We start from the raw sequence: 906997 nt of genomic DNA on the forward strand, positions 1-906997 counted from the left end.
GGCTTCGAGGTCGACCGCATCGTCAACGAGCCGACCGCAGCCGCGATGGCCTACGGCCTCGACGACGAGTCCGACCAGACCGTCCTCGTGTACGACCTCGGGGGCGGCACCTTCGACGTGTCCATCCTCGATTTGGGCGGCGGCGTCTACGAGGTCGTCGCCACGAACGGCGACAACGACCTCGGCGGCGACGACTGGGACGAGGCCATCATCGACTACCTCGCTGACTCCTTCGAGGAGGAGAACGGCATCGACCTCCGAGAGGACCGACAGGCACTCCAACGGCTGAAGGACGCCGCCGAGGAGGCCAAAATCGAACTCTCCTCGCGGAAGGAGACCACCATCAACCTTCCCTTCATCGCCGCGACCGACGAGGGGCCGCTCAACCTCGAAGAGAAGATGACGCGCGCGAAGTTCGAGTCGCTGACGAGCGACCTCGTCGAACGGACCGTCGGCCCGACCGAGCAGGCGCTCTCCGACGCCGGCTACTCGAAGGGCGACATCGACGAGGTCATCCTCGTCGGTGGGTCCACGCGGATGCCGCAGGTCCAAGAGAAGGTCGAGGAGATGACCGGCCAAGAGCCGAAGAAGAACGTCAACCCCGACGAGGCCGTCGCGCTGGGTGCGGCGATTCAGGGTGGCGTCCTCTCCGGCGACGTCGACGACATCGTCCTGCTGGACGTGACGCCGCTTTCGCTCGGTATCGAGGTCAAGGGCGGCCTCTTCGAGCGCCTCATCGACAAGAACACGACCATCCCGACCGAGGAGTCAAAAATCTTCACGACCGCGGCGGACAACCAGACCTCCGTCAACGTCCGGGTCTTCCAGGGTGAGCGTGAAATCGCCGAGGAGAACGAACTGCTCGGCGCCTTCCAGTTGACCGGCATCCCGCCGGCCCCCGCCGGAACGCCGCAAATCGAGGTGTCGTTCAACATCGACGAAAACGGCATCGTCAACGTCTCCGCGGAGGATCAGGGCTCCGGCAACTCCGAGGAAATCACCATCGAGGGCGGCGTCGGCCTCTCCGACGAGGAAATCGAGGAGATGCAGGAGGAAGCCGAGGCTCACGCCGAGGAAGACCAGCAGCGACGGGCGTTCGTCGAGGCACGCAACGAGGCCGAATCGTCCATCCAGCGCGCCGAGACGCTGCTAGAGGAGAACGACGAGGAACTCGACGACGACCTCCAGTCCGACATCGAAGCCGAAATCGAACGCGTCGAGGAAGCCCTCGAGGAGTACACCGAGGTCGACAGCGACGAACTCGACGAGGCCTCCGAGGCGCTTGAATCCGCCACCGAGAGCCTCTCGGAGCAACTGCAGGAAATCGGCAAGCAGATGTACGAACAACAGGCCGCAGGCGGTGCTGCAGGCGCTGGCGGCCCCGGCGGCGCGGCGGGCGCCGGCGGCATGGGCGGCATGGGCGGTGCCGGCCCCGGTGCGGGTGCTGGTCCCGGTGGCGCCGGCGATGCCGACGGCGAGGAGTACGTCGACGCCGACTTCGAGGACGTCGACGAAGACGAGGAGTAAGGCGAGTCCGAGTCGTCGGCTCTGAAGACGACCCGATTTTTGCGACGACTGTCTCAGTAGCGGTGCCCGTCCGCAAAAAGGACCTCCAGTTACGCTACTCGCCGACGTGGTCGCCGGCGTGTGACAGCGTCAACTCTTCGGCCTCGTAGATGTTGATGAGTTCGGTGATGAGTTCGTCGTAGGATTCGTCCTCGATGCGGAGGTTGTCGAGGCGCTCGAGCGTCTCCCGGTCGAGACGTACTTCAGGTATACCTGTCGGTTCGCGGCACGGCTTGAAAAGTTCCGGGGACGGGGGCACCTCGTCCTGTAGACTCACTCCTCTTGGTGGGAGCGCGTCAGCGGACGGTTGCCAAAGAACTAAATCTCCTCCGTGTCGGGTGAATACTGTCCATGACACGACTGTACGGAGACGCAAAGCGGGTTGCCGTTGTGGTTGTCGTCGCGACTCTGTTCTCCTCTGTCTTCGCTGGGGTGGCCGCCGCCGACATCGAAGTCAGCGGCGAGTTCGACGGAACCCTCGCCGGCTACGGCGAAGACGCCGAGACGCCGAACGAGATAACCGTCGACGGGCAGTTCACCGTCGAGGGCGAAACCGCGGTCGACCCCGAAATCGTCATCGAAGGGACGGACGCGGCCGTCCTCGACACCGACTCGATAGAGGTGTTCGTCGAGGGGAGCCAGTCCATTTCATTCGACCGCCAGTACCGCGCCGGCGAGGTTCGGTTGACGCCTGCAGAGGGCGAAATCCCCGCCGGGACGACCATCCGCGTTGAGTTCGCCACCTACTTCACCGGCGGCACCACCGCCGACACCATCGACGCCGGAACGGCGACGGTGAGCTACGAGACCGCGGGCGGCACGCCCGGCGAATCGTCGTTCACCGCCCAAGCCAACGCGTCGAACAGCCCCGACAACCGAATCGAGTCCCTTCAGTCAGAGATAGCGGACGGAACCCGGACCAGCCTCGTCATGCAGGTACTCGCCGGTATCGGCGCTTTGGCCATCGTCGTCGCCGTCATCGGCGGCGCCGTCGTCATCTATCGTCGACGCAACTCCGGCCCCGACTGGTAGTCGAGCGGTTCAGTCCGCGGTCGCTTCCTCGTCGACGAACTCTATTTTGATTCCCTCGCGGTCCTCGAACTCGCGGGCGTACTCCTCGAGCAGTTCCTCCCAGGAGACGTTGCCGGCGAGCCACTGGCGCTTCTTCTCGGAGGCGGGCGAGAGTTCCTGGACGGCGTTCCAGCCGAGTTGGACCCCATCGAGTGCTTGCTTCCACCCGCGGAACCCGATGGCACCGTCTTCGTAGTTATCCCAGAGGACGCCCTGATAGAGGTAGCTGACGACGCCGTCGCGGCTGATGAACTCGTGTTTCAGTTCGCCCTCGTCGGCGGCGCCGGTTTCGAGTTGGACGTACTCCAGTTTCGGTTCCGGCGGCATCGGCAACTGAATGGTCTTGTCGGTCCCGAACACCGACCGAACATCGCGGCCGTACCACTCGGGATAGGCGAACGCCAGTCGGTAGTCGTCCCAGTGTTGGGCGACGAGGTCGTCGAGGCCGCCGTCGTCGGCGTAGGAGTCCAGTTCCTGATACAGTCGCAACACGTCGACTGGACCGGTTCGGACGTAGGCGACGAACTTGACGCGATGGGAGTCGTAGCTGTCGTCCGTGTAGCGGTTGTACCCCGAACTCGCCGTCGAAACACGCTCGAAGGAGATGGCATCCTCGTTGTCGTCGTCGTAGACGATGTACATGTCCGTCTCTATCATCCCGAGACTCTGGAAGTAATTGAGAGCGTCGTCGGGCGCGTCGTCCTCGTCGACGTCGAGAACGAGTCGCGGTTCCTTCTGGAAACACCGCTCGTAGCGCCGGGCGATAGCCTCGAGGAAGTCGTCGCGGTCGACGTATCCCTCGTCGAGATACGACTCGATATCCGTGAGGTCCGTCTCCAGTTTTTCGAGCGTCACCTCCTCGAGGGCCTCGGGTTCGAGGGGCATCCGTGCGATGCGAAGCCCCGATTGGTCGGGGTCGGTGAGTTCACGACGAAGCGACTTGAGGTCGTCTCGGGCGTCGCCGAGTTCGCGTTTCTTGTGTTTGAGTCGACTCTCGATTTCGGCACGCTGGTCGACGATGCCGTCGCTGAGGTCGTTGAGTCCGTCGTAGTCGTCCTCGACCTCTCGGAGCCGTTCGAGTGCCTCCTTCAGGTTCGACAGTCGACTGTTGAGTTTCTCCTCGCGGCCTTTGATCCCGGGCTTGCCGTCCCAGAAGGACTCCTCGACCTCCTCGAGTTCGACCTTGGTGTCCTCGATTCGGCCCCGGAGGAAGTCGAAGAGGTTTCGCGCCTTCTGGTTGACCCGAGAAACGTCGCCGAACTCGGGGTGTGAGGAGAGTTCGAAGTGTTTCCACATCTCCGAAACCGTCTCCTCGCGTTTCTCGCGAACTTTCGGCTCTTGCTCGTCGAGTGCGGACTCGATTTCGTCGAGCGCGAAGGGGACGAACCGCAGGTCGTGTTCGGCCTCGACTTGGTCGAGCACCGACGCGATGTCCTCGCGGGTCCGGTTGACCATGTTGACGCCGCCGCCGAGGCTGTTGTCGATTATCTCACGGACTTCGCGTTTGGTCTCGCTCGCCTCCTCGGGGTCCAGTTGCTCGAAGACCACATCCGAGTTCCGCACGAGGTGTTCGATGGCGTCGAGGTCCGAGTCCGTCGCTTCCAGCGAGGAGCGACCCGCATACAGCAGGCTCTCCAGCGCCTCGATTTCGGATTTCGTCTCACAGTAGATTCGGAGCGTCTCGTGGGGAATCTCGACTTCCGTTTCGACGACGGTTCCGACCCGGGGGTCGGTGTCGGAGACGCCGGAGACGTTCTCCATGTCGTCGCCGTGTTTCGCCATCGTGTAGATGGATTCGGCGACGGTGTTGTCTATCATCTGGTCGTAGCGTTCGAGGCCGGCGGAGGACTGTTCACCCTCGATTTTGTCCTCGTTGACGCCGACGAGGAAGTAGTCGTTGAACGGCTGGGTGTCGAACTCGAAGGCGTTCTCCTCGAGGGCGGCGTCGATAGCGTCGCTCGTCGAGGTGTCCCCGTCGGGGTCGTGTCGAGAGTGAATCGGGAGCCGGAGGCTGTCGTTGGCGTCGGCGTTGAGCAGGTGTTCGAGGTCACGCAGTGCGGCGTAACTGTTGGCGTAGTACCGCCCGTCGTCGCCCGGGAGCTGTTTGATGTCCCGACCGAACTCGAACTCGGGGACGACGCCGAACCCGCCGAGGTAGGCGAACATGTTGTTCCGGTTGCGGATGTTCTCGGCGAGGTGGTGGAGAATGCCGGTCAGAATCGGGAACGTCCCGCTTCCGGTCCCCCCGCCGAGGGAGTTCACAAGCAGGATGTTGATGTGTTTGTTCGAAGACGTGAGCGCGGTCTGGTGGTCCTGTCGGAACCGGTTGACGTTACGCTGAATCGTCTTGAACACGTCGGAGAAACTCGGCTCCTCGGGATTGTCGAACTTGTACCGACCGACGGGGCGTTGGCGCTCCGCGCCCTTCGCTCCGAACCGCATGCTGTTGGTCAGAAACGGGAACTCCTCGCGGTGCGTTCCGACCAGCGTGTCGGGGGTCTTCAGATAGAGGTTCTTCTCTATCGAGGAGCTGTTGAGCTCGCTCATGTTGGAGTCGACAATCAGATAGTCGAAGTACGCCGACTCCTCTTCCGGGACGTGTCGTTTGAGGGTTTCGAGAACCTCGATTCCGGCCTGTCCCACCCCGATGAGAAACGTCGGTGACGGCTCTTTGCCAGCCATATTAGGCTAAACAGAAATCAGTTATTTAATCCCTTGGGTCACCTCAAAACCGAGCGACGGAGTCCGACTGGACGCGTCGGGTCGACCACCAAGTGACCGAACGGCCGGCCCGCCGGCGAGACGTTTTTATTGCTGGCCGAATCAGTCGGCGTGTGAACCGACGCGGGGAACAGGGTGCGACGAATCGAAACGCCGCGGACATCGTCCAGGCGACGATGGTTCGTCTCGATACCGCCACGGAGGGCACCGTCGAACTCGACATCGAGTACGACTTCGCCGACCGGCTGACGGGCTGTAGCGTCGCCATCCCCTCGACGCTCGCCGTCGACGGCACCCGAGGCTTTCGGACGAACGGACGCCAGTACGACTGGGACGGGGCGACGAACCCCGCGCGGTTGAGCGGGAGTCTCTCGGCCGACACCGGCGGACCGGGAACCTACCGGTACGTCGACGCCGGCGATTGGGCCATCGTACAGCGCCCACAACTGAGCATCGCCTACCAGTACCGAGGTGCCGAGCCGGCGTTGCAGCGACGCTACGACGTCGACGGTGAGGGCGTCACCAGTTCCGACGGTTCGGTGATGTACCTCGGCCCCCACGACGAGTACACCGACACCACCGCTGGCCAGCGGTTCCGGCTCGTCGTTCCCGAGGCGGCGGCGCTCCGCCCGTCGGTCGACGCCGTGCTGTCGGCGCTGGGCGACGCCGCCGCCCGTCTCGATGTCGGCGGTCGAAACGACGAAGTCCTCGCCATCGCCGCCCCGACCGGCGTCGGATGGGGCTCTCTCGGCGTCCAAAGCGGCGCCAACGGCTTTTGGACACAGGACGACTGTCGACTCGACAACGTCAACAACACGTGGATTCACGAGTACGTCCACACGCGACAGGAGTGGGACCGCTCGGCGTCGACGAAGTGGCTCGTCGAGGCGACGACGGAGTACTACGCGTCTCTTTTCACCTACCGTCGCGGTCAGGCACCGTTCTCGGCGTTCCACGACTACGTCTCGACGAACCGGGATTCGGGGTCGGTGCTGGTCGACCCAAAGCAGTGGACCAGCAGTCAGGCTTACTACACGAAGGGTCGTCGCGTTCTCGCCGCCCTGGACCTCGAAATCCGCGAGGCGACCGGCGGCGAGTCGACGTTCCAGGACGTGTTCCGTCGCATCAATGCCTACAACCGGCCACTCACCCACACCGCCTTCGTCGATATCGTCGCCGAGGTGGCCGGTCGACGACTCGACGACTGGCTGGACCGCTACGTCTGTGGCTCCGCTTCCCCCGAAATTCCCGACGACGAAGGCGCCTTCAAGTCGCCATCGTCGATGTCGGGAAGCGGCGGACCGACGCCGGAACCCGAACCAGAAACTGAACCAGAACCCGAACCAGAAACTGAACCAGAACCCGAACCAGAAACTGAACCAGAACCCGAACCAGAAACTGAACCAGAACCCGAACCAGAAACTGAACCAGCGACGATTCCGTGTCCGGTCTGTTCGACCGAGGTTTCGGAGGACCGCCAGTACTGTCCGGCCTGTGGGCAGTCACTCCACGAGCAGTGTCCGGTGTGTGGGACTGGCGTCGAAGGGGAGGTGTACTGTCCGGAGTGTGGCAGCCGCCTCGAAGAGGCCTGCCCGGTCTGTGATGCGACCCGGGTCGACGACGAGCGATTCTGTGAGCGATGCGGGCACGACTTCGAGGCGTGACCCGTTCTTTTGAAGTGTCTCAACCGATTACCCCCTACAACGAATGAGCGAGGACTTCTACTCGGTGCTGGGCGTCGACCGCGACGCCAGCGAAGACGAAATCAAGAGCGCATTCAGGGAGAAAGCCTCGGAGTACCATCCGGACGTTTCGGACGACCCGAACGCCGAGGAGAAGTTCAAGAAAGCCAAGAAGGCAAAGGAGGTGCTGTTGGACGACGAGAAGCGCCAGATGTACGACCAGATGGGCCACGAGCGCTTCGAGCAGGCCGACAAGCGCGGCGCGACGGATTCGGGCGCCGGCGGCATGGGCGGTATGGGTGGCCCGTTCGGTGGCGGCGGTGGCGGAGCAGGCGGGATGAACGACATCTTCGAGCAGTTCTTCGGCGGTGGCGGCTCTCAGTCCGGCCCCCGACAGGGTGCGGACCTGAAGACGCGGCTCACCGTCGAACTGGCGGAGGCCTACGAGGGCGTCACGAAGCAACTCACCATCACGCGCCCGGAGACGTGTCCGGACTGTGACGGCGCGGGCCACCCGCCGGACGCCGACGCTCGCACCTGTTCGGCGTGTAACGGCCAGGGCCAGCGGACGACGGTCCGCCAGACGCCCCTGGGACGAGTTCAGCAGACTCAGACCTGCCAGCAGTGCGACGGCGAGGGGACGATTTATTCCGAGACGTGTTCGACCTGCCGCGGCGAGGGGCAAATCCGAAACGAGACGACCCTACAGGTCGAAGTGCCCGCGGGCATCCGAAGCGGCCAGACGCTCCGGATGGAGCGGGAGGGCGCCCCCGGAGAGAACGGCGGGCCGAAGGGCGACCTGCTCGTCGAAATCGAAGTCGAGGAAGGCGAGGAGTTCGAACGCGACGGCGACGACCTCCGGTATCGACACCCCATCTCCTTCCCGCAGGCCGTCTTCGGCGACACCGTCGAAGTGCCAACGATGGACGGCACCGTCGAGATGGACGTTCCGGCCGGCACCCAAAGCGGCGAGACGTTCCGCCTACGCGATAAGGGGATGCCGCGACTCCAGCGCCGTGGCCACGGCGACCTCTACGTGAAGGTGCAAATCGTCACGCCCGACAACCTCAACGACGAACAGCGGGAGGCTCTGGAGGCCTTCGCCGAGGCTGGTGGCGAGGAGATAGACGTAGAACAGGGCTTCTTCGAGAAGTTGAAGAACTCTTTCTAGTCGTCGCCGGACCTCGGACGAACGAGGTCCGCGAGCGTAACCGTACAGCCGAGCAACCACCCCAGCGGCGTGGCGATGCCGACCCACATCAACACGACCCCGATGCCTTCGAGACTGTAGTTGTTCCGGAGGAACTCGTTGAGACCACCGACGAACAGAATGTTGTCCAGCAGGTAGATGGCGAGTTCCTCGCTGCCTTCGAGGACGCCGCTCAGCGAGGGGTCGTACAGCGCCGCGACGACCGGCGGCAGGAAGATGGCGTTCATCGCGAAGGGGTAGGCGAAGACGACGGTCGTCCCGCGGCCACCGAGGCGAGTGAATCCGGCCGCCAAACCGGCAGAGACGACAGCGACGACGCTGGCGGCGCCGACGGCGACGAAGCCGTCGAAGGAGAGCCGTACGCGGGCGAGTGCGGTCAGCAGTCCCCACAGCACCGCCGCGAGGACGACCACGCCGATGACGCCCAGTCGCGTCGTCGCGCTGTCGAATCGGCTGGCGTTGAATCGGGCGGCGAAGCCGACGAGCAACAGCGGATACAGCAGGGCGACGATGGGGACGCCCAACGCCATCCACAGCCGGTATTTGATTTTGTCACCCTGCGTCCGGGGTTGCCACTTGCCGAGCACGCTGTGGACGGCGGTTCGCTGTCGCGGGAACACCAACTCCATCCACGTCTCGTGGAGCCGTACAACGTCAATCTTGATTCCCTCGACGAGACCGCCGTCTGACATACCCGCACCGTCCCGGCGCGATTAAAAATAGGTTCCGGCTATCGGGGGCCGGCCGAGGCTTACCAGCCGTCGGGGCCGAAGTCGGGGTCGATGAGTCGCCGTTGTTCGTCGATGTCGTCGATGCGCTCGATATCGGCCGCCGAGAGGTCGACGCCGAGCGACGACCAGTTGTCGCGGATGTGGGCCTCGCTGGTCGCCTTCGGAATCGCGGTGACGCCCTTCTCACGGAGCCACGCGAGACTCACCGCCGCCTCGCTGACGCCGTGGTCGTCGGCGATGTCCGAGAGCACGTCGACGTCGAAGACGTCGCCTCTGGCCAGCGGCGAGTACGCGACGAGTTCGATGCCCGCATCCTCGCAGTACTCCCGCAGTTCTCGCTGCTGGAGCAGCGGGTGCATCTCGACCTGGTTGGCGAAGATGGGTGCGTCGATGGCCTCGCGAGCGACGTCGAGATGTTCGGGTTCGAAATTCGAGACGCCGATGCGCTCGATGGTGCCGGCATCGTACAGTTCCTCGAAGGCCGACAGCGTCCCCTCGGGGTCGTAGGCGTCGGCCGGCCAGTGGACGTACAGCAAGTCGAGATAGTCGGTGCCGAGGCGGTCGAGGCTCGCCTCCGTCGAAGCGAGTACGTCGTCGTGGGCCAGTTGGTCTATCCACACTTTCGTCGCGAGGAACACGTCCTCGCGGTCGACGGACGCGGCGTCGATACCCGCACCGACGGCCGCCTCGTTGCCGTAGGCCTGTGCGGTGTCGACGTGTCGATAACCGGCTTCGAGGGCGGTACGGACCGATTCGGTACACTGTTCGGGGTCGTCGTTCTGCCACGTGCCGAAGCCGAGCGCCGGCATGCCGCTGTGGTCGGGAACGCTGTTGCTCTCCTGTTGTGACATACCGTTGGCTTCGAGGGTGTCGCCGAAAACCGTTGCGACACCGGCGAGGGTCCCCTCGATTCAACGACGGGAAACCGCAAGGGTGTTGTCGGCGGATACTGAAGCGCGTTCGTGGCCGTTCAGTACCGATACGTCGCTCTCGCGCTGTGTACGCTCGCGTTCACTGCGACGATGGTCGCACGGCTGGCTATCAGCCCGTTGGTGCCCGACATCACCGCCGATTTCACGGTGTCGAAGGGTGCCGTCGGCCTCGCCCTCTCTGGAATGTGGGCCGCCTACGCCCTCTCGCAGTTTCCGAGCGGCATCCTCGCCGACCGCTTCGGGGAGCGGGGCGTCATCCTCACGGCCGTCGGTATCACTGCCGGGGCGAGCCTCCTGCTGTCGCTGTCGCCGACGTTCGCCGTCTTCGCGTTGACCGTCGTCGCGCTCGGTGCGGGGGCTGGCCTCCACTACAGCGTTGCGACCTCGTTTCTCGCCCGCCACTTCGAACAGGTCGGTCGCGCAATCGGCGTCCACGTCTCCGGCGGGCCGTTGGCCGGCCTCGCGACCCCCGTCGCCGCCGCAGCGGTCGGCGCACGCTACGGGTGGCGGACAGCGATGCTGCTTGGTGCCGCCGTCGCCGTCCCCGTCTTCGTACTGTTTTACTGGCAGATACGGCGGACACCGCCAGCCCGCCCCGACCTCACCATGCGGTCGCGGCTCGAAGTCGAACCCCTTCGCGAGTTGCTCTCGCGGCCGGAGATACGGTACACGACGGTGATGGCCGTCGGCGGCGCCTTCTGCTGGCAGGCGACGGCGTCGTTCCTGCCGGCGTTCCTCATCGAACACCACGGGCGGTCGGTCTCGACCGCCAGTGTCCTGTTTTCGGTGTACTTCGTCGTCCACGGCGCCACTCAGCCGATTTTGGGCGCGCTCTCGGACCGCGTGGGGCGGGACGGCACCGCCGCCATCGCCTTCGGCACCGGCGTCGTCGGCTACGGCGCGCTCGTCGCCGTTCCCGAGGGTCCGACCGTCTTCGCCGCCGTGCCGCTCGTCGGCGTCGCGATGTCGTGGGGCGCACCCGTCCAATCGCGGTTCATCGACAACCTCGCCGAAACCGAACGCGCTGCAGGGTTCGGACTCGTTCGCACGGTCTACATGCTGCTCGGTGCACTCGGGAGCGTCGTCGTCGGTGGCCTCGCCGGTTTTACGGGGTGGACCGTCGCCTTCGGCCTGCTCGTCGCGATTTTGGCCGGCGAGTTCCTGCTCGCAGTCGGGCCGACCGTCCGAGGGCAACTCGCTCCGTCGGTGTGAGCGTTCGACTGCCACTTGACGGCTAGGTTATTTATACGGGAGCGTGGAACGCCCCGGTATGCCTCCAGAAACGTACGACATCGCCGTCGTGGGGGGCGGAACGGCCGGCTGTTTCGCCGCCGCGGCCGCCGCCCGGGACGGACTCGATGTCGCCCTCCTCGAACGCAAATCCGCGTCCGACGGCGGCCATATCGCCTGTGGCGACGCCATCAAGGGGACCAGTACGTTCCCCGACGTCATCGACCTCGAGTACCTCCGCGAGGAGTCGTTCACAAACGAGAACATCCAGCGCGCTCGCTTCGAGAACCCGAAAACCGACGAGAACCTCGACATCGGATTCGGGGATTCGAGCGGCGCCGTCGTCGACCGGAAGCGCTACGGAGAGGTGCTGCTGGAAGAGGCCGACCGCGCCGGCGCGGACGTCCACTACGACACCGTCGTCCAAGATGTCGTCCAGAACGGCGCCGTCACGGGCGTGACCGCGACGACTCGCGGGTCGGTCCGGGAGTTCGACGCCGACATCGTCGTCGACGCCGCCGGGTCCCTGTCGCTGCTACAGGACCGCGCGAGCTTCGAGGGGACGACGTTCGACACCAACGTCAACTACCAGCAGTTCTGTTCGGCCTACCGCGAAATCGTCGAGGTGCCCGAACCCGTCGAGTGGCACGACGCCATCGTGTTCAAGCCGGCGTCGGAACTCGGCTACCTCTGGTACTTCCCGCGGACCCCCACCGAAATCAACGTCGGGTTAGGCTTTCAGATGAACAAGTCCCCGATGAAGCTCGTCAAGGAACTGAAACGAGACCTGCGGAACCGCCCGGAGTTCGAGGGCGCGACGGTGAAGGACAAACTCGGCGCCGCCCTCCCCACCCGTCGCCCCTACGACTCGGCGGTTGCGCCGGGCTACATCGCCGTCGGCGACGCGGCCGGCCACGTCAACCCCTGTACCGGCGGCGGCATCCCCGGGGCGGCGAAGGCCGGCGTGTGGGCCGCCGAAGTCGCCGCCGAAGCCATCGCCGACGGAACCACCGACGAGACCGCCCTCTGGGAGTACAACCGCCGCGTCCAGACCGATTTCGGCAAGCGCTTCGCCGCGATGGACCTCTACAACATCTGGGGTGGCACCCACGACGTGGACGAACTCGTCGACATCGTCAGCGCGATGCCCGGCCAACAGCTCGTCGACGCCCTCGGGGCGGAGGGCACCACCTCGATGAGTTGGCCGCTCAAAATCCGAACCGCACTCGAGACGTTCGGCCACTGGCGGACGCTGTTCAGGGTAAAGAAACTCAACGACCTCGCGGGAGAATTGAAGACCATCTACGACGACTACCCCGCCACACCAGACGGCTTCGCCGACTGGCAATCACGACGGGACGACCTCATGGAGACGGTCTACGAAGTGACCGGAGCCGACCCCAAATACTGACCGCTTGCCGTGTGGGCGAGCGCCGCAGGCACACACCACCCGTTTACTGACGGCACAATGCTTAGTTCACCCCCGTGAGACGGACGGACACATGAGTCGCTACTTCGCGTCCGCAGTCGACATCGCCGAGGGCGTCAACTCGGGGGAGTACGACCCCGTCGAAATCGTCGACCGCTTCGTGGACCGAATCGAGGAGCGCAACGACGTGACCAACGCCTACGTGAACGTCCTCGCCGATGATGCCCGCGAGCGTGCCCGCGAGGTGCGCGAACGAGTCGAAGCCGGCGAGGACCTCCCGCTTGCCGGCGTCCCGCTGGCGATGAAGGACCTCTCGGAGACGAAAGCCGGCGTGCCGAACACGAAGGGACTGAAACCGCTGGAAAGCCACGTCGCCGAGGAGACGAGCGTCACTATCCGGCGGCTGGAGGAAGCCGGCGCCGTCGTCGTCGGGACGACGAACACGCCCGAACTCGGCCACACCGTCCGGACGGACAACATGCTACAGGGGCCGACGGGGACGCCGTTCGACCCCGAACGCAACGCCGGCGGCTCTTCGGGTGGGTCCGCAGCGGCGCTGGCCGACGGCCTCTGTGCGCTGGCGACCGGCTCGGACGTGGGCGGCTCGCTCCGAAATCCAGCGTCCTGCTGCGGTGTCGTCTCGGTAAAGCCGAGTCACGGCCTCGTCCCGCGCGGCAATCGGACGAACGGCTACCGCGGCCACACCCCAGTCGGCGTGTTGGGACCGATGGCCCGCGACGTCGAAAGCCTCGCCGTGATGCTCGACGTGATGGCCGGACAGGACCGCATCGACCCCTTCAGCGTCCCGACGCCCGACGACTACCGCGGGGCCGTCGAGGCGGCACCCGATGCGTCGGAACTCTCCATCGCCTACTCGCCGGACCTCGATATCTTCGCGGTCGACCCCCGCGTCGAGGAGGCAATCGAGTCGACGCTTTCGGACTTCGAATCGGCCGGGGGAACCGTCGAGGAGGTACCCCTCGATACGCCATCGAAGGGCGACCTCACCCACGCCTACAGCGTCGCCGTGACGACGTTCTTCGCCACCTCGGTCGCCGAAATCGACGAATCGCTGGGGATGGACCTCCTCGGCGACCACGCCGACGAGGTGCCCGTCGAACTCCAGACACTCGTCTCGATGGGCGAAAGCAACGACATCTCCGAGTACACTACGGTCGATTTTCCCCGAACCGACCTGTATCACGCCGTCGAGGGCGCCCTAGAGGAATACGACGCCCTCGTCTGTCCGACGCTTGCGACGCCGCCGCTGACCCACGGCGAACCGATGCCGACAGAAATCGGCGGCGAGTCCACGAGCGGCATGCCCACCGACTGGACGATGGCGTGGCCGTTCAACATGACCGGCCACCCGGTCGTGAACGTCCCCGCAGACACCACGGAGGGACTCCCCGTCGGTATGCAGGTGGTCGGCGAACCCTACTCGGAGGCACGGCTCCTCGGCGTCGCTGCGGCCCTCGAAGAAGCGAGTCCGTGGAGTTATCCGGGCGTCTGAGTCGAGTCAGTCGTCCGCGGCGGCCGCGTCCCCGCCGTCGGCGTCAGCGGCGGCGTCCTCGATGCTCGGCGGATACTTCCCGCGGTCGAGTTTCAAATCCGACAGCGGCCGTGCCATACACGTCAGCGCGTACTCCTCGGCTTCCTCGTCGGTGAGGCCGCGGGCGGCCGGTTGGGTGACCTCACCCGCCTCGATTTTGGCCGAACACGCCAGACACATCCCGACACGGCAGGAGTACTCCTGTGCGATGCCTTCGTCGATGCACCGCTTCAGGATGGTCTCCTTGTCGGAGACGGTAATCTCTTCGCCCGTCCCGACGAACTCGACGGTGTAATCGGTCATGCCCGCCCGTAGGGCGAAGTTCGTGAAAACTCTTTACCAAGACGGGCCGCCCGTGGCCGTCAGCCACACCGGCCGTCGGACGGCCGACGCTCCAACCGCTCGCCCGAATCGAGATAGCCAACTAACTCCGAGACAGCAATCGGTTCGTATCCGAGGAGTTCGACGGAGACGTTCACGCGCCGGGACGTCGGGTCGACGAAGGGGTACGTTTCGGGGCGGATGTCGTGGTGGTGGCCGTGGACGACCCACCCCTCGTGGTCGGCCGGGGCCGCCTCGGGGTCGTGAACGCAGTAGAAGCGATGGCCGCCGGTCTCGAACTCGACGGCCGACTGTGTGGTGACGGCGTAGCCGCGGCGGACGCCCGAATCGTGGTCGCCGGCGACGAACGTGATGTCGCCGTTCAGGCGGCCGAGCCACCGACGGACCGTCGTCGGTTCCGACGGTTCCGCGAAGTCGCCGACGAATAGCACCTCGTCGTCCGACTCAACGACGCGGTTCCAGTTCTCCACGAGCGTCCGGTTCATCTCGGCGACGGAGGCGAAGGGGCGGCCGGTGTAGGACAGCACCTCCTCGTCGTCGAAGTGCGTGTCCGAGAGGAGAAATCGGGTCACAGCTCTCGTTGTCGGCCCTTCGGCATCTGCGAGCGCAGTTCGTCGTACAGGTACAGGCCGACGCCGATGGGTTCGACGCCTCCCGCGATGTCGTGGGCGGCGATGAGATACCCCCAGTCGCCGTCCCACTCGGGGTCGGTGTCCTCCCCGCGAAGGAAGGCTCGGGCGTCGTCTGCGTCGAGAACGACGACGTTCTTCGTCGCCTCGCGTCCGAACCGCTGGACGGCATCGGTCGTCGGCTTCCAGTGTTCCTGTCGCGTCCGCAGGAACGTCATTCCGAGACCCTCCACGTCCGCCGGCGATTCGAGGTCCGAAGCGAACGCCCACACCTTCCCGGCGCCCTTCTCCCAGAAGGTGTAGTTCTCGAACGTCTCGGGGTCGAGGCCGAACCGGTCGACCCACCACTCGACGACCTCCTTGCGGGTCGCCCGACCCTCGTCGTCGCGTTCGGCAGCGGTCGCCGGCAGGCGGTTGAACACCTGTCCGTCGTTCTTCCGAGAACTGTCGTTCTCGCTGGTCATGCCCCCACCTCCAGTTTCGCACAGAAGAACCCGCCCGTGTCGTTGTGATGTGGGTAGATGCGCTTCGCTCTCGTCATCGATTCGTCGTAGGTGTCGCCGTCCCACTCGGTGATACCCGGGGTGTGTTCGAGTTCGAGGTCGTACTCGAGGAGTCGGCAGTCGTACTCATCGAGGGCGTACTGGAGGACGGCCTCGTTCTCCTCGGGGGCGAACGTACACGTCGAGTAGACGACGGTGCCGCCCTCGCGGGTGACTTCCAGCGACCGGCCGAGGATGGCCTTCTGGACGCCCGCGATGCCCTCGATGTGGTCCAACGACCAGTCGTCGACGGCGTCGGGGTTCTTCCGGACGGTCCCCTCACACGAGCAGGGCACGTCGACGAGCGTCCGGTCGAACGGTTCGCCGGAGAACGGTTTCAGCGAGAAGTTCCGGGCGTCGGCTCTGGTGACGACGAGATTCGAGACGCCACAGCGCTCGGCGTTCGACCGCAGCGCCGACAACCGTCCGAGGTTGTTGTCGTTGGCGACGAGCAGGCCACGGTCGTCCATCAGCGCCGCGAGTTGGGTCGTCTTGCTCCCCGGCGCCGCACAGCAATCGAGGACGCGCTCGCCCGGTTGGGGGTCGACCGCAAGCGCCGGCACCGCCGACACCTCCTCTTGGCCGTACACCCAGCCGTGGACGAACGGCCACGTGTTTCCCGGTTTCACGTCGTCTGCGAGTCGAAAGAGACCGTCGTGCCAGCCGACGCTCTCGTAACCGATGCCCGCTTCATCGAACGCTTGACGGACGCGGTCGGGCGTCGCCTTGATGTCATTGACGCGGACGACCGACGGCAGCGGTCGCTCGCAGGCCGCGTGAAACGCCGCCGAATCGTCGACGAGCGAGTCGTATCTGGCGAGCGGGTCCATATCCGCCGTGGGACGCCCGCGGGTTTGTCGGTGTCGGTTCCGGGCCACCGGAGCGCTTCCGGCGGCCAGTATTAAGACGCGGCCGGCCGTTCGCTACGGTATGGCACACGTTCAGGTCGAAGCCGAAGACATCGAGTTGGATTCGCCAACGCTGGTCGAGGGGCTTCCGGGGGCCGGCCTCGTCGGGAAAATCGCCGCCGACCACCTCGTCGAGGAGTTCGAGATGACCTACTACGGCGCCCTTCACTGTGATGGATTGCCGAAGGTCGCCGTCTACCGCGGCGAGAGTTCCGACGTCCGTCCGCCCGTCCGACTGTACGCCGACGAGGAACGTGACCTCGTCGTCCTCCAGAGCGACGTGCCCGTCTCGCCGACCCAATCCTCGGATTTCGCCGGGTGTGTTACGGGCTGGATAGACGAACACGACGTACTCCCGCTGTATCTCAGCGGCCTCGGCGAGGAGAAAGACGGCGTCCCCGAGATGTACGGCGTCGCCACCGGTGGCGCGGACGACGTACTCGACGCGGAGGGCATCGTCCCACCACGAGAGAACGGCCTCGTCAGCGGGCCGACCGGCGCGTTGCTCCACCGGGCCGGCGAAGCCGGCATCGATGCGGTCGGCCTCATCGTCCAGACGGAACCGCAGTTCCCCGACCCCGAATCCGCCCGCGTCCTCCTGGAACACGGCATCGGTCCAATCGCCGACATCGAGGTCGAAACCGACGCCTTACTGGAGCGCGCCGACGAGATACAGGAGGCCCGCAAACAACTCGCCGAACGACTGCAGGAGGCCGACCGCGACGAGAGCACGCAAGCCCAGTCGATTCGCGGGTTCCAGTAGCGGAACCGCGCCAGAACTATTAGGCCGGTCGTATGACAACAAACAACAATGTCATCGACACGAAACGACGTGTCGGCCGACCGGCCGCCCGCACCCTCCGTCGACGCCGTGAACCGACTGCGCCGTCGAATCGATGCCGTCCGGATACGCGAACACCTCCGGCGGACCGAGGCGGCGCTCCGAGACGCCGAACACGACCATCTCACGAACACCCAGCGCCGCCGTCGACAGCGACATCTCGACCGACTGGCAGCGTACCGCCGCCGCGGCGAGTTCCCGACGAACCGAACCGAGGCCGAACGAACGCCGCTGTTCGTCGGCTTCGACGGAACGCCCTGTGCCGTGGCGCACCTCCTGCTCGAAGCCGGCCGTGAGGACCTCGTCGAGTCGGTGCAGGCGGCCGACCCGACGGTCCGAATCGAGGACCTCCCCGACGGGCATCCGGTCGTCGAGTGGGTCGAAGCGAACGGCCTGACGAAAGCCGAGGCCGCCCGCATCCAACCCACGTATCCCGAAGGCGTCCAGTTCGCGACGACCTGCGGCCCGGTGCCCTGCTGGCTCGCGGGCGCTTTCGTCACGCTCGTCGGGGCGGCCGTCTTCGCCGCCTCCGAGTACGTCGGCTACCGGTTCGCAAGCGAGGCCTTCCCCGACAACGCGCTCAAGCGACGGGGCGTCCTCGGCTACGTGACGGTGTTGAACCTCTTTCTGGCACCGCTTCTCGCGTTGGTGCTGTTCGCGCTGTTCCCATGACGGGGCCGCGAAAGCGGCTGCTGGCGTACGCTGCAGCCCTGACGTTCGCGGTCGGCATCGTCGGTGGGGTCGTCGCAGCGATGACGGTGTTCGTGCCAATCGAGCCATCGCTCTCGGGTATCGGTGCACGAGTCGGCTCGGCTGTCGTAAAATCGCTCGTTCTCGCGCTTGCAGTCCTCTACGCTGCTATTCCGATTGGGGTTGCTATCGTCCGAACGAAAGAGGACGGACAGCGTCTCTATCACGGAATCATCGCAACCGTCGCGATACTCGGCCCACTGGTGGCGTTTATTGCGGTGCTGTACACCCTCGACTACATGAACATTGGTGTTGGAAGTCTGTTCATTCTCGGTATCCTCTATGCGCTCGTCGCGTTCTTCGTCGGCACCGGCGCCACAGCCTACTGGGTGCTCTCGAATCGCGACACGATACGACCGGCGTGGCCGGTCGCCCTCAACCTCGCTCTCGTGGTTCTCTTCGCAGTCGGCTTCGTCGGAGGGTCACCAATCGCCACCGATTTCGCCGACGAGGAAACGGAACGGTACAGCACGACCGGTCCGAATTTGCTCGTCCAATTCGAGACACAGACCACGGAAGGGAACGAAACGATGCTCAACATCACCCACGGTGGTGGAGATTCGGTCAAGGCAGAACACCTCTACATCCGTGGGAAAGGATTCGCTGCCGCCGAGAGCGCCAACCAAACGGCACCCGGACCGTGGCTTGGAGAGCGAAGTGACAACGGTGTCGTAGGGTTCGGCGACTCTACCTACGTAGGTATCAACGACGATTGTCGGATTCGGCTCGTGTATTCCCGAGACGAGGTGGCTACGACGCTCGGAATCCACGACTGCACCGAGTCCTGACGACCGATACGAAAACCTATCCGGCAGGCCGAACGACTTCGGATATGCCGCCGATTCACGACAGCCAGCGGGTCGCGATTATCGCCGACTCCCAGAACCTCTATCACACTGCCCACAGCCTCTACTCCCGAAATATCGACTACACCGAACTGCTTGAGGCCGCCGTCGAGGACCGAGAACTCGTCCGTGCCATCGCCTACGTCATCCGCGCCGATTCGCCGAGCGAAGAGGAGTTCTTCGAGGCGCTGCGGGACATCGGCTTCGAGACGAAAATCAAGGACATCAAGACCTTCGCCGACGGGTCGAAGAAGGCCAACTGGGATTTGGGGATGTGTCTCGACTCGGTGACGCTCGCGCCGAAAGTCGACGTGGTCGTGCTGTGTAGCGGCGACGGCGACTTCGCGCGACTGTGTACCCACCTGCGCCATGAGGGCGTCCGCACCGAGGTGTTCGGCTTCGGCTCCTCGACGGCCGAAGAGCTTCGGGATGCCGCCGACTCCTTCGTCGACATGAGCGAAGACGAAGAGCGGTTCCTCCTCTAACGGGTCGAGAGAACAGCAAAACAGCGAGCCGTGCGGCGTTAGATAGCGTCGATTACAGTTTGCCGGCCTTCTGCAGCTTCATCAGGTCCTCGGTGTCGAGGGTTTCGCCTTCCTTGAACTTCTGGTAGATTTCCTCGGCTTCCTCCTTTGCGGCCTCGCGCTTCTCTTCGCGCTCGCCCTTGCGCTCCTGTTCTTCTTCCTTGTCGAGTTCGCGCAGGCGCTTCTGGACGCGGACGAAGTCCTCGTGGTGGCGGTCGGCCGCCTCCTGGGCGTCGACGAACTTCTCGTGCCACTCGTCGGCCTCGTCGCGGATGTCGTCGGCCTCCCGATAGGCCTCAATCATCTGGTTGTGGTGTTCCTGGGCCTTGTCGGCGAGCTCGGTCACCTTCTGGTGGTGGTTGGAGGCTTCCGCGCGGACCTCCTGGGCTTCCTCTTTGAGCTCTTCGAGTTCGCCGTCCTGGTTCAGTTTCCCTTTCCGGTCGGCGAGTTTCTCGCGTTTCTCCTCGATTTTCTCGATGAGTTCGCGCTCGTCTTCCGTCGAGAGCACTTCGGTCTGCTGTTTGAACTCCAGCTCTTCGATTTCCTCTTTGAGCTGGTCGACGCTCTTGCCCTCGGAGAGTTCGAGGTCGTCTTTGAGGTCGTCGACCTTGTCGAAGAGCTCGTTGGCCTTGGCGTTGAGCTCGTTTCGCTTCTCTTTGTGCTCTTGGACCTGCTCGTTGAGCTCGTCGCGCTTCTCGCGGTGCTGTTGGGCCTCGTCGACCTTCTCGCGAGTTTTCGCGTTGAGTTCGTCGCGCTTGGAAGCGCGCTCGGAGGCCATCTGATTGAGCTCGTTTCGCCGGTCGCGAAGCTGGCCGGCGCGTTTGATGAGTTGACCTTTAGAATCGTTTTCGAGGTCGTCGTCTGTCAGTTCTACGTTCTGGGATTCGTCGATTGACTCTACCATGGTTATCGTTCTACTCCATTACCGCTCCGGGTGCGGACAGCTAACGCTCGGAGAGCCGCTGTCGCCGTACAAGGAATCGTACCTATCATTCTGGTCGGCTGACGATGCTGCCGAACGCCGGATGCGTTCTGGTGTCTGTTACTACTGTGTTTCGCTATTTAAAAATTTCGGAGGTCGAGACACGTGAAAACGGCTACCACACGCCTGAAGGTGCCGCGTTAGCTGTTCGCACACGTTTCGGAGAGTATATAAACAGGGCACGAGCGCCCAACGAGCGAACGGACGCCCTGAAGTACCGGCCTCGTTTTCTCAAGAGTATGGAACAACGCGTGCACGCGAGCGGCCACGAGCACGTCAGCGCCGAACACACGAGTACGTTCGAGTTGACGAGCGACGACTGGCTCACACCCGCGGGTGATTGCATCCTCGGTATCGAAGCCGACACCGTTCCCGCCGACTTCGACGATGCGTTCGTCGAGGCCTGCCGGTCCCACGACGCGACCATCACGGTCACCCTCCGGGCCGAGGACCACGAGCAGGTCATCGAGGGACGGGGCCACCCCGACCTCACCTTCGAGAACGACCGCAGCATGGTCGGCCGAACCAGCGACTACGTCGACGACCGGACCATCGTCGTCGGATGCGACGCCGCCGCGGCGGACCTCGACCGGGACTTCGTCGAGGCGCTCGCCTCGGGCGCCAACCTCGAATGCGTCCTCACGGTCGACGCCTGAACCGCAGACCGATTCGCCGCCTCGGCTAGGGTTTTGGGGGTCGACGGCCTACGTGGTCACATGGACGACGAACCCGCCGAGAACATCTCCGGAGGCGAATCCGGCGGCGGTACGATATCGGAGTTCGACCCTACGGCGGCCGACACTCGCGCCGAAGGCATCGTCGACCGACTCGGCGAATTGTACTGGCAGAAGACCTACGGCGGACAGGACGCCTTCGAGTGTCTCGTCCGCACCGTATTGAGCCAAAACACCTCCGACAAGGCGAGTCAACCGGCACACGACGCGCTGATGGAACGGTACGGCCGCGACAACCCCGGCGACCTCGCGGTGGCCCTCGCCGACGCCGCCCAAGACGAACTCGCCGAGACAATCTCCTCTGCGGGACTGTACAACCAGAAATCGGAGACGCTCATCCGACTCGCCGAGCGCGTCATCGCCGAGTACGGCGGGGCTGCGGGCTTCGACGGGTTCGTCAAGGACGAAGCACCCACAGAAGTCCGTGGCGCCCTACTCGATTTGAAAGGCGTCGGGCCGAAAACCGCCGACTGCGTGTTGCTGTTCTCGGGGGGGCGCGGGGGTGTTTTTCCGGTCGATACCCACGTCCACCGCATCGCCCGCCGGATGGGACTGGCTCCGGCCGATGCCGACCACGAGGAAGTTCGCGAATACCTCGAACGGGACGTTCCGGCCGGGAAATGTGGGTTCGGTCACACCGCGATGATTCAGTTCGGTCGGGAGTACTGCTCGGCGCGCAAGCCGGCGTGCTTGGAGGACCCCGACGCCTGCCCGCTGGCCGACGACTGTGACCAACTCGGGGTTTACCCGGAGACGGGCGAGGTAATCGACCCGAGTGAAGCCCCCGAGCGGTGAGTTACGCTGGCGACGAACAGAGCGATTCACCCTCGTGCCACTCGTGGTCGATATCCTCCATCAACAGCGCGTGGTCGAACGCGACGGCGTCCGTCGACATGGTATCGAAATAACTCGACGCGACGTTGCTCACCGAAAGTGGCGTGACATCCCACTCGAGGGTCTGAAGGTCGAGTCGTTCGTACTCCGCACCACTCCTGTCCGGCGAGTAGCCGACAGACCCGGCCTCGAAAAACCTCGAAGCCGCCGCCACGGAGTCGAACACCGAACCCTCGGGCAGGGTATCGGTCCGCCGGCCGTCCACCCGCACGTGGGTTTCGCCATCATCGCTTTGCATCTCGACTGCGTACCTGCCGTCTCCTTCCACGACATCGAACGTGGCGTGGTGGTGGACGCCCGGGAACGCCCGTCCACCGAGGAGAGTCACAATCCGGGAGTTCGTATCCCGCCGTGGGACGAACACGGCGCGTTCGCCCTCGTTGCCGTCGACCTCGACCGCGATGCGGTGGGCGGCGTTCTCCGAGCCCGCGCCGACGAACCGCGGACCCCACCTCGGACGTAAATCCCGGAGGCGGATGAGACAGATGCCGCCGATGGCGTAGCCCTCGACGGTGTGGGGACTGAATCGGTCGGGAAGCACCGCATCCAACGCTGCGGGGTTGACCCGGTAGTTGACGAGGATGCGGCGGTCGATAACCCCCCTGAGCGTGGGCAGCATACCCCGAAAATCGGCCGGACCCGACAAAACGGTGGGTGTCGGTTCATCGCCCGAGCCGACTGCCGTGGCGCTTTTAGCCCCCGGAGTCGCAGTTCCCCTGTGCTCACGAAGGACCTCCTGCGGGTCTCCCGTGCTGGCGGCGGCTACCACCCGCAGTTCACCGACGCCGACGACGAGGCGCTCGCCGCGCGCGTCCTCGGTTCCTACCAGGGCCATGTCGGCGAGCGACGCGAGACGCTGGAGGCCGCCCTCACCGACCTCGAAGGAGAGGCGTCGGATTTCAAACTCGTCAGGGGGTTCGCCAAACTGCTCGAACGCGAGGCGACCTTCGAAACGCGGGCGCCGCTGAACCCGATTCGCGCCCGAACGACCGCCTTCGAGGCCGCCGAGTCAGTCGGCGTCGTCACCGAGGCCGAACGCGAGACGGCGTTGGAGCGGGCCGCAGAGCGTCTCGACACCACACCGGAGGACATCGAGGCGTCGCTGTTCGCCGACCGGGAGACGGAGGAAGTCCTCGTTGCCGTCGAATCGGACTACGACCCCGAGAGCCTCCGAGACCAGTACGACCTCTCCCTTGCACAGACCGCGCTGTTCGACGCCATTGAGGTCCGCGTCCGCTCGTCGGACCCGAAGGCGCTCGTCTCGGCGGTCAAACGGCTCCGCCTGATGTACGAGATTCGCCGCACCGACGACGGACGCGAAGTGGTCGTCACCGGCCCCGACGCGCTGTTCAAGCGCTCCCGTCGCTACGGGACGCGCTTTGCCCGCCTGCTGCGGACGGTCGCCAAAGCCGAGGAGTGGCACCTCGACGCCACCATCGACGACCGCGGCACCGAACGCCGCCTGACCCTCGGCGACGGCGACGTGACGGTACCGGGAACCGACCCCGTCGCCGAACCGACCTTCGACAGCGGCGTCGAATCGGATTTTTACGCCAGATTCGACGCGCTGGACCTCGATTGGGACCTCGTTCGGGAACCCGAACCGCTGGCCGCCGGCGAGCACGTCGCCATCCCCGATTTCACCTTCGAGTGGAAACACGGCGATTTCAGGGTGTTCTTCGAGATAATGGGCTTCTGGACGCCCGAGTACGTCGAAAAGAAGCTCTCGCAGTTCGCCGCCCTCGAAGACGTGGCGTTTCTGGTCGCCTACGACGAGTCACTCGGCGTCGGCGAGGCCATCGAAGCGGAGGGCCACCGCGCGATACCGTACTCGAAGACGGTTCGACTGAAAGACGTTCGTGACGCGCTTCGGCCCTACGAAGAGGAGTTGCGCGCCGAAAGCGCCGAATCGGTTCCCGACGAGTTGGGTCCCGACTCCGACGTGACGACCATCGCCGCCCTCGCCGACTGCCACGGCGTCCCCGAATCGGCCATCGAGGAAGCGACGTTCCCGGAACACGAACGCGTCGGGCGCACGCTCGTCCGGCCGGCGGTGCTGGAGACGCTGGCCGACCGCATCGAGGCAGGGATGGACCTCGCCACCGTCGAAGACTTGCTGTCGGAGCACGACATCAACGATGCGAGTGCGGTGCTGTCCCGACTCGGCTATCGCGTGGAGTGGGAGGGCCTCGGCGGCGGCACGGTTCGAGAGAAGTGAGCGGTGATGGTCAACCGTGACTGTTGGCAAGAGTTTTGCCGCCCGGGTGTTGAGAGGCGGACATGACCACCTTCGAGTACGACGTCGTCATCGTCGGGGCCGGAACCGCCGGCTGTTACGCCGGCGCGACGCTTTCGGATGCGGGCTACGACGTCGTCATCGTCGAACGGAAGGACGCCGAGGAGGCGGGCCACATCGCCTGCGGCGACGCGCTGAAGGGCGCCGACAACTTCCCCGAGTCCATTCCGAAATCCGACATCGCCGACGCCTTCACCAACACCGAGGTCGACCACGGTCAGTTCGAGATTCCACAGGAGGACGCCGTCCTCGACATTCCCGTTCCGGGCGAGCTCGCCGTCATCGACCGCTGGGAGTACGGCCGACTCGTCATCGACGGCGCCGAACGCGCCGGCGTCGAGTTCCACTACGACACCGTCGTCCAAGACGTGATGCAGGACGACGACGGCCGCGTCCGCGGCGTCAAAGCCAAACACAAAGGCGACCCCCGAACCTACGAGGCGACGATTACCCTCGACGGCGCCGGCGCACTGTCGCTGCTACAGGACAAGGCCGATTTCGAGGACGCCACCTTCGACACCAACGTCCGCTACTCGCAGTTCGCCTCCGCCTACCGGGAGGTCATCGAGGTCGACGAACCCGTCGAGTGGTCCGACGCCCTCGTGTTCAAACCGACCAAGCGCTCGGCGGGGTATCTCTGGTACTTCCCGCGAACCCCCACCGAAATCAACGTCGGCCTGGGCTTCCAGATGAACGAGGAGCCGATGAAGCTCGTCAAGGACCTCCGGGAGGACATCAGCCAGCGACCCGAATTGAAAAACGCCACCGTCAAGGACAAACTCGGCGCCGCACTCCCGACTCGTCGACCGTACGACTCGGCGGTCGCACCCGGATACATGGCCATCGGCGACTCGGCGGCCCACGTCAACCCCATTAGCGGCGGCGGCATCGCCGGCGCTGCCTACGCCGGCCAGTACGCCGGCGAGCAGGCCATCCAGGCCATCGAGGAAGGCGACGTGAGCGAGTCGAGTCTCTGGCGGTACAACGAGCGTGTGATGGACCACTACGGCGGCCGGTACGCCGCCCTCGACATTTACAACATCTTCTCGACGGCCTATGACCTCGACGACCTCTTGGCGCTTCTGGCCGCGATGCCCGCCGAAAAACTCTCGGATGCGCTGTATTCGGGGTCGGCGAACGTCAGCCTCAAACTCAAACTGCAGGTGCTGTACAAGTCCATCGGCCACTGGGGGACGCTGAAGAACCTCTACGACACGAAGAACCTCGCCGACCGCCTGCTCGACCACTACGAAACCTACCCCTCCAGCCCCGACGGCTTCGAGTCCTGGCGTCGCGAGCGCGACCACATCATGGACGACATCTACGCGGAGACGGGCGCGGAACCGAAGTACTGAGCGCCGGTTTCGAGTCGTTTAATCCGCGAGAACACGAACCGAGTCAGTATGGCCGAGGAGACGCTGTACGAGCGACTCGGAGGACACGATGGAATCCGCGCCGTCGTCGACGATTTCTACGACCGATTGCAGGCAGACGACGAACTCGGACCGTTCTTCGAGGACGCCGACATGGAGAGACTCCGGAAGACACAGACGGACTTCCTCTGTGAAGCGGCAGGCGGTCCGGAAACGTACGATGCGGCACCCGTGCGTGAGGCACACCTCCACGTGCCGTTCACGTCGGCCCACATCCAGCGCGCAGTCGACCTCCTGTCCGAATCGCTCGAGGAGTTCGACGTGCCGGAGGACGACGCCGAGAAAGTCATCGGGGCGATAGCCGCATACGAAGAGGACCTCCTGGCGTCGCCGGACGGCGAGTGAGACGCGTTCGGGGGTGTATTCGGACAGCGGTCCCAATGGCGCGTACAATGAAGGCCCTTCAGTCCGTTTTTAGGGTATGTCGAACACCGGAACGCAGCCGGCGGTTCCCGACTCGGTGCGGTCCGATAGCCGGTGGAAACGCACCGAGGAGACGGCGGAGACGGTGTTCAGTCTCCCGAACGTCGAGGTGACTGGCCACACCGTCGTCTACGAGGACGCCGACCTCCGGGAACGCATCGTCGCCGCGGGCGGTCCCGACCGCATCTGGCGGTTCGTCTTCGCCACGCAACTCGAGTTCTCTCCGTCGCTACCGTTCGGAACCACCTCGCTCGTGAAACCGCGCATCGTCACCGAGTCCAAACGGGAGTTCGCCGAGGAACTCCGCGAGCGCGGCTTCGAAGCCGTCGAGGTCGGCGACACCGAGAGCGTCCGCACCGACAACCGAAAGCGGGCACGGCTCACCCGCTATCGGGCGCAACTCACCCTCGACGGTGAGACACTGCCGGTCGCAGGGCGGGTCGCCGCGTGGTACGACGGGGCGTTCTACGTCGCCGGCGGCGCCTATCCGACCGACGGTCTCGACCGGTGGGTCAACGACGCCGAGACGGAGCGTTACGAAAAGGAACTGCTCGATATCATTCGAGCTGTGGGGTAAAGCGGGCGAAACAGAGATACCCCGTGTGGCCGACGCCCGCAGTCGATGGCCGAGAGCCGCGGTCGTCGAAGTCCATCCGTCGCTGGATGGTTTCGAGCGTCTCGATTTCCGAAAGACCCGCTTCGCGGGCGGCCTCGACGCAGCCGCGGGCGGACTCGACGAAGGGAGTGTAGGCGGCGACGAACCCACCGGGAGCGAGCAGCTCCGGGGCGCGCTCGACGACCGCGGGCGCATCGCCCGTATCGAGCGTCAGCAAATCGAAGGACCCCTCGATGTCGTCGAGGTCCTCCAGCAGGTCGCCGGACCGGACCTCGACGGTGTCGGTGACGCCCGCGAGGTCCATGTTCTCGCGAGCCACCTCGGCGAACTCCGGGTCGCGTTCGTAAGTCGTCACATCGACACCAAGTCTGCCGAGATAGGCGGCGAGAACGCCGGTTCCGGTACCGGCGTCGAGCGTGCGGTCGCCCGAAGCGACGCCGGTGTGGCCGACGACCAAGCCGATGTCGCGTGGCATCATCGGCGCGCCGGTGCGTTCGAGGTGGTCGAAGAGGTCCGGACCGCGGAGTCGTCGGACCTCGAAGGCCTCCCCGAGATGCGTCTCGAGGGTCGTCCCGGTGGTTACGTCCTCGGGGACTTCGAGAATACCGAGGTCGGACTCCATCGTCTCGCCGGGGCGAACGAGGAACTCCCGGTTGCCACGAACGACGAGAACGCGTCGCTCGCTCACTCTACTTCGAGCTTCTGGACGGCCGCCGCGAGGTCGCCGGTCTCCTCGAGGACTTCACGGGCGCGCTCCTCGGAGACACCGGCCCGGCGAGCGACGATTTCGACGTCCTCGTCGGAGAACTCGCTGCTGCCGGTGTCGTCGCTCTCGGATTCCGACTCACCCTCGATGGCCTCGGTGCCCTCGCCGCGTGGCCGCGTGTCGGGGTCGCCGACGATTTGATACGTTTGCTGGCCCTGGGCGTCCATCCGCTGGACCTCGGCGTCGTGGAAGACGAGTTCCTCGTCGGCCGTGCGGATGATGACCTCCTCGGCGTCGATGTCGGTGAGGTCGATACCCATCTGGCTCATCATCTGTTCCATCTTGCGCGGATTCATGCCGCCGCCTCCTCCAAACATACCCGAAGTGAGGGCGCGACGGGGCAAAAAGCCTGATGTTACGCCGTGGGCGAACTCACGCCTCGATGCCGTCGCGGACTTTCACCGCCATGCCCGTCTCGAAATCGAGCATGGCGTCGGCCGAGAGTTCGGCTCGACCGACCGCCAAGAGGTCGCCGTCGTAGTGTTCGACCAACACCTCGTCGCCCGGACGGACGGCGGGGTCGACCTCCCGGACGAACTTCGCGAAGACGTTCTTCTCCTCGCGGACGAACGGTTCGCTGTCGTCGCCGACGACGACCCGGTAGGCCGGCGCATCGAGGGCGGCCTGCAACCGCCGTCCGCCGGCCGCGCCGAGCGTGAACCGGCCGTCGACGCCGTAGGAGAGTATCCGGTCGTCGTCGGCGAGAATCTGCTGTGGCCGGCCGGAACTGGTTCGCTGGACGGTGATGTCGCCGTCGAACAGCGCGGCGCCGGCGCCCGCCCCGAACTGGTAGTCCGCGACGGTCCGCAACGAATCGAGACTGCTACCCATACCATCGCTGGGTGCCGCACCCGCAAAACCCCTGTGAGTCGGTCATCGACGACGGAACCCCCCCGCTCAGGACAATCGGTGAGTTTTAACTGCCGGGTTCACATACCGACAGGTATGGCAACCAACACGGGCAGGCTCGTCGTCGGCGCCGCGCTCCTCGTCGTCTGCAGTATCGTCGTCCTCGTCGCAGGGTTCCTCGACACGCCGATTCCGTACGCCCCGGGCGTCGCCGCAGTCGCCACGCTGGGAATGGTCGTCGGAACCCTTCTCGTCGGACTCTCCGAGAAGGACGCCGCCGTCTGAACCGTCGATACCCTTCTCACCCACACTTAACAGTCAGACGGCCCTCACTCCGGGCATGAACGGATTCGAGAGGCTCGGACGGGTCGTCATCGGACTCTTCGTCGCCGCCGTCGCCGCCGTCGCCGCGTGGTTGCTGTTCGTCGCAACACCCGCGGATACGGCCGAACTGATTGGTGTGTTGCTCGTCGTCGCGACCGTCGCCGCTGGACTCCGCGTCGGAAGCAACATCGCTGCTAACGTGTTTCCGGCGTACAACGTCGCGGAGGTAGCCGTCGAGGGACCGATTACCCGTGACGGCGGCGGTGGGTTCCCCCCATCAACTCCAGGCACTCCCGGCGCGGACAAAATCGTCGACCTCATCGAGAACGCTGACACAGACGACAACGCGGAAGCGTTGTTGTTGCGGTTGAACACGCCCGGCGGCGCCGTCGTCCCGAGCGACGATATCCGGCTGGCGGCGAAACGTTTCGACGGCCCGACCGTCGCCTACACGACCGACGTGTGTGCCAGCGGCGGCTACTGGATTGCCTCCGGCTGTGACGAGTTGTGGGCCCGCGACGGCAGCGTCGTCGGCTCCATCGGCGTCCGTGGGTCGCGGATGACCGCCGCCGACCTCTTGGAGAAGGCTGGCCTCGAATACGAACAGCTCACTGCCGGGGAGTTCAAAGAGGCTGGCGTCCCCTTCGATGACCTCGAACCGGAGGAACGGGAGTACCTGCAGGGCATCATCGACGACTACTACGACCAGTTCGTCGAGACGGTCGCCGAGGGCAGAGGGATGGACGAAACCGAGATTCGCGACACCGAAGCGAAGGTCTTTCTCGGAAGCGAGGCCCACGAGATGGGGCTGGTCGACTCCATCGGCACCCGCAAAGACGTAGAGGAGCGCCTCGAAGACCTCCTCGACGAGGAGGTGTCGACGACGGAACTGGAGCCACGACTCGGCGTCGCCGAACGGCTCCGCGGCGGTGCCGAATCCGTCGCCTACGCCGTCGGCGCCGGTATCGCCAGTCAGTTCACCGACGCCAGCGGCGAGTTCCGGTTTCGGGTATAACGCCGCCGGGATAGTTGAGCATCCGCGAGGCGCGAAGCGCCGAGCGGTTCGCCGGCGGCGAAGCCGCCGGTAGCGACGAAGTGACCACCGCGCGCCCTCGGCGCGCGACGGGAACGAGTCGCTATTTTTCATCGAAGTTTTTGCCGGTCGCCGCAGGCGACCGTGCAAAAAGTTCGTCCTGAAAGCTTTTGTCCGCCCACTGGCAACGGACCACCGTGAGCACGCTGGTCGTGTGCGTCGACCGCGACGGGACCCTCGGGCCGAACGGCCCAATCGTTGGCTGGGAGGCCGTCCAAGCGCTCGTCACCGACGTGGGCATCGACGACCCCGAGGATAGCCGTGTCAACTGCCTGTTGGAGACGCTCAGCGTCGCCCGGGACCTCCGCGACGAGGGCGAAGACCCCCTCGTCGCCGTCATTTCCGGCGGTGGCGGCGACGGCATCAACGGCGACCGCGCCGTCGCCCGCGGTATCGACACTCTCGTCGCGGACAACGACATCGAGGCCGCAATCGTCGTCACGGATTCAGCCAGCGACGAGCGACTCGTCCCCATCATCGAGAGTCGCGTCCAAGTCGATGCGGTCGACCGCGTAGTCGTCCGACAGTCCCACGACATCCAATCGACGTACTACCTCCTGAAGCAGTTCCTCGGCGACGAGGAGTTACGCGGAACGGTGTTGGTCCCCATCGGCGCCGCATTGCTCGCGTTTCCGGTGTTGCTGCTGTTGGCCGACGACGTGGCCATCGCGCTGTCGGCCATCGCCGCAGTCATCGGGACGTTCCTTCTGTACAAGGGTCTCGGCATCGACGACTTCGTGGCGACGCTTCCTCGGCGGGTTCGGGACGCCTTCTACTCCGGACAGGTGTCGCTCGTCACCTACGTCGTCGGAACCGGGTTGGCGTTCGTCGGCATCTTCGCCGGCGGCATCAGCGCGACGAACATGACCGTGACGAGCGAACTGCTGGTCGGCTTGCGGTTCATTTTCGACAGCGTTCCGTGGTTCGCGGCGGCGGCACTGGCGGCCGCGACCGGCCGCCTCATCGACGAGTTGCTGGCCGAAGAGGGTGTCTCCGCGGCGCTGATGAACCTCCCGTTCGGCGTCGTTGCCGTCGGTTTGGTCGTCCGTGGCTTCACGGGGTATTTCCTCGAACGCGCCGACGTGCTCGGCCCCTTCAACGTGCCGGCGACCGAACTCGGTCCCGTGAGTATCGAGGGGTTCGTTCTCGGAATCTGGGGGCGACTCGCGCTGTACGTCGCCGCCGGCATCCTCGCGAGTTTCCTCGGGGTCGCCTTCGCCTCGCGGATGAGCGAGGGTGATTCGCCGCTCGAAGAGGTCCCCGAGTAGCGGAACCGACGCCCATTTAGCCGCCGCTCGGTTACTCCGGGTATGAATCCGTGGGTGAGCCTCTTTTCGGGCGGGAAGGACTCCTCGTGGGCGCTGTATCGAGCGCTCGAACGCGGTTTGCCGGTCGAGCGACTGGTGACGGTCCACCCCGAGGGCGACTCCTTCATGTACCACGTTCCCGCGACCGAGTTGGCGTCGCTGGCCGCCGAGAGCATCGGTATTCCGCTCGTCGACGTTCGCCCCGAGGACTTCGAGGCAGGTGCCGACCCGACCGAAGACAGCGGCGAGCGCGGCGACCGGGAGTTGGAACCGCTGGAGGCGGCGCTGGCCGAGTTGGCCGACGACCTCGGCGGCATCGACGGCGTCACCGCGGGCGCCGTCGAAAGTAGTTATCAGACCGACCGCATCGAGGCGATGTGTGAGCGCCTCGATGCCGAGTTGTTCGCCCCGCTGTGGCAGGAAGAGCCCCGCGAGTTGGCCGACGCGATGTTGGACGCCGGCTTCGAAATCAAAATCGTCCGCGTGGCGGCGTACGGACTCGACGAGTCGTGGCTCGGACGGACGCTGGATGCCGATGCCCTCGCCGACCTCGAAGCGCTCAACGACGAGTACGGCGTCCACATCCTCGGGGAGGGCGGAGAGTTCGAGACGCTCGTCACCGACGGCCCCCACATGGAGCGTCCCATCGAGTTGGCATACGAGACGTCCTTCGACGGTTCGCGTGGCTCCCTGCGGGTTACCGATGCGTGGCTCGGCGAGTAGCGGGTCGCTTCGGTCGGCCCGTTCGTCGTAACAAAAGACACTTGTCCGCGGCATCTGTCGTCATCGGACAATGAAAGCCGTCGTTCTCGCTGGCGGGTACGCGACGCGTCTGTGGCCCATCACGAAACACCGTCCGAAGATGTTCCTCCCGGTGGGTGAATCCACCGTTATCGACCGGATTTTCGAAGCGCTGGAAGGCGACGACCGAATCGAAGAGGTGTACGTCTCGACGAACGAGCGCTTCGCCGAGGAGTTCGAACGCTACATCGCCGAGAGCGACTTCGAGAAGCCGACGCTCTCCGTCGAGGACACCACCGAGGAATCGGAGAAGTTCGGTGTCGTCGGCGCACTCGGGCAGTTGGTCGACCGCGAGGGCATCGACGACGACTTGGTCGTCGTCGCCGGCGACAACCTCATCGGTTTCGACCTCACCGACTTCGTCGACTACTTCGAGGAGAAAGGAACGGCCGCCCTCGCCGCCTACGACGTCGGCGACCGCGAGAAGGCCAAATCGTACGGCCTCGTCGAGTTGGACGGCGAGCGAATCGTCGACTTCCAGGAGAAACCCGACGAGCCGAAGAGCACGCTCGTCTCCATCGCCTGTTATGCCTTCCCCGCGGAGTCGCTGCGGTTCGAGGAGTACCTCGAAGGCGGCAACAACCCCGACGAACCGGGATGGTTCCTGCAGTGGCTACAATCGAGGGAGGCGGTCCACGCCTTCGTCTTCGAGGAGCCGTGGTTCGACATCGGCACGCCGGAGTCGTATCTGGAGGCAATCGCGTGGTCGCTGGACGGCGACAGCGTCATCGCCGAATCGGCGACCGTCGAGAACTCCACTATCGGCGAGAACGTCCACGTCATGCCGGGGGCGAAAATCGTCGACTCGACGCTGGACCGCTCGGTCGTCTTCGGCGACGCAACCGTCTCGGACTGTGAAATCCACGAGACCATCATCGACGAAGGCACGCACATCGAGAACGTCGACCTCGCGGGCGCGCTCATCGGCGCCCACACCCGACTCACGAACGGTTCCGGGGAGTAAGTTTTAGCCTTCGGGACCCAGAGTAGCGGTATGCAGGGTGCAGAGCAGACCACCCGGCAGCGCATCGCCGAGTTCCTCCGAACCGACAGCGCCGAAGCGGGCGCGCTGGCGAACGAATTCGAAATTACCACCGCCGCGGCGTTGTCACACGTCGAACACATCGCGCGGTCGCTCGACGACACCGACGAGCAGTTGCTCGCAGCGCCGCCGGAGTGTCGCGACTGTGGCTTCTCGTCGTTCGACGACCTGACGAACCGCCCCTCGCGGTGTCCGGAGTGCAAAAGCGAGAACGTGACCGAACCGGCGTTTACGATACAGTAGCGGGCGGACGACTCGCTGTTAGTGCTGGAAAGCGCGTTGACCAGTGAACGCCATCGCGATGTCGTGTTCGTCGGCGGCGGCGATGACGTCCTCGTCGTTAACCGAACCACCGGGCTGGATGACCGCCTCGATGCCGGCGTCGGCGGCCTCTTCGATGCCGTCGGGGAACGGGAAGAAGGCGTCGGAGGCCATCACGGCGCCCTCTGCGTCCTTGCCTTCGGCGTGTTCCTCTGCCTTCATCGCGGCGAGTCGGACGGCGTCGACCCGGGAGACCTGCCCCATCCCGACGCCGACCGTCTCGGTGCCTTTCGCAAAGAGGATGGCGTTGGACTTGACGTGTTTGATGGTTCGCCACGCAAACAGCATCGTCTCGATTTGCTCGTCGGTCGGTTCGCGCTCTGTGACGATTTCGAGGTCGTCGGCCGAGGGCGCCTGAAAGTCCCGCTCTTGGACGAGGCGACCGCCGACGAGGTGCTGTTCGGTGAGCCGTTCGCTTCGCTCGGAGAGGTCACCCACCTCGAGGATTCGGAGGTTGTCCTTCTCGAAGAGGACATCCAGCGCCGCCTCCGTGTACGCCGGCGCGACGACGACTTCCTTGAAGGAGTCGGTGATTGCCTCGGCGGTGGCGGCGTCGCACTCGCGGTTCAGCGCGACGATGCCGCCGAAGGCGCTCATCGGGTCCGTCGACAGCGCCCGCTCGTAGGCGTCGGCGAGCGTTCCGGCGGTCGCACAGCCAGCCGGATTGGTGTGTTTGATGACCGCCGCCGCTGGCTCGTCGAACTCCTTGATGAGGTCCAAGGCGCCGTCGGCGTCGTTGTAGTTGTTGTACGACAGCGCCTTCGCGCCCTCGTTCAGTTGGTCGGCGTCGACGACGCTGGCCTCCTCGCAGGCGCCGTCGACGTACACCGCGGCGTCCTGATGGGGGTTCTCGCCGTAGCGGAGTTCCCGACCCCGGTCGTCGGAGACGACCCGGCGGGCGGGGAACTGTCCGCCGTCGTCGCCGTCGACGGAGACTTCGCCGTCGTCGACTGTGACGCGGTCCTCAGCGAACCACTTGACAGCGCGCGGATAGGCGGCGAACTCCGCGTCGTTGAGGACGCGCGCCTTCAACTCGGCGGCGTCGTCGCCGTCGTAGACGGGAACCGGTTCTTGCGTGACGATGGGGCCGCCGTCGACGGTTTCGTCGACGACGTGGACGGTACATCCGGTGACGGAGACGCCGGCGTCGAGTACCTGCTCGTGGGCGTCCATCCCCGGGAACGACGGAAGGAGCGAGGGGTGGACGTTGAGGGTGGTCGGCGCAGAATCGAGGAACTCGTCGGTGAGGATGCGCATGTAGCCGTCGAGACAGACCAAATCCACGTCGTACCCCTCCAAGCGCTGGAGGACGCGACGTTCGTGTTCCTCGCGCGTCTCGTCGTCGGATTTGGGGACGACTTCCGTCGGGATGCCGCGTTCGGCGGCGCCCTCGATGACGGGGGCGCCCTCCTCGTTCGTGAGGACGACCGAGAACTCGGCACCGCCCGGTTCGGTGTCCGCGATGTGAAGCAGGTTTCGGCCGCGGTTCGAGGCCATACCGGCTATTTTCATGGTTGAAACGGACTGCCGCGCGGGCAAAGTAGTTGCGGTTGCAGTTCCCTCGAATATACACATATGCGTATATAATGTCAACAGCAGCGGCTCCGACTGCCGTTGTTATACACATTCGTGCCCACAAAACTCAATTTAACGCGTTGAGTATGTGTTCGCTGTTCGACGAACAATGTTAACAGCACGCGGAGAGAGCGTCGTCCCATGTCGGAGGAAACGCGAATGGAGGACCTTCTCGAAGAACTGCGGGAGGCAAAACGGGCCGTCGCCGACGAGGGGCGGCCGGATGCCGTCGAGAGCCAGCACGCACAGGACAAACTCACTGCCCGCGAGCGCGTCGAGTACCTCTGTGAGGAGTTCGACGAAATCGGCCAACTCGCCGCCCCGGCGCCGACGACGCCCGAGACCGCCGACTGGGACCGGGAGGATGCCCCCGCCGACGGCGTCGTCGCTGGCGTCGGCGACATCGACGGCCGCCCCGTCGCCATCGCCGCCACCGACTTCACGGTTAAAGGTGGCTCCATCGGCCACACCGGCGGCGAGAAACTGAAGCGAGTCATGGAGTTGGCGCTCGAACGCGGCTTCCCCACCGTCCTCCTCCACGACGGCGGCGGCCACCGCATTCAGGAGGGACTGGACGCCCGCCCCACGGCACAGGGCGACGGCGGCATCTTTCGGTTGCAGACGAAACTCTCCGGGTGGGTTCCCATCGTCTCGTCGATGATGGGCCCCGGGTTCGCCGCCCCGACGAACTTCTCGGCGATGGCCGACTTCGTGCCGATGGTCGAAGGGTCGACGCTCGGCGTTGCCGGCCCCTCGCTGGTGAAAGCCGCCCTCGGCGTCGACCTCTCGAAGGAGGAGTTGGGCGGCGCTGGGTTCCAGACGGCCGAGACGGGCATGGCCGACCGAGCATACGAAGACGACGAGGCCTGTCTCGACGGTATTCGTGAGTTCCTCTCGTATCTACCGCGGAACGCTCGTCGCGACCCGCCGACTGCCGACGCGCGTCCGCCCTCCGAGACCGCCCGCGAACGCCTGTTGGATGTGATGCCCGCCGACCCGAAGAAGGGCTACGACATCTACGCCATCGTCGAGGGCGTCACCGACGAGGGGACGTTCTTCGAGACGAAACCGGAGTTCGCCCGCAACATCGTCACCGGGTTCGCCCGCATCGACGGCCGACCGGTCGGCGTCGTCGCCAACAACCCCCGGGTGATGGCCGGGACCATCGACGCCGACGCCTCCACCGCGGCCGCGCGGTTCGTCTCGCTGTGTGATGCTTTCGGCCTCCCCATCGTCGCCCTCGAAGACGTGCCCGGCATCCTCCCCGGGCCGGATTCCGAACGCGACGGTGTCGCCCGCGCGGCCGGCAAACTCCCCTTCGAACTCAATGGCGCGACGGTGCCGGTCGTCAATCTCGTTCTCCGGCGCGGTTACGGCTTCGGCCACGTCGCCATGGGCGGCGGCGAATCCGTCCAGAACGTCCTCACGGCCGTCTGGCCGACCGCGGAGGTCGCCGCGATGGGTATCGAGGGCGCCGTCGACGTCGTCCACGGACGGGAAATCGAGGCGGCCGACGACCCCGAGACCAAACGGCGGGAACTCGTCGAGTTCTACAAGGACCGCACCGACGCCATCCGGTCGGTCGAGGGCGTCGGGATGGACGCCGTCATCGAACCCACCGAAACCTACGGCTGGGTGAAACGCGCGTTGAATCGCTACGACGAACCCCGCGAAGAGGAGTGGCCGCCGAAGAAACACGCAATCAATCCGTGGTAGTGGTGACCGTTACAACAACGCCTCCAGTCGGTTTTGGTGGAAGGCGACGGCGTCGTCGCCGGTACGTTCGGGATACCCCGGCCGCGTGACTTCGCCGTCGGCGTCGACCGCCGAGCGGAGAACGGCTATCAGTCGCTCCCGTCGCGTCGGTTCCGGAACCGGCCGAACGGAACTGTAGCCCTCTCGGAACGCCGCCCGAATCCGTGTCGGGTCATCGACGTACCAGTCGGCGACGAGGCGTTCGGTCTTGGCGACCGAGAGGCCGGCTGTCGCCGCGAGCGGTTCACCCCAATCGAGGACGGCGACGAGTTCTCCCGACTCGACGAGTGCGTTGCCGGGGCGCAGGTCCCACGGATACAGTCGAGGCCGGGGATTCTTCCGGCCCGTTGTCTCCCGTATCGCTTCACGTAGCGGCGCTTCGAGGTCGGCAAACGCGGCCGGTAAGGCACGAACGCCGGCCTCGCCGTGACCGACCAGCCACGGTTCGTATTCGTCCGGTCCGTTCGCCCGTAGCGTTCCGTTTTCGGCACGGACGGTGCCGAACTCCTCGAAGGGGAACGCCTCGTGTAACTCGGCGAGCGCGTGGCCGAACCGCCGTGCGATTCGCGCTTGCTGGCCAGGTGAGAGAGACACGAACCGCTCGTGGAGGTTGTCTCCCTCGATGTACTCGGTGACGCAGTAGCCCCGCACGTCGATGCGGCCGACATCGAGGACGGCGGGGACCGGAATCGTCGTTCGAGTCGCGACTTCCTGTGTCACCCGCATCTCCGTCCGGAGTGTCTCGGCGTCGGGCGACTGTTGGACGACGACCGTGCGGCCGTCGTCAAGGTCGACGACAGCCGTTCGCTTTCGGTTCCCCTCTGGCGGCGTCGTGACCGACTGGACGGACACCCCCGGAAACGCCTCCGCGAGGACGGTCTGCGGCGGGTCAGTCACGGTTCGACCACACTGGCGAGGTCGGACAGCGAACCGAGGACGTGTTCGGGTCGGTACGGTTCGGGGTCGACCTCCGTCGGCGAGTACCACGCGCTCGCCAGCCCCGCGTTCTGTGCGCCGGCAACGTCGTACTCCAGTGAATCACCGACGTAGAGCGCATCGCTCGGCGCGGCATCGAGCGCATTGAGTGCGGCATCGAAGGGGTCGCGATGCGGTTTCCGGCGCGGAAGGTCGCCCGCGTAAACGACCGTCTCGAAGCAGTCGCCGAACGCGAGCGCGTCCAGTTTCTGGGCCTGCCTCGATTCGGGGCCGTTGGTGACGACGCCGACCCGAGCGTGGTTCCGGGCCGTCTCGACGGCTGTCTGCGCACCCGGCGACGGCGTCACTCGGGCGTAGTCCACGACCTCCAAAAACCCCTCACTGAGGGCTGTCGCGTCAACCGGCGCCCGGCCGTGTTGGGCAGCTACCTTCGTGAATCCGGCCGCCAGATAACTCGCTTGGTCGTCCGGTGGCGGCGAGTCACCGAGCGCCGCCCACAGGTCGTCGGGGTCACCGAACGGTTCGATGCCGGCCGCCTCGAAGGCTCCACGGTACACTGCCTCCGGCGATTGGGCCTGCTCACAGAGGGTTCCGTCAAGGTCGAACAGGACGGCGCTGTAGGTCACGGTTTCAGTAGGCGTCGCTCCGGCAAAATCCTCGCGGTGGCGGCGGGCGTCTCAGTCCGACCCGGCGTACACCGTCCCATCGACCACGAGCGGGTCGGTCCGAATCCAATCCGGCATCGAGTACGTCCACTGGCGTACGCCATCGGTGTCGAAGGCGTACAGCGTCTTGTCGTCGCTGCCGACGTACACCATGCCGTCGGCAACCGCGGGTGCGGAGTAGGCTTCGCCTCCGAGACCGACCTCCCATCGTGGCGCGCCGTCGGTGTCCATCGCATAGAGTCGGCCCTCCGACGTGCTCACGTAGAGGGCGCCGTCGGCCAGCGTCGCTCGCCGGTACACGCCGCTGTCGTCGAGGGTTCGGTCCCATTGGACCGTCCCGCTGTCGACGCCGAGTGCGTACATCCGTCCGTCGGTGTTGCCGATGTAGACTCTCTCGTCGGCGACGGCCGGGCCAGCGACGAACTCCTCGCCCGTGGCCGCCTGCCACCGGTCAGTTCCGGATTCGATGTCGACGGCGTGAACGCCGCTTTCGCGTGACCCGACGTAGACGGTTCCGTCGGCGACGGCTGGTGTGCCCTCGATGGCATCGTCGGTTCGGTACCGCCAGCGGACCGTCCCGGAATCGGCCCCGACCGCATATAGCACGCCGGATTCGTCGCCGACGTACACCGTTCCCTCGGCGACCGTCGGCGAGGAACGCACCCAGTCTTCAGTCTCGATTGACCACTCTTCGGACCCATCGTCCGTATCCAGCGCGTAGAGGTGGCTGCTGTCGCTGCCGACGTACACCGTCCCGTCTACGACCGTCGGCGCCGAGCGGACCCAGTCTTCGGACCCCGCTCCGAGGGAGGCTCGCCACCGCTCTGTCCCGTCGCCGGCGTCGACCGCATAGCAGTAGGTGTCGTCGCTCCCGACGTAGACGGTCCCGTCGGCGAACGCCGGCGAGGAGCGTATCCAGTCGTTGGCTTCGAAGGTCCATCGCTCGGTGCCGTCAGAGGCATCGACGGCCGCCAGAACCCCGTCGTTGGCGCCGCCGAGTTCGTCGAGGCCCGTACATCCCGCCAGGACCCCGCCGACGGCAGCGGCACCGACACTCCGGAGGAGGCGTCTGCGTGTTGGCATCACGCTCCGCGGCACGAAGAGCAGTGGGAAAATACTTCCGCGCATAACGGTTCACCGACTCCTATCGATACACGTACGTGTTCATTTTCTCCGCCGGCGGTTCGATTATCGACACCCTTTTTCAACGCCTCGTCGCAGGTACGACCATGACCGACCGGGGCCCGCTGTACGCCGTCTCGCCGCTGGACGGCCGCTACGCCCGTTACACCGAACCGCTCACAGAGTACGTCAGCGAGGCCGCGCTCATGCGTGCCCGCGTCGAGGTCGAAGTCGAGTACCTCATCGCCCTGGCCGACCTCGAGGCGACGCCGCTGTCGCTGGACGAAGAGACACGCGAGACGCTCCGGAACCGATACGAATCCTTCGACGCCGACGACGCCGCCGTCGTCAAACAGCTCGAAACCGAGGGGTACGCCGGCTACAGCGCGACGAACCACGACGTGAAGGCCATCGAGTACTTCGTCCGGATGGCCCTACCGCAGGAGGACGAACAGGGGCCGTGGGTCCACTTCGGTCTCACGAGCGAGGACGTGAACAACCTCGCCCACCGCCTGCTCGTGAAACCCGCCGTCGAGGAGGTGTTGATTCCCGAGATTCGAGACCTGCGAGACACTCTGGCCGTCGAGGCCCGGCAGTACCGCGAGTTGCCGATGCTCGCACGCACCCACGGCCAGCCGGCGACGCCGACCACCTACGGCAAGGAGTTGGCGGTGTATGCCTCGCGACTCGGCCGGACGCTCGGACGCGTCGAGGCGGCCGCCGCCAACCTCTCGGGGAAACTCGCCGGCGCCTCCGGCACCTACGCCGCCCACCACGTTGCCTACCCCGACGTCGACTGGCGAGCGTTCTCGAAATCCTTCGTCGAGTCCCTCGGTCTCGAACACACCGAACTGTCGACGCAGGTCAACCCCTGTGACGACCTCGCAGCGGTGTTCGACGCGCTGCGTGGGGTCAACAACGTCCTCCGAGACCTCGATTTGGACATGTGGCTGTACGTTTCGGACCGCTATCTCGGCCAGGAAACCGTTGAGGGCGAAACTGGGTCCTCGACGATGCCACACAAGGTCAATCCCATCGACTTCGAGAACAGCGAGGGCAACCTCACGAAGGCCAACTCTGATTTGACGTTCCTTGCCGACTACGTCACCACCTCACGCCTCCAGCGGGATCTCTCGGATTCGACCGTCAAGCGCAACATCGGCGCGGCATTCGCTCACTGTCTCATCGGCTACGGCAAGACCGCCAAAGGGCTCTCGAAGGTCGAACCGAACGAGGCGGTGATGCGGGAGGAACTGGAAGCCAACCCCGAAATCATCGGCGAAGCCGTCCAGACCATCCTCCGTCGGGAGGGCGACACCGAGGCCTACGAGCGCATCAAGGCACTCACACGCGGCCAGCGGGCGACGCTGGAAGACTTCCGTGAGTTGTTCGACGAACTCGACGTCGAGGAGTCCGTTCGCGAGGAACTGCACGACCTCACTCCCGCCGGCTACACCGGACTGGGAAGCGAGTTGGTCGAGGAGGTTTGACATCCGGCCGCTCATCACGGATGGAACGGAGCGTAACGCTTGACAACACGGGGGAAAACATCAGCATATGAACGGGGTGGAACTAACGCTTCGCCTGCTCGCGGGGGTCTTGCTCATTTTGGCGAACGGCTTTTTCGTTGCAATCGAGTTCGCGCTGACCCGTGTCCGTCAGTATCCACACGCCGAATTCGACACCCCGGGTCTCCGGCGGGCTTGGGAGATGACGGAGGACCTCGAAATCTATCTCACGAGTTGTCAGGTCGGAATTTCCGCGACCAGTATCGCTGTCGGCATCGTCGCAGAGCCAGCGTTGGCTGCGTTAATCAATCCGATTTTCGAAAATACGCTCCTTACAGCGATTGGGGCGGGGGGCATTCTCGCGTTCGTCATCATCAATCTGCTCCACCTGACCCACGGCGAACAGACACCGACCTATCTCGGGGTCGAACGGACGAAGTTCGTCGCTCGGTACGGTGCGACTCCCCTCTATTGGTTTGCCAAACTGCTCTATCCGGTTATCGTACTCGGCGACAGCGTCGCCAAATGGACGCTCGGGCTTTTCGGCATCGAGATGACCGGTGCCTGGCTCGAAACCGAAACCGACCGTGTCGAATCGCGGGCAGACCTCCGTCACCGACTCGGGGCGTTACTCGACAACGGAGACCTCACCAACGAACGCAAAGAGGAGGTTATCAACGCGTTCAGCGTGGGCGAACTGCCGGTGAGTGAGGTCATGACCCATCGGTCGGACATCGTGTTCCTCTCGACGGCCGTCTCTGCACAAGAGAACCTCGACCGAATCGGAACGAGTCCACACACACGATTTCCGTTGATTGGTGACGACCCCTCCGATTATCGAGGAATCGTCTACGTCCCCACAGTCGTCGACCAACTCGACGACCTCAGACGCGGCGAGAGTTCGTTCGAGGACATCGCCGCCCCGCCGATGACGCTTTCCACAGACACCCCCATCAGCGACGCCGTCGATTTGTTTCAGGACGAACATCAGGAACTCGCGCTCGTGACTGACGACACAGACGGAACCGTCGTGGGATTGATTACCGCGACGGACGCCTTCGAGGCGGTGATGGGTGAAATCGAAGACCCGCTGGATATCGAACTCCAAGACCGAACGACCGCTCCACAGTAACACCAGCGGACTTCGCGATTCGCCACCGGTACACTGAGCGATTCAGTTTGGAGTGGCCACGAGCGTCGATGCCCCCGTCGGCGGCGAAAGAAGCCCCAAGCGTTACTCGGTGCCGGGGGTCTCGTCTTCCAGTCGCGTCAGGTCGTCGAACGTCTCGCGGCGGCGCGTCAGGCGAACGTCGTCGCCCTCGATTGCGACTTCGGCGGGCTTGGGCTGGGAGTGGAACTGACTGGCGAGATTGATGCCGTAGGCGCCGACGTTGCCGATGGCCAGCAAGTCCTCGGCCTCGGGCCGCGGGATCGGCCGGTCGGTACAGAACACGTCGGCGCTGGTACACAGCGGTCCGCCAACGCTCGATTCGACGGCCTCGCGGTCGTCGCCGGTGACGTTGCGGATGTGGTGATAGGAGTCGAACATCGCGGGACGAATCATCGCCGTCAGGCCGGCATCGACGCCGACGACGCGCGTCTCGGGGGTCTGTTTGATGGTGTTGACCCGCGTGAGAAGCGCCCCGGCGTCGGCGACGAGATACCGCCCGGGTTCCAGGGCGATGGTCGCATCGACGTCCTCCGTCACCTTCCGGACCATCTCGGCGGCGGCCTCGATGTCCAGCGGCGGTTCCTCGGGTCGGTAGGGGACGCCGAAGCCACCACCCAAATCGAGGAATTCGATGTCGCCCACGCGTTCGGCGAGGTCGGCGACCTTCCCGAGCGCCCGTTGGTGGTCGGCCAGGTCGTCGGAGAGAACGCCACTGCCGACGTGGGCGTGAAGCCCAACGAAGTCGAACCGGTCCCGAGCATCCTCGGCGACGCGTTCGACCTCGTCGTACGGCAGTCCGAACTTCGCGTCCTTGCCGGTGGCGACCTTCTCGTGGTGGCCGGTGCCGATACCGGGGTTGACACGCAAGGCGAGACGGCCGTCGAAGCCGCGTTCTTCGAGGCGGTCCAGCGTCATCTCGGCGCCTGCCGTAATCGTCAACTCGGGGGTATCCTCCCAGAGGTCGACGGCGTAATCGAGGTCGCCGTCGGGCGGATTGACGGCGGTGTACTGGAGGTCTTCGGGTGCGACGCCGGCTTTCAGCGCGCGGTCGAGTTCGCCGGCGGCAGCACACTCGATATCTGCCCCGGCATCGTACAGCGTCCGTATGACCGCTCGGCCGGTGTTTGCCTTCGCAGCGTACATGACATGGGCAAAGTCGAACGCGGCATCGAACCGCGCGAAGTTCTCCCGGATGCGGTCGTGGTCCATCACGTACAACGGCGTACCGTGTTCGTCGGCCACCCGTCCGAGGCGGTCGGCGTCCCAGTCGGCGAGGCGCTTGACGAGCGGCGAGGCGGCGAGACTCATTATCACAAGGGAGGGTCGACCGATAACAAGGGTTCCGCTTCGACCGAAAGGCTTGGCATACTCGACAACGAACCGAAGGGTATGACAGACGAGACGCCACGCCGCCGCACCGACCGCTCGAACCCCGTCGGCATCGCCATCGGTTCGACGCTCGGTCCGTTCAGCGCCGCCGTCGGCAGCGTCGTCAGCGAGAACCGCTTCGCGTTCAAACTCGCCGTCGGCGCGGGCGCCAATGACGATGCCGATGACGGCTTCGACGAGGACAACGCCGCGACCATCGACATCCAAAACGCAGACGAGGAAACACTCGAAGAGACCGAAGACGGCGCGGAGTCGAGCAACGACGACCCCACCGAAGCCGACGACTGACGGTTACAGAAGCGCCGTTTTCTCGCCTTCAGTTATCGCGCAGGGCGTCCTCGCGTTGGGTCGCCTCCAGGGTCTCTTCCTCTACGTCGGTGGCGACGACAGCGGGCTTGTAGGCGCCGCCCTCGAAGAGGTCGTGGTCGCCGACGCTGGATTCGACGAACCGGGTGAATGCGCGCCGCTCGGGCGGCAACTCGCCGTAGATGACCTCCTCCTTGACGAGGTCGTACACCGGGATGCGGGGCGTCAACAGCGTGTTCTCGCCGACGATACTTCCTTCGCCGACGACGAACCCACTCGTGACTCGACAGCCAGCGCCGAGGGAGACATCGTCCTCGACGACGACGGGGGCGGCCTCGACGGGTTCGAGGACACCGCCGATGAGCGTGTTCGCGCCCAACTTCACGTTGTCACCGATTTGGGCCGCCGACCCGACCGTGTCACAGGAGTCGACGAGCGTGCCGTCGCCGACGTGGGCGCCGATGTTGACGAACGCCGGACTCATCAGAATCGCGTCCGACCCGATGTAGGCGCCGCGGCGGACGACGGTGCCGTCGGGCGTGTTCCGGGTGCCGCGCTCGGGGAGGTCGTCGGTCTCCCGCAGCGGCAACACGTCGTGGTAGTCGACGCCGCCGTAGGTGTGGGTCTCGATGTTCCGGAGGCCGAAGTTCAGCAGGATGCCCTGTTTGACCCACTCGTTGGCCTCCCACTCGCCGTCGTTTTTCTCTGCGGCCCGGACCTCGCCGGCCTCCAGCGCCGCGAGGAACTCCTCTAAGACGGCGATGTCCTCGGCGGTGGCATCGTCGGCAGTCAGTCCCTCGTCCTTCCGCTGTTGTAGGTCCTCGATGTCGTCTCGGAGTACGCTCATTACCCCGACGGACGGAAACGCGGGACTTGGCTCTGTTGGAATCCGGTTAAAATAGTCGGCCAACTCGGCGACGCTCGCGCCCTACAGCACGTCCTCGAAGTCGTACCAGCCGGCCTCCCGACCGAGGAGCCACTCGGCGGCGTCGACGGCGCCGGCCGCAAACACCCGACGCGATTCCGCACGGTGGGTCAGCGTCAGCACCTCATCGTTGTCGGCGAGCAGCACCTCGTGTTCCCCGCGGACGTTGCCGGCCCGGCGGACGTGGACGCCGACCTCGCTGTCTTCTCGCTCGTGTTCGCCTTCCCGGCCGTGGACGCGGTCGAGGGCGTCCTCGCGGGCGGAATCGATGACATCGAGGAGGGTCTTCGCCGTTCCGCTGGGGGCGTCGCGTTTGCCGTTGTGATGCGTCTCGGTGAGTTCGATGTCGTAGTCCGGCAGCGCCTCGGCGCCGGCCTCGACGACCCGGAGCAGCGCCTGCACGCCGCGGGCGAAGTTCGACGCCTTCAGCACCGGCGTCGACTCGCTGGCCGCACGGAGCGCATCGAGGCCGTCCTCGTCGAACCCCGTCGTTCCGACGACGTAGGGGACGCCGGCCTCGGCGGCGAGGGCGGCGTACTCGTGGCTGGCCGACGGGACGGTAAAGTCGATGGCGACGTCGGCGTCTGCCAGCAGTTCCGGCAGTTCGTCGTCAGGGTAGACGCGGACGTCCTCGATGGTGTCCGACGAGGTGGCGACGCCGGTTACGTCGTGGCCGCGGCCGCTGGCCTCGGCGACGATTTCGCTGCCGGTCCGTCCGGTCGCACCGATGACGAGCAGGTTCATTCGAGGTCGTCGAGCACGCGGCGCAGTCGGTCGCGATTCTCGGGCTGCAGCGGGTTGAGCGGCGAGCGCATCGTATCGGAGTGGATGCCCCGCATCGCCATCGCCTCGTTGATGGGGATGGGGTTGGTCTCGACGAACAGCGTCCGGAAGAGGTCCCCTAACTCGTATTGGAGTTCGCGGGCGCGGTCGAAGTCGTTTTCGAGGGCGGCGCCGACGAGGGCGACGGTGCGCTCGGGTTCGACGTTCGCCGCCACGCTGATACAGCCGGTGCCACCCTGTGCGATGATGGGCAGCGTCAGGGCATCATCGCCCGACAGCACCGAGAAGTTCTCCTCGCGGGTGCGCTCGATGACCTCGTTGGTCCGGTTGAGGTCGCCGCTTGCGGCCTTATACCCGACGACGTTCTCGTGTTCGGCAAGCGAGACGGCGGTCTCGACGGCGATGTTCCGGCCGGTGCGGCCGGGGACGTTGTAGATAATCTGTGGGAGGTCGACCGCATCTGCGATTTGCCGGAAGTGGTGTTCCATCCCGTCCGGTTCGGGGATGTTGTAGTACGGCGAGATGAGGAGCAGACCGTCGGCGCCCGCGGCGGCGGCCCGTTCGGAGAGGTCCAATGCCTCGCGGGTGTTGTTCGAGCCGCTGCCGGCGATGACCGGCACGTCATCGACCGCGTCGACGACCGTCTCGACGACCTCGATGTGTTCGTCGTGGGTCATCGTCGCCGATTCGCCGGTCGTGCCGACCGGCACGAGGCCGTCGACGCCGGCGGCTTCGAGTCGCTGGGCGTGGGCCCGGAGGGTGTCGTGGTCGATGCTCTCGTCGTCGTGGAACGGCGTCGTCATCGCAGGGAAGACGCCGTCGAATGTGTCGTGTGTCATGGTGTCTTGGGTGTCGTACGTTCAGAGGCTGTGCGTTCGGTTTCGACCTGCGACGGGGGTGCCAGACCCGCCGGAGACCGGTCTAGGAACGTTTGCCTTTGGAGAAAGCGACTGAGACGGCGGACTCGGTGGGGTTCGTCCGTGGCCGACCGACGAGTACGCCATCTCGCATACATCAGAGACTTTCGCGGACGGACTTAGGCGTTTTGAGTCCGACACACTACCGTGCCGTGTGTTACCATCCACGCCAGAAGCCATTTCAGCGTAAACTCCCAACTCGGGGTACATGAGACACGTAGGACTCAAAGCCCGCATGGCGGTCGTGGGGAGCATTCTCTTCGCCTTCTATGCGATGCTCGCCATCGTCGCCTTCGAGGTGTTCGGGGTCGGCATTCCCGTCATCCTGCTGGGGACGGTCGCCTTCGCCGGCTTCCAGTACGTCGTCGGCAAGAAGATGGCGCTGTGGAGTACCGGCGCCGAGGACATGCCCGAAGACCGCTACCCCGAGGTTCACCGCTCCGTCGAGCGAATCAGCGAGGAGATGGACCTCGAAAAGCCGCGCCTGATGGTCGCCGACATGGGCGTCCCCAACGCCTTCGCGGTCGGCCGCCGCAGCGCCGGCGTGGTCGTCGTCTCCACGGAGTTGATGCACCTCTTGAGCCACGAGGAACTCGAAGCCGTCCTCGCTCACGAACTCGCCCACATCGACAACCGCGACGTGATTACGATGGTGATGGGGCAGTCCATCGCCTCGATGCTCGGGTTAGCGGCGTACTTCGTCGTCGCCTTCGCCGGCGAGGACGGCATCGCGGGCATCATCCTCGGCTACATCGCCTCCATCCTCGTCCAGTCGGTTGCGATGGTGTTCGTGTTGGCCATCTCCCGATACCGGGAGTACGTCGCCGACTCCGATGCGGCAGAACACGTCGGCGGCGATGCGATGGCTCGTGCGCTCCAGAAAATCAGTTCGGCCGGCCAGCGCGGCAACGCCGAGTTGGACGACAACGTCAGCGCGCTATGTATCTTCGGCGGCGAGCGCTCGGCGCTGGCGAAACTGTTCGCCACCCACCCGCCCATCGAGAAGCGCATCGAAGCGGTTCGGGACGTAGAGCGGTCGTACTACTGAGTTCTCTCATTCGCTCGGATCTCGGACTGCCATTCCGGAGATGTACTCGGTGAGGTCCGTCGCCGAGATGATGCCGATGGCCTCGCCGTCCTCGTCGACGACCGGGAAGTGACTGATTTCGTACTCGACCATCCGTTCGGCGATTTCCGGAATCGCTACGTCGGGTTGCGTCGTCGCGATGTCCTCGGTCATGTGGTCGCCGACGGTGGTGGTCGATTTGGGTGTTCCCTCGGCGACGATGCGGACGAAGTCCGTCGACGTGAGAATGCCGATTGGGCGGCCCTCGTCGTCGACGGCGACGACGGATTTGATGCCCTCTCCGAGCATCGAGTCCGCGATCTCTTCGACCGGTGTTTCGGGGTCAGCCGTCAATACGGGCGCGGTCATGAGGTGTCCGACTTCCGTGTTCATGGCGGTCCGTTGCGCGCTCCCATGTATAAGCATCCGGTTCTCGGCGCGTTCCGCCACCGCCGGCCATAGAGGGACCTCCCGCCCGTGTTCGACACGCTAAAGCGGCCGCCGGAACTCCCTAGGGTATGGAGTACCACGAGGCGGCGAACTTCCTGTTCGACCTCCGCCGGTACTCGCCGACGACCGGTGTCGAGTCGACCCGGCGGCTCCTCGATTTCCTCGGGGGGCCCGGCGAGGACCTCCGGGTCGTCCGCATCGCGGGGTCGAACGGGAAGGGCAGCACCGCCCGAATGGTCGAATCCGTCCTCCGGGAAGCCGGCTACGACGTGGGGCTGTACACTTCCCCACACCTCGACGACGTTCGCGAGCGCGTCCGCATCGACGGCCGGAAGGTCTCGAAGGCCGCAGTCCGTGAGTTCGTCGAACAGGTCGAACCGTACGTCACGGAGCAGGCCGCCGAGGGCGCCTCGCCGACGTTCTTCGAGACGACGACGGCGCTTGCGGTGTGGGCCTTCGCCCGCGCCGACGTGGACGTGGCGGTACTGGAGGTCGGCATCGGCGGCCGCTACGACGCGACCGGCGCCGTCGACAGCGAGGCTGCGGCGGTCACGAGCGTCACGCTCGAACACGCCGACATCCTCGGCGACACGATACCCGAAATCGCCCGCGACAAGGCCGCCGTCGCGCCGGATTCGAACCCGCTCGTCACCGCCACCGAGGGCGAGGCGCTTGAGGCCGTCAGGGACGTGGCTGGCGACGTACGCCGCGTCGGAACCGACGACGACGCCGATATCCGCGTCCGCGACGGCGGTCGGGTGGGCGTCGAGCAGGCCGTCGCACTCGACGGCGACGGCTGGGCAGTCGAAACGCGTCTCCCGCTTTTGGGGACGTATCAGGCCCGAAACGCCGGCGTCGCGGCGGCATTAGCCCGACAACTGGGTGGCGTCTCGACCGACGACATCGAACGCGGCCTCCGGAACGCCCACTGGCCCGGCCGTTTCGAGGTGATGGAGCGAGAGCCACTCGTCGTCCTCGACGGCGCACACAACCCCGGCAGTTGTGCCGGCGTCGCCGAGACGCTGTCGACGTTCGAGTACGACGACCTGCATCTGGTTTTCGGCGCGATGTGCGACAAGGACCACGCGGGCATGGTCGAAGCGCTGCCCGACCCCGACTACGTCTACACCTGCCGGCCGGACTTCGAGCGCGCCGAAACGCCCGAGGCGCTCGCGGCGGCGTTCGAGGCCGCCGGGTCGGACGCCAAGGGACGGACGAAGGCGGCTGTCGAAGACGCCGTCGAGGCCGCCACCGACGCGGCCGGCGACGGCGACGCAGTCCTCGTCTGTGGGTCGCTGTTCGTCGTCGGCGAAGCCAGGCGGCGCTGGACCCGACTCCGCGTCGAAAAGCGCGTGCCGGACCTCGACGCCGCACGAGAGGTCCTCGCAAGCGCCGACGTGACCGAGGGCGGCATCCACCGAATGCGAGCGAAGGGCGTCCACCGCGTCGTCGCCACCCGCGTCCAACCCCGCCAGGCCGAATACCTCAAACAGGAGTCGCTGTCGCTCGGCGCCGAGTGTGCCACTTCGGGACTGTCCGCCCAGGACCGGGAACTCGTCGACGTGGTGTTGATGGGGACGCTCGCGCAGTTCAAACGCCTCGCGGAGACGCTCGACGGACAGCCCTACGGCCTCTCGCGGTTCGCCGACGAACTCAGGGAGACCCTCGAAATCGGCTATCGGCCCGAACCCCACGGCTACCCGTGGGACGATGGAACGGCCGTCATGGGTATTCTGAACGTGACGCCCGACTCCTTCCACGACGGCGGCCGCTACGAGGACGTCGACGACGCCGTCGCACAGGGTCGACGCCTCGTCGAGGCCGGCGCCGACATCGTCGACGTGGGCGGGGAATCCACCCGCCCGGGCGCCGACCCCGTAGCAGTCGAAGCGGAGAAAGAGCGCGTCGTCCCCGTCGTCGAGGCGCTTTCCGACGCCGACGCCCTCGTCTCCGTCGACACGCGGAAGGCCGAGGTGGCACGGGCCGCCCTCGATGCTGGCGCCGACATCCTCAACGACGTGTCGGGGCTGGAGGACCCCGAAATGCGGCTGGTGGCGGCCGAACACGACGTGCCCGTCGTCGTGATGCACTCGATTCACACCCCGGTCGACCCCGAGGCCGACATCGAGTACGACGACGTGGTCTCCGATACGCTCGATGCGCTGGTCGAACGCGTCCTGCTGGCCGAGAAGGCCGGTCTCGACCGCTCGCAAATCATCGTCGACCCCGGTCTCGGGTTCGGGAAGGCACCCGAGGAGGACTTCGAGATACTCGGCCGCCTCGCGGAGTTCCGCGCGCTCGGCTGTCCGGTTCTCCTCGGCCACTCACACAAGTCGATGTTCGGAATCCTCGACCGCGAGGCGGACGAACGGCTGTCGGCGACCGTCGCCGCAAGCGCGCTGGCCGCCGAACGGGGCGCCGACATCGTCCGGGTTCACGACGTCGAAGAGAACGTGGCGGCGGTGAAGACGGCCGCCGCCGCGATGGACCCCGGGGCGTTCACAGAGGAGTAGCCGACACGTTCGGCCGATTGGAGAAGATATATCCTCGCCGTTCGACTACACGTAGCCGTGGCGTCCCCGTTCGAGGTTCTGGGTGTCGAGCCGGATGCTGACCAGCGAGAGATAGAGCAGGCCTACCGCGACCGAATCAAGGAAGCCCACCCCGACCACGGCGGCTCCCCACGGGAGTTCAAGCGGGTCCGAGAGGCCTACGAGGACATCAAAGCCGGCCGCGCCCGGAGCGTATCCGACGCCGACGACGGAGTCGACGCACCGGGTGAACCGGAACCCGGGACCGACGAGTCGAGAGAACGCACCGACGAACCCGAGGAGTCGGCCACGCGCGTCGAGTATCTTAACTACGACGTCCTCGCCGACCACGGCTGGAGTCTCGAAGACGACGACCTCTTCGATAAGGCGTCGGCGGCGAACCTCGACCACGAGGACTACGGCCGGTTTCTGGCCGAACCGCAGGAATCATTGCTTGAAGCCGCCGAGAACCGCGGATTCGCGTGGCCCTACGCCTGCCGCGGCGGGGCGTGTGCGAACTGCGCCGTCGCCATCAAAGACGGCGAACTGTCGATGCCGGTCGACCACATCCTCCCTGAGGAGATGCTCGACCGCGGCATCCGACTCTCCTGTATGGCACGGCCGGCGACCGACCGACTCCAGGTCATCTACAATGTCAAACACCTGCCCGACCTCGACGACCTCCTGTTGCCGCCGAGTCCCTTCGAGAAAGCGCAAGCCGACGACTGAGGGCGGACGCTTGGCGGTTCAGTCGTCCGTCGGAGCCGCTTCCGCCTGTTGTTCTTCGGTGTCGTCGCCGTAGATGTTCTCGATGGCCTCCTCGTAGGCCGCCCGGATGTTGCGTCGTTTCTTCTTCATCGACGGCGTCAGGAGGTCGTTGTCGGCAGTCCACTCCTCGGGAACGAGGCGGAACTCCTTGATAGTCTCGTGGCTCGACAGCACCTCGTTGACGCGGTCGACCTCCTCGGCGACCCACTCGTGGACGCGGTCGTCGGCGACGGCCGCCGCGGGGTCGTCCGGAAGGTCGATGTCTTCCTCGTCGGCCCACTCCCACAACTCCTCGAAGTTGGGAGCGATGACGGCGCCGATGAACTTCCGGTCGTCGCCGACGACCATAATCTGGTCGACGCGGGCGGAGGTGGCGAACTCGTCTTCGATTGGCTCGGGGGCGACGTTCTTGCCCGTATCGAGGACGATGAGGTTCTTCCGTCGGTCGACGAAGCGGACGTAGCCGTCACCGTCGATGGAGACGATGTCGCCGGTCCGGAAGTAGCCGTCATCGGTGAAGGCCGCCTCGGTTTTGTCGGGTTTGTTCCAGTAGGCCTCGAAGACGTTCGGTCCCTTCGCGAGCAGTTCGCCGACCTCGCCTTTCTCGGAGGCTTTCGTCTCCTCGCTGACCACGTCGGGGTCCAACTTGAGGTCCACGTCACACAGCGCGATGCCCATCGTCCCAACACGGATGTCTTCGGGCGGATTCGTCGTCAGGGCGGGGGCCGTCTCGGTGAGGCCGTACCCCTCCAGAATCGTCAGCCCCATCGCCCGGTAGAGTTTCGCGAGGTCCTCCGAGAGCGACCCACCACCGGAGACGAACAACTGGACGTTGCCGCCGAGCGCCTCCCGCACCTGCGAGAAGACGAGTTTGTCGGCGATTTTCAGTTTCGTCTCCAGGACGACGCCGGGGTCGTCGGCGTCATCGTAGGTCTGGGCGGTGTCGACGGCCCACTCGAAGATGCGCTTTTTCACCGGCGACTCGGAGGCCTGTTCGCGCATCTGGTTGTAGATGCGCTCGTAGACGCGCGGCACCGACGCCGCGGCGTCGGGCCCGACCTGCTGGAGGTCGTCACCGACCGTGTCGGGGTTTTCGGCGTAGGCGACGGTCATGCCGATGCCCAACTCGTGGAAGTGGTTGATTCGCTCGAAGGCGTGGGCAAGCGGCAGGAACGAAAGCGCCGTCATCCCGGCCTCCATCGCCGGAATGTCCTCGTCTTTGTCGGGACGGGGCCCGATACGCCGTCGGAGTTGATTGAAGCAGGTCCGCCAGTTCTTGTGGGTCAACTCGACGCCCTTCGGGTCGCCCGTCGTCCCCGAGGTGTAGACGAGCGAACAGAGGTCCGTCCACTCGCGGTTCTCGAGCCACGACTGGAAGGTCTCCTCGTCGTGGTTGTCAGCCCCGAGTTCGTACACGTCAGCCAGCGTGTGGATATCCTCGCGGTCGGCGTACCGCTCGGAGACCTCGTCGATGACGACGACGAACTCCAACTCGAGGTCGTCTTCGACGGACAAAAGCGTCTCCAGCAGGTCCTCGTTTTCGACGACACAACCCATCGCGTCGTTGTCGTCCAGCAGGTACTGGACCTTCGGCGCCGAAGACTCGGTGTAGACGGTCGTGACGACGCCTTCGGCGGACTGAATCGCGTAGTCGGCTTGCGACCACTCCATTCGGGTGTTCGCGTAGATGCCGACACGGTCGTCAGGACCGACACCGAGTTCCCGAAAGCCCGTCGCGAGATACCGCACGATGTCGCCGGTTTCCTCGTAGGTGAGGGCACCGTACTCCCCTGCAGGCGGGGCCGGAACCACGTCGCCGGTCAACGACCGGTCGTAGACGCCTCCCTTGTACATCTGTGCGTCCCGACTGCCGTTCCGTGCCACAGAATCGAAGAACAGCTCCGGGATGGTCGTCTCGCCTATTACCTCGTCCGTGTACTCGCGCTCGACCGCTCTCCAATCCATAGCGATTGATAATCACACACGTACTTGAAGCTATCCGCGTGTTGACCACTTCACTGCGTCCGGAAAACGGTTCGGCGGAGTTCAGCGCGCCTCGGCGCCACAGGAACGGAACAACTCGAGATAGTCGTCGACGACCGCGGTGTGGTCGAACGACCGGAAAGACTCGTCGATGTCCTGAAAACCGTAGCTCCAGGCCTCCTCGATGGCGTCGTCGAGGGCTTCCATGTCGGTGACGCGGATGCCGCGCTCGCGGCGCTCGACGAGTTCGTGGGCGCTGGAGTCGCCCTGATATTCGACGATGCCGACACAGCCGGCGGCGAGTGCCCACAGCAACTCCTCGGCGAACAACTCCCGCCGTGCGGTCTGGACGAAGGCGTGGGCACCCCGGTAGATGGCGACGCGCTCCTCGCGGTCGCACTCGCCGACGAACTCGACGCGGTCGGCCAATCCGAGGTCACGGGCCTGTCGCTCGTAGTCGGTTCGTTGGGGGCCGTCACCGATGACCGTTGCCGTCCAGCCGTCCTCGCCGCGGAGTTCGGCCAGCCCCAACAGCAGGCTCTCGAGGTTGGCGTCCTCGTCGAGTCGGCGGGCGTACACCACGTCGCGGCGCTCGGCGGGGTCGGTGTCGGCGACGAGCGAGAAATCGATGCTCTGGGGAACGACCGTCGTGTTCGCCTCCGTCGCGCCGGACTCCCGGACGCGCGTCCGCTGGAGTTCCGAGGGGGAGACGACGCGGGTCGGAACCCGGGCGGCGGTCGTGGTCCACGGGGACGCCTCGACTTCCGGTTCGTCGCCGAACCACTCACAGACGAGCGGCGCACGTGCGAGCGTGGCGCCGATTCGAGCGGAGACGACGGCGCCGGGCGGCGACGCCGAGGCGAGAACGACATCGGGGCGGTACCGAGCGAGCAGTCCCGGTACCCGCGTGTAGAACAGCGGCGGCGTATCGAAGGTGACCGACTCGTAGACCACGTCGTCGAGTTCGAACTGTCGGGTGTCGCTGCCCCACCAGCCGAGACAGTATACCCGGACCTCGTGGCCGCGGGCCGCGAAGCGGCGGGCGAACCGCCGGAGGCGCAACGCGCCGTCGCGGTCGGACTGTGGCGGAGGTCTTCTGAACACGACCGCGATTCGCATGCGACCGACGACGAAGCGGGGTGGCAAAAAGGAAGGGGAATCCGTGCCGGGGTCATCGTCTGAGCCGAATCGCTATTACCCGCCCGCTCCACAACGGGGACGTGTACGACATCGAGCGCTATCTGAACGTCCGAAGCGCCTTCGGGGCGAGTTTCGCTCCCGACGGCACGCTCGCGTTCCGGATGGACACCACCGGGACGCCGCAGGTGTGGACCGTCGAGAAGCCGGGTGCGTGGCCGACACAGCGCACCTTCTACGACGAGCGAGTCACCTTCGCCACCTGGTCACCCGAACGGAACGAACTCGTCTTCGGGAAAGACGAGGGGGGCAACGAACGCCAGCAGTTGTTCCGACTCGACGCCGACGGGACGGTGACGAACCTCACCGCGACGGACGCGAAACACCGCTGGGGTGGCTGGAGCCACGACGGCGACCGTATCGCCTTCGCCTCGAACCGACGCGATGAATCCGTCTTCGACATCTACGTCCAGGGGCGCGAGGAGACCGGCGACGACGCCGAACTGATACGCGAAGGCGACGGCTGGCTGTCGCTCGGCGGGTGGAGTCCCGACGACTCACGGCTGCTCGTCCACGAAGCCTATTCCAGTTTCGACCACGACGCCTACGTCCTCGACGTGGCGTCGGGGGAGTTAACCCACCTGACGGACCACTCAGACGACGCCATCCGGTATTCGAGTCTCTCGTGGTCGCCCGACGGAACCGGCGTCTACTGCTGTACTGACCTCGACGCCGACACGCTGTATCTCGCGCGACTCGACGCCGAGACGGGCGACATCGAGACGGTCGAGGAGGGTGGTGAGTGGAACCTCGACGGCATCGCGTTGGACGACGAGACGGGTCGACTCGCCTACTCGCGGAACGTCGACGGCTACACTGAGTTGACCGTCGGCGAACTCACCGGCGAGACGACAATCGAGACGTTCCCTGACCCTGAGATTCCGGCGGGCGTCGCCGGTGGCGTCGCCTTCGACGACGACGCCGACCGCTTCGCCGTGACGGTCACCGCCGACACCGAGAACACAAACGTCTACGTCGTCGACGCCGAGACGGGCACCGCCGAACGGTGGACACACGCTTCGACGGCGGGCATTCCCGAAGAGACGTTCCGGGAAAGCGAGTTGGTGCGCTACGAGACGTTCGACGGCCGCGAGATTCCGGGCTACCTTTCGCTTCCGGACTCGGCGCCGGAAGAGGGCGCGCCTGTCGTCGTCGACATCCACGGCGGCCCCGAGAGCCAGCGCCGGCCCTCCTTCTCGCCGGTCAAGCAGTACCTCCTCGCCCACGGCTACGCCGTCTTCGAGCCGAATGTCCGCGGGTCGACCGGCTACGGCCGGGCTTACACCCATCTAGACGACGTCGAAAAGCGGATGGATTCGGTGGCCGACATCGAGGCGACCGTCGAATGGCTCGCCGACCGCCCCGACATCGACGACGACCGGGTCGTCGCCAAGGGCGGTTCCTACGGCGGGTTCATGGTGCTCGCGGCGCTCACCGAGTACCCCGAGTTGTGGGCTGCCGGCATCGACACCGTCGGCATCGCCAACTTCGTGACGTTCCTCGAAAACACCGGGTCGTGGCGCCGCGAGCTACGAGAGGCCGAGTACGGTTCGCTGGCCGACGACCGTGAGTTCCTCGAAGCCATCTCACCTATCAACAACATCGAAAGCATCGAGGCGCCGCTTTTCGTCCTCCACGGCGCGAACGACCCCCGCGTCCCGGTGGGTGAGGCCGAACAGATAGTCGAGAAAGCCAGAGCACAGGGCGTCCCGGTCAGAAAACTAATCTTCGAAGACGAAGGCCACGGCTTCTCGAAGTTGGAAAACCGCATCGAAGCCTACACCGAAATCGTCGATTTCCTCGACGAACACGTCTAACGGCGGCTCTCGAAGTCGGATTCGTGGGTAAACGGTAGCAGATTTCGGGCACAAGTCTTTTGGTACGTCAACACATACCTAGTGTAAGAGGTGGTGACCAGTCTACGGGGAAACACACCAGCAATCGACCGGACGAATCGCCATCGAACGACTGCTGTAGTGGTATCACGGCGAGAACTCCCGACCCAGAGGGCCGACGCACTGCATCGAATCGATTCACAACCCACGTTTGAACCGGGTACAGCGGGTTCCGGACCCCGTCCCAGGCACCGAACCGAAACTGACGCGAATCGAACGAATCGAGAAACGAACCGAGAAACCGACGGACCGAGCAAAACACACGACCGAATATTTTTTCGAGCGCCGATACCGCTACCGTGCGTTTTCCAGTTTGTCCATCGCTTCGGGGTTCTCGATGGATGACATGTCACCCAAGTCCTCGCCGGTGTAGGTGGCCTGAATCGCCCGGCGGATGATTTTCCCGGACTGAGTTTTGGGGAACTCGTCGACGAACAGCACCTCCCGCGGCCGGAACGGTTTGCCGTGTTCCTCGCCGACCTTCGCCCGGAGCTCCTCTTTGAGGTCCTCGCTTTCCTCGTAGCCCGGCTCGAGGACGACGTAGGTGACGACGGCGGTGCCGGTGGTGTCGTCTGGGACGCCGACGGCGGCGGCCTGATTGACCGCCTCGTGTTCGATGAGCGCGCCCTCGATTTCGGCGGGTCCGACCTTCCGGCCGGCGACGTTGAGCGCGTCGTCGGCCCGACCGTGCAGGAACCAGAAGCCGTCCTCGTCCTTCTGAGCCCAGTCGCCGTGGTCCCACATCGGCGGGTCCTGGAAACTCGACCAGTACTCGTGGAGATAGCGGTCGTCGCCCTGCCACAGCGATTTCGTCATCGACGGACAGGAATCACGCGCGACGAGATAGCCACGTTCGTGGTCCTCGGCGATGGACTCGCCGGATTCGTCGACGATGTCGATGTCCATCCCGAGACCCGGGCCACCGAGCGTACAGGGCTTCAGCGAGTTGATGGGCATCGGCATCAGGAAACAACCGAAGATTTCGGTCCCGCCCGAGATGTTGATGATGGGTGCCTCGCTGCCGCCGATCTCCTCGTAGAACCACAGCCACGATTCGGGGTCCCACGGTTCGCCGGTCGAACCAAGCAGGCGCAGACTGGAGAGGTCGTGGCCCTCGACCCACTCGTCGCCCTGCTTGCGGAGCGCCCGAATCGCTGTCGGCGAGATGCCGAACTGGGTGACGTCGTGGCGGTCTATCATCTCCCAGAAGCGGTCGGGTTGGGGGTGGTCCGGTGCGCCCTCGTACATCACCATCGTCCCGCCGAAGGTGTGGGTGCCGATGAGCGTCCACGGCCCCATCATCCAGCCGATGTCCGACACCCAGAAGAACCGGTCGGAGGGCTTGAGGTCGAACCCGAAGTACACCTCCTTTGCGGCCTGTAGTTGGGCGCCGGCATGCGTGTGGACGATGCCCTTCGGCTTGCCCGTCGTCCCCGAGGAGTACAGCAGCATCGACTCATCTGAGGCGTCGAGTTCCGCCGTCTCGTAGTCGTCGGCCTGCGTGGCGACCGACTCGCTCCAGTAGACGTCTCGGCCCTCGGTCATCTCGGGGTCGCTGTCTGGGAAGCGCCGGTAGACGACCACGTCGGTCACGTCGTGGTCGGCTTCCTCGATGGCTTCGTCGGCGGGCGCTTTCAGCGGTATCTCCGACCCCCGCCGGTAGAAGCCGTCGGCGGTGAACAGCACGTCGGCTTCGGGGTCCTCGATGCGGGTGGCGGTGGCCTCGACGCCGAAACCCGAGAAGATGGGGACGGCGATGGCGCCGATCTTGAAACAGCCGTACAGGATGGAGATGACCTCCGGCACCATCGGCATGTACAGCGCGACGGTGTCGCCTTTCTCGACGCCGACGGATTCGAGGTAGTTCGCTACCTGATTCGACGTTCGGGAGAGTTCGTGGTACGTGAAGTTCCGGACGTCGCCGTCCTCGCCCTCCCAGATGCAGGCGACCTTGTTCCGGCGCTCGGAATCGGCCGCCGCATAGCGGTCGACGGTGTTGTGGGCGACGTTCAGTTTCCCGCCAGGGTACCAGTCGGTGAACTGCGGCCCCTCCGAGTCGTCACGGACGCTGTCGTATTCCTCGTACCACTCGATGTCGAGATAATCGGGCAGTTCGTCCCAGAACCACTCTACCTCACTCGTGGTGCGTTCTATCAGTTCCTCGTAGTCGTCGATGCCGTACTTCTCCATGAACGCGTACACGTTCGTCGACTCGACGAACGCGTCGTCGGGTTCGTGTACCACCTCGTCGAACTCCTCGAGAGACTCCATACTGTGATGTGTTCGCACCCGCCGTCAAGTAGTTTTCTTCCTTGAAAAAACAAAAAATGAATTTCATGTTGTCCAAGGAGGGGGAACGGTTTTGCGTCGGCCGCTCCAACGCAACGCTATGTACGTCCGGGACGCACGAAACCGCGATGAGGCCTGGCTGTTAGACCACATCGAGGCGATGGGCCTGGACGAGACGGCCTTCCGGTCGCGGGACTACGTCATCGCCGTCGACGAGGAGTCGAACACCCGCGCGGGATTCGGCCGGATTCGAGTCCACAGCGGCGACGACGGAGAAGTGTGTGAACTCACCTCCATCGGCGTCCTCGACGGCTGGGAACGACAGGGCGTCGGCGCCCATGTCGTCGAGCGCCTCGTCGACAGCGCCGAAGCCGAGGGGTTCGACCACGTCTACTCGCTGACGAGTTCCCACGACTACCTCACCCAGTTCGGCTTCGAAGGCGTTTCCTCGGACGCGCTTCCGGCGGTGTTACAGGAACGACTCGAATCCAAGCGGGAGTCGCTGGACCCCGAAGCCGTCCCCATGCGCATCGACACCGAGCGGTTCCGGATGCCCGAGCGCCTCCGCGAGCGGTTCAAGGTCGCAGCCGAGGCCCAACCCGAGCCCGAACCCGAGGAATCCGCCGAGGACTTCGGTATCGACCCCGACGAAGCGACCTACAAGTACGATACCAGCTGATTCACTCCGCCAGACCGCGGAGGTCGACCTCTCCCGGCGGTTCGAACTCGTAACACAGCGATTCACCGAGTACGTAGTACCGGTGTTTGCCCACGTCCTCGATGACGCGTGCGTCGGTGTCGATGGCGATATCGACGAGGTCCTCGAGGTTATCGATGCGGACACGCGGTTTGTCGTCGGCGGCGGTCGACACCGCACCCCGGGAAATCCACTGGTCGAACTCCTTCCGTTCGGCGGCAAACGACAGGCTTCGGCGTTCGGTGTCGGTCACCTCGAACGCCCCGCGATGCCGACCGACCGCGACACCGGCGAGTCCAACGAGCGAGAGGACGACGAGCAGCGGGCCGAGGACGCTCCGAACCGGGCCGTAGCTCTGTTCGACCGTCACCGTCTCCGTTCGCGGATGGGGTTCGGTTTTCCCAGAGGGCCCGCTTACGCTGTAGGTGTCCGAACCGGGGGCGAGCGTGAGCGTGTAGGTGGCTTCGTCCGTAGCCTCGCCCCCCGCCGCGGTGCCGGTGGCCTCGACAGCCGAGACGACGCTGACCGAAGTCTCACCGGGCGAGGCGCCGAGGTCCTCACGGACGCCCTCGATGTCCGCGAGCACCTCTGTCACGTTGACGGTGAACGATGTCGTCGCCAGTTCTCCGGGCGCGACCGTCTCGGAGGTCGTTCCGAGCGGTTCCTCGATGCGCCAGAGTTCTTCGGTATTGCCGTCGTCGCCCTCCGACACCGACCGGATGACGAGCGTCGTCGTCGTTTCGACCGTCAACTCCCCGTTGGGAGCCTCGAACCCGTATCTGAACTGCCCGTCGAGTTCCGGGCCGAGTTGCGTGTAGTACAGCGAGCGGTCCTCCAGCGTCTCGCCGACATCGAACACCCTGTTTTCGGTCTGAATCGTCGAGGAGTGAGTGTACCCGCCGACGGAGCGCCACTCGCTTACGGTCCGCTGTTCGGTCTCCGTACCCGGTTCGATTTGCGTCGTGTAGGTCAGCGCTCCGCCGACGAGCAGCGCGACGACGAGTGCCGCCGCGATAACCACCGCGTAGTCGGCGACCACCACCTTCGCCCGTTTCCCCCACATTTCGTCCCGGCAAACGCAAGGCCACAATAAAAGGGTTATCACGGCACCATTCGCTGGGCTTCAGAGCCACGACTCCCGTGAACGCGAGCGCGTCCGCACCGGCGAGGCCCCGACCACGAGCAACCCGACGAGGAGGAACGACCCACCCATCAGCAGGCTCGTGACGAGCGTCGGCAACCACGGATGGACCGCGTACAGCCCCGCGACGACGCCGAAGGGCAACACGGCGAAGTAGCGGTGTTCGGCGACGTACTGCGGGTAGTAACCGGTCTCCGGCGGCGCCTGTAAGGTGACCGTGACGTTTCGCGATTCACCGCGGTCCATCCGCACCGACGTCGGCTCCACGTCAACGTTGCTGCTCGCAGGCGAATAGAAGGCGTACACCGGCAGTTGGCCGCCGTTGAGCGCCGGATACGTCAGATTCGAAGTCTCGTCCGTCGGCACCGTCGTCGGGTTCTCCGAGTCGAACGACGCGCTCACCATGCCGTACTCCTGGGTGTTCGACATCGCGGCCATCGTGCCGCCGCTGACCAACGCGACGAACAGCGCCATCGCGAGCACGAGGCGACGGGGGTCATAGATGCCCTTCCGGCGTCGGGTTCGGTTGACGACGCGCTGTCGCCGCTCGTCGTCGAAGAGGAACCCGAAGAGAAGCACTGCCAACCCACCGCCGGCGATGAGGAGCGCCAGCCCCTGCGTGCCGAGGAACGCCCGCGTGCCGAACGTCTGTGCCAGCGTTCGCTGGACGGAGTCGAGCATCCCGCGGGCGGCCTCGGTCAGCAGTCCCAACCCTGGAATCGCGACCACCTCGCCGTTTACTTGCCAGACCTTCGCGACGACCTGTGCGTCGGTGACCGGCGGCTCTTGGCCGTCCTGATCGGTGAAGGGGTTTGCATCACCGCGGGTGATATACCCCGATTCGGTCTCCCCGACGACGCGGTGGGTCGTCAGTCCGCCGCCCTGGAGGTTCTGGGCGTTGAAGACGATGACATCGCCCTCCTCGATGTCGCCGGCGACGGGCGAGGGAATCGCGACGAAGCCGTCACCGGGTTCCAGCGTCGGCTCCATGCTCCCGGTTTCGACGAACCCCAACAGCACGGGCTGGCCGAGTGCGGCCCCCGCGATGAGCGCGACGAGCACCAACACCAACAGCAGTTCCACCCCCCGGGTGGCGTAGCCTCGAAGCGACACGTACTGTTTCTCTCGGCGGCGATTGGGAAAAGCGTTTCACCGGAACGCGAGTTCTAAAGAATAGGCCGTTTTGTAATCTGTGCCGTTCAGTACCCCGACTAGTCCGTGTATGACGCAGCCTTGTTGGCGTTGATGACGAGATTGCCACTCAGATCTTGGACACCGCTTGTGTCGGCGTCCGTCGTGTCAACCTGCAGGGAAACGTACACTGCTTCGCCCGAAGGGATCGATTCATCCGGATCGTTCGCCCGGTGGAAACTGAGTGCTTGGTGTGTCTGGGTCTGTTGGTCGCTCAGGTCGTCGAGGTCAAGCGCCGATGTTCGAACCGCAGTTGCGCCGTCCAGTTCGCTGTCATCCTCGTCCGATCCGGACCCACTGATGTCCGATGCCGCGCCCTGCAGGTAAATCGTTGCCCCGGGGGATGCCGGCGCTTGATTACCCAGCTGGTACCCAATCTGCAGGTCGATCGTCATGTCGCTGTTATTGAGCACGATGAACGCCGATTGGTCCTTCTCATCGTCGTACGGCCGCCCTTCCCCTGCAGCCGAGGTGGGATTGGTGTCGTCGTCGTAAATGCTCTCGAAGTCAATTCCATCCCCACGTGGGTCGTCATCGTCCATCGCACCGACCTGGTACTTCGCCATGTCGTTGACGCCAGTCCTACCCTTAACACCGTGTGGATTACTCGACTGGAAGTCGATTTCGAGTTCACCGTTTCCATCGGTGCCGACAACCTCACCAGCACCGAGAGCTCCGCCGACCTGCAGCCCGACGAGCCCATTGCTGTCGCTGACGACCTCCAAGTTCGCGTTCCTGCTGGCCGTGAAGGAGGTAAACGCACCGGTTCCTGTTGCAGCCGCCCCGCCGGCGGCGAGCGCTCCGAGTCCGATCAACATCTTGCGTCGGTTCACCATAGTTGGTCTCACCTTGGTTGTCACGCCCCCCACATGAGGTGCGCTTACACGGCCCAAGGAGACGTAGGGGCATTGTATTGAGTCGTCTGAACGCCGTTCAGAGTCGTTCTGAAGGTTACAAACGAGATGTTACTCCGGTTCGAGTGTGAGACCGTTGACCGAACAGTTAGCCACTCGTCCGACGGTGATTTTCGCCGGCACAACGGTCGATTACCGAAACACAGGGACCTCAATACTTTATTCCGTGGTATTGTCTCACGTGGTGGGCAATAGGGGATCTATGTCAGCCACAACATCACGGGGGCACGGGGACGACTCGGGCGGCCCCACTGTCGAGTCAGGGGAACCGACACGCGACGAGATCTACGAAATTCTGTCGAACCCGCGGCGCAGATACGCGGTTCACTACCTCCAGTTTCACGAGGAACCCGTCGAACTGGGGACGCTCGCCGAACAGCTCGCCGCTTGGGAGTGTGACACTACAGTTCGGAACGTAACGTCCACCCAGCGAAAGCGGACCTACACCGCGCTCCAACAGGAGCATCTGCCGAAGATGGACCGGGTGGGAATCGTGGAGTTCCAACGGCGAGACGGCGTGGTCAAACCCGCGGAGCCGCTTTCGGATATCGAAATATACACCGAAGTCGTCTCGGGGTGGAACTTTCCGTGGAGCGACTACTATCTCGGTCTCTCCGCTGTCGCCGCCGCGTTGCTGTCGGCGGCGGCGCTAGATATCGTCCCGTTCGGACTGTTTCCCGACATCGGCTGGGCAGTGTTCTGCGTCACCGCCTTCGCCGTCTCGGCGCTCGCACACGCCTATATCACTCGGCGCATGAAACTCGGCAAATCACCGAATCCACCGGAATTGAGAAGCTAACATGAACACTCTCAAAGTCCTCGGCGTTCTCGCGGTCGCCACGTCGGTCGTATTGCTCGCGTCCGGAACCGGGAGTTTCACCGCCGCCAACGCCGACCGGACGACTGCGCTATCGGTTGCCGACGACGAGTCTGCGCTCGTCGGCTTTGAGGTGTCCTGTGAGGAGAAGACAGTGCGGCACGGTCCACGCGATAAGGGACCGGATAACCACCTCGTCGACGCGGACCTAGGAGGCAACGAATCCGCAGGGAACGACGACGACGGCGTGGATGCGGACATCTTCTCGGAGAGTTCGGCCGGCAGCGACAACGACCTTGTCGACGCCAACGTCTTTGCGAACGAGTCAGCTGAAAGCGACAACGACCTCGTCGGTGTCGATATCGGCTCAAAAGGGATTACAGTCGACAGTTCTCCGAGCGTGTCGACGCGCGCCGAACTCACGGTGACGGTCACCAACCGATTCGCTCGGCCACTGGAGGGGACGGTCACGGTCGATGGCACCACGAAGGATGTTGGCCCGATTTTACCGGGTAGGACGGACGAAGCCACCTTCGAGGGGTCGTTCGAAGCCGGTGACCCGATTACGATTAACGTGACGAAGCCGATTACTGCGACGCTCAACCGAAGCGTCCCGGAGGACTGCAAGCACGCGACCGACGACCCAAAGAAGGGAATCAGTTTCGTCGCACTCTGTGGCGTGTCGCTCGATGCGGACCTGAACGTCTCCGTCGTCAACTGGGACGGCGGCGACCCCACCGCCATACGCTGGGAGAGCAACGGGTCGGTCGAGGTAGTCGTCACGAAAGCCGGGTCAAGGACTGGAACCAGCACTGCATCAGGGCCGGGAATCCAAAACCACCCGGTTGGCGATTCTCTCAGTGGAATCGTCGACGCCTTCGGGACGGACTCACAGCCCGAACAAACTCCTCAATCGCCATGCCCCGACGGCATCGTCGGCGTGAAGTTCGATTTCAGTGGGGCGAGCTCCGACGACGGAGAGAAAGTGGGTAGCTAACCGACGCCGAGGGCGACGAACTCGAAACGCGTGACGAGTAGGGTGGTCCGCGGGCGACCGGCGACACGCCGTGTGGTTTATAAACAAAGGCGATTCACCATCTCAGTTTCTCGCTCCGTGTTGGTAATCAGCGGTTACTAACATCAAGAACATGTAATAGTATAGGGGGGAACCACCGGACATCTCTGGTATTTTATTACCTGCCTCTAGAACTATCAAAATCTACTTGTTCGGATATCTCCGTGTTACATACCCACACGGTTGTGGGGAGGGGAACGATGTACGACAAACTACCAAGAGTGGGACACATCGGTACAGACAGTGGGGGTCGCGAGTTGGCGTGCGACGACATCTTCGACATCCTCAGCAACGACCGACGACGGTGTATCGTTCATTATCTGAAAAAGCACGACGACCGGCGCGTTGACCTTGGAGAACTCGTCGACTACGTCGCCGCGTGGGAGACGGATACGCCTATCGATAAACTGGATGGCGACAAACGCAAGAGCGTCTACGCCGCGATTCGACAGACACACCTCCCGAAGATGGAGAAGGCAGGCATCATCGAGTACGAACACATGCGTGGGGAAGTAGAGTTGACCGACTGCGCCCGCGAGGTGCAACTGTATCTTGAGTACGTCCCCGGAAACGACATTCCGTGGAGCGAGCTGTATCTCGGTCAGTCGGCTGTCGCAATCTCGCTCATCGCCGTCGCGTGGACTGGTATCTACCCGTTCGGGCTCCTCTCGGCGTGGTGGCTCGCTTTGGGTGTTGCAACCGTCTTCACCGTCACTGCAGCGACTCACACCTACCAATCGAGACAACGCCGGCTTGGGACCGGCGAGTACGAAATCGAAACGCCGGGATAGGGGCCCGTTCGTTCACACCCACGCCTCCGACCCGGGGAGTCGAAGCCCGGCCTCGACGCTCGCGTACGTCGCGACGAACGCCAACGCGTAGCCGAGCAGGTGCGCGTAGAGGTTGACGACGCTTCCGCCGCCCGTCGGGTCCGTGGGGAAGGCGACGAAGACGAACGCGAGGAACGCGAGCAGTCCGGCGGCGAACAGCTCGAAGTGGCCGGCCATCCCCGCGGCCGCCCGAACGTTCGAGCGGAGTCGACCCGGGTGCTCAAACGCCGGCAGGGCGTACAGCAGCGCCGACAGCACCGACGCCGCCGCCAGCCCGTAGGTCACCGGCGACCGAACGCTCAACAGCGCCGACAGCGCCAACCCGACGAAGAAGAAGGCAGGGGCGAGCGAGCGGCGGGAGCCGATGTCGAACTGCGCGTCGAGGTAATCGGCGAGCGCGATGGGCAGGTAGCCGACGAAGGCCAACAGCACCCCCGAGAAGCCGTAGCCCACGCTCGGCCGGATAACGGCGAGGTTCAGATACGACAGCGCAATCGGAAACGCCGCGAGGAAGACGGCGAAGGCGACGAAGAACCGCCGCCGGTGGCCGCTCAGTGTGCTCAACAGATACGCCAGCGGCGCGACGAGCAGGTAGCCGCCCACGTTCACCAGCAGGTGCGCCGAATCGAGGTGGACGAACGCCGACGTGTAGGCAGTGAGTAGCGAGGGGTCGGTGTAGGCGAAGGTCAGCGACTCCCGAGTCTCAAGCGGGAGCGCAAAAACGGCGACGAGGACAAGCGGGACCGAAAACAGGAGCGCGAGGTCGCCAGCGCGGACGCTCTTTCGGAGAATTCCGAAAAACGACTTCGCCGTCTCATCGCTCATTACACCTCAATTCGCTTTCGAGACGGTAAAAAGAACGGCCGGTATCGAGAACTGAAACGCCGGGAATTATTCTCCGCTTCGGCGGCGCCGAGCGAGAGCGAACAGAAGCAGCAGCCCCGCGAGCGCGCTGAGAAGCCCCAGTAGCGACGATGGGTCGAGGCCTGCTTGCTCTCCGGTCGGGTCGTCGGTGGGCGTCGGCGTGGGTGCGGCCGTCGGTGTCGACGTCCCGGTTCTGGCTTCCGAGCCTCCGCTCTCGGTTGCGGTGGCCGTTGCCGATGGGGTCTCCGTTTCGGTATCCCCTCCCGAGGGCGTCTTCGTTTCAGGGGTTTCGGTGTCAGCCGATCCGCCATACCCGAGGGATTCGAACGATCCGTCGTCGGACTCGGTCTCCACTTCGGGGTCGAGGACCGCCATCACGTTAATGGAGTCGAGCGTGATTTCGTCGGTCTCACGGGTGTCGACGCGCATCGCTATCGTCTCCGAATCGCCGGGCTGTAGCAACACACCGTCGGCTTGGCTCTCGGCTGTTCCCTCGCCAGGGACGTAGAACTCGACGGCATCGCTTTCGTGTTCGACCCAGACGGTGGCATTGCTCCCCTGTTCGAGAACGTTCTTGACCGTGAATACCGGACCGATGTTAGTCACGGCATCGTCGTTGACACCACCGGCGTTGAGGTTCGGGTTCTCCTCGGTGAGGATGATTTGGATTTCGCCAGTCTCGTCGTCGATTTGGGTGTACGTTCCGTCTCCACCTGCGGGTTCGAGTTCGAGAACGTTGGTCTCATCGTGGGAGACCACGTCAGCACCGCTGGTCGAAACAAGAAACGGAATCAACAATAGCGTAAATACTAGGAGAACGCGTCGTAGCGTTATACGACCGGCGAGAGGTTTTTTCATTTAGCAATCACTTATATTACACTAAAGACCCACGTCAGGCGATATCGGTGAACGTTTCGGTAGTTTCGTCCAACTGGGATGCTCCGCCGTCAAGTTCGATTTCGAACCAAGCACCGCTGTTGGCATCGTGTCCGTACAGCACCTTTCCGTCGTCTCCGACACCGAAGGCAATCTGTTTGCCAACCGCTTCACCCGATGTGGTGATGGTCTCTACGTCGTCACTGTTGACATCGTCGGTGTTCTCGGAGAGTACGACTTTGAAGAACTCCGAGCTCGAACTACCATACAGTACACTGTTTTCGTGGTCGATAGCGAGGTCACCGAGCGTCATGTTCGAGCCAACATCGACGACATCGTTGACGCTTCCGACGCTTCCATCGCTCTCGTCAATCTCGGCCCGTTTCAGCTTGCTGGTACCTTGGGGGATAAAGTAGTAGTTACCGTCGTCCCATGTCGCACCGGCAAGGTCATTTCCATCGGCAATTTGCTGGAGTTCAGTCACGCTTCCATCGTAGAGATGAAGCACACCGTCCCCATCATCGGTCGTGTCACCGTAGTACCAACGCTCGTTTTCGGGGTCGTATGCAAGCCCGTTCGGGAAGTTCTGCTGGCCGAAGTCATCGAAGTCGATTATTTCGGAGTCGACAGAGGGGTTCGGAACGGTAATCGACTTCAGTTCGCCCGCACCGTTACCTCGAGTGACCCCCCACAGTGTATCAGGAGTTGGCTCTGATGACCCCTCACTACCCTCGACAGGACACTCGCCGGCCATCGCGTTGATGACCATCTCGTGGTCGCTGTCGCCGAGTTTCTTCATGAGGTTGTTCACCCCATCCTCGTTCGTGAAGTCAGAGCCGAGCCCGCGCGTGTCGATGTCCAAGCTCACACAGACGGAGTCACCGACATCGAGGCAGACCCGATTATCGTAGCCGATTATCTTCGCGTTCTCGTTCTCGTCGAGTTCCTGTTCGTGGAGATAAAATTCGACTCGGTCCTCGCCGTCGTCCTCGACTGGGTCGACATCAATCCAGACGGCTGCTTCCTGTGTTCCCTGGTTTTTGATTTGGAACACGTCACGGATGACGGTGAGTGCGTCGGGATTAACTCCCTCGCCGAGGATGTTTTCGTTCGAGTCCGACAGGTCAATGGCCATCGTGCCATTGTCTCGAATCCGGGCGTACTGCCCATTCGGGCTACCGTTACAGCCGTCAAGGCCGAGTAGTGCATCTGGGTCGTCGACGACCGCAACGGCAACAGTTCGATTAGCTTGAACACTCGTAAATGCGCCTGAGCCAACGAGTGCACCGCTGCCCGCCGCGAGTCCGCCCATCCCCATCAGTATGTTACGTCGTTTCATGTTCACACCCCGTTTCGGTAGGCCCACCGCCGGAATCGAACCGGCGTTCACCAGTGTAGGCTGATTATGAATTTCGCGTCGGTCAACTATGCTTATTTAGTACGTTCAGATCATTGTAGTGTCAGCAGCCAGCGTGAGCTTAACATCACCAAACGAAGCATCGGTATCGTCAGCACTTTCATCAACTACTAGACCGAAGCTGAACGAATCACCTGGAAGAAGCTTGAAATTATTTAAGCTGCCGTAGATGCTCGTCGCTGCTTCTTCCCAAGAAGTAGAATCACCGTCATAATATTCACCGAAAATAGCGGTCAAGCTGACTTCGTCTTCGATTTGATTGTTATTAGAAAAGCTTCCGTATGGTCGATTAGTTGCCTGCGGGTCAATATAGTCGTTAGTCTGGATGGTACCGTTAATTCCGCTCAAGACTTGTGTTCCGCCGATAGTGACACTAGTCGGAGGAACGTACACAATAGCTCCTTCAGTGCCCTGGTTTTTGACCTCGAATAGCTCGTGGACCTTCGTCTTAGCATCCTGATTAATTCCCTGACCACCTTCACCACTATTGTCGAGAGTTACTGAAACTTCACCGGAGTCAGATTTGTCCGCGAACACACTATTTTTTCCAGTTGTGGGATCAAGCGCCAAGTATGCATTATTATCGTCCGCAACGTTCACAGACACAGTACGCTCGGCACTCACACTCGTAAACGCGCCCGAGCCGACGAGCGCACTCGCACCCACTGCTGCACTACCCGCACCGATCAAGAATTTGCGTCGTTCCATGTTGTTTTCACCTTGGTTTCCGCGCGGCCCCACGCCCCCACATTTCGCGTCGACCGACCGGGCGTCAGTGGCTCCGCGCTTACTCACCCCAAAGGGAGGACACCCCTTCTGTATGCACCGGCAGAACCGAACACAGCCCCGACCTGCGAATAGACACGAGAGGGGTGAATCGCTCACAGCCCTATCCTGAACCAACCCTGAGAGACGCTTAATCGGCCATTAATTGCGGTATCACCGAGGAATAGAGCAATATCTAGGCCGTTTCGGCGTGGTTTTACCGGTCGTGCCGTAGCTCGAAGCCGAATCAGCGCCTAACAGACGCCCGTGAAAAGTAGAAACCGACCGCACTCGGTCGGTTTTACCAGAGCGCGCGCGAGAATCAGCGGGATTATTTCACAGTGACATCTGTAGATTTTCGAATCCAGTCACTTGTTCGAAGCTGCGGTTCGAAAGGCACAAACAGGCCCTTATAAACGACCTCTCCCTAATCGCCGTCCAATTATATACCAACTATACAAAACCGCCATACTACAGCCGGATTTACACCATAATTTCAGCTCAAACCGCAAAACCATCGCCGGGCTTAATTAGTGCGACCCGCGTCAGACAACATGTAGTCCTCTGGTGGGGGAACATGAGTCTGAAAGGAACCACAATCTCCGATTCGGTGTCGCCCTCTGAGAACGGTTCGTCGCTACCGCGCGACGAGGTCTTCGAGGTACTCAGTAACGCCCGGCGCCGCTGTGCGCTGCAGTATCTGAAACAACAGGACGACCGACGGGTCGAGCTACGCGAGCTCGTCGACCACGTCACCGCGTGGGAAAACGACACCACGACGGCCGAAATCGACAGCGCCGAGCGTAAACGCGTCTACACCGCGCTGCGGCAGAATCACCTGCCGAAGCTCGACGACGCCGGTATCATCGAGTACGAACACATGCGCGGGGAAGTGGAGTTGACCGAGGATGCACGCGAAGTCCAGATGTATCTGGAGTTCGTCCCGCACAACGACATCCCGTGGAGCGAGTACTATCTCGGCCTGTCGGCGGTGGGGGCGGCGCTCGTCGCCGCCGTGTGGGTGGGGGTGTACCCCTTCGGTGAACTGTCCGGTCTTGGACTCTCTGTGATTCTCATCGCGCTGTTCGCCGTTTCTGCTGCGGTTCACACCTACGACGCCGCACGGAACCGTATCGGCTCCGAGAAATACGAGGTGTGTGACGAATGAAGCGCCGCAGCGTTCTCGCCTCGATGGGCGCGTTCACGGCGAGTGGAAGTCTGGTGATGGGGTCGGGGGCGTTCACGTCGGCGGAGGTCGAACGAGACGTGAATATCGACGTAGTTGGGGACCCGTATGCGTTTCTTGGGTTGCGATACCCAAACGAGGACGGGACGTATCCGCCTGAAGACGAACCGAATGGGACGCCGCCGGAGACCCTGTCGGTCAACGGCGAAACGAATCTATTCCGAGCGACACATAATTTTGCTACTAACGATCCGATAGAGACGTTTTCAGTAAAACCGTCCGACGATTCCAGTATTGATGAAGAAAATCTCGACTGGGAATTTTGGGACGACGAAGAGGAATCAGATACGTTCTGCTCTGGTTGCCACGCAAACGTGATGATCGATATTTCAGACTGTACTAAAGGCGCGAAAATGAATATCGAGGTGGAAATCTCAGCTGAAGGCACAGGATTTAGTGTCTCGGCGGAGCGTGAATTCACCATCGAGTGTCAGAATCCCTCTAATGGGAATTCTGGAGCTACCACAGCAGAATTCAAAGGGAAGAGCGGACAATTCAGGTACGAGGAAGGGTCGGTCAACGAGACATCATTGCGTGCGTGGTATCTCGATGAAAACGATGAAATCGCCTCAATTGAGCCCAATAAGGACCCCGTCAAATCGCCCGGAAAAATCAATTTAAACAACTTCGGTGTTCAGTCACCATCCATATTCGCGATCGAATTCATCTCTGAGGGTACGTTTTTCATTCGAGAAACGTGGGAATCGTGTAGCTTCAGTGGCGGGACGACAGAGGCAGTAGAACTGACTCAACAAGATTTCTGTGATAAGATTGAGGATTGCGATAGCACATCATCTCCCTGTTGAGTGGTTCAACCTGTTGTTCTCGTTTCCGTTTGAAGACGGAAGCCCCTCTCCAATTTTTCATAACCGGTCCAAACATCCGAAAGGTAGCTGTAATTCCCGGTTGATTATGAACTAGGAATGGAGTAGATCCCCGATTAAGATATAACCAGATTACGGACATGCAAGCAAAAGGCAGCCATTATCAGCACATTCACGGTTGAGATATCTAAGCCAGGAGGAGTGGTTCAATGGCTCTGAGCAAAAACCGCAATACAGCAGCCGATTATGAAACTTCACTGCTTGAAAACCAGCGAGCAATTGGCGGTGTCGAGTGCCCATTCTACATCAAGTATAGTGTCGTATCCATCTAAGAGCGTCTCTATTCGGGGGTTATCTACTCAAGGTGTTCATTTCCTAGTCGCCATTCGAAAGGTGGAACAGCAGTGTCTACCGGACAGTCATCAGAGCATGAATGAGCCTCTGTCCACTCACAAGCCGCGTATTCGGTGATTAGAGCCATCTGACCGGTTATGAAAACTCAAGCGAATTCTCTCGAAGGGGTTCAGATACGCCCTGTTATTGGAGTCGGTCAAAAACTGCGTATCGTATTGTTTACAGCGATATCTCTGCTTTTTTGAGGAGACTCGCCAACCCTTAAGCCCCGTCCGACCCCTTTCTCTAATAATGTTCGACCCCGACGACCTCGAAGCCATCCGCGAGGGCCACGAGGACTGGACCGAGGACACCTTTGGCCCCACCGTCGAGCGCTTCGGGGAGCGCAAAGAGCAGTTCACGACCGACACCGGCGGCCAGGAGGTCGACCCCCTCTACACCCCCGCCGACATCGCCGACATCGACTACGATGAGGACATCGGCTTCCCCGGCGAGTCGCCGTACACCCGCGGCGTCTACTCGACGATGCACCGCGGCCGACTGTGGACGATGCGGCAGTACGCCGGCATGGGCACCGCCAGCGAGACCAACGAGCGATTCAACTACCTGATGGACGAGGGCCAAACCGGCCTCTCTATGGCCTTCGATTTGCCGACCCAGATGGGCTACGACTCCGACAGCGAGATGGCCGAAGGCGAGGTCGGCAAAAGCGGCGTCGCCATCGACTCTCTCGACGACATGGAGACCGTCTTCGAGGGCATCCCGCTGGACGAAGTCTCGACCTCGATGACCATCAACGCCCCCGCGTCAGTGCTGTTGGCGATGTACATCGCCGTCGGCGACCGACAGGGCGTCGACCGCGAGGAGCTGCGGGGGACCATCCAAAACGACATCCTCAAGGAGTACATCGCCCGCAACACCTACATCTTCCCGCCGGAACCGTCGATGCGCATCATCACGGACATCTTCGAGTTCTGCGCCGAGGAGGTCCCGAGCTTCAACACCATCTCCATCTCGGGGTATCACATCCGCGAAGCGGGCGCGACCGCCGCACAGGAAATCGCCTTCACGCTCGCCGACGGCGTCGAATACGTCGAAGCCGCCATCGACGCCGGCCTCGACGTCGACGAGTTCGCCCCCCAGCTCTCATTCTTCTTCAACGCCCACAACAACGTCTTAGAGGAGGTCGCGAAGTTCCGGGCCGCACGCCGGATGTGGTACCGAATCATGGAGGAACGCTTCGACGCCGAGAAACCCGCCTCCAAGCAGTTGAAGTTCCACACCCAGACCGCCGGGTCGACGCTGACCGCCCAGCAGGTCGAGAACAACGTCGTCCGCGTGGCCTATCAGGCACTCGCCGCCGTGTTGGGTGGCACCCAGAGCCTCCACACCAACGGCAAAGACGAAGCGCTCAGCCTGCCGACCGAGAAATCCGTCCGCACCGCCCTGCGAACCCAGCAAATCCTCGCCCACGAGTCCGGCGCCGCCGACACCATCGACCCGCTTGCGGGCAGTTATTACGTCGAATCGCTGACCGACGAACTCGAAAGCGAGGCCTTCGACATCCTCGACGACATCGACGACCGCGGCGGGATGCGGCAGGCCGTCGAGAGCGGCTGGGTCCAAGGGGAGATTCAGGACGTGGCCTTCGAGCGCCAACGGGAAATCGAGACGGGCGAGCGAATCATCGTCGGCGTCAACGAGTATCAGGTCGACGAGGACCCCAAAGAGGACATCGAGGAGGTCTCCGAGGAGGAACAACAGCAACAGAAAGAACGCGTCCAGGCGATTCGCGACGACCGCGACCAGGCGGCCGTCGACGATGCTCTCGCCGACCTCAAAGCGGCCGCCGAAGGTGACGAAAACGTCATGCCCTACATCGTCGACGCGGTGAAGGCCTACGCGACGACCGGCGAAATCTGTAACGCGATGCGCGACGTCTTCGGCGAGTACCGCGCCGGCGTCTGAGTCGGGAGGTTATTTCTCCCTCGGCGACCGACGGAAACGCATGCGCTTCGACCACGCCGGCGTCGCCACCGAGAACGCCGAGAGCCTCGCCTTCCGCTACGAGGACATCTTCGGCTGTGACATCGCCCACGAGGAACGGTTCGGGGACCTCCGAGTCATCTTTCTGGAACTCGAAAACGGCTACTTCGAGCTGCTTGAACCCCAAGAGGAGGGAACCATCTCGAAGTATCTGGAGAACAACGGCCCCGGGCTCCACCACATCGCCATAGAGACCGACGACATCGACGCCGCCCTCGAACGGGCTGAATCGGCCGGCGTCGAGTTGATAGACGAGGAACCCCGTCCCGGCGCGTGGGGTCACGACGTTGCGTTCCTCCACCCGAAATCGACCGGCGGAACCCTCATCGAGTTCGTCGAACACTGACACGACGCCGGCACGCTTTTTCTCTCGGCCATCAACCACCCCGACGTGACCCTCTCGACCCCGCTGTGTGGGGCTCTCGGAATCGAGTACCCCATCGTCCAAGCGCCCATCGGCAGCGCGACCCGCCCCGAGTTGGCGGCAGCAGTATCGAACGCCGGCGGCCTCGGAACGCTGGCGGTGACGTGGCGGCCGCCCGACCGAGCCGCCGAATTCGTCGAGCGAACCCGCGAGCGTACCGACCGCCCCTTCGCCGTCAACGTCGTCCTCGACTCCGAAGCCAAGGAGGTCGCCACCGAGGACCACCTCGATGCGGTCCTCGATGCCGGCGTTCCAGCCGTCTCGTTTTCCTTCGGCGATGCGACACCGTACATCGAACGCGTCCACGACGGAGGCGCGTCGGCGCTCGTCACCGTCGGCAGCGCCGAGGAAGCCGAGGTAGCCGCCAAGGCTGGTGCGGACGTAATCGTCGCACAGGGCTGGGAGTCGGGCGGCCACGTCCAAAGCGAGGTCGCAACCCTGCCGCTCGTCCCGCGCGTCGCCGACGCCGTCGACGTTCCGGTCGTCGCCGCCGGCGGTATCGCCGACGGCCGCGGCGTCGCCGCAGTCCTCGCCGACGGCGCCGACGGTGCATGGCTCGGAACCCGATTCGTCGCTACCGAAGAGGCCGCCGTCGAGAATCACTACCGGGAGCGCATCGTCGACGCCGAGGAGACCGAGACGCTGTACTCCGAACTGTTCGATATCGGGTGGAAAGGGATGCCCCACCGCGTTCTCCACAACAGCACCACGGAAAACTGGGAACAAGCGGGCCGGCCCGCCCCCGGCGACCGACCGGGCGAGGGCGAGACAATCGCCGAGTACCCCGGCGGCCACCCAATCGTGCGCTACGGCGACGACCTCCCGATGGAGGGCGTCGAGGGTGACCTCGAAGCGTTGGCGCTGTACGCAGGACAGAGCAGCGGTCTCACCGAGGAGGTACAGCCAGCTGCAGACGTGGTCGAAGAGTTGGTCGCCGAAACCGAAGCGAGAATCGACCAGCTATCGCAGTTGGTCCAGTAGAAGCAAGCATCCGCGAGCGCCGAAGGCGCGAGCGGTTCGCGGCGACGAGGTCGAAGGCCGAGTCGCCGGTAGTTTTTCCCCAAGTTTTTGCGAGGAGAGGTTCGCGCGCTGCGCGAACCCGACGAAGTAAAAAGTGGGTTTAGTAGAACTCGCGAACCAGGTCCATCGCGTCGTCGGGCGCGCCGTCGGGGATGTCGTTCATCGGCGCTTCGATGCCCTCGCGCTTCTCGAAGCCGACGGAACTGTCGTCCTGATAGATGACGCCCTGATACTCCTTGTCGCGGTCCATGATGAGGTCCTTCGCGGCGTCGTAGTCGGAGGAATCGTGGTCGAAGTCGTCGTCAGCCACGTCGACGATGGCGTCGCGGAAGTAGTCGTAGGTGTCGACGTCGTTGAACGTCACACACGGCGAATAAACGTTCACGAAGCCGAAGCCGTCGTGTTCGATGGCCTTCTGGACGATTTCGGCGTGTCGCTGGGAGTCCGAAGAGAACGATTGTGCGATGAACGTCCCGCCCGCGGCGAGCGCCAGCGCCAGTGGGTTGACCGGCTGTTGGTTCGTCCCGTCCGGCGAGGTGGAGGTCTCGAAGTCCTCACGGGAGGTCGGCGAGAACTGCCCTTTCGTCAGGCCGTAGATGCGGTTGTCCATGACGACGTACGTCATATCGACGTTCCGGCGGACCGCGTGGACGAAGTGGCCGGCCCCGATGGAGTAGCCGTCGCCGTCGCCGCCGGCGACCATCACTTCGAGTTCGGGGTTGGCCATCTTCACGCCCGTCCCGACGGGGAGGGCGCGGCCGTGGACACCGTGCAGCGCATACGAGTGCATGTACGTCCCGATTTTACCGGAACAACCGATGCCGGCGACGACGAACGTGTTGTCGGGGTCGTTGCCGGTTTCGGCCAGCGCTTTCATCATGCCGTTCATCGTCCCGAAGTCACCGCAGCCGGGACACCACGTGGGCTGTTTGTCGGATTTGAAATCCGTGAATCGAATGTCGGAACTCATGCTTCCACCTCCGTCGCCTCGCCGAGGGCCGCTTTGACCTCGTCGGCGAGTTCGTCCGCCTTGAAGCGGACGCCGTTGTACTTGTTGATGCGCTCGACGCGCGAGAGCGTGTCGTGTTCGACGAGGTCGGCGAACTGACCCGTCGCGTTACACTCGACGACGATGACTTCCTCGGCGGCCTCGAACTCCTCGGAGAGGTTCGGCCGCGGGAAGATGTACGGTACCGAGATGAACCGCACGTCGATACCGTCGTCTTCGAGGATATCCATCGCTTCGAGCATCGCGCCCTCGTTGGACCCCCACGAGACGATGAGGGTGTCAGCGTCCTCGTCGCCGAACTCGCGGTAGTCGAAGTTCTCCCGCTCGATTGCGGTTTCGACCTTGCGGTCGCGTTTGTCGACCTGCTCGACGCGCATGTCGGTGTCCTCCGTCCGTCGGCCCAACTCGTCGTGTTCGAGGCCGGTCGACATGTGGGCGCCACCCTCGACGCCGGGGAACGACCGCGGACTGATGCCGTCGTCGGTGAGCGCGTGAGGCTTGAACTGCCCTTTCTCGTTTTGCCACTCGTCGATGTTGTCCTCGTCGACGACCTTCCCGCGGTCGATTTCGACCTCGTCCATGTCGAACTCCTCGGGTTCGAAGGTCTGTTCGGTGACCGCAAGCGAGAGGTCGGCTGTGAGATAGACGGGGAGTTGGTACTTCTCGGCGAGGTTGAACGCCTCGACGGTCTTGTGGAAACACTCGGAGATGGTCGTCGGCGCCAGCACGAACCGCGGCACCTCGCCGTGACCGCCGTACACCATCTGGTTGAGGTCGCCCTGCTCCTGTTTGGTCGGCATCCCCGTCGAGGGGCCCGACCGCATCACGTTACAGATGACGAGCGGCGTCTCGGAAGTGGCAACCAGCCCGAACGTCTCCGTCATCAGGTCGATGCCGGGGCCGGAGGTGGCGGTCATGGCACGAGCGCCCGCGCGGGCACCGCCGAGCGCCATGTTGACCGCCGACAGCTCGTCTTCGGCCTGGACGACCACGCCGCCGTAGTCCTCGATGCGGCCCTTCAGATACTCCATCACGTCCGTCGCGGGCGTGATGGGGTAGCCGGCGTAGAACCGACAGCCGCCGGCGAGGGCGCCCATCCCGATGGCTTCGTCGCCGTTCAGGAGGACGTAGTCGTTGTCCGTCGTCTCGAGGTCCTCGTCCGACGAGAGGCCGGTCTCCTCGCGGACGAACTCCGCGCCGAGGCGGGCCGCCTTCTTGTTGTTCTCGACGATTGCTTCGCCTTTCCCGCCGAATCGCTTCTCCAGCGACTCGTCGAGATACTCGATGTTGAATCCAGTAACTTCACACGCGGCACCGAGTGCAACGATGTTGCGCATGATGGCGCCACCGGCGTCCTCGGCGAGACGCTTCAGCGGCACGTCGAGCCCCGTCATCTCGCCGGGGGCCTCGAAGTCCTTCATCATCGTCCGCTCGCCGTCGTAGATGATGACGGAGTCCTCGTGGAGTTCGTCGAGGTTTTCGTTGACGGTTCGCTCTGTCAGCGCAATCAGGATATCGAGTCTGTCGACGACACTCTCGACGCGGTCGACCGACGTCCGTACCTTATACGCCGTGTATCCGCCACGGATTCGTGAGGCGAAGTCCTTCGAGGTAAAGACGTGGCGCCCCGCACGTGAGAGCGCCTGGGCAAAGATCTTCCCGGTCGAGTCGATCCCGTCGCCGGCTTCACCGCCGACGGCCCAGTTGAGGTCCTCTGGCATACTACATCGGGGTTCTGCGCGGCGGACGTTAAGCCTTCTGAATATTGCCGCAGTTGAGCGGTTTTCCGGACTACAGCCCTCGAAAGCGACTTTCAACGACTACCGAGGGAAAACTTCACACGCGTTTATATCGGATTTCCGGAGGCGGCTTCGAAAGCGCCTTGCCGGCGGGGAAGCCCATACCGTACATGGACCCCATCGAGACGACCGTCGCTGCCGTCCGCGACGTCGGCCCCGACGCAGTCGCCATCGACCTCGACACCCCGCCGGCGTTCGACGCCGAACCGGGACAGTTCGTCAAACTCACCGCCACCGTCGACGGCGAAGACGAATCGCGGTTCTACACCGTCTCCTCGCCGGACACCGACGACACCTTCGAGTTCACTATCAGCTACGACCCCGAGGAGGGCGGCGCGTTCAGCGAGTGCCTCCTGAACCTCGAGGCCGGCGACACCGTGACGATTACCGGCCCCTTCGGCGACGACTATTACGAAGGCGAGCATCGAGCAATCGTCCTCGCCGGCGGCCCCGGTATCGGTCCCGCCGTCGCCATCGCCGAGCGCGCACTCGCCGAGGGCAACGAGGCCGCAATCGTCTACCGCGACGACACTCCGCTTCACGAGGAGCGCCTCTCGAACATCGCCAACGCCGGAGCGTCGGTGTTCGTCCTCTCCGAAGACGAATCGCTCACCGACGCCGTCGCGGACGTGCTGACGAACGCCGACGGCGAACAGGTGTTCGTCTACGGCTTCGCCGACTTCCTCGAGGATGCCACCGCCGCAATCGAGGCCGGCGGCGGCGATGCCGACGCGGCGAAGGCAGAGAACTTCGGTTGAACCTCTACGCCGACCTTTTTGCACGCCCGCTCGCGCCGCGAGCGGGCGGCAAAGACGTCGATGAAAAAGACACTGCGGGCCTCCCGCTGGTCGGCCCTTGGTCCCGCGCCTCCCTCCGGTCGGCGCGGCGGAACCGCTCGCGCCTGCGGCGCTCGCGGATGCTCTACTGGCCGAAGTTCGAACCACCAGCTCGTCCGAGCATTCATATATCAAAACGAGACCATCCGCCGTATGCGCTGCCCAGCGACCGACGGCCGTTCGGCTACCGTGCGGCTGGCCGTCGAATTCGGGATGGTGCTCCCACTGAACGCCGCCTGTTCGCTACCTACTCGCCACTGCTGGCACGTTCGGTGTCGTCGAGGAACGCCGCGACTCGTCGGTGTGCGTCCATGGCCTCGGGACCGTCCCGGCGGAGTATAAACGCCCGGCGTTCGTAGTCGGGGTATGGACGTACTCGGGGACGCAATCGACCGACAGCGCCGCACATCCGACACCGCGCTTCGAGCGCCGGCAGTCGGCCGAGCCTACGACTACCGACGGTTCTGTACGAGCGCGTGGAAAGTCGGGAACTTCCTCCGGCACCTCGGCGTCCGGAGCGGGGCGGGCGTCGCCGTCGCCGACGACCCGATTCCGGAACCGGTGTTGACCTTCTACGGCGCCGCGTTGCTCGGAGGCGTCGTTCGGTTCGACCCGGCGGAATCGGTCGGCGACGACACGCGCGCGCTCGTCGTCCCTGTAGCGGACCTCGGCGAGTACGACGCCGGACCCTCCACGAAACAAGTCGCCTACGGCGGTCAACCCGACGACCCCACGGTCTCGTACTTCGAGCGCGACGTGTGGAGCGAGAACCCGACGGAACCGCCGGACCACATCACGCCGTCGGACCCGTTGCTGGCGACCTCCGAGGCGACGTACAGCCACGGCGACGTTCTCGGTGCCGCAACCGAAGTGATCGACGACCACGGAGTCGCCTCCGACACAACGGTCGCGGTTCGGGGGTCGTTCACCGCCCCGGGCGTCGTCACCGCGGGGTTGGTCGCACCCATCGTGGCTGGCGGAACCGTCGTCGTCGGCCCGGGAGCAGAGGGAGACCTCGTCGTCGGCGGACCGAACAGCGACATCGCCGTCGGGACGCTGTTGGGCTGACTGCTGGCAGTCGTGGAAATCCAGCGTTAGGCGACGTATCGTCGATATTTAAGCCATCGTTCGTCTCAATCGATGTCGCGAACGTCATCAAGAAACTCGTCGACACCTGGCCGGTCACCCGGCGTCTTCCCTTCGTACGTTTTTGCTACAGTGGGTTCGCCGTCCGTCGTATCGAAGACGACCGCAAGCGGCATCCGTCCCACGAGGTCGTGAAGCGACCCGAGTGCACCGAATCGGGTCGGTTGGTCGTATTCGTCGCTAACGGCCTTCGAAGGGTCCGCCAAGAGCGGAAACGGCAGGTCGTATTGGCGGTGCCACTCCGCAGCGCGGTCGACGGGTTCTGGCAGTACCGCGACGACTGCAGCGTTCGCCTCCCGGAACGCTTCGTACCGAGCGGCGACGTCCTGGACCTGCTGTCGACACTTCGTGCAGTGGTAGTCCCGCTGGAACAGGAGGACGATACTGTCGGTGTCCGAATCGGTGGCGGCCTCCGAGAACTGGAATCGGTCGGGGCCAGCGGCAGCGTTCTCCAGTTCGAAATCGTGTGCTGACGTGTTCATCCATTGAAACCATCCGAACAGGGTGGACTTGTCGTTCGCGCGCTCGTGTGAGCGTCGCGGAAAACCGGAGTGCGGTCGCCGGCAGTCGGAAGGCTTGAACCGGCCCGGGTCGTGGCCCGGATATGGCCGAGGAGCGCATCGCCGACATCGAGGAGGTTCCCGAGGACTCGACGCTTCTGTTTACGGTTCGGGAGGGCTTCGACGAGAAGGAGGTCGTTCTCGTTCGACTGAACGGCGACATCGCCGCGTGGCGGAACTTCTGTCCCCACTGGACCGACGTGCGACTCGACAAGGGAAGCGGCGCGGAGTTCCGCGACGGCGAAGTCGTCTGTACGCGTCACGGCGCGACGTTCGAACCCGATTCCGGACACTGCACGTACGGCCCCTGCGAGGGGTCGTATCTCGAAGAAGTCGACGTCGAAGTTCGTGACGGTGGCGTGTATCTCGCCGAAGACGACTACGAGTTCGACCACGTCGGGCCCAAGAGCGACCGCGACCTCTCCTCCGGACGTATCGGCTTCAGCGGGAATTAGCGTAACAGCGCGTTTCGACCCGCTCGTCGTAGAGCCGTTGAAGCAGCGTCGTCAGCGGTCCACCGCCGATTTCGATGCCGTCGAGCGTCGCAATCGGCCGGAGTTCCCACGTCGAGTTCGTCAGGAACGCCTCGTCGGCGTTCCGCACGTCGTCCGGCGTGTATCGCCCCGTCCGAACCGGGAAGTCCTCGGATTCGGCGAGTTCGATGACCACCTCTCGAGTGATGCCGGGGAGAATCGACCCCGTTTCGGGCGTCTTCAGCACGCCGTCGTCGACGAAAAACAGGTTGCTCGTCGCCCCCTCCGCGACGTGGCCGTTCGTGTCCCGCATCAGCGCCTCGTCCGGTCGGTACCCCTCGTTGGATGCCCGCCGGAGTTCAAGGCGAGCGAGAATGCCGTTGAGGTAGTTGTGGGTCTTGGCGTTGGACGGCACCGCACTGTCGGGGATTCGCCGCGTCTGCACCGACTGAACGACGGCGGGGTCGTCCCAGACGCGCTGGCCGTCGACGCCCCCGCGCGGGAGCGGTTTCACGTACACGACGACCGTGGGGTCGACGTCTTCGTCCGGCGTCAGTTTCCCGGGTTGGACTCCCCTGCTCACCGAGACGCGAACGTAGGCGTCCTCGAAATCGTTGGCGTCCAGCGTCTCGGCGACGCGAACCGCGAGGTCGTCGGGGACGGCATCGGCCATCCCGAGCGTCTCGCAGGTTCGATGGAGCCGTTCGACGTGGCGGTCCCACGCGAACACCTCGCCGCCGTAGGCCCGACACGTCTCGAAGGCAGCGTCTCCGTATCGAAATCCGCGGTCGTCGACGCTGACGGTCGCCTCGTCTCGGTCGCGTAGTGTTCCGTTTACGTGGTACTGCATCGTGTACAGAACGTCGCAATCATGCGCTCACCGACCTCGGTGAGGATGCTCTCGGGGTGAAACTGCACGCCGACGTGGGGCTTGTCGCGATGGCGGACACCCATCACGACGCTCCGTTCGTCGTCGGTATGGGCCGTCTCTTCGAGAACCGACGGGATGTCACCACGCTCGACGGCGAGGGAGTGATACCGGCCGACCTCGAATCGCTCGGGGAGCGCTTCGAAGAGTCCCCGACCGTCGTGGGTCACCGAGGAGGGTTTCCCGTGGACGACGTCGGGCGCGTGGCCGACCGCGGCGCCGTTGGCGGCACACAGCGCCTGATGGCCCAGACAGACGCCGAGTGTCGGATAAGAGAGTTCCGCGAATATCGGCACAGACACGCCCGCTTCCGACGGCGTACCGGGGCCCGGCGAGACGACGATTCCGTCGGGCTCTAAGCTTCGGATGTCCTCGACCGTTATCGCATCGTTGCGTTCGACCACAACGTCCGCATGTGTGCCCACGTACTGGACGAGGTTGTAGACGAACGAGTCGTAGTTGTCGACGACGAGAATCGTGGGCGCCGTCATCGCTCCGTCGCCCCCACGGTGAGCGTGGTTCGTTCGTCCAGCGCCGCATCGAGGGCCTTGACGAGGGCACGACCCTTGTCGAGGGTTTCGTCGTACTCGCTGTCGGGGTCGGAGTCGTGGACGATACCGGCGCCCACGCGGAGGTAATACCGGTCGGCGTGGCGGACGAGTGTACGGATGACGATGTTGAGCGTCGCGCGGTCGTCGAAGCCGAAGACGCCGATGGCACCGGTGTAGGGGCCGCGCGAACTCCGTTCGACCGAATCGATTATCTCCATCGTCCGCGGTTTCGGCGCGCCGGTAATCGTTCCGCCGGGGAAGACGGCCGCGACGGCGTCGGCCAGCGAGCAGTCCGCCCGGCGGCGCCCCTCGACGAGACTGACGAGGTGCATGACCTCCGAGTAGCGGTCGACGCGGCGGTACTCCCGAACGTCGACGCTGCCGTACTCGCTGACCTTTCCGAGGTCGTTGCGTTCGAGGTCGACGAGCATGGCGTGTTCGGCCCGCTCCTTCTCGTCGCCGAGGAGGTCGGCTTCGAGTTCGGCGTCGGCCTCGGGGGTCTCCCCGCGCGGTCTGGTGCCGGCGATGGGTTCGGTCAAGAGTCGGTCGCCCTCGACATCGAGGAGGAGTTCGGGACTCGCGCTGACGAGGTCCACGCCCGGAAACTCGACGAGCGCCGAGTACGGCGCCGGGTTCACTCGCCGGAGCGCGGCGTAGGCGTCGACCGGGTGTACGGCCGCCGGCGCCGAGAGCCGCTGAGAGACGTTGGCCTGAAACGTGTCTCCCTCGTGGATGTGCTCCTTGACGCGACGGACGCGCTCGGCGAAGGCCTCGCGCGTACACTCGGAGTCGAACGTCGCACGGGAGCGCTCGGATGGCGGCCGGCCGACCGAGCGGTCGCCGGCGATGGCTCGGGCGACGAGGTCACGGGCGCGGCCGAGCCCCCACTCGTAGGCGGCATCGACGCCGTCGTGTTCGTCGAGTCGCGGACACGCGGTTACTCGAAGCGTAGCCTCGCTCGTCCACGGCTCTTCCCACGCGGCCACGCGGTCGTACGTCGCCACCTGAAGCCGCGGTAAGCCGCGGTCCTCCTCGGCGTCGGAGAGTGTCTCGAGTTCGCGTGCGATGTCGTAGGAGAGCCACCCGAAGGCGCCACAGGGGTACGGCACGGTACAGCCACCGCGTGTGAGTGACTCTCCGGAAAGAAGCCCGTCGAGGGCGGCGAGTGACGGTGACGCAGACTCGGGGGAGACCGCGTCGGCTGAGACGGTGAGCCGCTCGATTGGGTCCGTCGCAAAGTACCCCCACCCGGACTGTCCGCCGGTAGTTTCGAGGAGTACGTCGCCGCCGTCGCCGTTGCGCGCCCGACGGTACGCCTCGAAAGGGTCGGCGACGCGAACACGGAGTTCGACCGGAACCCGCGCGTCCGGAGGGGCGTCGGCTGCCGTCGAACGGAAATCGGCCCGGTCGGTGACGACTCGCATCGATGAGAGAAAAGCGCCCGTTGGGTAACCGTTTTGCGGTCGCTCCTGCCTCAGAGGTCGGCGGCGTTGTCCTGCCAGCCGCTGATGCGCTTCGGCGAGAGGTCCGTTTCCTCTGCGAGTTCCTCGGGGTCGGCATCGAGGAGGTCGGTGACGCTGTCGATGCCGGCGTCGTTGAGCCGGTTCGCGTAGGCGGGGCCGATACCGCTGACGTTCTCGACCGGGACGCTACCGCCCTCTGGTTCGTCGGGGACCGGGCCGGCCGCCTCGGCCGGTTCGGCGGCCGAAGTGTCCGTACCGCTGTGGTTGGTCACATCGGTTCCGGTTTCGGCTGGTTCCGCCGAAACGTCCTCGTCGGTCGGCGGTTCCTCGGTCATCGAGCCCGTAGACGCGCTGGCGTCCGTGCCCGCCGCAACGGCGTCGTCGCTACCTTGGTCGACCGATTCGTCCGCGTCGTCGGTCTCCGCTTCGGCCGGTTCCTCGTCGGCTTCGGCTGCTTGCTCGTCGGTTCCTTTCACCGCTGCTTCGTTGTCGGCGTCCGGCTCCGGTTCCGGTTCCTCCTCCGGTTCGTGTTCGACGGTCACGTTCGTCGTCTCGGTGGACTCCTCCTCGGTGGAGTCGCTGGAGCCGAGGCCCAGCATGGTCCGAATGAGTTTGGTGATTGGCATGTACGAAAATACGTGTTGGACAGTACTTAAACCCCGCCGACTCCCGCAAACACCGCGATGTCGCCGTTTCGGTTCAGAGCGACGCTCTCAGCGCTTCGTTCATGACATCGACCGGTGCATCCCGGTCGGTCCACAACTCGAACGCCTCGACGCCCTGAAACAGCAGCATCCAGGCCCCGTCGATAGTCCTCGCGCCAACCGCGGACGCCTCCCGAAGCAGTCGCGTCTCGATGGGGTCGTAGACGGCATCCAGCACCGCGAGGTCGGCGTGGAGCGCCGCCTTCGGAACCGGCGTCTCGTCGGATTCCATCCCGACGCTCGTCGCGTTGACCAGTACGTCCGCATCGGCCAGCAGCGAATCGAGCGCGTCGAGGCCGTGGGCGCTCGCGTTCGGCACCGCGTCGGCGAGCGTCTCCGCGCGCGAGACGGTTCGATTGGCGATGTGAACGTCCACCCCCTCGTCGGCGAGGGCGAAGGCGGCCGCCCGCCCCGCACCGCCGGCACCGACGACAACCGCGGTTCCCGAAAGCGACACGTCGTGGTGCTCGAAGGCCCGGATGACACCGGCGGCATCGGTGTTGTGCCCCGTCGGCTCCCCCGAGAAGTCGACGGTGTTCACTGCGCCGATGCGCTCGGCCAGCGGGTCCGGGTCGACGAGCGCCAGCACGTCCTCTTTGAACGGGATGGTGACGTTGAGTCCGCGAACGCCGAGCGCGCTGGCGCCGTCGAGGGCGAGACCCAGCGAATCGCGTGATGGCTCGAACGTCACGTAGCGAGCGTCCATCTCCAGGGCGTCGTAGGCCGCCTCGTGCATCGGCGGCGACAGCGAGTGACCGACGGGGTTTCCGATGAGACCGAACACGTCCATACCGCCGCCTCGCGGCGGACCCATACAAGCGTGTCCGTTCGACACCTCACTCGTCGTGAATCCACGGCACGCGGAAGCCGGGGTAGACGGCCGCGACGACGACCGAACCGGTGTCCTCGACGGTGTGTCCCCGGACACACAGCGTCTCCTCGCGCCAGTCCCACTCCCGGAGTTCTTTCGCCCCCGCCAACGACGCCCTGAGTTCCGCTCGGACCTCGGTTTCGGAGTCGCCGGTAGCTTCCATGAACACGCCGCCGCTGGGCGAAGTGGCCCACCCGAGACCGGCCGCCAACGTCTCGCCGTCGGTCGAACTCGACCGCTCGGCGAGGACGACCGAGACGGGCGTTCCAGTCGGTGCGGACTGTTCGTGACGCCCGGCCTCGACGACCGTCGCGTCAGCGGGAACGACCGACGACAACTGCAGGAGGTTGTAGTTGTGGACGCCGGCCTCGGCCAGCGCAGCGTCGAAGGCGCTCAACTCCGTCGGGGCTTCGGCGGCCCCCCAGACGACATCGATTTCCATTGTGAATCCGTCGTCGGCGAACGGTCTTAGGCCCTCCCATCGAGTACACCGACGGCCTTTATCCGGGTCGTCACCAAGCCCGCCCATGCTCGCAGTCGTCGTCTCCCGGGCCGACAGCGCTTCCGAACACATCGGTGAACGATTGCTGGACCGCGAGGAGTGGACCGAACACGAAGACGAAAGCCGTTCCGAGGGGAAAGGTGGCGGGACCTACTACCGCACCGACGGCGCCGAACTCCGCACGTTCGAGGACCTCCATCTGTACCTCGACGGCGCTGCGGCGGCGTTCGACGACCCCGACATGCTCGTCTTCGCCTCGCGACACTCCGGGGACACCGGGCCGCTGCTGACCGCACACGCGACCGGTAACTTCGGCCCCGCCGAGTACGGCGGGGGAGAAGGCTCGCTCGCCCGAGCCGCGCCGAACGCGCTCAAACACGTCCGTGAGTCGTTCGCGGAGTACGCCCCCGAGGGCTACGATGTGGGTATCGAGTGCACCCACCACGGCCCGAGTCTCGTCGGCTGTCCGTCACTGTTCGTGGAGTTGGGTAGCGGTGAAGACGAGTGGGCCGACCCGGCCGGCGCCGAGGCCGTCGCCGAAGCCATCCTCGACCTCCGGGGCGTCGACCCCGCAACCGAACGAACCGTCGTCGGGTTCGGCGGCGGCCACTACGCACCCCGGTTCGACCGGATACTGACCGAAACCGACTGGGCGGTCGGTCACATCGCCGCCGACTGGTCGCTCGACGACATGGGTGACCCCGGCGAAGCGAAGGCGGTCATCGCGAAGGCGTTCCGGGCCAGCGGCACCGAGTTCGCGCTCCTCGACGGTGACCACCCCGAGTTGGAAGCTGTCATCGACGACCTCGGATTCCTTTCGGTGTCAGAGACGTGGCTCCGGGAGACGACAGGCGTTCCCCTCGAACTCGTCGAAGAACTGGAGCGTGACCTCACCGCCATCGACGATGGCCTCCGGTTCGGTTCCCCCGCCATCGATTACGACGGCGAGTACGTCCTCGAGGAACTCCCCGAAGAACTGCTCGAGGAGGCCAACGGCGTCGACCGCGAGGCCGTTCTGGAGGCCGTCTCCGAGCGCGCACTCGCCTACGAGACGCTGGAGGGGGCCTCACTCGTCGGCGGCCCGGTGGCGTTGCCCGAAACCGGCAGTTACCGAAACATCGTCGAGTCCCTCGCGGCCGTCCTCGAATCGAAGTACGACACCGTCGAGGTACGCGACGGCGAGGTGTTCGCCGCGCGGGCGGTGTTCGACCCCAAACTCGCCCGGGACGCCGGTATCGAGGAAGGGCCGGCGTTCGGACGGCTCTCGTCGGGCGAAAGCGTCGAAGCCGACGGCGAGACGGTCGAACCGGCCGACGTTCGGCGCGCGCGAGAGCAGCGCTTCGAGTTCTGACCCGACCGGTTTTATATCGTCGCTACTGGTTTATCGGCTGAACCGAGTCATGAGGCCGAACATCGGTCGATTTCGTGCGACGGGCGTCAGACATCGGGGAAAGATACTTTATCCGCGTGCGCAACAGCGGCAGGCATAATGGACTCGATTATCGAGGACGCTATCGGCGAAGCCGAAGAGGATGGGGAGGCGCCGGCTGGGGAGCCGGCGTCGGCCGGTTCCAACGGGACCGGAGCCGAGACCGACGCCGACGTGAAAGGGTCGGGAACGATGACCGACGAGGAACTGGCGAGCGTCGTCAAGGACCTCGAAACGAAGATTACCGTCGTCGGCTGCGGCGGCGCCGGCGGCAACACCGTCACCCGGATGTCCGAGGCCGGCATCCACGGCGCAAAACTGGTCGCCGCCAACACCGACGCCCAACACCTCGCGACCGAGGTCGAAGCCGACGAGAAAATCCTCATCGGCCGCCAGCGAACAGGCGGTCGCGGCGCCGGTAGCGTCCCGAAAATCGGCGAAGAGGCCGCCCAAGAGGACATCGAGGACATCACGAAGTCCATCGACGGTTCGGATATGGTGTTCATCACCGCCGGCCTCGGCGGTGGCACCGGCACCGGTTCCGCACCGGTCGTCGCACAGGCCGCCCAAGAGAAGGGCGCGCTCACCATCGCCATCGTGACGATTCCGTTCACCGCCGAGGGCGAACGGCGGCGAGCCAACGCCGATGCCGGTCTCGAACGGCTCCGTGCCGTCGCGGACACCGTCATCGTCATCCCGAACGACCGACTGCTCGATTACGCGCCGAACATGCCGTTGCAGGACGCCTTCAAAATCTGTGACCGCGTCCTGATGCGCAGCGTCAAGGGCATGACCGAGCTCATCACCAAGCCCGGACTCGTCAACGTCGACTTCGCCGACGTGAAGACCATCATGGAGAACGGCGGCGTCGCCATGATTGGACTGGGCGAGAGCGATTCGGAGAACAAAGCCCAAGACTCCATCCGGTCGGCGCTCCGGTCGCCGCTGCTCGACGTGGAGTTCGACGGCGCCAACAGCGCACTCGTCAACGTCGTCGGTGGTCCCGACATGTCCATCGAGGAGGCCGAGGGCGTCGTCGAGGAGATTTACGACCGCATCGACCCCGACGCACGCATCATCTGGGGCGCCTCCGTCAATCCCGAGTTCGACGGCAAGATGGAGACGATGATCGTCGTGACGGGTGTCGAAAGCCCCCAGATTTACGGCAAGAGCGAGGCCGAAGCCGAGCGCGCGATGGCGGAGGGCGGCGACGACATCGACTACGTCGAGTAGCGACAACCAACAGGTAGAAAACCCCTGAGCAGGAACGGGAGGACATGAACACGCCGAAAGACCTCTCGTCGTACGTTCGGGTGCTCAAACTCGCGAGCACGCCGTCGTGGGACGAGTTCTCGAAGGTGTCCACCATCGCCGGCATCGGCATCCTGCTCGTGGGCTTCATCGGCTTCGCCATCTTCGCGATTATGACGTTCGTCCCCGGAGGGCCCTGATGTCGTCGGTTTACGCAGTCAAGACCACCGCGAGCCAGGAGCGGACGGTCGCTGACATGATTATCAGCCGCGAGGAGCCCGATATCCACGCCGCCCTCGCGCCGGACTCGCTGACCAGCTACGTGATGGTCGAAGCCGACGGACCGGCCGCCATCGAGCGAGCACTCGAAGACATTCCTCACGCCCGCAATCTGGTCCCCGGCGAATCCTCGATTACCGAGGTCGAACACTTCCTGAGCCCGAAGCCGGATGTCGAAGGCATCGCGGAAGGCGACATCGTCGAACTCATCGCCGGCCCGTTCAAAGGCGAGAAAGCTCAGGTCCAACGCATCGACGAGGGGAAAGACCAGGTCACCGTCGAACTGTACGAGGCGACGGTTCCGATTCCGGTCACGGTCCGCGGCGACCAGATTCGCGTTCTCGACAGCGAAGAGCGGTAAACTACCCCACCCTACTCCCTCGGCGCTCCGCGCCTCGGTCCTTGAGGGTGGGGTTTTGATGTGGACTCCCAGCAATCAATCGCCAGCAATCGGCTGGTGATTCTCGCCGTTCAACGTCCCACCATTTATACGCAGGTCTACTTCTGCGTCTCCGCTCCCCGGCTTGGGCGAGGAACGGAGTCTGTGTGTCTGCTTTCGAGCGTACCGTAGCCCGATATTTTTCGCACCGTTGTAGTCCGCGTTCACCTCATACCCACACTTCTGGCACTCAAAGTGTTCTCCGTGGCGGTTATTCTCGTGTGTGAACCCACAGTCCGTTCGAGAACAGCGTTGGGATGTGTGGTTCGGCTCGACCTGTTCCACGGAGACCTCCTGTTCAGGGGCTTTGTAGGAGACGTACTCAAGCAGGCGTCGGAACGCCCAGACGTGGTGCCACTTTGCGTGTGGAAGCCGCTCTCGAATGTCGGTTAAATCCTCGAACGCAATCACGTCGCAGTCGTGAGTGAGGGCTTCCTCGACGAGTTCGTTGGCGACCGTGTGGATGTATTGTTTGCGCCAGGCTTCTTCACGCTTCCCGAGGCGAAGCAGGGCCTTGTGTGCGGCCTGCGTGCCGCGCCGTTGCATCTCGCCACGTCGCTTCTCGAACTCACGACACCAGTGGTCGTAGTCGTCCCCCTGCCAAAACGTGCCGGTTGAGGACACAGCGAGGCTATTGACGCCGAGGTCGATACCGAGGACCGTTTGGTCGGGGTGCCCGGTGTCTTCCGAAACCTCATCGTCACCGTCTGTTCGCCGCGTCGAAAGATTGAGGTAGAACTCGTCAGTGGCCACGTCGTACCGAAGCGTACTCTCGCGGAACTCGTAGTTCTCGGAGAGTACGTACCGCTCGTAGGGCGTCGGACTGTCTGCCGGGAGAACGAACGACGGTTCGACTCGGCCCTCAACAGTTGCCAGCGACACCTTGTTCCGGTAGAAGGTCGCGCTCCGCGTGTCGTAGTCCATCGTTTCGGCGGTGAACGTCGGTTGAGAGACGCGCTGTCCCTTTTTCCACCGTTCGACACACGCTTTGACAGCTTCGACAGCGCGTTTGATAGCGGCTTGGACAAGTTGGGCCTGTAGGTCTGTCTCCTCTCGAAGTTCGGAGTAGAGCGCGTCACGGACCTCTCGTTTGTTGGTCTTACACTCGGTATAGGAGGTGTCGGACCAACAGTAGTCGGCGGTTCGGTTCGCGCAGTACAGGTATTGCTCGGCGGTTCGGTGGAGTGCGTCGCGTTGCTCGTCGGAAACGGCGATTTTCACGACGGCGGTTCGACGCACACCCATGTTTTCAGAGAACACCCGACGGTACTTATAGACTTGGGGGTCGAACGGTCATAGTGTGGCGGTTGTGTCGTACCATGTCGGTTTCCTCCCCGACCTACTCGCTCACTCCGTTCGCTCCTTGAGGTTGGGGGCTCCACCTCGAAAGTGCTGATGGACGAGCAACTCCTCTACGGCCTCGTCTTCGAACCCACAGCCAGCGATGTCACTCTCCCACATAGGCTGGGACTCGGCACGGTGGCCTAAAAGCGTTCGCGCCGAATCGGAACCGCTAACGGCACCGCGTCGATAGCCGGCGTATGGACGAGTTCCGCGTCGACGCCCACGTGAAGGTGCTCGACGAGCAGGTCGCCGAGCGCGCGAAACGACGGGGTCTCGACGCCATCGTGTACGCGCCACACTTCAAGCGACTCCCCGACATCGAGGCACGCGCCGAGCGGTTCACCGACGACGAACTGCTCGTCGTTCCCGCACGCGAGGTGTTTACCGGCGACTGGCGGAATCGAAAGCACGTCCTCGCGGTCGGACTCTCCGAGCCGGTTCCGGATTTCATCAGTCTCGAAGGCGCGCTGGCCGAGTTCGACCGACAGGACGCGGCCGTCCTCGCCCCCCACCCCGAGTTCGCGACGGTGAGTATGGAGGCCCACGACCTTCGCGCCCACGCCGACCGACTCCACGGTATCGAACTGTACAACCCGAAACACTGGCAGCACCACAACGAACGCGCACGGGAGTTACAGCGGGAGTTCGACTTGCCACCGTTCGGGTCGTCGTACGCCCATCTCCCGGGGACCATCGGCGAGGTGTGGACGGCCTTCGAGGAACGATTCGACACCGTCGCGGAACTCACCGAAGCGTTTCGGGAGGATGCGCCGCGGAAGGTGTTCCACCGAGACGGCATCGAGCACCGACTCCGGTGTGGTGCCGAGTTCCTCCATCTGTTCTACGAGAACACCTGGGAGAAAATCGACCGACTGTTCCTCTCCGGGACGGAACCGACCCACCCGGACCATATCGCCTACGAAGGCCGCTTCGACGACGTCAGCGTCTATTAGAGTACCGCGTTCGTGATTTCGGCGGCCGTCGGCAGGTCGATGTACTGCGGAAGGACGTGGATGACGGCGGCAGCCACGACGAGTTCCAGCCCCGTAATCACGAGCGTGACGATGTTGGCGAACTTACTGGAGGTGGTGACGCCGGTTGGGAAGCCGTACTCGTCGCTCAAAAGCGGGTAGAACAGCGCGATACCGCGCTTGCTGCCGACGATATCGAGGACATAGTGGGTGAGAACCCCGACCCAGACGTACTGTAGGTTGTCGAACACCACCGGGAACGCGAGAAACAGGAACAACACCGGGAGGTTGTGGAGCGTCTTGCGATGCTTGCCGAACGCCGTGTCAACGTCGGGAAACAGCGCTCCGAGCGACAGCGGGATGGTGACGGCGACGACCGCCCGTAGGGTCTCCAGCGTTCCGGACGGTTCGAGGATGAAGCCGAGACCGATGCCGAGTGCAATCGCGTTCAGGACGTGTCCTTCTTTGTCCATCGACGGAGAGGTCTCTCTCGGCTACCAAAAACCTACTCGCCGACAGCGGCGTCGGCCAAATCCTCCAGCGCCCGTTCCGCGATTTGTCGCTTGATTTCCGTCCGCGTACCGTCGAAGACGTATCGCTCGACGGAGCACCACGACTCGCCACTGCCCCACTCGCCAGCGTGGGCGACGCCGATGTACACCGTCCCGACGGGCTTTTCGTCGGTGCCGCCGCTCGGCCCGGCGATGCCGGTGGTTGCGACGCCCCACGTCACGCCCGCCCCGTCGCGGACGCCGCGGGCCATCTGTTCGGCGACCGGTTCGCTGACCGCACCCTCGCTGTCGAGTATCTCCCGGGGGACGCCCAACTCCTCCAGTTTCGCGTCGTAGGTGTAGGTGACGACCGAGCGGTCGAAGTAGTCGCTCGAACCCGGGACATCGGTCAGCAGCGACCCGATAAGGCCGCCGGTGCAGGATTCGGCGGCAGCGACGTACTCGCCGCGCTCCCGGAGAACCTCGCCGATGCGTTCCTCGATTGCCATACCCGACTCCTCGCGGCGAGCGGACTTGAAACGGCCGGTGGAAAGCGACAAACCGACGTAGCCGCCGTCCACAGCAGGGGTATGGACGACTACGAGCGGCCGCTGTTCTTCCATCTCATGGAGTACGCGGCCGAAGCGGACCGCGACGTCGTCGACATGGTGTCCGGCAACCCCGACTGGGAGGCCCCCGAGGCGCTTCGGGAGGGCCTCCGGGAGTACGCCGACGCGCCGGTCGACGACTTCCAGTACCCGCCAAGCGAGGGTCTCACCGAACTGCGCGAGGAAATCGCGGCGCGGCGTGGTGTCGATGTCGAGCGCGTCGTCATCACGAACGGCGCCGGCGAAGCGAACTACCTCGCGATGGCGACCGCACTGGAGGCACTGGACGGCGACGAGGTACTGTTGGCCGACCCCGTCTACCCCTACTACCACAAGCGAACCGAGATGCTCGACGGGATGCCGCGGTACGTCGCCGCCGACTCCGACGGGACGCTCGACCCCGAGGCGGTTCGGACGGTGGCGAGCGACGACACCGCCGCCATCGTCGTCAACTCACCGAACAACCCCACCGGCGGCGTGTACGGCCGGGAGACGAAACGCGAACTGGTCGACATCGCCGAGGAGTGCGACGCCCTGCTCGTCTCCGACGAGGTGTACGACCACTTCGTCTACGACGAGGGGCGTTTCGCCTCCGTCTTGGAGTTCGATTCGGAGAACAGCGTCGTCACCAACGCCTTCTCGAAGTCGATGGCGATTACGGGCTTCCGCGTCGGCTACGCCGTCTTCCCCGAGTGGCTGATGGACGCGGTTCGGACTCGACACATGCTCGTCAACGTCGCTGGCTCTCGGCCCGCCCAGTACGCGGTGTTGAAGGCGCTCCGGGAGACGCCGGCGGAGTACTACGAGCGGAACAGACGAATGCTCGAAGAGCGCATCGACGCCTTCTGTGCCGCCTTAGAGGAAGCCGGTGCCGAGTACACCCGCCCGCGTGGGAGTTTCTACGTGATGGCGCGCTTCGACGGCTATCCGGGCACGCTGTCGAACGTCGAGCGACTCATCGACGAGGCGGGCGTCGCGGGGATGCCGGGCGACGCCTTCGGCGAGTCACGCGCGGAGTGGCTCCGCTTTGCGCTCGTGACGCCTCGGGCGGAAGAGGCGGCCCGACGGCTGGCGGAGTACTTCTAACGCGGCCCTCGCGGGCTACTCGGACTCACGGACCGCCGGAATCCGCGGTCGCTCGGCGCGACGGCGTCCACGCCGTCTGGTCCCGTCCCGGCATATAAACCCTCACAGGGGCGGCCGTGTCGAATGGGCAACATCCAAACGACTTTGCCCGCCGACCGGCTAACCCGGGTAATGGCGAACTGTGACGTGTGCGGCAAACACGTAAACATGCCGTACAACTGCCGGCACTGTGGCGGGACCTACTGTAGCGAACACAGGCTCCCGGAGAACCACAACTGCCCCAGTTTGGAGAGTTGGAACGACCCGCAGGGCGTCTTCGACAGCGGGTTCGACGACTCGGTGAACGACAGCGGCGGGACGGCCTCGAGCGCGCTCGAAAAAATCGGCCTCGACACCGGTGCTGGCGGGCCGTTGGGCTACTTCCGGAACAACGTCTCGTATCTGTTCCTCGCGCTCACCGTCGTCGTCTTCGCGGTGCAGTACCTCCTCGCACCGCTGTTCGGGGTCGAACTGCCGCCACCGGGAGTCCGGCCCGGCGATACGACGTGGGGACAGATATTCACCCTCACCACCGAACACCCCGAGTACGTCTGGACGTGGGTCATCTCGGTGTTCTCCCACGGCGGACCGACGCACCTGCTGTTCAACGGCATCGTGCTGTACTTCTTCGGCCCCATCGTCGAGCGACAAATCGGCTCGAAGAAGTTCACCGTCCTGTTTCTCGTCAGCGGGATGGCCGCCGGACTCGGACAGGTCGGCGTCGGGCTGCTCACCAGCGAGCAGGTCGCCGTCCTCGGTGCCTCCGGCGCGCTGATGGCGCTTCTGGGCGTCCTTGCGATGACCTCGCCGGACCTGAAGGTGCTGCTGTTCTTCTTCATCCCTGTCTCGATGCGGACGCTCGCGTTCCTGTACGCCATCGGGTCGGTCGTCTTCTTCGTCGCCGACGGCGGCCCGCTCAGCGGCGTCGCCCACTTCGCACACCTCACCGGACTCGTCATCGGCCTGTGGTACGGCAACCGCATCAAACACAAGGTCGGACGCGGTCCGGGACAGTTGAACATCGGCCCCGGTCGCGGTGGCGGCGGCCTCCGATGAACGTCGTCGAAGAGCGGTACCTCCCCGACCCCTCGCTGTCCCGCGAGGCGATGGAAACCCTCCAGCGAGACATCGCCGAGGCGGCCGTCTTCGAGGACGACATCGACTTCGACCCCGATGATATCGCCTCCGGTGAGGCTCTCGTCGCCGGCGTCGACCAGGCGTTCCTCGACGACCGCGCCGTCTCGGCGGTGGTCGTCCTGCGCGGCGACGAAGTGGTGGAACGGGCCAGCGCCGTCACGCCGCTGTCGATTCCCTACATTCCGGGCCTGCTCGCGTTTCGGGAGGGCGACCCCATCGTCGCGGCGCTGGAGACCCTCGATGCCGACCCGGACCTGTTGGTCCTCGACGGAAGCGGTCGCATCCACTTCCGAGAGGCCGGCATCGCCACCCACGTCGGCGTGCTGTTCGACACGCCAGCAGTCGGCGTCGCGAAGAACCTCCTGTGTGGCGAACCGCGACAGGCCGTCGACTCGCTGCCCGAGGGCGCCCGCGTCGCAATCGAAGCCGACGACTCGATGCCGGACACGCCGGCCGGCGAGACGGTCGGCTACGCCTACCAGAGCCGGCAGTACCCCGACTCCACGAACATCAATCCGCTGTACGTCTCCTCGGGGCATCGGCTGTCGGCGAAGACAGCCGTCGACTGCGTGGCCGCCTGCGGCGGCGCGTACAAACTCCCGAAACCGACGCGACTGGCCGACGCCTACGCCGACGAACTGAAGGAGACGGTCTGAGGGCTACTCGTCGAGCAACGCCGCGAGGCCGTGCAGCGTTTCGAGTTCGTACGTCGGGTCCACCGAGAGGTCGACGCTCCGACAGTGTTGACGCCGCAGAAACACCGAATCGAGACCGGCGCGGTGGGCCGCGAGCACGTCGTTTTCGCTGTCGCCGACGTACAGCGCCGACCCACCACCCAAGTCATCGAGAGCGCGCTCCACGTAGTGGGTGTTCGGCTTCTTCAGACCGAGACTCTCGACGGTTTTCTCGCGGCCGTAGTAGGTGTCGAAGTCGTCGTCGAATTCGAAGAACTCCAGTACGAACTCGATGGTGCTGTGGTGGTTGTTGCTCACGACGCCACGCGGGAGGGGAATATCGGAGACTGCGGCGGTGTCGTCGTAGCGGTCGCGGTCGCCGGCTCTGAACGCCTCGAACTGCGACTGCTCGTCGTGGTGTTCGCGGGCTTCCCAGAGGGCGACCGGGTCGATTTCGTAGGTCGCACCGATGTCGTCAAGAGTCTCGCTGGTGACGCCGCTCGTGAGGGCTTGGACGTGTCCCTGGTCGGGGTCGTCGACGCCGACCGACTGGAAGGCTCGCCGGATAGCCGCCGTCTGGGTTTCGGCGCCCGGCGGTTCGACCAACACGCCGTCGCTGTCGAAGAGGACCGCATCGTAGTCGGGCACTATCTCGTGATTCCGCGAGCGAGCGGTTGGGCGTTTCGGTCCCCGAGCGGCCTGTGACACCCTTCGCCAGTATATCAACGACTAACTACCGCCCCGCCGAGCGGACCGTATGAGCAATCGGACGGTTCTCATCACCGGCTGTTCGTCCGGCATCGGTCGAGCGACGGCCTACGCGTTCTTAGACGAGGAGTGGCAGGTGTACGCGACCGCACGGAATCCCGCCGACATCCAGAAGTTGGGCGAGGCGGGTTGTGACATCGGCACCATCGACGTGACCGACCCCGAGGACTGCGAGCGCGTCGTCGACCGCATCATCGAGGAGGAGGGTCGCATCGACTCGCTGGTCAACAACGCGGGCTACGGCCAACACGGCCCAATCGAAGACATCGACGACGACCTCTTTGCGAAACAGTTCAAAGTGAACGTCTTCGGGCCGCACCGACTCGTCCGCGAAGTGCTGCCGCACATGCGCGAGCGGGAGGAGGGCACCATCGTCAACGTCTCCTCGGTCGCCGGCCGACTGGCGACGCCGGGGATGGGCCCGTACTCGGCGTCGAAACACGCCATGGAGGGGTACAGCGACTCCCTCCGACTCGAAGTCGAGCCGTTCGGCATCGACGTGAGCGTCGTCCAGCCCGGTCCCGTGAAGACGGGTTTCCGCGAGCGCGTCGACGATGAACTCGGTCGTCTCGACCGCACGGAAGCCTACGCCGACCTCTATGAGTTCCAAGAGGACGCCTCGCTGTTCGGCGCCGACAGCCCCATCGCCGTCCACCCCGCCGAAGTCGCCGAAGCCATCGTCGAGGCGTCGGTGACCCCGGACCCCGAACCGCGTTACGTGGTCGGCCGCGTCGCCCAACTGCTGATTTACGCCAGCTACCTCCCAGACCGCATCAGCGACCGCGTCTTCGAGGCGATTCGAAAGTACACGTCGTGACGTTCGCCGACCCGCCGACCGACTCGCCGGCCCACGAACTCGCTGTCGACTGCCTGACGGCCGGCATCGAGGCGTCGCTTCCGGCCCGCGCCGTCGAGCGACACTGCCGACTGGACGGCGAGACGCTCACCATCCGCGATGCCACGTACGACCTCTCGGCGTACGACGAGGTTCTCGTTCTCGGTGGAGGGAAAGGAAGCGACCACCTCGCGGCCTCACTGGAGGCGCTCTTGGGCGAGAAACTGACCGACGGCGTCGTCGTCACGAACGAGCGGGCCGCCGACCCCGACCGCGTGACCGTCCTGGAGGGCGAACACCCGACGCCGGGTGAGGGAAGCATCGCGGGTGCCTCTGCCGTCTTGGAACGTGCGGCAGACGCCACCGAGCGGACACTCGTGCTCGCGGCGATAGCCGGCGGCGGAAGCGCGTTGCTGTGTGCCCCCGCCGAGGGACTCACCGTCGAGAACCTGCGGACAGTCACGGACGGATTACTCGACGCCGGCGCATCCATCGACGAAATAAACACGGTCCGGCGCGCCTGTTCGCAAATCAAGGGCGGCGGTCTCGCGGCCGCTGCCACCCCGGCCACCGTCGTCGGCGTACTGGTCAGCGACGTAGTGGGTGACGACCCGGCGGTCATCGCCAGCGGCCCGACAGTCACAACCAAAACCGACCCCGAGGCCGCCCTCGGGGTGCTGGAGCGATACGGCGTCGGGGGCGACGTTCGCTCGTGGCTCGCGGATGCAACGCCGACGAAAGCGACCGATTTCGATGTGAACAACCACATCGTCGTCTCGGGGCGAGACGCCATCGACGCCGCGCGAGACGTTGCTCGCGAGGCCGACTACGAGACCTGTGTCCTCTCGACGCGAATCGAGGGAGAGGCCAGCGAAGCGGGGCGGTTCCACGCCGCCGTCGCCGCCGAAGTCGTCGACTCGGGGGACCCACTCGAGGCGCCCGCCGTGCTGCTGTCGGGTGGCGAGACGACGGTCACCGTCAGCGGTGACGGTGACGGCGGCCCGAACTGTGAGTTCGCACTCGCTGGGGCCGTCGACCTCCCGCCGGACGCCGTACTTGCAGCAATCGACACCGACGGCGGCGACGGCAGCACCGACGCCGCAGGCGCGGTGGTCGACGCTTCGACAGTCACCGACCAAAGGGCCGTACACGATGTGCTCGTGAACAACGACAGTTACGGCTACCTCGACAACGGCGGGGCGCTACTCCGATGCGGTGCGACCGGGACGAACGTAAACGACCTTCGAGTTGTGGTAATTCCTGCTGGCCGACATAGTTTTGCCGGTGGCCGGAGTTGAGATACGCGTGGAACCCCGCTACGTCGCCGTCATCGGAATGCACGTCGTCGTCGCCCTCGCGTTCGTCGCCCTCGCGGTGCGGAACGCCCTCCACGGTGACATCGTCAACGCCACGCTACAGGGCGTCATCGGGGCGTTGGTGCTGTTTCTCGGCGTCGGTATCACTCGAATCGCGTAGCGACGCTGCTTTGTCCGTCCGCTTCGAGCCCCGACTATGGACCGAGGAACGCTCCTGACAGTCGGCGGCCTCGTGGTCGGTTTCTTCCTGATCGGACAGGCGGTGCGGGCCGTCGCCGACGGACAACTCGTTCTCGCCGGCCTCGGCGCCGTCATCGGCATCGCCGTCCTCCTGACGGCGTTTCGCCTCGATTAATCGAGACACGACCCGACGACGCCCAGCATCGCCTCGCCCTGCACCGCCTCGGCGAACAGTGGCACCCGTTTTACGTCCCGTCCGCGGAACAGTTCCTGTGCCCGCTTTAGTGCCGACCGTTGGACCTCCCAGCGCCGCCGACAGAACTCACAGCCTTCCGTGTCCGGTGCGACGAACCACTCCTCGTCGAAGCCCGCAACGTCGGTCAAATCCTCGCTCACGCGGTTGACGACGACGGTGCCGACGGGAATCCCGAACCCCTCTAGACGGTCGATGAGCCGTTCGCTTTCGACGACGCTCATCTCCTCGGGCACCATCACGACCCGGAAATCGGTTCGAGAGGGGTCTCGAAGCGCAGTCCGGAGCCGCTCGATTTTCGACGACAACTCCCGCAAATCGTCGACGCCCTCTTCCATGTCCTCGTCGCTCCCGCCGCCGAACAGTCCGCCGAGGCTGCCCGCCATCCCCGACAGTTTCTCCCGGAAGGAGAGCAGTCGGCCGACCATCGAGTCCATCACGTCGGGGAGTTCGAGCAGCCGCAGGGTGTGTCCCGTCGGCGCCGTGTCGACGACGACCCGGTCGAATCGCGGGTCATCGAGATATTCGAGGAGTAGTTGCATCGCCGCCGCCTCGTCGGCCCCCGGCATCGCACCGCCGGCAAGTGGGTGGTCGCCACCGCCGAGCATCCCTTCGAGACCACCGAGGCCGCCCATCGCGCCGTCCGTGCCGCCGGCACCGCCAGCGTCGAACGCCGCCTCCGCTTGGTCCTCCTCGTCGGTGACGAACGGTCCCTCAGAAGCCGCTTCGGGGTCGATTTCGACCGCGTACAGCGGTATGTCGTCTTTGATTCGTGTCGGCTCCGAGCCAATCTCGGTGTTCAGCGTGTCCGAAAGCGAGTGGGCGGGGTCCGTCGATACCACCAGCGTCGACGTCCCGTCGCGGGCACTCGCCAGCCCCGTCGCCGCCGCACACGTCGTCTTGCCGACGCCGCCTTTCCCGCCGTAGAGGACGTACTCCGGGGCGTCGACACCAACCGGCAGTTCGGCTTCGTCGACCGACTCGACCGGTTCGACGCTGAGTTCGCTCATACCGCCGGTCGGCACTCGTCGCTTGTGTACCCGTCGATACTTTGGAGAGTCCGAGCTCGTGTCGTGTGAGCCGAGCACGTTCGGCGTCAGCGATTGTTATTTGCCCCTCCAACCCCCACGTCGAGACGTGCAGGAGTACGAGCGGAAACAGCTCCTCGAACGCATCGGCCGCGAGAGCGCGACGCTCGGGGTCGACATCCCCGAGCACATCGACGTGCAGGGCGAGGAGGTCGAACTGCAGTCGTTCGTCTTCGAAATCAAGCGCCTCGATTCGGTGCCGCCCGGCGAGCGCGACCGCGTCGAGCAGGCAAAGCGGAACCTCCGACGGGAACGCCTCGAACGGAAGGAGCGAATCGAGGAGGGCGAAATCAGTTTCGAGGCGGGCGAGGAGTTGGCCGACGCCATCATCGGCATCGACCGGGCACTGGAGGCCCTAGAGAACCTCAACGCGGGAAGCGTCGAAGCCGAGGCGAAACGGCAGGAAGCCGCCGACACGAAACGCTGGATGGACTTCCTGAAGCAGGCGCTGGGGCGCGACGACGACGGACCGGCGGTGCGATAACCACAGCCATGAGCAGGAACGCCGAAATCGCGGCGCTGTTAGAGGAGTTCGCCGACCACCTCGAAGCCCGCGACGTCGACTACAAGCCGAACAGCTACCGCCGGGCCGCCGACAGCGTCCGTGGCCACACCGTCGCCGTCGAGACGCTCCGCGAGGAAGGCGGCGAGGAAGCCATCAAGGAAATCGAAGACGTAGGCGACGCCATCGCCTCGAAAATCGTCGAGTACCTCGATACCGGCGAAATCGAGGAGTTAGAGGAACTCCGAGAAGGGCTCCCCGTGGAGATGGACGCACTCACCGCCGTCGAGGGCGTCGGCCCCAAGACCGTCAAGGCGCTGTACGACGCCCTCGACGTGGAGACCCTAGAGGACCTCGAAGCCGCCGCCGAAGCCGGCGAGATACGCGAAGTGAAAGGGTTCGGCGCCAAGACCGAGGAGAACATCCTCGAGGCGATTCCCTTCGCTCGGGAGTCCAGAGCGCGGAGTCTGCTGGGAGAGGCCCGTCCCGTCGCCGACCGGGTGTTGGCGTTCTTCGAGAGCCTCGATGCCGTCGACCGCGTCGACGTGGCGGGGTCGCTGCGGCGCTGGCGGCCCACCATTGGCGACATCGACGTGCTCGTCGGGTCGGACGACGCCGACGCGGTCATCGAGGCGTTCGAATCCTGGGAGGAAGCCGGCACGGTCATCGAGGCCGGCACGAGCAAGGCCTCGGTCCGAAAGAACGGCATGCGAGTCGATTTGCGCGTCGTCGTCGACGAGGAGTTCGGCGCCGCACTCCAGTATTTCACCGGCAGCAAGGACCACAACGTCGCCGTCCGGAACCGCGCCATCGAGATGGGGCTGAAAGTCAACGAGTACGGCGTCTTCGACATCAGCGAGGTCGACGACCCCGATGCCGGACAACGCGTCGGCGAACGCGTCGCCAGCGAAACCGAAGAGGGTGTCTACGACGCTCTCGACATGGCGTGGATGGCTCCCGAGTTGCGAGAGAACCGCGGCGAGGTCGACGCCGCTGCGTCGGGTGGGTTGCCCGACCTCCTCACGACTGACGACGTTCGTGGCGACCTCCACCTCCACACGGAGCACTCCGACGGCGAGACGACCATCGAGGCGATGGCCGACGCCGCCGCCGACTTCGGTCACGACTACATCTCCGTCGCCGACCACGCCACCGGGCCGGGGATGGTCGGCGGTGTCGGCCTGACCGACGAGGAACTGCGGGACCAAATCGAGGAGATTCGAGCCGTCGACGACACAGTCGACATCGACGTCTTCGCCGGCGTCGAGGCCAATATCGACGCCGACGGCGGCGTCTCCGTCGGCGAAGGCGTACTCGCCGAGTTGGACTGTGTCGTCGCTTCCCCCCACAGCGGCCTCGACGGCGACGGCACCGACCGTATCGTCACCGCCATCGAACACCCCGAGGTCGACATCATCGGACACCCCACGGGTCGGTTGTTGAACCAGCGGCCGGGACTCGACCTCGATATCGAGCGGGTGGCGGAGGCCGCCGCCGACAGCGGGACCGCCCTCGAACTCAACGCCGACCCACACCGTCTCGACCTCCGCTCCAGTAACGTGAAAGTCGCAATCGAGGCCGGCGCGACCATCGCTATCGACACCGACGCCCACCGTCCCGGCGCCTACGATTCGATTCGTTACGGCGTACACACGGCCCGGCGCGGGTGGGCCGAAGCCGACGACGTACTCAACACCCGAGACGTCGACGGCGTTCGGGAGTTCCTGGGGCTGTGACCGGACAGGAGTCGGCGTTTCGACCCGAAACGGACCGGCTGTTGCTCGACGTGATGCTCGGAAAGCTCGCCGTCTACCTGCGGTTGTGTGGCTACGACGCCGCCTACGCCGGCGACCGCGGCGTCGAGGCCGACGACCGCATCCTCGATATCGCGGCCGAGGAAAACAGGACGCTTCTCACCCGCGACGTGTCACTGGCCGGGCAGGCCGAGTCCTCGATACTCCTCACGAAACGCGACGTGGAGGACCAACTGGCCGAGTTACGCGAGGCGGGCGTCGAGTTGGCCGTCGCCGAGACGCCGACACGGTGCGGACGATGTAACGGCCCGCTCCTCGCGGTCGAAGACGACGAGACGACACCGGAGTACGCCCCTGACCCCGAAGAAACCGACTGCTGGCGATGTCGGGACTGTGGGCAACTGTTCTGGAAGGGGAGCCACTGGAAACGGATGAACGAGACGCTGGATTAGCTGTTCGTGTTCGGCGTCCACTGCTCGCAGGCGTCCATGTCGTCCATCTGCTCGCTGTGGAGGCCGCAGTACGGTACCATGCCGTCGTCGGTGCGGACGTACCGGAAGTGCTTGCAGTTGCCGCAGTAGGTGTCGCCGACGGGTGCCGAGGATTCGTCGTCGAGGAACTCGGCGTCGTCGGTCGACGGGGGTGTCCCGACGGAGTCGGTCGTCGTTGACCCGCCGTCGGTCACGCCGGCACTCGCCCCACCGAAGCCGTCGTTTCGCGACTGTGAGGTGGTTTTGTTCGCGTGATTCACCGTCGCGCCGTCGTCGTGGGCCGTGCTGCCGCCGGACTCCGAGGCGTGGTTCGTCTGGGTTTCGACGTTGCCGTCGGGCGTGCCACCGAGCAGGCCGATGCCGCCGAGCGTCCCTTTCAAGCGGTCGTTGGACACCTCGACGACTTTCGTCTCGCCCTCTTTCGTGATTTCGAGTTTGACGGTGCCGCCGGGGTCGTTGCGCGCCTTGAAGTTCGCGACGGCGGCGAACAGACACCACGAGGTGACGAGCGTCCCGAAGAAGTACACCGCGGCGACGACGAGCGTCATCGACGTGTCCCCGGAGCCGCCGACCCAATCGACGGGGTAGGCGCCGTTGAACAGGACGACGCCGGCGGCGCTGACGGCCGCCCCGGCGAAGGCCGCGACGCGAACCTTCCGCGAGGACCGCGGCAGGACGGTCATCGTTCCGAGCAGCACCGCCGGCAGCCCGAGGCCGCCGAGGATGCCGGCGACCCGCCGAGCTTCGAACATATCGAACCCGAAACGGCTGCCGACGCCGGTGGCTGCGATGACGATACCAGCAACGAGTAGGACCGCGCCGACCCCGAACAGCGCGACACCGGCGTACAGCCGCCGGAGGCCGGCCCCGTTGCCTCCCTCGTAGACCTCCGTGAGGCTAGCCATAGAAACGTCTAGAGTCTCCTGACACAAAACACTACGTCAGACGCACGCACGACACGTGTCGATTTGCTGGGTAGAACGTCTCTCGTTCGGCTTCGGACGCACGGTGACGGTCGTCGGCTACTCCTCGGCCGCTCGAATCCGTCGTTCCGCCGCTTCGAGTGCCGCCTCGCTGTCGAAGTCTTCGATGATAGCGTCAAGTTCGCCCTCGCTCGCATCCGCGAGGTCACGAGCGTGGGCGGTGATGTTCGGCACGGCGCGGATGAGATTGTCGATGATGGGAACCGTCGCCGACTGGGCCGACCGCGACATCGGGTTGAGGTCGACGACGAGTTCGGTCTTGCCCATCTCCGCGAGCGCCTCGGCGCGGTCGCCGTCTTCCAGTGGAACGAGGACCACGTCGGCGCTGCCGATGCCGTCGGCGTCGACTTTCGCTCGTTCGTGGTCTAACCCCGGAATCCGGCCGTCGGCCGTCAGTCCGAGTACTTCCTCGGCGCCGTGTTCCCGAAGGTGCTCGGCAATGCGCTCCATTCGCTCTTCGGTGCGGTTGAACAGGTTCACTTCCAGAGCCGCACCCGTCGCTTCGGCGAGTTCGACCATCTCGCCGGGCGCCAACGCCGCGACGTTGCCGTTGATAGAGAGGACGGCGTTCTCGGCACGGAGGAGGTACGCGGCCGCGACGCGTTCAGCCTCGTCGGCACTGGGAATCGTCTCCTCGCCGAGGAGATAGTCGAAGGCCTCGCCGCGACCCTGTGCGATGAGTCCCTGTCTGGACGTGATGCCGAGGTCGACCCCCTCCTCGATACGGTGTCGCGTCAAAAGCGACTCGTATCGGGGGTGTGACTCCGGTATCTCCGGACCGGTCATGGGAATGGGTGGGCGACGGGCCGATAAAAGGCTCCCGCTCGGCGTCGCTCGGAACTACACGCCGCCGAACACCCAGAGCGCGACGGACGGCGACAGCGCGAGGAGGACACCGAGGAATACCGTCGTTGCGACCGTTCGCCACTCGAAGGCACCTTCGCCATCGTAGCGCCACAGTTGCAGTCCGACGAAGACGCTCGCGACGACGACTCCGCCGACGATTAGCAGCGACGGCATGAGAGACGGCGAGGAATCGCTCGACACCGCGAAGTCGGCGCCGAGACCGACGGCACCGACGGCGGCCGCCGCGAGGACGTAGGCGATGCCCGCGACGACGTGTCGGATGGCCGCTGCCATCGAAGGCGAGTCGTCTTCGGCCGGGAGCGTCGCCGGCGAGGCGAAGGTCCCGAAACCCAGATACAACAACGGCAGCGTCCCGACGGCGACGACGACGGCGTAGGGAGACACCGACGAAGCGGCGAGGATGAACACGGCCGTCGTCAGCGCATACGTTCTGAACGTTACCTCACCCAACACCAGCGGCGGGACGAACAGCAGCGTTGCCACGACGAGGGCGAACAGCGAAACGGGAACCGAAAACGGTCGAAACCGTTCGGCGGAAGCCTGAAGCGACATCCGCGTTCGTTTCGGACCCGATTACAAATGTCTTCTGTCGTCACGGGTGGTGTCTCGCACCGTCGCGGCCAATCGCTCACAGAAGCGGTCCGCGAACGACTCGGCGGCCGCGGCGTCGAACCCCGAGCGGATATACCGGAACCCGAGGTGGAGTCGGTCCCCGACGGTTGCGGCGCCGATACTGACCGGCGTCGGCGGCCAACACGGTGGCGTAAACCACAACTGCTCGAACGTTCCGTCGGGCAGCGTCGGCAGGGCCGGAATCCGCCCGAGGTTCGACAGCACCGCCGTGTCCAGCAGGCGTTCGCCGGGACCGTCGAGTAGTCTCGGGAGTCGCTTTCGGACCGAAAGCGGCAGCGACGCCGAGGCGAGATGCCACCATTCGAGGTACCCCAGCGGTCGGTCACTCCGTTTGGTGTGACGCGTCTGTTCGGTCACTCGCGAGACGGCCCTCGCCACGTTCCGGCGATGCGAGGCGTCGGTGGTGACGCTGTCGAAGAGGGTGTACAGTCCGACGCCGTCGTAGAATCGCTCTTGGGGGCGGATGTTCACCGGCATCATGAGACCGATTTTGTCCGGTCCGTCGGGGGCGGAGGCGTTCCATCGGTCGATGGTGAGATGCAGGGCCGCAAGGAGCAGGTCGTTGACCGTGGCTTCCCCCGGTCCCCCGTCGATAAGCCGACCGGTCAAGCCGGCATCGACGTGTCGGTGGGCGAATCGCCACTCGACGGGACCCGAATCCCCCGACGAGAGTCTCTCGGGTGGGTCGATGAGATAGCTGAGTCGTCGTGCGGCCGCACCCATCGACCGAAGGCGGCGCCTCGGTTCGGTGGGCCGAATCGTTCGTATCATCTCTCGGGGGGACTCCTCTACGGGGTGCGGTGTCGGGTCGTCACCGCGATACGCGACGAGCAGCGCGTACAGCACCCGGAGTGCGCCGACACCGTCCATCGAGACGTGGCTGGCACAGACACAGAGTCGGTCGCCGCCGTCGATGCCACCGCCACGAACCACGAGCAGTCGGAGGGGAAGTTCCGTTTCGAGGTCGAACCGCTGGCCGTAGAATCGCCGCCGGAGTTCACCGAGGTCGGCGTCGTCCGCTGGGACGATTTCGACGGGAACGTCGGCTGAATCGTCGGGAATCACCCAAGTGTAGTCCGTCGGACCGCTGTCGTCCCGGCGGCGGCAACCCTTTACTACCGGGTAAGCTTCGCAGGCCCGTCTGGCGGCCGTCGCGAGCCGTTCGCCGTCGATTCTCGCCGTCGTCGTGGCTTCGGCCTGTATGTTCAACGGCGTGTAGGCTCGCTCGATGTGGAAGACGGCTTCCTGTAGTCGAGTGAACGGAACCCGTTTCACGAGTCGCCCTCTCGCATGAGAGTACCGACGGGCGGTAGCATCAAAAGCGTCGGGCCGTCCGCCACCCTCGGACGGCTGTCAGGGGGCGAAACGCGGCCGCCGACGCCCCGTTTTACCGAACGTGCGCACCGGGGAGACACACCTCACACCGCTCGGCGTCGTAGCCCGCATCCGAAAGACCAGTATCGAGTGCGAACACCGTCTCGCCGAGCATCGCCATCGAGGCGTCGCCGCCGGCCTCCGAAACGTCGCGAATCGCCTCCTCGAGTCGAGGGGTCAGGAGGTCCGCCTCGCGTGCGAAGCGCCGCGAGGCGGCCATCATCGTCTCCAGCGTCGGTTCGGCGACGAGTTGCGACAGCGCCTGCTTGCCCGCCGCGGACAGTTCTTCGGTGTCACCGCCGAGAACGTCCTCGGTCGACAGTTCACCGAAGGTGACGTACTCGATTTGCCGGCGGTCGGGGATGCCGTCCATCGCGCCGTGGGCCGGCGCGCCCGGTTCCAGTCGAACCGGGAACCCGCCGCGGGCCTGTCCAACCACGTCGCCGAGTCCCGTCCCGGCCTGTACCTCCGCACCGTGGGCGATGGTGACGAGTTCGTTCTCCGACAGTTGGCGGTCGAACACACGGTTGGCGACGAGCGCGGTGCCGAGTGCGAGCGCGCCGGAGACCCCGAATCCCGAACCGAGCGGGAGGTCGGTTTCGGCGACGACGCGGGCGTTGGCCCGGAGGGCACCCAACACCCGGTCGACGGCTTCGATTTCGAGTTCCTCGCCGTTGAGTTCGAGCCCATCACCGGCTTCGAGTCGGACGGTTACGCCGTCGGCGAGGGTGACGCCCGCCCCGCGGGAGCCGGCTTTCGTCGGGTCGTCGTCCGGGTGGGCACTGAAAAAGGCGGTCACGTGGCCCGGAACGAACGCCGCGTCTGTCATGGAATGGCTTCCGTGACGCGCCGTTTTAAGGCTTGCTTGACTGATTCCGACCGCCAGGGAGGTCCGAACCCGCCGACCGGAAGAACAACCGTTTTGGTGTGGCTACCAGAACACCCAACATAGTGACTAGCCGTGCCTGAGGAGCCACCAGACCAACCCGCCGACGAGGCGATTCTCGTTCCGGTCGGCGAATCCGTCACGCTGCGGAACACCGTCGCCTACGCGGTCCGCGAAGCGCTCGCGGCCTCGGGCGAGATACACTTCGTCGCACCGCTGGCATCCAGCGCCATCGGCGACGTGAGTGCCGACGGAAAAGCCGAACTCGAGGAACTGCTCGAACGGGCGACCGTCTGGGCGGAGGAAGACGCCGGCGACGAAGCGGCCGAGCTCCGAATCGAGACGGCCGTCGTCGGCGCCGACGAGTATCTCTTCGGTCCCGACGATTACGCCCGCGTTCTCACAGATTACGCCCGAAGCCACGGCGTCGAGCGCGTCGTCATCGACCCGGAGTACAGCCCCGGCGGCAACGTCCCGCTGTTGCGCCCGATGGAGGTCGCACTCGTCGAGGCGGGACTGACAGTCGAGGAGGCACCGGTCGACCGACCCACCCGCCGCGGCCAACTCGTCCGGCGTGGCGGTCTGCTTCAGTTCGCCACACTGTTCGGCGTCTCGTTTCTGTTCTATCAACTCCTCAGCGGATTCACGCTCTCGGGGTTCGACCTCGTTACCGGCGTCATTTCGGCGACGGTCGTCGCCGCCCTGTTGCACCGCATCGCCTTCAGCGACCGGATGCGCCTCGGCGTCATCGCCAAACGGCTCGTTCGGCTCGCCATCTTCGTCCCGTATCTCGTCTACGAAATCGTCGTCTCGAACCTCCTCGTGGCGTACGTCGTCTTACACCCGTCGATGCCAATCGAACCGCGGACGGTCGAGGTTCGCTCGGCCGTCTGGGGCGGGATGCCGGTGACGACGCTGGCAAACAGCATCACGCTCACGCCGGGAACGCTCACCGTCCGAGTGCGCGGACAGGACTTCATGGTCCACTCGCTCATCCCGGCCGCCCGAGAGGGACTGTTCGACGGGTCGCTCGAACGAGCGGTCCGGTTCGTCTTCTACGGCCGGGCCGCCGCCGGCATCTCGACGCCGCGGGAGCGCGGCGACTGCCAAATACTCGACACCGTCACCGAGGACGGAGGTGAGGAGGACTGATGGTCAACGACATCCTTCTCGGCGCCGCCGCGGTGTTCGTCGTCCTCGTCATCGTGGTGCTGTATCGAGCGGTTCGGGGACCGACGATGCAGGACCGCGTGCTGGCGGTGAACGTCATCGGGACGAACACCGTCGTCATCCTCGCGCTATTGTCGGCCGCGTTGGACGTGCCGTACTTCCTCGACATCGCTCTGGTGTACGCGCTGTTGAACTTCCTGATGGCCGTCGCCATCTCGAAGTTCACCGTCGACCGCGGGGGGGTGATGTGACGTGACGCCGACCGAAATCGCCGTCATCATCTTCCTCGGCGGCGGTCTGTTCTTCACGCTCGTCGCCGCTGTGGGCGTCATCCGCCTGCCGGACATCTACACCCGCGCCCACACCGCGAGTCAGGCCGACACCCTCGGTGCGGGCCTGACGCTCGTCGCCGTCGCACTCACGCTCGGACTGGAAATATCGACACTCAAGACCGTGCTTCTGTTGGTGTTCATCTTCATCACGAACCCGACGGCCGCCCACGCGGTCGCCCGCGCCGCACACGAGCAGGGCATCGAACCCTGGAGGGAAGACCGATGATGGAGTACGTCGCCTACGCGTTGGTCGTCTTCGTCGTCCTGACGGGCATCGCGACGGCGCTACTCCGGGACGTACTCGCGGCCATCATCGTCTTCGCCGCCTACAGCCTCGGGATGGCGCTTCTGTACACGCTGTTGTTGGCGCCGGACGTTGGACTCACCGAGGCGGTCATCGGCGCCGGCGTGACGACCATCCTGTTGCTTTTGACCATCGTGAAGACGGTTCGACCGGGTGGCGAACGGACCATCGAACGCTTCGATCCCCGGGCAGCGGTGGCTTGCGGCGCTCTCGCCGTCGTCTTCGGATTGACGCTGCCCGACCTGCCGGCGGTCGGCGACCCGAACTCGCCGATTCTCAGCTACGACGCGGTTACCGGCCACTACCTCACACAGTCGTACGCCGAAACCGGCGTCGAAAACACCGTCACGGCCGTGCTGGCGGCCTACCGTGGGTTCGACACCTTCGGCGAGGCGACCGTCGTCTTCGCCGCCGGGGTGGCGGTTCTCGTCGTCCTGCAGCGGGAGGTGTTCACATGAGCGACACGGACGAAGACAGCGAGATTCCGGAGGAGTCTCGGGAAAGCGAGCCAGCCGAAGCCGAAGAGGAGACGTTCCCGTCCCCGCGCCGGGCCTACACCGAAAGCGAAGTCATCATGAGCACCGTCCGCGTCGTGACGCCGTTCGTGCTCACGTTCGGGCTGTACATCACCTTCCACGGCGCCGACTCGCCGGGTGGCGGCTTCCAGGGCGGCGCCTTGGTCGGCGTCGTCGTGTTGATGCTCGCCTTCGCCTTCGGCATCGACCCGACCCGGCGGTGGCTCGGCACGAAGGCGGTGACGCTCGTCGCGAGTCTCGGATTGCTCGTCTTCGCCACCATCGGTCTCGGAAGCGTCGTCTTGGGCGGAGCGTTCCTCGAATACGGGCTGTATCCGCTGGAGGACGCTGCCAAATACGGCATCGAAGCCGTCGAAATCGGCGGCATCGCACTCATCGTCGCCGGCGTCATCATGGGGCTGTTCTTCCTGACGGCCGCCGGACCCGGAGGTGACGTGGAATGATAGAGTTACTCGCCACCCGGTGGGCCTACGCGGCGTTCATCCTGCTGATGGTCACCGGGATTTACATGATGATAGCCAACGCCAACCTCGTCAAGAAGGTCATCGGGTTGAACCTGTTCCAGAGCGCCGTCTTCCTGTTTTTCATCGCCTCGGCGTACGTCGCCGATGGCTCGGTTCCCATCGTCCACTCCGAAGGGGGTGGTGGCCCTTACGTCAGCCCGTTGCCGCACGTCATCGTCCTGACCGCCATCGTCGTCGGCGTCAGCCTCACCGCCGTCGCGTTGGCGCTCATCGTCCGCATCTACGGGGAGTACGGCACCCTCGACGAGGCCGTCCTCCGGGAGGTGTCCGATGACTGATATCGTCCTCCCGCTGCTCATCGCAGTGCCAATCGTCGCGGCCGTCGCGCCGCTACTCCTGAGCCTCTGGAGTACCGAAACCGGCTGGCCCGTCGCGACCGTCGCCGCCCTCATCGAGGCCGGACTCGCCGCCGTGTTGCTTCGGTCGGTGTACTTCGACGGGCGTCTCGTCCACGAGGTCGGCGGCTACCCCGCGCCGTACGGCATCGAGTTGGTCGGTGACGGCCTCTCGGCACCCATCGTCGCGTTGGTCGCCGTCGTCGCCGTCGGTGTTCTGGCCTTCGCCCGCAGCGCCGGCCCGCGGCGCAACAGTTTCTACAGCGCCTACCTGCTGTGTGTCGGCGGCCTGATGGGCATCTCCGTCACCGGCGACCTGTTCAACATGTTCGTCTTCCTCGAAATCACGGGGCTTTCGACGTACGCACTCGTCGCTTCGGACCGCTCAGGGGAGTCGGCCATCGCGGCGCTGAAATACCTGCTGTTGGGAACGACCGGTGCCTCGCTGTTCCTCATCGGCGTCGGCTACGCGCTCATCGCGACAGGGACGCTCAACATGGTCGACCTCTCGGTGCGACTCGCGGAGATTTACACCGCCCCCGGCGGCTCCCGCGTTGTCCTCGCCTCGTTCGGCTTCATTGCCGTCGGACTGGGGCTGAAAGCCGCCATCTTCCCGCTGCACACCTGGCAGCCGGACGCCTACACCTACGCACCGGATACGGTGACCGTGTTCATCGCCGCGCTGGCGTCGACGGTGTACGCCTACGCGCTCGGTCGGGTCGTGCTGACGGTGTTCACAGTCGACTTCTTCGATTCAGTCCCCATCGCACAGGACGGCTTGCTCGCGTTGGCGGCGGTCAGCATCGTCGCTGGTAGCGCGCTCGCGGCCGTCCAATCGGAGGTCAAACGGATGTTCGCCTACTCCTCTGTCGCACAGTTCGGCCTCGTCGTCGCCGCCTTCGCGCTGGCGACGCCCGACTCCATCCTCGGCGGCGTTATCCACCTCGTTGGCCACGCGCTGATGAAGGGCGGTCTCTTCGCCGCGGCCGCCATCCTCGCGGCCCGACACGGCGCACGAACCGTCGACGATTACGCCCGCCTCGGCTACCGCTCGCCGGTCGTCGCGGCCGCGATGGCCGTCCTCGGACTCGCGCTCGTCGGCGTCCCACCATCCATCGGCTTCCTCGGGAAGTGGTACGTCGCCTTAGGCGCCGTCCGGTCGGAAGCGTGGCCCGTCGCGGTCGTCGTCTTCCTCAGCACGCTGTTCACGCTGGTGTACGTCGCCCGCCTGCTCGAACGGTTGTACTTCGCCGACCCCGGTAGCGCACCGACTCCGGCGCCGGGGAACGCCGAGGCGGTCGCCGACGGCGGCGACGAATCCGAAGAGGACCGAATCGACAGCCGTGCCCCCGATTCCGTCTCGGTCGGCATGGTCGCGGTCGTCGTCCTCACCGCCCTCGTCGTCGTCGGCCTCGGCTTCGCGACGAGTGGCTTCGAAACGCTTCTCGAACCCGTTCTCTCGGAGGTGTTCTCCCAATGACTGAAGTCGTAGACCCACGGCCCATCGCGGCCGTCCTGATATCCGTCGTCGGAACGTTCGCCATCCTCGCTGCGCATCGTCGCCCCAACGTCCGGGAAGGCGTGACGCTGACCGTCGCGTTGGGGAAGTTCGGCATCATCGCAAGCATGGTTCCCGGCGTCCTCGCCGGCGATATCTACGTCTGGTCGCTGGGGTCGTTCGTCATCGACATCCCCTTCGAGTTGCGTGCGGACGCGCTGGGACTGCTGTTCGGGACCCTCGCGAGTCTGCTGTGGATAATCACGTCGCTGTACAGTATCGGCTACATGCGCGGGCTGGACGAACACAGCCAGACGCGGTACTTCGCGTCGTTCGCGATGAGCCTCAGCGCCGCCGTCGGCATCGCCTTCGCCTCGAACCTGCTCGTGTTGTTCGTCTTCTACGAGGTGCTGACCGCGGCGACGTATCCGCTGGTCGCCCACGACGAGACCGAGGAGGCCCGCAAAGCCGGCCGGAAGTACCTCGCCTACACCTTCGGCGGCGGCGTCGCGGTGCTGGCCGGGACGGCAGTCGTCTACTGGCTGGCCGGCACCGTCGCGTTCACGCCGGGCGGCATCGAGGCGCTGGCGACCGCCGACCCGACGCTCGCTCGCGGCGCGTTCGCCCTGCTGGCGGCCGGCTTCGGCGTCAAGGCCGGTCTCATGCCGCTGCATTCGTGGCTCCCCGACGCGATGGTCGCGCCGACGCCCGTCTCCGGGCTGTTGCACGCCGTCGCCGTCGTCAAATCCGGCGTCTTCGGCATTTCACGCGTCGTCTTGGACGTGTACGGCCCCGAGGCCGTCGCGGACCTCGGCGTCGGCCTCGCGCTTGGTTCGGTCGCCGCCATCACGCTCGTCGCCGCCAGCGTCATCGCCCTCCGGAAGGACAACCTCAAGCGCCGACTGGCGTACTCGACGGTGAGTCAACTCTCCTACATCGTCCTCGGGTTGTCGATACTCCACCCCGACGCCATCACCGGCGGCCTGCTGCACATCCCCGCCCACGCGTTCATGAAACTCACCCTGTTCTTCTGTGCGGGCATCATCCACGTCGAAACCCACACCGACGACATCAGCGACATGGCCGGCATCGGCAAGCGGATGCCGCTGACGATGGCGGCCTTCGCCGTCGCCGCCGCGGGGATGGCCGGCATTCCGCTGGTCGCCGGCTTCGTCAGCAAGTTCTACCTGCTCGTCGGCACCGTCTCCGTCGGCAACTACGTCTTCGCCGGCGCGCTGTTGCTCTCGGGTATTCTCAACATCGCGTACTTCTGGCCGGTCGTCTATCAGGCGTTCTTCGAGAGCGAAGACGCCCACGACGCCAAGCCGCTCGTCGAGAACCCCCTCGGCGGCATGGAACGCTCCTCGCTGGCCCGGCCGGACGGTGGCCGCCCCGAAGACGGAGACGACTCGGCTGACGAAGACGACGACCTCGACGTCGACCCCGAGGAACTCGGTCGCCCGGACTTCAGCGGCGGTTCGGAAAAGCGCGATTACAGCGAACCCGCACCGCTGGTCGACGGCGAGTACGCCGTCGACCAGAACCCGAGCGACCACAGGGTCGAGGAGGGTGATGAGACCGAAGGCGACGACGCTGACGACCACACCTCAGAGGACCACCACAGCACCGAGGACCACCACGACGAACACCACCACGGCGGCCCGCCGCCGAGCGGATGGACTCGGAGCGGTTGGTTCGGCGGCGAGAGCACGTGGTTCATGCTCGGCCCCATCCTCGCGGCGATGACGGGGTCGGTCGTCCTCGGTCTCGTTCCGCACACCGCAGTGTTCCTGCGACTCATCGACGGCATCGTCTCGGCGGTGCTGGCGGGGGTGACGTTCTGATGATAGAGAGCGTTCCGCCGTTCGTTCCCGTCCTCATCGCGGCCGCCATCGCCGCCGTCGCACCACGAAAGGTCGGCCACGCGGTCGGCTTCCTCGCCACCGCCGGCGTCGCCGTCGGCGCCCTGCTGGTCCCCGACGGCACGCTCATCGCCGGGCAGTTGTTCGGTTTCGAGACGGTGCTGTATCAGGTCGACGACTTCTCGCGGTTGATGGGACTCATCTTCGGTCTCATCGGCGCGGCGGCGGTGCTGTATTCGTATTCGAGCGAGGCCGACGGCAAGCAGACCGCCGCCGCACTCGGCTACGTCGGCACCAGTCTCGGCGCCGTCTTCGCCGGCGACTGGCTGACGCTCGTGTTCTTCTGGGAGTTGATGGCCGTCACCAGCACGCTCTTGGTCTGGTACTACGGCGGCCGCGCCGTCCGAACCGGCTTCCGCTATGCCCTGGCTCACGGCATCGGCGGGACGATAGTGCTCGGTGCCGTCGTCTGGCAGTACGTCGAGGTCGGGTCGTTCCTCTTCAGCGAGGCGACTGGCATCGTCGGCCCCGTCGCACCCGTCCTGATGGCCGTCGGCATCGGCGTCAACGTCGGCTTCATCGGCCTGCACACGTGGCTCCCGGACACCTATCCCAGCCCCCACATCGCCGCCAGCGTCTTCCTCTGTGTGTACACGACGAAGACCGGCGTCTACGCGATGTTCCGGGCGTTCCCCGAGGGCCACCTCTGGATTGCCTACATGGGCGGAGCGATGGCCGTCTTCGGCGCGTCGATGGCGCTGCTACAGGAGGACATGCGCCGCCTCCTGTCGTATCACATCATCTCACAGGTCGGCTACATGGTCGCCGGCGTCGGCATCACGACGGAGTTGGCGACCGCCGGCGCCTTCGGCCACGTGTTCAACCACATCCTGTACAAGGCACTGCTGTTCATGTCCATCGGCGTCGTCATCTACCGGACCGGCATCGAGGACATCACCGAGGTCGGCGGCCTCTGGAAGGTGATGCCGCTGACGTTCATCTCGTATCTGTTCGGCGCGGCGGCCATCTCGGGGGTCCCCGGCTTCAACGGCTTCGTCAGCAAGGGCATCGTCATCGCCGAAGCCCACCACATGCACAACATCAACGTCGTCCCCGAGAGCATCCCGTTCGTCGGGACTGATCTGCTGTGGTGGCTGCTCATCATCGGTGGCATCGGGACGTTCATGTCGTTCATCAAGTTGGGCTACTACGTCTTCTTCCACGGCCCGGCGAGTATCGACCCCGACGACGCGAAACTCGGACAGGCCGGACCGATGCTGGCGGTCGGGAGCCTCTGTCTCGCCTTTGGACTCTTGCCGAACGTCCTCTTCGAACTCCTGCCGTACACCGAGGTGGTGACGGCGGAGTACACCACCTACACCGTCCCACACGTCGCGGAAGGCATCGCCTTGGGCGTCGCCGGCTTCGTCGGGTTCTTCTCGCTGAAGAACGTCCTCTCGCGGCTGACGTGGATTCCCGATGTGGACCGCGTGCTCAACCCCGCCGTCTTCTACGGCGGCCGGGCGCTCGTCGTCGCCGTCACCGAGACGTGGGCGGCGGTCGACCGCGTCGCCGTCGCCGTTGCAAGCGGGGCACTCCGCGTCGGCAGCGACCCACAGCACTACGCCTACGCGACCGCAAAGCGACTGCCGGGCATCGAAGCGGAGGCCCGTCCGAACGGCGGCCGCCCGGGAACCATCGACCTTCAGGTGTCGATGGGGACCAGCGTCTTCCTCATCGTGATGACGCTGCTCGGCGCACTCGCGGTGCTGTTGTTGTAGGGAGAGTCCCACCGATACCCAGTTATTTACCTATTCGAGCGAACAGTCCGCTGTATGCCCTCCAAAATCGAAGACGTTCTGTTCAGCGAGCCGTCCGGCCGATGGAGTGCCACGGTCATGTTCGCCGGGTCGCTCCTCTTTCTGAGTAGCTACGTGTACTTCGGGGTGTTGGGTGATTCGTCGACGGTCCACGAGCTCTTCTTTGCGGTCGGACTGGCACTATCCGGAATCGCCGAATCCCTGCCGACGGAGCGACGCCGGACGGCCGGCGGCTTTCGAATCGCGGCGATGCTCGTGTTCGTGACGCTACTCGGCCTTCTCGCCTTCGCTCCGGAGTTCATCATCGGCACGCAGTAAGGGCGTTGAGCTACCCACGGCTAAAGCCGTGGGATTCAGCGTGGACTCCCGTTCTCGCCTCGGTCGAGGCAGGTGATTCATACTCACCGTTCACGTTCAGCGTCCCGCTGTTCAAGCGCACGCCCAAGGGTGCGCCTTCGTCGCCCCCAGTTTGGATGCGACGAAGATACCGTAACCCGATGTTCTTCGCGGCGTTGTAGTCGGCGTGGTTCTCGTACCCGCATTTCTGACACTCGAAGGCTTCGCTCTCACGGTTGTCCGGATGCGTGAAGCCACAGTGAGAACAACGCCGACTCGTGTTCTCAGGGTCAACCTGCTCCACAGAGATGCCGGATTCTTCGGCTTTGTATTCGACATACTCGTAGAGACGGTCGAACGCCCACTTGTGCCCCCACGATGCACCAGTCCGCTCACGAATATCGGTCAAATCCTCGAACGCAATCACAGAACACCCATTCTCCCGGGCTTCCGCGACTAATTCGTTGCTGATACGGTGAAGCATCAACTTGAATCGGCCTTCCTCTTTCCGCCCAACGGATTGGATGTTCTCGTGCGCCCATCGGGTCCCGCACTGTTGGAGTGAACCACGCCGCTGTTCGTACTCTCTGCGCCAGTGGTCGAACTCGCCGCCCGTCCAGAACGTGCCTGTACTGGTGACGGCGAGGTTGTTCACGCCCAGATCAACCCCGAGAACCGTTCCGTTCTCAGGTGTTGCCTGTTCCGACGTGGTGGACTCCACCTCCTTCTTGCAGTGGACGTGAAGCACCCACTCGCGATCGTGATAGTGCAGTTCCGCACCCGTGGTCTCGTACTCGTCGGAAAACAGGTACTCCGAGTGCGGTGTCTCACTGTCCTCATCGGGCAGAATGTAGTCAGATTCGATACGACCGCCGGTCGTAGCGAGGCTCACGTAGTCGTCGTGGAAGGTGGCAGTGCGGTAGTCGTAGACGACGTGGGGGCTGGTGAACGTCGGTTTCGAAGCTTTCTTGCCGTTCTTCCAGCGCTCAACGACGCTTTTGCAGGCTTCAGCGGCCTTGTTCCGAGCGGCTTGCACGAGGCCACCGTTGAACCCGTCTGTTTTCTCGCGCACGTCATCGTAGGTTTCGTTATCCAGCGTGGTCTTGCTGGTGGTGACGTACTCGCCTTGGAAGGCGTGGTCTACGACGTACTGTGCCGACCAGAGGAATGTGTCTACAGTGTCTTCAAGGAGTGCGGCGTCGTCACTGTCTACATCGAGCGCAACGGGGACAGTACGCCGCACCCCCATATTTTATATGTAAAACTGGTGGTTCTTAAACGCTGGGGGAGTCGGCCTGCTACTGGAGCGTGGTTCGTTCCCCAGTTGTCGGCTTCATCCCACGGCTAAAGCCGTGGGTTTTCGCCTCGCACTTTCTAAAACAGCGTGGTCCGCAGAGCGCCGTCGTCTACGGCGACAGGCGCTGTCGGTCCGGCGAGACTCGCTTCGCTCGTCTCGCTGGCTCCCAACGTCTTCGCCTACGGGCTCAGACGTTGGCGATCTCGCGGGAACAACACGGCCTCCCGAATGTTCGAGAGGTCCAGCATCGTCATGATGAGTCGCTCGGCGCCGAGACCCCAACCGGCGTGGGGCGGCATGCCGTAGTCGAACATCTTCGTGTAGTACTCGAAGGCCTCGGGGTCGAGCCCCTGCTGTTCGAACCCTTCGATGAGGTGGTCACGGCGGTGTTCGCGCTGGCCGCCGGAGACGAGTTCCATCCGCGGGTGCATCATGTCGAATCCCGTCGAGAGCTCGCCGTCGTCGTGGTCCATGATGTAGAACGGCTTGATTTCGGCGGGCCAGTCGGTGATGAAGTAGTGGCCGCCCACGTCGTCGCCGAGTGCCTTCTCGCCCTCGGTGGGGAGGTCGTCGCCCCACACCAACTGCTCGTCGAGTTCGCCGGTGGCGTTGATGCGCTCGATTGCCTCCTCGTAGCTCAGGCGAGGGAACGGCGTCTCCGGCGGCTCGAACTCTGCTTCGAGGTCGAGCGCTTCGAGTTGCCGCTTGCAGTTCTCCGCGACGGCCTCGTAGGCCGAAACGACGACGGACTCACAGACATCCATCGCGTCGTTGTGGTCACAGAAGGCGCCCTCGAAGTCGATGGAAGTCGCCTCGTTGAGGTGTCGGGGCGTGTTGTGTTCCTCGGCGCGGAAAATCGGGCCGATTTCGAAGACGCGTTCGAGGTTCGAGCCGGCGACGAGCTGTTTGAACAGCTGTGGGCTCTGGTTCATGAACGCCTCCTGGCCGAAGTAGGTGATGGGGAACAGCTCGGTGCCGCCCTCCGTGCCCGTCGCGACGATTTTCGGCGTGTTGATTTCGGTGGCGTCGGCCTCCCGGAACGCCCCCCGGACCGCACGCATGACCTCGGCGCGAATCTCGAAGATGGCCTGTCCCTCCTCACGGCGGAGGTCCAGCGTCCGGTTGTCGAGTCGGGTCGACAACTCGGCGTCGACTTTCCCGGAGGGGTCCAGCGGCAGTTCCGTATCGGCCTCAGAAATTACCTCGACCGATTCGGGCGTGACCTCGACGCCGGTCGGCGCGCGAGGCTCTTCCTCGACGGCGCCGGTCACCGAAACGACCGATTCCCGAGAGGCGCCGAGACCCGTCTCGACTAGCTCCTCGTCCATCTCGTCTTTCTCGAACTTCACCTGAATCCGGCCGGAGGTGTCGCGCAGAATGAGGAACGCGATGCCACCGAGGTCCCGGATTTCGTGGACCCAGCCGGCGACAGTGACCTCATCGCCGGGCTCGGCGTCCGCCGTGTACGTGCGGTTCTCCATACCCGCGATTCGGGCGGCCGACCCTTTAAGTCCCACTTTTCGTCGTTCCCACGGAACGGGCCGCCCGGCGAGTCGGGGACAGTCCGGGCGGCCTCGCGTCTACAGCAGGTTCAGCGTCCGAGAGACCTGTCGCTCGGCGGTTCGCTGGATGAACGCCGGCTGTCGGACGGCCTCGTCGACGAGCGCCGTCGCCGGCGACGAACGTGACCCCTCGAAGAGGTGGGTCGTCTCCACGTCAGCGGCGATTTGGCCAAGCAGTTGGAACATCGCCGAGTACCGCACCTGTCGGACGTGGTTGCCGGTCACGTCGAGGTCGCCGGTCAGAAGCGCCGACGCGACCGGGCGGCCATCGACGATTTGCCGCCACGTGCTGTAGGATGCGCTGACTTCGAATCCGACATCCCGCTCCTCGGGACCGCCGACGACTTCGACGCCAGTGCAGTCGCCGCCTTCCAGCCCGATGTAGGCATAAAGCGTGCCGTCGTCGACGTTCTCTTCGAGTTGATACAGCAGTTCCCGCACCTGTGCGGGCAACGACGGCCGCAGCGCCTCGCCGAACGTCTCCGGAGCGTCCGCGAGCGTCACGTCACCGATTCCTTCGCGTACGTCCTCGGGAATACCGGCGAGGGCGGGTTCGGGGAGTTCCGCGAGCGTCGTCTCCTCGAGCGGCAACTCGGAGATGACGAGCAGAATGTCACCGTTGAATCCGCGCCCCCAACCACCGGCGAGGTCGTCGAGGGTGTCGCTCTCGTCGAGCAAGCGCCCGTACTCGTCCAACCACTGTTCCGTGGGATACAGAGTCATGACCAACAGTACCACATACACGTTCACCTACATAATAAATACACGGTTATACCGAGGCGTGAGTTACAAACGCCGACGACCCGCTCGGAGCGCCACTGTACGTCGGATGCCGTGCGTCGCTGGCGATTCACTCGATGGTCTCCTTGACGAGTCGGGCATATCCCCGACGGAGTCGTTCGGACACCGCCTGATTGGAGACGCCGAGTTCCGCCGCGAGGTCGGTCGTCGTCGCCGACCGTGGAACGTCGAAGAACCCCAGTTCGTGGGCGAGTTCGAGCGTCTCCCGCTGTTCCTCGGTGAGCGCCCGAGCGCCGTCTTCCCGCTGTGTCGACCCGTAAATCCGTTCGAGTCGGAACTCGACGCCGTTGTCCTCGAGGTACTGCCGGTACGCCGAAAGCGCCTCGCGGTCGGGAAACCGCGTCCGAGCGTGCCACCATCCGTCGGCGTAGCGGGCTTCCAGCCGCTCGGCGCCCAACTCGACCCACGCCGGATACAGCGCCACACCGATTCGGTCGGTCGTGGCGATGCGATACAGTCGGTCGCCGTCGACTTCGCTCAACACCTCGAACTCGCCGACCGTCGGATCCGATTCCAGCGCCGCATCGAACGCCGCAACGTCCGCGACAGTCGCCCAGACGAACAGAATCGGCTTCGTCGGCTCGGTGGCGTACGAGCGCTCGACGTCGAGTTCGACCCCGGGGGCCGTACCGAGGGCCTCACCCAACGCGAGTTCGTCGGACCGGACCGCGTACTCGGCGATGACGCTCATCGATACACGTCGTTTTGCCACGCAGAAAATACGTTCGCTCGTAAGCGTTCCAAGACACGTCTACGGCGAGGTCGGTCGGTCAAGCGCCGCCGCTCCGTTCGGCGCTTCCGTTTTTGGCCCCACGAACGGTCTCTCGAACCGCGTCGACGCCCTCGTCGTGGACCAAATCGCCGACGATGACGGTGTCGGCACACTGTCCCATCTCGTAGGCGGCGTCGTAGTCGCCGACGCCACCGCCGTAGAACACCGTCGCATCCTCGACAGCCTCGGTCGCCGCCCGGACGATATCGGGGTCGCCGAGCGTCCCCGAGTACTCGATGTAGATGATTTCCTGTCCGAACATCTGCTCGGCTACTTCGGCGTAGGCGGCTACCTCGGAGGCGTCGAGATTGCAGTCCGCTTCGGTGTACTCTGCGACCGAGGAGTCGGGGTTGAGAACGATGTACGCCTCGGTGAAGGTGCGGTCCCAGTCGATGTCGGCATCGAGGCGAGCCCACTCCTTGTGGGCGCCGGTCGTCCAGAACACGTCACCCGCGTTCAACACGATGGGGATGAAGTAGCCGTCGAGCCCCTCGCGGTGGACGACCGACCCGACGTTCGACGGTTCGATGTAGACGGGGATGTCGTAGGCGGCGGTCGCCTCGACGACACGGGCCATCTTCTCTTCGGTCATCCCTGTCGTCCCGCCGATTTCGATGGCGTCAGTTCCGGTCGCACACACGTCCTCGAACGTCTCGCCGTCCACGAGCGTCTTGTCGGGGTCGAGTTTGACGATGTGGTCCCAGTTCGCCCAAGGCGCGCTCATACCCTCTCGAAACCCGCGGGCGGCTAAAAACGCCTCGCTTTACTCGGCGGACGCGGCCTATGAGAATTACGGCAGTCCGGACGACTCCGGTGCGACTGTCAGGTTCCGCGTGAACCGCATCCGGTCGGTCTGGTACGTCATCTCGACGGAGGTGTCGTAGACGGCCGTGGTTGTGTAGGGGTCGTCAGGCGACGGTGAGGAGCTGAAGATATTTGGTTCACAGGAGTCCGGGTCAAGAAGACAGCCTAGACCGCTGAGTAGCGAGCCGATTAGCCCACCGTCCTCGTATTCATCGTTGACTTTGCTTTCGAAAGAACCGCGTTCCTCGTCAACGATGAACTGGTAGGAACCATCCACCTCGTCGGCGCCGACATAGAAGATATCGTTCCGTTCTTGGCCAAACGCCTGCTTGAGTTCCGGGCAACTCACTTCACCGTTGTCACCGACGAGTGTCCCCTCAGTAAGCCGAACGTTCACCGAATCACCCTTCGCACTACACACTGCGCGTAGGTTCTCCTCACCCCCCTCGATTTCGGTGAGGACTGTGGCAACGGAGTCATTGTCGACGTCGTTGACAAGGTAGATTCGCCACATCTCGTTACTTCCGGTCGTCCGGTTGGTTTGAACGAAGAACTCGTCGCTTCCTGTCAGTATCTCGGAGCCTAAATCGCCGATAGCATCAAGCAGACTCTGGCGGGTCTCCTGTAGGGAAGCCCGTTCGACAGTCATCTCGAAGTTCCGGGTCTTCGAATCAGGAGCGACAATCCAAGTAGTGCGGTCTTCGATACCCAGCGGGTCCAGCGTGAGACCAGTAATTTCTGCTACAATATCGTCGTCACCAGGCATGAAATCGGACGTATCCGACTGAATGACCCGCGTCCCGTTCTGCATCGCCGCCACCTCGGAGGAAGCGAGTCGTCCGTTTCGGACGCTCGACGCCATCTGGTGTTGGTTCCACGTCGAGACGTTCTGTCTAATCGCCGACCGGCGCTCGGTGTAGCTTGCGGTGTCGCTGTTGTAGTTCGCCTCTCGCATCGACCGGGTGAGTCGTTCGGTCGTCGGGGGGGTCGTCCGCGAGCGCCTGTGAGGACCCCTCGACCTCCCGCGTCGAGAGGTTCTCCGTGTAGATGGCGCTGTTGACCACGAGGGCGAGGCCGACCAGAAGCACCGCTAACAGCAGCCCTGTGATGAGTATCATCTGCCCACGTTCCCCGCGTATCGAGTTCCACATACCCCGTTCTCCCTCGAACTTGCCATTGGAGCAGTATAAGTCCGTGGACCGTATCGACAATCGTTCCGATGGGTCAACCGACCTACCCACCGCCGATTTCGATGACGACGGTCAATTCGGTTTTGCCACCCGGACCGACGGCCTCGATATCGAATCCGACGGCCAACAGTACTGCCTCGTCGGCGCGGTTCTGTACCACGACACCGCCGTTGGATTCACACGCACCGAACCGCTTGCCGGCCCCACGCTGGCAGTTCTCGTTGGTCCACTCGCGTGCGGCGGTGTCGTTGTAGGCCACGTCGCGGGCGACGCCTTCCTCCAGTGCGGCGGACTCCAGCGTGTCTATATCACCCCCGATTTCATGGGTATATTGTTTCTGTCACTACGAAACTGCGGAGATACCGACCCATTGGAACTTCCCGTTCCTGCCCATCATCACGACGCTCTGACATCCTCCCACGGCTAACGCCGTGGGGTTCCCCTACCGGGGGTTGAACCCACGGAAACGGAGAGGTTCGCAGGTTCGTCGTCGCGTGGGACGATGACCTGCGTTTCGGGCTGTGCCAGTCCAGCCCCCGCCTCGGACAGCGGTTTCGAGAACTTGCCCAAGGCTCGTTTGCCGATGTTCAGCGCACCGTTCTTGTCGGCGTTGTCGTCCAGCCCACACTCGGGACACTCAAAGCGCCCCTGCGTCTCTCGGACGCCCTCGCAGGCACAACGGTTGCACGTTTTCGACGTGTCGTATTCTTCGACCAACTGTACGTCGATACCCGCGTCGTGGGCCTTGTACTCGATGTAGTTCAGCAGGCGGGCAAACGGCATCTTGTGGGTCTTGTCGTTAACGTACCGCCCTTTGTCGTTGTCCTTGCGAATCCCGCCGAGATCGCCCACGACGATAATTGCGTTCCGTTCTTCAGCCGCTTCTACGATTTGGCGAGCAATCTTGTGGAGGCGGTCGTCGACCTTCCGTGCTTCCGCGTCACCGATACGCTCGACTACCTGCTGTCCCTGCCGGGGTTTCGCTTTCCCGATGGACTTCCGCAGTTGCTTGTAGTGTTCGCGGATACGACGCACTTCCTCGCCGTAGAACGTGGTCTTGCGGTCGGAGAGGAACGCGCAGGTAGCGACCCACCGTGCGCCCATGTCGATGGCCAGGACGTCAGCGTACTCGTCTTGGACGGCCACAGACCGCTTGACGACGAGATGGACGTACCAGTCACCGTCACGCCGCACCAGTTCACTGTCCCGAATATCGCCCTCGCAGACGAGGTGTTCATCCTTCTGGGGGAGGTGTGCGGGACACCAGATGGAGTTGCCCCGTCCGCGCTTGGGGTCGTAGACAGGGACTTTGACCCACCACGACGAGAGAACGGTGTCCTCGTCGTAGGACACGTCGAACACGTCGTTGCGGAGAACGACAGGCTGTTCGGTGTCGGGGTTCGGGGCTTTCTGTCGCTGGACTTTCGACGCCTGCTGGTCGGTCGCGGAGTAGAGGTTGGCGTCTCCGCCGTGAACTTCGGTCTGGAACGCCTCGTACTCACGGGCGAGCAGGTCAGCCTTCCTGTTGGTCAACGAATGGAGTTTGACCCGCACCGTGGTTGAGACGGTCCGTTGCATCGTTATTCACCTGCTTGGGAGTCGATGTACTCCTCAATGACCTCGCTGGATACGTCGCCCGCACTTGAGACGAAGTACGAGCGCGTCCACAGCGAGGGCAGACCGAAGTCGAACTGGTCGCGGAGGTGGCGCGAGGAGTAGCCCTTGACCTGTTGCATAATCTTGTTCGGGGCAAGTGTCGGGTCGCCCGTGATGAACAGGTGTACGTGGTCGGGGCGAATCGCCAACTCCAGTATCTCTAACCCGAGTTCGTCGGCTTTCTCCTCGATGAGTGCTTCGAGCCGGTCGCGTACCTCGCCCTCAAGCACCGATTTGCGGTACTTCGGGCACCAGATGAAGTGGTACTGGAGTTTGTGGACGTTAGTACGTTCCCTGTCGAACCCACGAGGCATCGTCAGTATGTAGACGTCGGTCATCTAAAGATGTGACGCAAACATCTAACCACAACCGTGGCTATGAGGTGGAGAGATTCCCAGTTGTCGGCTTCATCCCACGGCTAAAGCCGTGGTTTTCGCCTCGCTACCGCTGTAATCTACGACTGCAGACGATTCTGAGTTCGTTTCAGAAGCGAGGTCGTGGTAAGTCTCGGTAGTTATGCCTGGTCGAGGATGGAACGTAATCCTGAGGCGTTGGGTGATTAGGCAAGAGCGTGCCGTAGCGGTGTCGACACGTTGCCTCGATTGCTATTCTGGGGATTCGAATTCGGATGAGCCAGCCGGTTCTGAGTACGTTCAGTATGAGTTGTCACGCTGACGCAGCGCATATACCCAGGCTGCCGCCGTATCTCGACCCGTCTGCGATTGAACCAAGACGTCGGTTCAATCGTCCCCCGTAGCGGCGTCTTTTCCTTCAGTACGGAACTCATCTGACTGCAGGCTCTCTTCGACACTCTGGTTCGATTGTGGTTCGTAGTCAATGACAGCCTTTTCAGTCGGTAATGCTCGAACTTCCATTCCCCGCCACTCTCCGTCGATTCCGAGTAATGCCTGCGAGTAACCTTTCTCATCGCTCCCGGGAATCGCATCTTGGACGAATCGCATTTGGGCGTAGTTCAAACCGAATTCATCAGCCCACTGTTCATCCATCCCGTCGAGTTTGTGGAACTGCTTGATGGCACATTGGTCAAGAATCATCTCTGCTTGCGGCTGCTGGAAGAACTCATCGACGGTCTGTGTGACGAGGCGAATCGAGAGGTCGTGGTGGCGGTGATGGCGGAATATCGTTTCGAGGTATTCGAGTGTTGCCGAATCAGAGAGAATGTATCTCGCCTCGTCGACGACGAGAACGACCGATTTGTCTGTGGTCTTGGCACGCTCGTAGACGAGGGTTATGAGTAACTCCATCAGGAGACTCGTATGCCCACCGATCGACCCACCCTGCTGCTGGAGATCCAGATACACGATATCTTCATCTCTGATATCGAATTCACTGTGCCGACCCAAATTCTCCAGCTGCCCATTCTCCTCGAACGGTCGCAACTGATCAAGCAACCAAACTACGTCTGATTGGATCTTCTCACTCTCCGCTTCGACGCGAACGACGTACTCTTCCGGATTCTCGTTCATCGATTCGAGGATATCCAGTACGTCGCGAACCGTGGGACTCTCGCGGTCGTGTGTCGAGACATCTTCGGTTATTCCCTTCCGGTCGTACGCCTCGTCGATCGCCAATTCCAACGTGGTCCGTCGATCGCCCAGCTCCACATCTCGGTGACCGAAGAAGTTCGTGAAGAAACTCACCGCACGATTACGACGCTCCTTGAGGAGGCTTGCATCATCCCCTCGCGCATTCAACACATGCTCCGGTGTTGGCTTGATTTCTAGGGGGTTCAGTCCAAGCATCCCGCCGACAGTAATCCGTCTGCCACCGAGGGCCTCTGCGACACCGGCCCAGTTGTTCAGCGGTTCGAGAATAACGCCGATTCGGTCCGGATCTTGTTCGATTGAGCGAATGAAGTTCTGCTTGGCGCCAAAGCTCTTCCCCGAGCCAGGATCGCCCACAGTGAACATCGCGTAGCCATCCTCACGGCCGAAGGGGTCGATGACGAGGGGACTCCGCGTGTCTTTGTGGATACCGAACTCGACGCCACCTTCCTCGAGTATCGTCGCATTGTGCGGTGAGGCGAGCAACGCCCCGACAGCCCCGCCAAGTGCGACAGCGCTTCGATCAAGTTCGCTCGGACCGATCGGTGCCGCTGACTGGAGTGCAAGGTCCTGTGTACAAATCGCCGTCTTTGGCTCGACTCTCGCAGGCTGTTCGCGGAGTGTCGCCCGGACTCGCTTGACTGCCTGGCTTAGCTCATCACGAGTGTCCGCTCGCACCGTGATGACGAGTTCTTTATCGAACACTTTCTGGCCGTTCTCGACGGCCTTGTACGTCGCCTCAGCACGGTTCGCTCGTTCTTGGAGATACGACCCGCGGACGGAGCGTTCCAGTCGTGCGTCGGCCTGGAGGTTGTCAGCAACCCGTTGTAGTTCGTCACGAGCGCGGGGTTGGTTCTTCGGAACGATTCGGCTCGTCAGGTCGAACTCCACGTCGGTCAACTCGAACAGTCCACTGAGATAGCCGTCTTTCGGCGCATCGGGATACTCCGCGACGTACAGCGTCGTCGTCCACTGCTCACCGACTCGAGCGGCGCGGGTTTCCCATGTGATTGCCGCTGGCGCCATGAGGTCCTGTTGGCGTTCGCTGAGATCGTCGAGTACTGCCCACTCTGCTTCGGCTGCTTCAAGCGTTTCGTCCTCGAGAAGCTCGCCGAGTTCGACATCCTCGCGTTGGCGGTCACGCCACCAATTCACGACGTTGGCGATGAGAATGAGCGCGATTACTCCACTGACGCCGTAGAGCAGGACGCCTTCCGATGAGAGGACTGGTGGTAGCGCCTCGGACAACTCCGAAACCTGCGGTGGCAATCCCTCGGTGCTGACCATTACGCATCGGACCTCCGTTCTGACTGTCCAACGGTGGGTTGACCACGGAGAATGGGGCCGACGTGGTCCGGGTCGTATTCCTCACCGTTCCAGAACTCCATGCCGAGAACGAACAACTCGACTGTGCTGAGACGACGACCCGTCCATCCGGAGACGTTCTCGATGAATTCGGTTTCGACGCTTCGAATTCTGTCATCGAGTTTCTCGAACATGGCTGCTCGGAGTTCGGCATCTTCGAAGCTCTCCCGACGGGTCACAAACGGCGTGAACAGCCAGCCAACAAGCGGGAAATCGGTGAGTCGCTCGCCCGGTGTTGGTTCCTGTTCGTATCGCTGATACACTTCGAGTTTCTCTACCTCGACCCCGAGGAAGTAGCGCAACTGCTGTGTGTCGGCGAGTTCGGTCGGTCGTCGGTCGCGGTATTCCGTTAGGAGGTCATGGAAGGCGGGGTTTGCTTCGACATCCGGGTCATCCAGACGGTCGTCGAGCTTTCGAACGAGTCGCTCGACGGGAAACGACCGTGTCGTCGCATAGAACGTCAGCGGATACTCGAGTTCGTTGTTCGCGAACTCCTCGGCAGCGTCTTGGACCGCCATCCAGTCATCCGACATCGCGAAATCCATGTTCGCCGGCTCGACTTCGAGAAACGCCTCCATCGTCCCATCCGTTCGCTGGACGGCACCGGCTCCAGGCCACGCTCGCCGAACGTTGGTCAACTCCTGTGTCGATTCCTCCGGCGTGAACGGCGTGTATTCGACGAGTCCACCACTCGTCGAGTCGTTTGTCGCCACCGCTCGATGATTGCGAGTTTCACGCGGTCGTCGGAACAGATACCGGAGCATATCGGTCAGCCAATCCCACGCTGTCTGTTGGGACGGGGCTGCGTAGACGACTGCAACGCCGACTGTCAGACCGACCAACGCGAGTCCGATGGTGACGAGTTCGATACCCAGTGTACTCCCCACCAGCAACCCGCCGAGCGGGAAGCCAAGCAGGATACCTACATCTGCCTCCCTGATGTTCACGACTGGAAGGCGATTGTCTTCTCCGAGGCGATTCATGATTCGCCGTGCTGCAGCGCCGTTGTTTCCGGACATGCTAGTAGTATGCTGGGTCGTTCTCTTTGCGTCGATACGCCGAGTCGTCCGCCTGCTGTTCTGTGGCGCCTTGATTCGGCGACCCGTCTCCTGAGGAAAGCTGAGACGCCATTACTGATCCGGCACCGGCTTTCGGTCCCCATCGAGCGGTCGCCGCCGCTGCGCCCGGGCCTGCGGCGTAGCCGGCGCCTGCTGCTGCTCCAATTATCACGGCACCACGCCCGGCTCGACTCAGCGTTCGTGCTGCGAGCGGCGCAGCGTATCGGAACGTCTTCCACGTGACGTACAGGCCGAGTACCGGCAGCGAAATGACGACGAGATACTCGAGGAAGCTGCCGTCGACGGCCAGCTGTTGGTCACCAGTAAAGAGGAGTTCATACCCACGGAAGAGAACCGCTGCTGGGAGCGGTAAGACGGCAAGCGGGATGAACTGCGCACAGAGTCGTCGAGCGATTGTCGAGAGAATTGGGACGTTACCGTAGGCGACCGCGATGCCGATTGGCATCCCGTACAGATAGACGTACAACAGCACTTCTCGGATGAAGAAGAGCGCTTTCAGTGCGACCATCGATGTCCCGCCGAGCGTCGCCATGATGAGCGTCAAGCCCGGTGTTCCGGCAGCGTGTGGGAGTAGTGCGACGAGAGACTCCCCAACGCTAGCCATGTCCGGAATCAGTCCAATGGTCAGTGCGTCAACGACGTAGAGTGCGGCAACGCCGAGCCAGTACCACCCGACGATGAGGAATGCGCCGATCCAGGAGCTCTTCCGAGCGCGTCTGTCTTCGAATGCGCTTCCAACATCGAAGATTCGGATGAAGTGTCGCGTTTGAACGCTGAGGAAGAGAATCAGCAGCGCGAAGGCCATCGTTTCACCTGCAACTGTCGACTCGTAGATGCTGTGCCACAAGCCGTCGCTCTCTGGTGGTTTCGCGAATATTAATTCCGTCCCCTGGCCTTCTGGGAGGGGTGTATCCAATAGTCCTTGAACGACATCTTCGTAACCCGAAATCAGTTCTTGGGCGAACCATTCAGTAACCCGCTCGACTATGTCCTCAAACCACCGAATTCCGTAGTCTGAAAATGGTATACTCGCCATTGCTATTCTCCAGCGAATTCAACTGTACAAGTTCCGTTTCCTTCTGGGGTGTACTCTATTCCAAGCTGAGTGGATACGTCCCCCTCGCTAATTTCCGTCTCTAACAATACCTCTGCTTGAGGTGTTTCGTAGTCGTCTCCGCATTCTTCATCAACATTGGCGAATGGCAGGTTCGTGCTGAAAATAGTCTCCTCAGTTCCGGGATAAATAGTTACGCGCTCTTGCTCTCCGAACTCATCTGACTCATCGTAGATACCAGATCCTCTCTCAGAACCGTCCGAGGGGTTTGGCACATCACCTTGTATTAGCAAGCCCTCAATTGCTTCAGGTCCGGTTCCTCCGTTCTCTATCCTAACGAGTATCTGTCGTTCAGGAAACTGTAACTCCTCAGGCATCCGATTCAGATGATTCGCCCCAACGCCAACCTCAACGATTTCTAAATCTGGCTCAATAACGGTCGTCGTTTCAGCGACCGTCTCTTCGCCATCTGTAGCGAGAATTCGATACTCTCCAGGGACGTATTCTGTTCCGATGTCGAACGCCACCCGCGTTACACCGGCACTGAGGTCAGTCTCAGCGAACGCCTCTCCATCCGGATTAACGACTGAGATGGTGTCGGCATCGAGTGACTCGGACATCGAGACGACGAGCTGTTGGTCCTCGACAGAGGCCTGCTCAAACTGCCCGCTGTCGTTGGGTGATTCCGTATTCTCCGAGCAGCCACTGAGTGCGGCTGCTCCGGCGATGCTACACAGGAGGGTTCGTCTCGTTGGTTGACTCATGGATTCTCACTCCAGCGAAGGAAACTGCCGAGGCGAAGACCGCCGTACAGGGCAACCAGCAGCGGCGTAAACCAGAGGCCGAATCGGATGGCCAGAGACGCCCATGCGGAAACGGTCGTGAGTGGGTGCCAGCGGACGACTGTCGAATCGCCGGCGTAGGCGGGGTAGTGGTCCAGCCACGACCCCGGTTCGTATTGTGCGGTGTAGGCGCCCGGTTCAGTCAGGTGGACGACTGCTTCGCCTGTCGCGTTCGTCTTGACTTGCTGTCCGTCGATCTCGATATAGCCGTCCCGCGAGAGGTCGGCAATGGGTGCGACTCGCTCGTCGTCAGCCAGTACGATTGGGTCGCCCGTGTCGGCTTCACGTAGCGTCAGCCGAACGGTCGCAACTGACTTGTTTTGCTGCAGCACTGCCGCCGAGAGATTCGTTTCACGGAGTGGGCGTTCTCCCTCGGCGGGTGGCAGTCGGGGCTCGGTTTCGACGCCGTTGACGATGCCGTGGACAGTGACTGCCTCACGGTCGACACGTCGTGTCCGGACGGCGATTCCATACGTCGTCTCGTAACGTCTCTCGACGATGTCGACGGTGACGTTTTCGTGGAGATCGGCTTTCGGACTACGGCGTGTCTGTCCCCACTGATCCAGAATTGTGGGACCATCGTACTCCGGTTTGGTCTGTGGTCCAAGGCGTGACGGATATGCATGGACGTACACCGGCAGAGCGGTCGAGTCGACACGCTCGGAATCCGTTGCGGTGGCCCGAACGAGGTCGTCCCACTCGGTCTCGCGAGCGGTGAAGAACCGCCAGATGCCGCGGACTCGAACGCGATCATCCTCGGTGAGTCGATACCCCTGCCACGGCGCCGTCTGGTAGACTGAAACGCCCGTCTCACCGTTCGGATATTCGGTGTAGTGGACCGTCGCCTGAAGATCGTACACGTCGACACTGCGGCTATCGGTTACGGTCACCGAGTCGGTGAGGTGCGTCCACGTGATGGATTCGTGAATGCTCCCGTCGTCAAGCCGAGTCCGCGTGATTTTCGTGCGGTTGATGCTCGCGTTGATGTCGGCTTCTATCCGTAATTGTTCGACATCGTCGTCAAGTTGATAGCCGATTTCGGGACGGTGTGTTCCGTCTGTGCGAGCGATTTCTTCATCGTCTGCATAGAGACGGATTTCCGAAATTCTGTGCGTCTCCAGTTCCCACTTCGTCGTCGTGTTTCCAACCGTCTCGTCGGCTGGGAGTGCGACGCGGTAATCGATCGTTCCGAACACCTCTCCCTCGGGTGCGACGTAGAACCAGCTATCGCCAGATGCAAGGTACGTTTTCGTCGCCGGCGAGAGGGCAAACAGCGTCGCGTGTGCGTCCTTGATGTACGTCGAGTTGGTGCGATTCGCTGTCGGCGGGAATACCGACGTACTGCTATCGCCTGGCTCGTATTGGCTGTGGGCATACCGCGTCCACTGGCCAGCCGTATCCGGGGGTCGACGGAACGTCATGTCCGTCCCGTTGGCAATTTGATGGACCGTCGTCCGGTTTTCACCGTAAGCGGCTTCGTACGCCGATTCGTTGACGTACGTTTCGGCAGACTGCTTGGCCCACAGCGTCGCTTCCTCACTTTCGTTGAGGCCACTATCTGTGGTCTCTGGCCGTGGTGGATCTGCACTTGCGACGGTCGTGAAACCGATGACTAACAGCATGGCAAATCCCAGGCTGAGTCCTTGGGAGGCCATCGGTTAGAACGGCGTCAGATCCACACACTGAGCAACTGGGAGGTCCATGGTTCTGCCGGCCAAAGCGAACAGCGGGCCGAGAAGCACGAGAATGACGGCGGATTTCAGAGCCGTTATTTTGTGCTGTTTGATTCTCGATAGCTGGTCCCGACTCAGCGTAAACATCTCCGCGACGGACTCGCCTTGCCAGACGACGAGCAACCCCATCAGTCCGAGGGCTGTCGTTAATTGGAGGAAGCCTTCGATCATTGAGGCGAGCGTCCCTGAGTCTTCTTGACAAACTGGGTTCGCTGATTCTTGAGCAGCAGCAGGTTGTGCGGCAACGACGCCGACAACCAGGAAGGTGATCAAGAGGAACTGGAGAAGTCGCACTACTTTACCGCTCTCTTGCGTCGGGATCCAAAAGCATGGATTTGCGTTCATATTTGGAGGTGGGGCTTGCTTTCGGCAGCATGCTCGAATCGACATTACCATCGTCGACAACTGCCATCGTATCCAACACTTTAGGGCGTGTAAGAAAGAGGTAAAAACTATGCGAATTATCGGGTAAATATTGACCCTGTTAGTTGTTTCTAGTCCTTAAACAGAGTAAATTACTAGAATGGATCGTTGTAATCGAGGATTCGAATCTCCTCCAGTGTCCGGATAGCGTGTTCGCTGTCGATGACCGCCTCGAATTGTGCCTCTTGGGCCCCCAGTGTCGGGTGAGCCACCGTCCGGCGGCTACAGTCATGGCAGTACAAACGGGCGATTCGCCATTCGGACTCGTCAGTGAACTTGTAAGCATAACCCGTCGGTTCGGCGGCATCAAAGAGATACGCGCCACACGTCGTACACGGAAGTGCGCTCGGGTGCTCACCGAGAGTAACGCCACTGATTGCGTCGATGAGTTCGCTGTAGGGTGCTGTCATTGCTCCACCACCGGACAACAATCGTCGAGATCGCTCTCACGCATGGCTTCCCGCCCGCAGGCAGTACACCGGAAGTAGGTCATTCCGGTCGGCTCGCCATGTCTGTCGAACTCCGGTAGTGGGCCCTCTACTCGGGTCGGCGTCTCGCTTTCATCGGGCTGGGTACTGGACGCAGCTGCTCCGCCGTCTGCAACCGGCCGTTCCGGCAGACGGCCGTCCGGAGTTGGGACCGTTCGATTCCGGATTTCCATATCGACTCGCCGGAGGTGCTTGCAACGCTCCGTCCCCGATTTCTGTTGGTCCGGACACGTACACTCGTTTCGCGTGATATCGACACGGTAGGTGTTCTCGGATTCCGAGTGGACAGTGTAAATGCCACCTGCCTGCCGCAGACTGACTTCCATCGCTTCGTTTCGGGCTCGCTTCGTCCGTGGGTCAACTGCCGATACATCGCTGTCGCTGTTGGATTCACTCGTCGTCATTCAATCACGGGTGCAGGTGCTTACTCGCCTGCGCCCGCCCGTCGGGCGCACAAGAAAACCCACGATACTGTGTGGCCCGGCTCTGTCGTTAGCCGAAGGGTTAATGAATATGAATACGGTATGAATATGTATGGGTAAGGGAGAACGTCGGAAAATCGGCAAACGAGGGCAAGTGACGATCCCTAAAGAGCTCCGAGAACGGTTCGGAATGAAGGGAGGCGACGACGTCGTGATTCACGAAGAGGGGGGAAAGCTCGTGATCGAACGATCGGTAACCCGTGAGGAGTTGGCTGAGGGGTACCGCCAGCGTGCCCACCGAACCCGCGAACTCGCTGACGAACTGGAGGGCGTCTCGGCGGAGGCCAATGAACATCTTGGCGATGCTCCAGAGTGGTAGCAGATGGCTATGTCCGTCCGTCGAGGAGATGTCGTTATTGTTGAACTTGATCCGACGCAGGGATCCGAACAACGGGGAACGCGTCCGTGTCTCGTCGTGCAGAACGATGTAGGGAATGCAAACGCACCGACAACGATCGCTGTTCCGTTCACTACCTCTTTTGACGAGCAGCTCTATCCGTTCGAAGTCCTCGTCCCAGCCGAGGAATGTGCGCTTCGGGAAGACTCAGTCGCGCTCTGTAGCCAGATTCGAACCCTCTCTATCGAGCACCGCATCAACGAGAACCTCGGTTCGATTCCACAAGAGCGGATGGACGAGGTCGATACCGCACTCGAGTACAGTCTCGGCCTCACCGAAATTTGATACGAATTGACAAAAATAGCTTACTGCTCTCTCAGAGAGCCTCGGGAGCAGATACGGTAAGTACACCGAAGAAAGCGATTCAGAGTAGGCTTGGCGTTCGGCGTGACTAACTCGCGCGCTCAATTCAGCATGACTGCTGAAACCTACCATTAGCTGAGGGCTTCAACCCTAACCAGTAAACGTGAACGTTCTTCATCGTTGGTGTAAGAGATGAATATTGAGCCGACTAGTTTAGCTCGTTTCGGTGCGTGGGGGCAACTCGGCGTGATCTGCTCGGCTATCCTCTTCTGGTCGCTTGGAGTCACTGCGGCCTTTGTAGCCAGTCTGGCCGCTTACCTCGTTGTCACGATAACTGGCATTGTCGGAATTTCTCGAACTGAGTCGGGACTTGTCGGTGCCGTCATCTATCCGTTCATACTCCCTGGATTCGTCCCACTCTACTACTTCGCAACCCGGTAGATGCCCTACGTAGACTCGGTATTTCGTAAACCGCTGACTGAGTACCGGAGTTACTCGAATTGAACGAGACTTGCATCCGTTCTGTCTGCCAAATACTGCTGGATGTCCCTTTCATCCCAGCCAAGCGGCGCGAGAATGCTTTCGGCAGCTCGTCGAAGCTGTCTCGCGTAGTACGCCGTATCGTAGGCATCGTGTGTTTCGTGGGCTAACCGAACGCGGTCTATCGAGTCTGCTTCGTCGTCAACAACGACATACGAAACCGTCTGTCCGGGGTGTCTCGCGATGCCCTGTCTGTTTGCTCGCGTGAGTGCGGCAACCGTCCGTGTCTTTCGGTCGTACTCTGCCAACGGCTTCGAGATGCGTATCGTCTCAACCAGTCGGTCGGTGTCGACTGCGCCTCGTTTGAGGTCTGTAAGATAGCCCTCAAGGACATCACAGACGCGCTCTGGGTCGCGGTACTCGTCGAGTGATTCAATCAGCGCTCGCTGGGCGTCCGTCACGTATTCCGGCGTACTCCGTTGCCGGCATTCGATACCGCGATACTTGTACTCGCCATCGAGACGCTTTCCGAAATACTTCGTCAACGCCCCCGCCTCGCTGTTTCGCTGTGGGACGAACGCGATCCAGTCGTATTCCGCTTCGTACTCCAATCGGATGTCGAGGTCGTCGGTAATCCGACTCGATAGTTCCGGAAGTGGCGTCTGGTCCGCCTCCTGCCGAGGCGTCACCCACAGGCTGTCGACGATGCCGTGGACGACCCGCCAGCCGTGTTCCTCCAGTGTTATCTTCGCATCAAGTAGTATCTCTCGGGCGAATGCGTTGATTGCCTCGTGGCACTCGATGCGGCCGAACTTGGCGTTCGAGAAACCCTGATAGCCGAAACAGGAGACGAGAATCCACTTGATGGCACTGGAGCGCCCTTCGAGTTCACGCCGTCGCTCGGCATCGTCAACGGAGCGGAGCTCGGCCTTGATTTCGTCACGATCCTCAATGAGCGGCTCCAGTACGTCGGGAAGGTAGCCCCGGTCGTCACAGATACTGTAGCCGATTCCCGGAACGTCTGCGCGGTCAGAATGGCAGTCACAGCAGACAGTTTCGGGGCTCACGTTCCGGGTGACGATGATATTCGGATACAGGGATGAGAAATCGAGTTCGTGGACATCCTCGTGGAAGCCAACTTCTGGAGAGAAGGTGAACCCCCCACGGTCGGCGTCATGGAGTCGCCGCATCGATTTGAAGAACTCGTGACGCCAGGAGTGCCACGGGACGAGGACGTTCCGGTTGCGGGCCTCTCGAATCTGAATCGCTGTCAGAATGCGACCGATACTCGACCACGCCAACTCCTGTAGGGGCAGTCCGGAGCGCTCGACGAGGTCAAGACAGCCATCGAGGTTCGTCTGGTTCCACATGAACGTATTCGAGCGGTCGATGATAGCCCGACCGGGCACGTTGTATCGAGCCGGTGAGTGTCCGGTTTGGCCGTAGCTGTGGTACGTTGACTCGCCGGCGAGTTGGTCGTATCCCGCCCGTCGACCGAGGTCGAATCGGTCGACACCGTTCCGCTCTGCCAGCGCGTATAGGTCTGGCACGAGGTCGCTCGATTCGAGGACGAGAACGTCCGGGTCGATTGTATCGAGGCGTTCGATAACCGTTTCGAGAATCGCTGTTGGCCCGATGACTGTCTCACCGTCGACGGAGAGATGGGTCAGTTCGTTCGCTCCGAGTTGTTCAGGTGGCGTCTCCAAGTGGACCGTTCGCAGCTCCCTCTCTGGAAGCGGTACGCAGTCGGTCTCCAGACAAAACCGGAACTCACGCGTGAAATCGACGTTGTACAGCCGATAGGTGCCCGGTGACTCCCACCCAGCAACCGTACCTGCTACATCTGATACTTGTTCGATGCTGTCGATATCGAGTCGGAGCACGGGTTCGGCATCGTGTCGGAATCCAGTCCGCCACCGCTTGATTGCTGTTGTGTCGATGGCCGGAAACCCGCTGAGATGTCTTTGTGCCCGGCCGAGTAACTCCTCGCGGTCTGCAGAGACGTAGATGGTCGGCGTGTAGTCGGTGATACGGTCCACAGTCGCCCCGTCGTCGGTCAGCGACCACGCGAGAACATTCCCATCGTGGTAGTCGAATTTGTACGGCACGGCTATTCAGTTGCTTCCGGTTCTGTTTCCGATTCCAGTTCGCCGACCCGAGCTTCGAGTTGGTGGATGCGTCGCTCCTGTTCAAGCGCAATCGAGATGAGAATCGGAAACATTGGCTCATCACAGTTCAGGTATCCACCAGCGTCGGCGTGGCTTCGTGCGTGTTCGAACAGTCGATCGAATGCGGGCTGGTCACGCTGTCTGAGTGCCCGCTGGAACGGCTGCCAACGGTCGCGTATCGCACGGACTGTGTCGCGGTACGTCGGGTTAGTTCGCCCCATGTGCCACCTCCACGATCGCTCCATTGGTCTCCGCCCGCGTCGTGAGGACGTGCTTCCAGAACGCAAGCGTCGTCTGGACATAGCCGTCACCAGTCGGATACACGAGCGTCTCGAAGCCGTCGCCGACGAAGCGAGGCCCGAACTGCGTACTCTCACAGCGAATGACGTCCTCGACGTGTTCTGCGACCGGGGCGCTCAATTCGTCTCGCTGTCGGCACGTCAGAACGACAGGGAGGTCGTGGATTCGACACAGCGCACTGAGCTGTTCAACGGTCGCCCGAAGCATTGCCTCGGCGTCGGGGCCACGAATATCGTCGCTGCGGTACATCGCGTCCACAGCCGGTGCGACGATGATGCTCGTTCCGACGTCGACAAGGTCGGTGACGCGATTGAGGAGTGCGGCGTGTTGGTAGGCCGTGAAGCCGCGAGCGACATTGATACGTTCGAGGAGGCGGTTACTCGGCGCGATTCGAGCGAGCGTATCCGCCTGGGCGTGGCCGGCTGCATCAACCCAGTATGCGTCACCCTCGTTGAGTAGCAGGTGGTCAAGGACGAGCGACTGGAGCGGTCCAGTCGTCGCCTCTCCAGTTTCCAGCAGGTAACACTGGTCACCAAGGGTCGGAAGCGACGGTGTCGCTTGGCTTTCGGCGTATTGCATACGCCAGTATTCGTCGATGTCTGAGATAAGCCGTGGCGGGGGACTTCCGGAACTTCCGATACGATTGAGTTCACTTGGTGATGTAGTCGAGCAATTGCTTCGCTACATCTTCTGTGCGCTCGTCGACGAGAGTGGTCAAATACTGTTCGACATCTGCAGCAGTATTGAGGGTCGCAAGGGACCACGGGAGGACGTAACTCCGTTTCCCGAGTGGCTCGCCATCGTATTGACCTCCTCCCGCACCTGAAGACGCGGGAATCCCGCCACGGGATTTCAGGCCGAGTGCAACGGCCCTGTGGTTTCAAGACGCATACGTTCCAAGCGTCCATTGCTGGGTTTCAGCATCGGCTTGGCTGTCTTGTGGCGCGGTCAAACGCGCCCCATCCTCAGCCGAGTCATCGTCGTTCTCGTGTTCTCTGGAACGACTCTCTCCGCTGAGGTAGCGGTCTGCGATATTTATTGCCCCATTCACGTCCGCTTGGTACTCGCCCATCCAGCAATCGTCGTTCCTACACTTGAACGTCGCCTGCTTCGGGCGATACCCCACCTCGCCGCACGCATGGCACTCCTTCGACGTGTTACGCGGATTCACCGTCTCGACGGGGATTCCCTTCTCGACGGCCTTGTACAGTATCTGCGCGTGGAGTTTAGCGAATCCCCACCCGTGGAGACGGCGGTTCATGTACTCGCCGTAGTCCATCGACTCCCGTATGTACGTCAGGTCTTCCAGAACCAGTACGGGATTCTCGACGGATTCGGCGTACTCCACGACTTCGCGGGTGACACTATGGAACACGTCGTCTATCTGGCTCCACACGTCGCCCCCGAAGGACTCAGCGATACGCTCGCTTCCGCGCGTCTGAAGTCGCCTCTTGGCGGTGAAGTAGGTCTTGCGGAGCCGACGAACGGTCTTGCCCTCGTCGGCCCACACTTCGGGAGCGGTCGGAGAACCGTGCCTGTCGCGGTGACACACCGTGACGAGCGACGCTTCCCCAATGTCCACTCCGATAGGCGTTCGTTCTTGGTCGGACACCTCAGAACCGTCCTTTACGTCGCGGGTTGCGGTGATGTGAAGATACCACGTTCCGTCCCGCTCGAACAGCCGACTCTCACCCATCGTGGCGTCTCCCGCGTTCAACGCTTCCAACCAGCTCCGCTGTTCGGGGTTCGGCTGTGCTGGTATCCAGAGGTTGTAATCCTCGTGGTGTGGGATTTTGACGTACCACTCGATTGCGTTCTCGGGCTTGTGGTCGAGCCGTAGTCCCTCGTTGGTGAACCGAACAGGGTGGTCGTCGTGAAGTTCGCCCGCATTGTACGTCGTCGTCAACTGCGGGACGTACTTTTTGAGGGCGTTCTTCGCGTATCCCGACAGATCGTAGTTGACCACCACGTCGTTCGCTTCGGTCTGGGCGGTGCAACCAGCGTCGAAGGCGTCTTTGAGGGCGTGCTGGTACGCCTCTCGCGTCTCACGGAGTTTCCTCCGCTTGTGGGCGTTCGGGTTGACCAGTTTCAATTCCAGCGTCTTCGTGAGTTCGGTCACGAATCGCCCTCCTTGTGTTCTTGAATGTAGTCCTGTACCGTTTCGCTGGAAACGTGGCCCGCTGTTCCTGCGTAGTAGCCCCGTGCCCATCGAATCTTCTCGCCCTCGTTGTCGGCATAGCGGTGGTTGTATTTCCGCGAGGAGATCCCCTTGAACCAGTTGGCGAGAAGTGAGGGCGCGTGCTTCGGTGGACTACTGACGAACAGATGGATGTGGTCGGGTTGAACGGTCAGGTCAATAATCTCTAAGCCTTTGTCGTCGGCGATTTCGTGGAGGATGGTTCCCACACGGTTGGCGACCTCGTTGTCGAGTACCGACTGGCGGTACTTCGGCAACCACACTATGTGGTAGTTGAGGTTGTAGGTCGCGTGCCGTGTGGTCTTCATCCGTGTTACACACTATAGTTCGTTGGCGTCTTAATACTGTCGTTGAAGCGTGGGAAATCCAGTGATGGCGTGACTTGTGGATTGACGCACTATGCCTATCGCTTGACCTCCGCCTGAAGACGGAGGTATGCGCTATCGATCTGTATCAGTTCGATGACTTCCCGCGGCGTGAAGTGTTCGCCAGCCGTCTCGTTGCTCAGCTCGTTGAACTTCCGGATGAGCTCCTCGTAGATGTAGCCCATCTCCTCGTTTGGGACCTCCTCGGGGTGGAGGTCGATTTCGGCGAACTGCCGGACGACCTTATACAAAAGATCGGCATCGGCAAGTCGGTCGATCTGGTGGTCGAACGCGAATTTCTCGAAAATCTCCTTCGTCTCCTCGTCGTACTGGTTGATGTAGTACTGGAGGTTTTCTGCGATATCGTCGGGGTCGTTACACAGAGATTCGAAGGTGTACTCACTGGTATTGTACACCTGTGCATCGGCTGCCTTCTTCAACGAGGGTGCGACGTTCTCGATACCTTGTTCCTGAAGCTGTTCGTAGCGCTCCAATACCTCGTCCTTGTTCCGCTCAGTCACGCAATCGAGACGTCGAAGAACAGTCAGCGGCAAGATGACCTTCTGGTATTCCGACTGCTTGTAGTCCCCTCGGAGAAGATCTGCAATAGACCAGATAAAGTCCGACTTCTCGTTGAAGTTATCGACCATTGTACGGTGGAAGGTAAGTGTGTATGATAAACGCCACGGAGTGCACACCGAGAAAGCCTGTTATCGACGCCGATTCACTGCACACAATTCGGCTACACTACCCCCCTCGAAGCGAAGATCTGTGACTCGGTGAGAGATCTCATCTCTTTTTTGCTATCTCGCGGAATGGTGACCACTGTTCCGACCTGTTTCATTACCCCTCGGTCCACAGACTGAGTTACGCACGAATGCAGGATTTCATTGTGGATGAGGACTCGCGGCCTCGGTCTATCGGGTTTGACGCCACAGACCGGCAGGGTCTCGTGGTGACTGTCGGTGTTCTTCTCAACCGGACGCAGGAAGCCACACTGCTCGATGATCTCTATCAGACGATATACGATGACGGCTATCGGCCGTTCCGGACGAAAAGCCGTGACCTTTCACTCCCACCTGCAAAGGTTCAAGAGCTCCTTCTGCGGTGTAACGGGGAGGTCGGTATTTGCGTTCATCAGGACGACGTCAAGCTGCCATTTGCTGAGGCAGTCCACTCTGCGATCCTCCTCGACGAGTTGAGTGTGACAACCGACGATACGATAGCCATCGTTGACGGTGATCAAGGTCGAGCAGACAAGCTGTATCAGACTGCCGGTGCAATCGACGTGGTTCCGCCATCGATCACAAACTGCGCCCAGTCAGAGCTCTACTATCCCCATCTCCTGTTGGCGGACCTCGTTGCCGGTGTTGTCGCGGATACCCTTGCGGCGGATCCTACAGCTCTCTCTTCAGCCTCGGTCGCCGGACCAGTTGAGATGATACTGGAGACGACACCGGAATCTCGGAAAGGTCGATGGGGACGTGGATACTCTGCTGCTGCGCGTGGCGAAGGAGAAGTTCGACGAGCGAAATTCGAACAACGGTATGCAGATTCCGTTCGAGAACGCGTCAGCTGTTGGTTCCACGGGACATTTGGGAAGACACATGCCCCACCTCCGGAGAGTGATGGCGTTCAGCCTGTTGTAGGGCGGCTCGAGGCAATGGGGTGTAGCGATGTCGCTACGTGGCTTGCTGAGCAGTAGTGAAAGGGCACTGATTCCCGCCTCCACCCCCGTTTCCACGCGGGACCTCTCCGAGGACGCAATTGTGATGTGATGCGTCCCCGTTCGGACCGCGTCTTACCGGGATGGCAGGAGCGGTGCGACGGGCTTCAAACGCCGGTGCCTGCGGCGCTCCATCTAGTATGTGTGAGGACATCCTATTAGATGTTGTCCTTCATTTTCTGCGCTTTACAGTGTATCGGTCAGTGATGCCGATTTGTCGTGATCGACGGGTAGGACTATTGAGTGAGGAGAGCGAGTAACCCCACCCCAACGACCACGCCAACGCCAACGCCAGCACCCGAGGCGGCGGCTCGACGTACTTCGAAGTCCTCATGGAGCTCTTCAGCGAGTGCGGTACCGACCCGTTTTCCTGTTGCCTTCCCGAACTCTTGGGCAAATTCATCTAGTGGGTCAGCCTCTTGATTGCTCTTCTGTACCTGATTCTTCGTCTGTGCTGTCGGGACTGTGGTAGTCGTGTTGTTCATGGTGTTTTAGCCTGATTAGAGCTCTTCGTCTGTCTTCTCAATTGAGAAATCGATATCTTTGGAATCGGATCCCACTATGTCGTCCTGCTGCTGGGGTGATTCGCTTTCTTCGAGGCCAGTCTTCTTCGATGTTCGCTGGCGCTCTGCCGTTGTCCGCTCGGCCGTAGCAGTGTCGGTTTCAGCAAAGAGACCCCGAGCGATTTCCGCAGCCGGACTCTCGTGATCTCGAGCACCTTCCGTCTCTATTACCATACGTGCGAGCAGCCGATCTCCCTCATTGATTTCAGCATCGCCTTTCGCTTTATCGATGAGGTGCTCGACAATCTCTTGATTCTGTGCTAACATCCCCTGCTGGCCAAGAGCCGTGATGATTTCGACGACCTCGTCCACCATGTCGGCCTCATTGAGGGCTTCTAAGACGCCAACAATGGTCGAACGTGTCTGCTCGACACGTTCATGCTGCTCAACTGTGTACTCGTCTAAGTCCTCGGGCGCAATATCGAGGTTCTCCGCTACGAGGTCATCCATGAACTCGTCCCACGAACTCGCGTCGTGTTCGTCCTTGACTGGTTCAAGACGGTCCTTTACTTCTCTTGAGAGTCCGATGCTTGTATCTGACATCTCTACCTTACTCTTGTGGGTATGAGTCCCTCAACCTTGCCGTATGACCATACCATACAGTCAGTATTATGCTGCTTCAAGATGGACCTGTTCTCGCAACGCCACGGTCTAGTGAGAACAGGCCGCAATTCGTTTGGTGGGTGAGTGCTGTTTGTATGAATTGTCGTGGAGTGACAATGAGAAACCGATCCGAATCCTTGCTGTCGGCGTTGATGCCGTCGCTCATTTCGGCGGAGGCCGTGTTCTCATCTGGTCTTACCAAACTTCTCTCCCTACTCCCGCTCCGTTATTTGATAAAACAACCGCAGATATACATCACAGAACCGACTACACACCGTTAGATCAGATGGCTTCACCGGCGGCACAGGCGTATCCTCGGATCCGAGAGGCGGTTGAATCCTTTGTCGCGGACGTTCAGGACTACACGGAGGATGCCTACGAGCAACTCCCCACGACGACGATCACCGAATCCAATACGTTTCGCGACCGAAAACACGAATACACCGTCGAACAGCCGTCGAAAACCGTCCGTGATACGAACCGCTTCAAACACTTCTATTTCAGTGACCTAGCCGAATCCCTCATTGACGACGGCCTCTCATTCTGTCCGCACCGGACCGACGATGTCGAACAAAGCCTCCACGGCAAACGCATCCTCAAACTCGCGAAGCTCACTCTCGATTACGCCGGCGCCGTGGTGTTTGACGAAGACGCATTTGACACCGCCTACGAGGATCACTTCGCACCCCTATACGCAAGCACTCACGTCCACCGAGTCGTGTTCCCCCTCCCGCGAGTGATCCTGCGGCCAGACGATTTCGAAGAGGGATTTCAGCTAGCGCTTGAGCCCCTCGAAGACTCGGTCGATAATGGCGAGTATGTGTCGTCTCTCACGGACGATCTACTGATATCACGGATTCCTGACTTTGAGATGACGGCGATGCAGACGTACGGCACGCCCGGTATGATCACTGAACCGGATCAAACCCAGAAACGACTCGGGTGGGCGACGACTCTCGAAGTCGAGTTCGAGGTCACCTGCCGTCCCACGAAACACAACTCACAGCATACAGGTCTCGACCTCAGCTGGACTGAGAATCAAGCGCTTCCCGAAGCGGCTGCAATCGCGAAGCAGGTCGTCACGGCACTCCGGCTTTGGGCCCCTGAAGAGTACGCTGGGCTTGGCCCGGGATATCTTCTCCGTGACTCTTGGAAGACGTATCGCGGTATCAGCGCCGACGTCGACCGGGTAATCATTCCGGAGTTCGGGCAGCGCGGGAAATCCTTCCACCGGGACCCAGTTGAACTCCCGGAGTCCGACCAAGACGCCCTCCGTGAGCACTGGCAACGAATCGGGCCGTACTGCTCGTTGGAAGATGAGATGTCGAATACGCTCTATCGGTGCCTCACTCGGTTCAATCGAATGTACGAGCGGTCGACGTCCGAAGATCAAATTGTAGATGCCTTTCTCGGTTTCGAAACCACGCTTATCCGTGGTGATCCTGGATCAACGCTCCCAAACCGTGCTGCAGCTCTCCTCCGCGACCAGCATAAGTGTGACCTTGATGAGGTGCGGACGTTCTTAGAGGGAGTCCGACGCATCCGGAACCGAATTGTCCACAACGATGCGAGTCTCTCTGAGGAGCTGTCTGGCGACTATCATGGCCCGAATGAGACTCAAGCGTATCTCAAAGAGGTTCGCTGGTACTTGGCGCAGGTTGTCATCGCTTATTCGGTGTTACTGGACACACCTAGTGATTCGATTCAAGCTGTCAATCAAACGATAGTCGATTCGAAGGTTGACGAAATAGCGGATGAGAGTTAGAAATCGAGATTTCGTACATCTCTTCACACGTTGACCGACAGCTAAGAATACCAGTAGTTCAGAATTTAACACCGCGGTCTGGGGTTACGGAATCTTCTTGTCTTACCATACAACCAGGAACTTCTCCGCATTCCACGCCCAAACCGTGCTGAACGGTCATGCGTTTCTCAGATGACGATTACCTGTTGCTGGCCATCATCGATGACCGCGAGCGCGATCTCATGAGGTGAAATGAGCCTTTGTCAATTATTGAGCCAGTGACTTCCAGCGTACCAGATACGAGTTCATCGTGGGCGAAATAGTTGCGTGGAATCACTATTCTCTGCTTTTCTGTTGGTCTCGAATCGATTTGATCTGGCTGGTGGCCTTAGGAGCCTCTACACAGAGGTCGTGGCTGCGCGCGCAGCGAAGCGAGCACGGAGCGGTGGGTGGGGGGGGTGGTTGGTGGGTGGAGGCCAAAATAAAAAAGAAAGGGAGCGGCCTACGCGCTCACCACCAGTCGTCTCGGTCCGGGAACTCGATGTTGGTACGCCCGACGAACGCGACCGAACACCGACCCTGATACCAGTTCTTGGCGGCATCCCGAATGCGCACGCGCTGTCCTTCGGCGACGACTGTGGCCTGCGATCGGGTCCAGCTGGTGAATTTTGTCGTCCCCGTCTCGTCCTCTAACAGCCCGACTTGGGCCATCTTCGGACTCGACGGCTCCCAGAGGGTCTTCACCGTCGCCTCGATATCCACGTACTTCGCTGGCACTTTCTCCAACTCACCGAGCGCCACAATCGCCCCCGGCGCCGCCTGCACGTCCTCGACCATGTCCAACACGGCATCCTGCATCGACCGACCGCTCTCGACCCGGGCGGCCAACTCACGTTCGATGGCTTCGACACCGAGGCCACCGCGACACTTCCCGTCCAACCGAATAGCCTGCTTCTTGACTTCCCGCCGCGTCTCGACATCCAACTGCTCACGTGGATCTGCCTCGCTGGGCAGCCCACAGTGCTTCGCTCGCGTCATCTCCCGGCACAGTTCCTCACGCCGACTTGTCTGCTCTCGATCCGCACGGTCACGAGTCCGCCGCTTTTCGGCTTCTCGCGCTTCCCACTTCTCTTGAGCTTCGAGCGTCATCCCGTAGGGGTGGTCCTGTTCGTCAGCCGCCGCAATCGCATCACGAACGTCCGAGTCGATCTTCGCCTGGGTCTGCAACTCTACCGTGGGTCGCAGCTCCGGGGTGTCCTCAGTTGCTTCTTGTTCTGTGTCCTGTTCGACCGAGACCTTTTCACGAATTGGGTTGTTACGTTGCATTGGTCTACACCAGACCTGAAGGCGCTCTTCGAGCGTCCGACACCCGCGTCTCCACCGCGGGTTTTCCACAGAATCGACCCAACCAGCCATGGCTCCGACGTCACCGACTGACGCCGTCACCGAGGTGCCCGCGCCGCGCCTTCACGCCGGACTCTGTCCGGCGCGGCGCGGCACCGACGGCCATCCCACACAGACGAGTTCGGGGGTGAACCTCGAGGTGAGCGCGCGCTCACCGCCGTATACCCAGCCGGTCACCGCGGGTCGTCGCCGCAAGCCCCGTCCGTCATCGACGCAACGGAAGCGCCGCGGCGACGAGACGGCACGGCCGGGGGGTATACGGTGGTGAACGGCCTCGCATACGGCCACAGCGACGGAGCAGAGGGCGAGCCCCGCCGGACCCGTTCGGGGCCGGACCCGCGCGAGCCTGTCCCGTCCGTCGCCAGACGCAACGGAAACGCCTCGCGCGGCACGCCGGCCGCGGACGGCATGCCCGCGGCAGCGATGCCCGTCGCGACGGAGTTCGAGCGCACGCCCGGCCGGCAGCGCAGCCGATCCCGAGGAACTCCCGGACCCGGGGCGACCGAAGGTGAGCACGGCGAACCGCCGGTCGCCGCGGCAGCCCGGAGGCCACTCGGGACGAGGGCAATTGCCCGAGCGGCAAGCAGCCCGTCCCGGACCGCGCAGGCGGCCACGTCTGAACCGCCGTCCGTCGGCGCGACCGCATTCAGGGAGCGCCGACGCAACGGCCGGTGAAGATGCAGTCGTCCCGGCGCCGGTCGAATCCGGTTGCGGGCCGAGCGCTCGCAGGCCCGCTCTCGGGTGCGGCCGGTATCGGGCGACTGCACTCGGCCCGACCCGGCCCCGTGACCGTGTCCCGTCCGTCGCCAGACGCAACGGAAACGCGAAAGCCCGGGCCCGGCAGGAACGGACTGCCGGCCGGAGCGCGCACAACCCGAGGAGTCACCCCCGAACGTACGCTGGGACACACCGAGTTCTGACACACTGACACGAGCCCGAACCGCTACTGGGTGGCGCGTGCTGAATCGGCGTGCCGAGAACGCGCGAGGCGGGCGGGGTGGGCGGTGGCCACCCCGTCGGGTTGGGGCGGGACTGAACGACGGTCCCACGCGGTTTTTAGGATTTCTCGAGTAGCGAGCGAGCGCGTTGCACGTAGCTGTTCGCGTCCCAGCTGCGAGCGTCACTAATCCCCTCAAGGAGCCTCCGAGCAGTGGTTGCTGACAACTGCTCGGTTCGAACGAATACAGACAAAAGCGTTGGCGTCGTCACGAGCCGAGTGTCGGCGAGTGACGCATGAATCAAGCCGAGGTGGTTAAATTCGTCACAGAGCAATAGCGCGGCATCGAGGTCGTTCGCGAGCGTGACAGCTGCGTTCTCGCCATCATCGATGGGGAATTCGGCGTCGAGATCGACGGCCCGTGTTTCGAAGGAATCCCTTCGGTCGAGGACGGTTGTTGCTCCGCGGCCGTGAATATCATCGTAGGAGGCAATCTCTTCGAGTTCTGCGATGACTGCCGCCGGGATGATGACGTCATATCTAGCTAGACAGATTGAAAGTGGGTCGGGGTCGTTGTCAGCAACGACGCCGAGACTGACGAGCGCGGAGGCGTCTGCGACGAGCGTCGACATCTATGCGTCGGCGACCTCGTCGAGGAAGTCCTCGTTCAGCTGCTGTTTCAACACGCGGAGGTTCGCTGCCTCCTCCGCGCCGACGAGGGCTTTGAGTTGCTCGAAGGTGATTTCGTCGTCGTAGTAGGCGGCCGCGATTTCTTGGAGAAGTGCGTCGTCGTGAGTGGCGTCTTGGAGGTATTCCCGGAGTGCCGTCAGGAGGATATCAGTCCGGTCCTCTCCGAGTACGTCAGCAAGGGCATCAGTCCGGTCGATGAGCCGGTGTGGCGCCCGAAATTGGACGCGCTTCTTGTCGCTACTCATCATGTGTACAGTGTGAGCCAGCCCACTTAGCCCTTGTCGTGTGTACAGTGTGAGCTACTCTACGAAGATAAAGGATACGACTGGGAGCATCTTCGCACGAAGCTACGTGCTGAAGGTGTCACACCGCTGATTCCGCAACGCGATCCGGGTTTTCGAGGCTGGGCGAGGAATTTACTCATCCGCGATCGGGAGTATAATCAGCGTTCGAACGCTGAATCGGTGTTTTTCGGACTGCGACAGCGATACGGTGAGACGCTGTGGGCGAGAACGTGGTTCGGACAGTTCCGAGAACTTGTCATGAAATCAGCGGTGCGAAACATCGAACGCGCAATCGAGGGGTCAACCTACTGAATTCAGGCGTCTAAACAAGGCCCAGAGGATGTAGTCAGCGGTCGGCGATCGTTTGGTTCACGCCCATTCTCATGAATTAGTCGGTCAGTAAGCCTGCGTATTGACCGCAGGGAATTACTGTACTTCATGGGGGCCACATGCGGTCTGTCTGACTCGAATTGTGACCCCTCCCCACTCGCTGGGAATATATTTTCGCGCCCGAGGCACACAGGTCACATCCACTACGATGATGAGCTCCCCATCCGCTGTCTTTTGTCCCATCGAACATCGCCACGGATGACCGTCTACAGCGTGCCAAAGCGCATCTTGGATTTCATCAGCCCGGTCCCAGTGTTCGTCTTCAGTAGCCGCCTCAGTCTCGTAATCGGGGAGAGCATCACGGATTTCGGAAGCCGAGTTCGCGCCTTCCGGCACTGATGAGACGCACCCCGATACTGTATTCGATGCAACTTCAACGCAGCCGGAAAGACAGACCAAACCCCCTCCAATCGCCCCCAATACAGTCCGCCGACGGAGAGCCATAGCTATCTCCACGTCAACGGATATGTTAAGTCCTGTGACAGAATCAATCACAAATGAAGGCCATACTCTCCTGATTTCGGACTGCTACTCTCGAAAAGCCATTTTAACCTGTACTCCCAATCTGTACTTCGTCTGTATTGACCGCACCGGGGCAGAACTTGTCACCTTCTGATGAGTTCAACAGAGCCGGTATTCGTTATAAGCGGTCCAACACACCAACTCCGTCTCTGGATTTGGTGTTTCAATCCGGTTTGGGGTCTCACATACAGCCCATTTCACGCATTATTGCTCACGATCCTTGCGCGGATCGACTGCGTGCTCCATCCAACTATCGTAGTCGAAGGATTCCGAATCGTGACGCCCAGCAGCGGCCGTACTATCTTCTAACAGCGAGAGAATCCCGCCCTTCCCGCCAAGGACGAGTGTTCCGACAGAGCGTCGGAACCGAGGACTGAGCAGGGCGGGAGTGAATCGCGTAAGCTCCGTGCCACAATCTCCGTGACTGTTGCCTGACTGAATACCCAACGTAAGTATTTAGTGAAGTAAAAACGTACAAATTCTTGTGCGAACGGAGATTGATATGGAGCGCGGTGGCGACCTGCACGAGCGGGTCAAAGAGTACGCTCGTGAGAATGGCATCCGCCATCCGCGTGCTTACCGCGAGTTAATCGAACAAGGGTTAGAGACGGATGGAAACGACGACTAAGACGCTCGAAGCGACTCTCGCGCCGCCGACAGCACACAAGGAGCGGAAACTCTGTGACCTGCTCGAAACCTACCGCGAGGGACTACACGAGGCGTTCGACGCCGGGTGCGACACGATGAGCGCAACCAGTGACGTGGTGACGCCCTACGACCTGCCGTATCAGGCGAAAGCGGCCCTGTGCAACTACGTTCCACAACTTCACGACACCTACAACGCACAGGAGTTGGACGACGACCACCCGGTTCGGCTCACCAACCAAGCCGCCGAGTTTGACCACTCTCCGGCACGAGAATACGAGTTTACGTGGTGGGCACCCCAACCCGGTCGGGGAACGAATTTCTGGATACCGCTTCGTATCAACCCCGAACAAGAGGGACTGTGGCACGACCTCGTAGACGGGGACGCTTCGGCGGGACAACTCCGACTGCAACAGAATCGCACATCGTGGACGCTACACGTCACTGTCGAATTTCCGGTCGAAGCCCCCGACTACGCGACAGACGGCGACGACGTGACGCACATCGGTCTGGACATTGGTGAAACCGCCCTGATAACGGGCTGTGCCCTCAAGGACGGTTCACCAACTGGCCCGTTCGTGTGTGACGGGAGCCGTGCGAAGCATCTTCGCAAAGAGATGCACACGACTCTGAAACGCCTCCAAGATCGAGACGCCGCCGAGTGGCGGATGGACGAGCGATTCGACCACTACCAGAACGCACTCACCGATATTGTCGAGAAGGCGTCCCGGCAGGCCGTCGAGTACGCCCGGCAATTCGAGAAGCCGGTTCTGGTGATGGAGAATCTGACGTACATCCGTGAAGAATTGGACTACGGCTCGTACATGAACCGGCGACTCCATGCGTTGGCGTTCGCTCGGTTACAGAACCGCGTCGAGGACAAAGCACGAGAGGCTGGTATCCCGGTCGAGTACGTCCGACCGGAGTACACCAGCCAGACGTGCCACGCTTGCGGTCATATCGGAAACAGAGCCGCACAAGCCACGTTCCGGTGTACCAACGACGAGTGCCACATCACGGAGTTTCAGGGCGATATAAACGGCGCAATCAACATTGCACAACGGGCTGACCCGTGGGGAGAGAGCGTGCCGCTGAAACCGGCAGGCAATGACTCGCCTCGGGATGGGAGTGCCTGTGACAGCACCACGACCCACCGAGAGACGAGCGAGAAACACTCGCAAATGACTCTCTCGGCGTTCCACGGGTCGGAACCCTCTACCAGCGATAGCCGCACTTAGCTGGTATTCCCCATGCGTGGGAAGCCGCGCCGTTCACGGCGCGGAGGATGTCACGTTTTCTCCACGACTGGCCAGTGGATCGGCCCCCGTTAGTCCTCTAGGACGTCGATAAGCTGTTCTGCCGTCCGACTGATTCGTCCAAGCCGGTCCCGGACGACCGATGCGTCGTCCGACTCCCAGGCGGCCAGATAGAACGCGGACCCACTCGTGTCCAGTCCGACGTAGCGACCGACGACGTAGGCGATGCTCTCGGCTTCGACTTCTCGCTTCGCCCGTTCCGTCTCGTCGTCGACATCGCTGTGCAACAGAGCGTGGGCGTACTCGTGGATGAGCGTCCGAGCGAGGTCAGCCTCGTTCGACCGATCACGCACCTTCACCTGTGCGTTCCCGTCTGGATGCTCTGGATACGTACAGACGCCGTTTGCGTCCGGATGCGGCCACGCCGAGTCGTCGACCACGTGAACCGTTACATCCAGCGCGGCAGCAGCGTCGGTGAGTTGACTGACGAGCGTTCCGGCGTCGCCCGTCGCAGCCGTCTCTAGCTCGGGCAGGGGCTCACCGTCTGTCTGCGAGATGTCGAAGACAGGTGCGGGATTGAAGCCGACGAGACCGCGCGACCACTCTTCGGGGTCGGTCTCATCGTAGTCACAGTCAATCTGCTCGTGGTAGGATGGCGAGTTCTCGCATTCGGGACACCGCTGAGCAATGATTGGCGCCCAGATCCAGATGGCTGACTCGCCCTCTGTGACGTGCCGATCGAATTCTTCCTGCCAGGTCCGATAGCCCGCGACGCGTGTCGCCTCCGGACATTGCTGTTTGATGAGCAGCGTGTTTCGATACGAGTAGTCGTGGAACTGAATCTGGGCATCAAGCCACGCTTGGAACGCTTCACTGGCCTGTGCGTCGTTGACGGCCGCGACGAGGTCCTCGACCCACTGTTCGATCGTGCTATGCATCTCCTCGGATCGTGTGTCGGACTCGGTGAATGAGACCGACGCATCACTGGTCGTAGCCATGAAAATCATCGAAACAACGGCACGCGGGCCGATTCGAATCGCCCCGCACCCGTCGGGGGCGATACAAACTGACTAATCGACAACGAGGGGCTGGCGATTCAGTTCCTCACCGATGCTCAAGAGAGACTCCTCGATAGGACCTCACCGGACAAACAACGCGTACTCTGTAGCAACGAACACACGGGTGAACGAACTTCCAGCCCAGTCCCGAGGATGTCCTCGCAGGCGATTGCAGCAGTCCCACCGGCAGCGAGTGGTGTTGCCGGTCGGGAGTAAGTCCGACTGACGGTCACGTCTGCATCAGTCGCAGGCCGAGAATAATCGAAGCTTGCTGATTTAACCCTGTGGAAACGTCTGTTCCGCTTCGACCCCACAAGGTCCTTCTAACAGACTGTTGGAGTAGTTAACCTACACTAGGCGGATAGTGTTGGTTAAGCGGTTGCCGGCGGAGTCTTCTGAGGCTTACGCTGTTGTGGGCCGATTGAAAGGTCGCGAATGAATTATATGGCTTGCTATGGTAATTCTTCACGCGGGCATACACCTTCCGTTGCCTGGTTGGTGCACCTGTCACTGTCTCCCGCTGATTTGGTCGTCCGGGAGCGTAGGTAGACCCACGCTGCATCACAGCGTGGGGACTCACATCTCCTGCTGCCACTGCCTCCCGTGGTTGCGACGCTGCCTGTGGGTCTTAACCAACAACTACGCCGAGATGTAGATTGAATGCATACTCTGATATTATTGAAATGCCAACACGAACAGCCATACTTTGAAATCGGTTCTCTTCCCATAGCCACACAATGGGACAACAGGGTGGGATGCAGTCGCGGATATGGATAACTCGACTTGTTGACAGGATACAGCACCGGCTCGGATTGCCGCCGCTCGTAAGTGGGACGATTACTCTCGGGATGGTCCCAGTCTTCCTGACGGGATTGGTTTTCGTGTTGGCGGACGGCCGACTGCCGAGAGAGTTCCTCGTTGCTCACCTGTTGGCGATGGGTGTTCCCGTCGTCGGCCCTGCCGCGATTTGGTACTGGGACGTGCGTGTCTTCCCGACGTTCATCGAGGAGAGTACCGAGTTAGCGACGAATCCGACGGCCGTCCAACGCGTCGGCGAGCAGTACAAGCGTCTCTTCAGCACGCGCTCGTGGTACTTCGTCGTGCCGTGGACGGCCTTGGTCGTCGGCTTGATTGGATTGAATATTGGCTACTTCGAGACGGTCGGCATCGCAGGGTTCGGTGACCCGGCGTTTTGGGCGTATCTCCTGTTTGCGGTCTGGTGGGGGCTGATTACGGGCATCGGGTTCCACGGTGCGATAACTGCGGTTCGGGCGATTCGTGCGGTGGGGGATTTGGACTTACAAATCGAACCGCTCCACCCGGACGGCCTCGGGGGCTTAAGCATGATTGGTCGCCTCGCAATCTGGACGACGATGCTAATCTCGATTGGCTCGTTGGCCCTTCCATTGGCGTTTTTGCTCGGTACCGAGGGTGGCTACCGAGCCGTCGTGTATTTCGCGACCGGTCTCTACATCGTCCTTATTGCGGTGTCGTTCGGGTACCCGACCGTGTACGTGAACCGGCGTGCACGAGCCATCCAAGAGCAGGAACTCGAGACACGTCGGCAGAAAATCAGACAGCTACAGCGGCAAGCCGCCAACCTTGAGGAAGCGGACGAGACGGCAGACGACACCGCGACGCTTGCGGAGGTGGCAACTCGGCTTGAGATGCAGCGGCTCCGTGACGAATTCAACGAGTACGACAGCGTGAGCCTCTATCCGCTTTCGGTGGGCATCATCATCCGGCTAATCTCGTCGCTTCTGCTCCCGCTGTTTTTCATCTTCGTCGATCTCTTTCTCGGTCGGCTTCTCTAATCGTACCAGGTGAATGACTGCGGACTCTCGTTAGTGGCGTTGCCCAACTCCCTTGGCCCAACCGCAGCTATCGGCTGGTCGCATTGGCGTTTAGATTTTGCACACCCTCGGTACACCTCTATGTTCGGTGGATGTATCGGCTGTTTTCGAAAACAGGGGCGGACGTTTCTGATCGATTCTTGCTTCCCTTTCACTGCAGCGTCGGCATCGGTATTCTGGTATAATCGCCTGCTGTCCCGGATTTTAGCGGTATTGAACAGTTGGGGTCGCGATGTGAGACGAACTCTGCCTGCGCTGGCCGGCGTGTCCCTGCACACACAGTTGTTTCACACGCTTACCTTTCGGAGACGAAAATGAATGTACAACCCTCTAATCGGATACGAGAGCGAACTTACTCCACGAACCGGATTCTCAAGAGGTGTGCAATCCTCTCGAAGAGAGGTCCTAGTTTTGCTCCGTACTCACTGGATTTCGACATTGCTAAACTCGAATCTTGCTCCCCCGGTTTCGCTGTCAGTCAGAGTGATGTTCCATCCGTGTGCTTCAGCGAGCCGTTGCACAATCGCCAATCCAAATCCAGTTCCATCGCTCTTGGATGAATATCCGGGAGTAAAGACCGCATCCCGTTCGGCGTCAGGAACTCCCGGCCCGTCATCTTCAATGTAGATTGTATTTTCGTCTGCTTGACCGACCCTGATGGTGATGTCGTCTCCACCGTGTTCGATGGCATTGCGAAGCAAGTTCTCGAAGGTGTGTCGGAGCCGGTCGGGATCTGCGCGGATTGTGGCGTCGCCATCGATCTCCAACGTGGCTGCGTCGGTCTCAACCATCTCCCAACAGTTGCCGATTGTACTGACGACGTTGACCGGTTCCATCTCGCTCACTTGTTGCCCGTTGCGGGCGAGTGTCAGCGTGTCATCGATGATTTCGGACATGCGATTTAATGCGGTCTGTAGTGGCTCGATATGCTCGCTTTCTCGCTCCTCCTCGAGGAGCGTTGCTCGGCCCTGTGCAACGGCCAGCGGATTCCGCAAATCGTGCGAGATGACGCCAGCAAATTCATCGAGCCGTTCGTTCTGGCGCTGCAGTTCACGTTGCCGCCGGAGTCGCTCCGAGATATCACGGAAGACACCCTGGAAGAGCGGCTGGTCGTAATCCGTGTCTTCGATGACCCAGGCGTTGATTTCGACAGGGAACCGTTCGCCATCTGCTGTGACTGCGAACACGGGGGATCCGTCGTCGAATTGGGAGATAACAGCTGGTTGTTGCTCAAAATGTGTCTCGAAGAGCCGTCTGTACCGCTCTTGTTCCTCGGCGGGATGGAGGGAACCCACATGCATCGAGCGTAACTCCTCGCGCGTATATCCGAACAACTCTTCAGCCGCCTGACTTACCTCAAATATTTCAGTCGTCTCTGGGTTAGCAATTACAATCGCATCCGGTGAGCTCTGGATAAGTCCTTTGAGATCTGTGTCACCACCAGACTCAGGAGACATTGAATACATCGCTGTAGAATGCAAGGCCGTATAAAATGTCGAATCGACCTCGCGACTGTCCGCCACATCGCTGAACCTGCGTTATATAACCAGCACGATTGCCAAAACCTATCGACTGCGAAAGGGGTCAATGGGGCCGAATACCCAGATTCTGCTACGGCCGTTATCCACCCCTCTATCGATGTGTTCTGATAGCTAGTATACGCTGTCACTGATTGTCCGTGTACACCTCGGTCCACAGGTATGCAACGCCAATGAGGGCATAGAGAAATCCGAAGACTGCGAACGGGAAGTTGTCTTGCACAACGCCCGACACGGTTTGTACGAGACCGAGACTGACCATCGCGATTCCAATCAGGGTTCGAAGCCGCTCTTTCTCCATCGCTTCGAACTAATCTCCACAATGGGCCGGTACGGGACGTTTTGAACACCGGGCTTGGATGATGCGTGAGCGGTCACTCGTTTTCGAGTGCAGCGTAAACCTCCGCATGACGGCGTCCGTCAAGCTCGCCCATCTCGAGGGCGATTTCGCGGCGTTCGGCGTCGCTATCGGCCGCCTGATACCGCTCATACAACTGGCGGACCTCATCATCGACTGCCGTTGAGGAATCGGTGCTTGACGCCATTGCTTTGTTGAGGATACTCGGTGGGTCCTTTTATTGATTCCGTCCCGTTTAGTCCCGCCGCCACCTGTGCCCGCAGTCGGTACAGATGTACAACTCTGTCGGCGCTTCGTCACTCGAGCGGAGTTGCTTGATATCCCAGTACGCCTTGTCGTGGTCGCAGTCTGGACACGTCGCGTCGGTCGTCGGCAAGCCACGTTCGGTGTTGTCACCGCGGATGGTGAGTGTCCGTTTCTGCTGGGCATGGGTCGTCACAAAGGCGTCTGTCTCCGATTTCGGCGAGGAGTTCCCACAGTTGCGACAATGCCACCCCATGTCCTTCGGATACCGGAGCGACCCACAGAAGTCACACAGCGGGCCGCTGATACAGCTACTTGACGTCGATTCGACTGCTCTGGAATGTTCGACTCGAGACATCGGTTTCAACCACGGGCACGACGGTGCGCCCGCAGCCGTCAGGGCGCGGCAAAAACATCACGCTCGAAGCTCTGTTGAAATATTCATTGACTGATAGGTGAGGTGTGGTAAATACAGAGCGTGTAGTCAGCACGAAGGACTCGTTCGGTTTGATCCTCTCGGGCCGAACGAATACAATAGGTTGGTTACCCCCAGATCAAAACGTAGGGCCAGAGAGGGTATCTAGTGCGGTCTCCGTAAGCAGCGCTTATCCGGATAATCCGAGAGGCCGATTCTCGGTGGTGGCGTGGGGAAAATCAGCTACACCGCCAATGCATGCTGTGACTAGCCAAAGATATTTGTTTCCCCTATTATCATCTCCTAATAATGACAAACGAAGAGAGTGGAGCGTTCTTCAAGGGCGACTGGCAAATACATCGCCGACGATTCCTCACTGGGACCACCGCCGTCGCCATTGGCGGTGCCGCCGGGTGCAGCAGTGTGAGTAACCAGGAGTTCAAGGCCCAGCCAGTTGTTCTCCCCGAGGACGCCCGTGGAGAGGTTGTCCTCGGCGAGACCGCCCGGGACTCCTCAACGGTGACCCGTGAGATCGATGCTATCGACGGCGAGATCTCCATCACCAGCTTCTCGGCCGCCTACTCGCGCGGAAAAGCCTACGATCTTGAGGGGGCCGACTACGCCCCCCGGCTCTCGCTGCTTGGGCGGTATCTCCAGCAGGTCAATGGAACGGACGGCCCGGGGGCGGCTGCGGTGACCACCGCCAGCGATGTCGGCCTCGACGAGGTGACCATCGGGGACTTCGCCGTGGAAGGCGACCGTGTGAGTCTGGTCGCGCCGGCAGGTCTGCGAGACGGACAGCCAGAGTCGGGCGCTCCCAGCATCTTTTCCCTGATGTATCCGCCCGAAGTCTCTCCTGAGGGGTTAAACGAGGTGATGAACCCTGAAAACGGGACGAACGGAGCGTACCTCGTCGACGCGAAGGACTTCTTCCCGGGGTTGGTGTACGATCCTATAGATCGAGGGTGGGCCTTAGACCCAATGGATCGAGGGTGGCTGCCGGCGGGATACACCGGAGCGGACGACCTGATCAACGAGGGCAAGGTGATGATTGCCCTCGATCCTGCCCTCACTCCCGAGCAGGTGTTCGGGGTCTCGGCTGAAGGGATGCCCGGCGAACGCGTTGAGAGTGGGGAGGCGCTCGCCCGTGCGACTGGGAACAATCCGTTCCTGATTGCGGCAGTTGACGAGGTCGCAGTCGGCGGTCAATCGCCATTTACCGTAGGTGGTCAATCGCCGTTCACCATAGAGGACGTGTTCGATGTCGGCGTTCCGTCCTGGACGGGCGGCGCGACCTACGGGATCGGCGTGCTCTCGACGCCGGCGGCGAAGGTGGCGGGGCAGTCGGTCAATCCGGTCGCGGGGATGAGTTTCGAGGAGTTGCTGACCGGCAAGCGGTTCGGCCATCTCATTGGCCCGAACCGCTTGCAGAAGACCGATGAGGGCGACTGGCTCGCCGGGCCGGCACCGGTCGCTGAGATCACCCTGGGGCCCTCATTGGACGAAGGAATGCAGGACAGCACGACCATCCTCGACGACGAAACCGAGCTGAAGAGCTTCCTCGGCGTCCTCAGCGGCGAGGACGGCCCGTGGGGCGTCGGTGTCCACATGGCTCGCGTCGAAAACGAACACGACGACGGGACAGATGTCGTCGTCACCGCTGCCGTCCATCGCTGGCCCGTTGGATCTGCGGATTACGTGGACTGGATTGACGGCGATGCCAGCGAGCGGTTCACAGGCATCCTCGGATCGATTATTACCGAGGCTCGGGCGCTAACCGCGGCGGCGGGCAAGCAGTTTGCGCCTGGTGCTTGGGTTGCTTGACTGAGTTAGCTGGCGGGCGAACACTGGCCTTGATAGGGGACCGGCCACGTACTCTGTGTCGATTCATTCCGAGTCCTTTCGGTCGATACCCAGTTCAAGAATCGTGGACGATTTGCCAAGACCAAACAGTGTATTTCGTTGGAGGGGCAGGCTCCGAATCAAGCACACCAAATGCTGAATATGCGCCTTCTATTCAGCACGGCTCCGACAAACTATCAACATCCAAGGATTTCACCAGAACCAGCTCGACTATATCGTATCGTCACAGCAATCGCCATACTCCGGAGGGAGGCGATGTCCACACGGCTGGGCGTAGTGATCTGTTGGCCCGACGCTCAGTACCCCCTTGACTGGCACACCACATCGGGGACACATCTCTTGCCCGGTCATTGACGCCGCTCCCCACTGATTCGGGACGGCTGTGCGGGCGATACAACTTGAACGAACTTCGAATTCCAAAACATCAGAATATCGAGGCTGAGCGCCTCGCTCGTCGAGGCGCAGAAAAACCGCGGCTACTCCATCAGATAACCGACGAACTGCTCAACGGCCTCGTTGACCACTTCATCTTCTAATCGGCCGAACCAGTCTCTAATGTCGTCGTGTGCTGGCGAGGAGACACCCCACGGCACAATCGAACTCTCCGCCGGAACACCTCCCGCCCCGAAATCATCGGGTGATACAGGCAGCGTCTCTTCGTACCACGTTCGGGTCGTCAGCGTGAGTGCAACGTATTGCTCTCCGTCGAAGGGATGTGATTCGGTATTGATGATGACGAACGGCCTGGAAGCCGGCTCTTGAGTGAACGGGTCACCAGCCTCAATAACATCGCCGCGTTCGTACTCGGTCATTTGTTGCGTTCGTCGCTCGGATGCGCTTCGTCGTTGCCAGCACTACGCCATGCCTCCATCTCTTCTTCGCCGAATTGTTCATCGAACGTCCGGATGTCTTGAGACAGGTCGAACGCTGCTGTTACGCGATCGCGGTCGCCAATGGCCCAGTACGGTGGCTTGTGTCGGACGAGATTACGATCCTTCAGCCGTGAAAGGACGGAACTGACCGTGTTGGGATCGATTCCGGTCGCATCAGCGATCTCACCGCGCTGGAAGGCTTGGTCGCTGTTCGCGGCTAGAAACGCCACGATCTGCTTGGCGTGGGGTGGCGACTCGTCGAACTGATCCTCGTGTTCGAAGGTGTCGATATCGATAGGCATGGTTACTACTTCTTGTTTGGATGTTTGCCTGTATGTATGTTTGCCTGCTTGAATCATGCGCCCCGCCCGTCGGGGCGCGCAGAAACCTCTGCCTGCTGGAAATATCGCGTGAATCAACGTTCTTATTTTCACTCTCATTGGGGAGTATCAATAGCGAATGGCGACGGAATCTGTTCCCGCCGAATCCCCTGACAAACCGTGGTCGTACCTCCAAATCCAGCCAAGTACGGACCGACTCGACACGAACGCCCTCACCGATACGTTCCAGCGACTCCACGCCCTTGCTCCATCGCTCGAAATCGAAGTCCGACTCGTCGCTGACGACGATGGTCTTCAGTTCTACGTCGGCGCCGCGAGCGAACACGCGTCCACACTCCGCCAAACGCTCCGCCGACTCTTCCCGAGTGAGGCGAAGATCACTGACACATCCCCACCACCAACACCGCCAGAGGCGCCCGATACGGCGCTCGAACTGCTTGGCCGAGGAGAGCGTCACGACGACTGGCAAACACGATTACAGCCGGTCCTTCGCGACGACGAGACGCCACAGTTCCCGCTGGCAGCCGTCGTCGACACGCTCGCTACTACGGACAGCACGGTCGTCTATCAGGCACTGCTCACGCCGAAACGGGATTGGCGGGCGACCGCCGACGTTCGCATCGACCAACTCGAACGCGACCGCGACACGCTCGGCCAGCGACTGTTCGCGTTCCTCGAAAATGATGTCGACGTCGACCCGAACCCCACAACTGAGGATCCGAAACACCGCGAACGCATCGAGTCGATTCGAGCCGCCGACAAGCGGCGGTCCTTCGTCGTCAACGCGCGTGCTGTCGCAAAGGGCCCCGACGCCAGGATGACGCTTCGGGAACTCGCCAACGCCTTCACGCCTGCCAGCGGGTCGTTCTACGAGATTCGCCATCGACTCCATACCGACGAAGAAGCCACAGCGAACGTCGCCGAGCAAATCGAGAGCCGTGACTGCGTCACCGAACAGTCGCTCACGACCCGATTGCGCCAGCGACTACCGTTGACGGACAACCGAAGCCCGGCTATCGTCGCGGATCCCTCGACTGTCCCGAACTTTTGTCTGCTCGATGGCGACGCGCTCACCGAAGCAGGGCGACGAGCGATGGAGGCCACACCTGACGAACGAACGGGCGTCCCCATCCCGGAAGACGATCTTCTCAACCAGTACAACGAGGGGATGCTACTCGGCTATCCGCTGACGACCGACGACGAACCCATCGATACACCGGTTGCCCTTCCACCGTCGCTCCAACCACTCCACGCGGCGTGGTTCGGAAAAACCGGCTCGGGGAAATCGACCGCGCTCATCAACGCGATGTTGGAAAACACACGGGCGACTGAGGGCGCGGATATCCTCATCGACCCGAAAGGCGATGGGATGCCAGTCGAGTACCTTCGGGCCCACTACGCGGAGTACGGCGATCTTGACGACGTGTACTACTTCGACTGCACGGAGGTGCTGCCAGCGATTTCGTTTTTCGACATCCGCGATCAACTCGAAGACGGCATCGACCGAACCACCGCTGTCGAGGACGTCGTTGACCACTACATCGAGATTCTCGTCGGCATCATGGGCCGAGACCGCTTCGAGCAGGCGGTCCGGTCGCCGGACATCATCAAGTACCTCGTGAAGGCGATGTTCGACCCCGTCCACGGCGATGACGCCTTCTCACACCGGGAACTGCAGGACGCCACGCGGCGAATGCACGATACGCGGGACGCCCCGCCCGTCGTTGATGCGGACCTCCAACAGTTGCTCAGCGGCGTCGCGGCCAACAGCAAGCGGTCCTTCGATGAACTGATGCAGGGCGTCGCCAACCGCATCGAGAAGATTCCGCTCGACGACCGCCTCGCACAACTGTTCAACAACGTCCCCGAAGGCGATGACCCACACTTCGACTTCCGGGAGGTAGTCGACGAGAATTCGGTCGTTATCATCGACACAGGCGGCCTTCGAACGGAGAGTCAGCGGGCGATCACGCTGGTCGTCCTCTCACAGCTGTGGACCGCCCTCCAGCGCCGCGCCCAAACGACCGACGATGACGACCCACCGCTCGTGAACCTGTATCTCGAAGAGGCGGCAAGCGTGGGCACCTCTGGATTGTTGACCGACCTCCTCGCACAGTCGCGGTCCTTCGGCCTCTCGATGACGCTCGCAATGCAGTTCCCAGCCCAGCTCCGACAGGCCGACCAGGAAGCCTACGCCGAACTGCTGAACAACGTCTCAACGATCGTCACGGGCAACGTCGCTATTGACGACGACCTCGCGAAGCGCCTGGCCACCGAGGAGATGCCACCCAGCGAAGTAGCGAACCGGCTACGTGCGCTCCGACGCGGCCAGTGGATGGCGTCGTTGCCGTCACGGTTCGGCGTTGACGAACCTCGGCCGTTTCTCTTGGAGAGTGCGCCCATTCCATCGGGCCATCCTGAGAGCGATGAACTGTTCTCGGATGCGAAAGGAACAGCGTTTGAGGCAGCCTTCGACGTTGTCCAAGACCGTAGTCGACTGGAACACGGTCTTGATATCGCGCTCAACACACGCCAGTCGACGATGCAGCGCCACGCTGCGACGACTGACTCCGTTGCTACATCTTCTGAGCCTAATCTCGAGACAGTTGAAGCCGAGACCGTTGACGAAGATGCCCGCGTTGATTCCGCGCTTCCCTACACGAATCGCCTGCCCAATCCCGTCGAATACGACGACGAAAGACACGCTCTCGTCTGTACGAGTTGTGAGACGAGATTCGACCCCACCTCAGAGGGGATGCGAAACACGATTCGTTGTTGTCACACGCTCGACGATGTTGCTCGAGACGAGGTGCCAGTCTGTGAGTTGAATCTGAAACTCTCGGTTGCTGAGCGTCGACAGAGCGCCTACACAGACGCGCAGTTACGGTTCCTGCAGGCGGTGTATTCGGCGCACCAACGACGGTTCGACCCGGACGTTGAATACGACCTCCTGTACGACAGCATGGTGCGATTGCAAGAGTACACGGATGTCGGGCAAGCGGAGGTGCAGGAACTCCTCGATGCAGGACTGTTGGCAGAGGACTGTACGTATCCCCACAAGCTGTACACGGTCACGCCGGAAGGCCGTGAGGAAGCGAAGATTCGACATCGTGAGGGCATCGCCCACGGTGACGGGAAGGGCGATTTGAGTGAATCGAGTTTCCACGTTGCGATGGTAGAACTGCTTCGCCGCTACATCGAAGAAGCGTTCGTCAAGGACGATGACTCGGCTGCTGTTGAGGCCGTTTCGTATCACGAGGTTGGCTCTCACCGCCTTGATGTCGCGGGATTAGATTCTGACGGCGAGGTGGTTGTCACGGGTGAGGCCGAACGGTCGAACCATGATACGCTCCGTGCTGTTCCCGAGGATTACGACAAAATGGCGTCTCACGACCCCGAGGCGGCGATTTGGCTCGTCAAGAACCGGGATGGGGGCCACGATGTCTTGGACGCGTTGAATGACCCACCGGAGGGTGAGGTTCGCGTCGAAAAGGAATACAGTCGAAGTTCACCACCGCAACGATTCAAAATCGACGAACCGGGGTTCACGGAGATGTTCACGTTCCAGTATCTTCGTGACTCCGTCTTAGATTCTTGAACCGCTCCTTGGGATGCTACGCTTTTGATTACAATCGGAAGTGGATACTCGAGACTACCGGGCAGCCCGTCGGCCCAGAACGAATACGAGTAGGGCGATTAGTACCGCCCCAAATGCCGTATTAGCCGTTGCCAGCACCTGCCCAAAGCCGAGTGGAATGTAGTCTCCCATCCCGAGCGTAGTGAACGTTAGCGTACTGAAATAGAGCGATTCTAAGAATAGCTCTGGCTGTTCGGCTATCCGTGCGTATGTTATCGGGCGGTCTCCAACTGGCTGAAGCCATTCGCCGAGCGGATAGAGCAAGGCGATGAATACAATGAAGCTCGTGCTACCAGCGATAACACGCCAGGGACTTTCACCGTACAGAAGCGTCGCTCGTGCGACCTTTGCTCGACTCCAGCGCGCTCCTGCAATCACGCGTTCTTCGACGGTGTCTGCAGACTGTGTGGCATCGCTCCAGTACTCTCGCTTCTGAAGGTCTTGTCGACGGACGAAACACTGTGACTGCAACCGAGGACGAGCAGCCCTTCCTGCGAGTTCTTCAAGCGCCCGATAGACGCTTTTTGCTTTGTCTATATCCACCGCATCGGAATCGTCCCCGTAGCTCGGGTCGTAGATACAGACCGGTTGTGAGCGGATTGCGGATACCGTGTGAGGAGACGAATCAATCGCTGTGGAGGGCCGCCCAAGAAATTGCGTGTTATCGTCGATTTGGACATCTCCGAGAACCGCACCGAAGAGCTTCGACCCACGCAAATCCGCGCCGAATAGCATCGCTCGACTCAAAAACGTGGATTCGAGATTTGAGTCTTGAAGCACGGTGTTCTGGAGTGCTGCCTCGGTCAAGTCGGCGTGTTCAAAATCAGAGTTGGAAAGCTCCGCATCTTCAGCGAGGAAATCAGCAAAGGTACCCTCTTGCAACTGAACCCCTTCTGAGACCGCTGCTGCATTGAGGTTGATTTCTTCCCTGACGGTTGAGTGTTCTAACGAGAGCGCCTCCCGTATGGTAGCGTTGTCAAATCTGAGGGACCCATCGACTCGTGTCTGATCCATATCGAAGTATTTGGCTGTCGCATCTGAGAACACTGCCTCGTCACCAAATGAAGCGTCTGTGAAGGTGGCCCCGTGCTCAAATACGGCCCCTTCGAACCAACTGTCTGATTCGAAGACGGTATCGGTGAATCCAGCGTGGCTCTCAAATCGTGCGGGCCGATCGCTTTCATCTAACGCACTCGTCTCATCACGACCGAAAATGACTCGCTCTTCAAACACCGCTTCCTCGAATGTTATCGGTCGAGAACGCTCTTGACGACGAAATACGGCGGCCAAAAATATCGCTACGCCTGTAATTCGGGCCTGCTCAAAGGTGATACGGTCATTACAAATTGTTTCATTGAACGACACTGCGACTCTTCCAAGATACATTCCGCCAGCATATCCGTACTGTCGTGCCCGTGAACTGGCTCGAGATGGGAGAGGTGGAGCCTCCGTTTCGAACACTGCTTTACTGAAAATCGCTTGGTTCTGGAAAACTGTACGCCCAAACCCGACTCCCGCTTCGAATTTTGCCCTCGTAAACCGCGTGATTCCTCCGATTTCGGCTCCTGAAAACAGCGTTGTGTGCTCGAAGACTGCCCCCGTGAAATTGAGCGCCCCCTCGCAGGTTATCTCCCTGAAGAGCGCATGTCGCTCAAACCGCGATTCCTTGCCGTATATCCCGGAGGCAATCAGTCCGTCAAAATACGCTTCTTTCTCGAAAGTTGCCTCGGAAACACTAATTGACCCATCGACACGGGCACCTTGGAGCCTAACGTGAGCCTTGATTGTTCCCTCGGTTAAACTGACATCCCCATCGACCTGTATGTGTGAGAGGTAAATATCTGCATCTGGTCCATCTCCAAGTTGTTCTTCACTAAGAGAAAGCTCCGAAAACCGAGCCCCAATGAACTGCCGCGCTGGAAACCGTCCAGCTTCATCCCGCTGTGCCACCTTCTCGTTAAGCCCTTTGTGCGCTTCACCTGATTCTTCCTCAGTATCTGGTGCAGTTACGCTGTTCACTTGACCGACGAGTTCTTCGCTGAGGTCGAGATCTCTGGGCTTCTCTCCCAGTGGGAGATGAAATACACACAACTCGGCATCTTCCGCTTGGTCATGTGGACAGCTCCAGACGCCGTCTTCGTTCAAGATGTCTTCATCAATATGACATTCGTCTCCATCTTCTCCTCCCCATGTCTGTGGCTTGTCTGGGTCGAACACGTACTCACAGGTCCCCTCACTCTCGTTCATTGAAACCATGTATTACTCGGCCGTCCTTCAAATTGAGTAACAGAGGTTACAATTACCAAAACGCTATCACAACCCCAAGATTGTGAGATACCCTCCGATTCCATTCTCTTTAGGTACGACTGATTGGGGAACGCATCACTGAGTTCTGACTCGCCCGTGTATCGTACTATTATCGCCACCCGAACAGGGAGGATTCATTCTCCTCTTGCAGACTCTCTAGTTCCTCCTCCAAGGCTTGTCGTCGCTCGCGTTCTGCCTCCAGTTCTGCTTTGAGCTCCTCGTTGGTTTCCATTAACTCGGTTAATCGAGCTTCGAGTGCTTCGATTCGCTCCAATCGTTTCGTTTCTCGCTCACGGAGTTCCGTAGTGGTAACTCCTGTCTCAACTTCCGGTGGCTCATCTGCTGTTCCAGCGGGGTCATAGAACTCACTTGTCCCCTCAATCGCCCGCTCGATGGTCTTTTCACCGTACGTACTCCCATCAGCGAAATGCTGTTCGTCCCACTTCTCACGCATCAGCCCCGAATCACGGAACAACTGATCCATCTGTCGGGAATCACCACCGGTCCAGAAGGCGAGTAGTGAACACAGCGCCATGTCAGCCTCCGACTGGCTTTCGTAGCCGCTCGTCGATCCTTTCCACAGCGACTGGAATTTTTCGCCGTTGGCTGCATTCTTCGCTTTCTGAAGGAGTTCGTCGTCTTCGAGACTGCGAGTTGGCGTTGACTTTGGGGTGTCGTTGGTTGAGTCATCCTCCCGCTTCGGCTCGACGTACTCTTCGTACACCGACCGAAGCGCCTGTGTACGCGGCTGAATCGTAGTTGGCGTCTCCGCAACGTGGTCGGCTGTGACGGTAAAAAAGCGGGCCGTCTCGTACAGCTCGAGGTCGTCTTTGCGGTTCCGACCGTCTGGAAGGTCGCCTTCGACGAGCACGTGGAACCCAGTTCCGGACGGGCTGATTTCGGTGAAGGAATCGAGCGTCTCGATGACGTCGTCGGCCCACTCCTGCGTCGTTTCAGTTTCGGGCACGCGGCAGTCGTCGAGGTCGACACCGACGAAGGGGTCGTCGTCGGTGAACACGAAGCCGAGCCCGTCTTCGAATGTGGCTCGCTCGCGAGCCGTTTCGAACCCTGCCCAGGTTTCAGGATCCGTCGTCGAGGCGAACTCACCAGTGCTGGGATTGATCGGAATTTTCGTCGATTTCCCGTCTCGATTTTCCTCTCGCCAACAGAGCCACTGCTCGTGGTCCAACAGGGAGGGTGGGATCTCCTCACGCGCCGGGAGTGCTTCGGGCACGGTTATTTGATTTCACGTCGTCTATCTATGACTAAATGATTCCGTTTCGAGCAGTTTGTGGCGATTATAGCAGGACTGTCTGCTCTGTACGTACACCCTTTTGAAACGGTGTACGGTCGTGTATGCTTAGTGTACGGGCTGATTTCGGCGGTGTACATTCATTTGAATCCCCGCAATGTGGGATACGGGGGAATGCTGTACGCGGTCTGTTGTTAGCGAGTCGGCTTTGATTTGCTTGGATAGCATGCTGGTTGGTTTCTGTTACCCCGCTGTTTCATGTCGAACGAGGCGTCAACGGCCATCGTTCGCTGGATACTCCAACACCGTGTAGGTGGGGTGTACACCCACTGTACGCAGACTGATGCATCGGTTTACGAGTCTCTGAAACCCGCGTACACCCCCCGAAGTATGGGGGTGTATCCGCTGATTTCCAAATCTGAGATACGTCTGGATGGGGTTGTTCTGATTGCTCTTGGTTTTCTATCTCCTCGGTTGAGGCGCTCTATCCGCTTGTTGGCTGGCTTCAGCTTATTTGGCTTCTATTCGAATCGTTTCTCTCGGGGTTGCCACTACCGCAGGTTCTCACCGTACTCACACTGCGGATGTCCGAATGAGTGTACACTCCTGTACAATTGGCGTAGAATCCCTGTATCAACTGATTCTTGGTTAGCAAGACTGTACAACAGCCACGCTATTGAGCCGTATGACCGTCCTGTGAGCGATTCTGAAGCGACTCTCACCACATAGGTTGAGCGACCCGTTTGGGCGATTCAACATTTTTTCACCGATTACGAAGCGAGTCACCCTCGGCTTCCACCCGTTGGTCACCTCCGAGCCCCCGTCTCGTTCACAATCCGTCCAATTGCCAGATTCCTTCGTGAGCCAGCTCAAAGGTCTCCAAAGCGATGCCAGATTCACCAGCGACAAGTGTCGGACCAACCCAGCGTACTGGCTTGGCGCCTCGACACTCCCAGCCGCGGGCCTCTATTCCATGTTCGTCAAGCAGTATTAAGCGGATGTTCCGCTTCTCACCTGAGCCATTGAGCCACTCTTCGTACCACGTCCACAGCGCCTTCTCTTCGGTCAGCCCGCGGCGCAGTTCAAGTGTCGGTGAGGTCGTCGCGAACTGGCGATCATCATTACTCTTTTTCGTGGAATCAAGCTCACCACTTCGGCCCAGTCCGAACAGTCGCTGCCAGAAGGAACGGTCGTCGGCATCATCCTCCTTGCGCTCGGCGATGGACATCGACAGACCGCGAACTTCACTAAACCCTCCAACGACCATCGTATCTATCTCGACTCGAAAGCGGAACTTCGGGAGCGGATCGTCACGCTCGATTCCCGACATTAGCAGTCCCCCTCGAACAGATTGGTAGTACTCGCTGCCATCTCATCCAGAACGCTCTGTCTTCCCATCACCAGATCGATTTTCCTTGCGAGAAGTGTGCTCGGATTTTTTCTTTGGGTCCCCCTCAGTATCCTGTTGGTTTCGACGGGGTTTCTCCACCTCCTCAGCGGTTTCCGTCCGAGATTTTTCGACGGAATCAGCCCTCGTATCTGCCTCGAACACGGTCGCACTCTCGGGTTTAGTCTTCGTTGATTTCGTCTGTGTCGTTCCGCCGTCTTCTTTGGGGGAATCTCGTTGCATCCCTTCGTGAGCGATAACGAGTCGTTCGATAGCAACTGCGTCGCGGTTCGCGTCGAGTTGGGGACCATGGTAGCGAGCCGGCCAAGCTTGCTTGAACTCCCATCGAGGCCCCGGATTGCCCTCCTCATCAAGGAGCACGATGGCGACATTGCCTCGGGCTTCGTCGACTTGACCCTGTTCAACCTTCTTACGCCACTCGTAGAGGACGACAGAGTCGTCGGTCACCCCGCTTTCCAGTACGAGTGGCCCGTACTCGTTTAATCCCCACAGCTTTCGGCGGGTGGGCGGGTCGTTACCTTCCCGGTATTTGACAACGTTCGTTCGATTCTCGGGGATGTGACAGCGGCTAAAGCCCGCTTTCACGATGCCGTCGAGTTCAAGGATGAACCGCATTTGCCGGTAGGGGCCGTGTCTATCGGGCATCGTCACACTACCTGCATGCGAACCTTCATTGCTCGCGTAGTATTCTCTAGCATGGTTCGTCTACAATATGACCGTTAGTGATAAGAACCCATGTATTTGACACCTGTGCTGAGTCGATTCACCAGCCACATTGAATCTGCCCGTTGTAGGTTGGAACACCACACACTAGTGAGTGTTGAGCCGTCGCCGCACAACACCTAGTTAGTGACAATTCCATCTCCATCGAATTCGAGTCGGTCAACGCTCCAAAGGAAGCAGCGGCCCGGAATCTATATGTTCACGAATTGATACACCGTTCCTGACTCGGTGATGATTTCATTCCTCTCTCACGCCGCCGTACACTCGTTTTCGAGATGCGTCGGTAGTTGGCCCTCAATTACTTCGCCACACATTGGACACGTCTGTTCGCCCTGCTCAACCCATCCGCCTTGTTGAAGTCGTTCCGGTCGGTCGAAGTAGTCGTCACTCACAGCTCTGGCGGCTTCCAGCCATGAGGTTCCGTGGGACCGAACTGACCTGTGGAAACCTGCTTTGTCTTTGGCCTCGACGAGTTGTGGGTTCAACTCCAGAAATCGCCTGATGATCACTCGCTTGTCGTGTTCATCGAGATGATAGACCATGGTGGGGGAACCGCCCATCGCCGTCTGAGCGTTCGATCCACGAAGTGTCCACCGACAGACGCCTGCCTTACGATCGTCGATCGTAACTTCACTTGGTAGTTCCGTGGCAGGCTGTGGACCGTGCTTGCGAAGGTACTGTGCGTTGAGCGTCACGGGTTCGTACCACTTCGTGTGCCTCCTCAAAGTCAGTATCGCCGACCAATCAAGATGGGTTTAGCCTAACTGGGTTCTTCTCCAGAACTCGTGTGAGAACAACGCATCGCAGGCTGCTGGGATCTCCGGGTCAAGTGTATCTTTACTGACGAACTCAATAGGGTAGTAAATTAACTCCCTGAGTGTTCGGCCAATTCTCGCCTCTTTTGTTTCAGACAACCGACCCGTCCAGAACTGTCACGCCGGGAATCCGGAGCGTCGAGTCGTGTTCGACGATGGCGCCGGCGGATTCGCGGGCGCTGTTGAAGCCGGAGTCAGTCGAGTCGATAACGAGTCGGAGCGTATCCCCAGACGAGACGTACCGCTGGAAGGCAATCAACTCCAGCGTCTCGGTGTGGACCGCCTCTGGAGTGTCCTCGATTCGGAGTGGGGTCACGTTGTCGTTGATGTGAGTCTCCTCGCCGTCTTCGGAGACGTGGGTGACACGGAAGAACAGCGTCGCTTCGGTACCGAGCGTTCGAACCTGGAGGTCGATTTCGGGCACCGTAAGCAGGTCGGCCTGCTGGCCGTCGTCGAGTCCGAACGCGTCGCTGGCGTCGAACTCGAAGGCGACGCTGGTTGCGCCGTCGAACGATTCGGAGACGACGTAACTGTTGGCGGTCGGTGCGACGGTGTTGCCGACCAACGAGGCGCCGACGGCGTCCTCGGGGATTGACGCACCCTCGGAGAGGTCGAGTTCGACGGTCTCGGCGTTTCGCTGGGGAATCGCGTTCGCGCCGCGCATGCGCTCGGTCTGGGATTCGTAGACGAGGACATCGTGGTCGTCGAAGACAGCGTCGACGCTGGCGTCGTCGCGACTGTCGAGGTGTTCGGCGAGCCATGCACGTGTCGCTTCGTCACGGGCGGATTCGGCCTGCTGTGGGTCGGAATCGACCGGTATCTGGGCGTGGCCGCCGTTGTACATGATGAGTTTCGCATCCCGCCCGCGGTTGCGGAATGCCTCGAAGTTCCAAATCGCCTCGTTGGGGACGAAGAGGTGGTCGGTCCACCCTTGGACGAACAGCGCTGGCACGTCGAGTTCGTCCATCTTGTGATACGGCGAGCGTGCAGCGAAGAATGCCTGTGAGGGCTGAGAGTACCCATTGAGAGCGATGCCTTCTGCGTAGGAGCGATGCACTGCCGGATCGATGCCGCGCGAAGCGTCGTTGACTCGTGTTTCCGTCGAACTATCCTCGGCCACGACGCGGGTTCGCGAGCCAGCGATTCCGACTCCGTAGAGGCCGGTCCCCCAGACAGTTTTGACGACGCCGTTCGGTTGCAGCGAGTAGTTGAGGTCGTGCCACGCGATGCGGGGGACGATGGCCTCAATGCGGTCGTCGACCGCCGCGGCGTTCAACTGGATGCCGCCGGCGTAGGAACCGCCAATCATACCGACTGAGGCGCCGTTTTCCCCCTCGACGCGTACCTTCTCGCGGCCTTCGAGCCAGTCGATGAGTGCCGACACGTCGGCAACCTCTTTCGGACCGTCAACGCCGACTTCGCCTTCGGATTCGCCGAACCCGCGGGAATCGTACGAGAGGACGACATAGCCGCGCGGGGCGTAGTTCCGTCCGATGCTGGCGCTGCGTGAGCCACCCCAGCCGTGGGTTCCCAACACAACAGGGTAGCGCCCCGGCTTGGCTGGTTCGAACAGCGTCGCCGCGATTTCCGTCCCGTCGAAGGACTCGATTCGGACGTCCGTTTCCGTGTATTCCAGTTCCGCCGTCGCTGGTGTGGCGGCAGCCAGTCCTAGTGTGCCGGCTCCGAGCACGCCCAGAAATCGGCGTCGTTGCATACGCCTTCCTACCGATTGGGACGGTTAGGGCTATCTCCGTCAATACGGGGCAGTTTTTGTCCGCCAGCCTATCTCTTCAGGACCGCTTCGATACTCTTACTGATTGACCACCATCGCACAGCAGTGGTCTCTGCTATGCTGACAATACTTACTGAAGCAAGAACTCACAATCTTTCTTTGACGTGTTGCAGACCGAGCCGGGCCACGAGATGTGCTGGTCCCCGTTTCGGGAGGTCACGGGCAGTCTGGAGATGGCTCGGTGGCTTACTCCCTCCGACATCCATCTCCCAGCCCAGTTCGTCGCCGAACCGTTCGACAGCGGCTTCTACACGCTCACACACTGCATCGGCGTTCATCGACCGGACTTCGTTGTCGTGCATGAGTAGTTCTCCATCGACGATTGTCGATTCGACATCTCCAGTCGTCGCAGTGTTGGCGACTAAGGCAGGGATGTTCGTCTTCGGTGCGAACTTGGGGTCCGACAAATCCAGCATGATGAGGTCGGCCCGTTTACCGGGTTCGATACTACCGAGTTCGTCGCCGACGCCGAGCGCCCTTGCGCCCTCGATGGTGAGCATTCGGACCAGTTCCATCGAGTGAAACTGATTCGTCCCAAAGGAGAGGTTGGCTGCCAGTCGGGCCTGTCTGGCCTCTCCCAACAGGTCGCTGGAGTCGTGCCAGTAGTGGTCATCGAGACCGAGTCCAACTGTTGTGCCTGCCTCTCGTAGCGTCGGTACTGGTGTCCATTCGGTCTCCCCGTCTGGCTCCCAGTAGCAGAAGATAGATGGACAGTGGGCGACGGACGCGTCGTTTGCTGCCATCCGTTCGATGTCGTCTTCGTCGGTGACGCGAAAGTGTGCGGCCACGAGGCGGTCATCGAGAAGGCCGACCTCGTCTAGAAGCGCAAGCGAGTCATCGGCGTCGTTCGCTCGGGCCATCGTGTTGCTTGCGTCCAACTCGAGTAGGTGCGTGTGGACCGGTAGGTCGGGATAGTCGGCCGCAAGCTCGGCTGTGCGCTCCCAGACGTCCCGAGAGCACGACCAGTCGTCGTGGGGACAAACGGTCGCCTGAATTCGTCCGTCGTAGGTGTCGTGATAATCCTCGATAAACGAACGGGCGCGCTCAAACTGTTCGTCTTCGGGAATATCCCAAAACAGATCACTAATCCAGGGGCCGAAAAAGCCTCTCAACCCTGCCTCGCCGAATGCATCGGCGCCTCGACTTGGGAGTGCCTCCATCGCGTTGGTCGTCGTGATACCCCCTCGGATGAAATTCAATGCGGCGAGGTCACAGCCTGCCTCGACGAGATACTCGTATTTGCCACGTCCAAGTTGCTCACAGAAGGCAGTCATTTCGACGAACAATTCGCCAACGCTCAGCTCGCTGAACGCGCCCGTGAGCGCTGTCAGTTCGAGGTGGGCGTGGGCGTTGACCAACCCTGGCATGACGAGCCGACCGCTTCCGTCGATGACGGTTTCGGCGACTGCATCGGCGTCGTCCGGTTCCGAGCGCCGAACCGCCTGAATTCTCCCGTCGTCGACGACGACTGTCCCGTTTCGATACAGGTGATTGTTCTCGTCGACAGTCAACACCGTCGCGTCGTGAATCAGGATATCTGGCGACATGGGTGGGGGGCTGAGCTATCCGCAGCGTTCGATTTTGCTCGACTCGCCGGGTTTGAGGTTCGTGCTGGCAATCAAACCTGGGGTCCGGTCGGGCGTGCGTTGACCCGATATGACGAGGGTCCCCCCGAACGGGACGGAGGCGTACTCTAGGGGTCGTCGTCGGCAAACCGCAGGCGGTGGACCGTTTCCGCGTCGCTCCCCCACGCAGGGTCACGATGGAGGGTCCTCTGGGATAACACCGTACGGACTCGGGGTTAGATACCGTGCTCCGCGACTGGCGTTTCCTTCTCGTCGATGAAATCACGGACCGTCGCCGTGATGCGGTCCGGTGCTTCTGTTGGACCGCCGTGGCCGACGCCCTCGAACTCGACGAGTTGGCTGTCCGAGAGGGCCGCATCCACCGCACGGATACCGTCTCGGAGGTGGGGTGGTCCCTCGGTGCCAGTCAGCAAAAGCACGGGCGCGTCGATGTCGAGTGAGTCCGGGAGCTGGTACTGTTCGATAGCACGGTTGATTCGTGCGATGTTCTCGGTTAGCGCGACGATATCCGGCCACGGCGGCCACTCGGCGAGCCAGCCATCCAAATCGTCGATTTGGCCACCGTGCATCACCTCGCTGATGTAGAACTTCATCGCCTCGCGTCGGTCGCCCTCATCGATTCGTTCTTGCATCTGTGCGGCGAGGTCGGCCTGCTCTCGATATTCGCCGATGAGGACTGCAGGCTCGTATGCGATGACCTTCGTTACTGACGCCGTTCGTGCAGTCTCGATTGCCAACAAACCGCCGAAGGAATGCCCGAACAGAACTGGCGTTCCCTCGACTGCGTCAATGACGGCACGAACGTCCTCGACGCCGCGGCCGAGGTGATACTCCTCGGAGTCGCCGCTTTCTCCAACCCCACGTCGATGCGGAATCGTGACCGTGTAGTCTTCGGCGAAGTGAGGAACTAACGGCTTCCAATACTGAGGAGATGACCCTCCGTGAAGGAGAACGAGCGGTGGTCCCTCTCCGTGTTGTTCGAATGCGATACTGGTTCCATCTGCTGAAGTCACTGCCTGCATGGGTACGTCTCGTCGTTATCGTGGGCGTGGAGAATGCCTGTCTCTCAGTCATTCGGCCGTTTAAGACTGGAGGGGTATACTGCGACACTCGATTTGAGGAGTCCTCGCGCAGTCTCACCGTTCGTCGATTAGTTCGGTCTACGCCGACGCAGTCTCCAAAACCACTGCAATTCGAGAGTGAACTGCCAAGAACGAGAGATGAGACGTTACTGAACGTCAGCCTTGGAGGCTCGTTTGAGCAGACCGACAGCAATGCCACCCAGGACGATGTTGAACGCCAGTAGAACGCCAATCGCGGGAATGACCGTGTTCCAGAATCCAGTGAACGAAGTTATCTCGAAGACCGACATCACGTTCTGTCCGAGCATGAGCGCTCGGATGCCGTCGACGCCGTAGGTGATGGGGTTGAGGACTGCGACCGCTTGAATCCAGTCTGGGAGGACCTCGAGCGGCAGAAACGCACTGGAGATAAACAGTAGCGGGAACGTCAGCAGATTCGCAATCATCACCGTGGCTTCTCGGTCGCGGGTGACGAGCGCGACGATGTTCGAGTACGCCATGAACACGCCACCGAAGACGATTGCGACAACGAAGATACCCACGACGCCGAACAGCCCTGTCTGGAGGTAGTGGTCGACGGACGCCCCAGACTTTACACTCAACAGCAGGTAGCCGAGCGCGAGGATGATGCCCGTCTGGACGGTAATCCGAACCACCTCGGACAGCATTTTACCGACGAACATCGCGCTCCGATGCATCGGGGAGATGAGCGTCTTGTCGAACATCCCCGTCTCCATATCGTCGACCAAACCGATACCGGAGACGGCAGCGGCGGCCAGTGCTGATTGAATGATAATCGCGGGGGTGAGATACGTCACGTAGGAAACGTCACTACTGACGGATTGGGAGATGGCGCCTCCCGCGATGGCGCCGAGGACTTCGGCCATGAGGACGAAGAAGATAATCGGCTGGACTAGGGAGGTGAACGTCACGTAGGGGTTGCGCGAGGTCTTGACGAGCCATCGCTTGAAACTGATTCGTGCGTCCGTTAGGGAACTGTTCCCCGATGCTCGCGTTGCTGAATCGCTCTCGATACCCGACTCGTCGGTAGCGCCGCTCATCGAGTCACCTCCTGAACGGTCACCGTTTCTGTGGCGATGCCGTTTTCTCCACCCCTAGACCCAGCCAGCGTGAGGAAGACATCGTCAAGCGTCGGTGATTGAACGTCGAAATCGGCGATTGTGATATCCGCCGCGGCCAATTCGGTGAACAGGTCGCCCACGGCAGAGCGCACGTTGTCGGCTTCGATAATCAAGCCCTCGGCGGTCTGTTCGACGGTTGCCGCCTCGAGGGCGTCGAGTTGACGGACGACATGCACAGCTCGGCGGCGTTTCTGGTCCGACGGGTCTTTCAGTGACAGTGTGAGGGTATCCGTCGCGATAGCTGATTTGAGTTCGTCAGGTGTCCCTGTGTGCGTGATTTGGCCGTCTTGGAGGATGGCGAGTCGGTCACACAGTTCGTTCGCTTCTTCGAGATACTGCGTCGTGAGAAACACCGTCGTTCCTCGGTCGTTGATTTCCTCGAAGTAATTCCAGACTCGGAGTCGTGCCTCGGGGTCGAGACCGGTCGTCGGTTCGTCGAGGAAGACCACCGGGGGACGATGGACGAGCACGGTCGCAGTATCGAGTCGCTTCTGCATCCCGCCCGAGAACGTCTCTGCTCGCTTGTCGGCGACGTCTCGCAAATCGACGAGTTCGAGGAGGCTTTCGATACGCTCTTCTCGTTCGTCGCTCGGAACGCCGTACATCTGACACGCGACGCGCAAATTCTCACGCGGTGTCAGTTCGAAGTCGATACTCGTCTCTTGGGCCATGTAGCCGATGGATTCGCGCACAGCCTGTGGGTCGGTTTTCGTATCGTAGCCGTTGATTCGCACCGACCCCTGTGTCGGGGCCAGAAGCGTCACGAGGGTTTTGATAGTGGTCGTCTTGCCAGCCCCGTTTGGGCCGAGGAATCCGAAGAACTCGCCTTCGTCGACGTCGAGGGAGACGCCTTGGACGGCTTCGGTTCCATCGTCGTACGTCACGTGGACGTCCTCTGCGTCGATAGCGGTTCGACACGTCGAACTACCAACCCGGTCTACGGATTGGTCTCGTCTCTGTTGCAATGCCATGGGCGAGTAAGAACTCACGACGAAGCTGGGTAGGCCGTTCTCGAATTCGTACGGTTGTTTAAGTGCCCCTCAATCAGCGAGCGTGCCGTGCACAGTCAGTCGGGGAGTGGTGGCCAGGTCGTTGCCACGGTTTCCTCGATGAGTTGGGTTTGTGCCCGGCGCAGTCGTTCGGAGGCCGAGGACGGTGAGATATCCAATTCCATGGCAACGTCTTCGAGGGCGGCCTGCCTCGGAATATCGAAATACCCCCGTTCGTAGGCGATTCGAAGCGCCTCGTGTTGACGGTCGGTCAGTCCATCCCCTGCTGGTTCAGACTCCCCATCTTGGGTGAGGCGGTGCAACCGGAAGTGAGCGTTCTGCTGCCAAAACGAGGAGAACTTGCTGAACGCATCCCGGTCGGCGAACCAGCCGGTTTGTCGCCATCCGTCTGGCACCACATCGATTCGCTCGATAATCGCGTCGGCCGTGGCGAGGGCTTCGAGTCCTGCGAGGTCGTCGAGTTCCTCCCCGAGTTGCTCCTCCAGACTGAGCGCCGGGATAACCTGGTATCGTCGAGTTTCGCTGGCCCGGCCGACGAGTGTCCACTCCCCCACGTCGTATGCCTCGGTCAATGCGTCTTCGATGTCCGACTGCGGACCGTCTTGTACGGTGACGAGAAACAACGGACGGGCGCCGTGATTGAACTGCATCTCGAGAATCACTGTCGCTTCGGGAACATCAGTCGCCACATCCGTGAGCGGTAACGCCTCACAGTCGATATCGAACTCCGCGACGAGTCCCATGTGTCGTTGTTTCTACCGATGATAATGGTGCTGTCGAAAGCGTCGACGAAATCCAAACGGCTGGTCGAGAATCGACTGTTCGGACGCCATCTCACTGCGCCGGCTCTTTTCCGGAAAACGTGGCACCACGGCTGTCCTCCTCTCGTAATAAATACCCCAATGACTGAGAGAACGGCTTAGCCGACTCGTCCACGAAACCAGCGTTGTATGGTGACGACTCATTCCACCGATGGCACCGAGATAGCTTACGAACGACACGGCGACGGCCAACCACTGGTATTGCTTCACGGCGGCATGGCACCTCGACAGTACTGGCACCCGGTCGTCCCACACTTCGAGGAGTATGCCGCGGTGATTCCTCAACGGCCGGGGTTCGGCACGTGTCTCGATGACCACGACGAGACGAGCGCCGATGAGATATTGACCCGTGAGGCGCAGTACGTTCGGGGGCTCGTCGAGGCCGTCGATGGCGACCCGATTCTGTTCGGTCACTCCTACGGTGCGCTGACGGCTATCCAGTCCGCGACGGATTCGCCGGTCGATGCGGTCCTCGCATACGAACCGGCGGTTCTCCCCGACGAGTTCCGTGCGGAGGCCGACCTCGCCGACAGAATGGCGGCGCTCATAGAGGATGGGGAACGCCGGGAAGCGGTGAAACGCTACATCGAGCAGGTCCTCCATCCCGACGGAATCGATGACCTCGATGAGTGGTTGGCAGATTGGCCGGTCTGGCCCGATTGTGTGGAACTCGCCGAGGAAGTCGTCCGAATGAATCGTGCCGTCGAACGGTATCAGCTTCCGGAGACACTCGACGTCACAGCGCCCGTGCTCGTAATGACGGGGACTGATGGACCGAAATTCCTCCGCGAGAGCGCTCGCGACGTTCATGAGGCACTTCCACACAGTCGTCTCGTCGAATTCGACGGCGTCAGCCACAGCGGTCCCGGAGAAGCTCCGAAACGAATCGCAGCGGAAGTCGATTCGTTCCTCCGTGGATAGTCACGAACCGGAGATACAAGCCATAGACTACCTCCATTTTACCGAACTCCGAGTAACGGCGGCAACCGACTTGACCGGCTAAGGTGGCTCCCAATCGCGAATCACCGAGGCTACTGTTCGGGTGCGATTCCCCCTTCGTTTCTGGTCAGCAGGTACAGTACGAACGAGGTGAGCCAGTGTGCGCCCGCGTAATCCTCGGTGAACGCCAACTCTAGACTGTGTTCGACGTGATGCCGTGCACTTTCTTCGAGCGGTTCGGCGACAGTATGGTCGCCGAGTGCGCTGGCGATGCCAGCCATCGACCACGCCTTTGAGAGATTGAGACCGACGAAATGCAGTTCGAGGCCGTCATCGCTGTCTGTTTTGACATCGACTGGTTCGAGGATGGAGTCGTAGGGAGAGTCGGTAATCGCGGGTACGAAGCCATCGAACCACTGTTGGAACTCCGCTCGTTCGAGTACTCGCCGCATCAAGTCCGCTTCCGTGAGTGCTGGTGAGAGGAAGTCCCATCCGAGTGGCTCGTATTCGACAGGATACGCTTTGTCATCGAGAAAAAACCGACGAGAGGTCTCTACGACGGCTGTTTCGAGTGCGTCGTCGTCGACGACTCGGGCGTAGTCGAGGGCAAACGAGAGCGCGAACGCGGAATTGTCGTGTGTGCCGACTCGAAACGGACGGTCTTGGGTGAGAAATTCACGTTCGAAAAGCTCGACGACACGTTGTTCGAGGGGGCCAAACATCTCTCGCCACTTTTCGGCACGGTCAGCGTCCCAAAGGGATAGCTCCGAAACGAGGCGCAGGAGCCACGCCCAGCCGTACGGTTTCTCGAAGGACTCGTTGTCAGCCAGATACGCTGCCTCTTGCTCGATTTTCTCGGCTGTAAACCGCTCTTCGAGCGTCGAGACAATGGCTGACTCTTCAGGATGGTCATCAAAGAGACGGAGTTGTCGAACGAGACACCAGTGATTGTGTACCGCGGAGTGCCAGTCAAAACACCCGTAGAAGACGGGGTGGTCCTCGCTTGGCTGAATCGAGTCGTCGGCGCTTTCGACCACTCGTGCAAAGTGCGGATACTCCGTGCCGACTGAGTCGAGTGGGTACTCGGACAGGGCGGTCCACAACTCGGGCGTAATCCAGTTGCCGTGCCCTGACAGAATCGTAGGCACGTCGTTGTTCTGAAGGGCGTTCATGGGATGTGTGTCTTTGGCACAACTGTTAGATTTGTTGTTCATTGGTCCGTCTTACACCGGGAGAAATCCCAATGTGGCGAGTTGCCAGCTAAACCCGACTCCGAGAACCGCTAACACTGTTTGATGGAGTCGGATTCGCAGTGACCAGTAACTGTGCCACCACGCGAGGATTGCCCCACCTGCCGTCACGGCAGCGAGAATCGCAATCACTGGTGGCAGTGCGAGTGCGATTTGCATCGGGAGTGGTCGCGTGATGAGCGTGAGGTCGCCACCGGTTTCCAAGACGAAGACGAAGAGCACGACGAACCCGATTGAGACACTGCACAGGCCGACGCCTGCTGCACGGCTGAGCCAAGATGGACTCGTCACTCGCCGTGTAATGCCGTGGACGAATCCGCTAGTGGCATCTCGATTCTGCTGCTGTTCGGTTTGTCGGGGGCAGTGTTGGTCTGTCATTCTGAGTCGTTCATATCCCGTCCGTTGTTCGTGCCATGCTTCGTCCACCGCTGCCAGGCACTGTGTCCGCCCCAGCCAGCCAGCGACACGCCGAAGCCCGACAGTGCCGTCCCGAGGACACCACCCGTGACTTCCTGACGACGGTGGTGCCGAACAGGCTGGTAGACGCCAGTGGGTTCGCTGTTCATGTTCAGCACGGCCACCTCACCATCCGTGACCTCGAAGGCGAGGACGTCGTGACCGCCAACTTCCTCGTATACGTACGGTACTGTCTCGACCCACTTTCGGGTGTCTCCGTCGAGAGTCGTCGTGCGGAGGCGACCGTTGGCTGCCGGTTCGACGGTCAGGTGTTCGAGCAGATTGGCGACTTGGAGTGGACCGCTCTGGGGGAGATACGAGAGCCTGTACTCGCCTGCGACGATTTCAGCACGCTCCTGACCGTTCGCTTTCGAAGTCGGTGTCGGCGTGGTCGGTGCTGGCTGGAGAGTATACGCTTCGATGAGTTCGTCAACGACGGCTTTCGGACGTTCACTCGGATTGCTGTTGTAGGCGACGAAGATTCCAACGTCGTGGTTCGGGGCGAGCAGCAGGTGGCTGGTGAAGTTAACCGTTGCCCCCGAGTGGGCGATGAGGTTGGCATCCGGGCTCCCGTACTCGTGGAAGCCGTACCGCCAGTTGGTGACTGCTGGATGGCGCACGTGGTGGCGTCTGTGCATCGTCTCGGCAGTCTTCGTGTCGAGCACTCGTCTATCTCCGACTGCACCGCCGCCGAGGTGTGCGCTCATGAACGCCGCCATATCCGTCGCCGTCGCACTCAGAGAGCCCGCTGGACGCATGTTGATGTACACGTCATCGGCTACCGTGAACGACGCATCGTCGCGGACGTGTGGTGCGGCGAGGTCACCAGATAGGTCACCGGTGATGGGTTGGGCGAACGTGCTGTTGGACATCCCAAGCGGGTCGAATATCTCCGAGTGGATGTACTCCTCGAACGTTGTATTGTGCGTTTCGGCGACAACGTGGCCTGCGAGTGCTGCACCGTAGTTGGAGTAGCCAACGAGTTCACCGGGTGGACGGATACGTTGACGCTGGTTATTGGCGAGAACGGTCTCTAAGGGGTCAATGGCAGCCGGATCGGCGACGATATCGGGATCGAGCGTGGACTCGAATCCGGCGGTGTGTGTACCGAGATGTCGGAGTGTTACTGGGTTGTCATACGTGTCTGGGACGGTGACTGCGGAGTTATCGAGATACGTGTTCACGTCGGCATCGAGGTCAAGCACGCCTCGTTCGACACCCTGCATGACGGCGGTGTACGTCACGAGCTTCCCAACCGACCCGACCCGGAACACCGTCTCGTCTGCTCGAACCGAATCGTCGCCATCGATATCGGCCACACCGTACCCTTTGGTGAGGACGGGAGTGTCACCGGAGACGACGGCGACGGTTGCGCCGGGAGTCGTCGCTCCGACCCGTCCGGCCATCACCTTGTCGACGACCGCTTCGAGTTCGCTCGAATTTCCGAAGGGCTCGTCACGGTGCTGTGTGGCGTTGGCGTCGGTCGGGGCGCTCGTTCGACCGATCGTGATCCCGGTGCCACCGAGGATTCCAATACTACCGAGGCCGGTGAGAAACGACCGTCTCGTCGTTTCATCGGTCCTGCCGTTCGTCGGAGAGCGTTGTGGTCCTGTCATGAGTCGGAACGGTTGTGGGGGTTATGTGACGGTCGTGGTGTGGTTACAGTGGTTCTGTGGGGTGTGGCGAGGTGGCTGAGTCGATGGGTAAAAACGTCGGGTACGGTGCACATCGGTGCTCACCTCGGAGTAATCTCGATGGCGCTGATGAGACCGAAAAACGCGGTCGAGGTGGTCTCGACGTTGAGGTCGGCCTGCTCAACAGTTTTCAATGGGTCGTGATTCAGTCGGCAGCCGTTCTTCTCGTAGTGTGACTCGGCACGCCAGTCTTGGAGCCAGGCAAGCGGTGCGGCGTCGCTGTGGCGGTGTTCGAGTAGCAAAATTTCGCCGTCAGGTGTACAGACCCGCTCCATCTCGTGAAGTACGGCAATCGGATCAGGGAACGTGCACGTAGAAAACGACGAGATGACAGTGTCGAAGCTGTCGTCGTCGAAATCGAGTGCTTGGGCATCCATCTGGTGGACAGTGCCGTCCAAATCGAGCCGATCGAGTTCAGTACGAGCGTGGGCGAGCATTGCCTCACTGATGTCGATGCCAACGACCTCGCTCGACGACGAGAGATAGCGAAAGTTCTGCCCAGTGCCACAGGCTACATCGAGCACTCGCCCATTCGCGTCGCTGAACTGCCGACGACGATACCGACCGGCGAACAACCGGTCGAGTCGCTGCCATCGAGCGAGCTTGTCGGCCACGCTTGCGTACGCGTCGGCGATTTCCTCGGCCGATTTCGAGCGTTTCTGTGCCGGATGCAGTCGCTCCGTATTTTCGTTTTGTGTTCGATTCTCCTGGTTTGTCGGTTCGTAGGGATTACTCGATTGCACGGTTGGGCCTCCGTAATCTGCAATTACGGGTCCGGCCATCGACACCGATAAATATATTGGATATTTGATAATTTATCGAATAAGCTTCAAAACTGGAGTTGAGCAAAAAGCCGGGTAATTGCGCTCCTGATACCGAAATTTAGCGACTCACTCGAATTGAGCGCCATTTGCTCAATGGAGGTTTCGTAAAGAGTCTGTCAAGAACGGTGAAATTCACCGTTTTCGCGTCGCACGCGCTCGGTCCGTATCACCGTCGCGGTTGAATCAAGAACCAGTCGAACCGCATCACTCTCGTGACGCAACACGACCTCGTATTCGTCGGGATTGGACTCGATTTGCTCGGATGTCCAGTCCCCCTTGTAGAGATGTTCGTTGAACTCCCAGATGCCCTGTGAACTCACATCGACACCCCGGTCCCAGTGGAACGCTATCGACGCTGGATGGTGGACGACACTGTACGTCAGTGGGCTGTTGTACTCCCGAAGACACTCCTCACACGCACTCGTCACGAGAAACGAGTCAGCGTCGGGCAACGGATTCCCTGACACTTCGATTATGCCGGCGGAGAGGTGAGCCCCACATTCTGGGCACATCCCGATTCGAAGTTGCTTGGCGACCTCCGCACTTTGTCGTTTGACGCTCCGAATCAGTGCATCATCGTCGTGGGTCTTCACTTGGGCAGGAGTTATCGGCTGCCCCGTAACTGGTTTCTCACACGCCGAACAGTCGATACGGAAAAACTGGTGTGAGAGAAATGCTTCAAGCGCCTCTTCTCCACAGAAGACGCACACACCCTCAACCGGTTTTGGGCCGAAGGAATCCGGTTGCTGGTAATTTCCGGATAAGATGAACCGGACGATGCGTTCGCCAGCGTGCGTAAGCGAGTACCCGTCGTCGCTTTTCCGTAGGTACGTCCCTGTCAGCTCGCCCAAGTGGTACGACAGCTTCGACGTATTCTCGACCTCCACGTAGTCATAGATTTCAGAAAACGCGAGTTCAGTAGATCCTGACCCAACTTCATCGAGTTCATACTGGGCAACTGCGACAGCGCGAAGGATGTCGACTCGAGTGTCGTCAGCAAGAAGCCGAAAAATGTCCGTAACCGAGTGGTTTTCCGTCATTGTCCTCCGTATTTACTCTCTGTTCAGCGGCAATATTGAAACCCGGGTCGTCCTCACCGGAGCAACGCCGAAAACGAAGCAGGCAAATCGTTCACACCGTACTGCGGCAGAATTGGGGGTGGCCTCACCGCCCCAACAATCCCTCTCGCCTCGTGACTCAAACTCACGTTTCACCCTCGAAAATCGTTAACACCCGAACCGTCGAACGGAGAGGCATGCCGCCTTCCAGACGACGACTCCTCGAACTCGGTGCGCTCTCGATGACGGCACTCGGTGGGTGTTCAGGACTCGGTGACCCACCGCCGGACGGGACGCCTACGGAGACACCCGACGGAACTGAGACGCCCGACCCGACGGCAACACCGACCGACGAGGTGGCCCCGGAACTCGTCTGTGGTACCGGACCGCTCCCCGATGCGGGGTGGCCGCTGTCGGAGCGCTCGGTCGGGCGGACGAACTACGCACCCGACGGCGACGGGCCGACGGAGAAACCGAGCGCGGAATGGTCGGTGACGGCGACGGCGCCGGAACAGGGCGAGGTTCGCTTCACCCGCCCCATCGTCACCGACGACCGCATCTACGTCGGCCGACGGGTTGTCGTCGGAACCTCCGTTCCGAAACCGGACAAGCAGTATCTGCAGGCGTACGACGCCGCGACAGGCGACCGCCTGTGGGAGTACGCGATAGCGGGGACGCCCCGAGCGGTTGCGGCCACCGACGAGGCGGTGTTGGTGGCCGACCGGGGGACACTCCACGCCGTCGAATCCGGTGGCGAGTCGGCACGGTGGACGCACGAACCCGACGGTGGCGTCGACGACGTACTCCCGATTCCGGACGGCGTGTTGGTCGCCTCGACGCGGGCCGACAGCGACGACACGGTCGTCGCGCTACTCTCCGATGGCGAGGTCGAGTGGGACGTGACTGTCGACGCGTGGCTGGATTCCTCGCTCGGGTGGACCGACGGTCGGGCGTATCTCGCGACAAACGACGCGGAACTCGTGGCGATAGACACCGACGAAGGCGAACAGCTGTGGACCCGCAACCTCCACGACCGCGAGGACAGGAACCCGGCGACGCTGCTCGTGACGCCGTGTGCGGTGTTCGTCGCGGTCGACGAGGCGCTGTACGCCGCCGACCGCGACGGAGAGGTCGCGTGGTCGGTCAACAAGTCGTTCCGGGATTTGGCGACCGACGGCGAGTACATATACGGCGTCGACGGTGACGGCTACGCCCGTTCGCTGTCCATCGAAGACGGCGACGAAGACTGGGAAGAGTTCCGTGGCGCCGTGAACGAACGCTACACTGACGGGTTCTTCGACGGGCTGGCAATCGACGACGAGACGCTGTACGCGGGAACGCTGGAGGATGGCCTCCTCGCCATCTCGACGGACTCCGGCGACGTACGATGGGTACTCGAACGCGACCTCGACGGGGTTAGCGTGTCGGTCGTCGACGACACGCTGTACGCCGCGTGGGGGAATCGACTGCTCGCGTTCGAATAGCGGTTGACCATTGACTGCCCGTTCTGAATGTCACGGAACCGGAACAGTCGCGCTGTTCAAGCCGCTTGAATTCGAGCCGCTCGAAAAAGATGACGTGTTCGCCCTCGCAGCGAGGTGGGGCCACGAGGATTCAGCGCAGGTAGTGGAAGCTCACGCCGAGAACTACCCCGAACACGAGGTGTGCGAACAGTCCCATCAGTCCGAGGTTCGGCAGCGGTGGCGGACTGGGGAAGCCAACGGCCGACAGCCACAGCGGCATGACAACGCCCGCGGCGACCACCCACAGGAGAACGCCGTAGGCGAGGCCGAGACTGACGACGCCGCCCAGCGACTCCCCGACGGCTGCCAGCCGAGGTTGCGTCGACGCCGCGACGAAGACGATACCGAACACCGCACTAATCGACATGTGGACGACCCAGCCAGCGATTCCACCGGACAGCCCGATGAGCGCCGGAATCGCGTTCTCGATGACGGGTGTCATCAGCACCGAAAACAGCACACCCATCACGAGTCCGCCGATCAATCCCGCTCCCACGCCGTGTTGCCACGACGAACCGTCTCGTACCGCTATGGGCTGTCCGAGGCCCTGTGTTTCCTGTTGTGTTTCTTGTGCCATCACAATCACGGGGTACCGGAGGCATTCGACTCGCATAAGGCGTACAGATATTTCACGAAACGCCGTCTCTGCTCGTCTCGGCTTACCGATGTGGTCTCCCCAGCGCACTACCTTTCAACAGCGAGAGAGTCCCGCCGTTCACGGCGGATGTGAACCTCGTACACTCGGTTAACACACCACCACGGTACTGCTAATCCTAGGTCTCCAACGAGCCGGAGCTCTTTACTTTCACTACGGATGGCTGACGTTCAAACCCGAAGCCGACGGATGAAAAAACGGATGAAGCGTACCAACACGTTCACCGTGCGACCGCTCACCGGTACCGGAGAGCAACTGCTACGGGACTTGTTGGACGCTTCCGCCGCTCTCTGGAACGAAGTCAATTACCAGCGTCTCATGCGGTACAACGACGAAGCGGGCTTCGAGGGCGACGTGTGGACCGCCGATACAGGCCAACTCGAAGGCCGGTACAAAGGCGTTCTCGGTGCATCCACCGCCCAACAAGTGATACGGAAGAACAGCGAAGCGTGGCGTGGGTTCTTCCGGCTGAAAGATCAGTATCACGACGAGTCGAATACGTCGGTCACGGACCACCCGGAACCACCGGGCTTCCGTGGCAACGAGGACGATGGACGCCAACTTAAGACCGTCATTCGCAACACGTCGTACACCGTCGAATGGGGCGACCGCTCCCGGCTTGAGATACTGGTTGGGCATGAGTTGAAAGACCGATACGACCACACCGGGCGTCTCCGGCTGGAGATCGCTGGCGACCCGAATTGGCCCAATTACGAGAAACAGGGCCGGTTGGATCTGTGGTACGATGAGACTGATAGCATCTTCCGAGCTTCCCAACCCGTGACTGTGTCTGACGATACACGGGATACTCCACTGGCCGAGGAAACGGCCGCTCTGGACATTGGTGCGAACAATCTCGTCGCCTGTACCACCACGACCGGCGAGCAATATCTGTACGAGGGCCGCGAGTTGTTCCAGCGATTTCGCGATACGACGCGGGAGATTGCCCGATTGCAGTCCAAGCTACGGGAAGGCCGATTCAGTAGCGAGCGTATCCGACGGCTATACCGGAAGCGAACCCGTCGCCGTGACCACGCACAAGAGGCATTGTGTCGTGACCTGCTGGAACGGCTGTACACCGGGGGCGTGGACACGGTGTATATCGGTTGCCTGACCGACGTACTCGAAACACACGGGTCGGTCGAAACCAACGCGAAGACCCACAACTTTTGGGCGTTCAAAAAATTCACCAAACGCTTCGCTTGCACCGCCGAGGAATACGGTATCTCGGTCGAGATTCGGTCGGAAGCGTGGACGAGCCAAGAGTGCCCAAAGTGTGGTTCGACCGACAGGACGACACGGCACCAGGACACGCTCAACTGCCCGTGTGGATTCGAGGGGCACGCCGATCTTACAGCATCAGAAACGTTCCTGAAGCGGCACACACAGAAGGCAGTCAGGCCGATGGCACGGCCCGTGCGGTTCGAGTGGGACGACCACACCTGGTCGGAGTCACCACACTCTCACCGTCCCAAAGAACAGCGCGCAGACCCGAGTACCGTCCTCCAAAACGGGAATGTTGCCTCCGGGGACTCGTAGATCGGCTGAGACGCCCACGGAGGAAACCCCGTCGTTCACGGGGGGGAGGATGTCATAGCGTAGGAATCGCCACGGGAGTTATACTATGTGTTAAGATGCGTTGATTCACAGAGATGCAAGGAGGACAACATCGGCGGCGTTTTTGAGTATTCAACGAGCGGACTCACCGAATCTATCGAGGGTCTCGACTCCTCTTTCTGTGCCGATAGCGGACGTAACCGTCAGGCCCGTTCTGCCGTTGGTTTTCGAGCCTCGATGGTCGCCGAGACGACGTACTCGCTCAGGTCGCGCTCGTCGTCCCACTCACTGATGAACTCGGCGCTGTCGTCTTTCGGCGCGACGCGAACGTCGACGAATCCGGCGTCGTCGAGCAGCCGCTCGATTGCCTCGATGGGCGACGCACCGGCGACACAGGCCGCCAGTGAGTCCGGGTCCTCCCGGACGGCGTCGGGAAGCGACGCGGTCAGTACTACGTCGGAGATGGCCAGCCGTCCACCGGGGACCAGCACGCGGAACGCCTCCCTGAACACCTGCGCTTTGGCCGGCGAGAGGTTGACGACGCAGTTCGAGATGACGACGTCGACGCTTCGGTCGGCTACGGGGAGGTGTTCGATTTCGCCGAGTCGGAACTCCACGTTCGTCGCGTCGTTTTTCGCGACGTTCGCTCGAGCTTTTCCGACCATCTCGGGTGTCATGTCGACGCCGATGACGTGGCCTTCGTCACCGACTTCACGTGCGGCGAGGAAGCAGTCGAAACCGGCCCCCGAACCCAAATCGAGAACCGTCTCGCCCGCCTCGAGGTCGGCGATGGCCTTGGGATTCCCGCACCCGAGGCCGAGGTCCGCACCCTCGGCGACCGCCTCGATATCGTCGGCGGCGTATCCGAGTCGTTCGCTGTCCGTCCCCATCGAATCGTCACAGCAGGCGTCCGCGCTGCCTGCCGTGTCAGAACAGCAGGAACTCTCACCGTCGTCGATGGCGATGTCGGCGTACCGTTCCCGGACGAGGCGGCGCTGTGCGTCGGCGTCGCGGTCGGGCGAGGCGTCCTCGGAGGATGGTGTCTCACTCATCGTCGGTCCTGAGTGCGTCAAGCGTCTCGACGAGTTGTTCGGCGTCGTCGGTCAGGCCGTAGTATCGCCAGGACCCCTCCTTCCGGCGAGTCACCAGCCCCGCCGAGTAGAGGCGTGAGAGGGCCTGACTGACCGCGCTCTGACTGAGGCCGACCGCGGCTTCGAGGTCGCAGACGCAGACGTCGCTCTCGGCAGCGCGGATGCGACGAACCAGTTCGTACCGGGTGTCGTTGCCTAGCGCCGACAGCAACTGCACGTCAGCGACGACTGTGTCCTCCTCGACTTCGGGTACTTCAGCACAGCAGGCAGTCCCGGCTGTTCCCTCGGACTGCTCGGCCCGTGAGATAGGGTCGGTCTCATCTCGACTCATAGTAGTAAGTGCTAATATAAGCATATTCTAATATAGTAGTTGCGGTACCCCCGACGTGTCGGTAGCTGGACGAGCAGATTCCCCAAGGGCGGTTTTACGCATCGACGAGCGTTCCGAAACTGATTCGTGCTCCCCCGAAAAGGTGTGAATGAGATTCTCTACGTAATGGTCGACCCAACAACGGCGCCGCTCAGCGAACTCCTATTACATCTTCTCCTCGCGGGTGGCCTCGGGGCGCTCATCGGTCTGGAACGGGAACAAAGCGAGTCGGGTGGGTCCTTCGCCGGGAGTCGGACGTTCCCGCTGATCGCACTCTACGGGGCGCTCGTTCAGGCCTTCTTCCCGGCGGTGCTGTCCGTCGCACTCGGGATACTCGTCGTGCCACTCGCCGTCGCGTACGTCGGGAAAATCTGGTATGAAGGCGATATCGGCTTGACGACGCTCGTGGCGGCCCTCCTGACGGCCGTTCTCGGTGCAATGGTGATGCATTCCGACCGCGGTGCGCTCATCGCTATCATCGTCGGCGGCGCCGTCACGGTACTGCTTTCGGTGAAAGACCCGATACACGAATTCGCCGGTCAAATCAAAGAAAGCGAACGGCGGGCGTCGGCGAAGTTCATCCTCGTCGTCCTCGTCGTGTTGCCGGCACTCCCCGACCGGTCGCTCGACGCACTCTATGGCCTCAATCCGAGATTCATCTGGTTGATGGTCGTCTTCGTCACTGGGCTCGGGTTCGTGGCGTACGTACTCGGACAAACGCTCGGTCCCGAGCGAGGGATCGCCCTCACGGGAATCGTCGGAGGATTCGTCTCGTCGACTGCAACGACGGTCTCGATGGCGGAGAAGACGACCCAGAACGCGACGCTGTATCACGTCTGTGCCTTCGCGGTCGTCACCGCCTCCATCGTAATGTTCCCCAGAGCACTCATCGAAATCGCGGTGGTCAACCCCGACTTGCTTCCGAGCGTTGCACTGCCGTTGGGGGCGATGACTATCGTCGGCGCTGTCGCCGCCGGGGTGTTGTACTGGCGGACCGCATCCGACGAGACGGTCGAACCGGAGGAACTCAAGAACCCGTTTCGACTGCGGCCTGCTCTGCTCTTCGGGGCCATCTTCGCGGTCGTGTTGCTCGTCTCCGAATACGCCAACGAGTGGTTCGGGGCATCGGGCGTGTACGCGACGGCGTTTTTCTCCGGGCTCGCCGATGTTGATGCGATGACGATTACGTTGAGTCAACTCGCAGCCGAAGGGACAGTCTCGACGGAGGTCGCCACGACGGGAATCATCATCGCGGCTATCGCAAACACCTTCGTCAAGGCCGTGTTGGCGTGGGTTCTCGGTTCCTACAGGTTGGGCATGCTCGTGTCAATCGTACTCGGCGTCGTCGTCCTGAGCGGGCTGGCTTTTCTCGTCGTTTGAACTCTCCTGTACCCACGGACCCACGTGGAACGTCGTTTCACAAAGTCGGGGGCACAATAAATATAAGCACATCTACACTACCCATCTAGAAGGAATATTTGTGACGAATACTACAACGAGGTCACGTCACCTCGTCTTCGTCGACGGGCCCGGAGACGAGCGTTCGTCCACGCGGGCGGCGCTTTCGGAGGCGGGGTTCGATGTCGATTCCGCCGACACCGCCGCGGCGTGTCTCGACGCTCTCGCGGAGGGGTCGGTCGATGCAGTCGTTACTGCGCACGAACTCCCAGAATCGACCGGAATCGAACTCATCCGGTCGATTCGAGAGCGGTTCGCTACCATCCCGGTGGTGCTGTCTCCGGAGGGTGGCTCGGAGCGAATCGCCGGCAAGGCCCTCGCCGAAGGCGCAAGCGGCTACGTCGGGAGCGACCAATCGCCGGCGGAACTCGTCAGTCGTCTGGAGGCGTGTCTGGCCGAGCGTGACTCCATCGACGAGGAGACCGGCCGGTATCGGAACCTCATCCAGACATCGCCGACGCCGATAAACATCTTCGACGAGAATGGCACTACGCTCTGGGGCAACGACGCCGTCGTCGAATTGCTCGGGCTTTCGAGTCGGTCGGAACTCATCGGCCGGTCGATATTCGATTTTATCCATCCCGAGGACCAAGCGGTCGCCGAATCCGAACTCGCCGAAATCGTCAGAGAGGAAATCGCCACCGGCCCGACGTACATGCGACTCGTTCGTGACGACGGGGAGATTCGGCGCGTCCGCATCGCTACGGCACCGGGCCGCTTTCGCGGTGAACGAATCGGGCAGGCCGTCGCCGTCGACGTGACGGCGCTGCGGACCCAAGAGCAACGCCTCGAACGGCTCAACGAACTCCTCGCGGAGTGGATTGACGGTGAGACGAAGGCATCGATTACTGAGAGCCTCGTCGGTGCGGCCGAAGCGGAACTGGATCTCCCGATAGTTACGGCTCTGCTCCTCGACGATGATACCGGGGAGCTACGGCCGGTTTCGCAAACGGACGGCGCTCAAACGTACGTCGACGAAGCGGCGCTCCTCGCCAGAGAGGGGGGCCTCGCGTGGGAGGTGTTCCTCGCCGGGGACCCGAAAGTCGTCGACGACCCCGGAGATGGGATACTAGAGGGGTCGGCGCCCGTCGAGCAGGCGTATCTCGAACCGCTGGGTCGCCACGGCGTCCTCGTCGTCGGGGCAGACAGTGGGAACCGCGATTTTATCGAAATCATCACCGAGAACCTACGAGCGATGTTCGACCGCATCGAGCGGGAGTCGCTTCTCAGCCAGCGTGAGACGCTGCTGGCGGAGCAAAACGAGCGCCTCGGTCGACTCGAACGGATAAACGGCGTCGTCCGAAACGTCGCCGAGGCGGTGGTGGGAGCGTCGACGCGGGCGGAAATCGAGGCGGCCCTCTGTCGGGAGCTCGTCGACACCGACCTCTACATGTTGGCGTGGGTCGGCGAGCACGAACCGTCGACGGGGGCGGTCCACCCGCGGGCGTCCGCCGGCGACGAACGGAACTATCTCGATGCGGTTACGATTACGGCTGACGACAGCGCGACGGGGTGGGGGCCGGCGGGCCGAGCGGTTCGGACCCGAGAGTCACAGGTAGTGAACGACATCCTCACCGATCCGCCGTTCGAACCGTGGCGTGAGGCCGCACTCGAACGCGGCTATCGGGCGGGCATCTCGCTACCATTGGCGTATCGCGATAGCCTCTACGGCGTTCTCAACATCTATGCGACGGAGTCTGGGGTGTTCGACGACCTCGAGCGGGCGGTTCTCGAGGAGTTGAGCGACCTCGTCGCCCACGCCATCAACGCAATCGAGAGCAAACGGGCGCTTGTCAGCGACTCCGTCGTCGAACTGGAGTTGGAAATCGAGTGGGAGGACTCGGAGTACCCGCTCGTCGAGTTCCTCGAAGCCGAGTCGGGCCGTACCTTCGAACTCGAGGCGACCATTCCCGCGGAGGAGGACACCTACCGGATTATCTCGACGTTCGAGGGCGTCTCGCCGGACGCCGTCGAGACCTTCGTCGAGCGAACCCGAACAGCCCACAGCGTCCAACTGCTCGGTCGACGCGAGAACGCGTGTACCGTCGAGTGTGTCGTCGCTGATGACAACGTCGTGTTCTGGCTCATCGACCACGGTGCCGTCCCCCAGACGTTTACGCTCTCTCAGGGAGGCGGGCGACTCGTCGTCGAACTGCCGGGCGACGCCGACGTCAGGCAGTTCATCGAGATGCTAGCCTCGGAGTTCGGCGACGTCGAGTTGCGCGGTCGACGCGACCACGAACGGAGCGTCCGCCCCCGGCAGACGTTCCTGACGACCGTCGAGGACCGCCTCACCGACCGCCAGCGAGAAATCCTCGAAACGGCGTACTTCAGCGGGTACTTCGAGAAGCCCCGACGGCGGACGGGGGGCGAAATCGCCGAGTCCATCGGCATCTCACAACCAACGTTCAGCGACCACCTCCGAGCAAGCCAGCGAAACCTACTGGAGTTGCTCTACGAGGACCGGACTGTGGAGTGAAACTGCGGTTCACGACACGGACGAACGTCGGTGAAGGGTCGTGGTACCTCGACTCTCGGAAGGGTTATCCGTCACTGAACCCTCCGTTTGTTTGTAATGGCAAACGGTAAGGTTGACTTCTTCAACGACACAGGCGGCTACGGTTTCATCTCGACTGACGACGGCGACCTCGACGACGACGAAGACGTGTTCTTCCACATGGAGGATGTCGGCGGCGAAGACCTCACGGAAGGTACTGAGGTCGAGTTCGACATCGAGTCCTCGCCCAAGGGGCCTCGCGCAGCGAACGTCGTTCGGCAGTAATAACACACACCCGTCGCTGTAAGCGACGGACAACAATCTCGATTCTTTGGACGGTTACACCCCGTAGCTGACGCTCTCTGTACACTGACCGCAACACAGTAGTGCTTCCTCGGACCCCTTCGACGCCACTACCTATATTCAAAGCCCCACGTTCGGAGTGATGGCATCAATTTAGTAACTAATGGTATCCGCCGAGCATGCTTCCGTTCACGTACGGACAGATGAGCGAAACGGAATCCAGTCGGGTGGGCGGGGCTCCCGGCGAGAGTGGCGTGAGTACGCGAGCGGCTACTGGCGAGACGACTGAACCGCGGTCGGACGAGCACACCCCGCGAATCGGCATCGTCATGACCGACGAGCGAAATCGAACGCTTCTGAGCAAGTGGCTCGCACGGACCTACGACGTCGCAACGCTTCGACTCGACAGCGTTTCGCCGACGAAGACGGCCGAGAACATCGACCTCCTGATTCTCGACGGCGCCTCATACGCGAGACACGAGGAGTGGCTCGCCGACTACAAGAGCGACCCCCGGCGGTCGTTTCAGCCCGTGTTGTTGTTCGTCCCCGAGACGACCAGCACCGTTCCGGACGTTCACGAACGGGTCGACGATGTCGTCTCGATGCCGACCCAGAAGGAGGTGCTTCAGGCCCGGATTCACGGGCTGTTGGACCGACAGCGACTCTCCCGAGCGGTCGCCGAACGCGAAGACCGGTTTCGAACGCTGTTCGAGACCGGGCCGGACCCGGCGTTGGTCGTCACCGCCGACGGCACGGTCACCGACTCCAACGTGGCCTTCAGGGAATCCCTCGGCGTTTCGCGGGAGGCGGCCAACGGCCGACGACTCGACGACTTCGAGGCGTTCGACGACGCCGCGGTCGACGCGATGACCGCTCTTTCCGACGACGACGACCGACGAACCATCTCCTACCAGTCGGCGGACGGGACGCGCCACGCCGAGTGTCGTCTCAGCGGTACGCTCGACGACGGCATCACCGCCGACACCTGCGCAGAACACATCGTGATTCTGCGGGACATCACCGACGAACTCGCCTACAAGCGCGACCTCGAACGACAGGTCGACCGATTGGACGAGTTCGCGTCCATGTTGGCCCACGAACTGCGGAACCCGCTCGGCATCGCCAACGGCTGGCTGGAGGAAGCCGAGGCCTCCGGCGACTCGATTGCGTTCGAGCGCGTCGATTCGGCTCACGACCGGATGCGCTGTATGATAGACGACCTCCTCGCACTCGCGCAAATGGGCGAGGTCATCAGCGACCCAACTGTCGTCTCGGTGCCGGCGGTCGTCGCCGAAGCGTGGGATAGCGTGGCGACGGCCGAAGCAACGCTGCGCGTCGACGACGACCTCGATGCCGCCATCGTCGACGCGGATGCCGACCGACTGCAGGACGTTTTCGCCAATCTGTTCCGCAATGCCGTGGAACACGGCGGAGACGACGTTACCGTGGACGTAGGCCGTTGCTCCGAGAGCTTCTACGTCGAAGACGACGGTCCGGGGTTCGAATCGACCGACCCCACCCGGCTGTTCGAGTCGGGGTACACGACTAACGCCGACGGCACCGGGTTCGGTCTCGCCATCGTGAAACAGGTCGTCGAGGCCCACGGCTGGACCGTCCGGGCGACCGACGGCGACGCCGACGGCGCGCGGTTCGAGGTGACTGATGTCGAAACCCTCCGAGTTGCCTGAGATGGCTGGCGGTCTCGGAGCGTGTCGATGATTCTCCAACGCGCTCTCCTGTGGCTGTACTCGGTCGCCGTTGCGATGCTCGTGCTCGGGTTGCTGGCGTCGCTGTTGGTCCTCTGAATCCGCGTCTCACTTTCCGCGGCGTCGACCCGAGCCCGATAATCGGGGTTCATTCCTCGGAATATCTCGTTCGCTACGCTTCTGTAGGGTCGGTTCGCGCAAACTGATGATGCCTATATGAAACGTATCCGTATCCTGATGGCCCTATACAGCGAACGGTGGCAGTAAGCGAAAATCGGGATACAGAGATGCTTACTCGTCCGGTGAGACGACCACGGTTGCGGTGTGTTTTACATCACCCGTCTGGTAGGTGTAGGCAACGGTCGCGGTGCCGATGGCGTATGTCGCTCGGGGCGACCCCGTCTCGGCGTGATACTGCCCGTTATCGACTCGATTCGACGTGAGAACGGTGAGGTCGTAGTCCCCGCGGGCGTGCTCGCCGTTTTCGTACTTGACATCCTCCCACGGCTTCAGCCGTGGGATTCCTCCAGTAGGGATGTTGGCTATGCCGTCCCCACGGAGGTAAGTTTCCCGTCGTCGGTACTCCGGTTTGTGCGCTCCTCGTTGGGACTTGCCCTCACGGGAGAGTGTGGTATCTCCGACCAAGTATGGTCGTCCCACGTGAGGCGCACGGGCCGTGCCATCGACCCGACCTCAGGTTTGCCAACCTGTCCTTCGAGGAACGTCCGCGAAGCGTCGAGGTCGGCGTGACCTTCGTAGCCACACGGACAGCGAAACACGTCGCCCGCCCGCTCTGTATCGTCGCGTTCGCCACACTCCGGGCATTCCGCTGTCGTGTATGCTTCCGACCGGACTTCGACCGTGATGCCGTATTCCTCGGCGGTCATCGCCAGACGGTCGATGAACGAGCGATACGCCCAAAACTGGTGCGTCTTCTCGTTCACCTCTGCCGACCAGTGTGTCGACAGCACATCGGTGAGGTCGCCTACGTACACAGTGGCAACCCCCTCGTCGTACAGTCGTCCCATCAGGTCCCGCACGAGCGCCTCCTGTGCGTGGTCGCGCCGTCGTGTCCGGGTTCGATAGAGGCGTCGAATCCGGTGGCTACTGTACCGGCCATCGCGGAGTTTCGACTGCAAGCGGGCAATCTCCTCGGTGGTTTCGCGGAAGCGGGCGAACAGGTCGCGACCCTCGTAGCAGTACTGTTGGCCGGTTGTGGTGGTACAGGCGACGAGGTTGTTCGCGCCCACGTCCAAGGCAGCCGATTCCTCGGCTACTGGTGAATCCCGTCGAGAATCAGGCACGGTGACGGGCTGAAAGGCCCTGAACGTGTCGTCGACCTCGTCGTAGGACAGTTCCAACCGGCCCTGTTCGCCCTCACACTTTGGGTCGCCAGCGACTTCGAGGCGCAGCCGGTCGTGATAGCCAAGGCCGTACTCGTCTTTGAGGTCTTGGCCGACCGGGATTTCCACTCGCGACCGCTCGCCGGTTTCGAGGGTGTACTGGTCGTTGCGGATATACGTCCGCAACTCCCGCCCCTCATCCTCGTTGCCCCAATAGCCGGGCGGGGCGGTGTCCTCGCCGTCCTCTCGGGCAGCGAAGAACGAGCGCCACGCTTCGCTGTTCTTGCGGATGAGTTGTTGGGCGGTGGCAGAGCCGAGGACGCCGACGTACTGCTTGCGGTAGTCGGCAGTATCCCACACCGATTCGCCCTCGAAGAACTGCTGGCGACGTTCGTAGGTGAGCTCGTTCCAGAGGCTGGCGGAGGCGTCCAACAACTCTCGGAGCAGTTGCTTGTCCTGCGCGGAGAGCGGACGTACCGCGAACGTGTTGGTTCGCCTCACGACAACAGACATTAGTGACCCTATGTCTAAATGCCTTTTGGACACAAACGATGCGACCGAACATCGATATTTCGCACACGCTTAACGGGCGCGTGAAAGACTACGCCGAACAGCAGGACAAGAGCCTCGAAGAAGCCTATCAGGAGATTATCGAAGCGGGGTTGGAAGCGGTGGAACATCCAGACGGGCCGTAGCGCGTGGACTGCTGAGCTATGTTGTCGCTTACACCCACCCCTGAAGGAGTGGGCTTTCGCCTCGCTACCTCGTCATCTACGGTTGGAACCCTCCAGCGTGACCGCGTTCGGATTTAGATCCCCGTGGTCACGCCCCCGCCTCAGACCGTGAACTCGGCGATTTTGTAGGAGTCTTCGCCCTCGACAGTACCGGGGTTGTACCCCTCGACGGGGCGAGTGGTCCAGTAAATCTTGACCGTGACACCGTCGGCACTGTGTCCTTCCGGGTCGAGATACACCGTCTCACCGGAGTCCCACGTCTCGCCGATGCCGACCTGTGGATCGCCGCTTGCGGCTTCCGTGAACTTCTCCCGTTCGCTGGCGTGGTCGTCGTTTGCGGGCTTGGAACTGTCAGGTGCGCCGCCGATGTCGAGTTTCTTCGACCCGATGACGTAGAGGTTCTCCGTCTCGATGGCGGTTCCGGATTCGAGCGTGACGGCGATGATATCGTCGTCGTCGGGGCCAGCGTCGTCAAGAATCGCGTGTGATATCGATGCCTGTGGCGCCGGCGGTGATGGCGAGGGACCGAGACCGAAGACGAACGCACCGACGACGGATGAGAGAATGACGACGACAGCGACCATCAGAATCGTCCCCGTCACCGTCGATGCCCCCCGAAGACCCCCCTGAAATGTTCTTTTCATACGCAGTTCTCTCACAGTATGGAGTGGCGGTATTTAAATAATGAGAAAATTTCCGTGAGTGAGGGCCTACTGCGGGAGGAATCGGAATCAGGGTGGCAGTGAACCGTCCGGCCCTCACCGCTCGGTGTCGCCCCACCGACGGGACACCTCGGCGGTCTCTTTGTTGCTACCCAACAGCCACGGACTGTCGATGGCTCGGACAATCACAGTCAGGGCGTTCGGTGCCGCTACCGTCACATTGGCGCCGTTGACGACGATTCGAAATCGAATCGGCAACCGAACTCCAGCTGTAGCCGTTCAGTGGGCGACTCGAACAGGTCCGAAATCGTCCCCTCGTCGGGAGTCCAGCCGACGAATTCGACGGACAGGCGTCGTTATCTGGCGGTAGACTAGATACCTGAGTGGGTCTGCGAAGCGGAATCTTCCATTCGCTATTAGTAGGTCCTCCGCCGATAAATGGGTTCTGTCGGTCACTCTGCCGGACGACCGTCTCACGACGAGGTATATGTCATAAGAGGGTTTTCAACGGAGCCAAACGAAGGCGAACACATGGAACTCATCTCAGTCGCGGCGGTCGCGGACAACGGCGTCATCGGCCGGAACGGCGAGTTACCGTGGCCGAGCATCCCGGCCGACAAACGACAGTACCGAAATCGAATCGCGGACTGGCCCGTCATCCTCGGCCGGCGAACGTTCGACTCGATGCGCGATGACCTTCCGGGGAGAGTGCAGGTCGTGTTGAGCCGGTCGGCGTCCGACTACGGCATCGAGTCGGCACACCACGCGTCGGGCGTCGACGATGCAATCGAAACGGTCGAATCACTCGGGGACGACCGAGCCTACGTCATCGGCGGGGCGGGCATCTACGCCCTATTCCAACCGGTCGTCGACCGGATGATACTCAGTCGGATTCCAGGCGACTACGACGGCGACGCGTACTTCCCGGAGTGGAATACCGACGAGTGGACCGTCGTCGACCGCACTCCCTACGACGAGTTCACCCTCGAGGAGTGGGTTCGAGAGCGGCGCTAACGAGGGGGCTCCTAGCAAATAGAGAGACATCAGATTTGTCCGCGGCCGGCGGTTGGGATTTTTGTTCACACGAAGCAACCATGCAGCATGATTAGCCAACTCACCGCCCCGAGATGGGTGACCGACATCTTCTCGGCCTACATTGACCTCCTCCTCCGCGCTCACGCGGAGGAATCCCACCACGGGATTTCAGGCCGAGTGTATCGGCCTGTTGGTTTCAAGACGCATACGTTCCACGCGTCGTCTGCTGGTTTTCAGCATCGGCTTGGCTGTCTTGTGGCCCGGTCAAAGAGGCCCCATCCGTAGCCGAGTCATCGTCACCGGCCTTCTGCCGGGAAGTCCGGTCGCTTCGGCGGTGACTCTCTCCACTACGGTAGCGGTCTGCAATGTTTATCGCCCCGTTCACGTCGGCTTGATACTCACCGACCCAACAGCCGCCGTTCGAGCATCTGAACGTCGCCTGTCGTGGTCGATAGCCGTGTTCACCGCAGGCGTGGCACGCCTTCGACGTGTTCCGGGGATTCACCGTCTCGACGGGAATCCCCGTCTCGGCGGCTTTGTAGCGAATCTGTGCGTGGAGCTTGGCAAAGCCCCACCCGTGCAACCGCCGATTCATATACGCGCCGTAGTCCATATTCTCGCGGATGTACGTCAGGTCTTCCAGCACCAATACTGGATTCTCGACGGACTCGGCGTACTCCACGACCTCGCGGGTTACACGGTGGAACACATCGTCAATCTGGTCCCACAGCGAGTCGCCGTAGGACTCCGCGATTCGCTCACTGCCGCGCTGCTGAAGCCGTCGCTTGGCGGTGAAGTAGGTTTTGCGGAGCCGACGAACGGCCTTGCCGTCGTCGGCCCACAGGCGGGGGCGAACCGGAGAACCGTGCTCGTCGCGGTGACACACCGTGACGAGACTCGCTTCTCCAATGTCCACGCCGATGGGCGTCCGCTCGTCGGCGGACGCCGCAGATTGGTCCTCCACGTCGCGGGTAGCGGTGATGTGGAGATACCATGTTCCGTCCCGCTCGAACAGCCGACTTTCACCCATCTCGGCGTCGTCTGCGTACAACGCTTCGAGCCACTCCCGCTGGTCGGGATTGGCGCGCGCCGGAATCCAGAGGTGGTAATCCTCGTGGTGCGGGACTTTGACGTACCACTCGATAGCGTTCTGTGGCTGGTGGTCAAGTTGCAGTCCCTCGTTGGTGAACCGTACCGGGTGGTCATCGTGCAGTTCGTCGGCGTTGTAGCTGTTCCCACAGAGTTGTGGGACGTACTTCTTGAGGGCATTTTTCGCGTAGCCACTCAGGTCGTACTCAACAACCACGTCGTTGGCCGCTGACTGTGTGTCACAGCCAGCGGCGAAGGCGGCCTGAAGCGCCTGCTGGTAGGCGTCCCGCGTCTCACGAAGCTTCTGCCGCTTGTAGACGTTCGGGTCCACAAGCTTCAGTTCGAGCGTTTTTGTGAGTTCGGTCACGCTTCGGCCTCCTTGTGTCGGTTGATGTAGTTCTCGACAGTTTCGCTGGAGACGTGGCCGGCTGTTCCGGCGTAGTAGCCGCGTTCCCACCGGATTTTCTCGTCGTCGTGGTCGGCGTGGCGGTGGTTGTATTTCCGTGAGGAAATGCCCTTGAACCAGTTGGCGAGCAGTGATGGTCTGTGTTTGGGCGGGCTACTGACGAACAGGTGAACGTGGTCGGGCTGAACAGTCAGGTTTTGAATGTCCAAGCCTTTCTCGTCGGCAATTTCGTGGAGGATGGATTCCACACGGTCGGCAACTTCTCCCGTCAGTACCGCGTTGCGGTACTTCGGGAGCCACACTATGTGGTAGTTGAGGTTGTAGGTTGCGTGCCGTGTGGTCTTCATCCGTGCTACACACTATGGTTATATCATAGCAAATATTTTGTGGAAGCGGTGGGAAATCCAGCCCTGCAATAGAACGGTGGACTGTCACACTATGCTGTCCGCTCGACCCCCGCCTGTTCGCTCCTCGGTTCCGACAGAGCGTCGGAACACTCGTCACTCACGGGAAGGCGGGGGTATGCGCTCGTATCTCTATCACCGAGGAGGTGTACGTCGCCTACGATGAGGACACCGAACGGGCCCTGATGGAACTCCAGCAAATCGCCAGCGACCACGACCCGATTCACGACGACCCGGCGCCGAACGCGCGCATCGTCGACTTGGGCAAGAACGAAGTCACCGTACAAGCCGAATTTTGGGTCGAAGACCCGATGAAAAGCGACGTTCCGACGGTTCGCTCCGACTTCCGGCGACTCGTGAAACGTCGCTTCGACGAGGAAGGCATTACGCTGGCTCCGCCGTCCGCACAGTCGCTCTCCGGGGAACTCACGGTGGACGAACGTCGATCCGACCCAACCTCGAATGGGTCGTAAAAAGTGAGTTCGTTCAGCGCAGTGACCGGCGAAGGAGAACCGAGTTCCCGTGACGGTCGTCCGGTCGCGTCGGGACGTCTACTCTACGGTGGGTAGAGCTGCCGCCTAGTTGGTGATTACGTGGGAGACGCAGTCCTCGTCCACGAAGGTCCCATCGGCGGATAGTCGGGCACAGTTCTGGACGCCGTCGGAGCCACCGGGGAACTGGTTGGCCGGCACGACCTCGACGGTCAACACGAGCGTCGGGAGACACTGACCCGCGCCGAGTCCGCCACTGTTCGGGTGCGTGGCGGTGACCGTTCCACCGCTTGCCGAGGCGCTCCAGCCGCTTCCGGACGCCGAGACGAACGAGATACCGTCCGGCAGGTCGTCAGTGACGGTAATCTGGCCGTCGCAGGTTTGCTCTTGAAGCATACACACGTCGATTTCGTAGGTCGACTGCTGGCCGTACTTGAACTGGCCACCGGTCGTTTTCTCGATGTTGAGGCCGTCACAGGAGCTCTGTGGGGGGTGGACCGGGACGCTGACGCAGCTACGGTTGTTCCTGGCGTTCGCGTCGTCGGTTTCGATGCTCGCACAGTTGCGAATCGCATCGCCGGTCTCGTCTATCGAGCCGATTTCGACCTCGAGGGTGAGCGTGGGGAGGCAGTCGCCGGGCGCCAGCCCGCCGCTGTTCTGGTGTTCGGCGGTGACGACGCCACCGCTCACGGAGAGCGACCAGCCGCTGCCGCTGTTGTTGAGGAACGTCACGCCGTTCGGCAGCGCGTCGACGACCGTGACTCCGCCGCGACAGCGTCCGTCACCCCTGTTGCAGACGGTAATGTCGAACTCGGTGGTGTCGCCCGGCTCGACGTGGGTCCCATCGTGGGTCTTCTCGATAGTCAAATCGCACTTACCCTCGATGGCTTCGGTATCGACCGGGACGCTGACGCAGCTCTGGTTGTTGGTCGAGTCGGCATCGTCGGATTTGATGCTCGCACAGTTGCGGACCGCGTCGCCGACCTCGTCTATCGAGCCGAACTCCACTTCCAGAGTGAGCGTGGGGAGACAGTCGCCGGGCGCCAGCCCGCCGCTGTTCTGGTGGGTGGCCGTGACGACACCGCCCGTCTCGGTAACCGACCAGCCGCTGCCAGTGCTGGCGAGGAACGTCACGCCGTTCGGCAGCGCGTCGACGACCGGAACCTCGCCCCGGCAGAGTTCGTCGCCGACGTTACAGACGGTGATTTCGAACTCGGTCGTACTGCCGGGTGCGACCGCCTCACCGTCGTGTCCTTTCCGTATCGAGAGGTCACAGACGCCCCCGACGGTTTCGGTATCGACCGGGACGCTGATGCAGCTACGGTTGTTGGTCGAGTCGGCATCACGGTAGTCGAGACTCGCACAGTTGCGAACCGCGTCGCCGGTCTCGTCTATCGTGCCGACTTCGACCTCGAGGGTGAGCGTCGGGAGACAGTCGCCGGGCGCCAATCCGCCGCTGTTCTGGTGTTCGGCGGTGACGGTGCCGCCCGTCTCGCTGACCGACCAGCCACTACCGGTGCCGCCGAGGAACGTCAGGCCGCTCGGCAGGGCGTCGACGACCGGAATCGGGCCCCGACAGCGCTGGCGCCCTTCGTTACAGACGGTGATTTCGAACTCGCTCGTACTACCGGGCGTGGCCAAGTCTCCGATGTGTTCTTTCGTTATCGAGAGGTCACACGCACCCTCGCCGGTTCCCGTAACCGGGATGGTGGCACAGTCGGTCTTGTAGGCCAGGTCCGCATCGCCCTGTTCGACGGTGACACAGTTGCGGATTGCGTCGCCGACCTCGTCCTGCGAGCCGACATCGACCGCCATGGTCAGTGTCGGCAGACACTCACCGGAACCCAGGCCGGCCGCGTTGGGGTGCTCGAAGGTCACGACCCCGCCGCTTTCGGTGGCGCTCCAGTCGGTCCCCGTATGCGCGGCGAACGTCACGCCGTTCGGCAGGTCGTCCGTAACGGTCACGGCGTCCTCACACGTACCGTCGCCGTCGTTGCAGACTGTAATCTCGAACTCCGTAGCGCCGCCGTACGAGACGGAGTCGCCGACGCTCTCCTTGGTGACCGACAGGTCACACGGGTTGCCCGAAGGGCCGCCCCAGGAACACCCGGCTATCGAGGCCGCACCACCCGCAGTGACCACTTGGAGGATACGCCGTCGACTGATTGACTCGTCGTCGGTCATCGGAGCCTCGATTGCTCAGACAGGAATCTGCCGCTGTCGAGGGGTCGGGGAGCTTCGCTCCGCGGATTTGCGTGCGCCGTACGGTGTCGGACCTGGGTGACACCGCCAGAACGAATCGGTCTGCAGTCGGGAGAACTGTTTCTGTGGGGTTGCTGTATTACTATCATAGGCCTAACATGAAATCACACCCCACCGAACCGTCTTTGTAGGAGTATAATCCGTGTATATCAACGCAAGTACAACCACTGTGTATATATCTCTATGTATAGAATAGTCGGATGAATGTCACTTCATCGTCGCTACCGTGTGGGTGTATTCGACCTCGTTTTCAGGTGGGCGTGAGTGTCAGTCGCTGTTATCCCACCGCAGATACACCTCGGCTGTTTCTTTGTCGCCGCCCAACAGCCACGGGCGGTCGACGGTCCGGACGGTCACGGTCGCGTCGTTCGGCGCCGGAACCGTCACGTCGGCGCCGTCGACGACGATTCGAACATCACCGTCGAAGGCGACGGTTTCCAGCTCCCGGAGCGGAGTGACGAAGGCGGCGTCGTCGTGTGTCGGGTCGGCGTCGATGGGTTGTCCCCACGCGATGCTGTCGACGTCCTCCGACCGGCCGGCGAGGACGGCGTTGACTGCGGCACCGAGAAGCAACACCAATCCGCCGAAGTACAGCCACGTAATGAGCAGGATGATGACGCCGACGAGGCCGTACTCGCTGGTGCTCGAGAGGCTGGTGTACAGCCCGAACCCGTACCTGAGCGCGGTCCAGCCGGTGCCGGCGATAAGACTTCCCGGGACGACCTCACGGAGACTGACATCCTCGTCGGGAAAGACGTAGTACATCGGATAGAAGGCAATGGCAAGCGTGAGCGCGGAGACGACTGGTCGGACGACGGCGTCGAGGACGCCGACGGAAGGCGTCCCCACCAGCTGTTCGGCGGCGGTGACGAGAAACAGCGCGGTCCCGATGGCGACGAAGACGACGACGGCGTCGAGAACCTGGTCGAGGAACGTGTTTGCGGCGTGGGACTCGTAAATGTCGGAGAACGCCTGGTCGAGGCCGCGAAAGATGCGGAGCGTCCCCCACACGAGGATGGCGAGGCTCAGAAGCGACAGTCCGCGATTCCGTGTTGCGTTGGTCGCCGCCTCGACGAGCAACGTCGCGAAGTCCCCCGATGCGGTGCTCCCCGTCGGCGTGATGTTCTCCGCTATTGCCTCGATGAACCGCTGGGCGAGTTCGGGTCCGCCGACCTGTGAGAGGACGAACAGCACCAACAACAGGAACGGCAACAGGGAGACGAAGGCGTGGTAGGCAATCGAGCCAGCCATGAACGTGATGTTCTCCGCCCGAATCTCGCGGACGATGGCCCGAGTGACCTGTTTCGAACGCGCTAGTCGTTGGTTCATTGACCGCTGCTTTCGGTGGCCGATAGAAAACCGATGTGGTCGGTACCGCCTTACACCAAACTCGCGCCGTCGAACTCGCTGCGGTCGACGTCCATGTCGAGCAGTTCGAGAATCGTCGGCGCGATGTCGTAGAGGTCGGCATCCTGAATCGTCGCGCCGTCGTCGTCGACGAACAGACAGGCGTTGTCGAAACTGTGCATGCCGTTTCGGGGGCCGATGTCGAACACCTTATCGCCGCTTCGGAAGCCGGACTTGAGGTCGAAGCCGTGGTTCGGGATGACTACGAGGTCCGGCGCGATGTCGGCGTGGTCGCCGCGGAAGGCTTTCTCCTTGGTGACGACGCGGTCTGCGACCTTCCGGCCGTTCGGGCCTTCGAGGGCTTCGAGCTCCGCTTTCAGCTCGGCGCGGACTTCCTCGTAATACTCTTTGGGGACGCTCCCGCGGGGCTCCCGCCCCTCGAGGTTGATGTAGAAGCGACCGGGGATGAGCGAGTACGCCTTCGTGTCGTCGGCGATGTCGTCGAGGCTGTCGTGGTCGTCGTCTTCGTAGGAGAGCCAGCCGTTCTCCTCCAGCCAGACGTTGCACTTGACTTCGTGGTCGAGTTTGGTGAATCCGTGGTCGGAGGCGACGACCATCGTCGTTCCGTCGCTGAGCATGTCACGCAGTTCGCCGAGATAGCGGTCGACTTTCTCGTAGAACTCGAGGAACTCCTCTTTGTACTCGCCGTCCTCGGCGTAGTGTTTGAACAGGAAGTGGTTCACCCGGTCGGTGGTCATGAAGACGCCGAAAAAGAGGTTCCAGTCGTCCTGCTGGATGTAGTGTTTGAACGCCTCGAAGCGGGCGTCGAGCGTCTCGTGGGCATCCTCGACGAACTCGGATTTGTCCTCGTCGTGGCCGAGTTTGGCGTTCACGTCGATTTTGTAGTCCAGCCCTTCGAGCGTCTCACGGAGTTCGTCGGGGTAGGCGGCCTTCTCGACGCCGGGTGAGAGGAAGCCGCTGACCATCCGCTGGACGTCCCGGTCCGGCGGGAACGTCACGGGCACGTTCATCACCGTCGCCTCGCGGCCGGCGTCAGTGACACGGGACCACAGCCGCGTGGCCTGAACGTCCCGACCCATGGGGACGTAGGTGTCGTAACTGCCGACCTCGCGGTCTTGGAAGCCGTAGACGCCGGTTTCCCCCGGGTTGACGCCGGTGGTCAACGCGGGCCAGCAGGCGCTGGACTCCGGTGGGACGATGGAGTCGATTGCGCCGCCGGCGCCCTCGTTTGCCATCGCCGTGAGGTTCGGAAACGTCTCCTCGTTGTCGGCGATTAGACTGTACGGCACGCCGTCGATACCGAAGAAAGCGACTCGCGGACCCTCGCCACCGCGAAGCCGGTCGAACAGTCCCATAGAGGCGTCTGGGGCAGGCGCCTACAAGAACTTTCGTTTCGACGGGCAAAAGCGGCGGCGCTCCCGAAAAGCGGCAAGAATCGCTCCCGCTATTCGTCGTCGTCGCGGTCGCCGTCCTCGGCGGGCGGCTCGAAGTTCTCCGGTACGACCGTCATGTGACGGATGCCCATCGGTTCACGGGGTTCGGCGCTCATACTCGAAACTATCGTTCGAACGCACAAGTGTCATTCTATAAGCATACCGTATCGCCCCGATTTGGCGTATGCACGGTAGGAATAAAGTGGGTGTAAACCGAGGTACTGGACCCTGATAGATCCGAATTACTGAATCGCATTTTGTGCGTCTGTGCATGCACATTACGAATCTCCGATGGGTTTCGAGCGGGCGGGATATGTGTGGCCCCTGTTACATGCAGCCACGCGGAAACGACAGGTTCTATCACATCGAGTACGTAGCCCGGAGACGGTGAATCCTCCCGACGACTCGATTGGCTCGGAAGCGTTCTATCGAACGCTCGTTGAGAATGCCTCCGAGGGGATGTTGACTATCGACACCGACAGCCGCATCGTGTATGTAAACCCGGCTATCGAGCGGATTCTCGGCTATACGCCGGAGGAACTCGTCGGCAGCTCGAAGATGCAACTCATCCCCGAGCGGCTTCGCCCGGTCCACGCCGCCGCGCTGCAGTCCTACATCGAGAGCGGCGAGGAGAACATCGACTGGAACGGCATCGAGCTGCCGGCACTCCACAAGGACGGCCACGAGGTGCCGACGCTGATTAGCCTCCATGAACACGAACACGACGGCGAGCGGTACTTCACGGGCATCGTCCGGGACATAAGCGAACGACGCAGCCGCGAGGAGTCGCTCAGAGAGCAGAACGAACGTCTCGACGAGTTCGCCGACGTGCTCTCTCACGACATCAGGAGTCCGCTTTCGGTCGCCCGCGGGTACACGGAGTTGGCCCACGAGGAGTCCGACGCCCCCGAACTCGAACAGGCCCTGGAGGCGCTGGACCGCATCGATGCCCTCATCGACGACATTCTAGAATACTCGCGAGAAGGCGGCTTCGTCGACGAGGCCGAGCCGTTCCGACTCGACGACGCCGTCCGGGCGGAGTGGAGCCTCACGGCCGCCGAGGATGCCGACCTCCGTGTCGAGGATATCGGCCGAATCGAGGCAAACGAGAGTCGGGTCCGGGAACTCCTGGACAATCTGTTCCGAAACGCCGTGACCCACGGTGGCCCGGGGGTGACCGTTCGGGTCGGTCCGCTCCCGGACGGCTTCTACGTCGAAGACGACGGCCCCGGAATCCCGGCGGCCGACCGGGAGACGGTGTTCGAGTACGGGTACACGACACGCGACGGTGGGTCGGGCTATGGGCTCTCCATCGTCAAGCAAATCGCCAACGAACACGGGTGGAACGTCCGCGTCGTCGAGGGGTCCGATGGCGGTGCGCGGTTCGAGTTCACAGGTGTCGACTCCCTGGCGCGAGCCGACGGCTAACGGACGCGCTACGCGAAAAACGATGTGCAGACGCCTTAGCCGAAGTGCTCTTCGTAGAGGTCTTGAGCGTGCTCGATGGCGTCGTAGGCCGCTTGCTTGTCCTCCCAGCCCAGCGTCTCGACTTCCTTGCCCTCTTCGAGGTTCTTGTACGTCGCGAAGAACTCGTCAATCTCGTCGAGTTGCTGTTGGGGGATGTCCTCGAGGTCCTCGATGTGGTCGTATCGGGGGTCCTCGCTGGGGACGGCGATGACCTTGTCGTCCTGTTCGCCGTCGTCGTCCATCTTCATGAGGGCGACGGGGCGAGCCTCGATGACACAGCCCGGGAACGTCTGGTCTTCGACCAACACGAGCACGTCGAAGGGGTCCTCGTCGTCGTAGTACGACTGCGGAATGAACCCGTAGTCGGAGGGGTAGTGGACGTTCGAGTGCAGCACCCGGTCCAACACGACGCCGGGGATATCCTTGTCGTACTCGTATTTGTTGCGCTCGCCCTTCAGACACTCCACGACGGCGTATATCTCCTCGGGTGCGTTCGGTCCCGTTTCGAGGTCTTCCCACAGGTTTGCCATACCCGTGGCTCCTCACCTGCCCCGCAAAGAGCTTTCGACACGCGTCCGTGGAGCCTCGCTGCAGCGGCCGGCCAGTCAGAGACTGTCAGTCTCGTTGACCCGAAATCGGTCGGTTATATTTAAAAAGTGAGTTATGCACGGCTCTCAAAGATGTTTGATAACTGTTAAGTGGGTTGACAATGTACCCGTAGATATGTCAGAGGCCCAAACAGCCGCGACCGACCCAGGCGTGGCCCCCGACCTGACCGCCTTCCAGCAGAACATCCTCACGATTCTCGCCGAGGAGCCCCGCTACGGGCTCGCTATCAAGCGGGAACTGGAGACGTACTACGGCAGCGAAGTGAACCACGGCCGACTGTACCCCAACCTCGATGACCTCGTCGAGATGGGACTCGTCGAGAAGAGCGAACTGGACAAACGAACCAACGAGTACGCCCTCACCGACGAAGGCCTCGACGCCGTCTTCGACCAGCTCGCGTGGACGTTCTCGAAGACCGTCACCGACGGCGACCGCGCAGACCGCGTCCGCGACCTCATCGCACAGTTCGAGTAGGAAAAACGTCGACTTTTCACCGCGAGCGGGCCACGTCGAAAATCACTTCGAGCGACTGCTCGAGACGCCTTCTCTGTTCGTCGCTCGGCCACGCGTTCCGCGGGAAGTACTCCGTCCGGAACTCCTCGCGTTCGCCCTCGGTTGCGGCCTCGATTCGCTTGGCGTAATGGTTGCTCATGAAATCGGCGAACGCCTCGGCGGTTTCGCCGTGGACGTCGCCGTATTCGTCCCGGACCGCCTCGGCGACCGCCCGGTTGTGGGCGTCGACGGCATCGTAGTCGCCGCCGTCGCCGGTCCCCGAGAGGGTAATTTCGACTGCGCGGTCGGTGTCGTCGATGCGGTCGATTTGAATCACCCCGTCTTCGGTCCACTCCTCGGGATGACAGACGAGCGTCTCGCCGTCGTCGTCCTCGCGGACGCGAGCGGTGTAGCCGTACTCGGCGAGCAACGCCCGGCGGTCGCTCCGGTAGGCCTCCCGTTCGGCGGGGTCGACCGCACTCCGCAGCAGTCGCGTCAGTCGCTCGGCGCGGTCGACGACGCCCTCGGGTAGTTCCGTCGTCGGTTCCTCGGTGTCGGTGTCCGCGTCGCTGTCAGCCATCGAGTGCCTCGTTTGCTAGTTCGTCGGCGCGACTGTTTATCTCCCGCGGAACGTGGTCGATGGACCACTCCTCGAAGCGCTCCAACAACTCCCGGACCCGGACCCGCTTTTCCCGAAGCATCGGGTCGTTGGTGTCCCACTCCCCACGGACCTGCTTGACGATGAGTTGGGAGTCACCCCGGACGACAACCTCGTCGAACCCGAAGTCGGCGGCGACCTCCAGGGCACGAATCAACGCCCCGTATTCGGCCTGATTGTTGGTCATCTTCCCCATTCGCTCGCTGCCCTCGGTGGCGATACCGTCGCTGGTGACGATTACCCAGCCGGCGGCGGCGGGCCCCGGATTGCCGCGACTGGCGCCGTCGAAGTACACGTGTGCGCGTCCCCCACCGCCCTCGATGAGTCCGACCAACCGGGCGGATTCGTTGCCCTGGACGACGACCTTTTCGTCGTAGGCGACGGCGGTCGCGCCGCCGTGGCTGGCCCGCCACAGTTCGTGGTCGGTGTTTCCCGCCTCGACCCGGACGCCCGCGGATTCGAGGCGCTCGCGGGCAGTTGCGGGGTCGCAGTCGATGACCGGCATCCGTTGGACCCAACCCGACTCGGAATTTATCCCTTCCGATATTCGGACGCCACCGAGAACGGAACCAACGGACTGCGGCGGGGCGGTCTCGGATTCGTGTTCGATATTCCAAGGTTTTGGCGAGAGTTTAAGTGGGAAGCTCGTTTGACTATAAAAATGCGATGACACGGCCCACGCGTCAACGGGAACGCGGCAGCGAGCGTGAGGGGGAGACGACTGACACCGAAACGGGGACGGTGTGCCCGGAGTGTTCCTCGGACAACATCGTCAAAGACGCCGACAGGGGTGAGATGGTCTGTGACGACTGTGGGCTCGTCGTCGAGGAAGACCACATCGACCCCGGCCCGGAGTGGCGGGCGTTCAACCACTCCGAGCGACAAGAGAAGTCCCGGGTCGGCGCGCCGACAACTCAGACGATGCACGACAAGGGGCTGACGACCACCATCGACTGGAAGGACAAAGACGCCTACGGGCGCTCGATTTCCTCGAAGAAGCGCTCCCAGATGCATCGCCTCCGGAAGTGGCAGGAGCGGATTCGGACCAAAGACGCCGGCGAGCGAAACCTCCAGTTCGCGCTGTCGGAAATCGACCGCATGGCGTCGGCGTTGGGCGTCCCCCGTTCCGTCCGGGAGGTCGCTTCGGTCATCTATCGGCGCGCCCTCGACGACGACCTCATCCGCGGCCGCTCCATCGAAGGCGTCTCGACGGCCGCGCTGTACGCCGCCTGCCGCAAGGAGGGCATTCCACGGTCGCTCGAAGAAATCAGCGAGGTTTCCCGCGTCGAGCGCAAGGAAATCGGCCGCACCTACCGCTATATTTCCCAGGAACTCGGCCTCGAGATGGAACCCGTCGACCCCAAGAAGTACGTTCCCCGCTTCTGCTCGGAGTTGGAGTTGAGCGAGGAGGTCCAGAACAAGGCCCACGACATCATCGAGACGACCGCCGAAAAGGGCCTGCTGTCGGGAAAATCCCCGACGGGGTATGCGGCCGCGGCCATCTACGCCGCCTCGCTGCTGTGCAACGAAAAGAAGACTCAACGCGAAGTCGCCGACGTGGCACAGGTGACGGAAGTCACCATCCGGAACCGGTATCAGGAGCAGATAGAGGCGATGGGGATTCACAGCTGAGAGCGTCCGCCGTTTTCACACACTGAAGCCGCGTGAGGGTGTCTTATCCGTCGCGGCCCAACGGCCGGCGTGGTCGACTCCGCCCTCCAGAGTGACGACCGTGGGCTCTCACCGGTCGTCGGCGTCGCGTTGCTGATAGCCATCGTCGTGGCCGTCGCCGCCGTCTCTGCCGGCCTCATCCTCGGATTGGCCGAACCGAACGACCCTGCCCCGACGGCGACGTTCGATATCGAGAGCGCCGACGCCGCCGGCGAGGTGGTGATTCGACACGCCGGCGGCGACACCATCGACGGCGACCGTCTCCGCATCGCCGGCGTCGCCGACTCCGACACCGACGCATTCGCTGGCGACCGCGTCGCCACGGGGACGACGGCGACGGTGGCGCCGACCGACGACGACATCGAACTCGTCTGGGCCAGCGAAGAACGCGACAACTCCGCCGTCGTCGCGCGTCTGGACACGGCCGTCTCGGTGCCGTTCACCGCCCGCGGCGCCTATCGGTTGCTCTCTGAACGCTCCGAACAGGCCGCCCCCACCGGCGGGTCCCGCGGTTTACTGTTCCGCATCGAAAACCCCGCGGGCGAACGGTCGGCCATCACCGGCGTCACCCTCGAGGTGCCCGAAAACGACACCGTCAGCCACGCCCACAACACCGACGACACTCGCCCAGACCAGTGTGACGGTGCCGACGACCCCACCCGGTTTTGCTCGCTGGTGCAGGTGACGAACCCAACGGGGGCGACACACGGCTACGTCGCGGGGGCGAGTGCCGGGTCGCTTCCCTACACCGTCGGGTCCGTGCCGGGCGATTCGACCGACGACGCCGGATGGGTCGAGCCGACGCTCGGACCCGGCGAGACGGCCTCGCTGTCGGTGTATCGATTCCAAACTGGCTCGGATGCCAGCGCCGACGACGCCGCGAACATGACCGGGGAAACCGTCGAGATAACCGTCGCCTTCGACACCGGCCAGACGGTCGTCATCCGGCGGTTGCTCTCCGGCGGGCAACCGGAACCGGACCCCGAGATACTGGAACCCGGCGACCGGGACTTCGGGAGTGATGACTCGGTTGCAGGCGACGTATCCGCCATTGCCGGCGACGTCGACGCCTCGGGTGACGCCGACATCGCTGGCGACTTGCGGGCCGGTGGCGACGTGTCGCTCAGCGACTCCGCGACCGTCGGCGGCGGTCTCATCGGGTCGGACGTGAGCCTCGGCACCGATGCCTCCGTCGGCGGTGGCGTCGCCGGGGGCGACGTGGATCTCTCCGGAAACGCGGCGGTGGGCGGCGCAGTCGTCGGGTCGGGCGACGTAGACGCCGACGGGGACGCGACGGTCGGTGGTCGAATCGAAGGCGAAGACGTTTCGGTCGGCGGCACCGCCAGCGTCGGCGGCATCGACGCCACCGGCGACGTGGACGTGGCGAGCGACGCAACGGTCGACGGTTCCATCGCCGCCGGCGGCGATGTCGACATCGACAGCAGTTCGCTATCGAGCGTTGACGGCATCGACGCCGCTGGCGACGTGAGTCTGGACACGCCCGGCCTGCGCGTCACCGGTGACGTGCGTTCGGCCAGCGGCACCGTCGACTTCGACGCCGACGACATCGTCGTGACTGGTGACGTGACGGCCAGTGACATCGACTGCGACGCGGGCAACGTCACTGTCGCCGGCCAGCCCTGTTCGGCCTACGCCGACTGACGGGTCGCCGGCCGCCGCGCCCGAACGGTCTTTACCCTCGCCGACCCAACGCCGAGTATGCGCCTCGACGAGTACGTGGACGGACTCGACCGCGAGGAGTCCGTCGAGTTGCGGAAACTCGCCGAGGAGAAGTCCTACGCCATCACCGACCACCTCGACGACGCCCGGACGCGCTTCGACGAGACGCTGTCGGGCGATACGATGGTCGGGTCGACCGCGCCCTCCGTCTTCGTCGGCCGGTCGTCGTACCCCCGCGTTTCGGCCGGACTTCTCGCGCCCGTCGGAGACGAGTCCGACGCCGAATCCTACGTCACCACCGGCGAGTGGTACCGACAGGGGTACTCAATCGAGGACGTCTTCCAGAAGCGGACGGGCCTGCTCAACTCCACGCGGCGCTCGAACGTCGACGTGACCGACGTGTGGGACGGCTTCGTCGGCACCCAACGCGAGGTCGCCATCGCCGACCGCCCGGTCGACGTGGAGTTGGGACTCGACGAGTCGCCGGGATTCGACCTCGACGGCTCGCTGGAGGACATCGCCGCGCCACGCGGCCCGCGAGCGTCGGCGGATTCGGCGACGCTGACGGAGAACCCCCACGTCCCCCGTGCCGTCGAGAAGACGCTCTCGGACGACGACTGGCGGGCGGAGGGCGCGATGACCTACCTCTACCGGCGCGGCTTCGACGTCTACGACATCAACAACGTGCTATCGGTCGGCGCGCTCGGCCAAGGCGAAAACAGGCGCCTCGTCCCGACGCGGTGGTCGATTACGGCCGTCGACGATACCGTCGGGAAGTACCTCCGCGGCACCATCCGCAACGCCTCCAGCATCGACGAAACGCTCGTCTGGCACAATAGCTACGTCGGCAACGACTACTGGATTATCGCCACCCCCGGCGAGTGGGAGTTCGAGTTGCTCGAACTGAAGGCACCGGGCTCCATCTGGAACCCCGACCCCGAGGGCCAACTGTACATGGCCGCCGACCGCGAGGGCTACGAGGGCCGTACCGACTACGTCGACGAAACGTCGGGAGCGTACTACGCGTCCCGACTGGGTGTCCTCGAGGAGTTGGCCGAACGCGACCGACAGGCGAAGGTGTTCGTCGTCCGCCACGCCACAAACGAGTACTGGGCACCGGTCGGCGTCTGGCAGATTCGCGAATCGGTTCGCAACGCATTCGATTCCGAACCGGCCGTCGCCGAGACGTTCCACAGCGCGGTCCGCCACCTCGTTCCCCAACTCCCCGTCTCGCTTACGGACCTCCGCCGGAAGTCGACGATGGCCGCCGGCATCCAGGCGGACCTCTCGGCGTTCGGCGGCGGAGCGACGGACTGAATACCCGCCGTACCCGTCACCCGACCATGAGCGACCTCCTGGCCGGCCCGGTGCTGTTCGTCGTCCTGCTGTCGGTGGTCTTTCTCGCCTTCCCGTGTGCGTACCTCTACATGGCGCTGAAAGAGCGGGGCGTCTTGCAGCGCATACTCGGTGATTGACGGGACTCCCAACCGTTCGTACCGCTACGCAAAGCGTCTTTTCGCGCGGCCACGAACGCCGTCTATGAACCTGTTTACTCCCTTCGAGAGCCGCGACGTGACGGCTCGCAATCGGGTGATGGTGTCGCCGATGTGTCAGTACTCCTGTGAGGAGGAGGATGGACTGGCGACCGACTGGCATCTCGTCCACCTCGGCAGTCGCGCCTCCGGCGGCGCAGGCATCGTGATGAGCGAGGCGACGGCCGTCACGCCACGGGGCCGCATCTCGCCGAAGGACCTCGGTATCTGGTCGGACAACCACGCCGAGGCGCTGAAACCGGTGACGGAGTTCATCGAATCACAGGGCGCGGTGTCGGCCATCCAGTTGGCCCACGCCGGCCGGAAGGCCTCGACGAACCGCCCGAGCGACGGCCACGGCCCCGTCCACGGCGACCGCGGGTGGACGCCGGTCGGTCCGACTGCCGACCCCTGGCCCTACGCCGACGACGAACCGCTTGCGACCGAACGCCTCGACACCGACGGCATCGCTCGCATCGTCGACGCCTTCGCCGACGCCGCCGCCCGCTCTGTCGAAGCCGGCTTCGACATCGTCGAAGTCCACGCCGCCCACGGTTACCTGCTCCACGAGTTCCTCTCGCCGGTGACGAACACCCGCGATGACGCCTACGGCGGGGACTTCGAGGACCGAACCCGACTGCTCAGAGAAGTCGTCACCGCCGTCCGCAACACCGTCCCCGAGGGGATGCCCGTCTTCGTCCGCATCTCGGCGACCGACTGGCTGCCGGACCGTGATTCGTGGAGCGTCGGCGATTCCGCACGACTGGCGCGGGACCTCGAACGTCTCGGCGTCGACCTCATCGACGTGAGCGCGGGCGGCATCCACCCCGACCAGCAGGTCCCCGATACCGGCGCGCATTATCAGGTACCCTACGCCGAACGTGTCGCCGAGGGCGGCGTCCCGGTCGGTGCCGTCGGGAAAATCACTACGCCGGAGGGCGCCGACGCCCTCATCCGCAACGGCCGTGCCGACCTCGCCGTCGTCGGGCGTGAACATCTCAAAGACCCCTACTTCGCGGTCCACGCCGCCGAGAAACTGGGCTACGACGCGCCGGTTCCGCGGCAGTACACGCGGGGATTCTAGTACAGCGAGAGGTCGCCGGTCACTTTGTCGACGATGTTCTCCGAACCGGGACCGACCGCGAGCGCCGTCAGCGTCCCCGGTTCCAGTTGGGTGTGTCCGGCGTCACGAATCAGCGCGTAGGGCAAGCCCTCCCGGCGGGCGGCCTCGGCGAGTTCCTGCAGTTGCGATTCGCCAGACCCCTTCAGGACGACTTTCTTCTGGCCGCCGGATTTCCACTCCCGTCGGGCGTCCGGTCCCGCGGACTCGTAGGCTTTCAGCGAGGCGTGGGCGACCTGTGCGGCGAGTTTCCCCTTGCCCATCCCGAGGTCGGTGCGGGCGACGATGGCCTGTTTCATACTGTCGCTCGGGCGGAGAGGGACAAAAACCGGGTGGTTGGCGAGCGTGGCGGTGGCTGATTTTATGTTCGTTCGTCGGAAACCCGACTCCGATGGCTCTCTATGCCCTCCGGGACTTGCTCGTGTCCCCCAGAGAGTTCTTCGAATCGCGCCGCCCGGAATCGCTCACGTTTCCCGCCCTCGGCGCCATCGTGTTGGTGGCAGTCATCACCGCTGGTGGCCTGTGGGCGGTGATGCAACTCGCGGTCGTCGACCTCCCGCCCGAGGGACGGCGCGCGTTCCGGCGGGTGTTCGGGACGGTTCTCGTCGTCCTTCCATTCGTCATGCTCGTCAGTTGGGCCATCCTCGCGGGCGTCGTCTACCTCCTCGTCCGTGGGGACGCCACCGAGGCGACCTACAGCGGAACCTTCGGGGTGGTCGGCCTCGCGGCGCTTCTCGAGATTCCCGCGACTATCATCGGCTTCGTGCGGGCCTACATGTTGTTCGCGTCGGTGTCGTTTTCGGACCCCGAGACTGCCCAGCGGCAACTGGAGGCGGCGGCAAGCGGCGAGGACCCGCTCGTGTTGCTCGTCTGGATTGGCGTAACGCTATGGAAGGGCTACGTCTGGCGTGAGGGACTGCTCGGCGCCTACGACCTGCCGAGCGACCGCGCGACGCTCGCGGCAGGCGTAGCCGTCGGCTTCTCGCTTCTCATGGTCTTGTTCGGCTAGCCAGCATCGTTGACCTTTAAGCCCCTGAGGCTCCCGTCTCCGGGCATGATACTTTCCGACGGCGACATCCGTCGCCGCCTCACCGACGGCGAGTTGGTCGTCCAACCCCTCGACGACCCCGAACTGCAGATTCAGCCCGCCAGTATCGACCTCCGTCTCGGCCGCGAATTCCTCGAATTCCGGCGTACCAACATCCCGTGTATCCACCCGAACAGCGAACAGGAGGTCGACGAGTACGTCGACGAGACCTACGTCGAGGAGGGCGATGATTTCATCCTCCACCCCGGCGATTTCGTCCTCGGGACGACCAAGGAGCGCGTCGAGATTCCGCCGGACCTCATCGCCCACGTCGAGGGCCGGTCGTCGCTCGGCCGTCTGGCGGTCGTGGTGCACGCCACGGCCGGCCTCTGTGACCCCGGCTACGAGGGCCAAATCACGCTGGAGTTGTCGAATCTCGGCACCGCACCCGTCGCGCTCACGCCGGAGATGCGCATCTCGCAGTTGACGTTCACCGAACTGAAGAACCCGGCCGAACGCCCCTACGGCGCCGAACGCGGGTCGAAGTATCAGGGACAGAAAGGACCGCAGGCCTCCCGAATCCAATCCGACGAGGAGTTCGGGGGCGACCAGAAGCGATGAAGTTCATCGAAGAGGTCGTCGTCGAGGATTTCCTCCCGACGTTCCGCTCGATGCTGGCGGGGGAACTCCGCGAGCGCGGCCTCACCCAAAGCGAAGTCGCGGAACTGCTCGGCATCAGCCAAAGCGCCGTCTCGAAGTACGCCCACGGCGACGTGGACATCAACGACAGCGTCGCCGACGACGAGCGGGTCCGAGAGACGGTCGAACGGCTGGCCGACGGCCTCGAAACCGGCGACATGAGCCGCGTGCAGGCACTCGTCGAGGCCGAAATCCTGATTCGAAAGCTCGAACGCGGCGACTTGCTGGCGAACCTCCATGAGGCGGCGTTCCCACCGCTTTCGGAACACGAGGGCCCCCTCGACATCCACGACCCCGAAGGCGACCTGCGGACGACCGAGCGGGTACTCTCGTCGGTCCGACGGGGCGTCCGAACGCTGGAGAACACGAGCGGGTTCGCCGCGCTCATCCCGGCGGTCGGGTCGAACCTCGTCGAGGCGCTCCCGGAGGCCGACGGCATCGACGACGTGGCCGCCATCCCCGGTCGCATCCTCGACATCAAGGGACAGGCGACGGTCCCCGGCGACCCGGAATTCGGCGTCTCCGAACACGTGGCGTCGGTCCTGCTTGCGGCCAGAGCGGCCGGCAGCGACGCCCGTGCGGCGCTGAACGTCCGCTACGACGAGGACGTCGTCGCGAAACTCGACGCTGCGGGCTACGAGACGGTCGCATTCGACGCCGAAGCAGACGTCGAGTCGGCTATCGTCGAGGCGCTGGAATCCAACCCCCAACCCGACGTGCTGTATCAGACCGGCGGCTTCGGTATCGAACCCGTCGTCTACCTCCTCGGTGCCGACGCCGGCGTCGTCGTCGGAATGGTCCGGGACCTCGCCTGATGGGCGTCGCCGAGTTCTACGGCCGCTGGGCGGCGCTGTACGACCGGGTCGCGACCGCCCCCGGCGTCGCCCGCTGGCGGCGTGCCGCGGCCGCCCACGTCGCCGACCGCGGCGATTTCGTCGTCGAGATGGGCTGTGGAACCGGTGTGAACCTCCCGTATCTCTCGGAGCAGGTCGGCCCGGAGGGAACCGTCGTTGGCGTCGACATCACCGGACCGCTGTTGGACCGCGCTCGCGAACGCGTTGTGGAGCTAGACAACGCCTCGGTCGTCCGCGGCGACGCGACCCGCCCGCCGCTTTCAGACTCGGATGGCGTTCTCGGGACCTTCGTCTGTGGACTCTTCGAGGACCCGGCCGCCGTCATCGACGACTGGTGTGACCTCGTCGGGTCGGGCGGCCGGGTCGCGTTGATGGACGCGACGGCGACCGAGGAACCCCTCGGCCGGCCGCTGAACCCTCTTTTCAGAGCGTTCGTCGCGGCGGGCGCTCCGGGGTCGACGCCGAGAGAGGTACTCCGTGCGCCGTTCGCCCGGTTCGACGCGCCGCTATCACGCCGCGTCGAGGCCTCTCGGACGGCGCTTGCCGCACGCACCGAGGACCGCCGCTACGAGACGTTCGCGGCCGGGTTCGTCGGACTGCTGTCGGGACGAGTCCACTAGCGCGTCGAGTCGGCATCGTTTTCCCCCAATCGGCCGACTGGTCGGTATGGAGCGACGGGTCTTGGTGGGTGGGTTCACGACGGCGCTCGCGGTGGTCGGGGTGGTTCTCGGCAGTTTCCTCCTCGGGCGAGACCTCGTCGCGGCCGTGTTGTTCGCGGCGCTGCCGGGCGGTGTCGTCGCCGGACTGTGCTCCCGTGAGTCCGGCCACGTCGGGTCGGGTGCCCGGGCGGGTGCCTACGGCGGGATTGTGGCCTTTCTCGGGTTCGTCATCGTCGGGGCGGTTCAGACGGTTCTCGGCGGTGACTTCTCGATTCTGTTCCTCGGGGTGCAGACGGTATTGGTCGCCCTGCTGGTGGTGCCGATTCACGCCGCTATTGGAGCAGTCGGCGCCGTCGTCGGCGTCAGAATACGGAACGCGATGGGACTGGAGACGGCGCTGTAGACGTTACAGCGCCTTCCCGTCCGGCGTCGGCAGCGCTCGCAACTCCCGCGGCGGGACGAGGAAGTTCCCGCGACGCTTCACGAAGATGTACCGGAGGATGCCGTTGTTGACGCGCTGGCGAATCGCCGGCGTCTCCTTGGTGATGTCCGCGCCGTTCATCGCCTCACGGACGGACTCAAACGTCGAGATGCCCTCTTGAAGACTGGGAAAGTGGAGGCTGGCGACGCCGTCGTCGGTCGATTCGACGTGACGCCGGAGCGTCAGGACGTTGCCTTCCTCGTCGCGGTTGGCGCGGGCCATCTTCTGGGCGTGGCCGACGGCACCGTGTTCCCGCGCCTGCTCGACGAGCGCTTCGAGGTTCTCGGCGACGACGCCGCTGTGGTCGCCGACGTTGTTGCCGACGCCCTCGACGTCGCCGATTTGGTGAGTTCCGAACAGTTTCTTCACCATGCTGTCGTGGTCGTTGTCGCCGTACCAGCGGTCGAGTCGCTGGTGGAGCCGGGAGACGTGTTTCGTCGTGCCACCCTCGAAGGGACCGTCGTCGATGGTGATGAACGCCTCGGAGGCCTGATTGCCGGTGAAGCCGGCGTTGAACCCCATGAACAGTTTCGACGCCTCCGGCACCTGCGTCCCCTCGGGAATCCCGTCAACTTCGTCCTGTTTCTCGGCAGGCATGCCGGGGGCAATAAAGCCCGTCCGCCGGGAGTCGACGGTTCCCGGGAATGACACGGCGTCGACGCCGTTTGCCGTCTCGCGGTCGCCGAACAGCGCCTCGTCGGCCTCCATCACCACGTCGGCGCGGTCGGAGGCGAGGTGGATGTGGAGGTCTTGGGTGTCGAATTCGGGCTGTTCGAAGTCCGACAGCGCCCGCGGTTGGGGAAGGTCGACGCCCTCGGGGACGGCCCCGTAGCGCTCGAAGTACGACGGCGAGTAGCCGACGGAGAAAATCAGCCCCGCGGGCGAGCGCTCGTAGGCGCGGTCGAGGACTGAGAGGGCGTCTTCGACCTGCTGGCGGTCCGAGTCGGTCGGTTCGCCCTCGGAATCGAGGTTCACGTACAGAAAGATGTGGTGTTTGGGGAGGGCGTGGTTGCCGTGTTCGTCCGTCTCCAAAACGTCGTTCCAGGCGTGTTGGCGACGCGGCAGCGTCGAGGGGTCCTCGACGCCGGTCGGAACCGGCTCCTCGCCGGCGAAATCCAGACACGCCGAGAGGCCTGCGGTGCCGCCGACGGCGACGGCGGCCTTCAGGAAGTGCCGGCGCGTCGGTGCGTAGCGCTGGGTCATTGGTCGATTTAGTGACCCGGTGCCAAAGCGGGTTTTGGTTCGAACGACGAACGACTCAGCCGTACCGGTCGGCGTGGAGTTCACAGAAGGCGGGAGAACCCAGTTGAGCGTTCAGGAGCGCGGGTTGACGATGAGCGTCGTACAGCCGGCAGTCGGGGTCGGCACAGAACGCCTCGCCGGTTTCGAGGTAGTGAGATGCTGCGAGCACGTACCCCTTCAGCGCGTCGGTCGTCCGAGGGTCGTCGGCGACGAGGAACTCGCCGTCGACCTCGTTTTCGAGTACCTCCCGCGGCGGTGCGTCCCCGGAAACGAGGGCGTGTTTCTGTTTGGCCTCGTAGTAGGCCTCGGGTTTCGCGGGCGCCTCGTACAGCCCCGGTACCGACAGCATGGCCGGCTGTCCGAGGACGGCAACGCGCTTGTGCCAGCGGCCGTCGTGGTCGCCCCACGTCCCGAGGACGCGATCGAGGAGGGGAACGTGGAGGTGGCCGAGACCGCTCTCGTCGGGCAGTCGCTTCCGGAGGGCGTCCTGTATCGCCAGTCCGTCGTAGATGACGCCGCCGGCGCGTTCGGGGTGTTCGAGGGCGCGCTGTTCGTACCGGACGATGCCGAGCATGTCGGTGCCCGTCTCTCGGTCGTACGGCGACAGCACTCGCGCGGCCGCGAACTCGCGGGCCAGTTCCTCCCCGGCCACGTCGCCGAGCAGGCGGTCGTCGACGGTCACCTCGGCGTCGATTCGCTCGTCGAGCCACGCCGCGATGGCGTCGGCGTCGGCTTCCGTCGTCGGGGCGCGATACAGCGTAACGCGGTCGACCATTCGTCGGTCAGTCGTCGGCGGGTTCCGGCGACCGACTCGTCAACTCGACCTCGGGGGCGTCGACTTCGAGTTCGTCGAGGGCGACCTGTGCGGCGCGTTTGCCGGAGAGCAGCATGGCGCCGAACGTCGGGCCCATCCGCGGGAGGCCGTACGTCGTCGCCGTCGCCATCCCGGTGACGACGAGGCCGTCGTGGGCGAGACCGGTGTGTTCGACGACGGCGTCTTCGCTCTCGCCGACCCACATCGAGTCGTGGCCGGGTGAGTCGTGGCCGGGGGCGCCGTAGGAGTCGTCGCCCGTGTTGTCCATGCCGGTGTTGTGTTCCTCGGCGTGTTCGATGCCGGGGGCGTTGAGGACGCCGCGTTCCTGCAGTTTCGAGACCGCGACGGCGTCGTGGCCCGTCGCGTCGATGACCAAATCCGCCTCGACGGCGATGGGGTCGACGCAGGTGATTTCCCGCGGCAGGGCATGCACGGGCGTCCAGTTCATCACGATGCCGCCGACGCGGTGGTCCTCCCGGATGACGATGTCGGTGAACTCCGTCATGTTCTGCATCTTCGCGCCCGCGTCGCAGGCGGCTTTGATGAGTCCCGAACACGCCTCGGGGCCGTTGGCGACGTACAACCCTTCGCTGTCCTGGGAGCGCTTGAAATCCACGTCGAGGTCCTCGAGAACGTTCTGGGCGGGGTCCCGGACGGTAACTTTGTTCATCAGGAAGCCACCCAGCCAGAAGCCGCCGCCGAGGTAGTTGTTCTTCTCGACGACCATCGTCTGGACGCCGCGCTCGGAGAGTTCCTTCGCCGCCATCAACCCGGAGGGGCCGCCCCCGACGATGATGACGTCCGAATCCGAGAAGTCCATGAACTCCTCGGTCCACTCCTGACCGATTGCGCGCGTTACCTCTGCCTCTCCCACGTCGGAAAACTTGCCGAACTCGCTCATACAACTGAGTAGTATTCTCTGGTAATACTAAGCCGTTGTGGTCGGCGACGCTCTCGGTAGCAGGGCGCTCACAGGACGATGAGGGCTTGGGAGAGAAGCGCGACGGCGCTGCCCGCAGACAGCAGCGCCACGTTCGCCCGGGGGTTCGCCGCCGGCGTGAGGTCGAAACTGTGGTGCCACCCCGACAGCGGAGCGAACGGACGAATGCCCATCGGGGTGACGCTGTCGGCCAGCAGATGCGAGGCAAGCGAGACGCCGACCGCGGCTCCGAGGACGACCGGGCTGCCGAAGACGCCACCGACAGCGACGCCGACGCCGACGGCGACTGCCGAACACGCGAGGAGAAACCAGACCGTGTGGGTCGGTCCGCGGTGGTCGATGGGGAGCCGTTCGTCGGCGTCGGGCAGCGTCGCGGTGGCGATGGCGACGGCGAAGCCGACGGCGGCGAGTGTGGGGTCGTCGCGTGCCGTCAGCGTCGCCCCCACGGGAGCGTACGCCAACAGGGCCGCGCCGAGATGTCCCCAGCGGTACATGCTTGGACTCCAGCACCGAGGGAACGAATCCCTTCCGGGAGCGCTTCGTAAGGATTACGACGGGAACCCGCGAAGGCCCTGTCATGAGCGACAACGGCGACGAGGAGGCCGAGGAAGCCGAACCGGCAGTTCCGCTCGGTGACGGCGAGGCCGTTGAGGGTGCACCGCTGGCGCGGGTCGCCTCCCGGCTACACTACGCCATCGAGAAGAGCGAAGTCGACCGACGCGAGGGGGAAACGACCATCCGGACGCCCGACGGTCCCCGGGAGTTGGGCGAGATACTCGAAGAGAGCGACGAGGTGTACTTCGACACCCGACAGTCCTTCGAGACGGCCGTCCGCGACGTCATCGGGTCGGGTCCGGTTCCGACCGCCGACGGCGGCAGCGACGCCGGGACGGAGACGGACGCCGACGCCAATGCGGAACCCGACGACGAGGACGGCGGCTTCGAGTTCTCCGAAGAGTAACTCGACGCGAACCCTTTTGCTCGAAGACGACGCAGCAGAATCCATGAGCCTCCCGTTCGGCCCACCGGAACTCAGCGCCGAGGACGCAGGCTTCGGCATCCCCGTGGAGTTCTCGCCCTCGGAGTTGCTCAACGGGACGGTCGACGCCGACCGCTCTTCGGTCGCCGCGGAAAGCAAGACGCTTTGACGCCCCGGCCGCAGGCCCGAGTATGCGCGAGTCCCATCCGATAGAGGCCGCCGTCGGCATCGCATACTACGTCTCCGAGGCCGACGGCGTCGGCGGCCACCTTCGGGACCGCCCCGAGGATTTCCGCGTGCGAGAGCGGGAGGCCTTCGGCGCGGACGTACACTCTCTCGACGCCGAGACGGGGTCGTACCCGCATCTCGTCTTCCGGGCGACGCTTCGGGGCTGGGACACCAACGACTTCGCCTCGGCGCTGTCGAACGAACTCGGAATCAGCCGCGAGCGGGTGTCGTGGGCCGGCACGAAGGACAAACACGCGGTCACGACCCAACTGTTTTCGGTGAAACGCCCCGAGGGGAATGACTTGCCGACGTTCGACGGCGTCGACATCGAGGTGCTGGGACGGGCCGGCCGGCCCGTGCTGTTCGGGGACCTCGTGGGCAACGAGTTCGAACTCGTCGTGCGAGGCGCCGAGCGACCGGACAACGCCGAGGCAATCGCTGCGGAACTGCGAGCCTTTGCAGCCGACGGCGAGGGCGAAGCCGAATCGGTCGCCGTCCCGAACGTTTTCGGCCAACAGCGCTTCGGGTCGAAACGCCCCATCACCCACCGGGTCGGCCTCGACATCGTCCGCGGCGACTGGGAGTCCGCCGCGGTCCGGTACGTCTGTGAGGCCGGCGACCGCGAACCCGAATCGACACAGGAGGCACGGGAGTACGTCGGCGAGACACGCGATTGGGAGGCGGCGCTGGACAGACTTCCGAGGCGACTCCGCTTCGAACGCGCCATCGCCGCACGGCTGGCCGAAGGCGCCGACGCGCCAGCGGACTACCGGGAAGCCCTCGAACGCCTGCCGACGAACCTCCAGCGGATGTTCGTCAATGCGGCCCAGTCCTATGCGTTCAACCGCATCTGTTCGGAGCGCCTGCGTCGCGGGCTGCCGTTCGGACGCCCGGTCGCCGGCGACGTGGTGTGTTTCTCCGACGACGACGGACTGCCGGACCCCGGTCGGACGCAACTCGTCGACGAGGGTCGCGTCGAGACGGTGCGGCGACACTGCGAGCGCGGCCGTGCGTTCGTCACCGCGCCGCTTCTTGGCACCGAAACGGAGTTCGGAAGCGGCGAACCGGCGGCAATCGCCCGGTCGGTGTTCGAGGACATCGGCATCGAACCCGCCGACTTCTCCCTGCCGGGGGAGTTCGATTCCTCGGGCACCCGTCGGGCGATTCGCGTCGAGACGACGCTGGACATCGATACCGACCCGCTGACGCTTCGGTTCTCGCTACCGAAGGGGAGCTACGCGACGGCGGTGGCTCGGGAGTTCCTGAAGACCGACCCCGAAGACTTCTCCTGAGGCGCGAATTCTCGTCCAGCGGTCCGAAACGAACGTTGGGCCGAGCGAGGGAGTCAAGTGGGAGGGGAATTATGTGAACGGTATGTCGAATCAGCCCATCAACCGACCGAACGTCCCCGTGCGTGGTATCGATGGGTCGTGGGTCGTCGTCGCCATCGGGCTGTGTCTGTCGCTCTTCGGGGGGTGGCACGTCCTCGCATCCGGGATGCCGGGAAGCGTCCTCGAGTCCGGCTCGACGCTCTTCATCAACGTCGGCCTGCCGGTGGTGGCGGTCGGCGTCATGCTGTATGCGGTGCGAAAGGCCCCCACTCGAGAGTGGACGGTCGCTCGGTGGATGTTCGGTAGCATCCTCGCGCTCGGAGCGCTCGCGGCGTGGGCCAGCGCCGAATCCCTCATCGCTGGAGAGTTCATGGCCGCCCGGGGGACGCTGTTGTTGGGTGCGAACCTCGACATTCTCTTCGGCGTCGTCACCGGTGTCAACCGCGCTCGGGCGAAACAGAACGCCGAACTCGCCGAACGCGAGCGCGCCCAGCGGGAGGGGATGGCGTTCCTCAATCACCTGTTGCGTCACCACGTCCTCAACGGGATGACCATCATCAACGGTTACACGGACGAACTCCGCGAGGAGGACGTCTCGCCGGAACACATCGAGGTCATCGAGCGGCAAAGCGAGCGCATCGTCACGCTCGTCGAGAACGTCCAGACGCTCGTCCAGTCGCTGTCCGGTGAACCGGAGGCGAAACCGGTCGACATCGCCGACGTGGCCGACCGCGCCGTCGCCGACGCCCGCGAGACGTACCCGAACGCGACGGTCGAACTCGAAGCCGATTCCGCGACCGTCCGGGCCGACGACTTCCTCCGGTCGGTGCTCGACAACCTCATCGCCAACGCCGTCGAACACCACGACGGCGAACCGTCGGTCCACGTCACCGTCGAGGCTGGCGACCCGACGGTCCTGCAGGTCGAAGACGACGGCCCGGGAATCCCCGACGAGATTCGGCAGTCGTTCACCGAGAAAGACGACATGGCGACCGGCGTCGCCGGCGACGGCCTCGGCCTGTATCTCGTCCACACGCTCGTGACGAACTACGGTGGCGAGGTTCGAATCGCCGACAACGACCCCCGCGGGACCGTCGTCACGGTCGAACTGCCGCGGGCCTGAGCGAGTACCGAACCGCCCCGCTTATCGGCGTTCGTTGCCTTCCGTCCCACATGGAGTGTCGGTGCTGTGGAACGTCGCTTGAGCGCCCCGGTGACTACTGTCTGGTCTGCCGGAGCGAGAACGCCGACACCGTCGTCATCGACTGCGAACGCGAGCGTGCGACCGTCACCGCGCTGTTGGACGACGACATCGTCTCCCAGCGAACCGTCACGACGCGCCCCGAAAACGACCAGCGCTGGGCGCCGACGGAACTCCGCAACTACGCGGGTCGCATCGCTGACGAGATACGGCGCAAACGTCCCGAAGAGGTGTACGCTACCGGTGACCGCGAAGTCGTCCGGGCGGTTCGAAGCGAAGTTCACTATCCCTTCTATCGCGTCGCCGACGACGACCCCATCGAGGCCGTCCGGCGCAAGCGCGGCGAACCGAGTCTGGAGGTCGTCGAAGCCTCCACCGAGGAGAAACTCGGCGGCAGCCACTCGACGCTCATCGGCGGCCGCGACGGACGGAAGGTAATCGACACCGTCGCTGGCCATCCTCACGTCAAGAAAATCATCCCCGGCCCCATCGATGCGGGCGGGTCGGGATCGCGGACCGGCGTCCGGGCGAAGGCCACTCGCGCCGACGACACCGGCAACGTCCGACTGCTCATCCGCGATGGCTCAAGCGTCCAGGAGAACCGCGTCGTCACGACCGCGAGCGACCGTGAATTGGGCGAACACGTCCGAGCGGACCTCAACGACGCCCTCGTCGAAGCCGAACTGAAGGATTAACTCGGTCCGGCCTCGCTTTGGACGAGCCAGCCCCCCTCGATGTCGCAGGCCTCACGGACTTCGTATTCGATGGTGGTTTCCTCGCCGACCACCGAGCCGCCCTCGACGGCCTCGATGCGGAGCGGCACGTCGAGGTTGCTGCCACAGCAGCCGACGCCGACGAACTCCTCGAGAACGTCGCCCAACGCGACGCGGTCGTTGGTCTTCCGCAGGTACGCGCGGAACGACGGCTTCTCGACCTGAAATCGGCCCCACTCGCTGAGGTCGGCCGGATACGACACCACGAGTCGGTCGGCCGTCTCGGTTTTACCCATACTCGGTTTCGGAGACGAGCGTCAAAATCGCTGTCGCCGGCTACCGGGAAACGTGAGACTTATCCGTCCGCTGGATGGAGAGTATGGTACTATGGCCAAGAAGGGTACGACCGGGAGCGCCGGCCGCTTCGGCGCCCGCTACGGGCGCGTCGCACGGCGCCGCGTCGCCGACATCGAAGGCGAGATGGAGAACTCACAGGTCGACGGTGACGACGTCAAACGCGTCGGGACGGGCATCTGGGTGAACGAGGAGACCGGCGAGAAGTTCACTGGCGGCGCCTACAAGCCGCAGACCCCCGCCGGCAAGACCGTCCGCCGCTCCATCCGCGCGGCGCTCGGCGAAGACGAGGAGTAGGCTCATGAGTTACAAGTGCTCCCGCTGTAAACGCGACGTCGAACTCGACGAGTACGGTGGCGTCCGCTGTCCGTACTGTGGCCACCGCGTCCTGCTGAAGGAGCGGAGCCGCGACATCAAAGAAGTCGACGTACAGTAAGCGGCCGTGCACGAGGCGGAACTGGTTTTCGACTACGACACGCCCGAAGCGGCCGCGCTAATCGCCGACAGCATCGGTCAGGAAATCGGCGAAATCGAGGGCGACCGCACGACCGCCGCCATCAGTCGGAACGGCAGCCGACTGCAAATCGACATCGACGCCGACGACCTCGTCGCGCTGCGAGCCGGGTTGAACACGTGGGAAACGCTCGTCGAAGTCGCCGAACGGAGTATGAAGGCCGGTCGTTGAACGCGCGAAAGCCGAAAGCGTGGCTTTTTCAGTATTCATCCCGACGGTCGGTGTATGCAGGGTAATCTACCGCCTGAGGCACAGGAGAAAATCGAGGAGCTCCAAGACCTTCAGGAGACCGCACAGCAGGTCGCACAACAGAAACAGCAGGCCGAAACGCAACTGCAGGAGTCGAAGACGGCCCTGGAGACCCTCGACGACATCGAGGGTGACACGAAGATGTACCGAGAGGTCGGCGAACTGCTCGTCGAGACTGGCTACGACGAGGCCTACGAGGACCTCGAAGAGAAGGTCGACAGCCTCGAAGTCCGCACCCAGACCCTCCAGAAGCAGGAGGACCGCGTCCAAGAGCAGTTCGAGTCCCTCCAAGAGGAACTCCAGCAGATGCTGCAGGGCGGCGCAGGCGGCGGCCCGATGGGTCCCGGCGGCCCGGGCGCCGGCGGCGCGTAACGACGTGACCGACGAATCGAGCGGCGAGCCGAGCGACGAAGCGGTCGTCGAGGCCGCCTCCGATGCCGCCGAGGGGGTCGTCCTCTCGCGGTACAAACAATCGGCAGTAACCGACCTCGACGTGACCGTGCGGTTCGAGGAGGGCGTCCTCGAAGTCGACGTGTACCTCAACGCGCCCGAGGAACCCGACCCCGAGGACGTGGTTCAGGAGGCCATCGAGGCCGCCGAGGCGGCCGTCGACGAACTGTTCGAGGACGCCTAACCTCTCGCTTTTCGCGGTCGCTACGTACGTAGCGGTGGCGCTATCCGGCCAGCAGGAACACCAGGAGGCTCACCGCCATCGACCCGCCGAGCACCGCGAGCAGCAGCGCACCGCCCATCTGTATCATCGCGTTGGCCGTCGAGGCGAGCGTCTCGGTGCGGTCGTTGCCGAACACCGTCACTTCGACGTGTTCGACGGCCATCCCGGCCTCGACGGGTTCACAGTCCGCGACGGCCTCCGATACGAGGTCCTCGACGAGGGCGACGAGTTCGTCGGTGTCGATGGCGCCGCCGACCTGATTGTCCGCCTCCATCGTGTTGACGATGTGTGTGTCCGTCGTCATCACCTCGGCCGTGTCGGCGTCGACCGCCGCGAGCAGTTCCTCGCGCAGTCCTGGTTCCATGTTGTTGCCGTCGACGAGGACGTAGGCGGTGCGCGTTCGGCCGTCGCCGTTTCCGACCTCGAAGACGGCCACGCGGACGCCGAGGGGCCCGATGCCGTCTTTCGGCTCCCAGTCGGTTTCGTCCCACGCGACGCCGACGCTGAGGGGGCGGCGTTCGGCATCCGAGAGACGCTCGCCGAGCCGGCCCGCCGCCGCCATCATGTCGAAGGAGCGTCGCGACCCGGGGACGACGTGGCCGAGGTCATCGCCCGCGAGGCCGTCGTTGCTGTTGTGGGCGTCGACGAGCATGACGTTTCGAACCCCGGAAACGCGTGCCTCCGCGGCCGTCGAGAGGCCGACGGAGAAGTCGATGTCGTCGGCGAACGCCGGGGCGTGGGTGCCGACGACGAGGGCGTCCTCGCCGATTGCCTGTCCGAGCAGTTTCGAGTCCCCTTCCTGCTCGCGGAGTCCGGGTGTGGCCTCGCTGGCGTAGTCGATGCGGTCGTGGGCCGTCTCGGCGGCCTCGAGGATAGTGTCGACTTCCCGTTCGGTGACGAGGTTGAAGTCGTGGCCGGCGGTGGCATGCGGCGGGAAGGCGAGGCCATCGGTCGAGCGGGCGACGCGCTCGGGGAGGTTGCCGCCACCGATTTCGCCCATCGGTCCCGGATGTATCATCGGCAGGACGAACCGGGCCTTCTCGGTGCCGTCGGCGCGTCGAATCCCGAGGACGGTGACGGGGACGACGGCATCCTCGCCCAACTGGCCGAAGAACTCCTCCAACTCGCGAGAGCCCTCCGCGATGTGGCCGATGAAGCCGCCGACGAAATCCAGCACTGACACGCCGAGGTTGCGCCGCCACGGCCGGTCGATGGTGACCAAAAAGAGCTGTACCGCGAGGGCGTACACCACGCAAATAGCACCGAGGACGGCGAAGTCGGCCGGTCGAACGACGAGCAGTTCCGGCGGCGCGACCGCCGAGCGGGCGAGGTAGGTGTCGACGAGCGGGCCGCCAACGTCGAGATAGCGCGCGGCGCCGCTGTAGACGAACACGAGGACGGCGGCGACGAGCGTCTGGATGCTCGCGGGAATGGTGGCGACGAGGAGCGACCGCCGTGAGACGGCCATGACGACGAACAACCGGACGCCGAAGACGACGCCGAGTGCCATGATGAGCGCATCGATGATGAACGCCTGTCCGAATCCCATGAGAACCGCCATGAGTGCCGCGATGACCACGATGACGACGACGAGCACCTCACAGGCGAGTGCGAGCAGCGCCGAGCGGTTGTAGGTCAACCGCCCGCCGAGTCGGCGGTCGACCCACGGGGTCGTGAAGGCGGCGACGACCGTCGGCACGCCGATGTACACCATCCCCTGATAGGCGTTTTCGAGGACGAACTGCGAATCGAAGGCGGCCAATCCGGCGACGGCCGCGACGAGCAGGGACAGAAAGAGACTGGCCGACCAGTCGGGCGCGCGGAAGACGAACCGCGACAGCGAGGCCAAATCGCCCTGCGTCCGTGTCATTGTCTCGACAGGGGGTCGGAGCGCGGTTAAAAGGCTCGGAGGTGGTTCAGACCGACTCGCAAACCGCGAGGAAGTTCTCGAACACCTCTTCGCCGCGTTCGGTGTGGGCGACTTCGGGGTGCCACTGGACGCCGTAGAGGTTCCGGTCGGTGTCGCTCATCGCTTCGACGCCGCAAACGTCGCTTTTCGCAGTGCGGGCGAAGCCCTCGGGAACCTCCGTGACCTCGTCGGCGTGGCTGGCCCACACGCGCGTTTCGGGTGCGAGCGACCCGACGAGCGGGTCGTCGTCGTCGGTTATCTCGACGGTCACGTCGGCGTAGCCGCCGTACTCGCCGGAGTCGACGCGGCCGCCCAACTCGTCGGCTATCAACTGCATTCCGAGACAGATGCCGAGAACCGGTACGTCGGCGTCAAGGTAGTCCGTCGAGTGGCCGATGCGGTCCATCGAGGGGCCACCGGAGAGGACGATGCCGTCGGCGTCGACGTCTTCGGGTGGCGTCTCGTTGTCGACTATCTCGGTGTCGATGCCCAAATCGCGGAGCGCGCGGTGTTCAAGATGCGTGAACTGCCCGTGGTTGTCGACCACGACGATTCGCGTCATTGAGTGTGCGTATCGCGTCGGCGCGTAAAAAGGGTCTGAAAGGCGTGCTATCGTCGCTCGTTGCTGAGGCGGTGCGACCAGTATCCGCGAGCGCCGCTGGCGCGAGCGGTTCACCGGACGCTCCCTCCGGTCGCGTCCGGGTTGTTTTTCCCCAAGTTTTTGCGACTGAGTGGTTCCGCGCCTGCGGCGCGGAACCCGAGGGAGTAAAAAGTGGGTGTTAGTCGTCAGCCAACACCGGCGTCTCCTCGTCGGCGAGCAGGCGGTCGAGGGCGTCGACCATTGCTCGAACCGAGGCAGTTGTGATGTCGGAATCCGAAGCGGCGACGGTGACTGTCCGGTCGCCGCGGGACATTTCCACCTCGACGGTGACGACGGCGTCGGTGCCGCCGGTGATGGCGTCGACGTGGTATGATTCCAGTTGGGCGTTTGCGGCCGCACCCAGCGCCGAGCGGACGGCGGCAATGGCCGCATCGACGGGCCCGGAACCGGTCCCCGAGGCGACCCGTTCCTCACCGTCGACGGTCAGTCGAACCGAAGCGGTCGGGGTCCCGCTGCCGGAGGCGGCGGTGAGGTCGACCAACTCGACGCGGCGGTCGTACTCCCGGCCCTGGACCTCCTCGGCGATAGTCAGGAGGTCGGCGTCGGTGATGCGCTTGCCGCGGTCGCCGAGCGCCTTCACGCGGGAGACGACTTCGGCGAGTTCGTCGTCGCTGACCTCGATGTCGTGTTCGGAGAGGGCGGCCTCGACGCCGGCGCGACCGGCGTGTTTTCCGAGGACGAGACGGCGCTCACGGCCCACCTTTTCGGGTGGGTACGGCTCGTACATCGCGTCGTCTTTCAGCGTGCCGTCGGTGTGGATGCCGGACTCGTGGGTGAAGGCGTTCTCTCCGACGACGGCCTTGTTCGGCGCCAGCGGCACGCCGGTCGACGAGGAGACGAGTTGCCCGAGGTCGTACAGTTTCTCGGTGTCGAGCGTCTCGACGCCGTAGCCGTGGTCCAAGGCGATGGCGACCTCCTCGATGGCGACGTTGCCGGCGCGCTCGCCGATGCCGTTGATGGTGCCGTGGACGAGGTCCGCCCCCGCGGCGACGGCGACGAGGGTGTTCGTCACCGCCAACCCGAGGTCGTCGTGGGTGTGTGTCGACGTGGGGCCGAGTTCGGAGAGTCGGCTGTAAATGTCCAACATCCGGTCGGGCGTGGCGTGGCCGACGGTGTCGGGCGCACAGATGCGGTCGGCGCCGGCGTCCATCGACGCGCCCATCAACTCCTCGAGGAACTCGAGGTCGGCGCGTGAGCCGTCCTCGCCGAGGACCTCGACCCACAGGCCGTGGTCCTTGGCGTACTCCACGAGGTCGACGGTCTTCTCGACGACAGCCTCGTGGGTGGTGTCGAGTTTCTCCTCGACGTGGCGGTCGCTGGCCGGCACCACGAGGTTGACGCCGTCGACATCGCAATCGAGCGCGAGGTCGATGTCGTTTTTGACGCCGCGGGCGAAACTCGTCACGCGGGCGTCGAGTCCGAGGTCGGTGACCCGCGAGATGGTTTCGCGTTCGCCCGCGCCGGTGCAGGCGCTGCCGGCCTCGATGACGGCCACGTTGGCGTCGTCGAGCGCCAGTGCGATGTCGGCCTTCTCGTCGGGCGACAGCGAGATGCCCGGTGCCTGTTCGCCGTCGCGTAGCGTGGTGTCTAGGAACTGTACCTCGCAGTCTTCGAGGGGAGCAGTCGCTGGGTGGTCCCCGAATAGCGTTGTCACGGTAGAATCCTCTGTGTTAGATGAGCGGTCGAATTTCTCGACCAGCCGCCGCGTGGCGACTTACTCTATCCTCTGCCGTATTGGTGTTCGGCATGGGTACAGGAGACACATTGGCGTCGGGGTTGATTAAGTTGCGGGTTCGCGCACGATTTCGGGCGAGTCCGTCACAGCCCCTCTATGCGGACGCTATCGCCCGCTTCGACACCCTCGGCGGCACCGGCCGGCAACTCGAGGACCGTATCTCCCCTCGCCCGACCGCGGCCCGTCCACGCCGAGAGCCGCTTTACCGCCTGAACTTCCCCGTCAACGACCCAGACGGCGTCGATGTCGAAGGGGACACACAGCATATGCAGGCCGCGTTTCGTCGGGCGGCCGAACGGAAACACGAGCGCGTAGTCGTCGGGTATCGACCGCCGGAACATCAACCCGAGTCCCTGCGAGATGAGGCCGTCGGCTACGTCGACATCGCTGGCGAGGACCCGTTCGATTCCGTCGGTTTCGTGGACGACGCGCACGCCCTCGGGTGAGTCGCCATGCGATAAAAAGTCACGCCCGGTTTCGCGTCCCGACGCCGGTCAGCGACCGACGACGCGTTCGACGTTCGGTTCGATTCGGAAGTGCTTCCCGCCGCGAGCGATGTCGAAGCCCATGAAGACGAACAGCAGGGCGGTGACACAGGAGACGGCGAACAGCGCGGTTTCGCTCGCCGTCGCGGTGCCGGCAATGACGTGTGGGAGGTAGGTGGCTGGCAGAAGTACCGCGAACAGCAGGTAGGTCGCGGCAGCAAACCCTCGCCACGGGACGGAAAGGGGACCGACGGACAGTTCTGCGAGGCTTCCCGCGAGCAGGGCGGCGACGCCCGCGAGTACCATCAGGGCGATTGGCGTCGACCCCAGTGCGCCGACGCCGAACGCCGCGAGGAAGGCGGCGACTAGCACGAGGTCGAAGGCCCCGAGATAGCGGAAGGAGGACTGTTTCATGCCTGCTGGGTTCGGTGGCGGTCGTGTTAGGCCTTTGCCGACCCAAGGTTGAACTCCGACGACGCCTCACTCCGGTCATGGAGAAGACGCCGAAGGGCACCTCGGTCGGCGTCGAGGACCCCTACGCCGTCGTCGAGCGCTGTGATTTCCTCACCGACGACGGTCGGTGTCGGTACGCCGCCGAACACGGCCACAACGACCCCGAATTCGCCCGGAAGCGCCACGAAGACGACCTTCGGTGCCCCGCGGCCGACCCGGATGGTGAGTGGACGTGGGGCGACTGTCCCCATTTCCGGGCCCGGCAGCGCTCGCGGGAGTGTCTCCGGTGTGGCCTCGAAGAGCGCCGACTCGCCCACGACGACGAGCGGCCGCTGTTGGAGGAACACCACCTCGAATACCGCGACGACGACCGGCGGGAGACGGCCCACGAAATCACGGTGTATCTCTGCCGGTGGTGTCACGCGAAGGTCCACGACTCGTGGGCGCGAATCGACGACGATGCCTCGCCGGACCCCGAAGCCATCGCGGAAGCGGAGGGCCGACGCTCGAAAGAGCAGGCGGAGTTCGGCTTCGAATCCGCCGCCGAGCGCTACGACGGCGACGGCGAATAGCGCAAGGGGCTTATCGGCGGCCGTGACCAACGTTCGGTATGACCCATCTCGGCCACATCCACCTGAAGGTTCGCGATGTCGAGCGAGCCGTCGGTTTCTACACCGACTGTTTCGACCTCGCCGTCGAGGAGCGCGTCGGGCGATACGCCTTCCTCACCTTCGGCGAGCACCACCACGACCTCGCGCTGCAGGGCATCAGCGACGACGCCCCCGACCCACTCTCGGGCGTCGGGCTGTATCACGCCGCCTTCGAACTCGACGACGAGGCGGCGCTGCGGACACTCTATGAGTCCCTCCAAGAGCGCGGCGTCGCGGTGTCGCCGGTCGACCACGGCATCTCCAAGGCGCTGTACTTCGACGACCCCTCCGGCAACGGCGTCGAGGCGTACATCGACACGCGCGACGACCACGGGGGCGAGTGGGCGGGCGTCAACGAGCGCTTCGACCCGACTGCGCTGTAGTACCGTCTCTCGCGACGAACGCTCAGTCAATCAAAAACCGTAACACGACCAGAGACGTGCTGTCCGTATGAATCGGACGGAACTGTTCCTCGCTTTGGTCGTGTTCCTTCTGGCGGCGCTCGTTTACGAGACCGGGGACGGAAACACGCCGGAGTTCGTCGTGATTCCTGTCCTCTTGATTCTCTTCCTTTTGCCGATATACGTCGTTGGTGCACTCATCATCGAGAACGCCATCAACCGATGATATCGATGGGCCCTCTATTTCGACAGCCTCGCCGGCATCTTCGCTCACTAACTCACTCGACTTCGAACTCCTCGGGTGGCCGCCCAGCCTCGTCGAGGACGTCCTCGGAGACGAACACGGGACAGTCGACGCGTAGCGCGATGGCGATGGCGTCACTCGGCCGGGCGTCGAAGGTCACGTCTGTCCGTTCGCCGTTGACGTAGCGTTCGGCGTCGATTTTCGCGAGGAAGGTGTGTTCGGCGAGGCCGTCGATGCGGACGCGGTCGATGGCGCCGCCGAACTCCGTGAGCATCTCGACGAAGAGGTCGTGGGTGAGCGGTCGCTCGAACGGCCGGCCTTCGAGCGCGTGAGAGATGGATTTAGCCTGGTCGGCACTGATGAAGATGGGCAGCGTCTCCTCGCGGGCGCGCAGGAGAACCACCGGTGCACCCTCCTCGCCGCCGTCGTCGACGCTGATGCCGAGGCCGTCGACGGTCGCCTCGTGTGTCATCGTATAACAGTCTCGCAAGCAGGACCAAAACTTTTCGCGTCCCAACGACGACGGAGTTGTATGAGCGACCCCTACACCGTCGCGCTGAAGCCCTCCGCACGCCGGGTGAGTTCGGCGGTGGGGAAGTGGGTCGCCGAAGAGGGCCGCTTTCGCGCCTTCGACTCGAAGGCGCTTGCTCGTGAGTGGGCCCGGGAGGTGAGTCCGCAGGGGCGGACGCTGTGGGTACAGGACGCCCATCCGCGCGACATCGGCCCTGCGGACGGCTACCTGCTGGCCCGCGCCAGCCACCTGCGGGGCAACGAGACGGAACTGCCGGGCGAACAGCGAGCGCTCTCGGAGTTGTGAGATAGAGCCAACCGTTTAGACCGTTTATTCCGACGAAAATCGGTCGCTTGAGGCCTGAACGGACTGAACGGCTCGAAACGGTCGTGACGGTACAAGTACCGACGGCAGGTACGAAAGCATGCAATGAGAGCCAAATCGATACTGCTCGCGGTGCTTGCGGCGAGTGCGCTTCTCGTCGGTGCCGTGGGTGCTGCGGCGGCACAGCCCGACAGCAACGACAGCGACGCGGGCGAGCGTGGCCCGCCGAGCGACCTGCCCGGACCGGTTCCCGACTTCGTCGGTGATATCCTCGGGTCGGTGAACGACTTCCTGACCGGCGGTATTTCCGACCTCGGTGAGGCGGTGTCGGGTATCGCATCCGGCGAGTGACGCACCCGTTTAGCGTTCCCCCTCAGTTTTAACCCCGTTCCCGCGGTGTCGCGGGTATGGAATCCATCGGCACCGGATTGGCGACGCTCGACACCGACGGCCACCGCGCGGACATCCGACTGGCCCGCCCCGAGAAACGAAACGCGATGAACGAGGCCCTGATGGGTGATTTGACGAGCGCCTTCGAGCAGGCCAGCGCCCGCGAGGGCGTACGTGCCATCACCCTGCTCGGTGAGGGGCCGGTGTTCTGTGCGGGGATGGACCTCCACATGATGCGGGACCGCGTCGAGGAGGACTCGAATATCAACCGAGAGGTGTTCCCCGAACTGCTCGACGCCATCGAGACGGCGCGACAGCCGGTCGTCGCGGGCATCAAACGCGCCGCGCCCGCCGGTGCCTTCGAGCTGACACTTCCCTGCGATTTCCGAATCCTCGGCTCTGGTGCCACCTACGGCGTCATCGAGGTGAAACTGGGGACGTTCCCCCACGGCGGGGCGACCCAACGACTCCCCCGACTCGTCGGACTCTCGAAAGCGAAGGAACTCGTCTTGACCGGGGAGTTCATCGACCCCGAAGAGGCGCTGGAGTGTGGATTGGTCCACGAGGTGTGTGACGACGAGTCCGTCGACGAACGCGCGAAAGCCTTCGCGGACGACCTCTGTGAGAACGCACCGCTGGGGCTTCGGAACGCCAAGGAAGCGCTCAACGCGGCGCTCGAAACCCCGCTGCAGCAGGGACTGGAACTGGAGCGCGCGCTCGGCCGTGAACTCGACGACACCCGCGACTACCGCGAGGGGTTCGAAGCCCGAATCGAGGAACGAGAACCGGAGTTCCGCGGCGAGTAAGCGGTGGAATCGCCCAAATCGAGAAACATAACGGCCAGAAAACACTTGCATCGGACACCGTTTCTAGCGGGTATGCGAATCGCACCGAAAGCGGTCGTACTCGCGGTCGTCCTGCTCTTCGGGTTGGTCGCGGCACCCGCGGCGGTCGCCGCCCAGTCCGCCGACGGTGACGCCCAATCGGTCGCTCAGGCGTACAACGACAACATCGGCGACGCGCCGGATGTCATCACGGACCGCTTCGCCGACGAGCGGGTTGCGATGACCGTCGAAGGGGACAACGGCACGGTGACCTACACCGCGGTCACCAACGAGAACGCCGAAGTCGTCTCCTTCGAGGAGGGCGAAGACGACCCGACGATTCGGGTCAGGACCGACGAGGGGACCATCAGTGACATCGCCGAGGCCGAGGACACGGGTGCGGCGGCCGTCGACGCCTACGAGTCCGACGACGTGACCGTCGAGGGTGTCGGTATCACGAACACCGTCACCGTCGAGACGGCGAAACTCGGCTACGAGGTCGGGTCGGCGCTCGGTCTCCTGTAAGCGGTTCGGCGACAGGGCGGTGCCGGTGGGGTGGGTGGGGGAGTAACGATGGCCGGCACCGTTCTTTCGTTGACTTCGAATCTTATTTACTGTTATTATACCGGAAATTATATCTGGTTGGCCGGCAGAGCGAGGCGCTTTTCTCGGCGGAGACCCAACGGCAGATATGGACGACGAGGGGACCGACGGCGGCGGGTTCAAGAAGGGTCGGAAGGTCGCCGCACTCATCACCATCCCGTTCGTCGCGTTGGGGGTCGGTAATCTGGCACTCCTCCTCCAGTGGGGGTTGGACCCCCTGTGGGGATTCCTGCTGATGCCGCCGATTCTGTTCGTCTCCGTCATCGGCTGGATAGCCATCCGCGGCGGGTTCGCCGAGGACCGCACCGGCGAGAGCGACTACGGCGGCGGAGTGTAGGGCTACCGCACCGGAGCGGGCGCGTACGACTGGTCGCGGGCGACGACGGTTTTCGGTTCGATGCGCACCAACAGCGCCGTCTCCGTCGGGTCGGCGACGTACCCCGAAAACCGGGGGTCCCAATCCGTCGAATCCGGGCCGAGGTACCGCGCAAGCAGTCGTTCGGCCAACTCCCGGTCGAACGGCTCGACGGTCCCCCGTCCCCGCAGGCCGACGTGTTGGACGAGGCCGCGTTCGGCGTCGAAATCGACGACGCCGAGTGAACAGGCGGGCGTCTCCTCGATGCGGGCCGGGAAGGTGTCGGTCGCGGCGTCACCGAGAATCCACGCCGCGTCGTCCTCCCAGAGGTACCAGACGGGTGATTCACGGGGGCCTCCGGTGGCCTGTGTCGCGAGGTGGCCGAACAGCGGTCGCGCGAGGAAAGCCCCGATGTCGACACCGAGGGTGTTCTCGACGATGTCCATACCGGATGGCCGTGTGACCCGCGCATGAACGTGGCGATATTTGCCACGAGTGGGCCGGTGTGTCAGCCGAGCCAGACACTCGCGAAGGCGTCGAAGTAGTCGGCGCCGGTGTCGACGAGGACGTGGTCGGCACCGAGTGCAGTCACGCGGTTGGAGACGCTGTCGACGTGTGCGTCGAGTCGGCTCCGATAGGTGTCGGCGAGCGACCCGCTGAAGTACGACCGTCGGGTCTCCTCGCCCTCCGGGTCGGCGAACAGCACGTCCCCGACGACGCCGGGGTCGCGCTCTTCGGGGGCGACGACACGAACGAGCAACACCTCGATGTCGTTGCGGACGAGCGAGGCGATGCCGGATTCGATGGGTTCGGGGTCGGCGAGACAGTCGCTGAGGACGACGACGAGCGACCGCGACCGGATTCGCTCAGCGTATTCGAGGAGAGCGGCCTCGAAATCCACCTCGCCCGACGGGGTGATGCCGTTCAACTGCTCGATGAGCGCGAGCACCTCCCCTCGGTTCGACCGGCCGGTGTCGAGTCGGTCGACCGACTCCCGGAACGTCGAAAACTGGAACTCGTTGTTCTCCTCGGCGGTGAGGTACCCAAAGCCCAAGCCGAGTTTGGCGGCGTACTCGAACTTGTGGGCGTCGCCGTCGCCGTAGTCCATCGACCCGCTCGTGTCGACCAGCAGGTGGACCGTGAGACTACGCTCCTCTTCGAACTGCTTGATGAAGTATTCGTCCGTTCTGGCGAACAGTTTCCAGTCGATGAGTCGCGTGTCGTCACCCGGCGAGTAGCGGCGGTAGTCGCTGAACGTCAACCCCTCTCCGACCCGCGGGGACTGCTGGTCGCCCTGCCGGAGTTCGGTGGTCTCGCGGTTCAGCGCCGCACGGAACCGGCCGAGACCGTCGAGAAACGACGGGTCGATAGTCACGGCCGGCCTCCACTCGTTGACGTGTTCTCGGACATCGTCACTCCAACAGCGACTCGATGACGTCGTCGGCCGTCCGCCCCTCGCGCTCGGTTCGGAAATCGAGGATGATTCGGTGCCGGAGGACGGCCGGTGCCAGCGCGTCGATGTCCTCGCTTGCGACGTGTGTCCGGCCCTGCAGGAACGCCCGCGCCTTCGCGGTCAACACGAGCGCCATGCTCGCTCGCGGGCTGGCGCCGAACTCGATTTCGTCGGCCTCGCGGGTCCGACGGACCAACTGAATCGCCCGGTCGCGGAGGTCGTCGGCGATGGGGACTTCCCTGACGAGTTGCTGAATCTCCTGAATCTCCGCCCGCGTGAGCGCCTGCTCGACCGGCACCTGCGGACGGTCGCCGGTGAACATGTCGACGATTTCCTGCTCCTCGTCGTACTCGGGGTAATCGAGCAACAGTTTCAGCATGAAGCGGTCGGTCTGGGCCTCCGGAAGCGGGTAGGTCCCGGACTGGTCGATGGGGTTCTGCGTCGCGAGGACGAAGAACGGCTGTGGGAGTTGGTAGGTCTCCCCCGCCGCAGTCACCTGTTTTTCCTGCATCGCTTCGAGCAGCGCGGCCTGGGTCTTCGGCGTCGCGCGGTTGATTTCGTCGGCCAACACGACGTTGGCGAAGATGGGGCCCTTCTCGAAGACGAACTCCCGGCCCGTCTCCGTCTCGCGGATGATTTCGGTTCCCGTGATGTCGGAGGGCATCAAATCGGGCGTGTTCTGCACCCGTGAGAACTGGAGGTCGGTCACCTCGGCGATGGTCCGCACCATCGTCGTCTTCCCGAGTCCGGGATTGGATTCGAGCAGCGCGTTCCCGTCGGCGAGAATGCAGACGAGTAACCCCTCAAGCACCTCGTGTTGGCCGACGATTCGCTTGCCGATTTCCTCGCGTGCGGTCGCTATCTTCTCCTGTAGTCGGTCGATGTCGTGGTCCGTACTCATGTGTTCTCCTCGTCGCGAATGCGGAGGTTGTACTCGCGGATGAGCTCCGCGTCCTCCAGTTGCTCCGGCTCGGCGTAGCCGGCCTGTTGTCCGTCGGCGCTGTTCGACCCACCCGACGACCCGCGGTCGATGCTGTCGGACGGGAACTGCTGGGTGTCGTCTACGTCCTCGCTGCCGCCGCTGGAGTCGATTTGGGCATCCAGGTCGTCGTCGCCCGCGTCGATGTCTTCGGGGTCGCCGAGGACCGAATCACCGTCTTTCAGTCCGGTGTAGGGGTTCGGCGTGTCCTCGCCTGCGTCGGTGTCGCCGTCCGGTCCGACGCTGTCCCCGCCACCGAGGTCGACGGCGGCCAACTGGACGGTCACGAGACTCAACGCCACGACGACGACGACGGTGACAGCGATGCGCCGCACGTCGAGCAACGCGACACCCGAGGTGTCACGCAGTCGTTCGAGGACGTCCTCGTACAGCCGAACGGCCATCCGAGAGTCGCTGTCGCGTGCGACCGTGTCGCGGGCGGTTCGCAGCGCCTCGGCGACGGCGGGGTTTGCGGCTTCGAACCGCTCGACGAGCGGCCGCCGGCTTCGAAGCCACAACTCCGCGCCGAAAACGGCCACCGCGAGGGCCGTCGCGAGGAGTGCCGATACCGGAACGTCGACCGTCTCGAGCGATTGGCCGAGAAGGTCCCCGACGGCGTCGGTCACCGACGACGGCACGGTGAGGACCTCCGGTATCGCTGCTGGCTCGACGACGATTACGAGCAGGTTCACAGCGAGAAAGACGAGCGTCGCGTCGACGGCCGCATAGATGGTCGCGGCCTTCAATCCCTCACGGCGTATCTCGTTGAGTGCCGCCGCCATCCGTTCGCGGGGCCGGTCGTCGGCCACTTCTGCGCCGGTTTCCGTTTCGCTTTCTTCGTCCGTCATCAGTACCCCTCACAGACGGTTTCGTTGGCGTTTTTCTCCTTATTACAGAGTTCTTGAATGTCACTCTCGAGCTCTTGGTTTCTGGTTTCGAGGTCGTCGTTTCTGTCTTCTAGGTCTTGGATATCATTTTCCAGATTTTGGACATCGTCCTCAAGTTCCTGGTTTCTGGTTTCTAGCTCGTCGTTTCTGTCTTCCAGGTCCGCGACGGTATCCCGAACGTCTTCCAACTCCGCTCGAACGTCGCCCAACTCGGTCCGCAACTCTACGACTTGGTCTTGGGACTCCCGGAGGGACTGTCTGGTCCGGGCGAGTTCGTCTTCGGTCGCGTTCAGTTGCTGTTGGGTCGCCTCGAGTTGGTCGGCCACCTGGTCGACGTCCTGATTCCGGGTGTTCAGTTGTGATTCGAGTTCGTCGACGCGCGCCTGCGTCTGTCGGTATTCGGTTTCGGTCTCGTTCAGTTCCGTTCGGAGCGCTTCGTTTTCTTCCTGGAGGTTTTCGTTTTTGTCCTGCAGGTCGCCGGTGGCGTTCTGATACAGCACCGTCGCTCCGGCGGTGCCGGCCAGCGCCAACACGATGAGGAGGACCAATCCGAGATTGATGCTACGGCCCAGCGAACTCACGGGAGACCACTCTCCAGTGAACTGCGTCCGCGATACACTTGAACACGTCGGGCAACGACCTCCGTGACAAAGACGAGCAGCGCCGCGAGTACCGCAAGCCAGTCCCACGTCTCCTCGACGGTCCGGACTCGGGTGGACTGCTGTCTGGCCTGTGCGGCGATTCGTGAACCCTCATCGAGTTCGAAGGTCCGCCCGTCCGTCGTGTCGACTGCGGCGGGGAGTTCGGGACTCCGGCCGAAACTGCCGTACTCGACGGGGTAGTTGGCGGCGTACTCGGCGTCGAGTAGTTCGCCGAAGCCCTGCTGTTGGGGCGTGAACTCGCCCCGGTAGCGCTCCTCGCTCACCTGCCGGAGGGTGACGCCCTCGGCATCGGGTCGAGAGCGTCCGCGGTAGGTGAACTCGGTCGGTCGGCCGACCCGGGCGTCGCCGACCGCCGTGACGCCGGTCCGTGTCCGCGCCGGGTCGCCGATGGCGTAGTTGACCGACTTCGTTACGACAAGCGAGTCGGGCGGTTCAAGCAGGCCGCCGAGGGTGCCGTCCTCGTCGTAGGCGGTGAGCGAGACGACGCGGCCGAGTCCGAACCGCCAGGAGGCGATTGCGGGCGTTCCGTCGGCGGTCGCGACCTGATAATCGGCGCCGGGTTTGACCGCGACCGCGTTCGCCCGGCCGGGGTTCGCCGTCAACTCCACGCCCGAGGTGATGAACGTGTTCTGGGTGACGATGGTGAGGTTCTCGCCGTCGAACCGTCGGGAGGTGCCGCCGAACAGCAGTCGCAGGCGGTTCGTCTCGTCGGCCGCGAAGTACGACCCCCCGGAGGCCTCCGCGATGCGGCGCATCGTCTGCTCGTTGACCCGTTCACCTGCCCCGACGGAGATGACCCGTGTCCCCTCCCGGCCGAGTTGGGTTGCGACCGCCGTCGGGGGGCCGAACTCCGTCTGGCCGTCGCTCAGGAGGATGATGGTCCCTTCGCGATTGCCGAGCAGTTCGTCGGCACCCCGAAGCCCGTTCGCGATGTCGGTTCCGCCGACGCTCTGCAGTCGACGGATGCGGTCGGCGGTTCGCTCGCGGGAGGTACTCAACGGCTGGAGGTCGGCGATGCGATAGACGACGTGGCTGAACGCGACGACGCCGACGCGGTTCTCATCGTCGAGTTGGTCGAGGACGTCCAGGGCGACCGCCTTCTGGATGGATTGACCCTCGCGAGCACTGCCGGAGATGTCCACCAACAGGACGATGTCGGCGGTGCCACCCGTGGCATTTCCGACGCGGACGGGCAGCGTCGAGGCGATGGGCGATTCGTCGTAGCCGCCGTTCTCGTAGGCGTTTTCGCCGCCGACGACGGCGAGGCCGCCACCGTTGATGACGAACTCCTGGAGCGAACTGACGTTGCCGAGGCGGTTCGCCGGCGTGTCCTGGACGACGACCGCCGCGTAGTCGTCGAGGTCATCGGGCACGGCGGAGGCGTTGGTCACGTCGTACAGCGAGTTCAGATACCCCTCCAGCGGGTAGCCGCCGCCGGAGACGTACAGCACGTCCGGTTTCTCGACGACGCGAACGCTCCGATAGAAGACGTCGTTTTCGGCGTAGATGTCGTTGCCGGAGATGGTCGCCGTCACGCGGTGGGAGCCGATTTCCTCGAAGGTGTGAGAAACCGACAGCGACTCGCCCGGGGCGACCGTCTGCGTCTCGACGACTTCGCCGTCGATTCGCATCTCGACCTCGACGGGTGATTCGGCACCGACGCCGTCGACGGTAGCGGTGAACTCGGCGGGGATGCCGACGCTGGTCGTCGAGGGACCGGTCATCGAGACCGCCCGCTCGGTGCGACGCGGCGGCAGTTCGACGGCGTTAATCGTCGCGTTCAACCGACGGGCCTCCTCGGCGGCGACCGACAGCGGTCGCCCCTCCGTCACCTGTCCATCCGAGAGGACGACCACCGTGCCGTTCTCCCTGAGGTTCGCCGCGATGCCGTCGCCGATTCGTGAATCCGTCCCGCTTCCGACCGTCGCTCTCGTCACCGGGACGCCAGCCGCTTCGATGTCGGCGACGAGGTCGTCGGTCACGTTGCCGTACACCGCCATGCTGTCCGATTCGTCGGTCAGAAGCGTCACGCTCGGTTCACCGGGCGTCTCCTGTGTCTGGACGGTGAACGGCCCCATCGCTGCGCCGACGAGCAACACGACGACGAGCACGCGACTGGCAAAGAGGAGTCTTCGGCTCCGGGCCGATGCCGACCGCGAATCAGGCGTCCGCCGGAAGACGAGATACGCCAACACGGCGACGGCTATCGGCAGCGCCACGAGCGGCCACAGCTGTTGGAGGCCGACGGTCAGTTCCTCGCCGATGGTGTAGGACACCGACATCAGAGGTCCCCCCGTCGGTAGAGATAGCCGATTTCGAGCAACAGCACGGCGAGAGCGCCAAGCGCCACGAACTCGGTGAGCGGGCGCGGAACGGTTCGCTGCTCTTCGCGCGTCAACTCGCCGACGGACCCCGAGCGGTCTTCGAGCGGGTCGACGGCGGTGTCGGATTCGGCTTCGTCGAGCAGCGACGCGCTCACCTGCCGGTCGGCCGTCCCGTAGAAGCCGGCACGCTGCAGACTGACGGTCGGCCCCGAAACCGGGCCGTCAGGCCCCGAGACGGTGTCGACCTGGAAGCGCGCCGTCTCGCCGGTCGCGTAGTTCAGCGCCGGCAGCGTCTCCCGGCCGGCGAGGTGGAACGCGGAGCGCTTCCAGAACACCGGATACTGGTAGTTGAACTTGAAACTCGATGCGTCCTCGATGTAGCCGTAGTACAGCACTCGCCCGGGGCCGCGGTCGGCGGTGGCGACGAGCGGCGACCCGTCGCGGAGTTCGACCAGCGACTCGCCCTCTCGGAGTTCGCCGGCGAGGTACTCGTCGGGCGGCTGGAAGTCGATGCCGCGGGTCAACTCCGAATCGGCACTTCGCCGGACCGTCGTCCCCGCCTGCGGTCCCGAGGATTCGACCAACTGGAGGTCGCCGTACCGTTCGGGCATCTCCCGCTGTGCCTGAACCGCGACACCGCCGCCGTCGGCGAGGAGTTCCCGCCCGCTCTCGACGTTCCCCGGCAACAGCGACTCCCGATTGACGTTGCTGTAGACGATGACGTCGTAGCCGTCGTCGATGGTCGTCGGCGGGCGTTCGACGGTCACGTTCACCGAGTCGACGACCGACAGCGCCGTCGTCAGGTATCGGTTCTCGTCGTTCGTCAACACCAACACGTCGACGGTCGGGTCCTCGGGGGCGGCCAGCGAGACGCTGTCGTCGACCGCGAAGTCGTCGCCGGGGGACAACTCGGCGCGACTCCGGCCGGCCGGGACCGGGAAGGTTACCGTTTCGGTGTCGCCACCGTCGAGTTCGAGTTCGGTTCGGCGGTCCCCCAGCGTGACCGTCCGACTGACGCTGTCGTCGCCGAAGTTCCGGACCGACAGGGTCACCTCCGTGCCCGAAAGCCGGCGGTTGACGAAGCCGACGTTGTCCTCGCCGCCGCGGTCGAACTGCCGGAGGTCGACCGAGATGTCACGAGCGCGGGCGGTCGTCACCGCATCGCCCCAAGAGTCGCCGGCAAAGTCGCTCACGACGACGATGCGGGCGTTCTCGCCGGCCAACGACGACGCCTGCGAGATGGCGCCACGGAGGTCTCCCGGGGCATCCGTCGGCGAGAACTCCGCGAGGAGTCCCCGGGCGTCGCTCGGCGTCCCGCGCTGGAGGCGAACGCGGCCGCCGCCCTCGGTCGTTATCACCGACGTGGCGCTCGTGGCCTCCTCGCGAGCGGCGGCGACCGCGCGGTCGAACCGACTCGCCCCGCCGTCGGTCGTCGCCATGCTCGCGCTCGTGTCGACGACGAGTACCGTCTCCTCGACGGTTTCGCGCTCCGAAACGGGCACGTACGGCGTCGCCAGCGCCGTCGCCAACAGCAGTATCGCAAGCAGTTGTATCAGAAGCAGGACGCTTCGCGAAAGCCGTTCGAAAAGCGGGGTGGTCGCCTGCTGGCGCTCCTCGGAGACCAGAAACCGGAAGGTGGGGAGTTCCACCCGTTCGGGGTCCGGGCGGATGAGGTACAACACGACGATGGGGACGGCGACGAGGAGGGCGGCTAATCCCAGCGGGAAGAGGAGGACATCCGAGAGGGCCATTGCCGACTACACACCGCGCAGTCGTATTTTTCTTGTGTTGGCCGATGTCGAGGACGGAGCAATCACTGTCGGGAAGTGGGAAACGAGAGGCGCCGAGGGTGAGATTTGAACCACGGTCGGACGTGCTCGCTCGCTGCGCGCGACCTCCCTGATTCAAATCTCACGCGCTGCTCGTGAACTGAAAACGACGAGAGGCGCCGAGGGTGAGATTTGAACTCACGTGTCCTGACGGACAGTTGCTCTCGAAGCAACCGCCTTGGCCGGGCTAGGCTACCTCGGCTCGATTGGACGTGGGCGTGTGTCGGTTTTATCGGTTTCGGTCCGAGACGGCGGGGCAGTACGCCGTCGCCGTCTGTCGCCCGCTCAATCGCTGACGACGACGACCGGCACCGGCGCCTCCGAGAGCAGTCGCTCGGTCGTACTCCCCAACACGAGCCGTTTGAACGCCGACCGTCCTGTCGCCCCGAGAACGACCACGTCGGCGCCGGTTCGGGCGATGGCCTCCAGCAAGCGCTCCGGCGGCGGCCCCTCCTCGATGGTCGTCTCGCAGTCGATGCCGGCTTCCTCTGCGGCCCGTTCGACCGCCGCAAGCGCCTCGCGGGCGTCTGAACGGAGGTTCTCCCTGACCTCGTCGGGGTCGACGATGGCGTTGTCGTAGGCGGTTCGGGTTTCGACGACCGAGATGGCGTGGACCGTCGCGCCCGTCCCGGACGCCAACGTCAACGCGTGTTCGGTCGCTGCCTGTGAGTCCTCGCTGCCGTCGGCGGCGAGCAGAATGTCATCGTACATGCCGCACGGTACGGCGACCCGGGTGATAAATCCGCGACCGGCCTATCCCTCGACGCGTTCGTCGTTCGGCAATCACTACCGGGGGCGGACGACGGTGACCGGCACCGGCGACCGTCGGATAACCGTCTCGGCGACGCTCCCCAACAGGACGCGTGTGATGCCGTCGCGGCCGTGGCTACCGATGACTATCTGGTCGAGGTCGTGTTCCTCGGCGTAGTCGATAATCGCCCGCGAGGGCCGGCCGACGACCGAGTCGGTTTCGATTTCGACGCCCATCTCTTCCCCGCGTTCGACGGCGTCCTCGAGGACGCTCTCGGCGCGCTTCTCGGCGGAGCCGAGCCAGTCTTCGCCCGTCGCCGGTCCCCACGCGGTGGCCCCCTCCACCGGGTCCATGACGTACAACGCGGTGATGTCGTCGGCGGCGAACCGCTCGAAGGCGTGGTCGAGAGCGGCCTCGGCCGGTTCGGAACCGTCCGTGGGAACGAGTATGTCCATGTGCTGTGCTATCTCGTCGACATACATAAACCCAGGAGGCCTTTCAACGGCGCCCCCGAGTGACTCGGTATGTACGACGCCGTTCCCTCGCTGGTCGAATCCACCGTCCGTGTGGCGGCGTTTCCCGACGGGAGCGTCGACACCTTCCAGCGAGTTCACGCGAAAGACGGCCAGAGGCTTTCGAAGGCAGCCTTCCGTGAGGCCATCGTCGGGGGCCGCTCACAGGGGTTTCACATCGACACACACGCCGTCGAGGCCGGTGGGCAAGCCGTCAACGCCGCCCAACAGGCCCACGCCCTCGGCGACGACGTGCGACTCGACGGCTGTCTCGACGACGACCGATTCGCCTTCCCCTTCGAAACACACTCCTTCGGTACTCCCTCCGCGGTCACCATCCACGAGTTCTCCGACGGCGACCTCACCTACGCCGACGTCAGCGACGACGTGATCGGATGGAGCCACGAGGCCTTCGAGACCGTCCCCGACGCCGACGCTTACGTCTGTGGGAACTGGGCCTCCGTCGACGGGATGACCGACTCGCTGGCCGCACTCGCCGATAGCCTCGACGGCGGCGTGTTCGTCTTCGACCCCGGCGATGTGACGACCGCACCGGCCGCCGAGATACGCGACTGTCTCGCGGCGCTCGCGACGCTCGACGACGCCATCGACGTGGCCGTCAGCGTCAACGGTCAGGAACTGGCGGCGATTGCCGACGCCCTCGCCGTCGCGGACGACGTTGGGGCGGTTCGAGACGAAGCAGGGGTGTTCGCGGTGGTCAGACACGAAGCCGACGCCGCCGCGGCCGCGACCCGAACCGACGACGCCGCCGTCGAGAACTTCGACCCGAACGGCCCCGTCCGCCGAACCGGCGGCGGCGACCGCTTCAGCGCCGGCCTCGCCCACGGGTTGGCCGTCGGCGGGGACATCGGCCCCGCGGTGGCGCTCGGGAACTGCTGTGCGAGTTACTACGTCGCCACCGGAACGACCGGAACTGCTGACGACATCGCGGCGATGGCGGCCGAACAGGCCTAAGCAGTGGCTGACGGCGTAAAACCAAGGTGGGGGTGGGGTCGGGCCGGGCAGACTCGACCCCGACCGGGTGGGGATACCCGTGTGGGGGCACGCTGGCCTTCCGGCCAGTACCGACGTAGATGTGCGTGTGGTACTTGATGGCATCCTTCGACTCAGTTGTCGATACGCCCGGTGCTGTCCGGATGCGTCGACCGACCAGTCTACGAGAGGTGGCGGTCGAGGAAGCCCCCCTGCGTCTCGACGGCGCGCTCGAAGGGGCGGCCGTCGTAGGGGCCGAAGTGCCCACAGTCGAGGCGCAGTACTTCCACGTGGTCGAGGCGGTCGGCCAATCGCTCGGCGGCCGACGGCGGGACGATGTTGTCCTCTCGGGCGATGGTGAGGAGGACGGGACAGTCGACCTCGCTGGCTCGCGAAATCGGCCGGTACATCGGCACTTGAAGCGCGATTCGCGCCGGACAGGCGTTCTTCCAGTCGGTGTCTTCCGGGACGATGTCGAGGTACCCCGATTTCGCACCGGGGGTGTTCAGCATCGCGAACTCGTCGGGATCGCCGACGATTGGGACTGTGTGGGTACTCCGGCGGAACAGTCCACGAACGGCGTCTTTGAGGCCGTGTTTCGTCGCTTCGAGCGGGTAGCCGATTCCCGAGTTCCGCGCGAGATGGAGGAGGGTCGCGAGGCCGTCGACGAACGGCACCTGTGCGGCGACGGCGTCGACCTCACGTCGGGCGGCCGTCTCGATGACGTGGCCGCCGCTGAACGACGACCCCCACAGCGCGATGCGGTCGCCGTCGACGGAATCGAGGTCGCGGACGTGGTCGACGGCCGCCATCCAATCGGTGCGATGCCGGAACGGGTCGACGAGTTGCTCGGTCCCCTCCGAGTCGCCGAACCCGCGGTAATCGAAGACGAAGGCGGCGAGGCCGTGTTCGGTGAACTGCTCGGCGAAGGCTGGCAACCGAAAGGAGCGCTCGGCGCCGAAGCCGTGGGCCATCACGACGACCGGCGGGTTCTCGGCGTCGGGCAGATACAACTCGGCACTACAGCGCTTGCCGGCGCTTTCGAACTGCGTCTGGCGTCGATCCATATCGGTTCACTCGGTCGCCAAGCGTATCGGTGTACCGGCGATGTCGTTCACTGCTCCGGCGGCGGTCGCGAGCCGATTGGGACGCGAATATCGGTGGGTTCGCCGTCGCGGATGACGGTCGCGTCGACGCGGTCACCCGGCGACAACTCCAGTGCCAGCGTCGTCCCGAGGTCGGCATCGGAGTCGATGGCGTTGCCGGCGAGTTCGACGAGCGTGTCGCCGCCGGTTGGGACGGTTCGGCCGTCGACGGTCGTCTCGCCGTCGGCGCCGCGAAGCGTCTGGTCTGCGGGCCCGGAGTCGAGCACCTCGACGACGTAGATGCCGCGGGTTTCGGGGAGGTCGTTCGCTTCGGCGATGGCGGGCATGACGGGCAGAAGCGAGATGCCGAGGAACGGGTGGCTGTACGTGCCCGTCTGTATCAACTCGGGGAGGACCCGGCGGGCGAGCAGCGGCGACACCGCAAAGCCGACGCTCGTGCCCGCGCCGGCGACGGCGATGCCGGTCACCTCGTTGTCCATCGTGACCAGCGGGCCGCCGCTGTTGCCGGGGTCCAGTCCGGCGTCCGTTTGGACGGTGTTCGGAATCGCAAACTCGGAGGGGCTCGAAAGCGAGCGGTTCTTGCCGCTGATGATGCCCGTCGAGACGGAGGATTCGAGGCCAAAGGGACTGCCCAACGCGAGCACCTCCGTGCCGACCGGCGGCACGCTGTCGACGAGCGACAGCGGCCGCGCGTAGTCGGGGATATCCGTCGACAGGACGGCGAGGTCGGCGTACACGTCGGTGGCGGTGACGCCGGCCTCCCGCCACTCGCCGCGTTCGAAGCGAACGTCGACGGTGTCGGCATCGCCGACGACGTGTTGGTTCGTGACGACGTAGTCGTCGTAGACGAAGCCCGAACCCCCGCCACCGCCGGCGGTCCCGACGAAGGCGACCGACTCGATGGTGGCGTCGTAGACGGCGGTGTACGGCGAGTCGCGGTCCGATTCGGCTCCCCAAGGGGTGACCGGGTCGGGCGGCGACCGCCGCCCGCTCGAACAGCCCGCAAGCCCCGCGGCCACGCCGGCGGCTCCGGCGAGGAACCGGCGACGCGTCTGGTTGGTCATACGGTCCGTTGGGGACGGGTCCGAAAAGTGCCTTCGGCTCCGGTACGGCGGGCGCTATTCGACGGACTGTTGCCGCCACGTCGTCCGGTCGTACATCCGCTCGACTTCGCCTTCCTGCTGGCGAATGGTGACCGCGGTGTCGAAGAGGAACGCCGCGACGAGGACGGTACCGACGAGCCACAGCGCGTCGACGGTGCCCGCATCAAGCGGCGCGACGCTGGACAGGAGGTCCGTCATCACGATGGCGACGACACAGACGATGGACGGGAGCAGGTGTCGCGTCAGCGCCGACAGCGTCGTCCCCTCGTATCGGCGGACGGTCTGGACGGCGTACAGCATCGCCCAGACCGACGCGCCGACCCAGCCGACGGCGACGACCGGGCGCGTCCACTCGCCGTCGAGGAGGAAGCCGGCCCACCACGCGACGACGAAGACGCCGACGACGAGGAAGTCGACCCACGTCGGGAGTAGTCGCGACGCTCCGTCCGCCGTCCGCTCGGCGAGGTACATCGCGCGGATGCCCAACGCGACGAAGAGGATGAAAAACAGCACGGCCCCCTCGGTGAAGGCATCGAGCCACGGGAGGTCGGTTAGTTCGGCGGCGATACCGGAGACGCCGTAGACGACGGCGGCGCCGATGCCGACCGCGAGATACCCCCATTCGTAATCGAACCCCTCGGCGAGTACGTCCCGGACGTACGTGACGAGGTAACCGAGCAGTATCGCGGCCGCAACCCCGATAGAGCCGTAGGCCAACAGCCGAGCGACGTGGACGGTCGTCGCCGGGTCACCGCCGCCGACGAAGGTGTACACTGGGTCCATACGCGTCGGTCCGACCCCCGAGTGCATAGATGTTGGTTCTCTCGACCGCAAGGCACTTCGAGACGACCCCACGATATCGGACATGGCACCGACGGCACCGACGCGCCGAGGGCTCCTCAAAACGGCGGCACTCGGAACGGTGTTCGGCGTCGCGGGCTGTCTGGACGCCCCCGGCCGGAGCTGTTCGGGGGCGACGTTTCGGCTGTCGCTGCCGCCGGCGGAACCTGCCGCGGAGCCGCTCGTCCTCGACTCGGAGGGACTCTCGACGGCCGCGAACGCGGTACTCGACGCCGCCATCGACGGCGAGTACGTCGAACGCTGCGTCGCGTGGACGCCGCAACCCGACGAGACGGGGCCGTCGGATGGCCTCCGTGCGGTCGGCGAGCGCCTCGAATCCCACACCGGCGTCGACCTCGACGGGCGGACCGAGCCGGTCGCGGCCGACGCCCGCCGCGACGGCGAGACCTATCGCCTGCGCCTCGACATCGAGCAGGGCTGACGGGGGTCGCGAGGGTCGAAGTAGTCGATAGCTTCTTTTCCATATAGCCGAAAGGAGATGGCAATGGGAGGACTGCGGCGCCGACTCCAGCGATACGTCCAGCGCGTCCGTGAGGAACTCCACGACGCGCTTACGGAGGAACACACCCCCAATCAGGTCGCCTACAGTTTCGCCATCGGCGTGTTCATCACCGCCTTGCCGACGCTCGGAACCGGCGTCATCATGTTCTTCATCATCGCGTATCTCTTCGCGAACGTCTCCCGTATCGCGCTGTTCGCCTCCGTCCTCGTTCTCAACCCCGTCGCGAAGTGGGGCGTCTACGGGTCGAGTTTCTGGCTCGGCTCGAAACTGCTCGGCCCCGTCGAATCCATGACCGTCCAAGAGGTGTCGCTGTCGGCGGCCCCCGAGGTGGTCGTCAGACTGGTGACGGGGAACGTCATCCTCGCGGTGATTTTCACCGTCATCGCATACCTTGCCGCCTACCGCCTGACGATGGAGTACCGCCGTCGTCGCGGGGAAATCAGCGCCATCGAGGAACGGCTCTCGGGGCTGACCGACCGGTTTTCCGGTCGGTAGCCGCCCGCGAAAGTGTTCTCCAACGGTTCCTGCCTCCCGTCTCGATTCCGAAGACATTTGGCTGACTGACCAGTCAGTACAAACACGTTGGCCCGCGTTCCGAACCCCTTCCGATTGGCGATACTGGCCGTCGGGTTGCTGTTGGCCCGCTTCGGCCTCATTGGCGAGGAGCGTGCACGCCGGACGGCCGAACTCGCCTGGCCGCGTATCGTCACGGGGCTGGCGCGGATGTCGAAAAACGCCGTCGACGTGGCGATGGTCGGCGTCGCCGTCGGCGGCGGCGCCATCGCCGGCGTCGGTATCGCCGGGCCGTTCTGGGGGCTGGCGTTCTCCATCGGCGGGGGCGTCGCCGGCGGCACCATCGCCCTCGTGAGCCAGCGGTTCGGCGCCGACGCTCACGAGGAACTCGGACTCGCAGTTCGCTCCAGCGTCTTCCTCGTCGTCGCCGTCTCGCTGCCCGTCGTCGCCGTCTTCTGGACGTTCTCTGCGGAACTCATCGGCCTGCTCAGCAGCGACGCCGAGACCGTCCGCCTCGGCGGCGAGTACCTCCGTGTCGTCGCGTTGGGCGTCCCCTTTGCCGGTCTCAATCTGGTCGGCAGTCGCGTCCTCGTCGGCTCCGACGACGCCTACACTGCGATGGTACTCCGCGGTGGCGGCGCCGTCGCAAACGTCGCCATCAACGCCGCCCTCATCTTCGGCCTCGGGTGGGGCGTCGTCGGCGCCGCAGTCGGGACCGTCCTCTCGAACGTCGGCGTCACCGCCGCCTTCGCCATCGGCCTCACGGCCGGACGCTTCCCCGGAGCGGGAGAGTTCCCGGTTACCGTCAACCCCGTCGGAACCTACGTCGACCCCTCGACGGTCGCCGATTTGGTGTCCATCGGCCTGCCGGTGATGGGCCGGAACCTCGTCTGGACCGTCGCCGAGTTCCCGATGTTCGCCATCCTCGACGTCTTCGGTCAGGACGTGGTGTCGGCGTTCGTCATCGCCCGGCGCATCTGGGGGTTGATGAACACGCCCGGCTGGGGCTTCGGGCTCGCATCCTCCAGTCTCGTCGGCCAGGAACTCGGCACCGGCGCCGAAGAGACCGCCGAGGCCTACGGCCGTGAAATCATCCGCTACTCGGTGGCCGTCTACATCGTCTTCGCGGCGGTCGTCTTCGTCGCCACCGAACCCATCGTCACGCTGTTCGTTGCCGACCCGAGCGCCCCCTCGGTCCCGATTGCCGTCGACCTCGTTCGGGTGGCCTGCGTCGCCGTCGTCATGCAGGGGGTCTCCGGGGGTGCCGCCGGCCCGCTCGATGCGGCCGGCGACACCCGCTGGGCCTTCTTCAGTCAGGCGCTGGGGATGTTCGGCTGTTCGATTCCGCTCGTTTACCTCGGCGCGACCACGTCGCTGGGCATCTACGGGCTGTATCTCGCCTTCCTCGCGGAGACGACGGTCCCCGCGGTGTTGAACTACTATCGCTTTGCGACGGGGAAGTGGAAAGCCGTCAGCCGGGAGTATCGCCCGGAGACCGGCCCTGTAAACTGATTACGCGGCGGTATCGCGCAAGCGCGGAACGACCCGCGTCTCGAGGGCGTGCCAGACGACGATGGTCGACGGCAACACCAGAAGCGACGCCAGATACGCGTAGAACACGCCGAGTGCCAACAGCAGGCCGAACTCCGCGATGAGCGGGATGAGCGCGAGATACAGCACGCCGAGCCCACACACCGTCGTCAGCATGCTCCCGGTGAGCGCGCCGCCGGTGCCCTGGGCGGTGGTCCGAAGCGCGGCGTGGATGTCCCGGCCGTTCTCGAACTCGTCGACGAAGCGGTGCATGAAGTGGACGGTGTAGTCGACGCCCAATCCGATGGACACCGAGAGGATGGGGGCGTTGAACGGCGTCAACGGTACGTCGAAGTACCGCATCGACCCCGCGAGCAATCCGACGGTGACCAACACCGGGACGAGATTGATGAGGCCGTAGACGGCCCGCCCCTCCAGCCACCGGTAGAACAGCATCAAAAAGCCGGCGGTGAGCAGGAAGGCGACGATGAGACTCCGGAGTGCGGATTCGGTGATGCGGTCGATGACGACCTGATTGACGACCAACTGTCCGGTCGGAACGGCGTCCATCCGCATCTCCTCGGCGACCTGTTGGGCGGCCTGCGTCGCCTCGGTTTGGTCGGCGTCGACGTCGACCTGATAGACGATGCGCGTGGCGCTTCGGTCCTCGGTGATGGAGTTCCGTGCCTGGTCGCCGGCCGGCGAGTCGAGCAACGCCGCGTACACGCGGTCGACGTCGCGGTCCGGAACCCCGTCGCCGTCGGCGTCGTGCTGTCTGACCAGCGCGGCGAACTCGGGGTCGGCCTCGGCGCGGGAGTCGATGACGCCGAGGATGCTCGTCGCGTCGGCTCGGCGGTCGGACTGGACGAACGCCTCGGGAGGGTCGGTCACCGCGCGGTCGATGTCTTCGAGAGCCATGTCCGAGCGGACGGCCCTGTCTTCGACGTATATCGTGACGCTGCCGATGAACCCCTGCTCGAAGTCCTCTTCGAGGTAGTCGAGGACTGTCATGAACGTGTACTGCGACGGTGCGAACGGTTCGGGGAGGGTCTGGTACTGCTCGATTCGGTCCTCGTCGGGGAAGAACGCCTCCTGTGAGAACTCGGTGTCGACGCCGGTGCCGTAGGCACCGCCGACCCCACCGAGGACGAGCGCGGCGACGAGGACGACCGCCGGGGCGATTCGGGCGGCGGTCACGCCGGCCGGGAGGATGGCTCCGAGTATCGACCCCTCCCGTCCGAGTGGGCTACTGCCGAACTCCGGGAAGCGCGTCCCCTCGCGAAGCCCGTCGAGGCCGACCTTCGCCGCCGGAAGGAACACACCGAAGATGGCGAAGGTGAACACCATCCCGACTGAGGCGACGATGCCGAAGTCCCGCAGTTGGCTCAGCGAACTGGTGAGGTTCGCCGCGAAGCCGATGACCGTCGTCCCGGTGACGATGAGAAACGCCGCCGACAACTGCGTCGTCGTGATGCCCATAGACTCACGTATCCCGGTTCCGCGGCCGCGCTCCTCCCGATACCGGTTGATGATGTGGATTCCGAAGTCGATGCCGACGGCCAACAGCAGCGGGAAGACCGTCACCAGCGAGTCCGAGAACGGGATACCGGCGTATCCCATGAATCCGAACGTCCAGACGAGCGTCATCACGAGCGCGACGAAGCCGAGAAACAGGTCTATCGGGTCCCGGTAGGCGACGACGAGGAAGAACGTGATGAGCAGTATCGCCGCCGGGAACACGACGATTGCCGTGTCGTTCAGCAGTTGCGTGACCTCCTCGTTGATGATGGCGTTGCCGAAGACGATGGCGTTCTCGCCGTGGTCGTACCCCTCGACGCCGTCGACGACGTCGATGGTTCGCTGCTGGAGGCGCGCGTTGTCGGCATCGTCGGCCATCGGCGGCGTGTCGTAGGTGACGAGAATCTGTGCGACCGACGCCGATGCCGACCCCGAAGAGAAGTCCGTGCTCACGGGTCCGAGCGAGTTCGCGTCCGCGGCCGACCGGATGGCGCCGTCCAGTTGTCGTTGCGAGGCGCGTTCGACCGCCCGGTACCACTCCTCGGGCGTCGACGCCTCGGGGTCGAGCTGCCGGGCGATGTTCGAGGCCGGACTCATCGTCGAGGTGACCCGGAGTCGGTCGTGGGTTTCGAGTCGCTGTTGGGTCTTCAACATCCGAAGCAGGCTCGGCTTCGAGAGGACGTTCCGGTCGTCTTCGATGAACACGTTGGCGTTGCTGCCGCCTGAGGCCCGTGCCCCGCCGTCGAAGTTCTCCTGCATGTCTTCGAGGGCTTCGGCCTCTTCGAGGTTCTCGGTGAACTGGTCGGTGCCGGCTTGCTGTTCGCCGCCGCCGCCCAACCCGGCGGCGAAGACGCCCGTCAGGACGATGAAGGCGAGGACGACCCGCAGCGGTCGCTCGGAGACGATGGTGGTGATGCGACGGCTCAGCGGGTCGATTCGCTCCGTGTCGTGGGATTCAGGGCCGTCGACCATCGGTCAGTTCCGGCGCCGCCACCAGAGTCCCGCACCGACGACGAGAACGGCGACGACGCCGACGGCGATGGGGACGACGGGCGGCCCCTCGTCGGTCGTCTCGGGTTCCTCGACGGAGACTGCCTGCTGGTATGTGTCCGAGAGCGTGCTCTCGCCGCGGCGGTTGTCGTACTGGAAGTCGAGTTCGACGGGGTAGGTCTTGGCCATCGCGCCGCCGGCCGCCGACAGCGAAAACCGCAACTCGCCGGACTCGCCGGGCTCCAACTCGGAGATGAACGCCTCGTCGCTCGACGTCGACAGCGGGCTGTTGGCGTACAGTCGGGCGTCGATGTTCGAGAGCGTCTCCGGGCGCTCGTTCGTTATCGTGACGACGAGGTCACTCGACCCGCCTGCCTCGACGGTGGCGTTCTCGGCCGTGACCGAGAACTCTCCACGGCGTTCGTCGACGACGACCCGCTCGGAGATGGGCCCGGCGGTGACCGTCGACTCGCCCTCGTTTGCGTACTCGACGCTGAACCGGACCTGTCTCGGGCCGGCCAACGCCTGCCCGCTCACCTCGGTCGGGAAGGCGAACTCGGCTGCCTCGCCGCTGTCGAGTTCGGGCAGGGCGTATCGGCCCTCCTCGACGAACAGCGAATCGCTCGCCGGTTCGATGACCAACACGCCGTCGGAGACCGGCCGCGGACCCTCGTTGCGGAGCGTCCCGGTGATGTTGCCGGCGTAGCCGACCGACAGCGTCTCTTCGAGCCCCTCGATGTCGAAGGACTGCTCGGAAAGCGGGTCGAGGTGGCCGACGACCGGGTCCGATTGGGCCTCGGCGCCGTCGGTGTTCGTGTAGTCGACGGTCGCTTCGATGGGTTTGGCGCCGGTCGCGACGCCCTCGGCGACGGCCGCCTCGACCGTCACGGTCACTGACTCGTCGGGTGCGAGGTCGCCGACGAACGAGCGGGCTTCGCCGGTGCCGAGCGTCACGCCGCCGCTTCCGCGGAGCGTCACCCGCGTCGCGTTGGCTCGCTCAGAGCCGACGTTTTCGATGGTGACATCCGCGTCGCCGGAGGTACCGGGCTGGACGTCGGTGTCGACGTCCGTGATGGCGAACCGCGGTTCGGAGACGACACGGATATCGACGGTGTGTCGCTCCGTCTCGGTTTCTCGCTGCTGGCCGGACACCGAGGAGGTTTGCTCGACGTAGGAGTACCGCACCTTCACGTCTAGCTCGTAGGTTCCCGGCTCGGTCCCTTCGGGAACGACGACCTGGAACGGCGTCGTCGCGAGGGAACCATCCGCGATGGTGCCGACCGCGGTTCGTCCGGTCCGAACGTCGAGCGGACCCTCGCCGTCGGCCGCGACGGACACCGCCCTCGCGGCGAGCACTTCCTCGCTACGGGACCCGGTGTCGAGGTCGCCGCTGTTCTGGAGTTGGATGTCGATTCGCGTGTCGCTGCCCGGCGTGACATCGGCGTCGGGCGCGTACACCGAGATGTCCGGTTCACCGCGCGTGAAATCGCGCTGGGTCTGTTGGCCGACGACTGCACCGGCCGAGACGGTCAGACAGACGAACAGGACGGCGACGGCGACCGCCACCAGGGACCTACGAACCACGGTTCGGACCTCTGTCGGCGGTCGGTTCGTCGGCAGTGCGACACGTGGAGGGGCGTCGGCGGGGGCGGACGGCACTCGCTGGCATTACCGGCACGGTTATGCGCCGGGACAATAGCCGTTTTGATTGAATGTTCAATCAATTCGGCTCGCCTCGCCCGTCGGCGACGACCGTCGGCCGCTCCCCCGACGGCCACTCGATACTTGTCGGGGCGGACGCTACGAGGTTGCAGTGATGGAGTTCTTCGAGGACGCCTCAACGACGCGTGAGGAGATTCTGGCTGCGGCCTACGAGGCGCTGTGTCGGCACGGCTACAGCGACCTGACCGTCGAGAAAATCGGCGACCACTTCGAGAAGAGCACGTCGCTGGTGTATCACCACTACGACGGGAAGGACGAACTGCTGTTGGCGTGTCTGGAGTTCGTCTTGGACCGCTACGACGAGACGTTCGCCGAGGCGGAGTCGGGCGAGCCGCGGGCAAGACTCGAAGAGCCGCTTGCGGTGTTTCTCGTCAGCGAACTGCCCGACGAACAGTTCAGATTCATGCGCGCACTCGTCGAACTCCGCGCCCAGGCGGCCCACGACGAACGGTACCGGGAGTACTTCACCCGAAGCGACCGCCTGTTCCAGGCCCGTCTGACCGAACTCGTCGAGGCCGGCGTCGACGCCGGAGCGTTCCGTGATGTCGACCCCGAGGCCGTCGCCGCGACGATACAGACCGTCTTGGCCGGTGCGCTCGTCCGGACTACGACCTCCAACGACGACGAGTGGCTCGAAGCCGTCCGCGAGGAGGTCATCGCGTGTCTCGAAGCGCGACTCTACCGTCCGGACGGGGCCTGAACTGCCTATTCGAAGTCCTCCAACTCGAACTTCTGGACCTTCCCGGTCGTCGTCCGCGGGAGTTCGTCGACGAAGTTGACCTCCCGTGGGTGTTTGTACGCCGCGAGGTTCTCGAGGGCGTACTCCTTGATTTCCTCCGCGGTCACCTCGGCGTCGGGTCGCTTGACGACGAAGGCGGTGACCGTCTCCCCGCGGCGCTCGTCGGGGACGCCGACGACGGCGGCGTCGGCGATATCGGGGTGTTCGAACAGCAACTCCTCGACTTCACGGGGATAGACGTTGTAGCCGCCCGTGACTATCATGTGCTTTTCGCGGTCGACAATGAAGAAGAAGCCGTCCTCGTCGTAGTAGCCGAGGTCGCCGGTGTGGAACCAGCGGGTGCCGTTTTCATGGGTGAACGCCTCCTCGTTCGCGCCCGGGCGGTTGTAGTACTCCTTCATCACGTTCGGCCCGGAGACGACGATTTCGCCGACCACGTCGTCGAGTGCCGTCTCGTCGTCGACGGGGCCGCGCTCGACGGGGTCGACCTCCTCGAAGTTGTGGTCGACGACCTTCGACTCGACGCCGGGCAGCGGCTTGCCGATGGAACCGGGACGGCGGTCGTCCGGCCGGTTGGCGTGGGTGACCGGTGCCGTCTCGGTCAGGCCGTACCCTTCCATGAGGTCGGGTTCGAACGTCTCCTCGAACTGTCGCATGACCTCGAGCGGGAGGCTGGAGCCGCCGGCGTTGGCGAACCGAACCGAGGCGAGGTCGTACTCTTCGGCCGCGGGGTGGTTCACGAGGTCGTTGAACATCGCGGGAACGCCGTGGAACAGTGTGATACCTTCCGACTCGACGAGTTCCAGCGCGGCCTCGGCGTCCCACTCGGCCATCGGCCAGTAGCTGCCGCCCTCGTACAGCGTCGCCAGCATCGTCACCGTCATCCCGTAGATGTGGAACAGCGGGAGAACGCCGAGCATCTTGTCGTCGTCGTAGATGCCGTCGTGAATCTTCGGGGAGGCACGCGCCTCGAAGGCGAGGTTCCGGTGGGTCAGAAGGACGCCCTTCGGGGTGCCGGTCGTCCCGGAGGTGTACGGCTGACACGCCACGTCGTCGTCGTCGCGGTCGACGACATCGAGTTCCTCGTCGGCGAGGAACGCATCGAATTCGACGGCGCCGTCGGCGTCGCCGCCGACGCTGACGATGGTGTGAACGTCGGTGTCGTCCTGTACCTCCTGGACCTGCGGGACGAGGTCTGCGAGGGCGACGACGGCCGTCGCGCCGCTGTCGCCGAGCAGGTGGCTGATTTCGCGGGACTTGTACTGGGGATTCATCGGGACGACGATGCCGCCGGCCCGGAGAATCCCGTGGAAGGCGATTACGTACTGCGGGAGGTTCGGGAGATAGACGCCGACGCGGTCGCCGGGTTCGACACCCGAATCCGCGAGAGCTTTGGCGAATCGACCGGTCTGTGCCCAGAACTCGGCGTAACTGAGTTCTTGGCCCCGGAAGCCGATTGCCGTGGCCTCGGGCATCTCCGCGGCGCGCTGTTCGATGTCGGCAAGCAGATTCGTCATCACTCTCCCGTATCGGTCACCACGGGGTAAATCTTGCTTCACAGAACGGGAGTTTACCCTACGTCGGCGATGACCCCTCGGCCGCCGGAAGTCGAAGAACCACCGTCGCGCCGCGGTCGGCGGGGTTTCGGATGTCGAGTTGCCCGCCAGCGTTCATCACTGCCCACCGAATCAGCCACAGCGTGACGCCCTGAAGGTGCTCTAGCGGGCGTTCCGCGCCGCTGGCCAGCGCCCGCCGTTCGCGTTCGGAGAACCCGGGCCCGTCGTCGTTGACACGGAGTTCGACCCACTCCCGGTCGTCCGTGTCATCGACCTCGATGTCCACTCGGGGGGTGGGTACGTCCGTGTGTTTGACCGCGTTCTCGACGAGATGTTCCAGACAGAGCCGAATCGTCGCGGGGCAGACTGCCGGGGAGGCTCCGGGCGCCGAGATGTCGATGTCGGCGTCGGGGTAACTCTCGCGGAGTTCCTCGCCCACCTCGCGGACGAACGCCGAAAGGTCGAGTTCCTGTGTCTGTGGTTTGGTGGGGTCGATGCTTCGGTTGAACGCGCGGGCCGCGTCGGCAATCGCCAGCAGGTCCGACGCCGCGGTATCGATGTCGTCGGCTATCGCCGCCACCTCCTCGTCGCCGTCGTCTTCGAGGAGTTCCGCCAGTCCCGTGACGATGTTCAGTTTATTACGGATGTTGTGTCGGAAGATTCGGTCGAGAACCGACAGGCGGTTTTGGTACTCCTGGATTCGCGTGATGTCACGACTGACAGCGATGATTCGCTCGCCGTAGTCGTCGGTCGCCTCCAGCCGTTGAAATCGGAACTGGAAGACGGTCGAGTTCCCGTCGGGGCCGGCCGTCGTGAGCTCCGCCGTTTGGGAGTTCCCGCCGCCCCGAACCGCGGCTATCGCCGTTCGCAACTTCGCGGCCTGTTTGCCCTCGAATAGGTTCGGAGCGGGCATTTTCACCGGAATCTCCCCATCGACGCCGAAGGCGGCTTTGGCTGCCGCGTTCGTCTCCACGATACGACCGTTTACGTCGAGCACCAAAACCGGGTCCTCGGTGGCCTCGAATATTCGTAGATGCTGTTCTAGCAACCGCTCCCGTTGCTTACGCTCGGTAACGTCACGTTGGAAGCCGAGGAAGTGCGTCACCTTGCCGTCCTCACCACGCACGGGCATGATATCGAGGTCGTTCCAGAACTGCTCGCCGGAGCGCCGGTAGTTGCGGATTTCGACCGACACCGGCCGCTCGTCAGCCAGCGCCGACCGCATCTTATCGACGGTCGCCTCCTCGGTGTTCTCGCCCTGCAGGAACCGACAGTTCCGGCCGATGACTTCCTCGCGGTCGTACCCGGTGGTTTCGAGGAACCCCTCGTTGACGTAGACGAGCGGTAGGTCGTCTTCGCTCGCGTCGGCGATGCTGATGCCGATACCGGCGCCGTCTATCGCGCGCTCGTACAGTTCGAGTTCCCGCTGGCGCTGCCGTGACTCCACCGAGTGTTCTCGCGTCGCCAACAGCCCATCGATTCGGGAGCGAATCGCTTGCCTCGGCGCCGGAATGGGCTGAATGCCGTCGAGCAACTCACCGACAGAATCGCCGTGGCGTCGCCACGCCTCGTCGACGGAGTCGGTCGTCAGCAGCAACACCGGCGCCGTGGCCGGGCGTTCGCGTTCTTTCCACGCCGACAGCGCCTCGCGAAACGCCGCGAGGCCGTCGGCATCGACGATACAGAGGTCGGTCCGCTCCGGAATCGGGTCGGCTACGTCCGTCACCTCGAACGTCGAGAGGAGCGATTCCAACAGTTCTCTGTCCCGTGGTTGGGCGACGCCGAGGGCGATTCGCGGCGTCCGCTCGGCGAACCACTCGCCGCTGTCGGAGCGCCGATGCGTCCGCGGCGACGAGCCATCCAAGGGTGCCATCAGCCCGACTCGTCGGTTCGCTCGGGGATGCCGGTGAGAATGCCGCGCATCCCGGTCAGTTTCGGCCCGACCTCGACGCCATCTTCGGATATCGACATTTCACGAAGCGACTGCTCGAAGTCACCGAAGCGCTTCTTCAACACGCCGACGGTCTTCCGAATCCCGCCGTCGATTTCCATATATCGGAGGAAGACGATGTTGTCGGCGAGGTAGCTAATCTGCTCGTCGGTCGCCGAGAGGTCGCCGGTGATGTTCTCGACCTCCTCGAGGAGGAGGACGGTGACGCCCATCCGCTTGAGGTAGCGACACAGCGCGTGGAGTTCCCGGGTGAGTTCGGCCTGGGAATCATCGCCACGAAGGCCGAGTCGGTAGCCGGTGATGCCGTCAATCATGACGATTTGGGCATCCTCCTCTTCGACGGCCGTCCGGACGTGATGGGCGAACTCGTCGGGACTCTGTGCGAGTGACTCGATTTCCTCGATTCGAACGGCACCCGTCTCGACGAGCGATTCGATGTCGATATTGATTTCACCGGACCGGTGCAGATAATCGGACTCTAGTTCCTCGAAGAGGTAGCCGAACGCCTGTTCGCCGCGGTTGCCGGCGGCTTCCAGAAACAGCGACCCGAGTGTCGTCTTGCCGGCACCCGACGGTCCGGAGAGGACGGTGACCGACCCTCGTTCGATACCGCCGCCGAGAAGCCGGTCGAGTTCCGGAAGCCCCGAGGAGAGTTGGTCCCGGGTGTGTTCGCGATGGAAATTCCCGGGGGCGAGTTTCGGATACACGCGACCGCCATCGTCGGACCGGATGCGGTAGGTGTGTCGGCCGTCGGCGGAGCCCGAACCGCGGAACTTCGTCACTTCGAGCGAGCGGTGGTCGGTCGTCCGCTGGATTTCAATCGTCAAATCGCCGAGGAACTTGAGGTCCTGTTCGACCCGACCACTCGTCGGTTGGGTCGTACACAGCGTCGTCGTCCCGCGCTCTTTGAGTTCGTTGATGAGCGAGGAGATGTTGCGGCGGAACTGGTACTCGTCGGGCAGCAGCGACCGGAGTTCCGACAGCGGGTCGATGACGAGCCGCTCCGGTGATTCCTCGTCGATGGCCGTCGCGATGCGCTCCAGTAAGTCCTCTCCCTCGACCTCGTCGGCCGGGAACACCGTATAGGAGTCCTCCGAGAAGAACCGCTCGCCGCCGGCGCTGAGGTCGAGTATCGTCACGTCCGAGAGGTCGATGCCGAGCAGTTCGGCGTTCCGTCTGATGTCGGCCTCCCGTTCCTCGAAGCCGATATAGAGACTCGCCCCGTCGGCCGCGGTGAGAAACTGCAAGGCGAGAACCGTCTTGCCCGTCCCCGGACCGCCGTTTATTATTCCCGTCTGGCCACTGAGAAAGCCACCCTGCAGCACCTCGTCCAAGCCCGGTGTACCTGACGGGACACGCCGGTCATCGCTGTCCATGTCTTATAAATACATGTTATCAAATGTTAATGTTTTCGGCCATAAAATAAATGTTTCACTGTGAGTGACGGTGGGTTCAACGTGGTTTTCCGGTCTCCAGCGGCGCCAGTCGATGGCTGCCGGCACACCAATAGTTAGGATGCTCTCGATACTGGTGGAGGTATGCCCACCGTTCAACTCGTTCGTCACGCCACGCTGCTCGTCACGTTGGGGGAGACGACGTTCCTCGTCGACCCGATGCTCGGCGAACCGGGCGACATCCCGCCGATTCCGAACACGCCCAACGACCGCGAGAACCCGCTCGTCGAACGCCCGGACGTCGACCTCACACACGACGCGGTCGTCGTCACCCACCGTCACCGCGACCACTTCGACGACGCCGCCCGGGAGTTCCTCGACCGCGAGGTACCGCTGTTCTGTCATCCCGAGGAGGCCGACGAGTTCCTCGAGGAGGGCTTCGAGGACGTCCGACCGCTCGATATCCACCACTCGTTCGGCGACGTGATACTCGAACCGACGCCGGCCCGCCACGGCCACGGCGAGTTGGCAGAGAAGATGGCGCCCGTCCTCGGCGTCGTCTTCGAGGGCGCGGAGTCGCTGTATCTCGCCGGCGACACAGTCTGGTACGACGCCGTCGCCGAAACCATCGATGCCTACGACTTCGACGCCGTCGTCGTCAACGCCGGCGGGGCCCGGTTCGTCGAGGGCGAACCCATCACGATGGACGAAGACGACGTTGCGTCGGTCCGGGCGGCCGTCGACGACGACGTGCCCGTTATCGCCGACCACATGGACGCTATCAACCACTGCTTGGTCACGCGGGCCGACCTGCGAGCGGCCGTCGAGGGCGTGACGATACCTGAAGATGGTGAGACGGTCGAGTTCTGAGGCGAGAAATATATCGTCTCGGTAACGTTTTCACGGGCCCTTTCGTAAGTCACCTCCATGCTGGTGGCGGCGGGGATGATGGTGTTCGGCGTGGCTCTCGTGGCAGCCATCTCACAAACGACGGGCCTCCGGGTCGGCGGCGTGATGGTCGTCCCGTTGGTAGCGGTGTACACGTTCCGAGAGCTGTGGACGCCGGTCGTCTTTCTTGGGGGTGCGGTCGCTGCCTTCACCGCGCTGTACGCCGTCCGGGAGTTCACGCTGTGGTACGGGCGCGAACCGCTGTTGGTAGCAATCGCGACCGGCGCACTCGCCAGCATCGCCGCCGTCCTCGCAGTGGACCGACTCACGACGACAACACTGGTCTTCCGCGATGCCGAAATCGTCGGGAGCATCTTCCCCGGTATCGCCGCCTACAACCTGATGCGCATCGACGCCGACCGCCGACGCGTCGACCTCCTCGTTGCGGTCGGGACGTACCTCGCGGTCGTCGCCGTCGGTGTCGTCGGATTGGTCGTTTCGGCCGTCGTCGAACCCGGGATACCGCCGGTCGTCTTCGCCGAGGGTGTCCCCGCGGTGGAGTTGCTCGGACTCGACGCGCCACGAGGTCGGTTCCCGCGTGCCGTCCCGCAGGCGGTCGTCGTCTCGCTCGTTCTCGCCGACCTCGTCGTTTACGAGGGCGTCCGCCGACGGTACGACATCTCGCTGGCTGGCGTCGTGTTGGTGCCGCTGTTGGCGGTGTTTTCGGCGCGACTCGGCGTGGCGTTTTTCCTCTATGCGCTGTTCGCGACGGCGACGTTCCTCGTCACGACGGGGGCGTACTGGTCGATGCTGCTGTACGGGCGAAACTTACTGGCGGTCGCTCTCGTGGTCGGGACGGGGCTTGCCATCGGCGCCGCGCTGTCGAACCCCAACATTCCGGGGCTGTTGTTGCTGTTCGTCGGGCTGTTTGCGGGTGTCGGCTCGTACAACCTCCATCGGACCGCACCGCCGGTCCGCAGTGCCAGCATCTCGCTCAGTGCGGGACTGTTCGTTCTCATGTACGGTGCGCTGTTGGTCGTCATCTCGCCCGAAGCCAGCGGCCTCGCGTCGCCGTTGCGGTGGTACCACGTCGCCATCGGTGCGGCAGCGCTCGCCGTCGCTGCTCGGGACCTGTATCGACTCGAACGGGAGCGCGCCGACGGGGACGCAATCGAGGCGGCGTCGGTGTTCTCGGAGGTGTCGGGATGACCCTCCGAGGGGCCTTCGGTCGCGCCCGGGACGCCCTCACCCGCGGCCGAAAGCACTTCCAGCGCGTCCACGAAGCCGACCGCCGGGTCGTCGTCTCCGGTGTTCGCGGGAAATCGACGCTGGTGCGGTGGCTCCACGATGCACTCACGGCACAGGGCATCGACACCTTCGCCAAAGTGACCGGCGACCACCCCTACGTGTTGGTCAACGGCGAGCGCCACGCCGCCGACCGCGACGGCATCACCCGACTGTACGAGAACGAACGACTGTACGCCGAACACGGCCCGACAGAGGCCGTCATCGCCGAGAATCAGGGCATTCGCGAATACACAACCCGACTCGCAAGCGAGCGGTGGGACCCGGAGGTCGTCGTATTGCTCAACGTCCGACGCGACCACCTCGGGACGCTCGGCGAGGACCTTGAGGACATCGCACGAGCGTTCGCACGAACGGTCCCCGACGGACGACACGTCGTCTGTGGCGACCGAAACGAGGCCATCGTCGAGTATCTTCGGGACCGCCTCGAACCCCGCGGCGTCGAGTTCACCCACGTCGACCCGCCGGCGGAGTACGACGTATTGGGCGCCCGGACCGCCTTCGCTATCGACCCTATTCTCCGAGAACTCGGCTGTGAGCCGATGGGTCGGGACCACGCCGTCGAGTTGCTGTCGTCGTTGCGGTCGTCGTGGACGTGGCGACGACTAGAGGGTGGCGGCCTCGCGTGTAACGCCGCCAGCCTCAACGACATCGAGAGCACCGAACACCTCCGCCGACATCTCGTCGAGGCGCTGGACGATTCCACCATCGAACCGGTCTGTTATCTCCGCCGGGACCGAGCGGGCCGGACGGCTTCCTACATCCGCTACGCCGAGTGGCTCTACGACCACGACCTCATCGATCGGGTCCACGTCGTCGGTCCTCACCGTAGCCTGTTCCGCCGTCGCGCCGACCTGCCGGTCATCGTTCACGACGAGACCGAACGGACGGCAATCGAGGTACTCGACACCGCCCTCGGTGGGGGCCACCCGGTCGTCTTCATGGCCAACACCGTCGCACCGCTGATGCGGGAGGTGGAATCCGAACTCGAAGCACGGACCGTCGGACGGCATAGTGCCGGCGAGTGGGAACTCACGAACGAGGCGTGATTCGGTGGGTTCTACCGCGTCGGTCCTGTACCCCCGACGATGACACGGCCACCGACTCGCGTCGAGAACGCCGCGCTGTTGGTACTCGGTGGCCTCGGCTACGGGGCGCTGCTGTTCGTCTGGTTTTCGCTGCCCGCCTACCTCCAACCCGTCATCGAGGACCTCGGATTGACCGGGACCCAGGCGGGCGTGCTGGCGGGGGCGGTGCCGCTGACCTACATCCCGCTGGGGCTCGCGAGCGGTCTGCTCGTCGACCGACTCGGCGCGCGAGTGGGCGTCGGTTTGGGTATCGCACTCGCCGGCGTCGGGCAGTTGAGCCGGTCGTTTGCTCCCGAATTCCCGTCGATGCTGGCGCTGACGCTGTTGCTCGGCGTCGGCGCGACGGGGCTCACCTTCGGGTTGCCCAAACTCGCCTCGGAGTTGTACCCCGCCGACCGCGTGGGGCGGGCGGCGTCGGTGTATCTCGTCGGCTCCTACGTCGGCAGCGCGACCGTCTTCGCGTTCGGCCGCCCCGTCATCGGCCCGGCGCTGGGCGGGTGGCGGCCGCTGTTTCTGTACAGCGGCGTCGGGACGCTCGTCGTCGCCGTCCTCTGGGCCGCCGCCGTGTGGTACGTCCCGGCCGGACGCCACGAGACCGATGAGGACGACGCCCTCACGCTTGCCTCGCTGGCCGATGACGTTCGGGCCGTCCTCGGCCACCGCGACCTCCGACTGCTCGTCCTGTTGGGGACGATGTACCTGTTCGTCCTCCACGGAATACAGGGGTGGCTGGTGACGATACTCGAAACGCGGGGGGTCTCGGCGGACCTCGCGGGAACCATCGCCAGCACTCTCGTCGTCGGACAGGTCGTCGGCGTGTTGGCGATTCCCGCTCTCGCAGAGCGCTTCGGTCGCAGGCGGGCGACGTTGGTCGCCTGCGCTGCCGTCGCCTGTCTCGGGGTTGTGGGGTTGCTGGCCGAACCCGCGGCCGTCCTGTTGCTCGTCGTGCCGGTCGTCGCCATCGGACTCGGGATGGGTGGGCTCTCGCCGCTCATCCGTGCGGTGCCGGTCGAGTTGGAGGGCATCGGCCCGAAACTGACCGGCACCGCGGTCGGCGTCGTCTTCGCGGTCGGGGAAATCGGTGGCTTTCTCGGCCCGGTCGTCATCGGCGCGCTGCGGGACGCGACGGGAACGTTCACGCCGGGGATAGCCGCGGCCGCGGTCGGCACGCTCGTCGCCGCCGCCGGGGGCGCGGCGATGTCGAGTCTCGACGACTGACACGCCACGCTCCGAAGCCACGCGACAGTTTCTAGTTAGCCCTCATCGAATCGGGGGTATGACCGACACCAACGAGTGGTTCCTCGAAAACCACGACCACCTCCGGGACCTCGGCATCGAAATCGACGACCAGCGGGAGGGGTTTCTCCGCCTCACGCTGCCCCACGAGGCATCGCTCACCAATCCGGGTTCGGAAGCCATTCAGGGCGGCGTCGTCGCGACGCTCATCGACCACGCCGGCGGCGCGGCCATCCGGACGACACTTGAGGAGCCAATGTCGACACCGCACGCGACGACGGAGTTGAACGTCAGTTACGTCCGACCGGCCGCCGCCGATTTGACCGCCGAGGCGACCGTCGTTCGTTCCGGTCGGAGCATGGGCGTCGTCGAGGTCGAGGTGACGATGGCCACCGACGAGGGCGAAAAGACCGTCGCGGTCGGTCGCGTCTCGCTGCATCTGGACCGAGAGTGAGTCGGGGGTCGTTGTTCCGCACATTGACGGCGGAACGTTGAGGTGAGGCCGACCGCACGTGAGGGTATGGCAGCCACACGAGAGGGGGTGGGCCGTTCGTGAGCCACACCCGCGGAACGTTCGCCGCGCTCGTCGACGCACTCGTCCCGGAGACGCCCGAACTCGCCGACCGAGGCGAGGAACACGTTCCCGGCGGCCTCGCAGTCGGACTGGAAGAGGCGATTATCGACCGCGTGAACAACTTTCAGGAGGTCGACGGCGGCGTCCTCGGCGCCGCCGGCTACGACGCGACGCCGATGGCACCCGCCGTCGCCGTCCTGCTCGACACTGCGGCCGCGGAACTGCTCGTCCGCCGTCGCAGTGAGGACGGTTTCAACTCGCCGGCCGAGGCGTTCGCCGGCGGGCCGTTCTCGCGACTCTCCCGTGAGGACCGCCTGCGTGCGCTTCGCTTGCTCGAAGACGAGGGTGTCTTCCCACGGTTGGCCGACCGGTTCGACTCCGCCGCCCTCGGCACCATCCAGTTCCTCGCCAGTTCCCTGCCGATTCTCGTCGAGTTCGTCTACTACTCCGAGGCGACGGCCGACGACGGCGAGGAGCGCTCGCTCGGCTGGCAGCAGGCCGACTACCCCGGGCCGGCGGACGGGTATCCGGTCGGAATGGGCTACGAAATAGAGGACTTCGAGGAGAACGATTACTGATGTACGAACGCGACACCGATGTCGTCGTCGTCGGTGCGGGCGGTGACGGCCCGGCGCTGGCGTGGCGACTCGGCCAACTCGGCATCGACGTGACGATACTTGAGGCCGGCCCCTTCTACGGCAACGAGAAGTGGGAGGCGCCCAACGACGCCCCGGGCGGCGAACACTCCGGGAACCCCTCGGACCTCTCGGGCAAACTGTACGACGAGCAGTTCACCTCGAAGGAGGCCGACATGAACGACCCCGTCACCGGGAAACTGCGGTGGGGGCCGGCCGACTCCGACCGGCCGCCGTGGCAACGGACGGTTCCCCAGCAGGCGCTCATCTCCCAACTGTCGGGCGTCGGCGGAACGACCCAACACTACTACGCAAACCACCCACGGGCGTTCGTCACGAGCGTCGACGACCAACCGCACTGGCCAATCGACTACGAGGAACTGGTACCGTACTACCAACTGCTGGAGGAGACCCATCCCGTCGAACCGGCGCCGACGACGCCGAAAGCCGAGGTGTTCTTCGAGGGCGCGCGTCGGTCGGGCTACGACCTCAACGACGGATACAACGTCACCGAAGCGGGGTATCGTCCCTTCCCCAACGCCATCCCGCAACCGGACGAGCGACTGATGCGCGACGGCGGGGGCGATGTGGAGGAAGACAACGTCCCGGGCGGCGAGAACGGCCAGTACCGCTACCCAGACTACGAGGGCGACACGCTGGCGATGCACGAACATCAGGGTGGCCCCCATCCCCGAGGCGCGCCGATGCGGGAGCGGGCGCGTCGCTCCTCGAACGTCTCGCTGGTGCCGCGGGCGCTCGACACCGGTAACGTCGAGATACGACCGAACGCGTTCGCGACGGGCATTCTCACCGAGGGCGGTGCGGCCGAGGAGGCCACCGGCGTCGAGTTCCGCGACACGTGGGCGGGGACGACCGAGCGCATCCACGCCGACGTGGTCGTCCTCGCGGCGGGCTGTATCGAGACGCCGCGGCTGTGGCTCAACTCCGGGTTACCGGATAACGGCTGGGTCGGCCGGGGGCTGACCACCCACCACTTCGATTTCGTCGCGGGCACCTTCGACCCAGATACCCTCGAAGCGCTCATCGGCCAGCGTGCGGTCGAACCCCATCAGGGGCAGGCCGCCGGTTCGCGGGTCGACGTTCCCGGCAAAGGCGGCATCGCCGTCAACACGTTCGCGCCCGGCATCACCGCGATGGCGATGTACGCCGCCGCACAGGGCGAGTGGGCCTTCGACCGCGACACCGCGGGCGAGCCGTGGGACACCGCCGGTCGACTCGCCGGCCGGCAACTCAAAGAACAGATGGCCGACTACCGCCGGACGCTGACGCTCATCTGTCACACCGACGACCGGCCCCGACAGGAAAACGGCGTCTCCATCGACGAGACGACCGAGGACGAACACGGTCCCGTCCCGCTCGTCGAGTGGGAGGCCCACCCCGAAGACGACGCCCGACGCGACGACCTCGCCCGACGGGCCGCGGAAATCCTCGACGAAGCCGGCGCCGAGCACGTCCACCGAACCGACGCCGCGCCGATTCTGTTGCACATGCAGTCCTCGATGGCGATGGGGAAGGTGCTCGATACGGGCTGTGAGGCGAAGGACGTGAGTCGGCTGTTCGTCGCCGACCACTCGGCGCTTTCCAACGGCGTCGGCGGCGCCAATCCCACCCACTCGGGGCAGGCGCTGGCGCTGCGGACCGCCGAAGCAGTCGCCGAACGCTACTTCGGCGGCGTCGACGACCCCATCGGGTCCGTCTGAGGCGGTTTCAGGGTACTTCGAGGTGGCAACACTGCGGATACCGCCGGGCGGCCGTATCGAGACTCGATACGAACGAAACCGACTATAGGTCGCCGTATCAACACGAAACAATCGCAGTGTCGTGAGAACGACTCACGAGGAACTGGTGAGTAATTCGAGATGTCACGAACGGGTCCGACGAACGTCCTCTTCGAAACCGGCGAGCACGGCGACTGCGACGAAGCCGCGTGTATGGACCTCCTCGGTGTCGACGACCCCACCAACGTCGACGTGCTGTTCGTCACCGTCACGAAATCGGGGCGGGAGCGCATCGAGACGCTGAAACGCCACGCCGACGCCCCGCCGTCCAACGTCGGCATCGTCACCGTCGACGTGGGCGGCTCCGACGGCAGCGCACGGCTCGGTGGCGAGTCCGGCCCCATGGTTCGTCGCATCTCCGACCCCAGCGACCTCACCGGCGTCGGCATCGCCATCTCGGAGTTCCTCTCGGCGTGGCACGGCAACGGCAACCGAACCGTGGTGTGTTTCGAGTCGGTGACGGCGCTGTTGCAGTACGTCGAGGCCAACCGCGTGTTCCAGTTCCTCAACGAAATCACCTCGAAGTTCGAGCAGTCGGGCGCCCGGGCGCACTTCCACATCACGCCGGCGGCCCACGAGGGGCAGGTGCTGAGCGTTCTCACCTCACTTTTCGACGACCGCGTCACCGCTAGGGACCTCGGACACGTCCCCGAAGAGGAATCCACCGGCGGGACGACGGCGGCCACGACGGGTGCTGCCGTCGACGACGCCTCGACCGAGGCGGCCGACGACGAACCCGAATCGACCCCGGAGGATTCCGGGGCGCCGGAGACGGACCCCGACGACGCCGACGAGAAGACGGGGTTCGTTTTCGCCGGCGCCGATGCCGAAAGCGACGCCGACGCCCCCGAAGACGGGGCTGAGACGGCTCCAACGACCGACCCGGAGACGCCGGCCACCGAGACAAGCGAGTCGGCCGGCTCCGAGTCCGGTAACGACCCTTCCGATTCCGAAGTTGCTGACGGCCCCGTCGACTCGGAGGGGGCCGATGACCTCGCCGATTCCGATGCGGTGTCGACCGACGAGACGGTCACAGACAGCGAGGCCTCCGCCTCGGACACCACGCCCCCGGACTCCGACGAGAGCGACGCCTCCCCGTTCGATTTCCCTGCCGAGACGACGGGCGGCGATTCGGACGCGGGGAACGACGACACCGAGGTCCAGGGAGCGGACGCCGAAGACGAGGCCAACGGGACAGACACCGAAGACACGACGGCTGATGACACCGGTGGAGAGGCACCGACGACTGCGAACTTCGGCCGGCAGAAGCGGCGTTCGAAGCGGGACCCGATAGAACGACCGCAAGTACAGCGGCCGACGGAACCCCCCGAGGACGACTCGGAGTACAAGTCGGCGGTGTTCTCCCGGACGACGGCGACGGTCATCGGCGTCGTCGTGATGGTCGCGCTGGTGAGCTTTCTTACTGCGGCCGTCCCGATGCCTGCGGGTACGCCGATAAGCGACGCCGAACCCGAGGGAACGCCGACCCCGGTACCGGCAACCGGAACAGGAGCGAACGGGACCCAAGCGCAGGCGACGCCGAGTCCGACGACGACTGTGACGCCGGAGCCCACCGCAACACCGACGGCGACGGCCACGCCGGAGCCAACGGCGACCCCAACCCCGACCAGCTCCGGCGGTTCGACCGGCGACTCCACCGACGGAACCGACGGCGGTGACACGACCGCGACGCCGGAGCCAACGGCGACCGCAACGCCGGACTCTACGCCGGAACCGACGGCGACTCCGACGCCGGATGGCTCCCTCACTGGCGCCATCGACGACACGACCGACTCACTCGTCGGCGACGACGGCCTGTTGTAATCTCGGGGGCCGTCGGCGGTGGAATTTTTAGACTGCTATCGGTACGGCGAGGCATGGCGACGCTGCTCACCGCCGTCGATGACATCCCCGAACACGGCTCGTATCTCTTCACCGTCGAGGAGGCCGACGGCGGCCTCGAGGAGGTGATTCTCGTCCGACTTTCTGATGGCGTCTCGGCGTGGAAGAACTTCTGTCAGCACGAAACCGACCAACGTCTCGACCGCGGGCGCGGTGCGGCGATGCGGGAGGGGCAGATAATCTGTCCGAAACACGGGTCGATGTTCGACGCGGAGACGGGCTACTGCGAAAACGGGAAGGCCGCGGGGTCGACGCTCGTCGAAGTCGACGTGTCCGTCCGTCACGGGCAGGTGTATCTCACCGACGACGAGGTGTCGTTCAGCCACGAGGGCGGCATCGACGACGGCGGCGCGCCGAGTTCGACCTCACACCTGAGCTTTTAGATGTCGAGGTCCGCGGTCGGGAAGGCGCCCTCGTCGATCTCGGAGTCGTACGATTCGATGGCCGTGAGCGCGAGGTCGAGGGTGTTTTCGGGCGTCCAGCGTGCCGTGTTGATACAGAGGTCGTAGATGGAGCGGTCCGAGAGGTCGATGCCGTAGTAGGATTCGTAGCGCTTCACGTCGATGACGTCGCGGACGCGCATCTCGGCGCCGATCTCTTCGCGGTCGGCGGTGCGGTCGACACGGATTTCCTCGGGTGCGTCGAGCCAAAACCGGAGGTCCGCGCGGTTGCCGGCGAGCCAGCCCGCCAGCCGCGATTCGAGGACGAAGGCCTTGTTCGCCGCGCCCCACTTCTCGGCGATGGTACGCAGACGGCGGTCGACGGCGCGGTCGATGTCTTCGTTCTCGCTGGCTTTCGCGATGAACTGCGAGAGGCTCATGTCGCGTTCGTCGGCGAGTTCGCGGAACACTTCGCCGCCGGAGATGAACCCACAGTCCATCGCCTCGGCGAGTCCCTCACACAGGGTCGTCACGCCGCTTCCCGGCGGCCCCGACACGGTGATGAACAGGTTGCTGTCGATTTGCTGGTCCGGGCTGATGTCGTGTCCCGACATGTGGCGGGGATTCCGTCGGCGACGGGATAAACGCGAGGGTCACCGATTGGGAGCGAAGGACGCGGAACCGACTGAAAAAACGGGCGCCTTGCTCAGGCGGAACTGAGCCGTCGACTGCTCAGCGCCACCACGAGCATGACGACGATGAGGACGACCGACAGCGCGTTAATCGTCGGCGTCAGGCCGGTTCGCAACATCGTGTAGATGACGACCGGAACGGTGCTCGTCCCCGGTGAAATCAGGAACTGGGTCGCGGTGAACTCGCCGAAGGAGACGACGAAGGCGATGAACGAGCCAGCGATAATCGCCGGTGAGATGATGGGCCCCGTCACGTGGCGGAACGTCGCCATCGGGCCCGCACCGAGGACGCGCGAGGCGCGTTCGAGGTCCTTGTCGTACGTGACCAACTCGGAGCGGACCAGCAGGAAGACGTACGGCAGCGACAACACCGTGTGTCCGAGGATGAGCGCCGGGTATCCCGAGGGGAGGCTCAAACTCCCGAAGTACCGGACGAGCGCGATACCCGTGATGACCGGCGAGATAATCATCGGCAACAGCATAATCGTCGATATCTGCTCTTTGTAGGGGAACTCACCGCGGACGAAGCCGAAGGCGGCAATCGTCCCGATAATGGCCGAGAGAATCGACGAACTCGTGGCGACGACGAGGCTCACCTTCAGCGCGTTGAGGAGGCTCTCGTCGGCCAGGAGTTCGCCGTACCACCGCAGCGACAGCCCCTCCTGTGGGATGCCCGGGAACGACTGGGGCGTAAAGGAGGTGATAACGACGATGATGACCGGCACCAACAGGAACGCGAACACCGCGACGACGGCCGCGAGGAGTCCGACCGGTCGGGGACTCGGGAGCGAACGCTCGCTCATATGTTTCCGAGCACCTCCCGGAGGTCGAACACCGTGTTGAACACGAGCAGCGTGCCGACGAGCAGTATCGAGTAGATGACCGCCAGCGCCGAGGCGAACCGAATATTGAAGTTATTCAGGAACGCGCCGGCGATTTCGTTGGCAATCATCGTCTGATTGGGGCCGCCGAGGACGGCGGGGCCGAGGAACGACCCGGCCGCGAGGATGAACACGATGAGTCCCGCAGCGACGAGCCCGGGGAGGCTCAACGGGAACACGACGGAGACGAGGGTTCGCCACTGGCTGGCGCCGAGCACCCGTGAGGCGCTGATGAGTTCCCCATCGATGGCGTTCAGGGAGTTGTAAATCGGCAGGACTGCGAACGGAAGATACACGTTCGACAGCCCGATGATGACCGCCGGCGTCGTGAACAGCAGCGACGGCTCGATGCCCGTCAGGTCGGCGAAGGGGCCTGCCGGCGAGAGGAACAGCAGGATACCGAAGTACCGGACGATGTAGGCGATCCACAGCGGAACGATGACGAGCGTCATCGTCAGGCGGACGCGATTGGTCCCGAAGGCCATGAAGTAACTAATCAGGTACGCCAACGCGAGCGTCACGGCCGTGGTGACGATGCCGTAGAGGAACGAGCGAACGAAGGCGTCGACGTAGATGCCCCTCGTGGCCCGTCGGTACGCCTGCAACGGTTCGCCGGTACCGAACGCGAGGCTCTCCGGGACGAGCAGCAGTATCGGGAGGATGAAAAACACCCCGACGAACCCGAGTCCGAACAGGGCGAGGTGGCTGTTCGTGATTCGCCCCTCGAGCAACTCGCCGATAGAGCCGGCGACACCGTCTACGGTCGGTCGGGAGGTGCTCATAGCGCAATCACCCGCTCGGGGTCGAATCGGAGGTGGACGTCGTCACCGACGTCGATGTCCGGGAACCGGTTCGTGTGGGCGAGCGCTTCGTTCCCGTCGGTCAACTCGACTGTCACCTCCGCGCGGTTGCCGAGGTTGGCGACGTTGACGACGCGACCCGTTATCTCGTTTTCCGTGCCTTCGGCCGTCCGACTTACTTCGATGTCCTCCGGGCGGACGTACAGCGTGGCGTCGTCGCCGTCCTCGACGCCGGTTCCCTCGACCGTGATGGCCTTGTTGTGGTTGTTGACGACCGCGCGGTCGCCCTCCCGAGAGACGGGGCCGCTGAATCGGGTTGATTTCCCGACGAACTCGGCGACGAAGGGGCTGGCGGGCGACTCGTAGATGCGCTCGGGGGAGTCTATCTGCTCGGAGTGGCCGTCGTTCAACACGATGACGGTGTCGGACATCGACAGCGCGTCCTCTTGGTCGTGGGTGACGTACAGCGTCGTCACGCCGACCTCCTTTTGAATGCGGTTGAGCCAGCCGCGCATCTCCTCGCGGAGGACCCTGTCGAGGCCGGTCAGCGGTTCGTCCAACAGGAGGATGTCGGGTTCGTACGCCAGCGCCCGCGCCAGCGAGACGCGCTGCTGTTGGCCGCCGGAGAGTTCCCCCGGCTTGTGCTCACCGTGGTCGGGCATGTCGACGAGTTCCAGGGACTCCTCGACGCGCTCTTCGACGGCTGTCGAGTCGTGACCGTGCATCTTGAGCCCGAAGGCGATGTTCTCCCGGACCGTCATGTGCGGAAACAGCGCGGTGGACTGAAACGCCATCCCGATGTTGCGTTTCTCCGGCGGGAGGTCGGTCACGTCCTCGCCGCGGAGCAGAATCTGCCCGTCGGTCGGTTCGACGAGGCCGGCGATGGCGTGGAGCGTCGTCGATTTCCCACACCCCGAGGGGCCGAGTAGCGTGACGAACTCCCCTTCGTCGATGTCGAACGAGAGGTTCTCTACCGCACACAGGTCACCGTAATACTTCGTGAAATCGCGAACTTCGAGCATGCTGCAGTATTACCCCTGCTTGATTTCGTTCAATCGGTCGGTCCAGGCGTCTTCCTTCGGGAGGACAACGTCCCAATCGCGGAACGCGAGGTCCTCGGCCGGAGCGTAGTCCGGCAGTTGGGTCATCTTCTCGGGTGGGTTCTTCACCTGCACCGTGTAGTTCATCATGTCCGACAGCGTCAGCAGGTGCTCCCGCTGGTAGGTGTGGTTCAGCAGTTCGTGGGCCAACTCGCGGCTCTCGGTGCCCTTGACGATGGCGAGGTTGTCGGTCCACCCCATCGCACCCTCCTCGGGGATGACGTACTCGATGTGGTCGTACCCCTCCTCCTGCAGTGCGAGCACGCGGCCGCCCCACGCCTCACAAATCCAGGCGTTCTCCTGTCGCAGGTACCGGATGGACGTGGCGCCGTCGCCCCAGTAGTTGAAGACGTTCTGGTCCTGTTCCTCGGCCTCGGTGAACATCTGGTCGGTCTTCGCCTCGTCGCCGGGCACCTCGTTGACGTTGAGGTCGGCGGCGGCGGCGCAGTTCGACAGTCGGTCGATGGTTCGGTCGATGAGCGACACCTTCCCCTCGTAGGCAGGGTCTTTGATGTCCTCCCAGGAGGAGAGTTCGCCGTCGACCTTCTCGGTGTTGTAGGCGTAGCCGGTCGCGCCGTTCTCCCGGATGAGGCCCATGGTGTCGTCGCCGTCGACGTTGAACGACAGCGAGCGGGCCGACTCCTTGATGTTCTTCTCGTAGTTCGGCACCATCGAGAGGTCGATGGGTTCGATGACATCCTCCTGTTGGGCGCGCGCCATCCCCGTGTCGTTGAGCGCGACGATGTCGAACGAACCGGGGTTCTGCTTGATGAGCGAAATCATCTCCGTGGTCCCGCCGGCTTCGGTGCCGGAGACTTCCGTCCCGGTCTCTTCGGCCCACGGTTCGAAGACGGTCATCTGTGCCTCCTGGGTGTTCCCACCGAAGCCGAGGAAGCGGAGTTCGCCGCCTCCGCCGCCTCCGCCGTTTCCGCCACCGTTGCCGTTTCCATTTCCGTTGCCGTTTCCGCCACCGTTACCGCCGAGACAGCCCGCCAGTCCGGCGAGTGTTCCTGCCCCAACGGTTGTCAATACGTCACGCCGTCTGTAGTTCGAGCCCTTCGACATGGCTATGAGTCTGTTACACACACTCCTATAATAAACTATCCCAAGATATTGCCCTCCATTCGGAGATTTTCCGAACTCAAGAGACTATTTTGAAAATCAGCCAAAGTTTATGTGGGTGAGTCACGAGGAGTAAGCCAGTGGCAGACATGACGACGACAGATTCCAAGGCGGACTCCCCGACCGTCTACGAGGTCGATGGCGACATCGCCCGCATCCGACTCAACCGACCCGACCGACTCAACGCCGTGACCGGCGAACTCTACGAAGGGGTCCAGTCGGGGCTCGAACGCGCCGAGGACGACGACGCGCGCGTCGTCGTCCTCGAAGGCGAAGGTCGAGCGTTCTGCGTCGGCGCCGACATGCAGAATCACGATGAACAACAGCGGTCGGCGAAGGAACGGCGCGACTACGCTTGGACGGCCCAAGACGCGTGTAAGGCCGTCCAGACACATCCGGCACCGGTCATCTCGAAGGTCCACGGCTACGCCATCGGTGGCGGCGCCGAACTCGCGATGAGTGCGGACTTCATCCTCATGGGCGCCGACGCGGAGTTGCGCTTCCCCGAGGTGAGCATCGGGACCTACATCGGCGGCGGTCTCACCTACACCCTCGCCCAGCGCGTCGGCGCCGCCCGCGCGAAGGAACTCGTCCTGTCGGCGGCGACGCTGACCGGCACCGAAGCCGCCGAGGAGGGCGTCGTCACGAGAGCGGTCGAGGAATCCGAACTCGACGACGCCGTCGACGAGTTGGCGGCCGACCTCGCCGGCAACGCACCGATACCGATGGAGTTCGCGAAATCGCAGTTCGGCCGCGTCGGCTCGGCGACCCGAGACGACATGCTGACTGCCGAGGCGGAGGCGCTGTTGGCCTGCATGGGAACGGAGGACTGGCAGGAGGGCGTCGACGCCTTCGCCGACGACCGAGAACCGACGTTCGTGGGTGAGTGACCGTGTCGGACACAACCGACATCGACCGCATCATGGACCCCGATGCGGTCGCCATCGTTGGCGCCTCGACCGACGAGACCAAACGCGGCTATCAGGCCATCGAGACGCTCCAGGAAGGCGGCTACGAGGGCGACATCTATCCGGTCAACCCCGGTGCTGAGGAGATTCGCGGCCTCGAAGTGTATCCAACGGTCTCCGCGATTCCCAGCCGGGTCGACCTCGCACTCATCGTCACGCCTGCCCACGTCGTCCCGGACGTACTCGAAGACTGCGGCGGGACTGACCTCGCTGGCGCCGTCGTCATCGCGGTCGGCTTCGGGGAAGCCGGCACCGACGGCGAGGCCCTGGAACGCGAAATCGTCTCGCTGGCCGAACGACACGGCATCAGACTCATCGGGCCGAACACCTCCGGGATGATTAACGTCCACGCAGGGCTGAACCTCGTCGGCGCCGACGGCGTTCCCGAAGGGGGCCTCGGCTTGCTCTGTCAGAGTGGCAACATGGCGATTTCGCTGTTTACGGAGGCTGCGACGCGGGAAGGCGTCGGCTACAGCCACTACGTCGGCGTCGGCAACGAGGCGGACCTCAAGTTCCACGAGTACCTCCCGTATCTGAACGACGACCCCGAAACCGACGCCATCGTGCTGTACGTCGAGGGGATGAGCGAGGGGCGAGCGTTCCTGCAGGCCGCACGCGAGGTCACGCCGGAGACGCCAATCATCGCGCTCAAGAGCGGCCGGTCGGCCGTCGGCAAGCAGTCGGCATCCTCGCACACCGGCGCGCTGGCGGGCGACAGCACGGTGGCCCACGCCGTCCTCGAACAGGCCGGCGTCGTCAGCGTCGAACGCTCCGACGAACTGCTCGCCGTCGCGAACTCGCTGTCGTCGCTGCCGGCCGCAGACGGCCCGAACGTCGGCATCCTCGCCGACGGCGGCGGCCACGCGACGCTCGCCGCCGACGCCCTCGCCGAACGCGGCCTCTCGGTCCCGGAAGTGACCGACGAGACCCAACAGCGCCTCGATGAGGTGTTGCCGGACGCCGCGAGCGTCGTCAATCCCGTCGACGTGGCCGGCGGCACCGACGACGACCAGCGCGTCTTCTACGATTGTGCGGAGGCTATCGTATCCGACCCGAACGTCGACGCGCTGTTGCTCGCCGGCCTCTTCGGCGGCTACGGCATCCGCTTTGCCGAGCAGTACACCGACGTAGAATGTGGGGTCGCCGAGGAGTTGGTGACGCTGGCCGAGCGCCACGACACCCCCATCGTCGTCCAGAGCGCCTACGCGGAGTTCGACACCGAACCCCACGAGATACTCCGGGAATCGGGCATTCCGGTCGTCGAGTCGATAGACGTCGCCGCCAGCAGCCTCGAATCGCTGGCCGCCTACGGCGAGCACCTCGCCACCGCCGACGAGAAGAGCGACTTCCGATTCGACGGCGCGGACAACGATGCCGCCGAAATCCGCCACGCAATCGAGGCGGGGCGCCGACAGCTCTCTGAGTACACCGCAAAGCGGGCGCTCCGCGAGCGGGGCTTGCCCGTCGTTCCGTTCGAGTTGGCCGAATCACCCAGCGAGGCGCTCGATGCGGCGACCGACGCCGACGGCCCGGTCGCGATGAAGGTGGTGTCGCCGGACATCGTCCACAAATCCGACGCCGGCGGCGTGGCGTTGGGCGTCGACGACGACGACGTCGAGGCGACCTACGAGGAACTCCTCGCGGCCGCCGAATCGTACGCTCCCGACGCCGATATCGAAGGCGTCCTCGTCTCGCCGATGCGGGAGGGCAGCGTCGAACTCATCGTCGGCGTCGTCGACGACGAACAGTTCGGTCGCGTGATGATGGTCGGTCTCGGCGGCGTCTTCGTGGAAGTCCTCGAAGACGTGGCGTTCCGTGCGCTCCCGCTTTCGGAGGCCGACGCCCGCGACATGCTCGACGACATCGAGGCCCAAGAACTGCTGGACGGCGCCCGCGGGAACCCGCCAGTCGACCGCGATGCCGTCGTCGACTTCCTGTTGGAGGTGTCGGCGTTCGTCGAGGCCAACCCCGCGGTCGAGGAACTGGATTTGAACCCGGTGTTCGCCGACGACGACGGCGTCGAAATCGTCGACGCTGCGGTGACGCTCCGCACTCCAGGGACCGACACTGAAACGGCCCCGGCCCCTGTAGGTGAGAGCGATGATTGAAGTCGACGCCCCCATCGAAACCGAGTGGCTCACCGAGTACGTCGCCTGCGTGAGATACGACCGCCCCGACGCGATGAACGCCTACAACGAGGCGCTGCTCCGCGGCGCCGTCGAGGCTTTCGAGACGCTGGACGACCGCGAGGACGTCCGGGCCATTGTCCTCACCGGTGCCGGCGACGCCTTCTGTGCGGGCGTCGACCTCACGGACATGCCGTTGACGCCCGAGATGGACTTCGCGGAGTACGAGGCCGGCCTCGGCCTGTTCCAGAACGTCGTTCGGACGCTTCGCGGCATCTCGACGCCGGTCATCGCGGCCGTCAACGGCTACGCCTTGGGCGCCGGTTGTGACACCGCCCTCGCCTGTGACTTCCGCATCACGAGCGACGAGGGCGTCATCGGTGAGACGTTCATCGACGTCGGGTTCGTCCCCGGCGACGGTGGCGCGTTCCTCCTGCCCCGGCTCATCGGCGAGGCCCGCGCCAAGGAACTCATCTTCACCGGCCGGAAGCTTTCCGGCGAGGAAATCGTCGAGTGGGACCTCGCCAGAGAGCAAGTCGCCGCCGACGAACTGCTTGACGCCGCTGTGGCCTTCGGCAGCGAACTCGCCGACCGACCGCCCGTCGCACTCGCGGAGAGCAAACGGCTGGTCAACGAGAGTTTCGACACCGAACTCGACGACGCCCTCGCGGATGCGACCCGCGCCCAGCGCATCTGCTCGCAAACCCGCGACCACGAGGAGGCCGTCGCGGCCTTCCAGGAGGACCGCGAACCGGAGTTCGAGGGGCGATGAACCCCTTCAACTGTACCGTCGTCCAGTTCGACGCGCCCCCCGAAGAGCCGAAATCGGAGACGCTTTCGAGAATGGTGGCGGCAATCGAGGCCACCGACGCCGATTTAGTGGTGTTTCCCGAACTCGCGACGACGGGGTATCACGTCTTCGACCGACTCGATGACCTCGCGGAACCGGTCGGCGGAGAGACGACGGAAACGCTCGGCGCGGCCGCCGACGCCGCCGACAGCGAGGTGCTGTTCGGGATGCCGCTGGCCGACGGTGATGCGGTGTACAACGCCGCCGTCTGGCTCGACGCCGACGGCGACGTTCGGGGCCGCTACGACAAACGCCACCTCTGGGGTGCCGAACGGGACGCCTTCGATGCGGGCGAGCGCTATCTCGTCGTCGAGGCGCCGTTCGGCCGCGTCGGCGTCCAGATATGTTACGACCTCGCCTTCCCCGAAGCCAGCGCCGCGCTGGCCCGCGCGGAGTGTGACCTCTTGGTGAACCTCTCGGCGTGGACGGTGCAGATGGAGCGGGACTGGCAGACGCTGCTGCCGGCCCGTGCCGTCGAACAGGGTGCCTACGTCATCGGGTGTAATCGAGCGGGGACGGAAGCCGGCGACAGTTTCTGTGGGAGCAGCATGGTCGTCGAACCCGATGGAACGACAATCGCGGAGTTGGGCAACGACGCCGGCCGACTGACGGCGACGCTGGAACCGGACATCGTCGCCGCGGAACGACGACGCAATCCCATGCGAGTCGACCGCCACGACGACCGCATCGACGCCGAAACGAGCTAACAACGCCATGGAACGAACCCCACACGCCTCGGAACCCGACCGAGGCCAAGACAAGTTATTAACGAACGCACATCGATGAGCGAAACGATGCCAGAGGTCACGCTCGACGAGACCGACTTCGAGATACTCCGACGTCTCGACGAGGACGGCGAGGTTAGCGTTGACGAACTGAGCGACGAACTGGACGTGAGCGCGTCGACGATTTACTACCGCCTCGAAGGGTATCGCGAACAGGGAATCGTCGAGGGACAGATTTCGAAACTCGACCCACAGAAACTCGGCCTCGGACTGACAGCGATTACCGAAATCGACGCCAACTACGACGGTCCCGGCTACGAGGAAATCGCGGAGCGGCTCTCGGCGCTCTCCGGTGTCCAGCGGGTGTTCTTCATGCTCGGCGAGATGTCGTTTTACGTCATCTCACGGGTTCGCGACCACGAACACCTTCAGACGCTGATGGAGTCGATTATCCAGACTGAGGGCGTCGAGAACTCGAACACCAACGTCGTGCTTCGGACGTTCAAAGACGAGGACCGACTGCTCGTCAACTACGACGACGAGGATTTAGAGACGATTTTCGAGTGAGGGCGTCGGCTCCGAACGGGGTAGCGGCCACGCCCACCGAACGTCTCCGCCGGGTGTGCAACGGCAGGGCCGACACACAGTATGCGGTGGGGTCAAGAGGCCGGCCCCCGACGTGACGCCTACCCGATGTTTCCGTCTCTCGGCGTCGCGCTCGGCCCGTTCTTTCTCGCCGAGTCGCTACTCCAGTTCGGCGTCGACATCCGCGGACTGCTCGCCGCCGTGAACCTCCGGTTGCTCCTCATTCCGCCGATTACGGGCGTCATCGGTTACATCACGAACTGGGTCGCTATCAGGATGCTGTTCAAACCGGTCGAGTTCCGGGGCATCGACGTGCCCGGACTGGAGGTGGTAACGACGGCGCTTCCCCAGCGCGTCAGACAGATTCCCGGCATGATGCAGGGGCGAATCGGCTGGCAGGGCATCATCCCCTCACGCGCACGCAAGATGGGGAGCATCTCCGTCGACACCGGCATCAGCAAAATCGCGAGCCAGCGGGAGTTCTACGAGGAGTTCGACGCCGAACGCATCGCTGAACACATGCTCGCGGAGGGGAGCGAGGACATCCACCGGATGGTCGAGGAGATAATCCGCGAGAAACAGCCGCAACTGTGGCGGGATTCCCCCGAGGCGACCCGTCGACTGGTTCACGCACGCGTCTCCCAACAACTCCCGGAGGTCACCTATCGCATTACCGAGCGAATCGGCGAGAACATCGACGAACTGCTCGATATCAAGCTGATGGTGATGAACCATCTCGGCGAGAACCCCGAACTCGTCAACCGCATTTTCCTCGAAACCGGGGAACGGGAGTTCGATTTCCTCGTCAAGTCGGGGTTCATTTTCGGGACGCTGCTCGGCTGTTTCTCGATTCCGCTGTTCGTCTTCATCGACCGCTGGTGGGTGTTGCCCGTCGCTGGCGTGTTCGTCGGCTACTTCACCAACTGGCTCGCGCTGAAGATGATTTTCCAGCCGATGAAGCCCCACGAGGTCGGCCCGTTCACGATTCAGGGGCTGTTCATCCGCCGGCAGAACGAGGCCTCCGAGACGTATGCATCCATCGTCGCCGAGGAAGTCATCAATCTCGAAAACGTCGCCCGGAACCTCCTCAACGGCCCGAACGCCGACCGGACACGCAAAATGATAGCCGAGGAACTCCGGGAGGCGGTCGACTCGTCGATGGGACTGGCCGCACCGCTGTTGCGGTTTACGACCGGCCCCAGACAGTACGACGCCATCCGCGAGGGCATCGCCGACCGCGGCGTCGAGTACGCCATCGAACCGATGTCCGACCCCGAGTTCAACGCCGAACGGAGCGAGGCCATCCAGCGGTTGATGGCCGGTCGGATGAAAGACCTCCCGCCGGAGGAGTTCGCCCGCATGCTCCGGGCGGCGTTCAAAGAAGACGAATGGCTCCTCATCGGCGTCGGCGCGGCGCTCGGCTTCGTCGCCGGCTGGGTTCAACTACTCGTCGTCACCGCAGTGTGAGACGGTCGACATTTTTTGGCTGGCGCTGGACAGGCGCTGTCATGGACGAGACGCTCCGCTCCCGACGGGCCCGATATCTCGCGTGGCTCTCGATACTTGTCGGTCTCGTGTTGATTCCGGTTCCGTTCTTGACCGGCACGAGTACGCTCGGGGCCTGTGAGTTCGGTGGCTTCTACGGCGCGGTGTACGACGCGGTCGGCATCTATCCGCCCGGCTACACCGTCGATGTCGTCTGGAGCGACCTGCAGGTGGTGTGGTCGGATGGCTGTAACGGCCACGTCTCCTCGCTCGTTCCGTCGTTGTTCGGCGGTACGTTGTCGCTCGTCGGTGTCGGCGCACTCGCGTGGCTCCGACGGTGACCGCTTTCAGCACCGGTCGGTCGGTGACCCGTCCCGGACGTGCCCCAGTCGCTCGCCAACCGACCCCGGGACTGGACTCCGACAGTACCGACAGTACCACGACCGGCCGGTCGGCGTCGACTCCCGAATCAAATCGTCGACGGCACCGAGCGTCGCACCGCAATCACAGGAGTAGGTGGTTGCCATGCGGGTCGTTGACACGCAGGGGACGTAACTGTAACGCCGGGAGGGCGCGACCGCGGCGCGGTCGGCTACAGTTCGGGGTCGGTGTACACTTCGTCGAGGTCGATGTTCGGCTCCCGCTGGGGCTTCGAGTCGGGCACCGTCGACTCCTCGGGGGTGGCTTCGCGGGTCCGACACATCAACACCTCGTGGGTACTCCGGGCGGCTTCGGCGTCGGCCGGTCGCTGTTGGACGTAACTGCCGTCGGGGCGCATCGTCCAGCGCTTGCGGTTGTCGTCAAGCATTATCTGGAGTATCTCGTCGAGTTGGTCCCGTAAGGTGGGGTCCTCGACGGGGGTGACGGCCTCGACTCGGCGGTCGAGGTTTCGGGTCATCCAGTCGGCGGACCCGATGAAGTAGTCGGCGTCGTCGCCGGTGCCGAACCGGAAGATGCGGGAGTGTTCGAGGAACCGCCCCACGACGCTGTGGACACGAACGGTGTCGGTGACGCCCTCGATGCCGGGTCGGAGCCGACAGATACCGCGGACGATGAGGTCGATTTCGACGCCCGCCTCGGCAGCGTCGTACAGTTTCCGGACCACGTCGGGGTCCTCCAGTGAGTTCATCTTCGCGACGATGCGGCCCTCTCCGCCGCGCTCGGCACGTTCGCGCTCGCGGTCGATGAGTTCGTGTAGCCGCTCTCGGAGCGTCTCGGGGGCGACGAGCAGTTTCCGATAGGTCTGCTGTCGGGAGTGGCCGGTAAAGGAGTTGAACAGTCGGACGATGTCCTGTCCGACGTCCGGGTCGGCGGTGAACAGCCCCAAATCGACGTACCCCTTGGCGGTGCCGGAGTGGTAGTTACCGCTTGCGACGTGGGAGTAAATGCGCACGTCGTCGTCTTCCTCGCGGACGGCGAGGGCGACCTTGCTGTGGGTTTTGAGGCCGATAGAGCCGTAGGCGACGTGGATGCCCTCCTCTTCGAGGCGCTTGACCCACCGGAGGTTGTTCTCCTCGTCGAAGCGGGCCTTCAACTCGACCATCACGGCCACCTGCTTGCCGTTCTTCGCGGCGTCGATGAGGCTCCGAATCACCTTCGAGTCGGGGGCTGTCCGGTAGATGGCGGCCTTGATAGCGAGGGTGTCGGGGTCGTGGGCGGCGGTGTCGAGAAACGACTGGACGGTGTCGGCGAAACTGTGATACGGGTGGTGGACGAGGGCGTCACCTTCGCGTATCATGTCGAAGACGGCCTCGGGTCGGTCGGGGTTCAGCCCCGCGAACCGAGGGTGCGGTTGCGGCGTCCACGAATCGAGTTTCAACGCCGGGTACTCGAGGTCGACGAGCGCCTCGAAGTCCGTCAGCGCCAGCGGCTCCGGCCGCGAGAACACCTCCTCGGTTCCGACATCGAGGTGTTCAACCAGTAGCTCTCGAACCGGGTCGGGCGTGTTCTCAGCGATTTCGAGACGGACGACCGTCGCAAAGCGACGCTGGCGGAGCACGTCCTCGATGCGCTCGATGAGGCCCTCCGCGACGTCCTCGTTGCGTCTGACCTCGGCGTTGCGCGTGACACGGAACGTCGAGGAGTGACACACGTCGACGTTCGGAAAGAGCAAATCGAGGTTCCCCTCGATGACGCCCTCCAGCGGGACGAACCGGTCGTCGCCGTCGGCCTCGGTGACGGATGCTCCGGGGTCGGACACCGAGACGAGTCGCGGTCGGTTGGCCGGCACCTTGATTCGTGAAAACCGTTCCTCGCCGTGAGAATCGCGGGTGAGCACCGCGACGGACAACGAGAGGTTCGAGATGAAGGGGAACGGATGGGCCGGGTCGAACGTCAGCGGGGTCAGCGTCGGCAGCACCGAGGACTCGAAATACGACCGCAGGCGTCGGCGTTCGGCGTCGGTGAGGTCGCCGTAGGTGAGGAGTTCGATGCCGCTGTCGGCGAGTAGCGGCCGTACCGCCTCGTGGAAGCACCGCGATTGGGTCTCGAAGAGGTCTGCGGTGACATCGAGCGCCGCAGTCCACTGTTCGCGCGGCGTCAACCCGTCGACGGTCGGTTCGGTCACGTCGGCGGCGAGTTGCTGTTTCAGCCCGCCGATTCGCTTCATGAAGAATTCATCGAGGTTCCGGGTGAGGATGCTCAGAAACCGGAGGCGCTCCAGCGGTGGGTTGCGCTCGTCGAGGGCCTCATACAGGACGCGCCACTGGAAGTTCAACTCCGACAGTTCGCGGTTGAGGTACCACGCCGGGTCAGTCCGTGGTCGCTCCGAGTTGGGTACCTCGGGTCCGGTCGGCAGGGTCTGAGCCGGCGCGTCGATAGCCCACGTTTCCGGCGACAACTCCACGGGGGTCGTCGTCGGCTCATCTCCAGTGTCGTCGTCGGTGGCATCCTCCGAGGCGGTCTCGTCATCCGGCGTTTCCGCTCCTGATGGTGTGGCGTTCTCGCGCTCTTCGGAAGACTGCTCGCCAGCCATCTCAGTCGGCGGAGGTGTCGGGTGAGATGATTTTCGAGTCGCTGCGACTGACGCCGCCCCGTTTCGACGGCACGTCACGGTAGCGACCGTTGCGCACGTCGTAGGCTGTCAGTGACCCGCCGTAGACACATCCGGTATCGAGGCCGACCGCCCACTCTCGCTTGAGCGGTCGTTCAAGAACCGTGTGGCCGAAGAACACGCGCGGCGGACCCTCGTAGTCGTCGTACCAGAAGGGGCCTTCGTAGCCGCCGGCAGGCGACAGCGACCGGACGTTCTGGAGGTCATCGACCGTGTGTTCGGCCAGCGCCTTCCGTGGGTCGACCCCGGCGTGGACGACTAGGCCGCCGTCGAACCCGATGGCGACCGGCAGCGACCGAAGCCACTCGCGGTGGTCCTCGTCCAAACCCTCGACCACCGTCTCACCGCGCAGAACCTTCTCCTCGTTGTTGCCGCGGACGCTGTACATGTTCGGTGAGTCGCGGAGCAACTCGACGACGCCGGCGCTGTCCGGCCCCTTTCGAATCAGGTCGCCGACGAAGACGACGAGGTCCTCCTCGCCGATGTCGAGCGTCCCCAGCAGTCGGTCGAGTGACTCCCGGCAGCCGTGAACGTCTCCGACGACGTAGACGTCATCCCAGGCATCGAGGTCGAGACGAAGGTACTGTTCGGCGACATCGGGGTGGAAATCCAGCATTCTCGACGGTGACTACTCCCTGCCGTCTGTTAAGCGGTACTAAGAGTGGTATATACATGTATAGAGACGACTTAGGGCCGGCAGCGAGCCATCGATCGCTCGACGGTCGCCCGGACGGTTCGGATGCGCTCGGTCAACTCGGCGACCGTCGACATGACAGGGTAGTCGAAGGCCTCCGCTTGGTACACGTAGCAAGCGATGTCCGGTGCGCTCGACGGCAGCCACCTCGCACGGCGCTGTTCGAACAGGCTCGCCTGTCGGTCGGCGGCGATATCGTCACAGTGCTCCTCGAGGACGTGGAGTCGGGCACGGTACGCGTCGAGGGAGCCGAATGATTCCTCCGCGTAGGACCGTGCCGTGAGGTCGGCCACCTCCTCCGCGACCGGGCGTAGCTCCTCGGTCACCTCCTGGAGAGACTCGCGTTCGGAATCGAGGGCGCCGACGAGCAACTCCCGTGTCGACTGTGCCTCGGACGCCGCCGACAGCGTCGCTTGCCTGCAGCGCTCGTTGAAGTTCGTCCCCTCGGTCAGCGCTGAGGCGATATCGGGGCTGAACTCTCCCTGAAGGCTCTCGACGTAGGTGTCGTCGTACTCCTCGGCGTAGTGCGGAACGCCCATCACCGTCGTCTCGTAGGCCTGCCGGACGCGCCGGAGCCCACTCGTCGGCTGGGACCGCACGGCGGCGACGCTTACCGTCGACCTGCCCCTCGCGGTCGTCGTCTTGGCGTCGATAGCTCGAACCCGGTCTTCGAACGCCCGGAACGCTTCGAGTTCGTCGGCCGTTCGCCGTCGCTCCCGCCTGACGGCCATCATCGCTCGCCGCAGTCGACCGTCGGTTCCGACTCCCACCTCGTCGGTGCCGTCCATACGAGCAGCCTCTCCAGCGGTGGGTATAGCCCGTTATAATTGGGGTACGGGGCCCTCGGTCGCACAATTGAGCGCTATATATTTCCGGAATCCGATGTACCGCCCCCCTTCCCTGGAGCGGTCGCCTCAGGCGAGTTCGGTGAGTGCGAGCAGTACCTGCGGAACTGCCAGCAGGACGACACCGAGCAGTATCAGTGCCGCCGGCAACACGAGCAGGCCGGCGTCGGTGAACAGCCACATCCCGAGCCCGGCTAGTATCGCCACCACGCCAAGGATACGCAGTATCCACACGAGGGCTTCTTCGAGACCCGAATCCGCCAGTACCTCGACGACTTCGAGTGCTTCGTCCATCGGGCGCCTGTTTCTGTCGGCCCAGTGTTATACATAACGGCCAACCGCGATGTCGTCGGTCAGGAGCCGGCGCCGGCGAACTGCACCTGGTAGGTTTCCGACTGCCCGCCGGTGTAGTAGACGGTGATTTCGGCGACGAACACCTTCCCCCCGCCGACCTCGTAGCTGTCGCCCAGACCGAGCTTTAGGTCCGCGACTTCGCCGACGCCGAGGGACTGCAACTCCCCACCCGTAACAAACGACGGTCCTGCACCCTGAGGTGCCACAAATTCGTCATACGTGGCCGGGTCGTCACTCCCATTGTCAACCGTTATCGTCGTGATGTTCCCAGGTGTGTACGAGACTTTGCTTACATCGGTCCCAACGAGGCCAAAGTCAATCTCGCCACCGCTCAATATTCCGGCGAGATCGCCCAGGTCGTCGACGATTCCTCCAAGGGTTCCGGATAATCCGGAGCGACTTGCCACCTCGGTTGCTGTGACCTCTTTTGCGGAGTTCAGTTCAACGCCAAGCACCTCTCGTTGTTCTCCGAGGTTCTGGACTCGGAGAGTAACCGTTCCCTCATCCGGAACACCTGCTGCACCCCGCATCACGACGGATTGGTCGCCGGCGAATCCGGTCAACACCTGCGCTGCAGTCGGGTTGAGCGTTGAGTTGTTTCTCGTAGGCGAAAACCGAACCAACTCCGAATCAAAGCTGCTGGGCGCCTCGTAAGTGACCGTCGCTACCCCGGAAGCGTTCGTCGATACGTTGACCCGGTTACCGCTCTGCTCGCCCGTTTTCAACACACCGTTACCGTCGATTGGCGTTCCGCTACCGTCAATGAACTCCGCGGTGAGGTCGACGCCGCCGACGGGGTTGTTGTACTTGTCGCGCACCTCGACGCTGACCGATCCCTCCCGGCCGACATCGACGCTGGCCGGTCCTTCTGACCCCGGTGAGGGGACCATGTACAGTGGCTCCTCGGAGTCAGCCTCGCCGAATCCGATATCGGCCATCCGGAGGTCGTAGGTGATACCGGGTTCGAGGTGGACGACGAGGCGGTCGGTCGTGTTGTTGACGCTGAAGGATTCGACGTGGCCGCCGTTCTCGACGAGTTCGCCCTTGAGGGCCTCGCTCCACGTCTCGTTGTCAAGCGACGTCGGCACTTCGATGCGAATCGATTCGTTGGGTGCGGCGTTGTTGACCGGCACGGTCGTCGCCGGTCCGCTCACGTCGGTCGGTTCGATGAGTTCCGACCCGCTCGACTGCGCCTCGAAGGAGCGGTTGAAGGTCACCAACTCGATGGTCGCCCCGTCGATGAACGGCTGGGTCCGGACCACGGTGCCGTCGCGAAACTCGTCGTATCCGATGCCGACCTCCCTGACGCGTCGGGCGGCGTTGTCGTACTCGTTGTAGTCGGCCTCATAGACGAGCGAGTGGGAGTGATAGAAGTCCCGCTCTCCCCCGTTGAAAATCACACCGGCAGGTCCGGAGGCGCTCGCGTTATCGATTTGGATTTCCCCCCGGTTCTCGGTCCGCAACGAACCCTCCGGTGGCGGTGGGTTGAACGTCACCAACCGGGTCGGATACTGCGTGCCGAGTTGTACCCCGACGCCCTCGCTGTTACCGGTTTCGACGGTTCGGTCTATCGATTCATCGAGCCGGTCGAGGTCTCCTTGGGCCGTTTGGCTGTGTTCGTATTCGACGCCGGCGTTGGCGTTCGGCACCGCCTGCAGTTGGATGATAGAGAGCAACATGACCAACAGGCCGAACACCAGTATCGCGCCGACGACTTCCGAGGCACCGCGTTGGTCACCGACGAGTCTCACGGAGGGTAGCGGAGGGGACTTCATGTGGGGTTTTGAGTCACTTTTATCCGGTGGTTTTTATAGGTGCGTTTGGTTCCGAAGGCTGTGTCGCTGCGGTTCGAGAACAGCGTGGTGTCTCAACCGGCGGGATTACTCAACCTATCGGCCAACCCACCGAGTATCTGGAATAGGAGTCCAGGGTCAAGCAACGTCTGTGGCAGGCCGACGAATTCGATTTTACAGGGTGCCAGCGGGTTCTGCTGTAGTTGTTCGAGGTCCTTGGCGAAGGCTTCCTCTAATACGGATTCGTCGGCATCACCTTTACACGAGAGGTCGATGCCGGCCTGCTTGTCGACGACTGAGAGGACGACCCGAAGGTCGACGCCGTCCTCGTCGTACTGTGCTCGGAGCGTCTCGATTCCGTAGTCGTTCTTCCCGTCGTTGACCGACAGTTCGGTATCAAAATCGCCGAAGTCTTGCGTGGCGAGCGCGCCGATTTTCACGTCAGTACGGGGGCCGTCGGCGGACTCGTTGAGCGTGCCCGACCCATCAACGAGGATGACGCCGCCTTGACTCCCGTTGTACTCGTAGGCTCCAGCCCGCTGGATATCGAACTGCCCGCGAGGTTCGTCGGGAACATCAGTCGGGTCTATCTGTGGGTCGTTCGGGTTGAACACCTCACAGGGGGCCGGAATCAATCCGAGTAGGATACCGAAAAGCGCCTCGTTCGAGAGTAGCGTCGAGGGGATCCCCGGAAGTTGTAGCGGTTCCGGAACGTCCTGTAGGCTCGGGAATAGCTCCAGCGGGAGGTCGCCGGGCTCGACGTTGAGTGGGTCACAGACGTTGAGCGCCGCCCGCTCGTCGCCGATGGGGAAGTCCTCCGGACCGGTCTGGTTGTTCTCGGGAATGCTCTGGAGCAACAGCCGAAGCACCTGCGCATTCTTGGGAATGTCCTCCTTGGAGTCGAACTCCACGTCGGTCAGTTCGGGGGTGTCACCCGATCCCAAATCGACCTGCGAAGTGCCGACGCCGTCGTCGCTCGGTTCGACCGAATCGAATCCGTCGGTCGTGACAGTCGAGTCGCCGACACTGACGCCGTCAGTGCCGACGTTGACGCCGTCTTCGCCACCGGCACCGACGTTGGCACCGTCGGCACCGGCTTCCACGTCAACGCCACGGTCGCCGCCCGCGCCGACTTCGACACCGTCGTCGCTGCCGACATCGACCGAGGCCACGTCACCACCGCCGACGCTCGCGTTGAGACCGTCCGTTCCAGCGCCGACGCTGACGCCGTCGTCGCCGCCGACGCTAACGCCGTCTGTTCCGACACCGATACCGTCCTCGCCGCCGAGGTCAACGCCGTCACCGGCCGCCGCTACCGGTGCGATACCGGTACCGACGACGACAGCAACCGCAACGAACACCGAGAGTGCTTGGAGGCTCTTGCGCCGCATAGTGGTTCCTAACCCAATATAACAATCAGCATAACGCGAGCTATAGACGGGCATTTATATACTATCGGCGTCCCGACGCGGTTTCGGTGTCGAACTCTTCACCGAGACACCTCTCATCGTGGCTCTCGCCGAGCCGGGACCGAACGCTCGGCCGTCTACGGTTCGTAGGTGCCTTCGAGCGTGGCGCTGGCGAGGATGTGACCGTCTATCGCGGCTTCGAGTTCGGCCTTCGACGCACCGGCATCTAGGGAAACCGGCGTATCGATGGCGTACAGGCGGAACCGGTAGGTGTGTTCGCGGTCCGGCGGGTTCGGGCCACCGTAGCCCGACTCGCCGTAATCGTTCGTTCCTTCGAGGGCGTCGCCGCCGTCCCAGTCTTCGGGGATGTGCGTCGTGGTAGGGTCGACGTTGTACACCACCCAGTGGTCCCACACCTTCCCGGCCGGTTCGACGGCGTCGGGGTCGTCCACCACCAGCGCCAACGCCTCGGCGTCGTCGGGAACGCCGTCTACATCCAGTGGTGGGTTCACGTTCGCCTCCGTGTAGCCGTACTGCCGTGGTATCGCGTCGCCGTCGGCGAACACCGGACTCGTGAGCCGAAGTTCGGTCATGATTGTGTCTCACACACAGGTTCGAACCGACATAAGCGTAGACGGTGGGTCCTACTGAGTGGGACCGACGGGCGTCCAAGGGTGTGGAACCGGACGCGACGATTCAGGAGCGCTCGGAGACGAGGAACTCCTGTCCGGGCTCCATCCGCATCGTCATCTCGGGGGAGACCGGCGGCTCGCCGTCCGGCTGGTTCTCTCCGAGCCAGTACAGTTCGTAGTTCCGGCCGATGGTCGCAAGCGCCAGTTTCGCCTCCAACAGCGCGAACTCTCGGCCGATGCAGATTCGGGGCCCGCCGCCGAAGGGGGCGTAGGCGAAGTCGTGCAGTTCGCGACGCAACTCACCGTCCCACCGCGAGGGTCGGAACGTCTCGGGGTCATCGAAGAATCGTGGGTCCCGCTGGATGTGTCGAATCGGCAGCAGAATACGGCTGTCGGCGGGGATTCGGTAGCCGTCGAACACCGTCTCTTCCTTGCTCTCCCGCGGCAGCGAGTACACCGGCGGGAACAGTCGCAGCGTCTCGGTCAGCACGCGGTCTGTCACCTCCAAGTCGTCTACGTCGTCCATCGTCGGCGGGCCGTCGAGTTCGTCGACCTCCGCGTGGAACCGCTCGCGCACTTCGGGGTTGTTCGCCAGCGCCCAGAAGGCAAACGTCAGGGAGGTCGTCGTCGTGTCGTGGCCGGCGAAGATGATGGTCACCATCTGGTCGCGGAGGCGCTCGTCGGTCAACATTCCCGACTCCGCGACACCGGCCTCTCGCAGTCCGACCAGAAGCGACAGCAGGTCGTCGGCCTCCGAGGGGTTCGTCGGCGCCTCCCCTGATTTCTCATCGAGCAGTCGCTGGGCCTCCTCTTGAAGCGTCGCCTTCCCCTCCCGAAACCGCCGACGTGCGGGCGTCGGAACCCACTTCGGGAGCAGATACGACGTGGGGACGAACCAGTCGTGGAGTGCCTCGGCGGCCTCCCGGATGCGACGGTCGCCGTCGAGTTCGAGTTCCCGACCCAAAACCGTCGCGAACAGCACATCTAGGGTCATGTCGGTGAGCTGCGCCTGTAAGTCGAAGCGGTCGCCGTCGCTCCAGCGGTCGCTCCGGCGTTGAATCTGCTCGACCATGCCGTCGGCGTAGTCCATCACGCTGTCGCGGGTGAAAAGCGGTTGCAGCACGTCGCGCTGTTTTCGCCACTCCTCGCCCTCGACGGTCAACAGCCCCTCCCCGAAGGCGATGTTGAAATCGTCGCTCTTGCGGAACTTCTCGCGTTCGGTCAGCAGAACGCGTTTGGTGTGGTCGGGGTGGGCCAGCGAGAACACGTCGCCCTCGCCGGGCAGGCGACTGCGAACCACGTCGCGGGTCGCGAGCGCTTTCTCCCCGAAGTCGATGACGTCCCGCATCTGATGGATGAAGTGCAGCGACGGATGGGTGAGGTTCGGCGGATACGGCGGGAGGGGTCGCTGGGCGGGGTCGCCGGGACCACTCTCGGCGGGGCCGTCGGGGTCGCCGGGAACCGACGAGCCGTGCTTGGCATCTTCACTCATACGTACTACGTGTGTGGCCGGCACAATAACCACCGGGCCTCGCATCGCCGCGGTATTTATTACTGTCCTCCCAGTCGAGCGTCGTGTCGTTGCAGCGTTGTCCGACCGAGGGTAGGTTTATGAACTTTTAAACGAAACGTGGGTCGGGGAAACCAATGCCTGTTATCGACGCCGCGGGGTTGAGCAAGTACTACGGCGACACTCGGGGTATCGAGGACCTCAGCCTCTCCGTCGAGCGGGGCGAGGTGTTCGGCTTTCTCGGGCCGAACGGTGCGGGCAAGACGACGGCGATTCGAACCTTGCTTGGGTTCCAATCGCCGACTGCGGGGTCGGCGACGGTTCTCGGCAACGACATCGCTGACGAGCAGGCGATGGTCGAGGCTCGACGGAACATCGGTTACCTGCCGAGCGACCCGGGTCTCGACGGAACAGTGACTGGAGAGCGATTGCTCGAGTATTACGGGTCGTTGCGCGGCGAGGAGCGAAAGGGGGAGCTACTGGAGTTGTTCAGTCCACCACTGGAACGCCCCATCGGCGAGTACTCCCGTGGCAACAAGCAGATGCTCGCCATCGTTCTCGCGTTCATGCACGACCCCGAACTCGTGTTCATGGACGAACCGACGAGCGGACTCGACCCCATCAAACAGGAGCGGTTCGACGAGTTCGTCCGCACCGAACGGGAAAACGGAGTCACCTTTTTCATGTCTTCGCACATCCTCAGCGAAGTCCAGAAAATCTGCGACCGCGTCGGCATCATCCGGAACGGCCAACTCGTCGAACTCGAAAACATCGAGACGCTACGGAGTCGCGGCGGGAAATCGGTCCACCTTCGGGTGGCCGAGGCGGTTCCCCCGTCGGCTTTCGACATCGATGGCGTCGCCAATCTCACCGTTGGGTCCGGTGAGGACCCGCCACGGCGTGACGGCACCGACTCGGCCGAGGCGACCGCGTTCTCGTTTACATTCACCGGGCGCTACAACGCGCTCATCGAGCACCTGACCGACTTCGACGTACTCGATTTCACCATCGAGGACGCGCCGCTCGACGAGGTGTTCAGGCGGTTCTACGACGGGTCGGCTGGACCCGAACCGGACGACGGCACCGACGGCGAGGAGTCCTCCAAAGACACCGTGAACCGCGGAGCCTCGTGATGCTCGAAATCGCACGATACGAGGCCGAACGTCGGATTTCGGGGTCAGTCATCATCGCGGTCGGTCTCGCGGCGTTCGCGGCGCTTTTCATCGCCATCACCCCCGAAATCATCGGGGAGGTGGACTACGAGGCGATGCTCGAAGACCTCCCACCGGCGTTCTCCTCGGCGTTCGGACTGGAGTCCTTCGACAGCCTCGCGGGCATCCTCGCTGGGGAGTTCTACACGCTCGGGTGGATTCTGTTGATGGGGCTGTACATGGCCTACAGCGCCGGGTCGACGATTGCGGGCGACGTCGAACGCGACCGGATGGACATGCTGCTGTCGAATCCCGTCTCTCGGTCGAGCGTCGTCCTCGAAAAGTACCTCTCGCTTCTCGTCCCAATCGTCGTCGTCAACGTCGTCGTCGGGGCAGTCATCTACGTCGGCGCGCAGGTCGTCGACGACCCGATTCCGCTGTTCGACGTAATCGCGGTTCACGCCCTGTCGGTTCCGTATCTGCTGTGCTGTGCGGCCATCGGCCTGCTGGCGTCGGCCGCGATGGAGCGGGAGGGGTCGGCTCAGCGTGCGAGCATGGGCGTCATCTTCTCGCTGTACATGATAGAGGCGCTGGTGACGGAGACGGATTTCGGCTGGCTGGGCGTGGTCAGCCCATCGCGGTACTTCGACACGAACGACATCCTCGTCCACGGCACCTACGACCTCGTCGGCGCGGTCATCCTCCTCGAAGCGTCGGCGCTGCTGGTCGTCGCGAGCCTGCTGGTCTTCCAGCGGAGGGACATCTGATGAACACGACACACCCACCACGGCCGGTCGGTTCGCATCGACAGACAACTCCCCGCATCGAACCTATCGAGGTGGCTCGATGAACCGTCTGCAGGTGGTCGTCGTGGCCGTGGTGGTCCTGCTCGTCGTCCCCGGAACGGCGACGGCAGTCGTCCGGGGCGAACCGGACCTCGACGCGAGCGTCGGGGACACCACGCTCACCGCCGGAGAAGACGGTACCCTGGAGTTGACGGTCGCCAACAGCGCCGACCTCGAGGTGGCGTCGCTGTCGAACCCCGCGTTCAACGAACGCGTCACGACCGCCCGGGGGGTCGAAATCCGCATCGACGACGGAACCCTGCCCTTCTCGGTCGACTCGCCGCGGCGAGTCGTCGGGGGCATTCCCGACGGCGCGAGCGCCACGATACCGTTCTCTGTCTCCGTCGACGACAACGCGACGGCCGGCACCTACCGGGTCCCCGTCGAGGTGGAGTACACCTACACGCGACAAATCGCCGAGCTGTCGGGCGTGACACAGCAGCGAACGCGCTCGCAGACGCTTCACGTCCGAGTTCGAATCGAGGCGGATTCGGAGAGTCGGTTCCGCGTCGTGGGGGCGACCGCCGACGTTCGCGCCGACGACGGCGGCAGTGTCTCGGTGACGGTCGAGAACCGAGGGACCGAACCCGCCCGGGACACGGTCGTGACCCTCAGCTCCCCCAACGAGGGGTTCGACCTCGGCGGCGCGCCCACCAACAGCCGTCGAATCGGTCGAGTGGCCCCCGGCGAGCAGCGAACGGTGACCTACGCCGTCGACGTGAGGGAGGGGATTCGGGCCCAACCGTACGTCTTCGAGGCGTCGGCGAGATACCGGAACGCCGACGGCGAGATGCGACGCGACGACTCGCTTCCGGTGGCCGTGACGGTCGGGTCGGGCCTCCGATTCAGCACCGAAGCCGTCGACTCCGAGCTGTACGTCGGCGAGCAGGGAACCCTATCAGGGCAACTCAGAAACGAGGGCGAGCGGACGGCGCGGAACGCCGTGGTCGTCATCGAGTCGTCGTCGCCGAACGTCGCAGTGTCCGAACGGACGGTCGCCGTCGGCGACCTCGCCCCCGGGTCGTCGGCGCCCTTCGAGTTCGCCGTCGACGTCGGCCCCGACGCGAGCGACGGTCCGCGGCCGTTCACGGCAATCGTCAACTACGAAACCGCCGACGGCGACACGAAGGCGAGCGACCCGATTCGGCTCCAGCGGTCGGTCGGCGCCGACCGCGAGTTCTTCACCGTCGAAGCGGTGAACGCGACGTTCGCCGCCGACACAAGCAACCGACTCGTGGTCCGACTGACGAACGTCGGCGAGACGACGCGGACGGACGTGACGGCACGGGTGGCGGCGACGCCGCCGTTCAGCAGCGTCTCGCCGGAGGCGTACGTCTCTCGGCTCGAACCGGGCGAATCGGCCGAGGTCGCCTTCGAGGTGTCGGTCAACGAAGACACCGTTCCGAGTTCTCACGCGCTGCGGATGAACGTCACCTCCGACCCGGCCGACGGCGACGCCGCCGCCACCGATGCCTACCGGGTCCCCGTCGAGGTGGGACAAGAGGAATCCGCCGTCGACACCTCCTCGCTCGCTATCCTCGTCGTTCTCGGCATCGCGGTCGCCGTCGCCGGTGGCTACTGGTGGGTCCGTCGGCGGTAAACGAGTTCACACCACCACGAGCAGTAGAATCATGCCGCCGCCACCGGCGACGAACCCGGCGACCAGTTCCCGATACCCCTTCCCGTCGAGTTCTTCCCCCGCCTCCAGCGCGTCGGGGATGAACTCGCTCAACACGAGATAAATCATCGCACCGGCGGCGAAGCCGAACCCGGCGGGCAACAGCGGCTCTGCCAACTGGACGAACCCGAAGGCGATGACCGCGCCGAGTGGTTGGGGCAGCGAGGAGAAAATCGACCACCACACCATCTTCCACTCGGCGACGCCCATCGTCCGTAGCGGAATCGAGATGGCGACGCCCTCCGGGATGTTGTGAATCGAGATGGCGATGGTCATCGCGATTGCGAGGGCGGGGACGGTGAAGCCGAAAAGCGGGATGCCCGACCCGAGATTGAGTTCGGCGAAGGAGACGCCGATGGCGATGCCTTCCGGAAAGGAGTGGACCGTCAGGACGCCCAAGATGAGGACGAGCTTCTTGAAGTCGGCTTCCTCGTAGGTCCGGGAGTCGATGTCGGCGTCCATCAGCAGGTCGTTTGCGACCAACACGAGCAGGCCGCCGGCGACGAGTCCGACTGCGACGGTCGTCCACGGCCCCGCGTTCAGTCCCTCGGGGATGAGCCCGAATATCGAGGCGGCCATCATGATTCCCGAGGCGACTCCCCAGAGCGCCACGTTGAACTTCTCGGAGATGTCGGGGACGAAAAAGAACGGGAGCGCGCCGATGCCAGTCGCCAGGGCGGTGATGAGTCCGGCGATGAAGACGAGCGTGTAGGCGGCCCAGTCGACCATGATAGGACGTGTGTTGTGTCGGGTGTTGAGGCTATCGACTCGCTTGCTTTCACCGACAGCGGGGTGTTCAGATGCTCTTGAGGAACGCAGTCGCGCCAACGGTTTCGGCGACGACCCACGCGATGAACAGCGCGTAGGCGGCCAACAGCGTGTACGACTCGAAATCGGTCAACGAGAGTTCCGTCCGGAGCATCCCGAACAGGAGCACCGTCGCGAGCGTCAACACGCCCATCATCGGGACTGCCACCGCGAAGTCGATGGTGATGCCGTCAACGATGAGGACGCCGACCGGAATCGCAACGAGCAAATCGAACGTGTTCGACCCGAGGACGTTCCCGAGGCTGGTCAGTCCGTTCCCCGCCTGCGCCGACCGCACGCTCACGAGCAGGTCCGGGAGACTCGTCGCGGCCGCGACGATGGTGAGTCCCGCGATGAACTCGGGGATGCCGAACGCCGCCCCGATGGATTCGACGCCGACGACGAGTTCCTCGACGCCGACGACGATGACGACGAGTCCGGCGAGGAGTTTCGCCCACTCTCGACCGACCGAAATGCCGTCCCGGAGGTCTTCGGCGTCGTGGTCGCTGACGTCCTGCCACTGGATGAACAGGTACAGCCCGTACAACAGGAGCGGAATCACCGCCAGTGGTCGCGTAATCTCTCCAGCGAGCGCCCCGGCGTCCGGAACGGGGTAGTAAATGACTGCGAGCGCCAAGGTGATGACGAGCGCCGAGACCGCTATCATGTAGAACTGGGCTTCCTTGTAGACGATGGCGCGACTCGCTTCGAGCGGTTCGTCGGCGGCAAGCCCCGCCAGGCCGGGTATCACGAGGATGTTGAAGATTGCCGACCCGACGATGCCGCCGACGCCGATGTCGACGACGCCGGCGAACGCCGAGAAGACGACGGTGGTGAACTCGGGGAAACTCGACCCGATTGCGACGACGATAGAGCCCTGGACGACCGCCGGCAGGCCGTAGTACGCCGACAGTTGCTCGGCGGCGCCCTCGAGCCAGCCGGTGCCAACCCACAGCAGACTGGTCCCGAAAAGTATCAGGCCGACGCTCACGGCCGGCGTGTTCGGGAGGAAGCCGCCGAGTACCATCTCGTCGGGACAATCTCTCGGTCGGTAAATGAAGGCTCTGGATGATTGCCCGCCGCTACGGCCAGAGGCCGCGCGCCTCGTGGGCGGCCGCGATACGCGTGAGGGCGACGATGTAGGTCGCCTCGCGCCAGGTCACGTCGCGGGACTCGAACGTTTCGCGGATGGTGTTCCAGGCTTCGACCATCTCCGTTTCGAGTTCCTCGTTGACGCGTTCGAGCGACCACGACCGGCGGTTGATGTCCTGGAGCCACTCGAAGTAGCTCACGGTGACGCCGCCGGCGTTCGCGATGATGTCCGGGATGACGGGAATGTCGCGTTCGGCGAAAATCGCATCGGCGGCGATGGTCGTCGGGCCGTTTGCGCCCTCGACGATGATGTCCGCCTGGATGTCGTCGGCGTTGGATTCGGTGAGGACGTTTCCGATAGCCGCCGGAATCAACACGTCCACGTCCAACTCCAGTAGTTCGTCGTTCGTGACCGTCTCGGGGGCGTCGTGTCGAAGCACGCCCTCGTGTTCCTCGTGGTGGGAGGGAATCGACCGCGTGTCCAGACCGTTCGTGTCGTAGACGCCGCCGTTAACATCGCTGACGGCGACGACGTTCGCCCCCCAGTCGTCGAGGAGTCGCGCGGCGTTGGCGCCGACGCTTCCGTACCCCTGGACGGCGACGGAGGTCTCCTTGATGTCCTTGTCGTAGTAGTCGATTACCTCTCGGGCGATGATGGCGACGCTCCGGCCGGGCGCCTCGTCGCGACCTTCGCTGCCGCCGACTATCGGCGGCTTGCCGGTCACCACGCCGGGAATCGTCTCGCCTTCCTGCATCGAATAGGCGTCCATCAGCCACGCCATCGTCTGGGGGTCCGTCCCCATGTCGGGGGCGGGAATGTCGAGCGTCGGGCCGATGGCCGGTCGCATCTCCTGGGCGAACCGGCGGGTGAGCCGTTCCTTCTCGTCGTCGCTCAGCGCTTTGGGGTCGACGGCGATGCCGCCCTTCGCACCGCCGAACGGGAGGTCCATGACGGCGCACTTCCAGGTCATCCACATCCCGAGACCGACACACTCGTCTCTGGTCACGTCGGGGTGATACCTGAGACCGCCCTTGTACGGGCCTCTGACGCTGTCGTGTTGGGCTCGATACCCCGTGAACACCTCCACGGAGCCGTCGTCCCGTTCGATGGGGACCGTAACCTCGTGGACCTTCTTGGGGTGTCTGAGCCGTTCGACGATGCTCGGGTCGATGTCGACGTACTCGGCGGCGTATTCGAGTTGCCGGCGAGCGGTCTCCAGTGCGCTTTCGGGTTCGGACGACTCCGCTATCGTCTCCTCGGCGTCGTCACTCGGGGTCGTACTAGAAGCCATTCTCACTCGATGGGTGTACCACGGTTCCGGAGATCCCCACCACACTCGGGGCAGGAACCGGGACTCTCGGCGGTGACCACGACGGTTCCACATTCGAAGCATTCGTACCGGCGTTCGGCGTTCGGGGTTTGGGTTTTGTCTCGCATGGTGTCGGGAGCACTGTCGCGCGAATCGATTGCGCTCTGGATGTGGGTAATAGGTGTATAAGGGAATATTCGGCGGTTGGCTATCGAACCTCGCTGGTCGGTGAGGGTTGGATGGTCAACCCCCTGCCGCCGACTGCGCCGCCGGGACGCCGATGTCGTCGAACAGCGATTCGAACAGCGTCCGTTGGACGGCCCGGATGTGGTTGTAGAACGCCGTCGAGGAGATGCCGAGCGTCGCCGCGACGTCTTCGCCGGTGCTCTCGCGGGGGGTATCGAAGAAGCCGCTGTAGTAGGCCGTCTGAACCACTTCGAGTTGCCGGTCGGTCAGGCGGTCGAAGACCCGCGAGTACAGGTCCCGGTCCGTCGAGCGGTCGAACGTCTGTTTCGACTGCAGTCGAACGTCGTCGAACAACTCGCGGACGAGTCCCGTGATGTGTCGCACGTCGATGCTCTCGGGGATGTCGACGACGAGCGTCGTCGTCGTCGGGTTCGCCGAGACGCTCCGCAACACCGCGCCGTGGTCGGCCAACTCGATTGCGAGGAACGGACTCGACAGGCCGAGTCTGAGGACGCCACCGGTGCTGTCGGCACTGATTCGGTGGACCGTCTCGATGGAGTGCAGTTCCCGTGCAGCCGCCTCGACGGCGTCGATAGAGGTGTCCTCGACGGTGACGAAGACGTAACTCCCCTCGGTGGTCTGTTGGATGCCACCTTGATAAGAGAGCGTACAGTCGGCCGCCGCGGCGAGTCTGGAGAGAACGAACCGCTGGTCGTCGATGGACAACTCGACTCGCGTCATCGAGGTGGTGAGCAAGGCGTTCTTCCGCTCGATTGCGCTTATCGCCGCCGCAATCGTCTCGCCGAGTTCGGCGATGACCGTCCGCAAGGTGTCCTCGAAGGCGTTCTGGGTCCGCGCGTACACCGTCAGGACGCCGTAAGTGAGTTCGTTGTACGAAAGCGGGATGCTCAACACCGAGAGGTAATCCCGCGACAGCGCGTCCTTTCGCCACTCCTCCTCCCGGAGTCGCGCGGCGACGTTCGACACCAATGTCACCTCCCGTGTGGCTGCCGCCCGTCCCACCGGTTCGGCCGTCGTCTCGTCGACGTGGAACGTACGACTGTCCAGATACCCCTGTTCGTCGCCCGCCCATGCCTGCGGTTCTATCGTGTCGGTTCGAGGGTCGACGGCGCCGACCCACGCGAAGGCAAAGCGGTCGTCGTCGGTGAGCAGTTCACACACCGTGTGGTCGATTTCCTCGCGCGTCTCGGCCTCGACGAGCGCTTGGTCGATTTCGCGAATCGTCTCGTTGATTCGGTTCAGCGCCGTCAGTTGGTCGTTGCGGTGTTGGAGTTCACGGTCCTGCTCGCGGAGTCGACTCTCACGGGTCACGCGGTCGAGTGCGGCCTCGGCCGTCGCCGCGAGCAAATCGGCGAGTTCGCGCGTCACGTCGTCGAAGGCGCCGACGGTTTCCGACCCCGCGACGAATACGCCGTGGTTGCCGAGCGGGATGAACGCCGCGCTCCGGAGGTCGGTCGCGCGGTTTTCGAGCCGGTCGGATTCGTGGACGTCGTCGAAAAACAGCGGTTCGTTCTCGACGAAACTGTAACTCGTCAGCCCGCCGTCGTTGGCGTGGACCGCTCGCAGCGGCCCGTTCAGCCGCTCCATCTCGGCGGAGTGGACCACCGGGTCGAGGTCGTTGTCGTCGGCGTCGAACAGGTAGACGGCGCTGGCGTCGACGTCGAGGACGCTCGCGGTGTCGTCGACGACGTGCTGGGCGATTTCCTGGTGGGTTTCGGCGTACAGGAAATCCCTCGCCGTCCCCTGAAGCGTCGCCAGCGCCTCCTCGCGTTGCTTCCGTTTCGTGATGTCCCGACAGCTGTAGAGGAGCGTTCCGTCCTGAATCGACACCTCCCTGACGTTGACCAACAGGGTGTGTTCCCGTCCGGCCTTGTCGGTGGCGGTACACTCGATGTTCTTCAACACGCCCTCCTCGGCGAGTTCCTCGCGGTCGAAGAGGTCCGGGCCGAGCAACTCCTCTATCGTCCCCAACTCCCGGATTTCCTCGACGGTGTAGCCGAAGATGAAGTGAACGTTCGGACAGACGTAGGTGTACTCGCCGGATTCGTCGGTTATCAACACCGTATCCGTCATGTTGTTCAGCGTCACCCGGTGGAGTTCCTCCGACTGCCGGAGGTCGCGTTCGAGGTCGACCCGTTCGGTGATGTCGACGGCTTCGACGAGGATGGAGACGATACGTCCGCGTTCGTCGCGAACGGGACGGGCCGAGAGGTCGACGACGCGCTCGGTTTCGTCCGCGGCACCGGTGACGACCGCGTTGCCGAAGGTGCCGTCCATCGCCGTCTCGACGATTCGGCGCACGTCGGCCCGCGTCTCCGCCGACGCCGGCCCCCACGGGAGCGTCCAGAACGGCTCGCCGATGGCGTCTTCGACGCCTGTTTCGACCATCTCGCGGGCGGTTTCGTTCATCCGACTGAGAGTGCCGTCCGGGTCGAGCACCCACGTGGCCGTCCGGCTGTCTTCGAAGATGGCGTCGAACTGCCTCGCACGGTCCCGTCGGGTCCTCGTTTCTCGGGCGGCGTCGACGCTCCGTTCGATGCGGTCGAGTACGTCGTCGACGTCGACGTGCTGTCCGTCGAGGGCGATGTAGTCGGTGGCGCCGGCGGCGATTGCGTCCGCGGCGACGGCTTCGCTCCCCGAAGCCGTGGCGAGTATCACCGGGAGCGTCCCGGTTTCGGCCCGAACCGAGCGGAGCAACTCCACGCCGGTCGACTCCGGCAGTACGTACTCGCTGAGGAGACACTCGACCGATTCGTTTCGAACGGTTTCGAGCGCCGCCGCGGCCGTGGCGGCCCGCTCGACGACCGCGTCGGTGTGGGCGGTCAACGCGTCGGCGACCGTCTCGACCCAGTCTGTCTCCCCGACGAGCAGGACTCGGGTCGAACGGAGCGTCGCAGTCGGCATTGCTCGCCGGTAGACGGCCCGGACGTTTCAACACACCGCCGCGGGTCCGGGGGTCACCGACCGAAATCGGCCAGCGTCAGCGCCATCGTGATGTCGTAGTTGGTCGTCTCGACGACCGAGAACCCCACGTCGTTGTAGAGGTTGACCGCACGGCGATTCTCCCGCTCGACGAGAAGCCAGACGTACTCGACGCCGTGTTCCCGCCCGTAACTCAGCGTGGCTTCCAGTAGCCGAGTGCCGATGCCCGCGCTGTGGTAGTCCTGATGGAGGAAGATGGCCAACTCACAGCGTCCGGGCTCTTCCTCGATGAGGACGGCCTGTCCGACGGCGCGGTCGTCGTGCCACGCCAGCACGCAGTAATCCGAGACCATCACGTCCAGCCACTCCTGCAGTCGCGTCTCGCGAACCGGCGGAATCCCGAGCGAGCGGTGTGCCGAATCGAAGTCGTGGTACATCGCAAGGAGGGCGTCGTACTCCGAGTCGACCGGGCCGTCACCGTAGGCCCGGACCTCGATGTCGCGGCCCTTCGCGTCCCGAAACGACAGCGGCGGCGGCTGGGTCCCCGCCTCGGTACCCAACTCCGGGAAATGACCCCCATACATCGATGCCCACCACTACGACGGGGGTTACAGTAAACGTGTGGACGGACCGTACTCCCCGAGCGGCGGTCGCAGATTCACTGGGCAGCGACCGAACCGAGATGGGTTGGTTTTGATACACGGTGTGTTTCTCCATATCGCTTTCTTATTCGAGACTAACACCACGATATTCGATGGTTTCTGAGCAGGAACTGTGTTGAATGCAGGGGACGTATACCAAAACGTTATGACAACCAACACCGACGACAGTCGACTCCTCGCGATACTGCTCGTCGTGGTCGGCGCACTCGTCGTACTCCCCGCCCTGTTCATGGGGTTCGGAATGATGGGGTACGGCTCGATGATGGGCGGGACGTGGGGTCACGGAATGTGGGGCGACGGAACGGTCTCCGGTTGGGTCGTTCTCGCGGGACTCCTCTTCCGACTCCTGTTCCTCGCGGCCATCGTCGCCGGGGGTTACTTCCTCTACCGGGCGATGACGGGGTCGGGCGGCGACGGTGACGCGGCGCTCGAGGAACTCCGACTCGCGTACGCACGCGGCGACCTCACCGAGGAAGAGTACGAAACGCGACGCGAGAATCTCCAACGGGACTCCTGACGGCCGTAGGTCGTCGCTGAGGCCTGCCGTCGTCGTCCCGGGTGCGTGGACGTGGACGCAAAATCAAAATTGCTTGTATTTCACAATACACACAAGACTTTAGCCGCGAGGCGGCCTATTCGAAACTATGACCGATTCAGCGACCGAGCGAATCGACCGCGAGTGCCGGGTCCACCGAGGAGGCGTCCTCGCGTGAGTTCCCGTCTGGACGGCCGGTTGACCCCGCTGGAACTCCGTGCGGACATCCCCGCGCTCGAATCGACCGCCTACTTCAACACCGGCGCCAGCGGGCCGAGTCCGCGCTACGTCGTCGAGGCCGCGGAATCCTACACCGAGCGCCACGAGTACGACGCCCACGCGTCCGGCGACCCCTACCCGCTGGCGTTCGACACCTACGACGAGGTCCGCGAGACGGTCGCCTCGTTTCTCGGCGCCCACCCCGACGAAATCGCGCTCACCGAGAGCACGACCGACGGCATCAACCGCTTCGCCGGCGCCCTCGATTGGACCCCCGGCGACGTGGTCGTCCGGACGGACTTGGAACACCCCGCCGGCGTTCTGCCGTGGGAGCGACGCGAACGCGACGGCGTGGAGGTCCGCGTCGTCGAGAGCGAGGGCGGACGCCTCGACCGAGCGGCGTTCGAGGCGGCCGTCGAGGACGCGAAACTGGTGTGTCTCAGCGCCGTCTCCTGGACACGGGGCACGAAACTGCCCGTCGCGGAGTTGACCGACATCGCCCACCGACACGACGCGCTCGTGTTGGTCGACGCCGTACAGGCACCCGGACAGATGCCCGTGGATGTCCGCGAGTGGGGCGCCGACGCCGTGGCGGCGGCCGGCCACAAGTGGCTGCTCGGCCTCTGGGGCGCCGGCTTCCTCTACGTCCGCTCGGACCTCGCGGAACGTCTGGAGCCGACCGCAATCGGCTACCGGAGCGTGACAGACTCGGGTGCCACGCCCTTCGAGTACGAAGCGGGCGCACGCCGGTTCGAAATCGGGACGACGAACCCCGCTGCTCACATCGCCTTACAGGAGGCTATCGGCGTCTTCGAGGACATCGGTCTCTCGACGGTGTCCTCGCGCATCGAACGGCTCACCGACCACCTGAAAGCGAACATCCCGGAGGACCGTCTGCTCGGGCCGCGGTCCTACGAGTCGGGACTCGTCCCCATCGCCGTCGACGACGCCGAGGCGACGGTCGAACGGCTCGCCGACCGGTCCATCGTCGTCCGGGCGCTGCCGGGCGAGGAGGCGATTCGCGTCTCCGTCCACGCGTTCAACACTGCCGACGAAATCGACCGGCTGGTCGAGACGTTGGACTTCTGAACACGCTTTTCGACTCGTCGCTTCCTCGTTCGCTATCCGGACGGTTCTTCTCTCGTGGGATTCTCCCGTACTGGTAAGAGGAGACGGGCCGAACTCCGACCATGCCCGTGACCGACCCGTTCGAGGAGCACACCGACCGGTACGACGAGTGGTTTCAGGAGTACGAACACGCCTACCGTTCCGAACTGGCGGCCCTAGAGCGACTCGTCGGCGACCCGGGTCGTGGAGTCGAAATCGGCGTCGGAACCGGCCGCTTTGCGGCGCCGCTCGGAATCGAGGTGGGCGTCGACCCCTCGACGGAGATGCTCGAACGCGCCGCCGAGCGCGGCATCGAGGTCGTCGGGGGTGTCGCGGAGGCGCTCCCGTTCCGTTCGGGACTGTTCGACACCGCACTCGTCGTGACGACGATTTGCTTCGTTGACGACATCGCCGAGACGCTACGGGAGGCACGCCGCGTGCTCGCTCCCGGCGGCCGACTCGTCGTCGGGTACGTCGACCGCGAGAGTCCGCTTGGCGAACGCTACGAGGCCAAGAAAGCGGACAACCCCTTCTATCGGGACGCGACGTTCGTCTCGACGGCGGAACTCCTCGAAGCGATGGAATCGGCCGGCTTCGACGAGTTCGAGTCCGCCCAGACGGTGTTCCGAATGCCAGAGGAGATGACCGAACCGGACCGCGTCGAGTCGGGTCGCGGCGAGGGGTCGTTCGTCGGTCTCGCGGCGACGGCTCGCTGAAGCGGTTCGGAGACGAGGTTGTAGTCGGTGAAAAACGCGAAAACAGCGTGAATACGAGCGGTCGGCGTCAGTCGGCCGCTGGCGTCTGCTGACTGCGGGTCGCCCGAAGCGACCGGAGGCTGGTGTAGACGACCGCGGCGGCGACGACGACGGCCGCGCCGAGGACCAACACCAGGCCGATAGTTTCGAGGATTTCGATGTCGAGGTAGGAGCCGACCTCGCCGACACCGACGGCGACGGCACCGGCGAGCAACATTCCGCCGAAGTAAATCTTGATGCCGTCGGCGTCGACGACGCTGGTGGCCGCCGACCCGATTCGAGCGCCGAGGGCGCTACCGAACAGCAGCGGGACGACGATACCGAGGTCGACGCCGCCGCCCTGTCCGTACAGGTAACTGCCGATACCGCCCGAGAAGACGATTTCGAAGAGGTCGGTCCCGACGGCGACGGGCACCGGCGCGCCGATGGCGTAAATCATCGCGGGCATCCGGATGAAGCCACCGCCGACGCCGAGGAAGCCCGACAGTAGACCGGTCGCGAAGGCGACGGCCATGATGACCCACAGGGAGACGGTGACGTCACCGCGCAGGTTCACCATCGGGGGAATCCGAACGGTCTGCTGAATCGTCTTTGCGATGTCGGGAATCTCGTACTCGCTGAGGTCCTTGTCGGCCTCGTCGTGGTGGCCGCCACCACTGCCGCCGTCGCTGTTCAGTGCGTCGCGGGTGACCATCAGTCCGACTCCGCCCAACAGGAGGACGTAGACGACGCTAATGATACCGCCGGCGAGTCCCATCTCCTCCAGATAGAACACGCTCGCGCGGCCGACCTCGATGCCGATAGTCGTCCCGGCAATCATGATACCGCCGAGCTTGTAGTCGACCTGTCCGAGGTCGTGGTGTTTCAGCGTCGCGATGACGGCCGTCCCGAAGACGAACGCCATCCCGCTCCCGACGGCGACGCGGGCCGGATAACCCATCATCAACAGCGCCGGCGTGACGAGGAACGACCCGCCCATGCCGAAGAAGCCGAACAGGATACCAACGACTAACCCGAAACCGACGAACAGCGCCAGCAGTTCGGGTGAGGCACCGAGCGTCCCGCCAAGGGTGTCGGAAATCAACTCAAGCACTGTTCTCACCCCCGACGAGGGCCTCCATCAGACGCGGGCCAATCAGTTTCTCGAGTCCACCGTACCCGACGTACAGGAGGAACGCCTCAAACAGCACGGCACCGATGAGTATCGCTGCCTGAGGGTCCCACGTCGGAACTTCTAATCCTGCCATCGTTCTCCTATCCGTTTCGTGGTAGTTCGCACCTGGTACATTTCTGCTCGGTTGAGCGTAATCTCTTGAGGGTAATAACGGTTTTGGGATGATAGTACAATACTATATTCGGGTAACTCCCCCGCAACCATCCATAACTTATGAGTGTGTTTTGGGGCTGATTCGCTTGCGCACACGTTCGCCGTATCCGACTGCGCTGAACGCTTCTACCGCGCGCGAGTGCGCCCGAACGAGCGCTCTATTTCCACTCGTGTCGACGACCGGCGTCCGCGCTCGGTGGTATTGGATATGGAAAACAACACAGCCGTCGCCGCTCGCTTGTCGATGCGTTTCGTCCGAACGTTCAAACCACAACACGCGGCAATCCGTCGGCATGGACCCGAACGACACCGACCACGACCGCGAATCCGTCGAGCGCCGACTCGCGGCGGTCGAGCGCGCTCTCGCCACGGACGAACCCTTCGAGTACGCAGACCGACTCGACGACCTCGAGGGCAGAGTCGTCGAACTCGAAGCGGCCGTCCAGGCGTTGCGTGGCTACGTCGGCTCCGTCCGAGCGGTCAACGACGACATCGAACAGCGTGCGGACCTCGCGTTGCGGAAAGCCACGGCGCTTGAGCGTCACGTCGGCGGCGATGCCGTCGGCGAGAACCCACCGGGCGGCTCCGAGAACTCCGGAAACACCGACGCCGACGCCCCGGATGGCCCGTTCGACCGGCTCCGGAACTGGCCGTGATTCGTGTCGTGTTGGCGGTAGCGGTGGCGACCGCACTCTTCGGCGTGAGCCTCCCCGTCGCCGAGCGGGTCGAACGCGACCGCAACGCCGAACTCGCAACGGACGAGTTGTCGTCGCTGGCCCACGAGGCGGAGTCTCTCGCCGCCGGCAACGCCGCTCTCGAAGCCGGTCGAACACCTGCCGGTACCACCGTCGTCGTCGACCCACCCGACCCGACGCTCACCGACGGCGGCCGACTCGTCGTCGAAAACGACCGTCTCCTGTGGGCACCACGGAGTGGCCGGAACCGGACGGTCGAAAGCGCGGTGCCGATTCGGGTCGAAACGCCGCTCGTCCTTACGGACCGGACGCGGCTCAGACTGTCGCTGGTTTCGGCCAGCCGGATGGTGGTCATCCGAGTTCGGCGGGCGAGGGTTCAAAAGCGAAGCCGAGACCAGACACCCCGTGTTCGAGGAACTCCTGTCGACCGACGCCGACTGTCGGTGTGAAGCGACCTTCGAGGGTGACCGACTCCTCCTCGATAGTTCGGCCTGCTCCGGCGAGGGGCGTCTCGCTTCGGCTCCGGCCTGCCGAGCCACGGCAATCGAGGCCCTCCGTGACCGAGATGTCGAGTCGGTTCGAACGCGGTCGGCCGGCTTCGAGCGGACCTACGAGGACGGTGCCGCGGGACTGTTGGTCGCCGCAGGCCGATTTAGCGACGCGGCGGCGTTTCACGACGACGCACTCGCCGAACGCACACGCAGTGACCCCCTCGGTGCCGCACGCGTCGCAACTGGCCGGGGCGACCCACTCGCCCGCCTCGCCGCCGAAACCGGTCTCGAAGCGTTCGTGGGTTGTGACTACGAGACGGCGCTCCGGCCACACATCGGGCCGGCGCTCGCGCGCTCGCGAATCGCGACGCGTCCGCCCGCCGAGGCGACCCTGCAGGACCGGTACGAACTCGACACCGGTGCCGTCGTCCGCCGCTACGAGACTGCTGGGTTGGCGACGTATCACCTCACTCCAGTCGAACACCGTCTCGATGCGGCGGCGACGGCGACGCTCGCGAAAGCCCACGAACGCCTCGCGAGCGGTGCGGTCTCCGGCGGCGAGCGAGCGCCGTCGCGGGCGGTCCGGTCGGTCGCCGAGGACGGCCAACCGGCCGAGACGCTCGCGTCGGTGTTGGAGAAGCACACCCGAGGACTCGGCGTTCTCGAGGACTGTTTCGCGGACGCGGCGGTCACCGACGTGTTCGCGACCGCGCCGGTCGCGGACAACCCGCTCCGCGTGCGTCGTGACGGCGAAACGCTGCAGACGAACGTCAGACTGACCGAGGACGGCGTCGAGTCACTCGCTTCCCGGTTTCGGCGCTCCAGCGGCCGCGCCTTTTCGCGTGCGAGCCCGACGCTCGCAGCGACCACCGACGCCGACGGCCGCAGGATTCGCGTCGCGGGCGTCACCCGGCCAGTCAGCGAGGGCGTCGGGTTCACCTTCCGTGCCCACGACGAATCCGCCTTCCGCCTCCCGGACCTCGTCGAGAACGGGACGCTCGCTCCGAGGACCGCGGCCTTTCTCTCGGTGGCCGTCGAACGCGGGGCTGCCGTCCTGTTGGCCGGCGCTCGCGGGGCCGGCAAGACGACCCTGCTCGGCGCGCTACTGTGGGAAATCCCCGAAAGCGTTCGTACCGTTGCCATCGAGGATACGCCCGAACTCCCCATCGAGGAGTTACAGTCGGGCGGACGCGACGTGCAGGCTCTCAGGGTGGAAACTGGTGATGGCACGTCCATCGACCCAACCCAAGCGCTCCGGACAGCGCTCCGATTGGGCGATGGCGCCCTCGTCGTCGGCGAGGTTCGTGGCGAGGAGGCGACGGTACTGTACGAGGCGATGCGCGTGGGCGCGGCCGACGGCGCCGTCCTCGGAACGATTCACGGCGGCGGTGGTGAGTCGGTCCGCGAGCGGGTCGTGACCGACCTCGGCGTCCCCGAGACGGCGTTCGCCGACACGGACCTCGTCGTCACGCTCGAAGCCTTCGACGACGGCGACGGCCGAACCCGCCGACTCCGTGACATCGAGGCGGTCCAACGCAGTCCTGCTGGCGTCACCTTCGAGTCGCTCACGGACGGAAGCGGTCGGTTCGCTCCTGGCGAGGCGTCGACGCTCTCCACGCTGGCCGGACCGACAGAAACGCCCGAAGACGTTCGAAACGACATCGAAGCACGTGCGGACGCCCTCTCCGGTCGATGTCTCTGATAGCCCGACTCGCCCGTCTGTCGCCGCGGACGGCGGCACCGAAGGCGTTCCTCGACATCGCGCCGCTGCTCGACGAGGACCCGCATCTGCTGGCCGCCGCCGCCGACGGTGCGGGCATCGTCGCCGGTTCAGTGGTCGCCGTCCTCGCCGTCGTTACGATGTCGCCGGCGCTGTTCGTCGTCGCAGTCGGTGTCGGCATCGGAACGACTGCCGGATGCCGGACGGCCGTTCGAATGATTGGGAGTGCCCGCCGAAGTCGCGCACTCGGCGCGGCACCGGCGCTCGTCAGCCGTGCCGTACTGCGTATTCGCGTCGCACCGACGGTCGAAGGCGCCGCCGCCTTCGCCGCCGAGACCGACGGCCGCCTCGGCGACCACCTCGAAGAGCACGTTCGACGAGCGCGCGGGACGCCGCACTCGGGGCTTGGAGCGTTCGCCGCGATGTGGCGTGATACGTTCCCGGCGCTTCATCGGGCAGTGACGCTCGTCGACGCCGCCGCCGATTCTCCCGAGGGTGAGCGCACGCGGGCCCTCGACCGGGCGATGGACGCCGCCCTTGACGGAACGCGGGAGCGGGCGGCCGACGCCGCCGACTCGCTCCGCGGCCCCGCGACGGCGCTGTACGCCTTCGGCGTCCTCCTGCCGCTCGCACTCGTCGGTGTACTCCCCGCCGCTGGTGCGGCCGGACTCGAAGCCACGATACCCGCCATAGTCGTGATTTACGACTTGCTGTTGCCACTCGGACTGTGCTGTGCCGGCGGCTGGCTGCTCGCCAACCGCCCGGTCGCCTTTCCGCCCGCCCGCGTCGGACCGGACCACCCGGACGTGCCGAACCGGCGCTGGCGACCGGTCGTCGCCGGCGGAGTCGTCGCCGTCTGCTCGGCACTCGCTGTGTCGGTCGTTCTCCCGACGTGGAGCGTCCCGTTCGCCGGCGTCGGCCTCGGCGTCGGCGTCGCTCTCGTCGTCGCGTACCGTCCCGTGGTCGCCGTCCGCGAACGCACCGACGAACTCGAAGCGGCACTCCCGGATGCGATGTACTTCGTCGGCCGCCGAGTGGTCGATGGCGTCTCCGTCGAGCGAGCGGTCGCCGACGCCGCGGACGAACTCGACGGCGTCGCCCGCGAGACGTTCGCGGCCGCCGCCCGACGCCAACGGCAACTCCGTGTCGGCGTCGAAGCCGCGTTCAACGGCGACCACGGCGCGTTGGGTTCGGTCCCGAGTGAGCGCACGGCGGGTGCAGCCGAGTTGCTCGGAATCGCAGCACGGGAGGGGCGACCGGCCGGTCGGGCGCTGGTCGAAACCGCCGACCACCTCACCGACCTCCGACGCGTCGAAGCGACTGCTCGCCGCGACCTCGCTCGGGTCACGTCGACGCTCGGCAACACGGCCGCGTTTTTCGGCCCGCTCGTCGGGGGGACGACCGTCGCTCTCGCCGACAGCGTCGGGACGGCTCCGACGCTCGACGGTTCGGTGCCCGAAACCGCGCCGCTTGCCGTCGCTGTCGGTGTCTACGTCCTCCTGCTCGCGGCCGTTCTCACAGCGCTGTCGACCGGTCTCGTTCGTGGCCTCGACCGGGCAACCATCGGCTATCGGGTCGGGGCCGCGCTGTGTGCAGCGACGGTGACGTACCTCGCGGCGTTCCGTGCCGCCGCGACCGTCACCGGAGGTTTATAACCGAGAACGCGGCCACCGCGCGTATGTTTGACGTTCCCCTCGATGCGTGGTACGTCTGGGTCGGCCTCGCCGTCGCCAGTGGCTCGGTGTTCGGTGTCGCCAGCGCGATTCCGGCCGCGGCGCCCCCCGAAGCGACCGAAGCAGCGGAGACGGTAGACAGCGTCGCGGCGAGCGACTACGCCGCCGTCGGCGACCACCCGGTTCCGAACGCCGACGCCGCCCGTATCGGCGCCCAATCGCTGTCGCTCCGCGGTTCGGGTGGGACGACACACGCCCGGTTCCGGTACGGACCCATAACGCCGGCCCGAGGGTCCGAGCGCCTTCACGACGTGTTGGAGGGAGCGCCTCCGGAATCGCACTTCGACTCGCCGACGGCCTTCAAGCGCGCCACAAACGCGGCCCGGAGCGACGCCCCGACGTGGCGAAACGTCGACCGAATCAGCGTTCGGCGAGTCTCCTGGGAGGGTGTCGATGTCGTTCTGGTCGGGTAGAGCACAGGTCGAACCGCTGGCGGCGCTGGCCGCGGTGTTGGCCGTCTGTATCGGTTTGACGCTGTACGCCGGTACCGTCGAGGCGGCGTTGGCGTCGCTGTCGCCGGACCGAGCGGTCGCGCCGACGGCTGCCGACCGACTCGTCACGACGGCGTCGTCGTTCGGTTCGGTGGTGGTTCCGCTCGGTCAAAACGCGTCGAACGCTCGGCCGGCCGGCTACGAGCTGAACGCGACCGTGGCCGCCGATGGGTCCGCATGGACTGCCGGCCCGACCCCGCCGGACGAAAGCGAGTGCGCCCGGAGACGAGTCAGCGTCCGTACCGACCCTGCGACCATCCATCCCGGTACTCTGGAGGTGTGCGTGTGGCCCGTGGCGTGAGCACCGTCCTCGACGTTTCGCTCTGTCTCCTGCTCGTCGGTGTCGCCGTCACGACGCTGTTCGTCGGCGTCCCAGTCGAGGACGAAGAGCCCGCTGTGCGCGCCGATTCGACCGCCCGGACCGTCGCGACGGCCACCGCGACGGTTCCGAGCGGCCTCGGCCATGCGACCCACGACACCCTCGCGGGTCATCTCGGGGCCGCCGCTGTACTCGACAGCAGCATCGATGGGGACTGGATGACAGACTCGAAGTATCCCGGTTCGGTTCGGGAAGCGGTCGCCTCCTCGACCAGCCGGCGGGTGTTCGTCACGGCGCGGTGGGAACCGTACCCCGGTGCCCCGCTTTCCGGCGGCGTCTCGGTCGGCGACCGGCCCCCTCGCGACGCGTCCGTCGCCGTCACGAGACTAACCACCGACAGCGGCGTTCGCCAGCCGACCGACGCTACGACGTTCGAAGACCTGTCTCGTGAACTCGCTTCGGCGTACGTTTCGTGGCTGTTTCCGCCCGAGCGGACGCGAGCACTGCTCGTCGATGCCCGAACCGCACCCGCGGTTTCGACCCGGTATCGTCGAGCAGGCGACGGCCTCGCTGTCGACGTTCGTCCGGCCGTAACCGACGCTCGGGTCCGGCGTGGGAACAATGTGCTTACAGAGGCTCTCGCGGCGCGATTACGCCGGGACCTCCGTGAGCGGTACGACTCGCCCGCGGCCGCTCGCGGAAACGTCACGACTGGATCCGTCGACATCACCGTCAGGCGGTGGGAACCGTGAACGACAGAGCACGAGTCCCGTTCGCGCTCGTTGGCGTCCTGCTCGTCGTCTCAAGCGTCACGCTGACGGCGACGGTCGGACACCACCGACCCGTCTCGACCCCCGCGGTCGACCGGGCGATGGAGGGCGCAACTGCTGAATCGGTGACCGAACTCCGCGCTGCCGCCGACGATGCGGCGACCGCCGCCGCGGCCGGACCGGTAACGCGACCGGCGAACACGACGGCCGGTCGGGCGTTGAACGACAGCCACCCGTTCCGGGATGGGCTTCGCTTGCGGTTGTATCTGCGTGCGGCGGCCCGCCTCGAAACCGTCTCGTTCCGCCGCGGCGACGTCGTGGCGACCGCGTCACTCCCGCCGGTGAACGCGACCACTGACGGCTACCGTGAGGCAATCGAGCGAGTTCGGCTCTCCTCAACGGGGACGGATAACGCTGCGATTCGCGTCGAAGTAGATGGCCTCACATTCACGGCGACCCGAAACGATGACCCGGTATCGACGGTGGAGCGGTCACCGTCGTTCGTCGTCGCCAATCCCGCGCTGTCGCTCCACGACCGGACCGAGCGCTTCGAGCGCCGGGCGAACGCCGCCGTCACCGAACCGGGACTCGGCCGCCGATTGACGGCACGGCTCTACCCTATCGCGTGGACTCGCGGGTACGCACAGTACGGCGGCGCGCCGATTTCGTCGGTTCTCGGCACACGACACGTGGAACTCGCGACCAACGACGCATTGCTCGCCGAACAGCAGGCCGCCTTCGGCACGACGGACCCCGGGGGCGAGCACGGTATCGCCGCGGCCGGCCGACGCGTCGCGACTACCGACCTGCTTTCCGCCGCCGGTGGCGAGAACGCGTGGACGGACGCGGTGTTGGAGGGCGCCGACGACCTCGGGCCGAACCCACCTGCGGAGCGACCAGTCGGCACGTGGCGTGGGTCGCCGCCCGCGAACCCGACGGTCGAAGTCGGCGTCAACGGCTCCGCGGACCACGCCTACGCCGACGTCGTCGGCATCGGCACGTCCGGAAACGTTTCGGGCCTCATCGAGCGTGCCCACACGGTGGAGGCGAGAGTCGCGACGGAAGTGGAGTCTCGGAGCGGTCGGCACGAACCAACCCCGCCCGGCAGCGGATGGCAGCGCGTCGCCACGTCGACGGACCACCGCGTCGCGCTCGAAGAAATCGGCGGCCGTCCGCCCCGCTCTGATGGGTGGTCGACGCGAAACGGCTCGGTGTTCGACGCCCAGGTAACGGCGACGACGACGCGAACGTGGCGGCGGGACAACGAGACGACCACGACACGAACTGTCTCCGAGTGGTCGACCCGCGTCGGTGTCGCGGTTCAAGCCCGTACCATGCCAATCGAGGGAGTCCCGACCGGCAACCTCGACGGCGTCTTGGAAGATGCGACCCGTCGGGCGAGTGCCGACGCACTGCAAGCGGCCGACGGCCTCCGCACCGCCGCCAGGGACGCCGCAGTCGGAGCGCCGCCTTCGGTGAAAACGGCGGCGACAGCGCCTGCGACGGTAGAGCGGTCGACGCTCGTCGAAGACCTCCGGCCGCTCCGTGAGCGCACCCGAAACGTCACCGTCTCGGTCCCAGCACGGGCGGTGGGCGCGGGGCGGGCGAACCCGCCGTCGAAGCTCCGGTCGGCACTCCGACAGCGACGGCCGAGCCTACGCGGTCCGAACGCGACGGACGCTCGGGGGCGAACCCGTCTCGCGGTCAGAGCCGCGTATCTCGAACGTCTCGACACCCATCTCGATTCGCGCGCCGACACCCACGACCGAACGAACGAGGGCATCACGGACGCCATCAGCCGCGGAATCGATCCCCGTAGACTCGACGGGGCGCTCGCGGCCCATCGGGAACGGAATCGGCCGGCCTCCGAGCGCCTCGTCGACCCGGCGGGGAACCTCTCGATATCGGTCGACGCGGCGCCGTCGTATCTTCCCACGAGCGAGGTGTCTCGGGACCGAATCGACGTACGCGGCGGCGGCTCGGTGTACCCGCTCAAGACCAGAAACGTCAACGTCTTCGCCTCACCGCACGACACGGTCGCGGAATCCGTCGTCGACCGAATCCCGTTTCTCGGGACCGACCGCGTCGCCCTCTCGACGGCTGCGGGAACGCTCGCCGCGATGGGCAACGACACGGCGCCGGCAGAGCGGCGAGCACTCGACGCCGAAGTCGAGGCGGCGTCGGCGTACGTCCGCGGCGAACTCGTCGCGGCTATGGTCAAGGAAGGCGTCCCCGAGGGCGAGGCGGAATCAGCGCTTCGAAGCGATGCCCCGACGGCGACCGAAGCCCTGCTGTTGGCAAACAGGTCGGCAATCGACCGAGCAGTCAAGGCGGTCGACACCGCAAATCGTGACCGACTCCGTGTTCGACTGAACCGCCGGCTTGCGGTGGCCCTCCGCGACGAACGGGCCCGACCGAGGCGAGCGCCCGCGAGCGAGGCAGGGGAGGCGGCTCGCAAGGCCTACCGGAAGGCGCTCACCGATGTCGTCGCGAACGGCACCCAAGGCGCAACCGAGCAGGCCCGAAAACGCGCGCTCGGCAAGCGTCTCGGCGCGCTCCCGGCGGGTCTTCCCATCGCCCCCGTCCCCGGCTACTGGTACGCCACCGGGAACGTCTGGACCGTCTCCGTCGGCGGAACCTACGAGCGCTTTACCGTCCGGGCGAACCGCGGTGATGCGAGGGCACCGGTCACGTACCTCCGCGACGGCCGGACGGTGCGGCTTCGTCACGACGGCGAGTCCCGCCGCCTCGGAACCGCCGAACGAATATCGTTCAGAACCGAGACGGTCGTGGTGGTCGTCGTGCCACCGGGGAAACGCGGCGTCGGGGACACCGACGGCGTGGTCGACGAGCGGTCACCGGGGTGGCCGCCGTGACGGCCGAGATTTATCCGCTGGGCGGTCGAACGGCGAGTATGAAGCCCTCCACGGCGATTCGGGCGGCGACGTCGCGCTGCAGCGCCCGTCGGAGCTGTTGCCCGCGTACTTCCTCGCCCCGGCGATACCGGTCGTCGTTCGGGTGTTTCCAGTGGTCGGACTCGCGGTGACGTACCTGTATCTCTCGACGGCGGGGCGTCTCGCAGACCTCCGTGCCGCACTATCGAACACCGACCTCGGCCCACCGCCACAGAACGGCGACCCGGCCGCAGTCGAGGCGTGGATGGCCGACGTTCAGTCGATTCTCGAAATCGCGATGACGCCGACGACGCTCGCCATCCTCGGCGTCTCGCTACTCCTCGCGGTGGTCGCCGCGGTCGTCCTCAGCGTCGTCGCCACCGCGGCACAGCTGTCGGCCAGTTACGCCCGACTCCGAGACGAGCGGGGGTCGGTCGCGGCGATTCGTGGTGCCAAGCGACACTGGCTGTCGGTATTCGGTGTTCGACTCATCGAGGCAGTTCTCTGGGTCGTAATCGTTGGCACCGTCGCGGGCGCCCTCGCGGCGGCGGTTTCGGTGTCGACACTGCTCGGCGGATTGCTCGCGTTGGTCGTCGCTCCAGTGGCGCTGTTGGCGCTCGTCGCCGTCCGAGCCGTCTTCGCGTTCGCGCCGGTCGCGGTCGTCGTCGACGACATCGGTCCCCTCGATGCGATTCGCGGCGGATGGGGGTTCGTCCGCTCGAATCCGATCTCGGCGCTTGTGTACTACGGCGTCTCGGTCGCTTCGTTGTTCGTCCTCGGTTCGCTCGCCGGGGCACTTGCGTTTCTCGGCGGTGCGCCGCTGGTCGGCGTCGTCGGGTTCACGGTCGTCTCACCGTTTCTGGACGTGACGAAAACCGCGCTGTACGGCGACGCTCGCGGGTCGGTAGCGCCGCCGGACCCGCCGACGGCGGCGCTCGGTGACCGGCTCCGGGCGGGGCTTCGACGGGGCTGGCGAGAGACGATGACGTTCGTCCGCTCGGCGCCGCTGTTGCACGTCGCTTCGGCGGGGTTCGCACTCGTCGGTGGTGCCGTCGGATGGACGCTCGCGGCGCCGCTGGCGGCGTCGGTTCCGTCGTCCATCTCCGCCCGACTCGCCGGACACAATCCGGTCGCTGCGACCGTCGAGTTCGGCGCGAACAACTGGACCGTCGCGGTGAGCACCGGCTTTGCGGGGCTTGCCCTGGCGGTTCCGGCCGCGGTGTCGATGTTCTTCAACGGGGCCATCATCGGTGCGCTCGCCCGAACCGAGGAGGCGCCGCTGGAACTGCTTGCGTTCGTCGTCCCCCACGGCGTCATCGAACTCCCGGCGCTCGTCATCACCGGAGCGCTTGGGTTGCATCTCGGCGCCGTCGGCTGGCGCACTCGGTTCGGTACGCAGTCGCCGCTGGCCGACGAACTCGAACGGGCGTTTTGGGTCTGTGTCGGCGTGGGCATCCTGCTCGCGGTCGCCGGCCTCATCGAGGGGTTCGTCAGCCCCTACTACTACCGCCCCTTCCTGTAGGGAATCCCGAACGCTACTTCAGAGAGGAGGCCGAAGTCGGGCCATGTTCCACGAGGTCGTCGACGCCCCCGGCGAGTACACGCCGGAGGAGCTGTACGAACTGTACGTCGCGGAGTTGGTTGCGGCCATCGAATCTCACGGTGTCGAGGAAATCGCCGAACGTGCTGGCGTCGAGATGGGGACGCTCAGGGCGCTTTTGGACGGCGAGGAACCGGAACTGACGCTCGAAGAGGGGGCGTCGATTCTCGCGGTGCTTGCGGACACGCCGGATGCCGAAACCATCGCGACGCTGTCGCGCGATGCGCTGTTGATGGGGATGACAACGGCCGTTCTCGACGTCGAGGCGGTCGAATCCGGCGTCGGCGGACAGCTGGAAGCACGCGAGATTCAGTCGAAAGTCGAGGGGCGGTTCCCGATGACGCTCCGGGAGTTCGCGCTGCTACATCAGTTCATCGAGAGCAAGAAATGAGGGTCGCGATTCTCGGCTGTGGCTACGTCGGGCTCGAACTCGCCCGACAGCTCGTCGACGACCACGCCGTCGTCGGCGTTCGGCGCTCCGAGGCGGGTATCGAGGCGGTCGAAGCGACCGGTGCCGAAGCAGTCCAAGCCGACGTGACCGACGCTGACGCCCTCGGGGCGGTGCCGGATGTCGACGCTATGGTCTTCGCGGCGTCGTCGGGCGGCCGAGGCGCCGGCGCCGCCCGCGAGGTGTACGTCGAGGGCCTTCGGGCGGCCATCGAGACGTTCGGCGAACGCGAAAACGCCCCCGACCGCCTCGTCTACACCTCCAGTACGGGCGTCTACGGCGACCACGAGGGCGGGTGGGTCGACGAATCGACGCCGCTGGAGCCGACCACGGAGAAGACGGCCGTCCTCGTCGAGGCCGAACGCATCGCCCGCGAACTCGCCCCCGAATACGGCATCGATGGTGGAGTCGCTCGGTTCGCCGGACTGTACGGGCCGGACCGCTATCGACTCGAACGGTACCTCGAGGGCCCCGTCACGGAGGGGTATCTGAACATGGTTCACCGTGACGACGCCGCGGGAATCGTCCGGTTCATGCTGGAATCGACCGACGAAGAACTGCTCGTCGCGGTCGACGACGAACCCGTAGACAAGTGGACCTTCGCCGACTGGCTGGCCGACGAGTGCGGCGTCGAGCGCCCACCCAAGCGGACGAAAGCCGAACGGCTGGACGACGATTCGCTGTCGGAGCCGGCGCGGCGCCGCATCCTGACGAGCAAGCGCTGTTCGAACGACCGGGTGCGGGAACTCGGCTACGAGTTTCGGTATCCGACCTACCGCGAGGGGTACCGCGACGCAATCGAGGCCTACCGCGAGCGACGCAAGTAAGTGGAGCCCTCGGGACGTATCGGTGGTCGGATTTCCCCTCGATGACAGTTCCGGCCGAAGCTACTTACCCCGAGACGGGGTACACGGGGGTATGGAGCGTCAGGCCGTCGGGGAGGCGGCGGCGGTTAGCCAGCGGGCACTCGACGCCCTCGTCCAGCAACCCGAACTGGTCGTCATCGTCGTGTTTCTCGTCGCCGCTGCGTTCCTCGTCGGCCGGGTGTTCAGCCGCTACGTCAGACGGACTCCGGGCGACCGACTCGCGGCCGCCCTCGCCGACCGCGACCGGGTTGTCGTGTTGATGCATCCGAATCCCGACCCCGACGCGATGGCGTCGGCGATGGGCGTCGCCGCCATCGCCGAAACCGTCGACACGTCTGCGGTTATCCAACACCCAGGGCGGATACGACATTCGGAGAATCGCGCCTTCGAGACGGTACTGGAGTGTGATTTCGAACGCATAGAGCGGATGGCGGAACTGGAAACCGAAGCCGTCGTGTTGGTCGACCACAACGAGCCGCGCGGCTTCGAGGGCGCCGAGTACGTCCATCCCTACGCCGTCGTCGACCACCACCCCGGAAACGGTGAGGGGTTGATGTTCACGGACATCAGGCCCGAACGTGGGTCGTGTGCGAGCATCGTCGCCGAGTACCTCCAGGACCGCGGGTGGTCCGTCCACCACGACGACGACGGGAAGACGGTGACCCCGAGACTCGCGACCGGTCTCCTGTACGGCATCCAGTCCGATACGACGGCGTTCACCAGAGGGTGTACCCCCGCGGAGTTCGACGCTGCAGCGTACCTGTTCCCGGCAGCGGACGCCGATTCGCTCGACCGAATCGCCAACCCACAAGTCGACAGCGAGACGCTCGAAGTGAAGGCACGGGCAATCAACCACCGCCGAATCGACGGTTCGTTTCTGGTCAGTCGGGTCGGCGAACTGTCGAACCTCGACGCGCTGGCGACCGCGGCCGAGGAACTGGTGCGTCTCGAAGGCGTCTCCGCGGCCGTCGTCCTCGGGGAACACGAGGAGACGCTCCACTTCTCGGGGCGCTCCCGAGACGACCGCGTCCACATGGGGAAAGCCTTAGAGACGGCGTTGGACCCGATTTCGGAGGCCAGCGCTGGCGGGCACGCCCGGATGGGCGGGGGACAGGCGTCGCTGCCGGCGGCGACCGACGGCGGGACCCCTGAGGACATCGAAACACGACTGTTCGACGCGATGAACGGGACGATTTGACGGCTGGGTGGTCTCGAAGCCGTCAGCGCTCGTCGCTGGAGCGTTTATCGTGGAGCCTATCGAGACCGAACGTCGTCGCAAAGAGGACTACCCCGAGGTAGAAAAGCGACGGGGGGTCGGCGACGCGAGCGACGAGCGTGTTTCCGATGCCGATTGCGGTCCCGAGATAGCCGATTATCGAGGCGGTCCACCCGAGACCGGTGATTCCGGCCAGTTGGTCGAGGCCGTCCCTGTCCGACGCTACCATCGCTCCGGGAAGGTTTCGAGGTTCGTTTGTGCGGTAAGAAGCTTCATTCGTGTGGTAAGCAATGCTTACCCGGTGGGAGTCATGAAGCTATTTTCCGCATGGTTGTGGGGTCCTTTCGAAGTGGTTGCCGATGGCTGTGGGTGGCCGTCGCTTCCCTCGCGTCTCCCGACACCGTTGGTGGATGGCCACCGACGCGGCGTTTTTGTCCCCCTCCCTCCTAACGGGGGTATGGCGACGAAATCGGCGACGTGGGCGTATCGCGACCGCTTCCACGAGTCGTTCGCACGAACGTACTTCCGGCGGTTCGCGGACTGTCTCGTCTCCTCGGTCGGCGTCGGGACGTATCTCGGGGAGTCGACCGACGCCGCCGACGAGCGGTACCACGATGCCATCGTCGAGTCGCTGGAAAGCGGCGTCAACGTCGTCGACACAGCCATCAACTACCGGAATCAGCGCTCCGAACGCGTCGTCGGCGAGGCCATCCGCGATGCCGCCGTCGACCGCGAGGCGGTCATGGTGTCGACGAAAGGCGGCTTCGTCCCTTTCGACGGCGAGCGGCCGAACGACGCCTCGGCGTACATCGAATCGGAGTTCCTCGACACCGGCGTCCTCGACCGCGAGGACCTCGTGATGGGCAACTCCCTCGCGCCCGACTTCCTCAACTGGAGCCTCGACCGCTCGCTTTCGAACCTCGACCTCGAAACGATAGACCTCTACTACATCCACAACCCCGAGGCCCAACTGGCACAGTTCGACCGCGAGACGGTGTACGAAAACCTCGAAGACGCCTTCACCCGACTCGAAAAGCGGGCGGCGGCGGGCGACATCCGCCACTACGGCGTCGCGACGTGGGAGGCGTTTCGGGTCCAACCGGACCACGAGAAGTACCTCTCGCTGCCGGAAGTTGTCTCTCGTGCCCGAACTGCTTCCGACCGCGCCGGAACCGGCGGGACGCACTTCCGGGCGATTCAACTCCCGTTCAACGTCCACATGGCCGACGCGTTCTCGCTGTCGGCCCACGAGGGTGCCGACGGCACCCGGAGTGCGCTGTGGTTCGCCAACGACGCCGGCATCGACGTGTTCACCTCGGCATCGATTCTGCAGGGCGACCTCGCCGCCGAGGGTGAAATCCCCGACGCCGTCGACGCGAAACTCTCGGGGGAGACGCCGGCCCAACGGGCCATCAACTTCGCCCGCAGCGCCCCCGGCGTCACCTCGGCGCTGGTCGGGACCGGCTCGCCAGACCACGCCGCCGAAAACGTCGCCGCGGGGACGTTCGCGCCGATGGGTGCCGACGCCTTCGATTCGATTTTCCGATAGCGCCGTCGTACACAAGACCTATTCCGGAGGAGCCGTCGATTTCGTCCGATGCGCCGCCGAACCCTGCTTGCGACCGCCTCCGCCCTCCTTGCCGGCCCGTTGGCCGGCTGTGCCCACCCCAACGCCGTCCTCGTGATGGACGAGGTCGGCGACGACGAACTCGCCGAGCGGGCGAGTCGCGACGTTTCCAACGACCCCGAGGGCAGCCGAATCGTCTCCGAAACCGTCGACAGCGGCAACGCGACCGCCTCGGGCCGGTCGCCGCCGCTGGAAACCGACCGACCAATCGCCCACGAGGGCGCGTACTACACCCTCTCGTTCACGGAATCCTACCGTGGCGAACTCACCCAATACGACATCGCCATCGACTACAATCCCGGGACCGACACGCCCGGTGGGTCGGCTATCGACTACGAGGACCTCCCCGAAGTCGACCGCGAGGCGCTGGACTCGCTGTTACCGCCGCCGGAGGACCCTCCGACCACCGACGGCTACGACATCGGCGTGGGCCAGGAGTACGACGACGAGGCCGCCGAGGCGTCGGTGCTCGTCCCCGAACAGGAGTACGACGCGGTCGTCTACGAGGGGACACGATACCCGATTCAGGTCGACGACGGCCGGGAAGTCACCGTTTACGACTACCGCTACGAGGCCGAGCGAGTGGCCGCCGACGCCGCCGAGTTTGCCGAACAGATTCGCTCCGAGTACCGTTTTACGCTTTCGGGACTCTCCGAGGCCGAACGCGACATCGTCACCGAGGCCATCGACGAGGGCTACTACGAGGGGTCGGCCAACGACGCCTTCCGCTCCGTGGCCGAGCGGTTCCGTTCTCATGAGGCCGTCCGTCCCGAGACTGGCGGCGGCTACTGGCTCGCCCGCTACGAGGGCACCGACTACTGGTCGGACCTCCGATACCCGTCGACGAGCGGGTGAGTCGGCTTCGATTCGTTCAAACCGCGCCGTCTCGAATCGCCGCCGTGTCCCGCCGCGAACTGTTCGGCTCGCTGTGTGCATCGGTGTTCCTCGTCAACCTCGCACGGGTCGTCTTCGCGCCGCTGGTCCAACCCGCCGCCGCCGACTTCGACGTGACGGCGGCCTCGTTGGGCATCGTCACGAGTGCCGCGTGGCTCGGCAGTGCGGCCCCGCGGCTGCCGACCGGCTACCTCCTGACGCGGGTGCCACGTCATCGCGTCGTCGCCGCGACGGGGGCGCTGTTGGTCGGCACGTCGCTTTTCACATCGCTATCGGGATCGGTGACACATCTGGCCGTCGGCGCGTTCCTGATGGGGCTTTCGAGCGGCATCTACTTCATCGCGGCCAACCCGCTGGTCAGCGAACTGTACCCCGAAACCGTCGGTCGCGCAATCGGCGTCCACGGCATGTCGAGTCAGTTGGCTGCCGTCAGCGCGCCGCTGGCGGTGAGTGTGGTGTTGCTGGTCGGCGACTGGCGGACGACGTTCCGCGGCATCGCCGTCGTCGCCGCACTCGCGACCGTCTTCTTCCTGTGGGCGGCCCGCCGGACCGACCTCCCCGAGGCGGGTACAGAGGACAGGAGCATCCTCGCGGCCGCCCGGGCACAGTGGCCCATCGTCCTCACCGGCATTGCCTTCCTCGGCTCTGCGGGCTTCCTCTGGAACGGCCTGTTCAACCTCTACGGCGACTATCTGGAGGTCGCCAAGGGCATCGACCCCGCGACGGGGCGGACGCTTCTGAGCCTGATGTTCGCCGCCGGTGTCCCCGCCTTTCTCGTGACCGGCCGTCTCGCGGACCGACTGCCGAACGTCCCGCTTTTGTTGGGTATCGTCGGCGGCTTCGTCGTCTCCGTCGTGGCGCTGACGTTCGCCGAGGGGCTTCTCGCCGTCGGCGCGGTCAGCGTCGTCCTCGGCTACGTCGTCCACTCGCTGTTCCCGGCGGCCGATACGTACCTGCTTGCGTCGCTTCCCGACCACCACCGCGCCAGCGCCTACGCGCTGTACTCGGCGTCGATGATGGTGGTGCAGGCGATGGGGTCCGGCACCATCGGCGTCGTCGTCGCAAGCGGCGTCAGCTACACGGTCGCGTTCAGGGCCATCGCGGGTGTCGTCGGCGCGGTCGTCGTCGTGCTGTTCGGGCTGTATCTCGCCGGGCGACTGCCGGCCGGGGGCGTCCCCGGCGACACAGTCGAGAAGACGACTCGATAACCGCCCACACACGATGCCGGAACGCCGGCCTTTTTCGATGCGTAGCCCCTCCATCCAGTAGATGGAGTACGTACAGGAGCGCGTGACGACGCTCCACGACTTCGGCGACGCCGCCCCCGAGGCGCCGGCCGACGACGCCGCCGTCGTCGTTCCCATGACCGAACGGGAACACGCCGGTCTCGCCGCCGAGCGCGTCCTCTCGGCGCTGGAGACGGTCGCCCCCGAGCGAGTGGTCGTGCCGTTGCGGGCCTCTGAGGAGCGGGTCGGGTCGGTCGCCTCGTGGCTCGAGGGGTTCGACCTCCCGCTGGAGTTGCTGTGGTGTGACGGCCCCGAACTCGGCGCGTTGCTCTCTTCGAACGGTCTCAACGGCACCCGCGGGAAGGGCCGGGACGTCTGGCTCGCCTTGGGCGTCGCCGCCGACAGCGACTACGTCGTCGTCCACGACGCCGACGCGAAGAACTACGACGCCTTCCACGTCCCGAAACTGTTGTTTCCGCTGGCGCACGGCCACGAGTTCTCGAAGGGGTACTACGCCCGCGTCGAGAACGACCGGCTGTACGGGCGGCTGTTCCGACTGTTCTACCGGCCGCTCGTCGAGGCGCTGGACGCCGGCACCGACGCCGCAGTCGTCGAGTACCTCGATTCGTTCCGGTACGCACTCGCCGGAGAGTTCGCGACGACCGGCGCGCTCGCCCGCGAGATGCGCGTCCAGCGGGGGTGGGGACTGGAGGTCGGGACGCTCGGCGAGGCGTTCAGACTGGTCGGGGCCGCGGGCAGCGCACAGGTCGATTTGGGCGTCCACGAACACGACCACCGGGCGGTGTCAGGTCCGAGCGGACTCTCGGACATGTCCGAGCAGGTCGCCGCGGCGCTTCTGCGTGCCGTCGAGGACAACGGCGGCACGCCCGACTACGAGACGCTCCCGGCGCGCTACCGGCAGGCCGCCGAGCGACTTGTCGACGCCTACGCGCTCGATTCGGCGTTCAACGACCTCGAATACGACCGCTCCGACGAACGACGACAGGTCGAAACGTACGCCGACGCAATCGCGCCGCCACCCGAGGATACGCGACTGCCGGCGTGGGAGGAGGCGGCGATTACGCCCGCCGAGGTCGCCGAGGCCGCCGCGGCGGACCTCGATTGCGTCTCCGAATCCGTCGACGCCGTGCCGGAACGTTGAGGTACCGCGGCGAGTACGTTTCCACCGATGTTCACGCCCGACGAGTTGGCCGGCGTCGTCGACCTCTTCGGCGCGCTCACCCGCGCGGAGTTGGCCGAAGCGCTCTCGGAGTTGGCCTACCGACAGGGTGAAACCGTCCCCGACGACGCCGTCGACGAGGCTATCGACGCGTTCGCCCTCGTTACCGTCGAACGCGACGACGACGAGGACCTGCTCGCGCCCGGCCCGTCGGCGTTTCCGACGCTTCCGGAGGGCGCCGAGGACCTTCCGCACATCCTCGATGTCGAGGCTCGGAGCGTCGACCGGAGCGTCGTCGGTCGCGCCGCCGAGCGCCGACTGCGCGCCGACGCCGCCCGCGCGGTCGCAAACGACGAGCCGGCCCGCGCGGCCGAGTTACTCGACGTGAGTTACGACCTCGAAGCGTGGGGCGGCGTCGAACTGGACGACATCCGTGACCGTCTCGACGCCGCTCGCGATGAGACGAACTAAGAGCGTCCGGGGCGTACGACGGGTATGAACTGGGAGCGGCTCATCGCGTACGCCCCGGGCGAAATAACCGGTGCGGAGCGTGAGGCGGCCGTTCTCGCGCCCATCGTCTCCCGCTCGGACGGCGAGTACCTCCTGTTTACGAAGCGTGCCGACCACCTCGGGGAACACCCCGGCCAGATGAGCTTTCCCGGCGGGGGTCGGGAACCCGAAGACGCCGACCTCGAAGCGACGGCGAAACGTGAGGGCAACGAGGAAATCGGTCTCAGACCCGAGGAGGTCGAGGTCATCGGTCGCCTCGACGACATCCCGACGGTCACCGACTACGCGGTCCGCCCGTTCGTCGCGAAGATTCCCGACCGCGAGTACACCCCCGACGAGAGCGAGGTCGCCGAAATTGCCGTCCTCGCTATCGACGACCTGACCGACCTCGACAACTACGACTCCGAATCGCGGGACCACCCCCACTACGGCGAGATTCGCGTCCACTACTTCCGCGTCGACGGCTACACCGTCTGGGGGGCGACGGGTCGGATGCTCGCACAGTTCCTCGAACTCGCCACCGACTGGGAGATGCCCGAGGACCCCGACCGCGTGGTCGATCCCGACGCCGAGTTCCCCGTCTGAACCGGGAGAACCGTTTTCACACCACACGCCCATTCGAGGGGTATGACCGACCCACTCGACTACGCGGCCCTCGACCGCGGCCGGGACTGCAACTACTGGACCTACGACCGCGCCCTCCAGCGGACGGTCCGACGGCGGAGCGCGGACCCACCCGAAGCCATCCTCTCGTCGTTCGGCGAGACGATGGGAACGACGGTGACGAACAACGCCGATGTGGTCGAAGACAACCCACCTGAACTCGATACCTACGACCGGAACGGCGAGCGAGTCAACGAGGTGACCTACCACCCGAAACACCTCGAAAACGAGCGACTGGTGTACGAAAACGGCGTCATCGCCAACCGCTTTTCGGCGCCGGCCGGCCGCGAGGAACCGCTCTCGGCCGTCGAGCATCTCGCACAGTTCTGTCTGATGGACCAGACCTCGAGTGTCGGATTGAGTTGTCCGGCGGCGATGACCGGCGGCGCCGCCGCCGTCTTGGAGAAGTTCGACGACGGAACGCTCGATGCGTACTACGACGCGCTGACCGCCCGCGAGTACGACGACCTCCGGACCGGCGCGATGTTCCTCACTGAGAAGCAGGGCGGGTCCGACGTGGGCGCAAACGAGGTGCGGGCCGAACCGACCGAAGACGGGGGAATCTACGAACTCCACGGCGAGAAGTGGTTCTGTTCGAACATCGACTCCGGGGCGGCGCTGGTGTTGGCGCGTCGGCCCGACGCATCCGAGGGCACGGAGGGGCTGTCGCTGTTCCTCTTCGACCCCGATGACAACGACCGCGAGACGTACCTGTTCCGGCGACTGAAGGACAAACTCGGCACGAAGAGCGTCCCGACCGGCGAGGTGGTCTTCGAGGGCGCGACGGCGACACTCGTCGGCGAACCCGAACGCGGCTTCAAGTACATGTCCGAGATGCTGAACGCCGAACGGCTGTACAACGCCATCGGGAGCGTCGGTGCGGTCGCCCGGTCGCTGCTGGAGGCGAAAGTCCACGCCGCCAACCGTGAGGCCTTCGGCGAGGCGCTGGAGGACCAGCCGTTGATGCGCCGGGACCTCGTGGATATGACGGTCGCCCACGAGGCCGGACTGGCGGTGACCTTCGAGGCGGCCGAACAGTACGGTGCCCGCGAACGCGACGGCGAGGTCGCCGAGCGCGCCAACCGGCTCATGCGGATGCTCGTTCCCGTGGTCAAGTACCGAACCGCGCGGATGGCCGTCGACACCGCCTCCTATGCGATGGAGATACGCGGCGGCGACGGCTACGTCGAGGAGTTCGTCAACCCCCGACTCCTGCGGAACGCACAGGTGTTGCCAATCTGGGAGGGGCCGTCCAACATCATGGCGCTGGACGTGCTCCGGTCGATGCTTTCGGAGCGCTCCCACGAGGCGCTGCTGTCGGAACTCGAAGGACGGCTTGACGCACTCGAAAATCCGGCACTCGCCGATGTCGCCGAGACGGTCGAAGCAGAACTGGCGGGGCTTTCGGATGCCTTCGACGCCGTGGCCACGACCGACCCCGAGGCCGCACAACTGGAAGCGAAGGAACTGGCGGATTACGTCTTCGACGTGACTGCTGGTGTGATACTGCTCGAACGCGCCGCGTGGCGGCTGGCGGAAGCCGACGACGCCCGCGAGTTACTCGTCGCGAAGTGGTTCGTCCGGACGCGGCTGGAGGCCACCGATGCGCGCGGCATCACCGACGATAACCGACTGCCGCTGGAGGCGTTCGAGGCTATCGCCCGCTTCGGCCGAGCGGAGCCCGAACAGTTCGCCGCGGCGCCGGCCGACGACTAATCGGACCGCCGTGGCCGATTTCAGTCGGCCCGCCCCGTCGAGTCGGCATCACAGAACTTCTCGAGGTCGATACCGCCGCCGCCGTCGTCGAACTCCGCGACGGAGTCGTACGGTCGGTCGACGACGATGTTGCCGGCGCGCTGTTTGCCGACGCCCGGCAACATCCGGAGTTCGTCCATCGAGGCGCTGTTCACGTCGAGCGGGTAGGGGACGCCCGATACCGACCGGAAGCCGTGGTCGGTGACCGCCACGTCGACGGTGCGGCCGAGTTCCCGTTCGCCCGGAATCCCGACCAACAGCGCGTAGGTGCCGAGTTGGCGGCCGAAGGTCTTGCCGTCCTGGTGGTACTCGAGGTAGACGTTCGGCAGGACGGTCCCTGGCGGGGCGACCCGCTGGAGCATCGGGTTGTCGATTTCCTCCCGGACCTCGCGTTTGTACTGCTTGAACAGTTTCTTGTGGTCGTGTGCGATGTCGGCGCCGGTTTCGGCCATCTCGGTACCCTCGAAGGCCATCACCTGCCGGATGTTGATGCGTCGAAGCATCAGCCCCTCGTCGTAGACGTCCTGCAGGAACTGCTTGTTGTGCTCGAACGTCTCCCGGCGTTCGCCCATCAGGCCGTGGACGAGGTTGATACCCGGAAGGAGTTTCGGCAGGCGGTCGGCGTTGGGGTCGACGGAGGGGCCGCTTCCCGGCTCTTCGCCGGGGCGCCAGCCGCCCTCCTCGTTGACGACCCGAACCGCCTCCAGACACTCCTCGGCGGTGACAAGGAGGTTGTTCTCCTCCTGAACGAGCGGGTCAGCCGATTCGAGGCCGAAGGCGGCCGTGTCGCCGGGCGTGTTGTGTTCGGCGATGATGCGGATGCCCTCTCGGGACTTCTCGGGGTACTCCGTGATGGTCACGGGGTTCATGTTGTCGAGGTGCAGCGTCCCGAGGTTCGGCACGGCGTTGCGGATGCCGCCGTACAACTCTCGGAGCGCCTCGGGGTTGGGCGCCTCACCGTCGCCGCCGTAGGCGAGGATGTCGGCCTGCCGGCCGAGTCGGAAGTGGCGTGCGCCATGGGTCGCAAGCGAATCGACCTCCGCGACGACCGAATCGGGCGTCCGGAAGTCGGGGTCGCCGTACATCGGTTCGGTGCAGAACGAACACCGGTAGGGACAGCCCCGAGAGGTCTCCATCTCACAGATGAGGTAGTCGGGGTGGTCGGGGTGTTGTCCGATGATGAAGGCACCCTTCGCGGCCCAGCGGTCCAACTCGGCGTTGTCGCGGTAGCGGTCCTCGAACCCCTCCAGGCCGCCGTGGACGAGGTCGTACACTGCCGCCTCGATGTCGGCGCCGGCGAGGAAGTCGTAATCGAGGTTCTGCCGTTCGGTCTCGGTCGCCCCTTCGTTGGCCTCGCCGACGCCGAAGCGGACGGGGCCGCCCATCACGCTCGTCCCCTCGGCGGTCCACGCCAACTCCTTCACCTCGTCGGGTTCGGCGGGCGTGCCGCCGACGTACTTCCCGGGGACGGTCATGCCGCCGACATAGACGAAGAGGTCCGCTTCGGCCACGTCGCGCCACTTCGAACGCTCCTCGCGAAGTTCGTCGATGGTGTGATACGTCACCTGTTCCGGTGGGACGCCAGCGTCAACGGCGGCGCCGGCGGCGAAGCGCGGATACGTCGAGATGTAGGGCGGCACGCCGAAGTGCGCCGGCTCGTCGACGTAGCCGTCCACGATGGTCACGTCCAGCGTCGCCGGCTCTTTCATACCCCGAACGTGGCGGTCGAGCGGTAAAACGGATGCGGATGGCGTCGACTCAGACGAAGATACAGCCCTCGCGCTCGCCGTAACCGCCGTCCGGGTCGAAGTCCCGCCGGACCGCGCGGGCGGTCGCGACCGCGGCGACGATGCTGTCGAGGGCGTCACCGCCGGTCTCGTCGACGGCACGCGCTCGAATCCCGTCGGCCAATTCGAGTGGCGTCGACTCGACGAGCGCGTTCAATATCGTCTCACGTCGCTGGCGAGCGTCGGCGGCACCGTCTTTGTACGTCTCGTCGACGGTTCCGAGACGGCGCAACGTACCGGCCGGGTAAATCTCCACGAGGTTTCGCTCGCCGGCGGGCTGCATCGGCGGAACGGCGACGCGGCCGTCGGCCACGAGCGGCGCCACGACCTCGCGGATGCCGTACAGCGTCTGGTAGTAGGTGATGAAACTGTACGGGGAGTTCGCGCCGACGGCGTCGTCGGTCCGTCGTTTCAACTCCACGCCGTCGGCGTCGCTGACTCTCGCTTTGCGCTTCAGTTCTTCGCGCATCTCGTCGGCGCTGGCTGCGGCGAACGTCGCTTCGAACCACTCGATGGTTTCGCACCACGTCTCACAATCGGGGAGCAACGCGTCGGGCAGTCCGAACGAGAAATCCAGTCCCGTCGTCCTCGGTGCCGTTTCGAGGGACGTTCGGAGTCGGTTCAGCACGGCAGTTCTCTCCGTCACACCGAAGGCCTCGGTGGCGGAACGACACCGCCGAACCGTCAGCAGGTCGCCGTTCCACGCCCCTTCGGCAATCCAGATGTCGTCGCCGGGTTCGGCCGCCCCGCTGAAGTCGACGCCGCGAATCTCCATGCGTCGGTTAGGCACCCACGGCTCAAAACGCCGGGGCATTGATTAGCGTCTCGCCCCTACACCGCTGTATGCCCAAGACGCTCGAAGTCGTCTGTACGCGCAACGACTGTGATTTGGATATGTTCGAACTTCACTACCAGTACTCGATGCCAGACGGGACCGGCGTCGAGGCGTTTTCCTGTCCGTACTGCGGCGAAAGCGACGGGCTGGAGGCAATTCACGCATGATTCGGGAGGTGGGGGAGTCGCTGGGTCGGGCCGTCCTCGACGGTATCGGCCGGGCGTCGAGTCGCGTCCAAGAGCGCAAGCCGCTGGCGGCGGACGTACTGGAGAGCGACGACGCCGTTCTCGTCGTCTTCGATGCACCCAGCGCGACGGCCGACGATGTCGACGTGAGTTTCGAGAACCACACAGTCACGGTTCGCCTCGACCGGTTCCGGGAGTTCCACGACGGCTACGAGATGCGCTTTCCGGGTCGGGGACTCGGCCTGAAAGGGTCGGCCGAACTGCCGGAGGATGCGTCCGTCGAGGCTGGCGACGCCGAGGCGACGGTGACCCAAAACGGGACGCTCGAAATCCACATCCCGAAAACAGTCGACGACGGCGAACTGGACGCCGACGCCTAATCTTCGAGCGTCATCCCTTCGACGATTTCGAACGACTCGTCGCCCTCGAACCGCGTCGGGTCGAACGCGCCGATTCCTGCCTCGCCCAGCACCTCGCCTGCGAGTGCCTCGCCGATGGCCGGCGCGCGCATGAAGCCGTGGCCCTGGAAGCCCGACGCGACGTAGAGGCCGGGCGCACGCTCACCCACCAGCGGGTCGCCGTCGGGCGTGGCGGTACAGAGACCCGCCCACGACTGCCACTCCGGGACCGAGTTGCCGACGGCGGTGTTTAGGTACTCTCCACAGTTCTCGCGGAACCAACCGTCGGCTGATTCTTCCCAGTCGGTCGGGTCGTGTTCCTCCGGAATCGTCCCGTCGCCGACGAACAGCCGGCCGTCGCGGGGGCGGAGGTAGTAGTCACCGGTGGCATCGTACAACATCGGAACGTCGCCGGCAAGCGGTGTCGGTTCGGTCAGGAGTGCCTGCACACGATAGGCTTTCACGGGGATTGGGTAGCCGGCGTCGTCGAGTAGCCGGGCAGTGTGAGCGCCCGCTGCGACGACGACGGCGTCGTAGTCCTCGCCGTCGACCCGACCTGAATCATCGAGTTCGACCGGCGTTTCCGTCCGGAGGTCGGCGCCCTCGGTGACGGCAAGTTCGGCTGTCTCGCGGGTGTACGCTGCGGGTTCGGCGTAGCCGGCGTTGCGGGCGATGGCGGCCCGCGCTACGTCGTCGGTCTCCAGCGTCGGCCACCGGGATTCGAGGTCGGCGGCGTCGAGAACCGACACGTCCCGGCCCTGCTGTTGCATGCGGGGGACGTCTTCGGCCATCGCCTCGGCACTGCGGTCGTCGCCGGCCCGCGCCAGCCAGACGTAGGGGTGGTCGATGAGTGCACCACGCTCTCGGAACCGTTCCAGCGCACGGTCGGCAATACGGGCGTCGACGGCGTCGGCGAAGGCGTCGTAACAGATGCCAGCCGCTCGGCCGCTGGATTCGGCGGCCACGTCGCCGGCTTCGAAAACCGTCACGTCGGCGTCCCGTCGGGCTAATTCGACGGCGACGGTCGCCCCGACGACGCCACAGCCGACGACGGCGACGCTCGGCGGCGCTTCGGCGGGCGGTTGGCCTCCGGTAGCCATCAGCGGAACGCCGCGAGGCCGCGGGCCGGGTACGCGACGATGCGGTCGACGCCCGCGGCTTCGAGGTCGGTGACCCGCTCGGCGACGGTGTCTGTTTCCCCGACGAGCGCGAAGTCACTCGCGGCGTCCAGCAGGATTTCGCGGGCCCGTCCTGCCGCGTCGGCGTCGGTGGCGGCGCCGTCGGGCAGTGCCCTCCGGACGGGGCCGCGGCGGGCGACGTAGCCGCCGACGGCATCGAGAATCGCGTCGTCGTCGTCGCTCAACACGGTCGGGGCGTACAGCGCGACCTCGCCGTCGAAGCCGGCGGCGCGCAGCGCCCGCAGTTCGCGGTCGGTTCCCCGAGAGAGGAGTTCGAACTGCGTGCCGCCAGCGGCGAGGGCGACGCGTTCGATGCCCTCCGTTCCGACCCACGCCTCGGGGGCGTCCTCGCGGGCGGCGTTCAGCCGTGGGGCGATGGCGCGGCTGGATTCCTCGTCGGTCAGATACGCGCCGTTGCCGGCGACGAGGACTCGTGTGGCCGCTTCCGGCATTCCCGCGAGCAGGCCGTCGTCGCCGAGGGGGTCGAAGCCGTCGGCCCGAACCGGTGTCGTTACGTAGCAGTCGTAGGCGTCGGAAAGCGCCGACAGCGTCTCGGCATCCGGCAGGTGTTCTCGGCCCTCGTAGTCGACGACGACGGTGTCGACGTCGAGGTCCAGCGCCGCGTCGAGGTCGTGTTCGGCGGGTTTCAGCGCGACGGCATCGATGCCGGCGCGAGCCAGCGTTGTTCCGGTCAACATGGATGGTGTGGGCGACCGTCCGGTCGCCGTGGTTGTGGCTGATTCTCGGTACTCGAACGGATAGGCGTATCGCTACGGACGAACCTCGCCGGCACCGCGGTCGGACCGGCGGCTACCGACCGAGTAGACGCGGAGAAGTGACCGCCTCAGACGACCGCGAGGTCCTGTTCGGCTTCGAGCAGTTCGTGATACCGATTGCGGATGGTGACTTCCGAGATGTCGGCCACCTCGCTGACCGCTGCCTGTGTCGTCTTCTCGTTGGTCAGAAGCGAGGCGGCGTAGACGGCCGCCGCCGCGAGTCCGACCGGCGATTTCCCGGAGTGGACGCCCTGCTCTTTGGCGTTCCGAAGCAACTCGCGGGCGCGGTTCTCGGCCTCATCCGAGAGGTCAAGGTCGCTTGCGAACCGCGGGACGTAGCTCTCGGGGTCCGCCGGCTGGATTTCCAGGCCCAACTCCCGGACCACGTAGCGGTAGGTGCGGGCGATTTCGCTCTTCTCGACGCGGGAGACGCCCGCGACTTCGTCGAGGCTACGGGGGACGCCAGCCTGTCGGGCGGCGGCGTACACCGACGCCGTCGAAACGCCCTCGATGGAGCGGCCGGGCAGGAGGTTCTCGTCGAGTGCCCGCCGATAGATGACGGAGGCGGTCTCTCGGACGTTGTCCGGCAGGCCGAGTGCGCTCGCCATGCGGTCGATTTCGCCGAGCGCCTGCTTGAGGTTGCGTTCCTTGGAGTCCCGCGTGCGGAACCGTTCGTTCCACTTGCGGAGTCGCTGCATCTTCTGACGTTGGCGGGCGCCCAGCGAGTTGCCGTAGGCGTCCTGGTCGCGCCAGTCGATGTTCGTCGACAGCCCCTTGTCGTGCATCATGTTGGTCGTCGGGGCGCCGACGCGGGATTTCTCGTCCTTTTCGGCGCTGTCGAAGGCGCGCCACTCCGGTCCGCGGTCGATTTCGTCTTCCTCGACGACGAGGCCGCAATCGCGGCAGACCGTCTCGCCGTGTTCCGTATCCGCGCTGAGCTTCCCGCCGCATTCGGGACAGCCCGCTTTCTCGTCTCGTTCGGCTTCCCGTTCCGTCTCGTTCTCGGTCGTTCGTGTTCGTGTGTGCTCGCTCATGCTACGAGGCGGGTGCTACCAGGTAGGGATACACCCCGAAAAACCCGGTCAGCAGTCGCTACACCTACAGTGGTGCGAAAAGGTTTTAAAAGTTCTGGTAATTACGAGCGACGGACCGCAACGACGGCGTTTTCGCGGCCGTCTCACGTGGTGTCTGACGGTCTTATATGCGGTTACTCCCGGACCGATCCTTCGCTTTCGGCGTCCCGTGCCTCCTCGACGGCCGTCGTCAGCGAGACGTTGAACACGAGCGTCGAGGCGACGCCCCCGGCGACGGTGACGAGGTTCTTGATGGCGTGGTCGGCGATGGCCGCCGCCAGTGCGACGCCCCAGCCGACGGGCGTCAGCGCCAACACGATGAGCGAGAACGCGCCCTCGTAGAGCCCGATGCCGCCGGGCGACAGCGGCAACACCTTCGCGAGGTTGCCGACGCTGACGGCGAAGAACCCGACGGCCACGAGTTCCCACAGCGCGAGGTCGACGCCGAAGGCGGCGAAGACGACCAACGCCGTCACCACGTCGATGGCCCAGATGAGCAGGCTGGAGGCACCGATGAGGGCGAAGGATCGGCGGTCCTGTGCGACGGTCTGGATGTCGCCGGTGAAGCGTTCGACGACGCCCGCGACGTAGTCGACGTAGGAGTCGCTGCTGACCCGACCCAGCGTCGCCCGAACGAGGTTTCGGTCGGAGCGAGCGGTCGCGACGATGACGGCGACGGCGGCGATGGCGGCGGCACCGACGCCCGCCGCGACGAACACCGCCGTCCGACCGCTGCTTTCGCCCTCCCCGGGCGCCTGCGTCGCACCGATGGCCGTCACGTCGACGCCGGCGGCCGCAAGTCCGAGGAACGTCGCCCCCGCGAGCACCGTAATCGTGAGCAAATCGAACACTCGTTCGATTGCCAGCGAGGCGAACCCGGAGGGGTAGGGGATGCCGCGTCGCGCCTTCACGATGTAGGCTCGGAGGGCGTCGCCGGCACGGGCCGGGAAGACGAGGTTCCCGGTCTGACTGATGAAGACGGCCCCAGTGAGAAAGCCGACGCGTTCCCGATACCCCAACTCGCCGAGGATGTCGCGGTATCGAAGCCCACGAAGCGGCCACGACAGCAGGTAGACGACGGTGGCAATACCCAACAAACGCGTGTCGGCGGACTGCAGGGCCGTCAACACCTCGGTCGGGTCGAGATAAACGGTCATCAACGCGAGGGCGACGACGATGAGCGCGGTGCCGGCGGCCATCGTCACCCGGCGGTCGATGCGGGGTTTGACGCCGAGTTGCCACCATAGCCGCAGGATTTGACTGCCCATCCCGAAGACGTCCCGGACGAGGTCGACTTTGGTGTCGCCCTTCGGTTCCCAGTCGACGGGGAACTCCCTCACGCGGTAGCCGGCCCGCTGGGCACGCACCAACACCTCGGTGTCCCAAAACCAGTGGTCGTCCTCGACGTCATCGAGCAGCACCAACAGCGCTTCGCGGTCGAACGCTTTGAACCCACACTGGTGGTCGTACAGCGGCGAGCGGAGGAACAGCCGGACGAGGCTGTTGTACCCCGTCGAGGCGACGCCACGTTCGGGTTGGCGGTTCTGTTTGTCGCCGGGGATGCGGCGCGACCCGGTCGCCACGTCGTAGTCGCCGGAGCGGACCGACTCGACGAGTTCTTCGAGGTGTCGCATGTCCGTCGCGAGGTCGGTGTCGAAGTACACCAACACGTCGCCGTCGCTGGCGCGGAAGGCCCGTTCCAGCGCGCCGCCGCGGCCGAGGCGCTCGTCGCTGTGGAAGTGTCGAACCCGGTCGTCCTCGGCGGCCATCCGGTCGGCGAGTTCGGGCGTGGCGTCATCACAGCCGTCCTCGGCGACGATGACCTCGAAACTGCCGGCGGGGAGGAAATCCGAAAGCGTCGACAGCGTCACCTCGACGGTGCGCTCTAGGGTGTCCGCCTCGTTGTAGGCGGGCAAGACGACGCTCACCTCCCGGTTTGTCATCGGGAAATCCTGCGGTAGCGCCGCGTATCAACCTTCTGTCTCCTCGTCGGCGGCCGCCGTGGCCGCCCTCGGTCACAATCGCTTTGTCAATCGACCGAGAACTGCCGGCAATGGTCGAGACGTACGTACTCGGTGCTGCCGCCGTCGCCGGGGTCGTGGTCGTGTTGCTCGTCGGTCGCTCGGTTCTCGGCGGCCCCTCGAAGGGCCAGCGGGAGCGTGACCGCGCCCACGAGCAAGCCCAACAGCGCCCGCCCGAAGAGGCGGCCCAGAAGGGCGAAACCTACGAACTCGTCGTCAAGGAGACCCAGTACGACCGGACGCCGGCGGAGGTCCGAGGCACGATAAACGGCCTCCAGACGTTCGTCCGCGACGTGCCGGACCCCTCGGGTTCGGATGCACTCGGCGAGGGTGACACCATCAGCGTCCGCGTGACCGACTACGGCACCCAGGGGACGACCGCACAGGCGACGTTCCTCGGGCGTGCCTGAATCGGACCGCAAAGCACGTTACCCGTCCCCCGTTTCTCCCCCACGTGCAGACGACCCACGAGGTGCGCATCGGCGACGCCCGCGAACTTGACCTCGCCTCCGAGAGCGTCGAGTTGGCCGTCACGTCGCCGCCGTACCCGATGGTGGAGATGTGGGACGACTCCTTTGCGGCCCAAGACGACGCCGTCGCCGACGCCCTCGAAGCGGACGACGGCGAGGCGGCTTTCGAGGCGATGCATGCCCTTCTGGACGAGGTGTGGCAGGGCGTCGCCGACGCGCTCGTCGACGGCGGCATCGCTGCGGTCAACGTCGGTGACGCCACCCGTCGAATGGACGGCCGGTTTCGGCTGTTTCCCAACCACGCCCGGATTATCGAGGGGCTGTCGGCGGCGGGCCTCCAGCAGTTGCCGGGCATCGTCTGGCGGAAGCCGACCAACAGCACGAACAAGTTCATGGGGTCGGGGACGCTGCCGACCAACGCCTACGCGACGCTGGAACACGAACACGTTCTGCTGTTCCGGAAGGGTGACACACGACAGTTCCCGCCGAAGGACGCCGACCGCTACGCCTCGGCGTTCTTCTACGAGGAGCGAAACGAGTGGTTCTCCGACTGCTGGAAAGTTCGGGGCACGCGACAGACCCGCGACAGCGACGACGACGCTCGCGAGCGCTCCGGAGCCTTCCCGCTGGAAATCCCGCTCCGGCTCGTCAGGATGTACTCGATTCGGGGCGACACGGTTCTGGACCCCTTCGTCGGCACCGGAACCACCTCGCTTGCGGCGCTCGTAGCGGGCCGCAACTCCGTCGGCATCGAGCGCGCTCCTGACCTCGCTGAGGCCTTCGAGACGCGGGCGAGTAATGCGCCCGCCCTCTCGAAGCGTCTCGCCGAAGAGCGCCTCCAGCGACACCGCGAGTTCGTCGCCGACCGAAACGACCGACCGAAGTACGAGGCCGAACACTACGATACCCGCGTCGTGACGAAAAAGGAGCGCAACATCGAACTGTCGACGGTCGCCGCCGTCGAGCGGGCGAACGCGGACCCGACGCGGTTCCGGGCGACCCACGAACCCTTTTAGCGTTCCGCTCGACGCTCCGGGCATGCCCCTCGATTTCGATTCGTTCACGCTCGCGGCCTCGACTGCGGACCTCGGTGAGGAGCCAGCCGCCCGCGCCCACGCCGACTGCGTGGAGTTCCGAATAGACCTCGCCGACGACCCGAACGAGCAGTTGGCCGACTACGATGGCGACCTCCCGCTTTTGGTCACCAACCGCGCCGACTGGGAAGGGGGCGAGGCGAGCGACGAGGGCCGCCTCGACGCCCTCGCGGGTGCCCTCGCCCACCCATCGGTCGAAGCCGTCGATATCGAACTCGCCGCGCTGGAGGACGGCGACGGTGGCGACCTGCTGGACCGCGCCGACGACGAAGACGCCTCGGTCGTCGTCTCCACCCACGACTTCGAGGGAACGCCCTCGAAGGGGCGACTCCAGTCGCTTCTCACCCGCGCCGGCACCTACGGCGACGTTGCGAAGCTCGCGGTCACCGCCGAGGACCGGTCGGATGCCCTCGCCGTGCTGTCTGCGACCCACGAACTGACCGAACGTGGCCAGCGGGTGGCGACGATGGCGATGGGCGAGGCCGGCAGCCACACCCGCGCAGTCGCGCCCGTCTACGGGTCGAAAATCGGCTACGCGCCGGTCGACCCCGCGAAGGCGACTGCACCGGGGCAGTACGACCTCGAAACGCTGCGGTCGCTCGTCGATTCGCTCGTCTAGTCCTCACGGGCGTTCCGCTCGGAGACGTAGGCCGCGACGGCGAGTAGATTGACCACCGGCATCACCGAGGCGTGGAGCCACACCCTATCGCCGCCCCGCTTTCGGATGTCGTAGTACAGCCACGCCGGGACAAGCAACTCGACGGTCAGAAAGCCGAGCGCGAGGAGGCGGATGGTTCGGGAAAACGATGCGAGGAGAGCCGTTCGGTCCAGTAGGCTGGCGGCGACGACGGCGAAGGCGACGACGAGCGTGAGTAACTCCGCAAGGAAGAAGGGTACCAGTGGGTCGAAGCCGTCGTCTCTCATAGTCGTGTCTCGGCGGCCGCGGACAAAAAGCGTCTCGTGAGCTTAGAACGGGAACGACCGCTGTTCGCGCTGGACGGAAATCCACTTCGTCTCGGTCAACTCCTCGACGATGGCGTCGCCGTGGAACCGACCGATACCGGAGGCCTTCATCCCGCCGAACGGCACGTCCGGTTCCTCGTTGATGGGTTGGTCATTGATGTGGACCATTCCGGCGTCGATTTCGTCGGCGACGTCCTCGGCGCGGTTGCGGTCGCCGGACCACACCGACGCGGCCAGTCCGTACTCCGTCGCGTTGGCCAACTCGATAGCTTCCTCGTCGTCGGAGAAGGGGATGACGGGCGCGACGGGGCCGAAGTGTTCGTTACACGCTGCCGTCATGTCGTTTGTCACGTCCGACAGGACCGTTGGTTCGACGACCAGCGAGTCTTCGACACCGTCGACATCGACAGTGCCGCCGCCGGTTTCGAGCGTCGCACCCGCGTCGACGGTCTCCTCGATGTAGTTGAGGATTTGGTCCCGTTGGCTCTCGTTGATGATTGGACCGACGAACGTCGCGGGACTGTGGACGCTCCCGGCCGGCAGCATCTCGGCTTTCGCTGCGAGTCCCTCCACGAACTCGTCGTACACTGACTCGTGGACGAGATGCCGGTTGATGGAGATACACACCTGCCCCTGATGGGAGAAACTCCCGAAGGCGCTGCCGGAGACGGCGTTGTCGATGTCGGCGTCTTCGAGGACGACGCTGGGGCCGTTGCCACCCAACTCCATGGCGGGGAAGGCAAGCGAGTCGACGGCCTGCTTTGCGACGTGTCGGCCGACTTCGGTCGACCCCGTGAACGCCACAACGTCCACGTCGGGGTGGCCGGCGACGCGGTCGCCGATGCTGGAGCCACGGCCCGTCACGACGTTGACGAGGCCCGAGGGCGCACCTGCCATCTCGAACAGTTTGGCGATGACGAGACCGCTCGTCACCGGCGTCTCGGAGGCCGGTTTGATGACGACGGCGTTGCCCAACGCGACGGCCGGAGCGACGGCCCGAATGGCGAGATGCAGCGGGAAGTTCCACGGCGGAATCACCGCAACGACGCCCGCCGGCTCCCGCTTGACGAGGTTTTCCTTGCCGGCGATGGTGGAATCGCGGATGTCGCCGCCCGCCCGCGAGGGCATCGTCGTCGCCTCCGCCACGTCCGCGACCGCCGTCTGGAACTCGACGGTGCTTTTCAGTTGTGCGCTGCCGGATTCGACCTGCAGTAACTCGGCGATGGCGTCTTCGTGGTCCTCCATCAGCTCGTGGACGCGGTCGACCAGCGCCGCCCGTTCGCTGGGGTCGCGGTCGGCCCACGTCGACTGGGCGCTCACGGCGGCCTCGTAGGCTGCGTCCACGTCGTCGACGGTTCCCGCCGGTACTTCTCCCCACGGCTCTCGCGTCGAGGGGTCCTCGACGGTAATCGTCTCGCGGTCGCCAGGTCCGAGCCACTCGCCGCCGACGAACAGGCGGTTCCAGTCGCTCTCGACGTCAAGGTCGGGTGCGCCACCTTCTGTCTTGGTAACGTTAGACATCAACAGCTATCGGTTACGCTGTACCGAAAAAGTGGCGGTTTAGGAACCAATTCCAATTACGTGGACGACGGGTCGGCGACGCGATTACTGTTCGATGATGCTCTCTTCGACTTCTTCGCCGAAGTGTCTCGCCACGTCCTCGTAGTAGACCAACACCTCGTCTCCGGCTTCGAGGTCGGTGACAGCCTTCCGCCCCGATTCGGTGGCGACCTTGATGGTTTCGGCGTTCTGCAGTAGCGTCTCGATTCGGTCGCCGTTCTCCAGTTCGGCTTCGACGCGGAACATCGGTCGCTGTTCGATTTTCGCGCGACCGACGATTGTCTCGCGGGTCTCGCCGCTGGTGTCGACGACCTGTACGTCGTCGCCGGATTTCAACTCCGCGAGGTACTTCGTCTCGCCGCCAGGCGTCCGGACGTAGGCGTGGACGGCGCCGGCGTTGACGCGGAACGGGCGGGAGGCGACGTACGGCGAGTCGGCGGTTTCTGCGTGGACGAAGAACAGTCCGCGGGACATCGACCCCACGAGCATCCCCTCGTCGTGGTCGAGCATCGAGGCGGTGTCGACGCAGACCCGGTCGGCCGAACCGGTCTCCTCGACGGCCGTCACCGTCGCGTACTGGAGGTCGAGTTGTTCGCGGGCGGTGGCATCACGAACCTCGACGGTGGCGCGAATCTCGTCGGGGCTGTCGGTGTCCAACAGGACGGCGTCGGCGCCGAGTTCGAGCGTCTCGAAGGCGGTCTTGGCCTCCTCGGCGGTCTGGACGCCCGCGACGAGGTCGGTCTCCTCGCCGATGCGGGCGATGAGGTTTTCGAGGGGGATGATTTGCCAGTCCTCGCCGACGACGATGGTGAAGTCGGCGTCCTTGGCGGCTTCCTCGGCGAAGGTCTCGTAGTCGGAATCGAGGATGCGGACGTACGAGCCGGAGGTCCCTTCGGTACGACGGAGGGTCGTCAAATCGGCCGACCCCGAGAAGTCCGACGGGAGGTCGACGGTGCCGTCGCCCTCGCCGCCCTTGCCAACGACGACGGCGTCGGGTTCGGTTTCTTCCTCCTGTTCGGCGTCCATGACGTGGACATCGTCGCCCGCGAAGGCGGCGACGTTGACGGAGCCGAGTTCCCGCACGCGGTCGACGTCGCGCTGGTCGACGAGCACCCAGTCGACGCCGGCTTCGAGACCGGCGGTGATGCGGCGCTTGCGCGCCTCCCAGTCGCCGACGGCGTCGTCGGCTTTCAGCCAGACGGAGCGTGTCATATCTCGTCGGTTGCGGGGCCGGCTATTGAACGTGGCGGGAGCGGCCGCTTTCGCGTGTCGAATCAACCACACACTAATGTAGATGGCGCCGAAGTTCCCGGTGAGAATGGGTCGGGGGAACGCGATACGATGATGCGAGCACTGCTCGCGGTCTGCTGTCTCGCCGGTATCGTTCTCGGTGGCGCTTTCGCCCCCGCAGTCGGTATCCAGACGCCCGTTCCGGACCTCGGCGTCGATGGCGAGGGCGGTCCCGACATCGGTGGCGGACTCGGAACGCAGAACGGAACCGACGGCGGCGGTGACGGTGGCAGCGACGGTGGCGAGGACGGAACCAGCGGAAACAACAGTGGTAGCGACGACCAGCCGCCGGAAAGCGAGTCCGCAACGAGCAGTTACGGCGGCACCTCCGCCGGCGGTTACCCCGAACAGACGACCGTCGGGGGCCAACTGTCGCTGTCGAATCACGAGGAGTTGGTCGTTCGGAGCCCCCGTCCGTCACGGTGGCGGTTGGGAGCGTACCAGCGCTACACAGGAAGCGGATGGGACCGAGCGAGCGAGCAGCGGCCCCTCGAAAGGCCGCTCGGAACCGCCGACGGTCGACCGGACGTGCAGTACGCGATTACCGTGACGCCACAGCGTTCGATGAACAGCCTCGCGTCGGTGTGGCGGCCGGCCTTCGCCGAGGTCGACGGAACGGTGTTCGTCGACGCACAGCGCGGCTTCACCGTCGAGGGGTCCGTCGAGGCCGGCGAGACCTACCGGACGTTCACCTACGGCCCGCCGTCACGGGAGGCGGCCGTGGCCGCCGACGGCGATGACTATCCCGCCGAAATCGAATCGCGGTACACGCAACTGCCCGAGGACACGCCAGGGAAACTCTCCGAACGCACCGCAGAGATAACCGACGGTGCCGAGACGCCCTACGAGACGGCGAGTGAAATCGAGGCGTGGCTCGAATCGAACAAGGAGTACTCGCTGAACGCGAGCCACGACCGGGACAACGACGTGGCCACCGAGTTCGTCTTCGAGATGGACGCGGGCTACTGTCAGTACTTCGCGACGACGATGACGGCGATGCTCCGAACCCAGGACATCCCGGCGCGGTACGTCACCGGCTACGGGACGGGCGAGTCGGTCGGAAACGACGAGTACCTCGTCCGAGGGAAGAACGCCCACGCGTGGGTCGAAGTGTACTTCGAGGACGTGGGGTGGGTGGCGTTCGACCCGACGCCCGGCGGCGGGCGTGCCGAGGCTGGACGCGACTCCGAACCGCTTGAGGAACCCGGAGAGCAGTCGCCGTCGACGCCGACCCCATCGGCGGACGAGTCGACACCGACACCGGAGGCCGACGACACGCCGACCCCCGAGTCGACACCGACGCCCGAACCGACGCCGGAGTCAGCCGGCTCGGTGAACGTCACGCTGACGCCGGACCCGGTGCCCGGACGGGAGGTGACCGCGACGGTCACCCGCGGCGGCGACCCCATCTCGGGGGCGACGGTGCTGTTCAACGGCGACTCCATCGGTGAAACCGATGCCGACGGCAACGTCACCGGGGAGGTGCCGTACAACCGGTCGTTGAACATCGAGGTGCGTCTCGACGGTAGCCAACCCCGACTCGGCAACGTCGGCGGGTCCCACAGGCGGGCGTCGCTGGGCGCGCCGACGCTGCTTCAGGAGGGGACGACGGTTTCCTTCGACGTGCCGACGGAAATCGACATCGAACTGCTCGGCGAACCGGTCGCCGGCGGGTCGGTCGACATCGTCGCCAACGTCTCCAGCGAGCCGGTCCGCAACGGGACAGTCCGTCTCGACGGCAGCGAGGTCGCCCGAACGGACGACGGCGGTCGGGCGACGGTGCCGCTGCCCGACGCCGAGGCGGTCGAAATAGTCGTCGAGCGTGGCGATGCAAGCGGCAACCGCACCGTCAATCTCACGCGAGCGACGCCCGAGGGCACGGCGACATCCACGCAGACGCCGACGACCGACTCGCCGAACCTCTCGGTTGAGCCGTCGTGGCTCCTCGCCCTGCCAGCGTCGTCGGCCTCGGTCGCCCTCGAATACGACGGGAAGCCGGTTCCGAACGCGACCATCGCGGTCGACGGCGAGACGGTCGGCACGACGGACCGGAACGGGACGCTCGCGGTCACGCTCCCGTTCGCCGCTTCTGCGACGGTGACCGCCAGCGCCTCACCCGACGGCCCGACGACGGCGACGACCATCGAGGGGATGTACCGGAACCTCGCAATCGTCGGGGGGGGTTTACTGGCCGTCGTCCTCGGCGTGCTGGGTGCGGCAGCGCGGTACGGTCTCACGCCGCGCGTGCTCGCGCGACTCACCCGCCGGACGGTGGTGGGAACCGCCCGGCGCATCGTCGCGGGACTCGTCGGCCTCGCCGGCATCCTCGACGAGGGGCTCTCGACGGTGACCGACGCGGTTCGGTACGGCATTCACCGCCTCGGCGATGGCGTCGAGGGGGCACGGGCGCTCCTCGTCGCTATCAGCACCGGGACGGCCGACGCCGTACGTCGAACGGCGGCGTTCGTCCGTTCGCTGCCCCGGCGACTGCATCCGGCGGTCGTCCTCGCGTGGCTTCGGGGGGCCGGCCGCTCTGCGGCCCGGTCGATAGCCGCCGCACGGGGGGATTCACCGACCGATTCGCCGACCGAGGACGAACAGGCGATGACGATTCGAGCGGCGTGGCGGGAGTTCAGACGCCACGTGTCGATTCGTTCGTGGCAAACCTCGACGCCGGGCGAAATCGGCCGCTGGGCGGTCTCGAAGGATGGTCTGCCCGCCGACGCCGTCGCCACCCTGCGGGACGCCTTCCGGGACGTCGAGTACGGTGCTCGGTCGCCGGAGGACCGCCTTCCCGATGTGGAGGCGGCCCTCGAAGAGATACGGTCGAGCAAGCGCGATGCCGAGGAGGGCGAGCAGTGAGCCGTCTTCTGCGCGCCATCGTCGGCGCAGTCGGCATCGCCGCAGTCGGACTCGCAGGGGCGCTGGCGTTTGCCCCCGGCGCCGTCGAGCAGGTGGTCGACATCGACATCCTCGTCCGGACGACGCCGCTGTCGGAGGCGGCGCTGCGGGCGCTGGCGATTGCCGTCGTCGGAGCGATTTGTGCGGCGTGGGTCGTCTGGACGGCCGGGCCGTCCGGCGAAGACGACCTCCCCGAGGGCCCGCTATCGGAGCCGACGACCGACTTCTCGACGCTCCGAGAGGCGCCGCCGGAACACGCCACCGCCGGCCCCGTCGTCGGCGAGTCCTTCGACGAGCGCGTCGTTCGGTCGGCGGCCGCGGCCGCCAGCGGCGACGACTACGACGCTGTCAGACGCGAGATTCGACGGCTCGCCGTCTCGGCCGTCGCTCACGTCGAGGGATGCGACGAGGCGGCCGCCGAGGATACGGTCAGAGGCGAAGAGTGGACCGACGATGCGATTGCGGCGGCGTACGTCGCAGACCGAGAGTCGGCGCTGCCGTTCCGACAGCGACTCCGGGCGTGGCTCCGGCCGTCGCGGACCAGAATCGACCGAATCGAACGGTCGCTGTCGGCCATCGAGAACCGGCTCGAGGAGGGGTGGAACTGATGGGGATTCGAACGAGTTCCCGATTCGACGCCGCTGTCCTCGCGGCCGTGGCACTTCTCACCGTCGGCACGATACTCGGGGAGACCGCGCTATTCGTCGCCGCGGCCGTCCCCGTCGTCTATCTCGTGGCCGACGCGCTGGCTCGGTCGCCGTCGCCGTCGTCGCTGGCCGTCGAGCGCTCCTTCGATCCCGAGGTCCCGGCCCCCGGCGAGACGACGACGGTGACGCTTACGGTCCGAAACGAAAGCGACCGAGCGCAGCCGGACGTCCGCGTCGTCGACCGACTGCCGGACCACGTCCCCGTCGTCGAAGGGTCGCCGCGCGGTTGTCTGTCGCTGCGACCCGGGGAGTCCGGGCAAATCTCCTACGAAATCGTCGCCTCGCAGGGGGACCACGAGTTCGACTCGCCGCTGGTTCGGCTCCGGTCGCTCCCGGCCGCCGGGTCGGCCACCGGCGAACCGGCCGTCGACGGCACGTCGATTCTACGGTGTCGACGCGGCGTCAGCGACGTGCCCCAGACGGACGGGTCGCTCCGACGGGTCGGGACTCAACCGACGGACAGCGGCGGGTCGGGACTGGAGTTCCACTCGGTCCGGGAGTACCGACCCGGCGACGACATCGGCCGCATCGACTGGCGCGGACTGGCGAAAACCGGCGAACTGTCGACGGTCAACTTCCGTGAGACGAGGGCGACGAAGACGGTCGTCGTCGCCGACGGACGGGTGCCGACGCGGCAGTCCCGCGACCACGGCCACCCCACCGGGGCCGAACTGTCGGCGTACGCCGCCGACCGTGCCTTCGGCCGCCTCGTCGCCGCCGGCAATCACGTCGGACTCACGGCGCTGGGCATCGACGAAAACGACATCGAACCGACGCTGCCGAGCGACCGCTCGGGGCGGCCGTGGGTGCCGGTGGGTAACGATTCGGCAACCAAAACGCGTGTCGGGGCGGTCCTCGATGCGGTCGTCGCCGCCGGACAGGCCGAACGCGAAGCGACGCCGGCGACAACCGACGGCGGAACTCGGGAGGACGCGCTCGCGCTCCGTGAACGCCTCCCCGGGGCCGCCGACGTGGTGCTCACGACGCCGCTGCTCGACGACGACCCAGTCGGTCTCGCGACGGAACTCGTCGCGGCCGGCCATGACGTGGTCGTCGTCAGTCCCGACGTGACCGGCGGTGGGACGCCCGGCGGGAGAGCCGCGAGCATCGAGCGTCGACTCCGCATCGAACGGCTCAGAGAATCGCTGGCGACGGTCGTCGACTGGGACACCGACCGCCCGCTGTCGACTGCACTGGAGGGGTCGACGTGAGCATCGACGACCGGCGGCTCTCGGAGTCGAACTGGCGGCCGACGCGGAGTTCGACGGTCGTCTCCGCGGCCGTCGCGGCCGTCGTCACACTCGGCCTTGCGGCGATAGCCGGCGCCACCACGCCCGCGGCGCTGGGCTTTTTCGCCGGCCTGTGTCTCGCCGGCACGGTTCGAGCGACAGCACTCGCCGAACGCCGCGTCGCGACGATTCTCGCAGGGGTCCTCGCCGTCGTCGCTGGCCTCGCCGCCCTCGGCGGCGCCGCCGTCGCCGTCGTCATGCAGGTGGGGTGGCCGCCGACGCCGCCGCTTCCGTTCCTCGAATTCGCGCCGTTTGCGCTGTTCGTCGGCGGGTCGCTCGCGGGGTTCGGCGGTCTCGCCGCGTTCTGGGGCGTCTCCCCCGGCGCGGACGCGGGAACCGCCGCTGGCCGCGTTCTCGTCGCCGCGGTCGTTCCGGTGGCGGTGCTGTCGGCCGACCTGCTCGCGCCGATGTTCGAGCCGGTGTTTCGGCTCTTCGGCCTCGCCACCGACGTGCTGTTCGTCCGCGGTGCGGCGGCCCCGGTGGGCCTCCCGCGGATGCAACTCGTCGTCTCTTTCGTCGTGACCGCCGTCGCAGTCGTCGCCGTTCGGTCGGGAATCGGGGCGCTCCCGATTTCGGAGTTGGCCGGCGAGGACACCGAGACGGAACTCGCCGCCGCTGTCGCGACGACGCGACGACTACTCGCGTGGGTCGGCATCGTCGCCGGACTCTCGGCGCTCGGCGTCGCTTTCGGACTCGCGACCACCGAACTGTACTCCCGACTCCCGCCGGTTGCCCGTTCGATTTTCGCGTGGTTCGGCGCCTCGACGGCGCTCCGGTGGCTGCTCGTCGCGCTCGCGGTCGGCGGTGTCGCCACGTTCCTCGGGGTTCGCCTGCTCCGGTCTGCAGCCTCCGAGCGGTTCCGCCCGGACTTCCTGCCGGTCGCGTCGCTGTCGGTCGGTGGCCTGCTCGTCGTCGCCGTCTGGATGACCCATCCGACCGTGGCGAGGCGAGCGATTGGGGCCGCGAGCAGCGACACCGGTCGGCGACTCCTCACCAACCTCTTCGAGACGGTCAGCTCCTTCGCCGTCATACTCGGGGTCGTCTGTGTCGGACTGGCGGTCGCCGTCCTCCCGCTGTTGGCTCTCAGTATCGCCGGCGGCCTGCGTCTGCTCGGGGAGACGACGGGCGCACAACTGGCGGCGGCTGGGACGCTCACCGCGGCCATCGCCGCGGCCATCGCCGACCTCTCGATACTCTTCGTCGTCGGTGGCGTGGCGGCGAGTCTGCTCGTCTGGGACCTCGGTGAGTTCGCGGCCACGCTCGGGTCGGAACTCGGCCGGCAAGGGTCGACCCGGAGGGGCGAGTTGGTCCACGCCGGTGGCGCCGTGCTGTTGGCTGCTGCCGCGTCGGTCGTCGCCGTCGGCACCGTCCGGGCGGTCGAGGCCGTCCCGCCGACGGCGACGGCGAGTGCGGTCGCAGCGACGGTGACCGCGGTCGCCGGAACGCTGTTGCTGTTCGTACTCGCTCGGTGACCGATAAATCGCTGCAACGAGGCGTCTCAGTCGTTGGCCGTCGCGACCGCCGGCACCTCGATTCCGTCGAGTACGTCGGCGACGATTTCCTCGTTCGTCACGCCGCGAACCGTCGCCTCCGAGGTGAGCACGAGGCGGTGTTCGAACGCCTCGTGGACGACCGCACGCACGTCGTCGGGGGCGACGTAGTCGCGGCCCTCGATGACCGCACGGGAGCGACTCGCCTCGAACAGGCGCTGGATGCCGCGCGGTGAGACACCAACGTCGACGCGGTCGTCCTCGCGTGTCGCCCGCCCCAACTCGATGACGTAGTCGCGCAACTTCCCGTCGACACGGACCGTCTCGGGGACGGCCTGCAGTTCGGTGACGCGCTCGCCGTCGATGACCGTCTCGGGGTCCGGCGTCCGACTCGTTCGGTCCGCCCGGCGGTCGATTATCTCTCGGGCGCCCGCTTCGTCGGGGTAGCCGAGTTCCGTTTTCAGGATGAAGCGGTCGCGTTGGGCCTCCGGGAGTGCGAAGGTCCCCTCCTGTTCGACGGGGTTCTGCGTCGCGATGACGAAGAACGGCTCCGGCAGTTGGTAGGTCGTCCCGTCGGCCGACACCTGACTCTCCGACATCGCCTCGAGCAGGGCGGCCTGTGTCTTCGGCGGTGCGCGGTTGATTTCGTCCGCCAAGACGACGTTCGAGAACACTGGCCCCTCGGTGAACTCGAAGGTGCCCTCGTCCTCCCGATAGATGTGCGAACCGGTGATGTCGCCGGGCAGGAGGTCCGGCGTGAACTGGATGCGTTTGAACGACAGCCCCAGTGCCGTCGCGAAACTCTGTGCGGTCAGCGTCTTCCCCGTCCCCGGAACGTCCTCCAAGAGGACGTGACCCCGCGAGAGGACGCCAGTCAAAACGGTTTCGAGCACCTGCCGGTCCGCGACGACGGCCGACGCGACTGCGTCGATGACGTCGTCACACACCGCCGATGCTTCGGCTACGTCCATACGCCGACCTGCGAGCGAACGCATTTGAAACCTTGCGGTGGCTCGGCGGTGAGAAAGGGACGCGACCGACTCAGAACTGGTACTTGAGGCCGGAGTCTTCGAGCGCCTCCTCGGCGCCGTAGTCGTCGTGGACTACCAGTGACACCGCCCGCGCCATCTTCTCGGGTTCGTCGTGTTGGAAGATGGTTCGACCCATCGAGACGCCCGCCCCGCCGGCGTCCATCGCGCCGCGAACGTCTTCCAGCGCCGCGAGGTCGCCATCCGGCGAGCCGCCGGCGATGAGCACCGGCAGTCGCGTCGACTCACAGACGTGTTCGAAGCTCTCGGCGTCGCCGCTGTACCCCGTCTTGATGACGTCGGCACCCAACTCCTCTCCGAGGCGGACGGCGTGGCCGAGCGCCTCGGGGTCGTCGCCCTCGATGTCGGGACCGCGGGCGTACGTCATCGCCAACACCGGCATGCCGTACTCGGCGGCCTCGTCGGTCAGTTCTGCGAGGCCCTCGATTTGTTCGCGCTCGTGAGTCGACCCGACGTTGATGTGGAAGGAGACGGCGTCGGCGCCGGCGCGGATGGCGGCTTTCACCGACCCCGTCGTGCGCTTGTCGTTGGCGTCGGGGCCGATGACTGTCGAACCGTTGAGGTGGGCGATGTAGCCCGCGCCGTTTTTGTTGCCGTGGACGCGGGGGGCGACCCCCTTCTGGGTGAGGACGCTGTCGGCGCCGCCGCGGGTGACGGCGTCGATGGTCGATTCGATATCCTTGAGTCCCTTTACCGGGCCGAGTGTGATGCCGTGGTCCATCGGAACGACGACGTAGCGGCCGTCTGTTCCGATGCGGTCGAGGCGTGCGGCGGTCCCTGCAGTCATGTTACGTGATGGTGTGGTAGGTTCGGTCATGTTCCTTCCGGTCGCGGCCGACGTTGCGCGCCGTCGACTGCCCCCTGTTTCAACTCCCGTGCCAGCGATTCGAGTCGGTCGGCCACTTCGGCGGTCGGCAGGTCGTTCTCGGCGCCGTCGGCGACGATGTCGACGAGCGCCGACCCGACGATGACGCCGTCGGCACCCGCCGCAACCACGTCGGCGGCCTGCTCGCCGCTGGAGATACCGAAACCGACCGCCTTCGGCACGTCGTACTCGGCGAGGCGGGCGAGGCTCTCTTCGGTCTGGTCGCTCACGTCGGCGCGGGCGCCCGTGACGCCGAGTCGCGCCTGGACGTAGACGTACCCCGAGACCTGTTCCATCATGCGCTGGAGTCGCTCGCCTCGGGTCGTCGGTGCGACGATGAACACCAAATCGAGGCCGAACTCGTCGCAGGCCTCTCGCAGGGGTCCGGCCTCCTCGGCGGGGAGGTCGGGGACGACGAACCCATCGATGCCGACTTCGGCGGCGCGTTCGACGAACGGTCGGACGGGTGGTTCGCCCTCCGTGCCGTACTGGTAGATGAGGTTGTAGTAGGTCATACACACCAGCGGCACGTCAACGTCCAGTTTCTCGACGAACTCGAAGAACCGTTCGGGGGTCATTCCACCTTCCAGCGACCGGACGACGGCCTGCTGGATGGTCGGCCCCTCGGCGATGGGTTCCGAAAAGGGGAGGCCGAGTTCGATGATGTCGGCGCCGCCGCGGGCCAACGCCTCGACGTACTCAAGCGAGGACTCGAAGTCGGGGTCGCCCGCGGCGAGATACGGAACGAAGGCGGGTTCCTCGAAGGCGTCCTCAAGCCCCATCCGTGAACACCTCCATCGTCGGCGCGTTATCGAGGTCCCGCTTGTCGGTCTCCTCGATGACGGCTTCGAGGTCCTTGTCGCCGCGACCGGAGACGTTGACGACCACCGTCTCGGGCAACTCGACGGAGTCGTCGCCGTCGGGGCCGGCGACCGATTCGAGGAAGCCGAAGGCGTGGGCCGTCTCCAGCGCCGGGATGATGCCTTCGTCCTGAGAGAGGCGGTGGAACGCCTCCAGTGCCTCGTCGTCGTCGACGGTGACCGGCGTCACGCGGCCCTCGTCGACGAGGTGGGCGAGTTCCGGCCCGACACCGGAGTAGTCCAGCCCCGAGGAGACGCTGTGGGACTCCATGATTTGGCCGTGGCTGTCCTGCAGCAGTTTCGTCCGGGCGCCGTGGAGGACGCCCTCCTCGCCGATTGATAGCGACGCCGAGTTGGGCGCGACGCCCTCCTCCTCGTCGACCGACAGCGTCGACCCGCCGGCCTCGACGGCATAGAGGTCGACATCCTCGTCATCGGTGAAGTTCGCGAAGGTGCCCATGGTGTTGGACCCGCCGCCGGCGCAGGCGACGACTGCGCCCGGGAGACCGCCGACCTGTTCGTCGAACTGTTTGCGGGCCTCCTTCGAGATGACCGACTGGAAATCTCGGACCATCGCGGGGAAGGGAGCCGGACCGACGACCGACCCGATGACGTAGTGAGTCGTCTCGACGGTCGTCGCCCAATCGCGCATCGTCTCGCTGATGGCTTCCTTCAGCGTTCCACGACCGATGTCGACGGGGTTGACCTCGGCGTCGTTGATGCGCATCCGGAAGACGTTGGGTCGCTGGCGGTTGATGTCCCGGCGGCCCATGTATATCTCACACGGCATATCGAGGTGGGCCGCCGCCATCGCCGTCGCGGTGCCGTGTTGGCCCGCGCCGGTCTCGGCGATGATGCGCTCTTTGCCCATGTACTTCGCGAGCAACACCTGGCCGAGGGCGTTGTTGAGTTTGTGTGCGCCGCCGTGCAGCAGGTCCTCGCGTTTGAGATACACCTCGGTACCGTAGCGTTCAGAGAGTTGGTCGGCCCGTTGCAGCGGGGTCGGACGGCCGCCGAAGTCCCGAATCCGCTGGCGGAACTCGTCCATGAACCCCTCCTCGTTGTCGAGTACGTACCGCTCGTAGGCGTCGGTCAACTCCTCGATGGCGGGCATCAACGCCTCGGGAACGTACTGGCCGCCGTAGTCGCCGAACGTGTGCTGTGATTCAGACATTGGTGAGTCGCTCCGTGTTCTCCCGAACGGGGCCGTCCATGATGGCCGACCCGACGAGCAACGCGTCGGCGCCGGCTTTGCGCATTCGTGTCACGTCCTCTCGCGTCGCTACGCCGCTTTCCGCAATCAGGGTGACGCTCTCGCGGTCGTCTGCCGGAATCGCCTCGGCGACGCGCTCGAACGTTCCCAAGTCGACTTCGAGTTTCCCCAAATCGCGGTTGTTGATGCCGATTAACTCCGCGCCCGCATCGAGTGCTTCTTCGAGTTCCGCTTCGGTGTGGACCTCGACGAGGGCCTGAAACCCTCGCTCGCGGGCGGCGGCCAACAGTCCTTCGAGGTCGTCGACGAACCGGACGATGAGGAGAACCACGTCCGCTTCGACGGTGTCGAGTTGGGCCTCCCGGACGATGAAGTCCTTCCGGAGGATGGGTACGTCGACGGCTTCCCTGACGGCCCGCAGCGTCTCCGGGGACCCGCCGAAGTGTTCGGGTTCGGTCAGTACCGACAGCGCCGCCGCCCCGCCGTCGACCATCGCCTCGGCCAACTCGACGGGGTCGTCCTCGCGCTCGCCGTCGGTCGTCGGACTCGTCGGCTTCACCTCCGCGATTATCGGCGTCCGTCCGTCGGACCCCGCCTCGTCGACGGCCGCCGGCAGCGACCGCGGGTCGACGGAGAGTCGCTTCTCGCCCCCCGGACGGGCCTCGGCCGCCTCAAGGATGGACCGGACGGCGGGTGCCAACTCGTCGCTGGTGTTCATTACTGTACACTAACGAACTCATTTGGACATAAGGGTTGCGTCTCGGTCGCAGCGTTCCCCGGATTACTCGCGGCTCGGGACGTGTATTCCAGCCATCGTCGCCACCCAGCGAATCGGGTCGTACCCGTCCGCTACGCCGGCGTTTCACTTGAATAGCCGTTATGCTACTGCCGAAGATATATGAATCCGTATCGATATGAACTGTTAACTATGGTAGAGTTTTCAACCGACCGTCGAACCCTGATTCGCGGTCTGGGAGCGTTGGGTGTGGGGTCGATGCTGGCATCGCCAGCGTCGGGGCAACTACAGCCACCGGAGACGACGCCGAACACGCGCGCGACCTACCGGGCGGTCGTCGATTCGGTCGTTCCCCGGACGCCCGAGTTGGAGTCGGAACTCGGCCCCGAACACGTTCCCGTCGGCCTATCGGTGGGGCTCGACGAGTACCTCGTCACGTTCATCAACAACCTGTTTTCCTTCGGTGTTCGGGGAGCCGGCGACGTGGGGAACCTCCGGCTCGCCGAAGCCGTCGCGCTCGTCCTCGATGTCGGCGCGGCGAAACTCGTCGCCGCGGGCGAGAACGACGAACCGCCGAGCGCCGACCGCGTCGTCGAACTGCTGGAACCGACGGACCTGCTCGAACTCGACCGCCTCACCGACGACCCCGAGTCGGTTCTCGAAAAGAGCCTCTTTGCCGCGCTCTCGCGTGAGGACCGACTGCGGGCCATCGCAAAAGAGCCTCTTTGCCGCGCTCTCGCGTGAGGACCGACTGCGGGCCATCGCGGGACTCGACAGCATCGAGTTCGACACGGCCGAATTCCCCGGCCCGCTCACCGAGGTCGATGCGGCGCTCGTCGGCCAACTCGTCGTCGGCTTCACCGAAGTCGTCTACTACAGCGAGTGGCAGGGCTACGCCGACATCACCGCCCCGCCGAGCGAACGGACGTTTGCCCCCGACGTGGACAGTTGGGACCAAACCAAGTTCCCCGGCATCATCGACGGCGCGGCCGCCCTGCGCGGCTACTGGGGGGCGCCGAACTCCTCGCTTGGTGGTGGGGGCACTTGGGACACCGCCGTCACCGGTGGCGGCCCACCGAAAAAGCTCTACGCCGACCCCGGATCCTTCGAGGACAGCGACGACTACGACACCTCGGACTACGAGGAGCCGTTTTCGACCGACGGCACGCCCGCGGCCGACGGCCCGCTCGGAGACGTGGTGTCGTCGTTGAACGGCGACGTGACCGACAGCGACGTGGCCGACGGTGACCTGACCGACGTCGACAACGTCACCGACGGCGGCGTCACCGACCCCGTCGACACCACCGTCGACGGCATCCTCGGTGGCCTGCTGGGGGTGGGCAACTGATGGTGAAAGACAGCTACGACGTGGTCATCGTCGGCGCGGGCGGCGACGGCCCCGTCGCCGCGTGGAAACTCGGCGCGGCCGGACTCGACGTGCTCGTCCTCGAAGCCGGACCATTCTACGGCAACGAGCAGTGGCCCAACCCCTCCGAGAGCCCGGGCGGCGAACTCTCCGACAGCGTCGAGGACCTCTCGGGGGACCTGCTCGACGAGCAGTTCACGACCCGGGAGTTGGAGATGGCACAGAAACTCCTCTTCGGCCCCGCCGACCACGAGCGTGGACTGTGGTTCCGAAAGTTCCCGGGGTCGGGGGCGGCCCTGCAGGCCTCCGGCGTCGGCGGCACGACGCTCATCTACACCGGCAACCACCCACGCGCGTACCCCGCGGCTATCGACGAACAGGACCACTGGCCCGACGCCTTCTCCTACGACGACCTCCTGCCGTACTACCGGGAACTGGAGGACGTCCTCGGCGTCTCGCCGGCACCGGTCACCGCCAAAGAGGAGATGTTCTTCCGCGGCGCCGAGGCCGCCGGCTACGACCTCATCGACGAGGCGAATGTCACCGAAACGGGCTATCGACCACAGCCGAACGCTATCGCCTCACCCGACGAGAAACTCCGCCACGACAACGATTACGAGGGGAATTTCCGCCACCCCGACGACCCCGACGCGGTCGACCCCGTGGAGGGCCACACCCTCGCTGCTGCCGAAATCGCCGGTAATCCACACCCGCGCGGCGCCCCCTACGAGGAGAAAGCCAAGAAGACATCGGCCATCGGTTTCGTCCCTCGCGCACTCGACACCGGCAACGTCTCAATCCGACCGAACGCCTTCGTCACCGACATCCTCACCGACGACTCCATCGGCGGCGACCCCGAGGCGACCGGCGTCGAGTTCCGCGATACGTGGAACGGGGGCACCGAAACCATCGCCGCCGACACCGTCGTGTTGGCGGCCGGCGCCATCGAGACGCCGCGACTGTGGCTCAACTCCTCGCTGCCCCGAAACGAGTGGGTCGGCAAGGGAATGACGCTTCACTTCGGCGACAACGTGATGGGCTTCTTCGAGGAGTCGGTCCTCGAAGACACCGTCGGCAAGCCCTCCATCGACCCACAGGAGGGTCAGAACATCGCCGCCCGCTTCGATTACCCCGGCGTCGGGATGCTCCAGACGACTGGCTCCGGCCCCGGCATCGCCGCTATTCTCGGCTTCGGCGCCTCGGCCTCGGGCTTTACGTTCAGCAACGACCTCAGCGACGCGCCGTGGGACACACAGGGCCGACTCGCGGGGACCGAACTGAAGCGCCTGCTCGCACGCTACCGACAGGCGCTGCCCATCCTCGTCGTCACCGACGACCGCCCGCACAAGCGCAACGGCATCACCGTCACGCCCGGCGTCGAGGACGAACACGGTCCCATCCCCCAGATTAACTACGTCCCCAGCGAGGGTGACGTGAAACGCCGCGACGAACTCGCGGAAATCGCCACCGACATCCTCCGGGAGGCCGGCGCCGACCACGTCCACCGCTCGGATTCGCCGCCGACGGCGCTGCACATCCACTCGACGATGGCGATGGGGAAAGTCGTCGACACCGGCTGTGAGGCCTACGATGTCGACCGACTGTTCGTCGCCGACCACTCCGCACTCGCCAACGGCCTCGGCGGTCCCAACCCCACGAACACCGGTCAGGCGCTCGCGGCCCGGACGGCCGACACAATCGTCGAGCGGTACTTCTGAACCTTTTTCCACGGCGGGCCTGCGGCCCGCCGGCAAAAACGTTCATGAAAAAGACACGTCGGGCCTCCTTACAGTCGGCCCTCGGTCCTGCGCGCCTGCGGCGCGCAGAGAACCGCTCGCGCCCTCCGGGCGCTCGCGGATGCTCCCCGAACATGTTCGTACCACTTGGCTTCAGTGGCGGACCCCAACCGTTGGGTATGAGCACTGACCACGGCCACGCCGACCCCGACCCGGTAACCGACCACGTCCACGAGAACTCGTGGTCGGCGAACCTCGAAAAGCCCGAACACGCCGAGGACCGCGCGATGCTCCTCGAACAGGCCGTCGAGGCGGTCGAACACACCGCCGACGGCTATCACGTCAACCTCGTCACCCACGGCGACCACGGCCACCCCTCGACGTATCTGTTCTCGGCGCTGGAGAGCGCCTTCGGCGAGGACGTCGAGTGGGAGTACGTCGAACAGTGTGGCTGTGGTGGCCACGTCACGCGGGTCTCGATTCCCGAGTGACCGACGGCCTGTCGCCTCGGGCACACCTCAACTTTCATGACAACCTCACCCGAAGGCGATGACATGGACACCGAGGCGGATGCGGGAATCTACGCGCTCGAATCGGCGTATCTCGACCGCTGCGTACAGGTCGGCGTCGCCAGCGGTCGCGTACTCTCCGTCTCCTTTCCCGACGTTCCCGACGAGGACGCCGCGGACGATCTTCCGCTGCTCGACCGAATCCGGGCGTATCTGGAAGGAGCCGAGGACGACTTCACCGACGTGGACGTGGCGTTGACGATGCCGACCGACCAACGTGAGGTGGTGGAGGCGGTTCGCGGGATTCCGTACGGCAGTCAGGTGACGGTGTCGAAACTCGCGAGTCTGGTCTCGACGCTCGACTCCGACGACGACGGCGACATCCAACTCGTCCGGACGGCGCTCGCGGAGAACCCGGCGCCGCTGGTGATTCCCGACCACCGGGTCCGGGATGGCCCCAGCGCCGCCCCGCCCGATGTCGAACAGCGGCTCCGGTCGCTTGAGGGACTGTAGGTCCCTCGTAGTCACTCCTCGCCGTTCTTTTCCTCTCGGGTGCGACGTCCGATCTCCCGTCCCTCTACGTCATCCGGTTGCGTGCCGACGCCCTCGGGCCAGCCGGTCGGTTGGGCCGCCGTTGGCTGGGCGTACTCGCGTTTCAACACCATCGGCGTTCGCTCCAGGGACAACACGAGTTCGTCGTCGGCGTTGTACGCCCGGAGTTCGGTGGTGACGAGACCGACGTGGTCTCGCGATTCGGATTGGCGTTTCTTCAGCACCTCGCTTTCGGCGAAGATGGTGTCGCCGTGGAAGACTGGGGCGTGGTGTCGAACGCGGTCGTAGCCGAGGTTGGCAGTGGCGTTTGCGCTCACGTCGATGACGCTCATCCCGACGGCGAGGGCGAGGACGAACGTGCCGTCGACGAGGCGCTCGCCGAACTCCGTCTCGGCGGCGTAGGCCTCGTTGAAGTGCATCGGGTTGACGTTCATCGTGAGGTTCGTCAGCCAGACGTTATCTGTCTCGGTGACGGTCCGACCGTAGGGGTGTTTGTACACGTCGCCGACGGCGAAGTCCTCGTAGTAGCGACCCTGCCACCCGGCGACGAGACGGCGCTCCTCGGCGTCCGAGGCGTCGGCATCGACAAGTCGTGAATCGTCGGCCATGCCTCCAGCGAGGGACGAACGCGAGAAAAGCGTGTGGGACGTTCGCGTGTGGCGTGTCGGGCTACTCGTCGAGCAGTCGCTCGTACACCGGCCATCCCGAATCGCCCACCGGCGGGTCGGTCGCCTCGCCGTCGACGACGACGCCGGACCCCTCTTTAACCGACCCGACGTGGCCGACGGGCGTCCCGCGGGCTTCCAGCGCCGACAGCACTGAATCGGTATCGGCGGGGTCGACGGCGACGAGAAGCGTCCCTGCCGTCGAGGCCCGCCAGGGGTCCATCGACACCGCTTCGCTCAGCGCCTCGACGCCGGGACGCATCGGCACCGAATCGGCGTCAACGGTCAAACGGACGCCGGCGCTGTCGGCCATCTCGTGGAGCGCGCCGAGGAGGCCCCCTTCGGTGGCGTCGTGCATCGCGGTGACGCGGCCGGCGCCGACGGCGGCGCGGGCGTCACGAACCGTCCCCGTCTCGTCGAGCCGCTGTCGGGCCGTTTCGAGGGTGTCCTCTGGCAGGTCGATTCGGTCGCCGAACAGCGTCGCGAACAGCCCCGTCACTTCGACTGCGGGGCCTTTCGTCACGAGCAAATCGTCGCCGGGGCGGGCGCCGTCCGGGCGGACGATGTCTTCGGGGTCGCCGATGGCCATCGCCGTCGCCGCGCCGACCCACGGGAACGAACACCCCTCGTAGCGGGCGGTGTGTCCCGAGACGATGGAGACACCCAAATCGCGACACTCCGAATCGATGGCGTCCCAGACACGGCCGAACTGCTCGTCGGTCATCTCCGGCGGCAGCGAAAACGAAACGGTGAGATGCGTCGGGTCGAGTCCCGAGACGGCTACGTCCGAGAGGACGATGCCGACCGCGAATCGGCCGGCCCGCTCGAAACCCAACTCCGGCAGTATCGAGACCGGGTCCGTTGCCGTCACGACGGCGTGGTCGCCGACCGAAACGACGCCGAAGTCGACGCCGTGTTTCGGTCCCAACGCCACGTCGTCGCGGTCGGCGCCCAACCGAGGCGCGATTCGCTGCCGGAAGAACGCACGCGAGACCTTCCCCGTATCCATACACAGACCAGCGTCGGGAGTGGCTTGGGCGCTTCGACACCGACTCGCGGGGTGAACTACCAGCACCGCTTTTGTGCGCGGGAGTTCAGGTGTGTGGTATGCCACAGGATGACGGCAACGAATCGGCCGCCGATGGCCTCCGCCCGGCAGCCGAGCCCTTCCGGCAAGACGCCGCCCACGTCGGGTCCGACGACCTCGAGGACATCTCGATTCTGTTCGTCGACGACGAACGCCAGTTGCTGTCGATACTCGCCTCCAAACTCAAAGAGGAAATCGACGACCTCGAAGTCGTCACCGCCAGCCACGCCACCGAGGCGCTAGAGCTGCTCGAACAGCTCGATGTCGACTGCGTCGTCAGCGACTACAAGATGCCCGGCCGTGACGGCCTGGAGTTGCTCGAAGCGGTTCGGGAACGCTCCCCCGGTCTCCCCTTCATCCTCTTTACCTCACAGGGCTCGGAGGACATCGCCACCGAGGCCATCAACGCCGACGTGACCGACTACCTCCAGAAGAACCTCGGCGAGGAACAACTCGCCCTACTGGCGAACCGCATCGAGAACGCCGTCATCCAGTATCGGGCCCAACAGGAGGCTCGCGACACCTACCAGCACGTCCGCCGCATCCACGACCGCATCTCCGATGCCTTCCTCGGCCTCGATTCCGAGTGGACAATCACCTACGTCGACGAACAGGGTGCGGGGCTACTGAAGGGCACCACGGAGGAACTCCACGGCAAGGACTTCTGGGAGGTGCTGCCGCAGGCCACCGGCACCCCCTTCCAGACGGAGTTCGAACGCGCCCTCGAGTCGGGCGACTCCGTCGACTTCGAGGCCCACTACGACCCCTTCGAGACGTGGTTCGAGGTCCGGGCGTTCCCCGCCGAGGACGGCCTCTCGGTGTACTTCCGGGACATCACCGACCTCAAAAAGCAGGAGGCCGAACTCGAGACGAAAAACGAGCTTCTGGAGGCGATAGCGACCGAAATCGGCCCGCGACTAAAGGCGGCCGGCCGCGGCCTCGAAAGCGATGCCGACGCCGTCGTGGAAGGCTGTGAATGCGACGCACCGACCGACGAGGTACTCGAGGACGCCGCCGAAATCAACGCCGCAATCGAGGAGATGGAGCGACTGTTCGACGAAGCGGGCTACGAGTGAACCGAAGACTCACCTGAACGGCCGCCACTCCAGTCCCTCCCCGACGACGAACTCGACCGCATTCACGAGGTAGTGGGCGACGACGACCGCGAGCAGGCTATTCGTCACGACGAACAGCGCCCCGAGCGCCGCGCCCAACAGCCCGGTGACGACGACGCCCAACGTGCCCTGTGCGCCGTGACCGACGGCGAAAGCGACAGAGGAGAAGGCGACCAGCGCCCACGGCGAGACGCCGAAGCCGACCGAGAACGCGCCGACCAGTGCCGCCCGGAAGAGCAACTCCTCGAAGCCGGCGATAATCGGGAGGACGCCTCCGAGCAAGACGGCCCATCCGGCGAGGGTCTCGGGAGACAACAGTTCGCGCAACTCCTCGCTCGGGTCGCCGTCGAAGCGGTCGGCGAGGCCGCCCGCGAGTGCGTTCGCAAGCGAGAGGCCGACGCCTGCAGCGACCCCGACTGCAAGCGCCGGCAAGCCCGTACTGAGGGGGTCGTCGGCGACGCCAAGCGCCGAGGCCGGCACCGCCGCCAGCCACGCGCCGCCGAGCAACAACAGGGCGAAAAACCCCTGTGAGACCGAGACGTTCGCCAGAAGCGCCACCGTCGACGGCTCTCGGTCGGGTTCCAGCGTCGATTCCGCGGGCGATTTCCGCGGTGTGGGCGCCGACTGCGAATCGAGGTGGTCGGCGCCATCGGGAAGTCGGTCGAGCCAGCGTCGCTCCTCGCGGGTGACGTAGGGGGCGCTGACGACCGACTGTGAGAGTCGCGCGAGAACGAGCAGCAGAAAGAGGACGGCCAGCGTGACGCCCGCAAAGGCCGCCCACCGCGTCACGTTACTGTGGGCTGGGGTTGCCGGTCGAACCGCCGACGGAGCGCTGTTCGAGCGCCGAACCGGTGATGTTCTTCAGGCGGTCGACGAGCGAGTCCTTCTCGGGTTCGCCCTCGAGGGCGACCTCCAGGACCTCCGAGATGTGCGAGACGGGGATGATTTCGATTTGCTCTTTGTACTCGTCTTCAATCATCACGTCCTGCTCGTTGGCCTTCGGGATGATGACCGTCTCGAGGCCGGCCTTCGCGGCAGCCTCGATTTTGTGGGTCACACCGCCGACCGGCAGCACGTCGCCGCGGACGGACAGCGACCCGGTCATCGCCATGTTCTGTCGAACCGGCACGTTCTCCAGCGCCGAGATGACGGCCGTAGCGACGGTAATCGAGGCGGAGTCGCCGTCGACGCCACCCTCGCCCGCCTGAACGAACTGGATGTGAACGTCCTTCTGGGAGATGTCCTCGTCGGAGAACTTCTTGATGATGGCGGAGACGTTCTGAACGGCCTCCTGTGCCATCTCCTTCAGTTGCCCCGTGGCGATGACTTCTCCCGGACCCTGACTGGGCGTCACTTCGGCCATGACGGGGAGGACGATGCCGCTGTCCTCGCCCATCACCGCGAGGCCGTTGACGCGGCCGACCACGTCGCCTTGGTTGACCGTGAGCTCGTAGTCCTTCCGGCGTTCGATGTAGTCGTCGGCCAGTTGCTGTTCGATGGACCGCGAGCGTGCCTTCGCCTGCAACACGTCGTCGCGGGTGGTGTGGTCTTTGTTCTCCGCCCGGGCGATGTCACCGGCGACGCGGACGAGCCCACCGAGATTCCGGAACTCGAGCGTCAGGTGCCCTTTCCGGCCGGCGCGGCGACGGGCTTCGAGGATGACCTCCTCGATTGCCTCGGCGGTAAACGGCGGCAGGCGACCGTCGTTTGCGACCTCCTGGGAGACGAACCGGGCGTACTTCCGGCGCATCTCCGGGGAGTCCTCGATGGTGTCGTCCATGTACACCTCGTAGCCGTACCCTTTGATACGGCTCCGCAGCGCAGGGTGCATGTTCTCCATGGCGTCGAGGTTCCCGGCGGCGACCATCACGAAGTCCGTCGGGACGGGTTCGGTCTGAACCATCGCCCCCGAGGAGCGTTCGCTCTGTCCGGTGATGGAGAACGCCCGCTCCTGAATCGCGGTCATCAGTTTCTGCTGGGAGCGGATGTCGAGGGTGTTCATCTCGTCGATGAACAGCACGCCCTTGTTGGCTTTGTGGATGGCACCCGCCTCGACGCGGTCGTGGCTGGGCGTCTCCATGCCGCCGGACTGGAAGGGGTCGTGGCGAACGTCGCCGAGCAGTGCGCCGGCGTGGGCGCCGGTGGCGTCCTCGAACGGCGCGACCTGCTGGTCGGCGTTGTTGACAAGCAGGTTCGGCACCATCGCGTCGCTGCCACGTCCCATGTAGCGGAACGCGAGGTAGATGATACCGCCGGCGATGATGCCGAGCAGGAGTTGCTCGGCGATGAGGATGGCGTAGCCGAACACCACGGCGATGATAATCCACATCAGGAAGCTCCGCATCTGGTTGCGCTTGCGGGCTTCCTCCTTGTGGGCCTCGACTATCTGTTCGCCCTTGCCCGCGGGCACCGTTCGCACTTTCGGCTCGTTGCCGTCGTCGGGGTTGTGATAGACGAGAACGTCCTGCAGTTCCTCCTTCGGGAGGAGTTGGCTCATCGCCTTCGCGAGCATCGACTTCCCGGTCCCCGGGGAGCCGATCATCATGACGTGCCGTCGCTGCTTGGCCGCCTTCAGGATGATGTCGCGGGCGTGGTCCTGTCCGATGACCTGATCGACGAGTCGGTCCGGCACTTCGATGTCGTCGCTGGATTCGACCTGCAGTCCGCCGAGGAGGTTGTCCTCCTCGCTTTCGTCGATTTCGACTTCGGCGTCGACGTGGACGTCGCTGCCGAGGTCCGAGCCATCCAGAAGCTCTTCGTCGTCGTCGAGTTGGTTGCTGGCCTCGTCTTGCGGCTGGGCCGGTCGGTCCATCGACTCCGGCTCCTCGGAGCCTTGCCGCTCCTCGTCGGTGGGCGGTCGTTCCTCGGGCTCGGAAGCCTCGTCCGTATCCTTTTCGTTGCTCATAGAACCGTTGCTGTTGTTCATATTAGGGCCCGGTCAATTCATATACTTTCTCCCCACGTCACACCCTGCCGACGGTCAAAACCGACGGAAGACGGGTAGATTGCTCGCGAAACGGAGCGTCAGGAACGCGTCTCGTCGGGTTTATAAAATCGGCTCACGACCCTCCCGGTATGACGCGGGGGTTCTATATCGGCCGGTTCCAGCCGTTCCACGAGGGCCACCACGCGATGGTCGAGCGCATCGGCGAGGAAATCGACGAACTCGTCGTCGGCATCGGCAGCGCAGACCAGTCACATACGGTCCGCAATCCGTTCACCGCCGGCGAGCGCATCATGATGATAACGAAGGCGCTCGTCGACATGGATGTCGTCACCTACGCGGTGCCCATCGAGGACCTCAACCGCAACTCCGTGTGGGTGAGCCACGTCCAGTCGATGAGTCCGCGCTTCGACGTGGCTTACTCGAACAACCCACTCGTTTGTCGACTGTTCGAAGAGGCGGGCATCGAAGTCCGACAGTCACCGATGTACCGCCGCGAGGAGTTCGAGGGAACCGAAGTTCGGGAGCGCATCGCCACGGGCGGCGACTGGGAGTCGCTCGTCCCCGACGCCGTCGTCGAGGTACTCGAAGAAATCGACGGCGTCGACCGCATCCAGCAGATTACCGCAAGCGACGCCAACGGCGAGGGAAATCCCTCCGAATAGTCGATGATAACGCTCGCCTCCGACTTCGGGACGCCGTATCCGGCAGCGATGAAAGGGGTCATCCTCTCGGAGTGTGACACCCGCCTGGTCGATGTCGGCCACGACTTCCCCCGACAGGACGTTCGCGCGAGCGCCTTCTGGCTCTCGGAGGTCCTCCCGGAGTTCCCGCCTGCGGTCCACCTCGTCGTCGTCGACCCCGGTGTCGGCACCGACCGCAACGCGCTCGTCGTCCGCGCAGGCGACCACGCGCTGGTCGGCCCCGACAACGGCGTCCTGTTGCCCGCCGCCCGCCGACTCGCAAGCGGCGGCGACGGCGACTACGACACCGACATCGACGCCTACGAACTCGAAATCGAGAACCCGCGCAGTTCGACGTTCCACGGTCGGGACGTCTTCGCCCCCGGCGCCGCGGCGGTCCACGAGGCCGGCATCGACAGACTGCCGGAACTCGACGGCGTCTCGCCGGCCGACGACGTGGTCGACCTCACGTTCCCGGACCCCGATGTCGGTGACGACGGCGCGAGCGGTGAGGTACTCGTCGTCGACGACTTTGGCAACGTCGTCACGAACGTCCCTGGCGAAGTCCTCGACGGCCGCAAGCGAGTGACGGTCGACGACATCGAGGTTCCGGTCGTCCGGTCGTATGCCCACGCCGGAATCGGCGAGGCCGTCGCCACCGTCGGGAGTCACGACAACGTCGAGTTCGCCGTCAATCAGGGCCGCGGCGACGAGACCTTCGGGTTGTCGGCCGGCGACAGCGTCCGAATCGAGTGGTGAGCGTCATCCCGACAGTTCGCTCTCCCAGTCGCCGGCCGGCATCGACTCGCCGGTGACGCCGCCCGGTGACTGCTCCAACAGCAGGACGGCAGCCTCGTCCATCACGTCGGGGTCGAGAATCGACGCTCGCTCCTCGTCCGGCAGGTGGTCCCAGAAGTCGGTTTCGACGCGGCCACCGGGGTCCAGACAGTTGACGTTGATGTCGGGTTCGACCTCCTCGGCCAGCGTCTTCGAGAACCCTTCGAGTGCCCACTTCGAAGCGACGTAGGGGCCCCACCCGGCGGACCCCCGCCGACCCAAGCCGGAGGAGATGTTGACGACGTTGCCCGTCTCCATCGCCGGAATCGCGTGTTTCGAACAGAGGAACGGCCCGGTGACGTTCACGTCCAAGACGTGTCGCCAGTCCTCGACGGCTATCTCTGTCACCTCCCGCAACTCGTCGTAGAGGCTCAACATCCCGACGGCGGCGTTGTTGACGATGCCGGTGAGTTCGCCATACTCCGCGACGGTCGTCTCGACGAGCGCTTCGATCGACGGTTCGTCGGTCACGTCGGCCGGCACGGCGAGCGTTTCGCCGTCGGCGCTCTCGGCGACCGACCGGAGTTCGTCTTCGCTTCGCGCCGTCAGTACGGTGTTGGCTCCTTCGCGTGCGAATCGCTTCGCCATCGACGCGCCGAGCCCGCGGCTCGCGCCGGTGACGATGACCGTCTCTCCGTCGAGTCGTCCCATACCGATGCGTCGTCGTGTGGCTACAAAAGTCGTCGCGTCGGCCGGGAACGGACTCGGGCAGTCGGTTTCAGTCGTCGGTGAACGCGGCTTCGAGGTCCGCCTCGAACGCTTCGATTTCCGCCTGAAGCGACTCGCGTTCGAAGTACAGGAGTTCGGCGACCAGCGCACAGACTGCGAGTGCGACGACGGCGAGGAACGTCTCCGGTTCGTTCCGGTAGAGATGGCTGAACATCAGCGGGAAGAACGCGGCCGTTCCGACGACGCCGCCCAACGCGACGCTCCCGACGACCGGGTCGCTGTCGCGGTGCCGAAATGCAATCGAACTCATCACACCGAAGACGACGATGAACGACAGCGACGCGAAGGAGGTAATCGCATCGAGACTCCCGAACCCGGTCAACACCGCTGTCACGCCGCCGAGGACGAGGAGGCTCCGGGCCGACACCCCCTCGACGCTGTCGTCGGCGACACGGTCGGGGAGCAGATTCGACGACACCATCCCGCTCGCGAAGTGCGCCGAGGAAAACAGGGTGGCGTTGATGGCCGACCCCGTCGAGAACAGCGCGGCGACGGCGACGGCGGTAACGCCGACGCTGGCGTAGCCGACGGCGCCCAACATCGGTTCGGCGGCGCTCGCCAATGCGGTGTGTGGGTGGCTTTGCAACGCCTCACTCGCGAGGTTCGTCGTAGTCACGGCAACGAGGACGTAGACGCCGACGGCGGCGGGAATGGCGACATAGACGGCTCTCCGTATCGTCTCGGCGGGGTCCTCGATTGACGGCTGGTCGTAGAACAGCAACTGCCACCCCTGGAAGGCGACGAAAGAGATGGCCGCAGCGACGACGGGTCCGGTGGTCAACAGGCTCCCATCGCCGAACGATATCGGCCGTGGTTCGATGGCCGTCGCGTAGACGACGCCGCCCACCCCGAGCGCCAGCAGGATGCCGACTTTCCCACCGACGAGCAGGTTCTCGATGGTGCCGGTCGCCCGACTGCCGAGGAGGTTGAGGCCGACGAAGGTCCCGACGACGGTTACCGACAGGAGGGGACGGAGGGGGACGCCGAAGGCTGCCTCCGGGAGGCCGAGACGGAGCGCAAACTGCCCGAAGGCGAAGGCGTACATCGCCATCGAACCGACGTATCCGAACAGTAGCGTCCAGCCGAGCATGCCGGCAGCGGTCGTGTTGCCGGTGAAATGTTGGACGAACGAGACCGACCCACCGCGTTCGTCGGACAGTCGGTTCAGGGCCGTATAGGAGTGGCCGGCACACAGTGCGACGACGCCAGCGAGGACGAACGCCAGCCACGTCGCCGGGCCGGTGATGCCTGCAACGACGCCGAGGACGGCGAAGATGCCACCGCCTATCATGCCGCCCAATGCGATGGAGACACACTCGACGAGACCGAGGCGGTGGCTCATCGCGCAGAGGTTCTCGTCTCGAAAATAAAAGTGGACCGGGGCCGTCTTATTTCGCGGAGATGACGTCGTCGATGCGCGCAATCATCGTCGCCGCCTCGGTGGCGGACTCGACGGCTTCACGCTTGACGGCGGCGGGGTCGAGGATGCCGTACTCGACGGGGTCGCCGACATCGCCGGACTGGCCTTCGGTGATGAGGCCGGCCCGTCCCTCGGCGTCGTGGGTCGAACGGAGTTCCACGAGCGCGTCGATGGGGTCCATGCCGGTGTTCTCGGCGAGGGTGCGCGGCAGCACGTCGACGGCGTCGGCGAACGCCTCGATGGCGAGCTGTTTGCGCCCCTCGATGCTGGCGGCGCTCGAACGGATGTGGTCGGCAATGGCGATTTCGGTCGCGCCGGCGCCGGGGACGACGCCGCCGGAGTCCAGCGCCGCGGTGACCACGTCGAGAGCGTCACGGAGCGCACGCTCGAGTTCGTCGGCGACGTGTTCGGTGCCACCACGGGCGAAGACGGTGACCGTTTCGGCGGCGGCCCCGCCCTCGATGAAGGCGAGTTCGTCGGAACCGAACGTCTCGACGCGAACGGTGTCTGCGCGGCCGAGGTCCGACTCCTCGATGTCGTTCAGCGTGCCGACGGTCTTGGCGCCGGTCGCGCGAGCGATGGAGCGGGCTTCGTCGTCGTCGACGCCGTCGAAGGCGAGGACGCCCTCGTTGGCGAGATAGGAGGCGACGAGGTCGTCGACGTCGCCGGTGACGAACGCCACGTCGATGCCGGCGTCGGCGACGGTCTCGGCGTAGCCACGGAGTTCGCCCTCCTCGGCCTCGATGGCCGCATTGAGTTGGTCGACGCTGGAGATGTCGTACTCGGCGTCGATTTCGGCCTCTCGGACTTCGAGGTCCAAATCGAGGACGCCGATGGTCGCGTCCTCGACGGTTCGGGGCATGTCCTCGTTGAGGGGCTCTTCTTCGCTGATGACGCCCTGGACGAGTTCGGTCGCGGAGGCACCCGCGCCGGTCTGGGTGCGGATGGTGATGGCGTCGCGGTCGACGCCGGCATCGGTACTAACCTGCTGGACCGCGGCGACGACGGTTTCGGCCAGTGCCGCGGCGTCGATGTCACCGGTTCCCTTGCCGGTCATCGACGACTCGGCGACGGCACGGAGGAGTTCCTCGTCGAGTTCGTCCTCCAGCGTCTGTTCTTCGATGGCTTCGAGCGCCAACTGCGAGGCTTGCTGATACCCCTCGACGATGGTCGTCGGGTGGACGTCGTCTTCGAGGAGGTCCTCGGCTTGGGCGAGCAGTTGGCCGGCCAGCACGGAGGCGGTGGTCGTTCCGTCGCCGACCTCCTCCTCTTGGGTCTGGGCGACCTCGACAATCATCTGGGCCGCCGGGTGTTCGATGTCCATCTCCTGAAGAATGGTCGCGCCGTCGTTGGTGATGACGACGTCGCCGGAGTCGGAGACGAGCATCTTGTCCATCCCGCGGGGGCCGAGCGTGGTCCGTACAGACTCGCTTACGGCCTTGCCAGCTGTGATGTTCGACGATTGAGCGTCCTTGCCGCGGGTCCGCTCCGTGTCCTCGTTGAGAATGAAAAGCGGCTGTCCGCGCCGCTGGCGCATCTGCTGTGACATAGTCATCACGTATGTCGTCAGCGGTTCTATATAAATGTTCCGCAACGCCCCGCAGACGGGACCGCCGGACGGCCGCTCAGTCCGGTGGTTTTATCTGCGGTCGTACACCGCCACGGCACGGTCGGCGCGGGTCGACCAACCGTTGGGGTTCCGTCGTGGACTGCGGTCGGCATAGCGGGCGAACAGTCCGTGTTTGTAGCCGGCGACGCTCCCGACGACGACGTCTCGGCCATTGGCGAACCAACTGGTCGGTTTCGCATCGCCGCGGGCGACGTCCCGCAACGTCGAAGCTGCGTCGGTGAACGCGTGTCGAACCGTCCGGAGTGACACCGTCGGATGGACGCCGTAGTTCTTCGCCATCCGATAGGCCAGCGAGCGATACCGGGTGCGCCAGTTCCGTTCGGTCATTCCGCCGTCGGTGGCAGCCTCGCGGGCGACGCACATGTCGGCGTCCCACGCTACCTCGTAGTCGAGGCCGGCCAGCCGGTGGGCCGCATCGCGGGCGCCGCCGGTTTCGAGGTACTCGTCGAAGCCGTCCAACTCTTCTAACACCTCCCGAGCGAAGGCGGCGTTGCCGCCGTTGAAGTACGTAACCTTCCGTCCGCGGATGGTGCGTGACTCGCTCGTGTCGGTGGCGACGCCGGCGCGGAGCTGTTCGTGGGTCGGGCCGGTGACCGCGTCGGCGCTTTCGAGTGCGACGGTGGCCGCATCGAGCCATCCCTCCTCGACGGCCAGAGTGGGGTTGACGAACGCGACGGCACCGCCACGGGCGCGGTCGAGGCCGGCGTTCCGGGCGACGTTGACGTTTCGGTCGTCGATTTCGACGAGCACCGACACGTCCTCGCGCTCCCTGACCATCCCGCTGGTTCCGTCCGTGGAGGGGCCGTTGACGACGACGACCTCGGCGGGGTCCTCGGCTGTGAGCGCGTCGAGACAGCCGCCGAGCTCGTCGCGGTCGTTCAGCGTCGGTACCACCACCGAGAGGTCCATACTCCGCCGTAGCGCGCCCGATGCCTAAAAGTTCCGCGGGTTCGCCTCACTCGTCGGTGCGGGCGTCCCAGTAGGAAACCGACGCAAGACGGTCGCCGACCGGCGTCCGTCCCACTGCGGTGTCGAGCGCCCGGAACGGACGGGCGACCCACCCGGGAACCGCCCGATAGAAACCGTACGGGACGACGAAATCGTGGGCAGCGTCGGCCAACTCGAGGTCGGCACCGACGAGCAACTCCCGTACCTCCCGCTCGGAGTAGAGTCGCGACCCCATCGGCAGCGCCCAGTTGTAAATCGAGCGCGTGGAGTAGCGGTTGAACGTATCGAAGAACACCTGATTCTTCGAGACGCGGCGGAGTTCGGCCATGAACGCCTCCGGGTCAGGCGCGAGGTGGAAAAACCGCATCGCGAAGACGGAATCGAAGTAGTCGTCGGGGAACGGCAGTCGACTCGCGTCGGCCTGCATGAAATCGAGGCTGTCGGTGACGCCGGCTGCGCGGGCCTTCGCCCGACCCTGTTCGAGCATCGCTTCGGAGATGTCGACGCCGACGATGTCGGCGCCACGGTCGGCGAGCATGACGGTGAACCGCCCCGTCCCGCAGGCGACTTCGAGGACGCGTTTGCCGTCCAGCGGCGCCAACGCGTCCAACACTGCTTCCTTCTCACGCCGGTCGATGAAGCGGCCTCCCTGCGAGAAGCGTTTGTCGTCGTACGCCTCCGCGATGTCGTCGGCCTGATACCACTCCTGTCCCTTCACGCTACTCGAACCGACCCACCCGGAGCATAAAAGAATGCTGGATACAACGGCCACGGAGGCACCCTGCTTCCGACTGCGCGCGACCCACGTCGCGTTCGGCGGCCGCGCTGACGAGTGCCGTTGTGACCGATGGGTGGGAGATCCGGCCCTCCGAACTATAGTTGGATATTTGGTACTTTTGGGGCCGAACCTCTCTGTTCGACGAAACACCACGGCGGAGTTGTTCCAAAGAATGTGAATGAACGTCCATCCGGCGGCAATTTTTGGGGCGTATTTCAGGACGGTACTACATGACGGAATACAGAGTATAAGGGGCCATAATACACACTTGAGTGTACCTATTGTTTTGTTACCCATATAGCGAAGGTTTACCAGTGGGTTCCACTCACGGACCTGTATGAGCACGACCACGGAGGAACGCTCACGCCAGACCGACTCGCCGCTGTCAGACCCAGAGTTCCGCGAGCGGCTCCGGGAACTCCCCCCGAGCGCCAAACTCGTCGCGAAGGTCCTGGAGGACGCCTCGCCGCTCTCGCAGGGACAACTCGCCGAGGAGTCGCTGCTCCCCGACCGCACCGTCCGCTATGCGCTCAACCGACTCGAAGAGGAGGACCTCGTCGACTCCCGGTACTCCTTCCACGACGCGCGCAAGCAAGTGTACTTCCTCATCGACTAACCCGCTCTTTCCTTTCTCGGAGGGGTTTTCGCGTCGTCAGCGCCCGCAGCGAAGCCCACAACTAAGCCACCGCCGCCCCACGGGAACGGTATGCACGTAGAGCGCGTGCCCGTCGACGTTCCCACTCGGGCACCGACCGGACGGACCGCCTGTTACGTCGTCGGCGACAACGCGGCCTTGCTCGTCGACCCACCGGTGCTCGACGAGCGCATCGAACGCCACCTTGCCGACGTCGAACACGTCGCCGTCACCCACCATCACCCGGACCACGTCGGCGCAGTCGCCGACTACGCCGAGGCCGCCGACGCGGCCGTCTGGTGTCGGTACGGCCGCGAGAGTCAGTTCCAAGACGCGACCGGCGCGATTCCCGACCACACCTTCCGCGAGGGCACGACGATACCGACCGATGACGGCGACGTGACCGTCCGGGAGACGCCCGGTCACGCCCCCGAACACGTCGCCTTCGGGGCCGGCGACGACCTCCTCTCCGGAGACCTCGCCGTCGCCGCCGGGAGCGTCGTCGTCGGCGACCCCGAGGGTGACGTACGCGCCTATCTCACCAGTCTCCGCCGCGTGTGGGCGATGGACCCCGCCCGGCTATACCCCAGCCACGGGCCCGTCATCGAGGACGTTCGCGGGACCTGCGAGCGACTCATCACCCACCGCCTCGACCGCGAACGGCGCGTCCTCGACGCCGTCGAGGCGGACAACCGAACCGTCGCCGACATCCTCGATTTCGCCTACGAGAAGGACCTCACCGGCGTCGAGGACCTCGCCGGCGCGACGGTGCGTGCCCACCTCTGGAAACTCCACCACGAGGGACGTGTTGAATGGGACGGCGCTCGGGCCGTCCCGGCCTGAACCGGTCGAACACGCCCCTTATCAGCGTCGACCCGAAAGGCGGGGCATGGAGAGCCTCGAAACCGAACTCGACCGGGCGCGTGACCTCTCGGTGGCCGAGTTGGCCGACGCCATCGAGTCCATCGGCTTCGAGTGTACCCGCTGTGGCGCCTGCTGTAAGGCGAACGAACCCGCGGACGGCGACGGCGAGACGGAGCCTCACACTGCGACGCTGTTCCCCGAGGAGGCCCGTGAACTGCAGGACGCCCCCGCCGAGGAATTCGAGGAGGCCTACGACTGGCGAGACGTTGCTCGCCCGATGCCCTACGGCCTCTCGGAGGGTGACGACGGCCCCGAAGGCGAGACCTTCGAGTGGGCCATCCAGACCGACGCCTGTGGCGACTGCACCTTCTACGAGGAAGCCGAGGACGGCACCGGCGCCTGTACCGTCCACGACAGCAGGCCGCTCGTGTGTCGTACGTACCCGTTCAGCGTCGCGTTGGGCGGGACGAGCGAACCGATGGGCGAGGCCGTCGACCGTGAGGGCCTCGTCCGCGCCCACGAGTGTGAGGGACTCGGTCGGGACATCTCCCGAAACGAGGCCGAAGACCTCGCTGCGGCGCTGAAGGAACGCGCCGTCAGGGAACTCGAGGAGGCCATCTCGCTTCGGGACCGTTATGAACCCCGTTCCGACGTAAACGGCGTCGTCGTTCACGACTCGGAGGGCGCCAAGCGCCCCGACGGCACATCTCTTGAGGAGCGGTAACTCCCTCGACAGTCGGTACCTTCTATACGCGTCACACACATGTCGTGACCGAAGGTCTATGGAAATCTCCGATAAACTCCTGTGTCTGTTCAGTGCCGAGGTCGAGGAGACCGAGGACCGGTTCGTCGTCGAGGTTCCTCGCCGCGAAATCGAAACCGGTGCCGTCGGTCCCGGCGACACCTACCGGGTCGCATTGATTGCCGGCGAGGGCGGCAGTACGGCCGACGCCGAGGATGCCCCCGAGGAAACGCCGAGCGACGAACCCCAACCGCCCGTCGAACCGGGCGAAATCCGCTACGTCGAAATCGAGGACCTCGGCAAGCAGGGCGACGGCATCGCCCGCGTCGAGCGCGGCTACGTCATCATCGTCCCCGGTGGCGAGGTCGGCGAGCGCGTCAAAATCGAGGTCTCGGAAGTGAAATCCAACTTCGCGGTCGGCGAGATTCTGGACTGAAACCTTCTCGAACCGATCTCTCACCCCACTTCGAACGTTCCCGAGAGGGAGTCCTCGGCGCTGGCCGCGTCGAGTACGGGGCCCGAACCTGAAAACACATCCCTCCCCCGGCGTCAAGCTATCGTATGACAGGCGACCGGAACGAATGGACCACCACCTTGGTATCGGGTATGGCCCTCCTCACCGTCGGAATCGTTGCTCTGGACGGAGCCCCGTGGTTCGTTCGGTATCCCGTACTGGTAGCCGCACTCCTGCTGTCGGTGGCGTCGGCCGTCCAGGCGGCGTTGGCGTCGTCTTCGCTGTGAGATAGCCCGCCGTGAACGGCGGGTGGTCGTCGCTCCGACGCTCACGGCGTTTCCCCCTCGTACCAACCCACACACATTGGCCGTGCTCCACCGTCGTATATGAACTCAAAACCACATGACTGCGGCGTGTTCACCGACCGTACCAAACCGCCTTTTGTGGTGTCCGTACAGTATCCATGTATGAGCGCGACCGCAGCGGCACCGACCTCCGACCTCACCGACAAGCAACGGCAAATCCTCGCGTACCTCCGGGAGAAGGGACAGATGAAGACGTACTTCAAATCGCGACTCATCGGTGAAGCGCTCGGGCTGTCGGCCAAAGAGGTCGGCTCGAACATGACCGCTATCTGTGAGGGCAACTTCGATGTCGACGTCGAGAAGTGGGGGTACTCCTCGGGGACGACGTGGAAGGTGACGGTTTAATCGAGATTCAGGGCGTGTACCGGACGAAGTCGTCGGCCTCGTCGGCGAAGGCGACGGCGTCAGCTCCAAACGAGTCGGCGTACCGAACGACGAGCGTCAACAGCGTCTCCGGGCGCTCGATTTCGTAGCCGTCATCGCGGGTCAGGAGCCCCGCGGACTCCAGTTCTGCGGCGTACTTCGACACCGTCGACCGCGAGACGCCGACGGAGTCGGCGATGTCGCTTCCGCTGGCGTCGGGTTCGCGGAGCAACGCGATGAGCATTCGGCGCGGCGTCTCCCGGCGGAGATAGCCGAGCGCTCGCTGTTCGAACTCCGAGAACCGGTCGGCGGGGAAGTACCGCTTGTAGTCGCCGTCCTTGCGATGTTCGACGGTTCCGTCGCCGTCGAGTCGCCGGAGGTGGTGTTGTGTTTCGCCGGTTCCGAGCTGGAGGTCGTCACGGAGCTTCGAGAAGTGCGCCCCCGGCGTGGCGGCGAGGTAGCCGACGATGGCGTCGCGAACGTCACTCGTGTCGTCGGAGAGACGGACCAGCGGTGTCGTCGCTCCCAGCGCCGCGAAGCGCTTCAGCGTCGCCCGCTTGCTCTCGTCGACCTCCTCGGTCATTACGCCACCTTTGGCCATTGGACGCTAAAACAGCTTCGCCCCCGATTTCCGGATTTTAAAGGGGTCAGTTCTTCTCGGACTCTAGCTCCTCGTCGGCATCGGCCGGCACCTCTTCGTCCATCTCCGCGATGACCTCGTCGGGGTCTTTGATGTCGGCGGTGTCGGCCCCCTCCTTGATGGCTTGGGCCTCCTGTTCCATCTTCTCGACGTCCATTTCGGTCTCCTGTTCGATTTGCCCGAGAATCTCCTCGATGTCGTCGAGGCCGAGCAACTCGCGGGTCTCCGAATCGAATTCGAGTCCCTCCAACAGCTCGGATTGGCTCTCTACGTCGCTGCCGGTGAGGTGTTTGCCGTATCGGGACAGCAGCGAGGTGAGTTCCTGCGGGAGGACGAACGTCGTCGAGTCGCTGGTGCCGATTTCCTCCAGCGTCTCCATCCCGCGTTCGATGATGGCGCGTTCGCCCATCGAATCGGCGGATTTCGCGCGCAGCACCGTCGAGATGGCGTCACCCTGGGCTTCCAGAATCTGGCTCTGTTTTTCACCCTGGGCGCGGATGATGTTCGAGGACTTGTCACCCTCGGCCTTCTCGATGGCGGAGCGCCGTTCACCCTGAGCTTCCAGAATCATCGCCCGCCGCTTCCGCTCGGCGGAGGTCTGCTGTTCCATCGCCTGCTGGACGTCCTTCGAGGGGTTGACCTCCCGGACCTCGACGCTCTCGACGCGGATACCCCACTCGTCGGTGGGTTCGTCCAGTTCCTTTCGAATCTTGGCGTTGATTTCCTGTCGCTTGTTCAGCGTGTCGTCTAACTCCATGTCGCCCAACACCGCCCGGAGCGTCGTCTGGGCGAGGTTCGAGACGGCCTTCTTGTAGTTGTCGACCTCCAGAAACGCCTTCTTTGCGTCCATCACCTTGATGTAGACGACGGCGTCGGCGGTCACCGGCGAGTTGTCACGCGTGATGGCCTCCTGTCGCGGCACGTCGAGCGTCTGGGTCCGCATGTCGAAGGTGTACGTCCGCGAGACGAACGGCGGGACGAAGTTGATGCCCGGTTCGAGCAGTTTGCGGTACTCGCCGAACACCGTCAGGGCGCGCTTCTCGTAGGCGTTGACGATTTCGACGGCCTGATACACCGCCGCCACCGCCACTGCAAGCAGCAGTAGCGCGACGACCGGCAACACCACGCCGCCCAACTGGAGGGGAACGAACATAGCCCATGTTCGGACGAACGGTGCATAAGGGTTCGCCCGGAAGCGGCCTCACGGACGCTCCTGTCCCTACACCGCTTCGCTCTCGCCGTCGCGTTCGTCGTCGCTCTCGCGCTCCCGGTTCCGGCGCGCCTCCCGGGCGAGTTCGCGGTCGATGTCGTCGTCCAACCCCGACATCGATTCGACGGTAAGGACGTTGCCACCGCCAGGGTCGACGACCATCACCTCCTCGCCCTCCTCGATGTCGCCGTCGAGCGCGCGGGCCTGGTAGTAGGGGTTGAACCCGCCGCTGTCGAGTTTTACCTCACCGCCGCTTTTCGTGACGCGTTCGGTCACTCGACCCGTCTTCCCCTGCAGCGACGCCGAGTCGCTGGTCCGACCGGTTCCCTTGCCGCCGTAGAAATCGAAGGTCCGATAGACGTAGAGTGCGGCCCCACCGGCGGCCAAGACGACGGCAGCGAGCACGAGCGGCAGCGCCGCACTCGGCAGGAGTCCGCTGACGAGGAGGCCGACGAGGCCCGCAGCGAGCAGCGCGATACCGATGACGATGAAGTGTGCGCCGGGGGCGAACGCCTCCATCACCATCAGTCCCGCGCCGGCGAGGATGAGCAGGAACGGCACCGAGTACCCGAACAGTTCCGCCATACCCCGCGGTAGGGGTTCCCGGTGGTTAACGCTTCGCCCCTACACGAACAGCCGCGAAATGATGAACAGCGCGAAGGCGATGCCGAGCAAAAAGAAGAGTGTCCCCTCCAGCGTCGGGTCACCGGCCTCGATGGGTTCCGACTCTCTGACGCTTCCGTCGGTCACCTCGGCCTCCCGCTGTTCGATGTCGGACAGCGAGAACTCCCACGACTCGTCGTCGGCGTCGTCGGCGTTCCGGTCGTTCATATCGGTCGTAGCGGACCCGCTAATAAATGGCTGTCGAGACCCACGAAACGCCTATATCGGAACGGCGCCTCCGTGTGGTAGTCATGAAACGTATCACTCGAATTGAAATATTGGTGCTCGCGGGTCTGCTCGTCGCCTCGCTGTTCGCTGGCATCGCGGTGGCGGACAGCCACGGCGAGGCCGACATGGACCGACTCGTCACCCAGTACAACGCCAACGTCGACGAGGCGCCCGGTCTCGTCACGAACCGACTGGCGGGCGAACGGGTCGAACTCCGTGTCGGGAGCGGCAACGACGTGGCCTCCGCGAACTCCGGGTCGGTGTACCACTTCGAACTCGCCGACGACGGCCGAATCGCCGACCACGGAGCGGGTCCCGCCGACGACCCCACCGTCCGGGTGTTGACGAGCGAAAACACGCTCGAGGAGATACTCACGAGCGACCAACCGGGCACGGAGTTCCGTGCGGCCTACAACGACGGCACCGTCGACATCGAAGGCGTCGGCATCACGAACACGGTGAAAGTCGAGGCCACGAAGTTCGCGGTCAGCGCCGGTAGCGCGCTCGGCCTGTTCTGAGCGTCCCCGTTCGGTTCTCCGCTACTGTACCTTCGTCCCGGGTTCGGCGTCTTCCAGCGTCGTCAGCAGGTCGGCCTCCTCGCCCGCGGCGAGCAACATCCCGTTGGACTCGACGCCGAACAGTTCGGCCTTCTCCAGGTTCGCGAGAACGACGATTTTCGTCCCCGGAAGTTCGTCGAGGTCGTGGAGTTGCTTGATGCCGGCGACTATCTGTCGGGTCTCGACGCCAATGTCGACCTCCAGTTTCACGAGGTCGTCGGCGCCCTCGATGGGTTCGACATCGAGGATTTCGGCGACGCGGATGTCGAGGTCTTTGAACCCCTCGAAGCTAATGCGCTCTTCGTTGACTGGTTCCAGTTCCATACCGGTGGTGTCGTCGTCCTCGGACTCGTCGCTTTCGGTCTCTGATTCGTCTTCGGCGGCCTCGATGCTCTCCCGTAACTGCTCGTTGAGTTCCTCGACGCGGTCGTCTTCGAGTCCCTCAAACAGTTCCTCGGGTTCGCCGAACTCGGCAGGCGGCGCCGCGAGTGCCTCGCCCAACTCGGCGTCGTGGACGCTGCCCGACTCGCCGAGTTGACCCCACAGCGCCTCGGCCTTCCCCGGCAACACCGGCTCCATGAGGACGGCGATGGCCTTCGACAACTGGACGCAATCGCGGATGACCTGCGCCGCCTGCTCGGGGTCGTCGTCGGTGAGTTTCCACGGTTCGTGCTGTTGGATGTACTCGTTGCCGAACTTCGCCAACTCGACGGGGACGCGGCCGAGTCCACGGACGCGGTAGTCGTTGATGGCCGCCCGGAAGTCGGCCATTGCCTCCTCGATGCGGTCTTCGACCTCCCCGCTGACCTCGGTGTCGGGGGTGCCGTCGTAGTTCCGCTCGGCGAACAACAGCGACCGGTAGGCGAAGTTCCCGAGGGTCCCGACGAGTTCGCTGTTGACGCGTTCTGCGAGGCCGTCCCACGAGAAGTCCACGTCGGCGACGAACTCGCTGCCCGTGATGATGTGGTACCGGTACAAATCGGGGTGCAGTCCCGCCTCGATGTAGTCGTCGGCCCACACCGCGCGGTTCCGGGAGGTCGAAAAGCCCTTGCCGTCGAGGTTGACGAACCCACAGGCCATCACGGCCCGCGGTTCGTTGTAGCCCGCGCCACGCAGCATCGCCGGCCAGAAGACGGTGTGGTGTTGGATGATGTCGTGGCCGATGATGTGGACGATTTCGCCACCGTCGGGAACGTCGTCGGTGCCGTGGTTCTTCCAGACGGCCTCCCAGTCGTACTCGTCGGCGCCGACCCGCTCTGTGTACTGCTTCGTCGAGGAGACGTATTCGATGGGCGCGTCGACCCAGACGTACAACACCAACTCTTCCTCGCCGTCCTCGCCGGGATAATCTATCCCCCACTCCATGTCCCGTGTGATACAGAGGTCCTGCAGTTCGCCCTCTATCCACTCCCGCGGCTGATTTTGGGCGTTTTCGGTGCCCTCCAGTCGGTCGAGGAAGCCCTTGAGGTACTCCTGGAAATCGGAGAGTCGGAGGAACTTGTGGGGCCGTGTGCGGTACTCGGCGGGGTTGCCCGTAATCGTCGAGACGGGGTCTTCGATTTCGCCGGGTTCGAGGTGGCGTTGACAGCCCTCGTCGCACTCGTCGCCGCGGGCGTGTTCGCCACAGTATGGGCAGGTTCCCTCGACGAAGCGGTCCGGGAGCGGTTGGTCGGCCTCGCTGTCCCAGGCCACCTCGATTTCCTTCTCGACGACGTGGTCGTCGTCTATCCACGACCGAACGAACTCCCGTGTCGTCTCCGTGTTCGTCTCGTCGTGAGTGTGGCCGTAGTTGTCGAACTCGACGTTGAACTTCGGGAACGTCGCCTCGTACTGCTCGTGGTACTCCAAGGCGAACTCTTCGGGTGAGACGCCCTCCTTTGCGGCGTTGACGGCGATGGGCGTGCCGTGCATGTCCGACCCGCAGACGAACGCCACGTCCTGTCCGACCGACTCCAGCGCCCGCGAGAGCGCGTCGCCGCTGACGTACGTCCGCAGGTGGCCGACGTGGAGGTCGCCGTTGGCGTACGGCAACCCGCAGGTGACCACCGCGGGGGTCTCGGTGGGGAACTCCTCGTGCATACAGGAGTTCCCGTCCGTCAGGGGTAAAACAGTCCCGTTATTCGGCTTCGCCGTCGGGGTCGGCGACGGCCGTCATCGAGGCGATTCCCGAGGAGACGCTCCCCACGCCGAACCACCCCTCGGGGTCCCGTCGGAGTATCGACCCCGCCGTCGTTCCGGCGTAGACCCGCCCGTCCACGGCGGTAAACGAGAGGACGAACTCGCCGGGACCGCCGGCGTACTCCACCGGCTTGAGGGTGCCGCCGTCAGCCGCCTCGAACAACGCCGCATCGGTGCCGCGGGGGCCGTCCCACGTGTTCGGTGGTCCACCAGTCGCCGCGGCGTACAGTCGCCCATCGTGGGCGAACGCCTCCCGGAAGTACCGACGGTCGAGGCCCGAATCCAGTCGCATCCACGTCCGACCCGCGTCGTCGGTGCGATAGAGGCCGTCGCCGGTCGAGGCGACCCACTGGTCGTCGACGACGAGGACGTGGTGGACATCCTCGTGGACGCCCTCACGGCGCTCGCTCCACGTCTCGCCGCCATCCTCGCTGCAGTGGATGCCGCCGACTTCGATGCCGGCGACGAGGCGGTCCTCGCCGGCGGCACGGAGCGCCCGGACATGGGCCTCGTTTCGGTGCCGCGGGGTATGCCACGATTCCCGGGAAGGGAGCGCTTGGAGCCCCTCGCATTCGGTCCACGTCTCGCCGGCGTCAGTAGAGCGATAGAGGTGGGCGGGGTGCGTTCCGACGAAGAGACGCTCGCCAACGGGGTGTTCCAGCACCGAGTACACCTCCGGCCGAGGCGTCTCGATTCGCGTCCACGACCGTCCGGCGTCGAGCGAGCGGTACAACCCGCCCCGCGTCGCGGCGTAGGTTCGGGGACCGAAACGACGAACCCGGAGCACCCGGTCGCAGTCGAGTACGCGAACCGCCTCTTCGAGGGCCTCAACCGTTCCACGGAAGACCCCCGTCCGTGTCCCGAAAAGCAGGTTCATGCGTGGCTCCTGTACGTGGAGGGTCTTGACCGTTCTCCCGCACCAAACTGTCGGACGTACCTACTCGGCCCGTCTCAGGCGAGTCGGTCGAGGTCGGCGAGGAACTCCTGTAACATCGGTCGGGTGACGTGAGGCATACAGACGACGCGGGCCTCGTCGGCTTCGGTTCGGGAGATTCGCCAGCCACGCTCCCGGAGGTCGGCGACGAGGTCGTGTGGTAGGTCCATCGCGACGATGGGCAACACGGGCGAGACGACATCGAAGCCCCGGGACCGGACTTCGGCCGCCAGCCAGTCGGCGTTCGTCTGGGACTGTCGGTACTGTCGCTCGTAGCCCTCACGCCACAACTCCTCCATGACGGCGACGGCGCTTGCGACGCCCGCACCGCTTCGGGTGCCCGTCAGCGTCACCTGCGAGGTGGATTCGAGATACGGCGTGTCGATGGCGAGTTCGTCCAACAGTTCGGGCCCGCGAGCCAACAGCCCGCCGGCTGGGACGGCCGCCTGCCCCATCTTGTGGGGGTCGATGGTCATCGTGTCGATGTCGGCGTCGGAGAAGTCCCAGGCGTGGGCGGTAAACGGCAGGACGAACCCGCCCCAGGCGGCGTCGACGTGACACAGCGCGTCAGCGTCGTTGGCCATATCGGACAGCGCCGGAATCGGGTCGACGCGGCCGTACTCTGTGGTGCCGGCGACGCCGACCACGAGGGCAGTGTCGTCGTCTATCAACTCGGCGACGCCGTCGAGGTTGGCGCGGTAGTCCTCCAGTGGCGCCGTCCGCAACTCGACGCCGAGGATGTCGGCCGCTTTCCGGAACGAGAAGTGTGCGGAGGCGGGCGCGACGAAGTTCGGGTCACGAGTGTCCGCCCGGTTGCGTGCGATGCGGACTGCCTGAATGTTGGCCTCGGTGCCGCCTGAGGCGATGTAGCCGGCGGCGTCATCCAATCCGGCGACCTGCCCCAGCAGGTCGACTGCCTCCCGCTCCATCTTGGCGACCGTCTCGTAGGTGCCGGGGTCGCCCGGATTCGTCGCGAGGAACCGCTCGGCGGCATCGCGCGCTGTCGGGTGGGGCTCGGTACACATCGACGACAGCACACGGCTGAAATCCTGCGGTTCGGCCCGCTGCATATCTACGTTCAGTCGTGCTGTGCCTTTATCGATTGTGTTGTGCTTACGTGGGCGTTTATGAGGAGCCTTCGAGGGATTCGACCCACGCCGGTCGCTCGACATCGGGGCCCTCGCTGGCGGTCAACTCGAAGGTGAACTGGTAGTCGGCGGATTCACCGTCGAGGTCGTAAGTCACGTCGACCGACAGCGAGCGAATCCGGCCGTCGCCGTCGACGACGAGTTCCGACTCGTAGTTCCGGACGTTCGTGGCGTTGGGCGGGAACGCGGCCTCGGATTCGGGCTGGTCGGTCGCCGAAAGGGTCGTCAGCGTCGTGCCGTTGGACGCCGTGGTGTCGACGACCTCGTACGGCGCCGAGAGGTGCGGTTCGAGTAGCGGCTGCCCCGCCAGCGATTCGGAGGCAGTCGGTTCACCGCGGCGATACTGTGGGTCTCGGCCGCCGGCTTCGATGCGCTGGTACTCGACCGTTTCGTTGCCCCAGACGATGAACCGGGAGTTCGCACGACCGTTGTTGACGAGTTGATACCGGTACTCCGTGACGTTGGCCTCGACAGTCGTTCGCTGACGCCGTTCGCTGGTGAACGTCTCACCGTCGACGGTTCCACTCTGGGTGAGGTTCACCTCGTGGCTGTAGCCCGACGCGGTGACCGCTTCGACGTGGGCGTCCAGAAGCATCGTCGAGTTGGTCAACTGTTCGTCCTCGACGCCCGGTGGCGCTTCCGAGGCAGAGGGGGAGGCTCCCGGAAGCGCCGAACAGCCGGCGAGCGACAGGAGGAGACACAGCGCAATCGCCGCGTAGGCCCGTTTCATGACAATCAGTCTGTACCCGCCGCGTAAAAAGTGCGTGATGACGAGACGAAAACGGGACGAAAGGAGTTCGCAGAACCGCAGGCGCGGTCAGCGAACCGAGTCCAACAGCAGTTTCTGTTCGACGCGTTTGACTTCGTGTTGGACATCGCGGACGGCGTCGATGTTCGCCGAAATCGAGGAGACGCCTTCGTTGACGAGGAACCGCGCCATCTCGGGTTTCGACCCGGCCTGTCCGCAGATGGACGTGTTGACGTCGTGTTCGCGGCAGGTCTCGATGGTGGTGCCGATGAGTTTCAACACGGCGGGATGGAGTTCGTCGAAGCGGTCGGCGACGTGTTCGTTGTTGCGGTCCACAGCAAGCGTGTACTGGGTGAGGTCGTTCGTCCCGAAGGAGGCGAAGTCGATGCCCGCCTCGGCCATCGCTTCGACGCCCAGCGCCGAGGCCGGCGTCTCTATCATCACGCCCCAGTTTCGCTTTTCGGGGTCGATGCCGGCCTCTCCCATGAGGTTCCGGGCCCGAATGACGTCCTCGGCGTCGTTGACGAGCGGGAACATGATTTCGACGTTGTCGTAGCCCATGTCGAAGAGTCGGCGGAACGCTTCGAGTTCGTGGGCGAAGACGTCGGGGCGGTCGAGACTCCGGCGGATGCCCCGATAGCCCAACATCGGGTTGTGTTCGTGGGGTTCGTCGTCGCCGCCTTCGAGTTGGCGGAACTCGTCGGTCGGGGCGTCCAGCGTCCGAACGCGGACGGGTCGGGGGTAGAACTCGTCGGCGACGCCGCGGACGCCCTCGACGATTTCCTCGACGTAGGCGTCGACGCCGTGGTCGTCGATGTAGCGTTCGGGCGTCTTGTTCGTCGAGAGAATCATGTGCTCCATGCGGAGCAGGCCGACGCCGTCGGCGCCGGTCGCGGCGGCGCGTTCGGCGGCTTCCGGAATCGAGACGTTGACCTTCACTTCCGTCGCCGTCATCGGCTTGACCGGGTTCTGGGGTCTGACATCGTCGAGGGCATCCGTCTCCTCTTCGGGTTCGGTTGCGCCCTCGGTGACGGTTCCCTTGTCGCCGTCCAACGTGACGACCTGTCCGTCGCCGAGGAGTTCGGTGGCGTCGCCGCTCCCGACGACCGCAGGTGCGCCGAGTTCGCGAGCGACGATGGCGGCGTGGCTGGTCATGCCGCCCTCGTCGGTGATGATGCCGCTTGCGCGTTTCATCGCCGGCACCATGTCGGGCGTCGTCATCTCTGTGACGATGATGTCACCCTCGCCGACCTTGTCGAGTTGGTCGAGTTTGCGAACGATGCGAACCGGGCCGGAGGCGATGCCCGGTGAGGCACCGAGGCCCTTCACGAGCACGTCGCCGCCGTTGCCGTCGGCGGCCGCACTCTCTGCGGCGCCCTCGGAGATGGTCGTGATGGGGCGGGACTGCAACATGTACACTTCGCCGTCGATAATCGCCCACTCGATGTCCTGTGGTTCGTCGTAGTGGTCTTCGGCACGTTCGCCGATGTCGACGAGTTTCTCGATTTCCGACTTATCGAGCACCTGCGCTTTGCGACGGTCGTCTTCGACGTCCTGCTCGATGGTCTTGCCGGTCTCGGGGTCTTTGACCATCTCGATTTTCTTGTCGGCGACGGTCGTCTCCAGAACCTCGCCGGTGTCGCGGTCGACGACGTAGTTGTCGGGGGAAACCGACCCCGAGACGACAGCCTCGCCGAGGCCCCACGCCGCCTCGATGATGATTTTCGGCTCGCCGGTCGAGGGGTGGGAGGTGAACAGCACGCCGGACTTCTCGGCGTCGACCATCTGCTGGACGACGACCGCGATGTCGACGACATCGTGGTCGAACCCCTGTTCGTTGCGGTAGTAAATCGCACGCTGGGTGAAAAGCGAGGCCCAACAGCGCTTCACGCGGTCGACGAGGTCCTCGCGGGTGATGTTGAGGAACGTCTCTTGTTGCCCGGCGAAGGAGGCGTCCGGGAGGTCCTCGGCGGTCGCCGACGACCGGACCGCGACGAAGGATTCGCCCTCCTCGAGGTCGTCGTAGGCCGCGAGGATGCCGTCACGGACTTCGTCGGGGAGTTTCGTCTCGAGGATGAGTTCCTTGGCTTTCGCCTCCGCTTCGGCGAGTGCGGTCGAGTCCTCGGAATCGACGTCGACGGCCTCAAACAGCTCCTCGTCGATGCCGGTCTCCTCGATGAACGTTCGGTATGTCCCTGCGGTAACTACGAAACCGGGCGGAACGGGCAGCCCCGCGGCGGTCATCTCGCCGAGCGAGGCGCCCTTGCCGCCGACCGACCCGAGGTCGTCGGACCCGATTTCGTCCAGCCAGAGTACAGCCATCTTGTATCCGAGAGAACCGCCGAGTCGCTAAAGAAGGTTCCGAAGCGAATCTCGGCGACAAGGATTGTCGGGACCGATAGCCGAGAGATGCCGGCATTCGACCGCCGAACCGCCGCAATCGGGCCGTTTCGGTCAGTCGCTCTCTTCGAGTTCGTGGTCGCCGACGACGAGGTTTGCGCCGCCGGTCCAGACGACCTGCACGCGGCGGCCAACCTCGATTCCGCCGGCGTCTTCGGGCGCCGATGCCGCGGCCGCCACCTCGCCGTCGGCGGTGTAGACGGCCGCGCTGTCGCCCTCGACGATGGTGTCGCCGTCGCCGGAGAACGCCGACCCGTCGGCGATGGCCTCGCCGTCGATGCGCAACTCGACGTTCTCGCGGGTGAGTTCGTCGGGGCCGTCGCTGGTCGCGGTCACGACCCGGCTTTCGTCCTGTGCCATCGCGAAACTCACCGTCGGCGAGTTACCGACTTCCTCGGGGTCGATGCCGTCGTCGCCGTTGCCGTCGCTTTCGTTGCCGTCGTCGCCGTTGCCGAAGGGGGCGGAACAGCCCGCGAGCGCCGTCGTCGCGACCAGTGCTGCGCCGCCGAGATACGTTCGTCTGTCGATACCGTCGTGTGGTGGTGTCTCGTCCATTGGAGGGTCGGGAGGGTCGGTTGGCGGGCGGTTCGTGCTTCGGGGACCGAAGCTATCGACACGTGCCACGGCGTCGATAAAACTCTTTTCAAGCCGTGTCGGCAGCTCTCACGCCTCGATGATGTCGTCGGCCTCGAACTCCGGTACGACGACCGACCCATCGAGTGCCGTCACCGCTCGTCCGCCGACCGAGACGGGATCGGCTCTCGCCCGCACCCGAACAGTGCCGGGTCGGTCAATGAAATGTCCCTGTTCGAAGGTCATCTCCTCGGGTAACTCGCCGTCGAAGGCGCGAACCTCACGGAGGTACGCGCCGACAGCGCCCGAGGCGGTTCCAGTGACGGGGTCTTCGTCGACGCCCGCCGCGGGCGCGAACATCCGTCCGTGGAGCGTCGAATCGGCGTCGAGAGCGTCGAACGTGAACGCGTAGACGCCGGTCACGCCCAACTCGTCGGTCAACTCGGCGACGGCACTCATATCGGGGTCGAGGTTCGAGACCCCCTCGAGGAAGTTCACGGGCACGACGAGGAACGGAAGACCCGTTGTGGCCGTCGCCAACGGTAAGTCGGCGCCGATGTCTTCGAGCGTCGCGGGGTCGGCACCGAGGGCATCGGCGACTCGCTGGTAGTCGAGGTCGACCCGTTCCACGTCGGCGGTGTCCTGTGTCATCCACACCGTTCCGTCCTCGATGTCGATGTCGAGGACGCCGACGTTCGTCTCCAGCGTGGCCTCGTCGCCGAGTTCGCCCTCCTCGGCGAGAAAGCCGTGACTCGCTATCGTCGCGTGGCCACAGAGGTCGACCTCCTGTGTCGGCGTGAAGTATCTGACCTTGCGGTCGGCATCGTCGCTCGGCAGCAGGAAGGCGGTCTCGGAGGCCCCGAGTTCGTTCGCCATCGCCTGCATCTGCTCGCCGTCGAGTCCCTCGGCATCGGGAACGACGCCGGCGGCGTTGCCCGAAAGCGGTTCGCTGGTGAAGGCGTCGACCAAGAGCGCACGTCGCGTGTCCATACACCCGCCACGGAGCGCGGGTTTGTTAAGTGAAGTGGCAGAGTGTCATCCGCACACATACCTACCAGAACGACTCGTGAACGGCGCGGCCGGCCTCGTTTGCGACGCCACCGACGACCGGGCAGTCGAGTATCTCCGAGGCGCGTGTCGCGGGTTCGCCGCCGGCGAATTCGACGACTTCGTCGGCGCCGACGCTGTAGACGACCCGGCCGAACCCGGCGTACCGCATCCCGCCGCTACACATCGGGCAGGGTTCGGTGCTCGTGTACATGACTGCCTCGGCCCGAGTGTCGGCGTCGAGTTCTCGAAGCGCCCGGTAGGCGAGGTGGAGTTCCGGGTGCCGGCGAACGTCGTCTTCGGTGAGGACGCGGTTGGACTCGCGCATGACGATGTCGTCGTCGACGACGAGCACCGAACCGAAGGGTCGGTCGCCGCGGTCGACCGCCTCGTGGGCGAGGTCGATGGCCTCGGCCATGTGGTTCTCGTGGTCGAAGCGCTCGAAGTCGGGCATGGCCGGGGTCTCGGTCGGCCGGGACATAGACGTTCGCCCCGCGGCGGACGGACAGATTAACGACACCGGCGTACCTCCCACCCGGTATGAGTGACCTCCCGGACGAGTTCAAGTGTACGATTACCAACTGGGAGTACATCTACGGGCTGTGCCGCGGTGTCTCGAATCAGGTGAAAGACGCCGAGTTCGAACCGGACGTCGTCGTCGCACTCGCGCGGGGCGGCTGGTTCGCCGGCCGCTGTATCTGTGACTTCCTCGGCATGGACGACTTGACGAGCCTGAAGATGGAACACTACGTCGGCACCGGCGAGAAGGCGGAGGAACCGACCGTTCGCTACCCGATGCCGGAGGGCAGCGTCGAGGGCAAGAACGTCCTCGTCATCGACGACATCGCCGACACCGGCGGCTCAATCGAGCGGGCCCACGAGTACGTCACCGACCGCGGTGCCTCGGAAGTCCGAACCGCGACGCTGCAGTTGCTCCAGACCAGCGAGTTCGAACCCCAGTTCGTCGGCGAGCGCCTAGAGGAGTGGACGTGGGTCGTCTATCCGTGGAACTTCATCGAGGACATGATAGACCTCATCGGCGGCGTCATGGAGAAAGCCGACGCCGACACGTTCACCCGGGGAGACATCCGACACTACCTCGCGGAGTATCACCGCGTCGAGCGCATCGGCATGGAAATCGCCCAACCGAACCGCCTCGACGAGGTTCTCGAAGAGATGGTCCGCCGGGACGCCGCCGAACGGGTCGGCGAGGACCGCTGGCGACTGGCCTGACGTGTCCGACTCGCTGGAAGCCCTCGTCGAGGCCTACGCCCTGAAAGACGAGACCCGAACCGGCTGGCAACTCCGCGGCATCGAGGCCCCCGAGTCGGTCGCGGCCCACACGTGGGGCGTCGCGCTGCTCGTCGCCCGCTTCTGTCCGCCCGAGGTGGACCGCGAGCGGGCGCTGACAATGGCCGCCGTCCACGACGTGGCCGAAGCCGAAACCGGCGACATCGCCACCCGCGCCGAGGCCGGTGCCCAATCCGTCGACGCCGAGGAGAAGGAGCGCCGTGAACGCGAGGCGATGGCCGGCCCGCTCGCGGCGCTCGGCGAGGAGATACACGAAACCTGGGAGGAGTACGAGGCCCGGGACACCGCCGAAGCCCGGTTCGTCAAGGACATGGACATCCTCGACACCTGTCTGCAGGCACTCGTTTACGAACGAAACCAGCGTTACGACCCCGACGCCGACAATCCTCACTTCGAGGAGTTCGACGACCTCGACGAGTTCTTCGCCACCGGCGAACCACGGCTGTCGACGGCTCGCGGCCGTGAACTGTTCGAGTCGGTTCGCGAGCGCTACGAGACCACAAAGCGGAACCGATGAGCGTGGATGCGCCCTCGACGAGATACCGGCACGTGAGTATCGCTCGGAGGCGTCCCCCGGTCGGAAGCCAGCGGCGGGACATACACCGAAGTACCACCCGCTCGAAACGCCGTCCATGCTCGGCATCATCGGTGGCAGCGGCATCTACGAGTCGCTCGGCTTCGAGAACACCTACGAAGAGCGCGCCAAGACGCCGTTCGGGCCACCCAGCGCGCCGCTGGAGGTGGGCGAGGTCGACGGGCAGGAGGTCGCCTTCCTCCCGCGACACGGCCGGAACCACCAGTACGACCCGACGAACGTCCCGTATCGGGCGAACATCCACGCGCTGAAGCAGGCCGGCGTCGACCACGTCGTCGCCACGAACGCCGTCGGCAGCCTCCGGGAGTCGCTTTCCCCGCGGACGCTCGTCGTCCCCGATCAACTGTTCGACCGGACCCGCGACCGACCGCGGTCGTTCTTCGGCGACGGCGTCGTCGCCCACGTCTCGATGGCCGATCCGTACTGTCCGCACCTCTCCGAAGCGCTAGTCGAGGCGTCGGACGCCACCGACGCGGAGGTCGAAGACGGCGGCACCTACGTCTGTATCGAGGGACCGCAGTTCTCCACGCGGGCCGAAAGCGAGTTCTACCGCGAACGCGGCTTCGACCTCATCGGAATGACGACCGTGCCGGAGGCCCACCTCGCACGCGAAGCCGAACTGTGTTACGCCGCCGTCACCGGCATCACCGACTACGACGTGTGGCACGACGAAGAGGAGGTCTCACTGGAGACGGTACTCGGTCACGCTGCGGCCAACGAGGAGTCGATGAGCGACCTCTTGGACGCCGTCGTCGGGGCGGTCGACAGCGACTGTGACTGCGACTGTCGGTCGGCGCTGGACGGCGCTATCAACACCCCGGCCGAGGCTATCGGCCACGAAAACCGCGAGCAACTGAAACTCCTTCTCGGCGATTATCGCTGACGGCCATCCTCACGGACGTACGTCAGCGCCGTCACGACGTCGTCGGGGTCGACCCGACCGCGAGTCTCCTCCAGTCGTTCTCTGATTCGGGTTGGTGTCATGTGTGATATTCTCTACCACATTCCAACACATAAACGTACCGGCAAACGTTGCAGGGGTTTTTCGAAAGGGGTTCGGTTGTCAGTCGTCGGCGGGAGCGGCCTCTTCGGCGGGAACGGCGGCGGGGTCCTGCACCCACAAATCGCCGAACAGTTCGTCCTGCTGGAGACGAACCTGCCCGCGGTGGGCGAGAAACAGCAATCCGAGGAACGTGTTGACCTGGGAGCCGCCGGCCTCCCGGACTTCCGCGAACAGCACCTCCTCGCGTCCCTGGTCGTAGTGGCCCTGTAGTTCGACGTACACATCGTTGATGATGTCCTCCATGTGTTCGTCGTGGGCCGTCCCGGTCACGTCGTCGGCCGTCGGTTCGTCGTCCATCCGAAGGTCGTCAGCGCCGTGGTAATCCAGCGTCTGAGTCCCGCGCGAAAAGCCCGACGGCGACTCGGAGGTGTCGTACGTTCTCGACTCCTTCCACCACGTCTCCCGTTCGTGCTCCCGGAGGTCACGCACCAACTCGTCGAGCGTTTGGGGCATCCCTCGGGCCCGCTTCCGCTCGATGCGGCGGTCCATCTCGGCTTCCAACTGCTCGAAGGGGTCGACGGCGGGTCCGCCCTCCTCCGGAGGGGCCGTCTCCCAGGGCTCTTCGTCCCACTCGTCTTCGGGTTCGTCGTCGGTCCACATCGCGTCGCTTTTCATCCGCAACAGCACCGACGCGTAGAACAGCGCCCGCCCGCCGGTTCGTAAATCCGCCTCGTCGAGGCGGTCGAGGAACTTGTCGGTCACCGTCACCACGTCGATGTCCCACGGGTCGATTTCGCCGTCGTCGGCCAACTGGACGAGCAACTCGACGGGTTCGACCTCGTCGTCGTCGGCTTCCCGCGGGTCCGAGACGTCGAACTCCGAGAGCACCGATTCGTCGTCTTCGGGTTCGTCGGTGGCTTCCGCGTCACCGTTCGCTTCGACGCCGTCTGCCTCCCGCTTTCGCTTCTCCTCGTCGTGGCCCGCGATGTTCAGCGGAATCTCCTCGGCCGCGCCGCCGTCGGTTCGCGTTTCCCGAGAATCTCTCTCTGGTCGATTCTCGCTATCTCGCGGGTCGCTTCGCTTGCGACTCCGTTCGTCGCCGCTCGATTTCTCCGAGGACTCCCTGCGGTCGTCCTCGCTAGTCATCCGCCGGCACCTCCCCCGACGACAGGTCGATACCCGTCACCGCCGAGACGTTCTCGTCTTGCATCATCACGCCGATTGCGCGCTCCGAGCGCTCCAGAAGCGCAGACCTGTGAGAGACGACGACGAACTGGGCGTCGCCCGCCAACTCCTCGACCATCTCGCCGACCATTTCGGCGTTGGCGGCATCGAGGAACGCGTCGACCTCGTCGAGCGCGTAGAACGGCGCGGGATTGTACCGCTGGATGGCGAAGATGAACGCCAGCGCAGTCAGCGATTTCTCGCCGCCCGACATCGCATCGAGCCGTTGGACCGGCTTGTCGCCCGGTTGGGCCTTCATCGTCAGTCCGCCCTCGAAGGGGTCCTCGGGGTCCTTCAAGACGAGTTCCCCGGACCCGCTGGAGAGTCGGGCGAAGATGTCCTCGAACTGCTCGTTGATGCCCTCGTAGGCCTCCATGAACGTCTCTTTCTTGCGCGCTTCGTAGGCGTCGATGCGCTCGCGGATGCCGTCGGCCTCCTCGACGAGGGTGTCGCGTTTCTCCTCCAAATCGTCGAGTTCCTCGGCCACGCGGTCGTACTCGTCGATGGCCTTCATGTTCACCGGCTCTAACGCCGTCATCTCGGCTTCGAGACGTGCGATTTCGGAGGTAACCGTCTCGTGGTCCGGAATCTCTTCGGGGTCGTACTCGCCGACTTGCGAACTCAACTCGTCGATTTCCCACTCGAGGCGCTCGAGTTTCTCCTCTATGTCCGCCAGTTTCGACTCGACGCGGGAGACCCGCTCTTTCTGTTCGTCACGGGCAGCCTTCGCGTCGGCGAGTTCGCCCTTCAGTTCCTCGCGTTCGCCCTTCAACTCCGAGAGTTCGTCTTCCAGTTCCGCGACGGCCTCCTCCTTTGCTTCGAGTTTCTCCTCCTCGTCGGCGATAGCCTCCTCCAACTCGACGACGCGGTCTTCGGCCTCTGCCTTCCGATTCTGGGACGTCTCGATGTCGTCGTGGAGTTCCTCGATTGCCTCCTCGGCGTACTGCTTTTCGAGTTCGAGTTCGTTGAGGTCGCCGTCGAGATCGTCCATCCGGTCTTCGAGGTCGGAAATCTCCTCGCGGATTTCCTCCGCTTTGCTCGTCAACTCCGGGATGTCGGAGTCGGCGAGTTCCTGCTCTAACTCCTCTATTTCGGCCTCCAACCCTTCGATTTCCTCGTTTTTCGCCTCGATGTCGTCCTCGACGGCCGCCATCTCGGATTTCACGTCCTCGCGTTCGTCCTCGATGTCGGCGAGTTCGTCTTCGAGCCGCTCGATTTTCGACTCGACTGACTGCCGTTCGCTTTCGACTGACTCGATGTCGTTTTCGATGTCACGGACCGTCTCCGCGGCGTCGGATTGGCGGTCGCGGGCGCCGTCGAGTCGTTCCTCCACGTCGCGAATGTCTTCACGAATCGACTGCTTTTCGTCCTCCAGTTGGGTGATACGTTCGGCGACCCGTTCGAGTTGGCCCTTTCCGCTCTTCGTAAAGGAGTACCGGGAGCCGGATTTCGACCCACCGGTCATCGCACCCGACTTCTCGACGAGGTCGCCGTCCAGCGTGACGAGTCGGAAATCGCCCATCAAATCGCGGGCGGTCTCCATGTCCTCGACGACGAGGGTGTCGCCGACGACGTAGGAGAACACCTCCGAATACGCCGAATCGAAGTCGATGAGGTTGTACGCGAAGTCGATGACGCCCGGCAGGTCGGGCGCCGACGGCAGCGACCGACTGTGCATCTCCGTCATCGGCAGGAACGTCGCTCGGCCGGCGTTTCTGGATTTGAGATGTTCGATACAGCGCTGGCCGATGCCGTCGTCGTCGACGACGACGTTCGCCAACCGCCCGCCAGCAGCGGTCTCACACGCCGTCGCGTACTCGGCGGAGACGCCGCCCAACTGCCCGACGGTGCCGTGGACGCCGTTCATCTCGGCGTTCAGAATCGTCGTCACCGCCCGTCCATACGAGGTGTCGCCGCTCTCGCCGGCGCGAGCCTCCAGTTCGGCGTACTCCTGCTGTTTCGCCGAAAGGTCGTCCTCGACGGATTCGAGGTCTTCCTGTAAGCCGCGCTTCTCCTCGCGGAGGTCCTCGACGACTTCCGTGATGGTTCCGCGGTTGGCTTCGGCTTTCTCCAGTTCGTTTTCGAGGTCCGAGAGTTCGGCGTCCAGCTCCGGGAGTCGGTCCTCGGCGGCCTCGATTTCCTCGCGCTTCTCGCGTTCCTCCTTCGAGCGCCGTCTGGATTCGTCGAGAAGGCGGTCCTGTTCTCGCTGGAGGTCGTTGCGCTCGTCTTTGGCCTCCTGTATCGCCTCGCGTTTGGCCTCCAAGGCGTCGCGAACCTCCTCGTACTCGGTGTCGACGGCCTCGATTTCGGCCTCGACGGCTTCGAGTTCGGACTCCTTCTCCTGTACGTCGGCCTTCAGCGAGGACTTCTCGACCTTCTTGTTTCGGATGTCGGCTTCGAGGTCCTCGATTTTCTCCTGTTTGCGGTCGACTTGGACGAACGCCTGTCGCCGCTTGGCTTCGCTGTCCTCGATACGCTCTTCTGCGGCCTCGACTTTGTCTTCGAGTCGCGCAACCTCGCCCTTTATCTCCTCGATTTCTCGCTTGATGGCGAGCTGTTCGTCCTCGCCTTTCCGTTCGATTTCGGCGTTGAGGTCCGCGAGGTCCTCCTCGAGGCGAGTGACTTTCCCCTGCCGTTCGTCGAGTTCGCGCTGGAGGTCTTCCAGTTCGGCCGCTTTCTCCTCGCGTTTCTCGGTCGCGGCTTCGAACTCCTCGCGTTTGTCCTCGAGTTCCGCGGCCTTCTGATACCCTTCGTACTCGGCTTTCTCGTCTTTGAGGTCCTTGTATTCGAGCGCCGTCTCCCGTTCGTCTTCGAGTTGGTCCAGCCGCGTCTCCTTTTCCTCGATGCGGAGTTCCGCCTCGTCGACGCGCTCTTGGACCGTCTCCAGTTCCTCGAAGGCGTCGGCCTTCTTGGCGTCGAACTCCGCGACGCCGGCGATTTCGTCGATGATTTCCCGACGGTTGCCGGCCGTCATCGTGATGATTTCGGTCACGTCCCCCTGCATCACGACGTTGTACCCTTCGGGGGTCACGCCCGCCTGTGCGAGCAAATCGCGGATGTCGGAGAGGTTCACCGACCGACCGTTGAGGTAGTAATAGGAGTAGTAGGTGTCCTCGTCGGTCTGTTTGACCCGTCGGCGAATCGAAATCTCCTCGACATCGCCGACCTTCTCCGAGCCGGCGGCGGAGACGACCTGGTCTCGGGAGAGCGTGCCGTCGGCGTTGTCGAGGATGACCTCGACGGCGGCCTCGCGCTCCCCGGCGAAGCCGTCGTCGGCGTCATCGTGACCCGGATTGTAGATGAGGTCTGTGAGTTTGTCCGCGCGGATGCCCGACGTGCGGGCCAATCCGAGCGCGAACAGAATCGAGTCGATGATGTTGGACTTTCCGGAGCCGTTCGGACCGCTAATCGTGGTGAAGTCCTCGTAAAACGGGATTCGCGTCTTACGGCCGAAGCTCTTGAAGTTGTCAAGGACGAGCTCTTTGATGTGCATGGGGGCGCTCGTGGCGTCCCCGAATCAGGCGACGATGATGTCGTCGCCGGACTCGGAGTCCGCGTTGTCCTCCTCCTCGGCCTCCTCGCTTGTAACCTCGTCGGCCGACGCTTCCCCGTCGTCAGCCGATTCCTCGGTCTCCTGCTCGGGCGTCTGCTCCTGTGCTTCGGCACGGGTCATCCGACCCTCGAGCACGTCGTTTTCGATGTTGACTTCGCTCTCGACGGCGTGGAGTCGCTCTTTGGTTTCGACCAACTCGTCGGTTAGCCCGTCGATGGTCGCTTCCAAATCACGCACCTTGGCCTCGAGTTCCTCCACTCGGTTCCCGGACATACCTCCATTGGGCGCCCCCGGACGTATAAAGGTGCGTCAGACATTGACAACAGTTCTGATACGTCGCGCGGGCGGCCCACCTCCGCTCGGTAGTCTGCTTCCCGCATCCGTTCGTTAGCCTAATGCATCCCCGCGAGTACGTACACCCAATGACCGCACAGACCGCCGAGCAACGCCAACTCACGGCCGTCATCGGCCTTGAGGTTCACGTCCAACTCGAGACGGACACGAAGATTTTCTGTGGCTGTTCGACCGACGCCGCCGCCGACGAGGAGCCGAACACCCGGACCTGTCCCGTCTGTCTGGGACTGCCGGGGACGCTACCGGTGCTCAACGAGGGGGCCGTCGAGGCCGCCGTGAAGGTGGGGAAAGCACTCGATTCGGACATCCCCGAGGAGACCCGGTTCCACCGGAAGAACTACTACTACCCCGACTTGCCCAAGAACTTCCAGATAACGCAGTACGACGCGCCGGTGTGTGACGGCGGCGAACTCGAATTCTCCGTCGAAGGCGAGCGCCGGAGCGTCCGCATCGAACGCGCCCACCTCGAGGAGGACCCCGGAAGTCTCCAACACGCCGGCGGGTCCATCGACACCGCCGAGTACACGCTCGTCGACTACAACCGCGCCGGGACGCCGCTGATGGAAATCGTCACCGCTCCCGACTTCCGCGGTGCCGAGGAGGCCCGGGCGTTCCTCGCGAAACTCACCGAGGTACTGGAGTATCTCGGCGTCTTCGACGCCACCCGGGACGGCAGTCTCCGCGTCGACGCCAACCTCTCTATCGTCGACGCGAGTGAGGTGGACGACGACGGCGCGATTTCGACCGACGTACTCGAATCGGCCAACCGCACCGAAGTCAAGAACATCTCCAGTCACAAGGGCGCCGAGAAGGCACTCGCCTACGAGGAGACCCGCCAGAAGAACGCCATCCAGCGCGGCCGCGAAATTCAACAGGAGACGCGTCACTGGGACGAATCCCGAGGCATCACCGTCTCGATGCGCTCGAAGGAAGAGGAGAAGGATTACCGCTACTTCCAGGAGGCTGATTTGCCGCCGCTCCGCGTCTCCGACTGGAAGGCGAAAATCGACATTCCTGAACTCCCGGACGCTCGCCGCGAGCGGTTCCAAACGGAGTACGGCCTCGATTCGGAGTCGGCCTCGAAACTCACCTCCACGAAACAGGTCGCGGACTTCTATGAGCGCATCGCCGAGACGTTCGACGCCGGACTGGCGGCGACGTGGGTCGCCGACAACCTCCTCGGCGAGTTGAACTACCGCGACATGTCGATTACCGACATCGAGGGGCGTCTCGACGAGTTCGCGCGTCTCGTCGAGTTGGTCGGCGACGACGAAATCACGACGAAAAACGCCGAGGAAATCGTCCTCCGCCGGATGCTCGACGACGAACTCACGCCGGACGACATCGTCGAGGAGGAAGGCCTCGGAAAGACCGACGAAGGCGCCGTCGAGTCCGCTGTCGAGTCGGCCATCGAGGACAACCCCGACGCCGTCGAGGACTACCACGCCGGCGAGGACGGCGCGCTCAACTTCCTCGTCGGGCAGGTGATGCAGGAGACGGGCGGCAGCGCCGACCCCGGGACCGTCAACGAACTGCTTCGGGAGGCACTCGCTGAAAGCTGATGAACCCCGGTCAACGCGTCGACCCGGTTGCGGTTCGCTCGACGGCTGTCTCGGTGGCCAGCGACTACGCCTCGGCTGGCAGCGACTTCTCGTATCACCAGGCGGCGGCGATTCACCACCACGTCAACGAGACCATCAGTTACGTCCCCGACCCGCGTTCGCGGAACTACATCGCCCCGCCCGATGAGACGCTTGAGACGGGCGCCGGCGACTGCGACTGTCAGGCCGTCCTCGTCGCCTCGCTTTTGGAAGCCATCGGCGCGACGACGCGGCTGGCGACCGTCGAAGCGCCCGACGGGAGCCGACACATGCTCCCGGAGGTGTACCTCGCCGACGAGGGCGAAGACACCTCGATAATCGCCGACGACCTCGGGGACTTCTACGGCAGTCAGGGCTATTCGACGGGTTGGTTCAACTATGAGACGGATTCCAGTGGGATGGTGTGGTACCCCGCCGACACCGCGATGGGGTCCTACATCGGCGACCTCTCGGCGCTGTCGGATGCCGGCTACGTCGGCGATTACACCGACGGGTCGTGGTCGTGGTACTCCGTCGAGTACCACCACTACTGACGAGGGGGTCGAGCGGTGTTGCTGGCTCGGACACCGGTTGGAAGACGGCTCCGCCCCTACTGGTTGGGTACTGGCTTGAACACACCTCGTGACGTAGTGTTATGTCGATGTTCGAGACAATGCTCACCGAGGGGGTCGTACTGGCGGAGGCGCTCGCGCCGCTTCAGAGCTCCCAGGCCGAACTGCTCGGCCGGATACGGAACGACACGTTGCTGAGTGCGTCGCTGTGGGTGAACGTCGCGTTGGCCGGGCTGTCCGTCCTGTTGTTCGTGTACATGGGTCGGAACGTCCGCTCTCCGCGAGCGAAACTCATCTGGGGTGCGACGCTTTTGATACCGCTGGTATCGATTTCGAGCTATCTGGGGCTGCTCTCGGGGCTCACGGTCGGACTCATCGAGATGCCACCCGGGCACGCCCTCGAAGGGGAGGCTGTCCTCAGTCAGTGGGGTCGGTATCTGACGTGGGCGCTGTCGACGCCGTTGATTCTGCTCGCGTTGGGGTTGCTCGCCGACGTGGACATCGGCGACCTGTTCGTCGTCATCGCCGCCGATATCGCGATGTGTCTAACCGGTCTCGCGGCAGCGCTGACCACGTCGTCGTACGCCTTCCGGTGGGCGTTCTATCTCATCAGCTGTAGCTTCTTCGTCGTCGTCCTCTATGCCCTGCTGGCGGAGTGGCCGGTGGACGCCGAACGCGCGGGCACCGCCGAGGTGTTCGGTACGCTCCGGACGCTGACGGTCGTCCTCTGGCTGGGCTATCCGATAATCTGGGCCGTCGGCGTCGAAGGGTTCGCACTCGTACAATCCGTCGGCGTCACGTCGTGGGGATACTCGGCGCTCGACGTGCTCGCGAAGTACGTCTTCGCGTACATCCTCCTGCGGTGGGTCCTCGATAATCAAGACACTGTCGAGCGGGCAAACACCGGTGCGGTGAGAGCGGAAACTCCGGCCGACGACTGACGACGCTTCGGCGTCGGGTGGACGCTCAGTCGCTTTCGGCGCTTTCGGCGCTGTCGACGCTTTCGGTCATTCCTGCGATGGGGTTGTCGGGGTCCTCGACACGCGGGTCGAGTGCCAACAGCACACCCAACAGCACCGTGGCGACGATTTCGAGCGTCTTCGAGACGACGGCAAGCGTCACCTGTCCGGGTTGGTCTGTGCCCGTGAAAATACCGACGAGCGGGTCGACGTAATGGGTCGCGACGACTTCGCCGAGGCCCTCGTGGCTGTGGTCGGTCGCCGTCACCTCGCCGGCGCCGGAGAGGCCGTGTTCGAGGACGGAGTGCCACGCCAGCCACCCGACGACGAAGACGACCATCACGCCGATACCGAGGACGTACGCCCGGCGGTAGTCGATGGCGCCGGCGGCCGTCGCGAGGATGCCGGCGAGCATGGCCACCCCGGCAAGCGTGAACAGCCACGGTTCGGGTTGGGACAGCGCCTGCTCGCCCGCGAAGTACTGTCCCAGCAGGCCGGCCCGTCCGAGGCGTGCCAACTCGGCGATGCCGACAACGAGGTGGATGACCGCGACGGCGCCGACGACCTGCAGCGTCCCGAAGCGGAGTTTTCGCGCGGTGGACTCCTCCATGTGGGGCCGTCGGGACTACGGGAGCAAGAGGGTGCCGGTCCGGAAAGCGACCCACTTCGTTGACTCCACCCGCGTGCGTGAGGCACGCGACACGTACGCGCTCATACGACCGCAGGCGCCTCCTAACGCGGTTTTATGGCTGTTACGACGAAAGGTTGAAACCCCGAGTCGGCGTACCCCGACGTACTCGTGGAACTCATCGTCACCGAAAAGGACAACGCCGCACGGCGTATCGCCGACATTCTCTCCGACGGCGGTGCGTCCGCCGAGCGCCGAAACGGCGTCAACGTCTACCGCTGGGGGGACAAGCGCTGTGTCGGCCTCTCGGGACACGTCGTCGGGGTCGACTTCCCCGCCGAGTACGCCGACTGGCGGGACGTCCAACCCGCGGAGTTGGTCGACGCCGACGTGGTCAAGACGCCGACACAGGAGAACATCGTCCGGACGCTACAGTCGCTGGCCGCCGAGTGCGACGAAGCGGTCATCGCCACCGACTACGACCGCGAGGGCGAACTCATCGGCAAGGAGGCCTACGAACTCATCGAGGAGGTCGCCGACGTGCCCATCTCCCGGGTCCGGTTCTCCTCGATTACCGAAAACGAGGTGAAAAGCGCCTTCGCCGACCCCGACGACCTCGATTTCGACCTCGCGGCCGCGGGGGAGGCCCGACAGGTCGTCGACCTGCTGTGGGGGGCCGCACTCACTCGATTCCTCTCGCTTTCGGCCAAGCAGTTGGGCGAGGACTTCATCTCGGTGGGCCGGGTGCAGTCGCCGACGCTGAAACTCATCGTCGACCGCGAACGCGAGATTCAGGCGTTCGACCCCGACGACTACTGGGAACTGTTCGCCGACCTCCTGAAGAGCGAGGAGCGCTTCGAGGCCCAGTACTTCTACAAGGAGGACGGCACCGAAAACGAGCGCGTCTGGGACGAAAGCGACGCCGAGGCGGCCTTCGAGCAACTGCAGGGGGCGCGGGAAGCCATCGTCGAGTCGGTCAACCGCCGCCGCCGCAGCGACGACCCGCCGGAGCCGTTCAACACCACTCAGTACATCCGTGCCGCCGGCTCTATCGGGCTGTCGGCACAGAAAGCGATGAGCGTCGCCGAAGAACTGTACACCGCCGGCTACATCACCTATCCCCGAACGGACAACACCGTCTACCCCGACGACCTCGACCCCTCTGACCTCCTAGAGTCGTTCGTCGGCCACCATCCCTTCTCGGAGGACGCCCAGTCGCTGCTCGATGCCGGCGACATCGAACCGACGGCGGGCGACGAGGAGACCACCGACCACCCACCAATCCATCCGACCGGAGAGATTCCCGGGAAGCAGGACCTCTCCGACGACGAGTGGGACGTGTACGAACTCGTCGTCCGGCGGTTCTTCGCCACCGTTGCCGACGCCGCCGAGTGGGAACACCTCAAGGTCGTCGCCGACGCCAACGGCTGTCTGCTGAAGGCCAACGGCAAGCGCCTCGTCGAGGCCGGCTACCACGAGGTGTACCCCTACGGCTCGACGAGCGAGAACTACGTCCCAGACGTAGAGGAGGGCGAAGTCCTCGACATCGAAGACGCTCGCATCGAGGCCAAACAGACCCAACCGCCCCGCCGTCGCGGCCAGTCGCGGCTCATCGAGACGATGGAGGACCTCGGCTTGGGGACGAAAGCCACCCGCCACAACACCCTCCAGAAACTGTACGACCGCGGGTACATCGAAGGCGACCCGCCGCGGCCGACCAAACTTGCGATGGCCGTCGTCGAGGCCGCCGAGGAGTTCGCCGACCGCATCGTCGACGAGGAGATGACCGCCCAACTCGAAGCCGACATGCGGGCCATCGCCGAGGGCGAGAAGGATTACGACGAGGTGACCGCCGAATCCCGCGAGATGCTGGCGACGATTTTCGAGGAACTCCACGACTCCCGGGAGGAAATCGGCGAACACCTCCGGGAGTCGATGAAGGCCGACCGGACGCTCGGGCCGTGTCCGGAGTGCGGTGAAGACCTCCTGGTTCGGCGGTCCCGTCGGGGGTCGTACTTCGTCGGCTGTGACGGCTTCCCGGAGTGTCGCTACACCCTCCCGCTGCCGAGCCAGGGCGAACCGACCGTCCTCGACGAACGCTGTGAGGAACACGACCTCCGTCACGTGAAGATGCTCGCCGGTCGCAACACGTTCGTCCACGGCTGTCCGCGGTGTAAGGCCGAGGAAGCCGACGAAGCCGACGACGAGATAATCGGTCCGTGTCCCGAGTGTGGCGAGGAACACGGCGGCGAACTCGCCATCAAGCAACTCCGCTCGGGGTCGCGACTCGTCGGTTGCACCCGATATCCGGAGTGTGAGTACTCGTTGCCGCTGCCCCGGCGTGGCGACATCGTCGTCACCGACGAACAGTGTGAGGAACACGGCCTGCCGCATCTCCACATCGTCGACGGCGAGGACGACGACGACCCCTGGGAGTTGGGCTGTCCCATCTGCAATTACGAGGAGTACCAACAGCGACAGGCGGTGTCGGCCGTCGAGGACCTCGACGGAATCGGCGAGAAGACCGCCGCAAAACTCGCCGAAGCCGGCATCGAATCACTTGACGACCTCCGGGATGCCGACGCCGAGGCCGTCGCGGGAGAGGTACAGGGCGTCTCAGCCGACCGGGTCCGGGAGTGGCAGGCCCAGGCCAACGCCGGCGTCGCGGCGGACTGAGCGGACGGTTTCGTCGTCGAGACCACCACACCATTATGTCGCTTGCGCCCCAAATATCTCAAATGGCAGACACCAAAGAGGGTCGGGAGAAACAGGCCGCAGACGAAGAACGGCGACAGCGGGAGCGTGAAATCGAGGAAGCACAAACGCGAAGCGAGGAGTTGGAGCCGCCGAGGGAAGGCGAGGAACCACCTCGTGAGTGTCACCGCCGCGGCTGTGAGGAATCACCGTCGTTCGTCGTCCGGGAGCGCTACCAGGAGGATACTGGTCACGGTGCCGTCGTGGCGACGGCGTATCTCTGTCGTGACCACACCGAAGAAGAGGGCCCGACGAACCTCGAAAACGCCTACTCGGGGTACGTGTTCCGGGTCGACCCGGTCGAGACGGCCTCGGATGCGGACATGGGGTGACCGCTGAGCCGTCGAGAGCAGTATTGTCGAGTAATTCCGGATAGGCGTCAGTCAAGCCCGAGGTTCACTTTGAGCGCCTCATCGATGGCCGCCATCGTTGAGGTATCGAGACGGCCGACAACGGAGAGAATGCGTCTTTCTATCGAAACGACACGTAGCTGGTCGAGGCGGACTGAAGAGTCCTTCTCGAAGGGTGAATCTGCCGCTTCGACCTAGACCTCGAATGGATAGCCGCTGTATGTCCCTGTTGCCGGGGCTACGATGGTGGTACTCGCGTTCTTGTTACCGATGCCGTTTTGGACGACCACCGCAGGCCGCGTCTTCTTCATTTCATGTCCTTCGGTAGGGTCGAGATGGACGATGACAACGTCTCCACGGCGAATCGAGACCTCGTCACTCATCGCTCGAGGTCGTCCCACGCCTCTGCCGACGCATCGTCCCACTCGTCGGCAAGGGAGCTCGCGCTGTTGGATGCATCGCGGTACGCAGCGGCCAGTTCATCGTCGTCGGGGGCTTCAGACTCGACCTCGACGATGGCGACCGTGACGCGCTTGTTCGCGTACTCGGTGCCGAGATAAATCCGCCCTCAGTCGTCAGTCTCGTTCGTTTGCAGGTCGGTCGCGTCCAGTTTCATTGTGGTGCCCACCATTACCCAACCATACACAATTCCCATGTATTGGGACTTCCACACAATATTAATATGAGTTCTCCACGAACGTTCACCTGTACTCATGACAGAGACAGATATTCAGCCGACGGAGACGGTCGACGCTCGGGGGTCGGCCTGCCCCGGTCCGTTGATGGACCTTATCGGCAAGATTAGAGCGGTCGAATCGGGCGAGGTCGTGCGCCTTTTAAGCGATAACGAGCAGTCGCTGACCGATGTCGAAGAGTGGACGAACGAGGCCGGAAACGAGCTGCTAGCGGTCGAGGAGGAAGACGACCACTACGCGTTCTACGTGGAGAAAGCATGACCGACCATATCGTCATCCTCGGTGGCGGGACCGGTGGGGCCGTGTTGGCGAACGACCTCGCCGACCGGCTGGACGCCGAACTCGAAGCCGACGAGGTCAGAGTCACACTCGTCAACGACGGCCCCGACCACGTCTACAAGCCAGTGTGGCTGTACGTCCCGTTCGGTGAGCGCGAGCCAGCCGACGGCCGTCGGCCGCTGGACGAACTCGTCGACGACCGAATCGACCTCCGCATCGACCGCGTTACGGACATCGACACGGACAGCCAGCGGCTCCGGATGCGCGATAAAACCTCGCTCAGTTACGATCATCTCGTGCTCGCGACCGGGTCGACGCTCGCACCCGAGGAGATACCCGGCTTGGACGAGGGCGGCCACGACTACTACAGCGAATCCGGGGCGGAGACGCTGCGCGAGGAGTTGCTCTCGTTCACCGAGGGCCACCTCGTGTTGAGCGTCATCGGGACGCCGCACATGTGTCCGGCGGCACCGCTCGAGTTCGTGTTCATGGCCGACGACTGGTTCCGAAAGCGCGGCCTCCGGGAGGACGTCGAGATCACCTACACCTACCCGATTCAGCGCGTCCACGGCAATCCCCACATCGCCGAATGGGCCCGGCCGCTCATGGACGACCGCGACATCAACGTCGAGACGTTCTTCAACGCCGAGTCAGTCGACGCCGAGGCCAACCGGCTTACCTCGATGGAGGGAACCGACATCGACTACGACCTGCTGGTCGGTATCCCGCCGCACCGCGGCGTCGACCTCGTCGAGGACGCGGGCCTCGGCGACGACGGCTGGGTCGAGGTCGACCAACACACCCTCGAAGCCGAGAACGCCGAGAACGTCTACGCAATCGGTGACACCGCCGACACGGGTGCCCCGAACGCCGGCAGCGTGGCCCACTATCAGGCCGGCGTCGTCGGCCGCCGACTCGCCAGTGCGGTTCGCGGCCGCCCGGCGACGGCGACCTACGAAGGGAAGACGCTGTGTTTCGTCGAGACGGGCATGGATTCGGCGTCGTTCGTGGAGTTCGACTACGAAAACCCGCCGTCGCCGGTGCCGCCCTCGGAGAAAATCCACTGGGCGAAGTTGGCGTACAACGAGTCCTACTGGCTCACCGCACGGGGGTTACTCTGAGGATGTCCGGCGAAGCACCCGAGAGTCAGACGGAACTGGAAGCGGCTATCGAGGAAAACCCGGAAGCGGTCGCGGAGTTCGTCCGCCGACTGGACGCCGTCAACGAACTGCTGGACGTGGTCGCACTCGGCGAAAGCGCGCTCACCGACGAGATGGCTCGCGACCTCGCCGACACGACGTCGACGCTCGCGGAGTCGGCAGACGGCCTCGCGACCGACGAGACGGTCGGGTTGGCCGAAAGCGTCGGCCAGAACGGCGCGGAACTGCAGGAAACGCTCGAAACCCTCGTGAGCCTTCAGGAGACGGGCGCCCTAGACGAGTTGGTCGAACTCGCGAGCGTGGCGTCGCTTTTGACGGCGGCGCTCGACGACGAGATGGTTCGGTCGCTGGCCGCGACCGGCTCCTCGCTCGGGGAGCTCGCCCAGACGGCCGCCGACGAAGAGACCCACGACGGACTGGAGACGGTCCTTCAGAGCGTCGGCGACGCCGAACGGCAACCGGACGAACGCATCGGTGCGCTCGGGCTGGTGAAAGCCGCACGGGACCCCGACGTCCAGTACGGCCTCGGCTACGTACTTTCGATTGCCCGAGCCATCGGACAGAACAGACGGCCAGCAGACGACGCCTGACTCGGCACTCAGGCCTCGGTCGGATTTTTCATCGGGTCCTCGAACACCCGCCCCGAGAGGGAATCGACGACGAACCGGTAGAACGCCATCGAGAGGTCATCGACCGGCGTGTCGGGAATTACGTTCATCGTCGGGACGGTCGCGTTCTCGGCAAGTGCGGCCGCCGCGGCGTCGTGTTCTGACGCCGGGACGGCTTCGATTCGCCCGCGTGCCTGGACGCTTTCGGCGGGGTCGGTGGTGAACACCGTGAACGTCGCAACGTCGGTCGTATCGAGAAACGCCATCTTCCGACTGTCGTCCTCGTGGGCGAACTGGAAGTACAGATACGTCCCGTCGTATCCGAACGACTCCGGAATCGCATAGGTCTCGGCACCGTCGGTCAGCGAGAGCACCCCGGCGCCCTCGGCTCTGAGCAACTCGTCGATAGCCGACCGGTTCATCTTCTCTGTCATTCAACGTTTCTTGACGTGTGCAGCGTTTATATCTCTCGAAGTCCGTGACTGCGGACGGTTGGGAACGATATCGCGCCGGAAAGTTATGCGGCCGAATCGCCGTCTCGAATCGGCGTGATGGTGACCGCCCACACGGCGTCGCAGCCGCCACATTCGACGGACGTGGCTCTCGATACGTTCCCATCGGCATACTCCGACGCCCGATTGCCACAGCCACATTCGATGGTTACCTCCATACCGAGTGATTTACCCGATACCCGAAATACGCCATCTCTAGATACTGCTAGTCGCCGTTGCCGTCGGTCCGTGCGCCACCGGTCTCCTGCCAGCCGCCCGAATCGACGACTTCGAAGAGTTTGCGCCAGTTCTCGTCGTCCTGGGCTTCTGGCAGTGCATCTCGCAGTTGTCGGAAGTCTGATTCCGGGACCTGCGAGTGGACGAGGTCGATGACGACCCGAGCGTGGTGGGCGGCATCCGCCCGGTCGGTCTTCTCGATGTCGCTGACGCGGTCCAGAAACTCCGACCAGTCGAATCGCTGGCCGTGGTCCTGCACCGCGCCGGTCATGTACCACTTCACTTCCATCGGAAGCGACGCCGCGAGGTCGGCGGCGTTGCCCTCGGGAAGTCGCTGGCCCAGCGTCATCAGCGTCGCCCGAGTCGCCCGAACCGCCTCGCCGGTGCCGGGTAGTTCGAGTCGGTGCTGTATCTCGCCGGTGAATTCGTCGAAATTCATACGTTTGGATATCATCACGCGACCATATCAAACTGGGTAACACATCCCATGAGATGAGAACGGACCTGCTGTTCGGCGCTTCGAGCGTCCCGATTGACCGGTCGTCGCCGTGCGGCGGCCCCCGAGTGCCCTCACACTGGTCGGTGGGTTAATCGTGGCTCTCTACGACGATACACGTATGGAGATTACCGACCTCATCCAAGAGGACATCGTGACAGTCAATCTCGACGACAGCCTCATCGATGTCGCCGAAGTGTTTCTCGAAGAGCAAGTCGGGAGTGCCGTCGTCGTAGACGCAAGCGACGAAGTCATCGGCATCGTCACCGACCGAGACCTGGTCATCTACGGACAGAACTTCATCGAGGAACTCGACCGAACGGCAGTGAACGAGGTCCTGGCGATGTCGGTGTTTTCGGTCGAACCCACGGTGAGCGTACTGGAGTTGACCGAACGGATGCGCGAGGCGGGCGTCCGGCGAGTGCCGGTCATGGAAGACGGCGAGCTACTGGGCATCGTGACCCTCGACGACATCATCGTTCACCTCGCCGACGAGTTGGAGAGCCAGGAACTGGAAAACCTCGCTGCAGTCATCGAGTCGGAGTCGCCCACACGCGACGCCGACGGCACCGAGTAGTAGCCACTCGAACTCGGCGGTGCTGTTCCTACTCGGTGGGAATCACCACAGAAGGGAGGTCGATACGGCCCCCATGAAATGACAATGTCAGACCATCGCCGATTCAGAGACCGCACCGACGCGGGCGAGCAGCTCGGGGAGGCGCTCCAAGAGCGAGACATCGACGTGGAGTTGGTTCTCGCCATCCCGCGAGGTGGCCTGCCGCTCGGGCGGGCGGTCACCGATGCGCTCGGCGTCCCGCTCGACATCGCCGTCGCATCGAAAATCGGTGCGCCCGGCAACCCCGAGTACGCCATTGGCGCCGTCGCGAGCGACGGGACAGTCTGGCGCAACGAGGGGGCCATCGGCGACACCCGCGCCGACGAGGCGTATTTCGAGCGGGAGCGCGAACGTGAGGCCGCAAACGCCCGCGAGAAGGCCAACCGCTACCGGCGTGGCCGGCCGGCACACGACCCGGCCGGCAAGACCGTCGCCGTCGTCGACGACGGCGTGGCGACGGGAGCGACCGTCAGAGCCACTCTCGCGATGCTCCGCGAGGCCGGCGTCGACCGTATCGTGTTGGCGGTGCCGGTCGGCCCCCCGGACACCGTTCGCGAGTTGTCCGAGATGGCCGACGAAGTCGTCTGTCTGGAGACGCCGAGTCAGTTCGGCGGCGTCGGCCAGTTCTACGATCGGTTCGACCAAGTCACCGACGAAGAGGCGATGGCGTACCTCTCCGACGACGGAGACACATAAAAAACCCCGACGGTGAGTGCCAGATTTCGAGAACCGTCGGCGGTTACTTCTGCTTCGGCAGTGAAGTACGAAGTGCCGACAGTACAGTTCCGGCCAGCGGTACAGCGCGACAGAACAGAAGCGGACGGACACCGACACCCATGGATATCACTACTATCGTATCGGAAGAGTACGTGCAGTTCCCCCCGGAAACACCCGTCTCGAAGCTCGCTGGGGCGTTCGAGGACCCCTCGGTCACGGGGGTCGTCGTCTACGGCGACACCTTCGAGGGGGTCGTGACGCGGCGCCAACTCGCGGGGTCACACCACCAGCCAAACGAGAAGCTCGCCTCGCTGGTCTGGCACGTCCCGCGGCTCACCCCCGACGAGGACGTCCGGAAAGTCGCCCAACTCATGATAGACGCCGACTCGCAGTTCCTCCCCGTCTTCGAGGGCGAGGAGTTGGTCGGCGTCGTCACCGCCGACGACGTACTCGAAGCGGTCCTGCCGTACCTCGATGCGGCGACCGTCGCCGAGGCCGCGAGTACCGACCTCGTCACCGTCGACCCTGCGTCGAGTTTCGGCGAGGCGCTCCACGTCTTCCGGGAGCACCGCATCGCCCACCTCCCGGTCGTCGAAGACGACACCGCGGTCGGCATCCTGAGTCTCTACGACGTGACCGACCTCACGGTCCGGTCCGGAGACCAGAGCCAGGGCGGCGACGGCGGCGGTACCGACTCCTTCGGTGGCGACATCTCCGCCAGTTCCGGCCGCACCCACGGCGGCTTCGGCGCCCGCGAGGGGGAACTCGAGCGGGTGTTGGACCTGCCGGTCCGGGATATGATGGTGTCGCCGGTGCGGACGATTTCGCCCGAGGAAACCCTCGACGTGGCCGTCGAGCGGATGTTCGACATCGGCGGGTCGTCGCTCGTCGTCACCGACGACGGCGCCCCGCACGGCATCGTCACGAAGACCGACGTGCTCGATTCACTCACGTGGGAGGCCGGCGGCAACCGAGCGGTGCAGGTGTACGGCGTCGACCTAGTCGGCGACACGAGTTACGACGACATCGTCGCGATGGTCGAGAACTTCGACGAGAAGGACGGCGGGATGCGCGTGTTGGACGCGAAGGTCCACCTCCACGAACACGACGAGAAACTCCGCGGGACGCCGCTGCTGTTGGCCCGGATTCGCCTGCACACCGACAGGGGCCTCTACATCGCCTCCGGTGAGGGCTACGGTGCGAGCCACGCGCTCAACGAGGCGCGTGACGCCCTCGAACGCCAGATTCGCGACCGGAAGACGAAGGGCAAAAGCAAGAAGCACCCGGACGAGGCGTTCTGGGAGAAACGCTTCGGCTGGATGCTCGAAGCCGAACCCTGAGCGACGGGGCGGCCGTGAACCTCGAAGCCTGCCTCACAGCAAGGTTCCGAGGTTCATGATGAAGAGCACGTAGAGGAGCAGCAGTATCGTTCCCTCCGACCGCGTTATTTCTCGGTCCTGCGTGATGAAGAAGTAGAGCACGGTCACCAGAACCTTGACCTCCTCCCGCGCCTGAAGACGCGGGAATCCCGCCACGGGATTTCAGGCCGGGCGTGGCCCTCTGGTTTCAAGACGCATACGTTCCAAGCGTCTCTTGCTGGACTTCAGCATCGGCTTGGCTGTCTTGTGGGGCGGTCAAACGCCCCCCATCCTCAGCCGAGTCATCGCCATCCGTGTGTTCTCTTGAATGGCTCTCTCCACTGAGGTAGCGGTCTGCGATGTTTATCGCGCCGTTCACGTCCGCTTGGTACTCGCCAATCCAGCAAGCGTCGTTCGTACACGTGAACGTCGCCTGTCGCGGGCGGTATCCTACCTCACCGCACGCGTGGCATTGTTTCGACGTGTTACGTGGGTTCACCGTCTTGACGGGGATGCCCTTCTCGACGGCTTTGTAGCGTATCTGTGCATGGAGTTTGGCGAACCCCCATCCGTGCAGACGCCGATTCATATACTCGCCGTAGTCCATCGACTCACGGATGTACGTCAGGTCTTCCAGAACCAGCACGGGATTCTCGATGGACTCGGCGTACTCCACGACTTCGCGGGTGACACTATGGAACACGTCGTCTATCTGGCTCCACACGTCGTCCCCGAACGACTCAGCGATACGCTCACTTCCGCGTGTCTGAAGTCGCCTCGTGGTGGTGAAGTAGGTCTTGCGGAGCCGACGGATGGTCTTCCCCTCGTCGGCCCACAGTTCGGGGCGGGTAGGGGAACCGTGGCCGTCGCGGTGACACACCGTGACGAGCGACGCTTCCCCAATATCGACACCGATGGGCGTCCGTTCTTCTCTGGACACCTTAGAAGCCCTCTCCACGTCGCGGGTGGCAGTGATGTGGAGGAACCACGTTCCGTCCTGCTCGAACAGCCGACTTTCGCCCATTTCTGCGTCACCAGCGTTCAACGCTTCCAACCAGTCCCGTTGTTCGGGGTTTGGCTGTGCTGGTATCCAGAGGTGGTAGTCCTCGTGGTGCGGGATTTTGACGTACCACTCGATTGCGTTCTCGGGCTTATGGTCGAGCCGTAGCCCCTCGTTGGTGAAGCGTACCGGGTGGTCGTCGTGAAGTTCGCCCGCGTTGTACGTCGTCGTAAGTTGTGGGACGTACTGCTTGAGCGCGTTTTTCGCGTACCCGCTCAGGTCGTAGTTGACCACCACATCGTTCGCTTCGGCTTGCGTGGTACATCGGGCGTCGAAGGCGTCGTGAAGAGCATGCTGGTACGCCTCTCGCGTCTCTCGGAGTTTCCGCCGTTTGTGCGCGTTCGGGGCGACCAGTTTCAGTTCCAGCGTCTTCGTGAGTTCGGTCACGAATTGTCCTCCTCGTGGCGCTGAATGTAGTTCATGACCGTTTCGCTGGATACGTGGCCCGCCGTTCCTGCGTAGTAGCCTCTCGCCCATCCGATTTTCTCGCCGTTGTGGTTGGCGTATCGGTGGTTGTACTTCCGCGAGGAGATCCCCTTGAACCAGTTGGCGAGTAGCGACGGCGCGTGCTTCGGTGGGCTACTGACGAACAGGTGGATGTGGTCGGGTTGTACGGTCAGGTCGAGTATTTCGAGGCCCTTGTCGTCGGCAATTTCGTGGAGAATGGTTCGCACACGGTCTGCGACCTCGCCTTTGAGCACCGAGTTACGGTACTTCGGCAACCACACTATGTGGTAGTTGAGGTTGTAGGTCGCGTGCCGTGTGGTCTTCATCCGTGTCACACACTATGGATCAAGATGTATTAATACTGGTGGTGAACCTGTGGGAAACCCAGCCGTAGCGTCGTCGATGGGAATGTACGCTATTGTCCGCTTGACCCCCGCCTAAAGACGGAGGTATGCGCTCGTAACTCTATCATCGTCGTGGGCGATCTCGGCGGGATTCGCAAGGACAACGACAAAGGGCGGTACGTTAACGACAAGACCCACAAGATGCCGTTTGCCCGCCTGCTGAACTACATCGAGTACAAGGCCCACGACGCGGGTATCGACGTGCAGTTGGTCGAAGAATACGACACGTCGAAAACGTGCAACCGTTGTGCCTGCGAGGGCGTCCGAGAGACGCAGGGGCGCTTTGAGTGTCCCGAGTGTGGGCTGGACGACAACGCCGACAAGAACGGTGCGCTGAACATCGGCAAACGAGCCTTGGGCAAGTTCTCGAAACCGCTGTCCGAGGCGGGGGCTGGACTGGCACAGCCCGAAACGCAGGTCATCGTCCCACGCGACGACGAACCTGCGAACCTCTCCGTTTCCGTGGGTTCAACCCCCGGTAGGGGAACCCCACGGCGTTAGCCGTGGGAGGATGTCAGGACGTGGAAACGGGGCTGTGTACCGACTGCGCTGCGGAATATCGGGACGCGTCGTCGGGCGAGTGAGGCAGTACGCCGCGACTACTCGGCGGGGACACCGATTTGGGCTCCGTCGACGTATCGACAGTTGACGGCGACCCCGAGCATGAGCAGCAGCGAAGCGATGTAGAGGCTGGTCAACAACAGGAGAACCCCGCTCAGCGTGCCGTAAATCGCATACTGAGACGCCTGTCGGACGTACACCTGAACGATGACGTGGAGGACGGTCCACCCCGACGCGGCGAAGACGGCACCCGGGAGCGCCGACTGCAGTCCCGACACCACATCCGAAGGGACGTAGTACATCGGCAGGAACACCACCGTGAGCGCGCCGAGCAACACGCCAGCGGCGACACCGTCGAAGAGGACGCTGTCGGCGAACGCAAGCGAAATGGCGCTCGTCGTCACGAGGACGAGTCCCGAAGCGGCGAGCGACCCGATGACGACCACGCCGTCGCGGAGTCGAGTCGGTCGGCGTCGGCCGCTGGAGGCCGACCTCTCGATTCGCCCCAGTACCGTCAAGAACGCCACTGCGGCGTTGGCACTCGTCCAACCGAGTACGGTGACCGAAAGCACCGACGCACCGGTCCGACCCGACACCGACGCGAGTGCGTCGGCGAACAACTCCCGCGCCGCAGGGGTCAGATACAGCGTCATCGACTCCTCGACGCCCGCAGTGAACCGGGGGCCGAACGCCGCAAGCCCCAACAACAGCAGGGGAACGAGCGAGACGAAGGTGTAGTACGCCAGCGCGGCAGCCGGATACTTCACGTCGTGTTCGTACGCCACTCTGAGGAGTGCAACGACATCCCGAACACCCCGAGCCGAGAGCTCCATATTGGGTATCCAACGTTCGGACCCAAAACTCGTTGCCCTCGATTGGGCGTCGAACTCGGCGAGCAACCCCCGTACTGACCGCGGTCGGTCGTCCGTGGACGCCCGCCAAGAGGCACAATACCATTACCCACGCCGTCAAACGGTACACCCGTGTCCGATAGCCCTCACAGCCAGCCGGCCGAGGAGGTTCTCTCCGCCCACGACACCAGCGCCGAGGGACTCTCGGAGGCGGCGGCGACGGAGCGACTCGAAACGCACGGCCCCAACGACGTGGTCGAGGCGAGCGCTCGTACGTGGCTGAAAATCCTCCTCGAACAGTTCGACAGCGTTCTCATCTGGGTGCTCCTGGCCGCCGCCGCGCTGTCTATCGTCGCCGGTCACGCCGTCGACGCCGTCCTCATCGCCGTTATCGTCGTCGCAAACGGACTCTTCGGGTTCGTCCAAGACTACCGTGCCGAACAGAGCCTCGACGCGCTCCGTGAGTTGACCGCACCGACGGCGAACGTCCGACGGGGCAGCGAAACAATCGAGGTCACCGCGACGGAGCTCGTCCCCGGTGACGTCGTGGAGTTGTCCAGTGGCGACGTGGTGCCGGCGGACGGTCGGCTCCTCGAGGAGACGGACCTCGAAATCGACGAGGCGGCGCTGACGGGCGAAAGCGCCCCTGTCTCGAAGGACCCCGACCCCGTCGCGGCCGACGCGTCGCTGGCCGACCGGACAGGGATGGTGTACAAGGGCACGAACGTCACCCGCGGCAGCGGCGTCGCGGTGCTCACCGGGACCGGAATGGACACCGAGGTGGGTGCCATCGCTCGCGAGTTGGCGGCGACCGAAGAGACCGAAACCCCCCTACAGAAGGAACTCGACGAACTGGGGCGGTACCTCGGCATCGGCGTGGTCGTGTTGGCCCTGTTGGTCGTTCCGCTGTTGTTGTTCCGGGGAACCGAGCCAGTGCAAGCCGGGCTGACGGCGATTTCGCTGGCCGTCGCCGCCGTCCCCGAGGGATTGCCGGCCGTCGTGACCCTGACGCTCGCCCTCGGCGTCCGGAAGATGGCCGACGAGAACGCGCTGGTCCGGAGCCTCCCGGCGGTCGAAGCCCTCGGTTCCGTCGACGTCATCTGTACCGACAAAACCGGAACGCTCACCGAGGGGCGAATGACCGCGAGTCGAGTGTGGACGAACGACTCGGTCGTCGAACTCGACGACGAGACGGGACGTGACTGCTCGTCCGACCAAGTCGAACTGCTGTTGCGGGCCGGCGCGCTCTGTAACGACGCCACCACGGAGGACGGCGACCCCACCGAGAAGGCGCTTGTCGTCGCCGCCGAGGAGTACGGCTTCGGCGTCGAGACGCTTCGGGAAGAAAACCCCCGAACCGACGAGATTCCGTTCTCCTCGGAGCGCAAGTGGATGGGAACCGTCCACGGCGACTGCGGCTACGTCAAGGGTGCCCCGGAGGTCGTCCTCTCGAAGTCGACCCGCATCCACACGGCCGACGGCCCGGCCGAACTCACCGACGAGGCCGCCGAGGACGTCCGCGAGCAGGTGAAAACGTTCGCCGACGACGCCCTCCGGGTTCTGGCGGTCGCCTACGCCGAAGACCCCGACGACATGGACTCGGAGCTGGTGTTCGTCGGCTTGGTCGGCCTCATCGACCCGCCGCGCGAGGAGGTCGCCGAGGCGATTGCGGCGACCGAACGCGCCGGCATCGGCGTGAAGATGATAACCGGCGATAACGTCCGGACGGCAGCCGCCATCGCGGGCTCCCTCGGGATGGGACGGACGGTCACCGAGGGCAAGGAAATCGAGGCGATGAGCGACGACGAACTCCGCGAGCGCGTCGAGACCGCCGACGTGTTCGCCCGCACCTCGCCGGAACACAAGGTCCGCATCCTGCGTGCGCTCAAGGACAACGGCCACGTCGTCGCGATGACGGGCGACGGCGTCAACGACGCCCCGGCGCTGAAAAGCGCCGACATCGGCATCGCGATGGGGGTTCGCGGCACCGACGTCGCCAAACACGCAAGCGACGTGGTGTTGCTCGACGACAACTACGCGACCATCGAGCGGGCCGTCGAGCGCGGGCGAGCCATCTTCGACAACGTCTGGAAGTTCGTCGCCTACCTGCTCAGCGCGAACGTCGCCGAAGTCGCGCTCGTCTTTCTCGCCTCGCTGTTCGGCTATCTCGTCTTGCCTGCGGTGCAGTTGCTGTGGATTAACCTCCTCACCGACGGGTTGCCGGCGCTGGCACTCGGCGCCGACCCCCAAAGCGGCGACGTGATGGAGCGCCCGCCGCGGGAGTCCGACCGCGGCATCGTCGACCACCGGATGCTCGGCCTGATAGGCGGCACCGGCGCGGTGTCGACCGCCGTCATGCTCGGATTGCTGTTCTACACCCTCGGCGGAGCCGCCGCTATCACGCCGTATGCGATGACGATGGTGTTCACCGGGTTCGTCGCCCTCGAATTCGAGAAACTGTACGTCATCCGATGGCTGCGGGAGACGCCGACGTTCTCGAACCCGTGGCTCGCGGTCGCCGTCGTCTCGTCGCTGGTGCTCCAGTTGGCGGTGCTGTACACGCCGCTCAACCAATACTTCGGGACCGTCCCGCTCGGCGTCGCCGATTGGGGCGTCATCGGTGTCGTCCTCGCGGCCGCCCTGCCCGCCTACCTAGCGGTGGTCGTACTGCTCAAGCGCACGACGCCGGCTTGAGGCGCGACGCAGGAAACCCGGATTCCGGGATACGCTTTTGGACGGCGAGGTTGTCCTCGAAGTATGCCCGCAGTTCGCCGGCTCGTCATCGACGTGTTGAAACCCCACGAGCCATCGCTTCTGGAATTCACGACCCAACTCGCCGACATCGAGAGCGTCGAGGGCGTCACATCGTCGCTCATCGAACTCGACCAGGAGGTCCAGAACATCAAACTGACCTTCGAGGGCGAGGACGTGTCCTTCGAGACAATCGAAGAGCACATCGAAACTCTCGGTGGGACGGTCCACTCCATCGACCAGGTTGCCTGCGGGGAGTACATCGTCACGGACCGCCGGACGTTACAGGACTGACGTGACTCCGATTCGTCGACGCCTCCGGCGACTCCTCGGACGGGAGGGCGTTCTCTCCATCGCCCGGCGGTACTTCGTCTCCAACGGGTTCGACGGGACGCTCACCAGCATCGGCGTCATCGTCGGCGCCGTCCTCTCGGGCGTCCCCAGCGGTGCAACGGTCATCAAAATCGGGCTTGGGGCGGCAGTCGGCCTCGGAACGTCGGCAGTGTGGAGCGTCTGGGAAATCGAACGCGCCGAAACCAAGGCCGAACTCAGACGCATCGAGCGGGCGATGCTCGTCGACCTCGACGACACCCAAATCGAGCGCGAACAGCGCGGTGCCCGCCTGTTGCACGCAACGATGAGCGGCCTCGGACCGCTCATCGGCATCCTCATCCCCCTCACCCCGTTTCTCTTCGAGGGAACGCTTTTCACGATGGTCGAAGCCGCGCTCATCGCAGTCGCCCTCGGAATCGGCATCTTGGGCATCTTCGGTGCGTACATGGGCTCTATGTCCGGCCAGCGCTGGTACGTCGCCGCGGCCCGGATGGCGCTTGCCGGGTTGGTCGTCGCGATAATCAACGTGTTTTTGCCGGGATGAGCGGTCGCTCGTAACCGACCGAATGCACGCCTTGCCGGTCAAGATTTATTGTCACCCCTCTGGAACGAGGGTCGTGGCAGCAAGCAACACTCCGCAGTCGGACGCCGATATCGGCCTGTTGGACGCCGTCGCCATCGAGGTCGGCCTCATCATCGGCGGCGCGCTGTTCGCGCTGGTCGGCGTCGGCGTCGACATCGCCGGAACGGGCGTCGTGGTGTCGTTCGGCGTCGCGATAACCATCGCCGTCCTCGGGTTAGTTCCGACGGCAATGCTCGGTGCGTCGTTTCCGACGACGTGTGGACACTATCGGTATCCCGCCCGGTTCGTCTCGCCGGCGCTGGCGTTTCTGGCGGCGTGGGGCCTCGGCATCAGCATGTTCGCCGGTGGGTTGCCGCTGTACGCGCTGACCGCCGGCGAGTACCTGACGGCGCTGATTCCGTTTTCGGCGACTGCGAGCGGCATCGGGCTGTTGACGCTGTTTTTCGTGTTGAACCTCTTCGGGATTCGACTCGCAGCGAAAGTCCAACTGCTGATGTTCGTGGGGTTGGTCGTCGCGTTGGGTGCGTTCGTTGCCTTCGGCGCGCCGACCGTCGAGGCGGCGAACCTCACCTCGCCGTTCGCCAGTGGGCCGGTCGGGATTCTCGCCGCCGCGGGCGTGCTGTACTTCACCTGTCTGGGCGCGAACTTCGTCATCGACATCGGTGGCGACCTCCGGGATGCGACGGTGACGATTCCGCGGTCGTTCCTCCTCTCGATTCCGCTGGTCTTCCTGCTGTACGTCTCCGTCGCCGCCGTCGCCGTCGGGTCGCTGGGCGTCGAAGCGATGGCGGGACAGACCCTCGAAATCGCCGCCGAGCGGTTCCTCTCGCCGGCGTTCCAGACGGTGTTCATCATCTGTGGGGCGCTGTTCGCCGTCGCGACCAGCCTGAACGCGACGTTCATCCTGATTCCGAAGTACGCCGGAGCCCTCGCCGACGACGGCGTGTTCCCGGCCGCACTCGGGGCCACCAACGACCGCTTCGGGACGGCCCACTGGACGCTGCTTGGAACGTACCTCCTCAGTGCGGCCATCTTGCTGGCGCCGCTCCCATTCGAACAGTTGGGGACGATGCTGGCCTTCGGCGGCGCGCTCGTCGTGACGGTCGTCATGCTTGCGGCCATCAGCGTCCTCCGGGACCCACCCTCGGAGTTCGACCCCGGGGCGTTCCCGGTCTCGACGCGGGTCGTCTACGCGATGGCGGTGCTTGCGGTGCCGTTGAACCTGCTTCTCATTGCCCTGTTGGCGACCCAATCGACGACGCTGTTTCTCGCGTGGGCGGGACTGGTCGCGCTGGGGGTGCTGTTCTATCACCTCCGAACCGACGGCATCGAACCGAATGCCGAAGCCGTCGAGTGACGCCCGGCCCGTCAGCACTCAGTCGTCGTCCGCCGGGACGACCTCCGCGTCGGCTCTGGAGTACCCCGGCGGCGTCGCCGAGTCGCCCTCCCGTTCGGCTCTCGTGACGGCCCGCGCCGCGTAGTAGGTCAACACGAGCAACACGACCGCGGGAACGACGATGAGCGACATCTGGACGAAGACCACGAGCACGTCGCTCGGATACGACCCGTAGGTAACGAACAGGGCCACGAAAAACAGGAGAATCCCGAGCGGAATCGCGTTAACCAGTACGTCGAGGAACACCTCGCGGTCGAAGAGTCCGTCGCGTTTCGACATATCCGGGCGGTCGCCGCCCTCGGGACTATCGATTATGCCGAACATGTTCCCGTGGGGAGCCGTCCGACGTGACCGCTACATCTATTAGGAGATGGCTGACACATCACCGACGGAGCAACACAGACAATGACAATCGAGCGAACGGGCGTCGTCGGTGCGGGACTGATGGGCCGCGACATCGCCGGACTGCTGGCGAACGCCGGCTATGCGGTCACGCTGGTCGACGTCGACGCCGACGTGTTGGCCGAGGCACGAGCGTATCACGAGGAGACGCTGGAGGCCGAACTCCGCGCCGGCGGCATCGAGGTGTCGGACCGGCCGGCCGAGCGAATCGCCTACGACACGGATATCGAGGCGCTGTCGGACGCCGAGTTCGTCGTCGAAGCCGTCCCCGAGCGGCTCGGCCTCAAACGCGGCATCGTCGCCGACCTCGAAAGCGTCCTCGACGGCGAGGCGATTATCGGAACGAACACTTCCTCGCTGACGCCCGGCGACATCGCCGCCGAGATGGCCCACCCAGAACGGGTCGTTCTGTTTCACTTCGCGAACCCCGCACTTCGCCGCGACATCGTCGAGATATCCGGCGACGAGGCGACCGACCGCGCCCTCGACATCGCCCACGAGGCCGCCGGAGCCATCGACCGCGAGCCGATTCGACTCGGCCGGGAGTACCGCGCCAACGGCCTCTCGCGGCTGTCTGCGAGCATCAAATGCGCCGCGACGTGGGAACTGCTGGAGGCCGACCCCGCGGCCATCGACACCGCCGCGAGAAACGTCGGCTTCGACCGCGGGCCACTGGAACTCATCGACCTCATCGGTCTCGACGTCCACCTCGCGACCGTCGACAATCTCTCGGAGGTGTACGGCGACCGCTACGCCCCGCCGCCGGAGGTCCGCGACCGGATGGAGGAGTTGGTCGCCTCCGACCGCCTCGGAAAGAAATCCGGCGCGGGCTTCTTCGAGTGGGACGGCGAGGCGTGTCTGATGGCCGACCCCGAAGAGCCACACGACATCCAGCCGATTCTGGCCGCGTTGGTCAACGAAGGCCACCGCCTCGTCGACGACGGCATCGCCGACGAGGCGACGGTCGACGAGATTCTCAAACGCGGCGGCGACAGCGAAATCGGCCCCTTCGACCTCGAGGAGATGTTCGGTACCGATGCGCTTCGGGAAACGCTCGAAGAACGCCACGAGGAGACGGGCGCGGCCGTCTACGACGCCGTCTTCTGAGGGGTCATCGGGGCGTCTCGGCGGTCAGTTCAGCGTCCAGAACTCGTAGTTCAGGTACGTCGCAAACGAGACCCACGCGAGGTACGGAACGAGCAGCAGCGCCGCCCGGCGGTCGACGCGGGCGAAGGCCCACATCATCGCCACGATGAGCGCCCACAGCGCGACGATGACGGCAAGCCCGAGGCCGATTTCGCGCATTCCGAAGAAGACGGCCGACCACCCGAGGTTGAACGCGAAGTGGACGACGAAGACGCCGACGGCCAGCCGGACATCTCTCGGCGCCGAATCCGCCTGCCGCCACACCAGCCACAGGGCGGCGCCGATGAGTGCGAACAGGGCGGTCCAGACGGGGCCGAACACCCAGTTCGGCGGGGCCAACGCTGGCTGTTGGAGCGAGTCGTACCACGCGCCGAGGCCCTGTGCGGTGAAGACGGCACCGGAGGCACCGACCACCTCGACGGCCACGACGGCCACGACGAGCGCGAGGAGGGGGCGTTCGACGGCCAGTTCTCGGAACACCGAGCGGAGGGAGGTCATGTGGGGGATTCGGTGTGACGGAAAATATACCCACAGCCTCGCTACACCAGTATCGGCGGAACCGCAAAGGGATCTACCTGCACGTCAAGTAGCGTCGGTTCGTCGCTCTCGATGGCGTCGGGGAGCGTTTCGGTGAGTTCGTCGGGCGTCTCGACGGTTTCGCCGCGGCAGCCGAAGCCGCGGGCGATGGCGGCGTAGTCGACGCCCTCGTGGAAGTCCGTCGAGAGCTGGAAGTTGTCGGTGCCGATTTGGCTGGCCTTCGAGGAGCCGAGCCCGTCGTTGTTCAAGATGACAACGGTCAGTGGCAGGTCCTCGCGAGCGGCCGTCTCGAGGTCAGCGATGTGGTAGCCGATGCCACCGTCGCCGGAGAGGGCGACGACGGGTGTGTCGGGACGGGCGAGTTGGACGCCGATTGCCTGCGGGAGACAGACGTTGATACCGTCGCTGCCGCGGGCCTGTAGGTATCCGAGGCCGTGCTGTTCGACCTCGTAGAACGCCCCCGAGAAGAACCCCGAGTAGCTGGTGGCGCTGACGAGGATTCCCTCGGCCGGAATCGACTCGTTCAGTTCGTCGACGACGCGGGCGGGTGCGACCGGTTCGGCGTCGCTCCGGAGGTCGCTCTCGTGGGAGGCCCGCCACTCGGTGCGGTCGGCGTCCAGCGACTCGATGCGGTCGGCGCGGTCGGCGTAGTCGTCGGGAGCGACACAGTCGTTCAGCGCCCGAAGCGTCGTCCGAACGTCGGCCTGTATCGCCACGTCTGCGGCGTAGTTCTTCCCCAGCCACGCCCGGTCCAAATCGACGTGGACGATTTCGGCCTCGTCGGAAATCAGCGACCACCCGACGGTGGTGAGGTCGCTGAACCGCGTCCCCAATCCGACGACGAGGTCGGCGGCTTCGAGGGCGTCGTTTGCGGTCGCACAGAACCCCCACCGTCCCACCACACCGAGCGCATAGGGTTCGGTCTCGTCGACGGCGCCCTTGCCGTTTATCGACGTGACGACGGGCGTGTTCGTCCGTTCGGCGAACTCGGCCAGCGCCTCGCTGGCGTCGGCACGGACCACGCCCTCCCCGGCGAGGACGACCGGCGCCTCGGCGGCTTCGAGACGGTCCAGCGTCGCCGCGACCCGTTCGGGGTTCGGCGCGGGACGGTCGGCCGGATACGACGCGTCGACTGCGGCCGGCGAGTAGTCGATTTCTTCCTCGAACACGTCACCGGGGAGGTTGACGTGGGCGGGTTTCGGCACGCCGGTGGTCATCTGCCGGAGCGACGACTCGACGGCTTCGACGGCGCGGTCGCCGGATTCGGCGTCGAAGGTCACCTCGGCGTGCGGGCCGAGTATCGCCTCGTTGTCGCCGTCCTGTATCACCTCGCGGCCGCGGATGTCGCGTTCGTTGTCGCCGGTGAGTGCGAGGACGGGACTGGAGGCGCCGTCGGCCTCACAGAGGCCCGCGCTCATGTAGGCGGCGCCAGGGCCGCCGACGCCGTCGACGACGCCGACCGTCCGGTTGGCCCGGGCGTACCCGTCGGCCATCAGCGCCGCGCTCGCCTCGCTACGGCCCAAGACGTGTCGCAGCGAGGAGTCCGCGAGACTCGAATAGTAGGGGTCCATCTGCTCGCAGGGGAAGCCGAACACCGTGTCGACGCCGCCCGCTTCGAACAATTCCACGATTTCGTCTGTTGTGCCTGTCATCGTCCTCCCGACCCGAAAGAGTCGGAAAGACCGTTACGGCCGGCGGTGAAAAGTGTACTCCCGTTAATCGACGGTCAACGAGGGGGTCGGCCGACTCGCCGACGCCGTTCACTCGTAGGTGGTGGTGTAGCCGCCGTCGAGCAGCAGGTCGCCGCCGTTGAGGTGTCTGGCGTGCGAGGAGAAGCCGAACACGAAGAGGTTCGCCACCTCGATGGGCATCATCAACTCCTTCGTCCGGGCCTGCCCGAGCATCACGTCCTCGATGACTTCCTCCTCGGAGATGCCCCGTTCCTCGGCAGTGTCGGCTATCTGGTTGGCCATCAGCGGCGTCAACACGTAGCCGACGCTAACCGAAAAGCCCCGCAGCGTGCCCTCGCCCTCGGCGGCGATGGAGCGCGTGAGCCCGTTGAGCCCGTGTTTCGCGGTGATGTAGGTCGCCTTATCGCGAGTCGCATACTGGCCGTGGACCGACGACATGTTGGCGATTGCGCCGACGCCGTCGTCGGTTTCTCTGATGTGCGGCATGACGTGTTTCGACAGCAGGAACGGCGCCCGCAACATCACGTCCATCATGCGGTCGTACTCCTCGGTCGGGAACTCGGGGATGGAGGCGATGTGTTGCATCCCGGCGATGTTGGCGAGATACCTGATGGTTCCCTCCTCGCTCGCGGCGTCGACGGCAGCCTCGATATCGTCGCTATCGGTCAAATCGCACTGAGTGGCGACCATCCGGCCGTCGGCGTCGAGGGATTCGACCGTCTCGATGGTTCCGTCGAGGCCGTCTTCGTCGACGTCGAGGCCGACGACCGTCAGGCCGTTGACCGCGAGTGCGATGGCTGTCGCCCGGCCGATGCCCGATGCGGCGCCGGTCACGAGGGCGACGGTGTCGCTCGAAAAGCGGTCGTCGTCGAGTTTGAGTACCCGGTCTTCGGTAATCGGTGGGGGCGAGAGCTGGTCGTCGTCGGGAGACGATTCTGAAGCCATACCACGACATCGTCAACGAAGCGGTATGGATTCCAAGGTTTACATTCGAACCGTCACCGGACCGCGGAGCAACCACACGAGTAGATGAGCTCTGAGTCAGCAGAACTCAAGTGAAACCTGGGAGATTACCAGCCATGGCGTCTGACTCGTTTACGTTTGCTGCTACGGGAGACGCAATTCTCGCTAACTCAGTATCTACTCTCGAAAGTGAGAGAGATGGATTTGGCGCCCTTCTCGACGTTCTCCGTGCCGCCGATGCTGCGGTGACGCAGGTCGAACCAGTCTTGGTGACCGAAGGTACACCCCACGCCTCGCTCCGACAGGAAACCGACCAGTACCAGTATCTCGCACCGTTTCCGGGAGCCATCATGGGTTCCGACCCCTCTATTCTCGACGAACTGGTCAACATGGGAGTGAACCTATTCACGGCAGCCTCGAATCACGCCCTCGATTTCGGAGCGACGGGGGTTCGGAGCACGCTCTCTGCGATGCATACGCGAGACGTACCCTTCGCAGGTATCGGGCGAGACTTGACAGAGGCACGGTCTCCAGCGTATTTGGACACGGAAGCGGGGCGCGTGGGGCTCCTCAATGCGACGACAAGTGTTCCCCCTGGTGGAGAGGCGGGCGTTTCCACGTCTAGGTTCGATGGCGAGTGTGGAGTCAATCCGCTCCACGTGGAGTGGACGTATCGGATGCTGCCCGAGCATCTTGACCAACTTCAGACGATTGCTGACCGGACCGGAATCGACCAAATCAAAGGAGAGTGGCTTCGGCGCGAAAACCCCGACTGGCGAACGGACGACGCGTACTACTTCATGCAGATGCGGTGTGCTCCGGCAACGGAGCAACAGCCACCCGGCATATATCACTCCGTTCACGAGCGAGACCGTGAGGCACTCCTCGGTGGAATCGGTGATGCGGATGCCGCCGCCGATTGGGTAATTGTAGCTCTGCACGTCCACCAGGCTAGAGATGGGAACCGCAACACGAGTGAAACGCCCAAATTCCTCCAGCGAGTCGCCCACGAGTGTGTCGAGACAGGTGCCGATGCAGTCGTCGTGACGGGACCACACGCCCTCCGTGGAGTCGAACTCCACCAAGAGCGGCCGATTTTCTATTCGCTCGGGAACTTCTTCTTTCAAGAGGAGGCGATCCATCGGATCCCGGAATCCATCGACCAACCCGTCGAATCCACCGTACCAAATGTTCGTGGGTCGTCTGCTGGCCAAGAGACGGCTTCGACGGTCGCCCACGACGCGGACAACTGGATGTCGTTCGTCCCACGGTGTGAGTTTGCAGCGAATGGGACCCTTACTGACGTAACGCTCTATCCGTGTACCCTACAGCCACGTGCGCCCGTTCCACAGCGCGGAACGCCGACTCTCGCCACCGGCCAAGCGGCACGCGATATTCTCAGAACCGTCGCTGAGCGCTCTGCGGCGTTCGGTACGACCATTCGTATCGAAGATGAGACCGGTACGATTACTCTCGCGTGAGTCTCTCGTTCGACTTCCTAAACTGATTCGCTGTCTAGGGTAGAACTCGTTCAGATACCGGGGACGTCGTTAGACCAGCAGTTGGATGTCCGACTCCGCCATGTGCTGGAGAGCGGTGGCGGCGCCGACGCCGACGGTCACGTCGTCGTAGAAGTCGTCCTCGTCGTACTCCATCAGTTCGATGGTCATCTGACAGGCCTGCAGTTCGACGCCCTGGTCTATCGAGAGCTCGATGAGCTCTTCGATGGTGGCGGTGCCGTTGTCGGAGATGCGCTTTTCCATCATCTTCGTCGCCATGCTGTCCATCCCCGGGAGCGCCGCGAGGGCGTTCGGCATCGGCATGCTCGGGTTGCCGACAGCGGAGAGTTTCAGGTCCTTGGACTTCTCCTCGTGGAGGATGTCCAGTCCCCAGAACGTGTGGAAGACGACGACGTCCCAGCCGAAGGCGGCGGCCGTCGACGCGAGGATGAGCGGCGGGTACGCCATGTCGAAGGTCCCCTGCGTGGCGACGATGGTCATCTTCTTGGTGTCGTCTGCGGTGTCGGTTTCCAGCGTGGCGACTTTGTCCTCCAGTTCCTCGATGCGGGCCTGGAGCTCCGCTTCGGTCAACGGCTCGCTGTCGGCCGACGACGCGGGCGTGTCAGTACTCATTTTACGCGGTCTTCTCGACGTAGTGTTTGTACACGTCGCCGTCCTCGACCTGTTCGAGGAGTTCGACGCCGTCGGTTCCTGTTGCCCAGCCATCGAGGTCGCTCATGCTGCCGGAGTCGGTCGCCAGCACTTCCAGCACCTCGCCCTCGGCGAGGTCGTCGATAGCTTGCTTCGTCTTCACGACCGGCATGGGACACGATGCACCTTTCACGTCGAGCGTCTGTGAGATGTCGAATTCTGCACTCATTGTTGTTTCTTCACTCCGTGTTCTGTATTGGAGCTATCGCACAATATAGGAGCCAGGGATAAAAGAATATCGTTTCTTGCACTATCCTCAAACAACCGTCCGCCACACAGCTACTCGATTAATCATCGCATATGCGCGCTTACGCACCTATTTCCGATGTGATTTCGGAGTCCACCCAGCTACTGTATTGTGCCATATATGAACTACTATGCAAACTCTTTAGTACGTCCACCCAGTAAGGAAGCATGTACGACATGAACGCCGAAGACTTCCCGACCCCGGACGAACCGGTCGACTCGATTACCCCCGAAACGCTGAAGGGGCGAATCGACTCCGGCGAGGACATCACTATCCTCGACGCTCGCATGGAAGCCGATTACGACGAATGGCACATCGACGACGACAACGTCACCACCATCAACGTCCCCTACTTCGAGTTCCTCGATGAGGAAATCGACGAGGACATCCTCGAAGCGATTCCCGATGACCGCGAAGTGACCGTCCTCTGTGCGAAGGGCGGCGCAAGCGAGTTCGTCGCGGGCACTCTCGCCGAACGCGGCTACGAGGTCAACCACCTCGAAGACGGCATGAACGGCTGGGCTCGCATCTACGAGGCCGTCGAAGTCACCGACTACGACGGCGCCGGCACGCTCCTGCAGTACCAGCGGCCCTCCTCGGGCTGTCTCGGGTACTTCCTCTACGACGACGGCGAAGCCGCCGTCATCGACCCGCTGCGTGCCTTCACCGACCGCTACCTCGAAGACGCCGACGAACTGGGCGTCGACCTGCAGTACGCCTTCGACACCCACATCCACGCCGACCACATCTCCGGACTGCGCGACCTCGACGCCGAGGGCGTCGAAGGCGTCATCCCGGAGGCCGCGGTCGCACGGGGCGTCACCTACGCCGACGAACTGACGACCACCGAAGACGGCGACACCTTCGAAGTCGGCGACGCCACCATCGAGACCGTCTTCACACCCGGCCACACGACGGGCATGACCTCGTATCTCGTCGACGACTCGCTTCTGGCCACCGGCGACGGCCTCTTCATCGAGAGCGTCGCCCGCCCCGACCTCGAAGAGGGCGACGACGGCGCGCCCGAAGCCGCACGCATGCTGTACGAGTCGCTTCAAGAGCGCGTCCTCACCCTGCCCGACGACACGCTAATCGGTGGCGCTCACTTCAGCGACGCCGCCGAACCGGCCGACGACGGCACCTACACTGCCCCCGTCGGCGACCTCGTCGAGGAGATGGATGCGCTCACCATGGACGAAGACGACTTCGTCGAACTCATCCTCTCGGATATGCCGCCGCGTCCGGCCAACTACGAGGACATCATCGCGACGAACCTCGGACAGAACACCGTCGACGACGAGGAAGCGTTCACCCTCGAACTCGGGCCGAACAACTGCGCCGCGAGCCAGGAATCCCTCGCGGGTGACTAACACCGCCGATGGTGACTGACCTACTCGTACTCCAATCGGCCGCCGAGCTGTTCCCCAACGGGGTCAGTCGCTACGCCGTCGGTGGGCTGCTGGTCGGTCTCGGAGCGGTCGTAATTTATCTCGGGACGGGCATTCCAGCCGGTGCGAGCACGTTCCTCGAATCGACGCTCTCGTACGTCTCGGACCAATCGCGGTTCCAGCAGTACGTCGCCTCCCGGGATTGGCGCGTCGTGTTCACGGTCGGTATCATCCTCGGAGCGGCGCTGTTCGCGGCGACGGTCCAATCCGGCGTCATCACGACGTCGCTGTACGAGCCCGGTACCACCGGCCAACTGTATGAAGTCGCCGGCGTGACACTGTGGTTGACCGACGTACAGCCCTGGCGGCTGTTCTTCGGTGGCATCCTGGTCGGCATCGGTACCCGAGTCGGCAAAGGGTGTACGTCCGGCCACGGCGTCTGCGGCGTCGGTTCGGCGTCGAAGACGTCCATCGTCGGCGTGGTGACGTTCATCTTAGTCGCCATCGGGACGGCACAACTCGTCGCGGCGCTGGGGGTGAGCCCGTAATGGCGGACCGACATCCGCTGTTCAAGCCGCTGATACTCGTCGGCGGCCTGATATTCGGGTTCGGGCTCGGCTTCAGCCACATGGCGCGACCGGAGGTCGTGTTGAACTTCCTCCAGTTCGAGGACCTCGGACTGGTGTTCGTCATGTTCGGCGCGGCCATCGTCAGCGGCATCGCCTTCGCGGTGATGCCACGAATCCGGGACACTGCACCGCTGACCGGTGACCGCTACGAGCGACGCCTGAAGCCCTTCGACAAGAACGTCGTCATCGGCGGCGCCATCTTCGGCGTCGGCTGGGGGCTGTCAGGTATCTGTCCCGGTGCCGCCTACGCCAGCCTCGGCGTCGGCAACGTGACCATTCTGTGGGCGCTGGCCGGCATGTTCGTCGGCGCGTACGCACAGGGCGTCTGGCGGAGTCGAACGACTGACGCCGCCGCTACGGCCCCGGCCGACGACTGACACCCCGTTTCGGATTCGTTTCTACACTACATGGAATCCTCCATCATTATCCTCTTCGTCGTCGCCGGCTTCGCGAGTCTGTTCATGGCGTGGGTCATCGGCGCCGGCTCCAGCGGTGCGACCCCCTTCGCGCCGGCGGTCGGCGCGAACGTCATCACGACGATGCGAGCCGCGTTCGTCGTCGGCATCTTCGGCTTCGCCGGCGCCGTGACACAGGGAGCGAACGTCTCCGAGGCCGTCGGTCGCGGCCTCATCGGCGGCATCACCCTGCCCGCGACGGCCGTCATCGTCGTGTTGTTCATCGGTGCCGGACTGATGGCCATCGGTATCAAGACTGGCTACCCCATCGCGACGGCCTTTACCGTCACGGGGTCGGTCATCGGCGTCGGCTTCGCCCTTGGCGGGACGCCGGTGTGGCCGAAATACCAGCAAATCGGCGCCGTCTGGCTGCTGACACCCTTCGTCGGCGGCGGGATGGCCTACGGTATCGCGAGCGTACTCCCTAGGTCGGACGTGCCCGAGCGCCTGAGCGTCGCGATGCTCGCGGGCGGTGTCGGTGCCGTCCTCGCCAACGTCGAGTTCGTGCTGCTCGGCCCCGACGGAACGCCCGGGTCGTTGGTCGGTGCCGGACAGCGACTCTCGGGAATCGACCACTGGACCGCACCAATCGTGTTGTCGGTTGCCGTCGCAGTCGCCGTCGCCACGCTCGTTTACGCCGACATCCGGCGGGACGAGGCGGGCGGACTCAGACGTGTGCTGTTGGCGTTCGGGTCGCTCGTGGCCTTCTCGGCGGGTGGCAGTCAGGTCGGCCTCGCGGTCGGTCCCCTGTTGCCGCTGCTCGACGACGTGGGGATGATTTCGCCGTTCGTCGTGTTGGTCGGCGGCGGCGCCGGCATCCTCGTCGGCTCGTGGACCGGTGCGCCGCGGATGATTAAATCGCTCGCACAGGACTACTCCTCGCTGGGGCCGCGACGCTCCATCGCCGCGCTCGTCCCGTCGTTTCTTATCGCCCAACTCGCCGTGCTGTTGGGCGTCCCCATCTCGTTCAACGAAATCGTCGTGAGCGCGATAATCGGCAGCGGCGCGGCGGTCGGCGGGTGGGGCAGCGTCAGCGCTCGGAAAATCCTCCTGACGGTCGGCGCGTGGGTCGCCTCCTTCGGTATCGCCTTCGTCGCAGGCTACGGGGCGATGGCCGCGATAGCGCTTCTGGGGTGACCCACTTCGGAAAACGCCCGCTTGCGACCCATCGAGCACAGGATTGTGTAATATCTACACAAGTCTTTTAACTACGTAGTGCCTACCGACTGACGATACAAATGCCAGATTCGATGTCCGAACAACTCCAGCAGGACATGGAGTGTGAAGGACTCCTCGAGTGTTTCCACGGTCTCAAACAGCTCGACAGGGAGTGCTTTCAGGCACTCGTCGACGCCGCGGAACCGCTCACAGTGGACGAAATCGCCGAAGCGGTCGACCGCGAACGTTCGACCGCCTACCGCTCGGTTCAGCGACTGCTCCAGACCGGTTTCATCCAGAAAGAGCAAGTCAACTACGACCAGGGCGGCTACTACCACGTCTACTTCCCGACGGACTCCGAGAAGATTACCGACGACATGCAGCGAATGTTGAACGACTGGTACGCGAAGATGGGCCAACTCATCCAGGAGTTCGAGAACAAATACGAGGAAGGCGAGATGGCCGTGCCGTCGGCCGAAAGCTAACGCCGAAGGCGTCGTCGGAGCCGTGGAACGCGAGGGGGCGGGGAGAACTCACCCTACTCCGCATACAGCAGTGTCCGTCCACACTCCGGGCAGACGTACGGAACGGGCGTCAGAATCTCGTCGGCGCGAAAACTCCCGAGAAAGCCCTCGTCTGACCCTTCCGAGACAATAGATAGGTCCCCGAGTGCGTCCGTTCCCTGTAGTTCCATCTGTTCGAGCGGTTCCGCACAGTCCGGGCATTGCTTTTCCGTCGACATCTACCCTGGGCCACGCTCGGAAGGGAAATGAGCCTCGCGAAAACAGTATTGTCTGCTTTGTCCAAAACTCTTAATTACTGCCGACTCATACAGGGGAGTGATGACAACCGAAACGACGTCCGACGCCGGGTCGGCCGCGCCGACGGACCCCGTCCACATCGGAAACACGAACGAGCTGAACGACCTCGTAGCCGAGCAGGACGTGGTCCTGACGGACTTCTACGCCGACTGGTGTGGTCCCTGTCAGATGCTCGAACCCGTCGTCGAAACGCTCGCCGCCGAGACCGACGCCGCGGTCGCGAAAGTCGACGTTGACGCGAACCAGCAGTTGGCGGCCGCCTACGGCGTCCGTGGCGTCCCCACGCTCGTCCTCTTTGCCGACGGCGAGCAGGTCGAGGAAATCGTCGGCGTCCAGGGCGAAGACCAACTCCGCTCGCTCATCGAATCATACGCCTAAACCGGCGCCGCACTTTTTCTCCCCTCGAACCGACGAGTGAGGCATGCGGAACGCCAAAATCGTCTGTACGCTCGGCCCGGCGTCGAGCGACCGGGCGACGATTCGGGACCTCGCTGACGCCGGAATGTCGGTCGCGCGGTTGAACGCCAGCCACGGCACCACCGCCGAGCGCGCCACGCGAATCGAGCGGGTGCAATCGGTGGCCGCCGACCGCGAGGACCCGCTTGCGACGATGCTCGACCTCCGCGGCCCGGAAGTCCGGACCGCCGGCATCGACGACCCCATCGAAATAGCGACGGGGTCGGAACTCCGGTTCGCCGAGGGGACGACGGCCACGACGGAGACCGTCGGTCTCAACCACTCCATCGCCGCCGTCGGTTTGGGTGATACAGTACTCCTCGACGACGGCCGCATCGAGGCGACGGTGACCGGAATCGACGGCGAAACCGTCGTCACGACCGTCGATTCGGGCGGGCGACTCGGCGCGAACAAGAGCGTCATCGCGCCGGGCGTCGACTTCGGGCTCGACATCGTCCGGAAGGCCGACCGCAGGGAAATCGAGGTGGCCGCCGAACACGAGGTCGACTTCGTCGCCGCCTCCTTCGTCCGCGACGCCGACGACGTGTACACCGTCGTCGACGCCGTAGACGACGCCGGATGCGGTGACATCGACGTCGTCGCGAAAATCGAACGGGCGGTCACCGTCGAGAACGTCGAGGAGGTCGTCGACGCCGCCGACGGCGTGATGGTCGCCCGCGGTGACCTCGGCGTGGAGTGTCCACTGGAAGCCGTCCCCCTCATCCAGAAGCGAATCGTCCGCCGGTGTATGGAGGCGGGCGTTCCGGTCATCACCGCCACCGAGATGCTCGATTCGATGGTTCACGCCTCGCGGCCAACGCGAGCGGAGGCCTCCGACGTCGCCAACGCGGTGTTGGACGGCACCGACGCCGTGATGCTGTCGGCGGAGACCGCAATCGGTGACCACCCCGTCGAGGTCGTGGAGACGATGGCACGCATCGTCCCGGAAATCGAGGCCAGCGAGGAGTACGACGAGAGCCGCGAGCAGCGGATTCCGACGGCCAGAGCCGGCTCTCGGACCGAGGCGCTGGCGCGGTCGGCGCGGTATCTCGCCGCCGACGTCGACGCCTCGGCCATCGTCGCCGTCTCCGAATCCGGCTACACCGTCCGTCGCATCGCCAAGTTCCGACCCGGCGTCCCCATCATCGCGACGACGCCCAACGAGCGCGTCCGCCGACAGCTCGCGGTCTCCTGCGGTGTCGACCCACACTCGGCCCCACCCGCCGCCGATATCGACGAAGTGCTCGAACGCGCCGTCGACACCGCCCTCGACTCCGGCCTCGCCGAGAGCGGCGACACCATCGTCGTCCTCTCGGGGATGATGTCGGAGATGCGCGGGACGAACGCGACGAACACCCTGAAGGTCCACACCGTCACTGAGCCGGTGGCGACGGGGAAGTCAATCGTTAGCGGCCGGGCGGCCGGCCCCGTCGTCCGACTCTCCGACGGCGACCTCGCGGGGATTCCGGCCGACGGCGTCCTCGTCTTACCGGCCGGCTTCGACGCCGAGTTCACCGGCGACGTAGACCGGGTCGCCGCCATCGTCGCCACCGACCCCGAGATGACCGGCTATCCGGCCATCGTCGCCCGCGAACTCGGCGTTCCGATGGTGGCAATCGATTCGGCATCGGAGCGACTGAAGGGAGGCAGAACCGTCACCGTCGACGGCGAACGCGGCGTCGTCTACGACGGCGACGTGATGGGAGAAACGGAGACCCAGTCGGGGTCCCCCCGCGACTAAAACCGTGAGCATCCTCCTTGCTGTGACCGCTCTCAGACGACCCGGAACACCCGAACCGTATCCCGTTTCCCACCCTCGCGCAGTAACTGTGCGAGGCCCAACTCCGAGAACACCGCCTTCCAGTCGCGGTGATACAGCGGAAAGTCGTCGTTGACGTAACTCACCGTCGAACCGTCCCGGCCGCGTTTCGGACTGTTCCCCTCGTTTTCGGCCGTGATGAGCAGGTCGTCGGTGACCCGCATGAGTTCCTCGAACACCCACTCATCGTCCGGGTGGACGTGCTGGAGGGTCTCCACCGAGTAAATCACGTCGAAGGCGCCGTCGGCCATCTCTGGGACGATATCCTCGATTGCGCCGGTGTGGAAGGTGCCACTCTCGGCGAGGGCCGGGTAGTGCTCGACCATGATGTCGAACGATTCGTCGTTGAGGTCGATGCCGGTGAGGTTCTCGTAGCCGGCCTGCCGGAGGTGTTCAAGGTGGCGGCCGGAACTGCAGCCGATTTCCAAGACGGCGGCGTTCTCGGAAACGTAGTGCTCGAACACCTCACGGAGCGTTTCGCTGACCTCGTTGGGGCCGATTTGTGCGTAGTACTCGGGTGAGAATTCCCCGGAGCGCTCGGCCCAGTTTCGGTGGTTGTCGTCCGGGTCCATAGCGGCACGAGGTGTTCCACGGCTAAAGCCCCCGTGACACGCGGTCGAGAGTCAAAAACCGTGACAAACAGTTATGCCACTGGAGGAGAAACTCCGGGCCGATGATAGACGTCACCATGGAGATGGAGCAGTACGACTGCCCCTTCATCGACACGACCGCGGACCACGAGGTGGCGTTCTCGACGATGCACTGGCAACTCGACGCGGCCCAAGAGGAGTTAGAGACCCGGCTGCTCGTCGACGGGGCCGACCGCGGCGCACTCGACAACGGCCTGGCGGCGCTGCGGGAGCACGACAACATGAACGAGTACCAACTGTTCACCCGGAAGGGCGACAGCGCAGTCATCCGGACGGTCATCGAACAGACCGACGCGATGTCGGTCATCCACGACCGCGGCGGCTACATCACGGGGCCGTTCCGCATCCGCGACGGCCACGAACTGTGGCAGGTCGGCTTCGACGACGGCGGCACCGCCGACGAGACGCTGTACGCACTCGACACCAACAACGACTTCGAGGTCGAACAGCGACGGGACCTCGAACTCGACCGACTGTTCGACGTGCTGGGCAACATCGAACCGGCCGGCGAACTGCTCGACGCCTGCCGGTCGCTTTCGGACGTCGAAGCCGAAACCATCCAGCGGGCCGCCGAGTCGGGCTACTTCGAGACGCCAAGGGATGCCACGCTGTCGACGCTGGCCGATGAGTTCGACGTCTCGACGACCGCGGTCTCGAAGAACATGCGCCGCGGCGAGAAGAAACTCGTCCGCAGCCTCGTCGAGGCGATGGAACACATCGACGGAAAACCCTGAGCGAACGGCAGTTCACATGCCAACCCCCCGTTTTTGATACTCCCGTCTCCTATGGGTGGGTATGTCACAGCTTCAGGACACGCTGACAGGTCTCTCGCCCGCCCGCTACGACGGTAGCACGGTTACAGGGGTGTCGCGATGACCGACCGAGCGGCGGAGTTGGACCCGCAGGTAGCCGAACTGCTCGCCGGGTTCGAGGCGGGCGTCTCGCCGCCGACAGAGACGCTGTCGGTGGCGACCGGGCGGGCGTTGCTGGACGAACTGTTCACCGTCGAGGAGACCGAACCGGTCGACGCCGTCACCGACCTCGAACTCCGAGGGCCCGAGGAGCCGGTTCCGGTCCGCATCTACGAACCGAAACCCGACACCTCGGGAGCGAGGCCGGTGTTGGTGTTCTTCCACGGCGGCGGCTGGAGTCGCGGGTCGCTGGACGCCTACGACGGTCTGTGCCGGCTGTTCGCCAACCGCGCTGACTGTATCGTCGTTTCCGTCGACTACCGCCGGGCGCCGGAACACCCCTTCCCAGCAGGGTTCGAGGACTGTTATGCCGCCACGGAGTGGGCTGCAGAACACGCCGAATCCCTCGGTGGCGACCCCGACCGGGTGGCCGTCGGTGGCGACAGCGCCGGCGGCAACCTCACTGCGGCGGTGACGCTGGCCGCCCGGGACCGCGACGGCCCCGACCTCACCCACCAACTGCTCGTCTACCCCGCCGTCAACCCCCCGTCGGTCCGCTGGTTCGACTCCTACGACGAGAACGCGTCGGGCTACTTCCTCGAAATGAGTGGCGTCGAGGCGTATCTCGAACAGTACCTCACCCGCGAGGCGGATGTCGGCAACGACTACGCCTTCCCGCTCCGTGCGCGTGACCTCTCGGGGCTGCCGCCGGCGACGGTCGTCACCGCCGGATTCGACGTGCTGCGCGACGAGGGGACCGCCTACGCCACCCGACTGGAAACCGCCGACGTCCCTGTCGAACACCACCACTACCCCGCCCAGATTCACGGCTTTCTCAGCCTGTATGAACACATCGACGAGGGACGGCAGGCCATCGACGACGTGACGGCAGCGCTCGAAACCGCTTTCGAGGGCTGAGAGCCCCCGAGTCCGTTCAGCGGGGCGACGGTTGACATGTTAACCTCCCACCTTTTGCCGATATATACCTGTACATTGCTACTATGGCACGTGACCAGACACGGCGGGAGTGGCTCAAGAGCGCTGCGGCGGCCGGAACGCTCGGAACAGCTGCGCTGGCGGGGTGTACCGGCAACGGTGATGGTAACGGCAACGGCAATGGAAACGGCAACGCCGGAGGCGGCGGAACGGTCAAAATCGGCGTCATGCAACCGCTGACGGGCGACGTACAGTACTACGGCCAGCAGTCGCTGTGGGGATTTCTCTCGGGGCTGGCGTACAAACACGACCAGGACCCACTCGACGTCTCCTCGGCGGGTACCCAGACCATCGAAGCCGGCGACGTGACCTACGAGTTGATAATCGAGAACTCGGAGTTCAGCCCCGACCAGGCCCAGACGGTCGCGACCTCCTCGTCCAGGACGAGGAGGTCGACCTCCTGTTCGGGACCGCCTCCTCCGACGCCGCCCGGCGGGTCATCGAGACCGTCGTCCTGCAGGCGAACGTCCCCTTCGTGGCCGGACCGGCCGCCGCGGCCGACGTGACGAGCGACAGCGAACTGTGTAGCGAACTCGTGTTCCGCGCCAGCGAGAACACCGCGATGGACGCCCTCTCCGGCGGCCGCTACGTCGCCCAGGAGACCGACGTCGAGCGGGTGTTCATCATGGCCGCCGACTACTCCTTCGGCCGTGCGGTCGCACGCAACTACGCGAATGTCCTCGAAAACGAGGGCGTCGAGGTCGTCGATCAGCGGTTCGTCCCCCGCGGCCACGACGAGTTCGCCGGCCTCTATCAGAACGCCGTCGACGCCGGCGCCGACGCCGTCGTCGGCGGGTTCACCGTCGTCACGCTGCCGAACTTCCTCGACGAGGGGCTCTCGGGCGACTACGGCCTCCGGATGTTCGGCGGCTTCGCGACCCAGATTTCGACGAACGCCATCGGCGGCGTCGCCCAGCGCGTCCTCGGCGAACCGCTGACCGAAGAGAAGATTCGGGACGCCCAACTCGGGCCGTTCACGACACGGTACCACTGGAACCAGTACGACAACCCCATCAACGACGCCTTCGTCGACAGCTACACCTCGGCGTACGGCGTCGTTCCGGACCTCTTCACCGCCGGCACGTTCACCGCGGCGTCCTCAATCGTCCAGGCCGTCGAGGAAAGCGGGTCGACCAACGGTGCGGACATCGCCGAGGCGATGCGCGGGATGACCGTCACCGACACGCCGAAAGGCGAGGGCGGCTACACCTACCAGGAGTACAACAACCAGGCCCGTTCGGAGATGACCGTCGCCTACCCGGTGCCGAACACCGAGGACAACTGGGACGCGCCCATCATGCCCGGCGAACCGCTGGCACGCATTCCGGCCTCCGAGACGACGCTGAAGCCCGACGACCCCGACATGGGGTGCTCGCTGTAATCGATGGTGCTGCGAACGACCGACCTCACCAAGCGCTTCGGCGGCGTCACCGCCGTCGACGGCGTCGAGTTCGAACTCGGCGCGGAGTGCTGCTCGCTCATCGGCCCCAACGGCGCCGGGAAGACGACGTTCTTCAACCTCCTGACCGGCGTGTTGGAGCCGACGGAAGGCACCGTCGAGTACCGCGGCGGCGACGGCGACGGGTGGACCGACATCACCGACCACGCGCCACACGAGACGGCGCTGTCGGGTATCCACCGCTCCTACCAGATAACGAATATCTTCGCCACCTCGACGGTGCTGGAGAACGTCCGCATCGCCGCCCAGGCAGCCGGTGGCACCGACTCCTTCCGGGCGTGGCGCAACGTCGACGCCTTCCCCGAGTACGAACGGGAGGCCGACCACATCCTCGAACGCGTCGGGCTCGCCGACGAGCGTGAGACGGTCGCCGAGACGCTGAGCCACGGCGAGAAGCGTAACCTCGAACTCGCCATCGCCCTGGCGGGCGACCCGGACGTGTTGCTGCTCGACGAACCGACCGCGGGCGTCTCCAGCGACGGCATCGACGAACTCACCGACCTCATCGACGACATCGCCGCCGACCACGCGGTGTTGCTCGTCGAACACAACATGGACGTGGTGATGGAGGTCTCCGACCGCATCGCCGTACTCAATCAGGGGTCGCTCATCGCCGACGACGACCCCGAGGCCATCCGAGACAGCCAACGCGTCCAGGACGCCTACCTCGGCGGCTACGAACCGGATTCCGCGGCCGCGAGCGACGACGCCGACGACGCCACGGGAGGTGGCCTCGCGTGAGCCTGCTCGAAGTCGACGACATCCACAGCTACTACGGCGAGAGCCACATCCTACAGGGCATCTCGCTGGAGGTCGAACCCGGGGAGTGTGTGGCGTTAATCGGTCGCAACGGCGTCGGCAAGACGACGACGCTTCGGTCGATTCTGCAGTTGACGCCGCCACGAGAAGGGACGGTCCACTATCGTGGCGAGGACGTGACCGGCCGGCCGACCCACGAAGTCGCCCGCATGGGCGTCGGGTGGGTCCCCGAGGAGCGCCGGATGTTCTCGCATCTGACCGTCGACGAGAACATCCGCATCGCGACGCCGCCCGGAAACTCCGTCGAAGCGGCCTTCGAGCGGGCCTACTCCGCGTTTCCGGAACTCGAATCGCATCGCGGACGGGAGGCGGGGGACCTCTCGGGCGGCCAACAGCAGATGGTCGCCATCGCCCGCGGACTGGTCGGCGACAACGACCTGCTGCTCGTCGACGAACCGAGCGAGGGACTCGCCCCGCAAATCGTCGCGGCGGTCGCCGAGGCGCTGAAGACCGTCGCCGAGGAGTCGACGGTACTGCTCGTCGAGCAGAACTTCCCGCTGGCGATGGACGTCGCCGACCGCTTCTACCTGCTCGACCACGGCACGGTCGTCGAGTCGGGGTCGACCGAGAACGTCACGCGCGACGACGAGATGATACGGAGGTACCTCTCGGCATGACCGGCTTCGAACTCACCGCAACGGCGCTTCCGCTGTTTGCCCCCGTCGAAATCACGCTCGACGCGCTGTCGAAGGCCGCCCTCTACATCGTCATCGCCAGCGGCCTCAGCCTCATCTTCGGGCTGATGGGTGTGCTCAACTTCGCCCACGGGTCGCTGACGATGCTCGGGGCGTATCTCGGCGGCGCCGTGATGGTCGCTCTGGTGTCGAGTGCGACGGGGCAGGGGATGCGCCTACTGTTGTTCTTCGTCGCGGTCGCGGTCGTCTTCGCGGCGCTGACGGCCTTCGGCGCCGGCGTCGAACGAGTTCTCATCCGGCCCATTTACGACCGCGAGCCGCTGTTCCAGATTCTGTTGACGTTCGGGCTGGTGTTGGTCCTCGACGAGGCGGCCACCATCGTCGTCCAGTTGGCCGGCTTACAACCCCAAACCGAGTGGCAGGACGCCATCGGGACCGCCCCGGAGTTCCTCGCTGCTCGCTACGACATCATCGGAGCGAGCACCCGCGGGCTGTACCTCTTCGAGGCGCTCGTCGGCCTGCTCGTCGTCACGGCGATATTCCTGTTTCTTACCCGGACGCGCTATGGGCTGTACATCCGCGCCGGCAGCGAGGACCCCGAAATGACACAGGCGCTCGGCATCGACATCCGGCAGGCCTTCACCGTCGTCTTCGGCGTCGGGTCGGGACTCGCCGGATTGGCCGGCGTGATGCTCATGTGGGACCCCCGTTTCGGTGCGAGCGTCCCCCTCGGTGTCGAGACGCTGCTCGTCGGCTTCATCGTCGTCATCATCGGCGGCCTCGGCTCGTTCAAGGGCACCGTCGTCGCCGGCGTCCTCGTCGGCTTCGTCGACGCGGTGATGTCGTGGCTGTTCATCAACTACATCGACTTCCCCGGCCTGCCGGAGTTGGTGATGTTCCTCGTGTTGGTGACCGTGTTGGTCGCCCGTCCACAGGGACTGTTCGGCGTCTCGGAGGTGGGGGGCCATTAGCGACCCCGCTCCTGCCGACGGCGGCGACGGCCCCGTCGAGAGCGCCGACACGGAGGTCGGCTACGGCGAACTGCTGCGGCAGTACCTCGCGACCCACACCGCCCACATCGCCGTCGTCGGCGTGTTGGTGCTGTACCCGTTCATCTACGGCTTCCTGACGAGCATCTCGCTGTCGCTTCTCGGCGTGTCGCTGGGCGAGTTGTTCACCGTCTTCCTGCCGCGCGTTCGGACGATGGTCGTCGTCCTCTACGTCGGCCTCTTCGCGATGAGCTTCGACTTCGTCAGCGGCTACACCGGCTATCTCTCCTTCGGCCACGCGATGTTCTACGGCATCGGCGCGTACTTCGTCGTCCTCGTCGGGACGGGGAAGATACCCGGCTTGCCGGCCGAGACGCCGTTTATGCTCATCATCGTCCTCGCGGGCCTGTTGGCGTTCCTCGCGGCGCTCGCCGTCGGCGCGGTGTCGTTCCGACTCACCGGCGTCTACTTCGCGATGGTGACGCTCGGCTTCGCGGAGGTCGCCCACGTGTTCATCCGCAACTGGAGTTACGTCGGCTCGAACCCCCGGGACGGCGTCGGCGTCGTCGGCCGCGACGGCTTCGCGGTCGGCATCCCCGGCATCGACGCGCTGCAGTTCCGTCTCGGCCGCCTCGCCGGCGATAGCTTCGAGAACGTCCTCGGGACCGGCATCGACCTCGGAGCCGCCGAGGTGTCCTTCTACGCCGTCGGCGCGGTCGTTCTTGTCTGTTACTTCGCGATGCAGCGTATCATCCACTCGCCGTTCGGCCGGGTGATGGTCGCCATCCGCGAGAACGAGGAACGCGCCGAGGCCGTCGGCTACAACACCTTCTGGTACAAACTCGGCGCCTTCGGCATCAGCGGCTTCTTCGCCGCCATCGGCGGCGCGCTGTTCGCCGGCTACCGGCGCTCGGTCGCCCCCGAGAACACCTTCGACCTCTTCGTCACCGCCGACGCCTTGCTTGCGGCCATCATCGGCGGCTTCGGCACCCTCGCCGGGGCGCTGTACGGCCACCTGTTCCACGAGTTCCTGCAGGGCATCTTCACGACGGAGTCGAGCGGACTGGCCCGGTTCCTCCGGGATACGCTCTCGGAGGGTATCCTGTCGGCCGGCGTCGGCGACTTCACCGTTCTGGAGTTCATCAACGTCTTCATCGACGGCCGCGCGGAGCTGTATCTCGGCGTCGTCTTCGTCGCGTTCGTCCTGTTCGTCCCCCGTGGCATCCTCGGCTCGCTACGTGACCGCCTCGGCGGCCCCCTCGCCGAGACGATTCCCGAACGGCTCCGACGCTACCGGCGATAGCGCCCGCCGGGGGCACCCGGCCCGACTTTTTGGAAATAGTTGCCAAATTAACCATACTTGTTTGGTACACTCTTCAACACCCACCGATGCGTAGTTAAACACGGATTATGGCAGACCCAGGCAGCGAAGCACTATGGCTGTGGATAGGCACGGCAGGAATGTTCCTCGGCATGCTGTACTTCATCGCCCGCGGCTGGGGTGAGGAGAACAGACGCCGACAGGAGTTCTACATCGTGACGATATTCATCACCGCCATCGCCTTCGTCAACTACCTGATGATGGCGCTGGGCTTCGGGTTGACGACAGTGACCGTCGCCGGCGAGGAGTTGCCCATCTACTGGGCGCGATACACCGACTGGCTGTTCACGACGCCGTTGCTCCTCATCGACCTCGGACTGCTTGCCGGGGCGAACCGCAACCAGATTGCCACGCTCGTGGGTCTCGACGCGCTGATGATCGGCACGGGCGCGGTGGCGACGCTGTCGACGACCGGCGTGTTGCTCAGCCCCGTCGGTGACCGCCTCATCTGGTGGGGCGTCTCCACCGGCTTCCTGTTGGTGTTGCTGTACTTCCTGTTCGGAACGCTGACCGAGGAGGCAAACCGCCTCTCGGAGGACGCCCAATCGACGTTCAACATCCTCCGGAACCTCATCGTCGTCGTCTGGCTGGTGTATCCGGTGTGGTGGATACTCGGCACCGAAGGCCTCGGCACCATCGGCCTCTACAGCGAGACGGCCGGCTTCATGGTGTTGGACCTCGTCGCGAAGGTCGGCTTCGGTATCATCCTGCTGTCGAGCCGTGAGGTGCTCGACGCCGCGGGCGACCTCGCCGGTTCGACGGCCCAACCCGCCGACGACTGACACGGAACGGTAGCGACGACGAATCCCGGGACCGGCCCGGCATCACCACCGATTCGATGACGAGGACCAACCGACGAACCGACGCGACCGACAGGCGAGCATACGGAGCGGTGCGACCATGAGCGCCCCCACCTACGCGCAGTTCCACTTCGCGTTCCTCCTGCCGGTCGTGGCGGTGCTGTTGGCCGCGGCGACGGTGACCCGCACGCGGACGACCCGGCCGACGGTGTGGTCGGTCGGCCGACCGGTCTACTGGAGCGGCGTCGCCGTCGTCACCCTCGTCGCCGTCATCTACACGACGCCGTGGGACAACTACCTCATCGCCCGCGGCGTCTGGGGCTACGGCGAGGGCCAGACGTTCGTCCACCTCGGCCTCGCGCCGCTCGGAGAGTACGCGTTCTTCCTCCTCCAGCCGATTCTCACCGCGCTGTGGCTCGGCCAGTTGACGCTCCGTCGCGGCTGGCCCGAAGCCGACGCACTCGGACGCGAAGACGGGGAGCGGTGGCTTACTCTCAGCCGTTTCGAGCGTACACCGCGAGTGCTCGGTGGCGTCGCTGCCGTCGCCGTCGGCCTCGTGGGAGCCGTGTTGCTCACGACCGCCGGGACGTTCTATCTCGGCGCCATCCTCGCGTGGGCGGCGCCCGTCCTGTTCATCCAGTGGGTCGTCGGCCTCCCGCAGTTGCTGTATCAGCGCCGCACCGTCGCCCTCGGCGTCGCCGTGCCGACGGTGTATCTCTGGATAATCGACCGCATCGCGCTGGCGACCGGCATCTGGCACATCTCGCCGACCTATACGACCGGCATCGCGCTCTTCGGCCTGCCAATCGAGGAGGCGCTGTTCTTCCTCGTGACGAACCTCTTCGTCGTCCAAGGGCTGGTCCTGTTCCGGTGGGTGGTCGACCGATGGGCGTGACCGTCGACCAACCGACGCCAGCGTTTCGTGCGATGTACGACCGCCTCGCCACTCGCCCGGCGTGGACGATTTGTGCCCTGTTCGTCGTGGGCGCGACGGTCGGACGGCTGCTCGGCGTCACGGTCGGCCCCACCCTCAGATACCTCCCGCTGGCGGCGAGCGTCGTCCTCTTCGGACTCCCCCACGGCGCGGTCGACTACCTCGTTCCGGCGCGAATCGACGACGACCGCTCGCTGCCGTCATCGATGGTCGTCGTCGGTGTTCTCTATGCGGTTGTCGGCGGCGCCTACGCGGTGCTGTGGCTCCTCGAACCGCTGGTCGCCGCGGCGTCGTTCATCGCGATAACGTGGTTCCACTGGGGGCAGGGCGACGTGCACGCGCTGGTCGTCTTCGTCGACGCCGACCACCTCGACTCGACGGGGCTTCGGGCGGCGACCGGGTTCGTCCGCGGCGGCCTCCCGATGTTCGTTCCGCTGTTGGCGTTTCCCGACAGATACCGAACCGTCGTCGACGCGTGGGTCGGACTGTTCGGCTCCGACCTCTCGACGGCGTGGCTGTTCGCCGAGACGACACGCCTCGTCGGCGGAAGCGTCTTCCTCGCGGTCACCGTCGGCGTGTTGCTCGTCGGCTACCGTCGCGGAAGCGGCCGCAGTTGGCGGGTCGACGCCGGCGAGACGGCGCTGCTGTGGCTGTTCTTCCTGACGGTGCCGCCGCTGGTCGCCATCGGCGTCTACTTTTGCGTCTGGCATGCCCTCCGACACGTCATCAGAGTTGTCGCTGTCGACGGCGACTCGGCTGTCGACACCCGAAAACTCCTCGGGCGGTTCGCCCGGGAGGCCACCCCGCTGACCGCGCTGGCGCTCGTCTTCCTCGTCGGCTTCGCGGTATTCGTCCCCGTCACGCCCACCTCGCCGGCGTCGGTCGCCGCAGTGTATCTCGTCTTCATCGCCGTTCTCACCCTTCCGCACGTCGCCGTCGTGACGTGGATGGACCGCCGGGAAGGCGTCTGGTGGACGTAGAACTACCGCTCGAAAAAGGCCTCGATGAGTTTCCGCTCGGCCGCCCGGAGGTGCTGGTGGTACGTCGCCCGTCCGATACCCATCGATTCCGCGAGCGTATCTCCCGTGACCGGACGGTCCCACTCGTAGAAGCCGCTGACGTGGGCTTTCTGCAGCGCCGTCAACTGCCGTTCGGTCAGTCGGTCCTCCACGTCGGCGACGAACGCCTGTCGCGTCGACGGCGGCCGCTCCCGCTCGCGTTGGGCGACGATGTCAGTCTCCGGGTACCGCTCCGAGAGGAGGTCGGCGATGGCCCGGACGTCGCCCTCGCTCGGCAGTTCGAGTTCGATGGTGGCGACGCCGTCGACGACGCCGATTTCGCAGATTCGCACGCCACGTTCGGCCAGCGTCGCCGGCAGGGAGTCGTTGGTGACGGCGAACTCGAACAGCGTCTCCCCGCCGTGTTCGTGTATCACCTCCGCCGACGCGATGTGTGGGTATCGCTCGACGGTATCGAGGATGGCCGCCGCGTCGCCGTCCGACCGGAAGAACATCAGCACGGAGCCGTCCTCGCGGTACACCGAACCGTTGTAGGTGAGCGAACAGCCGGTCCGTTCCGAGAGGTCGACGAAGAACAGCCCCTCGTCGGTGGTTTCGACGTCGAGTTGTCGGACGCTGTCGGTCGCGAGCATGCGGCCGCGCTCCAAGGCGTTCAGCGCCGTCGCCGCCGCCCGACCGATGGCTTCGAGGACGACCCGTTCGTGTTCGTTCAGCGCCGCCTCCTCCGTCGTGTACAGCGACAGGACGCCGTAGGTCGTCTCGCCGTAGACGAGCGGGACGGCGGCGATGCCACGGACCACCTCGGCGTCCATCCACGGCGACTGCTCGGCGATGGCCGTCAGTTCCGCCCGGTCGGTGACGACCTGCAACTCGCCGGTCTCGTAGGCGATGGCTGCCGGAAGGAGGTCCGACGCCGCGAGGTCGACGCCGAGGTCGTCGGTTCGGACCGCCCACTCGCCGGCCGACGCCGTCGCCGCGAGGGTGTCGCTGGAGCGGTCGGGGACACCGATCCACGCGAATTCGTAAGTGTCGACGGCCGCGACGCTGTCACAGACGCCCCGTTCGACCTCGGCGCGTCGCTCCGACCCGACGAGTTCCCGCGTCACGTCCTTGAGAAGGCCGTTGATGCGAGCCAGTAGGTGTTCGAGGTTCCGCCGTTCGCGCTTCAACTCCATCTCGGCTTCCTTGCGCTCGGTGATGTCAGTCTGGAACCCGACGAAGTGCGACACCTCGCCGTCGGCGCCGTGGACCGGTGCGATGTCGACACGGTTCCAGAACGGCTCGCCGTCCTTCCGATAGTTGAGCAACTCGACGGACACCGAAGAGCCCGAATCGACCGCCTCCCGCATCGCGGCGACGGCCTCGGGGTCGGAGTCATCACCCTGCAGGAACCGACAGTTGCGGCCGACGACGCGCTCTTTGGGGTAGCCCGTCAGCCGCTCGAAGGCGTCGTTGATGTACACCATCGGCTCGTCTGGGCGGTCGGCGTCGGCGATGGTGACGCCGACCGGCGCCTCGTCGATGGCCCGCTCCTTCAGTCGGAGTTCCTCGCGCACGCCGAGGTTCTCGATGGGCATGCGAGCGGCGCCGTCGGTCCGGAGCGGCGGCGCCCCCTCCAGTGCCGCACGGAGTCGCTCGAGCAGTCGGCGCTCGGCGTCGGATGTCGTCTTCGGTACGAACTCGTCGACGCCGGCGGCGACCGCTCGGCTGGCGACCGTCTCGTCGTCCGCCACGACGACGACGGGAATTTCGGTGTCGCGTTCCCGAACCGCCTCCAGCACCCCGACCGCGTCGAGGTCCGCATCGTCGACCACCACTACACAGTCGGCCTCGTCGAGTCGAGTCAGCGCCCCGGCCGCATCCGTCGCCGTGAGCACGGCAAACGACCCCTCGCCTTCGATAGCGGCCGTCGGACCGTCGGCGGAACACGACACGGTGAGCACCCGCGCTCCCTGTGTTCCGGTCATGGATACCTCACTGGTTTGGGTAGGGCCGCCGGCAGTATAAACGTGGATGGCGTTCTGCAGACGGTCTTCAAACACGGCTAACGCATGCAGCACTGGGTCTTCAGGGTTTATGCAGCGAGAAGCGATACCGCAGGTGCTGGTGAATCGCTCACTCAGGTCCACAGCGGGACGTGTGTATTTTGCAAAATGGTGGGAAAGATTATTATATATTAATTGTATTATAAAACTCATGAGTGGTGAGGGAACAAGGACCACACCGATTTCGAGGCGGGGATTCATCACAGCAACAGTTATTGTAGCATCAAGCACGGCCGGGTGTTCGGATGTGGTTACACCGTCGTTTGAGGCTGACCCCGTCGTGTTACCAGACGAGGACCAAGAGAACCTGTGGCTCTCGGAGACGGTTCGGGATTCGGCCACAATCGACGTCGATGGGCCGTCCATCACCGAAGCCGAGGTGACCAATCACATGGCCGTCTACAACCGAGCGGCGGGATACGGAGGGGCGTAGAATGCCGGATAGACACGGACCCATGAGAGCGGGCCGATTTGAAGTTCAAATCGACGGTGTCGAAGTCGCCGGGTTTCGTCGAATCGATCTTCCCAGGCGTTACTCTGAGGTCGATACGGGGCCAGAGGGTCGGAAGCGAATCGGACAGACCAGTTTTGACGACCTGACCATGGAGCGTGGAATCAAACCCGGCGCAACTCACTTGGTTGACTGGCGCGTCGCCATCGAGGAAGGCAAAGCCGACGAGGGACGAAAGGAGATTGCGGTGGTTCTCCAAGATGAGGAAGGTACCCCACAATTTCAGTGGACGTTCTCGGATGCTTGGGTCAAGGAGTACGAACCGCCGGAACTCGACGCGAGTGCCGACGGCGATATCGCAACCGAGTCGGCCACTATCGCCTTCGATAGGATGGAGCGAGAGGAGGTTTGAGGCCGCGATGGGAACACCGAGTATTCGGTCTCCATTTCAGTTGACGAACATCGATGGGGTGACGTGAGTATGGATTCCGGCGACGAACATCGACGAGTGATGCGAGCCAGTGGCACGGCAGCGTTCGTCGGCGTCGGTTCGGACGCCGAGGCAGCATCCACGATGCCACGGCCCGACAGCGAGCAAAACGGCCAGGGCGGGGCAGCTCGCGTTACAGTCTCACTCAACGGTGTCGATATCGTCGGTGTTCGGGCGCTCGCTCTCCCGAGGCGGTACTCCGAGACGGATGGACAGGGCGGACAACGCTGGGGACAACCGGCCTACGGCGACTTGGAGCTCGAACGCGGGATTACGCCCGGTGAAACCCAGCTGACAGATTGGCGCCTCGCCATCGAGGAAGGCAAACTCGACGAAGGCCGCAAGGAACTCACCGTGACGGTTGAGGACTCGTCGGGAGCACGGACCCAGTGGATGTTCTCGGATGCCTGGGTCAAGGCGTACGACCCGCCGGAACTCGATGCGAGTGCCGACGGCGACATCGCAACCGAGTCCGTCACCGTCGCCTTCGACGAGATGGTACGAACCGTCGAAAGCTCCCCCAGACGGTCGAATCCGCTTCATTCGGGTGTTTTTGGGTTCGTCGAGACGGCTAACGACGGCCGCATCAGCAACGGCGCAACGGTCGTTCCGTCCGGCGATATCGGTATCGAGTCAGTGCAGTTGACCCAGTTCGATCCCACACCGACCATCAATAGCGACGGGGCCACCCTGCTGGTTCCGGAAGCCGTCCGGTCGGACGCCGAGGAAGGCAGGACCGCTCTCTGGTTCCTGTCGGGACTCGAAACGGGTCAAGAGGAACCGCTCCGGGTTCCCGACGACACCGAGGGAGAGATGTACTGGGTTGCTGGCGAGGAATTCTTCCACAAACGGGGCTGGATGGCCGGTTTGACGATCGACCGTGACGAATCGACCGAACGGTCGGTTCCCGGCTGGCGGTCGGCCCGTAGCGGGAACAATCGAGTGCTCGTCATCACCGATGGGAACAGCCCCGAGGAGCGGTTTGGATTGGTGGAGGATACCGACGAACGAACGATTCAGTTCGAACCGGCCGCCCCAGGGGAAGAGGTGTCACTCACATCGACGGTAGTCGTCGTCGGGCGTCCCATACCCACAGACGACGCAAGCGGAATACAGGTGGACGGCACTGGTGTCGGCTCCGCAGGCGCCCTCTTGGATGCTGGGCAGCCCGCCCCCTTGGCTGGCGTATCGTACGGCCTGACAACTCTTTCAACGCCGGATGCGTCGGTCGCGGGACGCTCTGCCAATCCGGTTGTCAGAATGGATACTCCGGAGCTGCTGCAGCACGACATCGCCCGAGAGATCCTCAGACGGGCCGGCGTTACCGACGCCGAGTCCGTCGAATGGCTTACCGGCCCGCGACCAGCACGTGGGGGCTCGGAATCGGGGAGCAGTGTGTTGCTGGGTATTGAAACCTCGCTCGAAAGCTTCGAAGGCGTCGTCAGCGGGCGTGACGGCCCCTGGCTCGTCGGCATCCACGTGGCGAGAATCACCGACGGCGACCACGTCGTCGCAGCGGGCGTCCATCGTCACCCGAAGGGAACAGCCGAAGGAATACGGGAGATGACCGGATGGCAGCGCGTTATCTCCCAAGGTCGAGAACTGACGAAGACGACCGTCGAACAACTCGAATATCTGTAGCGGTGTCCATTCCGGTTTGTCTCATCAATTTGTATCCATTAGGAGTTTCCGACCCCGATGAATTGCACGGCGCGTCTGTCGGTTGCGAGCATTACGGCGAGTAGGTAAAACCGCTCTTTGTTCTACGGTAACACATTATCCGTTCGACGGGAAACAGGGGTGGTATGACACGCATCGGTTCGCTATCGATGGCGCAACTGGCCATCGTCGTCGGGGTCCTGCTCGTCGGTGGGACCGTCGGCGCGGTCGTACTCGACACCGTCCCCGACAACCCGAGTGAATCACCCGAAGACGACGCCGTCTCGACGTTCGACTCGCCGGAGGAGTTCCGGTCGTATCTCCGAGAAGCCGAGGCCACGTCGGGAACGGCTGGCCTCGGCGACCAGGTGCAAGCGTCGACCGCACGGACCACCTCGGCGGACGCGCCCGCCGCCGAACCGCAGGCGGAAGCCGGCGGTGACGACGGCGGGAGCGGAGCGAGCGTCGGCGAACAGCGCCGGGCCTCCGATACGAACGTCCAAATCGAGGGCATCGACGAACCCGACCGGCTGAAGACGACGAGCGACACGCTGTACTACGCGACGCGACAGCGCTACGTCCACCCGACGCCGATTCCCGAACCCACCCCCGAAGGCCGGACCGTCGAGAGCGAGCCAGTCGAAGCGCCGACGGAGGACCGAAGCGGCGTCCACCTCATCAACGCCTCCGACCCCGCCGCTCCGGAGGTTGCGAGTCGGCTGAACGTCTCCGGGCGACTACTGTTGGCCAACGACAGCCTCGTCGTCTTCGAGGGCGACCGACTCGTCGGCTACGACGTGGCCGACCGCGAGAACCCCGAACGGACGTGGTCGAAATCCCTCTCTGACCGCGTGGTCACCGCGCGACTCCACGCCGGCACCGTCTATCTCGTCACCGTCGACGGCGTCGACCGCCGGAGTCCCTGTCCGATTCGGCCGATGGACGACGTGGTGGTGCCGTGTTCCTCGATTCACCACCCCACCGAACCGGCGCCGGCCGACGCCACCTACACCGTGACGACGTTGGACCCGACCGACGGCGAGGCGAGCGACAGCGCCTCCTTCGTCGGGTCCGGCGGCGACAGCGTCGTCTACGTCTCCGCGGACTCGGTGTACGTCACCTACCAGAAACCGCTCAATCGAGCGGATATGGTCGCGGAGTTCCTCGTAACCAATCAGTCCGACCGCCTCGACGAGGACACCGTCGACCGAATCGAGGAGATTCGGGGCTACGAATTGAGCCAGCGCTCGAAGCGATTCGAGATACAGCGGACCATCGATTCGTGGCTGGCCGGGTTGAACGACTCCGAACGCCGCGAAGCCGAACAGGCCCTGGAGGATGACCTGCAAGCGTGGGCCGCGGACAACAAACGCCGATTCCAGCGAACCGGCATCGTCGCCTTCGACGTCGAGGGCGACGACACCGACGCCCCGAGCGTCGAAGCGGGCGCGACCGGGTCGGTCCCCGGCCGGCCGCTGAATCAGTTCTCCTTGGACGAACGCAACGGCGAGTTCCGCATCGCGACGACCGTCGACGGCGCCTTCGGCACCGACAGCGAAAACGACCTCTACGTTCTCGACGAGGACCTCGATGTGACCGGTTCGGTACAGGGGATGGGCATCACCGAGCGCATCTACTCGGTTCGCTACACCGACGACGAGGCCTACGTCGTCACGTTCCGACGAATCGACCCCTTCCACGTCGTCGACCTCTCCGACGCCGAAAACCCCACCGTCGAAGGCGAGTTGAAACTCCCCGGCTTCTCGTCGTACCTCCATCCGCTTTCGGAGGACCGCATCCTCGGCATCGGCGAGGAAGGCGGCAAGGTGAAACTCGTCGTCTTCGACGTGTCCGAGCCCTCGAACCCCACCGTCGAAACCGACCGCATCCTCGACCAGCGGTGGTCGGCGGTCGGCGAGAGCCACCACGCCTTCCTCTTGGACCGCCGCCACGGCGTGTTCTTCCTGCCCGCCGGGGACACCGGCTACGTGTTCAACTACACCGACGGCTTGGATGTCGAGACGACCGTCGACACCGACGGCAGCGCACGCCGGGCCGCCTACGTCGGTGACCATCTCTACGTCTTCGGCGATTCCTCGCTGACCGTCGTCGACGAGCGCTCGTGGGAGGAGACGACGACGGTATCGCTCGCCGAGTAAGCGCCGCTACGACGGCTTCCCACAGTTGTACGTCGAAGATGAGGTGGCACTGGAAACCATCCTCGCCTTCGAAGCCGTCGAGCAGACGGGGCAACCGCCCGACGTTCACGGACACCGAGGCCAGTTTTCAGACGGTCGTCAAGGAGACGGTTTACGTCAACTGAGCGGCTTCCGAATGCTCCCCTCGTCTCGGTACCGCTACGTACCGGAATTATAAACGTACTATCGCCGCTCGACGAATCCTCGCATATGGCGACGACCGACTCCTTCGGCAGTGATAGTGGTGAATCGACCTACCGAGAGTACGTCCTCGACGTCCGAATCGTCGAATGTGAGACACCGAGCGACGAGGGGACACGCTATCGCTTCGAGGTGCCCGAACATCGAGGCGTCACCTTCGCCGACCCCGACCTCGCCGAACTGTACGCCGACGTGTACTTCGACACTAACGGCTTTCAGGAGGCCGGCACGGGCGAGCGAGGCATTCCACCGGAGGTGATTCAGGCCGGCCGCGATACGCTCGCGGCGTACTTCCTCACACAACCCTACGCGGACGTGAACTGGGTTGCTTCCTTCTACGGCAAGAAACCCGCCAAGGTCGAACGCTACGTCGCCGCGGTCCGGACCCGCGCCGAGGAGATACGCGACGGGGTCGCCGACCTATCCGACGAGAGGGGCCACCCGTCCGAAGCCGAACAGAGCCGTACGTAATCGTCCAGACGCCTCGGTGGCGACCCAACGGCGACGTACCCCTATTATAAGCGGCTTTGTACGAACCTCGCCGCTCTCCTCACGTATGGTCGAGTTTACTCGACGGAAACTGATGTCGACATCGGTGGCCGCCGCCCTCGGGGCGAGCGTTTCCGGCGTCGCCGTGGCACAGACCGACGATTCCGACACACCCGGCGCGCCGAGCGTCAAGGGAGACCTCAAGCGATTCTCGACGACGGCGCTCGGAGCCGAGGTGACCGGTCCCTACGTCTTCGAGGACGGGTCACTACTGTACAGTCTCCAACACCCAAGCCGGGACAATCCCGCGCCGTTCGACAAGAGCGGCATCGGCTACTTCAAGGGGTTCTCTTTCGAGTTCGACGGTTCCAACGACGACTTCGAGGAGCTGTCGACGCCTCAGACCAACGACGAACAGGGACGCGTCCGCGGGGCTGACGGCGACTTCGAGTTGCTCGCCCGTGAGGCCGACCCCATCAACGGCGGGACGGAACGACTCGGCGTCGCCCAGACCCCCGACGGGGAGGACATCACCCAAGAGGACTTCGAAGGCACCCAGTACGGGGATGCCGCGTTCAACCCCGACTGCAACGAGTTCGTCGCCACCGGCGACGGCGACGGCTATCTCTTTACCAACTGGGAGAACAGTCCCGGGAACGTCTCACGCATCCCCCTCAGCAAGGAAGACGGCGAGTGGAGCGCCGACCTCGACAACGCGATGAACGTCGCCAACACCGACGCCTTCCGCGACATCGGCGGAACGCGAATCAACTGCTACGGCGATTTGAGCCCGTGGGGAACGATGGTCTCCTCCGAGGAGAACTACGCCCACCCGCGCGTCTCGCTGACCGCAACGGTGAGCGACGTCGCCGACGCCGGCACCGGCAAAGGTATCCGGGGCGCCCACGAGTTCTGGAACCGGCCGAACCCCAACGGGATTCAGGAGGCAATCGACTCCTACTACGGCGACGACTCGTGGTACGTTCAAGGCTACTGGGCGATGACCGGCGTCGAGTTCCTCGCGTACTACCTCGGCGCCGACCCCATCGATCAAGGCGACGGTGAAAACACCGTCGACCCAATCGGCGATACGTATCCCAACCCCTATCGCTACGGTTACCACGTGGATATCCGAGAGCCGACCGCGGAGACGCCACAGCCGGTGAAATACTACGTGATGGGTCGGGCCGCATGGGAAGCGCCGGACATCCAACACGACAAAAAGACCGTCTACGGCTGTTCGGACGGCGACAGTAAGGGCATCTACAAGTTCGTCGCCGACCGGCCAATCCAGAGTTACGACGACCCGATGGACATCGCGGGGACGCTGTACGCGCCGAAGGTGACCAATCCCGAGGCCGCAGCGAAGAACTCCCCGGCCGAGACGAACCTCGAAATCGAGTGGCTGGAACTCGGGTCGGCGTCGAACCGCGAGGTCGAATCGTGGATTGCCGACTACGACGACGTGACGCAGGTCGACTACCTCGAAACCCACGCCGACTGGAGCGAGGGCGACGACGTGACCGCCGACGTCGTGGAGGAAGCCGACCGCGAAGTCGTCGCAAACGGCAATCAGGACTACATCACCGACGCGGAGATTCTGGAGTGGGCCGACCAGTACGAGGCCAACGGTGCCGACGGCGTCGACGACGAACTCCGCCGCGTCCCGTTCCTCGAAACGCGGGCCGCTGCAAAGGAAATCGGGGCCTCCATCGAGTTCAACAAAGCCGAGGGCGTCGACAGCATCGAGAAGGCCACCCCCGGCAACTACGTCTACTTCGGCATCTCGGAGTTCAACGACGACCTCTCGAACGACACCGGCGACATCGGCATGGAACGGGTCGACGGCGGCGTCGTCTATCGGGCGGAGTTGGAACCCGATTACAACGTCTCGACGCTGGAGCCCGTCATCACCGGCCCCGACGGCTCCGACCCCGCCGACGTGGCCGACGACGCGCTCATCAACGTCGACAACGTCTACGTGATGGACGACGGCCGCGTGCTCTGCTGTGAGGACGCCGACCAGTTCGGCCGTTCGTACAGCAACGACTGCCTGTACGTCTACGAACCCGAGGATGACCCCGGACGGAGTAACCGAGGGAACGGAAACGGAAACGGCCGAGGCAACGGGGACGGCGGCAACTACGACCACCTCAGCGAACGCTCGCGAGGGTCGAAGATGTCCGAGGAGGAAAAGGCGGCGTTCAACCGCATGGCCGCCGAGAACGACGACTGAGCGTCCGACCCGTCTCGTGCCGTTCGGCACAAGACGTAACTAGGATAGCGGCAAACGGGGCCGCATGGTGTTCGATACTGCGGCCTCGGAGCGGCCAAACCCCGAGGACGTAATCGAGGCGCTGGACGACGACCAGTGTCTCAAGTTACTGTACGCCCTGGACGAACCGCGGAGCGTGAAGGCACTCTCGGAGGCGGCGGACGTGCCGCTGTCGACGACGTATCGGAAAATCAGCAAACTCGAAGGTGCCTCACTGGTCGAAGAGCGGACGGAGATTCGGGCCGGCGGCCACCACCGCACCACGTACGCCCTCGATGTCGACCGCGTCGTCCTCGATTTGGTCGGCGGGCCGCCGCTGGGCATCGACATCGTCCGGCCACCCGAACCCGAAGGCAAACTCGTCGAGATGTGGTCCGAGGTGCGGAGCGAAACGTGACCGACTACGTCACCTTCGTCGTCGCGCTGAAGGCCGTCACCCTCGTTCTCGGCGGTCTCATCACGTACTTCGCGGCGAACGCCTACCGCCGAACCGGCTCCCGGCCCATCGGCTTTCTCGCCGTCGGCTTCGGCTTCGTCACGCTCGGGTCGCTTCTGGCCGGCGCCGCCCATCAGGCGTTCGGGCTGCCGGTCAACGCGGTGTTGCTCATCGAGAGTGCGCTCGTCGCCGTCGGCTTCGGCGTCATCACCTACTCTTTGTACGAGTAATCAAGCCGTCGCGGTCGGCGGCGCTTTCGGACCACGGAGGTAGCCGATTGGAGCGGCGACCAACCCGACGACGACGCCGACGAGTATCGAGAGGACGACGCCGACGCTGAGCAGGAACGCCCCGACGAGGAACGCCACGAGGAACGCGACGCCGAAGGCGCCAAAGCCGAAGGCGATACGCCGATTGCCCGCCCCCTCGGAGCCGAGACCGAAAGCGACCGCGGCGCCGGCGGTCGCACCGGCGAAGAGACCGGCAGGGATACCGACGAACAGCGAGAACTCCATGCTCTGGCCGGCGAGTTCGGTGACTGCGACGCCGACGATGACGAAGGCGGCGATGGCGGCCGCGAGGGCGATGGTGAGTGTTTTGAGTTTCATGGGTGTGATGTCGACTTGAAGTCGGAGGTCGACAGTGCGAAAAATCCGTTCTGAAGACGGTTAGTTAGGTGGCCGCTGAACCGGGGCCACGTGGTTTACCCGAGGACGTAGTCGAGTTTCGGGTACTTCTCGATGAGCGCCTGCCCGTCGATTTTGTACTGCTCGATGTAGGCGTCCAGTCCGAGGATGCGCCCTGCGCCGAAGGCCGCGACGGCCAGGAACACGAGCATGTACGCGAAGTCGCCGTTGATGACGCCGTGTTCGACGCTCCAGTTCCCGAAGTAGAACATGAGCATCATGAGCGCGCCGAAGAACGCCGCGAGGCGGACGACGGCACCGACGATGAGGCCGAGGCCGATGAGGACCTCACCCCACGGGACGGCCACGTTCGCGAACTCGACGAACCACGGCGTCGAACCCATCCACGCGAAGACACCAGCGAGGGGGTTGCCGTTCGTCGCGGCGACGTTGTTCAGGTAGCCACCCGCGCTGAACGGCTCCGCGGCGAGGACCTTGGTAATCCCCGAGTAGAGGAACGCGTAACCCATCATGAGCCGAAGCGCGAGGACGAACCACGCGCTGAGGCTGTGGGCTTTCCCGGTGACGGTGAAGCTACCGATTCTGCTCTGGAAGACGTTCGGTCCGGTTTGAGTGGTGTTAGTTGCCATTAGTGGTCTCCTCGTTTATGCAAACGCTAAGAAGCAGTATATAGCGCGTAGCTGATTCCCGAGGGTGGAGAAACAGCCGTTTGAGGGGCCAGATACGCCGGTTTCGTTATTTCGTCTCGGAGCGGGTCACGGCCCGCCGTCGACGGCGTCGACCAGCGAGACGACCTCCGCGATGTTGCCACCGTTTTTGGCGGTCCGGCGGATGCGCTCGAGGAGACGCCCGTAGAGGTACGCCCCGTCGCCACCGTCGTCGTAGAGAGTTCGGTCGAACTCCTCAAGTGCGTCGACGACCGCGGTCCGACGGTCGAGAGCTTCGACCGGCTGGCCGTCGAGGGCGGTCGTGACGACGCCGCGAGCGTCGGCCGCGAGGGATTCGATTCCGTCGGCGATCTCTCCGTTCGGTGGGGCTGGCTGACGGCCGACGATTTCCGCGATACCCTCGGCGTGGTCGGCGACCCGTTCCAGCTGTCTGGCGATGCGGAACTGCGTGAATGCGGTCAGTCGGTCGGTCTCCAGTTGGTCCATCTCGCGCACGTCGACGAGGACGCGGTAGAACTGTCGGCTGACGAGCGCGAACAGGCGATCGACGTCGTCGTCGCGCAACGCGACCCGACGGGCGAACTCGGCGTCGCCCTCGACCACTGCCTCGACGGCGTCGCGATGCATCGGCAGCGCCAGCTGTCGGAGTTGGCTAATCGTCTGTTGGAGCGATATTTCAGCCGGGTCGAGCAGGCTCCGAACCACGAGCGACCGGGTCGTCTCCTCTGCGACCTCCATGCCGACCAGCCCGGTGATGGTTCCGGTCGCGGCCCGCCGTTGTTCGGGCGAGAACCCTGTCGTCGCCTCAATCTCGATCGTGTCGGCGCCGGCGGCGTAGGCCGCCTGAATCCGCCGGACCAGCATCTCCGTCTCGAAGGTATCGGCATCGATCGTGGCTCTCCGGTCGGCGCTGGCGTGTTCGGTCGGCGCGACCACCAATCGATCCTCGAACGGGTAGATGAACAGCCCGGTTCCCGGCGCGATGTCGCGTTCCTGTGCCCAGCCTTTCGGAATCGAGACGGTGAACGTCGACCCGCCAGCGAGTTGGACCTTCCGTTCGGCCGGCCCGCCGTCGGTTGCAGTTCGTTTCATATCAGTAAATCAACTCGTCATCGTGTTCGACCATGTAGACGATGCGTGCACAGACGTTGACCGCGTGGTCGGCGACGCGTTCGAGGTCCCGAATCGTCAACAGCAACCGCGAGGTGTCTTCGAGTATCGCCGCCGACTCGTCGCCGTAGTTCGTCCGGAGTAAATCCTCGACGACTGTCCCGCTGGCCGTCTCACAGAGGTGGTCGATGTCGTCGTCGCGCAGCGCGACCTCACGTGCAATCCCGGCGTCGCCGCGGTCGTAGGCATCGATGGCGTCGGCCACCATCGCCCGCGCCCGCTCGCCGATGTGTCGGATATCGACCTCCGGGTACCGTTGGCGTTCGGCGTCGAGCGCGTAACCCGCGAGGTTGCTCGCCAGGTCGGCGATGCGTTCGAGGTCGGTGAGTATCTTGAACGAGGCGGCGACGAACCGGAGGTCGCTCGCGACCGGCTGTTGGAGCGCGAAGAGGCCGATGCAGTCGGATTCGAGGTCGAGATACGTCTCGTTGATTTCGTCGTCGCCCTCGATGACCCCCCGGGCGAGTTCCTCGTCTTTCGTCTCTAACGCCGTCAGCGCGCCGTCGTAGCGGCCGAGGACGACCTCGCCCATCTCGACGACATCGGCCCGAAGCGTCCGCAGTTGGCGCTGATAATCCGTTCGTGCCATGGTTATCCGAACTTGCCGGTGATGTAGTCCTCGACGCGGTCGCTGTTGGGGTTCTCGAAAATCCGGTCGGTGTCGCCGTACTCGACCAACTCGCCGCCAGTGAGGAAGACGGCCGTCTGGTCGGAGATGCGGGCGGCCTGCTGCATGTTGTGGGTGACGACGACGACGGTGTACTCCTCGGCCAACTGCTCGATGAGGTCCTCGATTTTGGCCGTCGCAATCGGGTCCAGCGCCGAGGCCGGTTCGTCCATCAGGATGACGTCGGGATCGACCGCCAGACAGCGGGCGATACAGAGCCGTTGCTGTTGACCCCCCGAGAGGCTGAGAGCGTTCTCGTCGAGGCGGTCTTTGACCTCGTCCCACAGCGCCGCCTTCCGGAGGGACTCCTCGACGATTCGGTCCCGCTGTTGGCGGTCGTCGCGGCCGGTGAGGCGGTCGAAGAACCCGGTTCGAATGTCGCCGTGTTTGCGCGGCCCGTAGGAGACGTTCTCCCGAATCGACTTCGGGAACGGGTTCGGCGCCTGAAACACCATCCCGACGCGCTTGCGAAGTTCGACGAGGTTGACGCCGTCCCGATAGATGTTCTCGCCGTCGTAGGATACGTTGCCGTCGATTTCGGCTGCTCGAATCCGGTCGTTCATCCGGTTGAGACACCGGAGGAACGTCGATTTCCCGCATCCGGACGGTCCGATGAGCGCGGTGACGCTCTCCTCGGGAATCTCCATGCCGATGTCCTTCAGCGCGTGGTCGTCGCCGTAGTGGACGTTGAGGCCACTCACCGAAATCTTCGGGTCGCCCTCGAAGTCGTACTGGCGCCACGATGGCCGAATCGTCTCCTCGGACTCACCGACCGTCGTCGTCCGTGGAGTCTGGGGTTCGTCGGTCCGTTCCGTCTCGTTTAGTGTCGTGTTACTCATAGTTGAGTCTCCGTCTGAAGTACATCCGCGTGGCGATACCGACCGCATAGAACGACAACACGACCACCAACAGCACGAAGGCGGTTCCCCAGCCGTACTCGACGGCGTTATCCGCGGAAACGCCCGAGGTGATGGTCGCGTACAGTTGATACGGCAGCGCCGGCGCGCTCTGCAGTAGCGCGTCGTTGGCGACGAACGGCGGTGCCGACGTGAACTCGAAGGACCCGAGAACGTTCGGCGCGTCGTCCCGCAAACCACCGGACATCACCAAGAGAATGGGTGCCGTCTCGCCGGCGATGCGACCCACACCCAAGATGACGCCGGTGACGATGCCGGGCATCGCCGCCGGAACGACGACGCTCTTGATGGTCTCCCACTGGGAGACACCGAGGGCGGCGCTTGCGTCGCGGTACTCGTCGGGAACGGACTTGATGGCCTCCCGAGAGGTGATGAGACACAGCGGCATCAGCATGAATCCCAACACGAGGATGCCCGACAGCAGCGAGGTGGTGCCGCCGAGTCGCGGCACGAGGAACGCGTAGCCGAACAGGCCGTAGACGACCGAAGGCGTCGACCACAGCCCGTTCGTGGCGATTTCGACCGCGCCGACGAACGGTCCCTGTTCGGCGTACTCGGTGAGGAAGACGGCGGCGGCGACGGCGACGGGCACGCCCGTTACCGTCGCGCCGACGACGAGATACAGCGTCCCGACGATGGCCGGGAACACCCCATTGACCACGTCCGGGCGGAACGAGTAGCCGTTCAGTACGAACGGCCAATCGAAGGGATACAGCGAGAACCCCTCGAAGGCGGGACCGATTCCCTTCGTGACGATAAAGAGGATGACCGCCAACAGGACGGCCAACATCCCGAGGGCGTTCAACGCGACCAGGAGGTACGCGCCGGCCTGTCGGCCCTCGCTGCCGTAGCCGCCGTAGGCTTTCGCGCCAGCCCACGCCGTCAGGAGCGCGGCAGCAGCCGTCAGCGTCGGAATCGTCATCGACCCGCTGAACGCCGCCGAGAGCCACTCGGGGTCCCACAGCCACGCCGGCGTCAGCAGGTTCGTCAGGACGGCCCCCGAGACGGCGACGGCGACGACGACCGCCGGCAGCGTCGACCCGATGTCCTCGGACAACAGGCCGAGGCCGACGAACGTGACCGCGCCCGCGAGCAGGCCGACAGGGAAGCCACCAAGCGGACCGAGCACGCCGAGTTGGAGGGTCGCAAGCCAGACGGCAGCGGCGGCGATGACGCCGAAGACCCCAGCCGTGACCGTGCCAGGGGTTTGGTCGGGCGTCGTATCGAACGCCCCGAGTGCCGACCCGACGCCGACGACGCCGACACCGAGACCCATCGTCAGTAGGCCGACGGCGAGGAAGTCGTACAGACCGATGCCGAGGACGGACGCTTCCTCGGTCACCACACGGGCGACCGCCAGCACCGACAGCATGAACACGAGGAGACCGATGCCGATGACCGTCGAAGCGACGCGTTCGCCGAGCGTCGTCTCGTCGGTGACCAGCGTCGAGGCGTACTCGTCGCTCATGGGTCACCCCCGAGTTTCTTCTCCATCCGAAGTTCGACGCGGCGCGCCCCGACGGACAACACCAACACGGTGACGAATAGCACGACTCCCGCCGCGAACAGCGCGCTCAGATGCGTACCGTCGGCGTTTCCGTACTGACTGGCGATGAGGCTCGTCAACGTCTCGGTACTGGCGAAGACATCGGCCAGCGGTTGCGGGAGCTGTTGGCTGTGGCCGATGATGACCGTCGCAGCCATCGTCTCGCCGATGGCCCGACCGATGCCAAGCAGGACGGCCGCCGAAACGCCCGACAGCGCCGCCGGGAGCGTGATGCTCTTGGTAGTCTGCCACTCCGTGGCCCCCATCGCGACGGAGCCGTCGCGCATGCTCGCAGGCACACTCGTGAGCGCGTCGTCGGCGACGGAGACGACCGTCGGCAGCGCCATCAAGCCGATGACGAGTCCGACCAGAAAGAGGCTCCCGAGGTTCGACATCCGAAGGTTCTCGAAGAGGAACGTGTTCAGCGTCACGAAGCCGAGATAGCCGTAGACGATAGAGGGGATGCCGGCCAGAATCTCCACGCCCGGCTTCACCGCGTCGCGGACCATCGGCGGCGCGATTTCCGCGAGGAACAGCGCCCCCGCGATGCCGAGTGGTCCCGCGATGACCATCGCGATGGCGGTGGTCACGAGCGTCCCCCAAATCATCGGCACCAGCGAGTAGGTGTTCGAACCGGTGCTCCAGAACGTCTCGACGGCCGGCAGCGAGACGCCGAAGACGGTCACGGGGTCGGTGAAGCCGAACAGGCCGGTGCCCATTACCCGGAAGGCGGGAATCGCCCGATAGAAGATGAACACCGTGATGAGGCCGAGAATCGCAATCGTCGAGGTAGTGGCGATGAGCGTGACGACTCGTGCGGTTACGTCTTGGTGGGCGACCCAGCCGTAGGCGACCGCTCCCACGAACGCCACCAACGGAACCGCAGCGAGCGGGCTATTCAACAGGAACAACGCGAACGTCGCGAACAGACTGAACGACAGCACGGCGAGCATCGCAGCCGCCTTCGTCGAGAGTCCGCTCGCCCGTTCGAGTCGCGGAAGCCGTCCGAACAGGGTCGAGCCGAGCATGGAGTGAGAAGTTTCGTGAGTGATTCGGTTCCGAACGGCTCAGTTCGACGGCTCCGGGAGTTTGTCAATCTCTGCCTGCCTGCGGTCGTCGTTCAGCGGCAGGTAGTCGTTGGTCTCGACGAACATCTGCTGGCCGTAGTCGCTGAGAATCATCCGAAGGAAGGCGGCCTCCTTGTCGGAGGTGCCGTCCCACGTGTAGCAGTGCAGCGCCCGCGACAGCGGGTAATCGAGGGTTCCGAAGTCGTCGGGGTACTCGTACAGCGTCCCTTCGATTTCGAGGTCGATGGCCGGCGTCGCGTCGTCGACGAAGGCGAGGGCGATGTACGCAATCGCGTTGTCGGAGTTGTCGACGAGCGTCTTGACCTGCTGGTTTTGGCCCTTTCGGGTGTCGACACCGGGCATCTCGGCGTCGGGGTCGCCGAGGACGTTCGCGCGGAACGAGGTGTCGGTCCCGGAGCCGACCGCACGACCGACGGCCTGAATTTCCTTGTCGGGGCCGCCGAACTCCGACCAGTTCGTGACGTTGCCGCGGTAGATGTCCTGGATGTCCGAGAGCGTCAACTGCGTGATGCCCGCCTCGTACAGTTCGGAACTGACGATGATGGGTTGGGCGTCGATGGCGACGACGTGGTCCGTAAACGGTTCGAGTTCGGACTCCGGTCGGTCGGGGAACTCCGCGCTGACGGGGGCGCTCGCGTCACCGATGTCGACCTGTCCCTTTTCGAGCTTTTCGAGACCGACACCCGTGTGGTTCAGACCGACGCTGACGAAGAACGGCGGGGTGCCCTCCTCGCCGCTGGGTTCGAAGCCGTAGAGGCCGGCCCAGTAGTCGGCCATGTTCTTGTCCGTCTCGATGCCGTACTGGCTGGGACCCCAGTACTCCTCGTCGGAAGCCGGCGCGTTGCCGTTCCACAGCGACCCACCGCGACTCGTTATCGGGTACACCGTCGAAGAGCCGTCGGCGGTCAGCGGGGCGGTACCCGAATCGTCGGCCGACCCGGTCCCCTCGTCGCCGCCCAGACAGCCAGCAAGCGATGCTACCCCGGCGGCGCCGGTCGCGAGAATCATTTTCCGCCGCGATACAGCCACGCTCGGACGCTCTGAGTCCTGCGTCATCACCTGATGAGAACGGAACTGGTACTAAACCGGTTTATAATAGCCCTATCACCGGATACTGTTCGTCGGGTACGGCTCACGTCCTGCACAGAGGACAACGTACGACTCCGAGTGCTATCGAGTGCTATATACCGCACATAGCGTGGCGTCGATTGCACGGGGTGGGGGAAGCGAGCTTTGGTGTGTAGAGTCAATTTAGCTGCTGCTCAAGCTTTTCTTATACTCTGCCCTATAGACATGCTTTTAACGCCTTATCGAAACAATTACTTGAGAGTCTGTTCAACTGTTTTCCGATGGCACAAGCCACGGAACGACTCCAGCGGTACCTCGAAGACGAACTCGGGGAGTGTCGCAGCGAGGACGTCGAGCGTCGCCTCGAGGAACTCGGGGCCCTCGAACGCGCGCTTGGGGAGGCCCGCGTCGAGGCGGAACTCGGCGTGCTCTCGGCGCTGGCAAACGAGACGCGCTACACGCTCGTCCGCGTGCTCGTCGCCGCGGGCGAGGAGTTGTGCGTCTGTGAACTGACGCCGCTCGTCGACGTGAGCGAGAGCGGTCTCAGCCACGCGCTGTCGAACCTCGTCGACTCGGGCCTCGTCGAGGGTCGAAAGGAGGGCCGCTGGAAGAAGTACCGAGCGACCAACCGCGCCGTCGCGCTCGTCACCGTCCTCGAGGGCAGCATCGATGAGTAACGCCCACGAGCACGGCCCGGATTGTGACTGTGAGAGCTGTGGGGACCCGCGGTCGATGGACTTCCTCGATAAGTACCTCACCGTCTGGATTTTCGGCGCGATGGCCCTCGGCGTCGGGTTGGGCTTTCTCGCCCCCGGCGTCACCGAGCCGATTCAGGAGTTCCACCTCGTCGAAATCGGCCTCATCTTGATGATGTACCCGCCACTGGCGAAAGCCGACTACTCGAAGCTCCCGACGGTGTTCTCGAACTGGCGGGTGTTGAGCCTCAGTCTCGTCCAGAACTGGCTCATCGGCCCGACGCTGATGTTCGGGTTGGCCGTCTTCTTTTTCAGCGGTCTCGTTCCCGGCCTGCCGGCCCGCCCCGAGTACTTCCTCGGATTGGTGTTCATCGGGATGGCCCGCTGTATCGCGATGGTGCTTGTCTGGAACGAACTCGCCGAAGGCTCCACCGAGTACGTCACCGGACTCGTCGCGTTCAACAGCCTCTTTCAGATACTCACCTACGGCGTCTACGTCTGGTTCTTCGCGCTCGTGTTGCCGCCGCTGTTGGGCATGGAGACGCTCGTCGCGGGCATCACGACCTTCGACATCACCATCGGACAGGTCTTCTGGGCCATCGCCGTCTTCCTCGGCATCCCCTTCGCCGGGGGCTTCCTGACCCGCACGGTCGGCACCCGAGTCAAGAGCGAGCAGTGGTACGACGAATCGCTCGTCCCGAAAATCGACCCGCTCACGCTCGTCGCCTTGCTCTTTACCGTCGTCGTGATGTTCGCCACCCAGGGCGGCGCCATCGTCGACCAGCCGACCGACGTGCTGTTGCTCGCCGTTCCGCTGACGATTTACTTCGTCGTGATGTTCCTCGTCAGTTTCGCGATGGGACGTGGCATCGGCGCCAACTACTCGACGACGACCGCCATCGGCTTCACCGCCGCATCGAACAACTTCGAGTTGGCCATCGCCGTCGCCGTCGCCGTCTTCGGCGTCGGCTCCGGCGTCGCCTTCGCCACCGTCGTCGGCCCGCTCATCGAGGTGCCTGTCTTACTCGCCTTGGTCAACGTCGCGCTGTACTTCCAGCGCCGGTTCGACTGGAGCGGCTTCGAAACCGGCAGTCTCGACGACTCGACGACCGAACCCACGACGAACGACGATTAACATGTCCACCAACGACACCACCGACCCGGTTCGCATCGCCTTCATGTGCGTCCAGAACGCCGGACGCTCCCAGATGTCGACGGCTTTCGCCGAACGCGAACGACGGCGGCGCGGCCTCGAAGATCGTATCGAAATCCTCACCGGCGGCACCGACCCCGCCGACGCCGTCCACGAGGAAGTCATCGAGGTGATGGACGAGGTGGGCTTGGACCTCTCGGAGCGCAAGCCACGAGAAATCACCGTCGAGGAACTGAACTCGTGTGAGTACGTCGCGACGATGGGGTGTTCGACGTTAGATGTCGGCGACGTCGACGACGGCGTCGACGTTCACGACTGGGCGCTGACCGACCCCGACGGGAAGGAACTCGAGGACGTCCGTGAGATTCGAGACGAAATCGAACGGAAGGTGGCCGCGCTGTTCGACGAAATCGAGTCGTCAACCTGACCGGCTGGGGTCCGCCCGCAACCCGTCCCCTGAGATACGGACACACAGAGAGGACAGCGGAACACCCCGTATCCCCTGATAGCGGCACGAAGAGAGCGTTTAACGTAATTATTTGGACGCTTCTGCTAGTGGATTTTTACCCATCCTCCTGTCAGTGAGCGGTGATGACTGCGGGACAGAGCGGACGGCAGAAGCGAACCGAACCGACGACATCGACGCGGCGGGCGGTCCTACAGGCCGCCGGCGCCGGGTCGGCGATGGGTGCACTGGCGATGCTGTTTTCGAGCAGCGCGGCGGCCAACAACGCCGACCCACACGGAGCGGCGGCGGCCGACGACATCTTCGATGTCGACCGAACGAGCGAAGCGGTGTATCCCCAATCGGTCGCGAGCGGCGGGCCCACACCGAGCGGCGCCATCGTCTGGACGCGAATCGACCCGGCCGCCTACGAGGGTGACCAGCCGGTCGGCCTGCAGGTGACGCCCGCCCCGGACCGCGAGACGGCAAACACCGACGCCGACTTCTCGACGGCCGAGACGCGACACTTCCGGGTACCGTCGTCGGCGTTCGGCCCCGACTCCGATTACACGCTGAACGTCGATTTGGACGGCGAACTCGACGCTGACACCTTCTACTTCTACCGGTTCGTCTACGACGGCGACGCCTCGCCGGTCGGCCGCCTGCGGACCCTACCGGACCCCGAGGCCGACCCCGACCGACTGAAACTCGCGTGTGCGTCCTGTAACAACTACCTCCACGGCTACTTCGGCGGGTTCGCACACATTGCCCGCGAGGACGCCGACTACCTGCTTCACCTCGGCGACTTCGTCTACGAGTACGGCGGCGCGGGCAACCAACCTGACCGGGACATCCAGTTGCCCTCGGGCAACGACGTGGCCCACACCCTCGCTGACTTCCGGACCATCCACCGCACCTACCGCGCCGACGAGCACATGCAGGCGGCGCTGGCCCGCCACACCCTCGTGATGACCTGGGACGACCACGAAATCGTCAACAACCGCTGGTGGAACTACGAGACGGGTGCGCCGAACACCGCCTCCCACCCCTACGGCGACGACCCCGAGAAGATGCGACGGCTGTACGTCGAGGGCATCGAGGCGCTGGCCGAATACGTCCCGTTCCGCGTCGAGTACGACCGCACAGCCGAGGACCTCCACGAGCGGTTCCGCCTGTACCGCTCGCTCGAATTCGGCCAACTCGCGGAGCTGTTCATGACCGACGAGCGCCTGTATCGTTCGCCGCCGCCCGAAGACGAGTTCGGCCAACGCGACATCGCCGCCCCACCCGCTCGCAACGTCGACGACCCCGACCGGACGATGCTCGGCGGCGACCAACGGGAGTGGTTCCTCGACGGCGTCACGGAGTCGGCGGCGACGTGGAAGGTGTGGGGCAACTCCGTGTTGAACGCCGCGTTGAAGGCCACCAACGCCGGCGAGCAGGGGAGTTTCTTCGTGAACTACGACGCGTGGGACGGCTACGAACACGAACGGCAACTCATCATGGGCGAGTTCCAGCGGGCCGCCCGCGGCCGCGACGGCGCGCTCAACCTCATCACGCTGACCGGCGACATGCACGCCTACGTCGCCGCCTACGCGAAGACCGACTACCGCGACCCCGAGCATCAACAGCCGCTTCCGGGCGCCGAGGCCGACCGCGTCGGCGTCGAATTCATGTCGCCCGGCATCACGAGCGACAACCTCGGCGCACAGACACCGACGCCTCCGGACCTCGAAGAGGACGCCGCCGAACTGCTCGTCGAATCCCAGAACCCTCACATCGAGTGGTTCAACTGGTCGCGGTACGGCTACACCACCGTCGAGTTCACCGACGACGCGGCCGTCTACACCGCCTACGGCGTCGACCGGACCGTCGACGGCGCCGACGCGCCCAAGCGCCTCCTGCGAAGCTATCGCGTCCCCGAAGGCGAGGTCCAACTGGAGGAACTCCGCGGCGGACCGCTGCCGACGCTTCCGGAGACGCTGCCCGGCGCCGGCGACCTGTCTGGAGGTGTCGACCGATGAGCGACGACCTCTCGCGGCGTGGGGTCCTGAAGGGCGTCGCCGCCGCCTCCACGACGCCGTTTCTCGTTTCCTCGGCCGCCGGTCAAGTCGAGGTCCCCGACGGGCCGGCGGGCGTCCACGTCGCCTACGGCCGCGACCCCGCGACGACGCTCCGCGTGGGATGGACGGGCGCGCCGGCGGCCGACGCCCGCCTCGAAATCGGCGAGCAGGACGCGCCGGCGACGACCGTCAGCGCCACCCCACGGCCGGTTCCGGGGAAGGAAGCGGTCGCCTACAGCGCGACCGTGACGGGACTGGACCCGGCGACGACTTACGAGTACGCGGCCGCCCTCGACGACCGCCGCTCGGAGTCCTTTACCGTCTCGACGGCCGACCCCGAATCCGGGTTTTCGGTCACCGCCGTCGGCGACCACGGCGTCGCCGACCCGAACAACCCCTTCCAGCGGGCCAACACCGACGACCCCCAGCGCGTGATGGCGACCGCCGCCGAACGCGACCCCGACGTACAGTTGCTCCCCGGCGACGTGGCCTACGCCAACGGCAAGCCCTCGACGTGGGAGCTGTACTTCGAGACCTTCGAATCGTTTTACGCCGAGACGCCGTTCATGACCGTCCCCGGCAACCACGAGGCCGAACCCGGGACGGGACTGCTCCAGTACGACCGCCGACTCAACGACCTGATGCCCGTCGACGACACCCTCGGCCTCGATGACCTCCAGCACGAACAGCGGTGGTATCACTTCGACTACGACAACACCCGCTTTATCGGCCTCTCGACGACCACCGACGGCTGTGGCGACGTGGGCCGCGGCGAGGAGTTCGTCCCCATCTACGACCCCCGCTGTGAGTTCGGCGGACTCACCTACGGCGACGTACAGGAACGGTTCCTCGAAGCGACACTGGAAGACGCCGCCGAGGACGACGACCTGACGTGGACGGTCGTCTACTTCCACGGCCCGCTGTGGACGGACTCACCGGACCACGCACCGCGCAGTCTCCTCCGGGACCGCTGGGGGAGGCTGTTCGACGAGTACGGCGTCGACCTCGTGTTGTGCGGCGACAACCACGTCTACGAGCGGACGAAACCAATCGAGGCCCGCCCGGACCGCGAGGACTACGGTCCCGATTCGGCGTGGAACTGGGAGTCGCCCTACGGGACGACGTTCGTCACCAACGGCACCGGCGGCACCTCCCACTACGGGTTCGGCAACACCGCCCCCAGCGACTACCTCGCACGGCGGAGCAACCGCCACTTCGGCGTCACCGAACTCGACATCGACGACGAACGCATCCGCGTCGAGTACGTCACCAGCGAGACCGACGACGGCGACCCGGTCGTCGCCGACGCCTTCGAGATACGGAAATCCGACGAATCCACCGAATCGGGCGTCCCCAAGCCCGAGCAAATCGACCGCTATGACGGCCCGGTGACCGAGGCACTCGTCGTCGAGGGCACCCGAACCGACGACGGGTCGGTGTTCACCGCCGGCCAACCCAACCAAATCGACCTCACCTTCGACGCGACGGAGGCCGTCCGGGTTCGGGACCGCATTCCGGCGGCGTGGGACGCCATCGCCGGCGACGCCGAACGAACCGAACCCGCCCCCGGCGACACGAAGTGGGTGTACTTCGAGATGGACGCGACGGAATCCGGGTCGGTCACCTACTTCGCAGAGGCGCCCGACGGCATCGGTTCGAGCGACCGCTACACCTTCGGCCCGTTTCAGGCGTACGACCCGACCGCCGAGGAGTGGCTGACCGTCCCGGGGACGACCAGCGAGGAAACTGTCGTCGGCATCGATACCGGCGCGCTGTAAGCGACCGCCGGGAACTTTGTCGGTGGCGAGTCGACCGGTCAGTATGGTCTCCGATGCGGCCGACATCGCACTGTTCGGCGCCTACCTCGTCCTCCTCGCCGCGGTGGCTGTCCAGCACTATCGCGGTGCGATTCCGCGACGCCGATTGACGATGCTCGTCGGCCTCTGCTGTACGTGGCTGGCCTACGGCCTACTCCAGTTGACCGACGGCGGGCCGTTGCCGTCCACCGGACCGCTGAATCTCGCCTTCGATGGCCTCTCCATCGTCCTCCTCGTCGTCGGTCTGTTCTTGCTGTATCGGTGGTATCGGAGCCGTGAAAGTGGTGAGAAAGCACCCGAAACGGGCGACTGACTCGGTGACTACCGCGTCATCGCCGTCCACGTACCCGACGAGGACAGCTCATCATACCAACCCGACGGCACCGCAAAGCGCGTCCACGAGCCCACATCGAGAGACACGACATCACCGACGACGGGGCGGTGGGCCGGAAGCAGTAAATCGAGGTGACCGCTTCGAGAAGGTAGCTTCATACGGCGGAGTCATCAAATCCCGGTAATGAACGGGGCGGTGGCGTATCTGGCTCGGTCGGAGACACGTATCGAACTGTTGTCGGTGTTGGCGGAGGGGCCGGCGGACAGTCGGGACCTCCGTGAGGAACTCGACGCGTCGCGGACCACCGTCTCGCGGACCCTCGATGGATTCATCGAACGGCAGTGGGTCACAGAAGAGAACAACGGCGGGCCGTACCGACTCACCGCACTCGGCGCTTACGTCCAGCGGGAGTTCTCCGACCTCTTAGATGCCTTCGAACTCGGAGACGACCTCGCACCGCTTTTGGGGCGCGTGAGCGCCGACGAATTCGACCTCGACCCGGCGGCACTGGCCGACGCCGACGTCGTCAAGGCGACGGCCGAACAGCCGCTGGCGCCGGTCGAACGGACGATGGCCGCCCGGCAGAACTCCGATAGCATCCGTGAGTTCGCGACTGTCGTGATGCGGGACAGCGCAGACCTGGCACACGAGCGCATCGAAAGCGCGACCGGCAACGACACCGTCGAGTTCGTCGTCGACGCCGCGGTTGTCGAGGCGATGCGTGAGGACCCGTCGTACGACGACTACCTCGACGCAGCGGCGAACACCGACGGCGCGGAGTACTACGTCCACGAGGATCTCCCGTACATGCTCGCGCTGCTCGACGACCGAGTCCTGTTCGGCGTCGTCGACGAGCGCGGCACGCCGCTTGCGCTCATCGAAAGCGACTCCGAGACGGTGTACGAGTGGGCCGAGTCGACCTTCGAACGGTACCGCGAGGAATCGGAACCCCTCGATACCTGAACTGTGCACGCCGTGCACATCGTGCAGACAGTAGCGTGAATACCACCCGGTCCATCGAGAAAAACGGTGGGGATGCACCCGACGCCAGTCGTCGGGGGAGTCAGTGGAGCCGAAGGCCGAACTCGGCTTCGAGCGTGTCGCGATACGTCTCAGGAGCGACCGCTCGCTCGCGTGTTTCACCGTCGACGACTTCGGTAAACGTCTCGGGCGTCAGCCGCTTGTAACCGCGTTCGGTGCCGACGTTGACGGTCGGGTCGCCCGTAAACGTCGACTCGGGGGCGGTCGCGAGGTGGTCACACGTCGCCGCGAAGTACGACAGCTGTCGGGGGTCAGTGGTGAAGATGTAGCGGTCGTCCCACGCCCCCTCGGAGCGCGTTTGAACGACGTACTCCGCGTCGGGGCGGTCGCTCTCGACGGTTCGCCACTCGATGCCGGCGCCGTCGGGGCCGACGCGGCCGCCGACCGGAAGCGGCTCTCGGAGTTTCGGCAGACCCAACCCCACGTCGACGACGTGCGGGCGGTCGAAGTCGACGAGAAGCGCGTGGTGGTTCGCCGGCGGTCGAGGGTCGCCGTCGTCGTCGAGGACGCAGGCGGCGATGCGGTCGGTGTCGAACCCGAGTTCCGCGAGCAGCCACCCGAAGAGGCCGTTCAACTCGAAGCAGAAGCCGCCGCGTTCGCGCTCGACGAGTTTCTCGTAGAGCGCTTCGAGTTCGAGCGTGATGCCTTCGCCGGAACGGTCGCCATAGGGGTCTCCGGTTATCGACAGCGTCTCGAAGGGCACCGTCCGGACGTGGGCCGACTGGAGCCGTTCGACCGTCTCGAACGTCGGCGGCCACGCCTCGGCGGGGTCGGCGCCGAGGCGGGCGAGATAGCGGTCGGGGTCCATGTTCGGAGGTGAGGGCGAGTGCCACAAAAGCGCTCGCTGAAGCCGATTGCTGTAGCGGTCGTGATAGGTTCCGGGAACACACTTGACGCCAGCGCTCGAATGCGACACATGGCAGTCGAAGACCTCCCCGCACTCGGCATCGGCACCTACGAGAACACCGACCACGAGGTGTGTGCAAACAGCGTCGAGACGGCGTTGAACGTCGGCTATCGGCACGTCGACACCGCAGAGGGCTACGACAACGAGGCCGCCGTCGGCGAGGGCATCGCGGCCGCCGACGCCGACCGCGAGGACGTGTTCCTCGCGACGAAGGTGAGTCCCGACAACCTCGCATACGACGACGTACTCGACCACGCTCGGGCGAGTATCGACCGGTTGGGCGTCGAGACGCTCGATTTGCTGTACGTCCATTGGCCGATTCGGGCCTACGACCGCGAGGCGACGCTCGCGGCGTTCGACGAGTTGTACGACGACAGTCTCATCCGCAACGTCGGGCTTTCGAACTTCACCCCCGCCCTGCTTGAGGCGGCCATCGAGACGCTTGAGGCGCCGCTTTTCGCCCACCAAGTCGAGTGTCATCCGCTGTTCCAACAGGCGGAACTGCGAGCGATGGCCCGCGAACACGGCCACCACCTGGTCGCCTACACGCCGCTTGCGAAAGGCGACGTGACCGACGTTCCCGAGTTGGTCGATATCGCCGAGAAACACGACGCCACGCCGGCACAGGTGGCGCTGTCGTGGCTGCTGTCGAAGGAGAGCGTCTCGGCCATCCCGAAGTCCGCGACGCCCGAACACATCCGGGAGAACTTCGGGGCGCTCGAAGTGACGCTGGACGACGAAGACGTATCCCGAATCGACGACATCGACCGCGAGAAACGCTACGTCGACTTCGAGGAGGCGCCGTGGAACTGAGCAGTCAGCGTAACTTCGGACGCCTCTCGACGGAACCGAGCGAAAAAACGGTATGCAACGGACGGCCGCCTCAGAAGTAGCGGTCGCCGATGTGGTCTGCGATGCGGAGCGCGTTGGCCTGCCCGGAGTTCGTCGGGTTGGGGCCGCCGACGCCGTTGGCCAGCGCCGAGTGGTCGGCGACGAACAGACGGTTGACGTTCTTGGCCTCGCCGGCGAAATCAAGCACCTTGCCGATTCGCATCGACGACTGCATGTGGAGCAGCAGCGGCGGCCACTCCGCGCGGTGGACGTGGGAGGCGCCGGCGTTCTTGTGGATGTTCGCCGCGATGCGGGCGAGTTCGTCCCGCCGTTCGTCGTCCTCCTCTCCCGGTTCGTAGCGGACCTTCGGCACCGGACCGTGCTCGTCGGAGAAGGTGTCGTCCAACGAGACGCCGTTTTCCTGCCGCGGCATGTCGTCGGTCAACACGAGGATGGCCTTCGTCTGTCGATAGTTGGCCATCCGACGTTTGAGTTCCTTACCGACGATGTAGCCGCGGGTGTCCCACGGTTCGTCGGGGTCGGTCGGCGTATCGAAGGAGTACCCCGCCTCGCTGAAGAGGTAGTCGGCAAAGGAGACCAATCCGGGCGACATCCCAATGTCTTCGAGACCGCCGACGCCGGGCTTGTCGAAGCGGACCGCGGAGTTCTGTCCGACGTAGGGGTCCATGTGCTGGCGGTCGGGGTTGATGTCGGCGACCGTGTCGTCGTCGTAGACGCCGACGACCCAGTCGAACCAGTGGGTGGTCAGCCCCTTGCCGACCCAGCCGTCGTCCGGCAGACCCGAATTGAGCCACAGTCGCGGCGTCTCGATACAGCCACCAGCGAGGACGACCGTGTCGGCCTCGACGGTCTGTGTCGCACCGGACCACGTGTCACGGATTTCGACGCCAGTCGCTTCGAGGTTGCCGGCGCCTTCCGCGGTGTGGATGTCGGTGACGTAGGTGTTCGGCCGGATTGCGACGTTGCCCTGATTGGGGTTATCGTTGGTGTCCAGCGCGCGCGGCACGTAGCCGATGTTACTGGATTTGCGTGCCTTCTCGCGGACGGGGGCATCGACGGGCGTCGAAGAGCCCTGGAAGTGGTCGCCGACCAGCGTGTCGCCGCGGAAGCCGTCGTCGTAGCTGAACGACCCCTCGTAGTCCGAGTCGAGCGGTTGGCCGTTGGAGGTCTCCTTGCCGGGGACCTCGACGGCGTTGGGCTGGGGCCGCCAGCCGGTTTCGGTGACGTTGAGGTCCTCGAGCAGCGGGTACTCGCCGCTTTTCTCCTGGCTTGCGCCCTCGATGAACACCTCTTCGCGGGCGGTCATCGGCGCCTGCTGGGTGGAGGTTATCTCCTCGTTGAGCCGGTGGTACGGCACCATGTCGGCGTAACTGACCTCGTCGGGCCAGTGTGGCTGGTCGTCGAAGGCCGTCGGGTAGCCACGCGGATGGTTCGAGAAGTAGTGCGTCGAGGTGCCGCCGACGGCCGACACCTGCCAGATGAACGCGTTCTGGTGGAGGTTCCGGAACCACGGCGCACGCGCGCTGTTGGAGGGACCGACCCGGAGGTAACCGTAGGTCGGGTCGTTGGCCTCCGCCTCGCGGTGGGTGAACTGCTCGTCGAGCAGTTTTCCGTCGAGGTCGTCGGGGTCGGTGCTGACCGTCCCGCCCGAATCGACGTGCGGTTCGGGCCACTGCTCGTTGCCGTAGAAGGGGCCGGCCTCCAACAGGAGTACGTCAACGCCGTGGTCCCGTGCGAGTTTCCACGCCGCGACCGGACCGTCCGCGCCGGCACCGACGACGACGACATCCGGGTCCTTCATAGCAGGTCACCTCCGGTGGCCTCCTCGGCCTCATCCGCGGCCTCGTCGGGGAGTTCCGGGTCGGCCGGCCCGGGCGTCTCTGCGGTCTCCCAGTCGTCGTCGAATCCGCCGTCGACGGCGTGGCGCCAGTCGGCGGCGTAGCCGTCCGAGGGACCGGGATAGTCGGTCTGATTGCGGCTCTGGACGTTGCTCGGGTCGACCTGCATCTCCCGTTCGTTGGGGGTGTTCGTTTTGGTGTCGCCGAGGCCCGACCACTCCGTGTAGTAGCCGAAGCCGTGCAGTCCGTTGACGGCCATGACGACGTACTTCAGGATACCGAGGGTGGGAAGCATCGGCGAGAGAATCTCGTCGAGGCGGTCGATGGCGCCGCCATCGACGATGGTCCACAGACAGCGGAGGCGGTCCTCCCGGGAGAGGCGAACGAACGTCCCGCCACCCGCGAACTCGGGGTTCGGTGACGGCGTGTCCTCGTTTTCGCCACGCAGGAGGAACTCCGCGGCGACGATGTCGAAGACGAGCGGGAAGACGTTCGCGTAGGGGTAGTTCTGGATGACCTGGTGGGTGCCCTCGTTGGCACCTTCGACGAGGAGGTCGAACTCCGCGATTCCCTCGGCGTCGTCCGGGATGGGTGCGTCCGCGAAGTCGATGGCGAGTCGGTCCACCGCGCCGAAGTCCAGCAGTTCGCCGAACTCGTCGAGGTCCTCAACCTCGAGGAGTCCGGTGAGTTCGTCGACCGCGTCCAGACCGACGAGGTCGGTCAAGGCGCCGAGTTCCGAACCCGAGGAGATGGTGTCGAGGTCGAGTTGGAACAACTCGGGAGCCATCAGGCCGTCGACGAGTTCGGTGACGGAATCGAGTGGCGTGCCGCCACCGAGGTCGCCGGTCTCCGTCAGTCCCCCGAGGGCGTCACCGAGCGGATTGTCTCCGCCGAGGTCGCCGAGCGGGCCGCCACCCGACCGGGCGGTTTTAACCGGAGTCTGTAGCGTCTCCAGTCGAATCTCTTGAAAGTGGTTGAAGTCCCAGATGAGGAACTTCTCCAGTTCCACATCGAGCCCGCCGGGAACGTGTTCCCCGCCGAGTTCCTCTTCGAGTTCGGGCGTCCGGGGAACAATCGCGTCGACGATTGCCCGATACGTGTCCCGCGTGTGGGGGTCCGCCGGAATCTCCTGTCCCAGAACTTCCTGTGCTTCCGCGATGCTCACACCGGACATCGAGACGGCCGCAAGACCCCCCACGCCCTTCATCACGCCTCGCCGCGTCATCGATGCGTTGGAATCTTCTGTCATGATAGTATCTGCCAACCGTACCTGTTACTACCGGTCATAGTGGTTAACCCTGCTGCGGGAAATATGGGGTCCTTTATGTTAAAAGATAAAATTTCATAGATGAATTTAGCCACGTTCTGTGCCACCGCAGCGATTTCAGACAAATTCGCCATATTAGCGGTTTTGAGACATTATTACCCTATTTTAGTCTCAGATATAACCACCCCATCACACCCAAATTACACCCAAATTGAGCGCTTTTAATAATATGTTTGATTTATAATTTTCTAGTTAGTTCATTTTGATTGTTGTATTCTATCGAACGCTTTCGTCCGGCAGTACCGGACACATAAGTCGGCCGAGGACGAAGCGGGACCGATGACGAGGTATCCAGTCGCAGCAGTCAAACTCTCCCACGACATCGTCGAGACGCTGGTCAAGCGGGGACCGACCGGCGTGACGGCCGTCGCCGAGGCGCTGGACGTTCCGAAGAGCACCGCCCACGACCACCTTCGGACCCTCGAAGCGGTCGGCTACGTCGTCAACGAGTCCGGAACCTACCGACTGGGAACGAAGTTCCTCCATCTGGGTGAAACCGCCCGAAACGGCCACGAACTGTTCGTCAACGGCCGCGAGGAGGCCCACGCGCTGTTCGAAGACACCGAGGGGAAGTACGTCCAGTTGGTGACCGAGGAGAACGACCGCTGTGGCGTGCTGTTGGCGGCCGGGTGGCGGAAGGGCAGCCACACCACCGGGACGCCGGGAGCGTACCCCTCGGACCTGCATCTCCACACGAACGCCCCCGGAAAGGCGATACTGGCGCACAAGGACGCCGAAACGGTCGAACGACTCATCGACGAGACGGAGTTACCCCCGCGGACGGCGAACACGATAATCGACGAAGAGCGGTTGCTGGCGGAGTTGGAGACGATTCGAGACGACGGTTACGCCGTCGACGAGGGCGAACTCATCGCGGGGATGACCGGCATCGCCGCACCCGTCGTCGCAGACGAGCGAGTCCGCGGCGCCATCGCGGTGTACGGCCCAAGCGGCGCCTTCGATGCCGACCCCGAGTCGTCGGGGCTGGCCGAAACCGTCCGTCAGTCGGCCCGGACCATCGAGGCGAACCTCATCTTCACGCCGGAGTGACAGCTGTCCGGTAATGCCGGACAGAATCCTGCGTCGACCCGGTAGTGACGCGACCGGTCGCCACGCGAAAACTAGATAGAATTCGTACAGGTCACCACACAAATACGAACCTCGTACGCAGGGCGGAAACGACTTGGAGTCCGACGGTGAATCCGAAGTCAGTGAACTTCGCCAACCACGTCGACATCGCCGCGCGGAACACGCCGGAGGCGACGGCCGTCGCCGACCGGACGCGCTCGCGGACCTTCGAGGGGTTGGCCAAAGACGCCGACCGCATCGCCGGCGGCCTCGATGCACTCGGGGTCGGCGTCGACGACCACGTCGCCATCCACATGCCGAACGGCGTCCCGTTCGTCGCCACCTACCTCGGCGTGCTGAAACGCGGCGCCATCCCGTTGCCGGTCAACCACAGATTCACCGACGAGCAAATCCGCTACGTCCTCCGAGACAGCGGTGCGAGCGCCGTCGTGACCGAGGGACGAAGCGACATCGACGCCGCCGGGACGCAAACGGTCGCGTATCTCGACCTCCTCGAAGACGGCGACCCCACTTGTGATGTGGAACCACGTCGCTCCGATGAGTTGGCCGAACTGCTGTACACGAGCGGAACCACCGGCGCGCCGAAGGGCGTCTACCACACCCACGGCAACCTCGCTGCCAACGCCCGCGGCTTCATCCGGTACAAGGAGTGGACCCGAGACGCCGTCGCGCTGACCGCGTGTCAGTGTTTTCACGTCACCGGTCTCAACGTCACGACGACGCCGTTTCTCGCGCTGGGCGCCGAAAACCACCTACTCTCGGAGTGGGACGCCGAGACCGCCCTCACCGAAATCGAGCGCCACGAGATCACCTACACCTTCCTGATTCCGACGATGCTGATGGACCTCCTCGAGTACGACGCTGTCGACGACTACGACGTGTCCAGTCTGGAGATGATAGGTGTCGGCGGGTCGCCGATGCCGAAACGGCGGATTCGGGAGGTCGAAGCGACGTTCGGCTGTCGGCTACTGGAGGGGTACGGCATGACCGAGACGACGCCGCTCGCGACGTTCAACCGGCCGGTCCCCGGCGGGAGCAAACCCGGAAGCATCGGCCGGCCGGCGACGGAAGTCGTCGACATCCGCATCGAGGACCCCTCGACCGGCGAGGCCGTCGAGCGTGGCGAGCGCGGGGAGTTCCTGTGGTGTGGCGACACGGTTACGCCGCGGTACAACAGCCCGAAGATCACCGACCAAAAATTCGTCGAGCGGGACGGCAAGCAGTGGCTCAAGTCCGGCGACATCGGCTGGATGGACGGCGACGGCTTCCTCTTCGTGGTCGACCGACTGGAGGACATGTTCACGACGGGGTGTGGCGACATCTACCCCCGCGAAATCGAGGAAGTAATCTACGCGGTCGACCCCGTCGAGAAAGTCGCCATCATCGACACCCGCGACGAGGTCCGGGGGGCGACGGTGACGGCCATCGTGAAGCCGCGGAGCGGCGAGTCGGTGTCGGAGACCGACATCCGAGGGGCCTGCAAGGACGAACTGGAGAGCCACGAGGTGCCCGACCGCATCGAGTTCGTCGAGGCGTTCCCGCGAACCGCGACCGGGAAACTCGACCGCATCACGTTGCGGGACCGCTTCGGCTAACTACTCGGCGTCGGTGACGTCCTGCCGGACGAACGTCACCGGACACGGCGCGTTCATCAACACGCGATGGGAGGTGCTTCCGAACACCGCCTTTCCGGTCGGCGAGCGCTTCCGACCCCCGACGAACAGCATGTCGGTGTTCGTCTCCTTTGCGACGGAGACGATGCGGTCGGTCACGTCACCGATTTCGCCGCGAATGCGGTACTCGATGTCCGCCTCCTCGAACGCGAACGACAGTCGGTCGATGTTCTCGAGCCGCGAGGCCAGCGTGTGCGCCGGCGGCGGGTCATCGGGGTCGTACCCCGCCTCGGCGACCCCTTCGTCGTACGCTGACTGAGAGAACACGTGCAGCAGAAGCACTGTCGCTCCCGTGGCGCCCGCGATGTCACAGACGAGACTCGCCATCTCCTTGATTCGAGTGTCTTCGTCCGGGCCGACAGCTAAGGTGAGTACTTCCAGTGACATATCGACCCCTTAGACCGGCACCGATAAAATTCGGCCGGGTTCCGGAGACGTGACCGGGGGAGTTTTGCGTTCTCCGCCTGAACTGCTGGCTGAACGAATGGCCGACGAGGAATCCGACCCGGAGGAATCGGTTCGAGAGGCAGTCGAACGGTCCCGAAGCGGCGCACCGGCGGTTGGAGCAGTCGTCCGCGACCGCTTCGAGACCGACGAGGTGTTCCAGCGGATCGTCGTCGCCGCCGACGAGGAAATCGACACCGGCACCCGTGAACTGTTCTTCAGCGCGCTCGCGGCCGGCTTTTCTATCACCATCACGTTCCTGGCGCTGGCGTCGATGACCGCCAAAACCGGCGGCGACCCGCTTTTGAGCGTCATCCTGTATCCGCTGGGGTTCGTCTACATCATCTTGGGCGGCTACCAACTGTACACCGAGAACACGCTCCCGCCCGTGGCGCTGGTCCTCGAACGACTGGCCAGCATCCCGACACTACTTCGGACGTGGGGCGTGGTTCTGTTCGGGAACTTCGCCGGCGGTGCCATCGGCGCGCTCGTACTCGCCTACACCGGCGTGTTCTCCCCCGAGACCACGGCCGTCGCCATCGATATCTCCCAGAAAGGCATCGAAACACCGTGGTGGGACCTGTTCTTCAAAGCCGGCTTCGCCGGCCTCGTCGTCGCCGGCGTCGTCTGGCTCGATTACGCCTCTCGAGACACCATCTCGAGACTCGTCCTCGTCTACATCGCCTTCCTCGTCATCCCGCTTGCGGACCTCTTCCACGTCGTCGTCTCCTTCACCGAGTTGATGTACCTCGTCTACCTCGGGGAGGCGGCGCTTCTGTCCGGACTGTTGGGCTTCGTCCTGCCGGTGTTGCTCGGAAACACCATCGGCGGCGTGTTGCTCGTCACCGTCGTCAACTACTTCCAGACGACCGAACGCCGCTTGGAGAGCGCCCGCGAGGACGGCGTCGAACGCCAGTTGTCGATTTCGGAGTGGCTCGGCGGCGGAAGCGTCGGCCGAACGTACGTCCCCGCGGACCGCGACGACACACAACGGCGACGACGGCGAGACGACGATTGACCGGCCGGCTACTCGAAAATCCCGACCGACTCCCGGTGTGATTCGAGAACCGACGGTTCGATATCGACGACGAGATCCCGCTCGGCGCGGTCGAGTTCCGCCCGAATTCCCCCATCTGGACGGACACAGAGCGACCGGCCCGCGTAATCGGTGACAGGGGCATCCTCGACGTCTCGGCGGCCGGTTCGGCCCGCCCCGAGGACCCACCGAACGCCGTCGAGCGCCCGCGACCGCAACAGCAGCCGCCAGTTGTCGCTGTGCGTCGCCGGCCACGCCCCCGGAACGAGTAGCGCGTCAACCCGCTTGTCGGTCATCGCGGCGCTCTCCTCGACGAAGTTCAAATCATAGCAGGTCAACAGGCCGGTCTTCCCCAGCGGCGTCTTGACGGTGACTCGCGAGTCGCCGGGGTCCAGCACCTCTCGCTCGCCGCCCCAGAGATGCTGTTTCCGGTAGACCGCGACGACGCCGTCGCCGTCGAGATACGCCGCGGCGTTGTACGCCCCGTCGTCGGCCTCGACGAACCCGACGACCACACCACAGTCGGCGTCGTCGGCACTCTCGACGAGGCGCTCGATTGCCTCGCCATCCCGCGGAATTGCCGCTTCGGTGATGCGGTCGTCGGCGACGAACCCCGTCAGCGCCTGCTCGGGGAAACACGCGAGGTCGACACGCTCGGGGAGGCCGCTGAGGCGCGATTCGACGGTTTCGAGGTTCGACTCGACATCGAGGTCGTCGACGGCCATCTGACACGCCGCGACGGTCGGAGGCATGTTCGGTCGATGCGACGGCAACGGCATAAGCACCGGTGGCAGTTCAGCGCTTACCCGTCACATCGAGCGAGGAATCGTCGAAAAGAACCGTCGAAGGGTCGTCAGCGGGAACAAAAACGAGTCGGATTACGCGTCGTCGGTGTCGTCCGTGTCGTCAGAGTCCTCAGTGTCGTCGGTGTCCTCTGTGTCCTCGCCGTCGTCTGCGTCCCCAGCGTCGGTATCGTCCACGTCTTCTTCGGACTCGTCAGCGTTCTCGGCGTTGTCCGCACCGTTGTCCGCATTTTCGGCATTGTCATCGCTCTCCTCGGCCGCGTCATCCGCGTTGGTCTCCGCATCTTCGTCTTCGGCCTCGTCAGCGCCATCAGCGTCGTCAGGCGCCTCCTCGGAGGCGATATCCGAGACGGCAGCACCGAGGTTGTCGATGTCACCCGACAGGAACTCGTTGATGGTGCTGTGGATATCACTCACGAACGACGGCACCTGTTCGGGCATGTCTTCGGGCGGGCCCGCATCACCCGGCCGCTCTTCGCTCGCGTTCTCGGCGGGTGTGGCCGTCGCGTTCTCGGCGGGCTGTGCAGCGGCAGCACCCGCAGCCCCGACGAGCAGGAAGCTCGCCGCGAGGACTGCGAGTACGATGTGTTTGGTGCGCATTGCATCCCGGCCTTTCCGGTGGAGAGATAAGTAGGGGTGAGTCAGTTCGAAGCAGTTCGAACCGTTTACGCCTGAACTGCCCGTTTCCGGGCGTTTTAAACAGTTTAAACGAAACGGCCGACAGCGATACGGGCCCTCGAATCGACGGAACTCGGGTCCTCATTATAACGCCACTGGCCGTTGGCGGGCCGTCGGTATCGGGGCGCGAGGAGGGAGAGCGCCTCCAGTCTCTGCTCCGTGCGGCGCACTCGGCGCAAAAACATATAAAGACCGACCGCGACCACCGGGAGCGGTTGGTCCGAAGCCGCTACTGTGCGTCCACCACAGCGACGCTCGCAAGGTTCACGATGTCTTTGACCTCATCGCCGCGCTGGAGGACGTGGACTGGTTTGTCCATGCCGACGAGCATCGGACCGATGGCTTCCGCGCCGCCCAACCGTTGGAGCAGTTTGTAGGCGATGTTGCCGGCTTCGAGGTTCGGAAAGACCAAGACGTTCGCCGGTTCCTCCAACTCCGAGAAGGAGTAATCGCCCGTCAGCATCTCCTCGACGACCGCCGTGTCCGCCTGCATCTCACCGTCGACCGGGAAGTCCACGTCGGGAGCCGCTCGGAGGGCGGCGGCGGCCGCCCGCGGCTTGCGGGTGCCTTCGTTGTCGACCGTTCCGAAATCGGAGTACGACAACAGGGCGACCCGTGGGTCGACGTTGAACTGTCTCGCGAGGTCGGCGGTGTGGCGAGCGACTTCCGCGAGCACGTCGGCATCGGGGGCCTGATTGACGGTGGCGTCGGCGACGAAAACGACGCGATTTTTGAACGTCAGCATGTACACCCCCGCGGCATAGTCGGCGTCGTCGGCCGTTCCGACGACCTGCAGCGGCGGGCGCAGCGCCGTCGGGTAGTGGTTCGTCAATCCCGTCAACATTGCGTCGGCGTCGCCCATCTCCACCATCACGCTGGCGAGGTAGTCGCCGTCGTGGACCAACGCGTCGGCCTCCCTGCGGGTGACGCCGTTGCGCTTCCGGAGGTCGTACAGGCGGTCGGCGTAGGGGTCGAGTTCGTCCGTCGTCGGGTCGACGATTTCGGGGTCGAAGTCGAGGCCGAGTTCCGCCGACACCTCCCAGATGGTGCGCTTGTCGCCGACGAGGACGGGGTCGGCGATGTCCTGTTCGATGAGTTGGTAGGCCGCCCGAATCATCTTCGGGTCGTCGCCTTCGGCGAGCACCAGCCGTTTGGGGTCGCTTTTCGCCTTGTTCAGCACCACGCGCATCATCTCGCGGGACTTCCCGAGTCGGGCTTCGAGCGTCTCCCGATACTCCCCGAGGTCGAGGGGTTCGCGGGCGACACCGGATTCCATCGCGGCCTCGGCGACCGCCCCCGAAACCTCGAAGAGGACGCGTGGGTCGAGTGGTTTGGGAATGATGTAGTCGGGGCCGAACTGCAGCGGTTGGTCGCCGTAGGCTTTGACGACGGCGTCGGGAACGTCCTGTCGGGCCAATTCGGCGAGCGCCTCGGCGGCAGCGACTTTCATCGCCTCGTTGATTTCGGTCGCGCGGGCGTCCAGCGCTCCTCGGAAAATGAAAGGGAACCCGAGAACGTTGTTGACCTGATTCGGATAGTCTGACCGGCCGGTCGCCATGATAACCGTGTCATCGCGGGCGCTTTTGGCCGCCTCGTAGCCGATTTCGGGGTCCGGATTCGCCATCGCGAAGATGATTGGGTCCGCCGCCATCGACCGGACCATCTCCTCGCTGACGATGCCGCCGACCGAGAGGCCGACGAAGGCGTCCGCACCCGCCATCGCGTCGGCGAGACTACCGCCTTCCTCGCTTGCGAACTGTGCGACGTAGGAGTGGGGGTCGTCGGCCGCGACGCGGTCTTCGGTGATGATGCCGTCGATGTCACACATCGTGATGTTGTCGGCGGCGACGCCCAGCGACTCGTAGAAGCGGGCGGTCGCGGTGGCCGCCGCGCCCGCGCCCGCGAAGACGACTTCGAGGTCGTCGAGCGATTTGTCGGCGATGTCGCAGGCGTTCAACAGTGCGGCCCCGGAGATGATTGCCGTCCCGTGTTGATCGTCGTGGAAGACGGGAATCGACATCTCCTCGCGGAGGAACGATTCGATTTCGAAACACGCGGGCGCGGAGATGTCCTCGATGTTGATGCCGCCGAACGTCGGTTCCATCATCGCGACCGCCTCGGCGAACGCCGCCGGGTCGTCCTCGTCTAACTCGATGTCGAAGACGTCGATGTCGGCGAAGCGCTTGAACAGCACGCCCTTGCCCTCCATCACCGGCTTCGACGCCTGCGCACCGATGTCGCCCAACCCGAGAACCGCGGTGCCGTTCGAGACGACGCCGACCATGTTCCCCTTCGTCGTGTAGGTGTAGGCATCTCCGGGGTTGTCGGCGATGGCACGACACGGCGCGGCGACGCCCGGCGAGTACGCAAGCGAGAGGTCCCGCTGGGTGTTCGTCGGCTTCGTCGTCGATATCTCCAGTTTGCCGGGCGGGTCGGTGCGGTGGTATTCGAGTGCGTCCTCGTCCAGTCCCATACCGGTCCTCCGAACGGGAGGCATATGTGCGCAACTATTGCCAAAAGCGCACACGGAACGCACCACGAGTGGACGGTCGGTCGGAACCGCTCAGGCTTCCAGAAGAACGCCACCGTCGCCGTCTGACACCGCAAGGTCGTAGCCGAACGCCTCGATGACCGCCCGATTGGTCTCGACGTGGTCGGTCACCTCGGGTGCCAGTACCTGTCCGCCACCCAAGGCGAGAAAGACCATCGACTGGTCGGCGAGGTGCTGGTCGACGACGGCAGCACCCTCGTGGAACCGATGGAACGCCTCGACGGCCTCGGCGGCGACCTCTTCGGAGGGCTTGCCGGCCTCCCCGAGCGCCGAAAAGCCAGCACGACTGTTCTCGTAGACGGCGACGAGGAGTATCGACGACCCGGTCGAGTCGGCTTCGACGGAGACGGCCTCCGTCCCGACCGAGGCGTCGGCGTCGAGTTCCTCGGCGACGGCACCGGCCTGTCGTTCGGCCACCTCGGCGTCGGCCAACTCCTCGGTGGCCGTCGAGTACACCTCGACGCGCCGGAGCGCACCGCGGTCGGTCAGCGACAGCGGCGACAGCGACGAGGGGCGCAACGTCAGCGTCGCTCGGCCGCCGCCGGCCGGATAGAACCCACGGGAACCGACCGTGACCTCCGCATCGAGGCCGATTTCGGCCAGAAGTGGGAGTTTGACACGCTCGAGATACGACACGAGGGGTGCCCACTTCGTGTCGGTGCCGCCCGTGACGGTCACCGTCGCGGGGTCGTCGAGGGCGACGGCCAGCGGCAGCAGGGTATCGAACACTAACGCGACGCTGCCGGCGGTGCCGACGTCGACCGACACGTCGTCGGAGGCCACCTCCTCGGGCCGAAACACGAGCGTTTCCGACTCCACCTCGCCGCCCTCGACGGTCGCCGAACACAGCGCCGCCGTCGCCTCGACGGCCGCGAGGTGCTGCGGTCGCAGCCCCGGCGTCGGGCGGTCGCCGCGAACGTTCTCGATTCGAACCGCCGTCCCCGACAGCGCCGACAGCGACAGCGCCGTCCGGACGATTTGTCCCCCGCCCGCCGAGCCGTCGATTTCGAGCATAGGCGACGCTACCGCCCCGACGACGACAAACGTTCCGACTCCCCGCCGAATCAGCCCGCTTCGGGCCGATTCCCACGAGACGGGAAACAGGTTCGCTTTTTATGCGGATTCGGAGCCTACATAGAGGTATGAGCCAGTTACCAACTCGGCGGTCGGCGGACGAACCGCCCGTGCAACCGGAACGCGTGATGCCGTTCATCGCGGTCGTGTTGGGCATCCTCGTCGTCGGACTCGTCGGTGTCGGCCTGCTGACGCTGTGGCCGGTCATCACCGGCGCCCTGCCTGTCTCCGCCACCGCGATGGTCGCAAGCACGCTCCTCTTCGGGGCGTTGCTCCTCGTCGTCGCGGCGGCGACCCGGCGGTTCACCCCGCGGCGGACGCGATAGCTGACCGACCGACTTTTCTGCGAAAAAATACGCCCTGAAGTGGCTACGCCGTCCGCCGTGCCGACCAGTACAGCACGCCGGCAGTCGCGAGAAACACCACGGTCGAGAGGTCGTAGGCGATGCTGGGGACGGTACTCGCGAGCGGCGACCCGATGCCGCCCAGTGCGGCGGCCAGTGCGGCCCCGAACGGCCACAGACAGCCGACGCAGGTGGCGACCCCGAGGACGCCGGCGAGCGCCGAGCGAGCCCCCGCGAGGACGACCGTGTACACCAACACGGCGAGTGCGGCGTAGCCGATTACCTCGAAGGGAATAATCGAGATATCGACGACGGTGTTGGTGTACATGACCGCCGGGCCCCAACCGGGGGAGAGCCACGCGATGCGGGCAGGCATGTCCATCCCGCCCAGTCCGACGAGCCCGCCGGCGACCGCCAAGACCGCGAAGTAGCCGACTGCGACCGCTCCGGCAGCGACGCGTCGACGCTGTGACGCCGCGACGGTCGGCCGACGCAACACCACCCACGCGCCGACGTTTATCCACACGAACGGGTACAGCGTGTACCGGGGAGCAAGGATGCTCGTCCCCGTCACCCGGAGGTAGACGAACACCGCGAGCAGTTCGAGCGCCAGCAGCGTCCCGACTGCTCGGACTGCCGTCGACCGACCCACCGGGAGCGTCGACCGGTCGAGGCGTCGAGTCGATGTCGCCACGTTAGGCCCCCTCCGTCCGGTTCAGCAGCGCTCCCTCGACGTGGAGGTTCCACAGCGCCACCGCGAGCAGGACGACGACGACGAGCGCCGCCGCAAGGCCGACGTACGCAGCCGGGGACAGCGAGATGCCCATGAACCCCGCGACCGTTCGCAACTCGACGATGAGCGGCGTCAGGAACGCCAGGATGACGAGCAGGCCGACCCGTGAGATTTTTTTGCTCACGGTATCACCCCCAACAGCCACGCCGGATACGTGCCCGTTCCGGGGCCGAACAGGCCGCCGTCGGAGATGATGGCCGCTATCGGCAGCGAGTACGCCAACACGACGAGGACGACGGCGATGGCCGTCCACAGCCAGAGGTTGTCGAGGACCTTCGGGGAGTCTTCCGGTCCGGACAGGGGGTCACTGAGGGAGGCGTCAACGGACGTCTCCATCGGGCCCTCGAACAGCGAGACGATGACGTTGCCGAGGAACAACACCAGCGAGATGAACAACAGCGTCCCGCCGATGGCGATCTGGAAGTCGAGTTCAGCGACGGTGCTGAAGCCCGCATCGAAGGCGAAGCCGTCGTACTGTGGTTCGGCGGTCCGACGCGGCATGCCGATGAGTCCCGCACGGTGCATCGCGTTCGACATCAGCGTCATCCCGACGAACCACAGGATGACCTGGAACAGCGCGATGGTGCGGCTGTACACCCGTCTTCGGGTCAACTGCGGGAGAATCCAGTAGGTCCCCGCCATGAACGTCAGGGCGACGGCCGTCCCGACGGTGAGGTGGAAGTGCCCCGGCACCCACAGCGAGTTGTGGATGAGGTAGTTGATGTTCATTCCGGCGTTGACCATCCCGGAGAAGCCGCCGGCGGCGAACATCAGGCCGGCGAGTGCCATCCCGGTGAACGCGGGGTCACGCCACGGCAGCGCGCCGAGCCACGAGAGATACCCCTCCCCGCCGTTCTGACGAGCGCCGTGTTCCATGCTCGCGACGACGGTGAAGGCGGTCAACAGACTTGGCAACAGCAGGAACATCGTGTTAGTCATCGCTATGAACTTGAAGCCCTCTGCTATGCCGGGGTCGAGATACTGGTGGTGGATGCCGACCGGCGTCGACAACAGCAGGAACAACACGAACACGACGCGTGCCAGCGGGTCGCTGAACAGTCGGCCGCCGGATATCGACGGCATGACCGTGTACCAAAGCAGGTACGCCGGCATCAACCAGAAGTACACGACCGGGTGGCCGAAGTACCAGAACAGCGTCCGCGTCAAAAGCGGGTTCACCTGCTCGATGAGACCCAGCGACCACGGCAACAGGAACACGAGCACGGAGATGGCGACGCCGATGGTGGAGATGTACCACATCAGCATCGTCATCAACACCATGAACGTCTGCAGCGGGATGCGTTCGTTCGGGTTTTCGGCCCGCCAGTTCCACCACGAGCGGAACCAGTCGAGGCCAGCCATCCACGTCCCGATGATGAACACCGCAAGCCCCGCATAGAACATCGGATGGGCCTGCAGCGGCGCGTAGAACGTGAACAGCACGTCGGCGCTAATCGGGATCGAGTCGACGAAGCCGCCGAGGATAGCGATGCCCGCAAGCGCCGTCCCGGCGACCATCGTCAGATACCACGCCCACGTGAACCTGATGTCCTCGACTGGCCTGTCGAGGCTCCTCGTCACCGCCCACGTGAACAGGCCGACGAGGAAGAAGATGGTAAAGGAGATGGCGAGCAACACGCCGTGAAGCGTGAGGACGGTGTAGTAGTCCGCCGATTCGATGAAGCGGAGGTAGTTCGTCCGGTGGAGCGCCTGAATCAGGCCGCCCAATCCGCCGATACCGAGGGCGATGAAGGCACTCCACAGCGAAGCCCGAACGATACGGGCTTCCTTGGGGAAGCGGTCGAGGAACAGCTCCTCACCCTCCAGTTCCGCACTCATTCGCTTTCACCTCCGTATTCGTCTTCGGGCACCACGTTGAGTTTGCCCTCCATGTCGTGGTGACCCTGTCCGCAGTACTCGTTGCACAGGATACCGTACTCCTTCGGTTCGTCGAACTCGACGGTTATCTCGGCGACCTGTCCGGGAACGACCATCGTGTTGACGTTCGTCCCGACGACCTGGAAGCCGTGAATCACGTCGATTGAGGTGACGTGGAACGTCACCGTGCTGTTGGCCGGCACGACAATCGTGTCGGGACGGAAGATGAACTGCTGGGCGATGACGTACACATCGTACTCGTTTTCGCCCACCTGCTCGACGCGCGGTTCGCCGAAGTCTTCGTCATCGGTGACGGCGTTGGCGTCGATGGTGCCGCCGGAGGCATCGACCATCGCAACCCCCGCACCGGCCGCCCCGTAGGTCACCGTCGCGATGAACCCGACGATGAGTGCCAGTGCCCCGATGAGCCAGATTTTCTCGTAGGTGTGGATGTTCATCCTATCACCGTCGGCCCGTTGCCGAGGAATTCGATGAAGTACGTGAATATCCACATCCCCACGAGGATGAGGAAGTAAATCCCGATGAGGACGAGCGTCCCTATCGGGTCGAACTCCTCGTGTCCGAGTTCTTTCGTGTCGTTGTCTGCAGACATACGCATTGTCCGTGTTGCGCGAATCCACAAAACACTACCCCCGGAATCCTACTCATCGGGAACCCGTGGGTGGGTTTTTAACCACTCGCCGCCGTAACCTGTGGTATGGAATTGACGCCACGCCTCGGTGCCGTCGTCACGCTGTTGGCACTCGTGCCGGTGGCCGTGTTCACCGTCTACATCGGCAACCCGCTCGTCGCCATCGCGCTCGTGAACGTGGTTCTCATCTTCGCGAGCCTGTATCTCGCGTTCACGCCGGTCGAGAACCACGACCACGACCACGGCCACGCCGCCTGAGAGGAATGGCGGTCGAAAGCGCCGCCGGGCTCGACCTCGCCGTCTTCGGTGTCGTCGGGGTACTCGCCGGCGCTCACTGTCTCGGAATGTGTGGGCCGCTGGTGACGCTGTACGCCGACCGCATCGACGCGACGGCGGCCGACGGCGGCCGACGGGCGGACCAACTCACCCCCAGAGCCGTCCGGCAACACGGCCTGTTCAACCTCGGACGAGCCAGTAGTTACGCCCTCATCGGTGCCCTCGCCGGCCTGCTCGGTTCGGTGACGTTCGGGTCGGCAGCCGCAATCGAAGGGGTCGGCGACGGCCTCCGCGGCGGCGTCGGCGTCTTCGTCGGCCTGCTCATCGTCAGCGTCGGCGTCTCGTATCTGCTCGGCGGCGCGGGCGGCCTCCATCGGTTCGTTCCGGACGGTGCGCCGCTGGGCCGACTCGTCGCCACCGCGACCGACCGCGTCGACCGACTCGCCGCCGGCCCCGGAATCGTCGCCCTCGGCGCGCTCCACGGCCTGTTTCCGTGCCCCATCATCTATCCCGCCTACCTCTATGCGTTCGCGCTGGGGGACCCGCTTCGGGGCGGCCTCTCGCTGCTCGTCTTGGGCCTCGGGACGATTCCGACGCTGTTCCTCTACGGCACCGTCCTAGACGCCGTCAGTGCGACCCGACGCCGGTGGCTCCACCGCGCGCTCGGCGCCGCCTTCGTCGCGTTGGGGTACGTCCTGTTGGCCCACGGTCTGATGCTGTTCGGTATCCACCTCCCGCACCCGCCGCTGCCACACCGCTCCCTCACCAATGTCGTGTAAACTCTGTGACCTGCCGACGCCGGACCCGCCGATAACCGCCCCGGACACCGACGGCGAGTTCTGCTGTCGGGGCTGTCTGGAGGTCCAGCGTCGCCTCGGCGAGGACGCCGAAGCCGCCCTCGAAGACAACGACGACGACCTCGGGACCGAACCAGTTCCGGAGGGCTGTGAGCAGGCGTTTCTCGCGGTTGACGGGATGCATTGCTCGACGTGTGAGGTGTTCGTCGAATCCCTCGGCAGCGACATCGACGGCGTCGACGCCGCCGAGGCGAGTTACGCCAGCGAGTTGCTCCGGGTCGTCTACGACCCCGACCGCGTCGACAGCGAGTCCCTCCCCGAACGGCTCTCGGGGTACGGCTACGAGGCGCGACTGCCCGAGGAAAGCGCCGAGGATGACGGCAGCGACGTGGTTCGGTTCCTCATCGGCGGCGGCTTCTTCGGCATGATGGCGATGCTGTGGTACGTCCTCTTCCTGTATCCGACGTACTTCGGTTACCCGCCGCTGGTCGATTTGGGCGGCTTCGCCTTCGCCTACATCGCCGCCAACATCTGGGTGTTCACCTCGGTCGTGCTGTTCTACACCGGCTACCCGCTGTTGCGTGGCGCCTACGTCAGTCTCCGGGCCGGCCGCCCGAACACCGACCTCCTGGTGTCGCTTGCGGCCGTCGGCGCCTACGTCTACAGCACCCTCGCGTTGGCCCTCGGCCGCACCGAATTGTACTTCGACGTGACCATCGCCATCGTCCTCGTGGTGACCGCCGGAACGCAGTACGAATCCCGCATCAAGCGCCGGGCCAGCGACCTCCTATCGGAGTTGACGGAACTCCGCGTCGAGGAGGCGACCCGCCACCCCAGCGGCGAGGTCGTCGCCGTCTCGACGGTCGAACCCGGCGACGACCTGCTCGTGAAACCCGGCGACAGGATTCCGGTCGACGGCACCGTCGCCGAGGGGTCGGCCGCCGTCGACGAGGCGCTCGTGACCGGCGAGTCCCTCCCGCGGAGCAAGACACCGGGCGACGACGTTCGGGGCGGAACCGTCGTCACGAACGCCCCGCTCGTGGTCCGGGCCGGCGAGGAAGTGACGAGCACGCTCGACCGACTCGTGGAGTTGCTGTGGCGGATTCAGAGTTCCCGGCCGGGCGCCCAGCGGCTTGCCGACCGACTGGCGACGGTGTTCGTTCCGCTCGTGGTCGTCCTCGCGATGGCGACGACCGGGTGGCTACTGGCAAGCGGAGCGGCGCCCGCCGAAGCGCTTCTGACCGGCCTGACCGTCCTCATCGTCTCCTGTCCGTGTGCGCTCGGACTGGCGACGCCGCTTGCGGTGGCAAGCGGGACCCGCGCGGCGGCGGCCCGGAACGTCGTCGTCGCCACGCCCGCGCTGTTCGAGGCCGCACCGGAGGCCGACACCGTCGTCTTCGACAAAACCGGGACGCTGACAACGGGTGCGATGACGCTCCGTGAGGTGCGTCCCGTCGACACCGACCGCGACTCCCTACTCGCTCGGGCGGCGGCGCTGGAGCACTTCTCGGCGCACCCGATTGCGACGGCCATCACCGACGCGGTCGAGGAGACACCCGAGGCAGCCGACGTCGAAACCCACGAACGCGGCGTCTCGGGGAGCGTCGACGGCACGGCGACTCTCGTCGGCCACCCGTCGCTGTTCGCCGACCGCGGGTGGACTATCCCGGAGTCGGTCGCCGACAGCACCGAATCGGTGCGCTCGGAGGGGTCGGTCCCGGTCGTCGTCGGCTGGGACGAACGCGCCCGAGGGGTCGTCGCCGTCGGGGACGAGACGCGAGCCGAGTGGGAGGCGGTCGCGGAGACCTTCGCCGACCGCGAGGTGGTCGTCCTCACCGGTGACGAGGGCGCCTCCGCGGACCGACTCCGGGCGGACCCGAACGTCGACCGCGTGTTTTCGGGTGTCAAGCCGGCGGCGAAAGCCGAGACGGTCCGACGACTCCGGGCGGACGGCACCGTCGCGATGGTCGGCGACGGGAGCAACGACGCCCCCGCACTCGCGGCCGCCGACGTGGGTATCGCCCTGGCCGGCGGGACGCAGTTGGCGACGGAGGCCGCGGACGCCGTCGTCGTCGACGACGACCTCCGGTCGGTTCCCGACACCTTCGACATTGCGGCGGCGACGAACCGACGCATCAAGAGCAACCTCGCGTGGGCGTTCGGCTACAACGCCGTCGCGATTCCGCTGGCCGTTTTCGGGCTTTTGAACCCGCTTTTCGCCGCCGTCGCGATGGCTTCGAGCAGTCTGTTGGTCGTCGTCAACTCCTCGCGGTCGCTCGGGCCGTGACCGCGAGGTTCGACATCGCGGGCTACTCTTCGTCGTCGGCCTCGCCGGCTCGAACCGTCAGCACGGGGCAATCGGCGCTGCGAACGACTTTCTCGGCGACGCTGCCGAGGAGGAACCGGTCGACGCCACGCCGCCCGTGGGTTCCCATCACGACGAAGTCGATGTCGTAGTCGTCGACGTATTCGAGGATGCCGCGATACGGGGAGCCGCCGGCGACGGTGCCACGAATCGAGTCGACGCCCTCGGCTTTCGCCCGGGCACGGGCGTCGTCGATTGCGCGTTCGCCTTCGGCTTCGAGCGCATCGAGGAGTTCCACCTGTCCGGCCTCCATCACCGGTAAGTTCTCCTCTACGACGTAGAGGACGTGGAGTTCCGCATCGTACCGCTCTGCGTGGTCGATGGCGTGGTCAAGCGCGGCACTCGCTCCGTCGCTTCCGTCCGTCGGAAACAGTATTCGGTCGTACATGGTGTATCATGGGGAGGACGCGGTCGAACCGACCACATCAGTCACCCCTTACTGGAAATTCGTCTTCCATCGACTAATACACCGGGTCGAATCCCGAACAGCGAGAACTCCGTGAGCGGGTCGGTTGAGCAGCCGAAACGAAACGGCGGACAGTACTCGAATCCCGAAAATCGAGATTCGACCAGAGTTATTTCAACCACCGCCACGATTCATAAGATATGTACGACCGATTGTTGCTTCCGACGGACATGAGCGCGGGTGTCGACTACGCAATCGAGCACGCTATCGACGCCGCAGAGCGGTACGATGCGGAACTCCACGTCCTCTATGTCGTCGACGCCGACGCCTACAGCTCCTACCCCGGTGACGAGTACGTCCACGAGTTCGAGGGATTAGAGAGCGCACTCGAACAGGCAGGCGAGGACGCGGTCGAAGACATCGTCGCCGCCGCCGAGGAGGCGGGCGTCGAAACGCATCCGGTCGTCCGTCACGGCGTGCCCCACGAGGAAATCCTCGCGTACATGGACGACGCCGACATCGACCTGACCGTCATCGGGTCGAAGAACCGCTCCGGAGAGTACCGCCGACTGCTCGGCAGCGTCGCCGACCGCGTCGCGAACATGGCCGAGCGACCGGTCACCATCGTCAAGACGCCAGTCGAGGAGTAGCCGACCTCACAGCAACGACAGAAGCGTCAGCGCCCACCCGACGCCGACGCCCGCCGTCACGGCGACCTCGGCGGCACCGGGGTCGATCGGTGGGTTCCTGAACAGCGCGTCGTACAGCAGCGCCGACGCGAGGAGACTGCCGCCAGCGAGGCCGTGCGGGAGCGCAACGCTGGGGTGGAGACTCACGACGGCACCGGCGAGGAGCGCAACTGGGATACCGACGAGAACCCACTCGTAGCGGTCGAGCATCACGTGAAAGTAGCGGGCGCGGGCGGAAAAGCGGCCCGCCGAATCCCACCGGCCGAGAGCGACTGCCGGGGCGTTACGGCGAGCCGAGATACCCCCACGACAACAGTCGGTCTCCGTCGCCGTCTATCCAGCGCTCACCGATGTCGTCGCGGTAGTAGAGGTTCGGGATGACGATGTCGTCGATGCGGTCGTAGGCCTGTTCGCGGGCGACACCCATCGTCTCGCCCTTCCCGGTGACGACCAGCGGCATCCCGGACTCACCGGCGGCGCGCCACTGGCCGTCGACGTTCTTCGCGTCTTCGATGTGAATCCCCTCGCGGCTGTCGGTGTCGAAGACGACCGCCGCGTTCCGTGAGTTCTCGTCGTAGGTCTCCTCGTCATCGAACGGAAACGGCGGGAGGACGACCCGGACGCCGACCTGATACCCTTGGTGGACCTGCAGGTTCGGGTCCTCGCCGTGTGCGAGGTCGTAGAAGAACCCCCCGGTGGGGGATTCGAAGGACTCCTCCTGTAGCGTGATGGTCGGATAGCCGAATCGGGGCGTGAACTCCAGCGGGTAGACGCCCTTGTCGTTGACGATGCAGTTGAGGTCGATGCTGCCGACGTATCCCTCCTCGGCGAGGAAGTCGGCGAGTTTCCCGAGCGTCCGCTCGAAGAGGTCGTTCGGGTCCGCCCAGAACATCGAGGTCCCCATCTCGCCGGTCGAGGGGCCGATGTTGCCCGGGAACAGTTTCTTGTGCTCGAAATTGAAGTTGATTGGTTCGACGAACTCGCTGCCGTTGAAGAACCCACAGACAGCGACCTCGACGCCCCCGACGCGGCGCTGGAGTTGAAATCCCTTCATCCGGTGGCCCCACGCCTTTTTGTAGGCCCGGAGCACGTCGACGACGTCGCTGCCGTCGTCCTCGCGGCCGACGTACACCAGTCGCTTGACGTTCTGGACCTCCCCGAGCGGTTTGATGACGTAAGGGGCGGGATTGGCGTTGACGTAGTCGATGGCGGCGTCGAAATCCGAAAACTCCCGGTGGTCGAGGGTGGTGACGCCGTGGTCTTCGAGCACCTCCATCGCGTAGCCGCGGTCTTCCTCCAGTCGGTCGGTGTTCGGCGTTCCACCGACGACGGCGTGGCCCTCCGCACGGAGGTCCGCCGCGAGTTGCCCCGTTCCCACCTCCGACCCGACCCAGATGTCGTCGAAGACGATTACGTCGGCCCACTCGATTTCCGCCTCCCAGTCGTCGGTCTTCGGGACGAACCCGTCGGCTATCTCCTTGTCCGACGCCGCCTCGATGTAGTACTTCACGTCGTGACCCTCCTTGGAGGCCTGCCACGCCACGTCCCCGATGAGGGCCGCGTCCAGCGAGACGAAGAGGAAGCGTTTGCTGTCCATGGGCTACCCGACGATGGCCACGAGGTAAAGCGTGTGGGCGACGTTCGACCGTCTCCGGGAGCGTCTCCCTCGGGGCACGAACTATCCGTGGAAGCCGAAGGGGACGCGAAAAGTGCCGTCACTCGGGGACCGCGTCCTCGAATCCCCACTGCTCGGCACGGGCCTTGGCTTCCGTGCGGGCGTTCTCGCGGAGTTCCGCGATGGCTGCCTCGTCATCGAGGAAGGCATCGAGAGCGTCCCGGCCGTCCTCGTGGTCGGTCCCGGCGACGCGTCGCGTTCGCTCGGCGAGGTCGGGAGCGCCGGCCAGGCGCTCGGCGGCCATCCCCGGTGGGACTCGGAGGTCGTCGCTCTCGTGGGCAATTGCGAGGTCGGTGGCGTCGAGGGCGTACAGTTCCAGCCGGTAGGGACCGGGGCCGATGGCGGCCAGCGCGGGCGGTCCGCCGCGGTCCGAGCCGACGTGGTAGGCAAGGTGGGGAACGCCGTCCTCGAAGGTGACGACGCCGCTGTCGTCGGTGTCGCCGAGGAGCGCGTCACGGGGTTCGACCACCGCGTAGCCGTCGAGTCGGCGGTCGAGAGCGTCCTCGAGGACGGCGGCGAGGTCGGTGACGACCCGCGAGCGGAGCAACTCGCCGTCCGGAATCATGGCGGGTCGGGGATGACTGCGGTCCGAAACCGGTCGGCGACGGCATCGGAGTCGCCGTCGGCGGGGTCAAGCGACGCCGCGGCCTTCCGGAAGGCCGCGGCGGCCGCCGAGTCGGGGGCGTGAGCCAACAGCGGCTCGCCGGCGGCACGGGCCTCTCCGGCGGCGTCGGTCTCGGGAACCGACGCGAGAAGGGGTCCCTCGAAGTAGCGGTCGGCCTTCGCGGCCACGTCGCCGATGTCGCCCTCGACGCGATTGAACAGCGTGCCCGCGATGTCCGACCCGTAGGACAGCGCGTACTCCTGGACCTTCAGGCCGTCCGACACCGCCGGGATGGTCGGGTTGAGGACGACGACGACCCGGTCGGCCAACACGATTGGCAAGACGGCGCTCTTCGAAGCCAGCGTCGCCGGCGAGTCCAGTAGCAGTACGTCGGTGTCGGACGCGAGGTCGGCGACGGCGTCCCGGAGTCGTTCGGGGTCGGCTGCCTCGAACGCCGCGAGCGAAGTCCCGCATGGAACGACGGACATCCCGAAGCGCTCGTAGGTGGCCGCCTCGACGGGAGCACCGCCCTCGACGAGTACGTCGTGAAGTGTCGTCTCCACGTCTGCGAGGCCGGCGTGAAACAGCAGGTTCGCCATCCCAGTGTCGGCGTCGACGACGGTCACGTCGTAGGAGTCGGCCAGCGCCATCCCGAGTGCGAGCGTGCTCGTCGTCTTGCCCGTGCCGCCCTTTCCGGAGGCCACCGCGAACGCCTCGACCATTTAGGTTCGACTGCTTCGGTTTCGAATATAAGGGTTGGGATGGCGGCGCGGCAGTACTTGCCGCGAATTTGACTAACAATCATTAACGTTTAAGACCATGTAGGATGTGGGTGGTAGTAGATGACCCGAGACGAGATCGAGCCAGTCGTTCCCGTTATGCCCACCGAGGAGACTACCGACACCGTCGTCGCCGACGGCGGCCGCAAAAAGCGCTACGACGCTGGTGAGGTAGACGCACCCCTCGTTCCGGACCTCCGGTAACGGTCTCGTCTTCTTCAGTTACGCTTCGTCGCCGAGCGACGGCTTCGGCCCTCAAACCACGTCGCCGCGAACGGTGACGCCCTCCTGGGACGCCTGATAGGCCCGGAGTTCCTCGGCCGCCGCCTCGGCTTCCGACTCCTCGAGCCCGAGCATTTCAAGCGACGCCGACAGCGTCGGGAAGACGAACTCCCCTGCTTCCAATTTGCGGAACGCCTCCTCGCTGACCTGCCCGCCCTCGTCGTCGTCGACCCACAGACACGCCGCCCGTGGGTCGAGCAGTTGGGTGTAGTCCTCACGCGCGCGAGCGCCCTTGAGCCGCTGGGTGACGTTGCGCTCGAAGCCGGTGTTGCAGACCTCAAGGTGGACCGGTTCGTCCTCGAGTAGGTGTGCCGCGAGACACTTCTCGGGGGCGACGTGACCGTTGGCGTTCGCCCGGACGTACTCGGGGTGTTCGTCGGCCCACACCGCCGCCACCGTCTTGCCGACGCCGGAGACGCCGAGGCGTTTTTCGAACTCTTCCTCCCGATCGGGCGCGTCCTTGAACAGCAAATCCTTCGTCAGATACACGTCGAGGCGCTCGACGGGGTCCATCCCCAACACGATGTCGCCGAAGACCCACACCTCTCTGACGGGGACGGGCATGGGTTCGGACTGGACCGTCTCGACGATGTCGCGCAGGCGGGCGACGGCGGCCTCGCGGCTGAGACTCATCGGTCGGCCGTAGGCCCTCTGCGCCGAAAACGGTTACTGGTCGTCACGACGAACGTACAGGGTCTTCTCGACGGTTGCATGGACCGTTCCGTCCTCGTCGACGAGATTGGCCTCGTAGGTTCGGTTGGTCGACTCACCGACGTCAAGGTCCCGGAGCGCTTCGAGTTCCGAATCGGGAATCTCCATCTCCGCCGACAGCGTCGACTCCCCCGGTTTCTGGAAGTCGATTTCGGCCTCGGTGTCCCAGACGGTGAACTCCTCGCCGAGCGTCTGAATCAGCATCATCATGTAAATCGGGTCGACGGCAGCGTAGAGACTCCCGCCGAAAATCGTACCGACGTAGTTGCGCGTCCGCCACGACAGCGGCACTTCGACGTGGATTTCCTGCCAGTCGTGCCGGACGTACGTCACCCGGCCGCCGCCGAATCGGTAGGCTGGAAACAGGTTGAACTTCAGACGGGCCAACCGCGTCCGGAGGGATTCGGTCATACGCGGCGGTGACCCGCGTCCGACTAAGCCCGTTCGGTTGTCGCGCCGAGGCGAAACCGGTATCCCGCCGAACCGGCAAGCCACCAGTAATGGAGTGCGACAAGTGCGGCGACGACGCGGTGATGCACGCCGCCTACTCGGGGCTACACATGTGTGAAGCCCACTTTCGGCGGTCCGTCGACTCCCGCGTCCGCAAGCGGATTCGGGAGGACAGCCTGCTGTCCGACGACGCCACGCCCGACGACCCCGAGACGTGGCTCATCGGCCTCTCCGGCGGCAAGGACAGCGTCGTGCTCACCCACATTCTCCACGACACCTTCGCGGCGGACCCCCGCGTCGAGTTGGTCGCGCTCACCATCCACGAAGGCATCGAGGGGTATCGGGACGCCTCACTCGACGCCTGTCTGGAACTCACCGAGGACCTCGACATCGAACACGAAGTCGTCTCGTATGCCGACGAATACGGCCTTGAGATGGACGACGTGGCCGATGACGACCCCCTGAACATGGCACCCTGTGCGTACTGTGGGGTGTTCCGTCGGGACGCCCTCTCGCAGTACGCCGAGTCCTACGGCGCCGACAAACTCCTGACGGGCCACAACCTCGACGACGAGGCCCAGACGGCGATGATGAACTGGCTCTCCGGCGACGTGGCACAGATGGCCCAACACTTCGACGCCTCGCTGGGGAGTTTCGACGACCGGGAGGTCGACGACGACCCCTTCGTCCCTCGCGCCAAACCGCTGCGGGACATCCCCGAGAAGGAAGTCGCGCTGTACGCCCACCTCGCGGACCTCCCGAGTCACATGGCGGAGTGTCCCCACGCCAGCGAGGCCTACCGCGGCGAAATCCAGCAGTACCTCTACGACCTCGAAGCCGACCACCCCGGCACGCGACACTCCATCATGTCCGGCTACGAGGAACTGGCTCGACTCGCTGCCGAATCCTACCGCGGCGGCGACGACGAACCGCGTGGGGAGTGTGACCGCTGCGGCGCGCCGACGAACAACGCGGTCTGTCGGAAGTGTGAACTGGTCGATGCCGTCGGCGGCGAGTTGGCGAGCGACGACTGATTTCGGGTACCGTTCGAGACGCTTCAGAACGCCGTCAGCCGAGCGTCATACATCGTGTTTTACGCAGGAATAGTCAGATGAAACATCTCGATAGTTGCTACTCGAACCACCGTACTGCGGCGAAAAATAACGTTTAAGATTTCAGACTTATCGGATTACGTCAAGTCCGTTGTTCTTCTCGACTTCCGAGCGGCCGCCGTCGGTTTCGCCCACGCCGAAGTCGCTGGAGCTGCCGGTGTTGGCCGACTGCTCGGGCGGCGAGGAGGCGAACTCGCCGTCCTCTTCGACGCCCTCGATGGCTTGCCGGGAGGCGTCGGCCTGCTTCTGGGTCGTCGGGCCGAGAATCTGGGCCGACTGGACGCCCGTCATGATGGCCATGACGCGGACCTTGCCCTTGTACTCGTCCTGAATGCGCGCGCCCCAGATGACGTTCGCGTCGGCTTCGAGTCGCTCGGTGATGTTCTGGGCGATACCCTCGGCCTCTTTCAGCGTGAGGTCGGGGCCGCCAGTGATGTGGACCAACCCGCCGGTCGCACCACGGTAGTCCACGTCCAGCAGTGGGTGGTTCATCGCGTCGTTGACCACCTCTTTCGTCTTGTTTTTGTCCTGAGTCTCGCCGACCAACATGACCGCGACGCCGCCCTGACCCATTATCGAGGTCATGTCGGCGTAGTCGAGATTGATGAGGCTCGGCTGGGTGATGGTCTCGCTGATGCCCTTCACCGTCTCGGCGATAATCTGGTCCATCACCGAGAACGCCTTGCCAATCGGGAGATTGGGGACGTAGTCGAGCAGGCGGTTGTTGTCGAGGACGATAATGGAGTCCGCTTCGTTGCGGAGTTTCTCCAGCCCTTCCTCGGCTTTCACCGTCCGGGCGCGCTCGACGTTGAACGGCGTCGAGACCATGCCCACGACGATTGCGCCCTGCTCTTTGGCGATTTTCGAGACGACCGGCGCCGCACCGGTACCCGTCCCGCCACCCATGCCGGCGGTGACGAACACGAGGTCCGCCTCGCCGAGGACTTCCTTGATGGTGCCTTGGGCCATCTCCGTGGCGCGTTCGCCCATCGATGGGTCGCCACCGGCACCGAGCCCGTTGGTCAAGGACTTGCCGACGAGGATTTTCGTGTCGGCTTCCACCATCTGCAGGTGCTGTTTGTCCGTGTTGATGGCGATGGTGTCGGCGCCGTCGACGCCGATGTTGTACAGTCGGTTGACGGTGTTGTTACCGGCACCACCGGCACCGACGATGACGATGCGCGGGTCGCCGAACTCGTCGCCGTCCCCGTCCAGGTCGGCGTCCATGTCCCGCGACTCCTTCTCGGCGTTCTCCAACGCGGAGTTGACGATGTCCTGCATCGTCTACACCTTCGCCCACGGGCGGTTGCTGTCCCGAGGCTCGCCGTCTTGTTCATTCAACATCTCGCGCACGGCCGAGCGAATCGCCTCGCTCCGGTTGGGGTACTCCCCCGTATCGACCATGCGTTCGACCTCTTCGATCTGCTGCTTCGGAATCCGTAGTGTCACACGCTCCATTGTTGTATTCCCCTTAGTCTGTGGGTAAGACGACATTGCACACGCGACCGTTACCGCGTTTACACCGGGAATCCGAACCGTAGCGGCCATCTGCGTACGTCGGCCGACCCGGTGTAAGACGTGCCGTCTTACGCAGATGTATGCACATAACCAGAATACTTAAACCTTAGGGTGGGCGTAAGACAGATTCGTAAAAACGGCGTTTACAGCCACCTACCACACATATTCAGCGTTTACGTATCTCCGAGAACGTCCGCTGCGGTGGTCCGCCGACCACAGCTGGGGCAGAACGCCCAGTCCGAGCGGACCTCGTCGCCACATTCACAGAACACCCTGTGAGACGCCTTCTCCCCACAATTCGGGCAGTACACGTCGGATTGCGTGAGCTCTTCCCCGCACTGTTTACACGCGTCGTGTGCCGCGTCGGACGCGTTTTCGGGGTCCGCCTCGTCTGTCTTACGGGCTTCCCCCGTCTCGTGTGACACGCCCGCAGAATCGCCATCAAGCGTGATGTTTACGTTCACGTCTTGGGGTTCTCGTGGCGTAAACGACCGGTCGAGTCGGTCGGCGATGAGGGCGTCGACGCGCTCCGCGATGAGGTCGTCGAGGGATTCCTCCGCGATGGAATCGGTAGAGTCGGCGTTTGCACCCCCTTGAGTCGTGTTTACGGACGTTTCGCCCTCGTCGAGATACGCCCGGAGCGCCTCCCGCATGACCTCGCTCTTCGAAGCGTCGTACGCTTCGAGCTGACGAACGAGGTCGTCGTCCGCCCGGAACGTAATCTTGCTCATTGCTCGTCTGACGATTGTGTGTGACAGTATTTTAATCTTCCCGCGATGTCAGACACGCGTCCGTCCGGCGGCAGACGACGGCGGATGATAACCGTTAAGTCCGACAGGGCATTCGGTTCGAGTACGCCCGCCCTTAGCTCAGACTGGTAGAGCAGTCGACTGTAGATCGACTTGCCCCCCGTTCAAATCGGGGAGGGCGGACTACATTTTCAGTCGAATCGTGGCAGACAGAGCTTCTGCTGTTCCTCGCCGCCAGCGGTGCTGAACGCGTCGTTTCCGATTTCGTCAGACGGGCCTCAAAACTGGAGCAGAACTGGAAGCAAGTCGCCGCCCTTCGCCGTCTCGCGGTTTTCGTAGTTGAACCGGGGGTGCGGCGATGAACGGCCCCCCGGACAGCCTCGACCCTCACCCGGACGATGTTCACAAGACGGACCCCATCGACCGGCCGCTCTCCTTCTGGGATTCGGCCCACCAAGAGACGATTTGGGACCGCTCGAAGACGCCCCGAGGCGAGGACTACGAACAGCCGCCGACGACGGCGGTCGAACGTCACCGCGTCGATGTCGACCTCCCTCCAGTCCGAGATACGAACTTCCTCTCGGAATTCATCCGCTACAAGTGCCGGTCCTGCAGAGAGCGGTGTCTGATTGCTCGGGACACCGAAGCCGCCCGGTATCGGGAATGCCGCGACTGCGTTCGGCTTCCCGATCTCCAGCGTGAGCTGGTCGACCACCTTCTGCCGTCGCTCCACTGGGCGGCCGACCTCGACCTCGACGGTCGGCCAGCCGTCGCAAGCGGCGGAACAGCGGAGCGCCGGGCACCCCCAAGCGGAGCGGCCGGAAGCGACCCCTTGCGGGTCGACCCGGAAGCCGGCGCGCAGGGTCCGACCGAAGGGACGGACCCAACGACGGCGAAGCCACAGCGGCGTCTGAGCGATTCCAGAGCGCGTACGGACGGTGGTCAGCGTGAGTGACGCCCCGTCGCTTCAGTCCACCGGCGAAGGCTACGAGTACGTTCGCTGTCGTGCCGACGGTGCTGATGATACGGTCTACATCCACCGGCTTCTGTACGTCGCTGAGAACGGCCTCGACGCGCTTCCTGCCGAGTACCATGTTCACCACCGAACGCCGATTCCGTGGCTGAACACGCCCGCGAATCTCGTCGCCGTCGAACCTGAAGAACACTCCCGTCATCACCTGCACGACCAGCCGGTTCGTCAGTCGCCATGACCGGCGAGCGTCAGGCCTCCGTTTCGGGTGCGCACGCACCGGACTGGGAGTCCCAGTCTCGGCCTTCCAAGACTAACCCGTCAGCCCAACACAGCCCGGCTGAGACGGGCGATACGGCTGACCGTCTGGACCAGCGCACCCGCTGGTGGAAGCGGAAGAACGCCATCGTGGACGACTTCATCGCGGACCACGACGGCTCCCACCGCCCGGTGTCGGTCGTGGAGTCGACGACGCTCCGCGAAGATGCGTCCCTCGGTGCTGATGACGGCCACCGCTCCAAGTCGTGGTCGGCCGTATTACGGGAGTTCCTCGGCTGGTACAACGATTACCGATGGATGCACCTGCGGTTTCGGGACCCCGACGGCGACCTCGTGCGTGCCCCGATGCTGAACTCCCACACGCCTGCGTACGGCGACATCTACTACGCGAAGTTGAAGGCGCTCGAACGGCAGGTGCTTCAGAAGTTCGAAAACCCACACGTTGTGATGCTGACGCTGACCGGCTCGACGAAAAACGGCGCTGGCGGTCCCCGCTGTCCGGCCGACCACCTGCGGGACGTGGTAGACCCCTTCGAGAACAACGTGCGGCCGGCGCTCCATCGCTCGCTTGACGTTGACCGCTGGGAGTACGCTAAAGTCATCGAACACCACAACAGCGGCTACGGTCACATGCACGTCGCGGTGTTCGTCGACGGCGAAGTCTCCGAAGCGGACTTCCGACCGGCGATAGACGCCCACCTGAAACACTGCGACATCGCCCACCGAGACGCCCACGACTACCACCACCCGGAGGAGGACCGGCGACCGATTTCGGTGAACCGAGTCGACCCGGATGTGGACCCGAACGCCGACGACGTGGCGGCGGTGAGTAACCTCGGGTCCTACATCGCGGAGTACATCGGTTCCTACGGTGAGGAGTTGTTCGACCGCTCGCTGGCGGAACTCGCCTTCCGGTCGGTGTGCTGGGCGACCGGCACCCAGCGCGTGACGTTCTCGACAGGCTCCCGAGAGTTGATAGACGCCGAGTTACCCGACGACGAAACCAGCGATGACGGCCCGGTTGAACCGTCGCACTTCGCGCCGGGAACGACCGCCGAGGACATCGAGAAGGCGGCGACGGACCCCGACCGAAGCGTCTCGAAACACCTGCAAGGTGGCCCTGACGGCTGGTCGCTCGACGGCGTTGGTGTCGTCGATGAGCGCGGCGAGAGCCGCCACGACGTGGAGAACGTCGGGGTGTCGTACGTCCAAATCGACGGTGCCGAACACCTGGACCCGCCGAACCCGCAGCCGCCCGACCGCCCCAGACGCCGGACGGCTGATACAGACCTGAGTCACTACTGAGCGGTGCGGTCGTGACGGCGGCGAAGCCGCCGGAACACACGCGCAAGAGGCCCGGCAGGGAGATGGGTGACCCGTAAGCCCTCAAGCATGAGGAAGGCCCCCCCGGAGGCGCGAACTCGCCCGGCACGAACCGAGTGAGGGTGGAGTTCGCAATTCTCGTCGATTAAGCCGGCCCGCAGCGGAGCGAGGACCGGAAGCAATCATCGACGAGAAACGGGAACGGAAAGCGGAGCGGCCCGATTGAGTCTCGCGCCCGGTGAGCTCGCGGAGGCGGGCGGAACCGGAATGCTCGAGGGCGCGGAACGTGCCCGATCTCCCCGCCCGGCCCGCGCCTGCGGTGCGTCCCGCCAGTAGTCCGCAGTTCTGCCGACTCTGTTGGATTCTTATTTGTTAGACACCATTATCCGTGAAATAGCCGTTACATAGGACTGCGAATGTACCGAAAGTGTATACCCGCAGAGACCATTCGGCAAGTATGAAGCCGTCATTTAGACGTGACACGATTATTTTTATTAGTGTATCTGTGGCAGGCCTCGTAGCTGTCGGCGCTCTTGGGGCATTTATACTCGGAGAAACGCCCTCTGTGTTTCTCCGTGACAAATTTACTGACCCTGTCTGGCTATTCAGCTGTGTGTTTCTGGTGACCATCTGGGTTTGGATGTATCCAAAATCACAAACGAACTGCGATAAACAAACAAGCTAATTTTCTGCTGGCTTGTTGTCTACTTAGTCTGTACTGACCGGAATGCTGCCCAAAGTTTACGTATCGCTTCGCTCGCTCACGCCTGTCGAATCGTCTTCTACTTGGTCTTGGTTGATGAAACGCCCCTGCTGAACGTCGTACTCCTCTCGAAGGTAGGCGCTTCCCTCCTCGGTTATCATGTAGACTCCGTGGCCGACTTTCTTTAGAAGTCCATGCTCTGCGAGCTTCTTACACCGGTCTGAGATTTGGGAGTTAGAGATTCTGATGTAGTCGTTTTCAGTCAAATCGCCAACGCTCATCACACCATCTTCGTCGACCTCGATGGCTTCGAGAATTCGGTCGTCCCAGACGCTTTGCCACGAACCGCTTCGTCTCACTGTTTGTGATATCTCTCCTTTCGCATCTAATATCATGTGTTTCGAGATATATAGGATAGTTCCCGCTGGTAGCACCTGCATCAGATTTATCTGATACAGCCCTGTTTAGTGGAATGCGGGGCCGAGTCCGCTGGCGGCGCTGCTGGTCGTCACGAAGGCGGGCCGTGCTGGAACACGGCCCAGAAGGCCCCGTGGTGAAAGCCATGCACGGAACCAACTTGGGGCGTTTCAGCCCCATCGACCAGAAGGAATCGGCTGTACAAGAACCCGACGACCGCTGTGCCTGCGGCGACCCGGCAGTGTGTGCGACCGTCGACGGTCTCCGCTGTCGCGGCTGTGCTGTTCGGCACGATCTCCTCGACCACCCCGAGACGGCCCCTGTTCTGACTGCGGTACAGACAACCCGCCGACCCACCAACCTCGTGTTGAGCGGTGGGTGTCGGGAAGCGACGCCCGCCGACCGGCCCCCTGCGGGTCGGGAGGCTGGCAGTCTGCTGACCCGACTCGAACACGACCCCCGACTCGAAGTGAACCGTGAGGTGGGCCGATGAGTCGATTCGCTGACCTCGGTCCGACCGCTCGCCGTTCGGACCCGGCGATGGGACCGATACCCGACTGCGCCCACCCGCGCGACAGTCGGAAGCGCCCCGATTCCGGCGGTGCGCTCGGCTCCCCGTCGTTCTACTGCGACGCCTGCGGACGGCTGGTGATTCAGCGATGACCCGCTGTACTTGCGAGGAGCCGGAGCCGATGGCGGTCGGCCCGCACGGGACGGACCTGCTCGGTGGCCCCGAACGGTACTGCTTCGTCTGCCGATACCGCGTCGCCCCCGAGGTGGGCGTATGAGCGCGACGGAACCGGAGTGCCTGTGTATGGTCTGCGGAGTGGCGGTCGATTCGCTCCCGCCGGAACAACCGTACGACCGTCGCTGTATGGACTGTCGGCTTCGCGGCCGCAGGGCCTCGTGGCGACTGCGGTTCGAACTCAATGGCGTGTCACACCGGACCGACTGGTGCGACGATTTCGAGGCGGTCGAATCACTCCGCGAATACTACGTCTCGCACGGCATCGGGTCGAATCACCGACTCGGACGGCGCGTCACGGAAGGTGATTCGGAGTGAGCGACGACCTCGAATCACTATACCCGGCTGAGGCTGTCGACCTCTACCGAGAGGGCCGGGACGACGTGTCCGACGGGACGATGGAAGGCCAGAAGTACCGCCTGCGGGCGTTCGTCGCGTGGTGCGAAGAAGAGGGCATCACGGACCTCAACGACGTGTCTGGTCGGGACCTGTACCGCTATCGAGTGTGGCGGCGAGAAGGCGGCTACTCCGGGCAGGAACTCAAGACGGTCACGTTGCGCGGCGACCTGAGTACGCTCCGGGCGTTCCTGCGCTTCTGTGCTGACATCGACGCCGTTCCGGGCGACCTGTACGAACAGGTCCCACTGCCGACGACATCGGGCGCGAACGACGTGAGCGATTCGACGCTCGACGCCGACCGCGCGCTGGAGATTCTGAAACACCTCGAAACCTACGAGTACGCGAGCCGGCGGCACATCGTGGTGCTGCTTCTGTGGCACACCGGCTGTCGGGTCGGTGCGCTCAGGGCGCTCGACCTCGGTGACCTCGACCTCGACGGCGACCGTCCCCGAGCGAACGGTCCCGCGGTTCGGTTCGTCCATCGACCCGAGAAGGACACCCCGCTGAAGAACGCCGAGGGAGGTGAACGGTGGAACTCCATCGGCGGCGGTGTCGCCCAAGCGGTGAAGGACTACATCGACGGCCCCCGCGTGGAGGTGACCGACGAGTACGGCCGCCCGCCGCTGGTGACGACGGAACACGGCCGGATTGCGACCTCGACGGTTCGCTCTGAGTTGTACCGGGTGACTCGTCCCTGCTGGCGCGGGGCGACGTGTCCGCACGACCGCGACCCGGAGACGTGTGAGGCGACCGAGTACGCCCAGATGAGTACGTGCCCGTCGGCCCGATCTCCGCACGACGTGCGGAGTGGTCGGGTGACGGCGTTCCGGCGACAGGACGTTGACCGGGCGTTGGTCTCCGAACGACTCGACGCGAGCGAGGAGATTCTGGACAAACACTACGACCGCCGGAGCGAGCGCGGGAAGGCGGAGCAACGCCGGAGGTTCTTCGACCTATGACGCGAACGCCCAGCGACCGGTCCCGACATCCGCGAAACCGGGTTCGGGGAGGGCGGACTTTTCCTGCGAACGGAGTGAGAGGCTCGTTTTCGCGAGCGACGAAGCCGCGAGCGTTTTCCAGTCGAATCGTGGCAGAACGCCTACGGTCGACCGCCGCGACTCGCGAGTATGTCCGACAGCCACTCGATACCCGTCGACGGCGAGTCCGTCGCCGCCGAACACCACCCCGCCGCCGGCGACCGCTGGCTCGTCTTCTGTCACGGCTTTCTGAGCGATAAAAGCGGCAGCTACGAAGCCCGCTGTGAGCGGGCCGTCGAGGAGGGATACGACGCGGTCCGGTTCGACTTCCGGGGCAGCGGCGACTCCGACCGACCGTTCGTCGAGTCGACGTTGAGTACGCGACTGGCCGACCTTCGAGCGGTCGTCGACTACTTCGAACCCACCTCCTATGCGCTGTTCGGCTCCAGTTTCGGCGGGAAGGTCGCACTCCATGCCGCGACCGACGACCGCGTCGAGGCCGTCGCCAAGCGGGCGCCCGTAACCTACAACCGCGCCTTCGACGACTACCGCGCCGCCGTCGCCGATGCGGGCGAACTCCGCATCGACGACGGCCACGCTATCGACGGCCGGTTCTTCGATGACTTCGAGCAGTATCCCTTCGCCGACGTCTCCGACGCCATCGACGTGCCCGTGGCGATGTTTCACGGCGCGTCGGACACCTCGGTCCCGATAGCGGACACCTTCGAGGCGGCGGCGACGCTCGACACCGACGTGATGGTCTCGAAGTTCGACGGGGAGGGCCACCGCTTTTCGGCGGCGGCCGAACGGCGACTGTTGGACCGACTGTTCGCGTGGCTCTCCGAGCGGTAATCCTGTTCACGAACGTGTACAAAGCCGTCGCAATCGGCCGATTTGAAACGTCGTAGGATATTATATGCAGGCCGTTGGAACCGTCGTGTGAGGCCACGACCGGAAGCCACGTCGGGGAACGTGGGACGCCGTACCGCTCGGTCTCGGGAGGAACCAGATATGCCACTGCTAACGCGCGTCCGACAGATGTTCGGAACGTCACACGTCATCCACGAGTGTCGACGCTGTGGAACGAAACTCGACGGCGAGTTCGACACCTGTTCGAACTGCGACTCCGACGACATCGCCCGCTACGACATCGGATGAGAGACGGTCGTTCGAGCGTCGGAGCCACCACAAGACATATTCTGTCGGTCGAACACGACAAGTTCGATGCCCGCCCTCCATCGGTTGTGGGCACGCCGCCAGCGACAGCCACGGTTCGTCGCCGCGTCGCTGGCCGTGCTCGCCGTCCTGCTCGCGTATCCGGCGATACAGTGGTGGCTCCAGTCGGCCGGTATCGCCGGCGAGTTTCGCTTCTATGACCTCGGCGCCTACCGCAGCGCCGTCAGCGCGTGGCACGCCGGAGACCCCCTGTACGTGCCGAACGACGACGGCGGCTACCACGGCAGTTACCTCTACCCGCCAGTGTACGTCCTGCTGTTCGCGCCGCTGTCGGAACTGCCGTTCCGGCAGGCCGGCGTCGCCTGGAACGCCCTCTCGGTGGCGCTGCTGTGGGGTGGCTTGCAGGCCGTCGTCGCCGCCTACGGCTGCCGGTTGGCGTGGTACGAACGCGGTCTGCTCCTGTGGGCCATCCTCGGCTTTCATCCCGTCATCCTCTCGATGCGACTCGCACAGGTGTCGGTGTTCCTCGCCGGCGTCCTGTCGGTCGCGCTTGCGGCACTCATCTACGCCGACCGCGACGACGGGGACCAACGGCTCCAGTACCTCGCTGGCGCCGCGACGGCGGTCGCCGGAACGGTGAAACTCGTCTACGCTCCCACCGGCGCACACCTCCTCGCGAATCGCCGCCGATTCGCCGCCGCCGTCCTCACGGGGGTGGCGCTTTTGGCCGTCTCGCTTGGCGTCTTCGGCGTCGATACCCACCGCGCGTACCTCGATGTGCTCGCGTGGGGGAAGGGGTGGGGCGGCGGCCGCCCGCCGAGCCTGTGGCTGCCGGCGTACTTCCGGCCGCTGTACGTCCTCGGCGGGACGCTTTCGCTTGTCGTCAAACTCGGACTGTCGGCCGTCGTCGCCGCGCTCGCGTGGCTGGCGGCCGGCGAGGGAGTCGACGACACGGTGTTCGGCCTCGGTGTCGGCGCGACGCCGCTTCTCGCACCGCGACTCTACACACAGGACCTCACGCTCGTGTTACCGGCCGCCGTCGTCGTCCTGGCGACCGAACTCCGACGCGACGGCGGCTACCCGACCGTGCCGGTCCTCGCCGTGGGACTGGCCGCCGTCCACGCCTACGGCCTCTATCTCCTCGTGGAGGTGCTCCCCGACAGACTCCCGTTCGGGGAGACGCTGCTCGACGCCGCACCGATGTTACAGCCCGGACTCTGGGCGGCGGTGCTGCTCGCCGTCTTGGCCGGGTGGCGAATCGCCGAATCCGCCGATTTCGGCCGGCTGAGATACGGTTTGGATTCGAATCGGTCACACAGTTGAATTGCCCAATACGCTTAACATCAACGCTATCGCAGTGTACGGTTGTGACGTCGGGGATTCGGGTCCTTCACGTGGACGACGACGACGCCTTCCGCGATTTGACACAGCGATATCTCGAACGGGAAGGGATAGATGTCGTCGACGCAGAGAGGGCCGCCGACGCACTCGACCGGCTCGACGAATCGGTCGACTGCGTCGTCTCCGACTACGACATGCCGAACACCGACGGGTTGGAGTTGCTCGAATCGGTTCGCGAGCGCGACTCCGACCTCCCGTACATCCTCTTTACTGGGAAGGGAAGCGAGGAAATCGCGAGCGACGCCATCAGCGCGGGCGTGACGGATTACCTCCAGAAGGACGCCAGCGCCGAGCAGTTTACCGTCCTGTCGAACCGCATCGAACACGCCGTGACCAAGCGCCGGACCAAAGCCGCACTCGAAGAGAGCGAGCGGATGCTGTCGACGCTCGTCTCGAACCTCCCCGGCATCGTGTATCGCTGCCGCAACGAGCCGGAGTGGCCGATGGAGTACATGAGCGGCAACGTCGCCGAGTTGACCGGCTACGACGCCGAGACGTTCCTCAAGGGCGACCTGAAGTGGGCCGATATCATCAGAGACGACGAAGAGCGGCTCTGGAACACCGTCCAATCGGCCCTCGACGACCGCGAGCCGTTCGAGACGACCTACCGCATCGCCGACGCCGACGGGGAGACGCGGTGGATGTGGGAGCAGGGTCGCGGCGTCTTCGAGGACGGTGAGTTGGTCGCCTTGGAGGGGTTCATCACCGAGGTGACCGAGCGGAAACGCCACGAGCAGGAACTCGCCAAGTACGAGCGGTTGGTCGACGCGATGGGAGACCCGGTGTACACCACCGACGCCGACGGCTACGTCACGACGTTCAACAAGCGAGCGACGGCGCTGACCGGCTACGAGGCCGACGACATCGTCGGCGAGCACGTCGAGATGCTGCTCACACCCGAGGACATCGAACGTGGTCGGGCCGTCGTCCGCGAGTTACTCGACTCCGAAGGGGCCGACACCGCGACCTACGACATCACGATTCGAGCGGCCGACGGCGAGCACCTCGAATTGGAAAATCACGTCGCCCTGCTCGCGGACGGCAGCGAGTTCCGCGGCACCGTCGGCGTCCTCCGGAGCAGCGAAGACCGAACCGACAACCGACTCCGCCGACTCCACGAGTCCGCTCGCGAGTTGATGAGCGAAGGCGACCGCGACCGCATCGCGTCGTTGACCACCGACGCGGCAAAGGAGATACTCGGCCAGCCGATTACGACGGTCCGTCTCGAAGCCGACGGCGCGCTTCTGGTGGCGTCGACGACCGAAGAAGCCGAGGAGACACTGCCCGAACGACCGCGAGACGTCTCCGGGGACACCCCGGCCGGAGCGGCGTTCCGCGAGGGGGAACCACGCGTCGAGGACGACCTCTCGGAGTACGACGACTTCGACCGTGGCAGCGTCAGCTCGGCCGCGTACTTCCCGCTCGGCGACCACGGCGTGTTGATAATCGGCGCCATCCAATCCGACGCCTTCGACGCACGGGACATCCAGTTGGCGACGATACTCGCCGCCAACGCCGAGGCCGCACTGGACCGTGCCGCAAAGGAGGAGGCGCTCCGACAGGAGCGCGACGACCTCCAGGCGCTGTTCGAGAACATCCCCGACCCGACGGTCGAGACGGTCATTCGCCGTGGCGAGGCGGTCGTCGAGCGAGCGAATCCGGCCTTCGAGGACGTGTTCGGCTACGACGAAGCCGCGGTGACCGGCGGGAACCTCGATGAGTTCATCGTTCCCACGGAGTCCAGAAACGAAGCCGTCCAGTACAACGAACGGATACGCGAAGGCGAGGGGTTCCACGGCGAGGTCCGTCGACTCACCGACGACGGCCTCCGGGATTTCATCCTCCACGTCGTCCCACACGACGTCACCGGCGAGTCGACCCGTGGCTACGCCATCTACACCGACATCACCGAACAGAAGCAACGCGAGCGGGAACTCGCCCGGCAGAACGAACGCCTCGACCAGTTCGCGAGCGTCGTCTCCCACGACCTCCGGAACCCCCTGTCGGTCGCCCGCGGGCGCGTCGAACTCGCGCGAATGACCGGCGATGAGAAACACTTCGAGGCGTTGGAGCGCGCCCACGACCGCATGGAGGAACTCATCGAAGGGTTGCTCGCGCTGGCACGACAGGGGGAGTTGACCGGCGACCCCGTCGCCGTCGAGTTGGAGAGCGCCGCCGAGGCGGCGTGGGAGACCACTGACACGGACGACCTCACGCTCGAACTCGACGAAACAACGACCCTCGAGGCCGACCCCGAGCGACTCCGACAACTGCTCGAGAACCTCTTTCGGAACGCGGTGGAACACGGCGAGGAGGTCTCGACGCTCGTCGTCGGCAGCCTACCCGATGGCTTCTACGTCGAAGACGACGGCGTCGGCATCCCGGACGACGAGCGTGAGTCGGTGCTCGAATCCGGCTACTCCACCGCCGGCGGCACCGGCTTCGGTCTCGCAATCGTCGACACCATCGCCGAGGCCCACGGCTGGGAGGTGTCGGTCACCGAAAGCGATTCCGGCGGTGCCCGCTTCGAGTTCCACGGCGCCACAGCGGAGTAATCAGTCCACCTCGCCCGCCCGCCAGCGGCCGCCGTTGGCGCGGTAGCCGTCGAATTCGCCGCGCTCGATTTCCGCCTGGATTTCCTCACAGGTCGCGTCGTCGACCGCCGCGAGGTGACACAGCGGGTGCCCCGGCAGTGCGACCGGGTTCTCGAGGACGCCGACGAGCAGACCGGTGAACGGCGCCTCGACGGCGTGTTCTTCCTCGCCGAAGTGGTCCGTGATGGTGCAGATGGTCTCGCCGGCCCGGACCAGGGGGTAGGGGCCCCACTGCATGTCGACGAGGCCGCCGGTGTCCGCCCGGAGCCACGACTTCTCGGTGTCGTCGCCGATGACCCGACGCCACCCCGGATGCAACACCGAGTGTCCGGGCAACATGTCGTACTCCGCGAGCACCGACTCGACGCCCGCAACCGCCTTCTCGATGAGCGCCGGTTGAAACCGGTGGGCCTTCCCCATCTCGACGGCGACCGTTGGCGTCCCCGACGCCGTCGCGACGGCCCGGAGCGACCCGTTGTCGCCGGTCCCCGAGAGGACGAGGTTCGCGCCGAAGGCCCGCGTCAACCGCTCGACGGCCGGATCCGAGACGTTCGCGCGGGCGTGATACATCGTCGTCCGGTTGCGAGTCGAGGTGTGGAAATCGAGACAGAGGTCACACGGCTTCACGAACCGCTCGAACACCTCGTGGGCCATCCGTGAGGCCGTGTTACCGCTCTCTTGGCCCGGGAACGAGCGATTGAGGTCCTGGTCGTAAATCGGGATGTAGCGCTGTTGGGCCTGATACCCCGGCACGTTGACGACGTGGACGACGACGACCGTTCCGTGGATGTCGGCCGGGGAGTAACGTCCGGCGACCTCCTGACACACCTTCACGCCGTTGAGTTCGTCGCCGTGAATCGCCGCGGTCAGACAGAGTCGTGGCCCCGGTTCGGACCCGTTGATGACGGTGACCGGCACCTCGACCGGGTCGCCGAGGTACGTCTCGCTGATTTCGTACCGGAAGTGTCGCTTCTCGCCGGGCGGGACTTTCCCGTCGTACCGGAAGGGGCGGGACGCCTCGGGGACGTCGATGGCCGTCGCGTCGGACATGGGGGTGCCACACACGCGGCAACCAAGGTAGTTTCGTGGAACTCGCTGACCCCCCGCTCTGACGAACCCTTTTGACCGAGAGCGACCCAGACTGACGCATGACCACACGGCTCCCAGAGTCGGAATTCGACGACCGCCTCGCCGCCGCCAGGGAACGAATCGACACCTCGGATGCCGACGCCGGCGTCTGGTTCGGCGCGACTTCGATAGAGTACCTCACCGGCTTCGCACACATCCAAACCGAGCGGCCGGTCGTCCTCGCTGTGACCGACGACACGGTCGCGCTGACCGTCCCCCGACTGGAAGTCGAACGCGCCGAGGCCGTCGACTCAATCGACCGCGTCGACTCGTACTTCGACTACCCCGGTGGCAATCCCATCGAGACGGCCGCCGAAACCCTGTCGGACCTCGGCGTCGAGTCGGTCGCCGCCGACGGCGACGGCGCCCCCGGCGTGATGGGGTATCAGGGGCCGCCGCTGAGCGAGTTCCTCGCCGTCGACACCCAAGACTGGGTGAGTCGGATGCGGTGGGCGAAAAGCGACGCCGAAATCGAGTTGATACGGGAGTCCGCGGAGTGGGCGAACCTCGGCCACCGGTATCTCGCCGACTACACCGAGGTCGGCGCCCACCCGGCGACGGTTAGCCAGCGGGCCTCGACGGACGCCTCCCGGGCGATGCTCGACACGTTGGGTGACCGCTACGTCGAGCGCGCCCGCGGGGACGGCCCCGTCCACGCCGGCTACATCTCCGCCGAGGAGACCGCCCTCCCGCACGGCCACACGCCGAATCAGCGACTCCGCGAGGGCGACGTACTGATTACGGGTGCGACCGCCAACGTCGACGGCTACTTTTCGGAACTCGAACGGACGATGTTCGTCGGCGAACCCAGCGACCGACAGCGCGAGTGCTTCGAAATCATGCTCGAAGCCCAGACGATAGCCATCGAATCGCTCGGTCCCGGCGTCGCGCTGGAGTACGTCGATAGCGAGGTCATAGCCTACTTCGAAGAGCAGGGCGTCGCCGACCTCGCCCAACACCACGTCGGCCACAACATCGGCTTGGGCGCCCACGAACCACCCTACATCGACCGCGGGTGGAGCGACCACTGCGAGGCCGACCACACGAACTACGACGCCGCTGACGCGTCGATGGAGCCGGGGCACGTCTACACCATCGAACCCGGCATCTACACCGACACGGATGGGTACCGCCACTCCGACACCATCGCCATCACCGACGACGGTATCGAGTGGCTCACCTACTACCCGCGGGAACTGGAGGCGAACGTGATTCGCTGACGGCCGGCCCCAAGGGCCGACCGGCCGCCGGAGCCAAACGCTTGAAGTCGTCTGCCACGATAGCACCGCCCAGTGACAGTCTCTTTCGACCTCTTCGGGACGCTCGTCGACTGCGATACGCCCGCCGACCCGGCGGCGGCCGTCGCCGCAGAACTCCGCGAACGCGGGGTTTCGGTTCCCGAGGACTTCGGCGACGCCTACCGAGAGGTCCACATCGACGCCCCGGACGGCGCGGAGGTACCGCTGCCGGCACACGTCTCGGCGGCGCTTGCCTCCCGCGGCGTCGACGCGCCGAACAACGCCGCCAGGCGGTCGGTCGTCGCCGCCTTCGACCCCGACGTGACGCGACGCGATGGCGCTCGCGAGGCCATCGCCGCCGCACGCGAGTTCGGCCCGGTCGGCGTCTGCTCGAACTGCAGCGTCCCGGAGTTGGCCCGTCGGACCCTGATTCGTGCAGACCTCCACGAGGCCTTCGACGCCGTCGTCACGAGCGTCGGTTGTGGCTGGCGAAAGCCCGACCCAAGAGCCTTCGAGACGGTCGCCCGCCGCCTCGACACCACCGCCGAGAGCCTCGTCCACGTCGGCGACGACCCCGCGACCGACGGCGGCATCGAGGAGTTGGGGGGCCGGTTCGTGGATGTCGACGAGGTGCCGCTGTCGGCGCTCGAATCGCGGCTGGAGGCCCGACGGTGACGGACGTTCCGCTCGGCGTCACCGTCGCCGTCCTGCTGGCGGCGGGACTGGACTGGACGCTACGGGAACCGCCCGCGGAGTACCACCCGGTGACGCTGTTCGGCCGCCTCGTCGATTCGGTCGATGCCGAGTACGACGACCCGAAACGCGCTGGCGTCGCCGTCGCCGCTATCCTCCCGATTGCCGCCGCCGTGGCCGTCTATGCGGCCCTGTGGCTGACGACCCCGCTCCCGGGCATCGTGACGGCCGTCCTCGCCGGCCTCGTCCTGTGGTCGACGTCGAGTCTCCGACTACTCATTGATGCCGCCGAGCAAGCCATCGAAGAAAGCGAGACCGACCCCGAGGCCGCCCGCGAGGTACTGCCGGCGCTGGTCGGCCGCGACACCGCCGACCTTCCGCCGGAACTCCTCCGGAGTGCGGCCGTCGAAAGCGCCGCGGAGAACTTCTCCGACGGCTTTCTCGCGCCGATTCTGGCGTTCGCGCTGTTCGCGCTCGTCTCGCTGCCCGCCGCCGCGGCCGCCGCGACGTACGTCAAATGCGTCAACACGCTGGATTCGATGCTCGGCTACCCCGGGCCGTTCGGTTGGGCCAGCGCCCGCCTCGACGACTTCGTGATGTTCGTTCCGGCCCGACTCAGTTCGGTCGTCCTCGGCCTGGCTGCAGGCGACCCCGACGCCCCGGGACGGGCACGCCGGTACGCCTCAGTTCCGGATTCGCCGAACGCCGGATGGCCGATGGGGTCGGTCGCCGCCGCCCACAACCTCCGACTGGAGAAGCCTGAGACGTACGTCCTCAACGAGGTGGCTGATTTCCCGACGGTCGCCGAGGGACACAACGCCATCCGGACGGTCACGAGAGCCGGCATCGCAACCTACGTTATCGTCGCACTCCTCGGGGTGATACTGTGGCTCTGAGCGACCTCCCCGGCGCCGTCCGCGGCGGCGTCGCCTTCTGCACCCGACTCCCGCTTTCGGGGTCCGAACGCGACTGGCTGCGGTTCCAGGAGATTCCCGCGGCCTTCCCCGCGGTCGGCTACCTCGTCGGCCTGTTGCTGGCGGTTCCCTTCGTCGTCCTCGATGGCCCGGCGGCCGCAGTCGCCGCCGTCTATCTGTTCGCCGTCTACCTCCTGACGGGCGTCAACCACCTCGACGGCGTCGCCGACCTCGGCGATGCCGCCGCGATACACGACGGCGACGACCGCCGCGAGGCCCTGAAGGACACGACGACCGGCGTCGGCGCCGTCGGGGCGGTCGCCGTCGTCGTCGCCGCCCTCGCACTCGGCGCCGTGGCCGTGGCGGGCCTGCCGGTCGGCGCCGTCTTCCTTCTCGCGGTGGTCCTCGCCGCGGAGGTGAGCGCGAAACTCGCGATGGCGACCGTCGCCTGTCTCGGCACCGCCGCCCACGAGGGCCTGGGGTCGCAGTTCACGCGCAACGCCGACCCCGCGCTGTTGCTCGGGCCGGCCGTCGTTTCGGTCCCCGCCGCGCTTTTCGGCGGCGTCCCGACCGTCCTCGCCGTCGCGGCCGGGCCGCTCGTCGCCTACGGCCTCGTCCGCTGGGCCGAGGCCGCGCTGGGCGGCGTCAACGGCGACGTCTTCGGTGCCGCCAACGAACTCGCCCGGGTCGTCGCGCTCCTCGTGGGGGTGATAGCGTGGACGCAGTTCTGATGTGTGGCGGCCGCGGAACCCGCCTCGACCGCGGCGAGAAACCGCTGTTCGAAATCGCCGGCGAACCGATGGTCGACCGCGTTCTCGGAGCCCTCACGGAGAGCCGAATCGACACCGTCCATGCCGTCACCTCCCCGCACGTCCCCGAGACGACCGCCCACCTCGGGGGACGTGTCCCACTGATAGAGGCCCCCGGCGACGGGTACGTCGAGGACCTCGGCACGGCGCTGGAGACCGTCGAAGAGCCCGTTCTCACGGTCGTTTCCGACCTCCCGCTTCTGGCCGGCGAGGTCGTCGACCGAACCCTCGACGCCCACGACTCCGGGTCGCTGACGGTGTGTGTCCCAACCGCGCTGAAGGAGGCCCTCGGCGTCAGTTCGGACACCACACGCGCCCACGGCGGTCGCGAGTGCTCCCCGACCGGACTGAACGTCGTCGGTGGCGACGCGGAGACCATCCGCGTCAGCTACGACGCCCGACTTGCGGTCAACGTCAACCGCCCCGGCGATGCCGAACTCGCGGAGGTGCTCGCAGATGGACCCTGACAGCGTCGCCGACGCCGAACGGGTACCCCACGGCTCCAGCGACGACCCCGACGTGCTCGATTTGAGCGCGAATATCAACCCCCGCGTCCCCGACGGGACAGGCGCAGTCTACGACGACGCCTTCGAGGCGGCCCGCTCGTATCCGAACGACGACTACCCGGAGTTCCGGGCGGCCGCCGCCGACTACGTCGGCTGTTCGCCCGAATCGGTCGTCCCGACAGCTGGCGGTCTGGCGGCCATCCGTCTCGCAATCGGCGTCACCGTCTCTCCCGGGGAGGACGTACTCGTTCCGTACCCTTCCTTCGGCGAGTACGCCCGCGAGGTCGAGTTGGCCGGCGGCCACCCGCAGTTCGTCGCCCACGACGAACTGCTCGACCGTGACCCCTCGGAGTACGCGATGGCAGTCGTCTGTACGCCGAACAACCCCACGGGCGACCTCTACGGGGAGGACGCCCTTGCCGAGTTCGCCGACCGCTGTGCGGCGGCCGGCACCGTCCTGTTGGCCGACGAGGCGTTTCTCGGCTTCACCGACCGCGACTCACTGGCCGGTCGCGAGCGATGTATCGTCGCTCGCTCGCTCACCAAACTGTTCGGCTTGCCCGGCCTCCGCGCCGGGTTTGCCGTCGCCGGCGGCGAACTGCGCGACCGACTCGAAACCGCCCGGCCGGCGTGGTCGCTGGGCGGTCCCGCCGCCGCCGTCGGTGCCCACGCCATGCGCGATACGGCGTTCGTCGTCGAGACCCGTCGTCGCGTCAAGCGCGAGCGCGCGTACCTCCGGGCGGAACTGACCGACCGCGGCTTCGACGTTCGGCACTCCGACGCGCCGTTCGTCCTCGTCGAGGTCGGCGAGGACCCCACCGACCTGCTGGACGCCTGCCGGGACCGCGGCGTCGTCCTCCGCGATGCGACGACGTTCCGGGGCCTCGCCTCTCACGTCCGCATCGCCGTTCGGGACCGAGAAGCGACCGACCGCCTGCTTTCGGTCCTCGACGAGGTGCGATAGCGTGTTCGAGTTCGACCGCACCGACGACCGACTCACGCTCCGTCGGCCGGAAACCCGCTGGCTCTCGAACGGTTTCGACGGCGGATATCACGACGCCGACGCCGCCCACAACCTCACCGTCAAGGAGGGGTTCGACCGCACCGACCTCGCGGCCTACGCCGCCGAACGCCTCGGCGGCCGACCCGACGGCCCCACGCTTCTGACCGGCGTCTCACAGCGCCACGCCCGCGGCGCCCGCCGCGGCCCCGTCGAAGCCGTCGTCACCGCCGGCGTCTCCAATCCCGCCGAACTGCCGATGGGGCCGGAGGGCGTTCGACCCGAAACAGGGGGCGACTCCGCAGGGGCGTGGCGTCCCGGCACCGTCAACGTCTTCGTCGGGACGACGCGAGCGCTCGACGACGGCGCCCTCGCTGGGTTGCTCGCCACCGCCGTCGAGGCGAAGGCCGCGACGCTCCTGGATGCCGTCGACGTTCCGGGGACCACGAGCGACGCCGTCGTCGTCGGGGCGGACCCGACGGGCGACTCCTCGGAGTTCGCCGGCAGCGCGACCGAGGTCGGGGCGGCCGCCCGTGCCTGCGTCCGCGAGGCCGTCCGCGCGAGCCTCGAGTCCCGATACGACGACGAGGACCCACCCACCGCCGCGGAAGCCCGCTACGGCGTCTCGACAGAGGAGCGGGCGAACGTGTTCGACCTCGGTTGAGTCGTCAGCGGACGCCGGGGGCTCGGGTCACCGACGCCGTCTTGGCCAACGAACCACAATCCCGGCCAATGCGCGAAATCGTCTTCACCGTGGTCCACGAACCCGGGATGAACCCGGTCGCGGACCTGCTCGCCGAGTACCCGAGCGCCCGCATTCGCTCGCTGGCGTGTCACGTCACCGAATCGGCGCTGTGGCGGGTCGACCGCGCCACCGGCCCCGGAGCGGCGCTGGACGAACTCGAAGACCTCGCCGGGGCGCGGTACTTCACCGACTGTCTCGTTCGCGACGGCTGTGACGGCGACTGGGAGACCACGGTTCTGGACCGCTCGGAGAGTTCGCTCGTGTTGTACTCCTACTGGGAGCGGACGGCGAGTTGTGACTCCGTGCCCCATCTTGCCCGCGAGCACTTCGGCGACGGCATCGTCTTGGACGAAACGTGGCGCGGCCGCCGCCAGCGCTGGCGGGCGCTGGCACCCGACGGCCCCGTCGGCGCCTTCGTCGAGGACGTTCGAGCGGTCGCCGACGCCGACATCGAGTTCGAACGCGTCTCCGACCCCGACCCGGACCCCGACGCCGAGTTGTCCCCGAAGCAGGCCGACGCGCTGGCCGCCGCCGTCGAGGCCGGCTACTACGAGACACCGAGAGAGATAGAGACCTACGAACTCGCCGAGCAGTTGGGGATTCCGGGGTCGACGCTGTCGTATCGCCTCCGTCGGGCGGAGGCGTGGCTGGCAAAGCGGTACGTCGAGTAGCCCGAGAGTTGGTACACACCAACCGAGACGCTATCCGGGCCGGACGCGTAGGACGAATCAATGAGTACGGAACGCGTCGAGCTGTCGGCCCCCGAGATGGACTGTTCGTCCTGTGCCGGGAAGGTGCACTCGGCGATAGAGGGTATCGACGGCGTCGTCAACGTAGAGACCCGCCCGACCGCCGGCGTGGTCGTCGTCGAGTACGACGGCGACGCCGTCGACGTCGGGGCGCTCGTCTCGAGCATCGAAGCAGCTGGCTACGAAGTGACCGACACCGAGGGACGACTGACCGAAGGCACCGCCGTCTGGCGGAGCGACCGCGCCTACGCGACTTACGCCGGCGCCGTGGCGCTCCTCGTCGGCGCAATCGTCAGCGTCGGCCCGGTTCCGGACCCGCTCGTCGTCGACGTCCTCCGGGAGACGACGCTGTCGGACGTGCTGTACGTCCTCGCCGCGGCCGTCGCCGGGGTGCCGGTCGTCCGGGCGGGCTATCGCTCCGCGAAACTCAGGGAACTCGACATCGACCTGCTGATGGGCGTCGCCATCCTCGCGGCGCTCGGCGTCGGCTACTACGTCGAGGCGGCGACGCTGGCGGTGCTTTTCAGCCTCGCCGAACTGCTGGAGGCCCACGCGATGGACCGCACGCGGGAGTCGATGCGAGAGTTGCTGGCGCTGTCACCCGACACGGCGACGGTGAAACGCGGCGACAGCGAGGAGACGATTCCGGCCGCCAACGTCGAGGTAGGCGACGTAGTCGTCGTCCGCCCCGGCGAGCGCGTCCCGGTCGACGGCGAAGTCGTTTCCGGGGAATCGGCCGTCGACGAGTCACCAATCACTGGCGAGTCCGTCCCCGTCGACAAGGGCGAGGGCGACGAGGTGTACGCCGGGTCGGTCGTCGAGGGGGGGTACCTCGAAGTGCTTGCGACCGCCGCCGGCGACGAGACGACGCTCGCACGCGTCATCGACCTCGTCGAGGAGGCCGAATCCAGACAGACCGACGCCGAGCGGTTCGTCGACCGCTTCTCGGGGTACTACACACCGGTCATCGTCGCCGGTGCGCTGGCGACCGTGTTCATCCCGCCGCTGTTCTTCGCCGGCGACTGGGGAACGTGGTTCGTCCGCGGACTGACGCTGCTGGTCGTTGCCTGCCCCTGTGCGTTCGTCATCTCGACGCCGGTGACCGTCGTCTCGGGGCTGACGAGCGCCGCCCGCAACGGCGTCCTCGTGAAGGGCGGCGACCACCTCGAACGGATGGGCGAGGTCGACACGGTCGCCTTCGACAAGACGGGAACGCTGACGACCGGCGAACTCTCGGTGACCGACGTGGTGCCGGCGGCCGACAGGGACGCCGACGAGGTGCTCCGAATCGCCGCCGCCCTCGAACGGTACAGCGAACACCCCATCGGGAAGGCCATCGTCGACCGCGCAGAGGACGACGGCGTCGAAGTGCCGGAGGCCACGGGCTTCGAGAACCTCACCGGCCGCGGGGTCCGCGGCGACATCGAAACCACCTACTACGTCGGCAAGCCCGCGCTGTTCGAGGAGTTGGGCCACGACCTCGGCCACGCCCACGTCCGAACCGACGGCGGCGCCTCGGTCGCCGAACGGGCCGACCCCGACTGCGACCGGCCGGGCTGTGTCGACCTCCGTGGGGACACCATCGCCGACCTCCAGTCCGACGGTAAGACGGTCGTCATCGTCGGAACCGACGAGGAACTACTCGGCGTCGTCGCCGTCGCGGACACGATTCGACCGGAAGCCGAGGGCGTCGTCGCGACCCTGGAGACCGCCGGCGTCCGGACGGTCATGCTCACCGGCGACAACGAGCGGACCGCCCGCGCCGTCGGCGAATCGGTCGGTATCGACGAGGTCCACGCCGACCTGCTGCCGGAGGAGAAACTCGACCGCATCGAGCGGTTGACCGAGACGGACACCGTCGCGATGGTCGGCGACGGCGTCAACGACGCCCCCGCCCTCGCTCGCGCCGACGTGGGCATCGCGATGGGCGCCGCCGGCACCGACACCGCCCTCGAAACCGCCGACATCGCGCTGATGGCCGACGACCTCGACGGCGTCCCCTACTGTCTCCGATTGGCCCGGCAGGCCAACGGCGTCATCAAGCAGAACATCCTCGCCAGCCTCGCGGTGAAAGCCGTCCTCGCCGCCGGCGCACCGCTCGGCTACGTCACCGTCATCGTCGCCGTCGTCGTCGGCGACATGGGGATGAGCCTCGCGGTGACGGGCAACGCCCTCCGACTCGGCCGCGTCGAACCGGAGGAGTGACACGGGAACCGAGGCGACGGCGGCCGCGGCACCGGGTACTAACGACGACCGGCGCCGTCGTCATCGAAAAACGAAGCGAGTGAGCGACCACTCGACCCAGATGTTACGTAATCTTTAACAGAATATACCCACTATTTTAATATATGACCGTCGTAAGCGTCTCGATGCCGGAGTCGTTGCTGGACCGCCTCGACGAGTTCGCCGACGAGCACGGCTACACCGGCCGCAGCGAAGTCGTCCGAGAGGCTTCCCGGAACCTGCTGGGGGAGTTCGAAGACCAGAAACTGGAGGGACGGGACCTGATGGGCGTCGTCACCGTCGTCTTCGACCACGAGACCTCCAGCGCCGAACAGCGGATGATGGAGATTCGCCACGAACACGAACACACCGTCGTCTCGAATGTCCACAACCACGTCGGCGACCACTACTGCATGGAACTGTTCGTCCTCGAAGGCGAACTCGACGAAATCTCGACGTTCGTCGGGAAGATTCGCGCGACCAACGACGTGCTGTCGGTCGATTACTCCGTCATCCCCGTCGACGACTTCGAGATGGCGCTGACCGGGTAACTCCGGAGCGTCTCCGAACCACCCGACGACGACAGGACCTTGTGCGGCCGCGACAACACTCGGCCATGACCGACCGGAACACGCCCGGCAAGGGACGGCCTCCGGAGGCCCGCGACATCGAACCCGCCGCACCCGAGGAGTTCGGCCTCACGCAGGTGTGGTGGGGCGACGGCAAGGGAAAGACGACCGCGACGCTAGGGATGGCGTTTCGCGCTGCCGGCCACGGCTTCCGCGTCCACGTCCTGCAATTCATGAAGGGCGGCGCCGACAGCGTTGAGGACGTCCGCGGGGAGTACAACGCGATGGCCGCCATGCCCGGCCTCACCTACGAGAATCTGGGCCACTACGGCTGGCACGCGATGAACGACGGCACCGAGGAACGCGACCACGCTGCCGAGGCCCAAGCCGGGTTCGAGCGCGCCCAGGAACTCCTCGAAGGCGCCGCGGCCGCCGACCTCACGACGCCGTTTTCGCCCGACTCGGACCCCGACGAGGGGGTCCACATGCTCGTCCTCGACGAACTGCTGTACGCCGCCGACCGCGGCCTCGTCGACCCCGAGTCCGTCATCGAGTTCGTCGAGACGAAACCCGACCGACTGGAGTTGGTGCTGTCGGGAAGCCACGAGCGACCCGAGTACCTCCTCGATTCGGTCGACCTCGTGACGAACGTCCGCAAGGAGAAACACCCCATCGACGCCGGCCAGCGGGCCCGAAAGGGCACCGAATACTGACCCCTTCGAAGCGCCAAAACCGCAAGACGGCGCGACAGACAGCCGTCAGACACGCGACCGACAGGAGCACAAAGCCCATTACGGGGCCACCCCCATCGACGCTTGGAGGATGGGTGGGCGCACGCTCCTTCCCCTTTGCGCTCTCCCCTTTCGTCACGCCCCGAGCGACTGCCCTGTCACTCCAGCAGGTCGGTGTCGTACTTGACGTAGTTGCCGAGCCAGCCGCCGACGGCACCCAATCCGACGGTGTAGACGGCCGCGACGATGAGTCCGAACACGACGACGAACAGCAGTAAGACGGTCCCACCGACGGCACCGCTGCCACCGCCGCCCGGACCGGCGGCGAAGATTCCGAACACACCGAAGACGAAGACGGCGAACACAAAGAACAGCGCCAGCGGGATCGCCGCGACGACGCCCGAGTACGCGCCGACGCGCAGGCCGTCGTTTCGAGAGCCGCCCTGCAGATACCCCGCTATCGCACCGCCCAGCACCGGCGACAGCGGGATAAACGAGAGAACTATCGCGGCGACGCCGCCGACGAGTGCGTTGATGAGAGTGTCTCCTTCGGCCATACGCGCCACTGGGCGACGCGAGCGAATAAAAATGCCCCCGCGAGTTGCGGAGAAAAGAGCCGAACCCGAGGTCAGTCAGCCGTGTTCGGGCCGAGCGTTACTCCTCTTCTCGCACGTCAACGACCAACACGGGGACGTGCGTCGAGCGCAGGGTGCGCTCGGTGACGCTCCCGAGCAGCGCGCGCTTGACGCCCGAGCGACCGTGTGAGCCCATCACCACGAGGTCGATGTCGTGGTCCTCGGCGTACTCGGCGACCACGCCGTGGGGTTGGCCCCCTGCGATGTGTTCGACCGTTTTGAGGCCGTGTGCGCGGGCGCGATCGGCGACGTAGCCGGTCGCCTCCTCGGCTTTGGCCTTCACCTCTTCCATCTCGTCGAACTGCCCCTGCTGGAGTCGGTCGACCTGTTCGGCGCCGAGACTCAGGCTCATCGAGTCCACGTCGACGACGTACAGCGCGTGCACTTCGGCGCCGTACTTCTCGGCGAGGTCGAGAGCGTGCTCGACGGCGTTTTCGGCCGTATCGCTACCGTCCGTCGGAACGAGTATTTTTTCGTACATTGTTCAGTCGTCCGCGGGGGTCTCGCCCCCGTCGGTGCTGACGACGTCTTCTGCGGTCTGTTGCTGTCGCATCGGTTCGGGACTGTGACACTGCCGGACCAACCGCTTTGTCTCCAGCGGCGGTTCCGGCGTCGCAAGCGAGACGGCGATGGTCACGATGAACACCACCGGCGTGCCGATGAGCGCCGCCCCGATTGGCGGGACGTACTGTGCGTAGATGGGCACGATGGCGCCGCCTTCACCGGCGATGGCCGCCAGCGAGTCGATGTAGCTCGGCAGCACGCTGTTGATAATCGACGTAATCCAGATGAGCAGCCCGACGGTCATGCCGGCCAGCGCACCCTGTCGGTTGGTGTTCTCCCACCACAGCCCGAGGAAGAACATCGGGAACAGCACGATGCCCGCAAGTGAGAACGCGTAGGCGACCAACTCGCCGATGAGCGCCGGCGGGTTGAACGCGGTGACGGTCACCAGCGCACCGATACCGACGATGGTCGCACGGCCGATGAGGACCTGTTGACGCTGGGTCGCATCGGGGTTGATGAGTTCCGTGTAGATGTCGTGGGCGACGGCCGACGATGCCGTGATGAAGAGGCCCGCCGTCGTCGCAATCGCGGCGGCCATCCCGCCGGCGGCGACCAGTCCGACGAACCACGCCGGCAGGTCCGCGAACTGGGCAGCGAGGACGACGATGACGTCACCCTCCGCGCCGGTCATGGCGGCCTCGCCGCTGAACACCGCTTCGGGAGAGATGCCGTTGACCTGCGCGAAGAGGTCGACGCCGAAGGCCGCCATCGCGGGAGCGGCCCAGTACAGCAGACAGATGAAGAACAGCCCCGAGACGGTCGACCAGCGGGCGGTCCGCTCGTTTTCGACCGTGTAGAACCGCACGAGCACGTGCGGGAGCCCGCAGGTGCCGACGATGAGCGAGAACGCCGTCGCAACCCACAGGTAGTAGCCGTTGCCCCCGATGAACGGCTCGGAGAACTGTCGGCCCAGCTCGCTGAACAGCGCGCCGTATTCGACCTGCGGTAGAATCGTCGAGTACCCCTGCGTGAAGCCGACGACGTAGACGCCGGCGAGGAACGCCACGATGAGGATGACGTACTGGACGGCCATGTTCTTCGTCGCGCCCAACATGCCCGACAGCGCGAGGTAGCCGACGGTAATCGTCATCATCACCACAATCATCGGGATGATGTCGAGTCCGAAGACGTACTGGCCGACCAGTCCCATCCCGCGGGCCTGTCCGACCGAGTAGACGTAAGCGATGAGCAGCGTCGTGAACGCGCCCAACGCGCGTGCCGTCGAGGAGTTGAACCGGTCACCGACGAAGTCGGGTGCGGTGTACTTCCCGAAGCGGCGCATCTGTGCCGCCAGGAAGATGAGCAGGATGAAGTACCCCGTCGTCCAGCCGACGATGAACGCCAGTCCGTAGAAGCCCGCGAGGGCGACCAGACCGGCCAATCCGAGATACGACGCGGCCGACATCCAGTTGGCGCCGATGGCCATCCCGTTTTCGATGTTCCCGATGCCACGGCCGGCGACCCACATGCCCTCGGTGTCGGCGACCTTGAACACGTAGCCGATGACGAGGAACGACGCCATCATCAGGAAGACGATGATGGCGGGCAGCAGTTTGAACGAGATGTCGAGCGCTTCCGCCTGAAGCGGGAACATTACTCCTCAACACCTCCGTCGGCGGCGGTCGCTTCGCCGCTGGGTTCACTTTCGACGGTTCCGTGCTCGATGCCGTACTTGTCGTCGAGTCGGTCCCGCGAGCGGGCGTACACCGCCGCCAACACGAGCGCGCCGGTCGGCCCGCCGAGGGCGACGAGGAAGTAGTGCAGCGGGAACCCCAACACGGTGAGGGAAGTCATCGTCTCGGGGGCGAGTCGGGTCAGCGTCACCGGCCCCCACACGATGAGCGTCCAGGCGATGAACGTCCCCCAGACGAGTTTCAGATGGTCCCGCATGAACGGCGTACTCGGCTTCAACAGGTTCACTTCCCTGTCGAGGTAGTCCGTCTCCCGGTGCTTCTGTGCGTTCGTTACCGTACCACCGTCGGTCTCTACCGCAGAGCCGTCAGTGTGCGTGTCTTTTTCTGTCATAGTCTCCTGTCTGTAGTGTCGTGGATAGCGTTCGTTTCGAAAACGGGAGTCGCTCAGTCCCCGCTGACCTTTCGCTCGATGTCGTCGACGATTTCGGGGTTTCGGAGCGTGCTCGTGTTCCCCAACTCGTCACCGTTCGCGATGTCCTCCAGCAGCCGCCGCATGATTTTCCCGGACCGAGTCTTCGGCAACTCGGGTGTGAAGATTACCTCCTCGGGCCGGGCGATGGGTCCGATGGCGTCTTCGACACCCTCGATGATGCGCTCGGACATCTCCTCGCTTTCCTCGTAGCCGTCCTCGAGGATGACGTAGGCGTAGACGGCCTCGCCTTTCAGGTCGTGGTCGCCGCCGACGACGGCGGCTTCCGCGACGCCCTCGACGCCGACGATGGCGGATTCGACCTCCATCGTCCCCAGCCGGTGGCCGGAGACGTTGATGACGTCGTCGACGCGGCCGAGGATGGTGATGTAGCCGTCCTCGTCGATTTTCGCGCCGTCCTCGGGGAAGTACACCCACTCGTCTTCGTCGCCGTCGGAGTACTCCTGCCAGTACTCGTTGAGGAACCGCTCGTCGTTTTTGTACAGCGTCCGGAGCATGCCGGGCCAGGGCTTGTTGACCGTCACGTAGCCGGCCTCGCCGGGGCTGATTTCGTTGCCCTCGGTGTCGACGACCCGTGCGTCGATGCCGGGCAGCGGCGGCCCCGCCGTCCCCGGCTTCATCGTCCCGATGGCGGGCAGGGTCGTAATCATCATCCCGCCGGTTTCGGTCTGCCACCACGTGTCGACGACCGGGCAGGATTCGTCACCGATGTGTTTGTAGTACCACTTCCAGGCCTTCGGGTTGATGGGTTCCCCGACCGTCCCGAGCAATCGCAGGCTGGAGAGGTCGTGCTGTTCGGGGTACTGACTGCCCCATTTCATGAACGCGCGGATGGCCGTGGGCGCGGTGTACAGTTGGTTGACGCCGTAGGACTCGACGATGTCCCACATCCGGTCTTTGTCGGGGTAGTCGGGCGTGCCCTCGTACATGACGCTTGTCGTCCCCAGCGCGAGCGGCCCGTAGACGATGTAGGAGTGTCCCGTAATCCAGCCGATGTCCGCCGAACACCAGTAGGTGTCCTCCGGTTTCACGTCGAGGACCGCATGCGAGGTCCACGACACGTAGGAGAGATACCCACCCGTGGTGTGTTTGACGCCCTTCGGCTGGCCGGTCGTCCCCGACGTGTACATGAGGAACAGCATGTCCTCGGCGTCGCGGGTGACCGGGTCGACTGTGGCGCCTTCGTGGTCGGCAACGAGGTCGTCGTAGTCGAGTTGGTCGTCCGTGAGGTCGTGGTCGAGGTCGTCGCCGAGGCGGTCGACGACGACCGTCGTCGTCTCGTGGTCGACGCCACCCAGTCCCTCGTTGGCTTTCGAGATGTGGTCGAGTGCGTCGCCGCGGCGATAGTAGCCATCGCAGGTGACCAGATACTCCGACTCGGCGGAGTTCATCCGCGTGGCGAGTGCGTCCGCCGAGAAGCCGGCGAACACCACCGAGTGCGGCGCGCCGATGCGGGCACACGCCAACATCGCGACCGGCAGTTCCGGAATCATCGGCATGTACATCGTCACCACGTCGTCTTCCTCGACGCCGAGGTCGCGCAGTGTGGCCGCGAACTCGTTTACCTCCCGGTGGAGTTCCTCGTAGGTGTACTCGCGTGTCTCGCCCAACTCACCTTCCCACTGGATGGCGAGTTCGTCGCCGCGGTCGTCGAGATGCCGGTCAAGACAGTTCGCCGACGCGTTGAGTTCGCCGCCGGTGAACCACTCGTAAAACGGCTCCTCGTCGTCGACGAGTACCTCGTCGTACTCCGTCTCCCAATCCAGCAACTCGGCGGCGCGCTCCCAACACTCCGGCCAGTTCTCCTCGAACTCCTCGTAGATGGAGGAGTCCGAGACGTTCGCTTGCTCGACGAAGGACTCCGGTGGCTCGAAGGCCTCCTGTTCGGCAAGCCGTGACTCCAGTTGTGTATCCTCGGGGTCGGACATTCCATTCGATGAAATATCTCCGGTACTAATAAGCGGGGATTCTAAGCATGCTAAACTTCGACACCAGTCCGAACCGGATTCGGGCCACAGACGCGCCGAGAACCCCCGTCAGACCGACCCGAATTATCAATAGTCGCAAAAAGTAATCATTCGATTGACACTCTGAAGCGGGGGGCACCGCGGAGTTCGACCCCCGAGTCGAACTGTTTAGCCCGGGTGGGGGGCCTCGGCGCCGATGTGGTCGCGGGTGTGCTCGAAGAACGACGACAGCAGTTTGCGCTCGGCCTTCCGGAGGTGGTTGTGCAGCGTCGGCGAGGAGACCCCCATCGAGTCGGCGACTTCCTCCGCGGTCGACCCCCGCGGCCAGTCGAAATAGCCCGCGAAGTACGCCGCTCGCAGGGCCGCCCGCTGTTTGTCGGTGAGTTTCTCGGCCAGCGAGTCCTGGAACTCCGCGACGGTCTCGACCGGTTGGTCGACGGCCTGTTTCGCCCTGAGGTCGGTGTCGGGGAACTCGGCCTGTAACCCCTCGACGACGCTTCGAACGTCGGTCTCGCGGGCGATTTCGGCACCCAGCGTCGCCTCGCCCGACTCGACGACCGCCGAGCGAATCGTCGCGCCGCGTTCGGTGAGCGTGAGTGCGGGAGAGTTCCCCTCGACGGTGAACTCCAGAAGCGAGCGGTCGTCGTACTCGCGGATGTAGCGGGCGTCGACGACGCCGTCGGCGGTCATCGCGGCGTCGAGGAACGGGTCCGGCGGCGCGTCGGTCAGCGTCACGTAGAACAGAAGCGCCGTCTCGGAGACGGGGACGACAGCCTCCAGCGTACACGCACAGTCGTGTTGGCGGGTCGCCGCAACGAGGAAGGCGCTGTCGTCGGTGCAACTGAACTCCAACTCGACGACCGTGTCGGCCAAAAGCAGCGTTCGGCGCTCGATGGCCGTCACCGCGTGGCCGATGCGGGCGCCGAGGTCAGCGAGGAGGGTCCGCTCGCGGTCGCCGAAGGCGGTCGCCCGGTCGGTGAAGACGACCAACACCCCGTAGGTCGTCTCCCCGTAGGCCAGCGGGACGATACCCGCCGACCGAACGTCGGCGAGGGCGCTCCGGTCGAACGGCCCGAGCACGTCGTCGGAAAACTCCCCGCCGACGACGCGAGGCGTCTCGCCGTCCATCGCCGCCTCGATGGCGGCGGTTTCGACGGTGACGGCCCCGCCCTCTCCCGAGAGGCCAGCCCACTCGTTGGGGCGAATCCGCGGGTCGCCGGGGTCGGTCGCGCCCACCCACGCGCCGACGTAGGCGTCGCTGTCGGCCAGCGATTCGCAGACGGCGGCCTCGATTTCCTCCCGCGTCGAGGCGTCGATGAGTTCCCGACCGGCGGCGTTGATGTCGGCGACGAGGGCTTCGAGGCCCTCCAGCGTCTCACACCGTCGCGCGAGCGCGCGCTCGCGACGGACGCGCTCGGTGATGTCCGTCGAGACGCCGACGACGAATGATACCTCGCCGTCGCCGCCGGTGACGGGAGCGACGGTCTGTCTGACGTGAACCCGCTCGCCGCTCTTCCGGCGGGTCGTCAACTGTCCCCGCCACGTCTCGCCGTCCAGCACCGTCTCGCGTAACTCCTCGTAGAAGGCGTCGGCGTTCTCGCCGGAACTGAGCAGTTCCTCGGCGGTGCGGCCGACGGCCTCCCCCTGGGTGTATCCGGTCAACTCCTCGAAGGCGGCGTTGGCGTACTCGATTTCGCCGGTCAGCGAGGCGAGACACATCGGCTGGCCGGCGGCCTGGATGGCTCGCTGGAACGCGCCGGCGGCGAGTCCGCCGTCGGCCTCGGCCGACCGGATGACGGCCGTAAACCCCGAGAGGTCGCCGTCGGTGCGGCGCGCACAGACGAGCGCCGGCAGCCGTGTTCGGGTGCCGTCGCCGCACCGGAACCAACACTCCGCGACGGCCACGTCGTCCCGCCCCGCGTTGGCGAGCAGTTCCTTCGGGCGGCCACGCTCACGGGCCGGGTCGGTGAACAGCGTCGCGAACGGCTCGCCGCGGAGCGCGTCGGCGGGTCGGTCCAACAGCGCGCCGACGGCGCCCGAACGTCCGACGATTCGGCCGTCGGCGTCGAGTTCGAGCGCGGCCGCACCGACGGCGTTCCGGAAGGGCGACGACTCCCCCGGCGGTGACCGCTCGTCCCGTGAGAACGCCGCCGCGACCGTCGCGTCGTCGACCGAATCGACGTAGGCGTCCAGCGCCGCCAGTCCGTCCCAGCCACCGACCGACTGGACGACCCGAGGATCGACGCTCTCCTCGGCGAGCAGTCGCCGAGCGAAGTACCGCCGGAGGTCGCCGCTGGAGACGCCCGCCAGGTGGTCGTCGCCGGTGCGGTCGGCGGCGGCCTCGGCCACCTCGGCGACGAGCATCTGGACTCGCCGCGGCGAGAGGTCCACGAGCGGTTCGTCGGGGTCGGTGCCCGTCGTCGCAGCGTACTCGTCGATGGCGCTGGCGACATCCTCGGGGAGGTAGGCCCGTCTGTCGGGGTCGCCGTCGGCGTCGCGAACCGACAGGAAGTGATGCGTCCGGCCGTCGAAGTGCCGACGGTCGACATCTGAGGGCCGGATTCGGACCACTTCGGCGGGTCGGACGCCCACCTCGGCGGCCAACCGCACCACCAGTCGCTTTCTGACCGTCGTCGCGGCGTCCCGAAGCCGCCGGTAGTCCTCGCGGTGCAGTTGTGCCGGCATTTCGCGAAACCGAAGAACTCCGAAATCATAGTGTTTTCGGGGAACGCCCCCGAGAGCGAAACTGAGCACGTACCCGCGAGTCATCCCTTGAGAGACCCGCTACGCCAGAGTTACCAAATCAAGCGACCATTCCAGCCTATTTCGAGTTCAAAAACAAAAGCGAAACGCTACTCCTCCGGTTCGAGGTACGACCGCGTTTCGCCGGCGAGTCTGGCACGGAGTTCGCCGACGATTTCGGGGTTCCGAAGCGCGCTGATGTCGCCCAACTCCTCGCCGGTGGCGATGTCCTCCAGCAGTCGACGCATGATTTTCCCCGACCGCGTCTTCGGGAGTTCCGGCGTGAACACGATGTGGTCGGGAACCGCCACCTCGCCGATGTCGGCCTCGATGCCCGAGACGACGGCCGACCGGAGGGCGGCGTCGCCGGTGTGGCCCTGTTCGGTGCTGACGTAGGCGAGTACCTCACCGCCCGCGCCGACGATGGCGGCCTCGGCGACGCCCTCGCATCCGACGATTGCCGACTCCAGTTCCATCGTCCCGATTCGGTGGTCGCCGATACTGATGACGTCGTCGACTCGGCCCAACAGCGTGATGTAGCCGTCCTCGTCGATTTTCGCGCCGTCGCCGGCGGAGTAGGTCCACTCTCCGGCATCGGGGTCGGAGTACTCCCGCCAGTACTCCTCGACGAAGCGGTCGTCGTCGCCGGCCAGTCCGCGCAACATCCCGGGCCACGGCCTCTCGACGACGAGATACCCCGCCTCGCCCGGGGCGACCGCCTCGCCGTCGGGGTCGACGACTTCGGCGTCGATGCCGGGCAGCGGCGGCCCCGCCGTCCCCGGCTTCATGGTCGAAACGCCCGGCAGTGTCGTCACCATCATCCCGCCCGTTTCGGCCTGCCACCACGTGTCGACGACCGGACACTCCCCGCCGCCGATGTGTTTGTAGTACCACTTCCAAGCCCGCGGGTTGATGGGTTCCCCGACCGTCCCCAGCAGACGCAAACTGGAGAGGTCGTGCGATTCGGGGTGTTCCGGACCCCACTTCATGAACGCTCGAACCGCCGTCGGCGCGGTGTAGAAGGTGTCCACGTCGTAGCGTTCGACCACCTCCCAGATGCGGTCCTTCTCGGGGTAGTCGGGCGTCCCCTCGTACATCATCGTCGTCGCACCCAACGCGAGCGGTCCGTAGACGATGTAGGAGTGGCCCGTAATCCAGCCGATGTCAGCCGAACACCAGTGGGTGTCGTCGGGTTCGAGGTCCAACACGGCGTGGGAACTCCAGGCGACGTGGGAGAGATACCCTCCTGTGGTGTGTCGGACGGCCTTCGGTTCGCCCGTCGTCCCCGAGGTGTACATCACGAAGAGGTCGTCCTCGCTGTCGCGGACGACCGGGTCGACCTCGGCGTTCAGATGCCGTTCGGTCAACTCGTCGTAGTCGTGTTGGCTCTCCCCCAGCGAGTGCGGCAGCCCCCCACCGAGGCGGTCGACGATGACCGTCTCCACATCTTGGTCCAGTCGGCGGACCGCCCGGTCGGCCTTCCCCTTGTGGTTCAGGGCGTCGCCGCGGCGGTAGTAGCCGTCACACGTCACCAGATACTCCGAGTCGGCGTTGTCCATCCGGGTGGCGAGGGCGTCCGCCGAAAAACCCGCGAAGACGACGGAGTGTGGGGCGCCGAGACGCGCACACGCCAACATCGCCACGGGGAGTTCGGGTATCATCGGCAGATACAGCGTCACCACGTCGTCCTCGCCGACGCCCAACTCCCGCAGTGCCGCGGCGAACGCCTCGGTCTCCCGTTTGAGGTCGCCGTAGGTGTAGGTCTCCGTCTCCCCGCGTTTGCCCACCCATCGGATTGCGGCGCGGTTCTTCCGGCCCGCCTCGACGTGACGGTCGACGCAGTTGTAGGCGGCGTTGAGTTTCCCGTCGACGAACCAGCGGTACCGCGGCGCATCGCCCTCGTCCAACACCGCATCCCAGCGGCGGTCCCAATCGAGTAAGTCGGCGGCCCGCTCCCAACAGGCAGGCCAGTTCTCCTCGAACGCCTCGTAAATATCGGGGTCGGAGACGTTCGCCTGCTCGACGAACGCCTCTGGCGGCTCGAACGTCTCACGGCTTTCGAGCCACGCCTCCAACTCCACGTCGACCCCGTCGTCCATCGGTCGTGTGTCCGGGAGACGTTCGGATAAACGTTCCTCCTCTGTGGGGTTTCGACGCCCGCACCGCCGACGCGAAAACGGTTTGCCCCCGCGACTACCAACGTGAGCCGTGAGTTCCGCCCGCACCGTCCTCGTCGCCGGCACTGCGAGCCACGTCGGCAAATCGACCGTCGCCGCCGGGCTCTGTCGACTGCTCGCCGACCGCGGCGTCGATGTCGCCCCGTTCAAGGCCCAGAACATGTCGAACAACGCCCGGGCGGTCCCGACGGCGACGGGTAGCGGCTTCGGCGAAATCGGCGTCTCACAGTACGTTCAGGCGCGGGCCGCCCGAACGCCGGCGACGACCGACCACAACCCCGTGCTTCTGAAGCCACGCGGTGGCGGCGAGTCACAGCTCGTCGTCGACGGCGAGGCCGTCGGTCACTTCGCCGCCGGCGAGTACTACGAACGCCATTGGGAGACCGCACGTGAGGCCGCCGAAGCCGCCCACGCGCGCCTCGCCGAGGACCACGAGGTCGTCGTCGCCGAGGGTGCCGGCTCCATCGCCGAAATCAACCTCCATCACCGCGATTTGGCGAACCTCGAAACCGCCCGGTTCGCCGGTGCCGACGTGCTGCTCGTCGCCGACATCGAACGCGGCGGCGTCTTCGCGTCGCTCGTCGGCACGCTCGAACTGCTCCCCGAGGATGTCCGCGACCGCGTCGCAGGCGCGGTCATCACGAAGTTCCGCGGCGACCGCTCGATTCTCGAAGACGGACTGGACGCCTTCGAGGAGCGAACCGGCGTCCCCGTGGTCGGCGTCCTCCCCTACGACGACCCCGGACTGCCCGAGGAGGACAGTCTCGCGCTCCCCGCAGACGGCGAGACGGCCGTCGTCGGTGACGACGACGCGCCCACAGACCGGACGGTCACCGTCGCTGTCCCACGGCTGCCGCGGGCCTCGAACGTCACCGATGTGGCGCCGCTGGCCGGCGTTCGGGGCGTCCGCGTCCGTTTCCAGCCGCTCGACGCCGGATTGGACGCCGACGCCGTCGTCCTCACCGGCACGAAGAACACCGCCGACGACGCCGTCGCCGCCCGCGACGCCGGCCTCTACGAGGAACTCCGGTCCTTCGATGGGCCGGTGGTCGGACTGTGCGGCGGCTATCAACTGCTCGGCGAACGCCTCCTCGACGCCGACGTGGAATCGACCGGCGAGACGGCGACCGTCGGAGGCGCCGGCCTGCTTCCCGTCGAGACGCGCTTTTCACACGAGAAAACCGTCGAAGCGGTCGAGCGTCACCTCGCCGGTTGTGGACCGCTGGCCGGCGCCGCCGGTACCGTCTCCGGCTACGAGATACACATGGGCGACAGCCGCCTCACCGCCGACGCCGACCGCCCCTTCGACGGCGACGGTGCTGCCCGAGGCGACGTTCTCGGAACCTACCTCCACGGCCTCTTCGAGAATCCCCCCGCTCGCGAGGCGTTCGTCGACCGCGTCTACGAGTCGGCGGGTCGCGTTCGACCCGGAACGGGGGACGACGGCGGGTCGCCGTACGACCGCGCCGCCGCGTTGGTCGCCGAGTTGGACCTCGACCCGGTCGGACTCTGAATCGAGTGAATCGGCATTCGCCGTCCACCCGACGACCTGACGGACTGAAAGGGCGTAGTAGTCGCCGTGTAGCGTCCGAAAAAGGGCGAAGGACGGCACGACAGGGCCGTCGAGATGCCATTCTTCGGAGTGAGCAACTTTTTGCCCGCCAGTTGCTCACCGACACGTATGCCGCTCACGACATTCGTTACGCAGGTCGGCTACGGTGGCGCGGCAATACTGGTCGGCCTTGCGGTGCTAGCCGGTGCGTACGGCGAGACGATGACTGGTATCGTCCTTGCTATCATCGCGATTATCGCGGCGCTGTTTGGCGTGTTCAGTGAACGCACACTTTAGGAGCCCTGTATCGACCGCAACCGGTTGAGAGGTAACTGCTGAGGATTGCGACAGAGACGGCGCAACCGCTTTCACCGGCGGCGAACACGACCCGGTATGGACTGGCGGCTCATCAAAGAGGAGATGCTGCCCGGAGCGAAGGCGATGGCCTACGACGAGGTTGCCGCCGAAACCGTCGCTTCGGGTGGCCCCGCGACCGTCCGGCTGTATCGGTGGCTCCCGAGTACGCTGTCGCTGGGGTATGCGACCGACCCCGACGCCATCGACTGGGAGTTCTGCGAGGAGTGGAACATCGACGTGACGCGCCGACCGACCGGCGGGGGCGCGATCTATCACGACACCGCCGGCGACGTGGCCTACTCCATCATCGCCCCCGCAGAGGCGTACCCCAGCGACGTGACCGAGTGTTACAGAGAATTCCTCGAACCAATCATCGACGCCTTCCACGAAGTCGGCGTCGACGTGACCTTCGCCGACGAGGAGCGCGAGGCGCTGTACGACCCCGCCTGCTACCTCCGGGCGCTTGACCCCGCCCACGATCTCGTCGGTCCCGATGGCCGGAAAATCGCCGGCAACGCCCAGTACCGCACCCGCGATGCGGTCGTCCAACACGGCTCGTTGACCTTCGACGTGAACGCCGAACGCCACCTCGAATGCTTCGCCGACCCGCCGGTGACGGCCGAGGAGTTCGAAGAGCGGGTCTGCGGCATCGAGGAGTTCATCGGCTACGACGACACCGTCGAAACCGGCCTCGGCGCCTTCGGCGGCTACGACCTCCATCGCTCGCAGTTCGTCGCCGCCGTCGAGGAGTCCCTCGCCGAGTGGGCCGACGCCGAGGAAGGCGAGTGGACCGACGCCGAGCGGGAACGCGCTGCAACGGTAACAAACGAGAAGTACGCTGCCGACGCGTGGGTTCGCGACCGGACCGACCCCCTGGAGTAGCCCGACGCGACCAATCCACGCCGACCCCGACCGCCGATTCCGAAGCCCCTATTTTCCCGCTTCTCGGAGTACGCGTATGGTTAGAGTCGGCGCACACACCTCCATCGCGGGGGGCGTCTACAACGCGGTCGAGGAACAACTCGAATACGAGGGCAACTGCGGGCAGATTTTCACCCACTCCCCGCAGGTGTGGCAGGACCCGAACATCGGCGACGAAGAGGCCGAGCGGTTCCGCGACCTCACCCAAGACAACGGCGTCGCACCGTGGATGATTCACACATCCTATCTCGTCAACCTCTGTACGCCGAAAGACGACCTCCGCGAGAAGTCCCTGGACTCGATGCAGAAGGAGTGTGACGCCGCCGCGAAACTCGACGTTCCCTACGTCAACGTCCACTTGGGCGCCCACACCGGCGCCGGGGTCGATGGGGGCCTGGACAACGCCGCCTCCGTACTCGACGAACTCGACGTGCCCGACGGCGTGACGATTCTCATCGAATCCGACGCCGGCAGCGGAACGAAACTCGGCGGCACCTTCGAGGAACTCGCCGGCGTCTTAGACCGCAGCGAACAGGACCTCGACATCTGTCTGGACACCGCCCACATGTTCGCGGCCGGCTACGACCTCTCGACGCCCGAAGGCGTCGCCGAAACCTTCGACGAGTTCGACGCACAGGTCGGTCTCGAACACCTCGAATACGTCCACCTCAACGACTCGAAACACGAGTGCGGGACGAACAAGGACGAACACGCCCACATCGGCGAGGGACTCATCGGCGAGGAGGGCATGCGCGCGTTCGTCAACCACGAGGCAGTCGCGGACGTGCCGTTCGTCCTGGAGACCCCGACGGAGAACGGCAAGTCCTTCGCCTGGAACATCCAGCGCGTCCGGGAACTGCGCGAGGAGTAGCACGGACCGACCACGTTTTAACCGGCCACCGATTTATCGCGACCAATGCGGCAGTTCTCCGCGGAGTACCTGCGCGAGACGCGGCGAGGGATGTGGGCAGAGAGCCGGGAGGCACTCGACCCGCTGGAACTCGGTTCCCGTAAGCGCATCCTCGATGTCGGCTGTGGTGAGGGCGCGCTGACCCGCGTCCTCCGAGAGGAGTCCGATGCCGAGGTGGTCGGCTGTGACCGCGACGCCGACCTGCTGGCCGAACTCGAAGGGCCGACGGTCCGGGGCGACGCCTACCACCTGCCGTTCCCCGACGACACCTTCGACCTCGTCGTCTGTCAGGCGCTGCTCATCAACCTTCCCGACCCCGATCGGGCGCTTCGGGAGTTCACTCGGGTCTCCAGCGGACGGGTAGCGGCCATCGAACCCGACAACAACGCCGTCTCGGTCGTCTCGACGGTCGACGCCGAAGGCGAGTTGGCCCGGCGGGCGCGACGGCGGTACCTCAGCGGTGTCGACACCGACGTGGCGTTGGGCGCCGACACCGCCGACCTCTTCGAATCGGTCGGCCTTTCGGGGATTACGACGAGGCGATACGACCAGACGCTCGTGGTCGAACCGCCGTACAGCGACCGCGACGTGCGCGAAGTCGGCCGGAAGGCAAGCGGCGCCGGTCTCCGCGAGCGTCGGGAGACGATGGCCGGCACCGACGCCGAACTCGACGCGCTCAGAGCCGAGTGGCGCGAGATGGGTCGGGAGGCCGTCCGGCAGGTCCAAAACGAGGAGTATCGCCGCCGTGAAACCGTCCCGTTCTACGTCGTCGTCGGGACGGTGTGAACCGCCGGCGGGTCAGCGGTCGGCGAACTCCGCGAGTCGGCCGTCGAGGGCAGCGAGGTCGACGGCCGGAGCCGATACGTCTGCCGACGCCTCGGTGAGGCCGGTGCCGGTGGCGACGACCGCAACGTCGTCGTCTTCCGTGATGACGCCGTCGGCGACCAACTGCTTCGCGCCAGCGAGGGCGACGGCGCCGGCGGTCTCGACGCTCACGCCGGCTTCGGTCGCCAGTTCCCGCTGGGCGGCCCGGATGGCGTCGTCGGCGACGGCGATGGCGGCTCCGCCGGTGTCCCGGACCGCCCGCAACGCCCGATTTCCGCTCGGCGGGTCGGCGTTGGCGATGGAGTAGGCGATTGTCTCGCCGCCCTCGACGGACGACACCGTCTTCGCGCCCGCGGCGAAGGCCTCGGCGATGGGCGCACAGGCGGCGGCTTGAACGAGATACAGCGCCGGCAGGTCATCGATTGCGCCCGCCGCCCGAAGTTCTCGGAGGGCCTTCCAGACGCCGCTGGCGTGGCCGCCGCTGCTGACCGGCAGGACGATTCCGTCGGGAACCGACGGCACAAAGGCCTCACACAGCTCCAGTGCCGTCGTCTTCTGTCCCTCGACGCGGAGCGGCGAGTCGGAGTTGACGAAGCGGATGCCGTACTCCGCGCCGAGTTCCAGCGACCGCTCGTACAGGCGGCCGTAGTCGCCGCGAACCCGGAGTATCGTCGGGTCGAACTGCCCGATGACACCGAGCCGTTCGGGGGGGATATCGTCGGGGACGAGAACGACACACAGGCGGTCGAAGGTGGCGGCGAAGGCGGCGGTGCTCATCGCCATGTTGCCGTGAGAGACCGTCCCGATGGCGGTTTCGCCATCGCCGCCGACCAGTCCGGCCTCCATCGCCGCCAACGCGAGGGCACTGCCGCGGTCCTTGAAACTCCCCGTCGGCTGTTGCCCCTCAAGTTTCAGGTGGACCGACGCGCCGACGAACGAATCGAGGGCGTCGTCGCGGAGCAGCGGCGTCCCGCCGGCGGCTGCAGCGAGGCTCGGTGGATTCGGAAGCGGGGCCGGCAATAGCGGTTCGTAGCGCCACAGCCCCGGCGCGTCGACGGTGTCATCCCAGTCGAACGCGCCGGGCGATGTGTCGAGCCACAACGGTTCGCCACAACCACACCGACCGCTGCCGTCGCTACCCCGAGAGCCACAGTCGTAACAGACGTATTGAAGCGGCATCGGCTCCCGACGCCTCAGAGGTCGTCTTCGTGGCGCAGGGAGTCGCGGTTGACTTTCGACACCGAATCCCGGCCGGCCAGCCCCATCGTGAGGTCGAAGTCCGCGATGAGGTTCTCTAAGACGTGGTGGACGCCCGCCTGGCCGCCGAGCGCCAGTCCGTAGATGAACGGCCGGCCGATGAGACAGGCATCGGCGCCGAGCGCCAGTGCCTTGTACATGTCCGACCCGCGGCGGATGCCCGAGTCGAAGGTGATGGTGGCCTCGTCACCGACCTCGTCGACGATGTCCGGCAGCGCCTCGATGGCGGTGATGGAACCGTCGACCTGTCGGCCGCCGTGAGTGGAGACGCCGACGCCGTCGGCGCCGTGTTCAACCGCCAGTCGGGCGTCCTCGGGGTGGAGAACGCCCTTGATGAGCACCGGCAGGTCGGTGTTCTCGAAGACGAACTCGAGGTCGTCCCACGTCAGCGAGGAGTCACCGAAGATGTCGAGGAAGTGGTCGACGGCGGCCTGTGGGTCCTCCTCCGGCGGATCGTCGAGTTGGCTGCGGAACTCGGGGTCCGAGAAGTAGTTCGCGACGCCCTCGCCGTCGAGGAAGGGGTAGTAGCCGCGCTCGATGAGGCGTTCCCGCCAGCCGAGCGTCGGCGCGTCGACGGTGACGACGATGGCGTCGTAGCCGGCGTCCTCGGCGCGATTGAGGAACGAGCGAGCGATGTCCTCGTCCGAGGACCAGTAGAACTGGAACCACTTCGGCGTATCACCCAACTCCTCGGCGACTTCCTCCATCGGCGTCGAGGACAACGACGAGAGGATGAAGGGGACGTTCAGTTCGTCGCAAGCCGCCGCCGTCGCAAGTTCGGCGTCGTCGTGGACGAGCGACTGGACGCCAAGCGGCGTCACCATCGCGGGGTAGTCGATTTCTTGGCCCATCACCTCGGTCGTCAAATCCCGGTCGGCGACGCCCTGCAGCATCCGCGGGACGATGCGCCACTCCGAGAAGTCCTGCTCTTTGCGGAACGTCTCCTCGGCGCCGGCGCCGCCGTGGATGTACGCCCGCGCGGTGTCGTCCATCGCCTCGTGGGCGGTCTCGCGTAAATCTTCGTAGCTGACGGGGAATTCCGACGATTTCCCCTCGTGCATTCCCTCGCGGTACACGCGGTTGACTTTCCGATTACCGAACTGCTCGGACATAGTAGGGCGGTTATCTCCCATCTGCAAAGAGTTGTGGGAGTCGGCGAAGCCGGTCAGTTCGGCTGACAGAATCAGGGCAGCGTCTTCCGGTCGAGTCGCTCGACGGTCCGGTCGGCGACCGTCCTGAGGTTCACCGCGTCTTCCCGATTATACGAGACGAGCGTCTCCAGCGAGCCGTCGACGCCGCGTTCGTGTTCCCGCCACAGCCGAACCGCGTCCTTTCCGGAGATGTCGGGGCGGTCCCGCTCGACGCCGACCTCTGGTTCGATGGCCTTCAGCCCGCCCGACAGCCCCACGCGCTTGCAGGGGTACATCAGGTCGAGATGTGGGATGTCGATAGAGAGGTCGAAGGACTCCTCGAGGAACGGCACGTCGAAGCGCGCGCCGTTGAACGTGACGAGCAGCGGCGAGTCGAGCAGCGCCTGAAGGTTCTCGCGAGTGAGGTCGTCGCCGGAGACGAGCGTCTCGGTGTCGCCGCCCTGATGGAAACTGACGCAGGTCACTTCGTTTTGGGAGTGGTCCAGTCCCGTCGTCTCGATGTCGAAGAAACACGCCTCATCGCGGAAGTTCTCGTACAGTCGCCACCGCTCGCTGGAGGGCAACTGACGGGCGAAAAAGTCCGAATCGCCCGAATCGAGGCGCGGGCGGGCGGTGTCGATGAACGATTCGATGCGGTCGGCAGTCGTCGACCCACACAGCGAGGGGTCGAACTCCGACCAGGTCCGGGCGCCGCGCTCCCAGAGGTTTCGCTCGGTCGTCTCTCCCACCCCGTCGACGGCGATGTATGTATTCTCCAGTCGCACGGCAGTCCCTCCGTCGTCAGGGTTCCTAAATCGCTCGCTCGTACTCCAACTCGCGGGCGACCGACTCGGCGACCGACTCGCCGCACTCTCTGGCGACGATGTGGAGTGCGAGGTCGAATCCCGAGGTGATGCCGCCGGCCGTGAGCACGTCGCCGTCGTCGACGACACGTTCCTCAACGACGTTCACACCCAACTCACGGAGGTCCGCAACTGCGGTGTGGTGAGTCGTCGCCGGGCGACCGTCAAGTAGGCCGGCCTTCGCGAGTAGCAACGCGCCGGTACAGACCGACGCGACGGTCATCCCCTCGGCGTGTAATCTGGCGAGGCTCTCGGGGATTTCGCCGCGGTCGTACTCGACGCGGACACCCGGTCCGTCGTCGTTCCAGCCACCACCGGGGACGACGACGAGGTCGGCCACGGAATCTTCGAGCGTCCCGTGCGGCTCGATTCGCATGCCACTGCGGGCGACGACGCGGTCCGTCGGGGTCAGCGTCACCAACTCCGCCGACATATCACAGCCGTATCGCCCCGCCAACTGGAACACCTCGTAGGGACCGACCGCATCCAGTTCGTCGAATCCCTCGAAAACCAGAATTTTGACCGTCATACGTCGGTTTCGCAGCGTGGAGGCATGAGCGTACGGGTGGGTCGTGAGTCCCGTATAAATCATATGCCACTATATCAAATCGTTCGGTAACGGTTGAGACAGCGTGGGGTTTAGAGCGTTTGGGACGTGTAGAACGGACGAAGACACCGGGTACTGCCGATTGTCGTCATAGCTGACATGACCTCCGTGCATCCTTCCAGCGCGTGGACTGAACGGTGTACGAACGAACTTCGGCTTCTCCGATGCGGTCGGCAGGAGGAATGCTTCGACAGCCGGTCGCTAGTCCAGCGCGGTGTAGACGAATTCCCTTCACGACTCGACGGCATCAGCGAAACGGTATCACCCGCCGCTTCGACGACCGCCATCGCGAGTGCTCAGAGAATGCCACGGAGTCACCGGGGAGAGTCCCGAATCCGTATTCCGCCAAGAGACTGGCGAACGCGTTCGGGGACAGAACCACCGACTTCGTGACCTCGGTGGAGTGAACCAAGTGAGAATCAGAGTACTTCGAATAACCGAGACGAGATTACCCGTTCAGTCCGCACCCGGTGGCGTGTTTTCGGCCGACCCCGACGGCGTGTTCAGATAGAGGTAGAGCAACACGAGTATCAGCACGACCTGAACCGCCTTGTCGACGTAATCGACCACTCCGTACTCCGACTTGACCACGAGCCAGAGGGGGATTTGGATAGCCGTGTATGGAATCCCGACGAGGTAGAGGAGTCGCCGTCGGTAATCGAGGAAGAACAACACGAGTACACCGGCGTAGCCAACACCTGCGAGTGCAACCGGGACTCGACCCTCGACGACGCCTGCATACACGTGGAGCACACCAGTGATGACGGCCAATACGACCGCCAGCCACTGGAGTTGGGTAAGTGAATCTCTCTGACCTGTCGAGTTATTTTGCTTATTTTTCACAATACTACCTACTGCTTAGGAGAGCATAAGTCATGTTATTACCCAACTCATTTCCACGTTGTGCAGCACTTGACAAGGTAGAGGATATTCTTTATTTGTGATTTCTATCGCTACAGTAGTTCGTAGAAAGTGATTTTATACACACATCTAATCCGTTCGGTTGTCGGCGGTACATCGGGGTCGAAGCAGCCCTCGGAAACAGATTTCTATATCGCGATAATTGGTTTATTGTACTCGTCGGTCGCACGCGAGGCGCTTTTGGGTGTCCGGCCGCTACAGGAAGCGAGATGGTCCAGAACGTCGCCGCGCAGATGGCCGAGTTGGAGCCCGAGGACTTCCACCTGCTGTCGGGGCTCGAACACGGGATGCGCTTTTCGCGGTGGGTCGCAGTCGAGAAGCTCCCCGAGTTCTCACGGCTCGACGAAGAGGAGGTCACCTACCGCGTCGACCGCTGTATGGACCGGGGGCTGGTCGAGCGGAAGACCATCCAGTACACCGGCTACCGACTCACCTTCGAGGGGTACGACGCGCTGGCGTTGCGAACCTTCTCGGAGCGAGACACCATCGACGGCGTCGGCGCCCCCCTCGGCGTCGGCAAGGAAAGCGACGTCTACGAGGCACGGTCGTTCCAGCCGTTGGCGCTGAAGTACCACCGTGAAGGGTACACGAACTTCCGGGAAGTCCAGAAGGAACGGGAGTACACCGCCGACAACGAACACCGCTCGTGGCTCTACACCGCGCGCAAGGCCGCAGAGCGTGAATACGAAGCCTTAGAGTCGCTGTATCCGGAGGTTCGCGTTCCTCGGCCGGTCGACCAGAACCGCCACGCTATCGTCATGGAGAAACTCGACGGCGTCGAACTCTCCCGTGCGAAACTCGACTCCGAGCAGGTCGTCGGGGTCGTCGATTTGATTTGCGAGGAGATGGCGGCGGCCTACGATGCCGGCTACGTCCACGCCGACATGAGCGAGTACAACGTTTTCGTCTCCAGCGAGGGCGTGACGATTTTCGATTGGCCGCAGGCGGTTCCGACGGAACACGAGAACAGCGAGGAACTACTGGAACGGGACGTGGAGAATCTGCTGGGGTATTTCGAACGAAAGTACCCCAACGAGACGCCCGATGTCGACCGGTCGTCGCTGACGGCGGCGCTCACCGAAGACACCTTCGAGACGGTGCGCAACTTCGCCTGAAACGGGCGGTACGGGACGTTTTAAGCGATTTCGTGTGTTCGGGTGAAACATCGCCACACCACCTCGATAAATCACTATTGGCGATACCAAATCGGGTGCGTGGGGCATACCGCAGCAGGGGGGGGCATCGAACGACCAGAGCAACGAACTGCATCGGGAGCGGACGGATAATCCCATATAACACAACAAAAATCCAGATTCTCGGCGTATTCCCGACCGTTCGAAGCCCTTAAACACAGGATATTCGATTCCAGATTGCCGTTCCGTCAATCTCGAAAGCGAGATAACCCCGTGTTTGTCAACGGGTATTGTTTAGGAAATTCGAATCATCCGACTTATCCGAATAGATGTTTCCAAGCATCCAAGAAAATGCAAAAGAGGTTGAGGATACTGTATGGTGGTGTGCGGACAGTGACCGCCCAATCAGTCTTCCGGAGGTATCAGGATGGGAGTGATACGGATGACGAAGTGGCGGACGCTCGTCCTCGCCACCGTCGGGTTCAACTTCTCGTTTCTCATCTGGTTCTCGTTTGCGCCGTTCACTGGGCCGATGGCCGAGGAGTTCGGACTGTCGCTGGCGGAAATCGGCATCCTCGCGAGCGCGGCCATCTGGCTGGCACCGTTCGGTCGCATCCTGACCGGCTGGCTCTCCGATAAGTTCGGCGCGCCTGCGGTGTTCGCCATCGTGTTGGGCTACGTCGGGGTGTTCTCTATCGCGAGTGCCTTCGCGGAGAGCTACGGCGTGTTCTTCGTCACGCGACTCATCGTCGCGACGGCAGGCATCACGTTCGTCATCGGCATCCAGCACGTCTCCGAGTGGTTCGAAGAGGGACAACTCGGTACCGCCGAAGGCATCTACGCCGGCATCGGCAACGCTGGTGCCGCCGGCGGCGCACTCGTTTTACCACGAATCTTCGGTACGGGCTGGAACGGTCCCATCTTCTCGACGAACTGGCGGGCCGCCTTCTTCTACACCGGCATCGTCTCGATTCTGTTGGGCGTGACCTACTACGCGCTCGGCGAGGCTGCAAAGAGCGACGAGAAACGGCAGGCGACGAAGGACGGCGCGACGCTGAAACAGTGGGTTCACACCGCGACCCGCTACGGGACCGTCGTGTTGGCGCTGGCGTACGTGATGAGCTTCGGCCTCGAACTGTCGATGAACGGGTGGCTCGCGACGTACTACCGCGAGGGGTTCAACACGAACAACCTCGTGTTGGCGAGTACGTTCGCGGCGACGTTCTCGGTTGCGGCGGGACTGCTTCGTCCCTTCGGCGGCTACATGAGCGACCGTCTGGCCCGCAACGAGACGAACATCCTCCCGTTCTTCGAGGGACGCTACCGTGAGCAGTGGACGTTCCTCTCTCTGTGTTTCATCGTTGTGGCAATGTTCGGGATGACGCTCGCGGGCCTGAGCGGGCAGGTTCTCGTGGCCGTCGGTGCGGGCTTCGTCGTCGGGATGGCGTGTGCGTTCACCGAGGGTGCCATCTTCGCACAGGTGCCCGCAATGTTCCCGAACAGTTCCGGCGCCGTCGCGGGCGTCGTCGGCGGGGTCGGCACCGTCGGCGGTATCGTCTACCCGCTCGTCTACGCCGCGCCGCTGCTGCCGGACCTCCACACCGGCTACTCGGTCGTCGCCGTCTCGATGGTCCCCATCGTGCTGTTGGCGGCGTGGGTGTTCCAACCCCACGTCGCCGAGGAAGCGACCACGAGTGGCATCGTCGACAGCGGCGGACCGGCACCGAGCGACGACTGACGCGAGCGGTTTCGAAGCCCTTAACCACGGCCCTGTCGAATTTCCGCTAACTCGCTGGACGACGGGCACCAGCGGGCACCTGTCTACGCAGGTCGGGATGTGATTCCCCTCGCGGGTGGCCGCGATGGGAATTGAACCACGCAACGCCCGTGGTGAACACATATGGCACGAAGCTTCTACTCCCACATTCGGGAGGCGTGGAAAACGCCGAAGGAAGGAAAGCTCGCGGAACTACAGTGGCAGCGCCAACAGGACTGGCGCGACCAGGGCGCAATCGAACGCGTCGAACGACCGACCCGCCTCGACCGAGCCCGCTCGCTCGGCTACAAGGCCAAACAGGGCGTCGTCGTCGCCCGGGTGTCGGTCCGGAAGGGCAGCGCCCGCAAACAGCGCTTCAAGGCCGGCCGTCGCTCGAAGCGACAGGGTGTCAACAAGATTACCCGCCGGAAGAACCTCCAGCGCATCGCCGAGGAGCGCTCGAGTCGTCGCTACCGCAACCTGCGCGTGCTGAACTCCTACTGGGTCGGGGAAGACGGCTCCCAGAAGTGGTTCGAAGTCATCCTGCTTGACCCCGAACACGGCGCGATTCAGAACGACGACGACCTGAACTGGATTTGCGACGACAGCCACAAGGGCCGGGCCTACCGTGGCCGCACCTCCGCCGGCCAGCGCGGCCGCGGCCAGCAGAACCGCGGCACCGGCGCCGAGAAGGTCCGCCCGAGCATCCGCGCCAACGACAAGCGCGGCAAGTAACGACCCGGTTCCGTTCTTTCGAACGTACTCACCCATCGAGCGACGCCTTCGAGTACACTCTCTCCGCGCCGCTCGTCGATAGCCACCACACACGTCAACCCACAGTACTCTTCGGAGGGCGAAACACTACTGGTGAGGTTTTATCATTCCAGCCGGCGGATGGCAATTCATGGCACGGGAGCAACTGACCGGCAGCACGGAGGTCGGAGAACAGTGAGCGGCGCGACGTTCGAACTGTACGAGGACGAGGCGAACCAGTACCGCTGGCGTCTCGTCCACGACAACGGGAACATCATCGCCGACTCCGGCGAGGGGTACGCCAGCCCACAGAAAGCCAAACAGGGCATCGAGAGCGTCAAGCAGAACGCACCGGATGCGGACATCGAGCGGAAGTGAACCGATGAGCAACGCACCCTCCGAAATCGACGGGACCGCCGAGAAGCCACAGTAAACCCGAATGGTCAGCGTCGACACGCTCGTCGTCTTCGGGCTGATAGCGGTCGCACTCGCCTTCTTCGTCACCGAAACGCTCCCGACTGACATCACCGCCATTGGCGTCCTCGTCTCGCTGGTCGTCCTCGAACCGTACACCGGCGTCGACACGGCCGCCGCACTTCAGGGATTCGCCAGCCCCGCGACAATTACCATCGTCGCGATGTACGTCCTCAGCGCCGGCGTCGAAAAGACGGGACTGGTCGACCGCCTCGGCGTCGCGTTGGGACGGCTCACCCACGGCGACGAACGGCAGTTGCTCGGTGCGACCATCGGCACGACCGGCCTCACCGCCGGGTTCATCAACAACACGCCCGTCGTCGCGGTGTTCATCCCGATGGTGTCGGGACTGGCCGAGCGCGCGGGCGTCTCGCCGTCGAAATTGCTGTTGCCGCTGTCGTACGCCGCGATGTTGGGCGGGACGCTGACGCTCGTCGGAACCGCGACGAACCTGTTGGCCAGCGACGTGGCCCGACGACGCCTCGGCGAACCGCTTTCGATGTTCGAGTTCACGCCCGTCGGCATCATCGTCTTCCTCGTCGGTGCAGCGTATCTGCTGACGGTCGGCTATCGCCTGACGCCCGCACGGATACCCGTCAGCGGGGACCTCACGGAAACGTACGACCTCGAAGACCACCTCTCGCGGCTCCGGGTGCGGTCGGCGTCGCCGCTGGTCGGCCGACCGGTCACCGAGGCGTTCGCTAACGCCGAGTCCGACGTGACCGTCGTCCAGTTGATTCGGGACGGCGAAACTGCAGGCAACGACCGAACAATCGAAGCCGACGACGAACTCGTCGTCCGGGGGACGCTGCAGGCGACCAACGCCGTCGCCGAGCGTCTCGAACTCCGGCAACTCCACCGCGAGACAGTGACCGGCGCGGACCTCTCGGCGCCGACCGAAACGATTATCGCCGAACTCGTCGTCCCCGCCGAGGCCCGCGCTCGGGGGAAATCCCTCGCGGAACTCCGGTTGGGCGAGCGCTACGCCGCGACGGTGCTGGCGGTCCGTCACGGAAGCGAGACGTTCCGGTCGGGACTCGACGACGTGACGCTGTCGGCCGGGGATACCCTCTTCGTCCGGACGACCGAGGCGGGACTGGAGCACCTCGAAGACGCCGAGGGACTGCTCGCGACCGATGTCGACGACGCCGAACCAGGGGCGAAGCCGCTGGAACTCCCGCCGCTGTCCCCGAAGACGCCCGTCGTCGTGGCGACGCTGGCCGCCGTCGTCGCCGTCGCCGCGCTCGGCTACTACCCAATCGTCATCACGGCACTGGCGGGCATCGTCGCGTTGGTCGCGACGGGGTGTCTCCGGCCCTCGGAGGCCTACGACGCCGTCTCCTGGAACGTCGTGTTCCTGTTGGCGGGCGTCATCCCGCTGGGGGCGGCGCTGCGGAACACCGGTGGCGATGCACTCGTCGCCAGCGCCATCGTCGAGAGCGCGACGCTACTGCCGCTTTTCGCCGTCGTGGTCGTCGTCTACCTGCTGACGGGGCTGTTGGCGAACCTCATCACGCCGGTGGCGAGCATCGTCCTATTGTTGCCCGTCGCCGTCGACGCTGCCGCCCGCATCGGCGCGAGTCGCTACGCCTTCCTGCTTGCGACGATGTTCGCCGCCTCGACGGCCTTCATGACGCCCGTCGGCTACCAGACGAACCTGATGGTGTACGGGCCCGGCGGCTACCGCTTCACCGACTTCCTCCGGGTCGGCGCGCCGCTGCAGTTGTTGCTGTCGGTCGTCACCGCCGCGGCTATCGCGGTCGTCTTCGGCCTCCGGCCGGCCTGACGCGACCGGACCCGACGGTTCAAATCGGATGCCGCGGCCACGACGCCCATGGGCCATCGAACGCTCGTCGCCTACGACCGCGACGGCTACGACCTCCACGAGGCACACTGGGGTGTCGACCCCGATCGAATCACCCCGGAGACACCCTTCGGCGGGCCGCCAGACGACGACTGGGCGCAAGCCGCCGCGACGGACCTCATCGACCCCGGTCGAATCGAAGGCGGGGAGTTGACCGAGCGCCGCCGGACCGCCGTCGACTCCGACCCCATCGCTACGGGACTGTCCTTTGCGGACGTGTGTAACCGCATCGACCCACTCGAACACGAGGCGCTGTACGTCGTATCGAGCGATTTCTCGGTTCGAACCTACCTCGTCTTCGCGCTCCGACGGCCGGACGACGAGGGGTGTCGGACGAGCGCCGCCCTCGTCGGCTACGACGGCGAGAGCGACGCCACCTATCTCCGCGGGTGGCTCGCCGGCGCCCGCGCCGCCCGGGATACGGACGGCACCGTCGTCGGCGCGCTCCGGTGGCTCGACCCCGAGCGCGGGACGGTGGTGTATCTCGACGACGAGCGCGGCGTTTAAGCGCGAGAGGGCGCTACCCCGTGGCGTGAGAGACGACGAGGCCGTCGAAGCGACCCACCCGACCGACGGCGTTCGAACCCGCGTGAACCCGACGGCCGCGGAGGCCGCCGAACTCGCCAGCGACGGCATCGACAGCGGCGCACTCGTCACGCTGTTCGGGCGCTGTACCGTCGATTACGAGGGCCGTGCCGCCTCGGAGTTGGGGTTGGGCGACCGCCACGTCATGCTGAAGCCCGACGGCGCCGCCTTGGTCCACACAGACGAGGGCCAACAGCCAGTCAATTGGCAACCCCCGGGGTGTGAGCACGACTGTCGAATCGACGACCAACACCTCGTCGTCGAGAGCCACCGCAGTTCGCCCGAGGAATCCCTCGTCGTCCGCTTTTCGTCGGTCGCCCACGCCGCCGCCTTCGCCGCCGACGACCCCGAATCGCTCGACGTGGTGGGTACCGAGGCCGACCTCAAAGAGCGAATTCTCGCCTCGCCGGAACTGGTCGAGTCGGGGTTCAGACCGCTGGTGACCGAACGCGAGACGCCGGCCGGCGCCGTCGACATCTACGGCGAGGACCGCGACGGTCGAACCGTCGTCTTGGAGTTGAAACGGCGGCGTGTCGGCCCCGACGCGGTGGGACAACTCTCCCGCTACGTCGAGGCGCTGCAGCGGGACCTCCACGCCGACGCCGACGTTCGGGGCATCCTCGTCGCCCCCTCCGTCACCGAACGCGCCGAGGCACTGTTGGCCGAAAAGGGACTGGAGTTCGTCTCGCTGACGCCGCAGGGCGAGTAGCGCGGCGCTTACTCCACCCGCTTCTGCAACCGCGACAGCAGGTTGAGCGCCTCCAGCGGCGTCGTATCCGCGAGGTCGACCGCCCGGAGTTCCGCCAGTAGCTCTTCGGGGAGTTCGCCGCCGTCGGTCGAGGCGTCCGCGGTGGGGGGCGTTCGACCCGAAACGGGGGTGTCTTCCGGCGCGGCGACGGCCCCCGTTTCCTCGGCCAACAGCGCCGCGGCCCGCTCGACGACGGGGTCGGGGACGCCCGCGGTTTCGGCGACCTCGACGCCGTAGGAGGCCGTCGCCGCACCCGCACGGAGGTCGTGTTCGAAGGCGACGCCGTCGGGCGTCCGGTCGGCCGAGAAGTGGTAGTTCCGCGCCCGCGGGAGGTCGGCGGCAACCTCGGTCAGTTCGTGGTGATGCGTCGCGAACAGGGTGTAGGCGCCCACCTCGTCGTGGAGGTACTCGGTGGCCGCCTGAGCGATGGCGTAGCCGTCGGTCGTCGAGGTGCCGCGACCGACCTCGTCCAACACGACCAGCGAATCCTCCTCGGCCTCTTCGAGGATGGCCGCCAACTCGGTCATCTCGACCATGAACGTCGAGCGGCCGCCGGCGATGTCGTCGGAGGCGCCGACGCGGGTGAACACCCGGTCGACTATCGGCACCTCGGCGCTGCGTACGGGGACGAAACTGCCGACCTGTGCCATCACACAGAGGAGCGCCACCTGCCGCATGTACGTCGATTTGCCCGACATGTTCGGCCCAGTGATGACGGCCATCGGCCGCTCTCGTGGCAGTTCGGTCGGGTTGGGGACGAACGCCTCCTCGGTGCGCTCGACGACGGGGTGGCGGCCGCCATCGACGAAGATTCCGTCGGCACCGACCGTCGGCCGCGCGTAGTCGTACTGGGCGGCGACGGTCGACAGCGAACACAGCGCGTCGAGTTCCGCGACGGCGCTCGCAGTCTCCTGTATCCGTTCGGTCGCTTCGGCCACCTCGCTTCGGACCTCCCGAAAGAGGTCGTACTCCCGTTCGTCGGCGCGGGCTTCGGCGTGGACGATTTCGTCCTCCCGCTGTTTCAACTCGGGTGTGACGAACCGCTCGGAGTTCTTCAGCGTCTGTCGACGCTGGTAGTCGTCGGGCACCCTATCGAGGTTCGGGTTCGTCACCTCGATGTAGTAGCCGTGGACGGAGTTGTGGCCGACCTTCAGCGAGTCGATACCCGTCCGCTCGCGCTCGTCGGCTTCGAGGTCGTCTATCCACGCTTTCCCCTCGCGTTCGGTTTCCCGGAGGCCGTCCAGCGTCTCGTCGTATCCGTCGCGGATGACGCCGCCTTCGGTGATTTCGATGGGCGGCGACTCCGCGATGGCGCGGTCGATGAGGTTCCGAACGTCGGGGCAGTCGTCGAGACGCGCCTCGATGTCGGCGAGTTTCGCGCTGTCATCGGTCGCCTCCGAAATGCAGTCTCGGAGGTCGGGGACCACCGACAGCGTCGCCGCCAGCGCCCGCAAGTCGCGGGCGTCCGCCCGACCCCGAGAGACACGGGCGACCAGTCGTTCGAGGTCGTAAACGTCGGCAAGCAACTCGCTCGCGCGTTCGCGCTCGCCGACGCGGGCGAGAAGCGCCTCGACGGCGTCGAGGCGGTCGTCGATGCGGTCTTCGTCCAACAGCGGTCGGCGGAGCCAATCGCGAAGTTTCCGACCGCCCAGCGCGCTCGCCGTCTCGTCGAGAGTCTCCACCAGCGCCGCCCCCTCCAGTCCGTGGACGTGGCGCGGTTCGAACACCTCCAGCGAACGCAACGCGACGGCGTCCAACAGCATGTACTCCCGTGGGTCGTAGCGCGTGAGGTGGTTGATGTAGTCGAGTTCTTCGAGGTCGCCGTCAGTACTCACGCCGCGGGCGTACTCGGCGTAGGCCAACAGCGCACCGCAGGCCCGAACTTCGGCCTCGGCGGCCAGCGAGGTCGACCCGAAGTACGACTCGACTTTCTCGCGGGCAGTCGCGAGGTCGAACGCCGAGCGCTCGTATGGCGTCACCATACACCCCGAGTCAAAGGGGTCGGTCGGCGCCTCGGGACCGACGACTGCCTCGGCGGGGTCGAACCGCTCGAGTTCGTCCTCGACGGCCTCGAGACGGTCGAGTTGCGTCGCGAAGAAATCGCCCGTCGACACGTCGAGTAAGGCCAGTCCGTACCCCTCGGTCAGGCAGGCGACGAAGTTGTTGTCGGCGTCGGCGAGCAGTTCGGTCTCCGTCAGCGTCCCGGGCGTCACCACCCGGGTCACGGCGCGGTCGACGAGTCCCGACGTCTCCTCGGGTTCCTGCACCTGGTCGGCGACGGCGACGCGATAGCCGGCCTCCAGCAGCGTCTCGATGTAGGACTCCGCCGAGTCGATGGGGATGCCGGCCATCGGGTAGGTACCCGTCGAGTCCTCCCGCTGTGTGAGCGTGATTTCGAGGATTCGGGCGGTCGCCTCGGCGGCCTCACAGAACGTCTCGTAGAAGTCCCCGACCTGAAAGAGCACGAGCGCGTCGTCGTAGCGCTCACACAACTCGAAGTACTGCGACAGCATCGGCGTCAACTCCTCGGCCTTCTCGGCCATCGCGGGCGGCGGCCCCAGCGCCTCGTCCATGTAGCGGGCAAGCGCCTCGTCGGTCAAATACTCACCGACCTCCGGGGCGACCGACGGCCCCGAGGCGGGCCGAAGGGCGGGCAAAAAAGCAATACGAACGGTGCGTGTAAATAGACATCACGAACCGTGACAAAAAGTAGCAAAGAGCCGAAATCGACACGGGAGGACGGTCGCCCCGGACAGGCGGAGAGCGTCGTCGAGGTCGAGTTCACGCTACACGATTCGAAGTACCCGTTCGTCGGCGCCTCCGAGAGCGAGGCCTGCAGGGTCGAACTCGCAGATATGGTCCCTCGACCCGACGGGCGGTACGCGGAGTTCTTCAACGTCGTTGGGGTCGCTCCCGACCGGATAGCCGGTCTCGGCGCCGACTACGACACCGTCGAGGTGTCCGTCCTCCGGGAGTCGGAGCGCGGCGGCCTGCTGGAGTTCCTCGTCTCCGGCGACTGTCCGGCCTTCAGCCTCGCCGAACGCGGCGCACTTCCCCGGGAGGTCGTCGGCGTCGACGGGGCGGGCCGAATCGTCGCCGAAATCCCGCCACAGCACGACCCGGCGGCGGTCGTCGGCACGTTCCTCAAGGAGAACCCCGACGCGGAACTCGCCGCAAAGCGGGAAGTCGACGGCGTCACGCCGATGTTCACTCGCTCGGCGGCACCGCAACTGCTCGAGACACACCTCACGGACAGACAGCGCGAAGTGCTTCAGGCCGCCTTCGAGGCGGGCTACTACGAGTGGCCGCGGGAGAGTACGGGCAAAGAGGTCGCCGAGGCCCTCGGTATCACGTCGGCGACGTTCTCCGAACACATCCACGCCGCCGAGCGCAACCTTCTCACCGCCCTGCTGGATGGGGTACGCTGACCGCCGAAACGGGATTCGGAGGGGACAGGGAGGTGGGTCCCGATGGCCGCCTCACCGCCGAAAGACGACTGTCCGGCCGTCGGCGTAGACGGTCACGTGACACCCCTCGTACCGAAACGAGACGCTGGTCGAGGGGTATCGGCTGGCCGCCCCGGAACTCGGGGCGAAGGTTCGGTCGAGCGCATCGGTGTCGATTACCTCGGCGAGCGGTCGGAGTTGTTCTACTGGCGTCTCCGTCGCTGCCGCGACGGTCGCGGCGACGCTGAGAGACGGCGTCTCACCGTCCGTCCAGTTCGAGCGTCTGCTGTACGTTCCCGTATCCGGGTCGTACGTCACCTCTTCGTGGGGTTCGCCGACGTCCTCGTTGGAGTCGTTCAGTTGTACCATGGGGTGTCACCATCGCCACGACCGTCCAGTAGACGACGACGCCCCACGGGCTTATTCGTTGGCCCTACACCTCAAGGGAGGCCCGGAGAGCCACGGAGACTCGACAGCCACGAGTTATTTACCCCCGCCACGGAACGACCACGCATGGCCGACGACGACGACCAGCGACCGCTCATCGACCCTAAACTGTTCGCCCCCAGCGAGTTCATCGGAGAGGACATGGACCACAACGTCGACGTGACGGGCAACACCACCATCGGCGTCGAACACGACATCGACCTCGACCTCCCCATCCGACGCATCGAGTTGGGCGTCCTCGCCTTCGCCGTCCTGGTCGTCGGTCTCGGCACGCAGACGGCGGTCGGTCCGACGGTACAGGTGGCCGGCGCGCTCGGCGTCGTGTTGGTCGTTGACCTCCTCTTCCGACTGCTGGGGCGATAGCCGCGAACACGCCCCGAAAGTAGCTTTTATCCCCGAACCGCCACACAGCCACGGTATGGACGCCCGCCGAGAGGTTTGGCGCATCTACCGAGAGTCCATCGGCATTCTCGGCGTCAGCCTCCTCGGCGGCCTCTTCGCCGGATTAGTGTTGGGTAGCGACGCGATGCGGGCCGCGTTCGCCGATTTTCCGGGATTGCTGTTGCTGTTGCCCGCGTTTCTCGCCACCCGCGGCAACGTCTACGGCGCCTTCGGCGCCCGCATCTCCTCGGGACTCCACCAGGGACTCATCGACCCCGAATTCGAGTTCGACGAGCGCCTGTTGAACGCCGTCGTCGCCTCTTTCGCCAACGGCATCGGCGTCTCGGTGTTCATCGGCTTCCTCTCGTGGGGGATTCTCCAAGCCCTTGGACGCGAATCCGCCCGTCTCGCGGAGTTGGTCGGCATCACCTTCCTCGCCGGCGTGCTCACCTCCATCGTCCTCGTCTTCGGCCTGCTCGTGTTGGTCTTCGGGAGCTACGAGTCCGGCTACGACCCAGACAACCTCATCGGCCCCATCGTGACGATGCTCGGTGACGTCTTCGGCGTCGTGTTCCTCTACGTCGCAATCGTCGTCGTCGGGGTGGTGCTGTGACCGACGACCTCGGGACGTGGCGGTTCCGAACCATCATCGTCACGATGTTCCCGATTTTGATTGCGCTGTCGGTACTGGAGATGGGGTCGGGGTACGTGCTGGAATCGCTCGAAGCGACGTATCTCGACAACCCGACGCTTTTGATTCTCGTGCCCGTGATGATAGGGATGGGCGGCAATCTCGGCGCGATTCTCTCCTCGCGGCTCTCGACGCGACTTCACCTCGGGACACTGGAGTTCTCCCCACGCGACGAGCAGTTGTGGACGAGCATCGCCGCAATCATGCTGTTGGCTGCGACGGTGTTCGGTGCCCTCGGCGTGGCTGCGTGGGTGCTCGGGCGGGTGATTGCCGAACCGATGGCGCTGGTCGACCTGCTCGTCATCTCCGTCGGGAGCGGAATGCTGTTGGCGTGCCTCGCGGTCATCCTCTCGGTGGCCGCGACGTACGTCTCCTACCAGCAGGGACTGGACCCCGACGACACGACGATTCCGGTCGTCACGAACGTCTGTGACATCCTCGGTGTGGTCGTCCTCTCGGCGGTCGCCATCGCGGTGCTGTAGGCCCCTCGGAAGCCGCCACACCGTTCGAGTGAACCGAAAGAGGCAACATTCGGCCGTCGAAAGAACTGACAATCCAGTCTGCAAGAGCCGTACCCGAACGCAGCGCCTCAACCGATGATGGAATCACTCCTCTCCGGTAGCCCGTCACGGGCCATCTACGTCGTCGTCTTCGGTCTCGCCGCGGTTGCGTGTGTCGCCAGTCTCCGCCGAGCGAGGCGCATCGACGACGCCGACACCCGACGGGGGCTGGAGTGGTTCCTCCTGTTGAGCGGCGGGTGGGCGGCCGCACACGTCGCCTACCTGCTGGCGCCTTCGACACGCCTCAGCCTCACGGCGTATCTCGTCGGCCTCACGGTCGGCTTCGCCGCCGTCGGCGCGTGGCTGTACTTCTGTTCGGCCTACACCGGCCGGAGCCTCCACGAGGACGCGACCTACAGGCGGGCCGCCGTCGTCGTCTTCGTCTTCGTCGTCGGACTGAAACTCACGAACCCGCTTCACGGACTCTACTTCACCGCCACGCCGACGGCGACGCCGTTTCCCCATCTGGCCGTCGAACACTCGCTTCTGCACTGGGCGTCGATGGGGCTGGCCTACGCGCTCAGCGCCGTCGGCTTCTTCATGCTGTTCGAGTTGTTCACGCAGGTCGGTCACGACACGCGGCCGCTGGCGGTGCTCGTGAGTCTCACGGGGCTGCCGCTCGTCTTCGATATCGTCGGCACCGCCAGCCCGCGGTTCATCGATATGACGTACGAACCGATTGGCGTCGCCCTGTTTTCGGTCGGGACGCTGTTTCTGTTCTTCGAGCGGTTCCAGACCGTCCGGTTGGCCGGCAACGTCGACAGCCCGGTCGTCTTCCTCGACGAGGACGACGAGATACGCGACAGCAACGCTCCGGCGCGCCAACTGTTTCCGAATCTCGACGACGCGGTGGGCGAACCACTAGAGGAGGCGCTTCCCGCCGTCGCCGAGCGGTTGGCGTCCGACGATAACGTTCTCGAGTTGTCACGAGACGGCGAGTCGCGGTACTACATGGTCGCGACGAACCCCTTTACGTTCGGCAACACCCGCGTCGGTCGGATGCTGTTGTTCACCGACGTGACCCAGACCGAGCGGTACCGCCAGGAAATCGAACGGCAGAACGAACGCCTCGGGCGGTTCGCGAGCGTCGTCTCCCACGACCTCCGGAATCCGCTGTCCGTCGCCCATGGCCGCATCGAGTTGGAGCAGGAAAGACAGGCCACGGAAAACGAGAACCTGACCGCGGCCGCCGACGCGCTCGACCGAATGGGACGGCTCATCGAGGACGTATTGACGCTGGCGCAGGCCGGCGACGACATCGACGACCGCCAGCCCGTATCGCTGTCGTCGATAGCCGAGCGGGCGTGGGAGACCGTCGACGCCGATGGCGGCGACCTCCGAATCGAGAGCGACGTGACGGTCGAAGCCGACCCCGAGCGACTCCGGCAGGCACTGGAGAACCTCTTTCGAAACAGCGTGGAACACGCCGGTCCGGACGTGGTGGCCACGGTGGGCGGTCTCGACGACGAGACGGGATTCTACGTCGAAGACGACGGGCCCGGGATCCCCCCGTACCTCCGCGAACAGGCCTTCGAGTGGGGCGTCTCCGGAGAAGGCGGGTCCGGCCTCGGCCTCGCCATCGTCGAGACCATCGTCAAGGGTCACGGCTGGGAGATAACGGTCGAGGAGTCCGCCAAGGGCGGCGCTCGGTTCGAAGTGACGGGCGTCCGCGCCTGACTGCCCTCAGGCCGCCAGTTCCTCGAATTCGCCCGACGACGTTCGCGTCCCTTTCGCGATGATGACGTCACCCGCCCGGAGCGTCGCGTCGGCGTCAGGAGCGAGCATCCAGTCCTCCCCGCGTCGGATGGCGAGGACGTTCATCCCGAGTTCCGCCGCCGGGACGCCATCCGCGACACGTTCGCCATCGAGGGCGCTGCCTTCGCCGACGACGACGCGGGTGAGTATCTCGTCGGATTCCTGGACTGCGAGTTCGACGACGGGGTGGACCGACAGCCCCCTGAGGACGCCCTCGCTGATGTCGAGGGCGGCGTCGCTTATCACCTCCGTCGAGACGCCGAGGTGAATGAGGCCTCGCAACACGACGGGGTCGTCGGCGTCGGCCGCCGCACGCAACAGCCACGCCTCGAACCGCGAGCGGAGGGCGTCGACCTCGACTTCGAGGTTGCGAACTTCGGCTGCGAGGTCCTCGTTGTCGAAGAGGATGCTGCCGTAGGCGAGGTCGACTGCCAACTCCGAGAGGTTCTTCATCAGGACGATGGAGTCGACGGCGCGTTCGAGGTCGTCGACCTCCGAGTCGGGCGGTGCGGGGGCGTCGTACTCCTCGCCGGTCACTGCCTCGTACACCTCGCCGACGGTTCGTTCCGGCCCGCGCAGGATGAGGCGGTCCTCGGCGGTGATGGTCGTCTCCGGGCCGGGGTTGAGTATCCAGTCGTCGCCGCGGTGGATGGCGATGACGCGGACGCCCGTCTCGCTTTCGAGGTTGATGTCCAGAAGCGTCCGGTCGGCGTACGGCGAGTCCGCGACGAGGGTGCCGCGAACGAGCGTCTCGATGGCCTCCGGAAGCGCCGCCCGCATCGCCTCCGGCAGGCCGATGTCTTCGAGGACGATTTTGGCGATGTCGCCGGCGGCGTCGCTGATTCGGTCGGCGCCCGCGGCGAGGCCCAGAACCGGCGCGAGTGCCTCCACTTCGTCGGGGTTGCGGGCCGCCATCATGAGGCTCATCCGGGCACGCAACTGCAGTACGTCCATCTTCTCTTCGAGGGCCAACACCTCGCGAGCGATGTCCTCGCTGCCGTGTAACACCGCCGAGTACGCGAGGTCGATGAGGAGTTCCGAGGTGTCTTTCATCTCGACCAACAGCTCCTTGACGCTGACCGGCTCGTACGCGACGGTCTTCGGTTGCGACCCCTCGAAACCTGCCATACGGCGCTTATACGGACGGGCCGACAAAAGGGTTGTTGCGCCGTCAGCGCGTTTTTATCCGTCGAGCACGAACGAACGGTGATGAGTGGGCCAACGAACCTCGAGGTGGACCTCCACGTCCACAGCGAGGCCTCATACGACGGCCACGAGCCGGTGGAGTTGATACTGGAACACGCCGCCGACATCGACCTCGACGCCGTGGTCATCACCGACCACGATGTCATCGGTGCCTCACTCGAAGCCGCCGAACGCGCCCGCGAGTACGGGCTCATCGGCATTCCCGGCGCCGAAATATCGACGGCCCACGGCCATCTGCTGGGCATCGGCATCGAGGAACTCCCCGAACGTGGCCGGCCGATGGGCGAAACCATCGAGGAGGTCCGCGAGTTGGGCGGCGTCGCCGTCGTTCCACACCCCTTCCAGCGCACCCGCCACGGCATCCGCAAGCGCCGACTGAAACGGCTCGACCCAGACGCAATCGAGACGTTCAACGCGTGGCTGTTCACCGGCTACCGGAACCGCCGTGCGCGGCGCTACGCCCGTCGCTACGGCTACCCATCCGTCGGCGGCAGCGACGCCCACTCGCTTTTGACCGTCGGGCGCGCCTACACCGAAATCCGCGTCGACCAGCCCATCCCCGACATCGAGAGCGACGACGTGGTCGCGGCCATCCGTTCGGGCGACACCGCCATCCAAGGGCAACGAGCGTCGCTGAAACGCTCTACCGGCCACTACGCCAAGGCGGCCGGGCGGAAAACCGCGTGGGGCGCCAAGACGGCGGCCAAGAAGAGTTCCAACGGCGCACAGTGGGCCGTGACGACCGCGATTCCCTTCCTGTGAGAGGCTGAGGAACGCTTTTGGTCGGCCGCCGAGAGGGGCGTGATATGGATTCACTCGCGACCCTCGGACCGCTGCTCGTGGTCGTCGGGGTGGCGGGGTACGTCGTCGGTATCGCCACCCCCTATCCGGGTCGGTCGTTCGCGCTGACGGCGCTGATGGTTGGAGTTACGCTGCTGGTGGTCCGACCCCCCTCGGCAGCGGGAGGGGCGCCGTGACCGTCAGCGCCGTCGTCTACAGCGAGGCAGGTATCGAGGAGTACGACGACCTCGCGGCCGCGAAGGCCGCCGAGGGGACGACGTGGGTGCGAGTCCACGAGGCCGACGACGACGAAATTTCGGCCGTCGCCGACACCTTCGACATCCACCGCCTCGCTGTAGACGACGTGGTCAACGAGGTGCGGCCGAAAACCGAAGAGTTCGCGGCGTACACGTTCGTCCTCGTCAAAACCGCGGAGTTGACCCGCGGGGAGACGACCTTCGATGAGGAGATTCGCGAGGACCCCGTCGGGGTGTTCTTCGGCACCGACTGGGTACTCACGCTTGCGCCGCGTGCGGACGACCCCATCGGTCGGGTGTGGAACGCGGTCGTCCGGGGGGACGAACGACTCCTCCAGCGCGGCCCCGACTTCACCGCCTACCGAATCATCGACGTAATCGTCGACGAGTACTTCACCTTACTCGACCGTATCGGCGACGGCATCGAAGCCATCGAGGAGGAGGTGCTCACGACGACAGATATCGAGGTACTGGAGGCCATCAACACCGTTCGCCGGGACCTGCTGTCGTTTCGGAAACTGGCGTGGCCGACCCGGGAGGCGCTGTCGGTGCTGGCCCGCGGCGACTCCGGCTACGTCGGTGAGGCGACCGAGAAGTACTTCCGGGACGTGTACGACCACCTCGTCCACGTCGTCGACCTCGTCGAAACCTACCGTGACCTCGTCTCCGGCGCCCGCGACATCTACCTCAACACCCTCTCACAGTCCAGCAACGAGGTCATGAAGGTGCTGACGGTCATCGCGACGGTCTTCCTCCCGCTGACGTTCATCGCCGGCGTCTACGGGATGAACTTCAGTGGCGGCCCCTACAACATGCCGGAGTTGGGCTGGACGTTCGGCTATCCCGCGGTGATGCTCGGCATGGCGCTGGTCGGCCTCGTGATGGTGTGGGCGTTCCGCGAGCGCGGCTATGTCTGAGTTCGAGCAAAACGAATCCCTCCTGATTTTTCAGGAGGTTTCGTGCGTCAAACCGCAACACGGGAGTCGAATTATAACGCCGCTTTTTTATACTCATGTCCCCCACCCTCGGCAACTCCAGTGACCCGCTCGTTGTCCCAAGATTCAGTCGTCAAGAGGTTTCTGAAGTATCAGCACGTCCTCGTGTTCCTCGCGCCGGTCGTGTTCGTCGCGTTCGTCTTCACGATGGCGCCGACCGAAACCGCGAATCCGGGGGCCGATTACTGGCTCGAATACTGGTGGCTGTTCCCCTTCTTCCTTCTGGGAGCCACCATCGTCAACACCGTCGGCATCAGCGGTGCGGCGCTGTTCGTACCGTTCCTCATCTTCATCTTCCCGGTGTTGGCTGGCCACTCGCTGGACGCCGAAACCATCGTCAAGGTCGGCCTCATCAGCGAGTCGTTCGGCCTCTCCAGTTCCGCCCTGGCGTTCATTTCGTACGGACTGGTCGACCGCCGACTGGCCGCCTCGCTCGTCGCCGGCGCGCTGCCGTTCGTCATCGGCGGCGCCTTCCTGTCGTTTTTCATCCCCGAAGCGCTGTTCCAGTTCCTTCTGGCGGTGCTTCTGATACTGTCGTCGTACATCCTGTTCAGAGCCGACATCGGCCACGAGGAACCCGGCGCTGATGCCGAACCGCAGGCAGCGACCGACGGTGGGACCACCGGCGCACTTCCCGACGACGCGGCGAAACTCGGCCCCGCCGGCGTCGTCACCAGCGACGAGGGCAACGTCACCCGCGTCGACCGCGACGGCAACGACTACCGCTACGACCGCGGTGGCTACCTCGAACGGTTCGCCGTCTACGGCTTCGGCGGTGTCTTTCAGGGGCTGGCCGGCTTCGGCATCGGCGAAATCGGCATCGTCTCGATGCTCCGGTCGTCGATTCCGGTCCGCGTCGCCATCGGCACCAACCACATCGTCGTCGCGACGACGGCCATCGTCGCGTCGCTGACCCACGTCTTCGGCGGCGGCCTGGTCGGCGGCCACAGCATGAACCTCGCATTGACGCCGTGGAACATGGTCATCTTCACCGTCCCGGCGACGGTAATCGGCGGCCAGATAGCACCTTACGTCGCCGCCGCCCTCGATACGGACACGCTGAAACGCTTCGTCGCCTTCGTGTTCGCGGTCATCGCGACCGCGCTGTTCGTCCTCGTCGGACAAGCGGTGCTGTAGGCCGCGGCCGCTCCCGCCGCGAGGCCTGTGCTTTTGTCCGTTGAGCGCCGAGTCGCCGTATGAGCGAAACCCAGTCCACGGAAGCCGTCACGGTGTACGCCGACTACGTCTGCCCGTTCTGCTATCTCGGCTACGCCTCCTTCGACCAGTACCGAGAGGCCCGCGACGAGTCGCTGGACACCGACTGGCACCCCTTCGATTTGCGCGCCAGCAAGCGCCGCGCCGACGGAACCATCGACCACTCCGTCGACGACGGGAAGGACGAATCCTACTTCGAGGAGGCGAAAAAGAACGTCCGCCGACTCGCCGACCGCTACGGCGTCGAGATGGAGTTGGACCTCAGCCGGGAGGTCGATTCCTACGACGCCCAGCGAGTCGCGTTCCGCGCCCGCGAGGACCACCCCGAGGCCTTCGAGGCGTTCCACCGCGGCGTCTTCGATGCACTGTGGGAAGAGGGCCGTGACATCGGCGATGGTGATGTGCTCGAAGACATCGCTACCGAAGCGGGACTGCCGGCCGGCTACGTCGAATCGGTCCTCGACGACGAGGCCAGCGCCGAAGAACTGGAATCCGCCTTCGAGGCCGCCCAACAGCGCGGCATCACGGGCGTGCCGACGTTCGTCTCCGACGACCACGCGGCCCGCGGTGCGGTTCCGCCGGAGCAACTGAAGCGACTCGTCGAAGGCGTCTAACTGACGTATTTTTCGCGCGTCTCGGTCAACACTTCGCGGGCGTGCCCGGAGGGGTCGGCCATCTCGGGGTCGTAGACGGCGACGACCTCGCCGCCGGCGAGGACGAACGTCAGTCGGTCCGTATAGCCCTCGGAGGTGTCGAGGCCGAACGCCTCGGCGACCGCGCCGTCGGTGTCGGCGAGCAACTCGAAGTCGATGCCTTCCTCGTCGGCGAAGTCGGCGTGGGTATCGACGTCGTCCATCGAGACGCCGTAGACGGTGATGCCGGAGTCGCGGAACTCCGGGAGGGCGTCCTGAAAGTCGTTGGCTTCGATGGTACAGCCGCCGGTGAAGTCCTTCGGGTAGAAGTACACCACCGTCGGCTCCTCGAAGTCGGGAGAGACCGACTCGCCGCGTTGGTTCGGTGCGCTGACTGCCGGTGCCGAATCGCCGGGTTCGAGCATAGCGGCCGTTCGAGAGCCGTCGGTAAACGCGTTCGGGTCGCGGACGCGGCATCTCGTCCCGCCAGAGAAGAAACCATGAACTTGGTTCGAGTTCCCACGTATAACTCTCCACACATAGACGGCGTAACACATTGGTCGAACAGTACGCGTGGGACGGTATGGTAGACGACGAACGAACGAGCATCCACCGACGGACGCTTCTACGGGCGGCGGCAGCGGGGGCCGGTGTGGGGCTGACTGGCGCCGGCACCGTGGTAGGGACGGACGGGCCGACGAACGACGCGCTACGGCGGGCGAACACACAAGCAGCACGGGGGCCGCGGTACGTCCTCGATTATCAGGACGAGTTCAGCGAGACCCTCCGACGGACCATCGAGACGTTCCCCGGAATCGAGCAGTGTGTCTACCCGAACGCCGACCGCGAAATCTACGGCCCGACGGACGTGAACGCCCAGACCGCAAACGGCGGATTGGCCGTGGCGTTCAACGACCGCGGGACGATGACGGTGTGTAAGTGGCCAAACCCGTCGTACTACGACCACGTGAAGTACTTCGCGGAGGACCGAAGCGCCGACCATTACGGCGCGGCCCCAAACGAGGGCGCGTTTCTCGGCCTCGCGGTCGAGACAACGGAGGGAACGGAGACGGCGTGGCTTCGGGAGTGGGAGACGACCCAACATCACCCCGAGGGACTGACCGACGTGGTGGTGACCGAACACCGTTCGGACCACTTCGGACTGACCGTCACCGTCGAGGACGTCGTCGACGCTGACGAGGACGTGTTGGTCAGGGACGTGACCGTCGAACGGGACGACGATTCGCCGGTCGAGAAAGCACGCCTCCTCGCCTTCGAGAACCTCTCGTTGAACGTCTCGAAACTCCCCTTCCTGCCGGTGACCGACGCCTGTCTGGAGGAGGGTAATGCGGATTTCGCCACCTACGACCGCGCTGTTGACGCCATCGTCCACGCCAGACAGGGTGTCGACGTCTCGACGGGCGAGCAAGCAAGCGTCGCCGTCGGCATGGGCTTTCGGGAACCGAGCACCGACCACCAGGTCGGTGGCGACGCCTTCGAGTCGGCCTCGACGCCCGACGAGGTCGCCCTCGATGCCGGGAGTGCGGTATTCGAGGGGGTGGAGGAGGTGCCCGAAAGCGGCCCGCTGACCGGCGCCGTCGGTGGCCTCCGGGAGGCGACGTACGGGAACGCCCTTGCTCGGGACGCCTATCTCGATGCCACCGAGTCCGTCGAGTTGGCCGGCAACGACAGTTACCTCGGGCAGACGACGGGCGTCCTCTCCCGGGTGCTGTCCTTCGAGGGCGATACGGCGACTGCGACGGTGTACTTCGCCGCCGGAGCCAACGCCGCCGTCGTCGGCGAACGTCTCGGGTCGGCGCGAGAGCGAGACCCGGCCGCGATTCGAGCCGAGAAGCGGGCGTGGCTCGAAGGGGTTCTGTCGGACGCACCGATGCCCGACACCGACGACGAGGATATCCTCGCGCTGTGTCGGCGTGCGCTGGTGACGCTGGCGACGACGTACGACCCCGACTCGGGCACCATCGTCGCTTCCATCGCCACGCAGTCGCCCTACGGCGAGGACTGGCCTCGCGACGGGGCGTACTTCAATCACCTCCTGGAGGCCATCGGCCGCCACGATTGGGTCGAGAAGCACAACCGCTTCTACGTCGAGAATCAACAATCCGTCGAGAACCCGCAACTACCCGACCTCGTGCCGCCGGGCAACTGGGCGATGAACTACTACGCCGACGGCGTCCCCGGCGGGCCGATACCGTACGAAATCGACGAGACGGGTTACGGCATCTGGACGCTGTGGGACCACTACGACGCCACCGGCGACGAGGCGTACCTCCGGGAGGTGTATCCGGCCATCAAGCGGGCGGCCGACTACCTCGTCGACTGTGCGGACCCCGAAACCGGCCTCCACTGTCCGGCCTGGGAGGACGACCGGCCGATGCCACAACAGACCGCCGTCGGCGCCCTCACCGTCTGGCTGGGCCTCGACAGCGCGCGGAAGGCCGCCGACGCGCTCGGTCGAAGCGAAGACCGGACCCGATGGACGGTCCGCCGGAACGAACTCGCCGAGGGCATCGAGGCGGAATGTTACGACGAGGCCACCGGCTACGGCGCGAAAGCCGGATTCACCTTCGCCGAGACGGTGTGGCCCGTCGGCTACCGTCCGGAGGTCGGGTCGGGAGACGGAACGCTCGACCATCCGCGTATCGAGAACACCCTCGACCGGGAATGGGCGGAACTGGAGACCACCTTCGCCGAGCCCGAAGCGGGCGAACGCGACGGGGGACTCTACGAGTCGAAGGGGCTGCTCGCGTTGGCGAAGGCCCGACGGACCGAGGAACCGGGCAGTATCGACGACGTTCGGAATGGACTTCGGTGGGTCGCGACCGAACACGCCACCGAAGGAACACACGTCCTCGGGGAGGTGTGGATGGCCGAGGAGAACGACGACGGCGAACGGGAAATCGTCTCCGCCGTCTCACAGCCCCACGTCTGGGAGCAGAGCCTGTTCTACCTGGCGGCGCTGGAGGCTTGGCCGCCGGAGGGACTCGAGTTCGACGCCGATTCGCTGGGCGGCGTCATCGAGGCGCTTCGGGAGCGAAACGCCCCGGGTCAGTCGTAACTGACACCCGTCAGTTCCTCGGAGACCGACCACAGCCGTTCGGCGGTGTCCTCGTCGTAGGAACGCTTGCTGGAGCGTTGGGTCTCGGGCGCGCCGCGCATGTTCTTGAAACCGCCGGGGCCGACGTAGTCGCCGCCCTCGACATCCTCGGCGGTCGCGGCGTACAGCATCGGCAGCGCGCCCGCCTCGGCCGACTGGGCGAAGATGCGGTTTGCGAGTGCCATCGCCGCGAGTTTGAGCCGCGACCCCTCCTGTTCGGGGCCGCGACGCTGGAGGTTCGTCGCCGCGTAGCCGGGGTGACAGCCGACGCTCGTCAGTTCGTCGCCGTAGCGGCGGTCGAGTTCGTAGGCGAAGAGCAGATTCGCGAGTTTGCTCTGGGCGTAGGCGCCCCACTTGTCGTAGTCGTCGGTACTCTGTAGGTCCTCGAAGTCGATTTCCCCGTTCGCGTGGATGCCGCTGGACTGGGTGACGACCCGTGGGTCGGGCGCCGCCCGGAGGGAATCGAGCAACAGACCCGTCAGCGCGAAGTGGCCGAGGTGGTTGACGCCGAACTGCGTCTCGAATCCGTCGGCCGTTTCGCTGCGTGGAATCGCCATCACGCCGGCGTTGTTGCACAGAACATCGATACGACCGAGGTCGGCGACCGAATCGGCGAAGGCTCGAATCGAGTCGAGGTCCGCGAGGTCGAGTGCCTCGACGGTCAGCGACGCACCAGGGGCCTCCTCGCGAATCTCCTCGCGTGCGTCCGCTGCTGCGTCAACGTCCCGGCAGGCCATCACGACGTGGGCGCCCTCCCTGGCGAATGCGCGGGTCGCTTCGAGACCGAGGCCACTGTTTGCCCCTGTTACGACGACGGTTCGACCCGACAACTCCGGCATGTCTTCGAGCGTCCAGTTCGGCATACTGGTAGAACCGGCGGGAGCGACATACGTGTTCGGTCATCGTCCAACGAAAATTTAGTTGAATATTTATACAACCGTACATCGTCGGCAGAACGCAGATTTGTGGGGCGACGGGATGACCGTCCATGCGACCGAACAGTACACGAGTGCTGCTTGTGACCGCGGTGTTGTGTCTCGCAGCCGTCGCCTTCGTCGGCGTCGGCGCCGCCGCAGAGGACCCGACCGATGGAACGACAATCGACGTGAACATCGACGTTGACGCAGACGGCGAGGGCGGCGACGGGAGCGTCGTCTGTACCGGTGCGGTGACCGACCACGACTGCGACAAAAGCGGCGAACTCGACGCCGGCCCGACGAGCGTCGAGTACGACGGCTTCAACGACGACAGCCTCGACGAGCGGTCCTCTGCCTTCGGCGACACCTTCGTCGTGACGGCCGGCAACGAGTCGGCGACAGTCGGCTTCACCTGTGAACTCGGCCTCGAACCGTCCGCGGAGAACCCCTGTCCGGTCGAGGCTTCCCAAGGTGACACCACCGAAGACGGCGACGAGCCGAGCAACGACGAATCCCACCCAAGCGAGAACGGCGAAGGTGACGGAAACGCACCCGAACACGCAAACGGCCCGCAGTAACGCATCGGCCGACTCACCGAACTGAACCGCCGCAGGGTATAGGCCCCCTCGCGTCGAAGCCGCCACGAATGGCTGCCATTCGGACGCGCGAGTTGTCGAAACGATACGGCGACGTGGTGGCGCTGGACTCGCTGTCGCTGACCGTCGACGACGGCGAGTGCTACGGGTTTCTCGGCCCCAACGGCGCCGGCAAGTCCACGACCATCAACATCCTGACGGGCCAACTCGTCCCCGATAGCGGCGAGGCCCGCGTCGCGGGCGTCGACCCCGTCGAGACGCCCGTCGAGGCGCGGCGACATGTCGGCATCTTACCGGAGAGCGGCCGGCCACCGTCGTTTCTGACGGTTCGTGAGTACTTCGAGTTCGCCGCGGCCACTCGCGACATCGAGGAGGCGACGCTGACCGAACGGGTCGACCGCTGGGCGGAGCGACTGGAGTTCGTCCACAAACTCGACACGCTGTGTACTGACCTCTCGCAGGGGGAGCGACAGAAGGTGCTCATCACGCAGGCGTTCCTCCACGAACCGAAGGTCGTCTTCATCGACGAACCGCTGACGAACCTCGACCCGATTATGCAGGAACGGGTCAAGAAGTTCTTCGAGACCTACCGCGACGCCGGCAACACGCTGTTTCTGTCGACGCACTTCGTCGAGACGGCCGCCGAGGTGTGTACGCAGGTGGGCATCCTGAACCGCGGTCGCCTGCTTGAGGAACTCCGGCCCGGTGGAATGGACGGCGACGCACTGCTCGACCAGTTCTTCGCGTCGGTCGAAGAGGACGTACAAGAGGCGGAACTGCAACGCACGCCATGACGCTGTCGACCACCTATCTGCTCCGAGTGATGGCCAGAGAGGAGTTCCGCCTCCACGGCCGAATGTTCGGCGGGAAGCGCTTCGCGATGTTTCCCGTCTTCGTCGCCACGGTCGCCGGCGGCACGGCCGCGTTTTTCGCGCTCGCCAACGCCGACACCGGCCTGCTCATCGCCGGCCTTCATCTGGTCGTCGCCACCCTCGGCCTGCAGGTCGGCACCGTCGGATTGGTGGGGCGGGACGCTCTCGAAGACCTGCTGGGGGAGACGACGCTGCTGCTGTTTTCTGCGCGTACCCTGCCCGTTGAGCCGAAGAAACTGCTCGTCGCCTTCCTCGTGAAGGACGTGGGCTACTACGCCGTCCTCTTCCTGTTGCCGCTGACCGTCGGCTTGGTGCCGCTAGTCGTCATGGCCGACGTTCCCGCCGCTCGCCTGCCACTTTTGTTCCTCACGAGTGTCGGGATGTTCGCCCTCGGCGTGGCCGCGAGTTTCGCGCTCGTCGGCGTCCACACGCGCTCGCGGACGGCCTCCATCGCCGTGGTCGTCGCCGTCGTCGCCGCGCTCCTCCTCGATGGCTCCCGAGCGCTCGCGGTGACCCCGTACGGCCTGCTGTCGGAAATTCGGCCGCTGACCGTCGCCGGGAGTCTGCTTTTGCCCGTCTTCCTCGGCGTCGTCGGCGTCGTCGCCTTCCGGTTCGACCGCCGGACGCCCTCCCGGACGGCCGCCAACCGCTTCGGGTGGCTCCACCGGAAGCTGGGGGCCGCGGACGAACAGGGACTGCTTGCCAAATCGCTGCTCGACGTGGTGCGTTCCTCCGGTGGCCTCTGGAAGGTCGTCTTCTCGCAGGGGTTGGTCTTCGCCGTCCTCGCGGTCCTCTTGGCGTTCCTGCCCGACGTGGTTCCGGTCCGGCCGGAACCGGGCCTCACCATCGCCGCCGTCCTCGCGCTGGGTTCGTTTACCACCTACAACTGGCTCTGTCAGTTCGACGATACGGCCTTTTACCTCCGGCATCCCGTCTCGCTGTCGGCGGTGTTCCGGGCGAAGCTGCTCGGGTTCTGTCTGCTCGCGTTGCCCTCGGGGTTGGCTTTCCTCGTGCTGGGCGCGGTCGTCTTCGGCACCGGGACGATGGCCGTCGGCATCGCCGTCTTCGCGCCGCTGTGTCTGTACGTCTTCGGCGTGACGGCGTACGTGGCCGGCCTCGAACCGACAGAGTTGCTCTTCGACACGCCCGTCTTCGCCGGGTTCACGGTAGCGATGATGGTCGTCCTTATCCCGCTGGTGGTCGCCGCCATCGCCTTCACGCTGTATCCGACCGGTCTCGCGCTCGGGAGCGTCGGCTACGCGTCGCTGTCCGGACTCGCGGGACTCGGCCTGTATCGGCGGGCCGGAACGAGGTGGGAAGGGCGGGCGCTGGACGGAACGGACTGACCTACAGCCTGTATCGACAGCCCGGGAGCAGTGAACGAGGAAGTGGTGAAAATCTAATACATTGGATTAAATTACATTATATATGGAGGAGACAAAAGAACGTGATTCGGGGGTACTCTTCGAACGTATCATTGCCGCAGTAATCGACCTACTGGTGATGATTCCTCTGGTCGCAACGATTGCAGCAATTTTGGGCGTCGGAACCCAATCCGAGGCCGTCTTCGTCTCGGCAGTTCTCGTCGGATATTTTTCGTACTACATCGTTCCGGAGTGGCTGTACGGTCGGACGCTGGGAAAGCAACTACTCGGAATAATCGTCATTCGTTCGGACGGTCGAGTTCCGTCGCTCGAACAGGCCGTGCTGCGTAACCTGTTGCGAATCATCGACGGAGCGGGAGGATACCTGTTTGGACTGCTCGTAATCCTGTTCACAAACAAGAATCAACGGGTCGGCGACCTCCTCTCGGGAACGGTCGTCGTTTCTAGGGAGTGATTACAGTTCGTAGAGGTCGCCGAACTTCGATTCCGCGTATTCGAGGAAGTAGTCGGCGGTGAAGGATTCGCCGGTGGCCTCCTCGATGAGGTCGTCGGTGGTGTAGCGCTGACCGTGGCTGTGGACGTTGTCGGTGAGCCACTCGTGGAGCGCGTCGAATTCGCCGGAGCGGACCTGCGAGTCGAGGTCGCCGATGTCGGAGGCGGCGGCGTCGTACAGTTGGGCCGCCAGCACGCTCCCCAGCGAGTAGGTCGGGAAGTAGCCGAAGGAGCCGTGACTCCAGTGGATGTCCTGCAGACAGCCCTCGCCGTCGGCGTCGGGGCGGACGCCGAGGTACTCTTCCATCTTGTCGTTCCAGACGGCGGGGACCTCCTCGACGTCGAGGTCGCCGGCCAGCAGGTCGCGTTCGATTTCGAACCGCAGGATGATGTGGAGGTGGTAGGTGAGTTCGTCGGCCTCGACGCGGATGAGGTTGTCCTCGTACACCTGGTTTGCGGCCTCGTAGGCCTGCCGGGCGGTGAGGTCGGTGCCGTACTGCTCGTTGAACTGTGTGACGAACAACTCCCAGAACGGTTGGGTGCGGCCGACGTGGTTCTCCCAGAGCCGCGATTGGGACTCGTGGACGGTCAGCCCGCGGTGTTCGCCGAGCGGAGAGCCGTAGGCGTCCTGTCGGAGCCCCTGGGTGTAGGTGGCGTGGCCGAACTCGTGGATGGTCGAGCCAAGGGAGTCCAGCGGGTCGGACTCGTCGAATCGGGTGGTGACGCGGGCGTCGAACTGCGTCCCCGAGGAGAAGGGGTGCGGTGCGGTGTCGATGCGGCCGTGTTCGAAGTCGTAGCCGAGCGTGTCAAGGGCCTCACGAGCGAGGTCCATCTGTTGGTCTTCGGGGAAGGTGCCGTCGACGCTGTAGAGGTCGGCATCGGAGTCGCGAATCTCGTCGATGAGGGGGACGAGGCGCTCCCGGAGGTTCTCGAGGACGCGTTCGGCGGTGTCGAGGTCGATGTACGGTTCGTAGTCCGCGAACAGCACCTCGTAGGGGTCGGCCGAGGCGTCGATGTGTTCGGCGTACTCGCGTTTGAGGTCGAGCAGGCGCTCGACGGTCGGCGCGAAGGCGTCCCAATCGTCGTCGGCTTTGGCCTCCTGCCAGACGGGGTGGGCGTCGCTCGTCGCCTCGCTGATTTCGGTGACGAGGTCGGTCGGAACGCGGGCCTTCCGCTCGTGTTGTCGTCGAATCTCGCGGACGACGGCGGCTTCCTCGGCGGGGAGGTCGGCATCATCGAGGGCATCGAGGTTTTCGGCCACGTCGTCGTCGACGAGGATGTCGTGGGCGACCGCCGAAATCGCACCGCGCTGTTTCGAGCGGGCGGGCGTCCCACCTTCGGGCATCATCACTTCCTGGTCCCAGCTCAGCACCATGTTCGCGTCGCCGAGATACGTCGCCCGCTGGTACTCCGCCAGCAGGTCGGCGTAGGCCTCGGGGACGCTCGATTGGTCCGTCGCCATGGCAAATACTGCGAGGCCCGGAGCCAAGAACCCACGGATACCGGACGAGTCGGTCAGCCGGTCACTCGCCGGCTTTTCGGCGCCACAGCACGTACAGGAGGATGAGGGCGCCTTCGATCCGCGCCGCGGTGTACACCCACGGCCGGAGTTCTACGTCGTCGTCTTCGGTCGCGAGGTTCATCCAGAAGTCGACGAGCGGTTTCGGAAACGCCACTTCGAGCAACCCGAGGAGTGCGAGGAGCAATCGGAATGCCATACGTGAGGATACGACACACACCGAAAAGAGCCTATCGCGAATTCTCACGCGGCGGGAGCGACTATTCGAGCGGCGTCTCCGCGACGCGTCGATACACCTCGGCGCATCGCTTGACTGCGGCCAGCGAGACGCTCTCGTCGGCGGTGTGGGCCTCTCCGGGTTCGGCCGCTCCACAGACGACGCAGGTGGTGCCCGCCCCGGCGAGCCAGCCAGCGTCGGTGGCGTGGGGTTTGACCACCTGCTCGGGCGACCCCGATTGGGCGGCATCGGCGGCATCGAGAACCGCCTCCGCGAAGTCGGCGTCGTCGCAGGCCATCGGCGGGAGGTCCTGCTCGACGGCCCAGGAGACGCCGTCGATTGATTCCACGTCACCGAGGGAAGCGCGCTTGCCGGGAACGGTTCGCTCGTCGACGGTGACGGCACAGCGCTCGGGGACGACGTTCCACGCGCTGCCACCGTCGATTTCGGTGACGACGACGCTGCCCTCCAGACGGTGGCCCAACACCTCGGTTTCGGGTACGTGGAGGCTTCGAACCACGTCGACGGCGTCGGTGGCGCGGTAGATGGCGTTCTCGCCTGCCTCGGGTTCGCTGGCGTGGGCGGCGACTCCCGCCGCGGTAATCGTCGACCCGCGACGACCCTTGTGGGCGACGGCCACGTCCGTTACTCCGGCGGCGGAGTAGCCGGTCGACCCCTCGCCGACGACGGCGTAGTCGGGGGCGAACCCCTCCTCGATGGCCGCCCGACAGCCGACGCCGCCCGCCTCCTCCCCGACGAAGGAGGCGAAGACGAGTTCGCCCGCGGGGTCGGCCTCGGCGAAGGCGACCATCGCGGCCGCGAGGCTCCCTTTCATGTCGGCGCTGCCGCGTCCGTAGAGCCGACCGTCGCGTTCCTCGACGACGTACTCGCCGTCAGCGAGTTGGCTCTCGTCCGGCGGCACCACGTCGTGGTGGCCGACGAGCGCGAGCGACGGCCCCGAACCGGCGTTGCGTCTGGCGATGACGTTCCCGGAGTCGTCGCGTTCGACTACCGCGTCGGTGTGGTCACGAAGCCACGCCGCGAGGAGGTCACCGAGTGCGGATTCGTCTTCGTGACTCGGCGTCTCGACGAGTCGCCGGGTCAGTCCCGTGGCATCCATACCCTCTCCGAGGAGCGGCGGGGGCTTGAGTTTCTGGGAGAGTCAGCCGAACCATAATTTCCTTGTTATTTTATAGATATGGTAATAAAATATATAGGAATAGCAAATCTAACAAATTTTTTATTAGTAGTCCCAATAGCCACTATATCTCATATTTTACGCTATATTTGATTGAATTTTCTTTATTTTGCTATTTTATTATTAAATTTGAGATTTTTAGAGGTATAAATCCCTGCATCGATTATTACATCTCTGTGCCCCGAATAGTCCGTTTATTTCGGCTTGCGATGATACGGGAAATCAAATCTATCGATAAGTACCATATTTACATACATATAAATTTTCAGTAAGGTATGATGTCGAGTTAGGATTCGGTTCGTCCGCGGGTGTCGGTGTCGCCCGCGAAATAGGAGTCCCGGTCGGCCTCGTAATGGCTCGCCGCGTGGCTGATGTCCGACCGAATCCCCTCGATTCGGTCGCCGAGAGCAGCGATAAAGGAGAGAATCGGGAACGTCGAATCGAACCCCTGATACAGGTATAGCGGAACGGCGGCAACCCCCTCCGACAGCGCGGCCGTCGTTCGGTGTTCACGGAGGTCCCTCTGTCGGCTCTCGGCGGCGGCGTCGCACCGCTCGACTAGCGTATCGAGTCGGGCGCGATGGGCGTCGAGCGACCCGAAAGATTCAGCCATGAACTCCACGTCAGCGATGGTGTCCAGTTCCTCGGCGACCGGCCGGAGGCGCTCGGCGACCGTCTCGATGGATTCACGCTCGGCGTCGATGATATCGAGGAGGGTCACCCGACGCGACCGCGAGTCGACCGCGAGCGCGAGGAGCGTTCGCTTCGTCTGTGCGTCGAGGGTGCCACCCCGTTCGAGTATCGTCGCGATGGTCGACCCGAACTCCTCGGTCACGTCCTCGGAGAAGTCGTTGCCGTACTCCTCGTCGTAGTGTGGCACGTCCATCACCGTCGAGCGATACGCCTTTCGGACGGACGCGAGACCGCCGCCCGAGGGCCGTTCGGTCAACGCCGACGGACCCGACGGCGACGCCACGTGGCCCGTCGGAACCTCCCGAAGCCGGTCGATGAACGTGTCGAACGCCGACAGTTCGGCGGCGGTCTGTCGGCGCTCGATACGGAGCCATCGCTGCATCGCCTCGAACGGCGCTTCCGGAGTGGTCGTGCGGTCCATGGTGTGGGACTGTCGAGTGCGTCGTGCCGTGGTCTCCTCGCCCGTCGTTCGGCTCCCCAGCGTGCGACCACGGCCTCCTCCGTCGACGGGAAACCGATTCCGCCGGGTCGACCCGGAGGAAGCGTGGTATCGTATTACACGATAAAATCGTTCGTATTTGAATATAAATCTTTCCCGCGACGCCCGTTCGGGTGGTCGGCTACCGAGCGCTTCGGCCGGGGTAAACCTATAATTGCTTCGAGGGAGAACCCGATAGCGATGCGCTCGACACCGAAGGAAACGGTAGACAGGACGCGAACGCGTCGGACCCACTCCGGCAGGGTCGAGCAACGGACGCAGCAATCCGAACCCAGATAATGTCTTCTCAGCACACGAATTCGGACCCCTCGACTCGGAGTTCGACCTACGACTATCGGTCCGACAGCGTCGAACGCCCCGAACTGGCGGCGACGCTGTCGTCGCTCGTCGACGGCGAGGTTCGCCTCGACGACTACACGCGGACGCTGTACGCCACCGACGCCAGCGCCTACGAAGTGCAACCGGTCGGCGTCGTCTACCCCACCTCGACAGACGACGTGGCGGCGGTCGTCGCCTACTGCGACCGAAACGACATCGCGGTGTTGCCACGCGGCGGCGGCACCAGCCTCGCGGGCCAGAGCGTCAACGACGCCGTCGTCCTCGACTGTAGCAAACACATGGACGCGCTGCTCGATGTCGATTCGGACCGCCGATGCATGACGGCACAACCCGGCATCACACTCGGAAAACTCAACGAGACGCTGGAATCCGAGGGCCTGAAGTTCGCGCCCGACCCGGCGTGGGGCGACAAATCCGTCCTCGGCGGCGCCATCGGCAACAACTCGACGGGCGCACACTCGCTCGTCTACGGCAAGACCGACGCCTACGTCGAGTCGGTCGAGGCGGTGTTGGCCGACGGCACCGTGACTCGCTTCGGCGACGTGACCATCGGTGAACTGCGCGACTCCGCCGACGCCGACAGCGAGGCCCTCCTGCCGCGAATCTACGCCGGCGTCCTCGCCGTCCTCGACGACCACGCCGAGGAAGTCGACAGCCGCTACCCGGAACTGAAACGCAACGTCTCGGGGTACAACTTCGACCGACTGCTCGAAGAGGCCCGGGACGACGGCGAAATCACCGACGACGCGACCGTCAACCTCGCACGCCTGCTCGCCGGCAGCGAGGGCACCCTCGCCATCGTCACCGAGGCGACCGTCTCGTTAGAGTCGATTCCGAACACGAAAGCCGTCGCCCTGCTCACCTACGACGACCTCCTCGATGCGCTGGCCGATGTCGAACCCATCCTCGAACACGACCCCGCCGCCGTCGAGGTGATGGACGACGTGTTGCTCGGGTTGGCTCGGGACACCGCCGAGTTCGCCGACGTGGTTGGCATGCTTCCGGAGGGCACCGATTCGGTGTTGCTCGTGGAGTTCTACGCCGACGACGACGCCGAGGGGCGACGACTCGTCGCAGACCTGCTGGCCGACCGAGTACCCGCCGCCGACAGCGAGGCCGACCCGACCGATGAACGGGTCCGGACGAACGCCGACCACCGCGCCGCCGCGGCGATGGAGGCCCACGACGCCGACACCCGGGCGAAGTTCTGGAAGATGCGGAAGTCCGGCTTGCCGATTTTACTCGGCCGGACGACGGACGAGAAACACATCGCCTACATCGAGGACACCGCCGTCCCGGCGCGAAACCTCCCGGAGTACGTCGCCGACGTACAGGAGATCCTCGACGACTACGACACCTACGCCAGTTACTACGCCCACGCCGGCCCCGGCGTGTTGCACATCCGGCCGCTCGTGAACACCAAGAGCGTCGAGGGGCTGGAGGCCTTCGAGGCCATCGCCGAGCGAGTGACCGATTTGGTCGTCAAGTACGGCGGGAGCGTCTCGGGGGAACACGGCGACGGCCGCGCCCGAACCCAGTGGAATCGGAAACTGTACGGCGACGACCTCTGGGCGGCGTTCCGTGACCTCAAGACCGCCTACGACCCCAACTGGACGCTGAACCCGGGCAACGTCTGTGGCGACCACGACTTGACCGAGAACCTCCGGTTCGACCCCGACTACGGGTTCGAATCCGGCTTCAGCCCCGAGTTGAGCTGGGACAACGACAACGGCTTTCAGGGGATGGTCGAGCTGTGTCACGGCTGTGGCGGTTGTCGCGGCGAGCAATCGACCACCGGCGGCGTGATGTGTCCCACCTACCGCGCGGCCCACGAGGAGATACAGTCGACTCGCGGCCGGGCGAACATGCTCCGGCAGGCGATGAGCGGCGGCCTTCCCGAAGAGGAACTGTTCTCCGAGGATTTCACCGAGGAGGTGCTCGACCTCTGTGTCGGTTGTAAGGGGTGTGCTCGCGACTGCCCCAGCGAGGTCGATATGGCCAAACTCCGCACCGAAGTCCTCCACGAGAAACACCAGCGCGACGGCACGAGCCTCCGGGACCGCCTTTTCGCCAACATCGACCGGCTGTCGGCACTGGGCAGTCGCTTTGCTCCGGTTGCCAACGCCGCCACCTCGCTTCCCGGCGCGGGCTTCCTCGCCGAGAAGACTCTCGGCATCGCGAGCGAACGCGACGTGCCGACCTTTGCGAGTGAGTCCCTCGTCGAGTGGTTCGAGGCCCGTGGCGGTGCCACGGTTCCAGAGGCCGACGCCGACCGCCGCGTCGTCGTCTTCCCAGACACCTACACGAACTACAACGACCCCGCCGTGGGGAAGGCCGCAATCGAGGTGTTGGAGGCTGCCGGCGTCCACGTCGTCGTCCCCGACGGCCTGCCGGGAAGCGGCCGGCCGCCGCTGTCGAAGGGGTTCGTCGAGAAGGCCCGCGAGGACGCCCGAGCGAACGTCGATGCCCTCGCGCAGATGGTCGAAGACGGGTGGGACGTGGTCGTGGTCGAACCCTCCGACGCCGTCATGTTCCAGTCGGATTACCTGGATTTGCTGTCCGGCGACGATGTCGAGCGCCTCGCGGCCAACGCCTACGGCGTCTGTGAGTACCTCGACCGGTTCCGACTGGACGAACGCCTCGATTTCGAGGGCGTCGAGGACGCCCTCGCTTATCACGGCCACTGCCACCAGAAGGCGACGAAGAAGGACCACCACGCCGTCGGCGTACTTCGGCGCGCTGGGTACGCCGTCGACCCCGTCGATTCGACCTGCTGTGGGATGGCCGGGTCGTTCGGCTACGAGGCCGAACACTACTCGATGAGTCAGGCAATCGCGGACCTCCTCCGTGACCAACTCGAATCGAGCGACGGCGAATCGGTCGTCGCGCCCGGCACCTCCTGTCGGACTCAACTCGACGAGGAATCGCCCGCCCACCCAGTCGAGAAACTCGCCGACGCGCTCGTCTGAGACGGCGCTGGGTTTATCATCCGAACTGGCGATTGTTCTGCGATGGAACTGAAGCGATACTTCGACGACTTCGAAATCGGTGACTCGGGGCGTTCGAGCGGCGGGCGCACGGTGACCGAGACGGATATTTTCCGGGCAGTCGGCTACGGCGCCGGCGAACGGATGCACGTCGACCGCGAACACGTCGAGACGACGGAGTTCGACGACCTGCTCGTCCAGAACACGGTGCTCATCGTCATCACCAGTGCGCTGTGGGGAGACGTGCCGGGGTGGGACTACGAGACGCCGGTGGCCTACGGCCGCGACGGGATGCGCTTCGTCAACCCCGCCTACCCGGGCGATACGCTCCACCTGGAGGTCGAGGTCGTCGACAAGCGAATACGTGAGAAGGACCGCGAAGCGGGGCGGCGTCGGGGACTCATCACCATCAACGAAGAACTGCGGAATCAGGGTGACGACCTCGTGATGGTCAACGACCACCACTCGCTGGTGCCGTTCTCGCCGGATTTCGACCCCGAGTGACCGCCCGAAGCTTCATTTTCCGAGGCGTCGTTCGTGCGGTATGGCAGTCACGCTCACTCGCAGAGACGACTACGAGCACGCGGCGACGCTCCGAATCGACGGCGGCGAACTGAACCTCTTCGGAACCGACACCATCGGGGCGATTCGGGAGACGGTCGAAGACGTTCCCACGGACGTGTCGGTGCTGGTGATTCGGGGCACGGACGACGGCGGCGAGGGAGGGCTGACGGCGGGCATCCACCTCGACGAGGTGAAGGACCTCTCGACGACCGAGGCCCGACGAGTCATGACGGACCTCCACGGGATGATGGACGCCGTGCGGAACCTCGACGCGGTCACGGTGTGTTGCTGTGGCGAGTACGCCCTCGGCGCCGGACTGGAGTTGGCGATGTCGTGTGACTTCCGACTGGCGACCGAGGAGGCAAACCTCGGGTTGCCGGAAATCGATATCGGCCTTGTCACCGGGATTCAGGGTGGCCTCCTCGTCCGACTCGTCGGTCTCCAGAAGGCGAAGGAACTCGTCTACACCGGCGAGGTGATATCCGGGACCGAGGCCGAAGACATCGGACTGGTCAACGACGCCGTCGCGCCCGGGGAGTACGAGGCACACGTCGATGCGCTCGTCGAGCAACTCGCCGAGAAGAGCCCGCTCGTCGTCCAGATGCAGACGCGGGTGTTCCGCGGATTGCGCTCCAACGGCGTCGAGTCGGGCGTCGACGCCAGCCTCGAAACAATCGCCGCCTGTTTCGATACGTACGACCAGACCGAAGCCATGGCGGCGTTCCTCGAATCTCGCGAACCCTCCTTCGAGGGACGATAGGCGTCAGAACTCCCGGGTCATCTCCATCCGGTTGACGCTGGTGTAGTAGGGACCGCCGAGGCGGCCGACGGTGTCGAGGTGGTCCATCTCGACCTTTCCGTCGACGAGTACCTCGTCGGCGATGTGGAACGTCTCGACTTCGCCGAAGAACACCCCGCGGTCGTGGATGTCCAGCGACTCGATGGCCGTACACTCCATGCTGATGAGGGCGTCGGCGACCCGCGGGGGCGTGACGTGGGTCGACTCCGCGCGGTCGAGTGCGGCGAAGTCGAACTCGCTTTCCTCCGGCGGCAACTCCGCCGACGTCCGGTCCATGCGCTCGGCAAGGTCCTCGGTCACCACGTTGACGACGAACTCGCCGGTCGCGGCGACGTTTTGGGCGGTGTCCTTCTGTTCGCCGTCGTCGTGTGCCTTCGAGCTGAACATCACGGTCGGGTACTCCGAACTGATGTAGTTGTAGCAACTGAACGGTGCGAGGTTGTCGACGCCGTCGGCGCTGGTCGTGGAAATCCACCCGATTGGACGGGGCGTGACGGCGGATTTGACGATGCGACTGCTCACTCGCGTGTCGATGTCTCGGACTGGAAACTCCTGCATTACTACCGATGCATCCTGCACGAACACATAAATATGTTGATAACGCGGATAGTTACGAAACGGCGCGGGCGGTATAATTAACCGCTTCGGCGCCCGATTCGTCGTATGGTCAGTTCCGAAACGCTCCGTCGCGGCGCGCGAGTGGCGGTCGTCATCGCCGGCTTCGTCGCCGGCTTCCTGCTCATGGCCGGCCTCTACGGCTTCGTCTTCCCGGAGCGACTCGTCGAGCGAGGACTCGACTCGACTTCGACGGCGTATCTCGTCAGCGCGGTGTTGTTCGTGACCGGCGCTGCCGGCATGTACCTCCAGCGGTACGTCACCCAGCGGTTCCTCGATGAGGCGTAGTCGCGTCTACGAGACGCCGGTGTCGTCGCGGTAGTGTGGGTAGTCCATCTGGTCGGCGATGCGGTCACGCGTGCCAGCGTCGGTGAGCAGTTCCGCGAAGTACAGTCCCACGTCGAGCGCCGAACTCACGCCGCCACCAGTTATCACGTCGCCGTCGCGGACGACGCGCCGTTCGGTCACGGCGGCGCGTTCGGCGAGCGCCTCGTAGGCGTTCGGGTGAGTCGTCGCACGGCAATCGTCGAGGAGGCCGGCGGCGGCCAACAGCAGCGACCCCGTACACACCGAGAGTTTGTACCGACAGTCCTCGGCGGTTCGGAGCCACGATACGACCGGGCCATCGTCGTCGGGAAGCGTCGTGCCGATGCCACCGGGGACGACGACGGCGTCGTAGCCGTCCAGCGGTTCGTCGGTCGCCGTCGTCTCGAAGGTGAGCCCACCCGTCGCCGTCACCGTCGGCGAGAGGCCGCAAACCTCCCACTCGACGTCCTCGCGAAAGCCCATCGTCCCGACCCGCGTGATGGGGTCGTAGGCGCCGACGAAATCCAGCGCCGTGAGGCCGTCGTAGACGACGAAGGCGATTCGCATCGTCATCGGACCTGAAACGGCGGGAAGCAATCGAGGAGCAGCCCCGGTCGGTCAGCCTCCCCGGCCGCGACGGCGCTCGGTTTGGCGAACGACTCCGCTTCGAGGAACGACGCGAACGACTCGCGGGCGCCGTGGACGGCGTGGATGTTCGGGTGACACAGCAGCAGCGACCCATCCTCGGCGGCCGCCGACATCCGGTCTGTGACCGCCGGCCCGTCGTGGCCCCGCTCGAACAACTGGAGGTCGTAGGGCGATTCGGGTTGGAGGAACGTAATCGAGGTGTCGACGCCGGATGGTTCGGCGCCGACTATCCACTCGATGCCGTGTTCTTCGGCGGCCCGAACGGTTCCCGAACTGCATCGCATGAACGGGATGTGAAAGCCGGTCGAGCGGGCATCGAGGTCCGCCTCGAAACGGTCGATGATGGCCGTCAGTTCCTCGTCGACCGTCTCGTAGGGCGTCTCCATGTAGGAGGTGTGCCGGTAGCCGTGGACGACGGCCTCGGCGCCTGACTTGAGGAGTCGGCCGACGCCGTCGCGGACGGCCTCGTCTTGGAGGTGTATCGCCGGTACGGAGACGCCGGCGGAGACGTCGGCGTCTCCCAGGGCGTCGACGAGCCAGTCGATGCCGTCCTCGAAGACGTCGTAGGCGATGTGTTCGATGCGCGTCTCGAGGCTCGTCTCGGGGTCGAGGTTCCGGACGAACTTGAGATACGGGCTGAGCGACCGTCGCTTCTGGTCGTGGGCAGTCGTCGAGTCTGCGAAGTGGTCTGTCATGGTTGGTCGTTCCGTCGTCGTCTCATTCGGGGCGCAGTTCCGAGAAGTCGACATCGGCGAAGTCGACGTCGAGGTCATCGGCGAAGGCTTCGGCGTATTCGATGTAGCGGCGGGCTGTCTCGATGTTGGCAATATCTATCATGTCACCCTCGTAGCGGACGGCGCTTTTGCCCTCGTTTTCGGCTTCCAACAGCGTCTCCATCGCGCCGACCCAGTACTCGACGGTGTCGGCGTCGGGCAGGAAGATTTCGTTGGCGTGTTCGACGTGGGAGGGGTGGATGACGAGGTAGCCGGTGTAGCCCATCTCCCGGGAGAACTGCATGTCCTTCCGGAGTCCCTCGATGTCGCCGACGTCGACGTACGTGCCGGCGAGCGGGAACTCGATTTCGGCGGCGCGAGCGTCCATCAGCGCCTGTTCGCGGAGGTGCAGCGTCTCCAGTCCTTCCCGTCCGGGGCCGGTCCACTCAAAGCCGAGTGCGCGGTTCGTGTCGGTACCCTTCACCGCGCCACAGCCGATGGTGCCGACCCGGTCGGCGGCCTCACAGAGTTCGTACACCTGTCGCATCGCTTGTGCGGTTTCGACGCTGACGGTCAACTCGATGCCGCCGACCTCCAGCCCCTCCCGGCGCTCGATGTGAGTCAACACCGTATCGAGCCGTTCGATGTCGTTCGGTTCCCGGACCTTCGGGACGGTTATCGCCTCCAGTTCCTCGCAGGCGATGGCCTCGAAGTCGTGTTCGGCGAATCCCTCGCTTGCGTTGGGGTGGGCGTTGACGCGGACGTGGACGCGCTGGCCCTCGGCGTGGAGTTTCGGGAGGTGTTCGGCGACGATGTCGCGGGCGGCCTCCTTCTCTTCGGGCGGGACCGAATCCTCCAAATCGAGGATGATGACGTCGGCATCGTTCTCGTGGGCGCTTTCGACCCAGCCCTCACGATTCCCGGGAATGAACAGCACTGAGCGAGCGGGTTCCATGTATTGAAATCTACGGAGGAGTCCTTATACCTTGTCCCGAATCACAGGTCGGCGACGCGTGGGATTACCTCCTCTCCGAGCAGTTCGATGGCATCGACGGCGCGTTCGTGGTCCATTCCGGGCCACTGGACGCGGGCGACGAGGTGGTCGACGCCGAGCGTCTCGTTGAGCGATTCGAGGTCGGCGACAACCTCATCGGGCGTGCCGATGAGATACCGGCCCTCGCTGACCCGCTCGAAGCGCTCCCGTCTGCTCAAATCCTCGCCGTCGTCGTCGATGACGCCCCACTCCGACAGCGAGTCGAACTTGTCGAGGATGTACGGCGCGGCGGTGTCGATGGCTTTCTCGGTCGTCTCGGCGACGTACACGTCGCGTCGAATCGGCCGACAGGACGGCTCCTCGGTGAGTTCGCGCTCGTAGAGGCCGACGGCCTTCTTCAGTTTCGAGACGGGCGAGACGGGGTCGATGAGCCACGCGTCGCCGAGTGCGGCGGCCCGCCGGACGGCCGAGGGTGCCGACCCGCCGAGCCATATCGGCGGCCCGGATTCCTGTACTGGACGAGGGCGGAGCGTCACGTCCTCGAAGGCGTAGTGGTCACCGTCGTAGGAGACGCCGTCCTCGGACCACAGTGCCCGGAGGATTTCGACGCCTTCGGTGACGCGGCCGGCGCGTTCGGCCTTGTCGACGCCGACGGTGTCGAACTCGGCGTCGCGGTAGCCGGCGGCGGCACCGAAGACGACGTTGCCGCCCGAAATCACGTCGAGGGTGGCGACTCGCTCGGCGACCAAGGCGGGATTGTGCAGCGGCAACAGACAGACGCTCGTCCCGACGCGGACGTCGCCGTCGAACTCCGCCGCGAGACGGGCGAGCGTCTGGAAGTTGTCGAAGTAGATGTCGTCGGTGAAGTGGTGTTCGCCGACGAACAGCCCCTCGAAGCCGCTTTCCTCGGCAATTCGAGCCTGTTCGAGCAACTCCGCGAGACAGCCCTCGGGGTCGCGATCGCCCGGGTGTTGGGTCAGCCCCATCAGGCTAACGTCCACAGTCAGGCACCTCCGAAGATGGTTTCTGGGTTGTCACGGGCCATCCGCTCGATGTCGGCACGCGGGATGCCGGCGGATTCGAGGTCGGCGTGAAACGCCGCCAGCGCGTCCGGCGGCGACATCCGCCCCGGTTGGCCGTAATCCGTCGACAGCAAGTTGTGTTCTGGGCCGGTCGCCTCGATACCGGCGACGATTTTATCGAACATCGCGCCGTCGGCGAAGGCGTCGTGAGCCGCCTCGGGGGCATCTGGGAGGAACAACTCACGGACGGTCTCGTCGGTCACGATGGAGCAGCGTTCGAAGTATACCCCATCGCGGGCCAATCGGGCCTGCCGTTCGGGCGTGAGGCCGACGCCGTCACGGGCGGCGTGGAACTCCGGATGCGTGACGATGACCTCGCCGTCGACCTCCGTGACGGCGTCGACGACGGCCTCGACTTCCTCGACGCCGATGTGGCCGGTTCCGACAACCATCCCGTCGTTTATCGCCTCGGTAAGCACCGACCAGACGCCGTCTTTCAGTTCGTCGTTCCCGTTCAGCAGGTCGATGGTTTTCGGTTCGCCCTGTTCGAGCATGTTCCGTTTGGCGGTCATCGTCGGGAGTTCGACGCGACTGGCACCCATCTTCGCGGCGGCGACGACGGCGTCGATGTTGATGCCGCCGACCGAGCGGTTCAAAACGACCGTCGAAGCGAGTCGGATATCGGAGTCACAGGCCTGCTCGACGAGCGCCGCGGCCATCGTCGTCGGCGCGTGGTGGTTCTTGAGAACTAACCCACCCATGCCGGCGGCGGCGGCGCGCCGAGCGAGTTCCACGATGTCGTGCTTTCTGTCGGTTACGTCCGGTCCCGCGTGGACGTGTGTGTCCCACGCGCCGGCGACGGGATGCTGAGTGTCCATCTGTTGTCCTCGGGGTGTGTGTATTCTTGCCACGAGTATTAAGCCCTCTGGGACAGGTCAGTTCCGTTTCACGACGGGCACGCGGCGCTCAACTTATTTATGCACAGGACGCGACGGACCCGTATGAACCAACGTACGACCGTCCGCTGGGGGCGATATCCGTGAACATCGCGGTCATCGGCGCCGGCGCCCTCGGCTGTCTGTTCGGCGGCCGACTCACCGAGGCCGGCCACGACGTCCACCTCCTGCACTACCGGCAGTCGTACGTCGACCGGTTGAACGAAGAGGGCTTGACAATCGAGAGCGAGGACGGCGAGACGACCGACATCGCCGTCGAAGCGACGACCGACGCCAGCGAGGTCGGTCCCGTCGACTTCGCAATCGTCTTCGTCAAATCCCACCAGACCGAGGCGGCGCTGGCCGAACACGCCGCCTGTATCGGCCCCGAAACCGACCTGCTGTCGTTGCAGAACGGTCTCAGACACTACGACCGACTGCTCGACGTCGTCGGAGAAGACCGCGCCTTCGCGGGCGTGACGTATCAGGGCGCCGTCGCCGAGGAGCCGGGATACGTTCGCGTGACGTCGAGCGGCCCCTCGACGTTCGGCGGGACGAACGACGCGGGCGCACGCCGAATCGAGTCCGCCCTCGAAGAGGCCGGCTTCCCCGTCGAAGTGGTCGAGGACCCGCGAGCGTACATCTGGGCCAAACAACTGATGAGCCTCCCCATCAAGCCGCTGGCGGCGCTGACGCACCTCTCGAACGGCGAACTCGTCGCGACGCCGGAGACGCGAGGGTTGATGGAGCAAATCGTCGCCGAGGCCGAAACCGTCGCCGAAAGCCGCGGTATCGACATCCCGATGGACGACCCGATGGAAGAGGTCGTCACCACCTGCGAGGAGTCCCACTCCCACTACTCCAGTATGCTGCAGGACGTCCGGGCCGAACGGAAGACCGAAATCGACGACGTAAACGGCGCTATCGTCGACATCGCCGACGAGGAGGGCATCGACGTGCCGGTGAACGAACTCGCGACGAACCTCGTTCGAGCCCTAGAGAAGAGTTACCTCGACTGAGACGGTTCAGTTCTCGCTTTCGTCGACGTAGTAGGAGGCGCGGCCGACGGCGACGGTGGTCCACTCGCCGGGGGCGCGCTCGGAATCGATGTCGACCTCGATGACGACGAGCGAGCGCCCGTGGCGGCGAACCTGGGCCTCCGCGCGCAGGTCTCCGGTCGCCGGACGAAGATACGAGAGGTTCATCTCCGTCGTGGCATAGAGCGCCGTCTCGGGGTCCTCGAGCACCGTCCGGAGCGCGGTGCCCGCGGCGTTGTCCAGCAGCGTCGCGAGGACGCCGCCGTGGAGCGTATCGCCGTTGGGGTTCGTGAGTTCCGCGCGGTGAGGGAGACCGAGTACGGCCCGACCCTCCGACTCGGACTCGATGAAGACGCCGAGCCACGACAGCAGCCCGGTCTCGGCGACGACGCGTTCGGAGGCCGTCTCGGGTGCGTTCGTCATGGCTTACTTCGGGTCCTCGGAGTGCGGTGGGACGCCCCGGACGGTCAGGATTTCGCCGTCGATGAAGGAGGCGGCGGGACTGGCGAGGAACTCGACGACGTCGGCGATTTCGGCCGTCGTCCCGGTCTTTCGGTCCACCTCCGAACGGTCGATGTCGGCGGGGTCGGTGTCACCGGCGGTGACCGCACCGGGCGTGGCGATAAAGCCCGGCGCGACGCAGTTGACGCGGACGCCCTCCGACGCCCACTCGCTCGCAAGCGATTTCGTGAGGTTGTTGACGCCGGCTTTCGCCGCGCCGTAGTGGGTTTCGTGGGGGGCGGCCTCCTGGCTCCGAAGGCTGGAGATGTTGACGACCGAGCCGCCGCCGTCTTGGAGCGCCTCGCGGGCGGCGTGGGTGCAGTTGAACACGCCGTGGAGGTTGATGTCGACGATGGTCTTCCAGCCGTTCTCGCTGAGGTCGTCGAAGTCGCATTTGAAGACGGCGCCGGCGTTGTTCACGAGCACATCGAGGCCGCCGAACTCCTCGACGGTGGTCTCGACCATCGCCTCGACGGAATCGCGGTCACGAACGTCACACTCGATGGGAGGACCCGTCCCGGCGTGTCGCCGTCGTTGATTTCCTCGGCGACGGGGTCGACGTTGTCCTGCTCGCGAGAACAGATAGTCGTATCGACGCCTTGGGCGGCGAAGCCCTCGGCGATTCGTCGGCCGATACCGCTTGACGCACCGGTGACGATGGCACTCGAACCATCGACGGTGAACTTGTTGTCGGACATGCTGAAGCGTGGATAGATTCGGTGTGTGCTTAACTGTAGGGGTCAGAACGCGACGTTCTCCTGGCCCTTCAAATCGAGGAAGGACCGGACTTCGTCGGGGGAGGCGATTTCGCGGCCGGTCACCTCCGTCGTCAAATCGACCATCTTCTCGACCTGCTGGACGTTGCTCTCGGCGAGTTCGCCCTTCCGGATGTAGAGGCTGTCTTCGAGGCCGACGCGGGCGTGTCCACCCATGCTGACCGCCGTGGTGCCGAGGGCCATCTGCATGCGGCCGGCGCCGATGACCGAAAACGAGAACTCGTCGCCGAACAGTTTCTCGGCGGTGTCGACCAGGTGCAGCAGGTGGTCGTGGTCGGCGCTGATGCCGCCGTGAATCCCCATCACGAACTGGATGTGGATGGGCGTCTCGAGGATGCCGCGGTCGACGAAGTGCTTGGCGTTGTAGAGATGTCCCACGTCGTAACACTCCAGTTCCGGCTTCGTGCCGTGAGATTCGAACATCGGCAGAATCGTTTCGAGGGACTCGAAGGAGTTCGGGAAGATGAGGTCCCGAGTTCCCTCCAGATACTCCGTCTCCCATTCGTATTTGAACTCCTCGAAGGCGTCGAGGATGGGGTAGAGCCCGAAGTTTATCGACCCCATGTTACAGGAGGCCATCTCGGGTTCCAGTTCGGGGACGACGGCGGTTCGCTCCTCGACGGTCATCGTCGGTGCGCCGCCGGTCGTCGGCTGAACGATGGCGTCACAGCGGTCCTTAACGCGCTCGGCCACCTCACGGAACAACTCGAGGTCCGAGGTCGGTTCGCCGGTCTCTGGGTCCCGGACGTGGAGGTGGAGGATGCTGGCGCCTGCCTCGGCGGCCCCCACCGCCTCCTCGACGATTTCGTCGGGCGTTATCGGCAGATGCGGCGACATGGTCGGCACGTGGATGGCACCCGTCACGGCACACGTCACTATCGCTTTGTCGAACGTCCTCATGAGGTAGAGTGACACACAGGGCTGAATAAGCGTTCCGGTCGGGACGACTTCGCAGGGAGATGTGAACTGCCCACACATCTGTTCAGCATCGCTGAATGAATTCCGCTCACCCGCGCATTGCCGAATCGACGATTCGGCCGCATATCCATAACAATATTATGTTTGTTATTGCAGAGGCCATAACAAGCATAGTTTTGTTATTCGAAGGCCGGGTCGAGACCGGAACGGATGCCGACAGTACAGGCAAATATCACGTTAGCCGTTCAGCAGTGGTGAACTTTATTTCCCTCGGGGCGAAAGGGCCGAACATGGCAAACCACCGCACACGCGGAAACGAGGTCGGGTCGGTCCGGAAGACGCTTCGCATCCTCGAGTTGCTGAAGGACTTCGAGGGCGCCCGGGTGACACAGCTCGCAAACGAACTCGACTGGCCGAAAAGCACCGTCCACAGCCACCTCGAAACCCTCGAAAACGCCGGCTACATCGTCAAAGAGGACGAAACGTACCAGCTCGGCTTCCGGTTTCTCGACCTCGGCGAGCACGTCAAGTACCGCAACGAGGTGTACGGAATGGTCGAACCCCGCATCGAGGCCCTTGCCAACAGCACCGGTGAGCGCGTTCAGTTCGTCATCAGTGAACACGGCGACTGCGTCTACGCCCGCATCGCCGAGGGCGAACACGCCGTCAGCACCGGTAGCAGGCTCGGACGCCGCCGGCACATGCTCCACGCCACGGCCGCCGGGAAGTCCATTCTGGCGTTCACCGACCGCGAGGAGGTCAAACGAATCATCGAGGAGAAGGGGCTCCCGGAACTGGCAGAGAACACCATTACCGACGAGGACACCCTCTTCGAGGAGTTGGCGGAGGTCAGAGAGCGCGGCTACGCGTTCAACTATGAGGAACACATCGAGGGACTCCGCGCCGCGGCCGCTCCCGTACAGGAGCCCGATGGTAGCGTCGTCGGCGCGATAAGCGTCTCCGGGCCGGCCCACCGGATGCACGGCGAACAGTTCACCAAGGAGTTACCCGAGAACATCCTCGGCGTCTGCAACGAAATCGAACTCGACATCGTCTACCAGTAGCCGAACATCGGGGGCCAGCACCTCAGTCGGGTCCTCTCCTGCTGGGATTTGGTACCCAAACACTTACATTGGATTTCCGCCTACACTCTTCCGGTAGCAGACGCATGGAGCTAGAATTCTCTAACGCAACGAAGATGCTTCGTCAGGAGGTCCGGCGGTTCGTCGACGAGGAGTTCCGTCCAATCCTCAACGACCTGCCGGACGAAATCGAGCGATACCATGACCTCGACCCCGAGAACCCCGAACTCACGGACAACGTTCGGCCCCACCCCATCAAGATTCCCGAGGATGACCGACAGCGCCTTCGAGAGAAGGCCAAGGAGGCCGGCTTCTGGGCGATGGGTGTGCCCGAGGAGTACGGCGGCGGCGGCCTCAATCTCGTCGAGCGGTGTGTCGTCCTCGAAGAACTGTCGAAACACCGGATGGGGCTGTATCAGGCCGGTCTCGGCGTCATCGAACTCGGACCGGGACTGACCGTCGGCGAACCGTCCGCGTACCTCGAAAACGCGGACGAGTACCAAATCGAGGAGTTCTTCCAGCCGTGTATCGACGGCGAGAAACAGAGTTGTTTCGGCCTCACCGAACCGGCCGCCGGCTCTGACCCCCGGGGGATGGAGACGCGCGCCGAAAAGGACGGCGGCGAGTGGGTCATCAACGGCACGAAACACTACATCTCGTGGGCGGGAGACTCCGATTTCATCATCCTCTTTGCCCGCACCGAGCCGAAAGACGACGACATCAACGACCACGGTATCACGTCGTTCCTCGTCCCCTCCGACAGCGACGGCGTCTCGATGCGGTCGATGCCGGTCATCCGACCGGAGTACCCCTTCGAGGTGCGACTCAACGACGTGCGCGTGCCCGACGAGAACGTCCTCGGTGAGGTCGGCGGCGGCCTCGGCATCGCAAAGCAGTGTCTCGGCGAATCGCGCGTGCTGTACGCCGCGAACTCGCTTGGCCCCATCGACCAGTCCATCCGGATGGGCATCGAGTGGGCCAACGACCGCGTCGTCGGCGAGGAGAAACTCGCAGACAAGCAGGCCATCCAGTGGAAAATCGCGAAATCCGCCGTCGATTACCAAGCCGCGAAGTACTCCGTGTACCACGCCGCCCAGCGCTTCGACGACGGCGAGGATATCCGGCATGCGGCCTCCATCACGAAGTACCAGACGACGGAGACGCTGTGGACGGTGCTGGACCGGATGGTCCAGATTCACGGCGGCGCCGGCGTCGACGGCGACCTCCCGCTGGAACGGTGGCTCCGGGAGTCCCGGGTGCGCCGCATCGGTGAAGGCCCCTCCGAGGTCCAACTGAAGACCATCGCCCGGAACCTGCTGAAAGGATACGAAGACCCCGACCCGCTCCCGCTGAACTGACCGCCCTTGTTTTAGGCCGCTTTCTCGCCGCCCTCGACGCCGAAGAACGCCGCGATACCTGCCAACAGCGTCACGAAACCGAGCGTCGCCAGCGGGACGCCGTACCCGTCCGTCGCGTCGATGACCACGCCGACGATGGGCGGTGAGACGACCGCCCCAATCATGATGGCTGCGACGCCGATGGCCGTTCCCGTTCCGGCTTCGTCGCCGTCCATGACCTCACTCGCCATCGTGAGATACACGCCGTTGTACCCCAGCGAGACGGCGCCGACACAGAGCAACACGACGAGCGCCACGGAAAACTCCGTCTCCGGCGAGAGAACCAACAGCGGGAGATAAAACACGAACCCGACGATGCCGATACCGGCGAGGACGAGGTGTTTGCTCCCCGCGAAATAGGAGTCCGTCAGGAATCCGAAGCCGATTCGCGACCCCATCCCCATCAGTTGCATCCCCGTGTACACCAGTCCCGCGATAGCCGGCGCGAAAAGCAGGCTCTCGGTGAGGTACAACACGATGTAGGCCATCAGCGTGAACTGCGTGGCACCGAACAGCACGCCACTGATCAAAAACGGGAAGACGTCCCGGGTCGCCGCGAGGCGGAGTATTCGTCGATGCTGGTCGAGGACGCGCGTCGCCGAGGGGACGCGTCTCCCGGACGGTTCCGTCTTCGGCGAGTAGAGATAGATGGTTCCGAGCATCAGTATCGTCGTCGCCGCGACGACCCGGACGGCAGTTCGCCACCCGAACACCGACGCGATGGCGGGCAGGAACGCCGCACCCGCGGCGCCACCGAGCATCACGCCGGTCTGTTTGATGCTGATGCCGATGGTGCGCTGGTCGGCCGGGAACCAATCGAAGATACCCTTGTTGGTCCCCGAGGGAACGGTTCCGTACCCCAATCCGACGACGTAGGCACCCGTCGCGACCGTCCAGAACGTCGGGAGGACGCTCAAAAGGAACGAAATCGAGCCGATGAGCGCAAGCCCAACGCCGAGAGCGAACCGCTCGCCCGCGTAGTCGGTAACGATGCCGCCGGTGGTGACCGACGAGAAGTAACCGGCGTACAGCAGCGTCACGAGGAGGCCGATTTCGGTCGTCGAGACGCCGAAGTCGCCCTTGACGAACGGCGTGAGGACGGTGAGCGTGAGGAAGGTGAGGCTGCCGACGACTTGGATGGCGAACATGATCCACAGCGTCTGCCAGCGGGGTTTCATCGAGTACTGAGAGAAGGCGAGCGTGAGGGCAAATACATTCCCCTTCGCATGAGGAGTGCTAACGAAGAATTATATGGCCGTACGGCAATTATCGAACGATGGCAGACAGAGTACTCATCGACCGAGACGACAGCATCGCGACCGTGACCGTCAACCGGCCGGAGAAGCGCAACGCGATGGATATTCCGACCCGGAAAGCACTGTACGAGGCCTTCGAGGAAGTCGGCGAGGACGACGAGGTGCGCGCAATCGTGCTTCGGGGCGCCGGCGACGGCTCGTTCATCGCCGGCGGCGACATCGACTCCTTCGCCGAGTTCGACCACATGGACGGCATGGAGTACGCCGAGAAGTACGCCCAGGGCCTGTACAACTACGTTGCGGACCTCCACAAACCGACCGTCGCGGCGGTCGACGGCTACGCCCTCGGCGGCGGCACCGAAATCGCGCTGGCCTGCGATATCCGACTGGCGACCGAGGACGCGAAGTTCGGCCTCCCGGAGGTCGGCATCGGCGTCATCCCCGCCGGCGGCGGCACCCAGCGACTCGTCCAGGTCGTCGGAGCGGGCATCGCCAGCGAACTCATCCTCACCGGCCGCGTCATCGACGCCGCGGAAGCGAAGGAAATCGGCCTCGCGAACCACGTCTACACCGACGAGGAGTTCGACGACGAGGTTCGTTCGATGGCAGAGGACCTCGCCTCGAAGGCGCCGGTCGCCCAGCGCCTCGCCAAGGAGTCCATCCGACGCAGCCTCGACATCGACGCGGGTCTGGAGTACGAGCGACTCGCCGGTGCGTTCCTGTTCGGCACCGACGACCAGAAAGAGGGAGCGAACGCCTTCCTCGAAGACAGAGAACCGGAGTACAAAAACCGATAAGCCGCGTTACTCGCCGATACTGAGACAGACGTTCTTCGTCGTGGTGAACTGGTCGAGGGGCTCCAGCCCCTTTTCGCGGCCGAAGCCGCTGTCGCGGTGGCCACCAAAGGGCGTCTCGACGACGCCGGCGAACCACTCGTTGACGTACACCTGTCCGGCGACGACATCACGTGCGAAGCGGTGGGCGCGTTCGAGGTCGTTCGTGAAGATGCCGGCCGACAGCCCGTAGTCGCTGTCGTTGGCGATTTCGAGGGCTTCCTCCTCCGTCGCGAACGGAATCACCGCGAGCACCGGCCCGAAGATCTCCTCGCGAGCGATGCGGAGGTCGTTGGTCGCGTCGTCGAAAATCGTCGGGCCGACGAAGTAGCCGGTCGATTCCTCGGCGTCGTCGGGCACGCCGTCGACGACCGGCTCTCCCAACTCCTGTTTGCCGACTTCGACGTACTCCCGGACCTTCTCGTACTGTGCTTCGGAGACCAACGCCCCCACGTCGGGGTCCTCCAAGCCCGGTCCCATCGTCAGGTCCTCGACGGCCTCGACGAGTCGGTCGAGGAACTCCTCGTGGATGTCCTCGTGGACGAGCAGGCGGTCGCCCGCCGAGCACACCTGTCCCGCGTTCCGAGTGAAAATCGAAATCAGCGTCCCCTCGATGGCGTCTTCGAGGTCGGCGTCGGGGAAGACGACGTTGGGGTTCTTCCCGCCGGCCTCGATGTGGACGTGTTTCAGTTGGCGCGCGGCGGTCGCGGCGACCTCCTTGCCGGTCGGAACCGACCCGGTGAAGGCGATGGCGTTGACGCCGGCGTCGTCGTCGAGTTCCGATGCCGGGACGTGGCTCGGGCGGCTTCCGTCGCGGGTGTCGTACATTCCCTGGTCGCGGAGTTCCTCGTGTGAAACCCGCGCGTGGTCGTAGACGAACCGCTTGACATCGTCTTTCGAGTAGCCGTCACGAGCGATGGTCGCCGCGTGTTCCGGCGACAGCGCGAGACAGGGTTCGGCCCGTTCGGAGAGATACGTCGTGTTCGCCCCGAGAACCGACATGGTGTCGGCGGCCGTCGTGAGGACGCCCGCGGCGCTGTCGGCGACGTGGTCGTTGACGTTGTGCGGCGCTTCGGTCGTCAACACCGTGACGGTGCTGTCGTCTTCCTCGAAGCCGCGCTCGACGTGCAGCGGGTCCCACGGACTCTCGGCTTCGTTCTCGGCGACACACAGTCCGAACTTGTGCGGTCCGCCGTGGGTCGCCTTATCGGTCGGCCCCGGTGTCGCGCCGGCGACGTTCATGTAGACGAAGGTGAGCGCCCGCCCGATGGTCGCGTTTGGCTTCGACCCCTGACCGAAGGCGTTGGCACCGCCGTTGATGTCGAGTTCCTCGACTATCGGTCCGTTGACGACCACCATCGGCCAGTGTGGCTCCGTCGTCGCGAGCGTCCCGTAGAGGTTGAACTCGGGGTCCAGCGTCGCTTCGAGGGCGGCCAACACCACCGGAAAGAACGACGCCTCACAGCCGGCCATCACCGCGTTCGCCGCGAGGGTTTCCATCGTCGCCGACCGCTCGCTCAACGGGAAGGGGCCGAGACGGTCCTCGCCGGCGACATCGGCGGCCTCGAGGAACCGGTCGACTCGCTCCCGCGTGGGATCGACGACCGGCAGTCCGTCCGGAGAGGAAACGGTAGCCATACACACACCGTACACCCGGCGGCACATACCTGTTCCGCCGACCCCTCGGCGAGCGAAGCCACGGCAAAAGCTTAATAGATTCACTGCCCCCTTCGAACGTATGAGCGACCAGTTACTGGACGGCATCGACGTAGTCGACCTCGGGCAGATATACAACGGCCCCTACTGCTCTCTGCTGCTCTCCTATATGGGTGCGGACGTCACGAAAATCGAACCGCCACACGGCGAACCGCTTCGGGCCCGCGTCGACGACGGCGAGGCCCCGGAGTTCGTGATGCTCAACTCCAACAAGGAGGGCATGACACTCAACCTCAAAACCGAGGAGGGAAAGGAAATCTTCGAGGAACTCATCGAGGACGCCGACATCCTCGTCGAGAACTTCTCGGTCGGAGCGATGGAGCGCCTCGGCCTCGGCTACGAGGAACTCTCAGAAATAAACCCGGAACTCATCTACGCCCACAGCAGCGGCTTCGGCGAGGAGGGCCCCTACAACGAGTACCCCGCGATGGACCTCACGATTCAGGCCATCAGCGGCGTGATGGACGTGACGGGCTTTCCGGACGGACCGCCGACGAAAGCCGGCATCGCCGTCGGCGACTTCATGGGTGGCATCCACCTGCTCGCTGGCATCCTCGGTGCCCTGTACGAACGGGAGTTGACCGGCGAGGGCCAGTTCGTCGAGGTGAGCATGCACGATTCGGTGTTTCCGACGCTGATGTCGCCGATGGCGGCGCACTTCAACGATGACGACGTGCCACCCCGGACCGGCAACCGACACAGCGGCCTCGCACAGAGTCCCTACAACGTCTACGAGACATCCGACGGCTACATCGCCATCTTCGGCGTCACCGACCAGCACTGGCACTCGCTTTTGGAGGTCATCGGCCGGGAGGATTTGAAGGGCGACCCCCGATTCGAGAGCAACGTCAAACGGTCGAACCACCTCGACGAGGTCGACGAACTGGTCGAGGAGTGGACCATCGAGCGCGAGCGCGACGACATCGAGGAAATCCTGCTCGATGCGGGCGTCCCCTGTGGCCCGGTCAAGGAACTCGACGAGGTCGCCGACGACCCCCACCTCAAGGAGCGCGAGATGATAAACGAAATCGAACACCCCGACTACGGCGAGATATCGGTCCCCGGCATCCCGATTCGGTTCTCAAGGTCGGAACTGCCCGACATCGAACCGTCGCCGACGAAGGGGCGAGACACCCGGAAGGTGATGTGTGAACGCCTCGGCTACTCCGAGGCGGAGTACGAGGAGCTGAAAGAGAAGGACGTCTTCTAAAACTCGTGGTCGTCGCCCTGGAGGTCGGCAACCGTCGCGCCATGTTCGATTTTCCGCTCGACGAGTAACTCCTCCCGGAGCGTCGCCTCGGCCGTCTCGGCGACTTCGGCGGCTTTCTCGGCGGGCACGACGACGACGCCCGTCGCGTCGGCAACGATGAGGTCATCGGGGTTCACCGTCACGCCGTCGATGTCGAGCGGTTCGCCGACTTCTTCGACGGCGAGGCGGCGCTGGCCGGATTTCGGCGTCGCCTGACGGGCGAACACCGGGAACGACCCCTCCCGAATCTCGGGGATGTCGCGGTGGCCACCGTCGATGACCATGCCGGCGACGCCGGCGTTGTCGGCCAGTCGCGAGGCGTTGCCACCCCAACAGGAGATGTCGGGGCCGACGCCGTCGATGACGAGCACGCGGTCCTCGCGGAGTTCGTTCAACATCGCGTAGGGGAAGTTCGTCCGCTCGCCGGGGTCGTCGACCAACTCGAAGCGCATCGTGTGGGCGCGTCCGACCGTCGTCTGGTCGGGCGCCGCCGGCGGCAGGCCAGTGATGACGCCGTCGATGTCGTGTTTGTCCAAGGCGTCGGAGACGACGCTGGTGTCGAACATGCTGTACACGTCCGTGATACTCGATGCCATGTAGTCGTCTGTTGCGTGCGGCGGCTTATAGGTATCCCTCGTCGCTTGGCCGTCTTGGCCGGCGACGGGACGGTGAAAACACCTATCATCGCTCGACCGGAACGGACGGTATGGCAGCACAACCCACAGAGTACGACCAGTTCATCGATGGCGAGTACACGCCTTCCGAGAGCGACGAGCGCATCGAGGTGTCGTTTCCCTACGACGGGTCGGTGTGGGCGACGGTTCCGGACGGCACCGAAGCCGACGTCGAGCGGGCGGTTGACTCGGCACGGTCGGCCTTCGAATCCGACGAGTGGCGCGGGTTGTTGCCGAGCGAGCGGGCATCGATACTCCACGACATCGCCGACACAATCGACGACCACGCCGAGGAACTCGCGGAACTGGAGACCCGACAGAACGGTAAACTGATTCGGGAGATGAGTTCCCAGATGGGCGGCCTCGGCGAGTGGTTCCGCTACTACGCCAGCCAGTGTCGGACCCACGAGGGCCGGACGATTCCCGTCGAGAGCAAAGGCGGGGAGATGTTCACCTACGTCCGCGAGGAGCCACGCGGCGTCGTCGGTGCGATTACGCCGTGGAACTCCCCGCTTCTGCTGACCGTGTTCAAACTCGCCCCGGCGCTCGCGGCGGGGTGTACCTTCGTCCACAAGCCGAGTTCCTACACGCCAGTGAGCGCGTTGCGGTTCGCCGAGATACTCCACGAGGAGGCCGGCCTGCCGGCGGGCGTCTACAACGTCGTCACCGGCGGTGGGTCGACGGCCGGCGAGGCGCTCATCACCCACGACGACGTGGACAAACTCGCATTCACCGGCTCGACCGGCATCGGCCGCCACATCGGCAAGGCCGCCGGCGAGGCGCTGATTCCCGCCTCCCTGGAGTTGGGCGGGAAGAGTCCCAACGTCGTCTTCCCGAGTGCGGACCTCGACAACGCCATCAACGGCGTCATCAAGGGCATCTTCGCGGCAACGGGACAGACCTGCCTCGCCGGCTCGCGCGTGTTCGTCCACGAGGACGTCCACGACGAGTTCGTCGACCGCTTTACGAGTCGGACCGAGGACATCGAGTTGGGCGACCCGCTGGACCCCGACACCGAGATGGGGCCGGTCGCCTTCCGCGACCAGTGGGAGACCGACGTGTCCTACATCGAGACCGGCGTCGAGGAGGGGGCGACGCTGGCCTTCGGCGGCGAGCAACCCGAGGACCTACCGGGAGAGTGCTTCCTCCAGCCAACGATTCTGACCGATGTGGACAACGACATGACCGTCGCTCGCGAGGAGATTTTCGGCCCCGTCGCCAGCGTCATCACCTTCTCCGAGGAGGAAGAGGTCATCGAACTCGCCAACGACACCGACTTCGGGCTTGCGGCGGGCGTCTGGACCGAGGACATGCGGCAGGCGCGTCGGTTCGCCAACCGAGTCGAGGCTGGCACCGTCTGGATAAACGAGTACCGGACGCTGTCGTACAACGCGCCCTTCGGCGGTTACAAGGACAGCGGCCTCGGCCGGGAGAACGGCAAAGAGGGCATCGACGAGTACCGCCGGACGAAGACCGTCTGGGTCGACGAATCCGGCTCCGTCGACGACCCCTTCAAACTCGGCTAACCGACCGAAACGATAACGGGGACACGTCACTTCGGGGGTGGTATGGTAGAATCCGGCCCGGAAGCCACCGGCAGTAGCTACGTCCTCGACGCCGTTTCGGCGGAGGGCGTCGATTCGGTGTTCGGCATCATCGGCGAGGGTAACGCCCACCTCATCGACAGCCTCAACGAGAGCGACCTCACGTTCAAGCAGGCCCGCCACGAGCAGGCCGCCGTCTCGATGGCCGACGGTCACGCCCGAACCCGCCACGGCGTCGCGGTGTGTACGCTCACTCACGGCCCCGGCCTCACGAACGGCGCGACGGGCATCGCCGCCGCCGACCGTGACAACGTTCCCATCGTCGTCCTCGTGGGAGACACCGGTATCGCCGGCCGGGAGACCTCGCTGCAGTATCTCGACCACCCCGCGTTCTCGAAGCCGATTTCGACGTATCAGACGCGCATCGAGACCGCCGAGACGATTCCGGAGGTGCTTTCGAGAGCCTTCGACCGCGCCCGGACTCGAAGCGGGCCCGTCATCGTCGAGGTGCCGACCGACGTACAGGAAGCGCCCGCCCCCGAAGCGACGTACACGCCAGTCCCCCGCCCACGCCAGCGTATCGCACCCGACGCAGACCGACTGGACGAGGCCGTCGAACTGCTCGCCGAGGCCGACCACCCCGTCGTGTTGGCGGGCGGCGGCGCGATGCGCTCGAACGCCGGCGACGCGCTGGCGGGGTTCGCCGAGAAAGTCGGCGCGCCAATCGCGACGACGTACTTCGGCCGCGGCGTCCTGTCGGAGTCTCACCCCTTCGTGTCGGGCATCTCGGGGACGTTCATGTCGCCGGCCAACGACGAACTCCTGTGGGACGCCGACGTGGCAGTCGTCGTCGGCGCACGACTCTCGGGGAAGACGACCCGCTACGGCGAGTTGTACGCCGACGCCGACGTGATTCAAATCGACACGAACGAGGAGTCGATAGCGACCCACCAGCTTCCGGCCGTCGGGATGGTTGCCGACGCCCGCCGAGCGGTCGAGGCGCTGACCGACCGCATCAAGGCGAACCCCGACCGGGCGACGGCGGTCGAAGAGACCATCGCCGAGGCGCCGTTCCCGTGGGACGACGGCTTCGAGCAGCGCCCCGACGAGATCGACCCCGGCGAGTTCACCGTCGAACTCTCCGAGCGCGTCCCCGATGACGCCATCGTGACCGTCGATTCGGGCAACAACACCGGCTTCCCCGCGGTCTTCCACGACATCGGCGAGGACGGGACGATGCTCGTCAACGGCAACTTCGGGACGATGGGCTACTCCCTGCCGGCCGCCCTGGGCGCACAGGCGACCGCCCCCGAGAAGACGGTCGTCTGTTACACCGGCGACGGCGCGCTGCTGCAGGTGATACAGGAGATAGAGACCGGCGTCCGACTGGGTCTGCCGGTCATCGTCGCGATACTCAACGACCGGAGTTACGGCATCATCCGACACCGCCAGAACATGATTTACGAACGAGAGACCGCGAGTACGTACGACAGCGCCGACTTCGTGCAAATCGCCGAGGGGTTCGGCGCCGAAGGCGCGGTCGTCCGCTCACCGGAGGACCTCGATGTCGTCGAGGAGTTCCTCGACTCCGACCCGGAGGTGCCACTGGTACTCGACGCACGGACGATTCCCGAAGTGTCGCGGCCGGGATTCCCCCCGTACTGACCCGCACGTTTATTTACGATTCGGCGGAAGCACACACCGACAACCGTGACGGAACACGCGACGACCGCGATGCGGCACGCGGCGACGGAGACGCACACGACAACCCATGGCTGAACAAGAGACACAACGACGACTGGTACAGGGCTGGGAAGGACGCTACTACGAGGACTTCTCGGTCGGCGACATCTACAAACATCCCTACGGACGGACGGTCACCGAAACCGATGACGTGTGGTTTACGAACGTGACGATGAACACCAACCCGATGCATTTCAACGAGGCCTACGCCGCCGAGACGGAGTTCGGCGAGCGCCTCGTCAACGGGACGTTCGTCATCGCCCTCGCCGTCGGGATGAGCGTCATCGACGTGAGCGCAAACGCCACCGCCAACCTCGGCTACGATGCGGTGCGACACCACGGCCCCGTCTTCCACGGCGACACCATCTTCGTCGAAAGCGAGGTGACCGAGAAACGCGAGTCGTCCTCACGGGACCACGTCGGCATCGTCACGACCGAACTCCGTGCGTACAATCAGGACGACGAGTTGGTGTTGTCCTTAGAGCGGACGCCGATGGTACTGAAACGCGAGCACGCCCAGCCAACGGCGGCCCAACCGACCGGCTGGCCGGAGGGCATCGGCACCCAACCGGAGGACCTCGAATGAGCGACCGAGTCACCGAGCGCTACGCGGGCGAGTTACCGATGGCCGAGGCCGACGACGCCGCCGACCGCGTCGCCGACGACGCGGTCGTCCTCGTCAGCGGGTTCGGGAGCGTCGGCTACCCGAAAGCCCTGCCACTGGCGCTGGCCGACTCCGGACGTGACCTCGAACTCACCGTCGTCAGCGGCGGCAGCGTCGGCGAGGAAATCGACACTGCTCTGGTGGAAGCCGACGCCATCGCTCGCCGGTATCCGTATCAATCGACGCCGGAAGCACGAGAGAAAGTCAACAACAACGAAATCGCATTCAGCGACCGCAACGTCTCCTCGCTGGGCGACGAAGTGCAGTACGGCGGGTTGGTCGACCCCGACGTGGCCATCGTCGAGGCCGTCGCCGTCGGCGAGGACTGGCTGATTCCCTCCACCTCCATCGGCCAGACGCCCGCCTTCGTCGATGCGGCCGAGAAACTCATCGTCGAAGTCAACCACAACCAACCGCTGGAACTGCAGGCGGTTCACGACGTGTACCGCCCCGACGCGCCGCCGAACCGGGAGCCGATTCCGCTGTCGGAGCCGGACGGCCGCATCGGCGACGCAAAGGTCCGCTTCGACCCCGAGAAACTCCTCGCCGTCGTCGAGACCGACCGACCGGATTCGACGTACACGTTCCGTGACCCCACCGACGACGACCGGGCCATCGCCCGGAACTTCGGGTCGTTCCTCGCCGAGGAGATGGAGCGAACGCCCGTCTTCGAGGAAGAACTGTACCTCCAGTTCGGCGTCGGCAGCCTCGGCAATGCGCTGATGGGCGAACTCATCGACCTCGATTTTGCCGGCCGGGACGTGGTTTACTTCGGTGAGGTGATTCAGGACGGCCTCCTCGATATGCTCGATGCGGGTCGGTTGGAGTGTGCCAGCGCGACGACGCTCGCGCTCACCGAGGAGGGCCAACAGCGACTGTTCGAGGATGTCGAGGGCTACGCTGAAGACATCGTGTTGCGGCCGACCGACGTGTCCAACGACGCTCGCCTCATCAACCAGTTCGGCGTCGTCGGCGTCAACAGCGCCATCGAGGTCGACATCTACGGCCACGCCAACTCGACGCACGTCCGCGGGTCGAAAGCCATCAACGGCGTCGGCGGGTCGGGCGACTTCAACCGCAACTCGCTGGTGTCGGTGTGTGCGCTCCCGTCGACGCTGAAGGGCGGCGAGATATCCCGAATCGTCCCGATGGCCTTCCACGTCGACCACACCGAACACGACCTCGACGTCATCGTCACCGAACAGGGCGTCGCCGACCTCCGGGGCACCTCGCCGGTCGAACGCGCCGAGGAAATCATCGAGAACTGCGCACACCCCTCGTTCAAGCCGGCGCTGTGGGAGTACTTCGAGGCGGCGAAAGAACAGGGGGGTCACATTCCGCATGACCTCAAGCGCGCCGTCGAGTGGCCGAACTGATAACCGGGCGCGTTTCTCAATAACTCCGAACTTTCGGTTCGTACGTCTGGATGTCCCCGTCCAACAGCACGTCGCTGAAGTACAACTCAGGAGAGCCGTCGTTCCAAGAAATCAGCGTGTGTTTGAGCCACGCCTCGTCGTCGCGTGCCTGATGTTCCTGTCGCCAGTGGGCGCCGCGGAACTCCTCGCGGACGAGCGCGCCGAGCGTAATCGTCTCGGCAACGTCGATGAGGTTGCGCGTCTCGATGGTGTGGATGAGGTCGGTGTTGAACGTCCGCGAGGGGTCGGCGACGGCGACGTTCTCGTATCGCTCGCGACACTCCCGAATCGTCTCCAGCGTCTCGAGGAGCCCCTCGCGGTTCCGGAAGACGTTGACGTGTTCCTCCATCGCGTCCTGTAGGTCCGCTCGGATTTCGGCGTGGTTGGTGCCGTCGCGTTCGAGTAACTCCTCGACGCGGCTTCGGGCGGTCGAGACGGCGCGTTCAAGAACCACCTCGGGCGACTCGGCGGCGTCGGCGCTGCCGTCGGTCGCGACGCTTGCGCCCTCCGGTTGACCGAGCGGGACCGCGGCGTCGATGGTGCCGCTTTCCGTCCGGGCGTCGGCACCAGTGGGAATCTCCGCCGGGCTGCGGTCACCCGAGGCGGCGTGGCGGCCCGCACGGGCACCGAAGACGATGAGTTCGGGGAGGGCGTTGCCACCCAGTCGGTTCGAGCCGTGGACGGAGACGCAGGCGCACTCGCCGGCGGCGTAGAGGCCGTCGATACACGTCTGGCCGTTCTCGTCGGTTTCGATGCCGCCCATCGCGAAGTGCTGGCCGGGTTTGACCGGCATCGGTTCCTCGATGGGGTCGACGCCCTCGAAGTCCTTCGCGAGGTGGACGATGTTCTCGAGGCGGTCGTTGATGCGCTCCTCGCCGAGATGGCGCATATCGAGGTGGACGTACTCGTCGTCGATACCGCGACCGCCCTGTACTTCGAGGAGTTCGGCCCGCGAAACCACGTCACGGGAGGCGAGTTCGCCGGCATTGCTCGCGTAGCCGTACTCGAACATGAACCGCTCGCCCTCGCTGTTGTAGAGGATTCCCCCCTCCCCGCGGACGCCCTCGGAGATGAGGACGCCGGTCGAGGGCAGCGTCGTCGGATGGAACTGGATGAACTCCATGTCTTCCAGCGGCACGCCGGCGCGGTAGGCCATCGCGGGGCCGTCGCCGGTGTTGGCGACGGCGTTCGTCGTGTGGTTGTACACCTGCCCGAGGCCGCCCGTCGCGAGGATGACGCCGTTTCGGGCGTGAAATCCCTCGATGTCGCCGGATTTGATGTCGTAGGCGACGGCGCCGTGACACTCGCGGTCGTCGGGGTCGGCCTCGCCGCTGACGGCCAACTCCAAGACGTAGTGCTCCTCGTACACCTCGATGCCGCGTTTGACGACCTGCTCGTACATCGTATGCAGGAGGTGGTGGCCGGTCTCGGCGCCGGCGTAGGTGGTTCGTGGCGCGGAGTGGCCGGCGAGATACCGCTGGGCGATGCCGCCGTCGTCGTCCCGCGAGAAGGTCATCCCCCAGTGTTCGAGTTGGATGACCTCCTCGGGCGTGTCGCGGGCCAGCGTCTCGATTGCGGGGGCGTCACCGAGATAGTCCGACCCCTTCATCGTGTCGTAGGCGTGCAGTTCGTCCGAGTCGTCGTCGTGTAGCGAGACGTTGATACCACCCTCTGCCGCGCCAGTATGAGAACGTACGGGGTGTAACTTCGAGACGATTGCGACGTCCGCGCCGGCCTCGTGGGCCGCGATGGCCGCACGAAGACCGGCGCCGCCGCCGCCGACGACGACCACGTCGTGGGAAATCATGTGTGGTTCCTTGGCAACCACACGTCTTTAACGTACGGTCCGCCCGCCGGCGAGTAGGGGAGACACCGACCGCGATAGTAATCTCCTTATGGTATCTCGTGGAGTTGGAAGTAGAGTCACTAGCCCATGCAGCACAAAGAGTACGACGTGGTCGTGGTCGGCTGTGGTATCGCCGGTCTCGCCGCCGGCCTCCGTCTCGCCGAGGAAGACACCGACGTGGCGATACTGGAGAAGGCACCGAAAGAGCACCGCGGCGGACACACGCAGTTCACCGAATCGTTCCGCATCCCGACGGCCGACATCGACCTCGACGTCGAGTTCAACGTTCCCGATTACACGGCCTCGGACTTCTACTCCGATATCATGAAGGTCACCAACTACCGCGCCGACGAGGACCTCGCGAAGACGGTGACTCGGGAGGCCGCAGAGACCTTCGAGTGGCTGACCCACAAGGGACTCGAGTGGGAGTATCAGGCGCCACACTCGGGGTACACCGCCGGGCGCGTCTGGCTCCACGGTGCCGACATGGTGACGGAACTGGTCGACATCCTCGAATCGGAGGGAGCCGACATCTACTATCGCGCGGAAGCACAGGACCTCGTCCGCGAGGACGATGGCACCGTCACCGGCGTCGAAGGGTTCCTCGAGGGTTCCCGCGTCCGCTTCGAGGGCGACGCCGTCGTCCTCGCTGCGGGCGATTACGGCTCCAGCAAGGAGAAACGGACCCGGTATTACGGCCCCGGCTACGGCAACATGAAGGTCCGCGGCAGCCGGTACAACACCGGCGAGGCCATCGAGGCCGCGATGGACGTCGGCGCGAAATCCGACGGCGAGTGGGGCGACGCCCACATGGCGCTCATCGACGCCGGGTCGCCGGACGTTGAGGGCGGCATCACCCGCATCGACGGCTACCAGTACGGCCTCATCGTCAACCACGACGGCGAGCGGTTCGTCGACGAGGGCGAGGACGCCCGCGCCCACACCTACGCGAAGTTCGGCCGCCGCATCTTCGAACAGCCCTACCACGAGGCATTCATCATCGTCGACTCGAAAGTCGTCGACGACGTGGCGCATATGGGCCCCTCGCGGTCGATGACCGCCGACTCCATCGAGGTGCTCGCGAACCGCCTCGGCATCGAGGACGTCGACCGCGCCGTCGAGACCGTCGAGGCGTACAACGAAGCCTGCGAAGACGACGCCTTCGAGCGATACGAAGCGAACAGCCTCGACGGCAACGAGGCGACCGACGTGACGCCGCCGAAGTCCAACTGGGCGCTCCCCTTGGACGATCCGCCGTACACCGGCTACCCCGTCACCGGCGGGATGACCTTCGCCTTCGGCGGCGTCGGCATCACGCCGGAAGCGGAGGTGCTCGACACGACGGATACGGTCATTCCGGGGCTGTTCGCCGCGGGCAACGCCACCGGCGGCCTCTTCTACAACAACTACCCCGGCGGAACGGGGCTGACGAACGCCGCGGTGTTCGGGAAAATCGCCGGCGAGAACGCGGCCGAGTTCGTCAGCAAGTAGGCCCCGCTACTTACGGATACCTCTTTGTACGACCGCTACACAGGATTTGGTATGCGAGGGATGAACATGGGCGACGAGGAGTTGGAGGCGTTTCTCGACGACCAGCGAACGCTGTATCTGGCGACGGTTTCCGAAAACGGCTGGCCACACGTCGCGCCGGTGGGCTTTGCCCGACTGGACGACGGCCACTTCTACGTGCTCACCCACCCGAGCCAACGCAAGAGCAAGAACGTCTTCCACGACAACCGGGTCGGCCTCACGCTTGACGACGGCGAGACCTACACCTCGCTTCGGGGCGTCTTCGTCCACGGTTACGCGACGGTCGTCACCGACGCCAAGAAGCGGTCGAAACTGGAAGGCGCGTGGGTCGAGCGCTTCTACGACGGCGAGATTCCCGACGTGGTCAAGAAGGTGTACGCCAAACGCGACGGCTGGATATGGTTCGACATCGAGCCGGTCCACACCGTCACGTGGGACAACCGGAAACTCGACGCCTCGCGGTTGGCCGAGGAGGACGCGCCCGAGGGGATGCCGTTCAGGTACGGCCTGCCCGAGGATATGGGCGCGGCGGCGCCCGACGGCGACTGAAAGGTGTCGCCCTCACGAGTCGTGAGACCACTCGCCGAGGCGCTCGACGAGTCGTGCGGCCACGATAGCCGTCCGGTCTTCGAACTGCGGGGCGAGCAGTTGGGCGCTCACCGGCAGCCCCTCTCGTTCGGCAAAGGGGACCGACACCGCCGGAATCCCCGCGAGGCTGAACTGCTTTGCGATGGTGTATTTGAAGCCGCCTTCGGAGTTCCGCAGTTGGTCCGGTTTCGGCGGCAGCGTCCGCAGCGTCGGCGTGAGCAGGGCGTCGAAGCGCTCGAAGCGCTCGGCGAGGGTGCGCTTGAACGCGACGACCTGCTGTTGGGCGAGCGCGTAGGCCCGCCCGTCGGTTGCGGCGTCCAGATAGGCCCCCGGGAGCAGGCGTTCGGCGACGTGGTCGGTGAACAGTGAGCCGTCGATGCGGCCGGCCATCTCCGGGGCGGTCGGCACGCCGCCGCGCTGGGCGAAGGACTGCCGGAGCAGCCACGCGAACTCCGCCCCGGAGATGACCGAGTACGCCTCCTCGATGTCCTCCATTGCGAGGTCGACCGACCCGACGGACACGTCGGGTTCGGCGCCGAGGTCGGCCGCGAGGTCGTCGATGGCGTCGACGATGGCCTCGGAGACGCCGTGCGGAGCGGGGTCGAGAACGCCAATTCGGAGCGCATCGAACTCCTCGATGTCGCGGTCCAGCGGCGGCAGTTCGACGGCGCTCGTTGTCGGGTCCCGAACGTCGGGTCCGCGAATCGCTTCGAGGACGCGGGCAGCAGTTTCCACGTCGCGGGCCAGCGGGCCGATAGTGTCGGCTGAGGGGACATTCTCGACGAAGCCGTACCGGGAAACGAGTCCGTGAGTCGGCTTGATGCCGACGACGCCACAGCAGGCCGCCGGCGACCGGATGCTCCCGCCCGTATCCGAGCCGAGTGCGGCGTCGGCAAACCCGGCGGCGACAGCGACGCCACAACCGCTGGAGGTACCGCCCGGAATCCGCTCTGTGTCGATCGGGTTCCGTACCCGGCCGCGCTCGCTCCACAGGCCGCCGGGGCCGAAGGCGAAGGCGTCCATGTTGGCCTTCCCGAGGAGCGTCCCCCCGGCTTCGAGTAGGCGGTCGACGACGGTCGCGTCGACGGTCGAAACGGGCTCGAAGGCCTCCGAGCCACAGGTCATTCGCAGTCCCTCGGCGGCGATGTTGTCCTTGAGGACGAACGACAGCCCCGACAGGGGGCCGTCGGCGCGTCGTCGCCGCGGTTCGTCGTAGACGTCGAGGAGAGCGTTGTACTCGTCGTCGGCCCAGTGGCCCCGTGGTTCGACCGCCCGCGAGCGGTCCCATCGGTCCGTGTACGACACCAACTCCTCGGCGTAGCGCAGCACCGCGGCTTTCGTCTCCTCGTCGGCCGAGAGACCGAACTCGTCGATGAGCGTTTCGAGGCGTTGCTCGGCGTCCATGCGGTAGCAACCGACACAGAGGGCGATAAACCCTCGGGCGCCCGAGAAAGTATCGGCAAAATACTCCCCCTCAGGAGTTATAATCACCCGACTCCGGAAACATGTAGGACGGAGTCATCTGGCGTGGTAGACACAGAAACGGTCGAGAGGAGAGTGCGGGACGTCTGGAACGACGGCCGGAGTTGGACGCTCGTCGCCATCGCCGGCGGGTGGTTCCTCTCGATGGGCGTCCGGCTCACCTACCCCGTGTTGTTGCCGAACCTGCGGGACGCCTACGGCCTGAGCCTCACGGCCGCGGGGTTCCTGTTGAGCCTGCTGTGGATGGCCTACGCCGTCGGACAGCTGCCGGGCGGCATCCTCGCCGACAAGTTCGGCGAGCGGCGCATCCTCGTCATCAGTACGGTCATCTCGGCGGTCACCATCGCCTTCGTCGCGGCGGCCACCTCGGCGCCGATACTGTTCGGCGCGACGACGCTGTTCGGCCTCGGGACGGCGCTGTACGGCGTCTCGCGGTTCACCGCGCTGTCGGAGATATATCCCGACAAGGACGGGTCGGCCATCGGCGTGACGATGGCGGCCGGCGAGGCTGGCAACGTCGTCATGCCGGCCATCGCGGGCGTCGTCGCCGCCGCCGTCGCGTGGCAACTCGGCTTCGGCATCGCCGTCCCCCTGTTCGCGCTTGTGGGCGTCAGTCTCTGGCTGTTCGTCCCCGAGCGGACGGCCGACGACGAAAGCGCCATCGACAGCATCTCCGTCGACGCCGCACGCTACATCGCCGAGGAAATTTCCCGGCCGGCGATTCTGTTGGTCGGCCTCCTGCAAATCCTCGGCTACAGCATCTGGCAGGCGTTCACCGGTTTCTATCCGACGTATCTCATAGAGGTCAAGGAGTTCTCCCCGTCGACCGCCGCGGGGCTGTTCGCGCTGTTTTTCGCCGTCGGCATCCTCGTCCAGCCGCTTTCGGGTAACGCCTACGACCGTATCGGCCTCAACCGGGTTCTCCCGATTCTCATGGGCCTGACCGCCGTCGGCATGGTCGCCGTGTCGTTCGTCGAATCGTTTTGGGCCGTCGTCGCTGCAACGGCCGTGTTGAGCAGCCTGCTCGGGCAGGCGACGGTGACGCTGTCGTACATCACGGCGGCGCTGCCGCGGGACATCCGCGGGACGGGACTGGGCGCGATTCGAACCGTCTACATGGGGTTGGGTGCGGCGAGTCCCCTCCTGTTCGGCGCCTTTGCCGACCGTGGGTACTTCGATGAAGGGTTCCTCGTGTTGGCCGTCGTCGCGGCGGTTGTCTCGCTTGTCAGCCTCCGCATCCCGAACCGGTAGATGACGGGAGCAACACCTATGCGTCCGGCGGCCGCCTCAAGAGATATGCGAGCAGTTCGATACCACGAAGCGGGCGAGCCATCGGTGCTCCAACTCGAAGACATCGACCGACCGACGCCGAAAGCCGACGAGGTTCTGGTCGCCGTCCGGGCGGCCAGCATCAACCCGACCGACGCCAAACGGCGGAAGTGGGGGCCGAAACATCTCCCGAAGACGACGGGGTCGGACTTCGCGGGCGTCGTCGAAGCGGTCGGCGACGATGTGACCGCCTTCGAGGTCGGCGACCGAGTGTGCGGTACGGGCCTCCACACCGACCGCTTCCAGCAGGGCTCCTTCGCCGAGTACGTCGCAGTGCCGACCGACATCGTCGCGACGCTGCCCGAAGAGGTATCTTTCGAAGCCGGCGCCGCGGCCGCACTCGCCGGCGTGACGGCGTGGCGGGCGCTGGTCGACCACGCCGGGTTAGAGCCGGCCGAGACCTGCTTCGTCCACGGCGGGACCGGCGGCGTCGGCCACCTCGCGGTGCAGTTGTCGGCGGCGCTCGGCGCCGACACGATAACGACGGTCGGCTCCGAAGAGGCCGACGCCGCCGCCACGGAGTTCGGCGCCGACACCGTCCTCAGATACGACGACCCCGACCTCCGGGAAGCGGTCGACCGGCCGGCCGACGTAATCGTCGACCACCGCATCGGCGAGTACCTCGGCTTCGACATCGACATCGCCGCCTTCGGCGGCCGCATCGTCCAGTACGCCGGCGATGACGGCCCCTTCGAGGGAACGCGGGAGGGTCGCGGAAAGAACCTCTCGCTGCACATGATGAACATGTCGAACCTCGCTTCGCGGCCCGATACGCCGCGGATTGCCGAGCCGCTGTCGTCGGTGCTGAAGCTCGTCGCCCGCGGCGACCTCTCCCCGCGAATTCACCACCGCTACGAACTCGACGAAGCCGACGAGATGCACCGCGCGATTCTCGAAGACAGTTTCGTCGGTAAACTGGTCGTGACGCCCTAACGGTCGGTCTTGACCGCCCGGTACGCCGCCTCGAAGGCCGCCCGCTCCTCGTCAGCGAGGTCCCACTCGAGTATCTCGCCGACGCCGTCGTCGCCGAGTTCGACCGGCACACTCAGCGAGACGTCTTCGAAGCCGTACTCGCCGTCCAGCGGCGTCGAGAGACACGCCGGCGCCTCGCTGCGGCCGTCGTCGAGTCGGCGGACGATGGTCGCGACGCCGCGAGCGGTGACCCACCGCGAGGAGTCCCTGGCGCCGCGGAGTTTCAACACGTCGTAGGGCACGTCGCGGACGTACTCGACGATGGCCTCGCGTTCGGCTTCCGAGAACTCGACGGGGTCGCCGCCGACGGTCGCCCGCGAGAACAGGGGAACGACGTGTTCGCCGTGTTCGCCGAGGATGGGGCAGTACACCTCTCGCGGCGGCACGTCTGTTCGGCGGGCGATTTCGTCGGCGATGCGGGCCGTCTCAGACAGCGAGTAGCCGAGGAAGTGCCGCCGGGGCCACCCCGTCCGACGGTACAGGCGGTGGGTGATGCGGTCGACGGGATTGGAGACGACCACGACGGGCGTCGGAGCAGCCTCTCCAAGCCATCCCGCGATTTCGTCGGCGATTTCGAGGTTCCGTTCGAGGAAGGTCAGTCGGCCGCCGCGGGCATCGCCGCCCTCGGGTCGCGGCGCGCTGGCGGTGACGACGACGCAGTCGGCCGCCTCGACGAGCGACGGCGACGCCGCGGCGGCGCGGACGGTGCCGGGTCCCTCGGGGCCGAAGTCGGGGCGGCCGAGGCCGTGAGCGACGTGACGCGTCGAGTGGCGAACGTCGATTGCGTGGCCTTCGGCGGCGTCGGCGTCCGAATCGACGAGCGTGACGGTCGTTTCGGGGTCCCGTACGGACAGCGTGTAGGCGACGGTGGACCCGATGGTCCCTCCGCCACCGACGACGAGGACGTCCATATACGGATAGGCGGTGAGACACCTACTTGAAGATGGGTGCCGCGTCAGCTCTCCTCGGGCAGTTCGATGACGCCGTCTTCGAGGAGCGAATCGATGTCGGCGTCGTCGTAGCCGTATTCGGCCAGCACGTCGCGGCTGTGTTCGCCGAGTCGGGGCGCGTCGAGGCGCTGTTCGGTTTCGATACGGTCGCCCGAAATGGGCGTCTTCACCGTCCGGAGGCGTTTCCGCTCGCCGCCGTGGTCGCCCTCGAAGTCGACGAGCAGGCCGGTTTCCCGGAGGTGGTCGTCCTCCAGCAACTCGGAGGGTTTGTTGACGGGCGCGGCCGGAATCCCCGCCTCCAGCAACGCGTCGACGAGGTCCTCGCGGTTCCAGTCGGCGAGTTCCTCGGCGGCCGCCGCGGTGAGTTCCGATTTGTGGTCCAGTCGGGAGGCGGGCGTCTCGAAGCGCTCGTCGGCCAGCAGGTCCGGTCGGTCGACGGCCTCACAGAACGCCGGCCAGTGGCGGTCGGTGGTGACGCCGACGAAGACCCAGCGGTCCTGCTCGTCGGTCTCGAAGACGTCGTACAGCGAGAAGGCGGGATGTGAAGAGCCGAGCGGCGGGTGGTCGTCGCCGGTCATATCCGCGAACGTCGCCCAGTAGCCCATCCACTGGGCGGCCGACTCGAACAGGGTGGCGTCGACGAACTGGCCCTCTCCGGTCCGCTCCCGTTCGCGGAGGGCAGTGAGGACGCCGATGACGCCGTACAGCGCCGACCCGATGTCGGCGATGGAGGTGCCGACGCGGACGGGGCCGTCGCCGGGGCGGCCGGTCATGGCGGCGAGGCCGGACATCGCTTCGGCGACCATGTCCATCCCGGGGCGGTCGCCGTAGGGGCCGGGCTGGAATCCCTTGATGGAGAGGTAGACGAGGCCGGCGTTGCGCTCGCTGAGGTCGTCGTAGCCGATGCCGAGGCGGTCGGCGACGCCGGGGCCGAGGTTCTCGATGACCACGTCGGCCGCCTCCGCGAGGTCGTGGTAGGCCGCCCGGCCGCGGTCGGTCTGTAAATCGAGCGCAATCGAGCGTTTGTTCCGGTTGAAGGCGTTGACGACGGCTTCGCCGCTTTCGCCCGCGTTGCGCATGATGTCGCCGGAGCCGGGGCGTTCGACTTTCACCACGTCGGCGCCCAAATCGGCGAGCAGCAGGCTGGCGAACGGCGCGGAGACGATGTTCCCCAACTCGACGACCGAGACATCGGAGAGCGGTAACGCTTCTCGTTGCGTCATTACCCCGAGAGTGGACCGCACTCGGGCTTAGTTCTACTGGAGGCAGGCTACGTTTCGGCGTCTATCGCGGCCCGAACGTCGGCGACGAGGGTCTCGAAGTCGGGGTTCTCGCCGTCGCGGACCCACCGGTAGACGACTTCGCCAGAGCCGTCGATGACGAACACGCTCCGCTCGGCGAGTTCCATCCCGTGGCCGCTCTCGAGGGCCACGTCGTAGCGGTCGACGAGGTCGTGGTTCCAATCCGACAGCATCGGAAAGCCGAGGTCGTGTTCGCGAATCCAGACGTTCTGGGCAAAGGGGAGGTCGACGCTGACGCCGTACACCGTCGCGTCGAGCGCCGCAAAGTCGTCGTAGTAGTCCCGGAAGGTGCACATCTCCTCGGTACAGCCGCTCGTGAACGCCGCGGGGTAGAACGCCAACACGACGGGGCCGTTTCCGAGCGCCTCCGAGAGCGACAGCGGTTCGATATCGTCGTACGCCGCCCCACCGGCTTTCGGAGCCGTAAACTGGGGTGCCTGCTCGCCGACAGTGACCATACGCCGTCGTTCGGGTGAGTCGTGATAAGCGTTGGCGTAGACTGCCGTCGTCGGGGGCTTCTTTAGGTATGGGCGTCTCGGTTCGGTATGGCTCGCGTGCCACTGCTCGAACAGGCGGAGTTGCCGGACGACTATCAGTACCTCCTCAGCGAGGACGCGATGGGGGAAATCAACCTCCTCTGTGCGATGGCGAACAACCCCGACGTGCTCCAGTCGTACATGCGCTACGGGACGACGCTGTGGCAGGACGGCGGCCTCGACGGCGACGACCTCGAACGGTGTATCCTCTCGGTCGCCCGCGCGCTCGACGCCGAATACGAGTGGAACCAACACGTCCCCATCGCCCGTGACCTCGGCGTTCCCGACGAGGACATCGAGGCGATTGCGGCGGAGGACTTCGACCACTTCGACGACCGACGGGCGGCACTCATCCGGTACGTTCGGGGCGTCGCCGAAGGCGAGGTCGACGACGCGACCCACGCCGAGCTGGTCGAACACGTCGACGACGCGACTATCGTCGGGGCGACACAGCTCGCGACGCACTACCTCGCGACCGCTCGGTTTCTCGATGCGCTCGACATTCCGCTGGAGGGAGAGTTCGTCGGCTGGACGCCGAACGAGGAGTAGACTACGGAATCCGGACGGAGTGCTGGAGCGTGCCGATGCCCTCGATTTCGACTTCGATTTCGTCACCGTCAGCGAGCGGTCCAACGCCCTTCGGCGTCCCCGTCGAGACCACGTCGCCGGCTTCGAGGGTGATGTAGGCCGTAATCTCGGCGATGAGTTCCGGTACGGAGAAGATGAGTTCCGACAGCGACCCGTCCTGTTTCCGCTCGCCGTTGACTCGCGTTCGGACGAAAGCGTCGTCTGGGACTGCGTCGGGACCCACGACGACCGGACCGAGCGGGGCGGCGCCGTCGAATCCCTTCCCGCGGACGTAGTTCTGTTCGACGTGTTGGTCGTCGCGATTCGAGAGGTCGTTCATGCAGGTGTACCCTTCGACGATCTCCATCGCCTCGCTCTCGTCGACGTTCCGGCACTGTTCGCCGATGACGACGGCGAGTTCGGCCTCGTACTCGATTCGGTCCTTGTCGTCCGGCAGCGTGACCGTAGCGCCGTGACTCGAAACCGTGTTCGGCGGTTTGAAGAACAGCCGCGGCCGGTCCGGCGGCTCCTTACCGAGTTCCTCGGCGTGGCCCGCGTAGTTGAGGCCGACACAGACGAGTTTCGATGGCTCGGAGGGCGCCAACACGTCTACCTCGTCGGGCGTGTAGCGTTCGCCGCCGAATCGAATCTCGTCCGCGTCGGTCCACGTCCCGCGGCGTACGGCACCGGCTGGGTCCCGAAATCTGACATACCGCATACCCAACCGACCATGTTGATTGTAACCAAGGTTGAGGTACCGGCAATCGACACCGGGGCAGGGATGATAGAAATGATAGAATTTGTATATTTAAGATATATACCACTTACTATAGTGTTCGGGGTCCAGAAAGTATTTCGAGAAATTTGCCTATTTTCCGTGTTAATGTCTTTATTTTTGATTTTAGTAGTGAAAAGAGATATTTGAGCCTTTTTATACCATATATCTAAATAGAAGAGTTTCAGATATTTCAAAGATAAATAAATTTGTTATATCTAAATTTCCTATATTTACTGGGTCGTCGAATCGGAGGCGTTGTCTCGGAGCACAACGCTATTGCTGGTCGCCGGGCGAGCCTCCGGAGTGAAGACCTATCTCTCAGTGGTGGGTGGTATCCCCGGCCGCCTCCCGAAGCAACTGTTTGCAAAACCGGGTGAAATCGACGAGGTCGACGGATTGGTCGGCGTCGTAACTGACGACGATGCCGGTGTGTTCGTGGCCGACGTGGAGGACGACGGCTTCCTCGAAGACGTGGGCCATAGACTGTAACGCGCCCACCTCCCGGAGTTGGTCGTGATACAGTTCCGGTTCGCTCGTCCGCATGTCCGTGACGACGTTGGCGGCGACGACGCGTGCCTCGTCGGCGTCGGCGTACCGCTGGCGGATGTCCCGGCGGAAGCGGACGATTCCGTAGTCGACGCTCGCGCCGAGGGAGTACCAGAACGCCAGACGGAGTTCCTTCCCGAACGTTTCCCGACACCGCCGTTTCAGGTCGCGTTGCGTTGCGTCGTCCATGCCCATCCACGCCCCCTGTTGGTGGAGGCGATTGTAAGTGCTTCGTCCGTTTCAGCGGCCATCACCGCGTTTATACGCCTCGGTCACGGAGTTCCGGCATGGATATTCTGCCGGACACGAGCGCGGTCATCGACGGCCGCGTGTCGGAGCGCGTCGACGGCGGCTTCGACGGCACAGTCTACATTGCGGAGGCGGTCGTCGGCGAGTTGGAGGCCCAGGCCAACGACGGCCGCGACAGCGGCTGGGAGGGACTCGAAGAGCTCCAGCGACTCGCGGACCTCGCCGACGAGGGAACGGTTACCGTCGAGTACGTCGGCCGCCGACCCGACGCCGTCGAAAAGCGCGAGGCCGGCGAAGGCGAAATCGACGCCCTCATCCGCGATTTGGCGGCCGAACACGACGCGACGCTGTTGACGAGCGACGTGGTCCAAAGCGAGGTTGCGAAGGCGAAAGGACTGGCCGTCGAGTACGTCGAACCGCGCGAACGGGACGTCGACACCCTCGCTATCGAGGAGTTCCTCGACGAAAAGACCATGTCGGTCCACCTGAAGACCGGCGTGCGGCCGATGGCGAAACGCGGCTCCATCGGCGAGATGGTGTACGAGAAAATCGGCGACGACGTGTTGGACGAGGCGACGATGCGGGAGTACGCCGCCGACGTCATCGAGTCCGCACGCGCCTCCTCGGATGGATTCATCGAGTTGTCCCATCCGGGAATGGACATCGTCCAGTTCCGGGATATGCGTATCGCGGTGGCCCAACCGCCATTTGCCGACGCTATCGAGGTGACGGCGGTCCGCCCCATCGTCAAGACCGACCTAGACGACTACGACAAGGCCGACGACCTCCGAGAGCGGTTCACCGAACGCCAGCGTGGCGTACTCATTTCCGGGGCACCGGGTGCCGGGAAATCGACGTTCGCCCAGGCCGTCGCGGAGTTCCTCAACGACTCCGGCTTCGCCGTCAAAACGATGGAGAAACCGCGGGACCTGCAGGTCGGCCCCGAAATCACCCAGTACACCGAGTTGGGCGGGTCGATGGCCAACACCGCCGACTCGCTGCTGATGGTCCGGCCGGACTACACCATCTACGACGAGGTGCGGAAAACGTCGGACTTCGAGACGTTCGCCGACATGCGACTCGCCGGCGTCGGCATAATAGGCGTCGTCCACGCGACGCGGGCCATCGACGCCCTCCAGCGACTCGTCGGCCGCGTCGAGTTGGGGATGATTCCGCAGGTCGTCGACACCGTCGTCTACATCGAGGCCGGACAGGTCCACACCGTCTACGACGTGAAGACCGAAGTGAAGGTCCCCCACGGCCTCGTCGAGGAGGACCTCGCCCGGCCCGTCATCGTCATCAAGGACTGGGAGACAGGCGAACCCGCCTACGAGATTTACACGTTCAACCGACAGGTCGTCACCGTCCCGCTCGACGGTTCGGGGGAAGGTGAGGCCGAATCCGGTATCGAACGTGTCGCCAAACAGGAAATCGAACGCGAGATTCGGTCGGTCGCCCGCGGCCACGTCGAAGTCGAGGTGACCGGCTCGAGCGGGGCTATCGTCTGGGTCGAAGACGACGACATCTCGTACGTCATCGGCAAGGGTGGCGGTCGCATCTCCCAAATCGAGGACCGCCTCGGCATCGACATCGACGTGCGCACCTTCGAGGACAAACCCGGCGGGAAGTCAGCCAGTGCGGGCGGAGGCGGGGCCGGCCACGCCGGCGAAGTCGTCACCCCCGAGGTGACAAACCGCCACGTCGTCATCCCGCTCGGCAGCCACCAGGGCGAAACCGTCGAGGTCCGCGCCGACGGTGAGTACCTCTTCACCGCGACGGTCTCCCGTGGCGGGGAGATTCAGGTCTCCCGCGGGTCGGCCATCGCCGAGGAACTGGAGGAGGCAATCGACCGCGGCAACCGAATCACGGTCGTCCCGCAGTAACGGCCGGCGCCGGCGCCAGTCGTCCCCGTCTGGGACAGTTTTAAGCCCGGACCACACCCCTCTCGGCGCATGCACGAGGTGTTCGAGAACACGGTTCGGTTCGAGGAGACTGACGCACAGGGCATCGTCTTCTACGGCAACTACGTCACGTTCCAGGACGAGACGGTGACGGCGTATCTCTCGGCTGTGGGCTACCCCTACGAGGAACTCGAAGCGGCCGACTGGGACGTTCACGTCGTCCACGTCGACCTCGATTACCGCAAGCCCGCGGAGTTCGCCGACACGCTCCAGAACGCGATTCGGGTCGACGCCATCACCGAATCGAGCATCGAGTTCGACTACGAGTGTCGTCGCGACGGCGAGGTGCTGGCGGAGGGCAGCGTCGTCCACGTCGCCGTCGACGAGTCGGGCGCGCCGACGCGGGTTCCCGAGGAGTTCCGCGATGCCGTCGTCGCGTTTCAAGAGGACCCGCCGGACCCGGTGTAGGCGGCACCTTCTTTTCGCTCGCCACGAAGGACCTGGTATGCCAGGGGACCCCGACATCGTCGACCGATTGGCGGAGAACCTGATGAGCCTCGGCGTCTACGTCGAGCGGGGCGCCCGCGAGGACGACACAGTCCACGTCGAGTACGAGACGGCCGCCGACGGACTCGTACAGAACGACATCGGCAACGTCTGTGTCGAGGTGGTCGACGCCCACGGCGAGGGATGGGAACCGCGGAACTGCCACTTCTGGGCCTTCGACACCGACGGCGGCTTCCACGGCGAGTGGGAGCTCCGTGCGGGGTGGCTCCGAGCGCTCGACAACGACAACATCTCCGAGACGGACTTCTCGACGCTCGTCCTCTCGACGCGAGAGCCGGCCGATGACCCGCCGGCGACGGTGCCGGCGTGGGACGCCGACGCCGAGTCCGCACAGTGACAGACCGACTCCGACGCCGGTTGCTCGACGCCCACCGCCCGACACTCGGGACGGTGTTCGACTGTGCCGACGTGGTAGCGGCAGCGTGGGACGGTGGGGCGACGACGGACCGACAGCGCGTCGTGCCGCCGTTCCGAACCGTTCTGCGGGAAGCCAACGCACTGGAGGCGCTCGTCGACGCGTGGGCGGAGAGTTTCACACACGCCGGCTACGAACCGTCCGGGCGACCGGTTCCGAACCCACCGTACGTCGTCGTCACGTCGGTCGGCGTCGTCTTGCGGGCGACCGTCTCGGAGGGCCGCCTCGTCGCGACGCTCCGGACGTTCGCTGTCGACCCCTACGAGCGCGCTGGCACGCTCCCGGAAGCCCTGGCCGTCGAACACCGCGGCCGGTAGTCAGGCCGTCTCGGTGCTGGCAGCGAGCAGCAACGAGGGGTAGTCGGCCGTGATGGCGTCGACGCCCGCCTCGGCGAACCGCTGGGCGTCGTGCCACGTCTCCGCGGTCCAGCCGGCGATTTCGAGGCCAGCGTTGTGACCCGCTCCCACGAGGTCGAAGGCGGGCGGCGACCCCCGGAACTCGCCGACGATGGCGTCACTGTCGGCGTGGACGGCATCACAGGCGTGTTCGACCGCGAACTCCAGCGTCGTCTCGGCGTTGGCGGCGACACAGATGGGCGCCGTCTCGTGGTCGTACTCGGACGCGACGGCGACGGCGGCCTCACAGAAGGAGGCCAACCGCACGTCGAGGTCGGTGTCCGTCTCGGCAATCGAGTCGGCGACGCGCTCGACGAACGGGACCCAGTGTTCTCGGGCAGCCTCTAGCTCCGTCGGCGTGAGGTGTGCGCCGGGCCGGACGTTGGGCGTGCCGGGGTTCTTCAACTCGACGGTTAGGGAGGTGCCGTCGGGGAGCGCCGCCAGCATGTCATCGAAGGTCGGGACGGTCCACCCGCTGTCGAGGACTTCGGCGCTCGTGACCGTCTCGGTGGGCGTCTCCCAGACGACGCCCTCGGCGTCGGTCAGTCCCGGCGACCCGTCGTTTCGCTGGCCGAGGCGGGTGTCGTGGAAGACGACGGGGTCGCCGTCGGCGGTGGCGTGGAGGTCGATTTCGACGCCGTCACAGCGGGGGTGTGTCGCCGCCGCGACGGCGGCGCCGACGGTGTTTTCGGGAAACGCCCCGCCGAATCCCCGGTGGGCGATGACGCGCGGGTCGGGTGACATACCCGGTGGTCGCCCGCCGTCGTCAAGAAGGTACGCTGGCGTCGAACAGTCAGACGTTAGCAAGGGTTTATGTTGAGTGCTACCATCGTACGAGTATGCGCTTCGAGAACGATACGGTGTTCATTACCGGCGCCGGTTCGGGAATCGGTCGGGCGACCGCACTGGCGGTCGCAGAGGAGGGTGCGTTCGTCGTCGCGACGGACATCAACGACGATGGCGGCGAAGAGACCGTCGCAGCCATCGAGGAAGCCGGCGGCGAGGCCGTCTTCCATCACCTCGACGTGACCGACGCCGATGAGTTCGACGCCGTCGTCGAAACGGCGGTCGAGGAGTACGGCCTCGACTGCATCGTCAACAACGCCGGCGTCGGCCACCCGCCGGCGTACACCGAGGACGTCACCGATACGATGTTCGACTACGTCGTCGACGTGAACCTCCGTGGCGTCTGGAACGGCTGTCAGGCGGCGCTCCCGCATCTCAAAGAACAGGAGTCGGGCGCCATCGTCAACGTCGGCTCGTTGGCGTCATTTCTCGGGCTACCCAAGCAGGCGGTGTACTCGCTGACCAAAGGCGCAGTGTTGAACTTCACGCGAGCGGTCGCCGCCGAGGCCGGCACCGACGGCGTCCGGTGTAACGCGGTCTGCCCCGGATTCATCGAGACGCCGCTGGGTGACCAGTACTTCGACTCGAAGGACGACCCCGAGGCGGCCAAACAGCAGGCCGCCCAGCAGTACCCCCTGAAACGGCTTGGCGAACCCGAGGAGGTCGCCGACGCCATCAGGTTCCTGCTGTCCGATGAGGCCTCCTTCGTCACCGGCCACGGGCTCGTCGTCGACGGTGGCTTCTCGGTGAGTTAATCGCCGGAGCCGAGCGTATTATCGGCCCCAGACCCGTATCGACGAACATGGAGTTCAGCCTACCGGTCAGTCTCGGCGTACTGCTCGCGGTCATCGTCGTCGGCATCGCGGGCCTCGTCGGCGGCGGCATGATGCCGCTTCGGACGACGCTGATGATGGTCGCGCCGTCGATGGTCGTCTTCGGTCTGCTGGCGTTCGGGTTGGGCGTCAAACACGGTGAGTTCCGAACCGCTTAGGCCACCGCCCCCTCGAACTCCTCGCCGAAGGCGACGAAGAGAGCGAGACCGAAGAGACCGACTGCGGTCGCCGTCCCGAAGGCGGTCTCCGGCGAGAACGCGTAGATAGCGCCGCCGATGGCCGCAGAAGGGACGACGACGACGTTTCTGAGAAGGTAGTACGTGCCTGTCACGCGACCGGCGCTTCCGGCCTCGGCCGGTCCGACGACGAGCGCCTTGTGCGCCGGCAACCCCGCAAATCGGAGCCCCGAGAACGCGAACAACGCCGCGAGGGCCGCGGCGTTCGGCGGCGCGTAGATGAGCAAGACGGGGAAGACGGCGTAGACGGCAAAGCCCAATGCGACGACGGGCTTGAGGCCGACCCGCTGGGAGAGGCGCGAGACGGACACCATCACCAGCAACGCGACGGCCATCTCGACGGCCAACAGGACGCCGAAGTAGGCGTCGGGCGACAGGCGGCCGACGACGGGCAGCGTGGCGCCGACTTCGAGGAACTCCGTGACGACGATGACGAAGAACACGTACACCATCCCGTTGGCGAAGCGGACGAGGGTGTCGCCGACCAGAAGCGGCCGGAGTTCTGCCGGCATCGACCGGAGGTCCTCGATGACCGTCGAGACGCCGCCGAAGGACTTCCCCAGCGTGTCCTCGGAGGCATCATAGAGGATGTACTGGAGGAGTGTCGCGGCAAATCCGAACGCCGCTACGATGGCCAAAACGACGCGAAAGCCGGTCTCGAAGGCGAAGACGGTGAGGACGCCCGCCGCCAGAAGCGGCCCGAGCAGAAACGCCGACCGCCGGAACGTCTCGGTGCTGGCAAACCCCGTCGCCAACTGGTCGGGGGCGACAGCCTGCTTGACGATGGCGAACGTCGCGCCCAAGCCGAGGGATTTCCACGCCTGCGCGAAGACGAGACCGAGGAAGATGCCGACCGGAAGCACGGCGGGGTCGAGCCAGCCGACGACGATTCGGTAGCCGGCGAGTTCGACGGTCGTCCCGACCGCCGGAACGGTGAGCGTGCCGAAGGATTCGGCGAACAGCCACACGAGGAAGCCGGCCGTCGAGGCCAACCCGAACAGCGTCAGGGCGAGTCGAGAGCCGATGCGGTCCGACAGCGCCCCACCGGGATACGGATACACCGCCGAAACGAGATTGCCGAACGTACCGAAGAGGCCGATGGAGACCGCACCCGCCCCGAGAACGGACATGTACCGCGGAACGTACCGACTCGTCATCTGAAAGCCGAGGCTGAACGCGAACATCGCAACGGAGAGGACGAGCACGTCGCGTTCGAGCGCGAAGAACTGCCTGAGAAGCGACCGAAAGCCGCCGTCGGCGTCGTCCATACCGACCTATGAAACCCCGACGAAATGGCTCTGTTGAAATGCTCAAAAGGTGATAGGTTGAGACTCCCGGTAGGTCAGTACAGGCCTCTGATATTGCAGGGGAGAAGGTATTTATCAGGTGGAAATAATGCTGAAATATGCGTCGGAGAGCCCTCCTTTCACTACTCGGAACAGCCGGTATTGGAAGTTTGGCAGGCTGTTCAACTGGTTTCTCGCAGCTGATCACACCAGAAGTTGCATCGACCAATATTGAGGCCCAAGACAGGGAGTGTAGCGATTCTCCGGACGAATCGGCACTGATAACGAGCAAGTCAGACGATGGGACACAGTTCGAAGTGACGGGTAGCATCGCAGTTCCTCGAATCGATGAAGAATTGTACGTAGATGCCCAGAATGGCCAGGGGAACCCGGAGCGAAACAATGCGGACATGGAGGTTCGCATCGATTTTGGGCCACCCGACTCGCAAGCCAACACAGATGTCCCCGAGTGCGAGGGGAAAATAGCGTACAATGCAGAAGTTGAGTTCACACGTCAACCGAAGGAGGTAATTGTTCGGCACACTGTCGAGGAGGAGGACTCCTATACCCTGAAAACGATTACGACCAAGACGATCAATCAATAAGCAGTCCCATGTAGCGGCCCGTTCACCGGAAATAGTGTCTAATACACAGAACTTCTACAGAGTCGACGAAGTGAAACGGCAGGTCAGCGCCGGCGGAACAGCACGCCCAACGCGAGCAGGGCGGCGATTCCGGCACCGACACCGAAGCCCGTACCGGCGCCCTCAGTGGCCGTCGGCGTCTCCGTCGCGTCCCCCGGCGTCTCCGTCGCGTCGGGGTCGACCCCCTCGATGACGGCTGGAGCCGACGCGACGCTGCCGTTCGTCGCGACGAGTTCCTGTTCGCCTGCCGAGTCGATTGTCACGACGAGTTCTCCGTTGGCGTCGGTTTCGCCGACAGTCTCGTTGTTCCGCTGAAGGGTCGCTCCCTCGACGGGTTCGCCGTAGGCGTTGAGGACGCGGACGCGGGTCGTCTCACCGACGACGACGCGGGTGTTCTGCGGTTCGACGGTGAGCGTCGGCACCCGCTGGGTCGTCATCTCGATTTCGCGGGCGCCTTCGGTCACCCGGAGAGAGCGCGAAGAGGAGACGTAGCCGTCCTTGCTCACAGTCACGTTGTATCGGGTGTTGACGGGTACCGACAGCGAGGCGGTGCCGCCGGAACTGCTGACGCTGGCCTCGAAGTTCTCGGCGTTGACCGAGACCCGGACGTCGTCGAGGGACTGTGGGTCTTCGAAGTGGTCGTCGACGACGCTCACTTCGAAGTTGACGCTGCCACGCTCCAGAGTGAAGGACACCGGCGTGTCGACGCCGACGTCCTCGGTGCTCGTCTCCCGGAAGTAACCGGGCTTGACGACGGCGATGCTGTACTCGCCCTGTTCGATGATGTCCGTCGAGAACGTGCCGTCCTCGTCGGTCCAACCCTCGGCGGCGGTTCGGCCATCGCGTCGGAACTCGACGCGTGCGTCCTGAAGGGCCCGGTCGGGGGAGTCGGTCACCGTCACCGTCGCGTTGCCCTTCTCGGAGACGCGAAGCGTCACGTCGCGTTCGGTCGCCTCCTCGATGACGAGCGGGTGGTTCCGGACGTACTCCTCGTGTTCGACATCGAGTTCGACGGTCTCGTCTTCGGGAACGTCGACGAAGGCTCGCCCGTTGCTCGCCGTCGTCGCGGTCCGTTCGCCGTCCTCCCAGCTCGCAGTGATGGTCGCACCGCCGACGGAGTCGTTGGCCTGGTCGACCACCGACACGGTCAGGGTCACCTGTGACCCCGATTGGGCGGCCGCTCCGCCGACCGCGCCGGCGAGGAGCCACCCTACCATCGACAGTGCGATGAGAACACGTAACGTATTTCGCATACGATAACAACAGCGGGCTGGAACTTAGTTTCGCCGGCTGAGTTGAAAACGAACTAAGAGGTCAGAGCCGGCGGGCCGCGATGAGTGCCGACCCCAGCGCCGCAAGCGCCGCAAGCGCGCCGAAGCCGGCGCCATCACCGCTGGTTTCCTCCGGCTCCGTCGGCGTGTCGGTTCCGTCTCCCTCCTCCTCGACGGGCGTCGCCGTCGCCGTGGAACTGTCCTCTTGGGCACTCTGCATCGACACCGCGCGTTCCGAGAAGTGGTCGATGCCGATGGCGACGTTCGCCGTCGCTTCGGCGCTCGAGGACTGAGAGACGTAGTAGCGCGGTTCGTCGCCCTCCATCGCCGACTGCTCGACTGCGCTGTAGGAGTCGGCCTGTGCGGCCGCCTCGCCGTCGACGAACACTTCGATGTCCTCGGCGTTGTCGAAGACGGACTCGGAGACGCTCGTCAACACGACTTTCCCTTGGCTCTGGGTGCGCTCGACGGTCATGTTGACCTCCTCGCGGCTCTGGCTTTCGACCTCGACGGCGGTGTCTTGGCCGTACTCGACGACGCTGGCGGTGGCCGCGCCGGCCTCTTCGCCCGTCTCCGCCGACTCCTGGAGGTACACTTCGGCGGTGGCGGTGCCGTTCTGAATCATCCGCTCTTGTTGTTCGTCGTCCTCGGAGCGCTCGCCGTCGTCGTACTGCCGGTAGACGAGTTGGCTGCCCTCCTCGACTTCGGCGGTGACGTTGCCCTCCTCGTTGACGACGACCTCACCGTCACCGACGACGATGAACGTCCCCTGGCTGCCGTCACCTTTCGTCACGACGACGCGCTCCTCACCATCGGCTTCGGCCTCTGCGTCGTTCGAGAGGTTCGCCTGCACCATCTGGGCGCTGTCGTTGGCCCGCACCTGAAAGATACCCCGGGCGTTGTCGTGGGCCTGCATCGCCGCGCCGCTCTCGAAGCCGAGACGGACGCTGGCGTCGGCCTCGGTTCGGGTCTCGACGGCCGAGCCGACAATCGAAGTCGCGGCCGAGAGACCCACGTCGAGGCCGATACCGGCCTGACTGCGCGCCTCTTCCGAGGACTGGACGCTCATGTTCTCGACGATGACCGCATCGCCGACCGCGTAGTTCGAGACGGCACTGCCGGTCGTGGTGAACTGGACGTGGCTTCCAGCGTACGCTTCGCCTTCCGCATCGGTAGACTGTGCCGCTGCAGGCGCGGCGGCCGCCCCCACGAGGGAAACGACCAACAGCGCCGACAGCACCACTGCTCTATGTCGCATATCAGGCGGAAATCACCGCGTGAAAATAAACTTCTTGGCCGAACGAAATGTTTCGGCTCCGCGTTACAGTCGGCGGGTCGCCAGCAGGGCCACACCGAGGGCGGCCACGGCCGCGAAGACGCCGAAGCCGGCACCGTCGCCGCCGGTCATGCCGCCGTCGTCGCCGCTGCCGTCGCTCTGCATCGACACGTCACGCTCGGAGAAGTGGTTGACACCGATTGCGACGTCGGTCGACGCCTCGGCGCTCGACGACTGAGAGACGTAGTACGCCGAGTTGTCGCCGCCCTGTGCGGCCTGTTCGACTTCGCTGTAGGAGTCTGCCTGTGCGGCGGCTTCACCGTCGACGAGGACTTCGACGTCCTCGGCGCTGGAGAAGGCCTCGTCGGAGACCGTCGCGAGGACGACCTTCCCCTCGCTTTGGGAGCGCTCGGCGGTCATGTTGATGGTGTTCTCGCTGCGACTGGTCACCTCGACGGTGGTGTCCTGGCCGTACTCGACGACGCTCGCGGCGGCCTCTTCACCCTCGTCGGAACCGTCCTCGGCGCTGTCCTGTCCGCTCTCGGCGGCGGACTCGACGTACACCTCGGCGGTGGCGGTGCCGTTCTGAATCATCTGCTCTTTCTGTTCGTCGTCCTCGGAGCGCTCGCCGTCGTCGTACTGCCGGTAGACGAGTTGGCTGCCCTCCTCGACTTCGGCGGTGACGTTGCCCTCTTCGTTGACGACGACTTCACCGTCGCCGACGACGATGAACGTCCCCTGGCTGCCGTCCTCCTTGGTCACGACGACGCGCTCGTCGCTCTCGGATTCGGCTTCGGAGTCGCTACTGAGGTTGGCGTGTACCATCTGGGCGCCGTCGTCAGCGCGGACCTGGAAGATACCCCGGGAGTTGTCGTGGGCCTGCATCGCCGCACCGCTCTCGACGCTGACCGTCGCGCTCAGACTCGTCTGGGAGGCGAGTTGGAGCCCCGCACCGCTGAACTCCGTCGCCGTCGACAGTCCAGCGTCGGCACCGATGCCGGCCTGACTGCGCGCCTCTTCCGAGGACTGGACGCTCACGTTCTCGACGATGACCGCGTCGTTGACCGCATAGCCGGTCACTGCGCTGTTCTGCGTCTGGAACTCAACGTGGCTCCCGCTGTAGGCCTCGCCGCTCTGGGTCGCTGCTGCGGGCGCGGTGGCCGCCCCCACGAGAGAGACGACCAACAGCGCCGACAGTAGTGTTGCTCTGAATTTCATTGGCAACTTGTTGGGAGTTGAGACAGTGGCATAAATTTCGTGGCCATTCGTGGGTCATATTACCACGGCCGCTGCGGGCCGAACGCGAGGCGTTGCGGGCGTGAGCCGCAACCGTTAAAGTGTCTGACTGACTAGTCAGTCAATAATGGTTGAAGAGACGCGTGACCGAATCATGGAGGCGACCTACCGGGCGCTCTGTGAGCACGGGTACGCCTCGCTGACGATGCAGGACATCGCCGACGAGTGCGACTGCAGCAAATCGCTGTTGCACTACCACTTCGACACGAAGGAGGACCTGCTGGTCGCGCTGCTGGCACACCTCATCGAGAAGTTCGACGAGCGCGTCTCGCCATCCGACGAGGACCCCCGCGAGCAACTCGTCGATTTGGTCGAAATATTCTGCTTCGGCGACGGCCGCGCGCGCGCCGACCACCGGGCGTTCCACACCGCGCTGTTGGAACTCCGAGCGCAGGCGCCGCACAACGACGCCTTCCGAGCGCAGTTGGCCGAAAACGACGCACAGGTACACGCGACCGTGACCGCGGTCATCGAGCGTGGCATCGAGAGCGGCGCGTTCCGCGAGGTCGACGCCCGCCGGACCGCCGCCCACATTCTCGCGGCGATTCAGGGCGCCCGGATTCGGTGGGTCACGTTGGGCGACGACGACAGCATCGAGGCCGTCCACGATGCGCTCGTCGATGACCTCATCGACGGCTGGCTGGTGGTCGAGTGAAAGACCGGTCAGTCAACGTCACGGACGGCGAGCTGTTCAAGCCGCTCGTCGTCCTCTCGGCCCCCATCGTCGCCGCACAGGTCCTGCAGGTCGGCTACAACCTCGCCGACACCTTCTGGGTCGGCCAGTTGGGCGCCGACGCCGTCGCCGCGCTGTCGTACGCGTGGGCCATCGTCTTCCTGATGGTGAGCGTCGGCGGCGGCCTCACCGTCGCCGGAACCGTCCTTGTCTCCCAACACAAGGGGTCGGGCGACTTCCGGCAGTCACACCACGTCGCCGGACAGACCGTCTCGTTCGTCTCCGTCGTCGCAATAGTCTTCGCCGCCGCCGGCTACCTCTCGGCGCCGTATCTGCTCGCCATCGTCGGTGCGACCCCCGGCACCGCCGCCCACACCTACGCCACCGACTACACCAGAGTCGTCTTCCTCGGGGTCATCTTCATGTTCTGGTTCTTCATCTTCGATGCGCTCATGCGCGGGTGGGGCGACACGAGGACGCCGCTGTACCTCATGGCCGGCAGCGTCGCGCTCAACGTCGCTTTGGACCCGTTTCTCGTCTTGGGGTTCGTCGACAACCCGATGTTCGCGTGGACGGGCACCGAGTCCCTCCAGACGACGCTGTTCGCACTGACCGGCTTCGAGGGCTACGGCGTCAAGGGCGCGGCTATCGCCACCGTCATCGCGCGCTTCTTCCCGGCGGTAATCGGGCTGTACCTGCTTCTGTTCGGCGACGTGGGACTCTCGCCGGAGCTTTCGGACTTCCTGCTCCAGCGGGAAACCGTTGGGAAAATCCTCGACGTGGGTGCCCCCATCGGCGCCGAACAGGGGCTCCGCTCGGGTGGCATCGCCGCGATGACGGCCATCATCGCGCTGGCCGGCGACGACGCCGTCGCCGCCTACGGCATCGTCAATCGCCTCGCGTCGCTGCTGTTCCTCCCGGCGCTCGGCTTCGCCCGCGGCACCGAAACCGTCGTCGGCCAGAACCTCGGCGCCGGCCACACCGACCGTGCCAAGCGGGCCGTCTTCCTCGCAAGCGCGACCGTCGCCGGGGCGTTTTTCGTCGTCGTCGCGGCCGCCTACCCCTTCGCCGAGTCCATCACCGGCGTCTTCCTCCCACCCGGCGACGACGCCGCGGGAACCGTCATCGAGTACGGCGCAGCCTACATCCGCATCGCCGGCCCCGCATACGTCTTCCTTGGGGTGTTTCAGGTCGTGTTGGGCGGATTCCGGGGGTCCGGGTCGACCAGGGCGGCGATGTTGCTCTCCGTCCAGGAGTTGTGGCTGTTCCGCATCCCGCTTTCCTTCGTCTTCCTGACGGCCTTCGGGTGGGGCGTCGTCGGCGTCTGGTACGCCGTCGCCATCTCCTTTGTGGCCTCGGCGCTGACGACCGGTGCGTGGTTCCTCCGCGGGACCTGGACCGGCAGCGTCGTCGACCCCGAGGACGTGGACGCCCCCGGCGGGCTGGAAGTCGCCGACGACTGACGGTTAGGTTCGGTCGAGCGTCTCCGCGACGGCCCCGACCTCGTCGCTCGAAAACGCCGGCAGTGCCTCGGGCGTCGTCCTGACCAGCGCGTCGGCGGCGATGGCCCGGCGCAACGCCGCCTTGACGCCGTCGTCGAGACCGGCGAGGAAAGCGCCGGCGAAGGCGTCGACGGCACCGGTCGAATCGACCGAATCGACATCGGGGCGCTCGAAGCCGTGGACCGTCGAGTCGTGCCACGCCGTGGCGTCGGATGCCCGACACAGCGCCACCGTCTCCAGGTCGTGAGACGACGCCAGGGCGTGGGTCACTTTCGAGGGTTCGCCGCCGCGGTCGAAGACGGCCTCGACGGCGTCTGCGGTGCCGACCAACACGTCGACGGCGGGCAACAGCCCTTCGAGGGTCTCCCGTGCGGAGTCGAGGTCGTGCCACCCTCGGGTGTCCAAGACGCCGAGTGCCGTCCTCGCGCCCGCATCGCTTGCAGTCTTGAGGAACTTCGCGGTCGCACCGGCCAACCCCGTCGACGCCCGTGGCGTCGCGGCGGTGACGTAGGCAGTGTCGGCGGCCTCCACGCGGTCGGTCGGAATCGAGTCCATCGTCAACCCCTCAACGACGGCGTTCCCGAGGTCGTCGATGCGGGCGTCCGGACGCGGCGTGCGGCCGCGCTCGAAGAACGTCAGCCCCTGTCGACCCGCGACGGTGTCGGCGACGACTTCGACGCCGTGGCCCCGGAGTTCGCCCTCGACGCGGGCGCCGAGCGGTCCCGCCGGAAGCCGCGAGAGCCACACCGGTTCCGCGCCGAGTCGGCCCGCCGCCGCCGCGGCGTTGCACTCCGGCCCGGTGACGCCCACGTCGAGCGTTTGGGCCGTTTCCAGCCGTTCGCTCCCCGGCGGCGCGAGTTCCAACGCGGCCGCACCCAGCGTGACGAGTTCCATGGTCGGGACTCACGGCCCGAATACAAATCAGTCCCGGCGGCCGCCGTGGCCGGGGTAGTCCCGCTCGAAGCGGTTCTCGATTTCCTCGCGCGGGAGTTCGATAATCGTCGGCCGGCCGTGCGGGCACGCGTAGGGGTTCTCACAGTCGTCGAGGGCCGCGAGCAACTCCGCGACCGTCCCCTCCCGCAGCGAGGTGTTGCCCTTGATGGAGGGGTGACACGCCAAATCGCCCAGCAGGTCGTCGACGACGGCTTCGACGGTTCCCGTCGGGTCGCCCTCGACGAACTCGCCCAGCAAATCGCGGGCCAGTTCGGCCGCCTCGGCGCCGAGTTCCTCCGCGAGGAGCGCGGGCACCGTCGTCACCGTGACGGTTCGGTCGTCGGCCCGACGGACCCGGAACCCAAGTCGGGCGAGCGCCTCGCTGTGGTCGTCGAGAAGCGCCGCCTCCCGGGCGGTGACCGCCAACTCGACCGGGTCGGCGAGCGTCTGGGTCGTCACGTCGCCGGCGAAGCGCTCGCGCAACCGCTCGTAGTTCACCCGCTCGTCGGCGGCGTGTTGGTCGATCAACAGCAGGCCGTCGGCGCTCTCACAGACGAGGTAGGTGTCGTCGAACTGTCCCAAAACCGACAGCGACGGGAGTCGGTCGAACGTCTCGGGGGCCCCCCGCGTCTCCTCGCCGTCGAAGGTCCGCTGAGTGGGTCGGTCGCGGAACCGGCGGTCGACCGTATCGGCGGTGCTCCCGTCGTTCGCCGAGTCCGCAGTCGACGTCTCGCTATCTGTCGAATCGGGTCCGGTCCAGGCGGGTGTCGGCCGACTGTCGTTGTCGTCATCCACATCGCTCCCACGCGAAGCGGAGGTGGGTGTGGAACCACCCCCCGCTTCCGGTCGAGTGTGGTGTCCCGAGTCGGTCAATTCGGCGTCGGCGTCCCGGCCGCCGTCGCCATCGTCGCCCGCCGGAATCTCCGTCTGTTCGGGCGCCGAGCGGCCCCGCGGCGCCGACGAGCGCAACAGGCCCTCGTCCAGCAGCGCCGCCTCGACAGCCTCTCGGACCTGCCGGCGGACACCCTCGCTGTCGGCGAACAATACTTCGAGTTTCCGCGGATGGACGTTCACGTCGACGCCGCCCGGCGGCACGTCGATGTCGACGACTGCGAAGGGATAGCGGTCCGGCGCCAACTGCGTCCCGTAGGCGTCGACGACGGCCTCACGGACGGTGCTCGCGGTGACGTACCGACCGTTGACGAGCGTGGTCATGTACTCCCGGCCCGCGCGGTTCGTCTCGGGATGGCTGATTAGTCCGTCGACGCCGGCCAGCGGGCCGCCGTCGTCGTGGTCGGCCGCTATCGGCACCATCGAGGCGGCGACCTCCCGGCCGTACACCGCCATCACCGCGCTCCGTCGGTCGCCGTCGCCGGCCGTCGAGAACGATTCCCGGCCGTCGTGTTCGAGCGTCACCGACACCGCGGGGTTTGCCAGCCCGTAGCCCGCAACGACCGACTGGACGTGGTCGAACTCCGTGGCGTCGGTCTTGAGGTACTTCCGTCGGGCTGGAACGTTGCCGAAGAGGTCGGTCACCTCGACGGTCGTCCCTTCGGGACAGCCGACGGGGCCACACTCTTGGACATCGCCGCCGGAGACGACGAGTTCGGTGCCCCGCGACCCGCCGCGGGGTTTCGTCCGGATACACAGCCGAGCGACCGAACCGATGGCGTGGAGTGCCTCCCCCCGAAAGCCGAGCGTTCCGATGGAATCGAGGTCGGAGATGTCGCGGAGTTTGCTCGTCGTATGTTCGCGGACGGCCTTCCGCACCTCGGCTTCCGACATCCCGACGCCGTCGTCGGTGACGACGATGCGCTCTTTGCCGCCGGATTCGACGCCGACGGTCACTCGCGAGGCGCCGGCGTCGAGGGCGTTTTCGAGGAGTTCCTTGACGACCGAGGCGGGGCGCTCGACCACCTCGCCGGCGGCGATTCTGTCGCGCGTGTCGTCGTCGAGTTCGCGGATGTCGGGGCTCATCGAACGGATTCATCGACACCTTCGGCCGCCGCGGCATAAATGTCCGCGCTCCGCACACGGCATCGTGTTTAGTTAAGTGAATTCCACCAGACGGCGAAGGCTTGCAGCCATGTTTCTGCCGTCGTCGGCTGCACGTGGCTAAAGCTATTACTAAACGAAGAAGTTCGTCGTTTTATCTCTCTAAAGATACGTTCGACAGCATTCCGATTTCCATGCCGGATCGTCTGAAATCGGAGCCCTGCTCGGCGGAGTGCTGCCGCTAAATGTTTGGCGTAATCGACGAGAAACACGGCGTCAGAGACGTCGTGTTTCTCACGAAGTTCCTGCAGAAATCGCTGTGTCAATGCAGTTGTAGTGGTCGTAAACAGCCGTACGTGCAGGAATTTGTTTGTCTCTGGATCGACAGCGGCGTACAGCCAAAACTGCTGACCGTTGATTTGGATCACCGTTTCGTCAAGCGCAACGTGATCCGGACTGGTATCGTCGGCTGGCTGTAGATCGGCTTTCTGCACCCAATCGTGAACGGCTTTTCGTGACCGTTCGACACCGAACTTCTCAAGTTCTCGAATGGTATTCGAAAGTGATAGACCAGCCAGATGGAGTCGAATACCGAGCTTCATCAGCTCGCTCGGTGTCCGCTCTCGCTCCACAAAATCTAACTCGATCCAGTCGCTACAACCGCTGAGGCGTGTGATTTCTGCCATAGACACTCAGAAAATCACCACGCCTCACTCTTCATCCTTAACTAAACACGACCGCACACGGGCCGGGAACGCTTTTCACGACGGTCGCCGATGACCGACTGTATGATAGTGATGCACGCGGGGTTACCCATCGCACCGGATAGCCGCGAGGACGCCCTCGAACTCGTCGAAGAACTCGCCGTCGAATCCCGCGCCGAGGACGGCGTCATCGACTACCGCGTCACGGCCGACATCGAGGCGCCCAACACCGTCCGCGTCATCGAGCAGTACGAGGACGGCGACGCCGTCGACGCCCACATGGGAAGCGACCACTTCGAATCGTTCCAAGCGGAAATCGCCGCCCACCTCGCCGGCGAACCCGAGTTGTACCGATACGACGTGGATTCGAAGACCCAACTAATGTAGGATAGGCGACCGGAGTCGGCGTATGCTCGCGCCCGGCCCGACGCTCGCACTTCTCGGCAGCGGCGGCTTCCTGCTTTTCGGCCTTCTCACAGGCGTCTGGAAGTACCGACACATGTGGCACTCCGAGGACGCCGACGCCCCGTTCTACGTCGACACCGCACACAGAGCGTCGCTGCTGTACGCCTTCGCCGCGCTCGTCATCTACGAGTTCGCGACGTTCAGCCCTTACGGAGCGGCGGTGACGGTCGCGGCGGTGGGTGTCCCGCTGTTCTTCTTCGCCGCCGCCGTCGCCAGTTACGTCGTCCACGGCCTGCTCCGGGATACGGACAACCAGTTCCGCGAACCGCACCGCCTCGGAGAGCGCGAACTGCCGCCATGGGTCGTCAACGTCGCGATGTGGCTGCTCGTCGTCGGCGAAATCGGGGGCTTCGGCGTGCTGTTCGTCGGCTTCGTTCAAAGCGTCGTGGTGTGAGTTCCGACCCGGAACCGCTCACACCCACCCTCCAAGCGACCACTCCCGCGGCGGGTCCTCGAAGGGCCACTGCCCACACTGTGATTTCGTTAGGTCGCCGCCCATCTGTGCCTCGAACGCCCGTTGTTTCTCGCCGAAGCGGTAGTGACACATCTCTGGGTGCTGTTTCTCCCAGTAAATCGTCTGCATCGACGGCGCACCCTCCGGAATCGGCGGCAGCGTTTCGTATTTCGGTCCGTCCAGTTCGGCTTGGGTCTCTTCGAGGTCGTCCTTGAGCGGCGTCACCGGCGCGGCCGCCCAGTAACCGCCTGCGAAAGCCAACACGACGACGACGGCGACGACTCGCCATCGTCGTGACGGCACCTCGGCGTGAGCCACGAGCACCCCGACGCCGACCGAGAGGAAGGAGAAGAGCAGTATCAACTCGATTGCCCCCTGCATCTCGAGGAAGATTTGTCCGGTGTAGCCGACGCCGCCCAACGCGACCCACCAGTACCGTCGGCCGTCGACCGCGAGTCCGCGGAGCCACCCGGAGGCGCCGACGGCGACGAAGGCGACACCGCTGATACCGATTTCGACGACGACGGCGAGGAGTCGGCCGGCAACGGTGTATCCCTCGACGCCGTACACCGGCGCGATGACGGTTTCGACGAACAGCGGGACGGCCAATCCGGCGGCGACGAACGGTCCGACGACGAGGGCCGCGACAGCGAGACCGCCGGCGACCGTCCGGCCGCTTGCTTGCCAGCCGCCACGCTGGAAGCCGATGGCGACGACCAGTATCGCGAGTCCCCCACCCAACTGCCAGAAACCCGCGCTGGTCGCCGCGGCGACTCCGGCGAGAGCAGGGCGGTCCTCGACGGCGAACAGCAGCGCCGCGGCGCCGAAGCAGAACGCGAAGTACTTCGGCCGGATGCCGGAGGCGGGGAAGGCGTACACCGTCGGCATGACGAACATCGTCAACCCGGCGACGACGGCGGCGAAGCCGTCGTCGGTGAGACAGTAGGTGAGCAAGCCGACCACGACCACGCCGGACCAGACGGCGACGACGGCGACGAATACGCTCAGGACGTGCAACACTGCCATGTTCCCGCCGGAAAGGAGGGCAAGCAGCGTCGTCACCGCGTAGATGAGCGGCGGTTTGAGGTCCCAGAAGTCGACGTACGGCGTCGCGCCCTGCGTGATGTACCAGCCGGCGTGTTGGAACAGCGCCGAGTCGCGGTTCACCTCGAAGGGGTCGGCGGCGAACTTCACGACCGTCGCGACGACGAGGACGACGGCCGCCCCGACCGCGAGACTGCGGAACCAGTTCTCCTCGACGCCGTCGTGGAGTACTCGAAGCCGTCCGGTCGGTTCCGGTTCGGTCATCAGTCGTTCAATCGCTGTTGCCACTCCTGAACTCGGGCCATCAGTTCTACTGGCGGCACCTCGTTTACGTCGGTGTCGCGTAGCTCTTCAAGGACCGATTCGGTCCCCGGTGGGAGTTCGGGCTCGTCGCCGCCGTCCGACGTGGCCTCCCCTCTGAAGTCGCCGCTGCCCAAATCGAAGACGGCCTGTACCGGTTCGCCACCGTCACCACCGCCTTTCGCCTCGATTGCGCGCTCCGAACGCAGGCGGTCGAGTACGTCACGCGCCCGGTCGACGACGGGGTCGGGGACACCCGCGAGGCCGGCGACGTGGACGCCGTAGGAGCGGTCGGTCGGCCCCTCTTCGATGGTCCGCAGGAAGGTTACGTCGCCGTCGCGTTCGGCCGCCGCGACGTGGACGTTCTCGACGCGTGGCAGTTCCTCGGCCAGCGTCGTGAGTTCGTGGTAGTGGGTCGCAAACAGCGTGAACGCCCCGACCTCGTTGTGGAGGTACTCGGTGGCCGCCCACGCGATGGAGATACCGTCGTATGTAGCGGTGCCGCGGCCCACCTCGTCGAGGATGACAAGCGAGTCTTCGGTCGCGCTGTGGAGGATGTTCGACAGTTCCTGCATCTCGACCATGAACGTCGAACGGCCCTGTGCGAGTTCGTCGGAGGCGCCGACGCGGGTGTAGATGCCGTCGACGAGACCGACCGTCGCGGCGTCGGCGGGGACGAACGACCCCACCTGTGCGAGCAGCGTGATGAGCGCCGCCTGTCGCATGTACGTCGACTTGCCCGACATGTTCGGCCCGGTCACGAGCAGGAATCGACGGTCGCGGTCGAGATACAGGTCGTTGGGGACGAACTCCACGTCGGTTTCGACGACCGGATGGCGGCCCGCCTCCACGGAGAGAACGCCCTCGTCGGTCAACTCGGGGCGACTCCACCCCCGTTTGGCGGCGTGAGTCGCGAGCGAGCAGAAGGCATCGAGTTCCGCGAGCGTCCGTCCCACTCGCTGGAGCAGGTCGGCCTCGCTCGCGACCGACTCCCGGAGTCGGCAGAACGCCTCGTACTCGCGGTCGCCGCGTTCCTCTTCGAGGCGAAGGATTTCGCGTTCCTTCTCGCGGAGTTCCTCGAAGACGTACCGCTCGGCGTTCTTCAGCGTCTTGATGCCCTCGTAGTGTTCGGGCACGGAATCGGCCTCGCTCTTGCCGACCTGAACGTAGTAGCCGTCGGTCTTGTTGCGGCCGACGGTGAGATGCGTGAGGCCGTGGCGCTGTTTTTCACGGTCCGCCAGCGTCTCGAAGAACTCGACCGCCTGCTCGTGGCGTTCCACCAAGTCGTCGAGGTCATCGTCGTAGCCGCGTTCGATGAGGCCGCCCTCGTGGAGCGTCTTCGGGGGGTCGTCGGCCAGCGCGTCGAGTTCCGCTCGGATGTCGGCGACGGCTTCCTGGTCGATGTCCGCAAGGAGGTCGCCGACCGGTGAGTCGGCCAGTCGGGGCGACTCCTCGATGGACGAGGCCAGGTCGGGGAGGAGTTCGAGCGTCGCCCGCGCCCGGAGCAGCGCGTCGGCGTCGGCGCTTCCGGAAACCGCCCGCGAGGCGACCCGTTCGAGGTCGTAGGCGTCGGCGAGCGTCTCGCGCAATCCCTCTCTGACGAGGGCGTCGTCGGCCAGCGCCGCCACCGCCGACTGCCGCCGGCGGAGTTCGCCCTGCCGTCGTAACGGTCGGGTGAGCCACTCCCGGAGCAGACGGCCGCCGGAACTCGTCTCGGTGTGGTCGAGGGTCTCGAACAGCGTCCGGCCGTTGCCGGTCATCGTCTCGGTGAGTTCGAGGTTGCGCTGGGTCGTCGCGTCGACGGCGACGTGGTCGTCGGGCGCGTACGACTGCAGCCGAGTGACCGACGCCAAAGCGCCGACGCCAGTTTCGGCGACGTAGTCGATTGCGGCGCCGGCGGCGGTCGTCGCGGCGTCGCTGTCGAGACCGACCGACTCAACGGCCTCGCCGAACTGCTTGCCGAGGGTGTGTCTCGCGCGGCCGGGGGCGAAGGCCTCGGTGTCGTGGAGCGTCAGGCGGGCGTCGCTGCGTTCTCGAAGCCGACCCAGGAAATCGTCGTCGTTTCGCACGTCGGGACCGGGGAGTATCTCGACGGGGGCGAACCGGTACAGTTCCGTGAGCGCCCGACTCGCGGCGTCCGGACCCGATACGGCCGTCGCCCGGAACGCACCGGTCGTGATGTCACAGAAGGCGAGGCCGTACTCGTCGCCGGCCGAGACGACCGTAGCGAGATACTGGGCGTCGCCGTCGTCGGTCTCCAGTAGCGTCCCCGGCGTGACCACCCGCGAAACCTCGCGGACGATGTCGTCGTCGACCTCGCGTTGGTCGGCGATGGCGACGCGATACCCCCGTTCGACGAGCGCCTTCAGATACGGCGTGAGGTCGTCGACGGGGACGCCGGCCATCGCGTAGTTCTCGCCGCCGGCGGAGCGCTCGGAGACCTTCAAATCGAGTTCCTCGCCGACCAGTTCGGCGTCCTCGCCGAAGAACTCGTAAAAATCGCCCATCTGCATCGCGAGCACGTCGGCCTCGCTTTCCTCCTTGAGGGCGAAGAACTCGCCGACGATGCCGGAAGCCATATCGGAAGGGTGACGGCCGGCCGCTAAAACGTGACGGGTCCCACCCGTCAGGCCGTCGCGGTGGTCGACTCCTCTCCGGCGGCCTGCCTGCGGTTCTTGCCGGCGAGTGCGACGAGTATCACGCCACCGATAGCGCGGAGCGCGATGTCGAACGTCGTCGTGTACAGCGTTATCTCGGTTCCGGCGAGTGCGGCGACGCTTTCGGCCGGCATGAGCAACATCCCGGGAACCGAAAGCAGCAGCGCCGCGACGCCGAAGCCGACGCGTTCGAGTCTGCCCACGTCGGTCCGATAGTAGCCGATGATGGCGGCACCGAGGGCGTAGACACCCGCGAACATCCCGACGACCGGAATCAGCACCTCCGGAACGACGAACCCGAGGTCGGCGAAGTCGGCGAAGGACATCACCGACCATTCGCCGCCGGTGTCACCGCTCCGAATCAGCAGGATGCCGGGCGCGAAGACGAACGCGAACGGGACGAGAATCTTGTTCAAAGACAGCATGAACGCCATCCGGCCGGTCTCGAAGGCGTCGGCTTTGGCCACGCCTGCGGCCGCGTAGGCTGCGACGGCGACCGGCGGCGTCACGTCGGCCATCAGGCCGAGATACAGGACGAACAGGTGTGCAGCGAGCAGCGCGACACCGAACTCCTGCATGGTCGGGCCGAGCAACACGACGATGATGATGTACATGACCGTCGTCGGCATGCCCATCCCGACGATGATGGCCGCCAGGCCGGTCAGAACCAGGAGAACGACGAACGACCCACCACTGACGCCGAGGATGAGCGCCCGGAGGCTCCCGCCGAGTCCGGTGAGGTTGATGATGCCGGGGATGACGCCGGCGGCGGCGACGGCGACGACGACGACGGTCGCCGTCCGCGCGCCGTTGTCGAGCGATTTGACGATGAACGTGGCGAACGAACCTGCACGCGATGTCGCCATCTCGCTGCCGAATCGCTCGTCTATGGCCGCCGCGGTATCGGTGACGGTGTCATCTAACTCCAAGAGCGGTGCCTCCGACCGCGGCCGGGCCAACAGCGTGAGCACGCTGAGACCGATGGCAATCACCGCCAGTTGCGGCAAGGCGGCGCGGACGGCGGCGCTGGGACCGAGTCCCGCCCCAGCGTCCCCGAGCAGGAGGCCGATAAGCGTCGTCCCCGCGAGGAACTGCGAGACGGCGCTCGCGACGAACAGAGCGAAGATGCCACCGACGAGAACCGGCCCAGCGTCCCGGTTGTAGGCCGCTACCACCGAAATGAGCGCGACCGTCGCGACGATGGTGAACCAACCGGCTCGGCCGATAGAGAGGCGGGCGATAACGATGTAGTACAGCAGCAGACCGAGCGGAACCAGATAGAACCACCCGCGTCGCATATGCGGGCCGATGTCCAGCAGTTCCGACCGCGAGAGACCGCCGATGCCGTGTTTGCCGGCTTCGAGGTCGACCATAATCCACATCCCGAAGAAGAAGGCGATTGCCGGCAGCGTCGCCGCGATGATGACATCACGGAAGGGGACGCCGATGAACTCGACGATGAGGAACGCGGCCGCCCCCATCACCGGCGGGAGAATCTGCCCGCCCGAGGACACCGACGATTCGACGGCGCCGGAGAACTCCGGGGAGTACCCCGAGCGCTTCATCAGCGGGATGGTGAGCGCGCCGGTCGTGACGGTGTTCGCGACGGAGGACCCCGAAATCATCCCCATGAAACCCGAAGAGACGACGCTGGCTTTCGCCGGGCCGCCCTGTTTGGTGCCGGTCATCGAGTACGCGAGGTCGATGAACCACTTGCCGGCGCCGGACATCTCGAGGAACGCACCGAAGAGGATGAAGATGTAGATGAACCGGACGCTGACGCTGACCGGAACGCCGAGGATGCCCTCGACGGTGTACCAGAGGTTCTGGACGACCTGGTCCCAGCGCAGTTCGCTGGTCGCGAGCAGTCCGACGCCCGGCGCGTCGCGGGGGATGAGATAGCCGTAGCGGCCGTAGAGGATGAACAGACTCACGAGCGTCATCAGCATGACGCCCAGCGCCCGACGGGTGGCCTCCAACACCAACAGAATCGCGAGGACGCCCATCAGATACCCGAACGGCCACGTCGCAAGCGGGCCGATGGCGAGCGGTTCGAACATGGGGTACAACTCGCCCAACGGGGCGCCGCCGCGGAGGCCGAACACCCGGATGACGTCGATTACCTCCGAGTACCGCGTCAGGTAGTACAGCGTCGGGAACAGCGAGAGAACGATGAGGACGATGTCGGCCGGCGTAATGCGGTCGCGTTCGGAGTCGAGGAACGCCCAGCGAAGCACCCCCCGGATGCCCTCGATTATCCGGGTAATCGGGTGGTCCCCGAGTCGGTCACGGACGAACGGCGCGACTCGGCCGAAGCGGCGCGAGAGGGCGCCGGTGCCGTCCGAAATCGGATACAGCAGGAACGCGAGGATGAGCGCGAAGTTGACGTGGATGGCCCGCAGTTGCAGTTGCTGCAACGAAATGAGGCGGTAGGTTCCGATGCCGGGAATCGTCGCCTCGAAGGTGAACCCGCGGGCGGCTATCCACAACTGGAACAGCGAGAACGTGATGCCGACGGCCGCGACGGCGACGAGTGCCGCCCCCCGAAGGGAACGCTTCCGTTCGATTTCTTCGAGGACTTGGTCGGCGTCCTCGGCTGCCGCCTCGTCGGTCGTGGTTTCGTGGTCGTCATCTACCATTGTGGGATTCTGAGCCGTGTTTCGACGCTGATTTCGACGGTGCCGCCGTCGGCGATGTCGACGAGGTCGTATCGCCGGTCCCCGACGACGAGGTCGTGGTCGGCCACGTAGCCGGTCGTGATACGAAGTGGGTCGTAGTGCCGTTCCGGTGGGTAATAGACGTATCTATCGTTGATTTCGGTGACCGGGACGGTCGACGGAAGCCCAGCACCGTAGGAGCTGAACTCCATCCGCGTCATCGTCAGTCGGTCGCCGTCGACGGCGTACACGTCACTGACGAGCGTCTTCTCGACGCTGTGAGTGTACTCGACGGTGACTTCGGTTCCGTTGTCGACGGGCGTGACGAGGAGGTCGTCGCCGTCCTCGCTGACGACGAGGACGGATTGGGTCGCGGCCCCCGTTGCGGCGACGCCGCCGACGCAGGCGACCGCGACTGCGAGAGCGACCGCCAGCCACACCCGGCGGGACACGTTACTCGAAGTAGGCGGCCGCACCTTCGTGGAGTTCGATGGACATGCCGTCCTGTGCGCTGTCGACGCTGATGAAGTCCGTCTTGATGGTGAGGTCGTCGAGGTTGTCGAAGATGGCTGCGGTGACGTTCTCAACGACGTCGGCGTCGTACTCCGATCGGGTGGCAATCATCGCCTGCACCGAGACGGTGTCGACGGCCTCGTCGATACCCTCGTAGGTGCCGGCGGGGACGGTGTCGTCGGCGAACCACGAGGCGGCGTCCTTGATGGTCTGTCGCTCGTCGTCGGACAGCGAGAGGAGTTCCATGTCCGCCGTCGTCGCGAGTTCCTCGATTGCACCGACGGGCCAACCGCCGACGACGAACGCCGCGTCGATGTCGCCGTCCTGAATCTGGTTGGACGCCTGCGTGAAGTCGGTGTTCTGCTCCTCGAAGTCGTCGGGGGTCAGACCCGCCGCGGATTCGAGAATCTGCAGCGCGTTGACCTGCGTCCCCGAGCCGAGGTCGCCGGTGTTGATGCGCATGCCCTCCATATCGGCGAGGGATTCGATGCCGGCGTCGGGTCGGAGGACGATGTGAATCGTCTCCGGGTACAGGGTTGCGACACCCTGAAGGTTCTCGATTGCGTTGCCGTCGAAGGCGTCGATACCGGTGCCGTTCTTCGCGAAGTACGCGATGTCGTTCTGGATGAGCGCGAAGTCGGCGTCGCCGCTGCTGAGACTGCCGACGTTCTCGACGGACGCCCCCGTCGCCGAAACCTCCATCGCGTAGTCGGTGTTGTTCTCGACGACGGTCTCGAACTCACCGGACAGCGGGAAGTACGTCCCACCGGTGCCGCCGGCGTGCCATCGGATGACCTCCGTCTCGCCGTTGCCGTTACCGTTGCCATTGCCGTTACCGTTACCGTTACCATTGCCGTTACCGTTACCGGTACAGCCGGCGATTCCGGCGACGCCGAGGGCGCCGAGAGCACCGAGGAGGTTTCGTCGGTTGATTCCGTCGTTTGTGGGTTCGTCGCGCATACCCCAGTATATACTCACGTCCAGTAATAAACGCTTCCAACATCTTCCGATGTTTCCGAATACATGTTACACTATTGAATGAGAATGTGGAACGTACAACGCAGAAGGCGACATGGAACGACGAACCGTGACTCCGTGAGCGCGGTTCGTTCGCCGGGTCGAAAGCACGTCGTACGGACTCTTGAACGGCCGAGATGATGGAGCGAGAAGGGTCCTAGCGGAGACTCGCCTACGTCTCCTCGTCGGATCCTCGGGCGACGGCGTCCCGTAGTTCGACGACGCGCTCGGCGACCGTCGAGGCTTCGCGACCGACGAGTTTCGTCATCGGCTCTTTGCCCACGGCACCGCGGTCGACGACGGCGACCGGTGGGTCGCTCCGACCACCGAACGTGTCTCTGGCCGCCCAGTCCATCGTTCCCGCAGCGTCGTCGGGTTCGGCGGCGCGGTCGTACTCGGTTACGTCCCACCCGAGGTCCTCGATTGCGACCTCGATGTCGTCGCCGAACCGGCAGTTGACCGCGAACCGCAACTCGGGGAAGAACTCCCGGCCGCCGAGTAAGAACCGTGCGACGTGACTGGAGGCGCCGAATCGGATCCCACGGTTCGGTTCGACGCCATCGAGCGTCTTCGTGATGCGGCCCTCGACGGCCGCGGTCTCGCGTTCGTCTTCGGCGTACGGCGTCGCCCCGACGACGTTCATGCCCACCTCGGGCACCAGCGGCCGGACGTTCTCGGCGACGAGCCACGAGACGGCGTCGTGGACGGTTTCGGCCGTCGGCTCTCTGGCTGCCTCGTTGCGGAGCGCGACGAGGTGATGCACCGCGCCGGGGCCTTCGCCTGCGTCGTGATGATACCGGATGGCCCGCTGGAGGAACGAGACGCTCCGGCCGACCGCGTCGACGAGGGGTTCGCCGTGGGCGAGTCGCGTGGCGATGGCCGACGACAGGGTACAGCCGGAGCCGTGGGTCGCCTCGGTGTCGATTCGGGGGTGGCGAGCCGTCTCGATGCTCTCGGCGGTGACGAGCACGTCGAGGACCTCCTCGCCGGGGACGTGTCCGCCTTTCACGAGGGCGGCGTCGGCGCCCGCCGTCAGCAGGCGCTGACCCGCCAGCCGAGCGCCGGCCTCGTCTTCGGGCGTCACGTCGGTCAACACCGCCGCCTCGTCGGCGTTCGGCGTCACGAGCGTCGCCTCGGCGACGAGGTCATCGTAGGCCGCTTCGGCTGCTTCGGTGAGCAGGCGGTCGCCGGAGGCCGCGACCATCACCGGGTCGACGACCAGCGGACAGTCGAACTCGGCGGCGTAGTCGGTGACCGTCTCGACGAGTTCGGCCGTCGCCAACATCCCGGTCTTGACGGCGCGAACGTCGAAATCCGACAGCACCGCCTCGAGTTGCGCCGCCAATTCCTCGGTCGGGAGGACGTGCGTGGACTCGACGCCGAGGGTGTTCTGAGCGGTGACGGCGGTAATGGCGGAGGTGCCGAACCCGCCCATCGCCTCGATGGTTTTCAGGTCGGCCTGGACGCCCGCCCCGCCGCCGGAGTCGCTGCCAGCAATCGTGAGGACGACCGGCTTCTCGGTGGGGTTCCTCCTGCGCGTGTCGGTCATGAGCGTGTGTTATCACCAGAGAATACTAATCCGTGGTGGTCGGCAGCGAGCCAGTCAGACGTCGTCGGGCGTCTCGGCGTCGTCCTCGACGGCCCGCTTCATCGATTCCCGCCGGGACTTGGCGTCGCGACCCGTGCACTCCAGCAGGAAGTCGTTTTTGGCGTTGTTGGCGTCGCCAGCAGCGTCGACATCGCCGGTTTCCATCAGGTCCTCGAGGTCGCGCTCGACGAAGTCGACGGCGAGTTTGTCCTTCTTACCCGAGTACGTGACCGCGCCGGCGACGACGCGCTCGAAGACGGGGTTCTTCGGTTCCTCCACGACGAAGAGGTCACTTCCTTTGAACTCCTCGGTGGCCGAAATCGGGCCGAAGTACTCCTCGATGGTGCCTTCGAGGTCCGGTACGCGCTCTTCGAGATACTCGCCGCGACGCATCTTGTACTCTTCCATGGGCCGAGTATTGACGCGCTGTGGTTTACCGTTTTCGAGGTACTTCACTCACGTTCGAGTTGCAACCACGACCCACACTCCGGACACGGGTCGCCGTCGCGGTAGGCGGATTCGGCATCGACGTGGAACCCACACTCCTCACAGACGAGGACGCCCTCAGGGACCGTGATGCCCGACAGTTCCTCCTCGGAGTCGGGGTCTAGATCCTCTTCAGGGTCGGGGTCGACCGCGTCGGCGTCGACCACGGAATCGCTCTCGGGGTCCCACGGCCCATCGTCAGGGTCGTCGGGCCACTGACCGGGCGCCCGCTCCGGTTCGCCGTCGTCGGTGAGAATCTCTGCGTCCTCCTCTTCGGGGTCACGCGCCTCGAACTCGCTCTCCTCGTCGGGCGCATCGGGCGTTTCCTCGGCCGATGACCACCCCTCCGAGGCGTCGGAGGCGGTCTCGGCGTCTTCGTCGTCGGCCGCGCCGCTCCGCTCGACGACGCCGTCGAACGTCCCCACACCTTCGGACCCTTCCACGTCGTCCGCCGTGACGTCGGCCGGGGACACCTCCTCGTCGAGTCCCACGTCTTCGGGGTCGACGACGGCGGTCACCTCGGTGCTTTCGGAGACGACCCGTTCGGCCCCACAGCGCGTACACCGTTCGAGTTCACGCACGACGGTCACGACCTCGCTGCCCTGTTCTTCCCGCTCCCGCTCGACGTCGGCGGGCTCGAAGGCGTGGCCGAGTAGCGAACACTTCAGTCCCATTGGGAAGGTGTGGCCGTGTAGAGGGTATAAAACTTGAGACACGGACCCCGGGGTTCCGGAGCGCCACACCCGGCGTGTGCCGGCGAACGGTTAAGACCACCCCGGGCGAACGCTCGTGTATGCAGGCGAAGCGGGAGTATCGCGACCGCGACGACACCGAAGTCGCAGTCCTCGATGCGCTCGTCGACCGGACCGAGGAGGGAATGACGGTGTTCGAGTTGCGGTCGGGAGTCGGCACCGACATCGACGCCATCGAGGACGCACTCGCCGAACTCAAAGAAGAGGGCCTCATCACCGTCGAGAACGACGACGAGCGGATGCGCATCTATCCCGACGAGCGCGTCGTTCCCGACCGCAACGGTACCGAAAGCGACAGCAGCCCCTCGCTGTTCCGTCGCATTCGCGAGAAACTCGGGCTGTGAGTCCGTCCGCCGCGATGCGTCGCTGTTTTACCGCCGCATCGCCTTTGTTGCGGCAATGACAGTCGTCGCGGACATCCACGAATCCCACGGTGCGACGTTCACCGAACGCGGCGGCCGCCGGGTCGTCGACCACTACGGTCGCCCCGAGCGCGTCCACCGCGCGGTTCGGAACGTCGTCGGCGTCATCGAGATGGGGTACGGCGTCGTCGAGGTGACCGGCGACGACCGAATCGAGTTCGTCGACAACGCCGTCTCCAATCGCGTCCCGAGCGAGGACGGACAGGGCGTCTACGCGCTATTGCTCGATTCCCAGGGCGGTATCGAGACGGACCTCTACGTGTTCAACGCCGGGGAGCGACTGCTGTGTTTCGCCCCGCCACAGCGGGCCGACGATCTCGCCGAGGAGTGGGCCGAGAAGACGTTTATCCAAGATGTCGAGGTACGGGTCGCCACCGACGACTTCGGCGTCTTCGGCGTCCACGGCCCGAAAGCCACCGAGAAAATCGCCTCGGTGCTGACGGGGCCGGGGTCGCCGGACGAACCCCTCTCCTTCGTCCGCGGGACGGTCGGCGACTGGGGCGTGACCGTCGTCCGCACCGACGACCTCACTGGCGAAGAGGGCTATGAGGTCATCTGTACGGCCGAGGACGCGAACGACGTCTTCGACGCCCTGGTCAACCACGGCCTCAACGCCGCGCCGTTCGGCTACCGGACGCTCGATTACCTCACGCTGGAGGCCGGGACGCCAACCTTCGAGGCCGAACTCGAAGGGACGGTCCCGAACGTCCTCGGCCTGCGGAACGCCATCGATTTCCAGAAGGGCTGTTACGTCGGCCAAGAGGTCGTCTCGAAGATAGCGAACCAGGGTCGTCCCTCGCGGCGACTCGTCGGGCTTCGACCCGAAGCGGTGCCGGCGAGCGGGTCGGCGGTGTTCGCCGGCGACAGCCACGTCGGCGAGGTCACCCGAGGCGACCACAGCCCCGCACTCGACGCGCCCATCGCGCTCGCATTCGTCGATTTCGACCTCGACGCCGAGGAACTCACCGTCCGCGTCGACGGCGAGGACATCCTCGCCGACCGCGTGGAGTTGCCGTTCGTCGAAGGGTCGGCACGCTCACGGCGGCTTCCCGAGTACGTCTGAAACCGGAGAAAATCGAGCCGCTTACTCCCCGTCGTCGTCGGTCGGGGCGTAGTAGTACTCGCCGGCCTTCTTCTGTTCGCGGTCCTTCTGTGAGCCGGGTTTGTTGATGCGCGGTCGGCCGGTACGTTCGTCACGGCGGAACGTCACGTCGAGGTTCGCGAGGAACGTGTTCATCCCCTCGCGCATCCCCATCGGTTGGCCGGCGTGGCCGTGGTCGGCGGGCGTCCCCTCGAACACCTGCAGGCGGTCCGACAGCAGGTCAATCATGTAGATGTCGTGGTCGATGACCATCGCCGTGGCGCCGTGGTTCTCGGTGTAGCGTCGGATGGCCCGCGTCGCCAACACCCGCTGTTCGACGTCGAGGTGCGCGGAAGGTTCGTCGAGTAGGTAGAGGTCGGCCTCCTTCGAGAGACACGCCGCGATGGCGACGCGCTGGCGTTCCCCGCCGGAGAGGTCCGTGAGGCTCTGCTCGAAGATGCGCTCTAACTGCAGCGGTTGGGCGATTTCGGTGTTCCAGTACGACGAACCGAAGTCGTCGGTGATAGAGCGGAGGAACGAATCCACCCGCATCGGCTGGTCGATTTCGACGTACTGGGGCTTATAGGAGATGTCGAGGCGGGCGTCGAACTCGCCTTCGTCGGGTTCGAGGCGGCCGGCGAGAATCTTCGCGAACGTCGACTTCCCGATGCCGTTGGGGCCGACGATGCCGAGGACCTCGTTCTGTCGTATCTCGCCGGCGTCGATGTCCAGTGAGAACTCGCCGTCGCCGTAGGACTTCCGCATCGCGGGGTACTCGACGAGGGTGTCGCCGTAGGTCTCGGTTCGGGGAGCGTGTTCCTCGAACTCGATGGACTCCGGGCGGATGCGCATGTTCTCGTTTTCGAGGTATCCCTCAAGGTACTGGTTGATGCCGCCCTTCGTCGATTTCGGCGGCGTGATGACGCCGAATGCCCCCGGTTCACCGTAGGCGACGTGGAGGGCGTCTGCGAGCAAATCCAGCACTGCGAGGTCGTGTTCGACGACGAGCATCGAGCGGTCGTCCTCGGAGAGTTCCTGAATCAGTCGCGCCGCGGTGACGCGCTGGCCGATGTCGAGATACGGCGTAATCTCGTCGAGGAAGTAGAAGTCGGCGTCCCGCACAAGCGTCGCGGCGAGTGCGACCCGCTGGAGTTCGCCGCCGGACAGCGTGTCGATGGGCTGGTCGACGACCGGTTCGATGCCGAGCCGTTCGACCAGTTCGTCGGCGACGCCGCGTTCGTCGACGCCGGCCAGCAGTTCGCTCGTCTTCCCGTCGAAGGTGTCGGGAATCTTGTCGACGTACTGCGGTTTGCGGGCGACGGTCACGTCACCTTCCTGGAGGTCTTCGAGGTACTCCTGTAGTTCGGTGCCTCGGTAGGCGTCGAGGACGGTATCCCAGTCGGGGTCGTCCTCGAAGTCCCCGAGGTTGGGCGTGATTTCGGCGGCCAGCACGTGAACGGCCGTCGTCTTCCCAATGCCGTTCGGACCGAGGATGCCGGTGACCCGTCCCTCCTGTGGGGCGGGGAGCCCGTACAGCGAGAAGGCGTTCTCGCCGTATCGATGGGTGGGGTCCTCGTCGAGTTCCTGCGGGAGGTTGATGATTTCCAGCGCGTCGAAGGGACATTTCTCGACGCAGATGCCGCAGGTCTCGCCGAGACACAGTTCTTCTGAGATAGACACTTGGTCGGGGGCGCCGGCGTACAGTCCCTCCTCGCCGTGCCGTTCCTCACGGGTGACGATACACTCCTCTCCGGTGCGGTTCGGCGGGCAGAAGTTCGCACACTCGTAGTTACACCGGTCGGGTTGACACCGGTCGAGGTCGACGACGGCGATGCTGTCGTCGGTCATTACAGGCTCGTCCCCGTTTGGAGGAGAATCGCCCAGCAAACGAACCACAGCGCGAAGGTCATGAACGCCACGTACAGGTAGTCCTTCACGCCGAACTCGTCGACATCGAGGTCTATCCCCGCCATCTCGAAGACGCGAAGGAGCGGGAACTGCACGATGACGGCGCCCGCGAGGACGTACACGCCGAGGGGGTCGTCGGCCCCGCTCGCGACGGTCGCCGAGACGAGCGCGGCGGCGACGCCGGCGAGACACGCCAGCGCCGTGACGGTGACGCCACGGACGTGTGCGACCCTGCGTTCGGCCGTATCGGTTGCCATACACCCACGTCAGCCATCCGTAGCCAAAAGCGGTTCGCTCCGGGCCTATCGGAGCCGACGACCGGAAAACCAATCGACTGAATGACAAACACAGGTTTCACGGTTCATCAAGCCCGTTTTCGGCAGTTTCGAGGTCGATACCCGACCTGTTTGGGTCAATGTTTATACCTCTGGCTCGCCTCTTTTAGGGTACAAATGGCTGATTCTGACGGCGAAAACCTAGAAGACCTCCCACCGAGTGCGAAACTCGTCTACAAGGTCCTCGAGTACAACGGACCGATGACCCAGAAAGGCATCGTCGAGGAATCGATGTTGTCCGCCCGAACCGTCCGCTACGCCCTCGAACGACTCGAAGACATCGACATCGTCTCCGAGGACGTGTACTTCGCGGACGCGAGACAGAACCTCTATGAGATTCAGGCGCCGGTCGAGGCGGCCGCCGACGGCGGCACCGACACCGCCAGCTGCGACGACTAAACGGACGTTTTCGTGTCGCTTCGGGCCGTGAGAGCCGGCTGTCGAATCAGAGCACGAGCCGCTGACAACTCCCACAGAGGTTCTCCTCTTTGACATCGACCTCGCGGACGGTCGGGGAGAAACTCATCACACAGCGAGAGTTGTCGCAGTGTTCGAGGCCGAGCGTGTGGCCGATTTCGTGGACGACCTCCTTGCGGACGCGGTCGGAGAAGATGTCGCCGGCGGACTTGTTCGAGAAGCCGCCGTCCGAGGAGGTCTGGAGCCGGTACGTCGAGATGACCGAGCCGTTGCCGGAGAGGTACGCCAGCCCGAAGACGTAGTTGCGGCGCCGGTAGTAGAGGTCCTTCGGCGTGATGGCGATGTTCTTCTCTCCGGAGCCGATTCGGCCCGCGAGTTCGATGAACTCCTCGGCGCGATACTGTTCGCGACCGGGGTCGAACGCGCCGTCGGGGATGGGTTGGCCGTCGTGAATCGTCACCTCACAGTCGTAGACGGATCGCAGTCCGCTGGAGGCCTCCCGCTTGACCGCGGCAGAGACATCACCGACCGGCACGATGTCGACGTGCATGGGAAAAGATTAGATACGGCTGTTCATAAACATCCCGACGTGCACACCGACTCGAAGGCGACGCTCGTCGACCGCCTCGCCGGGTTCGACCGCCTCGTCGAGGTCGGCGTCGGGAACCGAACCGACGTCGCGGCCGGCCTCGCCGAGCGCGGACGGACGGTTACTGCGACGGATATCCACGAGCGCCCGACCCCCTCGGGCGTGCGGTTCGTCCGCGACGACGTGACCGACCCCGACGTGACGCTGTATCGGGACGCCGAGGCGGTGTACGCGCTGAACTGCCCGCCCGAACTCCAGCGGCCGCTCGCCGAGGCGGCAGAAGCGGCCGAGGCAGCGTGTTTCTTCACGACCCTCGGGGGCGACCCCGCCGTCGTCGACGCAACGACGGAGACACTCGAAGACGAGACCCTGTTCCGAGTACACCCATGAACGTCGACGCAATCATCCTCGACATCGACGGCGTGTTGGTCGACGTGGCCGACTCCTATCGCCGTGCAATCGTCGAATCCATCGAACACGTCTACGGCGACACCATCGAGAAAGCCGACATTCAGGCGTTCAAGAACGCCGGCGGCTTCAACAACGACTGGGAGTTGACCTACGCCGCCGCGCTGTACGTCCTCGCCACCCGCGAGAAGCCGTATCTGAGCATCGAGACGTACACCGGTCTCATCGCCGCCTCCGGTGGCGGCTTGGACGCCGCCCGGACGGCCATCGCCGACGAACTCGAACCGGCCGCACGCGAGCAGATACTCGCCGACTGGGACCGACAGCGGCTCCGGGAGGTGTTCCAGCAACTGTATCTCGGCTCCGAGTTGTACCGGCAACTGGAGGGTTCGGAACCCGACCTCGACACCGAGGGGTTCATCCACGACGAGCCGGTGTTGCTCGATGACTCGACGCGCGAGGCGCTGGAATCGTGGGATGTGGGGGTCCTCACCGGCCGTCCGAGCGCCGAAGCCGACATCGCACTCGACCGCGTCGGCCTCGAAGTGGCCGAGGACCACCGATTCACGATGGACGACTGGGACGCCGGAAAGCCCGACCCGGAGGCGCTCGTGACCCTCGCCGAGCGGTTCGATGCCAGCCGAATCGCCTTCGTCGGCGACACGCTCGACGACATCCGCACGGCGACGAACGCCGCCGACACCGACTCGACACGGGAGTATCACGGCATCGGCGTTCTCACAGGGGGCCTCACCGGCGAGGAGGGCCGCCGCCGCTACGAAAGCGCCGGCGCGAGCGCGGTCCTCGACAGCGTCAACGACCTCCCCGACCTGCTCGAATGAGCGCCGAACGACTCCTCGTGTGGAGCGCGGCAGTCGCCGCCACAGTCGGTTCCTCGCTTGTCTCCGTCTCCGACGCGACGGTCGGGGGACGGCTCACCCTCGCAGCGCTCGGCATCGTCGTGGCTCTACCGCTTGCGGGCGTTTTCGTCGGGTGGCTCTCGACGGTTCGCGGCGGCGAGCGCGGTTGGAGCTAGAAGAACAACTCGGGGTCATCGTGGGAGAACGTCACCCGCGTTTCGTCCGACAGCGGACGGATGTGGGTGTACATAACGCCCGCTTCGGTCGCTCGTTCGGCGAGTTCGGTCTCCTCTCGGGCGGCGAGAAACGCCGGCACGACGACGGCGGTTTCCTCGGCTGTCGCCTCGCTTGCGACGATGAAGAACCGCACGCCGCCCTCCTCCGTGCGGTAGACGTGAGACGTATCGAAGGTGGCCGCCTCGACGAGCGCTTCCAGCGTCTCGAACTCGTCACCGGGGGCGAGCACGTCCAGTCCGAACGGGTCGCCGGTGACCGGCGTCACATCGCCGGGATGGACGACGAGCGTCTCCCAGCCATCGTCGCGGTACTCGGCGGCGATGGCGTCGGCGTCCTCAAGCAGTTCCTGCCAGCGGTCGGTGACTACCGATGGGGGCCCGTCTGCGTTCATACCGGTCCCGTGTCGGCCGGCGGCAAAAGCCCGACGGTCACGAATCGGTGTCGGTGACGGGGGCGTCCAGTTCCTCTCCGACCCAGACGCCGTTGCCGTCGGCGTCCAGTCGGACATCGTCGGCGTCGAGATGGCAGGCCGCCCGCTCGCCGTCCGGGTGGCGTCGCTCACAGACGCTGGTGTAGCGCTCGCGGAGCGTTTCGGCGGCGGCCTCGAAGTCTCCCTCGACGAGGGCCTCGAAGGCCTCCCGAAGGTGTGTTCGCTCCGAAGTGGGCAAATCGACCCCTTCGAGCAGTCGGTCGAACAGCGCCTCGACAGCGTCGCCGTCGGACGGTTCCAGCCCGTCGAGGCTCACGTCGCGATTCTCGATGCGACGGCGAACGTCCATGACCGCGCGGTACTGCGATTGCGTGAGGTCGAGGTCGGCCGGCGGAATCACCTTCGGACACCGGGACCGGAACCGACAGCCAGAGGGCGGGTTCCGTGGCGACGGAACGTCGCCGGTCAGCGGTTCGATGTCGCGGTCGCGCTCGTCGGTCGAGGCCCGTGGAACGCTCTCCAACAGCGCCTCCGTGTAGGGGTGTTGGGGGTTCGCGAACAGTTCCTCGGTCGGTGCGATTTCGACGATTTCGCCGAGATACATCACCGCCACGCGGTCGCAGATGTGCCGGATGACGCTGAGGTCGTGGCTGATGAACAGATACGTGAGGTCGAAATCGTCCTGGAGGTCCTCGAGTAGATTGAGCACCTGTGCCTGAACGCTCACGTCCAGCGCACTGGTGGGTTCGTCCAACACGAGGAACTCGGGGTCGAGCGCGAGCGCGCGGGCGATGCCGACGCGCTGGCGTTGCCCGCCGGAGAACTCGTTGGGGTATCGGTCGAGTTGGTCGGCCGAGAGACCGACCCGCTCCATGAGGTCTGCCGCTCGCTCTCGGCGAAGTTCGTCATCCGGGCGGGCGGTGTCCACGTCGGATTCGGGCCACGGCCAGTCGTGGATGTCGAGCGGTTGTCGGATGGAGGCACCGACGGTCATTCGGGGGTCGAGACTGGAGAAGGGGTCCTGAAAGACGACGCCGGCCCGACGCCGGAACGAGAAGAGGTCCCCGCGTTCGGCGAGGTCCTCGCCGTCGTACTCGACGGTGCCGCCCGTGGGGTCGAGCAGTCGCAACAGCGTCTCGCCGGTCGTCGACTTCCCACAGCCCGATTCACCGACGAGACCGAGCGTTTCGCCCTCTCGGATGTCGAAACTCACGCCGTCGACGGCCCGCACCGGATTCGTCGTATCGCCGAACAGTCGGTCCAGTATCGAGTCCTCAGTGTCGAAGTGCTTCTGAAGGTTCCGTACCCGGACGAGCGGGCGGTCGGCCGCCGTCGCATCCGCCCACTCGGACACTGGCGTCGGTCCGTGGTCGTCACTCATCGAAGTATCCCTCCTCGAGCGCGTCGGCTTGCTCGTAGTCGTGGTCGGCCAGATAACACATCGCCGTGTGCTCGCCATCGACGGCGAACTCGGGCGGTTTCTCCAGACACTCCTCCATCGCCCTCGGACACCGGTCGGCGAAGTAACACCGGTCATCCATCTCCGAATCGACGAGGCTGGGGACGTTTCCGGTAATCGGTTTCAGGCGGTCGGCAGTGCCATCGAGGTCCGGAATCGACCCCAACAAACCCTTCGTGTAGGGGTGGACAGGGTCGTCGAACACGTCTTCGAGAGTTCCTGTCTCGACCAACTCGCCGGCGTACATCACGCCGACGCGGTCGGCCATCCGGGCGATGACGCCGAGGTTGTGCGTGATGAGAACCGTCGTCATGCCGACGTCTTCCTGTAGCTCTGCAAGCAGGTCGAGTACCTGCGCCTGTATCGTCACGTCGAGTGCGGTCGTCGGTTCGTCGGCCACCAGCATCGAGGGTTCGCCGGCCAGCGCCTGTGCAATCATCGCTCGCTGGAGCATGCCGCCGGAGAACTGGTGGGGGTACTCCTCGGCGCGCTCGGCGGGGTCGGGGATACCGACCATCTCCAGCAGTTCGACCGCCCGGTCGTGGGAGGCGTCGTCGACGAAGTCCCGGGTCGGAAGCAGGCTGTCGCCGACGAACTTCGCCAGTCCGTACCCCTGTGTCCGGGAGCGGACCGACCGCGGATTCGCCCGGGCCCGGCGCTGGACCTCGACGGCCTCGGCGATTTGCTCGCCGACCGTCAGCGATGGGTTAAAACTGCTCATCGGGTCCTGGAATATCGTCGAGAACTCCGTCCCACGGAGCGCGCGACGCTCGCCGTCGGACAGCGACTGGAGGTCGACGTAGTCGCCGTCGACGGCCTCCGGCGCGTCGGACTCGATGCGCGCCGCGAGGTCGGGCGAACGGAACCACACCGCCCCGTCGACGATTTCGCCGGGGCGTTCGACGAGGTCGATGAGCGACAGCGCCGTCACCGACTTCCCGGAACCGGACTCGCCGACGATGCCGAACACTTCCCCTTCCTCGACGCTGAAGGAGACGTCCTCGACGGCGTTGATTTGGCCCTCCTCGGTGAAGAATCGGGTCGTCAATCCTTCGATTCTGAGTTTCGGCGCCACCTCAGACACCCCCCTCCCCCTCGATGGAGGGGTCGAGTGCGTCCCGAAGCCAGTCGCCGAGAAGGTTCACGCCGATGACTGCGAAGACGATGGCGAGACCCGGCATCGTGGCTATCCACCAGTAGGAGCGTTGGTCGCTCCGGCCGTCTGCGATGTCGGCGCCCCACGTCAAGTCGGTGCCGGAGAACCCGAGGAACGACAGCGCGGACTCCAGTAGGATGATAGCGGCCACCTGAATCGTCGCCAACACGATGATGGGCGTCAGCGAGTTCGGGAAGACGTGCTGTCTGAGGATGCGCCAGTCGGAGGCGCCGGCCGACCGTGCGGCCTTGATGAACTCCTCGGCGCGGACGCTCATCGCCTCGCCGCGGGCGACCCGAGCGAACCACACCCAGTTGACCAAGGCGACGACGAGCGTCACCGTCACCGGGAAGGTAAAGGAAGCCGGCATCTCGGCGACGTGTGCGGCACGCGGTATCAACACGTTCGGAACGAGGTCCGAACGGGCGGCGTGGACGAAGGGGTCCGGAATCGTCGTGGTGTGTACGTCGGAGTCCCTGAACACGCCGACGAGGGCGATGGCGAGGACGAGCGACGGGAACGCCAACATCACGTCGGCGCCCCGCATCAGCGCGTCGTCGATGCGGTCGCCGAAGTAGCCGGCGACCAGTCCGTACGGAACGCCGATGACCGTCGCGAGCAACGCGCCGAGCAATCCGACGAGCAGCGACACGCGGGCACCGTACAGCAACCGCGAGTAGATGTCCTGTCCGAGCGCGTTCGTCCCAAGCGGGAAGGTTTGTCTGGCGGTTATCTCGACGGTCTCACTGCCCGACGGCGTGACGCGCTGTTCGGTGTAGGAGAATCCCAATGGCGGCAACTCCGAGAGGTCCTCGGTGCCGCCGGTCCCGATTCGCGTCGTCGTCGGGTCGTGAAGCGCGAGAAACGGCGCGAACGTCGCCACGAGGAACAGCAGTAACACGAGCACGACGCCGAGTTGTGCGAGTCGGTTCTGCTTGAACTCCCGTCGGAGGCTCCGTTTGACGCGTTCGGATATCATTCTGCGGTCACCCTCGGGTCGAGGTAGGCGTACAGCGAGTCGACGACGATGTTTATGAGGACGAATCCGACGCCGATGACGATGATGGTCCCCTGAATCGACGTCCAATCGCGGTTGTTGATGGAGGTGATGAGAAAGCGGCCGAGGCCGGGCCAGGCGAACACTGTCTCGGTGATGACGGCGCCGCCGATGAGCGTCCCCAGTTGGAGACCGAGGACGGTGACGATGGGGATGAGCGTGTTCCGGAGGACGTGTTTGTACAGGGTGAGCGTCTCGGGCAGGCCTTTGGCGCGACACGCCGTCACGTACGACTGCCCGAGTTCCTCCAGCATGCCGCTCCGAGTGAGTCGCGTGATGAGCGCGGTGAAGTACGTCCCCAGCGTGATGGCCGGCAGGACCAGTTGGGCGGCCCACTGCCCGAGTTCGGAAACCGAGCCGTTCGACAGCGCGAACAGCGCCGTCTGGAGACCCATCTGTCGACCCGTCGTCGGGATGACATCGACGTGGACGCCGACGAAGATGATGAGCATGACGCCGAGCCAGAAGTTCGGCGTCGAGATGCCGACAAGCGAGAACAGCGTTGCGCCGTAGTCGACGGGTTCGCGGCGGCGGCGGGCGCTGACGACGCCGAGCGGGATGGCGAGAACGACCGCGACGACTGTCGCGGCGACGGCGAGTTCGATGGTCGCGGGCAGTCGCGACGCGACGAGGCCAGCAACTTCACGACCGCTGGACATCGATTCGCCGAAGTCCAGCACCACCAGGTCGGTGATGTAGTCGTAGTACTGGACGTACAGAGGTTGGTCGAGGCCGAGGTTTTCACGGAGGCGCCGACGCACCTCCGGACCCGCATCGGGCGGCAACAGCGTCGCCGTCGGGTTCCCGGGGGTGAGATAGCGCAGGAAGAAAACGACCGTCACGACCCCCCACGTGACGACGACTCCCTGAAGGAGGCGCTTTATGAGGAACTTTGCGAGACCCATTTCTACCGCAATTCTTGCCGGCGGGTTACAAAAAACCGCCGTTATTCGACGATTCGGTGGCCGGGAACGGTACGGTGCCGTCCGCCGTTACTCGGGGATGGTCCGTGCCTGCTGGAGCAACTCGGCCAGTTCCTCGTTGTTAAAGTGCTGGAAGGCGCCCTCGGTGAACCACGGCGACATCGCGTAGTCGCCGTCGAGTGTCGGGTTCCCCCAGCCGATGAGGAAGAACGCCGGCGATTCCGACTGCTCGGCGAGGAGTTCGTTGACGAGTTCGCCGAAGTCACGCCGGTTGGCGGTGCAGGTGACGTTCTCCAGTTCGTTAATCTGGTTCGCCGCAGCCTCGGCGACGTCGGCATCTCGCAGGTATCGACCGACGGGCGTGTGAAGTTCGATTTCGATGCCCGCGTGGCCGCTCTCCTCGACGAGTGCCTCGGCACGCTCGGGGTCGTACGGATAGGGGTCGATGTCGGGGTTGTGACCGTTGTGGCCGGGCAACGTCGGTTGGCTCGTCTGGTTGCCGAACTCGTTGAGGATGCTGTCGATGATGGACTGGACGTCGACAGCGAAGTTCATCGCCTGCCGGAACTCCTGGCTATCGAACGGTTCGGCGACATCGTTCATGACGAGGAAGATGTTCCGCGTCGAGGGTACGTCGTCGTAGCCGACGCCCTCGGCACCCTCGACGTCGGGAATGTCGCTCGGTCGAACGTTGGTGACGAGGTCGGAGTCGCCGGCGATGAGCGCGTCGACGCGGGGGCCGTTCTCGGGGATGGCGGTGAACGTGACCGAATTGGGGTCTGCCGCTTCGCCCCAGTAGCCGTCGAACTTCGTGAACGCGACGCGCGTGTCGTTGACGTATTCGTCGAGTTCGTAGGGACCGGTGCCGTTGATTTCCGTGGCGATGTCGTTGTCCTCGTTTTCGACCCAACTCCGCTGGAGGACGCGCCCGAAGACGGTCAGGTTCCGGAAGATGGTCGGCGTAACCGAATCGAGGTCGAGGACGACATCGCCGTCCTCGGCGCGCGCCTCGGCGATGTCACCGATGTTGCCGGCGACTTCGCTTACGTCCGGGTTGTTCGCCCGATTGATGGAGAAGGCGACGTCCTCGGCCGTCATGTCGTCACCGTTGTGGAACTGCACATCATCACGAATCGTGAGTCTGACCTCCTGTTCGGCGGTTCGCTCCCAGTCGGAGACGATAAGTGCGATGGGCCGGCCCTCCCGGTCTCGATAGAGGAACGGTTCGTAAGCCTGGACGACGATGTTGTACTGTGGCGTGCTGTTTTCGCCGGTCGGGTCCAGCGTCTCGAGGAGTTGTCCCTGCGAGATGGTGATTTCGTCTCTGTCCGTCGAGAACTCCTTGACGTTGATGTCCTCGTCGGGGCGGGCATCCCACTCGATGTCGTCGTTGATGCCGTAGATGCTGAACTGCTGGTGGAGGTACACCCACGGCGCGAGCGCGTTCGCGAGGCCGTTTGCGTGCTGGAGGACCTCGACGCGGGAGGGGTCCTCCGGCAACTCCTCGTCGTAGGTCCGGAGTTCGGCGTCGGCCCCGTCGGATGGCGTGTCGTCACCGGACGGCGTTCCATCACCGTTTCCGTTGCCGTTTCCGTTGCCACCACACCCGGCCAACCCTACGCTGGCGGCGGTTGCGGCGGTGGCACCGCTGTACTGGAGGAACGTTCGTCGGTCGATGTCTCGCGACATACGGCCATCCATGGGTAAGTATTACATATATCTTCGTGTTTTTAAGATACACCCGTACGGAGATAGGCAACCGTCGCCGGTCACACAACGCTTACCCTACAGTCGGCCGACTATCCCGTATGCGAATCGCACTCCTCGGCGGTACCGGCGACATCGGGCAGGGACTGGTTCTCAGGTGGAGTTACGACACCAACCACGAACTGCTCGTCGGCTCCCGTGACCCCGAGAAGGCACGCACGAAGGCCGAAGAGTACGAGACGGAACTCGATAGCCGCGGCGTCGACACCGACATCAAGGGCTTCGAGAACGCGATGGCGGCCGACCGCGCCGACGTGGTCGTCCTCGCCGTCCCGGCGTATCACCTCGTCGACACCGTCGACGACATCGCCGACCGACTCGACGACGAAACCATCCTCGTCACGCCCGCCGTCGGCATGAAGCGCGACGACGAGGGGTTCCATTACAACCGTCCCGGTGCTGGCAGCGTCGCCGCACTCGTCGAGGAGGCGAAACCCGACGACGTGCCACTGGTCGGAGCGTTCCACAACCTCCCCGCAGGCGGTCTCTCGAACCTCGACCGCACCTTCGAGTGGGACACGCTCGTCTTCGGCGATGACGCCAATGCCAAGGACATGGTCGTCGACCTCGCCGAGGAAATCGAGGGATTGCGCGCGCTCGATGTCGGCGGACTCTCGAACGCCGCCGAGGTCGAGGCGGTGACGCCGCTTCTCATCAACGTCGCAATGGAAAACGACGGATTGCACGACCTCGGCGTGAAGTTCCAGTAACTACGCCAGCACAGACAGCTCGACGGCGTCGTCGGATTGAATCCACGCGTTGTGGTTCTTCGTGTCGTAGATGACGACCGCTCCGTCCTCGAGCTCGAGGTCCGCACACCGGTCGTGGGTAGTCGGAAGGCTGTCACCGCCGGAGCTGTTTTCGATTGGTGCTGGCATTGTCGTTCGCGGGCGGTATCGCCCTACAGGTATCCGTTAGCCGGCAGAAGTGATAAATGTTACCAAGTGTCATGCACATGGCGGACAGAGCAAGTCATCAAGTGGGAGGCCACCATGTGAAGTCGTATGAGCGAACCAATCGTCGTTGAGGCAGGCAAGTACACTGCCGAAGAGCTGTTGGCGCGTCTCCGCGACGGCGACCGCCTCGTCGTCAAAGCCGAGATTCTCGGCAGCCCGGAGGAGTTGACGCTGCGCTACGACGGCACGACCTACTACTGTGATACTCCGACGACCCTTCACAAACACGACGACGAAGCCGAGATGGAGGAGTGTATGCGACACTACGGGTACGTGAAAGAAGCCGGCGCCAATTAACGTGTAGCGCTCGGCTTCGTCCGATTCCTGTCTTCGCTGCTCGCGGTCCCATCGGTCGCCGCTCGCCCATCGAGGCTTCAAGCGAAGCGAGAAGCCTCGCGCTCCCCGCTCGGCATCCCCGAGGCGCTCACTTCGTTCGCGCCTCGCAACCCACCCCCTTTTTGCGACTCCACGACGCATTCCCGTCAATGGCAGACCTCACGCTCCCGGCGAACCCCGAGGCGCCCGACGTGGCGACCGACGGCGTCTGGCTCCACTGCATCGGATGCGGCCACGACCACGCCCCCTTCGACGACATCATCTACACCTGCGAGAAGTGTGGCAGCCTGCTGGAAGCCCGCTACGACAGTTACCCGACCTTCGACGACTTCGAGGGCCGCGGCGTCTGGCGCTACAACGCCGCCCTTCCTTTCGAGGAGGGCGTCACCCTGCCGGAAGGCGCGACGCCGCTGCACGAAGCGCCACGCCTCGAAGCCGACCTCGGCGTCCGCAACCTTCGGGTGAAACACGAGGGGATGAACCCCACCGGGTCGTTCAAGGACCGGGGGATGACCGTCGGCGTCCGCGTCGCACAGGAACTCGGCGTCGACCGACTGGCGTGTGCCTCCACCGGCAACACCTCGGCGGCGCTGGCGGCTTACGGCGCCCGCGCCGACCTCGAAACGCTCGTGCTTCTCCCCGCCGGCAAGGTCGCCGCCGGGAAAATCGCACAGGCGAGTCTCCACGGCGCCCGGATTCTGGAGGTCGACGGCAACTTCGATTCCTGTCTCGACATCGTCCAGGACCTCGCCGACCGCGGGGAGGCGTACCTGCTGAACTCGCTGAACCCGTTCCGACTGGAGGGCCAGAAGACCATCGGCCTCGAAATCCTCGAGGAGTTCCGCGACGACGAAGGGCGGTTCCCCGACCGCATCGTTCTGCCGGTCGGCAACGCGGGCAACACCGCCGCGCTGTACAAGTGCTTCCGCGAGTTGGTCGCTTCGGGGGACCTGGCACCCGGCGACGTGCCGAAACTCACCGGCGTTCAGGCGGAGGGCGCCGCCCCGATGGTCGAGGCCATCGAGTCGGGCGCCGAGGACACCGAACGCTGGGAGAACGTCGAGACCATCGCGACGGCCATCCGCATCGGCAACCCCGTCAACGCGCCGAAGGCGCTGCCGGGCATCCGCGAAACCGGTGGCACCGCCGTCGCCGTCTCCGACGAGGAGATTACGACCGCCCAGCGTGACCTCGCTGGCGAGGGCATCGGCGTCGAACCCGCCTCCGCGGCATCGGTCGCCGGCCTGCGGAAACTGCGGGAGTCCGGCGATGTCGGGTCGGGCGAGGACGTGGTGTGTCTGACGACCGGCCACCTGCTGAAAGACCCCGACGCCGCGGCGGCGGCGGGCAGCGACCCCGAACCCGTCCCGAACAGCACGGACGCGGTGCTCGCACATCTCGCCGGCGAGCGGACGGGAGAGGGCGGGCGCGGACTGCTCGGCCGACTTCGCGGCCTGTTCTAGGCAGTCGCGGCTTTCTTTTCGGCCTCGTCGTCGAGAACCAGCGTCTCGGTCGATTCGCCCGCCGAGACCTCGATGTCGTGGGTGTCGAACGGCGTCGCGAGCGTCAGCGTCGCCTCGCTGTCGCTGTCGATGCGGAGCGTGAGTTCGGTGTCGGTGTCGAGACCCGCTTCCTCGACCCACAGCGTGGCCTCGGCGACGCCCTCCAGCGTGACTTCGAGGGCGTTTTCGGGGCCGCGTCGTTGGTCAATGTCGGGCTGTTCCCACTGGAGACCGCGGCTGAGGTGGCGCTGGGGCGTCTGCCCGACGCGCCGGAACCGCCGGAGATTGGGGTCGCCGTAGCCGTCGGCCAACGAGAGCGCGTCGACGAGACCGGCGTCCTCGCCGTCCTGCGTGACGATATCCGAAACCCAGTAGGCGCCGTCGTGGACGAGTCCGACCTCGGGGTGGTCGAGTTCCGGCACCTGTCGGTAGGTGACCCGCCGGGGATTGCGGATGACCTTCCCGCGGGCGATGAACTCCGGCGCCCGGTCCCACTGGTCGCGGATGCCGAGGGAGAGATGCGTCGCGACCGGGAACACGTCGAACTGATAGCGGTAGCCGTGGCGCCGGAGTTTGCGGGCGTAGTTTTCCGGCGAGAGGACCGGAACGAGCGGGTCGCCGACGGTGTTCCAGATGAGCATCGGGACGTGCCGGAGGTTGTCGGTGATTTCGAGGGCGCTCTCTGGGTCTTGAGCGAAGACGTTGAGTACGTCGCCGCCGCCCTCGCCGCCGAAGAGGTCGTTCGTGAGTTTCGACGGCGCCTTCAGCAGGCCGCCGGTGAGACCCTCGATGGGGTCTTCGCTGGGCGGCCCGACGACGGAGAAGCCGCGGCCGAATAGGTCCGGACACTGCGCGGCGAGCATGCAGGTCCCGAACCCACCCATCGAGTATCCCGAGATGGTGACGCGACTGCGGTCGATGTCGACGCGGGTTTCGAGGTCGCGCCACGCCTCGAAGATGTCGAGTTCCGCCTCGCGTTTGTACCAGCGGCCGGGACCGCGGGCCTGCGGCATCAACACGACGGCGCCTTGGGCCTCCGCCAACTGCTTGACGAGGTTCGGCATGTACACCGCATACTGTGTGTAGGCACCGCCCAGCGAGTGCAACAGCAACACCATCGGCGCCGGCTCTTCGAGGTTCTCGGGGACGTACACGTTGTAGGGCTGGATGCGACCCTCCAGTACGTCGTGGTCGGGGTCGACGCCCTCACCGAGGTAGTACCGCGAGGGGTACAGAAGCGAGTGAAAGCCGGCCTCGAACGACGCGTCGTCGGTCGTCCCCTCGCGGAGCCGCTCGAAGTCGATGTCGGCGTGGAACTGCGAGATGTCGCGGTCGGCGAGTGCCAGCGATTGGGCGTGTTCACGCCAGTTCCCTTCCCCGAGAACGCGCGCCGAGCGGTCCCAGACGAGGTCCAGGAGGTTGTGTCCGATGCCGGTCACGTCGAGTGCGTCGAAGAGGCCGCGACCGATATCGAGCGGGCCGACGTGTCGGTCGTACGGTTCCTCGAATCGGAAGCCGACGTTGAACACCGGCGGTACGTCTTGGGAGTTGCTCTTCAGGCCGCCGGGCGTATCCTCGTCCGGACTGACCGCGACTTGTCTGAATCCGCCCTCCTCGGCGTTCCAGAGACCGGTGACACAGTAGTGTCGCCACGTCTCGTCTTCGGGGTCCAGCGGTACCTCCACCTCGATTTGGTTTCGGCGCACGTCGACGGTGACGCGGTCGTCTTCGAGCGGGTCGCCGTCGAGTTCGGCGCCCGTTCCCCAGACGACGAGTCGGTGGTCGACCGACGCCCCCAACTCACCGAGTCCGTACCCCCAGTCGGTTCGACCGTCGCTGCCCCCTGTATCGATGCCAATGGCGACGGCCGCCGCATCCGGCTCCAGCATCGTGTTCAGCGTGATGCGGTAGGTGACGCCATCCGCCGTCGGCCGTGCCCGAAACTCCAGTAAGTCCGCGCCGTTGTAGCTGTAGCGTTCGCCGTCGTTTGGGTAGTGGAAGTCCCCGGTCGGCTGTGAGAGAATGCCGCCGAGCGAGTCGGCGTTCGCCGGCGACCCAGCGGTGAAGTGGCGCGTGTCGGCGCCGTGGTCGTCGTAGACGTAGTCCTGATACAGGTACTCACCGTCGCGGTAGGCGTCGTGACCGGAGACGAGAAGCGGGTCGGCGTCCCACCCCTCGCCGTTCTCCAACTGCGGCGGCGTGGGGTTGGTGCCGTACAGGGCGTCGGGACCGGGCCGAGGCGGAGAGGAGGGAGACCCCTCGGTACGGTCGCCATCACGGCGTTCCTGAGACATATCCCGTCCCTTCGACGGCGATGGGGAAATGTGTTAGCCCTATTAGCACTTGCTGATTTAAGTGAATCGCCGGGAGTCAGCACCCCGGTAGAGCGCCGAGGAGACCGTCGTTCAGGCGAGTGGGTCAACCTCGACTGTCGACGTGCCGGCCTCGATTTCGACGTCGTGGGCGCCGAAGGACCCCCGGAGCGTCAGCGTCGCATCGACATCGGAATCGACCTCGACGGTGAGTTCGGTTTCGGGGTCCAACCCCGCGGCTTCGACCCACAACGTCACCGATTCGACGCCTTCGAGCGTGACTTCGAGCGTGTTCTCGGGGCCACGAACGTCCACCGGGTCCGCCCACTCGATTCCGGTGGCGGTGTACGGCATCGGTTTCGTTCCCGAAGACGTGAACCGCTCGGGGGTCGGGTCGCCGTAGCCGTCGGCAAGGGAGATGGCGTCGACGAGGCCGCTACCGTGGCCTTCCCGAACGTCGATGTCGGTGACCCAGTAGGCGCTGTCGTGGACGATACCGAGTTCGGGGTAGTCGAACTCGGGGACGCGCCGGTAGGTGACTCGTGAGGGGTGTTTCGGTACCTCGGTGGGCGAGAGATACGACGGCCCGCGGTCCCAACTGTCCTGAATCGCGAGCGCGAAGTGGTCGACGCTCGGGAACACGTCGATTTGGTGGCGGTAGCCGTGTTCACGGAGTTCCCGCGCGTAGTTGGTCGGCCCGAGGAGTGGGACGAGCGGGTCGGTGCCGCCGTGCCACAAAAGCATCGGGACGTGTCTGAGGTTCTCAGTGAGTCGGAGCGCGTTCTCCGGTTTCTCGGTGAAAATCGAGAACAGTTCGCCGCCGTCCTCGCCGCCGAACAGGCCGTTCATCAGCAGCGACGGCGTCGCAATCATGTTGTTCGTCGGCGCTTGCAGCGGGTCCTCGGCCGGCGGGCCGACGACGCCGAAACAGCGACCGAAGGTGTCGGGGTTCTTCGTCGCCATGATGATGGCGCCGAACCCGCCCATCGAGTAGCCCGTCACGGAGACGCGCTCGCGGTCGATGTCGAAGCGGGTTTCGAGGTTCCGCCACGCCTCGAAGACATCGAGTTCGGCCTTCTTCTTGTACCAGATACCGGGGCCACGCGTCTGCGGCATGAACACGATGCCGCCGGTCTCCTCGGCGAGGTTTTCGACCAGCGTCGGCATGTACGCCGGATACTGGGTGTAGCAGTTGCCGAGCGAATGCAGCATCGTCACCATCGGCGCCGGTTCCTCGAGGTCCTCGGGCACGTAGACGCCGTACGGCTGGATGCGGCCCTCCAGGACGTTGGCGTAGGGGTCGACCCCTTCGCCGAACTCGTGGGCGGAGGGGTACAGGTAGGTGATGAACCCCGAGTCGGGAACCCGGCGGTCGGTCTCCTCGGCGCGAAGCGTCTCGAAGTCGATGTCGGCGTGGTACTGTGAGATGTCGCGGGCGGCCAGCGCGGTCGCCTGCCCGTGTTCCCGCCAGTTGCCGATGCCGATGGAGCGTGGGACCGCCTCCGCCTCGCTGAACGGCGACAGGCGATTGGCGACGCCGACCAACTCAGAGACGCTGAGCGGGTCCTCCAGCGGATTGAACAGTCCAAGCGGGTCCTCGATGTCGAACAGTTTCGGGGCGTCCCCGAGCAATCCGAGCAACTGCAACGGTTCGTCGAGTCGCTGGAGTACCTCCATCGGCGCGTTGGCGACGACCATCGCCAACCGTGGAAGGAGTTCCTCGATGTCGATGTTCCGTCGGAGGGGTTCCTCGAACCGGAAACCGACGTTGAAGACAGGTGGGACATCCATGCCGCGCTTGCCGCCGCCCGGTACCTCGCGGTCGGCGTCGACCGAAACCTCCTGAAACCGGCCGTCCTCGGCGTTCCAGAGACCAGTGACACAGTAGTGTCGCCACGTCTCGTCTTCGGGGTCCAGCGGTACCTCCACCTCGATTTGATTTCGGCGCACGTCGACGGTGACGTGGTCGTCTTCGAGCGGGTTGCCGTCGAGTTCGGCGCCCGTTCCCCAGACGACGAGTCGGTGGTCGACCGACGCCCCCAACTCACCGAGTCCGTACCCCCAGTCGGTTCGACCGTCATCAGCCTCACCGGCACTCGTATCGATGCCGATTGCGATGGCCGCCGCATCCGGCTCCAGCATCGTGTTCAGCGTGATGCGGTAGGCGACGCCCTCCGCCGTCGGCCGCGCTCGGAGTTCGAGTAGGTCCGCGCCGTTGAACGCGTAGGTGTCGGGAGCCGTCGGATATCGGAGGTCACCGGTGGGGCGACAGTAGAACCCACCGAGCGTCTCGCCACCGGGCGGTTGCTCCAGCACCGACCGCGTGTCGGCGCCGTGGTCGTCGTAGACGTAGTCCTGATACAGGTACTCTCCCTCGACGTAGGCCTCGCAACCGGAGACGAGAAGCGGGTCGGCCGCCCACCCCTCGCCGTTCTCCAACTGCGGCGGCGTAGGTTGGTCGGCGTGGAGCGCCGGCGGGCCGATGTCGGGTACCCCCGGCGACTCCGAGCCACCGCCGTCGGCCGTCTCATCTGACATATCGGAGAGTGACGTTCAGGGGCGAAAGGCGTTCCCCCGGTAATCAGCACCCCTTTTTAACTGCAGGTAGAGGCGCTGTAACACCCGTGTTCCCGAGTCTCAAGGTTTATCGGAGGAGCGGAACGGAACGCTTACGGCCCACACGGGGCGTTTGTGACGCCCGTCTGACGTAGGTTTTTGGTAGTGCGTGACACACGTTCGCTATGGCATCCGCCTCATCCGAACCGCTCCCGACGGTCGGGACGGACCACGAGCGAGTGACGGAACTCGAAGCGAAACTGCGGCGCAGCGAACGGCGACGAGAGGCCACCGAGGAGTGGGCCGAGTTCCTCGAAGCAGAACTCGAAGCGCGCGACAAGCGACTCGAGGAGGTCATCGAGCGCTACGAGCGGCTGTTAGAGGAGGCGAAGGCGGAAACCGAACACGAAACCGACGAAGGATTGTGGGCGAAACTGACCGGCTGGCTTTGAATCAACGCGGCTGGGAACCGCCTTCTGTCCGTCCGATTAGCCGTTCAGGCTGATGTACTTCGTCTCGATGATGCGCTCGTCGGATTCGAGCTTTTCACGGGCTTCGTCGGGCACCTCTTGGTCGACGTTGTAGACGGTGAGTGCCTCGCCACCGTGGACTTCGCGGGCGTTGAACATCCCCGCGATGTTGACGCCGAACTCACCCATCACCGAGCCGATGTGGCCGATGACGCCGGGTTCGTCGGTGTTGCGTGCGACCATCATCTTCCCGCCGGGGATGGCGTCGACGCGGTAGCCGTCGACGCGGACGATACGCGGGTCGTCGCCGGCGAACAGCGTCCCGCAGACGGCGATTTCGGTTTCGCCGTCGCTGACGGTGACCGTCACGAGGCTCTGGAAGTCCTCGGCCTGCCGACGTTTGCTCTCGGTCACGTCGATGCCACGCTCTTCGGCGATGCGCGGGGCGTTGACGGCGTTGACCTGCCACTCCAGCGGCTTGAACACGCCCTTCAGCGCGGAGGCGGTGACGATTTCGATGTCCTCCTCGGCGATGTCACCCTCGTAGTTGACCTCGACACTCTCGACGCGACTGTCGAGCAGTTGGACCGCGATTTTGCCAGCGGTCTCGGCGAGGTGGATGTACGGTTCGACCCGCGGGAAGGCGGATTCGTCCATCGACGGCGCGTTCAGTGCGTTCATTACCGGCTCCTCGTTGAACGCGGCGACGACCTGTTCGGCGGTGGAGACGGCGACGTTCTCCTGGGCGGCCTCCGTCGAGGCGCCGAGGTGCGGCGTGACGATGACGTCCTCGACGTCGAGCAGCGGGCTGTCCTCCGGCAGGGGCTCTTCGGCGAAGACGTCCAGTGCCGCACCGGCGAGAATGCCGTCTTCGACGGCGTCTGCGAGAGCGGCCTCGTCGATGATGCCGCCGCGGGCGCAGTTGACGACGTAGCCGCCCTCCATCTGGGCGAGTTCGGCTTCACCAATCATGTCCTCGGTCTCCGGCGTCAGCGGCGTGTGGATGGTGAGCACGTCGGCGGTGTCGAGCACCTCGTCGAGTTCCGCGAGTTCGGCGCCCAACTGCTCGGCGCGTTCCTCGGAGATGTAGGGGTCGAACGCGACGAGGTCCATCCCCAGCGAGTCGAGTTTCTTCGCGACTTCCTGGCCGACCCGGCCCAACCCGACGATACCGAGGGTCTTGCCGTTGAGTTCGGTCCCGAGGAAGGCGCCTTTCGCCCACTCGCCGTCCTTCAGGCGGACGTGGGCCTGCGGAATCGACCGCGCCGTGGCGAACGTCATCGCGACGGTGTGTTCGGCGGCCGCCCGGACGTTGCCCTCCGGGGCGTTGGCGACGATGACGCCGTGGTCGGTCGCGGCGTCGATGTCGATGTTGTCGACGCCGATGCCGGCCCGACCGACGATGACGAGGTCGGGTGCGGCCTCCAGCACCTCGCGGGTGACCTCCGTCCCCGAACGGACGATGAGTGCGTTGGCGTCGGCGACCGCCTCGAGCAGTTCCTCACCCTCCGATTCGTAGTCCGTGACGACCTCGTGGCCGGCGTCGCGTATCACGTCGAGACCGGCGTCAGCGATGGGGTCCGTAACGAGTACCTTCATGGGCGTACGGTCCCGGCCGTGAGGGATAACGCTTTCTTCATCGCCGCGTGCTGCCGGGGTCGAAACCCCGTTTGTATGCACAAATGTGGATATATCCAGACACGCAATCCAGTGAATGGACAACTTGGTGCTGTCGACTGGCGGCGATAATCAACGACCGTCAACGACCGGCGATGGGTATTTATCAGCTCCGCTGTCACGTCGGGTGAATCGTGTCCCCGCTGTCGCCCCCGTGCCCGCATGAAGCCGAATAGTCTCGCCGAGTCCGTCGTCTACGAACACCGCCGGAAAGTCGTCGCTGTGACGCTGGCAGTCGTGTTCGTCTTGGGACTCGGCCTTCCGGGGGTCGTTCTCGACACGACCCTAGAGGAGTTTCGCGGCGGCACCGCCGAACACGCCGCCGACGGCTACATCACCGACAACATGAGCGGCCAAGCCGCGAACTCGACGGGGTCGTTCGTCGTCATCGCCGACGACGAGAACGTCCTCACGAAACAGCGGTACCTCCAGCAGTTGCGCGTCCAACGGCAACTCCGAAACGACCCCGTCGTCGGGGCGACGCTCATCGAAGACCAACAGCCGCTCGGAATTTCGAACGTCGTCGCCATCGTCGCCATCCGCAGGGAGGAGGGCGTCGACGCACAGGAGATTACCGTCGAACCGCGACCACCACTGGACGAACAAATCGAGGCCATCGAAGGACTTTCCGAGTTCGAGTTGGAGCTGTACACCTCCTATGCCGTCGGTATCGTGATGGACGACGTCGAACACACGTGGCCCGAAGGGGGGTCGTTCGCCACCGTCCCGACGAGCTACGAGGGCAACGGCAAGACGGCCGAGTCGACGGCCATCGTCGTCTCCCACCGCGAAAGCGTTCCGGCGGAGGAACTCGCGCGCGCCCAAACGCGGATGGCCGACATCGTCGACAGCGAGGTCGAGGGCGACGCGATGGTGTTGGGACAGGGCGTCATCGACGACGAACTCCGGCGGTCGTCGTTCGACAGCCTCGCCATCGTCGGGCCGCTCGCCTTCCTGTTCGTCCTCGTCGTGTTGGTCCTCGCATACAGGGACCTCTATGACGTGGCTTTGGGGCTGTTCGGCGTCGCCTTGGTGCTCGTCTGGACGTTCGGCTTCATGGGTTGGGCAGGAATCACGTTCAATCAACTGTTCGTCGCCGTCCCCGTGCTGTTGATGGGGCTGTCAATCGACTACGCAATCCACGTCTTCATGCGCGCTCGCGAGGAACGGCCGCCGGACGGGGGCGACGACGTGGGAGGGTTCCAGTTCGGCGACGAACCCCGGTCGACGTCAGTTCGGAAGGCGATGGCGACGGCGCTTGGCGGCGTCGGCGCGGCGCTGGCGCTCGTCACCATCACGACTGCGACGGGCTTTCTCTCGAATCTCGTCAGCGGGGTCGCGCCCGTCCGACAGTTCGGTCTCGTCAGCGCCGTCGGCATCGCCGGCGCCTTCGTCGTCTTCGGACTGCTCGTCCCGATTCTGAAAGTCGAGTTGGACGAGCGCCTCGAAGCCCGCGGCGCCGACAGGCGGGCGCCCGCCGTCGGCACCGAAGGCGGCAGACTCACCGCGTTGCTCGCGGTGCCGCTCGTGGCGGCCCGTCGCTCGCCGAAAGGCGTCCTCGCGGCCGCGTTGGTCGTCACGCTAATCGCCGGCGGCGGCGCCGCGACCGTCGATACCACGTTCGAACAGGAGGACCTCCTCGTCGAGGAGACCCCCGAGTGGATGGACGGACTCGGGCCGCTCGAACCGGGGAACTACACCGCCCAAGAGAACATCGCGTTCGTCGACCGTGAGACGTACATCTACAGCGGGACGACGACCCAGATTCTCGTCAGGGGAGACGTAACGGCCGACGACACTCTCGACCGGGTACAGGCGGCCTCCGACACCGCAAACCGGAGCGGCTCGGTGCTCATCCTGCCGGACGACACCAACGCCACCCAGAGTCCGATACGGGTGATGGCCGACCTCGCCGACGACGACGCGGCGTTCAACGAGACGTTCACCGCCGCCGACACCGACGGCGACGGCGTCCCCGACCGGAACCTCGAAGCCGTCTACGACGCCTTCTACGAGGCGGCACCGGACGGTGCGGGTACGTGGGTTCACCGCGAAGACGGCGAGTACGTCGCGTTGCGACTCGTCGTCCCCGTAAACGGCACCGAGAGCGAACCCGCCATCGCCGAGGACATCCGGCCAGCAGCAGCCCCCGTCGACGGCGACGGACTCTCCGCAATCGCCACCGGCCAGCCCATCATGAATCAGGCCGTCGCCGAGAACCTGCTGTCGACGGTCGTCGACAGCCTCCTCGTGACGCTCGTGGTCGTGTTGGGCGTGTTGATGGCCGTCTACAGGCGACTAGAGGGGTACGCCACGCTGGGCGCCGTCACGCTCGCCCCGGTCGCCCTCGCCGTCGCGTGGATTACCGGGTCGATGGCGGCGCTCGGCATCCCGTTCAACGTGATGACCGCCCTCATCACCAGTTTCACCATCGGACTGGGCATCGACTACTCCATCCACGTCTCCGAGCGCTACGTCTACGAGTTGAACCGCGATATCGGCACCGAGGCGGCGCTGGAAAACGCCGTCTTCGGCACCGGTGGCGCGCTGTTGGGGTCGACCGCCTCGACGGCCGGCGGCATCGCCATCCTCGGGTTGGCGCTGCTCGTCCCGCTCCAGCAGTTCGGCATCATCACCGCACTCACTATCGTCTACGCCTTCCTCGGCAGCGTCGTCGTTTTGCCGAGTCTGTTGGTGCTGTGGACGGAGTGGGCCGACGCCGACCCCGCGGCGGCCTAACGGGCGGGTTCGCGGGAACCGACGGTTTCGTGACCCCTCCCGACCCAGAGAGGGTATGCTCATCGCGTTCGACTTCGACGGGACCCTTTCGGATTCGGAGATGACGGTGCTGCTCGGCGAGGAAGCCGGCGTCGCCGACGAGATAGACGAGATAACCGAGCGGGCGATGAACGACGAACTCTCCTACGCCGAGAGCCTCTACGCCCGCGCCGAGTTGCTCGACGGCCTCCCCGAGGAGCAAGTCGAGGCGGCCTTCGACCGCGTGCAGTTGCGCCCGGGCGCAGCCGAGGTCATCGACGCCCTCTCGGAGGCCGGCCACCACGTCGCCATCCTCACCGGCGGCTTCGACGACGGCGTCGCGGCCGCACTCGAACGGGAGGGCGTCTCCGTCGACACCATCGTCGCCAACTCCCTTCCGATTCGGAACGGGAAACTCACCGGCGAGGCCGAAGGACCACTCATCGAGGGGACGAAGGACACCGCCCTCGAAGAACTCGCCGAGGATGTCGGCGTCGAGATGGACGACACCGTCGCCATCGGTGACGGCGCCAACGACCTCCCGATGCTGGAAGTGGCCGGACTCGCTATCGGCTACGAGCCGAAACCGGCGGTCGGTCCCCACTGCGACGTAATCGTCGAGTCGATGACGGACCTACTGGAGTTGCTGGAAGCCAAAGCGGTCTTGTAATCGGTCGACACCGCGGCGTCAGACGCGCGTCATCCGTACGTCTGCGGTGCGTTTTTGCGCGCTTCGGTCCTACGTCGAGACGACATGGGAGCGAAAGCCGCGGCCCTCCGGCCGGTCAGTTCGGTGAGCAGTTGGGTAGACGACCACCCGTTGAGTGCCGTCGGGGCGTTGGTCGCCCTCGGGGCGCTGGTGGTGCTTTTGGCATCGGTCGGCGTTACGGTCGACATCGCGACGGCATCGCTGGCCTACGACGGCGTCACGTTCGGCCGTGTGACCGAGACCGTCCTCGCCCAACCCGCCTACGCCATCGCAGTCGTCGGCGGCGCCGCGGTGTTTCTCTTCTACGACGGATAGGGAGGTTCTATTGGGTCGCTTCCTCGATTGCGGCGTCGAGGTCGGCGATGATGCGGTCGGTGTCTTCGAGGCCGACCGACAGGCGAACGAGGTCGTCGGTGACGCCGCTGGCCTGCTTTTCTTCGTCGGTGAGTTGCTGGTGAGTGGTCGAACCGGGATGGATGATGAGCGTCTTCGCGTCGCCGACGTTCGCCAGCAGACTCGCGAGGTCCGTCGATTCGACCGTCTTCTTCGCCGCCTCGTAGCCGGCTTCGAGGCCGAAGGTAATCATGCCGCCGTAACCGCCGTCGAGATACTCGCTTGCCTCCGCGTGAGTCTCGTGGGAGTCGAGTCCGGGGTAGGTGACCCACGACACCTCGGGGTGCTCGTCGAGGTACTCCGCGACGGCCATGGCGTTCTCGCAGTGTCGCTCCATCCGCATCGGCAGGGTTTCGAGCCCCTGAACGGTCGTCCAGGCGTCGAAGGGGGCCTGTTGGTTGCCCAGGTCCCGAAGGCCACGGGTACGGGCGGCGTAGGCGAAGGCGGCGTCGCCGAAGGTCTCCGCGAAGTTGATGCCGTGGTAGGCGGGGTTCGGCTGGGCGATTTCGGGGAACCGCTCGGCGTGGTCGGCCCACGGGAACGACCCGCCGTCGACGAGAATCCCGCCGATGGTCGTCCCCGAGCCGTGGAGCCACTTGGTCGTGGAGTTCCAGACGAGGTCGGCGCCGTGTTCCAGCGGCCGACACAGCGCCGCCGTCGCGAAGGTGTTGTCCACGAACAGCGGCACCCCGTTGTCGTGGGCGATGTCGGCCAACCGTTCGAGGTCCGGCGTCACGAGCGCCGGATTGCCGATGGTCTCACAGTGGACGAAGGCGGTATCCTCGTCGATGGCCTCTTCGTAGGCCTCGTAATCGAGCGTATCGACGAAGCGCGTCTCGACGCCGCGGCGCTCGACGGTGTGGGTGAGGTAGGTGTAGGTGCCGCCGTACAGCGACGACGACGAGACGATGTTGTCGCCCGCCGACGCGAGGATGAACGTCGCGAGGTCGAACGACGCCATGCCGGAGGACGTGGCGATGGCGGCGACGCCGCCCTCCAGCGTCGCCATCCGCTCTTCGAGGACGGCGTTCGTCGGGTTCATGATGCGGGAGTAGATGTTGCCCGCCTCCTGGAGCGCGAAGAGGTCCGCGGCGTGTTCGGCGTCCTCGAACTCGTAGGAGGTCGTCTGATAAATCGGCGGTGCGCGGGCGCCCGTCGTCGGGTCGGCTTCCTGTCCGGCGTGGAGGGAATCGGTGTACAGGTCGTCTCGGTCGAACATACCGACACCGGGAGGTGAGCACAAATAAAGACCGACCTTCCTCGCAACGCTCACCGGAGTCTATGACGGAGCGCTATACGGACTGTTGTAGTCTTTTACCGGCGAGCGCCGACCCAGCTACTGGCGCTCGCCGGCACTCTGTTACAACACTCCGTATCAGTCGGAGAACAGACTCGTGTGGACGGGGGCGAAGTCGTCGCCAGCGTCGTGGTCTTCGACCGTATCGGAGACGGCTTTCCCGTAGACGCCGTCGGCGAGGAAGTCGTCGAGCGGCGGGCCGACGCGGTCGGGTTCGACGAGGAAGGCGTCGTGGCCGTGGTCGGAGTCGATGACGTGGTGGGCCGTCGCGGCGTCGGTCGCACGGAACGCCTCGGCGAGTTCCTCCGATTGCTCGACGGTGAAGTGCCAGTCGCCGGTGAAGGAAAGCAAAAGCGCCTCGCCGTCGAAGGCCGCGAGCGCGTCGGCGTCGGAGTCGTACCCCGAGGCGAGGTCGTAGTTGTCCATCGCTCGCGAGAGATACAGATACGAGTTGGCGTCGAAGCGCTCGGCGAACTTCTCGCCCTGATAGTCGAGATACGACTCGACCTCGCGGTAGGGGAAGAACCCGGCGGCGGGGTCGGACGGGAAGGTGTCCCGACCCATGTCCATCCCCGCCGACCGGCGGCCGAACTTGTCCTGCATCGAGGACTTCGAGAGGTACATCACGTGGCCGATTTGGCGGGCCAGCGCCAGTCCCTCGGTGGGCGGGTCTTGGCCGTAGTAGTCGCCGTCGTTCCAGTTGGGGTCGGTCGTAATCGAGCGGCGGGCAATGGCGTCCAAGGCGAGACACTGGGGGTCCAGTCGTGCCGCGGCGGCGACGACGATGACCCGGTCGGCGTGGTCGGGGTGACGTTTGGCCCAATCGAGGACGTTCATCCCGCCGACGGACCCGCCGACGACGGCATGAAGGTTCGGGACGCCGAGTTCGTCCAACAGGAGTCGCTGGGCGCGCGTCCAGTCGCCGACGGTGACGGCGGGGAAGTCGGTACCCCACGGCTCGCCCGTCTCGGGGTTCGTCGATGCCGGTCCCGAGGAGCCGTAACACGACCCGGGGACGTTCGCACAGATGACGTAGTACTCGGTGGTGTCGATGGCCTTGCCGGGGCCGACGATGTCGTCCCACCACGCGTGGGCCTGCCCGGCCGTATCCGAACGCCGTCGGCCGCCGGCGACGTGGGCGCTGCCGGTCAGGGCGTGACAGACGAGAACAGCGTTATCCCCGGTGAACTCCCCGTAGGTCTCGTAGGCGATTTCGAGGTCGGGAATCGACTCCCCACACTCGAAGGTGAACTCGCCCAACGACTCGACGCCGCGGTCCTCGCTCATAGTACCGCCTCGAGGTCAGCGATGATATCGTCTACGTCTTCGATGCCGACGGACAGCCGAATGAGGTCGGGGGTGACGCCGCTTTCGCGCTGTTCGGCCTCGCTCAACTGCGCGTGGGTCGTCGAAGCGGGGTGGATGACGAGCGTCCGGGCGTCGCCGATGTTGGCGAGGAACTTCGCCACCTCGGTGCCCTCACAGATTCGCTTGCCGGCCTCGTAGCCGCCCTCGGGGCCGAAGGCGACCATGCCGCCGTAGCCGCCTTCCAGATACGTCGAAGCGAGGTCGTGGGTCTCGTGGGAGTCGAGGCCGGGGTAGGTGACCCACGCGACATCGGGGTGGTCGTCGAGATACTCCGCGACGGCCAAGGCGTTCTCGCAGTGCCGTTCCACCCGCAACGGGAGGGTCTCGACACCTTGCAGCGTCGCCCACGCGTCGAAGGGGGACTGCTGGTCGCCGAGACTGCGGGTCGCGCGGTGTCTGGCGGCCATCGTGAAGGCGCGGTCGCCGAAGCGCTCGCTGAAGTTCACACCGTCGAAGGCGGGATTCGGGGCGCCGATTTCGGGGTACTTCTCGGGGTATTCCGCGAAGGGGAACGACCCATCATCGACGAGAATCCCGCCGAGCGTCGTCCCGGAGCCGTGAATCCACTTCGTCGTGGAGTTCCAGACGATGTCGGCACCGTGTTCCAGCGGTCGACACAGCGCCGGCGTCGCGAAGGTGTTGTCCACGAACAACGGCACGCCGTTGTCGTGGGCCACCTCCGCGATTTCCTCGAGCGGCGGCGTCACGAGCGAGGGATTGCCGACGGTTTCGCAGTGGACGAAGGCGGTATCCTCGTCGATGGCGTCGTCGTAGGCTTGGGGGTCGAGGGTGTCGACGAATCGGGATTCGATGCCACGGCGGGCGGCGGTGTGAGAGAGATAGGCGTGGGTGCCGCCGTAAATCGAGGAGGCCGAGACGACGTTGTCGCCGGCCTCCGCGAGGACGAGCGTCGCGGCGTCGAAGGCGCCCATTCCGGAGGCAGTCGCGAGGGCGTCGGTGCCGCCCTCCAGCGAGGCGAGACGCTTCTCGAGTGCGCGGACGGTCGGGTTGGCGATGCGAGAGTAGACGTTGCCGTCGTCCTCTAAGGCGTATCGAGCGGCCGCGGTGTCTGCGTCGGGAAACTCGAAGGAAGTCGTCTGATAAATCGGCGGGGCGGCGGCGCCGGTCTCGGCGTCCGGCCCCTGTCCGACGTGGAGACAGCGCGTTCCGAAACCCAACGCCCGGCCACCGTCAGGCAGGTCGGACGCCGTGTCCCGTCGCTCGTCGTTATTCATGTGTGTCGTGCATATATCCCAATGCATCTATAACCAAGAGTTACGGCAACCTTTGCCGGACGGCGGCCGAAGCAGTCGCTGTCGGGTGAGAAACGTTGGAAATTCGGGCGGCCTTAGCGGCCGACCCAGCGCAACACGAGCAGTGTCGACTCGAACAGTCCTATCATCGTCCCGGCGACCATGATGGGGGCCATCCCGGTGGGGTCGGGGCTGAACAGGAAGGCGATACCGAGGAACGCCCCCCAGAAGTACAGCCGTTTCTCGGCGAGCCACGCCCGCGTCGTCAGCCCCATCATGATGGCCAACATCACGAACAGCGGAATCTGGAACACCGCCGCGAACAGCCCCATCATGAGGACGATGAGGCCGAACGTATCGGAGAGGCCGAACGCGACGACGGCGGCGCTCCGGGAGTACGTCAGGAAGTACGTGAAGATGGCGGGAAGGATGAGGAAGTACGCGAACAGCACGCCGATGCCCGCGAGGACGAGGCTGGCAGGGACCGAGGCGAGGTAGTAGCGACGCTCGTGTTCGTAGAGGCCGGGCCGCATGAACAGGTACGTCTGGTAGACGAAGACGGGAAGCGCGACGATGAACCCGCCCAGCGTGGCGACTTTCAGTCGCGCGAGGATGAGCGCGAGCGGGTGATACACCCGGGGACGAGCCACGTCGCCGCCCGGCAGCACGGAGTACCACAGGAAGTTGATGATGTAGTCGCCGAAGGGGAACACGACGCCGGAGACGATTGCCATGACGACGAGGACGATGCCGAGGCGGTACACCATCTCCTCGATGTGGTCCGCAAGCGGCATCTCCTCGTCGCTCTCGGGGCCCTCGCCGACGAAGCCGTCGTCGACCTCGTAGGACCCGTCGGCCGTCTCACCCATGTACGTCGAACGGTACCGGCCGTTTGTAAGCCTTCTCGTCGGCGCCGGCAGGCCGAACGGAAAAGGTTGATAACTGCGAAAGCCGACCTTCCCGTCGTGTCTAGTGCCGCCGATGACGATGTCAAGCGAACGGTCGCGGAGGGGCGTGCACAGCTCGGTGCCCTGCTGTCGACCGCACAGACCCATCTGCAGAAGGTGTTCATCGTCTTCGTCATCGGCCTCATCGGAACCATCTACGTCCTGCGTGCGTTCGTCTGGAGCATCCTGAAGGCCGACCTCAACACCAACCCCGACATCGTCGTCGTCGCCATCACGCCCTTCGAGGTCATTCTCCTACAGGTGAAAATCGGACTCGTCGTCGGGGTTCTGCTGTCGGTGCCGATGCTCATCTACTACTCGCGCGATTCGCTGAAGCAGCGAGGGCGGTGGCCCGACTCGATTCCGTGGTGGAAATCAGCCGGCTTCATTTCGGTCAGCCTCGCGCTGTTCGCCGGCGGCGTCGCCTACGCCTACAACCTCTTCTTCCCGCTCATGTTCGGCTTCCTCGCGTCGAACGCCGTCGGCGCGGGCTTTCAGCCGACCTACTCGATTTCGATGTGGGCGCAGTTCATCTTCCTGCTGTCGCTGTCGTTCGGACTCGCCGCCCAACTGCCGCTGGTGATGAGCACGCTGTCGTACACCGAAATCGTCCCCTACGAGACGTTCCGGGACAAGTGGCGACACGCCGTCGTCGCCATCTTCATCTTCGGCGCGCTGTTCTCCCCGCCGGACCCCTTCACCCAGGTTATGTGGGCTGTCCCGCTCGTGACGCTGTACGGGGTGTCGCTGTATCTGGCGAAGATCGTCGTCACGGCGAAGCGCTCGACCGAATCGACCGACTTCCGGTCGGTCGCTCGCGCCCACTGGAACGTGCTGGCGGGGCTGTTCCTCCTCGGCGGCGCTCTCGTCTACGCCTTCTACACCTACGGCGGCGCCGGAAGCGTCAACGGCGTCCTCGACTCTCTGGGGTCCAGCTATCGGTTCATCCCCGCGGGTGAGGCCTACGGTCTTCCCGAAGCGACGTACACCGCCGTCGTCAGCGCCCTCTACGGCGCCCTCACCGTACTCGTCGGCTTCGGCTACTTCGTCTACGAGGGCCTCGACGAGAGCGCCCAGCAGTACGCGGTGTCGAGTGGGTCCCCCGCTGACCCCGCCGACATTGACCTCTCGAAACTCGACGAGGGGGGCATTCGAGCGGCGCCGGCCGCCGCCTTTGCCCGCCTCGAAGAGGACGAGGCCGTCGCTCTGGCCGGACAGGCGATGGAGGAAGACGACCCCGAGCGCGCACGGGCCATCCTCGACCGCTACGACGACATCAACCCGCCGGAGGGCGACGTGTCCCCGAACGACTTCGAGGACGGCGGCGACGGGAGCGCCGCGGCCACCGAAACCCAGGCAGATGACGACGAGGAGGAAGGTGGCATCCTCGCCCGCCGCGGCGCCGGGATGTTGAGCGCCTTCAGCGAGGACGACATCGACGAGGACGACATCGGCGGCTACGCCTACGACGCCGCCTTCGTCCTCAACAGCGTCACCGCGAAATCGTTCCGACTGGTCGGCCTGTTCATGGTCGTGTTGGCCGGGACGTTCTTCGTCCTGTATCAGGGCGGCATCGGCCGACTCAACGACCAGTTCGTCAGCCGAATGCCCTCGGAGTACGCCGCCGAGCAGGTGTCCATCGTTACGCTCCACCCCGTCGAGGCGCTCATCTTCCAAATCAAGGTGGCGACCATCTTCGGGGCCGCCGCCGTGTTGCCGCTGTTGCTGTACTACGCCTGGCCCTCGCTGAAAGAGCGCGGACTGGCCCGCGGTGACCGCCGCGTCCTGCTCGCGTGGGGCGGCAGCCTCATCGTCGGCATGGTCGTCGGGGGCATCGTCGGCTTCGTCTACGTCGCACCGACGGTCATCTCGTGGCTCGCTGCGGACGTCCTCGACGCCGGCATGATAATCGCCTACCGCATCAACAACTACGGCTGGCTCATCTTCTTCCTCACCGTCGGCATCGGCATCCTCGCGATGATTCCCGTCTCGATGGTGCTGTTCTACCGCGGCAACATCGTCGCCTATCGGACGATGCGAACCCGCTGGCGGGAAGTCACCATCGGCGTCCTCGCCGCCGGGGCGCTTCTGTCCCCCCGCGGCGTCTTCACGATGTTCCTCCTCGGCATCCCCATCATCTTCGCCTACGGCGTCGGATTGGGAATCCTGTGGCTCCTCACGCTGGGTGGCCGCCGGGAGCGACGGCGGGTCGAACCGGCCGACTGACGCTCCGAACCGCCGACAGGCGTTGGGAACGGCTTAAGTATTCTCACAGTCATCTTCGAGTATGCCCAAGATAAGCGTCGAGATTCCACAGGAACTCCTCGACGACCTCGACGACCACGTCGGCGACGGCGGGAAGTTCGTCAACCGAAGCGACGCCATCCGCTCGTCCATCCGGAAGAACCTCGACATTTTAGACGAAATCGACGCCCGCCACGACCGACTGGAGGACGATGAGTAACGCCGTCGAACCGCGGCGTGCGCTCCCGGCCGGCGCCGTCGCCTTGGCGGCGATGTTCGTCACCGCGCTCGTCACCGCACAGGTGACCGCCTCGAAACTCCTGTTGTTCGAATCCCCCGTCGGACTGCCGGTGACGGGGACCAGTCTCGTGTTGCCCGGCGCGGCGCTGGCGTACGCGCTGACCTTCCTCGCGACCGACTGCTACACCGAGTTGTACGGTAAACGCGCCGGTCAGGTGCTCGTCAACGTCGGCTTCCTGATGAACTTCCTGTTGCTCGCGCTCGTCTACAGCACCATCGCCGCACCCGCGGTTCCCGGCCAGCCAATCGACCCCGCGAACTTCGCTGCGGTGCTCAGTCAGAGCGGCCCGCTCGTCGTCGCCAGCCTCGCGGCGTACCTCGTCAGTCAGAATTACGACGTCGTCGTCTTTCACAAACTGAAGGAACTCACCGACGGCGAGATGCTGTGGCTCCGCAACGTCGCCTCGACGGGGACGAGTCAGGCCATCGACACCGTGATTTTCGTCGGATTGGGCTTCTACGTCCTCCCGCAACTCGGCTTCGGCGCGACCTACGAGGTCGGCTTCGTCCTCTCGCTCATCGTCGGTCAGTACGTCCTGAAACTCCTCATCGCACTCGTCGATACGCCGTTCGTCTACCTCATCACCGGGGCGATTCGCCGCTCCGAGGAGGGCGTCGCACCGGTCTAATTCGCAGGAACGCTTTTCACGTCGCGTGCGAACGTACCGGTTATGTTGCCCCTCCAATTCGGCATCCCCGGCGGCCCGGAACTGCTCATCATCTTCCTGATACTGTTCCTCTTCGCAGTGCCAGTGTTGCTCGTCGTCCTGTTTCTCGTGAGCAGAAGCGGTGGCAGCGACCGCGTCGAGGAACTCGAAGCCAGAGTCGAGGAACTCGAAAACGAACTCGAAGAGGAGCGCTCGCGTTAGTCGACCCGTTCGGCGAAGCCGAAGCGTGGCTTCACGTCGGTCACCCGCACCTCGACGGTCTCGCCCGCCTCGGTTCCGGAGACGAACAGCGTGTACCCCTCGACCTTCGCGATGCCGTCGCCCTCGCTGCCGACGTCCTCGATGTCGACTTCGAGTTGGTCACCCTCTCGAACCGGCGCGGTGAGTCGGCCTTTCGCGACCATGAACAACTCCGAAGAGGAATCCCGGGAGGCCTTCGGGTGAATGGTGCGGACGTACTCGAACTCCTCGTCGATGTCGGCCCGCAGGTCGTCGGTGTCCGGTCCCTCGAACACTTTCGCGACGAAGTCCCCGCCCGGTGCCAGCAGTTCGAGGCTGGTCTCGAAGGCCATCCGCGCGAGATACACCGACCGCGCGTGGTCCAGCGAGTACTCGCCAGTCATGTTCGGCGCCATGTCCGAAACCACGGCATCGGCCTCACCGCTCGCGGGTCGTTCCTCCCCGCTCCCGCTTTCCGATGCCTCCCGTTGGTCGGCCTCGCGGACCATATCGACGACCTCCTCCCGGGTGTCGTCTTCGGTCATGTCGCCGCGGACGGTCTCGACGCCGTCGATTGGCTTGATGCGCTGGAGGTCGACGCCGACGACGGTCCCCGAGTCGCCGGCCAGTTCGTTGGCGACCTGGAGCCACCCGCCCGGCGCCGCACCGAGGTCGACGACGGTGTTGCCCTCGCTGATGAGGCCCGCCTCCTCGTTCAGTTGCTTGAGTTTGTAGGCCGCCCGGGAGCGATACCCCTCCTGTTTGGCCCTGTTGTAGTAGTCGTCCTTGCGAGTCATGGTTAGTTGACGGAAATAGCGGGTCGGAACTGATACGCGCTTCGCTCCGAACTTTTTACGCCTCGGGTGCGCCTCCGGCGCACCGCGTGGCTGCTCTGCCGCCACGACATGCGGTTGCGGGCCACAGGCCCGCAACCCGCTAGAACGAACGGCGGAGATATCTGCTACCGCCATCGTTCGGCAATTCCTGCCAGTTTTTAACCCCGGCGAGTGAGTACTCCGATAACAGATGGTCGTAGGAGACATCGCAACCGGAACGGAGGTACTGGTCATCGGCGGCGGCCCGGGCGGCTACGTCGCCGCGATTCGCGCCGGGCAACTCGGGTTGGACGTGACGCTCGTTGAGAAGGACGCCTACGGCGGCACCTGTCTCAACACGGGCTGTATCCCATCGAAGGCGCTCGTCCACGCGACCGATGTCGCCCACGAGGCACGTGGCGCCGAACACATGGGCGTCTACGCCGACCCGGCGGTCGACCTCCAGGGGATGGTCGACTGGAAGGACGGCGTCGTCGACCAACTCACGAGCGGCGTCGAGAAACTGTGCAAGGCAAACGGAGTCAACCTCGTCCCCGGCCGCGCGGAGTTCGTCAGCGACGACACGGTCCGCGTCGCCCACGGCGGCGAGGGGCAGGGCAGCGAATCTATCGAGTTCGAACACGCCATCGTCGCGACGGGGAGCCGTCCCATCCAGTTGCCGGGCTTCGAGTTCGACGACGACCGCATCCTCGACTCCAGCGGCTTGTTGTCGCTGACCGAACTCCCGGATTCCCTGCTCGTCGTCGGCGGCGGCTACATCGGCATGGAACTGTCGACGGTGCTGGCGAAACTCGGCTGTGAGGTGACCGTCGTCGAGATGCTCGACGACATCCTGCCGGGCTACGAGGACGACGTGACCCGCGTCGTCCGCGAGCGTGCCGAGGAGTTGGGCATACAGTTCCACTTCGGCGAGGCCGCCCAACAGTGGGAGGACACTGGCACCGATGCTTTCGTCACGACCGAGGACGAGGACGGCGAGACCCACGAGTACACCGCCGAGAAGGTGCTCGTCGCCGTCGGCCGCCAGCCCGTCACCGACACCGTCGGACTCGACGCCATCGGGCTCGAAACCGCCGAGGACGGCACCATCGAGACCGACGACCAGGCCCGAAGCAGCGTCGAGAACGTCTTCGCCGTCGGCGACGTGGCCGGCGAGCCGATGTTGGCCCACAAGGCGTACAAGGAGGGTCACGTCGCCGCCGAGGTCATCGCCGGCGAACCCGCGGCCCTGGATTATCAGGCTGTCCCGGCAGCGGTCTTCACCGACCCCGAAATCGGCACCGTCGGCATGACCGAAGCCGACGCCGCCGACGCCGGTTTCGACCCCGTCGTCGGCGAGATGCCGCTTCGGGCCTCCGGACGCGCGCTCACGCTCGACGAATCAGATGGGTTCGTCCGAATCATCGCCGACGCCGAAACCGAGTTCGTCCTCGGTGCCCAAATCGTCGCCCCCGAGGCCTCGGAACTCATCGCCGAGGTCGGCCTCGCCATCGAGATGGGCGCCCAACTCGAAGACATCGCTGCGACCATCCACACCCACCCGACGCTGTCGGAAGCCGTCGCCGAGGCCGCCGCCAACGCCCGCGGCGAAGCGACACACACGCTGAATCGGTAGTGTCAGTCGTTGCTCACGACTCACTACGTTCGCCGTTCGTCTTCCGAGAGCCTTCACACCGGCGCTCTCATCCGCCGCTCGCGGGTCGCTTCGCTCCCCGCTCGCCATCCGAGGCTTCTCGCTGACGCTCGAAGCCTCGCCCCCGACGCGCTTTTAGCCCCAACCCTGCTACGGGAGTCCATGAAAGCCCTCACGCTCGGTCCAGAAGGGACGTACTCACATCGCGCGACGCAGGCGGTCGCCGACGAAATCGACTTCGTGGAATCGGTGACCGGCATCGTCGAGGGCGTCGCCAGCGGCGAGTACGAACGCGGCGTCATCCCAATCGAGAACAGCATCGAAGGGTCGGTCACCGAGTCGCTGGACGCACTCGCCGACCGCAACGTCGCCGTGGTCCGCGAAATCGTCACGCCCATCCAACACGCCCTGTTGGCACAGGCCGGCGAGTTCGACATCGTCGCGAGCCACCCCCAGGCGCTGGCGCAGTGTCGGGAGTACCTCAACGAGGAGTATCCGAGCGCGAAAACCGAGGCCGTCGCATCGACAGCCCGAGGTGTCGAACGAGCCCGGGAGGACGCCTCCGTCGCCGCCATCGGCCACCCCGCCACCGCCGGCGACGACCTGCAGGTGTTGGCCCGCGACATTCAGGACAGCACCTCCAACGCCACCCGGTTCGTCGTCCTCGCTCCGGAGACCGAACGCGTCGACGCCGGGGGCAAAAGCTCCGTCATCGTCTACCCGAACACGAACCATCCGGGACTGCTCTTGGAGATGCTCGAACCGTTCGCCGACCGCGATATCAACCTCTCGCGCGTCGAATCCCGCCCGAGCGGCGAACGCCTCGGCGACTACATGTTCCACTTCGACTTCGCCGCTGGTCTCTACGAGGAGCGGGCACAGGAGGCCATCGAGGAACTCCGCGATATCGCATCGAACGGCTGGGTTCGCGTTCTCGGCTCCTACGACACCGAGCACGTGTTATAAGGCCAGTTCCCGAACTCGACGCCCGTTCGTTCGGAAGCAGTCGGTCAGTTTCTCGAGACGGACGCGGGAGAGATAGAGCGAGCGTTCCGTAGACCGTTGCGTACGTTTACTTGTTCGTTGTCCGTATGTGCAGTATGTCGAATACTCCGGGGGACTTCGACCCAGAGTCACACGAGGAACGCGAGATTGCTGGTGAGGCGGCAACTGACCGGTCTGATTTTCTATCACTCATGGGCCACGCCTACCGTGGTGAGATGAGCCGCACTACGGCGTGGCGCACACGAATCGACCGGACGACGAACTGGGCGGTCGTGTTGACAGCGACGTTGCTCACGTGGGCGTTTTCGGCGGAATCACGGCCACACTACATCCTCCTTATCGGTATCGTCATGCTGACGGTGTTTCTGGGAATCGAAACCCGTCGCTATCGCGTGTACGACATCTGGCGCTCTCGGGTGCGGATTCTCGAAGAGAACGTGTTCGCAAACGCACTCGACTCGGACGGCGTAGAGCAATCGAACTGGCGCGAACTTCTCAGCGACGATTTACGAGCGCCGGCGGTGAAAACGCCGATAATCGAGGCAGTATCCCGCCGACTTCGACGGGTGTATTTCGCGCTCATCTCGGTGCTGGTTGTCGCCTGGCTCGTTCGGTTGACCGTCTTCGCAACCACGTCGGCCGGACTTATCGAGACTGCGACCGTCGGCAGAGTGCCGGGAGTAGTCGTCCTCGGGGGTATCGCGGTGTACTACGCCTGTGGAATCGTACTGACGCTCTGGCCGGGAAGACGGAAGGCGAAGGGTGAGTTGCAGTCACGGCCTGCGAACGAAGAGTGGAAATAAGACCCGTCCGCTGACTGGTACATTCCGACACCAGTTCTGTGTCACTACAAAAACGGATATCCGCGAGGGAAGCGAGCGGTTCTCCCGAACTCGGCCTTCGGCCTCGTTCGGGTAGCGACGAGTGACCGGAGGGAACGAGTCGCTATGTTTCACGGCGCCGGAGGCGCCGTTCAACAGTCCGAGGCGGCTTCGCCGCCTCGCTATTTTTCCCCAAGTTTTTGCCTGGGTCGCGGGCTCTGCCCGCGACCTTATAACGTGGCGGCGAAGCCGCCACGCTGACCGAGCGGCCCGGAGGGCCGCGAGGGAAGTGCAAAAAGTGGGTTTACATCATGCCGCCCATGCCGCCACCCATGCCGCCCATGCCGCCGGGGGCGCCGCCCGGGCCGCCTTCTTCCTCTTCACCTTCCGTGGAGAGGTCGCCGGCAGCGATGATGTCGTCAATCTTGAGCACGAGGTTCGCGGCCTCGGTGGCCGACGAGAGTGCTTGCTGTTTCGCGTGGGCCGGTTCGACGACGCCGGCGTCGTAGGTGTCGACCACGTCGCCGGTGAACACGTTGAGGCCGGCGGTTTCGTCGCCGCTCTCGTGGGCCGAACGCAGGTCGACGAGCGTGTCGATAGAGTCGAGACCGGCGTTTTCGGCCAGCACGCGCGGGACGAGTTCGAGCGCGTCGGCGAAGGCCTCGACGGCCAACTGTTCGCGGCCGGAGACGCTGTCGGCGTAATCACGGACGCGGCGGGCGACTTCGACCTCGACGGCGCCACCGCCGGCCAGCACGCGGCCGTCGGAGACGGTCTGAGAGACCACGTCGAGGGCGTCGCCGATACCGCGTTCGAGTTCATCGACGACGTGTTCGGTCGAGCCGCGGAGCAACAGCGTCACGCCGTGGCTCTCGTCGCCGGTGCCTTCGACGTAGAACAGTTCGTCGGCCTCGTCGAACTCGACGGAGGCGGAGCCGAGGTCCTCGGCGGTGAGCGTATCGAGGTCCGAGACGATGTTCGCCTCGGTCACCTCACGCAGGAAGCCGAGGTCGGTCTTCTTGACGCGGGAGGTCGCGAGGATGCCCTCCTTGGCGAGGAAGTGCTCTGCGAGGTCGTCGATGCCTTTCTGACAGAAGACGACGTCGGCGCCGGAGTCGGCGATTTTGTCGACCTTCTCCCGGAGCTGTTCTTCCTCCTGGTCGAGGAACTGCTGGAGCTGGTCGGGGCTGTCGAGTTGGACGCTGGCGTCGGCGTCGGTCTCCTCGACCTCGATGGGTTCGTTGATGAGGAGCACGTCGGCGTCGTCGAACTGCGTCGGCATGTCGGCGTGGGCCGGGTCCTTGTCGATGACCGCGCCTTCGAGCAGTTCGCTCTCGCTGGCCGAGCGCCCGGTCTGGGTCTCGATGTTGACGTACTCGAGGTCGACGATGGTCTCGCCGTCGTCGGCCTCGACGGTGACGGCCTGGACGGCGTCGACGACGAGTTGGGCGAGAACGTCCTTGTTGAGTTCGGCGCCCTTGCCGGTCATCGATGTCTCGGCGACTTTCTTGATGAGTTCGGTGTCCTCGGGGTCGACCTGACGGGCCACGTTGTCGATTTCGGCGCGGGCCTGCTCGCTGGCGAGGTGGAAGCCCTTGATGATGGCCGTCGGGTGGATGTCCTGCTCAAGGAGGTCCTCGGCGTTCTTCAGGAGTTCGCCGGCGATGGAGACGGCGGTGGTCGTACCGTCGCCCGCCTCGTCTTCCTGTGTCTCGGCGACCTCGACGATCATCGAGGCCGTCGGGTTGTCGATGTCCATCTCTTCGAGGATGGTGACGCCGTCGTTCGTGACGGTGATGTCACCCATCGAGGAGACGAGCATCTTGTCCATCCCTTTCGGGCCGAGTGTCGAGCGTACGGCCTCTGCGACCGCACGCGCCGCCGAGATGTTGTGGCTCTGGGCGTCGCGGTCCTTCATCCGCTGGGAATCCTCGCCGAGAATAATCATCGGCTGACCTCCCATTCGCTGCTGTTGGCTCATAGTCGTCCGAATGATTGTCCACGGTTCTATATAAATGTATCTGATACGGACCGATGCCGATTGAAGATGGCACTCGGCAGTAAACGGGAAGAACCGTCGTACTGCGGCGCTGTGTGAACGATTGTCTCGGCCTACATTCCGACGATGCGACGAACCGATTCGTGTCGCTACTGACGGGGTTTATTACAGGTGAGTGGTCAGCTTCGATTCGACCCGAAACGGTGGAGGTCACGCCGAGACGAATCAGCGGAGCCGCTTTGCTCCTCACGTTGGGTCGTCGCAAAAGCGCCGGGACAGGGATTTGAACCCTGGATCCCTGAGGGAACACGCTTTCCAGGCGTGCGCCTTACCACTCGGCCATCCCGGCTCACCCCAATCTACCGGAGTGGTCCGTTTAAACTCTTCGCGTTCGATGGGACCGTGTCACTCTCCATCGCCCTCCGAACGGGCCCGAAACGTCGTACCGAATCGGCCCTCGGCGTAGTAGGCTGTCAGCGCGGCAGCCACGAAGACGACGACCGTGACCGCCGCGAGCGGACCGACGCCGACGAACGCCCCGTCGGCGAGTAGGTACCCCTGGTGCGCGACGAGAAACGCCAGCGCGCCGACGACACCCCACAAGAGCGCCGAGTACCTGCGGGGCGTCACGCTCGCGTGGCGACCGCCTCGATTTCGACGGCCATGCCCAGCGGCAACGCACCGGCTTGCACCGCCGACCGCGCCGGCGGCTCGTCGTCGAAGTAACTCGCGTACGTCTCGTTCATCTCCTCGAAATCCTCGATGTCGGCGAGGAAGACGGTCGTCTTGAGTACGTTATCGAGACTCGACCCGGCTTCCTCCAGAACTGCTTCGAGGTTGTCCAGTGCCCGTTCGGTCTGGACGGAGACCGGTTCGTCCTCAAGGGACTCACCGTCGGGCGTCAGCGCAATCTGTCCGGCGGTGAACACGAGGTCGCCGTCGGTCGTCGCCTGGCTGTAGGCCCCTGCCGCGGGCGGTGCGTCGTCGGTGTGAATCGTCTCTTTGCCCATACCTGCTCTGCGTCGGCGTCGGACATAAAATCGGTTGCCCGGCGACGGAGCCTACTCCACCCGAACCGTTCGGCTGTCGGTGACGGGTACGAGCGGCAGTTCCGAGAATGCGACCTCGACCTCGTAGGTCAGTTCCTCGGCGTCGCCGCCGAAGACACCGACGGGAACGGTCGTCTCGCCCAGATACCGCGTCGTCTCCGACATCCCGACGCCGTTGACTGTCACGCGGACGCCCGCGGGCGCGCCGTCACCGCCGTTTTCGACCGTGAGTTCGGCCATCATGTTCTCGCCGGCGGGGATGGAGTCGGGGACGCCGCTCCACTCGAAGGAGAGGTCGGGGAGCGACTCGGCCTGTTCGAGGACGCGCTCTGCCAGTCCCTCCGAGAGACCGGCGTCGACTAGCCCGCTGACGCCCGCTTGGCGTACGTCGGCGGGTGTCTCCAGCCCCTCGCGGGCGAGTTTCTGGGCACGACCCTTGCCGACGCCCTCGATGGCGGTGAGGCCGACGGCCTCGGCGCTGATGCCGTGTTCGAGACGGGCTTCGATGCGGCAAACGAGATTGGCGTCCCGCGGCGCGGCAAATCGCTCACAGAACGCCCGCAGCGCCGCGAGCATCCGTGTGGCGTTCTGTCTGATGACCCACGCGTCGCTTTTGAGTTCGCCGGGCGTCGTCCCCGACATACCCGACCGAAGGATGGCGAGCACCTTCCGGTTGCCCGCATCGAGGTCGTCGCCCTCGCCGTCGAGGACGGCCTTGAACGCCTCTCGCTCGTCTCGGCGGGCGGAGACGCTGTCGAACTCCCCGGCGTCGGCGACCGTCCGCAGGACGGCCGACTCGTCGATGTCGGGCGTATCGTCGGCGGCAGCACGCTCGCACAACCGGTGGAACCCCTCGGCGGTGTCGAGTCGCAGGTAGAACTGCGAGGTGAGTTTGCCGAGGGCAGTCGGTTCGATGTCGAGTCCCGACTGGTCGACGAACCCGCCCGAAACCAACCGCTCCAGGGTCGCCGAAACGCGGTCCCGCAACGACTCGCCCGCATCGTACTGTTCCGGAGCGCTCTTCGCACGGGTGTAGTAGAACGTCGTCTCCAGCCACTCCATCACGTCCTCGATGTCGTCGACGACGCCCAGTGCGATTTCGGCGTTGAGATGCGAGTCGAGTTCCCCCGCCAGCCGCGATTCGATTGGTTTGCCATCGAGGAGCAGTTGGCGGTACTTCTCGGCGTCGCTCCCGTCGCAGACGACGTAGGCATAGCCGGCGTCGTCGTAGCCCGGCCGCCCCGCCCGCCCAAGCATCTGGAGGATGTCCAGCGGGCTCATGTCGACTTCGCCCTCCAGGGGGTCGTGGAGTTTGGTGTCGCGGATGACGACACACCGCGCCGGGAGGTTCACCCCCCACGCCAGCGTCGAGGTCGAAAACAGCAGTTGAATCTTCCCCTCCTTGAACCACGCCTCGACGCGGTCTTTGTCCTCCTTCGAGAGGCCGGCGTGGTGGAATCCCACCCCGTCGATGACCGACTGCCGGAGGGTGTCGTTGTTCAGTTCCTCGGCGTCGGTGTGGAAATCGTAGTCGCCGCGGGCGCCGATTTCGACATCGCGTTCGGCGATTACGTCGCGGGCCTTCTCGGCGGCCCGAACCGTGTCCTGTCTGGAGGCGACGAAGACGAGCGCCTGTCCCCCGTCCTCGATGTGGGGTTGGGCGAGGTCCAGCGCCCGGTACAGTCGGCGGTACTTGTCGGCGAAGGCGTTGTCGCCGTGGGCGTACGTCTCGACGCTCGCCGACAGCGGTACCGGTCGGTAGTCGTCGCCGAACTGGAAGGTACAGTCGTCGGGCGCATCCAGCCAGTCGGCCACGTCCTCGACGTTCTGCATGGTCGCCGACAGCGCGACGATACGCGGGCCACAGAGCCGACGCAACCGCGAGATAGTCACTTCCAGCACCGCCCCACGGCGGTCGGAATCCAGCAGATGTACCTCGTCGATGACGACACAGTCAACGTCGGTGATGAACGAATAGCGAGGCGAGTCGTGTTTCCGCGTCGCCGAATCGGCCTTCTCCGGCGTCATCACGAGGATGTCGGCGCGCTCTGCGCGGCGCGGATTGAGGTCGCGCTCGCCGGTGACGACGTACACCGAATACCCCAGCGACTCGAAGCGTTCCCACTCGTCTTCCTTCTCGTTTGTCAGCGCACGCAGCGGCGCGAGAAACAGCGCGGTCCCGTCGTTGCGGAGCGTCCGGCAGATGGCCAACTCCGCGAGTGCGGTCTTGCCGCTGGCGGTTGGCGCGCTCACCACGACGTTCTCCCCCGAATCGAGGACTGCGGGCAGCGCCTCCCGCTGCATCCGGTTGAAGGACTCGAAGGGGAACGCATCGGCGAATTCGGGGACGATATCCGCGACACCGGCGGAGGTAGACACTACCGGATGGGGGTGTTCCGGGTCAATAAACCCGACCTTTTTCGTCGTCGGGCTCGCGTTTTGCGCGAACCGCTCGCTCGGCTCGCGGATGCTGGCCGTGGATTCAGGTCGTTTCGACCGGCTACCTCTCGCCGTCCCCTCTACCCCCGAGTTTCCCGACGTACAGCCAGTACGGAATCAACACCCCGAGGGCGAACGCACCCCACGCACGAGGGTTGGCCCACTTCCGTTGGACGATGACGATTACGCCCCAGAAGGCGAAACACAACACCGCGAGGGCGCTCCACCCAAGTGTCCGACGGTTCATCGGCGGGTATTCGTCACGGCGGAGCCTAAACGGTGGGGTCAGTCGTCGTCACCGACTGCTCCGTCGGCCGCCTCCGAGGCGGCGTTCGTGAACATCGGTTCCCGTTTCCAGAGGTAGTACCCACCGAGGCCGACCGCCGCGAGGATGTTCGAGACCGTCACTGCCCAGAAGACGGCGTAGATGCCCCAGTCGAGTCCGCCAACCGCGACGCCACCGACGACGACCGAGGCGGCGGGCAACGCGGCGATTGCCGCCGGGATGCGGACGCCCCAGTACTTCAGGAGGTCGACGACGAAACTCGTCCGGGTCCGGGAGGCCCCGTTGAACGCCGCCAACAGCACCGCCGAAGCGCCCATCGCGGGGTAGCCGTAGGCGAGGATGGCGAGGTAGTCGACGGTGCGGTCGAAACCGGCGGGACTGAGCGTCGGCACGAAAAGGGTCGCGAGAAAGCCGGGGGAGAGCCACTGGAGGAGACCGACGACACCGAGCGTTCCGGCGGCGATGGCGACCCCGGTTCGGACCGTGCCGTGGGCCCGGTCGGGTCGGTCGTCGCCGACGTTCTGGCCGACCATCGACTGGGTCGCGCCGCCGAACCCGGAGGCGGGAACGAACGCCACCGTCGCCACGCGCGCACCGACCGTGTAGGCGGCCAGTCCCGCGGCGCCGCCGACCGTCGCGACGACGGCGACGATAGCGACGCGAGCGGATTGACCCGCGAGTCGTTGGCCCGAAACGGGCGCTCCGATATCCGCCAACTCCCGGAGGTCGGCCACCGAAAAGCGGGCGTCAGCCACGGACAGCGAGAGACTGTCGCGGCGGCCGGCCACAAGCGCGAGCGCAGCGAGGAGGCCGACCGTATAGCCGATGCCGGTCGCGAGCGCCGCACCCTCGACGCCCAGCGCGGGAATCCACCCGTAGCCGAGAATCAAAAGCGGGTCGAGGACGACGTTCGTCCCGACCATCACGAGGTTGATGTACAGCGTCGCGCGGGTGTCGCCCCATCCGACGAAGCCGCGCTCGATGGCGTCGCTGGTGGCCGCCAGCGGGAAGAACGCCGTGAACACGAGGAGGTACGCGACCGAAAGCGGGGCGACGACCGGGCCAGCACCGAGCAGACGGACGAGCGACGCGCCGAAGACGAAGACGACGCCGAGCAACGCGCCACCGAGGACGAACGACAGAACGGCGCCGTTGAACACGAGGCGGCGGGCGCCAGTCTCGTCGGCCGATCCGACACGCTGAGCGACCAGAATCTGTGTCCCGACGGCGGCCGTCGCGGTGACGCCGAACATGGTCGCGATGAGCGGGAAGTTCAGGCCGACGGCGGCGACCGCGTTCTCGCCGACGCGTCCGAGCCAGAACGTATCCACCAACTGGTTGAGGACGTGAACGAGGTTCTGTGCCAAAAGCGGCAGCGCCAACGCGAGAAGCGTCGGTGCAATCGGCCCACCGGTGATGTCGTCGCTTGAAACGCCCAATCCCCCCATCGAACGGGGTATCGACCCCTCTATACATATTATTTCTGGACGAAATTTACTGTCGAGCGACGGACGCCGAACAACCCCACGTTTTTGCCACGGGCGCCGAATCTAGGGGTATGAGCAGTCGGCGCCGGAAGCCGGAGTGGCTGAAGACGCGTCCGCCGAGCGGCCAGCGGTTCGCCGAAATCAAGGCGACGCTCCGCGAGCGGAACCTCCACACCGTCTGTGAGGAGGCCAACTGTCCGAACCTCGGGGACTGCTGGAGCGGCCGCAACGGCCCCGGAACGGCGACGTTCATGCTGATGGGCGACCGCTGCTCTCGTGGCTGTAACTTCTGTGACGTGGAGACGGGCGGGATGGAACCGCTCGACCCCGAAGAACCCGAAAACGTCGCCGAGGCGGTCGCCGAAATCGGCCTCGACTACGTCGTTCTCACCTCGGTCGACCGCGACGACTTAGACGACGGTGGCGCCGCCCACTTCGCCGAGACCATTCGGGAGATAAAGCGGCGTGACCCCTCGATTCTCGTCGAGACGCTGATTCCGGACTTCGGGGGCGACCCCGAAGATGTCCGGCGAATCATCGACGCCGAACCCGATGTCATCGCCCACAACGTTGAGACGGTCGAACGGCTCCAGTGGCCCGTCCGGGACCGCCGGGCCGGCTACGAGCAGTCGCTTTCGGTGCTCCAGCAGGTGGCCGCGGAGTCCGACATCTACACGAAAACGAGCCTCATGCTCGGCGTCGGCGAGTACGACCACGAGGTGTATCAGACGCTCTCGGATTTGCGGGAACGGGACGTAGACATCGTCACCTTCGGCCAGTACCTCCAGCCCTCGCGGTCGCATCTGGAGGTGTTCGACTACGTCCACCCCGACAAGTTCGACGTCTGGAAGACCGTCGCCGAAGGGGAGTTCGGCTTCCTCTACTGTGCGTCGGGCCCGATGGTCCGGTCGTCGTTCAAGGCCGGCGAGTTCTTCGTCGAGGCGCTGTTGCGAGAGGGCAAAAGCGTCGAGGAGGCGCGCCGGACCGCCACCGAGGCGGCCGACTGACCGAACGGCGTCGAACTCGGTGGGCGTCCACCGAACACCGATACAGCATCATTTTTCATAGAAATCGGCTATTTTTCCATATTATATCGTTCGTTCGTCCGAAAAATCCCGAGTGTGCAGGACGTGGCAAAATTTACGTAAACACTATGCCGTCGGCCATTGACAGTTCGGCTATGCGACGGAGGGAGTTATGAGTACGTTACAACGCGACCCCGACGACCGGGTCCGGGTACTCGACGAAGACGGTCGAGTCGTCGACGGCGCGGAGGTACCGGACCTCTCCGACGAGCGTCTCGTTGAGATGTATCGACAGATGCGGTTGGCACGACACTTCGACCAGCGGGCGGTTAGCCTCCAACGGCAGGGTCGGATGGGAACGTATCCACCGCTGTCCGGCCAAGAGGCCGCACAGATCGGTAGCGCCGCCGCGATGGACGACGACGACTGGATGTTCCCGAGTTACCGCGAACACGGCGCCGCCTACGTCCGAGGCGTCGACCTCGCCCAGACGCTCCGCTACTGGATGGGCGACGAGCGCGGCAACGCCCTCGAAGGACTGAACATCTTCCCCGTGGCGGTGCCCATCGCCACACAGATTCTGCACGCGACCGGCGCGGCGTGGGCGTCGAACCTGAAGGACGGCGAGAACCGAAACGCATTCGTCTGTTACTTCGGCGACGGCGCGACCTCCGAGGGCGACTTCCACGAGGGGCTGAACTTCGCCGGCGTCTTCGATGCGCCCGCCGTCTTTTTCTGTAACAACAATCAGTGGGCCATCTCGGTGCCGCGGGAGCGACAGACAGCAAGCGAGACACTGGCGGGAAAGGCCGACGCCTACGGTTTCGAGGGCGTCCAAGTCGACGGGATGGACCCGCTCGCGGTGTATCAGGTGACACGGGAGGCAATCGAGAAGGCGAAAGCCGGGGACCCAGACGGACTGCGGCCGACGCTCATCGAAGCAGTGCAGTACCGCTTCGGTGCCCACACGACCGCCGACGACCCCTCGGTGTACCGCGACGAGGAGGAAGTCGAGAAGTGGAAAGCCAAGGACCCGATTCCACGGTTGGAGTCGTACCTGCGGAACAACGGCGTCCTCGACGACGAGGCCGTCGATGCGGTCACCCAGTCGGTCGAAGACGAGGTGGCCGAGGCCATCACCGAAGCCGAAAACTTCGAGCGGCCCGATGCGACCGACATGTTCGACTACGTCTTCGAGGAGCGAACCGAACGGCTCGATGAACAGCGCGCACACCTCCAGCGGTTGCGCGAACGGCACGGCGACGAGGAACTACTCGAATGAGTTCGACACAGAACCTGACACTGGTACAGGCCGTCCGGGACGGCCTGAAAAGCGAGATGCAACGCGACGACGACGTCCTCGTGATGGGTGAGGACGTGGGCAAGAACGGCGGCGTCTTCCGGGCGACGGAGGGGTTGTACGACGAGTTCGGCGAGGACCGCGTCATCGACACGCCGCTTGCGGAGTCCGGCATCGTCGGCACCGCCATCGGCATGGCCGCCTACGGCCTCAAGCCGGTGCCGGAAATCCAGTTCTCCGGGTTCATGTACCCCGCCTTCGACCAGATTATCTCTCACGCCGCCCGCATGCGAACGCGCTCTCGGGGACGGTTTACCTGCCCGCTGGTCGTCCGTGCGCCCTACGGCGGCGGCATCCGCGCACCGGAACACCACTCCGAGTCCAAGGAGGCCTTTTACGCCCACGAGGCCGGCCTGAAGGTCGTCATCCCGTCGACGCCCTACGACACGAAGGGGCTGCTCGCGGCGTCGATTCGGGACCCCGACCCGGTCATCTTCCTCGAACCGAAACTCATCTACCGAGCGTTCCGCGAGGAAGTGCCGGACGACGACTACACCGTCGAGTTGGGCGAGGCCGCGGTTCGTCGTGAGGGTTCAGATATCTCGCTGTTCACGTGGGGTGCGATGACCCGGCCGTCGATTCAAGCGGCCGAATCCGTCGCCGAGGACGGCATCGACGTGGAGGTCATCGACCTGCGGACGCTGAAGCCGATGGACACCGACGCTATTCTCGAATCCTTCGAGAAGACCGGCCGCGCAGTCGTCGTCCACGAGGCGCCGAAGACCGGCGGCCTCGCTGGCGAAATCACGGCGACGATTCAGGAGGAAGCGCTGCTGTATCAGGAGGCGCCGGTCAACCGCGTCACCGGCTTCGACGTTCCCTATCCCCTGTACGCGCTGGAGGACTACTACATGCCCGAGGACACACGCATCGAGGACGCCATCCGAGAGACCTACGAGTTCTGATATGGTACGCGAGTTCAAACTGCCCGACGTCGGTGAGGGACTGACCGAAGCGGAAATCGTCAACTGGCTCGTCGAAGTCGGGGACACGGTACGAGAGGACCAGCCGGTCGCGGAAGTCGAGACGGACAAAGCCGTCGTCGAGGTTCCGTCGCCAGTCAACGGCACCGTCCGAGAGATACTGGCTGAGGAAGGCGAGATGGTGCCCGTCGGCGAGGTCATCATCACCTTCGACGTAGAGGGCGAGCCAGTCGAGGAACCGGCGGAAACGGAGACAGACGCCGAGGACGAACCCGAGCCGGCGGTCACTCCCGTCGACGAGGACGGAAGCGAGGCCCAAGCCGAGACGGAGGCCGAACCGAGCGCGAAGGGTGGCCGCGTCTTCGCCGCCCCATCCGCACGTCGGTTGGCGCGGGAACTCGATGTCGACATCGCTGCGGTCGCCGGCAGCGGCCCGGGCGGCCGCGTCACCGAGTCGGACGTTCGAGCGGCCGCCGAAGGCGGGGCGGAAGCCGAATCCGAGTCCGAGCCCGAACCGTCGTCGACGGCGTCCACAGATGGCGTGCAGTCGGCGACCCGCCGAGTGAGCGACGATGACGGTGGGGAAGCCGCCAAACCGGCGACGACGAGCGCCGAGGCGGCCGACCGCGAGCGAACGCTGGCCGCGCCGGCGACGCGAAAGCTCGCCGAGGAGAAGGGCGTCGACCTCGACAGCGTGCCGACCGAGGAGACACGTGACGGCGAGGCGTTCGTCACGCCCGAGGCGGTCGAAGCCTACGCCGAGGCCCAGCAGGCCGCCCAACAGGCCGATGCCGAGGCGGTGTCGGCGGGTGCCGGAGGCGACGGCGAGACGGTCGTGGCACCCTCCGGCGAGGACGAGCGCATCCCCTACCGGGGCATCCGGCGGACCATCGGCAAGCAGATGGAGCGCTCGAAGTTCACGGCGCCGCACGTCACCCACCACGACGAGGTGGACGTGACGCGGCTGGTCGAGACCCGCGGCAACCTCAAGGCCGAAGCCGAGGAACGCGGGACGAAACTGTCGTACATGCCGTTCGTGATGAAGGCCGTCGTCGCCGGCCTCAAGCAACACCCGATGTTGAACGCCCAACTGGACGAGGACAACGAGGAAATCGTCGTCCGCGGCGACTACAACATCGGTATCGCCACCGCGACCGACGCCGGCCTGATGGTCCCGGTCGTCAAGGGCGTCGACCGCAAGGGGATGTTGGACATCGCCGAGGAGATGAACGAACTCGTCGGGAAGGCCCGAGAGCGCTCCATCGCCCGCGAAGAGATGCAGGGCGGGACGTTCTCGATTACGAACTTCGGGGCCATCGGCGGGGAGTACGCCACGCCAATCATCAACTACCCCGAGTCGGCCATCCTCGGATTGGGCGCCATCAAGGACAAGCCACGCGTAATCGATGGTGAGGTCGTCCCCCGGAAGGTGATGACGCTGTCTCTATCCATCGACCACCGGGTCATCGACGGCGCCGAGGCCGCCCAGTTCGTCAACACCGTCAAGGAGTACCTCGAGACGCCCGAGTTGCTGCTGTTAGAGTGAGTTTCGCGCTCGCGCGCGAGCAGAGTGTTTTTTAGGGGTCGGGAAGAACGTGGGCGTATATGTTCAAGGCTATCGTGAGCGCGGACACGCTCGGGGATGCGCTCGATTCCGTGAGCGTGCTTGTCGACGAGTGCAAAATCCGCCTCGACGAGGAGGGCCTCACGATTCGCGCGGTGGACCCGGCGAACGTCGGGATGGTCGACCTCGAACTCTCCGAGACTGCGTTCGAATCCTACGAGACCGACGGCGGCGTCATCGGCGTCAACCTCGACCGACTGGAGGACATCGTCGGGATGGCCGACTCCGGCCAGCTCGTCCACCTCGAATTGGACGAGGAGACCCGGAAACTCCACATCCAGTTGGACGGCCTAGAGTACACGCTGGCGCTTATCGACCCCGACTCCATCCGCCAGGAGCCGGACCTACCGGACCTCGATTTGGCGGCCGAAATCGTCATCGAGGGGAAGGACATCGCCCGTTCGGTGAAGGCCGCCGACATGGTGAGCGACCACATCGCGTTGGGCGTCGACGCCGACGCCGAGGAGTTCTTCGTCGAAGCCGAGGGCGACACCGACGACGTGCATCTCGAATTGGGCCGGGAGGACCTCATCGACCTCACGGCCGGGGAGGCCCGCTCGCTGTTCTCGCTTGACTATCTGAAGGACATGAACAAGGCCATCCCGAAGGACGCCGAGGTGACGATGGAACTCGGCGAGGAGTTCCCCGTCAAGATGCACTTCGACTTCGCCGAGGGCGACGGCCACGTCACATTCATGCTCGCACCGCGCATCCAAAGCGAGTAACGCCGCTGTTTTCGCAGATTCCGGTAACGACCGCCGCGAGGCCGAGACTCGATACGGTCCGACCCCTATAGGGGGTATGGACGACCGCACCAAACACCGCCTGCTGGCCGTCGGGTCGCTTCTCGGCGCAATCGCACACGTTGTCGCACCGCGAGCGCTGTTGGGGGGCGTCGAGTGGTGGTACAACGAAGGACTGAAAGCCGACTTCGAGTCGACCGATGCGACCGTCGCTCGGGTCAGGTGGCTGGCGGTGCCGAACGCACTCGCCGCCATCTATTTCTGGAAGCGGGCGGCCGACTCGGATTCGACGTAGTCGACGGCCGCTTCGGGGCTCTCGACGGCCTCGAACCCGACGAGGTCGATGGCGTGCGTATCCAGCCCCGCTATCGGGCGGTCGAAGACGAGGGCGTGACCCAACTCCGAGAGCGTCCCCGCGGCGCCGTCGATGGCGACGACCGACTCGCCGTTCATGGCGACCAGCGGATTTCGGGCGTGACCCAACCCCGTCGCGATGGGCGTCGTCACCCACTCGTTGGCCGCCTCGCGGTCCTCGCTGGGGAGGATGCCGATAGTGTCGGCGTCGTGTTCCCGTGCGCCGCGACAGGCGGCTTCCATCACACCACCGAGGCCCCCGCAGACCACGGTGTGACCGCGCTCGCCGAGCAGGCGGCCGACCTCCCGCGCTTGTTCGTAGGTTTCGGTATCGATGCTGGAGCCGCCGATGACGGAGACGCGCATCACCGGAGACGGGGCGGGGAGCGACAGAAGAGTTTCGACGGCCGGCGGTTGGCGAGCGCAGAGCATCCGCGCGAGCAAAGCGAGCGCGGTTCACCGGTGACGAGGCCGAAGGCCGAGTCACCGGGTCATTTTTCCCCAAGTTTTTGCGCGGGGGGGTTCCCGCAGCGAGCGCAGCGAGCGAGGAAACCCCCTCGCGTAAAAAGTGGGTGTTGTTACCACTCCATGCCGCCGTTGACGGCGAGGATTTGGCCGGTCATGTAGCCGGCGTCCTCACTGGCGACGAAGCGGACGATGCCCGCCACGTCCTCCGGCGTCGCAAACCGGTCGAGGGGAATCCGCTGGAGGATTTTCTCTTGGACCCGTTCGGGGACCGTCTCTAACATGTCCGTCTTCACGAATCCGGGGGCGACGCAGTTCGCCGTCGACCCGGTGGACGCCAATTCGAGCGCGAGCGTCCGGGTGAAGCCGAACAGCCCCGATTTCGTCGTCGCGTAGTTCGCCTGCCCGTAGTTGCCCTGCTGGCCAACCACCGACGAAATGTTGATCAGCCGGCCGTCCTCCGCCGACTTGATGTCATCAAACAGACAGTGGGTGCAGTTGAACACCCCGCCTAAATTCACGTCGAGGACCCGCTGCCAGTCGTCCCGCGTCATGTTTTCGAACTTCTTGTCGACGGTGATGCCGGCGTTGTTCACGAGAACATCGACCGAGCCGAAGGTGTCGTGAACCTCCGAACACATCGCTTCGACCTCGTCGTAATCGGCGACGTTTCCCTGTACCGCGATGGCGGTACCACCTTCGTCCTCGATGGCGTCGACGACGCTCTCGGCTTCATCCACCGAAGAGCGGTAGTTCACCACGACATCGGCACCGTTCCGTCCGAGTTCTTCGGCGACCGCGCGGCCGATACCACGGGAGGAACCGGTTACGAGACAGGTCTGGTCGTCGAGCATGGGCTAACGAACGCACGGCGTGCTAAAAGAGTTGCCGACCGTCCGGACGGTGACCGGCGGAGGGACGGAAGTGTGAGACGGGGAGTTACTCGAGGGCGTCCTCTATCTGCCCCTCGATATCCTCGAGCGCGTCGGAGTCGGAGAGTTCCTCCATCCGCTCGCGGAGGTGCCGTTCACAGAGGCCGACCTTGATGTGGTCTTTCTCGACAGCGACGGCGGCCTCCTCATCACAGTAGTGACACTGCATACCCGTGGGTACGTGACCGAGCGGTTTGAACCCAGCGCTCGTCACAGCGCCGCACGGAAACGGCGGTAGTCCTCACGGTCCAATCCCGCCTTCCCGAGCGTCTCCTCGTGAGCGTCGCTGCCGCCGGTAGAAAGGAGGTCGTAGGTCCCGATGGCTCGGTCCAGCGGGCGGGGGTCGACCTCACGACCGTAGGGATAGAACCGTTCGACTGCATCGAGTTCCGAACAGAGTTCGATTGCGGCCTCGGGGTCGTCGTACCGATAGGGGTGTGCGAGGCCGACGACGCCGCAGGCGTCCTCAAGGACCGACCGCCCCCTCTCGAAGGAGGGGATATCGCGGGCGACATAACAGGGGCCGTCGTCGCCGATGAGTTCCTCGAACACCTCGCCGTACTCGTAGTCGGTGACCTCGGCGACGGCGCGGGCGATGTGGGGTCGGCCGAGTCCCTCTCGCGGTTCCACGGGTAACTCGACGCCGAGGCGCTCTTCGATGGCGTCGATTATCCGTCGGCCGCGCTCGATGCGGTCGGTCTGGAGCGACTCGACGAGCGCGTCGAGGTCGTCCGTGCGTTCGACGCCGTAACCGAGCAAATCGACCCGTTCGGCGTCGGTTTCGACTCGCAATTCGATGCCGCTGACGACCGTGACGCCGTCGAGGTGTGCGACGGGCGTCGATAGCTCGGGGTGGGTCCGGTCGTGGTCGGTGACGGCGACGACATCGACACCTGCTCGCTTTGCGGCGTCGGGCAGCGTCGACAGCGTCAGCGTCCCGTCGGAGTTCGTCGTGTGTACGTGGAGGTCCGCAACGACCATACCTGAAGGCGGGACGCGACGGTCAAAGCACCCTCGCTTCCGTCGCCCGGGTGCTCGCTAGATGACCTTATATCCGGGGGAGGATATTATAGCCAACATTCATGAAGGATTGGGAGAGAGGGGTACACATGCAACTGCTCGCGAACGTCGACGACCGAATCGATGCCCACACGTATCCCGCGACCGCGACGGAACTCATCGAGGAGTACGGCGAGCTCGAACTGGAGGTCCCCAACGGCGAGGAGACGTTCGGTGAGGCCTTGGAGCGTCTCGGCGAGACGACCTTCGAGGACGCCGACGACGCCCGACTGGCGGCCTACTCGGCGGTGTCGAAGAATGCCATCGGCCGGGAGAACTACTCCGACCGCGATGCGCCCTCCATCGGCGAGAACGGTCCCGAACAGGTCTCGTTTTAGGTCTCCTCGCGGAAGGTCCGTTCCCGCCGTTCGACGTTCACCGAGACGGGAAGACACGTCTCACAGAAGTCGACACCGAACGCCGACAGCGTGACGCTCCCGTACACCGCTTTCGGACGGTCCGCGGCCTCGCGTGCGGCTTCGATGTGCGATTGGGCCTCGAGTACCTGATACTGTTTGAGGTCCTCTATCGGTTCCTCCGAGAAGTCGATGAGGCCGAGTCGTTCGAGGTTCTTGAGGTACACCGGCGTTCGGTCCGGGTACCGACAGCCGGCGTCGCTGCCTATCATCGTCAGGTTCTCCGCGATGAGTGTCGATTTAAACGGGATGAGCTTCTTGTCGCGGACGTTCATCGTCGCCTGCGTCCCATCCTCTGCGAGCAGCCGCAGGATGCGAGCCTCGTCGGCGGCCAGTTGTTCGAGGACCGAGGGAAAGGCGGGGTGAATCGTCTCGTCGCGGCCGACTTCCGCGGACTTCGAGAGGAGCCGGTCGCCGCGTTCCCGGAGCGTCTCCGACGTTATCGGTCGGCTGTCGATGAGGTCGTCCTCGTGGGCTTCGAGCCAGTCGGCCTGTTCGTCGCCGATGTCGACGCCCGCCCGCTGGAGTTCGTCGAGCGCGATGGCGCGGCTCTCGGTGAGGAGGCGGGCCGGCGACTCGGCGTTGGCCGCCGCATACGCCATCCGCGTGCCGGTTCGGACACCGGACTCAACCGAGTACCCCGTCGCTCGTTGTGTCATCGCGGCACCGATGCGCGCGATACGGAACATGTCGTATGTGTCGTCGGTCTCGGCGATATCCTCGGACGGAGTCCCAGCCATGCCGGGGATGGGGAACAGCCCGCCGATGCCGCCCGAGGTTGGGTCGGTGAGGTCGACGATGGCGTCTTCAAGCCCCGCACGGAACCGTTCGACGTCCTCGGGTTCGATGGCCGTCGGGTCGGCGAGTCCCTCGCCGACCACGTCGAATAGCTCTTCGAGGCTCTCGGAGTCGGCCGTCGTCGTGCCCGCGACGGCTTCCTCCAGGACGGACAACAGCCCGTCGACATCCACGTCGTCGAGGTCGTCGGGGGCGACGATGGTCTCTTCGAGAATCGACACCAACTCCGCGAACGTCTCGGGGTTCGTCTCGGAGGGGCTGGCGACGGCGTTTTCCAGCACCGAGAGGAGTCGGCGGAGTTGCCGGCCCTCGAGGGCGTCTTCGGCGGTGGCCTCCTCTAAAAGCGAGAAGACGCGTTCGACCTCGCGGGGAGCCATGTCGCCCTCCTCGACAGCGTCGACCTCGACGTTCTCGGTGCCGCCGAGTGGGTCCTCGGCGTCGGTTGTGCCCTCGTCGCCCGTTGGCTCGTCGTTGGGCGTGTCCTCGGGTGCGTCGTCGCTCATACGGCGGTCACCACCAGCAGTTGGAACCAGCCGGCGACGAACCCGAGTACCGCACCGAGGACGATGAGCATCCACTCGTCTTCGATGAAGGCAGGCCGGAGCAGTTGGACGAAGTTCGCCGGCGTGAGGCCTCGGATGCGCTCGCATATCAGTCGTCGAATCGACTCGCTGCGCTCGGCGTTGAACTCGGGGTCCGACAGCGGCGATATCGTCCGGTCGACGCTCTCTTCGGCGAACCGCTCCCGGACGCGCTCGTACTCGTCGCTCCCAGTCGTCATGCGGACGAGCGGGCCGGCGAGACCGACGGCGCGGTCGACTTCGGGTCGGATTGCGTCTCGAATCATCTTTCGTGTGCGGTCCGATTGGCTTCCGTACATGAGGTTTTCGGCGACGTTGGAAATCGTGACGATTTCGTCGGCGACGATTTCGGCGTACTTTTCGGCGGCTTCCGGTTGGCGTTTGATGAACAGTCCTTGCAGTCGAAGCGGGCCGAGACGGCGCTCCTCGATGGGGAGGAAGATGATTTTCAGGGCAATCCAGTTGGTCATGTAACCGACGGCGACGCCCGCCATCGGGAGCACCCACCACCGGTCGATGTAGAGGAAAAGCGGGATGGTGAACACGCCGAGGAACGTGCCGAGGAGGAACCCGGAGTTGACGATGAACTTCAGTTCGCGGTTGCCGACTTCGAGGAACAGTCGGTTGAGCAACTCGGGGTTCTCGTCGAGGTGGTTCGTTATCATGAGGTTGATGTCGAGCAGTTCGTCGATGTTATCGCCGATTTGTTCGGTAATCTCGTCGGCGATGCGGGGTAGTTGCGCCTGAACGCGGGCGTGTACCAGTTCTCGAACCGGCTGTGGGGTGTCGTTCCACAGCGCCGGGTGCTCCTCGCGGAGCGTCTCGTCGGTGAGTCGGCGGATTTCGTCCTCGGAGTTGGTGACGATGTGGGTGGCGATTTCCTCGGGGTCGAACTCCTCGTAGAACTCCCGTTCAGTCGCGATTCGAGCGATGCCCTTCTCGGCGGCGATGGTGCCCATCCGGGCGGACCGAGAGGGGATGATGCCCTGCCAACCGACCAGCCCCTCCATCACGCCGGGAATCTGCTGGAGTTTCCGCGGCAGACTCGGTGCGATACTCTTCAGCCCAGGGAGTCGAAAGCCCACGAACTCGACGGGGTGAAACAGCATTCGGATGGCGACCCAGTTGGTTCCGTAGCCGATAATTCCGGTGATGAAAGGGATAAGAACCAATCGCCACTGGAGGCCGTACGGAAGTCCCGGGAGGAAATCGACGAGGGATATCACGCTTGGGTCTCCGTGGTGAAACTGACAGCGAGACCGTCCACGCTCCGGCACCGCACTGCGGAGCGACGAACCGACGCGTCCGAGCGAGTGACGGCGTTTCGGGACGTCTCGCTTCCTGTCACGTTTTTGTATTTTCGTAATGGAACTTTAATCTACACGTCTCGGGTCGCCACCGTCGAACGCCGGCCGGCGACCCTCGTCTGCGGCAATTAGGTTCTTAGTGCCATTCTATGGTAACAGATGTAGTCTAGTGCCAAGTTTTAAGTTATTGGTTCACGAACATGCGAACGGGTGGTGCAACGAACGGACGGTTCGCCGGCGGCGAACCCGGTCTCCGACCGGGCCGTCGTTCCCCATCGGCGGCCGGCCTCGTCCCATCGGCCGGCCGCGCTCGGCACCGTCCGCTCGTCCCATACCGGAATCCAACTATGACTGACGACAACTCACCGATTGCCACGCTGTTCCAGCTACAACGCGACACGATTAGACAGACCGAAGACGTCATCGAGGACGTCATGACCCTGCCACGGGAGATGAGCGACACCGTCTACGGCGGCGTCGACACCCAACGCGACATCCAACGGCAGGCGCTCCGACTCTCCCGGCAGTCGGTGCACACGTCGCTGGACGCCGCCGAGTCCGTCTCGGGCGGCTCCTCGACGCTCGAGGACCTCCGTGAATCCGTCGACGAGACGTTCGACACCCTCGAAGAGCAGTCCGACGAGGCCTACGACACCCTCGACGAGGAGTACGACTCCGTCGGCGAGAGCTACGACGAGTTCAGCGAGGACGCCCTCGAAAATCTCAGCACGCAGCTGGATTTCCTCATCGAACTCAACGAGGACCTCGAAGGGCAACTCGTCGATGCCGTCGAGGAGTTCACCGACCAACTCGAAGAGCTACAGGACCAACTCGACGAGCAGGCCGACGACGCCCAAGAGCGCGTCTCCGAGCAGGCCGACGACCTCGCCGACCGCTTCGAGGACCAACTCGAACAACTCTCCGAGCAGTTCGAAGAGCAGGCCGACCGATTCAACGAACTCGAGGACCGCCTCGAAGACGTCGGTGGCACTGACGACGAAGACGACGAGTAACGTAGCGACGCGACCGTCCGTCGTCCACGTTCCGTTTTTCCCTCTTTCGGCCGAACCAGCGACCGCGCCGAAAACGAACCGTCCTCAGGCCTCCCGCAGTTGCCGTAACACGTCGGGCGCCTCGTCTAAGGCGTCATCAAGCGCCTCGACGTCGGGGCCGCCGCCCTGTGCGAAGTCCGGCGGGCCGCCGCCGCCCCCGCCGACCTTCGCGGCGAGTTCACCGACGACCGACCCCGCGTTGAGGTCGACGCCGTCGGGTACCGCGACGACGAACGTCGCACCGTCGAGGCCGCTGCCGATGACGGCGACTTTGCCCTCGTCGGCGAGGGCGTTGGCCGTCGCCCGGAGTTCGTCCATGTCGGCGTCGACCCGCTGGACGACCGCCGTCGCGTCGTCGAGGTCGACCTCGGTGGCGTCGTCGCCGCCGCCCTGTGCGCGGACCTCGGCGAGTTGCTCTTTGAGGTCCTCGATTTGTTTGCCCCGCTCCTTCCACTCCGAGAAGAACCGCGTTGCGGTGTCGGGGACCTCCTGTGGCGAGACGTCGAAGGTGTCGGCCGCCTCGTAGAGGGCGTCTTCGGTCCGCTGTGTGGCCTCGATGGCGGCGTCGCCCGCCGCGAACGTCAGCCGCTCGACGCCGTCCTGAACCCGCTCCGTCGAGAGGATTTTGATGGTGCCGATGTCGCCGGTTCGGGTGACGTGGGTGCCCGCACAGGCCTGTACGTCCTCTGCGACTCGAATGAGCCGGAGATTCTGTCCCGGCGGAATGCCGCCCTGATACAGGTCGAAGCCGTGTTCCTCCTCGGCTTCGTGGCGGTCGGGCCACTCCTGTTTCACCGCGACGTTGTCGGTGACGAGGTCGTTTGCGACCCGCTCGATGCGTTTGACCTCCTCGCGGCTGATGCGCTCGTAGTGACGGATGTCGAACCGCGAGGATTCGGTGCCTTTCTGGGCGCCGGCCTGCCGGACGTGCTCGCCGAGGACCTCCCGGGCCGCGTAGCCGACGATGTGAGTCGCGGTGTGGTGTTGCATCAGCCGCTTGCGCCGGGTCGCATCGATTTGTCCACGGACGAACTCGCCTTTGCCCGGACTCTCGTCAGTGCGATGGAGGACGACGCCGTCGACCTCCTGGACATCGGTGACCTCGACGGTCACCTCGTCGGTGGCGAGCGTCCCCGTGTCCGCGGGTTGGCCGCCGCCTTCGGGGTAGAACATCGTCTGGTCGAGGGCCACGTCGTATCGAGTCTCGCCATCGACCTCCCGTTCGATGACATCGAGGACGACCGCCTCGAAGTCGGTCCGTTCGGGGTCCTCGTAGTACAGTTTCTCCGTGTCGGGAAGGTCGGCGATGCGGTCGTCGTCGGTTTCGGCGCCCTCCTCTTCTTCGAAGGCCTCCTCGCCGCCGTGGCGTGCCGCGACCAGCGAGTAGAAGTCGTCGGGAATCTCCACGTCCGCGCCGTGGTCGGCGGCGATGTCCTCGACCATATCCGGCTGGATGCCGTGGGAGTCGTACAACTCGAGCACTTCTTCGAGAGGAATCGGCTCGCCCTTCGCCGCGTAGTCGCTGGCGAGGCGTTCGACCTGTCGGCCGCCGCGTTCGAGCGTCTCGCGGTACTTCTCGACCTCCGTCCGGACGATGTCGCGGACGGTGTCTCGGTTCTCGTAGCCGAGTCGGTCGGCCTGCATGTCGACGAGTTCGTCAAGCGGCGCGTCGACGCCGGCGGTGTCACACAGCCGCTTGGTCCGGCGCAACACCATCCGGGCGAGATACCCCGTGCCGACGTTCGAGGGGACGATGCCGTCGCCGAACATGTAGGCGAGCGTCCGGCAGTGGTCGGCGATGGCGTAGATGTCCTCAAGCGGTTCGACGAGTTCACGCAGCCGACTCGTCGACACGTCGAGTTTGTCGGCGATGTTGTCGCGGGCCGCCTCCACGTCGTCGACGTCGTCGATGTCGAGTTGCCCCGACAGTCGGGCCGCGCGGTTGACAAGTGCTTCCTCGTCGTCGGTGTATTCGAGGCCGGCGTTGTCCTTCAGGAACGAAATCATCTCGGGGTAGACGGCTTCGTACACCGTCGGGGTCCCCTGGGACATCCAGGTCCACCGCTCTAACCCGTAGCCGGTGTCGACGATGTAGGTGTCCATATACGAGTAGGTGTTCCCGTCTTTGAGTTCGTACTCGCCGTCGGGGTCCTGCTCCATGCACATGAAAACGAGGGTGGCGAGTTCCAGCCCCCGGTAGATGACCTCGATAGCGGGGCCGGCGTTGCCGCCGCCGACCCACGGGTCCTCGATGTAGGTTACGTCCTCGATGTCGGCGCCCAACTCCTCCAACAGCGTATCACAGTACTCGACGGTTTCGTCCTTCCAGTACACCTCGCCCTCGTAGGCGTACTGGCCGGGGTCCTCGAGGTCCTCGCGGGCGTTGAACGCGTGGTGGGCCATCATTTCGAAGGCCATCGTGTGCCGGCCCGTCTTGCCGACGTTGTCGATGTCCTGCATTCGGATGCAGGGCTGGCTCACGGTCAGCGGGTTCGCCGGCGGCGGCGTCTTCCCGGAGGTGACCAACGGCTGGAAGTCGTAAATCGAGGCCTGCGTCAACAGCACGTCGTCGCGCCAGCGGTTCGCCGCGACCGGGTAGGGGTCGATGCGCTCGTGGCCGTGCTCCTCGAAAAACGAGAGGAACGCCTCGCGCATCTCCTCTAAACTGTACTCCTCGTCGAATCCCGGTGCGTCGATGAACTCGTAGTCGGCACACGGCGGCTCCCCACACAGTTGTCGGTCCTCGTCGCGGGTCCAGAAGTGTGACCCACACGACGGGCACTCCTTCCGTACGAACCCCTCGTCGTGGAAATACTCGAGCTGATACTCCTCGTCGAGGTCACTCATTACTCCTGTTTGGCCCGTCGGCGGCTAAAGGGTTTTCGAGGCGCTCTGACCGCCCGAATCGGGCGCGAACCGGATCGAAAACCCCGTTTCCACGGCTTCGGCCTCGGCGACGCCGAGCGGTCCGTGAGCGAAACGGCCAAGCCGCCGGCGACGCTCGACCACAGGTATGCGCGATTGGTTCGGCGTCGGAACGCGAATGTTCATCGGGAGTCTCCGCCAGCGGGTTCGCGTCGCCCGCCGGCGTCTCGAAGAGACCTCGACGCTCATTCACGTCTCGATACTCCTCTTCGTTCCCGCGCTCATCGCGCTGATGACGTATCTCTCGAACCGCTCGAGTTACGTCTCCTTCTTCATCCTGCCGCCGCTGGCGGCGGGCACCTACGCGCTGTTTGCCAACCCCGAAAGCAAGTACGCCTCGCCGGTCCGGTTCGTCGCCGGCCTTTCGGTCGGCGCCATCTGTTCGTGGGTTGCCATGGAAGTCGCCATCCGGTTCGTCTATCCCGGATTGCCACCGAACGCAATCGAGGTCGACGCCGCCATGACAGCCTTCGCAGTGTTCCTCGCGGGACTCGTCACATGGGTACTCGACATCGAGGAGGCTGCGGCCTTCTCGATGGCGCTTCTCGGATTGCTGGTCGACCCCACGCGCCGGCTGTCGTTCGTCGTGAGCGTCTTCGTCTCCTCGGGCATCGTCGCCGTCGGCTTCGCCGTCTGGCGGGACCTGTTCTACGAGCAGCGGGCGCGCTATCTGTACGAATCCATCGAGGGCGACGACCACGTCCTCGTCCCGATTCGGGGTGAGTTCGCCGAGGCGACGGCCATGCTCGGCGCGCGTCTCGCCGCCGACCACGACGCCGGGAAAGTCGTGCTACTGGATATCGTCGAAGAGAGCCCGGAAACCGCACGGGACGGCGGCCGACCCCCCGGGGTCGTCGCCGACGGCGGCGATGCAGTGAAGGGTCAACCGGATGCCGACACCGAGGGCGACGACGGGATGGACCCGACGACGGCAGCGGCGGTGTCCGAACTCGAGTCGCTGGCGTCGCGAATCGAGACCAATCTCGGGGTGCCCTGTCAAATCGTCGTCGCGGCAGCGGGCCCCTCTCGGGCCGAAACCGTCCGACAGGTCGCCAGCGAAGCCAGTTGTGACCTCATCGTCGCCCCCTACGAAACCGACGACAGCGAGGTGACGCCGTTCATCAAGCGACTCCTCGAAGCGAACCGGGACGTGTTGATACACCGCTCCTGTGACGGCAGACAGCGCTGGCGACGCATCATGGTCCCGGTTCGGCAGGCGGGAGACACCGCACACAACATGATAGACTTCGCACTCAGGCTGGCGGGACCGATAGGGCACGTGAGCATCGCCCACTGCATCGACTCCGAAAAGCAGCGCCGGAACGCGACCCAGATGCTCGCCAACCTCGCGGAGACCATCGACGGAACCGTCGAAACGCGCGTTCCGAACGCCTCGATTCACGACTTCCTCCTGCGCTCGGCACCGGAAAACGACCTCATCGTCATCGGCTCCAGCGGTGACCGAAGCGTCGCTTCCCGACTCGTGTCACCGCCGACGTTCAAACAGATAGACGACCTCGAAACCGACGTCGCCATCGTCGACCGCCACTGAGAAACTGCGTCCGCCTCACCTGCACCGAGGTGAAGCCCGTCTACTCCTCGCTCAACGACAGCGACGCCAACAGCGCCTCTAGCTGTATCTGCTCGTTTGCGCCCGCCGTGATTCGGTAGTCGGCCTCGCCGACCCGCTCCATCAGCCGAACCGCCTGTCGCTCCTCGAGGTCGAACTCCCACACCGAGCGGTGCATCTGGTCGATGATGTCGCCGCCGGCGATGCCAGCCTCGGTGAGCAGCGAATCGAGGTCCGCCCGGGCCGCCGTAAAGTCGCCGTCCAACGCTTTCGTCACCATCTCGCGAATCTCCTCGGGACGGGCCGTCGAGGTGATTGCGTAGACGGCCTCCTCGTCGACGGTTTCGCCCATCACCGCGGCGGCCTGCAGGCCGTTGATGGCCTTCCGCATGTCGCCGTCCGCCGAGTACACCAACGCATCGACGCCGTCGTCGGTCAACTCGATGCCCTCGGCGTCGGCGATGATTCGGATTTGCTCCTCGACGGCCTCGTCGCCGAGCGGCGAGAACCGGAAGACGGCACACCGCGATTGGATGGGGTCGATGATTTGGCTGGAGTAGTTACACGAGAGGATAAAGCGCGTGTTGTCGGAGAACTGCTCCATCGTCCGGCGGAGCGCCGACTGGGCGTCGCTGGTGAGGGCGTCTGCCTCATCGAGGAATATAATGCGGTGGTCGTAGCCGCCGAAGGAGGCACGGGCGAAGGACTTGATTCGGTCTCGAACCACGTCGATACCCCGCTGGTCGGAGGCGTTCAACTCGAGGAAGTTCTCCCGCCAGTCGTCGCCGTAGATTTCCTTGGCGATAGCGACGGCAGAGGTGGTGTTGTGCATCACGCTCGGAACGGCCCCGGCGATGTAGTTTCGCGTCTCCGGGACCGTCAAGTCGTACACTCGCTGTGGCTCTTCGACGGTTTCGATTGAGTCGACCTCGTCGAAGTAAAGGTCACCGCGGGCGAGCGTATCGAGCGTTCGAAGCGCTTCGAGGACTTCCTCGGAGAGCATCTCCGCCGCGGTTTCCCGGATTCGTTCTGCGACCGTCCGGAACCGGGGCGTCGTCGACAGCGCATGGTCGTCGTTCTCCAAGAGATTGATTACGTCAGTTCCGCGGAGTTCCGTCCCCTCGGCGATGTGGTTGTAGGGAACGCCGAGTCCTTCGATAGCCGCCTGTAGGGCTGTTTGAACGGCAGACGTATCGGGCGTTACTTCGACTTCGCCGGTTGATTCGAGAAGCACTGTCGTACGCTGTCGTTCCGGTGTTCGTCGACCGTCGGAATACTCCAACAACCGGTCGGACCTGACGCCGGTTTCGGCACTGAGTTCCCGACGGGTTTCGATAGGCTCCAATCGGTCCCGTGAGGCGACCCACGTCGCCGGTAGTGCCTCGATTCGTTCGATGTCTGCTTCGAGACTCTGAACGCTTTCGAGGGCTTCCTGTGCCGTTTCGAGTCGTTCAGCAGCTGCATCGAGTACGCGCCCAATGTCTTCGAGGTGATTTTCCCGTCCGGGCGAATTCGGGTTTAGCGTCCCCGTCACCAGTTCGTCTTTCGGCAGATACAACGCCGAACAAAGGTCGTCAACCGCGGATTGAGCAGGTATCGTATCGTGGTTCGGATTCGGCTCTCGGTTGGCATTCGTCGACAGTCGCCCGGATTTCGTCGACATCGAGAAGCCGATACGGTCCTCGAATCGAGACAGTGCCGATGCGCTCGAAACGTAGAGGGTATGATACGCTCGCTTCTCTCCAGAACCGTTCGTCGCCGCCTTTCGCTCGGTCTTCCGCCGGGTCGGAACCCCTTCACCACTCAGCAGATACGACAGTAAGGTGATGATATCCCCGTCCTTCTGTGTGAGTTCCACCATCCCCTTCTCGGTCACGTGGCCTTCTGCGTCGAACATCGCCTGGAGGAATGCTCGTCTGCTGTCGGCCGGGGCGCGGACGAGTCGGGAGCCGACTGTCTCGCTATCGTCGAAAACCGAGAAGCACTGTCTCAAGTAGTGAACGACCGTTTTGTTATCGACACTTCGATAAGAGACTCCTTTTTGTTCGCCCGTCTTCGGGTCGATACCGAACGACAACCGGGACGCTTCAGTGAATGCATCAAGAAGACCGGCGTCGTCGTTGTAGAACTTGATTCGGGAACCGTCGATACGGGCTTCCGCCAGTGCTAGCCCGACGAAACGAGCCAGTTTAGTGGTCAGTTCCCACGGCGGTTTGGCCGGCTCGGAGCGTCGGTTGTTCGGAGAGACGTACTGAATCGCCTCGATGTGGTTCCGAAGCGTCGACCGGGAAACATCGAGCGAACGAAGATGAGAGAGTGAACACACCGTCGACAGTGACTCGAAGTCAATATCGGCCGCCTGCCGACGATATGCTTGGACGGTTTTTTTCGGTGTATTCACCGTTGCTGCGATTTCGTCGTCCGTCAACCCGGAACGGATTCCCTCGAACACCTCTCGTTTGAGTCCGACGTGGTCTTCGACCACCGAGATACCGTGTTCGGAGGCGAACGACTCGGACACGTGGACGAAAATCCGGTCACCGTCGAGTTCGTCAATCCAGTCGATGTCTCCCTCGCCGTGGGGGAGTGGCGTCGTTTCGGGGCGTGCGATGCGGTCGCCCGATTCCAATTGTTCCGCTCGTGTCCACGAGAGGCCATCGGAGCCGACAGTCAGGAGACGATGTTCCGGCGTCACGGTCACCTCATTGCCATCTCGCGTGGCGACTCGAACGAGGTCGTCAGCCTCCTTGCCGAAGACGTGAGACGGGGAGACGAACTCGAAGCCGCGGCTCTCGTCGTACGTCGCCACTTCGAGGTCCTCGGACGGTGCTTCGAATCCATCTTCGTCCCCGACCACCGCTCCCATCTGCTCGACGCCTCGATTCGTCAAAACGGGCGTCTCGCCGGTGACGCACTTCCCGGTTCCCGCTGGGCCTGCAAACAGTAGATGCGGCAGTTCCTCCTGTGCGATGTACTGCTTCAACCGTTGTGTGATGCCCTCGTGACCGACGACCTCCTCCAGCGTCTGGGGGCGGTACTTTTCAATCCAAATCTCCCGCCCGCGGTCCTCGGCGGCAGCCTCGCTCATGGCAGATGAGAGACTCCGGCCGAGTATAAACCCCCCGAGACGGGCGGAAAGCGTTTAGGTGAACCCGCTGATTGGTCGGCCATGCGCCGTTCGTTCGCCCTCCTGTTCGCGCTCGTCCTCGCGGTCGCCCTGCTCCCCGGAATCGCCGCAGCCGACACCCGCGTCGGCGGGTCGGTCGTCGTCGACGGCGACCAGACCGGCGATGTGTCGGCGGCCGGTGGAACGGTCGTCGTCACCGGCACCGTCGACGGCGACCTCCGAGCGTACGGCGGCGACGTTCGTATCGCCGAGGGCGCCGAAGTGACGGGTATCGTCCGCGTCTACGGCGGCGACGTGTACGTCAACGGCACCGTCGGTGGCAACGCCCTCGCCTACGCCGGCAGCGCCACGTTAGGCGAGACGGGGAGCGTCGACCGCTCGTTCGGTGCCGTCGCCGGCGACGTGACCATCGCGGGCACCGTCGGCGGCGACGCCAACGTCTTCGCCGGTCGAACTACGCTCGCCGAAACCGCCGTCGTCGAGGGCGGCCTGACGTACGGTGGCGAACTCGTCGACGAGGGCGGAACCGTCGAGGGAATCACACAGGGAACGAGCGACCTCGCGCTGGTGCCGCCGCTGGACCCGCTGTTTTCGATTTTCGGCGTGTTCATGTTCGTCGGCGATTTGCTGTTGGGGGCCCTTCTCGTGTACGCCGCGCCGAAGTTCGCCGACGCCGCCGCGCTGACCGCCCGGAGCGAACCATTCCGGACGGCGGGAACGGGACTGCTGGCGCTCGTCGGGACCGCCCTCGCCGTCGTCGTACTTGCGGTGACGCTGGTCGGCCTGCCGCTGGCCGTCGCGTTGCTCGCCATGGCGCTCGTCGTCGCATGGGTCGCCGCCGTCTACGGACAGTACGCCGTCGGCGCGTGGGCGCTGTCCTACACCGACTACGACAACCGCTATCTCGCCGTCGGAATCGGCGTCGTCGCAGTTACCGTCCTCGGACTGCTGCCGTACGTCGGCGCGCTGCTCCGGGCGGTCGTCTTCCTGCTCGGAGCGGGCGTCGTCGCCCTCGGCGCGCGCCGAATCTACGAACTCGTCTCGCGGAACCGCGGCGGCCTCGCGGAGATATAGCGGCACGCTGAAACCGCCTCGGCGCGTCCCTTGGCCCATGCGCGTGACCTGTGAGGTCGTCGGCGAAGGGAGCCACGACCTCGACCTCCCGGCCGATGCAACCTACGGCGACGTGCTGGAATCGGTCGGCCTCTCGACGCACGAGGCTTCGGTCCTGGTCGACGGCAGCCCGGTTCCCGAAGACCGGACGGTCGATTCCGACCACGTTCGCGTCCTGCGGCTAATAAAGGGCGGATGAGAGTCGAGGAAGCGACACCCGGCGCCGAGACCGCGGTTCGAGCCATCTGCAACGCCGCGATGCTGGAACTCGACGAGGCGGTGCTGGCGGAGGCGGCGGTGCTCGTCGCCCGCGAAGACGACCGCGTGCTCGGCGCGCTCGTCCTCAACGGAACCGAAATCGACGCGGTCGCGGTCCGTCCCGGCCGCCGCGGCAGCGGTATCGGCTCGGCGCTCGTCGAAGCGGCGGCCGACCAGCGACCGGAACTGACCGCCGAATTCGACCTCGGCGTTCGCCCGTTCTACGAGTCGCTTGGCTTCGACATCGACTGCGACGGCGGGCGGTGTCGCGGGTATCTCAGATGAGCGGCCGGACCAGTTCCGCGCCCGATTCGAGCAGTTCCTCGACGCGGTCCCTGTCGCCGGCCTCGGCGTAGACGCGGAGTTTCGGCTCCGTCCCGCTGGGGCGGACGAGCAGCCACGACCCGTCTTCGAGCACGAGTTTGAAGCCGTCGGCGGTGCCGACCGACTCGACGGCCGTCCCGGCCACGCTGTCGGGAATCGATCCGTCCAACTCGTCGAGGACGGCGGTCTTGCGCTCGTCGGGGCAGTCGACGCTGATGCGGTCCTGAACGATGTCGCCGTGTTCGGCGCGGAGGCGGTCGAGGCGGTCGTCTAGCGACTCCTCGGCGTGGGCGGCCGCCACCAACAGGGCGACGAGGACGCCGTCTTTGTTGCGGAGGTGGCCACGGACGCCGAAGCCGCCCGACTCCTCGCCGCCGACCAGGGCGTCGAACTCGCCCATCGCCTCGGCGACCCACTTGAACCCGACCGGCGTCTCCCGAACCGATTGGCCGTGGGCCTCGGCGACCCGGTCGACGAGGAACGTCGTCGAGACGGTTCGGACGGCGTCGCCATCGTCGGTTTCGAGCAAATAGTCGTACAGCGCGACGAACAGCCAGTTGGGGTCGACGTAGCCGCGGTCGGGCGTGACGACGCCGATACGGTCGGAGTCGCCGTCGTTGGCGACCCCGAGGTTGGCCTCGCCGTCGGTGACCCGGGTTTCGAGGTCGCGGAGGCGGGCCGCAGAGGGCTCCGGCGGCGACCCACCGAACTCTGGGTCGGCGTCGTTTCGGAGTCGGAGGACCTCGGCGCCGGCCCGCTCCAGCAGTTCGTCGGTGACGCCCCGGCCGCTGCCGTGCATGGCGTCGTGGGCGACGGTGACCCCCGAGCAGTCGGCCGAGCGGCCGTTCTTGCCTGCGAACGCCAGCGCGTGGTCGAGATACGGGTCGATGAAGTCGGATTCTTCGATGTGGCCCCACTCGGATTCGGGAAGCGGGTCGGGCACCCGGAGGTTGTCGGCCAGCCAGTCGGTCACTCCCGGTAGGGCCGGCGCGCCATCGTCGGGAACGAACTTGATGCCGTTGTACTCTGGGGGGTTGTGGCTGGCGGTGACCTGCAGGGCGCCGTCTAACTGGCGGTCGAGGACGGTCCAGGCGACGACCGGCGTCGGCGTGTCGCGGTCGGGGATATATGCGTCGACGCCGTTGACACAGAGGACGCGACACAACTCCTCGGCGGCGTCTCGAGAGCCTTCTCGCGGGTCGTAGCCGACGGCGACGGCGGGGTCGGCCGACCCCTCTCGTACGTAGTCGGCGACGGCTTGGCCCACGGCCCGGATGCGGGGCGTCGTGAACTCCTCGACGGTCGTCCGCCAGCCGTCGGTTCCGAACTCGATGTCCATGTCGTCGCGTCGACGCCCCAACGCAAAAACCCCGGCGTCGGCGGGACGGAGAGGGAGCGACTGCGGCGTCGAGAGAGGAGGGCTTTTGCCGGGGCGGGTCCGAACGAGAAGTATGGACGCGCCGCTGTGGACCGACGAACACGCGCCCACCGTCGACGAGTTACCGCAGGCCGAGGTGCGGGACCACCTCGAACGCGTGACCGAGGAACCGATGAACCTCGTCGTCTACGGTCCACGCGGCGCCGGCAAGACCGCCGCCGTCCGCGCACTCGCCGAGGACACCCACGAAGACCCCGACAACGACTTCGTCGAAATCAACGTCGCGGACTTCTTCGGCCGGACGAAAAAGGAAATCAAGAACGACCCCCGGTTCGGCCACTTCCTCGACGGCCGCTCGCGGCTGTCGAAACGAGACATGATAAGCCGCGTACTGAAGGAGCAGGCCGCCTATCAGCCGGTTTCGGGTGAGTTCCGGACCATCCTCCTGGACAACGCCGAGGCGATACGCGAGGACTTCCAGCAGTCGCTGCGGCGGATAATGGAACAGCACTACGAGGCGACGCAGTTCGTCATCGCCACCCGCCAACCGTCGAAACTCATCCCGCCAATCGAGTCGCGGTGTTTCCCGATTCCAATGCGTTCGCCGACCCACGACGAGACGGTCGAGGTGTTGGAACGCATCGTCGACCGAGAGGGCGTCGACTACGACGCCGACGGCATCGAGTACGTCGCGGGCTACGGCGACGGCGACCTCCGGAAGGCCATCCTCGGCGCTCAGACGACCTACGAGGCCGAAGACGAGGTGACGATGCAGGCTGCCTACGACGCGTTGGGCGACGTGGGAATGCGCGAGGAGTTGACTGACATCCTCGCCGACGCCGATGCCGGGGAGTTCGAGGACGCCCGCAAGGGGTTGGACGAACTGCTGTACGACGAGGGGTTCGACGGCGAGGAGGTCCTCAGGGAGTTCCTCGCCGCCGCCCGGAGTCGCTACGAGGGCCGACAGTCGGCCCGCGTCCACGAACTCGCGGGCGAAATCGACCTCGAAATGTCCGAGGGGAACGCCGATAGGGTCCACCTCGGGCGATTGCTCGCCGAGTTGGGACGGTAGCGATGCCCAACTTCGCGCCCGTCGCACCCGAAACGCCGGTGTACGGCATCTGCCGACCGGGCCATCTCGGCGGCGGACTCGACGACTGGGCGGCCACGCTGGACAGTGCTGGCGTCAGCAGTGTGCTCTGCCTGCTCTCCTCGGCGGAGGCGACCCGATGGGGCCTCCCCGACGCCTACGCCGACCGCTTCGAGACGGCCCACGTCCCGATTCGCGAACGACACCTCCCGGATGAATCGACGCTCCGGTCGGCGCTGGGGGCGATTCGAGACGCAGACGACGCCGGCGAGACTGTCGCCGTTCACTGCAACGCCGGTCTCGGACGCACCGGCGTCGTCGCCGCGGCGTGGCTCACTCAGGAGTGCGGCTACGACCCCCACGAAGCCGTCGAAACCGTCCGCGAGGCCGGCCGAGCGCCGCGGGAAGCAGTTCGCTGTGGCAACGCGACCGAGGCGGAACTGCTCGAATTGCTCGCCCCGTAAGCGCTCACACCCAAGCGAACGGTTTTTGGGCGAACCAACCCGACGCTACTGCATGACAGACGACGACGCCCACGAGGAAGCGACGCCCCCACGGACGGACGGCGGGGCGACAGGTGCCGACGAGACGGCCCTCGACCCGTGGGGGTCCTCGACCGTCGACGACTACCGGAACCTCTTCGAGGAGTTCGGCATCGAGGAGTTCGACGACGTGCTGCCGGAGGTGCCGAACCCCCACTACCTGATGCGTCGGGGCGTCATCTTCGGCCACCGCGACTACCGACCGGTCGCCGAGGCGATGGTCAACGACGAACCCTTCGCCGCGCTGTCGGGATTCATGCCGACCGGCGACCCCCACATCGGCCACAAACTCGTCTTCGACGAGATAATCTGGCACCAACAGCAGGGCGGCGACGCCTACGGCCTCATCGCCGACCTCGAAGCCCACTCCGCCCGCGGGATTCCGTGGGACGAAATCGACGAACACGCCGAGAGCTACCTGCTGTCGCTGCTCGCGTTGGGCTTCGACCCCGAGGAGGGCGAACTGTACCGCCAATCGGAAAACGAGGAACTGCGCAACCTCGCCTTCGAACTCGGCTCGAAGGCCCGGTTCGCGGAGTTCGAAGGCATCTACGGCTTCGACGGCGAGACCTCGGTGTCCCACATGCAGTCGGTCGTCACCCAGATGGCCGACATCCTCTATCCGCAACTGGAGGAGCCGAAACCGACCGTCATCCCCGTCGGCCCCGACCAGGACCCCCACGTTCGACTGGCGCGTGACCTCGCGACCCGGATGCGCTTCTTCAAGGTGAGCGAAGCCTACGCCAGTTTCGAGTTGGAAGACGACGAGCGCGCGCTGGTCGCGGAGGCCTACGAGGCGCTGACTGGCGAACGTGGCGGCGGCCACGCCGACGACCCCGACGCCGATGTTCGCTGTGTCGAGGCCGCCGAGTGGCTCGAAGCCGAGGCGCCCGACTCGACGGCGCTGTGGGACACCGTCGAGACGCTGAAGGCCGGCGGGAAAGAGCCACTCCGCCCCCGGGTTCGGTTCTTCGACCGCAACGCGACCGACGACGCCTTCGAGGCGCTTATCGAGGCCATCGACGGCGAAAAGCGCGTCTACGAGGGCCACATCGACAGTTTCGACCTCGACCGCGAGGAGGCCGAGGAACTCGCCCGCGAAATCGAAGTCGACAACGGCGGCTACGGCTTCGTCCCGCCGTCGTCCATCTATCACCGCTTCATGACCGGCCTCACGGGCGGAAAGATGTCCTCGTCGGACCCCGCATCCCACATCAGCCTACTCGACGACCCCGAGGACGGCTACGACAAGGTGAAGGCGGCGACGACCGGCGGCCGCGAAACCGCCGAAAAGCAGCGCGAGTTGGGCGGGAAGGCCGACGAGTGTCCCGTCTACGAGTTGTACGCCTACCTGCTCGCAAACGACGACGACGAACTCGCCACCGAGGTGTACGAGGAGTGCGTCGGCGGCGAACGGCTCTGTGGCGGCTGTAAGGAGCAGGCTGCCGAGTTGATGGAGGCGTTCCTCGAAGACCACCAAGAGAAACGCGAGGAGGCAAAGGAACTGCTGGCGGACCTCGACATCGAGTTGGAGAGCAGCAGGAAGTAGTCGAGAGAAGTTCCCTAACGTCATTCTGATACCGCTCGGTGCCCAACGGCGGGTATGGACGCGGCCGCGGTGCGTGAGCGCGCCGGTGAATTACCCCGAGAGCCCGGGGTGTATCTCTTCGAAGCCGGCGAGTCGGTGCTGTACGTCGGCAAGGCGGTCGATTTGCGGAGTCGAGTTCGTTCCTACGCCGACCCCCGCGGCGAACGTATCCGACGGATGGTCGACGCCGCCGAAGGCGTCGACTTCGCGGTCACCGACACCGAGACCCAGGCGCTGCTGTTGGAGGCGAACCTCATCAAGCGCCACCAGCCGCGGTACAACGTCCGCCTGAAGGACGACAAATCCTATCCGCTGGTGCAGTTGACCGACCACGCGTTCCCGCGCATCGAAGTGACACGCGACCCCGACGACGGCGCGACCGTCTTCGGGCCGTTCACGAACAAGGGCCGCGTCGAGACGGTGCTGAAGGCCCTCCGGGAGACCTACGGCCTTCGGGGGTGTTCGGACCACAAGTACGCCGGCCGCGAGCGGCCCTGTCTCGACTACGAGATGGGACTGTGTACGGCGCCCTGTACCGACGAGATATCTGCGGAAGACTACGCCGCTGACACCGAATCAGTCGTCCGGTTCCTCGAAGGCGAGACGGGCGTCCTCGCCGAACCGCTTCGTCGTGAGATGGAGGCCGCCGCCGAAGCGGAAGCCTTCGAGCGGGCCGCGGCGCTCCGGGACAAACTCGACGCCGTCGAGGCGTTCCACGAGGGCGGCGGCGACGCGGTGACGACTCGCGACGAACGTGTCGTCGACGTCCTCGGCGTGGCAGTCGAGGGCGAGCGGGCGACCGTCGCCCGCCTCCACAGCGAAGACGGCAAGCTAGTCGACCGAACGCGCCACCGCGTCGACGCCCCGGAGGACGAAGACCGCATTGCAGCGGTGCTTTCGGCGTTCGTCCCGCAGTTCTACGCCGACCGGCCGCTGCCCGACGTGCTGTTGTTGCCCGAACGACACGGCGATTCGGACCTCGACCGCTGGCTGGACGCGGAGGGCGTCTCGGTCCGGGTTCCGGGGGCGGGCCGGGAGGCGACGCTCGTGGAGTTGGCGCTGAAGAACGCCCGCCGGAAGGCGGGTGAAGTCGACGCCGCGAGCGCACTCTCCCGCCGACTCGGCATCGACCGCCCGGAACGCATCGAAGGGTTCGACGTGAGCCACGCCCACGGAAAGGCCGTCGTCGGCAGCGACGTGACGTTCGTCGAGGGGTCGCCGGAGAAGGCCGACTACCGCCGGAAGAAACTCGAGGAAACCAACGACGACTACGCGAACATGCGCGAACTGGTGCAGTGGCGAGCCGAACGGGCCGTCGAGGGACGTGACGACCGCCCGGACCCCGAGTTGCTCCTCATCGACGGCGGCGATGGGCAACTCGGTGCGGCACGGGACGCCCTCTCGGAGACGGGTTGGGACGTGCCCGCCGTCGCCCTCGCCAAGGAGGAGGAACTCGTGGTGACGGCGGACGGCGTCGAAGACTGGGACGACGATGACCCCGCGTTGCACCTGCTCCAGCGCATCCGCGACGAAGCCCACCGGTTCGCCGTCCAATACCACCAGACCGTCCGCGACGAGGTATCGACGCCGCTGGACGAGGTGCCCGGCGTCGGCCCCGAGTTGCGGAAGCGACTGCTCCGACGCTTCGGGAGCGTCGGCGGCATCCGGGCGGCCTCCCGAACCGAACTGGCGAACGTCGACGGCGTCGGCGAGGCGACCGCCGCGGCAATCGACCGCGCACTGTGACGGCGATTGGGTCCGAACGGCTCCAAAGCTTATTCCCTTGCGTTCTGAACGGCCCGCATGGCACTCGTAGACATCGGCCTGTTGCTCGTCGGTCTCGTGTTGGTGTTCTTCGGCGCGGCGCTTTCGGTGTACGCCGTCTCGTTGCTCGGCTTCCTCATCGGGGCCGGCGGCGGCTACGTCCTCGCCCCCACCGTCCTCGGCGCCTTCGGCGCGCAGGGACTCGTCGGCTTCGCGGTGGCGGTCATCGTCGGCGGCCTCCTCGGTGCGGCGCTGTCCTACGTCGCGTTGTCGTTCGCGACGGCCATCCCGTCGTTCGTCGTCGGCGCCTACATCGGTCTGTACGTTATCACGCCGGTGTTCACCGAGGGCGGCCTGATTCGGTATCTCGTCGCCGTCGTCGCCGGCATCGCCGGCGCCGTCCTCGGGTTCACGCTGACGAAGTTCGCGCTCGTGTTCATCACCTCCTTCGTCGGCGCGGCGCTGGCCTCCGGCGCGGTGACCGTGGCGAACCTGACTGCGGCACGCGATGCGTTCTCGCCGGAGCCGATTCTCTTCGACCCGCTGGCGACGACGCCCCTCGTCGGCTTCGAGGTGCCGCTGTTCGGCGTTCTGTTCGTCCTCGGCATCCTCTCGCAGGTGGGACTGTTCCAACTCGGGTGGGTCGCCAAGATAGCGACGGTCCTCCCGGGCGTCGGGAGCGTCGTCGGCGACGACGAGTAGCACCGTCCCGGAGGGTATTTCCTCGCGGAACCCCCTCTCGAAGACATGTACGATTTCGTCGTCGTCGGTGCCGGCCCCGCAGGGTCGCGGTTCGCCCGCTCGGCCGCCGAGTCCGGCCACGACGTGTTGGTGCTCGAGTCCGGCGAAATCGGGCGACCGCTGGCCTGTTCGGGCCACGTGAGTCTCGACATCTGGGACTTTCTCCCCGGCGAGGACGACCGACGGGAGTCCTCGGAATCGCGAGCGGTAAACGACGAGCGAAGCGAAGCGAGCGCCGCGAGCGCCCACGATGACCTCTTCCAGAACGACATCTACGGGGCGCGGTTTCATCTCGGCGGCGCCGACAGCGAGGCCCACACCTTCTACAAGGACGAACCGGTGTCGAACGCCATCGACCGAGTCGGGCTGGACAAGACGCTCGCCGAATGCGCCGAGCAGGCAGGCGCCGAAGTCCGGGACGGCTACACCGTCACCGATGTCGAGGAGCAACCGGGGCGTGTCGAAGTGACCGCGAAAGGACCGGACGGCGTCGAATCCTTCGAGTGTCGCATCGTCGCCGGCGCCGACGGCCCTCGCTCGCGAGTCCGTCAGGAGGTCGGCCTGCCGGAACCCGAGGAACTGCTCCACGGCGTGTTGGGCTTCGATTTCGAACCCGACGACGCGGACTACGTCGACGTCCACCTCACCGTCCCGCGGTTCTTCGCGTGGCGGATTCCCCGCGGCGAGGCCGGCGTCGAGTACGGACTGGCCGTCTCGCCGGGCGACGACGCCCCCGGACGCTTCGAGGAACTGCTTGAGGACTACGGCGTCGAGTTGGACGAACGCTGTTCGGGCGCCATCCCAATCGGACCGCCCGAGCGGACGGTCGGCAAGCGGAGTTTCCTGGTCGGCGACGCCGCCGCCCAGACGAAACCGTTCACTGGCGGCGGCATCATCTACGGAATGCGCGCCGCCGACATCGCCGCCCGCGAAATCGACCCCGAACAGCCCGCGACGCTGGAGAGCTACGAGACGGCCTGGCGCGAGGAGTTGGCCGGCGACCAACGTCTCGGGAAACTGATTCGGGCGGGCTACTCGATGCCGAAGCCGGTGCAGAAAGCGGGGATGAAGGCGTTCTCCGGTGAAATCGGGGTCCACATGGACCGACCGACATCGCTGTTTTCGAAGGCACAACTCCGCGCGCTGCTTTCGTGGAACTAATCCCCGACGACGACCTACGACGGCTATGACCACGACCGACGGCACCTCCCCGCGGACCGAGGGGCCGTTCCGCCTGCTGCCGGGACGAACCGACGACGAGTGGCTGTTGCTCGACGCCGAGTCGGCGGACCCGACGTACGTTCCTCGCGAGGCGCTGCCCGACGACGCCGTCGTCGGCAACTGCATCGACGCCGACATCTCCTGGGACGGCGAAGACCCGGTCGTCGAGTCGGCGACAATCGAGACGACAACGACCGTCGAGTTCGTCCGGACGGAGGCGGTCATCTTCGAGGCCGCCCAGAACTGTTTCGAGGCGGCCCGCGCCGAGGGCGAGGCGATGAACTCGCGAGTCACCTACAACACGGACAACGAGGCAAACGGCGTCCTCTACACCTTCGCCGAGCAGGCCGGCAGTCGCGACCTCTTCGAGGAGTTCCGTGACGGCCTGAAGCCGCTGGAGCCGCTTATCGCCCGCGCGGCCCAACCGGAGGAAGTCGACCCGCCGTTTTCGGTGTTCGTCATCGACCCCGAGGAGCCGTTCGTCGTCGTCTACATCGTCCTCGACCCCGACGGGTTGCTGGACGAGACGGTCCGAGATACGTACCTCTAGAGGTCGTCGTCCTCGTAGGCTTCCTCGTAGCGCTCCATCGCGTCTTCGTGGCCCCGGACGGCCGTCTCGTAGGTCGCTTTCAGGTCCTCGATTGGCGTCTCCGTCGCGTCGACCCGGAGGTTCTCGTAGGCCGGTTCGATGGCCCGTTCTTCGGTGGTTTCGACGAGCAGCGCGGCGCTCTGGACCGGCAGGTCCTCGCGTTTGTCGCCGCCTTCCTCGTGGCCCGCTTCCAGCGCGTCAATGAGTCGCTTGGCAAGCGGTTCCCCTCGGTCACTGTTTTCGTAGGTGTCGGCGACGGCATCGATGACTGCCTCGCCAGTCAGGAGGTTTCCGGCGACGGTGTACTCGTTTCCATCGTGATGTCCGAACCACGGCTTGCACTCCTCGCCGGAGAAGACGAACGACCCCTCTCGGTCGACGCCGTGGAGTTGGCGGTTCTCGGCGCCGTCGTCGGCGTTGAGAAGCGACTGCAGGGCATCCTCGACGGCCAGTCCGTCGTCGATGTACTCGATTCCCTTCTCACCCAACTCGACGTTGACGAGGCTCTGGGTGGCGACGGCGCCGTTCTCGCTGGCGAAGGGACACAGCGTGCCGACGCCCGCGAGTCGGGTCGTCACCGCAACGCCGAAGCGGTGCTGTTCGGTGCCGTCGTCGCCTTCGTATTTCTCGTGGACGCAGATGCTGAAAGTCATACGTCGGCGAACGGCCGACAGCGACAAAAATGGAGACCACGAGGGCGGTGCTGCCGGGAGAGTTTCATGAGCATCCGCGAGCGCCCGGAAGGCGCGAGCGGTTCACGCCGCGCGAACGGAGTGAGCGCGGCGGCAAGGCGGGTGACCACCGGGAACCCGCCGCCGCTTTTTCATCGAAGTTTTTCCCGGCGGGCCTGCGGCCCGCCGTGGAAAAAGTTCGGAGGGTAAAACCTATGCCGCCAGCCACCACTGTCGGTCGTATGGGCATCATGAGCAAGATTCTCGGCGGGAACTCCCACAACGCCGAGGACTACGTCGAACTCGACATCGACGACTTCGACGCCGACGCGGGCGACGCGACGGTGAAAGTACATTTCGCTGAAATCAGCGACAAAAACGACATCATCGACATCAAAGACGCCGTCTACGACGGCGACATCGTCATCGCCGACATCATCCGGCACACGACGACCGACCGGACGATGGAGCACATCTCCGACGAACTGAAGCAGGTCGCCCACGAGGTGGGCGGCGACATCGTCCAGAAGGAGGACGACCAAATCGTCATCACGCCGGGCGGCGTCGGTATCTCGCGGGCGAAACTGGGCCGGTAATCAGGCGTCAGCGCCGACGAGTAGTACTGTCTTTTCAGTCCCCGAGAGCGTCCGCCACTCCTCGCCGTCGTCGCTGACTTCGACCGGGCCGAACGTGTAGACGTTCGTCTGGTCGACGCCCGACGGCGCGCGGGCGATGTAGCCGCGGTCGTCGTTTTTCACCGCTCCGTTGAACTCGATGTAGTTCTCGCTCGTCTCGGGTGGGGCAGTCCGCGTGTAGGGGTGGTCGGCCTCCGCGACGATCCAACCGTCGGGGACTCGGTCACGAACGAAGGCCGGCCCGCCCTCGACGGTCAGTTCGTGGCGGTCGTGTGACCCGCCGGTGAACACCGACCCGCCGTTGGAGCGCGTCACGCCGACCTCGCTGCCGCCGTCGTCGTCGCCACCGTCGCCGCCGTCGCTCCCTCGAATCGGGAGCGTCAGCGTCGATTCCGCGTGGTCGACGACGACACCAGTTCCCGCGCGGGCAGAGGTGAAGCCGGCGTCCGTCGAAGCCAGCGCGAGTCGGAGCGTGTCGCCCGCTTCGAGGTGCCGTTGGGTACCGACGAGTTCGAACTCGACGGTCTGCGATTCGCCGGGCGTGCCCTCGATTGCGACCGGTGCGACCTGATTGTTGAGTAGCGTCGCCTCCCCGTCGGAGACGTGATACAGTTTCCCGAAGAGGAACGCCCGCGCGCCGACGAGCGTCACCGAAAGCGACACCTCGGGCGTGCCGAGCAGTTCGATGTCGTCGCCGACCGCGAGGTCGAACTCCGCGACGGAGACGGGCGCGGCGTCGGTGTTTTCGGGGCTGAAGTGACTCGTCGACGTGGGTGCGACGCTGTTGATGACCGGACTCTGACCCTCGCCGGCGATGTCGGAAAGCGACGCCTCGAGTTCGTCGGCGTCGCTCGGCGGGAAGCCGTCGGCCTCCCGGAACTCGCCGTTCTGGATGTCCCAGTAGGTCAGCGGCGCGATACCGGAGTCGCCGCTGTCACGGAGATGTTGGTCGAACCACGACAGCGCCATCGACTCGATTTCGTTCACCTGTTCGTCGGGTTCGACCGTCTCCGTCCCGGTGTGGCCGCCGTTGAACAGCACGAACCGCGAATCGACGCCATCCTCGCGGAGCGTCTCGACGATGCGGTGGCCCTCGTTCGGCGTAAAGAGGGTGTCGGGCAACCCCTGTACGACGAGTGCGGGCGTGTCGATGCGGTCGGCTTTCGAGACCGTCGAACGAACTTTCAGGAACGATTCGCCCTCCGGCGGCAGACGGTTCTGGGCGACGGTCTTCGTGTACACCTCGTGGAGTCGCGGGGAGACGCCGCGCTGGAGGTTCTCTTGGTCGGGGTTCTGGACGCCGCGAGCGGCGGCGATGCCGGCGCCGTACAAAAGCGTCGTCCAGCCGAGTTTCGGGACGCCGTTGGGCACCAGCGAAAACGAGAGGTCGTGCCACGGGACGACGGGGACGAGCGCGTCGATGCGGTCGTCGACCGCCGCGGCGTTGAGTTGGATGCCGCCGGCGTAGGAAGCACCGAGCATCCCGATTTTCGGCTCGCCGTCGGCGGCGTTGTCGATGCGGGCGTCCTCACGGAGGAAGTCGATGAGTGCCGATACGTCGGCGACCTCCTTCGGCCCCGAGAGGCCGACTTCGGCCGTCGAATCGCCGAACCCGCGCTGGTCGAAGGCGACGAGCGCGTAGCCGTGGTCGGTCACCAGCGGGCCGTACCCCTCGACGCTGGATTTCGAACCGCCCCACCCGTGAGTCGCGAGAATGGCCGCGTCGGCGCCACCGTCGGGGACGAACAGGGTCGCGGGTATCTCGACGCCGTCGAACGATTCGACGCGGTGTTGTTCTCTGGTGTAGCCGTCTTCCGTCGCCGCAGCGGCCGTTCCGGTCCCGAGCAGCGAGGCGAGGCCGATACTTCCGGCGGCCGTCACGAACTCCCGTCTATCCATACGCGTTCGTTGCGAGTTCGTCGGATAGGTTCGTCGCCGACAATGCAGGGTGGTTTAAATTCCGCGCCGGTCGGTGACACGCCGCGTCCGGCTTCAGCACCCTTAACCGGCCGAAGCGGTCCCTTCCCCATATGGAACCCGCGATACGCACCGACGACCTCAGGAAGTCCTACGGGGACGTCGTGGCCCTCGATGGACTGACCTTCGAGGTCGATGAAGGGGAGTTCTTCGGCTTGCTCGGGCCGAACGGCGCCGGCAAGACGACGTTCATCAACGTCCTCGTCGGCCTCGTTCGGAAGGACGGCGGCACCGCCGAGGTGTTCGGTTTCGACGTCGAAACCGAGTATCAGGAGGCACGGGACCGCATCGGCCTCGCCCCACAGGAGTTCAACGTCGACCGGTTCTTCCCCATTCACGAGGTGTTGGAGCACAAGGCCGGCTACCACGGCGTGCCGAGCGACGAGGCCGAACGCCGTGCCGCGGAGGCGTTGAAAACGGTCGGTATTTACGACAAGCGCGACACGCGCTTCGATTGGCTCTCCGGCGGCATGAAGCGCCGCTTCCTGTTGGCGCGGGCGCTCGTGACGAACCCGGACCTACTCATTCTGGACGAACCAACGGCGGGCGTCGACGTGCAGTTGCGGCGTGACCTCTGGGGCGTCATCGAACGACTCAACGCCGAGGGGACGACGATTCTGTTGACGACCCACTACATCGAGGAGGCCGAACGACTGTGTGACCGCGTCGCAATAGTCGATTCGGGACGCGTCGTCGAGGTGGCGACGCCCGACGACCTCCGGTCCCGCGGCACCGACCAACTGTATCTCACCTTCGAGAAGTCGCCCGACGCCGTTCCCGATATCGACCTCGACGGAATCGTCGAGGCGCGAATCGACGGCGACTCGCTCGTCGTCACCGCACAGGGCGGCAGTCGCCTCGCGCCCTCGCTGCTCCGGGAGTTGGAGTACGAGGGCTACGAGGTGACGAACCTCGACATCCGGCGAGCCTCCCTAGAGGAGGTGTTCGTCGACATGACCAGAACCGACGAGGAGGCCGAACAACTGGGGGCGATTCACCAGTGAGTTCGACGTTCGGCGTCGGCTTCCGGGCGCTGTTGAAGCGGGAAATCCTCCGGTTCGTCCGCCGGCCCAAGAACACGTTCCTCCCGCCGGCGATTACGAACGTGCTGTACTTCGCCGTCTTCGGCGTCGTGTTGGGCCAGCGCATCGAGGACATCGCCGGCTTCGACTACATCGTGTTCATTCTGCCCGGACTGGTCGTGTTGGGGGCTATCTCCAACGCCTTCGAGAACTCCTCGTTCTCCATCTTCCACGGCAGATGGAACGATTACATCCACGAGACGCTCACCTCGCCGCTGTCGTATTCGTCGATGGTGTTGGCGTACATCCTCGCCGCCGCGCTTCGGGGGCTTGTCGTCGGCGCCATCATCGTCGCTATCGGGCTGTTGTTCACGCCCGTACCGCTCGAAGAGCCGCTGTTCCTAGTGGCGTTCATGCTCGTCATCCCGACGCTGTTCGCCGCCTTGGGCGTCGTCGGCGGCCTGCTGGCCGAGGACTTCGACCACCTGACGGTGATGAACCAGTTCATCCTCCGGCCGCTGGTGTTCTTCGGGGCGGTGTTTTACTCGCTGGACATCCTCCCGCCGCTGTACCGGACGCTGTCCCTTCTCAATCCGATGGTGTATATGGTCAACGGCGTTCGTTACGGCTTTCTCGGCTTCCAAGAGGTCGACCCGATACTGTCCCTCGGCGTGTTGAGCGGACTGACCGCGGGCGTCGTCGCCCTCGACGTGTACCTGTTCAAACGCGGCTACGGCCTCATCGACTAGCCGCCATTGGGGAAGTCGTCGATTCGGTCGTGGACGTAGGCGGCCCACTCGTCGAGCGTCCGATGCATCAACTCACGGGCCTCGTCGGGCGGCGTCGCCCGGTACTGGTAGACGTGGCCGCCCGAATCGAGCAGTCGGCGGCGGCGGTCGGCGAGGTCCTTCTCCATGAGCGTCGATAGCCCGCGATTGACGTTGCTGCGGTCGCGGTCGACGGCATCGGCCAGTTCGGCGACTGTGCTGTCGGGGGCGTCGAGCAGTTCGAGATACAGTCTCGCCTCGTGGTCCTGTACGCCGAAGACACACCGGAGCACCTCCTGAAAGCCCGGTTCGGAATCGAGCATCAAATCGCGGAACCGCGAAGGGTCCGGGTCGGGGTCCATGCCCACGGATGGGGAACGCTGGGCGATAAAGCCACCCGATACTGGACGGTAACCCGATTTCCGATCGCCCAGTCAGTCCAAGAGGTACGTCAACAGCCCCTTCTGGGCGTGCAGTCGGTTCTCGGCTTGGTCCCAGACGATGGCCCGGTCGCTCTCCATGACGGCGTCGGTAATCTCCTCGCCGCGGTGGGCGGGCAGACAGTGCATCACTTCCTGGTCGTCGAGTAACGCCTCGTTGACCTGAAAGCCCGCCCGCGAGAACGCTTCGAGTTTCTCGGCGCGTTCGGACTCCTCGCCCATGCTCACCCACACGTCGGTGTAGACGATGTCGGAACCGTCGACGGCCGCTTGTGGGTCCGCGACGATTTCGGGGGCGCTGCCGAGTTCCTCGGCGCGTTCCAACACGGCGTCGTCGACACCGTATCCCTCCGGCGTCGCGACGACCAAATCGAGGCCGACGATGGCCGCGCCCAACACGAACGACTGACAGACGTTGTTGCCGTCGCCGACCCACGCGACTCGGGCGTCGAAACCGTCGAAGCGCTCCCGAATCGTCAGCAAGTCGGCGAGCGTCTGACAGGGGTGGGCGTCGTCCGTGAGGCCGTTGACGACGGGTACCTCGGCGTACTCGCCCAACTCGACCACGTCGGCGTGGTCGAAGACCCGGGCCATGATGACATCGACGTACCGCGACAGCGCACGTGCGGTGTCCTTGACAGGTTCGCCGTGGCCCAGGTGGATGTCGTCGGGACCGAGGAAGATGGCGTGGCCGCCGAGTTGTGTCGCACCCGTCTCGAAGGACACCCGAGTTCGGGTCGAGGGCTTCTCGAATATCATGCCGAGCGTTTGGCCGTCCATGCCGTCTGCGGTCTTTCCGCGGGCGGTCCGCTCTTTGAGGTCGGTCGCCCGCGTCAACACGTCGTCTATCTCCTCGCGCGTGAGGTCGTCGATGTTCAGGAAGTTCATTGCAGGTCCTCCGCGACGGCCTCCAGTATCGCCGTCGCACGGTCGAGTTCGCGTAACTCGAGATGTTCGTCGGGCGCGTGGTCGAGGTCCGAATCGCCGGGACCGTACGTCGCCATCGGGCAGTCCCACGCCCCGGCGAAGATGTTCATGTCGGCGGTGCCGGTCTTCCGGAGCAGGCGGGGGTCGCCGCCGGCATCGCGGATGGCGACGCGGAAGGCCCGACCCACTTCGGTCCGGGGACTCTGCATCGTCGGTTCGACCGCGTCCTTCCAGTTGACGGTGCCGGCGCCCGACAGTTCGGCGTCGGCCAACTCCCGGACCTCGTCGGTCGAGTACGACGGCGGGACGCGCAGTTGGGCGTCCAGCGTCGTCTCGACGGCCAGTCCGTCCTGGCTGGTGCCGCCTTCGATTTCCACCGGCTTGGGCGTCACGCGCTCGAAGACGGGGTCGTACTCGTCATCGCCGCCGAAGATGTCCTCGACGGCCGACCACCACGCGATGGCGTCCTGAATCGCGTTGTTCTCCGGGCGGGAGGTGTGGCCCGATTCGGAGGTGGCGACGTAGGTGCCCTGCAGGATGCCGCGATACCCCAGCGTGATGCCGTCCCAACCGGAGGGTTCGCCGTTGACGACCGCCTCGGGCGCCTCGCGCTCGGCGATGAGATGGCGGGCGCCGCGGGAGTCGACTTCCTCGCCGACGACGCCGACGAAGGAGACGCCGGTCCGCACCGCCGCAACCGCGAGCGCGACGAGCGGCCCCTTCGCGTCGACGGAGCCGCGACCCCACAACTCGGGGCCGTTCTCGCCGTCCTCGACACGGACGGGAATGTCGCCCGGTACCGTGTCGATGTGGGACGTATAGAGGACGCTGTCGTCGGCCGGCGCGCGAACGTTGCCGACCTCGTCGATGAACACGTCTCGGCCGTGGTCTTCGAAGAACGCCGCGAGCGCCTCGGCACACTCCGCTTCCTCGGGCGTCGGCGAGGGGATGGAGACGAGCGTCTCCAAGAGGTCGCGTGCCTCCTCGTCGGGAGTGGCGTCGCTCATGCGATGATGTCCTCCAGCGCCTCGACCACCCTGTCGGCGTGTTCGCGTTCGATGGTCAGCGGCGGCAGGAGACGGACGACGCTGCGGCCGGCCGGCAACGCGAGGATGCTGTGGTCCAGCGCGAGGTCGCGCAGGATGGGGTTGGCCCCCCGTTTCACCTCGACGCCGACCATCAGGCCGTTGCCGCGGACCTCCCGAACCTCCTCACCGATTGCGGCGTCGAGTTCGTCGGTGAGGTACGAACCGATTTCGGCGGCGTGAGCGGGGATGTCCTCGCCTTCGATGACGTCGAGGGTGGCACCCGCCGCCGCCGACACCACCGGGCCGCCGGAGAACGTCGATCCGTGGTTGCCGCAGTCCTCGGCAATCCAGTCGCGGACGAGCGTCGCGCCGATGGGGAGACCGCTGCCGAGGCCTTTCGCCGTCGTCACCACGTCGGGGACGACGCCGTGGTCGTCGGCGGCCCACAGCGACCCGGTCCGGCCGAGACCGGTCTGAATCTCGTCGAGAATCATCGCCGCGCCGGCCGCCTCGGTTTCCGCTCGAATCGTCTCCAAGTACGTCGTCGAGGCGGGGTTGATTCCGCCTTCGCCCTGCAGCGGTTCGACGATGACCGCCGCGGTTTCCTCGTCGATGGCCTCGGCCATTGCCTCGCCGTCCCCGTAGGGGACGAACTCGAAGTCGCCGGCCAGCGGGCCGAAGCCGTCTTTGTACTCGTCTTTCCACGTCGCGGCGAGCGAGCCCATCGTCCGGCCGTGAAAGCCCTGCATCGTCGCGATGATTTTCGAGCGACCGGTGGCGTGTCGGGAAAACTTCAGTGCGGCCTCGTTGGCCTCGGTCCCCGAGTTACAGAGCCACACGTTGTCGATGTCGCCCGGCGCGATCTCCGCGAGCCGTTCGTATAGCGCCGTTCGCGGGGCGTTGGGATAGGAAGCCTGTACGTACATCAGCCGCTCTATCTGGTCGGTCGCGGCCTCGACGACGTCCGGGTGGCAGTGGCCGACCGGCGTACAGGCGTAACTCGCGCCGAAGTCCAGGTACTCGGTTCCGTTCGTGTCGTAGAGGTGGACCCCCTCGCCACGGTCGATTTCGATGGGTTTCTCGGAGAAGACGAATCCGCTCATAGTTCTAATCAGGTGTCATTCCAGCGCGCTCGGATAGACGTGCGTGCCGCCCCCCGAAAGCGCCGACTGGATGGGGTTGTCGGCGTTGGCGCTGGCGACGACGACTTCGCTCGCGCCGCCCTCCAACGCCTCCGTCGCCGCCATGACCTTCCGGCCCATGAACCCCTCGGCGGCGGCTTTCAGTTCCTCGTACTCGTCGGGCGTCTCGACGGACTCGATGAGCGTCGAGGCGTCCTCGGGATCGCGGTACACGCCCTCCACGTCGGTCAGCGAGACGAGCGTCCCGCCGAGGTCAGCGGCGACCGCAGCAGAGGCGCGGTCGGCGTCGGTGTTGACCGCGACGCCGTCGTCGGCTAACATCGGCGGCGAAGCCACCGGCGTGTAGCCGTCCGACAGAAGCGTCTCCAAGAGGTCACCGTTGACTTCCTCGATTTTCCCGGAGTGGTCGCCGCGACGAATCTTCTTCTTGCCGTCCTCGACGACTCGGACGGCTGACTTCCGGGGACCGTACAACAGTTTGCCGTCGACTCCGGAGAGGCCGACCGCGTCGACGCCGTGGTTCTGCAGGCCGGTGACGAGGTCGGTGTTGACGAGACCAGACATCGCCATCTTGAACACGTCCATCGTCTCCTCGTCGGTGAAGCGGCCGACGACGCCCGACGGGGTTTCGACGTACTCGGGGTCGATGCCCATCTTTTCGAGGGCGTCGTCGACGGCCGTCGACCCGCCGTGGACGACCGCCACGTCAGTGCCGTCTTCGCGGACGGCGGCGATGTCGGCGAGTGCACCCTCCGGTTCGACGGCACGGGCGCCCCCGATTTTGACGACGACGGTCATGGCGCTCCCACGGGGTGGAACCCGGTGAACTCCAGTCCGGCCGTCTCATCGAGTCCGAGGGCGATGTTGGCCGCGTGGACCGCCTGTCCCGCGGAGCCTTTCATCATGTTGTCGATGGCCGAGAAGACGACGAGGCGTTTGTTCCGGGGGTCGACCTCGAAGCCGACCTCCGCGAAGTTCGAGCCCGCAACCGCCTTGGGTTCGGGGTATCGGTACACTCCGGAGCCGCCGGCGACCAGCCGGACGAACGGTTCGTCCTCGTAACTACCTCGGTAGGCTTGCCAAAGGTCGCCTTTCGAGACCGGCCCGTTGGGGTAGACGTGACAGGTCGCGGAGGCACCGCGAGTCATGTCGACCGCGTGGGCGGTAAAGGAGACCTGTGTGCCGAGGTACTCCTCGATTTCGGCCTCGTGTCGGTGGCCCGTCGGAGCGTAGGGCCGAACGACGCCGGAGCGTTCGGCATGCGAGGATGCCTCCCCGCCGCCGGCACCACCTTCCGAGGAGCCGACCTTCACGTCGACGACGACCTGCTCGTCACCCGAAAGGATGTCCGCGTCGAAAAGCGGCTTGAGGCCGAGAATTGCGGCCGTCGCGTTACAGCCACCGGAGGCGATGAGGTCCGCGCCGGCGAGGTTCTCGCGGTTGAGTTCCGGCAGCGCGTATTCGGACTCCGAAAGCAACTCTGGGCGGTCGTGGCCGTCGTACCACTCGTCGTACTGTTCCTCGCGGTTCAGTCGGAAGTCCGCACTCAAGTCGACGACGGTGTCGGCGGCCTCACGAAAGGCGTCGATGTGGTCCATCGTGACGCCGTGGGGCGTACACGCGAAGAGCACGTCGACAGAGTCGAGGTCCTCAGGGCTGGAAAACCGGAGACTCATCCCCCGGAGGTTCGGGTGGACCGAACCGACGGTCTTGTTCTCGTAACTCCGAGAGGTGGCTTGAGCCACCTCGAATTCGGGGTGGCCGTCGAGGAGTCGAAGGAGTTCGCCGCCGGTGAAGCCACTGGCCCCAACGACCGAGGCGGTGTAGCTCATGCGGTCACCTCGACGCCCTGTACCTTCGCCTCCAGCCAGTCGACGACCGTTCCGGGCACGTCCACGTCGCTGACCTCGTTGAGCGCCTTGAACTCGACGGTGTGGTTGACCTCGTGGACGGTGTAGGAGTCACCGGTCTCCATGAGGTCGACGCCAAGCAAGCCGCCGCCGACGGCATCCGAGGCGCGTTCGACGAGGTCCGCCATCTCCTCGGTGACCTCGATGGGTTCGGTCTCGGCACCGCGGGCGGCGTTGGTGAGCCAGTGGTCCGAGGAGCGAGCCATCGCCGCGACGGGTTCGCCGTCGGTGGCGACGACGCGGATGTCACGGCCCGGCTTCTCGACGAACTCCTGGATGTAGAACACCTTGTGCTCGTAGTGGCCGAGTGTCTCTTTGTGTTCGAGGATGGCCTCGGCGGCGTCGCGGGAGTCGATTTTCGCCATCAGCCGACCCCACGATCCGACGACGGGTTTCAGCACGCAGGGATAGCCGAAGTGCTCGATTGACTCCATTGCGGACTCCTTGGTGAACGCCACCTCGGTGGCGGGCGTCGGCACGTCCGCGTTCGCGAGGACGAGGCTGTTCCGTGCTTTGTCGGCGCAGATAGCCGCCGTCTCCGGTTCGTTGACGACCGGAATCCCGTAGGAATCGACGAATCGGGTGATGTAGCGCGACCGGCTGGTCGCGAGACAGCGGTCGACCACGATGTCGACATCGTCGAAGACCTCCGGAACGTCGTGGACGCTGAAACGCTCCTTTCGGACGTCGATTTTCGTCACGTCGTGGCCACGGTCGCGAAGCTCGCTGAGCAGGAGCTTCTCGTCGCGACGGATACGCGAGTAGAGGATACCTACGTTCATTTGTGGGTTCCCTCGGTGTTCGCGCGGCTGGCTACGCCGACGTACATCGCCTTACTCCCCCCAGTCCTCTTCCAGTTCGGGTGCCGTCTCCAGCTCGACGGGGTCGTCACCGACCACTTCGAGTTCGGCACCGCAGGTCGCACAGTCGACGATTTCTCCGACTTCGAGGTCGTCGTGCAGGTCCAGTTCGGCCCCGCACTCGGGACATTCTGCCATTGTGCCCGATACTCGTCGCTATATTCACTTAAAGGCTTCGAACTTGTCAGTATAGTATAACAACGCATACCGGCCGCTATGCGGGAAAATGAGGCGTTTGAAGCGTTCGAGTGACGTTGCGTGTCAGTTTTGTGGTAGTATGTCCCCGGCCGGGGACGGCGGGGGTCGACGCGGAGGGACGGACCGCCGTCGTTCAGACACGGCGGTTCACCTCCTCGCGGCGCCATTCGGCTGCCTCGGCCACCGCTTCCCGGCGGGCCTCCAGCGCCTCGTCGTCGACCTCGACGGCCGTCACCGCCCGGTCAAGCGCGCCGGATACCGCTTCGGGTGCCGGGCCGCCGAAGGAGTCACGAGAGACGACGCTTTCCTCGGGGTCGAGTGCGGCCTCGACCGCATCACGGTCGGCGCGCGCCTCAAGCGGTTCGCCGAGCACTTCCTGTGCGGCAGCATCGAGTGCCTCGTAATCGGACCCGGATTCGGCGGCGAGCGCCACCATCTCGTGGGCGGTCCGGAACGGTACGCCGGCCATCGCCAGCAGGTCGGCGACGCCGGTGGCCGTCGAAAATCCCTCCCCGGCGGCCGTCGCCAGCGTCTCTGCGGGCCACTCGGCGGTCGCAACCGCGCCGGCGGCCACCTCGGTTGCCTCCCTAACGGCGTCGACGGCATCGAAGGCGTGGTTGTGCGCCCGCTGGAGGTCTCGGTTGTACGCACGCGGCAACCCCTTCAGTATCGTCAGCAGGGCGTTCAGCCCCGCCGAGGCGTCGCCGGACGCTCCCCGAACCAACTCCATCGTATCCGGGTTCTTCTTTTGGGGCATAATCGAGGACGTCGAGGAGTAGTCGTCCGAGAGCTCGACGAACCCCTTGTTGGAGAACACGACGAGGTCCTCGGCGAGGCCGGACAGCGTCGTCGACAGCGCCGCGACGGCCGCCGTCGTCTCCACGAGGAAGTCCCGCGCGGAAGCGGCGTCCATCGAGTTTTCGAGGACCGACTCGAAGCCGAGCAACTCGGCGACCCGCTCGCGGTCGATATCGAAGGGCGTCCCCGCGAAGGCAGCCGCCCCAAGCGGCGAGCGGTCGATGCGGTCGTAGGCGTCGAGCAGTCGCTCGGTGTCGCGGGCCAGCGCCGATTCGTAGGACAGCAGGTAGTGACCGACCGTCGTCGGTTGGGCCGGTTGGAGATGCGTAAAGCCGGGCATCACCGTCTCGGTGTGTTCGGTGGCGAGTTCGGTCAACACCTCGCGGGTCTCGATGACCGTCTTGACGGTCGCCAGCACGTCCTCGCGCAGGCGATAGCGGATGCAGGTCGCCACTTCGTCGTTTCGCGAGCGGGCGGTGTGCATCCGGCCGCCGCGCTCGCCGACGTGCTCGATGACGGCCGTCTCGATTGCGGCGTGGACGTCCTCGCCGTCGGGGAGGGCGTCGTGGCCCGCCGCCTCCACGTCGTCGAGCGCTTCGAGGATGGCCGCGGCGTCGTCGCCGTCGATGATACCCTGTTCGTCGAGCATCACGACGTGGGCGCGGTCGACGGCGAGGTCCGCCTCGAAGATGCGTTCGTCGGCCGCGAGACTCGAGAGGAACCCGCGGGCGGGGCCGCCGCTGAAACGCTCGCGGCGAACGACATCGTCGCTACCTTCCTCTTCGCTCATGTGGCTATTCCTCTTTTTGACTGTCGATGACGCGGTTTGCCAGACGCTCCTGGAAGCCGTGGTACTTCGCGACGCCGGTGGCGTCGTCCTGTTCGATGCCGCCGATGACGTCCTCGGTGTTGAACGAGGCCGCTTCCGCGGAGTAGACGGCGAACTGCGAGGACCGGCCGACCGGACGGGCCTGACCGCCTTCGAGGCGAATCGTCACGCTGCCGGTGACGCGGGTCTGGGTCTCCTCGATGAAGCCCTCCAGTGCACCGACCAGCGGCGCGTTCACGAGGCCCTGATACCCCTTCTCGGACCACTCGTGGTCGATTTGCTTCTTGAAGGAGCGTTCTTCCTTCGTGAGGACGAGGTCCTCCAGCGCCTGGTGGGCGTTGAGCAGCACCGTCGCCGCAGGGTGTTCGTAGTTCTCGCGGACCTTCAGGCCGAGCATGCGGTCCTCCATGATGTCGGAGCGGCCGACGCCGTAGTCGCCTGCGAGGTCGTTGAGCGTCTGGGTGAGTTCGACCGGTTCCATCGCCTCGCCGTCGAGGCTGACGGGATAGCCGTTCTCGAAGCCGATTTCGAGTTCGCGCGTCTCGCCCGTGGGCGCGGTCGTCCACTCGTAGATGTCCTCCGGCGGGACGTAGCTCGGCTCTTCGAGTTCCGACCCCTCGATGGAGCGACTCCAGAGGTTCGTGTCGATGCTGTATTTGCCCTCGTCGCCGCCCTCGACGGGCAGGTCGCGTTCGGCGGCGTACTCCTGTTCGAACTCCCGTGTCAGGCCGAGTTCACGGACCGGCGCGATGACCTCCATGTCGGAGTCACGCCAGACGGCCTCGAAGCGGAGTTGGTCGTTGCCCTTCCCGGTACAGCCGTGTGCGAGGCCGGTACAGCCCTGCTCTTCGGCGACTTCGAGAATCGCCGTCGCGATGACCGGACGGGCGAGTGCGGTGCCGAGCGGGTAGCCTTGGTAGGAGGCGTTGGCGCGGACGGCGTCGAAACAGAGGTCGGCGAACTCGTCTTTCGCGTCGACGACGTAGTGTTCGAGGTTCAGCGCTTCGGCGGTCTCTTCGGCCTCGGCGAACTCGGCTTCGGGTTGGCCGACGTCGACGGTGACGCCGATGACCTCGTCGTAGCCGTATTCTTCCTTGAGCAGCGGGACACAGACTGTCGTGTCGAGCCCACCGGAGAAGGCGAGCGCGACGCGTTCGTTGTCGGACATTGGTGTGGTGTTTTGGATGACGGACCGTCAACCGGACGGTTTTCGTTGAAAGCGAGGCGAGCGCGACTGGAGTGAGTACTATTCGGGCCTAACGGCCCGGTCGCGGTCGCCGAAGAATGGAGTACCCACCGGTGAGCACGGACGCGCTGAAGCGGTGGGTCTGCGTCATGTATCTCGTTCTATTCTCAGAGCGGTATTAAACGCTTGTGGAACGGCCGTTCCATGGCAGGCAATAGCGTGGCGTACGCCACCGAGACCGTCAGTCAGGGTCATCCCCGGCGTCGTCGAATCGCCAAGAGCGCGACGGCGAGGGGGACGAGCGCGACGAGGAGTGCCCGGGCGGCGGTTCCGAACCCGGATGGCTGTTCGCTTGGGCCGGCCGCAGTCGTCTCTACCATTGCGTCGGTGGGCGTCTCCGTACTCGGGTTCGTGAACTCCGCGTAGAACCGCGAGAAGTTCGAGGTGCCGGGGTTCCACAGCGCGCTGTTGCGCTGGACGCGAAGCGGGCTGGGGGCTAACTGTCCGCGAACGTACCCTTCGGGACCGTGCATCGCGACCCGGCGACGGTCCTGGTCGAAGGGGTCGTAACTGCTTCGGAACGGTTCGGCGACGATGACCCGGTTGGACTCGGCGTAGGAGAAGTTCTCCCACGTCGCGTGGACTTCGAGTCGTCCGTACCCCTCGCCATCCATCTCGTAGGTCTCGACGCTGACGTTGTGAACCCGCATGTCACGGCCCGAGGCCGCACTGCCGTTTTCGGCCATCGACCGGAACTGCGCCGCAATCTCGTCTCGCCACTGCTGTCTCGCGGTTTCGTTCTCCGCGAACCCCTCGTACAGTTGCCGCTCCTCGTCGTCGTCGAGGTCGTAGGAGGAGACGTGATGTACCGACGCATCACCGTCGGCGTGCAGTTCGATGCCGATGAGGTTCCGGTCGGGTTCCTCGTGGGCGGCCGCGCCGACGCCGGCGCCGACCGCGACGGCGAGACAGCAGAACACAGCCACGGCGACCGCGAGCGTTCCTCGCATCGACCGTTGGTCTGTGACCCGGTGGCAAATCGGTTTCGCCTCGTGGTCGAAAAACGGCCACAGCGCTTTTGCACGCACCACGCGCAGTCGAACGTATGCTCCCCGACAGAGCCGGCATGGACGTAGAGGACCTGTTGAAGATTATTCTCGTGCTCATCATCGTCTGGATTGCCGTCGACATCGTCCTCGACGTCCTGCAGTTCGCCTTCGGCGGCCTCAGCTCCGTCGTCGGGGTTCTCATCGTCGTGCTCATCGTCGCGTACTTCCTCGACTACATCTGACGGCGCGACCGTTCCACAGCGCCTATACCGTTTTCCCGCCGAGTACCGCCAGTGTACAGCCTGAACGTTCCCGTCCCCGGCGAGGTGTCGAAACTCGCCCGCGGCCTCGCGTCGGAGTGTCTCACCGCGACACCGCGGGACCGTCACACGCTTGTGGCGAAGCGGCTCGGCGACAGCGACCCCGCGTCGCTCGGCCGCGACGTTCGGCAGGCGTTGACCGGTCTCGACCCGTTCACCGTCGAAATCTCGGGAGTCAGCGTGTTTCGAAATCCACCGACCGGCCGCGGGCCGGTCGCTTACCTCCGCGTGGAATCGCCCCAACTGGAACGCCTTCACGCCGTTTTGTGTGACCGTTTTTCCCCCATCGACGGCATCGAGGGCGACGACTACATCCCCCACGTCACGGTCGCCCGCGGCGGCGATGCCGACCGCGTCGCCGGCAGCGACGTGAGCGCCGAGTGGACCGTCGATTCGCTCGTCGTCTGGGCCGCCGACTACGGCGAGCCGGTCGAACGCGTCTCGCTGCCCGCCTGACTCAGAAGAAATAGAACGACGCGAACACGCCGAGGACGATGAACAGGACCGTCAGTCCGATTGGGTTGAACAGATAGCGCAGCGGCGTGTCGTAGACGAACCGCTCGAAGGCCGTCTCCGGCGGCCGCAGCGCCCGAACCGGACGGGAGGCGAGCAGCGCCGGCCGCACCGGCGCATCGCTGGACCGCCTTTTCAATGACTCGGCGTCAAGTTCGCCGGCCACCTCGAAGTTCTCGGGGTCGTAGCCCGCCGCCAACAGCGCTCCAGCGCACGGTTTACACAGGACGTAGTTGCTGCCGTCCTCTTGGTACGCCGCGAGGTTCATCGCCGAGTCGGCGAGGTGTTGACACCGCTGACAGACGTGCTGGCGGTCGCTCCGCATCGTCGCCACCGAGTCGGGCGCCTCGGGGACGGGAAACATCGGCGCATCCTTCCGTACCTCACGGTAGGCCGGGTCGTCGGAGTGCAGCGTCGCGTGACAGGGCCGACACAGCGTCACGGCGTTGTCGAGGTCGTCCAGCGACGGCGAGCCGTGTGCTGCGACGTGGGCCTCCAGTCGTCGCTCCGGTTGGCCGCGGTCGGCCTGCCGATAGCCACACCGCTGGCAGGTGTAGTCGTCTCGCTCCAGTGTCTCCTCACGGAGGAGGTCCCAGCGGGGCCCCTCGCCGTCCCGCGTTCGGCGCTTCTCGGCGCGTGGTTCCCAGTCGACGCTCATGGCGTCGGCGGGTCACCTCCCCACGAGTCCATGTCGGTGTAGAAGTTCAGCATGGCGAATTTCAGTTTCTCCGGTGCGATGTCGATGTGTTCGCTGCGCTCCTCCGCCGGGAACGACGAGTAGACGCTGTAATCGCCCAACTCGGCGTGGTTCGACCCCATGTATCGCTCGTCGATGAGTACCCGAGCGCCGAAATCCTCCGGCGACCGGATGACCCGGCCGAGCGCCTGCCGGGTCTTCCGAACCGTCGGGATTTCGACGGCGTAGCGCCACCCGGCATCGTCGTCTCCGTCCTCCCCGAAGGCGCCAGCGTAGGCGCGCTGGACGGCCTCCATCCGGTCGTCGAGGTGTGGATACGGGACACCGACGACGACGACGGACCGGGCGTCGTCGTCGTCGAAGCTGACGCCCTCGGCGAGGGTCCCCCACAGGGAAGTGAACAACACGGCGTCGTCGTCGGCGACGAACTCCTGTCGCAGTTCTTCGGCCCGTTTCCCGGGTTCGTCGAGATACGGCGTCGAATCGCCCGAAAACCGGTGGTAGTAGCGTTCGGCCTCGGCGTAACTCGGGAAGAAAGCCAGCGTGTTACCGGGCGTAAACCGGACGGCGTCCTCGATGGTCTCCCCGACCGTCTCCTGAACCGCTGGGTCGTCGCGTTTGCTCGCGAACAGCGCCGGCGTCTCGACGGCGTAGGTGCGGCGGCGCTCCTCCGGGAACTGCTCGCCGTAGGCCATCGTCAGCGGTTCCTCGAGGCCGAGTACGTCCTCGGTCACGTCGAAGGGCCGCAGCGTCGCACTCATCAGGATGGTCGAATGCAGTTCCTCGAACAGCGGTTCGGTCACCTGCCGCGGCAGACAGGTGTACAGTTCCGCCCGGCCGACGACGCCCGTCTCCGTCCGGCGAACGCCCAACACGGGATACTGGCCGGGGGCGACGCTCGACTCCATCCACTCCTCGATGAACGCCGCGGCGGTCAGGGTCGGACACTCCTTTCTGGTCGTCGTCTCACCGTCCTTGTAGGCCTGCTCGTAGCGTCGGTCCAACTCCTCGCCCAGCGCCAGCGCCTCCTCGAGGTCGGTGTCGAACCCCTGTCCGGTGTAGGCCTGCAGGAACGCCACCGACAGTTCGTCGCGGCCCTCCTCGCGGTCGATAGAGACGTCGTCCCACTCCTCGTCGACGGCCTCGCGTTCCCCGAAGCCGAAGGAGTCCTCGTAGGTGTCGACCAGCGCCGTCCGGAACGCGCCGACGACGTTGGCCGCCGATTCGGCGCGGGCGTCGTCGCACTCGTCGAGTTCGTCCAGTGCGCCATCGAGCGTTCGCTCGGCGAGCGTCCGCGTGGCGTGGTCACGCGCCGCATCGGCGACGTTGTGGGCCTCGTCGAAGACGACGATGATGTCCTCGGGGTCCCGACCCAACCACCGGAAGAACTGCTCGCGAATCATCGAATCGAGCAAGTGGTGGTAGTTGCAGACGACCAAATCGACGCCCTCCATCCCGTCTTTCAGGAGTTCGTACCCACAGAGGTTCGCCTCGTGGGCGTACTCGTAGATGTCGTCGGGCGTGCGAACGTCCTCGTAGAGCCACGAATAGAACTCGTCGGTGTCGCCGGTGAGGTTGTTGTAGTAACGGTCACAGATGTTCCGTTCCTCTTGGAGGGCTTCGATGCTCGTCTCCAGGTCGTCGAGTTCCTCCATCACGGCACCGCGGGCCTCTGCGGCCTCGCCGTTGCCGTCCTTGCTCGCATCGAGCAGTTCGCTCTCACGCTGTTCTAGCTCCGCGATATCCTGCTGTTTGTCGACCAACTCCCGGGTCGTATCCCGCAGGGCCTGACACTCCTCGTAGCCCACGTCGATGTGGCACATCGACGCCTTCCCGCGGAAGACGACCGAGCGAATCGGCTCCTGGGCGTTGATGGCGCGGGCCTCCTCGATGAACTGCCGGGTCTGTTGGTGGACGTTCGTCGTGATGACGACCGTCTTCCCCGCGGCGCGGCCGTATTCGAGGGCGGGCACGAGCGAGGCGAGCGTCTTGCCCGTCCCGCAGGCGCCCTCGAACAGCACGTCGCGCTGTTCGACGAGCGCCTCGCGTATGCGACCCATCGCGTCATCCTGATGGTCGTACGGCTCGTCGTAGGGGAAGAACCGCTCGTAGCCGGCCGACTCTGACACACCAACTACTCAGGCTTGTTCGAATAGAAACTTTTTGCACGGCGAGCCAGAGGCTCGCCGGCAAAAACTTTCATAAAAAGACACTTCGACTCTCCCTTCGGTCGAGTCTCGGTCCCGCGCTCGCTCCGCTCGCGCGGTGTGGTTCGAAAGACGCCACAGGCCTTTCGTTATGCGAAAAGAGCGCTTCGCGCTCTTTTCAGCAAACCGCTCCCGCCTCAAACGCTCGCGGACACTCAACCACTATTTTATCAAATTAACCCACGCAAAATTCTCCTACAGCAACCTACGCAAGAATTTGTGGCAGCATCCGCCGAGCGGGGCGTTCTTCGAACGCCCCCGAGGCGGTTCTCCCGCGCGACCGAAGGGAGCGCGGGTAGTGACGAGTGACCATAGGGAACGAGTCGCTATGTTTCACGGCGCCAAAGGCGCCGTTCAACAGTCCGAGGCGGCTTCGCCGCCTCGCTATTTTTCCCCAAGTTTTTGCCGCGAGGCGCGCAGCGCCGAGCGTGCAAAAAGTGGTAGTTAGGCGAGTGCGTTCAACATCAACACGAGGACGCCCAACAGGACGCCGAAGGCGACGACCGTTCGGGGGTCCATCGTGGGCGTACTGGAATCCTCGCTATCGAAGTACCGGACGAGTCCGGCACTGGACATCAGCCCGCCGGAGTTCTGGCCGCTGCTCATACCCGTCAGTTCGGGGCGGCGACCCTAAGCGTTTCGGCCCAGCGTCGCCCCACTGAGGGCCGGTTGGGAAACCCTTATGCGCGCGGCTGAAATACGTCCGATAGTCATGCCCGTCACCCTCAAGGACTTCTACGCGGACTGGTGCGGCCCGTGCAAAACACAGGACCCGATTCTCGACGAACTCGAAGAGGACTACCCTGACGTGGCCTTCGAGAAGGTCAACGTCGACGAAGAGCAGGACGTGGCAAACGAGTACCAAGTGCGCTCGCTGCCGACGCTCATCGTCGAGAACGACGACGGCATCGTCGAGCGGTTCGTCGGCGTCACCCAGCGTGACGACATCGAGAGCGCCCTCGGCAAAGCCGGCGCCTGAATTTTTCGCCGTTTTTCCGTTTTAGTACCGCTCTTCCAGCCACTCGACCACGTCGCTGATTTCCTGTGGCGTCGTCCCGTGGCCGACGCCGTACTGTTCGAAGCGTACGTCGGCACCGCCCTCCGCGAGCAGTTCGGCGGCGTGCTCGGCGCGCTCGGGCGGAATCACTTGGTCCATCGCGCCACAGCCGACGAACACCGGCTTGCCGTCGGCGCTGTCGACCTCCTCGGCGTGGGAGTCGGCGAGATAGCCGTTCAGCGCGACGACCCACCGATAGGATTCGGGCCGTTCGAGCAGCGCCGAGATGCTGGTGATGGCGCCCTGACTGAAGCCGAGTAAGCCGACCCGGTCGGGGTCGATGTCGTAGGTGTCGACGGCCGACTCGACGAACTCGTGGACTACGTCGAGACTGCGACGGAACCCCTCGGGATCGGGTTGACTCGAGTGGAGACCACCGCCGGAGAGGTCGAGGTCGTACCAGGTGAAACTGTTCGGCCCGCCCATCTCCTGTGGCGCGCGAACGCTGAGGACGTGCAGTTCCTCGGGCAGTTGTGCGGCAATGGGAAGCAGGTCGCGTTCGTTCGTCCCGCGGCCGTGAATCAACACGACAGCGGGGGCGTTCTCCGTGACGGTTCCCGGGCGGCTGACGTGGACCAACGGCAGGTCCTCGGTCGAGTCGTCGGTGGCCATACCCGGGGTACGTCACTGTCGGTCAAAAGCGACCGGTAACGGTCGTTCCACGACACCACGAACCGTGAGAGGCACTACCACAGAGTTTATTGCTGATGTGGTCGTATCCGAACCCGTATGGCCACTTCGAACGACGAACTTTTCGACGAATTCCTCTCGGACCGTGGACACGAGACCGAAACCGACGCCCGGAGTTGGGAGCAGGACTATAACAAGAAACGCTGTCCCGACTGCGGGGGGCTTCACGGCCTCGACGCCGCTTCGTGTACCGTCTGCGGCTGGCAGCCCTGACGGCTCTTCTCGCCGTTTCCGTGTTCGTCTGAAGCCACGTCGCTTATACCGGAGCGTAGCGTTAGACGGGTAATGGCTGACTCCACCCACGTGACTCGACTCTTCGGTGGTCCCGGGAGTGGGAAGACCACGGCCCTGCTGGACCGCGTCGACGAGATGCTCGACGAGGGGGTCGCGGTCAACGACATTCTCGTCGTCTCCTACACCCGTGCGGCCGCCCAAGAGGTCCGTGAACGACTCGCCGAACGACTCGACTGTACGCCGAAGTCCCTGCGGGGGAACGTCTGTACGATGCACGCGAAGGCGTACGAGCTGCTGAACCTCTCACGGGGCGACGTGGTCGGCGAGAAGCACAAAGAAGCGTTCTGTGAGGAGTATGGACTGGATTTCGAAGACGAGTACAAGTCCTCGCGTCGGCGCTCGGCGCGGTCGACGACGCTCGGCAACAAGATTATTGCCACCTCCCAGTGGCTCCAGCGAACCGAACGCGACGTGGCCGACTGGTACGACGTCCCGTTCCAGTGGGACGAGGAGGAGGTCCGCCTCCCGCCGGAGGTCGACGACAACGCCCAGACGGGCAACAAGTACACCCCGACGTGGCCCTCTTCCGACGACCGCATCGACATTCCCGAGGCCATCCGGGGATGGCGCGCCTACAAGGGCGAGGAGGGCGTCGTCGGCTTCGCCGACATGCTCGAACGCGTCCAGCAGCGCTCGCTGTTGCCGAACGTCGAGCACCTCGTCATCGACGAGTTTCAGGACATCACGACGCTGCAGTACGGCGTCTACGAGGAGTGGAAACCGCACATGGAGAGCGTGTTAATCGCCGGTGACGACGACCAAGTCGTCTACGCGTGGCAGGGCGCCGACCCCAACCTCCTGTTGGACGAGGAGGTCGACGACGACATCGTCTTGCCGAACTCCTATCGACTCCCCTCGAAGATTCTCAACGTCGTCAACACCCAGATTAGCCACATCGAGAAGCGACAGGACAAGGACCTCAAGCCGCGCAAGCAGGGCGGGTCCGTCGAGGCCGTCCGGTCGCCGTCGATGCTGGACCTCGTCCGCAACGTCCGCGGCACCCTCGAACAGGACACCGAGGGCACCGTGATGGTGCTGTTCCGCGCGCGCTATCAGATGTTCCAGTTCATGGACGAGTTCATCGACGATGGCATGCCGTTTACGTCGTTGACCGACCAGCGGATGTGGACCGACCGCCTGCGCGATTACGTCGACGCCATCGAATCGCTCGATTCGGGCGAGGCCATCAACGGTCTGCAGGCCCAGCGACTCGGCGAGATGCTCGCCGACAGTGCCTTCGGCACCGGCGACCGCGACGACTACTTCGAGGCCTTCGACGCACTCGAAGAGGAGGCTGGCGTCGACGACCTCACCGAGATGACGGTCGACCCCGGCTTCGTCGACGACCACGCCCCCTTCGCCCCCGGTCCGGCCTCCGCCGCCGACATGCTCACCAAGGTGTCGAACTTCCAGGAGCGGTCGGTGAAGGCGTACTTCAACGGTGACTACCGCGGAATGGACCCCACCCGACTCCGCCTCGGAACCATCCACTCCGCGAAGGGCCGTGAGGCCGACCACGTCTTCGTCGCGACGGACCTCACCGAGAAAGTCGTCGAGCAGATGGCGGCCTCCGTCGAGGACCCCACGGACGTACCCGGCGTCACCGAGTTCACCAAACGGACGGACCCGGTGCCGACGCTGACGGACAACGAACGGCGCGTCTTCTACGTCGGGATGTCCCGCGCCCGCGAGCGTCTTGTCCTCCTAGAGAACCTCGTCGACGGCGCGCCGACGCTGCCCATCGATGTGCTGTTGCACAACGAGCCGGTCGAGATGACGCTGGCCGAACTCATCGAGGACGCACAGGAAGCCGGCGTCGAAGCAACGGCCGACTGACGCTCAGTCGAGGGCGTCACTCACCGCTGCGGATGTTTTTCAGCCGTTTCACCCGACCGACGGTCCGGTCCGCGAGTCGGAGGTAGACGTACTCGCTGACGACCACGAGACCGACGGCGGCCGCGAGGAAGAACGCTCCAATCACGTATCGGCCCTCGACGACGTTGAGAACGCCGACGAGCGCGACGGGGCCGGCGACGACGAGCGTCGCGATGAGTTGCAACGAGCGAACGATGCCGAACGCCATCAGTCGGTGTCCTCCTCGGGGTCGGCAGGGACCCGACCCAGCAGTTTGTCAGCGACGGTTCCCGAGAGACTCGGTCGGAAGTACATCCCGGCGACGAGCCCGACGGCGACGGCGAGAAAGCCGACACCGAGAGCCGTCCGGCCGCCAGCGAGGAACTCGGCACCGAGGAGGCCGATTGGCGCGGCCAGCGCCACCGTTCCGAACAGCCCGATGGTGTCGAGGAGGTTCATTACCGGCCGGTAGGCGGGAGACGCCCAAAAGCCCGCCGCCTCGCGGCCGGATTCCGAGACGCTTTCACACCCGCCAGCCCTAGCGGAGGTATGTTCACCGGCATCGTCGAGGAGACGGGCGAAGTCGTCGCAATCGAGGACGGTCCCGAGGGGCGTCGCATCCGCGTGTCGGCGTCGTTCCCTGCGGACCTCGAACACGGACAGAGCGTCGCCGTCAGCGGGGCGTGTCTCACGGTCGAAGACGCCGACACCGAGAGCTTCGAGCTGTTCTGCTCGGAGGAGACGCTCGACCGGACGTATCTAGACGAAATCGAGGTCGGCGATTCGCTCAATCTCGAACGTGCGCTGCCGGCCGACGGGCGCTTCGACGGCCACTTCGTCCAGGGCCACGTCGACGGCGTCGGCGAGGTGACCGAAATCGAGCAGTTGGGAGATGACTGGACGTTCGGGTTCTCGTTGCCCGAACACCTCGGTCGGTACGTCGTCGAGAAGGGCTCTATCTCCGTCGACGGGATTTCGCTCACGGTCGCGGACCTCCGGGACGACGAGTTCACCGTCGCCATCATCCCGGCGACCTACGAGTTGACGACGCTCGCCGAGAAGTCCGTCGGCGACCCCGTCCACCTCGAAGTCGACGTGGTCGCGAAGTACGTCGAGAGCCTGACCGAGGGGTACCGATAGCCGGCCCGTCAGGAGCGGCGGTGGAGTTCGAGTGCCGCGAGGAACGCGACGAGCGAAACGGCGGCCGCCAGCCCGAACGCCATCCGATAGCCGAACTCCGAGTAGACGCGGGCGCCGCCGATGGTGTCGCCGGTCCAGTAGGTGTCCAGCGCCAGCCCCATCAGCGTCGGGAGGACGGCCGCTCCGGTGAACGCCATCGTGTTGACCGTCCCCGTCGAGACACCGGAGGCGGCGGCGTCGTGACGTTCCTTGACGACTGCGTAGGTGAGCGCGTAACCGCCCGCGAGCGCCCCCGCGGCGAAGAAGACGACGGCGACGACGGCCATCGGCGGCCGACCGGTGACCGAGAGGACGGCGAAGGAAGCGGTGTAGAGGCCCATCCCGACGACGACGAGTCCAGTCCGGGAGCCGAGGCGGTCCGAAACCGCACCGATGGTCGGCGGACCGAGGAGCAACCCGGCGCTGCCGAGCAGCGTGAACGTCGAGGCGAACGTCACGCTCACGCCGTAGGTCTGGACGAGATACGGAATGCCCCACAGGCCGAAGACGGTGATGTTGATGCCCGTGCCGGCAAACAGCACGATTCCGCAAAGCCACGTTTCGGCCTCTGCGAGGACGCGCCGGGCGTTCGAGAGGACGGCACGGAGCGACGGCGCTCCGGGTGTTTCGGCGCCGGCCATCGGCTCGAACCCCGCATCCGATGGCGAGTCACGGGCGAGGAGATACGCCGTGGCCGCGAGCGCGAGACCGAGCACGGAGAGGCCGATGAGCGTCTCACGCCAGCCAGCGGTCGCGACCGCGACCGCGAGCGGCGTCGTCGCCAACACCCCACCGAACCCGGCGACGGCCAGCGTCAGCCCGCTCATGCGTGCGAACTCGGATGGGCGGAACCAGTTCGCACAGAACCGCAAGATAGCGATGAACAGGACGCTACCGCCGAATCCGATGAGTGCCCGGCCGGCGAAGGCCGCGACGTAGGAGTCGGCGAAGGCGAAGGCGAACCCTCCGAGGCTCATCACGACCGCCCCGACGGCCACCGTCCGGCGGGAACCGAGTCGGTCGGCGAAAACCCCCGCTGGCAACTGCATCGCCGCGTACACGTAGAAGAACGACGCGTGGAGCGTCCCGAGTTGTGTGCCGGTCACCGAGAACGCTCGCGTCAACTCGTCGGCCAACACGGCCGTCGAGAGCCGATAGACAGACACCAGGGCGTACGTCGCCGCGAGCGCGCCGAAGGCCAGCCAGCGGCGCCGCTCGGGGTCGGCCCACAGCCGTCGGAGGCGTCCGTCCGTCACTATCGGAAGTCGGAGGGTTCGGTTCAAAGACGTGTCGAACCGTCCGCGGGTTTGCCGTCGACCGGTCCGCTGCTGCTCGCGGCGCTGTACCGTCGGTTGTGACGGCGCGGTCGCAGTCGGCCTCGAATTCCGGTTCATCGAGGCGCTGGCTCGATGGCAGCGCGACGATGACGGGGACGGCAGCCGATTCATCGCGGAGTTGTCGAGAACTAGCAGGAAAGACAAGAGTTAATCGGCCCCCGCGCCCGTATACAGACGAGCATGACAAAGGTTAGCGTTATCGGAGCGGCAGGGACCGTCGGTGCCGCTGCGGGGTACAACATCGCGCTGCGCGACATCGTGGACGAACTGGTTTTCGTCGACATCCCGGACCAGCGGGAGACCACCATCGGGCAGGCCGCCGACACGAACCACGGCATCGCCTACGACTCCAACACGACCGTCGTACAGGGCGAGTACGAGGACACCGCGGGTTCGGACGTGGTCGTCATCACGGCGGGCATCCCGCGCCAGCCGGGGCAGACCCGGATCGACCTCGCGGGTGACAACGCCCCCATCATGGAGGACATCGGGTCGTCGCTCGACGAGTACAACGACGACTACGTCTCGATTACGACGTCGAACCCGGTTGACCTGCTGAACCGGCACCTCTACGAGACGGGCGACCGCGACCGCCACGAGGTCATCGGCTTCGGCGGCCGACTCGATTCGGCGCGGTTCCGCTACGTCCTCAGCGAACGCTTCGATGCGCCCGTCCAGAACGTCGAGGCAACCATCCTCGGCGAACACGGCGACGCACAGGTGCCCGTCTTCTCGAAGGTCCGCGTCGACGGCGAGGACCCCGAGTTCTCCGGCGACGAGAAGGAGGAGATTCTCGAAGACCTCCAGCAGTCGGCGATGGACGTCATCGAGCGGAAAGGCGCGACCCAGTGGGGTCCGGCGACGGGCGTCGCTCACATGGTCGAGGCAGTCCTCAACGACACCGGCGAGGTCCTGCCGGGGTCGCTCGCGTTGGACGGCGAGTTCGGCTACGACGACACCGCCTTCGGCGTCCCGGTCAAACTCGGTTCGAACGGCATCGAGGAGGTCGTCGAGTGGGACCTCGACGACTACGAAACCGAACTGATGGACGAGGCCGCCGAAAAACTCTCCGAACAGTACGATAAAATCGCCTAACGGTCGTCTTCAGGGCCACAGGGCCCGTATTCCTCGGGTAGCCGCTCACCGGTGAGCGACGCCCACTCACACAGTCGGTCGGACTCCCGCTGGTCGCTACGTGCGGTCATGGTACACCCTCACGTGGAGTGACTTCATCGACCGCCTTAATGGTTCGGGCGTACGTGTTCGGACCGGAACCGTTCGGGCGAACGTGTTCGGTCAGATTATCTGCTCGCCGTCGTCGTCGTACACCTCGATGGCGTCGACGGGGCAGGCCCGCGCCGCAAACTTCGCGTCGAGTTCGGCGTCCTCGGGGATTTCCCGCTCGAAGACGTCCGCCTCTACCTCCTCGGCGTCGGCCAGTACGGCTTTCCCCGCGTCTTCGTCCTTCTCGAAGGCGTCCCACTCGGCGACACACTGGAACATCCCGATGCAGGTGTCGCGGTCGTATCTGATTTTCATACCTGCGCTTCGGCCGAGGGCATCAAAGGCGTGACGGGAACGGAGGCCACCGGGATGGCGACGAAAAGTGGGTTTAAAAGCCGTGACGAACAATCGAGGGGTAATGGACGTTTCCGAGGTCTCCGGCGTGCCGCCGTGGTTCGCCGACCACCTCCGCGAGGAGGGCATCGAATCGCTGTATCCGCCACAGGCCGAGGCCGTCGAGGCGGGCGTCGCCGACGGCGAGAGCCTCGTCGCCTCCGTGCCGACGGCCAGCGGCAAGACGCTCATCGCGCAGTTGGCGATGCTGTCTGCGGTCTCCCGCGGCGGAAAGGCACTGTACATCGTGCCGTTGCGGGCGCTGGCCAGCGAGAAGCGCGAGGAGTTCGCCGCCTTCGAGCAGTTCGGCGTCTCCATCGGCGTCTCGACGGGGAACTACGAGGACGACGGCGAGTGGCTCGCAGAGAAGGACATCATCGTCGCCACAAGCGAGAAGGTCGACTCGCTGGTCCGGAACGGCGCGCCGTGGATAGGCGACCTCGACTGCGTCGTCGCCGACGAGGTGCATCTCGTCGACGACCCGAACCGGGGGCCGACGCTCGAAGTGACGCTTGCGAAACTCCGGCGGGTGAACCCGAACCTGCAGGTCGTCGCGCTGTCGGCGACGGTCGGCAACGCCGAGGCGATGGCCGAGTGGCTCGACGCCGCGTTGGTCGACTCGGAGTGGCGACCCATCGACCTTCGGAAGGGGGTCCACTACGGGCAGGCGCTGCATTTCGACGACGGCAGCCAACAGGAACTCCGGGTGAAATCCTCCGAGAAACCGACCGAAGCCATCGTCCGCGATACGCTCTCGGATGGGGGGTCGACGCTCGTCTTCGTCAACTCCAGACGGAACGCCGAGGGCGCCGCCAAACGGCTGGCGAACACGACGACGGGGTGGCTCGACGACGAAGAGAAAGCGCAACTCGCCGAGATAGCCGAGGAGTTACGCGGCGTCTCGGATACCGAAACCAGCGACGACCTCGCCGACTGCGTCGAGAAGGGCGCGGCGTTTCACCACGCTGGCTGTGCGAGCGAACACCGCTCGCTCGTCGAGGACGCCTTCCGCGAGCGACTCATCAAGGTGGTTTCGGCGACGCCGACGCTGGCGGCGGGCGTGAACACCCCCTCCCGGCGCGTGGTGGTCCGCGACTGGCGACGCTACTCCGGGGAGGCCGGCGGGATGCAGCCGCTGTCGGTGCTGGAGGTCCACCAGATGATGGGCCGGGCCGGCCGTCCCGGCAGGGACCCCTACGGCGAGGCGCTGTTGCTCGCGAACAGCCACGACGAACTCGACGAACTGTTCGAACGGTACGTGTGGGCCGACCCCGAGGCCGTCGAGTCGAAACTGGCCCGCGAGCCGTCGATGCGGACCCACCTGCTGGCGACGGTCGCCTCCGGGTTCGCCGACTCACGGGAGGCGCTTTTGGAGTTCCTCGACCAGACGCTGTATGCGACCCAGTACCGACAGGGCAGCGACGGCACCGACAACCTCGAACGGGTCGTCGATTCGACGCTAGAGTACCTGCGAGCGAACGACTTCATCGAGGACGACGGCGAACGGCTACAGGCGACGAACCTCGGCCACACCGTCTCGCGGCTGTATCTCGACCCGATGAGCGCCGCCGAAATCATCGATGGACTACAGGCGGCATCGAATCCCACGGCGTTGGGGCTGTTCCACCTCGTCTCCCGGACGCCCGACATGTACGAACTGTACCTCCGCTCGGGCGACCGCGAGGAGTACACGATGTTGGCCTACGAGCGCGAATCGGAGTTCTGTGGCAACCTTCCGAGCGAGTTCGAAGAGGAGCGCTTCGACGACTGGCTGTCGGCGCTGAAGACGGCCCGGATGCTCGAAGACTGGGCCGGCGAGGTCGACGAAGACGAGATAACCGAGCGCTACGGCGTCGGGCCGGGCGACATCCGCGGGAAAGTCGATACCGCCGAGTGGCTGCTCGGCGCGGCGGAGTCGCTGGCGAGCGAACTCGACCTCGCGACGGTGCCGGCGGTTCGGGAAGCGAGAAAACGCGTCCAACACGGCGTCGGCGAGGAACTCATCGACCTCGCGGGCGTCCGCGGTGTCGGCCGGAAGCGCGCTCGCCGTCTGTTCGACGCCGGCATCGAGACCCGCGCGGACCTCCGGGAGGCGGAGAAATCGGTCGTCCTCGGGGCGCTCCGCGGCCGGGAGAAAACCGCGGAAAACGTCCTCGAAGCGGCGGGCCATCAGTCGCCGTCGATGGACGGCGTTCGGCCGGACGAGGAGGCCCGCCCCGAAGCGGAACCGACCGATGCCGCAGGGAACGACGACGGCGAGGGGCAGTCGAGCCTCGGTGATTTCTGATGGAGGTAATCGAAGGGGTCGTCGAAGTCGGCACCGAGCGGTTCTCGGATGTCGGGGCGTTCGTCGATGCGCTTGGCGATGTTTCCGATGACAACGGCGTGACCGTCCAGGCCTTCGACGCCCGGTACGTCGTCTCCCGACGACACCTCGAACGGGCCGTCGAGTTGGCCGACCGCGAGCGCGACCGCGGCGAAGCCATCGCCCGCGACAGGAGCGTCGAGATACTGCTGTATGCGGCCGGCCGCCGCCAGATTAACCGGGCGCTGGAACTCGGCATCGGCGAGGGTGAGACGCCAGTCGTCGTCCTCGTGGACGACGAATCCGGCGACGCCGATGCGGAAGCGGCGGCCGCTGACGCGGTGGCCTCCTTCGTCGACCCGGCGGAGACGCTCGGACGCTACGAAGAAGACCGCGTGCGGGAGTTCTACGACATCGGCGCGGCCGAGTTGGACGCGACCGACGCCGGACTGGAAGCGCTGGTCCTCGAACGGGTCGCGCTGCTCGTCGTCGAGCGGTAAGACCGTCTTACTGTCAGTTATAAGCGTTCTATCCACGAAGTGCCGCGATGGACAACGGTATGCGTTTGGGGGCGACAGGATAGGTATGGAGTCGACGAGCGTCGCCTCACGACGGGTCCGGGTCGAGACGACCGACGGACGCGGCGGACGCGACGAGACGGACATGCGGTATCTGGTCTCCGGGACGGGCCCGCCCGTGGTGTTGCTCCACGGCATCGGTCTGGATTCGGCGACGGTTTCCTGGCGCCACCTGATTCCCGAGTTGGCGGCCGAGCGGACGGTGTACGCCCCCGACTTGCCCGGCCACGCCGAGAGCGGCCGGCCGAGCGTCCGCTATACGACCGGTTACTTCCGGAGCGTGCTCGAATCGTTCCTCGAGAAGCTCGGATTGGAGACAGCACCGCTTGTCGGCATCTCGATGGGCGGCTGTCTCGCGCTGGGTCACGCCCTCGACAACCCAGTCGAGCGGCTCGTGTTGGTCGACAGCTACGGGCTGGGAACGGATGCCCCGTGGCGGCCGGCAGCGACGGCGATGTTGGGCGTTCCCGGTGCATACTCCGGGTGGTGGGCGACCATCGGATCCAATCGAGCGACGGTTCGGAGTCACCTGGAAACGTTGACCGACGGCTCACCCACCGACAGCCACGTCGAGGACGTGTATCGGGCGGTACAGGACGCCGCTGTCGGCCGAACCGTCTCGAGTTGGCAGCGCAGCGAGTTCCGCTACGGTGGGTTGGAGACCTGTTATCTCGACCGACTCGACGAACTGACCGCCGAGACGCTGTTGGTTCACGGCACCGAGGACCCCCTGTTGCCGGCGTCGTGGTCCGAACGGGCGGCCGAGCGGACCGGCGCGTCGCTTGAGTTGATGGAGAACTGCGGTCACTGGCCCTCTCGGGAAGCCCCCGAGCGGTTCAACGAGACGGTCCGTGCGTTCCTCTAATCTTCGATGAGGACGACGGCTTCGCCGTCGATGACGAGGTCAGTGTCGGTTTCGACGGTGGTGCGGAGTCGGTAACGACCGCCGCCGAGGTCCTCGACGATTTCGACCTCGGCGGTGACGCGGTCGTCGATGCGAACGGGCGCGCGGAATTCGAGGTCCTGTGAGAGGTAGACGACGCCGCCCGGCAGACGGGCGAGTGCAGCGCTGATGAGTCCCGCCGCGAGCGTTCCGTGGACGATACGGCCGCTGAAGCGGGTGTCTTCAGCCCACTCCTCGTCGAGGTGGAGGGGGTTCGTGTCGCCCGATGCGAGGGCGAAGCGCTCTACGTCCTCCTCCGAGAGGGTCTTGCTGAAGCGGACAGCGTCCCCGACGGAGAGTTGACCGTCGACATCGAGTTGTGTCTCCCAGCCGGGGAGGTCACCCGCGGGTTCGACGCGACGTTCGGTCGCACTCTCGGCGTGGTCGCCGTCGGTGCCGGGAGCGGCGAAGGCATCCATCGCGGCCCGGTTGGCCTCCATGACGCTGTCGAACATCCTCGAAGACGTCTCGGTCCACACGTCGAACAGCGTCGGATACGAGCTGTTGCTCATCTTATGGCCTCTAGGGGATTGTCGTACTAAAGGGTACTGACCATATCGGCCGTGAATGACAACAAATGGTACTGATTGACTACGAGTGGTAATTCTCGGAATATTTATCGGGTAGAAACCCGTAGCGTCGGGTATCCGATGTCCGACGACAACAACTCCGTCACCTGGGGACCGAACCTTCTGAAGGCGGTTCAGGAGGTCTCCGAGCAAGCCACCAAACAGCAGCAGGAAGCGCTCCAGCAACTGCTCTCGCGGGCCGGTGCTGCTCCCGGTGCGGCCGGCGGCGCCGACTCCCCCGACCTCGGCGACATCTCCGAGCAGCTCGGAAAGATGACCCAGATGGGGACGTTCAAGACCCGCGTCCAGAGCGGCGGCCGTATCTCGATTCCCGACGCCGAACGGGAAGCCCTCGATATCGAAGAGGGCGACATCGTCCAGACAGTCGTCGTCCCAGTCAAGCGGAACCGCGACGACGACGAGTAGCTAGGCATTTCAAGCGACCGTCTTTTACCGGTAGCCTTCGTATATCGAGCTATGAGCGACAGTAGCGAGAACCCGAACCAGCAGTGGACGAAGCTCGTCGAGAACATGAACGACGCCGTCGCGGAGTCGATGGAGCAGAACATGAAGGCCTCCTCGGCGTTCATGGAATCGTGGAGCGACGCGATGGAGGAGTCGATGCCCGAACAGGGGGAGATGGCCGAGGCGATGGAGGGGTACAACGACGCCTACGAGGTGTGGCTCGACGCCGCCGAACAGATGTTTGAGCGGACGAATGACGCCGCCGAGGGCGAAGACGTCGCGATGTCGGAGTTCCGCGACATCTGGCTGCAGAGCGCCAACGAGGCGTTCAAGCAAGTGATGAGCACGTCGGCGTACGCCGCCGCCAACGGCCAACTCGTCAGCGCGATGATGGACCTCCAAGAGCAGACCGACGAGATTAGCGAGGATACCCTCGAACAACTCGGCATGCCGACCGGCTCGGACATCGAGGAGGTCGGCGAACGACTCGTCGAACTCGAACGCCGACAGCACCGCGTCGAAAAGAAACTCGACCGCGTCATCGAGGCACTCGAATGAGCTCGAACGACCCCTTCTCCTTTGCGTTGAACGCCCAACGGGAGTTCTTGGATTCGGCCGTCGAGGCCGCCGAGAAATCGACCGTCGCGGCCGACCAGATGGAGAAAATCGAGGACGTCGACGTGGGGCAGACGCCGAGTGAGGTCGTCTACACGGAGAACAAACTGGAGTTGCTCCACTACGAGTCGATGACCGACGAGCAACACAAGACGCCCATCCTCATCGTCTACGCGCTCATCAACAAGCCGTTCATCCTCGATTTACAGCCCGACCGCAGCGTCGTCCGGCGACTGCTGGAGGCGGGCCACGACGTGTACCTCGTCGACTGGAACGAGCCCTCGAAACTCGACCAGCACCTCACGCTGGACGACTACGTCAACCGCTACATCGACAACTGCGTCGACGTGGTCAGAGAGCGCTCCGGACAGGACAGCATCAACATCCTCGGCTACTGCATGGGCGGGACGATGACCGCGATGTACACCGCCCTCCACGGGGAGAAAGTCCGGACGCTGGGGCTGATGGCCGCCGGGCTCTGCTTCGACGACACCGGCGGCGTCCTCGAGTTGTGGGGCGACGACGAGTACTACGACCCACGTGATGTCGTCGACGTCTTCGGCAACGTCCCCGCGGAGATGCTCGACGTCGGCTTCGCGCTGATGGACCCCGTCGCCAACTACGTCTCGAAGTACGTCCGACTGTACGACAACATCGAGAACGACGACTTCGTCGAGAACTTCGCCCGGATGGAGCGGTGGCTCGGCGAGGGCATCGACCTCGCCGGCGAGGCGTACATCCAGTTCCTCGAGGACATCTACCAGGAGAACAAACTGTACAACAACGAACTGTACCTGAACGGGACACACGTCGACATCACCGACATCGACGTTCCCATCCTCCAGATAACCGGCGAGTACGACCACCTCATCCCCTCGGAGTCGAGCAAGCCGTTCAACGAGGTCGTCGGCAGCACGGACACCGAGGTCATCGAGTATCCGACCGGTCACATCGGACTCGCGGTGTCGGGGTCGAGTCACCGCGACGTCTGGCCCCGCGTCGCCGAGTGGTACATCGAGAAGTCCACCGACGACCCCGAACACCTCGATGAGGTCGAGACGGCCGTCGAGGAGGCGACCGACCAAATCGGCATCGAGGAAATCGACGTGGACGTCGAAACCGACGAGGAGGCAGTCGAAGCCGAAGCAGGTGCCATCGAGGAGGCCGTCGCCGAGGAGGCCGACGAGGAAATCGAGGCCGAAGCGGTCGACCCCGCCGGTACCGAGGGTTCGGACCTCGAAGAGCTCGAAGGAATCGGCCCGACGTACGCCGAGCGACTGCGAGAGGCCGGCATCCGAACCATCGCCGAACTCGCCGAGGCCGACGCCGAGGCCGTCGCCGAGGCCGCGGAAGTCGGGACTGCACGCGCAGAAGACTGGATTCAGCAGGCGACGAACTGATTCGGCGGCAACGAACCGATTCGTCAGCGACGGGCTACGCCGCGGTCGGTTGGCCGCCGCCGGCCGGTCGTGCCGGCGGGGCCGTCGGTTCCGGTGGCGTGGGCGGATTCGACGCCGCAACGGCGGTGTCCGCTGGCGCGGTCATCCCCGAGAACTGCAGACGGACATAACCGAGATACGGGATGCGGACCTCGGCCGTGCCGATTATCCACTCGGGTTTGACGACCGTCGAGACGCCCATTATCTGGTCGTAGTTGGGGTTGGCATCGCCCAGCGTGACGAATCCGGCGTGTGGGGCCGGACAGGTCCGGACCTGATTGCAGCTGACGGAGCCGCTGACCTGTGGGTCAGTCCGTTGGACCCAGTTCTCGCCGGCTTCGACCCACAGCATCGACCGGTGTATCACCGGCGTCTCCGTCGGGTCGCCGTTCGGCATGAACACGATTACGTCGCCGTATCCGTTGAACTCGGTGTGTCCCACCTCGCGTGCGGTCTCGGCCGGAATCACCCCCGTCGACTTCCCCTCGTGGACGGGCGCTTCCTCGGGGACGAACCGCTCGTTGTCGACGATGAACACGAGGTCGCCTTTCTCCATGTTGGGAACCATGCTGCCCGATTCGATGGCGACCATCGGTGGCCAGATGCCGCTGATGGCGAAGAGAATCAGGCCGATGGCCAGCACGGCCGCGACGCTCGTCACCACGTCCCGCATGTACAGAACGACCTCCTTGTCTGTCGTCCAGAACCACTTGAACCAGCCGACCACGCCGGATGGTCGTTCCTCCCTCGGGGCGTCGCCGGCGTCGGACGGTTCGTTCGGCGGACCGGAACCGTCCTCTCGGTCGGTCATTGCAACCCCGTAGCGGCCCGGTCCGTTTGAACGTTCTGGGTCCGCTACGCTTTTGCCCGCCGACAGCAACCTCCGTCTGTGCCAAACGAGGAACCGGCGCGTCTCGCCACCGAACTCGCCAGCCACGGCTACACCGCCGACCGCGAGGCGATTACGCTGCTCGCCCGCGCGGAGAACCCCGCGGAGGCGCTGTTGGTGGCTGTCGAGGCTACGCCCGACAACGCGCTGAAACTCTCGGCGGCCGACGTTCGTGACGCCCTCGACGGCACGCCACGCGCCCGCCGAGACCCGATTTCGGGAAGCGACGGGAACACGGCGGCCGAATCGACGGCGGCCGACGGCGTGACGGACACCACAGCGACCGACCCGGGTGAAGCGGCCACATCGGGGACCGCAGCGACTTCCGAAGCGTCGCCGACGCCGAAAACGGGAACTGAGCGGTCGGCGGAAGACCCCTCTGTTTCAACTGGAACTCGCCAGTCCGAATCGAGCGGTTCGGGAGGTGCGTCTCCAGTTGAAACGAAGGGGTCTTCGAGCGGGCGAGACACCGACCCTTCGCTGCGCTCGCTGGAAATCGGCAACGACATGACCGGCCACTCGACCGGAACCGGCGAGTACGAGGACTTCGTGGCGACGTTTCGGGACCGCTACGACCGGCTTTCGGGGAAACTGAAGGGTCGGGTCAACCACCGCAACGCGACGGCGCTGCAGGCAAGCCCCGGCGGTGGCGACGCCGGCATGGTCGGGATGGTCTCGGACGTCCGCTCGACCGCAAACGGCCACTGGATTATCGAGTTAGAGGACACGACGGGCGTGTTCCCCTGTCTCGTGATGAAGGACAAGGACATCGCCGCCCTCGTCGAGGAGTTGCTGTTCGACGAGGTCATCGCCGTCGACGGGACGCTCTCTGACGACGGGAGCATCATGTTCGTCGACAGCCTCCACTTCCCGGACGTCCCCCGGACGTACAAGCCATCGACGGCGGACCGCCACGTTCAGGCCGCGCTCATCAGCGACGTCCACGTCGGCAGCGAGGAGTTCATGGTCGACGCCTGGCAGCGGTTCACCTCGTGGCTCCACACCGAGGAGGCAGAGAACATCGAGTATCTGCTGTTGGCCGGTGATATGGTCGAGGGCGTCGGCGTCTACCCCGACCAAGACGACGAACTCGACATCGTCGACATCTTCGACCAGTACGAGGCGTTCTCGGAGCACCTCAAGGAAGTTCCCGGCGACATGGAAATCGTCATGATACCCGGCAACCACGACGCGGTCCGGCTCGCGGAGCCGCAACCCGGCTTCGACGAGGAGTTGCGCGACATCATGACGGCCCACGACGCCCGCATCGTCTCGAACCCGGCGATGGTCTCCGTCGAGGGTGTCTCGGTGTTGATGTATCACGGCGTCTCCTTAGACGAGGTCATCGCCGAACTCCCCGAGGAGAAGGCCAACTACGACGAACCGCACAAGGCGATGTACCAACTGCTGAAGAAACGCCACGTCGCCCCGCAGTTCGGCGGTCACACCCGACTGGCTCCCGAGGAGAAGGACTACCTCGTCATGGACGAGGTGCCAGACGTGTTCCACACCGGCCACGTCCACAAACTCGGGTGGGGGAAGTACCGGAACGTGCTGGCGGTGAACTCCGGCTGTTGGCAGGCCCAGACCGACTTCCAGAAGAGCGTCAACATCGACCCCGACGCCGGGTTCGCGCCGATTCTCGACCTCGATACGCTGGATATGACGGTGCGGAAGTTCACCTGAACCACTGTTGGGAGCATCCGCTACGTCTCACGACCACCCGATAGAGGGAATCGAGACTATAGTGACAAAAGCTAGCACATCTACAATTTCTATAAATTGTTAATAAATATCGCGGCAAACAACGGTGTGTGACGGTGTCACATCGTCACCCTTATGTACTCAGTGTCAGCTATGCACATGCATGGCACAGGACACGGCCACTCCGGAGACGGTTTCCGAATGCGAGGTCATGGCGTCCATCGACGGCGATGCGAGCGGCGAGCGGCTCATCATCGCAGAACTCTGCCGAGAGGAGGCGTATCTCGCCATGTCCACGGAAGCCACCGTCGACGTAGACGACTGGCGGTAACCGGGTGGTCTGGGGGGTTGGGTGAATCGCGGCCAATTACACAGCGGTCGCTTCGGTAGATGACGTGGTCGACGGCGGGAGAACAGCTTTTTGCTCCCCGCCGTCGTTGCCGTGGATATGGATTACCAGCGCGTCGAGGGCGACCGCGAGTACGTCGCTCGACTGGAACACGGACGGGACTGGCGCGAGCAAATCGAGGCCTTCGCCGACGAGGAGGAAATCGATTCGGCGTTCTTCTTCGGCCTCGGGGCGGTGCAGGACGCGACCGTCTACTTCTACGACCAGACCGAACAGGAGTACTATCCCGTCGAGTTCGACGAGCCGTTCGAGGTGACGACGGCGCTCGGAAACGTCTCGCATCTCGACGGCGAGCGCTTCGCCCACACCCACGTCACCCTCTCGCGGGAGGACGGCTCGATGGTCGGCGGCCACCTCGATTCGGCGACCACTTTCGCCGGCGAGTTGTACCTCCGGGAGTTCGACGCCCACCTCGAACGCGAACACGACGACGTGACCGACCTCGACCTCTGGCCGCTGTAGATGCGAGACGACGACGAAGCGTACTTCGAGCGGTTGGAGTCCGGCCTCGACGAGGCGATGGCACTCGCCCGGGAGGCCCGACAGCGCGGCGGCGACCCCACCGAGGACGTCGAAATCCCCATCGCCAAGGACATGGCCGACCGCGTCGAGAACATCCTCGGCATCGACGGCGTCGCAGAACGCGTCCGAGAGATGGAAGAGGATCCCGACCTCTCCCGGGAGGAGGCTGCCCTCGAACTCGCCGAGGACTTCGCCGATGGGAAAGTCGGTGACTACGACTCCCGTGCCGGGAAGGTCGAAGGCGCCGTCCGGACCGCGGTGGCGCTGTTGACCGAGGGCGTCGTCGCCGCACCCATCGAGGGCATCGACCGCGTCGAAATCCTCGACAACGACGACGGCACGGAGTTCATCAACGTCTACTACGCCGGACCGATTCGCTCCGCGGGCGGGACCGCACAGGCACTGTCGGTGCTGGTAGCGGACTACACGCGGACGCTCATCGGCATCGAGGAGTTCAAACCCCGCGACGAGGAGGTCGAACGCTACGCCGAGGAGTTGGCGCTGTACGACAACGAAACCGGCCTGCAGTACAGTCCGAAGGACGCCGAGACGAAGTTCATCGCCCGGAACATGCCCATCATGCTCGACGGGGAGGCGACGGGCGACGAGGAGGTCTCGGGCTTCCGGGATTTGGAGCGGGTCGACACCAACAACGCCCGCGGTGGGATGTGTCTCGTCTTGGGGGAGGGTATCGCCCAGAAGGCACCGAAGATTCAGCGATACACCTCCCAACTGGAGGAGGTCGACTGGCCGTGGCTTCAGGACCTCATCGACGGGACCTACAAGAAAGACAACGGGGAGAGCGGCGACGCCGAGACGGACGACGACAGCGACGAAGGGGCCACAGAGGAGTCCGAGGACGCCGAACCCGAGGAAGACGCCGAATCCGAGGGCCACGACGGCCCGCCGCGTCCGGAGCCCTCGACGAAGTTCCTCCGGGACCTCATCGCCGGCCGGCCCGTCTTCGGCCACCCCTCCGAAGAGGGTGGCTTCCGACTCCGCTACGGTCGCTCGCGGAACCACGGCTTCGCGACCGCAGGCGTCCATCCGGCGACGATGCATCTCGTCGACGACTTCCTCGCGACCGGCACCCAAATCAAGACCGAACGCCCGGGGAAAGCCGCCGGCGTCATCCCCGTCGACAGCATCGAGGGGCCGACGGTCAAACTCGCCAACGGCGACGTTCGCCGCATCGACGACCCAGCAGAGGCCTTGGAGATACGCAACGGCGTCGAGGCCATCCTCGATTTGGGCGAGTACCTCGTCAACTACGGCGAGTTCGTCGAGAACAACCACCCACTCGCCCCGGCTTCCTACACGCCGGAGTGGTGGAAACACGACCTCGCGGCCGCCGGCGCCGACGTACAGGCCCTGGAGGACTCCCCGCGCGTGGACCTCGAACATCCCGAAACCGAACGGGTCCTCGAGTGGGTCGACGAGTACGACGCCCCGCTTCACCCCGAACACACACCCCTCTGGCACGACCTCGATATCGAGCGGTTCGAGGCGCTGGCCGAGGCGGCCAGCGACGGCCACTGGGCTGAATCCGACGGCGCCGCCGTCGCACCGAGCGAATCGACCACGGCCGCCAACCGCACGCTCGTCCTCCCGCGAACCGAGCCCGTCCGGGAGGCGCTGGAGGTCCTCATCGTCGAACACACCCAAGGCGAGGAGACGCTGACGGTCCCCGACGCCGTGCCGCTGGTGCGTTCGCTCGGCCTCACCGACGACCTCGAACGGACGTGGGAGTCGGGCGAGCTGTCGTCAGCCGCTCGAAACTACGACGGCGGCGAAAACGCGGTGAAGGCCGTCAACGAGGTCGCACCCTTCGAGATACAGGAGCGAGCGCCGACACGCATCGGCTGTCGGATGGGTCGCCCCGAGAAATCCGAGAAGCGAGACCTCTCGCCGGCGGTTCACACCCTGTTTCCCATCGGCGAGGCCGGCGGTTCCCAGCGCGACATCGCCGCCGCCGGCAAACACGCCGAGACAATGCAGGACACCCCAGGGATGGTCGAGGTGCAGGTCGGACGGCGGAACTGCCCCGATTGTGGCACCGAGACTCACCGCGCTCGCTGTCCCGACTGCAACGCCGTCACCGACCCCCACTACGTCTGCTACGACTGCGATATCGACGTCGAACCGGACGAGGCCGGCCGGGCTATCTGTCCGCGCTGTGAGCGGGAGGCCGACGCCGTCCAGACGAAGACCATCGACGTCAACGACGAGTACCGAACGGCGCTGTCGAACGTCAAAGAACGGGAAAACGCCTTCGACGTGCTGAAAGGCGTCAAGGGACTCACCTCCAAACACAAGGTCCCCGAACCCATCGAGAAGGGCGTCCTTCGGGCGAAGAACGGCGTCTCGTCGTTCAAGGACGGCACCGTCCGCTACGACATGACCGACCTCCCCGTCACGTCGGTCCGGGCGTCGGAACTCGACGTGACCGTCGGCCAACTGCAGGCGCTGGGCTACGAGGAGGACATCCACGGCCAACCGCTGACCCACGAGGACCAACTGGTCGAGTTGCGGGTTCAGGACGTGGTGCTCTCCAATGGCGCCGCCGAACACATGATTCGGACCGCCGACTTCGTCGACGACCTGCTGGAGCAGTACTACGGCCTCGACCGCTTCTACGAACTCGAGGACCGCGACGACCTCGTCGGCGAGTTGGTGTTCGGGATGGCACCCCACACCTCAGCCGCAGTTGTCGGAAGAGTGATTGGTTTCACCTCGGCGGCGGTCGGATACGCTCATCCGTACTTTCACGCCGCGAAGCGTCGGAACTGTGACGGTGACGAAGACTGCGTCATGCTCCTCATGGACGGACTTCTCAACTTCTCGAAGTCTTTTCTCCCGAACCAGCGCGGAGGGCGGATGGACGCGCCGCTGGTCATGTCCTCGCGCATCGACCCCGCCGAAATCGACGACGAGGCCCACAACATGGACATCGCCTCGTCGTACCCGCGGGAGTTCTACGAGGCGACGCGTGAGATGGCCGACCCCGGCGAGGTCGAGGACCTCGTCCAAATCGGCGAGGACACGCTCGGAACCGACGACCAGTACCGCGGGTTCGAACACACCCACGACACGACCGACATCGCGCTCGGGCCGGACCTCTCGGCGTACAAGACGCTGGGCGACATGATGGAGAAGATGAACGCCCAACTGGAACTGTCGCGAAAACTCCGGTCGGTCGACGAGACCGACGTGGCCGAGCGGGTCATCGAGTACCACTTCCTTCCGGACATCATCGGCAATCTGCGGGCCTTCTCCAGACAGGAGACGCGGTGTCTCGACTGCGGGGAGAAGTTCCGTCGGATGCCGCTGACCGGCGACTGCCGGGAGTGTGGCGGCCGGGTGAACCTCACCGTCCATCAGGGGTCGGTGAACAAGTACATCGACACCGCGATTCAGGTCGCCGAGGAGTACGGCTGTCGGGAGTACACGAAACAGCGGTTGCAGATTCTCGACCGCTCGCTGGAGTCCATCTTCGAAGACGACACCAACAAACAGAGCGGGATTGCGGATTTCATGTGACGCGACCTTTTTGCCCCATGCCGGCACAGTAGGGGGTAGATGGAACGCGAGGAGTTGGAGACGATTCCGGGGGTCGGCGCGAAAACCGCCGAGCGCTTGACCGAGCTCGACGACCCCGAAGCCGCGCTCGCGGCAGGCGACGTGGCGACGCTGGCGAGGGCACCCGGCATCAGCGACGGGCGGGCGGCCCGCATCGCTCGCGCCGCGATTCGGGACCGACACGGCGACGACGGCGACTTCCTCGCGACCGCGCGTGCACGCGAAATTTACGAGGACGCACTCGGATTGCTCCAAGAGCGTGCGGTCACCCACTACGCCGAGAAGCGGTTGGAGACGCTGTATCCAAGCGCTTCGGAGTCGCGCATCGAGGAGGTTCGGGCATTCGCGAGCGAGGCCGTCGAACGCGAACCGACGCCGGAGGTCCGCGAGGCGTTGGAGGGCGTCGAACCGCTCGAAGCACCACGAGACGTTCGAGTACGGGACCGGTGTCTGGCGACGAACGACGCCGAAACCTACTCCGAAGCGCGGGAGGCCGTCCCCGAGATGAGCGTCGAGTTGGTCGAAGACGCCCGCGGCATCGCCGATTTGGCGCGGGGGTACTCGACGGTCGTCGTTCTCGATGCGGGGTTCACCGGCGTCGAGGTCGACGGCGACGTTCGAGTCGAACCGAACGCATTGGAGGACCCCGTGAGCGTCGTCCCCGAGCGGACGCTGGCCTTTTTCGCCCGCAATCGAGACCGACTGCGGGCCGCTGCCGCCGTTCATCGAGCCGCGGGCATCGACGCACCCTGTGACATCGAGACGCTGGACGAGGCGCTGTCGCGGCTCAACGAGGACGGAACCGTCGCCGGCGATGACGACCTCGAAGCCCTCGAAGACGCGGTTTCGGACCTCGACGCTGCCGTTTCGATGGCCGAAGGCGTCGCCAACGACCACCTCCGGGAGGCCATCGAGGAACGCGACGTGACAATCGAGGGGACAGACTTGCTGTCGTTGGTCGAGCGCGGCGCGGGCGTCGACTCGCTTCTCGAACGGGAGTTAGCCGACGAGTTCGCAGCAGCGGTCGAGGCGGCGCGGGACCGCTTCGTCGACACGCTGGGGGTCGAGGACTACGAATCGCTGGCGCGGCAGGCCTTCGGCGAGGAGCCGACGTTTCCCGTCGAACACGACGAACGCGTCGTCGAGCGGTTGCGCGAGGAGTTGACCGCCGAGCGCGACCGACGGGCCGCGCGGTTGAAGCGGGACCTCGCCGACGACCTCGGCGAGATGCGCGACCCCGCCGAGGAACTCGTCGACGCGGCGCTCGAACTCGACGTCGAACTCGCAATCGCCCGGTTCGCCGAGGACTTCGACTGTGTGTTTCCGACGTTCGAAGGCCGGGGATTCGAAATCGAAGGGGGTCGGTCACCGCTGCTCGACGTGGGCTTCGAGGCGGTCGAACCGGTCGATTACGGCGTCGGGGGCGTCGCATTGCTCTCGGGCGTCAACAGCGGCGGGAAGACGTCGACGCTGGATTTGGTGGCCTTGGTCGTCGTCTTGGGACAGATGGGCCTGCCCGTACCCGCCGAGAACGTCCGACTGGAGCGCTTCGAGGCGCTGCACTATCAGGCGAAGACACAGGGAACGCTGGATGCGGGTGCCTTCGAGTCGACCCTCCGGGAGTTCGGGTCGCTGGTCGCCGGTGAGCGGACCCGCCTCGTGTTGGTCGACGAGTTGGAATCGATAACCGAACCCGGGGCGAGCGCCGTCATCATCGCGGGCATCCTGGAGGCGCTGACCGAGAGCGATTCCACCGCGGTGTTCGTCTCCCACCTCGCAGGCGAGATACGGGAGGCCGCCGCTGTCGACGTGACCGTCGACGGAATCGAGGCCCTCGGCCTCGAAGACGGCGAACTGCAGGTGAACCGTTCGCCGGTCAAAGACCACCTCGCCCGGTCGACGCCGGAGCTCATCGTCGAGAAGTTGGCCGAAGAGGGCACCGACGACGTGTTCTACCGCGATTTGCTGGAGAAGTTCGACTGAGGCGGGCGAAGTCCCAGCCGAGGCCCACCCGCTCCCCCGAAGGCTTAACACCTGCCGCAGCGTGGTGAAAGTGAAATGGCGGACGACGACATGCTGTCGTGGGACGAGTCGGTGTTCCGCGACGAGCACGTCCTCGAACTGGATTACCTCCCGGAGGCGTTCTTACACCGCGACGAGCAGATGGAGACGCTGAAGTACGCCCTCCGGCCGGCGGTTCGCGGCTCTCGACCGCTGAACGTGATGGCTCGCGGGCCGCCCGGAACCGGCAAGACGACGGCCGTCCAGAAACTGTTCGACGAACTCACGAGCGTCAGCGACATCGAAGTCGTCCGTGTGAACTGTCAGGTCGACTCGACGCGGTACGCCGTGTTTTCGCGGCTGTTCGAGGGACTGTTCGACTACGAGCCGCCGACCTCCGGCATCTCGTTTAAGAAACTGTTCGGACAGATTACCGACCACCTCGTCGAGGAAGACGAGGTCCTCATCGTCGCGCTGGACGACGTGAACTACCTCTTCTACGAGGACGAGGCCTCCGATACGCTGTACTCGCTGCTGCGAGCCCACGAGGCACACTCCGGGGCGAAAATCGGCGTCATCGTCGTCTCATCGGACCTCGATTTGGACGTCATCGAGGAACTCGACGGCCGGGTACAGTCGGTGTTTCGCCCCGAGGAGGTGTACTTCTCGGCGTACGGCGAGCGCGAAATCGTCGACATCCTCAGAGAGCGCGTCGAACGCGGCTTCCGAGAGGGCGTCGTGGGGACGCGAGTCTTGGACCGAGTCGCCGAACACACCGCCGACAGCGGCGGTGACCTCCGGGTCGGTATCGACCTGCTCCGACGGGCCGGCCTGAACGCCGAGATGCGCGGGTCGACGGAAGTGAGCGTCGACGACGTCGACGACGCCTACGAGAAGGCCAAGTACGTCCATCTTTCCCGGCATCTTCGCGGCCTCTCGGAATCCGAAGCCGCCCTCGTCAGAGTGCTCGCGGAACACGACGGGCAACGCGCCGGCGATGTCTACGAGGCGTTCAGCGAGACGACCGACCTCGGCTACACTCGCTACTCCGAAATCATCAACAAACTCGACCAACTCGGCCTCATCGATGCCGAGTACACGAACGTCGAGGGGCGAGGACGTTCGCGGGCGCTGTCGTTGTCGTACGATTCCGACGCGATTCTCGACCGACTGGAAGAGTAGGAAGCGGGACTAATTCCAAAAGTGAGAAGCGTTCCGGTTCAGCGGTCGCCCGGTTCGTCGCCCATCCACTGCTCCGGCACCTGAATGACGTAGCGGCCGTTCTCCTGGAGGGCGATGATGTACTCCTCGCGGTCGTACAGTTCCATGAGATTGAGTTCGTACTGGCCGGGTTCGACGATTTTGATTGATTCGAACTGGTCGTTCAGTTGCTCGCGAAGTTCGGTGAGGTCGGGGTCGTCGCCGGACGGTTCGCTGACGACCCGGCCCTCGGCTTCGGGTTCGACGTCCGCCAACCCCCCGTCGTCGGTGTCGTCGTCGCGCTCCGATTCGGAGAGTTCAGTCGAGGAGACGACATCGGACCGGGCGCTGGCCTGTGCGAGGTCCTCGTCGTCGGTCTCCCGCTGTTTGCGGCGGGCGTCCGCGTCGATGATTTCGCCGTCCGACTCGGTCGTCGAGGAAGCGTTCGACTCCGGCGTCGAGGAGGCGTCCGTCCCCGAACTCGAAGCCTCGGCTTCGCTCGGCCACTTGGCGTTCGGGTCGGGGGATTCCGCTGGGGATTCAGGCGTCGTGGAGACGAAATCCCGAACTTTCGTCGTCGCGCGACCGACCGTTTCGGCGACCGAAGAGTCCGGCGTCTCCGGTGGGTCCGGCGGCTCTTCACGCGAAGGCGTCTCCTCGGGATGCTCCGGAACCGGCTCACCTTCCGGATGGAACTGGAACTTGTTGCCGCCACACTCCGGACAGCCCGACAGCATCTCCTTGGAGCCGTCGGCGAACGTGTGGCCGCATCCGGTACACTGGTGTGGCATAGGGTGGTGGTTCGCGCGTTACGTGCGCGTGATGAGGGTACTGATGAGGGTCTCGTCTTTGTGCAGTGTCTCGATGCGGTTCGCCGGACCGATGACGGTCAGTTTGTTCGGCTCGTCTTTCCCCATGAGGCGGCCGAGAAATCCGCTGTCGCCGCCGTCACCGCCCGGATACGTTTCGATTTCGATGCCGGTGAAGCCGTCGGGGTTGATTTCCGACATCGTCACCTCGATGAGTTTCGACTCCTCTTCGGGTTCCAGCCCTTCCTCGAGGATGACGATGTTGCCGTCGTGGACGCCGTCGAGGATGAGGCGAATCTTCTCCATCGTCCGCATGTCCTGCATCCGCTCGGCGCTTATCATGTCGATTTGGATGCCGTCACCCAGTCCCTCGCCGTCGTCGTCGGTGGTTATCTCGGGCATGGTGTCACCCGAAGTACTCCGCTATTTTGTCGTACACTTCGTCCATGTTGTCACCCTCCAGCGCCGACAGCGGAACCGTCTCGTGTTGGGGGAACGCGTTGCTGATTCGCTGAACGCTTGCCTCTTCGAGGTCGATTTTGTTCGCGAAAATCAACACCGGCAGGTCCTGGCTCTCGATGATGCCGATGAGCATCGTGTTCACCTGCGTGAACGGGTCCTCAGTGGCGTCGAGGACGTAGATGACGCCGTCGACGTCTTCCCGAAGCCAGTGCATGGCCTCGGCGACCCCTTCGGTCGCCTCACGGGAGCGACGGACGGCGTCGTCCTTCTCGATGTCGTGTTCGAGGAACTCCTTGTAGTCGACTTTCGTCGTGACGCCGGGTGTGTCCACCACGTCGATGGTGACGGACTTGCCGTTTCGCTTGATTTCCACGTTCTCCTTGCGCCGTGCGCGTCGCGTTTCGTGGGGAACGTGGCTCTCGGGACCGATGGCGTCGCCGGTCCAGTCGCGAGCGATACGATTGGCGAGCGTCGTCTTGCCCGCGTTCGGAGGGCCGTAAATGCCGATTCGCTTCGGCTCGCTGCCCGCAAACAGGCTCGACGTCGCCCGGGAAATACTCGATTTGAGTTCGGTTAACAGTCCCATCTCATCCTCCCGCGGCCCCGATTTCGACTCGAAATCGGAGTCGCTCTGCACGTACTACCATACCGCATTCACTTAACTGTGTGTCAGACACACGTAACGGAACGGACAGAACCTCTGGCGTTTCCAGCGGCGTGAGCCCCGAATCCGGGCGTATCGGGGGACGTCCTCGGAGGGAGAACCGCTTTGATATCTCGATGGGTGCCACACGCACTCCGAGACCAGCCGGTGGGGGCGACTCAGTTCTTGCAGCTGAATTCTGGCAACTCAGTCAAGGCGGTCCGACTCTAACCAGTCCGACTCTACACCCGTTGGGTTCGGATACCGTCGACCTCCTAGACACCCCCACCCCCTTGTTTCAACTGGAACGAGAAAAGGGAGGGGCAGGGGTGGCGAGGAGTCGGGTTAGATATTAGCGAATCTAGATGAACTCGATGAGCTAGACTAGAATTTCGGCTACTGGCTCTAGATTCCTAGCAACACAACAAAGAAAACAACTAGACTAATTCCTTTCTTTTCTAGTGCGGCTTTGGTTTTAGTGTAGGAGATATAAACCTTACTGACTAGGGAGGCACCCTGACGTGTTCACCCCTACCCTCACTTCTCACGTTCCACCCGAAACGAAGGGGTGTGGGGGTACTCCCTTACGTTTCCCGTGCATCAACTGGAACATTCACTCACCGTCATTTAGCCGGCTTCCGAGGTCCGCCAAAACGTCTCCGTATCAGTAACCAAGGCCTTCGAATCGTCCTTAAGACCGCTTTACTCACCCATGAACTGCTCGTAGGTTCGTCCTAAACCCGGCCACCGAGTCCTGATACGTCACGAATGTCTAGTGAAGACGAGCCGAGTACAAACTCGCCGAGACTGACTCAATCGTAATTTCAGGCAGTCGCACCGCAACGTTTAATACCGCATTCCACCATCGGTTCCCCTGCATCAATTGGACGGCCCGATTCGACCTGATTCCACACAGCAGGCGTCTATCGCCTCTCTTTGGCCTGCTCGGCCGTCGCGCAGCGACGTTCCACCTGAAACAGGGGGGTTCAGAACGATGACAGACGACGACTCGAACACATCAACTGACGGAGGTGATAGTTCGGCGGTACCCGACGATTCGGATGTCGGTACCTCGACCACCGAGGAGAGTCGTGTCTCCACCGACGACTCGGCCTCGACAGGGACGGATGCGTCCGAGAGTACCGATGCGGCGACCGACGAGGGAGAGGTACAGACGTCCGAATCCGAGAAAACAGCCCCGGACGATGGGGATTCTCCACCGGAAGCGGAGGGGTCGTCACTCAGCGGCGGTGTCGACGCCGGCGTCGACACAGACACACAGGGACGCAGCGTCGACGGGTTCTCCGGGGGTGTCGACTTGGAGGACCTCGACCTCGACGACGCCGACGACGAGGAGGCCGACGAAGCCTCCCGTGGGCTGTTCGACGATCTCCTTGAAGGGGAACCCATCTTCGAGAACAAGGAGGTCCTCCGTCCCTCCTACACCCCGCGGAAACTTCCCCACCGCGAGGAGCAGATTAACAACATGGCGACCATCCTCGTCACTGCATTGCGCGGGGAGACGCCGTCGAACATTCTCATCTACGGCAAGACGGGGACCGGAAAGACCGCCAGCGCGAAGTTCGTCTCCGAGGAGTTGGAGACGACCTCCGAGAAGTACGAGGTTCCCTGTGAGGTCGAGTACATCAACTGCGAGGTGACCGACACCCAGTACCGCGTGCTCGCACAGCTCGCGAACAAGTTCATCGAGAAAAACGAGGCGTACATCGAGCGCCGACTCGACGAACTCGACGACCTTCGGGACGACGCCGCGGCGGACCCCGCCGTTCTCGATGACACCGAGTTCGACAGCGTTGCAGCGGTCGAAACGAGGATACGGGACCTCGAAGACGACCTCGAAGAGTTCGAACCCGTCCCGATGACGGGATGGCCGACGGACCGTGTGTACTCGACGTTCTTCGACGCGGTTGACTACCACGAGCGCGTGGTCGTCATCATGCTCGACGAAATCGACAAACTCGTCGAGAAGTCGGGCGATGACACGCTCTACAATCTCTCGCGGATGAACTCCGAGTTGGAGAACTCTCGCGTCTCGATTATGGGCATCTCCAACGATCTGAAGTTCACCGACTTCCTCGACCCGCGGGTCAAATCCAGTCTGGGCGAGGAGGAAATCGTCTTCCCGCCGTACGACGCGACCCAACTCCGGGACATCCTCCAGCACCGCTCGGAAATCTCGTTTAAACCCGACACGCTCTCCGACGACGTGATTCCGCTGTGTGCGGCCTTCGCCGCACAGGAACACGGCGACGCCCGTCGAGCGCTGGACCTGCTTCGAACCGCGGGCGAACTCGCCGAACGCGACCGTACCGAAACCGTCGAGGAAAAACACGTCCGTCACGCCCAGGAGAAAATCGAACTCGACCGGGTCGTCGAGGTGGTCCGGACGCTCCCGACCCAGTCGAAACTCGTCCTCTATGCCACCATCCTGCTCGAGGAAAACGGCGTTCACAACATCAACACCGGCGAGGTGTTCAACATCTACAAGCGACTCTGTCAGGAAATCGACGCCGACGTGCTCACCCAACGGCGGGTCACCGACCTCATCAGCGAACTCGACATGCTCGGCATCGTCAACGCCGTCGTCGTCTCGAAGGGTCGCTACGGTCGGACGAAGGAAATCAGCCTCTCGGTTCCACTCGACGAAACCGAAGCCGTCCTGCTGTCGGACTCCCGAGTCGGCGAGGTCGAAGAGGCCCAACCGTTCGTGCAGGCGCGGTTCGATAACTAACGACCTTTTTCCACGGCGCGCGGAGCACGCCGGGAAAAACGTCGATGAAAAAGACACTGCGGGCCTCCCTATGGTCGGCCCTTGGTCCCGCGTCTCGCGATGCTCGACGCGGTGTGGTTCGAAAGACGCCGTTGGCGTCTTTCGTCATGCGAAAAGAGCGCTTTGCGCTCTTTTCAGCAAACCGCTTGCTCACTCCGTTCGCTCGCGGATGCTCGTCCTCCATTGAACCCCTTCGTTTCGTATGGAGAATCGTATCCTTACTCCCCGACAACGGCCTCGGCTTCCACCTCGACGACGTACTCGGGACCGATGAGACTCGACACCTCGACCATCGTCGAGGCGGGCCGTACGTCCCCGAAGAACTCGCCGTGAACCTCGCCGATGGTCTCCCAGTCGTCGGCGTCGACGACGTACATCCGGGTTCGAACCACGTCCTCGCGACGACCGCCGGCGTCCTCGATGGCGTCGACGACGATTTCCAGTGCTCTGCGGGTTTGTCGCTCCGGGTCGCCGGGTGCGACGGGGTCGCCGTCTTCGTCGGTCGCCGTCGTCCCCGACACGAGGATTCGGTCACCGACGCACATTGCTCGCGAGTAGCCGACCTTCGGTTCCCACTCGGTGCCCGTCGAGATGCGGTTGCGTTCCATACGCCTCTCCGTGGCGCCGACCGCATAACTCCGACGCGACGGAACTGAAGGCTTTAAACGGGTTCCCGCGGAACGCTCGCATATGAGTCAGGCCACCAAAGTCGTCCTCGGGACGGTCGGCATCTCGGTCGTCGTCGCCCTCGTGTTGCTCGTCGTCATCTCGATGGCGTGAGGCGAGATGTTCGAACCACGTGAACTCGACGGAGAACTCGAAGCGCTCCGGGAAGCAGAGGCTCCCGGAGCAATCGTCCTCGATGTCGAGGGGGACTTCGAGACGCTTCCACCCGAAGTCGCGGAGAGCCTTCTCCCGATAGTCGATTCGCTGGACCCGCTTGCCTACCCCGAGGCGTGGGTCCCCGACGACGCACCCGAAACGCTGCACCGAATCGCGGGCGGGGAGTTCACCATTGGCGCGCCGGGCGACGGCGGCGTCGCGTGGACGCGACAGACCGACCCGCCGGTCGTCTTCGTCAAACCGCGACTTGAGGGGTCTCCCCAGGGGTTCATCGATTTCCTCATCGCCAACGCCGTAGTCGAAATCGAAATCGGCCTCCCGGAACAGTTCCTCGGATTCTTCGAGGACCGATACGTCGCCTTCGACGAGACGGTGCCGCTGTCGTCGGCCGACACCTACCAACTTGCCGCCGCGCTGTTCGACGCCTACGTCGGCCTACACACCCGCGATGTCTTCGAGACGTGGGACGAGGAGTACCCGGGTCTGTACGAGGAGTGGGTCGACGCCGGGAAGCGCCTCGAACCGCGACTGTCCGGCCTCTCCGGCGATGTCGCGAATGGACGCACCGACTTCGCCGACGCCGCGGAACTGGCCTGTGCGGCGGTCAAACACGACGTCGAGGTTCCGACGCCGTTTTCGGCGCTGAACACGAGCGCCTACCGCGACCACGGCGCCGATTTCGCAGTACAGTGGGCCGAAAAGACGTTCGAGGCGTTGGGCGGGGACTGATTTTCCTCGGCGTTATTGGAACGCCTGGAAGCCGGTGAGGTCCGAGCCGAGAATGAGGGTGTGGATGTCGTGGGTGCCCTCGTAGGTGTAGACGGTTTCGAGGTTCGTCATGTGCCGCATCGGCGAGTAGTCGGCGGTGATGCCGTTGCCGCCAATCATCTCACGAGCGATGCGTGACTGATTGCGAGCCATGCGGACGTTGTTGCGTTTGGCCATCGAGACGTGTTCGGGCCGCAACTCGCCGCGCTCCTTGAGGTCGGTCAGCCGGTAGATGAGAAGTTGTGCCAGCGTAATCTGGGTGGCCATCTCCGCGAGTTTGTCCTGTTGGAGTTGGAACCGTGCGATGGGACCGCCGAACTGCTCGCGGTCGGTGGCGTACTGCCGTGCCGTCTCGAAGCAGTCCCGTGCCGCGCCGACGGCGCCCCACGCGATACCGAACCGCGCCTGCGTGAGACACGACAGCGGTCCCTTCATCCCTTCGACGCCCGGGAGCACGTCGCTTTCCTCGACGCGCACGTCGTCGAGGTGGATTTCTCCCGTAATCGAGGCGCGAAGGGAGAGTTTCTCGTCGATTTTGTTCGTCGTCACGCCGGCTTTGTCGGTGTCGACGAGGAATCCGCGGACGGTGTCGTCGTCGTCGGAGCGGTCCTTCGCCCAGACGAGAGCCACGTCGGAGATGGGGGAGTTCGTAATCCACGTCTTCGCGCCGTTGAGGACGTAGCCGTCGCCGTCGGCTTCGGCGTGGGTTTCCATCGCCGAGGGGTTCGAGCCGTGTTCGGGTTCGGTGAGGCCGAAACAGCCCACCTTCTCGCCCGACCCGAGGTCCCAGAGGTACTCCTCTTTCTGCTCTTCGCTGCCGAAGGAGTGAATCGGGTACATGACGAGGGCGCCCTGGACGGAGGCCATAGAGCGGAGTCCGGAGTCGCCGGCTTCGAGTTCCTGCATCAAGATGCCGTAGGCGCGCTCAGAGAGGTTCGGCAGGCCGTAGCCTTCGAGGTTCGGCGCGTAAAAGCCCAACTCGCCCATCTCGGTGATGAGTTCCTTCGGGAAGGTGCCCTCAATCCAGTGTTCGCCGACGTCGGGCTTGACGCGGTCCTCGACGAAGTCACGAGCGGTGTCTCTGACCATCCGCTCTTCTTCGGTGAGGTCCGCCTCGAGGTTCACGTAATCCAGCATACCAACCCCTTGGAGTGCACCACCAAAAACGCTCGGCCACGCAGTCGGAGTTGTCGACGGCCGCTCACGAAAGAAATCAGTCGTCCGCAGCGGGTTCGGGCCTGTGAGTTACCGCACGTCGGAAGTTTTCGAAGATATCCTTTGCCGCCAGCGCCTCGGCGTAGCGCTCCTCGGTGATGTCGGTACAGACGGACTCGATTTTCTCTTCCGGAAGGTGGTCTTTTCCGCGGACGACATCCTCGGCGGTTTCGGGGTCGTACTCGGGGTGGGACTGCAGTCCCCACACGCGGTCGTGACGGAAGCCGTGGATGCCGTAGTCGTTTTCGGCGATTCGGTCTGCCCCGTCGGGGAGTTCGGTCACCGCATCCGAGTGGGTCGTGAACACGGTAAACGACTCGGGGACACCCTCGAAGATATCGTCGCCGGCGTGTTCGACGGTCCGGTAGCCAAGTTCGTACTCGCCCATCGGTTCGACGGTGCCGCCGAGGGCGTCGGCGAGCAACTGGTGGCCCCAACAGATGCCGAGCGCCGGCAGGTCTCGCTCGATTGCGCCGCGAACCCACTCTCTGGTCGCCTCTATCCACGGTTCGTCGTCGTACACCGACGACCGCGACCCGGAGACGACGATGCCGTCGAAGCCGTACCCCTCGGGGAACCGTCCCTCTGAAACCCCGAACACCGAGAGGTCGGCGTCGAGTTCCCGTCGGAAGTTCCGTGGGGTGTTGGGGTCACCGTGGGAGGCGTCCAACAGCGCGATACGTGGTCGCATTACCAGCCAGTACCGCTCGCACGGACAAAAGGACCCTGCCGTCGGGAAGGTTCGCGCCGACCTGTGACGCCGCCCGTTCGCCCGAACCGTCGTTCAACCGTCGTCAGCGGCCGTCTCGTCGATAAAGTCGGCTATCGCGTCCGTCACAGCCGTGGCGTGTTCGACGAAGCAGAACCGCTTCCCCTCGACGGGTTCGAAGCGCCCCCGCGGAAGGTCCTCGGCGAGTTCCTTCCCCGAGTCGAGCGAGACGACGGGGTCGTCGACGCCGTGGCACACAAGCGTCGGCAGGGTCAGTTCGTACGGGGGACCGGCCTCGAAGGAGCGGACTGCTTCGAGGTGTCCAGTGCGGGCCTCGCCGGTAGCGTCTTCCTCGCGGCGCCACTCGACGATGCGGTCGATGAGTCCGGTTTCGGCGAAGAACCGGTCGGAAAACGCCAGCGACAGCGACTCCCGAAGCCGCGTCGGGTCGGCGGGATGCAGCGTCGCCAGTGTCTCGCCGTCGACGCGGTCGCCCGAAGCGGCCGCCCCGAACAGCGCGAGCGAGCGGGCGCGGCCGTACTCCCGTGCGTACCGGAGTGCGACCATCGCCCCGAGGCCGGCGCCGACGAGGTGGACGCGCCGAACGTCGGCGGCGGCGAGGACGGCCTCCAAGTCGGCGGCGAACCGGTCGACGGTGTACGGTGCCGCCGAATCGGAGCCGTCGGTGCCGCGCGGCGCGTAGACGAGCGTCCGATACGGCCCCGTCAGCGATGGCGCCTGCCATCCCCACAGCCACGGGCCGCTCGCGGCGTCGGGGACGAAAACCACCGTCGGTTGGTCGTCGCCATCGCCGGCGAGTTCGTAGTACAGGGTCGTCCCGTCGGTCGTAACCGTCGGCATACGCGCTCCGAGGGGCGGTAGCCTCAAGCGCGTTGTGTTCGCCGCCGACCGTCCGAACGCGTCCGTCGGCACACACTTGCCGCCGGCGGACGAGGTCCGTGACATGACCCCAGAAGAACTCCGTGCGGACATTCCGGCGTGTGACGACTGCGTGTACCTGAACACCGGCGCGAGCGGGCCGAGTCCCCGCCACGTCGTTGAGGCGACGGTCGACGCCCAGCGGAGCCACGAGTTCGACGCCTGCCGGAGCGACCACTACGAGGCCGCCGCCGAGACGAAGGACGCCGCCCGGGAGCACATCGCAGAGTATCTCGGCTGTCGCCCCGCCGACGTGGCGCTGGTCGCCTCGACGGGCGACGGCATCAGTCGAATCGCCAACGCAATCGAGTGGAGCGCCGGCGACCGGGTGGTCCGGACCGACCTCGAACACCCCTCCGGCGTCCTCCCGTGGCGTCGACTCGAAGAAGAGGGCATCGAGGTCGTCACCGTCCCCTGCCCCGACGGACGACTCCCGATGGATGCCTACTGCGAGGCCGTCGCCGACGCACGAGTGGTGTGTCTCAGCTCGGAGAGTTGGCTCCATGGGACGCGACTGAACGTCTCGGAGGCGGTCGACATTGCCCACGACGCGGGGGCGCTCGTCGTCGTTGATGCGGTTCAGACCGTCGGCCAACACCCCATCGACGTGGCGGAGTGGGGCGCCGACGCGGTGTGCGCCTCGGGACACAAGTGGCTGCTCGGACCATGGGGTGCGGGCTTTCTGTACGTCGACCCCGACTCCATCGCGGAGTTCCGGCCGCGCCACATCGGCTACAGCGGGGCGGTCGACCCGACGGGTCCGGACCTCGAGTACAAACCCGAGGCCGCCCGCTTCGAAGTGTCGACGAGTTCGGTCGCGCCGTACGCCGGCCTCATCGCGGGTCTCGACACGCTGGAAGACATCGGGTTCTCGACCGTCGAGTCGCGCATCGAGCGGCTGACCGACCGGCTGAAGGCGGGGCTTGGCGACCGACTCGTGTCGCCGCAGGCCTACGAATCCGGTCTCGTCGCCTTCGAGGTCGACGACGCCGAGGGGTTCGTCGCCCAAGCCAGCGAGGGGGGCGTCGCGGTCCGCGACGTTCCCTCGGGCGACGTTCGCGCGTCGCTCCACGTCTTCAACACGGCGGCCGACGTCGACGCGCTGTTGGAGTTGTTGTGAGACTGTAACGTTCACGGTCCTTCACGGCGAAACCTCGGTTTTCCGGCGTTCGAGCGGTTCTCCCCCGCGGTTCGGCATTGGTTCACACGCTATTATTATGTGTGTCGGGTCCAACCTACCTGACATGCCGGAATGCCAGAACTGTGGCGCGTTCGTGACGGCAGCGTACGCACGGGTTTTCACGCCGAACGGGGTCGAGAATCCACGCGTCTGCCCCCAGTGCGAAGACAAGATTCGTGACGGCTCGGACGTTCGCGAGGCGCGTTCGACCCGTCGCACGTAACGACACCGGCTTCTGACCGTTCTCTTCGTCTCTCGAAACGCCCAGCGGCGGCCTTATCGACTCGCTTCGAGCAGTTCCAGTGCCCGCTCCAGCAGTTCCTCGGCGCGGTCGGCGTCGCGGGCCTCGGCGGTCACTCTGACGAGTGGTTCCGTCCCGCTGGCCCGCACGAGGAACCACCCTTCGTCGGTTCCGACACGGACGCCGTCCATCGTCTCCACGTCGTCGTAGGTGTCGTGGACGCGCCGTTCGACGCCGTCCATGACGGCGAGTTTGTCCCCGCATTCGACGTTCGCCCGCCGAATCGGGTACGTCGGGATGTCGTCGATGCGCTCCGAGAGCGGTCGGTCGGCGGCCAGGGCGGCGATTCGTACGGCCGCCAGGGGGCCGTCGGGACACAGCGTCTCATCGGGCCAAATCCACGCTCCCGAGGGCTCGCCGCCGAAGGCCACGCCCGGTTCGGCCGCGGCCTCCGAGACGAACACGTCGCCGACCGGGGTTCGGACGACGCCCACGTCGCGCTCGGCGAGGAAGTCCTCGACGGCGAGGCTGGTGTCGACGGGAACGGCGACGGAATCGCCCGCCTCGGCGGCGTCGGCGGCGAACAGCGCGAGCAAGGTATCCCCCGAGAGGAAGGTTCCGTCGCCGGCGACCGCTCGCATCCGGTCGGCGTCGCCGTCGTGGGCGATTCCGAAGTCGTAATCACTCCCGGAGACGAGACCCGAGAGCGCAGTGCAGTTTTCTGGGGTCGGTTCCGAGGGTCGCCCCGGGAACCGACCGTCCGGTTGGGCGTTCAGCGTCTCCACGTCACAGCCGGCCGCGACGAGGGCGTCGGCACTGACTCCACCGGCGCCGTTGCCGAGATCGACGGCGACCGAGAGGTCGAGTGCATCGGGACCGCCTGCGGCGTCGACGAGCGCCTCGACGTGTCGCGTTCGCTCCTCGCCGGCGGTCCGGGTTCCCAGTCGGTCCCACGGCTGGAGGTCCGGGTCGTCGGCCTCGATTCGCTCGGTGATTCGCTCGCGGTCGGCGCTTCCGTAGGCCTGGCCCGTCGGTTGCCACAGCTTCAGCCCGTTGTCCTCCGGTGGGTTGTGACTCGCGGTCACGACGATGCCGGCGTCGGCGTCCCGCCACGCGACGGCGCGACCGACCGTCGGCGTCGCCGCCACGCCCAAATCGATGACGTCGGTGCCCGTCTCGCGGAGGCCGGCGGTCAGCGAATCGACGAGAAGGGCGCCGCTGTCGCGGGCGTCCCGGCCGACGACGACCCGGTCGGTCTCGGCGCCGACCGCTCGGCCCACCTGCAGCGCCAACTCGGCGGTCACGACCTCCCCTACGGGTCCGCGGATACCGCTCGTTCCGAACATACTCCGAACTCGCGGGCCGGCCCCAAAACCCTAGCCGTCCGGCTTACTCCTCGGGGGACCACTCGCAGGCGTCGCCGTCCGTCAACGCCTCCTCGTCGATGTATGCGGAGAGACAGGCGTAGTTGCAGAAACCGCCGACGGGAACGCGTTCGTCGTCTTCGGTCGCTTCGACGAACACCGGGTCGTAGTTCGCGAGGTCGCTGCCGCAGTAGGTACACTCCATACCCCTATTCGGGGTCGTCACCGCAAGGGCTTTTTCCGCGTCGGCACGACTCGCGCACATGAAACAGCAGGGCGGAACCGACGACGCCAAGCGCCGTGCGGGCGAGAGCGCCGCCGACGCCGTCTCCGACGGCGCTGTCGTCGGCCTCGGGACGGGGTCGACGGCCGCCTACGCCATCCGGGAACTCGGCCGGCGGGTGGATTCGGGCCTCGACATCCGCGGTATCCCGACCTCACACGGCGCTCGCCGTCTCGCCCGTGAAGTGGGCATCCCGCTGACGACGCTCGCGGAAGCGACGCCAGACGTGGCCATCGACGGCGCCGACCAGGTGGCCGACTTCGAGTTGATAAAGGGGGGCGGTGCGGCCCACGCTCGCGAGAAACTCGTCGACAGCGCCGCCGAGCGGTTCATCGTCGTCGTCGACGAGACGAAACTGACCGAACCGCTGGACGCGGCCGTTCCGGTCGAGGTACTTCCCGATGCGGTCCCCGTCGTCGAACGGGAACTGGAAGCCCTCGACGGGACGCCGGAACTACGGGCCGCCGAACGGAAAGACGGCCCCGTCGTCACCGACAACGGCAACCTCGTCGTCGACTGTGCGTTCGGCGCCATCGCCGACGCAGAGGCGCTCGCGGCCGACCTCTCGGCGCTGCCGGGCGTCGTCGAACACGGGCTGTTCGTCGGGTTGGCCGACGAGATTCACGTCGGTAGCGAAGATGCTGTCGACGTTCGTCGGTAGCGATTCCCGTCGACGGCGCTACCGCTTGGGAGGGTTGCGTCAAAAAAACGGAACGGAGGTTCTCGACCTTACAGGTCGCGCGGCTGGACCGTCTTCCGGTCGTTGGCCTCGGCACGCCGGGCGGCGTCCTCGAGGAGCTCCTCGACTTCCTCGTCGAGGGCGTCGTAGAAGTCGGAGGCAACGTTCATGTCATCCAGCGCTTCCTTCACAGCGGCTTTGACGATTAGGTCTGCCATACAAGCCGCGGTTTGTCCGGGGTCCTTTATATAAGTTCCCAATCGAGGGAGGTCTCGCCGCTTCTACTGCCGGTTTAGCCGTGAAGAACCGGGATGAACCCGGCGGTAGTTCCTGGGATTAGGTAGCCTTTGTGGCCGGTCGCCCCCGTCGTGGGTCGTTCGGTCGGTAGGTCCCGTCTCGCGCGCGCTGACGGTGATTCGCGGCTTCGGTCGCGAGCAGAACCGCGAGAGTTTCGTGTTCGGGACCACGAACGTCTCCCATGCGCGATATACTCGATGCGGTCGCCGACGGCGAACTTTCGCCTGCCGAGGCACAGGCGGAGCTCAGTGGGTACGCACGGACGGAGGCGGGGCGGTTCGACGCCGCACGGGAGTCCAGAACCGGAATCCCGGAGGCGATACTCGCGGCGGGCAAGACCGACGACGAGACGGCGTCGATGGCGGCTGCGGCCGTCGAGACGACCGGGGCCGCGTTGGTCACGCGTGCCGACGACGACGCGGTCGACGCCTGCAAAACTCGGTTGGCCGAGGCGGTCCCCGATGCCGACATCGAACGGAATGCTCGCGCTCGGACGCTCGTCGTCCACGCCCCGGAGTACGAGGCGCCGGACCTCGATGCAACCGTCACCGTCGTCACGGCGGGGACCTCTGACGCCGCCGCTGCGGGAGAAGCCGCAGTCGTCGCCGAGGAGATGGGCGCGACCGTCGAGTTCATCGACGACGTGGGCGTCGCGGGCATCGCCCGGTTGTTCGACCGCCTCGAGGAACTCCGAGCGGCGGACGTGTTGATTGTCGCGGCGGGCCGGGAGGGTGCCCTCCCGACGGTTGCGGCGGGGCTCGTCGACGTGCCGCTCATCGGGTTGCCGGTCTCGACTGGCTACGGTCACGGCGGACGGGGCGAGGCCGCCCTCGCCGGTATGTTGCAGTCCTGTACGCCGATTACGGTCGTCAACGTCGATGCCGGCTTCACCGCCGGGTCGCAGGCGGGACTCATCGCACGGACGGTGTCTTCGGCCCGCTCGGAGTCGTGACTCGGCCGTGCTAACATGGCCGAAAACCGGCTGTATGGTACGGTTTGGCGAGGGTATTTGTGTCTAGAGGTCCAACTAAAAGGTAGCCGACGAGGGATACCCGCGTCGGCGGCCAGAATGCCCAGGTGTGACCACTGTGATGCGCACGTCTCCGACCGGTTTGCCCGGGTGTTCGCGGACGAAGGCGGACGGGTACACGCCTGTCCGAACTGCTCTGCGAACGCCGGCATCGCCGAGGTTTCGCGAGACCGTGCCCACGAGTAACGTTCCTGCGGTCGTAGCACTGTGTTCCAACCACAGGGTGCCCTCGTTCTACCGACGCCGACTGTGAGCAGCGACTCGGCCGACCACCACGTGTACGTCATCGAGTGCGTCGATGGGTCGCTGTACACCGGCTACACGACCGACGTACAGCGGCGAGTCGAAGAACACGACGCCGGCGAGGGCGCGAAATACACCCGCGGTCGCACGCCGGTCGCCCTCGTCTACACCGAATCCTTCGACTCGAAGTCCGAAGCGATGTCCCGGGAGTACGAGATAAAACAACTCTCGCGGGCCGAAAAGGAGCGACTCGTCTTCGGCGAGTAGCTATCCGTCGCTCCGCTCGAATCGGTTCCGAATCAGTATCGCCGTCGCGTTCATGCCGATGAGGACGACGAGCAACACGACGACGCCGGCGGCCATCACGCCGTACTGGAACTCGGGTTTCGCGGAACTGGACCACGCGTAAATTTGCATCGGCATGGCGCTGACGCGGTCGAACAGCGCCGTCGGCGGGCTGAAGTTCGTCGTCGGCGCACCTATCATGATGAGCGGCGCCGTCTCACCGATGGCCCGTCCCAACGAGAGGATGGTCCCGGTGAGAATGCCGGGCATCGCCTCCGGGAGGACGACGTTCTTGGTCGTCTGCCAGCGGGTCGCACCCATCCCATAGGAGGCCTGTCGCATGTCGTCGGGGACCGACCGGATGGCTTCCTGTGCGGAGATGACGACGATGGGGAGGATGAGAAGCGACAGCGTAATCGAGGCGACGACGACGGTACCGAAGCCGAGTCCCAGCAGGTTGACGAACAGTCCCAATCCGAGCAGGCCGTAGACGACGGAGGGAACGCCCGCGAGGTTCGAGATGTTAACCTGAATCAGTCGTGTAACCGCGCCGACGGCGCCCGTATCCGAGGTGTAGTCTTCGAGGAATACGGCGGTGCCGACTCCCAGCGCGAACGACAGCATGGCGACCATCGAGATGACGAATATCGACCCGACGATGGCGGGATAGAGGCCCGCTTCGGTCGCAATCGGCGAGGGGGCACTCGTCACGAAGGAGGCGTCGAGCCACGGGTCGGGGCCGGCGACGCCCCACGAATCGACGAGGAGCGTTCCCGCAACGATGCCGCCGCCGATGAGCACCGGCAACAGGAGTCCACCCCGCCCACGGCGCTGTTGGACGGTGCGGTCGGCGTACAGTCCGGCCGGAACCGCGGCGGTGACGAACAGCAGGACGACTCCGTTGGGACCGACACCGAGCGTTCCGGCACCGAAGCCGGCCGCGGCGGCCCCCCCGACGGAGAGGACGAAGGCGAGAGCGGCGGCGGTGGTGCTTCGCCGTCGGGCGACGAGCACTGCGGCGGCGACGCCGACCGGAACGGCCAGCGTCCAGACGTAGATGAGCCACGTACTCGGGAAGACGACCAACACGCCTCGAAGGGGCCAGGAGGCGAGAATACCGCCGATACCGACGACGGGCGCCAGGTAGACCAGTCGTCCGTACCCCCTGAGTTTGGCCGTGGCGTAGATGCCGACCGCCGGGAGAACACCGACGGAATACGCGAGGAACCACTGATAGACGTCGACCAGCACGAACAGCGCGGTGATGGCGACGGCGACGCCCATCCCGCCGACGATGCGTCCGAGCAGGCCTATCCCGACGGCGCCGAGCGGGCGCTGGAGGCCCGCGTAAGCAGTGTAACTCCCTATCGGGACGGCGACGATGAACATGTACGCGAGCGGCCACGAGAGCCGCGGCACCGACACGCCCACGGCCGAAAGCACTTGGAAGGCCCCGAAGACGGCGACCATGCCGCCGCCCAACCCGGCCAGCGTCAGTTTCGTCACGCGGCGGTCGTCGGCGCTGTACAGCAGGAAGGCGAAGACGGGAACGACCAACGTGAGGAAATACGAGAGGAACCACCCCTCGCTCGCCGAAGCGAGGTCGAAGGCGTCGATGGTGACGTAGACGAGCAACACAGCAAGCGCGAGGATGCCGATGACCGACGCGGTCAGCGACAGCGCCTCGAACACCAACCCCTTGATTTTGCTCACGTCACCGAAGCCCTCGGCGGTTCGGCTTTCGGTCGCCATCTCAGTACTCCTCCCGATAGCGTGCCGCGATGCGGTCGCTTACGATGTTCATGAGTAGCGTAATCGCGAACAGCGTCAGTCCGATAGCGAAGAGGCTGTCGAAGGCGATGGTGCCGCCGGTGAAGTCGCTGCCGGCGATTTGGACCATCGCGACGGTCATGGTCTGTCCCGGCTCGAGCAACACGTCCGCGGGGTGGATGAACGGAATCCCGAACAGTCCCGACTTGACGGGCGGCAGTCGTGCCTGTGCGCCCATGGCGACGACGACAATCATCGTCTCGCCGATGGCTCGCGACACCGCCAGAATGTACGAGGAGGCGATGCCGGAGACGGCCGCCGGGACGACGACGCCGGTCGAGACTTCGAACTTCGTCGCGCCGAGGCCGTAGCCGGCCTGTCGGAGTTCGTCGGGAACGGCGTTCATCGCGTCCTCGCTAATCGAGGAGACCATCGGAATCGTCATGATGCCGACCATCAGCGACGCCGACAAGGCGTTGAACGTGCTGATTTCGGGGAACAGCGTCGCCCGGAGCGCGGGCGTGACGTAGACGAGCGCGAAGTAGCCGTAGACGACCGTCGGCACGCCGGCCAGTATCTCCAACAGCGGCTTCAGTATCGACCGCGTGCGTGCGTCGGCATACTCGGAGAGGTAAATCGCGGTGAGCGTCCCGATTGGGAGTGCGATGAGCGCCGCCGTAATCGTGACGACGATGGTGCCGAACACCAACGGGACGATGCCGAACACCTCGTTGCTCGGGCTCCACTCGAAGCCGGCCAGGAAATCGAGGGCCGAGTAGTTGGCGAAGAACGCGGAGGCGTCGACGAACAGCGTGACGACGATGCCGACGGTGGTGAGCACCGACAGCAGCGCACAGACGGCGAACAACCCGCCGTAGGTTCCCTCGCGGAGTCGTTGCCAGCCGTTGGACCGCGTCAACTCCGGTCCATCGGGGGCGTCGCTCACGGTTCGTCCCTCCGGAATCGGCCACTCCCGTCAGCGGTCCGGTCCATCGTATCTATCGACTAGTTCTGCGCTTCCTGTATAGCCGTTTCGAGACGGTCCATGACCTCGCTCTGCTGTTCGTCGGTCAGGGGAACGTAGCCGACCTGCTGGGCGACGAGTTCCTCGTTGCCGGCCTGCTCGACGAAGAAGCGGGCGAACTCCGCGACGTGTTCTTCGGCCAGCGAACTCTTCGAGGCGTAGGTGAAAAGCGGCCGCGACAGCGGCGTATACTCGCCGTTGGAGGCCGTATCCAGCGACGGAAGTACACAGCCGTCACCGTTGTCGACCTTCAGTGCCGTCACCTGGTCGGGGTTGTTGTAGTAATACGAGAAGCCGAAGTAACCGATGGCGTACTGGCTACCCTTCACCCCTTGGACGATGGTGTTGTCGCGTTCGGTTGCTTGGTAGTCGTCGGTGTGGGCACCGCTTTCGCCGTTGACCGTCTCGGTGAAGTAATCGAAGGTGCCGGAGGTTTCGGCGGCGCCGTAGCGTTCGATTTCCTCGTCGGGCCAGTCGTCGCGGACCTCACTCCACGTCTCGGCGGCGTCCTCGCCCCAAATCTGGTTCAGTTCGTCGATGGTGATACAGTCGTCCTCGATGAACTCGTTGTCGTTGTTGACGACGACGGTGAGGGCGTCGGTCGCAGCCTGCAGTTCGACGGGTTCGACGCCGTTGTCGGAACAGAGCTGCTGTTCTTCCTCCTTGATGGGTCGACTCGCGTTGTTGAAGTCGGTCTGTCCCGGACAGAAGAAGTTCGAGAAGCCGCCGCCGGAACCGGTTGAACTGATGTCCATGCTGACCTCGGGGTGTTCGGCCTCGAAGGCCGCAGCGATGGCCTCCATCAGCGGGAAGACGGTACTGGAGCCGGCGATGGCGATGTCGCCCGAGATCGAATCACCGCCACCGTTGCCGTTTCCGTTGCCGTTCCCGCCGCTGCCGGGCGTTTCGGTACACCCCGCGAGTCCCCCGGCGGCCAGCGCTGCTCCGGAGAGCAGGAATCGTCGTCGGCTACTCGATTCGAACCCACTGCGACCGCCGTTCGGGTCGTCTGTCATCACTCGAACCCAATGGACAATCGAATAAGAAGGGTGCTATGTGTTCTATATAGATTTATACAGTGCTCTATTGAAACCCGTTTTCCCCGCGTTCGGGAGTCGACTCCCACGGCCGAACCGGCTCATCCGGCAGCAGTCCTTCGATTACTCACCAACGAACGAATCTGAGTGGTGTGTTACCGTCTATCGAGAAACGACTCTTTGGTGACTGTTCGTTCCGAATCAGTGCTGTCACTCGGAGCCCTCCCGGGTTCGTACACTAGCTATATATCAACGACTGTTGCTACAGGCTCTCGGCCAACGCCGCAGTCACGCGTTCGGCGTCGCTGCCCACGAGCTGGACCCCCACAGCCCGGCAAAAAAACCCTCGTGCTACTCGACGATGTCGATTGCGGGTCGGCCGGGTTCGGCTCTGTTCGCGACCTCGTCGTCAGCGTCCTCGACGGTCAACACCCGCACGTCAGCGTCGAACTCCCGTTCGACGAGCCACGCAGCGGCCTCCAGCGCCTCGAACTCGGTGTCGGGGGCGAGCGTCCGCTGGAGTGCCTCGCGGTTCTCCTGGAGGTCCTGTCCGTAGGAGGCGGCGTCGTCGCCGTGGCGCTTGATGTCGTCGTGTTGCATCAACTCGCCGATGACGTTCGGCGCGTCGCTGTCGATGGCGACGTTCAGCGCCTCGTACTTCCAGTCGGGCGTGACGACGATGTCGATGCGCTCGGGGTCGTCGATGCCGGCCACGTCGCTGATTTCGCGAACGTCCTCGCGGGTGTTCTCGACCAGTCGGCGGCGCTTCTCGACGGTTTCGCGGTCGCCCTCGGCGTCGGGCCAGTCGGCGTCGACGGCGAAGCCGTCGTAGCCCAACTCCTCCCACAACTCCTCGGCGATGTGTGGCGTGACGGGCGCCAGCAGTTTCACGGCGGTCTCCAGTCCGCGCTCGAAGACCGTGGGGTCGACGGCCGTGTAGTCGCGGTACTGCCGGAGGGTGCCGACCAGCGACTGGGCTTCCCGCAGGGCGGTGTTGAACGTCAACTCGTCGTACTCCTCGCCGGCAATCGTGACGGCGGCCTCGATTTCGCTTTCGACGTAGCTGGTGACCGAACCAGGGTCGTCGGTGGTGTCGATTTCGCCAGCGGCGAACGCCTCGGTCACGTTCTTCAGTCGAGTCAGGAAGGCGTACGCCGACTGGACGCCCTCCTCGGTCCAGTCGAAGTCCCGCTCGGGTTGGGCGGCCTGCATCATGAACAGGCGGGCGGTGTCGGCGCCGTACTCTTCGACGATGCGCTGGGGGGAGACGACGTTGCCGACGGATTTCGACATCTTCTCGCCTTCCAATTGGACCATCCCCTGTGCCAAGAGGTTCTCGAACGGTTCGCGGTGGTCGAGTCCCTCGTGGTCGGCCAGCATCTTCGTGACGAACCGACTGTACAGCAGGTGCATCACGGCGTGTTCGATGCCGCCGACGTACTGGTCGACGGGCATCCAGTCGTTGGCCCGCTCTACGTCGAAGGGCGCCTCGGCGAGTTCGGGTGAGACGTACCGCAGGAAGTACCACGAGGAGTCGACGAAGGTGTCCATCGTGTCCGTTTCGCGGGTCGCCGCGCCGCCACAGTCCGGACAACTCGTCTGCTTCCACTCGTCTGCTTCGTCGAGCGGATTCCCGGTCGTGTTGACGAACTCGGGCAACTCGACGGGCAGGTCCTCCTCGGGGACGAGCACGGGGCCACAGTCCTCACAGTGGACGACCGGAATCGGTGTCCCCCAGTAGCGCTGCCGGGAGATACCCCAGTCGCGCAGGCGGTACTGGGTGTCGGTTTCGGCGCTTTCGATGTCCTCGGTCAACCGCTCGCGTGCCATCTCGCTGTCTAATCCGGAGTACTCCCCGGAGTTGACCAACACGCCGTCGTCGGTGAAGGCCTCCTCGCTGATGTCGGGTACCTCGTCCTCGCTGGGTGCGATGACCGGTTCGATGTCGACGCCCATCTTCTCGGCGAAGTCGTGGTCGCGGTGGTCGTGGCCGGGAACGCCCATCAGCGCACCCGTCCCCACGTCCGACAACACGAAGTCGGCGACGAAGACCGGAATTTCCTCGCCGGTAATCGGGTTCGTCGCCGTCAGGTCCGTCTCGACGCCGTTCGGTTCGTCGCCGTCGGGGTCGGCCTCGTGGTGGACGAACTCGTGGACGGCGTCGTCTTCCTCGACCAACTGCTCGCTGATGGGGTGGTCCGGCGCCAGCGCGAAGAACGTCGCGCCGAAGATGGTGTCGACCCGCGTCGTGAACGCCTCGACGGGGCCGTGACCCTCCACATCGAATTCCAGCCGCGTTCCGTACTGCCGGCCAATCCAGTTGCGCTGCATCTGCCGGACGGAGTCGGGCCACCCCTCCAGTTCGTCGATGTAGTCGACCAGTTCGTCGGCGTATTCGGTGATTTTCAGGAACCACTGGTCGAGTTCGCGGGACTCGACGGGTGTGTCACAGCGCCAGCAGAGTTCGTCGTCGCCTTCGACCTGTTCGTCAGCCAGCACTGTCTCACAGGAGGGACACCAGTTCACTTCGGCGTCGCGTCGCTCGGCCAACCCTTCCTCGTGGAACCGCCGGAACAGCCACTGATTCCACTTGTAGTACTCGGGAACGCACGTCGTCACTTCCCGCTCCCAGTCGTAGCCGAAGCCCATCGACTCCATCTGACCCTTCATCGTCTCGATGCAGTCGAAGGTCCAATCGCGGGGGTTCGTGTCGCGTTCCTTGGCGGCGTTCTCTGCGGGGAGGCCGAAGGCGTCCCATCCCATCGGGTGGAGCACGTCGTCGTCCTGCATCCGTCGGAATCGGGCGTAGGCGTCCGTGATGGTGTAGTTGCGGACGTGACCCATGTGCAACTGTCCGGAGGGGTAGGGGTACATCCCGAGGACGTACGTCGGGTCCGAAACGTCGTCGGGGGTCCGATACACGGAGGCGTCGTCCCACGCCTCCTGCCAGCGTCGTTCGACCTCGGTGTGGTCGTAGCCGTCGTCGTGCATGGAGAGAGTAGTTGTGGAATCTTCCGTCGGTCCGGCCCTTAACCTTTCCATCCCAAGAACGTCACGGCGGTGTGGGGACAACACTCATACCGCTCGAAACCGACTGAACCGTATGTTCAAGACGGCCACAGCGAGCGGGGTGACACGGTTCTTCTCCGGTGAAAAACGCGAGACGAACAGCGATGATGGCCGGTCACGTTGGCTCGCCGTCGGGGCGACGTTGCTCCTTATTTTGGTTCCCCTGTTGCCATTCCTGGCCGTCGCGTGGGTGCTGTCGCGAACCCTCCGCGGCGTCAGGGAACGGGTCTCCTGGGATTAACGCAGTCGGGTGTCGACCAACTCGAAGGGCGTGCCGTTGTTCCGTTCGTTTGCGTGTTCGTAGACGACGTGGGCGGCCGCGACGTCCTGAATCGCCAGTCCGGTCGAATCGAAGACGCTCACGCCGTCCTCGGGGGTCCGTCCGGGTTTCTCGCCGGTGACGATTTCGCCCAACTCGCCGTAGAGGTCTTCGTCGGAGAGCAGTCCCCGACTCCACGGGACGTTGATTTCCCCGGAGTGGGTACACTGCTCGTAGTCGTCGATGACGAGTGTCGCGTTGGCGACGATTTCCTCGCCGAGTTCGTTCTTTCCGGGGGCGTCGGCGCCCATCGCGTTGATGTGGGTGTGGTCGCCAACGTCGCTGGCGGAGACGATGGGTGACTCGACGGGCGTTACCGTCGAGAGCACGTCGCACTGTGCGGCCTCGGCGATAGAGCCGCCGCGAACGTCGAACTCGTCGCCGAAGCGCTCGACGAACGCCTCGACGGCGTCGTCGCGCTTGTCGGCGACGACGACTGTGTCGATGTCCCGGACGACGCTGATGGCCTCCAGTTGGGTGTACGACTGGACGCCAGCCCCGACGATGCCCAGCGATGTCGCGTCGGCGACCGCGAGGTGGTCGGTGGCGACGGCCGCCGCCGCGCCGGTCCGCTTCCTGGTGAGCGTCGTCCCGTCCATGAGCGCGAGCGGGAAGGCGTTCCGCGGGTCGGAGTAAATCATCGTCCCCAACACGGTGGGGAGGTCGTACTTCTTGGGGTTGTCCGTGTGGACGTTCACCCACTTGATGCCCGCAGCGTCCCAGTCGTCGGCGGCCATGTACGCCGGCATCGACCGGAAGTCGCCGTTGTACTCCGGCAGGTCGATGTAGGACTTCGCCGGCATCTGTACGTTCCCGTGCTGGTAGGCGGCGAAGGCCTCCTCGACGGCGACGATGACCTCCTCCATGCGGGCGTTTTCGCCCACGTCGTCTCGGTTCAACAGCAGCGTCTCCATGTGGCAAAATTTGCTATGGCGGTACTTAGATACCCACCCTTTCGCCGGATGCGGCTACACCCACTCGACGCTGCCGTCGAGATCGAACGGGAGTTTCCCGTACCGGTAGCCTTCGATTCGGCCGGTCGGGCGGGCGCGGAAGACGACGGTGGGTTCGTGGCCGACACCGGGTTGCTCGCCGGCGACGGCGTTCCACTCCGTCTCGGTGAAGGAAGTACAGTCGATTAACAGCGCCGAATCGGGGTGTTTCGCCAACTGGTCGCTCCGCTTTGCGCCGCCGGTCTCCTTGACGGCGGCGACGGGGTGGTCCGCATGGGACCGACGCGCCGGCGGTTCGGGACGGGTCACCTCGATGAGGTCGTCGTCGACCGCGAAATCCAGCGCGTGGCCGCTGTCCTGTTCGACCTCGGGTTCGAAGTCGAGGCCGGCGTCGGTCAGCAGTTTGGCGACGTTGAACTCCGCCATCGTCGCCCGCATCCGCGTGAGGTCGTATCCCGGGGAGGTGCCGAGTTTCGAGGCCATCGTGTACCGGTGGGCGTCGAGACTCCCGGTTCGGAGCAGCGACTCGTAGAAGGCCAGCCCCTCTTCGGAACTGGCGTCGGGGAAGCCGGCAGCGTCTTCGGCAAAGAACCGTCGAGTGCTGTCCCGGCCGTCCTTCGAGCCGAAGACCGGGAGGAAGAACCACGTCACGTACTCGTAGTCGGCGAGCCACGGGTCGGTCACCTCGATGCGGGCGGTGAGTTCCCGTTGTGCCCACCGAGAGACGGCATAGGGCGCCTCGGTGAACGTCTCCTTGTCGGTCCGCCACAGCGCCTCGGGCGTCTCGGTGTTGCCGAGCCAGTAGGCCCGACCGGGTCGGAAACAGAACAGCGCGAAGTCGCCGTTGTCCATCTCCAGCCGGAGGGCGTCGTAGCGATCGTCGCCGATGGTGAACCACGGCTCTTCGATGCGTGCGCCGAATGACTGATTCAGGGGCTGTAGTAACTGTTCGCGGACGCGCTGTCGCGTCCACGTCTTCTCGGACCGACGGAAACGGAGGGGACCTGCCACACTCGTCGTAGCACGTCAGCGGGTTTACCGATTACGCATATCCGACCGGATGGCGACGGAACCCCGGAGCCGTCCCGGAGCGAATACATAAATAACCCTTCATATTATCCGTTACATTGATTACCAAGAACTCGTTAGGTGCGTACAGTTACCATGTCAATGGGTGCCTATGACGAGGACGAACACGAGCGACGTGAGCAGAAGGCCTCGACCGTCGATGCCGCCTTCGATGACGAGCGGACGAACTACGAAGGCTCCATAGAGTACGACTCCGGCGACTCGGCGGAAGCACTCCTCGACCAGTTCAAGCAGATGCAGTCCCAGTAACGGCTCACTGTTCTCGGAGCGTCAGTAAAGCGACCGACAGCGCGATGACCACCGCCACGGCCAGCACGTGGCCGACGAGCGCAGCGAGCAACACGGGGTAGTCGACGACGAACGGGACCAACAGCAACTGGACGACGGCAAAGCCGAGGGTTTCGGCGTCGCTCCGGCGGAGCGTGGCGGCGTCGTCGGAATCGAACCGATAGCGGCCCGACCGCCACAGCGCGACGACGGCGGTCCACCAGCCGGTGCCGATGCGATAACAGAGGTCCCACAGAACCAACAGCGTCAGGTAGACGACCAGTATCGGCGGCTCGGGGCCGAACAGCGTTCCGACGAGCGAGCCGCCGCTCGCGGGGTCGAAGACGAACAGGTGCGTGACGAGTGCGACGAACGCCAACACGGCGAGGACGACCTCGACGCTGGAGCCGAACAGCAGCCGTCGATACGGCTCCGGGCTGGGTGGCGTTCGTGCCGAACGGCTGATGCGAAGCATCTCGACGCTCCCGACGGCGGCGACGACGACGGCGGCGGTCCCCGCCACCGCTGCGTTCCAGAGGTCGTAGTACCACGCCAGCGCGAGGACGGCGGCTTCGAAGACGGCCAACTGGATAGCGATGGCCGTTCCGCGTGAGATGTCGACCCCCGGAAGCGCGCCGATGATGCTCTCGTAGACCCACGCCTCCCCGTACTCCGGCCGCATTCAGGCCTCCGGCTCCGTGGCCGGCGTTTCGCTCACGATGGCCCGGTCGCCGAGCGCCTGCCGGACGGCCTCGTCGAACGGCGTCGGTTCGACCTCGACGAACTCGTCGATGCGGCGGTCGGTGACGACGACGGTGTTGCGCAGGCCGGCGACGAGCGGCTTCGCCACCGACAACGGCACGTCCGTCAGCAGCCACAGCCACCCCGCAGACAGTCCCGGCGAGAGGATGGGAACCGGGAGAACGACCGGCGCCCGGCCGGACAGCAACCGGGCGGTGTGTTCGAGTATCTCCTGATACGTCAGCACGTCCGGGCCGCCGATTTCGAACGTCTCGCCGGCGGTTTCGGGAGAATCGAGGACGCCGACCAGATAGCCGATGACGTCGTCGACGAAGATGGGTTGGCACTCGGTGCGGACCCACCGGGGCGTCACCATCACCGGCAGGCGGTCGGCCAGTTGGGTGATGAGTTCGAAACTCGCCGACCCTTCGCCGACGATGATGGCGGCCCGCAGCGTCGTCAGTTCGAACTCGCCCGACGCGAGGATGTGTTCGACCTCGCGTCGCGACCGGAGGTGTTCGGACAGTTCGTCCCGGTCGTCGCCCAACCCCCCGAGGTAGACGACGTGCTCGACGTCTGCGGCCTCGACTGCATCGACGAAGGTGCGGGCGGCCAGTCGGTCCCGCGACTGGAAGTCGCCGCCGGTCCCCATCGAGTGGACCAGATAGTAGGCGGCCTCGACCGGCGGCAACTCGAGTGGTGGGTTCAGGAGGTCGCCCTCGACCACCTCGACACCGTCGGGGGCGTCGTATCGCTCGATGTCTCTGACCAGAGCGACCACGTCGTGGCCCCGTCGTTGGAGGGCTGGAACGAGGCGACTTCCCACGAACCCACTCGCCCCGGTTACGAGTACGCGCATACCCATAGAACGGGCGCCGACCTCTTAATCCCAACCGGGCGTTTCGGGGGCGCCGAGACGTTCCTCGACGCCCCGACCGAGTTCGGGGTCGGGGTCGTCGGTTTCGGCCTGCCGGTTCCACTCGGCGATGGCCCGCCCGACCCACGAATCGGCATCGAGAACCGCTTCGCGGGCCGTCTCGTAGCGGTCAGTGTCGATATCGAGGCTGCCGGGTCGGGAGGCGGCGGCGACGGCGAGGAACTCCGCGCGGTCTTCGGCGGTCGGGTTCCCGGCGGCGATGCGGTCGACCCGGCCCGACAGTCGGTCGGCGTCGGGGTGGGCGAACACCGTCGCGCCGAGGGCGCCGGTCCCGAGGAGTGGCGTCGCGTCGCCGGGGTCGGCGTCGAGAAGTCGGTCCCCGCCGAAGGCCGTTTCGACGCGCTCGCATTCGGTTTCGGCGTCCAACGCGAGGTTATCCGCCGGATACGTCCCGCAGGCGTCGGGATAGCGGTCCTCGCCGTGGATGCGACACTGCAGCGTCTCGGGGTCCAGAAAGACGCAACTCGGGAGCCACGCGGGGTCCTGACCGAAGGGGCCGACCGGTTTCGGCGACTTCCGCAATCCGACGAAGAAGGCGGGACGCTCCCCGACGGCGGCGATGTCGTGGCCGTCGACGGAGACGGACGGTCCCTCCGGGGCGTCGAACAGTCGCGGGGTCATCGCGTCGCCGAGCCCCGCTCGGACGAACGCCCGCACCTCGTCGCTGGACAGCGGTACGAGGTTGTACGTGTCGTCCAGCGGGGCCAACCCACCACGGCGCTCGTGGTCGAGGTCGACGGTGTCGGGGGCGGCCGCGCGCCAGTCGATACAGCAACCGGCGCAGCCCTCACAGTCGACGCGCATACGTGCGGTTAGTTATCGTGCAACAAAACGGTTTTCACGCCACAAAACCGCGACCGACATCACGGAGAACGCGGGGAAATAATCGACTTATAATTCGAGAATATAACCATACGGAAATCCGTCGTTTTCGAAGTAAAATTTTAGTGAAACACGGTTGTCAGTATGGGGTGAGGTGATGTCCATGTCGGAGCAATCACCCCGTAGCGACAGGTTCGGTCTCACCGGTCCGGGGCGACGGACGGGAGCGAACACGCTCGTGCCGTCCGGACTCTCCAGATACGACTTCCTGCTCGCGTTCATCCCGCTCGTTTTGCTGTTCGCGTGGCTGTTCGGTCGGATTGTGGGTGTGCCGCTGTGGACCGCGATGGCGGCGGGTGGGTTGCTCTCGGTCCCCCTCGTCGTCGACGGCCTCGCGGTCAACCCCCCGTCGTAGGCCGGACGTCTTTTGCTGGCGGATTGCCTACCCCACCTATGGCCAAGGAGTCCTGCGACGCCTGCGGCGACGCCGTACCTATCGGTGGCGGTATCTCGGGGCTGTGGTCGTCGGACCCCCAAGGAACGGGTGGGATGACGCTCGAACTCCGCGACGGCACCGAACATTTCCTCTGTTTCGACTGTATCGAACGGCTGCCCGACGACCCCACCGGGGCGGACGTGGCGGCCATCGAGTAGCTGCCGGAACGATGACTTTAGGGCGGTGCCACCGCTCGGTTCGGTGTGGACCCGTCGCGAATCGTCGAGGAGTTCCCCGCGCCGTCGTTCCGCGGGGCTCAAGAGCAAGCCCTCAGTGACATCCGCGACGCCTTCGCCGCCGGCAACGACGTCGTCCTCGTACGTGCGCCGACCGGCAGCGGCAAGTCGCTCCTCGCCCGTGCCATCGCCGGCTGTGCCCGCCGCCCCGGCGAGGCCGAACACGTCCAAGCTACTGGCGCCTACTACACCACGCCGCAGGTGTCCCAACTGGACGACGTGGCCGGCGACGAACTGCTCGAAGATTTGAGCGTTATCCGCGGAAAGTCAAACTACGACTGCATCCTCCCCGGCGAGACTTCGACACCCGTCAATCAGGCACCCTGCGCCCGCGAGCGGGGGTTCGACTGCCCCGTCAAACACCGGTGTCCGTACTTTTCGGACCGCTCCATCGCCTCGAACCGCAATATCGCGGCGATGACGCTGGCGTATTTCATGCAAACCGCCGGTAGCGACGTCTTCGGCAAGCGCGACGTGGTCGTCGTCGACGAAGCCCACGGTCTCGCCGAGTGGGCCGAGATGTACGCCACTATCGAACTCTCGCCCGCCGAGGTTCCCGTCTGGGACGCCTGTGAACCGCCGGAAATCGACGGTCTCTCCGACGTGGAGGACTACGTCGAGCGACTGACGAGCGTCTGCTCGCGCCGACAGGAGGAACTCCGGGGGAAACTCGAACTCTCGCCGGCGGAGGCCGAGGAACGGGACCAACTCGCGGAACTCGTCCGCGATTTGGGGTGGTTCCTTGAGGACTTGCGTGACCCCGAGAGCCCGACGACGTGGGTGGCAGACCAAAGCGAGAACCGCGCGATCACCGTCAAGCCGCTGGACCCCGCACGGTATCTCCATCACACCGTCTGGGACCGGGGCAACCGGTTCGCCCTGCTGTCGGCGACCATCCTCAACAAGGACGCCTTCTGCCGAAGTGCCGGTCTGAACCCCGACAACGTCGCGCTGGTCGACGTGCCCCACACCTTCCCCGTCCAGAACCGCCCGCTGTACGACGTGACACAGGGGAAGATGACCTACGAACACCGAGACGAGACCCTCCCGAAGGTCGCCCGCAGTATCGTCCAAGTCATGGCGAAACACGACGACGAGAAGGGGTTGATACACGCCCACTCGTATGCCATCGCCGACCGCCTCCACGAGTTACTCGACGACTTCGGCGTCGCAGACCGGGTTCGCGGCCACGACAGCGAGAACCGAGACGCGGCGCTGTCGGGGTGGAAACGAAGCACCGGCGCCGACGTGTTCGTCTCCGTGAAGATGGAGGAGGCGCTGGATTTGAACGGCGACCTCTGTCGGTGGCAGGTGCTGTGTAAGGCGCCGTATCCGAACACCAACGACTCCCGGGTCGCCCAGCGGCTCGAAGACGGCCAGTGGGGATGGTACTACCGGACGGCGCTCCGGACGGTGATTCAGGCCTGCGGTCGGGTGGTTCGAGCGCCCGACGACCACGGCGCGACGTACCTCGCCGATTCCTCGCTCGTCGACCTCTTCGAGCGTGCCCGCCACGACATGCCCGAGTGGTTCGAAGCACAGGTCGACCGGATGACCCGTCCGGAACTCCCGGCGTTCGACCCGACATCGGCCGTCGGCGACGCCTCGGAAGCGGATTCCTCGCCGTCCCGACAGCGCTCGAAATCGACGTCACAGACCTCGAACGCCCGTCGCTCGGGGTCCATCGACGACCACCCGCTGTCGGACGTGTGGGGCGACGGTTAGAAGAGACTCGCCGCGTAGGCGACCATCGATGTCACCATCAGCAGCGCGAAGAACAGCGCGAAGACTTTCTGTCGGTCCATACGCGGAGTTGCTCCCGCCGTCTTATAAGTCCCTCGCCGTCGCGTCGACCCGTCTCCCGTCCCGGTACGTCGCATCCACGTCCCGAACCGCCTCGATGCCGTCGCGGGGGTCACTCCCCAACGCGAGGAAGTCCGCGCGTGCCCCCGGCGTCAGCGTTCCGACATCGTCGGGAACCGTCCGTCCGGCGACGCGCGTCGCCGCCTCGATGGCCGCTACCGGCGAGAGGCCGACCTCCTCGACGAGGAGTTCGAGTTCGAGGGCGTTCTCGCCGTGGGGGACGAGGTCGGGGCCCATGAAGTCCGTCCCGGTGGCGATGGGGACGCCAGCCTCGTGGGCACGGCGGACCGACTCGACGTGGGCGTCGAAGGCCTCTCGGGCCTTCCGGAGGCCGTACTCGGGGACGCCGTGGTCGGCGCCCGATTCGACGATTCGGAACATGATGGAGAGCGTCGGGACGAACGTCGCGTCGGTGTCCAGCATGAGGTCGATGGCTTCCTCGTCGAGGTAGAAGCCGTGTTCGATGGTGTCGACGCCGTTTTCCAGCGCCGCGATGACGCCCGCCGTCCCCTGTGCGTGGCTGGCGACCTGCAGGCCCGCCCGTTCGGCCTCCTCGGTGAACGCTCGGATTTCCGCGTCGGTGAACTGCCGCTCGTCGGGAGCGTCTTTCTCGGAGAGGACACCGCCGGTCGTCATGATTTTCAGACAGTCGACGCCCTCGCGAATCCGCTGTCGGGCGGTCTTGCGACACTCGTCTTCGCCGTCGGCCAGCGTCGCGATTCCGAGACCGTCCTCGCTGGCCCACTCGTACGGGAGGAAGTGGGCGTCGCCGTGGCCGCCGGTTTGAGAAATCGAGCGCCCGCTGGTGTAGACGCGCGGTCCCGCCACGTCGCCCGATTCGATGGCCTCCCGGAGGCCGAGAGCCACCGTACTGCCGAGGTCCCGGACCGAGGTGAAGCCGGCGTCGAGCAATCGTCGACAATCCGCACTCGCCCGCGCCGCACAGACGGCGTCGCTCGCCAGCACCCAGTCGGTCGGGTCCATCGTCCGCAATCCCTGCATGTGGACGTGGGCGTCGATGAATCCCGGGACGACGATGTTGTCGGTCAAATCGAGCCGTTCGCCCACCGGGTCGACGTCCTCCAGTGGACCGGCCTCGGTTACGGTTCCTTCCTCGACGGTGAACCGTCCGTCCTCCAACACCCGGCCGTCACCGCCGAGAAGCGTGCCACAATCGACGTACATGTCGCGGCGTGTGGGTCCAAACCACATAGCACCCCCGGTCGCCCTACGGTCGGTCAGTCCACGCGGGCGTCGACGACGCCGTGGACGACGCCGGCGCTGTGGCTCTTCACAACGCGTGTGTCGAGCACGTCGACCGCCTGGCCGTCCGCCGCGGCCTCCAATCGCTCGATCGGCCGCTCCGGAAACCGCTTTTCGGGCGTCGCTTCGTGGAGATGGAGCGTTCCACCCGAAACGAGGGCATCGAGCGCCGAATCGAGGTACTCAGCGGTCTCGTAGTAGCCCATCACGACCCTGTCGGCGGTCGTCTCCACGTCACGGCAGTCGCCCAAGACGGCCCGAAACCGCTCGGAGACGCCGTTCAACATCACGTTCTCGACGAGCAGGCGGTAGGACTCCGGGTCGATTTCGGCGGCGGTCACCTCGGCGCCACTGCGGGCCATCGGCAACGCGAAGTAGCCGATACCGGCGAACATGTCGAAGACCCGTTCGCCCGAATCAACGACCTCGCCCATCCGGGCGCGTTCGGCCTTGTTCCCCGGCGAGAACATGACGCGCGAGAGGTCCACGGCGTACTTCGTGCCGTGTTCGACGTGGACGGTTTCGGTGTCGCCGGTCCCTGCGACGACCTCGGCGGTGGGGTCCCGGCGCGTCCCGTCGATGCCGCCGCGGGCGAGCACCGTGTCGGCCTCGCCGTGGAGGTCGAGTAGTGCCTTGCCGACGGCCTCGCGTCGGTCCGTCGACAGCGACCCCTCGGCGGATACGTCGCCGAAATCGGCGAGGACGACGCTACCGATGACGGCCCACGAACCGGGTGCGGCGTCGATTTCGGCCGCCGAGAAGCCGCGGTCGGCCAGCAAATCGTCGAGGCCGCGCTCCCGACGCGGTAGCTCGACGGAGCGAACGTCGGTGACAGCCGTCGACTGAGGCGGTTTGATGACGGGAACGGCGATGTGGCTCTCGCCATAGGGTTCGACGCTCCGACCGGAGTCGTAAACGCCCTCCTCGCGGAGCGCGTCGATGGCCGTCTGCGTTCGCGACTTCTCGACGACTGCGGCGAGGTCGCTGTCGTCGCCGCCACCGGTCATTCCTCGTCGCCGTCGGGCAGGACATGCAGTCCCTCACGGTGTTTCAACACCGGCACCTCGTCGGCGTCGGCGTTCATGTAGTCGGGCCGTGGGACGGTCTTCGATTCGAAGGTTTCGGGGTCCAGCACTTGCACCGCACGCTCGTCTTCGATTGCGACGACGGTCGTCCGTTCGGCGTCCGCTCGGGTCCCGAGTTTCCGGGCGTCGGGGGCGATGCCCTCCTTGAAGTCGGCCTCGTAGCGCTCGCCGGTCTCCACCCGCTTGCCCTTGAGGTTCCCGTGGGCGCTGGTGACGACGACGGGGCCATCGCCGTCGTCGAGGTCGATGACGTCGCCTGGCGTGTACGGCGGCAGGCGCGCGACGAAGGTGACGCGGTACACCTCGTTGCCGTCGCCGTCCTCGGTGACGAGCGTCGGCGCATCCGAGACCGACCCGCCCAACTCCCGGACGATGCGGTGGGCGATACCCTGGCCCATCTGGTTGGTGGAGATTTTCATATTCAGGCCGTCTTTCGTCTCCTTGGTCTCGGTGATGAACGCGTTGCGGTCGCCCGTCGCCTCCCGTTCGGCGATGTACTCCTCGGCGATTTCCTTCGCACGGTCGTTCTCCTCTGGTGTCGGGTTGCGGTCGGTACCCCGAACCTGGACGATGGCGGCGTAGTAGTCGCCGGCGATGCGACCACAGCGGTCGCAGGTCTCCCGGGAGATGTAGACCGGGACGGTCACTTCCTCCGAGAGCGGCGTCTCGCGGATACGGCCGGTGAACAGACAGTGCATCCGGATGGTGTTCTGGTCGACCTGTTCGGGTTCGACTCCCCAGTCGACCTCCTCGGCGTCGACGTGGACCGACAGCCGTTCGGCCGTCTCCTCGACGGCGATGTCGGTGTAGTCGCGGGCGCCCACGTCGACCCAGCGCTTCCCGCGGTGGAGGGCACCACACTGGCTACATACCCGAACCTCGATGCGGTCGGGGGCATCGACCAACTCGAAATCTTCGAAGTAGCAGTCGTCACACAGCACCGCATCGGGGTCGGCGTGGCCGCCGTGTGGCCCGGGGAGGTCCGCTTCCGGCGGACGCTCGACGGCGTCGCCACAGCGCGGGCAGAACTCACCGGAGCGGGGACCGGAACTCATTGGCGGTCGTAATCGGCGGAGGCGTTTAAGCGGCGCGGCACGCGGACGTCCCGTTTAGGCGTCTCCCCGACACTCAAGCAGTTTCCCCTCTGCTCTCGGGTCGGGGGATTCCTCGCCCGACATTTCGACGCGCCAGACGACGTTCTCGTCGACGTAGTATCGGGCCGTCCACCAGTAGTCGCCGTGGAACTGATTCGCTTGGAGAGTGAGTTCGACCGTCGTGCCGTCCACGTCGAAGTACGCCGTCCCCGACTCTCCGGGTGCGGATGGCGGCTCGAAATCCGAAGACAGCGACGCAACCAACTCGATGTGGCGGTCGACCTTCTCACCCGGGGGTTCGATGTGGTCTTCGGCCTCGCCCGACTCGGCGGCCGTCTGAAGCACCTCGCGGAGTGTCTCGTCGTCGACTTCGTCGATGGGGACGATGTCGGCACCTTCGGGCGCGTCGGCCGTCCTCGCGCCCACGTTGAGCGTCGGCCGGTAGACCCCGCCACTCCCGGAGAGCGTGGCCTCGTAGCCGCCGTCGACGGAGGTGGGGGTCTCCGAAACGGCGACGGACAACCCGTAGGAGTCGACCCGGGATTCGGGTTCGTACTCGACGACTTCGTCGCGATAGTAGACGCCTTCGTACGCTTCGAGGAACGATGTCACCGTCTCGCTGTCGAGTTCACGTGGCCACTCCACGTCGAGGTCCTGACTCGTCGGACAACTCTCCGGCAGTTCGCGGGTGTCACCCCCGGGAAGGGCGTCGGTACAGCCGGCGAGCGTCGCCGCGGTCGCACCAGCGGCGACGAGCAGGGCGCGTCGATTCGGTGTGGGGTCCATACACGACTGTCCGGTAGAGCACAGGGTGGGTTTTGTGATGACTCAAACGTCGGCTTGAGTTATCGAACCGTCTCGGGGATTCTGTGCCCTTTAGAGCACGTCGCCGCCCCACGTCCACTTCGTGTCGAGGACGTAGCGGTAGATGCCGCTGATGCCGATGGCGACGGCGTTCGCGAGCAGGTACTGCACCGACACCCACTCGACCAGCGCGAACAGCACGCCGAGTTGGATGGGTATCGCCGACCCGCGGACGAGGTTCGTCTTCAGCAGGCCGTATAGGTATCCCGAGAGACCGGTATTCCGGTTCGCCTGGAACGTCCAGGCGTTGTTCAGGATATACTGGAAGATGATGGTGGTCTCGATGGCGACCGTCGCGCCCACCAGATAGTTCCACCCGACGTAGTCGACGAACAGCCACAACAACACCATCTGGAGGCCGGCCGCGGTCGCCCCGACGGCGACGAACCGCTGGAGTTGTGCCGCCGCCGGCCCGCCGACGAGGTTTCGGAGGAACTCCCGAACCATCTAGCGGTAACCGAGCGCCTCCAACCGTGTCTGGAGGTCCTCGTCGACCTCTTCCGGCCGTTCGGCCTCTGTGCCTCGAAGCGTCGCGGCGTGGGCCGACGCAATCGGCTCGAACCGCTCGATGACGGATTGCTGTTCCTCGGTCGGTTCAGCCGAGAGGTCCTCCTGTTGTGTCGGGTCCGATGGCCTGTGATACAGTTCGGTCCCGCCGGCATCGACGTTCTCGATGTAGGTCCACTCCTCGTCGCGGACGCTCACCAGGAGGTCGCCGTCGTCGAGTCCACGAGGAATCGGCTGGTCGGTCACCTCCTCACCGCGGACGGTCACGGAGACGACCGGCTCGTCGGCGGGGTCGACGCCCGAGGCGATGGTCGGAACGAGCGTCTCGCCGGTCCACGCCGAGGGCGCCTCGGCGCCGAGGAGGTCCGCAATCGTCGGCGGAATCGCATCGAGGGCGACCTGCCGTTCGACGCGGCGGGGTTCCGCCCCCGGAACGTCGACGAGCAGCGGGACCCGAATCAACTCGTCGTACAGTTTCGGGTAGTGCGCAAGGTGGCCGTGTTCTTGGAACTCCTCGCCGTGGTCGCCGGCGACGACGAACGCCGTCTCGTCGGCGACGCCGGCGGTGTCGAGTGCCTCCAGCAGTCGGCCGATGCTGGCGTCGACTTGCCGGGTCGCGCCCTGATACAGCATGCGAAGGCTCTCGAGGGTTCGGTCGCTGACCTCGCGTCCGAGCCCGGTCTGTGCGTGGGCGAGCAGCATCCGGTGGGTGCCGACGGTGTCGCCGGAGACTTCCCGGATGTACCGCGGTGCGGGCACGTAGGGCGTGTGGGTGTCCATGTAGTGCACCCACAGGAAGAACGGCGACTCCGTCCGCTCGATGAACGACTCGGCGCCGCCCTCGACGTCGGCCATCCGGGAGGTGTTGAGGAAGGGCTTGTCGTCGCTGCCGCCGCGGAGCCAGGAGGCGGCCCGGCGGAATGGCGAACTCGCCAGTTGGAGCCACGCTTCCACCGTCGGATGACTCGCCAGATACTGGCTGTAGATGCTGCTACCGATGTCGGCGACGAAGGCATCGAACTCGTCGAACCCGGAATCGTAGTTCCAGTGGGCGGTGAGAAAGCCGTTGGCGGCGTTGAAGCCGGCGGTGGAGACGCCGGCTTCCGAGAGCACGGCCGAAAGCGAGCTCGCCGGCTCGACGCCGATGTCGCCCGTATCCGCGAAGACGGGTCTGGACGACAGTATCGACGGGAACGAAAACGGCGTCCAGTTGCCGGTCGCGAAGGCGTTTTCGAACACCGTTCCGCGGTCGGCCATCGAGTCCAAAACCGGCGTGTGTCGTTCGTCGTCGTACGGGCCAATGGCGTCGGCTCGCAGCGAATCCACCGTCACGAGAACGACGTTCGAAACCGGGGTATCTGACTCCATTTTGGTGGTTCCTCGGTAGCCCGCGAAAGCGTCCGGACTCCTTGTGGGTGTCTCTGGAGCCTCACCGCCTAAATACCGTGGGTTTCGGCGTGTTTGGTCGGCAACGGGGAGACATCGCATCTATATTCTCGCCGCCCACACCCCCGATATGGACAATCCAACAGTCGACGGGTTCGGCTCCCGTCGCTCGACGATGTACGGGCCGAACGGCGCCGTCGCGACGAGCCAACCGCTGGCAGCGGAAGCCGGCCTCCGGACGCTACAGGTGGGGGGCAACGCCTTCGACGCCGCCGTCGCCACGGCCGCGGCGCTGAACGTCACCGAACCCACCTCGACGGGGTTGGGCGGCGACGTGTTCATGCTGTACCGAAGTGCCGACGGCGAGGTCGGCGCGATGCGCGCCTGCGGCGGCGCCCCCGCGGGTGCGACCCGCGAGAAGGTCCGGGAAGCCGTCGCCGACGAAGAGGGAGTCGCTCTCGAGAACGCGACGATGCCCGAAACCGGCGCGCACGCCGTGACGGTCCCCGGTACCGCCCGCGGCTGGGAGGCCACCGTCGAGGAGTTCGGCCGCCTCACGCTCGCCGATGCGCTGGAACCGGCCATCGAGTACGCCACCGAGGGGTACCCCGTCACCGAGGTCATCGCCAGCGCGTGGGAACACGGGGAGGAACTGTTCGAGTCCGACCACGCACGGGAGGCATTCCTCGTCGACGGTGAGCGCGCGCCGAATCCGGGCGAGACGGTCCGGCTCGAAAACCTCGGCGAGTCGATGCGGGCCATCGCCGAAGCGGGCGCCGACGTGGTGTACGAGGGGTACATCGCCGAGGCCATCGCCGAGGAAGTCCAACGCGAGGGCGGCTTCATGACCGTCGAGGACCTCGCCGACTTCGAGGTCGAGTACCCCGACCCAGTCTCGACCACCTACGGCGACGCGGAAGTGTACGAACTGCCGCCGAACAATCAGGGCCTCATCGCCTTGGAGGCGCTCAACATCGCCGAGGAACTGGGCGCTCGGGAGCATCCGGCGGACTCGGCCGCCCGAATTCACTACCTCGCCGAAGCGATGAAGTTGGCCTTCCACGACGGCCACCGCTACATCACCGACCCCGACTTCGAGGAGATTCCGCCGCTGGAATCGAAATCGTGGGCGGAGAAACGCGCCGCGAACGTCGGCGCGGAAGCCTCCGATGTCTCCTTCGGCATCCCCGATTCCAACGCCGAGGACGCCGACACCGTGCTGCTGTGTGTCGGCGACAGCGAGGGCAACGTCGTCTCCTACATCAACTCCCGCTTCGCCGGGTTCGGGAGCGGTCTCGTCGCCGGCGACACCGGTATCGCCCTCCAGAACCGCGGGGCCTCCTTTTCGCTTTCCGACGACCATCCGAATCGGCTGGAACCGAACAAGAAGCCGTTCCACACGCTCATTCCGGGGTTGCTGAAGCGCGGCGACAACGACTGGTCGGCCTTCGGCGTCATGGGCGGGTTCATGCAACCGCAGGGGCACCTCCAGACGCTCGTCGGCATGCTTGACGACGGCAAGACGCTACAGGGGGCACTCGACACCCCGAGATGGCGCTACCGAGAGGACGGCCGTCTGGCCGTCGAGGCGCGAATGCCGACTGCGGTCCAGAACGGTCTGCTCCGCCGCGGCCACGACCTCGAAGTGCTCCCGCCAACCATGTTCGGCGGCGCACAGGTCGTCCGCAACGAGGACGGAACGCTGTCGGCGGCGACCGAACCGCGGAAGGACGGCAACGCCTCCGTGTACTGAGCCTAAGTGACACTGCGGCCCGACGGCGTCGCCGACGCGCGGACTTTTAGCCCTCCGGGACCAACGTGGGCGTATGCAGTGGCAAACCGACTGGGGGCTCCGCGTTCGGATGGGGTTCACCATGTTCCTGCTCTTCGCCCTCTATCTCGTCTTCGTCGGCGTGTTGACGCTGTACTTCGGGAATCTGCTGATTCCAGCGATTCTGCTCGGGGCGTTCTCGCTGGCGCAGTACTTCTTCAGCGACAAACTCGCGCTCCGCTCGATGGGGGCCCGAACGGTCAGCGAAGAGGAGTATCCGCAATTACACGCACAGGTCGGCCGCCTCTCCCAGCAGGCCGACCTCCCGAAACCCGACGTAGCGGTCGCCGACAACCGAACGCCGAACGCCTTCGCGACCGGCCGCTCGCCCTCCCACGGCGTCGTCTGCGTGACGACCGGGCTACTGGAGGCGCTCGACGACGACGAACTCGAGGGCGTCATCGCCCACGAACTCGCCCACATCAAGAACCGCGACGTGGCGGTGATGACCATCGCGTCGTTCCTCTCGACTATCGCCTTCCTCATCGTCCGGTGGGGGTGGCTGTTCGGCGGGCGGAACCGAAACGGGGCGCCCGTTATCGTCGCCATCCTCGTCTCGCTCGTCGTCTGGGTGATTTCGTTCCTGCTCATCCGTGCACTCAGCCGCTATCGTGAGTACTCCGCCGACCGTGGCGCGGTCGCCATCACGGGCAATCCCTCGGCGATGGCCTCGGCGTTGATGACGATTTCCGGCCGGATGGACCGCGTGCCCGAGGAGGACCTCCGCGAACAGGCCGAAATGAACGCGTTCTTCATCATTCCCATCAGCAAGGGGTTCATCGGGAAAATCGCCCGGACGCACCCGCCAACCGAAAAGCGCATCGAGGCGCTTCGGGAGATGGAACGGGAGATGGAGAGTTAGTCGGTCTCCGCGGGCGCCCCACCATCGCTCAGGAGGTCGACCACTTCGACGAGAACGGCGACGGCCAGTGGGCCGGCGATGACGCCGATGACGCCGACGGTGAGGACGCCACCGGTGAAGCCGACGAAGTAGAGACTCGCGGGGAGATGTGCGTGACTCGAGGCTAACCGCGGGCGGACGAGCAGGTCGGGAACGAGGCCGATGAGCAAGGGACCGAGGATGATGATTCCGACAGCGCGGTCGGGCATTCCGATAACGAAGTCGTAGCCGGCGAGCCCGACCGCTAACATTCCGGGGCCGGCGATGGGGACGAACTGGAGGATAGCCGAGAGCACCGAGAGGAGGAGAACGTCGCTGTAGCCGAGGAGGTAGAAGACGACGAGGGCGATGGGGAACGTAACAACGGCAGTCGCTGCCTGAATGACGTACAGCGCATACAGCGTCCCGGAGACCCGGTCGTTGAGTGCCCGGAGAACGTCGTGGTACTGCGGTGGCGTAATCTCGAAGGCCGCCCGCCCGACGGCGTTCGGCCGCAAAAGAAGCCCGTACAGCAGGATGGTGAACATCCCGAGTTCGAGCAGGAGGAACACCGATGAAAAGGCGAGTGAACTGGCAATACCTCGAATAATCGTGGTCGCAGTACTGACCAACTCGGCGGTATCGAGCGTCGTCATGAAACCGAAGGCCTTTATCGGAATCTCCGGCGGGAGGTCCCGGAGCACCTCGAATATCGTGTTGCGCCGGCGAAACAGCGTCCACGCGATTGGTGATAGAAGCACGACCACGACGACGAACGCGAAGGTGGTCACGAGGCCGCTGGCGATTCGTCGAGAGATGCCACGATTGACGAGTCGCTGCCGGAGTGGATGGAGGACGTAGGCGACGGTGATGGCGAAGAAGACGACCTCGACGACCTCCCAGAGTATCGCCGCCGCTAGCAGTCCGACCGCGACGAGCAACCCAGCGAGAACGTATCGGCGGCGACGGAGAGACGACACGACCTTCGATTGCGCGCCGGTTGGCAAAACCGTTTCCCGACCCCCCTCGCCGTCCGTCGAACGCGCTTTTTAAGTACACGGAGGGGTACCACTCGGTAATGAGACGACGCACGTTCATCGCGGGTGCGGGAACCGCCGTCGCGGCGACGGCCGGCTGTGTCGGCTACACCGGCGGAAACGAGGGCGACGGCGTCGTCACCGTCGCTACCTACGAGTCATTCGTCGACAGCGAGGACTCCATCGGCCCGTGGTTGAAGGAGAACTTCGAGGCCGACCATGACGCCGAAATCGAGTTCACCGTCCCGAGTTCCGGCATCAACCAGTACATCCGCCGGGCACAGGAGGGCGCCGACATCGACGCTGACCTCTTCGTCGGTCTCAACGTCGACGAACTCATCCGTATCGACGAGGAACTCGACGAACCGCTGTTCGACTCCCTCGCCGGCGACCTCGAACGCTCCGACCGCGTCATCGATGACCTCCGGTTCGACCCCGACGGCCGTACGATTCCCTACGACACGGGCTACATCAGCCTCGTCTACGACGAACGCGAGGTCGAACCGACGACCTTCGAGGACCTCACCGACGAGGCCAACCGCGGGGAACTCATCACACAGAACGCCCAAGAGTCCGACCCCGGTCTCGCCTTCCTCCTGTGGACCATCCACGAGTTCGGCGCTGACGGTTATCTCGATTACTGGCAGCAACTGGAGGACAACGAGGTTCGGATTCTCGGGTCCTGGAGCGACGCCTACAACGCCTACACGAACGAGGCCGCCGACATGGTCGTCTCCTACTCGACCGACCAGGTGTACAACGGCGACACGCCGAGACACCAGGTCGGCTTCCTCAACGACCAGGGGTACGCCCAACCCGAGGGGATGGCCCGGTTCGCCGACGCGCCGGACGCCGACGCCGCGACCGACTTCATGGAGTTCATGCTCCAACCGGAGGTACAGGGCGTCATCGCCGAGCGGAACGTCCAGTTCCCGGCCGTCGACGACGCCGAACTCGACGAGGAGTTCGCCAGTCTCGCCCACGTCCCCCCGGAACCGGTCACGTTCGGCTACGACGAACTCGCCGGCAACCTCGACGGCTGGGTCGACGAGTGGGCCCGCCAAATCGTCGAGTAGATGGCTCGCTCCCGCCGGCGCGTCGACACCCCGTTTCTCGTCGCCGGTCTCGCGACGGCCGCGCTGTTGGTCGTCATGCTGTACTACCCGGTGGGGAGCGTCCTCGTGGAGGCGGTGTTCGCCGATGGTCGCCTCACGCTCGCACCGATTCGTGACGTTCTCACCGACTCGCTGTACTTCGGGGACCTCGCCGGCGTGTTCGCTGGCGAGTCGCCAGCCGACCTTCTCCGTGTGGTGCTCGCCGGCGAGGCGAGTTTCGGTCGGTTCGGATTCACGGCGTATCAGGCCGTCCTCTCGACGCTCTTGAGTCTCGCAATCGGCCTGCCGGGGGCGTACGTACTCGCGAACTACGACTTCCTCGGCCGCCGGACGGTCCGGTCGTTGACGCTCGTTCCGTTCGTCCTGCCCTCCATCATGGTCGCCGCTGGGTTCGCGGCGATGTTCGGCAGCAACGGTCCGCTCAACCGCGCGCTCGCCGCGGTCGGCCTCCCGACGGTCGAACTCATGTTCACGCTGGAAATCATCCTGCTGGCTCACGCCTTCTACAACGCGCCGCTCGTGGTCCGGGTCGTCGCGGCGGCCTGGGAGGGCGTCGACACCCGGATGGTCGAGACGGCCCGAAGCCTCGGTGCCTCCCCACGGCGGGCGTTCCTCGACGTCGTCGTCCCGCAACTCGCCCCCGCCGTCCTCACGAGCACGCTGCTCGTGTTCATCTTCACGTTCATGTCGTTTCCCATCGTGCTGGCGTTGGGCGGGTTCCAGTTGGCGACCGTCGAGGTGTTCCTCTACGACCGCATCTCCCGGCTTCAACTGGAGGAGGCCGCGGCGTTGGCCGTCCTCGAAGCCGCCATTACGCTCGGATTGACGTACGCGTATCTCCACTACGAGCGCGCCCAAGCGGCTACTCGCGGGGTCACTGCCCGGTCCCGCCAGCGACTGTTCGCACGCCTCGACCTCGCACGCCTCGCCATCGCCGGCTACGGGGTCGTGATTGCCATCGTCTTCGTCGGTCCCATCGTCTCGATGCTGCTGGCGAGCGTCCTCGACGCAAGCGGGGGGTTCACCCTGCAGTACTACGAGTTCCTGCTCGACCGTCGGGACGCCGTCGTCGGCACCCAACCGGACGTGGCCATCCGCAACTCGCTGGCCTTCGCCGTCGGGACGCTCGTCCTCGCAGTGCCGATGGGCGTCGTCGTTGCGCTGGCGACCGCCCGTGACACGCTCACCGCCCGCGTCGTCGGGACGTTCGCGATGCTGCCGTTCGCCGTCTCGGGGGTCGTCGTCGGACTCGGATTGCTCCAGACGGTCGTCTTCGGCGTCGAGGTGTTCGGCCTCCAACTGCAGGTGACCGGCGCCGTCGCCATCGTCGCCGCCCACGCCGTCGGTGCCTACCCCTTCGTCGTTCGGACGGTCACGCCCGCGCTGTCGTCGATGGACGACAGACTGGTCGAATCGGCTCGCGCGCTCGGTGCCTCCCGGACCCGGGCGCTCCTCGACATCGAACTTCCGCTCGTCACGCCGGCCGTCGCCGCCGGCGCCGCCTTCGCCTTCGCCATCTCCATCGGCGAGTTCAACTCCACGGTCGTCCTCGTCGAGGGCGGCGACGCCTACACGATGCCCGTCGCCGTCCAGCGGTATCTCTCCGACAGGACGCTCGGCCCCGCCACCGCGATGGGATCGGTACTCTTGGTCGTCACGAGCGTCAGTTTCGTGGTCATCGAGCGTCTCGGGGCGTACGGAGGAATCGAGTGATGGCACGGGATGGCGGCGCGACGAGGTGGTGGCCGTGAGGGTCGACCTCGACGGTGTGAGTAAGCGCTACGGCCCGACGACGGCACTGGCGGACGTGTCGCTGTCGGTCGCCGACGGCGAGTTCTTCACGCTGGTCGGCCCCTCCGGGTGTGGGAAGACGACGACCCTGCGACTGCTTGGGGGCTTCGAGGAACCGACCGGAGGTTCGGTTCGCTTCGACGGCGAGTCGATGGCTGGCGTGCCGCCGGAGGCCCGCGGCGTCGGCCTCGTCTTCCAGAGTTACGCGCTGTTTCCACACATGACCGTCGCCGAGAACGTCGGCTACGGACTCCGATTCGCCGAGCCGCCGGGCGGCGTCACGACCGAGCAGCGAATCGCCGACCTGCTGGAGTTGGTCGGACTCGAGGGATTCGGGGACCGCGACCCGACTGAACTCTCCGGCGGCCAACAGCAGCGCGTCGCCCTTGCCCGGGCACTCGCGCCCGGCCCGGAACTCCTGTTGCTCGACGAGCCGATGAGCGCACTCGACGCCCGCCTCCGGGAGCGGCTCCGCCGTGACGTTCGCGAGATTCAACAGGAACTCGGGGTCACGACCGTCTACGTCACCCACGACCAAGCCGAGGCGCTCGCCGTCTCCGACCGCGTGGCGGTGCTCTCGGATGGCCGGGTCGAACAGGTCGGCCGGCCACAGGAACTGTACCGCCGGCCGGCCTCGCGGTTCGTCGCGGAGTTCCTCGGCGAGAACAACGTCTTCGACGCGCGGGTGGTTGACACGACCCGTGGTAACTCGACAACTGCAGGTGAAACGGAGGGGTTGACCGTTCGGGTGCAGGGGTGCGATTTCGTCCTCTCTCGGGTGGAAAACGCGTCCGACGAACGTCTGACGTTCTGTGTCCGACCCGCTGCCTTCGAGGTCGACGCCGGACGGAACCGCCTCACCGGCACCGTCGTCGACAGTGAGTTCCTTGGGGAGACGACGCGGGTCCACCTCGACTGGGAGGGGACGCGAGTCGTCGTCGCACTCGATGTCCCGCCCGAGGCCGACGAACTGACCGTCGGGTTCGACCCCGAGGACGCGTGGATACTGTAATCAGGCCGACCAGAACCGCTCTAATGCGAAGTCGAACATGTCGGTGCTGACGGCGCCGAACTCCTCGCGGTCGGCCTCGCCGAGCAACCCGCGGACGCTGTCCCAGGAATCGCGAGCGTAGCGTTCGTCACAGAACACCCGAACGCCGCGTTCCTCGGGGCCGCGAATGACGCGGCCGACGGCCTGTCTGGCCTTTCGGACCGCGGGCACCGCCAGGGCGTATTTGAAGCCGTCGCCGAAGGCGCGGTCGTAGGCGGTCCGGACCGCCCGCGTTCGCGGACTTGCGGTGTTGATGATGGGGACGCCACAGACGATGGCTGCCGACAGGCGGTCGCCGCGGTAGTCGACGCCTTCGGTGAGCGTTCCGCGCAGACTCGTTACGAGTACCTTCGGGTCGCCCTCGAAGAACTCGCGTTTCAGTTGCTCGGTCGCCACGTCGTCGGTCGCCTCGTCGACGAGCACCTCCTTGTCGTGGTCCGAGAGGACGGAGGCGGCCCACTCGGCCTCACGGTAGGAGGGCATCCCGACGAGGACGTTCCCCGGCGAGTCGGCGACCTGCCGAATCGCCCGTGCGTGGGCGCGCCGGGTGTCGGTCTCTTCGTCGGGGTCGCCGCGGTTCGAGTAGGTGAATTTCGGCGCGGCGACGGCGTAGGACCCCCGGTTCTCCTCGGGGAACTCCAGTCCGTACGTTCGCTCGACGACGGGTCGGTCCTCCTCCTCTTCAAGATGTCGGAGGCCGGTCACCTCGGCGAAGGCCTCCAGTGGCTCCAGCGTCGCGCTCATCAGGATGCCGCCGCCGAACTCGCCGAGTTGTTCGCCGATGGCACCCGAGGGGAGACAGTTGTGTAGCGAAAAGCGGGCGGTGTAGGCCCGCCGCCACGACTCGGCGGGGTGGGTGTCATCCCACGTCCGTTCGAGTTCGATTTCCCGGAAGAAGTCGGTGTGGTCGGCCCGATACCACGTTCCGAGCGTCCGTCCGACCGGGGGTGCGGCGCGGCGTTTGTCCTCCTCTTCGACCGTATCGAGAATGTGGCCGGCGACGGCACACACCGACTCGGCGCGGGTCCATACCTTCGCGTCGAAGCCGTTGCGTTCGGCCCATCGCGTCAGTTCGTCCGTGCCGGGCTGTTCGGGGTCCCTGAGCGGTATTTCGTCGTCGCGCAATTCGGGGAGGTTCCGCCGCCAGTCCGGCCGTTCGGCGTCGAGGTGCTCGGTGACCCGTTGGTCGAGTTCCTCCTGAAGCGCGACGAGAAACCGCTTGGTGTCGCGTAACTCCCCCAGCGTCACGTCGGTCTCGTTCAGTTCGTCCCGGACCGTGGCGGCTTGCTGTTTGGCGTCGCCGCCGTAGCGCGTTTCCGTGCCGCCACCGGCCTCCTCCATCGCCGCCAGTGGTTCGATGACGCGAGACAGTTCGCTCTCGGCGCTCCGGAGCGACCGCCCGGAGACGCCGTCGCCGACCAAATCCCGGACTCGCGGTTCGAGCATGTGGGCCTCGTCGCAGACGACGAACGTCTCGTCGTCTATCAACGTGCCGGTGAACGACTCGACGGTCGTCGGGTCGAAGGCGTGGTAGTAGTTGCCGACCAGCACCTCGACGTGGGGCAACAGCGCGCCCATCACCGAATGCGGGCAGGCTCCGTGGCCGGCCGACAACTCCACGAGGTCCTCGCTCTCGATGAGGCCCAACCCCGTGGGGTCGAAGGGGACGGCCTCGACGGGGTCGCCGTCCTCCGGGAGGTCTGCCAAATACTGTGCGTAGAAGGGACAGTACTCGACGCCGCTGTCGCCGGCCTCGGGCATCTCTTGGGGGTAGGGCGTCGGTTCGCCGGCCGCCTCCAGATACGAGGCGCCGTTTCCGGAGTCGCCCAGCCCGACCTGTTGACTCCGTGCCTGTGCGGCCAGCGAGTCGGCGGTCGTCTCGTCGGTCAGTCCACGAGTGCGCTCCCGGAGGCCCTCACACCGTTCGTAGACGTTCGTCTCGTCGATGCCGCCGGCGCCCGCGAGGTTGTACGGACACACGTCCGCTTTCCCGACGAGCGTCATGGCCGAAATCGGGTGCCAGTCGTCCGGCAGGTTTCCGTTGATGGTTCGGAGGTCCTCCTCGAACTGCCGGAGTTGCTGTTTGACGCTCGTGAGGACGAAGACGCGTTCGTACGTCGAGTCGGGATCGCGGACGAGGTGGATGCCGGCGGTCAACGCCAGCATCGTCTTGCCGGTGCCGCAGGCGCCCTCCAAAGCGAGAAACCCGCCCTCGCGGGCCGTCTCGACGGCCGTCTCGATGCCGTCGACTTGGTCGTCGTAGGGCTCGTCGTGGCCGAAGATGGGCCGCCAATCGGGGCCGTCGGCGCCTCCCGCGGCGGCGCTCGCCCCGTTTCCGTCGTCGCTCCCGCTCGACTCCTCGGCGTCGTGGGACACACCGAGGAGTGACGCGTCTTCGCCTAAAGACGTGTCGAACGGGGCGGCCGTGGGTTTATCTCCCATCGGGAACCAACCTCGGACCGATGGCCCGCGAACGCTCGCTTCGACCCGCCTTCGACGTGAACTGGCGGCCGACGCTGCTCGGAGCCGCCACGCTGTTGGCCGTCCTCCTGCCGGGGTTGCTTCGGCTGGAAATCGGTCGGGAGGTGTATCTCGGCGGCCTGCTGGCGGGTCTCGTCGCCGGCGGGCTGACCGACCGCTACGGCAACGCGATGTCGAACGGGCTGTTGGCGGGCGCCCTCGGCGGCGCGGCGGCCTGTGTCGTGCTGTTCGCCTACGGGTCGTACGCCTCGTGGCGGCTCGGCTTCGGCTTCGATTCGGTGTTCGCCGCCCAGTACGGCTTCCGCGCGATTGCGCTGTTCGTCCTCGCGGTGCCGATTCACGCCGTCGAGGGGGCGCTTGCGGCGCTTCTCGCCAACGGCCTCCGGGTCCGACTGCTGGACCGCTTCGCCAGCGGCGGGTAGCGACGGTAGCGTCTCGGTGCCGGGCGGCTTATCCGTCCGACTCCCGAGATTCGGGTATGGAGTTCGACACCGAGGCGTGGCGCGAGGAGTTACAGTCCTACCGCGCCGAAAAGGACGAGCAGTTCGCCACTTCGCGGCAGTCGCCGCTCCCGCCCGAGGAGCGCGAGAACTTCGACGGCCTCGCGTACTTCGACCCCGACCCCGCCTACCGCGTCGAGGCGACCGTCGAGTTGGTCGACAGCGACGAGACGGTGGCGATGGAGACGACCGCCGAGGGCGAGCAACTGTACGAACGGGCCGCTCGCCTCCACTTCGAGGTGCCAGACGCCAGCGGCGATGTCGACGAACACACCCTCGTCGCCTACCAGCGCGTCGACCACGAGGGCAACTCGCTTTTCGTTCCGTTCCGCGACAAGACGACCGGTCAGCAGACCTACCCGGCCGGGCGGTACATGGAACTGCACGCGGAGGGCGAACTCGAAGACGGTGATACGGTTCCGCTGGATTTCAACCTCGCGTACAGCCCCTTCTGTGCCTACAGCGAGGCCTACGAGTGCCCGTTGCCGCCCGAGGAGAACTGGCTGGAAATCGCCATCGCCGCCGGCGAACGCTACGGGGGCTGAGAGGTTCCCCGAGCCGCGTCTTTTTGCCCGTCGCCTACCACGTCATTCTATGCCACACGACTGGCGGGATTCCGTCGACCTCACCGAGACACAGCGGCTGGTTCGGCGGAACATCCGGGAGATATGCGAGGACTTCGACGACGCCTACTGGCGCGAGAAGGACCGGACGGGCGAGTACCCCCACGAGTTCGTCGACACGCTGGCCGAGGAGGGCTGGCTCGGAATCCTGATTCCCGAAGCCGACGGCGGCGCGGGAATGTCGACGGCCGAGGCGGTCGTCATGATGGAGGAAATCGCGGCCAGCGGCGGCGGGTTCGCCGCCGCTCAGTCGATTCACGGCGGCGTGTACAACTCGGTGCCGCTTGTGAAATACGCCGACGAGTCGCTGAAAGCCGACCTGCTGCCGAAGGTCGCTTCGGGAGACGTTCGGATTCAGGCGTTTGGCCTGACGGAACCCAACGCCGGGTCGGACTCGACGGCGATGGAGACCCGGGCGCGGAAGGAGGGTGAGGCGTACGTCGTCGACGGGGCGAAAATCTGGATTTCCCGCGTGGCGGCCAGCGATTACCTCCTCCTGATGGCGCGGACGACGCCCCGAGAGGCGGTCGACAAACGAACCGAGGGCATCTCGATGTTCCTACTCGACCTCGAAGACGCCTACGGCGACGGCCTCGAAATCGAGTCGATTCCCAAGACCGCGAGTCGGGCGGTCGGCTCCTACCAGCTGTGGTTCGACGGGGTCCGAGTACCCGCAGAGAACCTCGTCGGCGAGGAAGGCGAGGGGTTCTACCAGATGCTCGACGGCCTCAACGAGGAGCGCCTCGTCATCGCCGCGGAGTGTCTCGGATTGGGCGAGGTCGCACTCGAACGAGGTATCGAGTACGCCGGCGAGCGGGAGGTGTTCGGCGGGCCAATCGGCGCCAATCAGGCTATCCAGCATCCGCTTGCGGCCGCCTACGCAGACCTGTTGGCGGCGAAGAAGGTCATCTACGACGCCGCCGACCGCCTCGACGGCCTCCCACGGAAGGCCGCCGGCGCCGAGGCCAACGTCGCGAAGTACCTCGCCGCCGAGGCGGCCTTCGACGCCGCCGACGCCGCGGTCCAGACCCACGGTGGCTTCGGCGTCGCCTGCGAGTACGATGTCGAGCGGTACTTCCGGGAGGCACGGCTGACGCGGCTCGTTCCCATCACCCAGCAACTCGCGTTGAACTACCTCGGCGAGCACGTGCTGGGACTGCCCCGGAGTTACTGACCCGTCACGGAGCGACGCCGACGGTCAGCAGCGTCCCGTATTCGCGGTAGCGTTCGACCATCGCCTCCCGAGTTTCCCAGTCGTCGGTCGGGAACTCGCTTGCGGGCGGAATCTCGGTTTCTCTGTCGGGGATGGTGTCCTGTTCGGCGACGTGGAAGCCGGCTTCCCGGAACGCCTCCCGGTACTGGTCGTAGTCCCACAGCGTCATCTCGATGGCGATATTGTCCTGCCAGGCGTGGGTGTGTTCGCTCTCCTCGAAGTAGTTCACCGCACAGTAGAACGTCCCGCCGGGCCGGAGAACGCGGCGCAGTTCTTCGAGTGCGCCGACGGGGTCAGGTGCGTAGTAGAACGCCTCCATCGAGAAGGCGTGGTCGATACTCTCGTCGGCGAAGGGCAGCGACTGGAAGTCCCCGACGACGTAGCCGACGTTGTCGTCGTCGGTGTAACTGCGCGCGTTTCGGACCATCTCGGGGGCGCCGTCGAGTCCGTAGGCCCGGCCGGCGTCTTTGGCCTCACACATTGCGCGGGCGGCGTAGCCGCTGCCACACCCCAAATCGAGGACGGTGTCGCCCGTCTCGATTGGCATCCGTCCGAGTACGTGCTTGGCGGTGTGCCAGTGGCGTTTCTCCATCCCCTTGTCGCGGCCGTCGGCGGCCCAGTCGTCGAACTCCGCGCGAACGCTCATGGGCGGCGTTGGTCGTCGGAGGGGTTAACGCCCACGAAGCGACTCGGCCCGTCGCCGCGAGCGTTCGTCTCAAGTGTCCCGACGCCCACCACTCGGTAATGAGCGACACCGGCCCGCTGCAGCCAGACCGTCCCGACGCCGCCCGACGGTTCGAGGTCGAGGCCCCGTTCGACCCGGCGGGCGACCAACCCGAGGCCATCCGCGAACTCGTCGACGGCTACGAGTCCGGCGCCGAGAAACAGACGCTTTTGGGCGTCACCGGGTCGGGAAAGACCAACACCGTCTCGTGGGTGGTCGAGGAACTCCAGCAACCGACGCTCGTCCTCGCCCACAACAAGACGCTGGCGGCCCAACTGTACGAGGAGTTCCGCAACCTCTTCCCGGACAACGCCGTCGAGTACTTCGTCTCCTATTACGACTACTACCAGCCGGAGGCCTACGTCGAACAGACCGACACCTACATCGACAAGGACATGTCGATAAACGAGGAAATCGAGCGCCTGCGGCACTCCGCGACGCGGTCGCTTTTGACCCGCGACGACGTCATCGTCGTCGCTTCGGTGTCGGCCATCTACGGCCTCGGTGACCCGAACAACTACGAGTCGATGGCGCTCCGACTCGAACGCGGCGAGGAAATCGGCCGCGAGACGCTGTTGAAGAAACTGGTCGATTTGAACTACGAGCGCAACGACGTTGACTTCCAGCAGGGCACCTTCCGGGTTCGTGGCGACACCGTCGAGGTGTTCCCGATGTACGGACGGTACGCCCTCCGGGTGGAGTTCTGGGGCGACGAAATCGACCGTCTGATGAAAGTCGATACGCTGAACGGCGAGGTGGTCTCCGAGGAGCCGGCGGGACTCGTCCACCCGGCGGAACACTACTCCATTCCCGAGGAGCGTCTTCAGGAAGCCATCGACGAGATAGAGGAACTGAAGGAGAAACGCGTCTCGTACTTCGAGCGGCAGGGCGATTTGGTCGCCGCCCAGCGCATCGAGGAGCGCACCACCTTCGACATCGAGATGCTTCAAGAGACGGGCTACTGCTCGGGCATCGAGAACTACTCGGTGCACATGTCGGACCGCGAGTCGGGGGAACCGCCCTACACCCTCCTGGATTACTTCCCCGACGACTTCCTCACCGTCGTCGACGAGTCCCACGTCACGCTGCCGCAAATCAAAGGCCAGTACGAGGGCGACAAATCCCGGAAGGATTCGCTGGTCGAGAACGGCTTTCGGTTGCCGACGGCCTACGACAACCGCCCGCTGACCTTCGAGGAGTTCGAAGAGAAGACCGACCGGACGCTGTACGTCTCGGCGACGCCCGGCGAGTACGAACGCGAAGAAAGCGACCAGGTCGTCGAGCAAATCGTCCGGCCCACGTACCTCGTCGACCCCGAAATCGAGGTCCAGCCGGCCGAGGGGCAAATCGAGGACCTGATGGAGCGCATCGAGGCGACGGGCGACGACGAGCGCGTGCTTGTGACGACGCTGACCAAGCGGATGGCCGAGGACCTCACCGAGTACCTCGAAGGCGCCGGCGTCGACGTGGCGTACATGCACGACGAGACGGACACGCTCGAACGCCACGAACTCGTCCGGTCGCTGCGACTCGGCGAGATTCAGGTGCTGGTCGGCATCAACCTCCTTCGGGAAGGACTCGACATCCCCGAGGTGAGCCTCGTCGCCATCCTCGACGCCGACCAGGAGGGGTTCCTGCGGTCGGAGACGACGCTGGTCCAGACGATGGGCCGGGCCGCCCGGAACGTCGATGGCCGGGTCGTCCTCTATGCTGACGAGACGACAGGTGCCATGGAGTCCGCAATCGAGGAGACCCGCCGCCGCCGGGAGATTCAACAGCAGTTCAACGCGGACCACGGCCACGAACCGAAAACCATCGAGAAGGAAGTCGGCGAGACGAACCTTCCGGGGTCGAAGACCGACACCGGCGGCGTCTCCGGGGTCGAAGCCGACTCCGCCGACGAGGCCGAAGAACTCATCGAACGCCTCGAAGGCCGGATGCAGGAGGCCGCCGACAACCTCGAATTCGAACTCGCGGCGGACATCCGCGACCGCATCCGCGAACTCCGGGAGACCTTCGAGGAGTTGGACGACCCCGACGAAGGGGTTCCGACGCCCGACGACGAGTTCTGAACACGACGCCGTCTTTTTCCCCTCGCCGCCCGACGGAACCGGTATGGCCGTCCGTGCGCTGCTCCGTTCGCCCGCCGCCGTCGTCTGGACGCTGCTCGGTGCACTCGCCGTCGGTGTCGGCTTCGCTGCGGGCTGGCAGGTCCTCGCGGCCGTCCGTCGGACGGTCACCGAGGCGGGTCCGGGCTTTCTCGTCGGCTTCGGCGAACTGTTGACCGTCGCCGTCGCCGTCGTCGTCGTCGCGGTCCTCGGCCTCGTCTGGTACCCCTTCGGCGCCGCCGTCGCCTACGCGGTCGGCCGGACGGAGTACGGCGGCGGTACGTCGGCTTCGGCGGCCGGTGCTGCCGTCTACGACCGCCGGTGGTCGCTGTACCGGTGGCTGAAGACCCGGCTTGCGGTCGGCGACCTCGCGGACCGACTGCTCGACGAGGACGACGTGGCGCAAAACGAGGTGGGGTTGGGGTGTGCGCCGTTCGTCGTTCCGGCGTTGGTCCTCGATTCGGCGACGCTGCCCGAGGCCGTCGGCCGGGCCAACCGGGTGACGCCCACGGGCGGCCGCGAGCGCGTTGCCGTTGCATCGCTCGGTCTCACGGCGGTTCTCGCCGTCGGGACCTTCGGCGGCGGAGCTGCCATCGACGGGACCACGTGGCCGCTCGTCGCGGCCCTCGCCGTCGGGGTTTTCGGCTGTGTCGTCACCGCCGCAATCGATTCGGCGTGGCGGGCGGCGACGTACGTCGACGACGACGGCGACCGGGAGTTCTACCGCTAGAGGGAGTCGACGAAGGCGTCGAAGGCACCCGAATCGGCGTGGACGTGGGCGTAGGTACCGAGCGCCCGATACTCGGTGAGGCCGTCCTTGGCGCCGGCGATGCCGTCCCCCCGTTTCACCTCGAAGGCGAAGTCGGCGTCGTCGGCCACCTCGGCCGTCGAGTAGTGGAATTCGTGGCCGCGCAACTGCTCGCCGCCGCTGGCGGTGAGGGTGTCCCCGCGAGCGACCAACTCGACGTGGTCCAGTGCCTGATACCGCTCGCACATCGTCACGTCGGCGGGGAGGACGCCGGCCATCGCGTGGGTGTCGCCGTCGGTGTCGGTCAGCGTCTCCGAAAGCGCCATCAGGCCGCCGCATTCGCCGAGGACGGGCAGCCCCTCGGCGGCCCGCGCTCCGAGTTCAGCCAGCGTCCCGCCTGCGGCCAGTTCCGCGCCGTGGAGTTCGGGGTAGCCGCCGGGGAGATAGACCCCGTCGCAGTCGGGCAGCGAGTCGCCGGCGACCGGCGAGAAGGTGACCACCTCGGCGCGTTCCCGGAGCCGTTCGAGACTCGCCGGATAGCGAAAGCAGAACGCGGCGTCGTCGGCGACTGCGACCGTCTTTCCGGTGTCGGTTCCGTGTGGTCGGGGCTCCGGCCGTGGTGGTTCCGTCGCCACCTCCAGCAGTTCCTCGACAGCGATTTCCTCGCTGGCCGCATCGAGCGTCTCCGCGTCGATGGGCGCCTCCCGACCCATGTGGAGGCCGAGGTGGCGGTCGGGAATCTCCAACCCACCGAGTGGCGGCACCCGGCCGAAGTACGATAACGAATCGGGGAGCGCATCCCGGATGCCGGCCTCGTGGCGGCCGCCGTGGGCGCGGTTGGCGAGGACGCCGACCACGTCGATGTCGCGGTCGGCTTCGGCGGCGTACTCGCGAAAGCCGAGCCCCTGGGCGGCGACGCTCTCCATGCCGGCCTTCGCGTCGACGACGAGCACCACTGGAAGTTCGAGTGTCTCCGCGACAGCGGCCGTCGAGTTCGTCCCGTCGTACAGTCCCATCATCCCCTCGACGACACAGATGTCGCCCGAACCGCGGTGGTAGTTGCGCCGACAGCCCTCCTCGCCGGCCAGCCACGGGTCCAGCGTCCGGGACGGTTTCTCGCAGACGGCGGCGTGGTGGCTTGGGTCGATGAAGTCCGGCCCCGCCTTCGCCGGTTGGGGGTCTCGCACCGTCCGCTGGAGTGCCCGCAGGACGGCGAGCGTGGCGACGGTCTTGCCGACGCCCGAGGAGGTGCCCGCGAGGACGATGCCGTTCACGCCTTGGGCACCTCTCGGTCGGTATCGGCCAGGAGGCGGTCGTACACCTCGCGGACCCCATCGCGTACGTCGGCCATCGGTAGGCCGGCGCGGTCGGCCAGCGCGAGGGCGCCGCCCATCCCGACGCCCTCCTTGGCTTCGCCGCGGTTGTAGGCGGCCATCGCGGGGTGGTCGTCGGTGAATCCAGGGTCGGTCGTCGTCACCGCGAGGTCGAGTTCGCGGCCGGCACGGCCGAGGTCGACAGCGGGGTCGTCGTCGACGAAGGAGGTGGTCGCGAGCGTCAGGGGTCCGTCGTAGCCGTCGTGTCGAAGACAGGCCGCAGCGGCGACCAGTTGGGTGCCGCCCGCCAGCGTGACGGCGGTGTCGGTCTCCAAAGCGCCGGCGGCGATGCCACAGAGGACGGCGAGGGCGGGGTCGCCCGCCCGGCGGAGTGCGACCGTCGGTTCGTCGGCGGCGTCGCCGGCCGCCAGCGACGAGGCCGAGAGCGCTTCGTCGACCACGCGCCGTTTCAACTCCAGTGGGTTCTCCGACAGCGACGAGGAGACCGTGCGGTCGCCCAGCACGTCGGCCTCGCCGAGTGCGGTGAGGACGCCGAGTGCGGTCGTCGTGCCGCCGGGGACGGTTTCGGCGAGGAACAGTTCGTCATCGGGCAACGCCCGGCCGAACTGTCTGGCGGCGGCGAAGGCGCCGGGCGCGGAGGGGACGGGGTCGCGCTCGCGGATGTCCTCTCCCGTGCGGGCGCCGACGGTGACGGTCGGCGCGCCGGTCGGTTCGGCGAGGCCCGAATCGACGACGGTAAAATCGACCCCGAGCCGTTCGAGAACGGCTCGGGTCACGACGGCGGGGGTCGGACAGCCGCTCGGGGAGACCGGAACGACGGGCGAACGGACGGGGCGGCCGTAGGCGAGTATTTCGGCGTCGGCGCTGGGCGTGTGGGCCATCAGGTCAGAATCGGCGCCAGCGGCGCTGATGCCGTCGATTCGGGCCGTCCGGGTCGAACCGGCACAGCAGACGAGTCGAGTCATTATGATTGGTGTTAGTGCAACCGAACTTGAGTTTGCGGGTCGCGGCTCGTTGCCCGAAATCTATTTACTGGATGCCCTCACAGCGTACTACAAGAAAGGTTGCGCTAATACAAGCGCACTTGATTAAACATCCATGACGGACACACTCCTGCTCGTCGGTCGCCAACACACGCGTGCGGTAGCCGAGACACACGCGATGCGACTCCGAGAGCGCGGCGTGGCCGACCGCATCGCCGTGGACACCTACGACTACGACCCGGCGGAATTATCCGCCGACGCCGATGGGGAGACGTACGTCGTCCCGATGGCCGTCGCTCCCAACCGAGACACGACTCGCGGCATACCGGGAGCAATGCCGACTGCCCACCACTGCGAACCGGTCGGCACCAGTCCCGCGGTGAGTCTTACACTCGCCGACCGCGCTCGGGAGGCCGTCGCTCCCGGCGACGACGCATCGCTGGCGCTTTTGGCCTTTGGCGACACCTCCCGGGAGGGCCACCGGCGGGCGACCGAGGCCCACGCGACCCGCCTTCGGGAGTCGACCCGATACGGCGAAGTCACGACTGCCTACCTGTTGCAGAACCCTGCTGCGGAGTGTGTCCGCTACAACCTCACCGGCGACCGGGCCGTCGCGGTCCCGTTCTTCATTGCCCCGTGTGAGGAGACCGACAGCGCCCTGCCGGCGAAACTGGAACTCGACCGCGGCGGACTCGCCTACGCCGACCCACTCGGCGACCACGAGGCCGTCACCGACGCCATCGAGGCCGAGGTGGCGAAGGCCCGCTCGCTCGGGTCCGGTACCGCCGCCGTCGACCCGGTCGCAACCGACGGCGGCCGCTGACCGCCGACACTACCGCCGCACTGCCAGCACCGAGAGGTCCGAAAACGCCGTCTCCTCCTTCGCATCGATGTCGTCGGCCAGCGCCGACAGCGACGTTCGTGTCACGGATTCCTCGGCGTGAGTCAGCCGTTCGAAGACGAGCGCCTCACAGTCCGGTGCCCCCGCCTCCAGCAGGCGGTGGGCGATTCGCTCCGGCATCCAGTCGTAGGGCCGCGGCAGGACCAGCAGATGCCGGTCACCGACATCGCGCTCCAGTCGCCGGAGGCCGGCCTCGATTGGTCCGCTCTTGTGGAGGGTGACGAACGTCGTCGCCTCCATCGGCGTCCGGGCGCGACTCGCCGCCACCTGTAGCGAGGAAATCCCCGGAACCACCTCGACGGGGGCGAGCCCCTCGACGGCCGATTCGACCTTACCGACGAACTGGTAGCCGGAGTGGTTCGGGTCGCCCATCAACACCGCCGTCCCGCTGGCACCGTCGGCGACGCGTTCGCGGAACGTCGCCAGCACCTCGGGTTCGTCGCGGTAGCCGCAGGTCAGCGCCTCGCCGGTGATTTCCTCGCGGACGAACTCGACGACGGTTTCGAAGCCGACGACAACGTCAGCCTCCCGGATGGCGCGGGCGCCACGCCGGGTGAGGTACTCGGAGTTGCCGGGGCCGATACCGACGGCGTACACCGGTGTCACGCCCCCGTCGACGCCTTCCGTTTCGGGTGCGTCGGCGGCGTATTCGGCCGGTTCGTCGGGGAACTCGATTTCGTCGGTCACTGTTCGGACTCCAGTTCGAGGTCCCCGGACCGCACGTCGCTCGCGACGTGGACCAGTTCGTTCGTCAGCCCCGCAGCGAGGCCGCTTCCGCCCCGTCGGCCGACGTTCGTAATCGCCGGGACGCCGTGTTCGGAACACACTGAACGCAGTCGCTTACGGCTCTCTGCGGCTTTCACGAAGCCCACAGGTGTGGCGACGACGACTGCCGGTCGGGTACCCTGCTCGATGCAGTCGGCCAGCGCCAGCGCCGCGGTGGGGGCGTTGCCGACGACGGCGATTGCGCCCTCGTAGACGCCCCGCTTGTCGAGTTCGAGCACCGAGGCGGCCGTCCGGGTCATCCCCGTCTCGGCGGCGAGGTCGGCACCGTTGCCGATGGCCTTCCGCACCTCGCAGTCGTGGCCCCGTCCCGTGATGCCGGATTTGACCATCGTGATGTCGGTGACGATGGGGCGTTCATCGAGGACTGCCCGCGCGCCCGTCCGGAGCGGTTCGGAGTCATCGCTCCCCGTAAATCGCACGAGATACTGGAACTCGGGGTCGCCGGTGGCGTGGACGGCCTTCGCCCGGACCCGGTCGGCCAGCGTCTCTTGGGGAACGAGTTCGTGGACGCGGTCCATGCTCGTCTCGGCGATGTCCATCGCCTCGGAAGTGGTCGCACCGAGGTCGGCGTAGGCCTCGAATTCAGGGTCAGTCGTCATCGCTCGTCACCTCCCCGACAGTACCGGGATTCGATGCACGCTCTTCGAGGTCACCGTCGACGGACAGGTTGAGATCTTTCAGTCGCTCTTCAGTCTCGTCGTCGGCGTTCCACAGTCCCCGCTCGATGGCCTCCAACAGCGTGTCGGTGATGGACTCCAGCGCCCACGGGTTCACCTCGCGCAGCCACTCCTGTCTGTCGGCATCGAAGGCGTAGGCCTCGGCGACTTCGTTCCACAGCGTGTCGCTGACGACGCCCGTGGTGGCGTCCCAGCCCAGCGTCACGTCGACGGTCGAAGAGAGGTCGCCGGCGCCCTTGTAGCCGTGTTCTTCCATCGAATCGAGCCACTCCGGGTTCAGCACGCGGGCCCGCATCGCCTTGCGGACTTTCTCCTCGTTGGTGTAGACGGAGACGTTGTCGGGGTCCGAGGAGTCGCCGACGTAGGAGGCGGGTTCCTCACCCGAGACTTCCGAGACGGCGGTGATGAAGCCGCCGTGGAAGGCGTACCAATCGGAGGAGTCGAACTCGTCCTGTTCCATCGTGTCCTCGATTTTGACCGTCGCCTCGACGTTGCCGAGGCGGCGCCGGAAGGCGTCGTGGTCCTCGCTGACGCGGCCGCGAGAGCCCATCGCATAGCCGCCCCACTGGACGTACACCTCGGCCAAATCCGAACGGTCCTCCCAGTTCCCTTCGTCGACGGCCTTGTTCGTGCCGGCGCCGTAGCCGCCCGGTCGCGTCGTGAAGACGCGTGGCATCGCGGCGTCGCGGGCCTCGTCGGGGTCTACCCCTTCGGATTCCAGTTCCTCGGTTTCCTCCTCGACGTGTTTCTTCACGTAGTTCATCTCGTGGGGTTCATCGAGGTCGACGACGGCCTCGACGGCGTCGTGGATGACGCCGGCGGCCTGCGGGAAGGCGTCCCGGAACAGCCCCGACACCCGCGTCGTCGCGTCGACGCGGGGACGGCCCAACTCCTCCAGCGGAATCGGCTCTACGCCGTCGATTCGGCCGGCGTCGGTCCAGACGGGTTCGACGCCCATCAGCGCGAGCACCTGTGCGATGGTCTCCCCGCGCGTGCGGACGGTGGGCGTCCCCCAGGCGACGACGCCGACCTCTTCGGGGTACTCGTCGTGTTCGCCGTGGTGGCGCTGTAGCGTCCCATCAGCGACCTCCCGTCCGACCTCCCACGCCGACTTGGCGGGCACCTTCCGTGGGTCCAGCGTGTAGAAGTTCCGACCCGTCGGCAACAGGTCGACGCCGCCGCGAGTGGGCGCACCGGAGCCACCCGGCGGGACGTACTCGCCGTTCAGGGCGTCGGCGGTCTGTGGAATCTCGTCTTCGGCGCCGAAGACACGCGGGGCGGCCTCCTCGAAGATGAACGCCAGCACCTCCCGTAAGTCGTCGTGGGCGCCGCCGGCCACGCGTGCATCGCCGAGGGGGTCGATGTCGACGACGAGTAAGTTCATGTTCACCTCGTCGTCGGGGTCGGCGTCGACTTCGGATTCGGGTACGTCGAAGCCCTGTTCGGCGAGTGTCTCGACCAACTCGACGCTCGTTTCGTGGACTGCGTCGGCGGCTTGGGAGTAGGTCATTCCGAGCGCCTCGTCGTACTCGCCCGGCGAATCGAGCATCCGTTGGTAGTCGATGCCCAATACCCCCGCAACGCTCTCGCGGAGACTGGGTGCGCCGGCGTTTTCGAGTCGCGTCAGCGCGACGAGATACTCGATGAGGCGGTCGCCTTCGGGCGGTTCACCCATCGTGTGCAGCCCCATCCGAATCTGGGTCGTCTTCACGTCTGTCAGGTAGGCGTGGATGCGCTCTACGAGTTCATCGATGTCGACATCCTCGCCGTCTACGGCACCTTCCGCGAGCGTCGTGCCGGCTTCGTCGGGACCGCGAACGTCGGCCTGTTCGTCTATCTCGCCGGCGATACCCAACTCGACGGCCAAATCGAGTTCCTCGACTTTCTCCCGGAGGAGCCGTTCGACCGTCTCGCCGGCCGCGCTGCCGGCCTCGCGGTACTGGTCGGCCAGTTCTTCGAGTTCCGCGAGGTCGTCGTAGGTCCCTGCCGAGGCCATCGGCGGCGTGAGATAGTCGATGATTGCGGCATAGGAGCGCCGCTTCGCTTGGGTCCCCTCGCCGGGGTTGTTCACGATGTAGGGGTAGACGTTCGGCAAATCGGCGAGGAGCGCGTCGGGGGCGCTCCCGGAATCGAGGCCGACGGTCTTCCCGGGGAGCCACTCCAGGGAGCCGTGGGTGCCGAGGTGGACGACGGCGTCGGCGTCGAAGTCGTTGCGGAGCCACGCGTAGAAGGCGTAGTAGTCGTGTGGCGGCTGGAGGTCCGAATCGTGATACACCTTCGAAGGGTCCATCCCGAACCCACGCGGCGGCTGGACGGTCACGAGGACGTTGCCGAACTCGACGCCGGGAATGGCGAAGGGTCGCTCCGGCGGGTCGCCCCACTCCTCCAGAACGTTCTCGCGGAAGGCCTCGTCGGCGTCGCTCCACCACGACTCGTATTGCTCCGAGGAGACGATGTCGACCGAACGCTCCCGGACGTCTTCGGGCGCGACCCAGCGGTCGTCGAGCGTCAACTGCGATGTGAGCGTCTCGACGAGGTTCTGGCCCGATTCGGGGAACTGTCCACCTAACTCGTAGCCTCGGCCTCGGAGTTCCGACAGCAGATTTACCGTCGATTCCGGCGAGTCGAGGCCGAAGGCGGTGCCGATGCCATCGTCGCTCGGCGGGTAGTTGTGCAGGACGACAGCGACGTTCTTCTCGTCGTTGGGGGTGTGACGGAGGGTCGCCCAGTTGACCGAAAGCGAGGCGGCGTGGTCGATGCGGTCCTCGATGGGGAAGTGCTGTTTCGGCGCCGACCCGATGCCAGCGGTGTCGTCGGTGCGTTCCTTCCCGGAGATGGGGTGGGTGATGACGTTGCCGTCGAACTCCGGCAGCGCAACCGACAGCGCGAGTTCGAACCCCATCACGCCGGTGTCGCTCGACTCGTATCGGGAGCGCGAGCGCATCGTTGTCACCGTCTGGAGGACGGGCACGCCGAGACGCTTGAGGAACACTTCCTCTGCGTCGCCGCCCTCGTCGTCGGCATCGCGGCCGCGCTCGGCCATCGACAGCGAGAACATGAACGACGAGCACACCGCATCGACGAGCGGTTCGCCCGCCTCGTCAGTTAGCCACTCGTCGACGACCCATTCGGCGTCTTCCTGTTCGTCGGTGTCGGTGACGGGATTACAGAACACGGGCAGAGCGTCGGCGCCCTCGGCTTCGATGGCTTCCACGAGCGCGTCGACGTAGCGGGTGTTCTCGTGGGTCCAGTGGGACTCGTAGAACCACACCGCGACGGTCGGCGTCTCGGGGTCCAGCGTCGCCCGCAACTCCTCGTAGGAAGTGCCGGGATACTCGGGGTGATACACCCCTTCGGTCGGCAGGTCGACGGGGTCGTCGTAGGTCGGTTCCTCGGGCGTGAATCGGTCGACCAGATACCGGACGGCGTTGGCGAGGTTCGCGCTTCCGCCGCGTTCGAGGTACGCCGAGACGGTGTCCCGAACGCTCCCGGGGACGGACGTGTCTTCGATGGCGAAGGCGTCGCCGGTCGCCTTCACGACGACGGGGACGCCTGCCTCGTAGCAGGCTTCGATAGCGCGGTCGTAGCCGGGCATGCTGTCCTCACCGCCGTGAAGCCACAGCACGGCCACGTCGCAGTCGGTCAGTTCGTCGCAGAACGCCTCGACGGCTTCGGGGTCGTCGAGGTCGCTCTCCGAGCGGACGACGAGGTCCGAACCGACCTCGCCGGCGGCGCGTTGTAACGCGCCCAGTTCGTTTTCGGTCGCGGTGTAGAGTCCAACCCGTGGCATAATATTGATAAACTCCGGTTGTGCTAATACAATTGTGTTTGATTCGGGCGAAACCAAAAGCGTTTCCACGCCGTTCGGGGCGGTGGTCGGCCAAGGGCGACTGAAGGAGGCGCTCTTGGCGGTCGCGGTCGACGACGGCCTCGACGGCCTGCTCGTCTCCGGCGAGAAGGGGACCGCAAAGTCGACGCTCGTCCGCGGCCTCGCGGAGTTGTTGCCGGCACAACGCGCCGTCGCGGACTGTCCCTACGGCTGTCCGCCGGACGACCGCACCCGGCAGTGTGAATCCTGCCGCGAGCGCGCGGCGCTGCCGGTCGAGACGCGGCCCGTCCCGCTCGTGACCCTCCCACTGGGGGCGACACGGGACCGCGTCGTCGGGACGCTGTCGGTCTCCGACGCCCTCGCAGGCGACGCCGAGTTCGACCCCGGCCTGCTCGCCCGTGCCAATCGCGGCCTGCTGTACGTCGACGAAATCAACCTCCTAGAGGACCACCTCGTCGACGTATTGCTCGACGCCGCTGCCTCGGGCGTCAACCGCGTCGAACGCGACGGTGTCAGCGTCGCCCACCCCGCTGAGTTCACCCTCGTCGGGACGATGAACCCAGAGGAGGGCGACCTTCGGCCGCAACTCCGGGACCGCTTCGGTCTCTCCGTCGAGGTGCAGGGTGAACGCGACATAGACGACCGCGTCGCCGTCATCGACGGCGACCTCCACGGCGCGTCGTCGGCCGACGACGACACCGACGACCACCGCCGGCGACTCGACCGGGCGCGTGACCTGCTCGATTCGGTCGCGCTGACCGACGACCAGAAGCGGGATATTGCGGAGTTGTGTGTCGATGCCGGCGTCGACGGCCACCGTGCGGACATAGCGACCGCTCGCGCCGCCCGCGCGCTCGCGGCGCTCGCCGGACGCCCCACGGCCACCGACGGCGACATCCGACGGGCCGCCGAACTCGCGTTGAACCACCGGATGCAGTCGGCGCCGTTCGAGGACGCACCCGATGCTGAGGAGGTCATAGACGACCACTTCGAGGACGGCGAGGGCGAACAGGACGCAGAGGAGTCAGCCGACGAGGACGCCGGCTCCGAGTCCGAACCGGGCTCCGATGTCCATCCGGACGGCGCTGACGACGGTGAGGACGCCGAAACGGAGCTACAGCCATCCGAGGATTCGAACGACCAGTCCACGCCGGAGGACGGCCCCGAAGCGGACCCGGACGCGGACGGCGACACCGACGACTCCTCGGCTCCGAACCCACAGTCGGGGTCGGCTGACGACGGTGTCGGGGCGCCGAACGACGGTTCCGGTGGGGAGTGTCCGGACTCGGAGTCGGACGACGGAGAAGACGCGACGCCGCTCGTCCCCGGCCAACCCCGAGAGGAACCCGCCGAGAGGCCGGAGGCGGCGGCCGCCCCCGAAATCGACGCCCCAGAGGCCGAGGCAGAAACGGGGTCGGGACGGGCCGGTGTCGCACCCGCGGCGGGCAATCGCGGAACTCGCGTTCGAACGGAACGAACGGACGGCACGGCCGGAATCGACGCGGCCGCGTCGGCCCGCACCGCAGCCAAACGGGGGTCCTCGCGAATCGACCAACGCGACCTTCGACAGTCGGTGCGGTCTGGCGACGGCGAGGCGCTGGTCGTCTTCGCCGTTGACGCCAGCGCCTCGATGCGACCGGCGATGCGGGCGGCGAAGGGCGTCACGCTCGAACTGCTGGAAGACGCATACACCGAACGGGACAGCGTCGCCGTCGTCGCTTTCGCGGGCGAGGACGCGCAGGTGCTGTTGCCGCCGACGGACTCGGTGACGCTCGCGGCGCGACACCTGAAGGAACTACCGACCGGCAACCGGACGCCGTTGCCGGCGGGGCTTCGGACAGCGAAGGAGGTCGTCGACGCCGCCGACCCGGAAGCGGCCGTGGTCGTCGTCGTCTCGGACGGTCGGGCCAACGCCGCGGAATCACCGACCGCTGAGACGCGGCGAGCGGCCGAATCCCTCGCTGAGACGGGCGCCCGCGTCGTCTGTGTCGACGCCGGTGAACGACGGGGTGTACTCGGTGAAGTCCTCGTCGCGACCGACGGCGAGCGCGTCCCGCTCGACGCCCTGACGCCCGAACGTGTCGAGCGGGCCGTCACCGACGCCCGTCGATAGATTTACAATCTTGCTTGTTCTTTACGCAATTAGAATTTCAATGTCGGCAGCCAACGACTCCGTTCGGAACCGAATCGACACCGCCCGTGCGACGCTCTCGCCGACGGAGGCCGCAGTCGGTCTCCTGGCTGTGACGCTCGCGCTGTTCCTGTTGGCGTTCGCACAGGAACCGCTCGTCCACGACGCGATGCACAACGGCCGCCACGTCGCGGGCGTCGTCTGTCACTGATGTACGACGCGCTCCGACGCGGGGCGATTGCCGGTGCGGTCGGCGGCGGCGCCTACGGGCTGTACGTGGCGCTGGTCGGCAACCCCCTCGTCGCACACGCCGAGGAACTGGCCAATCACGGCCACGAACACGGACACGAGGCGACTGCCGTCGCCGACGGCATCACGAGCGTCGTCTCCGTCGGCGGCAGCGCCGCCCTCGGCCTGCTGTTCGGTCTCGTCGTCTTCGGTCTCGTTGGGTATCTCCTCGAACCGGCGTTGCCCGACAGCGGCGGGAGCTACCTGCTCGGACTCGGCGGCTTTCTTACGGTATCCGGCGTCCCGTGGCTCGTCTTGCCCCCGGCGGCGCCGGGCGTCGAGACGGCGATATCGACCGACCTCGCGCTGTATCTGTACGCCGGTCTGATGGCCGTCGGTGCCCTCGCTTGCCTCGCTTCCGGGTGGGTGTATCACCGACTCGCCGAGTATGGCCGACTGGTCGGCACGGCAGCAGCACTCGCTGTCTTCGCCGCAATCGTCGGCGGCGCCGTCCTCGCAGCACCGGCGCCGGGCTACGAGGGCGGCGTCCCGGGCGCCCTCGAAGCCGCATACATTGGCACCGTCGTGGTCGGGCAACTCGGCCTCTGGGGTGTCACCGCTGCAGTTCACGATAGTCTCGCTGGGTTCGATTCGCCGGGAGAGTGGAACCGCTCGCCATCCGAGTCCCGGGTGCGCTAACGGCCAATCGGAGCCGTCGAACGCCGTCAGTCCGTAGTCGGCTTGACTGGCTACGCCACCGCTTTCACCCCGTTTTTCGAAGCAATCGGGACGTTCCGGTCCCGACACCGTGTCGACGGTGCCGTCGACACGCTCGCGTTCCCTTCGTAGCGGACGACGCTGACGCCGACGAACGACCGGTCGAGGGTTTTGACGTGGGTCCGTCCGGTGATTCGCCCGATTCGGTTCACCTCGCGGTCGGCGACGTGTGAGTAAACGACCCACACCTCGTCGGCCGACCGGACGAGTCGGCTGATTCGTTCGGAGTCTGTCTGGGGTAACCCTGTAGCGGTCTCCGGGCTGACGATTCCCTCGATTCGGTGTGACCGGTCGGTGTACCGGACGACTGCTCGGCGGGTGATACACTCGCTGACGAGCACGACGGCGTCGTCGCTGGCCCGTCGGTCAAGCAGGTCACCGGCCTCGTCCCACTGCTCGCGGTCAGGCGTCGTGTGATACGCGACGGTACCGCCGACCGTTCCGGCGACGAGTGTGACGGCCAACGCAACGACGGCGGCGCGTCGAGCGACCGTCAGTCCCGTGGTGCCGTCTACTACCGACGACCGTAGCGAACCGGCGGCGGGAAGCGCCACGTTCCTGAGTCCTCGCCCGACGAGGACGTACCACGCTGGCGCGGCGACGATGGCGTACCGCGGCCACAGAAACGAGGTCACGAGATACGACGCGACGAGTAACACGCCGAGGGGTACCACCGCGAGCGAAACGGTGAGGGCCGTCCGCCAGTTCGAACGGAGGTCTCGACCGCCGATAGCGGCGAACAGCACGACGGCACAGGCGACCGACACGGCCACCGCCGGATACGGCCACTCGCCGAAGAAGGCGAGCACCGTCTCGCCGATGGCGACCCCGCTGAAGTCGGTGAACGTCAACTCGATACCCGAGAGGAACGTCTCGAACACGAACGCCGCCAGCGGCAGCGCGACCACGCCCCCGGCGACGAGAATGCCGACGGCTCGACCGCCGAGCAACTCGACCACGCGGTCGCGGTGCAACACCCCGACCGCGAAGGCCTGTGCGAGGACCGCCAACCCGGCCATCGGGTGAGTGTAGGTCAACACCGACGCGGCGACCACGTATCCGAGAGCGGTCCGCCGCCCGGCACCGTTCAGGGCACGGACGAGCCACTCCGTCGAGACGATGGTCAACAACACGACCAACGTGTACATCCGTGCTTCTTGGGCGTGGGCGAGTTGGAACGACGAGATGGCCAACAGCCCACCCGCAAGGAAGCCGGTCGGCCGGTCGAACAGCCGACTGCCGAGTCTGACGAGGAGCGGAACCGACAGGATGCCGAAAATCACCGCCGGCGCCCGAACGACAGCTGGGTGGGTGCCGATGAACTCCGTCCACAGGTCCAACAGGACGTAGTACGTCGGGAAGTGGGGTTGATACTGCGGGACGAAGGTGAACAGTTCGTGGGTCGGAACCGTCGAGACGATGTCGAGGGTGGTTATCTCGTCTATCCACAGCGACTCGGCTCCGACTTCGAAGACTCTGAGGACGGCACCGAGGGCGGTCAACGCGAGGAGTCGCGGGTCACTCCACGCGGGAGGGGTTTCGCTCACTACGTCGCCTCTGCCGCCGAGTGGGTGTTAAATCCATGTGAATCGACACGAAACGACAGCCACCCGAACGGGATACGATTTTCACCGTTGTGACGACTCTAGAGGCCGATTTCCAGTTCCATCTCGTCGTAGTCGACGACCGGCCGGTGTGCGCGTCCGTCCCGCTCGAACTCGACGAGTCCCTCGCCGCCGAGCGTCCAGAGGTTGTCGTGGACCTGCCGAACGTCTCGGTCGACCAGTCGAGCGGTCTCGCGGATACTCGACGGTTCCTCGCGGGCGATGGTTCGAAGCAGTTCGATGGTCGTCGGTCGACAGACCAACGATGCCTCCTCGGACGTCAGGGTTCGCGTTTTGGTGCCGTCGGCGCCGGAGAGTCGAAGCGTAATCTCGCTCATGCTGCGACGTGGACGCGGGGCCACTATAACGGCGTGGCTTGGGACAACACTACGGAAGTTCGAGCGCGTAGCGACCCCGGCGTTTCCCGTCGTCGTGGTACCGAACCGGCTCCTCGATGAGCGCACGGCTGTCACCTGCGATGGCGGCGGCCGTCACGACGCCGTCGGTCGTCGCCGAGACCCGGGGGCCGTCCCTCACGTCGAACACCCGCCAGCCGTGTACCGAGGGGTCCCGCTCGCGGAAATGCTGTGCGACCGGCACGAGCAGGCGGCTACCGTCCGCCGCGATGCCGTGGGAGAACCCGCCGACTTCCTCGCGCCACCGTTCGGTCCCCGACAGCGAGTAGCCGAACGCGGTCTGTTCGTTGGGGTGACGCTCGTCGGTCTCCCTGCCCTCTTCGGGGAAGGTGTTGCCGGTCAGGAAGACGGCGCCGTCGTCGCTCGCGTGAACATGGTTGGGGTAGGTGTACACCTCGTCGCCACTCGACCGCTGTGTGCCGAGGTCGGCGCTCCACACCGCGTCGCCGTCGACGATTCGGTAGCCGCGGTAGTCGGCGTGGCTCGTGACGAAGAGGCTCCCGTCGGCGGCCGCCACGTCTCCGATTCGGCGCGTCGCCGTCCGGTCGGTGTCCCAAACCCATCGTTCGGAACCGCCGTTGTCGAGCACAACGAGTCCGTCGTCGTGGTCGCCGGGACAGCGGTTGTACGCCACCGCGACGCCACCGTTGAACGCCGCGAGGGAAATCGGCGAGGCGTCGGCGTCGTAGCGCCAGCGAACGGTTCCGTCCGAGGCGAGGGCGTACACCGAACTCTCGAAGTGACGCCCTCCGTCCCGCCGTTCGTAGCGCCGTATGGCGACGTAGGCGGTGTCGGCGTCCGTGACCGCGTCGACGACCATCGGCAGGAAAAACCGCGTCTCCTTGGTGGGAGTGCCGATGGCGTCGGCGGCGTCGTGTCGCCACCGCTCGGTGCCGTCTTCGAGCAGTCGAACGGCGCCTCGCTTCGACCGCTCGCCGACCAACACGCCCGCCCCGAACGGGACGAGCGTGATGGCGCTGCCCTCGCCGTCGACCGACCAACGCTCGGCGCCGGCGCGGTCGAAGGCACGGACGGTGCCGTCGGCGAGACCGACGACCGGCCCCGAGCCGGTCAGCGTGACGCCCGAACGGCGCCCGGCCTGCCGGGAGCCACAGGAATCGATGTCGCCGAGCGGGATTCGGGTCGCCGTCTCACTCATCGACCGGGAACGCCTCGTGGAGCGTGTGGTGGCTGTCGCCGAGGTCCTCGAGGAGGCTCTCGCCGTGATTCCGGACGCGGTCGAGAGCGGTTTCGGCGTCCCGGACCGCGACGAGACGGCCGCGGAGGTAGTCGTATGAGGGGTCATCGCTTTGTGTCGCGGCGACCTCCTCTTCGAGTTCGACCAACGCGGTATCGAGGTGCCGCGCGCAGTCGGCGAGGGTGTCCGCGTCGGCGAGCGCCGCGATGTGGGGGTCGGGCTCTTCGCCCAACTCCTGACGGGCGTGTTTTCGTGCGGCGTCGTCGTCGACGCCGAGGCTGTTCATCAGGCCGAGTCGAAGCGCTTCGATTTCGTGACAGGTCATGATTAGAGGGTCTGTGAGACCAATTGGGAGACGATGCGGTCGCGGTCGAGCGAGGAGGCGATGCGGTCGGCGTCGTCCGGGGACACCTCGCCGTACCAGACACCGTCGGGGTAGACGGCGACGTTCGGGCCGTCGCCACACTGGCCGAGACACGACGAACGCGTAATTCGGGCGTCGACGCCGCACTCGCGGACGGCCTGCCGGAGTCGCTCCAGCACCGTCGCCGCACCGTCGCTCGCACAGGTTCGGTTCGTACAGACTGAGACGTGTTTTTCGGGGGCGTCGTGGACGTGGGGCTCGTCGTCGACTTGGGAGCGGTCGGCGTGGGCGGCCCGATGGGTCATCGCTCGCAGCATCGCACGCGCACCACCCGAATCGCCCTCGAAACCGTCCATCTCGACTTTGTACTTGCAGGTGTCACACGACATCGACACGTCGCCGGCACGGGCCTCCTCGAATCGGTCGGCCAGCACCTCCAGCAGTCGGTCGTCGGTGCCAAGAGGTTCGCCACACCCGGCGTCGACGTAGGGGTAGTCGGCGTCGAACTCGGCTGCACCCTCGCGGATGCGTTCCGTGAGCACGCCGTCGCCGAGCATGTACGGCAGGACGACGACGGCGTCCGGGCGACGCTTGGCGACGGTGTGCAGCGTCTCGTCCAACAGCGGTTCGGTGACGCCGATGAACGACGCCTCGACGCCGGCGAACTCACGGCCCTCGTACAGCAGGCGGGCGAGTTTGTGTACGTCGGCGTTGGAGTCGGGGTCGGAAGATCCTCGGGCACACACCACGACGATGACGTCGTCGTCTTCGCGAGCGACGCCCAATTCGTCTTCGACGGCGGCCGCGCGGTCGTCGAGCAACTCCACGATGGCCGGGTGGACGCCGAGGTGTCTTCCGTTGTGGAGTGAGACATCGTACTCCGTTCGGGCTTCGTTGACGACGAGCGGCACGTCGGCCTTGACGTGGCTCGCGGCGAACAACGACAGCGGGATGACGGTCACGTCCGTCGCCGTGGGTGCGAGCGACCCGACGGCCTCGGCGATGGTCGGGTCAGCCAACTCGATGAACCCGGCGTCGACCGGCAGCCCGAGCCTCCCTTCGAGGTTCGCTGCGAGGGTTCGGACCTGCTCGTTGGATTTCTCGCGGCGCGACCCGTGGCCCGCCAGCACGACGGCTTCACCGTCCAACATCAGTACCCCTCCGCTTGCTCGACGCTCCGGCGAAGTTTCCGTCGCCGACTCGGCGCGAACAGCCCGGAGTTCTCGCTGCCTTCGTACACCCACTCGCCGAACGCCGGTGCGGCGGCGTCATCGAGACCGAACCAGTAGCCGCCCGACGACGTTTCCGAGATGGCGTCGTGTGGCGCCTCGACGCTCGCGTCTTCGAGTAGCGTCCCGACCTGTTCGAGCAGTTTCTGCTCGTCGTGGACGAACGAGATGCCGACGGTTCCGTCAGAGGACTTGAAACAGACGGTTCCACACCCTTCCAGCAGGCCGCGGAGTAGTTGGCGGTCGAATTCTGCGAGTGCGTCGAGGCGATAGCCGCCCGAGTCGCCCTCGAAGGGGAGTCCGAGCGCGGCGGCCGCGCGGTCGCCGACGCCCCCGAGCGCCTGCACCGTGTAGGTGTCCGTCGACCGGGTAATCGAGGTGTCGTGGGCGTACTCGCGGTCGACGATGCGGTGGTTGACGCCCTCGGCGCCCGCGATGGCGGCGAGGCGTTCGGCGGCCGTCTCGTCGTTCGTCCAGACGGTCACGCCATCGTTCGTCACCTCGCCGTCGCCGATGACGCGGCCCCAGAAGTACGCCGTCTCGGGGTGGGCATCCAGCAGGTTCCGCGGGGCGCCGGTCTCGACGCTCACGGCTCCACCTCCTCCACCGAAATCGCGTCCAGTGGGCAGGCGGCAGCGGCCTGCTCGGCGTCCTCGCGGTTGCCGTCGTCGAACGTTGCGGTGAGTCGACCTTCCTCACGGTCGCCACCGGGCAGCGTCACGAGGCCGTCCTCAGCCTCAGCGAAGCGTCCGTCGCGGACGAGACAGGCGAAGACGCCGTCACACGCCTCCAGGTCGACTGAAACGGTGTATTCGGTCATCGTCAGTAGTCGTACTTCGTCTCGTAACCGCGCGGGGTGACCATCCGGCCGTCCCACACGTACGTTTCTTCGTTGCCGACGACGATGGTCGTCGTCATGTCGACGATGTCCTCCTCGCCGAGCTCCGGGAGTGTTCCGAGGTCCGTGATTCGGGTCGCCTCGTCCTCTCGGGAGGCACCGTGGACGATGCCGACCGGCGTCTCGGGGTCGCGGTGCTCCAGCAGGATTTCACAGCAGCGCTGGAAGTTCTCCCGGCGCTTGCGGCTCCAGGGGTTGTAGATGGCGATGGTAAAGCCCTCGCCCGCGACGGCGTGCAGGCGCGATTCGATGTCCTCCATCGGCGTCAGGTGGTCCGACAGCGACACCGAGACGGTGTCGTTGACCAGCGGGGCGCCGAGGCGGGCCCCACAGGACTGTGCGGCGGGGACGCCCGGCACCACCTCGAAGTCGACCGCCGAGGCGGTGCCGCCCTTCGATTCCAGTATCTCCAGTGCCAACCCCGCGAGCGCGTACACGTTCGGGTCGCCCGACCCGACGATGGCCACGTCGTTGCCCGCCAGCGCGCGGTCGATGGCCTCCTCGGTTCGGGAGACCTCCCCGCACATTGGCGTCGAGTAGATGTCGTCGGCGTCGTCGGTGATGTCGTCGGGCAGGAGGTCGATGTAGGTCGTGTAGCCGACGATGTGTTCAGCGTCGGCCAGCGCTGCCTTCGCGCGGGCGGTCATCCCCTCCGGTTCGCCGGGGCCGAGTCCGACAGCGAGGAGGCGCCCGGGGTCGCCCTCGAAGTCCTCGACGGTGGCGCCGACCTCCTTCTCGCCGTCAGAGGCGGATGCACCGCAGTTCGAGGCTGACGAAGAATCGCTGGCGGCGCCACAGTCACTCTCGCTGGACGTGTCAGTGCTGGATGTCCCGCACTTCGATTCCGTACTCGATGCTGCTGCCGTATCCGTAGTGTCGTCGGTGCTCATTGTCAGAAGTCCTCCACCTCGCGGCCGCCGCGCGGCGTCACGAGATACTCGCCGTGGTCGTTGCGCCACTCGTGGGATTCGTGGGTGCCGATGAGAATCGAGGTGCCCATTCCGCCGACCTTCTCGTCGAATTGGGTGGCCTCGCCGAGCGTCGTGATGGTGTGGGTCTCGTCGTCGAGGTTGCGTCCGGCCTCGCCGCGGCCGGCGTCGTTGAAGATGGCGACGGGCACGTCGTCGGCCCGCTGTTCGCGGACGACCTCGATGGCCCGCTCGTAGTCGCGCCAGCAGTTGTACAGCACGATGACGAACCCCGAAATCGCGGCCGCGCGCAACTTCTCTGCGATTTCGTCCCAGCCACGCCACTTATCGGACAGCGAGACGGTGCAGAAATCGTTGGAGAGGGGCGCACCGAGGTTCGCCGCACCGCCGAGCGCCGCCGTCACGCCGGGGACGATTTCGATTGGAACGTCGTACGCTTCCTCCTCTTCGGCCATCAGGAAGACCAAATCGGACTTCCCGTAGACGTTCGGGTCGCCGCCGGAGACGTGGGCTACGTCCTGTCCGTCTCGGACGCGTTCGAAGGCCTCTTGGGTCAACTCGACCTGTTGGCCCATCGACGACCGGACGATTTCCTGTTCGTCGCCGGTTGGAGTTGTCGTGGCCCCGCCATCGGTCGCGGTCTCCGGCGGAATCGTGCCGTCCTGTCGAAGGAACTCCTGATAGAGGTTCGAGGCGATGACGCAGTCGGCGGTTCGAATCACGTCGCGGGCCCGCTGTGTCATCGCATGCGGCAGCCCCGGACCGATGCCGACGACGTACAGCGTGCCGTAGTCGTCGGTGTCCGCGTTCGTTTCTCCCGACATCACCGCCCCACCGCCACGGTCACGGCCTCGTCGAATCGCTCTTTTTTCCGTGCCAGTTCGTGCTCGCGGCCGCCCGCAATCGCCGACGCCTCGGCGATGCCGGGCCAGCCGATGAGTTCCTTCGCCCGCGAGGGGGTCGGTCCCTCGTGGTCGAGCAAAGTGTCCTTCTCGAAGAGGACGACGCCGGCGCCTATCTCTTGGGCGGCTTCGTAGAGCCCTTCCTCGCCCTCCTTTCGGGTGGCGGTGGCGACGAACTCCACGTCCGAGAAGTCGAGGTCGAGGTCGGCCAGCGCGGCCTCCCACGCGTCCAGCACCTGTGATTTATCGACGCCATCGACGGTTCCCGTCCCCAACACGACGCCGTCGTCGTTGCGTTTCATCACGGTCACGTCGTCCCCCACGAGGACGGCCCGGGGGCCGTCGAGGCGTTCGACGGATTCGATGTCGTCGTTCAACACGGCGAGGTTCGTCGCCACCGTCGAATCGCCATTGACGACGTGTGCATCGAGGGCTTTGGCCTTCGACTCGATGCCCTGCTTGCCCGCCGCTTCCGAGGCGGTCGTCATCGCCGGAACGGCGCCCATCTTCGAGAGGTCGTGGGCGACCTGATTCGCGCCGTGGTGGCCGCCCGTTATCGGGATGGCCCACGTCAACTCCTCGTCGACGACGACGAGTGCGGGGTCGTCCCACTTGTCGTCGAGCAGGTGCGCCGTCTTCCGCATCGCGATGCCGGAGGCCATCAGGCCGACGAAGCAGTCGTACTCGCCCCAGTGCTCTTCGAACACCTCGCCGTGGTACTCGATGATGTCGATGGCGTCGTAGTCGTCTGTCAGTTCCGCCTTGATGTCCTCCGCGACCGGCAGTTTCCGCTCGAAACTGACGATGGCGATTTCCTCTGCGACTTCGCCATCCGAGTCGGGCGTCGCGCAGTGACCGCCGCTGTCGTCGCTCGTGTCGGTGTCGTTGTCAGTGCTCATGTCAGTCGTCACTCTCCGCGGTGTCGTTCGCGTCGTTTTCGCTCCGATTCGCCCAATCACCGTACAGGTACGACCGCTCGTAGCCGGCACCCGCGGCCGCCTCGCCGACCAGCACCATCGCCGAGGCGCGGTAGCCCGCCTCGGCCAGTTTCTCGCCGATGTCGGCGACAGTGCCTTCGATTACGTCCTCGTCGGGCCAGGAGGCGTGATACACTACCGTGACGGGCGTTTCGGGGTCGACGCCTTCCGCCAGCAGGCGGTCCATCGTATCGCCGACGGCGTGGGTTCCGAGGTAGATACAGGTCGTCACGTCGCCCATTTCGACGAAATCCGCGATGTGGTCGTCTTCGGGGTCCAGTGTCTTCCCCTGCGGCCGGGTGAAGGCGACGTGGTTGGCCGTCTCGTTGAGCGTCAACTGCGTCCGAAGGGTTGCACTCGCCGCGAACGCCGAGGTGACGCCCGGAACGAGGTAGGTGGGAACGCCCTCGTGTTCGAGTGCGTCCATCTGCTCTAAGGCGGCGCCGTAAATCGCGGGGTCCCCCGAGTGGAGACGGACGACTTCGCGTCCGTCCTCGTGGGCGTCCCGCATGAGGGGAATCAGCTCTTCGAGGTCCTTGCCGACGCTGTTGACCAACTCGGCGTGGTCGCAGTACGCTTCCAGCAGTTCGCTGTTGACCAACGAGCCGGCGTGAACGACGAGGTCGGCGGCTTCCAGCGCCTCCCTGCCGGCGACGGTCAAAAGTCGAGGGTCGCCCGGTCCGGCGCCGACGAAGGGGATGCCCTCCTGTTCGTCGCCCGCGGTGTGGTCGTAGACGCGCTCGTCGCGTTCGTGGGCGTGTTTCTCGCGTTCGGCGTCGATGGCGCTCTGGGGGTCGGTATTCTCAGTCATCGTACACCTCGTCACCTGCGGCCTCAGCAGTCGCGATTTCTTCTCGGTGGACACCGCCGTCGGCCGTCGTTTCCCGACCGAACGCGGCGGTCGCCGGCTCCTCGCCGACGCCCGGCTTCTCGGCGTAAGCGACGGTGTAGTAGTCCCGTTCGGCCAGTTGGTCGGGGTCGTCGGTCACTATCGACTCGTGGCCGTCCATGAACAGCCGCCGGCCGTAGGTCACGTCGTAGCCGGAATCGCGGAGTTTCTCGTGGGTCGCGGGCACGTCTGTCACCTTGAACAACACGAGTCGGTCGGGACCGACGGGGGCGGCACCGTTTGCGGCCTCCCGCAACACGAGGTCCGACCCGGCCGTGATTTCGATGTCGAGTGCGGTCGCGAACGCCGTCACCGTCGAGACGCCCGGGACCACTTCGAGGTCGACGTCGGGGTGGAACCGCTCTAAGGTTCGGCGCAGGTGGCCGAACGTCGAGTAGACGTTGGGGTCGCCCAGCGTGACGAACGCCGCGGTCCCGTCCTCGGCGCGTGGTGCGACCTCCTCGGCGGCGGCCTTCCAGGCCCGCCGGAGTTCGTCCTCATCGCGTGTCATTGGGAAATCGAGGTCGCCCAGTTGGGATTCGGCGACGTACTCGCATGCGACGTTGCGGGAGAGCCGACCGGGCGTGTACACCACGTCGGCCGACTCTAGCAGTTCCCGACCGCGGACCGTAATCAGTCCGGCGTCGCCGGGTCCCAACCCGATGCCGTACAGCGTCATGTCGCCCCTCCGACGATGACGTACACCGGGTTGTTCGAGTCGAAACTCGTCGCACCGGCGAGTTCGTAGCCCGTCGACACCTGTAGTTGGACGACCTCCTCGAAGAGGTTCCGCTCGCGGAACGCCCGGACGGCGTCGCCGGCGATTTCGAGCCGCGAGACGTTCATCACGACCCGGTCGATACCCGTCTCGGCGGCGAAATCGAGGACTTCCTCGTAGTTCCGCGACCCACCTAAAAACAGGGCGTCGGCGTCCTCCGGCAACCCCTCGGGGGCCTCCCCTTCGAGTAGTTCGACGCCCTCGATGTCGTTGGCCGTGAGGTTCTTCTCGGTCGTCTCCAGCCGTTTCGGTTTCCGCTCGATTGCGGTCACTCGGCCGGCCTGACGGGCAGCCTCGACGGTCACCGCGCCCGTACAGGAGCCGACTTCGATGAAGTGGTCGGTCGGACCCAACTCCAGTTTCCCGAGGGTCACCGACCGGACCTCCGGCTTCGTCGGCCCCGCCTTCGCGTCGTGTGGAAGCGCTACGCGTGCCATAGGACTACAACTGCAGGCGCAGGTAAAACAATTATGCTTGTTTTAGATAAATCCTACTTTCCATTCGGGCTGGTAGGGTTGTTCCTCCGACACAGCACATTTGAGGGTTCCCCACGCAATCGGCGGTATGGCTGACTGCGTCTTCTGTGACATCGTCGCCGGCGACGCGCCCGCCTATCGACTTCACGAGACCGACCGTACGCTCGCCTTCCTCGATATCGAGCCGCTGAACCCCGGTCACGCGCTCGTCATGCCGAAACCCCACCGCGAGACGCTGACCGAGATGGACGAAGATCTCGTCGCAGATACGTTCCGGAGCGCCCGAGTGGTCGCCAAGGCCATCGAGACGGTCTTCGACCCCGACGGCCTGAACCTCCTGCAGGCCAACGGCGAAGCGGCCGGACAGGAGGTGTTCCATGCCCACGTCCACGTCCTGCCGCGCTACGAGGACGACGACGTGGAAGTCAGTTGGCCGGCCGGGGAACTGACTGAAGCGGAGGCAACGGAGGTCGCAGAGAAGATTCAGTCGGCGCTGTAAATCAGTCCGCTCTCACTCGATGCTTTCGTCGAGTTCGAGGTCTTCGCTTTCGATGTCGGCGCTCTCGACGTCCGCGCTCTCGATGTCGTACTCCACGTCGCCGTCGCCGGCGGCGAGTTCCTCGATGTCGTCGATGCCGAGTAACTCCCTGGTCTCGGCGTCGAAATCGAGCGATTGGAGGTTCGTCCCGCCGTCGTCGACGCTCCCGGAGAGGTGTCTGCCGTACCGGGAGAGCAGCGAGGTCATCTCCTGTGGCAGGACGAACGTCGTCGACTCGCCGGTGCCGATTTCTTCCAGCGTCTCCATCCCGCGTTCGACGATGGCACGTTCGCCCATCGACTCGGCGGATTTCGCCCGCAGCACCGTCGAGATTGCCTCCCCTTGGGCCTCCAGAATCTGGGACTGCTTTTCGCCCTGGGCTTCGAGGATGTTCGCGGTCTTGTCACCCTCGGCGCGTTCGATGGCCGAGCGGCGCTTACCCTGGGCTTCCAGAATCATCGCCCGCCGCCGGCGCTCGGCGGCGGTCTGCTGTTCCATCGCGCCTTGGACCTTCGGCGAGGGGTTGACCTCCCGGACCTCGACGGCCTCGACGCGGATACCCCACTCGTCGGTCGGGCCGTCGAGTTCCCGCCGGATGCGGGTGTTGATGCGCTCGCGGTTCGACAGCGTCTCGTCGAGTTCCATATCCCCCAGCGCCGCCCGGAGCGTCGTCTGGGCGAGGTTCGAGGTCGCACGCTCGTAGTCTTCGACTTCGAGGAACGCCCGCTTTGCGTCCATCACGCGAATGTAGACGACGGCGTCGGCGGTCACCGGCGAGTTGTCCTGCGTGATGGCCTCCTGTCGCGGCACGTCGATAGTCTGGGTTCGCATGTCGAAGGGGTACGTCCGGGAGACAAAGGGCGGGACGACGTGGAGGCCGGGTTCGAGTAGTTCGCGGAACTCGCCGAACACCGTCAGCGCCTGCTTCTCGTAGGCCTCGACGATTTCGACCGCACTGGCGACCGCGGCGATGGCGATGACGAGCAGCGCGAGGCCGGCGACGACGAGCGGGTCGAAATCGATGATATCGAGCCAAACGGCCGCTCCGACCGCGAGCACGGCGAGAAGGACAGCAGTCGCCCACGTCGAGAGGCCGGCGCTCTTGCGACCGAGTTCGCGGGCGGCGCTGTCTGACATACTTCGGTGTAGGGGGCGACGACACTTGAACCCACGCAGGGCTGAGGAGGTGCCCGCAATCAGTCGTCGCCGGCGGCGGGCGAGCGGCCGGCGCGTGGCCCGTCCAACTCGACTGCGGGCAGGTGGTCACGGAGGTATCGACCGGTGTGGGATTCCTCGACGCGGGCGACCGATTCGGGGGTTCCCTCGGCGACGAGGTCGCCGCCCTTCTCGCCACCCTCTGGCCCCAAGTCGACGATGTTGTCGGCGTTCTTCACGAGGTCGAGTTCGTGTTCGACGACGACGACCGTGTTGCCGTCGTCGGTGAGGCGGTGTAGCACCTCGATGAGTTTTCGTTCGTCCTCGCTGTGGAGTCCGGTCGTCGGTTCGTCCAGCAGGTACAGCGCCTCGCCGGAGTCCTTCTTGCCGAGTTCCTCGGCGAGTTTCACGCGCTGGGCCTCCCCGCCCGACAGCGTCGTCGACGGTTGGCCGAGACGCATGTAGCCCAGTCCAACGTCCTTCAGGAGCTGGAGGCGCCGACGGATGCCGGGGTGGCCCTCGAAGAAGTCGTAGGCCTCGTCGACCTCCATGTCGAGTACGTCGGAGATTGTGGCGTCCTTGTAGGTCACCTCCAGCGTCTCGTCGTTGTAGCGGGCCCCGTCGCACTCCTCGCAGGGGACGTACACGTCCGAGAGGAAGTTCATGTCTATCTTGACGGTACCCTGCCCGCCACAGGACTCACAGCGGCCGCCCTTGACGTTGAACGAGAACCGGCCCTTCTTGTAGCCGCGCTGTTTCGACAGTTTCGTCTCCGCGAACAACTCTCGGATGTGGTCGAAGACGCCGGTGTACGTCGCTGGATTCGAGCGAGGCGTCCGACCGATGGGCGATTGGTCGATGAGCCGAACCGTCTCGATGTCGTCGATGCCCTCGATGTCGTCGTGGTCGCCGGGGTTCACGTCGGTGTCGTTCATCCGACGGACCAACCCCTTGTAGAGGATTTCGTGGAGCAGCGTCGATTTCCCCGACCCCGAAACGCCCGTAATCGACGTAAAGCAGCCTAACGGGAAGGATACGTCGAGGTCTCTGAGGTTGTGCTGACGAGCGCCCCGGACGGTGAGGTAGCCGTCGGCCTCCCGGCGCTCTTCGGGAACCGGAATCGACCGCCGGCCGGCGAGGTAATCGCCGGTGACCGAGCGGTCGGCGTCCATCACGTCCTCGACGGCGCCGTTCGCGACGACCTCGCCGCCCCGTTTGCCGGGGCCGGGTCCCATGTCGATGACGTTGTCGGCGCGCCACATCGTCTCCTCGTCGTGTTCCACGACGACGAGCGTGTTGCCCAAATCGCGGAGGCCTTCGAGGGTGTCCAGCAGTTTGTCGTTGTCCCGCTGGTGGAGGCCGATGGAGGGTTCGTCCAGTACGTACAACACGCCGACGAGTCCCGACCCGACCTGCGTCGCGAGTCGGATGCGCTGGCTCTCACCACCCGACAGCGTCGAGGCCTCCCGGTCGAGCGTCAGGTACTCGAGACCGACCTCGTCCATGAAGCCGAGGCGTTCGCGAATCTCCTTGAGAATCTCTTCGGCGATTTTCTGCTCACGTGAATCGAGATTCGCGTTGAGGCTCTCGAAGTGTTCCAGTGCGTCGCCGATGGACAGTCGGTTGACATCCGTAATCGAGGTGCCGTCGACGAGGACGGCCCGGGATTCGGGTTTCAGACGCGTCCCGTCGCAGACCGGACACGTCGTCGTCGCCATGTACTTCTCGATGTGCTCGCGGGTCCCCTCGGAATCCGTCTCGATGTAGCGGCGGTCGAGGTTCGGGATGACGCCCTCGAATCGCTTCTCCTTCCGTCGGGTGCCGTTCTTCGTCTGTCGTTCGAAGACGACCTCCTCGTCGGTGCCGTAGAGGAACTGCCGCTGTACGTTCTCGTCGAGTTCCTCGAACGGTGTGTCGACGCTCACGCCGAAGTGCGCCGCCACTGAATCGAGGCGCGTTTGGTAGTACGAGCGGTTGTAGCTCCAAGGCTCGAAGACGTTCTTGATTGGCTTGCTGGGGTCTTTGACGACGAGGTCCTCGTCGACCTCCTTCGTCTCGCCGATGCCCTCACAGTCCGGGCAGGCGCCGTGCGGGGAGTTGAACGAGAACGAGCGCGTCTCGATTTCCGGGAGGTCGATGCCGCAGTGAGTGCAGGCCAACTCCTCGGAGAACTCGACGACGAGACGGTCGTCGCCGTCGCCGGCGAGGTCGCCTGTCGACCGCGTTTCCGACCCCACGTCGATTCCCTCCGGCGGGTCCGGAAGCACGACTTTCAGCAGGCCGTCGGCCTCCTCTAAGGCCGTCTCGACGGAGTCGGTCACACGCGAACGAGCGTCCTCGCTCAGCTTCACGCGGTCGATGACCACGTCGACGGTGTGGTCGTAGTTCTCATCGAGCTCCGGCCGCTCGACCGAGAGGTCGTACTCCTCGCCGTCGACCTCGATGCGGGTGTACCCCTCGGCGACGAGGTCGTCGAAGAGGTCCTCGAAGGCGCCCTTCTGGTCGCGGACGACCGGCGCACACAATTTTGCACGCGTGCTGTCGGGCAACTCCAGTAGCCGCCGCACCATCTGCTGGGCGGACTGTTCGCCGACCTCACGGCCACACTCGGGGCAGTGTGGCGTGCCGACGCGTGCATAGAGGAGACGGAGGTAGTCGTGGAGTTCGGTGACGGTGCCGACCGTCGAACGGGGGTTGTTGGCGGCGTTCTTTTGGTCGATAGAGATGGCGGGCGACAGTCCCTCGACGTTCTCGACCTGCGGTTTGTCCATCTGGCCGAGGAAGTTCCGGGCGTACGCCGACAGCGATTCGATGTAGCGGCGCTGCCCCTCGGCGTACACCGTCTCGAAGGCGAGCGACGACTTCCCCGACCCGGAGAGACCGGTGACGACGGTGAACTCCTCGCGGGGGATGGACACGTCGATGTCCTTCAGGTTGTGCTCGGAGGCACCACGGACGACGATGTCGTCGGTCATTGCGAAAAGGGACGAACTGGCGGCGTGAAACCCTGTCGGTTGCGGCTAGGGGTACGCTTCGTCCCGCGGTGCATACCGACCGTCTCGGACGTTCCGAACCGTCTCGCGTTCGTAACTGGTCCGATAGTTCACGCTGTAGACGACCGCCTGTGCGGTCGGGTCGGTTCCGCCCGGGGCGCTGAAGTCCTCCGGGTGGCCGGTGGCGTTCGTCGCGAGAGAGCCGTTGACGACGATGTCGTAACTGCCGACGATGCGACTCTCGTCGAGGGTCGCGTTGTAGGCGTTCTCGTATCGAATCGAGACCGAACCGTTGAGGTCGTCGGCGAAATCCAACGCCGGGCAGTCCGTCCCGTCGAGGGTCTCCGCTCGGATGTCGACGATGCCGCGGTCGGAGACGACCTCACAACTCGAAGAACTGCCGAGCAAATCCGTGAGGTCGCCGAAGACAGTCGGGTCGCCGACGTGGACGACGAACCGGTCGTCGGTTCCGCCTTCGCGGAACAGGTACATCGTCCACGTGTCGGTGCCGTCGTCGACGACGACCCGGAACGCCCGCTCGTCGGTGTCGTTGAACGACAGCGTGGCGTCGTACAGACTCGAAGTGTCGGCCTCGAACCGCATCGTCGAGACGTTCGGTGCATCCTCGGCGACGGTCCAGTCGGCCGTCGTCGTCTCGCTTTCCGGCATGTACTGGCGGTCGGCGGCCTGTTCGAGTCGCCACCCGACGTGGGCTGTCCGCTGGAGGTTGGCCGATGCCCCCGTTCGGCTGCGGTGGCCGACCGACTCCGTGCCCACTCGTCGACGATACCGCCGAACACCGCGTGGGCGTCATCGGCGGTGGCGACCCTCGCATCGGTGGTCCGGGTAGCAGCCTGCGCTATCGTCCGATTCGCGTCGTCGACGTAGGCGGTGGCGGTCTCCGAATCAGTCGTCTCTCGCGAGGAGATGTTCTCGGCGAAGATAGCGGAGTTGAGAACGAGCGCGAGCGCGACGAACATCGCCGCGACGAGCAGCGCCGCCACGACGAGCAGTTGGCCTCGGGCATCCGACGACGGGTCCATCCGGCGTTTCTTCCACTCTGCAACATATCAATCTATGGGGTATTTCGTGCCTTCTCAGCGGGCGTTTGGATGGCGCCTCAGGACTTCTCGGCGCGGGAGCGCCACCGCTCCTGCTGGCGGCGCTCGGCGGCGTGGCGCACGCCATCGGTCACCGACGCCCGTGCCTCGTGTTCGAACGCCCGCACGTCGGCGTACATCCCCGTCTCGAACGCCTCCAGTACCTCGTAGGTCCACCGGCCGGCGCCGTCCTCGCGGGGGACGACGCCGCGCGGCAGCAACTCGTCGCGGAGCGTATCGGCGAGTTCGTCGTGGCCAGCCTCCCGAAAGGCCTCCTCCGCGACCGCGAGGTGGTCCATCGCGTGGCCCGTCTTGTGGTGAAACGCCACGAGCGCTCCGTGGGCGCGGTGGAGCCACTCCAACCCCAACTCGACGCTGTGGATGGCGTGCAGTTCCGTCTCCGTGAGGTTCGGTTCGTCCATGTGGGGTGTTATTGACTACCAATACTTAGCTTCGATGGCGGTCGAAACCCATACGCTCCCGACGGTCCTACGGTGTGCAATGCGACGTCGCGAGGCGCTTCGTTTCGGTGGGTCCGTGCTGACAGCGACGGGCCTGTTCGGCGGACTCTCCGTGTCGGTCGCGGCCGCCGATGGATTCGAACCGCTCGGGCGTCTCGAACTGCCGGGTGCGAAGGAACTCGTCGTCGACGACGGTATCGCCTACGCCGCGGTGACCGACGGCTTCGCCACCGTCGACGTGAGCGACCCCACCGACCCGGTCGTTCTGGCCGAACGGCGCGGGCTCCTCGCCGACCACTCCGACGGCCCGATGAAGGGGATTCAGGACGGGAAGGTGGGCGGCGACTACTACGCCCTCGCCGGCCCGGCCCACCCCCGAAACGGCGTTCCCTACGCGGCCGTCGTCTTCGACATCTCCGACCCCGCTTCCCCCGAGGAAGTACTCACCTACGAGACGGAGTTCTACCACCACAACCTCGACACCGACGGCGAGACGCTGTTCCTCTGTGGCAACGACGGTGCGGGAAACCCACTGGTCTGTGTCGACATCGACTCGGGTACGGAACTGGGGCGGTGGTCGGTCGTCGATGCCGACGACCGGTGGGGCGAGGTCGACCACCGTCTCCGGGAGTTTCACGACGTGTGGGTCGAAGAGGGAATCGCCTACTGCGCGCTGTGGAACGCCGGGACGTGGCTCCTCGACGTATCCGACCCCGCCGCTCCGACACCGATTACGAACGTTCGCGGCCTCGACCCGACCGAACAGGCCGAAATCGAGACGAGAGACGACCGCCGAGAGGCACTGCTCACACTGCCGGGCAACGACCACTTCGCCATGCCCCAGCGCGACGGCGACGGACGCCTCTTTGCGGTCAACGAGGAAGCGTGGGCAACCGATGCCAACGCGTCGACCAGCGAACTCGGCGGCGTCGAACTGTGGGACGCCGAGGCCGGCGAGCGACTGTCCCGAATCGAGGCGCTGCCGACCGAAGACGCCACTTTCAACGGTGTCTGGACCACCGCCCACAACTTCGAGTTCGTCGGCGACCGACTGTACACCTCGTGGTACCGCGGCGGCGTGCGTGTCCACGACGTGAGCGACCCCACCGACCCCCGCGAGTTGGCCCACTGGCGAGAGACGGAGACGACGCAGTTCTGGACCGCCCAGCGCGGCCCGGATTGTGTCGTCGCCAGCAGTTGGCGCGACCCCTCCGCCGACGACCCCGAATCCGCGGCGGCCCTCTACACGTTCCCGGACCCCGCGGCCTCAGACGCCACTCCCACCCCCGAGACGGCCGGCGACGGGTCGGGACTTGGCCTGCTGGCAGGGGTCGTCGGTGTCGGCGCCGCGGCGGTGGCACGACGTTTGCGTCGGGAGTGACGCCTACAGCGCGTTTTCGATGGAGCCAGCGACCTGCCGGGCGCGCTCGGCGAGCGGTTCGGTCACTTCTCCGGCCGCAACCGCCTCGTCGAGTTCGTCGTCGTCGACGCGGCGCACCTCGCCGTCGGGATGTTTCACTACGTCGACGTGCAAATCGACGTACCGAACCGTTTCGGGGAAGACTTCGACCGGCGTACAGACGTTGACGTACGTTCCGCGGTGGTCGCCATCGGCGCCGCGATACACCGTCGCGTACCACCACCGCCCCTCGACGAACGTCGTCGTCGCCACGTCGCCGGCCTGCCGCTCGACGCCCAGAGCGTCGTAGGTCCCGCCGGCGCTCATCTCGCGTTCGACGGTAATCGACCCCTCATCGCTGTCGATGTCGGTCACTTCGCCGCGACCCAACACGATGGTCCGGCCGCTCGGCTTGCCGTGGCCGATGGCGATGGTATCTCCCTCGCGTGGGCCGAACTGTCGGGTCGTCACGCCGAAGGGGAACTCCCCCGAAGGCTCACAGACGGCTTCCGCGAAGTCGACCGCCGCGCTGGCGTCGTCTGCGCCGGCTTTGATGCGGTGATGTCCCGGCATCGTCGTCGCCACCGCCGACCGGCGGTCGTCGAGAGCGAAGCGACACTCTCGACCGAACCACACCCACGCGCTGTCCCGCGGTGCGACGATGCGCCCCGGTTCCTCGCCGTCGTAGTTGGCAACCGCTTCCATCATCGCCTCGGCGCGCTCGCTCGCCCGCTCCAACGCCTCGCCCATCGCCTCAAGTGAGGCGTCGTCGGCGACCCGGGACCACCGCGGCGTCCATCCCTCCGGCGGGTCGACCGGAAGCAGGTCGGCCATCCGTGCCGTCTCGCTCAGCGACCCGCCGCTTCCGCGCCGTAACTCGACGAGGCCTCCCGGTACCCGAAGGTCCGTCGCGAGCGACGGCCGCGAATCGGTCCACGGCGGTTCCGCACGCGCCACCTGCAGACGGTAACTGTCGCCCTCCTCGACGTAGCCGTCGGTTCGGTCGTACGGGAGGAACCCCTCCGTTTCGCCCAACTCGACGACCGCACCGGAGCCGAGCGTCTCCGTGACGACGCCCCGGAAGACGGCGCCTTTCGGCGCCGGGTCGTCGAATGCGAAGGCGTCACGCCCGACGCCGAGCAACCGCTCTCGGAGTGCTGCGACAGCGTCGCCGTCACCGCTGACCCCGACGCCCTGTCTGTCGTCGGTCGTTCGGACCGTGGCGTCGGCGGGGTCGGTCTCGAACTCCGCATCGAAGCGCTCGCGGATGGGTGGAGAGGCCTGTACGACCGACCACTCCCCGCGGAGCAGTTCGGTCAGCGCGGTGGTGTAGATGCCCCGAACTCGGACTCTCATAGGTCGTCGCGGTCAGCGGCGAACCGCACTCGGTCGTGGACCGTCGGCCCGAGTGATAACTCGACGACTTGGTCGCTCAACACGCGGCCGTCCTCGATGGGGGCGCCCCAGCCGTCGAACTTCACGTACCCACGGAGTGCGGCGGCGTGAGTGTAGCAGTCGACGTACTCCAATTCGTGTTCGGGAAACTCGGCAGTCGAGTGGGCCTGGTCCATATCCGAGTAAACGGTGTCGAGACCCTCGAAGAACGCCTCGAGCGCCGCGGCCTCCTCTGCGGTCGCCTCGACGACTGCCTCGGAGACCTCGCGGATATCGTCGGCGGAGAGACCGAACTCCCGAAGCGCCTGCTGTGTCCGCTGGTCGAAGTGCATACCCCGGCTTCGAGGGCGGGGACTGAAAGCGTCCCGGCTTTTCTTCGGCGCCGCCGGAGAGCCAAAACGTTAGGAGCGCTCCCCGAGTGGACGAGGTATGAACGACCCGGTCGAGGAGCGCGCGGACGACTCGCGTGACCTCTACGACATCGCGTCGTGGGAGCCGCGGACCCAACTGGACCAGCTGGCGATACTGGCCTACCGTGGCGCGATTCAGACGGCTCGGGCCTCGCTCGTCGGACTCGGCCTGCTCGTCTTGGTGCTCATCCTAGGCGGCGGCGCCGGCGCGCTCATCATCGACAACCCCTTCATCCTCGGGTTAATCGGGCTTTCGGTCATCCCGGCCGGCCTGCTCGCGCTGTACGTCTACCGCACCGACATCACGACCGACGAACCGGCGACGCTTTTGGCGGCGACGTTCGTCCTCTCGATTCTGTTCGCCGGCTTCGCCGCCTTCGTCAACACCGCTTTGAGTTTCATTCAGGTGCTCCCGCTCGTCGGGTTCGTCCTGTTTTACTTCCTCGTCGTCGGCCCCATCGAGGAGACAGTGAAACTGCTCGCAGTCCGACTGTACGCCTACAGGGACGACCGCTTCGACTCGGTCATCGACGGCGCGGTGTACGGCGCCGTCGCCGGCCTCGGCTTCGCCACCATCGAGAACGTCCTCTACATCACTCAGAACATCGAGACGCCGGCGATGATACTCGCCCAGAGTGGGAGCAACTTCGCGAGTCAGTTCTTCGAAACCATCGACGCCGGCGGACAGATTACGGCCGTTCGCGGCCTCGCCGGGCCGGGCCACGTCATCTACTCGGCGTTCGCGGGCTACTATCTCGGCCTCGCGAAGTTCAACCCCGACGACGCCGGCCCCATCGTCGTCAAGGGACTGCTCATCGCCGCGTTCATCCACGCGACGTACAACAGCCTCGTCGGCGTCGTCCCCGTCCTCGTCAGCCTCGTCGTCCCCGGCGTTCCCGTCCTCGTGTTGTTCCTCGGGTTCGTCGTCGTCTACGACGGTCTGTTCCTCTACATCCTCTATCGCAAACTCCAGCGCTACCGCGCGGCCTACTCGGACGTCCACATCGACGCCGACTCGCCGCGAGAACTCACCTCGGAACGCACCGAGTTCGACCCCGAGACGCGATGACCCGTCGACAGAGGTCGGGCCTGCTGTGGATTTAAGACGCCGCCGCCCGCCTACGTCGATATGGACTACGAACTCGCCATCGAGAACGCACCGGAATCGATTCCGGGCGGCACCGGCGTCCTTCTCATCCACCCCTCAACCGGCGAGACAGACCGCATCGACACCGACTTCCTGAAAACCGACACCGACCGACTGCTCGTCATCTCGACGCGGACGACGGCCCGGGAGGTCCAACAGAAACTGGAGTACTACGGCGTCGACGAGAAGAGCGCGGACATCCTCGACACGCTGTCGGTCGAGCGGGGCTACTCCCGGCGCTCCTCGGACCGCGTCCACTACGTCTCCTCGCCGGACGACCTCGCTGGCATCGTCGAGACGACACGGGAGTTCCTCGCCGAAAACGAGGGGAAACGGCGCATCAGCCTCGACTCCATCACCGAGATGGCGTACTACGCCGACGAGGAGCGCGCCCTCGAAGCCGTCGAGGAAATTCTCGAACTCCTCAAAGAACACGATGCAGTCGGGCTGTTCCACCTCTCCGAGGAGGTCCACGACGACGCCGACGTGGCCGCGTTCAAAGAGCTGTTCGACGGCATCGTCTACCTCGACGAAGACGGCACCGTCGAAGTCGAGTTCTAATCCGCCTACAGCACGTCCTCGGCGGCCTCGAGGGACCGCTTCTGCCCCTCGACGAGGTGCGTGAAGTCGGCACCGGCCACCATGTAGTCGAAGCCGAGCGACCCCAGAGCCTGAATCTGTTCGGGGGTCGTCCCGAGCGTTCCGACGGGGACGCCTGCCGACTCGCCGGCGTCGATGACCGTCTCGATAGCGCCGAGAAACGCCGGGTCGGTCCACTCCGCGAAGACGCCCAGCGACGCCGAGAGGTCCGCCGGCCCGACGAACAGGGCGTCGACGCCGTCGACTGCGGCGATGTCGGCGGCGTTGTCGACGGCCGTCTCGCTCTCTATCTGGACGATGACCGACACATCGCGGTGGTCCTCGCGGACGTAGGACTCGAAGTTTCGGCCGTAGTCGGCGGCGCGGGCGGCGGCGACGCCGCGGTCGCCTTCCGGCGGATACCGGGTCGCGCCGACGGCGCCCCGTGCTTCGGCGGCGCTTTCGACCATCGGCACCAGCAGGCCATCGGGCCCCAAATCGAGCAGTCGCTTGATGCGGACGGGGTCGTTCCAAGGGGTGCGGACGACGCCGGCGGTGTCGTTGTCGGCGTCGATACCGCGCAGGCAGTCGGCGACCGTTTCCAGCCCCAGCGGCGTGTGTTCGGTGTCGACAACGACGAAATCGAACGCCTCGCCCGCGGCGATTTCCGCGACGGATGGGTCGGCCAGCGACACCCACGTTCCGACGGTTCCGTGTAGGTCGTCCATACGCCGACACCGATGCCGAGCGACAAAACCCTCCCGACCGACGAGTCTTCACCCAAACCGCAACCCCCTCAGTTCGACTGGAACCGATAGAATACCGCACATAGCGACACGGAACGACCCGCTAGCGCGCCTCCGTGAGAATCGTCGACTACATTCACCCCGGTCTACATCACGCCTGCCCGATAGCGGTCGGGGAGGAGACCGAGTACCTTCGAAACGAGCCACCAGCGGCGGGTGACGTAGGCGACGGACTTCTCCTTCGAGATCGCGCGGGCAATCTGGCCGGCGGCGGTTTCGGGCGAACACTCCCAGAAGCGCTCGGTTTCGGGCGACATCGGCGTGTCGACGAATCCGGGGCGAACGTCGGTGACGGTGATTTCGTCGCCGGCACGATACCGGAGTCCCTCCAGATACCGGGAGACGTAGGCCTTCGAGGCGCTGTAGGCCGGAAGCGTGGGACTGCCGATTTCGCCGGCCACCGAGGAGATACCGACGAGGTGACCGCCGTCGGTCGCCTCGAAGTGCTCCATCGCGGCGGTGGCGATGGCGGTGAAGCCACGGACGTTCACGTCGACGGTGTCGCGTTCGGGCTCCCACCCGAGGTCCGGGTTGTGTCGGCCGATGCCCGAGGAGACAACGACCAAATCGACGCCACCGAGGGAGTCGACGAGGTCGTCGAACCGCTCGCGGGCGTCGGGTTGCGTCACGTCGATTTCGGCGACGTGGGCGCCGCCGATGTCCTCACCGACTGCCCGGAGGCGGTCGGTCCGACGGGCCGCGAGCCCGAGGTCGTACTCCCGGGAGAGTTCCTTCGCCAGCGCCCGTCCGATACCGGAGGACGCGCCGACGATGATGGCGTTCGGCATACACGCCGGGCGTTGCGGCGCGGTGGCTTAAATGCCGGTGGAGCGCGACGGGATTACACGCTAAAATGGAGGCCGTCGTAGGCGAACTCGACGCCCTCGTAGCCGTCGGTCGATTCGAGGGCGCAGAAGTCGTCGTACGTGCGGCCGTAGAGGTGTTCGATCTCGGTCAGCACCGTCCGGTCGGCGCCGACTCGTTCGACTCGCGCCATGACCTCCTCGTGGGTGAGTTCCTCGCTCATGATGGCGTCGTCGACCTCGGTCAAAATCCGCGTTCCGTCGGGCGTCTCGGGGAAGTACCCACACTCGAAGACCGCGAGGTCGATGTCGTCGGGCAGCGCCCCTTCTTCGAGATGGCGGGCGTCGTCGACAGCGAGTACGGCCGTCGTCTCGCCGCGTTCGATTACGAAGGCGGTCGCATCGAGGTCACCGTCGCCCGACAGCGAGTACGGAACTGCCTCGATTCGGGCGTCGTCGACGGTCAGGGGGTCGTCGTCGAGAAAGTGAGTGTCGGCGAAGCCGATGTCCTCGACGAAGTGTCTGAGGCCGTCGTACAACTCACAGGTGCGCTCGTAGACGCGGCGGGTCGTCACCAGCGTCGGTCGGTCGCTTCGAGCCGTCTCGATGAGGCCGTGGTCGGGCTCTTCGAACATCCGCTCCATCGAGCGCGACTGGACGACACGGAGGCCGGCGGCGTGGTCGGGATGCCAGTGAGTGAGAAAGATGTACTCAAGGTCGTCGACGGTCTCGCGTTCGAGGTTCTCGTAGACGAATTCTGGGGCGTCGACCATCGCCGACAGCTCATCGACGTACAGCGAGTTGCCGTGTCGGGTGTGGGGAACGCCGACCTCGCGTGCACGTTCGCACACCCGACACCCGCAGGTCGGCGTCGGAATCGGGGAGTTGCCCCCGCTGCCGAGCACCGTGACCGAGAGCGTCATGGACGGTGGTGGGGCCGGTCGGTCAAAAAGCCGCCTGCCGACGTGAGCCACGCGAGACAAATACTTCGAGAGTCAACGGGATGGCGTGAGCCGTAGCGAACGCGCCCGACTGGCCGGCGTGGTGTTCGTCGTCCTCTTCACCCAGCTGTTGGTGTATCCTGGGGTCGACGAACTCGTCGCGGCGCTGGGCGGCGACACCACCATCGACGCCAGCACCGCGTTTCTCGCCGTCCAGTTGGTCGCGTTCGTGCTGTTTTCGGCGGTTTGGGGAGCGTTGTCCGACCGTGCCGGCCGGCGAATCCCGTTCATCGTCGCGGGCGCACTCGGCGGCGCCGCCGCCTATCTCGCCCTGTTGGCCGTCGTCGTCACCGGAATCGGCGATTTCCGGACTGCACTCGCGCTCCGGTTCCTCGAGGGGTCGTTCACCATCGGCGCGTTCTCGCTGTCGATAACGATGCTGATGGATTTGGACGGCGGCCACGGCCGGAACATGGGTGCGGCGGGCATCGCCATCGGCGCGGGGGCGGCGCTGGGCGCACCGATTGGCGGACAGTTGTACAATTTCGGGCCGCTCGGCCCTATCGTCGTCTCGGCGGCCCTGCTGTTGGCCGTCGCGGTCGTGATGGCGACGGTTCCTGACCGCGCGCCGGCCGCCCGCGGCGGTCTCGGTCGCGTCCTCGACGGCGTCCGGGCGACGCCCGAGTTGTTCGTCCCCTACGCCTTCGGCTTCGCCGACCGCTTCACCGCCGGCTTCTTCGGACTGGTCGGGACGTTTTACTTCCGGCAGACGTTCGACCTCGACCCGGCGACGACGGGACTCGTCCTCGCGTGTTTCTTCGCACCCTTTGCGCTCCTGCAGTACCCCCTCGGCGTGCTGTCGGACCGCGTTGGCCGCGTCGTCCCCATCGTCGCGGGGTCGGTCGGATACGGTGCCGCCATCGTCGGCGTCGGCCTCGCGCCGACCATCGAACTCGCCGCCGCCGGGATGGTGCTGGTCGGCGTCCTCGGTGCGCTGGTCGCGCCCGCGACGATGGCGCTCGTCACCGACATGGCCGCCGCCGACGAACGCGGCGCGGCGATGGGCGGGTTCAACATCTTCGGCAGCCTCGGGTTCCTCGGCGGTATCATCGGCGGCGGCACCGTCGCCTCGACGTACGGCTTCTTCGCGGCCTTCGCCGTCGCCGGCGCACTGGAGATGGGTATCGTCATCCTCGCGTTGCCGGTGTTGCTCCGGGTCGTGCCCGACCCGACGGCGACGTTCGGCAGTCCCGAGTGAAAACGGTCCCGTGACGCCCGGCGGTATCAAAACTACCATGCCGTCCCGCGTAGAGGGTACTGATATCCAGGTGTTCCGATGACCGAAAAAAGCGAATACACGGGGGAGTATCCCGACAAGACGCTGTATCTGCCCGGCCCGACCGAAGTGCGCGAGGACGTCATCGAGGCGATGTGCGAACCGATGTTCGGCCACCGCATGGACCGGATGACGGACCTCTATACGACCATCGTCGAGGACACCAAGGAGTTCCTCGACACCGAACAGGACGTGGTAATCCTGACGGCCTCCGGGACGGAGTTCTGGGAGGCGACGACGCTCAACCTCGTCGACGACCGGATGCTCGTCCCGACGAGCGGGGCGTTCAGCGAACGGCAGGCCAACGTCGCCGAGCGACTCGGCAAGGAGGTCGACCGCATCGAGTACGAGTGGGGGAAGGCGGTCAAACCCGACGGCATCCGCGCCGCACTCGAGGAGAGCGATGAGGGCTACGACGCCGTCGGCGTCGTGATGAACGAGACGTCGACCGGCGTCCGGAACCCAATCGAGGAAATCGGCGACCTGCTGGGCGACTATCCGGACACCTACTTCGTCGTCGACGCCATCTCCTGTCTCGGCGGCGACTTCATCGACATCGAGGGCCACAACATCGACGCCATCTTCACGTCGACCCAGAAGGCCTTCGCCATGCCGCCGGGGTTGGCGGTCTGTACCGTCAGCGAGGACGCCTACGAGCGTGAGGTCGGCAAGGAGTCGGCCTCGTGGTACGGCGGCTTCCAGCGGACGCTGGATTACTACGACCGGAAGGGACAGACCCACTCGACGCCGGCGATTCCGCTCATGCTCGCCTACCGCAAGCAGATGAAACACATGCTCGAGGAGGGACACGACGCCCGCGACCAGCGACACCGCGAGATGGCCGAGTACACTCGCGAGTGGGCCGAAGAGCACTTCGGGCTGTTCGCCGAGGAGGGCTACGAGTCCCAGACGGTGACCTGCGTCGAGAACACCCGCGGCATCGACGTGGCCGAAACCGTCGAGGCCGTCTCCGAGGAGTACGACATGGCGTTCTCCAGCGGCTACGGGTCGATTGGCGAGGAGTCGTTCCGCATCGGTCACATGGGCGAACACACCGTCGAGAGCATCGAGGAGTTGACCGACGCCATCGAGGACGTCGCCGGACTGTAGCCGCTGGGGCCGAGAGCGGACACCGCGATTTTTGACGGCGGGTTTCCAACCCCTCGGTAATGGACGAGCCGCAGGACAACCCCTACGTTCGGGACCCACCGCTCGATTTCGAGTCGGTCGAGGAACTCGACGACAGCGAGGCCTACGAGCAGGCCGAACTGCTCCGGGAGGCGATTCGATACCACGACCGACGCTACTACCAGCGGGCCGACCCGGTCATCTCCGACCGCGCCTACGACCGGCTGTTCGAACGCCTCGAAGCCCTCGAAGACGCCTTCGACCTCCCGATGGAGACGAGTCCGACACAGCGGGTCGGCGGCGAACCGCTGGATGAACTCGAAACCGTCGACCACGTCGTCACGATGCTTTCTATCGATTCTTCCGTCGAGGAGGCCGACCTCCGGGAGTTCGACGAACGGGTCCACGACCGGTTGACCGAATCCGACTGGGAGGGGTCAATCGAGTACCTCTGTGAGCCGAAGTTCGACGGCCTCTCCGTCGAGTTGCTTTACGAGGACGGCGAGTTGACGCGGGCGGCGACCCGCGGCGACGGCGAGCGCGGCGACGACGTAACCGAGAACGTCCGGACCATCCGGTCGGTGCCGCTGGAACTCGACGGCGACTACCCCGACTTTCTGGCCGTCCGCGGCGAGGTGTTCATGCCGAAAGAAGCGTTTCAGGCGTACAACCGCGAGCGAATCGAGCGCGGCGATGACCCCTTCGCGAACCCCCGAAACGCCGCTGCAGGGACGCTTCGGCAACTCGACCCCTCGGTGACCGCCGAGCGGCCGCTGGATTGCTTCGTCTTCGACGTACTCGACGACGGCGGCTACGGCTTCGAGAGTCGTCTCGAAGAGCACGAAACCGTCGATTCGTGGGGGTTTCACGTCGACGACCACACCCGACTGGTCGAGGACATCGACGGTGCGGTCGCGTTCCGCGATGAGATGCTCGAAGCCCGCGACGACCTCGACTACGAAATCGACGGGACAGTCATCAAACTCGACGACAAGGCGGCCTGTGACGTGTTGGGTGCGACCTCTCGCGCCCCGCGGTGGGCCTACGCCTACAAGTTCCCCGCACGCACCGAGGAGACGACCGTCCGCGACATCGTCGTGCAGGTCGGCCGTACCGGCCGTCTCACGCCGGTTGCGCTGTTGGACCCCGTCGAGGTGGGTGGCGTCGAGGTCTCGCGGGCGACACTGCACAACCCCGAGCAAATCGCGGAACTCGGCGTGGGATTGGGCGACCGAGTGCGACTCAAACGCGCTGGGGACGTGATTCCCTACATCGAGGAAGTCGTCGAGAACGAACGGGAACACCACTTCGAGTTTCCCGAGCGGTGTCCGGTCTGTGACAGCGCCGTCGAACGGGAGGGGCCGATGGCGTTCTGTACCGGCGGCGTCGCCTGCCCCGCCCAACTGCGTCGAGCGGTCGAGCACTACGCCTCGCGTGTCGGCCTCGACATCGAGGGGTTGGGCGAGAAGGCGGTGAACCAGTTGGTCGACGAGGGACTGCTCGAACGGCTGCCGGACCTCTACGAGCTGACCGTCGAGGAGTTAGCCGAACTCGAAGGGTGGGGAGAGACGAGCGCCGAGAACCTCATCGAGGAGTTGGAAGCCAGCACGGAGCCGCCGCTTTCGGACTTCCTGTCGGCGCTGGGCGTTCCCGAGGTCGGGCCGACGACGGCGGGCGACATCGCCCGACAGTTCGGGACGCTCGACGCCGTGATGGACGCCTCCGCCGAGGAGTTACGGGCGGTCGAGGGTATCGGCGAGACGGTCGCCGCCGAAATCGAGGAGTTCTTCGACAGCGAGCGGAACCGCGAGGTCATCTCGGACCTCCGTGCTCACGGCGTCGAACCGCAGGAGGCCGAGACCGCGGGCGACGCCCTCGAAGGATTGACGTTCGTCTTCACCGGCTCGCTTTCGGGGATGACTCGCGAGGAAGCCCAGGAGTTGGTGGAGCAAAACGGCGGGTCGGCGACCTCGAGTGTCTCGGGGAACACCGACTACCTCGTGGTGGGCGAGAATCCGGGACAGAGCAAGCGGGAGGATGCGGAGGCCAACGACGTAGAGACAATCGACCAAGAGAGGTTCGAGTCGCTGTTGGCCGACCGCGGCGTCGACGTATAGCGAACAGGCGGGACGGTCGCGTCGACGGCCCGTGTCCCGCGCTCGCGGCGTCTGCCGCTCGCATCGAGGTGGTCCCACCACCTCGCTACCGCCCCGGCGGACCGCCGTCGGTCGTCAGGTCACACGGCTGGTGGCCGCGTTTCAGTATATGAACCCTCGGCCGGACGCGCCGGCTATAAGCCGCGGGGGACCGAGGATTCGCCAATGGGAGTGTTCGACACCATCCGGCAGGTGCTGGGGTTGAGCGCGGAGGCCGACGCGGCCCGTGAGGCCGACCCCGAGGACCTGTTCGGGATGTCGACGGCGTATCTGACGATGGAGGCCGACCTCGATTTCGCGCCGACCGGCGACGCGGCGCTGTGTTTCTCGAACGTCGACAGCACGGCGTTTCAGCGGGCACGCGAGGAGGTCGAAGCCATCCTCGCGGCCGGCGAAGCCGAGACGGGGACGACCGCCGAGTTCGTCGAGGACGCCCACGGCTACCACTGGGTCGTCCTCCACGACACCGGGTTCGAGGACCTCGTAACGAGCATCCACTTCGCGGCCGATACCCTCGTCGAGGAGGGGTTCGGCTCGCGGTTGCTGGCGGCGCTTTTCGCCTTCGAGCGCGACGGACAGACCGCCTACTGGGTGTACTCCTTCCGCCGGGGGTCGTACTACCCGTTCGTTCCGACGGGCGGTCGCGAGCGCGACAACAAGGTCGAGTTCAAACTGGAGAGCGTCCTCGACGGCGAGTTGTCGGTCGAGGACGACACGACCTACTGGTATCCGATGTGGCCCGAGGGCGACGCCCACCCCTGGGGCTGAGGCTCGGTTTCTAATCCTTCGGATGGTTCGGACGCTCACCCTGATCCTTGCCCGGATTTTCACTTTCACTTGGCTGTTAACGAGGCTTTATGTACCGGGCGGACACAGGGACGGATATGGCAGCATCAGGCGAAGACCTCGAGGACCTCCCGGGCGTCGGGCCCGCAACCGCAGAGAAGCTTCAGGACAACGGCTTCGAATCGTATCAGAGCATCGCCGTCGCAAGCCCGGGCGAACTCTCAAACACCGCCGACGTGGGCGAATCGAACGCCAACGACATCATTCAGGCCGCACGCGAGGCCGCCGACATCGGCGGCTTCGAGACCGGCTCGGACGTACTGGAACGCCGGGAGAAAATCGGCAAACTCGAGTGGCTCATCCCCGAGGTCGACGAGATGCTCGGCGGCGGCGTCGAGACCCAATCCATCACCGAAGTGTACGGCGAGTTCGGCGCCGGGAAATCCCAGGTGACCCACCAACTCGCGGTGAACGTCCAACTCCCCAAAGAGAAGGGGGGACTCCACGGCCGCTGTATCTTCGTCGACAGCGAGGACACGTTCCGGCCGGAGCGAATCGACGAGATGGTTCGCGGCCTGCCGGACGACGTTCTCGAAGCGACGATGGAAGACCGCGAAATCGAGGGCAGCATCGACGACGAGGAGACGATGGCGGAACTCATCCAGTCGTTCCTCGACAAGATTCACGTCGCGAAGGCGTTCAACTCCAACCACCAGATTCTGCTCGCCGAGAAGGCGAAGGAAATCGCAAGCGAGTACGAAGAGGACGAGTACCCGGTCCGTCTGCTGTGTGTCGACTCGCTGACGGCCCACTTCCGTGCGGAGTACGTCGGCCGCGGGGAGTTGGCCGACCGCCAGCAGAAACTCAACAAGCACCTCCACGACATCGACCGCGTCGGCAACCTCTATAACTCCGCGGTCGTCGTCACGAACCAGGTGCAGTCGAACCCCGACGCCTTCTTCGGAGACCCGACGAAGCCCATCGGTGGCAACATCCTCGGCCACAAGTCGACGTTCCGGATGTACCTCCGGAAGTCGAAGGGCAACAAACGCATCGTCAAACTGGTCGACGCGCCGAACCTCCCCGACGGCGAATCGGTGATGCGCGTCCAGGGCGAAGGGCTGAAGCCGGAGTGACGTAGCCCAACTGCCCGGTTCCTTTTTGCTAATCGCCCTCCCAGAGCGGCGTATGGAGAAAGCCACCATAGACGACCTCGACAACTGGATGGGACCGTCGGCAGTCAAGCGGCCGCTCGGGAAGGCTCTCGGCACCGAGCACATGAGCATGCGGTTTTACGAACTCGACCCCGGCGAGAGCACCGCCTTCGGCTATCACGCCCACGAGAACCAAGAGGAGGTGTTCTACGTCGTCGAGGGGGAGTTGACTTTCGAGACCGAGGACGGAGACGTGGCGGTGGCGGAAGGTGAGGTGATTCGGTTCGCTCCGGGAGAGTTCCAGCGGAGCAGAAACGAAACCGACGGCCGCGTCCGAACGCTCGGCATCGGCGCGCCGGCCGACGCCGGCGAGTTGACCCTGCTCCGGGAGTGTCCGGAGTGTGGCGAACGGACCGACCAAGAAATCGACTCGGTCGACGACGGCGCCGCCCTCGTGACGCTGTGTGTCGAGTGCGGCGCCGAGACTGGACGGTTTTCCTAAGACGAGGAAGCTAAACCGTCGGCGTTCATCCGGTCGGACATGAGCGACACGTTCGTCTACGACGACGACTGCGGCTTCTGTACGTGGTGGGCCGACTACTTCGCCGACAAGACGACGCTCGAGGTCGTCGGGTTCGCGGAACTCACCGACGCACAACTGGAGCGGCTCCCCGACGACTACGAGGACTGCTCGCATCTCCTCGCCGACGATGCGGTGTACTCCTGTGGTGCCGCCATCGAGCAGGCGCTGGCCCGGGCTGACGTTCCCCCCGGCTCTCGGGACGTTTTCGGTTTCCTCCGGCAGTTCGAGGACTACGAGCAGTTCCGCGAGCGACTCTACCACGAGGTTGCCGACCGGCGGGGGCTGTGGGGGCAGTTCCTCTCGAAGGAGCAACTCGAAGAGTAAAGAAGACACCTCCGCGAGCGGCCGACGTGCGCGAATCGGTGTCGGTGGACTTAGTACGAAGGCGCGGATACTCCGTGGGTATGAACGTTGCAGACGCGATGACGCCCCGGTCGGAGGTCGTGACTGTCGAAATCCCCGGTACCCGAGAGGACGTTCTGGAGTACCTCCAAGACCGCGGGTTCTCGTCGGTCCCGATTATCAAATCGACCGACGATGGCGAGGTGTTTCGGGGCCTCGTCACGCGGGAGTCGCTCATCGAACAGCCCGACGAAGACCAGTTGGCGATTCTGGTTCGAGAGGTGCCGACCATCGGGTCGTCGGCGACGCTGACCGAGGTGGCCGAGTTGGTCGTCGACTCCGGTGAGCGCCGCGTCCCAGTCGTCGACGACGGCGAGTTGGTCGGTATCGTCACCGTCACGGACATCGTCCGGGCCATCGCCGAGGGCGAGGAGGACGGCGACACCACCGTTGGCGGCCTCGCGACCCGTGAAGTAAACACCGTCTACGAGGGAACGCCGCTGACGGTCGCAGAGCGGGAACTCTCCTACGCCGACGTGCCCTACGCCGTCGTGTTGGACGAGTCGGGCGCGCTCAGCGGGATGCTCACCGAGGTCGACGTCATCGAGGTCGCACGCGTCGTCCAAGGCGAGACCGACCCCGGCGACGCCGTCGCCAATCAGGACGACGAGTGGATGTGGGAGGGAATCAAGGCCGTTGGAAGCCGCGCGGTTCCGACGCTGAACGTCGAGATTCCCACCGACCCCGTCTCGGAGTTCATGACCGCCGACCTCGTGACCGTCTCCCGGTCGAAGACGGCCCGTGACGCTGCCCAACTGATGATTTCCAACGACATCGAGCAGATTCCGCTCGTCTCCGGCGACGAACTGGTCGGTGTGGTCCGGGACGTCGACCTCTTGGAGGCGCTCGTATGACCGAGTTGGACGACCTCGCGGAGTTGGCCAAGCGCCGTGGCTTCTTCTTCCCGTCGAACGAGGCCTACGGCGGCACGGCCGGTTTCTACACCTACGGTCCGGAGGGCGCGGCGCTGAAGCGCAACCTCGAGGACACCTGGCGCGACATCTTCGTCCGCGAGGAGGGTCACATGGAGTTGGAGGCACCGACCGTGATGCCCGAGGCTGTCTTCGAGGCCTCGGGACACCTCGACGGCTTCGACGACATGATAATCGAGTGTGTCGAGTGTGGGTCGACCCACCGCGCCGACCACCTCGTCGAGGACGCCGTCGAAGACATCGAGGACGCCGAGGCGTACGACCCCGAGGCGGTGGCCGAACTCATCGCCGACCACGGCATCGAGTGTCCCTCCTGTGGCGCGCCGCTGGCCGACACGGACGTCGAGGAGTTCAACCTCATGTTCGGCACGAACATCGGCCCCGGGTCGTCGTCGCCGGGGTATCTCCGGCCCGAAACCGCACAGGGCATCTTCGTCGAGTTCCCCCGACTGAAGGAGTACGCCCGCAATCAGTTGCCGTTCGGCGTCGCCCAAATCGGCCGTGCCTACCGCAACGAGATTTCGCCGCGGCGGGCGCTCGTCCGTGTTCGGGAGTTCACGCAAGCCGAACTGGAGCACTTCATCGACCCTGAAACCGACGAGCCGCCGCTTGAGCGCGTCGCGGACGTCGAGGTGCCGCTGTACTCCGCCGAAGCACAGAACGCCGACGACGGCGGCGTCGAGGCCTACACCGTCGGCGAAGCCGTCGAGGAGGGCGTCATCGGCAGCGAGTGGGTTGCCTACTACCTCGGCCGGGCGATGGACTTCTACGAGCGAATCGGCATCGACATGGAGCGGTTCCGCTATCGCCAGCACCTCACGGGCGAGCGGGCACACTACGCCGCCGACTGCTGGGACGCCGAGACCGAGTTGGGCGGCAACTGGGTCGAGGTGACCGGCTTCGCCTACCGCTCGGACTACGACCTCTCGAAACACGGCGAGTACTCCGGCGAGGACTTCACGCTGTTCCGGCAGTACGACGAACCGAAGACCGTAGAGCGGGCGACGGTCGACCCCGACATGAGCTATCTCGGCCCCGAGTTCGGCGGTGCGGCCGGTGACGTAGCCGACGCCCTGGCGGCGCTTGCTGGTCGGGACCGCTCGGCGTTCGACGGCGAGGAGGTCACTGTCGAGGTCGACGGCGAGTCCTACACCGTCCCCGTCGAGAAGACCGGCTTTTCTGTCGAAGAACAGACCGAGGCCGGCGAGCACATCACGCCGCACGTCGTCGAACCCTCCTTCGGCGTCGGCCGCCTCGTCTACAGCGTCCTCATCCATCGCCACGGCACCGACGAGGTCGACGGCGAACAGCGGGCGTTCCTCGATTTGCCCGCCGACATCGCGCCGACGACGGTCGCCGTCTTCCCGCTGATGACGAAGGACGGCCTCGACGACCGCGCCGAGGAGTTGGCCCACGAACTCCGCGAAAGTGGCTTCGAGGTCGCCTACGACGACACCGGCAACATCGGCCGTCGGTACCGCCGACAGGACGAGGTCGGCACCCCCTACTGCGTGACCGTCGACTACGAGACGCTGGAGGACGGCACGGTGACGGTTCGGGAACGGGACTCAACGGACCAGACCCGCGTCGCCGTCGAGGACTTGTCCGACGCGCTTCGGCGACTGGTCAGCGGTGCGACGCTCGCGGAACTGTAGCCCGGGACTGACCTACACCTTTTATTGACCACGGACCGACGACCGGGTATGACCGTCTACGAGTCGGACTTGCCGGGCGTCGGCAAGAAGTTCGAAATCGAAATCGACGACGACGAACAGCTCGTTGTCGTCACCCACAACACCGGTAAGCGGGAGGTGTTCCGCCGACGAGGCGAGGAGGACTCCGAGAAACTGTTCGAACTCTCGGACCGACTGGCCAGACAGGTGGGGACGATTCTGGAGGGCGCGTACTTCCAGCCGGTCGCCACCGAGACGACCGAGACGATGCTCGACGAGGACACGCTGTTCGAGTGGGTCGCCGTCGCCGAGGGGTCGGAGTTGGTCGACAAGACGCTAGCGGAAGTCGACTTCCGGGAGACGACCGGCACGTCCGTCGTCGCAATCCAGCGCGACGACGAGACAGAATCCAACCCCAATGCGGACACCACCATCCGGGCAGGGGATACGCTGGTCATCATCGGCGCCCGCGACGCCTGTGACCGCGTTGAGCGACTGGCCGCCGGGACTGACACGGCCGGCGAGGATGCCGCGGCGGCGGCCGACGAATCCGGCGACGACGCAGACACGGACGCCTGACGATGGCGGCGCTGTTGTTCGAGGCGGGTGTGATGTTTAGCGTTCTCGCCGTCGCCGGGGCGGTCGCACACCGCATCGACCTGTCGGTCATCCCGTTTTACGTCGTCTCCGGGGTGCTCGTCAGTCCGTACGTCTTCGGGGCGCTCGGCCTGCCCGCCCTACAGGACCAGGAGTTCATCACGCTGTTGGCGGAGTTCGGTATCGTCTTCCTTCTGTTCTTTCTCGGCCTAGAATTCAGCCTCGACCGACTGCTCGAATCGAAGGAGAACATCGGGAAAGCCGGCGCGCTGGACCTCGCGGTCAATCTCCCCATCGGCGTTGCCATCGGTCTCGCCTTGGGATGGTCGGTTCTGGAGGCGTTCGTCCTCGGCGGCATCGTCTACATCTCCTCGTCGGCGGTCATCACGAAATCGCTCATCGATTTGGGGTGGATCGCAAACGACGAGGCCCAACCGATGCTCGGGACGCTCGTCTTCGAGGACCTGTTCATCGCCTTCTACCTCGCCGTGCTGTCTGCGGTGATACTCGGCGGTGGGACGTTCATCGAGGTGCTCCAGCAGGTCGCAATCGCGATGGGCTTTCTGGCCGTCCTCGTGGGCGCGGTCTACTTCGGGTCGGCGTACTTCGAGGCGTTTCTCGACGTCGATTCCCAGGAGATGTTCGTCATCCGGGCCGTCGCCATCACCGTCCTCGTCGCCGGCGGCGCGCTCGCCCTCGGCGTCAGCGAGGCCGTCGCTGCCTTCTTCATCGGCATGGGCTTTTCGGGGACCGACCACCTTCACGACCTCGAACGGCGACTCATCCCGCTCAGGGACGTGTTCGCGGCCGTCTTCTTCTTCTGGATAGGGCTCAACACCGACCCGACCGTCTTCGGGAGTGTGGCGATTGCCGGCCTCCTCGCCGTGTTAGTCGTCGCGACGACGCCGACGAAACTCCTGACGGGCTTTCTCAGCGGCCGTATCTACGGTCTCGACGACCGCCGTAGCGTCCGAGTCGGCTGTGGGATGGTCACTCGGGGGGAGTTCTCGCTCATCATCGCGGCGCTGGCGGCCGGCTCCGGCGGCTCGGTCGTGCTGACCGAGACGATTCCCTCCGTGGCCGTCGGCTACGTCCTCGTGATGAGCATCCTCGGGACGCTGTTCATGCAGTACGCCGGCCTGTTCGAACGGTTTGTCGTCAGTGAGGAGCCAGCGCCCGCCGGCGCGGACTGACCGCTCGTGGCGTCGTATCGTCGGAACGAAACATCCGGCGCGGGCGCGCCGAGTCGAAAATTCAGTCGATGTGGCCTTCGCGACGCAGTTGGGCGGCGTCTTGCCCGTCGTAGCGCCATTCGACGTCCGCCTTCTCGTCTTGGAACGACCACGGCTCGATGAGAACCACGTCGTCCTTGTTGACCCACGTCCGGAAGCGCATGCGACCGGGAATCCGGCCCATTCGCTCCTTGCCGTCGTTACACCGGAGGCGCACGCGGCGGCCACCCAGCATCTCGGTTACGACGGCGAACATCTCGTCTTCCCCCGGCATCCGGAGGTTCTTACGTTGTGTCTCTTCTGTCACAGTATAAATAGACTCTCTGAACGTTTAAACCGTCGGATTTTTCGTGGTACGGCGTCGCAACGCACGCCCCCGGCCGGCGGTCGGTTTACTTTCACCGCGCTGGCCGAACCCTTATCCGCCGAAACGACGAACTCCGGGGTAGATGGCGACAGCGACGGACGGCCCGGAGTACATCGAGGGGCCGATGCTGGAAGACGGCCTCCTCGAGAAGCGCCGCTACCAGCTCCGGCTGGCCGACACCGCGACACGCGACCACACCCTCGTCTGTCTGCCGACGGGACTCGGCAAGACGGCCGTGAGCCTGCTCGTCACCGCCGAGCGGCTGGCCGACCACGGCGGTAAGTCCCTGTTGCTCGCGCCGACGAAGCCGCTCGTCCAACAGCACGCCGACTTCTACCGGGAGGCACTGGCTGTCGACGACGAAGAAGTGGTCGTCTTCACCGGAGACGTACGGCCCGACGACCGCGCCGAGTTGTGGGAATCGGCGAAAGTGGTCTGTGCGACCCCGCAGGTCGTCGAGAACGACCTCGTCGGCAACCGCGTCTCGCTGGCCGACGTGACACACATCACCTTCGACGAGTGTCACCGCGCGACCGGCGGCTACGCCTACAACTACATCGCCGAGCGCTACCACGAGGACGCCGAGGACCCGCTGGTGACCGGCATGAGCGCCTCGCCGGGCGGCGACAAGGAGGAAATCCTCACCGTCTGTGACAACCTCGGACTGCGGGAGGTGGCGGTGATGACCGAAGACGACGCCGACGTGGCCGAACACACCCACGACACCAGCGTCGAGTGGGAGCGCGTCGAACTCCCCGAGACGGTCATCGAGATTCGGGACGCACTCAACGAGGTGATTTCCGAACGGCTGGAGAAACTCAAGCAACTGGGCGTCACCAACTCGACGGACCCGAGTATGTCCCAGACGCAGTTGAACGCCATCCGGGCGAAACTGCAGGACCTCATCCACAACGACGACGGTGACGGCTACAAAGGGATGTCCGCCCACGCCGAGATAATGAAACTCCGACGGGCCGTCGAGTTGGTCGAAACCCAGAGCGTCGAATCGTTGCGCCGGTACTTCGAGCGCCAGCGGGACGCCGCCCGCTCCTCTGGAGCCTCGAAGGCGAGCCAGCGGTTCGTGAGCGAACCCAAGGTCAAAAACGCGATGCGGAAAGCCGAGGCCTTCGAGGACCTCCATCCGAAGTTCCGGCGGACGCGCATCCTCCTGGCCCAGACGCTGGGCATCGAGGACGGCGAACGCGTCATCGTGTTCACCGAATCTAGGGACACCGCCGAGACGCTGACGGAGTTCCTCGGCGAGCACTTCACCACCGAACGGTTCGTCGGGCAGGGCGACAAGGAAGGTTCCGACGGGATGACCCAGAAAGAACAGAAGGAGACCCTCGACGCCTTCCGGAACGGCGAGTTCGAGGTGCTCGTCTCCACCAGCGTCGCCGAGGAGGGACTGGACGTTCCCGACGTGGACCTCGTGTTGTTCTACGAACCCGTCCCGAAGGGTATCCGCTCCATCCAGCGGAAGGGCCGCACCGGCCGCGCCAGCGATGGCCGTGTGGTCGTCCTTCTCGCCGAGGACACCCGCGACGAGGCGTTCTTCTGGATTTCCCGCAACGAGGAGAAGAAGATGGAGGAGGAACTCCGGAAACTGAAGAACATGGAGGGCGAAATCGAGTCCGAAATCGCCCAACAGACCGGGTTGGCGGAGTTCGAGGACGCGGCAGGCGAAGGGGAGAACAACGATGGCGAGGACGGCGGGACGGAAGCCGACGCCGAAACCGCCGACCCAACCGACGACGGGGACGGACAGGCCGGCCTCACCGACTTCGCCGGCGAGGTAGCCGACAGCGAAGAAGACGGCGAGGACGAAGACGACACCGAACCGGAGGGGACCGTCGCAACGGCCGAACCGGACGGCGAGACGGTCGAAATCGTCGCCGACCAGCGCGAACTCGACTCCCACATCGCCCGGGACCTCTCGACGCGGGACGGTATCGAGACGCGACTGGAGACGCTCGAAGTCGGCGACTACGTCCTTTCCGACCGCGTGGTCGTCGAGCGCAAATCCGTCGAGGACTTCCTCGATACGCTCGTCGGCGGCGACCGCTCGATGTTCGAGCAGGTCGGCGCGGCCGCCCGCTACTATGCCCGACCGGTCGTCATCATCGAGGGCGACCGACTGTACGAGGCCCGCAACGTCCACCCGAACGCGATTCGGGGGGCGCTCGCGTCGCTGGCGGTCGACTTCGGCGCGAGCGTGATGCAGACCACAGACGAAGAAGAGACCGCAGACTTACTGGAGGTCATCGCCACGCGCGAACAGGAGACCGACGACCGCACCGTCTCGGTCCACGGCGAGAAGGGCGGCAAGACGCTGACCGAACAGCAGGAGTACGTCGTCGGCTCTATCGCGGAGGTCGGACCCATTACCGCTCGGGCGCTGTTGGAACACTTCGGTAGCGTCGAGGGTGTGATGACCGCCGAGGAGGACGACCTGCTCGAAGTCGAGGGTGTCGGCGCGGTGACCGCCGAGCGGATTCGGGAAGTGACCGGCACGGCGTACGCCGACCGCCGCGAGGAATGAATCAGTCGGCCGTCACGGCGCAGTTGTTCGGCCCGAGTTCCAACTCGAAGGCGTCGTCGTCCGCGACGGTCTCGCGGCCGAGATTCGCCGCGATGATGCGCTCGAAGTTCGCTGGCGGGGCTCCCATCGAACCCAGTACCCGCTCGACGAACGTCTCGCGTGACTCCGAGAAAACGGAGAGGCGCTCCCGAAGGTCGCCGAGTCGTGCGGTGTAGGTGCTGTCGTCGGCCGGCTCTGTCCCGGGTGGGACGTGACCCGGCGCGACGACCGTCTCGTCGGGCAACGGCGCGAGGCGTTCGGTGAGCGTCTCGTGGAGCGTTCGGGCGAACTCGGGGGCGGACTCGTCGCCCTTCTGGAGGTCGGGGCGGGGGGCGCCGTCGAGGAAGAGCGAATCTCCCGACAACAGCAGGTCGTCGACGAGCAGCGACACCGCGCCCGTGGTGTGGCCGGGTGTCGAGCGCACCTCGACGGTGTGGTCGCCGAGGTCAATCCGGTCGCCGTCGGCAACCGTCTCGACCTCGTAGGTGACGCCGCGGTCGGCCGCCGTCTCCGAGAGGTATGCCGTTGCCCCCGTCGCCCCGGCGACGTGTCGGAGGCCGCTGACGTGGTCTGCGTGGACGTGCGTATCGAGGACGCCTTCGACCGAAGCGCCCTCGGCTTCCGCATCGGCGGCGTAGCGGTCGGCGAACACCCGCAGCGGGTCGACGACGAACGCCTCCTCGCCGGAGACGACGAGGTAGCCGAGACAACCGCTTGCGGGTCGGTGGTACTGATACACCGTCGCCGCCGTCGCGTCGCCGGCAATTCGCTGTCGGCGGTACACCCGTGCCCAGCCGTGCATGCCGCCGGCGAGATTGACCGCGTCGACGCCGGCGTCAGTCAGCATGTCCGCAACCTCGGCGCTGGCCTCCCCGCGGGGGCAGACGACGACGTAGGACTCCTCGAGGTCGACTAACTCCTCGATTCCGCCGGTCGCTTGGGCGCTGAGGAACTTCATGTACGGGACGTTCACCGATTCGATGCTCGGTCCCTCGATTCGCCACTCGCCGACCTCCTCTCGGTTCCGCACGTCGAGGAGGACGACCCGTCGTCGGGACTCGATGCGGTCGGCGAGGGCCTCCGGAGCGATTTCACTCGCGGTGTCGGACATGCCTCACTCTACGTGTTTCGGGGGCATAAACCGACCCGCTGGCACGCCGAGGAGTTATTTGTGCGTGGGACACCCACACACTGCATGGACAGTTCCGAGTTCATCGACCGGGTCCGGGCGGACAACGAGACGGCGCTGGACCGCCTCGGCTCCGAGAAGGCACTCGTCGCGACGACGCGGGCCGCACTGGACCGCGAGACGGTGCTCGAAACCGCCGCCGAAGCGGAGGCCCGCGCCGCGGCGACGTTCGAGACGTGGGCCGACGACGAAGCGGACGACGAGGCCCGGGCGGCGTTTGCCGAGGCGGGCGACCGCGAGCGCGACCACTCCGAGCGAGTGTCCGCGCTTGGCGAGGTGGGCGCTGTGAACCCGTCCCCCGACGACCTCCACGAGCACCTCCGGGGACTCGACGATACCGTCGCCCGCGTCGGTGCGGGACTGGTCGCTCGACCGCTTGTGGCCTCCCGAAGCCTCCTGCAGGTCATCAACTTCTTCGTCAACGAAGGTGACAACGCCGCCGCCGAGACGTTCCGTGACCTCCGGGCCGAAACCGACGAACAGGTCGAGACCGGCGCGGCGCTGTTGGACGCGGTGTGTGAAAGCGACGACGACCGGAAGCGCGCCGCGGTGGCCGCCGGCGAGGCCATCGACGCCGCTTACGCCGAGTATGCCGACAGTCTCGATTCGCTGGGCATCGACCCCAAGCCCGTCTGTTGAGTCCCACATACTGGTCCGATTATCGGTGGCTGTACTCGCCCGTGGTTTGAAGGCCGCTCTCGTCCGATATCGACCATGTCCCTCCAATCGAATCGCCGAACGTGGGGTCGCTCTACCCGCCCGGTCGCGGCCGAACTCGCCGCCGTCATCGTAGCGCTCGTAGCGTTATCGGTCTGGCAGTACGTCGCGCGGGAGTTCCTCATCCCGGCTGTCGGATTCGCCCCCGGCGGCCCCGGATTTGAGGCCGTCGACAGCCTCCTCGTCGCGGGCGGTATCACCGGGGGACTGCTCCTCGTCGGCGTCGTCGCGGTGGTCGTCGTCTACACGAGGGTCAGGAACGTGGCCGTCGGCATCGCCCTCCCGTCGACCGATAGCGTGCCGACCGTCGTCGCCGCGGTGCTGGCCCCGGTTGCCCTCGTCACCGCGACGAAGCTAGTCGGCACTCTCACAGGGACCACATACAGTGCGCTTCTCTTGCGGAGTTACGGACCCGCGGCGACGGTCGAGCATTTCGTCTCGATGACGATTCTGACGCTGTTCGTCGGCGTTCCGACGCTCGTTCTCGTCTGTCAGGTGCTGGTCCAGGGGAGCGTTCGCCGCGTCGTCGACGGCGACACCGCCGTCGCGCTCACGACGCTGGTCGGTGGGTTCCTCCTCGTCGACGCCTCCGGTGGCCTCGATGTACTCCCGGAGTTCGGGCGAACCGTCGGTGCCGGACTGTTCGTCGCCGCCATCGCCGTGGCGCTGTACGGAACCGAGCGTTTCGAGCGTTCGTGGGTTCGATACCTGTCGGTCCTCCCGGTCGCGATACTCCTCGGAGGGACGGTCGTCGCCGGCATCGCGGCCGTCGAAACGGTTCCCGCAGTGCTGTTCGTCGGCGTGAAACTCGCCGTCATCGGCGTCGCGGCCTCCACCTACGACCGAACGGACTCACTGCTGGTTCCGGCGGTGGTCTACGCGAGTTTCCTCGCGAGCAGCGAAGCGGTCGTCTACGTCTTCGAAATCGGCGTTCAGAGCTAGGGAGTCAGAGCAGTCGGAGTTCTCGAAGCGTCTCGGTCGCCTCGCGGGCGGCGGCAAAGAGGTCGCGTTTCCGACCCACGTCTCGTGTTTCCTCGGCCCGTCGGGTCAGGTTGGTTATCTCGCGGACGAGCGCCGCCTCCGCCTCCCCGAGGTCGCCACCCTCCGATTCGGTTGCCGAGCGCTCGCGGCGGGCCGGCGGGTCGACGCGGGCGGGCCGTCGGTCGCGAGCGGGTGCCGGGCGCGTCTCCTCGGTCGCCTGTGTTTCCGTGGGCTGTCGCGTTTCGGTGGGCCGGTCGTCGTCCGGTTCCTGTTCCGGTGTATCGGCCGTCTCCGTTCGCTCGACGCCGGCGTCCACCTCGCCCTCGGCACTCGCAGTGTCGTCGGCCTCCGTCTCCTCGTCGGTGGCCGCCTGAGCGTCGGCCGACTCGGCCGCCGCGGGCGCCTCGCCGTCGGCGCCCGCCTCGTCGGCGAACTCGCCGTCCTCGGTGACCTCACGCTGGCAGGTCGGACAGAACTCCTTGCCGTCGTAGCGGAACACCGGAGAGTGACACTCCGGGCAGTGGCGGTTCGTCATCGTCGCGCCCTGCAACAGGAGTTCGCTCATCCGCTCTGAGGCCTCCCGCTTCTGTTTGTCGCGCTCGAACTGCTCGCGCAGTTTCTCGCGCTCGGCTTCGCGGTCGAAGTCGCTCATACCCGGACACACGCGACTGCACCGGAAAAGAACTGCGCTAGGACTCGTGGTCGTGGAGCCGCCGCATCCGCTCTGGGAGGTCGACACCCTCCCGTCGGAAGCGCCGAACCCGAAGCCGGAAGACGACCCATCCCAGACAGAGCCACCCGAAGACGACCGCTCCTATCCACGGGAGTTCGGTGAGCAGCGCGACCCACAACACCACCGCCGAGAGGACGCTGCCGACGGCCGTCACCCGGAGCAACGGCAACGGAAGCCGGTACAGCGAGTACTCGTAGCGTTGGGGGAACAGTTTCGGGAGATTCCACAGCGCCAGCCCGCCGACGAAGACGGCAAACAGAATGGCGAGCGACAGCGAAATCGAGAGGACGACCGGCGACGGGGTGACCGGGACCAGGAGAATCGGCGGCACGCCGAGCAGCAGCACCGACCGGTGTGGGGTGTCGAATCGGTCGCCGAGCGTCGCGAATGCCTCGGGAATCACGTCGTCGCGGGCCGCACGCATGATGGTTCGGGAGTAACTGGCGAAGGTGGTGTTGACGGAGGTGAGCGACCCCAACAGCGCGGCGGCGACGACCAAGCCGACGAGTGGCGCCGGGAGGAACCGACCGGCGACGGCGGCGACAGCGGCGTCGAGTTGGTCGACCCCGCGCCAGCCGGCGACGCCGACGAAGACGGCCAACAGCGCGACCATGAGCGTCAGTCCGATGGCCGCCGAGAGCACGAGAACCCGCGGGATGTTCTCCGCCGGGTTCTCGATTTCCTCGCCGATTTCGATGACCATGCTGAACCCCCGTAACGGGAAGTGCAGCGAGACGACGGCGACGACGAACGGGCCGAATCCGTTCGGAAACGGCGGCGTGAAGTTGCCAGCGTCGACGTAGAACGCGCCGGGGACCACGAACGCGAGGATGCCGGCGACGAGGACGGCGACCATCGCCATCTGGAGCCACGCGACAACCCGGATGCCGACGACGTTGATGACGAGAAAGACAAGCAGGATGGCGTACATCAGCCCCTCCTGTGGAATCTGGAAGAAGTAGCCGACGTACTCGGCGAAGCCGTTGGCGGTGAACAACAGCCCCGCCCACACGCCGGGGACGACCATCCACGGCGTCGCAAATCCCCAAAACGGTGTGACGAGCCGTGAGCCGTACACGTACGTGCCGCCGGCGACCGGAATCGCACCGCCCAACTGGAGAATCGTCAGCAGGCTAAAAACGAGTGGAATGCCGGCCAGAAGCATCGCGAAGACGACGCTGGGACCGGTATCGGCTGCCAGCGGCGCCGCGAGGACGAAGATGGCGATGCCGATGACGTTGCCAACCACGAGCCCCGTCGCGCCGAGGAGCCCGACTCGCTGGTCGATGACTCCGTGCTCGGTAGACATTGACAGCCGAGAACATCGCGGCGATGGGGTAACCGTACCGCCTCCATACGCCGGTCGTTTATGCTAGCGCATCACTCCTCGTAGAAATCACGGGCCGAGAGGGATTTGAACCCCCGGCCATCTGGTTAAAAGCCAGATGCTCTGCCGGACTGAGCTATCGGCCCTCACGACCGACTTGCCGCGGTTCGCGGTAAATCCTTTCGATTATAGATACTCCTCGAGGGCCTCGGCGACGATGTCGCCGGGGTCGACCTCTTCGAGAGCGGCGTGGCGGCGGAGTTCCCGGTAGGTGTCCGGCGGGATGGACACCGACAACACTCCGAGGTCGATGCCCTCGGCGGCCAGGGCGTCCTCGACCGTGGCACCCCCGTTGACGCGGGAGGCGATGGCGCGGACCTCCCGGACGGTGAGGTCGTGGTCGAGCGCCGCCCACGCCAACAGGAACCGCGACTCCCCGGAGACACGGGCGATGTGTTTGGCGGCAGTGGGGGCGATTTCGCCCAGGGCGACGTGGCGGCGGATGGAGCGCGGCAGGTCGTGGACCCGGGCCCACTTGCGGATAAACGAGATGGTCGCCTCGCCGTCGGCTTCCTCGGCGGCGGCCTTGTACGAGCCGGTGCCGCGGACGAGAGCCGCACAGGCGGCCGCTCCCCGAAGCATGTAGACGTTGTCCTCGCTGCCGACGGTGTTGGTGGCGAACCGTCGGACGGTGTCTGCGGCCTCCGCGAGGCTTTCGGGGTCGTTGGGGTCGAACTGGACGGCGCTCTCGCCGGCGACGCGTGGGTCACGGCGGATGACCGGCTCGCCGACCGGCGACTCGCGGTCGGCCGGTGGGCCTCCGTCCGGGTCTCGATTCATTGCCCTGCGGTACGGCGACCGGGATGAAAAACGTCTCGGCGCTGTGTAGCACCCCTGCCAGCGCGATGCTCCGAGCCGCGACGTGACGAAACCGCCACGGACGTTACTCGTCGCTCTCGTCGCGCTCGTCCGACATGTGTTCCCAGATTTCGGTACAGCCGCAGCCGTCCTGTACGTCGTCGAGGTGGCTGGTGTCTATCGATTCGTCGTCCGGCGTCTCTTCGAGTTGCCTACTCATCGTGAATCCTCCTCGTACAGCTCGGGAGCCACGTCCGCAGAGGTGTGCTGACGCGTCCCCTCGCGCTGTCGGTCTGTCATCGTCGCTCTGTACAACAGGCATCCGTATAAGGGACTCTTAGCCCGTAATCCCTACCCGGGCTCCCATGTTGCGGACGGTACTGCCCCTTTCTCCGACGGCACTATTCGAACGAAACCGCAAGAAGGCGGCCGAATACGTCGCCGGAACACCGTCACCGAACTTCCGGACGCTCGGCAACGGCTGTGACGGTCGACGGCCTTACCCGCACGCGGGGTCTGTCTCCGGGTATGCCGACCTCCGTCCACCAGCTCGACGACGGCGCGTGGCTCAGCGTCAACGACGCCCGCGAGGTGAACGTCAGCGACCTCTGGTGGCTCGCCCGACAGGAGTTCTGTTCCTGTGAGATGGCCGATTTCCTCGCCGAGGGGTTCGTCGAAATCGGCGTCGACCACCCGAACGTCGAGGGCCGTATCGCCGGCCAGTGTATCGACTGCGGCGAGAGCGGCGTCACCGACTGGCTGACGCTCGGCCGGGTCGTCGACCCGGACTCCGGTCGGTTCTACGCCGTCGATACCACGAGCGTCCACGTCCCGGAGCGACGACGCCGACTGGCACGCCCGCCCGAGTAGTGGCGAATACGAGAAAGCGGAGATTTTCTCCGGAAGAGGTGAGACGCGGGGAGGCTTGACGAGAGGGGGCGTGGTATATGGATGGGAGCGTAGAGTACGGATATGCCGAGCAAGGTCGAGGGCTGGAAGGACGAGGTCTACGGGACGGAAATCCGAGACCACCTCCTCCAGTTCGCCGAAGAGGGGTGGAGTTCCATCCCCGAAGACGAACGTGACGCCTGGTTCGAGCGGTTCAAATGGTGGGGACTGTACCACCAGCGGAAGGGCCAGGAGTCGTACTTCATGATGCGCATCGGGACACCGAACGGTCGCCTGACGCCCGAACAACTCCGGGTCGTCGGCGAAATCGCAAAGGAGTACGCCACCGGACCGGTCGAGAACCCCGAGTTCGGCGACGCCTACTGTGACTGGACGACCAGACAGTCCATCCAACTCCACTGGATTCAACTGCAGGATATCCCCGACATCTTCGAGAAACTGGAGGCACACGACCTCTCGACGATTCAGGCCTGCGGCGACTCCTGGCGCAACATCGTCGGCTCGCCCGTCGCGGGCCGAGACGCCGACGAACACCTCAACGCCTGGCCCGTCATTCAGGAACTCCACGAGGAGTTCAAGGGCAACGACGATTTCTCGAATCTCCCCCGGAAGTGGAAGGTTTCGGTCACCGGCGACACCCGCGGCTCCGGACAGGGCGACATCAACGACCTCGCCTTCGAACCCGCGGTCAAGGAAATCGACGGCGAGGAAGTCAAGGGCTTCAACACGCTCGTCGGCGGCGGTCTCTCCCGGAAAGAGGAGCGCTTCGCCCGCGACATCGACGTGTTCGCCCGCCCCGAGAACGTCGCCGACGTGTCGGCTGGCATCTCGGCGCTGTTCCGCGACCACGGCGACCGCGAGGACCGCTTCAACGCCCGCATCAAGTTCCTCGTCGACGAGTGGGGTCCCGAGAAACTCCGCCGCGTCCTCCAAGAGGAGTACATGGAGTACGAACTCCCCACGGCGGGGGAGAACCTCCGCGAGCAGTACAACTACAACGCCGGCAAGGCCGACGAACCCGGCGACTACATCGGCGTCCACGAACAGAACGACGGCCAGTACTTCGTCGGACTCTCCGTGCTGGTCGGCCGCCAGTCGGCCGACGACGTCATCGAACTCGCGGACCTCGCCGAGGCGTACGGTTCGGAGATGATTGGCCTCACTCAGCGTCAGAACGTCATCGTCGCCGACATCGCCGAGGAGGACCTCGATGACTTCCTCGATGAACCGCTTCTGGAGGAGTACTCGCCGGACCCCCACCCGTTCATGCGTGGCTCTATCGCCTGTACGGGCACCGAGTACTGTTCGCTCTCCATCGTCGAGACGAAAAACCGGATGGTCCGCTACGCCCGGTGGCTCAAGGAGAACGTCGAGGTCCCCGACGGCGTCGAGGACTTCCACATCCACCTCTCGGGCTGTACGGCCTCCTGTGCCCAACCGCAAATCGCCGACATCTCCCTGCGCGGCATGAAGACGCGCAAAGACGGCGAACCCGTCGAAGCCTTCGACATCGGACTGGGTGGCGGCTTGGGCGAGAACCCGCAGTTCGCCGACTGGGTCGAGATGCGCGTCGCCGCCGACGAGATTCCGGGGTACATCGACAACCTGCTCCGGGTCTACGAGTCCGAACGCGAGGATGGTGAGTCCTTCCGTGATTTCATCGCCCGCCACGCAGACGACGAACTCAACGGAATGGCCGAACCGGAGGAGACCTCCTACGAGGACCCCTACCTCGGCAACACGAAGATGACGTGGTACCCCTACGCCGAAGACACCGAGATGGACGCGGCGCCGACGCCCGCCGACGACTAGCCCTTTCGTTTCTTCCAAATTTCTAAAACTGCAATAGAGGTTTTGAGGGGCGTTTTCGCGCCGTGATTACGTGCGCGCGTTTTAACTGACTCAAACGAAAAGGCCTCTCTATGGGTGGGGAAACGATTCACGTTCTGTACGTCGCCAGCGGCCCGCCGTCGACTGGCGACGTCTCGAAACGACTTGATGCCACGGCGGATAACCTCCGGGTGACGACCGTCGATTCGGGGGCCGTCGACGCGCTATCGACGGAACTCGCCGACTGCGTGGTGTGTGACTGTACGATTTCGGACCCGAGCGCGTCCGAACTCCTGAAAGCCGTCCGCAAGGAGGGTCCCGAGGTTCCACTCGTGCTGTTTGCCGATGGCGTGGGCGAACGGACGGCCGACGAATCGGTTCCGTCGTTCGTCGACGCCTACGTACCCAAACAGGGCGAGGAAAACGACCACGAACGCCTATTGGGGCGCATCGAGGACCTCGTCACCCGGTACCGCTCGGAGACGAACTACCGGGAGGTGTTCGAGAAGGCGGCCGTCGCGATGTCGGTTCGTGACCCCGAAACCGGGCGATTCCTCGACGCCAACGAGCGGTACTGCGAACTCACGGGTTACTCGCGGGGGGAACTCATCGGCCGAACGAGCGAGGAAGTCGGCGGGGAACAGGAGGGATACACCGCCGACCGCGCCCACGAACTGCTCCGGAAGACCGTCGAGGAGGGGTCACAGACCGTCGAGTGGGTCAACAAACGGCGCGACGGCACGTCCGTTCGCGTCGAGGCGACGCTGAAACCGGCCGAAATCGACGGGCGAACGAGAGTGCTCGTCAGCATCCGCGACATCACCGACCAGCGCGAGCGCGAGGCCGAACTCGAGCGGAAAAACGACCTGCTGGAGCGGACGCAACGAATCGCCCGCATCGGCGGTTGGGAGTACGACACCGAGTCCGAAGAGCTCCGCTGGACCGACGAGATTCGGCGCATTCTCGACCTTCCCTTCGATTTCGACCCGGGGCCCGAATCGACGCTTGATCGCTATCATCCGGAGGACCGACCTCGCGTCCAGCAGGCCGTCGAGGACGCAATCACCGACGGGGATTCCTTCGACATCGAGGCCCGCGTCCGAGTGGACTCCGAGACGTTCCGGTGGCTTCGACTCAGGGCCGACCCCAAGCGCAGTGCGGATGGGGTCTTCCGAATCAGGGGGACAGCCCAGGACATCACCGACCGGAAACGCCGCGAAGAGCGACTGCACGAACTCCACCACCGGACCCGCGAACTGATACGTGCGGAGACGAAGTCCGAAATCGCACGCGTCGCCGTCGAAACGGCCGAGGAGACGCTCGAATTGCCGCTCAGCGGTGTCCACCTTGACGACGGTGATGGAACGCTCCGGGGCGCCGCCGTGACGGATGCGGTGCGCGAACACGTCGGCGAGGCCCCCGACTACGACCGTTCGTGTGCTGACCACGGCGACGCACTTGTGTGGGAGGTCTTCGAGTCCGGGGAGTCCCGACTCATCGAGGACACCGATACCGACGGCGCCCTCGACCTCGACTCCCCGATTCGGAGCGGGTTGGTGTACCCCCTCGGCGACCACGGGGTGTTCATCACCTCCTCGCCGGACCCCGAGCAGTTCGGCGAGGAGGAGCAGGCGTTCGCGGAAATGCTGGCAACGACGGCGACGGCGGCGCTGGACCGCGCCGAACGCGAACAGCGATACGACGCCATCTTCAACCAGACCTTCCAGTTCACGGGGCTGATGGAACCCGACGGGACGCTCATCGAGGCAAACGACGCGGCACTCGAGTTCGTCGGCGCGACTCGCGAGGAAGCCACCGGAAAACCGCTGTGGGAGACGCCGTGGTTTCAGTACGACGACAGCACCCGCGAGATGGCCCGAGAGTCAGTCGAACGGGCGCAAAAAGGCGAGTTCTTCCGCGACGAACTACCGATTGTCGGCGGTGACGGCGAGGAAATCATCACCGACTTCTCCCTTCGACCGGTCACCGACGAAACCGGTCAGGTCACCCTGCTCGTCCCTGAGGGTCGGGACATAACCGAACTCAAAGAGCGGGAAGCCGAACTCGAACGGAAAAACGAGCAGTTAGAGGAGTTCGCAAGCGTCGTCTCCCACGACCTCCGAAACCCGCTTGCGGTCGCGGGCGGTCACCTCGAGTTGGCACTCGAAGACTGCGACAACGATGACCTCGAGTACGTCAAGCAGGCACACGACCGGATGGAGTCGCTTATCGACGACCTGCTTGCACTGGCCCGACAGGGAACCGAGGTCGACGAGCGCATGGACGTCGACCTCGGTTCGGCCGCTCGTCGCTCGTGGCGAAACGTCGAAACGGAGGACGTGACTCTCCGGGTGGCGTCGAACGGCTCTTTCGAGGCCGACCCCAGTCGACTTGGACAACTGTTCGAGAACCTGTTTCGAAATGCAGTGGAATACGCTGGCGACGCCCCGACGGTAACCGTCGGCGTACTCGACGACGAGGGGTTCTACGTCGAAGACGACGGCCCGGGAATTCCACCGGAGCGACGCGACCGGGTGTTCGAGGCCGGCCACACGACGAGCGAAACGGGGACCGGCTTCGGTCTCCGAATCGTCGAGCGAATCGCCACCGCCCACGGGTGGGACATCACGGCGACCGAAGGGACCGACGGCGGCGCCCGCCTCGAAGTGACCGGCGTCGAGATGTGTGAGGACGGAAAGACCGTTTAGGGCTCCGGTCGAGGTGAGCGTATGGACGAACGCGTACGCGAACACGCCGAGGTGCTCGTCGAGTGGAGCGCACGAATCGAGGCGGGCGACGATGTCCTCGTCGATGTCGCCGAGGACGCCCACGAGTTGGGCGTCGCCGTCGCCGAGAAACTCGGCGAGGTCGGTGCCAACGTCGTGACGACCTACGGCTCCGACGAACTGTCACGGGCGTATCTGAAGGCCCACGACGGCGATTTCGAGGTCGGCGAACACGAACTCGCTCTCGTCGAGAACGCCGACAGCTACCTCCGGTTGGGTGGCGGCCGCAACACGACTGCGACCGCCGACGTCGACAGCGAGACGCGGCAGGCGTACACCCGCGCCCGAAGCGACGTTCGGGAGGCGCGGATGGACACCGACTGGGTGTCGACGGTCCACCCCACCCGGAGTCTCGCCCAGCAGGCCGGCATGGCCTACGAGGAGTACCAGGAGTTCGTCTACGACGCCGTACTGCGCGACTGGGAGTCGCTGGCCGAGCGGATGGCGAAGGTCAAGGAGGTCCTCGACGACGGCAGCGAGGTCCGACTGGTCATCGAACGCGAGGACAGACCGTCGACCGATATCACGATGTCCATCGAGGGCCGGACCGCGGTGAACTCCGCGGCGTCGGTGGCCTACGACTCCCATAACCTCCCCTCCGGAGAGGTGTTCACCGCCCCCTACGACACCGAAGGCGAGGTGTTCTTCGACGTGCCGATGACCATCAACGCCCGTCGGGTTCGGAACGTCCACCTCGTCTTCGATGACGGCGAGGTGGTCGACTTTTCGGCCGAACAGGGCGCGGACGCCCTCCAGTCGGTGTTGGACACCGACCCCGGCGCTCGACGCCTCGGCGAACTCGGCATCGGGATGAACCGCGGCATCGACCGCTTCACCGACAACATCCTCTTCGACGAGAAGATGGGCGACACCGTCCACATGGCGGTCGGCCGCGCCTACGACTCGAATCTCCCCGACGGCGAGACGGGCAACGAGTCGGCCGTCCACGTCGACATGATTACTGACGTTTCCTCGGCCTCGCGGCTGGAGGTCGACGGCGAGGTAATCCAAGAGGACGGCCAGTTCTGGTTCGAGGCGTAGTGGGCCGTCAGTCCCCGTCGTCCCTCGGGTCGGAGGGTATCACCCGTGCGACGGCGTCGTCGAACGTTTCGGCGTACGTCGCCGTCAGTTGACTCATCGACAGCACCGTCGTGAGAAAGCGGTCTTCGGCGCGGTCGGACAGTTCTTGCATCGAGTCGAAGCGCCCGTCGACGACTCCGTGGGCACACTTCGCGTCCACGCCGGTCGTGCGTTCGAGGGCGTGTAACTGCATGTGCGTCATCGCGCGGGCGGCACTCGTCGTCTCTCGCTGGAGGGTCGAACCAGTCGAAATCAGCTCGAAAGCCGTTCGGCTGAGTTTCCGTTGGGCTTCGGCGGCGTCGGGCAGCGGGGAGAGGCGTCCGCCGGGTAGTATGTGTTGCATGGTAGCACTCCGCGACTGTCAGCCGAGTTGCACTCCGTGGTTATAAACGTTAACCAGTGTTCACAGTTCAATACTCGGGTCGCCGCTGACTATCGTCCGCTACCCGCGGTCACGGATGGTTTGTGTGGTCTCTAATGGCTTCTAATGGTTTTGAAACCCGGGAAAATCTAAACGCTGTTCCACGCGTGGGTGTTCCGCTACGCCCACCAGGCGCTCCGACGCTCCTCGTAGCTCGCGCTCTCCCTGAGCGGTTCGGGGTACTCGCTGTCGTCGGTGTGTCCGAACCCGGTTCCCAGCCACCGGCCGACGTGCCAGCCGATTACGTCCACGTCGAGGTCGACCAACACGACTGTCAGCGAGTCGTAGTACTCCAGGGCGCCGTCGCCGTCCTCGTCGCCACCCGAGAGGGTGCCACAGGACCCCGGCCCGCTCCGACACGCCGCCGTCCCGTCGAACTCGACGACGATATCCGCGTCTTCGCGGGAATCGGCGGCGTAGAACGTCACGTTCTCGGGGACGGTGCCGCCGGCGCCGTCGGCGTAGTAGCCGAGTGCGGCCCGAACCTGTCGTCTGGCTTCCTCACGGTCTGTCTCCGGCAGCGCCTCGTAGTCGGCGTACACGCGGAGTTCGTTCGTCCGCCACGGCAGCGCGCGGTCGGTCGCGTTCGGCTTCGGGACGGTGTTCAGCGCCGAGTACGCCTGCATAACCTCCCGTGGGGCGTCGCCGTGGCGCAACCCGAGGGTGTGTCCGAACTCGTGTTTCAGCACCTGGACGGTCGACTCTTCGGAGAGGCCGGTACGGACTCGCACGTCGACCGGCCGGTCGACCTGTCGAGCGTCGGTCAGAACGGGTGCACAGCCGGCGGTGTGTTCGTCGCTGTGGGCGCCACACTCCGAGACGCGCTCGACGAACCGGACGTGGATATCGGCGTTCTCGGCGGAGTCGACCAGCCGCAACCCCACGTCGTACCCCGCGTACCGCTGGCTGTTCTCAGTCCAGTAGGCCGCCGCCCGGTGGACCAGCCGTCGGTAGTCGCGGTCGTCGTCGGGGGCGGACTCGTAACTGACCGCGATGACCTCCGAACGCCAGTGGTTGTCGGGGTCGCCGTCCCAGTTGTCAGTGTGTTCGAGAACTTCCGGGTTTATCGGTCCGACACACCCCGACAGCGCGAGCAACAGCGCGACAGCGACGGCACACCACCGGCGATTCATCGATTCGACGCACGCGTGTGAACTAAAAGACAGTTTCGACCGATTCGGCGGGGCGAAGCGACGCCCGTCGGCGGGGCTACGCACGTAGTGGCTGAGGGTAGTAAGCCCCCTTCTGTTTTCACCCGGTATTCGGCTGAGCACCCGTCGCGTCTCCGGGCTACCAAGTGCGACGGGCTTGCACCGGTGAGGATTCGCCGTTCCATCCGTCCTTCCGCGTCTACTTGCGGTCTAACGACCACGCGCGCGCTCGGCGGGTTAACTCCCTTCCCTTGCGGGTCGGTTCGCGCGCTTGCGGCCGGGCCGCAAGCGCCACGGGCCGCCAGTGGCGGCCCGCACGCCTCATCGCTCGGCGGAAGCGGTCTCGTTTCTGTTCCAGTGCCAGCGGTCTCCCGCTCCGGGCTTGCGCCCGGTCACCTGCCCGGAGGGTGGGGGGACTTTCCTCATGAGTGTCGTCGGCGCGTCGCGCCGACGCAACCCACGGGGACCGGGCTTCCTCTGCCGTTCGTCGGTAGGCGAGTCGCCCGTTTAAGGGATTCGGTGGTCCGAGCGGCGACTCACTCGGCAGCCCGGAAACCGACGCGTCGAGCGTCGGCCGCCGCGCGGTCGATGGCCGCATCGAGGTCGAACTCGGCGACGACCTCGCCGTCGCGGACGAGCGGTTCCAGAAGCGATTCGCCGTCGGTCGGCCCCGGTTCGTCGGCCAACGCGACGTGGTGGCCGCCGTCGGGCGTCCGGTACACCGACTTCGTCCCCGAGAGTTTGCCCTTCTTGGCGGCCGGTTCGCCACCGATTTCGACGATGTCGAGGGCGAAATCCACCGGGTCGGCGTTGGAGATGTAACTGCCGACGCCGAAGCCGTCGGCCACGTCGCGCAGTTCCCGAATCGTCTCCGGCGTGATGCCGCCGCTGACGAATATCTCGACGTCCTCGTGGCCCTCGGCGTCGAGTTCCCAGCGGGTCTCGCGAATGATGTGCCGGAAGTCGCCGCGCCGAGAGCCGGTCGTATCGAGGCGAACGCTGTCGAAGCCCATCTCGGCGGCCCGAATCGCCTCGTCGGCCTCGTCGTCGTAGGTGTCACACAGCGCGATGCGGGGAGTCTTCTCGTCGACCGCCTCGTCGAAGGCCCGCCAGGCGTCCTCTTGATTACCGGGGCCGAAGCAAATCATCAGCGCGTGCGGCATCGTTCCCGACGCCGTCCGGTCGAGTTGGTCGCCGGCGGCGACGTGAGAGAACCCGTCCAGGCCGGCCAACAGCGCGTTCCGCTCGACGACGGTGGCGATGGAAGGGTGGACGTGGCGGGCGCCGAAGCTCAGAATCGAACTGTCGGGGGCGGCCCGCCGTGCCTCCAGCGCCGCCGTCGCGATGCCGGATGCGTGAGAGAGAAAGCCCAGAAGCGACGTTTCGAGCCGACAGAACTCCAGATACGGCCCTTCGATGCGCATCACGGGACCGCCGTCGAACAGCGTCCCCTCCGGCAAGGCGTCTACGTCCACGTCGTAGCCCGCCAGTAGGTTCGCGGCGTCTTTCACGCCCGCGAACACCTCGAACTCGCCGGTGGCGAACTGATCTGCGGTCACTTCCGCGACGACCTCGGGGTTCCGGCCGGCGTGTTCCAGCGCCTCCTCGGTCCGCAGGAAGTAGGCGTCCGTCGCCCGCCCCTCGACGATGGCGGACTCCGGAACGATGTCGAACATATCGGTGTCTCGTGGGGCACGTCGAAAAAGGTAGTCGTTGTCCGCCGGTTGTCGCTCGGTTCGCCGCCGAATCAGCCCTCCGCTGGCGCGTACACGTCGCCGAGGTCCTCGTCGGTCGGTGCGTGGACGACCGTCACCGACCGGCCGTCCCGTTCGACCCACACCGCGCCGTCGAAGGGGCTGTCGGCGACGGTAAAGCGCCACACGGTCGCCCCCTCACGGGTCTCGACAGTCTCGGCGCCCCAGTACTCAAGCAGGTCGGCGTGGCCGCCGTAGAACTCGGTGGCGTTGGCCCGGTCGTCGAACGTGACGTTCCAGACGTAGGCGGTCTCGTTGCCGGCGGCGTAGGCGTGGAGTCGGTCGGCGTACCACCCCTCGGCGTAGGAGACGTCGTAGGTGAACGGCCGGGTCGAATCGAGTCGCCCGGTCGTCTCGTTGCGGTTGTAGAAGGCGTCGCTGTCGATGAGCGCGTTCTCGCGGTCGTAGCCGTCGGCGAGCGTGTAGGCGAACATCGAGACAAGGCCGGCCTGTCCGACCGTCGCGTGGTCGGGGCCACTCGCCGGGGTGACGCGATTCCACTCCGTGTCGTTGTGGTCGGCGACGGTCGCCGTGCCGTAGGCGTCGGCGCCGTAGGTCTGGGCGTACACCACCTCCGCGCTGGTGTCGGGCACGTCGTCGTACATCGGGTCGATGGCGTCCCAACCGCCGCGCTCGCGGTGGTAGTTGACGAACGACGGTCCCTCGGAGTACGGGAAAAAGCCCGCGTAGTAGACGCCGAAGTGGAAGTTCTCTCCGGGGGCGCCGGCGGAGGTGCCCGTGTCGACGCTGACACACTCCCACTCGCCGCTCTCGCAGTTGCGGCGGTAGGCGTTCTCGACGACCGTCGCGTCGCCCTCGACGAGGCCGTTGCGGGCGTTGACGGTGTCCATCGTTCCGGTGGGCAGCGACGAGAGGTTGAACCGCTGGTCCTGTAAGGCGTGGACGAGTTCGTGAGCCAATGTGAGCTCGCCCTCCAGCGTCGCGGGGTCGGACTCGCTGACGATGACGAGTCGTTCGGCCCCCGGTTGATAGAAGCCGAGGACGTTGTCGCCGCGGTTCCCTCGCCGTACGTCGACGATGTCGCGGTCCGACCCGACGAGCAACAGCGCCTCGTACTGGGTGTTCTGTAAGACGCGGGTGTCCTCGCCCGGTTCCGGCGTGGTGACGTTGCCGAACTCCTCGCGGTACTCCCGTCTGGAGATGATGTCGACGTCGACGCGCTCCTCGAAGCGCTGATTCCGGAGCAGTTGGACGCGTGCCATCGCCCGCGAGACGACTGCCTCCTGTTGACCCTCCGTGAGTCCGTCGGCAGCGTCGAACTCGAAGGTGGCGTTGTGCCAGTAGCCGTCGTAGTAGCCTAACCGTTCGTCGTCGGGCGGTGGGGCGGGTTCGGGCGCGGGCGATTGATAGCCGGCCGAACAGCCCGCTAACACGAGCAGCACCGCCAGAGCAATCGCCGCCGTCGGTCGCCGCTTCATTACCGACACCGACGGCCTCCACGAGCAAAAGTTCACGGCAGTCGGTCACCTCGGTTCCCCGTCCGTGGCGGGACAACGGTTTTGCGCTCGCCGTCCGAATCGGCGCCCATGAGCCTCGAACTGGACCCGGACAGCACCGCCGTCGTCGTCGTCGACATGCAGAACGGCTTCTGTCACCCGGATGGGTCGCTGTACGCGCCCGGCAGCGAAGAGGCCCTCCAGCCGTGTGCCGACCTCGTGGACGACGCCCGCACCGCGGGCGCGTCGGTCGTCTTCACCCGCGACGTACACCCGCCCGAGCAGTTCGAGGACAATCACTACTACGACGAGTTCGACCGCTGGGGCGAACACGTCCTCGAAGGCTCTTGGGAGGCCGAGTTGGTCGATGGACTCGACCCACGCGACGACGAGTTAGTCGTCGTGAAACACACCTACGACGCCTTCCATCAGACCGAACTGGAGGGGTGGCTGGAGAGCCACGCCATCGACGACCTCATCATCTGTGGGACGCTGGCGAACGTCTGTGTGCTCCACACCGCTGGTAGCGCCGGCCTCCGGGACTACCGGCCGATTCTCCTCGAAGACGCCGTCGGCTACATCGAGGAAGACCACCGCGAGTACGCCCTCGAACACGCCGACTGGCTGTTCGGTGAGGTCCAAGAACGGACGGACATCGAGTTCGTCTAACTCCGGAACAGCCGGTAGGCGCCCTGTCCGACCGCGATGAGTTCCTCCGAGCCGTCGGGCGTCTCGCTTACGACTTCGATGTAGGAGACGCCGACGGACCCTCCGGCGCGGATGACCTCCGCCGTCGCCGTCAAATCGCCCGCCGCCGGTCGGAGGTAGTTGACGTTGAGATTGATGGTGGCGATGTCGTCGTCCAGCGGGTCGGTGAGATACGGCCGCAGCGCGATGCCGCCGACCACGTCGATGAGCGTCGAAGCGACGCCGCCCTGCACCGTCGGCGGGTCGGTCGGATTGGTGAGTTTGTCGTCGAAGGGGATGGTACCCACCATCCGGCCCGTTTCGAACTCGTTGACGGTGAACCCGAGCCACGAGAGGAACTCGTGTTCGTTTTCGAGGTACTGCTGGAGCATCGCGACGGCCTCCTCGGGCACGTCGTGTGGTTCCACGTCTGTCATGACTCCTCCTGCCGAGCGCTGGGGCTTGTATGCTGGGGTCGCCGTTTCCCGCCCCCTGTGTTCAAGTCGGCGGCGGTTCTACGTCGGGGCCACGATGGAGGAGTTCGACGCCGAGGCACTGGCGGCCGGCCTGGAGACGTTCGGTGGCGACGAGGCCGAACGCCGCGCAGTCGCACGACACGCCCGCGACCTCGCCGACAGCGGCCGCTACGTCGAGGATGCCGACGTCGAACTCACGCCCGAACACGTCGTCGTCCAGTTGGCCGACGCCCCCGAAGGCAGTCCCGCCGAGCGGTGGAACTGGTGGGTCGGGGCTCTGGAGTTCGCCTACGGCGGCTACACGGAGTTCCAACTGCGGCGCTGGGAGAGCGAGTGACGAACTAAAACGGAGCCGGGAACGTCGATTAGTACCCCAGCTGCTCGCGGACGAGGACGACCGTGGTCCGGCCCTCTTCGAGCTCCTGCCGGAAGATGAGCTGTTTCGCGACGGCCGATTCGACGCCGTAGGCTTCCTTTGCGCGTTCGTTCTCCAGCGGGTAGGCGACGGATTCGAGTCGGTCCAGTGCGTCCTCGAGCGTCGGGACGATTTTGTTCACGCCGCTGACGATGACGACGTTGCTCGCGGCGAAGGGGTAGGCACCGATGCGGCTTCCCGAGCGGTCAGCGGCGACCAACTCGCCGGTCTGGGCGATGGCGTTGATGCCGCCGAGGAAGTAGTCGGCAGTCTGGGCGTCACGCCGAGCGGCCTGTCGTTCGGCGTCGTCGTCGATGCTCCAAATCCGGTCCGGCAGGCTCTCCCAGTCGTGGTCTCCCTCTGAGAGGTACTCGATGAACCCGATTTCCTCCAGCGTCGTCGAGTGGCCGTTCATCACCGAGACGCCGCTGGGGATGTGTGACTGGAGCGTTTCGAGTGCCTCCTCGGCGGTGTCGACGACTACGACGTCGAACCCGTTGGCTTCGAGGCTCTCGACGGTCGTCTCGATGGCGCCCTCGTCGGGCGTGCCGTCGAGTTCGCTTTCGATTGCCGTGTCGTCGATGTAATCGGACTTTTGCTGAGACATAGTGGAATCGTTCCCGTCCATTCATAGCGGTCGTGGCGTGTTAAGCGCTCGCGGACGCCGGTGTTAGGTGGTTACAGTGACGATACGCGACGGTGTGACACGGAGTCCGATATCACTCAGGCGCGGCATCCCGATGCTTTTCCGTGGCGGGAACGTATTATCGAGTATATGGGCTTCGGTAGTTACGATGAATCCGAACAGAAGGACCAGAACGTCGAGACCGACGATTCGGAAGCCGTCAACGTCCACGAGAAGGACCACGACGGCGACGTGAACTTCGAGTTCGACGACGAGGAGTCGCTCATCGACCGTCTCGGTGAGATGAAAGACGACGACGAGGAGTGACTCCGACCGCGGCCGCGTAGCGCCTGCTGTCTCCGAAACAACGCCCTCCGACGATTCGTGTTCTTTTGCCCGATAGCTTTTGCTCCGTTCCTCACCTCTGGTGGTTTCGAGACGGGAACCGACGAAGGCAAACCACCCGCCCGACAAGGACGACGCAGTGAACGTCCAGTTCCTCGGCGGCGCGGGCGAAGTCGGCCGCAGCGCGATTCTGGTCAACGACGCGCTGCTGTTGGATTTCGGCATCAAGACCGATTCCCCGCCGCAGTATCCAATCGGCGACATCGACCCCGAGGCGGTCGTCGTCAGCCACGGCCACCTCGACCACGCCGGGGCGGTGCCGTCGCTTCTGTCCGGCGATTCCCGCCCGCCGACTCACTGGACGCCGCCGACGTACGAACTCGCCCTGACGCTGGCCCGCGACACGCTGAAACTCCACGGCGGGACCCCACAGTGTCCCTTCACCGAGGAGGATGTCCGCCGCGTCACCGAAGTCTCCGAGACCCACGGCTACCGCGAGGCCTTCGAGGCGGCGGGCCACCGCATCGAGTTCTTCAACGCCGGCCACATTCCCGGTAGCGCACACGTCCTCGTGGACGACGGGGAGACGCGCTTGCTGTATACGGGCGATTTCCACACCGACTCGCAACGACTCGTCTCGCCGACGACCGAACGCCCCGGCGCCGACATCGTCATCACGGAATCGACCTACGCCGACGTGGAACACGAGTCCCGCGAGACGGTCGAATCCCGGTTCGTCGACAGCGTGCGGACGACGCTGTGGGAGGGTGGTACCGTCGTCGTCCCCGCCTTCGCCATCGGCCGGACCCAGGAACTCATGCTCGTCTGTGCGGCCCACGACATCGACTGCTACGTCGACGGGATGGGCAAGGAGGTGACGCGGCTCCTTCGACAGTATCCCGAGTTCCTCAGGGACGGCGAGGCGATGCGAAAGGCCAACTCCAACGCCCGGTTCGTGACGGGGCGGGACGGCCAACGAAAACGCATTGCCGACCAATCGACGGTCATCATCACGACGGCGGGGATGCTCTCGGGCGGGCCGGCGATGACCTACATCCCCGAAATTCACGCCAACCCCGTCAACAAACTCTGCTTTTCGGGGTATCAGGTCGAGGGGACGCCGGGTCGGGAGATACTGGAGACGGGTAGCGCCGAACTCGGCGGCCGGCACCTGCAGGTCAGCGCCCAAGTGGAATCCTACGACTTCTCCGCCCACGCCGACCGCGACGGCCTGCGGTCGTTTCTGGAGGCCTACCGCGAAACGCCGCTTTTGGTCAATCACGGCGACTCCTGTGAGTGGTTCGCCGGACAACTGGAATCGGAGGGCCACGAGGCGCGAGCGCCCGAGTTGGGCGAGACGGTTGAGGTGTGAGACGGCGTCGTCCGCCGTGGGACGGTATTCCGAAGTGTGACTTAAGCCGCTCGAACTACTAGAACCGGTAATGACTGCCCATCCCCTCTCTCCCGGCTCGACGCTGCTCGTCGACCTCGACGGCGTTGTCGCCGACCAGCTCCCGCGGCTCGTGACACACCTCAACGAGGAGTTCTCCCTCGGCGTTTCTCCCTCTGACATCGACGAGTGGTCCTACGAGCACCCGGCCATCGACGGCCACATCGGGGATGTCATCACCGAGTTGATGACCGAGCGGCCGGAATGGTACTTCGGCGGGATGGACCCCACGCCCGGCGTCGCCGACGCCCTCGGGGCGCTCCGCGAGGAGTACCGCGTCGAAATCGCGACCCACCGGGTGCCCGAGACCCACGACGTCTCGAAGGCGTGGCTGGACGAACACGGCGTCCCCTACGACGAGTTCCACGAGAAAGTCCCCCGGGACAAGGGCGCGGTGCCGGGCGATGCGCTCATCGACGATTATCACGGTAACGTTGCCAATGCCCTCGACGCCGGCAAAGCGGGGTTCCTGATGCGACAACCGTACAGCGACCCCGCGGCCTGCGACGGCGCCCACGTCGTCGACTCGTGGGACGACGTTCGTAATCTCCTCGGCGTGTAGGCTTTTGTCGGTGGCGGCCGACGCTTGGGTATGGACACTTTCGATATCGGCGGCGAACTCACGGTCGGTCGACTCGGCTTCGGTGCAATGCGAATCACCGGCGAGGACATCATCGGCGAACCCGACGACGTAGAGGGCGCCCACGACGTACTTCGGCGAGCGAGCGACCTCGTCGACCTCGTCGACACCGCCGACTCCTACGGTCCCGGCGTCTCCGAACGGCTCATCGGCGAGACGCTCGCGCCCTACGATGACGTGGTGGTGGCGACGAAAGGCGGACTGCTCCGGAACACCGACGGCGAGTGGCTCCCGCGCGGCGATCCGGATTACCTCCGAAACGCCGTGCTGTGCAGTCTCGACCGCCTCCGCGTCGACGAAATCGACCTCTATCAGTTCCACCGTCCGGACCCCGAGGCCGACTTCGAGGAGAGCGTCGCGACGCTCGCCGAGATGAAAGACGAGGGATTGATTCGACACGTCGGCCTCTCGAACGTCAGCGTCGAGCAACTGGAGACCGCACGCGACATCGTCGACATCGCGACCGTCCAGAACCGCTACAACGTCGGCTACCGCGAGGAAAGCGACGTGCTCGAAGCCTGCACCGACTACGGCATCGGCTTCATTCCGTGGTACCCGCTTGCGGCCAACGACCTCGATTCCGTCGACGGAATCGAGGAGGTAGCCGACGCCCACGACGCGACGCCACAGCAAATCGCCTTGGCGTGGCTGCTCGAACGGTCGCCGGTCGTGTTGCCGATTCCGGGCACCTCAAGTGTCGCCCACCTCGAGGAGAACGTCGCCGCGGCGGACATCGAGTTGACGCCCGAGGAATTCGAGAAACTGGCCTGACTGGACGCACACGTGAGGCCAGGGGTATCAGCCCTCGCTTGTCTCGACCTTCTCGGCGTGTTTTTCGAGGTCGGCCGCCAGCGTCCGGGCCTCCTCGGCGGAGAGTCGAACCGTCTCCGCGTGTGCTTCGAGGTGTTCTAACTGTGTGTTGTCCAACTCCACCTGCAGTGAGACGTGGTCGGGGTTCTCCCGTGGACTCGTCACGTTCACCACGGCGTAGGCCTCTTCCTCGAAGCCGTGTCCCTCGACTTCGCCGTCGAGGAGGTCCAGCGTCGTGTACGCGTTGACCTTCATGATGCGGTCGGCCATGTCCCGACGGTGGTCTCGGAGTGGGGTAAGCGTGACGCCCGACCCCAGGCGTTCACTCCGGGAGGGCGACCTGCTGTTGGAGGTTGTACGGGTGTTCGCCGGCGGTCCACCGGTAGATGTACTCGAGGGCCGTCCGCTCGGTTCGGACGCCGTCGTGGTCCGTCTCGATGGCGACGTTGGTCGCGCCCTCGAGTTCGGGGCTCTGCCGGCAGTTCCAGAACAGGGAGTCCTCGGTTCCCCGGAGCGTGTAGTAGTCGATGTCGCCGGGGGTCTCGTTTTCGTTGAGTCGGGCCAGCGGATGGCCGTCGACCGAGTCGTGGTCCTCGCGGAGGAACTCGCTCACCCGGTAGGGACCGTGGTCGAGTCCGCTGTCCGCACACCACGTGTTGAGAACGGTCCCGTGGTTGGCGCCGGCGAGGCCGACGAAGCTATCGACCCACGACAGCCGGTTCCGGGCGGCGAGCCAGCAGCGAACGCCGGTGACACCGAGGCTGTGTGCGACGACGTCGACGCTTTCGACGCCAGCGTACTCCCGGACCGACCCGACGAAGGCGTCGAGTTCCTCGACCATCGCCGCGTGACTCGGGGTCCCCTCCCGGAACGTCACCGCCCAGAGGTCGTCGCCGCGGTAGCCCCGCCGGAGGAAGAACTCGGCGTGGCGCTCCCAGTCGCAGGCGTCCCGTTGGTTGCCGTGGACGAACACGATAGGCGTTCGCTCGCTGCCGGGCTCGGTTCCGTGGTACTCGTGGCCCCCCCACCCGCCGTAGGCGTCGTCCGTCGACCACGGGAGGCGTCCGTCGTCGGCACGGTCGTGTTCACACCCCGTCGCACAGCCACCACGACGACGCGCGCGCTTGAGTTCGCGGACGTTACGCAATAGCTCCCGCGAAAACGGCCACCCTTGAGTCGGATTAGCGAGGGACACACTACCAGTACCCGGGGTGGCGCTAAAATATACCCCATCACCGGGACAAATCCTGTGGGAGGGGAAAGCTACTTAACAATGTAATATGTTGCCGCTTTCTCGTGGTTTCGGCCGCCAGCGGTGTGCGCACAGTGCGCACACGCGCGTGCGATTCACGGCCCGTGGGACCGAACTGTAGACGAGATGAGCGAATCAACAGATGCGGAGCCAAAGCGGCCGCAGTTCAGGGGTTGTGCGTTCTGTTATGCCGGCGAGTGGGTCTACTACGGCGCGAAACGGGCTGTCAGACGGGTAGGGGATTCGGGATAGCGGCGGTTCGGCTCCGGTAGACGGGCGTCGATGGCGACCTTGCTATTCGTGGGTCGCTTCGCTCACGTTCCGCTACGAGGTCACCACGGGCGACCTCGCTACTCGCGGGTCGCTTCGCTCCCCGCTCGTCAACCGAGACTCCTCGCGTTGCTCGGAGTCTCGCTACTCCACCACCAACACCGTCGCTTCCCCTGCTTCGAGGACGACGACCTCCTCGCCGCTCTCGGAGCGCTGCTCCTCGACGATGTCGAACATCTCGGCGCCGACGGTGACCGTCTCGCCGCCGAGGTCGAACTCGACGTGCCCCTCCGTCTCCAGTTCGGCCTGCAGTTCGGCGGGGTCGGCCGCTTCCAGTTTTCCGATGACGGCGCCGGCCTGGTCGCGGAAGGCCGGCCCCAGTTCGCTGTGCTCGATGTCCACGTCGACGGGGACGAGTTCGATGTTCGGCCGGCCCTGCTCGATGTAGACGGGGCCGTTGACGGTGTCCGCGAGGTCGTAGGTGTCCAACGGGAGGTCCTCATCGAGGTACACTTCGATGCGGTCGAGGTCGGCGTTCAGGGGCTTCCCCTCGTCGGATTTCCAGCCACGAACCGTGGCCGCGACCTTTGCGATGAGTTCGCCCCGGCGTTCGGTTTCGGCGTCGCCCTCGGGCAACTCGGGCCAGTCGGCGTTGTGGACGCTCCCATCGGTCGGGAGATGGCTCCACGCCTCCTCGGTGATGAACGGCGCAAAGGGCGAGAGCATCCGCAGGGAGGCGGTCAAGGCGGTGTACAGCGCGTGTTGGGCGGCCTTCCGCTCGCCGGGTCGCCCCTCGTACAGTCGGCCCTTCACGAGTTCGAGGTAGTCGTCGGCGAGGTCGTGCCAGACGAACTCCCGGACCTCACGCAGGGCGCTGTCGAAGCGGTATTCGTCCATGTCCTCGGCGACCGAGTCGGCGACGCGGGCGCACTTCGAGAGAATCCACTCGTCGGCGTCCCGGTAGGCGGGGTCGGTGATGTCCGCCGTCGACTCGTCGACGTGGCCGGAGGCGAACTTCGTGATGTTCCAGACCTTCGTCTGGAAGCGACTCGCGGAGGTGACCTCCTTCCACTGGAACTGGATGTCGCTGCCGGGTTGGCCGCCGAGCGCCATCGCCTGCCGGAAGGCGTCGGCGCCGTACTCTTCGACGACCTCCTCGGGTTGGACGAAGTTGTCGCGGGATTTGGACATCTTGTTGCCGTCCTCGCCGAACACCATCCCGTTGATGAGGGCCTCCTCCCACGGAGTCGTGTCCTCGAGGGCGGCCGTCCGGAGGATGGTGTAAAACGCCCACGTCCGGATGATGTCGTGGCCCTGCTCGCGCAGTTGGACGGGTTCGAAGTCGGCGTCGGGCCAGCCAGCGACGTACAGCGGAGAAATCGACGAATCCATCCACGTGTCCATCACGTCGGTTTCGCCGGTCCACGACTCGCCACCGCACTCGATACAGGTCTCGACGGCCGGGTCCTCCGTCGTCGGGTCGACCGGAACGTCCTCGCCGTCGGCGATGTGGACGTGCCCGCAGTCGTCACATTCCCAGGCCGGAATCGGCGTCGCGAAGACGCGCTGTCGGGAGATGACCCAGTCCCACTCCATCCCTTCTGTCCACTCTTCGAGTCGACTGTACATGTGCTCGGGGAACCACTCGACGGCCTGGGCCTTCTCCAGAATCTCCTCTTGGTTGACGGTGACGAACCACTGCTCTTTCGAGAGGATTTCGATTGGCGTATCACAGCGCCAACACTGGCCGACGGACTGTTCGGTCGGCTCTTCGTCGTTGAGGTGGCCGGATTTCTGCAGGGCGGTCGCGATGGCGTCTTTCGCCTCGTCGATGGCCAGCCCCTCGAACTCGCCGGCGAGTTCGTTGAGTTTACCGTCTTCGGTGAACACCGGCCGCAAATCGAGGTCGTGTTCGACCCACCAGTCGACGTCCTGTTTGTCGCCGAACGTACAAATCATCACGGCGCCGGTCCCGAAGTCGCCGTCGACGTCGTCGTCGGCGATGAGCTCGACTTCTTGGCCGAACAGCGGCACCTCGAAGGTGTCGCCGATGCGGTCTTCGTAGCGCTCGTCGTCGGGGTCGACGGCCATCGAGACACACGCCGCGAGCAGTTCGGGGCGGGTGGTCGCGATTTCGATGTCGTCGTTGCCGACGCCGTCGAAGGTGATGTAGTACAGCGTCCCCTCGTGGTCTTCGTTTTCGACCTCGGCGTCGGCGATGGCTGTCTCGCACCGGGGACACCAGTTGACGGGGTGTTCGTCTTGGTACACGTAGCCGTTTCCGGCCATTTCGACGAACGAGCGCTGGGTCTCCCCCCAGTAGTCGGGGTCCATCGTCCGGTATTCGTGGTTCCAGTCCTGTGAGAACCCGAGCGTCCCCATCGTCTCCTTCATCGCACCGATTTGGTCGTTTGTGTGTTCGATACACCACTCCCGGAACTGCTCGCGGGAGACTTCGGTGCGGTGGATGTCGCGGTTCTCTTCGACTTTGACTTCCGTCGGCAGGCCGTGGCAGTCCCAGCCCTGCGGGAACAACACGTCGTCGCCTTTCAGGCGGTGGTACCGCGCCGCGAAGTCCATGTAACACCAGCCGAGTGCGTTCCCGATGTGGAGATTTCCGGTCGGGTACGGCGGCGGCGTGTCGATGATGTAGTCGGGGCGTTCGGGGTCGTCGTCGTAGCTGTACACGTCGGAGTCGGCCCACTCCTCGTGCCACTTCTGTTCTGCGGCGTCGGGGTCGTAGCTGTCAGGAACCTCGCTCATGATTGGGGTGTCGCGTAGACCGGTCGGTAGGCAGTTCGCATGCGCGCCGAGAGAAAGGCGCGGTTACAGTCCACGTACTACCGACTGACTCGCGCTCATACCCGTTGGCATGGCTGTTGCCGATAAAAACCTTCGCTTACCGTCGTCCCGGCGGCGTCGGGGTGTCACAGTCCGCCCGAATGTCCTCACAGGAATGATACTGCTGATTTCGGCCGGGGAAGGCCCGCTTCGAGCGGTAGTGGAAACTGAGATGATTCCCCCACTCCCCGTCGGCCAACAGCCGCGAATCGGCGTCGTGGTACCCCGACTCGTCCGACTCTTTCAGCCACCGGTCGAACCACGCGACGGTGTAGTGGTCGGCGAGGGCGTTGCCGAACTCCCAGGAGGTTGCGGGAAACGTCGGCAGTAGCGACCACTCGTAGTGGGTCCCGCCCCGGACGACGAGTTGATACGCGGGGACGCCGGCCTCCCGGAACCGCTCGAATCCACCCGATTTCCCGTCGGGGTCGGGCGGTCGCTCGTGGGGCGTCGGCGTCAGGAAGTAGTCGCCGGATTGCCCCATCGCGGGGACACGAGGCTCGACGCTACCCTCCGGGACCGTCTCGAAGAAGCGTGCGGCGTCGGTGGCCTCGCTTTCGGGTCCGTCGCCAGCCACGCTGTCGCTGTCGCCGAGGTTGTCCCAGGCGACGACCGCATCGACGGGGTTGTCGCCGCTGGTCGGCCACGGCTCCAGTCCCTGTACGATGCTCGCGCCAATGGCGCCGGCAGAGTGGCCGGCGATACCGAGCCGAGAGTGGTCCAGCCGGTCGAAGACGGGATTGTACTCGACGACCGGTGCGTCGTCGTCGCGGTCGTAGGCGGCGTTCGGCGCGTACGGCTCCTCGGGCGTCGAGTGGAAGAAGTCGATAGCGTCGATTTGGTTCGTCACGAACACCTCACCGTTGGCGTTGCCGCCGGGTTCGCCCGAGGGCGTGAGACTGTCCGAACGACCCTGTCCGCGGGGGTCGTAGGTCAACACGACGTAGCCCGCCGCGACGAGCGACTGGGCGGCCCACCAGTACAGCGGTTCGGGCGCCTGTACCGACCCGTTCGTGATGACGATGCCAGGGCGGGCCTCGTCGGCCTCCGCTTCGACGGGCGTCCAGACGTGGCCGGAGAGCCGAGCGCCCTCGCGGTCGTAGAAGGCGACACGGCGACGTTCACCGACGGTGCCGTAGAAGTTCCGAGCGTCGATGTCGCGGTACAGCGCGGGGTCGCCGGTGCACTGTTCGCCCCACGTCGCACAGAGGTTCGCGTGGCTCCGCCAGCCGGGTTCGGCGGCGACGCGTTCGGCGTAACTCGCGGCGTTTTCGGTGCTTCGCCGCTGCCAGCGCCGCATGAAATCCGGGTCGGAGGTCTGCTCTGCGGGTGCCTCCTGTGTCTTCGCGTAGTTGCGAAACTCCCGACGCAACCACTCGGGGTCGGAATCCAGCGAATCCAGTTCCGGGAGCGCCGCCGCTTTCCCGCCCCCCAAGGCGGTCGTCGTGAGTCCCGCCGTGGCGGCCAACAGGGTCCGCCGTGTGAACTGCCCGCGCATCCTTTCGAGTCGATGTATCCGTAACTATAGCCAAAGGGTTACTGGCGCCTCTATCCGGTCATTTATGTGCGAACCGGACCCACGACCGGCGGCCGGTGAACGCACGCGGAATCACAACCCTCACTTGCGGCCCCGACGAGGGGTCCGATATGCAACTGGGCGTCATCGGACTTGGCCGGATGGGCCGTATCGTCGTCGACCGGGTACTCGAAGACGGACACGACGTGGTCGCTTTTGACCTCGACGACGACGCCGTCTCGGCGGCGGCCGATGCCGGAGCAACTCCCGCCGACTCAATCGAAGCGCTCGTCTCGGAACTCCCCGAGGCGAAGCGAATCTGGCTGATGGTGCCCGCAGGCGACGCTGTCGACGCGACGCTCGACGACCTCGACCCGCTGCTCGACGCCGACGACGTGGTCGTCGACGGCGGCAACTCCCACTTCGAGCGCTCCGTCGAGCGCGCCGAAGCACTCGACGCGGCGTATCTCGACTGCGGCACGTCGGGCGGCCCCGCTGGCGCCGAGTTGGGCTTTTCGCTGATGGTCGGCGGCCCCGAGTGGGCCTACGAGGCGATGGTGCCCGTCTTCGACGCCGTCGCCACCGGTCCCGACGGCCACGATCGCATGGGCCCCTCCGGGTCGGGCCACTACGTGAAGATGGTCCACAACGGCGTCGAGTACGCGCTGATGCAGGCCTACGGCGAGGGGTTCGAACTGCTCTCCGAAGGACGGTACGACCTCGATATGGAGTCGGTCGCCCGGACGTGGAACAACGGCGCCGTCATCCGATCGTGGCTGCTGGAACTCTGTGAGGAGGCGTTCCGCGAGGAAGGAAACGACCTGGGCGATGTCGACGACCACATCGCCGGGGGTTCGACTGGGACGTGGACCGTCCAAGAGGCGCTCGAACAGGAAATCGCGGTACCGCTCATCTACGAGGCCCTCGGCGAGCGCTTCGACTCCCGCGCCCCTGAGGAGGGGAAATTCTCCCGGCGTCTCGCCAACCGCCTGCGGTATGGCTTCGGTCGACACGAAGTCAAACGGCGGGAGTGACCCGACAGAACACTCATACACGCCGCCGGCGTAGGCCCGCGAAATGACACGCGTCGTCGTCGTCCGCCACGGCGAGACCGACTGGAACAAGAACGGCCGGATGCAGGGGTGGGCCCCCGTCCCGCTGAACGAGCGGGGCCGACAGCAGGCCACGGCCGCCGGCGAGTTCCTCGCTTCGGAGTACGACATCGACCGCGTCTTCTCGTCGGATTCGGTTCGGACTCGCCAGACGGCCGACCGCCTGCTGGAGGGCGTCGGCGAGGTACCCATCGAGTTCGAACCACACTGGCGGGAGCGCGATTTGGGCGTGTATCAGGGCCTCACCTACGGCGACGTCGAGGAGCGCTTCCCGGAGTTCGGTCTCGGCGAAGCCGCCTACGAGGCGTCGCTGCGCATCCCCGAAGGCGGCGAATCGTTGCGAGACGTGGCCGACCGCGTGACCAACCGCTTTTGGTCCGTCGTCGACGCCCACGACGACGCGACGCTGTTGGTCGTCACTCACGGCGGGCCGATTCACGTCCTGCTCGGATACGCCAAGGGAATGGCCCTCGAGGAAGCGCTCGGAAGCCACCATCAGGCCAACTGCGCGGTCAACGAGATTCGGGTCGACGACGGGATGGCGGTCGTTCGGGAGAACGTGACGGAGTGGGAGCGCTAGCGCTTATCCGGCGCCTTCTCGCCCAGCCACTCCTCGTAGAAGGTGTCGATGTCGGGTTCGAAGTTCTGTAAGACGGGATAACCCGCCGGCACGGCGTCCACGTCGAGTTGGGCGAAACAGCCGGGACAGAACCACTCCCGCAGTTGGAACGTCCAGTCGGGGTGTGGCGTCTGGTACTCCGGGTAGATTTCGCGGTGGTCTGCCTCGTCCTCGCGGACGCGGATTCGTGCGTGTTCCTTCCAGTTCTTCTCGACGCCGCAGAACTCGTGGCCACAGTCGCACTTGACGATGCGGCCCTGTTCGGAGCCGACGACGTAGAGGTGGTCGTTCAGCGGGAGCAGGATGGGGTTGTCCCACTCGACGTCCTCCTGTAGCAGTCGTCGGGTCACCTCGAAGCGCTGGTCATCCTTCGGGTCCGGCAACACGTCGTTGCGCAACTCCTCCCAGCCGAGTTCGCCGTCGATGAGCTTTTCGACCTGTTGTCTGTCGGTTTCGGTTGCCATTGTCAGAATCCACTCCTGTCGATGTCCCAGAACTCGTCGAACTCCGCGTCGAACTCCTCGGAGATGTCGAAGGCGTCGACGTACATCTCGGCGACGGGGTCGGAGACGTCGCCGTCCTGAACGCGCTCGCGCTCTGCTTCGAAGAACTCCTCGAAGGGGACGCTCTCCTCGGCGCGCCGCTCTCGAATCTTCTCGCGGGCGGCGTCGGTCGCCTCCTGGTCTATCTCGAAGACGCGGTTCTTCTCGTCGAACTCGCCGACGACGCCGTACACTTTCTCGACGGTCTCCGGCGAGTAGATTTCCTCCTCTACGTCGGCGACGACTTTCTCCAGTGGGCGCTCCAGTGGGTCGCCCCACCCGGGGCCGCCGCCCATCTGGAAGTGCATCACGTCGTGGTTGTCGAACTCCTTGGGGAAGTAGTTCCCACGGTGGGTGCGCTCGATGTCGCCGTCGATGTGTTCTTCGAAACTGCCGGGTGGGGTGTCGCCGGTCGGATACGGTTCGCCCTCCCTGGCCCGGTCGGCGAGGTCGGTGTCGTGGGCGCGGACGGCGTACTTCGTCGACCCGGGGTAGCCGCCGGCCATCCCCGCCGTCGAGAACGCCACGTCGGGGATGGAGGCCTTATACAGCGTGCAGTCCTCGGTACCCATCACGGTCATGACGCCCTCCCACCCGGAGCCACCGCGGTACTTCCCGTGGCCCGCCGAATCGGTCTTCATCTGTCGGGAGAGGTACTGGGTCCCCCACTGGACCATCTCCCACTCCTCTACGTCGCCCATGTCGGCCTCGGGGTTCCACATCGCATAGCCGTGGTCGAGGCCGTCCCGGACGGCCGACGCCCCCAACCCCTGACAGGAGAGGTCGAAGGGGCTGACGGGGAAGTAATCGCCCACTTCGTCGGGAATCATCTGGGCCATGCTCTCCATCAGCGTCCCGCCGCCCTGAACGGTGTCGGTGGTCTCGGAGTAGCCGGTGACGACCTCCTCGCGGAAGCCGCGGGAGAAAAACGCCTGCGAGACGTTCTGCCACACCGACTGGAACGCCGGCATGATGGTCCCCCACGGCGCGTGAAACGACAACTGTGGGTCGTCGGGGTTCGTCAGGCTCCCCTCCGGGAAGTTCGTCTCCAAGGCGTAGTGAGAGCCGTCGTTGACTTTTCCGTCGTGGAGCAGACACTGGGTGAGCGACACCCACAGCCCGCCGGTCATCGACCCCTCGGCGGCGTTGAAGGAGTGTTTCCCCTGCGAGGAGGTCCCCTCCATGTCCAGCGACATCGTGCCGTCGGCGTTGATGTCCATCTCGACGGGGAGGTGATGGAGGCTGTCTTTCTGCTGTTCGGGCTTCCAGCCCTCCTCGGCCAGCGGCAGGCCGACGAATGAACTGTTCCGGTAGGTGCCGGGGAACAGTCGCTCCTGGACGCGGGACTCCATCGTCCGGCGGCCCTCCTCGACGGCCTCTCGGGTGAACTGCTTGAACGTCTCGGCGCCCACGTCGTCGATAATCTCGTGGACGGCCTCTCGAATCATGTGACAGCCGGCGAGACGGCACTTCTCGTCTAGGTCCCAGTACATCGGCGTCCGGGTCGACCGCTCGCCGCGGGTCTTCCAGTCCTGATACAGTTCGTCGCCCTCGCCGATTTTCTCACACGTCGCGTAGATGCCGTCCTCGAAGCGGGAGGTGTGGACGATGGAGGTGTGGCCCTGTGAGGCGCCGCCGATGTCGGCCTCGTGGGTGACGCCGTCGGCCCACGCCACCAACTCCCCGTCGTGGAAGATGGGGACGATGGTGTGGACGTCCGTCGTGTGGACGTTGCCGAGGTCGTTGTCGTTGTTGCAGAACACGTCGCCGGGTTCGATGCCGCGGTCGTGTTCGTAGTCCTCCTCTATCATCCACTTGATGGCCAGCGAGCCGGTGTGGACGTGGACGATGATGCCCGTCGAGACGGCGATGGAGTCGCCCTCCGGGGTGTAAATCTGGAAGCACAGTTCGCCGATTTCCCGGACGATGGGCGACGCCGAGACGTGGAGTGCGGTCTCCCGGGCAGAGACCAACGCCCCACGGAGCCGGGAGTAGAGCCGCTCGTACTCGAAGCGGTTCTCCTCTTTCAATTCGAGGTCCTCCAACCCTCGGTAGTGGCCGGTCTCCTCGGTTAACCGCTCGGTCTCTGCGAGCATCGACTGCAACGATTGCCCGTCCCAGCCGATTTCGCCCCCGTTGGTCAGCTTCTCCGTGACGGCGAGTTTCTCCTCGCCGACTTTGTCGTTCTCGATGCTCATTGTTCCTGTAGGTGGTAGATTCGGTTCTCGTCGAGCGGTGCCTCATACCCCGGCGGCACGAGGATGGTCGTCGCGGGCGCCTCGATGACCGAGGGGCCCTCGATGCGGTTGCCCGGCTGGATGTCGCGCATCTGCCAGAGGTCGGCGGCGTGCCAGGCGTCGTCCCAGTAGATGTCCCGGGTGCCCTTGTGGGCGTCCTCGGGTGGCGTCTCACCGCGTAACTCCTCGTGGGGGATGGTCGGCTTCGCCGAGGGGCCGACGCCGACGCCGATGGCCATCGTAATCTGATAGCCGTTCTCCGGCGACTTCGCGGCGCGCTGGAACACTTGGTCGAACTTCGCCTCGTAGCGGTCGATGACGTCTTCGACGCCCTCGCTGTCGATGCCTTCCTCGTCGTCCCAGACCTCGCCGATGTCGACTTCGAGGTCGTCGAGCATCCCGAGATACTGGATGCGAAGCGACGGCTGGAACTCGACGGTTTCGGGGTCGACGCCGTCGCGGTCGAAGGCCGTCTCCGCCCGTTTGCGGAGGGTTTCGAGGGTGTCGTTGATGGAGTACGCCACCGAAGAGGCGTTCGAGAAATCCGGCTGGAGTATCTCGTCGACCGACTGGTCGTAGCGATAGGCCGAGTCGGCACACGCACAGCCGAACGCCGAAAACGCCGCCGCCCACTGTGGGATGAGGATGTCCTCGAACTCCAGTCCGCGGCTGTAGCCGGCGGCGTGCAGCGGCCCGCCGCCGCCGTAGCTCATCAGCGTGTAGTTCTCCGGGGAGTAGCCCAACCCGAGGATGAGGCCGCGGAGTTCGTTCGACATGTCGCGTTCGACGATGTCGAGGACGCCGCGGGCCGTCTCGATGGGGTCCTCGTCGAGCGGACTCGCTATCTGGTCGTCGATGGCGTCGATGGCCACCTCGCGGTCCATCGGGATGTCGCCGCCGAGGAACGAATCGGGGTTGAGATAGCCGAGGGCGAGCGTGCAGTCGGTGACCGTCACCGTGTCCACGTCGCTGTCCATGTTCGAGTAGCCGACCTTGTACCCCGCCGAATCGGGGCCGACCTCGATGCGCTCGGAGGTCCGGTCGACGCGGACGTACGACCCCGTCCCCGACCCGATGGTGTCCATCGCCGTCATCGGGATGTTCACCATGAACTGCGCGAGGCTCTGGTCCCACCGGGTGGGGTAGTGGCCCTCGGTGATGAGTCCCACGTCGAAGGAGGTCCCACCCACGTCCGAGCAGACGAGGTTGTCGATGTCGAGTTCCTCGGCGAGGAACTCCCCACCGAAGATGCCGCCGATGGGACCGGACAGCATCGTATCGACCAGCCAGTCGTGTTCGGGGGCGACCGTCCCGCCCGAGGAGGTGAGCACCCGGACGGGTGATTCCGAGCCCAACTCGGTGAAGCCGTCGTCGACCTGCCGGAGTTGTTCGCGGGAGGGTTCGGCGGCGTAGGCCTCGATGACCAAAGTGTTCAGTCGCGGCAACTCCCCGCGAATCGGCTTCTGTTCGGAGGACAGCCAGATGGGGACCGACTCGCCGCGCTTTTCCATCACCTCTTCGGCGATTTCCTTGATTTTCTGCTCGTGGTTGTCGTTGAGATACGAGTAGACGAGGCAGACGCAGATGACCCGAACGCCGCGGTCGAGCAGGTCGTGAATCGCGTCGTAGGCCTCGTCTTCGTACAGCGGCAGCGTCGGTAGCCCGGTCATGTTCATCCGGCCGCGGACGCCGCGGATGTTCTCCCGCGGGACGAGCGGTTCGGGGTGTTCGTGTTCGCGGGCATGGAGGCGACCCGCATACGAGCGGTCCGCCCACGACTGGATGCCGCGGCCGAACCGGAGTTGGTCCTCCATGCCGCCGTTGGTGATGACGCCGATGTTTCCCGACCCCTCTCGTTCGAGCAGGCGGTTCAACATCGCCGTCCCGGAGTAGACGATGCCCTCCAGTTCGCCGGCACCATCGGTAGGGTCGAGGCCCCAGTTGTCGACGGCGTCGGCGAAGGAGTTCGTCGTACACACCGACTCGTCGTCGGGCGTCGTCTGTGCCTTTCCGACGGTGTAGTTCGCCTCGTCGTCGACGACGAAGGTGTCGGTCATCGTCCCGCCGGTGTCCATCGCGAGTAGACGCGGACGGTTGTGGTCGTCGTCGGCGCTCACGACGACCACCCATGTTCTGTGTTACTGTGGCTCACGGCAACGGGTACTGAACACGATTAATAATGTAGTTGTAGCCTCGCACCGGAGGGGGGTTGAAATATCGACAGGCGTTTGTACGTTTATCGGTAACAACACACGATGACTACGGAGCCCGAAGTCGTCGTCGCAGTCGGAAATCCCGACCACGTCGAGCAGTTGGTTCGAACCGCGGGCGACCTCGCCCGGGCCCGAGACGGCCGGATTCGACTAGTGAGCGTCGCCGTCAAATCCCACGACTCGCCGTTCGAACTGTTCTCCGACGAGACGATTCGACGAGAGTACTCGGGAAACCGACAGGCGCTGTTGGACCGGGCGACGGCGACCGCACCGTCGGACGTTCCCGTCGAAGCCGAACTCGTCGTCGCGAAGTCGGTTGCGGCAGGCGTGTTGGACGTGGCGGCCGCCCCTGCCGTCGAAGCGCTCTTCATCGGCTGGCACGGGCCGTCCCGACGTTCGGAGGTCGTTCTCGGAACGAGCGTCGACAGGCTACTCCGTCGGGCCCCCTGTGATGTCTACGTCGAGCGCATCGGCCGTACCGCCGATGGGGTCAACCGAGTGCTCCTGCCGGTGGCCGGTGGACCACACGTCCGGCCGGCGGCGACAGCCGCGGCGGCCATCGCCGCCAGCAACGACGCGACGGTGACCGTGGTGTCCGTGATACCGCCGGGAGCAGACCGCGAGGAACCTCGTAGATGGCTCACGGCCGCCGTCGAGGCGCTCTCGGCGACACCCGGTCCGGAGGTGACAATCGAGACGGGGGTACGCGAGTCCGACAACGTCGAGGACACCCTCGTCGAGACTGCCACCGACTACGACGTCTTCGTTTTCGGTGCCACCAGACAGAGCGGACTCCGGAAGCGACTCGTCGGGTCGGTCCCGCGTCGCGTCGCCGACCGAACCGACCGGACGGTCCTGTTGGCTCGGGCGGCCGACGCCGTCGACGGTCCGCTGCGCTCGATTATCAGTCGCCTCGAATCCCGCCGCCGCCGGGGCATATGACGGCGACGTTCTGGGCACTCGTCGGATTCGCGGCGCTGGCCGGGCTGTTCATGGCGTGGGCGCTCGGAGCCAACAGCAACTCCCCGCCGTTCGCCCCGGCGGTCGGTGCCAACGCCGTCCCGACGATGCGTGCGGCGTTTCTCATCGGCATCTTCGCCGCGCTCGGGGCGCTCACACAGGGCGGGAGCATCTCCGAGACCGTCGGCACGAGCCTCATCGGCGGCGTCGCCATCACGCCGCTGGCGGCGACGGCTGGTCTCCTCACCGCCGCGACGTTCATGGCACTCGGCGTCTACTCCGGCTACCCGATTCCCGCCGCCTTCGCCACGACCGGCGCTATCGTCGGCGTGGGACTCTCACTCGGCGGCACGCCGGCTTGGGAGACCTACAGACGACTCGGGATGTTCTGGCTCGCGGTGCCGTTCATGTCCGCCAGTGTCGCCTACGTGACGGCGACGCTGCTGCGCCGTGACGACGTTTCGGAGGCCGTCGGCGTCCCGCTGTTGGCGGCGGTCGTCGCCGGCATCGTCGCGAACATCCGTCTCGGCATCATCCCCGCTCGGGACGCCGACCAGGGGACGATAGCCGGCGCGGCCGGCCTGCCGTTCGGGAGTCCGACCGTCGCCGGCGTCGATGTCGTCGCCGTGGTGACGACCGTCGTCTTCGGGGCCCTCGCGTTCCGGTATCTCCGAGGGCGTATGCTCGAGGACGTCGACGCCGGTATCAGGATGTTCCTGTTGGTACTCGGTAGCGTCGTCGCCTTCTCCAGCGGCGGCAGCCAAGTCGGCTTGGCGACCGGCCCCCTCGAGAACCTCGCTCGCGGGGAGTTGGGGCTTCCAGCCATCGCGCTGTTGGCCTTCGGTGCCAGCGGCATCCTCGCCGGGGCCTGGATGGGCGCCCCGCGACTCCTGCAGGCGACTTCCCGTGAGTACGCCCAACTCGGTGTTCGGCGCTCTATCGCCGCCTTGGTCCCCGGGTTCCTCATCGCGCAACTCGCAATTGCACTCGGCATCCCAATCTCGTTCAACAACATCATCATCTCGGGCGTCATCGGGGGTGGTCTCGCGGGCGGGTCGGCGGGCGTCTCGCGGGGAAAAATCGTCCGAACCGTCGTCTTCTGGTTCATCACGCTCGGCTCGTCGGTCGCCGTCGGTTTCGGACTCTACAGGGGGCTTACGACCGCACTCGGTATCCGCTGAGTGCAGTCGCTACCGGATGACGGTGACCGGGACGGGCGCGTCGCCGACGACGGCCGTCGCGACGGTGCCGAGGAGCCGTCGGGCGAGAGCGTTCCGCGATTCGCTGTGACTCCCCATCACGATGTGGTCGATGCCGTGACTCTCGGCGTAGTCGATAATCGTCTCCGCGGGGTCGCCCGTCTCGACGGCCGTTTCGATGGTTCCTCCGGCGACTTCGGCCTGCTCGCGGGCGCGCTCCAGCACCGTCTCGGCGTGTTCTTCGGCCGCCTCGCGCCGGTCGTCGTCCAACTCGAGAATGCCCCCTTCGCTCATCGGGCCATCGAGCGGCGTGACGACGTTCAGTACCGTTATCCGGCAGTCGTACACCGCGAGGGTGTGCTCCAGTGCCGCTTCTGCCAGTGGTGAACCGTCCAGCGGCACCAGCACGTGTGTGGGCACCCTGTCCATACCGATGCTTCGCCGTCCACCCGCAAGTACTCTCGGCCGACTGAGGCGACGGGCCCGTCCGGTCGAACGCTCGGACTACGTCGGGTACTCGGTGTCCAATACGTCGCTTTCCTCGGGTGTGTCCGTCTCGCCGGCCGGCGAGACGCTCCCCGTTCGATAGCCCGCCAAATCGAGCGTGACGTGGTCGAAGCCGGCGTCGGTGAGGTGTTCGCGTGCGGCGGCGGCGAAGTCGGAGTCGAGCGCCCGCTCCAGTTCCGACTCGCCGACCTCGATGCGGGCGAGTCCGTCGTGGTCGCGCACCCGGAACTGCTCGAAGCCCCACGTCCGCAGCAGTGTCTCGGCTTTCTCGACGCGGCCGAGTTTCTCCTCGGTGACTTCTAGGCCGGTCGGGATGCGCGAGGAGAGACACGCCATCGACGGCTTGTCTGCCACCGAGAGGTCATAGTGGCGGGCGATTTCCCGGACTTCCTCCTTGGTGATGTCGTGTTCCAAAAGTGGGGAGTAGGCGTTCAACTCCTCGACGGCACGCAGGCCGGGGCGGTGGCCCTCGCCGGGGTCGGAGGCGTTCGTTCCGTCACAGACGATGTCGATACCCAACTCCCGGGCGGTGTCGAACATCCGGCCGAGTCGCATCGACCGGCAGTGATAGCAGCGCTCGTCGTCGTTTTCGACGAACGCCTCGCTGTCGAGTTCGGAAAACGAGACGATTTCGTGGCGGACGCCGATTTCCTCGGCGACGCGGGTGGCGTCGGTCAACTCGGCGTCGGGCAGCGTCTCGCTTTTGGCGGTGCAGGCGACGGCGTCGTCGCCGAGAGCCTCCTCGGCCAGCGCGGCGACGACGGCGGAGTCGACGCCGCCGGAGAAAGCCACGAGAACGCCGTCGCGTTCCCGGAGGTCCTCGACTGCGGCCGCCCGTTTCGCCTCGACCGTGGTCATGTTCGAATCGTCGTGATGAGCGTAGAAAAGCCCAGCGCCACGCCCCTGTCACCGTCGAGCGAACGCCCGAACCGGAACACCACGTACAAGCCCCCGCGCCACGCATCTCCGCCGATGACAGAGAGCGAACGCGTCTGGCTGGTCGAACGCACCTACACCGACCGCGACCTCGTGGTCCTCATCTATGCGACGCCCGACGGAACGCGCAAACTCCGAAAGGAACTGGCACCGACGATGGTCCAGCGGACGACGGTGACCGCGGCGACCGACGCCGACCCCTCGAACCTCGAAACGGTCGAGGACAGCGAGACCATCGAGCGCTACACCACCGAGGTCGAGCGGGTCCGTGAGGGTCACGACCCCGACGACCCGATTTAATCGTGTGGGTAAATAACACGGCGCAGGGAAGCCTCAAGGCCTATAATCCGTGGGTTTGAACCCCGATTCGACATGGCCGCCATCGAATTGGACGACGTACGGAAGGGGTTCGGCGACGTGCAGGCGTTGCGCGGCGTCGACCTCGAAGTCGAAGAGGGAGAGGTGTTCGGCTTCCTCGGCCCGAACGGCGCCGGGAAGTCGACGACCATCAACATCGTTCTCGATTTCGTCCGGCCGGACGAAGGGTCCGCCCGCGTGCTCGGCCACGACGCCCGCGAGGAGAGCGTCGCCGTCCGGGAACGAACCGGCGTCCTCCCCGAAGGCTTCGACCTCTACGACCGACTGACCGCCCGCGAACACCTCCAGTTCGCCATCGACTCGAAGGACGCCGCCGACGACCCCTACCCGCTTCTCGAACGTGTCGGCCTCGAAGACGCCGTCGACCGGAAGGCCGGCGGCTTCTCGACGGGGATGCGCCAGCGTCTCGCCCTCGCGATGGCGCTGGTTGGCGACCCCGACCTCCTCATCCTCGACGAACCGTCGTCGGGTCTGGACCCGAACGGCGCCCGCGAACTCCGCGAACTCGTCGAGGAAGAGGCCGCCGACGGCACGACGGTCTTTTTCTCCAGCCACATCCTCGGGCAGGTCGAGGCGGTGTGTGACCGCGTCGGCATCATCCGCGAGGGCGAACTCGTCGCCGTCGACACCATCGAAGGCCTCCGCGAGAACGTCGGCGGCGGGTCGACGCTCGTCGTACAGGTCGATTCGGTCCCCGACGACGTTGACCATCGGCTGAAGAGCATGGAAGGCATCGACAGCGTCACCGTCGACGGGACGACGCTCCGTATCGGCTGTGCAGACGACGCGAAGATGACCGCCATCTCCGAACTGGAGGACATGGGAGCGACGGTGTCGGACTTCTCGACGGAGGAAGCGCCGCTGGAGGACCTCTTCGCCGCCTACACGGAGGGTGAAAAATGAGCGTCCGTGCCGTCGCCGAGAAGGACTTCCGGGACGCGCTCCGGTCTCGGTTGCTCATCGTGTTGACGGCGCTGTTCGCGCTGTTCGCCGCCGGCGCCTCCTACGTCGTCACGAACATCCAACCGCCACAGCAGGCGCAGTTCACCGGCGAGGTGACGACGGTGCTTCTCATCGTCGGACTGGTGAGCGCGACGGCGGTGTTCATTCCCATCGTCGCCATCGCCGCCGCCTATCGGTCGCTATCCGGCGAGCGACAGAGCGGAAGCCTGAAACTGCTGTTGTCGCTGCCGAACAGCCGTCAAGACGTCGTCCTCGGAAAGTTCCTCGGCCGCGCCGGGGTCGTCTCGATTGCCCTGCTCATCGGGTTCGGAATCGGGTTGGTGTTCACGGCCGTCTTCGCCGACGCCTTCTCGGCGGCGGAGTACCTCGCCTTCGTCGGCGTCTCGCTGCTGTTCGCGTTCGTCTTCGTCGCAATCGCCGTCGGCGTCTCGGCGTTCACTTCCTCTACCTCCCGGGCGGCTTACGGCGCATTCGGACTGTTCGTCGTCTTCCAATTCCTCTGGAGCATCCTCGTTCAAGGCGCCGTCTACGTCCTCAACGGCTTCTCCTTCGAGGGGCTCGAACAGGGGGACACCCTCATCGAACTCTCACAGGTGCTGCAGATTCTCAGCCCCACGACGGCCTACCAGCAGGGGACGCTGTGGACGGTCCGGCGCCTCGCGGAGAACCAAGAGGCCCAGAGCGCCGAGGCCTTCTACCTCGAACCGTGGTTCGGCTTCGTCACGATGGCGCTGTGGATTATCCTGCCGCTTGCGGTCGGTTACCTCCGATTCGAGGGTTCGGACCTGTAGGGCCGATACGCTTTTTCTCGCTCGCGTCGATACTCTAGGACTGCCATGGCCCGAAACCCATTCGACGAAATCGAGCGGATGTTCGACCGGATGAGCCACCAGTTCGAGACGCTCGACGACGACCTCTTCGAGGGCTCTGTCGCCGTCGACATCGAGGATACGGGCGATGCGTTCGTCGTCACCGCCGACCTCCCGGGGTTCGACGGCGACGACATCGACGTGGAACTGTCGGGTGAGACGCTGACGCTGTCGGCGGCCCACAGCGAGTCCACCGAAACCGAAGACGAGGACGACCATCGCTACATCCGCCGGGAGCGCCGCGAGCAGTCGGTCAATCGGTCGATTCGACTTCCGGCGCCGGTCGAAGAAGCCGACACCGAGGCGTCGTACAACAACGGCGTCCTGACGGTGACGCTATCCAAAGTCGGTGCCGGAGAGGGCCACGACATCCCCATCAACTGACGGACCGACACGTCCCTTCGACGGCCACCCGGTGCCGTCTGTCGACCGTCGAACGACCGTCTGACACCAGTTTCACCACGCTCCCGTATTGCGGTTTCACTTTCAGTCCGCATGGCCGGGTTTTATTATACTCCGACTCCCAGCGTCAAGTGCACACGCTCCTTCCCCTTTGGTCTCACGTCGCCCAGCGGCGGCGCTGGGCCGCCCGGCGGCCAGCCCCGGCGTCGGAAGGCATACCACACAGCCACCAGTAGTCGACGGTATGCTCGAACTCGCGGACGTGGAGGCGGCCCGGGGCCGCGTCGCCGAGACGGCCCGGCAGACGCCGCTGGAACAGTCGAACACGTTCTCGAAGCGCACCGGCGCCGACATCCATCTCAAACTGGAGAACTTCCAACGCACCGGCGCGTTCAAGATTCGCGGCGCGACGAACAAAATCGCCCAACTGAGCGACGCCGAACGGGAGGCCGGCGTCGTCACCGCCAGCGCGGGCAACCACGCACAGGGGGTCGCACTGGCTGCGACGCGGGCTGGCGTCGATTCCGTCATCGTCATGCCGGAGTACGCGCCGATTTCGAAAATCAACGCCACCGAATCCTACGGCGCCGAGGTCGTCCTCCACGGCATCGACTACGACACCGCCGCCGAGCGCGCTCACGAAATCGAACGACAGGAGGGCCGTACCTACGTCCACGCTTTCGACGACCCCGCGGTGATGGCCGGACAGGGCACCATCGGCCTCGAAATCGTAGAGCAGTGCCCCGAGGTGGACACCGTGGTCGTCCCCATCGGTGGCGGCGGTCTCATCTCCGGTATCGCCACCGCTGTGAAGGCGAAAACCGACGCCCGCGTCATCGGTGTCCAAGCCGAGGGTGCCTCCAGCGTCGCCGAATCGCTCCAGAAGGGCCACCGAATCGAACGGGAGTCCGTCGACACCATCGCCGACGGCATCGCGACCCGAACGGTCGGGGAGTTGACTTTCGAGGTCATCAAAGAGCGCGTCGACGAGGTGGTCACCGTCACCGACGCCGAAATCGCCAACACGCTCACCTCGCTGCTGGAGCGGTCGAAGACCCTCGTCGAGGGTGCCGGCGCCGTTCCGCTCGCGGCCGTCGTCGAGGAGCGCTTCGACTACGACGACGGCGAGACCATCGTCCCGGCGCTCTGTGGGGGCAACATCGACCTCAACGTCCTCACGACGGTCATCACCCGCGGACTGGTCGAACGCGGCCGGTTCCTGCGCATCAAGACGGTCCTCAAGGACCGCCCCGGTGCGCTCCAGGAACTCGTCGAGTTGCTCGTCGACCACCGGACGAACATCCACGCCATCGAACACGACCGGGCCTCGAAGGATATCGCGATGAACGCTGCCGAGGTCGAACTCGACCTCGAAACGCGCGGCGAGGAACACGTCCTCGAACTGCTGGACGCTCTCGAAGCGGCGGGATACGAAGTCGAAGTGCAGGTTTGAGCAGTTGGTCCCTCCGCGAACATCGTCCGTTTTAGGTCTGTCTGGGTTCCGTTCGGTCTTCAAATAGTAACGAATCGGATCGATTCCGGCTTTGAGGAGTGACACTGTGGCAGCAAGCCGTGTCCGTATGAATACGTGATTGTATGTTTATATCTATGAAAAACTGTTAAGTAATGGCCGAGACATGTGTGGCGACGTATGTTCCCGAACATAGCACAGCTGCTCGTTCCGTTGCAAAACGGCGGCGGTGGCGGTGGAATCGCTGGTATTGTGGGGCTCATCGTGTATCTCGCCATCATCGTGGCGGTAATCGCCGGCTTCTGGAAGGCGTTCGAGAAAGCAGGCGAACCGGGGTGGGCGGCGATTATTCCCATCTACAACGTCTACGTGATGGTCAAGGTGAGCGACAATCCGTGGTGGTGGCTCATCCTGTTTTTCATCCCCATCCTGAACATCATCGCGGTGTTCAAAATCAGCATCGACGTGGCCAAGCAGTTCGGCCAAGGCGTCGGCTTCGGTCTCGGCCTCGCCATCCTGTCGTTCATCTTTTGGCCGCTGCTCGGCTTCGGTGATTATCAGTACGGTGGCGGTTCCGGCGGCGACGCAGCGGCAATCTGAACGCGGCCGCCCTTTTTAGAGCCAATCGAGGAACGTGCCCTCGATGAGC

General features: G+C 65.0%; 895 protein-coding genes, 4 tRNA genes, 1 other RNA gene and 11 pseudogenes (2 of these 911 only partly in view). 459 read left to right on the forward strand and 452 right to left on the reverse strand.

What is annotated here, in order from left to right; genetic code table 11:
• Positions 1 to 1527: the 3' portion of a molecular chaperone DnaK gene (gene dnaK, locus NMP98_RS08455; RefSeq protein WP_254861074.1), read on the forward strand. 420 nt of this gene lie to the left of the window's left edge; only the last 1527 of its 1947 coding nucleotides appear in the window; its start codon lies beyond the left edge, outside the window; its stop codon occupies positions 1525 to 1527.
• Positions 1528 to 1621: 94 nt separating this feature from the next.
• Here dnaK and NMP98_RS08460 read toward each other — a convergent pair whose 3' ends face one another.
• Positions 1622 to 1777, reverse strand: coding sequence for a DUF7557 family protein (locus tag NMP98_RS08460; RefSeq protein WP_438269630.1), 156 nt, complete (start codon positions 1775 to 1777; stop codon positions 1622 to 1624).
• A 140-nt stretch (positions 1778 to 1917) separates the two neighbouring features.
• On the opposite strand from NMP98_RS08460, the gene NMP98_RS08465 reads away from it, so the two are divergent.
• The gene (locus NMP98_RS08465; RefSeq protein ID WP_254861075.1) at positions 1918 to 2598 is read left to right on the forward strand and encodes a hypothetical protein; all 681 of its coding nucleotides are present in this window, start codon (positions 1918 to 1920) and stop codon (positions 2596 to 2598) included.
• Positions 2599 to 2607: 9 nt separating this feature from the next.
• On the opposite strand, the gene NMP98_RS08470 is transcribed toward NMP98_RS08465, so the two are convergent.
• On the reverse strand, positions 2608 to 5319 hold the full coding sequence (locus NMP98_RS08470) for a tubulin-like doman-containing protein (protein WP_254861076.1): 2712 nt from the start codon (positions 5317 to 5319) through the stop codon (positions 2608 to 2610).
• 152 nt (positions 5320 to 5471) lie between these two features.
• Between NMP98_RS08470 and NMP98_RS08475 the strand changes: the two genes are divergently transcribed.
• Together NMP98_RS08475 and dnaJ are read left to right on the forward strand one after the other, a co-directional pair.
• A complete protein-coding gene (locus NMP98_RS08475) occupies positions 5472 to 7022 on the forward strand; it encodes a double zinc ribbon domain-containing protein (protein WP_254861077.1) in 1551 nt (516 codons plus the stop codon).
• Positions 7023 to 7065: 43 nt separating this feature from the next.
• Positions 7066 to 8211, forward strand: coding sequence for a molecular chaperone DnaJ (dnaJ, locus tag NMP98_RS08480; protein ID WP_254861078.1), 1146 nt, complete (start codon positions 7066 to 7068; stop codon positions 8209 to 8211).
• Here the strand turns inward: dnaJ and NMP98_RS08485 are convergent.
• Both NMP98_RS08485 and NMP98_RS08490 read right to left on the reverse strand, forming a co-directional pair.
• Entirely contained in the window at positions 8208 to 8942 is a 735-nt protein-coding gene (locus tag NMP98_RS08485) for a hypothetical protein (RefSeq protein WP_156710498.1), read from the reverse strand. The two genes, dnaJ and NMP98_RS08485, sit on opposite strands and share 4 nt — an antisense overlap.
• 59 nt (positions 8943 to 9001) lie before the next feature.
• Positions 9002 to 9832: an aldo/keto reductase gene (locus NMP98_RS08490; protein WP_367997255.1), complete on the reverse strand. Its 831-nt coding sequence runs from the start codon at positions 9830 to 9832 to the stop codon at positions 9002 to 9004.
• Positions 9833 to 9943: 111 nt separating this feature from the next.
• On the opposite strand from NMP98_RS08490, the gene NMP98_RS08495 reads away from it, so the two are divergent.
• From NMP98_RS08495 to NMP98_RS08505, 3 genes are all read left to right on the forward strand, one after another.
• On the forward strand, positions 9944 to 11125 hold the full coding sequence (locus tag NMP98_RS08495; RefSeq protein WP_254861079.1) for an MFS transporter: 1182 nt from the start codon (positions 9944 to 9946) through the stop codon (positions 11123 to 11125).
• 58 nt (positions 11126 to 11183) lie between these two features.
• On the forward strand, positions 11184 to 12554 hold the full coding sequence (locus tag NMP98_RS08500) for a geranylgeranyl reductase family protein (protein ID WP_254861080.1): 1371 nt from the start codon (positions 11184 to 11186) through the stop codon (positions 12552 to 12554).
• A gap of 91 nt (positions 12555 to 12645) precedes the next feature.
• Entirely contained in the window at positions 12646 to 14085 is a 1440-nt protein-coding gene (locus NMP98_RS08505; RefSeq protein WP_254861081.1) for an amidase, read from the forward strand.
• A gap of 6 nt (positions 14086 to 14091) precedes the next feature.
• On the opposite strand, the gene NMP98_RS08510 is transcribed toward NMP98_RS08505, so the two are convergent.
• Genes NMP98_RS08510 through NMP98_RS08525 form a run of 4 tightly spaced genes read right to left on the reverse strand, consistent with a single transcriptional unit; the run spans position 14092 to position 16467 of the window.
• The gene (locus NMP98_RS08510; RefSeq protein ID WP_178916414.1) at positions 14092 to 14427 is read right to left on the reverse strand and encodes a 2Fe-2S iron-sulfur cluster-binding protein; all 336 of its coding nucleotides are present in this window, start codon (positions 14425 to 14427) and stop codon (positions 14092 to 14094) included.
• Between the two features lie 59 nt (positions 14428 to 14486).
• Positions 14487 to 15038, reverse strand: a complete 552-nt coding sequence (locus NMP98_RS08515) for a metallophosphoesterase family protein (RefSeq protein WP_254861082.1) — start codon at positions 15036 to 15038, stop codon at positions 14487 to 14489.
• A complete protein-coding gene (locus NMP98_RS08520; RefSeq protein WP_254861083.1) occupies positions 15035 to 15559 on the reverse strand; it encodes a DUF7122 family protein in 525 nt (174 codons plus the stop codon). Before NMP98_RS08520 ends, NMP98_RS08515 begins: the two co-directional genes overlap by 4 nt.
• Positions 15556 to 16467, reverse strand: a complete 912-nt coding sequence (locus NMP98_RS08525) for an RsmB/NOP family class I SAM-dependent RNA methyltransferase (RefSeq protein ID WP_254861084.1) — start codon at positions 16465 to 16467, stop codon at positions 15556 to 15558. The genes NMP98_RS08520 and NMP98_RS08525 overlap by 4 nt, the downstream gene beginning before the upstream one ends.
• Positions 16468 to 16567: 100 nt before the next feature.
• Between NMP98_RS08525 and NMP98_RS08530 the strand changes: the two genes are divergently transcribed.
• Genes NMP98_RS08530 through NMP98_RS08545 form a run of 4 tightly spaced genes read left to right on the forward strand, consistent with a single transcriptional unit; the run spans position 16568 to position 19466 of the window.
• Positions 16568 to 17308, forward strand: a complete 741-nt coding sequence (locus NMP98_RS08530; RefSeq protein ID WP_254861085.1) for a proteasome assembly chaperone family protein — start codon at positions 16568 to 16570, stop codon at positions 17306 to 17308.
• Between the two features lie 48 nt (positions 17309 to 17356).
• Positions 17357 to 18058: a hypothetical protein gene (locus NMP98_RS08535; protein WP_254861086.1), complete on the forward strand. Its 702-nt coding sequence runs from the start codon at positions 17357 to 17359 to the stop codon at positions 18056 to 18058.
• Positions 18055 to 18924, forward strand: coding sequence for a spermidine synthase family protein (locus NMP98_RS08540; RefSeq protein WP_254861087.1), 870 nt, complete (start codon positions 18055 to 18057; stop codon positions 18922 to 18924). The genes NMP98_RS08535 and NMP98_RS08540 overlap by 4 nt, the downstream gene beginning before the upstream one ends.
• 44 nt (positions 18925 to 18968) lie before the next feature.
• Positions 18969 to 19466, forward strand: coding sequence for a LabA-like NYN domain-containing protein (locus tag NMP98_RS08545; RefSeq protein ID WP_254861088.1), 498 nt, complete (start codon positions 18969 to 18971; stop codon positions 19464 to 19466).
• 52 nt (positions 19467 to 19518) lie between these two features.
• On the opposite strand, the gene NMP98_RS08550 is transcribed toward NMP98_RS08545, so the two are convergent.
• Positions 19519 to 20409 carry a coiled-coil protein gene (locus NMP98_RS08550; RefSeq protein ID WP_254861089.1) on the reverse strand — a complete coding sequence of 297 codons (891 nt, stop codon included), beginning with the start codon at positions 20407 to 20409 and terminating at the stop codon, positions 19519 to 19521.
• A 317-nt stretch (positions 20410 to 20726) separates the two neighbouring features.
• Here NMP98_RS08550 and NMP98_RS08555 point away from each other — a divergent pair, with 317 nt between their 5' ends.
• Together NMP98_RS08555 and NMP98_RS08560 are read left to right on the forward strand one after the other, a co-directional pair.
• Positions 20727 to 21143, forward strand: coding sequence for a DUF371 domain-containing protein (locus tag NMP98_RS08555; RefSeq protein ID WP_254861090.1), 417 nt, complete (start codon positions 20727 to 20729; stop codon positions 21141 to 21143).
• Positions 21144 to 21203: 60 nt separating this feature from the next.
• On the forward strand, positions 21204 to 22016 hold the full coding sequence (locus NMP98_RS08560; RefSeq protein WP_254861091.1) for an endonuclease III domain-containing protein: 813 nt from the start codon (positions 21204 to 21206) through the stop codon (positions 22014 to 22016).
• Between the two features lies 1 nt (position 22017).
• Here the strand turns inward: NMP98_RS08560 and NMP98_RS08565 are convergent, their stop codons facing one another.
• A complete protein-coding gene (locus NMP98_RS08565; RefSeq protein ID WP_254861092.1) occupies positions 22018 to 22734 on the reverse strand; it encodes a DUF2071 domain-containing protein in 717 nt (238 codons plus the stop codon).
• A 99-nt stretch (positions 22735 to 22833) separates the two neighbouring features.
• Here NMP98_RS08565 and NMP98_RS08570 point away from each other — a divergent pair, with 99 nt between their 5' ends.
• From NMP98_RS08570 to NMP98_RS08585, 4 genes are all read left to right on the forward strand, one after another.
• Positions 22834 to 24333 carry a DUF790 family protein gene (locus tag NMP98_RS08570; RefSeq protein WP_254861093.1) on the forward strand — a complete coding sequence of 500 codons (1500 nt, stop codon included), beginning with the start codon at positions 22834 to 22836 and terminating at the stop codon, positions 24331 to 24333.
• Between the two features lie 62 nt (positions 24334 to 24395).
• Positions 24396 to 25766 carry a geranylgeranyl reductase family protein gene (locus NMP98_RS08575; protein ID WP_254861094.1) on the forward strand — a complete coding sequence of 457 codons (1371 nt, stop codon included), beginning with the start codon at positions 24396 to 24398 and terminating at the stop codon, positions 25764 to 25766.
• 48 nt (positions 25767 to 25814) lie between these two features.
• Positions 25815 to 26189 (forward strand): group I truncated hemoglobin, encoded by a 375-nt coding sequence (locus tag NMP98_RS08580; RefSeq protein ID WP_254861095.1) that lies wholly within the window; start codon positions 25815 to 25817, stop codon positions 26187 to 26189.
• 76 nt (positions 26190 to 26265) lie between these two features.
• Positions 26266 to 26844 (forward strand): DUF6517 family protein, encoded by a 579-nt coding sequence (locus NMP98_RS08585; protein WP_254861096.1) that lies wholly within the window; start codon positions 26266 to 26268, stop codon positions 26842 to 26844.
• On the opposite strand, the gene NMP98_RS08590 is transcribed toward NMP98_RS08585, so the two are convergent.
• From NMP98_RS08590 to NMP98_RS08600, 3 genes are all read right to left on the reverse strand, one after another.
• Entirely contained in the window at positions 26825 to 27505 is a 681-nt protein-coding gene (locus tag NMP98_RS08590) for a methyltransferase domain-containing protein (RefSeq protein ID WP_254861304.1), read from the reverse strand. The two genes, NMP98_RS08585 and NMP98_RS08590, sit on opposite strands and share 20 nt — an antisense overlap.
• Positions 27506 to 27567: 62 nt before the next feature.
• On the reverse strand, positions 27568 to 27966 hold the full coding sequence (locus NMP98_RS08595) for a nascent polypeptide-associated complex protein (protein WP_254861097.1): 399 nt from the start codon (positions 27964 to 27966) through the stop codon (positions 27568 to 27570).
• Positions 27967 to 28021: 55 nt separating this feature from the next.
• Positions 28022 to 28480, reverse strand: a complete 459-nt coding sequence (locus NMP98_RS08600; protein WP_254861098.1) for a PUA domain-containing protein — start codon at positions 28478 to 28480, stop codon at positions 28022 to 28024.
• A 114-nt stretch (positions 28481 to 28594) separates the two neighbouring features.
• On the opposite strand from NMP98_RS08600, the gene NMP98_RS08605 reads away from it, so the two are divergent.
• From NMP98_RS08605 to NMP98_RS08630, 6 genes are all read left to right on the forward strand, one after another.
• Complete coding sequence (locus tag NMP98_RS08605; protein WP_254861099.1) at positions 28595 to 28783, forward strand: hypothetical protein; 189 nt, start codon at positions 28595 to 28597, stop codon at positions 28781 to 28783.
• Between the two features lie 55 nt (positions 28784 to 28838).
• Complete coding sequence (gene sppA / locus NMP98_RS08610; RefSeq protein WP_254861100.1) at positions 28839 to 29837, forward strand: signal peptide peptidase SppA; 999 nt, start codon at positions 28839 to 28841, stop codon at positions 29835 to 29837.
• Positions 29838 to 30052: 215 nt separating this feature from the next.
• On the forward strand, positions 30053 to 31183 hold the full coding sequence (locus NMP98_RS08615; RefSeq protein ID WP_254861101.1) for a DUF373 family protein: 1131 nt from the start codon (positions 30053 to 30055) through the stop codon (positions 31181 to 31183).
• A gap of 42 nt (positions 31184 to 31225) precedes the next feature.
• Complete coding sequence (locus NMP98_RS08620) at positions 31226 to 31945, forward strand: diphthine--ammonia ligase (protein WP_254861102.1); 720 nt, start codon at positions 31226 to 31228, stop codon at positions 31943 to 31945.
• Positions 31946 to 32015: 70 nt separating this feature from the next.
• Positions 32016 to 32987, forward strand: a complete 972-nt coding sequence (locus NMP98_RS08625; RefSeq protein WP_254861103.1) for a nucleotidyltransferase family protein — start codon at positions 32016 to 32018, stop codon at positions 32985 to 32987.
• 30 nt (positions 32988 to 33017) lie between these two features.
• Positions 33018 to 33308, forward strand: coding sequence for a transcriptional regulator (locus tag NMP98_RS08630; protein ID WP_254861104.1), 291 nt, complete (start codon positions 33018 to 33020; stop codon positions 33306 to 33308).
• Between the two features lie 18 nt (positions 33309 to 33326).
• Here NMP98_RS08630 and purH read toward each other — a convergent pair whose 3' ends face one another.
• The gene (gene purH, locus NMP98_RS08635) at positions 33327 to 34898 is read right to left on the reverse strand and encodes a bifunctional phosphoribosylaminoimidazolecarboxamide formyltransferase/IMP cyclohydrolase (protein ID WP_254861105.1); all 1572 of its coding nucleotides are present in this window, start codon (positions 34896 to 34898) and stop codon (positions 33327 to 33329) included.
• Positions 34899 to 35102: 204 nt separating this feature from the next.
• Between purH and NMP98_RS08640 the strand changes: the two genes are divergently transcribed.
• Complete coding sequence (locus NMP98_RS08640) at positions 35103 to 36677, forward strand: acyl-CoA carboxylase subunit beta (protein ID WP_254861106.1); 1575 nt, start codon at positions 35103 to 35105, stop codon at positions 36675 to 36677.
• Positions 36678 to 36686: 9 nt separating this feature from the next.
• On the opposite strand, the gene NMP98_RS08645 is transcribed toward NMP98_RS08640, so the two are convergent.
• From NMP98_RS08645 to NMP98_RS08655, 3 genes are read right to left on the reverse strand one after another with little or no spacing between them, the layout of a single operon-like run.
• Positions 36687 to 37613 carry a phosphotransferase family protein gene (locus NMP98_RS08645; protein WP_254861107.1) on the reverse strand — a complete coding sequence of 309 codons (927 nt, stop codon included), beginning with the start codon at positions 37611 to 37613 and terminating at the stop codon, positions 36687 to 36689.
• Entirely contained in the window at positions 37610 to 38278 is a 669-nt protein-coding gene (locus NMP98_RS08650) for an HAD family hydrolase (protein WP_254861108.1), read from the reverse strand. Before NMP98_RS08650 ends, NMP98_RS08645 begins: the two co-directional genes overlap by 4 nt.
• A 51-nt stretch (positions 38279 to 38329) precedes the next feature.
• On the reverse strand, positions 38330 to 39400 hold the full coding sequence (locus tag NMP98_RS08655; protein WP_254861109.1) for an outer membrane protein assembly factor BamB family protein: 1071 nt from the start codon (positions 39398 to 39400) through the stop codon (positions 38330 to 38332).
• 146 nt (positions 39401 to 39546) lie between these two features.
• Between NMP98_RS08655 and purB the strand changes: the two genes are divergently transcribed.
• Both purB and NMP98_RS08665 read left to right on the forward strand, forming a co-directional pair.
• A complete protein-coding gene (gene purB, locus NMP98_RS08660; protein ID WP_254861110.1) occupies positions 39547 to 40929 on the forward strand; it encodes an adenylosuccinate lyase in 1383 nt (460 codons plus the stop codon).
• Between the two features lie 67 nt (positions 40930 to 40996).
• The gene (locus NMP98_RS08665) at positions 40997 to 42079 is read left to right on the forward strand and encodes a CNNM domain-containing protein (RefSeq protein ID WP_254861111.1); all 1083 of its coding nucleotides are present in this window, start codon (positions 40997 to 40999) and stop codon (positions 42077 to 42079) included.
• A gap of 102 nt (positions 42080 to 42181) precedes the next feature.
• Here the strand turns inward: NMP98_RS08665 and lysA are convergent, their stop codons facing one another.
• Positions 42182 to 43426: a diaminopimelate decarboxylase gene (gene lysA, locus NMP98_RS08670; RefSeq protein ID WP_254861112.1), complete on the reverse strand. Its 1245-nt coding sequence runs from the start codon at positions 43424 to 43426 to the stop codon at positions 42182 to 42184.
• Positions 43427 to 43507: 81 nt separating this feature from the next.
• On the opposite strand from lysA, the gene NMP98_RS08675 reads away from it, so the two are divergent.
• Complete coding sequence (locus NMP98_RS08675; protein WP_254861113.1) at positions 43508 to 43795, forward strand: hypothetical protein; 288 nt, start codon at positions 43508 to 43510, stop codon at positions 43793 to 43795.
• A gap of 28 nt (positions 43796 to 43823) precedes the next feature.
• Here NMP98_RS08675 and NMP98_RS08680 read toward each other — a convergent pair whose 3' ends face one another.
• The 3 genes from NMP98_RS08680 to dapA form a co-directional block, all read right to left on the reverse strand.
• Positions 43824 to 44660 (reverse strand): 2,3,4,5-tetrahydropyridine-2,6-dicarboxylate N-succinyltransferase, encoded by an 837-nt coding sequence (locus NMP98_RS08680; RefSeq protein ID WP_254861114.1) that lies wholly within the window; start codon positions 44658 to 44660, stop codon positions 43824 to 43826.
• Positions 44661 to 44741: 81 nt separating this feature from the next.
• Positions 44742 to 45482 carry a 4-hydroxy-tetrahydrodipicolinate reductase gene (gene dapB / locus NMP98_RS08685; protein ID WP_254861115.1) on the reverse strand — a complete coding sequence of 247 codons (741 nt, stop codon included), beginning with the start codon at positions 45480 to 45482 and terminating at the stop codon, positions 44742 to 44744.
• Positions 45479 to 46360: a 4-hydroxy-tetrahydrodipicolinate synthase gene (gene dapA / locus NMP98_RS08690; protein ID WP_254861116.1), complete on the reverse strand. Its 882-nt coding sequence runs from the start codon at positions 46358 to 46360 to the stop codon at positions 45479 to 45481. The genes dapB and dapA overlap by 4 nt, the downstream gene beginning before the upstream one ends.
• Positions 46361 to 46646: 286 nt before the next feature.
• Between dapA and NMP98_RS08695 the strand changes: the two genes are divergently transcribed.
• Positions 46647 to 47486 (forward strand): M48 family metalloprotease, encoded by an 840-nt coding sequence (locus tag NMP98_RS08695; protein ID WP_254861117.1) that lies wholly within the window; start codon positions 46647 to 46649, stop codon positions 47484 to 47486.
• Between the two features lie 6 nt (positions 47487 to 47492).
• Here the strand turns inward: NMP98_RS08695 and NMP98_RS08700 are convergent, their stop codons facing one another.
• On the reverse strand, positions 47493 to 47897 hold the full coding sequence (locus NMP98_RS08700; protein WP_254861118.1) for a CBS domain-containing protein: 405 nt from the start codon (positions 47895 to 47897) through the stop codon (positions 47493 to 47495).
• Positions 47898 to 48022: 125 nt separating this feature from the next.
• On the opposite strand from NMP98_RS08700, the gene folP reads away from it, so the two are divergent.
• The gene (folP, locus tag NMP98_RS08705) at positions 48023 to 50467 is read left to right on the forward strand and encodes a dihydropteroate synthase (RefSeq protein ID WP_254861119.1); all 2445 of its coding nucleotides are present in this window, start codon (positions 48023 to 48025) and stop codon (positions 50465 to 50467) included.
• Between the two features lie 57 nt (positions 50468 to 50524).
• On the forward strand, positions 50525 to 51214 hold the full coding sequence (gene fer / locus NMP98_RS08710) for a ferredoxin Fer (RefSeq protein ID WP_254861120.1): 690 nt from the start codon (positions 50525 to 50527) through the stop codon (positions 51212 to 51214).
• A gap of 18 nt (positions 51215 to 51232) precedes the next feature.
• Here fer and NMP98_RS08715 read toward each other — a convergent pair whose 3' ends face one another.
• Both NMP98_RS08715 and NMP98_RS08720 read right to left on the reverse strand, forming a co-directional pair.
• Positions 51233 to 53218: an AMP-dependent synthetase/ligase gene (locus NMP98_RS08715; protein ID WP_254861121.1), complete on the reverse strand. Its 1986-nt coding sequence runs from the start codon at positions 53216 to 53218 to the stop codon at positions 51233 to 51235.
• Positions 53219 to 53299: 81 nt separating this feature from the next.
• Positions 53300 to 54355, reverse strand: a complete 1056-nt coding sequence (locus tag NMP98_RS08720) for a glycosyltransferase (RefSeq protein ID WP_254861122.1) — start codon at positions 54353 to 54355, stop codon at positions 53300 to 53302.
• Between the two features lie 101 nt (positions 54356 to 54456).
• On the opposite strand from NMP98_RS08720, the gene NMP98_RS08725 reads away from it, so the two are divergent.
• Positions 54457 to 56250, forward strand: a complete 1794-nt coding sequence (locus NMP98_RS08725) for a S9 family peptidase (RefSeq protein WP_254861123.1) — start codon at positions 54457 to 54459, stop codon at positions 56248 to 56250.
• Positions 56251 to 56622: 372 nt separating this feature from the next.
• Here the strand turns inward: NMP98_RS08725 and NMP98_RS08730 are convergent, their stop codons facing one another.
• A complete protein-coding gene (locus NMP98_RS08730; protein ID WP_254861124.1) occupies positions 56623 to 58599 on the reverse strand; it encodes an AMP-binding protein in 1977 nt (658 codons plus the stop codon).
• A gap of 118 nt (positions 58600 to 58717) precedes the next feature.
• Between NMP98_RS08730 and NMP98_RS08735 the strand changes: the two genes are divergently transcribed.
• Positions 58718 to 59296 carry a GNAT family N-acetyltransferase gene (locus NMP98_RS08735; RefSeq protein ID WP_254861125.1) on the forward strand — a complete coding sequence of 193 codons (579 nt, stop codon included), beginning with the start codon at positions 58718 to 58720 and terminating at the stop codon, positions 59294 to 59296.
• Position 59297: 1 nt separating this feature from the next.
• Here the strand turns inward: NMP98_RS08735 and NMP98_RS08740 are convergent, their stop codons facing one another.
• From NMP98_RS08740 to NMP98_RS08750, 3 genes are all read right to left on the reverse strand, one after another.
• Positions 59298 to 60377: a DUF5305 domain-containing protein gene (locus tag NMP98_RS08740; protein ID WP_254861126.1), complete on the reverse strand. Its 1080-nt coding sequence runs from the start codon at positions 60375 to 60377 to the stop codon at positions 59298 to 59300.
• 60 nt (positions 60378 to 60437) lie between these two features.
• Positions 60438 to 61568, reverse strand: coding sequence for a signal peptidase I (locus NMP98_RS08745; RefSeq protein WP_254861127.1), 1131 nt, complete (start codon positions 61566 to 61568; stop codon positions 60438 to 60440).
• Between the two features lie 98 nt (positions 61569 to 61666).
• Positions 61667 to 62464 (reverse strand): hypothetical protein, encoded by a 798-nt coding sequence (locus NMP98_RS08750; RefSeq protein WP_254861128.1) that lies wholly within the window; start codon positions 62462 to 62464, stop codon positions 61667 to 61669.
• 298 nt (positions 62465 to 62762) lie between these two features.
• On the opposite strand from NMP98_RS08750, the gene NMP98_RS08755 reads away from it, so the two are divergent.
• From NMP98_RS08755 to NMP98_RS08765, 3 genes are all read left to right on the forward strand, one after another.
• Entirely contained in the window at positions 62763 to 63359 is a 597-nt protein-coding gene (locus NMP98_RS08755; protein WP_254861129.1) for a DUF7344 domain-containing protein, read from the forward strand.
• A gap of 1 nt (position 63360) precedes the next feature.
• Positions 63361 to 64374: a hypothetical protein gene (locus NMP98_RS08760; protein WP_254861130.1), complete on the forward strand. Its 1014-nt coding sequence runs from the start codon at positions 63361 to 63363 to the stop codon at positions 64372 to 64374.
• A 278-nt stretch (positions 64375 to 64652) separates the two neighbouring features.
• On the forward strand, positions 64653 to 65243 hold the full coding sequence (locus NMP98_RS08765; RefSeq protein ID WP_254861131.1) for a DUF7344 domain-containing protein: 591 nt from the start codon (positions 64653 to 64655) through the stop codon (positions 65241 to 65243).
• 12 nt (positions 65244 to 65255) lie between these two features.
• Here NMP98_RS08765 and NMP98_RS08770 read toward each other — a convergent pair whose 3' ends face one another.
• From NMP98_RS08770 to NMP98_RS08785, 4 genes are all read right to left on the reverse strand, one after another.
• Entirely contained in the window at positions 65256 to 66107 is an 852-nt protein-coding gene (locus NMP98_RS08770; RefSeq protein ID WP_254861132.1) for a hypothetical protein, read from the reverse strand.
• A 66-nt stretch (positions 66108 to 66173) separates the two neighbouring features.
• Entirely contained in the window at positions 66174 to 66905 is a 732-nt protein-coding gene (locus tag NMP98_RS08775; RefSeq protein WP_254861133.1) for a hypothetical protein, read from the reverse strand.
• A 133-nt stretch (positions 66906 to 67038) separates the two neighbouring features.
• Positions 67039 to 68361, reverse strand: coding sequence for a DUF1102 domain-containing protein (locus NMP98_RS08780; RefSeq protein WP_254861134.1), 1323 nt, complete (start codon positions 68359 to 68361; stop codon positions 67039 to 67041).
• Positions 68362 to 68466: 105 nt separating this feature from the next.
• Positions 68467 to 69147 (reverse strand): hypothetical protein, encoded by a 681-nt coding sequence (locus tag NMP98_RS08785; protein ID WP_254861135.1) that lies wholly within the window; start codon positions 69145 to 69147, stop codon positions 68467 to 68469.
• 634 nt (positions 69148 to 69781) lie between these two features.
• Between NMP98_RS08785 and NMP98_RS08790 the strand changes: the two genes are divergently transcribed.
• The 5 genes from NMP98_RS08790 to NMP98_RS08810 all read left to right on the forward strand — a co-directional run bounded on the left by NMP98_RS08790 (position 69782) and on the right by NMP98_RS08810 (position 75079).
• A complete protein-coding gene (locus NMP98_RS08790) occupies positions 69782 to 70372 on the forward strand; it encodes a DUF7344 domain-containing protein (protein ID WP_254861136.1) in 591 nt (196 codons plus the stop codon).
• The gene (locus NMP98_RS08795) at positions 70369 to 71256 is read left to right on the forward strand and encodes a hypothetical protein (RefSeq protein ID WP_254861137.1); all 888 of its coding nucleotides are present in this window, start codon (positions 70369 to 70371) and stop codon (positions 71254 to 71256) included. Before NMP98_RS08790 ends, NMP98_RS08795 begins: the two co-directional genes overlap by 4 nt.
• Positions 71257 to 71919: 663 nt before the next feature.
• Positions 71920 to 73596, forward strand: coding sequence for an acyl-CoA mutase large subunit family protein (locus NMP98_RS08800; RefSeq protein WP_254861138.1), 1677 nt, complete (start codon positions 71920 to 71922; stop codon positions 73594 to 73596).
• A gap of 40 nt (positions 73597 to 73636) precedes the next feature.
• On the forward strand, positions 73637 to 74020 hold the full coding sequence (gene mce / locus NMP98_RS08805; RefSeq protein WP_254861139.1) for a methylmalonyl-CoA epimerase: 384 nt from the start codon (positions 73637 to 73639) through the stop codon (positions 74018 to 74020).
• Between the two features lie 30 nt (positions 74021 to 74050).
• Complete coding sequence (locus tag NMP98_RS08810; protein ID WP_268105577.1) at positions 74051 to 75079, forward strand: NAD(P)H-dependent flavin oxidoreductase; 1029 nt, start codon at positions 74051 to 74053, stop codon at positions 75077 to 75079.
• A gap of 139 nt (positions 75080 to 75218) precedes the next feature.
• Here the strand turns inward: NMP98_RS08810 and NMP98_RS08815 are convergent, their stop codons facing one another.
• Both NMP98_RS08815 and NMP98_RS08820 read right to left on the reverse strand, forming a co-directional pair.
• On the reverse strand, positions 75219 to 76088 hold the full coding sequence (locus NMP98_RS08815; RefSeq protein WP_254861141.1) for a 2-oxoacid:ferredoxin oxidoreductase subunit beta: 870 nt from the start codon (positions 76086 to 76088) through the stop codon (positions 75219 to 75221).
• On the reverse strand, positions 76085 to 77848 hold the full coding sequence (locus NMP98_RS08820) for a 2-oxoacid:acceptor oxidoreductase subunit alpha (RefSeq protein ID WP_254861142.1): 1764 nt from the start codon (positions 77846 to 77848) through the stop codon (positions 76085 to 76087). Before NMP98_RS08820 ends, NMP98_RS08815 begins: the two co-directional genes overlap by 4 nt.
• A 188-nt stretch (positions 77849 to 78036) precedes the next feature.
• Here NMP98_RS08820 and NMP98_RS08825 point away from each other — a divergent pair, with 188 nt between their 5' ends.
• Together NMP98_RS08825 and NMP98_RS08830 are read left to right on the forward strand one after the other, a co-directional pair.
• Entirely contained in the window at positions 78037 to 78684 is a 648-nt protein-coding gene (locus tag NMP98_RS08825) for an FAD-dependent oxidoreductase (RefSeq protein WP_254861143.1), read from the forward strand.
• Positions 78685 to 79128: 444 nt separating this feature from the next.
• Positions 79129 to 79830 (forward strand): acyl-CoA synthetase family protein, encoded by a 702-nt coding sequence (locus NMP98_RS08830; RefSeq protein WP_254861144.1) that lies wholly within the window; start codon positions 79129 to 79131, stop codon positions 79828 to 79830.
• Between the two features lie 65 nt (positions 79831 to 79895).
• On the opposite strand, the gene NMP98_RS08835 is transcribed toward NMP98_RS08830, so the two are convergent.
• Positions 79896 to 80390, reverse strand: a complete 495-nt coding sequence (locus NMP98_RS08835; protein WP_254861145.1) for a peroxiredoxin family protein — start codon at positions 80388 to 80390, stop codon at positions 79896 to 79898.
• Positions 80391 to 80512: 122 nt separating this feature from the next.
• Here NMP98_RS08835 and NMP98_RS08840 point away from each other — a divergent pair, with 122 nt between their 5' ends.
• Positions 80513 to 80923 (forward strand): Rieske (2Fe-2S) protein, encoded by a 411-nt coding sequence (locus NMP98_RS08840; protein ID WP_178916345.1) that lies wholly within the window; start codon positions 80513 to 80515, stop codon positions 80921 to 80923.
• Here NMP98_RS08840 and NMP98_RS08845 read toward each other — a convergent pair.
• From NMP98_RS08845 to NMP98_RS08870, 6 genes are all read right to left on the reverse strand, one after another.
• Positions 80910 to 81791, reverse strand: coding sequence for an aminotransferase class IV (locus NMP98_RS08845; protein WP_254861146.1), 882 nt, complete (start codon positions 81789 to 81791; stop codon positions 80910 to 80912). The genes NMP98_RS08840 and NMP98_RS08845 overlap by 14 nt on opposite strands.
• Complete coding sequence (locus tag NMP98_RS08850; RefSeq protein ID WP_254861147.1) at positions 81776 to 82360, reverse strand: anthranilate synthase component II; 585 nt, start codon at positions 82358 to 82360, stop codon at positions 81776 to 81778. Before NMP98_RS08850 ends, NMP98_RS08845 begins: the two co-directional genes overlap by 16 nt.
• Entirely contained in the window at positions 82357 to 83844 is a 1488-nt protein-coding gene (locus NMP98_RS08855) for an anthranilate synthase component I family protein (RefSeq protein WP_254861148.1), read from the reverse strand. The genes NMP98_RS08850 and NMP98_RS08855 overlap by 4 nt, the downstream gene beginning before the upstream one ends.
• Positions 83845 to 83894: 50 nt before the next feature.
• The gene (locus tag NMP98_RS19445) at positions 83895 to 84509 is read right to left on the reverse strand and encodes a helix-hairpin-helix domain-containing protein (protein WP_303049598.1); all 615 of its coding nucleotides are present in this window, start codon (positions 84507 to 84509) and stop codon (positions 83895 to 83897) included.
• A 73-nt stretch (positions 84510 to 84582) separates the two neighbouring features.
• A complete protein-coding gene (locus tag NMP98_RS08865; protein ID WP_254861149.1) occupies positions 84583 to 85377 on the reverse strand; it encodes a shikimate dehydrogenase in 795 nt (264 codons plus the stop codon).
• A 46-nt stretch (positions 85378 to 85423) separates the two neighbouring features.
• Positions 85424 to 85900, reverse strand: a complete 477-nt coding sequence (locus NMP98_RS08870; protein WP_197424914.1) for a pyruvoyl-dependent arginine decarboxylase — start codon at positions 85898 to 85900, stop codon at positions 85424 to 85426.
• A gap of 85 nt (positions 85901 to 85985) precedes the next feature.
• Between NMP98_RS08870 and NMP98_RS08875 the strand changes: the two genes are divergently transcribed.
• From NMP98_RS08875 to NMP98_RS08890, 4 genes are all read left to right on the forward strand, one after another.
• On the forward strand, positions 85986 to 87311 hold the full coding sequence (locus tag NMP98_RS08875) for a D-aminoacyl-tRNA deacylase (RefSeq protein ID WP_254861150.1): 1326 nt from the start codon (positions 85986 to 85988) through the stop codon (positions 87309 to 87311).
• Between the two features lie 138 nt (positions 87312 to 87449).
• A complete protein-coding gene (gene ftsZ / locus NMP98_RS08880) occupies positions 87450 to 88622 on the forward strand; it encodes a cell division protein FtsZ (RefSeq protein WP_156708731.1) in 1173 nt (390 codons plus the stop codon).
• A gap of 44 nt (positions 88623 to 88666) precedes the next feature.
• The gene (locus NMP98_RS08885; RefSeq protein ID WP_178916336.1) at positions 88667 to 88840 is read left to right on the forward strand and encodes a protein translocase SEC61 complex subunit gamma; all 174 of its coding nucleotides are present in this window, start codon (positions 88667 to 88669) and stop codon (positions 88838 to 88840) included.
• Positions 88840 to 89280, forward strand: a complete 441-nt coding sequence (locus NMP98_RS08890) for a transcription elongation factor Spt5 (protein WP_197424917.1) — start codon at positions 88840 to 88842, stop codon at positions 89278 to 89280. Before NMP98_RS08885 ends, NMP98_RS08890 begins: the two co-directional genes overlap by 1 nt.
• A gap of 75 nt (positions 89281 to 89355) precedes the next feature.
• On the opposite strand, the gene NMP98_RS08895 is transcribed toward NMP98_RS08890, so the two are convergent.
• Positions 89356 to 90603 (reverse strand): RNA-guided endonuclease InsQ/TnpB family protein, encoded by a 1248-nt coding sequence (locus NMP98_RS08895; protein WP_156708733.1) that lies wholly within the window; start codon positions 90601 to 90603, stop codon positions 89356 to 89358.
• A 296-nt stretch (positions 90604 to 90899) separates the two neighbouring features.
• Here NMP98_RS08895 and NMP98_RS08900 point away from each other — a divergent pair, with 296 nt between their 5' ends.
• Positions 90900 to 91655 (forward strand): PHP-associated domain-containing protein, encoded by a 756-nt coding sequence (locus tag NMP98_RS08900; protein WP_254861151.1) that lies wholly within the window; start codon positions 90900 to 90902, stop codon positions 91653 to 91655.
• Here the strand turns inward: NMP98_RS08900 and NMP98_RS08905 are convergent.
• The gene (locus NMP98_RS08905) at positions 91652 to 92146 is read right to left on the reverse strand and encodes a metal-dependent hydrolase (RefSeq protein ID WP_254861152.1); all 495 of its coding nucleotides are present in this window, start codon (positions 92144 to 92146) and stop codon (positions 91652 to 91654) included. The two genes, NMP98_RS08900 and NMP98_RS08905, sit on opposite strands and share 4 nt — an antisense overlap.
• 32 nt (positions 92147 to 92178) lie before the next feature.
• Positions 92179 to 92673 (reverse strand): CinA family protein, encoded by a 495-nt coding sequence (locus tag NMP98_RS08910; protein WP_254861153.1) that lies wholly within the window; start codon positions 92671 to 92673, stop codon positions 92179 to 92181.
• Positions 92674 to 92754: 81 nt separating this feature from the next.
• On the opposite strand from NMP98_RS08910, the gene NMP98_RS08915 reads away from it, so the two are divergent.
• The 3 genes from NMP98_RS08915 (at position 92755) to NMP98_RS08925 (ending at position 95690) form a co-directional block, all read left to right on the forward strand.
• On the forward strand, positions 92755 to 93858 hold the full coding sequence (locus NMP98_RS08915) for a pyridoxal phosphate-dependent aminotransferase (RefSeq protein ID WP_254861154.1): 1104 nt from the start codon (positions 92755 to 92757) through the stop codon (positions 93856 to 93858).
• 171 nt (positions 93859 to 94029) lie between these two features.
• The gene (locus tag NMP98_RS08920) at positions 94030 to 94953 is read left to right on the forward strand and encodes a rhomboid family intramembrane serine protease (RefSeq protein WP_254861155.1); all 924 of its coding nucleotides are present in this window, start codon (positions 94030 to 94032) and stop codon (positions 94951 to 94953) included.
• Entirely contained in the window at positions 94950 to 95690 is a 741-nt protein-coding gene (locus tag NMP98_RS08925; RefSeq protein WP_254861156.1) for an endonuclease V, read from the forward strand. The genes NMP98_RS08920 and NMP98_RS08925 overlap by 4 nt, the downstream gene beginning before the upstream one ends.
• Positions 95691 to 95693: 3 nt before the next feature.
• On the opposite strand, the gene NMP98_RS08930 is transcribed toward NMP98_RS08925, so the two are convergent.
• Positions 95694 to 96356, reverse strand: coding sequence for an HAD family hydrolase (locus NMP98_RS08930; RefSeq protein WP_254861157.1), 663 nt, complete (start codon positions 96354 to 96356; stop codon positions 95694 to 95696).
• A gap of 109 nt (positions 96357 to 96465) precedes the next feature.
• Between NMP98_RS08930 and NMP98_RS08935 the strand changes: the two genes are divergently transcribed.
• The 4 genes from NMP98_RS08935 to NMP98_RS08950 are packed head-to-tail and all read left to right on the forward strand — an operon-like array spanning position 96466 to position 98982.
• Positions 96466 to 97293: an SDR family oxidoreductase gene (locus NMP98_RS08935; RefSeq protein WP_254861158.1), complete on the forward strand. Its 828-nt coding sequence runs from the start codon at positions 96466 to 96468 to the stop codon at positions 97291 to 97293.
• Positions 97290 to 98609, forward strand: a complete 1320-nt coding sequence (locus tag NMP98_RS08940) for a glycerate kinase type-2 family protein (RefSeq protein ID WP_254861159.1) — start codon at positions 97290 to 97292, stop codon at positions 98607 to 98609. Before NMP98_RS08935 ends, NMP98_RS08940 begins: the two co-directional genes overlap by 4 nt.
• A 7-nt stretch (positions 98610 to 98616) precedes the next feature.
• Entirely contained in the window at positions 98617 to 98787 is a 171-nt protein-coding gene (locus tag NMP98_RS08945) for a hypothetical protein (RefSeq protein ID WP_254861160.1), read from the forward strand.
• Between the two features lie 36 nt (positions 98788 to 98823).
• Positions 98824 to 98982 carry a hypothetical protein gene (locus tag NMP98_RS08950; RefSeq protein WP_254861161.1) on the forward strand — a complete coding sequence of 53 codons (159 nt, stop codon included), beginning with the start codon at positions 98824 to 98826 and terminating at the stop codon, positions 98980 to 98982.
• On the opposite strand, the gene NMP98_RS08955 is transcribed toward NMP98_RS08950, so the two are convergent.
• Positions 98979 to 100085, reverse strand: a complete 1107-nt coding sequence (locus NMP98_RS08955) for an ArsA family ATPase (RefSeq protein ID WP_411911630.1) — start codon at positions 100083 to 100085, stop codon at positions 98979 to 98981. The two genes, NMP98_RS08950 and NMP98_RS08955, sit on opposite strands and share 4 nt — an antisense overlap.
• A gap of 112 nt (positions 100086 to 100197) precedes the next feature.
• Between NMP98_RS08955 and NMP98_RS08960 the strand changes: the two genes are divergently transcribed.
• Genes NMP98_RS08960 through NMP98_RS08970 form a run of 3 tightly spaced genes read left to right on the forward strand, consistent with a single transcriptional unit; the run spans position 100198 to position 102856 of the window.
• Entirely contained in the window at positions 100198 to 100632 is a 435-nt protein-coding gene (locus NMP98_RS08960; RefSeq protein ID WP_254861163.1) for a DUF5788 family protein, read from the forward strand.
• 8 nt (positions 100633 to 100640) lie between these two features.
• Positions 100641 to 102386: a DNA polymerase/3'-5' exonuclease PolX gene (polX, locus tag NMP98_RS08965; protein WP_254861164.1), complete on the forward strand. Its 1746-nt coding sequence runs from the start codon at positions 100641 to 100643 to the stop codon at positions 102384 to 102386.
• A complete protein-coding gene (locus NMP98_RS08970; RefSeq protein ID WP_268105573.1) occupies positions 102383 to 102856 on the forward strand; it encodes a Mut7-C RNAse domain-containing protein in 474 nt (157 codons plus the stop codon). Before polX ends, NMP98_RS08970 begins: the two co-directional genes overlap by 4 nt.
• Here the strand turns inward: NMP98_RS08970 and NMP98_RS08975 are convergent.
• The 5 genes from NMP98_RS08975 to NMP98_RS08995 all read right to left on the reverse strand — a co-directional run bounded on the left by NMP98_RS08975 (position 102853) and on the right by NMP98_RS08995 (position 107581).
• Positions 102853 to 103800, reverse strand: a complete 948-nt coding sequence (locus tag NMP98_RS08975; RefSeq protein ID WP_254861165.1) for a cell division protein CdpA domain-containing protein — start codon at positions 103798 to 103800, stop codon at positions 102853 to 102855. The two genes, NMP98_RS08970 and NMP98_RS08975, sit on opposite strands and share 4 nt — an antisense overlap.
• Before the next feature lie 117 nt (positions 103801 to 103917).
• Entirely contained in the window at positions 103918 to 104664 is a 747-nt protein-coding gene (locus NMP98_RS08980; protein ID WP_254861166.1) for a 4-phosphopantoate--beta-alanine ligase, read from the reverse strand.
• 54 nt (positions 104665 to 104718) lie between these two features.
• Complete coding sequence (locus NMP98_RS08985) at positions 104719 to 105297, reverse strand: hypothetical protein (RefSeq protein ID WP_254861167.1); 579 nt, start codon at positions 105295 to 105297, stop codon at positions 104719 to 104721.
• A 21-nt stretch (positions 105298 to 105318) separates the two neighbouring features.
• Positions 105319 to 106653 (reverse strand): hypothetical protein, encoded by a 1335-nt coding sequence (locus tag NMP98_RS08990; protein ID WP_254861168.1) that lies wholly within the window; start codon positions 106651 to 106653, stop codon positions 105319 to 105321.
• Positions 106654 to 106765: 112 nt separating this feature from the next.
• On the reverse strand, positions 106766 to 107581 hold the full coding sequence (locus NMP98_RS08995; RefSeq protein WP_254861169.1) for a pantoate kinase: 816 nt from the start codon (positions 107579 to 107581) through the stop codon (positions 106766 to 106768).
• A 132-nt stretch (positions 107582 to 107713) separates the two neighbouring features.
• On the opposite strand from NMP98_RS08995, the gene NMP98_RS09000 reads away from it, so the two are divergent.
• Genes NMP98_RS09000 through NMP98_RS09045 form a run of 10 tightly spaced genes read left to right on the forward strand, consistent with a single transcriptional unit; the run spans position 107714 to position 116337 of the window.
• Positions 107714 to 108790, forward strand: coding sequence for a monovalent cation/H+ antiporter subunit E (locus NMP98_RS09000; protein WP_254861170.1), 1077 nt, complete (start codon positions 107714 to 107716; stop codon positions 108788 to 108790).
• Positions 108790 to 109059: a cation:proton antiporter gene (locus tag NMP98_RS09005; protein WP_254861171.1), complete on the forward strand. Its 270-nt coding sequence runs from the start codon at positions 108790 to 108792 to the stop codon at positions 109057 to 109059. Before NMP98_RS09000 ends, NMP98_RS09005 begins: the two co-directional genes overlap by 1 nt.
• 1 nt (position 109060) lies before the next feature.
• Entirely contained in the window at positions 109061 to 109366 is a 306-nt protein-coding gene (gene mnhG, locus NMP98_RS09010) for a monovalent cation/H(+) antiporter subunit G (protein ID WP_254861172.1), read from the forward strand.
• On the forward strand, positions 109366 to 109902 hold the full coding sequence (locus tag NMP98_RS09015; protein WP_367997269.1) for a DUF4040 domain-containing protein: 537 nt from the start codon (positions 109366 to 109368) through the stop codon (positions 109900 to 109902). Before mnhG ends, NMP98_RS09015 begins: the two co-directional genes overlap by 1 nt.
• The gene (locus tag NMP98_RS09020; protein ID WP_254861174.1) at positions 109899 to 110423 is read left to right on the forward strand and encodes an MnhB domain-containing protein; all 525 of its coding nucleotides are present in this window, start codon (positions 109899 to 109901) and stop codon (positions 110421 to 110423) included. Before NMP98_RS09015 ends, NMP98_RS09020 begins: the two co-directional genes overlap by 4 nt.
• Positions 110420 to 110782 carry a cation:proton antiporter subunit C gene (locus tag NMP98_RS09025; protein WP_254861175.1) on the forward strand — a complete coding sequence of 121 codons (363 nt, stop codon included), beginning with the start codon at positions 110420 to 110422 and terminating at the stop codon, positions 110780 to 110782. The genes NMP98_RS09020 and NMP98_RS09025 overlap by 4 nt, the downstream gene beginning before the upstream one ends.
• Positions 110775 to 112319 (forward strand): monovalent cation/H+ antiporter subunit D family protein, encoded by a 1545-nt coding sequence (locus NMP98_RS09030; protein WP_254861176.1) that lies wholly within the window; start codon positions 110775 to 110777, stop codon positions 112317 to 112319. Before NMP98_RS09025 ends, NMP98_RS09030 begins: the two co-directional genes overlap by 8 nt.
• Positions 112316 to 114181: a cation:proton antiporter gene (locus NMP98_RS09035; protein ID WP_254861177.1), complete on the forward strand. Its 1866-nt coding sequence runs from the start codon at positions 112316 to 112318 to the stop codon at positions 114179 to 114181. Before NMP98_RS09030 ends, NMP98_RS09035 begins: the two co-directional genes overlap by 4 nt.
• Entirely contained in the window at positions 114181 to 115980 is a 1800-nt protein-coding gene (locus NMP98_RS09040; RefSeq protein WP_254861178.1) for a Na(+)/H(+) antiporter subunit D, read from the forward strand. The genes NMP98_RS09035 and NMP98_RS09040 overlap by 1 nt, the downstream gene beginning before the upstream one ends.
• Positions 115981 to 116034: 54 nt before the next feature.
• Positions 116035 to 116337: a DUF8011 family protein gene (locus NMP98_RS09045; RefSeq protein ID WP_254861179.1), complete on the forward strand. Its 303-nt coding sequence runs from the start codon at positions 116035 to 116037 to the stop codon at positions 116335 to 116337.
• A gap of 10 nt (positions 116338 to 116347) precedes the next feature.
• Here the strand turns inward: NMP98_RS09045 and NMP98_RS09050 are convergent, their stop codons facing one another.
• The 18 genes and pseudogenes from NMP98_RS09050 to NMP98_RS09135 all read right to left on the reverse strand — a co-directional run bounded on the left by NMP98_RS09050 (position 116348) and on the right by NMP98_RS09135 (position 133390).
• Entirely contained in the window at positions 116348 to 117604 is a 1257-nt protein-coding gene (locus NMP98_RS09050) for an RNA-guided endonuclease InsQ/TnpB family protein (protein ID WP_254861180.1), read from the reverse strand.
• Positions 117605 to 117831: 227 nt separating this feature from the next.
• Positions 117832 to 119133, reverse strand: coding sequence for an aspartate--tRNA(Asn) ligase (gene aspS, locus NMP98_RS09055; protein WP_254861181.1), 1302 nt, complete (start codon positions 119131 to 119133; stop codon positions 117832 to 117834).
• Positions 119134 to 119232: 99 nt separating this feature from the next.
• On the reverse strand, positions 119233 to 119937 hold the full coding sequence (locus tag NMP98_RS09060; RefSeq protein ID WP_254861182.1) for a sterol carrier protein: 705 nt from the start codon (positions 119935 to 119937) through the stop codon (positions 119233 to 119235).
• Between the two features lie 127 nt (positions 119938 to 120064).
• Positions 120065 to 120706, reverse strand: a complete 642-nt coding sequence (locus tag NMP98_RS09065; protein WP_254861183.1) for a helix-turn-helix domain-containing protein — start codon at positions 120704 to 120706, stop codon at positions 120065 to 120067.
• Positions 120707 to 120785: 79 nt separating this feature from the next.
• Complete coding sequence (locus NMP98_RS09070; RefSeq protein WP_254861184.1) at positions 120786 to 121511, reverse strand: phosphoglycerol geranylgeranyltransferase; 726 nt, start codon at positions 121509 to 121511, stop codon at positions 120786 to 120788.
• A 66-nt stretch (positions 121512 to 121577) separates the two neighbouring features.
• A complete protein-coding gene (locus NMP98_RS09075) occupies positions 121578 to 122546 on the reverse strand; it encodes a hypothetical protein (RefSeq protein ID WP_254861185.1) in 969 nt (322 codons plus the stop codon).
• On the reverse strand, positions 122485 to 122742 hold the full coding sequence (locus NMP98_RS09080; RefSeq protein WP_254861186.1) for a DUF7261 family protein: 258 nt from the start codon (positions 122740 to 122742) through the stop codon (positions 122485 to 122487). The genes NMP98_RS09075 and NMP98_RS09080 overlap by 62 nt, the downstream gene beginning before the upstream one ends.
• 82 nt (positions 122743 to 122824) lie before the next feature.
• Positions 122825 to 123103, reverse strand: a pseudogene (locus NMP98_RS09085) (DUF7261 family protein); the annotation flags it as partial.
• Between the two features lie 101 nt (positions 123104 to 123204).
• On the reverse strand, positions 123205 to 124359 hold the full coding sequence (locus NMP98_RS09090; RefSeq protein ID WP_254861188.1) for an RNA-guided endonuclease InsQ/TnpB family protein: 1155 nt from the start codon (positions 124357 to 124359) through the stop codon (positions 123205 to 123207).
• Between the two features lie 2 nt (positions 124360 to 124361).
• Positions 124362 to 124751: an IS200/IS605 family transposase gene (tnpA, locus tag NMP98_RS09095; protein ID WP_254861306.1), complete on the reverse strand. Its 390-nt coding sequence runs from the start codon at positions 124749 to 124751 to the stop codon at positions 124362 to 124364.
• A gap of 426 nt (positions 124752 to 125177) precedes the next feature.
• Positions 125178 to 127289 carry a VirB4 family type IV secretion system protein gene (locus NMP98_RS09100; RefSeq protein WP_254861189.1) on the reverse strand — a complete coding sequence of 704 codons (2112 nt, stop codon included), beginning with the start codon at positions 127287 to 127289 and terminating at the stop codon, positions 125178 to 125180.
• Complete coding sequence (locus NMP98_RS09105) at positions 127289 to 128386, reverse strand: TraC-like domain-containing protein (protein ID WP_367997257.1); 1098 nt, start codon at positions 128384 to 128386, stop codon at positions 127289 to 127291. The genes NMP98_RS09100 and NMP98_RS09105 overlap by 1 nt, the downstream gene beginning before the upstream one ends.
• A 1-nt stretch (position 128387) precedes the next feature.
• The gene (locus NMP98_RS09110; RefSeq protein WP_254861191.1) at positions 128388 to 129482 is read right to left on the reverse strand and encodes a TrbL/VirB6 family protein; all 1095 of its coding nucleotides are present in this window, start codon (positions 129480 to 129482) and stop codon (positions 128388 to 128390) included.
• A gap of 2 nt (positions 129483 to 129484) precedes the next feature.
• Positions 129485 to 130264, reverse strand: a complete 780-nt coding sequence (locus tag NMP98_RS09115) for a hypothetical protein (protein WP_254861192.1) — start codon at positions 130262 to 130264, stop codon at positions 129485 to 129487.
• On the reverse strand, positions 130261 to 131997 hold the full coding sequence (locus tag NMP98_RS09120) for a DUF8186 domain-containing protein (RefSeq protein ID WP_254861193.1): 1737 nt from the start codon (positions 131995 to 131997) through the stop codon (positions 130261 to 130263). The genes NMP98_RS09115 and NMP98_RS09120 overlap by 4 nt, the downstream gene beginning before the upstream one ends.
• 3 nt (positions 131998 to 132000) lie before the next feature.
• Positions 132001 to 132420, reverse strand: coding sequence for a DUF7985 family protein (locus NMP98_RS09125; protein WP_497007564.1), 420 nt, complete (start codon positions 132418 to 132420; stop codon positions 132001 to 132003).
• A 173-nt stretch (positions 132421 to 132593) separates the two neighbouring features.
• Positions 132594 to 132908 (reverse strand): DUF8112 family protein, encoded by a 315-nt coding sequence (locus tag NMP98_RS09130; protein ID WP_254861195.1) that lies wholly within the window; start codon positions 132906 to 132908, stop codon positions 132594 to 132596.
• A complete protein-coding gene (locus NMP98_RS09135) occupies positions 132905 to 133390 on the reverse strand; it encodes a DUF8118 domain-containing protein (RefSeq protein WP_254861196.1) in 486 nt (161 codons plus the stop codon). The genes NMP98_RS09130 and NMP98_RS09135 overlap by 4 nt, the downstream gene beginning before the upstream one ends.
• A 130-nt stretch (positions 133391 to 133520) precedes the next feature.
• Here NMP98_RS09135 and NMP98_RS09140 point away from each other — a divergent pair, with 130 nt between their 5' ends.
• Both NMP98_RS09140 and NMP98_RS09145 read left to right on the forward strand, forming a co-directional pair.
• Positions 133521 to 133787, forward strand: coding sequence for an AbrB/MazE/SpoVT family DNA-binding domain-containing protein (locus tag NMP98_RS09140; protein ID WP_254861197.1), 267 nt, complete (start codon positions 133521 to 133523; stop codon positions 133785 to 133787).
• A 9-nt stretch (positions 133788 to 133796) separates the two neighbouring features.
• Positions 133797 to 134150 carry a type II toxin-antitoxin system PemK/MazF family toxin gene (locus NMP98_RS09145; RefSeq protein ID WP_254861198.1) on the forward strand — a complete coding sequence of 118 codons (354 nt, stop codon included), beginning with the start codon at positions 133797 to 133799 and terminating at the stop codon, positions 134148 to 134150.
• A 509-nt stretch (positions 134151 to 134659) separates the two neighbouring features.
• Here the strand turns inward: NMP98_RS09145 and NMP98_RS09150 are convergent.
• The 7 genes and pseudogenes from NMP98_RS09150 to NMP98_RS09180 all read right to left on the reverse strand — a co-directional run bounded on the left by NMP98_RS09150 (position 134660) and on the right by NMP98_RS09180 (position 140328).
• Positions 134660 to 136756: a type B DNA-directed DNA polymerase gene (locus NMP98_RS09150; protein ID WP_254861199.1), complete on the reverse strand. Its 2097-nt coding sequence runs from the start codon at positions 136754 to 136756 to the stop codon at positions 134660 to 134662.
• Between the two features lie 2 nt (positions 136757 to 136758).
• On the reverse strand, positions 136759 to 137037 hold the full coding sequence (locus tag NMP98_RS09155) for a DUF8156 family protein (RefSeq protein ID WP_254861200.1): 279 nt from the start codon (positions 137035 to 137037) through the stop codon (positions 136759 to 136761).
• The gene (locus NMP98_RS09160; RefSeq protein ID WP_254861201.1) at positions 137024 to 137695 is read right to left on the reverse strand and encodes a P-loop NTPase family protein; all 672 of its coding nucleotides are present in this window, start codon (positions 137693 to 137695) and stop codon (positions 137024 to 137026) included. The genes NMP98_RS09155 and NMP98_RS09160 overlap by 14 nt, the downstream gene beginning before the upstream one ends.
• Before the next feature lie 70 nt (positions 137696 to 137765).
• Positions 137766 to 137921, reverse strand: a pseudogene (locus NMP98_RS19545) (PemK-like protein); the annotation flags it as partial.
• Between the two features lie 75 nt (positions 137922 to 137996).
• Positions 137997 to 139235 (reverse strand): RNA-guided endonuclease InsQ/TnpB family protein, encoded by a 1239-nt coding sequence (locus NMP98_RS09170; RefSeq protein WP_254861203.1) that lies wholly within the window; start codon positions 139233 to 139235, stop codon positions 137997 to 137999.
• Positions 139232 to 139621: an IS200/IS605 family transposase gene (gene tnpA, locus NMP98_RS09175; RefSeq protein WP_254861204.1), complete on the reverse strand. Its 390-nt coding sequence runs from the start codon at positions 139619 to 139621 to the stop codon at positions 139232 to 139234. Before tnpA (NMP98_RS09175) ends, NMP98_RS09170 begins: the two co-directional genes overlap by 4 nt.
• Positions 139622 to 139716: 95 nt before the next feature.
• Positions 139717 to 140328, reverse strand: coding sequence for a type I restriction-modification system subunit M N-terminal domain-containing protein (locus tag NMP98_RS09180; protein WP_254861205.1), 612 nt, complete (start codon positions 140326 to 140328; stop codon positions 139717 to 139719).
• Between the two features lie 227 nt (positions 140329 to 140555).
• Between NMP98_RS09180 and NMP98_RS09185 the strand changes: the two genes are divergently transcribed.
• Entirely contained in the window at positions 140556 to 141383 is an 828-nt protein-coding gene (locus NMP98_RS09185; RefSeq protein ID WP_254861206.1) for a hypothetical protein, read from the forward strand.
• 521 nt (positions 141384 to 141904) lie between these two features.
• On the opposite strand, the gene NMP98_RS09190 is transcribed toward NMP98_RS09185, so the two are convergent.
• The gene (locus NMP98_RS09190) at positions 141905 to 142510 is read right to left on the reverse strand and encodes a hypothetical protein (RefSeq protein WP_254861207.1); all 606 of its coding nucleotides are present in this window, start codon (positions 142508 to 142510) and stop codon (positions 141905 to 141907) included.
• A gap of 346 nt (positions 142511 to 142856) precedes the next feature.
• Here NMP98_RS09190 and NMP98_RS09195 point away from each other — a divergent pair, with 346 nt between their 5' ends.
• Positions 142857 to 144335, forward strand: a complete 1479-nt coding sequence (locus NMP98_RS09195; RefSeq protein ID WP_254861208.1) for a HEPN domain-containing protein — start codon at positions 142857 to 142859, stop codon at positions 144333 to 144335.
• Positions 144336 to 144824: 489 nt separating this feature from the next.
• On the opposite strand, the gene NMP98_RS09200 is transcribed toward NMP98_RS09195, so the two are convergent.
• The 3 genes from NMP98_RS09200 to NMP98_RS09210 all read right to left on the reverse strand — a co-directional run bounded on the left by NMP98_RS09200 (position 144825) and on the right by NMP98_RS09210 (position 147590).
• Positions 144825 to 145640, reverse strand: coding sequence for a DNA-binding protein (locus NMP98_RS09200; protein ID WP_254861209.1), 816 nt, complete (start codon positions 145638 to 145640; stop codon positions 144825 to 144827).
• 1134 nt (positions 145641 to 146774) lie between these two features.
• The gene (locus NMP98_RS09205) at positions 146775 to 147287 is read right to left on the reverse strand and encodes a PIN domain-containing protein (protein WP_254861210.1); all 513 of its coding nucleotides are present in this window, start codon (positions 147285 to 147287) and stop codon (positions 146775 to 146777) included.
• Positions 147288 to 147590, reverse strand: a complete 303-nt coding sequence (locus NMP98_RS09210; protein WP_254861211.1) for a hypothetical protein — start codon at positions 147588 to 147590, stop codon at positions 147288 to 147290. It lies immediately after the preceding gene.
• A gap of 54 nt (positions 147591 to 147644) precedes the next feature.
• Between NMP98_RS09210 and NMP98_RS09215 the strand changes: the two are divergent.
• The 4 genes and pseudogenes from NMP98_RS09215 to NMP98_RS09225 all read left to right on the forward strand — a co-directional run.
• Positions 147645 to 147941: pseudogene (locus NMP98_RS09215) on the forward strand (IS5 family transposase); the annotation flags it as partial.
• Positions 147942 to 148217: 276 nt separating this feature from the next.
• Positions 148218 to 148358: a hypothetical protein gene (locus NMP98_RS09220; protein WP_254861212.1), complete on the forward strand. Its 141-nt coding sequence runs from the start codon at positions 148218 to 148220 to the stop codon at positions 148356 to 148358.
• Between the two features lie 685 nt (positions 148359 to 149043).
• Complete coding sequence (locus NMP98_RS19450) at positions 149044 to 149169, forward strand: hypothetical protein (protein ID WP_267636651.1); 126 nt, start codon at positions 149044 to 149046, stop codon at positions 149167 to 149169.
• Complete coding sequence (locus NMP98_RS09225; protein WP_254861213.1) at positions 149153 to 150424, forward strand: RNA-guided endonuclease TnpB family protein; 1272 nt, start codon at positions 149153 to 149155, stop codon at positions 150422 to 150424. The genes NMP98_RS19450 and NMP98_RS09225 overlap by 17 nt, the downstream gene beginning before the upstream one ends.
• An 89-nt stretch (positions 150425 to 150513) precedes the next feature.
• Here NMP98_RS09225 and NMP98_RS09230 read toward each other — a convergent pair whose 3' ends face one another.
• Entirely contained in the window at positions 150514 to 151440 is a 927-nt protein-coding gene (locus NMP98_RS09230) for an ArdC-like ssDNA-binding domain-containing protein (RefSeq protein WP_254861214.1), read from the reverse strand.
• 797 nt (positions 151441 to 152237) lie between these two features.
• On the opposite strand from NMP98_RS09230, the gene NMP98_RS09235 reads away from it, so the two are divergent.
• Positions 152238 to 153314, forward strand: coding sequence for a hypothetical protein (locus tag NMP98_RS09235; protein ID WP_254861215.1), 1077 nt, complete (start codon positions 152238 to 152240; stop codon positions 153312 to 153314).
• 461 nt (positions 153315 to 153775) lie between these two features.
• Here the strand turns inward: NMP98_RS09235 and NMP98_RS09240 are convergent, their stop codons facing one another.
• From NMP98_RS09240 to NMP98_RS09255, 4 genes are all read right to left on the reverse strand, one after another.
• Positions 153776 to 154876 (reverse strand): sensor histidine kinase, encoded by a 1101-nt coding sequence (locus tag NMP98_RS09240; protein WP_254861216.1) that lies wholly within the window; start codon positions 154874 to 154876, stop codon positions 153776 to 153778.
• Positions 154877 to 155018: 142 nt separating this feature from the next.
• Entirely contained in the window at positions 155019 to 155192 is a 174-nt protein-coding gene (locus NMP98_RS09245; RefSeq protein ID WP_254861217.1) for a hypothetical protein, read from the reverse strand.
• A 73-nt stretch (positions 155193 to 155265) separates the two neighbouring features.
• Entirely contained in the window at positions 155266 to 155436 is a 171-nt protein-coding gene (locus NMP98_RS09250; RefSeq protein ID WP_254861218.1) for a hypothetical protein, read from the reverse strand.
• A 48-nt stretch (positions 155437 to 155484) separates the two neighbouring features.
• The gene (locus tag NMP98_RS09255; RefSeq protein ID WP_254861219.1) at positions 155485 to 155850 is read right to left on the reverse strand and encodes a transcription factor S; all 366 of its coding nucleotides are present in this window, start codon (positions 155848 to 155850) and stop codon (positions 155485 to 155487) included.
• Between the two features lie 366 nt (positions 155851 to 156216).
• Between NMP98_RS09255 and NMP98_RS09260 the strand changes: the two genes are divergently transcribed.
• The gene (locus NMP98_RS09260; RefSeq protein ID WP_254861220.1) at positions 156217 to 157731 is read left to right on the forward strand and encodes a DUF6517 family protein; all 1515 of its coding nucleotides are present in this window, start codon (positions 156217 to 156219) and stop codon (positions 157729 to 157731) included.
• A gap of 515 nt (positions 157732 to 158246) precedes the next feature.
• Here NMP98_RS09260 and NMP98_RS09265 read toward each other — a convergent pair.
• Both NMP98_RS09265 and NMP98_RS09270 read right to left on the reverse strand, forming a co-directional pair.
• Positions 158247 to 158582, reverse strand: coding sequence for a type II toxin-antitoxin system PemK/MazF family toxin (locus NMP98_RS09265; protein WP_254861221.1), 336 nt, complete (start codon positions 158580 to 158582; stop codon positions 158247 to 158249).
• Positions 158579 to 159001 carry a winged helix-turn-helix domain-containing protein gene (locus NMP98_RS09270; RefSeq protein WP_254861222.1) on the reverse strand — a complete coding sequence of 141 codons (423 nt, stop codon included), beginning with the start codon at positions 158999 to 159001 and terminating at the stop codon, positions 158579 to 158581. The genes NMP98_RS09265 and NMP98_RS09270 overlap by 4 nt, the downstream gene beginning before the upstream one ends.
• A 100-nt stretch (positions 159002 to 159101) precedes the next feature.
• Here NMP98_RS09270 and NMP98_RS09275 point away from each other — a divergent pair, with 100 nt between their 5' ends.
• A complete protein-coding gene (locus NMP98_RS09275; protein ID WP_254861223.1) occupies positions 159102 to 162581 on the forward strand; it encodes a type IV secretory system conjugative DNA transfer family protein in 3480 nt (1159 codons plus the stop codon).
• A 54-nt stretch (positions 162582 to 162635) separates the two neighbouring features.
• Here NMP98_RS09275 and NMP98_RS09280 read toward each other — a convergent pair whose 3' ends face one another.
• The 11 genes from NMP98_RS09280 to NMP98_RS09330 all read right to left on the reverse strand — a co-directional run bounded on the left by NMP98_RS09280 (position 162636) and on the right by NMP98_RS09330 (position 176480).
• Positions 162636 to 164867 carry a pentapeptide repeat-containing protein gene (locus NMP98_RS09280; protein ID WP_254861224.1) on the reverse strand — a complete coding sequence of 744 codons (2232 nt, stop codon included), beginning with the start codon at positions 164865 to 164867 and terminating at the stop codon, positions 162636 to 162638.
• Between the two features lie 169 nt (positions 164868 to 165036).
• Positions 165037 to 166161 carry a phage NrS-1 polymerase family protein gene (locus NMP98_RS09285; RefSeq protein ID WP_254861225.1) on the reverse strand — a complete coding sequence of 375 codons (1125 nt, stop codon included), beginning with the start codon at positions 166159 to 166161 and terminating at the stop codon, positions 165037 to 165039.
• An 847-nt stretch (positions 166162 to 167008) separates the two neighbouring features.
• On the reverse strand, positions 167009 to 167509 hold the full coding sequence (locus NMP98_RS09290; RefSeq protein WP_254861226.1) for a phage tail protein: 501 nt from the start codon (positions 167507 to 167509) through the stop codon (positions 167009 to 167011).
• A gap of 42 nt (positions 167510 to 167551) precedes the next feature.
• On the reverse strand, positions 167552 to 168232 hold the full coding sequence (locus tag NMP98_RS09295; protein WP_254861227.1) for a phage tail protein: 681 nt from the start codon (positions 168230 to 168232) through the stop codon (positions 167552 to 167554).
• A 326-nt stretch (positions 168233 to 168558) separates the two neighbouring features.
• Entirely contained in the window at positions 168559 to 168702 is a 144-nt protein-coding gene (locus NMP98_RS09300; RefSeq protein WP_254861228.1) for a hypothetical protein, read from the reverse strand.
• A gap of 514 nt (positions 168703 to 169216) precedes the next feature.
• Positions 169217 to 170839, reverse strand: coding sequence for a CocE/NonD family hydrolase (locus NMP98_RS09305; protein ID WP_254861229.1), 1623 nt, complete (start codon positions 170837 to 170839; stop codon positions 169217 to 169219).
• Between the two features lie 164 nt (positions 170840 to 171003).
• Complete coding sequence (locus NMP98_RS09310; RefSeq protein WP_254861230.1) at positions 171004 to 172464, reverse strand: amidohydrolase family protein; 1461 nt, start codon at positions 172462 to 172464, stop codon at positions 171004 to 171006.
• Positions 172465 to 172718: 254 nt separating this feature from the next.
• Entirely contained in the window at positions 172719 to 173525 is an 807-nt protein-coding gene (locus NMP98_RS09315) for an alpha/beta fold hydrolase (RefSeq protein ID WP_254861231.1), read from the reverse strand.
• Between the two features lie 206 nt (positions 173526 to 173731).
• The gene (locus NMP98_RS09320) at positions 173732 to 174646 is read right to left on the reverse strand and encodes an ABC transporter permease (protein WP_254861232.1); all 915 of its coding nucleotides are present in this window, start codon (positions 174644 to 174646) and stop codon (positions 173732 to 173734) included.
• A complete protein-coding gene (locus NMP98_RS09325; RefSeq protein WP_254861233.1) occupies positions 174643 to 175611 on the reverse strand; it encodes an ABC transporter ATP-binding protein in 969 nt (322 codons plus the stop codon). The genes NMP98_RS09320 and NMP98_RS09325 overlap by 4 nt, the downstream gene beginning before the upstream one ends.
• A gap of 182 nt (positions 175612 to 175793) precedes the next feature.
• Complete coding sequence (locus tag NMP98_RS09330; protein WP_254861234.1) at positions 175794 to 176480, reverse strand: helix-turn-helix domain-containing protein; 687 nt, start codon at positions 176478 to 176480, stop codon at positions 175794 to 175796.
• Positions 176481 to 176687: 207 nt separating this feature from the next.
• Here NMP98_RS09330 and NMP98_RS09335 point away from each other — a divergent pair, with 207 nt between their 5' ends.
• Positions 176688 to 177479, forward strand: coding sequence for an alpha/beta fold hydrolase (locus tag NMP98_RS09335; protein ID WP_254861235.1), 792 nt, complete (start codon positions 176688 to 176690; stop codon positions 177477 to 177479).
• A gap of 110 nt (positions 177480 to 177589) precedes the next feature.
• Here NMP98_RS09335 and NMP98_RS09340 read toward each other — a convergent pair whose 3' ends face one another.
• From NMP98_RS09340 to NMP98_RS09360, 5 genes are all read right to left on the reverse strand, one after another.
• A complete protein-coding gene (locus tag NMP98_RS09340) occupies positions 177590 to 178669 on the reverse strand; it encodes a DUF2891 domain-containing protein (RefSeq protein WP_254861236.1) in 1080 nt (359 codons plus the stop codon).
• 51 nt (positions 178670 to 178720) lie between these two features.
• Positions 178721 to 179038 (reverse strand): hypothetical protein, encoded by a 318-nt coding sequence (locus NMP98_RS09345; protein ID WP_254861237.1) that lies wholly within the window; start codon positions 179036 to 179038, stop codon positions 178721 to 178723.
• Positions 179039 to 179121: 83 nt separating this feature from the next.
• Entirely contained in the window at positions 179122 to 180819 is a 1698-nt protein-coding gene (locus NMP98_RS09350) for a serine hydrolase domain-containing protein (RefSeq protein WP_254861238.1), read from the reverse strand.
• 119 nt (positions 180820 to 180938) lie between these two features.
• Positions 180939 to 181640, reverse strand: a complete 702-nt coding sequence (locus tag NMP98_RS09355; protein ID WP_254861239.1) for a class I SAM-dependent methyltransferase — start codon at positions 181638 to 181640, stop codon at positions 180939 to 180941.
• Positions 181641 to 181837: 197 nt separating this feature from the next.
• Positions 181838 to 182761 carry a DUF7351 domain-containing protein gene (locus NMP98_RS09360; RefSeq protein WP_254861240.1) on the reverse strand — a complete coding sequence of 308 codons (924 nt, stop codon included), beginning with the start codon at positions 182759 to 182761 and terminating at the stop codon, positions 181838 to 181840.
• A gap of 215 nt (positions 182762 to 182976) precedes the next feature.
• Here NMP98_RS09360 and NMP98_RS09365 point away from each other — a divergent pair, with 215 nt between their 5' ends.
• The gene (locus NMP98_RS09365; protein ID WP_254861241.1) at positions 182977 to 184263 is read left to right on the forward strand and encodes an outer membrane protein assembly factor BamB family protein; all 1287 of its coding nucleotides are present in this window, start codon (positions 182977 to 182979) and stop codon (positions 184261 to 184263) included.
• A gap of 130 nt (positions 184264 to 184393) precedes the next feature.
• Here the strand turns inward: NMP98_RS09365 and NMP98_RS09370 are convergent, their stop codons facing one another.
• The gene (locus NMP98_RS09370; protein WP_254861242.1) at positions 184394 to 184879 is read right to left on the reverse strand and encodes a histidine kinase; all 486 of its coding nucleotides are present in this window, start codon (positions 184877 to 184879) and stop codon (positions 184394 to 184396) included.
• Positions 184880 to 185158: 279 nt separating this feature from the next.
• Here NMP98_RS09370 and NMP98_RS09375 point away from each other — a divergent pair, with 279 nt between their 5' ends.
• Positions 185159 to 186496, forward strand: coding sequence for an RNA-guided endonuclease InsQ/TnpB family protein (locus NMP98_RS09375; RefSeq protein WP_254861243.1), 1338 nt, complete (start codon positions 185159 to 185161; stop codon positions 186494 to 186496).
• 221 nt (positions 186497 to 186717) lie between these two features.
• Here NMP98_RS09375 and NMP98_RS09380 read toward each other — a convergent pair whose 3' ends face one another.
• Together NMP98_RS09380 and NMP98_RS09385 are read right to left on the reverse strand one after the other, a co-directional pair.
• On the reverse strand, positions 186718 to 187566 hold the full coding sequence (locus NMP98_RS09380; protein ID WP_254861244.1) for an arsenite methyltransferase: 849 nt from the start codon (positions 187564 to 187566) through the stop codon (positions 186718 to 186720).
• Positions 187559 to 187936 carry an ArsR/SmtB family transcription factor gene (locus tag NMP98_RS09385; protein WP_254861245.1) on the reverse strand — a complete coding sequence of 126 codons (378 nt, stop codon included), beginning with the start codon at positions 187934 to 187936 and terminating at the stop codon, positions 187559 to 187561. The genes NMP98_RS09380 and NMP98_RS09385 overlap by 8 nt, the downstream gene beginning before the upstream one ends.
• 165 nt (positions 187937 to 188101) lie before the next feature.
• On the opposite strand from NMP98_RS09385, the gene NMP98_RS09390 reads away from it, so the two are divergent.
• The 4 genes from NMP98_RS09390 to NMP98_RS09405 all read left to right on the forward strand — a co-directional run bounded on the left by NMP98_RS09390 (position 188102) and on the right by NMP98_RS09405 (position 193921).
• Positions 188102 to 189355 carry an MgtC/SapB family protein gene (locus NMP98_RS09390; RefSeq protein ID WP_254861246.1) on the forward strand — a complete coding sequence of 418 codons (1254 nt, stop codon included), beginning with the start codon at positions 188102 to 188104 and terminating at the stop codon, positions 189353 to 189355.
• 100 nt (positions 189356 to 189455) lie between these two features.
• Positions 189456 to 191912: a bacterio-opsin activator domain-containing protein gene (locus tag NMP98_RS09395; protein ID WP_254861247.1), complete on the forward strand. Its 2457-nt coding sequence runs from the start codon at positions 189456 to 189458 to the stop codon at positions 191910 to 191912.
• A 96-nt stretch (positions 191913 to 192008) separates the two neighbouring features.
• Entirely contained in the window at positions 192009 to 192215 is a 207-nt protein-coding gene (locus tag NMP98_RS09400) for a cold-shock protein (RefSeq protein ID WP_008418277.1), read from the forward strand.
• A gap of 197 nt (positions 192216 to 192412) precedes the next feature.
• The gene (locus NMP98_RS09405) at positions 192413 to 193921 is read left to right on the forward strand and encodes a sensor histidine kinase (protein ID WP_254861248.1); all 1509 of its coding nucleotides are present in this window, start codon (positions 192413 to 192415) and stop codon (positions 193919 to 193921) included.
• A 309-nt stretch (positions 193922 to 194230) separates the two neighbouring features.
• Here the strand turns inward: NMP98_RS09405 and NMP98_RS09410 are convergent, their stop codons facing one another.
• The 4 genes from NMP98_RS09410 to NMP98_RS09425 all read right to left on the reverse strand — a co-directional run bounded on the left by NMP98_RS09410 (position 194231) and on the right by NMP98_RS09425 (position 196936).
• Positions 194231 to 194584, reverse strand: a complete 354-nt coding sequence (locus NMP98_RS09410; protein WP_254861353.1) for a hypothetical protein — start codon at positions 194582 to 194584, stop codon at positions 194231 to 194233.
• The gene (locus NMP98_RS09415) at positions 194482 to 195795 is read right to left on the reverse strand and encodes an RNA-guided endonuclease InsQ/TnpB family protein (RefSeq protein WP_367997258.1); all 1314 of its coding nucleotides are present in this window, start codon (positions 195793 to 195795) and stop codon (positions 194482 to 194484) included. The genes NMP98_RS09410 and NMP98_RS09415 overlap by 103 nt, the downstream gene beginning before the upstream one ends.
• 322 nt (positions 195796 to 196117) lie before the next feature.
• Positions 196118 to 196660, reverse strand: a complete 543-nt coding sequence (locus NMP98_RS09420) for a type IV pilin domain-containing protein (protein WP_254861250.1) — start codon at positions 196658 to 196660, stop codon at positions 196118 to 196120.
• A 114-nt stretch (positions 196661 to 196774) separates the two neighbouring features.
• Positions 196775 to 196936, reverse strand: a complete 162-nt coding sequence (locus tag NMP98_RS09425) for a hypothetical protein (RefSeq protein ID WP_254861251.1) — start codon at positions 196934 to 196936, stop codon at positions 196775 to 196777.
• A 273-nt stretch (positions 196937 to 197209) separates the two neighbouring features.
• Here NMP98_RS09425 and NMP98_RS09430 point away from each other — a divergent pair, with 273 nt between their 5' ends.
• Entirely contained in the window at positions 197210 to 197692 is a 483-nt protein-coding gene (locus tag NMP98_RS09430) for a dihydrofolate reductase (RefSeq protein WP_254861252.1), read from the forward strand.
• A 217-nt stretch (positions 197693 to 197909) separates the two neighbouring features.
• Here the strand turns inward: NMP98_RS09430 and NMP98_RS09435 are convergent, their stop codons facing one another.
• Together NMP98_RS09435 and tnpA (NMP98_RS09440) are read right to left on the reverse strand one after the other, a co-directional pair.
• Complete coding sequence (locus NMP98_RS09435) at positions 197910 to 199169, reverse strand: RNA-guided endonuclease InsQ/TnpB family protein (protein WP_254861253.1); 1260 nt, start codon at positions 199167 to 199169, stop codon at positions 197910 to 197912.
• Positions 199166 to 199555 (reverse strand): IS200/IS605 family transposase, encoded by a 390-nt coding sequence (gene tnpA, locus NMP98_RS09440; RefSeq protein ID WP_254861254.1) that lies wholly within the window; start codon positions 199553 to 199555, stop codon positions 199166 to 199168. The genes NMP98_RS09435 and tnpA (NMP98_RS09440) overlap by 4 nt, the downstream gene beginning before the upstream one ends.
• Positions 199556 to 199758: 203 nt before the next feature.
• On the opposite strand from tnpA (NMP98_RS09440), the gene NMP98_RS09445 reads away from it, so the two are divergent.
• The gene (locus tag NMP98_RS09445) at positions 199759 to 200085 is read left to right on the forward strand and encodes a mechanosensitive ion channel domain-containing protein (RefSeq protein ID WP_254861255.1); all 327 of its coding nucleotides are present in this window, start codon (positions 199759 to 199761) and stop codon (positions 200083 to 200085) included.
• A gap of 105 nt (positions 200086 to 200190) precedes the next feature.
• Here NMP98_RS09445 and NMP98_RS09450 read toward each other — a convergent pair whose 3' ends face one another.
• The 3 genes from NMP98_RS09450 to NMP98_RS09460 all read right to left on the reverse strand — a co-directional run bounded on the left by NMP98_RS09450 (position 200191) and on the right by NMP98_RS09460 (position 205088).
• Positions 200191 to 202287 carry a DUF11 domain-containing protein gene (locus tag NMP98_RS09450; protein ID WP_254861257.1) on the reverse strand — a complete coding sequence of 699 codons (2097 nt, stop codon included), beginning with the start codon at positions 202285 to 202287 and terminating at the stop codon, positions 200191 to 200193.
• Between the two features lie 345 nt (positions 202288 to 202632).
• Positions 202633 to 203694 (reverse strand): YihY/virulence factor BrkB family protein, encoded by a 1062-nt coding sequence (locus NMP98_RS09455; protein WP_254861258.1) that lies wholly within the window; start codon positions 203692 to 203694, stop codon positions 202633 to 202635.
• Between the two features lie 50 nt (positions 203695 to 203744).
• Positions 203745 to 205088: an alkaline phosphatase family protein gene (locus NMP98_RS09460; RefSeq protein WP_254861259.1), complete on the reverse strand. Its 1344-nt coding sequence runs from the start codon at positions 205086 to 205088 to the stop codon at positions 203745 to 203747.
• Between the two features lie 465 nt (positions 205089 to 205553).
• On the opposite strand from NMP98_RS09460, the gene NMP98_RS09465 reads away from it, so the two are divergent.
• Positions 205554 to 206594 carry a two-component system sensor histidine kinase NtrB gene (locus tag NMP98_RS09465; protein WP_254861260.1) on the forward strand — a complete coding sequence of 347 codons (1041 nt, stop codon included), beginning with the start codon at positions 205554 to 205556 and terminating at the stop codon, positions 206592 to 206594.
• Between the two features lie 35 nt (positions 206595 to 206629).
• Here NMP98_RS09465 and NMP98_RS09470 read toward each other — a convergent pair whose 3' ends face one another.
• Positions 206630 to 207163, reverse strand: a complete 534-nt coding sequence (locus tag NMP98_RS09470; protein ID WP_254861261.1) for an inorganic diphosphatase — start codon at positions 207161 to 207163, stop codon at positions 206630 to 206632.
• Positions 207164 to 207356: 193 nt separating this feature from the next.
• On the opposite strand from NMP98_RS09470, the gene NMP98_RS09475 reads away from it, so the two are divergent.
• Positions 207357 to 207716: a PadR family transcriptional regulator gene (locus NMP98_RS09475; RefSeq protein ID WP_254861262.1), complete on the forward strand. Its 360-nt coding sequence runs from the start codon at positions 207357 to 207359 to the stop codon at positions 207714 to 207716.
• A 16-nt stretch (positions 207717 to 207732) separates the two neighbouring features.
• Here NMP98_RS09475 and NMP98_RS09480 read toward each other — a convergent pair whose 3' ends face one another.
• Positions 207733 to 208314 (reverse strand): DUF7108 family protein, encoded by a 582-nt coding sequence (locus NMP98_RS09480; protein ID WP_254861263.1) that lies wholly within the window; start codon positions 208312 to 208314, stop codon positions 207733 to 207735.
• On the reverse strand, positions 208307 to 208897 hold the full coding sequence (gene rnhA, locus NMP98_RS09485) for a ribonuclease HI (protein WP_254861264.1): 591 nt from the start codon (positions 208895 to 208897) through the stop codon (positions 208307 to 208309). Before rnhA ends, NMP98_RS09480 begins: the two co-directional genes overlap by 8 nt.
• A 161-nt stretch (positions 208898 to 209058) precedes the next feature.
• Here rnhA and NMP98_RS09490 point away from each other — a divergent pair, with 161 nt between their 5' ends.
• The 5 genes from NMP98_RS09490 (at position 209059) to NMP98_RS09505 (ending at position 214359) form a co-directional block, all read left to right on the forward strand.
• A complete protein-coding gene (locus tag NMP98_RS09490; RefSeq protein WP_254861265.1) occupies positions 209059 to 210024 on the forward strand; it encodes a transcription initiation factor IIB in 966 nt (321 codons plus the stop codon).
• Between the two features lie 69 nt (positions 210025 to 210093).
• Positions 210094 to 211725 (forward strand): polymer-forming cytoskeletal protein, encoded by a 1632-nt coding sequence (locus tag NMP98_RS09495; RefSeq protein WP_254861266.1) that lies wholly within the window; start codon positions 210094 to 210096, stop codon positions 211723 to 211725.
• 57 nt (positions 211726 to 211782) lie between these two features.
• Entirely contained in the window at positions 211783 to 213060 is a 1278-nt protein-coding gene (gene nreA / locus NMP98_RS09500) for a DNA repair protein NreA (RefSeq protein WP_254861267.1), read from the forward strand.
• A gap of 26 nt (positions 213061 to 213086) precedes the next feature.
• Positions 213087 to 213218, forward strand: coding sequence for a hypothetical protein (locus NMP98_RS19455; protein ID WP_268105441.1), 132 nt, complete (start codon positions 213087 to 213089; stop codon positions 213216 to 213218).
• Positions 213219 to 213282: 64 nt separating this feature from the next.
• A complete protein-coding gene (locus tag NMP98_RS09505) occupies positions 213283 to 214359 on the forward strand; it encodes an NADH:flavin oxidoreductase/NADH oxidase (RefSeq protein WP_254861268.1) in 1077 nt (358 codons plus the stop codon).
• Here the strand turns inward: NMP98_RS09505 and pth2 are convergent.
• Positions 214356 to 214694, reverse strand: coding sequence for a peptidyl-tRNA hydrolase Pth2 (gene pth2 / locus NMP98_RS09510; protein ID WP_254861269.1), 339 nt, complete (start codon positions 214692 to 214694; stop codon positions 214356 to 214358). The two genes, NMP98_RS09505 and pth2, sit on opposite strands and share 4 nt — an antisense overlap.
• Before the next feature lie 92 nt (positions 214695 to 214786).
• On the opposite strand from pth2, the gene NMP98_RS09515 reads away from it, so the two are divergent.
• From NMP98_RS09515 to NMP98_RS09535, 5 genes are read left to right on the forward strand one after another with little or no spacing between them, the layout of a single operon-like run.
• A complete protein-coding gene (locus NMP98_RS09515; RefSeq protein WP_254861270.1) occupies positions 214787 to 215404 on the forward strand; it encodes a YIP1 family protein in 618 nt (205 codons plus the stop codon).
• A 45-nt stretch (positions 215405 to 215449) separates the two neighbouring features.
• The gene (gene dcd / locus NMP98_RS09520; RefSeq protein ID WP_254861271.1) at positions 215450 to 216043 is read left to right on the forward strand and encodes a dCTP deaminase; all 594 of its coding nucleotides are present in this window, start codon (positions 215450 to 215452) and stop codon (positions 216041 to 216043) included.
• A complete protein-coding gene (locus NMP98_RS09525) occupies positions 216040 to 216936 on the forward strand; it encodes a thiamine-phosphate synthase family protein (RefSeq protein ID WP_254861272.1) in 897 nt (298 codons plus the stop codon). The genes dcd and NMP98_RS09525 overlap by 4 nt, the downstream gene beginning before the upstream one ends.
• Complete coding sequence (locus NMP98_RS09530; RefSeq protein WP_254861273.1) at positions 216936 to 217595, forward strand: class I SAM-dependent methyltransferase; 660 nt, start codon at positions 216936 to 216938, stop codon at positions 217593 to 217595. Before NMP98_RS09525 ends, NMP98_RS09530 begins: the two co-directional genes overlap by 1 nt.
• 46 nt (positions 217596 to 217641) lie before the next feature.
• The gene (locus NMP98_RS09535; RefSeq protein ID WP_254861274.1) at positions 217642 to 218037 is read left to right on the forward strand and encodes a hypothetical protein; all 396 of its coding nucleotides are present in this window, start codon (positions 217642 to 217644) and stop codon (positions 218035 to 218037) included.
• A 3-nt stretch (positions 218038 to 218040) separates the two neighbouring features.
• Here NMP98_RS09535 and NMP98_RS09540 read toward each other — a convergent pair whose 3' ends face one another.
• From NMP98_RS09540 to NMP98_RS09555, 4 genes are all read right to left on the reverse strand, one after another.
• Entirely contained in the window at positions 218041 to 219318 is a 1278-nt protein-coding gene (locus NMP98_RS09540) for a DUF7405 family protein (RefSeq protein WP_254861275.1), read from the reverse strand.
• A 55-nt stretch (positions 219319 to 219373) separates the two neighbouring features.
• Positions 219374 to 220132: a DUF7001 family protein gene (locus NMP98_RS09545; protein WP_254861276.1), complete on the reverse strand. Its 759-nt coding sequence runs from the start codon at positions 220130 to 220132 to the stop codon at positions 219374 to 219376.
• A gap of 7 nt (positions 220133 to 220139) precedes the next feature.
• Positions 220140 to 221072 (reverse strand): sulfide-dependent adenosine diphosphate thiazole synthase, encoded by a 933-nt coding sequence (locus tag NMP98_RS09550; protein WP_254861277.1) that lies wholly within the window; start codon positions 221070 to 221072, stop codon positions 220140 to 220142.
• Between the two features lie 68 nt (positions 221073 to 221140).
• Positions 221141 to 221605, reverse strand: coding sequence for a metal-dependent hydrolase (locus tag NMP98_RS09555; RefSeq protein WP_254861278.1), 465 nt, complete (start codon positions 221603 to 221605; stop codon positions 221141 to 221143).
• Between the two features lie 83 nt (positions 221606 to 221688).
• On the opposite strand from NMP98_RS09555, the pseudogene NMP98_RS09560 reads away from it, so the two are divergent.
• The 5 genes and pseudogenes from NMP98_RS09560 to NMP98_RS09580 all read left to right on the forward strand — a co-directional run.
• A pseudogene (locus tag NMP98_RS09560) lies at positions 221689 to 221982 on the forward strand (DUF5789 family protein); the annotation flags it as partial.
• Positions 221983 to 222115: 133 nt separating this feature from the next.
• Positions 222116 to 222226: pseudogene (locus NMP98_RS09565) on the forward strand (DUF302 domain-containing protein); the annotation flags it as partial.
• A 55-nt stretch (positions 222227 to 222281) separates the two neighbouring features.
• A complete protein-coding gene (gene truD, locus NMP98_RS09570) occupies positions 222282 to 223610 on the forward strand; it encodes a tRNA pseudouridine(13) synthase TruD (protein ID WP_254861280.1) in 1329 nt (442 codons plus the stop codon).
• A gap of 82 nt (positions 223611 to 223692) precedes the next feature.
• Positions 223693 to 224772, forward strand: a complete 1080-nt coding sequence (locus NMP98_RS09575) for a sensor histidine kinase (protein WP_254861281.1) — start codon at positions 223693 to 223695, stop codon at positions 224770 to 224772.
• 50 nt (positions 224773 to 224822) lie between these two features.
• Positions 224823 to 225545 carry a DUF2103 domain-containing protein gene (locus NMP98_RS09580; protein ID WP_254861282.1) on the forward strand — a complete coding sequence of 241 codons (723 nt, stop codon included), beginning with the start codon at positions 224823 to 224825 and terminating at the stop codon, positions 225543 to 225545.
• Here NMP98_RS09580 and NMP98_RS09585 read toward each other — a convergent pair.
• The gene (locus NMP98_RS09585) at positions 225542 to 225859 is read right to left on the reverse strand and encodes a DUF7968 family protein (RefSeq protein WP_254861283.1); all 318 of its coding nucleotides are present in this window, start codon (positions 225857 to 225859) and stop codon (positions 225542 to 225544) included. The two genes, NMP98_RS09580 and NMP98_RS09585, sit on opposite strands and share 4 nt — an antisense overlap.
• 91 nt (positions 225860 to 225950) lie before the next feature.
• On the opposite strand from NMP98_RS09585, the gene NMP98_RS09590 reads away from it, so the two are divergent.
• The 5 genes from NMP98_RS09590 to NMP98_RS09610 are packed head-to-tail and all read left to right on the forward strand — an operon-like array spanning position 225951 to position 227314.
• Positions 225951 to 226214, forward strand: coding sequence for a 50S ribosomal protein L37ae (locus NMP98_RS09590; protein ID WP_156708598.1), 264 nt, complete (start codon positions 225951 to 225953; stop codon positions 226212 to 226214).
• A 4-nt stretch (positions 226215 to 226218) separates the two neighbouring features.
• A complete protein-coding gene (locus NMP98_RS09595) occupies positions 226219 to 226353 on the forward strand; it encodes a DNA-directed RNA polymerase subunit P (RefSeq protein ID WP_015408900.1) in 135 nt (44 codons plus the stop codon).
• Between the two features lie 6 nt (positions 226354 to 226359).
• The gene (locus NMP98_RS09600; RefSeq protein ID WP_254861284.1) at positions 226360 to 226602 is read left to right on the forward strand and encodes a KEOPS complex subunit Pcc1; all 243 of its coding nucleotides are present in this window, start codon (positions 226360 to 226362) and stop codon (positions 226600 to 226602) included.
• Between the two features lie 54 nt (positions 226603 to 226656).
• Positions 226657 to 227052, forward strand: coding sequence for a prefoldin subunit beta (locus tag NMP98_RS09605; RefSeq protein WP_156708597.1), 396 nt, complete (start codon positions 226657 to 226659; stop codon positions 227050 to 227052).
• 4 nt (positions 227053 to 227056) lie between these two features.
• Positions 227057 to 227314 carry a DUF3194 domain-containing protein gene (locus NMP98_RS09610; protein WP_254861285.1) on the forward strand — a complete coding sequence of 86 codons (258 nt, stop codon included), beginning with the start codon at positions 227057 to 227059 and terminating at the stop codon, positions 227312 to 227314.
• A 40-nt stretch (positions 227315 to 227354) separates the two neighbouring features.
• Here the strand turns inward: NMP98_RS09610 and NMP98_RS09615 are convergent, their stop codons facing one another.
• The 5 genes from NMP98_RS09615 to NMP98_RS09635 all read right to left on the reverse strand — a co-directional run bounded on the left by NMP98_RS09615 (position 227355) and on the right by NMP98_RS09635 (position 232557).
• The gene (locus NMP98_RS09615) at positions 227355 to 229223 is read right to left on the reverse strand and encodes a DUF2070 family protein (protein ID WP_254861286.1); all 1869 of its coding nucleotides are present in this window, start codon (positions 229221 to 229223) and stop codon (positions 227355 to 227357) included.
• Positions 229224 to 229269: 46 nt separating this feature from the next.
• Positions 229270 to 229824, reverse strand: coding sequence for a GMP synthase subunit A (locus NMP98_RS09620; RefSeq protein ID WP_254857350.1), 555 nt, complete (start codon positions 229822 to 229824; stop codon positions 229270 to 229272).
• A 217-nt stretch (positions 229825 to 230041) separates the two neighbouring features.
• Positions 230042 to 231577: a (R)-citramalate synthase gene (locus NMP98_RS09625; protein ID WP_254857351.1), complete on the reverse strand. Its 1536-nt coding sequence runs from the start codon at positions 231575 to 231577 to the stop codon at positions 230042 to 230044.
• Positions 231578 to 231741: 164 nt separating this feature from the next.
• Positions 231742 to 232092: a DUF192 domain-containing protein gene (locus tag NMP98_RS09630; RefSeq protein ID WP_254857352.1), complete on the reverse strand. Its 351-nt coding sequence runs from the start codon at positions 232090 to 232092 to the stop codon at positions 231742 to 231744.
• A 60-nt stretch (positions 232093 to 232152) separates the two neighbouring features.
• Positions 232153 to 232557, reverse strand: a complete 405-nt coding sequence (locus tag NMP98_RS09635) for a DUF7994 family protein (protein ID WP_254857353.1) — start codon at positions 232555 to 232557, stop codon at positions 232153 to 232155.
• 77 nt (positions 232558 to 232634) lie between these two features.
• Here NMP98_RS09635 and NMP98_RS09640 point away from each other — a divergent pair, with 77 nt between their 5' ends.
• From NMP98_RS09640 to NMP98_RS09650, 3 genes are all read left to right on the forward strand, one after another.
• Positions 232635 to 233168 carry a DUF7097 family protein gene (locus NMP98_RS09640; RefSeq protein ID WP_254857354.1) on the forward strand — a complete coding sequence of 178 codons (534 nt, stop codon included), beginning with the start codon at positions 232635 to 232637 and terminating at the stop codon, positions 233166 to 233168.
• Between the two features lie 38 nt (positions 233169 to 233206).
• A complete protein-coding gene (locus tag NMP98_RS09645) occupies positions 233207 to 233629 on the forward strand; it encodes a VOC family protein (RefSeq protein ID WP_254857355.1) in 423 nt (140 codons plus the stop codon).
• Between the two features lie 67 nt (positions 233630 to 233696).
• On the forward strand, positions 233697 to 233873 hold the full coding sequence (locus NMP98_RS09650; protein ID WP_254857356.1) for a hypothetical protein: 177 nt from the start codon (positions 233697 to 233699) through the stop codon (positions 233871 to 233873).
• A 52-nt stretch (positions 233874 to 233925) separates the two neighbouring features.
• Here the strand turns inward: NMP98_RS09650 and NMP98_RS09655 are convergent, their stop codons facing one another.
• Positions 233926 to 234363 (reverse strand): bifunctional nuclease family protein, encoded by a 438-nt coding sequence (locus NMP98_RS09655; RefSeq protein WP_254857357.1) that lies wholly within the window; start codon positions 234361 to 234363, stop codon positions 233926 to 233928.
• A 60-nt stretch (positions 234364 to 234423) separates the two neighbouring features.
• Here NMP98_RS09655 and NMP98_RS09660 point away from each other — a divergent pair, with 60 nt between their 5' ends.
• The 5 genes from NMP98_RS09660 (at position 234424) to NMP98_RS09680 (ending at position 236880) form a co-directional block, all read left to right on the forward strand.
• The gene (locus NMP98_RS09660; protein ID WP_254857358.1) at positions 234424 to 234708 is read left to right on the forward strand and encodes a DUF8081 domain-containing protein; all 285 of its coding nucleotides are present in this window, start codon (positions 234424 to 234426) and stop codon (positions 234706 to 234708) included.
• Positions 234709 to 234831: 123 nt separating this feature from the next.
• The gene (locus NMP98_RS09665) at positions 234832 to 235077 is read left to right on the forward strand and encodes a hypothetical protein (RefSeq protein ID WP_254857359.1); all 246 of its coding nucleotides are present in this window, start codon (positions 234832 to 234834) and stop codon (positions 235075 to 235077) included.
• Between the two features lie 56 nt (positions 235078 to 235133).
• The gene (locus NMP98_RS09670) at positions 235134 to 235922 is read left to right on the forward strand and encodes an enoyl-CoA hydratase/isomerase family protein (RefSeq protein ID WP_254857360.1); all 789 of its coding nucleotides are present in this window, start codon (positions 235134 to 235136) and stop codon (positions 235920 to 235922) included.
• A gap of 72 nt (positions 235923 to 235994) precedes the next feature.
• On the forward strand, positions 235995 to 236465 hold the full coding sequence (locus NMP98_RS09675) for a hypothetical protein (protein ID WP_254857361.1): 471 nt from the start codon (positions 235995 to 235997) through the stop codon (positions 236463 to 236465).
• Between the two features lie 166 nt (positions 236466 to 236631).
• A complete protein-coding gene (locus NMP98_RS09680; protein ID WP_254857362.1) occupies positions 236632 to 236880 on the forward strand; it encodes a DUF8142 family protein in 249 nt (82 codons plus the stop codon).
• A 2-nt stretch (positions 236881 to 236882) separates the two neighbouring features.
• On the opposite strand, the gene NMP98_RS09685 is transcribed toward NMP98_RS09680, so the two are convergent.
• From NMP98_RS09685 to NMP98_RS09730, 10 genes are all read right to left on the reverse strand, one after another.
• Positions 236883 to 237344 (reverse strand): pyridoxamine 5'-phosphate oxidase family protein, encoded by a 462-nt coding sequence (locus tag NMP98_RS09685; RefSeq protein ID WP_254857363.1) that lies wholly within the window; start codon positions 237342 to 237344, stop codon positions 236883 to 236885.
• 62 nt (positions 237345 to 237406) lie between these two features.
• Positions 237407 to 238273, reverse strand: coding sequence for a DUF58 domain-containing protein (locus NMP98_RS09690; protein WP_254857364.1), 867 nt, complete (start codon positions 238271 to 238273; stop codon positions 237407 to 237409).
• A gap of 37 nt (positions 238274 to 238310) precedes the next feature.
• Positions 238311 to 239252, reverse strand: coding sequence for an AAA family ATPase (locus tag NMP98_RS09695; RefSeq protein ID WP_254857365.1), 942 nt, complete (start codon positions 239250 to 239252; stop codon positions 238311 to 238313).
• Positions 239249 to 240178, reverse strand: coding sequence for a DUF7502 family protein (locus NMP98_RS09700; RefSeq protein WP_254857366.1), 930 nt, complete (start codon positions 240176 to 240178; stop codon positions 239249 to 239251). Before NMP98_RS09700 ends, NMP98_RS09695 begins: the two co-directional genes overlap by 4 nt.
• On the reverse strand, positions 240178 to 240798 hold the full coding sequence (locus NMP98_RS09705) for a coiled-coil domain-containing protein (RefSeq protein ID WP_254857367.1): 621 nt from the start codon (positions 240796 to 240798) through the stop codon (positions 240178 to 240180). The genes NMP98_RS09700 and NMP98_RS09705 overlap by 1 nt, the downstream gene beginning before the upstream one ends.
• Entirely contained in the window at positions 240795 to 243161 is a 2367-nt protein-coding gene (locus tag NMP98_RS09710; RefSeq protein ID WP_254857368.1) for a VWA domain-containing protein, read from the reverse strand. Before NMP98_RS09710 ends, NMP98_RS09705 begins: the two co-directional genes overlap by 4 nt.
• Positions 243161 to 244954 carry a vWA domain-containing protein gene (locus NMP98_RS09715; RefSeq protein ID WP_254857369.1) on the reverse strand — a complete coding sequence of 598 codons (1794 nt, stop codon included), beginning with the start codon at positions 244952 to 244954 and terminating at the stop codon, positions 243161 to 243163. Before NMP98_RS09715 ends, NMP98_RS09710 begins: the two co-directional genes overlap by 1 nt.
• A 195-nt stretch (positions 244955 to 245149) precedes the next feature.
• A tRNA-Ser gene (locus NMP98_RS09720) sits at positions 245150 to 245234 on the reverse strand.
• 83 nt (positions 245235 to 245317) lie between these two features.
• Positions 245318 to 245743: a universal stress protein gene (locus NMP98_RS09725; protein ID WP_254857370.1), complete on the reverse strand. Its 426-nt coding sequence runs from the start codon at positions 245741 to 245743 to the stop codon at positions 245318 to 245320.
• Positions 245744 to 245818: 75 nt separating this feature from the next.
• The gene (locus tag NMP98_RS09730) at positions 245819 to 246238 is read right to left on the reverse strand and encodes a universal stress protein (RefSeq protein WP_254857371.1); all 420 of its coding nucleotides are present in this window, start codon (positions 246236 to 246238) and stop codon (positions 245819 to 245821) included.
• 69 nt (positions 246239 to 246307) lie between these two features.
• Between NMP98_RS09730 and NMP98_RS09735 the strand changes: the two genes are divergently transcribed.
• Positions 246308 to 247270, forward strand: a complete 963-nt coding sequence (locus NMP98_RS09735) for a PfkB family carbohydrate kinase (RefSeq protein ID WP_254857372.1) — start codon at positions 246308 to 246310, stop codon at positions 247268 to 247270.
• A 200-nt stretch (positions 247271 to 247470) separates the two neighbouring features.
• Here NMP98_RS09735 and NMP98_RS09740 read toward each other — a convergent pair whose 3' ends face one another.
• Genes NMP98_RS09740 through NMP98_RS09750 form a run of 3 tightly spaced genes read right to left on the reverse strand, consistent with a single transcriptional unit; the run spans position 247471 to position 250280 of the window.
• Positions 247471 to 248355 (reverse strand): alpha/beta hydrolase, encoded by an 885-nt coding sequence (locus tag NMP98_RS09740; RefSeq protein WP_254857373.1) that lies wholly within the window; start codon positions 248353 to 248355, stop codon positions 247471 to 247473.
• Between the two features lie 47 nt (positions 248356 to 248402).
• A complete protein-coding gene (locus tag NMP98_RS09745; protein ID WP_254857374.1) occupies positions 248403 to 249458 on the reverse strand; it encodes a S1C family serine protease in 1056 nt (351 codons plus the stop codon).
• A gap of 54 nt (positions 249459 to 249512) precedes the next feature.
• Positions 249513 to 250280: a hypothetical protein gene (locus NMP98_RS09750; protein WP_254857375.1), complete on the reverse strand. Its 768-nt coding sequence runs from the start codon at positions 250278 to 250280 to the stop codon at positions 249513 to 249515.
• Between the two features lie 82 nt (positions 250281 to 250362).
• On the opposite strand from NMP98_RS09750, the gene NMP98_RS09755 reads away from it, so the two are divergent.
• From NMP98_RS09755 to NMP98_RS09765, 3 genes are all read left to right on the forward strand, one after another.
• The gene (locus NMP98_RS09755) at positions 250363 to 250779 is read left to right on the forward strand and encodes a hypothetical protein (RefSeq protein ID WP_254857376.1); all 417 of its coding nucleotides are present in this window, start codon (positions 250363 to 250365) and stop codon (positions 250777 to 250779) included.
• Between the two features lie 63 nt (positions 250780 to 250842).
• On the forward strand, positions 250843 to 251355 hold the full coding sequence (locus NMP98_RS09760; protein ID WP_254857377.1) for a DUF2062 domain-containing protein: 513 nt from the start codon (positions 250843 to 250845) through the stop codon (positions 251353 to 251355).
• Positions 251356 to 251442: 87 nt separating this feature from the next.
• Positions 251443 to 252885, forward strand: coding sequence for an MATE family efflux transporter (locus tag NMP98_RS09765; protein ID WP_254857378.1), 1443 nt, complete (start codon positions 251443 to 251445; stop codon positions 252883 to 252885).
• Here NMP98_RS09765 and NMP98_RS09770 read toward each other — a convergent pair whose 3' ends face one another.
• Both NMP98_RS09770 and NMP98_RS09775 read right to left on the reverse strand, forming a co-directional pair.
• Positions 252886 to 255393 carry an efflux RND transporter permease subunit gene (locus NMP98_RS09770; protein ID WP_254857379.1) on the reverse strand — a complete coding sequence of 836 codons (2508 nt, stop codon included), beginning with the start codon at positions 255391 to 255393 and terminating at the stop codon, positions 252886 to 252888.
• 3 nt (positions 255394 to 255396) lie between these two features.
• Positions 255397 to 256977 carry a COG1361 S-layer family protein gene (locus NMP98_RS09775; RefSeq protein ID WP_254857380.1) on the reverse strand — a complete coding sequence of 527 codons (1581 nt, stop codon included), beginning with the start codon at positions 256975 to 256977 and terminating at the stop codon, positions 255397 to 255399.
• A 142-nt stretch (positions 256978 to 257119) separates the two neighbouring features.
• Between NMP98_RS09775 and NMP98_RS09780 the strand changes: the two genes are divergently transcribed.
• Positions 257120 to 257833: a TetR/AcrR family transcriptional regulator gene (locus NMP98_RS09780; RefSeq protein ID WP_254857381.1), complete on the forward strand. Its 714-nt coding sequence runs from the start codon at positions 257120 to 257122 to the stop codon at positions 257831 to 257833.
• A gap of 5 nt (positions 257834 to 257838) precedes the next feature.
• On the opposite strand, the gene NMP98_RS09785 is transcribed toward NMP98_RS09780, so the two are convergent.
• Genes NMP98_RS09785 through NMP98_RS09795 form a run of 3 tightly spaced genes read right to left on the reverse strand, consistent with a single transcriptional unit; the run spans position 257839 to position 262755 of the window.
• A complete protein-coding gene (locus tag NMP98_RS09785; RefSeq protein WP_254857382.1) occupies positions 257839 to 259389 on the reverse strand; it encodes a class I adenylate-forming enzyme family protein in 1551 nt (516 codons plus the stop codon).
• Between the two features lie 58 nt (positions 259390 to 259447).
• Positions 259448 to 261301: a PAS domain-containing protein gene (locus NMP98_RS09790; RefSeq protein WP_254857383.1), complete on the reverse strand. Its 1854-nt coding sequence runs from the start codon at positions 261299 to 261301 to the stop codon at positions 259448 to 259450.
• Entirely contained in the window at positions 261301 to 262755 is a 1455-nt protein-coding gene (locus NMP98_RS09795) for an ATPase domain-containing protein (RefSeq protein WP_254857384.1), read from the reverse strand. Before NMP98_RS09795 ends, NMP98_RS09790 begins: the two co-directional genes overlap by 1 nt.
• A gap of 162 nt (positions 262756 to 262917) precedes the next feature.
• Here NMP98_RS09795 and NMP98_RS09800 point away from each other — a divergent pair, with 162 nt between their 5' ends.
• From NMP98_RS09800 to NMP98_RS09840, 9 genes are all read left to right on the forward strand, one after another.
• The gene (locus NMP98_RS09800) at positions 262918 to 263643 is read left to right on the forward strand and encodes an MBL fold metallo-hydrolase (protein ID WP_254857385.1); all 726 of its coding nucleotides are present in this window, start codon (positions 262918 to 262920) and stop codon (positions 263641 to 263643) included.
• 57 nt (positions 263644 to 263700) lie between these two features.
• Positions 263701 to 264870 carry a poly-gamma-glutamate biosynthesis protein PgsC/CapC gene (locus NMP98_RS09805; protein WP_254857386.1) on the forward strand — a complete coding sequence of 390 codons (1170 nt, stop codon included), beginning with the start codon at positions 263701 to 263703 and terminating at the stop codon, positions 264868 to 264870.
• A complete protein-coding gene (locus NMP98_RS09810; protein ID WP_254857387.1) occupies positions 264867 to 266015 on the forward strand; it encodes a Mur ligase family protein in 1149 nt (382 codons plus the stop codon). The genes NMP98_RS09805 and NMP98_RS09810 overlap by 4 nt, the downstream gene beginning before the upstream one ends.
• Before the next feature lie 39 nt (positions 266016 to 266054).
• Entirely contained in the window at positions 266055 to 267272 is a 1218-nt protein-coding gene (locus NMP98_RS09815; protein ID WP_254857388.1) for an MFS transporter, read from the forward strand.
• Positions 267273 to 267330: 58 nt separating this feature from the next.
• On the forward strand, positions 267331 to 267744 hold the full coding sequence (locus NMP98_RS09820) for a PaaI family thioesterase (protein ID WP_254857389.1): 414 nt from the start codon (positions 267331 to 267333) through the stop codon (positions 267742 to 267744).
• A gap of 98 nt (positions 267745 to 267842) precedes the next feature.
• Positions 267843 to 268442 carry a helix-turn-helix domain-containing protein gene (locus NMP98_RS09825; RefSeq protein WP_254857390.1) on the forward strand — a complete coding sequence of 200 codons (600 nt, stop codon included), beginning with the start codon at positions 267843 to 267845 and terminating at the stop codon, positions 268440 to 268442.
• Positions 268442 to 270220: a GMC family oxidoreductase N-terminal domain-containing protein gene (locus tag NMP98_RS09830; RefSeq protein ID WP_254857391.1), complete on the forward strand. Its 1779-nt coding sequence runs from the start codon at positions 268442 to 268444 to the stop codon at positions 270218 to 270220. Before NMP98_RS09825 ends, NMP98_RS09830 begins: the two co-directional genes overlap by 1 nt.
• Positions 270221 to 270379: 159 nt before the next feature.
• The gene (locus NMP98_RS09835) at positions 270380 to 272122 is read left to right on the forward strand and encodes a DUF7504 family protein (protein ID WP_254857392.1); all 1743 of its coding nucleotides are present in this window, start codon (positions 270380 to 270382) and stop codon (positions 272120 to 272122) included.
• Positions 272123 to 272175: 53 nt separating this feature from the next.
• A complete protein-coding gene (locus tag NMP98_RS09840) occupies positions 272176 to 272583 on the forward strand; it encodes a Rieske (2Fe-2S) protein (RefSeq protein ID WP_254857393.1) in 408 nt (135 codons plus the stop codon).
• On the opposite strand, the gene cmk is transcribed toward NMP98_RS09840, so the two are convergent.
• From cmk to NMP98_RS09865, 5 genes are all read right to left on the reverse strand, one after another.
• On the reverse strand, positions 272580 to 273194 hold the full coding sequence (cmk, locus tag NMP98_RS09845) for a (d)CMP kinase (RefSeq protein ID WP_367997227.1): 615 nt from the start codon (positions 273192 to 273194) through the stop codon (positions 272580 to 272582). The genes NMP98_RS09840 and cmk overlap by 4 nt on opposite strands.
• 92 nt (positions 273195 to 273286) lie before the next feature.
• A complete protein-coding gene (locus NMP98_RS09850) occupies positions 273287 to 274075 on the reverse strand; it encodes an ABC transporter permease (RefSeq protein ID WP_254857394.1) in 789 nt (262 codons plus the stop codon).
• The gene (locus tag NMP98_RS09855) at positions 274072 to 274935 is read right to left on the reverse strand and encodes an ABC transporter permease (RefSeq protein ID WP_254857395.1); all 864 of its coding nucleotides are present in this window, start codon (positions 274933 to 274935) and stop codon (positions 274072 to 274074) included. Before NMP98_RS09855 ends, NMP98_RS09850 begins: the two co-directional genes overlap by 4 nt.
• On the reverse strand, positions 274932 to 275975 hold the full coding sequence (locus NMP98_RS09860) for an ABC transporter ATP-binding protein (protein ID WP_254857396.1): 1044 nt from the start codon (positions 275973 to 275975) through the stop codon (positions 274932 to 274934). The genes NMP98_RS09855 and NMP98_RS09860 overlap by 4 nt, the downstream gene beginning before the upstream one ends.
• 9 nt (positions 275976 to 275984) lie before the next feature.
• Positions 275985 to 277118, reverse strand: coding sequence for an ABC transporter substrate-binding protein (locus NMP98_RS09865; protein ID WP_254857397.1), 1134 nt, complete (start codon positions 277116 to 277118; stop codon positions 275985 to 275987).
• Positions 277119 to 277264: 146 nt separating this feature from the next.
• Between NMP98_RS09865 and NMP98_RS09870 the strand changes: the two genes are divergently transcribed.
• The 7 genes from NMP98_RS09870 (at position 277265) to NMP98_RS09900 (ending at position 284255) form a co-directional block, all read left to right on the forward strand.
• A complete protein-coding gene (locus NMP98_RS09870; RefSeq protein WP_254861308.1) occupies positions 277265 to 278065 on the forward strand; it encodes an enoyl-CoA hydratase/isomerase family protein in 801 nt (266 codons plus the stop codon).
• A gap of 2 nt (positions 278066 to 278067) precedes the next feature.
• Entirely contained in the window at positions 278068 to 280251 is a 2184-nt protein-coding gene (locus tag NMP98_RS09875; RefSeq protein WP_254857398.1) for an acetate--CoA ligase family protein, read from the forward strand.
• Positions 280244 to 281041: an enoyl-CoA hydratase/isomerase family protein gene (locus NMP98_RS09880; protein WP_254857399.1), complete on the forward strand. Its 798-nt coding sequence runs from the start codon at positions 280244 to 280246 to the stop codon at positions 281039 to 281041. Before NMP98_RS09875 ends, NMP98_RS09880 begins: the two co-directional genes overlap by 8 nt.
• The gene (locus tag NMP98_RS09885) at positions 281038 to 281826 is read left to right on the forward strand and encodes a carbon-nitrogen hydrolase family protein (protein WP_254857400.1); all 789 of its coding nucleotides are present in this window, start codon (positions 281038 to 281040) and stop codon (positions 281824 to 281826) included. Before NMP98_RS09880 ends, NMP98_RS09885 begins: the two co-directional genes overlap by 4 nt.
• Positions 281827 to 281913: 87 nt before the next feature.
• Positions 281914 to 282411: an Lrp/AsnC family transcriptional regulator gene (locus NMP98_RS09890; RefSeq protein ID WP_254857401.1), complete on the forward strand. Its 498-nt coding sequence runs from the start codon at positions 281914 to 281916 to the stop codon at positions 282409 to 282411.
• 81 nt (positions 282412 to 282492) lie between these two features.
• Entirely contained in the window at positions 282493 to 283896 is a 1404-nt protein-coding gene (locus tag NMP98_RS09895) for a DUF445 domain-containing protein (protein ID WP_254857402.1), read from the forward strand.
• A 41-nt stretch (positions 283897 to 283937) separates the two neighbouring features.
• Positions 283938 to 284255: a hypothetical protein gene (locus tag NMP98_RS09900; RefSeq protein ID WP_254857403.1), complete on the forward strand. Its 318-nt coding sequence runs from the start codon at positions 283938 to 283940 to the stop codon at positions 284253 to 284255.
• Between the two features lie 6 nt (positions 284256 to 284261).
• Here NMP98_RS09900 and NMP98_RS09905 read toward each other — a convergent pair whose 3' ends face one another.
• The 9 genes from NMP98_RS09905 to NMP98_RS09945 form a co-directional block, all read right to left on the reverse strand.
• Positions 284262 to 284441: a hypothetical protein gene (locus tag NMP98_RS09905; protein WP_254857404.1), complete on the reverse strand. Its 180-nt coding sequence runs from the start codon at positions 284439 to 284441 to the stop codon at positions 284262 to 284264.
• A gap of 65 nt (positions 284442 to 284506) precedes the next feature.
• Positions 284507 to 286888: a polyphosphate kinase 1 gene (gene ppk1 / locus NMP98_RS09910; protein ID WP_254857405.1), complete on the reverse strand. Its 2382-nt coding sequence runs from the start codon at positions 286886 to 286888 to the stop codon at positions 284507 to 284509.
• Between the two features lies 1 nt (position 286889).
• The gene (locus tag NMP98_RS09915) at positions 286890 to 287582 is read right to left on the reverse strand and encodes a metallophosphoesterase family protein (protein ID WP_254857406.1); all 693 of its coding nucleotides are present in this window, start codon (positions 287580 to 287582) and stop codon (positions 286890 to 286892) included.
• A 71-nt stretch (positions 287583 to 287653) separates the two neighbouring features.
• Positions 287654 to 288448 (reverse strand): DUF7260 family protein, encoded by a 795-nt coding sequence (locus tag NMP98_RS09920; protein ID WP_254857407.1) that lies wholly within the window; start codon positions 288446 to 288448, stop codon positions 287654 to 287656.
• A gap of 126 nt (positions 288449 to 288574) precedes the next feature.
• Entirely contained in the window at positions 288575 to 288799 is a 225-nt protein-coding gene (locus NMP98_RS09925; protein WP_254857408.1) for a hypothetical protein, read from the reverse strand.
• Positions 288800 to 288858: 59 nt separating this feature from the next.
• Positions 288859 to 290610 (reverse strand): hypothetical protein, encoded by a 1752-nt coding sequence (locus NMP98_RS09930; protein WP_254857409.1) that lies wholly within the window; start codon positions 290608 to 290610, stop codon positions 288859 to 288861.
• 116 nt (positions 290611 to 290726) lie between these two features.
• Positions 290727 to 292043 carry a hypothetical protein gene (locus NMP98_RS09935; RefSeq protein WP_254857410.1) on the reverse strand — a complete coding sequence of 439 codons (1317 nt, stop codon included), beginning with the start codon at positions 292041 to 292043 and terminating at the stop codon, positions 290727 to 290729.
• Positions 292044 to 292198: 155 nt separating this feature from the next.
• Positions 292199 to 292654, reverse strand: a complete 456-nt coding sequence (locus NMP98_RS09940) for a YbhB/YbcL family Raf kinase inhibitor-like protein (RefSeq protein WP_254857411.1) — start codon at positions 292652 to 292654, stop codon at positions 292199 to 292201.
• 103 nt (positions 292655 to 292757) lie between these two features.
• Positions 292758 to 294185, reverse strand: a complete 1428-nt coding sequence (locus tag NMP98_RS09945; RefSeq protein ID WP_254857412.1) for a cytochrome P450 — start codon at positions 294183 to 294185, stop codon at positions 292758 to 292760.
• Between the two features lie 155 nt (positions 294186 to 294340).
• Here NMP98_RS09945 and NMP98_RS09950 point away from each other — a divergent pair, with 155 nt between their 5' ends.
• From NMP98_RS09950 to NMP98_RS09960, 3 genes are all read left to right on the forward strand, one after another.
• Complete coding sequence (locus tag NMP98_RS09950; RefSeq protein ID WP_254857413.1) at positions 294341 to 295336, forward strand: ABC transporter ATP-binding protein; 996 nt, start codon at positions 294341 to 294343, stop codon at positions 295334 to 295336.
• Complete coding sequence (locus NMP98_RS09955; RefSeq protein ID WP_254857414.1) at positions 295336 to 296121, forward strand: DUF2705 family protein; 786 nt, start codon at positions 295336 to 295338, stop codon at positions 296119 to 296121. The genes NMP98_RS09950 and NMP98_RS09955 overlap by 1 nt, the downstream gene beginning before the upstream one ends.
• Positions 296122 to 296200: 79 nt before the next feature.
• Positions 296201 to 297799 carry a COG1361 S-layer family protein gene (locus NMP98_RS09960; RefSeq protein ID WP_254857415.1) on the forward strand — a complete coding sequence of 533 codons (1599 nt, stop codon included), beginning with the start codon at positions 296201 to 296203 and terminating at the stop codon, positions 297797 to 297799.
• A gap of 6 nt (positions 297800 to 297805) precedes the next feature.
• Here NMP98_RS09960 and NMP98_RS09965 read toward each other — a convergent pair whose 3' ends face one another.
• From NMP98_RS09965 to NMP98_RS09990, 6 genes are all read right to left on the reverse strand, one after another.
• A complete protein-coding gene (locus tag NMP98_RS09965; protein WP_254857416.1) occupies positions 297806 to 298606 on the reverse strand; it encodes a ZIP family metal transporter in 801 nt (266 codons plus the stop codon).
• 67 nt (positions 298607 to 298673) lie between these two features.
• Positions 298674 to 299711 (reverse strand): sodium:calcium antiporter, encoded by a 1038-nt coding sequence (locus NMP98_RS09970; protein WP_254857417.1) that lies wholly within the window; start codon positions 299709 to 299711, stop codon positions 298674 to 298676.
• Between the two features lie 55 nt (positions 299712 to 299766).
• Positions 299767 to 301068 carry a glutamate dehydrogenase GdhB gene (gene gdhB / locus NMP98_RS09975; RefSeq protein ID WP_254857418.1) on the reverse strand — a complete coding sequence of 434 codons (1302 nt, stop codon included), beginning with the start codon at positions 301066 to 301068 and terminating at the stop codon, positions 299767 to 299769.
• A gap of 2 nt (positions 301069 to 301070) precedes the next feature.
• On the reverse strand, positions 301071 to 301214 hold the full coding sequence (locus NMP98_RS09980; protein ID WP_254857419.1) for a rubrerythrin-like domain-containing protein: 144 nt from the start codon (positions 301212 to 301214) through the stop codon (positions 301071 to 301073).
• Between the two features lie 115 nt (positions 301215 to 301329).
• A complete protein-coding gene (locus NMP98_RS09985; protein WP_254857420.1) occupies positions 301330 to 304197 on the reverse strand; it encodes a bacterio-opsin activator domain-containing protein in 2868 nt (955 codons plus the stop codon).
• Between the two features lie 53 nt (positions 304198 to 304250).
• The gene (locus NMP98_RS09990) at positions 304251 to 304799 is read right to left on the reverse strand and encodes a GNAT family N-acetyltransferase (RefSeq protein ID WP_156709645.1); all 549 of its coding nucleotides are present in this window, start codon (positions 304797 to 304799) and stop codon (positions 304251 to 304253) included.
• A gap of 223 nt (positions 304800 to 305022) precedes the next feature.
• Here NMP98_RS09990 and NMP98_RS09995 point away from each other — a divergent pair, with 223 nt between their 5' ends.
• The 3 genes from NMP98_RS09995 (at position 305023) to NMP98_RS10005 (ending at position 307454) form a co-directional block, all read left to right on the forward strand.
• Positions 305023 to 305394 (forward strand): SHOCT domain-containing protein, encoded by a 372-nt coding sequence (locus NMP98_RS09995; protein ID WP_254857421.1) that lies wholly within the window; start codon positions 305023 to 305025, stop codon positions 305392 to 305394.
• Between the two features lie 192 nt (positions 305395 to 305586).
• A complete protein-coding gene (locus NMP98_RS10000) occupies positions 305587 to 306720 on the forward strand; it encodes an aminotransferase class V-fold PLP-dependent enzyme (RefSeq protein WP_367997228.1) in 1134 nt (377 codons plus the stop codon).
• Positions 306721 to 306821: 101 nt separating this feature from the next.
• Positions 306822 to 307454, forward strand: coding sequence for a class I SAM-dependent methyltransferase (locus NMP98_RS10005; RefSeq protein ID WP_254857422.1), 633 nt, complete (start codon positions 306822 to 306824; stop codon positions 307452 to 307454).
• A 67-nt stretch (positions 307455 to 307521) separates the two neighbouring features.
• Here the strand turns inward: NMP98_RS10005 and NMP98_RS10010 are convergent, their stop codons facing one another.
• Both NMP98_RS10010 and NMP98_RS10015 read right to left on the reverse strand, forming a co-directional pair.
• On the reverse strand, positions 307522 to 308577 hold the full coding sequence (locus NMP98_RS10010; RefSeq protein ID WP_254861310.1) for a sulfite exporter TauE/SafE family protein: 1056 nt from the start codon (positions 308575 to 308577) through the stop codon (positions 307522 to 307524).
• A gap of 1 nt (position 308578) precedes the next feature.
• Positions 308579 to 308740 (reverse strand): DUF7512 family protein, encoded by a 162-nt coding sequence (locus NMP98_RS10015; RefSeq protein ID WP_254857423.1) that lies wholly within the window; start codon positions 308738 to 308740, stop codon positions 308579 to 308581.
• Positions 308741 to 309113: 373 nt separating this feature from the next.
• On the opposite strand from NMP98_RS10015, the gene NMP98_RS10020 reads away from it, so the two are divergent.
• The 12 genes from NMP98_RS10020 to NMP98_RS10075 all read left to right on the forward strand — a co-directional run bounded on the left by NMP98_RS10020 (position 309114) and on the right by NMP98_RS10075 (position 322045).
• The gene (locus NMP98_RS10020; RefSeq protein WP_254857424.1) at positions 309114 to 309476 is read left to right on the forward strand and encodes a DUF7310 family coiled-coil domain-containing protein; all 363 of its coding nucleotides are present in this window, start codon (positions 309114 to 309116) and stop codon (positions 309474 to 309476) included.
• Between the two features lie 8 nt (positions 309477 to 309484).
• Entirely contained in the window at positions 309485 to 309964 is a 480-nt protein-coding gene (locus NMP98_RS10025; protein ID WP_438269631.1) for a DUF7311 family protein, read from the forward strand.
• On the forward strand, positions 309921 to 311708 hold the full coding sequence (locus NMP98_RS10030) for an ATPase, T2SS/T4P/T4SS family (protein WP_254857426.1): 1788 nt from the start codon (positions 309921 to 309923) through the stop codon (positions 311706 to 311708). Before NMP98_RS10025 ends, NMP98_RS10030 begins: the two co-directional genes overlap by 44 nt.
• Complete coding sequence (locus NMP98_RS10035) at positions 311699 to 313381, forward strand: type II secretion system F family protein (RefSeq protein ID WP_254857427.1); 1683 nt, start codon at positions 311699 to 311701, stop codon at positions 313379 to 313381. Before NMP98_RS10030 ends, NMP98_RS10035 begins: the two co-directional genes overlap by 10 nt.
• Positions 313382 to 313404: 23 nt before the next feature.
• Positions 313405 to 313872, forward strand: coding sequence for a DUF7283 family protein (locus NMP98_RS10040; RefSeq protein ID WP_254857428.1), 468 nt, complete (start codon positions 313405 to 313407; stop codon positions 313870 to 313872).
• Positions 313853 to 314251: a DUF7285 family protein gene (locus NMP98_RS10045; RefSeq protein ID WP_254857429.1), complete on the forward strand. Its 399-nt coding sequence runs from the start codon at positions 313853 to 313855 to the stop codon at positions 314249 to 314251. The genes NMP98_RS10040 and NMP98_RS10045 overlap by 20 nt, the downstream gene beginning before the upstream one ends.
• Complete coding sequence (locus tag NMP98_RS10050; RefSeq protein WP_254857430.1) at positions 314236 to 315021, forward strand: DUF7284 family protein; 786 nt, start codon at positions 314236 to 314238, stop codon at positions 315019 to 315021. The genes NMP98_RS10045 and NMP98_RS10050 overlap by 16 nt, the downstream gene beginning before the upstream one ends.
• Entirely contained in the window at positions 315018 to 317915 is a 2898-nt protein-coding gene (locus NMP98_RS10055; protein ID WP_254857431.1) for a DUF7286 family protein, read from the forward strand. The genes NMP98_RS10050 and NMP98_RS10055 overlap by 4 nt, the downstream gene beginning before the upstream one ends.
• Before the next feature lie 97 nt (positions 317916 to 318012).
• Positions 318013 to 319455 (forward strand): stage II sporulation protein M, encoded by a 1443-nt coding sequence (locus NMP98_RS10060; protein ID WP_254857432.1) that lies wholly within the window; start codon positions 318013 to 318015, stop codon positions 319453 to 319455.
• 43 nt (positions 319456 to 319498) lie between these two features.
• Positions 319499 to 319924, forward strand: a complete 426-nt coding sequence (locus tag NMP98_RS10065) for a DUF5791 family protein (protein ID WP_254857433.1) — start codon at positions 319499 to 319501, stop codon at positions 319922 to 319924.
• Positions 319921 to 320808, forward strand: coding sequence for an SDR family oxidoreductase (locus NMP98_RS10070; protein WP_254857434.1), 888 nt, complete (start codon positions 319921 to 319923; stop codon positions 320806 to 320808). The genes NMP98_RS10065 and NMP98_RS10070 overlap by 4 nt, the downstream gene beginning before the upstream one ends.
• 91 nt (positions 320809 to 320899) lie before the next feature.
• The gene (locus NMP98_RS10075; RefSeq protein ID WP_254857435.1) at positions 320900 to 322045 is read left to right on the forward strand and encodes a DHH family phosphoesterase; all 1146 of its coding nucleotides are present in this window, start codon (positions 320900 to 320902) and stop codon (positions 322043 to 322045) included.
• A gap of 22 nt (positions 322046 to 322067) precedes the next feature.
• Here the strand turns inward: NMP98_RS10075 and NMP98_RS10080 are convergent, their stop codons facing one another.
• Positions 322068 to 322292 carry a hypothetical protein gene (locus NMP98_RS10080; RefSeq protein ID WP_254857436.1) on the reverse strand — a complete coding sequence of 75 codons (225 nt, stop codon included), beginning with the start codon at positions 322290 to 322292 and terminating at the stop codon, positions 322068 to 322070.
• 228 nt (positions 322293 to 322520) lie between these two features.
• On the opposite strand from NMP98_RS10080, the gene NMP98_RS10085 reads away from it, so the two are divergent.
• From NMP98_RS10085 to NMP98_RS10115, 7 genes are all read left to right on the forward strand, one after another.
• On the forward strand, positions 322521 to 323612 hold the full coding sequence (locus NMP98_RS10085) for an aldo/keto reductase (RefSeq protein ID WP_254857437.1): 1092 nt from the start codon (positions 322521 to 322523) through the stop codon (positions 323610 to 323612).
• Positions 323613 to 323660: 48 nt separating this feature from the next.
• Positions 323661 to 324545: a hypothetical protein gene (locus NMP98_RS10090; protein WP_254857438.1), complete on the forward strand. Its 885-nt coding sequence runs from the start codon at positions 323661 to 323663 to the stop codon at positions 324543 to 324545.
• Positions 324546 to 324589: 44 nt separating this feature from the next.
• Positions 324590 to 325792 (forward strand): MFS transporter, encoded by a 1203-nt coding sequence (locus tag NMP98_RS10095; protein ID WP_254857439.1) that lies wholly within the window; start codon positions 324590 to 324592, stop codon positions 325790 to 325792.
• A 61-nt stretch (positions 325793 to 325853) separates the two neighbouring features.
• Positions 325854 to 326972, forward strand: coding sequence for a glycosyltransferase family protein (locus tag NMP98_RS10100; RefSeq protein WP_254857440.1), 1119 nt, complete (start codon positions 325854 to 325856; stop codon positions 326970 to 326972).
• A 27-nt stretch (positions 326973 to 326999) separates the two neighbouring features.
• Positions 327000 to 327461, forward strand: a complete 462-nt coding sequence (locus tag NMP98_RS10105; protein ID WP_254857441.1) for a DUF7109 family protein — start codon at positions 327000 to 327002, stop codon at positions 327459 to 327461.
• Between the two features lie 24 nt (positions 327462 to 327485).
• Positions 327486 to 328085: an NUDIX hydrolase gene (locus NMP98_RS10110; RefSeq protein WP_254857442.1), complete on the forward strand. Its 600-nt coding sequence runs from the start codon at positions 327486 to 327488 to the stop codon at positions 328083 to 328085.
• A gap of 42 nt (positions 328086 to 328127) precedes the next feature.
• A complete protein-coding gene (locus NMP98_RS10115) occupies positions 328128 to 329879 on the forward strand; it encodes an acyl-CoA dehydrogenase family protein (protein ID WP_254857443.1) in 1752 nt (583 codons plus the stop codon).
• A gap of 20 nt (positions 329880 to 329899) precedes the next feature.
• Here NMP98_RS10115 and NMP98_RS10120 read toward each other — a convergent pair whose 3' ends face one another.
• Together NMP98_RS10120 and NMP98_RS10125 are read right to left on the reverse strand one after the other, a co-directional pair.
• A complete protein-coding gene (locus NMP98_RS10120; protein WP_254857444.1) occupies positions 329900 to 331627 on the reverse strand; it encodes a radical SAM protein in 1728 nt (575 codons plus the stop codon).
• A 49-nt stretch (positions 331628 to 331676) separates the two neighbouring features.
• Entirely contained in the window at positions 331677 to 332480 is an 804-nt protein-coding gene (locus NMP98_RS10125; RefSeq protein ID WP_254857445.1) for a DUF429 domain-containing protein, read from the reverse strand.
• A gap of 68 nt (positions 332481 to 332548) precedes the next feature.
• Here NMP98_RS10125 and NMP98_RS10130 point away from each other — a divergent pair, with 68 nt between their 5' ends.
• Entirely contained in the window at positions 332549 to 332707 is a 159-nt protein-coding gene (locus NMP98_RS10130) for a DUF7559 family protein (protein WP_254857446.1), read from the forward strand.
• Complete coding sequence (locus NMP98_RS10135; RefSeq protein ID WP_254857447.1) at positions 332704 to 333105, forward strand: Hsp20/alpha crystallin family protein; 402 nt, start codon at positions 332704 to 332706, stop codon at positions 333103 to 333105. The genes NMP98_RS10130 and NMP98_RS10135 overlap by 4 nt, the downstream gene beginning before the upstream one ends.
• On the opposite strand, the gene NMP98_RS10140 is transcribed toward NMP98_RS10135, so the two are convergent.
• From NMP98_RS10140 to NMP98_RS10155, 4 genes are all read right to left on the reverse strand, one after another.
• Complete coding sequence (locus tag NMP98_RS10140; protein ID WP_254857448.1) at positions 333102 to 334223, reverse strand: NAD(P)/FAD-dependent oxidoreductase; 1122 nt, start codon at positions 334221 to 334223, stop codon at positions 333102 to 333104. The genes NMP98_RS10135 and NMP98_RS10140 overlap by 4 nt on opposite strands.
• Complete coding sequence (locus NMP98_RS10145) at positions 334223 to 334999, reverse strand: DUF7388 family protein (protein ID WP_254857449.1); 777 nt, start codon at positions 334997 to 334999, stop codon at positions 334223 to 334225. Before NMP98_RS10145 ends, NMP98_RS10140 begins: the two co-directional genes overlap by 1 nt.
• 146 nt (positions 335000 to 335145) lie before the next feature.
• Positions 335146 to 336111 carry a transcription initiation factor IIB gene (locus NMP98_RS10150; protein ID WP_254857450.1) on the reverse strand — a complete coding sequence of 322 codons (966 nt, stop codon included), beginning with the start codon at positions 336109 to 336111 and terminating at the stop codon, positions 335146 to 335148.
• Between the two features lie 173 nt (positions 336112 to 336284).
• Entirely contained in the window at positions 336285 to 338093 is a 1809-nt protein-coding gene (locus NMP98_RS10155; protein WP_254857451.1) for a flippase-like domain-containing protein, read from the reverse strand.
• 110 nt (positions 338094 to 338203) lie between these two features.
• Here NMP98_RS10155 and NMP98_RS10160 point away from each other — a divergent pair, with 110 nt between their 5' ends.
• The 3 genes from NMP98_RS10160 to NMP98_RS10170 are packed head-to-tail and all read left to right on the forward strand — an operon-like array spanning position 338204 to position 340354.
• Positions 338204 to 338581, forward strand: coding sequence for a hypothetical protein (locus NMP98_RS10160; protein WP_254857452.1), 378 nt, complete (start codon positions 338204 to 338206; stop codon positions 338579 to 338581).
• Positions 338582 to 338625: 44 nt separating this feature from the next.
• On the forward strand, positions 338626 to 339657 hold the full coding sequence (locus NMP98_RS10165; protein WP_254857453.1) for a DNA-methyltransferase: 1032 nt from the start codon (positions 338626 to 338628) through the stop codon (positions 339655 to 339657).
• Between the two features lie 22 nt (positions 339658 to 339679).
• Positions 339680 to 340354, forward strand: a complete 675-nt coding sequence (locus NMP98_RS10170) for a type I 3-dehydroquinate dehydratase (RefSeq protein WP_254857454.1) — start codon at positions 339680 to 339682, stop codon at positions 340352 to 340354.
• Here the strand turns inward: NMP98_RS10170 and NMP98_RS10175 are convergent.
• The 3 genes from NMP98_RS10175 to NMP98_RS10185 form a co-directional block, all read right to left on the reverse strand.
• Complete coding sequence (locus NMP98_RS10175) at positions 340351 to 340659, reverse strand: hypothetical protein (RefSeq protein ID WP_254857455.1); 309 nt, start codon at positions 340657 to 340659, stop codon at positions 340351 to 340353. The two genes, NMP98_RS10170 and NMP98_RS10175, sit on opposite strands and share 4 nt — an antisense overlap.
• A 42-nt stretch (positions 340660 to 340701) precedes the next feature.
• On the reverse strand, positions 340702 to 342219 hold the full coding sequence (locus tag NMP98_RS10180; protein WP_254857456.1) for an aldehyde dehydrogenase family protein: 1518 nt from the start codon (positions 342217 to 342219) through the stop codon (positions 340702 to 340704).
• An 84-nt stretch (positions 342220 to 342303) separates the two neighbouring features.
• On the reverse strand, positions 342304 to 343470 hold the full coding sequence (locus NMP98_RS10185; protein ID WP_254857457.1) for a 3-dehydroquinate synthase II: 1167 nt from the start codon (positions 343468 to 343470) through the stop codon (positions 342304 to 342306).
• 132 nt (positions 343471 to 343602) lie between these two features.
• Here NMP98_RS10185 and NMP98_RS10190 point away from each other — a divergent pair, with 132 nt between their 5' ends.
• The 4 genes from NMP98_RS10190 to NMP98_RS10205 are packed head-to-tail and all read left to right on the forward strand — an operon-like array spanning position 343603 to position 349917.
• Entirely contained in the window at positions 343603 to 346410 is a 2808-nt protein-coding gene (locus NMP98_RS10190; RefSeq protein WP_254857458.1) for a transglutaminase TgpA family protein, read from the forward strand.
• The gene (locus NMP98_RS10195) at positions 346407 to 347057 is read left to right on the forward strand and encodes a DUF7269 family protein (protein WP_254857459.1); all 651 of its coding nucleotides are present in this window, start codon (positions 346407 to 346409) and stop codon (positions 347055 to 347057) included. The genes NMP98_RS10190 and NMP98_RS10195 overlap by 4 nt, the downstream gene beginning before the upstream one ends.
• The gene (locus tag NMP98_RS10200) at positions 347057 to 348367 is read left to right on the forward strand and encodes a DUF58 domain-containing protein (RefSeq protein WP_254857460.1); all 1311 of its coding nucleotides are present in this window, start codon (positions 347057 to 347059) and stop codon (positions 348365 to 348367) included. Before NMP98_RS10195 ends, NMP98_RS10200 begins: the two co-directional genes overlap by 1 nt.
• Entirely contained in the window at positions 348364 to 349917 is a 1554-nt protein-coding gene (locus NMP98_RS10205) for a DUF7519 family protein (protein ID WP_254857461.1), read from the forward strand. The genes NMP98_RS10200 and NMP98_RS10205 overlap by 4 nt, the downstream gene beginning before the upstream one ends.
• 26 nt (positions 349918 to 349943) lie before the next feature.
• Here the strand turns inward: NMP98_RS10205 and NMP98_RS10210 are convergent, their stop codons facing one another.
• From NMP98_RS10210 to trpC, 5 genes are all read right to left on the reverse strand, one after another.
• Positions 349944 to 350906: an AAA family ATPase gene (locus NMP98_RS10210; protein ID WP_254857462.1), complete on the reverse strand. Its 963-nt coding sequence runs from the start codon at positions 350904 to 350906 to the stop codon at positions 349944 to 349946.
• A 70-nt stretch (positions 350907 to 350976) separates the two neighbouring features.
• Positions 350977 to 351771, reverse strand: coding sequence for a 2-amino-3,7-dideoxy-D-threo-hept-6-ulosonate synthase (locus NMP98_RS10215; RefSeq protein WP_254857463.1), 795 nt, complete (start codon positions 351769 to 351771; stop codon positions 350977 to 350979).
• Between the two features lie 26 nt (positions 351772 to 351797).
• A complete protein-coding gene (gene trpA / locus NMP98_RS10220) occupies positions 351798 to 352631 on the reverse strand; it encodes a tryptophan synthase subunit alpha (protein WP_254857464.1) in 834 nt (277 codons plus the stop codon).
• Entirely contained in the window at positions 352621 to 353883 is a 1263-nt protein-coding gene (gene trpB, locus NMP98_RS10225) for a tryptophan synthase subunit beta (protein WP_254857465.1), read from the reverse strand. Before trpB ends, trpA begins: the two co-directional genes overlap by 11 nt.
• Entirely contained in the window at positions 353876 to 354640 is a 765-nt protein-coding gene (gene trpC / locus NMP98_RS10230) for an indole-3-glycerol phosphate synthase (RefSeq protein WP_254857466.1), read from the reverse strand. The genes trpB and trpC overlap by 8 nt, the downstream gene beginning before the upstream one ends.
• 210 nt (positions 354641 to 354850) lie before the next feature.
• On the opposite strand from trpC, the gene NMP98_RS10235 reads away from it, so the two are divergent.
• The 5 genes from NMP98_RS10235 to NMP98_RS10255 all read left to right on the forward strand — a co-directional run bounded on the left by NMP98_RS10235 (position 354851) and on the right by NMP98_RS10255 (position 358782).
• The gene (locus tag NMP98_RS10235; protein ID WP_254857467.1) at positions 354851 to 355402 is read left to right on the forward strand and encodes a hypothetical protein; all 552 of its coding nucleotides are present in this window, start codon (positions 354851 to 354853) and stop codon (positions 355400 to 355402) included.
• Positions 355347 to 356006: a hypothetical protein gene (locus tag NMP98_RS10240; protein ID WP_254857468.1), complete on the forward strand. Its 660-nt coding sequence runs from the start codon at positions 355347 to 355349 to the stop codon at positions 356004 to 356006. Before NMP98_RS10235 ends, NMP98_RS10240 begins: the two co-directional genes overlap by 56 nt.
• Complete coding sequence (locus tag NMP98_RS10245; RefSeq protein ID WP_254857469.1) at positions 356006 to 357742, forward strand: GMC family oxidoreductase N-terminal domain-containing protein; 1737 nt, start codon at positions 356006 to 356008, stop codon at positions 357740 to 357742. The genes NMP98_RS10240 and NMP98_RS10245 overlap by 1 nt, the downstream gene beginning before the upstream one ends.
• 197 nt (positions 357743 to 357939) lie before the next feature.
• Positions 357940 to 358251: a CGCGG family putative rSAM-modified RiPP protein gene (locus NMP98_RS10250; protein WP_254857470.1), complete on the forward strand. Its 312-nt coding sequence runs from the start codon at positions 357940 to 357942 to the stop codon at positions 358249 to 358251.
• Positions 358252 to 358314: 63 nt separating this feature from the next.
• Positions 358315 to 358782 (forward strand): MGMT family protein, encoded by a 468-nt coding sequence (locus NMP98_RS10255; protein WP_254857471.1) that lies wholly within the window; start codon positions 358315 to 358317, stop codon positions 358780 to 358782.
• 11 nt (positions 358783 to 358793) lie between these two features.
• Here the strand turns inward: NMP98_RS10255 and NMP98_RS10260 are convergent, their stop codons facing one another.
• Complete coding sequence (locus NMP98_RS10260; RefSeq protein WP_254857472.1) at positions 358794 to 359429, reverse strand: MaoC family dehydratase; 636 nt, start codon at positions 359427 to 359429, stop codon at positions 358794 to 358796.
• A gap of 61 nt (positions 359430 to 359490) precedes the next feature.
• Positions 359491 to 360495 (reverse strand): AIR synthase family protein, encoded by a 1005-nt coding sequence (locus NMP98_RS10265; protein WP_254857473.1) that lies wholly within the window; start codon positions 360493 to 360495, stop codon positions 359491 to 359493.
• Between the two features lie 98 nt (positions 360496 to 360593).
• Between NMP98_RS10265 and NMP98_RS10270 the strand changes: the two genes are divergently transcribed.
• Positions 360594 to 361649 (forward strand): response regulator, encoded by a 1056-nt coding sequence (locus NMP98_RS10270; RefSeq protein ID WP_254857474.1) that lies wholly within the window; start codon positions 360594 to 360596, stop codon positions 361647 to 361649.
• 9 nt (positions 361650 to 361658) lie between these two features.
• On the opposite strand, the gene NMP98_RS10275 is transcribed toward NMP98_RS10270, so the two are convergent.
• Positions 361659 to 362477: a CPBP family intramembrane glutamic endopeptidase gene (locus NMP98_RS10275; protein WP_254857475.1), complete on the reverse strand. Its 819-nt coding sequence runs from the start codon at positions 362475 to 362477 to the stop codon at positions 361659 to 361661.
• A gap of 1 nt (position 362478) precedes the next feature.
• Complete coding sequence (gene lonB, locus NMP98_RS10280) at positions 362479 to 364593, reverse strand: ATP-dependent protease LonB (RefSeq protein WP_254857476.1); 2115 nt, start codon at positions 364591 to 364593, stop codon at positions 362479 to 362481.
• A gap of 170 nt (positions 364594 to 364763) precedes the next feature.
• Between lonB and NMP98_RS10285 the strand changes: the two genes are divergently transcribed.
• On the forward strand, positions 364764 to 365297 hold the full coding sequence (locus NMP98_RS10285) for a nicotinamide-nucleotide adenylyltransferase (protein WP_254857477.1): 534 nt from the start codon (positions 364764 to 364766) through the stop codon (positions 365295 to 365297).
• Positions 365298 to 365300: 3 nt separating this feature from the next.
• Positions 365301 to 366074: an SAM hydrolase/SAM-dependent halogenase family protein gene (locus NMP98_RS10290; protein WP_254857478.1), complete on the forward strand. Its 774-nt coding sequence runs from the start codon at positions 365301 to 365303 to the stop codon at positions 366072 to 366074.
• A 3-nt stretch (positions 366075 to 366077) separates the two neighbouring features.
• Here the strand turns inward: NMP98_RS10290 and NMP98_RS10295 are convergent, their stop codons facing one another.
• The 5 genes from NMP98_RS10295 to NMP98_RS10315 form a co-directional block, all read right to left on the reverse strand.
• Positions 366078 to 366803: an SDR family NAD(P)-dependent oxidoreductase gene (locus tag NMP98_RS10295; RefSeq protein ID WP_254857479.1), complete on the reverse strand. Its 726-nt coding sequence runs from the start codon at positions 366801 to 366803 to the stop codon at positions 366078 to 366080.
• 67 nt (positions 366804 to 366870) lie between these two features.
• Positions 366871 to 368223, reverse strand: coding sequence for an APC family permease (locus NMP98_RS10300; protein ID WP_254857480.1), 1353 nt, complete (start codon positions 368221 to 368223; stop codon positions 366871 to 366873).
• Positions 368224 to 368269: 46 nt separating this feature from the next.
• Positions 368270 to 369850 (reverse strand): thermosome subunit alpha, encoded by a 1581-nt coding sequence (gene thsA / locus NMP98_RS10305; RefSeq protein WP_254861311.1) that lies wholly within the window; start codon positions 369848 to 369850, stop codon positions 368270 to 368272.
• 90 nt (positions 369851 to 369940) lie between these two features.
• On the reverse strand, positions 369941 to 370840 hold the full coding sequence (locus tag NMP98_RS10310; RefSeq protein ID WP_254857481.1) for a glycosyltransferase family 2 protein: 900 nt from the start codon (positions 370838 to 370840) through the stop codon (positions 369941 to 369943).
• Positions 370841 to 370886: 46 nt separating this feature from the next.
• Positions 370887 to 371597 carry a class I SAM-dependent methyltransferase gene (locus NMP98_RS10315; protein ID WP_254857482.1) on the reverse strand — a complete coding sequence of 237 codons (711 nt, stop codon included), beginning with the start codon at positions 371595 to 371597 and terminating at the stop codon, positions 370887 to 370889.
• A 397-nt stretch (positions 371598 to 371994) separates the two neighbouring features.
• Between NMP98_RS10315 and NMP98_RS10320 the strand changes: the two genes are divergently transcribed.
• The 6 genes from NMP98_RS10320 to NMP98_RS10345 all read left to right on the forward strand — a co-directional run bounded on the left by NMP98_RS10320 (position 371995) and on the right by NMP98_RS10345 (position 375061).
• The gene (locus tag NMP98_RS10320; protein WP_254857483.1) at positions 371995 to 372273 is read left to right on the forward strand and encodes a MarR family transcriptional regulator; all 279 of its coding nucleotides are present in this window, start codon (positions 371995 to 371997) and stop codon (positions 372271 to 372273) included.
• 90 nt (positions 372274 to 372363) lie between these two features.
• Positions 372364 to 373134 carry an MBL fold metallo-hydrolase gene (locus NMP98_RS10325; protein ID WP_254857484.1) on the forward strand — a complete coding sequence of 257 codons (771 nt, stop codon included), beginning with the start codon at positions 372364 to 372366 and terminating at the stop codon, positions 373132 to 373134.
• Between the two features lie 46 nt (positions 373135 to 373180).
• Entirely contained in the window at positions 373181 to 373879 is a 699-nt protein-coding gene (locus tag NMP98_RS10330; RefSeq protein ID WP_254857485.1) for a YkgJ family cysteine cluster protein, read from the forward strand.
• Positions 373880 to 373937: 58 nt separating this feature from the next.
• Positions 373938 to 374333 (forward strand): TRAM domain-containing protein, encoded by a 396-nt coding sequence (locus NMP98_RS10335; protein ID WP_254857486.1) that lies wholly within the window; start codon positions 373938 to 373940, stop codon positions 374331 to 374333.
• Between the two features lie 125 nt (positions 374334 to 374458).
• Positions 374459 to 374638 carry a hypothetical protein gene (locus NMP98_RS10340; protein WP_254857487.1) on the forward strand — a complete coding sequence of 60 codons (180 nt, stop codon included), beginning with the start codon at positions 374459 to 374461 and terminating at the stop codon, positions 374636 to 374638.
• Positions 374639 to 374818: 180 nt separating this feature from the next.
• The gene (locus tag NMP98_RS10345; RefSeq protein ID WP_254857488.1) at positions 374819 to 375061 is read left to right on the forward strand and encodes a DUF7123 family protein; all 243 of its coding nucleotides are present in this window, start codon (positions 374819 to 374821) and stop codon (positions 375059 to 375061) included.
• Between the two features lie 7 nt (positions 375062 to 375068).
• Here the strand turns inward: NMP98_RS10345 and NMP98_RS10350 are convergent, their stop codons facing one another.
• The 4 genes from NMP98_RS10350 to NMP98_RS10365 form a co-directional block, all read right to left on the reverse strand.
• Positions 375069 to 375662, reverse strand: a complete 594-nt coding sequence (locus NMP98_RS10350) for a winged helix-turn-helix transcriptional regulator (RefSeq protein WP_254857489.1) — start codon at positions 375660 to 375662, stop codon at positions 375069 to 375071.
• A gap of 64 nt (positions 375663 to 375726) precedes the next feature.
• Positions 375727 to 376872, reverse strand: a complete 1146-nt coding sequence (locus NMP98_RS10355) for an SPFH domain-containing protein (protein WP_254857490.1) — start codon at positions 376870 to 376872, stop codon at positions 375727 to 375729.
• Between the two features lie 66 nt (positions 376873 to 376938).
• Positions 376939 to 377514: an NfeD C-terminal domain-containing protein gene (locus NMP98_RS10360; RefSeq protein ID WP_254857491.1), complete on the reverse strand. Its 576-nt coding sequence runs from the start codon at positions 377512 to 377514 to the stop codon at positions 376939 to 376941.
• Between the two features lie 39 nt (positions 377515 to 377553).
• On the reverse strand, positions 377554 to 377760 hold the full coding sequence (locus NMP98_RS10365) for a DUF7312 domain-containing protein (RefSeq protein ID WP_254857492.1): 207 nt from the start codon (positions 377758 to 377760) through the stop codon (positions 377554 to 377556).
• An 83-nt stretch (positions 377761 to 377843) separates the two neighbouring features.
• Between NMP98_RS10365 and NMP98_RS10370 the strand changes: the two genes are divergently transcribed.
• Positions 377844 to 378338 carry a hypothetical protein gene (locus NMP98_RS10370; RefSeq protein ID WP_254857493.1) on the forward strand — a complete coding sequence of 165 codons (495 nt, stop codon included), beginning with the start codon at positions 377844 to 377846 and terminating at the stop codon, positions 378336 to 378338.
• 21 nt (positions 378339 to 378359) lie between these two features.
• On the opposite strand, the gene metG is transcribed toward NMP98_RS10370, so the two are convergent.
• From metG to NMP98_RS10410, 8 genes are all read right to left on the reverse strand, one after another.
• On the reverse strand, positions 378360 to 380456 hold the full coding sequence (gene metG, locus NMP98_RS10375; protein WP_254857494.1) for a methionine--tRNA ligase: 2097 nt from the start codon (positions 380454 to 380456) through the stop codon (positions 378360 to 378362).
• A gap of 37 nt (positions 380457 to 380493) precedes the next feature.
• Positions 380494 to 381432, reverse strand: a complete 939-nt coding sequence (locus NMP98_RS10380; RefSeq protein WP_254857495.1) for a WD40/YVTN/BNR-like repeat-containing protein — start codon at positions 381430 to 381432, stop codon at positions 380494 to 380496.
• 74 nt (positions 381433 to 381506) lie between these two features.
• Positions 381507 to 382559 (reverse strand): tyrosine decarboxylase MfnA, encoded by a 1053-nt coding sequence (gene mfnA / locus NMP98_RS10385; RefSeq protein WP_254857496.1) that lies wholly within the window; start codon positions 382557 to 382559, stop codon positions 381507 to 381509.
• Positions 382560 to 382614: 55 nt separating this feature from the next.
• Entirely contained in the window at positions 382615 to 383367 is a 753-nt protein-coding gene (locus tag NMP98_RS10390; protein WP_254857497.1) for a DUF7537 family lipoprotein, read from the reverse strand.
• Positions 383368 to 383454: 87 nt separating this feature from the next.
• Entirely contained in the window at positions 383455 to 385707 is a 2253-nt protein-coding gene (ppsA, locus tag NMP98_RS10395; protein WP_254857498.1) for a phosphoenolpyruvate synthase, read from the reverse strand.
• Between the two features lie 132 nt (positions 385708 to 385839).
• On the reverse strand, positions 385840 to 386340 hold the full coding sequence (locus NMP98_RS10400; protein ID WP_254857499.1) for a hypothetical protein: 501 nt from the start codon (positions 386338 to 386340) through the stop codon (positions 385840 to 385842).
• A 108-nt stretch (positions 386341 to 386448) separates the two neighbouring features.
• Positions 386449 to 387348, reverse strand: coding sequence for a PhzF family phenazine biosynthesis protein (locus tag NMP98_RS10405; RefSeq protein ID WP_254857500.1), 900 nt, complete (start codon positions 387346 to 387348; stop codon positions 386449 to 386451).
• A gap of 61 nt (positions 387349 to 387409) precedes the next feature.
• Complete coding sequence (locus tag NMP98_RS10410) at positions 387410 to 387859, reverse strand: nucleoside deaminase (protein ID WP_254857501.1); 450 nt, start codon at positions 387857 to 387859, stop codon at positions 387410 to 387412.
• Positions 387860 to 387945: 86 nt separating this feature from the next.
• On the opposite strand from NMP98_RS10410, the gene NMP98_RS10415 reads away from it, so the two are divergent.
• From NMP98_RS10415 to mtnP, 3 genes are all read left to right on the forward strand, one after another.
• Complete coding sequence (locus NMP98_RS10415; RefSeq protein ID WP_254857502.1) at positions 387946 to 388638, forward strand: phosphoribosyltransferase; 693 nt, start codon at positions 387946 to 387948, stop codon at positions 388636 to 388638.
• A gap of 1 nt (position 388639) precedes the next feature.
• Positions 388640 to 389233, forward strand: a complete 594-nt coding sequence (locus NMP98_RS10420; protein WP_254857503.1) for an HD domain-containing protein — start codon at positions 388640 to 388642, stop codon at positions 389231 to 389233.
• A gap of 115 nt (positions 389234 to 389348) precedes the next feature.
• Positions 389349 to 390194 (forward strand): S-methyl-5'-thioadenosine phosphorylase, encoded by an 846-nt coding sequence (gene mtnP / locus NMP98_RS10425; RefSeq protein ID WP_254857504.1) that lies wholly within the window; start codon positions 389349 to 389351, stop codon positions 390192 to 390194.
• A 180-nt stretch (positions 390195 to 390374) separates the two neighbouring features.
• On the opposite strand, the gene NMP98_RS10430 is transcribed toward mtnP, so the two are convergent.
• Genes NMP98_RS10430 through NMP98_RS10440 form a run of 3 tightly spaced genes read right to left on the reverse strand, consistent with a single transcriptional unit; the run spans position 390375 to position 395364 of the window.
• Positions 390375 to 391460 (reverse strand): segregation/condensation protein A, encoded by a 1086-nt coding sequence (locus tag NMP98_RS10430; RefSeq protein ID WP_254857505.1) that lies wholly within the window; start codon positions 391458 to 391460, stop codon positions 390375 to 390377.
• A complete protein-coding gene (gene smc, locus NMP98_RS10435; RefSeq protein ID WP_254857506.1) occupies positions 391453 to 395031 on the reverse strand; it encodes a chromosome segregation protein SMC in 3579 nt (1192 codons plus the stop codon). The genes NMP98_RS10430 and smc overlap by 8 nt, the downstream gene beginning before the upstream one ends.
• 24 nt (positions 395032 to 395055) lie before the next feature.
• Positions 395056 to 395364, reverse strand: a complete 309-nt coding sequence (locus NMP98_RS10440; RefSeq protein ID WP_254857507.1) for a DUF7518 family protein — start codon at positions 395362 to 395364, stop codon at positions 395056 to 395058.
• Positions 395365 to 395513: 149 nt separating this feature from the next.
• On the opposite strand from NMP98_RS10440, the gene gatB reads away from it, so the two are divergent.
• From gatB to NMP98_RS10455, 3 genes are all read left to right on the forward strand, one after another.
• Positions 395514 to 397007, forward strand: a complete 1494-nt coding sequence (gene gatB / locus NMP98_RS10445) for an Asp-tRNA(Asn)/Glu-tRNA(Gln) amidotransferase subunit GatB (protein ID WP_254857508.1) — start codon at positions 395514 to 395516, stop codon at positions 397005 to 397007.
• Positions 397007 to 397579 (forward strand): transglutaminase domain-containing protein, encoded by a 573-nt coding sequence (locus NMP98_RS10450; RefSeq protein ID WP_254857509.1) that lies wholly within the window; start codon positions 397007 to 397009, stop codon positions 397577 to 397579. The genes gatB and NMP98_RS10450 overlap by 1 nt, the downstream gene beginning before the upstream one ends.
• Before the next feature lie 107 nt (positions 397580 to 397686).
• Positions 397687 to 398538: a bacteriorhodopsin gene (locus NMP98_RS10455; protein WP_254857510.1), complete on the forward strand. Its 852-nt coding sequence runs from the start codon at positions 397687 to 397689 to the stop codon at positions 398536 to 398538.
• Between the two features lie 25 nt (positions 398539 to 398563).
• Here the strand turns inward: NMP98_RS10455 and NMP98_RS10460 are convergent, their stop codons facing one another.
• Entirely contained in the window at positions 398564 to 399166 is a 603-nt protein-coding gene (locus tag NMP98_RS10460; protein WP_254857511.1) for a hypothetical protein, read from the reverse strand.
• A 189-nt stretch (positions 399167 to 399355) separates the two neighbouring features.
• On the opposite strand from NMP98_RS10460, the gene NMP98_RS10465 reads away from it, so the two are divergent.
• Positions 399356 to 401860, forward strand: a complete 2505-nt coding sequence (locus NMP98_RS10465) for a DNA topoisomerase I (RefSeq protein WP_254857512.1) — start codon at positions 399356 to 399358, stop codon at positions 401858 to 401860.
• A 62-nt stretch (positions 401861 to 401922) separates the two neighbouring features.
• A complete protein-coding gene (locus NMP98_RS10470) occupies positions 401923 to 402270 on the forward strand; it encodes a hypothetical protein (RefSeq protein ID WP_254857513.1) in 348 nt (115 codons plus the stop codon).
• Between the two features lie 47 nt (positions 402271 to 402317).
• Here the strand turns inward: NMP98_RS10470 and NMP98_RS10475 are convergent.
• A pseudogene (locus NMP98_RS10475) lies at positions 402318 to 402671 on the reverse strand (type II toxin-antitoxin system PemK/MazF family toxin).
• Positions 402668 to 402850, reverse strand: a complete 183-nt coding sequence (locus NMP98_RS19550) for a hypothetical protein (protein ID WP_367997270.1) — start codon at positions 402848 to 402850, stop codon at positions 402668 to 402670. The pseudogene NMP98_RS10475 and the gene NMP98_RS19550 overlap by 4 nt, the downstream one beginning before the upstream one ends.
• A 151-nt stretch (positions 402851 to 403001) precedes the next feature.
• Here NMP98_RS19550 and NMP98_RS10480 point away from each other — a divergent pair, with 151 nt between their 5' ends.
• From NMP98_RS10480 to NMP98_RS10490, 3 genes are read left to right on the forward strand one after another with little or no spacing between them, the layout of a single operon-like run.
• Positions 403002 to 403244, forward strand: a complete 243-nt coding sequence (locus NMP98_RS10480) for a sulfurtransferase TusA family protein (protein WP_254857514.1) — start codon at positions 403002 to 403004, stop codon at positions 403242 to 403244.
• On the forward strand, positions 403241 to 404383 hold the full coding sequence (locus tag NMP98_RS10485) for an NAD(P)/FAD-dependent oxidoreductase (RefSeq protein WP_254857515.1): 1143 nt from the start codon (positions 403241 to 403243) through the stop codon (positions 404381 to 404383). Before NMP98_RS10480 ends, NMP98_RS10485 begins: the two co-directional genes overlap by 4 nt.
• A gap of 2 nt (positions 404384 to 404385) precedes the next feature.
• Complete coding sequence (locus NMP98_RS10490) at positions 404386 to 405012, forward strand: helical membrane plugin domain-containing protein (RefSeq protein WP_254857516.1); 627 nt, start codon at positions 404386 to 404388, stop codon at positions 405010 to 405012.
• A gap of 8 nt (positions 405013 to 405020) precedes the next feature.
• On the opposite strand, the gene NMP98_RS10495 is transcribed toward NMP98_RS10490, so the two are convergent.
• The 3 genes from NMP98_RS10495 to NMP98_RS10505 form a co-directional block, all read right to left on the reverse strand.
• Positions 405021 to 405464: a pyridoxamine 5'-phosphate oxidase family protein gene (locus NMP98_RS10495; protein ID WP_254857517.1), complete on the reverse strand. Its 444-nt coding sequence runs from the start codon at positions 405462 to 405464 to the stop codon at positions 405021 to 405023.
• Between the two features lie 83 nt (positions 405465 to 405547).
• Entirely contained in the window at positions 405548 to 405700 is a 153-nt protein-coding gene (locus NMP98_RS10500; protein WP_254857518.1) for a hypothetical protein, read from the reverse strand.
• 47 nt (positions 405701 to 405747) lie between these two features.
• On the reverse strand, positions 405748 to 406197 hold the full coding sequence (locus NMP98_RS10505; protein ID WP_254857519.1) for a DUF2267 domain-containing protein: 450 nt from the start codon (positions 406195 to 406197) through the stop codon (positions 405748 to 405750).
• Between the two features lie 178 nt (positions 406198 to 406375).
• On the opposite strand from NMP98_RS10505, the gene NMP98_RS10510 reads away from it, so the two are divergent.
• From NMP98_RS10510 to NMP98_RS10520, 3 genes are all read left to right on the forward strand, one after another.
• A complete protein-coding gene (locus tag NMP98_RS10510; RefSeq protein WP_254857520.1) occupies positions 406376 to 406831 on the forward strand; it encodes a CBS domain-containing protein in 456 nt (151 codons plus the stop codon).
• 84 nt (positions 406832 to 406915) lie between these two features.
• Positions 406916 to 407566, forward strand: coding sequence for a phosphoribosyltransferase (locus NMP98_RS10515; protein ID WP_254857521.1), 651 nt, complete (start codon positions 406916 to 406918; stop codon positions 407564 to 407566).
• Between the two features lie 140 nt (positions 407567 to 407706).
• Positions 407707 to 408927: a CBS domain-containing protein gene (locus tag NMP98_RS10520; protein ID WP_254857522.1), complete on the forward strand. Its 1221-nt coding sequence runs from the start codon at positions 407707 to 407709 to the stop codon at positions 408925 to 408927.
• Positions 408928 to 409153: 226 nt separating this feature from the next.
• Here NMP98_RS10520 and NMP98_RS10525 read toward each other — a convergent pair whose 3' ends face one another.
• Positions 409154 to 410392, reverse strand: a complete 1239-nt coding sequence (locus tag NMP98_RS10525) for an RNA-guided endonuclease InsQ/TnpB family protein (RefSeq protein WP_254857523.1) — start codon at positions 410390 to 410392, stop codon at positions 409154 to 409156.
• Complete coding sequence (gene tnpA / locus NMP98_RS10530) at positions 410389 to 410778, reverse strand: IS200/IS605 family transposase (protein ID WP_254857524.1); 390 nt, start codon at positions 410776 to 410778, stop codon at positions 410389 to 410391. Before tnpA (NMP98_RS10530) ends, NMP98_RS10525 begins: the two co-directional genes overlap by 4 nt.
• Before the next feature lie 132 nt (positions 410779 to 410910).
• Here tnpA (NMP98_RS10530) and NMP98_RS10535 point away from each other — a divergent pair.
• A pseudogene (locus NMP98_RS10535) lies at positions 410911 to 411357 on the forward strand (zinc ribbon domain-containing protein); the annotation flags it as partial.
• Positions 411358 to 411455: 98 nt separating this feature from the next.
• Here the strand turns inward: NMP98_RS10535 and NMP98_RS10540 are convergent.
• Complete coding sequence (locus NMP98_RS10540; RefSeq protein WP_254857526.1) at positions 411456 to 412250, reverse strand: YihY/virulence factor BrkB family protein; 795 nt, start codon at positions 412248 to 412250, stop codon at positions 411456 to 411458.
• Between the two features lie 150 nt (positions 412251 to 412400).
• Here NMP98_RS10540 and NMP98_RS10545 point away from each other — a divergent pair, with 150 nt between their 5' ends.
• The 4 genes from NMP98_RS10545 to NMP98_RS10560 all read left to right on the forward strand — a co-directional run bounded on the left by NMP98_RS10545 (position 412401) and on the right by NMP98_RS10560 (position 417292).
• Positions 412401 to 414962 (forward strand): calcium-translocating P-type ATPase, PMCA-type, encoded by a 2562-nt coding sequence (locus NMP98_RS10545; RefSeq protein ID WP_254857527.1) that lies wholly within the window; start codon positions 412401 to 412403, stop codon positions 414960 to 414962.
• A 63-nt stretch (positions 414963 to 415025) separates the two neighbouring features.
• On the forward strand, positions 415026 to 415313 hold the full coding sequence (locus tag NMP98_RS10550) for a DUF211 domain-containing protein (protein ID WP_254857528.1): 288 nt from the start codon (positions 415026 to 415028) through the stop codon (positions 415311 to 415313).
• A 1-nt stretch (position 415314) separates the two neighbouring features.
• Entirely contained in the window at positions 415315 to 415896 is a 582-nt protein-coding gene (locus tag NMP98_RS10555; RefSeq protein WP_254857529.1) for a VIT1/CCC1 transporter family protein, read from the forward strand.
• Positions 415897 to 415969: 73 nt separating this feature from the next.
• Positions 415970 to 417292, forward strand: a complete 1323-nt coding sequence (locus tag NMP98_RS10560; RefSeq protein WP_254857530.1) for an APC family permease — start codon at positions 415970 to 415972, stop codon at positions 417290 to 417292.
• An 18-nt stretch (positions 417293 to 417310) separates the two neighbouring features.
• On the opposite strand, the gene NMP98_RS10565 is transcribed toward NMP98_RS10560, so the two are convergent.
• A complete protein-coding gene (locus NMP98_RS10565) occupies positions 417311 to 417655 on the reverse strand; it encodes a DUF6684 family protein (RefSeq protein WP_254857531.1) in 345 nt (114 codons plus the stop codon).
• 81 nt (positions 417656 to 417736) lie between these two features.
• Here NMP98_RS10565 and NMP98_RS10570 point away from each other — a divergent pair, with 81 nt between their 5' ends.
• Positions 417737 to 418840 (forward strand): 3-hydroxyacyl-CoA dehydrogenase, encoded by a 1104-nt coding sequence (locus tag NMP98_RS10570; protein ID WP_254857532.1) that lies wholly within the window; start codon positions 417737 to 417739, stop codon positions 418838 to 418840.
• 24 nt (positions 418841 to 418864) lie between these two features.
• Here NMP98_RS10570 and NMP98_RS10575 read toward each other — a convergent pair whose 3' ends face one another.
• From NMP98_RS10575 to NMP98_RS10585, 3 genes are all read right to left on the reverse strand, one after another.
• Complete coding sequence (locus tag NMP98_RS10575) at positions 418865 to 419377, reverse strand: TspO/MBR family protein (RefSeq protein ID WP_254857533.1); 513 nt, start codon at positions 419375 to 419377, stop codon at positions 418865 to 418867.
• Positions 419378 to 419418: 41 nt separating this feature from the next.
• Positions 419419 to 421068 carry a thiamine pyrophosphate-binding protein gene (locus NMP98_RS10580; protein WP_254857534.1) on the reverse strand — a complete coding sequence of 550 codons (1650 nt, stop codon included), beginning with the start codon at positions 421066 to 421068 and terminating at the stop codon, positions 419419 to 419421.
• A gap of 108 nt (positions 421069 to 421176) precedes the next feature.
• Positions 421177 to 422052, reverse strand: a complete 876-nt coding sequence (locus NMP98_RS10585) for an SDR family oxidoreductase (RefSeq protein WP_254857535.1) — start codon at positions 422050 to 422052, stop codon at positions 421177 to 421179.
• 134 nt (positions 422053 to 422186) lie between these two features.
• Here NMP98_RS10585 and NMP98_RS10590 point away from each other — a divergent pair, with 134 nt between their 5' ends.
• Positions 422187 to 423551, forward strand: coding sequence for a CapA family protein (locus NMP98_RS10590; protein WP_254857536.1), 1365 nt, complete (start codon positions 422187 to 422189; stop codon positions 423549 to 423551).
• Positions 423552 to 423620: 69 nt separating this feature from the next.
• Here NMP98_RS10590 and NMP98_RS10595 read toward each other — a convergent pair whose 3' ends face one another.
• Together NMP98_RS10595 and NMP98_RS10600 are read right to left on the reverse strand one after the other, a co-directional pair.
• Complete coding sequence (locus NMP98_RS10595; RefSeq protein WP_254857537.1) at positions 423621 to 424202, reverse strand: DsrE/DsrF/DrsH-like family protein; 582 nt, start codon at positions 424200 to 424202, stop codon at positions 423621 to 423623.
• A gap of 1 nt (position 424203) precedes the next feature.
• The gene (locus tag NMP98_RS10600) at positions 424204 to 424449 is read right to left on the reverse strand and encodes a sulfurtransferase TusA family protein (protein WP_254857538.1); all 246 of its coding nucleotides are present in this window, start codon (positions 424447 to 424449) and stop codon (positions 424204 to 424206) included.
• A 254-nt stretch (positions 424450 to 424703) separates the two neighbouring features.
• Between NMP98_RS10600 and NMP98_RS10605 the strand changes: the two genes are divergently transcribed.
• From NMP98_RS10605 to NMP98_RS10625, 5 genes are all read left to right on the forward strand, one after another.
• Positions 424704 to 425897: an MBL fold metallo-hydrolase gene (locus tag NMP98_RS10605; RefSeq protein ID WP_254861312.1), complete on the forward strand. Its 1194-nt coding sequence runs from the start codon at positions 424704 to 424706 to the stop codon at positions 425895 to 425897.
• 8 nt (positions 425898 to 425905) lie between these two features.
• Complete coding sequence (locus tag NMP98_RS10610; RefSeq protein ID WP_254857539.1) at positions 425906 to 426463, forward strand: YeeE/YedE family protein; 558 nt, start codon at positions 425906 to 425908, stop codon at positions 426461 to 426463.
• A complete protein-coding gene (locus NMP98_RS10615; RefSeq protein WP_254857540.1) occupies positions 426463 to 426921 on the forward strand; it encodes a YeeE/YedE family protein in 459 nt (152 codons plus the stop codon). Before NMP98_RS10610 ends, NMP98_RS10615 begins: the two co-directional genes overlap by 1 nt.
• Positions 426922 to 426951: 30 nt before the next feature.
• A complete protein-coding gene (locus NMP98_RS10620; protein WP_254857541.1) occupies positions 426952 to 428136 on the forward strand; it encodes an inorganic phosphate transporter in 1185 nt (394 codons plus the stop codon).
• 101 nt (positions 428137 to 428237) lie between these two features.
• Positions 428238 to 428642: a helix-turn-helix domain-containing protein gene (locus NMP98_RS10625; protein WP_254857542.1), complete on the forward strand. Its 405-nt coding sequence runs from the start codon at positions 428238 to 428240 to the stop codon at positions 428640 to 428642.
• Between the two features lie 53 nt (positions 428643 to 428695).
• Here the strand turns inward: NMP98_RS10625 and NMP98_RS10630 are convergent, their stop codons facing one another.
• Positions 428696 to 428899 (reverse strand): hypothetical protein, encoded by a 204-nt coding sequence (locus NMP98_RS10630; protein ID WP_254857543.1) that lies wholly within the window; start codon positions 428897 to 428899, stop codon positions 428696 to 428698.
• A 100-nt stretch (positions 428900 to 428999) separates the two neighbouring features.
• On the opposite strand from NMP98_RS10630, the gene trxA reads away from it, so the two are divergent.
• Positions 429000 to 429356 carry a thioredoxin gene (gene trxA / locus NMP98_RS10635; RefSeq protein ID WP_254857544.1) on the forward strand — a complete coding sequence of 119 codons (357 nt, stop codon included), beginning with the start codon at positions 429000 to 429002 and terminating at the stop codon, positions 429354 to 429356.
• Positions 429357 to 429399: 43 nt separating this feature from the next.
• Positions 429400 to 431175, forward strand: a complete 1776-nt coding sequence (gene pyk / locus NMP98_RS10640) for a pyruvate kinase (RefSeq protein WP_254857545.1) — start codon at positions 429400 to 429402, stop codon at positions 431173 to 431175.
• A gap of 32 nt (positions 431176 to 431207) precedes the next feature.
• Here the strand turns inward: pyk and NMP98_RS10645 are convergent, their stop codons facing one another.
• Entirely contained in the window at positions 431208 to 431825 is a 618-nt protein-coding gene (locus NMP98_RS10645) for a class I SAM-dependent methyltransferase (protein ID WP_254857546.1), read from the reverse strand.
• Positions 431826 to 431926: 101 nt separating this feature from the next.
• Between NMP98_RS10645 and NMP98_RS10650 the strand changes: the two genes are divergently transcribed.
• The 10 genes and pseudogenes from NMP98_RS10650 to NMP98_RS10695 all read left to right on the forward strand — a co-directional run bounded on the left by NMP98_RS10650 (position 431927) and on the right by NMP98_RS10695 (position 441807).
• Positions 431927 to 432637, forward strand: coding sequence for a helix-turn-helix domain-containing protein (locus tag NMP98_RS10650; RefSeq protein WP_254857547.1), 711 nt, complete (start codon positions 431927 to 431929; stop codon positions 432635 to 432637).
• A gap of 138 nt (positions 432638 to 432775) precedes the next feature.
• Positions 432776 to 433732, forward strand: coding sequence for a LipP1 family hormone-sensitive lipase (gene lipP1, locus NMP98_RS10655; RefSeq protein ID WP_254857548.1), 957 nt, complete (start codon positions 432776 to 432778; stop codon positions 433730 to 433732).
• Between the two features lie 83 nt (positions 433733 to 433815).
• Positions 433816 to 435191 (forward strand): annotated as a pseudogene (locus NMP98_RS10660) (ABC transporter substrate-binding protein).
• A 3-nt stretch (positions 435192 to 435194) separates the two neighbouring features.
• On the forward strand, positions 435195 to 436010 hold the full coding sequence (locus tag NMP98_RS10665; RefSeq protein ID WP_367997229.1) for an ABC transporter ATP-binding protein: 816 nt from the start codon (positions 435195 to 435197) through the stop codon (positions 436008 to 436010).
• Positions 436007 to 436705 (forward strand): ABC transporter ATP-binding protein, encoded by a 699-nt coding sequence (locus NMP98_RS10670; RefSeq protein ID WP_254857549.1) that lies wholly within the window; start codon positions 436007 to 436009, stop codon positions 436703 to 436705. The genes NMP98_RS10665 and NMP98_RS10670 overlap by 4 nt, the downstream gene beginning before the upstream one ends.
• The gene (locus NMP98_RS10675; RefSeq protein WP_254857550.1) at positions 436702 to 437694 is read left to right on the forward strand and encodes a branched-chain amino acid ABC transporter permease; all 993 of its coding nucleotides are present in this window, start codon (positions 436702 to 436704) and stop codon (positions 437692 to 437694) included. The genes NMP98_RS10670 and NMP98_RS10675 overlap by 4 nt, the downstream gene beginning before the upstream one ends.
• Positions 437695 to 437821: 127 nt before the next feature.
• Positions 437822 to 439015: a branched-chain amino acid ABC transporter permease gene (locus NMP98_RS10680; protein WP_367997230.1), complete on the forward strand. Its 1194-nt coding sequence runs from the start codon at positions 437822 to 437824 to the stop codon at positions 439013 to 439015.
• A 107-nt stretch (positions 439016 to 439122) separates the two neighbouring features.
• Positions 439123 to 439875: a bacteriorhodopsin gene (locus NMP98_RS10685; RefSeq protein ID WP_254857551.1), complete on the forward strand. Its 753-nt coding sequence runs from the start codon at positions 439123 to 439125 to the stop codon at positions 439873 to 439875.
• Between the two features lie 118 nt (positions 439876 to 439993).
• Entirely contained in the window at positions 439994 to 440788 is a 795-nt protein-coding gene (locus NMP98_RS10690) for a lycopene cyclase domain-containing protein (RefSeq protein WP_254857552.1), read from the forward strand.
• Positions 440779 to 441807 carry a Brp/Blh family beta-carotene 15,15'-dioxygenase gene (locus NMP98_RS10695; protein ID WP_254857553.1) on the forward strand — a complete coding sequence of 343 codons (1029 nt, stop codon included), beginning with the start codon at positions 440779 to 440781 and terminating at the stop codon, positions 441805 to 441807. Before NMP98_RS10690 ends, NMP98_RS10695 begins: the two co-directional genes overlap by 10 nt.
• A gap of 2 nt (positions 441808 to 441809) precedes the next feature.
• Here NMP98_RS10695 and NMP98_RS10700 read toward each other — a convergent pair whose 3' ends face one another.
• Positions 441810 to 443813 (reverse strand): bacterio-opsin activator domain-containing protein, encoded by a 2004-nt coding sequence (locus NMP98_RS10700; RefSeq protein WP_254857554.1) that lies wholly within the window; start codon positions 443811 to 443813, stop codon positions 441810 to 441812.
• Between the two features lie 325 nt (positions 443814 to 444138).
• Here NMP98_RS10700 and NMP98_RS10705 point away from each other — a divergent pair, with 325 nt between their 5' ends.
• The 8 genes from NMP98_RS10705 to NMP98_RS10740 all read left to right on the forward strand — a co-directional run bounded on the left by NMP98_RS10705 (position 444139) and on the right by NMP98_RS10740 (position 452320).
• Positions 444139 to 444324 (forward strand): hypothetical protein, encoded by a 186-nt coding sequence (locus NMP98_RS10705; protein ID WP_254857555.1) that lies wholly within the window; start codon positions 444139 to 444141, stop codon positions 444322 to 444324.
• Positions 444325 to 444346: 22 nt separating this feature from the next.
• Positions 444347 to 444754: a phage tail protein gene (locus tag NMP98_RS10710; RefSeq protein WP_254861315.1), complete on the forward strand. Its 408-nt coding sequence runs from the start codon at positions 444347 to 444349 to the stop codon at positions 444752 to 444754.
• A gap of 69 nt (positions 444755 to 444823) precedes the next feature.
• Positions 444824 to 446473 (forward strand): DUF6517 family protein, encoded by a 1650-nt coding sequence (locus tag NMP98_RS10715; protein ID WP_254857556.1) that lies wholly within the window; start codon positions 444824 to 444826, stop codon positions 446471 to 446473.
• Positions 446474 to 446637: 164 nt separating this feature from the next.
• Positions 446638 to 448650: a beta-propeller domain-containing protein gene (locus NMP98_RS10720; RefSeq protein ID WP_254857557.1), complete on the forward strand. Its 2013-nt coding sequence runs from the start codon at positions 446638 to 446640 to the stop codon at positions 448648 to 448650.
• Positions 448651 to 448899: 249 nt separating this feature from the next.
• A complete protein-coding gene (locus NMP98_RS10725; protein WP_254857558.1) occupies positions 448900 to 449361 on the forward strand; it encodes a hypothetical protein in 462 nt (153 codons plus the stop codon).
• Positions 449362 to 449446: 85 nt separating this feature from the next.
• The gene (locus NMP98_RS10730) at positions 449447 to 451615 is read left to right on the forward strand and encodes an alkaline phosphatase PhoX (RefSeq protein WP_254857559.1); all 2169 of its coding nucleotides are present in this window, start codon (positions 449447 to 449449) and stop codon (positions 451613 to 451615) included.
• A 64-nt stretch (positions 451616 to 451679) separates the two neighbouring features.
• Positions 451680 to 452051, forward strand: a complete 372-nt coding sequence (locus NMP98_RS10735) for a winged helix-turn-helix domain-containing protein (protein WP_254857560.1) — start codon at positions 451680 to 451682, stop codon at positions 452049 to 452051.
• Entirely contained in the window at positions 452048 to 452320 is a 273-nt protein-coding gene (locus tag NMP98_RS10740; RefSeq protein ID WP_254857561.1) for a DUF7521 family protein, read from the forward strand. The genes NMP98_RS10735 and NMP98_RS10740 overlap by 4 nt, the downstream gene beginning before the upstream one ends.
• On the opposite strand, the gene NMP98_RS10745 is transcribed toward NMP98_RS10740, so the two are convergent.
• From NMP98_RS10745 to NMP98_RS10780, 8 genes are all read right to left on the reverse strand, one after another.
• Positions 452321 to 452698, reverse strand: a complete 378-nt coding sequence (locus tag NMP98_RS10745; RefSeq protein ID WP_254857562.1) for a DUF8147 domain-containing protein — start codon at positions 452696 to 452698, stop codon at positions 452321 to 452323.
• Between the two features lie 95 nt (positions 452699 to 452793).
• Positions 452794 to 453366, reverse strand: a complete 573-nt coding sequence (locus NMP98_RS10750) for a DoxX family protein (protein WP_254857563.1) — start codon at positions 453364 to 453366, stop codon at positions 452794 to 452796.
• Between the two features lie 126 nt (positions 453367 to 453492).
• On the reverse strand, positions 453493 to 454497 hold the full coding sequence (locus NMP98_RS10755) for a phosphate signaling complex PhoU family protein (protein WP_254857564.1): 1005 nt from the start codon (positions 454495 to 454497) through the stop codon (positions 453493 to 453495).
• Between the two features lies 1 nt (position 454498).
• On the reverse strand, positions 454499 to 455164 hold the full coding sequence (gene phoU, locus NMP98_RS10760; protein ID WP_254857565.1) for a phosphate signaling complex protein PhoU: 666 nt from the start codon (positions 455162 to 455164) through the stop codon (positions 454499 to 454501).
• Between the two features lie 2 nt (positions 455165 to 455166).
• Positions 455167 to 456081: a phosphate ABC transporter ATP-binding protein PstB gene (pstB, locus tag NMP98_RS10765; protein WP_254857566.1), complete on the reverse strand. Its 915-nt coding sequence runs from the start codon at positions 456079 to 456081 to the stop codon at positions 455167 to 455169.
• Positions 456074 to 457627, reverse strand: coding sequence for a phosphate ABC transporter permease PstA (gene pstA / locus NMP98_RS10770; RefSeq protein ID WP_254857567.1), 1554 nt, complete (start codon positions 457625 to 457627; stop codon positions 456074 to 456076). The genes pstB and pstA (NMP98_RS10770) overlap by 8 nt, the downstream gene beginning before the upstream one ends.
• Positions 457624 to 458733, reverse strand: a complete 1110-nt coding sequence (gene pstC, locus NMP98_RS10775) for a phosphate ABC transporter permease subunit PstC (protein WP_254857568.1) — start codon at positions 458731 to 458733, stop codon at positions 457624 to 457626. The genes pstA (NMP98_RS10770) and pstC (NMP98_RS10775) overlap by 4 nt, the downstream gene beginning before the upstream one ends.
• A 39-nt stretch (positions 458734 to 458772) precedes the next feature.
• The gene (locus NMP98_RS10780) at positions 458773 to 459849 is read right to left on the reverse strand and encodes a PstS family phosphate ABC transporter substrate-binding protein (protein WP_254857569.1); all 1077 of its coding nucleotides are present in this window, start codon (positions 459847 to 459849) and stop codon (positions 458773 to 458775) included.
• Between the two features lie 293 nt (positions 459850 to 460142).
• Between NMP98_RS10780 and NMP98_RS10785 the strand changes: the two genes are divergently transcribed.
• From NMP98_RS10785 to NMP98_RS10815, 7 genes are all read left to right on the forward strand, one after another.
• The gene (locus NMP98_RS10785) at positions 460143 to 460538 is read left to right on the forward strand and encodes an ArsR/SmtB family transcription factor (RefSeq protein WP_254857570.1); all 396 of its coding nucleotides are present in this window, start codon (positions 460143 to 460145) and stop codon (positions 460536 to 460538) included.
• Positions 460531 to 461691: an ACR3 family arsenite efflux transporter gene (gene arsB, locus NMP98_RS10790; protein WP_254857571.1), complete on the forward strand. Its 1161-nt coding sequence runs from the start codon at positions 460531 to 460533 to the stop codon at positions 461689 to 461691. The genes NMP98_RS10785 and arsB overlap by 8 nt, the downstream gene beginning before the upstream one ends.
• Before the next feature lies 1 nt (position 461692).
• Positions 461693 to 462136 (forward strand): low molecular weight phosphatase family protein, encoded by a 444-nt coding sequence (locus NMP98_RS10795; RefSeq protein ID WP_254857572.1) that lies wholly within the window; start codon positions 461693 to 461695, stop codon positions 462134 to 462136.
• A 164-nt stretch (positions 462137 to 462300) separates the two neighbouring features.
• Entirely contained in the window at positions 462301 to 464178 is a 1878-nt protein-coding gene (locus tag NMP98_RS10800; RefSeq protein WP_254857573.1) for an alkaline phosphatase D family protein, read from the forward strand.
• Positions 464175 to 465995 (forward strand): metallophosphoesterase, encoded by a 1821-nt coding sequence (locus NMP98_RS10805; RefSeq protein WP_254857574.1) that lies wholly within the window; start codon positions 464175 to 464177, stop codon positions 465993 to 465995. Before NMP98_RS10800 ends, NMP98_RS10805 begins: the two co-directional genes overlap by 4 nt.
• Before the next feature lie 43 nt (positions 465996 to 466038).
• A complete protein-coding gene (locus tag NMP98_RS10810) occupies positions 466039 to 466347 on the forward strand; it encodes a hypothetical protein (protein WP_254857575.1) in 309 nt (102 codons plus the stop codon).
• A 204-nt stretch (positions 466348 to 466551) separates the two neighbouring features.
• Positions 466552 to 467331, forward strand: coding sequence for a helix-turn-helix transcriptional regulator (locus tag NMP98_RS10815; RefSeq protein WP_254857576.1), 780 nt, complete (start codon positions 466552 to 466554; stop codon positions 467329 to 467331).
• A gap of 100 nt (positions 467332 to 467431) precedes the next feature.
• Here the strand turns inward: NMP98_RS10815 and NMP98_RS10820 are convergent, their stop codons facing one another.
• Complete coding sequence (locus tag NMP98_RS10820) at positions 467432 to 468217, reverse strand: arylamine N-acetyltransferase family protein (protein WP_254857577.1); 786 nt, start codon at positions 468215 to 468217, stop codon at positions 467432 to 467434.
• A gap of 108 nt (positions 468218 to 468325) precedes the next feature.
• On the opposite strand from NMP98_RS10820, the gene NMP98_RS10825 reads away from it, so the two are divergent.
• Positions 468326 to 469129, forward strand: a complete 804-nt coding sequence (locus NMP98_RS10825) for an aldo/keto reductase (protein WP_254857578.1) — start codon at positions 468326 to 468328, stop codon at positions 469127 to 469129.
• A 70-nt stretch (positions 469130 to 469199) separates the two neighbouring features.
• Here NMP98_RS10825 and NMP98_RS10830 read toward each other — a convergent pair whose 3' ends face one another.
• Both NMP98_RS10830 and NMP98_RS10835 read right to left on the reverse strand, forming a co-directional pair.
• The gene (locus NMP98_RS10830; RefSeq protein ID WP_254857579.1) at positions 469200 to 470969 is read right to left on the reverse strand and encodes a GMC family oxidoreductase N-terminal domain-containing protein; all 1770 of its coding nucleotides are present in this window, start codon (positions 470967 to 470969) and stop codon (positions 469200 to 469202) included.
• Positions 470966 to 472255 (reverse strand): hypothetical protein, encoded by a 1290-nt coding sequence (locus NMP98_RS10835; RefSeq protein ID WP_254857580.1) that lies wholly within the window; start codon positions 472253 to 472255, stop codon positions 470966 to 470968. Before NMP98_RS10835 ends, NMP98_RS10830 begins: the two co-directional genes overlap by 4 nt.
• Positions 472256 to 472612: 357 nt before the next feature.
• Here NMP98_RS10835 and NMP98_RS10840 point away from each other — a divergent pair, with 357 nt between their 5' ends.
• A complete protein-coding gene (locus NMP98_RS10840) occupies positions 472613 to 473383 on the forward strand; it encodes an IclR family transcriptional regulator (protein WP_254857581.1) in 771 nt (256 codons plus the stop codon).
• Between the two features lie 146 nt (positions 473384 to 473529).
• Complete coding sequence (locus NMP98_RS10845) at positions 473530 to 475017, forward strand: class I adenylate-forming enzyme family protein (RefSeq protein WP_254857582.1); 1488 nt, start codon at positions 473530 to 473532, stop codon at positions 475015 to 475017.
• Here NMP98_RS10845 and NMP98_RS10850 read toward each other — a convergent pair whose 3' ends face one another.
• The gene (locus NMP98_RS10850) at positions 475018 to 475482 is read right to left on the reverse strand and encodes a universal stress protein (protein WP_254857583.1); all 465 of its coding nucleotides are present in this window, start codon (positions 475480 to 475482) and stop codon (positions 475018 to 475020) included.
• A 97-nt stretch (positions 475483 to 475579) separates the two neighbouring features.
• Here NMP98_RS10850 and NMP98_RS10855 point away from each other — a divergent pair.
• Positions 475580 to 476509: pseudogene (locus NMP98_RS10855) on the forward strand (formate/nitrite transporter family protein); the annotation flags it as partial.
• A 56-nt stretch (positions 476510 to 476565) separates the two neighbouring features.
• Here NMP98_RS10855 and NMP98_RS10860 read toward each other — a convergent pair.
• The 4 genes from NMP98_RS10860 to rtcA all read right to left on the reverse strand — a co-directional run bounded on the left by NMP98_RS10860 (position 476566) and on the right by rtcA (position 481621).
• Entirely contained in the window at positions 476566 to 477327 is a 762-nt protein-coding gene (locus NMP98_RS10860) for a carbon-nitrogen hydrolase family protein (RefSeq protein ID WP_254857585.1), read from the reverse strand.
• Between the two features lie 126 nt (positions 477328 to 477453).
• Positions 477454 to 477978 (reverse strand): hypothetical protein, encoded by a 525-nt coding sequence (locus NMP98_RS10865; RefSeq protein WP_254857586.1) that lies wholly within the window; start codon positions 477976 to 477978, stop codon positions 477454 to 477456.
• Between the two features lie 307 nt (positions 477979 to 478285).
• Entirely contained in the window at positions 478286 to 480529 is a 2244-nt protein-coding gene (locus NMP98_RS10870) for an NADP-dependent malic enzyme (protein WP_254857587.1), read from the reverse strand.
• 90 nt (positions 480530 to 480619) lie between these two features.
• The gene (gene rtcA, locus NMP98_RS10875; protein ID WP_254857588.1) at positions 480620 to 481621 is read right to left on the reverse strand and encodes an RNA 3'-terminal phosphate cyclase; all 1002 of its coding nucleotides are present in this window, start codon (positions 481619 to 481621) and stop codon (positions 480620 to 480622) included.
• A gap of 128 nt (positions 481622 to 481749) precedes the next feature.
• Here rtcA and NMP98_RS10880 point away from each other — a divergent pair, with 128 nt between their 5' ends.
• On the forward strand, positions 481750 to 482007 hold the full coding sequence (locus tag NMP98_RS10880; protein WP_178915999.1) for a hypothetical protein: 258 nt from the start codon (positions 481750 to 481752) through the stop codon (positions 482005 to 482007).
• Positions 482008 to 482050: 43 nt separating this feature from the next.
• Here NMP98_RS10880 and NMP98_RS10885 read toward each other — a convergent pair whose 3' ends face one another.
• The 5 genes and pseudogenes from NMP98_RS10885 to NMP98_RS10905 all read right to left on the reverse strand — a co-directional run bounded on the left by NMP98_RS10885 (position 482051) and on the right by NMP98_RS10905 (position 485309).
• Positions 482051 to 482719 carry a DUF7546 family protein gene (locus NMP98_RS10885; protein ID WP_254857589.1) on the reverse strand — a complete coding sequence of 223 codons (669 nt, stop codon included), beginning with the start codon at positions 482717 to 482719 and terminating at the stop codon, positions 482051 to 482053.
• Position 482720: 1 nt separating this feature from the next.
• Positions 482721 to 482942, reverse strand: a complete 222-nt coding sequence (locus tag NMP98_RS10890) for a hypothetical protein (RefSeq protein ID WP_254857590.1) — start codon at positions 482940 to 482942, stop codon at positions 482721 to 482723.
• Positions 482939 to 484657 carry a b(o/a)3-type cytochrome-c oxidase subunit 1 gene (locus NMP98_RS10895; protein ID WP_254857591.1) on the reverse strand — a complete coding sequence of 573 codons (1719 nt, stop codon included), beginning with the start codon at positions 484655 to 484657 and terminating at the stop codon, positions 482939 to 482941. Before NMP98_RS10895 ends, NMP98_RS10890 begins: the two co-directional genes overlap by 4 nt.
• 14 nt (positions 484658 to 484671) lie before the next feature.
• A pseudogene (locus NMP98_RS10900) lies at positions 484672 to 485154 on the reverse strand (cytochrome c oxidase subunit II); the annotation flags it as partial.
• Positions 485151 to 485309 carry a hypothetical protein gene (locus tag NMP98_RS10905; RefSeq protein ID WP_178915994.1) on the reverse strand — a complete coding sequence of 53 codons (159 nt, stop codon included), beginning with the start codon at positions 485307 to 485309 and terminating at the stop codon, positions 485151 to 485153. The pseudogene NMP98_RS10900 and the gene NMP98_RS10905, both read right to left, overlap by 4 nt.
• 105 nt (positions 485310 to 485414) lie before the next feature.
• On the opposite strand from NMP98_RS10905, the gene NMP98_RS10910 reads away from it, so the two are divergent.
• From NMP98_RS10910 to NMP98_RS10920, 3 genes are read left to right on the forward strand one after another with little or no spacing between them, the layout of a single operon-like run.
• Positions 485415 to 485606, forward strand: a complete 192-nt coding sequence (locus tag NMP98_RS10910; protein WP_254857593.1) for a DUF8131 family protein — start codon at positions 485415 to 485417, stop codon at positions 485604 to 485606.
• A 5-nt stretch (positions 485607 to 485611) separates the two neighbouring features.
• On the forward strand, positions 485612 to 486403 hold the full coding sequence (locus NMP98_RS10915) for a sulfite exporter TauE/SafE family protein (protein ID WP_254857594.1): 792 nt from the start codon (positions 485612 to 485614) through the stop codon (positions 486401 to 486403).
• Positions 486393 to 488708, forward strand: coding sequence for a heavy metal translocating P-type ATPase (locus tag NMP98_RS10920; protein ID WP_254857595.1), 2316 nt, complete (start codon positions 486393 to 486395; stop codon positions 488706 to 488708). Before NMP98_RS10915 ends, NMP98_RS10920 begins: the two co-directional genes overlap by 11 nt.
• Before the next feature lie 22 nt (positions 488709 to 488730).
• Here the strand turns inward: NMP98_RS10920 and NMP98_RS10925 are convergent, their stop codons facing one another.
• A complete protein-coding gene (locus NMP98_RS10925) occupies positions 488731 to 489174 on the reverse strand; it encodes a universal stress protein (protein WP_254857596.1) in 444 nt (147 codons plus the stop codon).
• Positions 489175 to 489392: 218 nt separating this feature from the next.
• Between NMP98_RS10925 and NMP98_RS10930 the strand changes: the two genes are divergently transcribed.
• Positions 489393 to 489842, forward strand: a complete 450-nt coding sequence (locus NMP98_RS10930) for a universal stress protein (RefSeq protein WP_254857597.1) — start codon at positions 489393 to 489395, stop codon at positions 489840 to 489842.
• A gap of 6 nt (positions 489843 to 489848) precedes the next feature.
• On the opposite strand, the gene NMP98_RS10935 is transcribed toward NMP98_RS10930, so the two are convergent.
• From NMP98_RS10935 to NMP98_RS10950, 4 genes are all read right to left on the reverse strand, one after another.
• The gene (locus NMP98_RS10935; protein WP_254857598.1) at positions 489849 to 490091 is read right to left on the reverse strand and encodes a DUF8015 family protein; all 243 of its coding nucleotides are present in this window, start codon (positions 490089 to 490091) and stop codon (positions 489849 to 489851) included.
• 73 nt (positions 490092 to 490164) lie between these two features.
• Positions 490165 to 491478: a phosphoribosylamine--glycine ligase gene (locus NMP98_RS10940; protein ID WP_254857599.1), complete on the reverse strand. Its 1314-nt coding sequence runs from the start codon at positions 491476 to 491478 to the stop codon at positions 490165 to 490167.
• A 118-nt stretch (positions 491479 to 491596) separates the two neighbouring features.
• A complete protein-coding gene (locus tag NMP98_RS10945; protein WP_254857600.1) occupies positions 491597 to 492121 on the reverse strand; it encodes a DUF8054 family protein in 525 nt (174 codons plus the stop codon).
• On the reverse strand, positions 492118 to 492882 hold the full coding sequence (locus NMP98_RS10950; RefSeq protein WP_254857601.1) for a nucleotide-binding protein: 765 nt from the start codon (positions 492880 to 492882) through the stop codon (positions 492118 to 492120). Before NMP98_RS10950 ends, NMP98_RS10945 begins: the two co-directional genes overlap by 4 nt.
• Before the next feature lie 120 nt (positions 492883 to 493002).
• Between NMP98_RS10950 and NMP98_RS10955 the strand changes: the two genes are divergently transcribed.
• The gene (locus NMP98_RS10955) at positions 493003 to 493143 is read left to right on the forward strand and encodes a hypothetical protein (RefSeq protein ID WP_254857602.1); all 141 of its coding nucleotides are present in this window, start codon (positions 493003 to 493005) and stop codon (positions 493141 to 493143) included.
• Between the two features lie 51 nt (positions 493144 to 493194).
• Here the strand turns inward: NMP98_RS10955 and NMP98_RS10960 are convergent, their stop codons facing one another.
• Positions 493195 to 493854: a DUF7095 family protein gene (locus NMP98_RS10960; RefSeq protein WP_254857603.1), complete on the reverse strand. Its 660-nt coding sequence runs from the start codon at positions 493852 to 493854 to the stop codon at positions 493195 to 493197.
• Positions 493855 to 493887: 33 nt separating this feature from the next.
• Positions 493888 to 494343: a DUF4442 domain-containing protein gene (locus tag NMP98_RS10965; RefSeq protein ID WP_254857604.1), complete on the reverse strand. Its 456-nt coding sequence runs from the start codon at positions 494341 to 494343 to the stop codon at positions 493888 to 493890.
• 89 nt (positions 494344 to 494432) lie between these two features.
• On the opposite strand from NMP98_RS10965, the gene ncsA reads away from it, so the two are divergent.
• The gene (ncsA, locus tag NMP98_RS10970; RefSeq protein ID WP_254857605.1) at positions 494433 to 495416 is read left to right on the forward strand and encodes a tRNA 2-thiolation protein NcsA; all 984 of its coding nucleotides are present in this window, start codon (positions 494433 to 494435) and stop codon (positions 495414 to 495416) included.
• Between the two features lie 147 nt (positions 495417 to 495563).
• Here ncsA and ftsZ (NMP98_RS10975) read toward each other — a convergent pair whose 3' ends face one another.
• From ftsZ (NMP98_RS10975) to NMP98_RS10985, 3 genes are all read right to left on the reverse strand, one after another.
• Complete coding sequence (gene ftsZ / locus NMP98_RS10975) at positions 495564 to 496775, reverse strand: cell division protein FtsZ (protein WP_254857606.1); 1212 nt, start codon at positions 496773 to 496775, stop codon at positions 495564 to 495566.
• A 3-nt stretch (positions 496776 to 496778) separates the two neighbouring features.
• Positions 496779 to 496952, reverse strand: a complete 174-nt coding sequence (gene cdrS, locus NMP98_RS10980) for a transcriptional regulator CdrS (RefSeq protein ID WP_156710226.1) — start codon at positions 496950 to 496952, stop codon at positions 496779 to 496781.
• Positions 496953 to 497185: 233 nt separating this feature from the next.
• The gene (locus NMP98_RS10985) at positions 497186 to 497743 is read right to left on the reverse strand and encodes a double zinc ribbon domain-containing protein (protein ID WP_254857607.1); all 558 of its coding nucleotides are present in this window, start codon (positions 497741 to 497743) and stop codon (positions 497186 to 497188) included.
• A 127-nt stretch (positions 497744 to 497870) separates the two neighbouring features.
• On the opposite strand from NMP98_RS10985, the gene NMP98_RS10990 reads away from it, so the two are divergent.
• The 4 genes from NMP98_RS10990 to NMP98_RS11005 all read left to right on the forward strand — a co-directional run bounded on the left by NMP98_RS10990 (position 497871) and on the right by NMP98_RS11005 (position 500315).
• Positions 497871 to 497944: transfer RNA gene (locus tag NMP98_RS10990), tRNA-Tyr, on the forward strand.
• Between the two features lie 175 nt (positions 497945 to 498119).
• On the forward strand, positions 498120 to 498716 hold the full coding sequence (locus NMP98_RS10995) for a hypothetical protein (RefSeq protein ID WP_254857608.1): 597 nt from the start codon (positions 498120 to 498122) through the stop codon (positions 498714 to 498716).
• Positions 498709 to 498972 (forward strand): HNH endonuclease, encoded by a 264-nt coding sequence (locus NMP98_RS11000; RefSeq protein ID WP_254857609.1) that lies wholly within the window; start codon positions 498709 to 498711, stop codon positions 498970 to 498972. The genes NMP98_RS10995 and NMP98_RS11000 overlap by 8 nt, the downstream gene beginning before the upstream one ends.
• A gap of 167 nt (positions 498973 to 499139) precedes the next feature.
• The gene (locus tag NMP98_RS11005; protein ID WP_254857610.1) at positions 499140 to 500315 is read left to right on the forward strand and encodes a hypothetical protein; all 1176 of its coding nucleotides are present in this window, start codon (positions 499140 to 499142) and stop codon (positions 500313 to 500315) included.
• A 759-nt stretch (positions 500316 to 501074) separates the two neighbouring features.
• Here the strand turns inward: NMP98_RS11005 and NMP98_RS11010 are convergent.
• Entirely contained in the window at positions 501075 to 501395 is a 321-nt protein-coding gene (locus tag NMP98_RS11010; RefSeq protein ID WP_254857611.1) for a winged helix-turn-helix domain-containing protein, read from the reverse strand.
• 203 nt (positions 501396 to 501598) lie between these two features.
• Between NMP98_RS11010 and NMP98_RS11015 the strand changes: the two genes are divergently transcribed.
• From NMP98_RS11015 to NMP98_RS11050, 9 genes are all read left to right on the forward strand, one after another.
• Positions 501599 to 501946, forward strand: coding sequence for a hypothetical protein (locus NMP98_RS11015; protein ID WP_254857612.1), 348 nt, complete (start codon positions 501599 to 501601; stop codon positions 501944 to 501946).
• On the forward strand, positions 501943 to 502116 hold the full coding sequence (locus NMP98_RS11020; protein WP_254857613.1) for a hypothetical protein: 174 nt from the start codon (positions 501943 to 501945) through the stop codon (positions 502114 to 502116). Before NMP98_RS11015 ends, NMP98_RS11020 begins: the two co-directional genes overlap by 4 nt.
• Positions 502113 to 502241, forward strand: a complete 129-nt coding sequence (locus tag NMP98_RS19460; protein WP_268105369.1) for a hypothetical protein — start codon at positions 502113 to 502115, stop codon at positions 502239 to 502241. Before NMP98_RS11020 ends, NMP98_RS19460 begins: the two co-directional genes overlap by 4 nt.
• Positions 502238 to 502516 (forward strand): hypothetical protein, encoded by a 279-nt coding sequence (locus NMP98_RS11025; protein ID WP_254857614.1) that lies wholly within the window; start codon positions 502238 to 502240, stop codon positions 502514 to 502516. Before NMP98_RS19460 ends, NMP98_RS11025 begins: the two co-directional genes overlap by 4 nt.
• Entirely contained in the window at positions 502513 to 503556 is a 1044-nt protein-coding gene (locus NMP98_RS11030; RefSeq protein ID WP_254857615.1) for a tyrosine-type recombinase/integrase, read from the forward strand. The genes NMP98_RS11025 and NMP98_RS11030 overlap by 4 nt, the downstream gene beginning before the upstream one ends.
• 168 nt (positions 503557 to 503724) lie before the next feature.
• Positions 503725 to 504426: an alpha/beta fold hydrolase gene (locus NMP98_RS11035; protein WP_254857616.1), complete on the forward strand. Its 702-nt coding sequence runs from the start codon at positions 503725 to 503727 to the stop codon at positions 504424 to 504426.
• A gap of 159 nt (positions 504427 to 504585) precedes the next feature.
• On the forward strand, positions 504586 to 504732 hold the full coding sequence (locus NMP98_RS11040; protein ID WP_254857617.1) for a hypothetical protein: 147 nt from the start codon (positions 504586 to 504588) through the stop codon (positions 504730 to 504732).
• Positions 504733 to 504798: 66 nt separating this feature from the next.
• Positions 504799 to 506073 (forward strand): glycosyltransferase family 87 protein, encoded by a 1275-nt coding sequence (locus tag NMP98_RS11045; protein WP_254857618.1) that lies wholly within the window; start codon positions 504799 to 504801, stop codon positions 506071 to 506073.
• 71 nt (positions 506074 to 506144) lie between these two features.
• Entirely contained in the window at positions 506145 to 508706 is a 2562-nt protein-coding gene (locus tag NMP98_RS11050) for a PAS domain S-box protein (protein ID WP_254857619.1), read from the forward strand.
• Here the strand turns inward: NMP98_RS11050 and NMP98_RS11055 are convergent, their stop codons facing one another.
• Positions 508707 to 509795 carry a succinylglutamate desuccinylase/aspartoacylase family protein gene (locus NMP98_RS11055; protein ID WP_254857620.1) on the reverse strand — a complete coding sequence of 363 codons (1089 nt, stop codon included), beginning with the start codon at positions 509793 to 509795 and terminating at the stop codon, positions 508707 to 508709.
• A gap of 98 nt (positions 509796 to 509893) precedes the next feature.
• Here NMP98_RS11055 and NMP98_RS11060 point away from each other — a divergent pair, with 98 nt between their 5' ends.
• The 11 genes from NMP98_RS11060 to NMP98_RS11110 all read left to right on the forward strand — a co-directional run bounded on the left by NMP98_RS11060 (position 509894) and on the right by NMP98_RS11110 (position 520032).
• Positions 509894 to 511093 carry a M24 family metallopeptidase gene (locus tag NMP98_RS11060; RefSeq protein ID WP_254857621.1) on the forward strand — a complete coding sequence of 400 codons (1200 nt, stop codon included), beginning with the start codon at positions 509894 to 509896 and terminating at the stop codon, positions 511091 to 511093.
• Positions 511094 to 511165: 72 nt separating this feature from the next.
• Complete coding sequence (locus NMP98_RS11065; protein WP_254857622.1) at positions 511166 to 511786, forward strand: HAD family hydrolase; 621 nt, start codon at positions 511166 to 511168, stop codon at positions 511784 to 511786.
• Positions 511783 to 512700: a CobD/CbiB family cobalamin biosynthesis protein gene (locus tag NMP98_RS11070; RefSeq protein ID WP_254857623.1), complete on the forward strand. Its 918-nt coding sequence runs from the start codon at positions 511783 to 511785 to the stop codon at positions 512698 to 512700. Before NMP98_RS11065 ends, NMP98_RS11070 begins: the two co-directional genes overlap by 4 nt.
• Positions 512691 to 513449, forward strand: coding sequence for an adenosylcobinamide-GDP ribazoletransferase (gene cobS / locus NMP98_RS11075; RefSeq protein ID WP_254857624.1), 759 nt, complete (start codon positions 512691 to 512693; stop codon positions 513447 to 513449). The genes NMP98_RS11070 and cobS overlap by 10 nt, the downstream gene beginning before the upstream one ends.
• Positions 513449 to 513994 (forward strand): NTP transferase domain-containing protein, encoded by a 546-nt coding sequence (locus NMP98_RS11080; RefSeq protein WP_254861316.1) that lies wholly within the window; start codon positions 513449 to 513451, stop codon positions 513992 to 513994. The genes cobS and NMP98_RS11080 overlap by 1 nt, the downstream gene beginning before the upstream one ends.
• A complete protein-coding gene (gene cobD / locus NMP98_RS11085; RefSeq protein WP_254857625.1) occupies positions 513984 to 514997 on the forward strand; it encodes a threonine-phosphate decarboxylase CobD in 1014 nt (337 codons plus the stop codon). The genes NMP98_RS11080 and cobD overlap by 11 nt, the downstream gene beginning before the upstream one ends.
• A 1-nt stretch (position 514998) precedes the next feature.
• Complete coding sequence (locus NMP98_RS11090) at positions 514999 to 515697, forward strand: adenosylcobinamide amidohydrolase (RefSeq protein WP_254857626.1); 699 nt, start codon at positions 514999 to 515001, stop codon at positions 515695 to 515697.
• A 68-nt stretch (positions 515698 to 515765) separates the two neighbouring features.
• Positions 515766 to 516449 carry a helix-turn-helix domain-containing protein gene (locus NMP98_RS11095; protein WP_254857627.1) on the forward strand — a complete coding sequence of 228 codons (684 nt, stop codon included), beginning with the start codon at positions 515766 to 515768 and terminating at the stop codon, positions 516447 to 516449.
• Positions 516450 to 516509: 60 nt separating this feature from the next.
• Positions 516510 to 518732: a heavy metal translocating P-type ATPase gene (locus tag NMP98_RS11100; RefSeq protein WP_254857628.1), complete on the forward strand. Its 2223-nt coding sequence runs from the start codon at positions 516510 to 516512 to the stop codon at positions 518730 to 518732.
• Between the two features lie 143 nt (positions 518733 to 518875).
• Complete coding sequence (gene nikR, locus NMP98_RS11105) at positions 518876 to 519301, forward strand: nickel-responsive transcriptional regulator NikR (protein WP_254857629.1); 426 nt, start codon at positions 518876 to 518878, stop codon at positions 519299 to 519301.
• Positions 519302 to 519366: 65 nt separating this feature from the next.
• The gene (locus tag NMP98_RS11110) at positions 519367 to 520032 is read left to right on the forward strand and encodes a cob(I)yrinic acid a,c-diamide adenosyltransferase (RefSeq protein WP_254857630.1); all 666 of its coding nucleotides are present in this window, start codon (positions 519367 to 519369) and stop codon (positions 520030 to 520032) included.
• 176 nt (positions 520033 to 520208) lie between these two features.
• Here the strand turns inward: NMP98_RS11110 and NMP98_RS11115 are convergent, their stop codons facing one another.
• From NMP98_RS11115 to acs (NMP98_RS11145), 7 genes are all read right to left on the reverse strand, one after another.
• Positions 520209 to 520607, reverse strand: coding sequence for a DUF5518 domain-containing protein (locus tag NMP98_RS11115; protein ID WP_254857631.1), 399 nt, complete (start codon positions 520605 to 520607; stop codon positions 520209 to 520211).
• Between the two features lie 97 nt (positions 520608 to 520704).
• Positions 520705 to 521166 carry a universal stress protein gene (locus NMP98_RS11120; RefSeq protein ID WP_254857632.1) on the reverse strand — a complete coding sequence of 154 codons (462 nt, stop codon included), beginning with the start codon at positions 521164 to 521166 and terminating at the stop codon, positions 520705 to 520707.
• Between the two features lie 3 nt (positions 521167 to 521169).
• Complete coding sequence (locus tag NMP98_RS11125) at positions 521170 to 522846, reverse strand: sodium:solute symporter family transporter (protein WP_254857633.1); 1677 nt, start codon at positions 522844 to 522846, stop codon at positions 521170 to 521172.
• Positions 522846 to 523277 (reverse strand): DUF4212 domain-containing protein, encoded by a 432-nt coding sequence (locus NMP98_RS11130; RefSeq protein WP_254857634.1) that lies wholly within the window; start codon positions 523275 to 523277, stop codon positions 522846 to 522848. Before NMP98_RS11130 ends, NMP98_RS11125 begins: the two co-directional genes overlap by 1 nt.
• A 53-nt stretch (positions 523278 to 523330) precedes the next feature.
• Complete coding sequence (gene acs, locus NMP98_RS11135) at positions 523331 to 525304, reverse strand: acetate--CoA ligase (protein ID WP_254857635.1); 1974 nt, start codon at positions 525302 to 525304, stop codon at positions 523331 to 523333.
• A gap of 207 nt (positions 525305 to 525511) precedes the next feature.
• Positions 525512 to 528028: a bacterio-opsin activator domain-containing protein gene (locus tag NMP98_RS11140; RefSeq protein WP_254857636.1), complete on the reverse strand. Its 2517-nt coding sequence runs from the start codon at positions 528026 to 528028 to the stop codon at positions 525512 to 525514.
• A gap of 167 nt (positions 528029 to 528195) precedes the next feature.
• Positions 528196 to 530184, reverse strand: a complete 1989-nt coding sequence (gene acs / locus NMP98_RS11145; protein ID WP_254857637.1) for an acetate--CoA ligase — start codon at positions 530182 to 530184, stop codon at positions 528196 to 528198.
• A gap of 109 nt (positions 530185 to 530293) precedes the next feature.
• Here acs (NMP98_RS11145) and NMP98_RS11150 point away from each other — a divergent pair, with 109 nt between their 5' ends.
• The 5 genes from NMP98_RS11150 to NMP98_RS11170 all read left to right on the forward strand — a co-directional run bounded on the left by NMP98_RS11150 (position 530294) and on the right by NMP98_RS11170 (position 534788).
• Complete coding sequence (locus tag NMP98_RS11150) at positions 530294 to 531775, forward strand: cobyric acid synthase (RefSeq protein ID WP_254857638.1); 1482 nt, start codon at positions 530294 to 530296, stop codon at positions 531773 to 531775.
• A 168-nt stretch (positions 531776 to 531943) separates the two neighbouring features.
• The gene (locus tag NMP98_RS11155) at positions 531944 to 532111 is read left to right on the forward strand and encodes a hypothetical protein (protein ID WP_254857639.1); all 168 of its coding nucleotides are present in this window, start codon (positions 531944 to 531946) and stop codon (positions 532109 to 532111) included.
• Positions 532112 to 532207: 96 nt separating this feature from the next.
• Positions 532208 to 533053: a lipoate--protein ligase family protein gene (locus tag NMP98_RS11160; protein WP_254857641.1), complete on the forward strand. Its 846-nt coding sequence runs from the start codon at positions 532208 to 532210 to the stop codon at positions 533051 to 533053.
• Positions 533054 to 533129: 76 nt separating this feature from the next.
• Positions 533130 to 533963, forward strand: coding sequence for a deoxyribonuclease IV (locus NMP98_RS11165; protein ID WP_254857642.1), 834 nt, complete (start codon positions 533130 to 533132; stop codon positions 533961 to 533963).
• A gap of 45 nt (positions 533964 to 534008) precedes the next feature.
• The gene (locus NMP98_RS11170) at positions 534009 to 534788 is read left to right on the forward strand and encodes a class I SAM-dependent methyltransferase (RefSeq protein WP_254857644.1); all 780 of its coding nucleotides are present in this window, start codon (positions 534009 to 534011) and stop codon (positions 534786 to 534788) included.
• Positions 534789 to 534800: 12 nt separating this feature from the next.
• On the opposite strand, the gene NMP98_RS11175 is transcribed toward NMP98_RS11170, so the two are convergent.
• The 5 genes from NMP98_RS11175 to NMP98_RS11195 form a co-directional block, all read right to left on the reverse strand.
• Complete coding sequence (locus tag NMP98_RS11175) at positions 534801 to 536006, reverse strand: threonine synthase (RefSeq protein WP_254857645.1); 1206 nt, start codon at positions 536004 to 536006, stop codon at positions 534801 to 534803.
• Between the two features lie 14 nt (positions 536007 to 536020).
• Positions 536021 to 537196 (reverse strand): lactate 2-monooxygenase, encoded by a 1176-nt coding sequence (locus NMP98_RS11180; RefSeq protein ID WP_254857647.1) that lies wholly within the window; start codon positions 537194 to 537196, stop codon positions 536021 to 536023.
• 71 nt (positions 537197 to 537267) lie between these two features.
• The gene (locus tag NMP98_RS11185) at positions 537268 to 537999 is read right to left on the reverse strand and encodes a ribonuclease H-like domain-containing protein (protein WP_254857649.1); all 732 of its coding nucleotides are present in this window, start codon (positions 537997 to 537999) and stop codon (positions 537268 to 537270) included.
• A 25-nt stretch (positions 538000 to 538024) separates the two neighbouring features.
• Positions 538025 to 538606 carry a DJ-1/PfpI family protein gene (locus NMP98_RS11190; protein WP_254857652.1) on the reverse strand — a complete coding sequence of 194 codons (582 nt, stop codon included), beginning with the start codon at positions 538604 to 538606 and terminating at the stop codon, positions 538025 to 538027.
• 534 nt (positions 538607 to 539140) lie between these two features.
• On the reverse strand, positions 539141 to 539527 hold the full coding sequence (locus tag NMP98_RS11195) for a DUF7475 family protein (RefSeq protein ID WP_438269616.1): 387 nt from the start codon (positions 539525 to 539527) through the stop codon (positions 539141 to 539143).
• A 287-nt stretch (positions 539528 to 539814) separates the two neighbouring features.
• Here NMP98_RS11195 and NMP98_RS11200 point away from each other — a divergent pair, with 287 nt between their 5' ends.
• From NMP98_RS11200 to nucS, 7 genes are all read left to right on the forward strand, one after another.
• Positions 539815 to 540720 (forward strand): serine/threonine-protein kinase RIO2, encoded by a 906-nt coding sequence (locus tag NMP98_RS11200; protein ID WP_254857655.1) that lies wholly within the window; start codon positions 539815 to 539817, stop codon positions 540718 to 540720.
• Between the two features lie 460 nt (positions 540721 to 541180).
• Complete coding sequence (locus tag NMP98_RS11205; protein WP_367997271.1) at positions 541181 to 542476, forward strand: MFS transporter; 1296 nt, start codon at positions 541181 to 541183, stop codon at positions 542474 to 542476.
• Between the two features lie 162 nt (positions 542477 to 542638).
• Positions 542639 to 543229: a 50S ribosomal protein L15e gene (locus NMP98_RS11210; RefSeq protein WP_156708930.1), complete on the forward strand. Its 591-nt coding sequence runs from the start codon at positions 542639 to 542641 to the stop codon at positions 543227 to 543229.
• Between the two features lie 213 nt (positions 543230 to 543442).
• A complete protein-coding gene (locus NMP98_RS11215; protein WP_254857659.1) occupies positions 543443 to 543625 on the forward strand; it encodes an HVO_2922 family protein in 183 nt (60 codons plus the stop codon).
• Positions 543626 to 543686: 61 nt separating this feature from the next.
• Positions 543687 to 545507 (forward strand): SLC13 family permease, encoded by a 1821-nt coding sequence (locus tag NMP98_RS11220; RefSeq protein WP_254857661.1) that lies wholly within the window; start codon positions 543687 to 543689, stop codon positions 545505 to 545507.
• Between the two features lie 48 nt (positions 545508 to 545555).
• Complete coding sequence (locus NMP98_RS11225; protein WP_254857662.1) at positions 545556 to 546092, forward strand: DUF6735 family protein; 537 nt, start codon at positions 545556 to 545558, stop codon at positions 546090 to 546092.
• An 82-nt stretch (positions 546093 to 546174) separates the two neighbouring features.
• Positions 546175 to 546879, forward strand: coding sequence for an endonuclease NucS (gene nucS, locus NMP98_RS11230; RefSeq protein WP_254861317.1), 705 nt, complete (start codon positions 546175 to 546177; stop codon positions 546877 to 546879).
• A gap of 8 nt (positions 546880 to 546887) precedes the next feature.
• Here the strand turns inward: nucS and mutS (NMP98_RS11235) are convergent, their stop codons facing one another.
• Positions 546888 to 549491 (reverse strand): DNA mismatch repair protein MutS, encoded by a 2604-nt coding sequence (mutS, locus tag NMP98_RS11235; protein ID WP_254861318.1) that lies wholly within the window; start codon positions 549489 to 549491, stop codon positions 546888 to 546890.
• 126 nt (positions 549492 to 549617) lie between these two features.
• Here mutS (NMP98_RS11235) and NMP98_RS11240 point away from each other — a divergent pair, with 126 nt between their 5' ends.
• The gene (locus NMP98_RS11240) at positions 549618 to 550346 is read left to right on the forward strand and encodes a helix-turn-helix domain-containing protein (protein WP_254857664.1); all 729 of its coding nucleotides are present in this window, start codon (positions 549618 to 549620) and stop codon (positions 550344 to 550346) included.
• A 51-nt stretch (positions 550347 to 550397) separates the two neighbouring features.
• On the opposite strand, the gene ddfA is transcribed toward NMP98_RS11240, so the two are convergent.
• Positions 550398 to 550733, reverse strand: a complete 336-nt coding sequence (ddfA, locus tag NMP98_RS11245; RefSeq protein ID WP_254857665.1) for a DdfA family disk-determining factor — start codon at positions 550731 to 550733, stop codon at positions 550398 to 550400.
• A gap of 144 nt (positions 550734 to 550877) precedes the next feature.
• Between ddfA and NMP98_RS11250 the strand changes: the two genes are divergently transcribed.
• From NMP98_RS11250 to NMP98_RS11265, 4 genes are all read left to right on the forward strand, one after another.
• A complete protein-coding gene (locus tag NMP98_RS11250; protein ID WP_254857667.1) occupies positions 550878 to 551174 on the forward strand; it encodes a hypothetical protein in 297 nt (98 codons plus the stop codon).
• 55 nt (positions 551175 to 551229) lie between these two features.
• Positions 551230 to 551805, forward strand: coding sequence for a magnesium transporter (locus NMP98_RS11255; protein ID WP_254857668.1), 576 nt, complete (start codon positions 551230 to 551232; stop codon positions 551803 to 551805).
• 44 nt (positions 551806 to 551849) lie between these two features.
• The gene (locus tag NMP98_RS11260; RefSeq protein WP_254861319.1) at positions 551850 to 552365 is read left to right on the forward strand and encodes a magnesium transporter; all 516 of its coding nucleotides are present in this window, start codon (positions 551850 to 551852) and stop codon (positions 552363 to 552365) included.
• Between the two features lie 117 nt (positions 552366 to 552482).
• Entirely contained in the window at positions 552483 to 554120 is a 1638-nt protein-coding gene (locus NMP98_RS11265) for a sensor histidine kinase (protein WP_254857670.1), read from the forward strand.
• 6 nt (positions 554121 to 554126) lie between these two features.
• Here NMP98_RS11265 and NMP98_RS11270 read toward each other — a convergent pair whose 3' ends face one another.
• Positions 554127 to 555326, reverse strand: coding sequence for a potassium channel family protein (locus NMP98_RS11270; protein WP_254857672.1), 1200 nt, complete (start codon positions 555324 to 555326; stop codon positions 554127 to 554129).
• Positions 555327 to 555407: 81 nt separating this feature from the next.
• On the opposite strand from NMP98_RS11270, the gene NMP98_RS11275 reads away from it, so the two are divergent.
• The 5 genes from NMP98_RS11275 (at position 555408) to NMP98_RS11295 (ending at position 559265) form a co-directional block, all read left to right on the forward strand.
• Complete coding sequence (locus NMP98_RS11275; protein WP_254857674.1) at positions 555408 to 556166, forward strand: CehA/McbA family metallohydrolase; 759 nt, start codon at positions 555408 to 555410, stop codon at positions 556164 to 556166.
• Between the two features lie 44 nt (positions 556167 to 556210).
• Positions 556211 to 556381, forward strand: coding sequence for a hypothetical protein (locus NMP98_RS11280; RefSeq protein WP_254857675.1), 171 nt, complete (start codon positions 556211 to 556213; stop codon positions 556379 to 556381).
• Entirely contained in the window at positions 556378 to 557358 is a 981-nt protein-coding gene (corA, locus tag NMP98_RS11285) for a magnesium/cobalt transporter CorA (RefSeq protein ID WP_254857677.1), read from the forward strand. The genes NMP98_RS11280 and corA overlap by 4 nt, the downstream gene beginning before the upstream one ends.
• 120 nt (positions 557359 to 557478) lie before the next feature.
• Positions 557479 to 558573 carry a sulfite exporter TauE/SafE family protein gene (locus NMP98_RS11290; protein WP_254857679.1) on the forward strand — a complete coding sequence of 365 codons (1095 nt, stop codon included), beginning with the start codon at positions 557479 to 557481 and terminating at the stop codon, positions 558571 to 558573.
• Between the two features lie 59 nt (positions 558574 to 558632).
• Entirely contained in the window at positions 558633 to 559265 is a 633-nt protein-coding gene (locus NMP98_RS11295) for a DsbA family oxidoreductase (RefSeq protein WP_254857681.1), read from the forward strand.
• Here NMP98_RS11295 and NMP98_RS11300 read toward each other — a convergent pair.
• On the reverse strand, positions 559262 to 559708 hold the full coding sequence (locus NMP98_RS11300; protein WP_254857683.1) for a peroxiredoxin: 447 nt from the start codon (positions 559706 to 559708) through the stop codon (positions 559262 to 559264). The two genes, NMP98_RS11295 and NMP98_RS11300, sit on opposite strands and share 4 nt — an antisense overlap.
• 158 nt (positions 559709 to 559866) lie before the next feature.
• Here NMP98_RS11300 and NMP98_RS11305 point away from each other — a divergent pair, with 158 nt between their 5' ends.
• Positions 559867 to 562362, forward strand: coding sequence for a glycoside hydrolase family 15 protein (locus NMP98_RS11305; RefSeq protein ID WP_254857685.1), 2496 nt, complete (start codon positions 559867 to 559869; stop codon positions 562360 to 562362).
• On the opposite strand, the gene NMP98_RS11310 is transcribed toward NMP98_RS11305, so the two are convergent.
• On the reverse strand, positions 562353 to 563264 hold the full coding sequence (locus tag NMP98_RS11310; protein ID WP_254857686.1) for an oxidoreductase: 912 nt from the start codon (positions 563262 to 563264) through the stop codon (positions 562353 to 562355). The two genes, NMP98_RS11305 and NMP98_RS11310, sit on opposite strands and share 10 nt — an antisense overlap.
• 125 nt (positions 563265 to 563389) lie before the next feature.
• Between NMP98_RS11310 and NMP98_RS11315 the strand changes: the two genes are divergently transcribed.
• From NMP98_RS11315 to NMP98_RS11330, 4 genes are all read left to right on the forward strand, one after another.
• Positions 563390 to 563896: a hypothetical protein gene (locus NMP98_RS11315; RefSeq protein ID WP_254857687.1), complete on the forward strand. Its 507-nt coding sequence runs from the start codon at positions 563390 to 563392 to the stop codon at positions 563894 to 563896.
• Between the two features lie 68 nt (positions 563897 to 563964).
• Positions 563965 to 564708: an ABC transporter ATP-binding protein gene (locus NMP98_RS11320; protein ID WP_254857689.1), complete on the forward strand. Its 744-nt coding sequence runs from the start codon at positions 563965 to 563967 to the stop codon at positions 564706 to 564708.
• Positions 564705 to 566132, forward strand: coding sequence for a hypothetical protein (locus NMP98_RS11325; RefSeq protein ID WP_254857691.1), 1428 nt, complete (start codon positions 564705 to 564707; stop codon positions 566130 to 566132). The genes NMP98_RS11320 and NMP98_RS11325 overlap by 4 nt, the downstream gene beginning before the upstream one ends.
• Before the next feature lie 82 nt (positions 566133 to 566214).
• Positions 566215 to 566625, forward strand: a complete 411-nt coding sequence (locus NMP98_RS11330; RefSeq protein WP_254857693.1) for an RDD family protein — start codon at positions 566215 to 566217, stop codon at positions 566623 to 566625.
• On the opposite strand, the gene NMP98_RS11335 is transcribed toward NMP98_RS11330, so the two are convergent.
• The 4 genes from NMP98_RS11335 to NMP98_RS11350 form a co-directional block, all read right to left on the reverse strand.
• Positions 566626 to 568125 (reverse strand): carboxypeptidase M32, encoded by a 1500-nt coding sequence (locus NMP98_RS11335; protein ID WP_254857695.1) that lies wholly within the window; start codon positions 568123 to 568125, stop codon positions 566626 to 566628.
• A 61-nt stretch (positions 568126 to 568186) separates the two neighbouring features.
• Complete coding sequence (locus NMP98_RS11340; protein WP_254857697.1) at positions 568187 to 568381, reverse strand: hypothetical protein; 195 nt, start codon at positions 568379 to 568381, stop codon at positions 568187 to 568189.
• Between the two features lie 61 nt (positions 568382 to 568442).
• Positions 568443 to 569519: a M20 family metallopeptidase gene (locus NMP98_RS11345; RefSeq protein ID WP_254857699.1), complete on the reverse strand. Its 1077-nt coding sequence runs from the start codon at positions 569517 to 569519 to the stop codon at positions 568443 to 568445.
• Between the two features lie 364 nt (positions 569520 to 569883).
• A complete protein-coding gene (locus NMP98_RS11350) occupies positions 569884 to 570711 on the reverse strand; it encodes a DUF7260 family protein (RefSeq protein WP_254857701.1) in 828 nt (275 codons plus the stop codon).
• 353 nt (positions 570712 to 571064) lie between these two features.
• Between NMP98_RS11350 and NMP98_RS11355 the strand changes: the two genes are divergently transcribed.
• Genes NMP98_RS11355 through NMP98_RS11365 form a run of 3 tightly spaced genes read left to right on the forward strand, consistent with a single transcriptional unit; the run spans position 571065 to position 575439 of the window.
• On the forward strand, positions 571065 to 574097 hold the full coding sequence (locus NMP98_RS11355; RefSeq protein ID WP_411911618.1) for an FAD-binding and (Fe-S)-binding domain-containing protein: 3033 nt from the start codon (positions 571065 to 571067) through the stop codon (positions 574095 to 574097).
• Between the two features lie 42 nt (positions 574098 to 574139).
• Positions 574140 to 574619 carry a MaoC family dehydratase gene (locus tag NMP98_RS11360; RefSeq protein ID WP_254857705.1) on the forward strand — a complete coding sequence of 160 codons (480 nt, stop codon included), beginning with the start codon at positions 574140 to 574142 and terminating at the stop codon, positions 574617 to 574619.
• 40 nt (positions 574620 to 574659) lie between these two features.
• Complete coding sequence (locus NMP98_RS11365) at positions 574660 to 575439, forward strand: enoyl-CoA hydratase/isomerase family protein (protein WP_254857707.1); 780 nt, start codon at positions 574660 to 574662, stop codon at positions 575437 to 575439.
• A 3-nt stretch (positions 575440 to 575442) separates the two neighbouring features.
• Here NMP98_RS11365 and NMP98_RS11370 read toward each other — a convergent pair whose 3' ends face one another.
• A complete protein-coding gene (locus NMP98_RS11370) occupies positions 575443 to 576036 on the reverse strand; it encodes a flavin reductase family protein (RefSeq protein WP_254857709.1) in 594 nt (197 codons plus the stop codon).
• Positions 576037 to 576141: 105 nt separating this feature from the next.
• Here NMP98_RS11370 and NMP98_RS11375 point away from each other — a divergent pair, with 105 nt between their 5' ends.
• Positions 576142 to 576381: a hypothetical protein gene (locus NMP98_RS11375; RefSeq protein WP_254857710.1), complete on the forward strand. Its 240-nt coding sequence runs from the start codon at positions 576142 to 576144 to the stop codon at positions 576379 to 576381.
• 6 nt (positions 576382 to 576387) lie between these two features.
• On the opposite strand, the gene NMP98_RS11380 is transcribed toward NMP98_RS11375, so the two are convergent.
• Genes NMP98_RS11380 through NMP98_RS11400 form a run of 5 tightly spaced genes read right to left on the reverse strand, consistent with a single transcriptional unit; the run spans position 576388 to position 580654 of the window.
• A complete protein-coding gene (locus NMP98_RS11380; protein WP_254857712.1) occupies positions 576388 to 576972 on the reverse strand; it encodes a DJ-1/PfpI family protein in 585 nt (194 codons plus the stop codon).
• Complete coding sequence (locus NMP98_RS11385; protein ID WP_254857714.1) at positions 576969 to 577742, reverse strand: polysaccharide deacetylase family protein; 774 nt, start codon at positions 577740 to 577742, stop codon at positions 576969 to 576971. Before NMP98_RS11385 ends, NMP98_RS11380 begins: the two co-directional genes overlap by 4 nt.
• Before the next feature lie 22 nt (positions 577743 to 577764).
• Entirely contained in the window at positions 577765 to 578715 is a 951-nt protein-coding gene (locus NMP98_RS11390; protein WP_254857715.1) for an HpcH/HpaI aldolase/citrate lyase family protein, read from the reverse strand.
• Between the two features lie 41 nt (positions 578716 to 578756).
• Positions 578757 to 579755: an LLM class flavin-dependent oxidoreductase gene (locus tag NMP98_RS11395; RefSeq protein ID WP_254857716.1), complete on the reverse strand. Its 999-nt coding sequence runs from the start codon at positions 579753 to 579755 to the stop codon at positions 578757 to 578759.
• 2 nt (positions 579756 to 579757) lie between these two features.
• The gene (locus NMP98_RS11400; RefSeq protein ID WP_254857718.1) at positions 579758 to 580654 is read right to left on the reverse strand and encodes a DUF6282 family protein; all 897 of its coding nucleotides are present in this window, start codon (positions 580652 to 580654) and stop codon (positions 579758 to 579760) included.
• 161 nt (positions 580655 to 580815) lie between these two features.
• Between NMP98_RS11400 and NMP98_RS11405 the strand changes: the two genes are divergently transcribed.
• Entirely contained in the window at positions 580816 to 581730 is a 915-nt protein-coding gene (locus NMP98_RS11405) for a ketopantoate reductase family protein (protein WP_254857720.1), read from the forward strand.
• Between the two features lie 6 nt (positions 581731 to 581736).
• Here NMP98_RS11405 and NMP98_RS11410 read toward each other — a convergent pair whose 3' ends face one another.
• The 3 genes and pseudogenes from NMP98_RS11410 to kce all read right to left on the reverse strand — a co-directional run bounded on the left by NMP98_RS11410 (position 581737) and on the right by kce (position 583925).
• On the reverse strand, positions 581737 to 582171 hold the full coding sequence (locus NMP98_RS11410; protein ID WP_254857721.1) for a PaaI family thioesterase: 435 nt from the start codon (positions 582169 to 582171) through the stop codon (positions 581737 to 581739).
• 3 nt (positions 582172 to 582174) lie between these two features.
• A pseudogene (locus NMP98_RS11415) lies at positions 582175 to 582947 on the reverse strand (SDR family oxidoreductase).
• Between the two features lie 42 nt (positions 582948 to 582989).
• Entirely contained in the window at positions 582990 to 583925 is a 936-nt protein-coding gene (gene kce, locus NMP98_RS11425) for a 3,5-dioxohexanoate:acetyl-CoA acetone transferase (RefSeq protein WP_254857725.1), read from the reverse strand.
• A 308-nt stretch (positions 583926 to 584233) separates the two neighbouring features.
• On the opposite strand from kce, the gene NMP98_RS11430 reads away from it, so the two are divergent.
• A complete protein-coding gene (locus NMP98_RS11430; RefSeq protein WP_254857727.1) occupies positions 584234 to 585007 on the forward strand; it encodes an IclR family transcriptional regulator in 774 nt (257 codons plus the stop codon).
• 104 nt (positions 585008 to 585111) lie between these two features.
• On the forward strand, positions 585112 to 586383 hold the full coding sequence (locus NMP98_RS11435) for an acyl-CoA dehydrogenase family protein (RefSeq protein WP_254857728.1): 1272 nt from the start codon (positions 585112 to 585114) through the stop codon (positions 586381 to 586383).
• 11 nt (positions 586384 to 586394) lie between these two features.
• Here the strand turns inward: NMP98_RS11435 and NMP98_RS11440 are convergent, their stop codons facing one another.
• Positions 586395 to 587600: an MFS transporter gene (locus NMP98_RS11440; RefSeq protein ID WP_254857731.1), complete on the reverse strand. Its 1206-nt coding sequence runs from the start codon at positions 587598 to 587600 to the stop codon at positions 586395 to 586397.
• 98 nt (positions 587601 to 587698) lie between these two features.
• Between NMP98_RS11440 and NMP98_RS11445 the strand changes: the two genes are divergently transcribed.
• Positions 587699 to 588475 (forward strand): enoyl-CoA hydratase/isomerase family protein, encoded by a 777-nt coding sequence (locus tag NMP98_RS11445; protein ID WP_254857733.1) that lies wholly within the window; start codon positions 587699 to 587701, stop codon positions 588473 to 588475.
• Between the two features lie 6 nt (positions 588476 to 588481).
• On the opposite strand, the gene NMP98_RS11450 is transcribed toward NMP98_RS11445, so the two are convergent.
• Complete coding sequence (locus tag NMP98_RS11450) at positions 588482 to 590149, reverse strand: aldehyde dehydrogenase family protein (RefSeq protein ID WP_254857735.1); 1668 nt, start codon at positions 590147 to 590149, stop codon at positions 588482 to 588484.
• Positions 590150 to 590249: 100 nt separating this feature from the next.
• Between NMP98_RS11450 and NMP98_RS11455 the strand changes: the two genes are divergently transcribed.
• Complete coding sequence (locus NMP98_RS11455; RefSeq protein ID WP_254857737.1) at positions 590250 to 591437, forward strand: CaiB/BaiF CoA transferase family protein; 1188 nt, start codon at positions 590250 to 590252, stop codon at positions 591435 to 591437.
• Here the strand turns inward: NMP98_RS11455 and NMP98_RS11460 are convergent.
• Positions 591434 to 592072 carry an RraA family protein gene (locus NMP98_RS11460; RefSeq protein ID WP_254857738.1) on the reverse strand — a complete coding sequence of 213 codons (639 nt, stop codon included), beginning with the start codon at positions 592070 to 592072 and terminating at the stop codon, positions 591434 to 591436. The two genes, NMP98_RS11455 and NMP98_RS11460, sit on opposite strands and share 4 nt — an antisense overlap.
• 110 nt (positions 592073 to 592182) lie before the next feature.
• On the opposite strand from NMP98_RS11460, the gene NMP98_RS11465 reads away from it, so the two are divergent.
• From NMP98_RS11465 to scpC, 4 genes are all read left to right on the forward strand, one after another.
• The gene (locus NMP98_RS11465) at positions 592183 to 593676 is read left to right on the forward strand and encodes an aldehyde dehydrogenase (RefSeq protein ID WP_254857740.1); all 1494 of its coding nucleotides are present in this window, start codon (positions 592183 to 592185) and stop codon (positions 593674 to 593676) included.
• 42 nt (positions 593677 to 593718) lie between these two features.
• Entirely contained in the window at positions 593719 to 595359 is a 1641-nt protein-coding gene (locus NMP98_RS11470; protein ID WP_254857742.1) for a thiamine pyrophosphate-binding protein, read from the forward strand.
• A gap of 106 nt (positions 595360 to 595465) precedes the next feature.
• Positions 595466 to 596023 (forward strand): MaoC family dehydratase, encoded by a 558-nt coding sequence (locus NMP98_RS11475; protein ID WP_156709099.1) that lies wholly within the window; start codon positions 595466 to 595468, stop codon positions 596021 to 596023.
• A complete protein-coding gene (gene scpC / locus NMP98_RS11480) occupies positions 596020 to 597477 on the forward strand; it encodes a succinyl-CoA:acetate CoA-transferase ScpC (RefSeq protein ID WP_254857744.1) in 1458 nt (485 codons plus the stop codon). The genes NMP98_RS11475 and scpC overlap by 4 nt, the downstream gene beginning before the upstream one ends.
• 16 nt (positions 597478 to 597493) lie before the next feature.
• Here scpC and NMP98_RS11485 read toward each other — a convergent pair whose 3' ends face one another.
• A complete protein-coding gene (locus NMP98_RS11485; RefSeq protein ID WP_254857745.1) occupies positions 597494 to 599323 on the reverse strand; it encodes an FAD-binding protein in 1830 nt (609 codons plus the stop codon).
• A 126-nt stretch (positions 599324 to 599449) separates the two neighbouring features.
• Here NMP98_RS11485 and tcuA point away from each other — a divergent pair, with 126 nt between their 5' ends.
• Positions 599450 to 600853, forward strand: coding sequence for an FAD-dependent tricarballylate dehydrogenase TcuA (tcuA, locus tag NMP98_RS11490; RefSeq protein ID WP_254857747.1), 1404 nt, complete (start codon positions 599450 to 599452; stop codon positions 600851 to 600853).
• 51 nt (positions 600854 to 600904) lie between these two features.
• Positions 600905 to 601441: a pyridoxamine 5'-phosphate oxidase family protein gene (locus NMP98_RS11495; protein ID WP_254857749.1), complete on the forward strand. Its 537-nt coding sequence runs from the start codon at positions 600905 to 600907 to the stop codon at positions 601439 to 601441.
• Between the two features lie 12 nt (positions 601442 to 601453).
• Here NMP98_RS11495 and NMP98_RS11500 read toward each other — a convergent pair whose 3' ends face one another.
• Positions 601454 to 602884, reverse strand: a complete 1431-nt coding sequence (locus tag NMP98_RS11500; protein WP_254857751.1) for an amidase — start codon at positions 602882 to 602884, stop codon at positions 601454 to 601456.
• Positions 602885 to 603007: 123 nt separating this feature from the next.
• Here NMP98_RS11500 and NMP98_RS11505 point away from each other — a divergent pair, with 123 nt between their 5' ends.
• Both NMP98_RS11505 and NMP98_RS11510 read left to right on the forward strand, forming a co-directional pair.
• Positions 603008 to 604213: an MFS transporter gene (locus NMP98_RS11505; RefSeq protein WP_254857754.1), complete on the forward strand. Its 1206-nt coding sequence runs from the start codon at positions 603008 to 603010 to the stop codon at positions 604211 to 604213.
• Between the two features lie 45 nt (positions 604214 to 604258).
• Positions 604259 to 605224 carry a quinone oxidoreductase family protein gene (locus NMP98_RS11510; RefSeq protein WP_254857756.1) on the forward strand — a complete coding sequence of 322 codons (966 nt, stop codon included), beginning with the start codon at positions 604259 to 604261 and terminating at the stop codon, positions 605222 to 605224.
• Here the strand turns inward: NMP98_RS11510 and NMP98_RS11515 are convergent.
• From NMP98_RS11515 to NMP98_RS11525, 3 genes are read right to left on the reverse strand one after another with little or no spacing between them, the layout of a single operon-like run.
• Complete coding sequence (locus NMP98_RS11515) at positions 605221 to 606174, reverse strand: malate dehydrogenase (RefSeq protein WP_254857757.1); 954 nt, start codon at positions 606172 to 606174, stop codon at positions 605221 to 605223. The genes NMP98_RS11510 and NMP98_RS11515 overlap by 4 nt on opposite strands.
• 44 nt (positions 606175 to 606218) lie before the next feature.
• Entirely contained in the window at positions 606219 to 607436 is a 1218-nt protein-coding gene (locus NMP98_RS11520) for a CaiB/BaiF CoA transferase family protein (RefSeq protein WP_254857758.1), read from the reverse strand.
• A gap of 47 nt (positions 607437 to 607483) precedes the next feature.
• A complete protein-coding gene (locus NMP98_RS11525) occupies positions 607484 to 607972 on the reverse strand; it encodes a redoxin domain-containing protein (RefSeq protein WP_254857760.1) in 489 nt (162 codons plus the stop codon).
• Between the two features lie 87 nt (positions 607973 to 608059).
• Between NMP98_RS11525 and NMP98_RS11530 the strand changes: the two genes are divergently transcribed.
• Positions 608060 to 608599, forward strand: coding sequence for a carboxymuconolactone decarboxylase family protein (locus NMP98_RS11530; protein WP_254857762.1), 540 nt, complete (start codon positions 608060 to 608062; stop codon positions 608597 to 608599).
• Between the two features lies 1 nt (position 608600).
• Here the strand turns inward: NMP98_RS11530 and NMP98_RS11535 are convergent, their stop codons facing one another.
• Positions 608601 to 609335 carry a fumarylacetoacetate hydrolase family protein gene (locus tag NMP98_RS11535; protein WP_254857763.1) on the reverse strand — a complete coding sequence of 245 codons (735 nt, stop codon included), beginning with the start codon at positions 609333 to 609335 and terminating at the stop codon, positions 608601 to 608603.
• A 378-nt stretch (positions 609336 to 609713) separates the two neighbouring features.
• Positions 609714 to 610130: a DUF7522 family protein gene (locus NMP98_RS11540; RefSeq protein ID WP_254857765.1), complete on the reverse strand. Its 417-nt coding sequence runs from the start codon at positions 610128 to 610130 to the stop codon at positions 609714 to 609716.
• 98 nt (positions 610131 to 610228) lie between these two features.
• Here NMP98_RS11540 and NMP98_RS11545 point away from each other — a divergent pair, with 98 nt between their 5' ends.
• The 4 genes from NMP98_RS11545 (at position 610229) to NMP98_RS11560 (ending at position 613390) form a co-directional block, all read left to right on the forward strand.
• Positions 610229 to 612073, forward strand: coding sequence for a PINc/VapC family ATPase (locus NMP98_RS11545; protein WP_254857767.1), 1845 nt, complete (start codon positions 610229 to 610231; stop codon positions 612071 to 612073).
• 69 nt (positions 612074 to 612142) lie between these two features.
• A complete protein-coding gene (locus NMP98_RS11550) occupies positions 612143 to 612559 on the forward strand; it encodes an acyl-CoA thioesterase (RefSeq protein WP_254857768.1) in 417 nt (138 codons plus the stop codon).
• 37 nt (positions 612560 to 612596) lie between these two features.
• Positions 612597 to 612995: a DUF8159 domain-containing protein gene (locus NMP98_RS11555; RefSeq protein WP_254857770.1), complete on the forward strand. Its 399-nt coding sequence runs from the start codon at positions 612597 to 612599 to the stop codon at positions 612993 to 612995.
• Positions 612992 to 613390: a DUF7988 family protein gene (locus tag NMP98_RS11560; protein WP_254857772.1), complete on the forward strand. Its 399-nt coding sequence runs from the start codon at positions 612992 to 612994 to the stop codon at positions 613388 to 613390. The genes NMP98_RS11555 and NMP98_RS11560 overlap by 4 nt, the downstream gene beginning before the upstream one ends.
• On the opposite strand, the gene NMP98_RS11565 is transcribed toward NMP98_RS11560, so the two are convergent.
• On the reverse strand, positions 613391 to 614212 hold the full coding sequence (locus tag NMP98_RS11565; RefSeq protein ID WP_254857774.1) for a glycerophosphodiester phosphodiesterase: 822 nt from the start codon (positions 614210 to 614212) through the stop codon (positions 613391 to 613393). It abuts the gene before it with no gap.
• Between the two features lie 95 nt (positions 614213 to 614307).
• On the opposite strand from NMP98_RS11565, the gene NMP98_RS11570 reads away from it, so the two are divergent.
• Positions 614308 to 615069: an SDR family NAD(P)-dependent oxidoreductase gene (locus tag NMP98_RS11570; RefSeq protein ID WP_254857776.1), complete on the forward strand. Its 762-nt coding sequence runs from the start codon at positions 614308 to 614310 to the stop codon at positions 615067 to 615069.
• A gap of 47 nt (positions 615070 to 615116) precedes the next feature.
• Positions 615117 to 615305, forward strand: a complete 189-nt coding sequence (locus tag NMP98_RS11575) for a DUF7333 family protein (protein ID WP_254857778.1) — start codon at positions 615117 to 615119, stop codon at positions 615303 to 615305.
• Here NMP98_RS11575 and NMP98_RS11580 read toward each other — a convergent pair.
• Positions 615302 to 616651: an MFS transporter gene (locus NMP98_RS11580; protein ID WP_254857780.1), complete on the reverse strand. Its 1350-nt coding sequence runs from the start codon at positions 616649 to 616651 to the stop codon at positions 615302 to 615304. The genes NMP98_RS11575 and NMP98_RS11580 overlap by 4 nt on opposite strands.
• Before the next feature lie 137 nt (positions 616652 to 616788).
• On the opposite strand from NMP98_RS11580, the gene NMP98_RS11585 reads away from it, so the two are divergent.
• Entirely contained in the window at positions 616789 to 617274 is a 486-nt protein-coding gene (locus NMP98_RS11585; protein ID WP_254857781.1) for a hypothetical protein, read from the forward strand.
• A gap of 83 nt (positions 617275 to 617357) precedes the next feature.
• Here the strand turns inward: NMP98_RS11585 and NMP98_RS11590 are convergent, their stop codons facing one another.
• The 3 genes from NMP98_RS11590 to NMP98_RS11600 form a co-directional block, all read right to left on the reverse strand.
• Positions 617358 to 618566: a carboxypeptidase regulatory-like domain-containing protein gene (locus NMP98_RS11590; protein WP_254857783.1), complete on the reverse strand. Its 1209-nt coding sequence runs from the start codon at positions 618564 to 618566 to the stop codon at positions 617358 to 617360.
• Positions 618567 to 618627: 61 nt separating this feature from the next.
• Positions 618628 to 619842: a hypothetical protein gene (locus tag NMP98_RS11595; RefSeq protein ID WP_254857785.1), complete on the reverse strand. Its 1215-nt coding sequence runs from the start codon at positions 619840 to 619842 to the stop codon at positions 618628 to 618630.
• A gap of 63 nt (positions 619843 to 619905) precedes the next feature.
• Positions 619906 to 621078: a hypothetical protein gene (locus tag NMP98_RS11600; protein ID WP_254857787.1), complete on the reverse strand. Its 1173-nt coding sequence runs from the start codon at positions 621076 to 621078 to the stop codon at positions 619906 to 619908.
• A gap of 145 nt (positions 621079 to 621223) precedes the next feature.
• Between NMP98_RS11600 and NMP98_RS11605 the strand changes: the two genes are divergently transcribed.
• Positions 621224 to 621811: a TetR/AcrR family transcriptional regulator gene (locus NMP98_RS11605; protein ID WP_254857789.1), complete on the forward strand. Its 588-nt coding sequence runs from the start codon at positions 621224 to 621226 to the stop codon at positions 621809 to 621811.
• Complete coding sequence (locus NMP98_RS11610) at positions 621808 to 623292, forward strand: MATE family efflux transporter (RefSeq protein ID WP_254857791.1); 1485 nt, start codon at positions 621808 to 621810, stop codon at positions 623290 to 623292. Before NMP98_RS11605 ends, NMP98_RS11610 begins: the two co-directional genes overlap by 4 nt.
• Positions 623293 to 623295: 3 nt before the next feature.
• On the opposite strand, the gene NMP98_RS11615 is transcribed toward NMP98_RS11610, so the two are convergent.
• The 3 genes from NMP98_RS11615 to NMP98_RS11625 all read right to left on the reverse strand — a co-directional run bounded on the left by NMP98_RS11615 (position 623296) and on the right by NMP98_RS11625 (position 626945).
• Positions 623296 to 624225 (reverse strand): PfkB family carbohydrate kinase, encoded by a 930-nt coding sequence (locus NMP98_RS11615; protein WP_254857793.1) that lies wholly within the window; start codon positions 624223 to 624225, stop codon positions 623296 to 623298.
• 27 nt (positions 624226 to 624252) lie between these two features.
• A complete protein-coding gene (gene mutL / locus NMP98_RS11620) occupies positions 624253 to 626241 on the reverse strand; it encodes a DNA mismatch repair endonuclease MutL (protein WP_254857795.1) in 1989 nt (662 codons plus the stop codon).
• A gap of 68 nt (positions 626242 to 626309) precedes the next feature.
• Positions 626310 to 626945, reverse strand: a complete 636-nt coding sequence (locus tag NMP98_RS11625) for an IS6 family transposase (RefSeq protein ID WP_254857797.1) — start codon at positions 626943 to 626945, stop codon at positions 626310 to 626312.
• A 102-nt stretch (positions 626946 to 627047) separates the two neighbouring features.
• Between NMP98_RS11625 and NMP98_RS11630 the strand changes: the two genes are divergently transcribed.
• A complete protein-coding gene (locus NMP98_RS11630) occupies positions 627048 to 627350 on the forward strand; it encodes a putative quinol monooxygenase (RefSeq protein WP_254857799.1) in 303 nt (100 codons plus the stop codon).
• Between the two features lie 22 nt (positions 627351 to 627372).
• On the forward strand, positions 627373 to 627822 hold the full coding sequence (locus NMP98_RS11635) for a hypothetical protein (protein WP_254857800.1): 450 nt from the start codon (positions 627373 to 627375) through the stop codon (positions 627820 to 627822).
• Positions 627823 to 627840: 18 nt separating this feature from the next.
• On the opposite strand, the gene NMP98_RS11640 is transcribed toward NMP98_RS11635, so the two are convergent.
• The 8 genes from NMP98_RS11640 to NMP98_RS11675 all read right to left on the reverse strand — a co-directional run bounded on the left by NMP98_RS11640 (position 627841) and on the right by NMP98_RS11675 (position 638818).
• A complete protein-coding gene (locus NMP98_RS11640) occupies positions 627841 to 629214 on the reverse strand; it encodes a DolP-mannose mannosyltransferase (RefSeq protein WP_254857802.1) in 1374 nt (457 codons plus the stop codon).
• Positions 629190 to 631805 (reverse strand): DNA mismatch repair protein MutS, encoded by a 2616-nt coding sequence (gene mutS, locus NMP98_RS11645; protein ID WP_254857805.1) that lies wholly within the window; start codon positions 631803 to 631805, stop codon positions 629190 to 629192. The genes NMP98_RS11640 and mutS (NMP98_RS11645) overlap by 25 nt, the downstream gene beginning before the upstream one ends.
• Before the next feature lie 47 nt (positions 631806 to 631852).
• The gene (locus NMP98_RS11650) at positions 631853 to 634522 is read right to left on the reverse strand and encodes a TRAP transporter permease (RefSeq protein WP_254857807.1); all 2670 of its coding nucleotides are present in this window, start codon (positions 634520 to 634522) and stop codon (positions 631853 to 631855) included.
• Entirely contained in the window at positions 634516 to 634992 is a 477-nt protein-coding gene (locus NMP98_RS11655; protein WP_254857809.1) for a DUF1850 domain-containing protein, read from the reverse strand. Before NMP98_RS11655 ends, NMP98_RS11650 begins: the two co-directional genes overlap by 7 nt.
• Before the next feature lies 1 nt (position 634993).
• On the reverse strand, positions 634994 to 636013 hold the full coding sequence (locus NMP98_RS11660) for a TAXI family TRAP transporter solute-binding subunit (protein ID WP_254857811.1): 1020 nt from the start codon (positions 636011 to 636013) through the stop codon (positions 634994 to 634996).
• Between the two features lie 229 nt (positions 636014 to 636242).
• Positions 636243 to 637619: a bifunctional hydroxymethylpyrimidine kinase/phosphomethylpyrimidine kinase gene (gene thiD / locus NMP98_RS11665; RefSeq protein ID WP_254857812.1), complete on the reverse strand. Its 1377-nt coding sequence runs from the start codon at positions 637617 to 637619 to the stop codon at positions 636243 to 636245.
• A 54-nt stretch (positions 637620 to 637673) separates the two neighbouring features.
• Positions 637674 to 638066, reverse strand: a complete 393-nt coding sequence (locus NMP98_RS11670; RefSeq protein ID WP_254857813.1) for a DUF5611 family protein — start codon at positions 638064 to 638066, stop codon at positions 637674 to 637676.
• A 44-nt stretch (positions 638067 to 638110) separates the two neighbouring features.
• Complete coding sequence (locus tag NMP98_RS11675) at positions 638111 to 638818, reverse strand: DUF7093 family protein (protein ID WP_254857815.1); 708 nt, start codon at positions 638816 to 638818, stop codon at positions 638111 to 638113.
• Positions 638819 to 638937: 119 nt separating this feature from the next.
• Between NMP98_RS11675 and NMP98_RS11680 the strand changes: the two genes are divergently transcribed.
• A complete protein-coding gene (locus NMP98_RS11680) occupies positions 638938 to 639240 on the forward strand; it encodes a DUF6432 family protein (protein WP_254857817.1) in 303 nt (100 codons plus the stop codon).
• A gap of 55 nt (positions 639241 to 639295) precedes the next feature.
• On the forward strand, positions 639296 to 640381 hold the full coding sequence (ygfZ, locus tag NMP98_RS11685; protein ID WP_254857819.1) for a CAF17-like 4Fe-4S cluster assembly/insertion protein YgfZ: 1086 nt from the start codon (positions 639296 to 639298) through the stop codon (positions 640379 to 640381).
• A 21-nt stretch (positions 640382 to 640402) separates the two neighbouring features.
• Here ygfZ and NMP98_RS11690 read toward each other — a convergent pair whose 3' ends face one another.
• Together NMP98_RS11690 and NMP98_RS11695 are read right to left on the reverse strand one after the other, a co-directional pair.
• Positions 640403 to 642247: a ribosome biogenesis/translation initiation ATPase RLI gene (locus tag NMP98_RS11690; protein WP_254857821.1), complete on the reverse strand. Its 1845-nt coding sequence runs from the start codon at positions 642245 to 642247 to the stop codon at positions 640403 to 640405.
• A complete protein-coding gene (locus tag NMP98_RS11695; RefSeq protein ID WP_254857823.1) occupies positions 642247 to 642564 on the reverse strand; it encodes an EMC6-like membrane protein in 318 nt (105 codons plus the stop codon). The genes NMP98_RS11690 and NMP98_RS11695 overlap by 1 nt, the downstream gene beginning before the upstream one ends.
• Before the next feature lie 195 nt (positions 642565 to 642759).
• Between NMP98_RS11695 and NMP98_RS11700 the strand changes: the two genes are divergently transcribed.
• The gene (locus NMP98_RS11700; protein ID WP_254857825.1) at positions 642760 to 643041 is read left to right on the forward strand and encodes a winged helix-turn-helix domain-containing protein; all 282 of its coding nucleotides are present in this window, start codon (positions 642760 to 642762) and stop codon (positions 643039 to 643041) included.
• 46 nt (positions 643042 to 643087) lie between these two features.
• Here NMP98_RS11700 and NMP98_RS11705 read toward each other — a convergent pair whose 3' ends face one another.
• On the reverse strand, positions 643088 to 643609 hold the full coding sequence (locus NMP98_RS11705; RefSeq protein ID WP_254857826.1) for an archaemetzincin family Zn-dependent metalloprotease: 522 nt from the start codon (positions 643607 to 643609) through the stop codon (positions 643088 to 643090).
• A gap of 39 nt (positions 643610 to 643648) precedes the next feature.
• Between NMP98_RS11705 and NMP98_RS11710 the strand changes: the two genes are divergently transcribed.
• From NMP98_RS11710 to NMP98_RS11720, 3 genes are read left to right on the forward strand one after another with little or no spacing between them, the layout of a single operon-like run.
• Complete coding sequence (locus tag NMP98_RS11710; RefSeq protein ID WP_254857827.1) at positions 643649 to 644038, forward strand: UPF0146 family protein; 390 nt, start codon at positions 643649 to 643651, stop codon at positions 644036 to 644038.
• Positions 644035 to 644898: a TIGR01548 family HAD-type hydrolase gene (locus NMP98_RS11715; RefSeq protein ID WP_254857829.1), complete on the forward strand. Its 864-nt coding sequence runs from the start codon at positions 644035 to 644037 to the stop codon at positions 644896 to 644898. Before NMP98_RS11710 ends, NMP98_RS11715 begins: the two co-directional genes overlap by 4 nt.
• The gene (locus NMP98_RS11720; RefSeq protein WP_254857830.1) at positions 644895 to 645092 is read left to right on the forward strand and encodes a hypothetical protein; all 198 of its coding nucleotides are present in this window, start codon (positions 644895 to 644897) and stop codon (positions 645090 to 645092) included. Before NMP98_RS11715 ends, NMP98_RS11720 begins: the two co-directional genes overlap by 4 nt.
• On the opposite strand, the gene NMP98_RS11725 is transcribed toward NMP98_RS11720, so the two are convergent.
• The 6 genes from NMP98_RS11725 to NMP98_RS11750 all read right to left on the reverse strand — a co-directional run bounded on the left by NMP98_RS11725 (position 645089) and on the right by NMP98_RS11750 (position 651867).
• Positions 645089 to 645544, reverse strand: coding sequence for a DUF7529 family protein (locus NMP98_RS11725; protein ID WP_254857832.1), 456 nt, complete (start codon positions 645542 to 645544; stop codon positions 645089 to 645091). The genes NMP98_RS11720 and NMP98_RS11725 overlap by 4 nt on opposite strands.
• 37 nt (positions 645545 to 645581) lie before the next feature.
• Positions 645582 to 646964 (reverse strand): ABC transporter ATP-binding protein, encoded by a 1383-nt coding sequence (locus NMP98_RS11730; protein WP_254857834.1) that lies wholly within the window; start codon positions 646962 to 646964, stop codon positions 645582 to 645584.
• Positions 646957 to 648117: an ABC transporter ATP-binding protein gene (locus NMP98_RS11735; protein WP_254857836.1), complete on the reverse strand. Its 1161-nt coding sequence runs from the start codon at positions 648115 to 648117 to the stop codon at positions 646957 to 646959. Before NMP98_RS11735 ends, NMP98_RS11730 begins: the two co-directional genes overlap by 8 nt.
• 1 nt (position 648118) lies before the next feature.
• Positions 648119 to 649177, reverse strand: coding sequence for an ABC transporter permease (locus NMP98_RS11740; protein WP_254857840.1), 1059 nt, complete (start codon positions 649175 to 649177; stop codon positions 648119 to 648121).
• A complete protein-coding gene (locus tag NMP98_RS11745) occupies positions 649174 to 650160 on the reverse strand; it encodes an ABC transporter permease (RefSeq protein ID WP_254857842.1) in 987 nt (328 codons plus the stop codon). The genes NMP98_RS11740 and NMP98_RS11745 overlap by 4 nt, the downstream gene beginning before the upstream one ends.
• A gap of 87 nt (positions 650161 to 650247) precedes the next feature.
• On the reverse strand, positions 650248 to 651867 hold the full coding sequence (locus NMP98_RS11750) for an ABC transporter substrate-binding protein (protein WP_254857844.1): 1620 nt from the start codon (positions 651865 to 651867) through the stop codon (positions 650248 to 650250).
• 119 nt (positions 651868 to 651986) lie between these two features.
• Here NMP98_RS11750 and npdG point away from each other — a divergent pair, with 119 nt between their 5' ends.
• Positions 651987 to 652655, forward strand: coding sequence for an NADPH-dependent F420 reductase (gene npdG / locus NMP98_RS11755; RefSeq protein WP_254857846.1), 669 nt, complete (start codon positions 651987 to 651989; stop codon positions 652653 to 652655).
• Here the strand turns inward: npdG and NMP98_RS11760 are convergent, their stop codons facing one another.
• On the reverse strand, positions 652656 to 652823 hold the full coding sequence (locus NMP98_RS11760) for a DUF7331 family protein (RefSeq protein ID WP_254857847.1): 168 nt from the start codon (positions 652821 to 652823) through the stop codon (positions 652656 to 652658).
• 126 nt (positions 652824 to 652949) lie between these two features.
• On the opposite strand from NMP98_RS11760, the gene NMP98_RS11765 reads away from it, so the two are divergent.
• Positions 652950 to 653198, forward strand: coding sequence for a DUF8001 family protein (locus NMP98_RS11765; protein WP_254857849.1), 249 nt, complete (start codon positions 652950 to 652952; stop codon positions 653196 to 653198).
• A 188-nt stretch (positions 653199 to 653386) separates the two neighbouring features.
• On the forward strand, positions 653387 to 654700 hold the full coding sequence (thrC, locus tag NMP98_RS11770; RefSeq protein ID WP_254857851.1) for a threonine synthase: 1314 nt from the start codon (positions 653387 to 653389) through the stop codon (positions 654698 to 654700).
• On the opposite strand, the gene NMP98_RS11775 is transcribed toward thrC, so the two are convergent.
• Together NMP98_RS11775 and NMP98_RS11780 are read right to left on the reverse strand one after the other, a co-directional pair.
• Positions 654697 to 657033: an alpha/beta hydrolase gene (locus NMP98_RS11775; RefSeq protein WP_254857852.1), complete on the reverse strand. Its 2337-nt coding sequence runs from the start codon at positions 657031 to 657033 to the stop codon at positions 654697 to 654699. The two genes, thrC and NMP98_RS11775, sit on opposite strands and share 4 nt — an antisense overlap.
• A 111-nt stretch (positions 657034 to 657144) precedes the next feature.
• Positions 657145 to 659589 (reverse strand): prolyl oligopeptidase family serine peptidase, encoded by a 2445-nt coding sequence (locus NMP98_RS11780; protein WP_254857854.1) that lies wholly within the window; start codon positions 659587 to 659589, stop codon positions 657145 to 657147.
• Positions 659590 to 659792: 203 nt separating this feature from the next.
• Here NMP98_RS11780 and NMP98_RS11785 point away from each other — a divergent pair, with 203 nt between their 5' ends.
• Positions 659793 to 660059 (forward strand): hypothetical protein, encoded by a 267-nt coding sequence (locus NMP98_RS11785; protein WP_254857856.1) that lies wholly within the window; start codon positions 659793 to 659795, stop codon positions 660057 to 660059.
• Positions 660060 to 660095: 36 nt separating this feature from the next.
• On the opposite strand, the gene serA is transcribed toward NMP98_RS11785, so the two are convergent.
• The gene (gene serA, locus NMP98_RS11790; RefSeq protein ID WP_254857858.1) at positions 660096 to 661676 is read right to left on the reverse strand and encodes a phosphoglycerate dehydrogenase; all 1581 of its coding nucleotides are present in this window, start codon (positions 661674 to 661676) and stop codon (positions 660096 to 660098) included.
• A 240-nt stretch (positions 661677 to 661916) separates the two neighbouring features.
• Between serA and NMP98_RS11795 the strand changes: the two genes are divergently transcribed.
• From NMP98_RS11795 to NMP98_RS11805, 3 genes are all read left to right on the forward strand, one after another.
• The gene (locus tag NMP98_RS11795; protein ID WP_254857859.1) at positions 661917 to 664493 is read left to right on the forward strand and encodes an efflux RND transporter permease subunit; all 2577 of its coding nucleotides are present in this window, start codon (positions 661917 to 661919) and stop codon (positions 664491 to 664493) included.
• A gap of 55 nt (positions 664494 to 664548) precedes the next feature.
• Positions 664549 to 665181, forward strand: coding sequence for a phosphoserine phosphatase SerB (serB, locus tag NMP98_RS11800; protein WP_254857862.1), 633 nt, complete (start codon positions 664549 to 664551; stop codon positions 665179 to 665181).
• Positions 665182 to 665265: 84 nt separating this feature from the next.
• Entirely contained in the window at positions 665266 to 665535 is a 270-nt protein-coding gene (locus NMP98_RS11805) for a hypothetical protein (protein ID WP_254857864.1), read from the forward strand.
• Positions 665536 to 665542: 7 nt separating this feature from the next.
• Here NMP98_RS11805 and NMP98_RS11810 read toward each other — a convergent pair whose 3' ends face one another.
• The 4 genes from NMP98_RS11810 to tatC form a co-directional block, all read right to left on the reverse strand.
• Positions 665543 to 666832, reverse strand: coding sequence for an O-acetylhomoserine aminocarboxypropyltransferase/cysteine synthase family protein (locus NMP98_RS11810; RefSeq protein WP_254857866.1), 1290 nt, complete (start codon positions 666830 to 666832; stop codon positions 665543 to 665545).
• Positions 666833 to 666988: 156 nt separating this feature from the next.
• Positions 666989 to 668197, reverse strand: coding sequence for a homoserine O-acetyltransferase MetX (metX, locus tag NMP98_RS11815; protein WP_254857868.1), 1209 nt, complete (start codon positions 668195 to 668197; stop codon positions 666989 to 666991).
• Positions 668194 to 669513: an O-acetylhomoserine aminocarboxypropyltransferase/cysteine synthase family protein gene (locus tag NMP98_RS11820; RefSeq protein WP_254857871.1), complete on the reverse strand. Its 1320-nt coding sequence runs from the start codon at positions 669511 to 669513 to the stop codon at positions 668194 to 668196. The genes metX and NMP98_RS11820 overlap by 4 nt, the downstream gene beginning before the upstream one ends.
• A 113-nt stretch (positions 669514 to 669626) precedes the next feature.
• Entirely contained in the window at positions 669627 to 670400 is a 774-nt protein-coding gene (tatC, locus tag NMP98_RS11825; protein WP_254857872.1) for a twin-arginine translocase subunit TatC, read from the reverse strand.
• Positions 670401 to 670496: 96 nt separating this feature from the next.
• On the opposite strand from tatC, the gene NMP98_RS11830 reads away from it, so the two are divergent.
• The 4 genes from NMP98_RS11830 (at position 670497) to NMP98_RS11845 (ending at position 673891) form a co-directional block, all read left to right on the forward strand.
• Positions 670497 to 672704 (forward strand): twin-arginine translocase subunit TatC, encoded by a 2208-nt coding sequence (locus tag NMP98_RS11830; RefSeq protein ID WP_254857874.1) that lies wholly within the window; start codon positions 670497 to 670499, stop codon positions 672702 to 672704.
• 61 nt (positions 672705 to 672765) lie between these two features.
• Positions 672766 to 672942, forward strand: a complete 177-nt coding sequence (locus NMP98_RS11835) for a ribbon-helix-helix domain-containing protein (RefSeq protein ID WP_254857876.1) — start codon at positions 672766 to 672768, stop codon at positions 672940 to 672942.
• The gene (locus tag NMP98_RS11840; RefSeq protein ID WP_254857878.1) at positions 672935 to 673651 is read left to right on the forward strand and encodes a queuosine precursor transporter; all 717 of its coding nucleotides are present in this window, start codon (positions 672935 to 672937) and stop codon (positions 673649 to 673651) included. Before NMP98_RS11835 ends, NMP98_RS11840 begins: the two co-directional genes overlap by 8 nt.
• Positions 673652 to 673693: 42 nt before the next feature.
• Positions 673694 to 673891: a hypothetical protein gene (locus NMP98_RS11845; protein ID WP_156709563.1), complete on the forward strand. Its 198-nt coding sequence runs from the start codon at positions 673694 to 673696 to the stop codon at positions 673889 to 673891.
• Here the strand turns inward: NMP98_RS11845 and NMP98_RS11850 are convergent.
• Positions 673888 to 674706, reverse strand: a complete 819-nt coding sequence (locus tag NMP98_RS11850; protein ID WP_254857880.1) for an RlmE family RNA methyltransferase — start codon at positions 674704 to 674706, stop codon at positions 673888 to 673890. The genes NMP98_RS11845 and NMP98_RS11850 overlap by 4 nt on opposite strands.
• 229 nt (positions 674707 to 674935) lie before the next feature.
• On the opposite strand from NMP98_RS11850, the gene lpdA reads away from it, so the two are divergent.
• From lpdA to NMP98_RS11865, 3 genes are all read left to right on the forward strand, one after another.
• Positions 674936 to 676360 (forward strand): dihydrolipoyl dehydrogenase, encoded by a 1425-nt coding sequence (lpdA, locus tag NMP98_RS11855; protein ID WP_254857882.1) that lies wholly within the window; start codon positions 674936 to 674938, stop codon positions 676358 to 676360.
• A 180-nt stretch (positions 676361 to 676540) separates the two neighbouring features.
• Positions 676541 to 677344 (forward strand): prephenate dehydratase, encoded by an 804-nt coding sequence (gene pheA, locus NMP98_RS11860; protein ID WP_254857884.1) that lies wholly within the window; start codon positions 676541 to 676543, stop codon positions 677342 to 677344.
• 134 nt (positions 677345 to 677478) lie between these two features.
• The gene (locus NMP98_RS11865; protein ID WP_254857886.1) at positions 677479 to 678186 is read left to right on the forward strand and encodes a DUF2270 domain-containing protein; all 708 of its coding nucleotides are present in this window, start codon (positions 677479 to 677481) and stop codon (positions 678184 to 678186) included.
• Between the two features lie 322 nt (positions 678187 to 678508).
• On the opposite strand, the gene thsB is transcribed toward NMP98_RS11865, so the two are convergent.
• The 7 genes from thsB to NMP98_RS11900 all read right to left on the reverse strand — a co-directional run bounded on the left by thsB (position 678509) and on the right by NMP98_RS11900 (position 685425).
• On the reverse strand, positions 678509 to 680185 hold the full coding sequence (thsB, locus tag NMP98_RS11870; protein ID WP_367997231.1) for a thermosome subunit beta: 1677 nt from the start codon (positions 680183 to 680185) through the stop codon (positions 678509 to 678511).
• A 286-nt stretch (positions 680186 to 680471) separates the two neighbouring features.
• Positions 680472 to 680552, reverse strand: a tRNA-Ser gene (locus tag NMP98_RS11875).
• Positions 680553 to 680608: 56 nt separating this feature from the next.
• Complete coding sequence (locus NMP98_RS11880) at positions 680609 to 680833, reverse strand: DUF7981 family protein (RefSeq protein WP_254857888.1); 225 nt, start codon at positions 680831 to 680833, stop codon at positions 680609 to 680611.
• On the reverse strand, positions 680830 to 681213 hold the full coding sequence (locus tag NMP98_RS11885; RefSeq protein ID WP_254857889.1) for a Rid family detoxifying hydrolase: 384 nt from the start codon (positions 681211 to 681213) through the stop codon (positions 680830 to 680832). Before NMP98_RS11885 ends, NMP98_RS11880 begins: the two co-directional genes overlap by 4 nt.
• Before the next feature lie 51 nt (positions 681214 to 681264).
• Positions 681265 to 683631: a DEAD/DEAH box helicase gene (locus tag NMP98_RS11890; RefSeq protein ID WP_254857891.1), complete on the reverse strand. Its 2367-nt coding sequence runs from the start codon at positions 683629 to 683631 to the stop codon at positions 681265 to 681267.
• A gap of 121 nt (positions 683632 to 683752) precedes the next feature.
• Complete coding sequence (locus NMP98_RS11895) at positions 683753 to 683938, reverse strand: hypothetical protein (RefSeq protein ID WP_254857893.1); 186 nt, start codon at positions 683936 to 683938, stop codon at positions 683753 to 683755.
• Between the two features lie 38 nt (positions 683939 to 683976).
• Entirely contained in the window at positions 683977 to 685425 is a 1449-nt protein-coding gene (locus tag NMP98_RS11900; RefSeq protein ID WP_254857895.1) for an MATE family efflux transporter, read from the reverse strand.
• Positions 685426 to 685535: 110 nt separating this feature from the next.
• On the opposite strand from NMP98_RS11900, the gene lipA reads away from it, so the two are divergent.
• The 6 genes from lipA (at position 685536) to NMP98_RS11930 (ending at position 691434) form a co-directional block, all read left to right on the forward strand.
• On the forward strand, positions 685536 to 686471 hold the full coding sequence (gene lipA, locus NMP98_RS11905) for a lipoyl synthase (protein WP_254857897.1): 936 nt from the start codon (positions 685536 to 685538) through the stop codon (positions 686469 to 686471).
• Between the two features lie 190 nt (positions 686472 to 686661).
• Positions 686662 to 687771, forward strand: a complete 1110-nt coding sequence (gene pdhA / locus NMP98_RS11910; protein ID WP_254857898.1) for a pyruvate dehydrogenase (acetyl-transferring) E1 component subunit alpha — start codon at positions 686662 to 686664, stop codon at positions 687769 to 687771.
• Positions 687768 to 688754: an alpha-ketoacid dehydrogenase subunit beta gene (locus NMP98_RS11915; protein WP_156709973.1), complete on the forward strand. Its 987-nt coding sequence runs from the start codon at positions 687768 to 687770 to the stop codon at positions 688752 to 688754. Before pdhA ends, NMP98_RS11915 begins: the two co-directional genes overlap by 4 nt.
• Position 688755: 1 nt before the next feature.
• The gene (locus NMP98_RS11920) at positions 688756 to 690318 is read left to right on the forward strand and encodes a dihydrolipoamide acetyltransferase family protein (RefSeq protein ID WP_254857899.1); all 1563 of its coding nucleotides are present in this window, start codon (positions 688756 to 688758) and stop codon (positions 690316 to 690318) included.
• A 59-nt stretch (positions 690319 to 690377) separates the two neighbouring features.
• Positions 690378 to 691121: a DNA polymerase sliding clamp gene (locus NMP98_RS11925; protein ID WP_254857901.1), complete on the forward strand. Its 744-nt coding sequence runs from the start codon at positions 690378 to 690380 to the stop codon at positions 691119 to 691121.
• 76 nt (positions 691122 to 691197) lie between these two features.
• Positions 691198 to 691434, forward strand: coding sequence for a hypothetical protein (locus NMP98_RS11930; protein ID WP_254857903.1), 237 nt, complete (start codon positions 691198 to 691200; stop codon positions 691432 to 691434).
• Here NMP98_RS11930 and NMP98_RS11935 read toward each other — a convergent pair.
• The 4 genes from NMP98_RS11935 to NMP98_RS11950 all read right to left on the reverse strand — a co-directional run bounded on the left by NMP98_RS11935 (position 691395) and on the right by NMP98_RS11950 (position 693871).
• On the reverse strand, positions 691395 to 691859 hold the full coding sequence (locus NMP98_RS11935; protein ID WP_254857904.1) for a TIGR00725 family protein: 465 nt from the start codon (positions 691857 to 691859) through the stop codon (positions 691395 to 691397). The two genes, NMP98_RS11930 and NMP98_RS11935, sit on opposite strands and share 40 nt — an antisense overlap.
• A gap of 212 nt (positions 691860 to 692071) precedes the next feature.
• Entirely contained in the window at positions 692072 to 692812 is a 741-nt protein-coding gene (gene fabG / locus NMP98_RS11940) for a 3-oxoacyl-[acyl-carrier-protein] reductase (RefSeq protein ID WP_254857906.1), read from the reverse strand.
• A gap of 85 nt (positions 692813 to 692897) precedes the next feature.
• Positions 692898 to 693059, reverse strand: a complete 162-nt coding sequence (locus tag NMP98_RS11945) for a DUF6757 family protein (protein ID WP_254857907.1) — start codon at positions 693057 to 693059, stop codon at positions 692898 to 692900.
• Between the two features lie 41 nt (positions 693060 to 693100).
• A complete protein-coding gene (locus NMP98_RS11950) occupies positions 693101 to 693871 on the reverse strand; it encodes a PHP domain-containing protein (RefSeq protein WP_254857909.1) in 771 nt (256 codons plus the stop codon).
• Positions 693872 to 693999: 128 nt separating this feature from the next.
• On the opposite strand from NMP98_RS11950, the gene NMP98_RS11955 reads away from it, so the two are divergent.
• Positions 694000 to 694287, forward strand: coding sequence for a DUF5789 family protein (locus NMP98_RS11955; RefSeq protein WP_254857911.1), 288 nt, complete (start codon positions 694000 to 694002; stop codon positions 694285 to 694287).
• Here NMP98_RS11955 and NMP98_RS11960 read toward each other — a convergent pair.
• Together NMP98_RS11960 and NMP98_RS11965 are read right to left on the reverse strand one after the other, a co-directional pair.
• Complete coding sequence (locus NMP98_RS11960) at positions 694284 to 695666, reverse strand: DUF4393 domain-containing protein (RefSeq protein ID WP_254857912.1); 1383 nt, start codon at positions 695664 to 695666, stop codon at positions 694284 to 694286. The two genes, NMP98_RS11955 and NMP98_RS11960, sit on opposite strands and share 4 nt — an antisense overlap.
• Complete coding sequence (locus NMP98_RS11965) at positions 695663 to 696970, reverse strand: DUF445 domain-containing protein (protein WP_254857914.1); 1308 nt, start codon at positions 696968 to 696970, stop codon at positions 695663 to 695665. Before NMP98_RS11965 ends, NMP98_RS11960 begins: the two co-directional genes overlap by 4 nt.
• 428 nt (positions 696971 to 697398) lie before the next feature.
• Here NMP98_RS11965 and NMP98_RS11970 point away from each other — a divergent pair, with 428 nt between their 5' ends.
• A complete protein-coding gene (locus tag NMP98_RS11970; RefSeq protein ID WP_254857916.1) occupies positions 697399 to 698064 on the forward strand; it encodes a hypothetical protein in 666 nt (221 codons plus the stop codon).
• Positions 698065 to 698148: 84 nt separating this feature from the next.
• On the opposite strand, the gene alaS is transcribed toward NMP98_RS11970, so the two are convergent.
• Positions 698149 to 700950: an alanine--tRNA ligase gene (gene alaS, locus NMP98_RS11975; RefSeq protein ID WP_254857918.1), complete on the reverse strand. Its 2802-nt coding sequence runs from the start codon at positions 700948 to 700950 to the stop codon at positions 698149 to 698151.
• 166 nt (positions 700951 to 701116) lie between these two features.
• On the opposite strand from alaS, the gene NMP98_RS11980 reads away from it, so the two are divergent.
• Entirely contained in the window at positions 701117 to 702580 is a 1464-nt protein-coding gene (locus tag NMP98_RS11980; RefSeq protein WP_254857920.1) for an HPP family protein, read from the forward strand.
• Between the two features lie 40 nt (positions 702581 to 702620).
• On the opposite strand, the gene NMP98_RS11990 is transcribed toward NMP98_RS11980, so the two are convergent.
• Entirely contained in the window at positions 702621 to 705686 is a 3066-nt protein-coding gene (locus NMP98_RS11990) for a replication factor C small subunit (RefSeq protein WP_367997232.1), read from the reverse strand.
• A gap of 81 nt (positions 705687 to 705767) precedes the next feature.
• On the opposite strand from NMP98_RS11990, the gene NMP98_RS12000 reads away from it, so the two are divergent.
• The 3 genes from NMP98_RS12000 to NMP98_RS12010 are packed head-to-tail and all read left to right on the forward strand — an operon-like array spanning position 705768 to position 707381.
• Positions 705768 to 706799: a bactofilin family protein gene (locus NMP98_RS12000; RefSeq protein ID WP_254857922.1), complete on the forward strand. Its 1032-nt coding sequence runs from the start codon at positions 705768 to 705770 to the stop codon at positions 706797 to 706799.
• A gap of 37 nt (positions 706800 to 706836) precedes the next feature.
• Positions 706837 to 707037, forward strand: coding sequence for a ubiquitin-like small modifier protein SAMP2 (gene samp2 / locus NMP98_RS12005; RefSeq protein WP_254857924.1), 201 nt, complete (start codon positions 706837 to 706839; stop codon positions 707035 to 707037).
• Entirely contained in the window at positions 707034 to 707381 is a 348-nt protein-coding gene (locus tag NMP98_RS12010) for a GNAT family N-acetyltransferase (protein WP_254857926.1), read from the forward strand. Before samp2 ends, NMP98_RS12010 begins: the two co-directional genes overlap by 4 nt.
• Here the strand turns inward: NMP98_RS12010 and NMP98_RS12015 are convergent.
• A complete protein-coding gene (locus NMP98_RS12015; protein WP_254857927.1) occupies positions 707374 to 708759 on the reverse strand; it encodes a phosphohexomutase domain-containing protein in 1386 nt (461 codons plus the stop codon). The genes NMP98_RS12010 and NMP98_RS12015 overlap by 8 nt on opposite strands.
• A 112-nt stretch (positions 708760 to 708871) precedes the next feature.
• Between NMP98_RS12015 and NMP98_RS12020 the strand changes: the two genes are divergently transcribed.
• From NMP98_RS12020 to NMP98_RS12050, 7 genes are read left to right on the forward strand one after another with little or no spacing between them, the layout of a single operon-like run.
• Positions 708872 to 709870, forward strand: a complete 999-nt coding sequence (locus NMP98_RS12020; RefSeq protein ID WP_254857929.1) for an AAA family ATPase — start codon at positions 708872 to 708874, stop codon at positions 709868 to 709870.
• A gap of 2 nt (positions 709871 to 709872) precedes the next feature.
• Positions 709873 to 710352, forward strand: a complete 480-nt coding sequence (locus tag NMP98_RS12025) for a protein-tyrosine phosphatase family protein (RefSeq protein WP_254857930.1) — start codon at positions 709873 to 709875, stop codon at positions 710350 to 710352.
• Positions 710353 to 710404: 52 nt separating this feature from the next.
• On the forward strand, positions 710405 to 711979 hold the full coding sequence (locus NMP98_RS12030; protein ID WP_254857931.1) for a tryptophan--tRNA ligase: 1575 nt from the start codon (positions 710405 to 710407) through the stop codon (positions 711977 to 711979).
• A 54-nt stretch (positions 711980 to 712033) separates the two neighbouring features.
• On the forward strand, positions 712034 to 713764 hold the full coding sequence (locus NMP98_RS12035) for an excinuclease ABC subunit C (protein ID WP_254857933.1): 1731 nt from the start codon (positions 712034 to 712036) through the stop codon (positions 713762 to 713764).
• A gap of 57 nt (positions 713765 to 713821) precedes the next feature.
• Positions 713822 to 714484 carry a hypothetical protein gene (locus NMP98_RS12040; protein WP_254857934.1) on the forward strand — a complete coding sequence of 221 codons (663 nt, stop codon included), beginning with the start codon at positions 713822 to 713824 and terminating at the stop codon, positions 714482 to 714484.
• Positions 714485 to 714529: 45 nt separating this feature from the next.
• On the forward strand, positions 714530 to 715684 hold the full coding sequence (locus tag NMP98_RS12045; protein ID WP_254857936.1) for a geranylgeranyl reductase family protein: 1155 nt from the start codon (positions 714530 to 714532) through the stop codon (positions 715682 to 715684).
• 25 nt (positions 715685 to 715709) lie between these two features.
• Entirely contained in the window at positions 715710 to 716294 is a 585-nt protein-coding gene (locus NMP98_RS12050) for a DUF6663 family protein (protein ID WP_254857938.1), read from the forward strand.
• On the opposite strand, the gene NMP98_RS12055 is transcribed toward NMP98_RS12050, so the two are convergent.
• On the reverse strand, positions 716291 to 716986 hold the full coding sequence (locus NMP98_RS12055; RefSeq protein WP_254857941.1) for a DUF1028 domain-containing protein: 696 nt from the start codon (positions 716984 to 716986) through the stop codon (positions 716291 to 716293). The two genes, NMP98_RS12050 and NMP98_RS12055, sit on opposite strands and share 4 nt — an antisense overlap.
• Positions 716987 to 717246: 260 nt before the next feature.
• On the opposite strand from NMP98_RS12055, the gene NMP98_RS12060 reads away from it, so the two are divergent.
• Positions 717247 to 717600, forward strand: a complete 354-nt coding sequence (locus NMP98_RS12060; protein ID WP_254857942.1) for a cell division protein SepF — start codon at positions 717247 to 717249, stop codon at positions 717598 to 717600.
• On the opposite strand, the gene NMP98_RS12065 is transcribed toward NMP98_RS12060, so the two are convergent.
• Complete coding sequence (locus tag NMP98_RS12065; protein WP_254857943.1) at positions 717601 to 719538, reverse strand: S15 peptidase family protein; 1938 nt, start codon at positions 719536 to 719538, stop codon at positions 717601 to 717603.
• A 131-nt stretch (positions 719539 to 719669) separates the two neighbouring features.
• On the opposite strand from NMP98_RS12065, the gene NMP98_RS12070 reads away from it, so the two are divergent.
• Positions 719670 to 720620: an ABC transporter ATP-binding protein gene (locus NMP98_RS12070; protein ID WP_254857944.1), complete on the forward strand. Its 951-nt coding sequence runs from the start codon at positions 719670 to 719672 to the stop codon at positions 720618 to 720620.
• Positions 720617 to 721387 (forward strand): ABC transporter permease, encoded by a 771-nt coding sequence (locus NMP98_RS12075; RefSeq protein ID WP_254857945.1) that lies wholly within the window; start codon positions 720617 to 720619, stop codon positions 721385 to 721387. Before NMP98_RS12070 ends, NMP98_RS12075 begins: the two co-directional genes overlap by 4 nt.
• On the opposite strand, the gene NMP98_RS12080 is transcribed toward NMP98_RS12075, so the two are convergent.
• The 11 genes from NMP98_RS12080 to NMP98_RS12130 form a co-directional block, all read right to left on the reverse strand.
• Positions 721384 to 721767: a helix-turn-helix domain-containing protein gene (locus NMP98_RS12080; protein ID WP_254857946.1), complete on the reverse strand. Its 384-nt coding sequence runs from the start codon at positions 721765 to 721767 to the stop codon at positions 721384 to 721386. The genes NMP98_RS12075 and NMP98_RS12080 overlap by 4 nt on opposite strands.
• Before the next feature lie 72 nt (positions 721768 to 721839).
• Positions 721840 to 722733, reverse strand: coding sequence for an ornithine carbamoyltransferase (gene argF, locus NMP98_RS12085; protein ID WP_254857947.1), 894 nt, complete (start codon positions 722731 to 722733; stop codon positions 721840 to 721842).
• Positions 722730 to 723779, reverse strand: a complete 1050-nt coding sequence (locus tag NMP98_RS12090) for a [LysW]-lysine hydrolase (protein ID WP_254857948.1) — start codon at positions 723777 to 723779, stop codon at positions 722730 to 722732. The genes argF and NMP98_RS12090 overlap by 4 nt, the downstream gene beginning before the upstream one ends.
• On the reverse strand, positions 723776 to 724903 hold the full coding sequence (locus NMP98_RS12095; RefSeq protein WP_254857949.1) for an aspartate aminotransferase family protein: 1128 nt from the start codon (positions 724901 to 724903) through the stop codon (positions 723776 to 723778). The genes NMP98_RS12090 and NMP98_RS12095 overlap by 4 nt, the downstream gene beginning before the upstream one ends.
• 15 nt (positions 724904 to 724918) lie before the next feature.
• Positions 724919 to 725740: an acetylglutamate/acetylaminoadipate kinase gene (locus NMP98_RS12100; protein WP_254857950.1), complete on the reverse strand. Its 822-nt coding sequence runs from the start codon at positions 725738 to 725740 to the stop codon at positions 724919 to 724921.
• Positions 725737 to 726774, reverse strand: coding sequence for an N-acetyl-gamma-glutamyl-phosphate reductase (argC, locus tag NMP98_RS12105; RefSeq protein ID WP_254857951.1), 1038 nt, complete (start codon positions 726772 to 726774; stop codon positions 725737 to 725739). Before argC ends, NMP98_RS12100 begins: the two co-directional genes overlap by 4 nt.
• Entirely contained in the window at positions 726771 to 727634 is an 864-nt protein-coding gene (gene lysX, locus NMP98_RS12110) for a lysine biosynthesis protein LysX (RefSeq protein WP_254857952.1), read from the reverse strand. The genes argC and lysX overlap by 4 nt, the downstream gene beginning before the upstream one ends.
• A 51-nt stretch (positions 727635 to 727685) precedes the next feature.
• A complete protein-coding gene (gene lysW / locus NMP98_RS12115) occupies positions 727686 to 727850 on the reverse strand; it encodes a lysine biosynthesis protein LysW (protein WP_156709028.1) in 165 nt (54 codons plus the stop codon).
• A gap of 193 nt (positions 727851 to 728043) precedes the next feature.
• Entirely contained in the window at positions 728044 to 729498 is a 1455-nt protein-coding gene (gene argH, locus NMP98_RS12120; RefSeq protein WP_254857953.1) for an argininosuccinate lyase, read from the reverse strand.
• A gap of 4 nt (positions 729499 to 729502) precedes the next feature.
• The gene (locus NMP98_RS12125; protein ID WP_254857954.1) at positions 729503 to 730705 is read right to left on the reverse strand and encodes an argininosuccinate synthase; all 1203 of its coding nucleotides are present in this window, start codon (positions 730703 to 730705) and stop codon (positions 729503 to 729505) included.
• A 269-nt stretch (positions 730706 to 730974) separates the two neighbouring features.
• A complete protein-coding gene (locus tag NMP98_RS12130) occupies positions 730975 to 731733 on the reverse strand; it encodes a DUF7345 domain-containing protein (RefSeq protein WP_254857955.1) in 759 nt (252 codons plus the stop codon).
• Between the two features lie 95 nt (positions 731734 to 731828).
• Between NMP98_RS12130 and NMP98_RS12135 the strand changes: the two genes are divergently transcribed.
• Complete coding sequence (locus NMP98_RS12135) at positions 731829 to 732014, forward strand: DUF7554 family protein (protein ID WP_156709032.1); 186 nt, start codon at positions 731829 to 731831, stop codon at positions 732012 to 732014.
• Between the two features lie 51 nt (positions 732015 to 732065).
• On the forward strand, positions 732066 to 732548 hold the full coding sequence (locus NMP98_RS12140; protein WP_254857956.1) for a 2'-5' RNA ligase family protein: 483 nt from the start codon (positions 732066 to 732068) through the stop codon (positions 732546 to 732548).
• 1 nt (position 732549) lies between these two features.
• Here NMP98_RS12140 and NMP98_RS12145 read toward each other — a convergent pair whose 3' ends face one another.
• The 3 genes from NMP98_RS12145 to NMP98_RS12155 form a co-directional block, all read right to left on the reverse strand.
• Positions 732550 to 733263: an HNH endonuclease gene (locus NMP98_RS12145; RefSeq protein ID WP_254857957.1), complete on the reverse strand. Its 714-nt coding sequence runs from the start codon at positions 733261 to 733263 to the stop codon at positions 732550 to 732552.
• A complete protein-coding gene (locus NMP98_RS12150) occupies positions 733260 to 735362 on the reverse strand; it encodes an ATP-dependent DNA helicase (RefSeq protein WP_254861322.1) in 2103 nt (700 codons plus the stop codon). The genes NMP98_RS12145 and NMP98_RS12150 overlap by 4 nt, the downstream gene beginning before the upstream one ends.
• A gap of 591 nt (positions 735363 to 735953) precedes the next feature.
• On the reverse strand, positions 735954 to 736115 hold the full coding sequence (locus NMP98_RS12155) for a preprotein translocase subunit Sec61beta (RefSeq protein WP_156709034.1): 162 nt from the start codon (positions 736113 to 736115) through the stop codon (positions 735954 to 735956).
• A 106-nt stretch (positions 736116 to 736221) separates the two neighbouring features.
• Between NMP98_RS12155 and NMP98_RS12160 the strand changes: the two genes are divergently transcribed.
• Entirely contained in the window at positions 736222 to 736488 is a 267-nt protein-coding gene (locus tag NMP98_RS12160; RefSeq protein WP_156709035.1) for a thioredoxin family protein, read from the forward strand.
• Between the two features lie 21 nt (positions 736489 to 736509).
• Here the strand turns inward: NMP98_RS12160 and NMP98_RS12165 are convergent, their stop codons facing one another.
• Positions 736510 to 737178 (reverse strand): alpha/beta hydrolase, encoded by a 669-nt coding sequence (locus NMP98_RS12165; RefSeq protein WP_254857958.1) that lies wholly within the window; start codon positions 737176 to 737178, stop codon positions 736510 to 736512.
• A 117-nt stretch (positions 737179 to 737295) separates the two neighbouring features.
• On the opposite strand from NMP98_RS12165, the gene NMP98_RS12170 reads away from it, so the two are divergent.
• Positions 737296 to 737469 carry an HVO_0416 family zinc finger protein gene (locus NMP98_RS12170; RefSeq protein WP_254857959.1) on the forward strand — a complete coding sequence of 58 codons (174 nt, stop codon included), beginning with the start codon at positions 737296 to 737298 and terminating at the stop codon, positions 737467 to 737469.
• A gap of 72 nt (positions 737470 to 737541) precedes the next feature.
• Complete coding sequence (locus tag NMP98_RS12175) at positions 737542 to 739386, forward strand: UvrD-helicase domain-containing protein (protein WP_254857960.1); 1845 nt, start codon at positions 737542 to 737544, stop codon at positions 739384 to 739386.
• Positions 739387 to 739402: 16 nt separating this feature from the next.
• On the opposite strand, the gene NMP98_RS12180 is transcribed toward NMP98_RS12175, so the two are convergent.
• Positions 739403 to 739633, reverse strand: a complete 231-nt coding sequence (locus NMP98_RS12180) for a DUF7533 family protein (RefSeq protein ID WP_254857961.1) — start codon at positions 739631 to 739633, stop codon at positions 739403 to 739405.
• Positions 739633 to 739863 carry a DUF7533 family protein gene (locus tag NMP98_RS12185; protein ID WP_254857962.1) on the reverse strand — a complete coding sequence of 77 codons (231 nt, stop codon included), beginning with the start codon at positions 739861 to 739863 and terminating at the stop codon, positions 739633 to 739635. The genes NMP98_RS12180 and NMP98_RS12185 overlap by 1 nt, the downstream gene beginning before the upstream one ends.
• 90 nt (positions 739864 to 739953) lie before the next feature.
• On the opposite strand from NMP98_RS12185, the gene NMP98_RS12190 reads away from it, so the two are divergent.
• On the forward strand, positions 739954 to 740544 hold the full coding sequence (locus tag NMP98_RS12190; protein WP_254857963.1) for a riboflavin synthase: 591 nt from the start codon (positions 739954 to 739956) through the stop codon (positions 740542 to 740544).
• A gap of 8 nt (positions 740545 to 740552) precedes the next feature.
• Here the strand turns inward: NMP98_RS12190 and NMP98_RS12195 are convergent, their stop codons facing one another.
• Positions 740553 to 741839, reverse strand: a complete 1287-nt coding sequence (locus NMP98_RS12195; RefSeq protein ID WP_254857964.1) for an MFS transporter — start codon at positions 741837 to 741839, stop codon at positions 740553 to 740555.
• A 261-nt stretch (positions 741840 to 742100) separates the two neighbouring features.
• On the opposite strand from NMP98_RS12195, the gene mdh reads away from it, so the two are divergent.
• Positions 742101 to 743015 (forward strand): malate dehydrogenase, encoded by a 915-nt coding sequence (gene mdh, locus NMP98_RS12200; RefSeq protein WP_254857965.1) that lies wholly within the window; start codon positions 742101 to 742103, stop codon positions 743013 to 743015.
• Between the two features lie 201 nt (positions 743016 to 743216).
• Here mdh and NMP98_RS12205 read toward each other — a convergent pair whose 3' ends face one another.
• Positions 743217 to 743459 (reverse strand): ferredoxin, encoded by a 243-nt coding sequence (locus tag NMP98_RS12205; RefSeq protein ID WP_254857966.1) that lies wholly within the window; start codon positions 743457 to 743459, stop codon positions 743217 to 743219.
• A gap of 103 nt (positions 743460 to 743562) precedes the next feature.
• Here NMP98_RS12205 and NMP98_RS12210 point away from each other — a divergent pair, with 103 nt between their 5' ends.
• The 3 genes from NMP98_RS12210 (at position 743563) to NMP98_RS12220 (ending at position 747285) form a co-directional block, all read left to right on the forward strand.
• Positions 743563 to 745824, forward strand: a complete 2262-nt coding sequence (locus NMP98_RS12210) for an ATP-dependent DNA helicase (RefSeq protein ID WP_254857967.1) — start codon at positions 743563 to 743565, stop codon at positions 745822 to 745824.
• Entirely contained in the window at positions 745824 to 746342 is a 519-nt protein-coding gene (gene cgi121 / locus NMP98_RS12215; RefSeq protein WP_254857968.1) for a KEOPS complex subunit Cgi121, read from the forward strand. Before NMP98_RS12210 ends, cgi121 begins: the two co-directional genes overlap by 1 nt.
• 85 nt (positions 746343 to 746427) lie before the next feature.
• Positions 746428 to 747285 (forward strand): alpha/beta fold hydrolase, encoded by an 858-nt coding sequence (locus NMP98_RS12220; protein ID WP_254857969.1) that lies wholly within the window; start codon positions 746428 to 746430, stop codon positions 747283 to 747285.
• Here the strand turns inward: NMP98_RS12220 and NMP98_RS12225 are convergent.
• Positions 747282 to 747875: a MaoC family dehydratase gene (locus NMP98_RS12225; protein ID WP_254857970.1), complete on the reverse strand. Its 594-nt coding sequence runs from the start codon at positions 747873 to 747875 to the stop codon at positions 747282 to 747284. The genes NMP98_RS12220 and NMP98_RS12225 overlap by 4 nt on opposite strands.
• A 138-nt stretch (positions 747876 to 748013) precedes the next feature.
• On the opposite strand from NMP98_RS12225, the gene NMP98_RS12230 reads away from it, so the two are divergent.
• The 3 genes from NMP98_RS12230 to NMP98_RS12240 are packed head-to-tail and all read left to right on the forward strand — an operon-like array spanning position 748014 to position 750412.
• Positions 748014 to 748358 (forward strand): AbrB/MazE/SpoVT family DNA-binding domain-containing protein, encoded by a 345-nt coding sequence (locus tag NMP98_RS12230; RefSeq protein WP_254857972.1) that lies wholly within the window; start codon positions 748014 to 748016, stop codon positions 748356 to 748358.
• Positions 748359 to 748409: 51 nt separating this feature from the next.
• Entirely contained in the window at positions 748410 to 748955 is a 546-nt protein-coding gene (locus tag NMP98_RS12235) for a poly(R)-hydroxyalkanoic acid synthase subunit PhaE (RefSeq protein WP_254857973.1), read from the forward strand.
• Complete coding sequence (locus tag NMP98_RS12240) at positions 748952 to 750412, forward strand: class III poly(R)-hydroxyalkanoic acid synthase subunit PhaC (protein ID WP_254857975.1); 1461 nt, start codon at positions 748952 to 748954, stop codon at positions 750410 to 750412. The genes NMP98_RS12235 and NMP98_RS12240 overlap by 4 nt, the downstream gene beginning before the upstream one ends.
• A gap of 34 nt (positions 750413 to 750446) precedes the next feature.
• On the opposite strand, the gene NMP98_RS12245 is transcribed toward NMP98_RS12240, so the two are convergent.
• Positions 750447 to 751262 (reverse strand): S26 family signal peptidase, encoded by an 816-nt coding sequence (locus NMP98_RS12245; RefSeq protein ID WP_254857977.1) that lies wholly within the window; start codon positions 751260 to 751262, stop codon positions 750447 to 750449.
• A 78-nt stretch (positions 751263 to 751340) separates the two neighbouring features.
• Between NMP98_RS12245 and NMP98_RS12250 the strand changes: the two genes are divergently transcribed.
• The 6 genes from NMP98_RS12250 to NMP98_RS12275 all read left to right on the forward strand — a co-directional run bounded on the left by NMP98_RS12250 (position 751341) and on the right by NMP98_RS12275 (position 760737).
• A complete protein-coding gene (locus NMP98_RS12250; RefSeq protein WP_254857979.1) occupies positions 751341 to 753026 on the forward strand; it encodes a DNA-directed DNA polymerase II small subunit in 1686 nt (561 codons plus the stop codon).
• A gap of 181 nt (positions 753027 to 753207) precedes the next feature.
• Positions 753208 to 753375 carry a DUF7556 family protein gene (locus NMP98_RS12255; protein ID WP_254857981.1) on the forward strand — a complete coding sequence of 56 codons (168 nt, stop codon included), beginning with the start codon at positions 753208 to 753210 and terminating at the stop codon, positions 753373 to 753375.
• 117 nt (positions 753376 to 753492) lie between these two features.
• The gene (locus NMP98_RS12260) at positions 753493 to 753915 is read left to right on the forward strand and encodes a PPC domain-containing DNA-binding protein (protein ID WP_254857982.1); all 423 of its coding nucleotides are present in this window, start codon (positions 753493 to 753495) and stop codon (positions 753913 to 753915) included.
• The gene (locus tag NMP98_RS12265) at positions 753916 to 757515 is read left to right on the forward strand and encodes a DNA polymerase II large subunit (protein ID WP_254857983.1); all 3600 of its coding nucleotides are present in this window, start codon (positions 753916 to 753918) and stop codon (positions 757513 to 757515) included.
• 39 nt (positions 757516 to 757554) lie between these two features.
• On the forward strand, positions 757555 to 759537 hold the full coding sequence (locus NMP98_RS12270) for a helix-hairpin-helix domain-containing protein (protein WP_254857984.1): 1983 nt from the start codon (positions 757555 to 757557) through the stop codon (positions 759535 to 759537).
• A 75-nt stretch (positions 759538 to 759612) separates the two neighbouring features.
• A complete protein-coding gene (locus NMP98_RS12275) occupies positions 759613 to 760737 on the forward strand; it encodes an ORC1-type DNA replication protein (RefSeq protein ID WP_254857985.1) in 1125 nt (374 codons plus the stop codon).
• Positions 760738 to 760775: 38 nt separating this feature from the next.
• On the opposite strand, the gene NMP98_RS12280 is transcribed toward NMP98_RS12275, so the two are convergent.
• Genes NMP98_RS12280 through NMP98_RS12290 form a run of 3 tightly spaced genes read right to left on the reverse strand, consistent with a single transcriptional unit; the run spans position 760776 to position 762612 of the window.
• Positions 760776 to 761546 (reverse strand): Zn-ribbon domain-containing protein, encoded by a 771-nt coding sequence (locus tag NMP98_RS12280; RefSeq protein ID WP_254857986.1) that lies wholly within the window; start codon positions 761544 to 761546, stop codon positions 760776 to 760778.
• Between the two features lie 18 nt (positions 761547 to 761564).
• Positions 761565 to 761966: a DUF2073 domain-containing protein gene (locus NMP98_RS12285; RefSeq protein ID WP_254857987.1), complete on the reverse strand. Its 402-nt coding sequence runs from the start codon at positions 761964 to 761966 to the stop codon at positions 761565 to 761567.
• Positions 761967 to 761970: 4 nt separating this feature from the next.
• Complete coding sequence (locus tag NMP98_RS12290) at positions 761971 to 762612, reverse strand: Era-like GTP-binding protein (protein ID WP_156709057.1); 642 nt, start codon at positions 762610 to 762612, stop codon at positions 761971 to 761973.
• Between the two features lie 1051 nt (positions 762613 to 763663).
• Here NMP98_RS12290 and NMP98_RS12295 point away from each other — a divergent pair.
• Positions 763664 to 765421 carry a Cdc6/Cdc18 family protein gene (locus NMP98_RS12295; protein ID WP_254857989.1) on the forward strand — a complete coding sequence of 586 codons (1758 nt, stop codon included), beginning with the start codon at positions 763664 to 763666 and terminating at the stop codon, positions 765419 to 765421.
• A gap of 257 nt (positions 765422 to 765678) precedes the next feature.
• Here the strand turns inward: NMP98_RS12295 and NMP98_RS12300 are convergent, their stop codons facing one another.
• The gene (locus NMP98_RS12300; protein ID WP_254857990.1) at positions 765679 to 766068 is read right to left on the reverse strand and encodes a RidA family protein; all 390 of its coding nucleotides are present in this window, start codon (positions 766066 to 766068) and stop codon (positions 765679 to 765681) included.
• Between the two features lie 82 nt (positions 766069 to 766150).
• Here NMP98_RS12300 and NMP98_RS19605 point away from each other — a divergent pair, with 82 nt between their 5' ends.
• Both NMP98_RS19605 and NMP98_RS12305 read left to right on the forward strand, forming a co-directional pair.
• Positions 766151 to 766240, forward strand: coding sequence for a hypothetical protein (locus NMP98_RS19605; RefSeq protein WP_438269617.1), 90 nt, complete (start codon positions 766151 to 766153; stop codon positions 766238 to 766240).
• Positions 766241 to 766246: 6 nt separating this feature from the next.
• Positions 766247 to 767032, forward strand: a complete 786-nt coding sequence (locus NMP98_RS12305) for a DUF7089 family protein (protein ID WP_254857992.1) — start codon at positions 766247 to 766249, stop codon at positions 767030 to 767032.
• A gap of 12 nt (positions 767033 to 767044) precedes the next feature.
• On the opposite strand, the gene NMP98_RS12310 is transcribed toward NMP98_RS12305, so the two are convergent.
• The 3 genes from NMP98_RS12310 to NMP98_RS12320 all read right to left on the reverse strand — a co-directional run bounded on the left by NMP98_RS12310 (position 767045) and on the right by NMP98_RS12320 (position 769856).
• Positions 767045 to 768208: an acyl-CoA dehydrogenase family protein gene (locus tag NMP98_RS12310; RefSeq protein WP_254857993.1), complete on the reverse strand. Its 1164-nt coding sequence runs from the start codon at positions 768206 to 768208 to the stop codon at positions 767045 to 767047.
• Between the two features lie 76 nt (positions 768209 to 768284).
• Positions 768285 to 768977 (reverse strand): type 1 glutamine amidotransferase, encoded by a 693-nt coding sequence (locus NMP98_RS12315; RefSeq protein ID WP_254857995.1) that lies wholly within the window; start codon positions 768975 to 768977, stop codon positions 768285 to 768287.
• Positions 768978 to 769070: 93 nt separating this feature from the next.
• Positions 769071 to 769856 (reverse strand): alpha/beta fold hydrolase, encoded by a 786-nt coding sequence (locus NMP98_RS12320; protein WP_254857996.1) that lies wholly within the window; start codon positions 769854 to 769856, stop codon positions 769071 to 769073.
• A 103-nt stretch (positions 769857 to 769959) separates the two neighbouring features.
• Between NMP98_RS12320 and NMP98_RS12325 the strand changes: the two genes are divergently transcribed.
• Entirely contained in the window at positions 769960 to 771054 is a 1095-nt protein-coding gene (locus NMP98_RS12325) for an aminotransferase class V-fold PLP-dependent enzyme (RefSeq protein ID WP_254857998.1), read from the forward strand.
• A 124-nt stretch (positions 771055 to 771178) separates the two neighbouring features.
• Positions 771179 to 771337, forward strand: coding sequence for a DUF7563 family protein (locus tag NMP98_RS19610; RefSeq protein WP_011322121.1), 159 nt, complete (start codon positions 771179 to 771181; stop codon positions 771335 to 771337).
• A 53-nt stretch (positions 771338 to 771390) separates the two neighbouring features.
• Here NMP98_RS19610 and glmM read toward each other — a convergent pair whose 3' ends face one another.
• Together glmM and NMP98_RS12335 are read right to left on the reverse strand one after the other, a co-directional pair.
• Positions 771391 to 772701 (reverse strand): phosphoglucosamine mutase, encoded by a 1311-nt coding sequence (glmM, locus tag NMP98_RS12330; protein ID WP_254857999.1) that lies wholly within the window; start codon positions 772699 to 772701, stop codon positions 771391 to 771393.
• 43 nt (positions 772702 to 772744) lie between these two features.
• Positions 772745 to 772924, reverse strand: coding sequence for a hypothetical protein (locus tag NMP98_RS12335; RefSeq protein WP_254858001.1), 180 nt, complete (start codon positions 772922 to 772924; stop codon positions 772745 to 772747).
• A gap of 58 nt (positions 772925 to 772982) precedes the next feature.
• Here NMP98_RS12335 and rpiA point away from each other — a divergent pair, with 58 nt between their 5' ends.
• Positions 772983 to 773663 (forward strand): ribose-5-phosphate isomerase RpiA, encoded by a 681-nt coding sequence (gene rpiA / locus NMP98_RS12340; protein WP_254858003.1) that lies wholly within the window; start codon positions 772983 to 772985, stop codon positions 773661 to 773663.
• A gap of 68 nt (positions 773664 to 773731) precedes the next feature.
• Here the strand turns inward: rpiA and NMP98_RS12345 are convergent, their stop codons facing one another.
• A complete protein-coding gene (locus NMP98_RS12345) occupies positions 773732 to 773899 on the reverse strand; it encodes a DUF1931 family protein (protein ID WP_254858004.1) in 168 nt (55 codons plus the stop codon).
• A 260-nt stretch (positions 773900 to 774159) separates the two neighbouring features.
• Between NMP98_RS12345 and larB the strand changes: the two genes are divergently transcribed.
• The 3 genes from larB (at position 774160) to NMP98_RS12355 (ending at position 775518) form a co-directional block, all read left to right on the forward strand.
• Positions 774160 to 774930, forward strand: a complete 771-nt coding sequence (larB, locus tag NMP98_RS12350; protein WP_254858005.1) for a nickel pincer cofactor biosynthesis protein LarB — start codon at positions 774160 to 774162, stop codon at positions 774928 to 774930.
• Positions 774931 to 775047: 117 nt separating this feature from the next.
• Entirely contained in the window at positions 775048 to 775194 is a 147-nt protein-coding gene (locus NMP98_RS19615) for a DUF7563 family protein (RefSeq protein WP_438269618.1), read from the forward strand.
• Between the two features lie 63 nt (positions 775195 to 775257).
• Positions 775258 to 775518, forward strand: coding sequence for a GIY-YIG nuclease family protein (locus tag NMP98_RS12355; protein ID WP_254858007.1), 261 nt, complete (start codon positions 775258 to 775260; stop codon positions 775516 to 775518).
• Here the strand turns inward: NMP98_RS12355 and pstA (NMP98_RS12360) are convergent, their stop codons facing one another.
• The 4 genes from pstA (NMP98_RS12360) to leuS all read right to left on the reverse strand — a co-directional run bounded on the left by pstA (NMP98_RS12360) (position 775519) and on the right by leuS (position 782358).
• On the reverse strand, positions 775519 to 777288 hold the full coding sequence (gene pstA / locus NMP98_RS12360) for a phosphate ABC transporter permease PstA (protein WP_254858008.1): 1770 nt from the start codon (positions 777286 to 777288) through the stop codon (positions 775519 to 775521).
• A 1-nt stretch (position 777289) separates the two neighbouring features.
• Positions 777290 to 778252 (reverse strand): phosphate ABC transporter permease subunit PstC, encoded by a 963-nt coding sequence (pstC, locus tag NMP98_RS12365; protein ID WP_367997234.1) that lies wholly within the window; start codon positions 778250 to 778252, stop codon positions 777290 to 777292.
• 59 nt (positions 778253 to 778311) lie between these two features.
• Positions 778312 to 779346 carry a PstS family phosphate ABC transporter substrate-binding protein gene (locus NMP98_RS12370; protein WP_254858011.1) on the reverse strand — a complete coding sequence of 345 codons (1035 nt, stop codon included), beginning with the start codon at positions 779344 to 779346 and terminating at the stop codon, positions 778312 to 778314.
• Between the two features lie 372 nt (positions 779347 to 779718).
• The gene (gene leuS / locus NMP98_RS12375) at positions 779719 to 782358 is read right to left on the reverse strand and encodes a leucine--tRNA ligase (protein WP_254858012.1); all 2640 of its coding nucleotides are present in this window, start codon (positions 782356 to 782358) and stop codon (positions 779719 to 779721) included.
• A gap of 112 nt (positions 782359 to 782470) precedes the next feature.
• On the opposite strand from leuS, the gene NMP98_RS12380 reads away from it, so the two are divergent.
• Positions 782471 to 782677 (forward strand): DUF7535 family protein, encoded by a 207-nt coding sequence (locus tag NMP98_RS12380; RefSeq protein WP_254858014.1) that lies wholly within the window; start codon positions 782471 to 782473, stop codon positions 782675 to 782677.
• Here NMP98_RS12380 and NMP98_RS12385 read toward each other — a convergent pair.
• Together NMP98_RS12385 and NMP98_RS12390 are read right to left on the reverse strand one after the other, a co-directional pair.
• A complete protein-coding gene (locus NMP98_RS12385) occupies positions 782674 to 783669 on the reverse strand; it encodes an ornithine cyclodeaminase family protein (RefSeq protein ID WP_254858015.1) in 996 nt (331 codons plus the stop codon). The two genes, NMP98_RS12380 and NMP98_RS12385, sit on opposite strands and share 4 nt — an antisense overlap.
• Before the next feature lie 54 nt (positions 783670 to 783723).
• Positions 783724 to 784719 carry a DUF5784 family protein gene (locus NMP98_RS12390; RefSeq protein WP_254858017.1) on the reverse strand — a complete coding sequence of 332 codons (996 nt, stop codon included), beginning with the start codon at positions 784717 to 784719 and terminating at the stop codon, positions 783724 to 783726.
• 153 nt (positions 784720 to 784872) lie between these two features.
• Between NMP98_RS12390 and NMP98_RS12395 the strand changes: the two genes are divergently transcribed.
• Positions 784873 to 785046 carry a DUF5786 family protein gene (locus NMP98_RS12395; RefSeq protein ID WP_231753977.1) on the forward strand — a complete coding sequence of 58 codons (174 nt, stop codon included), beginning with the start codon at positions 784873 to 784875 and terminating at the stop codon, positions 785044 to 785046.
• Positions 785047 to 785050: 4 nt separating this feature from the next.
• Here the strand turns inward: NMP98_RS12395 and NMP98_RS12400 are convergent, their stop codons facing one another.
• The 3 genes from NMP98_RS12400 to NMP98_RS12410 are packed head-to-tail and all read right to left on the reverse strand — an operon-like array spanning position 785051 to position 787546.
• A complete protein-coding gene (locus tag NMP98_RS12400; protein ID WP_254858018.1) occupies positions 785051 to 785746 on the reverse strand; it encodes a DUF7530 family protein in 696 nt (231 codons plus the stop codon).
• On the reverse strand, positions 785747 to 786664 hold the full coding sequence (locus tag NMP98_RS12405) for an NAD(P)H-binding protein (RefSeq protein WP_254858020.1): 918 nt from the start codon (positions 786662 to 786664) through the stop codon (positions 785747 to 785749).
• A gap of 24 nt (positions 786665 to 786688) precedes the next feature.
• A complete protein-coding gene (locus tag NMP98_RS12410) occupies positions 786689 to 787546 on the reverse strand; it encodes a YkgJ family cysteine cluster protein (RefSeq protein ID WP_254858021.1) in 858 nt (285 codons plus the stop codon).
• A gap of 181 nt (positions 787547 to 787727) precedes the next feature.
• On the opposite strand from NMP98_RS12410, the gene NMP98_RS12415 reads away from it, so the two are divergent.
• From NMP98_RS12415 to NMP98_RS12425, 3 genes are read left to right on the forward strand one after another with little or no spacing between them, the layout of a single operon-like run.
• Complete coding sequence (locus NMP98_RS12415) at positions 787728 to 787979, forward strand: DUF8015 family protein (RefSeq protein ID WP_254858022.1); 252 nt, start codon at positions 787728 to 787730, stop codon at positions 787977 to 787979.
• A gap of 38 nt (positions 787980 to 788017) precedes the next feature.
• Complete coding sequence (locus NMP98_RS12420) at positions 788018 to 788218, forward strand: DUF7561 family protein (RefSeq protein ID WP_254858024.1); 201 nt, start codon at positions 788018 to 788020, stop codon at positions 788216 to 788218.
• Positions 788219 to 788263: 45 nt separating this feature from the next.
• Positions 788264 to 790021, forward strand: a complete 1758-nt coding sequence (locus NMP98_RS12425; RefSeq protein ID WP_254858027.1) for a helicase C-terminal domain-containing protein — start codon at positions 788264 to 788266, stop codon at positions 790019 to 790021.
• A gap of 102 nt (positions 790022 to 790123) precedes the next feature.
• Here NMP98_RS12425 and NMP98_RS12430 read toward each other — a convergent pair whose 3' ends face one another.
• The 6 genes from NMP98_RS12430 to NMP98_RS12455 all read right to left on the reverse strand — a co-directional run bounded on the left by NMP98_RS12430 (position 790124) and on the right by NMP98_RS12455 (position 796340).
• Entirely contained in the window at positions 790124 to 791344 is a 1221-nt protein-coding gene (locus tag NMP98_RS12430; RefSeq protein WP_254858028.1) for a metal-dependent hydrolase family protein, read from the reverse strand.
• Positions 791345 to 791397: 53 nt separating this feature from the next.
• Positions 791398 to 792429, reverse strand: a complete 1032-nt coding sequence (locus tag NMP98_RS12435; protein ID WP_254858030.1) for a class I SAM-dependent methyltransferase — start codon at positions 792427 to 792429, stop codon at positions 791398 to 791400.
• The gene (locus NMP98_RS12440) at positions 792426 to 793562 is read right to left on the reverse strand and encodes a 60S ribosomal export protein NMD3 (protein WP_254858031.1); all 1137 of its coding nucleotides are present in this window, start codon (positions 793560 to 793562) and stop codon (positions 792426 to 792428) included. Before NMP98_RS12440 ends, NMP98_RS12435 begins: the two co-directional genes overlap by 4 nt.
• A 54-nt stretch (positions 793563 to 793616) precedes the next feature.
• The gene (locus NMP98_RS12445; RefSeq protein WP_254858032.1) at positions 793617 to 794387 is read right to left on the reverse strand and encodes a hypothetical protein; all 771 of its coding nucleotides are present in this window, start codon (positions 794385 to 794387) and stop codon (positions 793617 to 793619) included.
• A 90-nt stretch (positions 794388 to 794477) separates the two neighbouring features.
• A complete protein-coding gene (locus NMP98_RS12450; RefSeq protein ID WP_254858033.1) occupies positions 794478 to 794912 on the reverse strand; it encodes a GtrA family protein in 435 nt (144 codons plus the stop codon).
• The gene (locus tag NMP98_RS12455) at positions 794913 to 796340 is read right to left on the reverse strand and encodes a sulfatase (protein ID WP_254858034.1); all 1428 of its coding nucleotides are present in this window, start codon (positions 796338 to 796340) and stop codon (positions 794913 to 794915) included.
• 148 nt (positions 796341 to 796488) lie between these two features.
• Between NMP98_RS12455 and ggt the strand changes: the two genes are divergently transcribed.
• Positions 796489 to 798111 (forward strand): gamma-glutamyltransferase, encoded by a 1623-nt coding sequence (gene ggt, locus NMP98_RS12460; protein WP_254858035.1) that lies wholly within the window; start codon positions 796489 to 796491, stop codon positions 798109 to 798111.
• Positions 798112 to 798184: 73 nt separating this feature from the next.
• Positions 798185 to 799051: a zinc metalloprotease HtpX gene (htpX, locus tag NMP98_RS12465; protein WP_254858036.1), complete on the forward strand. Its 867-nt coding sequence runs from the start codon at positions 798185 to 798187 to the stop codon at positions 799049 to 799051.
• Here htpX and NMP98_RS12470 read toward each other — a convergent pair.
• Positions 799048 to 800049, reverse strand: a complete 1002-nt coding sequence (locus NMP98_RS12470; RefSeq protein WP_254858039.1) for an AI-2E family transporter — start codon at positions 800047 to 800049, stop codon at positions 799048 to 799050. The genes htpX and NMP98_RS12470 overlap by 4 nt on opposite strands.
• Before the next feature lie 98 nt (positions 800050 to 800147).
• Here NMP98_RS12470 and NMP98_RS12475 point away from each other — a divergent pair, with 98 nt between their 5' ends.
• Genes NMP98_RS12475 through NMP98_RS12485 form a run of 3 tightly spaced genes read left to right on the forward strand, consistent with a single transcriptional unit; the run spans position 800148 to position 804024 of the window.
• On the forward strand, positions 800148 to 801182 hold the full coding sequence (locus tag NMP98_RS12475; RefSeq protein ID WP_254858041.1) for a thiamine ABC transporter substrate-binding protein: 1035 nt from the start codon (positions 800148 to 800150) through the stop codon (positions 801180 to 801182).
• Entirely contained in the window at positions 801183 to 802934 is a 1752-nt protein-coding gene (locus NMP98_RS12480) for an ABC transporter permease (protein ID WP_254858043.1), read from the forward strand.
• Between the two features lie 34 nt (positions 802935 to 802968).
• Complete coding sequence (locus NMP98_RS12485) at positions 802969 to 804024, forward strand: ABC transporter ATP-binding protein (RefSeq protein ID WP_326494477.1); 1056 nt, start codon at positions 802969 to 802971, stop codon at positions 804022 to 804024.
• Here NMP98_RS12485 and NMP98_RS12490 read toward each other — a convergent pair whose 3' ends face one another.
• Positions 804025 to 806505, reverse strand: a complete 2481-nt coding sequence (locus tag NMP98_RS12490) for an ATP-dependent DNA helicase (protein ID WP_254858046.1) — start codon at positions 806503 to 806505, stop codon at positions 804025 to 804027.
• 20 nt (positions 806506 to 806525) lie between these two features.
• Here NMP98_RS12490 and NMP98_RS12495 point away from each other — a divergent pair, with 20 nt between their 5' ends.
• The 3 genes from NMP98_RS12495 to NMP98_RS12505 are packed head-to-tail and all read left to right on the forward strand — an operon-like array spanning position 806526 to position 808841.
• Positions 806526 to 806966 carry a hypothetical protein gene (locus tag NMP98_RS12495; protein ID WP_254858048.1) on the forward strand — a complete coding sequence of 147 codons (441 nt, stop codon included), beginning with the start codon at positions 806526 to 806528 and terminating at the stop codon, positions 806964 to 806966.
• 56 nt (positions 806967 to 807022) lie between these two features.
• A complete protein-coding gene (locus NMP98_RS12500; RefSeq protein ID WP_254858050.1) occupies positions 807023 to 807589 on the forward strand; it encodes a DUF1684 domain-containing protein in 567 nt (188 codons plus the stop codon).
• Between the two features lie 49 nt (positions 807590 to 807638).
• Positions 807639 to 808841 carry an acyl-CoA dehydrogenase family protein gene (locus NMP98_RS12505; protein ID WP_254858051.1) on the forward strand — a complete coding sequence of 401 codons (1203 nt, stop codon included), beginning with the start codon at positions 807639 to 807641 and terminating at the stop codon, positions 808839 to 808841.
• A 4-nt stretch (positions 808842 to 808845) separates the two neighbouring features.
• Here the strand turns inward: NMP98_RS12505 and NMP98_RS12510 are convergent, their stop codons facing one another.
• On the reverse strand, positions 808846 to 809526 hold the full coding sequence (locus NMP98_RS12510; protein ID WP_254858052.1) for a class I SAM-dependent methyltransferase: 681 nt from the start codon (positions 809524 to 809526) through the stop codon (positions 808846 to 808848).
• A 98-nt stretch (positions 809527 to 809624) separates the two neighbouring features.
• Between NMP98_RS12510 and uvrB the strand changes: the two genes are divergently transcribed.
• Positions 809625 to 811676 (forward strand): excinuclease ABC subunit UvrB, encoded by a 2052-nt coding sequence (gene uvrB / locus NMP98_RS12515; RefSeq protein ID WP_254858054.1) that lies wholly within the window; start codon positions 809625 to 809627, stop codon positions 811674 to 811676.
• A gap of 43 nt (positions 811677 to 811719) precedes the next feature.
• On the forward strand, positions 811720 to 812442 hold the full coding sequence (locus NMP98_RS12520; protein ID WP_254858056.1) for a hypothetical protein: 723 nt from the start codon (positions 811720 to 811722) through the stop codon (positions 812440 to 812442).
• Here the strand turns inward: NMP98_RS12520 and NMP98_RS12525 are convergent.
• Positions 812439 to 813734: a cobyrinic acid a,c-diamide synthase gene (locus tag NMP98_RS12525; protein ID WP_254858058.1), complete on the reverse strand. Its 1296-nt coding sequence runs from the start codon at positions 813732 to 813734 to the stop codon at positions 812439 to 812441. The two genes, NMP98_RS12520 and NMP98_RS12525, sit on opposite strands and share 4 nt — an antisense overlap.
• Entirely contained in the window at positions 813731 to 814759 is a 1029-nt protein-coding gene (locus NMP98_RS12530; protein WP_254858060.1) for a nicotinate-nucleotide--dimethylbenzimidazole phosphoribosyltransferase, read from the reverse strand. The genes NMP98_RS12525 and NMP98_RS12530 overlap by 4 nt, the downstream gene beginning before the upstream one ends.
• Positions 814760 to 814892: 133 nt before the next feature.
• On the opposite strand from NMP98_RS12530, the gene NMP98_RS12535 reads away from it, so the two are divergent.
• Positions 814893 to 815600 (forward strand): CbiX/SirB N-terminal domain-containing protein, encoded by a 708-nt coding sequence (locus tag NMP98_RS12535; RefSeq protein WP_254858062.1) that lies wholly within the window; start codon positions 814893 to 814895, stop codon positions 815598 to 815600.
• A 9-nt stretch (positions 815601 to 815609) separates the two neighbouring features.
• Here the strand turns inward: NMP98_RS12535 and NMP98_RS12540 are convergent, their stop codons facing one another.
• The 3 genes from NMP98_RS12540 to cobN are packed head-to-tail and all read right to left on the reverse strand — an operon-like array spanning position 815610 to position 820931.
• A complete protein-coding gene (locus tag NMP98_RS12540; protein WP_254858064.1) occupies positions 815610 to 816365 on the reverse strand; it encodes a cobalt-precorrin-7 (C(5))-methyltransferase in 756 nt (251 codons plus the stop codon).
• A complete protein-coding gene (locus NMP98_RS12545) occupies positions 816362 to 817063 on the reverse strand; it encodes a precorrin-8X methylmutase (protein WP_254858067.1) in 702 nt (233 codons plus the stop codon). Before NMP98_RS12545 ends, NMP98_RS12540 begins: the two co-directional genes overlap by 4 nt.
• The gene (cobN, locus tag NMP98_RS12550; RefSeq protein WP_254858068.1) at positions 817053 to 820931 is read right to left on the reverse strand and encodes a cobaltochelatase subunit CobN; all 3879 of its coding nucleotides are present in this window, start codon (positions 820929 to 820931) and stop codon (positions 817053 to 817055) included. Before cobN ends, NMP98_RS12545 begins: the two co-directional genes overlap by 11 nt.
• Before the next feature lie 34 nt (positions 820932 to 820965).
• Here cobN and NMP98_RS12555 point away from each other — a divergent pair, with 34 nt between their 5' ends.
• From NMP98_RS12555 to NMP98_RS12565, 3 genes are read left to right on the forward strand one after another with little or no spacing between them, the layout of a single operon-like run.
• Positions 820966 to 823083 carry a VWA domain-containing protein gene (locus tag NMP98_RS12555; RefSeq protein ID WP_254858069.1) on the forward strand — a complete coding sequence of 706 codons (2118 nt, stop codon included), beginning with the start codon at positions 820966 to 820968 and terminating at the stop codon, positions 823081 to 823083.
• A 40-nt stretch (positions 823084 to 823123) separates the two neighbouring features.
• Positions 823124 to 823312 carry a CbtB domain-containing protein gene (locus NMP98_RS12560; RefSeq protein WP_254858070.1) on the forward strand — a complete coding sequence of 63 codons (189 nt, stop codon included), beginning with the start codon at positions 823124 to 823126 and terminating at the stop codon, positions 823310 to 823312.
• The gene (locus tag NMP98_RS12565; RefSeq protein ID WP_254858071.1) at positions 823312 to 824028 is read left to right on the forward strand and encodes a CbtA family protein; all 717 of its coding nucleotides are present in this window, start codon (positions 823312 to 823314) and stop codon (positions 824026 to 824028) included. Before NMP98_RS12560 ends, NMP98_RS12565 begins: the two co-directional genes overlap by 1 nt.
• A 50-nt stretch (positions 824029 to 824078) precedes the next feature.
• Here the strand turns inward: NMP98_RS12565 and NMP98_RS12570 are convergent, their stop codons facing one another.
• From NMP98_RS12570 to cbiT, 13 genes are all read right to left on the reverse strand, one after another.
• Complete coding sequence (locus NMP98_RS12570) at positions 824079 to 825653, reverse strand: glycosyltransferase family 39 protein (protein ID WP_254858072.1); 1575 nt, start codon at positions 825651 to 825653, stop codon at positions 824079 to 824081.
• A 98-nt stretch (positions 825654 to 825751) separates the two neighbouring features.
• Entirely contained in the window at positions 825752 to 826048 is a 297-nt protein-coding gene (locus tag NMP98_RS12575; RefSeq protein WP_254858074.1) for an HVO_A0114 family putative DNA-binding protein, read from the reverse strand.
• A gap of 49 nt (positions 826049 to 826097) precedes the next feature.
• A complete protein-coding gene (locus NMP98_RS12580) occupies positions 826098 to 827285 on the reverse strand; it encodes a PQQ-binding-like beta-propeller repeat protein (protein WP_254858077.1) in 1188 nt (395 codons plus the stop codon).
• Positions 827278 to 827649, reverse strand: a complete 372-nt coding sequence (locus NMP98_RS12585; protein WP_254858078.1) for a DUF3209 family protein — start codon at positions 827647 to 827649, stop codon at positions 827278 to 827280. The genes NMP98_RS12580 and NMP98_RS12585 overlap by 8 nt, the downstream gene beginning before the upstream one ends.
• 2 nt (positions 827650 to 827651) lie before the next feature.
• Positions 827652 to 828839 (reverse strand): CbiX/SirB N-terminal domain-containing protein, encoded by a 1188-nt coding sequence (locus NMP98_RS12590; protein ID WP_254858080.1) that lies wholly within the window; start codon positions 828837 to 828839, stop codon positions 827652 to 827654.
• A complete protein-coding gene (locus NMP98_RS12595; RefSeq protein WP_254858082.1) occupies positions 828839 to 829507 on the reverse strand; it encodes a cobalamin biosynthesis protein in 669 nt (222 codons plus the stop codon). Before NMP98_RS12595 ends, NMP98_RS12590 begins: the two co-directional genes overlap by 1 nt.
• The gene (locus NMP98_RS12600; RefSeq protein WP_254858084.1) at positions 829504 to 829737 is read right to left on the reverse strand and encodes a ferredoxin; all 234 of its coding nucleotides are present in this window, start codon (positions 829735 to 829737) and stop codon (positions 829504 to 829506) included. The genes NMP98_RS12595 and NMP98_RS12600 overlap by 4 nt, the downstream gene beginning before the upstream one ends.
• 2 nt (positions 829738 to 829739) lie before the next feature.
• Entirely contained in the window at positions 829740 to 830705 is a 966-nt protein-coding gene (gene cobJ, locus NMP98_RS12605; protein ID WP_254858085.1) for a precorrin-3B C(17)-methyltransferase, read from the reverse strand.
• 2 nt (positions 830706 to 830707) lie between these two features.
• Complete coding sequence (locus NMP98_RS12610) at positions 830708 to 831568, reverse strand: precorrin-3B C(17)-methyltransferase (RefSeq protein ID WP_254858086.1); 861 nt, start codon at positions 831566 to 831568, stop codon at positions 830708 to 830710.
• A complete protein-coding gene (gene cbiG, locus NMP98_RS12615) occupies positions 831568 to 832545 on the reverse strand; it encodes a cobalt-precorrin 5A hydrolase (protein ID WP_254858087.1) in 978 nt (325 codons plus the stop codon). Before cbiG ends, NMP98_RS12610 begins: the two co-directional genes overlap by 1 nt.
• Position 832546: 1 nt before the next feature.
• The gene (locus tag NMP98_RS12620; protein WP_254858088.1) at positions 832547 to 833434 is read right to left on the reverse strand and encodes a cobalt-precorrin-4/precorrin-4 C(11)-methyltransferase; all 888 of its coding nucleotides are present in this window, start codon (positions 833432 to 833434) and stop codon (positions 832547 to 832549) included.
• Positions 833427 to 834191 carry a cobalt-factor II C(20)-methyltransferase gene (locus NMP98_RS12625; protein WP_254858089.1) on the reverse strand — a complete coding sequence of 255 codons (765 nt, stop codon included), beginning with the start codon at positions 834189 to 834191 and terminating at the stop codon, positions 833427 to 833429. The genes NMP98_RS12620 and NMP98_RS12625 overlap by 8 nt, the downstream gene beginning before the upstream one ends.
• On the reverse strand, positions 834188 to 834727 hold the full coding sequence (gene cbiT / locus NMP98_RS12630) for a precorrin-6Y C5,15-methyltransferase (decarboxylating) subunit CbiT (protein ID WP_254858090.1): 540 nt from the start codon (positions 834725 to 834727) through the stop codon (positions 834188 to 834190). Before cbiT ends, NMP98_RS12625 begins: the two co-directional genes overlap by 4 nt.
• 127 nt (positions 834728 to 834854) lie before the next feature.
• On the opposite strand from cbiT, the gene NMP98_RS12635 reads away from it, so the two are divergent.
• The gene (locus NMP98_RS12635; protein WP_254858092.1) at positions 834855 to 835265 is read left to right on the forward strand and encodes an HIT family protein; all 411 of its coding nucleotides are present in this window, start codon (positions 834855 to 834857) and stop codon (positions 835263 to 835265) included.
• Between the two features lie 12 nt (positions 835266 to 835277).
• Here NMP98_RS12635 and NMP98_RS12640 read toward each other — a convergent pair whose 3' ends face one another.
• The 4 genes from NMP98_RS12640 to NMP98_RS12655 form a co-directional block, all read right to left on the reverse strand.
• Positions 835278 to 836441 carry an SPFH domain-containing protein gene (locus tag NMP98_RS12640; RefSeq protein WP_254858093.1) on the reverse strand — a complete coding sequence of 388 codons (1164 nt, stop codon included), beginning with the start codon at positions 836439 to 836441 and terminating at the stop codon, positions 835278 to 835280.
• Positions 836442 to 836500: 59 nt separating this feature from the next.
• Positions 836501 to 839434: an excinuclease ABC subunit UvrA gene (uvrA, locus tag NMP98_RS12645; protein ID WP_254858094.1), complete on the reverse strand. Its 2934-nt coding sequence runs from the start codon at positions 839432 to 839434 to the stop codon at positions 836501 to 836503.
• 45 nt (positions 839435 to 839479) lie between these two features.
• The gene (locus NMP98_RS12650) at positions 839480 to 840229 is read right to left on the reverse strand and encodes a hypothetical protein (RefSeq protein ID WP_254858095.1); all 750 of its coding nucleotides are present in this window, start codon (positions 840227 to 840229) and stop codon (positions 839480 to 839482) included.
• Positions 840230 to 840572: 343 nt separating this feature from the next.
• Positions 840573 to 840974 carry a hypothetical protein gene (locus NMP98_RS12655; RefSeq protein ID WP_254858096.1) on the reverse strand — a complete coding sequence of 134 codons (402 nt, stop codon included), beginning with the start codon at positions 840972 to 840974 and terminating at the stop codon, positions 840573 to 840575.
• Positions 840975 to 841053: 79 nt separating this feature from the next.
• Between NMP98_RS12655 and NMP98_RS12660 the strand changes: the two genes are divergently transcribed.
• Complete coding sequence (locus NMP98_RS12660) at positions 841054 to 842394, forward strand: LVIVD repeat-containing protein (protein ID WP_254858097.1); 1341 nt, start codon at positions 841054 to 841056, stop codon at positions 842392 to 842394.
• Positions 842395 to 842397: 3 nt separating this feature from the next.
• Here the strand turns inward: NMP98_RS12660 and NMP98_RS12665 are convergent, their stop codons facing one another.
• Positions 842398 to 843768 carry a ribonuclease FAU-1 family protein gene (locus tag NMP98_RS12665; RefSeq protein ID WP_254858099.1) on the reverse strand — a complete coding sequence of 457 codons (1371 nt, stop codon included), beginning with the start codon at positions 843766 to 843768 and terminating at the stop codon, positions 842398 to 842400.
• Positions 843765 to 844139, reverse strand: a complete 375-nt coding sequence (locus NMP98_RS12670) for a DUF7532 family protein (RefSeq protein WP_254858102.1) — start codon at positions 844137 to 844139, stop codon at positions 843765 to 843767. The genes NMP98_RS12665 and NMP98_RS12670 overlap by 4 nt, the downstream gene beginning before the upstream one ends.
• 97 nt (positions 844140 to 844236) lie before the next feature.
• Here NMP98_RS12670 and NMP98_RS12675 point away from each other — a divergent pair, with 97 nt between their 5' ends.
• Entirely contained in the window at positions 844237 to 845286 is a 1050-nt protein-coding gene (locus NMP98_RS12675) for a PrsW family intramembrane metalloprotease (RefSeq protein WP_254858103.1), read from the forward strand.
• A gap of 60 nt (positions 845287 to 845346) precedes the next feature.
• A complete protein-coding gene (locus NMP98_RS12680) occupies positions 845347 to 845925 on the forward strand; it encodes a DUF7090 family protein (RefSeq protein WP_254858104.1) in 579 nt (192 codons plus the stop codon).
• Positions 845926 to 845930: 5 nt separating this feature from the next.
• Here the strand turns inward: NMP98_RS12680 and NMP98_RS12685 are convergent, their stop codons facing one another.
• The 3 genes from NMP98_RS12685 to NMP98_RS12695 form a co-directional block, all read right to left on the reverse strand.
• The gene (locus tag NMP98_RS12685) at positions 845931 to 846671 is read right to left on the reverse strand and encodes an HpcH/HpaI aldolase family protein (RefSeq protein WP_254858105.1); all 741 of its coding nucleotides are present in this window, start codon (positions 846669 to 846671) and stop codon (positions 845931 to 845933) included.
• A gap of 164 nt (positions 846672 to 846835) precedes the next feature.
• On the reverse strand, positions 846836 to 847537 hold the full coding sequence (locus NMP98_RS12690; protein WP_254858106.1) for an SDR family NAD(P)-dependent oxidoreductase: 702 nt from the start codon (positions 847535 to 847537) through the stop codon (positions 846836 to 846838).
• A 53-nt stretch (positions 847538 to 847590) separates the two neighbouring features.
• A complete protein-coding gene (locus NMP98_RS12695; RefSeq protein WP_254858109.1) occupies positions 847591 to 848475 on the reverse strand; it encodes an MBL fold metallo-hydrolase in 885 nt (294 codons plus the stop codon).
• 85 nt (positions 848476 to 848560) lie between these two features.
• Between NMP98_RS12695 and NMP98_RS12700 the strand changes: the two genes are divergently transcribed.
• The 11 genes from NMP98_RS12700 (at position 848561) to NMP98_RS12750 (ending at position 860433) form a co-directional block, all read left to right on the forward strand.
• Complete coding sequence (locus NMP98_RS12700; protein ID WP_254858111.1) at positions 848561 to 849751, forward strand: MFS transporter; 1191 nt, start codon at positions 848561 to 848563, stop codon at positions 849749 to 849751.
• Positions 849752 to 849829: 78 nt separating this feature from the next.
• Positions 849830 to 850939, forward strand: a complete 1110-nt coding sequence (locus NMP98_RS12705) for a pyridoxal-phosphate-dependent aminotransferase family protein (RefSeq protein WP_254858113.1) — start codon at positions 849830 to 849832, stop codon at positions 850937 to 850939.
• A gap of 59 nt (positions 850940 to 850998) precedes the next feature.
• On the forward strand, positions 850999 to 853074 hold the full coding sequence (ligA, locus tag NMP98_RS12710; protein WP_254858115.1) for an NAD-dependent DNA ligase LigA: 2076 nt from the start codon (positions 850999 to 851001) through the stop codon (positions 853072 to 853074).
• A gap of 204 nt (positions 853075 to 853278) precedes the next feature.
• The gene (gene pspAB / locus NMP98_RS12715) at positions 853279 to 853881 is read left to right on the forward strand and encodes a PspA-associated protein PspAB (protein WP_254858116.1); all 603 of its coding nucleotides are present in this window, start codon (positions 853279 to 853281) and stop codon (positions 853879 to 853881) included.
• A gap of 116 nt (positions 853882 to 853997) precedes the next feature.
• Positions 853998 to 855035 (forward strand): DNA repair and recombination protein RadA, encoded by a 1038-nt coding sequence (radA, locus tag NMP98_RS12720; RefSeq protein WP_254858118.1) that lies wholly within the window; start codon positions 853998 to 854000, stop codon positions 855033 to 855035.
• A 52-nt stretch (positions 855036 to 855087) separates the two neighbouring features.
• Entirely contained in the window at positions 855088 to 855555 is a 468-nt protein-coding gene (locus tag NMP98_RS12725; RefSeq protein ID WP_254858120.1) for a cupin domain-containing protein, read from the forward strand.
• A gap of 39 nt (positions 855556 to 855594) precedes the next feature.
• Positions 855595 to 855960 carry a DCC1-like thiol-disulfide oxidoreductase family protein gene (locus NMP98_RS12730; RefSeq protein WP_254858121.1) on the forward strand — a complete coding sequence of 122 codons (366 nt, stop codon included), beginning with the start codon at positions 855595 to 855597 and terminating at the stop codon, positions 855958 to 855960.
• An 80-nt stretch (positions 855961 to 856040) separates the two neighbouring features.
• Complete coding sequence (locus tag NMP98_RS12735) at positions 856041 to 856892, forward strand: CBS domain-containing protein (protein WP_254858124.1); 852 nt, start codon at positions 856041 to 856043, stop codon at positions 856890 to 856892.
• Positions 856889 to 858625, forward strand: coding sequence for a glycine--tRNA ligase (gene glyS, locus NMP98_RS12740; RefSeq protein ID WP_254858126.1), 1737 nt, complete (start codon positions 856889 to 856891; stop codon positions 858623 to 858625). The genes NMP98_RS12735 and glyS overlap by 4 nt, the downstream gene beginning before the upstream one ends.
• Positions 858626 to 858673: 48 nt before the next feature.
• Positions 858674 to 859222 carry a cation:proton antiporter regulatory subunit gene (locus NMP98_RS12745; RefSeq protein WP_254858128.1) on the forward strand — a complete coding sequence of 183 codons (549 nt, stop codon included), beginning with the start codon at positions 858674 to 858676 and terminating at the stop codon, positions 859220 to 859222.
• 2 nt (positions 859223 to 859224) lie between these two features.
• A complete protein-coding gene (locus NMP98_RS12750; RefSeq protein WP_254858130.1) occupies positions 859225 to 860433 on the forward strand; it encodes a cation:proton antiporter in 1209 nt (402 codons plus the stop codon).
• 61 nt (positions 860434 to 860494) lie between these two features.
• Here NMP98_RS12750 and eif1A read toward each other — a convergent pair whose 3' ends face one another.
• Positions 860495 to 860779: a translation initiation factor eIF-1A gene (gene eif1A / locus NMP98_RS12755; protein WP_268105271.1), complete on the reverse strand. Its 285-nt coding sequence runs from the start codon at positions 860777 to 860779 to the stop codon at positions 860495 to 860497.
• A gap of 142 nt (positions 860780 to 860921) precedes the next feature.
• Here eif1A and NMP98_RS12760 point away from each other — a divergent pair, with 142 nt between their 5' ends.
• Complete coding sequence (locus NMP98_RS12760; RefSeq protein WP_254858132.1) at positions 860922 to 863381, forward strand: DEAD/DEAH box helicase; 2460 nt, start codon at positions 860922 to 860924, stop codon at positions 863379 to 863381.
• 1 nt (position 863382) lies between these two features.
• Here the strand turns inward: NMP98_RS12760 and NMP98_RS12765 are convergent, their stop codons facing one another.
• On the reverse strand, positions 863383 to 864531 hold the full coding sequence (locus NMP98_RS12765) for an MBL fold metallo-hydrolase (RefSeq protein WP_254858134.1): 1149 nt from the start codon (positions 864529 to 864531) through the stop codon (positions 863383 to 863385).
• Between the two features lie 84 nt (positions 864532 to 864615).
• Here NMP98_RS12765 and NMP98_RS12770 point away from each other — a divergent pair, with 84 nt between their 5' ends.
• Entirely contained in the window at positions 864616 to 865248 is a 633-nt protein-coding gene (locus NMP98_RS12770; RefSeq protein ID WP_254858137.1) for a rubrerythrin family protein, read from the forward strand.
• Positions 865249 to 865323: 75 nt separating this feature from the next.
• Positions 865324 to 866268 (forward strand): hypothetical protein, encoded by a 945-nt coding sequence (locus tag NMP98_RS12775; RefSeq protein WP_254858138.1) that lies wholly within the window; start codon positions 865324 to 865326, stop codon positions 866266 to 866268.
• A gap of 4 nt (positions 866269 to 866272) precedes the next feature.
• On the opposite strand, the gene NMP98_RS12780 is transcribed toward NMP98_RS12775, so the two are convergent.
• From NMP98_RS12780 to NMP98_RS19465, 5 genes are all read right to left on the reverse strand, one after another.
• Positions 866273 to 866959, reverse strand: a complete 687-nt coding sequence (locus NMP98_RS12780) for an Sjogren's syndrome/scleroderma autoantigen 1 family protein (protein ID WP_254858139.1) — start codon at positions 866957 to 866959, stop codon at positions 866273 to 866275.
• Between the two features lie 37 nt (positions 866960 to 866996).
• Entirely contained in the window at positions 866997 to 868349 is a 1353-nt protein-coding gene (locus NMP98_RS12785; RefSeq protein ID WP_254858141.1) for an APC family permease, read from the reverse strand.
• 90 nt (positions 868350 to 868439) lie between these two features.
• A tRNA-Lys gene (locus NMP98_RS12790) sits at positions 868440 to 868513 on the reverse strand.
• A 40-nt stretch (positions 868514 to 868553) separates the two neighbouring features.
• Complete coding sequence (locus tag NMP98_RS12795) at positions 868554 to 869207, reverse strand: DUF7119 family protein (protein WP_254858143.1); 654 nt, start codon at positions 869205 to 869207, stop codon at positions 868554 to 868556.
• Between the two features lie 103 nt (positions 869208 to 869310).
• Positions 869311 to 869445: a DUF8595 family protein gene (locus NMP98_RS19465; protein ID WP_268105272.1), complete on the reverse strand. Its 135-nt coding sequence runs from the start codon at positions 869443 to 869445 to the stop codon at positions 869311 to 869313.
• A gap of 308 nt (positions 869446 to 869753) precedes the next feature.
• Between NMP98_RS19465 and NMP98_RS12800 the strand changes: the two genes are divergently transcribed.
• The 4 genes from NMP98_RS12800 to NMP98_RS12815 all read left to right on the forward strand — a co-directional run bounded on the left by NMP98_RS12800 (position 869754) and on the right by NMP98_RS12815 (position 875791).
• Complete coding sequence (locus tag NMP98_RS12800) at positions 869754 to 870095, forward strand: DUF8134 family protein (protein ID WP_254858145.1); 342 nt, start codon at positions 869754 to 869756, stop codon at positions 870093 to 870095.
• A gap of 102 nt (positions 870096 to 870197) precedes the next feature.
• Positions 870198 to 871946: a nitrite/sulfite reductase gene (locus tag NMP98_RS12805; protein WP_254858147.1), complete on the forward strand. Its 1749-nt coding sequence runs from the start codon at positions 870198 to 870200 to the stop codon at positions 871944 to 871946.
• 110 nt (positions 871947 to 872056) lie between these two features.
• On the forward strand, positions 872057 to 874672 hold the full coding sequence (locus NMP98_RS12810; protein WP_254858149.1) for a PAS domain S-box protein: 2616 nt from the start codon (positions 872057 to 872059) through the stop codon (positions 874670 to 874672).
• 21 nt (positions 874673 to 874693) lie between these two features.
• Positions 874694 to 875791, forward strand: a complete 1098-nt coding sequence (locus NMP98_RS12815; RefSeq protein ID WP_254858151.1) for an aminopeptidase — start codon at positions 874694 to 874696, stop codon at positions 875789 to 875791.
• Positions 875792 to 875798: 7 nt separating this feature from the next.
• Here the strand turns inward: NMP98_RS12815 and NMP98_RS12820 are convergent, their stop codons facing one another.
• The 5 genes from NMP98_RS12820 to NMP98_RS12840 form a co-directional block, all read right to left on the reverse strand.
• Positions 875799 to 876173: a hypothetical protein gene (locus NMP98_RS12820; protein WP_254858152.1), complete on the reverse strand. Its 375-nt coding sequence runs from the start codon at positions 876171 to 876173 to the stop codon at positions 875799 to 875801.
• A 197-nt stretch (positions 876174 to 876370) separates the two neighbouring features.
• Positions 876371 to 877384: a matrixin family metalloprotease gene (locus tag NMP98_RS12825; RefSeq protein WP_254858154.1), complete on the reverse strand. Its 1014-nt coding sequence runs from the start codon at positions 877382 to 877384 to the stop codon at positions 876371 to 876373.
• Positions 877385 to 877473: 89 nt separating this feature from the next.
• An RNA gene (gene rnpB, locus NMP98_RS12830) (RNase P RNA component) lies at positions 877474 to 877884 on the reverse strand.
• 54 nt (positions 877885 to 877938) lie between these two features.
• A complete protein-coding gene (locus NMP98_RS12835) occupies positions 877939 to 879078 on the reverse strand; it encodes a nicotinate phosphoribosyltransferase (protein WP_254858156.1) in 1140 nt (379 codons plus the stop codon).
• A gap of 71 nt (positions 879079 to 879149) precedes the next feature.
• Positions 879150 to 880595, reverse strand: a complete 1446-nt coding sequence (locus NMP98_RS12840) for an Hvo_1808 family surface protein (RefSeq protein ID WP_254858158.1) — start codon at positions 880593 to 880595, stop codon at positions 879150 to 879152.
• Between the two features lie 108 nt (positions 880596 to 880703).
• Between NMP98_RS12840 and NMP98_RS12845 the strand changes: the two genes are divergently transcribed.
• On the forward strand, positions 880704 to 881282 hold the full coding sequence (locus tag NMP98_RS12845) for a cysteine hydrolase family protein (RefSeq protein ID WP_254858160.1): 579 nt from the start codon (positions 880704 to 880706) through the stop codon (positions 881280 to 881282).
• Here the strand turns inward: NMP98_RS12845 and NMP98_RS12850 are convergent.
• Positions 881279 to 881737, reverse strand: a complete 459-nt coding sequence (locus tag NMP98_RS12850; RefSeq protein WP_254858162.1) for a PaaI family thioesterase — start codon at positions 881735 to 881737, stop codon at positions 881279 to 881281. The genes NMP98_RS12845 and NMP98_RS12850 overlap by 4 nt on opposite strands.
• A gap of 94 nt (positions 881738 to 881831) precedes the next feature.
• Here NMP98_RS12850 and NMP98_RS12855 point away from each other — a divergent pair, with 94 nt between their 5' ends.
• The gene (locus NMP98_RS12855) at positions 881832 to 882113 is read left to right on the forward strand and encodes a WNWW family protein (RefSeq protein WP_254858163.1); all 282 of its coding nucleotides are present in this window, start codon (positions 881832 to 881834) and stop codon (positions 882111 to 882113) included.
• Positions 882114 to 882141: 28 nt separating this feature from the next.
• Here the strand turns inward: NMP98_RS12855 and NMP98_RS12860 are convergent, their stop codons facing one another.
• Positions 882142 to 882798 (reverse strand): lactate utilization protein, encoded by a 657-nt coding sequence (locus NMP98_RS12860; protein WP_254858164.1) that lies wholly within the window; start codon positions 882796 to 882798, stop codon positions 882142 to 882144.
• A gap of 168 nt (positions 882799 to 882966) precedes the next feature.
• Here NMP98_RS12860 and NMP98_RS12865 point away from each other — a divergent pair, with 168 nt between their 5' ends.
• From NMP98_RS12865 to NMP98_RS12880, 4 genes are all read left to right on the forward strand, one after another.
• On the forward strand, positions 882967 to 883143 hold the full coding sequence (locus tag NMP98_RS12865) for a DUF5786 family protein (protein WP_156707954.1): 177 nt from the start codon (positions 882967 to 882969) through the stop codon (positions 883141 to 883143).
• Between the two features lie 157 nt (positions 883144 to 883300).
• Complete coding sequence (locus NMP98_RS12870) at positions 883301 to 884533, forward strand: MBL fold metallo-hydrolase (RefSeq protein WP_254861324.1); 1233 nt, start codon at positions 883301 to 883303, stop codon at positions 884531 to 884533.
• 70 nt (positions 884534 to 884603) lie between these two features.
• Positions 884604 to 885173: a 5' nucleotidase, NT5C type gene (locus tag NMP98_RS12875; protein ID WP_254858165.1), complete on the forward strand. Its 570-nt coding sequence runs from the start codon at positions 884604 to 884606 to the stop codon at positions 885171 to 885173.
• Between the two features lie 30 nt (positions 885174 to 885203).
• A complete protein-coding gene (locus NMP98_RS12880; protein WP_254858166.1) occupies positions 885204 to 886022 on the forward strand; it encodes an aldo/keto reductase in 819 nt (272 codons plus the stop codon).
• A gap of 27 nt (positions 886023 to 886049) precedes the next feature.
• On the opposite strand, the gene NMP98_RS12885 is transcribed toward NMP98_RS12880, so the two are convergent.
• The 4 genes from NMP98_RS12885 to NMP98_RS12900 form a co-directional block, all read right to left on the reverse strand.
• The gene (locus tag NMP98_RS12885) at positions 886050 to 886331 is read right to left on the reverse strand and encodes a DUF6360 family protein (protein WP_254858167.1); all 282 of its coding nucleotides are present in this window, start codon (positions 886329 to 886331) and stop codon (positions 886050 to 886052) included.
• Positions 886332 to 886383: 52 nt separating this feature from the next.
• A complete protein-coding gene (locus tag NMP98_RS12890; protein WP_254858168.1) occupies positions 886384 to 887208 on the reverse strand; it encodes an esterase/lipase family protein in 825 nt (274 codons plus the stop codon).
• 519 nt (positions 887209 to 887727) lie between these two features.
• Positions 887728 to 890346 carry a valine--tRNA ligase gene (locus NMP98_RS12895; RefSeq protein ID WP_254858170.1) on the reverse strand — a complete coding sequence of 873 codons (2619 nt, stop codon included), beginning with the start codon at positions 890344 to 890346 and terminating at the stop codon, positions 887728 to 887730.
• A 136-nt stretch (positions 890347 to 890482) separates the two neighbouring features.
• Complete coding sequence (locus NMP98_RS12900) at positions 890483 to 891922, reverse strand: alpha/beta hydrolase family protein (RefSeq protein ID WP_254858172.1); 1440 nt, start codon at positions 891920 to 891922, stop codon at positions 890483 to 890485.
• 149 nt (positions 891923 to 892071) lie between these two features.
• Here NMP98_RS12900 and gnd point away from each other — a divergent pair, with 149 nt between their 5' ends.
• Together gnd and NMP98_RS12910 are read left to right on the forward strand one after the other, a co-directional pair.
• On the forward strand, positions 892072 to 892974 hold the full coding sequence (gene gnd, locus NMP98_RS12905; RefSeq protein ID WP_254858174.1) for a phosphogluconate dehydrogenase (NAD(+)-dependent, decarboxylating): 903 nt from the start codon (positions 892072 to 892074) through the stop codon (positions 892972 to 892974).
• Positions 892975 to 893017: 43 nt separating this feature from the next.
• Positions 893018 to 893632, forward strand: a complete 615-nt coding sequence (locus tag NMP98_RS12910) for a histidine phosphatase family protein (RefSeq protein ID WP_254858175.1) — start codon at positions 893018 to 893020, stop codon at positions 893630 to 893632.
• Here the strand turns inward: NMP98_RS12910 and NMP98_RS12915 are convergent.
• Genes NMP98_RS12915 through NMP98_RS12925 form a run of 3 tightly spaced genes read right to left on the reverse strand, consistent with a single transcriptional unit; the run spans position 893629 to position 898567 of the window.
• Positions 893629 to 894135: an acetone carboxylase subunit gamma gene (locus tag NMP98_RS12915; protein ID WP_254858176.1), complete on the reverse strand. Its 507-nt coding sequence runs from the start codon at positions 894133 to 894135 to the stop codon at positions 893629 to 893631. The two genes, NMP98_RS12910 and NMP98_RS12915, sit on opposite strands and share 4 nt — an antisense overlap.
• A 2-nt stretch (positions 894136 to 894137) precedes the next feature.
• Positions 894138 to 896411, reverse strand: coding sequence for a hydantoinase B/oxoprolinase family protein (locus tag NMP98_RS12920; RefSeq protein ID WP_254858179.1), 2274 nt, complete (start codon positions 896409 to 896411; stop codon positions 894138 to 894140).
• Positions 896408 to 898567, reverse strand: coding sequence for a hydantoinase/oxoprolinase family protein (locus NMP98_RS12925; protein WP_254858180.1), 2160 nt, complete (start codon positions 898565 to 898567; stop codon positions 896408 to 896410). The genes NMP98_RS12920 and NMP98_RS12925 overlap by 4 nt, the downstream gene beginning before the upstream one ends.
• Positions 898568 to 898705: 138 nt before the next feature.
• Between NMP98_RS12925 and NMP98_RS12930 the strand changes: the two genes are divergently transcribed.
• Complete coding sequence (locus NMP98_RS12930; protein WP_254858182.1) at positions 898706 to 899605, forward strand: universal stress protein; 900 nt, start codon at positions 898706 to 898708, stop codon at positions 899603 to 899605.
• Entirely contained in the window at positions 899602 to 900804 is a 1203-nt protein-coding gene (locus tag NMP98_RS12935; RefSeq protein ID WP_254858183.1) for an inorganic phosphate transporter, read from the forward strand. The genes NMP98_RS12930 and NMP98_RS12935 overlap by 4 nt, the downstream gene beginning before the upstream one ends.
• A gap of 9 nt (positions 900805 to 900813) precedes the next feature.
• Here NMP98_RS12935 and NMP98_RS12940 read toward each other — a convergent pair whose 3' ends face one another.
• Positions 900814 to 901251: a universal stress protein gene (locus tag NMP98_RS12940; protein ID WP_254858185.1), complete on the reverse strand. Its 438-nt coding sequence runs from the start codon at positions 901249 to 901251 to the stop codon at positions 900814 to 900816.
• 75 nt (positions 901252 to 901326) lie between these two features.
• On the reverse strand, positions 901327 to 902187 hold the full coding sequence (larE, locus tag NMP98_RS12945) for an ATP-dependent sacrificial sulfur transferase LarE (RefSeq protein WP_254858187.1): 861 nt from the start codon (positions 902185 to 902187) through the stop codon (positions 901327 to 901329).
• Between the two features lie 114 nt (positions 902188 to 902301).
• On the opposite strand from larE, the gene NMP98_RS12950 reads away from it, so the two are divergent.
• From NMP98_RS12950 to NMP98_RS12975, 6 genes are all read left to right on the forward strand, one after another.
• Complete coding sequence (locus NMP98_RS12950; RefSeq protein WP_254858189.1) at positions 902302 to 902565, forward strand: DUF7967 family protein; 264 nt, start codon at positions 902302 to 902304, stop codon at positions 902563 to 902565.
• 72 nt (positions 902566 to 902637) lie between these two features.
• Complete coding sequence (locus NMP98_RS12955) at positions 902638 to 903546, forward strand: ABC transporter ATP-binding protein (protein WP_254858191.1); 909 nt, start codon at positions 902638 to 902640, stop codon at positions 903544 to 903546.
• Positions 903543 to 904397, forward strand: a complete 855-nt coding sequence (locus tag NMP98_RS12960) for an ABC transporter permease (RefSeq protein ID WP_254858193.1) — start codon at positions 903543 to 903545, stop codon at positions 904395 to 904397. Before NMP98_RS12955 ends, NMP98_RS12960 begins: the two co-directional genes overlap by 4 nt.
• Positions 904398 to 904442: 45 nt before the next feature.
• On the forward strand, positions 904443 to 904859 hold the full coding sequence (locus tag NMP98_RS12965; RefSeq protein WP_254858195.1) for an Hsp20/alpha crystallin family protein: 417 nt from the start codon (positions 904443 to 904445) through the stop codon (positions 904857 to 904859).
• 262 nt (positions 904860 to 905121) lie between these two features.
• Positions 905122 to 906330 carry a threonine ammonia-lyase gene (gene ilvA, locus NMP98_RS12970; RefSeq protein WP_254858196.1) on the forward strand — a complete coding sequence of 403 codons (1209 nt, stop codon included), beginning with the start codon at positions 905122 to 905124 and terminating at the stop codon, positions 906328 to 906330.
• 198 nt (positions 906331 to 906528) lie between these two features.
• A complete protein-coding gene (locus tag NMP98_RS12975; RefSeq protein WP_254858197.1) occupies positions 906529 to 906948 on the forward strand; it encodes a DUF5684 domain-containing protein in 420 nt (139 codons plus the stop codon).
• Between the two features lie 15 nt (positions 906949 to 906963).
• Here the strand turns inward: NMP98_RS12975 and NMP98_RS12980 are convergent, their stop codons facing one another.
• On the reverse strand, positions 906964 to 906997 hold the end of the coding sequence (locus NMP98_RS12980) for a glutamate-cysteine ligase family protein (protein WP_254858198.1). The gene runs 1469 nt beyond the window's last position; the window shows 34 of its 1503 coding nt (coding positions 1470–1503); its start codon lies off the right edge, out of view; its stop codon occupies positions 906964 to 906966.

The organism is Natronomonas gomsonensis, from assembly GCF_024300825.1.
In the GTDB taxonomy this organism is placed as follows: Archaea; Halobacteriota; Halobacteria; order Halobacteriales; family Haloarculaceae; genus Natronomonas; species Natronomonas gomsonensis.

Coding starts and splice junctions, on each gene's coding strand:
- NMP98_RS08465 (WP_254861075.1), top strand. CDS start 1,918: ATGACACGACTGTACGGAGACGCAAAGCGGGTTGCCGTTGTGGTTGTC.
- NMP98_RS08470 (WP_254861076.1), bottom strand. CDS start 5,319: ATGGCTGGCAAAGAGCCGTCACCGACGTTTCTCATCGGGGTGGGACAG.
- dnaJ (WP_254861078.1), top strand. CDS start 7,066: ATGAGCGAGGACTTCTACTCGGTGCTGGGCGTCGACCGCGACGCCAGC.
- NMP98_RS08485 (WP_156710498.1), bottom strand. CDS start 8,942: ATGTCAGACGGCGGTCTCGTCGAGGGAATCAAGATTGACGTTGTACGG.
- NMP98_RS08490 (WP_367997255.1), bottom strand. CDS start 9,832: ATGTCACAACAGGAGAGCAACAGCGTTCCCGACCACAGCGGCATGCCG.
- NMP98_RS08500 (WP_254861080.1), top strand. CDS start 11,184: ATGCCTCCAGAAACGTACGACATCGCCGTCGTGGGGGGCGGAACGGCC.
- NMP98_RS08505 (WP_254861081.1), top strand. CDS start 12,646: ATGAGTCGCTACTTCGCGTCCGCAGTCGACATCGCCGAGGGCGTCAAC.
- NMP98_RS08510 (WP_178916414.1), bottom strand. CDS start 14,427: ATGACCGATTACACCGTCGAGTTCGTCGGGACGGGCGAAGAGATTACC.
- NMP98_RS08520 (WP_254861083.1), bottom strand. CDS start 15,559: ATGACCAGCGAGAACGACAGTTCTCGGAAGAACGACGGACAGGTGTTC.
- NMP98_RS08525 (WP_254861084.1), bottom strand. CDS start 16,467: ATGGACCCGCTCGCCAGATACGACTCGCTCGTCGACGATTCGGCGGCG.
- NMP98_RS08530 (WP_254861085.1), top strand. CDS start 16,568: ATGGCACACGTTCAGGTCGAAGCCGAAGACATCGAGTTGGATTCGCCA.
- NMP98_RS08535 (WP_254861086.1), top strand. CDS start 17,357: ATGTCATCGACACGAAACGACGTGTCGGCCGACCGGCCGCCCGCACCC.
- NMP98_RS08540 (WP_254861087.1), top strand. CDS start 18,055: ATGACGGGGCCGCGAAAGCGGCTGCTGGCGTACGCTGCAGCCCTGACG.
- NMP98_RS08545 (WP_254861088.1), top strand. CDS start 18,969: ATGCCGCCGATTCACGACAGCCAGCGGGTCGCGATTATCGCCGACTCC.
- NMP98_RS08550 (WP_254861089.1), bottom strand. CDS start 20,409: ATGGTAGAGTCAATCGACGAATCCCAGAACGTAGAACTGACAGACGAC.
- NMP98_RS08555 (WP_254861090.1), top strand. CDS start 20,727: ATGGAACAACGCGTGCACGCGAGCGGCCACGAGCACGTCAGCGCCGAA.
- NMP98_RS08560 (WP_254861091.1), top strand. CDS start 21,204: ATGGACGACGAACCCGCCGAGAACATCTCCGGAGGCGAATCCGGCGGC.
- NMP98_RS08565 (WP_254861092.1), bottom strand. CDS start 22,734: ATGCTGCCCACGCTCAGGGGGGTTATCGACCGCCGCATCCTCGTCAAC.
- NMP98_RS08575 (WP_254861094.1), top strand. CDS start 24,396: ATGACCACCTTCGAGTACGACGTCGTCATCGTCGGGGCCGGAACCGCC.
- NMP98_RS08580 (WP_254861095.1), top strand. CDS start 25,815: ATGGCCGAGGAGACGCTGTACGAGCGACTCGGAGGACACGATGGAATC.
- NMP98_RS08585 (WP_254861096.1), top strand. CDS start 26,266: ATGTCGAACACCGGAACGCAGCCGGCGGTTCCCGACTCGGTGCGGTCC.
- NMP98_RS08590 (WP_254861304.1), bottom strand. CDS start 27,505: ATGGAGTCCGACCTCGGTATTCTCGAAGTCCCCGAGGACGTAACCACC.
- NMP98_RS08595 (WP_254861097.1), bottom strand. CDS start 27,966: ATGTTTGGAGGAGGCGGCGGCATGAATCCGCGCAAGATGGAACAGATG.
- NMP98_RS08600 (WP_254861098.1), bottom strand. CDS start 28,480: ATGGGTAGCAGTCTCGATTCGTTGCGGACCGTCGCGGACTACCAGTTC.
- NMP98_RS08605 (WP_254861099.1), top strand. CDS start 28,595: ATGGCAACCAACACGGGCAGGCTCGTCGTCGGCGCCGCGCTCCTCGTC.
- sppA (WP_254861100.1), top strand. CDS start 28,839: ATGAACGGATTCGAGAGGCTCGGACGGGTCGTCATCGGACTCTTCGTC.
- NMP98_RS08620 (WP_254861102.1), top strand. CDS start 31,226: ATGAATCCGTGGGTGAGCCTCTTTTCGGGCGGGAAGGACTCCTCGTGG.
- NMP98_RS08625 (WP_254861103.1), top strand. CDS start 32,016: ATGAAAGCCGTCGTTCTCGCTGGCGGGTACGCGACGCGTCTGTGGCCC.
- NMP98_RS08630 (WP_254861104.1), top strand. CDS start 33,018: ATGCAGGGTGCAGAGCAGACCACCCGGCAGCGCATCGCCGAGTTCCTC.
- purH (WP_254861105.1), bottom strand. CDS start 34,898: ATGAAAATAGCCGGTATGGCCTCGAACCGCGGCCGAAACCTGCTTCAC.
- NMP98_RS08640 (WP_254861106.1), top strand. CDS start 35,103: ATGTCGGAGGAAACGCGAATGGAGGACCTTCTCGAAGAACTGCGGGAG.
- NMP98_RS08655 (WP_254861109.1), bottom strand. CDS start 39,400: ATGCCAACACGCAGACGCCTCCTCCGGAGTGTCGGTGCCGCTGCCGTC.
- purB (WP_254861110.1), top strand. CDS start 39,547: ATGACCGACCGGGGCCCGCTGTACGCCGTCTCGCCGCTGGACGGCCGC.
- NMP98_RS08665 (WP_254861111.1), top strand. CDS start 40,997: ATGAACGGGGTGGAACTAACGCTTCGCCTGCTCGCGGGGGTCTTGCTC.
- lysA (WP_254861112.1), bottom strand. CDS start 43,426: ATGAGTCTCGCCGCCTCGCCGCTCGTCAAGCGCCTCGCCGACTGGGAC.
- NMP98_RS08675 (WP_254861113.1), top strand. CDS start 43,508: ATGACAGACGAGACGCCACGCCGCCGCACCGACCGCTCGAACCCCGTC.
- NMP98_RS08680 (WP_254861114.1), bottom strand. CDS start 44,660: ATGAGCGTACTCCGAGACGACATCGAGGACCTACAACAGCGGAAGGAC.
- dapB (WP_254861115.1), bottom strand. CDS start 45,482: ATGAACCTGCTCGTCATCGGTGCGACCGGACGGACCGGCAGCGAAATC.
- dapA (WP_254861116.1), bottom strand. CDS start 46,360: ATGACACACGACACATTCGACGGCGTCTTCCCTGCGATGACGACGCCG.
- NMP98_RS08695 (WP_254861117.1), top strand. CDS start 46,647: ATGAGACACGTAGGACTCAAAGCCCGCATGGCGGTCGTGGGGAGCATT.
- NMP98_RS08700 (WP_254861118.1), bottom strand. CDS start 47,897: ATGAACACGGAAGTCGGACACCTCATGACCGCGCCCGTATTGACGGCT.
- folP (WP_254861119.1), top strand. CDS start 48,023: ATGGAGTACCACGAGGCGGCGAACTTCCTGTTCGACCTCCGCCGGTAC.
- NMP98_RS08715 (WP_254861121.1), bottom strand. CDS start 53,218: ATGGATTGGAGAGCGGTCGAGCGCGAGTACACGGACGAGGTAATAGGC.
- NMP98_RS08720 (WP_254861122.1), bottom strand. CDS start 54,355: ATGCGAATCGCGGTCGTGTTCAGAAGACCTCCGCCACAGTCCGACCGC.
- NMP98_RS08730 (WP_254861124.1), bottom strand. CDS start 58,599: ATGGAGTCTCTCGAGGAGTTCGACGAGGTGGTACACGAACCCGACGAC.
- NMP98_RS08735 (WP_254861125.1), top strand. CDS start 58,718: ATGTACGTCCGGGACGCACGAAACCGCGATGAGGCCTGGCTGTTAGAC.
- NMP98_RS08740 (WP_254861126.1), bottom strand. CDS start 60,377: ATGTGGGGGAAACGGGCGAAGGTGGTGGTCGCCGACTACGCGGTGGTT.
- NMP98_RS08750 (WP_254861128.1), bottom strand. CDS start 62,464: ATGTTGATCGGACTCGGAGCGCTCGCCGCCGGCGGGGCGGCTGCAACA.
- NMP98_RS08755 (WP_254861129.1), top strand. CDS start 62,763: ATGTCAGCCACAACATCACGGGGGCACGGGGACGACTCGGGCGGCCCC.
- NMP98_RS08760 (WP_254861130.1), top strand. CDS start 63,361: ATGAACACTCTCAAAGTCCTCGGCGTTCTCGCGGTCGCCACGTCGGTC.
- NMP98_RS08765 (WP_254861131.1), top strand. CDS start 64,653: ATGTACGACAAACTACCAAGAGTGGGACACATCGGTACAGACAGTGGG.
- NMP98_RS08770 (WP_254861132.1), bottom strand. CDS start 66,107: ATGAGCGATGAGACGGCGAAGTCGTTTTTCGGAATTCTCCGAAAGAGC.
- NMP98_RS08780 (WP_254861134.1), bottom strand. CDS start 68,361: ATGAAACGACGTAACATACTGATGGGGATGGGCGGACTCGCGGCGGGC.
- NMP98_RS08785 (WP_254861135.1), bottom strand. CDS start 69,147: ATGGAACGACGCAAATTCTTGATCGGTGCGGGTAGTGCAGCAGTGGGT.
- NMP98_RS08790 (WP_254861136.1), top strand. CDS start 69,782: ATGAGTCTGAAAGGAACCACAATCTCCGATTCGGTGTCGCCCTCTGAG.
- NMP98_RS08795 (WP_254861137.1), top strand. CDS start 70,369: ATGAAGCGCCGCAGCGTTCTCGCCTCGATGGGCGCGTTCACGGCGAGT.
- NMP98_RS08800 (WP_254861138.1), top strand. CDS start 71,920: ATGTTCGACCCCGACGACCTCGAAGCCATCCGCGAGGGCCACGAGGAC.
- mce (WP_254861139.1), top strand. CDS start 73,637: ATGCGCTTCGACCACGCCGGCGTCGCCACCGAGAACGCCGAGAGCCTC.
- NMP98_RS08815 (WP_254861141.1), bottom strand. CDS start 76,088: ATGAGTTCCGACATTCGATTCACGGATTTCAAATCCGACAAACAGCCC.
- NMP98_RS08820 (WP_254861142.1), bottom strand. CDS start 77,848: ATGCCAGAGGACCTCAACTGGGCCGTCGGCGGTGAAGCCGGCGACGGG.
- NMP98_RS08825 (WP_254861143.1), top strand. CDS start 78,037: ATGGACCCCATCGAGACGACCGTCGCTGCCGTCCGCGACGTCGGCCCC.
- NMP98_RS08830 (WP_254861144.1), top strand. CDS start 79,129: ATGGACGTACTCGGGGACGCAATCGACCGACAGCGCCGCACATCCGAC.
- NMP98_RS08835 (WP_254861145.1), bottom strand. CDS start 80,390: ATGAACACGTCAGCACACGATTTCGAACTGGAGAACGCTGCCGCTGGC.
- NMP98_RS08840 (WP_178916345.1), top strand. CDS start 80,513: ATGGCCGAGGAGCGCATCGCCGACATCGAGGAGGTTCCCGAGGACTCG.
- NMP98_RS08845 (WP_254861146.1), bottom strand. CDS start 81,791: ATGCAGTACCACGTAAACGGAACACTACGCGACCGAGACGAGGCGACC.
- NMP98_RS08850 (WP_254861147.1), bottom strand. CDS start 82,360: ATGACGGCGCCCACGATTCTCGTCGTCGACAACTACGACTCGTTCGTC.
- NMP98_RS08855 (WP_254861148.1), bottom strand. CDS start 83,844: ATGCGAGTCGTCACCGACCGGGCCGATTTCCGTTCGACGGCAGCCGAC.
- NMP98_RS19445 (WP_303049598.1), bottom strand. CDS start 84,509: ATGCCAATCACCAAACTCATTCGGACCATGCTGGGCCTCGGCTCCAGC.
- NMP98_RS08865 (WP_254861149.1), bottom strand. CDS start 85,377: ATGGACGTGTTCGGTCTCATCGGAAACCCCGTCGGTCACTCGCTGTCG.
- NMP98_RS08870 (WP_197424914.1), bottom strand. CDS start 85,900: ATGGAAATCGATGTCGTCTGGGGGGCCGCCGAAGCCCCGACGGAGTTG.
- NMP98_RS08875 (WP_254861150.1), top strand. CDS start 85,986: ATGCTCGCAGTCGTCGTCTCCCGGGCCGACAGCGCTTCCGAACACATC.
- ftsZ (WP_156708731.1), top strand. CDS start 87,450: ATGGACTCGATTATCGAGGACGCTATCGGCGAAGCCGAAGAGGATGGG.
- NMP98_RS08885 (WP_178916336.1), top strand. CDS start 88,667: ATGAACACGCCGAAAGACCTCTCGTCGTACGTTCGGGTGCTCAAACTC.
- NMP98_RS08890 (WP_197424917.1), top strand. CDS start 88,840: ATGTCGTCGGTTTACGCAGTCAAGACCACCGCGAGCCAGGAGCGGACG.
- NMP98_RS08895 (WP_156708733.1), bottom strand. CDS start 90,603: ATGGGTGTGCGTCGAACCGCCGTCGTGAAAATCGCCGTTTCCGACGAG.
- NMP98_RS08900 (WP_254861151.1), top strand. CDS start 90,900: ATGGACGAGTTCCGCGTCGACGCCCACGTGAAGGTGCTCGACGAGCAG.
- NMP98_RS08905 (WP_254861152.1), bottom strand. CDS start 92,146: ATGGACAAAGAAGGACACGTCCTGAACGCGATTGCACTCGGCATCGGT.
- NMP98_RS08910 (WP_254861153.1), bottom strand. CDS start 92,673: ATGGCAATCGAGGAACGCATCGGCGAGGTTCTCCGGGAGCGCGGCGAG.
- NMP98_RS08915 (WP_254861154.1), top strand. CDS start 92,755: ATGGACGACTACGAGCGGCCGCTGTTCTTCCATCTCATGGAGTACGCG.
- NMP98_RS08920 (WP_254861155.1), top strand. CDS start 94,030: ATGGCGAACTGTGACGTGTGCGGCAAACACGTAAACATGCCGTACAAC.
- NMP98_RS08925 (WP_254861156.1), top strand. CDS start 94,950: ATGAACGTCGTCGAAGAGCGGTACCTCCCCGACCCCTCGCTGTCCCGC.
- NMP98_RS08935 (WP_254861158.1), top strand. CDS start 96,466: ATGAGCAATCGGACGGTTCTCATCACCGGCTGTTCGTCCGGCATCGGT.
- NMP98_RS08950 (WP_254861161.1), top strand. CDS start 98,824: ATGGACCGAGGAACGCTCCTGACAGTCGGCGGCCTCGTGGTCGGTTTC.
- polX (WP_254861164.1), top strand. CDS start 100,641: ATGAGCAGGAACGCCGAAATCGCGGCGCTGTTAGAGGAGTTCGCCGAC.
- NMP98_RS08975 (WP_254861165.1), bottom strand. CDS start 103,800: ATGGCTAGCCTCACGGAGGTCTACGAGGGAGGCAACGGGGCCGGCCTC.
- NMP98_RS08980 (WP_254861166.1), bottom strand. CDS start 104,664: ATGACCGGTCCGGAGATACCGGAGTCACACCCCCGATACGAGTCGCTT.
- NMP98_RS08985 (WP_254861167.1), bottom strand. CDS start 105,297: ATGTCGCTTCAGGCTTCCGCCGAACGGTTTCGACCGTTTTCGGTTCCC.
- NMP98_RS08995 (WP_254861169.1), bottom strand. CDS start 107,581: ATGACAGACGCGGCGTTCGTTCCGGGCCACGTGACCGCCTTTTTCAGT.
- NMP98_RS09005 (WP_254861171.1), top strand. CDS start 108,790: ATGGTCAACGACATCCTTCTCGGCGCCGCCGCGGTGTTCGTCGTCCTC.
- NMP98_RS09015 (WP_367997269.1), top strand. CDS start 109,366: ATGGAGTACGTCGCCTACGCGTTGGTCGTCTTCGTCGTCCTGACGGGC.
- NMP98_RS09020 (WP_254861174.1), top strand. CDS start 109,899: ATGAGCGACACGGACGAAGACAGCGAGATTCCGGAGGAGTCTCGGGAA.
- NMP98_RS09025 (WP_254861175.1), top strand. CDS start 110,420: ATGATAGAGTTACTCGCCACCCGGTGGGCCTACGCGGCGTTCATCCTG.
- NMP98_RS09030 (WP_254861176.1), top strand. CDS start 110,775: ATGACTGATATCGTCCTCCCGCTGCTCATCGCAGTGCCAATCGTCGCG.
- NMP98_RS09035 (WP_254861177.1), top strand. CDS start 112,316: ATGACTGAAGTCGTAGACCCACGGCCCATCGCGGCCGTCCTGATATCC.
- NMP98_RS09040 (WP_254861178.1), top strand. CDS start 114,181: ATGATAGAGAGCGTTCCGCCGTTCGTTCCCGTCCTCATCGCGGCCGCC.
- NMP98_RS09045 (WP_254861179.1), top strand. CDS start 116,035: ATGCCCTCCAAAATCGAAGACGTTCTGTTCAGCGAGCCGTCCGGCCGA.
- NMP98_RS09050 (WP_254861180.1), bottom strand. CDS start 117,604: ATGGGGGTGCGGCGTACTGTCCCCGTTGCGCTCGATGTAGACAGTGAC.
- aspS (WP_254861181.1), bottom strand. CDS start 119,133: ATGGAGAACCGCACGTACACGGCGGACGCCGAGCCCGGCGATGAGGTC.
- NMP98_RS09060 (WP_254861182.1), bottom strand. CDS start 119,937: ATGACTCTGTATCCCACGGAACAGTGGTTGGACGAGTACGGGCGCTTG.
- NMP98_RS09065 (WP_254861183.1), bottom strand. CDS start 120,706: ATGAGCGTCATCGCCGAGTACGCGGTCCGGTCCGACGAACTCGCGTTG.
- NMP98_RS09070 (WP_254861184.1), bottom strand. CDS start 121,511: ATGAGCGCGCCTTGGGCGAACTGGGACCACATCGTCAAACTCGACCCC.
- NMP98_RS09075 (WP_254861185.1), bottom strand. CDS start 122,546: ATGCGAGAGGCGAACTACAACAGCGACACCGCAAGCTACACCGAGCGC.
- NMP98_RS09080 (WP_254861186.1), bottom strand. CDS start 122,742: ATGTGGAACTCGATACGCGGGGAACGTGGGCAGATGATACTCATCACA.
- NMP98_RS09090 (WP_254861188.1), bottom strand. CDS start 124,359: ATGCAACGGACCGTCTCAACCACGGTGCGGGTCAAACTCCATTCGTTG.
- tnpA (WP_254861306.1), bottom strand. CDS start 124,751: ATGCCTCGTGGGTTCGACAGGGAACGTACTAACGTCCACAAACTCCAG.
- NMP98_RS09100 (WP_254861189.1), bottom strand. CDS start 127,289: ATGGTCAGCACCGAGGGATTGCCACCGCAGGTTTCGGAGTTGTCCGAG.
- NMP98_RS09105 (WP_367997257.1), bottom strand. CDS start 128,386: ATGTCCGGAAACAACGGCGCTGCAGCACGGCGAATCATGAATCGCCTC.
- NMP98_RS09110 (WP_254861191.1), bottom strand. CDS start 129,482: ATGGCGAGTATACCATTTTCAGACTACGGAATTCGGTGGTTTGAGGAC.
- NMP98_RS09115 (WP_254861192.1), bottom strand. CDS start 130,264: ATGAGTCAACCAACGAGACGAACCCTCCTGTGTAGCATCGCCGGAGCA.
- NMP98_RS09120 (WP_254861193.1), bottom strand. CDS start 131,997: ATGGCCTCCCAAGGACTCAGCCTGGGATTTGCCATGCTGTTAGTCATC.
- NMP98_RS09125 (WP_497007564.1), bottom strand. CDS start 132,420: ATGAACGCAAATCCATGCTTTTGGATCCCGACGCAAGAGAGCGGTAAA.
- NMP98_RS09130 (WP_254861195.1), bottom strand. CDS start 132,908: ATGACAGCACCCTACAGCGAACTCATCGACGCAATCAGTGGCGTTACT.
- NMP98_RS09135 (WP_254861196.1), bottom strand. CDS start 133,390: ATGACGACGAGTGAATCCAACAGCGACAGCGATGTATCGGCAGTTGAC.
- NMP98_RS09140 (WP_254861197.1), top strand. CDS start 133,521: ATGGGTAAGGGAGAACGTCGGAAAATCGGCAAACGAGGGCAAGTGACG.
- NMP98_RS09145 (WP_254861198.1), top strand. CDS start 133,797: ATGTCCGTCCGTCGAGGAGATGTCGTTATTGTTGAACTTGATCCGACG.
- NMP98_RS09155 (WP_254861200.1), bottom strand. CDS start 137,037: ATGGGGCGAACTAACCCGACGTACCGCGACACAGTCCGTGCGATACGC.
- NMP98_RS09160 (WP_254861201.1), bottom strand. CDS start 137,695: ATGCAATACGCCGAAAGCCAAGCGACACCGTCGCTTCCGACCCTTGGT.
- tnpA (WP_254861204.1), bottom strand. CDS start 139,621: ATGAAGACCACACGGCACGCGACCTACAACCTCAACTACCACATAGTG.
- NMP98_RS09180 (WP_254861205.1), bottom strand. CDS start 140,328: ATGGTCGATAACTTCAACGAGAAGTCGGACTTTATCTGGTCTATTGCA.
- NMP98_RS09185 (WP_254861206.1), top strand. CDS start 140,556: ATGCAGGATTTCATTGTGGATGAGGACTCGCGGCCTCGGTCTATCGGG.
- NMP98_RS09190 (WP_254861207.1), bottom strand. CDS start 142,510: ATGTCAGATACAAGCATCGGACTCTCAAGAGAAGTAAAGGACCGTCTT.
- NMP98_RS09195 (WP_254861208.1), top strand. CDS start 142,857: ATGGCTTCACCGGCGGCACAGGCGTATCCTCGGATCCGAGAGGCGGTT.
- NMP98_RS09200 (WP_254861209.1), bottom strand. CDS start 145,640: ATGCAACGTAACAACCCAATTCGTGAAAAGGTCTCGGTCGAACAGGAC.
- NMP98_RS09205 (WP_254861210.1), bottom strand. CDS start 147,287: ATGTCGACGCTCGTCGCAGACGCCTCCGCGCTCGTCAGTCTCGGCGTC.
- NMP98_RS09210 (WP_254861211.1), bottom strand. CDS start 147,590: ATGAGTAGCGACAAGAAGCGCGTCCAATTTCGGGCGCCACACCGGCTC.
- NMP98_RS09220 (WP_254861212.1), top strand. CDS start 148,218: ATGACCGTCTACAGCGTGCCAAAGCGCATCTTGGATTTCATCAGCCCG.
- NMP98_RS19450 (WP_267636651.1), top strand. CDS start 149,044: ATGGAGCGCGGTGGCGACCTGCACGAGCGGGTCAAAGAGTACGCTCGT.
- NMP98_RS09225 (WP_254861213.1), top strand. CDS start 149,153: ATGGAAACGACGACTAAGACGCTCGAAGCGACTCTCGCGCCGCCGACA.
- NMP98_RS09230 (WP_254861214.1), bottom strand. CDS start 151,440: ATGGCTACGACCAGTGATGCGTCGGTCTCATTCACCGAGTCCGACACA.
- NMP98_RS09235 (WP_254861215.1), top strand. CDS start 152,238: ATGGGACAACAGGGTGGGATGCAGTCGCGGATATGGATAACTCGACTT.
- NMP98_RS09245 (WP_254861217.1), bottom strand. CDS start 155,192: ATGGAGAAAGAGCGGCTTCGAACCCTGATTGGAATCGCGATGGTCAGT.
- NMP98_RS09250 (WP_254861218.1), bottom strand. CDS start 155,436: ATGGCGTCAAGCACCGATTCCTCAACGGCAGTCGATGATGAGGTCCGC.
- NMP98_RS09255 (WP_254861219.1), bottom strand. CDS start 155,850: ATGTCTCGAGTCGAACATTCCAGAGCAGTCGAATCGACGTCAAGTAGC.
- NMP98_RS09260 (WP_254861220.1), top strand. CDS start 156,217: ATGACAAACGAAGAGAGTGGAGCGTTCTTCAAGGGCGACTGGCAAATA.
- NMP98_RS09265 (WP_254861221.1), bottom strand. CDS start 158,582: ATGACCGAGTACGAACGCGGCGATGTTATTGAGGCTGGTGACCCGTTC.
- NMP98_RS09270 (WP_254861222.1), bottom strand. CDS start 159,001: ATGATTCAAGCAGGCAAACATACATACAGGCAAACATCCAAACAAGAA.
- NMP98_RS09275 (WP_254861223.1), top strand. CDS start 159,102: ATGGCGACGGAATCTGTTCCCGCCGAATCCCCTGACAAACCGTGGTCG.
- NMP98_RS09280 (WP_254861224.1), bottom strand. CDS start 164,867: ATGAACGAGAGTGAGGGGACCTGTGAGTACGTGTTCGACCCAGACAAG.
- NMP98_RS09290 (WP_254861226.1), bottom strand. CDS start 167,509: ATGTCGGGAATCGAGCGTGACGATCCGCTCCCGAAGTTCCGCTTTCGA.
- NMP98_RS09295 (WP_254861227.1), bottom strand. CDS start 168,232: ATGCCCGATAGACACGGCCCCTACCGGCAAATGCGGTTCATCCTTGAA.
- NMP98_RS09305 (WP_254861229.1), bottom strand. CDS start 170,839: ATGCAACGACGCCGATTTCTGGGCGTGCTCGGAGCCGGCACACTAGGA.
- NMP98_RS09310 (WP_254861230.1), bottom strand. CDS start 172,464: ATGTCGCCAGATATCCTGATTCACGACGCGACGGTGTTGACTGTCGAC.
- NMP98_RS09315 (WP_254861231.1), bottom strand. CDS start 173,525: ATGCAGGCAGTGACTTCAGCAGATGGAACCAGTATCGCATTCGAACAA.
- NMP98_RS09320 (WP_254861232.1), bottom strand. CDS start 174,646: ATGAGCGGCGCTACCGACGAGTCGGGTATCGAGAGCGATTCAGCAACG.
- NMP98_RS09330 (WP_254861234.1), bottom strand. CDS start 176,480: ATGGGACTCGTCGCGGAGTTCGATATCGACTGTGAGGCGTTACCGCTC.
- NMP98_RS09335 (WP_254861235.1), top strand. CDS start 176,688: ATGGTGACGACTCATTCCACCGATGGCACCGAGATAGCTTACGAACGA.
- NMP98_RS09340 (WP_254861236.1), bottom strand. CDS start 178,669: ATGAACGCCCTTCAGAACAACGACGTGCCTACGATTCTGTCAGGGCAC.
- NMP98_RS09350 (WP_254861238.1), bottom strand. CDS start 180,819: ATGACAGGACCACAACGCTCTCCGACGAACGGCAGGACCGATGAAACG.
- NMP98_RS09360 (WP_254861240.1), bottom strand. CDS start 182,761: ATGACGGAAAACCACTCGGTTACGGACATTTTTCGGCTTCTTGCTGAC.
- NMP98_RS09365 (WP_254861241.1), top strand. CDS start 182,977: ATGCCGCCTTCCAGACGACGACTCCTCGAACTCGGTGCGCTCTCGATG.
- NMP98_RS09370 (WP_254861242.1), bottom strand. CDS start 184,879: ATGGCACAAGAAACACAACAGGAAACACAGGGCCTCGGACAGCCCATA.
- NMP98_RS09375 (WP_254861243.1), top strand. CDS start 185,159: ATGAAGCGTACCAACACGTTCACCGTGCGACCGCTCACCGGTACCGGA.
- NMP98_RS09380 (WP_254861244.1), bottom strand. CDS start 187,566: ATGAGTGAGACACCATCCTCCGAGGACGCCTCGCCCGACCGCGACGCC.
- NMP98_RS09385 (WP_254861245.1), bottom strand. CDS start 187,936: ATGAGTCGAGATGAGACCGACCCTATCTCACGGGCCGAGCAGTCCGAG.
- NMP98_RS09390 (WP_254861246.1), top strand. CDS start 188,102: ATGGTCGACCCAACAACGGCGCCGCTCAGCGAACTCCTATTACATCTT.
- NMP98_RS09400 (WP_008418277.1), top strand. CDS start 192,009: ATGGCAAACGGTAAGGTTGACTTCTTCAACGACACAGGCGGCTACGGT.
- NMP98_RS09405 (WP_254861248.1), top strand. CDS start 192,413: ATGCTTCCGTTCACGTACGGACAGATGAGCGAAACGGAATCCAGTCGG.
- NMP98_RS09415 (WP_367997258.1), bottom strand. CDS start 195,795: ATGTCTGTTGTCGTGAGGCGAACCAACACGTTCGCGGTACGTCCGCTC.
- NMP98_RS09420 (WP_254861250.1), bottom strand. CDS start 196,660: ATGAAAAGAACATTTCAGGGGGGTCTTCGGGGGGCATCGACGGTGACG.
- NMP98_RS09430 (WP_254861252.1), top strand. CDS start 197,210: ATGGAACTCATCTCAGTCGCGGCGGTCGCGGACAACGGCGTCATCGGC.
- tnpA (WP_254861254.1), bottom strand. CDS start 199,555: ATGAAGACCACACGGCACGCAACCTACAACCTCAACTACCACATAGTG.
- NMP98_RS09450 (WP_254861257.1), bottom strand. CDS start 202,287: ATGACCGACGACGAGTCAATCAGTCGACGGCGTATCCTCCAAGTGGTC.
- NMP98_RS09455 (WP_254861258.1), bottom strand. CDS start 203,694: ATGAACCAACGACTAGCGCGTTCGAAACAGGTCACTCGGGCCATCGTC.
- NMP98_RS09460 (WP_254861259.1), bottom strand. CDS start 205,088: ATGGGACTGTTCGACCGGCTTCGCGGTGGCGAGGGTCCGCGAGTCGCT.
- NMP98_RS09470 (WP_254861261.1), bottom strand. CDS start 207,163: ATGGCAAACCTGTGGGAAGACCTCGAAACGGGACCGAACGCACCCGAG.
- NMP98_RS09475 (WP_254861262.1), top strand. CDS start 207,357: ATGTCAGAGGCCCAAACAGCCGCGACCGACCCAGGCGTGGCCCCCGAC.
- NMP98_RS09480 (WP_254861263.1), bottom strand. CDS start 208,314: ATGGCTGACAGCGACGCGGACACCGACACCGAGGAACCGACGACGGAA.
- rnhA (WP_254861264.1), bottom strand. CDS start 208,897: ATGCCGGTCATCGACTGCGACCCCGCAACTGCCCGCGAGCGCCTCGAA.
- NMP98_RS09490 (WP_254861265.1), top strand. CDS start 209,059: ATGACACGGCCCACGCGTCAACGGGAACGCGGCAGCGAGCGTGAGGGG.
- nreA (WP_254861267.1), top strand. CDS start 211,783: ATGCGCCTCGACGAGTACGTGGACGGACTCGACCGCGAGGAGTCCGTC.
- NMP98_RS19455 (WP_268105441.1), top strand. CDS start 213,087: ATGAGCGACCTCCTGGCCGGCCCGGTGCTGTTCGTCGTCCTGCTGTCG.
- NMP98_RS09505 (WP_254861268.1), top strand. CDS start 213,283: ATGAACCTGTTTACTCCCTTCGAGAGCCGCGACGTGACGGCTCGCAAT.
- pth2 (WP_254861269.1), bottom strand. CDS start 214,694: ATGAAACAGGCCATCGTCGCCCGCACCGACCTCGGGATGGGCAAGGGG.
- NMP98_RS09515 (WP_254861270.1), top strand. CDS start 214,787: ATGGCTCTCTATGCCCTCCGGGACTTGCTCGTGTCCCCCAGAGAGTTC.
- dcd (WP_254861271.1), top strand. CDS start 215,450: ATGATACTTTCCGACGGCGACATCCGTCGCCGCCTCACCGACGGCGAG.
- NMP98_RS09525 (WP_254861272.1), top strand. CDS start 216,040: ATGAAGTTCATCGAAGAGGTCGTCGTCGAGGATTTCCTCCCGACGTTC.
- NMP98_RS09530 (WP_254861273.1), top strand. CDS start 216,936: ATGGGCGTCGCCGAGTTCTACGGCCGCTGGGCGGCGCTGTACGACCGG.
- NMP98_RS09535 (WP_254861274.1), top strand. CDS start 217,642: ATGGAGCGACGGGTCTTGGTGGGTGGGTTCACGACGGCGCTCGCGGTG.
- NMP98_RS09540 (WP_254861275.1), bottom strand. CDS start 219,318: ATGACCCAGCGCTACGCACCGACGCGCCGGCACTTCCTGAAGGCCGCC.
- NMP98_RS09545 (WP_254861276.1), bottom strand. CDS start 220,132: ATGGTCGACCGCGTTACGCTGTATCGCGCCCCGACGACGGAAGCCGAC.
- NMP98_RS09550 (WP_254861277.1), bottom strand. CDS start 221,072: ATGAGCGAGTTCGGCAAGTTTTCCGACGTGGGAGAGGCAGAGGTAACG.
- NMP98_RS09555 (WP_254861278.1), bottom strand. CDS start 221,605: ATGTACCGCTGGGGACATCTCGGCGCGGCCCTGTTGGCGTACGCTCCC.
- truD (WP_254861280.1), top strand. CDS start 222,282: ATGCGCGAGTCCCATCCGATAGAGGCCGCCGTCGGCATCGCATACTAC.
- NMP98_RS09575 (WP_254861281.1), top strand. CDS start 223,693: ATGTCGAATCAGCCCATCAACCGACCGAACGTCCCCGTGCGTGGTATC.
- NMP98_RS09580 (WP_254861282.1), top strand. CDS start 224,823: ATGGAGTGTCGGTGCTGTGGAACGTCGCTTGAGCGCCCCGGTGACTAC.
- NMP98_RS09585 (WP_254861283.1), bottom strand. CDS start 225,859: ATGGGTAAAACCGAGACGGCCGACCGACTCGTGGTGTCGTATCCGGCC.
- NMP98_RS09590 (WP_156708598.1), top strand. CDS start 225,951: ATGGCCAAGAAGGGTACGACCGGGAGCGCCGGCCGCTTCGGCGCCCGC.
- NMP98_RS09595 (WP_015408900.1), top strand. CDS start 226,219: ATGAGTTACAAGTGCTCCCGCTGTAAACGCGACGTCGAACTCGACGAG.
- NMP98_RS09605 (WP_156708597.1), top strand. CDS start 226,657: ATGCAGGGTAATCTACCGCCTGAGGCACAGGAGAAAATCGAGGAGCTC.
- NMP98_RS09615 (WP_254861286.1), bottom strand. CDS start 229,223: ATGACACGGACGCAGGGCGATTTGGCCTCGCTGTCGCGGTTCGTCTTC.
- NMP98_RS09620 (WP_254857350.1), bottom strand. CDS start 229,824: ATGACGCGAATCGTCGTGGTCGACAACCACGGGCAGTTCACGCATCTT.
- NMP98_RS09635 (WP_254857353.1), bottom strand. CDS start 232,557: ATGAAACAGTCCTCCTTCCGCTATCTCGGGGCCTTCGACCTCGTGCTA.
- NMP98_RS09640 (WP_254857354.1), top strand. CDS start 232,635: ATGGAGAAGACGCCGAAGGGCACCTCGGTCGGCGTCGAGGACCCCTAC.
- NMP98_RS09645 (WP_254857355.1), top strand. CDS start 233,207: ATGACCCATCTCGGCCACATCCACCTGAAGGTTCGCGATGTCGAGCGA.
- NMP98_RS09650 (WP_254857356.1), top strand. CDS start 233,697: ATGAATCGGACGGAACTGTTCCTCGCTTTGGTCGTGTTCCTTCTGGCG.
- NMP98_RS09655 (WP_254857357.1), bottom strand. CDS start 234,363: ATGACACACGAGGCGACCGTCGACGGCCTCGGCATCAGCGTCGACGAC.
- NMP98_RS09660 (WP_254857358.1), top strand. CDS start 234,424: ATGAGCGACCCCTACACCGTCGCGCTGAAGCCCTCCGCACGCCGGGTG.
- NMP98_RS09665 (WP_254857359.1), top strand. CDS start 234,832: ATGAGAGCCAAATCGATACTGCTCGCGGTGCTTGCGGCGAGTGCGCTT.
- NMP98_RS09670 (WP_254857360.1), top strand. CDS start 235,134: ATGGAATCCATCGGCACCGGATTGGCGACGCTCGACACCGACGGCCAC.
- NMP98_RS09675 (WP_254857361.1), top strand. CDS start 235,995: ATGCGAATCGCACCGAAAGCGGTCGTACTCGCGGTCGTCCTGCTCTTC.
- NMP98_RS09680 (WP_254857362.1), top strand. CDS start 236,632: ATGGACGACGAGGGGACCGACGGCGGCGGGTTCAAGAAGGGTCGGAAG.
- NMP98_RS09685 (WP_254857363.1), bottom strand. CDS start 237,344: ATGGACATCGTCGAGAACACCCTCGGTGTCGACATCGGGGCTTTCCTC.
- NMP98_RS09695 (WP_254857365.1), bottom strand. CDS start 239,252: ATGAGTACGGACCACGACATCGACCGACTACAGGAGAAGATAGCGACC.
- NMP98_RS09700 (WP_254857366.1), bottom strand. CDS start 240,178: ATGACGGACGAAGAAAGCGAAACGGAAACCGGCGCAGAAGTGGCCGAC.
- NMP98_RS09710 (WP_254857368.1), bottom strand. CDS start 243,161: ATGTCGGTGTCCTACACCATCGGCGAGGAACTGACCGTCGGCCTCCAA.
- NMP98_RS09715 (WP_254857369.1), bottom strand. CDS start 244,954: ATGGCCCTCTCGGATGTCCTCCTCTTCCCGCTGGGATTAGCCGCCCTC.
- NMP98_RS09725 (WP_254857370.1), bottom strand. CDS start 245,743: ATGTACGATGACATTCTGCTCGCCGCCGACGGCAGCGAGGACTCACAG.
- NMP98_RS09730 (WP_254857371.1), bottom strand. CDS start 246,238: ATGGACATACTCGTTCCCACGGACGGTTCCGAACCGGCCGAGGCCGCT.
- NMP98_RS09735 (WP_254857372.1), top strand. CDS start 246,308: ATGTACGACGCCGTTCCCTCGCTGGTCGAATCCACCGTCCGTGTGGCG.
- NMP98_RS09740 (WP_254857373.1), bottom strand. CDS start 248,355: ATGGATCGACGCCAGACGCAGTTCGAAAGCGCCGGCAAGCGCTGTAGT.
- NMP98_RS09745 (WP_254857374.1), bottom strand. CDS start 249,458: ATGACCAACCAGACGCGTCGCCGGTTCCTCGCCGGAGCCGCCGGCGTG.
- NMP98_RS09750 (WP_254857375.1), bottom strand. CDS start 250,280: ATGGACCCAGTGTACACCTTCGTCGGCGGCGGTGACCCGGCGACGACC.
- NMP98_RS09755 (WP_254857376.1), top strand. CDS start 250,363: ATGGCACCGACGGCACCGACGCGCCGAGGGCTCCTCAAAACGGCGGCA.
- NMP98_RS09760 (WP_254857377.1), top strand. CDS start 250,843: ATGGGAGGACTGCGGCGCCGACTCCAGCGATACGTCCAGCGCGTCCGT.
- NMP98_RS09770 (WP_254857379.1), bottom strand. CDS start 255,393: ATGGTCGACGGCCCTGAATCCCACGACACGGAGCGAATCGACCCGCTG.
- NMP98_RS09785 (WP_254857382.1), bottom strand. CDS start 259,389: ATGACGAATCTGCTTGCCGACATCGAACAGCGCGCCGCGGAGATGCCC.
- NMP98_RS09790 (WP_254857383.1), bottom strand. CDS start 261,301: ATGGCACCCTTGGATGGCTCGTCGCCGCGGACGCATCGGCGCTCCGAC.
- NMP98_RS09795 (WP_254857384.1), bottom strand. CDS start 262,755: ATGGACAGCGATGACCGGCGTGTCCCGTCAGGTACACCGGGCTTGGAC.
- NMP98_RS09800 (WP_254857385.1), top strand. CDS start 262,918: ATGCCCACCGTTCAACTCGTTCGTCACGCCACGCTGCTCGTCACGTTG.
- NMP98_RS09805 (WP_254857386.1), top strand. CDS start 263,701: ATGCTGGTGGCGGCGGGGATGATGGTGTTCGGCGTGGCTCTCGTGGCA.
- NMP98_RS09810 (WP_254857387.1), top strand. CDS start 264,867: ATGACCCTCCGAGGGGCCTTCGGTCGCGCCCGGGACGCCCTCACCCGC.
- NMP98_RS09815 (WP_254857388.1), top strand. CDS start 266,055: ATGACACGGCCACCGACTCGCGTCGAGAACGCCGCGCTGTTGGTACTC.
- NMP98_RS09820 (WP_254857389.1), top strand. CDS start 267,331: ATGACCGACACCAACGAGTGGTTCCTCGAAAACCACGACCACCTCCGG.
- NMP98_RS09830 (WP_254857391.1), top strand. CDS start 268,442: ATGTACGAACGCGACACCGATGTCGTCGTCGTCGGTGCGGGCGGTGAC.
- NMP98_RS09835 (WP_254857392.1), top strand. CDS start 270,380: ATGTCACGAACGGGTCCGACGAACGTCCTCTTCGAAACCGGCGAGCAC.
- NMP98_RS09840 (WP_254857393.1), top strand. CDS start 272,176: ATGGCGACGCTGCTCACCGCCGTCGATGACATCCCCGAACACGGCTCG.
- cmk (WP_367997227.1), bottom strand. CDS start 273,194: ATGTCGGGACACGACATCAGCCCGGACCAGCAAATCGACAGCAACCTG.
- NMP98_RS09850 (WP_254857394.1), bottom strand. CDS start 274,075: ATGAGCGAGCGTTCGCTCCCGAGTCCCCGACCGGTCGGACTCCTCGCG.
- NMP98_RS09855 (WP_254857395.1), bottom strand. CDS start 274,935: ATGAGCACCTCCCGACCGACCGTAGACGGTGTCGCCGGCTCTATCGGC.
- NMP98_RS09860 (WP_254857396.1), bottom strand. CDS start 275,975: ATGCTCGAAGTTCGCGATTTCACGAAGTATTACGGTGACCTGTGTGCG.
- NMP98_RS09865 (WP_254857397.1), bottom strand. CDS start 277,118: ATGTCGAAGGGCTCGAACTACAGACGGCGTGACGTATTGACAACCGTT.
- NMP98_RS09870 (WP_254861308.1), top strand. CDS start 277,265: ATGACGACGACAGATTCCAAGGCGGACTCCCCGACCGTCTACGAGGTC.
- NMP98_RS09880 (WP_254857399.1), top strand. CDS start 280,244: ATGATTGAAGTCGACGCCCCCATCGAAACCGAGTGGCTCACCGAGTAC.
- NMP98_RS09885 (WP_254857400.1), top strand. CDS start 281,038: ATGAACCCCTTCAACTGTACCGTCGTCCAGTTCGACGCGCCCCCCGAA.
- NMP98_RS09890 (WP_254857401.1), top strand. CDS start 281,914: ATGCCAGAGGTCACGCTCGACGAGACCGACTTCGAGATACTCCGACGT.
- NMP98_RS09895 (WP_254857402.1), top strand. CDS start 282,493: ATGCGGTGGGGTCAAGAGGCCGGCCCCCGACGTGACGCCTACCCGATG.
- NMP98_RS09900 (WP_254857403.1), top strand. CDS start 283,938: ATGGACGAGACGCTCCGCTCCCGACGGGCCCGATATCTCGCGTGGCTC.
- NMP98_RS09905 (WP_254857404.1), bottom strand. CDS start 284,441: ATGGCAACCACCTACTCCTGTGATTGCGGTGCGACGCTCGGTGCCGTC.
- ppk1 (WP_254857405.1), bottom strand. CDS start 286,888: ATGGCTGGCGAGCAGTCTTCCGAAGAGCGCGAGAACGCCACACCATCA.
- NMP98_RS09915 (WP_254857406.1), bottom strand. CDS start 287,582: ATGCTGGATTTCCACCCCGATGTCGCCGAACAGTACCTTCGTCTCGAC.
- NMP98_RS09920 (WP_254857407.1), bottom strand. CDS start 288,448: ATGGACGGCACCGACGAGGTGGGAGTCGGAACCGACGGTCGACTGCGG.
- NMP98_RS09925 (WP_254857408.1), bottom strand. CDS start 288,799: ATGGACGAAGCACTCGAAGTCGTCGAGGTACTGGCGGATTCGGGTCTC.
- NMP98_RS09935 (WP_254857410.1), bottom strand. CDS start 292,043: ATGCGGCGCAAGAGCCTCCAAGCACTCTCGGTGTTCGTTGCGGTTGCT.
- NMP98_RS09940 (WP_254857411.1), bottom strand. CDS start 292,654: ATGACCGAACTTCGGCTCACGAGTCCGGTGTTCGCCGACGGCGACGCG.
- NMP98_RS09945 (WP_254857412.1), bottom strand. CDS start 294,185: ATGAGTGAAGATGCCAAGCACGGCTCGTCGGTTCCCGGCGACCCCGAC.
- NMP98_RS09950 (WP_254857413.1), top strand. CDS start 294,341: ATGCCTGTTATCGACGCCGCGGGGTTGAGCAAGTACTACGGCGACACT.
- NMP98_RS09955 (WP_254857414.1), top strand. CDS start 295,336: ATGCTCGAAATCGCACGATACGAGGCCGAACGTCGGATTTCGGGGTCA.
- NMP98_RS09960 (WP_254857415.1), top strand. CDS start 296,201: ATGAACCGTCTGCAGGTGGTCGTCGTGGCCGTGGTGGTCCTGCTCGTC.
- NMP98_RS09965 (WP_254857416.1), bottom strand. CDS start 298,606: ATGGTCGACTGGGCCGCCTACACGCTCGTCTTCATCGCCGGACTCATC.
- NMP98_RS09970 (WP_254857417.1), bottom strand. CDS start 299,711: ATGGTACTCGGCGGCTTCCTCCCGAACACGCCGGCCGTGAGCGTCGGC.
- gdhB (WP_254857418.1), bottom strand. CDS start 301,068: ATGGCTTCTAGTACGACCCCGAGTGACGACGCCGAGGAGACGATAGCG.
- NMP98_RS09980 (WP_254857419.1), bottom strand. CDS start 301,214: ATGCGAGACAAAACCCAAACCCCGAACGCCGAACGCCGGTACGAATGC.
- NMP98_RS09985 (WP_254857420.1), bottom strand. CDS start 304,197: ATGCCGACTGCGACGCTCCGTTCGACCCGAGTCCTGCTCGTCGGGGAG.
- NMP98_RS09990 (WP_156709645.1), bottom strand. CDS start 304,799: ATGTATGGGGGTCATTTCCCGGAGTTGGGTACCGAGGCGGGGACCCAG.
- NMP98_RS09995 (WP_254857421.1), top strand. CDS start 305,023: ATGACAACCAACACCGACGACAGTCGACTCCTCGCGATACTGCTCGTC.
- NMP98_RS10005 (WP_254857422.1), top strand. CDS start 306,822: ATGCCCGTGACCGACCCGTTCGAGGAGCACACCGACCGGTACGACGAG.
- NMP98_RS10015 (WP_254857423.1), bottom strand. CDS start 308,740: ATGGCAGGATTAGAAGTTCCGACGTGGGACCCTCAGGCAGCGATACTC.
- NMP98_RS10020 (WP_254857424.1), top strand. CDS start 309,114: ATGGACCCGAACGACACCGACCACGACCGCGAATCCGTCGAGCGCCGA.
- NMP98_RS10035 (WP_254857427.1), top strand. CDS start 311,699: ATGTCTCTGATAGCCCGACTCGCCCGTCTGTCGCCGCGGACGGCGGCA.
- NMP98_RS10040 (WP_254857428.1), top strand. CDS start 313,405: ATGTTTGACGTTCCCCTCGATGCGTGGTACGTCTGGGTCGGCCTCGCC.
- NMP98_RS10045 (WP_254857429.1), top strand. CDS start 313,853: ATGTCGTTCTGGTCGGGTAGAGCACAGGTCGAACCGCTGGCGGCGCTG.
- NMP98_RS10065 (WP_254857433.1), top strand. CDS start 319,499: ATGTTCCACGAGGTCGTCGACGCCCCCGGCGAGTACACGCCGGAGGAG.
- NMP98_RS10070 (WP_254857434.1), top strand. CDS start 319,921: ATGAGGGTCGCGATTCTCGGCTGTGGCTACGTCGGGCTCGAACTCGCC.
- NMP98_RS10075 (WP_254857435.1), top strand. CDS start 320,900: ATGGAGCGTCAGGCCGTCGGGGAGGCGGCGGCGGTTAGCCAGCGGGCA.
- NMP98_RS10080 (WP_254857436.1), bottom strand. CDS start 322,292: ATGGTAGCGTCGGACAGGGACGGCCTCGACCAACTGGCCGGAATCACC.
- NMP98_RS10085 (WP_254857437.1), top strand. CDS start 322,521: ATGGCGACGAAATCGGCGACGTGGGCGTATCGCGACCGCTTCCACGAG.
- NMP98_RS10090 (WP_254857438.1), top strand. CDS start 323,661: ATGCGCCGCCGAACCCTGCTTGCGACCGCCTCCGCCCTCCTTGCCGGC.
- NMP98_RS10100 (WP_254857440.1), top strand. CDS start 325,854: ATGGAGTACGTACAGGAGCGCGTGACGACGCTCCACGACTTCGGCGAC.
- NMP98_RS10105 (WP_254857441.1), top strand. CDS start 327,000: ATGTTCACGCCCGACGAGTTGGCCGGCGTCGTCGACCTCTTCGGCGCG.
- NMP98_RS10110 (WP_254857442.1), top strand. CDS start 327,486: ATGAACTGGGAGCGGCTCATCGCGTACGCCCCGGGCGAAATAACCGGT.
- NMP98_RS10115 (WP_254857443.1), top strand. CDS start 328,128: ATGACCGACCCACTCGACTACGCGGCCCTCGACCGCGGCCGGGACTGC.
- NMP98_RS10120 (WP_254857444.1), bottom strand. CDS start 331,627: ATGAAAGAGCCGGCGACGCTGGACGTGACCATCGTGGACGGCTACGTC.
- NMP98_RS10125 (WP_254857445.1), bottom strand. CDS start 332,480: ATGGAGATTCGCGGCGTCGACTTCAGCGGGGCGGCCGAACCCGGCGAC.
- NMP98_RS10130 (WP_254857446.1), top strand. CDS start 332,549: ATGCCCAAGACGCTCGAAGTCGTCTGTACGCGCAACGACTGTGATTTG.
- NMP98_RS10135 (WP_254857447.1), top strand. CDS start 332,704: ATGATTCGGGAGGTGGGGGAGTCGCTGGGTCGGGCCGTCCTCGACGGT.
- NMP98_RS10140 (WP_254857448.1), bottom strand. CDS start 334,223: ATGGCTACCGGAGGCCAACCGCCCGCCGAAGCGCCGCCGAGCGTCGCC.
- NMP98_RS10145 (WP_254857449.1), bottom strand. CDS start 334,999: ATGTTGACCGGAACAACGCTGGCTCGCGCCGGCATCGATGCCGTCGCG.
- NMP98_RS10150 (WP_254857450.1), bottom strand. CDS start 336,111: ATGAGCGAGCACACACGAACACGAACGACCGAGAACGAGACGGAACGG.
- NMP98_RS10155 (WP_254857451.1), bottom strand. CDS start 338,093: ATGACAAACCGGGAGGTGAGCGTCGTCTTGCCCGCCTACAACGAGGCG.
- NMP98_RS10160 (WP_254857452.1), top strand. CDS start 338,204: ATGGTCGAGACGTACGTACTCGGTGCTGCCGCCGTCGCCGGGGTCGTG.
- NMP98_RS10170 (WP_254857454.1), top strand. CDS start 339,680: ATGCCCCTCGATTTCGATTCGTTCACGCTCGCGGCCTCGACTGCGGAC.
- NMP98_RS10175 (WP_254857455.1), bottom strand. CDS start 340,659: ATGAGAGACGACGGCTTCGACCCACTGGTACCCTTCTTCCTTGCGGAG.
- NMP98_RS10180 (WP_254857456.1), bottom strand. CDS start 342,219: ATGTCTAACGTTACCAAGACAGAAGGTGGCGCACCCGACCTTGACGTC.
- NMP98_RS10185 (WP_254857457.1), bottom strand. CDS start 343,470: ATGACACGCTCCGTCTGGCTGAAAGCCGACGACGCCGTCGGCGACTGG.
- NMP98_RS10190 (WP_254857458.1), top strand. CDS start 343,603: ATGCGAGCACTGCTCGCGGTCTGCTGTCTCGCCGGTATCGTTCTCGGT.
- NMP98_RS10200 (WP_254857460.1), top strand. CDS start 347,057: ATGGGGATTCGAACGAGTTCCCGATTCGACGCCGCTGTCCTCGCGGCC.
- NMP98_RS10210 (WP_254857462.1), bottom strand. CDS start 350,906: ATGGACGTAGCCGAAGCATCGGCGGTGTGTGACGACGTCATCGACGCA.
- NMP98_RS10215 (WP_254857463.1), bottom strand. CDS start 351,771: ATGACTGCAGGGACCGCCGCACGCCTCGACCGCATCGGAACAGACGGC.
- trpA (WP_254857464.1), bottom strand. CDS start 352,631: ATGGGGCTTGAGGACGCCTTCGAGGAACCCGCCTTCGTTCCGTATCTC.
- trpB (WP_254857465.1), bottom strand. CDS start 353,883: ATGTCTGAATCACAGCACACGTTCGGCGACTACGGCGGCCAGTACGTT.
- trpC (WP_254857466.1), bottom strand. CDS start 354,640: ATGAACACCAGCGACGAGTTGGCACCCGCCGTCCGGTCCATCCTTGAG.
- NMP98_RS10235 (WP_254857467.1), top strand. CDS start 354,851: ATGGTAGAGTTTTCAACCGACCGTCGAACCCTGATTCGCGGTCTGGGA.
- NMP98_RS10245 (WP_254857469.1), top strand. CDS start 356,006: ATGGTGAAAGACAGCTACGACGTGGTCATCGTCGGCGCGGGCGGCGAC.
- NMP98_RS10250 (WP_254857470.1), top strand. CDS start 357,940: ATGAGCACTGACCACGGCCACGCCGACCCCGACCCGGTAACCGACCAC.
- NMP98_RS10255 (WP_254857471.1), top strand. CDS start 358,315: ATGGACACCGAGGCGGATGCGGGAATCTACGCGCTCGAATCGGCGTAT.
- NMP98_RS10260 (WP_254857472.1), bottom strand. CDS start 359,429: ATGGCCGACGATTCACGACTTGTCGATGCCGACGCCTCGGACGCCGAG.
- NMP98_RS10265 (WP_254857473.1), bottom strand. CDS start 360,495: ATGGATACGGGGAAGGTCTCGCGTGCGTTCTTCCGGCAGCGAATCGCG.
- NMP98_RS10270 (WP_254857474.1), top strand. CDS start 360,594: ATGCCACAGGATGACGGCAACGAATCGGCCGCCGATGGCCTCCGCCCG.
- lonB (WP_254857476.1), bottom strand. CDS start 364,593: ATGAGCAACGAAAAGGATACGGACGAGGCTTCCGAGCCCGAGGAACGA.
- NMP98_RS10285 (WP_254857477.1), top strand. CDS start 364,764: ATGACGCGGGGGTTCTATATCGGCCGGTTCCAGCCGTTCCACGAGGGC.
- NMP98_RS10290 (WP_254857478.1), top strand. CDS start 365,301: ATGATAACGCTCGCCTCCGACTTCGGGACGCCGTATCCGGCAGCGATG.
- NMP98_RS10295 (WP_254857479.1), bottom strand. CDS start 366,803: ATGGGACGACTCGACGGAGAGACGGTCATCGTCACCGGCGCGAGCCGC.
- NMP98_RS10300 (WP_254857480.1), bottom strand. CDS start 368,223: ATGAGCCACCGCCTCGGTCTCGTCGAGTGTGTCTCCATCGCATTGGGC.
- thsA (WP_254861311.1), bottom strand. CDS start 369,850: ATGTCACAGCAGATGCGCCAGCGGCGCGGACAGCCGCTTTTCATTCTC.
- NMP98_RS10310 (WP_254857481.1), bottom strand. CDS start 370,840: ATGGACCTCTCGGTGGTGGTACCGACGCTGAACGACCGCGACGAGCTC.
- NMP98_RS10320 (WP_254857483.1), top strand. CDS start 371,995: ATGAGCACGACCACGGAGGAACGCTCACGCCAGACCGACTCGCCGCTG.
- NMP98_RS10325 (WP_254857484.1), top strand. CDS start 372,364: ATGCACGTAGAGCGCGTGCCCGTCGACGTTCCCACTCGGGCACCGACC.
- NMP98_RS10330 (WP_254857485.1), top strand. CDS start 373,181: ATGGAGAGCCTCGAAACCGAACTCGACCGGGCGCGTGACCTCTCGGTG.
- NMP98_RS10335 (WP_254857486.1), top strand. CDS start 373,938: ATGGAAATCTCCGATAAACTCCTGTGTCTGTTCAGTGCCGAGGTCGAG.
- NMP98_RS10340 (WP_254857487.1), top strand. CDS start 374,459: ATGACAGGCGACCGGAACGAATGGACCACCACCTTGGTATCGGGTATG.
- NMP98_RS10345 (WP_254857488.1), top strand. CDS start 374,819: ATGAGCGCGACCGCAGCGGCACCGACCTCCGACCTCACCGACAAGCAA.
- NMP98_RS10350 (WP_254857489.1), bottom strand. CDS start 375,662: ATGACCGAGGAGGTCGACGAGAGCAAGCGGGCGACGCTGAAGCGCTTC.
- NMP98_RS10355 (WP_254857490.1), bottom strand. CDS start 376,872: ATGTTCGTTCCCCTCCAGTTGGGCGGCGTGGTGTTGCCGGTCGTCGCG.
- NMP98_RS10360 (WP_254857491.1), bottom strand. CDS start 377,514: ATGGCGGAACTGTTCGGGTACTCGGTGCCGTTCCTGCTCATCCTCGCC.
- NMP98_RS10365 (WP_254857492.1), bottom strand. CDS start 377,760: ATGAACGACCGGAACGCCGACGACGCCGACGACGAGTCGTGGGAGTTC.
- NMP98_RS10370 (WP_254857493.1), top strand. CDS start 377,844: ATGAAACGTATCACTCGAATTGAAATATTGGTGCTCGCGGGTCTGCTC.
- metG (WP_254857494.1), bottom strand. CDS start 380,456: ATGCACGAGGAGTTCCCCACCGAGACCCCCGCGGTGGTCACCTGCGGG.
- NMP98_RS10380 (WP_254857495.1), bottom strand. CDS start 381,432: ATGAACCTGCTTTTCGGGACACGGACGGGGGTCTTCCGTGGAACGGTT.
- mfnA (WP_254857496.1), bottom strand. CDS start 382,559: ATGCAGCGGGCCGAACCGCAGGATTTCAGCCGTGTGCTGTCGTCGATG.
- NMP98_RS10390 (WP_254857497.1), bottom strand. CDS start 383,367: ATGAAACGGGCCTACGCGGCGATTGCGCTGTGTCTCCTCCTGTCGCTC.
- ppsA (WP_254857498.1), bottom strand. CDS start 385,707: ATGGCTGTACTCTGGCTGGACGAAATCGGGTCCGACGACCTCGGGTCG.
- NMP98_RS10400 (WP_254857499.1), bottom strand. CDS start 386,340: ATGGACGAGACACCACCACACGACGGTATCGACAGACGAACGTATCTC.
- NMP98_RS10405 (WP_254857500.1), bottom strand. CDS start 387,348: ATGGACACGCGACGTGCGCTCTTGGTCGACGCCTTCACCAGCGAACCG.
- NMP98_RS10410 (WP_254857501.1), bottom strand. CDS start 387,859: ATGCCCGACTTCGAGCGCTTCGACCACGAGAACCACATGGCCGAGGCC.
- NMP98_RS10415 (WP_254857502.1), top strand. CDS start 387,946: ATGAGTGACCTCCCGGACGAGTTCAAGTGTACGATTACCAACTGGGAG.
- mtnP (WP_254857504.1), top strand. CDS start 389,349: ATGCTCGGCATCATCGGTGGCAGCGGCATCTACGAGTCGCTCGGCTTC.
- NMP98_RS10430 (WP_254857505.1), bottom strand. CDS start 391,460: ATGACTAGCGAGGACGACCGCAGGGAGTCCTCGGAGAAATCGAGCGGC.
- smc (WP_254857506.1), bottom strand. CDS start 395,031: ATGCACATCAAAGAGCTCGTCCTTGACAACTTCAAGAGCTTCGGCCGT.
- NMP98_RS10440 (WP_254857507.1), bottom strand. CDS start 395,364: ATGTCCGGGAACCGAGTGGAGGAACTCGAGGCCAAGGTGCGTGATTTG.
- gatB (WP_254857508.1), top strand. CDS start 395,514: ATGACCGCACAGACCGCCGAGCAACGCCAACTCACGGCCGTCATCGGC.
- NMP98_RS10450 (WP_254857509.1), top strand. CDS start 397,007: ATGAACCCCGGTCAACGCGTCGACCCGGTTGCGGTTCGCTCGACGGCT.
- NMP98_RS10455 (WP_254857510.1), top strand. CDS start 397,687: ATGTTCGAGACAATGCTCACCGAGGGGGTCGTACTGGCGGAGGCGCTC.
- NMP98_RS10460 (WP_254857511.1), bottom strand. CDS start 399,166: ATGGAGGAGTCCACCGCGCGAAAACTCCGCTTCGGGACGCTGCAGGTC.
- NMP98_RS10470 (WP_254857513.1), top strand. CDS start 401,923: ATGGCAGACACCAAAGAGGGTCGGGAGAAACAGGCCGCAGACGAAGAA.
- NMP98_RS10480 (WP_254857514.1), top strand. CDS start 403,002: ATGACAGAGACAGATATTCAGCCGACGGAGACGGTCGACGCTCGGGGG.
- NMP98_RS10485 (WP_254857515.1), top strand. CDS start 403,241: ATGACCGACCATATCGTCATCCTCGGTGGCGGGACCGGTGGGGCCGTG.
- NMP98_RS10490 (WP_254857516.1), top strand. CDS start 404,386: ATGTCCGGCGAAGCACCCGAGAGTCAGACGGAACTGGAAGCGGCTATC.
- NMP98_RS10495 (WP_254857517.1), bottom strand. CDS start 405,464: ATGACAGAGAAGATGAACCGGTCGGCTATCGACGAGTTGCTCAGAGCC.
- NMP98_RS10500 (WP_254857518.1), bottom strand. CDS start 405,700: ATGGAGGTAACCATCGAATGTGGCTGTGGCAATCGGGCGTCGGAGTAT.
- NMP98_RS10505 (WP_254857519.1), bottom strand. CDS start 406,197: ATGAATTTCGACGAATTCACCGGCGAGATACAGCACCGACTCGAACTA.
- NMP98_RS10510 (WP_254857520.1), top strand. CDS start 406,376: ATGGAGATTACCGACCTCATCCAAGAGGACATCGTGACAGTCAATCTC.
- NMP98_RS10515 (WP_254857521.1), top strand. CDS start 406,916: ATGTCAGACCATCGCCGATTCAGAGACCGCACCGACGCGGGCGAGCAG.
- NMP98_RS10520 (WP_254857522.1), top strand. CDS start 407,707: ATGGATATCACTACTATCGTATCGGAAGAGTACGTGCAGTTCCCCCCG.
- tnpA (WP_254857524.1), bottom strand. CDS start 410,778: ATGAAGACCACACGGCACGCGACCTACAACCTCAACTACCACATAGTG.
- NMP98_RS10540 (WP_254857526.1), bottom strand. CDS start 412,250: ATGGAGCTCTCGGCTCGGGGTGTTCGGGATGTCGTTGCACTCCTCAGA.
- NMP98_RS10550 (WP_254857528.1), top strand. CDS start 415,026: ATGCCCGCAGTTCGCCGGCTCGTCATCGACGTGTTGAAACCCCACGAG.
- NMP98_RS10565 (WP_254857531.1), bottom strand. CDS start 417,655: ATGTTCGGCATAATCGATAGTCCCGAGGGCGGCGACCGCCCGGATATG.
- NMP98_RS10570 (WP_254857532.1), top strand. CDS start 417,737: ATGACAATCGAGCGAACGGGCGTCGTCGGTGCGGGACTGATGGGCCGC.
- NMP98_RS10575 (WP_254857533.1), bottom strand. CDS start 419,377: ATGACCTCCCTCCGCTCGGTGTTCCGAGAACTGGCCGTCGAACGCCCC.
- NMP98_RS10580 (WP_254857534.1), bottom strand. CDS start 421,068: ATGACAGGCACAACAGACGAAATCGTGGAATTGTTCGAAGCGGGCGGC.
- NMP98_RS10585 (WP_254857535.1), bottom strand. CDS start 422,052: ATGGCTTCAGAATCGTCTCCCGACGACGACCAGCTCTCGCCCCCACCG.
- NMP98_RS10590 (WP_254857536.1), top strand. CDS start 422,187: ATGGCGTCTGACTCGTTTACGTTTGCTGCTACGGGAGACGCAATTCTC.
- NMP98_RS10595 (WP_254857537.1), bottom strand. CDS start 424,202: ATGAGTACTGACACGCCCGCGTCGTCGGCCGACAGCGAGCCGTTGACC.
- NMP98_RS10600 (WP_254857538.1), bottom strand. CDS start 424,449: ATGAGTGCAGAATTCGACATCTCACAGACGCTCGACGTGAAAGGTGCA.
- NMP98_RS10605 (WP_254861312.1), top strand. CDS start 424,704: ATGAACGCCGAAGACTTCCCGACCCCGGACGAACCGGTCGACTCGATT.
- NMP98_RS10610 (WP_254857539.1), top strand. CDS start 425,906: ATGGTGACTGACCTACTCGTACTCCAATCGGCCGCCGAGCTGTTCCCC.
- NMP98_RS10615 (WP_254857540.1), top strand. CDS start 426,463: ATGGCGGACCGACATCCGCTGTTCAAGCCGCTGATACTCGTCGGCGGC.
- NMP98_RS10620 (WP_254857541.1), top strand. CDS start 426,952: ATGGAATCCTCCATCATTATCCTCTTCGTCGTCGCCGGCTTCGCGAGT.
- NMP98_RS10625 (WP_254857542.1), top strand. CDS start 428,238: ATGCCAGATTCGATGTCCGAACAACTCCAGCAGGACATGGAGTGTGAA.
- NMP98_RS10630 (WP_254857543.1), bottom strand. CDS start 428,899: ATGTCGACGGAAAAGCAATGCCCGGACTGTGCGGAACCGCTCGAACAG.
- trxA (WP_254857544.1), top strand. CDS start 429,000: ATGACAACCGAAACGACGTCCGACGCCGGGTCGGCCGCGCCGACGGAC.
- pyk (WP_254857545.1), top strand. CDS start 429,400: ATGCGGAACGCCAAAATCGTCTGTACGCTCGGCCCGGCGTCGAGCGAC.
- NMP98_RS10645 (WP_254857546.1), bottom strand. CDS start 431,825: ATGGACCCGGACGACAACCACCGAAACTGGGCCGAGCGCTCCGGGGAA.
- NMP98_RS10650 (WP_254857547.1), top strand. CDS start 431,927: ATGATAGACGTCACCATGGAGATGGAGCAGTACGACTGCCCCTTCATC.
- lipP1 (WP_254857548.1), top strand. CDS start 432,776: ATGACCGACCGAGCGGCGGAGTTGGACCCGCAGGTAGCCGAACTGCTC.
- NMP98_RS10665 (WP_367997229.1), top strand. CDS start 435,195: ATGGTGCTGCGAACGACCGACCTCACCAAGCGCTTCGGCGGCGTCACC.
- NMP98_RS10675 (WP_254857550.1), top strand. CDS start 436,702: ATGACCGGCTTCGAACTCACCGCAACGGCGCTTCCGCTGTTTGCCCCC.
- NMP98_RS10685 (WP_254857551.1), top strand. CDS start 439,123: ATGGCAGACCCAGGCAGCGAAGCACTATGGCTGTGGATAGGCACGGCA.
- NMP98_RS10690 (WP_254857552.1), top strand. CDS start 439,994: ATGAGCGCCCCCACCTACGCGCAGTTCCACTTCGCGTTCCTCCTGCCG.
- NMP98_RS10695 (WP_254857553.1), top strand. CDS start 440,779: ATGGGCGTGACCGTCGACCAACCGACGCCAGCGTTTCGTGCGATGTAC.
- NMP98_RS10700 (WP_254857554.1), bottom strand. CDS start 443,813: ATGACCGGAACACAGGGAGCGCGGGTGCTCACCGTGTCGTGTTCCGCC.
- NMP98_RS10710 (WP_254861315.1), top strand. CDS start 444,347: ATGAGAGCGGGCCGATTTGAAGTTCAAATCGACGGTGTCGAAGTCGCC.
- NMP98_RS10715 (WP_254857556.1), top strand. CDS start 444,824: ATGGATTCCGGCGACGAACATCGACGAGTGATGCGAGCCAGTGGCACG.
- NMP98_RS10720 (WP_254857557.1), top strand. CDS start 446,638: ATGACACGCATCGGTTCGCTATCGATGGCGCAACTGGCCATCGTCGTC.
- NMP98_RS10725 (WP_254857558.1), top strand. CDS start 448,900: ATGGCGACGACCGACTCCTTCGGCAGTGATAGTGGTGAATCGACCTAC.
- NMP98_RS10730 (WP_254857559.1), top strand. CDS start 449,447: ATGGTCGAGTTTACTCGACGGAAACTGATGTCGACATCGGTGGCCGCC.
- NMP98_RS10735 (WP_254857560.1), top strand. CDS start 451,680: ATGGTGTTCGATACTGCGGCCTCGGAGCGGCCAAACCCCGAGGACGTA.
- NMP98_RS10745 (WP_254857562.1), bottom strand. CDS start 452,698: ATGAAACTCAAAACACTCACCATCGCCCTCGCGGCCGCCATCGCCGCC.
- NMP98_RS10750 (WP_254857563.1), bottom strand. CDS start 453,366: ATGGCAACTAACACCACTCAAACCGGACCGAACGTCTTCCAGAGCAGA.
- NMP98_RS10755 (WP_254857564.1), bottom strand. CDS start 454,497: ATGAAACGAACTGCAACCGACGGCGGGCCGGCCGAACGGAAGGTCCAA.
- phoU (WP_254857565.1), bottom strand. CDS start 455,164: ATGGCACGAACGGATTATCAGCGCCAACTGCGGACGCTTCGGGCCGAT.
- pstB (WP_254857566.1), bottom strand. CDS start 456,081: ATGAGTAACACGACACTAAACGAGACGGAACGGACCGACGAACCCCAG.
- pstA (WP_254857567.1), bottom strand. CDS start 457,627: ATGAGCGACGAGTACGCCTCGACGCTGGTCACCGACGAGACGACGCTC.
- pstC (WP_254857568.1), bottom strand. CDS start 458,733: ATGCTCGGCTCGACCCTGTTCGGACGGCTTCCGCGACTCGAACGGGCG.
- NMP98_RS10780 (WP_254857569.1), bottom strand. CDS start 459,849: ATGACGCAGGACTCAGAGCGTCCGAGCGTGGCTGTATCGCGGCGGAAA.
- NMP98_RS10785 (WP_254857570.1), top strand. CDS start 460,143: ATGGCACAAGCCACGGAACGACTCCAGCGGTACCTCGAAGACGAACTC.
- arsB (WP_254857571.1), top strand. CDS start 460,531: ATGAGTAACGCCCACGAGCACGGCCCGGATTGTGACTGTGAGAGCTGT.
- NMP98_RS10795 (WP_254857572.1), top strand. CDS start 461,693: ATGTCCACCAACGACACCACCGACCCGGTTCGCATCGCCTTCATGTGC.
- NMP98_RS10800 (WP_254857573.1), top strand. CDS start 462,301: ATGACTGCGGGACAGAGCGGACGGCAGAAGCGAACCGAACCGACGACA.
- NMP98_RS10805 (WP_254857574.1), top strand. CDS start 464,175: ATGAGCGACGACCTCTCGCGGCGTGGGGTCCTGAAGGGCGTCGCCGCC.
- NMP98_RS10810 (WP_254857575.1), top strand. CDS start 466,039: ATGGTCTCCGATGCGGCCGACATCGCACTGTTCGGCGCCTACCTCGTC.
- NMP98_RS10815 (WP_254857576.1), top strand. CDS start 466,552: ATGAACGGGGCGGTGGCGTATCTGGCTCGGTCGGAGACACGTATCGAA.
- NMP98_RS10820 (WP_254857577.1), bottom strand. CDS start 468,217: ATGGACCCCGACCGCTATCTCGCCCGCCTCGGCGCCGACCCCGCCGAG.
- NMP98_RS10825 (WP_254857578.1), top strand. CDS start 468,326: ATGGCAGTCGAAGACCTCCCCGCACTCGGCATCGGCACCTACGAGAAC.
- NMP98_RS10830 (WP_254857579.1), bottom strand. CDS start 470,969: ATGAAGGACCCGGATGTCGTCGTCGTCGGTGCCGGCGCGGACGGTCCG.
- NMP98_RS10835 (WP_254857580.1), bottom strand. CDS start 472,255: ATGACAGAAGATTCCAACGCATCGATGACGCGGCGAGGCGTGATGAAG.
- NMP98_RS10840 (WP_254857581.1), top strand. CDS start 472,613: ATGACGAGGTATCCAGTCGCAGCAGTCAAACTCTCCCACGACATCGTC.
- NMP98_RS10850 (WP_254857583.1), bottom strand. CDS start 475,482: ATGTCACTGGAAGTACTCACCTTAGCTGTCGGCCCGGACGAAGACACT.
- NMP98_RS10860 (WP_254857585.1), bottom strand. CDS start 477,327: ATGCCTCCGACCGTCGCGGCGTGTCAGATGGCCGTCGACGACCTCGAT.
- NMP98_RS10865 (WP_254857586.1), bottom strand. CDS start 477,978: ATGCGCACCAAACACATCGTACTCGCAGTCCTCGCGGCGAGCTTCCTG.
- NMP98_RS10870 (WP_254857587.1), bottom strand. CDS start 480,529: ATGGGACTGGACGAGGACGCACTCGAATACCACCGCACCGACCCGCCC.
- rtcA (WP_254857588.1), bottom strand. CDS start 481,621: ATGCTCGAAATCGACGGCTCGGCGGGCGGGGGACAAATCGTCCGGACG.
- NMP98_RS10880 (WP_178915999.1), top strand. CDS start 481,750: ATGAGCCAGTTACCAACTCGGCGGTCGGCGGACGAACCGCCCGTGCAA.
- NMP98_RS10895 (WP_254857591.1), bottom strand. CDS start 484,657: ATGAGTGCGGAACTGGAGGGTGAGGAGCTGTTCCTCGACCGCTTCCCC.
- NMP98_RS10905 (WP_178915994.1), bottom strand. CDS start 485,309: ATGTCTGCAGACAACGACACGAAAGAACTCGGACACGAGGAGTTCGAC.
- NMP98_RS10910 (WP_254857593.1), top strand. CDS start 485,415: ATGGAATTGACGCCACGCCTCGGTGCCGTCGTCACGCTGTTGGCACTC.
- NMP98_RS10915 (WP_254857594.1), top strand. CDS start 485,612: ATGGCGGTCGAAAGCGCCGCCGGGCTCGACCTCGCCGTCTTCGGTGTC.
- NMP98_RS10920 (WP_254857595.1), top strand. CDS start 486,393: ATGTCGTGTAAACTCTGTGACCTGCCGACGCCGGACCCGCCGATAACC.
- NMP98_RS10925 (WP_254857596.1), bottom strand. CDS start 489,174: ATGTACGACCGAATACTGTTTCCGACGGACGGAAGCGACGGAGCGAGT.
- NMP98_RS10930 (WP_254857597.1), top strand. CDS start 489,393: ATGTACGACCGATTGTTGCTTCCGACGGACATGAGCGCGGGTGTCGAC.
- NMP98_RS10935 (WP_254857598.1), bottom strand. CDS start 490,091: ATGCTCGACCGCTACGAGTGGGTTCTCGTCGGTATCCCAGTTGCGCTC.
- NMP98_RS10940 (WP_254857599.1), bottom strand. CDS start 491,478: ATGGACAGCAAACGCTTCCTCTTCGTCTCGCTGGACGCGGCCCTCATC.
- NMP98_RS10945 (WP_254857600.1), bottom strand. CDS start 492,121: ATGATTCCGGACGGCGAGTTGCTCCGCTCGCGGGTCGTCACCGACCTC.
- NMP98_RS10950 (WP_254857601.1), bottom strand. CDS start 492,882: ATGGTCGAGGCGTTCGCGGTGGCCTCCGGAAAGGGCGGCACGGGCAAG.
- NMP98_RS10955 (WP_254857602.1), top strand. CDS start 493,003: ATGACCCGAGACGAGATCGAGCCAGTCGTTCCCGTTATGCCCACCGAG.
- NMP98_RS10960 (WP_254857603.1), bottom strand. CDS start 493,854: ATGAGTCTCAGCCGCGAGGCCGCCGTCGCCCGCCTGCGCGACATCGTC.
- NMP98_RS10965 (WP_254857604.1), bottom strand. CDS start 494,343: ATGACCGAATCCCTCCGGACGCGGTTGGCCCGTCTGAAGTTCAACCTG.
- ncsA (WP_254857605.1), top strand. CDS start 494,433: ATGGAGTGCGACAAGTGCGGCGACGACGCGGTGATGCACGCCGCCTAC.
- ftsZ (WP_254857606.1), bottom strand. CDS start 496,775: ATGCAGGACATCGTCAACTCCGCGTTGGAGAACGCCGAGAAGGAGTCG.
- cdrS (WP_156710226.1), bottom strand. CDS start 496,952: ATGGAGCGTGTGACACTACGGATTCCGAAGCAGCAGATCGAAGAGGTC.
- NMP98_RS10985 (WP_254857607.1), bottom strand. CDS start 497,743: ATGAGCAAGATTACGTTCCGGGCGGACGACGACCTCGTTCGTCAGCTC.
- NMP98_RS10995 (WP_254857608.1), top strand. CDS start 498,120: ATGAACGGCCCCCCGGACAGCCTCGACCCTCACCCGGACGATGTTCAC.
- NMP98_RS11015 (WP_254857612.1), top strand. CDS start 501,599: ATGCACGGAACCAACTTGGGGCGTTTCAGCCCCATCGACCAGAAGGAA.
- NMP98_RS11020 (WP_254857613.1), top strand. CDS start 501,943: ATGAGTCGATTCGCTGACCTCGGTCCGACCGCTCGCCGTTCGGACCCG.
- NMP98_RS19460 (WP_268105369.1), top strand. CDS start 502,113: ATGACCCGCTGTACTTGCGAGGAGCCGGAGCCGATGGCGGTCGGCCCG.
- NMP98_RS11025 (WP_254857614.1), top strand. CDS start 502,238: ATGAGCGCGACGGAACCGGAGTGCCTGTGTATGGTCTGCGGAGTGGCG.
- NMP98_RS11035 (WP_254857616.1), top strand. CDS start 503,725: ATGTCCGACAGCCACTCGATACCCGTCGACGGCGAGTCCGTCGCCGCC.
- NMP98_RS11040 (WP_254857617.1), top strand. CDS start 504,586: ATGCCACTGCTAACGCGCGTCCGACAGATGTTCGGAACGTCACACGTC.
- NMP98_RS11045 (WP_254857618.1), top strand. CDS start 504,799: ATGCCCGCCCTCCATCGGTTGTGGGCACGCCGCCAGCGACAGCCACGG.
- NMP98_RS11055 (WP_254857620.1), bottom strand. CDS start 509,795: ATGTCCGACGCGACGGCCATCGACGTCCCCGAGGCGTCCCGCCCCTTC.
- NMP98_RS11060 (WP_254857621.1), top strand. CDS start 509,894: ATGACCACACGGCTCCCAGAGTCGGAATTCGACGACCGCCTCGCCGCC.
- NMP98_RS11080 (WP_254861316.1), top strand. CDS start 513,449: ATGTGTGGCGGCCGCGGAACCCGCCTCGACCGCGGCGAGAAACCGCTG.
- cobD (WP_254857625.1), top strand. CDS start 513,984: ATGGACCCTGACAGCGTCGCCGACGCCGAACGGGTACCCCACGGCTCC.
- NMP98_RS11095 (WP_254857627.1), top strand. CDS start 515,766: ATGCGCGAAATCGTCTTCACCGTGGTCCACGAACCCGGGATGAACCCG.
- NMP98_RS11100 (WP_254857628.1), top strand. CDS start 516,510: ATGAGTACGGAACGCGTCGAGCTGTCGGCCCCCGAGATGGACTGTTCG.
- nikR (WP_254857629.1), top strand. CDS start 518,876: ATGACCGTCGTAAGCGTCTCGATGCCGGAGTCGTTGCTGGACCGCCTC.
- NMP98_RS11110 (WP_254857630.1), top strand. CDS start 519,367: ATGACCGACCGGAACACGCCCGGCAAGGGACGGCCTCCGGAGGCCCGC.
- NMP98_RS11115 (WP_254857631.1), bottom strand. CDS start 520,607: ATGGCCGAAGGAGACACTCTCATCAACGCACTCGTCGGCGGCGTCGCC.
- NMP98_RS11120 (WP_254857632.1), bottom strand. CDS start 521,166: ATGTACGAAAAAATACTCGTTCCGACGGACGGTAGCGATACGGCCGAA.
- NMP98_RS11125 (WP_254857633.1), bottom strand. CDS start 522,846: ATGTTCCCGCTTCAGGCGGAAGCGCTCGACATCTCGTTCAAACTGCTG.
- NMP98_RS11130 (WP_254857634.1), bottom strand. CDS start 523,277: ATGACAGAAAAAGACACGCACACTGACGGCTCTGCGGTAGAGACCGAC.
- acs (WP_254857635.1), bottom strand. CDS start 525,304: ATGTCCGACCCCGAGGATACACAACTGGAGTCACGGCTTGCCGAACAG.
- NMP98_RS11140 (WP_254857636.1), bottom strand. CDS start 528,028: ATGCCGGCACAACTGCACCGCGAGGACTACCGGCGGCTTCGGGACGCC.
- acs (WP_254857637.1), bottom strand. CDS start 530,184: ATGGACGACGGGGTCGACGTGGAGTTGGAGGCGTGGCTCGAAAGCCGT.
- NMP98_RS11155 (WP_254857639.1), top strand. CDS start 531,944: ATGCCGCTCACGACATTCGTTACGCAGGTCGGCTACGGTGGCGCGGCA.
- NMP98_RS11160 (WP_254857641.1), top strand. CDS start 532,208: ATGGACTGGCGGCTCATCAAAGAGGAGATGCTGCCCGGAGCGAAGGCG.
- NMP98_RS11165 (WP_254857642.1), top strand. CDS start 533,130: ATGGTTAGAGTCGGCGCACACACCTCCATCGCGGGGGGCGTCTACAAC.
- NMP98_RS11170 (WP_254857644.1), top strand. CDS start 534,009: ATGCGGCAGTTCTCCGCGGAGTACCTGCGCGAGACGCGGCGAGGGATG.
- NMP98_RS11175 (WP_254857645.1), bottom strand. CDS start 536,006: ATGCCGCTTCAATACGTCTGTTACGACTGTGGCTCTCGGGGTAGCGAC.
- NMP98_RS11180 (WP_254857647.1), bottom strand. CDS start 537,196: ATGTCCGAGCAGTTCGGTAATCGGAAAGTCAACCGCGTGTACCGCGAG.
- NMP98_RS11190 (WP_254857652.1), bottom strand. CDS start 538,606: ATGACGGTCAAAATTCTGGTTTTCGAGGGATTCGACGAACTGGATGCG.
- NMP98_RS11200 (WP_254857655.1), top strand. CDS start 539,815: ATGGTCCAGAACGTCGCCGCGCAGATGGCCGAGTTGGAGCCCGAGGAC.
- NMP98_RS11205 (WP_367997271.1), top strand. CDS start 541,181: ATGACGAAGTGGCGGACGCTCGTCCTCGCCACCGTCGGGTTCAACTTC.
- NMP98_RS11210 (WP_156708930.1), top strand. CDS start 542,639: ATGGCACGAAGCTTCTACTCCCACATTCGGGAGGCGTGGAAAACGCCG.
- NMP98_RS11220 (WP_254857661.1), top strand. CDS start 543,687: ATGGTCAGCGTCGACACGCTCGTCGTCTTCGGGCTGATAGCGGTCGCA.
- NMP98_RS11225 (WP_254857662.1), top strand. CDS start 545,556: ATGGGCCATCGAACGCTCGTCGCCTACGACCGCGACGGCTACGACCTC.
- mutS (WP_254861318.1), bottom strand. CDS start 549,491: ATGGACGAGGCGCTGGGGCCGCCGCCCGCGATGGCCGAGAAGGCCGAG.
- ddfA (WP_254857665.1), bottom strand. CDS start 550,733: ATGGTACAACTGAACGACTCCAACGAGGACGTCGGCGAACCCCACGAA.
- NMP98_RS11250 (WP_254857667.1), top strand. CDS start 550,878: ATGGCCGACGACGACGACCAGCGACCGCTCATCGACCCTAAACTGTTC.
- NMP98_RS11255 (WP_254857668.1), top strand. CDS start 551,230: ATGGACGCCCGCCGAGAGGTTTGGCGCATCTACCGAGAGTCCATCGGC.
- NMP98_RS11260 (WP_254861319.1), top strand. CDS start 551,850: ATGTTCCCGATTTTGATTGCGCTGTCGGTACTGGAGATGGGGTCGGGG.
- NMP98_RS11265 (WP_254857670.1), top strand. CDS start 552,483: ATGGAATCACTCCTCTCCGGTAGCCCGTCACGGGCCATCTACGTCGTC.
- NMP98_RS11270 (WP_254857672.1), bottom strand. CDS start 555,326: ATGGCAGGTTTCGAGGGGTCGCAACCGAAGACCGTCGCGTACGAGCCG.
- NMP98_RS11275 (WP_254857674.1), top strand. CDS start 555,408: ATGAGTGGGCCAACGAACCTCGAGGTGGACCTCCACGTCCACAGCGAG.
- NMP98_RS11280 (WP_254857675.1), top strand. CDS start 556,211: ATGGATTCACTCGCGACCCTCGGACCGCTGCTCGTGGTCGTCGGGGTG.
- NMP98_RS11295 (WP_254857681.1), top strand. CDS start 558,633: ATGAGCGAAACCCAGTCCACGGAAGCCGTCACGGTGTACGCCGACTAC.
- NMP98_RS11300 (WP_254857683.1), bottom strand. CDS start 559,708: ATGCTCGAACCCGGCGATTCGGCACCGGCAGTCAGCGCACCGAACCAA.
- NMP98_RS11305 (WP_254857685.1), top strand. CDS start 559,867: ATGGTAGACGACGAACGAACGAGCATCCACCGACGGACGCTTCTACGG.
- NMP98_RS11310 (WP_254857686.1), bottom strand. CDS start 563,264: ATGCCGAACTGGACGCTCGAAGACATGCCGGAGTTGTCGGGTCGAACC.
- NMP98_RS11315 (WP_254857687.1), top strand. CDS start 563,390: ATGCGACCGAACAGTACACGAGTGCTGCTTGTGACCGCGGTGTTGTGT.
- NMP98_RS11320 (WP_254857689.1), top strand. CDS start 563,965: ATGGCTGCCATTCGGACGCGCGAGTTGTCGAAACGATACGGCGACGTG.
- NMP98_RS11325 (WP_254857691.1), top strand. CDS start 564,705: ATGACGCTGTCGACCACCTATCTGCTCCGAGTGATGGCCAGAGAGGAG.
- NMP98_RS11330 (WP_254857693.1), top strand. CDS start 566,215: ATGGAGGAGACAAAAGAACGTGATTCGGGGGTACTCTTCGAACGTATC.
- NMP98_RS11335 (WP_254857695.1), bottom strand. CDS start 568,125: ATGGCGACGGACCAATCGAGCGTCCCCGAGGCCTACGCCGACCTGCTG.
- NMP98_RS11340 (WP_254857697.1), bottom strand. CDS start 568,381: ATGGCATTCCGATTGCTCCTCGCACTCCTCGGGTTGCTCGAAGTGGCG.
- NMP98_RS11345 (WP_254857699.1), bottom strand. CDS start 569,519: ATGGATGCCACGGGACTGACCCGGCGACTCGTCGAGACGCCGAGTCAC.
- NMP98_RS11350 (WP_254857701.1), bottom strand. CDS start 570,711: ATGGACCGCACGACCACTCCGGAAGCGCCGTTCGAGGCGATGCAGCGA.
- NMP98_RS11360 (WP_254857705.1), top strand. CDS start 574,140: ATGGAACTGAAGCGATACTTCGACGACTTCGAAATCGGTGACTCGGGG.
- NMP98_RS11365 (WP_254857707.1), top strand. CDS start 574,660: ATGGCAGTCACGCTCACTCGCAGAGACGACTACGAGCACGCGGCGACG.
- NMP98_RS11370 (WP_254857709.1), bottom strand. CDS start 576,036: ATGCAGGAGTTTCCAGTCCGAGACATCGACACGCGAGTGAGCAGTCGC.
- NMP98_RS11375 (WP_254857710.1), top strand. CDS start 576,142: ATGGTCAGTTCCGAAACGCTCCGTCGCGGCGCGCGAGTGGCGGTCGTC.
- NMP98_RS11380 (WP_254857712.1), bottom strand. CDS start 576,972: ATGACGATGCGAATCGCCTTCGTCGTCTACGACGGCCTCACGGCGCTG.
- NMP98_RS11385 (WP_254857714.1), bottom strand. CDS start 577,742: ATGACAGACCACTTCGCAGACTCGACGACTGCCCACGACCAGAAGCGA.
- NMP98_RS11390 (WP_254857715.1), bottom strand. CDS start 578,715: ATGGAACCCGCTCGCTCAGTGCTGTTCATTCCCGGGAATCGTGAGGGC.
- NMP98_RS11400 (WP_254857718.1), bottom strand. CDS start 580,654: ATGGACACTCAGCATCCCGTCGCCGGCGCGTGGGACACACACGTCCAC.
- NMP98_RS11410 (WP_254857721.1), bottom strand. CDS start 582,171: ATGACGAACGCACCCGAGACGGCCTCCGAACGCGTCGTCGCCGAGACC.
- kce (WP_254857725.1), bottom strand. CDS start 583,925: ATGAGGACGTTCGACAAAGCGATAGTGACGTGTGCCGTGACGGGTGCC.
- NMP98_RS11430 (WP_254857727.1), top strand. CDS start 584,234: ATGGCAAACCACCGCACACGCGGAAACGAGGTCGGGTCGGTCCGGAAG.
- NMP98_RS11435 (WP_254857728.1), top strand. CDS start 585,112: ATGGAGCTAGAATTCTCTAACGCAACGAAGATGCTTCGTCAGGAGGTC.
- NMP98_RS11440 (WP_254857731.1), bottom strand. CDS start 587,600: ATGAAACCCCGCTGGCAGACGCTGTGGATCATGTTCGCCATCCAAGTC.
- NMP98_RS11445 (WP_254857733.1), top strand. CDS start 587,699: ATGGCAGACAGAGTACTCATCGACCGAGACGACAGCATCGCGACCGTG.
- NMP98_RS11450 (WP_254857735.1), bottom strand. CDS start 590,149: ATGGCTACCGTTTCCTCTCCGGACGGACTGCCGGTCGTCGATCCCACG.
- NMP98_RS11455 (WP_254857737.1), top strand. CDS start 590,250: ATGAGCGACCAGTTACTGGACGGCATCGACGTAGTCGACCTCGGGCAG.
- NMP98_RS11460 (WP_254857738.1), bottom strand. CDS start 592,072: ATGGCATCGAGTATCACGGACGTGTACAGCATGTTCGACACCAGCGTC.
- NMP98_RS11465 (WP_254857740.1), top strand. CDS start 592,183: ATGGCAGCACAACCCACAGAGTACGACCAGTTCATCGATGGCGAGTAC.
- NMP98_RS11470 (WP_254857742.1), top strand. CDS start 593,719: ATGGTAGAATCCGGCCCGGAAGCCACCGGCAGTAGCTACGTCCTCGAC.
- NMP98_RS11475 (WP_156709099.1), top strand. CDS start 595,466: ATGGCTGAACAAGAGACACAACGACGACTGGTACAGGGCTGGGAAGGA.
- scpC (WP_254857744.1), top strand. CDS start 596,020: ATGAGCGACCGAGTCACCGAGCGCTACGCGGGCGAGTTACCGATGGCC.
- NMP98_RS11485 (WP_254857745.1), bottom strand. CDS start 599,323: ATGATTTCCCACGACGTGGTCGTCGTCGGCGGCGGCGGCGCCGGTCTT.
- tcuA (WP_254857747.1), top strand. CDS start 599,450: ATGCAGCACAAAGAGTACGACGTGGTCGTGGTCGGCTGTGGTATCGCC.
- NMP98_RS11495 (WP_254857749.1), top strand. CDS start 600,905: ATGCGAGGGATGAACATGGGCGACGAGGAGTTGGAGGCGTTTCTCGAC.
- NMP98_RS11500 (WP_254857751.1), bottom strand. CDS start 602,884: ATGGACGCCGAGCAACGCCTCGAAACGCTCATCGACGAGTTCGGTCTC.
- NMP98_RS11510 (WP_254857756.1), top strand. CDS start 604,259: ATGCGAGCAGTTCGATACCACGAAGCGGGCGAGCCATCGGTGCTCCAA.
- NMP98_RS11515 (WP_254857757.1), bottom strand. CDS start 606,174: ATGGACGTCCTCGTCGTCGGTGGCGGAGGGACCATCGGGTCCACCGTC.
- NMP98_RS11520 (WP_254857758.1), bottom strand. CDS start 607,436: ATGACGCAACGAGAAGCGTTACCGCTCTCCGATGTCTCGGTCGTCGAG.
- NMP98_RS11525 (WP_254857760.1), bottom strand. CDS start 607,972: ATGGTCACTGTCGGCGAGCAGGCACCCCAGTTTACGGCTCCGAAAGCC.
- NMP98_RS11530 (WP_254857762.1), top strand. CDS start 608,060: ATGGCTCGCGTGCCACTGCTCGAACAGGCGGAGTTGCCGGACGACTAT.
- NMP98_RS11535 (WP_254857763.1), bottom strand. CDS start 609,335: ATGCGGTATGTCAGATTTCGGGACCCAGCCGGTGCCGTACGCCGCGGG.
- NMP98_RS11540 (WP_254857765.1), bottom strand. CDS start 610,130: ATGGACGACGCAACGCAACGCGACCTGAAACGGCGGTGTCGGGAAACG.
- NMP98_RS11545 (WP_254857767.1), top strand. CDS start 610,229: ATGGATATTCTGCCGGACACGAGCGCGGTCATCGACGGCCGCGTGTCG.
- NMP98_RS11550 (WP_254857768.1), top strand. CDS start 612,143: ATGCACGAGGTGTTCGAGAACACGGTTCGGTTCGAGGAGACTGACGCA.
- NMP98_RS11555 (WP_254857770.1), top strand. CDS start 612,597: ATGCCAGGGGACCCCGACATCGTCGACCGATTGGCGGAGAACCTGATG.
- NMP98_RS11565 (WP_254857774.1), bottom strand. CDS start 614,212: ATGTCACCCGACCCGCGCGTCATCGCCCACCGGGGATTCGGCGGGGCG.
- NMP98_RS11570 (WP_254857776.1), top strand. CDS start 614,308: ATGCGCTTCGAGAACGATACGGTGTTCATTACCGGCGCCGGTTCGGGA.
- NMP98_RS11575 (WP_254857778.1), top strand. CDS start 615,117: ATGGAGTTCAGCCTACCGGTCAGTCTCGGCGTACTGCTCGCGGTCATC.
- NMP98_RS11580 (WP_254857780.1), bottom strand. CDS start 616,651: ATGGACGACGCCGACGGCGGCTTTCGGTCGCTTCTCAGGCAGTTCTTC.
- NMP98_RS11585 (WP_254857781.1), top strand. CDS start 616,789: ATGCGTCGGAGAGCCCTCCTTTCACTACTCGGAACAGCCGGTATTGGA.
- NMP98_RS11590 (WP_254857783.1), bottom strand. CDS start 618,566: ATGCGAAATACGTTACGTGTTCTCATCGCACTGTCGATGGTAGGGTGG.
- NMP98_RS11595 (WP_254857785.1), bottom strand. CDS start 619,842: ATGCGACATAGAGCAGTGGTGCTGTCGGCGCTGTTGGTCGTTTCCCTC.
- NMP98_RS11600 (WP_254857787.1), bottom strand. CDS start 621,078: ATGAAATTCAGAGCAACACTACTGTCGGCGCTGTTGGTCGTCTCTCTC.
- NMP98_RS11605 (WP_254857789.1), top strand. CDS start 621,224: ATGGTTGAAGAGACGCGTGACCGAATCATGGAGGCGACCTACCGGGCG.
- NMP98_RS11615 (WP_254857793.1), bottom strand. CDS start 624,225: ATGGAACTCGTCACGCTGGGTGCGGCCGCGTTGGAACTCGCGCCGCCG.
- mutL (WP_254857795.1), bottom strand. CDS start 626,241: ATGAGCCCCGACATCCGCGAACTCGACGACGACACGCGCGACAGAATC.
- NMP98_RS11625 (WP_254857797.1), bottom strand. CDS start 626,945: ATGGCAGAAATCACACGCCTCAGCGGTTGTAGCGACTGGATCGAGTTA.
- NMP98_RS11630 (WP_254857799.1), top strand. CDS start 627,048: ATGATAGTGATGCACGCGGGGTTACCCATCGCACCGGATAGCCGCGAG.
- NMP98_RS11635 (WP_254857800.1), top strand. CDS start 627,373: ATGCTCGCGCCCGGCCCGACGCTCGCACTTCTCGGCAGCGGCGGCTTC.
- mutS (WP_254857805.1), bottom strand. CDS start 631,805: ATGGCTTCCGGCATCGTCGGCGAGTTCTTCGCCCTCAAGGAGGAAAGC.
- NMP98_RS11650 (WP_254857807.1), bottom strand. CDS start 634,522: ATGGTAGATGACGACCACGAAACCACGACCGACGAGGCGGCAGCCGAG.
- NMP98_RS11660 (WP_254857811.1), bottom strand. CDS start 636,013: ATGCGCGACGAACCCACAAACGACGGAATCAACCGACGAAACCTCCTC.
- thiD (WP_254857812.1), bottom strand. CDS start 637,619: ATGACCGACACGCGCAGGAGGAACCCCACCGAGAAGCCGGTCGTCCTC.
- NMP98_RS11670 (WP_254857813.1), bottom strand. CDS start 638,066: ATGGAAGAGTACAAGATGCGTCGCGGCGAGTATCTCGAAGAGCGCGTA.
- NMP98_RS11675 (WP_254857815.1), bottom strand. CDS start 638,818: ATGGGACTGAAGTGTTCGCTACTCGGCCACGCCTTCGAGCCCGCCGAC.
- NMP98_RS11680 (WP_254857817.1), top strand. CDS start 638,938: ATGCAGGCGAAGCGGGAGTATCGCGACCGCGACGACACCGAAGTCGCA.
- ygfZ (WP_254857819.1), top strand. CDS start 639,296: ATGACAGTCGTCGCGGACATCCACGAATCCCACGGTGCGACGTTCACC.
- NMP98_RS11690 (WP_254857821.1), bottom strand. CDS start 642,247: ATGACCGACGACAGCATCGCCGTCGTCGACCTCGACCGGTGTCAACCC.
- NMP98_RS11695 (WP_254857823.1), bottom strand. CDS start 642,564: ATGGCAACCGATACGGCCGAACGCAGGGTCGCACACGTCCGTGGCGTC.
- NMP98_RS11700 (WP_254857825.1), top strand. CDS start 642,760: ATGGCTGATTCTGACGGCGAAAACCTAGAAGACCTCCCACCGAGTGCG.
- NMP98_RS11705 (WP_254857826.1), bottom strand. CDS start 643,609: ATGCACGTCGACATCGTGCCGGTCGGTGATGTCTCTGCCGCGGTCAAG.
- NMP98_RS11715 (WP_254857829.1), top strand. CDS start 644,035: ATGAACGTCGACGCAATCATCCTCGACATCGACGGCGTGTTGGTCGAC.
- NMP98_RS11720 (WP_254857830.1), top strand. CDS start 644,895: ATGAGCGCCGAACGACTCCTCGTGTGGAGCGCGGCAGTCGCCGCCACA.
- NMP98_RS11725 (WP_254857832.1), bottom strand. CDS start 645,544: ATGAACGCAGACGGGCCCCCATCGGTAGTCACCGACCGCTGGCAGGAA.
- NMP98_RS11730 (WP_254857834.1), bottom strand. CDS start 646,964: ATGAGTGACGACCACGGACCGACGCCAGTGTCCGAGTGGGCGGATGCG.
- NMP98_RS11740 (WP_254857840.1), bottom strand. CDS start 649,177: ATGATATCCGAACGCGTCAAACGGAGCCTCCGACGGGAGTTCAAGCAG.
- NMP98_RS11745 (WP_254857842.1), bottom strand. CDS start 650,160: ATGGGTCTCGCAAAGTTCCTCATAAAGCGCCTCCTTCAGGGAGTCGTC.
- NMP98_RS11750 (WP_254857844.1), bottom strand. CDS start 651,867: ATGTCGCGAGACATCGACCGACGAACGTTCCTCCAGTACAGCGGTGCC.
- npdG (WP_254857846.1), top strand. CDS start 651,987: ATGCGAATCGCACTCCTCGGCGGTACCGGCGACATCGGGCAGGGACTG.
- NMP98_RS11760 (WP_254857847.1), bottom strand. CDS start 652,823: ATGCCAGCACCAATCGAAAACAGCTCCGGCGGTGACAGCCTTCCGACT.
- NMP98_RS11765 (WP_254857849.1), top strand. CDS start 652,950: ATGAGCGAACCAATCGTCGTTGAGGCAGGCAAGTACACTGCCGAAGAG.
- thrC (WP_254857851.1), top strand. CDS start 653,387: ATGGCAGACCTCACGCTCCCGGCGAACCCCGAGGCGCCCGACGTGGCG.
- NMP98_RS11775 (WP_254857852.1), bottom strand. CDS start 657,033: ATGTCTCAGGAACGCCGTGATGGCGACCGTACCGAGGGGTCTCCCTCC.
- NMP98_RS11780 (WP_254857854.1), bottom strand. CDS start 659,589: ATGTCAGATGAGACGGCCGACGGCGGTGGCTCGGAGTCGCCGGGGGTA.
- NMP98_RS11785 (WP_254857856.1), top strand. CDS start 659,793: ATGGCATCCGCCTCATCCGAACCGCTCCCGACGGTCGGGACGGACCAC.
- serA (WP_254857858.1), bottom strand. CDS start 661,676: ATGAAGGTACTCGTTACGGACCCCATCGCTGACGCCGGTCTCGACGTG.
- NMP98_RS11795 (WP_254857859.1), top strand. CDS start 661,917: ATGAAGCCGAATAGTCTCGCCGAGTCCGTCGTCTACGAACACCGCCGG.
- serB (WP_254857862.1), top strand. CDS start 664,549: ATGCTCATCGCGTTCGACTTCGACGGGACCCTTTCGGATTCGGAGATG.
- NMP98_RS11805 (WP_254857864.1), top strand. CDS start 665,266: ATGGGAGCGAAAGCCGCGGCCCTCCGGCCGGTCAGTTCGGTGAGCAGT.
- NMP98_RS11810 (WP_254857866.1), bottom strand. CDS start 666,832: ATGTTCGACCGAGACGACCTGTACACCGATTCCCTCCACGCCGGACAG.
- metX (WP_254857868.1), bottom strand. CDS start 668,197: ATGAGCGAGGACCGCGGCGTCGAGTCGTTGGGCGAGTTCACCTTCGAG.
- NMP98_RS11820 (WP_254857871.1), bottom strand. CDS start 669,513: ATGAATAACGACGAGCGACGGGACACGGCGTCCGACCTGCCTGACGGT.
- tatC (WP_254857872.1), bottom strand. CDS start 670,400: ATGGGTGAGACGGCCGACGGGTCCTACGAGGTCGACGACGGCTTCGTC.
- NMP98_RS11835 (WP_254857876.1), top strand. CDS start 672,766: ATGCCCAAGATAAGCGTCGAGATTCCACAGGAACTCCTCGACGACCTC.
- NMP98_RS11840 (WP_254857878.1), top strand. CDS start 672,935: ATGAGTAACGCCGTCGAACCGCGGCGTGCGCTCCCGGCCGGCGCCGTC.
- NMP98_RS11845 (WP_156709563.1), top strand. CDS start 673,694: ATGTTGCCCCTCCAATTCGGCATCCCCGGCGGCCCGGAACTGCTCATC.
- NMP98_RS11850 (WP_254857880.1), bottom strand. CDS start 674,706: ATGACTCGCAAGGACGACTACTACAACAGGGCCAAACAGGAGGGGTAT.
- lpdA (WP_254857882.1), top strand. CDS start 674,936: ATGGTCGTAGGAGACATCGCAACCGGAACGGAGGTACTGGTCATCGGC.
- pheA (WP_254857884.1), top strand. CDS start 676,541: ATGAAAGCCCTCACGCTCGGTCCAGAAGGGACGTACTCACATCGCGCG.
- NMP98_RS11865 (WP_254857886.1), top strand. CDS start 677,479: ATGTCGAATACTCCGGGGGACTTCGACCCAGAGTCACACGAGGAACGC.
- thsB (WP_367997231.1), bottom strand. CDS start 680,185: ATGAGCCAACAGCAGCGAATGGGAGGTCAGCCGATGATTATTCTCGGC.
- NMP98_RS11885 (WP_254857889.1), bottom strand. CDS start 681,213: ATGGGCAAAGAGACGATTCACACCGACGACGCACCGCCCGCGGCAGGG.
- NMP98_RS11895 (WP_254857893.1), bottom strand. CDS start 683,938: ATGAACCGTCGGACACTTGGGTGGAGCGCCCTCGCGGTGTTGTGTTTC.
- NMP98_RS11900 (WP_254857895.1), bottom strand. CDS start 685,425: ATGGGGGGATTGGGCGTTTCAAGCGACGACATCACCGGTGGGCCGATT.
- lipA (WP_254857897.1), top strand. CDS start 685,536: ATGAGCAGTCGGCGCCGGAAGCCGGAGTGGCTGAAGACGCGTCCGCCG.
- pdhA (WP_254857898.1), top strand. CDS start 686,662: ATGAGTACGTTACAACGCGACCCCGACGACCGGGTCCGGGTACTCGAC.
- NMP98_RS11915 (WP_156709973.1), top strand. CDS start 687,768: ATGAGTTCGACACAGAACCTGACACTGGTACAGGCCGTCCGGGACGGC.
- NMP98_RS11920 (WP_254857899.1), top strand. CDS start 688,756: ATGGTACGCGAGTTCAAACTGCCCGACGTCGGTGAGGGACTGACCGAA.
- NMP98_RS11925 (WP_254857901.1), top strand. CDS start 690,378: ATGTTCAAGGCTATCGTGAGCGCGGACACGCTCGGGGATGCGCTCGAT.
- NMP98_RS11930 (WP_254857903.1), top strand. CDS start 691,198: ATGGACGACCGCACCAAACACCGCCTGCTGGCCGTCGGGTCGCTTCTC.
- NMP98_RS11935 (WP_254857904.1), bottom strand. CDS start 691,859: ATGCGCGTCTCCGTCATCGGCGGCTCCAGCATCGATACCGAAACCTAC.
- fabG (WP_254857906.1), bottom strand. CDS start 692,812: ATGCTCGACGACCAGACCTGTCTCGTAACCGGTTCCTCCCGTGGTATC.
- NMP98_RS11945 (WP_254857907.1), bottom strand. CDS start 693,059: ATGCAGTGTCACTACTGTGATGAGGAGGCCGCCGTCGCTGTCGAGAAA.
- NMP98_RS11950 (WP_254857909.1), bottom strand. CDS start 693,871: ATGGTCGTTGCGGACCTCCACGTACACACGACGAACTCCGACGGGACG.
- NMP98_RS11955 (WP_254857911.1), top strand. CDS start 694,000: ATGCAACTGCTCGCGAACGTCGACGACCGAATCGATGCCCACACGTAT.
- NMP98_RS11960 (WP_254857912.1), bottom strand. CDS start 695,666: ATGAGCGACGACGCACCCGAGGACACGCCCAACGACGAGCCAACGGGC.
- NMP98_RS11970 (WP_254857916.1), top strand. CDS start 697,399: ATGACTGACGACAACTCACCGATTGCCACGCTGTTCCAGCTACAACGC.
- alaS (WP_254857918.1), bottom strand. CDS start 700,950: ATGAGTGACCTCGACGAGGAGTATCAGCTCGAGTATTTCCACGACGAG.
- NMP98_RS11980 (WP_254857920.1), top strand. CDS start 701,117: ATGCGCGATTGGTTCGGCGTCGGAACGCGAATGTTCATCGGGAGTCTC.
- NMP98_RS11990 (WP_367997232.1), bottom strand. CDS start 705,686: ATGAGCGAGGCTGCCGCCGAGGACCGCGGGCGGGAGATTTGGATTGAA.
- NMP98_RS12000 (WP_254857922.1), top strand. CDS start 705,768: ATGCGCCGTTCGTTCGCCCTCCTGTTCGCGCTCGTCCTCGCGGTCGCC.
- samp2 (WP_254857924.1), top strand. CDS start 706,837: ATGCGCGTGACCTGTGAGGTCGTCGGCGAAGGGAGCCACGACCTCGAC.
- NMP98_RS12010 (WP_254857926.1), top strand. CDS start 707,034: ATGAGAGTCGAGGAAGCGACACCCGGCGCCGAGACCGCGGTTCGAGCC.
- NMP98_RS12015 (WP_254857927.1), bottom strand. CDS start 708,759: ATGGACATCGAGTTCGGAACCGACGGCTGGCGGACGACCGTCGAGGAG.
- NMP98_RS12020 (WP_254857929.1), top strand. CDS start 708,872: ATGGACGCGCCGCTGTGGACCGACGAACACGCGCCCACCGTCGACGAG.
- NMP98_RS12025 (WP_254857930.1), top strand. CDS start 709,873: ATGCCCAACTTCGCGCCCGTCGCACCCGAAACGCCGGTGTACGGCATC.
- NMP98_RS12030 (WP_254857931.1), top strand. CDS start 710,405: ATGACAGACGACGACGCCCACGAGGAAGCGACGCCCCCACGGACGGAC.
- NMP98_RS12035 (WP_254857933.1), top strand. CDS start 712,034: ATGGACGCGGCCGCGGTGCGTGAGCGCGCCGGTGAATTACCCCGAGAG.
- NMP98_RS12040 (WP_254857934.1), top strand. CDS start 713,822: ATGGCACTCGTAGACATCGGCCTGTTGCTCGTCGGTCTCGTGTTGGTG.
- NMP98_RS12045 (WP_254857936.1), top strand. CDS start 714,530: ATGTACGATTTCGTCGTCGTCGGTGCCGGCCCCGCAGGGTCGCGGTTC.
- NMP98_RS12050 (WP_254857938.1), top strand. CDS start 715,710: ATGACCACGACCGACGGCACCTCCCCGCGGACCGAGGGGCCGTTCCGC.
- NMP98_RS12055 (WP_254857941.1), bottom strand. CDS start 716,986: ATGACTTTCAGCATCTGCGTCCACGAGAAATACGAAGGCGACGACGGC.
- NMP98_RS12060 (WP_254857942.1), top strand. CDS start 717,247: ATGGGCATCATGAGCAAGATTCTCGGCGGGAACTCCCACAACGCCGAG.
- NMP98_RS12065 (WP_254857943.1), bottom strand. CDS start 719,538: ATGGATAGACGGGAGTTCGTGACGGCCGCCGGAAGTATCGGCCTCGCC.
- NMP98_RS12070 (WP_254857944.1), top strand. CDS start 719,670: ATGGAACCCGCGATACGCACCGACGACCTCAGGAAGTCCTACGGGGAC.
- NMP98_RS12080 (WP_254857946.1), bottom strand. CDS start 721,767: ATGGACCCCGACCCGGACCCTTCGCGGTTCCGCGATTTGATGCTCGAT.
- argF (WP_254857947.1), bottom strand. CDS start 722,733: ATGAACTTCCTGAACATCGACGACCTCACGCGCGAGGAGATAGACGAC.
- NMP98_RS12090 (WP_254857948.1), bottom strand. CDS start 723,779: ATGAGCGACGCCACTCCCGACGAGGAGGCACGCGACCTCTTGGAGACG.
- NMP98_RS12095 (WP_254857949.1), bottom strand. CDS start 724,903: ATGAGCGGATTCGTCTTCTCCGAGAAACCCATCGAAATCGACCGTGGC.
- NMP98_RS12100 (WP_254857950.1), bottom strand. CDS start 725,740: ATGACCGTCGTCGTCAAAATCGGGGGCGCCCGTGCCGTCGAACCGGAG.
- argC (WP_254857951.1), bottom strand. CDS start 726,774: ATGAGCTACACCGCCTCGGTCGTTGGGGCCAGTGGCTTCACCGGCGGC.
- lysX (WP_254857952.1), bottom strand. CDS start 727,634: ATGAACGTAGGTATCCTCTACTCGCGTATCCGTCGCGACGAGAAGCTC.
- lysW (WP_156709028.1), bottom strand. CDS start 727,850: ATGGCAGAATGTCCCGAGTGCGGGGCCGAACTGGACCTGCACGACGAC.
- argH (WP_254857953.1), bottom strand. CDS start 729,498: ATGAGCGAAGAGGAAGGTAGCGACGATGTCGTTCGCCGCGAGCGTTTC.
- NMP98_RS12125 (WP_254857954.1), bottom strand. CDS start 730,705: ATGTCCGACAACGAACGCGTCGCGCTCGCCTTCTCCGGTGGGCTCGAC.
- NMP98_RS12130 (WP_254857955.1), bottom strand. CDS start 731,733: ATGCGAGGAACGCTCGCGGTCGCCGTGGCTGTGTTCTGCTGTCTCGCC.
- NMP98_RS12135 (WP_156709032.1), top strand. CDS start 731,829: ATGCTCCCCGACAGAGCCGGCATGGACGTAGAGGACCTGTTGAAGATT.
- NMP98_RS12145 (WP_254857957.1), bottom strand. CDS start 733,263: ATGAGCGTCGACTGGGAACCACGCGCCGAGAAGCGCCGAACGCGGGAC.
- NMP98_RS12150 (WP_254861322.1), bottom strand. CDS start 735,362: ATGGGTCGCATACGCGAGGCGCTCGTCGAACAGCGCGACGTGCTGTTC.
- NMP98_RS12155 (WP_156709034.1), bottom strand. CDS start 736,115: ATGAGCAGCGGCCAGAACTCCGGCGGGCTGATGTCCAGTGCCGGACTC.
- NMP98_RS12160 (WP_156709035.1), top strand. CDS start 736,222: ATGCCCGTCACCCTCAAGGACTTCTACGCGGACTGGTGCGGCCCGTGC.
- NMP98_RS12165 (WP_254857958.1), bottom strand. CDS start 737,178: ATGGCCACCGACGACTCGACCGAGGACCTGCCGTTGGTCCACGTCAGC.
- NMP98_RS12170 (WP_254857959.1), top strand. CDS start 737,296: ATGGCCACTTCGAACGACGAACTTTTCGACGAATTCCTCTCGGACCGT.
- NMP98_RS12175 (WP_254857960.1), top strand. CDS start 737,542: ATGGCTGACTCCACCCACGTGACTCGACTCTTCGGTGGTCCCGGGAGT.
- NMP98_RS12180 (WP_254857961.1), bottom strand. CDS start 739,633: ATGGCGTTCGGCATCGTTCGCTCGTTGCAACTCATCGCGACGCTCGTC.
- NMP98_RS12185 (WP_254857962.1), bottom strand. CDS start 739,863: ATGAACCTCCTCGACACCATCGGGCTGTTCGGAACGGTGGCGCTGGCC.
- NMP98_RS12190 (WP_254857963.1), top strand. CDS start 739,954: ATGTTCACCGGCATCGTCGAGGAGACGGGCGAAGTCGTCGCAATCGAG.
- mdh (WP_254857965.1), top strand. CDS start 742,101: ATGACAAAGGTTAGCGTTATCGGAGCGGCAGGGACCGTCGGTGCCGCT.
- NMP98_RS12205 (WP_254857966.1), bottom strand. CDS start 743,459: ATGAAAATCAGATACGACCGCGACACCTGCATCGGGATGTTCCAGTGT.
- NMP98_RS12210 (WP_254857967.1), top strand. CDS start 743,563: ATGGACGTTTCCGAGGTCTCCGGCGTGCCGCCGTGGTTCGCCGACCAC.
- cgi121 (WP_254857968.1), top strand. CDS start 745,824: ATGGAGGTAATCGAAGGGGTCGTCGAAGTCGGCACCGAGCGGTTCTCG.
- NMP98_RS12220 (WP_254857969.1), top strand. CDS start 746,428: ATGGAGTCGACGAGCGTCGCCTCACGACGGGTCCGGGTCGAGACGACC.
- NMP98_RS12225 (WP_254857970.1), bottom strand. CDS start 747,875: ATGAGCAACAGCTCGTATCCGACGCTGTTCGACGTGTGGACCGAGACG.
- NMP98_RS12230 (WP_254857972.1), top strand. CDS start 748,014: ATGTCCGACGACAACAACTCCGTCACCTGGGGACCGAACCTTCTGAAG.
- NMP98_RS12235 (WP_254857973.1), top strand. CDS start 748,410: ATGAGCGACAGTAGCGAGAACCCGAACCAGCAGTGGACGAAGCTCGTC.
- NMP98_RS12240 (WP_254857975.1), top strand. CDS start 748,952: ATGAGCTCGAACGACCCCTTCTCCTTTGCGTTGAACGCCCAACGGGAG.
- NMP98_RS12245 (WP_254857977.1), bottom strand. CDS start 751,262: ATGACCGACCGAGAGGACGGTTCCGGTCCGCCGAACGAACCGTCCGAC.
- NMP98_RS12255 (WP_254857981.1), top strand. CDS start 753,208: ATGGCACAGGACACGGCCACTCCGGAGACGGTTTCCGAATGCGAGGTC.
- NMP98_RS12260 (WP_254857982.1), top strand. CDS start 753,493: ATGGATTACCAGCGCGTCGAGGGCGACCGCGAGTACGTCGCTCGACTG.
- NMP98_RS12265 (WP_254857983.1), top strand. CDS start 753,916: ATGCGAGACGACGACGAAGCGTACTTCGAGCGGTTGGAGTCCGGCCTC.
- NMP98_RS12270 (WP_254857984.1), top strand. CDS start 757,555: ATGGAACGCGAGGAGTTGGAGACGATTCCGGGGGTCGGCGCGAAAACC.
- NMP98_RS12275 (WP_254857985.1), top strand. CDS start 759,613: ATGGCGGACGACGACATGCTGTCGTGGGACGAGTCGGTGTTCCGCGAC.
- NMP98_RS12280 (WP_254857986.1), bottom strand. CDS start 761,546: ATGCCACACCAGTGTACCGGATGCGGCCACACGTTCGCCGACGGCTCC.
- NMP98_RS12285 (WP_254857987.1), bottom strand. CDS start 761,966: ATGCCCGAGATAACCACCGACGACGACGGCGAGGGACTGGGTGACGGC.
- NMP98_RS12290 (WP_156709057.1), bottom strand. CDS start 762,612: ATGGGACTGTTAACCGAACTCAAATCGAGTATTTCCCGGGCGACGTCG.
- NMP98_RS12295 (WP_254857989.1), top strand. CDS start 763,664: ATGACAGACGACGACTCGAACACATCAACTGACGGAGGTGATAGTTCG.
- NMP98_RS12300 (WP_254857990.1), bottom strand. CDS start 766,068: ATGGAACGCAACCGCATCTCGACGGGCACCGAGTGGGAACCGAAGGTC.
- NMP98_RS19605 (WP_438269617.1), top strand. CDS start 766,151: ATGAGTCAGGCCACCAAAGTCGTCCTCGGGACGGTCGGCATCTCGGTC.
- NMP98_RS12305 (WP_254857992.1), top strand. CDS start 766,247: ATGTTCGAACCACGTGAACTCGACGGAGAACTCGAAGCGCTCCGGGAA.
- NMP98_RS12310 (WP_254857993.1), bottom strand. CDS start 768,208: ATGCTGGATTACGTGAACCTCGAGGCGGACCTCACCGAAGAAGAGCGG.
- NMP98_RS12315 (WP_254857995.1), bottom strand. CDS start 768,977: ATGCGACCACGTATCGCGCTGTTGGACGCCTCCCACGGTGACCCCAAC.
- NMP98_RS12320 (WP_254857996.1), bottom strand. CDS start 769,856: ATGCCGACGGTTACGACCGACGGGACGACCCTGTACTACGAACTCGCC.
- NMP98_RS12325 (WP_254857998.1), top strand. CDS start 769,960: ATGACCCCAGAAGAACTCCGTGCGGACATTCCGGCGTGTGACGACTGC.
- NMP98_RS19610 (WP_011322121.1), top strand. CDS start 771,179: ATGCCGGAATGCCAGAACTGTGGCGCGTTCGTGACGGCAGCGTACGCA.
- glmM (WP_254857999.1), bottom strand. CDS start 772,701: ATGTTCGGAACGAGCGGTATCCGCGGACCCGTAGGGGAGGTCGTGACC.
- NMP98_RS12335 (WP_254858001.1), bottom strand. CDS start 772,924: ATGGAGTGTACCTACTGCGGCAGCGACCTCGCGAACTACGACCCGGTG.
- rpiA (WP_254858003.1), top strand. CDS start 772,983: ATGAAACAGCAGGGCGGAACCGACGACGCCAAGCGCCGTGCGGGCGAG.
- NMP98_RS12345 (WP_254858004.1), bottom strand. CDS start 773,899: ATGGCAGACCTAATCGTCAAAGCCGCTGTGAAGGAAGCGCTGGATGAC.
- larB (WP_254858005.1), top strand. CDS start 774,160: ATGCGCGATATACTCGATGCGGTCGCCGACGGCGAACTTTCGCCTGCC.
- NMP98_RS19615 (WP_438269618.1), top strand. CDS start 775,048: ATGCCCAGGTGTGACCACTGTGATGCGCACGTCTCCGACCGGTTTGCC.
- pstA (WP_254858008.1), bottom strand. CDS start 777,288: ATGGCGACCGAAAGCCGAACCGCCGAGGGCTTCGGTGACGTGAGCAAA.
- NMP98_RS12370 (WP_254858011.1), bottom strand. CDS start 779,346: ATGACAGACGACCCGAACGGCGGTCGCAGTGGGTTCGAATCGAGTAGC.
- leuS (WP_254858012.1), bottom strand. CDS start 782,358: ATGCACGACGACGGCTACGACCACACCGAGGTCGAACGACGCTGGCAG.
- NMP98_RS12380 (WP_254858014.1), top strand. CDS start 782,471: ATGTTCAAGACGGCCACAGCGAGCGGGGTGACACGGTTCTTCTCCGGT.
- NMP98_RS12385 (WP_254858015.1), bottom strand. CDS start 783,669: ATGGAGACGCTGCTGTTGAACCGAGACGACGTGGGCGAAAACGCCCGC.
- NMP98_RS12395 (WP_231753977.1), top strand. CDS start 784,873: ATGTCAATGGGTGCCTATGACGAGGACGAACACGAGCGACGTGAGCAG.
- NMP98_RS12400 (WP_254858018.1), bottom strand. CDS start 785,746: ATGCGGCCGGAGTACGGGGAGGCGTGGGTCTACGAGAGCATCATCGGC.
- NMP98_RS12405 (WP_254858020.1), bottom strand. CDS start 786,664: ATGCGCGTACTCGTAACCGGGGCGAGTGGGTTCGTGGGAAGTCGCCTC.
- NMP98_RS12410 (WP_254858021.1), bottom strand. CDS start 787,546: ATGCGCGTCGACTGTGAGGGCTGCGCCGGTTGCTGTATCGACTGGCGC.
- NMP98_RS12415 (WP_254858022.1), top strand. CDS start 787,728: ATGTCGGAGCAATCACCCCGTAGCGACAGGTTCGGTCTCACCGGTCCG.
- NMP98_RS12420 (WP_254858024.1), top strand. CDS start 788,018: ATGGCCAAGGAGTCCTGCGACGCCTGCGGCGACGCCGTACCTATCGGT.
- NMP98_RS12430 (WP_254858028.1), bottom strand. CDS start 791,344: ATGTACGTCGATTGTGGCACGCTTCTCGGCGGTGACGGCCGGGTGTTG.
- NMP98_RS12435 (WP_254858030.1), bottom strand. CDS start 792,429: ATGACCGGTGGCGGCGACGACAGCGACCTCGCCGCAGTCGTCGAGAAG.
- NMP98_RS12440 (WP_254858031.1), bottom strand. CDS start 793,562: ATGAGTTCCGGTCCCCGCTCCGGTGAGTTCTGCCCGCGCTGTGGCGAC.
- NMP98_RS12445 (WP_254858032.1), bottom strand. CDS start 794,387: ATGGACCCCACACCGAATCGACGCGCCCTGCTCGTCGCCGCTGGTGCG.
- NMP98_RS12450 (WP_254858033.1), bottom strand. CDS start 794,912: ATGGTTCGGGAGTTCCTCCGAAACCTCGTCGGCGGGCCGGCGGCGGCA.
- NMP98_RS12455 (WP_254858034.1), bottom strand. CDS start 796,340: ATGGAGTCAGATACCCCGGTTTCGAACGTCGTTCTCGTGACGGTGGAT.
- ggt (WP_254858035.1), top strand. CDS start 796,489: ATGGACAATCCAACAGTCGACGGGTTCGGCTCCCGTCGCTCGACGATG.
- htpX (WP_254858036.1), top strand. CDS start 798,185: ATGCAGTGGCAAACCGACTGGGGGCTCCGCGTTCGGATGGGGTTCACC.
- NMP98_RS12475 (WP_254858041.1), top strand. CDS start 800,148: ATGAGACGACGCACGTTCATCGCGGGTGCGGGAACCGCCGTCGCGGCG.
- NMP98_RS12480 (WP_254858043.1), top strand. CDS start 801,183: ATGGCTCGCTCCCGCCGGCGCGTCGACACCCCGTTTCTCGTCGCCGGT.
- NMP98_RS12490 (WP_254858046.1), bottom strand. CDS start 806,505: ATGGGAGATAAACCCACGGCCGCCCCGTTCGACACGTCTTTAGGCGAA.
- NMP98_RS12495 (WP_254858048.1), top strand. CDS start 806,526: ATGGCCCGCGAACGCTCGCTTCGACCCGCCTTCGACGTGAACTGGCGG.
- NMP98_RS12500 (WP_254858050.1), top strand. CDS start 807,023: ATGGAGTTCGACACCGAGGCGTGGCGCGAGGAGTTACAGTCCTACCGC.
- NMP98_RS12505 (WP_254858051.1), top strand. CDS start 807,639: ATGCCACACGACTGGCGGGATTCCGTCGACCTCACCGAGACACAGCGG.
- NMP98_RS12510 (WP_254858052.1), bottom strand. CDS start 809,526: ATGAGCGTTCGCGCGGAGTTCGACGACTGGGCCGCCGACGGCCGCGAC.
- uvrB (WP_254858054.1), top strand. CDS start 809,625: ATGAGCGACACCGGCCCGCTGCAGCCAGACCGTCCCGACGCCGCCCGA.
- NMP98_RS12520 (WP_254858056.1), top strand. CDS start 811,720: ATGGCCGTCCGTGCGCTGCTCCGTTCGCCCGCCGCCGTCGTCTGGACG.
- NMP98_RS12530 (WP_254858060.1), bottom strand. CDS start 814,759: ATGACTCGACTCGTCTGCTGTGCCGGTTCGACCCGGACGGCCCGAATC.
- NMP98_RS12535 (WP_254858062.1), top strand. CDS start 814,893: ATGACGGACACACTCCTGCTCGTCGGTCGCCAACACACGCGTGCGGTA.
- NMP98_RS12545 (WP_254858067.1), bottom strand. CDS start 817,063: ATGACGACTGACCCTGAATTCGAGGCCTACGCCGACCTCGGTGCGACC.
- cobN (WP_254858068.1), bottom strand. CDS start 820,931: ATGCCACGGGTTGGACTCTACACCGCGACCGAAAACGAACTGGGCGCG.
- NMP98_RS12560 (WP_254858070.1), top strand. CDS start 823,124: ATGTCGGCAGCCAACGACTCCGTTCGGAACCGAATCGACACCGCCCGT.
- NMP98_RS12565 (WP_254858071.1), top strand. CDS start 823,312: ATGTACGACGCGCTCCGACGCGGGGCGATTGCCGGTGCGGTCGGCGGC.
- NMP98_RS12575 (WP_254858074.1), bottom strand. CDS start 826,048: ATGAGCGAGATTACGCTTCGACTCTCCGGCGCCGACGGCACCAAAACG.
- NMP98_RS12580 (WP_254858077.1), bottom strand. CDS start 827,285: ATGAGTGAGACGGCGACCCGAATCCCGCTCGGCGACATCGATTCCTGT.
- NMP98_RS12585 (WP_254858078.1), bottom strand. CDS start 827,649: ATGACCTGTCACGAAATCGAAGCGCTTCGACTCGGCCTGATGAACAGC.
- NMP98_RS12590 (WP_254858080.1), bottom strand. CDS start 828,839: ATGTTGGACGGTGAAGCCGTCGTGCTGGCGGGCCACGGGTCGCGCCGC.
- NMP98_RS12600 (WP_254858084.1), bottom strand. CDS start 829,737: ATGACCGAATACACCGTTTCAGTCGACCTGGAGGCGTGTGACGGCGTC.
- cobJ (WP_254858085.1), bottom strand. CDS start 830,705: ATGAGCACCGACGACACTACGGATACGGCAGCAGCATCGAGTACGGAA.
- NMP98_RS12610 (WP_254858086.1), bottom strand. CDS start 831,568: ATGTCGGGAGAAACGAACGCGGACACCGACGACTACGGCACGCTGTAC.
- cbiG (WP_254858087.1), bottom strand. CDS start 832,545: ATGAGCACTGACAACGACACCGACACGAGCGACGACAGCGGCGGTCAC.
- NMP98_RS12620 (WP_254858088.1), bottom strand. CDS start 833,434: ATGACTGAGAATACCGACCCCCAGAGCGCCATCGACGCCGAACGCGAG.
- NMP98_RS12625 (WP_254858089.1), bottom strand. CDS start 834,191: ATGACGCTGTACGGCATCGGGTTGGGACCCGGCGACGCCGGACTGATT.
- cbiT (WP_254858090.1), bottom strand. CDS start 834,727: ATGGCACGCGTAGCGCTTCCACACGACGCGAAGGCGGGGCCGACGAAG.
- NMP98_RS12635 (WP_254858092.1), top strand. CDS start 834,855: ATGGCTGACTGCGTCTTCTGTGACATCGTCGCCGGCGACGCGCCCGCC.
- NMP98_RS12640 (WP_254858093.1), bottom strand. CDS start 836,441: ATGTCAGACAGCGCCGCCCGCGAACTCGGTCGCAAGAGCGCCGGCCTC.
- uvrA (WP_254858094.1), bottom strand. CDS start 839,434: ATGACCGACGACATCGTCGTCCGTGGTGCCTCCGAGCACAACCTGAAG.
- NMP98_RS12655 (WP_254858096.1), bottom strand. CDS start 840,974: ATGGACGAACCGAACCTCACGGAGACGGAACTGCACGCCATCCACAGC.
- NMP98_RS12660 (WP_254858097.1), top strand. CDS start 841,054: ATGCGACGTCGCGAGGCGCTTCGTTTCGGTGGGTCCGTGCTGACAGCG.
- NMP98_RS12665 (WP_254858099.1), bottom strand. CDS start 843,768: ATGAGAGTCCGAGTTCGGGGCATCTACACCACCGCGCTGACCGAACTG.
- NMP98_RS12670 (WP_254858102.1), bottom strand. CDS start 844,139: ATGCACTTCGACCAGCGGACACAGCAGGCGCTTCGGGAGTTCGGTCTC.
- NMP98_RS12675 (WP_254858103.1), top strand. CDS start 844,237: ATGAACGACCCGGTCGAGGAGCGCGCGGACGACTCGCGTGACCTCTAC.
- NMP98_RS12680 (WP_254858104.1), top strand. CDS start 845,347: ATGGACTACGAACTCGCCATCGAGAACGCACCGGAATCGATTCCGGGC.
- NMP98_RS12685 (WP_254858105.1), bottom strand. CDS start 846,671: ATGGACGACCTACACGGAACCGTCGGAACGTGGGTGTCGCTGGCCGAC.
- NMP98_RS12690 (WP_254858106.1), bottom strand. CDS start 847,537: ATGCCGAACGCCATCATCGTCGGCGCGTCCTCCGGTATCGGACGGGCG.
- NMP98_RS12695 (WP_254858109.1), bottom strand. CDS start 848,475: ATGACGCTCTCGGTCACGGTGCTCGGCAGCGGGGGCAACTCCCCGATT.
- NMP98_RS12705 (WP_254858113.1), top strand. CDS start 849,830: ATGACCGAAAAAAGCGAATACACGGGGGAGTATCCCGACAAGACGCTG.
- ligA (WP_254858115.1), top strand. CDS start 850,999: ATGGACGAGCCGCAGGACAACCCCTACGTTCGGGACCCACCGCTCGAT.
- pspAB (WP_254858116.1), top strand. CDS start 853,279: ATGGGAGTGTTCGACACCATCCGGCAGGTGCTGGGGTTGAGCGCGGAG.
- radA (WP_254858118.1), top strand. CDS start 853,998: ATGGCAGCATCAGGCGAAGACCTCGAGGACCTCCCGGGCGTCGGGCCC.
- NMP98_RS12725 (WP_254858120.1), top strand. CDS start 855,088: ATGGAGAAAGCCACCATAGACGACCTCGACAACTGGATGGGACCGTCG.
- NMP98_RS12730 (WP_254858121.1), top strand. CDS start 855,595: ATGAGCGACACGTTCGTCTACGACGACGACTGCGGCTTCTGTACGTGG.
- NMP98_RS12735 (WP_254858124.1), top strand. CDS start 856,041: ATGAACGTTGCAGACGCGATGACGCCCCGGTCGGAGGTCGTGACTGTC.
- glyS (WP_254858126.1), top strand. CDS start 856,889: ATGACCGAGTTGGACGACCTCGCGGAGTTGGCCAAGCGCCGTGGCTTC.
- NMP98_RS12745 (WP_254858128.1), top strand. CDS start 858,674: ATGACCGTCTACGAGTCGGACTTGCCGGGCGTCGGCAAGAAGTTCGAA.
- NMP98_RS12750 (WP_254858130.1), top strand. CDS start 859,225: ATGGCGGCGCTGTTGTTCGAGGCGGGTGTGATGTTTAGCGTTCTCGCC.
- NMP98_RS12760 (WP_254858132.1), top strand. CDS start 860,922: ATGGCGACAGCGACGGACGGCCCGGAGTACATCGAGGGGCCGATGCTG.
- NMP98_RS12765 (WP_254858134.1), bottom strand. CDS start 864,531: ATGTCCGACACCGCGAGTGAAATCGCTCCGGAGGCCCTCGCCGACCGC.
- NMP98_RS12770 (WP_254858137.1), top strand. CDS start 864,616: ATGGACAGTTCCGAGTTCATCGACCGGGTCCGGGCGGACAACGAGACG.
- NMP98_RS12775 (WP_254858138.1), top strand. CDS start 865,324: ATGTCCCTCCAATCGAATCGCCGAACGTGGGGTCGCTCTACCCGCCCG.
- NMP98_RS12780 (WP_254858139.1), bottom strand. CDS start 866,959: ATGAGCGACTTCGACCGCGAAGCCGAGCGCGAGAAACTGCGCGAGCAG.
- NMP98_RS12785 (WP_254858141.1), bottom strand. CDS start 868,349: ATGTCTACCGAGCACGGAGTCATCGACCAGCGAGTCGGGCTCCTCGGC.
- NMP98_RS12795 (WP_254858143.1), bottom strand. CDS start 869,207: ATGAATCGAGACCCGGACGGAGGCCCACCGGCCGACCGCGAGTCGCCG.
- NMP98_RS19465 (WP_268105272.1), bottom strand. CDS start 869,445: ATGAGTAGGCAACTCGAAGAGACGCCGGACGACGAATCGATAGACACC.
- NMP98_RS12800 (WP_254858145.1), top strand. CDS start 869,754: ATGCCGACCTCCGTCCACCAGCTCGACGACGGCGCGTGGCTCAGCGTC.
- NMP98_RS12805 (WP_254858147.1), top strand. CDS start 870,198: ATGCCGAGCAAGGTCGAGGGCTGGAAGGACGAGGTCTACGGGACGGAA.
- NMP98_RS12810 (WP_254858149.1), top strand. CDS start 872,057: ATGGGTGGGGAAACGATTCACGTTCTGTACGTCGCCAGCGGCCCGCCG.
- NMP98_RS12815 (WP_254858151.1), top strand. CDS start 874,694: ATGGACGAACGCGTACGCGAACACGCCGAGGTGCTCGTCGAGTGGAGC.
- NMP98_RS12820 (WP_254858152.1), bottom strand. CDS start 876,173: ATGCAACACATACTACCCGGCGGACGCCTCTCCCCGCTGCCCGACGCC.
- NMP98_RS12825 (WP_254858154.1), bottom strand. CDS start 877,384: ATGAATCGCCGGTGGTGTGCCGTCGCTGTCGCGCTGTTGCTCGCGCTG.
- NMP98_RS12835 (WP_254858156.1), bottom strand. CDS start 879,078: ATGTTCGACATCGTTCCGGAGTCCGCCATCGTCGAGGGGCGGGCGACG.
- NMP98_RS12840 (WP_254858158.1), bottom strand. CDS start 880,595: ATGAAGCGGCGACCGACGGCGGCGATTGCTCTGGCGGTGCTGCTCGTG.
- NMP98_RS12845 (WP_254858160.1), top strand. CDS start 880,704: ATGAGCCTCGAACTGGACCCGGACAGCACCGCCGTCGTCGTCGTCGAC.
- NMP98_RS12850 (WP_254858162.1), bottom strand. CDS start 881,737: ATGACAGACGTGGAACCACACGACGTGCCCGAGGAGGCCGTCGCGATG.
- NMP98_RS12855 (WP_254858163.1), top strand. CDS start 881,832: ATGGAGGAGTTCGACGCCGAGGCACTGGCGGCCGGCCTGGAGACGTTC.
- NMP98_RS12860 (WP_254858164.1), bottom strand. CDS start 882,798: ATGTCTCAGCAAAAGTCCGATTACATCGACGACACGGCAATCGAAAGC.
- NMP98_RS12865 (WP_156707954.1), top strand. CDS start 882,967: ATGGGCTTCGGTAGTTACGATGAATCCGAACAGAAGGACCAGAACGTC.
- NMP98_RS12875 (WP_254858165.1), top strand. CDS start 884,604: ATGACTGCCCATCCCCTCTCTCCCGGCTCGACGCTGCTCGTCGACCTC.
- NMP98_RS12880 (WP_254858166.1), top strand. CDS start 885,204: ATGGACACTTTCGATATCGGCGGCGAACTCACGGTCGGTCGACTCGGC.
- NMP98_RS12885 (WP_254858167.1), bottom strand. CDS start 886,331: ATGGCCGACCGCATCATGAAGGTCAACGCGTACACGACGCTGGACCTC.
- NMP98_RS12895 (WP_254858170.1), bottom strand. CDS start 890,346: ATGAGCGAGGTTCCTGACAGCTACGACCCCGACGCCGCAGAACAGAAG.
- NMP98_RS12900 (WP_254858172.1), bottom strand. CDS start 891,922: ATGCGCGGGCAGTTCACACGGCGGACCCTGTTGGCCGCCACGGCGGGA.
- gnd (WP_254858174.1), top strand. CDS start 892,072: ATGCAACTGGGCGTCATCGGACTTGGCCGGATGGGCCGTATCGTCGTC.
- NMP98_RS12910 (WP_254858175.1), top strand. CDS start 893,018: ATGACACGCGTCGTCGTCGTCCGCCACGGCGAGACCGACTGGAACAAG.
- NMP98_RS12915 (WP_254858176.1), bottom strand. CDS start 894,135: ATGGCAACCGAAACCGACAGACAACAGGTCGAAAAGCTCATCGACGGC.
- NMP98_RS12920 (WP_254858179.1), bottom strand. CDS start 896,411: ATGAGCATCGAGAACGACAAAGTCGGCGAGGAGAAACTCGCCGTCACG.
- NMP98_RS12930 (WP_254858182.1), top strand. CDS start 898,706: ATGACTACGGAGCCCGAAGTCGTCGTCGCAGTCGGAAATCCCGACCAC.
- NMP98_RS12935 (WP_254858183.1), top strand. CDS start 899,602: ATGACGGCGACGTTCTGGGCACTCGTCGGATTCGCGGCGCTGGCCGGG.
- NMP98_RS12940 (WP_254858185.1), bottom strand. CDS start 901,251: ATGGACAGGGTGCCCACACACGTGCTGGTGCCGCTGGACGGTTCACCA.
- larE (WP_254858187.1), bottom strand. CDS start 902,187: ATGACCACGGTCGAGGCGAAACGGGCGGCCGCAGTCGAGGACCTCCGG.
- NMP98_RS12950 (WP_254858189.1), top strand. CDS start 902,302: ATGACAGAGAGCGAACGCGTCTGGCTGGTCGAACGCACCTACACCGAC.
- NMP98_RS12955 (WP_254858191.1), top strand. CDS start 902,638: ATGGCCGCCATCGAATTGGACGACGTACGGAAGGGGTTCGGCGACGTG.
- NMP98_RS12960 (WP_254858193.1), top strand. CDS start 903,543: ATGAGCGTCCGTGCCGTCGCCGAGAAGGACTTCCGGGACGCGCTCCGG.
- NMP98_RS12965 (WP_254858195.1), top strand. CDS start 904,443: ATGGCCCGAAACCCATTCGACGAAATCGAGCGGATGTTCGACCGGATG.
- ilvA (WP_254858196.1), top strand. CDS start 905,122: ATGCTCGAACTCGCGGACGTGGAGGCGGCCCGGGGCCGCGTCGCCGAG.
- NMP98_RS12975 (WP_254858197.1), top strand. CDS start 906,529: ATGTTCCCGAACATAGCACAGCTGCTCGTTCCGTTGCAAAACGGCGGC.